Source organism: Amycolatopsis keratiniphila, assembly GCF_000400635.2.
GTDB lineage: Bacteria > Actinomycetota > Actinomycetes > Mycobacteriales > Pseudonocardiaceae > Amycolatopsis > Amycolatopsis keratiniphila.
This window is the reverse complement of the sequence record NC_021252.1, coordinates 6,464,296-7,370,179: the sequence shown is the minus strand read 5'-3', so window position 1 is coordinate 7,370,179 and position 905,884 is coordinate 6,464,296. Positions and strand designations below refer to the sequence as shown.

At 69.1% G+C, this 905,884-nt stretch carries 868 protein-coding genes, 6 tRNA genes, 3 rRNA genes, 4 pseudogenes and 1 riboswitch (1 of these 882 cut by a window edge); of the genes and pseudogenes, 508 read left to right on the top strand and 373 right to left on the bottom strand.

Annotated elements, in window-relative coordinates:
* Positions 1-165, top strand: partial view of a peptide chain release factor 1 gene (gene prfA, locus AORI_RS73920; protein WP_016336869.1) — the final stretch only. Its footprint begins 906 nt before the window's first position; 165 of the gene's 1,071 nt are visible here — the last part of the coding sequence; its start codon lies off the left edge, out of view; its stop codon occupies positions 163-165.
* Between the two features lie 10 nt (positions 166-175).
* Here the strand turns inward: prfA and AORI_RS73915 are convergent, their stop codons facing one another.
* Positions 176-913: a hypothetical protein gene (locus tag AORI_RS73915; protein ID WP_016336868.1), complete on the bottom strand. Its 738-nt coding sequence runs from the start codon at positions 911-913 to the stop codon at positions 176-178.
* A 143-nt stretch (positions 914-1,056) separates the two neighbouring features.
* Here AORI_RS73915 and AORI_RS73910 point away from each other — a divergent pair, with 143 nt between their 5' ends.
* Entirely contained in the window at positions 1,057-2,784 is a 1,728-nt protein-coding gene (locus tag AORI_RS73910) for a hypothetical protein (protein WP_016336867.1), read from the top strand.
* A gap of 4 nt (positions 2,785-2,788) precedes the next feature.
* On the opposite strand, the gene wsfD is transcribed toward AORI_RS73910, so the two are convergent.
* On the bottom strand, positions 2,789-4,222 hold the full coding sequence (gene wsfD / locus AORI_RS73905; protein WP_016336866.1) for a glycan biosynthesis hexose transferase WsfD: 1,434 nt from the start codon (positions 4,220-4,222) through the stop codon (positions 2,789-2,791).
* 31 nt (positions 4,223-4,253) lie between these two features.
* Entirely contained in the window at positions 4,254-5,039 is a 786-nt protein-coding gene (locus AORI_RS73900; protein WP_016336865.1) for an alpha/beta fold hydrolase, read from the bottom strand.
* A gap of 59 nt (positions 5,040-5,098) precedes the next feature.
* Here AORI_RS73900 and AORI_RS73895 point away from each other — a divergent pair, with 59 nt between their 5' ends.
* From AORI_RS73895 to AORI_RS73805, 18 genes are all read left to right on the top strand, one after another.
* A complete protein-coding gene (locus AORI_RS73895; protein ID WP_016336864.1) occupies positions 5,099-5,446 on the top strand; it encodes a MerR family transcriptional regulator in 348 nt (115 codons plus the stop codon).
* A 7-nt stretch (positions 5,447-5,453) separates the two neighbouring features.
* Positions 5,454-6,002, top strand: coding sequence for an HD domain-containing protein (locus AORI_RS73890; protein ID WP_016336863.1), 549 nt, complete (start codon positions 5,454-5,456; stop codon positions 6,000-6,002).
* Between the two features lie 84 nt (positions 6,003-6,086).
* Positions 6,087-6,953 (top strand): peptide chain release factor N(5)-glutamine methyltransferase, encoded by an 867-nt coding sequence (gene prmC, locus AORI_RS73885; RefSeq protein ID WP_007028336.1) that lies wholly within the window; start codon positions 6,087-6,089, stop codon positions 6,951-6,953.
* Positions 6,954-7,109: 156 nt separating this feature from the next.
* Positions 7,110-9,095, top strand: coding sequence for a M6 family metalloprotease domain-containing protein (locus tag AORI_RS73880; protein ID WP_016336862.1), 1,986 nt, complete (start codon positions 7,110-7,112; stop codon positions 9,093-9,095).
* Between the two features lie 319 nt (positions 9,096-9,414).
* A complete protein-coding gene (locus AORI_RS73870; protein ID WP_037341398.1) occupies positions 9,415-10,065 on the top strand; it encodes an L-threonylcarbamoyladenylate synthase in 651 nt (216 codons plus the stop codon).
* 73 nt (positions 10,066-10,138) lie between these two features.
* The gene (locus AORI_RS73865) at positions 10,139-11,290 is read left to right on the top strand and encodes a glycosyltransferase family 4 protein (RefSeq protein ID WP_016336859.1); all 1,152 of its coding nucleotides are present in this window, start codon (positions 10,139-10,141) and stop codon (positions 11,288-11,290) included.
* Between the two features lie 56 nt (positions 11,291-11,346).
* Entirely contained in the window at positions 11,347-11,802 is a 456-nt protein-coding gene (locus tag AORI_RS73860; RefSeq protein WP_016336858.1) for a Cg1360 family ATP-synthase-associated protein, read from the top strand.
* A 379-nt stretch (positions 11,803-12,181) separates the two neighbouring features.
* A complete protein-coding gene (atpB, locus tag AORI_RS73855; protein WP_016336857.1) occupies positions 12,182-12,979 on the top strand; it encodes a F0F1 ATP synthase subunit A in 798 nt (265 codons plus the stop codon).
* A gap of 61 nt (positions 12,980-13,040) precedes the next feature.
* Positions 13,041-13,298, top strand: a complete 258-nt coding sequence (locus tag AORI_RS73850; RefSeq protein WP_016336856.1) for an ATP synthase subunit c family protein — start codon at positions 13,041-13,043, stop codon at positions 13,296-13,298.
* A 34-nt stretch (positions 13,299-13,332) separates the two neighbouring features.
* Positions 13,333-13,890, top strand: coding sequence for a F0F1 ATP synthase subunit B (locus AORI_RS73845; RefSeq protein WP_016336855.1), 558 nt, complete (start codon positions 13,333-13,335; stop codon positions 13,888-13,890).
* Between the two features lie 6 nt (positions 13,891-13,896).
* The gene (locus AORI_RS73840; RefSeq protein WP_016336854.1) at positions 13,897-14,718 is read left to right on the top strand and encodes a F0F1 ATP synthase subunit delta; all 822 of its coding nucleotides are present in this window, start codon (positions 13,897-13,899) and stop codon (positions 14,716-14,718) included.
* 54 nt (positions 14,719-14,772) lie between these two features.
* Positions 14,773-16,410 (top strand): F0F1 ATP synthase subunit alpha, encoded by a 1,638-nt coding sequence (gene atpA, locus AORI_RS73835; protein WP_016336853.1) that lies wholly within the window; start codon positions 14,773-14,775, stop codon positions 16,408-16,410.
* An 11-nt stretch (positions 16,411-16,421) separates the two neighbouring features.
* Positions 16,422-17,360 carry a F0F1 ATP synthase subunit gamma gene (locus AORI_RS73830; RefSeq protein WP_016336852.1) on the top strand — a complete coding sequence of 313 codons (939 nt, stop codon included), beginning with the start codon at positions 16,422-16,424 and terminating at the stop codon, positions 17,358-17,360.
* Positions 17,360-18,784, top strand: a complete 1,425-nt coding sequence (gene atpD, locus AORI_RS73825; RefSeq protein WP_007028325.1) for a F0F1 ATP synthase subunit beta — start codon at positions 17,360-17,362, stop codon at positions 18,782-18,784. The genes AORI_RS73830 and atpD overlap by 1 nt, the downstream gene beginning before the upstream one ends.
* 114 nt (positions 18,785-18,898) lie before the next feature.
* A complete protein-coding gene (locus AORI_RS73820; RefSeq protein WP_016336851.1) occupies positions 18,899-19,264 on the top strand; it encodes a F0F1 ATP synthase subunit epsilon in 366 nt (121 codons plus the stop codon).
* Positions 19,265-19,289: 25 nt separating this feature from the next.
* Positions 19,290-19,724, top strand: coding sequence for a DUF2550 domain-containing protein (locus AORI_RS73815; RefSeq protein ID WP_016336850.1), 435 nt, complete (start codon positions 19,290-19,292; stop codon positions 19,722-19,724).
* Positions 19,725-19,828: 104 nt separating this feature from the next.
* Positions 19,829-21,064 (top strand): 3-phosphoshikimate 1-carboxyvinyltransferase, encoded by a 1,236-nt coding sequence (gene aroA, locus AORI_RS73810; protein WP_016336849.1) that lies wholly within the window; start codon positions 19,829-19,831, stop codon positions 21,062-21,064.
* A gap of 59 nt (positions 21,065-21,123) precedes the next feature.
* Positions 21,124-21,282 carry a hypothetical protein gene (locus AORI_RS73805; RefSeq protein ID WP_228688237.1) on the top strand — a complete coding sequence of 53 codons (159 nt, stop codon included), beginning with the start codon at positions 21,124-21,126 and terminating at the stop codon, positions 21,280-21,282.
* Between the two features lie 44 nt (positions 21,283-21,326).
* On the opposite strand, the gene AORI_RS73800 is transcribed toward AORI_RS73805, so the two are convergent.
* Positions 21,327-21,899, bottom strand: a complete 573-nt coding sequence (locus tag AORI_RS73800) for a cob(I)yrinic acid a,c-diamide adenosyltransferase (RefSeq protein ID WP_016336847.1) — start codon at positions 21,897-21,899, stop codon at positions 21,327-21,329.
* 61 nt (positions 21,900-21,960) lie between these two features.
* Here AORI_RS73800 and murA point away from each other — a divergent pair, with 61 nt between their 5' ends.
* Positions 21,961-23,235: a UDP-N-acetylglucosamine 1-carboxyvinyltransferase gene (gene murA, locus AORI_RS73795; RefSeq protein WP_016336846.1), complete on the top strand. Its 1,275-nt coding sequence runs from the start codon at positions 21,961-21,963 to the stop codon at positions 23,233-23,235.
* On the opposite strand, the gene AORI_RS73790 is transcribed toward murA, so the two are convergent.
* From AORI_RS73790 to AORI_RS73780, 3 genes are all read right to left on the bottom strand, one after another.
* Entirely contained in the window at positions 23,236-24,108 is an 873-nt protein-coding gene (locus tag AORI_RS73790; RefSeq protein ID WP_016336845.1) for a trypsin-like serine protease, read from the bottom strand. It abuts the gene before it with no gap.
* A 78-nt stretch (positions 24,109-24,186) separates the two neighbouring features.
* On the bottom strand, positions 24,187-24,849 hold the full coding sequence (locus AORI_RS73785) for a hypothetical protein (protein ID WP_228688236.1): 663 nt from the start codon (positions 24,847-24,849) through the stop codon (positions 24,187-24,189).
* A 62-nt stretch (positions 24,850-24,911) separates the two neighbouring features.
* A complete protein-coding gene (locus AORI_RS73780; RefSeq protein WP_016336843.1) occupies positions 24,912-25,541 on the bottom strand; it encodes a LysE family translocator in 630 nt (209 codons plus the stop codon).
* Positions 25,542-25,997: 456 nt separating this feature from the next.
* Here AORI_RS73780 and AORI_RS73775 point away from each other — a divergent pair, with 456 nt between their 5' ends.
* The 7 genes from AORI_RS73775 to ehuA all read left to right on the top strand — a co-directional run bounded on the left by AORI_RS73775 (position 25,998) and on the right by ehuA (position 32,583).
* Positions 25,998-26,549, top strand: coding sequence for a YdbT family protein (locus tag AORI_RS73775; protein WP_016336842.1), 552 nt, complete (start codon positions 25,998-26,000; stop codon positions 26,547-26,549).
* Between the two features lie 85 nt (positions 26,550-26,634).
* A complete protein-coding gene (locus AORI_RS73770) occupies positions 26,635-27,258 on the top strand; it encodes a hypothetical protein (RefSeq protein ID WP_016336841.1) in 624 nt (207 codons plus the stop codon).
* A 154-nt stretch (positions 27,259-27,412) separates the two neighbouring features.
* A complete protein-coding gene (locus tag AORI_RS73765) occupies positions 27,413-29,434 on the top strand; it encodes a protein meaA (protein ID WP_016336840.1) in 2,022 nt (673 codons plus the stop codon).
* 117 nt (positions 29,435-29,551) lie between these two features.
* On the top strand, positions 29,552-30,445 hold the full coding sequence (gene ehuB, locus AORI_RS73760; RefSeq protein ID WP_016336839.1) for an ectoine/hydroxyectoine ABC transporter substrate-binding protein EhuB: 894 nt from the start codon (positions 29,552-29,554) through the stop codon (positions 30,443-30,445).
* A 14-nt stretch (positions 30,446-30,459) separates the two neighbouring features.
* Positions 30,460-31,155 carry an ectoine/hydroxyectoine ABC transporter permease subunit EhuC gene (gene ehuC, locus AORI_RS73755; protein WP_016336838.1) on the top strand — a complete coding sequence of 232 codons (696 nt, stop codon included), beginning with the start codon at positions 30,460-30,462 and terminating at the stop codon, positions 31,153-31,155.
* The gene (gene ehuD / locus AORI_RS73750) at positions 31,155-31,811 is read left to right on the top strand and encodes an ectoine/hydroxyectoine ABC transporter permease subunit EhuD (protein WP_016336837.1); all 657 of its coding nucleotides are present in this window, start codon (positions 31,155-31,157) and stop codon (positions 31,809-31,811) included. Before ehuC ends, ehuD begins: the two co-directional genes overlap by 1 nt.
* A 7-nt stretch (positions 31,812-31,818) precedes the next feature.
* Complete coding sequence (gene ehuA / locus AORI_RS73745) at positions 31,819-32,583, top strand: ectoine/hydroxyectoine ABC transporter ATP-binding protein EhuA (RefSeq protein WP_016336836.1); 765 nt, start codon at positions 31,819-31,821, stop codon at positions 32,581-32,583.
* A gap of 105 nt (positions 32,584-32,688) precedes the next feature.
* Here ehuA and AORI_RS73740 read toward each other — a convergent pair whose 3' ends face one another.
* On the bottom strand, positions 32,689-33,249 hold the full coding sequence (locus tag AORI_RS73740) for a cysteine hydrolase family protein (RefSeq protein WP_016336835.1): 561 nt from the start codon (positions 33,247-33,249) through the stop codon (positions 32,689-32,691).
* Between the two features lie 72 nt (positions 33,250-33,321).
* On the opposite strand from AORI_RS73740, the gene AORI_RS73735 reads away from it, so the two are divergent.
* The gene (locus AORI_RS73735; protein WP_016336834.1) at positions 33,322-34,308 is read left to right on the top strand and encodes a GlxA family transcriptional regulator; all 987 of its coding nucleotides are present in this window, start codon (positions 33,322-33,324) and stop codon (positions 34,306-34,308) included.
* Positions 34,281-35,054, top strand: a complete 774-nt coding sequence (locus tag AORI_RS73730) for an enoyl-CoA hydratase-related protein (protein WP_016336833.1) — start codon at positions 34,281-34,283, stop codon at positions 35,052-35,054. Before AORI_RS73735 ends, AORI_RS73730 begins: the two co-directional genes overlap by 28 nt.
* 7 nt (positions 35,055-35,061) lie before the next feature.
* Here AORI_RS73730 and AORI_RS73725 read toward each other — a convergent pair whose 3' ends face one another.
* Positions 35,062-35,604: an NUDIX domain-containing protein gene (locus tag AORI_RS73725; protein WP_016336832.1), complete on the bottom strand. Its 543-nt coding sequence runs from the start codon at positions 35,602-35,604 to the stop codon at positions 35,062-35,064.
* A gap of 37 nt (positions 35,605-35,641) precedes the next feature.
* Here AORI_RS73725 and nucS point away from each other — a divergent pair, with 37 nt between their 5' ends.
* The 15 genes from nucS (at position 35,642) to AORI_RS73650 (ending at position 50,910) form a co-directional block, all read left to right on the top strand.
* Positions 35,642-36,301: an endonuclease NucS gene (nucS, locus tag AORI_RS73720; protein WP_037341446.1), complete on the top strand. Its 660-nt coding sequence runs from the start codon at positions 35,642-35,644 to the stop codon at positions 36,299-36,301.
* 649 nt (positions 36,302-36,950) lie between these two features.
* Positions 36,951-37,913 carry a patatin-like phospholipase family protein gene (locus AORI_RS73715; protein ID WP_016336829.1) on the top strand — a complete coding sequence of 321 codons (963 nt, stop codon included), beginning with the start codon at positions 36,951-36,953 and terminating at the stop codon, positions 37,911-37,913.
* 44 nt (positions 37,914-37,957) lie between these two features.
* On the top strand, positions 37,958-38,734 hold the full coding sequence (locus AORI_RS73710) for a hypothetical protein (RefSeq protein WP_016336828.1): 777 nt from the start codon (positions 37,958-37,960) through the stop codon (positions 38,732-38,734).
* Positions 38,735-38,883: 149 nt separating this feature from the next.
* Positions 38,884-40,317: a DUF4331 domain-containing protein gene (locus AORI_RS73705; protein ID WP_043848354.1), complete on the top strand. Its 1,434-nt coding sequence runs from the start codon at positions 38,884-38,886 to the stop codon at positions 40,315-40,317.
* A gap of 76 nt (positions 40,318-40,393) precedes the next feature.
* A complete protein-coding gene (locus AORI_RS73700) occupies positions 40,394-41,731 on the top strand; it encodes a tetratricopeptide repeat protein (RefSeq protein ID WP_016336826.1) in 1,338 nt (445 codons plus the stop codon).
* Positions 41,732-41,772: 41 nt separating this feature from the next.
* A complete protein-coding gene (locus AORI_RS73695) occupies positions 41,773-42,144 on the top strand; it encodes a hypothetical protein (RefSeq protein ID WP_046199857.1) in 372 nt (123 codons plus the stop codon).
* 165 nt (positions 42,145-42,309) lie between these two features.
* Positions 42,310-44,007 carry a sodium:solute symporter family protein gene (locus tag AORI_RS73690; RefSeq protein ID WP_043849140.1) on the top strand — a complete coding sequence of 566 codons (1,698 nt, stop codon included), beginning with the start codon at positions 42,310-42,312 and terminating at the stop codon, positions 44,005-44,007.
* 10 nt (positions 44,008-44,017) lie between these two features.
* Positions 44,018-44,281 carry a hypothetical protein gene (locus AORI_RS73685; protein ID WP_016336823.1) on the top strand — a complete coding sequence of 88 codons (264 nt, stop codon included), beginning with the start codon at positions 44,018-44,020 and terminating at the stop codon, positions 44,279-44,281.
* A 47-nt stretch (positions 44,282-44,328) separates the two neighbouring features.
* A complete protein-coding gene (locus AORI_RS73680) occupies positions 44,329-45,330 on the top strand; it encodes a DUF3558 domain-containing protein (RefSeq protein ID WP_228688235.1) in 1,002 nt (333 codons plus the stop codon).
* A 69-nt stretch (positions 45,331-45,399) separates the two neighbouring features.
* Positions 45,400-46,401, top strand: a complete 1,002-nt coding sequence (dhaK, locus tag AORI_RS73675) for a dihydroxyacetone kinase subunit DhaK (RefSeq protein WP_016336821.1) — start codon at positions 45,400-45,402, stop codon at positions 46,399-46,401.
* Positions 46,401-47,024, top strand: a complete 624-nt coding sequence (gene dhaL / locus AORI_RS73670) for a dihydroxyacetone kinase subunit DhaL (RefSeq protein WP_016336820.1) — start codon at positions 46,401-46,403, stop codon at positions 47,022-47,024. Before dhaK ends, dhaL begins: the two co-directional genes overlap by 1 nt.
* Positions 47,021-47,695 (top strand): dihydroxyacetone kinase phosphoryl donor subunit DhaM, encoded by a 675-nt coding sequence (gene dhaM / locus AORI_RS73665; protein ID WP_016336819.1) that lies wholly within the window; start codon positions 47,021-47,023, stop codon positions 47,693-47,695. The genes dhaL and dhaM overlap by 4 nt, the downstream gene beginning before the upstream one ends.
* Before the next feature lie 225 nt (positions 47,696-47,920).
* A complete protein-coding gene (locus AORI_RS73660) occupies positions 47,921-49,696 on the top strand; it encodes a 3-hydroxyacyl-CoA dehydrogenase family protein (protein ID WP_043848352.1) in 1,776 nt (591 codons plus the stop codon).
* 10 nt (positions 49,697-49,706) lie between these two features.
* Positions 49,707-50,066, top strand: coding sequence for a hypothetical protein (locus AORI_RS73655; protein ID WP_043849139.1), 360 nt, complete (start codon positions 49,707-49,709; stop codon positions 50,064-50,066).
* A 10-nt stretch (positions 50,067-50,076) separates the two neighbouring features.
* Positions 50,077-50,910: a YwqG family protein gene (locus AORI_RS73650; RefSeq protein ID WP_043848351.1), complete on the top strand. Its 834-nt coding sequence runs from the start codon at positions 50,077-50,079 to the stop codon at positions 50,908-50,910.
* Here AORI_RS73650 and AORI_RS73645 read toward each other — a convergent pair whose 3' ends face one another.
* Entirely contained in the window at positions 50,911-51,384 is a 474-nt protein-coding gene (locus AORI_RS73645) for an Lrp/AsnC family transcriptional regulator (protein ID WP_016336815.1), read from the bottom strand.
* A gap of 59 nt (positions 51,385-51,443) precedes the next feature.
* On the opposite strand from AORI_RS73645, the gene AORI_RS73640 reads away from it, so the two are divergent.
* Both AORI_RS73640 and AORI_RS73635 read left to right on the top strand, forming a co-directional pair.
* Positions 51,444-52,562 (top strand): trans-sulfuration enzyme family protein, encoded by a 1,119-nt coding sequence (locus AORI_RS73640; RefSeq protein WP_016336814.1) that lies wholly within the window; start codon positions 51,444-51,446, stop codon positions 52,560-52,562.
* 60 nt (positions 52,563-52,622) lie between these two features.
* On the top strand, positions 52,623-53,006 hold the full coding sequence (locus AORI_RS73635; protein WP_016336813.1) for a DUF6401 family natural product biosynthesis protein: 384 nt from the start codon (positions 52,623-52,625) through the stop codon (positions 53,004-53,006).
* A 34-nt stretch (positions 53,007-53,040) separates the two neighbouring features.
* Here the strand turns inward: AORI_RS73635 and AORI_RS73630 are convergent, their stop codons facing one another.
* A complete protein-coding gene (locus tag AORI_RS73630) occupies positions 53,041-53,961 on the bottom strand; it encodes a mechanosensitive ion channel family protein (RefSeq protein ID WP_016336812.1) in 921 nt (306 codons plus the stop codon).
* Positions 53,962-54,059: 98 nt separating this feature from the next.
* Positions 54,060-54,272: an FmdB family zinc ribbon protein gene (locus AORI_RS73625; protein ID WP_016336811.1), complete on the bottom strand. Its 213-nt coding sequence runs from the start codon at positions 54,270-54,272 to the stop codon at positions 54,060-54,062.
* Positions 54,273-54,322: 50 nt separating this feature from the next.
* Between AORI_RS73625 and AORI_RS73620 the strand changes: the two genes are divergently transcribed.
* Positions 54,323-55,447 (top strand): alkaline phosphatase family protein, encoded by a 1,125-nt coding sequence (locus AORI_RS73620; RefSeq protein WP_016336810.1) that lies wholly within the window; start codon positions 54,323-54,325, stop codon positions 55,445-55,447.
* Here AORI_RS73620 and AORI_RS73615 read toward each other — a convergent pair.
* Together AORI_RS73615 and AORI_RS73610 are read right to left on the bottom strand one after the other, a co-directional pair.
* Positions 55,444-56,568 carry a serine hydrolase domain-containing protein gene (locus tag AORI_RS73615; RefSeq protein ID WP_043848350.1) on the bottom strand — a complete coding sequence of 375 codons (1,125 nt, stop codon included), beginning with the start codon at positions 56,566-56,568 and terminating at the stop codon, positions 55,444-55,446. The genes AORI_RS73620 and AORI_RS73615 overlap by 4 nt on opposite strands.
* A gap of 77 nt (positions 56,569-56,645) precedes the next feature.
* A complete protein-coding gene (locus AORI_RS73610; protein WP_123799133.1) occupies positions 56,646-57,209 on the bottom strand; it encodes a class I SAM-dependent methyltransferase in 564 nt (187 codons plus the stop codon).
* 51 nt (positions 57,210-57,260) lie between these two features.
* Here AORI_RS73610 and AORI_RS73605 point away from each other — a divergent pair, with 51 nt between their 5' ends.
* Together AORI_RS73605 and AORI_RS73600 are read left to right on the top strand one after the other, a co-directional pair.
* A complete protein-coding gene (locus tag AORI_RS73605; RefSeq protein WP_123798627.1) occupies positions 57,261-58,013 on the top strand; it encodes an AraC family transcriptional regulator in 753 nt (250 codons plus the stop codon).
* 252 nt (positions 58,014-58,265) lie between these two features.
* Complete coding sequence (locus tag AORI_RS73600) at positions 58,266-58,553, top strand: hypothetical protein (protein WP_043849137.1); 288 nt, start codon at positions 58,266-58,268, stop codon at positions 58,551-58,553.
* 3 nt (positions 58,554-58,556) lie between these two features.
* On the opposite strand, the gene AORI_RS73595 is transcribed toward AORI_RS73600, so the two are convergent.
* Positions 58,557-59,099, bottom strand: a complete 543-nt coding sequence (locus AORI_RS73595) for a GNAT family N-acetyltransferase (RefSeq protein ID WP_043848349.1) — start codon at positions 59,097-59,099, stop codon at positions 58,557-58,559.
* Here AORI_RS73595 and AORI_RS73590 point away from each other — a divergent pair.
* Positions 59,098-59,835 (top strand): alpha/beta fold hydrolase, encoded by a 738-nt coding sequence (locus tag AORI_RS73590; protein WP_016336804.1) that lies wholly within the window; start codon positions 59,098-59,100, stop codon positions 59,833-59,835. The two genes, AORI_RS73595 and AORI_RS73590, sit on opposite strands and share 2 nt — an antisense overlap.
* A gap of 112 nt (positions 59,836-59,947) precedes the next feature.
* The gene (locus tag AORI_RS73585) at positions 59,948-61,156 is read left to right on the top strand and encodes a glycosyltransferase (RefSeq protein WP_046199856.1); all 1,209 of its coding nucleotides are present in this window, start codon (positions 59,948-59,950) and stop codon (positions 61,154-61,156) included.
* Positions 61,157-61,258: 102 nt separating this feature from the next.
* Here AORI_RS73585 and AORI_RS73580 read toward each other — a convergent pair whose 3' ends face one another.
* Positions 61,259-62,098 (bottom strand): phosphotransferase, encoded by an 840-nt coding sequence (locus AORI_RS73580; RefSeq protein WP_016336802.1) that lies wholly within the window; start codon positions 62,096-62,098, stop codon positions 61,259-61,261.
* 135 nt (positions 62,099-62,233) lie between these two features.
* Between AORI_RS73580 and ctaD the strand changes: the two genes are divergently transcribed.
* The 5 genes from ctaD to AORI_RS73555 all read left to right on the top strand — a co-directional run bounded on the left by ctaD (position 62,234) and on the right by AORI_RS73555 (position 68,268).
* Positions 62,234-64,012 (top strand): aa3-type cytochrome oxidase subunit I, encoded by a 1,779-nt coding sequence (ctaD, locus tag AORI_RS73575; protein ID WP_016336801.1) that lies wholly within the window; start codon positions 62,234-62,236, stop codon positions 64,010-64,012.
* An 87-nt stretch (positions 64,013-64,099) separates the two neighbouring features.
* Positions 64,100-65,329 (top strand): phosphoserine phosphatase SerB, encoded by a 1,230-nt coding sequence (gene serB / locus AORI_RS73570; RefSeq protein ID WP_016336800.1) that lies wholly within the window; start codon positions 64,100-64,102, stop codon positions 65,327-65,329.
* Positions 65,326-66,084 carry a peptidyl-tRNA hydrolase gene (locus tag AORI_RS73565; protein ID WP_016336799.1) on the top strand — a complete coding sequence of 253 codons (759 nt, stop codon included), beginning with the start codon at positions 65,326-65,328 and terminating at the stop codon, positions 66,082-66,084. Before serB ends, AORI_RS73565 begins: the two co-directional genes overlap by 4 nt.
* A 16-nt stretch (positions 66,085-66,100) precedes the next feature.
* Positions 66,101-67,852, top strand: coding sequence for a serine/threonine-protein kinase (locus AORI_RS73560; RefSeq protein ID WP_016336798.1), 1,752 nt, complete (start codon positions 66,101-66,103; stop codon positions 67,850-67,852).
* 11 nt (positions 67,853-67,863) lie between these two features.
* On the top strand, positions 67,864-68,268 hold the full coding sequence (locus AORI_RS73555) for an OsmC family protein (RefSeq protein WP_016336797.1): 405 nt from the start codon (positions 67,864-67,866) through the stop codon (positions 68,266-68,268).
* A 72-nt stretch (positions 68,269-68,340) separates the two neighbouring features.
* Here AORI_RS73555 and AORI_RS73550 read toward each other — a convergent pair whose 3' ends face one another.
* From AORI_RS73550 to AORI_RS73540, 3 genes are all read right to left on the bottom strand, one after another.
* Positions 68,341-68,694: a hypothetical protein gene (locus tag AORI_RS73550; RefSeq protein ID WP_016336796.1), complete on the bottom strand. Its 354-nt coding sequence runs from the start codon at positions 68,692-68,694 to the stop codon at positions 68,341-68,343.
* Positions 68,695-68,751: 57 nt separating this feature from the next.
* A complete protein-coding gene (locus AORI_RS73545; protein WP_016336795.1) occupies positions 68,752-70,809 on the bottom strand; it encodes an ATP-dependent DNA helicase in 2,058 nt (685 codons plus the stop codon).
* Between the two features lie 125 nt (positions 70,810-70,934).
* Positions 70,935-71,525: a biotin transporter BioY gene (locus AORI_RS73540; RefSeq protein ID WP_016336794.1), complete on the bottom strand. Its 591-nt coding sequence runs from the start codon at positions 71,523-71,525 to the stop codon at positions 70,935-70,937.
* 143 nt (positions 71,526-71,668) lie between these two features.
* Here AORI_RS73540 and AORI_RS73535 point away from each other — a divergent pair, with 143 nt between their 5' ends.
* Entirely contained in the window at positions 71,669-72,334 is a 666-nt protein-coding gene (locus AORI_RS73535; protein ID WP_016336793.1) for a hypothetical protein, read from the top strand.
* A gap of 70 nt (positions 72,335-72,404) precedes the next feature.
* Here the strand turns inward: AORI_RS73535 and AORI_RS73530 are convergent, their stop codons facing one another.
* The 3 genes from AORI_RS73530 to AORI_RS73520 are packed head-to-tail and all read right to left on the bottom strand — an operon-like array spanning position 72,405 to position 74,954.
* Positions 72,405-73,058, bottom strand: a complete 654-nt coding sequence (locus AORI_RS73530) for a bifunctional 4-hydroxy-2-oxoglutarate aldolase/2-dehydro-3-deoxy-phosphogluconate aldolase (protein ID WP_016336792.1) — start codon at positions 73,056-73,058, stop codon at positions 72,405-72,407.
* Positions 73,055-73,630, bottom strand: coding sequence for an isochorismatase family protein (locus tag AORI_RS73525; RefSeq protein ID WP_016336791.1), 576 nt, complete (start codon positions 73,628-73,630; stop codon positions 73,055-73,057). Before AORI_RS73525 ends, AORI_RS73530 begins: the two co-directional genes overlap by 4 nt.
* A 19-nt stretch (positions 73,631-73,649) precedes the next feature.
* Positions 73,650-74,954: a nicotinate phosphoribosyltransferase gene (locus tag AORI_RS73520; protein WP_016336790.1), complete on the bottom strand. Its 1,305-nt coding sequence runs from the start codon at positions 74,952-74,954 to the stop codon at positions 73,650-73,652.
* A gap of 74 nt (positions 74,955-75,028) precedes the next feature.
* Between AORI_RS73520 and clpS the strand changes: the two genes are divergently transcribed.
* From clpS to AORI_RS73485, 7 genes are all read left to right on the top strand, one after another.
* A complete protein-coding gene (clpS, locus tag AORI_RS73515) occupies positions 75,029-75,328 on the top strand; it encodes an ATP-dependent Clp protease adapter ClpS (protein ID WP_005165655.1) in 300 nt (99 codons plus the stop codon).
* Complete coding sequence (locus tag AORI_RS73510) at positions 75,325-75,882, top strand: DUF2017 domain-containing protein (protein ID WP_007028265.1); 558 nt, start codon at positions 75,325-75,327, stop codon at positions 75,880-75,882. The genes clpS and AORI_RS73510 overlap by 4 nt, the downstream gene beginning before the upstream one ends.
* Positions 75,879-76,871 carry a P1 family peptidase gene (locus tag AORI_RS73505; protein ID WP_016336789.1) on the top strand — a complete coding sequence of 331 codons (993 nt, stop codon included), beginning with the start codon at positions 75,879-75,881 and terminating at the stop codon, positions 76,869-76,871. Before AORI_RS73510 ends, AORI_RS73505 begins: the two co-directional genes overlap by 4 nt.
* A gap of 62 nt (positions 76,872-76,933) precedes the next feature.
* Positions 76,934-77,350: a M67 family metallopeptidase gene (locus AORI_RS73500; RefSeq protein WP_016336788.1), complete on the top strand. Its 417-nt coding sequence runs from the start codon at positions 76,934-76,936 to the stop codon at positions 77,348-77,350.
* Positions 77,351-77,425: 75 nt separating this feature from the next.
* Positions 77,426-77,698: a MoaD/ThiS family protein gene (locus AORI_RS73495; RefSeq protein WP_007028262.1), complete on the top strand. Its 273-nt coding sequence runs from the start codon at positions 77,426-77,428 to the stop codon at positions 77,696-77,698.
* A gap of 3 nt (positions 77,699-77,701) precedes the next feature.
* Entirely contained in the window at positions 77,702-78,652 is a 951-nt protein-coding gene (locus AORI_RS73490) for a PLP-dependent cysteine synthase family protein (protein ID WP_016336787.1), read from the top strand.
* A 198-nt stretch (positions 78,653-78,850) separates the two neighbouring features.
* Positions 78,851-79,564: an aspartate/glutamate racemase family protein gene (locus AORI_RS73485; protein WP_043849136.1), complete on the top strand. Its 714-nt coding sequence runs from the start codon at positions 78,851-78,853 to the stop codon at positions 79,562-79,564.
* Here the strand turns inward: AORI_RS73485 and AORI_RS73480 are convergent.
* Positions 79,525-80,397: an arylamine N-acetyltransferase family protein gene (locus AORI_RS73480; protein WP_043848348.1), complete on the bottom strand. Its 873-nt coding sequence runs from the start codon at positions 80,395-80,397 to the stop codon at positions 79,525-79,527. The two genes, AORI_RS73485 and AORI_RS73480, sit on opposite strands and share 40 nt — an antisense overlap.
* Before the next feature lie 82 nt (positions 80,398-80,479).
* Here AORI_RS73480 and AORI_RS73475 point away from each other — a divergent pair, with 82 nt between their 5' ends.
* From AORI_RS73475 to rdgB, 5 genes are read left to right on the top strand one after another with little or no spacing between them, the layout of a single operon-like run.
* Positions 80,480-81,148, top strand: coding sequence for a rhomboid family intramembrane serine protease (locus AORI_RS73475; RefSeq protein WP_043848347.1), 669 nt, complete (start codon positions 80,480-80,482; stop codon positions 81,146-81,148).
* On the top strand, positions 81,145-81,951 hold the full coding sequence (gene murI / locus AORI_RS73470; RefSeq protein ID WP_007028257.1) for a glutamate racemase: 807 nt from the start codon (positions 81,145-81,147) through the stop codon (positions 81,949-81,951). The genes AORI_RS73475 and murI overlap by 4 nt, the downstream gene beginning before the upstream one ends.
* A 30-nt stretch (positions 81,952-81,981) precedes the next feature.
* On the top strand, positions 81,982-82,749 hold the full coding sequence (locus tag AORI_RS73465) for an MBL fold metallo-hydrolase (protein ID WP_016336783.1): 768 nt from the start codon (positions 81,982-81,984) through the stop codon (positions 82,747-82,749).
* 23 nt (positions 82,750-82,772) lie between these two features.
* Positions 82,773-83,549: a ribonuclease PH gene (gene rph / locus AORI_RS73460; protein WP_037342521.1), complete on the top strand. Its 777-nt coding sequence runs from the start codon at positions 82,773-82,775 to the stop codon at positions 83,547-83,549.
* Positions 83,546-84,151 (top strand): RdgB/HAM1 family non-canonical purine NTP pyrophosphatase, encoded by a 606-nt coding sequence (gene rdgB, locus AORI_RS73455; protein WP_016336781.1) that lies wholly within the window; start codon positions 83,546-83,548, stop codon positions 84,149-84,151. The genes rph and rdgB overlap by 4 nt, the downstream gene beginning before the upstream one ends.
* A 207-nt stretch (positions 84,152-84,358) precedes the next feature.
* Here the strand turns inward: rdgB and bcp are convergent, their stop codons facing one another.
* The 3 genes from bcp to AORI_RS73440 all read right to left on the bottom strand — a co-directional run bounded on the left by bcp (position 84,359) and on the right by AORI_RS73440 (position 85,789).
* Entirely contained in the window at positions 84,359-84,832 is a 474-nt protein-coding gene (gene bcp, locus AORI_RS73450) for a thioredoxin-dependent thiol peroxidase (RefSeq protein ID WP_016336780.1), read from the bottom strand.
* Positions 84,833-84,859: 27 nt separating this feature from the next.
* Complete coding sequence (locus AORI_RS73445; RefSeq protein ID WP_016336779.1) at positions 84,860-85,405, bottom strand: hypothetical protein; 546 nt, start codon at positions 85,403-85,405, stop codon at positions 84,860-84,862.
* A 201-nt stretch (positions 85,406-85,606) separates the two neighbouring features.
* Complete coding sequence (locus AORI_RS73440; protein WP_007028251.1) at positions 85,607-85,789, bottom strand: hypothetical protein; 183 nt, start codon at positions 85,787-85,789, stop codon at positions 85,607-85,609.
* 130 nt (positions 85,790-85,919) lie between these two features.
* On the opposite strand from AORI_RS73440, the gene AORI_RS73435 reads away from it, so the two are divergent.
* Positions 85,920-86,879 carry a glycoside hydrolase family 25 protein gene (locus AORI_RS73435; RefSeq protein WP_228688234.1) on the top strand — a complete coding sequence of 320 codons (960 nt, stop codon included), beginning with the start codon at positions 85,920-85,922 and terminating at the stop codon, positions 86,877-86,879.
* 45 nt (positions 86,880-86,924) lie between these two features.
* Here AORI_RS73435 and AORI_RS73430 read toward each other — a convergent pair whose 3' ends face one another.
* The 4 genes from AORI_RS73430 to AORI_RS73415 are packed head-to-tail and all read right to left on the bottom strand — an operon-like array spanning position 86,925 to position 91,528.
* A complete protein-coding gene (locus AORI_RS73430; protein WP_016336776.1) occupies positions 86,925-87,386 on the bottom strand; it encodes a (2Fe-2S)-binding protein in 462 nt (153 codons plus the stop codon).
* Positions 87,383-88,231, bottom strand: a complete 849-nt coding sequence (locus AORI_RS73425; RefSeq protein WP_016336775.1) for an FAD binding domain-containing protein — start codon at positions 88,229-88,231, stop codon at positions 87,383-87,385. Before AORI_RS73425 ends, AORI_RS73430 begins: the two co-directional genes overlap by 4 nt.
* A complete protein-coding gene (locus AORI_RS73420) occupies positions 88,228-90,558 on the bottom strand; it encodes a xanthine dehydrogenase family protein molybdopterin-binding subunit (protein ID WP_016336774.1) in 2,331 nt (776 codons plus the stop codon). The genes AORI_RS73425 and AORI_RS73420 overlap by 4 nt, the downstream gene beginning before the upstream one ends.
* A 4-nt stretch (positions 90,559-90,562) precedes the next feature.
* A complete protein-coding gene (locus AORI_RS73415; RefSeq protein WP_016336773.1) occupies positions 90,563-91,528 on the bottom strand; it encodes a LysR family transcriptional regulator in 966 nt (321 codons plus the stop codon).
* A gap of 118 nt (positions 91,529-91,646) precedes the next feature.
* On the opposite strand from AORI_RS73415, the gene dnaE (AORI_RS73410) reads away from it, so the two are divergent.
* Positions 91,647-95,156: a DNA polymerase III subunit alpha gene (gene dnaE, locus AORI_RS73410; RefSeq protein WP_016336772.1), complete on the top strand. Its 3,510-nt coding sequence runs from the start codon at positions 91,647-91,649 to the stop codon at positions 95,154-95,156.
* On the opposite strand, the gene AORI_RS73405 is transcribed toward dnaE (AORI_RS73410), so the two are convergent.
* Positions 95,131-95,637, bottom strand: a complete 507-nt coding sequence (locus tag AORI_RS73405; RefSeq protein ID WP_016336771.1) for a DinB family protein — start codon at positions 95,635-95,637, stop codon at positions 95,131-95,133. The genes dnaE (AORI_RS73410) and AORI_RS73405 overlap by 26 nt on opposite strands.
* A 54-nt stretch (positions 95,638-95,691) precedes the next feature.
* Between AORI_RS73405 and AORI_RS73400 the strand changes: the two genes are divergently transcribed.
* Genes AORI_RS73400 through AORI_RS73380 form a run of 5 tightly spaced genes read left to right on the top strand, consistent with a single transcriptional unit; the run spans position 95,692 to position 99,510 of the window.
* Positions 95,692-96,465: an aminotransferase class IV family protein gene (locus AORI_RS73400; RefSeq protein ID WP_016336770.1), complete on the top strand. Its 774-nt coding sequence runs from the start codon at positions 95,692-95,694 to the stop codon at positions 96,463-96,465.
* A 14-nt stretch (positions 96,466-96,479) separates the two neighbouring features.
* Complete coding sequence (locus AORI_RS73395; protein ID WP_016336769.1) at positions 96,480-97,067, top strand: short chain dehydrogenase; 588 nt, start codon at positions 96,480-96,482, stop codon at positions 97,065-97,067.
* Positions 97,064-98,071, top strand: a complete 1,008-nt coding sequence (locus AORI_RS73390) for a methyltransferase (protein ID WP_016336768.1) — start codon at positions 97,064-97,066, stop codon at positions 98,069-98,071. Before AORI_RS73395 ends, AORI_RS73390 begins: the two co-directional genes overlap by 4 nt.
* A gap of 33 nt (positions 98,072-98,104) precedes the next feature.
* Entirely contained in the window at positions 98,105-98,905 is an 801-nt protein-coding gene (locus AORI_RS73385) for a metalloregulator ArsR/SmtB family transcription factor (protein ID WP_016336767.1), read from the top strand.
* Between the two features lie 5 nt (positions 98,906-98,910).
* The gene (locus AORI_RS73380) at positions 98,911-99,510 is read left to right on the top strand and encodes a dihydrofolate reductase family protein (protein ID WP_016336766.1); all 600 of its coding nucleotides are present in this window, start codon (positions 98,911-98,913) and stop codon (positions 99,508-99,510) included.
* Here AORI_RS73380 and AORI_RS83960 read toward each other — a convergent pair.
* From AORI_RS83960 to AORI_RS73325, 13 genes are all read right to left on the bottom strand, one after another.
* Positions 99,492-99,662, bottom strand: coding sequence for a hypothetical protein (locus tag AORI_RS83960; RefSeq protein WP_167337781.1), 171 nt, complete (start codon positions 99,660-99,662; stop codon positions 99,492-99,494). The genes AORI_RS73380 and AORI_RS83960 overlap by 19 nt on opposite strands.
* Complete coding sequence (locus AORI_RS73375; RefSeq protein WP_016336765.1) at positions 99,659-100,792, bottom strand: hypothetical protein; 1,134 nt, start codon at positions 100,790-100,792, stop codon at positions 99,659-99,661. Before AORI_RS73375 ends, AORI_RS83960 begins: the two co-directional genes overlap by 4 nt.
* Positions 100,793-100,799: 7 nt before the next feature.
* Complete coding sequence (locus tag AORI_RS73370; RefSeq protein WP_016336764.1) at positions 100,800-101,825, bottom strand: hypothetical protein; 1,026 nt, start codon at positions 101,823-101,825, stop codon at positions 100,800-100,802.
* 11 nt (positions 101,826-101,836) lie between these two features.
* On the bottom strand, positions 101,837-102,889 hold the full coding sequence (locus AORI_RS82570) for a hypothetical protein (protein ID WP_016336763.1): 1,053 nt from the start codon (positions 102,887-102,889) through the stop codon (positions 101,837-101,839).
* 25 nt (positions 102,890-102,914) lie between these two features.
* The gene (locus AORI_RS73360; RefSeq protein ID WP_016336762.1) at positions 102,915-103,790 is read right to left on the bottom strand and encodes a phage distal tail protein; all 876 of its coding nucleotides are present in this window, start codon (positions 103,788-103,790) and stop codon (positions 102,915-102,917) included.
* The gene (locus AORI_RS73355; RefSeq protein ID WP_016336761.1) at positions 103,787-104,923 is read right to left on the bottom strand and encodes a phage tail protein; all 1,137 of its coding nucleotides are present in this window, start codon (positions 104,921-104,923) and stop codon (positions 103,787-103,789) included. Before AORI_RS73355 ends, AORI_RS73360 begins: the two co-directional genes overlap by 4 nt.
* 30 nt (positions 104,924-104,953) lie before the next feature.
* Entirely contained in the window at positions 104,954-105,826 is an 873-nt protein-coding gene (locus tag AORI_RS73350; RefSeq protein WP_016336760.1) for a hypothetical protein, read from the bottom strand.
* Between the two features lie 9 nt (positions 105,827-105,835).
* The gene (locus AORI_RS73345; protein WP_016336759.1) at positions 105,836-106,192 is read right to left on the bottom strand and encodes a hypothetical protein; all 357 of its coding nucleotides are present in this window, start codon (positions 106,190-106,192) and stop codon (positions 105,836-105,838) included.
* Positions 106,193-106,239: 47 nt separating this feature from the next.
* Positions 106,240-106,530, bottom strand: coding sequence for a hypothetical protein (locus AORI_RS73340; RefSeq protein WP_016336758.1), 291 nt, complete (start codon positions 106,528-106,530; stop codon positions 106,240-106,242).
* A 64-nt stretch (positions 106,531-106,594) separates the two neighbouring features.
* The gene (locus AORI_RS73335) at positions 106,595-107,167 is read right to left on the bottom strand and encodes a phage tail tube protein (protein ID WP_016336757.1); all 573 of its coding nucleotides are present in this window, start codon (positions 107,165-107,167) and stop codon (positions 106,595-106,597) included.
* 35 nt (positions 107,168-107,202) lie between these two features.
* Positions 107,203-107,607 carry a hypothetical protein gene (locus tag AORI_RS73330; protein ID WP_016336756.1) on the bottom strand — a complete coding sequence of 135 codons (405 nt, stop codon included), beginning with the start codon at positions 107,605-107,607 and terminating at the stop codon, positions 107,203-107,205.
* Positions 107,604-107,768, bottom strand: coding sequence for a hypothetical protein (locus tag AORI_RS83955; protein ID WP_167337780.1), 165 nt, complete (start codon positions 107,766-107,768; stop codon positions 107,604-107,606). The genes AORI_RS73330 and AORI_RS83955 overlap by 4 nt, the downstream gene beginning before the upstream one ends.
* A 519-nt stretch (positions 107,769-108,287) precedes the next feature.
* Positions 108,288-108,361, bottom strand: a tRNA-Leu gene (locus AORI_RS73325).
* A 125-nt stretch (positions 108,362-108,486) separates the two neighbouring features.
* Here AORI_RS73325 and AORI_RS73320 point away from each other — a divergent pair.
* Positions 108,487-108,708, top strand: coding sequence for a DUF3618 domain-containing protein (locus tag AORI_RS73320; RefSeq protein WP_005165704.1), 222 nt, complete (start codon positions 108,487-108,489; stop codon positions 108,706-108,708).
* Positions 108,709-108,711: 3 nt separating this feature from the next.
* Here the strand turns inward: AORI_RS73320 and AORI_RS73315 are convergent, their stop codons facing one another.
* Entirely contained in the window at positions 108,712-109,122 is a 411-nt protein-coding gene (locus AORI_RS73315) for a hypothetical protein (RefSeq protein WP_199749982.1), read from the bottom strand.
* 233 nt (positions 109,123-109,355) lie between these two features.
* Positions 109,356-109,913: a TetR/AcrR family transcriptional regulator gene (locus AORI_RS73310; RefSeq protein WP_046200038.1), complete on the bottom strand. Its 558-nt coding sequence runs from the start codon at positions 109,911-109,913 to the stop codon at positions 109,356-109,358.
* Between the two features lie 121 nt (positions 109,914-110,034).
* Here AORI_RS73310 and AORI_RS73305 point away from each other — a divergent pair, with 121 nt between their 5' ends.
* Complete coding sequence (locus AORI_RS73305) at positions 110,035-111,495, top strand: flavin-containing monooxygenase (protein ID WP_016336753.1); 1,461 nt, start codon at positions 110,035-110,037, stop codon at positions 111,493-111,495.
* A gap of 68 nt (positions 111,496-111,563) precedes the next feature.
* On the opposite strand, the gene AORI_RS73300 is transcribed toward AORI_RS73305, so the two are convergent.
* The 4 genes from AORI_RS73300 to AORI_RS73285 form a co-directional block, all read right to left on the bottom strand.
* Positions 111,564-112,034 (bottom strand): helix-turn-helix domain-containing protein, encoded by a 471-nt coding sequence (locus AORI_RS73300; RefSeq protein WP_016336752.1) that lies wholly within the window; start codon positions 112,032-112,034, stop codon positions 111,564-111,566.
* Between the two features lie 231 nt (positions 112,035-112,265).
* Complete coding sequence (locus AORI_RS73295; RefSeq protein WP_043848345.1) at positions 112,266-113,888, bottom strand: LCP family protein; 1,623 nt, start codon at positions 113,886-113,888, stop codon at positions 112,266-112,268.
* A gap of 162 nt (positions 113,889-114,050) precedes the next feature.
* Positions 114,051-116,213: a phospholipase A2 gene (locus AORI_RS73290; protein WP_043848344.1), complete on the bottom strand. Its 2,163-nt coding sequence runs from the start codon at positions 116,211-116,213 to the stop codon at positions 114,051-114,053.
* Between the two features lie 76 nt (positions 116,214-116,289).
* On the bottom strand, positions 116,290-117,504 hold the full coding sequence (locus tag AORI_RS73285) for a GGDEF domain-containing protein (protein ID WP_228688233.1): 1,215 nt from the start codon (positions 117,502-117,504) through the stop codon (positions 116,290-116,292).
* A 66-nt stretch (positions 117,505-117,570) separates the two neighbouring features.
* Here AORI_RS73285 and AORI_RS84480 point away from each other — a divergent pair, with 66 nt between their 5' ends.
* Positions 117,571-117,765: a hypothetical protein gene (locus AORI_RS84480; RefSeq protein ID WP_228688232.1), complete on the top strand. Its 195-nt coding sequence runs from the start codon at positions 117,571-117,573 to the stop codon at positions 117,763-117,765.
* Positions 117,766-118,112: 347 nt separating this feature from the next.
* Here the strand turns inward: AORI_RS84480 and AORI_RS73280 are convergent, their stop codons facing one another.
* Positions 118,113-119,327, bottom strand: a complete 1,215-nt coding sequence (locus AORI_RS73280) for an MFS transporter (protein WP_016336747.1) — start codon at positions 119,325-119,327, stop codon at positions 118,113-118,115.
* 371 nt (positions 119,328-119,698) lie between these two features.
* Here AORI_RS73280 and AORI_RS73275 point away from each other — a divergent pair, with 371 nt between their 5' ends.
* The gene (locus AORI_RS73275) at positions 119,699-120,592 is read left to right on the top strand and encodes an SDR family NAD(P)-dependent oxidoreductase (protein ID WP_037342529.1); all 894 of its coding nucleotides are present in this window, start codon (positions 119,699-119,701) and stop codon (positions 120,590-120,592) included.
* Positions 120,593-120,745: 153 nt separating this feature from the next.
* Here AORI_RS73275 and AORI_RS73270 read toward each other — a convergent pair whose 3' ends face one another.
* Together AORI_RS73270 and AORI_RS73265 are read right to left on the bottom strand one after the other, a co-directional pair.
* Complete coding sequence (locus AORI_RS73270; RefSeq protein ID WP_016336745.1) at positions 120,746-121,402, bottom strand: maleylpyruvate isomerase N-terminal domain-containing protein; 657 nt, start codon at positions 121,400-121,402, stop codon at positions 120,746-120,748.
* Between the two features lie 107 nt (positions 121,403-121,509).
* Positions 121,510-123,375: an AMP-dependent synthetase/ligase gene (locus AORI_RS73265; protein WP_016336744.1), complete on the bottom strand. Its 1,866-nt coding sequence runs from the start codon at positions 123,373-123,375 to the stop codon at positions 121,510-121,512.
* A 154-nt stretch (positions 123,376-123,529) separates the two neighbouring features.
* On the opposite strand from AORI_RS73265, the gene AORI_RS73260 reads away from it, so the two are divergent.
* The 6 genes from AORI_RS73260 to AORI_RS73235 all read left to right on the top strand — a co-directional run bounded on the left by AORI_RS73260 (position 123,530) and on the right by AORI_RS73235 (position 129,541).
* Positions 123,530-124,714 (top strand): kynureninase, encoded by a 1,185-nt coding sequence (locus AORI_RS73260; RefSeq protein WP_016336743.1) that lies wholly within the window; start codon positions 123,530-123,532, stop codon positions 124,712-124,714.
* A gap of 230 nt (positions 124,715-124,944) precedes the next feature.
* The gene (locus AORI_RS73255) at positions 124,945-125,295 is read left to right on the top strand and encodes a hypothetical protein (protein WP_016336742.1); all 351 of its coding nucleotides are present in this window, start codon (positions 124,945-124,947) and stop codon (positions 125,293-125,295) included.
* Between the two features lie 373 nt (positions 125,296-125,668).
* Positions 125,669-128,176, top strand: coding sequence for a nitrate- and nitrite sensing domain-containing protein (locus AORI_RS73250; RefSeq protein WP_016336741.1), 2,508 nt, complete (start codon positions 125,669-125,671; stop codon positions 128,174-128,176).
* Positions 128,177-128,587, top strand: a complete 411-nt coding sequence (locus tag AORI_RS73245) for a roadblock/LC7 domain-containing protein (RefSeq protein ID WP_016336740.1) — start codon at positions 128,177-128,179, stop codon at positions 128,585-128,587.
* Complete coding sequence (locus tag AORI_RS73240; protein WP_016336739.1) at positions 128,584-128,955, top strand: DUF742 domain-containing protein; 372 nt, start codon at positions 128,584-128,586, stop codon at positions 128,953-128,955. Before AORI_RS73245 ends, AORI_RS73240 begins: the two co-directional genes overlap by 4 nt.
* Positions 128,936-129,541 (top strand): GTP-binding protein, encoded by a 606-nt coding sequence (locus AORI_RS73235; RefSeq protein ID WP_026466899.1) that lies wholly within the window; start codon positions 128,936-128,938, stop codon positions 129,539-129,541. The genes AORI_RS73240 and AORI_RS73235 overlap by 20 nt, the downstream gene beginning before the upstream one ends.
* Positions 129,542-129,627: 86 nt before the next feature.
* On the opposite strand, the gene AORI_RS73230 is transcribed toward AORI_RS73235, so the two are convergent.
* Both AORI_RS73230 and AORI_RS73225 read right to left on the bottom strand, forming a co-directional pair.
* The gene (locus AORI_RS73230) at positions 129,628-130,053 is read right to left on the bottom strand and encodes a DoxX family protein (protein WP_016336738.1); all 426 of its coding nucleotides are present in this window, start codon (positions 130,051-130,053) and stop codon (positions 129,628-129,630) included.
* Positions 130,054-130,249: 196 nt separating this feature from the next.
* Entirely contained in the window at positions 130,250-130,684 is a 435-nt protein-coding gene (locus tag AORI_RS73225; RefSeq protein ID WP_016336737.1) for a DoxX family protein, read from the bottom strand.
* 142 nt (positions 130,685-130,826) lie between these two features.
* Between AORI_RS73225 and AORI_RS73220 the strand changes: the two genes are divergently transcribed.
* On the top strand, positions 130,827-131,297 hold the full coding sequence (locus AORI_RS73220) for an NUDIX hydrolase (RefSeq protein WP_016336736.1): 471 nt from the start codon (positions 130,827-130,829) through the stop codon (positions 131,295-131,297).
* A gap of 112 nt (positions 131,298-131,409) precedes the next feature.
* On the opposite strand, the gene AORI_RS73215 is transcribed toward AORI_RS73220, so the two are convergent.
* The gene (locus AORI_RS73215; RefSeq protein WP_016336735.1) at positions 131,410-132,054 is read right to left on the bottom strand and encodes an HAD-IA family hydrolase; all 645 of its coding nucleotides are present in this window, start codon (positions 132,052-132,054) and stop codon (positions 131,410-131,412) included.
* A 148-nt stretch (positions 132,055-132,202) separates the two neighbouring features.
* On the opposite strand from AORI_RS73215, the gene AORI_RS73210 reads away from it, so the two are divergent.
* From AORI_RS73210 to AORI_RS73200, 3 genes are read left to right on the top strand one after another with little or no spacing between them, the layout of a single operon-like run.
* Positions 132,203-133,789: a discoidin domain-containing protein gene (locus tag AORI_RS73210; protein WP_123798625.1), complete on the top strand. Its 1,587-nt coding sequence runs from the start codon at positions 132,203-132,205 to the stop codon at positions 133,787-133,789.
* A 60-nt stretch (positions 133,790-133,849) separates the two neighbouring features.
* Positions 133,850-135,094, top strand: coding sequence for an MFS transporter (locus AORI_RS73205; protein ID WP_016336733.1), 1,245 nt, complete (start codon positions 133,850-133,852; stop codon positions 135,092-135,094).
* Entirely contained in the window at positions 135,091-136,074 is a 984-nt protein-coding gene (locus AORI_RS73200) for a PD40 domain-containing protein (RefSeq protein WP_016336732.1), read from the top strand. The genes AORI_RS73205 and AORI_RS73200 overlap by 4 nt, the downstream gene beginning before the upstream one ends.
* Before the next feature lie 51 nt (positions 136,075-136,125).
* On the opposite strand, the gene AORI_RS73195 is transcribed toward AORI_RS73200, so the two are convergent.
* From AORI_RS73195 to AORI_RS73180, 4 genes are all read right to left on the bottom strand, one after another.
* Complete coding sequence (locus AORI_RS73195) at positions 136,126-136,662, bottom strand: O-acetyl-ADP-ribose deacetylase (RefSeq protein ID WP_016336731.1); 537 nt, start codon at positions 136,660-136,662, stop codon at positions 136,126-136,128.
* 13 nt (positions 136,663-136,675) lie between these two features.
* On the bottom strand, positions 136,676-137,473 hold the full coding sequence (locus tag AORI_RS73190) for an alpha/beta fold hydrolase (protein ID WP_016336730.1): 798 nt from the start codon (positions 137,471-137,473) through the stop codon (positions 136,676-136,678).
* Positions 137,474-137,496: 23 nt separating this feature from the next.
* Positions 137,497-138,141, bottom strand: a complete 645-nt coding sequence (locus tag AORI_RS73185; protein ID WP_016336729.1) for a DUF998 domain-containing protein — start codon at positions 138,139-138,141, stop codon at positions 137,497-137,499.
* Between the two features lie 123 nt (positions 138,142-138,264).
* Positions 138,265-139,398, bottom strand: a complete 1,134-nt coding sequence (locus AORI_RS73180) for a metallophosphoesterase (RefSeq protein WP_016336728.1) — start codon at positions 139,396-139,398, stop codon at positions 138,265-138,267.
* A 138-nt stretch (positions 139,399-139,536) separates the two neighbouring features.
* Here AORI_RS73180 and AORI_RS73175 point away from each other — a divergent pair, with 138 nt between their 5' ends.
* On the top strand, positions 139,537-140,391 hold the full coding sequence (locus AORI_RS73175; RefSeq protein ID WP_016336727.1) for a hypothetical protein: 855 nt from the start codon (positions 139,537-139,539) through the stop codon (positions 140,389-140,391).
* Positions 140,392-140,458: 67 nt separating this feature from the next.
* On the opposite strand, the gene AORI_RS73170 is transcribed toward AORI_RS73175, so the two are convergent.
* On the bottom strand, positions 140,459-142,720 hold the full coding sequence (locus AORI_RS73170) for an ATP-binding cassette domain-containing protein (protein WP_016336726.1): 2,262 nt from the start codon (positions 142,718-142,720) through the stop codon (positions 140,459-140,461).
* 78 nt (positions 142,721-142,798) lie between these two features.
* Between AORI_RS73170 and AORI_RS73165 the strand changes: the two genes are divergently transcribed.
* The 5 genes from AORI_RS73165 (at position 142,799) to AORI_RS73145 (ending at position 146,898) form a co-directional block, all read left to right on the top strand.
* On the top strand, positions 142,799-143,581 hold the full coding sequence (locus AORI_RS73165) for a TetR/AcrR family transcriptional regulator (protein ID WP_016336725.1): 783 nt from the start codon (positions 142,799-142,801) through the stop codon (positions 143,579-143,581).
* A gap of 10 nt (positions 143,582-143,591) precedes the next feature.
* Positions 143,592-144,023, top strand: coding sequence for a nitroreductase family deazaflavin-dependent oxidoreductase (locus AORI_RS73160; protein WP_016336724.1), 432 nt, complete (start codon positions 143,592-143,594; stop codon positions 144,021-144,023).
* Between the two features lie 173 nt (positions 144,024-144,196).
* Positions 144,197-144,676: a pyridoxamine 5'-phosphate oxidase family protein gene (locus tag AORI_RS73155; RefSeq protein WP_016336723.1), complete on the top strand. Its 480-nt coding sequence runs from the start codon at positions 144,197-144,199 to the stop codon at positions 144,674-144,676.
* 30 nt (positions 144,677-144,706) lie between these two features.
* The gene (locus tag AORI_RS73150; protein WP_016336722.1) at positions 144,707-146,254 is read left to right on the top strand and encodes a sensor histidine kinase; all 1,548 of its coding nucleotides are present in this window, start codon (positions 144,707-144,709) and stop codon (positions 146,252-146,254) included.
* Positions 146,251-146,898: a response regulator gene (locus AORI_RS73145; protein ID WP_016336721.1), complete on the top strand. Its 648-nt coding sequence runs from the start codon at positions 146,251-146,253 to the stop codon at positions 146,896-146,898. The genes AORI_RS73150 and AORI_RS73145 overlap by 4 nt, the downstream gene beginning before the upstream one ends.
* On the opposite strand, the gene AORI_RS73140 is transcribed toward AORI_RS73145, so the two are convergent.
* The gene (locus AORI_RS73140) at positions 146,895-147,527 is read right to left on the bottom strand and encodes a sigma-70 family RNA polymerase sigma factor (RefSeq protein ID WP_043848342.1); all 633 of its coding nucleotides are present in this window, start codon (positions 147,525-147,527) and stop codon (positions 146,895-146,897) included. The genes AORI_RS73145 and AORI_RS73140 overlap by 4 nt on opposite strands.
* A gap of 243 nt (positions 147,528-147,770) precedes the next feature.
* On the opposite strand from AORI_RS73140, the gene AORI_RS73135 reads away from it, so the two are divergent.
* The gene (locus AORI_RS73135) at positions 147,771-149,540 is read left to right on the top strand and encodes a chitinase (RefSeq protein WP_016336719.1); all 1,770 of its coding nucleotides are present in this window, start codon (positions 147,771-147,773) and stop codon (positions 149,538-149,540) included.
* A gap of 83 nt (positions 149,541-149,623) precedes the next feature.
* Here the strand turns inward: AORI_RS73135 and AORI_RS73130 are convergent, their stop codons facing one another.
* From AORI_RS73130 to AORI_RS73120, 3 genes are all read right to left on the bottom strand, one after another.
* On the bottom strand, positions 149,624-150,964 hold the full coding sequence (locus tag AORI_RS73130; protein ID WP_200871022.1) for a cellulose binding domain-containing protein: 1,341 nt from the start codon (positions 150,962-150,964) through the stop codon (positions 149,624-149,626).
* 37 nt (positions 150,965-151,001) lie between these two features.
* A complete protein-coding gene (locus AORI_RS73125) occupies positions 151,002-152,639 on the bottom strand; it encodes a glycosyl hydrolase family 18 protein (protein WP_016336717.1) in 1,638 nt (545 codons plus the stop codon).
* Positions 152,640-152,900: 261 nt separating this feature from the next.
* The gene (locus AORI_RS73120) at positions 152,901-153,332 is read right to left on the bottom strand and encodes an RpiB/LacA/LacB family sugar-phosphate isomerase (RefSeq protein WP_016336715.1); all 432 of its coding nucleotides are present in this window, start codon (positions 153,330-153,332) and stop codon (positions 152,901-152,903) included.
* 60 nt (positions 153,333-153,392) lie between these two features.
* Between AORI_RS73120 and AORI_RS73115 the strand changes: the two genes are divergently transcribed.
* Entirely contained in the window at positions 153,393-154,022 is a 630-nt protein-coding gene (locus AORI_RS73115; protein ID WP_016336714.1) for a TetR/AcrR family transcriptional regulator, read from the top strand.
* Positions 154,023-154,072: 50 nt separating this feature from the next.
* Here the strand turns inward: AORI_RS73115 and AORI_RS73110 are convergent, their stop codons facing one another.
* Positions 154,073-154,615 carry a DM13 domain-containing protein gene (locus AORI_RS73110; protein WP_016336713.1) on the bottom strand — a complete coding sequence of 181 codons (543 nt, stop codon included), beginning with the start codon at positions 154,613-154,615 and terminating at the stop codon, positions 154,073-154,075.
* 154 nt (positions 154,616-154,769) lie between these two features.
* On the opposite strand from AORI_RS73110, the gene AORI_RS73105 reads away from it, so the two are divergent.
* The 3 genes from AORI_RS73105 to AORI_RS73095 all read left to right on the top strand — a co-directional run bounded on the left by AORI_RS73105 (position 154,770) and on the right by AORI_RS73095 (position 157,252).
* The gene (locus AORI_RS73105; RefSeq protein WP_267283965.1) at positions 154,770-155,624 is read left to right on the top strand and encodes a bile acid:sodium symporter family protein; all 855 of its coding nucleotides are present in this window, start codon (positions 154,770-154,772) and stop codon (positions 155,622-155,624) included.
* Positions 155,625-155,638: 14 nt separating this feature from the next.
* On the top strand, positions 155,639-156,442 hold the full coding sequence (locus AORI_RS73100; protein WP_016336711.1) for an alpha/beta fold hydrolase: 804 nt from the start codon (positions 155,639-155,641) through the stop codon (positions 156,440-156,442).
* 201 nt (positions 156,443-156,643) lie between these two features.
* A complete protein-coding gene (locus AORI_RS73095; protein WP_016336710.1) occupies positions 156,644-157,252 on the top strand; it encodes a hypothetical protein in 609 nt (202 codons plus the stop codon).
* Positions 157,253-157,313: 61 nt separating this feature from the next.
* Here the strand turns inward: AORI_RS73095 and AORI_RS73090 are convergent, their stop codons facing one another.
* The gene (locus tag AORI_RS73090; RefSeq protein ID WP_016336709.1) at positions 157,314-158,642 is read right to left on the bottom strand and encodes an aspartate aminotransferase family protein; all 1,329 of its coding nucleotides are present in this window, start codon (positions 158,640-158,642) and stop codon (positions 157,314-157,316) included.
* An 87-nt stretch (positions 158,643-158,729) separates the two neighbouring features.
* On the opposite strand from AORI_RS73090, the gene AORI_RS73085 reads away from it, so the two are divergent.
* Positions 158,730-159,626: a LysR family transcriptional regulator gene (locus AORI_RS73085; RefSeq protein ID WP_043849128.1), complete on the top strand. Its 897-nt coding sequence runs from the start codon at positions 158,730-158,732 to the stop codon at positions 159,624-159,626.
* Here AORI_RS73085 and AORI_RS73080 read toward each other — a convergent pair.
* Complete coding sequence (locus tag AORI_RS73080; protein ID WP_016336708.1) at positions 159,547-160,773, bottom strand: MFS transporter; 1,227 nt, start codon at positions 160,771-160,773, stop codon at positions 159,547-159,549. The two genes, AORI_RS73085 and AORI_RS73080, sit on opposite strands and share 80 nt — an antisense overlap.
* Positions 160,774-160,837: 64 nt before the next feature.
* Between AORI_RS73080 and AORI_RS73075 the strand changes: the two genes are divergently transcribed.
* The gene (locus tag AORI_RS73075; RefSeq protein ID WP_016336707.1) at positions 160,838-161,209 is read left to right on the top strand and encodes a MerR family transcriptional regulator; all 372 of its coding nucleotides are present in this window, start codon (positions 160,838-160,840) and stop codon (positions 161,207-161,209) included.
* An 89-nt stretch (positions 161,210-161,298) separates the two neighbouring features.
* Positions 161,299-162,438, top strand: coding sequence for a Gfo/Idh/MocA family protein (locus AORI_RS73070; RefSeq protein ID WP_016336706.1), 1,140 nt, complete (start codon positions 161,299-161,301; stop codon positions 162,436-162,438).
* Here AORI_RS73070 and AORI_RS73065 read toward each other — a convergent pair.
* Together AORI_RS73065 and AORI_RS73060 are read right to left on the bottom strand one after the other, a co-directional pair.
* On the bottom strand, positions 162,435-163,178 hold the full coding sequence (locus AORI_RS73065; RefSeq protein ID WP_043848341.1) for a GAF and ANTAR domain-containing protein: 744 nt from the start codon (positions 163,176-163,178) through the stop codon (positions 162,435-162,437). The genes AORI_RS73070 and AORI_RS73065 overlap by 4 nt on opposite strands.
* Positions 163,179-163,237: 59 nt before the next feature.
* Positions 163,238-165,127, bottom strand: a complete 1,890-nt coding sequence (locus AORI_RS73060; RefSeq protein WP_016336704.1) for an elongation factor G — start codon at positions 165,125-165,127, stop codon at positions 163,238-163,240.
* Positions 165,128-165,386: 259 nt separating this feature from the next.
* Here AORI_RS73060 and AORI_RS73055 point away from each other — a divergent pair, with 259 nt between their 5' ends.
* From AORI_RS73055 to AORI_RS72995, 14 genes and pseudogenes are all read left to right on the top strand, one after another.
* Positions 165,387-168,944 carry a discoidin domain-containing protein gene (locus AORI_RS73055; protein ID WP_016336703.1) on the top strand — a complete coding sequence of 1,186 codons (3,558 nt, stop codon included), beginning with the start codon at positions 165,387-165,389 and terminating at the stop codon, positions 168,942-168,944.
* An 85-nt stretch (positions 168,945-169,029) separates the two neighbouring features.
* Entirely contained in the window at positions 169,030-169,956 is a 927-nt protein-coding gene (locus AORI_RS73050) for an NAD(P)/FAD-dependent oxidoreductase (RefSeq protein ID WP_016336702.1), read from the top strand.
* A gap of 29 nt (positions 169,957-169,985) precedes the next feature.
* Positions 169,986-170,585 (top strand): TetR/AcrR family transcriptional regulator, encoded by a 600-nt coding sequence (locus AORI_RS73045; RefSeq protein WP_016336701.1) that lies wholly within the window; start codon positions 169,986-169,988, stop codon positions 170,583-170,585.
* A complete protein-coding gene (locus AORI_RS73040) occupies positions 170,575-171,456 on the top strand; it encodes a crotonase/enoyl-CoA hydratase family protein (RefSeq protein ID WP_016336700.1) in 882 nt (293 codons plus the stop codon). The genes AORI_RS73045 and AORI_RS73040 overlap by 11 nt, the downstream gene beginning before the upstream one ends.
* Entirely contained in the window at positions 171,453-172,343 is an 891-nt protein-coding gene (locus AORI_RS73035) for an AurF N-oxygenase family protein (RefSeq protein WP_016336699.1), read from the top strand. Before AORI_RS73040 ends, AORI_RS73035 begins: the two co-directional genes overlap by 4 nt.
* 16 nt (positions 172,344-172,359) lie before the next feature.
* The gene (locus tag AORI_RS73030) at positions 172,360-172,605 is read left to right on the top strand and encodes a hypothetical protein (protein WP_016336698.1); all 246 of its coding nucleotides are present in this window, start codon (positions 172,360-172,362) and stop codon (positions 172,603-172,605) included.
* A gap of 632 nt (positions 172,606-173,237) precedes the next feature.
* A complete protein-coding gene (locus AORI_RS83735; RefSeq protein ID WP_158509147.1) occupies positions 173,238-173,408 on the top strand; it encodes a hypothetical protein in 171 nt (56 codons plus the stop codon).
* 82 nt (positions 173,409-173,490) lie between these two features.
* On the top strand, positions 173,491-173,886 hold the full coding sequence (locus tag AORI_RS73025; RefSeq protein ID WP_123798623.1) for a hypothetical protein: 396 nt from the start codon (positions 173,491-173,493) through the stop codon (positions 173,884-173,886).
* Positions 173,887-173,889: 3 nt separating this feature from the next.
* Complete coding sequence (locus AORI_RS73020) at positions 173,890-175,365, top strand: hypothetical protein (protein WP_016336696.1); 1,476 nt, start codon at positions 173,890-173,892, stop codon at positions 175,363-175,365.
* Positions 175,362-175,595: an actinodefensin-associated protein B gene (adfB, locus tag AORI_RS73015; protein ID WP_016336695.1), complete on the top strand. Its 234-nt coding sequence runs from the start codon at positions 175,362-175,364 to the stop codon at positions 175,593-175,595. Before AORI_RS73020 ends, adfB begins: the two co-directional genes overlap by 4 nt.
* Entirely contained in the window at positions 175,592-176,377 is a 786-nt protein-coding gene (locus AORI_RS73010) for a hypothetical protein (RefSeq protein ID WP_016336694.1), read from the top strand. Before adfB ends, AORI_RS73010 begins: the two co-directional genes overlap by 4 nt.
* On the top strand, positions 176,367-177,908 hold the full coding sequence (locus AORI_RS73005) for an alpha/beta hydrolase family protein (protein WP_016336693.1): 1,542 nt from the start codon (positions 176,367-176,369) through the stop codon (positions 177,906-177,908). Before AORI_RS73010 ends, AORI_RS73005 begins: the two co-directional genes overlap by 11 nt.
* On the top strand, positions 177,905-179,728 hold the full coding sequence (locus AORI_RS73000; protein ID WP_016336692.1) for an ABC transporter ATP-binding protein: 1,824 nt from the start codon (positions 177,905-177,907) through the stop codon (positions 179,726-179,728). Before AORI_RS73005 ends, AORI_RS73000 begins: the two co-directional genes overlap by 4 nt.
* 26 nt (positions 179,729-179,754) lie before the next feature.
* Positions 179,755-180,669 (top strand): annotated as a pseudogene (locus tag AORI_RS72995) (glycosyltransferase 87 family protein); the annotation flags it as partial.
* 234 nt (positions 180,670-180,903) lie between these two features.
* Here the strand turns inward: AORI_RS72995 and AORI_RS83080 are convergent.
* Positions 180,904-182,181, bottom strand: coding sequence for a DUF3100 domain-containing protein (locus AORI_RS83080; protein WP_081809822.1), 1,278 nt, complete (start codon positions 182,179-182,181; stop codon positions 180,904-180,906).
* A gap of 310 nt (positions 182,182-182,491) precedes the next feature.
* Complete coding sequence (locus AORI_RS84070; RefSeq protein WP_043849125.1) at positions 182,492-183,481, bottom strand: helix-turn-helix transcriptional regulator; 990 nt, start codon at positions 183,479-183,481, stop codon at positions 182,492-182,494.
* Between the two features lie 247 nt (positions 183,482-183,728).
* Between AORI_RS84070 and AORI_RS72980 the strand changes: the two genes are divergently transcribed.
* Complete coding sequence (locus tag AORI_RS72980) at positions 183,729-184,067, top strand: hypothetical protein (protein ID WP_016336688.1); 339 nt, start codon at positions 183,729-183,731, stop codon at positions 184,065-184,067.
* A 4-nt stretch (positions 184,068-184,071) separates the two neighbouring features.
* Here AORI_RS72980 and AORI_RS72975 read toward each other — a convergent pair whose 3' ends face one another.
* Positions 184,072-185,028 carry an ArsR/SmtB family transcription factor gene (locus tag AORI_RS72975; RefSeq protein WP_016336687.1) on the bottom strand — a complete coding sequence of 319 codons (957 nt, stop codon included), beginning with the start codon at positions 185,026-185,028 and terminating at the stop codon, positions 184,072-184,074.
* 49 nt (positions 185,029-185,077) lie between these two features.
* Between AORI_RS72975 and AORI_RS72970 the strand changes: the two genes are divergently transcribed.
* The 5 genes from AORI_RS72970 to AORI_RS72950 all read left to right on the top strand — a co-directional run bounded on the left by AORI_RS72970 (position 185,078) and on the right by AORI_RS72950 (position 191,625).
* The gene (locus AORI_RS72970; RefSeq protein ID WP_016336686.1) at positions 185,078-185,506 is read left to right on the top strand and encodes a hypothetical protein; all 429 of its coding nucleotides are present in this window, start codon (positions 185,078-185,080) and stop codon (positions 185,504-185,506) included.
* A 152-nt stretch (positions 185,507-185,658) separates the two neighbouring features.
* On the top strand, positions 185,659-186,252 hold the full coding sequence (locus AORI_RS72965; RefSeq protein ID WP_016336685.1) for a TIR domain-containing protein: 594 nt from the start codon (positions 185,659-185,661) through the stop codon (positions 186,250-186,252).
* Positions 186,249-187,898, top strand: a complete 1,650-nt coding sequence (locus tag AORI_RS72960; RefSeq protein WP_016336684.1) for a tyrosine-protein kinase family protein — start codon at positions 186,249-186,251, stop codon at positions 187,896-187,898. The genes AORI_RS72965 and AORI_RS72960 overlap by 4 nt, the downstream gene beginning before the upstream one ends.
* An 11-nt stretch (positions 187,899-187,909) precedes the next feature.
* Positions 187,910-188,515 carry a hypothetical protein gene (locus AORI_RS72955; protein ID WP_016336683.1) on the top strand — a complete coding sequence of 202 codons (606 nt, stop codon included), beginning with the start codon at positions 187,910-187,912 and terminating at the stop codon, positions 188,513-188,515.
* A complete protein-coding gene (locus AORI_RS72950) occupies positions 188,512-191,625 on the top strand; it encodes a helicase HerA domain-containing protein (RefSeq protein ID WP_016336682.1) in 3,114 nt (1,037 codons plus the stop codon). The genes AORI_RS72955 and AORI_RS72950 overlap by 4 nt, the downstream gene beginning before the upstream one ends.
* Positions 191,626-191,682: 57 nt before the next feature.
* Here AORI_RS72950 and AORI_RS83730 read toward each other — a convergent pair whose 3' ends face one another.
* Positions 191,683-192,585 carry a hypothetical protein gene (locus AORI_RS83730; RefSeq protein ID WP_016336681.1) on the bottom strand — a complete coding sequence of 301 codons (903 nt, stop codon included), beginning with the start codon at positions 192,583-192,585 and terminating at the stop codon, positions 191,683-191,685.
* A 240-nt stretch (positions 192,586-192,825) separates the two neighbouring features.
* On the opposite strand from AORI_RS83730, the gene AORI_RS83725 reads away from it, so the two are divergent.
* Both AORI_RS83725 and AORI_RS72940 read left to right on the top strand, forming a co-directional pair.
* On the top strand, positions 192,826-192,999 hold the full coding sequence (locus tag AORI_RS83725; protein ID WP_228688231.1) for a hypothetical protein: 174 nt from the start codon (positions 192,826-192,828) through the stop codon (positions 192,997-192,999).
* Between the two features lie 114 nt (positions 193,000-193,113).
* A complete protein-coding gene (locus tag AORI_RS72940; RefSeq protein WP_016336680.1) occupies positions 193,114-194,307 on the top strand; it encodes a helix-turn-helix transcriptional regulator in 1,194 nt (397 codons plus the stop codon).
* A 3-nt stretch (positions 194,308-194,310) separates the two neighbouring features.
* On the opposite strand, the gene AORI_RS72935 is transcribed toward AORI_RS72940, so the two are convergent.
* On the bottom strand, positions 194,311-197,244 hold the full coding sequence (locus tag AORI_RS72935) for an AfsR/SARP family transcriptional regulator (RefSeq protein ID WP_228688230.1): 2,934 nt from the start codon (positions 197,242-197,244) through the stop codon (positions 194,311-194,313).
* 201 nt (positions 197,245-197,445) lie between these two features.
* Here AORI_RS72935 and AORI_RS72930 point away from each other — a divergent pair, with 201 nt between their 5' ends.
* The 7 genes from AORI_RS72930 (at position 197,446) to AORI_RS72900 (ending at position 209,526) form a co-directional block, all read left to right on the top strand.
* Entirely contained in the window at positions 197,446-198,399 is a 954-nt protein-coding gene (locus AORI_RS72930) for a hypothetical protein (protein ID WP_016336678.1), read from the top strand.
* Positions 198,400-198,529: 130 nt separating this feature from the next.
* Complete coding sequence (locus tag AORI_RS72925) at positions 198,530-200,389, top strand: hypothetical protein (protein WP_016336677.1); 1,860 nt, start codon at positions 198,530-198,532, stop codon at positions 200,387-200,389.
* A gap of 445 nt (positions 200,390-200,834) precedes the next feature.
* Entirely contained in the window at positions 200,835-201,314 is a 480-nt protein-coding gene (locus AORI_RS72920; RefSeq protein ID WP_123798621.1) for a hypothetical protein, read from the top strand.
* Between the two features lie 135 nt (positions 201,315-201,449).
* Positions 201,450-205,106 (top strand): ALF repeat-containing protein, encoded by a 3,657-nt coding sequence (locus tag AORI_RS72915; RefSeq protein ID WP_228688426.1) that lies wholly within the window; start codon positions 201,450-201,452, stop codon positions 205,104-205,106.
* A 31-nt stretch (positions 205,107-205,137) separates the two neighbouring features.
* A complete protein-coding gene (locus tag AORI_RS72910) occupies positions 205,138-205,605 on the top strand; it encodes a hypothetical protein (protein WP_123798619.1) in 468 nt (155 codons plus the stop codon).
* 60 nt (positions 205,606-205,665) lie between these two features.
* Complete coding sequence (locus AORI_RS72905; RefSeq protein ID WP_016336673.1) at positions 205,666-207,603, top strand: FG-GAP-like repeat-containing protein; 1,938 nt, start codon at positions 205,666-205,668, stop codon at positions 207,601-207,603.
* A gap of 315 nt (positions 207,604-207,918) precedes the next feature.
* The gene (locus AORI_RS72900; protein WP_016336672.1) at positions 207,919-209,526 is read left to right on the top strand and encodes an arabinofuranosyltransferase AftB family protein; all 1,608 of its coding nucleotides are present in this window, start codon (positions 207,919-207,921) and stop codon (positions 209,524-209,526) included.
* A gap of 480 nt (positions 209,527-210,006) precedes the next feature.
* On the opposite strand, the gene AORI_RS72895 is transcribed toward AORI_RS72900, so the two are convergent.
* Positions 210,007-210,079: transfer RNA gene (locus AORI_RS72895), tRNA-Lys, on the bottom strand.
* 194 nt (positions 210,080-210,273) lie between these two features.
* Between AORI_RS72895 and AORI_RS72890 the strand changes: the two genes are divergently transcribed.
* On the top strand, positions 210,274-211,494 hold the full coding sequence (locus tag AORI_RS72890) for a L,D-transpeptidase (RefSeq protein WP_200870941.1): 1,221 nt from the start codon (positions 210,274-210,276) through the stop codon (positions 211,492-211,494).
* 51 nt (positions 211,495-211,545) lie between these two features.
* Here AORI_RS72890 and AORI_RS72885 read toward each other — a convergent pair whose 3' ends face one another.
* The 3 genes from AORI_RS72885 to orn form a co-directional block, all read right to left on the bottom strand.
* Entirely contained in the window at positions 211,546-211,833 is a 288-nt protein-coding gene (locus AORI_RS72885) for a hypothetical protein (protein ID WP_016336670.1), read from the bottom strand.
* Between the two features lie 114 nt (positions 211,834-211,947).
* Positions 211,948-212,023, bottom strand: a tRNA-His gene (locus AORI_RS72880).
* Between the two features lie 77 nt (positions 212,024-212,100).
* Positions 212,101-212,709, bottom strand: a complete 609-nt coding sequence (orn, locus tag AORI_RS72875) for an oligoribonuclease (protein WP_076153439.1) — start codon at positions 212,707-212,709, stop codon at positions 212,101-212,103.
* Positions 212,710-212,821: 112 nt separating this feature from the next.
* On the opposite strand from orn, the gene AORI_RS72870 reads away from it, so the two are divergent.
* Together AORI_RS72870 and AORI_RS72865 are read left to right on the top strand one after the other, a co-directional pair.
* Complete coding sequence (locus AORI_RS72870) at positions 212,822-214,351, top strand: helicase HerA-like domain-containing protein (RefSeq protein WP_016336668.1); 1,530 nt, start codon at positions 212,822-212,824, stop codon at positions 214,349-214,351.
* 47 nt (positions 214,352-214,398) lie between these two features.
* Positions 214,399-214,776 (top strand): DUF3224 domain-containing protein, encoded by a 378-nt coding sequence (locus AORI_RS72865; protein WP_043849121.1) that lies wholly within the window; start codon positions 214,399-214,401, stop codon positions 214,774-214,776.
* 88 nt (positions 214,777-214,864) lie between these two features.
* Here the strand turns inward: AORI_RS72865 and AORI_RS72860 are convergent, their stop codons facing one another.
* The 3 genes from AORI_RS72860 to AORI_RS72850 all read right to left on the bottom strand — a co-directional run bounded on the left by AORI_RS72860 (position 214,865) and on the right by AORI_RS72850 (position 217,982).
* Positions 214,865-215,806, bottom strand: a complete 942-nt coding sequence (locus AORI_RS72860) for a S1C family serine protease (RefSeq protein ID WP_016336666.1) — start codon at positions 215,804-215,806, stop codon at positions 214,865-214,867.
* An 80-nt stretch (positions 215,807-215,886) separates the two neighbouring features.
* The gene (locus tag AORI_RS72855; protein WP_016336665.1) at positions 215,887-217,215 is read right to left on the bottom strand and encodes a M20 family metallopeptidase; all 1,329 of its coding nucleotides are present in this window, start codon (positions 217,213-217,215) and stop codon (positions 215,887-215,889) included.
* Entirely contained in the window at positions 217,212-217,982 is a 771-nt protein-coding gene (locus AORI_RS72850) for a class I SAM-dependent methyltransferase (protein ID WP_016336664.1), read from the bottom strand. Before AORI_RS72850 ends, AORI_RS72855 begins: the two co-directional genes overlap by 4 nt.
* 141 nt (positions 217,983-218,123) lie before the next feature.
* Here AORI_RS72850 and AORI_RS72845 point away from each other — a divergent pair, with 141 nt between their 5' ends.
* Genes AORI_RS72845 through AORI_RS72835 form a run of 3 tightly spaced genes read left to right on the top strand, consistent with a single transcriptional unit; the run spans position 218,124 to position 221,099 of the window.
* Complete coding sequence (locus AORI_RS72845) at positions 218,124-219,065, top strand: DNA-3-methyladenine glycosylase family protein (RefSeq protein ID WP_016336663.1); 942 nt, start codon at positions 218,124-218,126, stop codon at positions 219,063-219,065.
* Between the two features lie 35 nt (positions 219,066-219,100).
* Positions 219,101-219,814: a M50 family metallopeptidase gene (locus AORI_RS72840; protein ID WP_016336662.1), complete on the top strand. Its 714-nt coding sequence runs from the start codon at positions 219,101-219,103 to the stop codon at positions 219,812-219,814.
* 52 nt (positions 219,815-219,866) lie between these two features.
* Complete coding sequence (locus AORI_RS72835; protein WP_016336661.1) at positions 219,867-221,099, top strand: aldehyde dehydrogenase family protein; 1,233 nt, start codon at positions 219,867-219,869, stop codon at positions 221,097-221,099.
* 109 nt (positions 221,100-221,208) lie between these two features.
* Here AORI_RS72835 and AORI_RS72830 read toward each other — a convergent pair whose 3' ends face one another.
* The 4 genes from AORI_RS72830 to ccrA form a co-directional block, all read right to left on the bottom strand.
* Positions 221,209-222,348, bottom strand: coding sequence for an adenylate/guanylate cyclase domain-containing protein (locus AORI_RS72830; protein WP_016336660.1), 1,140 nt, complete (start codon positions 222,346-222,348; stop codon positions 221,209-221,211).
* A complete protein-coding gene (locus tag AORI_RS72825; RefSeq protein ID WP_016336659.1) occupies positions 222,348-222,797 on the bottom strand; it encodes a universal stress protein in 450 nt (149 codons plus the stop codon). Before AORI_RS72825 ends, AORI_RS72830 begins: the two co-directional genes overlap by 1 nt.
* A 106-nt stretch (positions 222,798-222,903) precedes the next feature.
* Complete coding sequence (locus tag AORI_RS72820) at positions 222,904-224,040, bottom strand: coiled-coil domain-containing protein (RefSeq protein ID WP_228688228.1); 1,137 nt, start codon at positions 224,038-224,040, stop codon at positions 222,904-222,906.
* A 77-nt stretch (positions 224,041-224,117) separates the two neighbouring features.
* Positions 224,118-225,458 carry a crotonyl-CoA carboxylase/reductase gene (gene ccrA / locus AORI_RS72815; protein WP_016336657.1) on the bottom strand — a complete coding sequence of 447 codons (1,341 nt, stop codon included), beginning with the start codon at positions 225,456-225,458 and terminating at the stop codon, positions 224,118-224,120.
* Between the two features lie 243 nt (positions 225,459-225,701).
* Between ccrA and AORI_RS72810 the strand changes: the two genes are divergently transcribed.
* Positions 225,702-226,070, top strand: coding sequence for an SPW repeat protein (locus tag AORI_RS72810; protein WP_043848339.1), 369 nt, complete (start codon positions 225,702-225,704; stop codon positions 226,068-226,070).
* A gap of 16 nt (positions 226,071-226,086) precedes the next feature.
* Entirely contained in the window at positions 226,087-226,650 is a 564-nt protein-coding gene (locus tag AORI_RS72805) for a TetR/AcrR family transcriptional regulator (RefSeq protein ID WP_016336654.1), read from the top strand.
* On the opposite strand, the gene mce is transcribed toward AORI_RS72805, so the two are convergent.
* Positions 226,644-227,093, bottom strand: a complete 450-nt coding sequence (gene mce, locus AORI_RS72800) for a methylmalonyl-CoA epimerase (RefSeq protein WP_016336653.1) — start codon at positions 227,091-227,093, stop codon at positions 226,644-226,646. The genes AORI_RS72805 and mce overlap by 7 nt on opposite strands.
* A 131-nt stretch (positions 227,094-227,224) precedes the next feature.
* Between mce and AORI_RS72795 the strand changes: the two genes are divergently transcribed.
* Positions 227,225-228,406: an acetyl-CoA C-acetyltransferase gene (locus AORI_RS72795; protein ID WP_016336652.1), complete on the top strand. Its 1,182-nt coding sequence runs from the start codon at positions 227,225-227,227 to the stop codon at positions 228,404-228,406.
* A gap of 5 nt (positions 228,407-228,411) precedes the next feature.
* Complete coding sequence (gene meaB, locus AORI_RS72790) at positions 228,412-229,380, top strand: methylmalonyl Co-A mutase-associated GTPase MeaB (protein WP_016336651.1); 969 nt, start codon at positions 228,412-228,414, stop codon at positions 229,378-229,380.
* 3 nt (positions 229,381-229,383) lie between these two features.
* Here meaB and AORI_RS72785 read toward each other — a convergent pair whose 3' ends face one another.
* The gene (locus AORI_RS72785) at positions 229,384-229,971 is read right to left on the bottom strand and encodes a hypothetical protein (protein WP_016336650.1); all 588 of its coding nucleotides are present in this window, start codon (positions 229,969-229,971) and stop codon (positions 229,384-229,386) included.
* A gap of 146 nt (positions 229,972-230,117) precedes the next feature.
* Between AORI_RS72785 and AORI_RS72780 the strand changes: the two genes are divergently transcribed.
* On the top strand, positions 230,118-230,798 hold the full coding sequence (locus tag AORI_RS72780; RefSeq protein WP_046200033.1) for a peptidylprolyl isomerase: 681 nt from the start codon (positions 230,118-230,120) through the stop codon (positions 230,796-230,798).
* On the opposite strand, the gene pdxR (AORI_RS72775) is transcribed toward AORI_RS72780, so the two are convergent.
* On the bottom strand, positions 230,795-232,174 hold the full coding sequence (pdxR, locus tag AORI_RS72775; protein WP_016336648.1) for a MocR-like pyridoxine biosynthesis transcription factor PdxR: 1,380 nt from the start codon (positions 232,172-232,174) through the stop codon (positions 230,795-230,797). The two genes, AORI_RS72780 and pdxR (AORI_RS72775), sit on opposite strands and share 4 nt — an antisense overlap.
* Positions 232,175-232,220: 46 nt before the next feature.
* Here pdxR (AORI_RS72775) and AORI_RS72770 point away from each other — a divergent pair, with 46 nt between their 5' ends.
* Together AORI_RS72770 and AORI_RS72765 are read left to right on the top strand one after the other, a co-directional pair.
* On the top strand, positions 232,221-232,685 hold the full coding sequence (locus AORI_RS72770; RefSeq protein WP_016336647.1) for a carboxymuconolactone decarboxylase family protein: 465 nt from the start codon (positions 232,221-232,223) through the stop codon (positions 232,683-232,685).
* On the top strand, positions 232,682-233,425 hold the full coding sequence (locus tag AORI_RS72765) for an isocitrate lyase/PEP mutase family protein (protein ID WP_016336646.1): 744 nt from the start codon (positions 232,682-232,684) through the stop codon (positions 233,423-233,425). The genes AORI_RS72770 and AORI_RS72765 overlap by 4 nt, the downstream gene beginning before the upstream one ends.
* 63 nt (positions 233,426-233,488) lie before the next feature.
* Here AORI_RS72765 and AORI_RS72760 read toward each other — a convergent pair whose 3' ends face one another.
* From AORI_RS72760 to AORI_RS72735, 6 genes are all read right to left on the bottom strand, one after another.
* On the bottom strand, positions 233,489-235,117 hold the full coding sequence (locus tag AORI_RS72760) for a solute symporter family protein (protein ID WP_016336645.1): 1,629 nt from the start codon (positions 235,115-235,117) through the stop codon (positions 233,489-233,491).
* On the bottom strand, positions 235,114-235,455 hold the full coding sequence (locus AORI_RS72755) for a DUF485 domain-containing protein (RefSeq protein ID WP_016336644.1): 342 nt from the start codon (positions 235,453-235,455) through the stop codon (positions 235,114-235,116). Before AORI_RS72755 ends, AORI_RS72760 begins: the two co-directional genes overlap by 4 nt.
* 67 nt (positions 235,456-235,522) lie before the next feature.
* A complete protein-coding gene (locus tag AORI_RS72750; RefSeq protein WP_016336643.1) occupies positions 235,523-237,256 on the bottom strand; it encodes a sodium/solute symporter in 1,734 nt (577 codons plus the stop codon).
* The gene (locus AORI_RS72745; RefSeq protein WP_016336642.1) at positions 237,256-237,603 is read right to left on the bottom strand and encodes a hypothetical protein; all 348 of its coding nucleotides are present in this window, start codon (positions 237,601-237,603) and stop codon (positions 237,256-237,258) included. The genes AORI_RS72750 and AORI_RS72745 overlap by 1 nt, the downstream gene beginning before the upstream one ends.
* On the bottom strand, positions 237,600-238,370 hold the full coding sequence (locus AORI_RS72740) for a LytR/AlgR family response regulator transcription factor (protein ID WP_016336641.1): 771 nt from the start codon (positions 238,368-238,370) through the stop codon (positions 237,600-237,602). The genes AORI_RS72745 and AORI_RS72740 overlap by 4 nt, the downstream gene beginning before the upstream one ends.
* Positions 238,367-239,413: a sensor histidine kinase gene (locus tag AORI_RS72735; RefSeq protein WP_016336640.1), complete on the bottom strand. Its 1,047-nt coding sequence runs from the start codon at positions 239,411-239,413 to the stop codon at positions 238,367-238,369. The genes AORI_RS72740 and AORI_RS72735 overlap by 4 nt, the downstream gene beginning before the upstream one ends.
* Before the next feature lie 71 nt (positions 239,414-239,484).
* Here AORI_RS72735 and AORI_RS72730 point away from each other — a divergent pair, with 71 nt between their 5' ends.
* On the top strand, positions 239,485-239,964 hold the full coding sequence (locus AORI_RS72730) for a hypothetical protein (protein WP_123798614.1): 480 nt from the start codon (positions 239,485-239,487) through the stop codon (positions 239,962-239,964).
* 191 nt (positions 239,965-240,155) lie between these two features.
* Here the strand turns inward: AORI_RS72730 and AORI_RS72725 are convergent, their stop codons facing one another.
* Genes AORI_RS72725 through AORI_RS72705 form a run of 5 tightly spaced genes read right to left on the bottom strand, consistent with a single transcriptional unit; the run spans position 240,156 to position 245,031 of the window.
* Positions 240,156-241,145 (bottom strand): ABC transporter substrate-binding protein, encoded by a 990-nt coding sequence (locus tag AORI_RS72725; RefSeq protein WP_016336638.1) that lies wholly within the window; start codon positions 241,143-241,145, stop codon positions 240,156-240,158.
* Positions 241,146-241,173: 28 nt separating this feature from the next.
* Entirely contained in the window at positions 241,174-242,235 is a 1,062-nt protein-coding gene (locus AORI_RS72720; RefSeq protein ID WP_016336637.1) for an ABC transporter permease, read from the bottom strand.
* On the bottom strand, positions 242,232-242,996 hold the full coding sequence (locus AORI_RS72715) for an ATP-binding cassette domain-containing protein (RefSeq protein WP_016336636.1): 765 nt from the start codon (positions 242,994-242,996) through the stop codon (positions 242,232-242,234). The genes AORI_RS72720 and AORI_RS72715 overlap by 4 nt, the downstream gene beginning before the upstream one ends.
* The gene (locus tag AORI_RS72710) at positions 242,993-244,048 is read right to left on the bottom strand and encodes a class I mannose-6-phosphate isomerase (protein WP_016336635.1); all 1,056 of its coding nucleotides are present in this window, start codon (positions 244,046-244,048) and stop codon (positions 242,993-242,995) included. The genes AORI_RS72715 and AORI_RS72710 overlap by 4 nt, the downstream gene beginning before the upstream one ends.
* A complete protein-coding gene (locus AORI_RS72705) occupies positions 244,045-245,031 on the bottom strand; it encodes a LacI family DNA-binding transcriptional regulator (protein WP_043848337.1) in 987 nt (328 codons plus the stop codon). Before AORI_RS72705 ends, AORI_RS72710 begins: the two co-directional genes overlap by 4 nt.
* Positions 245,032-245,294: 263 nt before the next feature.
* Between AORI_RS72705 and AORI_RS72700 the strand changes: the two genes are divergently transcribed.
* Together AORI_RS72700 and AORI_RS72695 are read left to right on the top strand one after the other, a co-directional pair.
* Positions 245,295-247,682, top strand: coding sequence for a GH92 family glycosyl hydrolase (locus AORI_RS72700; protein WP_016336633.1), 2,388 nt, complete (start codon positions 245,295-245,297; stop codon positions 247,680-247,682).
* Positions 247,683-247,885: 203 nt separating this feature from the next.
* A complete protein-coding gene (locus tag AORI_RS72695) occupies positions 247,886-248,251 on the top strand; it encodes a DUF3817 domain-containing protein (RefSeq protein ID WP_016336632.1) in 366 nt (121 codons plus the stop codon).
* Positions 248,252-248,307: 56 nt separating this feature from the next.
* Here the strand turns inward: AORI_RS72695 and AORI_RS72690 are convergent, their stop codons facing one another.
* Positions 248,308-248,808 carry a MarR family winged helix-turn-helix transcriptional regulator gene (locus AORI_RS72690; RefSeq protein WP_016336631.1) on the bottom strand — a complete coding sequence of 167 codons (501 nt, stop codon included), beginning with the start codon at positions 248,806-248,808 and terminating at the stop codon, positions 248,308-248,310.
* An 87-nt stretch (positions 248,809-248,895) separates the two neighbouring features.
* Between AORI_RS72690 and AORI_RS72685 the strand changes: the two genes are divergently transcribed.
* Positions 248,896-249,195 (top strand): thiamine-binding protein, encoded by a 300-nt coding sequence (locus AORI_RS72685; protein WP_016336630.1) that lies wholly within the window; start codon positions 248,896-248,898, stop codon positions 249,193-249,195.
* A gap of 1 nt (position 249,196) precedes the next feature.
* Here AORI_RS72685 and AORI_RS72680 read toward each other — a convergent pair whose 3' ends face one another.
* Complete coding sequence (locus AORI_RS72680; protein ID WP_043848336.1) at positions 249,197-249,613, bottom strand: hypothetical protein; 417 nt, start codon at positions 249,611-249,613, stop codon at positions 249,197-249,199.
* Between the two features lie 98 nt (positions 249,614-249,711).
* On the opposite strand from AORI_RS72680, the gene AORI_RS72675 reads away from it, so the two are divergent.
* Complete coding sequence (locus tag AORI_RS72675) at positions 249,712-250,674, top strand: tetratricopeptide repeat protein (RefSeq protein WP_037342549.1); 963 nt, start codon at positions 249,712-249,714, stop codon at positions 250,672-250,674.
* Between the two features lie 229 nt (positions 250,675-250,903).
* Here AORI_RS72675 and AORI_RS72670 read toward each other — a convergent pair whose 3' ends face one another.
* A complete protein-coding gene (locus AORI_RS72670; protein WP_043848335.1) occupies positions 250,904-252,367 on the bottom strand; it encodes a neutral zinc metallopeptidase in 1,464 nt (487 codons plus the stop codon).
* 144 nt (positions 252,368-252,511) lie between these two features.
* Between AORI_RS72670 and glgP the strand changes: the two genes are divergently transcribed.
* Positions 252,512-255,052 (top strand): alpha-glucan family phosphorylase, encoded by a 2,541-nt coding sequence (gene glgP, locus AORI_RS72665; RefSeq protein WP_016336626.1) that lies wholly within the window; start codon positions 252,512-252,514, stop codon positions 255,050-255,052.
* A 1-nt stretch (position 255,053) separates the two neighbouring features.
* On the opposite strand, the gene AORI_RS72660 is transcribed toward glgP, so the two are convergent.
* The gene (locus tag AORI_RS72660) at positions 255,054-255,293 is read right to left on the bottom strand and encodes a hypothetical protein (protein ID WP_228688227.1); all 240 of its coding nucleotides are present in this window, start codon (positions 255,291-255,293) and stop codon (positions 255,054-255,056) included.
* 275 nt (positions 255,294-255,568) lie between these two features.
* On the opposite strand from AORI_RS72660, the gene AORI_RS72655 reads away from it, so the two are divergent.
* The 4 genes from AORI_RS72655 to AORI_RS72640 all read left to right on the top strand — a co-directional run bounded on the left by AORI_RS72655 (position 255,569) and on the right by AORI_RS72640 (position 258,373).
* Positions 255,569-256,426, top strand: coding sequence for a hypothetical protein (locus tag AORI_RS72655; protein ID WP_016336624.1), 858 nt, complete (start codon positions 255,569-255,571; stop codon positions 256,424-256,426).
* Positions 256,427-256,447: 21 nt separating this feature from the next.
* The gene (locus tag AORI_RS72650) at positions 256,448-256,813 is read left to right on the top strand and encodes a hypothetical protein (protein ID WP_016336623.1); all 366 of its coding nucleotides are present in this window, start codon (positions 256,448-256,450) and stop codon (positions 256,811-256,813) included.
* Between the two features lie 17 nt (positions 256,814-256,830).
* Complete coding sequence (locus AORI_RS72645; RefSeq protein ID WP_016336622.1) at positions 256,831-257,472, top strand: hypothetical protein; 642 nt, start codon at positions 256,831-256,833, stop codon at positions 257,470-257,472.
* A gap of 76 nt (positions 257,473-257,548) precedes the next feature.
* Positions 257,549-258,373, top strand: coding sequence for a hypothetical protein (locus AORI_RS72640; protein ID WP_016336621.1), 825 nt, complete (start codon positions 257,549-257,551; stop codon positions 258,371-258,373).
* On the opposite strand, the gene AORI_RS72635 is transcribed toward AORI_RS72640, so the two are convergent.
* Together AORI_RS72635 and AORI_RS72630 are read right to left on the bottom strand one after the other, a co-directional pair.
* Entirely contained in the window at positions 258,370-258,765 is a 396-nt protein-coding gene (locus AORI_RS72635) for a rhodanese-like domain-containing protein (protein WP_016336620.1), read from the bottom strand. The genes AORI_RS72640 and AORI_RS72635 overlap by 4 nt on opposite strands.
* Positions 258,762-259,310: a cysteine dioxygenase gene (locus AORI_RS72630; RefSeq protein ID WP_016336619.1), complete on the bottom strand. Its 549-nt coding sequence runs from the start codon at positions 259,308-259,310 to the stop codon at positions 258,762-258,764. Before AORI_RS72630 ends, AORI_RS72635 begins: the two co-directional genes overlap by 4 nt.
* Positions 259,311-259,625: 315 nt before the next feature.
* On the opposite strand from AORI_RS72630, the gene AORI_RS72625 reads away from it, so the two are divergent.
* Genes AORI_RS72625 through AORI_RS72600 form a run of 6 tightly spaced genes read left to right on the top strand, consistent with a single transcriptional unit; the run spans position 259,626 to position 264,600 of the window.
* Positions 259,626-260,438, top strand: a complete 813-nt coding sequence (locus AORI_RS72625) for an ABC transporter ATP-binding protein (protein WP_016336618.1) — start codon at positions 259,626-259,628, stop codon at positions 260,436-260,438.
* A gap of 55 nt (positions 260,439-260,493) precedes the next feature.
* Positions 260,494-261,273 (top strand): enoyl-CoA hydratase/isomerase family protein, encoded by a 780-nt coding sequence (locus tag AORI_RS72620; protein ID WP_005167845.1) that lies wholly within the window; start codon positions 260,494-260,496, stop codon positions 261,271-261,273.
* A 4-nt stretch (positions 261,274-261,277) separates the two neighbouring features.
* Complete coding sequence (locus AORI_RS72615; protein WP_016336617.1) at positions 261,278-262,240, top strand: class I SAM-dependent methyltransferase; 963 nt, start codon at positions 261,278-261,280, stop codon at positions 262,238-262,240.
* The gene (locus tag AORI_RS72610; RefSeq protein WP_016336616.1) at positions 262,241-263,410 is read left to right on the top strand and encodes a class I SAM-dependent methyltransferase; all 1,170 of its coding nucleotides are present in this window, start codon (positions 262,241-262,243) and stop codon (positions 263,408-263,410) included.
* 11 nt (positions 263,411-263,421) lie between these two features.
* The gene (locus AORI_RS72605; protein ID WP_016336615.1) at positions 263,422-264,186 is read left to right on the top strand and encodes an HAD family acid phosphatase; all 765 of its coding nucleotides are present in this window, start codon (positions 263,422-263,424) and stop codon (positions 264,184-264,186) included.
* A gap of 39 nt (positions 264,187-264,225) precedes the next feature.
* Positions 264,226-264,600, top strand: a complete 375-nt coding sequence (locus AORI_RS72600; protein ID WP_043848334.1) for a DUF427 domain-containing protein — start codon at positions 264,226-264,228, stop codon at positions 264,598-264,600.
* 3 nt (positions 264,601-264,603) lie between these two features.
* On the opposite strand, the gene AORI_RS72595 is transcribed toward AORI_RS72600, so the two are convergent.
* Positions 264,604-265,323: a hypothetical protein gene (locus tag AORI_RS72595; protein ID WP_016336613.1), complete on the bottom strand. Its 720-nt coding sequence runs from the start codon at positions 265,321-265,323 to the stop codon at positions 264,604-264,606.
* A gap of 67 nt (positions 265,324-265,390) precedes the next feature.
* Here AORI_RS72595 and AORI_RS72590 point away from each other — a divergent pair, with 67 nt between their 5' ends.
* Together AORI_RS72590 and AORI_RS72585 are read left to right on the top strand one after the other, a co-directional pair.
* Positions 265,391-266,167, top strand: a complete 777-nt coding sequence (locus AORI_RS72590) for a helix-turn-helix domain-containing protein (RefSeq protein WP_043848333.1) — start codon at positions 265,391-265,393, stop codon at positions 266,165-266,167.
* A 28-nt stretch (positions 266,168-266,195) separates the two neighbouring features.
* Positions 266,196-266,621, top strand: coding sequence for an acyl-CoA thioesterase (locus AORI_RS72585; RefSeq protein WP_016336611.1), 426 nt, complete (start codon positions 266,196-266,198; stop codon positions 266,619-266,621).
* Here AORI_RS72585 and AORI_RS72580 read toward each other — a convergent pair whose 3' ends face one another.
* Positions 266,622-267,134 carry a GNAT family N-acetyltransferase gene (locus AORI_RS72580; RefSeq protein WP_016336610.1) on the bottom strand — a complete coding sequence of 171 codons (513 nt, stop codon included), beginning with the start codon at positions 267,132-267,134 and terminating at the stop codon, positions 266,622-266,624.
* Positions 267,135-267,163: 29 nt separating this feature from the next.
* Here AORI_RS72580 and AORI_RS72575 point away from each other — a divergent pair, with 29 nt between their 5' ends.
* Complete coding sequence (locus AORI_RS72575; RefSeq protein WP_016336609.1) at positions 267,164-268,045, top strand: aminoglycoside phosphotransferase family protein; 882 nt, start codon at positions 267,164-267,166, stop codon at positions 268,043-268,045.
* Between the two features lie 134 nt (positions 268,046-268,179).
* On the opposite strand, the gene AORI_RS72570 is transcribed toward AORI_RS72575, so the two are convergent.
* A complete protein-coding gene (locus AORI_RS72570; RefSeq protein ID WP_016336608.1) occupies positions 268,180-269,436 on the bottom strand; it encodes an HNH endonuclease signature motif containing protein in 1,257 nt (418 codons plus the stop codon).
* A 444-nt stretch (positions 269,437-269,880) separates the two neighbouring features.
* On the opposite strand from AORI_RS72570, the gene AORI_RS72565 reads away from it, so the two are divergent.
* Both AORI_RS72565 and AORI_RS72560 read left to right on the top strand, forming a co-directional pair.
* Positions 269,881-270,669 (top strand): nitroreductase/quinone reductase family protein, encoded by a 789-nt coding sequence (locus AORI_RS72565; protein WP_046200032.1) that lies wholly within the window; start codon positions 269,881-269,883, stop codon positions 270,667-270,669.
* A gap of 450 nt (positions 270,670-271,119) precedes the next feature.
* Positions 271,120-272,106, top strand: coding sequence for an acyl-CoA desaturase (locus AORI_RS72560; protein WP_016336606.1), 987 nt, complete (start codon positions 271,120-271,122; stop codon positions 272,104-272,106).
* A 4-nt stretch (positions 272,107-272,110) separates the two neighbouring features.
* Here AORI_RS72560 and AORI_RS72555 read toward each other — a convergent pair whose 3' ends face one another.
* Genes AORI_RS72555 through AORI_RS72540 form a run of 4 tightly spaced genes read right to left on the bottom strand, consistent with a single transcriptional unit; the run spans position 272,111 to position 275,127 of the window.
* Positions 272,111-272,905, bottom strand: a complete 795-nt coding sequence (locus tag AORI_RS72555) for an alpha/beta hydrolase (RefSeq protein WP_043848332.1) — start codon at positions 272,903-272,905, stop codon at positions 272,111-272,113.
* Between the two features lie 2 nt (positions 272,906-272,907).
* On the bottom strand, positions 272,908-273,855 hold the full coding sequence (locus tag AORI_RS72550; RefSeq protein WP_016336604.1) for a sigma-70 family RNA polymerase sigma factor: 948 nt from the start codon (positions 273,853-273,855) through the stop codon (positions 272,908-272,910).
* Between the two features lie 5 nt (positions 273,856-273,860).
* Positions 273,861-274,517, bottom strand: a complete 657-nt coding sequence (locus AORI_RS72545; protein WP_016336603.1) for an enoyl-CoA hydratase/isomerase family protein — start codon at positions 274,515-274,517, stop codon at positions 273,861-273,863.
* 1 nt (position 274,518) lies between these two features.
* Entirely contained in the window at positions 274,519-275,127 is a 609-nt protein-coding gene (locus tag AORI_RS72540; protein ID WP_043848331.1) for a TetR family transcriptional regulator, read from the bottom strand.
* Positions 275,128-275,259: 132 nt separating this feature from the next.
* Between AORI_RS72540 and AORI_RS72535 the strand changes: the two genes are divergently transcribed.
* On the top strand, positions 275,260-275,607 hold the full coding sequence (locus AORI_RS72535; protein WP_016336601.1) for a DoxX family protein: 348 nt from the start codon (positions 275,260-275,262) through the stop codon (positions 275,605-275,607).
* A 2-nt stretch (positions 275,608-275,609) separates the two neighbouring features.
* On the opposite strand, the gene AORI_RS72530 is transcribed toward AORI_RS72535, so the two are convergent.
* Genes AORI_RS72530 through AORI_RS72520 form a run of 3 tightly spaced genes read right to left on the bottom strand, consistent with a single transcriptional unit; the run spans position 275,610 to position 277,085 of the window.
* A complete protein-coding gene (locus tag AORI_RS72530) occupies positions 275,610-275,951 on the bottom strand; it encodes a VOC family protein (RefSeq protein ID WP_016336600.1) in 342 nt (113 codons plus the stop codon).
* A 38-nt stretch (positions 275,952-275,989) separates the two neighbouring features.
* Entirely contained in the window at positions 275,990-276,646 is a 657-nt protein-coding gene (gene lexA / locus AORI_RS72525) for a transcriptional repressor LexA (protein WP_016336599.1), read from the bottom strand.
* Positions 276,624-277,085, bottom strand: coding sequence for a nuclear transport factor 2 family protein (locus tag AORI_RS72520; RefSeq protein WP_228688225.1), 462 nt, complete (start codon positions 277,083-277,085; stop codon positions 276,624-276,626). Before AORI_RS72520 ends, lexA begins: the two co-directional genes overlap by 23 nt.
* Positions 277,086-277,214: 129 nt before the next feature.
* Here AORI_RS72520 and AORI_RS72515 point away from each other — a divergent pair, with 129 nt between their 5' ends.
* Positions 277,215-277,649: a hypothetical protein gene (locus AORI_RS72515; RefSeq protein ID WP_016336597.1), complete on the top strand. Its 435-nt coding sequence runs from the start codon at positions 277,215-277,217 to the stop codon at positions 277,647-277,649.
* Position 277,650: 1 nt separating this feature from the next.
* Here the strand turns inward: AORI_RS72515 and AORI_RS72510 are convergent, their stop codons facing one another.
* Both AORI_RS72510 and AORI_RS72505 read right to left on the bottom strand, forming a co-directional pair.
* Positions 277,651-278,088, bottom strand: coding sequence for a MarR family winged helix-turn-helix transcriptional regulator (locus AORI_RS72510; RefSeq protein WP_016336596.1), 438 nt, complete (start codon positions 278,086-278,088; stop codon positions 277,651-277,653).
* Positions 278,089-278,095: 7 nt separating this feature from the next.
* Complete coding sequence (locus tag AORI_RS72505) at positions 278,096-278,950, bottom strand: helix-turn-helix domain-containing protein (protein ID WP_016336595.1); 855 nt, start codon at positions 278,948-278,950, stop codon at positions 278,096-278,098.
* A gap of 102 nt (positions 278,951-279,052) precedes the next feature.
* Between AORI_RS72505 and AORI_RS72500 the strand changes: the two genes are divergently transcribed.
* Entirely contained in the window at positions 279,053-279,958 is a 906-nt protein-coding gene (locus tag AORI_RS72500) for an MBL fold metallo-hydrolase (protein ID WP_016336594.1), read from the top strand.
* A gap of 9 nt (positions 279,959-279,967) precedes the next feature.
* Positions 279,968-281,233, top strand: coding sequence for a carboxylesterase family protein (locus tag AORI_RS72495; RefSeq protein ID WP_016336593.1), 1,266 nt, complete (start codon positions 279,968-279,970; stop codon positions 281,231-281,233).
* A gap of 44 nt (positions 281,234-281,277) precedes the next feature.
* Here the strand turns inward: AORI_RS72495 and AORI_RS72490 are convergent, their stop codons facing one another.
* On the bottom strand, positions 281,278-281,802 hold the full coding sequence (locus AORI_RS72490; protein WP_016336592.1) for a TetR/AcrR family transcriptional regulator: 525 nt from the start codon (positions 281,800-281,802) through the stop codon (positions 281,278-281,280).
* Between the two features lie 88 nt (positions 281,803-281,890).
* On the opposite strand from AORI_RS72490, the gene AORI_RS72485 reads away from it, so the two are divergent.
* The 4 genes from AORI_RS72485 (at position 281,891) to AORI_RS72470 (ending at position 286,311) form a co-directional block, all read left to right on the top strand.
* Positions 281,891-283,240, top strand: a complete 1,350-nt coding sequence (locus AORI_RS72485) for a carotenoid oxygenase family protein (protein ID WP_016336591.1) — start codon at positions 281,891-281,893, stop codon at positions 283,238-283,240.
* 27 nt (positions 283,241-283,267) lie between these two features.
* Positions 283,268-284,212 carry an RNA polymerase sigma-70 factor gene (locus tag AORI_RS72480; RefSeq protein WP_016336590.1) on the top strand — a complete coding sequence of 315 codons (945 nt, stop codon included), beginning with the start codon at positions 283,268-283,270 and terminating at the stop codon, positions 284,210-284,212.
* An 82-nt stretch (positions 284,213-284,294) separates the two neighbouring features.
* Entirely contained in the window at positions 284,295-285,461 is a 1,167-nt protein-coding gene (locus AORI_RS72475; protein ID WP_016336589.1) for an NAD(P)/FAD-dependent oxidoreductase, read from the top strand.
* Between the two features lie 31 nt (positions 285,462-285,492).
* Entirely contained in the window at positions 285,493-286,311 is an 819-nt protein-coding gene (locus AORI_RS72470; RefSeq protein WP_016336588.1) for an NAD(P)H-binding protein, read from the top strand.
* Here AORI_RS72470 and AORI_RS72465 read toward each other — a convergent pair.
* Both AORI_RS72465 and AORI_RS72460 read right to left on the bottom strand, forming a co-directional pair.
* Positions 286,287-286,805 (bottom strand): SMI1/KNR4 family protein, encoded by a 519-nt coding sequence (locus tag AORI_RS72465; RefSeq protein ID WP_016336587.1) that lies wholly within the window; start codon positions 286,803-286,805, stop codon positions 286,287-286,289. The two genes, AORI_RS72470 and AORI_RS72465, sit on opposite strands and share 25 nt — an antisense overlap.
* Positions 286,806-286,809: 4 nt before the next feature.
* Positions 286,810-287,430 carry a TetR/AcrR family transcriptional regulator gene (locus AORI_RS72460; protein ID WP_016336586.1) on the bottom strand — a complete coding sequence of 207 codons (621 nt, stop codon included), beginning with the start codon at positions 287,428-287,430 and terminating at the stop codon, positions 286,810-286,812.
* A gap of 101 nt (positions 287,431-287,531) precedes the next feature.
* Between AORI_RS72460 and AORI_RS72455 the strand changes: the two genes are divergently transcribed.
* A complete protein-coding gene (locus AORI_RS72455; RefSeq protein WP_016336585.1) occupies positions 287,532-288,551 on the top strand; it encodes a hypothetical protein in 1,020 nt (339 codons plus the stop codon).
* A gap of 48 nt (positions 288,552-288,599) precedes the next feature.
* Here AORI_RS72455 and AORI_RS72450 read toward each other — a convergent pair whose 3' ends face one another.
* From AORI_RS72450 to AORI_RS72440, 3 genes are all read right to left on the bottom strand, one after another.
* Positions 288,600-291,188 carry a CBM96 family carbohydrate-binding protein gene (locus tag AORI_RS72450; RefSeq protein ID WP_016336584.1) on the bottom strand — a complete coding sequence of 863 codons (2,589 nt, stop codon included), beginning with the start codon at positions 291,186-291,188 and terminating at the stop codon, positions 288,600-288,602.
* A 65-nt stretch (positions 291,189-291,253) separates the two neighbouring features.
* The gene (locus AORI_RS72445) at positions 291,254-292,381 is read right to left on the bottom strand and encodes a C40 family peptidase (RefSeq protein WP_016336583.1); all 1,128 of its coding nucleotides are present in this window, start codon (positions 292,379-292,381) and stop codon (positions 291,254-291,256) included.
* Complete coding sequence (locus tag AORI_RS72440; RefSeq protein ID WP_016336582.1) at positions 292,381-293,340, bottom strand: nucleoside hydrolase; 960 nt, start codon at positions 293,338-293,340, stop codon at positions 292,381-292,383. The genes AORI_RS72445 and AORI_RS72440 overlap by 1 nt, the downstream gene beginning before the upstream one ends.
* 53 nt (positions 293,341-293,393) lie before the next feature.
* Between AORI_RS72440 and AORI_RS72435 the strand changes: the two genes are divergently transcribed.
* Positions 293,394-294,152, top strand: coding sequence for an acyltransferase (locus AORI_RS72435; RefSeq protein WP_043848328.1), 759 nt, complete (start codon positions 293,394-293,396; stop codon positions 294,150-294,152).
* 210 nt (positions 294,153-294,362) lie between these two features.
* Here the strand turns inward: AORI_RS72435 and AORI_RS72430 are convergent, their stop codons facing one another.
* Positions 294,363-294,929 carry an NADAR family protein gene (locus AORI_RS72430; RefSeq protein ID WP_016336580.1) on the bottom strand — a complete coding sequence of 189 codons (567 nt, stop codon included), beginning with the start codon at positions 294,927-294,929 and terminating at the stop codon, positions 294,363-294,365.
* Between the two features lie 95 nt (positions 294,930-295,024).
* On the opposite strand from AORI_RS72430, the gene ilvA reads away from it, so the two are divergent.
* Complete coding sequence (gene ilvA / locus AORI_RS72425) at positions 295,025-296,281, top strand: threonine ammonia-lyase IlvA (protein WP_016336579.1); 1,257 nt, start codon at positions 295,025-295,027, stop codon at positions 296,279-296,281.
* Between the two features lie 70 nt (positions 296,282-296,351).
* Here ilvA and AORI_RS72420 read toward each other — a convergent pair whose 3' ends face one another.
* Positions 296,352-297,176 (bottom strand): NAD(P)H-binding protein, encoded by an 825-nt coding sequence (locus AORI_RS72420; protein ID WP_016336578.1) that lies wholly within the window; start codon positions 297,174-297,176, stop codon positions 296,352-296,354.
* Between the two features lie 77 nt (positions 297,177-297,253).
* Positions 297,254-298,681, bottom strand: coding sequence for a short-chain fatty acyl-CoA regulator family protein (locus tag AORI_RS72415; RefSeq protein WP_016336577.1), 1,428 nt, complete (start codon positions 298,679-298,681; stop codon positions 297,254-297,256).
* A 228-nt stretch (positions 298,682-298,909) separates the two neighbouring features.
* Between AORI_RS72415 and aceA the strand changes: the two genes are divergently transcribed.
* From aceA to AORI_RS84645, 3 genes are all read left to right on the top strand, one after another.
* Positions 298,910-300,196 carry an isocitrate lyase gene (gene aceA / locus AORI_RS72410; protein WP_016336576.1) on the top strand — a complete coding sequence of 429 codons (1,287 nt, stop codon included), beginning with the start codon at positions 298,910-298,912 and terminating at the stop codon, positions 300,194-300,196.
* Between the two features lie 103 nt (positions 300,197-300,299).
* Complete coding sequence (gene aceB / locus AORI_RS72405; protein WP_016336575.1) at positions 300,300-301,904, top strand: malate synthase A; 1,605 nt, start codon at positions 300,300-300,302, stop codon at positions 301,902-301,904.
* 357 nt (positions 301,905-302,261) lie between these two features.
* On the top strand, positions 302,262-302,393 hold the full coding sequence (locus tag AORI_RS84645) for a hypothetical protein (RefSeq protein ID WP_255355370.1): 132 nt from the start codon (positions 302,262-302,264) through the stop codon (positions 302,391-302,393).
* A gap of 431 nt (positions 302,394-302,824) precedes the next feature.
* Here the strand turns inward: AORI_RS84645 and AORI_RS72400 are convergent, their stop codons facing one another.
* Entirely contained in the window at positions 302,825-304,078 is a 1,254-nt protein-coding gene (locus AORI_RS72400; RefSeq protein ID WP_016336574.1) for a glycosyltransferase family 4 protein, read from the bottom strand.
* Between the two features lie 108 nt (positions 304,079-304,186).
* Between AORI_RS72400 and AORI_RS72395 the strand changes: the two genes are divergently transcribed.
* Positions 304,187-306,007 carry a glycoside hydrolase family 2 protein gene (locus tag AORI_RS72395; RefSeq protein WP_046199854.1) on the top strand — a complete coding sequence of 607 codons (1,821 nt, stop codon included), beginning with the start codon at positions 304,187-304,189 and terminating at the stop codon, positions 306,005-306,007.
* Here the strand turns inward: AORI_RS72395 and AORI_RS72390 are convergent.
* The 5 genes from AORI_RS72390 to AORI_RS72370 all read right to left on the bottom strand — a co-directional run bounded on the left by AORI_RS72390 (position 305,941) and on the right by AORI_RS72370 (position 310,241).
* On the bottom strand, positions 305,941-306,168 hold the full coding sequence (locus AORI_RS72390) for a hypothetical protein (RefSeq protein WP_043848327.1): 228 nt from the start codon (positions 306,166-306,168) through the stop codon (positions 305,941-305,943). The two genes, AORI_RS72395 and AORI_RS72390, sit on opposite strands and share 67 nt — an antisense overlap.
* Positions 306,168-307,229 (bottom strand): chymotrypsin family serine protease, encoded by a 1,062-nt coding sequence (locus tag AORI_RS72385; RefSeq protein ID WP_016336572.1) that lies wholly within the window; start codon positions 307,227-307,229, stop codon positions 306,168-306,170. The genes AORI_RS72390 and AORI_RS72385 overlap by 1 nt, the downstream gene beginning before the upstream one ends.
* A gap of 228 nt (positions 307,230-307,457) precedes the next feature.
* Positions 307,458-307,943, bottom strand: coding sequence for a glutathione peroxidase (locus tag AORI_RS72380; RefSeq protein WP_016336571.1), 486 nt, complete (start codon positions 307,941-307,943; stop codon positions 307,458-307,460).
* 16 nt (positions 307,944-307,959) lie between these two features.
* Positions 307,960-309,471: a 1,4-alpha-glucan branching protein domain-containing protein gene (locus AORI_RS72375; protein WP_016336570.1), complete on the bottom strand. Its 1,512-nt coding sequence runs from the start codon at positions 309,469-309,471 to the stop codon at positions 307,960-307,962.
* Positions 309,468-310,241 (bottom strand): class I SAM-dependent methyltransferase, encoded by a 774-nt coding sequence (locus tag AORI_RS72370; RefSeq protein WP_016336569.1) that lies wholly within the window; start codon positions 310,239-310,241, stop codon positions 309,468-309,470. The genes AORI_RS72375 and AORI_RS72370 overlap by 4 nt, the downstream gene beginning before the upstream one ends.
* A gap of 70 nt (positions 310,242-310,311) precedes the next feature.
* Here AORI_RS72370 and AORI_RS72365 point away from each other — a divergent pair, with 70 nt between their 5' ends.
* On the top strand, positions 310,312-310,734 hold the full coding sequence (locus AORI_RS72365; protein ID WP_016336568.1) for a hypothetical protein: 423 nt from the start codon (positions 310,312-310,314) through the stop codon (positions 310,732-310,734).
* Here AORI_RS72365 and AORI_RS72360 read toward each other — a convergent pair.
* Complete coding sequence (locus AORI_RS72360) at positions 310,715-311,566, bottom strand: DegV family protein (RefSeq protein WP_016336567.1); 852 nt, start codon at positions 311,564-311,566, stop codon at positions 310,715-310,717. The genes AORI_RS72365 and AORI_RS72360 overlap by 20 nt on opposite strands.
* A gap of 243 nt (positions 311,567-311,809) precedes the next feature.
* On the opposite strand from AORI_RS72360, the gene AORI_RS72355 reads away from it, so the two are divergent.
* The 4 genes from AORI_RS72355 (at position 311,810) to AORI_RS72340 (ending at position 315,436) form a co-directional block, all read left to right on the top strand.
* Positions 311,810-312,595, top strand: coding sequence for an electron transfer flavoprotein subunit beta/FixA family protein (locus AORI_RS72355; protein WP_016336566.1), 786 nt, complete (start codon positions 311,810-311,812; stop codon positions 312,593-312,595).
* 26 nt (positions 312,596-312,621) lie between these two features.
* Entirely contained in the window at positions 312,622-313,581 is a 960-nt protein-coding gene (locus tag AORI_RS72350; RefSeq protein ID WP_016336565.1) for an electron transfer flavoprotein subunit alpha/FixB family protein, read from the top strand.
* Between the two features lie 176 nt (positions 313,582-313,757).
* Positions 313,758-314,540, top strand: coding sequence for a GNAT family N-acetyltransferase (locus tag AORI_RS72345; RefSeq protein WP_016336564.1), 783 nt, complete (start codon positions 313,758-313,760; stop codon positions 314,538-314,540).
* Entirely contained in the window at positions 314,537-315,436 is a 900-nt protein-coding gene (locus AORI_RS72340) for a lysophospholipid acyltransferase family protein (RefSeq protein ID WP_016336563.1), read from the top strand. Before AORI_RS72345 ends, AORI_RS72340 begins: the two co-directional genes overlap by 4 nt.
* Before the next feature lie 225 nt (positions 315,437-315,661).
* On the opposite strand, the gene AORI_RS72335 is transcribed toward AORI_RS72340, so the two are convergent.
* Positions 315,662-316,552: an NADP-dependent oxidoreductase gene (locus AORI_RS72335; RefSeq protein ID WP_043849114.1), complete on the bottom strand. Its 891-nt coding sequence runs from the start codon at positions 316,550-316,552 to the stop codon at positions 315,662-315,664.
* Between the two features lie 134 nt (positions 316,553-316,686).
* Here AORI_RS72335 and AORI_RS72330 point away from each other — a divergent pair, with 134 nt between their 5' ends.
* The 4 genes from AORI_RS72330 to mnmA are packed head-to-tail and all read left to right on the top strand — an operon-like array spanning position 316,687 to position 321,699.
* Positions 316,687-317,943, top strand: coding sequence for a helix-turn-helix transcriptional regulator (locus tag AORI_RS72330; protein ID WP_016336561.1), 1,257 nt, complete (start codon positions 316,687-316,689; stop codon positions 317,941-317,943).
* A gap of 18 nt (positions 317,944-317,961) precedes the next feature.
* Positions 317,962-319,356: an MFS transporter gene (locus AORI_RS72325; RefSeq protein ID WP_228688224.1), complete on the top strand. Its 1,395-nt coding sequence runs from the start codon at positions 317,962-317,964 to the stop codon at positions 319,354-319,356.
* Between the two features lie 49 nt (positions 319,357-319,405).
* On the top strand, positions 319,406-320,602 hold the full coding sequence (locus AORI_RS72320; protein WP_016336559.1) for a cysteine desulfurase family protein: 1,197 nt from the start codon (positions 319,406-319,408) through the stop codon (positions 320,600-320,602).
* Positions 320,603-320,607: 5 nt separating this feature from the next.
* Positions 320,608-321,699, top strand: a complete 1,092-nt coding sequence (gene mnmA / locus AORI_RS72315; RefSeq protein WP_016336558.1) for a tRNA 2-thiouridine(34) synthase MnmA — start codon at positions 320,608-320,610, stop codon at positions 321,697-321,699.
* 219 nt (positions 321,700-321,918) lie between these two features.
* On the opposite strand, the gene AORI_RS72310 is transcribed toward mnmA, so the two are convergent.
* The 3 genes from AORI_RS72310 to AORI_RS72300 form a co-directional block, all read right to left on the bottom strand.
* The gene (locus AORI_RS72310) at positions 321,919-322,362 is read right to left on the bottom strand and encodes a GNAT family N-acetyltransferase (RefSeq protein ID WP_016336557.1); all 444 of its coding nucleotides are present in this window, start codon (positions 322,360-322,362) and stop codon (positions 321,919-321,921) included.
* Positions 322,359-323,396 (bottom strand): MBL fold metallo-hydrolase, encoded by a 1,038-nt coding sequence (locus AORI_RS72305; protein WP_016336556.1) that lies wholly within the window; start codon positions 323,394-323,396, stop codon positions 322,359-322,361. Before AORI_RS72305 ends, AORI_RS72310 begins: the two co-directional genes overlap by 4 nt.
* Positions 323,397-323,678: 282 nt before the next feature.
* Entirely contained in the window at positions 323,679-324,485 is an 807-nt protein-coding gene (locus tag AORI_RS72300) for an LURP-one-related family protein (protein WP_043848326.1), read from the bottom strand.
* Positions 324,486-324,605: 120 nt separating this feature from the next.
* Between AORI_RS72300 and AORI_RS72295 the strand changes: the two genes are divergently transcribed.
* Genes AORI_RS72295 through AORI_RS84640 form a run of 5 tightly spaced genes read left to right on the top strand, consistent with a single transcriptional unit; the run spans position 324,606 to position 329,101 of the window.
* Positions 324,606-325,643, top strand: a complete 1,038-nt coding sequence (locus tag AORI_RS72295) for a methionine synthase (protein WP_016336554.1) — start codon at positions 324,606-324,608, stop codon at positions 325,641-325,643.
* 22 nt (positions 325,644-325,665) lie between these two features.
* The gene (locus AORI_RS72290) at positions 325,666-326,358 is read left to right on the top strand and encodes a hypothetical protein (RefSeq protein ID WP_043848325.1); all 693 of its coding nucleotides are present in this window, start codon (positions 325,666-325,668) and stop codon (positions 326,356-326,358) included.
* Positions 326,359-326,368: 10 nt separating this feature from the next.
* Positions 326,369-328,489: an NAD-dependent DNA ligase LigA gene (gene ligA, locus AORI_RS72285; RefSeq protein ID WP_016336552.1), complete on the top strand. Its 2,121-nt coding sequence runs from the start codon at positions 326,369-326,371 to the stop codon at positions 328,487-328,489.
* Positions 328,482-328,976 carry a GNAT family N-acetyltransferase gene (locus tag AORI_RS72280; RefSeq protein WP_016336551.1) on the top strand — a complete coding sequence of 165 codons (495 nt, stop codon included), beginning with the start codon at positions 328,482-328,484 and terminating at the stop codon, positions 328,974-328,976. Before ligA ends, AORI_RS72280 begins: the two co-directional genes overlap by 8 nt.
* On the top strand, positions 328,976-329,101 hold the full coding sequence (locus tag AORI_RS84640) for a hypothetical protein (protein WP_267283964.1): 126 nt from the start codon (positions 328,976-328,978) through the stop codon (positions 329,099-329,101). Before AORI_RS72280 ends, AORI_RS84640 begins: the two co-directional genes overlap by 1 nt.
* A 149-nt stretch (positions 329,102-329,250) precedes the next feature.
* On the opposite strand, the gene AORI_RS72275 is transcribed toward AORI_RS84640, so the two are convergent.
* Positions 329,251-329,904, bottom strand: coding sequence for an ACT domain-containing protein (locus tag AORI_RS72275; protein ID WP_016336550.1), 654 nt, complete (start codon positions 329,902-329,904; stop codon positions 329,251-329,253).
* Positions 329,905-330,148: 244 nt separating this feature from the next.
* Here AORI_RS72275 and gatC point away from each other — a divergent pair, with 244 nt between their 5' ends.
* The 6 genes from gatC (at position 330,149) to AORI_RS72245 (ending at position 336,152) form a co-directional block, all read left to right on the top strand.
* Positions 330,149-330,448, top strand: coding sequence for an Asp-tRNA(Asn)/Glu-tRNA(Gln) amidotransferase subunit GatC (gene gatC, locus AORI_RS72270; protein WP_005162012.1), 300 nt, complete (start codon positions 330,149-330,151; stop codon positions 330,446-330,448).
* Complete coding sequence (gatA, locus tag AORI_RS72265; protein WP_016336549.1) at positions 330,445-331,962, top strand: Asp-tRNA(Asn)/Glu-tRNA(Gln) amidotransferase subunit GatA; 1,518 nt, start codon at positions 330,445-330,447, stop codon at positions 331,960-331,962. Before gatC ends, gatA begins: the two co-directional genes overlap by 4 nt.
* Positions 331,959-333,464 carry an Asp-tRNA(Asn)/Glu-tRNA(Gln) amidotransferase subunit GatB gene (gatB, locus tag AORI_RS72260; RefSeq protein WP_016336548.1) on the top strand — a complete coding sequence of 502 codons (1,506 nt, stop codon included), beginning with the start codon at positions 331,959-331,961 and terminating at the stop codon, positions 333,462-333,464. The genes gatA and gatB overlap by 4 nt, the downstream gene beginning before the upstream one ends.
* The gene (locus AORI_RS72255) at positions 333,457-333,966 is read left to right on the top strand and encodes a hypothetical protein (RefSeq protein ID WP_016336547.1); all 510 of its coding nucleotides are present in this window, start codon (positions 333,457-333,459) and stop codon (positions 333,964-333,966) included. The genes gatB and AORI_RS72255 overlap by 8 nt, the downstream gene beginning before the upstream one ends.
* 66 nt (positions 333,967-334,032) lie before the next feature.
* Positions 334,033-334,728 carry a cupin domain-containing protein gene (locus tag AORI_RS72250; RefSeq protein WP_016336546.1) on the top strand — a complete coding sequence of 232 codons (696 nt, stop codon included), beginning with the start codon at positions 334,033-334,035 and terminating at the stop codon, positions 334,726-334,728.
* Positions 334,729-334,754: 26 nt separating this feature from the next.
* Entirely contained in the window at positions 334,755-336,152 is a 1,398-nt protein-coding gene (locus tag AORI_RS72245; protein WP_043848324.1) for an alpha/beta hydrolase family protein, read from the top strand.
* Positions 336,153-336,159: 7 nt separating this feature from the next.
* Here AORI_RS72245 and AORI_RS72240 read toward each other — a convergent pair whose 3' ends face one another.
* Complete coding sequence (locus tag AORI_RS72240; RefSeq protein ID WP_016336544.1) at positions 336,160-337,383, bottom strand: PQQ-dependent sugar dehydrogenase; 1,224 nt, start codon at positions 337,381-337,383, stop codon at positions 336,160-336,162.
* A gap of 62 nt (positions 337,384-337,445) precedes the next feature.
* Between AORI_RS72240 and AORI_RS72235 the strand changes: the two genes are divergently transcribed.
* The 3 genes from AORI_RS72235 (at position 337,446) to AORI_RS72225 (ending at position 339,910) form a co-directional block, all read left to right on the top strand.
* A complete protein-coding gene (locus tag AORI_RS72235; protein ID WP_043849113.1) occupies positions 337,446-338,351 on the top strand; it encodes a 2-hydroxyacid dehydrogenase in 906 nt (301 codons plus the stop codon).
* Between the two features lie 32 nt (positions 338,352-338,383).
* The gene (locus AORI_RS72230; protein ID WP_043849112.1) at positions 338,384-339,208 is read left to right on the top strand and encodes a DUF72 domain-containing protein; all 825 of its coding nucleotides are present in this window, start codon (positions 338,384-338,386) and stop codon (positions 339,206-339,208) included.
* Positions 339,209-339,367: 159 nt separating this feature from the next.
* Positions 339,368-339,910 (top strand): DoxX family protein, encoded by a 543-nt coding sequence (locus AORI_RS72225; RefSeq protein WP_016336541.1) that lies wholly within the window; start codon positions 339,368-339,370, stop codon positions 339,908-339,910.
* Between the two features lie 110 nt (positions 339,911-340,020).
* Here AORI_RS72225 and ilvD read toward each other — a convergent pair whose 3' ends face one another.
* The gene (gene ilvD / locus AORI_RS72220; RefSeq protein WP_016336540.1) at positions 340,021-341,865 is read right to left on the bottom strand and encodes a dihydroxy-acid dehydratase; all 1,845 of its coding nucleotides are present in this window, start codon (positions 341,863-341,865) and stop codon (positions 340,021-340,023) included.
* Positions 341,866-341,928: 63 nt separating this feature from the next.
* A complete protein-coding gene (locus AORI_RS72215; protein ID WP_016336539.1) occupies positions 341,929-342,387 on the bottom strand; it encodes a PH domain-containing protein in 459 nt (152 codons plus the stop codon).
* A gap of 404 nt (positions 342,388-342,791) precedes the next feature.
* On the opposite strand from AORI_RS72215, the gene AORI_RS72210 reads away from it, so the two are divergent.
* From AORI_RS72210 to AORI_RS72195, 4 genes are all read left to right on the top strand, one after another.
* Positions 342,792-344,582, top strand: a complete 1,791-nt coding sequence (locus AORI_RS72210; protein WP_016336538.1) for an acetolactate synthase large subunit — start codon at positions 342,792-342,794, stop codon at positions 344,580-344,582.
* Positions 344,579-345,085 (top strand): acetolactate synthase small subunit, encoded by a 507-nt coding sequence (ilvN, locus tag AORI_RS72205; protein WP_005162051.1) that lies wholly within the window; start codon positions 344,579-344,581, stop codon positions 345,083-345,085. Before AORI_RS72210 ends, ilvN begins: the two co-directional genes overlap by 4 nt.
* Positions 345,086-345,119: 34 nt before the next feature.
* A complete protein-coding gene (gene ilvC, locus AORI_RS72200) occupies positions 345,120-346,133 on the top strand; it encodes a ketol-acid reductoisomerase (RefSeq protein WP_016336537.1) in 1,014 nt (337 codons plus the stop codon).
* An 86-nt stretch (positions 346,134-346,219) separates the two neighbouring features.
* The gene (locus AORI_RS72195) at positions 346,220-346,483 is read left to right on the top strand and encodes a DUF397 domain-containing protein (RefSeq protein WP_043849111.1); all 264 of its coding nucleotides are present in this window, start codon (positions 346,220-346,222) and stop codon (positions 346,481-346,483) included.
* 5 nt (positions 346,484-346,488) lie between these two features.
* On the opposite strand, the gene AORI_RS72190 is transcribed toward AORI_RS72195, so the two are convergent.
* The 6 genes from AORI_RS72190 to AORI_RS72165 form a co-directional block, all read right to left on the bottom strand.
* Entirely contained in the window at positions 346,489-346,821 is a 333-nt protein-coding gene (locus tag AORI_RS72190) for a hypothetical protein (RefSeq protein WP_016336535.1), read from the bottom strand.
* A gap of 121 nt (positions 346,822-346,942) precedes the next feature.
* Positions 346,943-347,824 carry a nuclear transport factor 2 family protein gene (locus tag AORI_RS72185; protein WP_016336534.1) on the bottom strand — a complete coding sequence of 294 codons (882 nt, stop codon included), beginning with the start codon at positions 347,822-347,824 and terminating at the stop codon, positions 346,943-346,945.
* Between the two features lie 79 nt (positions 347,825-347,903).
* The gene (locus AORI_RS72180; protein ID WP_016336533.1) at positions 347,904-348,845 is read right to left on the bottom strand and encodes an NADP-dependent oxidoreductase; all 942 of its coding nucleotides are present in this window, start codon (positions 348,843-348,845) and stop codon (positions 347,904-347,906) included.
* Between the two features lie 242 nt (positions 348,846-349,087).
* Positions 349,088-350,044, bottom strand: coding sequence for an ankyrin repeat domain-containing protein (locus tag AORI_RS72175; RefSeq protein WP_016336532.1), 957 nt, complete (start codon positions 350,042-350,044; stop codon positions 349,088-349,090).
* Positions 350,028-350,864: a TIGR03620 family F420-dependent LLM class oxidoreductase gene (locus AORI_RS72170; protein ID WP_016336531.1), complete on the bottom strand. Its 837-nt coding sequence runs from the start codon at positions 350,862-350,864 to the stop codon at positions 350,028-350,030. The genes AORI_RS72175 and AORI_RS72170 overlap by 17 nt, the downstream gene beginning before the upstream one ends.
* Positions 350,861-351,769 (bottom strand): TIGR03620 family F420-dependent LLM class oxidoreductase, encoded by a 909-nt coding sequence (locus tag AORI_RS72165; protein ID WP_016336530.1) that lies wholly within the window; start codon positions 351,767-351,769, stop codon positions 350,861-350,863. Before AORI_RS72165 ends, AORI_RS72170 begins: the two co-directional genes overlap by 4 nt.
* Positions 351,770-351,864: 95 nt before the next feature.
* Between AORI_RS72165 and AORI_RS72160 the strand changes: the two genes are divergently transcribed.
* The 6 genes from AORI_RS72160 to AORI_RS72135 all read left to right on the top strand — a co-directional run bounded on the left by AORI_RS72160 (position 351,865) and on the right by AORI_RS72135 (position 361,898).
* Positions 351,865-352,431 (top strand): TetR/AcrR family transcriptional regulator, encoded by a 567-nt coding sequence (locus AORI_RS72160; protein ID WP_016336529.1) that lies wholly within the window; start codon positions 351,865-351,867, stop codon positions 352,429-352,431.
* 101 nt (positions 352,432-352,532) lie between these two features.
* On the top strand, positions 352,533-354,131 hold the full coding sequence (gene serA / locus AORI_RS72155) for a phosphoglycerate dehydrogenase (protein WP_016336528.1): 1,599 nt from the start codon (positions 352,533-352,535) through the stop codon (positions 354,129-354,131).
* A gap of 305 nt (positions 354,132-354,436) precedes the next feature.
* Positions 354,437-357,841: a S8 family peptidase gene (locus AORI_RS72150; RefSeq protein WP_016336527.1), complete on the top strand. Its 3,405-nt coding sequence runs from the start codon at positions 354,437-354,439 to the stop codon at positions 357,839-357,841.
* Between the two features lie 236 nt (positions 357,842-358,077).
* Positions 358,078-359,121 carry a 3-isopropylmalate dehydrogenase gene (locus tag AORI_RS72145; RefSeq protein ID WP_007031599.1) on the top strand — a complete coding sequence of 348 codons (1,044 nt, stop codon included), beginning with the start codon at positions 358,078-358,080 and terminating at the stop codon, positions 359,119-359,121.
* 361 nt (positions 359,122-359,482) lie between these two features.
* A complete protein-coding gene (cimA, locus tag AORI_RS72140) occupies positions 359,483-361,108 on the top strand; it encodes a citramalate synthase (RefSeq protein ID WP_016336526.1) in 1,626 nt (541 codons plus the stop codon).
* 19 nt (positions 361,109-361,127) lie between these two features.
* Positions 361,128-361,898, top strand: a complete 771-nt coding sequence (locus AORI_RS72135; RefSeq protein WP_016336525.1) for a fumarylacetoacetate hydrolase family protein — start codon at positions 361,128-361,130, stop codon at positions 361,896-361,898.
* Positions 361,899-361,968: 70 nt separating this feature from the next.
* Here the strand turns inward: AORI_RS72135 and AORI_RS72130 are convergent, their stop codons facing one another.
* The gene (locus AORI_RS72130; RefSeq protein WP_016336524.1) at positions 361,969-363,207 is read right to left on the bottom strand and encodes an FAD-dependent oxidoreductase; all 1,239 of its coding nucleotides are present in this window, start codon (positions 363,205-363,207) and stop codon (positions 361,969-361,971) included.
* A 555-nt stretch (positions 363,208-363,762) separates the two neighbouring features.
* On the opposite strand from AORI_RS72130, the gene AORI_RS72125 reads away from it, so the two are divergent.
* From AORI_RS72125 to AORI_RS72115, 3 genes are all read left to right on the top strand, one after another.
* Positions 363,763-364,497, top strand: coding sequence for an HAD family hydrolase (locus AORI_RS72125; RefSeq protein WP_016336522.1), 735 nt, complete (start codon positions 363,763-363,765; stop codon positions 364,495-364,497).
* 51 nt (positions 364,498-364,548) lie between these two features.
* Positions 364,549-364,620, top strand: a tRNA-Gln gene (locus AORI_RS72120).
* A 130-nt stretch (positions 364,621-364,750) separates the two neighbouring features.
* Positions 364,751-364,823: transfer RNA gene (locus tag AORI_RS72115), tRNA-Glu, on the top strand.
* 119 nt (positions 364,824-364,942) lie between these two features.
* On the opposite strand, the gene AORI_RS72110 is transcribed toward AORI_RS72115, so the two are convergent.
* Together AORI_RS72110 and AORI_RS72105 are read right to left on the bottom strand one after the other, a co-directional pair.
* Positions 364,943-366,289: an AAA family ATPase gene (locus AORI_RS72110; RefSeq protein WP_123798596.1), complete on the bottom strand. Its 1,347-nt coding sequence runs from the start codon at positions 366,287-366,289 to the stop codon at positions 364,943-364,945.
* Positions 366,290-366,391: 102 nt separating this feature from the next.
* The gene (locus AORI_RS72105; RefSeq protein WP_016336520.1) at positions 366,392-367,132 is read right to left on the bottom strand and encodes an IclR family transcriptional regulator; all 741 of its coding nucleotides are present in this window, start codon (positions 367,130-367,132) and stop codon (positions 366,392-366,394) included.
* A 48-nt stretch (positions 367,133-367,180) separates the two neighbouring features.
* Here AORI_RS72105 and AORI_RS72100 point away from each other — a divergent pair, with 48 nt between their 5' ends.
* The 8 genes and pseudogenes from AORI_RS72100 to AORI_RS83545 all read left to right on the top strand — a co-directional run bounded on the left by AORI_RS72100 (position 367,181) and on the right by AORI_RS83545 (position 373,820).
* Positions 367,181-368,251: a cupin domain-containing protein gene (locus AORI_RS72100; protein WP_016336519.1), complete on the top strand. Its 1,071-nt coding sequence runs from the start codon at positions 367,181-367,183 to the stop codon at positions 368,249-368,251.
* Positions 368,248-369,078: a fumarylacetoacetate hydrolase family protein gene (locus tag AORI_RS72095; protein ID WP_016336518.1), complete on the top strand. Its 831-nt coding sequence runs from the start codon at positions 368,248-368,250 to the stop codon at positions 369,076-369,078. The genes AORI_RS72100 and AORI_RS72095 overlap by 4 nt, the downstream gene beginning before the upstream one ends.
* Positions 369,075-369,662 carry a maleylpyruvate isomerase N-terminal domain-containing protein gene (locus tag AORI_RS72090; RefSeq protein ID WP_016336517.1) on the top strand — a complete coding sequence of 196 codons (588 nt, stop codon included), beginning with the start codon at positions 369,075-369,077 and terminating at the stop codon, positions 369,660-369,662. The genes AORI_RS72095 and AORI_RS72090 overlap by 4 nt, the downstream gene beginning before the upstream one ends.
* 30 nt (positions 369,663-369,692) lie before the next feature.
* Positions 369,693-370,145 (top strand): annotated as a pseudogene (locus AORI_RS84800) (MFS transporter); the annotation flags it as partial.
* Between the two features lie 55 nt (positions 370,146-370,200).
* Positions 370,201-370,965, top strand: a pseudogene (locus tag AORI_RS84630) (MFS transporter); the annotation flags it as partial.
* Positions 370,966-370,995: 30 nt separating this feature from the next.
* A complete protein-coding gene (locus tag AORI_RS72080) occupies positions 370,996-372,465 on the top strand; it encodes an aldehyde dehydrogenase family protein (RefSeq protein WP_016336514.1) in 1,470 nt (489 codons plus the stop codon).
* A gap of 15 nt (positions 372,466-372,480) precedes the next feature.
* Positions 372,481-372,828, top strand: a complete 348-nt coding sequence (locus tag AORI_RS72075) for a PadR family transcriptional regulator (protein ID WP_228688223.1) — start codon at positions 372,481-372,483, stop codon at positions 372,826-372,828.
* Positions 372,825-373,820 (top strand): hypothetical protein, encoded by a 996-nt coding sequence (locus AORI_RS83545; RefSeq protein ID WP_123798594.1) that lies wholly within the window; start codon positions 372,825-372,827, stop codon positions 373,818-373,820. The genes AORI_RS72075 and AORI_RS83545 overlap by 4 nt, the downstream gene beginning before the upstream one ends.
* Here the strand turns inward: AORI_RS83545 and AORI_RS72070 are convergent.
* The gene (locus AORI_RS72070; RefSeq protein ID WP_046199853.1) at positions 373,708-375,153 is read right to left on the bottom strand and encodes an MFS transporter; all 1,446 of its coding nucleotides are present in this window, start codon (positions 375,151-375,153) and stop codon (positions 373,708-373,710) included. The genes AORI_RS83545 and AORI_RS72070 overlap by 113 nt on opposite strands.
* Here AORI_RS72070 and AORI_RS72065 point away from each other — a divergent pair.
* Both AORI_RS72065 and AORI_RS72060 read left to right on the top strand, forming a co-directional pair.
* Positions 375,152-375,502, top strand: a complete 351-nt coding sequence (locus AORI_RS72065; protein ID WP_016336511.1) for an ArsR/SmtB family transcription factor — start codon at positions 375,152-375,154, stop codon at positions 375,500-375,502. The two genes, AORI_RS72070 and AORI_RS72065, sit on opposite strands and share 2 nt — an antisense overlap.
* Before the next feature lie 93 nt (positions 375,503-375,595).
* On the top strand, positions 375,596-376,630 hold the full coding sequence (locus tag AORI_RS72060) for a helix-turn-helix domain-containing protein (RefSeq protein WP_016336510.1): 1,035 nt from the start codon (positions 375,596-375,598) through the stop codon (positions 376,628-376,630).
* Here the strand turns inward: AORI_RS72060 and AORI_RS72055 are convergent.
* From AORI_RS72055 to AORI_RS72035, 5 genes are all read right to left on the bottom strand, one after another.
* Positions 376,593-380,597, bottom strand: a complete 4,005-nt coding sequence (locus tag AORI_RS72055) for a S8 family peptidase (protein WP_016336509.1) — start codon at positions 380,595-380,597, stop codon at positions 376,593-376,595. The genes AORI_RS72060 and AORI_RS72055 overlap by 38 nt on opposite strands.
* A 249-nt stretch (positions 380,598-380,846) precedes the next feature.
* Positions 380,847-381,476 carry a lamin tail domain-containing protein gene (locus AORI_RS72050; RefSeq protein ID WP_043848321.1) on the bottom strand — a complete coding sequence of 210 codons (630 nt, stop codon included), beginning with the start codon at positions 381,474-381,476 and terminating at the stop codon, positions 380,847-380,849.
* A gap of 134 nt (positions 381,477-381,610) precedes the next feature.
* The gene (locus AORI_RS72045; protein WP_016336507.1) at positions 381,611-381,895 is read right to left on the bottom strand and encodes a helix-turn-helix domain-containing protein; all 285 of its coding nucleotides are present in this window, start codon (positions 381,893-381,895) and stop codon (positions 381,611-381,613) included.
* A gap of 32 nt (positions 381,896-381,927) precedes the next feature.
* Positions 381,928-382,428 carry a lamin tail domain-containing protein gene (locus AORI_RS72040; RefSeq protein WP_016336506.1) on the bottom strand — a complete coding sequence of 167 codons (501 nt, stop codon included), beginning with the start codon at positions 382,426-382,428 and terminating at the stop codon, positions 381,928-381,930.
* 87 nt (positions 382,429-382,515) lie between these two features.
* On the bottom strand, positions 382,516-383,211 hold the full coding sequence (locus AORI_RS72035; RefSeq protein WP_081809730.1) for a response regulator transcription factor: 696 nt from the start codon (positions 383,209-383,211) through the stop codon (positions 382,516-382,518).
* A gap of 508 nt (positions 383,212-383,719) precedes the next feature.
* On the opposite strand from AORI_RS72035, the gene AORI_RS72030 reads away from it, so the two are divergent.
* Positions 383,720-384,136, top strand: coding sequence for a GNAT family N-acetyltransferase (locus tag AORI_RS72030; protein WP_016336503.1), 417 nt, complete (start codon positions 383,720-383,722; stop codon positions 384,134-384,136).
* Positions 384,137-384,189: 53 nt separating this feature from the next.
* Here the strand turns inward: AORI_RS72030 and AORI_RS72025 are convergent, their stop codons facing one another.
* A complete protein-coding gene (locus tag AORI_RS72025) occupies positions 384,190-384,615 on the bottom strand; it encodes a cysteine dioxygenase family protein (protein WP_228688222.1) in 426 nt (141 codons plus the stop codon).
* 194 nt (positions 384,616-384,809) lie between these two features.
* On the opposite strand from AORI_RS72025, the gene AORI_RS72020 reads away from it, so the two are divergent.
* On the top strand, positions 384,810-385,676 hold the full coding sequence (locus AORI_RS72020) for a LysR family transcriptional regulator (RefSeq protein WP_016336501.1): 867 nt from the start codon (positions 384,810-384,812) through the stop codon (positions 385,674-385,676).
* Positions 385,677-386,024: 348 nt separating this feature from the next.
* On the opposite strand, the gene AORI_RS72015 is transcribed toward AORI_RS72020, so the two are convergent.
* On the bottom strand, positions 386,025-387,308 hold the full coding sequence (locus AORI_RS72015) for an amidase (protein WP_043848320.1): 1,284 nt from the start codon (positions 387,306-387,308) through the stop codon (positions 386,025-386,027).
* 101 nt (positions 387,309-387,409) lie between these two features.
* Between AORI_RS72015 and AORI_RS72010 the strand changes: the two genes are divergently transcribed.
* The 4 genes from AORI_RS72010 to AORI_RS71995 are packed head-to-tail and all read left to right on the top strand — an operon-like array spanning position 387,410 to position 392,164.
* The gene (locus tag AORI_RS72010; RefSeq protein ID WP_016336499.1) at positions 387,410-388,393 is read left to right on the top strand and encodes an ornithine cyclodeaminase; all 984 of its coding nucleotides are present in this window, start codon (positions 387,410-387,412) and stop codon (positions 388,391-388,393) included.
* Positions 388,384-389,730 (top strand): type III PLP-dependent enzyme domain-containing protein, encoded by a 1,347-nt coding sequence (locus tag AORI_RS72005; RefSeq protein ID WP_016336498.1) that lies wholly within the window; start codon positions 388,384-388,386, stop codon positions 389,728-389,730. Before AORI_RS72010 ends, AORI_RS72005 begins: the two co-directional genes overlap by 10 nt.
* On the top strand, positions 389,727-390,785 hold the full coding sequence (locus AORI_RS72000; RefSeq protein ID WP_016336497.1) for a cysteine synthase family protein: 1,059 nt from the start codon (positions 389,727-389,729) through the stop codon (positions 390,783-390,785). Before AORI_RS72005 ends, AORI_RS72000 begins: the two co-directional genes overlap by 4 nt.
* Positions 390,782-392,164, top strand: a complete 1,383-nt coding sequence (locus tag AORI_RS71995) for an MATE family efflux transporter (protein WP_016336496.1) — start codon at positions 390,782-390,784, stop codon at positions 392,162-392,164. The genes AORI_RS72000 and AORI_RS71995 overlap by 4 nt, the downstream gene beginning before the upstream one ends.
* Here AORI_RS71995 and AORI_RS71990 read toward each other — a convergent pair.
* Complete coding sequence (locus AORI_RS71990) at positions 392,140-393,081, bottom strand: tetratricopeptide repeat protein (protein ID WP_043848319.1); 942 nt, start codon at positions 393,079-393,081, stop codon at positions 392,140-392,142. The two genes, AORI_RS71995 and AORI_RS71990, sit on opposite strands and share 25 nt — an antisense overlap.
* A 126-nt stretch (positions 393,082-393,207) precedes the next feature.
* Here AORI_RS71990 and AORI_RS71985 point away from each other — a divergent pair, with 126 nt between their 5' ends.
* Together AORI_RS71985 and katG are read left to right on the top strand one after the other, a co-directional pair.
* Positions 393,208-393,630, top strand: a complete 423-nt coding sequence (locus tag AORI_RS71985) for a Fur family transcriptional regulator (protein WP_043848318.1) — start codon at positions 393,208-393,210, stop codon at positions 393,628-393,630.
* Positions 393,631-393,657: 27 nt separating this feature from the next.
* A complete protein-coding gene (gene katG, locus AORI_RS71980; protein ID WP_016336493.1) occupies positions 393,658-395,892 on the top strand; it encodes a catalase/peroxidase HPI in 2,235 nt (744 codons plus the stop codon).
* 255 nt (positions 395,893-396,147) lie between these two features.
* On the opposite strand, the gene AORI_RS71975 is transcribed toward katG, so the two are convergent.
* Both AORI_RS71975 and AORI_RS71970 read right to left on the bottom strand, forming a co-directional pair.
* Positions 396,148-396,930: a GAF and ANTAR domain-containing protein gene (locus AORI_RS71975; RefSeq protein ID WP_016336492.1), complete on the bottom strand. Its 783-nt coding sequence runs from the start codon at positions 396,928-396,930 to the stop codon at positions 396,148-396,150.
* A 91-nt stretch (positions 396,931-397,021) separates the two neighbouring features.
* Positions 397,022-397,399 carry a VOC family protein gene (locus tag AORI_RS71970; protein ID WP_043849108.1) on the bottom strand — a complete coding sequence of 126 codons (378 nt, stop codon included), beginning with the start codon at positions 397,397-397,399 and terminating at the stop codon, positions 397,022-397,024.
* 81 nt (positions 397,400-397,480) lie between these two features.
* Here AORI_RS71970 and AORI_RS71965 point away from each other — a divergent pair, with 81 nt between their 5' ends.
* Positions 397,481-398,032, top strand: coding sequence for a hemerythrin domain-containing protein (locus AORI_RS71965; RefSeq protein ID WP_016336490.1), 552 nt, complete (start codon positions 397,481-397,483; stop codon positions 398,030-398,032).
* 44 nt (positions 398,033-398,076) lie between these two features.
* Positions 398,077-398,421, top strand: a complete 345-nt coding sequence (locus AORI_RS71960) for an STAS domain-containing protein (protein WP_051552920.1) — start codon at positions 398,077-398,079, stop codon at positions 398,419-398,421.
* Here the strand turns inward: AORI_RS71960 and AORI_RS71955 are convergent.
* Together AORI_RS71955 and AORI_RS71950 are read right to left on the bottom strand one after the other, a co-directional pair.
* Positions 398,418-399,860, bottom strand: coding sequence for an aminotransferase class I/II-fold pyridoxal phosphate-dependent enzyme (locus AORI_RS71955; protein ID WP_016336488.1), 1,443 nt, complete (start codon positions 399,858-399,860; stop codon positions 398,418-398,420). The two genes, AORI_RS71960 and AORI_RS71955, sit on opposite strands and share 4 nt — an antisense overlap.
* An 11-nt stretch (positions 399,861-399,871) precedes the next feature.
* On the bottom strand, positions 399,872-400,204 hold the full coding sequence (locus AORI_RS71950) for a hypothetical protein (protein ID WP_016336487.1): 333 nt from the start codon (positions 400,202-400,204) through the stop codon (positions 399,872-399,874).
* 170 nt (positions 400,205-400,374) lie between these two features.
* Between AORI_RS71950 and AORI_RS71945 the strand changes: the two genes are divergently transcribed.
* Positions 400,375-401,193: a SigB/SigF/SigG family RNA polymerase sigma factor gene (locus tag AORI_RS71945; RefSeq protein ID WP_016336486.1), complete on the top strand. Its 819-nt coding sequence runs from the start codon at positions 400,375-400,377 to the stop codon at positions 401,191-401,193.
* Here AORI_RS71945 and AORI_RS71940 read toward each other — a convergent pair.
* The 3 genes from AORI_RS71940 to AORI_RS71930 all read right to left on the bottom strand — a co-directional run bounded on the left by AORI_RS71940 (position 401,183) and on the right by AORI_RS71930 (position 402,853).
* Complete coding sequence (locus AORI_RS71940) at positions 401,183-401,914, bottom strand: maleate cis-trans isomerase family protein (protein ID WP_016336485.1); 732 nt, start codon at positions 401,912-401,914, stop codon at positions 401,183-401,185. The genes AORI_RS71945 and AORI_RS71940 overlap by 11 nt on opposite strands.
* Positions 401,915-401,967: 53 nt before the next feature.
* Positions 401,968-402,333, bottom strand: a complete 366-nt coding sequence (locus tag AORI_RS71935; RefSeq protein ID WP_043848317.1) for a DUF6292 family protein — start codon at positions 402,331-402,333, stop codon at positions 401,968-401,970.
* Between the two features lie 79 nt (positions 402,334-402,412).
* Positions 402,413-402,853 (bottom strand): Hsp20/alpha crystallin family protein, encoded by a 441-nt coding sequence (locus tag AORI_RS71930; RefSeq protein WP_016336483.1) that lies wholly within the window; start codon positions 402,851-402,853, stop codon positions 402,413-402,415.
* A 105-nt stretch (positions 402,854-402,958) separates the two neighbouring features.
* On the opposite strand from AORI_RS71930, the gene AORI_RS71925 reads away from it, so the two are divergent.
* Both AORI_RS71925 and AORI_RS71920 read left to right on the top strand, forming a co-directional pair.
* Complete coding sequence (locus AORI_RS71925) at positions 402,959-403,573, top strand: hypothetical protein (protein WP_016336482.1); 615 nt, start codon at positions 402,959-402,961, stop codon at positions 403,571-403,573.
* Between the two features lie 68 nt (positions 403,574-403,641).
* Positions 403,642-403,830, top strand: a complete 189-nt coding sequence (locus AORI_RS71920) for a hypothetical protein (RefSeq protein WP_016336481.1) — start codon at positions 403,642-403,644, stop codon at positions 403,828-403,830.
* Between the two features lie 437 nt (positions 403,831-404,267).
* On the opposite strand, the gene AORI_RS84625 is transcribed toward AORI_RS71920, so the two are convergent.
* Together AORI_RS84625 and AORI_RS71915 are read right to left on the bottom strand one after the other, a co-directional pair.
* Complete coding sequence (locus AORI_RS84625; RefSeq protein WP_007031507.1) at positions 404,268-404,393, bottom strand: hypothetical protein; 126 nt, start codon at positions 404,391-404,393, stop codon at positions 404,268-404,270.
* 82 nt (positions 404,394-404,475) lie between these two features.
* Positions 404,476-405,216: a nucleotidyltransferase domain-containing protein gene (locus AORI_RS71915; protein ID WP_016336480.1), complete on the bottom strand. Its 741-nt coding sequence runs from the start codon at positions 405,214-405,216 to the stop codon at positions 404,476-404,478.
* Between the two features lie 86 nt (positions 405,217-405,302).
* Here AORI_RS71915 and AORI_RS71910 point away from each other — a divergent pair, with 86 nt between their 5' ends.
* Positions 405,303-405,779, top strand: a complete 477-nt coding sequence (locus AORI_RS71910) for a TspO/MBR family protein (RefSeq protein WP_016336479.1) — start codon at positions 405,303-405,305, stop codon at positions 405,777-405,779.
* Here AORI_RS71910 and AORI_RS71905 read toward each other — a convergent pair.
* Positions 405,772-407,088 carry a type VII secretion protein EccE gene (locus AORI_RS71905; RefSeq protein WP_016336478.1) on the bottom strand — a complete coding sequence of 439 codons (1,317 nt, stop codon included), beginning with the start codon at positions 407,086-407,088 and terminating at the stop codon, positions 405,772-405,774. The two genes, AORI_RS71910 and AORI_RS71905, sit on opposite strands and share 8 nt — an antisense overlap.
* Positions 407,089-407,216: 128 nt before the next feature.
* Here AORI_RS71905 and AORI_RS71900 point away from each other — a divergent pair, with 128 nt between their 5' ends.
* The 4 genes from AORI_RS71900 to AORI_RS71885 are packed head-to-tail and all read left to right on the top strand — an operon-like array spanning position 407,217 to position 413,594.
* Positions 407,217-409,346 (top strand): fibronectin type III domain-containing protein, encoded by a 2,130-nt coding sequence (locus AORI_RS71900; protein WP_016336477.1) that lies wholly within the window; start codon positions 407,217-407,219, stop codon positions 409,344-409,346.
* Positions 409,343-410,296: an AAA family ATPase gene (locus AORI_RS71895; RefSeq protein ID WP_016336476.1), complete on the top strand. Its 954-nt coding sequence runs from the start codon at positions 409,343-409,345 to the stop codon at positions 410,294-410,296. The genes AORI_RS71900 and AORI_RS71895 overlap by 4 nt, the downstream gene beginning before the upstream one ends.
* A gap of 2 nt (positions 410,297-410,298) precedes the next feature.
* Complete coding sequence (locus AORI_RS71890; RefSeq protein ID WP_016336475.1) at positions 410,299-411,426, top strand: DUF58 domain-containing protein; 1,128 nt, start codon at positions 410,299-410,301, stop codon at positions 411,424-411,426.
* Positions 411,423-413,594: a transglutaminase TgpA family protein gene (locus AORI_RS71885; protein WP_016336474.1), complete on the top strand. Its 2,172-nt coding sequence runs from the start codon at positions 411,423-411,425 to the stop codon at positions 413,592-413,594. The genes AORI_RS71890 and AORI_RS71885 overlap by 4 nt, the downstream gene beginning before the upstream one ends.
* A gap of 317 nt (positions 413,595-413,911) precedes the next feature.
* Here the strand turns inward: AORI_RS71885 and AORI_RS71880 are convergent, their stop codons facing one another.
* A complete protein-coding gene (locus tag AORI_RS71880) occupies positions 413,912-415,315 on the bottom strand; it encodes a serine/threonine protein kinase (RefSeq protein WP_016336473.1) in 1,404 nt (467 codons plus the stop codon).
* Between the two features lie 102 nt (positions 415,316-415,417).
* Here AORI_RS71880 and eccD point away from each other — a divergent pair, with 102 nt between their 5' ends.
* Both eccD and eccB read left to right on the top strand, forming a co-directional pair.
* Positions 415,418-416,800, top strand: a complete 1,383-nt coding sequence (eccD, locus tag AORI_RS71875; protein WP_016336472.1) for a type VII secretion integral membrane protein EccD — start codon at positions 415,418-415,420, stop codon at positions 416,798-416,800.
* 4 nt (positions 416,801-416,804) lie between these two features.
* Entirely contained in the window at positions 416,805-418,238 is a 1,434-nt protein-coding gene (gene eccB / locus AORI_RS71870; protein ID WP_016336471.1) for a type VII secretion protein EccB, read from the top strand.
* 70 nt (positions 418,239-418,308) lie between these two features.
* Here the strand turns inward: eccB and AORI_RS71865 are convergent, their stop codons facing one another.
* The 5 genes from AORI_RS71865 to eccCa all read right to left on the bottom strand — a co-directional run bounded on the left by AORI_RS71865 (position 418,309) and on the right by eccCa (position 425,748).
* Positions 418,309-419,511: a hypothetical protein gene (locus tag AORI_RS71865; RefSeq protein ID WP_016336470.1), complete on the bottom strand. Its 1,203-nt coding sequence runs from the start codon at positions 419,509-419,511 to the stop codon at positions 418,309-418,311.
* Between the two features lie 10 nt (positions 419,512-419,521).
* The gene (locus tag AORI_RS71860; RefSeq protein ID WP_016336469.1) at positions 419,522-419,938 is read right to left on the bottom strand and encodes a hypothetical protein; all 417 of its coding nucleotides are present in this window, start codon (positions 419,936-419,938) and stop codon (positions 419,522-419,524) included.
* 10 nt (positions 419,939-419,948) lie between these two features.
* Positions 419,949-421,277 carry a hypothetical protein gene (locus AORI_RS82545; RefSeq protein ID WP_016336468.1) on the bottom strand — a complete coding sequence of 443 codons (1,329 nt, stop codon included), beginning with the start codon at positions 421,275-421,277 and terminating at the stop codon, positions 419,949-419,951.
* Positions 421,278-421,291: 14 nt separating this feature from the next.
* Positions 421,292-421,678 (bottom strand): hypothetical protein, encoded by a 387-nt coding sequence (locus AORI_RS71845; protein ID WP_016336467.1) that lies wholly within the window; start codon positions 421,676-421,678, stop codon positions 421,292-421,294.
* Positions 421,679-421,773: 95 nt separating this feature from the next.
* Positions 421,774-425,748 (bottom strand): type VII secretion protein EccCa, encoded by a 3,975-nt coding sequence (eccCa, locus tag AORI_RS71840; RefSeq protein WP_043848314.1) that lies wholly within the window; start codon positions 425,746-425,748, stop codon positions 421,774-421,776.
* A gap of 134 nt (positions 425,749-425,882) precedes the next feature.
* On the opposite strand from eccCa, the gene AORI_RS71835 reads away from it, so the two are divergent.
* Positions 425,883-426,218, top strand: coding sequence for a hypothetical protein (locus tag AORI_RS71835; protein WP_016336465.1), 336 nt, complete (start codon positions 425,883-425,885; stop codon positions 426,216-426,218).
* Positions 426,219-426,230: 12 nt separating this feature from the next.
* Positions 426,231-426,542, top strand: a complete 312-nt coding sequence (locus AORI_RS71830) for a hypothetical protein (protein WP_016336464.1) — start codon at positions 426,231-426,233, stop codon at positions 426,540-426,542.
* Between the two features lie 69 nt (positions 426,543-426,611).
* On the opposite strand, the gene mycP is transcribed toward AORI_RS71830, so the two are convergent.
* Entirely contained in the window at positions 426,612-427,898 is a 1,287-nt protein-coding gene (gene mycP / locus AORI_RS71825; RefSeq protein ID WP_228688221.1) for a type VII secretion-associated serine protease mycosin, read from the bottom strand.
* Positions 427,899-428,016: 118 nt separating this feature from the next.
* Between mycP and AORI_RS71820 the strand changes: the two genes are divergently transcribed.
* Genes AORI_RS71820 through AORI_RS71805 form a run of 4 tightly spaced genes read left to right on the top strand, consistent with a single transcriptional unit; the run spans position 428,017 to position 440,653 of the window.
* Positions 428,017-428,394, top strand: coding sequence for a YbaB/EbfC family nucleoid-associated protein (locus tag AORI_RS71820; protein WP_016336462.1), 378 nt, complete (start codon positions 428,017-428,019; stop codon positions 428,392-428,394).
* A complete protein-coding gene (locus AORI_RS71815) occupies positions 428,391-428,717 on the top strand; it encodes a hypothetical protein (RefSeq protein ID WP_016336461.1) in 327 nt (108 codons plus the stop codon). Before AORI_RS71820 ends, AORI_RS71815 begins: the two co-directional genes overlap by 4 nt.
* 15 nt (positions 428,718-428,732) lie before the next feature.
* Complete coding sequence (locus AORI_RS71810) at positions 428,733-438,464, top strand: NAD--arginine ADP-ribosyltransferase (RefSeq protein WP_016336460.1); 9,732 nt, start codon at positions 428,733-428,735, stop codon at positions 438,462-438,464.
* A 2-nt stretch (positions 438,465-438,466) separates the two neighbouring features.
* Entirely contained in the window at positions 438,467-440,653 is a 2,187-nt protein-coding gene (locus tag AORI_RS71805; RefSeq protein WP_123798589.1) for a YrhB domain-containing protein, read from the top strand.
* Between the two features lie 9 nt (positions 440,654-440,662).
* Here AORI_RS71805 and AORI_RS71800 read toward each other — a convergent pair whose 3' ends face one another.
* The 4 genes from AORI_RS71800 to AORI_RS71785 are packed head-to-tail and all read right to left on the bottom strand — an operon-like array spanning position 440,663 to position 443,902.
* Positions 440,663-441,637, bottom strand: coding sequence for a DUF6177 family protein (locus AORI_RS71800; RefSeq protein ID WP_016336458.1), 975 nt, complete (start codon positions 441,635-441,637; stop codon positions 440,663-440,665).
* A complete protein-coding gene (locus AORI_RS71795; protein ID WP_016336457.1) occupies positions 441,622-441,978 on the bottom strand; it encodes a hypothetical protein in 357 nt (118 codons plus the stop codon). Before AORI_RS71795 ends, AORI_RS71800 begins: the two co-directional genes overlap by 16 nt.
* Positions 441,979-441,986: 8 nt before the next feature.
* Positions 441,987-443,240: a sensor histidine kinase gene (locus AORI_RS71790; RefSeq protein ID WP_016336456.1), complete on the bottom strand. Its 1,254-nt coding sequence runs from the start codon at positions 443,238-443,240 to the stop codon at positions 441,987-441,989.
* Positions 443,237-443,902 (bottom strand): response regulator transcription factor, encoded by a 666-nt coding sequence (locus tag AORI_RS71785; RefSeq protein WP_016336455.1) that lies wholly within the window; start codon positions 443,900-443,902, stop codon positions 443,237-443,239. The genes AORI_RS71790 and AORI_RS71785 overlap by 4 nt, the downstream gene beginning before the upstream one ends.
* Before the next feature lie 159 nt (positions 443,903-444,061).
* Between AORI_RS71785 and AORI_RS71780 the strand changes: the two genes are divergently transcribed.
* The 4 genes from AORI_RS71780 to AORI_RS71765 all read left to right on the top strand — a co-directional run bounded on the left by AORI_RS71780 (position 444,062) and on the right by AORI_RS71765 (position 447,765).
* The gene (locus tag AORI_RS71780; RefSeq protein WP_016336454.1) at positions 444,062-444,715 is read left to right on the top strand and encodes a helix-turn-helix transcriptional regulator; all 654 of its coding nucleotides are present in this window, start codon (positions 444,062-444,064) and stop codon (positions 444,713-444,715) included.
* A complete protein-coding gene (locus tag AORI_RS71775; RefSeq protein WP_016336453.1) occupies positions 444,715-446,364 on the top strand; it encodes a right-handed parallel beta-helix repeat-containing protein in 1,650 nt (549 codons plus the stop codon). The genes AORI_RS71780 and AORI_RS71775 overlap by 1 nt, the downstream gene beginning before the upstream one ends.
* A gap of 9 nt (positions 446,365-446,373) precedes the next feature.
* Positions 446,374-447,039: a winged helix-turn-helix domain-containing protein gene (locus AORI_RS71770; RefSeq protein ID WP_016336452.1), complete on the top strand. Its 666-nt coding sequence runs from the start codon at positions 446,374-446,376 to the stop codon at positions 447,037-447,039.
* Positions 447,040-447,372: 333 nt separating this feature from the next.
* Entirely contained in the window at positions 447,373-447,765 is a 393-nt protein-coding gene (locus AORI_RS71765; RefSeq protein WP_016336451.1) for a hypothetical protein, read from the top strand.
* Positions 447,766-447,830: 65 nt separating this feature from the next.
* Here AORI_RS71765 and AORI_RS71760 read toward each other — a convergent pair whose 3' ends face one another.
* On the bottom strand, positions 447,831-448,532 hold the full coding sequence (locus AORI_RS71760) for an IclR family transcriptional regulator (RefSeq protein ID WP_007031477.1): 702 nt from the start codon (positions 448,530-448,532) through the stop codon (positions 447,831-447,833).
* A 79-nt stretch (positions 448,533-448,611) separates the two neighbouring features.
* Between AORI_RS71760 and leuC the strand changes: the two genes are divergently transcribed.
* The 3 genes from leuC to AORI_RS71745 all read left to right on the top strand — a co-directional run bounded on the left by leuC (position 448,612) and on the right by AORI_RS71745 (position 451,583).
* A complete protein-coding gene (gene leuC / locus AORI_RS71755; RefSeq protein WP_016336450.1) occupies positions 448,612-450,030 on the top strand; it encodes a 3-isopropylmalate dehydratase large subunit in 1,419 nt (472 codons plus the stop codon).
* A 31-nt stretch (positions 450,031-450,061) separates the two neighbouring features.
* Positions 450,062-450,664, top strand: a complete 603-nt coding sequence (gene leuD / locus AORI_RS71750) for a 3-isopropylmalate dehydratase small subunit (RefSeq protein ID WP_016336449.1) — start codon at positions 450,062-450,064, stop codon at positions 450,662-450,664.
* Positions 450,665-450,917: 253 nt separating this feature from the next.
* Entirely contained in the window at positions 450,918-451,583 is a 666-nt protein-coding gene (locus AORI_RS71745) for an HU family DNA-binding protein (protein WP_016336448.1), read from the top strand.
* 438 nt (positions 451,584-452,021) lie between these two features.
* On the opposite strand, the gene AORI_RS71740 is transcribed toward AORI_RS71745, so the two are convergent.
* From AORI_RS71740 to cofC, 3 genes are read right to left on the bottom strand one after another with little or no spacing between them, the layout of a single operon-like run.
* Positions 452,022-452,957, bottom strand: coding sequence for an NUDIX hydrolase (locus AORI_RS71740; protein WP_043848313.1), 936 nt, complete (start codon positions 452,955-452,957; stop codon positions 452,022-452,024).
* Positions 452,954-455,257 (bottom strand): RNA degradosome polyphosphate kinase, encoded by a 2,304-nt coding sequence (locus AORI_RS71735; RefSeq protein ID WP_016336446.1) that lies wholly within the window; start codon positions 455,255-455,257, stop codon positions 452,954-452,956. The genes AORI_RS71740 and AORI_RS71735 overlap by 4 nt, the downstream gene beginning before the upstream one ends.
* Before the next feature lie 58 nt (positions 455,258-455,315).
* A complete protein-coding gene (gene cofC, locus AORI_RS71730) occupies positions 455,316-455,921 on the bottom strand; it encodes a 2-phospho-L-lactate guanylyltransferase (protein WP_043848312.1) in 606 nt (201 codons plus the stop codon).
* A gap of 90 nt (positions 455,922-456,011) precedes the next feature.
* On the opposite strand from cofC, the gene AORI_RS71725 reads away from it, so the two are divergent.
* The 3 genes from AORI_RS71725 to AORI_RS71715 all read left to right on the top strand — a co-directional run bounded on the left by AORI_RS71725 (position 456,012) and on the right by AORI_RS71715 (position 458,628).
* Positions 456,012-456,755, top strand: coding sequence for a lysophospholipid acyltransferase family protein (locus AORI_RS71725; RefSeq protein ID WP_016336444.1), 744 nt, complete (start codon positions 456,012-456,014; stop codon positions 456,753-456,755).
* Positions 456,755-457,768 carry an NAD(P)H-dependent glycerol-3-phosphate dehydrogenase gene (locus AORI_RS71720; RefSeq protein WP_016336443.1) on the top strand — a complete coding sequence of 338 codons (1,014 nt, stop codon included), beginning with the start codon at positions 456,755-456,757 and terminating at the stop codon, positions 457,766-457,768. The genes AORI_RS71725 and AORI_RS71720 overlap by 1 nt, the downstream gene beginning before the upstream one ends.
* A gap of 380 nt (positions 457,769-458,148) precedes the next feature.
* Positions 458,149-458,628: a cysteine dioxygenase gene (locus AORI_RS71715; protein ID WP_016336442.1), complete on the top strand. Its 480-nt coding sequence runs from the start codon at positions 458,149-458,151 to the stop codon at positions 458,626-458,628.
* Positions 458,629-458,664: 36 nt separating this feature from the next.
* On the opposite strand, the gene AORI_RS71710 is transcribed toward AORI_RS71715, so the two are convergent.
* From AORI_RS71710 to AORI_RS71685, 6 genes are all read right to left on the bottom strand, one after another.
* On the bottom strand, positions 458,665-459,678 hold the full coding sequence (locus AORI_RS71710) for an asparaginase (RefSeq protein ID WP_016336441.1): 1,014 nt from the start codon (positions 459,676-459,678) through the stop codon (positions 458,665-458,667).
* A gap of 334 nt (positions 459,679-460,012) precedes the next feature.
* A complete protein-coding gene (locus AORI_RS71705) occupies positions 460,013-460,837 on the bottom strand; it encodes a class I SAM-dependent methyltransferase (protein WP_016336440.1) in 825 nt (274 codons plus the stop codon).
* Entirely contained in the window at positions 460,834-461,214 is a 381-nt protein-coding gene (locus AORI_RS71700) for a VOC family protein (protein WP_016336439.1), read from the bottom strand. Before AORI_RS71700 ends, AORI_RS71705 begins: the two co-directional genes overlap by 4 nt.
* Before the next feature lie 42 nt (positions 461,215-461,256).
* On the bottom strand, positions 461,257-461,994 hold the full coding sequence (locus tag AORI_RS71695; RefSeq protein WP_016336438.1) for an FAD:protein FMN transferase: 738 nt from the start codon (positions 461,992-461,994) through the stop codon (positions 461,257-461,259).
* Positions 461,991-462,410, bottom strand: a complete 420-nt coding sequence (locus AORI_RS71690; RefSeq protein ID WP_016336437.1) for an FMN-binding protein — start codon at positions 462,408-462,410, stop codon at positions 461,991-461,993. Before AORI_RS71690 ends, AORI_RS71695 begins: the two co-directional genes overlap by 4 nt.
* 17 nt (positions 462,411-462,427) lie before the next feature.
* Positions 462,428-463,765, bottom strand: coding sequence for a ferredoxin reductase family protein (locus AORI_RS71685; RefSeq protein ID WP_043849103.1), 1,338 nt, complete (start codon positions 463,763-463,765; stop codon positions 462,428-462,430).
* Between the two features lie 145 nt (positions 463,766-463,910).
* Between AORI_RS71685 and AORI_RS71680 the strand changes: the two genes are divergently transcribed.
* Entirely contained in the window at positions 463,911-464,606 is a 696-nt protein-coding gene (locus AORI_RS71680; RefSeq protein ID WP_016336435.1) for a response regulator transcription factor, read from the top strand.
* Entirely contained in the window at positions 464,603-466,039 is a 1,437-nt protein-coding gene (locus tag AORI_RS71675) for a sensor histidine kinase (protein WP_016336434.1), read from the top strand. Before AORI_RS71680 ends, AORI_RS71675 begins: the two co-directional genes overlap by 4 nt.
* 79 nt (positions 466,040-466,118) lie before the next feature.
* Here the strand turns inward: AORI_RS71675 and AORI_RS71670 are convergent, their stop codons facing one another.
* Complete coding sequence (locus tag AORI_RS71670; RefSeq protein WP_016336433.1) at positions 466,119-466,772, bottom strand: pyridoxamine 5'-phosphate oxidase family protein; 654 nt, start codon at positions 466,770-466,772, stop codon at positions 466,119-466,121.
* Positions 466,773-466,853: 81 nt separating this feature from the next.
* Here AORI_RS71670 and pdxR (AORI_RS71665) point away from each other — a divergent pair, with 81 nt between their 5' ends.
* Both pdxR (AORI_RS71665) and AORI_RS82280 read left to right on the top strand, forming a co-directional pair.
* Positions 466,854-468,212: a MocR-like pyridoxine biosynthesis transcription factor PdxR gene (gene pdxR / locus AORI_RS71665; RefSeq protein WP_016336432.1), complete on the top strand. Its 1,359-nt coding sequence runs from the start codon at positions 466,854-466,856 to the stop codon at positions 468,210-468,212.
* A gap of 191 nt (positions 468,213-468,403) precedes the next feature.
* Positions 468,404-469,213, top strand: coding sequence for a zinc-binding dehydrogenase (locus tag AORI_RS82280; RefSeq protein ID WP_016336431.1), 810 nt, complete (start codon positions 468,404-468,406; stop codon positions 469,211-469,213).
* Positions 469,214-469,217: 4 nt separating this feature from the next.
* Here AORI_RS82280 and AORI_RS71655 read toward each other — a convergent pair whose 3' ends face one another.
* Positions 469,218-469,760 carry a DUF3515 domain-containing protein gene (locus AORI_RS71655; RefSeq protein WP_016336430.1) on the bottom strand — a complete coding sequence of 181 codons (543 nt, stop codon included), beginning with the start codon at positions 469,758-469,760 and terminating at the stop codon, positions 469,218-469,220.
* Positions 469,761-469,779: 19 nt separating this feature from the next.
* Positions 469,780-470,013, bottom strand: coding sequence for an Lrp/AsnC ligand binding domain-containing protein (locus AORI_RS71650; protein ID WP_005160289.1), 234 nt, complete (start codon positions 470,011-470,013; stop codon positions 469,780-469,782).
* Positions 470,014-470,146: 133 nt separating this feature from the next.
* Between AORI_RS71650 and AORI_RS71645 the strand changes: the two genes are divergently transcribed.
* The gene (locus tag AORI_RS71645; protein ID WP_016336429.1) at positions 470,147-471,103 is read left to right on the top strand and encodes a thiamine-phosphate kinase; all 957 of its coding nucleotides are present in this window, start codon (positions 470,147-470,149) and stop codon (positions 471,101-471,103) included.
* Here AORI_RS71645 and AORI_RS71640 read toward each other — a convergent pair.
* Positions 471,100-471,846, bottom strand: coding sequence for a GNAT family N-acetyltransferase (locus AORI_RS71640; protein ID WP_016336428.1), 747 nt, complete (start codon positions 471,844-471,846; stop codon positions 471,100-471,102). The genes AORI_RS71645 and AORI_RS71640 overlap by 4 nt on opposite strands.
* Before the next feature lie 57 nt (positions 471,847-471,903).
* Here AORI_RS71640 and AORI_RS71635 point away from each other — a divergent pair, with 57 nt between their 5' ends.
* Genes AORI_RS71635 through AORI_RS71625 form a run of 3 tightly spaced genes read left to right on the top strand, consistent with a single transcriptional unit; the run spans position 471,904 to position 473,602 of the window.
* On the top strand, positions 471,904-472,374 hold the full coding sequence (locus AORI_RS71635; RefSeq protein WP_016336427.1) for a GNAT family N-acetyltransferase: 471 nt from the start codon (positions 471,904-471,906) through the stop codon (positions 472,372-472,374).
* An 8-nt stretch (positions 472,375-472,382) separates the two neighbouring features.
* Positions 472,383-472,904, top strand: a complete 522-nt coding sequence (locus tag AORI_RS71630) for a gamma carbonic anhydrase family protein (protein WP_016336426.1) — start codon at positions 472,383-472,385, stop codon at positions 472,902-472,904.
* A 20-nt stretch (positions 472,905-472,924) separates the two neighbouring features.
* A complete protein-coding gene (locus tag AORI_RS71625) occupies positions 472,925-473,602 on the top strand; it encodes a uracil-DNA glycosylase (RefSeq protein WP_016336425.1) in 678 nt (225 codons plus the stop codon).
* 553 nt (positions 473,603-474,155) lie between these two features.
* On the opposite strand, the gene rpmB is transcribed toward AORI_RS71625, so the two are convergent.
* Positions 474,156-474,347, bottom strand: a complete 192-nt coding sequence (gene rpmB / locus AORI_RS71620; RefSeq protein WP_007031450.1) for a 50S ribosomal protein L28 — start codon at positions 474,345-474,347, stop codon at positions 474,156-474,158.
* 133 nt (positions 474,348-474,480) lie between these two features.
* Here rpmB and AORI_RS71615 point away from each other — a divergent pair, with 133 nt between their 5' ends.
* The 5 genes from AORI_RS71615 to AORI_RS71595 all read left to right on the top strand — a co-directional run bounded on the left by AORI_RS71615 (position 474,481) and on the right by AORI_RS71595 (position 481,219).
* Positions 474,481-476,064: a DAK2 domain-containing protein gene (locus tag AORI_RS71615; protein WP_016336424.1), complete on the top strand. Its 1,584-nt coding sequence runs from the start codon at positions 474,481-474,483 to the stop codon at positions 476,062-476,064.
* Between the two features lie 4 nt (positions 476,065-476,068).
* Positions 476,069-478,222: an ATP-dependent DNA helicase RecG gene (gene recG, locus AORI_RS71610; protein ID WP_016336423.1), complete on the top strand. Its 2,154-nt coding sequence runs from the start codon at positions 476,069-476,071 to the stop codon at positions 478,220-478,222.
* Positions 478,223-478,305: 83 nt separating this feature from the next.
* On the top strand, positions 478,306-478,686 hold the full coding sequence (locus AORI_RS71605) for a hypothetical protein (RefSeq protein ID WP_016336422.1): 381 nt from the start codon (positions 478,306-478,308) through the stop codon (positions 478,684-478,686).
* Positions 478,683-480,713 carry a caspase family protein gene (locus AORI_RS71600; RefSeq protein ID WP_016336421.1) on the top strand — a complete coding sequence of 677 codons (2,031 nt, stop codon included), beginning with the start codon at positions 478,683-478,685 and terminating at the stop codon, positions 480,711-480,713. The genes AORI_RS71605 and AORI_RS71600 overlap by 4 nt, the downstream gene beginning before the upstream one ends.
* Positions 480,714-480,715: 2 nt before the next feature.
* The gene (locus tag AORI_RS71595; RefSeq protein WP_016336420.1) at positions 480,716-481,219 is read left to right on the top strand and encodes a GNAT family N-acetyltransferase; all 504 of its coding nucleotides are present in this window, start codon (positions 480,716-480,718) and stop codon (positions 481,217-481,219) included.
* On the opposite strand, the gene AORI_RS71590 is transcribed toward AORI_RS71595, so the two are convergent.
* Together AORI_RS71590 and AORI_RS71585 are read right to left on the bottom strand one after the other, a co-directional pair.
* Positions 481,209-481,616: a hypothetical protein gene (locus AORI_RS71590; protein WP_016336419.1), complete on the bottom strand. Its 408-nt coding sequence runs from the start codon at positions 481,614-481,616 to the stop codon at positions 481,209-481,211. The two genes, AORI_RS71595 and AORI_RS71590, sit on opposite strands and share 11 nt — an antisense overlap.
* A 192-nt stretch (positions 481,617-481,808) precedes the next feature.
* Positions 481,809-482,408, bottom strand: coding sequence for a TetR/AcrR family transcriptional regulator (locus AORI_RS71585; protein ID WP_016336418.1), 600 nt, complete (start codon positions 482,406-482,408; stop codon positions 481,809-481,811).
* 31 nt (positions 482,409-482,439) lie between these two features.
* On the opposite strand from AORI_RS71585, the gene AORI_RS71580 reads away from it, so the two are divergent.
* The 5 genes from AORI_RS71580 to AORI_RS71560 all read left to right on the top strand — a co-directional run bounded on the left by AORI_RS71580 (position 482,440) and on the right by AORI_RS71560 (position 490,418).
* Positions 482,440-483,600, top strand: a complete 1,161-nt coding sequence (locus AORI_RS71580; protein ID WP_016336417.1) for an erythromycin esterase family protein — start codon at positions 482,440-482,442, stop codon at positions 483,598-483,600.
* A gap of 69 nt (positions 483,601-483,669) precedes the next feature.
* Complete coding sequence (locus tag AORI_RS71575) at positions 483,670-484,569, top strand: S8 family peptidase (protein WP_043849102.1); 900 nt, start codon at positions 483,670-483,672, stop codon at positions 484,567-484,569.
* An 88-nt stretch (positions 484,570-484,657) separates the two neighbouring features.
* Positions 484,658-488,035, top strand: coding sequence for a pyruvate carboxylase (locus AORI_RS71570; RefSeq protein ID WP_016336415.1), 3,378 nt, complete (start codon positions 484,658-484,660; stop codon positions 488,033-488,035).
* Positions 488,036-488,119: 84 nt separating this feature from the next.
* Positions 488,120-488,914, top strand: a complete 795-nt coding sequence (locus AORI_RS71565; protein WP_016336414.1) for an arginase family protein — start codon at positions 488,120-488,122, stop codon at positions 488,912-488,914.
* 220 nt (positions 488,915-489,134) lie between these two features.
* Positions 489,135-490,418 carry a PucR family transcriptional regulator gene (locus tag AORI_RS71560; RefSeq protein WP_016336413.1) on the top strand — a complete coding sequence of 428 codons (1,284 nt, stop codon included), beginning with the start codon at positions 489,135-489,137 and terminating at the stop codon, positions 490,416-490,418.
* Between the two features lie 72 nt (positions 490,419-490,490).
* On the opposite strand, the gene AORI_RS71555 is transcribed toward AORI_RS71560, so the two are convergent.
* Entirely contained in the window at positions 490,491-491,864 is a 1,374-nt protein-coding gene (locus AORI_RS71555; RefSeq protein WP_016336412.1) for a DUF6801 domain-containing protein, read from the bottom strand.
* A gap of 73 nt (positions 491,865-491,937) precedes the next feature.
* Positions 491,938-492,564 (bottom strand): DUF6801 domain-containing protein, encoded by a 627-nt coding sequence (locus AORI_RS71550; protein WP_016336411.1) that lies wholly within the window; start codon positions 492,562-492,564, stop codon positions 491,938-491,940.
* Positions 492,565-492,909: 345 nt separating this feature from the next.
* On the opposite strand from AORI_RS71550, the gene AORI_RS71545 reads away from it, so the two are divergent.
* Positions 492,910-493,824, top strand: coding sequence for an RCC1 domain-containing protein (locus AORI_RS71545; RefSeq protein WP_016336410.1), 915 nt, complete (start codon positions 492,910-492,912; stop codon positions 493,822-493,824).
* Between the two features lie 64 nt (positions 493,825-493,888).
* Here the strand turns inward: AORI_RS71545 and AORI_RS71540 are convergent, their stop codons facing one another.
* From AORI_RS71540 to AORI_RS71485, 12 genes are all read right to left on the bottom strand, one after another.
* The gene (locus AORI_RS71540; protein ID WP_016336409.1) at positions 493,889-494,548 is read right to left on the bottom strand and encodes a hypothetical protein; all 660 of its coding nucleotides are present in this window, start codon (positions 494,546-494,548) and stop codon (positions 493,889-493,891) included.
* A 39-nt stretch (positions 494,549-494,587) separates the two neighbouring features.
* Positions 494,588-495,196, bottom strand: coding sequence for a hypothetical protein (locus AORI_RS71535; RefSeq protein WP_016336408.1), 609 nt, complete (start codon positions 495,194-495,196; stop codon positions 494,588-494,590).
* Positions 495,193-495,696 (bottom strand): hypothetical protein, encoded by a 504-nt coding sequence (locus AORI_RS71530; protein WP_016336407.1) that lies wholly within the window; start codon positions 495,694-495,696, stop codon positions 495,193-495,195. The genes AORI_RS71535 and AORI_RS71530 overlap by 4 nt, the downstream gene beginning before the upstream one ends.
* A complete protein-coding gene (locus AORI_RS71525) occupies positions 495,681-496,874 on the bottom strand; it encodes an MCE family protein (protein WP_016336406.1) in 1,194 nt (397 codons plus the stop codon). Before AORI_RS71525 ends, AORI_RS71530 begins: the two co-directional genes overlap by 16 nt.
* On the bottom strand, positions 496,874-497,929 hold the full coding sequence (locus tag AORI_RS71520; RefSeq protein ID WP_016336405.1) for an MCE family protein: 1,056 nt from the start codon (positions 497,927-497,929) through the stop codon (positions 496,874-496,876). Before AORI_RS71520 ends, AORI_RS71525 begins: the two co-directional genes overlap by 1 nt.
* Positions 497,929-498,921, bottom strand: coding sequence for an MCE family protein (locus tag AORI_RS71515; protein ID WP_016336404.1), 993 nt, complete (start codon positions 498,919-498,921; stop codon positions 497,929-497,931). Before AORI_RS71515 ends, AORI_RS71520 begins: the two co-directional genes overlap by 1 nt.
* Complete coding sequence (locus tag AORI_RS71510; RefSeq protein WP_043849101.1) at positions 498,918-499,907, bottom strand: MCE family protein; 990 nt, start codon at positions 499,905-499,907, stop codon at positions 498,918-498,920. The genes AORI_RS71515 and AORI_RS71510 overlap by 4 nt, the downstream gene beginning before the upstream one ends.
* Positions 499,904-500,911, bottom strand: a complete 1,008-nt coding sequence (locus AORI_RS71505; protein WP_016336402.1) for an MCE family protein — start codon at positions 500,909-500,911, stop codon at positions 499,904-499,906. The genes AORI_RS71510 and AORI_RS71505 overlap by 4 nt, the downstream gene beginning before the upstream one ends.
* Positions 500,908-502,173, bottom strand: a complete 1,266-nt coding sequence (locus AORI_RS71500) for an MCE family protein (protein WP_016336401.1) — start codon at positions 502,171-502,173, stop codon at positions 500,908-500,910. The genes AORI_RS71505 and AORI_RS71500 overlap by 4 nt, the downstream gene beginning before the upstream one ends.
* Positions 502,170-503,021, bottom strand: a complete 852-nt coding sequence (locus AORI_RS71495; protein WP_007031428.1) for an MlaE family ABC transporter permease — start codon at positions 503,019-503,021, stop codon at positions 502,170-502,172. Before AORI_RS71495 ends, AORI_RS71500 begins: the two co-directional genes overlap by 4 nt.
* Positions 503,021-503,815, bottom strand: a complete 795-nt coding sequence (locus AORI_RS71490) for an MlaE family ABC transporter permease (RefSeq protein ID WP_016336400.1) — start codon at positions 503,813-503,815, stop codon at positions 503,021-503,023. The genes AORI_RS71495 and AORI_RS71490 overlap by 1 nt, the downstream gene beginning before the upstream one ends.
* A 511-nt stretch (positions 503,816-504,326) precedes the next feature.
* A complete protein-coding gene (locus tag AORI_RS71485) occupies positions 504,327-505,322 on the bottom strand; it encodes an LLM class flavin-dependent oxidoreductase (RefSeq protein WP_200870940.1) in 996 nt (331 codons plus the stop codon).
* A gap of 164 nt (positions 505,323-505,486) precedes the next feature.
* On the opposite strand from AORI_RS71485, the gene AORI_RS71480 reads away from it, so the two are divergent.
* A complete protein-coding gene (locus AORI_RS71480) occupies positions 505,487-509,302 on the top strand; it encodes an nSTAND1 domain-containing NTPase (RefSeq protein WP_016336398.1) in 3,816 nt (1,271 codons plus the stop codon).
* A 377-nt stretch (positions 509,303-509,679) separates the two neighbouring features.
* On the opposite strand, the gene AORI_RS71475 is transcribed toward AORI_RS71480, so the two are convergent.
* Positions 509,680-511,794, bottom strand: a complete 2,115-nt coding sequence (locus AORI_RS71475) for a HelD family protein (RefSeq protein ID WP_016336397.1) — start codon at positions 511,792-511,794, stop codon at positions 509,680-509,682.
* Between the two features lie 122 nt (positions 511,795-511,916).
* Between AORI_RS71475 and rsmD the strand changes: the two genes are divergently transcribed.
* From rsmD to AORI_RS71405, 14 genes are all read left to right on the top strand, one after another.
* Complete coding sequence (rsmD, locus tag AORI_RS71470; protein WP_016336396.1) at positions 511,917-512,471, top strand: 16S rRNA (guanine(966)-N(2))-methyltransferase RsmD; 555 nt, start codon at positions 511,917-511,919, stop codon at positions 512,469-512,471.
* A 52-nt stretch (positions 512,472-512,523) separates the two neighbouring features.
* Positions 512,524-513,006: a pantetheine-phosphate adenylyltransferase gene (coaD, locus tag AORI_RS71465; RefSeq protein ID WP_016336395.1), complete on the top strand. Its 483-nt coding sequence runs from the start codon at positions 512,524-512,526 to the stop codon at positions 513,004-513,006.
* Between the two features lie 99 nt (positions 513,007-513,105).
* Complete coding sequence (locus tag AORI_RS71460; RefSeq protein ID WP_016336394.1) at positions 513,106-513,798, top strand: ribonuclease domain-containing protein; 693 nt, start codon at positions 513,106-513,108, stop codon at positions 513,796-513,798.
* 67 nt (positions 513,799-513,865) lie between these two features.
* Complete coding sequence (locus tag AORI_RS71455) at positions 513,866-514,381, top strand: RNA polymerase sigma factor (protein WP_016336393.1); 516 nt, start codon at positions 513,866-513,868, stop codon at positions 514,379-514,381.
* On the top strand, positions 514,381-515,151 hold the full coding sequence (locus tag AORI_RS71450; RefSeq protein ID WP_016336392.1) for a hypothetical protein: 771 nt from the start codon (positions 514,381-514,383) through the stop codon (positions 515,149-515,151). The genes AORI_RS71455 and AORI_RS71450 overlap by 1 nt, the downstream gene beginning before the upstream one ends.
* Before the next feature lie 119 nt (positions 515,152-515,270).
* The gene (locus AORI_RS71445) at positions 515,271-515,996 is read left to right on the top strand and encodes a DivIVA domain-containing protein (RefSeq protein WP_043849099.1); all 726 of its coding nucleotides are present in this window, start codon (positions 515,271-515,273) and stop codon (positions 515,994-515,996) included.
* A gap of 126 nt (positions 515,997-516,122) precedes the next feature.
* Positions 516,123-516,740 carry a YceD family protein gene (locus AORI_RS71440; protein ID WP_016336390.1) on the top strand — a complete coding sequence of 206 codons (618 nt, stop codon included), beginning with the start codon at positions 516,123-516,125 and terminating at the stop codon, positions 516,738-516,740.
* A 72-nt stretch (positions 516,741-516,812) separates the two neighbouring features.
* Positions 516,813-516,995 (top strand): 50S ribosomal protein L32, encoded by a 183-nt coding sequence (rpmF, locus tag AORI_RS71435; RefSeq protein ID WP_005160412.1) that lies wholly within the window; start codon positions 516,813-516,815, stop codon positions 516,993-516,995.
* A 15-nt stretch (positions 516,996-517,010) separates the two neighbouring features.
* Positions 517,011-517,757, top strand: a complete 747-nt coding sequence (gene rnc, locus AORI_RS71430; RefSeq protein ID WP_016336389.1) for a ribonuclease III — start codon at positions 517,011-517,013, stop codon at positions 517,755-517,757.
* Between the two features lie 111 nt (positions 517,758-517,868).
* Positions 517,869-519,227, top strand: a complete 1,359-nt coding sequence (locus AORI_RS71425; RefSeq protein WP_016336388.1) for a polysaccharide lyase 6 family protein — start codon at positions 517,869-517,871, stop codon at positions 519,225-519,227.
* 149 nt (positions 519,228-519,376) lie between these two features.
* Positions 519,377-520,237, top strand: coding sequence for a bifunctional DNA-formamidopyrimidine glycosylase/DNA-(apurinic or apyrimidinic site) lyase (gene mutM / locus AORI_RS71420; protein WP_016336387.1), 861 nt, complete (start codon positions 519,377-519,379; stop codon positions 520,235-520,237).
* Positions 520,238-520,304: 67 nt separating this feature from the next.
* Positions 520,305-520,745, top strand: a complete 441-nt coding sequence (locus tag AORI_RS71415; protein WP_016336386.1) for a helix-turn-helix domain-containing protein — start codon at positions 520,305-520,307, stop codon at positions 520,743-520,745.
* The gene (locus AORI_RS71410; protein ID WP_016336385.1) at positions 520,746-521,309 is read left to right on the top strand and encodes a hypothetical protein; all 564 of its coding nucleotides are present in this window, start codon (positions 520,746-520,748) and stop codon (positions 521,307-521,309) included. It abuts the gene before it with no gap.
* On the top strand, positions 521,306-522,496 hold the full coding sequence (locus tag AORI_RS71405; RefSeq protein WP_016336384.1) for an MAB_1171c family putative transporter: 1,191 nt from the start codon (positions 521,306-521,308) through the stop codon (positions 522,494-522,496). The genes AORI_RS71410 and AORI_RS71405 overlap by 4 nt, the downstream gene beginning before the upstream one ends.
* A gap of 84 nt (positions 522,497-522,580) precedes the next feature.
* Here the strand turns inward: AORI_RS71405 and AORI_RS71400 are convergent, their stop codons facing one another.
* The 4 genes from AORI_RS71400 to AORI_RS71385 are packed head-to-tail and all read right to left on the bottom strand — an operon-like array spanning position 522,581 to position 524,904.
* Complete coding sequence (locus AORI_RS71400) at positions 522,581-522,928, bottom strand: DoxX family protein (protein WP_043848309.1); 348 nt, start codon at positions 522,926-522,928, stop codon at positions 522,581-522,583.
* 28 nt (positions 522,929-522,956) lie between these two features.
* Complete coding sequence (locus AORI_RS71395; protein WP_016336382.1) at positions 522,957-523,646, bottom strand: hypothetical protein; 690 nt, start codon at positions 523,644-523,646, stop codon at positions 522,957-522,959.
* On the bottom strand, positions 523,643-524,530 hold the full coding sequence (locus AORI_RS71390) for an ABC transporter ATP-binding protein (RefSeq protein WP_016336381.1): 888 nt from the start codon (positions 524,528-524,530) through the stop codon (positions 523,643-523,645). Before AORI_RS71390 ends, AORI_RS71395 begins: the two co-directional genes overlap by 4 nt.
* Positions 524,527-524,904, bottom strand: coding sequence for a GntR family transcriptional regulator (locus AORI_RS71385; protein WP_016336380.1), 378 nt, complete (start codon positions 524,902-524,904; stop codon positions 524,527-524,529). Before AORI_RS71385 ends, AORI_RS71390 begins: the two co-directional genes overlap by 4 nt.
* A 164-nt stretch (positions 524,905-525,068) precedes the next feature.
* On the opposite strand from AORI_RS71385, the gene AORI_RS71380 reads away from it, so the two are divergent.
* From AORI_RS71380 to aspS, 3 genes are all read left to right on the top strand, one after another.
* A complete protein-coding gene (locus AORI_RS71380) occupies positions 525,069-525,392 on the top strand; it encodes a PadR family transcriptional regulator (protein ID WP_005160429.1) in 324 nt (107 codons plus the stop codon).
* Positions 525,389-526,633, top strand: coding sequence for a DUF1700 domain-containing protein (locus AORI_RS71375; protein WP_016336379.1), 1,245 nt, complete (start codon positions 525,389-525,391; stop codon positions 526,631-526,633). The genes AORI_RS71380 and AORI_RS71375 overlap by 4 nt, the downstream gene beginning before the upstream one ends.
* A 404-nt stretch (positions 526,634-527,037) precedes the next feature.
* Positions 527,038-528,291: an aspartate--tRNA(Asn) ligase gene (gene aspS, locus AORI_RS71370; protein WP_016336378.1), complete on the top strand. Its 1,254-nt coding sequence runs from the start codon at positions 527,038-527,040 to the stop codon at positions 528,289-528,291.
* Positions 528,292-528,343: 52 nt separating this feature from the next.
* On the opposite strand, the gene AORI_RS71365 is transcribed toward aspS, so the two are convergent.
* Positions 528,344-528,868, bottom strand: a complete 525-nt coding sequence (locus AORI_RS71365) for a YflT domain-containing protein (protein WP_016336377.1) — start codon at positions 528,866-528,868, stop codon at positions 528,344-528,346.
* 228 nt (positions 528,869-529,096) lie between these two features.
* Between AORI_RS71365 and AORI_RS71360 the strand changes: the two genes are divergently transcribed.
* The 12 genes from AORI_RS71360 (at position 529,097) to AORI_RS71305 (ending at position 543,055) form a co-directional block, all read left to right on the top strand.
* Positions 529,097-530,461 carry a glutamine synthetase family protein gene (locus tag AORI_RS71360; RefSeq protein WP_016336376.1) on the top strand — a complete coding sequence of 455 codons (1,365 nt, stop codon included), beginning with the start codon at positions 529,097-529,099 and terminating at the stop codon, positions 530,459-530,461.
* Positions 530,442-531,155, top strand: coding sequence for a gamma-glutamyl-gamma-aminobutyrate hydrolase family protein (locus AORI_RS71355; protein WP_016336375.1), 714 nt, complete (start codon positions 530,442-530,444; stop codon positions 531,153-531,155). Before AORI_RS71360 ends, AORI_RS71355 begins: the two co-directional genes overlap by 20 nt.
* Positions 531,152-532,516 (top strand): aldehyde dehydrogenase family protein, encoded by a 1,365-nt coding sequence (locus AORI_RS71350; RefSeq protein WP_016336374.1) that lies wholly within the window; start codon positions 531,152-531,154, stop codon positions 532,514-532,516. The genes AORI_RS71355 and AORI_RS71350 overlap by 4 nt, the downstream gene beginning before the upstream one ends.
* Positions 532,516-533,283 (top strand): 3-oxoacyl-ACP reductase, encoded by a 768-nt coding sequence (locus tag AORI_RS71345; protein ID WP_016336373.1) that lies wholly within the window; start codon positions 532,516-532,518, stop codon positions 533,281-533,283. Before AORI_RS71350 ends, AORI_RS71345 begins: the two co-directional genes overlap by 1 nt.
* Before the next feature lie 280 nt (positions 533,284-533,563).
* Positions 533,564-533,938, top strand: coding sequence for a four-helix bundle copper-binding protein (locus AORI_RS71340; protein WP_016336372.1), 375 nt, complete (start codon positions 533,564-533,566; stop codon positions 533,936-533,938).
* A 146-nt stretch (positions 533,939-534,084) separates the two neighbouring features.
* Positions 534,085-534,178: riboswitch (glycine riboswitch) on the top strand.
* A 142-nt stretch (positions 534,179-534,320) separates the two neighbouring features.
* Complete coding sequence (gcvP, locus tag AORI_RS71335) at positions 534,321-537,152, top strand: aminomethyl-transferring glycine dehydrogenase (RefSeq protein ID WP_016336371.1); 2,832 nt, start codon at positions 534,321-534,323, stop codon at positions 537,150-537,152.
* An 8-nt stretch (positions 537,153-537,160) separates the two neighbouring features.
* A complete protein-coding gene (gene gcvT, locus AORI_RS71330) occupies positions 537,161-538,252 on the top strand; it encodes a glycine cleavage system aminomethyltransferase GcvT (RefSeq protein WP_016336370.1) in 1,092 nt (363 codons plus the stop codon).
* 14 nt (positions 538,253-538,266) lie between these two features.
* The gene (gcvH, locus tag AORI_RS71325) at positions 538,267-538,644 is read left to right on the top strand and encodes a glycine cleavage system protein GcvH (protein ID WP_016336369.1); all 378 of its coding nucleotides are present in this window, start codon (positions 538,267-538,269) and stop codon (positions 538,642-538,644) included.
* Between the two features lies 1 nt (position 538,645).
* Positions 538,646-539,914 (top strand): serine hydroxymethyltransferase, encoded by a 1,269-nt coding sequence (gene glyA / locus AORI_RS71320; RefSeq protein ID WP_016336368.1) that lies wholly within the window; start codon positions 538,646-538,648, stop codon positions 539,912-539,914.
* Positions 539,911-540,912: a lipoyl synthase gene (lipA, locus tag AORI_RS71315; RefSeq protein WP_016336367.1), complete on the top strand. Its 1,002-nt coding sequence runs from the start codon at positions 539,911-539,913 to the stop codon at positions 540,910-540,912. The genes glyA and lipA (AORI_RS71315) overlap by 4 nt, the downstream gene beginning before the upstream one ends.
* 16 nt (positions 540,913-540,928) lie before the next feature.
* Positions 540,929-542,302, top strand: coding sequence for an L-serine ammonia-lyase (locus AORI_RS71310; protein ID WP_016336366.1), 1,374 nt, complete (start codon positions 540,929-540,931; stop codon positions 542,300-542,302).
* A 30-nt stretch (positions 542,303-542,332) separates the two neighbouring features.
* Complete coding sequence (locus tag AORI_RS71305; protein ID WP_016336365.1) at positions 542,333-543,055, top strand: FadR/GntR family transcriptional regulator; 723 nt, start codon at positions 542,333-542,335, stop codon at positions 543,053-543,055.
* Positions 543,056-543,086: 31 nt separating this feature from the next.
* Here the strand turns inward: AORI_RS71305 and AORI_RS71300 are convergent, their stop codons facing one another.
* A complete protein-coding gene (locus tag AORI_RS71300; protein WP_016336364.1) occupies positions 543,087-543,416 on the bottom strand; it encodes an ArsR/SmtB family transcription factor in 330 nt (109 codons plus the stop codon).
* Between the two features lie 100 nt (positions 543,417-543,516).
* On the opposite strand from AORI_RS71300, the gene AORI_RS71295 reads away from it, so the two are divergent.
* Positions 543,517-545,457, top strand: a complete 1,941-nt coding sequence (locus tag AORI_RS71295; protein WP_016336363.1) for a transglycosylase domain-containing protein — start codon at positions 543,517-543,519, stop codon at positions 545,455-545,457.
* Between the two features lie 84 nt (positions 545,458-545,541).
* Here AORI_RS71295 and AORI_RS71290 read toward each other — a convergent pair whose 3' ends face one another.
* Both AORI_RS71290 and AORI_RS71285 read right to left on the bottom strand, forming a co-directional pair.
* Complete coding sequence (locus tag AORI_RS71290) at positions 545,542-546,198, bottom strand: O-methyltransferase (protein WP_016336362.1); 657 nt, start codon at positions 546,196-546,198, stop codon at positions 545,542-545,544.
* 32 nt (positions 546,199-546,230) lie between these two features.
* Positions 546,231-547,058 carry an ABC transporter ATP-binding protein gene (locus AORI_RS71285; RefSeq protein WP_016336361.1) on the bottom strand — a complete coding sequence of 276 codons (828 nt, stop codon included), beginning with the start codon at positions 547,056-547,058 and terminating at the stop codon, positions 546,231-546,233.
* Positions 547,059-547,186: 128 nt separating this feature from the next.
* On the opposite strand from AORI_RS71285, the gene AORI_RS71280 reads away from it, so the two are divergent.
* Positions 547,187-548,503: an aminotransferase-like domain-containing protein gene (locus AORI_RS71280; protein WP_016336360.1), complete on the top strand. Its 1,317-nt coding sequence runs from the start codon at positions 547,187-547,189 to the stop codon at positions 548,501-548,503.
* A gap of 28 nt (positions 548,504-548,531) precedes the next feature.
* On the opposite strand, the gene AORI_RS71275 is transcribed toward AORI_RS71280, so the two are convergent.
* From AORI_RS71275 to AORI_RS71265, 3 genes are all read right to left on the bottom strand, one after another.
* A complete protein-coding gene (locus AORI_RS71275; protein ID WP_016336359.1) occupies positions 548,532-550,340 on the bottom strand; it encodes a hypothetical protein in 1,809 nt (602 codons plus the stop codon).
* A 285-nt stretch (positions 550,341-550,625) separates the two neighbouring features.
* Positions 550,626-552,599, bottom strand: coding sequence for an SDR family oxidoreductase (locus tag AORI_RS71270; protein ID WP_016336358.1), 1,974 nt, complete (start codon positions 552,597-552,599; stop codon positions 550,626-550,628).
* A 58-nt stretch (positions 552,600-552,657) separates the two neighbouring features.
* Complete coding sequence (locus AORI_RS71265; RefSeq protein ID WP_039922712.1) at positions 552,658-552,876, bottom strand: hypothetical protein; 219 nt, start codon at positions 552,874-552,876, stop codon at positions 552,658-552,660.
* A gap of 197 nt (positions 552,877-553,073) precedes the next feature.
* Here AORI_RS71265 and AORI_RS71260 point away from each other — a divergent pair, with 197 nt between their 5' ends.
* Positions 553,074-554,297, top strand: a complete 1,224-nt coding sequence (locus tag AORI_RS71260; protein WP_016336357.1) for an NAD(P)/FAD-dependent oxidoreductase — start codon at positions 553,074-553,076, stop codon at positions 554,295-554,297.
* A 77-nt stretch (positions 554,298-554,374) separates the two neighbouring features.
* Here the strand turns inward: AORI_RS71260 and AORI_RS71255 are convergent, their stop codons facing one another.
* A complete protein-coding gene (locus AORI_RS71255; protein ID WP_016336356.1) occupies positions 554,375-555,619 on the bottom strand; it encodes a Bcr/CflA family multidrug efflux MFS transporter in 1,245 nt (414 codons plus the stop codon).
* Positions 555,620-555,849: 230 nt separating this feature from the next.
* Between AORI_RS71255 and AORI_RS71250 the strand changes: the two genes are divergently transcribed.
* The 6 genes from AORI_RS71250 to AORI_RS71225 are packed head-to-tail and all read left to right on the top strand — an operon-like array spanning position 555,850 to position 562,362.
* Positions 555,850-556,710 carry a fumarylacetoacetate hydrolase family protein gene (locus AORI_RS71250; RefSeq protein ID WP_016336355.1) on the top strand — a complete coding sequence of 287 codons (861 nt, stop codon included), beginning with the start codon at positions 555,850-555,852 and terminating at the stop codon, positions 556,708-556,710.
* Complete coding sequence (locus AORI_RS71245; protein WP_016336354.1) at positions 556,710-558,011, top strand: enolase C-terminal domain-like protein; 1,302 nt, start codon at positions 556,710-556,712, stop codon at positions 558,009-558,011. Before AORI_RS71250 ends, AORI_RS71245 begins: the two co-directional genes overlap by 1 nt.
* On the top strand, positions 558,008-558,769 hold the full coding sequence (locus AORI_RS71240; RefSeq protein ID WP_016336353.1) for an SDR family NAD(P)-dependent oxidoreductase: 762 nt from the start codon (positions 558,008-558,010) through the stop codon (positions 558,767-558,769). The genes AORI_RS71245 and AORI_RS71240 overlap by 4 nt, the downstream gene beginning before the upstream one ends.
* Positions 558,770-558,794: 25 nt before the next feature.
* Positions 558,795-559,832 carry a sugar ABC transporter substrate-binding protein gene (locus tag AORI_RS71235; RefSeq protein WP_016336352.1) on the top strand — a complete coding sequence of 346 codons (1,038 nt, stop codon included), beginning with the start codon at positions 558,795-558,797 and terminating at the stop codon, positions 559,830-559,832.
* Positions 559,829-561,349: a sugar ABC transporter ATP-binding protein gene (locus tag AORI_RS71230; protein ID WP_016336351.1), complete on the top strand. Its 1,521-nt coding sequence runs from the start codon at positions 559,829-559,831 to the stop codon at positions 561,347-561,349. Before AORI_RS71235 ends, AORI_RS71230 begins: the two co-directional genes overlap by 4 nt.
* Positions 561,346-562,362, top strand: a complete 1,017-nt coding sequence (locus AORI_RS71225) for an ABC transporter permease (RefSeq protein WP_016336350.1) — start codon at positions 561,346-561,348, stop codon at positions 562,360-562,362. The genes AORI_RS71230 and AORI_RS71225 overlap by 4 nt, the downstream gene beginning before the upstream one ends.
* A 110-nt stretch (positions 562,363-562,472) precedes the next feature.
* On the opposite strand, the gene AORI_RS71220 is transcribed toward AORI_RS71225, so the two are convergent.
* Positions 562,473-563,183, bottom strand: coding sequence for a FadR/GntR family transcriptional regulator (locus AORI_RS71220; RefSeq protein WP_016336349.1), 711 nt, complete (start codon positions 563,181-563,183; stop codon positions 562,473-562,475).
* Positions 563,184-563,289: 106 nt separating this feature from the next.
* Here AORI_RS71220 and AORI_RS71215 point away from each other — a divergent pair, with 106 nt between their 5' ends.
* The 3 genes from AORI_RS71215 to AORI_RS71205 are packed head-to-tail and all read left to right on the top strand — an operon-like array spanning position 563,290 to position 565,381.
* Positions 563,290-563,592, top strand: a complete 303-nt coding sequence (locus AORI_RS71215; RefSeq protein ID WP_016336348.1) for an L-rhamnose mutarotase — start codon at positions 563,290-563,292, stop codon at positions 563,590-563,592.
* A complete protein-coding gene (locus tag AORI_RS71210) occupies positions 563,589-564,560 on the top strand; it encodes an aldo/keto reductase (RefSeq protein WP_016336347.1) in 972 nt (323 codons plus the stop codon). The genes AORI_RS71215 and AORI_RS71210 overlap by 4 nt, the downstream gene beginning before the upstream one ends.
* Positions 564,557-565,381: an amidohydrolase family protein gene (locus tag AORI_RS71205; protein ID WP_016336346.1), complete on the top strand. Its 825-nt coding sequence runs from the start codon at positions 564,557-564,559 to the stop codon at positions 565,379-565,381. The genes AORI_RS71210 and AORI_RS71205 overlap by 4 nt, the downstream gene beginning before the upstream one ends.
* A 109-nt stretch (positions 565,382-565,490) precedes the next feature.
* Here AORI_RS71205 and shbA read toward each other — a convergent pair whose 3' ends face one another.
* The 4 genes from shbA to AORI_RS71185 form a co-directional block, all read right to left on the bottom strand.
* Entirely contained in the window at positions 565,491-566,147 is a 657-nt protein-coding gene (gene shbA / locus AORI_RS71200; protein ID WP_016336345.1) for an RNA polymerase sigma factor ShbA, read from the bottom strand.
* A gap of 250 nt (positions 566,148-566,397) precedes the next feature.
* Positions 566,398-566,700: a DUF202 domain-containing protein gene (locus AORI_RS71195; RefSeq protein WP_016336344.1), complete on the bottom strand. Its 303-nt coding sequence runs from the start codon at positions 566,698-566,700 to the stop codon at positions 566,398-566,400.
* Positions 566,697-567,047 carry a YidH family protein gene (locus tag AORI_RS71190; RefSeq protein WP_016336343.1) on the bottom strand — a complete coding sequence of 117 codons (351 nt, stop codon included), beginning with the start codon at positions 567,045-567,047 and terminating at the stop codon, positions 566,697-566,699. The genes AORI_RS71195 and AORI_RS71190 overlap by 4 nt, the downstream gene beginning before the upstream one ends.
* Before the next feature lie 9 nt (positions 567,048-567,056).
* The gene (locus AORI_RS71185; protein ID WP_016336342.1) at positions 567,057-567,512 is read right to left on the bottom strand and encodes a GtrA family protein; all 456 of its coding nucleotides are present in this window, start codon (positions 567,510-567,512) and stop codon (positions 567,057-567,059) included.
* A gap of 172 nt (positions 567,513-567,684) precedes the next feature.
* Here AORI_RS71185 and AORI_RS71180 point away from each other — a divergent pair.
* Together AORI_RS71180 and AORI_RS71175 are read left to right on the top strand one after the other, a co-directional pair.
* Positions 567,685-567,885: pseudogene (locus AORI_RS71180) on the top strand (hypothetical protein); the annotation flags it as partial.
* A gap of 96 nt (positions 567,886-567,981) precedes the next feature.
* The gene (locus AORI_RS71175) at positions 567,982-568,293 is read left to right on the top strand and encodes a hypothetical protein (protein ID WP_016336340.1); all 312 of its coding nucleotides are present in this window, start codon (positions 567,982-567,984) and stop codon (positions 568,291-568,293) included.
* 120 nt (positions 568,294-568,413) lie between these two features.
* On the opposite strand, the gene AORI_RS71170 is transcribed toward AORI_RS71175, so the two are convergent.
* Positions 568,414-569,538 (bottom strand): glycerate kinase, encoded by a 1,125-nt coding sequence (locus AORI_RS71170; protein ID WP_016336339.1) that lies wholly within the window; start codon positions 569,536-569,538, stop codon positions 568,414-568,416.
* Positions 569,535-570,500 (bottom strand): 2-hydroxyacid dehydrogenase, encoded by a 966-nt coding sequence (locus AORI_RS71165; RefSeq protein WP_016336338.1) that lies wholly within the window; start codon positions 570,498-570,500, stop codon positions 569,535-569,537. Before AORI_RS71165 ends, AORI_RS71170 begins: the two co-directional genes overlap by 4 nt.
* 159 nt (positions 570,501-570,659) lie before the next feature.
* Between AORI_RS71165 and AORI_RS71160 the strand changes: the two genes are divergently transcribed.
* Complete coding sequence (locus AORI_RS71160) at positions 570,660-571,187, top strand: hypothetical protein (protein ID WP_016336337.1); 528 nt, start codon at positions 570,660-570,662, stop codon at positions 571,185-571,187.
* Here AORI_RS71160 and AORI_RS71155 read toward each other — a convergent pair whose 3' ends face one another.
* Together AORI_RS71155 and AORI_RS71150 are read right to left on the bottom strand one after the other, a co-directional pair.
* Complete coding sequence (locus AORI_RS71155) at positions 571,188-571,871, bottom strand: type 1 glutamine amidotransferase domain-containing protein (RefSeq protein ID WP_016336336.1); 684 nt, start codon at positions 571,869-571,871, stop codon at positions 571,188-571,190.
* Positions 571,868-572,599 carry an acetoacetate decarboxylase family protein gene (locus tag AORI_RS71150; protein WP_016336335.1) on the bottom strand — a complete coding sequence of 244 codons (732 nt, stop codon included), beginning with the start codon at positions 572,597-572,599 and terminating at the stop codon, positions 571,868-571,870. The genes AORI_RS71155 and AORI_RS71150 overlap by 4 nt, the downstream gene beginning before the upstream one ends.
* A gap of 81 nt (positions 572,600-572,680) precedes the next feature.
* Here AORI_RS71150 and AORI_RS84470 point away from each other — a divergent pair, with 81 nt between their 5' ends.
* The 11 genes from AORI_RS84470 to AORI_RS71095 all read left to right on the top strand — a co-directional run bounded on the left by AORI_RS84470 (position 572,681) and on the right by AORI_RS71095 (position 580,538).
* The gene (locus tag AORI_RS84470; protein ID WP_228688219.1) at positions 572,681-572,953 is read left to right on the top strand and encodes a hypothetical protein; all 273 of its coding nucleotides are present in this window, start codon (positions 572,681-572,683) and stop codon (positions 572,951-572,953) included.
* Positions 572,954-573,020: 67 nt separating this feature from the next.
* On the top strand, positions 573,021-573,830 hold the full coding sequence (locus AORI_RS71140) for a CoA transferase subunit A (RefSeq protein ID WP_016336333.1): 810 nt from the start codon (positions 573,021-573,023) through the stop codon (positions 573,828-573,830).
* Complete coding sequence (locus AORI_RS71135; RefSeq protein WP_016336332.1) at positions 573,827-574,582, top strand: CoA-transferase subunit beta; 756 nt, start codon at positions 573,827-573,829, stop codon at positions 574,580-574,582. Before AORI_RS71140 ends, AORI_RS71135 begins: the two co-directional genes overlap by 4 nt.
* Entirely contained in the window at positions 574,579-575,757 is a 1,179-nt protein-coding gene (locus AORI_RS71130) for a thiolase family protein (protein WP_016336331.1), read from the top strand. The genes AORI_RS71135 and AORI_RS71130 overlap by 4 nt, the downstream gene beginning before the upstream one ends.
* A gap of 28 nt (positions 575,758-575,785) precedes the next feature.
* A complete protein-coding gene (gene pcaH, locus AORI_RS71125; protein ID WP_016336330.1) occupies positions 575,786-576,520 on the top strand; it encodes a protocatechuate 3,4-dioxygenase subunit beta in 735 nt (244 codons plus the stop codon).
* Positions 576,520-577,068, top strand: coding sequence for a protocatechuate 3,4-dioxygenase subunit alpha (gene pcaG / locus AORI_RS71120; RefSeq protein WP_016336329.1), 549 nt, complete (start codon positions 576,520-576,522; stop codon positions 577,066-577,068). The genes pcaH and pcaG overlap by 1 nt, the downstream gene beginning before the upstream one ends.
* A gap of 7 nt (positions 577,069-577,075) precedes the next feature.
* Positions 577,076-577,855, top strand: a complete 780-nt coding sequence (gene pcaD, locus AORI_RS71115; protein ID WP_016336328.1) for a 3-oxoadipate enol-lactonase — start codon at positions 577,076-577,078, stop codon at positions 577,853-577,855.
* Positions 577,852-578,256 carry a 4-carboxymuconolactone decarboxylase gene (pcaC, locus tag AORI_RS71110; RefSeq protein WP_016336327.1) on the top strand — a complete coding sequence of 135 codons (405 nt, stop codon included), beginning with the start codon at positions 577,852-577,854 and terminating at the stop codon, positions 578,254-578,256. The genes pcaD and pcaC overlap by 4 nt, the downstream gene beginning before the upstream one ends.
* 9 nt (positions 578,257-578,265) lie before the next feature.
* Complete coding sequence (locus tag AORI_RS71105; protein WP_016336326.1) at positions 578,266-579,072, top strand: IclR family transcriptional regulator domain-containing protein; 807 nt, start codon at positions 578,266-578,268, stop codon at positions 579,070-579,072.
* Positions 579,065-579,634 (top strand): nucleotidyltransferase family protein, encoded by a 570-nt coding sequence (locus tag AORI_RS71100; RefSeq protein WP_016336325.1) that lies wholly within the window; start codon positions 579,065-579,067, stop codon positions 579,632-579,634. Before AORI_RS71105 ends, AORI_RS71100 begins: the two co-directional genes overlap by 8 nt.
* Positions 579,635-579,665: 31 nt before the next feature.
* Positions 579,666-580,538, top strand: coding sequence for an AAA family ATPase (locus AORI_RS71095; RefSeq protein WP_043849096.1), 873 nt, complete (start codon positions 579,666-579,668; stop codon positions 580,536-580,538).
* A 4-nt stretch (positions 580,539-580,542) separates the two neighbouring features.
* Here the strand turns inward: AORI_RS71095 and AORI_RS71090 are convergent, their stop codons facing one another.
* The gene (locus AORI_RS71090) at positions 580,543-581,562 is read right to left on the bottom strand and encodes an aldo/keto reductase (protein WP_016336323.1); all 1,020 of its coding nucleotides are present in this window, start codon (positions 581,560-581,562) and stop codon (positions 580,543-580,545) included.
* Positions 581,563-581,663: 101 nt separating this feature from the next.
* Here AORI_RS71090 and AORI_RS71085 point away from each other — a divergent pair, with 101 nt between their 5' ends.
* The 4 genes from AORI_RS71085 to AORI_RS71070 are packed head-to-tail and all read left to right on the top strand — an operon-like array spanning position 581,664 to position 585,716.
* Positions 581,664-582,230 (top strand): TetR/AcrR family transcriptional regulator, encoded by a 567-nt coding sequence (locus AORI_RS71085; protein ID WP_043848308.1) that lies wholly within the window; start codon positions 581,664-581,666, stop codon positions 582,228-582,230.
* 57 nt (positions 582,231-582,287) lie between these two features.
* Positions 582,288-583,514 carry an FAD-dependent oxidoreductase gene (locus AORI_RS71080; RefSeq protein ID WP_081809729.1) on the top strand — a complete coding sequence of 409 codons (1,227 nt, stop codon included), beginning with the start codon at positions 582,288-582,290 and terminating at the stop codon, positions 583,512-583,514.
* The gene (locus AORI_RS71075; RefSeq protein WP_016336320.1) at positions 583,511-584,611 is read left to right on the top strand and encodes a vWA domain-containing protein; all 1,101 of its coding nucleotides are present in this window, start codon (positions 583,511-583,513) and stop codon (positions 584,609-584,611) included. The genes AORI_RS71080 and AORI_RS71075 overlap by 4 nt, the downstream gene beginning before the upstream one ends.
* Complete coding sequence (locus AORI_RS71070) at positions 584,604-585,716, top strand: XdhC family protein (protein WP_016336319.1); 1,113 nt, start codon at positions 584,604-584,606, stop codon at positions 585,714-585,716. The genes AORI_RS71075 and AORI_RS71070 overlap by 8 nt, the downstream gene beginning before the upstream one ends.
* On the opposite strand, the gene AORI_RS71065 is transcribed toward AORI_RS71070, so the two are convergent.
* A complete protein-coding gene (locus AORI_RS71065) occupies positions 585,694-586,173 on the bottom strand; it encodes an Lrp/AsnC family transcriptional regulator (RefSeq protein WP_016336318.1) in 480 nt (159 codons plus the stop codon). The two genes, AORI_RS71070 and AORI_RS71065, sit on opposite strands and share 23 nt — an antisense overlap.
* A gap of 70 nt (positions 586,174-586,243) precedes the next feature.
* On the opposite strand from AORI_RS71065, the gene AORI_RS71060 reads away from it, so the two are divergent.
* From AORI_RS71060 to AORI_RS71035, 6 genes are all read left to right on the top strand, one after another.
* On the top strand, positions 586,244-587,164 hold the full coding sequence (locus AORI_RS71060; RefSeq protein ID WP_016336317.1) for a threonine ammonia-lyase: 921 nt from the start codon (positions 586,244-586,246) through the stop codon (positions 587,162-587,164).
* A 591-nt stretch (positions 587,165-587,755) separates the two neighbouring features.
* On the top strand, positions 587,756-588,286 hold the full coding sequence (locus tag AORI_RS71055; protein ID WP_016336316.1) for a (2Fe-2S)-binding protein: 531 nt from the start codon (positions 587,756-587,758) through the stop codon (positions 588,284-588,286).
* Positions 588,286-590,724: a xanthine dehydrogenase family protein molybdopterin-binding subunit gene (locus AORI_RS71050; RefSeq protein ID WP_016336315.1), complete on the top strand. Its 2,439-nt coding sequence runs from the start codon at positions 588,286-588,288 to the stop codon at positions 590,722-590,724. Before AORI_RS71055 ends, AORI_RS71050 begins: the two co-directional genes overlap by 1 nt.
* On the top strand, positions 590,721-591,575 hold the full coding sequence (locus AORI_RS71045) for an FAD binding domain-containing protein (protein WP_016336314.1): 855 nt from the start codon (positions 590,721-590,723) through the stop codon (positions 591,573-591,575). Before AORI_RS71050 ends, AORI_RS71045 begins: the two co-directional genes overlap by 4 nt.
* Positions 591,576-591,597: 22 nt before the next feature.
* Positions 591,598-592,230: an SRPBCC domain-containing protein gene (locus AORI_RS71040; protein WP_016336313.1), complete on the top strand. Its 633-nt coding sequence runs from the start codon at positions 591,598-591,600 to the stop codon at positions 592,228-592,230.
* Between the two features lie 27 nt (positions 592,231-592,257).
* A complete protein-coding gene (locus AORI_RS71035) occupies positions 592,258-593,316 on the top strand; it encodes an NAD(P)-binding domain-containing protein (protein WP_016336312.1) in 1,059 nt (352 codons plus the stop codon).
* Here the strand turns inward: AORI_RS71035 and AORI_RS71030 are convergent.
* Entirely contained in the window at positions 593,285-594,151 is an 867-nt protein-coding gene (locus tag AORI_RS71030; protein WP_016336311.1) for an alpha/beta hydrolase, read from the bottom strand. The two genes, AORI_RS71035 and AORI_RS71030, sit on opposite strands and share 32 nt — an antisense overlap.
* A 167-nt stretch (positions 594,152-594,318) precedes the next feature.
* Here AORI_RS71030 and AORI_RS71025 point away from each other — a divergent pair, with 167 nt between their 5' ends.
* The 4 genes from AORI_RS71025 to AORI_RS71010 all read left to right on the top strand — a co-directional run bounded on the left by AORI_RS71025 (position 594,319) and on the right by AORI_RS71010 (position 600,436).
* Positions 594,319-598,095: a non-ribosomal peptide synthetase family protein gene (locus tag AORI_RS71025; RefSeq protein WP_123798584.1), complete on the top strand. Its 3,777-nt coding sequence runs from the start codon at positions 594,319-594,321 to the stop codon at positions 598,093-598,095.
* Between the two features lie 12 nt (positions 598,096-598,107).
* Positions 598,108-598,854, top strand: coding sequence for a maleate cis-trans isomerase family protein (locus tag AORI_RS71020; RefSeq protein WP_016336309.1), 747 nt, complete (start codon positions 598,108-598,110; stop codon positions 598,852-598,854).
* 44 nt (positions 598,855-598,898) lie between these two features.
* Positions 598,899-599,471 (top strand): TetR/AcrR family transcriptional regulator, encoded by a 573-nt coding sequence (locus tag AORI_RS71015; protein ID WP_043849095.1) that lies wholly within the window; start codon positions 598,899-598,901, stop codon positions 599,469-599,471.
* A 98-nt stretch (positions 599,472-599,569) separates the two neighbouring features.
* Positions 599,570-600,436 (top strand): NAD(P)-dependent oxidoreductase, encoded by an 867-nt coding sequence (locus AORI_RS71010; protein ID WP_016336307.1) that lies wholly within the window; start codon positions 599,570-599,572, stop codon positions 600,434-600,436.
* A 5-nt stretch (positions 600,437-600,441) separates the two neighbouring features.
* Here the strand turns inward: AORI_RS71010 and iolD are convergent, their stop codons facing one another.
* The 7 genes from iolD to AORI_RS70975 all read right to left on the bottom strand — a co-directional run bounded on the left by iolD (position 600,442) and on the right by AORI_RS70975 (position 607,912).
* On the bottom strand, positions 600,442-602,280 hold the full coding sequence (gene iolD / locus AORI_RS71005) for a 3D-(3,5/4)-trihydroxycyclohexane-1,2-dione acylhydrolase (decyclizing) (RefSeq protein ID WP_016336306.1): 1,839 nt from the start codon (positions 602,278-602,280) through the stop codon (positions 600,442-600,444).
* Positions 602,277-603,167: a 5-deoxy-glucuronate isomerase gene (gene iolB / locus AORI_RS71000; RefSeq protein WP_016336305.1), complete on the bottom strand. Its 891-nt coding sequence runs from the start codon at positions 603,165-603,167 to the stop codon at positions 602,277-602,279. The genes iolD and iolB overlap by 4 nt, the downstream gene beginning before the upstream one ends.
* Complete coding sequence (gene iolC / locus AORI_RS70995) at positions 603,164-604,096, bottom strand: 5-dehydro-2-deoxygluconokinase (protein WP_016336304.1); 933 nt, start codon at positions 604,094-604,096, stop codon at positions 603,164-603,166. Before iolC ends, iolB begins: the two co-directional genes overlap by 4 nt.
* The gene (locus AORI_RS70990; protein WP_037342220.1) at positions 604,093-604,878 is read right to left on the bottom strand and encodes an ATP-binding cassette domain-containing protein; all 786 of its coding nucleotides are present in this window, start codon (positions 604,876-604,878) and stop codon (positions 604,093-604,095) included. Before AORI_RS70990 ends, iolC begins: the two co-directional genes overlap by 4 nt.
* On the bottom strand, positions 604,875-605,909 hold the full coding sequence (locus AORI_RS70985; protein WP_016336302.1) for an ABC transporter permease: 1,035 nt from the start codon (positions 605,907-605,909) through the stop codon (positions 604,875-604,877). Before AORI_RS70985 ends, AORI_RS70990 begins: the two co-directional genes overlap by 4 nt.
* Complete coding sequence (locus AORI_RS70980; RefSeq protein WP_123799109.1) at positions 605,906-606,880, bottom strand: sugar ABC transporter substrate-binding protein; 975 nt, start codon at positions 606,878-606,880, stop codon at positions 605,906-605,908. Before AORI_RS70980 ends, AORI_RS70985 begins: the two co-directional genes overlap by 4 nt.
* Positions 606,881-607,012: 132 nt before the next feature.
* On the bottom strand, positions 607,013-607,912 hold the full coding sequence (locus AORI_RS70975; RefSeq protein ID WP_016336300.1) for a sugar phosphate isomerase/epimerase family protein: 900 nt from the start codon (positions 607,910-607,912) through the stop codon (positions 607,013-607,015).
* Positions 607,913-608,014: 102 nt separating this feature from the next.
* Between AORI_RS70975 and AORI_RS70970 the strand changes: the two genes are divergently transcribed.
* From AORI_RS70970 to AORI_RS70960, 3 genes are all read left to right on the top strand, one after another.
* Complete coding sequence (locus tag AORI_RS70970; protein WP_016336299.1) at positions 608,015-609,019, top strand: LacI family DNA-binding transcriptional regulator; 1,005 nt, start codon at positions 608,015-608,017, stop codon at positions 609,017-609,019.
* 4 nt (positions 609,020-609,023) lie between these two features.
* Complete coding sequence (locus tag AORI_RS70965) at positions 609,024-610,025, top strand: Gfo/Idh/MocA family protein (RefSeq protein ID WP_016336298.1); 1,002 nt, start codon at positions 609,024-609,026, stop codon at positions 610,023-610,025.
* 372 nt (positions 610,026-610,397) lie between these two features.
* Positions 610,398-610,841: a hypothetical protein gene (locus AORI_RS70960; protein ID WP_016336297.1), complete on the top strand. Its 444-nt coding sequence runs from the start codon at positions 610,398-610,400 to the stop codon at positions 610,839-610,841.
* A 405-nt stretch (positions 610,842-611,246) separates the two neighbouring features.
* On the opposite strand, the gene AORI_RS70955 is transcribed toward AORI_RS70960, so the two are convergent.
* Positions 611,247-614,222 (bottom strand): AfsR/SARP family transcriptional regulator, encoded by a 2,976-nt coding sequence (locus AORI_RS70955; protein ID WP_016336296.1) that lies wholly within the window; start codon positions 614,220-614,222, stop codon positions 611,247-611,249.
* A 415-nt stretch (positions 614,223-614,637) separates the two neighbouring features.
* On the opposite strand from AORI_RS70955, the gene AORI_RS70950 reads away from it, so the two are divergent.
* The 4 genes from AORI_RS70950 (at position 614,638) to AORI_RS70935 (ending at position 618,090) form a co-directional block, all read left to right on the top strand.
* Positions 614,638-615,033: a GntR family transcriptional regulator gene (locus tag AORI_RS70950; RefSeq protein ID WP_016336295.1), complete on the top strand. Its 396-nt coding sequence runs from the start codon at positions 614,638-614,640 to the stop codon at positions 615,031-615,033.
* A complete protein-coding gene (locus AORI_RS70945) occupies positions 615,030-615,893 on the top strand; it encodes an ABC transporter ATP-binding protein (RefSeq protein ID WP_016336294.1) in 864 nt (287 codons plus the stop codon). Before AORI_RS70950 ends, AORI_RS70945 begins: the two co-directional genes overlap by 4 nt.
* Positions 615,894-615,901: 8 nt before the next feature.
* Entirely contained in the window at positions 615,902-616,690 is a 789-nt protein-coding gene (locus tag AORI_RS70940; RefSeq protein ID WP_016336293.1) for an ABC transporter permease, read from the top strand.
* A 482-nt stretch (positions 616,691-617,172) separates the two neighbouring features.
* Positions 617,173-618,090, top strand: coding sequence for an ABC transporter permease subunit (locus AORI_RS70935; RefSeq protein WP_016336292.1), 918 nt, complete (start codon positions 617,173-617,175; stop codon positions 618,088-618,090).
* Positions 618,091-618,112: 22 nt separating this feature from the next.
* Here AORI_RS70935 and asnB (AORI_RS70930) read toward each other — a convergent pair whose 3' ends face one another.
* Positions 618,113-619,945, bottom strand: coding sequence for an asparagine synthase (glutamine-hydrolyzing) (asnB, locus tag AORI_RS70930; RefSeq protein WP_016336291.1), 1,833 nt, complete (start codon positions 619,943-619,945; stop codon positions 618,113-618,115).
* A gap of 344 nt (positions 619,946-620,289) precedes the next feature.
* On the opposite strand from asnB (AORI_RS70930), the gene kdpF reads away from it, so the two are divergent.
* The 9 genes from kdpF (at position 620,290) to smc (ending at position 632,981) form a co-directional block, all read left to right on the top strand.
* Complete coding sequence (kdpF, locus tag AORI_RS70925) at positions 620,290-620,391, top strand: K(+)-transporting ATPase subunit F (protein ID WP_020630647.1); 102 nt, start codon at positions 620,290-620,292, stop codon at positions 620,389-620,391.
* Positions 620,391-622,052 (top strand): potassium-transporting ATPase subunit KdpA, encoded by a 1,662-nt coding sequence (gene kdpA / locus AORI_RS70920; protein ID WP_016336290.1) that lies wholly within the window; start codon positions 620,391-620,393, stop codon positions 622,050-622,052. Before kdpF ends, kdpA begins: the two co-directional genes overlap by 1 nt.
* A complete protein-coding gene (kdpB, locus tag AORI_RS70915; RefSeq protein ID WP_043848307.1) occupies positions 622,049-624,142 on the top strand; it encodes a potassium-transporting ATPase subunit KdpB in 2,094 nt (697 codons plus the stop codon). Before kdpA ends, kdpB begins: the two co-directional genes overlap by 4 nt.
* A gap of 4 nt (positions 624,143-624,146) precedes the next feature.
* Complete coding sequence (locus tag AORI_RS70910) at positions 624,147-624,758, top strand: potassium-transporting ATPase subunit C (protein WP_016336288.1); 612 nt, start codon at positions 624,147-624,149, stop codon at positions 624,756-624,758.
* A 5-nt stretch (positions 624,759-624,763) separates the two neighbouring features.
* Positions 624,764-627,349, top strand: coding sequence for a sensor histidine kinase (locus tag AORI_RS70905; protein ID WP_016336287.1), 2,586 nt, complete (start codon positions 624,764-624,766; stop codon positions 627,347-627,349).
* Complete coding sequence (locus AORI_RS70900) at positions 627,346-628,047, top strand: response regulator (protein ID WP_005154857.1); 702 nt, start codon at positions 627,346-627,348, stop codon at positions 628,045-628,047. Before AORI_RS70905 ends, AORI_RS70900 begins: the two co-directional genes overlap by 4 nt.
* 189 nt (positions 628,048-628,236) lie before the next feature.
* Positions 628,237-628,752, top strand: a complete 516-nt coding sequence (locus tag AORI_RS70895; protein WP_016336286.1) for a hypothetical protein — start codon at positions 628,237-628,239, stop codon at positions 628,750-628,752.
* A 253-nt stretch (positions 628,753-629,005) separates the two neighbouring features.
* Positions 629,006-629,293 carry an acylphosphatase gene (locus tag AORI_RS70890; RefSeq protein ID WP_043848306.1) on the top strand — a complete coding sequence of 96 codons (288 nt, stop codon included), beginning with the start codon at positions 629,006-629,008 and terminating at the stop codon, positions 629,291-629,293.
* 88 nt (positions 629,294-629,381) lie between these two features.
* Positions 629,382-632,981 (top strand): chromosome segregation protein SMC, encoded by a 3,600-nt coding sequence (smc, locus tag AORI_RS70885; RefSeq protein WP_016336284.1) that lies wholly within the window; start codon positions 629,382-629,384, stop codon positions 632,979-632,981.
* Between the two features lie 77 nt (positions 632,982-633,058).
* Here the strand turns inward: smc and AORI_RS70880 are convergent, their stop codons facing one another.
* Positions 633,059-634,642 carry a sodium:solute symporter gene (locus AORI_RS70880; RefSeq protein WP_016336283.1) on the bottom strand — a complete coding sequence of 528 codons (1,584 nt, stop codon included), beginning with the start codon at positions 634,640-634,642 and terminating at the stop codon, positions 633,059-633,061.
* 9 nt (positions 634,643-634,651) lie between these two features.
* The gene (locus AORI_RS70875) at positions 634,652-635,860 is read right to left on the bottom strand and encodes an anhydro-N-acetylmuramic acid kinase (protein ID WP_016336282.1); all 1,209 of its coding nucleotides are present in this window, start codon (positions 635,858-635,860) and stop codon (positions 634,652-634,654) included.
* Between the two features lie 152 nt (positions 635,861-636,012).
* Between AORI_RS70875 and ftsY the strand changes: the two genes are divergently transcribed.
* Positions 636,013-637,323 carry a signal recognition particle-docking protein FtsY gene (gene ftsY, locus AORI_RS70870; RefSeq protein WP_016336281.1) on the top strand — a complete coding sequence of 437 codons (1,311 nt, stop codon included), beginning with the start codon at positions 636,013-636,015 and terminating at the stop codon, positions 637,321-637,323.
* On the opposite strand, the gene AORI_RS70865 is transcribed toward ftsY, so the two are convergent.
* Positions 637,320-637,976, bottom strand: a complete 657-nt coding sequence (locus AORI_RS70865; protein WP_016336280.1) for a hypothetical protein — start codon at positions 637,974-637,976, stop codon at positions 637,320-637,322. The two genes, ftsY and AORI_RS70865, sit on opposite strands and share 4 nt — an antisense overlap.
* Positions 637,977-638,065: 89 nt before the next feature.
* Positions 638,066-639,556, bottom strand: a complete 1,491-nt coding sequence (locus tag AORI_RS70860) for an MFS transporter (protein ID WP_016336279.1) — start codon at positions 639,554-639,556, stop codon at positions 638,066-638,068.
* Between the two features lie 108 nt (positions 639,557-639,664).
* Between AORI_RS70860 and AORI_RS70855 the strand changes: the two genes are divergently transcribed.
* A complete protein-coding gene (locus AORI_RS70855) occupies positions 639,665-640,396 on the top strand; it encodes a TetR/AcrR family transcriptional regulator (protein WP_043849091.1) in 732 nt (243 codons plus the stop codon).
* Here the strand turns inward: AORI_RS70855 and AORI_RS70850 are convergent.
* Positions 640,386-641,162, bottom strand: coding sequence for an IclR family transcriptional regulator (locus AORI_RS70850; RefSeq protein ID WP_016336277.1), 777 nt, complete (start codon positions 641,160-641,162; stop codon positions 640,386-640,388). The two genes, AORI_RS70855 and AORI_RS70850, sit on opposite strands and share 11 nt — an antisense overlap.
* Before the next feature lie 103 nt (positions 641,163-641,265).
* Here AORI_RS70850 and aceB (AORI_RS70845) point away from each other — a divergent pair, with 103 nt between their 5' ends.
* Both aceB (AORI_RS70845) and AORI_RS70840 read left to right on the top strand, forming a co-directional pair.
* Positions 641,266-642,843: a malate synthase A gene (gene aceB / locus AORI_RS70845; RefSeq protein ID WP_016336276.1), complete on the top strand. Its 1,578-nt coding sequence runs from the start codon at positions 641,266-641,268 to the stop codon at positions 642,841-642,843.
* Positions 642,844-642,847: 4 nt separating this feature from the next.
* Positions 642,848-644,044 carry a DUF6986 family protein gene (locus tag AORI_RS70840; RefSeq protein WP_016336275.1) on the top strand — a complete coding sequence of 399 codons (1,197 nt, stop codon included), beginning with the start codon at positions 642,848-642,850 and terminating at the stop codon, positions 644,042-644,044.
* Here the strand turns inward: AORI_RS70840 and wzt are convergent.
* Positions 644,023-644,769: a galactan export ABC transporter ATP-binding subunit Wzt/RfbE gene (wzt, locus tag AORI_RS70835; protein WP_016336274.1), complete on the bottom strand. Its 747-nt coding sequence runs from the start codon at positions 644,767-644,769 to the stop codon at positions 644,023-644,025. The two genes, AORI_RS70840 and wzt, sit on opposite strands and share 22 nt — an antisense overlap.
* Before the next feature lie 70 nt (positions 644,770-644,839).
* On the opposite strand from wzt, the gene AORI_RS70830 reads away from it, so the two are divergent.
* Positions 644,840-645,463, top strand: a complete 624-nt coding sequence (locus tag AORI_RS70830) for a TetR/AcrR family transcriptional regulator (RefSeq protein WP_016336273.1) — start codon at positions 644,840-644,842, stop codon at positions 645,461-645,463.
* A 474-nt stretch (positions 645,464-645,937) separates the two neighbouring features.
* Here AORI_RS70830 and AORI_RS70825 read toward each other — a convergent pair whose 3' ends face one another.
* The 5 genes from AORI_RS70825 to AORI_RS70805 form a co-directional block, all read right to left on the bottom strand.
* A complete protein-coding gene (locus AORI_RS70825) occupies positions 645,938-647,191 on the bottom strand; it encodes an HNH endonuclease signature motif containing protein (protein WP_016336272.1) in 1,254 nt (417 codons plus the stop codon).
* Positions 647,192-647,337: 146 nt separating this feature from the next.
* Entirely contained in the window at positions 647,338-647,811 is a 474-nt protein-coding gene (locus tag AORI_RS70820; RefSeq protein WP_016336271.1) for a GNAT family N-acetyltransferase, read from the bottom strand.
* A gap of 9 nt (positions 647,812-647,820) precedes the next feature.
* The gene (locus tag AORI_RS70815; RefSeq protein ID WP_043848305.1) at positions 647,821-648,426 is read right to left on the bottom strand and encodes a DsbA family protein; all 606 of its coding nucleotides are present in this window, start codon (positions 648,424-648,426) and stop codon (positions 647,821-647,823) included.
* 36 nt (positions 648,427-648,462) lie between these two features.
* The gene (locus AORI_RS70810) at positions 648,463-648,945 is read right to left on the bottom strand and encodes a MarR family winged helix-turn-helix transcriptional regulator (protein ID WP_016336269.1); all 483 of its coding nucleotides are present in this window, start codon (positions 648,943-648,945) and stop codon (positions 648,463-648,465) included.
* 1 nt (position 648,946) lies between these two features.
* Positions 648,947-650,368, bottom strand: a complete 1,422-nt coding sequence (locus tag AORI_RS70805) for a PucR family transcriptional regulator (RefSeq protein WP_016336268.1) — start codon at positions 650,366-650,368, stop codon at positions 648,947-648,949.
* A 136-nt stretch (positions 650,369-650,504) separates the two neighbouring features.
* On the opposite strand from AORI_RS70805, the gene AORI_RS70800 reads away from it, so the two are divergent.
* From AORI_RS70800 to AORI_RS70770, 7 genes are read left to right on the top strand one after another with little or no spacing between them, the layout of a single operon-like run.
* Positions 650,505-651,374 carry an FAD binding domain-containing protein gene (locus AORI_RS70800; RefSeq protein ID WP_016336267.1) on the top strand — a complete coding sequence of 290 codons (870 nt, stop codon included), beginning with the start codon at positions 650,505-650,507 and terminating at the stop codon, positions 651,372-651,374.
* Positions 651,365-651,835 carry a (2Fe-2S)-binding protein gene (locus AORI_RS70795; RefSeq protein ID WP_016336266.1) on the top strand — a complete coding sequence of 157 codons (471 nt, stop codon included), beginning with the start codon at positions 651,365-651,367 and terminating at the stop codon, positions 651,833-651,835. Before AORI_RS70800 ends, AORI_RS70795 begins: the two co-directional genes overlap by 10 nt.
* A complete protein-coding gene (locus AORI_RS70790) occupies positions 651,832-653,181 on the top strand; it encodes an 8-oxoguanine deaminase (RefSeq protein WP_016336265.1) in 1,350 nt (449 codons plus the stop codon). Before AORI_RS70795 ends, AORI_RS70790 begins: the two co-directional genes overlap by 4 nt.
* Positions 653,178-655,460, top strand: a complete 2,283-nt coding sequence (gene pucD, locus AORI_RS70785) for a xanthine dehydrogenase subunit D (protein WP_016336264.1) — start codon at positions 653,178-653,180, stop codon at positions 655,458-655,460. The genes AORI_RS70790 and pucD overlap by 4 nt, the downstream gene beginning before the upstream one ends.
* A gap of 33 nt (positions 655,461-655,493) precedes the next feature.
* Positions 655,494-655,988, top strand: coding sequence for a nucleoside deaminase (locus AORI_RS70780; RefSeq protein WP_016336263.1), 495 nt, complete (start codon positions 655,494-655,496; stop codon positions 655,986-655,988).
* Positions 655,989-656,021: 33 nt separating this feature from the next.
* Positions 656,022-657,464, top strand: coding sequence for an NCS2 family permease (locus tag AORI_RS70775; protein ID WP_016336262.1), 1,443 nt, complete (start codon positions 656,022-656,024; stop codon positions 657,462-657,464).
* Positions 657,455-657,826 carry an allophanate hydrolase-related protein gene (locus tag AORI_RS70770; protein WP_016336261.1) on the top strand — a complete coding sequence of 124 codons (372 nt, stop codon included), beginning with the start codon at positions 657,455-657,457 and terminating at the stop codon, positions 657,824-657,826. Before AORI_RS70775 ends, AORI_RS70770 begins: the two co-directional genes overlap by 10 nt.
* Positions 657,827-657,869: 43 nt before the next feature.
* Here AORI_RS70770 and AORI_RS70765 read toward each other — a convergent pair whose 3' ends face one another.
* Together AORI_RS70765 and AORI_RS70760 are read right to left on the bottom strand one after the other, a co-directional pair.
* On the bottom strand, positions 657,870-658,559 hold the full coding sequence (locus tag AORI_RS70765; protein WP_016336260.1) for a hypothetical protein: 690 nt from the start codon (positions 658,557-658,559) through the stop codon (positions 657,870-657,872).
* A gap of 102 nt (positions 658,560-658,661) precedes the next feature.
* Positions 658,662-659,246, bottom strand: coding sequence for a TetR/AcrR family transcriptional regulator (locus AORI_RS70760; protein ID WP_016336259.1), 585 nt, complete (start codon positions 659,244-659,246; stop codon positions 658,662-658,664).
* 139 nt (positions 659,247-659,385) lie between these two features.
* On the opposite strand from AORI_RS70760, the gene AORI_RS70755 reads away from it, so the two are divergent.
* On the top strand, positions 659,386-660,891 hold the full coding sequence (locus AORI_RS70755) for an alpha/beta hydrolase (RefSeq protein WP_016336258.1): 1,506 nt from the start codon (positions 659,386-659,388) through the stop codon (positions 660,889-660,891).
* Between the two features lie 181 nt (positions 660,892-661,072).
* On the opposite strand, the gene pucL is transcribed toward AORI_RS70755, so the two are convergent.
* The 4 genes from pucL to AORI_RS70735 are packed head-to-tail and all read right to left on the bottom strand — an operon-like array spanning position 661,073 to position 663,298.
* A complete protein-coding gene (gene pucL / locus AORI_RS70750; protein ID WP_016336257.1) occupies positions 661,073-661,951 on the bottom strand; it encodes a factor-independent urate hydroxylase in 879 nt (292 codons plus the stop codon).
* 6 nt (positions 661,952-661,957) lie between these two features.
* Complete coding sequence (gene uraH, locus AORI_RS70745) at positions 661,958-662,275, bottom strand: hydroxyisourate hydrolase (protein ID WP_016336256.1); 318 nt, start codon at positions 662,273-662,275, stop codon at positions 661,958-661,960.
* Positions 662,272-662,763: a 2-oxo-4-hydroxy-4-carboxy-5-ureidoimidazoline decarboxylase gene (gene uraD, locus AORI_RS70740; RefSeq protein ID WP_016336255.1), complete on the bottom strand. Its 492-nt coding sequence runs from the start codon at positions 662,761-662,763 to the stop codon at positions 662,272-662,274. The genes uraH and uraD overlap by 4 nt, the downstream gene beginning before the upstream one ends.
* 58 nt (positions 662,764-662,821) lie before the next feature.
* The gene (locus AORI_RS70735) at positions 662,822-663,298 is read right to left on the bottom strand and encodes a helix-turn-helix domain-containing protein (protein WP_016336254.1); all 477 of its coding nucleotides are present in this window, start codon (positions 663,296-663,298) and stop codon (positions 662,822-662,824) included.
* A 105-nt stretch (positions 663,299-663,403) separates the two neighbouring features.
* Between AORI_RS70735 and allB the strand changes: the two genes are divergently transcribed.
* Both allB and alc read left to right on the top strand, forming a co-directional pair.
* Positions 663,404-664,732 carry an allantoinase AllB gene (allB, locus tag AORI_RS70730; protein WP_016336253.1) on the top strand — a complete coding sequence of 443 codons (1,329 nt, stop codon included), beginning with the start codon at positions 663,404-663,406 and terminating at the stop codon, positions 664,730-664,732.
* Position 664,733: 1 nt separating this feature from the next.
* Entirely contained in the window at positions 664,734-665,750 is a 1,017-nt protein-coding gene (gene alc, locus AORI_RS70725; RefSeq protein ID WP_043848304.1) for an allantoicase, read from the top strand.
* On the opposite strand, the gene AORI_RS83950 is transcribed toward alc, so the two are convergent.
* From AORI_RS83950 to AORI_RS83535, 8 genes are read right to left on the bottom strand one after another with little or no spacing between them, the layout of a single operon-like run.
* Positions 665,741-665,917, bottom strand: coding sequence for a hypothetical protein (locus tag AORI_RS83950; RefSeq protein WP_167337779.1), 177 nt, complete (start codon positions 665,915-665,917; stop codon positions 665,741-665,743). The two genes, alc and AORI_RS83950, sit on opposite strands and share 10 nt — an antisense overlap.
* A 35-nt stretch (positions 665,918-665,952) precedes the next feature.
* Positions 665,953-666,429, bottom strand: a complete 477-nt coding sequence (locus AORI_RS70720) for a CoA-binding protein (protein ID WP_016336251.1) — start codon at positions 666,427-666,429, stop codon at positions 665,953-665,955.
* Positions 666,426-667,715: an O-acetylhomoserine aminocarboxypropyltransferase/cysteine synthase family protein gene (locus AORI_RS70715; RefSeq protein WP_016336250.1), complete on the bottom strand. Its 1,290-nt coding sequence runs from the start codon at positions 667,713-667,715 to the stop codon at positions 666,426-666,428. The genes AORI_RS70720 and AORI_RS70715 overlap by 4 nt, the downstream gene beginning before the upstream one ends.
* A 54-nt stretch (positions 667,716-667,769) precedes the next feature.
* Positions 667,770-668,951, bottom strand: a complete 1,182-nt coding sequence (locus AORI_RS70710; protein WP_016336249.1) for a hypothetical protein — start codon at positions 668,949-668,951, stop codon at positions 667,770-667,772.
* A 24-nt stretch (positions 668,952-668,975) separates the two neighbouring features.
* Complete coding sequence (locus tag AORI_RS70705; protein WP_043849090.1) at positions 668,976-670,346, bottom strand: hypothetical protein; 1,371 nt, start codon at positions 670,344-670,346, stop codon at positions 668,976-668,978.
* Positions 670,343-670,807, bottom strand: coding sequence for a hypothetical protein (locus AORI_RS70700; protein WP_016336247.1), 465 nt, complete (start codon positions 670,805-670,807; stop codon positions 670,343-670,345). Before AORI_RS70700 ends, AORI_RS70705 begins: the two co-directional genes overlap by 4 nt.
* Positions 670,804-672,147 carry a hypothetical protein gene (locus AORI_RS70695; RefSeq protein ID WP_016336246.1) on the bottom strand — a complete coding sequence of 448 codons (1,344 nt, stop codon included), beginning with the start codon at positions 672,145-672,147 and terminating at the stop codon, positions 670,804-670,806. Before AORI_RS70695 ends, AORI_RS70700 begins: the two co-directional genes overlap by 4 nt.
* Entirely contained in the window at positions 672,131-672,943 is an 813-nt protein-coding gene (locus AORI_RS83535; RefSeq protein ID WP_016336245.1) for a hypothetical protein, read from the bottom strand. The genes AORI_RS70695 and AORI_RS83535 overlap by 17 nt, the downstream gene beginning before the upstream one ends.
* Positions 672,944-673,315: 372 nt before the next feature.
* On the opposite strand from AORI_RS83535, the gene AORI_RS70685 reads away from it, so the two are divergent.
* Positions 673,316-673,591: a helix-turn-helix domain-containing protein gene (locus AORI_RS70685; RefSeq protein ID WP_228688217.1), complete on the top strand. Its 276-nt coding sequence runs from the start codon at positions 673,316-673,318 to the stop codon at positions 673,589-673,591.
* A 197-nt stretch (positions 673,592-673,788) separates the two neighbouring features.
* Here AORI_RS70685 and AORI_RS70680 read toward each other — a convergent pair whose 3' ends face one another.
* Together AORI_RS70680 and AORI_RS70675 are read right to left on the bottom strand one after the other, a co-directional pair.
* Positions 673,789-674,403, bottom strand: a complete 615-nt coding sequence (locus AORI_RS70680) for a (2Fe-2S)-binding protein (RefSeq protein WP_016336243.1) — start codon at positions 674,401-674,403, stop codon at positions 673,789-673,791.
* Positions 674,403-675,263, bottom strand: a complete 861-nt coding sequence (locus AORI_RS70675; protein ID WP_063751887.1) for a putative RNA methyltransferase — start codon at positions 675,261-675,263, stop codon at positions 674,403-674,405. Before AORI_RS70675 ends, AORI_RS70680 begins: the two co-directional genes overlap by 1 nt.
* Before the next feature lie 175 nt (positions 675,264-675,438).
* On the opposite strand from AORI_RS70675, the gene AORI_RS70670 reads away from it, so the two are divergent.
* The 23 genes from AORI_RS70670 (at position 675,439) to AORI_RS70560 (ending at position 697,156) form a co-directional block, all read left to right on the top strand.
* A complete protein-coding gene (locus AORI_RS70670) occupies positions 675,439-676,827 on the top strand; it encodes an ammonium transporter (protein ID WP_016336241.1) in 1,389 nt (462 codons plus the stop codon).
* Positions 676,824-677,162 (top strand): P-II family nitrogen regulator, encoded by a 339-nt coding sequence (locus AORI_RS70665; RefSeq protein ID WP_016336240.1) that lies wholly within the window; start codon positions 676,824-676,826, stop codon positions 677,160-677,162. The genes AORI_RS70670 and AORI_RS70665 overlap by 4 nt, the downstream gene beginning before the upstream one ends.
* Positions 677,163-677,171: 9 nt before the next feature.
* On the top strand, positions 677,172-679,487 hold the full coding sequence (locus AORI_RS70660) for a [protein-PII] uridylyltransferase (RefSeq protein WP_016336239.1): 2,316 nt from the start codon (positions 677,172-677,174) through the stop codon (positions 679,485-679,487).
* A 92-nt stretch (positions 679,488-679,579) separates the two neighbouring features.
* Complete coding sequence (locus AORI_RS70655) at positions 679,580-679,972, top strand: hypothetical protein (RefSeq protein ID WP_046199850.1); 393 nt, start codon at positions 679,580-679,582, stop codon at positions 679,970-679,972.
* A gap of 50 nt (positions 679,973-680,022) precedes the next feature.
* Complete coding sequence (gene ku, locus AORI_RS70650) at positions 680,023-680,871, top strand: non-homologous end joining protein Ku (RefSeq protein ID WP_016336237.1); 849 nt, start codon at positions 680,023-680,025, stop codon at positions 680,869-680,871.
* A gap of 260 nt (positions 680,872-681,131) precedes the next feature.
* Positions 681,132-682,667 carry a pentapeptide repeat-containing protein gene (locus AORI_RS70645; RefSeq protein ID WP_046199849.1) on the top strand — a complete coding sequence of 512 codons (1,536 nt, stop codon included), beginning with the start codon at positions 681,132-681,134 and terminating at the stop codon, positions 682,665-682,667.
* A 78-nt stretch (positions 682,668-682,745) separates the two neighbouring features.
* On the top strand, positions 682,746-684,281 hold the full coding sequence (ffh, locus tag AORI_RS70640; RefSeq protein WP_007032900.1) for a signal recognition particle protein: 1,536 nt from the start codon (positions 682,746-682,748) through the stop codon (positions 684,279-684,281).
* Positions 684,282-684,284: 3 nt separating this feature from the next.
* Complete coding sequence (locus AORI_RS70635) at positions 684,285-685,358, top strand: amidohydrolase family protein (RefSeq protein WP_016336235.1); 1,074 nt, start codon at positions 684,285-684,287, stop codon at positions 685,356-685,358.
* Between the two features lie 45 nt (positions 685,359-685,403).
* Positions 685,404-686,153, top strand: a complete 750-nt coding sequence (locus AORI_RS70630) for a CPBP family intramembrane glutamic endopeptidase (RefSeq protein ID WP_016336234.1) — start codon at positions 685,404-685,406, stop codon at positions 686,151-686,153.
* Positions 686,154-686,210: 57 nt separating this feature from the next.
* Complete coding sequence (locus AORI_RS70625; RefSeq protein WP_016336233.1) at positions 686,211-687,017, top strand: CPBP family intramembrane glutamic endopeptidase; 807 nt, start codon at positions 686,211-686,213, stop codon at positions 687,015-687,017.
* A 157-nt stretch (positions 687,018-687,174) separates the two neighbouring features.
* Positions 687,175-687,621: a 30S ribosomal protein S16 gene (rpsP, locus tag AORI_RS70620; RefSeq protein ID WP_005154724.1), complete on the top strand. Its 447-nt coding sequence runs from the start codon at positions 687,175-687,177 to the stop codon at positions 687,619-687,621.
* Positions 687,618-687,857, top strand: a complete 240-nt coding sequence (locus AORI_RS70615) for an RNA-binding protein (RefSeq protein ID WP_003103110.1) — start codon at positions 687,618-687,620, stop codon at positions 687,855-687,857. The genes rpsP and AORI_RS70615 overlap by 4 nt, the downstream gene beginning before the upstream one ends.
* 16 nt (positions 687,858-687,873) lie before the next feature.
* A complete protein-coding gene (gene rimM / locus AORI_RS70610) occupies positions 687,874-688,386 on the top strand; it encodes a ribosome maturation factor RimM (protein ID WP_016336232.1) in 513 nt (170 codons plus the stop codon).
* Positions 688,386-689,150, top strand: coding sequence for a tRNA (guanosine(37)-N1)-methyltransferase TrmD (trmD, locus tag AORI_RS70605; protein WP_016336231.1), 765 nt, complete (start codon positions 688,386-688,388; stop codon positions 689,148-689,150). The genes rimM and trmD overlap by 1 nt, the downstream gene beginning before the upstream one ends.
* 182 nt (positions 689,151-689,332) lie before the next feature.
* Positions 689,333-689,701, top strand: a complete 369-nt coding sequence (rplS, locus tag AORI_RS70600) for a 50S ribosomal protein L19 (protein WP_005154717.1) — start codon at positions 689,333-689,335, stop codon at positions 689,699-689,701.
* A gap of 31 nt (positions 689,702-689,732) precedes the next feature.
* Positions 689,733-690,662, top strand: coding sequence for a signal peptidase I (gene lepB, locus AORI_RS70595; RefSeq protein WP_016336230.1), 930 nt, complete (start codon positions 689,733-689,735; stop codon positions 690,660-690,662).
* A 58-nt stretch (positions 690,663-690,720) separates the two neighbouring features.
* Positions 690,721-691,500 carry a ribonuclease HII gene (locus AORI_RS70590; RefSeq protein WP_043848300.1) on the top strand — a complete coding sequence of 260 codons (780 nt, stop codon included), beginning with the start codon at positions 690,721-690,723 and terminating at the stop codon, positions 691,498-691,500.
* The gene (locus tag AORI_RS70585; RefSeq protein ID WP_003096226.1) at positions 691,497-691,820 is read left to right on the top strand and encodes a DUF2469 domain-containing protein; all 324 of its coding nucleotides are present in this window, start codon (positions 691,497-691,499) and stop codon (positions 691,818-691,820) included. The genes AORI_RS70590 and AORI_RS70585 overlap by 4 nt, the downstream gene beginning before the upstream one ends.
* Positions 691,821-692,064: 244 nt before the next feature.
* Complete coding sequence (locus AORI_RS70580) at positions 692,065-692,451, top strand: YraN family protein (protein ID WP_016336228.1); 387 nt, start codon at positions 692,065-692,067, stop codon at positions 692,449-692,451.
* The gene (locus tag AORI_RS70575; RefSeq protein ID WP_016336227.1) at positions 692,452-693,963 is read left to right on the top strand and encodes a YifB family Mg chelatase-like AAA ATPase; all 1,512 of its coding nucleotides are present in this window, start codon (positions 692,452-692,454) and stop codon (positions 693,961-693,963) included.
* Positions 693,960-695,099, top strand: a complete 1,140-nt coding sequence (dprA, locus tag AORI_RS70570; RefSeq protein ID WP_016336226.1) for a DNA-processing protein DprA — start codon at positions 693,960-693,962, stop codon at positions 695,097-695,099. Before AORI_RS70575 ends, dprA begins: the two co-directional genes overlap by 4 nt.
* 105 nt (positions 695,100-695,204) lie before the next feature.
* Complete coding sequence (locus tag AORI_RS70565; RefSeq protein WP_046200027.1) at positions 695,205-696,200, top strand: tyrosine recombinase XerC; 996 nt, start codon at positions 695,205-695,207, stop codon at positions 696,198-696,200.
* Between the two features lie 20 nt (positions 696,201-696,220).
* Positions 696,221-697,156 carry a FliA/WhiG family RNA polymerase sigma factor gene (locus AORI_RS70560; RefSeq protein ID WP_016336224.1) on the top strand — a complete coding sequence of 312 codons (936 nt, stop codon included), beginning with the start codon at positions 696,221-696,223 and terminating at the stop codon, positions 697,154-697,156.
* Between the two features lie 179 nt (positions 697,157-697,335).
* Here AORI_RS70560 and AORI_RS70555 read toward each other — a convergent pair whose 3' ends face one another.
* Positions 697,336-697,941 carry a murein hydrolase activator EnvC family protein gene (locus AORI_RS70555; RefSeq protein ID WP_016336223.1) on the bottom strand — a complete coding sequence of 202 codons (606 nt, stop codon included), beginning with the start codon at positions 697,939-697,941 and terminating at the stop codon, positions 697,336-697,338.
* 382 nt (positions 697,942-698,323) lie between these two features.
* Here AORI_RS70555 and rpsB point away from each other — a divergent pair, with 382 nt between their 5' ends.
* From rpsB to AORI_RS70525, 6 genes are all read left to right on the top strand, one after another.
* Complete coding sequence (gene rpsB, locus AORI_RS70550) at positions 698,324-699,196, top strand: 30S ribosomal protein S2 (RefSeq protein ID WP_016336222.1); 873 nt, start codon at positions 698,324-698,326, stop codon at positions 699,194-699,196.
* A gap of 92 nt (positions 699,197-699,288) precedes the next feature.
* Positions 699,289-700,113: a translation elongation factor Ts gene (gene tsf, locus AORI_RS70545; protein ID WP_016336221.1), complete on the top strand. Its 825-nt coding sequence runs from the start codon at positions 699,289-699,291 to the stop codon at positions 700,111-700,113.
* 93 nt (positions 700,114-700,206) lie between these two features.
* Positions 700,207-700,950 (top strand): UMP kinase, encoded by a 744-nt coding sequence (gene pyrH / locus AORI_RS70540; protein ID WP_016336220.1) that lies wholly within the window; start codon positions 700,207-700,209, stop codon positions 700,948-700,950.
* A 51-nt stretch (positions 700,951-701,001) separates the two neighbouring features.
* Positions 701,002-701,559: a ribosome recycling factor gene (frr, locus tag AORI_RS70535; protein ID WP_016336219.1), complete on the top strand. Its 558-nt coding sequence runs from the start codon at positions 701,002-701,004 to the stop codon at positions 701,557-701,559.
* Complete coding sequence (locus tag AORI_RS70530; protein ID WP_016336218.1) at positions 701,559-702,455, top strand: phosphatidate cytidylyltransferase; 897 nt, start codon at positions 701,559-701,561, stop codon at positions 702,453-702,455. The genes frr and AORI_RS70530 overlap by 1 nt, the downstream gene beginning before the upstream one ends.
* Positions 702,456-702,536: 81 nt before the next feature.
* A complete protein-coding gene (locus AORI_RS70525; RefSeq protein ID WP_016336217.1) occupies positions 702,537-704,048 on the top strand; it encodes a carboxylesterase/lipase family protein in 1,512 nt (503 codons plus the stop codon).
* 32 nt (positions 704,049-704,080) lie between these two features.
* Here the strand turns inward: AORI_RS70525 and AORI_RS70520 are convergent, their stop codons facing one another.
* Complete coding sequence (locus AORI_RS70520; protein WP_016336216.1) at positions 704,081-704,926, bottom strand: VOC family protein; 846 nt, start codon at positions 704,924-704,926, stop codon at positions 704,081-704,083.
* 115 nt (positions 704,927-705,041) lie between these two features.
* Between AORI_RS70520 and AORI_RS70515 the strand changes: the two genes are divergently transcribed.
* Complete coding sequence (locus AORI_RS70515; protein WP_016336215.1) at positions 705,042-705,863, top strand: class I SAM-dependent methyltransferase; 822 nt, start codon at positions 705,042-705,044, stop codon at positions 705,861-705,863.
* Here AORI_RS70515 and AORI_RS70510 read toward each other — a convergent pair.
* Positions 705,827-706,414 carry a PadR family transcriptional regulator gene (locus AORI_RS70510; RefSeq protein ID WP_043849088.1) on the bottom strand — a complete coding sequence of 196 codons (588 nt, stop codon included), beginning with the start codon at positions 706,412-706,414 and terminating at the stop codon, positions 705,827-705,829. The genes AORI_RS70515 and AORI_RS70510 overlap by 37 nt on opposite strands.
* A 176-nt stretch (positions 706,415-706,590) precedes the next feature.
* Between AORI_RS70510 and rlmN the strand changes: the two genes are divergently transcribed.
* Together rlmN and AORI_RS70500 are read left to right on the top strand one after the other, a co-directional pair.
* The gene (gene rlmN / locus AORI_RS70505) at positions 706,591-707,697 is read left to right on the top strand and encodes a dual-specificity RNA methyltransferase RlmN (RefSeq protein ID WP_016336213.1); all 1,107 of its coding nucleotides are present in this window, start codon (positions 706,591-706,593) and stop codon (positions 707,695-707,697) included.
* Positions 707,698-707,730: 33 nt separating this feature from the next.
* Positions 707,731-708,024, top strand: coding sequence for a hypothetical protein (locus AORI_RS70500; protein WP_046199848.1), 294 nt, complete (start codon positions 707,731-707,733; stop codon positions 708,022-708,024).
* 32 nt (positions 708,025-708,056) lie between these two features.
* Here the strand turns inward: AORI_RS70500 and AORI_RS70495 are convergent, their stop codons facing one another.
* Positions 708,057-708,632, bottom strand: coding sequence for a dihydrofolate reductase family protein (locus tag AORI_RS70495; RefSeq protein WP_016336211.1), 576 nt, complete (start codon positions 708,630-708,632; stop codon positions 708,057-708,059).
* 110 nt (positions 708,633-708,742) lie between these two features.
* Here AORI_RS70495 and AORI_RS70490 point away from each other — a divergent pair, with 110 nt between their 5' ends.
* Together AORI_RS70490 and AORI_RS70485 are read left to right on the top strand one after the other, a co-directional pair.
* On the top strand, positions 708,743-709,153 hold the full coding sequence (locus tag AORI_RS70490; protein WP_016336210.1) for a hypothetical protein: 411 nt from the start codon (positions 708,743-708,745) through the stop codon (positions 709,151-709,153).
* A 92-nt stretch (positions 709,154-709,245) separates the two neighbouring features.
* Positions 709,246-710,061, top strand: coding sequence for a DUF1206 domain-containing protein (locus tag AORI_RS70485; protein ID WP_016336209.1), 816 nt, complete (start codon positions 709,246-709,248; stop codon positions 710,059-710,061).
* Positions 710,062-710,106: 45 nt separating this feature from the next.
* Here AORI_RS70485 and AORI_RS70480 read toward each other — a convergent pair whose 3' ends face one another.
* Positions 710,107-710,880, bottom strand: coding sequence for an AraC family transcriptional regulator (locus AORI_RS70480; protein ID WP_016336208.1), 774 nt, complete (start codon positions 710,878-710,880; stop codon positions 710,107-710,109).
* Between the two features lie 91 nt (positions 710,881-710,971).
* Here AORI_RS70480 and AORI_RS70475 point away from each other — a divergent pair, with 91 nt between their 5' ends.
* From AORI_RS70475 to AORI_RS70450, 6 genes are all read left to right on the top strand, one after another.
* Positions 710,972-711,766: a sulfite exporter TauE/SafE family protein gene (locus AORI_RS70475; protein ID WP_043849087.1), complete on the top strand. Its 795-nt coding sequence runs from the start codon at positions 710,972-710,974 to the stop codon at positions 711,764-711,766.
* A 116-nt stretch (positions 711,767-711,882) separates the two neighbouring features.
* Complete coding sequence (locus AORI_RS70470; protein WP_016336206.1) at positions 711,883-713,868, top strand: peptidase S8; 1,986 nt, start codon at positions 711,883-711,885, stop codon at positions 713,866-713,868.
* 80 nt (positions 713,869-713,948) lie between these two features.
* On the top strand, positions 713,949-715,130 hold the full coding sequence (locus AORI_RS70465) for a cysteine desulfurase-like protein (RefSeq protein WP_016336205.1): 1,182 nt from the start codon (positions 713,949-713,951) through the stop codon (positions 715,128-715,130).
* An 80-nt stretch (positions 715,131-715,210) separates the two neighbouring features.
* A complete protein-coding gene (locus tag AORI_RS82275; protein WP_051552919.1) occupies positions 715,211-715,693 on the top strand; it encodes a hypothetical protein in 483 nt (160 codons plus the stop codon).
* Between the two features lie 209 nt (positions 715,694-715,902).
* A complete protein-coding gene (locus tag AORI_RS70455; RefSeq protein WP_043848298.1) occupies positions 715,903-716,730 on the top strand; it encodes a poly(ethylene terephthalate) hydrolase family protein in 828 nt (275 codons plus the stop codon).
* Positions 716,731-716,798: 68 nt separating this feature from the next.
* The gene (locus AORI_RS70450; protein WP_016336203.1) at positions 716,799-717,353 is read left to right on the top strand and encodes an isochorismatase family protein; all 555 of its coding nucleotides are present in this window, start codon (positions 716,799-716,801) and stop codon (positions 717,351-717,353) included.
* 6 nt (positions 717,354-717,359) lie between these two features.
* Here the strand turns inward: AORI_RS70450 and AORI_RS70445 are convergent, their stop codons facing one another.
* Positions 717,360-718,793 (bottom strand): PP2C family protein-serine/threonine phosphatase, encoded by a 1,434-nt coding sequence (locus AORI_RS70445; protein WP_016336202.1) that lies wholly within the window; start codon positions 718,791-718,793, stop codon positions 717,360-717,362.
* 339 nt (positions 718,794-719,132) lie between these two features.
* On the opposite strand from AORI_RS70445, the gene AORI_RS70440 reads away from it, so the two are divergent.
* Both AORI_RS70440 and AORI_RS70435 read left to right on the top strand, forming a co-directional pair.
* Positions 719,133-719,957, top strand: a complete 825-nt coding sequence (locus AORI_RS70440) for a GAF and ANTAR domain-containing protein (RefSeq protein WP_016336201.1) — start codon at positions 719,133-719,135, stop codon at positions 719,955-719,957.
* 28 nt (positions 719,958-719,985) lie between these two features.
* Entirely contained in the window at positions 719,986-720,849 is an 864-nt protein-coding gene (locus tag AORI_RS70435; RefSeq protein ID WP_016336200.1) for an alpha/beta fold hydrolase, read from the top strand.
* A 37-nt stretch (positions 720,850-720,886) separates the two neighbouring features.
* Here the strand turns inward: AORI_RS70435 and AORI_RS70430 are convergent, their stop codons facing one another.
* The 5 genes from AORI_RS70430 to AORI_RS70410 all read right to left on the bottom strand — a co-directional run bounded on the left by AORI_RS70430 (position 720,887) and on the right by AORI_RS70410 (position 724,636).
* Complete coding sequence (locus AORI_RS70430) at positions 720,887-721,228, bottom strand: hypothetical protein (protein ID WP_043848297.1); 342 nt, start codon at positions 721,226-721,228, stop codon at positions 720,887-720,889.
* Between the two features lie 163 nt (positions 721,229-721,391).
* Positions 721,392-722,927 carry an alkaline phosphatase D family protein gene (locus AORI_RS70425; RefSeq protein ID WP_016336198.1) on the bottom strand — a complete coding sequence of 512 codons (1,536 nt, stop codon included), beginning with the start codon at positions 722,925-722,927 and terminating at the stop codon, positions 721,392-721,394.
* A 95-nt stretch (positions 722,928-723,022) separates the two neighbouring features.
* The gene (locus AORI_RS70420; protein ID WP_016336197.1) at positions 723,023-723,985 is read right to left on the bottom strand and encodes an NAD(P)-dependent alcohol dehydrogenase; all 963 of its coding nucleotides are present in this window, start codon (positions 723,983-723,985) and stop codon (positions 723,023-723,025) included.
* A gap of 13 nt (positions 723,986-723,998) precedes the next feature.
* A complete protein-coding gene (locus AORI_RS70415; protein ID WP_016336196.1) occupies positions 723,999-724,214 on the bottom strand; it encodes a helix-turn-helix transcriptional regulator in 216 nt (71 codons plus the stop codon).
* Positions 724,208-724,636, bottom strand: a complete 429-nt coding sequence (locus tag AORI_RS70410) for a hypothetical protein (protein WP_043849085.1) — start codon at positions 724,634-724,636, stop codon at positions 724,208-724,210. The genes AORI_RS70415 and AORI_RS70410 overlap by 7 nt, the downstream gene beginning before the upstream one ends.
* A 108-nt stretch (positions 724,637-724,744) precedes the next feature.
* Between AORI_RS70410 and AORI_RS70405 the strand changes: the two genes are divergently transcribed.
* The gene (locus AORI_RS70405) at positions 724,745-725,641 is read left to right on the top strand and encodes an LLM class flavin-dependent oxidoreductase (protein WP_016336194.1); all 897 of its coding nucleotides are present in this window, start codon (positions 724,745-724,747) and stop codon (positions 725,639-725,641) included.
* A gap of 5 nt (positions 725,642-725,646) precedes the next feature.
* On the opposite strand, the gene AORI_RS70400 is transcribed toward AORI_RS70405, so the two are convergent.
* Entirely contained in the window at positions 725,647-726,033 is a 387-nt protein-coding gene (locus AORI_RS70400; protein ID WP_016336193.1) for a MarR family winged helix-turn-helix transcriptional regulator, read from the bottom strand.
* Between the two features lie 86 nt (positions 726,034-726,119).
* Here AORI_RS70400 and AORI_RS70395 point away from each other — a divergent pair, with 86 nt between their 5' ends.
* A complete protein-coding gene (locus AORI_RS70395; RefSeq protein ID WP_043848296.1) occupies positions 726,120-727,577 on the top strand; it encodes an MFS transporter in 1,458 nt (485 codons plus the stop codon).
* 52 nt (positions 727,578-727,629) lie between these two features.
* Here AORI_RS70395 and AORI_RS70390 read toward each other — a convergent pair whose 3' ends face one another.
* Positions 727,630-728,880, bottom strand: coding sequence for a cytochrome P450 (locus AORI_RS70390; RefSeq protein WP_016336191.1), 1,251 nt, complete (start codon positions 728,878-728,880; stop codon positions 727,630-727,632).
* Positions 728,881-728,928: 48 nt separating this feature from the next.
* Between AORI_RS70390 and AORI_RS70385 the strand changes: the two genes are divergently transcribed.
* Positions 728,929-729,657: an alpha/beta fold hydrolase gene (locus AORI_RS70385; RefSeq protein WP_016336190.1), complete on the top strand. Its 729-nt coding sequence runs from the start codon at positions 728,929-728,931 to the stop codon at positions 729,655-729,657.
* Here the strand turns inward: AORI_RS70385 and pdxR (AORI_RS70380) are convergent.
* The 3 genes from pdxR (AORI_RS70380) to AORI_RS70370 all read right to left on the bottom strand — a co-directional run bounded on the left by pdxR (AORI_RS70380) (position 729,654) and on the right by AORI_RS70370 (position 735,943).
* Complete coding sequence (gene pdxR, locus AORI_RS70380) at positions 729,654-731,090, bottom strand: MocR-like pyridoxine biosynthesis transcription factor PdxR (protein WP_016336189.1); 1,437 nt, start codon at positions 731,088-731,090, stop codon at positions 729,654-729,656. The genes AORI_RS70385 and pdxR (AORI_RS70380) overlap by 4 nt on opposite strands.
* A 12-nt stretch (positions 731,091-731,102) precedes the next feature.
* Positions 731,103-734,711: a methionine synthase gene (metH, locus tag AORI_RS70375; RefSeq protein WP_016336188.1), complete on the bottom strand. Its 3,609-nt coding sequence runs from the start codon at positions 734,709-734,711 to the stop codon at positions 731,103-731,105.
* 143 nt (positions 734,712-734,854) lie between these two features.
* On the bottom strand, positions 734,855-735,943 hold the full coding sequence (locus tag AORI_RS70370; RefSeq protein WP_016336187.1) for an acyltransferase family protein: 1,089 nt from the start codon (positions 735,941-735,943) through the stop codon (positions 734,855-734,857).
* A gap of 319 nt (positions 735,944-736,262) precedes the next feature.
* Here AORI_RS70370 and AORI_RS83530 point away from each other — a divergent pair, with 319 nt between their 5' ends.
* The 5 genes from AORI_RS83530 (at position 736,263) to AORI_RS70345 (ending at position 738,750) form a co-directional block, all read left to right on the top strand.
* Complete coding sequence (locus AORI_RS83530; RefSeq protein ID WP_123798579.1) at positions 736,263-736,445, top strand: hypothetical protein; 183 nt, start codon at positions 736,263-736,265, stop codon at positions 736,443-736,445.
* 27 nt (positions 736,446-736,472) lie between these two features.
* Positions 736,473-736,931, top strand: coding sequence for an SMI1/KNR4 family protein (locus tag AORI_RS70360; RefSeq protein WP_123798577.1), 459 nt, complete (start codon positions 736,473-736,475; stop codon positions 736,929-736,931).
* Positions 736,932-737,088: 157 nt separating this feature from the next.
* The gene (locus tag AORI_RS70355; RefSeq protein ID WP_016336184.1) at positions 737,089-737,979 is read left to right on the top strand and encodes an SMI1/KNR4 family protein; all 891 of its coding nucleotides are present in this window, start codon (positions 737,089-737,091) and stop codon (positions 737,977-737,979) included.
* Between the two features lie 34 nt (positions 737,980-738,013).
* Positions 738,014-738,487 (top strand): SMI1/KNR4 family protein, encoded by a 474-nt coding sequence (locus AORI_RS70350; protein ID WP_016336183.1) that lies wholly within the window; start codon positions 738,014-738,016, stop codon positions 738,485-738,487.
* A gap of 11 nt (positions 738,488-738,498) precedes the next feature.
* Positions 738,499-738,750: a hypothetical protein gene (locus AORI_RS70345; RefSeq protein ID WP_016336182.1), complete on the top strand. Its 252-nt coding sequence runs from the start codon at positions 738,499-738,501 to the stop codon at positions 738,748-738,750.
* A gap of 31 nt (positions 738,751-738,781) precedes the next feature.
* Here the strand turns inward: AORI_RS70345 and AORI_RS70340 are convergent, their stop codons facing one another.
* Entirely contained in the window at positions 738,782-739,459 is a 678-nt protein-coding gene (locus AORI_RS70340; RefSeq protein ID WP_016336181.1) for a peptidylprolyl isomerase, read from the bottom strand.
* A gap of 137 nt (positions 739,460-739,596) precedes the next feature.
* Between AORI_RS70340 and AORI_RS70335 the strand changes: the two genes are divergently transcribed.
* On the top strand, positions 739,597-740,208 hold the full coding sequence (locus AORI_RS70335) for a hypothetical protein (RefSeq protein WP_016336180.1): 612 nt from the start codon (positions 739,597-739,599) through the stop codon (positions 740,206-740,208).
* Positions 740,209-740,220: 12 nt separating this feature from the next.
* Here the strand turns inward: AORI_RS70335 and AORI_RS70330 are convergent, their stop codons facing one another.
* On the bottom strand, positions 740,221-740,490 hold the full coding sequence (locus AORI_RS70330) for a DUF2631 domain-containing protein (protein WP_037342353.1): 270 nt from the start codon (positions 740,488-740,490) through the stop codon (positions 740,221-740,223).
* A 95-nt stretch (positions 740,491-740,585) separates the two neighbouring features.
* Between AORI_RS70330 and dxr the strand changes: the two genes are divergently transcribed.
* From dxr to map, 6 genes are all read left to right on the top strand, one after another.
* The gene (dxr, locus tag AORI_RS70325) at positions 740,586-741,791 is read left to right on the top strand and encodes a 1-deoxy-D-xylulose-5-phosphate reductoisomerase (protein WP_043848295.1); all 1,206 of its coding nucleotides are present in this window, start codon (positions 740,586-740,588) and stop codon (positions 741,789-741,791) included.
* A gap of 3 nt (positions 741,792-741,794) precedes the next feature.
* Complete coding sequence (locus AORI_RS70320; protein WP_016336177.1) at positions 741,795-743,039, top strand: M50 family metallopeptidase; 1,245 nt, start codon at positions 741,795-741,797, stop codon at positions 743,037-743,039.
* Between the two features lie 118 nt (positions 743,040-743,157).
* Positions 743,158-744,309 (top strand): flavodoxin-dependent (E)-4-hydroxy-3-methylbut-2-enyl-diphosphate synthase, encoded by a 1,152-nt coding sequence (ispG, locus tag AORI_RS70315; protein ID WP_073849032.1) that lies wholly within the window; start codon positions 743,158-743,160, stop codon positions 744,307-744,309.
* Between the two features lie 154 nt (positions 744,310-744,463).
* Positions 744,464-745,318: a GNAT family N-acetyltransferase gene (locus AORI_RS70310; RefSeq protein ID WP_043848294.1), complete on the top strand. Its 855-nt coding sequence runs from the start codon at positions 744,464-744,466 to the stop codon at positions 745,316-745,318.
* 50 nt (positions 745,319-745,368) lie between these two features.
* Positions 745,369-747,174, top strand: coding sequence for a penicillin-binding transpeptidase domain-containing protein (locus AORI_RS70305; RefSeq protein ID WP_016336174.1), 1,806 nt, complete (start codon positions 745,369-745,371; stop codon positions 747,172-747,174).
* Between the two features lie 23 nt (positions 747,175-747,197).
* Positions 747,198-748,055, top strand: coding sequence for a type I methionyl aminopeptidase (gene map / locus AORI_RS70300; RefSeq protein WP_016336173.1), 858 nt, complete (start codon positions 747,198-747,200; stop codon positions 748,053-748,055).
* Positions 748,056-748,133: 78 nt separating this feature from the next.
* Here map and AORI_RS70295 read toward each other — a convergent pair whose 3' ends face one another.
* A complete protein-coding gene (locus AORI_RS70295) occupies positions 748,134-748,823 on the bottom strand; it encodes a FadR/GntR family transcriptional regulator (RefSeq protein WP_043848293.1) in 690 nt (229 codons plus the stop codon).
* 48 nt (positions 748,824-748,871) lie between these two features.
* Here AORI_RS70295 and AORI_RS70290 point away from each other — a divergent pair, with 48 nt between their 5' ends.
* Together AORI_RS70290 and AORI_RS70285 are read left to right on the top strand one after the other, a co-directional pair.
* Entirely contained in the window at positions 748,872-750,119 is a 1,248-nt protein-coding gene (locus AORI_RS70290) for a CynX/NimT family MFS transporter (protein ID WP_046199847.1), read from the top strand.
* Between the two features lie 90 nt (positions 750,120-750,209).
* Complete coding sequence (locus tag AORI_RS70285) at positions 750,210-750,686, top strand: hypothetical protein (protein WP_016336170.1); 477 nt, start codon at positions 750,210-750,212, stop codon at positions 750,684-750,686.
* Positions 750,687-750,720: 34 nt separating this feature from the next.
* Here the strand turns inward: AORI_RS70285 and AORI_RS70280 are convergent, their stop codons facing one another.
* The gene (locus AORI_RS70280; RefSeq protein WP_016336169.1) at positions 750,721-752,115 is read right to left on the bottom strand and encodes a mycothione reductase; all 1,395 of its coding nucleotides are present in this window, start codon (positions 752,113-752,115) and stop codon (positions 750,721-750,723) included.
* 76 nt (positions 752,116-752,191) lie between these two features.
* Entirely contained in the window at positions 752,192-752,854 is a 663-nt protein-coding gene (locus AORI_RS70275; RefSeq protein ID WP_043848292.1) for a M15 family metallopeptidase, read from the bottom strand.
* A gap of 331 nt (positions 752,855-753,185) precedes the next feature.
* Between AORI_RS70275 and AORI_RS70270 the strand changes: the two genes are divergently transcribed.
* Together AORI_RS70270 and AORI_RS70265 are read left to right on the top strand one after the other, a co-directional pair.
* On the top strand, positions 753,186-754,019 hold the full coding sequence (locus tag AORI_RS70270) for a S1 family peptidase (RefSeq protein WP_043848291.1): 834 nt from the start codon (positions 753,186-753,188) through the stop codon (positions 754,017-754,019).
* A 33-nt stretch (positions 754,020-754,052) separates the two neighbouring features.
* The gene (locus AORI_RS70265) at positions 754,053-754,535 is read left to right on the top strand and encodes a GNAT family N-acetyltransferase (protein WP_016336166.1); all 483 of its coding nucleotides are present in this window, start codon (positions 754,053-754,055) and stop codon (positions 754,533-754,535) included.
* Here AORI_RS70265 and AORI_RS70260 read toward each other — a convergent pair.
* The 4 genes from AORI_RS70260 to AORI_RS70245 form a co-directional block, all read right to left on the bottom strand.
* A complete protein-coding gene (locus AORI_RS70260; protein ID WP_016336165.1) occupies positions 754,501-755,688 on the bottom strand; it encodes an 8-amino-7-oxononanoate synthase in 1,188 nt (395 codons plus the stop codon). The genes AORI_RS70265 and AORI_RS70260 overlap by 35 nt on opposite strands.
* 142 nt (positions 755,689-755,830) lie before the next feature.
* Entirely contained in the window at positions 755,831-757,330 is a 1,500-nt protein-coding gene (locus AORI_RS70255; RefSeq protein WP_016336164.1) for a DEAD/DEAH box helicase, read from the bottom strand.
* Between the two features lie 345 nt (positions 757,331-757,675).
* Entirely contained in the window at positions 757,676-758,617 is a 942-nt protein-coding gene (locus AORI_RS70250) for a serine protein kinase RIO (protein ID WP_016336163.1), read from the bottom strand.
* A 429-nt stretch (positions 758,618-759,046) separates the two neighbouring features.
* Positions 759,047-761,911 (bottom strand): ATP-binding protein, encoded by a 2,865-nt coding sequence (locus AORI_RS70245; RefSeq protein ID WP_016336161.1) that lies wholly within the window; start codon positions 761,909-761,911, stop codon positions 759,047-759,049.
* A 270-nt stretch (positions 761,912-762,181) separates the two neighbouring features.
* On the opposite strand from AORI_RS70245, the gene AORI_RS70240 reads away from it, so the two are divergent.
* From AORI_RS70240 to AORI_RS70230, 3 genes are all read left to right on the top strand, one after another.
* A complete protein-coding gene (locus AORI_RS70240; protein ID WP_016336160.1) occupies positions 762,182-763,345 on the top strand; it encodes a S8 family peptidase in 1,164 nt (387 codons plus the stop codon).
* Complete coding sequence (locus tag AORI_RS70235) at positions 763,345-764,892, top strand: S8 family serine peptidase (protein WP_016336159.1); 1,548 nt, start codon at positions 763,345-763,347, stop codon at positions 764,890-764,892. Before AORI_RS70240 ends, AORI_RS70235 begins: the two co-directional genes overlap by 1 nt.
* A gap of 72 nt (positions 764,893-764,964) precedes the next feature.
* Entirely contained in the window at positions 764,965-766,488 is a 1,524-nt protein-coding gene (locus AORI_RS70230) for a phytoene desaturase family protein (protein WP_016336158.1), read from the top strand.
* Positions 766,489-766,549: 61 nt separating this feature from the next.
* Here the strand turns inward: AORI_RS70230 and AORI_RS70225 are convergent, their stop codons facing one another.
* Positions 766,550-768,001, bottom strand: a complete 1,452-nt coding sequence (locus tag AORI_RS70225; RefSeq protein ID WP_016336157.1) for a trypsin-like serine protease — start codon at positions 767,999-768,001, stop codon at positions 766,550-766,552.
* 87 nt (positions 768,002-768,088) lie between these two features.
* Positions 768,089-768,844: a peroxide stress protein YaaA gene (yaaA, locus tag AORI_RS70220; protein WP_043849083.1), complete on the bottom strand. Its 756-nt coding sequence runs from the start codon at positions 768,842-768,844 to the stop codon at positions 768,089-768,091.
* A gap of 59 nt (positions 768,845-768,903) precedes the next feature.
* On the opposite strand from yaaA, the gene AORI_RS70215 reads away from it, so the two are divergent.
* Together AORI_RS70215 and AORI_RS70210 are read left to right on the top strand one after the other, a co-directional pair.
* On the top strand, positions 768,904-769,872 hold the full coding sequence (locus tag AORI_RS70215) for a GNAT family N-acetyltransferase (RefSeq protein ID WP_016336155.1): 969 nt from the start codon (positions 768,904-768,906) through the stop codon (positions 769,870-769,872).
* 73 nt (positions 769,873-769,945) lie between these two features.
* Positions 769,946-770,881, top strand: coding sequence for a phosphotransferase family protein (locus AORI_RS70210; RefSeq protein ID WP_016336154.1), 936 nt, complete (start codon positions 769,946-769,948; stop codon positions 770,879-770,881).
* A gap of 500 nt (positions 770,882-771,381) precedes the next feature.
* Here AORI_RS70210 and AORI_RS70205 read toward each other — a convergent pair whose 3' ends face one another.
* Complete coding sequence (locus tag AORI_RS70205; RefSeq protein ID WP_016336153.1) at positions 771,382-772,287, bottom strand: 2-hydroxyacid dehydrogenase; 906 nt, start codon at positions 772,285-772,287, stop codon at positions 771,382-771,384.
* Positions 772,288-772,315: 28 nt separating this feature from the next.
* Entirely contained in the window at positions 772,316-772,672 is a 357-nt protein-coding gene (locus AORI_RS70200) for a VOC family protein (RefSeq protein WP_016336152.1), read from the bottom strand.
* Positions 772,673-772,798: 126 nt separating this feature from the next.
* Between AORI_RS70200 and AORI_RS70195 the strand changes: the two genes are divergently transcribed.
* Both AORI_RS70195 and AORI_RS70190 read left to right on the top strand, forming a co-directional pair.
* Positions 772,799-774,547: a proline--tRNA ligase gene (locus tag AORI_RS70195; protein WP_016336151.1), complete on the top strand. Its 1,749-nt coding sequence runs from the start codon at positions 772,799-772,801 to the stop codon at positions 774,545-774,547.
* Positions 774,548-774,709: 162 nt separating this feature from the next.
* A complete protein-coding gene (locus AORI_RS70190; protein WP_043848290.1) occupies positions 774,710-775,636 on the top strand; it encodes a DUF8017 domain-containing protein in 927 nt (308 codons plus the stop codon).
* Here AORI_RS70190 and AORI_RS70185 read toward each other — a convergent pair.
* From AORI_RS70185 to AORI_RS70170, 4 genes are all read right to left on the bottom strand, one after another.
* Complete coding sequence (locus AORI_RS70185; RefSeq protein ID WP_016336150.1) at positions 775,573-777,747, bottom strand: bifunctional lysylphosphatidylglycerol flippase/synthetase MprF; 2,175 nt, start codon at positions 777,745-777,747, stop codon at positions 775,573-775,575. The two genes, AORI_RS70190 and AORI_RS70185, sit on opposite strands and share 64 nt — an antisense overlap.
* A 71-nt stretch (positions 777,748-777,818) precedes the next feature.
* On the bottom strand, positions 777,819-778,670 hold the full coding sequence (locus tag AORI_RS70180) for a DUF8017 domain-containing protein (RefSeq protein WP_016336149.1): 852 nt from the start codon (positions 778,668-778,670) through the stop codon (positions 777,819-777,821).
* A complete protein-coding gene (locus AORI_RS70175) occupies positions 778,667-779,599 on the bottom strand; it encodes a DUF8017 domain-containing protein (protein WP_016336148.1) in 933 nt (310 codons plus the stop codon). The genes AORI_RS70180 and AORI_RS70175 overlap by 4 nt, the downstream gene beginning before the upstream one ends.
* 9 nt (positions 779,600-779,608) lie before the next feature.
* Positions 779,609-780,295 carry an HAD hydrolase-like protein gene (locus AORI_RS70170; protein ID WP_016336147.1) on the bottom strand — a complete coding sequence of 229 codons (687 nt, stop codon included), beginning with the start codon at positions 780,293-780,295 and terminating at the stop codon, positions 779,609-779,611.
* 127 nt (positions 780,296-780,422) lie between these two features.
* Between AORI_RS70170 and AORI_RS70165 the strand changes: the two genes are divergently transcribed.
* Entirely contained in the window at positions 780,423-781,421 is a 999-nt protein-coding gene (locus AORI_RS70165) for a YhgE/Pip domain-containing protein (protein ID WP_016336146.1), read from the top strand.
* On the opposite strand, the gene AORI_RS70160 is transcribed toward AORI_RS70165, so the two are convergent.
* From AORI_RS70160 to AORI_RS70150, 3 genes are read right to left on the bottom strand one after another with little or no spacing between them, the layout of a single operon-like run.
* Positions 781,359-781,769 carry a secondary thiamine-phosphate synthase enzyme YjbQ gene (locus AORI_RS70160; RefSeq protein WP_043848289.1) on the bottom strand — a complete coding sequence of 137 codons (411 nt, stop codon included), beginning with the start codon at positions 781,767-781,769 and terminating at the stop codon, positions 781,359-781,361. The genes AORI_RS70165 and AORI_RS70160 overlap by 63 nt on opposite strands.
* A gap of 5 nt (positions 781,770-781,774) precedes the next feature.
* Entirely contained in the window at positions 781,775-782,479 is a 705-nt protein-coding gene (locus AORI_RS70155) for a DUF3626 domain-containing protein (protein ID WP_016336145.1), read from the bottom strand.
* Between the two features lie 10 nt (positions 782,480-782,489).
* Entirely contained in the window at positions 782,490-783,053 is a 564-nt protein-coding gene (locus AORI_RS70150) for a helix-turn-helix domain-containing protein (RefSeq protein ID WP_016336144.1), read from the bottom strand.
* A 31-nt stretch (positions 783,054-783,084) separates the two neighbouring features.
* Between AORI_RS70150 and AORI_RS70145 the strand changes: the two genes are divergently transcribed.
* Positions 783,085-783,615 (top strand): GNAT family N-acetyltransferase, encoded by a 531-nt coding sequence (locus AORI_RS70145; protein WP_016336143.1) that lies wholly within the window; start codon positions 783,085-783,087, stop codon positions 783,613-783,615.
* Between the two features lie 28 nt (positions 783,616-783,643).
* Positions 783,644-784,105 (top strand): AAA family ATPase, encoded by a 462-nt coding sequence (locus AORI_RS70140; protein WP_167337778.1) that lies wholly within the window; start codon positions 783,644-783,646, stop codon positions 784,103-784,105.
* Here AORI_RS70140 and AORI_RS70135 read toward each other — a convergent pair.
* The 5 genes from AORI_RS70135 to AORI_RS70115 all read right to left on the bottom strand — a co-directional run bounded on the left by AORI_RS70135 (position 784,102) and on the right by AORI_RS70115 (position 788,628).
* Positions 784,102-784,746 (bottom strand): response regulator transcription factor, encoded by a 645-nt coding sequence (locus tag AORI_RS70135; protein WP_016336141.1) that lies wholly within the window; start codon positions 784,744-784,746, stop codon positions 784,102-784,104. The two genes, AORI_RS70140 and AORI_RS70135, sit on opposite strands and share 4 nt — an antisense overlap.
* 8 nt (positions 784,747-784,754) lie before the next feature.
* Positions 784,755-786,017 carry a sensor histidine kinase gene (locus AORI_RS70130; protein WP_016336140.1) on the bottom strand — a complete coding sequence of 421 codons (1,263 nt, stop codon included), beginning with the start codon at positions 786,015-786,017 and terminating at the stop codon, positions 784,755-784,757.
* Positions 786,018-786,181: 164 nt separating this feature from the next.
* Entirely contained in the window at positions 786,182-786,397 is a 216-nt protein-coding gene (locus AORI_RS70125) for a hypothetical protein (RefSeq protein WP_016336139.1), read from the bottom strand.
* 10 nt (positions 786,398-786,407) lie between these two features.
* Positions 786,408-787,523: a fatty acid desaturase family protein gene (locus AORI_RS70120; protein WP_016336138.1), complete on the bottom strand. Its 1,116-nt coding sequence runs from the start codon at positions 787,521-787,523 to the stop codon at positions 786,408-786,410.
* Between the two features lie 13 nt (positions 787,524-787,536).
* On the bottom strand, positions 787,537-788,628 hold the full coding sequence (locus AORI_RS70115; RefSeq protein ID WP_016336137.1) for a ferredoxin reductase: 1,092 nt from the start codon (positions 788,626-788,628) through the stop codon (positions 787,537-787,539).
* 89 nt (positions 788,629-788,717) lie between these two features.
* On the opposite strand from AORI_RS70115, the gene AORI_RS70110 reads away from it, so the two are divergent.
* From AORI_RS70110 to AORI_RS70090, 5 genes are all read left to right on the top strand, one after another.
* A complete protein-coding gene (locus AORI_RS70110; protein WP_016336136.1) occupies positions 788,718-789,374 on the top strand; it encodes a TetR family transcriptional regulator in 657 nt (218 codons plus the stop codon).
* Between the two features lie 180 nt (positions 789,375-789,554).
* The gene (locus AORI_RS70105; RefSeq protein WP_016336135.1) at positions 789,555-790,661 is read left to right on the top strand and encodes a Re/Si-specific NAD(P)(+) transhydrogenase subunit alpha; all 1,107 of its coding nucleotides are present in this window, start codon (positions 789,555-789,557) and stop codon (positions 790,659-790,661) included.
* Positions 790,661-790,960 carry an NAD(P) transhydrogenase subunit alpha part 2 gene (locus AORI_RS70100; RefSeq protein WP_016336134.1) on the top strand — a complete coding sequence of 100 codons (300 nt, stop codon included), beginning with the start codon at positions 790,661-790,663 and terminating at the stop codon, positions 790,958-790,960. Before AORI_RS70105 ends, AORI_RS70100 begins: the two co-directional genes overlap by 1 nt.
* Positions 790,957-792,342 carry an NAD(P)(+) transhydrogenase (Re/Si-specific) subunit beta gene (locus AORI_RS70095; RefSeq protein ID WP_016336133.1) on the top strand — a complete coding sequence of 462 codons (1,386 nt, stop codon included), beginning with the start codon at positions 790,957-790,959 and terminating at the stop codon, positions 792,340-792,342. The genes AORI_RS70100 and AORI_RS70095 overlap by 4 nt, the downstream gene beginning before the upstream one ends.
* The gene (locus AORI_RS70090) at positions 792,339-793,067 is read left to right on the top strand and encodes a lipoate--protein ligase family protein (protein WP_016336132.1); all 729 of its coding nucleotides are present in this window, start codon (positions 792,339-792,341) and stop codon (positions 793,065-793,067) included. The genes AORI_RS70095 and AORI_RS70090 overlap by 4 nt, the downstream gene beginning before the upstream one ends.
* A 55-nt stretch (positions 793,068-793,122) precedes the next feature.
* On the opposite strand, the gene AORI_RS70085 is transcribed toward AORI_RS70090, so the two are convergent.
* Entirely contained in the window at positions 793,123-793,827 is a 705-nt protein-coding gene (locus tag AORI_RS70085) for an Lsr2 dimerization domain-containing protein (RefSeq protein WP_081809727.1), read from the bottom strand.
* A gap of 155 nt (positions 793,828-793,982) precedes the next feature.
* On the opposite strand from AORI_RS70085, the gene AORI_RS70080 reads away from it, so the two are divergent.
* Positions 793,983-795,356, top strand: a complete 1,374-nt coding sequence (locus tag AORI_RS70080; protein WP_016336130.1) for a dihydrolipoyl dehydrogenase family protein — start codon at positions 793,983-793,985, stop codon at positions 795,354-795,356.
* Here the strand turns inward: AORI_RS70080 and AORI_RS70075 are convergent.
* Positions 795,353-796,807 (bottom strand): hypothetical protein, encoded by a 1,455-nt coding sequence (locus AORI_RS70075; protein ID WP_043849079.1) that lies wholly within the window; start codon positions 796,805-796,807, stop codon positions 795,353-795,355. The two genes, AORI_RS70080 and AORI_RS70075, sit on opposite strands and share 4 nt — an antisense overlap.
* A 247-nt stretch (positions 796,808-797,054) precedes the next feature.
* On the opposite strand from AORI_RS70075, the gene AORI_RS70070 reads away from it, so the two are divergent.
* From AORI_RS70070 to AORI_RS70055, 4 genes are all read left to right on the top strand, one after another.
* Positions 797,055-798,527 carry a S8 family peptidase gene (locus tag AORI_RS70070; RefSeq protein ID WP_016336128.1) on the top strand — a complete coding sequence of 491 codons (1,473 nt, stop codon included), beginning with the start codon at positions 797,055-797,057 and terminating at the stop codon, positions 798,525-798,527.
* Positions 798,528-798,838: 311 nt separating this feature from the next.
* Entirely contained in the window at positions 798,839-799,342 is a 504-nt protein-coding gene (locus AORI_RS70065; protein WP_016336127.1) for a DUF3145 domain-containing protein, read from the top strand.
* A 42-nt stretch (positions 799,343-799,384) separates the two neighbouring features.
* On the top strand, positions 799,385-799,978 hold the full coding sequence (locus tag AORI_RS70060) for a hypothetical protein (protein ID WP_016336126.1): 594 nt from the start codon (positions 799,385-799,387) through the stop codon (positions 799,976-799,978).
* Positions 799,979-800,043: 65 nt separating this feature from the next.
* Positions 800,044-802,404, top strand: coding sequence for a cation-translocating P-type ATPase (locus AORI_RS70055; protein ID WP_016336125.1), 2,361 nt, complete (start codon positions 800,044-800,046; stop codon positions 802,402-802,404).
* Positions 802,405-802,482: 78 nt separating this feature from the next.
* Here AORI_RS70055 and AORI_RS70050 read toward each other — a convergent pair whose 3' ends face one another.
* The 5 genes from AORI_RS70050 to AORI_RS70030 form a co-directional block, all read right to left on the bottom strand.
* On the bottom strand, positions 802,483-803,733 hold the full coding sequence (locus AORI_RS70050; protein ID WP_016336124.1) for a beta-ketoacyl-[acyl-carrier-protein] synthase family protein: 1,251 nt from the start codon (positions 803,731-803,733) through the stop codon (positions 802,483-802,485).
* Positions 803,734-803,773: 40 nt separating this feature from the next.
* A complete protein-coding gene (locus AORI_RS70045) occupies positions 803,774-804,019 on the bottom strand; it encodes an acyl carrier protein (RefSeq protein ID WP_004559006.1) in 246 nt (81 codons plus the stop codon).
* 68 nt (positions 804,020-804,087) lie between these two features.
* Positions 804,088-805,071, bottom strand: coding sequence for a beta-ketoacyl-ACP synthase III (locus AORI_RS70040; RefSeq protein WP_016336123.1), 984 nt, complete (start codon positions 805,069-805,071; stop codon positions 804,088-804,090).
* Positions 805,068-805,994 carry an ACP S-malonyltransferase gene (locus tag AORI_RS70035; protein WP_267283963.1) on the bottom strand — a complete coding sequence of 309 codons (927 nt, stop codon included), beginning with the start codon at positions 805,992-805,994 and terminating at the stop codon, positions 805,068-805,070. The genes AORI_RS70040 and AORI_RS70035 overlap by 4 nt, the downstream gene beginning before the upstream one ends.
* Before the next feature lie 405 nt (positions 805,995-806,399).
* Entirely contained in the window at positions 806,400-807,614 is a 1,215-nt protein-coding gene (locus tag AORI_RS70030) for a PucR family transcriptional regulator (protein ID WP_016336121.1), read from the bottom strand.
* 331 nt (positions 807,615-807,945) lie between these two features.
* Here AORI_RS70030 and AORI_RS70025 point away from each other — a divergent pair, with 331 nt between their 5' ends.
* Both AORI_RS70025 and AORI_RS70020 read left to right on the top strand, forming a co-directional pair.
* Positions 807,946-808,683, top strand: a complete 738-nt coding sequence (locus tag AORI_RS70025; protein WP_016336120.1) for a mechanosensitive ion channel family protein — start codon at positions 807,946-807,948, stop codon at positions 808,681-808,683.
* A 192-nt stretch (positions 808,684-808,875) separates the two neighbouring features.
* On the top strand, positions 808,876-809,514 hold the full coding sequence (locus AORI_RS70020) for a nicotinamide mononucleotide transporter family protein (RefSeq protein WP_016336119.1): 639 nt from the start codon (positions 808,876-808,878) through the stop codon (positions 809,512-809,514).
* On the opposite strand, the gene AORI_RS70015 is transcribed toward AORI_RS70020, so the two are convergent.
* Together AORI_RS70015 and aceE are read right to left on the bottom strand one after the other, a co-directional pair.
* Positions 809,511-810,722 (bottom strand): alpha-hydroxy acid oxidase, encoded by a 1,212-nt coding sequence (locus AORI_RS70015; protein ID WP_007032785.1) that lies wholly within the window; start codon positions 810,720-810,722, stop codon positions 809,511-809,513. The genes AORI_RS70020 and AORI_RS70015 overlap by 4 nt on opposite strands.
* Before the next feature lie 116 nt (positions 810,723-810,838).
* Positions 810,839-813,634, bottom strand: coding sequence for a pyruvate dehydrogenase (acetyl-transferring), homodimeric type (aceE, locus tag AORI_RS70010; RefSeq protein ID WP_016336118.1), 2,796 nt, complete (start codon positions 813,632-813,634; stop codon positions 810,839-810,841).
* Between the two features lie 402 nt (positions 813,635-814,036).
* Here aceE and AORI_RS70005 point away from each other — a divergent pair, with 402 nt between their 5' ends.
* From AORI_RS70005 to AORI_RS69985, 5 genes are all read left to right on the top strand, one after another.
* On the top strand, positions 814,037-814,468 hold the full coding sequence (locus tag AORI_RS70005; RefSeq protein ID WP_016336117.1) for a DUF3052 domain-containing protein: 432 nt from the start codon (positions 814,037-814,039) through the stop codon (positions 814,466-814,468).
* 76 nt (positions 814,469-814,544) lie between these two features.
* Positions 814,545-815,006, top strand: a complete 462-nt coding sequence (locus AORI_RS70000; protein WP_016336116.1) for a peroxiredoxin — start codon at positions 814,545-814,547, stop codon at positions 815,004-815,006.
* 38 nt (positions 815,007-815,044) lie between these two features.
* Positions 815,045-815,116, top strand: a tRNA-Val gene (locus AORI_RS69995).
* A 47-nt stretch (positions 815,117-815,163) separates the two neighbouring features.
* Entirely contained in the window at positions 815,164-816,117 is a 954-nt protein-coding gene (locus AORI_RS69990; protein WP_016336115.1) for a GNAT family N-acetyltransferase, read from the top strand.
* A 63-nt stretch (positions 816,118-816,180) separates the two neighbouring features.
* A complete protein-coding gene (locus tag AORI_RS69985) occupies positions 816,181-816,531 on the top strand; it encodes a hypothetical protein (RefSeq protein ID WP_016336114.1) in 351 nt (116 codons plus the stop codon).
* Between the two features lie 362 nt (positions 816,532-816,893).
* Here the strand turns inward: AORI_RS69985 and AORI_RS69980 are convergent, their stop codons facing one another.
* Positions 816,894-817,397: a carboxymuconolactone decarboxylase family protein gene (locus AORI_RS69980; RefSeq protein WP_016336113.1), complete on the bottom strand. Its 504-nt coding sequence runs from the start codon at positions 817,395-817,397 to the stop codon at positions 816,894-816,896.
* Between the two features lie 13 nt (positions 817,398-817,410).
* Here AORI_RS69980 and AORI_RS69975 point away from each other — a divergent pair, with 13 nt between their 5' ends.
* On the top strand, positions 817,411-817,929 hold the full coding sequence (locus tag AORI_RS69975) for a MarR family winged helix-turn-helix transcriptional regulator (RefSeq protein ID WP_016336112.1): 519 nt from the start codon (positions 817,411-817,413) through the stop codon (positions 817,927-817,929).
* Here AORI_RS69975 and AORI_RS69970 read toward each other — a convergent pair.
* From AORI_RS69970 to AORI_RS69960, 3 genes are read right to left on the bottom strand one after another with little or no spacing between them, the layout of a single operon-like run.
* On the bottom strand, positions 817,926-818,345 hold the full coding sequence (locus AORI_RS69970) for a cupin domain-containing protein (protein ID WP_043849076.1): 420 nt from the start codon (positions 818,343-818,345) through the stop codon (positions 817,926-817,928). The genes AORI_RS69975 and AORI_RS69970 overlap by 4 nt on opposite strands.
* A gap of 41 nt (positions 818,346-818,386) precedes the next feature.
* A complete protein-coding gene (locus tag AORI_RS69965) occupies positions 818,387-819,883 on the bottom strand; it encodes an AMP-binding protein (RefSeq protein ID WP_016336110.1) in 1,497 nt (498 codons plus the stop codon).
* On the bottom strand, positions 819,880-820,488 hold the full coding sequence (locus AORI_RS69960; RefSeq protein WP_016336109.1) for a TetR/AcrR family transcriptional regulator: 609 nt from the start codon (positions 820,486-820,488) through the stop codon (positions 819,880-819,882). The genes AORI_RS69965 and AORI_RS69960 overlap by 4 nt, the downstream gene beginning before the upstream one ends.
* 63 nt (positions 820,489-820,551) lie before the next feature.
* Between AORI_RS69960 and AORI_RS69955 the strand changes: the two genes are divergently transcribed.
* A complete protein-coding gene (locus AORI_RS69955) occupies positions 820,552-821,043 on the top strand; it encodes a hypothetical protein (RefSeq protein WP_016336108.1) in 492 nt (163 codons plus the stop codon).
* Here the strand turns inward: AORI_RS69955 and AORI_RS69950 are convergent.
* Positions 821,040-822,218 (bottom strand): aminotransferase class V-fold PLP-dependent enzyme, encoded by a 1,179-nt coding sequence (locus AORI_RS69950; RefSeq protein WP_016336107.1) that lies wholly within the window; start codon positions 822,216-822,218, stop codon positions 821,040-821,042. The genes AORI_RS69955 and AORI_RS69950 overlap by 4 nt on opposite strands.
* Before the next feature lie 46 nt (positions 822,219-822,264).
* Between AORI_RS69950 and AORI_RS69945 the strand changes: the two genes are divergently transcribed.
* From AORI_RS69945 to AORI_RS69935, 3 genes are read left to right on the top strand one after another with little or no spacing between them, the layout of a single operon-like run.
* Positions 822,265-822,894, top strand: a complete 630-nt coding sequence (locus tag AORI_RS69945) for a GntR family transcriptional regulator (RefSeq protein ID WP_016336106.1) — start codon at positions 822,265-822,267, stop codon at positions 822,892-822,894.
* Positions 822,895-822,898: 4 nt separating this feature from the next.
* A complete protein-coding gene (locus tag AORI_RS69940) occupies positions 822,899-823,657 on the top strand; it encodes a metallophosphoesterase (RefSeq protein WP_016336105.1) in 759 nt (252 codons plus the stop codon).
* Positions 823,654-824,112, top strand: coding sequence for a hypothetical protein (locus tag AORI_RS69935; RefSeq protein WP_016336104.1), 459 nt, complete (start codon positions 823,654-823,656; stop codon positions 824,110-824,112). Before AORI_RS69940 ends, AORI_RS69935 begins: the two co-directional genes overlap by 4 nt.
* 11 nt (positions 824,113-824,123) lie before the next feature.
* Here the strand turns inward: AORI_RS69935 and AORI_RS69930 are convergent, their stop codons facing one another.
* The 7 genes from AORI_RS69930 to AORI_RS69900 all read right to left on the bottom strand — a co-directional run bounded on the left by AORI_RS69930 (position 824,124) and on the right by AORI_RS69900 (position 831,501).
* Complete coding sequence (locus tag AORI_RS69930; protein ID WP_016336103.1) at positions 824,124-825,746, bottom strand: CocE/NonD family hydrolase; 1,623 nt, start codon at positions 825,744-825,746, stop codon at positions 824,124-824,126.
* 146 nt (positions 825,747-825,892) lie between these two features.
* Positions 825,893-827,281 carry an aspartate ammonia-lyase gene (aspA, locus tag AORI_RS69925; RefSeq protein WP_016336102.1) on the bottom strand — a complete coding sequence of 463 codons (1,389 nt, stop codon included), beginning with the start codon at positions 827,279-827,281 and terminating at the stop codon, positions 825,893-825,895.
* Between the two features lie 10 nt (positions 827,282-827,291).
* A complete protein-coding gene (locus tag AORI_RS69920) occupies positions 827,292-828,245 on the bottom strand; it encodes an asparaginase (protein WP_016336101.1) in 954 nt (317 codons plus the stop codon).
* Positions 828,242-829,681, bottom strand: a complete 1,440-nt coding sequence (locus AORI_RS69915) for an amino acid permease (protein WP_016336100.1) — start codon at positions 829,679-829,681, stop codon at positions 828,242-828,244. The genes AORI_RS69920 and AORI_RS69915 overlap by 4 nt, the downstream gene beginning before the upstream one ends.
* Before the next feature lie 4 nt (positions 829,682-829,685).
* The gene (locus AORI_RS69910; protein WP_016336099.1) at positions 829,686-830,357 is read right to left on the bottom strand and encodes a FadR/GntR family transcriptional regulator; all 672 of its coding nucleotides are present in this window, start codon (positions 830,355-830,357) and stop codon (positions 829,686-829,688) included.
* Between the two features lie 98 nt (positions 830,358-830,455).
* The gene (locus AORI_RS69905; RefSeq protein WP_016336098.1) at positions 830,456-831,103 is read right to left on the bottom strand and encodes an alpha/beta fold hydrolase; all 648 of its coding nucleotides are present in this window, start codon (positions 831,101-831,103) and stop codon (positions 830,456-830,458) included.
* On the bottom strand, positions 831,100-831,501 hold the full coding sequence (locus tag AORI_RS69900) for a nitroreductase/quinone reductase family protein (protein WP_016336097.1): 402 nt from the start codon (positions 831,499-831,501) through the stop codon (positions 831,100-831,102). The genes AORI_RS69905 and AORI_RS69900 overlap by 4 nt, the downstream gene beginning before the upstream one ends.
* 131 nt (positions 831,502-831,632) lie before the next feature.
* Between AORI_RS69900 and AORI_RS69895 the strand changes: the two genes are divergently transcribed.
* The 7 genes from AORI_RS69895 (at position 831,633) to rrf (ending at position 845,206) form a co-directional block, all read left to right on the top strand.
* On the top strand, positions 831,633-832,718 hold the full coding sequence (locus AORI_RS69895) for a plasmid pRiA4b ORF-3 family protein (protein ID WP_228688214.1): 1,086 nt from the start codon (positions 831,633-831,635) through the stop codon (positions 832,716-832,718).
* 201 nt (positions 832,719-832,919) lie between these two features.
* Positions 832,920-836,504 carry a DNA polymerase III subunit alpha gene (gene dnaE, locus AORI_RS69890; RefSeq protein ID WP_016336095.1) on the top strand — a complete coding sequence of 1,195 codons (3,585 nt, stop codon included), beginning with the start codon at positions 832,920-832,922 and terminating at the stop codon, positions 836,502-836,504.
* Positions 836,504-837,976: an MFS transporter gene (locus tag AORI_RS69885; protein WP_016336094.1), complete on the top strand. Its 1,473-nt coding sequence runs from the start codon at positions 836,504-836,506 to the stop codon at positions 837,974-837,976. Before dnaE (AORI_RS69890) ends, AORI_RS69885 begins: the two co-directional genes overlap by 1 nt.
* A 456-nt stretch (positions 837,977-838,432) precedes the next feature.
* The gene (locus AORI_RS69880) at positions 838,433-839,677 is read left to right on the top strand and encodes a low temperature requirement protein A (protein ID WP_016336093.1); all 1,245 of its coding nucleotides are present in this window, start codon (positions 838,433-838,435) and stop codon (positions 839,675-839,677) included.
* A 351-nt stretch (positions 839,678-840,028) separates the two neighbouring features.
* Positions 840,029-841,547, top strand: a 16S ribosomal RNA gene (locus AORI_RS69875).
* A 320-nt stretch (positions 841,548-841,867) separates the two neighbouring features.
* Positions 841,868-845,005: ribosomal RNA gene (locus AORI_RS69870) — 23S ribosomal RNA — on the top strand.
* Between the two features lie 84 nt (positions 845,006-845,089).
* Positions 845,090-845,206: ribosomal RNA gene (rrf, locus tag AORI_RS69865) — 5S ribosomal RNA — on the top strand.
* The 16S, 23S and 5S rRNA genes sit together here, the layout of an rRNA operon.
* Before the next feature lie 325 nt (positions 845,207-845,531).
* Here the strand turns inward: rrf and AORI_RS69860 are convergent.
* The 7 genes from AORI_RS69860 to AORI_RS69830 all read right to left on the bottom strand — a co-directional run bounded on the left by AORI_RS69860 (position 845,532) and on the right by AORI_RS69830 (position 851,746).
* Positions 845,532-846,278 carry an SIR2 family NAD-dependent protein deacylase gene (locus AORI_RS69860; protein ID WP_016336092.1) on the bottom strand — a complete coding sequence of 249 codons (747 nt, stop codon included), beginning with the start codon at positions 846,276-846,278 and terminating at the stop codon, positions 845,532-845,534.
* 15 nt (positions 846,279-846,293) lie between these two features.
* Positions 846,294-847,484, bottom strand: coding sequence for a L,D-transpeptidase (locus tag AORI_RS69855; RefSeq protein WP_043848288.1), 1,191 nt, complete (start codon positions 847,482-847,484; stop codon positions 846,294-846,296).
* A 92-nt stretch (positions 847,485-847,576) separates the two neighbouring features.
* The gene (locus AORI_RS69850) at positions 847,577-848,443 is read right to left on the bottom strand and encodes a patatin-like phospholipase family protein (protein ID WP_016336090.1); all 867 of its coding nucleotides are present in this window, start codon (positions 848,441-848,443) and stop codon (positions 847,577-847,579) included.
* A gap of 9 nt (positions 848,444-848,452) precedes the next feature.
* Entirely contained in the window at positions 848,453-849,115 is a 663-nt protein-coding gene (locus tag AORI_RS69845) for a DedA family protein (protein ID WP_016336089.1), read from the bottom strand.
* 61 nt (positions 849,116-849,176) lie between these two features.
* Entirely contained in the window at positions 849,177-850,178 is a 1,002-nt protein-coding gene (lipA, locus tag AORI_RS69840) for a lipoyl synthase (RefSeq protein WP_043848287.1), read from the bottom strand.
* A 37-nt stretch (positions 850,179-850,215) separates the two neighbouring features.
* The gene (locus AORI_RS69835; protein WP_043849074.1) at positions 850,216-851,172 is read right to left on the bottom strand and encodes an oxidoreductase; all 957 of its coding nucleotides are present in this window, start codon (positions 851,170-851,172) and stop codon (positions 850,216-850,218) included.
* 43 nt (positions 851,173-851,215) lie between these two features.
* Positions 851,216-851,746, bottom strand: a complete 531-nt coding sequence (locus AORI_RS69830; protein WP_016336086.1) for a hypothetical protein — start codon at positions 851,744-851,746, stop codon at positions 851,216-851,218.
* A gap of 132 nt (positions 851,747-851,878) precedes the next feature.
* On the opposite strand from AORI_RS69830, the gene AORI_RS69825 reads away from it, so the two are divergent.
* Complete coding sequence (locus AORI_RS69825) at positions 851,879-852,496, top strand: TetR/AcrR family transcriptional regulator (protein ID WP_016336085.1); 618 nt, start codon at positions 851,879-851,881, stop codon at positions 852,494-852,496.
* A gap of 25 nt (positions 852,497-852,521) precedes the next feature.
* Positions 852,522-853,457 carry an LLM class F420-dependent oxidoreductase gene (locus AORI_RS69820; RefSeq protein ID WP_043849073.1) on the top strand — a complete coding sequence of 312 codons (936 nt, stop codon included), beginning with the start codon at positions 852,522-852,524 and terminating at the stop codon, positions 853,455-853,457.
* 59 nt (positions 853,458-853,516) lie between these two features.
* Here the strand turns inward: AORI_RS69820 and AORI_RS69815 are convergent, their stop codons facing one another.
* From AORI_RS69815 to lpdA, 8 genes are all read right to left on the bottom strand, one after another.
* Positions 853,517-853,798 carry a hypothetical protein gene (locus AORI_RS69815; protein WP_016336083.1) on the bottom strand — a complete coding sequence of 94 codons (282 nt, stop codon included), beginning with the start codon at positions 853,796-853,798 and terminating at the stop codon, positions 853,517-853,519.
* Between the two features lie 59 nt (positions 853,799-853,857).
* Positions 853,858-854,601: a lipoyl(octanoyl) transferase LipB gene (lipB, locus tag AORI_RS69810; RefSeq protein ID WP_016336082.1), complete on the bottom strand. Its 744-nt coding sequence runs from the start codon at positions 854,599-854,601 to the stop codon at positions 853,858-853,860.
* A gap of 10 nt (positions 854,602-854,611) precedes the next feature.
* Positions 854,612-855,226: a phosphatase PAP2 family protein gene (locus AORI_RS69805; protein ID WP_016336081.1), complete on the bottom strand. Its 615-nt coding sequence runs from the start codon at positions 855,224-855,226 to the stop codon at positions 854,612-854,614.
* Complete coding sequence (locus AORI_RS69800; RefSeq protein ID WP_016336080.1) at positions 855,223-856,107, bottom strand: TIGR01777 family oxidoreductase; 885 nt, start codon at positions 856,105-856,107, stop codon at positions 855,223-855,225. Before AORI_RS69800 ends, AORI_RS69805 begins: the two co-directional genes overlap by 4 nt.
* Before the next feature lie 14 nt (positions 856,108-856,121).
* Entirely contained in the window at positions 856,122-856,622 is a 501-nt protein-coding gene (locus AORI_RS69795; RefSeq protein WP_016336079.1) for an ArsR/SmtB family transcription factor, read from the bottom strand.
* Between the two features lie 22 nt (positions 856,623-856,644).
* Positions 856,645-857,715 (bottom strand): serine hydrolase, encoded by a 1,071-nt coding sequence (locus AORI_RS69790; protein WP_016336078.1) that lies wholly within the window; start codon positions 857,713-857,715, stop codon positions 856,645-856,647.
* 384 nt (positions 857,716-858,099) lie between these two features.
* Entirely contained in the window at positions 858,100-859,866 is a 1,767-nt protein-coding gene (gene sucB, locus AORI_RS69785) for a 2-oxoglutarate dehydrogenase, E2 component, dihydrolipoamide succinyltransferase (protein WP_016336077.1), read from the bottom strand.
* 56 nt (positions 859,867-859,922) lie between these two features.
* Complete coding sequence (gene lpdA, locus AORI_RS69780; RefSeq protein WP_016336076.1) at positions 859,923-861,296, bottom strand: dihydrolipoyl dehydrogenase; 1,374 nt, start codon at positions 861,294-861,296, stop codon at positions 859,923-859,925.
* A gap of 214 nt (positions 861,297-861,510) precedes the next feature.
* Here lpdA and AORI_RS69775 point away from each other — a divergent pair, with 214 nt between their 5' ends.
* Positions 861,511-861,855, top strand: coding sequence for a hypothetical protein (locus tag AORI_RS69775; protein WP_043849072.1), 345 nt, complete (start codon positions 861,511-861,513; stop codon positions 861,853-861,855).
* Between the two features lie 117 nt (positions 861,856-861,972).
* Here the strand turns inward: AORI_RS69775 and AORI_RS69770 are convergent, their stop codons facing one another.
* Together AORI_RS69770 and AORI_RS69765 are read right to left on the bottom strand one after the other, a co-directional pair.
* Entirely contained in the window at positions 861,973-862,956 is a 984-nt protein-coding gene (locus AORI_RS69770) for an SMI1/KNR4 family protein (protein ID WP_016336074.1), read from the bottom strand.
* An 83-nt stretch (positions 862,957-863,039) separates the two neighbouring features.
* Positions 863,040-864,542, bottom strand: coding sequence for a leucyl aminopeptidase (locus AORI_RS69765; protein WP_016336073.1), 1,503 nt, complete (start codon positions 864,540-864,542; stop codon positions 863,040-863,042).
* Between the two features lie 132 nt (positions 864,543-864,674).
* Between AORI_RS69765 and AORI_RS69760 the strand changes: the two genes are divergently transcribed.
* Positions 864,675-865,529, top strand: a complete 855-nt coding sequence (locus AORI_RS69760) for a hypothetical protein (RefSeq protein WP_016336072.1) — start codon at positions 864,675-864,677, stop codon at positions 865,527-865,529.
* The gene (locus AORI_RS69755) at positions 865,522-866,148 is read left to right on the top strand and encodes a ribonuclease FAU-1 family protein (RefSeq protein ID WP_016336071.1); all 627 of its coding nucleotides are present in this window, start codon (positions 865,522-865,524) and stop codon (positions 866,146-866,148) included. The genes AORI_RS69760 and AORI_RS69755 overlap by 8 nt, the downstream gene beginning before the upstream one ends.
* Here AORI_RS69755 and AORI_RS69750 read toward each other — a convergent pair.
* The gene (locus AORI_RS69750) at positions 866,145-866,465 is read right to left on the bottom strand and encodes a hypothetical protein (RefSeq protein ID WP_016336070.1); all 321 of its coding nucleotides are present in this window, start codon (positions 866,463-866,465) and stop codon (positions 866,145-866,147) included. The genes AORI_RS69755 and AORI_RS69750 overlap by 4 nt on opposite strands.
* 117 nt (positions 866,466-866,582) lie before the next feature.
* Here AORI_RS69750 and AORI_RS69745 point away from each other — a divergent pair, with 117 nt between their 5' ends.
* Positions 866,583-867,686: a branched-chain amino acid aminotransferase gene (locus AORI_RS69745; RefSeq protein ID WP_016336069.1), complete on the top strand. Its 1,104-nt coding sequence runs from the start codon at positions 866,583-866,585 to the stop codon at positions 867,684-867,686.
* A gap of 79 nt (positions 867,687-867,765) precedes the next feature.
* Here the strand turns inward: AORI_RS69745 and cobT are convergent, their stop codons facing one another.
* A complete protein-coding gene (gene cobT / locus AORI_RS69740) occupies positions 867,766-868,842 on the bottom strand; it encodes a nicotinate-nucleotide--dimethylbenzimidazole phosphoribosyltransferase (RefSeq protein ID WP_016336068.1) in 1,077 nt (358 codons plus the stop codon).
* A 94-nt stretch (positions 868,843-868,936) separates the two neighbouring features.
* Here cobT and AORI_RS69735 point away from each other — a divergent pair, with 94 nt between their 5' ends.
* A complete protein-coding gene (locus AORI_RS69735) occupies positions 868,937-869,605 on the top strand; it encodes an IspD/TarI family cytidylyltransferase (protein ID WP_016336067.1) in 669 nt (222 codons plus the stop codon).
* Here the strand turns inward: AORI_RS69735 and AORI_RS69730 are convergent.
* Positions 869,602-870,006 carry a hypothetical protein gene (locus AORI_RS69730; RefSeq protein WP_016336066.1) on the bottom strand — a complete coding sequence of 135 codons (405 nt, stop codon included), beginning with the start codon at positions 870,004-870,006 and terminating at the stop codon, positions 869,602-869,604. The genes AORI_RS69735 and AORI_RS69730 overlap by 4 nt on opposite strands.
* A gap of 170 nt (positions 870,007-870,176) precedes the next feature.
* On the opposite strand from AORI_RS69730, the gene AORI_RS69725 reads away from it, so the two are divergent.
* Genes AORI_RS69725 through AORI_RS69715 form a run of 3 tightly spaced genes read left to right on the top strand, consistent with a single transcriptional unit; the run spans position 870,177 to position 871,994 of the window.
* Positions 870,177-870,926, top strand: a complete 750-nt coding sequence (locus AORI_RS69725) for a GntR family transcriptional regulator (RefSeq protein ID WP_016336065.1) — start codon at positions 870,177-870,179, stop codon at positions 870,924-870,926.
* Positions 870,923-871,774 (top strand): phosphoribosylaminoimidazolesuccinocarboxamide synthase, encoded by an 852-nt coding sequence (locus AORI_RS69720; RefSeq protein ID WP_016336064.1) that lies wholly within the window; start codon positions 870,923-870,925, stop codon positions 871,772-871,774. The genes AORI_RS69725 and AORI_RS69720 overlap by 4 nt, the downstream gene beginning before the upstream one ends.
* Positions 871,767-871,994 (top strand): hypothetical protein, encoded by a 228-nt coding sequence (locus AORI_RS69715; protein ID WP_016336063.1) that lies wholly within the window; start codon positions 871,767-871,769, stop codon positions 871,992-871,994. The genes AORI_RS69720 and AORI_RS69715 overlap by 8 nt, the downstream gene beginning before the upstream one ends.
* Before the next feature lie 85 nt (positions 871,995-872,079).
* Here AORI_RS69715 and AORI_RS69710 read toward each other — a convergent pair whose 3' ends face one another.
* Positions 872,080-873,069 (bottom strand): aldo/keto reductase family protein, encoded by a 990-nt coding sequence (locus AORI_RS69710; RefSeq protein ID WP_016336062.1) that lies wholly within the window; start codon positions 873,067-873,069, stop codon positions 872,080-872,082.
* A 57-nt stretch (positions 873,070-873,126) separates the two neighbouring features.
* Positions 873,127-873,783 carry a DUF3043 domain-containing protein gene (locus tag AORI_RS69705; RefSeq protein WP_016336061.1) on the bottom strand — a complete coding sequence of 219 codons (657 nt, stop codon included), beginning with the start codon at positions 873,781-873,783 and terminating at the stop codon, positions 873,127-873,129.
* A gap of 143 nt (positions 873,784-873,926) precedes the next feature.
* On the opposite strand from AORI_RS69705, the gene AORI_RS69700 reads away from it, so the two are divergent.
* A complete protein-coding gene (locus AORI_RS69700) occupies positions 873,927-874,304 on the top strand; it encodes a HesB/IscA family protein (RefSeq protein ID WP_016336060.1) in 378 nt (125 codons plus the stop codon).
* A 71-nt stretch (positions 874,305-874,375) separates the two neighbouring features.
* Here AORI_RS69700 and AORI_RS69695 read toward each other — a convergent pair whose 3' ends face one another.
* The gene (locus AORI_RS69695) at positions 874,376-874,564 is read right to left on the bottom strand and encodes a hypothetical protein (RefSeq protein WP_016336059.1); all 189 of its coding nucleotides are present in this window, start codon (positions 874,562-874,564) and stop codon (positions 874,376-874,378) included.
* Positions 874,565-874,705: 141 nt separating this feature from the next.
* Between AORI_RS69695 and AORI_RS69690 the strand changes: the two genes are divergently transcribed.
* A complete protein-coding gene (locus tag AORI_RS69690) occupies positions 874,706-875,692 on the top strand; it encodes a carbohydrate kinase family protein (RefSeq protein WP_016336058.1) in 987 nt (328 codons plus the stop codon).
* A 61-nt stretch (positions 875,693-875,753) separates the two neighbouring features.
* Here AORI_RS69690 and AORI_RS69685 read toward each other — a convergent pair whose 3' ends face one another.
* Together AORI_RS69685 and asnB (AORI_RS69680) are read right to left on the bottom strand one after the other, a co-directional pair.
* Positions 875,754-876,407: an alpha/beta fold hydrolase gene (locus tag AORI_RS69685; protein WP_016336057.1), complete on the bottom strand. Its 654-nt coding sequence runs from the start codon at positions 876,405-876,407 to the stop codon at positions 875,754-875,756.
* 54 nt (positions 876,408-876,461) lie between these two features.
* Complete coding sequence (gene asnB / locus AORI_RS69680) at positions 876,462-878,396, bottom strand: asparagine synthase (glutamine-hydrolyzing) (RefSeq protein WP_016336056.1); 1,935 nt, start codon at positions 878,394-878,396, stop codon at positions 876,462-876,464.
* Between the two features lie 192 nt (positions 878,397-878,588).
* Here asnB (AORI_RS69680) and ctaC point away from each other — a divergent pair, with 192 nt between their 5' ends.
* The gene (gene ctaC / locus AORI_RS69675) at positions 878,589-879,527 is read left to right on the top strand and encodes an aa3-type cytochrome oxidase subunit II (RefSeq protein WP_043848285.1); all 939 of its coding nucleotides are present in this window, start codon (positions 878,589-878,591) and stop codon (positions 879,525-879,527) included.
* Between the two features lie 40 nt (positions 879,528-879,567).
* Complete coding sequence (locus AORI_RS69670; RefSeq protein WP_016336054.1) at positions 879,568-879,987, top strand: cytochrome c oxidase subunit 4; 420 nt, start codon at positions 879,568-879,570, stop codon at positions 879,985-879,987.
* A gap of 64 nt (positions 879,988-880,051) precedes the next feature.
* Here the strand turns inward: AORI_RS69670 and AORI_RS69665 are convergent, their stop codons facing one another.
* Positions 880,052-880,927, bottom strand: coding sequence for a DMT family transporter (locus AORI_RS69665; protein ID WP_043848284.1), 876 nt, complete (start codon positions 880,925-880,927; stop codon positions 880,052-880,054).
* A gap of 82 nt (positions 880,928-881,009) precedes the next feature.
* Here AORI_RS69665 and AORI_RS69660 point away from each other — a divergent pair, with 82 nt between their 5' ends.
* A complete protein-coding gene (locus AORI_RS69660; RefSeq protein WP_016336052.1) occupies positions 881,010-881,972 on the top strand; it encodes a GlxA family transcriptional regulator in 963 nt (320 codons plus the stop codon).
* Here the strand turns inward: AORI_RS69660 and AORI_RS69655 are convergent.
* Complete coding sequence (locus AORI_RS69655) at positions 881,969-882,358, bottom strand: cupin domain-containing protein (RefSeq protein WP_016336051.1); 390 nt, start codon at positions 882,356-882,358, stop codon at positions 881,969-881,971. The two genes, AORI_RS69660 and AORI_RS69655, sit on opposite strands and share 4 nt — an antisense overlap.
* A 52-nt stretch (positions 882,359-882,410) precedes the next feature.
* Between AORI_RS69655 and AORI_RS69650 the strand changes: the two genes are divergently transcribed.
* Positions 882,411-883,376 (top strand): helix-turn-helix domain-containing protein, encoded by a 966-nt coding sequence (locus AORI_RS69650; protein WP_016336050.1) that lies wholly within the window; start codon positions 882,411-882,413, stop codon positions 883,374-883,376.
* Between the two features lie 184 nt (positions 883,377-883,560).
* On the opposite strand, the gene trpD is transcribed toward AORI_RS69650, so the two are convergent.
* The 3 genes from trpD to AORI_RS69635 form a co-directional block, all read right to left on the bottom strand.
* Entirely contained in the window at positions 883,561-884,586 is a 1,026-nt protein-coding gene (gene trpD / locus AORI_RS69645) for an anthranilate phosphoribosyltransferase (protein ID WP_016336049.1), read from the bottom strand.
* A 4-nt stretch (positions 884,587-884,590) separates the two neighbouring features.
* Entirely contained in the window at positions 884,591-885,001 is a 411-nt protein-coding gene (locus tag AORI_RS69640; protein ID WP_016336048.1) for a hypothetical protein, read from the bottom strand.
* 61 nt (positions 885,002-885,062) lie between these two features.
* On the bottom strand, positions 885,063-885,479 hold the full coding sequence (locus AORI_RS69635) for a hypothetical protein (protein ID WP_043848283.1): 417 nt from the start codon (positions 885,477-885,479) through the stop codon (positions 885,063-885,065).
* A gap of 95 nt (positions 885,480-885,574) precedes the next feature.
* Between AORI_RS69635 and ctaE the strand changes: the two genes are divergently transcribed.
* The 4 genes from ctaE to qcrB are packed head-to-tail and all read left to right on the top strand — an operon-like array spanning position 885,575 to position 889,866.
* Complete coding sequence (gene ctaE / locus AORI_RS69630; protein ID WP_076153294.1) at positions 885,575-886,198, top strand: aa3-type cytochrome oxidase subunit III; 624 nt, start codon at positions 885,575-885,577, stop codon at positions 886,196-886,198.
* A gap of 55 nt (positions 886,199-886,253) precedes the next feature.
* Entirely contained in the window at positions 886,254-887,072 is an 819-nt protein-coding gene (gene qcrC, locus AORI_RS69625; protein ID WP_016336045.1) for a cytochrome bc1 complex diheme cytochrome c subunit, read from the top strand.
* A complete protein-coding gene (gene qcrA, locus AORI_RS69620) occupies positions 887,069-888,202 on the top strand; it encodes a cytochrome bc1 complex Rieske iron-sulfur subunit (RefSeq protein WP_016336044.1) in 1,134 nt (377 codons plus the stop codon). The genes qcrC and qcrA overlap by 4 nt, the downstream gene beginning before the upstream one ends.
* Positions 888,199-889,866: a cytochrome bc1 complex cytochrome b subunit gene (gene qcrB / locus AORI_RS69615; protein ID WP_016336043.1), complete on the top strand. Its 1,668-nt coding sequence runs from the start codon at positions 888,199-888,201 to the stop codon at positions 889,864-889,866. The genes qcrA and qcrB overlap by 4 nt, the downstream gene beginning before the upstream one ends.
* Before the next feature lie 594 nt (positions 889,867-890,460).
* On the opposite strand, the gene AORI_RS69610 is transcribed toward qcrB, so the two are convergent.
* From AORI_RS69610 to AORI_RS69580, 7 genes are all read right to left on the bottom strand, one after another.
* Positions 890,461-890,853: a hypothetical protein gene (locus AORI_RS69610; RefSeq protein ID WP_016336042.1), complete on the bottom strand. Its 393-nt coding sequence runs from the start codon at positions 890,851-890,853 to the stop codon at positions 890,461-890,463.
* A complete protein-coding gene (locus AORI_RS69605; protein WP_016336041.1) occupies positions 890,850-894,722 on the bottom strand; it encodes a nucleic acid/nucleotide deaminase domain-containing protein in 3,873 nt (1,290 codons plus the stop codon). Before AORI_RS69605 ends, AORI_RS69610 begins: the two co-directional genes overlap by 4 nt.
* 128 nt (positions 894,723-894,850) lie before the next feature.
* Positions 894,851-897,007, bottom strand: a complete 2,157-nt coding sequence (locus tag AORI_RS69600) for an AbfB domain-containing protein (protein ID WP_016336040.1) — start codon at positions 897,005-897,007, stop codon at positions 894,851-894,853.
* Between the two features lie 85 nt (positions 897,008-897,092).
* Entirely contained in the window at positions 897,093-899,120 is a 2,028-nt protein-coding gene (locus tag AORI_RS69595) for an AbfB domain-containing protein (protein WP_016336039.1), read from the bottom strand.
* A gap of 105 nt (positions 899,121-899,225) precedes the next feature.
* A complete protein-coding gene (locus tag AORI_RS69590; protein ID WP_016336038.1) occupies positions 899,226-900,311 on the bottom strand; it encodes a hypothetical protein in 1,086 nt (361 codons plus the stop codon).
* Positions 900,312-900,783: 472 nt separating this feature from the next.
* The gene (locus AORI_RS69585) at positions 900,784-901,068 is read right to left on the bottom strand and encodes an Lrp/AsnC family transcriptional regulator (protein ID WP_016336037.1); all 285 of its coding nucleotides are present in this window, start codon (positions 901,066-901,068) and stop codon (positions 900,784-900,786) included.
* Positions 901,069-901,107: 39 nt separating this feature from the next.
* A complete protein-coding gene (locus AORI_RS69580; RefSeq protein ID WP_016336036.1) occupies positions 901,108-902,829 on the bottom strand; it encodes a DEDD exonuclease domain-containing protein in 1,722 nt (573 codons plus the stop codon).
* A 96-nt stretch (positions 902,830-902,925) separates the two neighbouring features.
* Between AORI_RS69580 and AORI_RS69575 the strand changes: the two genes are divergently transcribed.
* On the top strand, positions 902,926-904,314 hold the full coding sequence (locus AORI_RS69575; protein ID WP_016336035.1) for an NYN domain-containing protein: 1,389 nt from the start codon (positions 902,926-902,928) through the stop codon (positions 904,312-904,314).
* A gap of 44 nt (positions 904,315-904,358) precedes the next feature.
* Here AORI_RS69575 and AORI_RS69570 read toward each other — a convergent pair whose 3' ends face one another.
* The gene (locus AORI_RS69570) at positions 904,359-905,351 is read right to left on the bottom strand and encodes a hypothetical protein (RefSeq protein WP_016336034.1); all 993 of its coding nucleotides are present in this window, start codon (positions 905,349-905,351) and stop codon (positions 904,359-904,361) included.
* 141 nt (positions 905,352-905,492) lie between these two features.
* Here AORI_RS69570 and AORI_RS69565 point away from each other — a divergent pair, with 141 nt between their 5' ends.
* The gene (locus AORI_RS69565) at positions 905,493-905,735 is read left to right on the top strand and encodes a hypothetical protein (RefSeq protein WP_016336033.1); all 243 of its coding nucleotides are present in this window, start codon (positions 905,493-905,495) and stop codon (positions 905,733-905,735) included.
* Positions 905,736-905,884 lie beyond the last annotated feature (149 nt).

Sequence of the window (905,884 nt, the reverse complement as noted above, 5' to 3'; positions counted from 1 at the left end):
GAGCGGGTCCGCACGTACAACTTCGCCGAGAACCGCATCGCCGACCACCGGGTGAACTACAAGGCGTACAACCTGGACCAGGTCCTCGACGGCGACCTCGACGGAGTGCTGGACGCTCTCATCACCGCGGACCGCGAGGAGCGGCTGGCCGCCCACGCCGGCTGATCCGCGCTGCCTAACCCGGCTCGGTGGAGAACGGATCGTCCTCCAGCGCGGTGTGGATCGCCCGCACGGACATGCTCACATGCGAAAGCCTGTCGGTCACCTCGCGCGTCACCCGGCTGAGCGCCTCGTCGCCGCTTTCCCCGGCGAGAGCGGGAAAAGCCGACAGCAGCACCGCTTCGCAGGGGCCCGCGTCCGTGCTGATCCGGACCAGCGACGCCGAAAGGTCGGTCGCGGGGCGGCCGCACAGGTCCACGGCCAGCCGCAGGTCACCGGTGGGGACGTAGAGATGCACCCGCGAAATGACATCGGTTTCCGCGCGCGGGGTGAAATCGTGCCTGGTGACGTACGCGGGCTCGCGGGGATCCGTACCGCCGACGGACGCCATCAGCGAATAAAGCGTGAATCCGTCCGCCGGGACGTCGTAGGCATCGTAGCTACCGTATTGCCCGGTCTCCGGCGTGCCGTGGATTTCGAAGAATTCCGCATTCAGACCGAAGTGGAAAAGCGCGGGTACCGCGGCACGATGCAGTGTTTCGGCGGGATCTTCGCCGTCGGCGGGCGGCGTGCGATAGCCGACGGAGACCAGGTATCCCGTCCAGCCGCCTTCCGGATCCGCCCGGCAGATCTCCAGCTCGGTGGCCTCGAACTCGCCGATGAGACGTTCGCCCAGCATGGCGGCCGCGGCGAAATCCTCGGTTTCGATATTCGCCGATATTCGCGTGACGACCGTCGTTTCCCGGAGATCCATGACTGTTTCTTGAGCCCTTCGGCGCGTACAGGTTCGTTCAGCCTACGGGTGGCGGTGAGTGGCGTCCGATCGGGCCTGTCGTCGATTCCCCGCTTCCGCTACGTTCCCTGGTCGATAAGGGAAGCCCTCCCGGGAGAACACGAATGGAAAGATCGTTTCCGGCGGCCCGGAAACGTGTTCCGCGAGCCCTCGTTCTCGTCGCCGGAACGGGACTGCTGAGCGCGGCCGTCGTCGCGAGGATCGGCCGGTTCGGGTTCAACCCGACCGACCAGGGCTTCGTGCTCGCGCAGGTGTGGCGCGTCCTGCACGGCGAGATCCCGCAGGTCGACTTCCTCGGGCCGCGGCCGTTCGGTTCGGCCTACCTGCATCTGGTCGATCATCTCGTCCCCGCACCGCTGATGATCGGCTCCGGTTTCGTGATGATGGTGCAGCTGACCGTCGCCACGGTCGCCCTCGTCGCGTTCCTGACCGGGACCTCGCCGCTGGACTGGGGCCCGCTGCGGCTCGGGCTGGTCTTCACCGCCGTGCTGATCAGCTTGAACACGTATCCGGTGATGGCCTGGCACACCGTCGACGGTGTCTTCCTGGTCGCGGTCGGCTGGTGGCTGCTCGACAGCGGGCTGCGTTCGGGCTCGCGGTGGCGGCGTCTGTCCGGCCTGTTCTGCCTCGGGTTCGCGGCGATCGTCAAGCAGAGTTTCCTGTTCGCGGCCCCGATCGGGGTGCTGATCCTGCTGTTCCACCCGGCCGCGCGGCCGAGAAGACTGCCGCGCCTGCTCGGTGACGTCCTCGTGCTCGGCGCGGCACCGTTGCTGTACTTCGGCATGGTCACCGTCGCCGGTGGCCTGCGGTCGGCGATCGCGCAGCTCTCCAGCGGCACCCAGACGTGGGGTGAAGGCCTTTTCCGGTTCTGGACGGCGGAATTCGCGGGCCGGGCGGATCCGCGGACGTACTTCTTCCCGGTGCTGCTCGGAGTGGGCGTGCTCGCCGTGGCGTGGTCGGCCCGCGACCGGTTCGGCGAGCCGGGCCGATGGCTCCGGGGCGCGACGGGCTTGTGCGTCGTGGCGGTCGTGGTGTTCGTCGTGGCCGACGGCGGCTTCGAGCACGCGGGCGGCTGGCCGGTCACGCTGCTGTGGCTCTTCCTGGCGGCCGCCTTGCTCGACGCCGTCGTCCGAAGACGGTTGCCCTGGCGGTACCTGGCGATCGCCGCGCTCGGCTGGATGGCCAGCTTGTCCTGGGGCTACCCGCTTCCCGGGCTGCTGGCCGGGATCTTCGCACTGGGAGTGCTGGAAGCGGTGCCGCCGCCGCGTCCGTCCGAGTCCGCGGGTGGTGTCTTCGCCGCGGTCGCGTTCGTGCTCGCCGGGCTGTTGCTGATGTCCGCGCACGACAAGGCGCCGTACGCGGACCGGCCGCAGGGCGAACTCACGAAGGACCTCGGGGAGATCGCCCCGGCACTGCGCGGCGTCCGCACGAATCCCAGCGTGTACACCTACGTCGCCCAGATCCGGGGCTGCCTTGACCGCTATCCGGCGTCGAAGGTCGCGATTCTGCCGGACAATCCGTTCGTCGCCCCGGTGTTCGGGGTCCGCAACCCGTTCCCGCTCGACTGGCCGTTGCCGATGGAACTGACCGGCGACAGTCCGGAAAGGATGGTCGAGGCGGCGGAAAACCTTGCCCGCGAAGGGGATTACCTCGTGCTCTTCCAGACGGTCAGGGCCGTTTCGCTGACCGCGGGCGCGCCGGTCCCCGAAGCCGTCGGCCCGGACGCGCGGACGATCGCGTACGGCGGCGTGGAAAAGCGGATCCAGGACGAGCTCACGGGCGCGAGGGTCGCGTGCGGCAGCTTCGCCGGCTTCTGGGAACCGGCGCGCTGACCGCTCAGGCGGAAAGGGACGCCGTCTCCGGCTCGCGTTCCTCGGCCGCCGGCGGTTCTTCCTTGCGCTTCGGCAGGAACGAGAGCGCGGCGAAGGCGGCGGCGAGCAGTGTCGGATAGATCGTCAGCTGCTGGTGCTTGACGTTCTCGATGCCTTCCGCGAGACCGGACACCAGGATTTGGCCCATCGCGAAGAGCAGGAACATGAGCACCACGATGCCGACGTCACGGCGTCCGGTGCGGTTGCGGAAGGCGCGGAGCCCCGCCCAGCCGATGAGCAGCCAGATCGGCAGCAGGGCGAAAAGCCCCAGCGGGGCGATCCAGCCGGTGATCCCGGACAGCACCGGGATCCGATACTCCTTGGCGAGCGGCGGCTGCCCGGCGTGCTCACCGAAGCTGCCGAGGTTCGGCACCCGCGCGGTCAGCGTCTCCTGCGCGGACCGGTGCAGCATCTCGACGACACGCACCGGGTGATCCAGGTAGTACTGGGCGACGTTGCGTCGGCTGATCTTGTCGCGGTACTTGGCGTACTCGGGGTCGCGCCAGGCCGCGTTCGCGCTCCACCAGCCCGTGCCGATGTACTTCGCGAACTCGGGCGGCAGGCCCAGCGCGGCGAGGTCGGCGGTGGTGTCGTGTTTCCCGTCCACGATCCCGTTGAACACGACGTGGTACATGTTGGCCTCGCGGTACTCCGCGTTGGCCGAGTCGCCCGCCCCCTGCACCAGCGCGGTACCCGTGCCGACGACGGCGAGCACGGCCAGCGGCAGCGCCCACCGGGCCAGGCCGCGGCTGCCTTCGGGCCGGACGAACAGCAGCGCGATCGCGAACAGCGGGATCAGCAGCAGCGTCTGCGATTTCGCGTTGATCCCGATCATCGCGCCGAGCACGGTGACCGCGGCCCCGGTGTAGCGCCACGGCCCGGTGCGGTGCATGAGTAGGAGTCCACCGGCGAGCAGGAGCATCCCGAGGAAGGCGGCGCCCTCGCTCAGCACGGAGGCGAAGTACCCGAAGAAGGCCGAGTCCGCCGCGACCAGCAGCAGCGCGGCCGTGGCGATGACGCTGGCGCGGACCGAAAGGCGCAGGCCCACGACGATCGCGGCGATCCCGCCCGCGACCAGCAGACAGCCGAGCACCCCCAGCACCAGCAGGTTCAGGATCGCGGACGAGCCGAGCAACTGCCCGATCTCGCTGGCGATCTTGTCGATCCAGCTCTGGCTGGAGATGTACTCGCTGTTGCAGGCCGGGGCGGGACCGTAGGAGAAGCGGACGAAGTATTCCGACGGCCGGTCGAGCTCGCGGGCGCCGAGCTGGCACAGGATGCGCCAGCCGTCGCCGTTGTCGGCCATGCCGATCGGCCGCGGCACCAGGAAACGGACGAGGAGCACCCCGAGCGCGGCGAAGAACACGCCCAAGGTCAGTCGGATTTCCCGGATCTTCACCCGCGTCACCTTAGAAGATTCCGCAGGGTGATCAGTTCGTACCCTCTCCAACACTTGCGGAGAGGAACTTTTGGATCACGCCGAGCCATTCGCCGGGCGCCTCGGCGCCGATACCGTGCCCGGCCTCGATCTCGACGAGTTCGGCGCCGGGGATCCCGGCCGCGAGTTCGCGCGAATGGGTGGGCGGGACGAACCGGTCGAGCGCCGTGGCGACGACGAGGGTGGGGACCGAGATCCCGGCCAGTTCAGCCCGGGTGTCGATCCTCGCGACCAGGTCCACGTGTTCCGGGCTGCCCTCAGGGACGAACTCGACCAGCCCGTCGATGGCGGCTTCGAGCTCCGCGGGTGTCAGCGCGTTCAGCTGCTTCTCCCCGGTGCCGGCGAAGGTGAGGAACTTCGCCAGCAGCCTCCGGTCGCCGCGCAGCAGTTCGCGCCAGACGTCCAGACCCAGCAGGAGCCGGTTGTCCGGTTTCGTGAGCCCGGCGGTCAGGATGAGCCCGGTGACCCGATCGGGGTGCCGCGTCGTGGCGCGGACGGCGACTGCGGTGCCGAGCGAATAGCCGAGGATCGCGAAGCGTTCGAGACCGGCGTCGACGGCGATGGAGACCAGTTCGTCCGCGACGGCGTCGAGGTCCAGCGGCTCGGTGCTGCGCGGCGTGGCCCCGGAGCCGGGGTAGTCGGGACCGACGACGGTGTGGGTGCGGGCGAGGTCGTCGAGGATGCTCCCGAAGTTGCCCTCGACGCCGCCGCCGGCGCCGTGGGCGAGCAGCAGGCCAGGACCGGAACCGCGGACGACGTGCGCGAAATGATTCGTCATGCCGGCGACGTTAGATACTGACATCGATGTGAAGGTCAAACTCGGATGACGGGGGTCACATGCTGATCGGCGAGCTGTCCCGGCGGACCGGCGTGAGCCAGCGGCTGTTGCGTTACTACGAGGAGCAGGGGCTGCTGGTGTCGCGGCGCGATTCCAACGGTTACCGCACCTTCGACGACGACGCGGTCACCACGGTGCGGCAGATCCGCGCGCTCCTCGCGGCCGGGCTGAGCACGCAGGTCATCGGCAAGATGCTTCCGTGCGCCACGGGTGAACTGCCCGAGCTGGACATGTGCCCGACCGTGGTGGCGGAGATCCGGCGGGAACTGGCCGAAATGGACGACCGCATCGACACGCTCCGGCTGCGGCGCGGGACACTGGCCGGATATCTCACCGTCGACGCGTAGGAGAACTGTGGAAGCCCTGGCCAGATTCGGGTTCGAACTGGGTGTGCTCAAGCGGATCCGGCGGGCGGGCTGGTGGCAGGCCGGAGTCCGCGATCCCGAATCGGTGGCCGAGCACACCACGCGGGTCGCGCAGCTGGCCGGCCTCCTCGCGGCCGAGGGCGGCGCGGATCCGGCGCGGGCGGCGTACCTCGCGCTGTGGCACGACACGCAGGAGACGCGGACCGGGGACCTCCCGCACACGATCAAGGGGTTCGTCGAGAAGCCGGATCCGCGGGCGATCACCGCCGCGCAGACGTCGGCGCTCCCCGGTGCCGCGCGTGATTCGGTGCGTGACGCCGTCGACGAGTACGAGTCCGCCGAAAGCCCTGAAGCGCTCTACGCGCGCGACGCGGACAAGCTCGAAATGCTGCTTCAGGCCGTCGAGTACCGCGACATCGGTGTACGGAACGTAGACGAATGGATCGCTTCGGCGACGAAGAGCCTCCAGACAGACCTCGCGCGTCGGGTGGCCGAAGCGGCGCTGACGCTGTCTTCGCTCTCGTGGCGGGTGCGCTGAAAGGAATCGATACCCTGAGCCCGCGTGTATCGACCCCGGCACGCGTGCCTCGTGTGTCAGGCTTGACTCTGTGAAGGAACACCAGTGAACCGGCAGCCGTTGCGCCTCGCCATCATGGAAGCGACCCGCATCCTCACCGAGGCCGGAGTGGCGTCACCGCGTTCGGACGCGGAACTGATCGCCTCCCACGTCCTCGGTGTCGAACGCGGCCGCCTGCCGATGGTGCCGCTGGTGGACCCGCCGGTCATCGACGCGATCGGCCAGCTCGTGAACCAGCGGGCCAAACGGATCCCGCTGCAGTACCTCACCGGCTGGGCCGCGCTCGGCGACATCACGGTCAACGTCGGCGCCGGGGTGTTCGTCCCGCGCCCGGAGACCGAGCTGCTCCTGGAATGGGGCCTCAAACTCCTGCACGGACGCGAGTACCCGGTGGTGGTCGACCTGTGCACCGGCTCCGGCGCGCTGGCGCTGGCCGTGCAGCACGCGCGGCCGGACGCGGTGGTCTACGCCGTCGACATCGACGCGCAGGCGCTCGCGTGGGCCCGGCACAACGCCGACGTGCACGCCGACGCGGGGGACACGCCCATCCGGCTGTACTCCGGCGACGTCGCGGACAGCACGATGTTCGCCGAACTCGACGGGCTCGTCGACCTGGTCCTGTGCAACCCTCCGTACGTCCCGGAAGGCACGCCGGTGCCGGCGGAGGTCGCCGAACACGACCCGCCGCGGGCGGTGTTCGCGGAAGAGAGCGGGCTGGCGGTGATCCGGCACGCGATCGCGGCCGCCGCGCGCCTGCTGCGGCCCACCGGCGGGATGGCGATCGAGCACGACGACACGCACGGCTCCGCCGTCCCGGCGCTTGTGCGGGCGCGGCGGGTGCTCACGGACGTGCAGGGTCACCTCGACCTCGCCGGACGGCCGCGTTTCGTCACCGCCCTGCGCGTCTCCTGACCCCCTGCGTTTCGTCCTCTGAATGCGGGATGGAGCAGGACGTTGGGCCGGATAGTTAGCGAGACTCACGACTTCCGGCGGTGCCGAGGGCAAAGCCCACCTCCTAACGTCGATCACGGCCGCCTCATCGGCGGTCCGACTGGGAGGTGTACCCCGATGCGATCGTCTCTCCGACGAGCCCCACTCAGAACACTCGCCGTCCTCGCCACCGTCGCGCTGCTGCCGGGTCTGGTCGCCCAGCCCGCGTCCGCCGAGGCGCCGGTGAAAGGCTGGCCCGCCCCGATCGACGGGTCGACCTGGGAGAACCAGGACCACATGACGTGGGACGACTACCGCAAACCGCCCGGCACGAACTGGGCCGACCCCGCGCTGAAGCCGACGAAGCGGACCTTCAAGGGCGCTGTGGTGCTGGCGGACTACCCCGATCAGGAGTTCGCGGTCACGCAACCGGCGCACTCGACGGTGTTCGGCAACCCCGGCCCCGCCGCCAGCAACATCCCGCGGGCGGACGTCGCGAAGTTCTACCAGGACTTCCTCAACAAACCGCAGGCGATCAACCGCGGCCACACCATCAACGAATATTGGATGGAGGACTCCGGCGGCCGGATGGGGGTCGACCTGACCGCGTTCGGGCCGTACCGCCTGCCCGGCAAGTCCTTCGAATACGGCATGGAGTTCCAGCCCGACGCCTGTCCGCCGGACGCGAACTGCAAACGCGACCTGCGCGCCGACGCGGGCGCGGCCTGGCGGGCGGACGTGGGTGACGTCGCCAAGCAGTTCGACTTCGTCTTCTATCTCTCCGCCGGCCAGGACGAGAGCGCGACCTGGCAGGAATTCGGCGTGATGAAGTTCGGCGAGCCGGGGAACGTGCCCGACGAATTCGGCCCCGGTGTCGCCGGAATGCCGAACGCCGCGTCCACCCGCTACGTCCCGTGGACGTCGTGGAAATCGGCGGCGAGTATCTGGCCGAACGCCGTCACCGGTTCCTCGACCCAGGCCGAAAGCTCGGGCCAGGCGGTTTACGCGCACGAATTGAGCCATATTCTCGGCATCGGCGACAATTACAACAACCCGTTCGGCACTCCGCCGTCCAGGACCTACACCGGTCCGTGGGAGATGATGTCGCGCGGCAGCTTCAACGGCCCGGGCGGACCGCACACGCGCTGGCAGATCCCGGCGACGCAGGGCGGCTCGATGGGCTCGCACCACATGCTGCGCACCAAGATGAAGCTCGACATCATCGATCCCGAAGACGTCCTGAAGCTCGACCGGAACCAGTTGGCCAAGACCGGCCCGGTTTCGGCGAGGATCACGGCGCGTTCGGTCCTGCCGGGACCGGGCGCCTACAGCGGCATCAACATCGCGCTCACCGGCGGGGACCTTTCGCCGAAATGCGACCGCTCGAAGGATCCGTTCTGCGACGGCGGCGGCTACCACAATTACACCGTCGAGGTCGTCGACCGGATGGGCAGCGATTCCTTCGCCCCCGATTCCGGTGTCCTGATCACGAAGACGAAGAACCAGGACAACGCGCCGTTCGAATGGATCATCGACGCGAACCCGGCCGACATCGGCATGACCGACTACAAGAAGCCGGACGGCACCCCGGTACCGATCCCGATCGGCGACTACCGCCAGCTCAACGACGCCGCGTTCAAGGCGGGCACCGGGTCCGCGAGCAAGTACGAGTACACCGACGAGGCGAACAGGCTGAAGTTCCTCGTCTCCGACATCGAACGCGACCGCAAGGGCGTGCTGTCCTACGTCGTCACGGTGGCTTCGCTCGACGGAGGGGGCTCGCAGGCCAGGGGCGTTTCGCTGTGGCCGTCGGCCCCGGCGTTCGCCAAGCAGGGGCTCGCGAGCTGCTCGTTCCCGGTGCTCAACACGGGCAACGCGAAGGGCGCGGTGGCGCCGTACGACACCGACACCTATCGCCTGAGCGCGTCCACCAGCGCGAAGGGCTGGGAGGTGCGGCTGCCGAACGAGCTGTCCACCGTCCCGTTCGGCGGACGCTCTTCGGCGACCGCGCACGCCAAACGGGCCGCGGGCGGTGACCACGTCGCGCACATCAAGCTGACCGCGACGTCGATCGCGGACCCGGCGAAGACGGCGACGTCGTTCTGTACCGCTTTCGCCTTCTGACGCTCGCTCCGTATGTCATGAAAGGGTCGTTCAGGACGAAAAACGTCCTGAACGACCCTTTCATGACACTGGCCCACCTCGGTACTACGGGTTGCGCACCTGAAGCCGAGTACATGAAGGCCTCCTTCCTTGCGCCAGGCGCAAGGAAGGAGGCCTTCATGTACTCGGGAAAGGGGACCTTCACTACCTTCAGGGTAGGCGAGGAGGCCTTCACGGCCCTGACCCGAATCGACATTCACGACCGCCCCGGCCGAGAACACCCGGCCGACACGGGCACCTTGGCGAGCCCCGCCACACCGCAGCGCTACGCTCACTGCCCATGAGCGCGGTGTACGACTGCAGCAAGCACGAATCCCGGGCCGACGGGCTCGCCGCGGCGGCGAGCGCGGTGCGCTCCAGCCGCCTGGTCGTCCTCCCGACCGACACGGTCTACGGCATCGGCGCGGACGCCTTCGACGGCGGCGCCGTCCAGTCCCTCCTGCGGGCCAAGCACCGCGGCCCGGACATGCCGGTCGGTGTCCTGGTCGGCTCCTGGTCCACTGTGGACGGACTCGTGCTCGGCACGCCGCCGCAGGCCCGCGCGCTCATCGAGGCCTTCTGGCCCGGCGACCTCTCGATCATCCTCCCGCACGCCCCGAGCCTGCAGTGGGATCTCGGCCAGTCACGCGGAACGGTGATGCTCCGGATGCCGCTGCACCCGGTCGCGCTGGAACTGCTGCGTGACGTCGGCCCGATGGCGGTTTCGAGCGCGAACGTGTCCGGCCGTCCGCCCGCGACCACCGCGCAGGAAGCGGTCGACCAGCTCGGTGACAGCGTCGCGGTGTACCTCGACGGCGGCTCGTCCGGCGAGCCCGTTCCGTCCACGATGGTCGATCTCACCGGCGACGACCCGGTCATCCTGCGGGAGGGCGCGGTCAGCCGCGCCGCCGTCGCGGAAGTACTGGGTGTGCCCGCGGAGTCACTGGCCTAGGACCGTCGGCCGCCGTATCCCCCTGACGCGGTAGCGTGTTCGAGTGACTTGGACCTCGGCGGCGTAACGCACCATGCCTCCCACGCAAGGCCTCCCGATCCGGGAATACCTCCTCGTCGCCCTCACCGCGGCGGCCGTGACCTTCCTGCTCACCGGTGTCGTGCGCCGGGTCGCCATCCGGATCGGCGCGATCGCCAACCCGCGGGCCCGCGACGTCCACGTCACCCCGATCCCGCGGATGGGCGGCATCGGCATCTTCCTCGGTGTCGCCGCCGCGATGGGGCTCGCGCACCAGCTGCCCGCGCTGAGCCGAGGCTTCGACTTCTCCTTCGACTCGCTGGGTGTCCTGCTCGCCGCCGGGGTGATCTCCCTGATCGGCGCGCTCGACGACCGGTTCGAGCTGGACGCCTGGACGAAGCTCGCGGGCCAGGTCATGTGCGCCGGGATCCTGGTGATCTTCGGTGTGCAGTGGGTGTCGTTCTGGGTGCCGTGGGGCGGCGGTGGCGACTCCTTCGGCCAGGTGCTGGTGCTGGACAAGAACCAGGGCGCGCTGCTGACCGTCGTGCTGGTGGTCGTCATGGTCAACGCGATGAACTTCGTCGACGGCCTCGACGGTCTCGCCGGCGGCCTCGGCTTCATCGCCGCCGCGGCGACCTGTTCCTTCTCGCTCGGCCTGCTCGACTCCTCGGGCGGCGACGTCGGCGCGTACCCGCCTGCCCTCATCGCCGCCACGCTCGCGGGGGCCTGTCTCGGCTTCCTGCCGTACAACTTCCAGCCCGCGAAGATCTTCATGGGCGATTCGGGCTCGATGATGATCGGGCTCATGCTGGCCGGTGCGACGACGTCCGCGTCGGGCCGCGTGCCGTACCCGCAGTTCAGCGGAAAGGACGCGCTCGCGCTGCTCTCGCCGCTCGTGGTGGTCGCCGCGGTGCTGTTCGTGCCGCTGCTCGACCTGATCATGGCGGTCATCCGCCGCACCCGCCGCGGCGAGAGCCCCTTCGCGGCGGACAAGATGCATCTGCACCACCGCCTGCTGGAGATCGGCCACTCCCAGCGTCGTGCGGTGCTGCTCATCTATTTGTGGGCGGGCCTGCTCGCGTTCGGCGCCGTTTCGGTGACGCTTTTCGACAGTGTCGCGGTTTTCTGGATTGTCGGATTCGGCTTCCTGCTGGCGACGCTGGTGTCGATCGTGCCGAGACTGCGGTCGCGGAACCGGACTGCCTGAAGGCCCGCATCGGCACGGGCCTACACTGGCGGGCTGAGACGACCAGGGAGTTTTCTGTGAGCGAGACCGAGAAGACCGTCGAGGCGGAGGAGAACCCCCACGCCAAGGTGGTTCTGCAGGCGGCCAACGCGATGATGAAGGCCTCCCTGAAGCTGGTGCCGCCGGCGGTGCTGATCTGCATCGTGGTCTTCACCATCCTCAATGGACTCCCGGGCCTGCTCGGCTCGGTCATCGGTGGCGTGCTCGCCATCGTGTCCGCGCTCGCGACGCTGGGCCTGATGCGCTTCAGCGCGGGCATGGACCCGATGTTCGTGATGGTGATCGCCCTCGGTGGCTACGTGCTCAAGGTCGTCGTGCTGTTCGCGGCGCTGAGCCTGCTCCGCGGAGTGACGTCGATTCACCCGATGGCCCTGGGTGTCACCATGATCGTCGCCATCCTGGTGGCCGCCGCGGTGGAGTTCGCGGCCTTCCGCAAGACCAAGATCCCGACGATCATCCCGGCCTCCCGCTGATTTCGGGACCCAGGTCCTGACCTGGGACGGGACCTAGGTCCTCGGCCGATCAGGGGCAATGTAGTACGCCTGTACGGCCCGTCGGTACCTGCTGATATGGTCCGCGTATGGGCGGCGGCCTCGGCTGCCGGCTCCTGATGACGAACCCCGAACAGCAGTGTGGCGACGGCGTTGAATCGTCCCTCATTACCCGCTGGTAGGCGTCTGTCTCCCGGGAGCACTGCATCGAGAATCCTCGTGTGCGGAACGTGAAACCGTGTTCAGCACATCGTGGGGTGGCCGCCTCCGACGGCCCGATACGTGTCGGGTACGTTAAGTCCAGATCGTGACGATTCCCCCGGCGGAGTGAACGCCGGCCGGGAGAACCGGAAGGAGCCCAGTGGGCGCGCTGGTACTAGCCGAGGGTGCGGAGTTCGCGCCGCCTGGTGTCAAAGACTTCAACCTGCCGCCGTTGTTCGGTTCCGGCTATTGGTTGAGCTTCACCAAGCCGATGCTGCTGGTGGTCATCTCCCTGATCATCATCATCACCTACTTCATGGTGACGTCGCGCCGGCTCAAGGTCGTCCCCGGCAAGGGGCAGTTCATCGCCGAGTCGATTTACAACTTCGGCCGCAACAACATCGCGCGTGAGCAGATCGGTTCGGCCGACTTCAAGCCGTTCATTCCGCTGATCCTCGGGTTGTTCAGCTTCATCCTGGTCAACAACCTCTTCGGGATCATCCCGTTCTTCCAGTTCCCGACGATGGCCCGATTCGGCTTCCCCGTCGCTCTCGCGTTCCTCGTTGTTTACCCGGTGTACCACTACGTCGGCATCAAGCGCCACGGCTTCGGTCACTACATGAAGAAGGAACTGGCGCCGCCCGGCATCCCCGGATTCGTTCTGCCGCTGTACTCCACCATCGAGTTCGCGCAGAAGTTCTTCATCGCGCCGGCCACGCTGGCCATCCGGGTGTTCGCCGCGATGTTCGCCGGTCACCTCATCATCATGGTCTTCACGCTCGGCGGGAGCTTCCTGCTGACCGAGGGCGAAGGCATCGTGAAGGTCGCGTCGCCGGTGGCGTTCCTGTTCGCCATCGCGATGACGTTCCTGGAGGCATTCATCCAGGTCCTGCAGGCATACATTTTCGCACTGCTGTCCGCAGGGTACATCGGCGCCGCGCTGGCGTCGGAGCACTGAGAAACACCAAAAGCCCCCGATCCGCGTGAGTCGCGCGGACCGAGTTTGAAGGGAAACGCACGTGAGCAACATCGTTCTTGCGCAGGCTGCCGAGGCCGCTTCCAACATCAACCCGGGTCTCGCCGCCATCGGCTACGGCCTCGGTGCGATCGGCCCCGGTATCGGTGTGGGTCTGATCTTCGCCGCGGTCATCAACGGCACCGCCCGTCAGCCGGAGGCGCAGGGCAAGCTGCAGAGCATCGCCTTCTCCACCTTCGTGCTGACCGAGGTGCTGGCGCTGATCGGTATCGTTATCTACTTCCTCGCCTCCGTCGGCTGAGTTTTTCCTGGCTCATCTCGCTTAAGGAGACGTTGTGCTGAAGACCGAATTGGTGTTGGCCGCCGGAGACGCGCCCAACCCGATCGTGCCGCACGTTCCCGAGCTCATTCTCGGGTTCATCGCCTTCCTTCTGCTGCTGTTCGTTCTGAAGAAGTACGTCGTTCCCCGTTTCGAGGCGACCTACGAGGAGCGGACCAAGCTGATCGAGGGTGGCATCGAGCGGGCCGAAAAGGCTCAGGCCGAAGCCGAAGAAAACCTTGCGCAGTACAAGGCGCAGCTGGCGGAAGCCCGTTCCGAGGCCGCGAAGATCCGCGACGACGCCCGGCTCGAAGCCGAGCAGATCAAGGCGGAGCTGCGGGCCGAGGCCGAAGCCGAGTCCCAGCGCATCGTCGCCCAGGGGCAGGCTCAGCTGCAGGCCCAGAAGGCGCAGATCATCGCCGAGCTGCGCGCCGAACTCGGCCGTAACTCCGTCGAGCTGGCCAGCCGCATCGTCGGCGAGTCGCTCGCGGACGACGCGCGCCGCCACGGCACCGTGGACCGGTTCCTTGCCGAGCTGGAGACCGCTGGTGCCTCCAACGGAGCGGGGAAGTAGACCAGAATGACGCTGCATGCTGCGAGCCGTGAAGCGCTCGACCTCGCCGAGAAGCGTCTCGGCGAGGTTCTGGCCGCCGCGGGTACGGACCCGGCGACGGTCGGCGACGAGCTGCTTTCGGTCGTCGCCCTGCTGGACCGGGAGATCGGCCTGCGCCGGGCCGTCGCCGACGGTTCGGCCTCGTCCGAAGCCCGGATCGGCCTCGCCCGCGGGGTCCTCGCGGGCAAGGTTTCCGAACCGGCCCTGCAGGTGCTCGACTCCGTGGCGGGCAGCCGCTGGTCGAGCCCGCGCGAACTGACCGACGGGCTCGAGGCCCTCGGCCGCTCGGCGCTGCTCACCAGTGCGGAGAAGTCCGGGAACATCGACGCTGTCGAAGACCAGCTGTTCCGGGTCAGCCGTATCGTCGCGGGTGAGCCGGAGCTCGAACGGGCACTGTCCGACCTGACCGCACCCGCCGAGGCGAAGCGGACCCTCGTCCGCACCCTGTTCGCCGACAAGGTGGACGTGGTCACCAAGACCCTCGTCGAGCAGGTCGTCCTGCGCGCCAAGGGCCGCGGGGTCGGCAACGCCCTCGAAGAGCTGGTCCAGCTGGCCGCGGAACGCCGTGAACGCTCGGTCGCCCGGGTGACCAGCGCGAGCGCGCTGTCCGACGAACAGCAGGCTCGGCTGAGCGAGAAGCTCAACGCCCTTTACGGGCGGCAGCTCGCGCTGCACGTCGAGGTCGACCCGTCACTCGGCGGCGGGCTCGTCGTCCGCGTCGGCGACGAGGTCATCGACGGCAGCACCGCGGGGCGGATCGACGCCCTGCGTCGCCGGCTGGCCGGCTGACCCCATAACAACGACTTTGCACACTGGCACGAACGAAGCGAGAGCGGGAACGAAATGGCGGAGCTGACGATCTCCTCGGATGAGATCCGTAGCGCGATCGAGAACTACGTCTCGAGTTACGCCCCGGACGTGAGCCGGGAAGAGGTTGGCGTCGTCGTCGACGCCGGTGACGGTATCGCCCACATCGAGGGTCTTCCCTCGGCGATGGCCAACGAGCTGCTCGAGTTCCCCGGCGGGGTCCTCGGCGTGGCGCTGAACCTGGACGCGCGCTCCATCGGTGCCGCGATCCTCGGTGACTTCGAGACCGTCGTCGAAGGTCAGGAAGTCAAGCGGACCGGTCAGGTCCTCTCGGTTCCGGTCGGCGAGGGCTACCTCGGCCGCGTCGTGAACCCGCTGGGCGCCCCGATCGACGGCCTCGGCGAGATCGAGACCACCGAGCGTCGCCCGCTGGAGGTCAAGGCCGCTTCGGTGGTCGAGCGCCAGCCGGTGTCCGAGCCGCTGCAGACCGGTATCACCGCGATCGACGCGATGACCCCGATCGGCCGTGGCCAGCGCCAGCTGATCATCGGTGACCGCAAGACCGGTAAGACGGCCGTCGCGGTGGACACGATCATCAACCAGAAGGCCAACTGGGAGACCGGCGACCCGAAGAAGCAGGTTCGCTGCATCTACGTCGCGGTCGGCCAGAAGGGCTCCACGATCGCCGCGGTCAAGAAGTCCCTCGAGGACGCCGGCGCGATGGAGTACACCACCATCGTCGCGGCCCCCGCGTCGGACTCCGCCGGCTTCAAGTGGATCGCGCCGTACACCGGCTCGGCCATCGGCCAGCACTGGATGTACGAGGGCAAGCACGTCCTCATCGTGTTCGACGACCTGACCAAGCAGGCCGACGCCTACCGCGCGATCTCGCTGCTGCTGCGTCGCCCGCCGGGCCGTGAAGCCTTCCCCGGCGACGTCTTCTACTTGCACTCCCGTCTCCTCGAGCGTTGCGCGAAGCTCTCGGACGAGCTGGGCGCGGGCTCGCTGACCGGTCTCCCGATCATCGAGACCAAGGCGAACGACGTGTCGGCCTACATCCCGACCAACGTCATCTCGATCACCGACGGTCAGTGCTTCTTCCAGTCGGACCTGTTCAACGCCGGTCAGCGCCCGGCCATCGACGTGGGTATCTCGGTTTCCCGCGTGGGTGGTGCCGCGCAGGTCAAGGCGATGAAGTCGGTTTCGGGTTCGCTCCGTATCGACCTGTCGCAGTACCGCGAGCTGGAGGCCTTCGCGGCCTTCGCCTCGGACCTCGACGACGCCTCGAAGGCGCAGCTCGAGCGCGGTGCCCGCCTGTACGAGGTGCTCAAGCAGCCGCAGTACTCCCCGATCCCGGTCGAGGAGCAGGTCGTCACGGTGTACCTCGGCACCAACGGGCACTACGACTCGGTCCCGACCGAGGACGTGCGCCGCTTCAACCACGAGTTCATCGAGTCCGCGCGCCGTAAGCACGGAGAGCTCCTCAAGGACATCCGCGAGTCGGGCAAGTTCTCCGACGAGACCGCTTCCGGGCTGGTCGACGCGGTGAACGAGTTCAAGAAGGAGTTCACCACCGCCGAGGGCAAGAGCCTCGTCGAGGTCTCCGACGCGATGGACGCCGAGAAGGTCGGGCAGGAGACCGTCAAGGTCAACAAGCCCGCCCCGAAGAAGTGAGCTGATAGCTCATGGCCGCACAACTCCGAGAACTCCGGTCGCGTATCAAGGCGACCAAGTCCATCGGCAAGATCACCAAGGCGATGGAGCTCATCGCCACCGCGCGCATCACCAAGGCGCGGGCGAAGGTCGCGGCGTCCCGGCCCTACTCGGACGAGATCACGAACGTGCTCTCGGCCCTGGCCGGTGCCTCGGCCAACCTCGACCACCCGCTTCTGGTCGAGCGTCCGAACCCGAAGCGCGCGGCGGTCCTCGTGATCACCAGCGACAAGGGCCAGTGCGGTGGATACAACTCCAACGTGCTGAAGGCGACCGAGGAGCTCCTCACGCTGCTGCGTGAGCAGGGCAAGGAGCCGGTGCTGTACGTGACCGGCAACAAGGGCCTGAGCTACTACCGGTTCCGTGGCCGCGAGGTGGCCGAAAGCTGGACGGGCTTCTCCGACCAGCCCGGCTACGTCAACGCCGCGGAGGCGGGCGAGCTCATCGTCGAGTCGTTCCTGAACGGCGCCGACGACGAGGCCGGCAACGCCGACGGCATCCTGGGTGTCGACGAGATCCACGTCGTCTACACCGAGTTCGTCTCGATGCTCACCCAGCGTCCGGTCGCCAAGCGCGTCGCGCCGCTCGAGGTCGAGTACACCGAGGGCGAAGAGGAGAAGCCCGAGAGCCTGCTCCCGAGCTACGAGTTCGAGCCCAGCGCCGACAAGCTGCTCGCCGCGTTGCTGCCGAAGTACATCAACACGCGGCTCTTCGCGGCGATGCTGGAGTCGGCGGCGTCCGAACTCGCGGCCCGCCGCACCGCGATGAAGGCGGCGTCGGACAACGCGAACGAACTGGTGAACACGCTGACGCGGGAGGCGAACCAGGCCCGCCAGGCGCAGATCACCCAGGAGATCTCCGAAATCGTCGGTGGGGCGAACGCTCTCACCGCAGCAGGAAGTGATGACTGATGACCAGTACTGAAGCCCGTGCCAAGGGGCGCATCGTCTCGGTGACCGGCCCGGTCGTCGACGTCGAATTCCCGCGCGGTTCCGTTCCCGACCAGTTCAACGCGCTCAAGGTCGAAATCGAGTTCGAGCAGCTGCGCAAGACGGTGACGCTCGAGGTCGCCAGCCACCTCGGTGACAACCTCGTCCGCACCATTTCGCTCCAGCCGCAGGACGGTCTCGTCCGTGGCGCCGAGGTCACCGACACCGGCGGCCCCATCACCGTCCCGGTCGGCGACAAGGTCAAGGGCCACGTCTACAACGCGCTCGGCGAGTGCCTGGACGAGCCCGGCTACGGCGACGACCTCGAGCGCTGGGGCATCCACCGCAACCCGCCGTCCTTCGACCAGCTCGAAGGCAAGACGGAGATGCTGGAGACCGGCCTCAAGGTCGTCGACCTGCTGACCCCGTACGTGCAGGGTGGAAAGATCGGCCTGTTCGGCGGTGCCGGCGTCGGCAAGACGGTGCTCATCAAGGAGATGATCACCCGTGTCGCCCGGAACTTCGGTGGTACCTCGGTGTTCGCCGGTGTCGGCGAGCGCACCCGTGAGGGCAACGACCTCTTCCTGGAGATGTCCGAGGACGGCGTCATCAACGACACCGCCCTCGTCTTCGGTCAGATGGACGAGCCGCCGGGCACCCGTATGCGGGTCGCGCTGTCCGCGCTGACCATGGCGGAGTACTTCCGCGATGTGCAGAACCAGGACGTGCTGCTCTTCATCGACAACATCTTCCGGTTCACCCAGGCCGGTTCCGAGGTGTCGACCCTGCTGGGCCGCATGCCTTCGGCCGTGGGTTACCAGCCGACGCTGGCCGACGAGATGGGTCAGCTCCAGGAGCGGATCACCTCGACCCGTGGTCGTTCGATCACCTCGATGCAGGCGATCTACGTCCCCGCGGACGACTACACCGACCCGGCCCCGGCGACGACGTTCGCCCACCTGGACGCCACCACCGAGCTTTCGCGGTCGGTGTTCCAGAAGGGCATCTTCCCGGCGGTGGACCCGCTGGCGTCGACGTCGACCATTCTCGACCCGGCCATCGTCGGTGAGGACCACTACCGCGTGGCCTCCGAGGTCATCCGGATCCTGCAGAAGTACAAGGAGCTGCAGGACATCATCGCGATCCTCGGTATGGACGAGCTCTCGGAAGAGGACAAGCTGACCGTTCAGCGCGCGCGCCGCATCGAGCGGTTCCTGTCGCAGAACATGCTGGTCGCCGAGGCGTTCACGCAGATCCCGGGCTCGACCGTGCCGCTGTCGGAGACCATCGAGTCGTTCGACCGCATCACCAAGGGCGACTTCGACCACTACCCGGAGCAGGCGTTCCTGGGTATCGGTGGCCTCGAAGACCTCGAGAAGAAGTACAAGGAAATCACCAAGAAGTGATGTTCCGATGAGCGGCGGGATCAGTGTCTACTGTGGACGCTGGTCCCGTCGTTCGCATACCGGAACCTTTGACTATTACACTCGGTGCCAGCACCTGAGGTGAAGGGAAGCTACGTGGCTGAGATTTCTGTCGAGCTGGTAGCCGTCGAGCGCCGTCTCTGGTCCGGTACCGCCACGTTCGTGGTGGCGCAGACCACCGAGGGCGAGATCGGCATCATGGCCGGTCACGAGCCGGTTCTCGGCCAGCTCGTCGAGGGTGGCGTCGTGAAGGTGACGACCACGGACGGCGAGACCGTGACCGCCGCGGTGCACGGCGGGTTCCTGTCGGTCACCGCGACCGGCGTGAGCATCCTCGCCGAGAGCGCCGAGCTCTCGGACGAGATCGACGTCGACGCGGCCAAGAAGGCGCTGACCGGCGAAGACGAGCAAGAGCGGGCTAGGGCGACCGCCCAGCTTCGCGCGGCCGGTCAGTCGGTCTGACCGGGCGAAGGACAGGGGCCGGGCCGTGGAAATCGCCGTGGGTGTTCTCGGGGCCCTGACCGTCCTGGCCGTGCTCGCGGCCTGGTATTCGTTGCGGTGGGTCCGGATGCGCCGCGGTGGCGGGGTGAGCGTCGCCCTGCGGTGGCGTCCGGACGAGGCGCGGTCCAGCTGGCATCTGGGGCTGGGCCGCTACGAGGGCGAGAAGTTCGTCTGGTTCCGCGTGTGGAGCCTGCGGACGGGCCCGGATCGCGTCTTCGAGCGCGAAAGCATGGAGATCGCGGACCGGCGTGACCCCTCCGGCACGGAGGCGTACGCCGTCCCCGAAGGTTCGATCGTGCTGCGGTGCGAGTCCGCCAAGCAGGAGGCGATCGAGATCGCGATGGGTCCCGGTGCCCTCACCGGCTTCCTGTCCTGGCTGGAGTCGGCCCCGCCGGGCCGCCGTCTCCCGCGCGCTTCCTGATCACGCGTGTCGTCCGTCTGATCACGCGTGTTCCGCCTTCAATCACGCGTGTCGCGCCCCTGATCACGCGAGTTCGCCCTTCGGGCACGCCGTATGCTCACGCCGTGACCATCGTCGACATCCCCGGTTCGAAGTCGATCACCGCCCGAGGCCTGTTCCTCGCGGCCGCCGCCCACGGGACGACCGTGCTGAGCAGGCCGCTGCGTTCGGACGACTCCGAGGGCTTCGCCGAGGGCCTCCTCAAGCTCGGCTATCAGGTCTCCCGCGCTCCCGGCGAGTGGACGATCGAGGGCAGGCCCGAAGGCCCCGCCGTCGACAGCGCCGACGTCTTCTGCCGCGACGGCGCCACCACCGCGCGGTTCCTGCCGGCACTGGCCGCCGCCGGGCACGGCACCTTCCGCTTCGACGCCTCCGAGCAGATGCGCGCGCGGCCGCTGGGGCCGCTCACCGACGCGTTGCTGGAACTGGGCGTCGACCTGACCTTCGAAGGCACGCCGGGCCACCATCCCCTGGTCGTGCGGGCCGCCGGGATCAAGGGCGGCGAACTGACCCTGGACGCGGGGCTGTCCTCGCAGTTCCTGACCGCGTTGCTGCTGGTCGGTCCCTTGACGGCCGAGGGCCTCCGGATCACCGTCACGGACCTCGTTTCGGTGCCCTACGTCGAGATCACCATCGCGATGATGCGGCGCTTCGGCGTCGAGGTCGTCCGTGACGGCGACACGTTCGTCGTGCCGCCCACGCCGTATCAGGCCTGTCGCTACGAGATCGAGCCCGACGCTTCGACGTCCAGCTACTTCTTCGCGGCGGCCGCTTTGACCGGTCGCTCGGTCACCGTGCCGGGGCTCGGCGAGGGCGCCCTGCAAGGGGATCTGGCCTTCGTCGAGGTCCTGCGGCAGATGGGCGCGGACGTCGAGGTCGGTCCGGACGCCGTGACCGTGACCGGGACGGGTGGCCTGCGCGGTGTCACGGTGAACATGCGCGACATCTCCGACACCGTGCCGACGCTCGCGGCCATCGCGCCGTTCGCGGACGGGCCGGTGCGGATCGAGGACGTCTACAACACGCGCATCAAGGAATGCGACCGGCTGGCGGCGTGCGAAGAGAATCTGCGCGCGATGGGTGTTTCGGTGGAGACAGGGCGGGACTGGATCGAGATCCGGCCGGGCACGCCGTCCGGGGCGCTCGTGAAGTGCCGCCGGGACCACCGCATCGCGATGGCGTTCAGCGTCACGGGGTTGCGGACGCCGGGGATCACGCTGGACGACCCCGGTTGCGTGAAGAAGACCTTCCCGGGCTTCCACGACGCGCTCGCTTCGCTCCGGACTTCCTGGGGCATTTAGTCCTCTGAATGCGGCATTTCTACCGGGCTCCGGACGTGATCCACGTCTATTCTCGGTCCATGACTCAGAGCGAGGACACGAACCGCTGGAGCCACCTTCCCGAGCCCGTGTCCCTGGAGGACACGATCACGATGAAGGCGATCGACCCGGGCAAGGACGGCACGCCCGACGTCGACCTCGAGCGCTATTGGGCAGCACAGGAGCAAGGCCGATTGTGAGCCGAAGGACGCTTTCGTCGCATCGGATGCGGTGAAAGCGTCCTTCAGTCCGCCCCGCCGGGCTGCCACAGGATGTCGCCGTCCGGATTCGCCAGCCGCGACAGGATGAACAGCAGATCCGAGAGCCGGTTCAGGTACTTGATCGCCAGCTGGTTCGTCGCGGCCTGCTCGGCCTCGAACAGCGCCCAGCCGGACCGCTCGGCCCGCCGCGCGACCGTGCGGGCCTGATGCAGGAAAGCCGCCCCCGGGGTGCCACCCGGCAGGATGAACGACGTCAGCTTCGGCACGCGCTCGTTGAACTCGTCGCACCAGCCTTCCAGCCGCTCGATGTACCGCTCGGTGATGCGCAGCGGCTCGTACGGCGGGTTCTCCACGATCGGCGCGCACAGATCCGCGCCGACGTCGAAGAGATCGTTCTGCACCGCACGCAGGACCCGCGTGATCTCCTCGGAAAGCCCGCCCATCGCGAGCGCGAGCCCGATGACGGAGTTGGCTTCGTCGACGTCGGCGTACGCGGCCAGCCGGGGCGAGGTCTTCGGCACGCGGGAGCCGTCGCCGAGCGCCGTGGTGCCGTTGTCGCCGACCTTCGTGTACACGCGGTTGATGCGAACGACCATGAAGCCGACTCTACCGGCCCGGCGTAAGGCAAATCCGGGCGAGAGGGCATGATTGGCGCCCATGAGCGAGCACTTCGACGTGCACGGCGGAGCACGGCTGGTCGGCGAGGTCGACGTGGTCGGCGCCAAGAACAGCGTGCTGAAACTGATGGCCGCGGCCCTGCTGGCCGAGGGTACGACGACCATCACGAACTGCCCCCAGATCCTGGACGTCCCCCTGATGGGCGACGTCTTGCGCAGCGTCGGCTGCGACGTCGTCATCGACGGCGACACCGCCAAGATCACCACCCCGGCCGAGCTGTCGCACCGGGCCGATTCGGCCGCGATGGGCAAACTGCGCGCGTCGGTGTGCGTGCTGGGTCCGCTGGTCGGACGGCTCAAGCAGGCCGTCGTGGCGCTGCCGGGCGGTGACGCCATCGGTTCGCGGCCGCTGGACATGCACCAGAACGGCCTGCGCAAGCTGGGCGCCACCAGCACCATCGAGCACGGCTGCGTCGTGGCGAAGGCCGACGGGCTGCGCGGCGCGCAGATCTGGCTGGACTTCCCGAGCGTCGGCGCCACCGAGAACATCCTGATGGCCGCCGTGCTCGCCGAGGGCACCACGGTCATCGACAACGCCGCGCGCGAGCCCGAGATCGTCGACATCTGCACGATGCTGACCGAGATGGGCGCGAAGGTCGAAGGCGCGGGCACCTCGACCCTCACCGTCGAGGGCGTCGAGAAGCTGCACCCGACCGAGCACCGCGTGATCGGCGACCGGATCGTCGGCGCGACCTGGGCGTTCGCCGCCGCGATGACCCGGGGCGACCTGACCGTCCGCGGCGTCAACCCGCACTACCTCGACCTGGTCCTCGACAAGCTCCGCCTGGCGGGTGCCGAGGTCGAGACGTTCGACGACAAGGGCTTCCGCATCGTCCAGAACGAGCGCCCGAAGGCCGTCGACTGGGTGACGCTGCCGTACCCCGGTTTCGCGACCGACCTGCAGCCGTTCGCGGTGGCGCTGTCCGCGGTCTCCGAGGGCACCTCGATGATCACGGAGAACATCTACGAGGCCCGGTTCCGGTTCATCGAGGAGATGATGCGGCTTTCCGGCGACGCGCGCACCGACGGGCACCACGCCGTCGTCCGCGGTGTGGAGAAGCTCTCGAGCGCCCCGGTGTGGGCCGCGGACATCCGCGCCGGTGCCGGGCTGGTGCTGGCCGGGCTGTGCGCGGACGGTGTCACCGAGGTCTGGGACGTCTTCCACATCGACCGCGGTTACCCGCATTTCGTGGAGAACCTGAACCGGCTCGGTGCCCGCATCGAGCGTGTCGCGGGCGAACCCGAGCGGGCTTGATCAGGGCAGGGCGACGAACGGCGCGAGGAAGTCCCGTGACGTCGGCGAGTCCAGCCGGTAGGTGACATTGGTGGCGTAGCAGGGGCCGTCACCGGTGATGGTCGTCGACACGAGGACACGCTCGCCGTCGATCGTGGCGAAGTTCGGCCCGCCGGAGTCGCCGTAGCAGGCGCCGCCGTTGCCCTGGGGCGCCGTCATCGCGAGCCGCACCCAGGTCTTGTTGAGCGCGTCGAAGGTGACGGGCGCCTTCATCCGGACGCCGCCGCCCGGATGCGTGTGCCCGCCCGGCCCGTTCACGGCTTCCTGCGTGCCGTAGCCGGCGACCACGAACGGCGTCGAGTTCAGTCCCTGCGGGCCGAGCTTGTCGAGCTGACCGGCACTGGGCAGCTTCGCGGGGGTGAAGCTCCAGCGTGCGGCGACCTGCTTCGCGGGCAGCTGGACGACGGCGATGTCGTGCGAGTCGGCGGAGTTGCCGGGGTAGCCGGGTTCGTTGTGCGCGACGCCCTCGACGGCGACGGCCTTGGCGACCGCCGCCGGGTCGCCGGGATACTTCTTCGCGGCCGCGTCGAGACCCGCTTGCACGTCCTGGTCGAGCGAGACGAAGAACCGCACGTTGGCGGGCCAGCCGGTGGTGCAGTGCGCGGCGGTCAGGAAGGTGTCGGCGTCGACCATGGTGCCGGAGCACACCCAGTCGACCCGGTCGGGCGTGGCGGGGTCGCCGTCGTTGTCCCAGGTGGCGACGAGCGCGCCGACCTCGGTGCGCTCGGGCGCCGGGGTGGCGTTGTAGGAGTTGATCGCGGTCGCGGCGGTGGCGCCGCCCAGCAGCAGGGCGGCGGCCATCGCCGTGACGGTGGCGGCGGGGGTGAACCTCACGAACGGCCTCCTCGGCTAGGTGCTCCTGGAGACGGGATTCAACGTGGTGGACGCCGGAAAGTCACCCGCCGAAAGTATTCAGGCGTCCCTGCGCCGCCGCGTTCCCGCGTAGACCGCGGCACCGCCCGCGGCCAGCGAACCCAGCCCGGCCAGCAGCACCGGTTCGAGATCGAAACCGGTCTTGGCCAGTGACGGCGTACTCGCGGCCGCGACGTCGGCGCGGGGCGCGGCGGCCGCGGCGACGGCCGCCACCGGCACGACCGCGGCCGGAACGGCCTCGGCGCGTGGTCCCCCGGGCGGGGGAGTCTGGACCGGCGGCTTCGTGGCGGGCGGCGTCCGGTCCGGCACGCAGGCGGTGTGCGCGGGGTTGCCGCGCCCGACGCCGTGGTTGCGGTCGCATTCGTAGCCCGCGTTCGCGTCGGAGCCGCCGGGAAGCTGCCCGGGCGGGTTCTTGTCGTCGGCCTTGCCGACGCAACCGGCGCAGGGCTTGCCCGCGGCTTCGCCACCGCCGTTGCCGTTGGCCGACGGCGAACCGTCCCTGGTGGAGTCGTACGGCCCGTGCTTGTTCGCGCCGTGCCCGGAGAAGTCCGCTTTGGACGGTGGCTGCGGTTTGGTGGTGTCCTTCGCGTGTCCGGGCGGGGCGCCGGAGTTGCCGCGCTCGCCGGCGTCCGCGGGGCCCGCGCCGAGAAGAACGAGGGAGAAGGCGGCTCCGGCGAGAACGCCGTAGGTCTTCTTGTTCATCGAAGCCTCCTTGAGGTCGCGCCATTGCGACATCCGGAGTATCGCGTGAACGACCGAAGGGGTTACTCCAGCACGAGTGCGGCGCCGAAACCGACCAGCGCGGTGCCGGTGACGCCGTCGAGCGCCCGCCGGACCTTGCGGCGTTCGAGCCAGGCCCGCACGCGGTGCACGAAGAACAGCAGCGTCAGCAGCCAGATCGCGCCGAGCACGGCGACCGTGTACGCGAGCAGCAGCGCGTGCCACGCCGACGTCGTCACCGGATCGAGGAACTGCGGCAGCACCGACAGGTACAGCACGAGCACCTTCGGGTTGGTGATGTTGGAAAGGAAGCCCTCGCGGAAGCGGCGGAACCCGCTCGACCGTTGCTGCTTCACCGCCGTGACACCGGAGTAGTCACCCCGCCACGCGCCGCGCAACGCCTGGAAACCGAGGAAGACCAGGTACGCGGCGCCGACCCATTTGAGCGTCACGAACACCGGCTGCGACTGCGCGATCACGACGCCGAGGCCGAGCGCGGCGGCCGTGCCCTGGACGGCGTTGGCCACGAAGATCCCCGCCGTGGTGAGGAAACCGCCGCGGGTGCCGCCGGACAGCGAGTTCTTGAGCATCACCATCGTGTCCGGCCCCGGCGCGAGGACGATCAGGACGACGATGACCAGATAGCTGCTGTACGAACTCCACGTCACGGTCACCCACGCTAGACGCCGGGCGCGGGCGAGTCCCGCGGATTTCGGTCACAATCCCGGGCCCGGCTGCGGCGAGCACTGGGCCGGGTGGGTCGTGAGTGGCGTTTCGGGTTCTAGCCCGAATCGCCACTCACGAGGACCCGTGTCCCTTCGGCGGCCACGCGTGTTCGAGGGGACGGTGCGCGTGATCAGACGGACGACACGCGTGACTGGACGGACGACACGCGCGTAGCCGGTCGAGCCGTCCGCCTGGACACGCGTGTCGTCCGTCTGATCACGGGTGACGGCCATCCAGTCACGGTGAGGCCGGGCCGGGTGGGTCGTGAGTGGCGTTTCGGGTTCTAACCCGAAACGCCACTCACGACCACCTGTACCGACGGCTCGCCAGGTCCGTTCGGACCGCTGGGAGACCGACGAACGGACACTCCTCGCGCGTCCCCCGGACGGGTAGTGTGCCGTGGCATGCATGAGGGGCAGATCGACCTCCTTCCAGGCGAACGGGTCATCTGGGCCGGGCAGCCGGTGCGCAGGCCCCTCTTCAATCCCGGCGACTACTTCAACGTCCCTGTCGGCCTGCTCTGGCTCGGCGCCGTCACGGTGTTCTTCGCGGGCAACCACGAGACGGCGTTCCACACGGGCGCCTGGATCGTGCTCACCGTCGCGGGCGTTCTGCATCTCGCCGGCAGGCCGCTGATCCGCTACCTCAGGCTCGCCTCGACCACGTACGCCGTGACGGACGGCCGCGTCATCGCGACCAGTTCGCTCGTCCGACGCAAGGAGGAGTCCGTGGCGCTGGCCGGGTTGGCGGACCCCGTTGTCACCCCCGGGCCGGGCAAGACCGGGACGATCACCTTCGGCAGGCTCGGTGTGCTGGCGTGGGCGTCGGCGAATTTCGGCGCCGGTACCGGGAAGGACCGCAAGCCGCCGATCATCCTGGTGGGTGTCAGCGACGTGGCGAAGGTGCGGGAGAAGCTGGCGAAAGCCGTAGAAGAGGCGCGCGAACGGAATCCTTAGGCGCCACAACACCTTCACAACATTTCCCGGTGGTGCCGGATGTGAATCTCTCCTCGTTGGCACGGTTTCCCGACAGGAGAGAGAAATGCGCAAGCTCTGGAGCAGAAACCTCGCCCTGCTGGTCGTGGCCGGTCTTTCCGTCGCCGTCTCCCCGGCGGTGGCGGAGGCGGCACCGCCCAACTTCAGGATCGGTATCCAGCTGGCCGACAACGGCGGCCGGGGCGGATTCGGGGTCGAGCAGTTCACCGGGTTCGCCAACTTCGGCACCAGCGTGTCGCAGTGGGCCGGTGACAGCAACAACTTCGACCCGGACGGCGCCAGGATCGACCTCAACCCCGCCTTCGGTGGCGGGCAGCTGAACCAGATCGATTTCCGGATCGGCGGGCAGGCCCGCGACGGCGGGCGGGAACTCGGCCCCGTCGCCTACACCCCTTGGGCGAGCCAGGGCGGTGGCACCACCGACCTGATCACCGACAGCAACTCCTTCGACCCGGACCAGTACCGGCTGTTCCTGGAGACGCGCCCGCTGCCGCCCGGCGTCCAGATCACCGACCTGCGCCTGTCCATCCTGGCCGTCGACCGCGGCGAGCCGGAGGGCGTGCCCACCTTCACCCGCTGGGCCAGTCAGGGCGGGGGCCACAGCGACTTCGCCCTCGACGCCAACGCCTTCGACCCGGACGGGTTCCGGATCGGGCTCGAAGTCGTCTGATCCCGGTGCCCGGGTCCTGTGTCGTCCCCTCCGGGGCCCGGGCACCTTCCAGCCGCGAAGAATGACCCGACTGTGTTCGATTCAACTGCGCATCGCATGTTACCGGCCGGTATGCTCGGACGGTCGTCCGCTGTGCCCGACTCGGAGGTATGCCGTGCCCTATCCCACGGACCGTGAACGGGACCGCCCCTGGGTGATGCGGACCTACGCGGGTCACTCGTCCGCGGCCGCGTCCAACGAGCTGTACCGCCGTAACCTCGCGAAGGGCCAGACCGGCCTCTCGGTCGCCTTCGATCTGCCGACGCAGACCGGTTACGACCCCGATCACCAGCTGTCCAAGGGCGAGGTCGGCAAGGTCGGCGTCCCGGTCTCGCATATCGGCGACATGCGGCGCCTCTTCGACGGCATCCCGCTCGCGGAGGCCAACACGTCGATGACGATCAACGCGCCCGCCATGTGGCTGCTGGCGCTCTACGTCTCCGTGGCGCGTGAGCAGGCCGAGGCCGAGGGCCGCGACGTGGACGAGGTGCTGGCGAAGCTCACCGGCACCACGCAGAACGACATCATCAAGGAATACCTCTCCCGCGGCACCTACATCTTCCCACCGGGCCCGAGCCTCCGCCTGATCACCGACATGATCGCGTGGACGGTGCACCACGTGCCGAAGTGGAACCCGATCAACATCTGCAGCTACCACCTGCAGGAAGCCGGCGCGACGCCGACGCAAGAGGTCGCGTACGCGTTGTGCACCGCGATCGCCGTGCTCGACGCGGTCCGCGATTCCGGTCAGGTCGAGCAGGCCGACATGGCCAAGGTCGTCGCGCGGATCTCGTTCTTCGTCAACGCCGGGGTGCGGTTCGTCGAAGAGATGTCGAAGATGCGCGCGTTCACCGCGCTCTGGGACGAGATCACGCGGGATCGTTACGGTGTCACGGATCCCAAGGCGCGGCGGCTGCGCTACGGCGTGCAGGTCAACTCGCTGGGCCTGACCGAGGCACAGCCGGAGAACAACGTCCAGCGCATCGTGCTGGAGATGCTCGCGGTCTCCCTTTCCCGCGGTGCCAGGGCCCGCGCGATCCAGCTGCCCGCGTGGAACGAGGCGCTCGGCCTGCCCCGGCCGTGGGATCAGCAGTGGGCGCTGCGGATGCAGCAGGTGCTGGCGTTCGAGACCGATCTGCTGGAGTACGAGGACATCTTCGACGGCTCGCACGTCATCCAGGCCAAGGTCGACGAAATCATGACGGGTGCGCGCGAGGAGATCGCGCGGGTGCAGGATCTGGGCGGCGCGGTGGCGGCCGTCGAGAGCGGCTACATGAAGTCTCAGCTCGTCGCGTCGCTCGCGGAGTATCGCCGTGGCATGGAGAACGGCGAGCGGATCCTGGTCGGGGTCAACAAGTTCGAGACCACCGAGCCGTCCCCGCTGCAGGCTGAAGGCGCGAAGGCGATCGAAACGATCGACGCGGGCGTCGAGAAGCAGGCGGTCACCGCGATCGAGGAATGGCGGACGCACCGAGACAACGCGGCCGTCGAGTCGGCGCTGGAGAAGCTGAAGTCCGTCGCGAAGACGTCGCAGAACCTGTTCGAGGCCACCATCGAGTGTGCTCGCGCCGGGGTCACCACCGGCGAATGGTCGGGTGCGCTGCGCGAGGTGTTCGGCGAATACCGTGCTCCCACCGGGGTCTCCGCGTCGGCGGCCGCGGGTGAGGGCAACGAGGAGATCCGCCGCGTCCGTGACCGGGTCAAGGCGACGAACACCGAAATCGGCGAGCGGCTGCGGATCCTGGTCGGCAAACCCGGTCTCGACGGGCATTCCAACGGCGCCGAGCAGGTGGCCGTGCGGGCGCGTGACGTCGGGTTCGAGGTGGTGTATCAGGGCATCCGGCTCACCCCGGAACAGATCGTCGCGGCCGCCGTCCAGGAGGGCGTGCACGTGGTCGGGCTTTCGGTGCTCTCCGGCTCGCATCTCGAGGTCGTGCCGCAGGTCGTGGACGGCTTGCGGGCCGCGGGCGCGGGCGACATCCCGGTCATCGTCGGCGGCATCATCCCGCCCGACGACGAGAAGCTCCTGCTGGAGCGGGGAATCGCGCGGGTGTTCACGCCGAAGGACTACGAACTCACCGACATCATGGACGGGATTGTCGGATTGGTACGGGAGCGCCACGGTCTGAGCACCTAAAGTCACCGTAAATCTCGGTACCGTAACAGCGGGTGGTTCGTCACCCGCTCACACTGCTCGCGCCTGGGTACCCACCTACGTTTCGATTAAACCGATTAATCGAAAAGAGGTGCCGCGATGGCGCACGGCGAATGGTCGAGGCGAGAGTTCTTCCGGCGGTCGGCGGTACTGGGAGCGGTGACGATCGGCGGCCCGGTGCTGTTGTCCGCGTGCACGTCGACGTCTTCCGGGGACGCGTTGCAGGCCGCCAAGGACGCGAAGAAGATCAAGATCGGGATCGCGAACGAAGCGCCGTACGGTTTCACGGACCAGAGCGGCAAGGTCACCGGCGAGGCGCCCGAGGTCGCGCGCGCCGTTTTCAAGGCCATGGGCATCGACAACGTGGAAGCCGAAGCGGTCTCCTTCGACCAGTTGATCCCCGCGCTCAACGCCAGGAAGTACGACATCGTCGCGGCCGGGATGAACATCAAGAAGGAACGCTGTGACGCGGCGGCCTTCTCGATTCCCGACTACTCGGCGCTGACCGCTTTGCTGGTACCCAAGGGAAATCCGCAGCAGGTGCTGAAGTTCGAGGACATCGCGGCGAAGAAGGTCAAGGTCGCCGTGCTCTCCGCGGCCGTGGAGAAGGGATACGCCACCGACTCCGGCGTCGCCGAGGACCAGATCGTCACCCTCGACTCGCAGGACAACATGCTCCGCGCGGTCACCGACGGCCGGGTCTACTGCGCCGCGCTGACCGACATCTCCCTCAAGGACGTCCTGGCGAAGAGCCCGGGCGCCGCGGCGGAGGTGACGCCGGGCTTCGACCCGGTCAAGGACGGCAAGCCGGTCGTCTCCGCCGGCGCGTTCGTCTTCCGCAAGGACGACAACCCGTTGCGCGAGGCCTTCAATACCGAGCTCAAGAAGCTGCAGGACAGCGGCGAATGGACCAAGATCGTGACGCCGTTCGGCTTCTCGGCGGACAACCTGCCGAAGGCCGGCGTCACCACCGAGAAACTCTGCGCGGTGTAGGTGGGGCTGACGTCATGTCGTCGTCGGTATCGCATATCATCACGACCGTCCTCAGTGGACTGACCGCGACCGTCACCGCCGCCGCCGGCGGGATCGCGCTCACCGTGGTGCTCTCCCTGATCGCCGGCCTCGCGCTGGGCTCGCCGTCGCGGACGGTGCGGGGGATTTCCCGGGTCTACGTCGAGATCTTCCGTGGTACCTCGGAAGTCGTCCAGCTGTTCTGGCTGTATTTCGTGCTCCCGGTGCTGGTCGGCTTCCAGCTGGTGCCGATGTTCGCCGGGATCCTGGTGCTGGGCCTCAACCACGGGGCCTACGGCGCGGAGATCGTCCGCGGCGCGGTGAATTCGGTGCCTCGTGCGCAGTTCGAGGGCGCCGTCGCGCTCAATCTGACGCCCGCCCAGCGGATGCGGCGGGTGATCCTGCCGCAGGCGTTCGCGGAAATGCTGCCACCGTTCAACAATCTCTTCATCCAGTTGCTGAAGAGCACCGCGCTGCTTTCGTTCATCGCGGTCCCGGAGATGGCGCGGCAAGGTGAACTGCTGCGGCCGGTGTTCGGCGCCGAACTCGGCTGGATCTACGGCACCGAACTCGTGCTCTACCTCCTGCTCGCGTTGCTGATCACCAGCGGGATGCGCCTGCTGGAAAGGATCGCTGCGCGGCGCCTCGGCCGGACCCCGGCGAAGATGACGGCCACCGCAGGAGGTGTGTGATGGACTGGAGCTGGGAATCCGCCGCGAAATCGGTTCCCCTTCTGCTGGAAGGGCTTCTCGTCACCGTCGAGATCACCCTGCTGGCCTCGGTGGTCGCGTACGCGCTCGGCCTGGTGTTCGCGCTGATCCGCCGGACGGGGATTCCCGTGCTGTCACAGGCGGTTCTGCTGTTCATCGAGTTCGTGCGCAGCACGCCCTTGCTGATCCAGGTGTTCGTGCTCTACTACGTGATCCAGCCGGTGGGCGGGATGACGTTGTCCCCGTTCACCACCGGTGTCATCGCGCTCGGCGTGCATTACGCGACCTACGCCGCCGAGGTCTACCGTGCCGGGATCGAAGCCGTCCCGAAAGGACAGTGGGAGGCAACGACCGCGCTGAACCTGCCGAGGTCGCGGGTGTGGACCGCCGTGGTGCTTCCGCAGGCGGTGCCGCGGGTGCTGCCCGCGCTCGGCAACTACACGATCTCGATGTTCAAGGAAACCCCGCTGCTGCTGGCGATCGGCGTCGTCGACGTCCTGGCGAGGGCGAAGGAGGTCGGCGCCGACACGTTCCGCGTCACCGAGCCGTACACCCTGGCCGGGGTGCTGTTCCTGCTGGTGAGCCTGCCGGCTTCGATTCTGGTGAGAAGGTTGGAGCGACGTGCCGCCCACAGTTGATTCCCCGATGATCCGGTTCTCGCAGGTGGTCAAGTCCTTCGGCGACCACGTCGTGTTGCAGGACCTCGATTTCACCGTCGCGCCGGGGGAGTTCGTCTCGCTGATCGGGCCGAGCGGCTCCGGGAAGACGACGATCCTGCGGCTGTTGATGACGCTGGAGAAGGTCGACGGCGGCACCATCGAGGTCTGCGGTGACTACCTGAGCCATATGAAGCGCGGTGAGAAGCTGGTGCCCGCGGACGAGAAGTACCTGCGGGAAGCGCGCAAGCGGATCGGCATGGTGTTCCAGCAGTTCAACCTGTTCCCGAACATGAACGTGTTGCGCAACATCACCGAGGCGCCGATCCACTCGCTCGGCGTCTCGCGGGACGAGGCCGAGGCGCGGGCCGTCGAACTGCTGGAGATGGTGGGGCTCGCCGACAAGAAGGACGCGCATCCCACCCGGCTTTCCGGCGGCCAGCAGCAGCGCGTCGCGATCGCCCGCGCGCTCGCGATGCGGCCGGACGTGCTGCTACTGGACGAGGTGACTTCGGCGCTCGACCCGGAACTGGTGGCCGACGTGCTGCGTGTGCTGCGCGAGATCGCGACGTCCACCGACATCACGATCCTTTGTGTCACGCACGAAATGCAGTTCGCACGGGATGTTTCGGATCGGGTGATGATGTTCGACCAGGGACGGGTGCTGGAGGACGCCGCGCCGGAGAAGCTGTTCAACGATCCGGAGCACGACCGGACGCGGCGGTTCCTCAAAGCGGTGATCGACCGGGCGTGAGGCCAGCGGCGGTGACGCGTGGGCCGGGTTGGTCGTGAGTGGCGATTCGGGTTAGAACACGAATCGCCACTCACGACCACCTTGACCCACGCCTCGCCGCCGGTCTCACAGGCTCCCGAGGATCTCCTTCGTCGAGGTGACCGTGGCGAATCCGCCTCCGTGCAGGTTCGTCGCGGTCGCCCGGTAGAGCTCGTCCGCGGTCAGGACGGCACCGTCCGGCCCGGCGAGGTCGAAGGTGAAGGTGGCGTCGAGCGCGAAAGTCACGTCGTAGCCGAGGTTCCCACCGACCCGCGCGGTGGTCTCGCAGCAGAAGTTCGTCTGGATCCCGGCGAGCACGAACGAGGTGATGCCGCGGGTCTTCAGCCAGCCGTCGAGATCGATGTCGCCGTGGAAGGCCGAGTTGACCTTCTTGCCGAACACCAGATCCGCGCGCACTCCGTCGAGTTCCGCCTTGAAGTGGTTGCCCTCCTGTCCGGGCCGCAGCGACGAGCCGGGTTTCACGGAGTCGTGGTGCACCAGCACGATCGGCAGCCCGCGCTCCTGCCAGGCATCGACGAGCGCCTTGATGTTGGCCTCGGCGCCCGGGTTGTTGCGCGGGCCCCAGACGGGTTTGTCGAAGCCGCGCTGGACGTCGATCACGATCAAGGCCTTGGTATCAGTGGTCATGGCCTCGAGTCTCGTGCGCGGAGCGGCCGTCGAGGGAGTGGCAGAAGACGCGCGATGCGGTACTTTTCTGCCATGCGAACCGTGGGCGTGCTCCTCCTGCCGGGCAGCCGGTCCTTCGACCTGGGCGTGATCGGCGAGGTCTGGGGCGTGGACCGGACCGACAGCGGCATCGGCCCCTTCGAGGTCCGGCTCTGCGCGTCCGGCCGCGGCCGGGTCGCCGGCCACCCGTTCGGCCAGGTCGAGGCGACCCATGGGTTGAGCGGGCTGGCGGGCTGCGATCTCGTCCTCGTGCCCGGCCGGGTCGATCCGCACGCCGAGGTGCCCGCGCCCGCCGTCGCCGCGCTGCGCAAGGCGCACCGCGCCGGGATCACCGTGGCGTCGCTGTGCTCCGGCGCCTTCACCCTCGCGGCGGCCGGGCTGCTCGACGGCCGGTCCGTCACCACGCACTGGCGGCTGCTGGACGATCTCGAAACCGCCGCTCGCGACGCGGTCGTCCAGCGGGACGTCCTGTTCACCGACGAGGGTGACGTCCTGACCTCCGCCGGGGTGGTCGGCGGGCTGGATCTCTGCCTGCATCTGGTGCGCCGCGACCACGGCGCCGAGGTCGCGGCCGCCCTCGCCCGCCGGCTCGTGATGCCGCCGGCGCGGGAAGGCGGCCAGCGGCAGTATGTCGACAACCCGTTGCCGCCCAAGCCCTCGCGGCCGAGTGTTTCGTCCACAATGGACTGGGCGATGGAGCGCATCGCCGACGACATCGGCGTCGACGATCTCGTCGGGCACGCCGGGCTCAGCGAGCGGACCTTCCACCGGGAGTTCGCGGCGGCCACCGGGGTCACGCCGGGACGCTGGCTGCGCGCGCAGCGGGTGCGGCTCGCGCGGCGGCTGCTGGAGACCACCGAGCTCCCGGTCGAGCGGGTCGCGCAGCGGTCCGGCCTCGGCACCGCCGCCAACCTGCGGCGACGGCTCCGGGCCGACGTCGGTGTCGGGCCCGATTCGTATCGCCGGACGTTCCGGTCGGTTACCGTCGAAGCATGGCCGAGTACGAGCACATCCTCGTGAAGCGGGACGGCGACACCGTCACGATCACCATGAACCGCGCCGCACGGCGGAACTCGCTGTCCGCCGGCCACCTCGCCGAGCTGCTCGCGGCGTTCCGCGAGGCAGGGGACACCGACGCCACCGGGATCGTCCTGGCGGGCGCCGGACCGGTGTTCTCGGCAGGACACGACTTCGGCGACGTCGCCGCCCGTGACCTGATGGGTGTACGCGAGCTGCTGCGGCTGTGCACGGACCTGATGCGCACGATGCAGTCCGTGCCGCAGGTGGTCGTCGCGCGGGTGCACGGGCTCGCGACCGCGGCGGGCTGCCAGCTGGTGGCGTCGTGCGACCTCGCCGTCGCCGCGGAATCCGCCGGGTTCGCCCTGCCGGGTGGTAAGGGCGGCTGGTTCTGCCACACGCCCGCGGTGCCGGTCGCCCGCGCGATCGGGCGGAAACGGCTGATGGAGCTCGCGCTGACCGGCGACGTCGTCGACGCCGCGACCGCACTGGACTGGGGCCTGGTGAACCGCGTCGTCCCGGACGACTCACTGGACGAAGCCGTGGCTTCGCTGCTCGGACGCGCGACGCGAGGGAGCCGGGCCAGCAAGGCGATGGGCAAGCAGACCCTCTACGCGCAGCTGGACCGGCCCGAGGCCGACGCCTACGCGCTCGCGCTGGAGGTGATGGCTTCGGCGTCGCAGCTGCCCGGTGCCCGCGAGGGGATGGCGGCGTTCCTGGAGAAGCGCTCCCCGGTGTGGCCGGACTGAGCGGCCGTCACAGCACGCGTTCGCGCACGAGCAGGAGCGCGTAGGCGGCCAGGGTCTGCGCGTCGGTGATGTCACCCGCGGCGATCATCTTCTCGAACTCGTCGAGGTCGAACCACGCCGTTCGCATGTCCTGCTCTTCGACCTCGCGCTGGGCTTCACTCTGCGTGAGATCGGTGGCCAGGAACACGCGTCCGCGCTGGCTCGACATACCGGCGGCGACGTCCGTCACGCCGAGTTCGGCCATCGACCCCGCGATCAGACCGGTCTCCTCGCGCAGTTCGCGGGCGGCGAGTTCGAGCGGCGGGACGTCGGCCAGTTCGGGTGCGGTGCCCATGGGGAACTCCCAGCGCCGCATCCCGAGCGGATAGCGGAACTGCTCCACCAGGTGAAACCTGGCCCCGTCGAAAGGGATCACGACGGCGCAGGTGGGCTTGTCGACGACCGCGTAGATCCCCTCGGAACCATCGAGCCGCCGGACGTCGTCCTCGCGCACGGTCATCCAGTTGTTCCGGTACACCTCACGCGAGCTGACACGCTGAACGGGGTCCATGCGCACAGTATCGCCGTGCTTGTCCTACCCTCGCGGGGTGCGCCTTGTGATCGCTCGCTGCCAGGTCGACTACGCCGGCCGTCTGACCGCCCATCTGCCGATGGCCACCCGGCTGCTGCTCGTGAAGGCCGACGGCTCGGTGTCCGTGCACTCGGACGACCGCGCCTACAAGCCGCTGAACTGGATGAGCCCGCCGTGCTGGCTGATCGAGGACGGCAAGCTGTGGATCGTCGAGAACAAGCAGGGGGAGAAGCTCGTCATCACGATCGACGAGATCTTCCACGACCACGCCCAGGAACTCGGCGCCGAGCCGGGCCTGCAGAAGGACGGCGTCGAGGCGCATCTGCAGGAACTGCTCGCCGAGCACATCAAGACCCTCGGTGACGGCTACACCCTGGTGCGGCGGGAGTTCCCGACCGCGATCGGCCCGGTCGACATCATGGCCCGCGACGCCGACGGGGCCAGTGTCGCCGTCGAGATCAAACGGCGCGGCGAGATCGACGGTGTCGAGCAGCTGACGCGGTACCTCGAACTGCTCAACCGCGACCCGCTCCTGGCGCCGGTGCAGGGTGTATTCGCGGCGCAGGTCATCAAACCGCAGGCGCGGGTGCTGGCCGAGGACCGGGGGATCCGGTGCCTCACGCTGGACTACGACGCGCTGCGAGGCATCGAGTCGGACGAGTTCCGCCTGTTCTGAGCCCTGATCACAAGTACGTGAAGGCCCCCTTCACTGCGCTAGACGCAATGAAGGGGGCCTTCACGTGCTTCAGGGCTCGGCGATCACCAGCAGGTGTTTCCGCCAGGATGGGTTTCGGAGTAGCGCTTGATCGCGGTGCAGTTGCCCAAGTAGGAGCTGTAGTCCTCCGCTCGTCGGGGTCGATGTAGTCGGACTCGGCGAATTCTTGCTCGGGCTAGTCGGCGGGGTCGGTGCCGAAGAGGTCGTCGACGACGGCGGCGAACTTGTGGTCACCGTCGAGGCGGCGGGGCTCTCCGCGCATCCCCCGGAAAACCCGCCGAGCAGGGCAACTGTGAAGATCAGCGCGACGCGCTTCATGACGCGAAGTCGGGCACGGCTCACCACGCGTTACGCGGGTTGCCCCTCAGAGCACTGAACAGCCGATACCAAATCGAGTCCATGATTCGGGTATCTGCATTCTTTCTCGCGCCACAGAATGCCCTAAAGGGCGGCGGGAAATTAACGAACTCGCGTTCATTCGCAAAAGAACCAGCTGTTTCCGGGCCATTCGGGTGAACGCCGGATTCCTCGGTCTCGCGCTGTGTCACACTCGATTTCCGCGAGGGGTACCGCCGACATACGGCGGTCGCGGGTGCAGAGGTGAAGTGCCATGGCTGATTCTCCGAAGTGTGTCGATCTGGTGCTGGAAGGCGGGGGCGTCAAAGGCATCGGGTTGCTGGGCGCGGTGCTGGAGTTGCACGAAGCCGGTTATTCGTTTCCCCGGATCGCCGGGACGAGCGCCGGTGCGATCGTGGCGGCATTGGTCGCCGCTTATCAGAAGGCGGGGAAGGATCTCGGCGGTCTGGAAGCGGTGATGAACGACCTGGACTGCCGCCGTTTCCAGGATCAGTCCCTGTTCGACAAGGTCACCGGCCCGCTCGGTGACGGCGTGGATCTGCTCCTGCACGACGGGATGCACTCCGGCGACTATCTCGTGGAATGGCTCACGCCGTTGCTGGAGGAGGTCGGAGTGCGCACTTTCGCCGATCTCGCCATCGACGATCCGGAAAGTACTTTGCTTCCGTACCAACGGTATTCCCTCGTCGTCCACGTCAGTGACCTGACGCGCCGCGTACTCGTCCGGCTGCCTTGGGATTATTCCCAGTACGGCCGCGATCCCGGTGCGGAGAAGATCGTCGACGCGGTCCGCGCGTCCATGTCGATCCCGCTGTACTTCAGGCCGGTGCAGTTCGACGTCCGTCCCGAGGGCACCGTCACCTGGGTCGACGGCGGGCTGCTGTCGAACTTCCCGATCACCGTCTTCGACCGCACCGACACGAAGAAGCCGCGGTGGCCGACGTGGGGCGTGAAGCTTTCCGGCGAACCGGTGGGCGGCAGGGACGAACCGGTGAAGAGCGCGTTGCGGATCGCCATCGGTTCGCTCGAAACCCTGCTGTCGGACTGGAATCGTTACCGGTTGCACGAGGAGGGTGTGAACCGGCGGACGGTGTACGTCGACACGACCGGGATTTCCGCCGTCGACTTCGGGCTCGGCGAAGAGGAGAAGAAGCGCCTCTTCGAAAGCGGGCGGGAGGCCGCGCGGCGGTTTCTGGAAAAGATCGTGCAGCAGTGAACTCGCCGGCGGTATTCCGGTGGGATGAGGGATAGGAGGATCCCATGCGTTATCGCCCGATCGGTAGTGACCCGGCGGACGGCCGGCTCGGCAGGTTCGTCCCGGACGACTGGCGCCACGTCGAGCGCTATCCGCTGACCGCGCTGGCCACCGAAGACCGGCCCACCCGGTCGCCGGTCGTCATCGGCGTCAACTGGTACAAGGAATTCGACGTACCCGAGAAGGACGAGAAGTCCGGCGAGTTCTTCGTCGCGAAGGGGGGCGCGAAATCGCTCACCAGGATCCGCGGCGGGCACTGCGTCTGCCTCGAACCCGGTGAATCGACCGACGGTGAAACCCAGTACGCCTTCTACGACCAGGGCAAGGAAGGCGCCTGCGTCGGCTTCGGCTGGTCGCGCTGCATGACGATGTTCAACGGCGACCTGTACGCCGCGCGGTGGCTGTGGGACCAGTCGAAGATGCGTGACGAATGGGGCGAGACCAACCCCGGTGACAACAACGGCACGTCCGTCCGCGCGGCGGCCGAGGTCCTGCTCGAACTGGGCCACGTCCCGTGGTCGGAGACCTACGCCGACGACGATCACGTCAAGCGGGCCGCCTACACGCCCGACGTCAAGAACGGCATCCAGGCCTATCGCTGGGCGACGTCGGTCGACGAGGTGCACGAGGTCCTCGGCAACCCGCGTGCCGACGAACTCGGCGCCGTACCGTTCCTCAATTCGTGGGGCTCGGGCTACCCGCACCGCACCTACCTGCCGGACGACGTCCTCGCCCGGTTGATCAAGGAGGACGGCGAAGTGGGCCTGCCCACGGACCGGTAAACCCCCACCGGTCACGGGAGAGGGCCGTTCCCGGCGGAAACGCCGGGAGCGGCCCTTTTTCGTGCCCTCTTTCCCTGTGCCACAACACTTCCACAACATCCCCACTGACGACGGCGCGCACCATCGGCTTTCGGTGAAAGGGGAATGAAATGGCTACCTCCCATCTCGCTCGCCGCCGGCGGGCGACTGTCTCGGTCTTCATGGCCGGGGCGACGGTGCTCGCGAGCGCCCTCGCCGCCCCGGCGTCGGCCTCCAGTCACCGGGAAGCCCCGTTGATCTCGGGCGACCCGGCGGTGGACAACACCGACGTGTACGCGTTCGTCAGCCCTGACAAGCCGGACACCGTGACCCTGATCGCGAACTGGTACCCGTTCGAGGAACCCAACGGGGGACCGAACTTCTACCCGTGGGCCACGGACGCCAACCACGACATCAACATCGACAACAACGGTGACGCGAAAGCGGATCTGACCTACCGGTGGACCTTCCGCACCGAAGACCGGCGCGGGAACGACACCTTCCTCTACAACGACGATCCGGTCACTTCGCTGGACGACGAGGACCTGCTGTTCCGCCAGTTCTATACGCTCTCGGTGATCGACCGGGGGACCGGGCGGACCACGAACCTGGTCACCAACGGGAGGGTCGCGCCGTCGAATGTCGGCCCGGCGTCGATGCCGAACTACGGCGTGCTCCGGAATCAGGCGATCACCCCGGTCCCCGGTGGCGGGCAGACGTTCGCCGGGCAGGCCGACGACCCGTTCTTCCTGGATCTGCGGATCTTCGATCTGCTCTACGGGAAGAACCTGTCCGAGGTCGGACAGGACACGCTGGCCGGTTTCAACGTGAACACCGTGGCGTTGCAGCTGCCCAAGAGCGCGCTGACCCTCGGGGGCGATCCGGCCAGGAACCCGGTGATCGGGGTCTGGAGCGACACCGAACGCAAGACGATCACGCTGCGCACCCCCGGCGCGGAGCGGGCGCTCGGCGCCGACGTCCAGGTTTCGCGCCTGGGCAACCCGCTGGTGAACGAGGTCGTCGTGCCGGCCGGGTTGAAAGACCGGTTCAACTCGCTCCTGCCGGAGCAGGACCGGACGGTGCCCGCGCTGGTGAACAGGGTGACCAACCCGGAGGTGCCGGACCTCGTCCAGCGGATCTACGGCATCCCCGCGCCCGCCAAACCCCGCGATGATCTGACGGAGATCTTCCTGACCGGGATCACCACGAAATCCGGCGCCAAGCTCAACCTGGATCTCAACTCGCAGCTCAACAATGCCGACGTCGACCCGGCGCGGTTCGCGCCGTCGGAGCAGCTGCGGCTGAACACGTCGACCCCGGTCACCGCGCGACCGAACCGGCTCGGCGTCCTCGGCGGCGACCTCCAGGGGTTCCCGAACGGCCGGAGGCTCGCCGACGACGCGCTCGACATCAGCGTCCAGGCGCTGGAAGGCGCGGCGGTCAGCGGCATCGTCAAGGCACTCGCGGCCGGCGACCGGGTGGACCGGAACGACGTCCCGTTCGGCGCGGTGTTCCCGTACGTCGCCCTGCCGAACAACAAGGCGGTCAACTCGACCGTCCGTTGATCCCCCCTCCCCCTCGGTGGCCGCCGCCGACCCCCCGCGGCGGCCACCACCCTCATCTCCGCGGAAGGCGGACCCGATGTCCCACGACGTCCCCGAAAGCACGACAGGTATCCGATTCGGGAAGCGCACACGCCGGTTCGCGCTCCTGGCGGTCTTCGGCGCGAGCCTGCTCACCGTGGGTGTCGCCGCGTTGATCCCGCCCGAACCGGTCCTCGACGAAGGGCCGCAGAGTGGAGTGAGCACTCTCGACAGGGCGGTCCGGACGGCGGAAGCCAAGCTCGCGAAGCATGAGCAGGATCCGCAGGCCTGGGCCGAACTCGGCGCCGCGTATGTCGAGGTGGCCAGGGTCAAGGCCGACCCGGCCTACTTCCCGAAGGCCGAAGAGGCTTTGCGGAAGTCTTTGGGGCAGCAGCCCGAAGGCAACGGGATCGCGTCGGCGGGCATGGGCGCGCTCGCCAACGCGCGGCACGACTTCGCCGGCGCTCGTGACTGGGGTGAGAAGGCCAAGGCCGCGCTTCCGGACAACGCCGAGGTCCACGGTGTACTCAACGATGCCTACACCCAGCTCGGGGACACCGCCGCGGCCACGGCGGCGCTGCAGCGGATGCTCGATCTGAAGCCGGGTGTCGCGTCGTTCACCCGCGCCGCCTACGAATTCGAAATACACGGTCGCGTCGACGACGCCCGGCACGCGCTCGACCGCGCCCTGGCGGACGCCGTCGATCCCAGCGATGTCGCGTTCTGCCGCAACCTCCTCGGCGAACTCGCCTTCGACAACGGGGATCTCGACACCGCGCAGCGGCATTTCGAGGCGGGCGAGCGTGCGGCGCCACAGGAAACCTCGCTACAGCAAGGAAAGGCCAAGGTCGCGGCGGCACGCGGGCAGACCGCCAAGGCACTCGCCGGTTACCGGGATCTCGTGGCCCGTCAGCCGAACGTGGGGAACCTGCGCGAGTACGCCCTGTTGCTGTCGACATCGGGTGCACCGGAATCCGCCGCACGTCAGTACGAGCTCTTCGAGGAGCAGCGGCGCCTCGAAGTCGCCTCCGGTGCGAACGTCGATCTCGAGGCGTCCTTGGTCGCCGCGGACCGAGGCGACGCCGTGCAGGCGCTCCGGTTCGCGCAGGCGGAATGGGAGCGCAGGCAACCCGTGTTCGTCGCGGACGCCATGGCCTGGGCACTGCACCTCAACGGCCGGCACGCCGAGGCCCTCACCTTCGCCGACCGCGCGATGAGCACCGGCTGGCGCAACGCGTCGTTCTTCTACCACCGCGGCATGATCCTCGCCGCGCTCGGACGGCCGGGTGAAGCCGTCAAGGCGCTCGCCGAAGCGCTGCGCATCAACCCGAACTTCTCCTTGACCGACGCGCGGACGGCACGCACCACGCTGGCGAACCTCGGCGGCGCCGGATGAGTCCGCGACGGCGGGAACACGACCGGAAAGGCGGCCGACCCATGCGTAATCTTCCGACCGAAAGGGCTCCGCGCCGGTTGCGCGGAGCCGCACTGAGCACGCTGGTCTTCCTCGCCGTCGTCGTGGCGTGCTCCGAGAAGGCTCCCGATGCCGGGCCCCGGTTCGACGACGAGACCACCGACGGCGTCGTGACCGAGTTGACCTGTATGAAGCATCAGCCGGAGGCGCCGGGGCCCCGCTACACCGACGACTCGCTCCGGCGCACCGACGAGGCCCTCGCCCTGCTTCGCTACTACACGGCGAACGGGGCCAAACCGTACTGCGACGGCAACGACGTCACCGGTATCGATCGCCAGTGGATCGACGTCTACCTCGCTCTGGGCGCGGACGAGGAAAAGGTGAAACGCCCCTGAGCCTCGGCCCGACAGGACAGGAATTGTCAAGAATTGCCCTCGAACAGACACTTCAGGGCAGTCGTCACCCACCCGCACTGCCGTTCCTGAATCCATGCAGTATGGTCCGCGATTGACGTGATCCAGGCGTTTCTCGTGGACATTTTCACTATGGAGGTGGGTCGGTTGCACGTGCTGGCCGATGCGAACCTGCGGCTCGACGCAAGTCCGATCGACTACGTCCTGCTCGCCTTCTATTTCGCGCTGGTGCTGGGCATCGGGTACATGGCGCGGAGGTCGGTCTCGAGCAGCCTCGACTTCTTCCTCTCGGGCCGGTCGCTGCCCGCCTGGGTCACCGGTCTCGCCTTCATTTCGGCGAACCTCGGCGCGGTCGAGATCATGGGCATGTCGGCCAACGGCGTGCTCTACGGCCTGCCGACGGTGCACTACTTCTGGATCGGCGCGATCCCGGCGATGCTGTTCCTCGGCATCGTGATGATGCCGTTCTACTACGGTTCGAAGGTCCGCAGCGTCCCCGAGTTCATGCTCCGCCGGTTCGGCAAACCCGCCCACCTGGTCAACGGCATCAGCTTCGCGAGCGCGCAGATCCTCATCGCGGGCGCGAACCTGTTCCTGCTCGCCAGCGTGGTGAACCTCCTGCTCGGCTGGCCGCTGTGGGTGTCGATCATCGTCGCGGCCGCGGTCGTGCTCTCCTACACCGCGCTCGGCGGCCTCTCCGCCGCGATCTACAACGAGGTCCTGCAGTTCTTCGTGATCGTCGCGGCGCTGCTGCCGCTGACCATCGTCGGCCTGGTGAAGGTCGGCGGCTGGCAGGGCCTGGTCGACAAGGTCACCGCGAGCCCCGGCGGCGAAGCGCAGCTGCACTCGTGGCCGGGTGACAACCTCACCGGCTTCGGCAACAGCTTCCTGTCGATCCTCGGCCTCGTCTTCGGTCTCGGTTTCGTGCTGTCCTTCGGCTACTGGACCACGAACTTCGTCGAGGTCCAGCGCGCGATGGCGTCGAAGAGCATGTCGGCCGCGCGGCGGACGCCGATCATCGGCGCCTTCCCGAAGATGCTGGTCCCGTTCATCGTGATCATCCCCGGCATGATCGCCGCGGTCACCGTTTCCGAGTACGTCCAGGACAAGCAGGTCCTGCTCGACGGCGGCGACGCGCCGAGCGGCGTGACCGCGAACAACGCGATCCTGCTGCTTATGCGCGACCTGCTGCCCAACGGCATGCTCGGCGTCGCGCTCGCCGGTCTGCTCGCCTCGTTCATGGCCGGGATGGCCGCGAACCTGAGCTCGTTCAACACCGTGTTCACCTACGACATCTGGCAGTCGTACGTGAAGAAGAACGAGTCGGACGGCTACTACCTCCGGCTCGGCCGCCTGGTCACCGCCATCGGCACCGTGCTCGCGATCGGCACCGCGTTCATCGCGTCGAACTCCGGGAACATCCTGACCTACCTGCAGGACCTGTTCTCGTTCTTCAACGCGCCGCTGTTCGCCACCTTCATCCTCGGCATGTTCTGGAAGCGGATGACGCCGACGGCCGGCTGGGTCGGCCTGGTGTGCGGTACCGCCTCGGCGATCACCGTGTGGCTGCTGTCGCAGGCCGGGGTCCTCGGGCTCACCGGGCAGGGCATCAGCTTCGTGGCCGCCGGTACGGCGTTCGTCGTCGACATCGCGGTCAGCGTCGGGGTCTCGCTCGCCACCGCGCCGAAGCCGGAGGCCCAGCTGGTCGGCCTCGTCTACTCCCTCACCCCGAAGGAGTCGCTGAAGCACGATGAGACCGGCGACGACGCGGGCTGGTACCGCAAGCCGGGCCTGCTTGCGGGCATCGTGCTGATCCTGACCATCGTGCTCAACATCATCTTCTAGGAGGCCGGAGATGGCTGCTTCGCAAGCTCCCAAGAAGGCCGGCGTCTTCGACATCCGGCTGATCATCGCGCTGCTCATCGGCGGTTACGGGCTGGTGCTCACGATCATGGGCATCGGCTTCACCACCGAGGAGGAGCTGGCCAAGGCCGCCGACGTCAACATCAACCTGTGGGCGGGCATCGGCATGCTGGTGTTCGCGGGGTTGTTCGTGCTGTGGGCGAAGCTGCGGCCCATCGTGGTGCCGCCGAGCACCGACGGCGAGAGCGGCGAATAGGCGGGTTGTCCGGACAGCGCCGAGGGGCTCCGGCTACCGTGCATCTCGTGCTGCTCAACGCTCGACGTCGCCGGATCGCGTCCGTGCTGGCCCTGGTCACCGCACTGGGCGTGCTCTCGGCCTGCGGTCAGAACCTCGGCAAGTCCAACTTCGCCCGTACCACCGTCGCCGCCGAACCCGGCTCCGGTTCCGGCTCGGTGCCCGACGGGGACATCAACGATCCGGCGGTCACCCCCGCGGTGCTGCGCACGATCGACCCGTGCGGGTTGGTGAACAAGGAAGTGATGAGCGGCCTCGGCACGCCGGAGGACCCGACGGCGAACCTCACCTCGTTCGGCACTTGCCGGGCGAAGGCCGTCGACGCCGGAGGCAAGGCCCTCACGGTCAGGGTCGAAATCGGCGCGTCGACCTTCTCCTCGATCAACGGCGTCACCGTTTCGGCGGTCGACGGGCTGCCGCAGATCGAGCGGAAGGACAAGGACGGGAAGAGCTGCGACGTCGGCATCATGACCCTGCGCAAACCCGAGCGCGGGATCAACTTCTCGGTCACCTACGACGGCGGTGACCCGTGCGCGACAGGCCGTGCGGTGGCCGCGAAGGCCGTGAAGAGCCTGCACGCGTCACCGGCGAAGTACCAGGCGGGTACGGGCACGCTCACCGCGGTCGATCCGTGCACTGTCGCCGACACCGGCGTCCTCAACGAGGTGGTACCGCACGGCGCGGCCGAGCTGACCTCCTTCCACTCCTGCGACTGGACACCGGGCTCCAACCCGCGGATCTCGATCAACTTCCGCAAGGGCCTTCCGCCGGAGGAACGCGACGGGACCAAGAAGGTCGACCTCGACGGCGTCACCGGGTACCAGAAGGTCGGCAGCGGCAACGCCGCCGAGTGCAAGATCGAATGGCAGCACAAGCCGTGGGTCGATGACGATGTCGAGATCGTCAGCGTGATCTACAAGAACTACGACGAGAAGTCCGACGAAGCGGTGTCGTGCGGGAAGACCGCGAAGATCGCCAAATCGGTGATCTCCAAGCTGCCGAAGCCCTGACGCTGGCGGCATCCGGCCGGGAGAGGTAGGAAGGGGACACCCCACCCGCCGACGTGCCGGAGGCCACCCTTGAAGAAGATCATCAACGACCCGAAGACGGTGGTCGCGGAATCGTTGCGCGGACTCGCCGCGGCGCACGCGGACGTCCTGCGCGTGGAGGACGACCCGGCGATCGTGGTGCGCGTGGACGCGCCTCTGGTGGGCAAGGTCGCGGTGATCTCCGGTGGCGGTTCCGGGCACGAGCCCCTGCACGGCGGCTTCGTCGGGCAGGGCATGCTCGCCGCCGCCGTCCCCGGCGCCGTGTTCACCTCGCCGACGCCGGACGCCGTGGAAGCCGCGGTCAAGGCGACCACCGGTGACGCGGGCGCGCTGCTGATCGTGAAGAACTACACCGGCGACGTGCTCAACTTCGAGACCGCCGGGGAACTCGCCGCCGCCGAAGGGCTGGACGTGCGCAGCGTGGTGATCGACGACGACGTCGCGGTCAAGGACTCCACCTACACCGCCGGCCGTCGTGGCGTCGGCGGCACGGTGCTGCTGGAAAAGATCACCGGCGCCGCCGCCGAACGGGGCGACACGCTCGACGCGGTGGAGGCCTTGGCCCGCAAGGTGATCGGCCAGGTGCGGTCGATCGGCGTCGCGCTCACCGCGCCGACCGTGCCGCACGCGGGCGAGCCGAGTTTCGACCTCGCCGACGACGAGATCGAGTTCGGCATCGGCATCCACGGCGAGCCCGGTATCGAGCGGACCGCCGTGACGACGGCCGACGAACTCGTCGCGCGCATGGTCGAAGCGGTGGTCACGGATCTGCCCTTCGCCGAGGGCGACAAGGTCCTGCTGTTCACGAACTCGATGGGCGGGACCCCGCTGGTCGAGCTGTACCTCGCCCACGGGATCGCCGAGCGGCTGCTGGCCGAGCGTGGGATCGTGGTCGAACGGCGGCTGGTGGGGCCGTACATCACCAGCCTCGAGATGCAGGGGATGAGCCTGACGTTGCTGAAACTGGACGACGAGCTGACCGAGTTGTGGGACGCGCCGGTGAACACCCCGGCCCTGAGGTGGGGAGTCTGATGGCCTGCACCGCCGAGACGCTCGCCGCCGCCTTGCGGGCGGCGGCCGCGGTGATCGCCGAGCATCGCGCCGAACTGGTCGACCTCGACCGCGCGATCGGCGACGCCGACCACGGCGAGAACATGGACCGGGGTTTCACCGCCATCGTGTCCGCTTTGGACTCCGCCACGCCCGAGACCCCCGCCGCGGTCGCGAAGCTCGCCGCCACCACGCTGATCTCGAAGGTCGGCGGCGCGGCGGGTCCGTTGTACGGCACGGCTTTCCTGCGCGCGTCGGTCAAACTGGGCGACGCGGCCGAAGTGGACGGTCCGCTGCTGGTCGAAGCCCTGCGCGCGGCGCTCGAAGGAGTGCAGGCCCGCGGCAAGGCCGTCGGGGGAGACGCGACCATGGTCGACGCCCTGATCCCCGCCGTCTCCGCCGCGGAAGGGGCCTCCGGCGACGGCGTCGCGGCGATCCTGGCCGCGGCCGCCGACGCCGCGGACAAGGGCGCGGAGTCCACTGTGGACCTTGTGCCGCGCAAGGGCCGGGCGTCGTACCTCGGAGAGCGGGCGAAGGGGCATATGGATCCCGGTGCCCGCTCGACGGCATTGCTGCTGCGCGCGTTCGCGGAGGCCGCCCAGTGAGCGTCGGAATCGTGCTCGTCTCCCACAGCGCCAAACTCGCCGAAGGGCTCGCGGAACTCGCCGCGCAGATGGCGCCGGACGTCACCATCGCGGCGGCGGGTGGCCTGGCCGACGGCGGGATCGGAACGGACTACGACGAGGTCGTCGCCGCGACGCAGCGTGCCGATTCGGGGTCGGGCGTCGTCCTGCTGTACGACCTGGGCAGCGCGCAGATGACCGCGGAACTGGCGGTCGAGTCGCTCGCCGACCCGTCGGCCGCGGTCGTCGTGGACGCGCCGCTGGTCGAAGGCGCGATCGCCGCCGCCGTCGCGGCGCAGGGCGGGGCGGACCGCAAGGCCGTCGCCGAAGCGGCCGCCTCGGCTGGAGCACCCCCGGACCTCACGTTCGACGATGGCGCGCAGGACGGCGAGAGCAGTGTCGAGCTCACGCTGCGGAACGACGTCGGGCTGCACGCGCGGCCGGCCGCGGTGCTGGTCCGCAGCATCGCGGGGCTGGACGCGCAGGTCACCGTGCGGCTGGGCGACGAGACCGCGGACGCCAACAGCGTGCTCGCGCTGATGGCGCTCGGCGCGCGCCAGGGCGACCGGATCGAGGTCCGCGCGAAGGGGGCGCAGGCCGACGAAGCGCTCACCAAGATCAAGGATCTGGTGGACCAGAACTTCGGCGAGTGAGCGGACTGGCCCTCCTCACCCGTCCACCCGTGCAATGAAAGTGTCTTTCCTTGCAAATTTTGCAAGGAAAGACACTTTCATTGCATCCGGAGGGACGGGGTAGCCCCGCGCGCCCTCGTCCGCGAGTGACACTTACTCGATTCGGAGGGTGACAGCCGCTGCTTTCCGCGCCCCGGCGTGGCACGATCGGAGAAACTACCAGCGAGTAACCTCCGGAGGCCGGTTGTGGCGCGGGAAATCTCGAGTGTGGGAGTCATCGGTCTCGGCACCATGGGCGCCGGGATCGCCGAGGTGCTCGCGCGGAGCGGCGTATCGGTCGTCGCGGTGGAGATCGACGACGACGGCGTCCACCGCGGCCGGGGTCATCTGGAGCATTCGACCGAACGGGCGGTGTCCGGCGGCAAGCTCGACGCCGACGGCCGGACCGCGCTCCTGGACCGGATCCGGTACACCACGTCGCTGGCGGAATTGTCCGATGTGGACCTGGTGATCGAGGCGATCCCGGAGAACCTCGAAGCGAAGTCCGACGTGTTCGCTCAGCTGGACAAGATCACCGGCCCGGACACGATCTTCGTCTCGAACACCTCTTCGCTGTCGATCACCGAGATCGGTGTGCGCACCGCGCGACCGGGCAAGGTCGTCGGGATGCACTTCTTCAACCCGGCGCCGATCCTCAAACTGGTCGAGGTCGTGCGCACCGTCGTCACCGAGCCCGACGTGGTCACCGACGTCGTCGCGTTCGCCGAACGGCTCGGCAAGACCCCGGTGGTGATCGGCGACCGTGCCGGGTTCATCGCCAACGCCCTGCTCTTCGGGTACCTCAACCACGCCGTTCGGATGTACGAGCAGCGCTACGCCACCCGCGAGGACCTCGACGCGGCGATGCGGTTCGGCTGCGGATATCCCATGGGGCCCTTGGCTTTGCTCGACCTCATCGGGCTGGACACCGCGTACGAGATCCTCGACACGATGTACCACCAGTCGCGCAACCGGCTGCACGCGCCGGCGCCGCTGCTCAAGCAGATGATCACCGCCGGGCTGCTCGGCCGGAAGACGGGCCAGGGTTTCTACACCTACGACGAGCCCGATTCGCCGACGGTGACCGACGCGGTCGCGAAGTCCACAGTGGACACCGCGACGGCACGCGAAGTGCACAAGGTCGGCGTCGTCGGGACCGGGACCATGGCGACGGGCATCGTCGAAGTGTTCGCGAAACGCGGCTACGAGGTCATCCTGCGGGCGCGAAGCGCGGAGAAGGCCGCGGCGTCGGTCGCGCGGGTGAAGAAGTCGCTGGACAAGGCCGTCGTCAAGGGCAAACTGTCCGAGGAGGACGCCGCCGCCGCGCTCGGCCGGATCTCGCCGGCGGTGGAGTTCGAGGAACTGGCCGACGTCGACCTCGTCGTCGAGGCGGTGGCCGAAGACCTGGCCGTCAAGCAGGCCGTCTTCGCCGCGCTCGACGACGTCGTGAAGCCGGGCGCGGTCCTGGCGACCACCACGTCCTCGCTGCCGGTCATCGAATGCGCGGCCGCCACCTCGCGGCCGTCCGACGTGGTCGGCGTGCACTTCTTCAACCCGGCGCCGGTGATGAAACTCGTCGAGGTCGTCTCCACGATCGCGACCGCTCCCGACGTGATCGCGACCGTCGACGCCGTCTGCGCGGCCGTGGGCAAGCACCCCGTGCACTGCGGCGACCGGGCCGGATTCATCGTCAACGCGCTGCTGTTCCCGTACCTCAACGACGCGGTGAAGATGCTCGAAGCGCACTACGCGGAGGCCGACGACATCGACACCGCGATGAAGGTGGGCTGCGGGCTGCCGATGGGCCCGTTCGAGCTGCTCGACGTCGTCGGGCTGGACGTTTCGCTGGCGATCCAGCGGACCCTGTACAACGAGTTCCGCGAAGAGGGCTTCGCGCCCGCGCCGCTGCTGGAGCACCTCGTGACCGCAGGACGGCTCGGCCGGAAAACGGGAAAGGGTTTCAAGGACTACTCGACGCGGTAATTTGGGCGCCATGCCGGTTTCCGCGGGGGTCAGGAAACGGATCAAGGAACTCCTCGATCCGGACGACGAGATCCACTACGTGTTCCCAGCCGACGTCCTCGGCAGCACCAACCCGGGAGTGTTCTTCGCGGTGACCCGCAAGACGATCACGATCCTGACCACCGGGTACCTGAGCCGGAAGATGCCGAAACGCGTCGTCGGGACGACGTTGCGGAACCACCGGATCGGGCCGGTCGACACCTCGACCGTGCCGTGGTTCAAGTTCAACGGCGTCGACTACGAGATCGACGACGAGTACATCGCCGTCGTGCACGCCGCCGACGCCGAGATCATGCGGGCAAAACCTGAAGATCCGCTGCCGGACCTCTAAGCTCCCGGGAGTGCGTCAGCTCACATACGACGGGATGCCCATCCCCGGTCTGAACGACCTGGTCCGGACGGCCATCCGGCTGCACCCCGCGCCGGGACTGCCCCGTCCGGACGAAAGCCACTTCGGCGGCCCGCTGCTCTGGCCGTCGGACGAGCCATGGCCGGAGTGCCCGGTGACCTGGCCGCCGGACCCCGACGCGTCCGACGACGCGTGGCCGGGCGGGCATCCGCTCGACGAGCCGGTGCCGGCGATGGTCGGCGCGGCGCAGTTCTTCCGCGACGACTTCCCCGAGCTGCCCTTCCCGGAGGGCACCGACGTCCTGCAGATCCTGTTCTGCCCGCTGGAGCACGACAACCCGTACCACCGCGGTCCCGCCGTCCGGCTGGTGTGGCGTGATTCCGGCGAGGTGGGGGACATCGCGGAGCCGCCGCCCGCCCCCGAGGACGCCGAAACCGCCTACCTGCCGGAACCCTGCGTCTTCGAACCGTGCTCGATCGACGAGTTGCCCCGGCTCTGCGACTTCCCGCCGGAGACCCGCGCCGCGCTCGGCGTCCCCGAAGGCGCGAGCGAAGACCCGGAGGGCTGGCCCGAGCTGGACCACTACGCGAAGATCGGCGGCTGGACGGCCTGGCACGCGGCCGAGCGCGTCGACCTGGGCTGCCGGGAATGCGGTGCGGAGCTGAGACAGACGCTCGCGCTGGCCACGGAGGAGCACGAGGTCGGCTGCGGCTGCGGGGTCGATGACGACGAACCGGCGTGCTGGGCGTTCGGAGACCGGGGAGTGCTGAACATCTTCACCTGCCCGACCGATCCGCGGCATCCGTTCAAGGTCCGCATCGCCTGATCAGCCGGGTGGTAGCAAAGGTCCCCCGCTCCAGTGCTGGAAGACGAGGTTCGTGTGCACCCGGGCGACCTCGTCGCGGGCGGTCAGTTCGTCGAGCACCAGCCGTTGCAGTTCGGTCGCCGACGCGGTGGCGACGTGCGCGAGGAAGTCGTCCGGGCCGGTCAGGTGGTAGACGGCGCGGACCTCGGGCAAGGCCAGCAGATGCTCGACGAACGAATCGACCAGCGCGCGCCGGTGCGGGCGGACCTGCACGAACAGGAGCGCTTCGAGCGGGCGGCCGAGCTTGGCCGCGTCGACCTCGGCGCGCTGGCCGATGATCACCCCGAGCTCGCGCAGCCGGTTGACGCGGTCGAGACAGGTCGACGGCGCGACGCCGACTTCGGCCGCCAGGTCCTTGTTCGAGATCCGGGCGTCGTTCTGCAAGAGCCGCAGAATTCGAAGATCAACCGTACTCAGTTCGACGGAATCCGACATCGGCGAATGATATCCGAGGATATTGCGTCCGTTCCGGAGAAAATCGCACCATCTGGAGTATGACCGCAACGCTGCGCACCCGAGCCGTCCACGCCGGCCGTGACGATCTCACGGATCTCGGCGTCCATGCCGCTCCGCTCGACCTGTCCACGACCTACCCGTCGCGGGACAGTATCGAGGAGGCGAGCCGCATCGACGAATTCGCCGCCACGGGCTCGCTGTCCGGGCTCCCGGTCTACGGGCGCCTGAGCAACCCGACCGTCGAGCGTTTCGAGAAGGCGCTGGCCGAACTCGAAGGGTTCGAAGACGCCGTCGCGTTCGCCACCGGCATGGCCGCGGTTTCGGCCTCGCTGCTCGCCGCGGTGGCGCAGGGCAAGCGGCACGTCGTCGCCGTCCGGCCGGTCTACGGCTGCACCGACCACATGCTCACGTCCGGCCTGCTCGGCACCGAGGTGACCTGGGCCGATCCGGCGGATGTCGCCTCGGCGCTGCGCCCCGACACCGGGCTGGTACTGCTCGAAACCCCGGCGAACCCGACCCTGCGCGAGGTCGACATCGCCGAGATCGTGCGTGCCGCGGGCGAGGTCCCGGTGCTGGTCGACAACACCTTCGCGACGCCCGTGCTCCAGCGGCCGGGGCGGCACGGTGCCCGGTTCGTCCTGCATAGCGCGACCAAGTTCCTGGGCGGGCACGGCGACGTTATGGGTGGCGTGGTCGCGTGCAGCGCCGAAGACGCCGGGATGCTGCGGCAGATCCGCTTCGCCACCGGAGGCGTGCTGCACCCGCTTGCCGGGTACATGCTGCTTCGCGGTCTCTCGACCCTTCCGCTGCGCGTCAACGCCGCGTCCGCGACGGCCGCCGAACTCGTCGAGCGGCTTCGCGGCCACGCGAACGTGAGCGCCGTGCACTACCCGGCCGTCGGTGGCCCGCTGATCGCGTTCGAGGTCGACGGCGATCCGCACGCGCTCATCGGCGCGGTCCGGCTGATCACCCCGGCCGTCAGCCTCGGCAGCGTGGATTCGCTCATCCAGCATCCCGCCTCGATCAGTCACCGGATCGTCGCCGAGGACGACCGGCGCGGCGCGGGGGTCACCGATCGGCTCATCCGCATGTCGGTGGGGCTGGAGGACGTCGAAGACCTGTGGCACGACCTCGATCAAGCACTTAAAGCGTGCTGAGTTCTGCGATCGTCATCACCGGGATGTCGACAAATCGTCCGGCCTGGCTAACCTGGTCGGGTGAAAGATCTGGTCTCGTCCTGGGTGGAATCTTCGGCTCGTAGCACGCTTTCCCGGCTGCACCAGCAGATCGGTGTGGCCGGGCTCGCCGCGGCGGCGGCCGTGCCGGGGCTGTCCGCCGTCTTCGATCAGCACTCCGCCGCGGTGCGGGACATCCTCGCGGTCGGGGTCGAAGGCTCGGCGGCCGTGGCCGGGGTCGTCCTGCTCGCCGGCTACACGCGCGGGCTGCTCGACGAGGCGAAGGCCAAGGGCTGGACGTTCCGTGCTCCGGCCGATCTGACCGCGTGGACCACCAGCGACTGGTTGACCGCGCGGCTGGTCGGCGTGTGTTCGCTGGCCGCCTCGATGGACGACCGGCGGACCCAGCCGACCGGGAACGGGTAGGGCGGCCGGACGCCCCACCCGCTCCCGTGGAAGGTCAGCGGTACTCCGGCGGAGGGGGCATGTTTCCACCGGGGGGCCGCTGGCCGGGATCCTGGTGCTGCGACACCTGACCCTGGCTGGGCGGGAACTGCTGGTGCTGGGTCGGCGCGTTCGGGTTCGCGGCGTGGTGCCCGGCGGACACCGGCTGGTGGACCGTGGTCCGCTCCGTCGGCACCTCACCCGAGCGGCCCGCGTCCTCGCGACCGCGCTGGTAGGCCTCGGCCTGCGCCTTCGCGGCGGGGATCTCCGCCTCGGCCCGGCCGAGCCAGGTCTCCCAGCGCTGCTGCATCGGCTTGATGAGACCACCACCGACACCGACGACGGCGATACCGCCGACCGTGGCGAGCACGGCGATCAGCACCGGCATCGTGACCGCGGTGGCCACGCCGATCTGGTTCAGCGCGGCGATCGCGCCGAGGCCCCAGATGAACACCGAGGCGATGGTGGCGAGCACCTTGCCGTAGGAGACACCGCCGAGGGCGTTCCCGATCAGGTCCTTGACCGCCTTGGCGACCGCGCCGGCGATCACCACGATGACGATCGCGACGATGGCGCGCGGCAGCCACGCGACGATGTCGTTGAGCAGCGCGCTCACCGGGTTCGGGCCGAACACGCCGAACGCGAACTGCAGGGCGATCAGCAGGATCGCGTAGTAGACGATCTTGCTGATGATGCCCGACGCGTCGAACTGGCTACGCGCGAGCATCTGTTTGAAGCCCCCACGTTCGAGGAGCCGGTTGAACCCGACCTTCTCGAGCACCATGCTCACGGCCTTCGAGAGCGCCTTGGCGATCAGCCAGCCGATGAACAGGATGACCAGGAACGCGAGCAGTTTCGGGACGAAGGTGGCGACCGAACTCCAGGCGCTCGACACGCCCTGACCGAAGTCGACGGCCGCCAGTGCTGATGTGGCCACTGGACTTTCTCCCTTCCCACCACTGGAGCTTCCAGACTGGTGGGAAGGGGGTACCCGCCATTCGGGCGATCACACGTTGCGCCACCCGAACGGGTGGGTCAGCCGCAGCAGCCTCCGCCGCAACAACCGCCTCCACCTGCGGGAACAGGGGCGGGGCCGGAAGCGGACCCGGTCAGCGCGACGGTCGTCAGCAGCTTGACGGTGTCCTGGTGGCCCTCGGGGCACGGCGCGGGCGCTCCGGACTCGCTCATCGGCCGCAGCAGTTCGAAGGTTCCGGCGCATTCGCGGCAGCGGTAGGCGTAGGTCGGCATTTCGCCATTATCCCATCTCCAACCCCGCTCCGGGATGGCAAGCTGGCCGGGTGGAACTGCCTGTCGCGGCGCATGTGCCGCATCTCGGCCAAGTCGTCCCGTCCGTGCTTTCCGCCCTCGGCGCCGAGGAGTTCGCCAATTCGCTGAGCCTGGCGGAGGCGTCGAGCGCCTGTGTCCTGCTCATCGACGGTCTCGGCTGGGAGCTGCTGGCCGAGCACGCCGCCGACGCCCCCGTGCTCACCCAGCTGGCGAAGTCGCCGCTGCGGGTCGGTTTCCCGGCGACGACGGCGGCCGGTCTCGGCGCGATCGGCACGGGGCTGGCGTCGGGGGAGCACGGCCTGGTCGGGTACAGCTTCGAGGTGCCGGGCACCGGCGTCCTGAACGCGCTGCGCTGGAGCAGCCACGTGGACGGCGGCGATCTCCGCGGGGCCTTGCCGCCGCGCGAGGTGCAGCCGCTGCCGACGACGTTCGAGCGCGCGGCCGCCGCCGGGATCACGACCAGCGTGGTGTCTTCGGCGAAGTTCGCCGACACCGCGCTGACCCGGGCGACCCAGTCCGGCGCGCGCTATGTGGGTGTCCATGCGCTCGGCGACCTCGCCGCCTGTGTCCTGCACTGCCTCGAAGCGCGGCCCGCGTTCTGCTGGGGCTATCACAGCGAACTCGACATGATGGGCCATATCTACGGCCCGGGTTCGGCGCCGTGGCGGATGCAGCTGCGGCAGGTCGACCGCCTGGTCGAGTCCCTTGTGGACGGTCTGCCGCCGGGTGCGCTCCTCGCCGTCGTGGCCGATCACGGCATGGTGACCGTCGAGGGTGCGCTCGACATCGACGAGACACCCGCGCTGCTCGGCGGCGTCCGGGCCATCGGGGGCGAGGTCCGGGCGCGGCACGTCTACAGCGAAGCGGGCGCGGAGGCCGACGTCCTGGCGGCGTGGCGCGAGGTGATCGGAGACCGGGCGTGGATCCTCCCGCGCGACGAGGCCGTCGAGGCGGGCTGGTTCGGGCCGGTCTCCGATCGGGTCCGCCCGCGAATCGGCGACGTGGTCGCGGCGGCGAAGGGGCGTTTCGGGCTCGTGCGGGAGCTGGCGGAGGCCGTCGAGTCCTCCCTCGTCGGCCAGCACGGCTCGCTCACCCCGGCCGAGCAACTCGTCCCGTTGGTCCTCGCGCGCGGCTAGCCGCAGAACTCGGCGAACATCGCGCGCAACACGGCCGAGCGCGCGGTTTCGGAGGTCAGGTTCGTGGTGACGCCGACCGTGATCTGCCTGGCGCCGTCGGAAGTCCGCATGCTCCAGGTGTTGTAGCCGGGCACCGAACCGTTGAAGCCCCATGCCTCCGGCGCGGCGCATCCTTGCGGGAGCCGGAGCCGCATGACACCGAGGCCCGAATCCACTGCGGGAACGCCGCTGGGCACGGTCTTGCGCATCTCGGCGAGCTGCGCGGCGGGGAAGAGCCGTCCGGTGAACAGGGCGCCATAGAACCGGTTCAGATCGTCGGCGGTGGAGATCAGGTTCCCGGAACCCCAGAACCGCGACATCTCGTAGTCGGTGACGTCGGTCAGCGGCGCGTCGGGACCGTACAGCTGTTCATAGCCACGGGCGGCCGCGTGGTGGACGTAGGGATAGCGGTACGGGAGGGAGCTGTCCCGCATGCCCGCCTTGTCGAGAACCCGTCGCTGCAGCACGGAATTCAGCTCGTCACCGGTGAGCTTTTCGACGAGTTTCCCGAGCACGGCGTAATTGGTGTTGGAGTACACCATGCCCTGGCCGGGCGGGAAGGCCAGCGGCTTGCCCTCAGTCCCCTTCCGGATGGTCTCGTCCGGTGACTGGTGCTGCCAGCGGGTCGTGTCGATCTCCGGGAGGCTGTTCCACCGGTCGGTCGCCGGGATCCCGCTGGTGTGCTGCAGCAACTGGCGCACGGTGATCGGCTCGGTGTACGGCAGCAGCCCGGGAAGGCGGTCCTGGACGTGGTCGTCGAGGCCGACCTTGCCCTCACCGGCCAGTTGCAGGACGGCGGTGGCGACCACGCTCTTGGTGATGCTGCCCGCCCGGAAACGGCCGCGAGGGTCCGGCGCGCCGCCCGTCGTGACGTCGCCGACGCCGCTACGGCCGTACCAGCCGCCGTCCTGGTCGAGTACCGCGGCGTACGCGCCGGGGGCACCGGCGGCGACGGCGTCGTCCAGCGCCTTTTGCAGGCTTTCCCTGGTGGGGGTAGCGACGGCCTGACCGGTGGTGACTGTTCCGGAGAACAACACGGTGCCGGCGACGATCGCCGCCATACCGCGAAACAGACGATTCATTGCCCTGACGCTAGGACGCCCTTGGCGCCCGGACAGCCCCTAAGACCCGGGCTTTTCGTGAACGAACCCCTAGCCGATCAGATGGGCTTCCTGGCGGAGAACTTCACGGATCGCTTGGGTATGTGGTCGACCTTGATGTCGGTGAACCCGGCGTCGGTGAGCCGGGGCCAGAGCGAGACCGGGTCGAGCGCGTTCATCGTGTCGCCGAGGTGGAGGAGCCGGAACGGCACGTTCGCCAGACTGTCGATCGCACGCAGGACACCGCCGGGGCGGAGCACGCGGAACGCCTCGGCGAAGATCGAGTCCTGCAACGACGTCGTCGGCACGTGGTGCAGCATCGTGAAGCAGACGACCGCGGAGAACTCGCCGTCCTCGAAGGGCATCGCCGCTCCGTCGCCCTGCACGATCCGTACCCGGCCGTCGAACTCGCGCTTGAGGAGGTCCGCCGACGCCTCGTCGATCTCGACGGCGGTGAGCCGGGGGACGAGCCCGACGAGCGCGCGCGTGGTCGCCCCGAAGCCGGGTCCGATCTCCAGGACGGAGTCGCCGAGGTCGAAGCCGGCGACGTTGCCCGGCATCTCGGCGGCGACGGCCTTCGCCCACAGCGCGGAACTGCAGAGTTTGCGGTGCACCAGGTTCATCGGCATGAATCCGAAGCTAACGGTGACCGGTAGGCGATAGGCTGCCAATCGATGTCGAATATCGGACTTCTGCCGCCGATGTCCACGGCGATGGTGCTCGGTGAGATGGACCTGCCGGCGGGCACCTGGCTCCCATGGCACGAACACGACGGTCACCAGCTCGCCTGGGCGGCGCGGGGGATCCTGAGCGTGAACGTCGGCGAGCGGTACTGGGTGCTGCCGCCGACGCGGGCGCTCTGGATCCCGGCCGGGGTCGTCCACCGGACCGGTGCCACCGCGCAAACCGTGCTGCGGGGGATCTACGCCGCCCGGGACCGATGTCCAGTGCGCTGGCCCGAGCCGACGCTCGTCGCCGTCCGCCCGCTGCTGCGCGAACTGCTGGAGCATCTCGGCGCGGCCGACCTCGGCGACGACGCGCGCCGCCGGGCCGAGGCCGTCGCGTTCGACCTGCTCGAACCGGTGGACGTCGTGCCGATCACCGTGCCGATGCCGTCCGACGAGCGTGCGCTGGCCGTCGCGAGGGCGGTGATCGCCGATCCTTCGGACCGCCGCGCCCTCGCCGATTTCGGCCGGCACGCGGGCGCGAGCGAACGCACCCTCGCGCGACTGTTCCTCACCGAGTGCCGCACGACCTTCGGCGCGTGGCGGGTCCAGGCCCGCCTGCGCGCGTCCCTGCCGCTGCTGGCCGAGGGCATGCCGTTGACCGCGGTCTCCCGCCGGATCGGCTACTCCTCGCCGAGCGCTTTCGTCGCCGCGTTCCGCCGCGCGGTCGGTGTGACGCCGGGCGCCTACTTCGGCGGCTGATCTCGCGTGTTCCGCCTTCGATCACGCCTGATGCGGCTTCAATCACGCATGATCGGCCTTCCATCACGGGTGATCCGGCGGACGACACGGGTGATCCGGCGGACGTCATGCGTGATCAGACGGACGACACTCGTGATGGAAGGCGGATCTCGTGTGATTGAAGCCGTAACACTCGTGATTGAAGGCGTAACTCATGTGACGCCGCGCGCCTACGTCGGCGGCCGGCCGGGCCCGCCGTATACCGTTTCGGGCGTGCCACGACGTAACCGGCCCGACCGCGGTGGACGCCCCGACCTCGGCGCGTCGACCGGCTGGGCGCGCTCCGAATCCGCCTCCGACGGCGAGTGGCTGGTGCGCACCGTGCCGGGCGCGCAGACCACCAAGGACTACCGCTGTCCCGGTTGCGACCACGAGATCCGGCAGGGGACCCCGCATGTGGTCGCCTGGCCAGCCGACGACACCGGCGGGGTCGCCGACCGCCGCCATTGGCACAAGGCGTGCTGGAGCGCGCGATCCCGGCGCCGCCCCGGCCGCTGGTGAGCTTCAGCGCCGCAGGTGCAGCGAAGGTTCTCCCTCGTACTCCTCCTCCGTGTGGACCGTGAAACCGAGCCGCTCGGCGACCCGGATGGACGGTTTGTTGGACGCCATGATGTTGGCGATCACCGGGACGTCGGGGATCTCCCGCTCGGCCCACTCGACGACGGCGGCCGCCATCTCCGTCGCGTAACCCTTGCCCCAGGCGAACGGCCAGAAGCGATACGCGAGGTTCAGCACGCGCTCGCCGTTCCATTCGTGATACCGGACGCCGCCGAACCCGACGATCACCTCGGGTTCGGCCAAAGCGGACACCGTGAGATAGCCGAATCCGTGCTCGGCCCACTGCTTCATCCAGGCGTCGTACAGCTCCCGCGCACCCTCGACGGTGTGCGGCACGACGTTGAACTTGTTCGTCTCCGGATCGGCCTGCAGCGCGACGATGTTCTCGCGATCCGCCTCGCGCAGCCTCCGCAGCAGCAGCCTCTCCGTCTTGATCTCTGTCAGCACGGTTCTGACGGTAGCGCCGGGGTGCGACAGAATTATCGCCATGAAGGATCTCCCGCTGGTATTGCTGCACGCTTTCCCCGTCGACGCCCGCATGTGGGACGCGGTCCGCGCGCCGCTCTCGGAACGTCTGCGGCTGATCACCCCCGACCAGCGCGGTCTCGGCCGCAGCCCGCTGCCGGAAACCGACCGGGAGCCGGATCTGGACGACGCCGCCCGCGACGTGGTCGCGCTGCTCGACCGGCTGGAACTCGACAAAGTCGTCCTCGGCGGCTGCTCGATGGGCGGCTACCTGACGATGGCGGTGCTGCGTCTCGCGCCGGAACGCGTGGGCGGGCTCGTGTTCATCGACACCAAGGCGACCGCCGACACCCCCGAGGCCGCGCAGGCCCGGCACGACGTCGCGGCCAGGGTCGAAGCGGAAGGCGCCGGCTGGATGCCCGAGGCCGTCACGCCCGGTTTGCTGGCCGAGAAGGCGCGCCCGGAAGTGGCCGAACGGCTTCGCGAACTGATCACGACGCAGCCGCCGTCCGGGATCGCGTGGGCGGCGCGCGCGATGGCGGCCCGGCCCGATTCGCTCGAAACGCTGCGCTCGGCGGATGTTCCGGCGCTGGTCGTGGTCGGCGAAGAGGACGGCCTGACCCCGTTGGAAGCGGCGAACACCCTGGTGGAAACGCTGCCGGACGCGACATTGGTGGTGCTGCCGGAGGCGGGACATCTGACGCCGCTGGAGGATCCGGCCGGCGTCGTCGAAGCGATCTTGGGCTGGTATCCCGCGTAAGAAAAGGTTCCCCTCGCCCCTTTAAAGGTATAGCCGACCCGGGGGCTTGCGGCAAGCCCCCATTCCCGGTCCACAATTCGTGCCTTCACGTTTTTGCCGGAGGGGGATTCCCATGCGTGTACTCCTGTCCACTATCGGGACGAGGGGCGAGGTGCAGCCGCTGGTGGCGCTGGCGGTGCGATTGCGGGAACTCGGCCAGGAGGTCCGGCTTTGCGCGCCGCCGGATTTCCGTGCGTGGGCCGAAGGTCTCGGGATCCCCTTCGCGCCGTTGGGGCCGGAACTGCGGTCGACGGCGAAACCGGATTCCGCGATGACCAAGGCGATGGCCACGCCGGAAGGGCGGCGCGCGATGGCCGAGGCCATGGTGGTGAACCAATTCGAGACGATGCCGGACGTGGCCGAGGGGTGCGACGCCGTCGTCGCGGGAATGGCCTTGAACATCGCCGCCCATTCGGTGGCCGAGCGAAAAGGGATTCCTTATTTCTTCACCGCTTACTGCCCGATAACGCTGCCTTCGCTGCATCATCGTCCGCCCGTTTTCCCGGGATGGGCGCCGAAGAATCCCGACGCGGACATCCCGGCCTTGTGGGCCGACGACGCGGAACGGTGGAACGCGCAATGGGGCGACGTGCTCGACGCGCAGCGGAAACTGCTGGGCCTGCCACCGGTCGACGACGTGCGCGGGCACATCTTCACCGAGCGCCCGTGGCTGGCCGCCGATCCGGTGCTGGCGCCGTGGCGGGGCCCGTCGGCGCTGGACGTCCACCAGACCGGTGCCTGGCTCCTGCCGGACCACAGCCCGCTGTCGCCGGAACTGGAGGCGTTCCTCGACGACGGGGAACCGCCGGTCTACTTCGGATTCGGGAGCATTCGAGCCCCGGAGGAGATCGCGAAGGCGATGATCGAGGCGGCGAGGGCGAATGGGCGGCGGGCGATCGTGTTCCGAGGCTGGACCGAGCTGTCGCTGATCGACGACGAACCCGACTGCATCGCGATCGGGGACGTCAACCAGCAGGCGCTGTTCCCGCGGGTCGCGGCCGTCGTGCATCACGGCGGCGCCGGCACGACCACGGCGGCGACCCGGGCCGGGGTGCCGCAAGTGCTGGTGCCGCAGATGTTCGACCAGCCCTACTTCGCGCAGCGTGTCCGGGATCTCGGGGTGGGGACGTCGATCACGGGGGAGCCCTCCGCCGAAGCGCTGACGCTCGCCCTGGGCGAGGTGCTTCGCCCCGAAGTCGCCTCGCGGGCCGGGCAGGTCGGCGGTGAGGTGCGGACGGACGGCGTCGATGTGGCGGCCGAGCTCCTGCTCTCCGGCATTTAGTCCTCTGGATGCGGGCTGGGGTGGGTCGTGAGTGGCGATTCGGGTTCTAACCCGAATCGCCACTCACGAGACCCCTTGGACGACACGGCCGCATTCAGAGGACTAAACGCGGGAGGAGAAGTAGCGCTCCAGGGCGGCTTCGGCCTCAGGGAGCCGCTCCGGGAACCGCTGCGCGATCACGAACCGCCACGGCACCTCGAACAACCGCCGCAACGCGATGAACGGCTCCAGCGACGAAGGCGCCACGTCCGCCGGGTACGCGTCCAAGGTCGCGCGCCCGGCCTCCGCGTAGAGCACGCCGAGGTCCCAGCCGAGCGGCCCGCGCCAGGTGTCCTCGAAGTCGAGCCAGCACGGCCCGGCCGTGGTCGCGACGACGTTCCCCCGGTGGGCGTCGCCGTGCAGCGGCCGCGGCTCGAAGTCCGGGAGCGCCGCCGCGACCCGTTCGAGTTCGTCGTACAGCCGGGGTGCCGCCTCGCCCAGGAGGGCGCCGTGCCGGTCGAGCACCGTCCGGAGTTCGCGGACCGGCCCGAGTTCGGGCAGTTCACCGGGGTAGTCCGCGAGCGCGTCGTGCACCCGGGCGAGGGAAAGCGCCACCTCGCGCGGCGACAGCGTGTGCCCCGGCTCGTGCGGCGTGTAATGCCAGAGAGTGACCGGGAGCCCGTTGGCGAAATGTGGTCCTGCCGGGGGATCCGTGGTCGGTGAGACGACGAGCACACCACGTTCCGTGAGGTACCTCGACAGCTCGACGTCGCGCGCGAGCCAGTGCTCGGGCGAGGACCGGGCGAGCCGTGTCGTGCCGGGCACCCGTGCCACCACCGGACCCAGTCTCACCAGCACGTTCGACTTGAAATGCAGGACGTCGGGACGGCCGGTCGGCAGCCCGTACCGGGCACCGATGGCGACCGCCGCGGCCACGCCCGCGCGCGTGTGTCCGTCGGTCACGGCCCGATCTTGCCAGCCGGTGCGCGCGACTGTCGGTAGTGAGGGCTACGATCCCCACTAGCCGCCGGATTGGGTCCCGAACCCGCCCGGCGACCGCAAATTGACCACCACAAGGTTTGAGTGTTGGAGGCAGGAGTGACGGCCGTAGCCCCCAAGCCGATCGCCACGCGCCCGTATCCCGCGCGCGAGTCGGTTAAGGGTTCGTACCTGCTGCGGTTGTTCCGCACGACGGACCACAAGCAAATCGGCATCATGTACCTGGTCACGTCGTTCGCCTTCTTCATGGTGGGCGGCGCGATGGCGATGCTGATCCGCTCCGAGCTGGCGCGTCCCGGGCAGCAGTTCCTTTCGCAGGAGCAGTACAACCAGCTGTTCACCATGCACGGCACGATCATGCTGCTGCTGTACGCGACGCCGATCCTCTTCGGCTTCGCGAACTTCATCCTGCCGCTGCAGATCGGTTCGCCCGACGTCGCGTTCCCCCGGCTGAACGCGTTCTCGTACTGGCTGTACCTGTTCGGCGGCCTGATCGTGATGTCCGGCTTCCTGACCCCGGGTGGCGCCGCCGACTTCGGCTGGTTCGCCTACACCCCGCTGTCGGACGCCATCCACTCGCCCGGCGTCGGCGCCGACCTGTGGATCTCCGGTCTGGTCGTGTCCGGTCTCGGCACCATCCTCGGTGGCGTCAACATGATCACCACGGTGGTCTGCCTGCGCGCCCCCGGTATGACGATGTACCGGATGCCGATCTTCACCTGGAACATCCTGGTCACCAGCATCCTGATCCTGCTGGCGTTCCCGATCCTGACCGCGGCCCTGATGGGCCTGCTGGCGGACCGGCATCTCGGGGCGCACGTGTTCGACCCGGCCAACGGCGGCGTGATCCTCTGGCAACATCTGTTCTGGTTCTTCGGCCATCCAGAGGTCTACATCGTCGCGCTACCGTTCTTCGGGATCGTGTCGGAGATCTTCCCGGTCTTCAGCCGCAAGCCGATCTTCGGCTACAAGGGCCTGGTCTGGGCGACGCTGGCGATCGCCGCGCTGTCGGTGGCCGTGTGGGCGCACCACATGTACGCGACCGGCGCCGTGCTGCTGCCGTTCTTCTCCTTCATGACCTTCCTGATCGCGGTCCCGACCGGCGTGAAGTTCTTCAACTGGATCGGCACGATGTGGAAGGGCCAGCTGTCCTTCGAGACGCCGATGATCTTCTCGATGGGCTTCATCGTCACGTTCCTCTTCGGCGGTCTGACCGGCATCATGCTGGCCGCGCCGGCGATCGACTTCCACGTGTCCGACAGTTACTTCGTCGTCGCGCACTTCCACTACGTGCTCTACGGCACGATCGTGTTCGCCACGTTCGCCGGGATCTACTTCTGGTTCCCGAAGATCACCGGCCGCATGATGGACGAGAAGCTCGGCAAGTGGCACTTCTGGACCACGTTCATCGGCTTCCACGCCACGTTCCTGGTGCAGCACTGGCTCGGCGCCGAAGGCATGCCGCGCCGGTACGCGGACTACCTGCAGTCCGACGGGTTCACGACGCTGAACACGATCTCCACGATCGGCGCGTACATCCTCGGTGCCTCGACGCTGCCGTTCATCTGGAACGTCTTCAAGAGCTACCGGTACGGCGAGATCGTCACGGTGGACGACCCGTGGGGCTACGGCAACTCGCTCGAATGGGCGACGTCCTGCCCGCCGCCGCGGCACAACTTCACCGAGCTGCCGCGGATCCGGTCCGAGCGTCCGGCGTTCGAGCTGCACTACCCGCACATGATGGAGCGCATCCACAAGGAGGGTGAGATCGGCTTCTTCGGGAAGCAGAAGGTCAACACCCACCGGGCGCCGTCCCAGGTGCTCACCGAGGCGGCCATGCCGGGTGACCACTCCGAGGACAACTCCAGCGAGAAGTGACCCGATAAGCGGAAATGGCGCGTGCCTTGCCTCACACAGGGGCAAGGCACGCGCCTTTTTCGTGGCGTGCTGAGGGAGACTGACCCCGTGACGCAGACACCAGTTCTCATCACCACCACCGGACCCGACAAGCCGGGTGTGTCCTCGGTGCTGTTCGCCGTGCTGTCGCGCCACGACGTGGACGTCCTGGACGTCGAGCAGGTCGTGATCCGTGGCCAGCTGGTGCTCGGCGTGCTCGCCGGGGTCTACCGCGACCCCGAGGGCCTGCAGGAGTACGTCGAGCAGGCGATGGCGTCGGTCGGGATGCAGGTCGAGGTGAAGATCGGCTCGGCCATCGGCGCCGACCCGTTCGCCATCGGCCAGAAGGACTCGACGCATGTCCTGCTGATGCTCGGCCGCCCGGTGACCGCGCGCGCCTTCTCCGACGTCGCGCGCCGGCTCGCCGCGCTGGACGTCAACATCGACTCGATCCGCAGCGTCGCCGACTACCCGGTGACCGGGCTGGAGCTGTACGCCTCGCTCGCCCAGGACACTCCGGAGGCCGACGCCGCGCTGCGCACCGCGCTCGCGGACGCCGCCGTCGAGGCCGGGATCGACATCTCGGTCGAGCGGGCCGGGCTCGCCCGCCGCGCCAAGCGCCTGGTCGTCTTCGACGTCGATTCCACACTCATCCAGGGCGAGGTCATCGAGATGCTCGGCGCGCACGCCGGGGTCGAACCGCAGGTCCGCGAGATCACCGAGGCCGCGATGCGCGGCGAGCTGAACTTCGGCGAGTCGCTGGAGCGCCGCGTCGCGCTGCTCGAAGGGCTGCCGGAGACGGTGCTGGACGAGGTCGCCGCGTCCATCGAGCTCACGCCGGGCGCGCGCACGACCATCCGCACGCTGAAGCGGATGGGCTTCCGCTGCGGGGTCGTCTCCGGCGGGTTCACCAAGATCATCAAGTCCCTCGTGGACGACCTCGGTCTCGACTTCGCCGCCGCGAACGAACTCGAAGTCGTCGACGGCAAGCTCACCGGCCGGGTGGCCGGGGACATCGTCGACCGGGCGGGCAAGGCGACGGCGCTGCGCCGCTTCGCCGAGGAGTACGAGATCTCGCTGGAGCAGTGCGTCGCGGTCGGTGACGGGGCGAACGACATCGACATGCTGTCGGTCGCCGGGATGGGTGTCGCCTTCAACGCCAAGCCCGCGCTGCGCGAGGTCGCCGACACCGCGCTTTCGCACCCGTACCTCGACGCCGTGCTGTTCCTGCTCGGGGTCACCAGGGCCGAGATCGAGGCGGCCGACGCGGCCGACGGTCTCGAGCTTTCCCGGCCATGAGCGTGCTGGAGCCGCTGGCCGCGCGCTACGCCCATTGGCTCGGCCTTCCTGCGGAAAGCACGGTGGACACCTCGGACGAGGATCCCGCCGAGGTCCGCGCCATGCCGGTGATCCTGCGGATGGAACGGGCCGAACCGCCGTCGCGGACCGCGTTGCTGGAAGCCGCCGCGGCGGCCGCGGTCGCGGTCTGTCTCGACGAACGCGCCCAGCCCGAAGGCGAATGGCACGAGCCGCTCAAGGCGTGGGTCGACGGCCGGATTCGCAAGGTCGCCCGGCGGGCGCGCGGCGCGCATTGGCAGGCGGTCCAAGAGCTGCCGGGTATCACGATCGAGGTCGACGGCGCCGAGGCGCGGGCGTTGCTGCCCGGCCGGGTCGTGGAGGCCCCGAAAGAGGTCTCGCGGTTGCAGATCTCCGGGAGCGAACTCCCCGCCGACGAGCCGGGGCCCGCGCCCGGCGGTCTCCCGCGGTTGCTGCTGAACCCCGAGGTCTCGATGACCGTCGGCAAGGGCGCCGCCCAGGTCGGGCACGCGACGATGATCCTGGCCTCACTGCTCGACGAAGCCGAACTGGCCGCCTGGGCGGCGACGGGTTTCCGGTGCTCGGTGCGGACGCCGCCGGTCGCGACCTGGAAGGCGCTTTGCCCGGTCGAGGATCCCGAAGGTTCGTGGCGCCGTGACGGTGTCGTCGCGGTCCGGGACGCCGGGTTCACCGAAGTCGATCCCGGGACCGTCACGGTCATAGCCCAAAGGGCTTAGCTCCTATACTCCCCGCATGGGTGATCGGTTGATCGCCGGGCGCTACCGCTTGGAGGAGCGGATCGGTGCCGGGGGTATGGGTGTGGTCTGGCGTGCCACCGATCTGGACCTCGGGCGGGTCGTCGCTCTCAAGCGTTCGCAGGCCGGGGACAGCGGTCAGATCCGGCGCGAGGCGCGGATCGGCGCGGGTCTGCATCATCCGAACGTGGTCACCGTCTTCGACGCCGTGATCGATGGTGACGATCGCTGGCTCGTGATGGAGTACCTGCCCTCGCGCAGCCTCGCCGACGTCATCGACTCCGACGGGCCGCTGCCGCCCGGCAAGGTGGCCAAGATCGGCGTCCAGCTCGCCGCGGCGCTCGCGGCGATGCATGAGAAGGGCATGGTCCACCGCGACCTCAAACCGGGCAACGTCCTGGTGGCCGACGACGGCACCGCCAAACTCACCGACCTGGGCATCGCGCAATGGGCGGAGGTCACCCGCACCGGCGGCGGCCTCGACGTCGGCACCCCTGGCTACGTCGCGCCCGAGATGGCCGAAGGACGGCAGGCGGGCGCCGCGGCGGACGTCTTCTCGCTCGGCGCGACCCTGTTCGCCGCAGTCGAAGGCACGTCGGTATGGGGAGACGCGAGCGTAGGACCGTTCGTGCAGCTCCGGCGGGCGACGGCGTACACCTTGGAGCCGCTCCGGCGGGCGGGGCCGCTGGCGCCCGCGCTGACCGAACTGCTGCGGCGCAAACCCGGCGGGCGGCCGGACGCCGTCCGCGCCGCCGAACTGCTGTCCGACGTCGCGGACGTCAGCGTTCCCGTACGGGCGCGAAGGTTCCGGGTGAACAGGCGTGCCGTCGTGATCGCTGCCGTCGCGGCGGTGCTGATGCTGACCGGTGGCCTGCTGTACGCCACGAGGGATTCCGCGTCGATCGCGGCGGGTCCCACCCCCATGAACTCGGTCGGCGATCCGCGCACCGCCGACCCCTGCGCGCTGGTGGATCCGTCCGCGCTGAACCACCTCGGGACTCCGCGGCTCGACACCGCCCGCGGCAACTTCAACGCCTGCGGTGTCCTGGTGAGACTGACCCCGGACGAACAGGACGTCGTCGACGTCCGGCTCGAACTGACCATCCCCGGGTCGCCGATGCTGGAGAAGCCCCCGCCCGGGCAGCTGCGCGTGCGTGAGTGGCCGAGCGACACCGAAGAGAAGTGCCAGCGGGCCATCGAGCTGCCGGACGGCAACCAGATCTGGGTGCACTCCCGGCATGTCCAGAATTGGCACGCACACCTGTGCGACTACGCCGACGCGGTCGCCTCGCACGCCGCCGGGGTGCTGAACCGCGGACCGCTCGGACGTCGTCCGGCCCCGTTCCCCGCGGGTTCGCTCGGGACCCTCGACGCCTGCGCGCTGGGCGGGAACCTGCCGCAGGCGATCATCGGCGGCCCGGCGACGCCGGATCCGGTCTTCGGCAACTGGGAGTGCTACTGGAACCATCGTGAGACCGCGGTGACGATCCGGTTCGAACGGGAACGGGCGCCGTTCGAGGACGACGGCAGACGCGTCGCTCTCGGATCGCGGGAAGCCTTCGTCGAGGTGTCTGCCGAATGGAAGGCTTGTCAGGCGGAGATCCCGCACCGGGGCTTCACCGGCGACGGTCGTGCCATGATCGAGACGGTGGAGATCTACGTCGCGAGCAAGGTCAAGCCGCCGCAGGAGATGTGCCCGGCCGCGGAACGGCTCGCCGGCGAGATCGCCCCCAGGCTGCCGCCACTCTGAAAGGGAAGACCGTGTCTTTGGAAGTCCAGCGCGACGGTGCGCATCGCTTCATCGGCCGCAACGAACGCGGTGCCGAGGTCGTGATCGGCCGCAAGGGCGCCGAGGGCGCCTTCTCACCCGCCGAACTGCTCCAGATCGCGGCTGCGGGCTGCTCGGCCGTCACCGCCGAGAACCTCATCACGCGCCGGATCGGTGAGGACTCGAAGTTCCGGGTCGGTGTGACCGCGGATCGGCGCGAAGACGCTTCGGAGCTCGACGCGGTCCATGTGGCTTTCGACGTCGATGTGTCGTCTCTGTCCGCTGAGGATCGGGAGGCGCTCGCGGGGGCGGTGGATCGCGCCATCGAGCGGCTGTGCACGGTGAGCCGGACGCTGAAGAAGGGCATCCCGGTCACGGAAAGCTTCCCCGTCGAGTAGCCGCCTCCGGATGCTATGAAAGGTCCTTTCCTGGCAAATTTTGCAAGGAAAGGACCTTTCATAGCACTCGGCTCAGTGTTTGGCGGCGTGGCCTTCGGCGCTCCAGACCACGTACGCCTCGTCGGCGTCGGTGGTCATGGCCTCGATGAACTTCTCGTTGTCGAAGCCGGGCAGCGTCTGCAGCCGCTCGATCAGCGCGTCGGCGGCCGGGTCGCCGCTGGGGATCGCGGTGCCCTTCCCGTCGGCGCCGGCGAGCATGAAGAAGACGTCTTCCTTCCACGGGCCTTCAGGGATCACTCTGACCACCACCGCGGACAGCTCGGACCACGTGACGGCTTCTTCGCTGCCGTCCGCGAGCTGGCGCCGCACTCCGGTGTCATCGACGCTGACGGTCCGGGATTGTGCGTTGGGCGACTCCTGGGACAACCGGTTCTCCCTGTCTTCGGCGTTCCGTTAACGGTACTCGGCCGTGTTCCAGGCCACTCAGGCCGGGGCGGCCGCGTCGAGGCGGCGCAGCGCGTCGCGGGCGACTTTCGGGTCCATGGTCGGCCAGAACGGCGGCAGCGAGGCACGCAGGAATCCGCCATAGCGGGCGGTGGCCAGCCGCGAATCCAGGATCGCCACGACCCCGCGATCGGTGACCGAACGGTGCAGCCGTCCGGTGCCCTGCGCGAGCAGCAGCGCGGCATGCGTGGCCGCGACGGTGAGGAACCCGTTGCCGCCCCTGGCCTCCACGGCCCGCTGCCGGGCCGACGAGACCGGATCGTCCGGGCGGGGGAAGGGAATCCTGTCGACCACGACGAGCTGGAGCGACGGCCCGGGCACGTCGACGCCCTGCCACAGCGACAGCGTGCCGAACAGGCAGGTGCGCGCGTCCTCGGAGAACTTCTGCACCAGCAGGCCGGTGGCGTCGTCGCCCTGGCAGAGGATCGGCAGATCGAGCCGCTCCCGCATCTCTTCCGTCGCCTGCTTCGCCGCGCGCATCGAGGAGAACAGGCCGAGCGTGCGCCCGCCCGCGGCCTCGATGAGCTCGGCCAGCTCGTCCATGGTCGAGGGCTGCAACCCGTCCCTTCCCGGCGGTGGCAGGTGTTTAGCCAGGTAGAGGATGCCGTTGCGTTTGTGGTCGAACGGGGAGCCGACGTCGAGGCCGGTCCACTTCGGGCCGTCGGCGTCGTCACTGTCCGCGGGGGCGGCCTTGTCCGTCGCCGCGCCCGGCGCCTTCTCGACCCTGGCCCCGCCGGGCGGGAGACCCCATTGCCGGGCCATGGTGTCGAACGTGCCGCCCAAGGTCAGCGTCGCCGAGGTGAGGATGGTGGTGTGCTGGTTGAAGACGCGCTCCCGCAGCAGGCCGGCGACACCCAGCGGAGCGACCTTCAGCGCGGGCGGACGCGGGTTCGTGGAGAAGCGGTCCCCGGTCAGCCAGACGACGTCACGCTGATGCGCCTTGTCGTCGTCGAAGGCCTCGAGCAGCCGGACCGCGGTGTCGTGGACCTCTTCGAGCAGCGACCGCGCGAGTTTGCGGGCCGTGGCCTCGTCGACGTCCTCCTTGCGGTCCTTGCCGAGCGAGGTGAGGCAGCGGTGCGCGGCGTCGCGGACCGCGGGGATGGCGCCCGTGAGGGCCTGCGGCAGCGAGTCCATGCGGCCCGAGGGCAGGTCGTCGAGGATCAGGGCCAGCCCGTCGCTCGCCTCCAGCAGCTGATCGGCGACCTCGTCGTCGACCAGTTTCCCGCAGCGCCGGGCGGCGGCGGAGACCATGCCGCTGGTCAGCTCGCCGGTCGCCACGGAGGTCACGCGGTCCACCAGGTCGTGCGCCTCGTCGATGATCACCAGATCGTGCTCGGGGAGCACCTGATAGCCCTGCAGCGCGTCGATCGCCAGCAGCGCGTGGTTGGTGATCACGACGTCGGCCTTGCCGGCCTCGGCGCGGGACCGCTCGGCGAAGCAGTCCGTGCCGATGGGACAGCGAGACGCGCCCAGGCATTCCTTGGCGGTGACGGACACCTGGCGCCACGCCTGGTCCGAGACGCCGGGGACCAGCTCGTCGCGATCGCCGGTTTCGGTGTCGGACGACCATTCCCGCAGCCGGGTGACCTCCTTGCCGAGCCGGGAGACGGCGAACGGGTCGAACAGCTGCTGGTCTTCCGGCTCGTCCGGGGCGCCGGAATCGAGCCGGTGGAGGCAGAGGTAGTTACGGCGGCCCTTGAGGATCGCGAAGGTGGGCTCGCGGCCGAGGGGCTTCTTGAGCGCCTTCGCCAGCCGGGGGAGATCCCGGTCGACGAGCTGGCGCTGCAGCGCGATGGTGGCCGTGGAGACCACGACCGTGGCCTCCTTCTCGACCGCGTGCCGGATCGCGGGGACGAGGTAGGCCAACGATTTCCCGGTGCCCGTGCCCGCCTGGACGGCCAGATGCTCGCCGGTGCGGATGGCGCGGCCGACGGCGTCCGCCATCTTGACCTGGCCCTCGCGCTCGGCACCGCCCACGGACTCGACCGCGTGGGTCAGGAGTTCGAGGACACCGGGGAAATCAGCACGGGAGGGCACGGGACAAGACGATAGCCGGGGGCACCGTCAAGATCGTCCGCCCCGTGTCATGAAAGGGTCGTTCAGGACGTTTTCCGTCTTGAACGACCCTTTCATGACATTTAGCCGCGCGGTGAAAGGGCCGGTCACGACTCCTTGCGGAAACGGGAAACGAGCGCCCAGGTGCCCGGAAGCAGCGCCGCGGCGACGGCGATCTTCAGCGCGTCCCCGATCAGGAACGGCACGACGCCCTTCTCGAGCGCGGTCGACAGGCCGAAGCCGGTCGACGCCATCAGCCACGGCACACCGACCGAGTAGATGGCGAGGTTGCCCAGCACCATCGTCCCCGCCGTGCGCAGCGGCGTGCGGTCACCGCCGCGGCCGGCGAGCGCGCCCACCAGGGCGCCCGCGAGCACGAAGCCGACGATGTAGCCGGCGCTGGCGCCGAACAGGCCCGAAGAACCGTTCTGGAACCAGCCGAACCCGGCTGCGCCGACAGCGAGGTACAGCGCCATCGACAGCGCGCCGCGCTTCCAGCCGAGCGCGGCGCCGACCAGCAGGGCGGCGAACGTCTGGCCGGTCATCGGCACCGGCGAGCCGGGCACCGGGATCAGGATCTGCGCGGCCGCACCGGTCAGGGCGGCACCACCGGCGACCAGGACCGCGTCACGAACCAGGGCGCCGGGAACGAGGTCGGCGAGAACCGGGCGGGTGCCGGTCACGGACAGCGAAGACACTCAGACCTCCTATGAGTACACGAATGTGAACCGAGGTTAACGTCAGATGGCGGGACGCGGACCGAATGTCGGGCACCTCACGATCCACTCGACCGGGTGGCACGACCCTGCACGGGGCAGGCGGTTGGTGGAGGCTTCCGGACATGAGGAAACCCGTTTCGAGGCTGTTGTCGGTGACGATGCTGACCGGGGCGCTGGTGACGGGGGGACCGGCGATCGCGTCGGCCGAGCCCGCGCCCGCGACGGCGGCCGCGTCGGTCGGTTCGCTCGACGTCGAGATCGACGGCGAACACGTGGTCACCGGCGAGCTGGCGCCGTGCGACGTCGACGGTCCCTTGAACGCGAAGACCCAGGGCGGGTCGACCGGCGACTTCGCCCGGTTCGGCGGCGGTGAGTCGCGCTGCGGCCGCAACGGCGCGGTGGCGATCGGCGAGGCGGCCGGACGGCGCTTCGAGACCACCCTGCTCAAGCGGTTCGGCGGCCCGGTGATCAAGGTCCGCACGTTCATGGCCAAATGCAGCACCACCCAGGACGGCAGCCTCGGCTACATCGAGTTCGGCGACGTCAGCGGGTTCACACTGCCGGAGAACATCCCGCAGAACTACCGGCTGACCATCACCGGCGGCAAGGGCGGGACGGCGCTGGCGTCGCTCACGGTCAACGAGACCGTCACGCCGACGCCGCCCGACGGCAGCCTCGTGACGCACATGCTGCACATCAAGCTGTTCCCCCAAGGCGGCGGACCGGCGAAGGGCGACATCTACCTCGGGACCGCGCGCTGCGACCCGTACGGCAAGAAGAAGCCCTGACCCTCCCGCGTTTCGTCCTCTGAATGCGGTCCTTGCACACGCAAGTACCGCATTCAGAGGACGAAATGCGTCAGGTGCGCGAGACGTACTTCGCGGCCGCGGCGACGAACTCGCCCGCCCGGGTCGCGAGGTCGGTCAGCGAGCCACTGGAGGTGAGCGCGTCGCCGACCAGCGGCGTGGCGGCCGCGACGGCGATCGAGCCCGATTCGAGGTACTTCGCGACGTCGGCCAGGTGGACGCCGCCCGTGGGGACGAGCGGGATGTCTGGCATCGGCGCCCGGATCGCCCGCAGGTAGGCGATGCCGCCGACGGCCGCGATCGGGAACACCTTCACGGCCGCCGCGCCGAGACGCCATGCCTGGTCGATCTCGGTCGGGGTCAGCGCGCCGCAGATCACCGGCAGCCCGCGTTCGTGCGCGCGCTCCATGACCAGCGGGTTCACCGTCGGCGTGACCAGGAACGTCGCACCGGCGTCCGCCGCTTTGTCCACATCGGACATCTCGCGCACGCTCCCGGCCCCGACGTACGCGTCGTCGCCGAGCTTCTTCCGGATGGTCGAGATGGCGTCCGTGGCGCCCGGCGTGGTCAACGCCGCTTCGAGCACCCGCACGCCCGCCGCGTGCAGCACCGTCGCGGCGTCGGCGAACCGGCTCGCGTCCGCGGCCCGCAGGATCGCGACGAGCCGGTTTTCGATCAAGGTGTCCTGGAGGTCGTGCTGGATCATGCGGCGGGGACCGGCGCCTTCCCGGTGTAGGTCACGCCCGCCTCGTCGAAGTCCTTGAGCGCGGCGTCGACCGTCGGCTGCGAACCGCCGACCGTGAGGTCGAGCAGCACCCGCACGGTGAAGCCCGCCTTCGCCGCGTCGAGCGCCGTCGCGCGGACGCAGAAGTCGGTCGCGATGCCGACGACGTCGACCTCGGTGACGTCGTGCTCCTTCAGCCAGGCGTCGAGCGTCTTGCCGTCGCGCGCGTTGCCCTCGAAGCCGGAGTACGCGGCGGTGTACTCGCCCTTGGAGAAGACCTCGCTGATCGGGACCACGTCGAGTGCGGGGTGGAACGACGCGCCGGAAGTGCCCGCGACACAGTGCCGCGGCCAGCTGTCCTTGAAGTCCGGCGTCTCGCTGAAGTGGTCGCCCGGGTCGATGTGGTAGTCGCGAGTGGCGACGACGTGCGCGTAGCCACCCTCCGCGGCCTGCTTGGAGATCGCTTCGGCGGCGGCGGCGCCACCGGGCAGGCCGAGCGACCCGCCTTCGCAGAAGTCGTTCTGCACATCGACCACGATCAAGGCGGTCCCCATGTGTTGCTCCTGAGTCTCTTTAGACGAATACGGTCGGGATGGCGGGCTCCCCGTGCGAGAGCTTGAGGCCTTCCCACGGAAGGCTCACCAGCGCCCGCCGAAGCCGCTGGCGCGCGTCGTCCAGCGTGGGCAAATCATCCACCGTCCGGCCGTCCCGGACCAGCGGAATCTGCAATTCGTGGTCGTTCGGTCCCCGTTCCGGGACCGGCGAGGCGGCCGTCCAGATCACCTCTTCGACGGCGGTGCCGGTCTCGCGGTGCCGCCGCAGCGCGGATTTCCGTCCGCCGCGGGATTCCTTGTGCGCGCTGCGCTTGGCGACCGGTTTGCCGTCGACCTCCACGAGCTTGTAGACCATCCCCGCGGTCGGCGCACCGGAACCGGTGACGACCGACGTTCCGACGCCGTACGCGTCGACGGGTTCCGCCCGCAGCGCCGCGATCGCGTGCTCGTCGAGGTCGCCCGACACCACGATGCGGGTGTCCTTGGCGCCGAGGGCGTCCAGCTGCTCGCGGGCCTTGCGCGCCAGCGGGCCGACGTCGCCGGAGTCGATGCGGATCGCGCCGAGTTCGGTGCCCGCCACCCGGACGGCCGTTTCGATGCCCTTGGTGATGTCGTAGGTGTCCACCAGGAGGGTGGTGTCGGCGCCCATCTTGTCCACCTGCGCGCGGAACGCCTGCTCTTCGCTGTCGTGCAGCAACATGAACGCGTGCGCGACCGTGCCCCGCGTCGGGATGCCGTAGCGGCGCCCGGCTTCGAGGTTGGACGTCGTGGCGAACCCGGCGAGGTACGCGGCCCGCGCGGCGGCGACGGCGGCGTACTCGTGCGTGCGGCGGCCGCCCATCTCGATGATCGGCCTGCCGTGCGCGGCACCCGACATCCGCGCCGCCGCGGACGCGATCGCGCTGTCGTGGTTGAGGATCGAGAGGATCAGCGTCTCCAGCACGACGGCCTCGCCGAAGGAACCGGTGACGGTCATGATCGGGGAGCCGGGGAAGTACAGCTCGCCCTCGGGGTAGCCGTCGACGTTCCCCGAGAAGGAGTAGTCCGCGAGCCACGAAAGGGTGGCGTCGTCGACCACGGCCGTCGCTTCCAGCTGGCTCAGCTCGGCGTCGGTGAACCGGAAGTCCGCGATCGCGTCGAGGACCCGGCCGGTGCCCGCGACGACGCCGTAGCGGCGGCCGTCGGGCAGACGACGTGCGAAGACCTCGAAGACGCAAGGCCGGTCCGCCGTCCCGTCGGACAGGGCGCTGGCCAGCATGGTCAGCTCGTAGTGGTCGGTGAGCAGCGCGGTGCTGGCGCCAGTGGCCGCCTCGGGGAAACCCATGGCACCAGCCTATTCACCCACATGGCCGGACCTGCCAGCCCGTACCGGATCGGGCCCGTGACACCATGGAGTGCATGTCCACGCCTGTCGCATCCGAGCAGACGCAGGTTGATCCACAGGGAGTAGAAGTCGTCTCTGAGGACAAACCCTGGCGGACGGTCGTCTGGAACGATCCGGTGAACCTCATGTCGTACGTGACGTACGTGTTCCAGAAGCTGTTCGGTTACAGCCGGGACCACGCGACGAAGCTGATGCTCGACGTGCACCAGAAGGGCAAGGCGATCGTGTCCTCCGGTTCCAAGGAGAAGGTGGAGACCGACGTCGCGAAACTGCACGCGGCCGGCCTCTGGGCGACCATGGAGCAGCCTTCATGAACGGATGGCGCCGCAAGGGCGAGACCATCGTCGCCGGCTTCGAGCAGCAGGAGGCCGCGGTGCTGCGCGGTCTGGTCAGCCAGTTGGAGGACATGCTCACCGCGCGCGCCGAGGAGGCGCCGCAGGACGAGCTCGCGGAGCTGACCGGTATCCGCACCGGCCCGACCGAATCGCCGGACGACCCGGTGCTTTCGCGGCTGCTGCCGGACTTCCACAAGCTCGACCCGGACAACCCGACCCGCGAGGACATCGACTCGGCCGCCGCGATGCGGTCGATCCACGAGCCCGAGCTGCTGGACAAGAAGGTCGGCGTCGCGAAGATCGTGCTGGACACCCTGCCGCGTGACGGCGGGAACGTGCGGCTGACCTTCGAGCAGGCCGACGCGTGGCTGGGCGCGCTCAACGACGTCCGGCTGGCGCTGGGCACCGCGCTCGACGTCACCGAGGACATGCCCGACGAACTGCCCGAGGACGATCCGCGCGCGCCGCATCTCGGCGTCTACCACTGGCTGACCTGGGTTCAGGAGACCCTCATCCAGTCGCTGACCTCGTGATCACCGACGTTCCCGGCGTGCTGGTCGGGCACCACGAGCGGGTCGGCGACGGCTGGGCGACCGGGACGACGGTCGTACTGGTGCCCGGCGGCGCCGTCGGGGCCGTCGACCAGCGCGGCGGCGCGCCCGGCACGCGCGAGACCAACCTGCTGGAGCCGGAGAACCTGGTCCAGCACGTCAACGCGATCTGCCTGTCCGGCGGCAGCGCGTACGGACTGGCCGCCGCGGACGGCGTCATGCGCTGGCTCGCCGAGCGCAACCAGGGCATCCCGGTGGGGACCCAGCCGTACGAGGTGGTGCCGATCGTGCCCGCCGCGGTGTTGTTCGACCTGCCGCGAAGTGACTGGGGAAACCGCCCGGACGCCTCCTTCGGCTACGCGGCTTGCCAAGCGGCCAAGGACGGCCCGGTGCCGTCGGGGACCGTCGGCGCGGGCGCCGGGGCGAAGGCGGGATCACTCAAAGGCGGGATCGGCACGGCCTCGGAGAAGGTCGGGGAGTTCACCGTCGGCGTGGTCGCCGCCGTGAACGCCGCCGGAGAGGCCGTCGATCTCTCGACCGGCCGCGCGTACGCGGCGGACCACGAGGTCGACGGCGAGTTCGGCGTCCGCTGGCCCGACCGGCCCGGCGACGTCGAGACGAAGGCCGCGGGGCTCAACACCACCATCGGCGTGGTCGCGGTCGACGCGGCGCTGTCCAAGGCGGAGGCGCGACGGCTCGCGGTGGCCGCTCAGGACGGCCTCGCCAGGGCGGTGCGGCCCGCGCACACGATGTTCGACGGCGACACGGTGTTCGCGCTGGCGACCGGCGACCGGGAGCTTCCCGGTGGAGCCGGTCCCGTCGCGGCTGCGCGGCGCGCGCTGGTGCTGGACAAGCTGTGCTCGGCGGCGGCGCGGGTGTTCGGGCGGGCGATGGTGCACGGTGTGCTCTCCGCCACCGCGGCGGGGGACATGCGGGCGTACCGGGATGTCTGGCCCGAAGCCTTCTCCTGACCGGTGGAGGTGCCGAGTGGCGGCAATCTCAGAGTATGGACCGGCTCTGTCCAGCACCTAAGATGGGCGACGTGCTCCGGATCCGCCGTGAACTCGTCGACGAGATCGTCGCCCACGCCCGTCGTGACCATCCCGATGAGGCGTGCGGGGTGATCGCCGGTCCCGAGGGATCGGACAGCCCCGAGCGGTACATCCCGATGCTGAACGCGGCGCGTTCGCCCACGTTCTACGAATTCGACTCGGGTGATCTGCTCAAGCTCTACCGCGAGATGGACGCCAACGACGAGGTGCCGGTGGTCATCTACCACTCGCACACCGCGACCGACGCCTATCCGTCCCGCACCGATGTCTCGTACGCCTCGGAACCCGACGCGCACTACGTGCTCGTTTCCACCAAGGACCCCGATTCGCATCAGTTCCGGTCGTACCGGATCGTGGACGGGGAGATCACCGAGGAGCCCGTCGAGATCATCGGCTGAACCCGCCACGTCCGGGAATAACCCGGACCGGCCCGAACGTCTGCGTTGCAGAGAACCCACCGGAGGTAGAAAACCATGGCCGTGACCGTGTCCATCCCGACCATCCTGCGTACGCACACCGGCGGCGAGAAGTCCGTCGAGGCGACCGGCAAGACCGTGCTCGAGGTGATCGACGACATCGAGTCCCGCCACGGCGGCCTCAAGGCCCGCCTGGTCAAGGAAGAGAAGCTGCACCGCTTCGTCAACGTCTACGTCAACGACGAGGACGTCCGCTTCGCCGGTGGTCTCGAGGCCGAGGTCAAGGACGGCGACACCCTGACCATCCTGCCCGCCGTGGCCGGTGGCTGATCGATGGCTCGCTTCGAGTCGCTGCTCGACGCGCTCGGCGGCACGCCGCTGGTCGGCCTTCCCCGGCTTTCGCCCACCCACGACGTGCGGTTGTGGGCGAAGCTGGAGGATCGCAACCCGACCGGTTCGATCAAGGATCGCCCCGCGCTGGCGATGATCGAGGCCGCCGAGCGTGACGGCACGCTCCGGCGCGGCTCCACGATCCTGGAGCCGACGTCGGGCAACACCGGGATCGCGCTCGCCATGGCCGCGAAGCTCAAGGGCTACGGCCTGGTGTGCGTGATGCCGGAGAACACCTCCACCGAGCGCAAGCAGCTGCTGCAGGCGTACGGCGCGCGGATCGTCTTCTCCCCGGCCGCCGGCGGGTCCAACGAGGCCGTGCGCCGGGCGAAGGAACTCGCCGAGGCCAACCCGGACTGGGTGATGCTCTACCAGTACGGCAACCCGGCCAACGCCGACGCGCACTACCGCGGCACCGGGCCCGAACTGCTCAAGGACCTGCCGACGCTGACGCATTTCGTCGGCGGCCTCGGCACCACCGGCACGCTGGTCGGCGTCGGACGCTATCTGCACGAGGCGAAGCCGGACGTGCAGATCATCGCGGCCGAACCGCGCTACGGCGAGCTGGTGTACGGCCTGCGGAACCTCGACGAGGGCTTCGTCCCGGAGCTTTACGACGCGAGCGTGCTCAACGGCCGGTACTCCGTCGGCGCGTACGACGCGCTTCGCCGGACGCGTGAGCTGCTGGAGCACGAAGGCATCTTCGCGGGAATCTCGACCGGCGCCGTGCTGCACGCCGCGCTGGCCGTCGCCGAGAAGGCCGCCGCCGCGGGGAAGCCCGCCGACGTGGCCTTCGTGGTCGCCGACGCGGGGTGGAAGTACCTCTCGACGGGCGCGTACTCCGGCTCGCTCGACGAAGCGGCTCAGAGGCTCGACGGGCAGCTCTGGGCCTGACCCCCTCTGCACGCGCTATGAAAGGTCCTTTCCTTGCAAATTTTGCAAGGAAAGGACCTTTCATAGCGTTCGGGGTCGGGTTCAGCCGGATGTCATGAAAGGGTCGTTCAGGACGGAAAACGTCCTGAACGACCCTTTCATGACATTTGGGGAGTGCCTCGAAACCCGAGGCGGTCCGGCGCTGGCACGATGGCGGACATGAAGGTCATCGGGTTGCTGGGCGGGATGAGCTGGGAATCGTCGGCCGAGTACTACCGGCTGGTGAACGAGCGCGTCCGTGAGCTGCGCGGCGGGTACCACTCCGCGCGCACCGTGCTGTACTCCGTGGACTTCGCCGAGATCGAGGCGATGCAGGCCGAGGGCCGCTGGGACGACGCGGGACGCGAACTGAACCGCGCCGCACGCGCGCTCGAAGCCGCCGGAGCGGACTTCGTCGTCCTCTGCACCAACACGATGCACAAGGTCGCCGACCGGCTCACCGACGGTCTGGGCGTCCCGCTCCTGCATCTCGCCGACACGACGGCCGTCGCGATCAAGGCCGCCGGCGTCGAGCGCGCCGGCCTCCTGGGCACCGGTTTCACCATGGCCCAGCCGTTCTACCGCGAACGCCTCGCCGCGCACGGCCTCGACGTGCTCGTGCCGGACGAGGACGACCGCGAGACGGTGCACCGGGTCATCTACGACGAACTCGTCCACGGCGTGGTCACCGAGGAGTCCCGCGAGCGGTACCGCGAGGTCATCGCGAGGCTCGTCGAGGCGGGCGCGGAGGGCGTGATCTACGGCTGCACCGAGATCGAGCTGCTCGTCGGTCCCGAAGACAGCGCAGTGCCCACCTTCCCCACGACGAGGCTGCACGCCGAAGCGGCCGTGGACTACGCGCTGGGCAAGGCCTCACTCCCTCCCGCGGTGTGACGTTCGTGCTGGGCGACCGTCTGCCGCCACAGCCTGTCCTGTTCTTCACCGGTGAATCCGCCGCGAGCCACACCGAAGACGTCCTCGATCGCCGTCCACCACTCGGCCGGTGATTCCAGCACGGTCTTGCCGCCCGGCAGACCGCTCAAGGTCAGCGCGCGCAGCGAATCCACCCCTTCCGCGTCGCGCCGCTGCAGCACCAGCGTGCGGACGAAGCCGGAAGTCGCGGACGTCGACAGCTCGACGTGCTTTTCGGCGAAGTCGGCCATCACGGCCGTCTCCGGGGCGAAATCCATCCCGACGAAACTGCCCTGCGGATCGTGGTCGAACCGCCAGCCGCCCGGCGTGATCTCCGAGGGCCGGATCCGGAACACCAGCGGGCCTTGTTTGTACTCGCCCTCACGCAGCGGGAGCGGCTGGTGGATGCCGTCCCCGAGCCCGACGTCGAGCAGCCAGCCGACCTCGGGCGCCTCCGGCAGCCCGGTCACCGTCAGGGCCAGGTGGTTGAGGTGGATCCCGGCCGCCTCACCATGGCCCTGCACCCCGCCCGGATGCCGGGTGACCTGGTAACCGAGGGCCCGCAGCAGGGCCGAGAACGCGCCGTTGAGGTGATAGCAGTAGCCGCCGCGGCCGGCGGCGATCCGGCCGAACGACACCGCCGGATCCAGCGAGGTCACCCGGCCGAGCTGGACTTCCAGATCTTCGTACGGCACGCGCTCCACATGGGCCGCGTGCAGGCGGAAAAGGGCATCGAGACTCGGCGGCTCGTGCTCGAGGCCGAGTCGCGCGAGGTAGGCGGGCACGTCCACGTGCTCCGAAGAAGGGAACCCCATGTGATCGACGGTAGCGGGCACCACCGACAAATCAGGGTTCTCACGGAGGCGATCCCGCCGATCCACGTCGTAGCCTGGGCAGGTGACCACTTTGCCTCCCCAGCCGGTCCCGGCGAGCGAGTCGTCCGGTACGGATCCGGCCAAACGCGTCCTGCCGCCGAACCCGAGGGCCGCCGCGATCGTGGCGCTCGCCTTCACCGCGCTGCTCTACCTGGTCGAACTGGTCGACGTCGTGCTGCCCGCCGACCTCGACCAGAGCGGGGGCATCGTCGCCCGCGAGGTCTCCGATCTCGACGGCGTGCTCTGGGCGCCGCTCCTGCACGCGGGCTGGGGGCATCTGTTCTCCAACACCGTCCCGGTGCTGGTGTTCGCCTTCCTCGCGATGTCCGCGGGGATCGGCCGGTGGGTGCTGGTCACCGCGATCATCTGGGTGCTCTCCGGCCTCGGCGTCTGGCTGATCGCGCCGGGCGGCACGGTGACCGTCGGAGCGTCCGGCGTCGCCTTCGGCTGGCTCGCGTTCCTCCTGGTCCGGGGCATCTTCAACCGCGCGGTCGGGCAGATCCTGGTCGCCGTGGTGCTGCTGGGCATCTGGAGCGGGATGCTCTGGGGACTGCTTCCGGGTGACACGGGCATCTCCTGGCAGGGACACCTGTTCGGCGCGCTTTCCGGGGTCTTCGCGGCCTGGTTGATGGCGCGCGCCGACAGGTCCCGAGCCAGGAAAGCGACCGGCCCCGGTAGCCTCGCCGGGTGACCAAGCCGAGCGCCGACGCCCCGATCGGGGTCTTCGATTCCGGGGTGGGCGGGCTCACCGTCGCCAGGGCGATCCTGGAGCAGTTGCCCGGTGAGCAGCTGCGCTACGTCGGCGACACCGCCCGCAACCCGTACGGTCCGCTTCCCATCGCGACGGCACGCCAGTACGCGCTGGAAGCGCTGGACGACATCGTCGAAGGCGGGGTGAAGGCGCTGGTCATCGCCTGCAACACCGCCTCGGCCGCCTGCCTTCGCGACGCGAGGGAGCGCTACGACGTCCCCGTGATCGAGGTCGTCCTCCCGGCCGCGCGCCGGGCCGTGTCCGCCACGCGTTCCGGGCGCATCGGCGTGATCGGCACCGAGGGCACCGTCCGGTCCCGCGCCTACGACGACGCCTTCAACGCCGCGCAGGACGTCGAGATCACCAGCGTCGCGTGCCCGCGGTTCGTGGACTTCGTCGAACGCGGGATCACCACCGGGCGCCAGGTGCTCGGGCTCGCTCAGGGCTATCTGGAACCACTGCTGGACGCGCAGGTCGACACGCTGGTCATGGGCTGCACGCACTACCCGTTGCTGTCCGGGGTGCTGCAGATCGTCATGGGCCAGGACGTCACGCTGGTGTCCAGCGCCGAGGAGACCGCGCGTGACCTCGTGCGCGTCCTCACCGAGGCCGATCTCCTCGCCGAGCGCGACACCCCGCCGCGGCACGAGTTCGTCGCCACCGGATCCGCCGAGCCGTTCACCAGACTCGCTCAGCGGTTCATGGGCTTCGCTCCGGGTGTGCTGGCTCCCACCAGCGCCTAAAATCGCCGATTCCGTGCTTAAGGTGTCACAGTGCGTCTCACGATCCTCGGCTGCTCCGGCAGCATCCCCGGGCCCGACGCCGCCGCGTCCGGCTACCTGCTCGAGGCGGACGGGTTCGTCCTGGGGCTCGAACTCGGCAACGGGACGCTCGCCAGGCTTCAAGCCCTGCGCGACCCGTTCGACCTGGACGCGCTGATCCTTTCGCACCTCCACCCCGATCATTGCGCCGACGTCAGCGCGCTCACCGTGCTGCGCCGCTACCACCCGGCGCTGCCGTATCCGGCGAGGCCGCGGCGGCTCCCGGTGTACGGGCCGTCGGACGTGCACGAGCGGCTCGCCCACGCGTACGCCGCGAACGAGGACGAGCGGGCGATCACCGACCTTTCCGACGTCTTCGCCTTCGAGGCGCTGCGAGCCGAGCCCATGGAGATCGGGCCGTTCGAGGTCACCGCGGTCCCCGTCGACCACCCGACCCCGGCGTTCGGCCTGCGGTTCTCATACGGCGGCAAGACCCTCGCCTACACCGGTGACACGGGCGTCTGCGACAACCTGACCGATCTCGCCTGCGGCGTCGACGTCCTGCTGTCCGAAGCGTCGTGGACCGACTCGCCCGACCGGCCCGCCGGAGTCCATCTGTCCGGTAAGGAAGCGGGCGAGCTGGGGCGCAAGGCCGGGGTGGGGCGCCTGCTGCTCACCCATGTCGCGCCCTGGACCGACCGCGGCGCCGTCCTCGCCGAGGCGGCCGTCGCGTTCCCTGCGGCCGAGCTGGTCGAGCAGGGCGCCGTCTACCACCTCTGACGCGGGGTTCTAGAGTGGCGGCCGTGGCGAGAAAAGACGGCAGGAACGACGACCAGCTTCGCGACATCAAGATCACCCGCGGTTTTCAGCGGTGGCCGGCGGGATCGGTGTTGATCGAATTCGGCGACACCCGGGTGCTGTGCGCGGCGAGCGTCACCGAAGGCGTCCCCCGCTGGCGGGCCGGTTCCGGCCTCGGCTGGGTCACCGCCGAGTACGCGATGCTGCCGTCGGCGACCAACACCCGCAGCGACCGCGAATCCATCAAGGGCCGCGTCGGCGGCCGTACGCACGAGATCTCCCGGCTGATCGGCCGGTCCCTGCGCGCCTGCATCGACCTGGCGGCGTTGGGGGAGAACACGATCGTCATCGACTGCGACGTCATCCAGGCCGACGGCGGTACCCGCACGGCCGCGGTGACCGGCGGCTACGTCGCGCTCGCCGACGCCGTCACCTGGCTCGGCGCCGCGGGCCGCCTCGCCGACCCACAGCCGCTTTCGTCTTCGGTGGCCGCGGTGAGCGTGGGTGTCGTCGACGGCCGGGTGCGCCTGGACCTGCCCTACGAAGAGGACTCGCGCGCGGAGGTCGACATGAACGTCGTCGCCACCGACGCGGGCACCCTGATCGAGGTGCAGGGCACCGGCGAGGGCGCGACCTTCGCCCGGTCCACTTTGGACACCATGCTGGACGTGGCGCTCGCGGGTTGTGAGGAACTGACCCGCCTGCAGACCGAAGCGCTCGCGCTGCCGTACCCCGGCGAGCTCCCCGAGCCGCGTCCCGACAAGAAGAAGGGTGCCAAGTGACCAAGCTGCTCCTCGCCACCCGCAACGCGAAGAAGCTCGGCGAGCTCCGGCGAATCCTGGTGGCGGAAGGGATCGAGGGCGTCGAGGTCATCGGTCTCGCCGACGTCCCCGAGTTCCCCGAAGCCCCCGAAACCGCCCCGGACTTCGAAGGCAACGCGCTCGCGAAGGCCCAGGACGCGGCCGCCGCGACCGGTCTCCCGGCCATCGCCGACGATTCGGGCATCGCCGTCGACGCGCTCAACGGCATGCCGGGCGTGCTCTCGGCGCGCTGGTCCGGCAAGCACGGCGACGACGACGCGAACCTGGATCTCGTGCTGGCGCAGCTGTCCGACACGCCCGACGAGCGCATGGGCGCCGCCTTCGTCTGCGCGGCAGCGCTGGTCGTGCCCGGTGGCGACGAAACCGTGGTGCGCGGGGAATGGCGCGGCTCGCTGATCCGGGAACGCCGTGGTGCCAACGGATTCGGCTACGACCCGATCTTCGTGCCCGAAGGGGAGACGCGGACCTCGGCGGAGCTGGAACCGTCCGAAAAGGACGAAGCTTCGCACCGGGGGAAGGCGTTGCGGGCGCTGGTGGGGGAGCTCCGGAAGCTGGCGGGCTGAGCTGGTCGTGAGTGGCGTTTCGGGTTAGGGCGAAGGGGTCCTGCGTACCTCCCTGGACTTTGGCCACGGCTGATCGCGGGTCGGGTCCGTGAAGGCCTCCTTGCCTACCCTGAAGGTAGTGAAGGAGGCCTTCACTACCTTCAGGGACCCCACCCGGGGGTCGTGAGTGGCGTTTCGGGTTAGAACCCGAAACGCCACTCACGAGGCTCACGCCAGAGAGAGGTCCCGCAGCAGCTTCGCGACGTGCCCCGTCGCCCGCACGTTGTACTGCGCCACGGCGATCTTGCCCTCGGGGTCGACGACGAACGTCGAGCGGATGACGCCTTCGTAGACCCTGCCGTAGTTCTTCTTCTCCCCGAAGGCGCTGTACGCCTTCAGGACCGTCTTCTCCTCGTCGGACAGCAGCGGGAACGTCAGGCCCTCCGCCTCGACGAACTTCGCCAGCTTCGCGGGCTTGTCGGGCGAGATGCCGAGCACCTGGTAACCGGCGTCGTTGAGCTGCGCGAGGCTGTCCCGGAAGTCGCACGCCTGCTTCGTGCAGCCCGGCGTGCCGGCGTTCGGGTAGAAGTACACGACGACCGACTTGCCGCGGAAGTCGCTGAGCTTGACGTCGTTGCCCTCGCTGTCGGGGAGGGTGAAGTCGGGCGCTTTGTCGCCGGGGGAAAGTCGCTGCTCGGTCATGACGCACACGGTAGCGAACCGGCGGCGTCAAACCTTTCCGCAGTACTTCGCGGCGACGGGCTCCGACTGGCTCGGCCGCACCTGCAGGCGCAGCCGCACCGGCCGGTCCGGGACGGCGAACGCCAGGTTCAGGTGCACCGACCGGCCGGGCGCCACGTCCTTGCCGGCGTCCGCGACGCCGTTGTAGCCCTGCACCGGGTCGACGACCTGTTTGACCGACGTGGTCTCCCCGTCGACCTCACCCGTCACGGACAGTCCGGAGAGCCGGTACGTGCCCTCGCCCGCGTTCGTCACCTCGATGCCGAAGGCCACCGCGCGCGGGCTCTGCGGATACGCCGACGCGCTGGGGCGAAACGACTTCGGCGCGGAGACGGAGATCGTGACGCCGGTCGCGAACCGGTGCGGAGCGCCGAACGCCAGGTCGCCCTCGGCGTGTGTCGCGGCCAAGCCCTGCGCGGGGGCGTCCGCACCGAGCACGGCGGCACCTTTTTCCGGTGCCGGGACCCCGCACGCGGCCGCCAGCATCAGCGAGCAGGCGGCGATGAAGAGCTTCGGGGTGCGCGGGGGCGCCATGTGCGGTTACTCCAGTCGGAGGTGCGGGTGGGCCGTTCGAGGTAGGTATTAGTGCCGAAGAGTCCAGAGTGACGGTCTTCCGCAGCCGAGAGGAGCGGCACGGCCGGGTTGAGGCGCACCTGGTGTACAGCCGTGGCCGATCCGTGATCGGAAGGGCACGGCTAGTGACAGCCGTCACCTCGATGGCACATCCGCGCCGGATCAGACGGCGAAGGCGAAGAACAGGATGAAGATCGCCAGACCGGACACCCAGGCCACGATCAGCCAGCCGAAATCGCGCATCGGATCGACCGCCCGGCTCTCCTCGCCCGGGACGTAGACGCCGCGCTCTTCGAACCAGTCCGCCCACCGGGTCAGCCAGCGAAAGGGGCTTCGAGACGCCATGGTCATCACAGTACGGGCATGGGGGAGCCGAGTCAGCCATGGAGGGGCCGCCCGAAAGGGCGAACCGGACGAACCAGTTATCGCCCACTAGGCCCTTTTGTCCAACTAGTTCACCCGTCAGGCTGTAACGATGGCGCTGGGAATAGATATCTACAGTCGCTTTCAATCCGTTACCAATTGGCAGGCCGTCAAGAACCACGGCGTGACGTTCGTCTTCGTCAAGCTGAGCGACGGCGGCGGCCTCCCGAACGGCGGCCGCAACACCGGCGACGCGCTGGTGGCGGGCGCGAGATCCGTCGGGATCCCGGTGGGGGGCTATCACTACGCCCAGGCGAGTCCTTCGCCGGAGGCGCAGGCGGACGTGCTGATCGGGGAGGTCCGGCGCCTCGGGGCGACCGGATGTGTCCCGATGCTCGACCTCGAGGACAATCCGCCGGGTTCGGGAACGCCGAACATCCCCGACTCGCGCAAGCGGGACTTCTCGATCAGATTCTGCAATCGCGTGGCCGGACACGGCTTCCGGCCCGGTATCTACATGAACAACTCGCTCGCCAAGATGCTGCGCCCGGATCAGTTCGGCGTGTCGAACCTCGTCATCTGGATCGCGCGCTACGGCGCGAAACCCGATCCGGCCGCCGGCCGGTACGACATCCACCAGTATTCGGACGCCGGCCATGTCCCCGGCATCCGCGCGAGCGCGGTCGATCTCAACGAGTCCTACACGAACGCCCACTTGACCGGCGGCGGCGCCGCCCCGAAACGGAAGGCGACGACAGAACTCATGGAACGCAGGACCATTCCGGCCAGCCCGTCCGTCACGTCCGTGCGCTTGTTCCTCTCCGGCAGCGAGACGGCCGCGATCATCGTCCGCCCGCGGGTCGACGGGGACGGCATCACCGACGCGCCCGTGTGGCAGGGCAACATCTACGCTTGGGGAAGCGACAAGGTCGGCGTCGGCGGGAATCCCACGCAGACGCCCGGATTCAACCCGAAGACGGTTTCGCACCGGCGGTACCACCTGCCGGGCGCGGTGTGGGCCGACTTCGAATACAGCTCGAACGTGGAGTTCGAAATCGACATCGTCGGCTGAACCCCGGAAGTCCGTGAAGGCCTCCTTCACGGACTTCCGGGCCCGTCACCGGCCAGGGGCCGCGTCACGGACGGCGTCCACGATGAACTGGTATCCCGTGCACCGGCACAGATTCCCCGAGATCGCCTGCCGGATCTCGGTGTCCGTCGGGTCCGGATTCTCCTTCAGCAGTTCCGCCGCCGTCGCCAGCATCCCCGGCGTGCAGAAGCCGCACTGCAGCCCGTGATGCTTCCGGAACGACTCCTGCAGCGGATGCAGTTCGCCGTCCGATGCCAGCCCCTCGACCGTCACGATCTCCGAGCCGTCCACCTGCGCCGCCAGCAGGCAGCACGCACGCGCGCTCGCCCCGTCGAGGGTGATCGTGCACGAGCCGCAGACGCCGTGTTCGCAGCCGACGTGCACCCCGGTGAAACCCAGGTCGTGGCGCAGGAAATCGGCCAGCGTCCGCCGTGGTTCGCAGTCGGCGCGGTAGGTCCCGCCGTTCACCGTCAGGGTGACCGTGATCATGCGTCCTCCTTGGCTCGCGCGAGCGCCCGCCGGGTGAGTACCGCGGCCATCTCGCGCCGGTAATCGGCTGGAGCGTGGAGATCGCCGGGTGGATCGGTCGCGGTGGCCGCGAGGTCCGCGGCGAGAGCGATCGCGTCGCCGGTCATCGGGCCGCCGGTGAGCGACTCTTCGGCGGCGGTGGCCCGGATCGGTGTCGGACCGGCGCCGGCGACGGCGATCCGCACGGATTCGCAGACCTCACCCGCCATCGTCACGGTCGCGAAGACAGCGACCAGTGCGAGATCGCGACTCCGCCTGCTCAGTTCTTCGACGGCCCAGCCGCCTCGATGCGACGGCACCGAGATCCGCGTCAGGAGCTCGCCGCGGCCCAGCGCCGTCCGATGCGGGCCGAGGAAGAAATCCCGTGCCGCGACGATCCGTTCCCCGGAAGCACCGTGGACCGCGAAATCGGCGTCGAGCGCGACCATCACCGCGGGCAGTTCCGCGGCCGGATCGGCGTGCGCGAGACTGCCGCCGATGGTGCCCCGGTTCCGGATGGCCACGTGTCCCACGTGGCCGAGCGCTTCGGCGAGCAGGGGGACTTCGGACCGGACGACGGCGGACGTCTCGACCGAGCGGTGCCGGGTGAGCGCGCCGATCTCCAGCCGTCCGTTCTCCTTGCGCAGGAAGGAAAGTTCATCGAGCCGGTTGATGTCGACCACCAGCGAGGGCCGCGCCTGACGCAGGTTCAGCAACGGCACGAGACTCTGTCCGCCCGCCAGCACACGCGCGTCCGGAGTACCCAGCGCTTCGATGGCCTCGTCGAGCGACGAAGCCCGCAAGTACTCGAACGGCGCGGCCTTCACCGGCCCGCTCCCCGCTTCAGCGCGGCCAGCAGCCGTGGCGGCGTGATCGGCAGCGAGGTGATGTCCACGTCGTATTCGCGCAGCGCGTCCTCGACGGCGTGCGCGATCGCCGCGCCGCCGCCGATCACGCCCGCTTCGCCCATCCCCTTGAACCCGCCGGGAACGTGCTCGGCGGGAGTCGACATATGCGAGACGGAGAACGGCGGGATCTCGGTCGCGGTCGGCAGCAGGTACCCGGTGAACGACGTGGTCTCCATCCGCCCGTCGGCGCCGTAGACCAGTTCCTCGTACAGCGCCCCGCCGATCGCCTGCGCCGCGCCGCCGTGCAGTTGCCCGTCCACGATCTTCGGGTTGATGACGGTGCCGCAGTCGTGCGCGATCAGGTAGTCCAGCAGTGTCACGACGCCGGTCTCCTTGTCGACTTCGGCGAGGACGGCGGTGCAGCCGAACGAGGTCGCGACGTTGACCGGGTCGTAGACCTCGCGTTCCTCCAGCGTCGGCGTCTCGTCCTCGGGCCAGACGCCGTTCAGCCGCCGGTACGCCGCGTCGCCGATCGCGGCGAGGGTGACTTCCCTGCCGGGTACGCCGTTCACCGAGACGACACCGTCCTGAATGGACAGATCGTCGGGCGAGGCCTCCAGGATGTGCCCGGCCACCCGCAGGATCTTCGCCCGCAGCCGGGTCGACGCGTTCAGCACGGCCGCACCACCGACGGCCGCCCCGCGGCTCGCCGCCGTGCCGTAACCGGTGTACGGGCAGCTTTGGGTGTCCCCGGAGAGCACGGTGACGTGGTCGAGCGGGACGCCGAGGGTATGCGCGGCCACCTGCGCCAGCGTCGTGTGGATGCCCTGCCCGATGGCGGACAGTCCCGTATGGACGGTGACATGGCCGGTCGAGTCGACCCGCACGACCTCCTCGTCGAATCCGGAATGCCCCAATCCGGCGAGGTTGATGATCCTGCTCGGCCCGAACCCGGTCAGTTCGTTGTGGAACGCGTATCCGATACCGACACCGTCTCCGCGACGTTCCGCCCAGCCCGCGTCTTCGACGGCCTTCAGGCAAAGATCGAGGCAGTCCTCGTAGCGGCCGCTGTCGTAGACGAACACCGGGCCCTGGTACGGGAACGCTTCCGGTGGGATGAAGTTCTTGCGCCGCACCGCGTGCGCGTCCATGCCGAGCCGTTTCGCCAGCTGCTCCACCAGGTGTTCGTGCACGAAGTTCGCCTTCGGCAGCCCGTAACCGCGAAACGATCCGTACGGCGACCGGTTCGTCATCACGGCGACGAGGGTGAGTTCCGCGTTCGGGATGGCGTACGGCCCGGTCAGGAGCGCGGTCGTCGTCCAGCACGGGCTGGCGCCGACGGTCCCGAGCACGCCGCCGAGGACGCCGTACACGGTGGCGCGCAGGCCGGTGATCGTGCCGTCGGCCTTGGCCGCGAGTTCGACGTCGATCTTCTGCTCGCGAGAGTGCGCGTTGGCGACGAAGCTCTCCGCGCGGTCCTCGATGAGCTTGACCGGTTTCCCGGTGCGCCGCGAGAGGATCGCCGCGACGACTTCCTCGGCGTAGAAGTCGAACTTGTTCCCGAAGCCGCCGCCGACGTCGGGCGTGCGCACGCGGATCCGGTCCATCGGGAGCCCGAAGACCTCGCCGAACAGTTCGCGCGCGAGGTTGGGCGCCTGCGTGGCGAGCCAGACGTCGAGCCGGTCGGTGAACGGGTCCCAGGTCGCCACCACGCCGCGCGTTTCGATCGGCGTGCCCATCTGGCGGGCGAACCGGAACGACTCGGTGAGCACGACGTCGGCCTCGGCGAACGCGGTGGCCACGTCACCCATCGGGATGGTCCCGGTGCCGGCGATGTTGTCCGGCCAGTCCTCGTAGAGCTTCGGCGCGTCGTCCGCCAGCGCCTGTTCGAGCGTGCCGGCGGCCGGGAGTTCCTCGTACTCGACTTCGATCAGTTCCAGCGCGTCTTCGGCGGTCGCCCGGTCCTTCGCCGCGACGGCCGCGACGCCTTGGCCGTGGTAGCGCACCTTGCCGATGGCCAGGGCGTGGGTCTCCGGCGTCCGCATGTCCGGCAGGTTCGCCCAGATCACCGGTTGAGGTGTCTTCGTGAGCGCCCGGACGTCCTCGCCGGTGATCACCGCGAACACGCCGGGATGGGCTTCCGCCGCCGTGGTGTCGACGCGCAGGATCCGCGCGTGCGGCAGGGGACTGCGGAGGACGGCCGCCTCCAGCATCCCCGGCAGCCGTACGTCGTCGATGTACCGCGCCCGCCCGGTCAGCAGGCGGACGTCCTCCTGCCGGGTCACGCTCGCGCCGATCAGCCCCATGGCCTCACTTTTCCGTACCGAGGGCCCCTCGCGCATCGTGCACACGGGTCATGGCCTCCCGATCGGACACCGGGAGCCACTGCCGCTCCGGATCGAAGGGCCGGTACGTGGAGCGGACGTGCTCGATCAGCCGCGGCAGCGTGGGATGCCGGTTCTCGTGCCGCCACAGCAGCGAAAACGGGTACACCGGCGTCGGATCGACGAGCGGGATCTGGACGACGTCCGGATGCCAGGGCACGTGCATCTTCGCGCCGACGAAGCCCAGCCGGTCCTTCGACCCGCTGAGCACCTCGATGTGATGTTCGAGCCCGAAGTTCGGGCCGTCGGTGTCGACCAGGATGCCGAACGCCGGGCACAGCTCCGCCCAGAACTCCGCCCACTCGCTGGCCCGCGCGTTGTAGGGCATCCAGGCCGTCAGTCCTTCGAGTTCCGCCATCGCCACCCGTCGCCGCCGTGCGAGCGGGTGCCGCCGCCCGACCAGCAGATTCGCCGGTTCCAGATAGGCGGGCGTGCGGCCGATCCCCGGGGCAGGCGCGGTGCTGACGCGCGCGAAGGCGGCATCGACGGACTCGGGCAGCACGGACCGGCGCACCGCGCCCAGCCCGGGCGTGACGAGTTCCAGTTCGTCGTCGTGGCCGGCGTGGAACGCCCGGATGACCTCCATGGTCGCCAGCCGCGTGCCGAGGACGTCGACGCGCAGGGGACGCCGTCTGCCCTGAAGACGCTCGACGGCTTGGTCGGCGAGGCTGATCAGCGCCCGGGCGTGTTTGAGGAACTCCTCGCCGTCTTCGGTCGGCTCGGCGCCTCCGCGTGTTCGCGACAGCAGCCGCACACCGAGATCGGTCTCGAGCTTGGCGACGCGTTTGGAGACCGCCTGCTGGCTCATGTCCAGCCGGATCGCGGCCTCGCTGAAGTACCGGTCCTCGGCCACCGCGACGAACGCGCGCACCGCGCCCAGATCCAAGTCCACTGTGCTCCCTACAACCTCTGGTTGTCACCGATCGCGTGTCGCTTGTTGGACTACACCGGCCCCGCACCGGTCCAATCGCCGCGTCGGACCGGAATCGTACAACCGTGGGGAGTGACCGGTGGACTCCTTCGTGCACCTGCACGTTCATACCGAGTACTCGATGCTCGACGGCGCCGCCAAGATCGCGCCGCTGTTCGCCGAGGCCCGGCGGCTCGGGATGCCCGCCGTGGGCATGACCGACCACGGCAACATGTACGGCGCGGACGAGTTCTACCGGCAGTCCGTCCGGGCCGGGCTCAAGCCGGTGATCGGCATCGAGGCCTACCTCGCGCCCGAGTCGCGTTTCCACAAGAAACCGGTGTTCTGGGGGCGACGTGGCGACGGCGGCGACGTCTCCGGCGGCGGCGCCTACACACATATGACCATGCTCGCGGAGAACGCGACCGGGCTGAGGAACCTGTTCAAGCTGTCCTCGCTGGCCAGTTTGGAGGGCTACTACCGCAAGCCCCGGATGGATCGCGAACTCCTCGCCCGGCACCACGAAGGCGTCATCGCCACCACCGGCTGCCCGTCCGGCGAGGTGCAGACCAGGCTCCGGCTCGGCCAGCCGGACGAGGCGATCCAGGCGGCTTCGGACTATCGCGACATCTTCGGCGCGGACGGCTTCTTCCTCGAACTGATGGACCACGGTCTCCCGATCGAGCGTTCCGTGCGGGACGGGCTGCTGGACATCGGGCGCAGGCTGGACCTGAAACCCCTGGCCACCAACGATTCGCACTACGTCACCCGGGATCAGGCCCCGGCGCATTCGGCACTGCTGTGCGTCCAGTCCGGCAAGACGCTCGACGACCCCGGCCGGTTCAAATTCGACGGCGACGGCTACTACCTCAAGTCCGCGCAGGAGATGCGGGAGTACTGGGACAAGGAGGTTCCGGGCGCGGCGGATTCCACGCTGCTCGTCGCCGAACGGGTCGAGCCTTACGACGACGTCTACCGGCACGTCGACCGGATGCCGGTCTTCGAAGTCCCCGAAGGACACGATGAGGAATCCTGGCTGCGGGAGGAGGTCGCGGCCGGGCTCCGCCGCCGTCTGCCGGACGGCGTCCCCGAGGCCTATCTCGCCCGTGCCGACTTCGAGATCGGCGTGATCGCCGACAAGGGTTTCCCGGCGTACTTCCTGATCACCGCCGACCTGATGAACCACGCCCGCCGCGTCGGCATCCGAGTCGGTCCCGGCCGCGGTTCGGCGGCCGGCTCGCTCGTGGCGTACGCGCTCGGCATCACGAACCTGGACCCGATCGACCTCGGCCTGCTCTTCGAACGGTTCCTCAACCCCGAACGGGTCTCCATGCCCGACATCGACATGGACTTCGACGACCGGCGGCGCGGCGAGATGATCCGGTACGCCACCGACAAGTACGGCGCCGAGCACGTCGCCCAGGTGATCACCTTCGGCACCATCAAGACGAAGGCGGCCATCAAGGACGCCGCCCGCGTCCACTATGGACAGACCGGGTACGCGATCGCGGACCGGATCTCGAAGACGCTCCCGCCGCCTGTCGCGGCGAAGGACATCCCGCTCGCCGGGATCGTCGAGCCGGACCACGAGCGGTACGCCGAAGCGGCGGAGGTCCGGGCGCTGCTGGAAAGCGACGGCGAGGCGGCCAAGATCTTCGAGACCGCGCGGGGCCTCGAAGGGCTGATCCGCAACGCGGGTGTGCACGCCTGCGCCGTCATCATGTCGAGCGAACCGCTGCTCGACGCGATCCCGTTGTGGCGCCGGGACGACGGCGCGGTCATCACCGGCTGGGACTACCCGTCGTGTGAGGCCATCGGCCTGCTGAAGATGGACTTCCTCGGCCTGCGGAACCTCACCGTCATCGGTGACGCGCTCGACAACATCAAGGCCAACCGCGGCGAGGACATCGACCTCGACACGCTCGGCGTGGACGATCCGGCGACCTACGCACTGCTCGCCCGCGGCGACAGTCTCGGCGTCTTCCAGCTCGACGGCGGGGCGATGCGGGATCTGCTGCGCCGCATGGGGCCGACCGGTTTCGGCGACATCATCGCGGTGAACGCGCTGTACCGGCCGGGGCCCATCGCGATGAACACGCACAACAACTACGCGGACCGCAAGAACGGCAGGCAGCCGATCGAGTCGATTCATCCCGAACTGGCCGAGCCGCTGCGCGAGATCCTGGCCGAGACCCACGGCCTGATCGTGTACCAGGAACAGATCATGCGGATCGCGCGCGACGTCGCCGGCTATTCCATGGGCCGCGCCGACGTGCTGCGCAAGGCGATGGGCAAGAAGAAGAAAGAGGTGCTGGAGAAGGAGTTCGAAGGGTTCCGCGACGGCATGCTCGTCAACGGTTTCTCCCTCGCGGCCGTGCGTGCGCTCTGGGACGCGATCCTGCCGTTCGCCGGGTACGCGTTCAACAAGTCACACGCCGCCGGTTACGGCCTGGTCGGCTATTGGACCGCGTACCTGAAGGCGAACTACCCGGCCGAGTACATGGCGGGCCTGCTGACTTCGGTGGGGGACAACAAGGACAAGTCGGCGGTCTACCTCTCGGAATGCCGTCGGCTGGGGATCGAGGTGCTGCCGCCGGACGTCAACGAATCGGGGCTCAGGTTCGCCGCGGTGGGCGACGCGATCCGGTTCGGGCTGGGCGCGGTGCGCAACGTCGGCGCGAACGTCGTCGACTCGATCATCAAGACCCGGCGGGAGAAGGGGAAGTACGCGTCGTTCACCGACTTCCTCGACAAGTCGGAACTGCTGGCCTGCAACAAACGCGTCATCGAATCACTGGCCAAGGCGGGCGCGTTCGACTCGCTCGGGCACACGCGGCTCTCGGTCGTGCGGGTGCACGAGGACGCGGTGGACGCCGTGGTGCCGCTGAAGCGCAAGCAGGCCATGGGGCAGTTCGACCTCTTCGGGTCCGGTGAGGAACGCGAGGAGGACACCTCGCCGCTCGCGCATCTCAAGTACGGCGTCGAGGAGTGGCCGCGCAAGGAACTGCTGGCCCACGAACGGGAAATGCTCGGGCTCTACGTGTCGGCGCATCCGCTCGACGGGGCGGAGCACGTCCTGCGCGCGCACGCGCCCCGGCCGATCGCGGCGATCCTCGACCATCCGCCGAGGGAGGGGGAACTGGTCGTCGCCGGGCTCATCACGTCGCTGGAACGGCGGGTGAACAAGAAGGGCGAGCCGTGGGCGATCTGCACGATCGAGGATCTGGACGCCGCGCTCGAAGTGCTGTTCTTTCCCAAGGCGTACGCGCTTTTCGCCGCGGATCTGGCCGAGGACAACGCCGTCCGCGTCAGCGGCCGGGTGAACTGGCGGGAGGACAGGATGTCCGTGTTCGGCGGCGGACTCGTACCGCTCGACCTTTCCGCGGGGGAACCACCGCTGACCCTGCACGCGACCGCCGAGCGGCTGACCGAGGACGCGGTCCTCGAACTGAAGCGGACTCTGCTGGTACACAAAGGACGGACGCCGGTCCGGGTGAAGCTCGCCGAGACGTGGTACGCGCTCGACGACTACCCTGTCGCCGTCAGCTCGACGCTGCTGGGTGAGCTGAAGTCCATTCCCGGCATCACGCCGCGCGCCGCTGCATCCTGAGCTGCCCGATCTCCGACACGTTCTTCATCAGTTCGGCGTTCACCCAGGCGACGGTGTGGGCGAAGGTCAGCCCGGCTTCCTCGCCGAACGGGTACGCGGAGGGCGCGTCGAGGTCGGCGTCGGTCGAGCGGTCCAGCACGGCCAGCCATTCCTCGCGGAGGCCGCCGAGCCAGGCGACGACGGTTTCCGCGCCGGGCCAGGTGATTTCCGTGCGCGCGCGGGGAGTCCGCCCGTTCGCGTGGTCCAGTGCGACGCTCCACCACCAGCCGATATGCCAGGTGAGCCAGGCGATCGTGGGGACCGGGACGGGATCGGGTTCGGCGTCGGCCCAGTCGGGGGTGCCGTCCGGCCGGATCGTCCAGCAGAGGGCCGCGGGTTCCCAGAGGAAGTCTCTCGGCTCCAGATCGGCCAGGTGGTACTCGAACAACGACCAGGTCAGATCGAACTGCCAGCGGGACAGCTCCGAACGCGATACGGACACGCGCCGGATCCTCCCTTCGGGACACCGCGGTCGCAACCGGTTTACGGTGCGGGCATGAGCCCCTATGTCGCGCAACGGAACGGCCGGGCGGCGACCGCCGAAGACCTGGCACCCCTCGCCTTCACCGGCTTCGCGCACTTCACGGCCATGCAGGTGCGTGACGGCCGGGTCCGCGGTCTCGACCTGCACCTGGACCGGCTGCGGAGTGCTTCGCTGGAGCTGTTCGGCGAGGCCCTGCCGGAGGATCGGATCCGCTCGTACGTACGCGAGGCGCTGAAGTCCGGGCCCGCCGACGTCTCCCTCACCGTGACGATCCACCTGCCGGGTGACCTCGAAGTCCTGGTGCGCACCCGGCCCCCGGCTTCGGGTCCGGCCGGGCCGCTGGCGCTGACCGCCGTCGAGCACGAACGCTTCCTCCCCGCCATCAAGCAAACGGGCGAGACGGCGAAGACGTACTTCCGACGGCAGGCCGTCGCCGAAGGGTTCGACGACGCGGCGTTCGCCGACCGTCAGGGCAGGTTGAGCGAGGCGACGATCTGGAACCTCGCCTTCTGGGACGGCGATACGGTGGTGTGGCCCGAAGCCGCTCTGCTGCGGGGAACGACGATGGGCATCGTCCAGCGACGTCTGGAGGGGCTCGGTGTGCCGCAACGACTCCAGGAGGTCACGCTCGCCGACCTGCCGGGGCTCGGCGGCGCGGTGGTCATGAACTCGTGGACGCCGGGGATCACGGTGCGCCGGATCGGCCCGGCGCCGCTGCCGGAGGCGCCGTCGTTCGTCGGGACACTGCACCGGGCTTACGAAACAGAACCTCTCGTACGACCTTGAAAGGGAAGAAATCGATGAAGATCCTCGTGGTCGGTGCCACCGGGACGATCGGGGCCGCGGTCTCGTCGGCCCTCACCGCGCGCGGGCACACGGTGCTCGCCGCGTCCCGCTCCGGCGAGGTCGGAGTGGACGTCGAGCAGCCCGCCACGCTCGACGCGCTCTTCGCCGCCGAGCCGGGTATCGAGCACGTCGTGTGTTGCGCGGGGAGCGGCTCGCTGGTCCCGGTCGACGGCGGCAGCGACGAAGAGTTCACGCAAGGCCTGCAAGGGAAACTGCTCGGGCAGGTGTTCCTGCTGCGGCATGCGATCCCGCATCTGCCGGACGGCGGGTCGGTCACGCTGACCGCGGGCCGGATCCCGGAAACGTTGCGCGGCGGTGCTTTCGGTGTCCTGACCAACGCCGGTCTCGAAGCCTTCGTCGCCGCGGCGGCCCGCGAACTGCCTCGCGGGCTCCGCGTCAACGCCGTCAGCCCCGGCTGGGTGCGTGAGACGCTGGCGGCGCTCGGTGAACCGGAAGGCGGCACCCCGGCGGCCGACGTCGCGCGCAGCTACGTCGAGAGCGTGGAGAACGCGGATCTCAACGGACGGACGTTGACCCCGTGACCACCCATGACAAGGACAGACAGGAATTCCTCCGGCTGGCCGGGCTGGCGACGCCGATGGCGCTGCGCGTCGCGGTGACGCTGGGGCTGCCGGACCGGTTGTCCGGCGACGGCGCGGCCGCCGGCGACCTGGCGGCGGAACTCGGCCAATCCCCGCTCGCGCTCGATCTGCTGCTGGGGCATCTGACCACGCTCGGCGTTCTCGAACGGACGTCGACCGGCTACCGCACCACCGAGTACGGCGCGAAACTCCGCGCCGACGCGGGAAACGGCCTCGCCGGACTCCTGGACATCAACGCCGCCGGCGGGCGGGGCGAACTGGCGTTCGTCGAGCTCGCGCACAGCATCGCCACCGGCGAGGCGGGCTACGTTCGCCGCTACGGCAAGGACTTCTGGGCCGATCTCTCCGAGAACCCCCATCTCCGGGAGACGTTCGACCGGCAGATGACCCAGCGGTATCTGACGCAGGTGCCGCGATTCGTCACCGGGTTCGACTGGTCCCGCTTCGGCACGCTCGTCGACGTCGGCGGGGGTCACGGCAGCCTGCTCGCCGCGATCCTGAAGGCCAACCCGTCGATGCGTGGCCACCTCGTCGATCTCGCGCCCACCGCGGCCGCCGCCGAAGCGGAGCTGCGCGAGCAGGGGCTCGGAGACCGGGTCGAGGTGAGCGCGGGGAGCTTCTTCGACCCGCTCCCGGCCGGGGCCGACGCCTATCTGCTGTCCGACATCCTCCACGACTGGGACGACGAGCACGCTCATCGCATCTTGGCCCGATGTGCCGAGGCGGCCGGTGCCGGAAGCCGGGTCCTCGTCATCGAGGCGGTCGGCGGACTCGGGGCCCAGACCGAGTGGGACCTGGTCATGCTCGTGCTCTACGGCGGCCGCGAGCGGCGTCTCGACGAGCTCCGCGAACTCGCCGCCGCGCACGGCCTGGTCTTCGACTCCGTCACCACCCTGACCGAGCAGCGCAGCCTGCTGGAGTTCCATCGCGAAGATATTCCTTGACAAGAATATTCTGCCAAGTGAATACTTCTCGGCATGGAGCAGATCGCAGCAGCACTGGGAGACGGAGCGAGGTGGCGCCTCGTCGAGCTTCTCGCCGAGCGGCCCCGGTCCGTCGGTGAGCTCGCCGAGCTGACCGGCCTGCGGCAACCGCAGACCACCAAGCACCTGCAGACCCTCGCCCGCGCCGGGCTCGTGACGGTGTTCCCGCTCGGGCAGCGTCGGGTCTACGCGGTCGAAGCGGGTCCGCTGAAGGACCTCGAAGGACGGCTGCGGACGCTGATCACGACCATCGAGGCGAACGCGGGCGAGCGAGACGTCCTCGCGCGCTATCAGGCCGCGATCGGTGCCGACACCGAGGCCGCGAAGCAAGACCGGTGGGCGGACGGACGGGCGTTCTCGTTCGACCGTCTGCTCACCGCGCCGCGGGACGACGTCTGGCGGCACTGGACCGAACCCGCGCTGCTCGCGTCCTGGTGGGTGCCGCCCTCGATGACCGTCACCGACTGCGTCATCGAGCCGTGGGCCGGTGGCCGGGCCGTGCTCGACTACCGCGACGCCGAAGGGCGCTACCGGTCCGCGGGGAAGGTCCGCGCCGCGGCCGAACCCGGACACCTCGAATTCGACCTCTCGGTGCTGACCGCCGAGGGCGACACCTTCTTCACCGGTCACTACGACCTGAAGTTCACCGAGGCGCCGGGCGGGACCCGGCTCCAGCTCGACCTGCGCATCACCGAAACCACCGTCGGGGCCGTCCCCTTCATCGCCGGTATCGAAACCGGCTGGGGCCAGGTGCTCGACAACCTCGCGACCACGCTGACTCAGGAAAAGGACTGAACGACATGACGAACCACACCGCCCGCCGCGTCACCGCCAACATCAGCCTCACCCTCGACGGCCACTACAGCGGCCCCGGCGGCCCTGGCGACCTGGGCGCGATCGTCTCGTACGCCACCACCGACGTCGCCCGCGCCCACCTCGCCCGCATCCACGAAACGGCGACCACCGCGGTGCTCGGCAGGCTGAACGCCGAGGGCTTCCTGGGCTTCTGGCCGACTATCGCCGCCGACGAGAACGCCGACCCCCGCGACCGCGCCTACGCGAAATGGCTCACGGACGCGGAAAAGGTGGTCTTCTCGACGACTTTGACCGAAGCGCCCTGGGATCGCGCCCGCGTCGTGAACGCCCCGGCCGGCGAGGTCATCGCCGACCTCAAGGCGAACGGGGAAGGCGACATCCTGGTCAACAGCAGCGCCAGCGTCATCAAGGCCCTGCTCGCGGACGACCTGATCGACCGGCTGTACCTGATGATCTGCCCGGAGATCACCGGCGGCGGACAGCGGCTGTTCGCCGACGGCCTGCCCGCGTCGAAGTGGGCGCTGGCTTATCAGGAGGTCGGAGAGCTGGGCGAGATGGCGCTGGTCTACGACCGGGTGCGCTGATCCGCCGGGAGGTCGTCGCCGAGTGGTTCCGGCGGCGCCGCCTCGGCGGGGGCGGGCGGGAGCGCGGCGCTCCTGGTCTCCAGGGCGCGAAGCCGCCGCTTGATGTCGCGCAGCTCGGTGAGCAGCGAGTCGGGCTGGTTCACTCGGGTCATGCTGGTCCTCCGCTGATCGGTGACACGGTGAGCTGCACCTGTTCTTCGCCCGCGTCGTCGCCCGGTGTCACTTCGAGCCCGACGATCCGGACCCGGAACTGGGTGCCGAGCGGGAAGAAGTCGTCGCGCACCACGATGAGCGCCTGATCGCCGACGGCGTACGAGCCGAGCACCGGATCCAGATCGCCCCGGACGACCAGCTCGGGCAGCACGACCGGATCGGCCGCGGCGGTCAGCGCCGAGCGGGCCTGCGAACGGAGCAGCTCCGGGTCGCTCAAGTTCACGAGCGACACCTCGGTCTCCAGCAACAGGCGCGCGGCCGAGTTGTCCTGCGCGATGCCGACCTGCTGGCCCGCTTCGTTCTCGTCGCCGAGGGCGAACACCCGGGTCGCCATCGAAGACCCGTCGCGTGGCCACGAGTACTCGATGAGGTTGCCGCCGAACTCCCACACATGAGGCGTGCCCTGCTGGCCCAGTTCCGGTGTGCCGACCCGCAGCCGGCGCACGGCGTGGCCGCCCTCGCCGTAGACGACGTCGAACGCGAAGTCCGGGCCACCCTCCAAATTGGACAGTTCGCGCAGCGCGTCGCCGACGGATTTGAGCTCACGGCCCGGATAACCGATCGTCCGCTTGATCCCGGACGTGACGGACGGGTCGGATTGGATCCGGATGTTGCCGCGCGGATGACCTTGCGCGGTGGCGACCAGGTTGCGGGCGATCTCGGTCTGGTCGATGTTCGTGTACGTGACCTCGATGCCGGCCAGGGTGCCGCTCGACGGAGCGAAGTCCTTCGGCAGCACCCGGCGGTGGTCGAAATAGGACAGGAATCCGGCCGCGCCGATCTCGATCGCGCGGCCCGCCGACGAGTACTTGCTCGTCCAGATGATCCCGCCCCAGACGAGCACGCCGTCGCGCTCGACGTACAGCGCCGTTTGCGCGGGCCTGGTCACGAATTCGGGCTCGCGCACGGCGATCCGGGGATCGCCGAGCACGAGCTGCCCCTGGAATTCGCCCGCGTCGTTGAGCGCCGAGCTGAACGACACGTCGCGCAGCGGCAGTTCCGCGTGCACCTGGCCGGTCCGCAGATCGGCCACGATGTACCGATAGCGGGCGTTGTTCCGGTTCGCCATCGCCGGATCAGCCCAGCAGGTAGGACGTGTGCAGCATGACGGTCTCGTCGACGGGCACCGCGACGCTGCTGTCGGTCCACATGGCCAGGTCACCGTTCTTCTCGATACTCAGGTCGAGGAACTGGTGCGAGCCGACGTGGTGGCCGCTCCAGGTGTTCCCGGCCCAGCGGTGGGCGTACTGCGGCTGGTAGGCCTGCGGCATCGTCAGGATCACCGTGCCGTGTCCGGCCGGGGTGTTCTGGCGCGTGACCGCGCCCCGTACGTACACCGTGGGGCCGATCCTGCGTACGTGGACCACGGTGGCGTCCTGGTTGTCACCTGGTCTTCCCGCCGTCCAGCCGGCGACCACGGGCACGACCTGCCACCCCGTGTCGTCTTCCACCAGCAGCGACTTCCACGCGGTGCCGGTCCAGAACTCGAGCCTGCCGGTGTCGGCGCGATGCACGTACAGGCCGGGGTAGGCGTCGAGGGGACGCTCGCTCGCGTTGCGCACCGGCAGGATCCCGCCCACCGCGCAGGTGTACGGCCGCAGGTCGGTGATGTCGCCTCCGGTCACGGCCGAAGTGTTGGCGCGCACCGTGATCCTGGCGAGTTTGAGCACATCGCCGGTCACCACGGGGTCGGCCGGCTGCGACGCGGCCGTACCCGCGACGACCTCGACGACGAACTTCGACGTCGCGTCGCCGTACTGCGCGTCGGTCTGCCGGGCGACGACGAGGTCGTGCCGGTTGTACGAGCCGTGCGCGGGCACCTTCAGCACGTCAAGCGTCTTCTGCTCGTCCAGGGTCGCAAGGTAGGCGCCCGCGGCGGCGTGCCGCGTGCCCTGGATGACGGCCTGGAACGGTTGCACGGTCACGTTTCCCGACGGCGTCGAGGTCGCGCGGACCACGCCGGGGTCGCCGGGGGCGGGCCGCACGCCGGTGCGGGACTGGGCCGGGGTCCTGCCGGGCGCGGCGAGGGCCGCGGTGGCCAGCCGGGCGTCCTCGGCGTCGACCACGGCGCCGCCGACCCAGCCGGAGTCGCGTTCTGGCATGGTTTCGTCTCCTAGCTGGGGATCGCGAGAACGTTGATGGAGTCGTAGGGATGGCCCCAGCCGACATGGGCCGAACCGTCCCCGTCGAAGCGCTGGATGCCCAGCTCGACGGTGACGACCGTGTCGGCGGGCTGACTGGCGATCCCGGTGACTGAACCGGTGGCCATCCCGGCGCCGATCGGGGTGTTGACCACGGTCAGGCCGACCGTGGTTCCGTTGGCCTGCAAGGTGATGTCGTACCGGTCGGCCGCGCCGGAGGTGTCGTAGAAGGCGATCGCCGTGATCAGCAACCGTCGCGGGAAGTACACGGCGGGGATGGTCAGCCGGTTGAACACGAGGCGGTTGCCGCCCACCGTGTCGCCGCCTTGCGGCCAGCCCGCGTCGTTGGGTCCGTAGATCGCCAGCGAGTTCGCCACCGCGGGTTTCCACGCCGTGCCCTCGTAGGCCTCGAGCACCCGGAGGTCCTGCCGGTACGCCAGCTGACCGACGTAAGGCACCGCGGGCCGGTTCACCTCACCGTGGACGGGTACGACACCGCCGACGGAGCTGGTGAAGACGCGCCGGTCCAGCAGCTGCGCCGAGCCGATCGTGGTCGCGTTGGCGGGCACAGTGATCCTGGCCAGCACGATGACGTCACCGGCCACCGTGGGCTCCACCGGCGTCTGCGCGGGCGTTCCCGCGACCAGGCTCACCGTCATCGCCGACGTGGTGTCGCCGTACTGGGCGTCGGTCTGGCGCGCGACGATCAGGTCGTACCGGGTGTAGGTCGCGTGGGCGGGCACGGCGCCGAGCACGTCGATGGTCTTGGCCTGATCGAGGGTCACCAGGTACGAGCCCGCGACGGGTGAACGGGTGCCCTGGATGACCGCCTGGAACGGGTTGACCTGGACCTTGCCGGACGGCGGGCTGGTCGGGGCGACCCGGCCCGCGCTCGCCGCCGGCCGCAGCCCGGTGCGGCTCTGCACCGGGGAACCCCCGGCGGCCACGAGGGAACCGGTGGCGAGCCGGGCGTCCTCGGCGTCGACGACGCCACCGGACAGCCAGGCGGAATCGCGCTCGGGCATCAGCGGGCTCCTAGTCTCGGGATGGTCAGCTCCATGCGTCGCGCCATTCGGCGGTCAGCCGCGTGGCCGGGTCGTAGGCGGCGGCCCGGAACGCGATGTCGATCCCGCCACGGCCGAGCGGGAACCAGCGTGAATGGGGCAGCATCACCGAGCGGCGCGACGCGAGGCCTTGCAGCAGCACGGTTCGCGCGTCGGTGTCGACGACGAGCACCTCGCCCGCGGCCAGCTGGATCTGGAAGGCGAGCTCCTCGCCGGTCTGGGTGTTGATGATCACCGGGTCGGCGCACGGGCCGCCGATCTTCCACGTCGGCCAGGCCGCCACCGTGCCGGTGTTCTCCAGCGAAAGCCTGCCGCCGGTGGCGCCGGTGCCGAAGTCCAGCGGGAAGGTCAGCGGGAACTTCAGCCCGCCCGCGGCACTGGGCAGCGGACAGGTCGCGACGCGAAGTTCGGCGGAGTAACGCAACGGGTCCGGCGCGGTGACCTGCACAGAGAACTCGAACGCGCCGGCCTTCTTGTCCAGGATCTTCGACTCGCCGGAAAGCCGCACCATCGCCCGGCGCACCACGTGCGGCTCGGTCACCACGAGCGGGAACAGCCGGGAGCCGTCGTTGAGCACGGCGGCGAGCCGGTCCTTGGCGCGTTCCTTGCTGATCCGGTCCGGCGCGACCGCGGTGCCCTCCAGCGTGATCACCCTCGGCGAGCGATAGGACGGCGCGTCGAAAGCGCCGTCCCGCTCCGGCCGATCGGTCAGTGTCAGCCGGACGGCGGGCGAGGAGGCCCAGCCCTCCTCCTTCGTCACCCACCACTCCACGCCCTCGGCGTCGACGGTGTTGCCCGCCCAGCCGTCGACCGTGAAAACCGGTTGCTGCAGAACGGTTCCGGGGGCCCGCATCGCGGTCATCGCTTCCCCGCCCAGGCCAGCTCGCGCGCGGCGATCCGGCCGATCTCGTACTCGGACTGGCGTGCCCTCGGGTGGATGTTCACCGTGACCGGCTTTTCGTCGCGGCGTTTGTTCGTCAGGTCGAGCAGCCGCGGCAGCTGCGACAGCGGGATGATCGCCTCGGCGTGCCCGGCCTCGGCGACGTTCACCAGCCGCCCGCCCGGCACCGGCGTGGCGATACCGCCCTCGGCCAGCTGCGGGATCTGCGGCAGGTTGATGCCGAACGTCTTGCCGCCGACGAACGGCACCCAGTCCGGGATGGTGACTTTGACGCTGTTGAGGCCCCGGATCGCCATGTTGACCAGACCGATGATCGCGTTGATCGGGGCCTTGACCGCGCCGAGCACCGCTTCGAACGCGGCACGCGCGAAACCGGCCAGCCCGTCCCACGCCGCGCGCAACGCGCCGGTCACCCGGTTCCACACGGCCGGGATGGCCTCGCCGATCCAGGTGATGACCGGCATGATCACGTTCTTGATGCCGTTCCAGGCACCGGAGACGACCGTGCTGATCACGTTCATGGCCGTGCGGAAGATCGTGGAGATCACGTTCCACACGGTGGAGATGACCGTCTGGATGACGTTCATGACGGTCCGGATCACCGTCATGACGACGGTGATGTACGTGCGGACGTAGGTCTCGATCCAGGGCCACACGGCGCTGATGATCTTGCGGATGAAGTCCATCACCGCGCCGACGACCTGGCCGATTATCCGGAAGGCGGCGGACACGACTTGTCGCACGCGCTGCGACTGCATGGCCATGTCGACGATCTTGGAGACCAGCGGCAGCAACAGACTGAGCAGGAAACCGAGGACGTTGGCCTTCATCGCGGCGTTGAGTCCTCTTTGGGCGGTGGTCGCGGTGCGCAGCCCCTGGCTGAACCGGGAGAAGAACCCGCCACCGGACGCCGCCTGCCGCCCGGCCTGCTGCACGGACCTGGCCGCCTGGTCGGCCGCGGTCTTGAGCTGGCGGACCTGGGTGGTGCTCTGGCTCGTGGCCGTACGGAACCGGCCGCCCGCCCCACTGGCCTGCGTCAGCGCCGCGCGGAACCGGCCGACCGCGCCCGTGGCCTGTACCAAGGCATTTCTCATGCTGGCTGGCTTCCTTCGTCTGCGTGGTGGTCAGCGGAGCGACTTCTCGATCGCTTCGATCTGCCGTTTGAACTGCTGGGATCCAGGGCCTGTGCCGCGCATCGCGGCGGTGAGGTCACGCAAAGCCCGGCGGGTCCGATCGCCCTCACGCCTGAGCGCGGCCGCGTCGGCGCCCGCTGAGCTCTTGCCCTGGCCGCTCTTCTGGGTTTCCAGCTTGGTGACGCGCCTGTTGAGCGCCTTGCGTGCGGTGTCGAGATCAGTGCCGACACGCCGGACCCCTTGCAAGGCCGCCGTCGCGTCACGTGCGGCCGTCGTGATGCGTTGTTCGAACGGCTTGACCTTGTTGGCGACCGCTTGTTGTATCGCGGTGCCGAGCTTGGCCACCTCTGTCCGTAACGGATGGACCTGGTTAGTGACTTGTTGTATCGCGAGGTCGAGCTTGGTTACCTGTGCCCCCAACGGGATGACTCGGCCGGTGACGGCTCGCTGTAGTGCGGAATCGATCTGGTTGGCTCTGCGGAGCGATTTCTGGGTGAGCTGATAGGCGTCATCGGCCTTCTTCTGAGCGGCGGCGGCCGCTGCCTTGAGCTGTTCGGGCTTTTCGCCTTTCTTGCCCGCGAGGTACTCCTGGAGATCGAAGAGCGGCTTGCTCTCCAATCTCACGAGGTCGGTCTGGGCACTGACGATGTTGAACTCGCCCTTGATGCCGTTGACCGCGGCGTTGAGGGCGTTGAGCTCGTTCTTGATCACCGTGATCTCGCCCTTATGGAGCACGGCCGGATCCGGGAACGCGACCTTGAACGCGGCGACGAGCTGCTTGGCCATCGCCTCGCTCTGCTCAGGCGTCATCGGGCCAGGGCCGGGACCGGTCGGGTAGTAGCCCCCGATGGGCGGCATGGTCACGTCCGTCTCCTAACCGGTGCTGCGGAAGAAAGCGAGGATCTCGCCCGCGTCCGTGCTTTCGGGTTCCGCCTCAGGTGATTCCTCGTCGGCAGCTTCGGGCCCTGGACGTGGAATCGCTTGTGGGTAAGGGATTTCCTCGGCGTCCTCGTCGCGGTTGACCGTGGCGAACATCCAGTTCGACACCGCCAGGTGATCCACCACCGCGGCCAGCAAGTGGTCGCTCAGGTGCCACTCCGCTTCCTCGCCGTGCAGCGACTTCGCGAAGGACGAATCCCGCGGCAGGTGTTCGATGAGCACCTTCAGCCGCCGGGACGACAGCTTCTCCCGGTACCAGTCGAGCAGATCCACGTTGTAGTACCGCAGCAAGTCGGCCTCGAGGGCCTCGGCATGCTCTTCGACGAGCGTGCCGAGGCTCAGCCTTCCCCCAGCGGCAGACCCGTCTCCTTGCCGTAGGCCTCCAGCAGCGCGGCGACGTCCTGCACGGTCACCGTGTGCTTGTTGAAGCGCTCGTACTGCTCCTCGCCGAGCAGCACTTCGAGCAGGCCGTCGATGTCGTTGTCGTCGATCTGGCTCAGCTGCTTGGCCATGGCACGAGGGAACTCGCGGGGCAGCCGGAAGACCTCGTCGTCCAGTTCGAACTCCCAGTCAGCGCCGTCCGCCTCGAGGCGCTGGGCTCGAGCGGCGTTGACGTTGAAGCGGGTCATGGCTGTGTCCTTTCGGTGCGGGGCAGGGGGCGCGGCCGCGAGGTCCGCGCCCCCGGAGGAGTGGTCAGACGGCGGCGTACGCCGGGTCCTTCATCAGGAAGGTGACCAGCGGCGCCTTCTCGTCGACAGCCAGCGCCGTGTAGGTGACGCCGAGCTTCAGCGGAGCGGTGCGAACCAGCGCCATCTCCTCGGTCTCGGTGACCTGTCCCCGCGCGACGACGAGGCGGTACTTCACGTCGTTGCCGTCGGTGAACTCCACGCCGAGCATGCGCTCGTCGAACTTGGGCTCGGCGGCCATCTCGTACTTGTAGACACCCGACGTCCCGACCTGCGCGACCGTGCCGCCGCCGAAGAAGAACGGGATCGTGTCCTCGTTGAGCTGCAGCATCTGGAACTTGAAGGTCAGGTCGCGGTCGGAGTAGACGAACCGGGCGGGGCTGACGCTCTGCCACGTGTCGATCGGGTCGAGCTTGTCCTTTTTGGCCACCTTGACCCCGTCGGTGGTGGTGTAGCCGAGGTCCTTCCAGTCGGCGCCCCACGCCGCGGTGGTGTCCGCGGGAGCCGCGGTGCCCAGCGGGGCGACGAGGACGCGGCCGCTGCCGGCGACCCGGATCTCCTTGGCGTTGGAACCAGCCATCTGCGCTTACTCCTTGCTTGGGGAATCGTGAACGGTCAGGCCGGCCGGACGAGCAGCCGCACCGTGGCCAGATAGCGGCTGGCCGCCGCGTGGTGGTAGTCGGGCAGCCAGCGCGGCCCGTCCATCTCGGCGACGTCGACCACCCGGGCGCCGCCGTAACCGACTTCGCGCAGCGTGAGGACCGCGGCCCTCGCGAGCAGCGACACCCCGTGCGCGGCCGTCTTGTCGGGGCCGTAGCACTCCAGGTCGATCAACGGCTGGTCGAGGTACTGGTCGTCGATCCACGCGCCGCCGACGCGCGAGACCAGCACCGTCTTCCGGGTGCCGTCGAATCCGGGCGGCGGCTTGTTGTCCACGACGATCCCGGCGAGTTCCGCGCGGTTCTTGATCGAGTCGACGACCAGCCGCTCGACGTCGGGGAAGACGATCGGACCGGTCACGCCTCGCTCGTCTCGGACCGCTCGGCCGCGGGATCGCCGCCGTCGTCCTCCGCGCGCACCGCGATCCGGCCGATCAACGTGACCGCGACCTGGTCTTCGACATCGACCACGTCGCCGGGCGCGTGGCCGTCCCACCAATAGGTAAGGCGAATTCTGGGCATGACTCTCCTGGAAATGCGCTGATGGGCAGCGAAACGCGCGCCGGAATAATTCCGCACGTGCGTATGGCGAGTTCGGTGAACCCGGAAGAGAGGTACTGGTGAAAGGAAGCGCCACAGTCCACAATGGACCGCGCGCCGACGCGTCAACCGTCGAGCGGGTACACGTTGCCCCCGGAATGTCTTGGTATTAAAAGGAAAACCCCATGGTGCCGCAGGCTGTATCAGAGTCGGCTTTATCAGCGCTCGCAGCCGAGTATACGCAGATCGGCGTCCGGCTCAACCGGCTCGACCATAACGACTGATGGGGTATCCCGGGAGATCGAACGAAAAAATCATCGGATTCTGAGTGTCGTTTACGAATTCGTTCGGCGGTATCGGATCGTCCGCAGGCAACCGCACGAAGGCTGCCCCGCTCCTGCGGTATTCGCCGATCGGATCGCGGCGACGAATCGGCCGGCATGTGTACTCACGGTGACCGGCCGTTTGCGGGACCGGCGTCCTCGCGACGCGCCGGTGGGGTGGGCCCGGAGAGACTCGAACTCTCACTGGCACGGACCTAAACCGTGTGCCTCTGCCAATTGGGCTACGGGCCCCCAGTACTGCCCTGAAATCGTAGCGTGCGACACGTTCGGCGTTTCTCGGCGTGGCCGATGCCACGGCGCGGGGTGGCGTCCTCTAACGTGGGCTACCAGCAAGTCCGTCGCGGCGAGGAGGACACGTGGCTCGCGATCCCGAGACCATCGAGCGTGAGATCGAGCAGGCCAGGAACGCACTGGTGGCCACGCTCGACCAGCTGGGCACGAAGGCGAACCCCGCGAAGCTCGTGGATTCCGCGAAGACCGGTCTGCGCGCGAAGCTGGACGAGCCCAAGGTGAAGTACCCGCTCATCGGCGGGGCTGTGCTGATCGGCGTCCTGCTGATCCGCAAACTCCTGAAGTAGGTCTCAGGAGGTCTGGGCCGCCTTGGCGGGTGTCTTGGCCGGCTCGGACTTCTCCTTGGACTTCGCCTCGTCGACGGCCTTCGGGAGTTCCTTGCCCTGGGGCACCGGGGGCTTGCCGCCGGTCTTCTCCTTGGCCTTGCCGTTCGACGGCGGGGGAACCTCGAGCGGCTCGATCTCCGGGAGAGTCAGCCTCGCCGTCATGTAGGCGGCGGTGAACTCGAGCGCACTGCCGTTCAGCAGGTGTACCACCGTCGAATGTTCCGGCGGGGACAGCTTCTCGACCAGCTGGTCGGCCCGGTCCCGTGCCGCGATGATGCCCGGCGCGCGACCGGTCAGTTCCTTGCCGGAGCCGCTGACCGTGACCTTCCAGTCGTCGTCCTCTTGGACGTACGACGCGGTGATCGGTTCGGTCATCCGCCTCACCCCTCTCCTCGCGAGCATGCGTCACTCAATGGACTTCGTCACGCCGCCGTCATGACGCCACTTTCGGGTGGTGGCGCCCCCTCCTGAGGGTGGTCGCGACTGTCCATCAGACTTTCTACAGTGTCATCGATACAGTAGGACAACTCTGTGTCACAAGACACTGGCGGCAATGTGCTCTGAGTGACGACCGAATGGCCTAATGCACGAGCATCTTCACAGTCGTTTCAGCGAGCCCTCGCCGACAGGCCCGACCAGAGGATGTCCATCGCGTATCCGGTCGCCGTTTCGGGGCTGACGTCCTCGTGCCGTTCGCACCAGATCGCGAGCCGTTCGCACGCCCCGACCACGAACTCCGCGGACGCCTCGGCGCGCAGGTCGTCGGCCTGGTCGAGGTGGTCGCTCATCAGCGCGGCGATCAGGTCGGTCTGCTGGCGGCGGGTCTGCTCGATCTCGTCGGCGGCGCCCGTCCCGATCAGTGCCATCTCGTGGCGGAGCAGTGACCAGGCCTGCCGCCGTTCCCGGATGAAGACGAAGAAGGCGAGCAACCCGCGCCGCAGTGCGTCCTCGGCGGACGTCGCGCCGACGGTCGCCCGTTCGGTGACCTCGCGCAGGGCCGCCCGCGACTGCTGGATGCAGGCGAGCAGGAGCCCCTCTTTCGAGTTGAAGTACTCGTAGAGCATCGGCTTGGAGACCCCGACGCGTTCCGCGATGTCGTCCATCGACGCCGCGCTGTAGCCGCGATCGGCGAAGACTTCCTCAGCGATTTCGATCATCTGCCGCATCCGCTCCGCTCGTGGCATGCGTTTGCGCTTCGCCGTCGTCACCACAACACTCTACCGAAGGTAACCTACTTCGAGTAAGGTGAACTCCCGGTAACAGGTAATGCGAATGAGAGGTCGGGTCATGGGCAACCGCACCGAGACCGGTGTCGTCATCGTCGGAACCGGCTTCTCCGGCCTGGGCATGGCCATTCAGCTGCGGAAAGAGGGCCGCGAGGACTTCGTCATCCTGGAGAAGGCCGACGACGTGGGCGGCACGTGGCGCGACAACACCTACCCCGGCTGCGCCTGCGACATCCCCTCGCACATGTACTCGTTCTCGTTCGAGCAGAACCCCGGCTGGTCCCGCGCGTACTCGCCGCAGCCCGAGATCTGGCAGTACATGCGCGACGTCGCCGCGAAGTACGACCTGCACCGCTTCATCCGCTTCGGCCAGGAGATGACCGGCGCCCGCTGGGACGCCGACGAGAACCGCTGGCACGTCGCGTCGAAGACGGGCGACGAGTTCGTCGCGCCCGCGCTGGTCGCCGGGGTCGGCGCGCTGCACCTGCCGCAGATCCCGAAGCTGCCCGGCATCGAGCGCTTCAAGGGCCGCGCGTTCCACTCCGCGCAGTGGGAGCACGACTACGACCTCACCGGCAAGCGGGTCGCCGTGGTCGGCACCGGCGCGAGCGCGATCCAGTTCGTGCCCCAGATCGCGAAGGACGTCGCCGAGCTGACGCTCTTCCAGCGGACGCCGCCGTGGATCATGCCGAAGCCGGACCGCGAGATGCCCGAAGCGCTCCGGAAGACGTTCAGCTCGGTGCCGCTGCTGCAGCGCGCCTTCCGCGACGTCCTCTACTGGGGGCTCGAAGCCCGCGCGATCGGCTTCAACGGGCAGCCGTGGGTCATGAAGATCGGCCAGCGCATCGCGAAGCGCAACATCTTCAAGAGCGTCAAGGATCCCGAGCTGCGCCGGAAGCTGACGCCGGACTACACCATGGGCTGCAAGCGGGTCCTCGTCTCCAACGACTACTACCCGGCGCTCGCGCGGGACAACGTCGACGTCGTCACCGACGGTGTGAAGGAGGTCCGCGAGCACAGCGTCGTCGACGGCGCCGGCGTCGAGCACGAGGCCGACGCGATCATCTACGGCACCGGCTTCCATGTCACCGACGCCTTCGACGATCTGGAGATCATCGGCCGCGACGGGCGCAACCTCGGCAAGGAGTGGGCGACCGAGGGGATGCGGACCTATCAGGGCATCACCGTGTCCGGGTTCCCGAATCTGTTCTTCCTGCTCGGCCCGAACACGGGGCTGGGGCACAACTCCGTGGTCTTCATGATCGAAGCGCAGATCTCGTACGTCGCACAGGCGCTGCGGCTCGCGCGTGGCAAGGCGCTCGACCCGCGGCCGGAGGCGCAGGAGCGCTTCAACGGCGAAATCCAGCGCAAACTCGCCAAGGGCATCTGGACCCAGGGCGGCTGCAAGAGCTGGTACCTCGACGCGAAGGGCGTCAACCGCACGATCTGGCCGGGTTTCACCTGGCGGTACTGGCTCGACACCCGCAAGGTGCGCCGCGAGGACTACGAACTCCTCGGCTGAGAAAAGAGGGAGGGTCCGTGAAAGCCAAGATGGGGGGCATGGCCTTCACGGACCGGGGAATGCCGCGCTCATGAGGGGTTGAGCCGGCGAAGCCTTCCGATGAGATCGACGGTGGGGATGCCGCAGAGCTCGGCCATCCGTTCCAGCGCCGCGAAATCGAGATGGACCTCGGCCGAGCCGTTGTCGCTCGATCTCTTGAGCCGGTCGTCCGCCCACCGTCGCAGGGGGAGCAGTTCCTCCTGCTCGTCCTTGATCACCAGGCGCAGGTCGATCCGCACCCGGCCCGGTTCGTCCACGAACACCCGGCGATGCACCTTGGCCAGCAGATCCTGTGGCAGCTCGTCCATCGCGACGCACAGTTCGACCAGCCGCACCACGGAACAGTGGCGGGTGCCCAGCTCGTAGGTGGCCAGCGTCTGGAGCGAGATCTCGCTCTGCAGATGCTGGTTCAGTTCCTTGCGTGTCCAGCCACGTTTACGGCGGAGCTTGCGGAGCTCGTCTCCGAGTATCCGCTGATAGCTCTCAGCGTCGATCAGCACTCCCCATCCCCTGCCTTGCCAACCTTCTCCACCGCCCGCCCCATGTGACAAAACCCGGGACGAGCGCGCTCACGTGTATGAAAGTCGGCAGGGGCGCCGCTCTTACGCGGTTTCGGGGGTGGTTTTCCTATCGATTTTGGCTCGCTGGGCCGAATGGGTGAACGAACGGCGGTTGGAGGGGCCGTTTCGGTGGCTTTCGCGACACCCTGAGCCAGGACGAGCCGCGCCGCGTCAGTTGACGCAGGGCACGCCTTCGGCGGTGATCGGCTTCTGGTCGGACTGCTCGGGCGGCGGCGCCGCGGCCGACGAACCGGCGGCGTTCTGCGAGGAACCGGAGCCCTCGGCGCCGCTCGGCGCCTTGAAGTCCGAGCCGAGGAACACCGTCACGTGCCCGGCCTCGACACTCTTGTCCTCTTGGACGGTCGGGTTGCCGCCGAGTGCGTCGGCGACCGCCTGGCCCGCCGCCTTCTCGCCCTTGGCGACCCAGACCACCGTCTTCTTGCGCGCGCTCGCGGTGGCCGTGTCGCCCGCGGTGAAGCCCTTGTCGACGAGCTGCTTCAGCACCGACGAGGCCAGCCCGTCCCGGTTCGTGGAGTTGCGGACGTCGACCGTGGTCGCCTTGTTCGGCGACTCGGCTGGCGGCGCCTGCTGCTGTTCGCCGGGCTGCGGGCCGGCGAGCCCCTGGACGAAGCTCTTGACCTGCTTCGGGTCGACCTGGATGGCGACGCCGTCGTTCGGGGTCTTGTACTCGATGTTGACGATCGGGATCGTCCGGAACTCGAGCTGGCCGCCGGTCAGGCTCTTCATCTGCTGCGCGAACCCGAAGACGTCCCAGTTCTGGTTGAGCACGACCGACTTCTTGATGGCCGTGATCAGGTCGTTGAGCTTGCCGGGGTTCGCGAGCGTGCCCGCCGAGAGCACCTTCCGCGCCATCCCGGCCATGAACACCTGCTGCCGGACGACCCGGTCGAGGTCACCGCGCGGCAGCCCGTGCCGCTGCCGGACGAAGCCGAGCGCCTCGACCCCGGAGATGGTGTGCGGGCCCTTGGTGAACTTCGCGCCGGAGAACTGGTCGTTGACGTCGTCGTTGAGGCAGACGTCGACCCCGCCGATGGCCTGCGTGATCTCGCTGAAGCCCAGCAGGTTGATGGCGGCGTAGTTGTCGATGGTCGAGCCGGTCAGTTGCTCGACCGTCTTGATCAGCGTCTTCGCGCCGGCCTCGTTGGCCTTCTGGTCGAGTTCCTTCGGGTCGGAGACGCCGTCTTCCTGCAGCTTCTTGCGCTCGTCGAGCATCGCGCGGGCGTAGGCGGAGTTGATCTTGTGCTTGCCGAAGCCGCCGGGGATGTCGACGTAGGAGTCGCGCGGGAGCGAGATCGCGACGGCCTTGGAGCCGTCGTTCGGGATGTGCACGAAGATCAGCGAGTCGGTGTTCAGCTCGCCGTCGGCCTGCCCGGCGCGCAGCTGGGCCAGCACTTCCTTCGACAGCGGGTTGCCCTGTGCGTCCGTGCGGCTGTCGAGGCCGACGAGCAGGATGTCGCGGGCGCCGTCGGCGGGCTTCTCGCCTTCGTCCGCGCCGATGCCGACGTTCGCGAAGGTCAGGCCGTCCATCGCGGCCCACGCGTACCCGGTCAGGCCCATCACCAGCAGCGAAACGAGGCCGAGGGCGATCTTGGGGCCGCGGAACGACTTGCGTCGCGGGGCCGGGCGCCGGGGCGGCTGGCCCGCAGCCTGACGGGCGGGTACCGGGCGGGCACCACGAGGCGGGGCCGGGCGGGAAGGAACGCGTCCGGGCGCGTCCTGCCTAGGCCGGGCGGGACGTCGATCCCCATGCCCATTCCGAGGCGGGTACTCCACGCGGTCTGCTCCTTCTGGTCGTTACCGGTTCGACGGTCTCTTCAAGGGACGCATGGTGCCTGTTGCGGGTTGTCGCAGGATTACACATCCCCCCGAAGATGTGGCACGCACCACCGGTTTCCTCTCCAGGGTACGGAAATCGCCTGGTCAGCGCTGTGTGGTTCAGGGAAGGACACGCCGGGCCGCGCGGGCGGGGACCAGCGTGGCGGCCGCCGCGAGCATCGCGACGACGATCGTCGCCACCGGCAGCGCGACGGAGGCGGCGCTCACCCGCTCGCCTTCGAGGGCGGTCATCAGGGGCGGCGCGCACGCGATCGCGCAGACCAGCCAGGTCCCGGTCATCCGGCTCGTGCCGGTGCGCACGGTGTGCAGCAGGTACACCCCGAGCAGCAGGTTGACCAGGCTCTGGACCGGGCCGAACCGGATTCCGAGGAGGTCGGCGTCGGCGGACGCGCCGCCGAACCGGGTCAGCGCGAACCCGAACACGCCGAGCATCGCGTACGCCATCCCGACCGTCGCCGCCGCGCGGCAGAACACCATGGCCCGCAGGCCGGGCTCGTCGACCGTCCGCTGCTGCGGTCCCGAATGGCGCTCGAACCACCAGAAGACGAGCACGGCGGGCACGGCCAGCAGGGCCATCGCGAGCAGGACCCTCGGCCGGGCCAGCCAGCTGAGCCCGTCCACGAACGGCCCCGGCAGGTAGACGACCGCCACGAGCAGCAGCATCGCGGACAGGAAGCCGAGGTACAGGCTCATCGGGGCACGCAGGACGAGGCGCGTGGCCGCGGTGACCGCCGGGCGTTCACCGAGCCGGGCCAGCGGCCGGGCGAGCAGGCCGAGGAGCGCGAGCTGCACCAGGCCGAGCAGGAGCACACCCCACGGCGGGCCCGACAACGCGGCCGGGGCGCCGGGGCCGCCGAGCAGCATCGGTCCTTCGCCGCGGACGGCGACCGTGAGGCCCAGTCCGGCGGCGCCGGTGAACGCCGTCGCCACGAGGGCGGCGCGCGACAGGCGGGCACCGTCGGCGTGGGCGAACGCCAGCTGCTGGACGAACAGGGCGAGGAACAGCGTCTCCGCGTAGCGGGGGACGGCCGAGCCGGACCACTGCGCGGCCGCCTCGCTCGCCAAGGTCAGTGCCAGCAGCCCGGTGACGGAGACGGCCCGTGCCCGGTGATACAGCGCCAGCAGCGCCGGCGCGAGGACGACGGTCAGCAGGAAGACGCCGAGCAGCCAGAGCGGGTGCAGCGCGATCCGCATGACCGTGGCGTTCGTACCCGTCGGGATCCCCAGCACTTCCAGCGCGAGGGGGACGACCAGTGCGACCACGGCGAAGATCAGCGCCGGGCGCAGCAGCGGGCTCGCCCGGTCGGCGAGGTACTGGGGGTAGCGGCCGCCGCTCGCGCGGATCGACCGCCAGCCGGCCTCGTTGATCCGGCCGACCGCGAAGAAGATGAGCGGACAGAGCTGGGCGAGCCAGGTGAACGGCCACAACGACCGCTCCGGCGCCCCCGCCCAGTGCGCGAGCGCGACGGCGGACTCGCCGAGCACCATGAACACGACACCGGCGACCCCGAGCAACGCCCATCGGCCGACCGGGACGACCGGCCGCGGTTCGCTGGGGAGCGTGACGGTGGCCCGGCGGTTGCGGACCCAGCCGCGGAGGCGGAACACCAGCAGCGCGCCGATCACCAGCACGCCGACGATCATCGGGCCGAGAGGGTCGCCGACCGGCGGCCCCCAGCGTTGATGCCACGAGTTGAGCACCAGCCCGGCGGTATAGAGGGAAGCGACGACGTCGCAGGTGCCGCGTGAGTCCATCGGGTTGAGGACGCAGGCGTTGTGCATGTCGGCGGAGAGCCGGTCGTCGAGCGCGGCCCTGGCCTCCTGTCCGAGCGGATGCCCTTTGCGCTCGGCGTAGCGGAGGATGTCGTAGCCCAGGTCGTGGGCCTTGCAGGGGACCGCGTAATCCCACTTGGTGTTGTCGTCGCCCCAGGGCGCCGAGCAACCGCCGTCGGTGTGGACGGCGCGCACGGTGCCGTCCCGCGCCGTCATCACCCCCGGGGTGATGCCGCTGACCGCGGTGAAGTCGGCGGGCAGTTCGGCGATCACGTTCTCGACCGGGCCCGGCCGCACCAGCGCGTCGACCGCGTTCTGCGCGGCGAGGAGATCACCCGTCGGTGGCCCCTGGTCCGGCGGCGAGGCCGGCCGTGACGCGATCAGACCGAAACCGAACACCAGCACGGTGACCAGCAGTAACCAGCCCGAAGTCGACCATGGCCGCCGGATCCGGGCAGGACGAGCGGCGGCGTCGGCTGTCGCTGGCATGGCGTCAAGGGTGCCATCCGCCGATCGGAGCCGACATCCGGATAACCCCCGGGTTCACCCACCGGGTGTCCCTGAGTCAGGTGACCGGCGGAGGAGCGGGCCGGTCGACGTCCTGGGCGAAACGCACCTGGTTCCGGCCGTTCTCCTTGGCCACGTAGACGGCGGCGTCGGAGGCGTGCAGGAGTTCCTCCAGGGATTCACCGTGACGAGGGAACAAGGCCGCCCCGATCGAGGTGGTGCGGCCCGAGATGGTCACCCGGCTGCCCCTTTTGTCGGTAGTCACTATATGCAGTTCGGCGATAGCGCTGCGCACTCGCTCGGCGGCGAGTTTGGCCGCCGTTTCGTCGATATCCGGCAGGAGTACGAGGAATTCCTCGCCGCCGAACCGGCCGATGACGTCGGCGGGCCGGGTGACCTCGTCCAATTTCCGCGCCACATCGCGGAGGACGTCGTCACCCGCCGGGTGTCCATATGTGTCGTTAATCCACTTGAAGTGGTCGAGATCAATCATCAGAAGGGCCAGGTTGTCGTCCGATCGGGCAGTCCTGCCGAGCGCCCGTTCGGCCGACTCCGACCATCCGCGCATGTTGAGAACACCGGTTTTCGGGTCCGTGCGCGCGTCGTTTTGCAGTTGGTCGATCTCGGCGAGGCGATTGAACACCACTGTCACCACGGCCATCACGATCACCATCGGTGGCATGATCAACAGCAGTACCGCGGTGACCGCGCCGAGGCCGATCGTGATGGCCTCCAGCAGGTTGTCGGCCGTGTTGCCGAGCACGGTGGACATCGACGGCCGCTTCGGCGAGCCGATCGCGAGGATGCCGCCGATGTAGGCGATCTGCACCGCTTCGAAGACCATCCCGGTGACGATCAGGACACCGAACTCGCCGAGGGTGTCCCAGCCGGAAATCCTTCCCCATTCATGCGGTCCGAATGCGGCGAAGGTGAGCGATGCCAGTGTCACCGAAACGCCGTGGGTGACCGACGAGAACACGAAGTTGTGCGCGGGCCGCCGGGCGATGAACCAATGCTGGATCCGGACGATCGCGATGATGGAAAGCGTCAGCGAAAGCGGCAGGATGACCGCGGCCGGAAATGTCCATACCGCGGTGAGGTCGATGAGAACGGTGCGGCTCCGGTCGCGCCGCCTTTCCTCTTGGCGCTGGGTGAGCTGAATATGCGCCGTCGCGCCGACGGCGAGAATGGCGAAACGAACCCAGTCGATTCTTCCCGGATTCGCGGAATTCATCGTCGCGACGACCATGATCGCGATTCCGATGGCCTCCATCGCGAAAAGGAACACGATGAACCGCTTGGGCCGCTGCCACAGCGCCCAGGCCCTGGGATCGTAGGGATGGCGCCGCGGAGGTCCGGCCTGGTCACCTTCCGGGCTTGCCTGCCCGCGTTCGGTCACCGGTACACCGCTGTCCGCGGCGGCCGTCGCCGTTGCGTCGTCAAGGTCGCCGGTGCCGTCACCGTGCTGGCGACGGTCGCCGGTCTCGGCTGGCAATTGCTACCTCTTTTCCGCCCGGACGGCACGGCTGAGTAATCTCACCGGTACCGACTGATACACCGTTCGTATTCCACGGCCGGTATCATCCCATCGCAACAGTTGTCCGACACCGGCAAGGGTGCCCGCGAACACGGACCGGAGGTGGCAATCGTGTCCCGTGATTTCTGATCTTGGTTGCTGAATGTTTTTCGAGACGCGTCGCGGAAGGGGTGACGGATAGTGTCCAGTCGTGACTTCTGAGCCCGGGCAAGGTATTAGTTCGCAGCAACGAGGTGGCCGGGAGGTGTCGGACAGTGTCGAGCCGTGACTTCTGATCGAGAGTCGTTTCTTTTCGCCCATGTGCCGAAGGTCTGAGCGTGGAAGCAGTGTCCCTTGTGGATTCCTCATGACGGCAACGGTTCCGGACTGGTTCCGTTGATGTGCCCCCAGCTGAGCGCGACCAGTACGGCCAGCAGCAGGCCGACCACGCCTGCCAGCGCGATGGCCGAGGTCGCCGCCCCGAGCCGATCGGCGGCGAGCCCGCCGAGTCCCGCCCCTATTCCTTGAGCCACCCGCAAACCCGTGCGGTACACCCCACCCGCACCGCCCCGGAGTTCGTTCGGGACCCACGTGATGAACGTGGCGCTCACCGTGATCAGGTACGCCCCCGCGGCACCCGCCGCCGCCAGCAGCAGCAGTGCCGGAATCAGCCCCGGCTCGAGCGCGAAGGCGATCAGGGCGACCATCGGTAGTGCCGCCAGCACGCCCAGCAGCTTCCGTCGTTGTTCCGCGGAGACGAACCGGGACAGCAGGAACGCCCCGATCACGAACCCGAGCGGATCGGCGGCCAGCAACCAGCCGACGGCCTGTTTCCCCACGCCCATCTCCGCGGCGAGCGGCGCGGCCAGCCCTTCGGGGATGACGGCCAGGCCGACCAGCCACGAGAACCAGATCAGCACCCGCAGATGGCGGTTGCCGAAGACCTGCTTCACCGCGCCGAACCAGCTGCCGGTGCCGTCGGACGCCGCCGCCCGCCGGGAGACGGAGAAGCGGACGACGGCCGCGCTCAGCAGGAACGTCGCGGCGTCCAGCGCCAGCGCCCAGCTCACCCCGACCTGCGACACCAGCAGGCCGCCGCCCGCCAGGCCGAGCAGCATCGCGGTGTTGGTGGAGATACCCCGGATGTCCTGGCTCTTGAGATAGAGGTCGTCGTCGGTGAACACCTCGCGGGTGAGCGCGTTCTGCGCCGCGTTGCCGGGCGCGTTCACGAGCCGCGCCAGCACCACCAGCCCGCACAACAGGGCGAGCGGGGTGCCGGGGATCGCCATGATCGCGATCAGCATGCCTTGGATCAGGGACGAGACGACGAGGACGGTGCGCCTCGGGTAGCGGTCGGCCAGCTGCGAGAGGCCGAGACCGCCGGCCAGCGCGGGCAGGAAGGTCAGGGAGTAGACCACCGCGGAGAGCAACGCGGAGCCTGTCCGGTCGTAGACGAGGATCGCCAGCGCGACGATGGTGAGCTGATCCCCGATGAGGGACTGCACCTCGGCGAGCCAGAGTGCGCGGAACTCGCGGTTCGCCAGGGCGGCGGTCATCCGCGGCGCCGCGTTCATCTTCACTGCGTGACCACCTCCCCCCGATCGGGTGAACTTGCTTTCCTCGCATTCTTGCCTGCCGTGTTACGTGGTCAGCGAGGGAGTCACAGTTGCCGTCCCGCCGGACAACGTTCAGTATGCCTCCGGCTACAGGGAGACGAACAGAAGACCGGCCGATCCTTCGCCTGTTGGGCCGATCGGGCTACGCCGTCTGACCGGTGGGTGATGACGGCCTGACTCGCCCGTGGGTATCTGCGCGCCGATCGCCCCGCCCTCGCTCGGCGCAGCCGGGCCGCCGTTCGCCGCCGCCGACGTTCCGGTTGGGCCGAATGGGCCAACACTGAGTAGAGACCGGCCTGGAGGTGGAGGCCGGCTGGGTCAAAGGGGTGAAGGCGATGAACGGTTTGCTCGACGACAAGGCCGTCGTCGTGACCGGGGCGGGACGGGGCCTCGGCGAGGCGTTCGCGGTGCACGTCGCGAGGGCGGGCGGGGCCGTCGTGGTCAACGACATCGACGCCGAACTGGCCGAACGGACGACGGAGAACATCCGCCGGTTCGGCGGCAGGGCGGTCGCCAGCGGGCACAGTGTCGCCGACCCGAAGCAGGCGCAGGAGATCGTCGACCTCTGCCTCGCGGAGTTCGGCGCGATCGACGGGCTGGTCAACAACGCGGGGCTGAACTACGAGGCGCTGCCGTGGGAGGACGACGTCGAGCAGGCCCGCGAACTGGTCGAGGTGAACGTCCTCGGCGTCATGTACACCGGGCTCGCGGCGATCAAGGCGATGGTTTCGCGAGGCACCCCGGGCTCGATCGTCAACATCTCGTCGGGTGCGTCGCTGGGTCAGCGCAAGCTCGGCGTGTACGCCGCCAGCAAGGGCGCCGTCGCTTCGCTGACCTACTCCTGGGCGCTCGACCTGGAGGAAAGCGGGATCCGGGTGAACGCGGTCTGCCCGCTCGCGCACACCCGGATGGTGTGGAAGTCCGAACGGTCGCTGCGGGCCTGCCCGCCGGACCGGACGCCGTCGCGGATCGCGCCGGTCGTGCTCTTCCTGCTCGGCTCCGGATCCGACGGGATCACCGGGCAGATGATCCGCTGCAACGGGCCGCAACTGCACGTCATGGGCCAGCCGTACCTGAAGCAGCCCATCCTCGAACGGCCGGTGTGGGACACCGAGACCGTCCAGCGCGCCTTCGACGAGGTCTTCAGCGCGCACCTGGAGAACTACGGCCTCGAAAAGCGTGTCCCGCCCCGGCTGCGCAAGTGGACCGAGTCGACCCGCACGGCCTGACCCACGTGATCAGACGGACGACACGCGTGATTGGGGACGTAACTCGCGTGATCAGGCGGCGCACTCACGTGATTGGAGGCGGAACGCCTCCAATCACGCGAGTTCGCCCTCTGATCACGTGTGTCGTCCGTCCAATCACGCGTGACGTCCGGTTCAGCCGATGACGAAGGGGAGCTTCACGGCCAAGTCGCCGAGGGCGGCCTTCTCGGCGTCCGTCGGCTGACGGCGGCCGGTACCGACCAGCAGCGCGTCGGTGTCGGAGAACGACGCCGGGAACGTCGCCCCGGTGCGCCGCTCCATGATCCGGCGAGTCTCGGCGAGGGCGTCGGCGGCGGGGCCGTCGAGCTGAGGGAGGTGCGCGACCAGGTCGAGGTGGTGCAGCGTCCACTCCAGGACGTACGCGGAAAGGAAGTCGCCCGCGGTCAGGACGATGTCGCGGGTGGCGACCCGGGCCGCCGGGTCGGCGAGCGTCGCGGCCCGGCCGGCGGCGGAACCGACGTCGTCGAGGTGGAACTTGAGCAGCCGCGGTTCCTGGTACGCGGCGGCGAGCCGCACGATCAGCGCGTCGAGATCGTCCTCACCGGTGGGCGGCTTCTCGGACACCTCCCAATAGGTGACCTCGTTGCGCGTCGGTTCGGTGTCGGCGGGGGTGGCGAGGGTGATCAGCACGTCCTGGGCGTCGATCACCAGGTGACACGCCAGATCCCGCACCAGCCAGCCGGCGCAGCCGGACGGTTTGTCGAAGTCTTCGTCGGGGGTTTCGGCGACGGCGGCGAGCAGCGCCGCCCAAGATCGGGAAAAGAGATCCACGGCGGCAAGTTAGCAGCGGTCGCTTCCCGGTCGCGACTCCTTTCGGCCGCGGTCCGTGAAGGCCTCCTTGAGGGACCCTGGGTCCCTCAAGGAGGCCTTCACGGACATCAGGAACCGGCGGCCGGGGCGGGTTCGGGAGCGGCGGCCGCGTACAGGTCCGCGATCGTCGGCGCGTACCGGTCGTTGATGATCCGCCGCTTCAGCTTCAAGGTCGGCGTCACCTCGCCGCTTTCCGGTGTCCACGCCTTGGGGATCACGTGGTACCGCTTGATCTGCTCGATCCTGGCCAGCCGCGCGTTCGCCGCCTCGACGGCCTTCTCGATCTCCGCGCGGACCTCGGCGTTGTCGGCGAGCGATTCGCCCTCGGCGAGCTGGATGCCGTTCGCGGCCGCCCAGCCCGGCGCGATCTCGTCGTCGACGACGATCAGCGCCGTGACGTACGGCCGTTTCTCGCCGATCGCGACGGCCTGCCCGATCAGCGGGTGCTCCTTGAGCAGCCCTTCGATCTTCGTCGGGGCGATGTTCTTGCCGCTCGAGGTGATGATCAGTTCCTTCTTGCGGTCGGTGATCGTGACGAAGCCGCGTTCGTCGATCGTCCCGATGTCGCCGGTGGCGAGCCAGCCGTCGGCGTCGACGTCCGGTTTGATCGTGCCGTCCGCCTGCAGGTAGCCGAGGAACACGATGGCGCCGCGGACGAGGAGTTCGCCGTCTTCGGCGACCTTCACCTCGATGCCTTCCAGCGGGCGGCCGACCGAACCGGCCTTGAACGCCGTCGGCGTGTTCGACGTGACCGCGCCGGTGGTCTCGGACAGCCCCCAGACCTCCTGGATCTCGACACCGAGCCCGGCGATGAAGTACAGGATCTCCACCGGCAGCGCGGCGGCGCCGCTGGAGGCGACCTCGATCTGGTCGAGGCCCAGCATCGCCCGCACCGGCGCGAGCGCGGCCGCGTCGGTCTGCGCGATCTTCTCCGCGAGCTCCGGCGGCACCTCCTTGCCGTCACTGCGGAGTTTGTAGCCCTGCTGCAGGAGTTCGTTCGCGGCGATCAGGCCGTTCCGCTTCTCCTCCGGCAGCGAGCCGAGCAGGTTCTTCAAGCCCGCCACCATCTTTTCCCACACGCGTGGGACACCGAAGAAGCTCTTCGGGTGCACTTGGCCCAGCGCGCCGACGACACCCGTCGGGTCGGCGACGGTGTGCACGTGCCCGGCCCACACGATCGGCATGTAGATCGACAGTTCGCGTTCGGCGATATGCGCGAGCGGCAGGTACGCGATGTTCGTGGCGTGCATCGGAGAGTCGTGCAGCTTCTGGACGGCGACGGCCTGGTAGATCGCGTTGCGGTGCGACAGCACGACACCCTTGGGGTCGCCGGTGGTGCCGGAGGTGTAGATCATCGACAGCGGGTCGTCCGGGGTGATCGCGGACCACGCCGTCTCGAACGCCTCCGGGTCGGCCGCGTGGGCTTCGGCGCCCGCCGCGCGGAGCTCGGCGAAGGACAGGAATCGCTTGTCGTCCTGGGGAATCACGGACGCGTCGAGCAGCACGATGTGCCGCAGCGCGGGCAGCTCGTCGAGGACCTGCGACCAGCGGCCGAGTTCGTCGGCACCGGCGAGGACGACGACGCCGGCGGCACTGTGCCGGGCGACGAACCCGATCTGCTCCGGGCTCAGCGTCGCGTACGCGGTGCAGGGGATCGCGCCGAGATGGGCGGCGGCGAGATCGGCGATCAGGTGTTCCGGGCTGCTCGGCGCCATGATCAGCATCCGGTCGCGGACGCCGAGCCCGAGCCCGGCGAGCCCGCGGGACACCTCCGCGATGGCGGTGCGGAATTCGGCCCAGGTCAGGGTCGGTTTGCCCTCGATGTCGAGTGACGTCACCGCCGGCAGGTCACCGAACTCCTGGGCGTTGCGGTGAAGCAGGGCGGGGATGGTCTGGCCTTCGATCTGCTCGGCGACGGTCGGCTGGGTGGTCAACGCTGGCCTCCTCGATGCTGCCTGATCAGGCACACTGTAAGGGCTGTCGGCAGTGGTGGATAGAGAATCGCGGCCACGGTTGCGCTACGCGAAATGTCCACCTTTTCCGTTTTCACCGCGTCAGTCATGGACTTCCGGAACGCCCTCGCCGACGATGGTGGCCGTGACTGACCTCGTAGCCGAGGCCGCGGCGCTGGACGTGGCCGATCCGTTGGCGCACAAGCGAAACGAATTCGACCTCGACACCGATGTCGCCTATTTCGACGGCAACTCGCTGGGTGCCCCGCCGAAACACGTGGCCGGACGGCTCGCCGCGATCGTCCGTGAACAGTGGGGCGGACGGCTCATCCGGTCCTGGTCGGAGGGCTGGTGGGAGGCGCCGGTGCGGGTCGGCGAGCGGATCGCGCCGCTGGTGGGCGCCGCGCCGGGTCAGGTCGTCGTGGCGGACTCGACGAGTGTCGACCTGTTCAAGGCGCTGGTCGCCGCCACCCGGCTCCGACCGGGCCGCGACGAGATCCTCGTCGACGCCGACACCTTCCCGACCGACGGCTACATCGCCGACGAGGCCGCCCGGCTGACCGGGCGCACGGTGCGCCGGGTCGTCGCCGAGGAGATGCCCGCCCAGGTGAGCGAGCGGACGGCCGTCGCGCTGATCAACCACGTCGACTACGTCACCGGTCGTGCGCACGACATGGCCGAACTGACCGCGGCACTGCACCGCGCCGGAGCACTGGCGCTCTGGGACCTCTGCCACAGCGTCGGCGCGCTGCCGGTCGAGCTGGACGCGGCGGGCGTCGACCTCGCCGTCGGCTGCACCTACAAGTTCCTCAACGGCGGCCCCGGATCGCCCGCTTTCCTTTACGTGGCGGCGAAATGGCTGGACCGGTTCGACCAGCCGCTGGCGGGCTGGGCCGGCGACCGCGACCCGTTCGCGATGCGGGGAGCGTACGAGGCGCACGCGAGTATCGCGCGCGGCCGCGCGGGCACGCCCGACATCCTTTCGCTGCTCGCGCTCGACGCGGCACTCGACGTCTGGGACGGCGTGGATCGCGGCCTGCTGCGGGAGAAGGGGCTCGCGCTCGGCGACTTCTTCTTCCGGTGCGCGGACGAGCTCCTCGACGGCGCGAAGATCCCGACGCCGCGCGGCCGGGACCGTGGGCACCAGGTCTCGGTGCTCGACGACGACGCGGCCAAGACGATGGCGGCCTTGATCGACCGAGGGGTGATCGGGGACTTCCGCCCGCCCAACGTGCTGAGGTTCGGGCTCGCCCCGCTCTACACCACCTATGGCGAGGTGCTCCGCGCCGTCACGACGCTGCGGGAGCTGAGGGCGGAGTGATACCCGGTGTGGTGAAAATGGTGAACCGTATTCGGAAATGGGTGGCAAATAGGTGATCGCCTCGCCCCGGCGGGGGAGATCCGGAGAACCTCCGCGAATTCGCTGTTAGGCTCGTCATTCGCTCTCGCCGCGAGTGTGACGTAGATCCTTCCCCTGTGGCGTAAGGAAAACCCGCGCCGCCCGTCTCACCGGCGAGGCGCGGGCCACGGCGCCTGGAGAAGGAGGGGATCGTGTCGTTCGCCTATGTCGTCGTCGCCGTTTTCGGTGTCGCCTCCGGTTTTCTGCTCAACGAATTCGGCTCCCGGTATCCGATGGAGACGGTTCTCGTCGCGATCCTGATCTGCGGGGTCGCGACGCTGTGCTGGGCGGGCGTCCGGATGCTGCGGGACGCGTCCGGACGGGTCGAGGCGCTCATCGACGACGAGCTCGGCCGCCCCGAGGAAGATCATTTCGCCGATTCCCCGGTGATAGGCGTCGGTAATTCTCGATTCCGTGGAGCGAACGGTGTTACGACGGCGTTCCTCCGCGGTGATGTCGTTCGCAAACCGAACGGTATGTGGAGCCCTGGTCCGAAAGCGTGAGCGACGTCACGGCGAGTAGTTTTCGTCGACTTTTCGGCCGGGACGCGGACGTTGCGAGGAGTGACTCGATCGTGTCAGAAGAGCGTCGATCAAGCCGCTGCCTGCGCTAAACCGCCAGGTGATCTACTGGTGAGTCACTTAGCCGGGTGGCCTGTCCCACGTGGTGGACTTTCCTGGTCCGGCCGCCTCTTGTCAGCAGGTCACGGCCATATGCGACTACCCTTCGCGTCCGGACTTGACTCACCCGTTTGGGTCTCCTAGCGTCTTCGCGGGCGGAGCGGACCACGCTGTGTTGATCCGGCTATCGGATCCCGCGGGTATGAGATCCCCGGCGACCCGACACCAATAACTGCCGGAAGGAAAACGGACCACGGTGAAGCAGATTTCCCTTCGACGAGGCCGCGGCTCTTCGATTCGTTCGCGCGTTCTGACGATCGCGCTCATTCCGAGCATCGCGCTGATGCTGGTCGGTCTGGCGATCGGCGGGTACCTGATCTTCGACGCGGTCAACGGCCGTGACTACGCGCAGCGGATCCGTGACTCGGAAGCCCCTTCCCTCCCCTTCTTCGTCCAAGTACAGGAAGAGCGGCGCCTGGCGCTGCGCGAGCTCGCCGGCGACCGGTCGCAGCACGCCACGCTCACCGAGCAGCGCGCCAAGACCGACGCCGCCGCCCAGGGTGTCGCCGCGCATCTGCAGAAGTTCGTCGGGGACTCGCCCGACAGCGTGCAGCGCAACATCGCCACGCTGAACGGGCTCCTGCAGAAGATGCCGCAGATCCGGCAGTCGGCCGACTCCGGTCAGCTTCCGCTACTGGACGCCTTCACCTTCTACAACCAGATCCTCGACCAGTTCGTCGACGGTCTCACCGGGCTGGCGCAGGACGCGCCGAACGCCGAGAACGCGTATCAGCGGATCACCGCGGTCCCGCTGTTCACCGCGATCGACCAGATGCAGCGCGCGAACGCCCTCGCCGCCGCGGCCGTCGCGGGTGGCGGCTTCACCGACGAGACCTACCGCGCGTACGTCACGGAGGTCGGTTCCTACCGTTCGCAGCTGGAGTCTTCGGTCTCGCGGATGCTCCCGGACGTCAAGGCGAAGTTCGACCAGCTCGTCGCGAGTGATCCGTGGAAGGCCGTCAACACGGTCGAGAACACCTTCCTGCAGAACAGCAAGGCCACGCTCCCCATCCCCGAGCAAACGTGGCTTCAGGCCGCGCGCGGCGTCAGCGACGCGATGATGCGCGGCTTCGTCGAGCAGAGTGGTACGGCCACGACGCAGGCGGTCGACGACGCCGACCGGACGCTGATCACGTCGGCGATCGCCGCGGCCGTTGCGCTGCTGGTGGCGATCGGCGTGTTCGTCATCGCCCTGCGGCTGTCGAACCGGCTCATCGGACGACTGGCCCGCCTGCGCGAGGACACCCTCGACGTCGCCGAGATCCGGCTGCCGGAACTGGTGGACCGGGTGCGGGCGGGCGAACCCGTCGACCTCGACGACAAGGGTCACTTCCTCGACCACGGCGACGACGAGATCGGCCAGGTCGCCGAGGCCTTCAACAAGGCGCAGCAGACCGCCATCGCGGCCGCCGTCGAAGAGGCGAGGACCCGTGAGGGCACCAAGACGGTGTTCCTCAACATCGCGCACCGCAGCCAGGTCATCGTGCACCGCCAGCTCAAGGTGCTCGACCAGGCCGAGCGCAAGCAGGAGGACCCGGAGCAGCTGGACACGCTCTTCCAGCTGGACCACCTCTCCACCCGCGCCCGCCGCAACGCCGAGAACCTGATCATCCTCGGTGGCGGCCAGCCCGGCCGTCAGTGGCGCAAGCCGGTGACGCTCGCCGAGCTGACCCGCGGCGCCTCGGCCGAGACCGAGGACTTCGCCAGGGTGAAGACGGCGAAGATGCCCGCGATGGCGGTGCAGGGCCCGGTCGTCGGCGACCTCGTGCACCTGCTCGCGGAGCTGATCGACAACGCGACCTCCTTCTCGCCGCCGCAGTCGCGCGTCGAGCTGCGGGGCAACGTGGTCGGCAAGGGTGTCGTGATCGAGGTCGAGGACCAGGGCCTCGGTATCGAGGCCGAGCAGGCCGCCGAGCTGAACGCGATGTTGGCCGATCCGCCGGACTTCGGCATCATGGCCTTGTCAGCCGAGCCACGGCTGGGCCTGTTCGTGGTCGCGCGTCTCGCCGCTCGGCACGGGATCTCCGTGCACCTGCGCGAATCCGCGTACGGCGGCACCAGGGCCATCGTGCTCGTCCGCACCGACCTGCTCGCGCCGGTCCCGTCTGATGAGCCGGAGGACGAGGTGGACCCCGAGAGCACCGAGGTGCCGGAGGCCGCGCCGCTGCTTCCGGGCCGTCGTGCCCGCCACCGCACCGAGTTCCCCGCGGAGCGGCCCGAGCTGCCCGTGCCCATGCCGGTCGCGCCGCAGCCCCAGCCGCAGGCGCAGCAGGGGCCGGAGCAGCCTGGAGGCGCGTTGCCGCCGCTGCCCCCGCGCCCGCCGCGCGTGCCCCGGCCGGAGACGCCGCGCCCCGAGCCGATCCGCCCGGAACCCGCGCGTGCCGAGGCCCGTCCGCAGCCGGTGCAGCCGCCGGCGTGGCCGCCCGCCGACACCCGGCCCCAGGACGGCCGTCCGCCGCAGACCCGGCGGCCCGGCCCCGAGGCGCCCGGCAGGCCACCGCTGCCGCAGCGCCGCCGCCAGGCGAACCTGGTCCCCCAGCTGATGGAGGACCGGCCCGCCACCCAGCGCGAGGAGGTCCGCGAGGACACCCCCGAGCTGGCGAGGAACCGGCTCGCCGCGTTCCAGCAGGGCACGCGCCGCGCGCGGGACACCGAACCGACCGACGATTACACCGACCTCGACATGTACGGAGATCGTGACTAGATGGCCAACGCGGGAGTCAGTGAACTCGACTGGTTGCTGGATGACCTGGTCAAGCGTGTCGCCGGTGCCGACAGGGCGGTAGTCCTGTCCTCCGACGGCCTGCTCATCGGACGGTCCGGGAACCTGTCGGAGCAGGACGGCGAGCACCTGTCCGCGGTCGCGTCGGCGTTCCAGAGCCTCGCGCGGGGCACGGGACGGCACTTCGGCGGCGGCAACGTCCGCCAGACCATGGTCGAGATGGACCATGCCTTCCTGTTCGTCACCGCGGCGGGCCGCGGCGCGTGCCTCGCGCTGCTGGCGAAGGAGGACGCGGACATGGGCCTCGTGGCCTACGAGATGAACCTGATGGTCAAGCGGGTCGGCGCGGTGCTCACCTCGGCGCCCCGCGCCGCGACTCCCACTTCGCCATGAGCGGGCGGCACGAGTCGTGGTTCGAGGAGGAGGCCGGGCCGCTGGTCCGGTCGTACGCCGTCACGGGCGGGCGCACCCGCTCGGACACGCTCGGCCTCGACCTGATCACCCTGGTGGTCGCCATGCGCTCCTCGCACGAGGTCGCGGGCTTCGAACCGGAGTACGGGCGGATCCTCAACCTGTGCCAGAGACCGACGTCCGTCGCGGAGGTCGCCGCGCGCATCGATCTGCCGTTGCCGGTGGTGAAGGTGCTGCTGAGCGACCTCATCGAGCAGAACCTCGTGCTGTTCCGTACCGCGACCCCGGTCACCGACACCCCCAACAAACACGTACTCCAGGCGGTTCTTGATGGCATCCGGAAACTCTGAGCCCCGGCGATCCTTGACCGCGAACGCGGTCAAGGTCCTCATCGCCGGCGGGTTCGGGGTCGGTAAGACCACGATGGTCGGTTCGGTCAGCGAGGTTCCCCCGCTGCGCACCGAGGAGGTCATCACCGCGGCGTCCGAGGGCGTCGACGACCTCACCGGTGTCGAGAAGAAGACGACCACCACGGTGGCCCTCGACTTCGGCCGCATCACCATCAACCCCGAGCTGATCCTGTACCTGTTCGGCACGCCCGGTCAGGACCGGTTCTGGTTCATGTGGGACGAGCTGGCCGAAGGCGCGCTCGGCGCCGTCGTGCTCGCCGACACCCGGCGGCTCGACAGCTGCTTCGCGGCCGTCGACTTCTTCGAGCGCCGCGGGCTGCCGTTCGTCGTCGCCGTCAACTGCTTCGACAACGCGTACCGCTACGGCACCGAGGAGGTCCGGCAGGCGCTCGACGTCGGCATGGACGTCCCGCTGCTGCTGTGCGACGCGCGGGAACGCGAGTCGACGAAGCAGGTGCTGACGGTGTTGATGGAGCACGTGCTGGCGCTTTCGGATCTGGCGGCCGGGTTGCCGCAGGGCCGCTGACGCCCCTCTGTCGTTGGTGCAATGAAGGACGCTTTCATCGCAAAATTTGCAATGAAAGCGTCCTTCATGTCATCCGAGGCGGGGGTTCAGGACTTGCGGCGGCGGCGCCACGTGTCCAGCGCGTAGGTGCCCGGGCCCACCACCGCGAACAGCAGGAAGATCCAGGAGTACAGCGCGGCCGTCTCGCCCTTGTTCTGCAACGGCAGCAGCGCGTCGGGCTGGTGCACGACGAAGTACGCGTACGCCATCGTGCCCGAGAGAAGCACCGCGACCGGGCGGGTGAACAGGCCCGCCAGGACGAGCAGCGAACCGACCGTTTCGATCACCCCGGCGTACCAGCCCGGCCAGGTGGCGAACGGGACGGCGGGCTTGTCGAAGAGTCCCATCTTCTGCAGACCGTGGCAGAGGAAGAGGAACGAGACCACGACGCGGACCACTGAGAGGGCCAGTCCCTGCCACTTGGGAGCGGCCGGGCCGATCTCCGTGGTCGTGGCGGCGGCTGTCTGGGTCATGACGCATCCTTCCGGCTCAAGGTGGTCTAAACCATTGATAGGACAGAGGATGCCGGATACCCCCATCGGCGGGGAACTTTCTTTCGGGGGGTAATTCCATGTTATGCCCGCGTTTATTGACAGCGAATCGACAGGTACGCGATAAAAAGGCCCCTTTCCTGGAATGAATCCAGGAAAGGGGCCTCGCGATTCCCGTTCAGCGGCGGCGCAGGGTGTCGAGGGCGTAGGTACCCGGGCCGATCGCGGCGATCAGCAGGAAGATCCAGCAGTAGAGGGTCGACAGCTCGCCCATGTTCTGCAGCGGCAGCAGGCCTTCCGGCGCGTGCACGGTGAAGTAGGCGTAGGCCATGACGCCGGAGAGGAGCACCGCGACCGGCCGGGTGAACAGGCCGACCAGGACGAACGCGGCGCCGACGAGCTCGATCACGCTGCCGTACCAGCCGGGCCAGGAACCGAGCTCGACCGAGCCGCCCGCGCCGTCGACGCCGCCGAAGAATCCGAATCCCTGCAGACCGTGGCAGAGGAAGAGGAACGAGACGACGATCCGGACGGCCGACTGGATCGCGCCCTGTGCCTTGGCGGCACGCGGGGTGGTGGCGGTGGTGTTGGCGGGGGCGGTGGTCTGCGTCATGGTTCCGGTCCTTCCGGGAGTGTCTGCCGGGGCGGCTTCTGACAACGCGTCGGACGGGCTCGACGCGAATCGACATCCACGCGGAAACTTTTTTCGCGGGCCGGTCACATCACCCGTTCGGAGCAAGGCCAGACTGGACGGCATGGCGGGTAAGACGAGTGCCGGGATCCTGCTCTTCCGCAGGTCGGGCGAGACGACCGAGGTGCTTCTCGGGCATATGGGCGGGCCGTTCTGGGCGAAGAAGGACGCGGGCGGCTGGTCGGTGCCCAAGGGCGAGTACGAGCCGGACGAGACGCCGGAGGCCGCGGCGCGGCGCGAGTTCCAGGAGGAGCTGGGGCTGCCGGCGCCGGAGGGGGAGTACCTGCCGCTCGGCGAGGTGAAGCAGTCCGGCGGCAAGGTCGTGACGGTCTGGGCGGTGGAGGGCGACCTCGACCCGGCTCAGGTCGTGCCGGGCGTCTTCGAGATGGAGTGGCCGCCGCGGTCGGGCCGGACGCAGGAGTTCCCGGAGGTCGACAGGGTCGCCTGGTTCGGGCTCGCCGAAGCCGAGGAGAAGTTGCTCAAGGGTCAGCGCCCGTTCCTCGTCCGGCTGGGCGACCTGCTCGACGGTGAGTAGTCCGGCGCCGGTCACGCTTGGGGCTGGGTGGGTCGTGAGTGGCGTTTCGGGTTCTAACCCGAAACGCCACTCACGACCACCTGTACCGACGACGGGCAGGCACCTTCGTCCCTCAACGGCCGAGTAGTTCGCCGAGTGGTTTGTCGGCCAGCGAACCCAGCACGAGGTCGGCGTGGTCGAAGTTCAGCACCGCGGTGATCGCGTTCGGCACGGCGACGCACTCGAGCCCGGCGGCCTTCGCCGCGGTGACGCCGTGCGGTGAGTCCTCGAACGCGATCGCCTCGGTCGCGGGCAGGTCCAGCGCGGCGAGCGCGGCCAGGTACAGGTCCGGGCTCGGCTTCGCCTGGTGGAGGTCGCCGGTGAGCACGGCCTCGAACGCGTCCGTCAGGCCCAGCCGCTCCAGATGCGTGGTGACCCAATCGCCGGTCGAGCTGGACGCGATGGCCAGCCGCAGGCCCCGCTCCTTCGCGTCCGCGAGGTATTCCTCGACGCCAGGGCGCGGTCCCACGGTTTCCAGCAGTTCGGTGACCCTGGCGCGGACGCCGGCGCGGACCGCGACCCGGTCGAGGTTCTCGTCGTTCTTCTCCAGTAGTTCGAACATCGCGACGGCGGTGTTCTGTGTGCCGATCACGGTGTGCCAGACGTCGAGGGGGAGTTCGCCGCCGCGGGCGCGGAAGGTCTCCTGCCAGGCCACGAGGACGGCCGCCTCGGTGTCGACCAGCGTCCCGTCGAAGTCGAAGATCAATGCGCCGGTCATGGGACGAGTCTACGTCTTGACTCACTGAGTGGTACGGATTACCGTACGCATTCGTTAGGAAACTTACCAAACGAACACGTGTACTCGAAGTGAACGCCGCGCACCCGTCCCTCTCAACCCGCCGCCACGGATTCCCGGGGAGATCGATGTGAAGGCCCGAACCCGACTACTGCCACTAGGCGCGGCCGCCATCCTGTTGCCGACGCTGCTCAGCGGCAACGCGCAAGCCGCTGATGTCCTTTTGTCCCAAGGAAAACCCGTCCTCGTCTCCTCGGTGGAGTCGTCGTCCTACGGCGGCCCGCTCGCCGTCGACGGCAAGACGAGCACCCGCTGGGCGAGCGCGGAAGGCGTGGACCCGCAGTTCATCCGCATCGACCTCGGTGGCCCGTCGGCCATCAACCGGGTCAAGCTGAACTGGGAAGCCGCGTACGCCTCCGCGTATCGCCTGGAAGTCTCCAACGACGGCTCGGCGTGGACCCCGATCAAGTCCGTGACCAACGGCAACGGCGGGACCGACGACCTCACCGGGCTGTCCGGCCGCGGCCGGTACCTGCGTCTCGTCGGCACCAAACGTGCGACCAGTTACGGCTACTCCCTTTGGGAGATGCAGGTTTACGGAACGTCGGACTCCTCCGGCGACACGCAGGCGCCCACCGCGCCGGCCAACCTCAAGGCCGGTTCGATCACGGCGTCCACTGTGGACTTGACGTGGACCGGTTCGACGGACAACGTCGGCGTCAGCGGCTACGAGGTGCTGCGGAACGGCCAGGTCGTCGGCACCACGGAAAGCGCTTCCTACACCGACAGCGGGCTGAGCGCGTCGACCGCGTACACCTACACCGTCCGGGCGAAGGACGCCGCCGGCAACGTCTCGGCGGCCAGCAACCAGATCCAGGCGACCACGCAGGCGGGCGGCTCGTCGTTCGTCCTCGCCGCCTCCGGTGACATCGCCGAACAGTGCACCGCATCCTCGTCCTCGTGCGTCCACCCGAAGACCGCCGCGCTGGTCGGCCAGATGAACCCGGCCGCGGTCATCACCATGGGCGACAACCAGTACGACGACGCCCACATCGAGGACTTCACGAAGTACTTCGACAAGACCTGGGGCAAGTACAAGAGCATCATGCACCCGGTCCCCGGCAACCACGAGACCTACGACCACACCCCGCTGGGCGCCTACAAGCAGTACTTCGGCAAGATCGCGACGCCGAACGGGAAGACCTACTACAGCTGGGAAATGGGCAACTGGCACTTCGTCGCCATCGACAGCACGGAGTTCTCGCCCGGCCTGGCCGCGAACGCGATCAGCGACGAGCAGCTGAACTGGATCAAGCAGGACCTGAAGAGCAACACCAAGCCCTGCGTCGCCGCGTACTACCACCACCCGCGCTACACCTCGGGTGACCACGGCGACAACGACAAGATGGCCACGCTCTGGGAAACCCTCGTCCAGAACAAGGTCGACCTGGTGCTCAACGGGCACGACCACCACTACGAGCGCTTCTACCCGCAGAACGCCGACGGCGACAAGGACCCGGCGGGTCCGGTGCAGATCATCGGCGGCGGTGGCGGGGCGACCCTCTACCCGGTCAAGACCGAACACCCGGCCACCGCGAAGGCGATCTCGACCTACGGCGTGCTCAAGCTGAACATGTCGGACAACGCCTTCTCGACCCAGCTGATCGGTCTCGACGGCAAGACGATCGACTCCTCGCCCACCTACACCTGCCACTGAGTCCCGTGAGGAGGTGCCGCGTCGCACCGCGGCACCTCCTCACGGCGCTGGAGGTCTCCCATGTACATCGCGACCAGTAGGGGAGCGGACGCCGCGGCGGATGTCCCGAAGATCGGCGTGAAACGGGCCGTCACCGGGAACGTCGTCGCGCTCGGCCTGGTCAGCCTCGTCACCGACATCTCGTCGGAGATGGTGACCGCGGTCCTCCCGCTCTACCTCGTCCTCGGTCTCGGCCTGAGCCCGCTGCAGTTCGGTGTGCTCGACGGCCTCTACTCCGGTGTCACCGCCGTCGTCCGGCTCGTCGGCGGCCATCTCGCGGACCGCTGGCAGAAGCTCAAGGCGGTCGCCTGCTTCGGTTACGGGATCTCGGCACTGGGCAAGATCGGCCTGATGCTGGCGGGTTCGTCCACCGTGGCGATCGGCGCCGTGCTCGCGGCCGACCGCACCGGCAAAGGCGTCCGGACCGCTCCGCGCGACGCGCTGATCACCTTGAGCAGCGACCCCGAACACCTCGGCCGCGCGTTCGGCGTGCACCGCGCGATGGACACCTTCGGCGCGTTCCTCGGCCCGCTGGTCGCGATGGCCGTGCTCTGGCTCAGCCTCGGCAGCTACGACTCGGTGTTCTTCACGAGCTTCTGCATCGCCGCGATCGGCGTGATCATCCTGGTGGTGCTGGTCAAGGACCACCAGCCGAAGCCGCGAGCCGAACGGCCCAAGGTCTCCTTGCGGGAGACCGCGGGCCTGATCCGGCAGGCGTCGTTCCGGCGGATCTGCGTCTGGGCGGCGCTGCTGGGCCTGGTCACCCTCAGCGACTCGTTCCTCTACCTCGTGCTGCAGCGCCGCTGGGAACTCGGCGCGGTGTTCTTTCCCTTGCTGCCGCTGGGAACCGCGGGGGTGTACCTGCTGCTCGCCGTTCCGCTCGGCAGGCTTTCGGACCGGATCGGCCGCTGGAAGGTGTTCCTCGGCGGGCACGTCGCGCTGGTCGTCGCACTGCTGGCCCTGCTCGGCCCGGTGGACGGCGGCATCCTCGCGGTGCTGGCGCTCGTGCTGCACGGTGTCTTCTACGCGGCCACCGACGGTGTCCTGATGGCCGCGGCCGGGCCGTTGCTGCCCGAACACCAGCGGGCCGGCGGGCTGGCGCTGGTGCAGACCGGGCAGGCGACCACGCGGATGCTCGCGTCCGTCCTTTTCGGACTCGCCTGGACCACCTGGGATCTGCACGCCGCGGTCTTGGTCGCCGCGGGCGCGCTGGCCGTGGTGGTCGTGGCGGCCGCCGTCCTCCGTCCGTTGCGGACCTACGCATGAGGGCGCGGATCCTGGGCGTGGTGGCGGCGGTCGTCGTGCTGATCGCGGCGGCCGTCGGCTACGGCGTCCTGTCCCGGGACCGCGGGCCGGACGTCAACTCCGTCGCCGTGGTGACCGGGCAGCCGGTTTCGGTGCAGGCCAAGGGACAACTGCTGTTCCGCAACACCGCCGAAGGCCCCGACTTCGGCCATCTGGCCACCGTCCCGGCCGATCGTCCCGGCGAACCGCGGAAGGTGTCCGGCCTCAGCTGTGACCGGTTCGCCACCTCGGCGGGGACGGCGTTGTGCCTGTCCGCGCAGCCCGGGGTGCTGCCGCCGATGACCGACGTCATCGTGCTGGACAAGGACCTCAAGGAGATCCGCCGGATCGAACTTCCCGGCACCCCCAGCCGCGGCCGCGTCTCGCCGGACGGGAAGCTCGCCTACTGGACGCTGTTCGTCAACGGGGATTCCTACGCGGAGACCGGGTTTTCGACCAGGGCCGGGATCTTCAACCTGAAGACCGGGAAGCTGATGAAGAGCATCGAGGAGATGGGCCTCCTGCTCGACGGCAAGCCGTACTACTCGTCCGACGTGAACTACTGGGGGATCACCTTCGCCCCCGACGGCAAGAAGTTCTACGCGACGGTGGGGACGAAGGGGAAGACGTACCTGGTCGAGGCGGACTACGAAAAGCTCGTCGCGAGGATGATCCGGGAGAACGTCGAATGCCCGTCGCTCTCGCCGGACGCGAAGCGGATCGCGTTCAAGAAGAAGGTCTCCGCCGATCTCGCGGCGCCGTGGCGGCTGGCCGTCCTCGACCTGGCGTCCGGCAAGGAGACCTTGCTGGCCGAGACGCGGAGCGTGGACGACCAGGCGGCCTGGCTCGACGACCGGACCGTGGCGTACGGCGTGGATTCGGCGGTGTGGTCGGTGCCTGCGGACGGGAGCGGGGCGCCGCGGGAGTTGGTCGCGCAGGCCGCTTCACCTGCGGGGGTGTAGTGGGTCCAGGTGGTCGTGAGTGGCGTTTCGGGTTCTAACCCGAAACGCCACTCACGACCCGCCCAGGCCCATCGCGTCCGCCTGCTCCCGGAAAACGTCGTAGGCGTCGGTCCCGAACAGCACGAACCGCACCAGTGCCACCGAGCAAGACCCGGCCGAGAGCGTGTTCGTGACGGTCTCGAGGGCGATTTCCGCCGCGGATTCGAGGGGCCACCGGTAGATCCCGGTCGAGATCGCGGGGAACGCCACGGTGTGCGCGCCGAGGTCGGCGGCGACGTGCAGCGAGTTGCGGTGGCACGCCGCCAGCAGCGCCGAGCGGTCTTCGGAGTCGGACCACACCGGCCCGACGGTGTGCACCACCCAGCGCGCCGGAAGGCGGCCCGCCGTGGTGGCGACCGCCTCTCCGGTCTTCAGTCCCTTGCCGTAGTGCCCCGCGCGCAGGGCCCGGCATTCGGTGAGGATCTCCGGCCCGCCGCGGCGGTGGATCGCGCCGTCCACCCCGCCGCCGCCGAGGAGCGACGAGTTCGCGGCGTTGACCACGACGTCGACCTGCTGTTCGGTGATGTCGCCTTCGACCAGTTCGATCATCGTGATCGCTCCGTCAGTCGGTGAAGTACTCGATCAGTACCGGTGCCACGGCCTTCGGCTTGAGCATATGCGTCTGGCCCTCGATCGTGCGGTGCTCGGCGCCGGGCACCGCCTTCGCCAGCGCGGCGACACCGTTGCGGATCCAGGCGGGGCTCTTGCCGCCGTCCATGACCAGCGTCGGCACGGAAACGCTCGCCCAGCGGCCCTCGGGCAGCGGGGTGCCGTCGTGCAGGCCCTCGAACAGCGCGGCGTCGTAGCGCAGGGTCGGCGCGACCTTCTTGAGCTTCGGCCACGCGGGCATGAACTGCATCATGAACACGACCGGAGCCGGGACGCGGACGCCTTCCCGCATGAAGGTCTTGATCGCGGTGCCGGGGCGCCCGTCGGCGATGGCCTTCTCCAGCCGCTCGTCGTAGTCGGCCGGGACCGGCGGGCGGGTGTCGTCGACGACCAGCGGGAATTCGTAGACCGCCAGTTTCGTGATCGGCAGCCCGGCTTTCGCGGCTTCGAGGGCGAGCGCGGCGCCGGACGAGATCCCGTAGACGTGGGCCGTCCCGCCCGCTTCCTTGATCAGCGCCGCGATGTCCTCGACTTCGCGGGCGACGGAGAACGACGCGGTGTCCCCGCTCTCGCCGCGGCCGCGGCGGTCGTAGGTGTAGACGGTGAAATGCGCGGCCAGTTCGGCGGCCAGCGGCTTGGCCGGGCCGAACTCGCGATGGCACATCGCGCCGTCGACCAGGATGACGGCGGGGCCGGAGCCGGTGCGGGTGTAGGCGATGGTGGTGCCGTCCTGCGAGGTCACGGTGCTCATGGCGGGAATTCTCCTGTAGTCGTTCAGCGGGTGGTGCGGAGGATGACGGCGGTGACCCAGCCCCAGGCCAGCATCACGGCGGCCCAGAAGGCGAGCATCACGACGGCGTTCGCGTTGCCGGAGCTCATCGTGGCGAAGGCGGCGAAGAACGCGACGCCGGTGGCGCGGGAGTAGACGGCCCAGCCGCGGTGGCCCTCACGGGAGAAGCGGCTCGCGAACACGAAGGTCGCGACGATCAGCGAGAGGAAACCGATCGAGCCGGCGGCCATGTGCAGGATGCCCGCGGTGCTGATGGTGGCCGGACCGGAGCCTGCCGGGAAGCCGTTGCCGGGGTCGGCCTTGAAGACCGCGGCGAAGAGCAGGCTGACGCCGAAGACGCCCAGCAGCCGTGGCCCCCACGTGCTGCCTCTGCCCGGTTCGAGCGTCCGGCTCAGCCCGATCGCTCCCGCGATCATCAGGACCCCGGTGACCAGGAAGTTCGTCACCTGGATCCAGCCGGCGTCGCCGTTGCTCAGCATGCTCGCCGGGTGCTTCGTCAGGTCGAAACCGTCGCGCACGGCGGCCTGGGTGAGCGAAGTCAGGAAGTACAGCGGGCCCGAGACGGCGCCGCAGGCGAGCAGGGCACGGGCCGGGAGCGCGACGTGGGCGCGGGTGGCGGTGATGGTCATCGGTTTCTGCCTTTCGGGGCGGGGTGCGTTGGCACAACTCTCGCTCCGAAAGTCTCGATTGTCAAGACAAAAAAATTTGTCGGTGGTGCCGAGGGGACACCGCGAGGTGTCGCAACGGGGTGGCTACTTGGCGTTTCGCAAGGTCAGGAGGGTGATCTCGCTCGGCGCGAAGACGCGCAGCGGCGGCCCCCAGAAGCCGGTGCCGCGGCTCGTGTAGAGCTGCGTGCGCTCGCCGTGGCGCGAAAGGCCGGCCAGTACGGGCTGGTCGAGCCGGACCAGGAGGTGGAACGGCCAGATCTGGCCGCCGTGCGTATGCCCGGAGATCTGGAGGTCGATACCGGCCTCCGCGGCCTGCTTGACCTGCTTCGGCTGGTGGGCGAGCAGGACCACCGGCGTGCTCGCGGCGACGCCGTCGAGCGCGGCGGGAAGGTCGGGGCCGTGGCCGGGCAGGCCGGAAGCGGCGCCGGTCGGGTCGTCGATCCCGGCGAAGACCAGCGTGTCTCCGCCTTGGCTGACCGGGAGATGCCGGTTGTGCAACGGCTCCCAGCCGAGGTCGCGCATGTGGTCGAGCCAGGCCTGCGCCTCGCCGAAGTACTCGTGGTTGCCGGTGATGTAGAACTTGCCGAGCTTCGCCCGCACCTTCCCGAGCGGCGCGACCTGCTCCCGCCGCTTGGCGACGGTGCCGTCGGCGAGGTCACCCGCGTGGGCGACGACGTCGGCGTCGAGTTCGTTCACCACTTCGACGACCTTCTCCGACCACTTCGTCCGGTTCAGCGGGCCGAAATGGGTGTCGGTGATGATCGCGAAGCGGAGACCGTCGAGCCCCGCGCCGAGGCGGGGGAGCACGACGTCGAGTTCCTTGAGCCTCGGCACGCGCCGCGCTTCGACCATCCCGTACGCCGCCAGCGCCGCGAAGGCCACCAGGACGACGCCGGACACGATGCCCGCCGCACTGTCCACTCCGGACACGGCGAGCACGAGCCGTAACACGTTTCCGAGCACGGACAACGAGAACAGCAGCCAGATGAGCCCGAGGGAGAGGTCGCCGATCTTCGCCGCGAGGTCGCGCTGCCACGGCCCGTGACCGAGGACCATGCACGCGGGCACGGCGAGCGCCGCGACGGCGAACACGATCGTTCCGAGGACTTCGAGCGCGGCCGGGAGTTCGGGGGAGCCGACGATCGTCCACCACGGCACACCGAACAGGAGGGCGAGGACGGCGATCAGCGCGGTGACGCGGACAAGGATGCGGGGCATGATGTCGGCCAGAGTAACAGCCCATTGGTCTCTACCGCCGTCTTCGCTGAGGGGCGTCTCAGGTACGTAGGCGGACGTACGCGAGATGTCGCCTCACGGCCGACGATTTCCGCGTCGGCGCCGAAGACACTCGACGGCATGATTCGGACGATCGAACGCGTCGCCTACGCGGCCGGGGCGCTCCTGTTCCTCAGCGGTCTCGTGCACACGGTCGTGTTGGTCGCGTCCGGCGGCTCGTGGACGGGGCCGCTGTCGATGCGGAAGGCGGTCACGTTCGGCTTGTCGTTCGGGCTGACGCTGGTCACCGTCGCGTGGGCGACGTCGTACGTCGCGGTGCGGCCACGCGTGCGGAACACGCTGCTCGGCGTCTTCACGGCGGCGAGTGTCGTGGAGACGGCGCTGGTGAGCATGCAGGCCTGGCGTGGGGTGCCGTCGCATTTCAACTTCGAGACCGGCTTCGACAACGCCGTGTCGACGACGCTCGCGGCGGGTGGCGGCGTGATCATCCTGACGGCGGTGACGTTCACGGCCGCGGCGATGCGCGGCGAAGGGGAGATGACGGCGAGCATGCGGCTCGCGGTGCGGTTCGGGCTCGTCGCGCTGCTGGTGGCGCTGGGCGCGGGCGCGGCGATGATCGCGAGCGGCGTCGTCGAGGCGCGGGGCGGGAATCCGCGGCTCGCGTACACCACCGCCGGCGCGCTGAAGCCGCTGCACGCGGTGGCGATGCACGCGATCCTCGTCGTGCCGGGGCTCGCCTGGCTGCTGCGGTTCGCGGACTGGACGGAGCGGCGGCGCGTGCGGCTGGTGTGGACGGCGATCGGTGCGTACTCGGTGCTGACCGCGGTGGTGGGGGTGGAGTCGGTGGCCGGGGTTTCGCCGCTGGCGGCCTCGCCGGTGGAGATGGTGACTTCGGGGCTGGCCTTGGTGGTGCTGGGGCTTATCGGTGCAGTGGCCGGTCGTGAAGCGGTTCGGCGTCGGTCTCGGATGTCATGAAAGGGTCGTTCAGGACATCTTTTGTCCTGAACGACCCTTTCATGACACTCGCGGGTGGAGGGAAGTGCTAGCGGCCCACGTAGGTGCGAAGGTGCCGCGCCGTGAGCGTGTCACCCGAAGCGACCAGATCGGCCGGAGTCCCCGTGAACACCACCTGGCCCCCGTCCGAACCCGCGCCCGGCCCGAGATCGACGATCCAGTCCGCGTGCGCCATCACCGCCTGGTGGTGCTCGATGACCACCACCGTGTTCCCGTCGTCGACGAGCCGGTCGAGCAGGCCCAGCAGCTGGTCGACGTCGGCGAGGTGCAGGCCGGTGGTCGGCTCGTCGAGGACGTAGGTCGCCGACTTCTCCGCCATCCGGATGGCGAGTTTGATCCGCTGCCGTTCCCCGCCGGACAGCGTCGTGAGCGGCTGCCCCAGCCCGAGGTAGCCGAGGCCGACGTCGGAAAGCCGGTCCAGGATCGCCCGCGCCTGCCCCGACGGGAAGAACTCGCGCGCCTCGGCGACGGGCATGGCGAGCACCTCGCTGATGTCCTTGCCCCGCAGTTTGTAGGTCAGGACCTCTGCGGTGAACCGCTTGCCCTCGCATTCCTCGCAGACCGTCGCCACCCCGGCCATCATCGCCAGGTCGGTGTAGATCAGCCCGATGCCCTTGCACTTCGGGCACGCACCTTCGGAGTTCGCGCTGAACAGGGCCGCCTTCACGCCGTTGGCCTTGGCGAACGCGGTGCGGATCGGGTCGAGCAGGCCGGTGTAGGTCGCCGGGTTGCTGCGCCGGGAGCCGCGGATGGCCGACTGGTCGAGCACCACCACATCGTCCCTTGTGGACAGTGAGCCGTGGATGAGCGAGCTCTTCCCCGAACCGGCGACCCCGGTGACCACGGTCAGCACGCCCAGCGGGATGTCGACGTCGACACCGCGCAGGTTGTGCCGGGTGGCGTTGCGGATCTCGATCTGCCCGCGTGCCGTGCGGACGTCCGTGCGCAGCCGCGCCCGGTGGTCGAGGTGCCGTCCGGTGAGCGTGCCGGACGCCCGCAGGCCGGCGACGTCGCCGGTGTAGCAGATCCGCCCGCCGTTCGGCCCCGCGCCGGGCCCGAGGTCGACGACGTGGTCGGCGATCTCGATCGTCTCCGGTTTGTGCTCGACCACGAGCACCGTGTTCCCCTTGTCCTTCAAGAGAAGCAGGAGACCGTTCATCCGCTGGATGTCGTGCGGGTGCAGCCCGACGGTCGGCTCGTCGAACACATAGGTGACGTCGGTGAGGCTGGAACCCAGGTGCCGCACCATCTTCACGCGCTGTGCCTCGCCGCCCGAAAGCGTCCCGGACTCACGGTCGAGGCTCAGGTAGCCGAGCCCGATCTCCACGAGCGAGTCGAGGGTTCCGCGCAGGGTCTGCATCAGCGGCCCCACCGACGGATCGTCGATTTTGCGGAGGAAGTCGGCCAGGTCGTTGATCTGCATCGACGAGCAGTCGGCGATGTTCAGTCCCTCGATCTTCGAGGACAAGGCCGCCTGGTTGAGCCGCGCGCCGTCGCACGCCGGGCATCGCCGGAAGGTGATCGCCCGGTCCACGAAGGCCCGGATGTGCGGCTGCGTCGCTTCCTTGTCCTTGGACAGGAACAGCCGCTGCACCTTCACCAGCAGGCCCTCGTAGGTGGTGTTCATCCCGCCGAGCTTCATCTTGGTGGCGGGTTTGTGCATGAAGTCTTCCCACTGCTGCGGGGTGTAGTCCTTCAGCTTGACCGCGGGATCGACGAAGCCGGCCTCCGCCAGCCCCTTCCAGTACCAGCTGCCGGGCGCGAAGTTCGGGACGGTGATCGCCCCTTCGTCGAGCGAAAGCTCTTTGTCGACGAGCTGGTCGATGTCGATGCTGGAGACCTTCCCCAGCCCCTCGCAGTCGGGGCACATCCCCTCGGGAAGGTTGAAGCTGAACGCGCCCGACGTCCCGATATGCGGCGTTCCCAGCCTGCTGAAGACGATCCGCAGCATCGTGTGCGCGTCGGTCGCGGTGCCGACCGTGGAGCGGGAGTTGGCCCCCATCCGCTCCTGGTCGACGACGATCGCGGCGCTCAGGTTCCGCAGCGCGTCCACGTCCGGCCGTCCGACGGGGGCCATGAAGGACTGGATGAACGCGGTGTAGGTCTCGTTGATCAGCCGCTGCGACTCGGCGGCGATGGTGCCGAACACCAAGGACGACTTCCCCGACCCCGAGACACCGGTGAAGACGGTGAGGCGGCGTTTGGGGATGTCGACCGAGACGTCGGCGAGGTTGTTCTCTCTGGCTCCGCGCACCTGGATCATGTCGTGGCTGTCGGCGGCCGAAGGCATGGCTCTCCCCTGGTTGGAACTCTTTAGCCTGTAAAGTGAGGGTAGCAGAGGTTAGTTTATGCTGTAAGGAGTTGGCAAGTGGTCGTCTACGCGGCGCAAGGAGACCCCCGGCGGTCGATGGCCCTGCTGTGGCGGACCGATCCGCCGGACGCCGAGCGGCCCGGCCCCAAACCGGGGCTTTCGGTGGACCTGATCGTCGACACCGCCATCACCATCGCGGACGCCGAAGGCATGGCGGGCCTCTCGATGCGCGCGGTCGGGGACAGGCTCGGCCGCACGGCCATGGCGCTCTACACCTATGTCCCGAGCAAGAGCGAACTGGTCGATCTCATGTACGACAAGGCGCTCGCCGAGCTTCCGGCCACTTACGACGGAGACGGGTGGCGTGCGGAGGCGGCTCGCTGGGCCGAGGATCTCTGGGACTTCTACCTGCGGCACCCCTGGGTCCTGCAGGTCTCGCAGGCGCGGCCGGTGCTCGGGCCGAACGAGTACGTCGTGCTGGAGGCGCTGGTGAGGATCCTGCGCCGGACCGGATTGCGCCCGGCGGCGCTGCGGCGGCTGGTCAGCGCGCTGTATTCGTGCGTGCGTGAGCCCGCCAGGACGGCTTCGGAGGCCAGGCTGGCCGAAAAGGTGACAGGGCAGTCCGACGACGAGTGGTGGTACGCGAGGTCCGCGCATCTGAAGGAGGTCTCGCCCGACTTCGCCGAGCGCTTCCCGACGCTGACCTGGATGGAGGCCGAGCAGGCGTTCCGGATGGAGGACGAAACGGTGTCCTATCTGGAGCAGGAGGCGAGGGAGGCGTTCGAGTTCTCGCTGTCCGTCTTGCTGGACGGAATCGAAGTCGCGACCAAAGCGGAGTAGCCTTCTCCGCATGCCCTCCGATTTCGCCTTGAAGACCATGAACGCCGTCCACCGCGTCATCCAGAAGGTCAGCGGCGGCCGCGCCGGCTGGCAGGTCGCCGGGATGACCGTGCTGGAACTGACCACCATCGGCCGCAAATCCGGTCAGCCGCGCACCGTCCTGCTGACCTCGCCGCTGCGCGAGGGCGACGCGTACGTCATCGTCGCCTCCCGTGGTGGCGACGATCAGCACCCGGCCTGGTTCCTCAACCTCCGCGACAACCCCGACGTGCAGGTCACGCTGAAGGGTGAGGCCGCGAAGCCGATGGTCGCGACCGTCGCCGACGCCGATCTGCGTGCCCGCCTGTGGCCCAAGATCACCGCGGACTACAAGAACTACGCGCAGTACCAGACCAAGACTGAGCGGGAGATCCCCGTCGTCCTGCTCTCGCCCAAGGGGTAGCTGCGTTTTCGGTCCGGTGGGTCGTGAGTGGCGATTCGGGTTCTAACCCGAATCGCCACTCACGACCCACCGGACCGGCATCCCCCGCACGGGCCGGGTCCATCGGCCCTACCGGCGAGTTGGTAAGCCGGGGACCGTGGACCTCGACGCAGAGGAACTACGAGAACGCGGGGATGCCGATGTCCGACTCCTTGGGTCTCGAGACGCTCGACCGCGAGCAGTGCCTGTCACTGCTCGCGGGCGCCGGGCTCGGCCGGGTGGTGTTCACCTCGCGGGCCATGCCCGCCATCCAGCCGGCGCGGTTCGCGCTGCACCACGGCGCGATCGTGGTGCGGACGCCGTCGCAGAGCGCGTTGTTCGCCGGGGTGCTCGACAGTGTGGTGGCGTTCTCGGTCGACGAGTTCGCCAAGGACCTCGGGGCAGGCTGGTTCGTCACCGTCGTCGGCCGCGCCGCCGAGGTGCGCGATCCCCTGGTGACCGCCGAACTCGAGACCTTGCCGCTGGGCTGCTGGACCGGCCGGACGGACTCCCGGTATCTCAGGATCCCCATCGAGTCGGTAACCGGTCGAAGGATCCTCGGCGCTTGCAGTAACGAAGCACTGTCCGTGATCGACGCACCAGATGAGCGATCCGGGCGCGTTTGTCATTCCTGACCCCACTGCCCGGGGAGTTACTCCGGGACGGTGACGGCGGTGCGGCGGGTGAGTGCGGCGAGTGACGCCAAGGCGCCCAGAATTCTGGACGCGGTGGCGGGGATCGCCCACGATCTCAGCCTGTCCGACGTCCTGCGGCGCATGGTCGAATCCGCCTGCGAGCTGACCGGTGCGCCGTTCGGGGCGCTCAGCGTGCTCGATTCGGACGAGTTCATCCGCTTCGGCGACGCTTGGGAACGGCCGCCGTCCGACGACGAGGCCCGCGTGGTGCCCATCCGGATGCGCGGCCGCATCTTCGGGATGCTGTACCTGGCCCGCAAACCGGACGGTGAGGAGTTCACCGAATCCGAGGACGACCTGCTCGTCGCGCTCACCGCGGCGGCCGGTGTGGTGATCGAAAACGCCGCGCTGTTCGACCAGGTGCAGCGGCGCGAGCGCTGGCTCGAAGCCTCCTACCACGTCACCGGGGCGCTCCTGGCCGATCAGGATCTGACCGCGACCCTCCGCCTGATCGCCGAACGCGCCCGCGTCGTCGCCGGTGGTACCGCGGGCGCGGTGGCCCGGCCGCGCGGCGACGGGCAGCTGGTCTTCGAGATCGTCGAGCCGCCGGGCCCCGACGCCGACCGCCTCGCCGGGATCGTCGTGCCGACCGAGGGCACCGCGACCGGGATGGCGTTCACCACCGGAAAACCCGTCGTGGTCCGGGATTACGGCGAGAAGGTGGTCGAGTACCAAGGCGGTCGCGGCGCCGTGATGCCCGCGGCGGTCAAGGACCTCGACTCCACGGTCGCCGTGCCGCTGATCGTCGGCGAGGAGAAGCTCGGGGTGCTGTTGGTCGCGAAGTTCCGCGACCGGACCCCGTTCTCCGCCTACGACGTCCAGCTGGCCGAGACCTTCGCCGCGCACGCCGCGCTCGCGGTGGAATTCGCCCGAGCGCAACAGGACAGGCAGCGGCTCGCCGTCTTCGAAGACCGTGACCGGATCGCCCGCGACCTGCACGACCTGGTGATCCAGCGGCTGTTCGCGATCGGGCTCGGGCTGGAGGGGCTGAGCAGGCTCGCGAGCGAGCCCGCCGTCGCCGACCGGGTCACCGGCTTCGCGCACGAGATCGACCGCACCATCCGCGAGATCCGCAACAGCATCTTCTCCCTGCAGGAACCGGCGGAGGCGCAGGGCAGCCTGCGGTCGGAGCTGCTGCGGGTCGCGCTGGACGCGGGCTGCGCGTCCGAACCCCGGGTCGGGTTCGACGGGCCGCTCGACTCGACCGTGCCGGACACGGTCCGCTCGGATCTCATCGCGACGCTGCGCGAAGCACTGTCCAATGTGGTCAGACACGCCGCGGCGACGACGGTCTCGGTCGACGTCGCGGTCGACCGCGACGGGCGGTGGCTCGAACTCTCGGTGGTGGACGACGGCGTCGGCATGCCCGCCGAACCCGGCCATCGCAGCGGGGTGGCGAACCTCGCCGAACGCGCGGCCCGCTGGAACGGGACGTTCCGCGTCGAAGCGCGCCCCGAAGGCGGCACGAGGCTCGACTGGTCGGTGGAACTGCCGGCCCGGCAGGGGAGTGTGGGATGACGATTTCGGTGTTCCTCCTTGACGATCACGAACTCGTGCGCACCGGGCTCAAGACCGTCTTCGAGGCCGAGGACGATTTCACCGTGGTCGGCGAAGCGTCCACGGCCGCCGAGGCGTACGTGCGGATCCCCGCGGTCAAGCCGCAGGTCGCGGTGCTCGACGTCCGGCTGCCGGACGGTGAGGGAGTGAGCGTCTGCCGGGAGATCCGGGCGTCGATCGACCCGCCGCCCGCCTGCCTGATGCTGACGTCCTATTCGGACGACGACGCGTTGTTCGGCGCGATCATGGCGGGCGCGGCGGGCTACATGCTCAAACAGGTCTCCGGCGGCGCGCTCGTCAAGGCCGTCCGCACGGTCGCCGCGGGTGGATCGCTCCTGGACAGCACGCTGACGGCGTCGGTGATGAACCGGCTGCGCGGCGAGACCGACCTCCCGGACCCGCGGTACGAACAGCTGAGCCCGCAGGAGCGGCGGGTGCTCGACCACATCGCCGACGGGCTGACGAACCGCCAGATCGCGGAAAAGCTGTACCTGGCGGAGAAGACGGTCAAGAACTACGTGTCGTCCCTGCTGCACAAGCTCGGTTTCGAACGGCGCACCGCCGCCGCGGTCTACGCCACCCAGCGCCGCAAGTCCACTTCCTAGAAGAAGGTGAACCCGCCGGCGAAATCGGGATCCTCGCGCAGCACACGGCGCAGTTCGTTGAGGGCCCGGTGCTGGGTGACGCGGACCGCGCCCGCGCTCGCCATGCCCAGCGCGACGGCGGTCTCCTCGGCGCTGTAGCCGTGGATCACGCGCAGCACCAGCACGTCGCGCTGCTTCGCCGAAAGGACCTCGAACAACCGGGACAGCCGTCGGCGGCGATCGGCCTTTTCGACCTCTTCGAACGTCGGGTTCCACGGTCCGTCCTGGTCGGGCTCCGGATCGGGAACGGGCGCGGACGGGTCGCGCGCGAGGTTGCGGCGGACGTCGGCCACCTTGTGCGAGGCGATCCCGAAGACGTACGGCAGGAAGCTGTTGTCCTGGTAGCTGTAGCGCGGCAAGGCGACGAGGACGGCCATCAGGACCTCCTGCGCACAGTCCTCCGCGTTGGAGACGCCGCGTATCGTCCCGCCCAGCCTGCCGGCGCAGTACCGGAACACGATCGGCCGGAGGAGGGCGAGCAGGCTCTCGACGGCGCGCCGGTCACCGCTGATCGCCGCGCGGATCAGTTCGCCGTCCGGTTCTCCCGGACGGGGTACGTAGGTGGGGCGCACGGCTTCCGACACGGTCATCACGCCGGATCGCCCGTTCTCGGCACGGTCCTGTGCGTTCCCATCATCCCCACCTCCCGAAAGCCCCCAGCCCTCTTTGGCCCTTCCGACGTTACGGAGCGCGGCCTCGCGTCACACCGGTATAGGAGCCCGGAGTAGTCGGGTCTTTGGACCCTGGTGGGCGCGGGGTATGGACTTTCGCCAGATTGGTCTAGACAATTAGTCCAGCGCGGCGGCAGGCCGCCCTTTCACGGAGGAATCGCGATGAGGCGTTCCAGATCCTTGGCATTTCTGGCCGTTTTGGTGCTCACCTTCACCGGCCTGATCACGGGCGGTGGCACCGCGAACGCGGCCAACCTGCTCCTCAATCCCGGTTTCGAGGCGGGCTCGACCTCCGGCTGGTCCTGCGCCGCGGGCGCGGCCGTGAGCACACCGGTCCGTTCGGGCGGTTACGCCGTTTCGGTCACGCCCGGCTCGACGATCGGCAAATGCGCACAGACGGTATCCGTACGGCCGAGCACGACCTACGCGGTTTCGGCCTGGGTGAACGGGAACCCGGTGTACCTCGGCGTCACGGGCGGGCCGTCGACCTGGACCGCGGCGACCTCGTACACGCAGCTTTCGCTCTCGTTCACGACGTCGGCCACGCAGACGACGGCCGAGGTGTACGTCCACGGCTGGTACGGATCGGGCACCTTCTACGCGGACGACATCAGCCTCGACGGACCCGGCGGTGGCACCCCCGGCGCGCCGCCGACCCCGGGAAACCCGGCCGTGGGCACGGTGACGAACTCGTCGATCGCCCTCTCGTGGGGCGCTTCGGCGGGGACGGTGACCGGCTATCGCGTGTACGAAGGCGGCACCGTGGTCGCGACGGTGACCGGAACTTCGGCGACGATCTCGGGATTGACGGCCTGCTCGTCGCACAACTACTCGGTGGCCGCGTACAACAGCGCGGGCGAATCGCCGAAGAGCGCTGAGGTGGGCGCCACGACCTCCGGCTGCGTCGACACCGGCCTGCCGAAGCACGCGCTGATCGGCTACCTGCACGCGAGTTTCGCCAACGGCTCCGGCTACACGCGGATGGCCGACGTCCCGGCGGCGTGGGACATCATCAACCTGGCCTTCGGTGAGCCGACGTCGGTGACCTCGGGCGACATCCGCTTCACGCGGTGCCCGGTCGCGGAATGCCCGACCGTGGAAAGCGACGCGGACTTCATCGCCGCGATCCGCGCGAAGCAGGCGCAGGGCAAGAAGGTGCTGATCTCCATCGGCGGCCAGAACGGCCAGGTCCAGCTGACCACGACCGCGGCGCGCGACGCCTTCGTCAATTCGGTGTCCGCGATCATCGACCGGTACGGGCTGAACGGGCTCGACATCGACTTCGAGGGACACTCGCTGTACCTCAACTCCGGCGACAACGACTTCCGCAACCCGACCACGCCGGTGATCGTCAATCTCATCTCGGCGCTGAAGACGCTGAAAGCCCGCTATGGCGCGGGATTCGTGCTGACGATGGCGCCGGAGACGTTCTTCGTACAGACCGGATACCAGTACTACGGCGGCCTCGGCGGCGCCGACAACCGGACGGGTTCGTACCTGCCGGTGATCCACGCGATGCGGGACGCGCTGACCGTGCTGCACGTCCAGGACTACAACTCCGGACCGGTGATGGGCCTGGACAACCAGTACCACTTCATGGGCGGCGCGGATTTCCACATCGCGATGACCGACATGATCAAGGCGGGTTTCACGGTTTCGTCGACCGGATTCCGGTTCCCGGGGCTGCGTGAGGACCAGATCGCGTTCGGCCTGCCCGCGGCGGTCAGCGCGGGCAACGGGCACACCGCGCCGGCGGCGGTGCATTCGGCGCTGAACTGCCTGGTGAAGAACTCCGGGTGCGGGTCGTATTCCTTGCGGGGCGGGGCTTCGCCCGCGTTGCGGGGGCTGATGACGTGGTCGATCAACTGGGACCGGTACTACGGGTGGGAGTTCCAGAACGCCCACGAGCCGTTCCTGAACGCCTTGCCCTGACCGCATTCAGAGGACTAAATGCGGGCAAAGGGGCGGGCCCGCACCGTGCAGCATCGGTGCGGGCCCGCGGTTCGAAGGGGACGTCAGAAGGCCGCGGTGATCCGCGTGAAGTCCCAGTCGTTCTGTGCGATACCACTGCAGTTCTCGGCGACCCCGCCGTTCGGGCAGCCCCGGTCGCGGTTGGTCGACCAGAACGCGAGCCTGGCGATCTTGTTGGTCTTCGACCAGTTCGTGATCCGGGTCCACGTGTCGAGACTCGTGAGTTCCCGCTGGTCCGAGAGACCGTTCATCCCGCTGATGCCCAGGTGGGCGTACGCCGTGGCGTCGTTCCACCCGAAGGTCGACTTCAGCTTGTCCCGCAGGCCGTTCGCGGCGTTGATCGTGTTGCCGTACATGTCCGCGCCGCCATTGAAGTCGAACGGCATGATCGTGTAGACGTCGATTCCGGCGTTCAGCGCCTTCGACTGGTCGATCAGCCGCTGGCCCCAGAAGTTCGGGCCGGTGGTCGTCGTGCCGAAGGTGAGAATCGTCTGGATACCGGGGTTGTTCGCCTTCACGATCTTCAGCGCGTTCAGCACGCGGTCCTGCACGACCGCGTTCTCGAACTCGTCGGTGTTCTCGATGTCGATGTCGATCGCCTTGAGACCGTAGGCGTCGATCACCTTCTGGTAGGCGCCGGCGAGCGCTTCCGGCGTCGAGCAGTTCGGGCCGAGCTTGTTGCCGCTCCACCCGCCGAAGGACGGCACGATCTGCCCGCCCGCGGCCTTGATCTGCGCGATCGCGTTCGCGTCGACACCGCCCTGAAGCGGACGGCTGCCGTCCCAAGCCGGGTTGCAGCCACCGGACGACAGGATGAACGCCATCGTGAACCACTTGATCCCGGTCGCGTTCATGACCGTCTGCGGATTCGGCGGGCTGCCCCAGCCCATGTACAGATACGGCGCACCACGGCCGCCGGGCAGCGGCGGGTTGCTCGTGGTCGTCGTCGGGGAGGACGTGGTCGTCGTGCTGGTGGGGGTGGTCGGCGTCGTGGTCGTGCCGCCGCCAGGATCGCAGGAACCACCGTTGATCTTGCAGTTCGCCGGGGCGACGTAGCCCCCGGAGTACTTGACGTTGAACCCGAAACTGGTGCTGCCACCGTTGGAAAGGTTGCCGTTCCAGGTGTTCTTTACCGTCACGTGCTGTCCGGAGACCGAGTAGCTGCCGTCCCACAGCGAAGCGATCGAGTGCCCCGCGGGGAGGTCGAATTCGACCGTCCAGGCGGGAAGGCTCGAACCCGAGTTGTTGCTGATCGTGTACTTGCCCTCCCAGCCCGAGCCCCAATCGGAGCCCTTGCTGAAGGCGGCGCCGACGCCGCCGGCCGCGGAGGCCGGCGCGATCACGAGGACCGCGCCGGCCGTTGCGGCAGCGGCGGACAGGCCGATGGCCTGGATCCAAGTCCGCTTAGCCACTGTCAACCTCTCAGTTCAGGCCGTTGCGCATGGCCGTGACGAGCTCACCGTTGGAGGTGTCACCACTGAGTTCCCAGAAGAACGCGCCGCCGAGACCCTGGTTCTTGGTCCAGCCCATCTTTCCGTTGATGGTCGCGGGAGTGTCGTAGCTCCACCAGTTGTTGCCGCACTTCGCGTACGCGGTGCCCGCGATCGTGCCGGTCGACGGGCAGCTGTTCTTGAGGATCTTGTAGTCCTCGATGCCCGCCTCGTACGTGCCCGGTGCCGCACCGGTCGCGGTGCCGCCCGGGGCGTCCTGGGTGACGCCGGTCCAGCCTCGGCCGTAGAAACCGATACCCAGCAACAGTTTGCTCGCCGGGACACCCTTGGCCTTGAGCTTCTGGATGGCGTCGTCGGAGGTGAAGCCCTGCTGCGGGATGCCGGGGTAGGACGTCAGCGGCGAGTGCGGGGCCGTCGGGCCCTGCGCCGCCCAGGCGCCGAAGAAGTCGTACGTCATGACGTTGTACCAGTCGAAGTACGCCGACGCGGGGCCGTAGTCGGCGGCGTCGATCTTGCCGCCGCTGCTGGCGTCCGCGGTGATCGCGGCGGTGACCAGGAACGAGGAGCCGAACTTCGTGCGCAGCGCCTGTGCCACGTTCTTGATCGCGGCCGGGCCGCTGGTGTCACAGGTGAGACCGCAGGCGTTCGGGTATTCCCAGTCGATGTCGATACCGTCGAAGACGTCGGCCCAGCGCGGGTCCTTGATCAGCTTGTAGCAGGATTCCGCGAAGGCGGTGGGGTTCTTCGACGCCTGGCCGAAGCCGCCGGACCAGGTCCAGCCACCGAACGACCACAGCACCTTCAGGCCCGGGTACATCTTCTTCAGCTTGCGCAGCTGGTTGAAGTTACCGCGCAGCGAACCGGCGTCCCACGAGTCCGCGACACCGTCCACACTGGACGCGGCGTCGTAGAACTTGTCGTAGTCGGCGTAGGTGTCGTCGTTGGCGGTGCAGGAACCGTTGGTGACGTTGCCGAACGCGTAGTTGATATGCGTCAGCTTGGCCGCGGAACCGGAAGTGTGAATGTTCTTCACGTGGTAGTTACGGCCGTAGACGCCCCACTGCACGAAGTAGCCGAGGTTTTTCTTCGCGCCCGGGTTCGGGTTCGAAGTCGTGGTGGTCGGCGGGTTGCTCGTGCTGGTCGACGTCGGGGGATTGGACGTCGTGGTGGTCGGGGTGGTCGGCGTCGTGGTCGGGTTGCCGCCGCCCGGGTCGCAGGAGCCGCCGTTGATCTTGCAGTTGGTGGGCGCGGTGTAGGCGCCGGAGTACTTGACGTTGAACCCGAAACTGGTGCTGCCACCGTTGGAAAGGTTGCCGTTCCAGGTGTTCTTGACGGTCACGTGCTGGCCGGAGACGGTGTAGCTGCCGTCCCACAGCGAAGCGATCGAGTGGCCCGCCGCGAGGTCGAACTCGAGGGTCCAGGAGGTCAGGCTCGATCCCGAGTTGTTGGTGATCGTGTACTTGCCTTCCCAGCCGGACCCCCAGTCCGAACCCTTGGTCAGGGTGGCTCCGACCCCGCCCGCCGCGTTCGCGGGCACGGTCACCAGACCGACGGCCAGCGCCGCGACGGCCGTGAACAGGCCGACCAGATGCCATCTTTTTCTCGACATTTCACTCCTTACAACCCGGTGCCGGGAAATGATCTTGGAGATGATTTCGTCAAAGGGAAATCGGCGACATCGCGTTGCCTCGGCCGAAACCGGGCAGGCGGGGATGAGTCTTCATCGACCACCTCCATGCGGAACGCTTTGTTGCGGGAGACGGTACGTGGTCTGGACCAATATGGGAAGCATCACTACGTAGAGTGGTGATTTTCCTGCGAACGGCCTAATACGTTCGACAGCGTTAATCGTTCACTGGTCCGCCGCCGTTCAGCGGCGGAATTCGTCCATTTCGCCGAGCCGGGCGATATTCGCGGATTCGTCGGGGTCGGGCGCGACACCGGAAAGGAACACGTCGGTGATTTCGACGGCCACGTCGGGAGCGAGCCGCTTGAGGCTCAGTGCCAGCACGTTCGCGTCGTTCCACTTGCGCGCGCCCGCGGCGATCCAGGTGTCCCAGGCCAGCGCCGCGCGGACCCCGGGCACCTTGTTGGCGGCGATGGCCGTGCCGGTCCCGGTCCAGCACATCACCACGCCGAAATCGGCCTCGCCGTCCGCGACCGCCCGGCCCACCGCCGCACCGAGTTCGGGCCAGACGTCCGACACCGCCGGGCGCAGCACCTCGTGGCCCGCCTCGGCGAGGTAGGCCTGGACGGCGTCCGTGGTGGCGTTCCGGTCGTCGGCGGCGAAGGCGATCCTCATGTCCGGATCGTAACGCCGCGTCGACAGGTGACGAACCCGAAGTCATGGGAGGATCGCGGCGTGGACTCGTCTGCGGAGGAGCACCAGGTCCAGCGTGATCAGGAGATCGCACGGACACGGATCCTCGAAACCGCCGCCCGCCTGATCGGCGAGGCAGGCTTCGCCCGGCTCAAGATCGGCATGATCTGCGCCAGGACCGGCTATCCCAGCGGCGTCGTCTACCAGTTGTTCGGCTCGAAGGAGACGCTGGTGCAGCGGCTCGTCGAGTTCGCCGCGGAGAAGTTCGCCGACGCTTTCAGTGCCGCCGTCGCCACGCGGACCGGCGGGCTCACGCCCAGCCCGATGGACATGCTGCGTGCCCTGCTGGACATCTTCTTCGAGCTGCTCACCGACATGCCGCCGCTGAACCGGGCGTTCGTGGTGCTGTGGACGGACGCGACCGTCGGCGATCCGGCGGTGCGGTCGGCGATGACCGAGGCCGATCGGCGCTACCGGTTCGCCATCGCGCAGACCGTCGCCGCCGGGCTCGCGGACGGGTCCATCAGCGGCGTCCGGGACCCGGACGCGTACGCGGCGGCGCTGGTCGGGCAGCTGCGGGGGATCGCCGTGGCCTCGATCATCGACCCCGGTGGCATCGATCTGCGCGCCGTTCGCGCCGAGATGGAATACGCCGTGGACCGACTCGCCTAACCCGGACCCCGCCCCGCCGCCACCCTCAACGGACAGGCTTCGCCTGGCTGTCAGACCTTGGCCAGCTCGGCCGCGCCGAAGGACACGTTGAACCGGTCGCACCAGATCGTCACGCTCGAATAGCGCGCCAGATCGGTGCCCGCCGGCAGCGTGTAGTTCTGGCTTCCCTTGTTGCCCTTGAGTTTCCCGGCGCTCACGTACGCACCGTCGTCGAACACGGACCAGCCTGCCTTGCCGGGGATCACCGGCGCGTCGGTGAGCCAGACCCGCAGATCCGGGCCGTTGCTCGTGTCAAGGTTCTCGAGGCGCAGCACCAGCGATCCGTCGGCCGCGCGCAGGATCCGGACGTCGCCGGTGGTCGCGTGCTCGTGGCTGATCAGCGCGCCGGTCGCCACGACCGTGGGCTCTTTCGGGGCGGGCGTGGCACTTCCGGAGGTTTGAGTGGTGGGCTGGGCCGTCGTTTCGGCGACGGGTAAGGCCTCTTGGACCGTTTCGTTCACCCAGAGCTTCCACGGCTGGAACCAGTAGAGGCCGGCGGCCACCGCCACCACCAGTCCGGCCGCCACGACGGCGAGCACCCGCTTGCGTTTCATGCGTTCATTGAACCCCGTGCGGGGCCCGAAGCGCGGTTACCGAACTCTTACGGGTCACGTCTGGGTTTCGGTGGCTTGACCGGGTTCACGCCGCTTGACACGATTGCCGATCTGAAAAGGGCATATCGGACGGAGGCCCGCGATGGGTTCGGCGATGTTTTCCATCCTCCTGCCGGTAGCGCTGGCGCTCGTCATGTTCGGGCTGGGGCTGACCCTGACCGTCGGCGACTTCACGCGCGTGCTGAAGTACCCGAAGGCCGCGGTCATCGCGCTGGTGTGCCAGATGATCGTGCTGCCCGTGATCTGCGTCGGCCTCATCGTCCTCTTCGGTCTCGAAGGCGTGCTCGCGGTCGGCATGATGCTGCTCGTCGCCTCGCCCGGCGGAACGTCGGCGAACCTGTTCAGTCACCTCGCCGGCGGCGATGTCGCCCTGAACGTCACACTGACGGCGATCAACTCGGTGCTGGCCGTGTTCACCCTGCCACTGGTGGTGAGCCTGGCGATGGCCGAATTCCTCGACGGTGGCGCCTCGGTCGGGCTCCAGCCCGCGAAGTTCGTGCAGGTCTTCGCGATCGTGCTGATCCCGGTCGTGCTCGGCATGATCGTGCGGAGCCGGTTCACCGGCTGGGCCGAGCGGATGCGCAAACCGGTCAAGATCGGCTCCGCCGTGGTGCTCGTGCTGGTGATCGCGGCCGCGATCGCGCAGGAGTTCCGGACGCTGGTGGACAACATCGGCACGCTCGGGCCGGTGGCGCTGGCGCTTTCCGTGCTCAGCCTCGCGATCGGGTACTACGTGCCGCGACTGTTCCGGGTGGACCGCGGCCAGGCGATCGCTTCCGCCATGGAGATCGGTGTCCACAATGCCACCCTCGCGATCGCCGTGGCGTATTCCGTGCTCGGCGACAAGGCGATGGCCGTACCCGCCGGGGTCTACGGCGTGCTCATGTTCTTCCCCGCCGGGGTCGCGGCCTTCCTGTTGTCCCGCAGCCGGGAGAGCGCGCCGGTCTGAGCTAGTTTGGGGGCGTGGCGCGTTCCCCCATCGGTGACATCCTCGACGTGAACGGTGTCGCCGTCCATGTGCGTCAGGACGGCGCCGGGCCACCGGTGGTGTTGCTGCACGGGTATTGCGGGTCGGTGCACTGGTTCGACCGGCTCACTCTCGGCCTGTCCGCGGCGCATCACGTGATCCGGGTGGATCTGCTGGGGCACGGATGCACCGGTGGTTCGGCCGGGCTCGACGCGGTGTCGCAGGCGCGCATGGTGGCCGGTGTCCTCGATGCGCTGGGCGTCGAGGACGTCCTGGTCGCCGGTCACTCCTTCGGTGCGGATGTCGCCTTGGCGCTGGCCGAGATCTCGCCGCGAGTGGGTTCGGTCGTGGTGATCGGGCAGGCGCCGGATTACAGCTACGCGTCCTTTCCACCGGGGAGTCCGGTTCTGCTGCCGATGGTCAGCGCACTCGTGCGGCTTGTGGCTCACCGGCGGTGGATCCGATACGTTTCCCGGTTCCGCCGCACGGGCTGGTTCGGCGATCCCTTGCAGGACTTGGCCGATCACGCGGTCACCGCGCCCGCGATGGCGCGCGTGGTGCTCGTGGAGCGCGCGCGACTGCTCGCATTTCGTCCTCTGGATGCGCAAGTGGCGGCCCTGGGGTTGCCGTGCCTGGTGATTCTCGGGCGCCGGGACCGTTTTTACGACTGTGACAAGACTTTCGCGCGGTATTCGGCGGTCGGGGCCCGGGTGGAGGTCGTGGAGGGTGCCGGGCACTCGCCGTTCTTGGAGCGGCCGGGTGAGGTCGTTCGGTTGCTTCGGGAGTTCAGGGGGTCGTGAGTGGCAAGGACGGCTCTGATGGCCCGCTGCGACCGTGTGGATTTTGGGGCATCTAACGTCCCAAAATCCACACGGCCGCGGCGGCGAACCTCGAGCCGAGATGTCGCCGGAATTCGGCAACAGTTCCGTCACGCGGACTGTAACGCGCAAGATTCCTTCGACGACCGACTTCCTGTCACGCTCAGTCGTTCCGGAGGGGAAATGACCCAGTACGTAAAGAAGCCCGTCACCTACCACGCCATCAAGTACGCCGGAGACGTAGAATCGTTCAAGGCCGCGCTTGCCGCGGCTTCCACCCAGGTCGGTTTCGAGGTCTTCGCCGGAGTCAATCACTTGGTCGTACGATGCGGAGCTACCGCGTTCACTGAGATGGTCGAAATCTGGCCGAATCAGTACTTGGTTTTCGGTGAGTCGCAGGCGGAAAAGCCATATGCGAGTGACTTGTCAGGTCTGGCGCCGTATGGCGATGTCTACGTGACGGCGAGTGGCGGTGAGCCGGGGCAAGGCGCTGACGGGACAGTGCAGTACTTTACTCATCGTCCGGGTAAAATCGCCGCGATCGAATGGACGGGCGCGAACTTCTCGGCCGTTCAAGAGTTCTGCTCGAGCTGGGGAATGGAAGTCGTGAACAACAGCGACGGAACCATCAGTGTCACCGGAGGAACGGGAGTGGGCGACCACATTCCCGCCGGGTATTGGATCTCCAACGGCTTGGCGATGGCGACTCCGTCGGCGCAACTGAATCAGGGGTACGTGAGGCTGCCGGGGGACGGTGCAGGGCCGTACCAGTACGACATCCGGCTGAGTTAGTTCCCACGTTCGGCGGCGGGGGCGACGACGGTGAACCGGCATCGCCCCCGCCACGATCCCCTCAATTGCTTGCGTCCCCGATCGCCTTGTCCAGCACCGCCAGCCCCTCCGCCAGTTCGTCTTCGGTGGCCGTCAGCGGGGGAGCGATCCGGAAGACCCCGCCCATCCCCGGTAACTGCACGATGTTCATGTGCAGCCCCAGTTCGAGGCAGCGTCGCGTGACCAGCGCGCCCAGTTCGTCGGAACTCCGTTTCGTGGCGCGGTCCACGACGAGTTCGACGCCGACCAGCAGGCCCCGTCCCCGGATGTCGCCGACGACGGGATGACGGGCGGCGATGTCGTCGAGGCCGCGGCGGAGGAAGGCGCCCAGCTCGGTGGCGCGTTCGTCGAGGCGGTCGCGGGTCAGGACGTCGAGCACGGTGTTCCCGACGGCCGCCACCAGCGGGTCCGCGACGTGCGTGGTGAAGAACAGATAGCCGCGGTCGTGCGCCTCCTGCTCGATTTCCGCGCTCGTGATCACCGCCGCCAGCGGGAGACCGGCGCCCAGCGTCTTGGACAGCGTGAGGATGTCCGGGACGACGCCGTCGCGTTCGAAGGCGTACCAGTTTCCCGTGCGGCATAAGCCGGTCTGCGCCTCGTCGAGGATCAGCAGCATCCCGCGTTCACGGCATTTCTCTTGCAGGGCGGCGAAATAGCCCACCGGCGGCTCGATGATCCCGCCGGAGCTGAGGATCGGCTCGACGATGCACGCCGCGAGACTGCCGACGGACTGGGCGTCGATCAGCTCGAATCCGAAGTCCAGCTGGCGTTTCCAGTCCAGTTCCCCGTCCGGGCCGGTGAAATCCGGCCGATACGAGTTCGGCGAGGGAATGGCGAAGTTGCCGGGCGCGGTCGGGCCGTAACCCTTGCGGCCCGCGCTGTAGGTCGCGTTCGCGGCCGCTTGCGTCATCCCGTGCCACGACCGGGCGAACGACACGATCTCGTGCTTCCCGGTCACCAGTTTCGCCATCCGGATCGCGGCCTCGTTCGACTCCGCGCCGGTGGTCAGCAGCAGCGCCTTCTCCAGCGGCGACGGCAGGGTCTCCGCCAGCCGTCGCGCGAGGTCGACGACGGGGCGGCTCAGCATCCCGCTGAACAGATGGTCCAGCGAGCCGATCTGCCGCCGCACGGTCTCGACGATCTCCGGATGCGAATGCCCGAGGATCGCGCTCATCTGCCCGGAGGTGAAGTCGAGGATCCGCCGCCCGGACTCGGTGAACAGGTAGCTCCCGGCGGCGTGGTCGATGATCTCGCGGGTGAAATCGCCGGCCCCGGCGTAGCGCACGAGGTGCCGGTCGGCGTCGGCCCAGAAACGGTCGGTGGTGGACAGGTCGGTGAGGGGAGCAGCCATGTTCCGACGGTAAGCCGGTGCCGAGCGACACGTCCAGCTCACGATTCCGGCTGTGCTGTTCGGCTGATCCGTACAACAATGGGTGCCATGCTCAACCCGTGGAGGCTCAGCCTGCTGAGCAGGCTCGACACGCTCGGCACCGTCCGCGCGGTCGCGAAGGCGGCCAACCTGAGCGCGTCGAGCGTGTCCCAGCAGCTCGCGGTCCTGGAGGCCGAGACCCGCACGCAACTGCTGGAACGCACCGGCCGCCGCGTCCGGCTGACCCCGGCCGGGCGCATGCTGGCGCGCCGGGCGCGAGCGATCCTCGACCACATGGACACCGTCGAGGCCGAGTTGCGCGGTCTCGGCGAGGGGCCCGCGGGGAACGTCCGACTCGGCGCCTTCCAGAGCGCGATCCACACCATCGCCGTTCCCGCGGTGAACCGGCTGGCCCGGTCGCATCCGAGCCTCCAGATCGAACTGCTCGAACTCGAACCGCACGTCAGCATGCCCGCGCTCCGGGTCGGCGACGCCGACGTCATCATCACGACCACGGACTTCGTCGAGCAGCCGCTCGGGCCGGACATCGACCTGGTGCCGCTCGCGACCGACCCGATCGTGCTCGTCGTCCCGCCCGGTCATCCGGCCGCGGGCCGGGGTCCCGCCGACCTCGCCGCCTACGCGAGCGAGCCCTGGGCGTTCGACATCCCCCAGTCGTACATGGCGAACCTCGCCACCCGGCTCTGCCGCGAAGCCGGTTTCGAGCCGCGCGTGATCGCCCGGTTCAGCAACTACATGATGACCTTGCAGCACGTCGAGGCCGGGCTTTCGATCGCGCTCCTGCCCGGCCTCGCCGTCGACAAGCGTTACCGCGTCGCCACCCGCGAGCTCGCGACGCCGGTCGATCGCTCCATCACCGCGGCGATCAGGCGCGGGTCCGCGCCTCGCGCCGCGGTCGACCTGGTTCTCGAGGCGATCCGGAGCCATCCGGAACTGCCGCTGTGAACCCGTGCCGTCGCGCCACCAGCACCACGGCCAGCGTCGGCACGAGCAGCACCAGGACACTCCACGGGAACGACTCGGCACCGAAACCGTCGAGGAGGACGCCGCCGGCGATCCCGCCGCCCGCCATCGCTGCGTTCCACAGGGTGACCAGCATGGCCTGCGCGATGTCCGCCGCGCCGCCCTTGTCACCCGCCCGCGCGGCGGCGGTCTGCAGGAGTGTCGGGATGCCACCCCAGCCGAGCCCCCACAGCGTCGCCGCGATGTAGACCAGAGCCGGGTTTTCGCCCTGTAGAGCCAAAATGGTCGCCCCGAGCGCCACGAGCACGGTGCCCGCGACGGTCAGTGCCCGCAGCCGCCGGTCGATGTGGACGCCGACGAGCCAGATGCTGACCATCGAAGCCAGCCCGAACACCAGCAGGATCCGATCGACCGAGCCGCCCATCGACACGTGTTCGAGGAAGGTGGCGATGTAGGTGTAGAGGATGTTGTGCGCCAGCACGAAGGTCAGCGTCACGAACAGCACCGCGGCGACGCCGGGCACGGCGAGGGTCTTGCGCACCGGGAGCCTGCCGCTCTTGTCCTGCCCGGGGAAATCGGGCACGCCCACCGCGATCCAGCCCAGCAGGCCGAGCGCGAGCACCGACATCAGGGAGAACGTCACCTGCCAGCCGAAGACGCCGCCCAGGAACGTGCCGGCCGGGATGCCGAGCGAGAGCGCGAGCGGGATACCGGTCATCACGATGGCGATCGCCTTGCCCTGCACCGGCTCCGGCGCCAGCCGCCGGGCGTAACCGGCCAGCAGCGCCCACACGACGCCCGCCGCGATCCCGGCGACGAACCGCGCGCCGAGGGTCAGGGGATAGTTCGTGGACACCGCCGTGACCGTGTTGGCGACGGCGAACCCGGCCACTCCGGCCAGGAGCAAGCGTTTGCGCCGCCAGCCCGCGGTCGCGGCGGAGAGCGGGATCGCGGTCAGTGCGGTGCCGATCGCGTACACCGTCACCAGCTGCCCGGTCGCGGCTTCACCGACGCCGAGCCCGGCGCTCATCGCGGGCAGCACGCCTGCGGGCAGTGCCTCGGTCAGGACGGTGACGAACGCCGCCGTGGTCAGCGCGAGCAGCGCGCCGAGCGGGAGTTTCGAAGTCATGGTCCGTATGCTCGAACCATCACATAGATGTGAAGGTCAAGTCGGCAGGGGTGAGGTGGCGCACATGCGGATCGGGGAGCTGGCGGAGCGGACGGGGACGTCGCGCCGTCTGCTGCGGTACTACGAAGAGCAGGGTCTCATCGTCTCGGAGCGGCTGGCCAACGGCTACCGCGACTACGCCGAACCTTCGGTCGACCGGGTCATCCAGGTCCGCGGCCTGCTCGACGCCGGGCTGCCGACCAGGATCATCAAGCAGATCCTGCCGTGCCTGGACAAACCCCGGCAGATCTACTTCCCGGACGCGACCGCGGAGATGCTCGAAACCCTGGAGGCCGAGCGGGACCGGATGACCCGGCGGGCCGAATGCCTGCTCCGCAACCGGGACGCCATCACCGAATATCTCGACGCGGTCCGCGCCTACGATCCCGCTTCCTGAGCCGGAAGGGACTTTCCTCGCATCGGTCTTGACAGGCTGAGAAAGCGCTTTCAGGATGTGGGCAGGAAAGCGCTTTCAAAGGAGAACGGATGACCACGCGGAAACTCGGCGTCGTGATGAACGGCGTCACCGGGCGGATGGGCTATCGGCAGCACCTGGTGCGCTCGGTCCTGGCGATCAGGGAGGCCGGCGGGGTCGAGCTGGCCGACGGTTCGCGGATCCAGCTGGAGCCGGTCCTGGTGGGGCGCAACGCGGACAAGCTCGAAGAGATCGCCACCCGGCACGGGCTGACCCGCTGGACCACCGACCTCGACGCCGCGCTCGGCGACGAAGACCTCCCGCTCTACTTCGACGCGCAGCTGACCGCGGTGCGCGAGAAGTCGATCGTCCGCGCCATCGACGCGGGCAAGCACATCTACACCGAGAAGCCGGTGGCCGAGTCGGTCGAAGGCGCGCTCGCGCTGGCGAAGCACGCCGAGACGGCCGGGGTCAAGAACGGTGTCGTCCACGACAAGCTGTACCTGCCCGGCCTGCTCAAGCTGAAGCGCCTGATCGACAGCGGTTTCTTCGGCGAGATCCTTTCCGTGCGCGGCGAGTTCGGTTACTGGGTGTTCGAGGGCGACTGGCAGGCCGCACAGCGTCCCAGTTGGAACTACCGCGCCGAAGACGGCGGCGGCATCGTCGTCGACATGTTCTGCCACTGGAACTACGTGCTGGAGAACCTCTTCGGCGCCGTCAACGCCGTGACCGCGAAGGCCGTCACCCACATCCCGGAGCGCGTCGACGAGAAGGGCGACCGGTACGCGGCCACGGCCGACGACTCCGCGTACGCGATTTTCGAGCTCGAAGGCGGGGTCATCGCCCAGCTCAACTCGTCCTGGTGCGTGCGGGTCCACCGCGACGAACTGGTGGAGTTCCAGGTCGACGGCACCAAGGGCAGCGCGGTCGCCGGCCTGCACAAATGCGTCATCCAGCCGAGGGAGGCCACGCCGAAGCCGGTGTGGAACCCGGACCTGGCGGAGACGCAGTCCTATCGGTCGCAGTGGCAGGAAGTCCCGGACAACGAGGACTTCGGCAACGGTTTCCGCGCCCAGTGGGAGCAGTTCGTCCGCCACGTCGTGGACGACGCCCCGCACCCGTACGACTTCATGGCGGGGGTGCGCGGTATCAGGCTCGCGGAAGCCGGCCTCGAGTCCTCGCGGGAGGGCCGCCGGATCTCGCTGGGCTAGCGCCCGAAAACCGCTCTCGGGTCCTCGGCGATCAGCACCGAGATCTCCCGGATCTTGCGGTTCGTGTGCTGTGACGCCTCGGTGAGCCAGCGAAAGGCCTCGTCGGCGTTCAGCTCCAGACGTGCCATCACGATTCCCTTCGCGGTGGCGATGGCGTCCCTGGTCTCCAGCGCGGCGACCAGGGTCTCCGCCTGCCGTTCGGCGGCGGCCCAGCGTGAAGCGGTCAGGATGATCGCCGAGATCGCCGAGGTGAACATCGCGACCAGGGCCGCCTCCACCGGATCGAAGGCGTTCTCCTGGAAGCTCCAGATGTTGAGCGCGCCGGACAGCGGCTCGGTCTCACGCCGCTTGAAGTGGGACTCGCCCGGGACGAACAACGGGCAGGACAGCGAGGTCCGCACGCCGAGCTGTTCGGCGGTCGCGGCGAAGTCCGGCCAGCGTGCGGCCGCGTCGGCGTCCAGCAGGGTCCGGACGATCGTGCCGCTCTCGGCGGCCTTCAGGCACGGGCCCTCGTCCGCGCTGTACTGCGCCTTGTCCAGAGGGAGCAGGGACTCGTCGGTGGAGGCGACGGTGCTCGGTTCGCCGTCGGAGTACAGCGTGACCGTGGCCGCGTCCGCTCCGGGCAGCAGGCCGACCACCTTCTTCGCCACCCGTTCCAGCAACTCGTCGCGGGGCTCGTCGAGCCGCATCGACTCCGTGAGTTCCCGCAACGCCGAAGCGGTGTCGCGAAACTGATCCATCGTGGCCCTTTCCCTCGGACGGCGGATTTCGCCGTCCACCAAGAACGTACTCGTTCCGGCTAGCCGGGCATTGGCCGATTCGGGCTAACCCGGGGCCGGTAACCCGCCGGTTCGGTGGTCATCAGGCCTTCGCCGTGGGTGAGCCCGGGCAGGTGCTGCTCGAACCGGGCGACCTCGCCGAGCGGGAGCAGGCCCGTCAGCTCGGCCCGGTCACCGCGCACCACCGAGCCGGTGACGGTCCCGCCGCCTTCGACCAGCCGGGAAAGCGTCGCGGTCACGGAGCCGGCGGGCAGTTCCACCTCGATCCGGCTGACCGGTTCGAGCACCTCGGTCCCCGCGTCCCGCAGCGCCTCTGCCAGCACGAACGGGGTGACCTGGCGGAAATCACCCGCCGCGCTGACCGGGCTGAAGTAACCGGTATGGGTGACGGTCACCACGCAATCGATCACCTCCCTGCCGGTCGGGCCGCGCCGCAGTGTCGCGTCGACGGTCTCCTCGATGGCCTTGTGGAAGGCGAGCGGGAGGGAGCCGAGTTCGACGTCGAGGCCGAAGGTCAGGCCCGACCCCGGGGCGCCGGGGCCGACCCGGAGCCCGACCGTGGCGAAGTACGGATTCCGCTTCTCCGTGATGAACCACACCGAATGTCCCGTGCCGATCGGCCGTTCGACACACACTGGCCGGGTGAGGCTGAAGCCGACATCGAGGCCGTGCTCAGCGGCGAGCGTCTCCGCGATGATCTCCTTCTGCACTTCGCCGTAGAGCCGCACCGAGATCCGGCGGGTCTCGTCGTCCTGCCGGACGGTGATCAGCGGATCCTGCTCCGCCAGCTCCTGCAGGGCGGTGAACACCGACGCGGTCTCGGCGGGTTCGGCCGGAATGACCACGGTTTCCAGGGCGGGCGGCGGAAACCGCGTGGACGCGCGCTCGTCTTCGGGGACACCGACGAGGTCGCCGATCCGGATCTCCTTGAGCCCGGTGACCTTGGCGATCTGCCCGGCCTGCGCGCGGCCCTCGGCGGTCTCGTCGCCGAGTTCGAAGACGCGTACCGCGCTCACCTTCGCCTCCGCCGTGAACGTCCCGCCCGGGCGGTGGAACCGGACGTGGTCCCGTGCGCCGAGCTCGCCGGAGAACACGCGGACATAAGCGATCTTCTCGTGCGCGCGGCCGCGTTCGATCTTGAACACCGCGGCGCGCAACCGGTGGTCGGGCGCTACTTTTCCAGCGCCGCCAAGGAATTCGCGGATACCCGAAGTCAGCTCGGCGATCCCTTCGCCGCTGCGCGCGGAGCCGAAGAAGACGGGGGAGACCACGCCGAGCCGGGTCTGGCGGACGATCTCGTCCTGGTAGTCCTCGGCCGTCAAGGTGTCTTCGAGATACGCGGTGAGGAAGGCGTCGCTGTGCTCGGCGAGCTGCTCGGCCTGCCCGGACGACGGCGAGAGCGGCCGGACCTTCGCGGTCGCCGTACCGATGCCGTCGACTTCGGACATCGGCACGCAAGCGACACCGAGGCGTTCGGCGAGGTCGGCGAGGAGGCCTTCGTGGCGGGCGCCCGCCCGGTCGATCTTGTTGACGAAGATCAGCACGGGGATCCGCAACCGTTTGAGCGCGCGCATGAGCACCCGGGTCTGTGCCTGCACGCCCTCGACGGCGGACACGACGAGGACGACACCGTCGAGCACCCGCAGCGCGCGTTCGACCTCGGCGATGAAGTCCGGGTGGCCGGGGGTGTCGATCAGGTTGACGCGCAGGTCGCCGACGCGGAAGGCCACGACGGCCGAGCGGATGGTGATGCCGCGACGGCGTTCCAGGTCCATCGTGTCGGTGCGGGTGTCCCCGGCGTCGACGCGGCCGAGGGTGCCGATGGCACCGGTGTGATGGAGCAGGCGCTCCGTCAGGCTCGTCTTACCGGCGTCGACGTGGGCGAGGATTCCGAGGTTCAGGTACTCCATGGATGAACGGCTCCAGGGCTGTCGAAAGGTCCATACGGCTCGGGGACTCGACAGCTCGGCGCACGCCGTTCTCCTTCTTTCCGGGAAAGCACCTGGTCGGGCCGGACGTTAGCAGCGTGTTTCCGGCCGGTCACGCGATTTAGCCCCGGCCGTTGACTTGCGGCGCCGTATGGGCTGTAATTCTTGAACATTTCAGCGCAAGAACATGACAAGAGTCAGGAAGATTCCGCTCAGTCCCCTCCCGGAACAGAGGAATGTCATGCGAACGAGGCGCCTTCTGACGTACGCCGCCCTGTCCCTTCTCCTGGCCCCACCCGCCGTGGCCGCGAGCGAAGCCCCGACGGCTTTCGCGGCCGCCGAAGCGGCCGACGCGACGTACACCGCCAGCAGTCAGCTGCCCGGTTACGCCGTTTCGAACGTCGGCGACGGGAACCAGGCCACCTACTGGGAAAGCACGAACAACCAGTTCCCGCAATGGATCCAGGCCGATCTCGGCGCGGCCACGAACATCGCCCGGCTCGTGCTCAAACTGCCTTCCGGCTGGGAAGCCCGCACCCAGACGTTCTCGGTGCAGGGCAGCGGGAACGGCGCGAGCTTCAGCGATCTCGTCCCGTCGGCGGGCCACCGGTTCGACCCGGCGACAGGCAACACCGTCACCCTCGACATCACCGGGAACACCCGCTTCGTGCGGCTGAACATCACCGCCAACACCGGCTGGCCGGCAGCCCAGCTCTCGGAGTTCGAAGTACACGGCCCGGCTGGCGGGGACACTCAGCCGCCGTCCGCGCCAGGGAACCTCGCCTACACCGAACCGTCGAGCGGCAAGATCCGGCTCACGTGGTCGGCCTCGACCGACAACACGGGGGTCGCGGGCTACGACGTGTACGCCAACGGGCAGCTGCGAGGCAGTGTCGGCGGTGACGTCCTGACCTACACCGACGACCAGCCGGAAAGCGCGACCGTCGCGTATTCCGTGCGGGCCCGCGACGCGGCGGGGAACCAGTCGCCGAGCAGCGGCACGGTGACCAGGACGGGTACGCGCGCCGGCACGAATCTCGCGCTGGGCAAGCCGATCACGGCGTCTTCGGTGCAGCATTCCTACGTCGCGGCCAACGCCAACGACGACTCCGTGACCACCTACTGGGAGGGGGCGGCGTATCCGAACCTGCTTACCGTGGCGCTGGGATCCAACGCCGACCTCGACCGTGTCGTGGTCAAGCTCAACCCGGATCCGGCGTGGGCCCAGCGCACGCAGACGATCGCGGTCGAAGGGCGTGACCAGGGGGCGACCGCGTTCACCACGCTGGTGCCCGCGCAGACGTACACCTTCACCCCCTCGAGCGGCAACACCGTGACGATCCCGGTGAGTGGCCGCGCCGCCGACGTCCGGCTGCGGATCACCGCCAACTCCGGTGCGCCCGGCGGTCAGGCCGCGGAATTCCAGGTTTTCGGTGTCCCAGCCCCGAATCCCGACCTCACGGTGTCGGGTGTCTCGTGGTCGCCGGCGAATCCGGTGGAGACCGACGCGATCACGGTGTCGGCGACCGTCCGCAACGCCGGGACCGCGGCGTCGGGCGCGACGAACGTGAACCTCTACCTGGGCACGGCGAAGGTCGGCACGGCACCGGTCGGCGCACTCGCCGCGGGAGCGTCGGCGACGGTTTCGGCGGACATCGGCACCCGGGAAGCGGGCAGTCACCAGATCACCGCGAAGGTCGACGAGACCAACGTCGTCGTCGAGCAGGACGAGGCCAACAACTCCTACACCGGCTCGACGGCGCTCGTCGTCAGCCCGGTCCAGAGCTCCGACCTCGTCGCGGCCACCGCCTGGTCGCCGAACAACCCGACGGCGGGTGGCACCGTGATCTTTTCCACCACGGTGCGCAACCAGGGCACGGTCGCTTCGGCGGGTGGCGCCCACGGCGTCACGGTGACGATCACCGATCAGAGCGGCGCCGTCGTCAAGACGCTCAGCGGCTCGTACTCCGGCGCGATCGCCGCCGGGGCCACCGCACCGCCGGTGAACGTGGGCACCTGGACGGCCGGGAACGGCCGGTACACGGTCAAGACCGTCGTCGCGAACGACGCCAACGAGGTGCCCGCCAAACAGGGCAACAACACGAGCACACAAGCGTTGTTCGTCGGCCGCGGCGCGAACATGCCCTACGACATGTACGAGGCCGAAGACGGCGTGATCGCGGGCGGCGCATCCGTGATCGGTCCGAACCGCAAGATCGGCGATCTCGCGGGGGAGGCGTCGGGCCGCAAGGCGGTGACGCTGAACTCGACCGGGGCCTCGGTCGAGTTCACCACCCGCGCGGCCACGAACACCCTGGTGACCCGGTTCTCGATGCCGGACGCCGCGGGTGGCGGCGGGCAGAACTCGACGCTGAACGTCTACGTCGACGGCACGTTCCTGAAGGCCATCGACCTGACTTCGCGTCACGCGTGGCTTTACGGCCCTGAGGCTTCTCCGCAGAACTCACCGGGAGCCGGTCCCGCTCGGCACATCTACGACGAGGCCAGCATGCTTCTCGGCACGACCGTTCCCGCCGGGCACAAGATCAAGCTGCAGAAGGACGCCGGCAACGGCTTGAACTACGCGATCGACTTCGTGAACTTCGAGCTGGCCACGGCGGCCGCGAACCCGGACCCGGCGCGCTACGCCGTCCCGGCCGGATTCACCCAGCAGGATGTGCAGGCCGCGCTGGACAAGGTGCGTCAGGATCCGAACCTCACCGGCGTCTTCCTGCCGCCGGGGCAATATCCGGTGACGAACAAGCTCACCGTGTACGGCAAGCCGGTCACGGTGCTCGGCGCCGGTCCGTGGTTCACGAAGTTCACCGCGCCAGCCGGGCAGGAGAACACCGACATCGGGTTCGACGCGCAGGCGAGCGCGAGCGGTTCGACGTTCCGCGGGTTCGCCGTGTTCGGTAACTACACGTCCCGGATCGACGGGCCCGGCAAGGTCTTCAACTTCACGAACGTCACGAACATGACCATCGACGACATCTGGGTGGAGCACCAGATGTGCCTGCTGTGGGCGACCAATGTGGACAACACGACGGTGAAGAACTCGCGGATCCGCGACATGTTCGCCGACGGCGTCAACTTCACCAATGGCAGCACAGGAAACCGCGTCACCGACAACGAGGCACGCTCCACCGGTGACGACAGTTTCGCGCTGTTCGCGGCAACGGACCTCAACGCGGGCAACCAGTACGACAACGTGTTCGAGAATCTGACCGTGCTGCTTCCGTGGCGCGCGGCCGGGCTGGCGGTGTACGGCGGGTACGGCAACACCTTCCGGAATCTGTACATCGCGGACACGTTGACGTACTCGGGGATCACGATCAGCTCGCTCGATTTCGGCTATCCGTTCCTCGGCTTCGGCCCGCAGCCGACGACCGTCCAGAACGTCTCACTGGTCCGTACCGGTGGTCATTTCTGGGGGCAGCAGACATTCCCCGCGATCTGGATGTTCTCCGCCTCCAAGGAGTTCCGGGGTATCCGGGTGTCCGATGTGGACATCCAAAGCCCGACCTACAGCGGCATCATGTTCCAGACCAAGTACACCGGGAACCGCCCGGAGAACCCGGTCGAGGACACGGTGCTGACGAACGTGTCGATCACCGGCGCGCACCGCAGCGGTGACGAGTTCGACGCGAAGTCGGGGATCGGGATCTGGGTCAACGAACTGCCGGAGCCAGGCCAGGGCCCGGCCGTCGGCTCGGCGACGTTCACCGGGCTCACCCTGAGCGACAACGCCGAAGACATCCGGAACACGACGAGCACGTTCACCATCGACCGGAATTGAGCGCGTGACGCCCGCCGGGAGCAGGTTTCCCGGCGGGCGGCCCGGGTATGCGGGTGCTACCCGATACTCGAGGAGAGGACATGCCGTGCGCGACGCCGGGTATGACGCGGTGATCATCGGTGCCGGTCCCGCCGGGTTGAGCGCCGCGCTGGTGCTCGGGCGGTCGCGGCGCAGCGCGCTGGTGATCGACGGCGGCGCGGGCCGGAATTCGGCGGCCGCGGGGGTGCACGGGCTTTTGGCCTGCGACGGGATGAGCCCGGACGCGTTACGGACCGCCGGGCGCGAGCAACTGGCGGAGTACCTGGAAGTCCACCTGCGCGAAGGTCGGGTACGGGCCGTGGAGGGCGAATGCGGTGGGTTCACCGTCGCGTTCGAGGACGGGCCTCCGGTGAACGCGCGCCGGATCGTGCTGGCCACCGGGGTGGTCGAGGAGCTGCCCGGGATCGCGGGGCTGGCCGAGCGCTGGGGGAAGAGCGTGCTCGGCTGTCCGTACTGCCACGCCTGGGAATTCCGGGATCGGCCCTTGGCCGTCCTGGCCACCGAGGGACGGCAGGACGTGGTGTTCGCCGCTCAGCTGACCCGGTGGAGCCGGGATGTCACCTTGTGCGCCAACGGCTTCCCGTTGTCCGCCGAGGACGAAGCGCTTCTGCGCGAACGCGCTGTCCGCGTGCGCCAAGAGCCGGTGCGCGCTGTGGAGGGGCCCGAGGACGAGGTCGAACGGGTCACCTTCCGCGAAGGCGGCCCGGTGGACTGCGCGGCGGTGTTCCTGCACGCCACCACGCGGCAGGCCGACCCGCTGGCCGGGAAGCTGGGCTGCGTGCTCCAGGACGACGGCACCGTGCGGATCGACGATGTCGGATTCACCGGCGTACCCGGGGTATACGCCGCGGGTGACCTGGCGCGGCGGGAATCGTGCCCGCCGGGGATGACGTTCGTGGTGACCGCGGCCGCCATGGGTTTCGTGACGGCCACCGCGGTGGATCGCGAACTGTTCGAGGAAGAGCTGGACTGAAGAGCGGAATCCGTGCTTCACTCCTTGGCATGCCGTACCGACGGACCCCGAAGACCCAGGCCAGGCTGGACTCGCAGCGCGGCGAGATCCTGGCCGCGGCCATCGCGCTGCTGGCCGAGACCGGCTACGCGGGCTGCTCCATGGCCGCGGTCGCCACCCGGGCGGGCGTGGGCACCGGCAGCGTGTACCGGCAGTTCCCGTCCAAGGCCGACCTCGTCGTCGAGGTCTTCCGCGAAGTCGTCTCGCGGGAGGTCGACGCGGTCGAGGCCGCCGCTTCCCAGGGCGACGTCCGCGAGCGGGTGGTCGCCGTGATCGAGACCTTCGCCGGGCGGGCGTTGAAGGCGCCGAGGCTGGCGTACGCGTTGCTGGCCGAGCCGGTCGACGCCGTGGTGGAGGCCGAACGGCTGGTCTTCCGCCGCGCGTTCCGCGAGGTCATCGCCAGGAACATCGCCGACGGGGTGAGAAGGGGGCTGCTGCCTTCGCAGGACGCGGAAGCGACCGCCGCGGCGCTGGTCGGCGCGGGCGCGGAAATGCTGGTCGGCCCGCTGGCAGGCGAGAGCGGGCCGGACACCATCCCGCACCTGGTCACCTTCACCCTTCGCGCGCTGGGAGGCTCCGATGGCGTTTGAGACGCTCACGTATCGCGTCCAAGACCGAAAGGCCTACCTGACCCTGAACCGCCCCGAGCGGCTCAACGCGATCAACGACGTCATGCCCGGTGAGATCCGGCAGGCCGTGGAACGGGCGAACGAGGACGACGCGGTCCGCGTGATCGTGGTGCGCGGCGAAGGCCGGTCGTTCTGCGCCGGCTACGACCTCAAACAGTTCGCCGAGGGAGACGCGGAAGGCCGCTGGAACCAGGGCCCGGTCTGGGATCCGATCAAGGACTACCGGGTGATGAAACGCAACACCGACGACTTCTTCACCCTGTGGCGGTCGCTGAAACCCACCATCTGCCAGGTGCAGGGACACGCGATCGCCGGCGGCAGCGACATCGCGCTGTCGTGTGACGTGCTGATCATGGCGACCGACGCGCGCCTCGGCTATCCGCCCGCCCGCGTCTGGGGTTGCCCGACGACCGCGATGTGGGTCTACCGCGCCGGTGCCCAGCGCGCCAAGCGGATGCTGCTCACCGGCGACACCATCGACGGCGCCACCGCCGCGGAATGGGGACTCGCGCTCGAGGCGGTGGAACCCGAAAGGCTCGAAGCCGCGGTCGAGGAACTGGCCGACCGGATGGCGGGCGTGCCGACGAACCAGCTGGTGATGCAGAAGCTGATGATCAACCAGGCCTACGACAACATGGGCCTTTCCGGCACTCAGACACTCGCGACGCTTTTCGACGGCATCACCCGGCACAGCCCGGAAGGCCGCTGGTTCCGCGAGTTCGCCGAACGCGATGGTTTCCACGAGGCGGTGGCCTACCGCGATTCCGGGCAGGTCATCCCGGACGGCGGCGGACCGCTGCCGGAGCACACGGATCCGAGGAGGTCGTCTTGACCGCGAACACCGAAAGCGAACGGGTCGCCGAGCGTCTGCAGCGCTCCTCCGCGCGACACTCCTACGACCCGGACGTCGACGTCGACTGGCAGGCGCCGTTGGTCGACGGCGCGTACGGCAAGGCGCCGGAGCGCTGTTCCTTGTACGGCACCGCTTTATGGGAGCGGCTCGACGACGGGCAGCGCGCCGAACTGAGCCGTCAGGAGGCCGCGGCCGCGGCGGCGTCGGGGATCTGGTTCGAGCTGATCCTCATGCAGGGCCTCGTGCGTCACGTCTACAACAGCGACCCGACGACCCACAACGCGCAGTACGCGCTCACCGAGATCGCCGACGAATGCCGCCACAGCACCATGTTCGCCCGCTCGATCGAGAAAAGCGGCGGTGTCGTCCGGCGGCCGAGCCGCACGGCGCACCGCTCGGGCAAGATCTTCGGCGCGATCTGCGGTCCGGCGTTGCTGTTCGCCGGCGCCATCTACGTCGAAGAACTCGCCGACGGCATGCAGCGCGAGATGATGCGCGACGACAGCCTGCAGCCGATGATCCGGATGATCTCCCGCATCCACGTGATCGAAGAGGCGCGCCACATCAGCTTCGCCAAGGACGAACTGGGCCGGGCTTGGGCCCGTCACGGTCGCGTCGGCCGCGAACTGATCCGATGGGCGATCGCCGGGATGGCCTATGTCGCGACGTCGGAGTTGTTGCACCCCAAGGCATACACCTCCGTCGGCCTCGATCCCCGCGAAGCCCGCCAGGTCGCCACCGCGAATCCGCATTGGCGCCGGACCAAGGCGGCGTGGGCGGCCAAGGCCGTCGACTATTTCACCGAGATCGGCCTCATCGGCGGCCCGAGCCGCCGGCTCTGGCGCCGCGCCGGCGTCCTCGACTGAACAAGGAAGGCACTCCATGTCCAAGCTCCTCGGCCTCGGCATCGCCGCGACCGGTCTCGCCCACTTCGCCGCTCCGGCCGTGTTCGAGCCCGTGACGAAGATGGCGTTCGCCGACGACGTCCGTAACTGGACCTACCGCAACGGCGCCACCGAACTCGTCATCGGCCTGGCGATCGCGGCCCGTCCGACCCGGAAGGCCGGGGTCGCCGGCTTGGCCGTCTACGCCGGATGGCTGGGCAAGCGGGTCCTCACCCGACGCTGATCCCGAAAACGGAACAAGCACGTCCACGTAGGCTCGCGGCCGGAATCCCGGCCGCGAGCCACTTTGCTCCAAGCAGGTGAACTCTTCACAAGGCGGTTGCCCGCCCTCGGAGTCGGTCAATACGGTCAAGATCGCGGGCGGACCTGGGGGTCGGCGTCCCGTGTCCTGCGCTCCGCGGAAACTGTCGCGGCGGGCGCCTTCATTCATTTCCGATTGCTCGAAATGCGGGTATTCCGTCGTAATGCCGCATGTCGCGGATCGATCCGAAGAGTCTGTTGCGGGCGTGAATCCGCCGTGCTAGCTTGACTCGAGACGTACTGGGGAAGCAAGCCGGTCAATTCGCCGGTGAGAAAACAATGAATTACTGGGGAAGGAAGCACGGGTGCCCGTCGGGTGCCCGTGTGCGGTGCTCGCCGAATACTGGGGAAAGGCGCGCCATAGTGACGAACTGGGGTCCTTTCGCGCCCGAACACGCCTTGTCCGAGGGTGTGCCGGGGTAAACGCGGCTTTTCCGTTCGACGTATTCACGTTCGCTCCGCCTTTCTCGTGTTCGCACGCCTGGAGCTCTGTTCGGCGTGCGCGAAAAAGCTTGGGGTCCGACCGTCGGTACCTCATGTAAAAAGGAGGAAAGAATGCCCAAGGTGACTATCAGTGCCAAGCTCGGCGACGGAATGCTCCAGCACCTCTACGCGGAGCCGACCGTGGTCGAGGAGGCCTGTGGCATGCCGGGCGACGGTTGCGCCTGGGACTCGCAGTGCTGCCCCGGCCACCTGTGCAACTGGTTCCACTGCCAGCAGATCTGAGCCGGTCGAGCCTGACGTGAGTTGACGGGGGGCGCGGATCTCGGGTCCGCGCCCCCTCTCCCGGACGTATCACGACGGAAAGATGAAGGCAGTGAGAGTAAAAGAAGCAGGGCGGCGAGCAGGGGAATTCGTCGAGTCCGTCCGTGATCCGGCGGGCGGATATCGAATCGAGCGGTGGCCCGCTGTCGAGGGGCGCCGCGCCGGACGTTTCGATCTCGCGCGCGCGGTCGCCGGATTGCGTACCTGTCAGCGGGAGAAATTCGGCTTTCTCGACCCCGTCGACGACGCACTGTTCCTCACCGCCGGGCTGCGTGCCATGGGGGTGCCCGCGTCGTTCAATCTCGGCCGGGAGATAGTGCCCGCCAAGGCTCCTGCCAGTTTCTTGGCCTGGGTTTCCTGCGATGAAACCGTGGTGAGCACTTCCGTCCCGGTTCACGAAGAGTATGTCGTCGTCTTTCGGTCCGAGGGGGTCGAGTAGGCCGTGCTGAGACAAATAGAGCTCGACGACGGGAAAATCGTCCACCGCGGCGGGGAAATCGACCCGGGTGCCGGTCTCGCCGTGCGCTCCACCGGCTCCGAATTCGAAATCGGCCGTCCGGAACCGACCTCGCGCGAGATCTTCTACCGCATCGGCGCCGGACGCATCGAGTTCAGCGAGGACGTCGAGGCGTTCCGCGCGCGATCCGACGCGGACCTCGACCACGGCCGGCTCCTCGCCCTCGTCGAAGGCCTGCCGGAACCACCGGACGGCAGCCCGATGGCGGGTGTGTACCGCCTCATGGTCGGTTCGTACCTGACCCTTGGCGCCGACGGCGTGTCCGTCAAGCAGCGCGGATCCGACGTCGTACCCACCCGGAAACCCCTGCACAAGGCCGTCACCGCATTCCTCGCGGGACTCGGCGGGGGCTACGGGCTCGCCTTCAGTGGCGGCCTGTCCTCGACGTTCCTCGCGACCTGCGCCCGTGCCGCCGGCCACGCGCCGGTGCTCTTCCACGCCGATCTCCACCGTGACGGCGTTCCCCGGCCGCCGCTCCCGGCGCCCGCCGGGCTGTGGATCGAGCACGTGCCCTGCGCGCTGTCCGAGGTGCTCGACCAGGACACGATCACCGGTGAGGAACTGGTGCCGCCCACACCGGAGCTGGCGATGCGCCGCCACCTCGTCGATCGCCTCACCGATTTCGCCCAGCGGCCGCTGGTGCTGGGTTCACTGCTGGAAAGCCTGGTCACGACGACGCTGTCCGAGGTCGAGGTCGGTCGCGGTGGACGGCAGCTGCTGGCCTGCGAGCCCTTTCACACCACCGGTGTGCTCCCCGACGTCACCGCCGCGCTCGCCGCGCTCAAGACCAGGGGCGCCAACGCCGCGGCCGCCCGCGCGGCCGAGGCACAGCCGGGGCTCACCGCTCCCGCCACCGGGCACGGCGGGCACGGTCTGCCGGGTCTCACCGAGGAAGGGCGTGAAGCGCTCAAGTCCGCGCAGCTGGCGACGGGCGCACTCTGGCGGGCCCACCTGGACGACCTTCCCGCCCCGGTCGGGCGGGCACAGGCCCGGCTGTGGGAGAACGGGGCGCTGGCCGTGGCGGGCGACCGGACGATCGTGCCCGGTCTCGACGCCGGGGTGCTGGCGTCGGTCGCGGGCTACGAACCCCGGCGGCTCGGCCATATCCGCGATGGCCTCTTCGTCAACCAGGTCCCGATGCGCGAGGCGCTCGCGAAGGACGCGGGGCCGGTGCGCGAGTCGTCTTCGGCGTTCGCCTTGCGTGCCGCCGCTGCCCAGCACCTGCACCGCGAGCGCAAGAAGGTCGCCATCGAACTGTCGAACGGCAGCGTGCTCGCGGACCTGGGGCTCCTCGACATCCGGCCGGTGCTCCGGATCCTCGACGACGCCGTGCTGACCGCGGACCGCGCGCCCATGCTGTTGCGCCTGACCTGGCTGGAGAGGTGGCTGAGGAAGCGATGACCGACGACGTCCATGGCTACGAACTCGCCGAGGGAGTCGTGTTCACCCGGCTCCCGTTCGGGGGCGGTGTGCTGGTCGAAGGCGCCACGCTGGCGCTCGCCGAATGCACCGAATCCCAGGCCGCGGTGGTCCAGGACCTGCTGGATTCCCCGGTGAAGAAGCCGGAGCAAGGCTTCGCCCATGACCTGCTCGAATCGGGCTGGCTGGTCGAACGAAAGGACGTCCGTTGATCGCCGCACTCGGTCAGGCCGTGTTCGGCCTGCTGGCCGCGCCCCTGCTGGTGGCCGGTCTTTCCAAGCTGTTCGTACCCGCCACCGAGCTGTCGTGGCCGTACGATTCCCGTCTCCTCGCCGCTCCGCACGGGCCACGGCTGGTCGGTGCGGCAGAGATCGTCGCCGCGGGCCTCGTCATCGCGCTGCCCGGCGGTTTCGCCGCCCTGGTGGCGCTGGTCTCCTACGCCGCGCTCGCCTTGGTGGCCTATCAGTTGCGGGGGCAGAAGTGCGCCTGCTTCGGGGCCGCGCGGCTCGCCGCCGTCGGCAGCGCGCATATCGGCGCGAATCTGGCCGGCGCGCTCGTGTCGGCCGCCGCGCTGCCGTTCCTGGCCGAACCTTCGCCGTGGCCGCGGCTCGTGGCCTGTGCCGCCGGGTCGGTGGTGCTCGTCGTCGTGCTGCGTCATTTCGACCGGCGGGCGGCCGAGGGAACCGACGCGCCGCCGTGCCTGGAACCCGTGCTCGGGGTTCGTCTTTACGTGTCCAGCTCCTGCCCGGCGTGCCGGTCCTTGCACACCTTGATCGACCGGATGGAGCCCGCGCGCCGGGATTCGATCACCACCGTGGTGCTCAACCCCGGCGACGAACGTCCGGCCGGTTTCGACGGGCTCGGGGTGCCGTCCGCGACCGGCCTCGACGCCGCCGGGGAGCCGGTGTGCTCGCCCGTGGCGGGAATCGGCGACGTCAAGGCGCTCATCGACCGCATCGTGGTGCGTCTGCCCGGAGGGACGCATGCCGGTTAGCCACCCGAACGGCGACGGCTCGCTCGCGGTGCTGACGACGCTGCCCGGGCGGCCGAGCCTGTCGGCCCACCGGGACGACCTCGGCGACTGGTGCGGTCTCGATCTCGACCCCGCACTGGCCGGGCTCGCGGTCGATCGCGCCGAACCCCTCTCGGTCGCCGTGCGGTTTTCCGACGGGGAAGAGTGGCATCCGCCGGTGGCGCGGATGACCGGGTTCGGTTACGCGTGGCATCCGGATCTCCCGTTGCTCGCCGGTCTGGCGCACGGACCCGGCGGGCTCCACCCGTGGATCGCGGACTGCGCCGCGCGCACGGTGATGGAACTGCCCGGGATCAGGATCGCCGCCTCCCTCACCACCTTCGGCAACGCCGGTGGTGCGCCTCTGTGCTGGCTCGACCGTGATCGCCTGTTGGTGCTCTGTCCCGAAATCCGCGAACAGACCGAAGCCGCCGCGGGGACCGAGCCGCTCGTATACGACGCCGCCGGCCCCGGCTACGTGTCCTTCGAGCCCGGTATCGAAGCCTTGCACGCGGCGGCGGGAGCCCGGCTTTTCGAGCTCGACCTGAACAGTGGCGCCGGACGCCCGCTGCTGCCCGATTCCTTGCTGGTGCGGCATCTCGAGCGCGGGACCGACGGCTCGGTGCTCGTCGATCACGTCTCCGGACTGCGGCCGAGCACGCGTGCGGGCACCGGCGCACAACGGCTGGCCTGGGCGGTCGGCAGGCTGACCGAAGCGGGCTTGGAGCCTTTGGAGGACAGCGCCGCACTCAGGCCGCCGAGGCCACGTCCGGTCCGTCCTTTGAGGACACCCCGGGCAGGGTCCGTCGATGAGGTCGTCACGATTCCGACGGGGTTCCACGACGCGGTGCTGACCGTGTCGCCGCCGGGTGCCGTCGACGCGACGGTGCTCTGGCTGCGTGCGACGTCCGGCCCGCTCCGTGCCGAACTGCCCGGACCGAACGGGTTCGTGGGGGCGGATTCCCGTCAAGCCGTCCTCGACCTGCCGTTGCATTGGCCGGGTGACGTCACCCTCGAACAGGTGCACGGGCAACTGGAGCGTGCCATCGGGGCGAGCCTCGAACACCTCGGTGACCGGGTCGTCGTCGGCGGACACAGTTTCGGGGCCACTCTCGCGCTCTACGCGCTGGCGCACTTTCCCACTCTCGCGGCGGGTATCGCGCAGAGCGGTTGCTACAACCGGACCCGCGTTTGCGGTGGCTTCCAGTACGAGAAACGGCCCTACTGGGCGGTTCCCGAGATCTACCACGCCTTCAGCGCGCTCTTGTTCGCCGACCGGATCCGGCGGCCGGTCCTGATCGCGCACGGCCTCGACGACGCCAATCCCGCGACGCATCCCGACCAGGCCGTCGAGTTCTATCAGGGGCTCGTCGCCGCCGGGGGAGAAGCCAGGCTCGCCCTGTTCCCCTGCGAGGGCCACACTTTCCGCTACCGCGAGACCCACGACCGGCTCCAGGAGATCCAAACCGCATGGCTCGCGAACGTGCTCGAACGAACGCCGGCGTTGCGGTGACCGCCGCGAAGGGGCTCTCGACCAGGAGCCTCGCCGGAACGACGGTCTTCGCGCTGCGCCTGATCTGGGCGGCCGACCGGAGACGGTTCACCGCGATCCTGGTCCACCAGCTGTTCTCCGCCGCCACCCTCAGCCTCATGATGCTGGTCACGAAGGAAGTGCTGGGCGGTCTCGGCGGAGACGCCCGCGACCTCTGGCCGAAACTGATCCCGCTGCTGATGGCCGTCATGGTGCTGACTTCGATCAACGGCGCCTTCCGCGGCCTCGCCCAGTCGTGGCAGCGCGTTCTCGCGGTCAAAACGGATCGGCACATCCTGTCCCTGGTGCTGCGGTCGACGATCAAGACCGAACTGCTGACCTTCGAGGACCCGGCCTTCTACGACCGGCTCCAGCGCGCCGTTTTCGCGTCTCGCGTGCAACCCATCACGCTGGTCTCCTCCGCCGTCGCGATCATCCAGGCGTCGTTCAGCCTGATCGCGGTCGGAGCCACTTTCGCGGCCATGACCTGGATCCTGCTGCCGCTGTGCCTGCTCGCGCCGATCCCGTTGTTCCGTGCCGCCAAACAGGAACGCGACGCGCGCTACGGGCTCAACGGGAAACTCGCCGAAAACCGCCGTGTCCGTGACTACCTCGAACGGCTGCTGACCGGCCGCGACGAGGCGAAGGAGATCCGCGCGTTCGGTATCGGCCCGGTCCTGTTCGACCGCTGGAATTCCCGCTACGACGAGGAAATCGCGGATACGACGGTGCTGTACCGGCGGCACGCCCGGCGCAAGATCGCCGCCAGGCTGACCGGTGACCTGATCACCGTGGCGATCATCGGCGGCGTCTGGCTCTACGCCGGCTCCGGCGGGATCGACGTTCCCACCGCGATCGCCGCCCTGCTGGGGCTCTTCCTGCTCAACACGCGCGTGCAGGCGATCACCTTCCTGTTCAACGCGCTGGGCGACGTCCTGCTCTATCTGGCCGATCTCCGGCTCTTCGCGGCTTCGTCCTCGGCGGAGCCGGTCGAACCGGCTCGGCGGGCGTATGGCTCGCTGTCCGCCCGCGATCTCGGGTTCCGCTACCCCGGTGCTTCGGAGCCGACCCTGCATGGCGTGGACATCGATCTGCCCGCCGGCGAGATCGTCGCGTTGGTGGGCACCAACGGATCGGGGAAGACGACCCTCGCGAAAGTGCTCGCGGGACTGTATCCGCCGAGCACCGGCTCGCTGTCGATCGACGGGGAACCCGTCCGGGATCCCGGGGTGCTTCGCGATCGCACGGCGGTGTTGTTCCAGGACTTCGTCAAGTATCGCCTGACGGTGACCGACAACATCGAGTTCGGCAGGCCGGGAGCGGAAGATCCGGCGCGGCGGCTGGCCGAAGCCGCGCGCAGCGCCGCCGCCGACACGATCGCCGAGCGTCTCGACCACGGATACGACACGGTGCTCGGCGCGGAATTCTCGGGCGGAACCGACCTCTCCCTCGGGCAATGGCAACGGCTGGCGCTGGCACGCGCGTTCTACCGCGATTCGCCGTTCGTCATCCTCGACGAGCCGACGGCCTCCCTCGACGCCCAAGCGGAAGCGGAACTGTTCGACAAGCTTCGCGATCTGTTCAAGGGGCGTACGGTCCTCTTCGTCTCGCACCGGATGTCGAACGTGCGCGGGGCGGACCGGATCTACACCCTCGACCGGGGGCGGATCGTGGAATCGGGCGACCACGAAAGCCTGCTCGCCGCGGACGGCATCTACGCGAAGCTGTTCCGGTTGCAGGCGGCCGGATACGAAGACCGTGATACCGGGGTAGGGGTCCGCGACCCGGCGATACCCGGGTAGCGGGGCCGAGACGGGTCCACCGGGCGATGTGCCGCGGTCTCGGAACGGAGATCATTCTCCCCATGCTTCGGATCAACGCCCTGCGCGCCAACGCGACGGTGCTCGCCGTCGGCTTCGCGGTCACCGTACTCGTCGCGATCGCGCTGATCTGGTGGCTTTCGGGCACTCCACTCGGGGTCGACTCGGCCGTCTACCGCGCCGGAGGATCCGCCGTGCTCCACGGGGAGCCGCTGTACGACCACCTGACCGCGCTGCCCGGCTGGGCGCCGGAACTGCCGTTCACCTATCCGCCGTTCGCCGCGCTGCTCTTCGTCCCGCTGACCGCGCTCCCGGCGCAATGGTGCTGGGGCCTGCTGGCGATCGCGGCGGCGCCTTCGCTCCATGTCGCGCTCCGGCCGTTCACCGAGCGCGCGTACCTCCCGCTCCTGCTGCTCGGTGCGTTCGCCCTGCAACCGGTGTGGCAGACGATCGGACTCGGCCAGGTCAACCTCCTCCTGATGGCCGTCGTGGTCGCGGATGTGCTGCTGCTGCGCGAATCGCGGTTCCGCGGCATCGGGATCGGGCTCGCGGCGGCGGTCAAACTGATCCCGCTGATCTTCATCGTCCACCTCGTACTCGTCCGGCGGTTCGCCGACGCTGCCCGTGCCCTGGCGGCCTTCCTCGGTGCGACGACGCTCGCGTTCGTGGTACTGCCGAAGGATTCCGTGCGCTACTGGACGTCCGCGATCTTCAACGGCCACTTCGCGGAGATGAAAGGCTGGGTGGGAAACCAGTCGTGGCAAGGATTCGTCGCCAGGACGCTGCCGGAGGGCGGCGTCGCGACAGTGCTGATCGGCTGCTTCGGCGTCCTCTGCGCGGGGGTGATGATGTGGCTCGTCCGGCGTCTTCACCGCGCGGGCGACGACCCCGGCGCTCTGCTGGTGACGGCCGGTTGTGCCTTGCTGGTCAGCCCGATCTCGTGGACGCATCACTGGGTGTGGGTGGTGCCCGCCCTCGGCTACCTGTGCGCCAGGCGGCCCGCGATGGGCATGGCCGCCGTCGTCTTCACAGGCTGGACCGTCGCCGTGGTTCCCGGTGGAGGCGGCACCGAACGCACGTGGAACCTCGGGCAAGCCGTCGTCGGCAATGCCTATCTGATCGCGGCGCTCGCGCTGCTGTTCGTGCTCGGCCGCCGCTCATCCGGTGAACCCGCCGAGGGACAGGACGATCTGGGCCAGCAGAGCCGAGGTGAAGAAGGAGCCCGCGAACACGAGCAGGGTGACGACGACCGCGCGCCAGCTCAGCGTCCGCAAGATTCTCAGCTGCCGGATGGTCACGCACAGACCGACGCAGCTGAGCACGGCCGTGGCCAGCGTCAGCAGATCGACAGCGGACAGGACGCGCAGCATGGTCGCGGACCACGGCAGTCCCGGAACGGTCAGCACCGCGCCGACGAGCGCCGCCCACAGCACGGTCGGCACGAACCGGCCGGTCCGGTCGCCGAGCATCCGCACCCCGAAAGCGAGGGCCAGCAGCAAGAGCATTCCCGGCGCCGCACGCCATCCCGAGGTGACGAAAAGGAGCCCGGTCACGGCCAATCCGCTCACCAGCCGGGAGGGCACGACGGCCGCCTTCGGCTCGACCGTGTCCCCTGATACCAGCCGATTCCGCACCGCGGTGGGGGAACGGTAGAGCCGCTCCAGCACCGGAAGGACGACGAAAGCGCCCAGCAGCACGGTGGTGACGTAGGTCAGGACGTCGCTGGCCGTCGCCAGCGCGAGGATGTCGTCCTGGGGCAGGTCACGGGAACCGTGCGCGAGTGAACCCGCGCAGGAGATCGTCATGCCGCCGCTGCCGACGCCGCAGGCCATCGCCAGCGCCGTGGAACTGAACAGCGGAATCGTCGACCCGATGCCCGCGAGCACGGAGAAGAACAAGGACCCGAAGAGCGTGCCGCTGATGTAGGTGGCGAGAACGCCGGACCCTTCCGGTCCGGCGATGCCGTACCGCTCGGTCACCAGGGCGATGCTGGGTTCGCGGCCGATCGAAAAGGTGGCGCCGATACTCGCGCGTCCGAAGCCGAGCAGCAGGGCCGCCGGGAAGGCCAGCAGCGCGGTCCCCGCCTTTCCGAGGCTCTGCACGAGGATCGCCGGCCCGGCCTCGGCGATCGTGGGAAGCGCCGTCCCCAGCACGACCCCGGCCCGCACCACGAACACCACCGTCAGCAGTTGCAGGAGCTGCCCGGCGCAGGACCAGATCGGCGCGGCCGCGTCCGGACGCCGCCAGGACAACGACAGATTGAGGACCACCGTGATCACGAAGGCGAAGAAAAGCGGAAGCAGGACGAGCGCGAACGAGCCGATCCGTAGTTCCAGCGCGCCCGCGTACTCGGTTCCCGCGGTGACCAGCGCGCACAACGCGGTGACCCCGATGACGACCGCCGTCCCGGTCTTGGCGCTCGACCACTCGGACATGACCACCCCCGGAACCCACCATGCCCGATTCCCGGCGCGCGTGGTTGTTTCGTCTTCCGGATGGTTCGGCCCTTGACCAGCGTGGACACGGGTTCGCCGGTCGTGCTGTGCCTGGCGGCTCGAAGAAGGAGCATGGGTTGTCCCGACTCCCCGGTGGCCCGGCCCCCGCCCCGGTGAGCCGGCTCCGGGCGGAGACCCCGCCGCCCGGAGTCACGGCACCGGTACGCAACACCGGAGTTTCACGCGGTGTGGACCCCGCGTACCGGTGCCGGAACCCAGTCTTCGCCGCCCCTCTGATCGACTCAAGGAGTCATCGGCCGTCGCGCCGCAACGTCCGATACGGCGGGCAGCCATAGGCGGCGCGGTAATGCTGGGCGAATCGGCCGGGATGGAAGAAGCCCCAGCGGGCCGCGATCTGGGTGACGGTGAGGCCGTCGGCCGGATCAGCGGTCAACAGGTCCCGGTGTGCCTGCTGGAGGCGGGCTTGGCGGAGATAGCCCATCGGAGTCGTCCCGCGGTGGCGGCGAAAGGCGTACTGCAGCGCACGGATGGTGACGTGGCTGGCGGCGGCGATGTCGGCGACGGTGATGTCCAGGTGGGCGTGGTCGTCGATGAACGCCATCGCCCGCCGCAGGGTGGCCGGATGCGAGTCGCGCCGGTCTTCGATGGTCGGGTCGGTCGACGCGGTGTTGGGAAAGGCGGCCAACGCCGCGGCGGCCAGCAGCCGCCCCGCCGCACCGGCCACGAGCGGTTCCGCCATGGACTCCGGGCGATCGCGGACGCTGGTGGCGAGGTAGTCCATGGTGGCGATCAGGTGACGGGCGGCGTCCTGGCTCGTCGTGCGCAGGTCGGTGAAGCGGACCGGCTTCGGATGGCGCGTGTCCGCCGTGGTGGCGACCTGGTCGAGCAACGGGAAGGGGAACGTGACGGCCTGGACCGCGCCGTCCTGCCACCGCGCCTGGATGGGGGGATGGTCCTCGGTCGTGTTGCACAGGTGCACTTCACCGGGCCGGAAACAGTGCGCGGCGCCGCCGTACCGATAGTGCAAGGGCGCGGTGCGAGGCCGGGCGATCATCAAACTCGGCACGGCCTCCAGGGTGTAGCCGATCTCGGCGCTGTGCACGGCCGTGACGAAGGAGAACGTGTCGGTCACCAGCCTGCTGAGATGGACCGGGGAGCCTTTCCGTCCGACCCCCAGCCTGAAGCTTCCCCCGTACACGCCGGTCAGGTACTCGCCTGCCTCGTCATGATCGGTGGTCTCGAACAGCACGTGCCGGGACGGTGCGGGGGCGGCGGCCATCGTCATGACTCCTTGGCAGGACGAAACGCTGGCGCCGTGGGGTCCAGCCGCCGCCACCAGTACGGCGAACATCGTCCTCTCGTCCGCGCGGAAACAGGAGAGCCGTCACGCGGTCGGAGCAAGCGTCGTCAGCCGGCCGCGGCCTGTGCGGGGTGACCTGTCTGCGGTTTTCCGCCCTGGCGCAAAAGTCTCGCCCGGCCGGCGAGGCGGGCGGCAAGCTGTTCCCGAGCCCAAGGGGAGGGGAACGATGATCCGGAAAATGATGCTCGTCGGCGGCGCGATGATCTCGGCGCTGGTACTGGGGACCTCGACCGCGGAGGCGGCGACCGGCTACCTCATCTCGCAGGGAAAGGACTACGCGCAGTACGACTCCGAAACCGGTTTCGCCGAGGTTTGCGACGAGGAGCAGGACGGTAACGGCGTCTACGCCCAGTACAAGCAGAAGATCGGGATGCTGACTCTTCGCGACAGCAACGGTTCGAAGATCGGCTGCGGCCACGCCACGATCCCGGATGTGACTTCGTTCCGGGTCTGCGAGGACGACGCGGGAGCCGACAGTTGCACGACGTGGCGGCTCGTGCGCTGAGGGCTCAGCCCAGCAACGAGGCACCCATCGGCGTGAGATTGTGCAGCACCACGGCTCCGTGGCGACGGCTGGCGATGAGCCCGGCGTCGCGGAGCACCGTGGTGTGCCGCGAAACCGCGGCCGCCGAAATGCCGAGCCGGTCGGCGAGTTCGCCGCTGGTGGGGCGGCCCGCGACCGCGTACAGGACGGCGGCGCGGGTCCGGCCGAGCAGGATGGCCAGGTGCTTCGGCAGCGGAGCGGGCTCGTTCTCGTGGGACACCGGGAAGACGAGGACCGGTGGAAGGTCGTCGTCTGCCAGGGCGACAGGGGTGTCCCAGCAGAAGTAGGACGGCACGAGCCGGATACCGCGACCGCCGAGGTGGAGGTCGCGGTCCACGGGGTAGCGCACGGTCAGGACCGGCGCCTCCCAGCGAAAGGCGGGCCGGAGCGACTCGAGCAGGCCGAGGGTGCCGTTTTCGACGGCGAGGCGTGACCGCAGGGCCCGGTCGATGTCGACCTGGGTCCGCACGCTCGTCCACTGTGGAGCGACCAGGGTGTCGTGGGCGAGCTGGAGCGCCCCGGCGACCTGATCGAGCGCCGCGCTCGTCCCCGCGGCCAGCCCGCGTGTCCAACCGGGCAGACGGTGATACTTCGCCATCAGCCCGACTTCGCGCCCGAGCCGATCCGCCGGCGTCCCGCGGAGCGCCGCAAGCCCCGCCTTCAGCCCGCACGCGGACTCGGCGGGGGTGAGGAAGTCCGGGAAGTACCGGGCAGGCGGTGCGATCGTCTGCAGGAACCGCACCGCGGCCCGCGCGTCCCGCTCCCGCAGGCCTTCCCGCACCCGCCGCCGCCAGCGCGCGAAGGCGGGAATGCCGTCGAGCGTGAGCTTCTGCATGGCCAGAACCGTTTCCCACAGCGGATCCGGCGCGGCCGCGACGCGGACACGGGCCAGGTCACGGTCGGTGAAGTGAATACGAAGCATGACGCCTCCCCCATGGAGTCGTCATTCATTTATCACATCGGAGGGGACCATGAAGGGGATTCCGGGCAGGAACCTGCGGCGGGCGGCCACGGCGATCGCCGTGGCGTCGGCGGCGACACTGGCGTTCACGGGCACCGCCTCGGCCGCGACCGGCGCGGCCACCGCGTCCGGGAGCGAGGTCTACGGCTCGGCCAACTGGACCTGGACGTTCAGCGGGATGAGCGGCATCAACATGGCCGTGCGGGACACCAAATGCGACGGCAACCCGGTCTACGTGTTCTTCGAGGCCGACCTCGGCATGGGGACCATCGGCCCGACGCCGTACCGCTGGAACGAGAGCGGATGCGGCACCACGAGCTACTGGAGCAACCTGAAGTACAACTCGGGCACCAAGCTCGGCAAGGTCCGCGTCGTAACCTGCGTGGACGACGCAGGTTGGGACACCTGTTACCGGAGCGGATGGCAGTACAACCGCTGAGTCGCAGGCGCGATCGCCGGGGCGCTGATACATGGAGGTCGGCGCCCCGGACGGCCATTGTCCACTTTCTGGCCAATTGACTGGCCAGTTGTCTCGATAATCTCCATTATCTGTCGATTTCCGCCCGGTGCCCGCCGCATATCATCGTTGGCGTGTCCGAGTACGAGTACGATCTGTTCATCAGCTACAGCCGTCACGGCAGCGTGCAGAAATGGCTGCTCAACCACTTCTACGACAAACTGAGGGAAAGCCTCGCCGACGAGTACGGCAGCCTGAAAGTGTACATGGACCGGCAGATGCCCAGTGCGGTGCACTGGCCGTCCAACCTGCGGGACGCTTTGCGGCACAGCAAGATCATGGTTCAGTTGCTCACTCCGCCTTACTTTCAGTCGCCGTGGTGCATGGCTGAGATGCGCAGCATGCAGGCCAGGGAGGAGATGCTCGGACTCGCGGGAAACGGTGTTTCCTCCCAGGGGTTGATCTATCCGATCCTGTACTCGGACTCGGAGAATTTTCCCGAAGAGGGAAAGGTGCGAGCCTGGCGGGATTTCAAGGATGTCGCCTACCCGGACCCGTCTTATCAACAGAGTATCGAATACAACAAGTTCCACCTCAAGGTCAGGGAGCTGGCCAGGGACCTGGCGCAGTTGGTAGCCCAGGCTCCACCGTGGCGGCCGGACTGGCCGCTCGTCGAAGTACCGGAACCGGTGCTGCTGCCGACTCCTCCATTGCCGAGGTTCGAATGACGACCGGCACCGTGCTCACCTTCTATTCGTACAAGGGCGGGGTGGGCCGCAGTTTCACGCTGGCGAACGTGGCCGTGCTGCTGGCGCGCTGGGGTTATCGGGTACTCACGGTGGACTGGGACCTCGAAGCACCCGGGCTGCACCATTACTTCGGACCGAAGCTGGTCGAGCAGCCGGAGCACGGAGTCGTCGACCTCGCGCACGACTTCCTGCGCGGTGCCGGATCACCGGTGGCCCCGCAGGACCTGGACTCCTACGCCGTCCGGGTCGGCGTCGAAGGTGACAGGCTCGATTTGCTGGCCGCCGGACGCGTGGTGTCCGGCAAGCTGGACGACTCCTATTCGAAACGCATGCAGGAGCTGAACTGGGATGAGCTGTACCGGCGCGGTTTCGCCGCGTACCTGGAGGCCTGCCGGGCGGTGTGGACCGAGAACTACGACTTCGTACTGCTCGACAGCCGGACTGGTGTGTCCGACATAGCCGGCATCTGCACCGCGCATCTGCCGGACCGGCTGGTCGTGGTGTTCACCGCCAACGACCAGAACCTCGACGACGTGGTGGACGTCGCCCAGCGGGCCGACCGCGCCCGTGACCGCATGCCCTACGACCGGCCCCGGCACTCGGTGCTCCCCATCCTGTCCAGATTGGACAATCGAGTCGAGTACGAGCGCGCCGAACAGTGGCAGCGCAAGTGCGCCGAGGCCGTGGCGCCCCTGTTCGGGAACTGGCTGGCGCAGACCGTCCCGGTGGACCTGATGATGCGCCACCTCACGGTGCCCTACGTCTCCTACTGGAGCTTCGGTGAACAGTTGCCGGTCCTGGATGAGCAGGTGCCCAAGGCGGACCAGATCTCCTACGCGCTGGAAACGGTCGCGGCGGTCATCGCGCAGGACTTCGACCGCACCGACGTGCTGGCCGACAACCGTGACGCCTACGTGGCCGCGGCGCGGGACCGGTGCCGTGAGTTCGACCTGGACGTGCTGGTGTCGAGCGCACGGCAGTCCAGGGTCGCCACGGAACTGATCGAAGAACTGCGCCTGCTCGGGGTCCGCGCCGACCGCTCGTTGTCCGGCGATCCGGGATTCCTGGCCGAGGCCGCTGATTCGGCCCAGCATCTGTGCCTGGTTGTGGAGGGACCGCTGAGTCGCTGGCAGATCACCGAGTCCGAACGGTTCCTGCGGCACACACTCGGGCCGGAGGGCACGCATCGGCAGCTTTTCTGCCTGCTCGCCCGCGGCATCGATCGCGACGAACTGCCGGGCTTCGTGCGCAATCTCCATCACCTGGAATTCACGCCGGACGTGCGGCCCGTCCGAGCGGCCAGGCAGCTGCACCACCTGCTCACCTCCACCGGGGCAGGGCCGGGCCAGGAGGCACTTCGGGCCGCGGCGGCCGCTCTCCGCACGCTGCCGGACACCCTGCCCTACGCCGAACGCTTCGTCCTGATCGAGGACACCGTGCGCGGGATGGCCACCGCGCTCGATCAAGGTGACATGGCCCAGTTGCTCGACCGGTCGGCGGACATGGAGTTCCTCGGCAAAGCCCACGGCGACGGTCACGGGGTGCCCGCACCCCGTGAGCTCCTCGATGCGACGAAGGCACTGCTGAACCGGATCGATCGACGCATCAACGCGTTCACCGAATGAAAGGCGGCGAAATGCCGGAACAGTACTCAACGAATGCCAGAGCCGCCCTGCTGGCGCTGGTGCTGGCCAACCGGGACATGCTCAACACCGAATTGGTCAAAGACCACAAGGTCCGGCTTAGTCCCGCCGAACGCGACCGGCTGAACGCCGCCGGGTTGCTGAAGAGTTCGACGAATGTCCGGCCGTACGTGCACCGGATCACCGACGAGGGGATCGGCTGGTGCATGACCGACCTGGTTCGCTCGGAACTGCCGTCCCGCTCCGGGCCGCAGGCCCGGCAGCAGCTCGACCTGCTGCGCCGGCTGGTGCTCTTCCTGCGCCGACGCGGCCTGCTGGCCGAGGCGCTGCGATCCGGCTACCTGGAGTCGCTCATCCGCGGCGTCTACGCCGAGCTGTCCGTGGGCACGCAGGACTGGATCCGCCTGGCTCGGCTACGGCCGAAGCTCAACGGCGCGGGCAAAGACGAGGTGGACGCCGTGCTGGTCGAGATGGCGAAGACGAACACGGTCCACCTGGCCCCCGACTCCAACCGCAAGGTGCTCACCCACGCCGACCACGACGCCGCCATCCGGGTCGGCGGTGAGGACAAGCACCTCATAGTGATCGAGGAATCATGAGTGACGACTTACGTGAGGTCCTGGCCGTCCTGCGGATCAACTCCGCCGAGACCCCGGACGACGTCTGGCACACTTCGCCCTCGCACATCGACGGCCTGCACGCGAGGGTCGAGCACAACATCATGGCGGGCATTGAAGACGCCAGGGCCAGCACCGGCCCGAGCCCGGTGGGCGTGGTCGTGCAAGGGGAGAAGGGAGTGGGGAAGACCCACCTGCTCGGCACGGTGCGTCGCATGGTGCAGCGCAAGGGCGGCTACTTCTTCCTGGTCGAGCTCACCACCGGAGACGCGTTCTGGGACGACATCGCCGAGGCGATGCGCAGCGAGCTGCACCGGGCCAACGACGAGGGCGAGCGCCAGCTCACCGTGCTGCTGCGGCAGTTGTGCGCCGGTGCCGCGGTGTCCGAAGAGGTCAGCCGAGCCATCGTGGGAGAATCGGCACTTCAGCCTGATCACCTGCGCGCATTGCTCAAGGGCCTAAGGAAGGCCGATGCTCGCATCGCCGTGGAATGCGGTGACACCATCCGGGCACTGGTGCTCTACGGGTCCGACACCGCAGACATCGGTCTGGAATACCTCCAGGGGCACGAAGGCAGCGAGGACGACCGCCGATTCTGGGGCATGCAGCACCGCGCCAAGTCACCCCGCGTGCTCGTGCGCGACATCTCCCGCGTGCTTGCGCTGACGGGACCGTGCGTCGTGGGGGTCGACCAACTGGACACTCTGGTCAACAAGGGGCAGGACGCCCTCGACACTCAGGAGACCGATGCCAAGGTGACCCGGGAAATCGCGCTCATCTCCGACGGTCTGATGGCGCTGCGCGAATCTACCCAGCGGACACTGACCATCGTCGCGTCCCTGCCTAACACCTGGATGCGGTTGAAGGAGGTGGCCAGCGACACGGTGGGCGATAGGTTCACCCAGACCTCCTTCCTGGGGGCGATCCAGGATCCGGTACTGGGCAAGAAGCTGATCGAGAAATGGCTTGGGGTGATTTACGATAAGCACGGCGTCACGCCACCGCACTCGACCTGGCCCGTAGCCGCCAGTGCGTTTGGTGCGAGCTGGACGAGTTACACACCGCGGCAGTTGCTCAAGCGGATCCACGCCCACGCCGAAACTTGCCTGCACGGTGAGATCCGGGAACTGGGTTCCTTCGACGAGAAGGTGGTCCTACCCGTACCCATGGCCGAACTGCCGGTTCATTCCCTCGACGAGCTCGACGAGGAGTTCGCCCGGCTGCGGAGCGAGGTCGACCTCAGTGAGCTGGGTATCAGCAAGGACAACGAAAACGAGGTCACCCCGCCCTTACTGTTGGCTGGGCTGAAGGCGTGGATCACGGAGGTCGGCAACGACGACCTGAAGTGGCAGGCGGAGCCACTGGCGGACGAGGAAAGGCTGCACGCCGGCCTGCGACGGCTCCTCGACGACGCACTCGACATCCAGGAGCAGTGGACCTTCCGCGTCATCTCCGGGGCCCACGGTACGACGGTGCTGCACCGGTTGCGCAACGCCCGCGACGCGGCGGGCATCCGGGCCGGGGCCAAGGACCGGCACCTCGTGCTCATCCGGTGGGGCAACCGCGGCTGGACCGGGCCGACCACTCGCAAGGAGTTCACCGCGCTGGAGCGACTGGGGGTGCGGCGCCTTGACATGTCGGATGAGGATCTGCGGACCTTCAGCGCGCTCCGGGAAATGTTGGCCACGCCGACGCACCGGCTGATCACCTGGCTGGTGGCGCGCAAGCCCGTCAGCGGCCGGACGCTGCTGCGCCACGTCCTGCCCCAGCCCACCCAGCCCAGGAGCGGTCACCAGGAAACGCGGCCGCCGCCGGAACTCGCCCCGGGGAGAGTCGCCGCCTCATCCTCCGCTGAGCCGACCGAACCGGTAGGCGAGAACCTCGTGCTCGGGTTCGACGGGGAAATCCGCATCGAGCTGGAGTCGCTGCGCAAGCACGTCATCGTGTTCGCGGGGTCCGGCAGCGGGAAAACCGTGCTGCTGCGCCGGATCGTCGAAGAGTGCGCTCTGCGCGGGGTCTCCGCGATCGTGCTGGACCCCAACAACGACTTGGCGCGCCTGGGCGATCCCTGGCCCGAACCGCCTGGCGACTGGCTGCCCGGTGACGCGGGCAAGTCGGCGGAATACCTGGCCAACACCGAGGTCGTGGTGTGGACACCGGGCCGGGCGGGCGGACGTCCGCTCAGCTTCCACCCGTTGCCGGACTTCGCCGATGTCCGAGAAGACGCCGACGAGTTCGCGGCCTCCGTCGAAGCCGCCGTTGCCCGGCTGGTGCCGCACGCCAGGGTCGCCAACGGTACGAAGGGCGCCGTTCGCGGCCGGGCGGTGCTGCGCGAGGCGCTGACGCATTACGCCCGTGCCGGGAAACGGGATCTCGACCGGTTCATCGAATTTCTCGCCGAACTTCCGGAGGACGTGAGCAAGCTCAGCACCGGCACCGCGATGGCCGCCGATCTGGCGGAAACCCTGCGGGCGGCCGTGGTCAACGACCCGCTCCTCGGCGGACCGGGGGAAGCGACCGACCCGGGGGTCCTGCTCACGCCGTCAGCAGGCAGGCGGGCCCGGATCTCGGTGATCAGCTTCATCGGGTTGCCGTCTGAGGAACAGCGGCAGGGTTTCGTCAGCCAGCTCCAGTGGGAGGTGTTCTCCTGGATCAAACGTCACCCGGCCGTGGACCGGCCGCTCGGTGGGCTGTTCGTGATGGACGAAGCACAGACCATCGCGCCGTCGACGGCGTTGACGGCCAGCACGCAAAGCACCATCCTCCTCGCCTCTCAGGCTCGCAAGTACGGACTCGGCCTGGTGCTGGCCACCCAAGCACCTAAGGGAGTGCACAACCAGGTGGTCGGTAACGCCACGACACAGTTCTTCGGCAGGCTGAACAGCCCGGCGCAGGTGGCGGCTGCGAACGAGATGGCCAAGGCGAAGAGCAGTTCTGTGGGCGACATCTCGCGGCTGGAACGCGGGCAGTTCTACGCCACCGGCGAGAACTTCGCCTTCCGCCGGATGCGGGTGCCGCTGTGCCTGAGTCACCACCCGCCGAGTCCGCTGCGGCTCGAAGAAGTTCTGGACCGGGCCCAAGGGCATCGGTGACCGACGGCGAAAAGCGCCCCCCACCCGTTTCGGGTGAGGGGCGCTTTCCTCGTGAGGTCAGCGAACCACGGCCGCGACCACGGTGTTGACGCGTTGCCACAGCGCGGCGAACAGGTCTTCCCGGCGGTAGACGCGGGCCTCGCCGGTGCTGCGGCCGAGCACCGAGAAGTCGTGCAGTTCGAGCACGGCGGTACCGGTTTCGGTGCTGTACACCGGGCGGGCCCAGCCGTTGCTGCAGACGCTGCCGGTGTCGGTCTGGTGCCTGCCGACCACGAAGTTCACCGTCTCGTCCCCGCCGATGCCCCCGCGTTGGATGTCCAGCGCGTACACCGTGTCGCCGGCCTGCTCGATCCGGACGCTGATCCGCGAGTCACCGCGGTGCACCGTGCCGACGAACCCGCTGCGCTCCAGGCCCGGCATCGCCGCGGTGAGCTGGTCGCCCAGGTAGCGGAGGGTGGCTTCCTGCTCGGCGTACCGGCTGAATGTGGCGGGCACGGCAGGTGAGCTGGTGAGCCGCCGGGCGCCGGTCACCACCTCCGCGACCGACTCCTGCTCGGCCCCCGCCGACTCGGCGCCCTCGACCCGGGCGGCCAGCGCCTCGGTGAGCAGATCGGGCCGCGCGGGGTCGAACCGCAGGTAGCTCACGTGCGGGTGTCGCAGCTCGGCGGGCACGGCGAGCTCACCGACGAGCACCGGCAGCACGTGCTCGTCCCCGTTCTTGACCGCGCGGAGCATCGCGGCGCCGAAATCGTCCACTGTGGAGACGAAGGGAAGGAAGAAGCGCACCGATGCGGCGGGCAGGTCTCCCCGGTCCTTGTGCCCCCACCACTCGTGGGTCTGGTCGGGCCCGTGCAGGACCGTCAGTCCGCGCTGCCGGATCGCCTCCACCACCTCGCCGACCGCGGACCGCGACTGCTCGGTGAACGAAACGGCGACGTCGTAGGCCGCATTTTCCTTCATAACCCACCCTTCCTGGTCGTCACCGGCACCGCGCCGGCGAGTACCTGGGCAGGCTCCGCCGCCGCTGTCGACCAGAAGTGGATGTGGTGTGGATTCCGCCTGTTTCCCGTTGACCGCCGCCGGGGGAAATGGTCACTTCCTTGTTGGCCGTCCGGGATCTGATGAATCCTCGATATGGGCACCGGAATAGATCCGGAAAAGGCCCGAAATCAATTCATCGATTCCGCAGGAGGATTTGTCATGGCCAAATTCATGTCCACTTTCGCTGCAATTATCGCCTCCGGCACGGCCGTGCTGTGCCTGGCCGCGGCCGGTTCCGCCGGCGGAACCGCCTTGTCCTCGGACGAGCCGCCCACGGCGCCGCCGACCACCAGTTCCGCGCCGAATCCGGACGGAAACCCCTGGCACGACTGAGCCGCCAGCGAAAGCGCTTTACCCGGTCGCCCGCGATCTCTCGCGGGCGACCGGGTGATTGCGTGGGTTCGGCGCAGGTGCTGTACTCGAAGTCAGTCGGAGCGGGAGGCTTTGGTGACTGGAACATTCGGGGAATTGCTGCGTGAATACCGCATCGCAGCCGGCCTGTCGATGGGGCAGCTGGCCAAGCGCATCCACTACAGCAAGGGATATCTCAGCAAGATCGAAAACGGGGTGAAATCGCCCCACGATTCGATGGCCCGGGTCTGCGACGGGGAGCTCGGAGCGGGCGGCGCGCTGCTGGCGGCGGCGCGGTCGGAGAGAGAGCGCGCGGTGACCCTCGATCGCCGCCAAGTGCTGGTGGCCGGCACCGTGCTCGGCGTGACGCTCACGGGCGGTCCGCGGCCAGTGCCGGACGAACGGGTGGTCATCGGGATCCGGACTACCTTCGAGCACTTGCGGCGCCTCGGTATGCAAACCAGCCCGGTGGTGGTGCTGGAATCGCTGACAGCGCAGGTTCAGATGCTCGGCGCGCTGGCGGGGGAGAATCCGGAGCCGACCCGATCGCGCCTGTTGCTGCTGGCCGCGCGGATCGCCGAGTACACCGGGTGGATGCAGCAGGAAGCCGGGGACGACCGGCGCGCGCTGTCCTGGACGAGGAAGGCTGCGGAACTGGCCGTCGCGGGCGGGGACCACGAGATCGTCAACTACGCCTTCGTACGGGAAGCCGGGTTGGCCCTCTACAGGCACGATCCGATCGCCACGATCGAACTGGCGCGCCGGGCCCAGCAGGCGGGCCGGGCCGGTTCGCGCACCCTCGCGTTGGCCGCGCGGCGGGAGGCGCAGGGCCACGCCCTGGCGGGCGATCGCAGCGAGTACGAACGCGCACTGGACAGGGCCCTGTTTCACGTCGACGCGGCGGGTGCGGACCCGTCGGCGTACCCGGTGCTCGGCTCCACTGCCCCCGACCCGATCGAGCTGGCCCGGGGTTGGTCGTTGTGCGACCTCGGCCGGCCCAGTGAAGCGGCCGAACTCCTGGACCGGGAGCTGACCCGGCTGCCCATGGACTCGCGGCGCACGCGGGCGCGGTTCGGCGTCCGCAGGTCGCTGGCCTACGCCCTGGCGGGCGAGGTCGACCAGAGCTGCCGGACCCTGACCGAAACGCTGGAGGACGCGGCCCACGTCGATTCGGCGACGATCCGGCTCGATCTGCGGGAACTGGCCAGGAACGTCGGCCGGTGGCACAACCATGCCTCGGTCCGTGAGGTCTACCCGGAACTGCGGCGCGTGCTGTACCAGCGAGTCTGAAGCTCAGCCCATCCTGTCGCGGCAGGCGCAGGTCAGTTCCGCCCGTTCGGCCCGTACTTGGGCGGCCTCGGGCAGTTTCAGCGCGGCGAACTCCTTTTCGGCGGCCTCCCAGTTCGCGACGGCGTCCCCGTGCCGGCCGAGCCGGTGCAGGGTCTGCGCGACACCCCGATCGGCGTGAGCCCGATGTCCCCGGTTCCCTGACGTGGCAGCCAGCTCCAACGCGGCCTTGTAGAGGCGCAACGCCTCGACGTGATCGCCCTTGGCCTGCGCGGTCGCCGCGCGGTCGCGGAAGAGCCGGGTGCGGAGGTCCGCGTCGAAGACCCCGGCTGCGATGTCGGCGGCTTTTTCCTGGTAGCGCTCGGCTTCGGGGATCCTGCCCGCCGACCGGTGCACGTTGCCGATGTTGGACAGCGCGTAGGCCATGACGCACGCGTCACCGATTTCTGCGGCGAGGTGGTGCGCCTCTTGGTGGTCGACCAGCGCCTCGCTCGGAAAACCGAGACGCTGCCGGACCGAGCCGAGGTTGTTCAGTACATGCGCCAACCCTTGCAGGTGCCGGGTTTCGCGCAGGATCGGCACCGCGGCACGGTGCTGGCGCAGCGCGACGTCCAGCCTTCCGTGTAGCTCGTTGAGGTAGCCCAAATTGCTCAGCGCGTGTGCCTGCCCGCGTAGGTCACCGACTTCCTCGTACTTCTCCAGCGCCGCTTCGAAGTGGGTGATCGCCTCGGCATGCCTGCCGAGTTCCATGGTGGGGATGGCGATGGCGCACAACGTGGTGGCCTCGCCCCTGGCGTCGCCCAGCCGCACCCAGCAGGCCAGTGCCCGCCGCGCCAGCTCCAAGGCCTCGGCCAGTTCGCCTCGGCGGTTGTGCACAGTGGCCAGCCTGAGCAGCACGTGTGCCTGCCCGAGCGTGTTGTCCTCGTCCGCGGTCACCAGCCGCCGGGCCAATTCCATCGTCTCGGCCCAGTCGTCGAACTGGCTGGTCGTGTGGAAGTAGCGCCAGATGAACACCGCCAGCCGCCAGGCGTGCCCGGGCAAGTCGTGGGCAGCGGCGTAGCGGATGGCAGCCACCAGGTTGTCCCGCTCGGCGGTGATCCACGCCATTGCGGCCTCGGGAGTCTCGAAGGTCCGGGCCACCGGTGACGTGCGGTTCACCGCGGGCAGGCGGGCGCGCTCGAACGGATAGGCCATCCCCGCCGCGTCCGCCAGGGTGACCAGGTAGAAGTCGAGTAGCCGCAGCACGGCACCGGTGTGCTCGCCGGGCTCGGCGGCGGCGAACTCCTTGAGCGGGTCCAGCATCTGGTACCGCTCCGGCGTCAGCTCCTCGACCAGGCACACCTCGTGCAGTTCGTCGAGCACCAGCCGGGCGTGGGTGAAGGCGTTGTCCACCAGCGCCGCGGCACCCGCCACGGTGACGTGCGGCCCCGGAGTGTGCCCGAGCAGGCGGAACATCTCCTGCTGGTGCGCACCCAACTGCCGGTAGGAAACCCGCACGGCCGCGGCGCCTGAGTCGTCATCGGTGTCGGCGTGCCAGGGCCCGCTTTCGGCCAGCAACCGGAGCAGGTGCTCCAGCGGCCACCGGTCGTGACGGCGGAACAAGGCGGCGGCGACGCGGATCGGCATCGGCAGGTGACCGCACCGCTTGACCACCTCAGCCACCTCGGGGGCTCGGCCGGTCACCCGCAGCGGCCCAGTCAGCGTGCGGAACAACGCGACGGCGTCGTCCGATGGCAGCGGAGCCAGCCGCACCTGCTGTCCGGTGTCCGGCTCGCCCACCCGCCTGCTCGTCACGATCGCGAAGCAGTCCGGGGCGTCCGGGAGCAGGGCACGGACCTGTTCCGCGGATTTCGCGTTGTCCAGCAGGATCAACCTTCGGGTGCCGTACAACTCGTTCTGGTACATCGTGATCTTGCGCCCCGGCGAGCCGGGGATCTGCTCGGCGGGTACCCCGAGCTCGAGCAGGAGCTGGGTGAGCGCGTCGCTCATCGTCATGGCGCTGACGTTCGGGGTGAACCCATTCAGTCGTAACAGCAACGGCCCGTCGGGGAATCGCTCCCGCAGCCGGTGCGCGGCTTCCACGGCCAAGCCGGTCTTGCCCACCCCTGGTGCGCCGCTGACCCATACGGCTTTCTCACCGTTGCTTGCCGCCGTGGCGATCAGGTCGAGTTCGTTTTCGCGCCCGGTGAAACCACCGGGCCGGGATGGCAGAGAACTGGCGGGCTCACCGCGCTCGGCCCGGGCGGCGATATTGCGCAGCCGTGGTTCCGGCTCGAGGCCGAGTTCGGCGAGCGCGTCGCGGGTGCTGTGGAACACCCGGATCGCCTCCACACGATCGCCGTTGGCGAGCAATGCGCGCATCAGCAACTCGGCGTGACGCTGCCGGTCCGGTTCCTTGCCGACGATGCGGCGCAACCGGTCGCGCGCCGATCGATGGTCACCAGTGCCCAGTTCCAGCTCAGCGAGATCACCTACGGTGTCGAGATAGCTGTCGGCAGGCGAGATCACGTCCGTGCCGCCCACCCGATCGATGTCGATGTCCTCGAGAAAACGACCGCGCCACAGGTCGACAGCGGCCCGGAGCAGTTCGATCTGGCGGCGTGGCTCCTGCTCCTGACGGGCCTGCTCACGCCACTGGTCGAAGCGGTGCAGGTCGATCTGTTCCGGGGAAACCCGCAGCAGGTAGCCGGTCGCGGTGGTCTCGATCGCGACGTCGTCGGCATGGCCGAAGGCCTTGCGTAACTTGTTGATGTAGCCGCGTACCAGCGTCCGGCGCTCGGGGTTGGCCCCCCAGATGATTTCGGTGAGCCGGTCGGCGGAAAGCGGTTTGTTGGCGTGTAACAAAAGCACGATGAGCACGAAGCGCTGCTGCTGGTCGCCCAAGGGTACCGGAGCGTCGTCGTGCCACGCTTCCACCGGGCCCAGCATCCTAAAATCCACTCCGCCTCCCTGTTCGCGAGCTTGATGTCCATCACTATGTCGTGCAAGCGGCCATTCGTGTGTCACCGAACGCGACATATTTTTCGTCTTGTATGCCGTCGGGCACGGACACGGCGTGGGGACCGATCCACGACATGTCCACTTCTGGTCCACTCGCCGGTCGCAAGCTGCCGATCATCGGATCGACGGGGAGGCTTGCTGATGAACACCCACGAAGAACTGGTGCGGGAGCTCAAGTCGTTGCGCAAGGGGCGTGGGGTGCACGCCGGGAGGATCGGGGAGCGGATCGGCCCGACACTGCGCGTGCTGTGCGGTGTGACGGAGGACGACGGCCCGGTCACCATCCGGGAGAAGCTCGTGGCGCGGTTGACCGGACTTGCCGAGCGGTTGCCGGAGGACATGCGCCTGGTCACCGTGGCCGCCTTCGGGCTCATTGCCGACGTGCGCATGCCGCTGTACCGCGACCGCATCGGCTGGGCCGCACCCCGGATCGATCGCGACGCGCGTACCGTGCGCCGCCGGGTCGACGAGGCCATCGACCAGATCGCGGAGCTGGTGGTGACCGTCCCGCCTCTGCCGGACGTGGCCTGGCACACTGCGGAACTGAACGTGGTGGTCACGCTGGACCTGCCGCAGCACGAGGTGCTGGAGCAGTACCGCATCGTCGCCGACCACGACGGACTGCACGAACTCGACTTCACCTCGCCGGCGTTCGACCCGCGGGGTCCGCTCGAGGTGGACGTGCTCTATGGAGGCACCCTGCGCGCCGGTGGCACGGCGCGGGGACGCCTGTCCCTCACCCCGCCCGAACCGCTCGCGAAAGGCGAGACGCACGCCTTCGCCATGCGGTATCGCTTTCCTCGGCCACAGGCGCTGCGTTCGTACGTGGTGCGTGAACTGCGACAGCCCTGCGAGCTGTTCGACCTGCGGGTGCGTTTCGCCCGATATCGCATTCCGCGCCAGGTGTGGACATTGCGCGATGTCACCGGTCCGCACGGTGGCCACCAGCAACCAGTGGACCGGGCGGGAGAAATACACCAGCGATTCAAGCGACTGTTACCGGGGCGCTCCTATGGCGCGCGCTGGGACGGTGACGAACTGGGGAACCAATTCCGCGAGTACCACTGTTCTTGCGCGGATCGGAGTGCGCCGTAGAACGAGGAGCGGGTCTGGAACGTGAGCTGACCGGGCACCGTCGGCTCCACATCTGGTCCACATTCGATGCGCGCGGCGAGTCCATGCTTCTCGAAGGCGCCGGCACGGGTGCCGGAAGGACGGCAACACGATGGACATCGACAAATCGCTTATGGACTCGGAAGTGCCCCGGCTGGACGGTCTGGCCGAGTTGACACCGACCTTCTCGGTGTCCGTGCTGCTCTGTCACCCGGACGCGAACCCGAAGGGCGCGTTCCACTCGCTCGTCAAATTCATCCGGACCGCACTGGACTGGCGGGGCCGGGCGGAATCGGTCCGCTGCCTCGGCGAGGTCGTGCTCGCCGAGTCCGACCGGATCGAAGGAATCGGATCGTTGTTGGAGCTGGGCATCGACGGCCTGTATGCGTCCGCTCGTGAGCGTCGCACGATGCCGAGCTGGTCCGGAGAACACCAACAGGTGTTCGACGTCGCCAACCAGTTGACGGTCGTGGTGCGCCGTGGCCCCTTCGTGGTGATACACACACCGGTGAGCGACGAGGCGTTGCGCAAGTGGTTGCAGAGGTTCAACAAGCTCTATCGGTATCTGCCGAGCGCGATCTTGCGGAGGACGTTCCAGGGCGACGGGAAGACCGTGTGGTTGCGTGGGGTCCATCGCCGTCGCGCCACCAAGGCCGACAGCAAGACGTTGGGTGGGCTGCGGATCCAAGAGGTGCTCGACGACGAGGACAGCAGCTTCGCGTTGAGCGCGGCCGCGATCGATTACGTGCCCATGGACGAATCCGCCGTAGTACGCGGCAGGCTGACCGTCACCCCGGCGAAGTCACGTCTCTACTGGAAATTCCGGCTCGATCTGCCGACGTTCCTCGCTGCCGCCACCGAGACCGTCGCCCTGATCGAGAAGTCACTCGCGGTCGAACCGCCGGAGGAGCAGTTCTGGCAGCTCGCGGTGCCGGAGACCGACCTGGCCAACGTGTACGGCGCTTACGACGTCACCATCGCCGAGCCGGATGAACTCCCCGACCCGGCGGACCCGGACGGGGACCTCACGGAACGGGCGGAGCTGTTGCGCAACTCGTTCCTCGAAGTGCACGGGGATCCCAAGTCCCCGGCGTTCACCGCGATCGTCGGCTGTGAAGGGGCCGGGGTCGGCTCGCTGTCGATCAAACCGGTTGCCCGGGGAGACGGCTTCGAGCTGGAAGTTCGCTTCGCCGGAACGCCGTCGAACGACGCGATGGCACGGCGGATCCGGGACGCAATCGGTGATGGTGAACTGCTGAGGATCTACTACGAGTCGGGGCACACGTTCGACGAGTACCAGGTCAACCTGCAGAACCAGACCGCACCGCCGTTCGCCAACCTGGAGTTCGCCGACTTCGGTGCTCACCGGGTGAACCAGGAAAAGCCACCGGTGCGCGGCGACCAGGCCATCCACGACGCGATCGGTCTGGTCAACGACTACTCGTTGTTCGCCTGGGTCAAGACGACCTACACCACCGGATGGCTCGTCTGTGACGACGGCGCGGGGGAGGTCGCCGACTTCCTGCACCTCGTCGACGGCACGCTGACCGCCATCCACGTCAAGGGCGCACAGAGCACCTCGTCGACCCGAAGCGTCGCGGTGACGGCGTATCAGGAGGTCGTGGCGCAAGCCGTGAAGAACCTGCGCTTGCTGGACAATCCGGCGCTCGTCGAACGCTTCACCACCCCGCGGATCGCGCGCCCGGCGGCTTGGCTCGACGGCACCCGGCAGACGGACCTTTCGGGGTTCGTGACCGCGCTGGGGGCACGGACCACGCTGAACAAGACCAAGGTGGTGATCGTGCAACCACACCTGCTTCGCCCCGTGCACGATGCGGCACGAAAAGCAGCCGAACAGGGCAAGCCGACCCGCGACTCGCGCAGCCTGGCACTGCTGGACGGACTGCTCCGAAGCGCACGGAGAACTGTCATCTCGTACTGGGACGATCTGACCGTCATCGGCAGCGAGTGACCCGGCCCGCGGAACGCTTGCGGTCAAGGTGCGGCGGTATGGCCTCGCCGGGGGAGTGTCGACTGGTCGGGTGAGGCTGAACGAGTACAGCGACGCTCGTCGTTAGCGTGACTGAGCCCGCTTGCCTGCCGGGCACGTGCGGGTATGGCCGCCGACGCATTGGGTCCCGACGTGATCGATCAAACCGATCCAGGTCGTTGCCGGCCACAGGGACGGAGGATTGCTACATCGCATGTCTGATCGGTATCGAACCAGCACCCGTTCGCGTTACCTGTAGCGATTTTGGCCACATCGATAACGGGTTCACGATTCGGCTTTCGTGGACATGGGCTGATCGGCTGTATCCTTCTCCAATTGTTGACGAACCGAAAAGTCGTCGGTACAGTCCTTATGGCCTCAGGAAGTAGTCGCAGACTGGTTGGGGCCTAGGGGAGGATTCATCATTGTGAAGTTTTACTCGCGCGCGCTCGGCGTGGTCACTATTTCTGCTGTCGCGTTTTCATCCCTTCCTGTTTCGGCTGCCGATGCGGCCATATCGGACGATCCGCCACCTGTCGTGGAGGACTACGACTACCCGGGTGCCGAGCAGATCTTCGCGCAGCATGGTATTCGCCTGCTGAAAGGTGACGGACATATCTTGTTCACCGAATGTGGTGGCGGCGCCAACCTTGTGGAAGTGTGGAGCCGAACCAAGAATGTCCCGTTCTGCTTCAAGATCACGGGCGCCAAGGGTTATCTCAGCATGGATCTGGCCAGGGTCTACCTGATTAAGGGTGACGACCACGCGTTGAAGGCGACGATGAAGATCAAGGACGCGCCGGTGGTGGTGGACATCCCCAAGAACACCTGGACGTCAGTCGGCGAAGGCGCCAATCCGGAAAACGGCTATTCGTCGCTTGCGGAATTTGTTTCCGCCGGTTCGTGAGCTGCGCCTGACTGAAACTAGCTGGCATTTTTTAATGAAATTTTCGTGATCGTGCATCTTCGTTCGAAAGTGCGCGATGATTTTTGAGTCCATCATTCTTATTCTAAGTGCTCGGTGGGGGGCGCTGTCGTGATCATGGAATTCGAAGCGAGATCCGAAACTCCGAGAAGGTCGAGGCTCGCGACACTCTTAGGCTTCGGGGTCATCCTGGCCCTGCTGCTGGGCTTGGTGACCACAGTCCCTGCCTTCGCCGATCCTGTTCCCGATGACGAGCAGGAGGAGGTTTCGGACAGGGCGAAGGTCGTGGCCGCCTGGGAGTCCGGCGGTTCCGCGGTTCGGGAAGCGGCCGAGGCCGCCCTGCTCGGCAGTGATCAGGTGGTGCGGGACTTCCTGGCCTCTGGACTGAGCGGCGCTGGTGATCATGACACTCGTCTCAGTATGGCCAAACTCCTCGCGACGGCGGGGCCCGCGGTCAAGACGGCCGCTCAGGCCGCGTTAAGCGGCACGCCCGCGGAGATGCGGCAGTTCCTCGAGACCGGTGTGCGTGAGCCGTGGGAGCAGGACGTCCGTGTCCGGGCCGCGCAGATCCTGAGCACCGGTGGTCCCGGTGTCAAAGAGGCGGCTCAAAAGGCGTTGAACGGTCCGTTCGAGGGCATCGCCGAGTTCGTGCACCGTGGCTGGGAGGCTGCGCAGCAGCACGATGATCGTGTGCGTGTGGCGCAGATCATGGCCACGGGCGGGCCTGCCGTGAAGCAGGCCGCGCAGGTTGCCCTCTCGGGTGGTCTGGACGAGTTGCGGGAGTTCCTGTCGACGGGTCAGTACGTCGCGCGGGAGCGGGACGAAGAAACCGCGAGTGTGGCGAGTCTCGCCGCCGCCGCCAAGGAAGCCGGCGACCGTGCGGCGACCGAGACGGCTTTGGCGACGCAGGCGTCGGAGCAGGCCGTCAAGGCGGCAGGCCTGGCGAAGCAGGCGGCGGAACGCGCGGCGGCGGAGACGGCTGCCGCGAAGGACGACGCCAACCTGGCCTCGGCTGCGGCGGGACGGGCTGCTGATGCCGCCACCCGGGCGGCAGCGTCGGCGAGGGAAGCGATCGGTGCGGCGAACGCGGCAAGCCAGGCGGTTCGGGCTGCGGCGAACGCGGCGAATCGTGCGGCTACGGCCGCGGTGCTGGCCGGTAAGGCCGCGACGCGTGCGTACAACGCGGCAGCGGATGCGGCTACCGATGCGAGGAAGGCCGACGACGCCAAGAAGGAGGCCGTCACCGCCAAGTCGGTCGCGTTGAGTGCTGCGGTTGCGGCTGATGCAGCTGCCGCGGTCGGCGCCGCCGCCAAGGCGGCGGGTAATGCACTACAGGCGGCGTTGAGCGCGGCGTCGAACGCCGACGCGGCGGGTACAGCGGCCGATGCGGCCGGTAGGCACGCCAACGTGGCCGGTGCGGAGGCAGACCGGGCGAAGCGTGCGGCCGCCGACGCGAAGCGGGCTGCGGCGCGTGCGGTGCGAGCGGGGAACGCCGCCGTGGCCTTCGCCAGGGAAGCTGCCGCGGCGGCGGATGAAGCCCGCGCAGCGGCGACGAGGTCGGCCGGACACGCGAACGCTGCGGCCGACGCTGCCAACGAGGCCGCCCAGCACGCCGGTGAGGCGGAACATGCTGCGACCCGGTCAGAAGCGCATGCACAAGCCGCGAAGATCGCGGCTGAAAGCGCGACCACGGCGGCCGCCAAAGCGAAGCTGACAGAGGAGTCCGCTCGCGTCGCGGATGCCGAGCGGTTGGCCACCGAAACCGAAGAAGCGGTCGAACTCGCTCAGGCACTTCGTGCCGCGACGGACGCGATTCCCACAAAACTTCCTTGGGACACTGAGGAATCACTGCGTCTCAGCCAGGAGTCCAAACGCCTGATCACCGAGGCCACGGCACCTGGCGCTCCCCGGGAAACCGTCGTCGCGAACGGACGAAAGGTCGCCCTTCGACAGCTGACCGGAGCCGACGTGGGTCCGATCAGCCGGGCGATGGCGAAGAACGTCCTCGCCGGAGACGAGATTGCCGTCACCGAGTTCGTCCGCGCTGGCTTGACGGTCGCGGCGGAACAGGACGATCGGGCAAGAGTGGGGCATCTCGCCGAGAGCGAGATCCCGGCGCTGAAAACGGCGGCATTGGCGGCCTTGGGCGGCACCGCTGAACAGGTCAGGGAGTTTCTGCGGAAGCAGCCGTATGAAGGCAAGGAGAACGATGAGCGGTTGGCGATCAGCCGGTTGCTCGCTTCCGGTGGTCCGGGTATGCGGGCTGCTGCGCAGGCGGCGCTCGACGGTGACGCCGACGCGCGGCGTGAGTTCCTGCGGACAGGCCAGTACGAAGCTGCCGAGCACGATGATCGGATAGTGGTCGCGCAGGCGCTGCAGAACGGTGGCGCCGAGGTGAAGGCGGCCGCGCAGATCGCCTTGGCCGGACCTGCCCTTGAGCTTCGGGAGTTCGTCCAGTTCGGACGGCTTCAGGCTGAGCGGCGGGACTCGGACACCGCGTCGCACGTGGCGACAGTCCGTCGGTATGTCGCCGAAGCCGCGGCGTCCGCAGCGGCGGCCAATGAATCCGCCGCACTCGCTCTGCAGACGGCGGCGATCGCCCGTAACGCGGCGAACGAGGCGAAGGGCTACGCGGACCAGGCCAAAGCCTCCGCCGATAAAGCGAAGGAGTACGCGGACCAGGCGAAAGCCTCTGCTGCTGAGGCGCAGGCCTCGGCGAATCGGGCGGCCCAGTCGGCCAGCCAGGCGCGTCAGGCGGTCGCCTCCGCGCAGCGGGACGCCGCGAACGCCGCCCAGTACGCGACCAAGGCAGCCGGGTCGGCAGCGTCAGCCCGAAGCGCGGCCGCCCGTGCGGCTGGTTACGCCGAGGACGCTCGTAAGGCCGCGAAGGCCGCGGGCAAGAGCGCCGATGAGGCTGGCCGCGCTGCGAGCGACGCGGCCGAACACTTCCTTCGCACCTGGACAGGCACGCCTCCGGACCAGCGGCCCTCCGACACACGGGCGGCGCAGTTCGACAGTGGCATCATCGTGCTATTCACCAACGGGGAATGCTTCGTCAACGGTGTACAGTTGCCGTTCGCTAGCTACGGGCTCTCCCAGTGCGAAGCCATCGGCCGCGAGCTTAATGCCTGGTACTTTGATGGCGGATACGAATACGTTGAGAACCCGGCGGCGCAGGCGTGGGACCCAACTTATGGTGACTTTCCAACACTGTTGATGAAGCGATTCTGCGAGGAAAGGCCTCACGCCTGCTCGTCGGAGTTGAAAGCTCTACTTGCCGCCGTCAAGGGAGATGCTCAAAAGTTTGCGGTATTGGAAGGTGGACCTGGAAACCCCGGTCGCGCCTTCGAAAAGCTTCTCGAAAAAATGCTCAAGCGCAAGGCTGCGGGAGAAGCGTTACATTCCGTGAAGGTTCGTCCCGACCTGGCGCAGGGGGTGCTAAGGGATTGGACGTCGAAGACGTACCAGGTCGGCAACCGTACCATCCTGCTTACCAAGGAAAGAATGAAGCACATCCTCGAGCGACATCACCCAAGGTATTGGGAAGGTTCCATGAAAGACGAACAGTCGTTTTTCACGGGAAATGAAACCGTTCAGTCGATCGAAGCTAAAATTAGATACGCGCTCAATAAAAACACCGACAAAATTCTCAACAATCCTAAACCTGGCGACTACTATTTTGTAGAAATTGATGGTAGGAATTACAGGTTAGGGATAACATGGGGTGGCAAGGTTGGCAACTTCCATCCGTGGTCGGGGCCGATACCGAAGTAGTACTCGTACGCGAAGAGGGTAGAATTTCATGGTGACAGCCACTACAGTTGTCTGGCTGGAGGAGGGTGCCGCGGGGCGGTTTGTCGACATAGACGACTGTGATCGCTTACCGTTGATTCGCGAGGATAGTGACCTTCAAGGTGCGATCGAGCTCGAAGTCAATGGTGTCGACTTGCTCAATCGTGTCCTGGTTGACGACATTATCACGATGTGGGTCTACATCGCGAGTATGGTAAATGATTACATGAATGGACTCAAGGCAATGGCGCCTCTGCCGGAGCAATCGATCCTTGTCTCGCTTAAACCTCTTCCTCGGGGGCAGGCGCTGATGTCAGTTGAGGGGAATTCCTGGCGGCGAGCGTCTGCTGCGGACGCCGAAGAGTTGCTCTTCACGCTTCGATTTGCCGGGAATGAATTCTTCGACAAAGTCGAAGCGTTAACTGGAAGATTTTGGCCGCAGGCTAGAACGTTTCTCAATGCAGGGTCGGAATTTCAGTAGTCATAGTGTCAGCCTTGAGGGCGGACAGATAATCGAAGGAATTACATGAATAGGCCCAGGGTGTTCGCTTTCACGGCCTTGGTCGCGGTCGCGTTCGGAGTCGTTATCGCGCCGCCGGCGCAAGCCGTTTCCAGTGGCGCCGCGGCTGCGGATGGCGCGTACGGGTTCACCGCCAAGATCGAGATCGATGGCAGCGCGTGCAGCGGCGCTCTCGTGGCATCGGAGTGGATCGTGACCTCCGCGACCTGTTTTCCCGGTAATCCACAGGGCGGGGTACCCGCCAAAGCGGCCACCGCCATCATCGGCAGGACCGACCTTTCCGGCACCACCGGCAAGGTCGCCAAGGTGACGAACCTCGTGTCCCACCCGAGTCGCGGGGTGATGCTGGCCAGGCTGGACACGGCGATCACAGACATCGCGCCGGTGACGCTGGGCGGCGCTGCCACGATGGCGGGCGAGAAGCTGCGTCTGGCGGGCTATGGGCGTACCGGCACCGAATGGGTCCCGAACAAGCTGCACTCCGCGTTGTTCACTGTCGGCACGCCGACTGCGGACAGTCTGCCCCTCACCGGTGACAATGGTGCCGATGCGTGCAAGGGCGACGCTGGCGGTCCCGTGTTCCGTGAGACCGCCGGCAAGTTCGAACTCGCCGGTGTGGTGGGTGCATCCTGGCAGCATGGTTGTCTCACCGTGACCGAGACTCGCCAGGGCACCAACGCGACCCGGACCGACGATTTGACCGCGTGGATCCGCCAGCAAACTTTCGTCGCGACAGCCAAGGCCGTTGACCACGCGATCACAATTAGCTGGGCTCCGGTCACGGGCCAAGGGCAGCTGACGTACCGGATCTATGCTGGGCAAGAGCCAGATGTTCCGGTGGCCGAAGAACGCCGTATTGGTTCGACGGCGGGAACCAGCATCCTGCACAAGTCGCTGACGGCCAAGAAGACCTGGTACTACAGAGTCGTCACGACGTTGGCCGACGGGACCTCGCTATCGTCCAGTGTGGCGTCGGTGACCACGCCGGTTCCCACGGTGAGTGACTTCTCCGGTGACGGCAAGGATGACATCGCTACCTTCACCCGAGGAGCCACGGCGGATGTCTACGCGGCCATGTCCGATGGTGCCAAGTTCGTGGGCAATTCGGTCAAATGGCATGACCGGTTCGCGACGAACAACGAGGTGCCACTGGCAGGTGACTTCGACGGCGACGGCAAGACGGATCTCGCGACCTTCACGCGGGGAACGCTTGGTGATGTGTATGTGGCACTGTCCGACGGTGGCAAGTTCGTCGGCGACTCGCAGCAGTGGCACGGCGATTTCGCGTTCGGTGACGAGATTCCGGCGGTCGGTGACTTCGACGGTGATGGGAAGGATGACATCGCGGTTTTCACGCGTGGGACCGCGGCTTCGGTTTATGTCGCCTTGTCGGACGGCAAGAAGTTCGTAGGCAACGGGGTGAAGTGGCACGGACGGTTCGCCGGCGGCGCTGAAGTTCCCGTGGTAGGTGACTTCGACGGTGACGGCAAGGACGACATCGCTTGCTTCACTCGTGGAACGGCGGGCGACGTCTTCGTGGCCTTCTCTGACGGCGGCAAGTTCGTAGGCGACTCCCTTCAGTGGCACGGCGATTTCGCGTTCGGTGATGAGATCCCAGCGTCGGGCGATTTCGACGGCGATGGCAAGGATGACATCGCGGTCTTCACTCGCGGGACGTCGGCTGACGTCTATGTGGCACTGTCGAACGGTGTGAGGTTTGTCGGTAATTCCGTGAAGTGGCACGACAACTTCGCCTACGGGACCGAGTTGCCCGCGATCGGCGACTTCACCGGTGACGGTAAGGCCGACATTGTCACTTACACGCGCGGGACGAAGGGGGACGTGTATGTCGGGGCGTCCGACGGGACGAAGTTCGTGGGTGCGTCCGTTCTGTGGCACGGCGATTTCGCCTTCGGGGAAGAGGTGACCGTGCCAAGGGCGTTCGCGCTCGGATTCTGACTATCCGGCCGGCGCCGGGCAGGGTATCCATTGCCCTGCCCGGCGCCGGTCCTTTTGGGGTGCACGATAGAGTGAGTCAAGATCGTTTCCGGTCTTGCCCAGTCACGGACACTGTTGTCGCTTCACAGAACTCTGGGTGATTGTTCGTCTTTCGGTTACCTGGAGAATCCGTTGAACACAGTTACCGCTGCATCCGTATCCGCGCCTGACAGACCCGGCGAAGTTCGCGTTCGGAGCCGTGTCCAGGCGTGGAACTGGGTTGTCATCGCGGCCACTGTAGCCGGATTTGCGGTGCTTGCCTGGCAGCGTCGTTGGATGAGCGATGACGGGCTGATCGTGCTTCGGACGGTTCGGCAGATCCTCGCGGGTAACGGTCCTGTCTTCAACGTCGGGGAGCGGGTCGAGGCTAACACCAGCACGCTGTGGACGGCTGTGCTCGTTCTGGTCGGCTGGGTCCCCGGCGCCAGCCTTGAGTGGATCGCGGTGATCGTCGGGTTGGTCTTCTCGGCATGTGGCTTGCTGCTGGCGCTCGATGGCGCGCGGCGGCTGGCCGGGCGTGACGCGTCCACCTTCGTGTTTCCGGCGGGTGCGCTCGTCGTGCTGGCGCTGCCACCGTTTCGTGACTTCGCGACCTCTGGTCTGGAGACGGGGCTGATCAGCCTGTGGCTGGGCGGAACTTGGTGGCTCCTGGTGCGGCGCGGTTCCGAGCAGCCGATCGGCCCGGTGTGGTCGACCGCGGTGGTCATCGGGCTGGGCCCGCTCGTGCGCCCAGACCTCGCTCTGTTCAGCCTGGCCGCTATGGTCGGGCTGCTGGTGCTCACTTGGCAGGGCTGGCGCCACACGCTGATCCCGGTGGCCGCCGCGGTTGTGCTGCCGGTGCTTTATCAGGTGTTCCGGATGGGTTACTACGGCCTGATCACCCCGAACACGGCGCTCGTAAAGGAAGCCTCTGAAGCGTTGTGGGACAGCGGATGGGCCTATTTCGACGACTTCGTCGATCCGTACTTCCTGTGGATACCGGTTGCCGCGTGCTTGCTCGCCGGGTTCACCCTGCTGTGGCGTAAGACCGTCAGTCGGCGGGTGGTGGTGCTGGTGGCAATGCCGGTGGTCGCGGGCGTCGTGCTCGCGGCGTACGTCGTCCGGGTCGGCGGCGACTTCATGCATGGGCGGATGTTGCTTCCCGCGACCTTCTGCATGTTGCTCCCGGTGATGGCAATCAGGGTCACCAAGCTGACATTCATGCCTGTCCTCGTTGTCGCCGTCTGGGCGGTCATCGCCGGCGGCTGGTTGAGAACCCCTTATGCCGGACTCGAGGAACCGATCGACGATCGAGAGGTCATCGCCGACGAGCGCGCCGCCTACGTCGCGGCCAGCGGGACCGAGTATCCGATCCTGGCTGGGAACTTCCGGTTGTTCGTGGAGATGGCCGACGACGCGCGTAAGCAGCTGGCCGCGCAGAAGACCGCGGCCGTCCACGTGTACACGCCGTCGGCAGGCTGGGTCGCATATCCTTCGGCGAACGGCCGTGACGTGCTCGCCTATTTCAACATCGGTGGCCCAGGCATGCTGCTACCGCTCGACGTGTGGGTCCACGACCCGATCGGACTCGCCAATCCGGTAGCGGCGCACAGCACCACCATTTCGGGGCGGCGGATCGGCCACAGCAAGTTCGCCGGTTCCAACTGGGAGGTCGCGGGCCTCGCCGGTGGGCCGGCCGAGGAGCTGGCGGCACGGGGTCAGTACAAACAGGACAACCTCGACGCGATCCGGAGAACTCTGGGCTGTCCGCGCACCAAGGAGATGCTCGACTCCGTTCGCGCGCCGCTGACCTTCGAGCGGTTCTGGGAAAACCTGATCCACTCGGTCGGCCGAAGTGGACTGCGCTACGACCGCACCCCCGAGAAGGCACAAACCTGCGGATGAAATCGCCTCGCTGAGAGCGTGCCCGCATGTGAATCGACCTGGCATCGCGCGGATAGGTAGTCGGTAACGGTCAAAATGCAGCTGAGACATGCTGCGCCGGCGACTGCTTGCGTCGTAAATACGGCGGAACGTGTGTCAGCGTGCTGGATGGATGATGACGTAGATCCTCGGCGAATCTGCGTGACGGTGCGCTAGCGGCAAGGTGGGCCGGCTCGTAGCGTGATCACGAGCAAACTGGCTCGCTGAGTGGAGTTCCCGTCGGTGCACCGCCCTCGTGCCGCGCAGGATGGGGGCGTGGGTCTGAGCCGGGTCTCACGGACGTTCCTCGCGTTGGATGCGGTGGTGTCCCGGCGACCCAGCAGGTCATCACAGGCACGGTTAGTGGCGGCCGGTAACCGATCCGGGCTCACACAAGAACAAAGCCCACCGACGGCACCCGGAAAACCGGGACAAACCGCTGGTGGGCTTCGCTTGGAACTGTGCGCCATCAGGGACTCGAACCCCGAACCCGCTGGTTAAGAGCCAGCTGCTCTGCCAATTGAGCTAATGGCGCCTGCTTGTTCCGCCGCCTCGGTGTTCCCTCGGCGACGTGGAAAACATTAACACAGGGTTGCTGGGGCCCGTTTCAGGGGGGTCCCCTAACGCCGGGCCGGGACGTATTCGGCCATCCGGCCGCGAGCGTTGCGCCCGGTCAGGCAGACTATAGCCAGACGTAGGGGTTGGTACCACGCGAAACGGGCGGTGTGCATGAGGGTCTGGGGAGCGACGGGGCGGTCGCGGGTGGCTTTGGTGGCTTTGGTGGCCGGGTTCACTCTGGCCGGGTGCACCAGTACACCGTCGGGTGAACAGCCGTCGCCGGGCGGCGCCCCCGGGGGTTCGCAGCAGAGCGGAGCGCCCGCGCCGGAGCCGAAGCCCGCCGTGATGACGCTGACCCCGGCGCAGGGTGCGGCGAACGTGGCACCCGGCGAGCCGGTCACCGTGGTCGTCGCCGACGGCAAGGTGGGCGAGGTCAAACTGACCGGTGCCGACGGCAAGGTCGTCGCGGGCAAGCCGAAGGAGGACGGTTCGGGCTGGGAGTCGGCGGAGCCGCTCGGCTACGGCAAGAGCTACACCGTCACCGCGGCCGCGACCGGGACCGACGGCAAGCCGGTCACCGCGACCTCGACGTTCACCACGGCCAAGCCCGGCCGCCAGATCGGTGTCTCGATCAACCTCGTCGAAGGCGAGACGGTCGGCGTCGGCCTGCCGTTGATCTTCACCTTCACCGGCAACGTGCCCGACAAGACCGCGACCGAGAAGGCACTGAAGATCGTCACCGAGCCGCCGACCGAGGGCGCGTTCCACTGGTTCGGCGAGAAGACCGTGATGTGGCGGCCCAAGGAGTACTTCAAGGCGGGCACGAAGATCTCGGTCAACGCGGCGATCTACGGCAAGAACCTCGGCAACAACACCTTCGGCCGCGAGGACAAGCCCGCCAAGGTGGTCGTCGGCGACAAGCTGGTCGCGACCGCGGACGGCGGCACGCACCAGATGAAGGTCGTGGTGAACGACCAAGAGGTCAGGCAGATGCCGATCTCGATGGGCAAGCCGTCGAGCAGCACCCCGGCCGGGACCTACACGGTGATGAGCGAGCACAACGGGTACACGATGGACTCCAGCACGTATGGCGTCCCGACGGACAGCAAGGCCGGCTACCGGACGTTCGTGAAGTACGCGGTGCGCATGTCCAACAGCGGCATCTTCTACCACTCGGCGCCCTGGTCAGTCGGTTCGCAGGGCAAGCGGAACGTGAGCCACGGCTGCATCAACCTGTCGACCGAGAACGCGCAGTGGCTGATGGAGACTTCCAAGAAGGGCGACATCATCACGGTCACCAACTCGGGCCCGCAGGTGCTGGAGCCCACCGACGGCTGGTCGGTGTGGCAGATGTCGTGGGACGACTGGAAGACCGGCGGCGACCGGAACTGACCTGTTCTACATGAGGGTCCTGTCAGGACGGTTTTCGTCCTGATAGGACCCTCATGGCGTTTCGGGCGGCAGGGGGCCGTAGAGGTGCTCCCACTGCACCTCGCCGCTGGTCTTGTAGCGGCACTTCTGGGTGCCGGTGTCCCAGATCTTCTCCGGATCGCGGAGACACTTCTGGTACTCGAGCTTGACCGAGGTCGTGGTCCGCGTCGGCTTGGGCGGGGTCGCCGTCACGGTCGTGACCGGGGTCGACGTGATCGCCGGTACGGGCACTTGGCTCGGTGGAGACGTGGTGCAGGCGCCGGCCGCCACCAAGAGTCCCAAGACCAGCCAGCGTCTCATGGCATCCTCCGCGCGAGTTCCTTCCTGAACTCGCGCGAGCGCCACGCCGCGTTACCGATACCCGGAAAAAGCGAAACCCCAGCCTGCCGGAAGAACCGGCCGAACTGGGGTCAGTGGGGTGAGCGACGGGTTTCGAACCCGCGACCTCCTGGACCACAACCAGGTGCTCTACCAGCTGAGCTACGCCCACCATCGCCGGGCTCGGGGAACCCCCCATCACCTCGGCCGCACTATATTAGCGTGCCCGTTTCCGGGGCTCGCAACGGGTTACCGTTCGTGGCGTTCCTGCACTTCAGCGGCCGCGGCCTTGGCCTGTTCGGTGGTCGGGCCGGGCTGCGGCACGAAGGCGACGCGACGGTAGTAGTCGAGCTCGCCGATGGATTCCTTGATGTCGGCGAGCGCGCGGTGCGCGAGGCCCTTCTCGGGCTTGGCGTAGTAGATACGCGGGTACCAGCGCCGGACGAGTTCCTTCACCGACGAGACGTCGACCATGCGGTAGTGCAGGTGCGCGTCGAGCAGCGGCATGTCGCGGGTGATGAAGCCGCGGTCGGTGGCGATGGAGTTGCCGGCGAGCGGGGCGACGTTGGCCTCGGGCACGTGCGCGCGGATGTACTCGAGCACGCGCTGCTCGGCTTCTTCCATGGTGACCGTGGAGCGCCGGACCTCTTCGGTGAGACCCGAGCGGGCGTGCATTTCGCGGACGACCTCCGGCATGCCGTCGAGGGCTTCGTCGTCGGCGTGGATGACGATGTCGACACCTTCGCCGAGGACGTTGAGCTCGGCGTCGGTCACCAGCGCGGCTATTTCGATCAACGCGTCCTTGCCGAGGTCGAGCCCCGTCATCTCGCAGTCGATCCAGACTAGGCGGTCGTTCACCCCGAAACCCTAACCCGACCCGGGGATTCGTGGCGCGCGACGTGCGGGTTCGGCGCGTTGCTGGCACCGTGTGCATCCTCAGGTGAGTCATGTCACAGATCGGGGAGCGACAGTGGCCGAACAGGGTCCAGCCCAGGAGATCGCGCAGGGGTATGTGAGCGACGGGGCGGCGGTGGAGCTCGGCGCCGTCGTGATCGACGGCAAGGCCGACGCCGCCGCGGCGGTCCGCCTGCCGCTGGCGACGCTGAACCGGCACGGGCTGGTCGCGGGCGCGACCGGTACCGGCAAGACGAAGACCTTGCAGCTGATCGCCGAGCAACTGTCGGCCGCCGGGGTTCCGGTGGTGCTGGCGGACGTTAAGGGCGACCTGTCGGGGCTCGCCGCGCAGGGCGAAAGCAACGACAAGATCGCCAAACGCGCGGAAGAGCTGGGTGACTCCTGGGAGCCCGCCGCCTTCCCCGTGCAGTTCCTGTCGCTGGGCACGGGTGGCAAGGGGGCGCCGATCCGGGCGACGATCACGAGTTTCGGCCCGATCCTGCTGTCGAAGGTGCTGGGGCTCAACGAAACCCAGGAGTCGACGCTCGGCCTGATCTTCCACTGGGCCGATCAGCGCGGCTTGGCGCTGCTGGACACGAAGGACCTTCGCTCGGTCATCACGCACCTGACGAGTGACGAGGGCAAGGAAGACCTCAAGGGCATCGGCGGCGTCTCGGCCGCGACGGCCGGGGTGATCCTCCGGTCGCTGTCCAATCTGGAGGCTCAGGGCGGCGAGGACTTCTTCGGCGAGCCCGAGCTGGACGTCCACGACCTGATGCGCGAGGCCGACGGCAAGGCGATGGTGACCTTGCTGGAACTGGACAACCTCCAGTCGAAGCCCGCGCTGTTCTCGACGTTCCTCATGTGGCTCCTGGCCGAGCTGTTCGAGGAGCTGCCCGAAGAGGGCGACCTCGACAAGCCCAAGCTGGTGTTCTTCTTCGACGAGGCGCACCTGCTGTTCAACGACGCGTCGAAGGCGTTCCTCGAGCGCATCGAACAGACCGTGAAGCTGATCCGGTCGAAGGGCGTCGGCGTGTTCTTCTGCACGCAGCTCCCCACGGACATCCCGAACAACGTGCTGTCCCAGCTCGGCGCGCGCGTGCAGCACGCGTTGCGCGCGTTCACGCCCGAGGACCAGGCGGCGCTGACGAAGACGGTGAAGACGTACCCGAAGACGAAGCATTACGAGCTGGACTCGGCGCTGACGTCGCTCGGTATCGGCGAAGCGATCGTCACCGTCCTTTCCGAACGGGGCGCGCCGACGCCGGTCGCGTGGACCCGTCTGCGCGCGCCGCGTTCCAAGATGGGCTCCATCGGCGCCGAAGCCATCTCCGCGGCGACGACGTCTTCGGACCTGCACGCGAAGTACGCCGAGACGATCGATCGTGAGTCGGCCTACGAGAAGCTCGCCGCGAAGGTGGCCGCACCGCCTGCCGGTGAGGCTCCTCCGCCGCCTGAAGCCCCTGCTCCGAAGCCGGAGAAGCAGGAGCCGGGGATGGTGGAGCAGGCGATGAAGAACCCGGCGGTGAAGTCGTTCCTCCGCTCGGCGGCGAGCGCGCTCGGCCGGGAGATCACGCGCGGCCTGTTCGGGAACCGGCGGCGCTGAGGAATACCTGACGCGATCTGTCAGGTATGCCCGGCAGACTCGGTGGCATGACCAAGAGCGCGACAGCGTCGTTCACTGTGGACGGCTGGGATCCCCAGGCCACTGAGAAGGCCGAAGGCACCGAGTTCTCGCGGGTGCTGCTGACCAAGACGTTCACCGGTGACGTCGAAGGCACCAGCGCCGTCGAGATGCTCACAGCGGTGAACGAGACGTCGTCGGCGTACGTCGCCTTCGAGCGGCTGGCCGTCTCCGTCGGCGGGCGTAAGGGCGGCTTCGTCCTGCATCACTCGGCGGGGGAGAACGGGCATCACCTGATCGTCTTGCCGGGCTCGGGCCACGGTGAGCTGACCGGCATCACCGGAACGGCGGAGATCGTCCAGGACGACGAGGGCAACCACACCTTCACCCTCACGTACGAACTCTGAAAGCCCGTGAAGGCCTCCTTTGCGCAAGGAGGCCTTCACGGGACTGTGCCTGCTGGGCCGCCCCCTGACAGCGGTCCAGACGGCGGGATCAGCCGAGGATCTGCTCGACGATCTTCTTCGCGTCGTTGATCGGGATCGCGAAACCGATGCCGATGCTGCCGGTCGAGGCCGGGTTGTACAGCGCCGAGTTGATGCCGATGACGTTCCCCTGCGCGTCCACCAGCGCGCCGCCCGAGTTGCCCTGGTTGATCGGGGCGTCGGTCTGGATCGCGGTGTAGCTCGGCCCGGCTTCGTTCGTGGTCCTGCTGTAGGGCGAACGCCGCTCCTGTCCGCTGCTCAACTCGTCGAGCTTGCGGTTCAGCGCGCTCACGATCCCGGTGGTCACGGTGTTCTGCAGCCCGCCGGGCGAGCCGATCGCGACGACCTGCTGGCCGACGGCGAGCTTGCTGGAATCGCCCAGGGAAGCCGGGGTCAGCCCGCTCGCGTTCTTCGCCTGGAGCACCGCGATGTCGGCCTTCGTGTCGGCGCCGACCACGCTCGCCTTGTACTGCTTGCCGTCGGACAACGTCACGGTCACGTCGCCCTCGGCGTCCGCGACGACGTGGGCGTTGGTGAGGATGCGCCCGTCCGCCGTCAGGATGACGCCGGAGCCGACGGCCTCACCCTGCGCGGTGGTCACGTTCACCTGCACGACGCTCGGCGTCACCTTCGCGGCGACCCCGCTGACGTCACCCGAAGTGTTGTTCCCGACCAGTTGCCCGTTGGCGACCGCGGACGAACCCGTGCCCGACGCCGACGACGTGGAGCCGAGCCCCATGATCGCGGCGCCGCCGACCCCGCCGACGAGTGCGGCGGCGAGTGCCGTCGCGCTGACGAGGACGGCGACCCGGCCGCCCTTCTTGCGCGGTGGCGGGGTGACGAGTGGATTCGGCGCGGCCTGCCAAGGGGTGTAACCGGGGTACTGCTGCTGGTGCGGCGGCTGGTGCCCACCGGTTGAGGCGGGGCCTGGCCGACTCTCGTTCTCGGTCATGGAACAAGATTCGCGCCCGTACTTGTGAACCGCCTGTGGAATCCCCCTGTGCTTTCCTGAGAAGAATTACCTGAGAAAATTCAGCCGAAGAAGGCCGGCACGTCCAATGCTCCGCCCGACGCCTCGAACTCTTCGTGCACCGCGGCGCGGAGCTTCGCGTCGGCCAGGTAGTCGACGGCCGTCAGGGCCAGCCCCAGCGCGCCGTCGACGACCGCGCGATCGCCGTCGGGCGAACCGGCGGCGGCCGCGAACTCCTTGGTGTGCAAGGCGGTCGTCGGTCCGGCGATGGCGATCATCGGGTGGATCGCGGGCATCCGGTAGGAGAGGTTGCCGAGATCGGTCGAGCCGGTGAGGAATTCGGGCACGATCCCCGGCGGCAGCGGTTTGCGGCCGGCGTCGACCTGATGCACCGACCAGCGTCCGGCGAGCGTGGTGTTGAACCGGATGGGCAGATAGGCGGGCTGGGCGTCCCATTTCAGTTCGACTCCGCAGCCGGTCATTTCCGCCGCACCGCGCGCGATCGCCGAAACCCGCTCGGCGAGGTCGCGCAGCGTGTCCGGCTGCGCGGACCGGAGGTAGAACAACAGCGCCGCGCGTTCGGGGACGACGTTCGGCCGCGCGCCCCCGTCGGTGAAGACGCCGTGGACGCGGTCGCTGGAGGGCAGATGCTGCCGAAGCGCCGCGACACCCTGGTATGCCGCGACGGCGGCGTCGAGCGCGTTGCGCCCCATGAACGGCTGAGCCGACGCGTGGGCGCCGACCCCGTGGAACACCATCTCCAGCTGCCGCCTGCCGAGGAACGGGTGCATGGCGATGTCGTGGCTGAACGGATGCAGCATGAGCACGGCGTCGACGTCGTCGAAAACGCCGGCGCGGGCCATGGTCTCCTTGCCGCCACCGCCTTCCTCCGCCGGCGTGCCGATCAGCGAGACCCGGCCGCCCAGCCGTTGCGCGACCGCGGCCGCGCCCAGGAAACCGCCCGCGCCTGCGGTGCAGATGACGTTGTGCCCGCAGCCGTGGCCGAGCCCGGGGAGCGCGTCGTACTCGGAGAGGACCGCGATATGCGGGCCGCTGCCGGGGGTCGTCGCGACCAGGGCGGTGTCGAGCCCGCCCGCGCCGATCGTCACCTCGTGGCCGTGCCGCTCGAGCAGGTCACCGAGCGCCCGGACAGAGCGGTGCTCGGCGAAACCCTCTTCGGGGTGAGCGTGCAGGTCTTGGCTCAACTCCACCAATTCCGCCCGCAGCGCGCGGATCTCGGAGCTGACGGCGTCTCGCGTCGCGGCGTCCGCGCCGTCATGGGGCGAACCGAGGGGTTCGGCCGCGGCGACGGCGTCCGCGGTCGCTTCGACCAGCGAGCGGAGGTAGCTGTCGTCGGGAGGAATCGGCGAAGCGTGCTCAGAGCGGATCATTTCCGGATGTTAACGCCTAGCTCGCCCGTGACGATCTGCGTGACGCCGGAGTACCGCTCGCCGATGTGGTCGAAGCCGCGCCGGGCCAGTTTCTTCGCGATCTCGCCGCGATCGAACATCCGCTGCCCGCTCAGCCTGCCGAGCACGGTGTCCGCCAGCCGCATCGGCTGATCGCCGTGCCGGGCGCTGGTCAGCAGCACCAGTGAGCCGCCGGGTTTCAGCACGCGGGCGAACGAATCCAGGGCCGCGTCCGGGTCGGCGAACATGTGCAGCGCGGCGAAGCAGCAGACGGCGTCCACAGTGGAATCGTCGAGCGGCAGATCGACGGCGTCGGCGCGCAGGTACGTCACCGAGGCGGGATTGGGCGCGGCGAGCGCCTTCTCCAGCATGGTGACCGAACCGTCGAGGCCGATGGAGAGCCCGTCCGGGCCGACGGCCTCGCCGAAGGCGCGGGTGAACCGTCCGGTCCCGCACGCGACGTCCAGCGCGACCTGCCCGGGGCGCAGGCCGAGCGCTTCGATCGCGATGCGGACCTCGTCCGCCATGCTCGGGCCGGTCAGTCCTTTCGCGACCCTGCCCAGCGTCGGACGCCAGTACCGCTCGTAGATCATCGGCACGGCGGAGGTGCGCATCAGCCGCTGCGCGAGCCCGGTCGGCGGCCCCGCCTGCGGGATTTCTCCCAGCAGATCAAGGAATCCCTTGCCCTCGCCGGTGGACGTGGTGCCCGGCCGCAGCAGGCTCCTCAGACGTTCGCGATGGTCCGGCATGGCTGCTCCCTTCACGATGTTCACCCGAGAATCTGCCATGACCGGCCCATTCGCGACATTCCCGCCGCCGCGACCCGAAACTGTCGGTGGCCCTCTCTAACGTCGGAGGAAGTCGCCGTTCCCCAGCCGAAGGAGCCCGAAATGACCGGCTCGATCCTGCAACACACCGCCTCGACCACGCTTCGCATCCCCGTGCGCGGCCCGTTCGATCTCGACAAGTCCATCCGCTTCCTGACCGACTTCCCGCCCGCGTGCCGCGCGGACGCCGCCGCCGAGCCCGGCACCCTGCGCTTCGCCTTCCCCGCCGAAGCGGGTTGGGAGCACGTCGGTGCGGCCGTCAGACAGAGATCGCCCGGCACGATCGAGGTGGAGGTCTTCGCCGAAGAAGGGCTCGCCGTCGAGGTCGGTGCCCAGGTCCGCCGGATCCTCTCGGTGGATGTCGACGGTGTCGGCTTCGCCAAGGTCGGCACGGCGGATCCGGTGGTGCGCCGCCTGCAGCAGGAGCATCCCGGGTTGCGTCCCGTGCTGTTCCATTCGCCGTACGAAGCGGCCTGCTGGGCGATCCTGAGCCATCGGACGCGGATGTCGCAGGCCGCCACGGTGAAAAGGCGGCTCGCCGAGGAGTTCGGCAGGCCCGTGGACGTCGGCGGGCACGTCCTCAGGTCGTTCCCCGGGCCGGACGTGCTGGCCGGGCCCGAAGCCGGGCGCGGTCTGCCGGAGGTGAAGGCCGAGCGGTTGCGCGCGGTGGCCAACGCCGCCAAGGACGGTCTGCTCGACGCCGCGTACCTGCGCGCGATGCCGGTGCCGGACGCGTTGCGCTGGTTGCAGCTTCTGCCGGGGATCGGCCCGTTCTCGGCGCAGCTGATCCTGATCCGGGGCGCCGGGCATCCCGACGTCTTCCCCGCCGGCGAGCCGCGGCTGGAGGAGGCCATGCGGGCCGCGTACGACCTGCCGGAGGCGCCGCCCGAGGAGTTGGAGGAGCTTTCCGCGGTCTGGCGGCCGTTCCGCAGCTGGGTGGCCTTCGCCCTGCGCAACGACCCGGAGTTTCGCACGCGGGGGATCGGGGGTTCCATGACCGCCTGACACAGGACATATCCGGCCTGTGGTGAGCTGGTGAGGTGAGCTCGTCTCCCGCCGAAACGGTTTCCGACATCGCCCAGTCCACCCCGCCCGGCACGATCACCCTGGTCACCGGTGGTCTCGCACTGCTCGTGGTGCTCTCGGGCAGGCCTTGGCGGATCGCCCGCAACCTGATCACGCTCGTCCACGAGGCGGGCCACGCGCTGGCGGCGGTGCTGGTCGGACGGCGGCTGCAGGGCATCAAGCTGCACTCGGACACCTCCGGCGTCACCGTCTCCCGCGGCAAACCGGAGGGGCCGGGGATGGCGTTCACCGCGCTGGCCGGGTACCCGGCGGCGGCGGTGCTCGGGCTGGTGTTCGCGGGGCTGCTCTCGTCGGACCTGATCACCGTCGTGCTGGTCGTGATGGCCCTGATGCTGCTGGGTGTGCTGGTGATGGTGCGTAACACCTACGGCGTGTTCACCGTGGTCGCCACCTCGGTGGTGCTCGGGCTGGTCGCGCTGGTGGCGCCGTCGTGGTTCCAGGCGATCTTCGTCTACCTGCTGACCTGGTTCCTGCTGTTCGGTGGCGTCCGGCCGGTGGTCGAGCTGCAGATCAAGCGGCGCCGGGGAGCGGCGAGGGATTCCGACGCCGACCAGCTCGGCAGGCTCACCGGGATGCCCGCGGTGCTGTGGGTACTGGTGATGGCCGTGCTGACGGTGAGCTGTCTCTTCGCGGGCGGGTTGTGGCTGCTGGAGCCGACCGTCGCCTGACCGGGGCGGTACGGCAGACTGATGGCTCGTTCCGCGCGGAAGGAGTCAGCAGATGGACGAGGTCGCCAAGGCCGTCGAGGAATGCGCTCGATCGGCGAAACGGGCCGCGCCGTCGCTGGCCGCGGCCTCCCCGGAAGCGATCGACGCCGCGCTGAACGCCATGGCGGACAAGCTCGTCGAGCACGCCGACGTCGTGCTGGAGGCGAACCAGGCCGACATCGCCAAGGCGCGCGAAGACGGGATGAGCGCGGGCCTGCTCGACCGGCTCACCATCACCCCCGAGCGGCTGACCGGCATGGCCGAACAGCTCCGTCTCCTGGCGGGAGCGCCGCATCAGGAGCGCTCCGTCGACGTGTCCACTTTGGATGGTGGGCTGCGGCTGGTGGAGCGCCGCCGTCCGGTCGGCGTGATCGGCGCGAACTACGAGGCGCGCCCGAACGTCACGGTCGACGTCGCGTCGCAGCTGGTGAAGTCGCGCAACGGCGGCGTGCTCCGCACGGGCTCCGCCGCGCTCGGCTCGGCCCAGCGCCTGCGCGAGACCGTGATCGCGCCCGCGCTCTCCGAGGCGGGCATCGACCCGGATGTCATCCAGCTGGTGCCGCGCGCCGAACGGGAAGCGGCCTCCGCGCTGGTCCGGTTCCCCGCGCTCGTGCCGCTGGTCATCCTGCGCGGCAGCGGTGACAGCACCAGGGCGCTGGCGACCGAAGCGGCCGTCCACGGCGTCCGCACGCTGGCCCACGCCGACGGCGGCGGGGTGCTGTACGTCGACGAAGCGGCCGACACCGACAAGGTGCGTGACCTGGTCTTCAACAGCCTCGACCGGCTCGGCGTCTGCAACCGGCTGAACCTGCTGCTGATCCACGAAGACGCGCACGACCGTGTGTGGCCCGGCATCGCCGGCGCGCTGGCCGAGCGCGGTGTCACGCCGTCGCTCGCCCCGCACGAGCACGCCATCGGCTACGAATGGGCGCTCGACTCGGACCGCGAAGCGACCGTCACCGTCGCGAAGGTCTCCGGCCTGCCCGAGGCGGCGGAGATCGCCAACGAGCGGACCTCGGGCCTGGCCGCCGGCATCGCGACCGAAAGCAGCGAAGCCGCCGACGCGTTCTTCGACGCGTACACCGGCACCGGCGTCTTCTGGAACGCCCCGACCCGGCTGCTGGACGGCTTCAAGCTCCTCGCCGTCCCCGAGACCGGCATCAACCTGGACAAGGTCCCCGGCCCGCGCGGCCCGGTCACCTACACCGACCTCTACGTGCGGCAATACGCCGTGCTGCCCGCCTGACCTCGCGTTGGTCGTGAGTGGCGTTTCGTGTTCTAACCCGAATCGCCACTCACGACCGGCTCGCTCGCGGAAGTGGTAGCAAAGGTCCCTTGCTCTCCCCGGCAGGGGATCAGCGCCGCCGCCGCTTCGACCGGGGCCGGGGCGGCAACGAGTCCGCGGTGGCGTCCTCGACCACGTCCGAGGCGGGCTCCGGAGTGGGGTCGGCCAGTCCCAGCATCTCCGCCGCGAGCTGCTGCGAAGACGCGAACATGCCCGCGGGCCGGTCTCGCGCCCGGCGCAGCGACGAAGGCCGCAGCCGGTTGTACCCGCGCACCGAAACCGGCCGCCGCGTGCGGACCTCGAACTGCGGGAATTCCGAGAGTTCGGTGGCGAGTTCCTTGTCCACCAGGATGGTGCCCGGCCGCGCGGTCGAGGTGAGGCGGGCGGCGAGGTTCACGACCGAGCCGTAGACGTCGCCGAACCGGCTGAGGATCCGGCCCGAAGCCAGTCCGGCGCGCACGGAGGGCAGGGCTTCGTCGGCGTCGGCGCGTTGGGACAGGGCGAGGGCGATCTCGGCGCCGTCGACGGCGGAATCGGCGACGAACAGGACCTCGTCGCCGATCATCTTCACGATCCGTCCGTGATGATCGGCGATCACCTCGGTGGCGACGGATTCGAACCGGTCGAGGATGTCGGTGAGCTCCTCCTCGTCGACCTGCCTGGTCAGCCGGGTGTAGCCGACCATGTCGACGAACCCGACCACCTCGGTCCTGGCCTCGAGGTCCTCGTCGGGCTGGGCCATCGCCCGGCCCGCGTAGGCGGCGAGGTGACGGCGCCAGACGAACTCCTGCACCTTCTCCAGCTCGGGCAGCAGCCGCTCGACTAGCCGCCCGATCTGGCGTTCGCTGCTGCCGATCTCCTTGTTCTCGGTGATCATCGTCCACAGCATGTGGACCTGCCATTCCGCGAGCCGCGAAAGGTGCTGGCCCAGCGCGCGGGTGACGGCCAGTTCGATACTCGGGTCGATCAGCCCCGAGTTCATCAGCTGATCGGCCGTGCGGATCGCTTCGATGTCGGCGTCGGTGAAGACGACCTCGTCGTCATCGACGGTCGCGAAGCCCAGCGCACGCCAAAGCCGCCGAGAGCGTTCCTCGGGAACGCCTGCCTTCTCGGCGACTTCGAGCCGGGTGTACTTGCGTTTTCCGCCGAGCAGGATCCGTTCGAGGCGCTGTTGCAGCGCGTCGGGCGAGATCTCGCCGGGTTCGGGCATCAGGTGGTGTGGACGATGAGCACGTCCACCCCGGACTTCCGCGCGACTTCGGACGGCACGGAGCCGAGGATGCGGCCCGCGAGCGTGTTCAACCCGCGGTTGCCGACCACCAGCAGGTCCGCGGAGCGCTCGGCGACGACCTTGCGCAGCGAGTCGACCGGGTCGCCGACGACCGCCGCGGTCTCGATGGTCTTCGCGCCGGCCTTCGCCGCCCGGTCGCGGGCGGACAGGAGGGTGTCTTCGGCCGGTGCCGAGCCCACCACCTGGTACGCCTCGTCACCGAGGACGTCCTGCGCCTTCTCCACGTCGCCCTTGTTGGCGGGGTAGTAGGCGCACACGATGACCAGGGTCGCTCCGGAGTCCCCGGCGACGCTCGCCGCGCGGTCGACCGCGGCGAACGAGGAATCCGATCCGTCCGTGCCCACGACCACGGTCCGATATGCAGCCATCCGCAACCTCCACCGATCTGACAGCCCGCACCTGCGTGCGAGCAGCGACGATAACCGCTCGTCGGCGGCCCCGCAGGTCCGTCGTGAGCACGGTCGGGTGAAAAGGTTACTCGCCAGTCGGTTTCTGCGCTGCCGCAGGTCGCGGTGAAGGCTTCGCGCCGGATGTGGCCTTCGGCACATCGGCCGTCCGGAGCTGCACGGTGGCTTCCGCGTCGGGCGACGGCTTCGCCTTCAGGTCCGCCGGGACGTGCGGCTCGTCGCCGAGCACGTGCGTCGCCTCGGCGAGCGCGGTCCGCGCGGTGCGGACCTGCTCGGCCAGGCTGGAGCGCACCTTGCGGAGCGCTTCGACCCGTTCGGTGGCCTGGGTGATCCGCCGGTTGGACTCTTCGGTGGCCTGCCGGACGCGGCGGCGTGCCTCGTCGGCCGCCTCGGCGAGCCGGGCGTTGGCCTCGGTGATCGAGTCCTGCTTGCGCTTGTTGGCGTCGGCGACGGACTCGCGCTGACGGCGTTCGATGTCGGCCTTGGCCGCCGTCTCCTCTTCGAGCACCTTCGCGCGGATGGCGGCGGCGTCCTCGGTGGCCTCGCGGACGCGGCGGGCGGCCTCGGCCTTGCTCGCGGCCTCCTGCTCGGCCAGCGCGTGCATGGCTTCGGTGCGCCGCGACGCCATCGCGATCTCGAAATCCTCTTCGACCTGCGTGCGGCGCTGCTGCGCCTCGGCGTCGAGCTTGTCGCGCTCGGCCTTCGCCTTGTCGGTGATGTCCTTCGCCTCGGCGCGGGCCTTCTCCAGCACGCCGCGGTGCTCGGCCTCCATCTCCTTGCGACGGAGGTCGAGCTCGTTGAGCAGCTGCTCGTAGCGGGCCCGCATGGCGCTCGCGTCGGTCTCGGCCTTGGCGCGGATGTGCCCGGCTTCGGCTTCCGCGCGCGCCTTGGTGTCGGCGGCCTCGTCCTGCGCGAGCCGCAACATCCGCTGCAGGCGCTCGGAAAGGCCTTCGACGCTCGTCGGCGGCTGGGCGAGCCTGTCGACCTGCCCGCGCAGGTCCGCGATCTCCCCGCGTGCGATCTCCAGCTGCCGTGCCAGGTCGCCCGCCTGTGCGATGGCGGCATCGCGATCGGCGGTGAGCATCTTCAGATCGGCGTCCAGCCGTTCGAGATGTTCGTCGACCTGCGCACGGCTGTAACCGCGCTTCGCCACGTCGAAGCCGGCTCCCAGCGGCACTAGCTCCCGTTCCTCGCCAAGGCTCATCCTTCTACCGTAGTCGAGCTGGAGTCACGGAAGGGTGAGCACCCACGCAACGCGCGGCGAAAGCGCGTTCTGGCGCGCTAAACGTTCCGGAACGCGTTGATCCCGTCGATGTGCTTTTCGCGCAGCTCGTGGTTCCGGACGCCCAGACCTTCTTCCGGCGCAAGGGCGAGCACGCCGACCTTGCCCTGATGCGCGTTGCGGTGGACGTCCAGCGCGGCCTGCCCGGTGTCCTCGAGCGCGTAGGTCTTCGACAGCGTCGGGTGGATCAGACCTTTCGCGATCAGCCGGTTCGCCTCCCACGATTCGCGGTAATTCGCGAAGTGGCTGCCGATGATCCGCTTCAGGTTCATCCACAGATACCGGTTGTCGTACTGGTGCATGTAGCCCGACGTCGACGCACACGTGACGATCGTGCCGCCCTTGCGAGCGGCGTAGACGGAAGCGCCGAAGGTTTCGCGGCCCGGGTGCTCGAAGACGATGTCCGGGTCCTCGCCGCCGGTCAGCTCGCGGATCTTCTTGCCGAACCGCTGCCACTCCTTCGGGTCCTGGTTGTGCTCGTCCTTCCAGAACTTGTAGCCCTCGGCGTTGCGGTCGATGATCAGCTCCGCGCCGAGCTTCCGGCAGATCTCCGCCTTTTCGGGGCTGGAGACCACGCACACCGGGATGGCGCCGCCGTTGAGCGCGTACTGCGTCGCGTAGGAGCCGAGGCCGCCCGAAGCGCCCCAGATCAGCACGATGTCGCCCTGCTTCATGTCGGCGCCGTTGCGCGACACGAGCTGACGGTAGGCCGTGGAGTTCACCAGGCCGGGGGAGGCGGCCTCTTCCCAGGTGAGGTGGTCCGGCTTCGGCATCAGCTGGTTCGACTTCACGAGCGCGATCTCGGCGAGCCCGCCGAAGTTCGTCTCGAAACCCCAGATCCGCTGCTCGGAGTCGAGCATCGTGTCGTTGTGCCCGTCCGGGCCTTCGAGTTCCACGTTGAGGCAGTGCGCGACGACCTCGTCGCCCGGCTTCCAGTTGTGCACGCCGGGCCCGGTGCGCAGCACGACGCCGGACAGGTCCGAGCCGACGACGTGATAGGGCAGGTCATGGCGCTTCGACAGCGGCGAGAGCCGCCCGTAGCGCTCCAGGAACTTGAACGTCGACACCGGTTCGAAGATCGAGGTCCAGACGGTGTTGTAGTTGATCGCGCTCGCCATGACCGCGACCAGCGCCTCGCCAGGGCCGAGCTCCGGCACCGGGACCTCGTCCACGTGCAGCGACTTGCGCGGGTCCTTGTCCCGGCTTTCGAGGCCTTCGAACATGTCGGCCTCGTCCTTGTGCACGGTCACCCCGCGATAGGTCTCCGGCACGTCGAGCGACGCCACGGCGCCGAGGTCATCGTTCAGAATGGCCTGCTGGATCTCGCCGAGCTGCGACATCGAAACCTCCGCGAATGGGGGGACGGCGTTTGGCGGCACTGCGCCGATGTGGGCTCACCGGCAAAGAGTGGTTCGCCCAAATTACTCATCGGTAACCAAGTCCACAACTGTACGAGACGTGGAGCACGTACACATCCCGAAGCGTTATCGACCGGTCTTGACCGGCCGGCCAACCAAGCGGACCATCGGACGTGGAGATCTCTCCGACCTGCAGGTTCAGCCGATATTCGGAGGTGAGCACGCATGAATGAACCCACGACGCGCCCTTGGAGCCGTCCCCATGACTGGGTGGAGGTGGTCATCGGTGTCGTGGTCGCGCTTTCACCCCTCTGGATGACCACGGACAACACCGCCATGTGGACGCTCGTCGTCCTCGGCGCACTGATCGCCCTCGACGGTCTCGCGTCGCTTGCGATGCCTGGCATGGTCTACGGCGAAGGCATCCAGATCGTCTTGGGCGCGCTGCTGTTCATTTCGCCCTGGGTGATGGGATACGCCGACTTCATGGGCGCGTCCTGGACCGCTTGGATCGGTGGCGTCCTGACCGTGGTGGCCGGGGCGGCGGCGATGCCGATCGCCCAGGCGACGCACAAGACGGCGGGACAGCACTGACCCGGGAGGGAACGGCGTGAAAGAGGATTCGGCGAAACAGCGCATCCTGCGAGCCGCGGAGGCGCTCTTCGCCGAATCCGGTTTCGACGCCACGCCCACTTCGCGGATCGCGGAGCGGGCGGGCGTGCCGAAAGGCCTCGTGCACTACTACTTCCGGCGCAAGTCGGATCTGCTGGCCGCGCTGGTCGCCGAACTGCCCGACGCCCGGATCGAGCCGGCCGTCGTGGTGGTTCCCGGCGACCTCGCGGGCAGCCTGCGCGGCCTCGTCGTGGAACTCGACAGGCGGTTCAACCGGTCGCTGGCGCTCTCACACCTGCTTTGGCGGGAGGCCGACACGCACCGCGCGGTCCGCGACGCGCTGGCCGAACGGTTCCAGCAACTCGTCCGGCAGGTGAAGGCGGTGATCGTCGCCGCGACCGGCGGCAAGGTGGCGACCGCCGACGTCGATTCGGCGTCGGGACTGCTCGCGCGGGCGGTCAGCCACCGTCACGCGACGGCACGGCACACCGAGGACGGGGACCCCGCCGAGATCGACCGCGAGGTCCTCTTCATCGCTTCGGCGTTGACGCGTGGTCAGTGACCGTCCTTCGCGGGCTCGACCAGTTCCACCAGCACCCCGCCGGCGTCCTTGGGGTGGACGAAGTTCACCCGGCTGTTGGACGTGCCGCGCTTCGCCTCGGCGTAGAGCAGCCGAAGTCCTTGCGCGCGCAGAGCCTCGGCGGCGGCGTCCACATCGGACACTCGATATGCCAGCTGCTGCAGCCCGGGCCCGCTCTTCGCGAGGAACTTGCCGATCGCGGAATCCTCGCGCAGCGGCGCGAGGAGCTGGATCGCGGTCTCGGTCCCGGCGGTGCCCGGCGCGCGCAGCATCGCCTCACGGACACCCTGCTCCTCGTTGATCTCCTCGTGCGCGACCTCCAGGCCGAAATGCTCGGCGTGGAAGGCGATCGCGGCGTCGAGATCGGGTACCGCGATGCCGACGTGGTCGATGGCCGTCACGAACGGTTTCAGCGCCTGGTTCATGCAGAGCAGGATAGGTGCGCGGGCGGGCGGACCGGCGTGCGCCGCCTCACACTGGCTCCATCAAGAGGCCCGTGACCCGGGTATGGTCGCGAAGACCCCCTTTGCCCTTGCGCCGATGCTTGGAGGACGCCGTGTCCGGTTCCGTGATCCTGGGTGCCGCCCGTACACCGATCGGGCGATTGCTCGGTTCCCTGAAGGATTTCTCGGGCGCGCAACTCGGCGGCTTCGCCATCAAGGCGGCGCTGGAGCAGGCCGGTGTCTCGCCGGACGCGGTCCAGTACACGATCATGGGCCAGGTGCTCACCGCGGGCGCGGGCCAGATCCCCGCCCGCCAGGCCGCGGTCGCCGCCGGCATCCCGATGAGCGTCCCGGCGCTGACCATCAACAAGGTCTGCCTCTCCGGTCTCGACGCCATCGCGCTGGCCGACCAGCTCATCCGCGCGGGTGAGTTCGACCTGATCGTGGCCGGTGGCCAGGAGTCGATGACCCAGTCGCCGCATCTGCTGCCGAAGTCCCGCTCCGGGTTCAAGTACGGCGACACGACGCTCGTCGACCACATGGCCTACGACGGCCTGTTCTGCGCCTTCGACCAGGTCGCGATGGGCTCGTCGACGGAGAAGTACAACAGCCGCTACGGGATCACCCGCGAGCAGCAGGACGAGTTCTCCGCGCGGTCGCACCAGCGCGCCGCCGCGGCCATCGCCGAGGGCCGCTTCGACGCCGAGATCGCGCCGGTGTCGATCCCGCAGCGCAAGGGCGACCCGGTCGTCTTCTCGCAGGACGAAGGCGTTCGCGCCGACACCACCGCCGAGGGCCTCGCGAAGCTGCGTCCCGCCTTCGCCTCCGACGGCACCATCACCGCCGGTTCGGCTTCGCAGATCTCCGACGGGGCGGCCGCGGTCATCGTCGCGAGCAAGGCCAAGGCCGAGGAGCTGGGCCTGACCCCGCTCGCCGAGATCGGCGCGCACGGTGTGGTCGCCGGTCCGGACGCCAGCCTGCACGAGCAGCCGTCGAACGCGATCCTGGCCGCGCTGGCCAAGGAGAAGCTGACCGCGGACGCGCTCGACCTCGTCGAGATCAACGAGGCCTTCGCCGCCGTCGGCCTGGTTTCGGCCGACAAGCTCGGGCTCGACCCGGAGAAGGTGAACGTCGACGGTGGCGCCATCGCCCTCGGTCACCCGATCGGCGCGTCCGGCGCGCGGCTCGCCGTGCACCTGGTCCACGAACTCCGCCGTCGCGGCGGCGGCCTCGGCGCGGCCGCCCTCTGCGGTGGTGGCGGCCAGGGCGACGCGCTGCTCATCCGCGTCCCGTAAAGCCCTTGCCGGTACAGCTGGACATCGACGAACTGGTCGGTCGCGCGCGGGACGGCGTCCCCCGCGCGATCGCCCGGTTGCTGTCGCTGGTCGAGGACGCCCATCCGCGGTTGCCCGAAGTCGCGGCGAAGCTGACGCCGCACACCGGCAACGCGCGGGTCGTCGGCCTGACCGGGCCGCCCGGTGTCGGTAAGTCGACATCGACTTCGGCGCTGCTCACGGCATTGCGGGCGAAAGGCCTGCGCGTCGGCGTGCTGGCGATCGACCCGTCGTCGCCGTTCTCCGGCGGCGCTTTGCTCGGCGACCGGATCCGGATGACCGAACACGCCACCGATCCCGGCGTGTTCATCCGGTCGATGGCCACGCGCGGCCACCTCGGCGGGCTGTCGTGGGCGACGCCGCAGGCCGTCCGGGTGCTCGACGCGGCCGGATTCGACGTCGTGCTGATCGAGACCGTCGGCGTCGGTCAGTCCGAAGTGGACGTCGTGAAACTGGCCGACACCACGGTGGTCCTGCTCGCGCCGGGAATGGGCGACGGGATCCAGGCGGCCAAGGCGGGCGTGCTGGAGATCGCGGACGTGTTCGTGGTCAACAAGGCCGACCGCGAGGGCGCGGACGCGACCGTGCACGACCTCAAGCAGATGATCTCTTTGGTGCGCCGGGAGATCCGCGGTCCGAGCTGGCGTCAGCCGATCGTGCGAACGGTGGCCTCGCGCGGCGAAGGCGTCGAGGACGTGGTCCAGGCGTTGGACGAACACCACGATTGGCTGGTCCGGCGCGAAGAACTGCCCCGCCGTCGTGCGGCGCGGGCCCGGGACGAGGTCGAGGCGATCGCCGTGCAGCGGTTGCGCGCGGAACTCGTCGACCTGCGTTCCGGGGACCGGCTCGCCGAACTGGCCGAACTCGTGGTCGCGCGGAAACTCGACCCGTTCGCGGCGGCCGAAGAACTCATCGCGGACCTTCGCGGCTCGTGAGGATCAGAACTCGACGTACATCTTGATGTCGCCGAAGTCGCTGTCGAGATTGTCCAGATGGGCGATCGCGTCCTCTTTCCAGACTTCGAGCTGGTTCGTCTCGCCGTACGTGAGCTCTTCGCCGTCGGCCACCTTGTGGGCGTACTTCGTGATCGTGACGGTCTGGCCCCGGCAGAACTCCACGCGTTCCAGGAACCTGTCCGCCATGTCGGGATCGAAGACGCGGCCCATCCGGACGTAACCGTTGTTGATGTGCTCCTCGCAGTAGAAGTGCGCCGCGGCCGAGGCGATCCACTCGGTCAGCGTCGGTTCGCGGGGCGGCCACTTCTCCCGGACGTGCGACTTGATCTCCCTGGCGAGGCGGATGACGCGGCGCCGTTCGAGGTCGCTGAGCCCGTCCTCCTTGCGGAAGTCGAGGATCATGTCGTCGACGACCTTGGCGAGCCTGAGCATGCGCGGTTTGTCGAGTTCGGCCGGCTTCTCCGGCGGCAGCCCCGCCATGACCCGCTCGTGTACGAGGACGTACTGCGTGTACGCGTACAGGAAGGTCAGGGCGTTCAGCTGCCATTGGTGTCGTTCGGCGATCTCCACGGCTTCGACCCTAACCGCGGACCTACTTCCGGACCTGTGTGAGCGCCGGGGATTCACCCTATGCTCTCTTCTTCGTCCACGGCTGGGAGGCAGGAACCGTGCAGAGGATCGCGAAGGTCTTTGTGGCAGTGCTGGGAGCCGGGCTGATGCTCGCGGCAGGCACTGGAACGGCGTCGGCGGAAGGCGCGCCGCCGAAGGTCACGAAGGGGCCGTGCCAGTACACGCAGACGCCGGACGAGCCGGCCGCGCGCCCGGTCCCGCTGCCGCCGGATCCCCGTCGCACGCCGGACCGGGGCAAGGTCCCGGTGCAGCTGAAGACGAACCAGGGCAACATCGATCTCACCCTCGATCGGGCGAAGGCGCCCTGCACCGTGCAGAGCTTCCTGCACCTGGCGAAGCACCGCTTCTACGACCGCACGACGTGTCACCGGCTGACCGCGTACCCGACGTTGAAGGTGCTGCAGTGCGGTGACCCGAGCGGCACCGGCGAGGGCGGCCCCGGCTACAAGTACAAGGACGAGCTGCCCGTCGGGCTGCCGCCCGCGCCGACCGACCCGACCGGCGCGCGCAAGGTGTATTCGCGCGGTGTCCTCGCGATGGCCAACGCGGGCCCGGCGACGAACGGGAGCCAGTTCTTCGTGGTGTACGGCGACTCCGCGCTGCGGCCGAACTACACGATCTTCGGCACCGTCGGTCACGAAGGTCTCGAAACCCTCGACGACGTCGCCGCCGGCGGCATCAAGCCGACTCCGGAGAACCCCGCCCCGGTCGACGGCGCCCCGGTGCTGAAGACCGACATCCTCCGGGCGCGTGCCTGGTTCTGCTAGGTGACCTCGAAGATGGCCTCGCGCAAGGCCTGGGTGGCGCCGCCGAAAGCGTGCTTCGCGGCGGCGCCGTACCCGATGATGAGCCCTTCGCGTTGCGGCTCGCCGATCCAGTAGCCGCTGAGCCCTTCGAGCCCGATCGCGCGACGGCGGCAGGCGGCCAGCACCTCCATCTCCCGGGGAAGGTCGCCGGGGAATTGGAGCACCAAGTGCAGCCCGGCGGAGATCCCTTGCGGCAGCACGGAATCCGGTAAGGCCGCGAGCAGTTTGTCGCGCCGGGACCGGTATTCGATGCGGCAGCGGCGGATGTGCTGGTCGTACGCGCCGGATTCGATCAGTTCGGCCATCGCCAGCTGATCCAGCAGCGCGGGCCGTGCCCCACTCTCGGCCAGCGCCGTGCGTACCGGTTCGACCAGGAAGCGCGGCAGCACCATCCATCCCAGACGTAGCGACGGCGCGAGCGTCTTGCTCGTCGTGCCCACGTACACGACCCGTTCCGGTGCCAGTGCCTGCAGCGCGCCGACCTGCTGGTGGTCGAACCGGAACTCGCCGTCGTAGTCGTCCTCGATGACGACGGCGCCGGTCTCCTCCGCCCATCGGGTGAGTTCGGCCCGGCGCCCCGGAGCGAGCGTGACACCCAGCGGGTACTGGTGCGCCGGGGTGACCACCACCGCTGGACTGTCCAAAGAGGACACCGTGATCCCGTGGTCGTCGACGGGGACGCCGACCACGCGGGGACCGTTGGCGGCGGAGATGTTCCGGTAGATGTGCAGCGACGGGTTCTCGAACGCGATCTCGTCCGCGCCGCGCGCGTGCAGGACCCGCGCCAGGATCGCGATCGCGTGCGAGAACCCGGAGCACACCAGGATCCTCGCGGGGTCGGCGATCACGCCGCGGCTGCGCGCGAGGTACGCGGCGAGCGTCTCCCGCAGTTCCGCCGCACCCGACTCGGCCGTGTAGTCGAACGCCGTCATCGGTGCCCGGTGCAGTGCCCGCCGGGTCGCCGCGAGCCAGGCGGCGCGGGGGAACGCGGACAGGTTCGGCCTGCCGGGGCGCAGGTCCCAGCGCGGCGCCGGGGCGCGGGGGACGGGCCTCGGCGCCGACGCGGGCAGCGCGCCCGCCGTCGCGACGCGGGTCGGCGCGCCCTGCGCCGTCCGCAGGTAACCCTCGGCGGCGAGATCGGCGTAGACGCGGGTGACCGTTCCCCTGGCGACGCCGAGGTCCTGCGCCAGCGCCCTGGTCGAGGGCACCGCGGCCCCCGCCTGCCAGCGCCCTTCCCGGATGGCCGCGCGGATCGCCGTCGCGAGCCCGGTCCGGCCGCTTTCGGGACGCCAGTCCAGGTGGACGTCTATTCCCGAACTGGACCACGAATCTGCCATGACACTGGACCATACTCGTGGGCCAGTCGTCGCTAGATTCGCAGTCATGACCGAGCGAATCCACGTGGGCAAACGAGTGCCCGAGATCTACCAGGCCATGGCGAAGCTCCAGGCCGAAGTCGAAAAGGCCGCCGCCAACGCCGGTGTCGACCAGAAGATCCTCGAACTGGTGAAGATGCGCTCTTCGCAGATCAACCACTGCGCGTTCTGCCTCGACATGCACTCCCACGACGCGTTGCAGATGGGCGAGTCGCCGCGGCGGCTGTTCGTGCTGCAGGGCTGGCGGGAGACCGAACTGTTCACCGAACAGGAGCGCGCCGCGCTCGCGCTCACCGAGGCGATCACGAACGTCGCGACCCTGCACGACGTCCCGGACGACGTCTACGAAGAGGCCACCCGCGTCTTCACCGAGGAGCAGTACCGCGCGATCGTCTGGGAGGCCATCGCGATCAACAGCTGGAACCGGATGTGCGTGACCAGCCACGCGCCGCTGCCCGAGCGCGCCGAATGACCGCGGCGCGACTGCGGGAGCTGCACGTCGCGGGCGAGCCGCTCCTCCTGCCGAACGCGTGGGACGCCGACAGCGCGCGTCTCGTGGAGGCCGCCGGGTTCCCGGTCGTGGCGACGAGTTCCTTCGCCGTGGCCAAGGTCCTCGGATACGAGGACGGGGAGGACGCGCCCGCCGACGAGATGTTCGCGGCGGCCGCGAGGATCGCGCGGGCGGTCTCGGTGCCGGTGACCGTCGACGCGGAAGGCGGATACGGCCTCGAAGCGGGAGAACTCGCGGCGAGGCTGGCCGAGGTGGGCGCCGTCGGCTGCAACTACGAGGACACCGACCACGCCTCGGGCGGGGTGCGCCCGCTCGAGGCACAGGCGGGACGGGTCGCGGAGTTGCGCGAGGCCGCCGGGGACGCGCTGGTGATCAACGCCCGCGTCGACGTCTTCCTCGGCGCGTCCGACGAGCGGGCCGTGCTGGACGACGCCATCTTGCGGGCCAAGGCGTATCTGGAGGCCGGCGCGGACTGCGTCTACCCGATCATGGTGAAGTCGCCGGAAGTGCTGGGCGAGTTCGTGAAGGCGGTGGCACCGGGGGCGGTCAACGCCGCTCCGATGCCTTCGGGCCCCGATCTCTCCGCGCTCGCCACACTGGGGGTGGCGCGGATCTCGCTGGGCACCGGGCTGTGGAAGTCGGCCAGGGCCGACCTCCGCGCGAAGCTGGCCGAACTGACGGCGGGGAAACTGCCGTACTGAGGGGAATGGGAACCGGGACGGTGCGGCCGGGGGCGTTGGATGCCGGCCGCACCGTCCCGGCGATCAGTGGGCGACAGCCTTCTCGGCGCCCGCTCCGGTGAGCGACCGGACCTCCATCTCGGCGTACTTCTTCTGGTTGTGCTCCTTGGACAGCACCGTCCCGAGCCAGCCGAGGAAGAACGCCACGGGGATCGAGACGAGACCCGGGTTGTCCAGCGGGAACCAGTGGAAGTCGACACCCTGGATCATCGACGCGCTCTTGCCGGTCTTCGGGTCGACCGGCTTCCCCGAGACCGCGGGCGAGAACACGATCAGCACGATGCAGACCGCGAGACCGCCGTAGATGCTCCACAGCGCGCCTTGGGTGTTGAACCGCTTCCAGAACAGCGAGTAGAGGATGGTCGGCAGGTTCGCCGACGCCGCCACCGCGAACGCGAGCGCCACCAGGAACGCGATGTTCTGCCCGTTGGCGAGGATGCCGCCGAGGATCGCGACCGCGCCGATCACCAGCGCGGTGATCCGGGCGACCTTCACCTCCGAGGCCGGGCTCGCCTTGCCCTTCTTGATCACGTTGGCGTAGACGTCGTGCGCGAACGACGCCGACGCGGTGATCGTCAGGCCCGCGACCACGGCGAGGATCGTCGCGAACGCGATCGCCGCGATCAGGCCGAGCAGGATCGGGCCGCCGAGTTCGAGCGCCAGCAGCGGGGCGGCCGAGTTCACGCCACCGGGCGCGGCCTTGATCTTGTCCGCGCCGACCAGCGCGCCCGCCCCGTAGCCGAGCACCAGGGTGAAGAGGTAGAAGACGCCGATCAAGGCGATCGCCCACACCACGGAACGACGGGCTTCCTTCGCCGTCGGCACGGTGTAGAAGCGCATCAGGACGTGCGGCAGGCCCGCGGTACCGAGCACCAGCGCGATGCCCAGCGACAGGAAGTCGAGCTTCGTCGTGCCGGTCTTGCCGTACTGGTTGCCCGGCCCGAGCAGCGCCTCACCGGCCTTGCCCGCCTTGTCCACGGCGCCCTGCAGCAGCGCGGAAAGGTTGAAGCCGTACATGCCCAGCACCCACAGCGTCATCGCCAGCGCGCCGGCGATGAGCAGCGCCGCCTTGATGATCTGGACCCAGGTGGTGCCCTTCATCCCGCCGATGAGCACGTAGGCGATCATGATGATGCCGACGATCACGATGATCGCGGCCTGCCCGGCCTTGCTCTCGATCCCGAGCAGCAACGCGACGAGGCCACCGGCACCCGCCATCTGCGCGAGCAGGTAGAAGAACGAGACGGCCAGGGTGGACGTCGCCGCCGCGGCCCGCACCGGGCGCTGCTTCATGCGGAGCGCCAGCACGTCGCCCATGGTGAACTTGCCGGTGTTGCGCAGCAGTTCCGCGACCAGCAGCAAGGCGACCAGCCACGCCACCAGGAAGCCGATGGAGTAAAGGAAACCGTCGTAGCCGTAGATGGCGATGGCGCCCGCGATCCCGAGGAACGACGCGGCGGACAGGTAGTCGCCCGCGATGGCGACGCCATTCTGCGGGCCGGTGAACGCGCGGCCGGCGGCGTAGTAGTCCGAAGCGGTCTTCGTGTTGCGGCTCGCCCGGAACACGACGAAGAGCGTGACCACCACGAACAGGCCGAAGATGGTGATGTTGAGTACGGGGCTGCTGCCCTCGACTCCGGCGGCGAGGTTCATTTGGCCTCACTCTCGATGTCTGTGCGGATCTTCTCCGCGATGGGGTCGAGTTTCTTGTTCGCGTAGCGGACGTAGAGCCCCGTGATCACGAACGTCGAAACGAACTGCAGCAGACCGAAGACCAGGCCGACGGTGATGTTGCCGACCAGCTTCGTGCTCATGAAGCCGTGCGCGTAGTCGGCGAGCAGCACGTAGAGCAGGTACCAGAGAAGGAACAACGCCGAGACGGGGAAGACGAACCGGCGCAACCGAGCCCGCAGTTCCTTGAACTCCGCGCTGTCATGGGCTTTGTCCCAGTCCGTGTCCGGCGGACTGGGAGCGTTCGTTTCGGTACTCATCGTGCTCTCCTCGCACCGCGAATGTGTTCCGCGACACGTTAAGGAGAGGTCAAGGAGACCGGAACCTTCAGCGGTTCGAACGCCTGCCGAGACGACGAACGGTCGACGAACGGTAGTCCGACCACGACGAGGGGGTTTCGGCTGTGCGATCGTCCAAATGCAGCCGCAGCATGGCGGCCGTGGACCAGGCGGGAGGCCTGCCCCGCCAGGAAACCACGATCATTACTCCGAATGCCAGCGGAACCGACCAGGGAGCGGGCTGCGACACCAGGATCGCGGGCAGACCGCTCAGGCTGGGCACGAAAAGAGCCACCAGGATCGAGCCCGAAGACGCGACGAGCCCGGCGAGGACACCGCTGATCGCGCCCGCGGCGGTGAGCCGGTTCCACCAGATGCCGAGCACCAGCAACGGGCAGAATGTCGACGCGGCCACGGTGAAACCCCAGGTGACGAGGACGCCCGCGTCCAATCTGGCCGACGGCAGCGCGAGCAGGACCATCACCGCCGCCGCCCCGAGCACCGACCACCGCAGCCTCCGCAGGCCGCCGGGCGCGAGGTCGTGTGCGACCGCGCCCGAGATCACCAGCAACAACCCGAGCGACGTCGCCAGGAACGCGGCGAACGCGCCCGCTGTCAGCAGACCGGTGAACAGAGACCCTGCCCAGCCGTCGTCGATCTGCGCCGGCAACGCGACGACGACCGTGTCCGTCGCCCCGGAGACGTACAGTTCGGGCACCAGCACCCGGCCGAAAACGCCGTAAACCCCTGGGAACAGGTAGAAGACGCCGAGCAGGGCGACGGTGATCGCCGCGGTCCGCCGGGCGGCGCGGCCGTCCGGGCTGGTGTGGAAGCGCATCAGAACGTGCGGCAGGCCCATCGTGCCGAGCATGGTGGCGATCAGGATCGCCCACGTGCCGAGCAGCGGATAGCCCTGGTCGCCGAGGTCGAGCAGCGGCCGTTGCCAGTCCGGCCCGCCCAGCGGGGCGCCGCCCCGGACGGCGGGAACCGGGGTCCCCTCGGCGAATTCCAGGGTCTCGCCGCTCCTGGCCACCAGCTCACCCGGTGGTACGACGTGCTTCTCCGGAGTGAGCAGGGTGGTCGGCTCGCGCAGGGTGAGCGTCACGTCGATCTCGAAGGACAGCTGGGTGTCGCGGGCGAAGTGGGTGAATTCCACCGGATGCACCGAAGCCGACCGCTGTTCCGGGGAGACCTGGGAGACCAGCCAGATCGCGGGGACGATGAACAGCAGCAGTTTCAGCACGAACTGGAAGGCCTGGACGTAGGTCGCCGCGCGCATCCCGCCGAGCGCCAGTGTCGCGCTGACGGCGGTGCCCGCGATGACGACGCCGACCCAGTACGGCGTCCCGCCGACCGCGGTCAGCACGAGCCCGGCGGTGCGGAATTGCGGGACCAGATAGAGGGTTCCGATCACGAGGACGACCACGGCGGCGAGGCGGCGCAGCGCGGGGGAGGCGAGCCGCGCTTCGGCGAAGTCCGGGACGGTGAGCGCGCCGGAACGCCGCATCGGCGCCGCGACGAGCACCAGCATCGCGATGTACCCGGCGGTGAAGCCGACCGGATACCAGAGCGCGCCGATACCGTCCTTCACCACCAGCCCGGCCACACCGAGGAACGACGCCGCGGACAGGTACTCGCCGGAGACCGCGGCGGAGTTGACCAGCGGCGAGATCCGGCGCGAGGCGACGAGGAAATCCGACGTCGTGCGCATGGCCGCGACGCCGCGCAACCCGATCAGCAGGGTGACCAGCACGACCGGGGCCACCGAGAGCGCCGCGACCACTATTCGTCCTCGATCTTTTCCGCCCGGCGCAGTTGCCACCACGACAGCAGTGCCATGGCCGGGTACGGGAGGATCGCGATCATCAGCCAGGACAGCGGGATACCCAGCAGCCGCACCGAATCCAGCCCGGGGAACAACCCGAACACCAGCGGGAGCCCGAAGACCAGCCCGAACATCCCGGCCAGCGCGGGGAGCCCGCGGCGGCGCTGGGCCCGGTACAGCGCGTCCGCGCGTTCGGCGTCGCCCGCGGCCAGCCGGGGGACCCGCCACCGTCCGCGCGAACGGCGCCGCGAATGCGCGAGCCGGGTCTGCGGGCTGGTGACGGCGACCCGTTTGACGCGGCTCACGGGCGGCCGCCCCGGCCGAGTTCGCCGCGTTGCGCGGCGGCGAGCAGCCGGTCCCGCAGGTCGCGCGCGTGGCGGCGGCTCACCGGCACGTCACCCGCCTCCGTATGCGCCAGCAGCCCGCCGGTGGTGTCGCTGCGCAGTTCGAGCACCGCGTCCACGGCGAGCAGGAATCCCCGATGCACGCGGGTGAATCCTGTTCCCTCCCAATACTCTTCGAGCCGGGAGATGGGCATCCGCGTGACATGCACGCCGGATTTCGTGTGCAGCCGGACGTAATCGCCGTGCGCCTCGACGAACTGGACGTCGTCGCGCCGGACGTACCGGGTGCGCCCGCCGGATTCCACCGGCAGCGCGGACATCGCGTCCGGGGCGGGTTTCGGCTCGTCGGGCTGGTTGCCCGCCATCCGGACCACTTTGGACAGTGCGGCGGACAGCCGTTCCGCGCGGACCGGTTTGAGCAGGTAGTCGACCGCGCCGATACCGTACGCGGCCACGGCGTGCCCGTCGTGCGCGGTGACGAACACGATCACCGGCGGTTCGTTGAGCCGCGCCAGCAGGGACGCGAGCTCGAGCCCGTCGAGGCCGGGCATGGAGATGTCGAGGAAAACGGCGTCGAAATGACTGCCCTGCAACAGCTTGAGCGCGTTGACCGCGTCGCCGGCGGCGACCACCTCGGCGACTTCGGGGGCCTCGCGCAGCAGACTGCACAGCTCGTCGAGGGCGGGCGGGACGTCGTCGACCGCCAGCACCCGCAGCCCGTTCGTCACGGCAGCACCCCCGGCTGGAATCGGGGCACCCGCACCACGACCCTGGTGCCCGCGCCGGTCTCGGTCTCGACCGTCAGGCCGTACCAGGGCCCGTAGACGCTGCGCAGCCGCCTGTCCACATTGGCCAGTCCGACGCCGCCGTCGTCGCCACGCCCGGCCAGGATCGCCGCCGCGCGGGCGGGGTCCATGCCGACACCGTCGTCCTCGACGCTGATCACGCAGTCGTTCCCTTCCGCCATTCCCTGAACCTGGATGAACCCCGCCTCGGCGCGTGGCTCGATCCCGTGCCGGATCGCGTTCTCCACCAACGGTTCCAGCACGAGGTACGGCACCGCGACGGCCAGCACCTCCGGCGCGACGCGCACCTGCACGCGTAGTCGTTCGCCGAGCACGGCACGCTGCAACGCCAAGTACGTCTCGATGGCGCGGAACTCCTCGGCGACCATCGTGTACTCGCCGTGCCGCGCGAGGCTGTAGCGCGTGTACTCGGCGAAATCGAGCATCAGGTCGCGGGCGCGGTCCGGGTCGGAGCGGACCAGTGAGGAGATCACGGTGAGCGCGTTGTAGACGAAATGCGGCGAGATCTCGGCGCGCAGCGCCCGCAGCTCCGCCTCCGCGGCCTGCTCGGCGGAGGCCTCCAGCCTGCCGCGTTCGAGCGCGTGGACGACCAGCTCGGCGGCCTGGCGGGCGACGGCGTTCGTGGTTTCGGTGACCAGGAGGACGCCGGCCAGTTCGTCGTGGACGTGCAGGGGCAGCGCCAGCAGTCCGGGCTCGGACACCGGCGTCTCGGAGTGGAGGACCTCGTCGAGCGCCGCGATCACGACGTCGTCGGCGGCCGGTCTGCCCGACCAGAGCAGCGAGCCGGAGAGGTCGGTCAGCCCGAGGCCGGGAACGCCGAACAGCCGTCGGAGGCCGTGCGCCGCGTGGCGGGCGCGGGGCCCGGCGAGGCCGTCCATGAGATCGTCGGAGACGCGCTGGGCGGCGGCGAGCACCGGCACCGGATCCGCGCTCGCGGCGGGATGCCAGGGCAGACGGGTGGTCATCCGGCCTCCTCCACGACGTCGGGGCCTAGATCCTAACGTCGGTGCGTGGTTTCGCCGGTTACGCTCCGGGCATGGTCACCGGTGATGCGGTAGTGCTTCGGCTGGACGTCGTGATGCGCCGGTTCGCGATGGTCGGTTTCGTGGTGTTCGGCGCCGGCGGCCTGGTGGCCGTCGTACTGGCGTTGGCCTCCGGCTCGGTTACCGGGGTGGTGTTCAGCCTGCTCAGCGTGGCTTTCGCGGGGCTGATCCTGATCGCTCTGCGGCGCTCGGCGAGTTCGTTGGTGATTTCCGCCGTGGGGTTCTCGGTGCCGGGGGTGTTCGAGGTCCGGTGGACCGAGGTGACGCGGCTGCGGGTGTACCGGGAGAAGCGGCGGGTGGGGCGGTGGATGCACTGGTGGCACTACCTGCTCGACTGGACCGGGTCGGGGCCCGAAGTGCTGCTTGAGGACGGTGAGTACGTGTACGCGCTGGGGCACCTCGGTGGGGGTGCTCGGCTGTACGCGGCTCTTACGCGCTTCGCGCCGGCTGGGGTGGTCGAGTTCGCCGAGTGAGCGCGCTCCGGGTGTCATGAAAGGGTCGTTCAGGACGAAATATGTCCTGAACGACCCTTTCATGACACCCGGTCTCACGCGAGGGAAGCTGGTCAAGCCGCGGGAGTGAGCCGCGGTCCCGAACGCTATGAAAGGTCCTTTCCTTGCAAATTTTGCAAGGAAAGGACCTTTCATAGCAGCACCAAAGCGCGTCAGCAGCTCTGCTTGTAGAAGTACTGGGCGTTCGCGTCCATGTTCGCCTTGGTGATCGAGTGCAGCGAAGCGGTCAGGTTCCGCGTCACCGGCTTGCCCTCCAGCGCCGCGATCGCCTGCTGCACACCCTGCTGCCCGATGGCGGCCGGGTCCTGCGCGATGAGGCCCTGGTACTCGCCCTTCTTCAGGCCCTCGATCTCCGACGGCGAGGCGTCGAAGCCGATCAGGTTGACCGCGCCGATCTTGCCCGCGTTCCGCAGGCCGGTCGCGGCGCCCTCACCGGTGTTGAGGTTGGTCGCGAAGATGCCGATCAGGTCCGGGGTGGACGCCAGCGCGGCGGTCACCTTGGACGCGGCCTGGTCGGGCTCGTTCTGGGTGAACTGCACGCCCGCCGACTTCAGGTTCGGGTAGTTCTTCAGCTCGTCCTCGAAACCCTTCGCACGGGTGTTCGTGGTCGAGGTGCCGGCGATGGTGTCGAGCACCAGCACCGAGCCGGTCTTGCCCGCGGCCAGTTCCGCCATGGTCTTCGCGGCGAGCTTGCCGCCCTCGGCGTTGTCCGACGAAATGGACGACTCCGCGACACTGGTGTCCTTCAGCGCGGTGTCGACCTCGATGATCTTCGAGCCGCGGTTCTTGACCTGCTGGATCGGCGCGAGCATCGCCTGGGCGTCGGTCGGCGCGATGAGCAGCGCGGCGGGCGGGTTGGAGCCCAGCGCGTTGACGAGCTGGGTCTGCATGGCCGCGTCGAACTTCTGCGGCGCCTGCGTGGTGAGCTCGTAGCCCGCCTTCTTGGCCTCGGCCTCGGCGCCGCACTGCATCGAGATGTAGAACGGCTCGGCCTGCACGCCCGGGATGAGCGACAGCTTCTTGTTGTTGGTCTTGGCGCCGGAGTCGCCCGACGGCGTCTCGCCGACGGTCCCGCCACCACAGGCGGTCAGCAGGAGAGCCGCGGACAGGGCGGCACCGGTCAAGAGCAGGGTCTTCTTCATGGGGATGGCACCTCTTTGTGCGTAGGGATCAGCGAGAGTTGCGGCGACGACGGCGCCGCTGGTCGAACCAGACCGCGGCGATCAGCACCGCGCCGACCGCGATCATCTGCCAGAAGTCCTGGACCTGCGTGATGTTGAAACCCTTCTTCAGCACGGCCGGGATGAACACGCCGATCACCGTGCCCAGCACCGAACCGACACCGCCGAAGAGACTCGTCCCGCCCATCACCGTGGCGGCGATGGCGTTGAGGTTGTCGGTGGTGTGCGCCGAAATCGTCGTCGACGCGTAGTACGCCAGCGAAAGGAAACCGGCGACACCGGCGAGGAAACCGGTGAGCGTGTACACCTTCAGCAGATGCGCGGTCACCCCGATACCCGCCCGCCGCGCACCCTCGGCGTTGGAGCCGACGGCATAGGTGTAGCGGCCGAATTTGGTGGTGTGCAAGAGCCAGGCGCCGATCAGCGTTATCACCACGGCGACCAGCACCAGGTTCGGCACGCCGCCGAACGACGTCCCGTAGCCGAGCGTCTTGTTGAGCTCGGTCGGCACGCTGCGCACGTCGGAGCCGTTGTTCAGCAGGTACGCGGCGCCGAGCGCGGCACCCATCGTGCCGAGCGTGACGATCAGCGGCGGGATGTTCGCCACCGCGATCAGGAAACCGTTGATCAGCCCCCAGATCGTGCCCGCGACGACGGCCGCCACGAGCCCGGCGGTGATGACACCCCAGCCCGCCTTGGTGGCATCACCGTCCGGGCTCAGCGCCTCCATCGTCTTGCCCGCCACCATGCCCGCGAAGATCAGCACCGAACCGACCGAGAGGTCGATCCCGGACGTGATGATCACGAACGTCATGCCGACCGAGAGCACCAGCAGCATCGACGTCTCGATGAGCAGCGTCTGGAAGGTGAACAGCGTCGCGAACTCGGCGGGCGCGATCGCGGTGAACACGATGATCAACGCCAGCAGCACCAGCGCGATCCAGAACGTGTTGGCCCCGATCAGCCGCTGCCCGATCGAGCGCTTGCCGAAGCCACCGTCCACTGTGGTCTGGATCTCGGGGCCGTTCTTCGTCGGAGTGGACACGGTCACGCCGCCTCCTCTTGTACGAGGGCGCCCGTCATCGCGGCGACCAGGTCTTCCAGTTTCGTGTCCGCGCCGGTGAACCGGGCGACGCGCTTGCCGAGCCGCAGCACCTCGATGCGGTCGGACACCGACAGCACCTCCGGCATGTTGTGGCTGATCAGCACGACGGCGATGCCCTTGTCGCGCACCTTCTTGATCACGTCGAGCACGCGTTCGCGCTGCACGACACCGAGCGCGGCCGTCGGCTCGTCCATGAAGACGACCTTCGACGCCCAGACGACCGACCGCGCGACGGCGACACTTTGCCGCTGCCCGCCCGAAAGCGAGCCGATGGGGACGTCGGTGCTCTGCAGGGTCACGCCGAGCCGCTGGAACTCCTCCACGGCCTGGCGTTTCATCTCCTTCTTGTCGAGCATGCCGAGCTTGCCGAGGATCCCCTTGCGGTGGATCTCCCTGCCGAGGAACAGGTTCGCGGCCGGGTCGAGTTCCGGGGCGACCGCGAGGTCCTGGTACACCGTCTCGATCCCCATCCGCCGTGCCGTGGTGGGGGAGTCGAGCACCACCTCGGAGCCGTCGAGCAGGATCTTTCCCGACGTCGGCTGCTCGGCACCGGACAGGCATTTGACCAAAGTGGACTTCCCGGCGCCGTTGTCGCCGATCAGCGCGGTGACCTCGCCGGCGCGCGCCTGGAAGGAAGCGCCGCGCAGCGCCTCCACCGAGCCGTAACGCTTGACCAGGTTCTGTGCGTCGAGCAGGAGTTCGCTCACGATCGCTCCCTCTTCTCGGGTGCGGGCGGCCGGCAGCGGATGACCGTGAGCTCACCCTCCACAGTGGATTGACCGGCGTCGTGCGGGACCACGTAGGTCTCGCCCTTGCGCAGCGCGTACTCGCCGCCGTGCTCGGTGCGGAGCGTGCCCGCGCCGTCCATGACGACCAGCACCGCGAACGACGGGTCGAGTGACAACGTTGTCGACCTACCGGAAACGGCAGGGCGGAGCTGGTCGGCGCGGAAGAACGCGTCACTGCCGTCGGCGAGCAGGTCCACAGTGGACGCTTCGTCGCTCGCGGTGTGCTTGACGATCGAGCCGAGCCGTTCTTCGTCCCAGCCGGAGGTGTCCAGGGTTTCGATGGCGGTCTCGAAGCCGATCCCGAGGTGCGCCTTCTCCGGGTTCGCCAGGAAGTCGCGCCATTCCAAGGTCAGCGAGAAGTCGGTCGGCTGCTGGAGTTCGACGACGAAGACGCCTTCGCCGATCGCGTGCGGCAGGCCCGCCGGGATGTAGACCGTGTCGCCGGGGGTGACCGCGACGCTGTTCAGCGCTTCGAGCATGGCGGGCGCGTCCTGGGTGCGGGCCCATTCGTTGACCGTCGCCTTGTCGACGGTCTCCTTGAAGCCGGGATAGACGCGTGGGTCGTCGCCGTAGGTGCCGACCACGATCCACGCCTCGGTCTTGCCGAAGTGCGAGTCGAAGTGCCGCTTCGCGAACGAGTCCGACGGGTGGAAGTGCACGGGCAGGCGCTGGCCCGCGTCGAGCAGCTTCACCAGCAGGCCGGTCGAATCGCCGAGCGCTTCGACATGCTTGGCGCCGAGCCAGGCGGCCGGGTTCTCGCGGACGGCGTCACGCAGCCAGACCCCGTCGGGCAGCTTGGTCAGGCCGTTGGTCTCCTGGCCGAACATCGTGGTGGCCGAGCCGACCCAGTCTTCCGGGCCGTACTTGGACTCCGACGAAGCGCCCCGCAACGCGGCGATGGCGTCGCCGCCGCGGTAGAACTGCGGCGGCTGGTTCGCCGGCAGGCGGATCGGTTCGAGGTGGCCGCTCATGAAGGCGCGACCTCCCCGGAACCGCGGGCTACGAGATGCACGGGCAGAACTACCTTTCTCGGTGCGGATTGATCTCCCTGGACCCGGGCGAACAGCAGTTCCGCGGCCGCCCGGCCCAGCGCGCTCACGTCGTGCGCGATCACGGAGACCGGCGGATCCAGCAGATCCGCCAGTTCGAAGTCGTCGAAGCTGATCATCGCGGGCCGCCGCTCGGCGTGGGCCAGCGCGCGCAGCAGGTGCACGGCGACCCGGTTGTTGCCCGCGACCACGGCGGTGGCCGGGTTCGCCCCGGTGAGCAGCCGTTTCACGGCGTCGCCGACGCTCTCGGCGGTCGGCGTCCGCATCACGACGAGGCCGTCGTCGAAGGGGATCCCGTTGCGCAGGCAGCCTTCCCGGAACCCGCGCAGGCGTTCGCCCGCGGTGAAGATGCCGGGGCTGTCGGCGAGGAACGCGATCCGGCGGTGGCCGTGTTTGGCCAGGTGGGCGACCGCTTCGACGGTGCCGCCGATGTTGTCGACCAGCACCGTGTCGGCCATGATGTCGCCGGCGGGCCGGTCGAGGAAAACGACGGGCGTGCCCGCGCGCATCTCGGGGACCAGGTAGCCGTGCTGCATCCCGGCGGGGACGACGAGGATGCCGTCCACGCGGCGGGAGCAGAACTCCAGGACGAGTTCGCGCTCGCGGTCGGAGTTCTCCTCCGAGGAACCGGTCAGCACCTGGCGGCCGAACGAGGTCGCGATGCGCTCCACGGCCCGGTTGAGCTCGGAGTAGAAGGGGTTTCCGACATCCTCGACGATCAGGCCGATCGTCCCGGTCGTCGAGCCGCGCCGCAGGTTCCGCGCGCCGAGGTTGCGCCGGAACCCGAGCTGCTCGATCGCCGCCATGACGCGCTCCGCCGTGTCCGGATGGACGGCGGGCTCGTCGTTCACTACTCGCGAGACGGTCTTGATGCTCACGCCCGCGAGCCGGGCCACGTCACTCATCGTGGCCCGGCGGCCGGTGGTGCGGTGGCCGTTGTCCGGTCCGCTGGAAGACAACGTTGTCATAGTGGCGGGAATTGAACGCCAGCGACGCCGCCGTGTCAATGCCCGGTTCGTCCTGGGTCCGCTTTCCGAGTTCGAACCGTTACGGCCCTCCGGGTCGCTGTCCTGAATCGGACAGGGTTTGGCGGACCTCTTGACCAGGTGGTCTGTTCTTGTCGAAGGTGAGCAGGCAGCGACAACGTTGTCAGGAGGCGGCCTTTCTCATGCCTGCACGCACCTCGACCCGCGTCGCCGGGTTGCTCACCGCGCTGGTCGTTCCCGCCGGGCTTCTCACGCCCGTCGCGGCGGCGGCGCCCGGCGGCGACCCCGTGGACGCGGTCAACACCTTCATCGGCACCAAGGACGACGGCAACACCTTCCCCGGCGCTTCGGCCCCGTTCGGGATGACGCAGGTCAGCCCGATTTCCTCGCATTACGCCGGCTATCGCTACGACGACACCGCGATCCGCGGCTTCGGGCACTTCTTCCTGTCCGGGGCGGGCTGCTGGGAGCAGGGCGGCCTCGTGTCGACCCTGCCCACCACCGGCGCGGTCGGGCCCGGCGCGGCGTTCGACACGACGAAACCCGGGACGTTCGACCACAGGAAGTACGCCTCGCCGTACACGCACGAGGGCGAGATCGGGAAGCCCGGCTACTACAAGGTGCGGCTCACCGGCTACGGCGGCGTCGACGCGGAAACCACCGCGACCACGCGGACCGGTGTCGAGCGGTACACCTTCGCGAAATCGGGCGACGCGAACGTCTTCGTCAATGTCGGGCAGGCCAACGACAAGGAACCCGTGACGGCGAGCCAGATCCGCGTCGTGGGTGACCGGACGGTCGAAGGAATGGTGGAGTCGCAGGCCTTCTGCGGCGGGAAGCCGTACAAGACCTGGTTCACCACGACGTTCGACAAGCCGTTCAAGTCCTTCGGCACCTGGTCGCCGACGGGTGGCACTCCGGGCTCGAAGGAGTCCGCCGGTGGTGAAGGGCTGCGCGGCGCGTGGCTGACCTTCGGCGGCGGGCAGGTCACCGCGACGACGGCGATCTCCCACGTGGACGCTTTCGGCGCCAAGCTCAACCTGGCCTCGGAGAAGGGGCGTTCGTTCGACGCCGTCCGCGACGGTGCCCAGCGCGCCTGGCGCAAGGAACTGTCCTCAGTGGACACCAAGGGCGGTACGAAGGACGACCGCACGGTGTTCTACACCTCGCTCTACCACGCGCTGCTGCAGCCGCTGACCGGCAACGACGCCGACGGCCGCTACCGCGGGTTCGACGACCGGATCCACCGCGCGCTGGGCTGGACGTACTACGAGTTCTTCTCGTTGTGGGACACCTATCGCACGCAGAACCAGCTGCTCGCCCTCCTGCGTCCCTCGCGGGCGAAGGACGTCGCGAAGTCGGTGCTCGCCATCCACGACCAGGGCGGCTGGCTGCCGCGCTGGGCGTACGCGAACCAGGAGACGAACACGATGACCGGCGATCCGGTCACCCCGTTCCTGGTCGACCTGTGGCGTTTCGGCGCGCTGTCCGGGCAGGAGCTCAAGGCGTACCAGGCACTTCTGCAGAACTCGCGGGAGACCCCGCCCGCGTCCTCGCCGTTCCAGGGCCGCTCGGGGAACGCGAGCTACCAGAAGGACGGCTTCGTCCAGTACGACAAGGACTTCCCGAAGAAGGGGCAGGACACCGACCCGAACCACGGGGCTTCGGCCACGTTGGAGTACGCGCTCGCGGACTGCTCGCTGTCCATCATGGCCGCCGGTCTCGGCAAGAAGGACGACGCGAAAGCCCTGTCCGGCAAGGGACGCAGCTATCGCACGCTGTGGGATCCGTCGGTGACCGATCGCGGCTTCACCGGGTTCTACCGGCCCAAGGTCGAAAGCGGCGGATGGTTCAGCCCGGCGGACAAGCCGTACACCCCGCAGAGCCCGGACGGGTTCCACGAGGGCACGTCGTGGCAGTACCAGTGGCTGACCCAGCAGGACGTGCCCGGCCTCGTCGAGCGGATGGGCGGCAAGGAGAACGTCGGCAAGCGGCTCGACGATTTCTTCGCCTACGGGGATCTGCTGAAGGATCCGGCGAAGACCGTGCGCGAGGAATGGGTCGTCGGCCCGTACAACTACTACAACCAGTTCCGCTACAACCCGAACAACGAGCCGGATCTGCACTCGCCCTGGATGTACACGCTGACCGGGCAGCCGTGGAAGACCTCAGCAGTCGTCCGCGCGGCGCACACGTTGTTCACCAACGCGCCGAACGGGGTCACCGGCAACGACGACCTCGGTACCATGTCCGCGTGGTACGTCTTCAGCGCGCTGGGGCTCTATCCGGCAGTGCCGGGCACCGGGCAGTTCCTGCTGAACGCGCCGCGGTTCGAGAAGTCGGTGGTGCACTTGGAGAACGGCCGTGACATCACGATCAAGGCCGACGGCGCCGACGGGTCGAAGCTCCAGTACGTCCAAGGGCTGGGATCGGGCTCGCAGCGGGCGTATGTTGGATTGGAACAGTTGACCCGAGGGACCACTTTGGACTTCAAGCTGACCGGGGATGTGGCCAAGGCCACCTGGGCGACCGGTGCCGAAGGGGCGCCGAAATCGCCCTGCGCCGGGTGATCCGAGTGGTTTAGACCGGTTCGCACCGGGGGTCGTGAGCAGCATCACGACCCCCGGTGTTCCGGTGAGGGCCGTCACGCCTCACACTGGTATTACCACGTCCGACAGCGCTGTTGACGTTCTTGGCGAGTCCGCCTTGGACAGTGCTCGTCGGACGTAGTCATGTGTATACGCATAGTGGTGAGACCCCACAGGAGGAGAAAGTGTCCAGCAAGGCCGCTCTAGTGTTCCGCGTGGCCGCGGTAGCCGAAGCCCTCTCGTGGGCCGGGCTGCTGGTCGGGATGTTCCTCAAGTACGCCGTCAAGCTCGGCGAGGGCGGCGTTCCCGTCCTCGGCATGGTGCACGGCGTCGTGTTCGTCCTCTACGTGCTGGTCTCCCTGTCCGTGGCGAAGCCGCTCGGCTGGCGCCCGAAGACCCTGATCCTCGCGCTGCTGTCCAGCATCCCGCCGCTGTTCACCTGGCTGTTCGAGGCCTGGGCGCTGCGCAACGGCAAGCTCGACGGCCCGCAGCGGCTGTCGCACGGTGGGGTCGGCCTCTTCGTCAAGACCCCGGAAACCGCCGCCGCCTGATCTTCCAGTAAGCACGTGAAAGGCCCCCGTCCTGCCGGATGGGGGCCTTTCGCGTGCTATTCGGTGAAGTCGCCGGTGGCCTTGCGGACCTTCGTGAGCAGTTCGGTCAGCTGCTCGGTCTGCTTGCCGGTGAGCCCGGTCAGCCCGAAGTCGATTTCGGTGACCGCCTTCGTGGCCTCTTCGCGGCGTGCGCGGCCTTCGTCGGTGATCTCGACCAGCGTGGTCCGGCGGTCGGTCGGATGCGGCACGCGTTTGACCAAACCGTCCTTCTCCAGCCGGTCGACGATGTTGGTGACGCTCGTGGGATGCAGTTGCAGCCGCTCGCCCATCACGCGCATCGGCAGATGGGACGCGCGGGCGAAGGTCAGCAGGACCAGTGCCTCGTACCGGGCGAAGGTCAGCCCGTGCGGTTTAAGCGCGCCGTCCACCGCGGACTGGATGATCTGTTGCACGCGCATGATCCCGGTCACCGCGGCCATGGTTTCGGACGGCCCGATCCGGGCCTCCCACAGCTGCGCCGCGCGGGCGATCGGGTCGAACGGCAACGGACGGCTCATGGCGCTCGAAGTTACCAGCGGGTACCCGTGCCATGCCGCACCACCGGGTGTTATGCGTGGGAAAAGCGTCTGAACGAGGAGCAGAAGATGATCGTGGCCTTCAGTGTCAGCCCGTCCGCGGCCGAGGAGGACGGCGGGGTCAGCGAGGCCGTCGCCCGTGCGGTGAAAGTGGTCCGCGAGTCCGGCCTGCCCAACTCCACCAACGCGATGTTCACGAATATCGAGGGCTCGTGGGATGAGGTCATGGACGTCGTGAAGCGGGCCGTCGAGGCCGCGGGCGAGGGCTCGTCACGGGTGGGGCTGGTGCTCAAGGCCGACATCCGGCCGGGGTACGAAGGCCAGCTGACCGCGAAGGTGGAGCGCGTCGAGAAGCACCTGAGCGACTGAGTCAGGGGAGTGGCGGGGTGAACGAGACCAGCCACAGCTTGTCCTTGACCGCGATGGCGAGCGGATAGCCGAAGGAGCGGCCATCGGCGAGCTTCCCGCTGACGGTGGCCGACGTCGGCGCGAGATCGTCCGGCGCGAACTTCACCGTGACGTCGTGGGCGCCGCGGCCCGCCAGCGTGTCGATATAGGACTTCGCGAAGTCGCCCGCCGACGCCGGCGGATAGTCGATGAGTTCGGAGAGGGCCTCGACGTCGTGCTCGTTGAGTGCGGCGGTGAGGCCTTCCCGGAGCTGCCCGGGACTGGCGACACCGGGGTCGGGCTGGTGGGCGATGAGGACCGTGATGACGCTCACCCAGACGATGGCGATGCTGATCGCGACGGCCACGGTGGCCGTCCTGCGGGTCGGAATGTCGATCACCCCCTCGTGGCGAGCCTGCCGGAACACCGACGTCCTGCCAAGCGGGCAGCCGGGGGCATGCGGTGAAACGCTCGGGGATGCGTGCCAGGATGGAACCCGTGACACACCCACGCGGATCAGCATCGAAGACGGCGGCCCTCTCCGCCGCGCTTTCCGGCGCGGTCGACCTTTCCGCGCTCAAGGCGCGTGCCGAGGCGCCCCAGAAACAGCCTCCTGCCCCACCTCGTCCGGCGGACGGTGCCGCCCCCGCCGCGGGTGGTGCCGTGATCGACGTCACCGAGGCGACCTTCCAGACGGAGGTCGTCGAACGCTCCTTGCAGCAGCTGGTGGTCGTCGACCTGTGGGCCGAATGGTGCGGCCCGTGCAAACAGCTCAGCCCGGTGCTGGAACGCCTCGCCGCCGAGTCCGGTGGCGCCTGGGTGCTCGCGAAGGTGGACGTCGACGCCAACCCGCGCATCGCGCAGCTCTTCGGCGCGCAGTCGATCCCGACGGTCATCGCCATCGGCGGCGGCCAGCCGGTCGACGCGTTCTCGGGCGCCCTGCCCGAACCCGAGATCCGCAAGTGGCTCGGTTCGCTGCTCGACGCCCTGCGCGACCGGCTTCCCGGCATCAAGGCGGCCGAGCAGAACGGCGGCGGTGTCGAGGTGCCGGAGGACCCGCGGTTCACCGAGGCCGAGGAGGCCTTCGAACGCGGTGACTTCGCCGCGGCGCAGGCGGCCTACGAGCGCATCCTCGACGTCGAACCGGCGAACGAGGAGGCCAAGACCGCGCTCGCGCAGGTCAAGTTCACCGCGCGCGCCGAGGCCGCCGGCCCGGACGCGATCGCGAAGGCCGACGCCGACCCGGCCGACCTCGACGCGCAGCTCGCCGCCGCCGACCTCGAAGTCGCGGGGCAGCAGCCCGAAGCGGGCTTCGCCCGGCTGATCGCCGTCGTGCGGCGGACGGCGGGCGACGACCGCAACAAGGTGCGGGAGCACCTGGTGGCGCTGTTCGAACTGTTCGACTCGGCGGACGAGCGCGTCATGAAGGCGCGGCGGGATCTGGCGAGCGCTCTTTACTGAGCTTTCGCGTCGCGGACCCTCTCGCTATGTCATGAAAGGGCCGTTCAGGACATATTTCGTCCTGAACGGCCCTTTCATGACACTCGGGCCGGGCCGTGGCGCTCCGGTCCCGTCGGTGGAGACGGTCCGCAACCCCCGAACGCCATGAAAGGTCCTTTCCTTGCAAATTTTGCAAGGAAAGGACCTTTCATGGCACTTCAGGGAGCGATGACCGGACCGATCAGCCCGATCAGCCGTACTGGGTCGAGCACACCGCAGAGCTCTCCAGGTAGCCCTTCCGCAGTGCCTCGAGCCGCTCGAAACCGTTGTCCACGCGCTTGCCGTTGACGTCGGCCGAGACCAGGCTCTCCGGGCTCAGCAGGTCCGAGATGGCCTCGTCGAGGTCACCGGAAGAGAGCCGCAGCGTCGCGCCGGGCACGGTGCTGGCCTTCGCCCACGCGCCGACCAGGCAGGCGGTGCGCAGTCCGGCGTTCGCGTTGTCGATCGACGCGCCGACACCCTTCTGGATGCCCATCGCGTACCGGGACGCGATTTCCGAGAACGCGGCGAAGTCGCCCTTGCCCTCGCTGTGCCCGCTTTCCCATTCCGCCTGCTGATCGACCGGCTGGGCGAGTTCGCGCAGCTTGGCCATGTCGATGCTGACGGTGTTGTTCGAGGGGCAGTACGACGCGGGCGGGGTGCTGGGGCCGCCGGGGCAGCTGCCGTTGCCGTCCTCGGTGATCTCCGGGCCGGGGACACCCGCGCCCTTGAAGGCCTCGTCGAGGCTCTTCTTCAGGATCCCGATGATCTCGGCGTCGAGCTTCTCGTCGCCCTTGCCCTTGTCACCCTTGTCGAACGGGCGCTCGGTGATCCGCGCCTTGATGTTCTCCTCGTTCATCGCGGCGCATTCCTTCGGGCCCTTCTCGAACCCGACCTGGAACGCGTACGTGCGGTCGAACGCCGTGCCGTGCGCGCCCTGCTTGGTCGCGCTGGTGCCCGCCTGGTCGCGGATCAGGAACAGCGACGCCATGACCTGGTTGAGGCCTTCGGACGTCGAGACCCGGTAGTACTTGCTCTTGTCCTCGGCGACCCAGCGGAAGTAGCCGCCGGCGAAACAGTCGGCCTGCTGTTCCTTGACGATCGACGGGGTGTTCTTCTTGATGCTGGCCTTCTCGCCGAGCCGGTACTGCACGGCGTGCCCGAGTTCGTGCGCGAGCACGACGGCGCCCGCCATCTTCCCGAACCGTTCGCGCAGCATCGGCAGCAGCACGCCGCGGTCCCACGCCACCAGGTCACCCGGCGGGCAGTAGAACGCGTTGACGAGCTTCTTGACGCTCCCGCATTCGGTCTCTTCGTCGTCGGTCTTCGCGCTGTAGGACAGCAGCGCCTTCAGCGGCTCGTACGGCTGCCCGAAGTCGCGCGGCATGACCTCGGTCCAGTAGGCCTGCGCGTCGGCGATCGCGGCGATGGCGAGCTGGTCGTCTTCGGAGCCGTCCTCGTTGCGGACCTGGAGGTCCGGCTTCGGCGCGTTCGGCTTGAGCCCGCTCTCGAAATGCGTGACCGGCAGGCCCGCGATGTCACCGGCGCCCGGCTGGCTGCCCTGCTGGCCGGTCGAGCTTCCCTTGTCGCTGCAAGCGCTCAGCCCGAGGGCCAGCACCGTCGCGACCGCGATCAGAGCCGGGCGTTTGAAGCCCCGCGCTCCCCCTTGGATCATGTTCACTCGCTTGTCGTCAGGGCCCCGACCGGGCCGCGTACTCCGGCAAGCAGGGACCCTACCCAGCGCTTATGGCCCGCGTGCAGGTAATCCCCGAAGTGGGTCTTGAGCGGGGCGGGGGCGGTGCCGATATGGTCGCTCCTCATGAGAGCAGTCCGCCGGTTCACCGTCCGCGCGAGCCTGCCGGAGTCGCTCTCCGGCCTCGGTGACCTCGCCACGAATCTGCGCTGGACCTGGCATCCGCCCACCCGCGATCTGTTCGCTTCGATGGACGCGGAGCTGTTCAACCGCGTCCGCGACCCGCTGCGCATGCTCACCGCCCTGCCCCCGGCCCGGCTCGACGAACTCGCCGTCGACGACGCGTTCCTCGCCCACGCGCGCGAGGCGGTCGCCGATCTGGACCGTTATCTCGCCGAGCCGCGCTGGTACCAGAAGCAGGACGACCCCGACCTCCCGCCCGCCGTCGCGTACTTCTCGATGGAGTTCGGCGTCACGGAGGCGTTGCCGAACTACTCCGGCGGCCTCGGCGTGCTCGCCGGTGACCACCTCAAGGCGGCGTCGGACCTCGGCGTGCCGATGGTCGGCGTCGGGCTGCTCTACCGAGCCGGGTACTTCCGGCAGGCGCTGTCGCTCGACGGCTGGCAGGTCGAGCACTACCCGGTGATCGACCCGAACGCCTTCCCGCTGGAGCTGCTGACCGACGGCGGCAAGCCGGTGCTGGTCGACGTCGCGATGCCCGCCGGGCGCACCTTGCACGCGCAGATCTGGAAGGCCCGCGTCGGCCGGATCCCGCTGCTGCTGCTCGACACCGACACCGACGCCAACGACGAGGACCTGCGCGCGGTCACCGACCGGCTGTACGGCGGCGACGCCGACCACCGCATCCGGCAGGAGATCCTGTCCGGGATCGGCGGTTTCCGCGCGGTGCGGCGCTACTGCGAGCTGACCGGGCATCCGCAGCCGAAGGTGTTCCACACCAACGAAGGCCACGCCGGATTCCTCGGGCTGGAGCGCGCCCGCGAGATCATCCAGGCCGACGGGCTGGCGTTCGACGAGGCGTTGCCCGCCGTCCGCGCCGGCACCGTGTTCACCACGCACACGCCGGTCAGCGCCGGGATCGACCGGTTCCCCGTCGATCTCGTCCAGCGGTACTTCACCGACGGCAGGCTCGTCCCGGACGTCGATCCGCGCCGCGTGCTCGCCCTCGGCGCGGAGGACAACCCCGGCCTGTTCAACATGGCGCATATGGGCTTGCGGCTGGCCCAGCGCGCGAACGGCGTCTCGGCCCTGCATGGCCGCGTCTCCCGGCGGATGTTCTCCCGCCTGTGGCCCGGGTTCGACTTCGACGAGGTGCCCGTCTCCTCGGTCACCAACGGCGTCCACGGGCCGACCTGGGTGGCGCGTGAGCTGAGCGCGCTGCTCGGGCGCAACCACGAGGAGCTGGGCCTCGACGGTGCTCAGGGCAAGCCGCTGCGGGACGGCGTCACCGACGAGCAGCTGTGGGCGCTGCGACGGGAGCTGCGCGAGAAGCTCGTCGCGGAGGTGCGGCGCCGGGTGCGGGCCGCCTGGATGCAGCGTGGCGCGTCCGCGCTCGAACTCGGGTGGACCGACACGGTCTTCGACCCGGACGTGCTGACCGTCGGCTTCGCGCGCCGCGTGCCGACGTACAAACGGCTCACGCTGATGCTGCGCGACCCGGATCGCCTGCGCGCGCTGCTGCTGGACGAGCGGCGCCCCATCCAGCTCGTCGTCGCGGGCAAATCGCATCCGGCCGACGAGGGCGGCAAGCAGCTGATCCAGCAGATCGTCCGGTTCGTCGACGATCCCGAGGTCCGGCGCCGGATCGTGTTCCTGCCGGACTACGACATGTCCATGGCGCGCTACCTCTACCGCGGCTGCGACGTCTGGCTGAACACGCCGGTGCGGCAGCTGGAGGCGTGCGGCACCTCGGGGATGAAGTCCGCGCTCAACGGCGGCCTCAACCTGTCCATCCGCGACGGCTGGTGGGACGAGTGCTACGACGGCAGCAACGGCTGGGCGATCCCGACCGCGGACGGCGTCACCGACCCGCTGCGCCGCGACGAACTGGAGGCCGCGGCGCTCTACGACCTGCTGGGCCACCAGATCGCGCCGTTGTTCTACGACCGCGGCGCCGACGGCGTGCCCGGTGGCTGGCTGTCGATGGTGTGGCACACGCTGGAGACCCTCGGGCCGCGGGTGCAGGCTTCGCGCATGGTGCGGGAATACGTCGAATCGGGTTACCTGCCCGCCTCGCGCATGGTCGCGGAGGCCACCGGCGACGGCTATCGCGGCGCGTTGTCGCTGGCCGACTACCGGACCAAACTGGACGTCTCCTGGCCGCGCGTGCGGATCTTCGACACCGAACTGCTCGTCGAGGACTCCGCGCCGATGGTCACCGGCACCGAGGTGACCATCCGGGCGCGGATCGACCTCGCCGGCCTCGAACCGTCCGAAGTGGACGTCCAGGCCGTCGTCGGGAAGGTGGGTGACGGGGACGAATTGAGCGACCCGGTCACCGTCGGCATGTCGGGCGACGGGATCGGCGCGTTCGCGGCACGGCTGAAACTGCCGCATCCTGGCTCGATCGGCTACACCGTCCGCGTGCTGCCGAAGCACCGTCTGCTGGCCACACCCGCCGAACTGGCCCGCGTCGTCCACGCCTGAGTCACCTCAAGAACGGCGCACCGGTCCCGTGCGGAGGCCGGTGCGCCGAGACGTATGCGGCGTACCGCGCGTATTCCCAAGCCTGGGCGAACTGGACGAGTTCCGCCTGGCGACGCTGATGCCAGCGTGCCGAAACAAGCCAGCCCGCTCCCGCGCCGAGCAGCATCGCCAGTCCGGCGATCACGACGAGTTCCATTCCGTGCTCCTGGTTTCCCGGCCGCTCGATCGGCGGCTGTCGCATCGACGCTAAGCGGAATGATCGTCTTCGCGCAGCACCTGCCGGACCTTGGTCAGGAAGTGGTCAGGAGACGTACGTACGGTTTTCGTATGCCACGGATTGGTCAACCCCGCCCGTTGTCAAGTCGGTGGCAAACAAAAGGCGAAACCGGGCCCGGATGGTGTCCAATAAATGGCAAAAGTGCAGGTGAGGGTCGCTTTATCGGACGATCGGGGGTGATTCGTGCGGCGCATTGTGATCGCCTAGGCTCTTCGTCCTTGAGGTCGCATAGGGGAGGAATGGTGACTTCGACGAGGAAAAGAAAAAAGCCCGAGGACAGCGTGCTCGGCATCCACAAGCGCAACGGCATCTGGCAGGACGGGCTCGCCACGGTGATGGGGCCGGAGTTGCTCGAGCGCTGGGGAATCGCGGAAGACGCCGAGGCGTCACGCGTGCGGGAGATCGTGCTCGTGCGCTTGAACCGGGTACTGGACCAATTCCGGAAACCCGAACTGCCCGTGATCGTCTGGACCGCGTACAACCTCGGTGCGGGTTCGCCCGGCGAGGAAAGCGGCGTCGTCCGGCGGCTCGAAAGACTGGTCGGCCAGGGCGGCGTCGAATGCAGTGTCCGAACCTGCACCCGCCGATTCAACGACGTTTTCCTGCCGGCCGTCGTGAAGAGCTTGAGCGCCGGGCAGAGCGCGATCACCGGCGATGACCTCGCCCGGGCTTCGCGCTGGCTGGCCGCGAACATCCGGCCCGGCGCGCCGGAACCCGCGGTGGACGCGGGCGGCCTGTCCGCCGCCATCCGAAGGCTCCGTGCGCCGATGGAGCCGGTGCTGATGATGTTCCTCGACGGTCCTGTCCACGGCCCCGCGGACGGTGAGGGAGTACCGCTCGCGGCCAAGCTCGGCTCCCGGGGCGAGTGGCTGTGCGTCTTCACCGGAGAACGGCTCCTGACCGCCTATCGCGAATCCACCGGTGCGGGCTGGACGCGGATCGGCCGATGGACGGGCCGGGACGTCGTGCGGACGGCCGCGGGCCGGATCTTCCCGACCGGGATCCTGATCGATCCGAGTCCGGTGATGGGCGCGGGGGCCGACGCCACCCTGCCCCTCCCGCCGGAGGAGATCGCCCGGCTCGCCCGTGAATGCTGATCCGAGACGAGGACATCGGACATGATCGATTTCGAGGCCGTTCCCGACGAACTGAGCCGGGCGGGCGACCGGCTCCACGACATCACCGAGCTGATCACCAGGCAACCGGCGCTGAAATTCAAGGCAACGGCGAGCGAAGCGGGAGATCCCGTGCTCGTGGCGGCGCTGGAGAGCTTCCAAGAGGCTTCCGCGCACAGCGTCGCCGTGCTCGCCGAGGACGTGCGGCGCCTCGGTGATCGGCTGGGCAAGGCCGCGCGCGACTACCGGAACGGCGAAGAAGCGGCGGTCGAGAAGGTCAACATGATCGAAGCCGCCGAAGATCGCGCCCCGCGAGCCGCGGCCTTCGACGCCGGGAGTGTCAACACCATCCAGGCCGTTCTCGGCTGAAGCGAAGAGGACGGACGATGAAGCCGGAAGATCCGGACGGGCCGAGTACGCCCTGGACGGCTGGGACGGTGAGCGTGCTCCGAAGCGAGGCGGAACGCTTGCGAGCGGTTTCCCGGTCTTTGGAGGACCAAGCCGTCGAGGTGCGCCAGATCGATCCTCGGGGCTGGGCCGGTCCTGGGCACGACGCGTATCTGGGGCGCCGGACCGAACTGGCCGCCCGGTGCCGGACGGTCGCGGAGGAGCACGGCCGCGCCGCGCGGGCGCTGGACGATTTCGTGGCCGTCCTGGAGCAGCTGACCAGGAACGCGCGGGACACCGCGGATCCGTCGCTCATCCGGAGACTGAACGCGCAGCGGACCGAGGCGGCGGCACGGGCCGCGGCCACGCTCACCGAAGTGGGCAAGGACCTGGCCGCGTTGAAAACGGTGCTCGGCGAGGTCGACCGGCGCGTGGTCCCGGAATCCCGGCCCGCGCGTGACGCGAAGCCGATTTCACCGCCGCCCGACACGGTCACCGGTCAGACTGGGCTCGCGCCCGCGTTGCTCCTGGCCGACCCGGCCGAATTCGACCGGCGGACACAGGGGCTGAGTGACGCCATGTGGCGATTCTGGTCGATGCCGCCGCTTGTCAAGCCGGTGGCGAACAAAGGAAACCCCTGATCTTCGATTTCCGCCGAACAATGCGGAAAGGCCGGGTGAAATAGACTTTGCCGGGCCGATCGCGAATCGCGGAGGAATGGTGGCTTCGGCGAAAGAGACGAAAACATCGCGCAGGGCCAAGGACCGGTTGCACCATGTCCACGCCCGCGCCGGGATCCGACAGGACGGCCTGCGCCATGCGCTGGGGCCGGAACTGCGGGAAATCTGGGGAATCGCCGAAGACGCCGAGCCGGGCCGGGTGCGCGAGATCGTCCTTCTGCGGTTGAACCGCGTTCTCGAACGGTTCGCCGACCCGCTCATGCCCGAGATCGTCTGGACCGCGTACAACCTCGGCGTCGATCCGGTGCACGGCGGGGCGGGCATGGTCGGCCGGATCAGGACGATGGTCGGCCGCGGCCGGGTCGCCGTCTCCGAGCGCACCTGCACCAGGCGGTTCTACGACTTCCTGGGAAGTGTCAAGAACAGCCTGGACGGTTTCCAGGAGGACCTCACCGGCGAGGATTTCAGGATCGCTTCGCGGTGGATCGCCGAGAACGTCCGTCCCGAACGGGAGCAGAGTCCTCGCGACCCCGTGCCCTCGGTCATGCGCATGTTCCTCGACGGCACGGTGTGCGGTCCGGCGGACGAGGCGGGTGCGCCGATCCCGGCCCGCCTCGGCGCGCACGGCGACTGGTTGTGCGTCTTCACCGACGAACGGCTTCTGGCCGAGTACCGCGCGGTCACCGGCGCGGGCTGGGCCCGGATCCGGCACCGGACCGGCCGGGAGGTCGTGCTCGCCGCCGCCCGGCGCGACGCGGCGACCGGGGTGCTGGTCAATCCCAGGCCGACGCGCGGCGCCGGGATCCACGCCGCGTTGCCGCTCTCCCCGGATTCGATCGCCCGGCTCGCGGTCCGCCGCTAGGGGACGGCGGGGGTGCCACCTTCCCGGATCGGGAGGCCGGCCGAACGCCAGGCGCGGAACCCGCCTTCGAGGTCGGTGGCGCCCGGCAGGCCGAGCCGCTGCAGGTCGGCCGCGGCGAGGCTCGACGAGTACCCCTCGTTGCAGACGACGATCACCGTCGAATCCGGTTTCACCTGCGGCAGCCGCCACTCGCTGTCCGGCGCGAGCCGCCATTCGAGATGGATCCGCTCGACGACCACCGAGTCCGGGATCTCGCCCTCTTCCAGCCGGTTGACGTGTGGGCGGATGTCCACGATCAGGGCGCCGTCGCGCTGAAGCCGCAGCGCCTGCTCCGGCGCCGCCCGGTCCAGTCCGGCCCGGGCGGCGGCCAGCAGGTTGTCGATCGCGCTCATCGGCCCAGTATCGGGGCCAGCGAGGGGATCTCGGCGGGAACGTCGGCGAGCGTGGCGTACTCGCGGGTCGCGACCAGCGGCGGCGAGTAGGCGTGGACGCTCGCGGCGGGCTCGGTGCCGATGCCGGTCACCTGGTGCGCGCGGCCCGCGCCGAAGCCGATGCCCTCGCCCGCGACGTGCGTGCGGCGCCGGACCGGGCCGCCGGGGTAGCGGTACTCCTCGCCGAGTTCGCCCTGCAGCACGGTGAACGAGCCGGACGCGCCGCCGTGGTCGTGCGGTTTGGTCTGCTGGCCGGGCAGCCACGACAGCAGCCACAGTTCGACGCCGTCGGTCAGCGCGAGCCGCGCCCACCAGCGCTGGTCGGCGTCGAAGCGCAGCAGGCCGCGCAGGCCGGAGGTGAGCTCGGTGGCGACGGTGGAGGTCAGGTCGGCCAGCTCCCGGGGCGTCCAGAGCAGACGGTCGGGGTGCAGCAGTTCCGGCAGCAGCGGATCGGCCAGCCGCGGATGGATCTCGAAGTCCTGGCGCGGGGTGATGGACGTGGTCACGGTGAGGCTCCTCGTGAAGGTTCGCGGGCGCGGAAGGCAAGGCGCGGCGCGACACGGGAGTGCCGTCGAAAGGGAACTCAGCCGTGTCGCGCGGTGGTACACCCGCACGAGGCGACGAGGAGCAGGTCGATGGCCCGGCGGCGCCAGAAAGAGCCCCCGATGACGGGGAAGGCGGCGGACACGGACCTGATCACGCGCTCGATGCTGCCACAACGGCCGCGTCCGGGTCGTCTCGTCCCACTCCCTGGACCAGCCGCTTTCCACCGACCGGCGGCCCGGTGCACACACGCGCGCGAGTGCGGACACAATGGGCGCGTGAGCGAGCCGATCCAGCCCAGCGAACTTGACGACCTCGTGGTGAGGATGACCGGTGTCGGGGTCCGCCGAACAGGCAACGACCTCCTCGCCGACCTCGATTGGACCGTGGAACTGGACGAGCGCTGGGTGGTGCTCGGCCCGAACGGCGCGGGCAAGACCACCCTGCTCCGGCTGGCCGCGGCCGAACTCCACCCGACCTCGGGAACGGTCGACCTGCTTGGCGACCGGATCGGCAAGGTCAACATCTTCGAGCTGCGCCCGCGCATCGGGTTCACCTCGGCCGCGATCGCCCAGCGTGTGCCGGGTGAGGAGCGCGTCGTCGACGTCGTGGTGAGCGCCGGGTACGCCGTCGTCGGCCGCTGGCGTGAGGAATACGACAGTCTCGACACCGACCGCGCCATGGAGCTGCTCGGCGCCCTCGGCATCGCGCACCTGGCCGAGCGCACTTTCGGCACGCTGTCGGAGGGCGAGCGCAAGCGGACCCTGATCGCGCGTTCGCTGATGACCGACCCGGAGATGTTGCTGCTCGACGAGCCCGCCGCCGGGCTCGACCTCGGCGGCCGCGAAGACCTCGTCGCCCGCCTTTCGGAGCTGGCCCTCGACCCGGAGGCGCCCGCCATGGTGCTCGTCACCCATCACGTGGAAGAAATCCCGCCGGGGTTCACCCACGCGCTGCTGCTGCGCGACGGCCGCACGGTCGCGTCCGGGCTCGTGGACGACGTCGTGACCAGCGACAACCTGTCCAAGACGTTCGATCAGGACCTCTTGCTCGAACGGTCCGGTGATCGCTTCTTCGCCCGTCGCCGCTGACGGGTCGTACTGACCGGTAGCCTGCAATCTGTCTTGGACGGTTAAGGAGGACGGCGTGGGAGAGTTCGTAAGTCTCGAGGTCGAAGGCGGGGTCGGCACGATCCGGCTGGACCGCCCGCCGGTCAACGCGCTGAACAACCAGGTGCAGGCCGAGCTGGCCGAGGCGGCCCGTGAGGCCTCCGAGCGCGACGACGTGCGCGCCGTGATCCTCTACGGCGGCGAGAAGACCTTCGCGGGTGGCGCGGACATCAAGGAGATGGCCGAGCGCACGTACCCCGAAATCGCGAAGTTCGGCGCCGCGCTGACCGCGTCGCTGGCCACCATCGCGAACATCCCGAAGCCGGTCGTCGCGGCCATCACCGGCTACGCGCTGGGCGGCGGCCTCGAACTCGCGCTGACCGCCGACCGCCGCATCGCCGGCGACAACGTCAAGGTCGGGCAGCCCGAGATCCAGCTCGGCGTCATCCCGGGCGCCGGCGGCACGCAGCGCCTCGCCCGGCTCATCGGCCCCAGCAAGACCAAGGACCTCGTGTTCACCGGCCGGTTCGTGAAGGCCGAAGAGGCCCTCGCGCTGGGCATCCTCGACGAGGTCGTGGCACCGGACGACGTCTACGCCGCCGCGCACAAGTGGGCCTCGCAGTTCGCGAACGGTCCGGCTGTCGCGCTTCGCGCCGCGAAGGCCGCCATCGACGGCGGTCTCGACACCGACCTCGCGAGCGGCCTCAAGCTCGAATCCCACCTCTTCGCCGCGCTCTGGGCGACCGAGGACCAGCGCAACGGCATGAAGTCGTTCATCGAAAACGGCCCCGGCAAGGCCACCTTCGAGGGGAAGTAGCCCGATGACCCAGGTGAACGACCCGGCGCCGAATCCGCACGCCACCGCGGAAGAGGTCAAGGCCGCCTTCGACGACCCCAAGCTCGCCAACGTGCTCTACCACGACTGGGAAGCCGGGACCTACGACGAGAAGTGGTCCATCTCCTACGACGAGCGCTGCATCTCCTACGCGACGGACGTGTTCAACGCCGTCGCCGGTGAAGACGGCCAGCCGTACCCGACCGCGATGGAACTGGGCAGCGGCACCGGTTTCTTCCTGCTGAACCTGATGCAGGGCGGGGTGATCAAGAAGGGTTCGGTCACCGACCTCTCTCCGGGCATGGTGCAGGTCGCGCTGCGCAACGCCGAGAACCTCGGGCTCGACGTCGACGGCCGGGTCGCCGACGCGGAGCGGATCCCGTACGAGGACAACAGCTTCGATCTCGTCGTCGGGCACGCGGTGCTGCACCACATCCCGGACGTCCGCGCGGCGTTCGCCGAGGTGCTGCGGGTGCTGAAGCCGGGCGGCCGGTTCGTGTTCGCGGGCGAGCCGACGAAGGTCGGCGACTTCTACGCGCGCAAGCTCGGCCAGATCACGTGGTACCTCACCACCAACCTGACGAAGATCCCGGTGCTGAACGGCTGGCGCCGTCCGCAGGAGGAACTCGACGAGTCCTCCCGCGCGGCCGCGCTGGAGGCCGTGGTCGACATCCACACCTTCGACCCGTCCGAACTCGAGTCGATGGCCCGCGGCGCGGGGGCGCAGGACGTCCGCGCGGTCACCGAGGAGTTCGCCGCGGCGCTGGCGGGCTGGCCGATCCGCACCTTCGAGGCCGCCGTGCCGCAGGAGAAGCTGACCCTGCGCTGGCGTCTGTTCGCGTACCGGCTGTGGCTGCGGCTGTCCGCGTTGGACAAGAAGCTGCTCGCCAAGGTGCTGCCGCGCGAGCTGTTCTACAACGTGATGATCACCGGTACCAAGCGTCCGTAGGTGTCGTATCGGTTCACGCTCGACGACGTCGCCTTCCTGCGCTCCGGCGCGGGAAGCGCGGCGCTCGCCGAATGCTCGTCCCTGCCGCTGACCGACAAGACCCGCATCGCCGACGTCGCCGCCGTGCGCCGGATCGCCCCGGACCACGCGGCCGCGGTGCTGGAAACGGTGGTGCTGCGGCGGAAGTCGTCGGCCAAACTGGACTCCGCTGGCTCGTGGCTGTTCACCGGTGACGCCCTCCAGCAGGCCAGCGCCACAGTGGTCGCCCGGCACCGGGCTTCGCGGCTCGCCGGCCGCGACGTCCACGACGTGACGTGTTCCGTCGGCGCGGACCTGGTCGAGATCGCCCGTGTCGCCTCGAAGGCGCTGGGTTCGGATCTGGACGAGGTCCGGCTGGCGATGGCGCGGCACAACGCCGCCGAGGCCGGGGTTTCGCCCGCGCTGCTCAGGGCCGACGCGCTGCGGCCGGTCAGCCGGACTTCGGTCGTCGTCGCCGATCCTGCCCGCCGCGACTCCGCCGGGCGCCGGGCGTGGAAGCCCGCCGATTTCCTGCCGCCGCTGGACGGCCTGGTCGATGCCTATCCCGGCCGCGAACTCTCGGTGAAATGCGCGCCGGGTCTCGATTTCTCCATCGCGCCATGGGCGGACGAGGTCGAACTGGTCTCTTTGGACGGTCAAGTCCGCGAGGCGTGCCTGTGGCGCGGCGTGGGCTCGACGGTGTCCCGCCGGGCGACGGTGTTGCGTTCGGACGGTACACAGTGGACGATCGCCGACGCCGACCCCGACGATATCCCCGTGCGCGAGCCGGGTGAATGGATCGTCGACCCCGACGGTGCCGTCGTCCGTGCCGGACTCGTACGGCATTACGCGGCACGGCACGGTTTGTGGCAGCTCGACGAACGCATCGCGTACCTGACCGGGGACATTCCGCCGCCGGGAATCCGGGCGTTCCGGGTGTTCGAGCACGGACCGTACAGCGATAAGAATCTTCGTGTACTGCTGAAAAAACACGATATCGGTCGATTGGAAATTCTCGTCCGCGGTCTCGATATCGACCCGGATGCCTTGCGCCGCAAGCTGAAACCTCGCGGAGGTGAAGAAGCTACTTTGGTACTGACCAGAATCGGTCGATCTGGAGTAGCGTTCCTTTGCCGCGCACAGCTGACGTGAGGAGCATTTCCATGAGCCGGTTCACCGGTCTGCTGAAACTGGCCGCCGCCGCGGCCGCCGGAGCCGTCCTCGCGGGCGGCGCCACCGCCGTCGCGAACACCGACGACGCCACCTGGCGGCGCGGTCACGAGCCCGCGAACATCGGCCAGGTCAAGCTCGACGTGAAGGCCTACTACGGCGATGTCGTCGGCAGCGACGGCAAGCACGGGTACTCCGAGGGCAGCCGGTTCGTTTCCGACACCAAGCGCCAGGTCGAGGACGCCAAGCGCTATCTCTCGCGGCGGCTGGACCGCGGCGTGAAGAATCCCGCCGTCGTGTTCGACGTCGACGACACCGCCGAGGTCACCTACGGCTGGGAAGCGGACAACGACTTCGGCTTCGACCCGAAGAAGCAGCAGGAAGCCATCGACAAGGGCACGTTCGTCGCGAACAAGCCGGTGCTGGAGCTGGCGAACTGGGCCGCGCAGCGCGGCGTGAAGATCTACTTCCTGACCGGGCGCAACGAGTTCCAGGGCCCGCAGTCGCTCAAGAACCTCGCGAACGAGGGCTACCCGGCGCCGGCGGGGGCGTTCTTCAAACCGAAGACCACCGCGCCGGACTACCTGCCGTGCGGGCTGACCTGCACCACCGTCCAGTACAAGGCGGGCACGCGGAAGCACATCGCCTCGACCGGCGCGACCATCCTGGCCAACTTCGGCGACCAGTTCAGCGACCTCGAAGGCGGCTACGCCGAGTTCCCGGTCAAGCTGCCGAATCCGATGTACTACCTGCCCTGAGGAGGGAATATCCGCGCGTTCGGCGTCGCTGTGCCCGGTATGGCTGACAAAAAGGTGTTGAAGCCCAGCGCGGACCACCCGATCACGGTGGCGCCGAACGAGTCGCGAGTGGTCGTCACGGTCGGCGGCAAGGTCGTGGCGGACAGCGCGAACGCGCTCACCCTGCGGGAGGCGAACTACCCGCCCGCGCAGTACATCCCGCGTGCCGACGTCGACTTCGACCTGCTGGAGCGGACGGACCACTCGACGTACTGCCCGTTCAAGGGCGACGCGTCGTACTACAGCATCCGCACCGGCGACGGCCTCGCCGAGAACGCGGTTTGGACCTACGAGGCACCGCACGACGCGGTCGCCGAGATCAAGGACCACGTGGCGTTCTACCCGACGAAGGTCGACTCGATCGAAGAGCGCTGACCCTCACGGGAGCTGGTTGATCCGGTCCCCGTCGGCCGCGAGCGAGGTGTCGGACTCGATCCGCCAGGCCTCCAGGCCCGGCGCGTCCAGCAGCGCGTCGACCAGGGCCTCGTCGCCCGCGACGAGGGTCGAATCGAAGTCGACCTCGGTGGCGACGCACCACGCGCGGTCGTCCGGCCAGAACAGGTTGGGCGACTGCGCTTCGAACCAGCTCGGCCGGGGCCGCCAGCCGAGTTCGGTCGCGGCCGACAGCGGCCCGTGGAACAGCAGGTAGTCCCGGCCGGGATGGCGCAGGCGCGGCGCGGCGAGGTGCTCGCGGGACAGCGTCGCCTCGTCGGCCCAGCCGTAGCCCTCCCAAAGGCAGAACCAGGCGTTCGGCGTGCTCGTGTGCCGGCCGAGCACGGCCAGCAGCGCGGTGAGGCTGTGCGACGGCAGCGTGCCCCGGTCCGGCGGGGAACCCCGCCAGAGCGAACCGGTGAGATTCACCGGATCCGGGGAGCCGACGAGCGCGTGCCACTGCATGGCGGCATGGGCCCGGCGTCCCGTCTCGGCCGCGGCTTCACGCCAGCTCGCCCAGCCGCCGCGATCACGCTCGGCGGGATGACAGAGGCGCGCGTACGCGGCGTAGCCCCGCGGAACCGTGCGACCTGCCGCGCCGAACGCCCCACCGAGCCTGGAGGAGATCCACTCGGCGGGAGAAGGGTCGAGCACCGGCTGCAGCACGCCGGCAAGTCTTCAGCAAGATCAAGTGAAGCGCATCTTGTCGGTGGCTGGGGGCATACTGCCGGGCGTGGGTGTTCCGCTGCGTCGACGGTCAGGTCGTTCGGTGTACCGCGAAAGCAGGCCGGTCGCGGCGGTGGCCGGCGTCGTCGAGAGCGTCTGGACGGGTTTGGTGGGCTGCCGTCGTCCGCTGAGGGTGTTCCCGGACGGCTGTGTCGATCTCGTCTGGGACGGGACGGTGCTGGCCGCGGTCACCACAGCGCGCGGGGTGCTGCGGCACGAGCTGCCGTCGGCGGTGTGGACCGCCGGGCTCCGTCTGCGGTGCGGCGTCGGCGGTGCGGTGCTGGGCCTGCCGATGACGGAGCTACCGGCGGGTGCCACTCCCTTGCGAGACCTGTGGGCCGCTGAGGCTCGCCGCGCGGAGTCCGAGTTGGCTGCGTGCGAGACGCCAGGCGAGGCGCGGCCGGTGCTGGAAGCGCTGGTCGCCGAGCGGCTCCGGGACGTCGAGGTGGACGGGCTGTCGGTCGCGGCCGCTCGTGCCCTGAGCGCGCTCGGTGCCCGCACCGATCGGGTAGCGGCGGAGCTGGGCGTGAGCGAGCGCGGCCTTCGTCGGCATGTCCGGCACGACGTCGGCGTCGGTCCCAAGGAGTTGCAGCGGGTACTGCGCTTCCACGGGTTCCTGAAGCGGGTCGAGTCCGTGGCGCGCGACCACGCGTCGCTCGCCGACGTCGCCGCCGATATGGGCTACGCGGATCAGTCGCATCTCGGGCGGGAATGCCGCCGGCTGTCGGGTGCGTCGCCCGGCGCGCTCGTGCGGTCATGGACTGGCCGAAACGTTCCAGACTGAGGAGGCCCGCCGGGGCGAAGATCGGGCGGTGCTCGAACCTTTCCGCGTCACCATCAACATCCGTACGGACGATCTCGACCTCAACGGTCACGTCCGCGGCCCCGCCTACCTCGCGTACGCCGATCACGCACGCTGGGAATGCGTGTGGGCGGCCGGGGTGGACCCGTTGGCTTTGAAGGCGGGGAACCTCGGCCCGGTCAACCTCGAGACGACGATCCGGTTCCGCCGCGAGCTTCGCGCCCGCGCGCGGATCGACGTGCTGACCCGGTTCGCCTGGGAGCCGGGCAAGGTGTCCCGCGTCGTCCAGGAATTCGTGGCGCCGGACGGTGCCGTCGTGGCCGAGGTGGAAAGCGTCTCGGGGCTGATGGATCTCGAATCGCGGCGGCTGGTCCCGGATCCGGGACGGTATTGGCGGAAATACGCTTCACGGCCGGAGGTCCTGGGCTTGTCGTGATCAGGACACCCGCTTTTCGTAGAGGCTGGTGGGCCATTTCGCTTGAGGCGGATCCGCCACGTGCTGGAATCCCGCGCGCTCGTAGTACCCACGCAAGGCCGGATTGTCCCTCGTGGTCGCCACGCGGACGAAGGTCTTGTGGTGAGCCGCGGCCTTCTCACCGACCCAGTCAATGATCCTGATCCCGAGTCCGGTCGCTTTCCGCGCCACCGCGAGGCGGCCCAGATAGTAGGCCGGTTCCGTGGTTTCGCCCCAGAGCCCGGGATCCGCCTCGGCCACCGCACAGGTCGCGATCGGCCCGCCGGGCCCGACGATCAGCAGCGCCTCACCCGCCTGGATCTGATGCCGTACCGAATCCACGGGAAAGCGTTGCGGCCATTGGTGAATCCCGCGCACGGCCAGCCAGGCCGCGGCCTCGGCGAGAAGGTCGAGCACGACGTCCTCCTCGCCCGCCCTGGCCGGGCGGATGGTGGTGTCCGGGGTGAGCGGCTCGGGATCGGCGAGGATCGGCATGTCCCGATGATGCCCCCGGCGGTGGTTGGATGTCCGTCGTGGTCGACGAGAACCTCGTACGGAGGCTGATCGCGCAACAGTTCCCTCGATGGGCCGGGCAGGCGATCGCACGATGGCCCTCCGGCGGCACGGTCAACGCCATTTTCCGGCTGGGCGAGGACATGGTCGTGCGGTTGCCGCTGACCAACAGCGGCGCGAAGGACGTCGCACTGGAACAGGAGTGGCTGCCCCGGATCGCGCCGCAGCTGCCCACGCCGATCCCCGAAGTGCTCGGTGCGGGAGCGCCCGCCGACGGATACCCATGGCCGTGGTCGGTGTACCGCTGGCTGCCCGGCGAGAACCCGCTTCCGGAAACGCTCGGCTCGCCCGTGCCGCTGGCCGAAGACCTGGCCGAGTTCGTGCTGGCGATGCGTCGCGTCCCGCCGGTACCCGCACCCGCTCTCGCGCATCGCGGCGGACCGCTAGCGACGTTGGACGCGGAGACACGGTCGGCGATCGAAAGCCTGCGCGCGATTCCGGAGGAGAACGTCGACTGCGACGCCGTCCTCGCTCTCTGGGAGGAGGCTTTGCGGATCCCGGCTTGGGGTGAGGCACCGGTGTGGCTGCACGCCGATCTGATGCCGGGCAACCTGCTGGTGGACGGGGGCCGGCTGTCCGCGGTGATCGACTTCGGCTGCATGGGCGTTGGCGATCCGGCCTGCGACCTGTTCCCGGCGTGGAACCTGTCGCCCGCCGACGCGAGGGGCGTCTTCCGGGAGGCGGTGGACGTGGACGACGCCACCTGGCGCCGCGGCCGCGGCCGGACGCTTTCGCAGGCGCTGATCGCATTGCCGTACTACCGCACGACCAACGAAGCCATGGCGGGCAACGCTCGGCACGTGATCCGGGCGGTGCTGGACGAGGCGGACTGATCCACCGGTTTCCGGTTGGAGGGAGAACAGACGTTGGCTTGGGGATGCCGGGATCCATTGGCGGGCAGGGGCGATCGCGACCGTGAGTTCTCCCCGCCGGTTGTGGTTTGGTTCTGAAGGTTCACTGGGGCGGCCTATGTCCTGAGGTGCATGGTGTTTCTCCTTGGTGTTCCGGTGGGGTCGAGGTAGGTGGGCGGGGTGAATTCGGGGAGTCCGTCTTGGGCGATCTGGACTTTCCATTCGCTGCGGTGGATCAATCGGTGGTGTTTGGTGCAGAGGAGGACGAGGTTGTCGATTTTGGTTTCGCCGTGGTGTCGCCAGAAGACGATGTGGTGGGCGGTGCAGCGGGGTACGGGCATGTCGCAGCCGGGGAAGGCGCAGCCTCCGTCGCGGAGGGTGAGTGCGTATTTCTGCGCTAGGGAGACGGTGCGTTTGGAGCGGCCGATGTCGAGGGGTTCGCCTGCGGTGCGGAGGACGCCGGGGCGGACGCGGGCGTCGCAGGCGAGGATGCGGGCGTCGGTGGCGCTGATCGGGCCGACCAGATCCAGGTGGGCTTCACCGATGTCCCGGATCAAATCCTCGTAGGACATCGTGACCAGGATGTGCGTGGCTTCGCCGGCTTGGCCGGGAAGGTTCCGGCTGGTGGTCTTCAGCCGGACGTAGTCGGTAAAGGCGTCCCCGTAGCGCTCGTCCTGAGTCCGAGCATCCCGAATGCCGTCGATGGCCTTGTGCGGCTTGGCCATCGGATCCAGATCGGACTTCAACCGGGCATACGTTTCCAGATCCAGGCGGGCCTTGAGACCCAAGGTGCCGTCGCGGTGCTTGACGAACCGCAGCTCCGGCCGGGTCTCCTTCGGGTCCTCATTGCGGGGTTCCTTGCCGTCGGGGTCGAGTTCGTCGAGCAAGCGGCGTCCAGCGCGGGCGATCTGCCTCGGCCCCGCGTGCCGGGCCAGTTCGACGAGGATCTTCTCCCCGGCCCGCACATCTTTGTCGGGAACAGTGGAGGGGATGCGGGCGAGCGTCTTGATGATCGCGTCGATCTGACCGCCACCGATCGCGCCCTCCGCAGCCGCCTCGGCCGTCAACGGAGCCAACGGCGGCTCGGGGTCACCTCCGATCGAGGGGCCGGGATGCAGAGCCAGCACCCGATCGGCACGGGCGGCGGCTTCCTTGTCCGACACCAGGAAGTCCTCGAGAATCAATCCCGCCAGCGTCGAATGACCACTGCAGCCACGGATCCCGCGGGAATTGATTTCCGCGAGGATAGCGTTCTGCTCGGCATCCAACTGTCGTTTCAGAACTTCGAGTTCTTGTTTGCGGGCATGCAGCGTCGCGGTGCCGACGCGCCACCACTCGGTGGTCGTCTTGGGGGAGGCATCGTCGCTGGACACAAGATCAATGCTACGCCGAATCGAACACCTGTGCTATAGCATGTTCAGACTATATCGAACGATGTAGGACGCCTAAAGGGAATACAGAGAGCGAGGGTGGCTGCAATTAGTCGGCTAACTGTGGCCATCCCTGTCCAGTCCGCAGAGAAGGCGGTGAGGCGGGTGCGCGCCAACCCGGCCTCGTGCTAACGTCGTTCCTGAGCCCCGTATGGGCCTACGCATGGAGGTAGCGGCTACTCGGCCACTGGAGATCGGCACATGCCGTCTCGCATAATCACTCATCCCCGCGTCGTGGGATGACGCCTCCATGCGGCGCGCCCGAAATCGGGCGTATGTGCTCCTTCGGTGACGGTTCCGCGCCTCCTGTCGACACATCGATGGGAAAGGAACGCATTGACCTTCAACGACCAGGTGATAGAAGAATTCAGGCACGGTAAGGGAGGCATGTCCGAGGGCTGGAAGCTGATCCTGCTCACCACCACCGGCGCCAAGTCCGGTAAGCGGCGGACGAATCCGTTGGGGTACCTCGAAATCGACGGCATGACCGTCGTCGTCGCTTCGAACATGGGAGCGCCGGCGCATCCGGGCTGGTACCACAACATCCGGCGTGACCATCGGGTCACGGTCGAGACGAGGAGCGAGACCTATGAGGCGATCGCGGCCGTTCCGCCCGCGGCGGAGCGTGACGCGCTGTTCGCGAAGATCGTCGCCGAGGAGCCGGGATTCGCCGAGTATCAGGCAAAAACGACGCGTGAGCTGCCGGTCGTGATCCTGCACCGGATCGACGAGCGGGTGCGAGGGTTGGGCGACTTCCTGGTGGAGGTCCATAAGTGGCTGCGGGAGGAGCTCAAGTCGCTGCGTGCCGGGGTGGACGACGTCGTGGCCGGTCGCGCGGACGCGCTCATCATGGAGAAATCCTTGAAGGCGCACTGTGTTTCGTTCTGCGAGGCGCTGAGCAAGCATCATGCCGGCGAGGACATGGGCGCGTTTCCCATGCTGGCGCAACGGTTTCCCGCGCTCGCGCCGGTGTTGGCGAAGCTCGGGGAAGACCACGTCGTCGTCGCGGCGACGCAGAAGCGGATCCGTGACCTCGTGGAGGGTTACGTGCACGGCGAGAGCGATCCTGTGCGCTTGCGCGACGAGTTCGACGATCTCGCGGGGACGCTCGAAGCGCACTTCGCTTACGAAGAGCGAACCATCGTGACGGCGCTCAATGTGACGGCGCCCGGCTGATCGGGTGGACGCCGCCCTGGGGTTTCGGCCCCGGGGCGTGTACCGTGAGAGGTGGCGACGCCCTCTGCGTGACGCCGCGAGGCGGGCGGAAATCGCCCCCGGCCTCGCCGAAGACCGCAAAACAGCGGTCCCCCTCGAAAGGTTTCACCGTCAAAACTCACAGCACGGACAGTGCGCTGTTCAGTCACCCGCTCGCAGCTCAGGACGAGCCCCACGAGCCGGCCACTCCTCAGAGTGATCGATACATGGATCTTTTTCGCGAACCTTCTTACCCTGCACCGGAACCATCGGCCGAAGTCGTTCGTTGAACGGACAGTCCAACGTTTTGGGTGTCGTGTTGTCCCAGCACGCTCGCGCAGAATTCGTCGCGGGCATGCCTTTCGTGCGCCGCGTCGTGCCTCAGGCTCCAGCAGCCGGCACATGCCTCGGCCATCGACAAGAAACGGCGACATGACCTCAGTTCTCAGACCTCCGGACAGTGAAGAGCGGCAGGCGCCGCAACCCCTCCTGTCGGGAGAGCAGTCCCGCACCGAAAACCTTCTCGTCAAGCTGTTCGCGGTGGTGCCCTTGCTGGCACTGGCCGCCTCCGTCCCCTTCGCGTGGGGCTGGGGCCTCGGCTGGGTGGACCTCGGTCTCGCCGCCGGGTTCTACTTCCTCACCGGCCTCGGCGTGACCATCGGATTCCACCGCTACTTCACCCATGGCGCCTTCAAGGCCAATCGCGGCTTGCGGATCGCCCTCGCGGTGGCGGGCAGCATGGCCATGCAGGGCCCGGTCATCGGCTGGGTGGCCGATCACCGGCGGCATCACGCCTTCGCCGATCGCGAGGGTGACCCGCATTCTCCATGGCGGTTCGGCACCACACCGGCCGCGCTGGCCCGCGGCTTCTGGCACGCCCATATGGGCTGGCTGTTCGAACGTGAGAAGACCAACGCGCGGCGATTCGCCCCGGATCTGCTCACCGACCGCGACATCGCTCGCATCGACCGGCTGTTTCCGCTGCTCACCGTGGTGACGTTGCTCGCGCCCGCCGTCCTCGGCGGCGTGATCACCTTGTCCTGGTGGGGCGCGGTCACCGCGTTCTTCTGGGCGAGCCTCGTCCGGGTGGCGCTGCTGCACCACGTCACCTGGTCGGTGAACTCGCTGTGCCATCTGATCGGCGACCGCCCGTTCGCCGCCCGCGACAAGTCCGCGAACTTCTGGCCGCTCGCCATCGCCTCGATGGGCGAGTCCTGGCACAACTCCCACCACGCCGATCCCACCGGCGCCCGGCACGGCGTCCGCCGCGGTCAGCTCGACATCTCCGCACGGCTGATCTGGCTGTTCGAAAAAGCGGGCTGGGCAACGGACGTCCGGTGGCCGAAGGCCGACCGGCTCGGTCGCAAACTCAATCCCGGCCACTCGTTGTCACTGCGCCGTCGTGCGCAGCGGGCCTGAGCCGTCAGCGGATCGCGCCCGTGATGGCGTCGATCAGCTCCGGACCATCGGCGAACACCGCGTCGTTGTGATCCGCGCCGGGGACTTCGATCGTCCTGGCGCCGGCGGCCCGGGCCACCTCGCGGCTTTGCTCGGCGGGGACGATCGAGTCCTCGGCGCCGAACACGACGGTCACGGGCGCCTTCACCTGGGCGACGGTGTCCTTCGTCGGGAACTCGTCCCTCAGTAGCCAGCGGACCGGCAGGAACGGGTAATGCCGTTGTCCGACCGACGCGAGGTCGACGAACGGCGAGCGCAACACGAGCGCGGACGGCGGACGTTCGACGGCCAATTCGGTGACGACCGCCGAGCCGAGGCTCTCGCCGAAGTAGATCAGCGGGGCTCCGGCCTCGCGTACCAGGAAGTCCTGTGCGGCGCGGACATCCAGCGCGAGTCCGTCCTCGGACGGCTCGCCGGGATTGCCCCCGTAGCCGCGATAGTCCAGGAGCAGCACCGAGAGCCCGCGCGCGGTCAGCGCGCGGGCCAGCGGCGCGCGGTACGTCCGGTTCCCGGCGTTGCCCGGCGCGACCAGCACGGCCGCCTTCGCGTCGGCCACCGGGAAGTACCAGCTCGCCAGGCTCAGCCCGTCCGAGGTGGTGAGCGTGACGTCCCTCCCGCCGGGCAGGACCGCCGCCGCAGCGGGCGGCGGACCTGCCTCGGGGAGATAGATCAGCTTGCGCTGGAAGGCGAACGCGCCACCGAAGACCACACCGACGAGGGTGACGGCCACCGCCAGCGCGATCAAGACCTTCTTGCGCATGCTCATGGCTTCGCCGGGGGAAGGCCGAACCTCGCGAACAGGTCCGCGTCGAGGAACGAGGTGATGTCGCGGATCCGGTCGTCGCGAAGGGACAGCACGGTGATCGACCAGGGGTGGTGGACGGCGTCCGCCGCTTCGCCGAGGTAGCAGGCGACGGCGGGTTGTCCGTTGGCGGTGACGACCTCGGTGCGCCAGCTCGGGCACCTGCCGAGCGGGACCTCGACGGCGAAACCGGTGACCGCCTCGATACCGCTGTACCACTGCGCGAGCGGCGGCATGGACCAGGTGACGTCCTCGGTCAGCAACGCCACGAGCGCGTCGGCGTCGCCGCGCTCCAGCGCGGAGGCGAAGCCCGCGGCGATCTCACGTGTTCGGGTGTCGTCGAGTTTCGGCTGCTCGCCGGACGGCGCGACCTTTTCCGCCACGATCGCCCGCGCGCGTTGCAGCGCGCTGTTCACCGCCGCGACCGAAGTGTCCATTGTGGACGCGATTTCGGCGGCGGAGAAGCCGAGGACGTCGAAGAGCACGAGCGCGGCCCGCTGGTTGCCCGGCAGGTGCTGCAGCGCGGCGACGAAAGCCAGCTCGATGGCCTCGCGCCGCTCGTACCGGGTCTCCGGGCCGTCGGGGTACGGGCCGAGCCACGCCACCTCGGTCAGCGGGGCGTGTTCGAGCACGACCCGCTCGCTCGACGGGCCGAGGTCCATCGGCAGCGCCCGTTTCCCGCGCGCCTCCGCGATGTCGAGGCAGGTGCGGGTGGCGATGGTGTAGAGCCAGGTGCGCATCGAGCTCCGGCCCTCGAACCGGTCCATCCCCCGCCAAGCCCGCAGAAGCGCGTCCTGCAGTGCGTCGTCGGCGTCGTGGGCCGAGCCGAGCAGCCGATAGCAGTGGGCGTGCAGCTCGCGGCGCAGCGGCTCGACCAGGCGATCGAACTCCGCGTCGTCGGTGCGCACGACGGCTACTTGGCGCGAAGCGCGGTGACGGCGGGGGTGAACATCGTGGTCTTGATCGCGGACAGCGTGCCGCGGTCCTTCCCGGCCAGCGGGCGCACGAGATCGGCCGCGTACTCCAGCAGCGCGGGCTTCTCGGCGACGGCGTCCACCAGCCCGAGATCGCGCGCGTCGGTGCCGCCGAACCGTCGTCCGGTGGTCATCGACGCGATCGCGGCGGCGGGGGTGAGCTTGCCCTGGATCAGCGCCGCCATCCCGGGCGTGAACGGGATGTTGATATCCGCCTCGGGGAAGCAGAAGTACCCGCGGTCGGCACGCATCACCCGGAAGTCGTGCGCCATCGCCAGCATCGCCCCGGCGCCGAAGGCGTGCCCGTTGATCGCGGCGACCGTGTGCACGCCGAGGGTGAGCACGCGGGCCAGCAGTTCGTGGACGTCGGCGACGTACTGCGCGGCGTTGGCGGGGTTGCTGGTGAGCCAGTCGAGGTCGAGGCCGTTGGAGTAGAACTTCCCGGAGCCGACGGTGACCAGCACCGCCGGATCCGGATAGGCGACGACGGTGTCCAGCTGGGCGTGGACGGTTTCCAGCCAGTACGGCGAGAAACGGTTCTCGTCGTCCCCGAGGTCCAGCAGGAACACCGGGGCGTCGTGGCGCAGAGTGGGCATGTCAGTCCTTCCGTGGGGGTGGGAGCAGGAGTATGGCGTGGACCGCGGCGGACAGCCGGGCCCGGGAGTCTTCGGAGATCGGCTCGCCCGCGGTGAACGCGCGGCGGAACAGGGCCGTCGGCAGGTCGACGACGCAGGTCGTCAGCACTTCGACGGCCTGGGCGTCCCGCCTGCTCCAGAGCCGTTCGGCGAGCGTGACGAGGAGCTGGACCAGACGTTTGTCGAGTGCGAGGAGATCGCCGGCGAGATCTTCGGGGACCTGCGGGCCGAGCAGGTGCTCCTTCTTGACGGTGATGAGCAGGCGGGCCGCTTCCGGACGGCGGCCGGCGAATTCCGCCGGCGCGTCCGCCGCGGCCGCGACCGCTGCGGCCGGGTCTTCCGCCTGATCGGCCAGCTCGGTCTGAAGGTCGAGAAAGGCGCTCGCGGCGCGGAGCCAGACGCGGGCCAGTAGCGCGCCGAGCGAGCCGAAAGCATGGTAGATCGTCCCGTTGGACACTCCCGCGGCGGCAGCGAGGGACCGCACGGTGACGCCACGGGGGCCGACTTCCACGACGAGGCGCTCGGCCGCGTCGAGCAGCCTGTCCAAGTCGTGCACGCGGGGCCGGGGCATGCGGCGAGGATAACAGAGCGCTTGCTCTAAAACGATGGCACCCTGTGACGTGCTTCACCCGGCGGGCTGTCACATCGGGCCGGTGGCCGGGGTCAACCCCGCGAACCACCGAGAAGCCAAGGAGAAACCGAAATGACCACCGCCTATGTCATCGTCACCGTCGTCGGAGCGTTCATGGCCGCGTTCTCGGCCGCCTCGATCTTCTTTCGCGCCAAGTGGGTCGTGCAGCCGCTGGCGGACTACGGTGTTCCGCGCGCCTGGTGGACGCCGCTCGGGGTCGCCAAGGCGGCGGGCGCGCTCGGCCTGATCGCCGGCCTGTGGGTGCCCGCCTTCGGTGTCGCGGCCGGGATCGGCCTGGTGCTCTACTTCACCGGCGCCGTGATCACCGTGCTCCGCGCGCACTGGGCGTCGCACGTCGCGTTCCCGCTGATGTACATGGCGCCTGTCGTCGCTTCGCTCGTGCTGGGCTTCGCGGCCTGATGTCAGGAGTCCGGGGACCACACCGCGAGTTCGGCGCCGCCGGGCTCGCGGAAGTGGAACCGGCGCCCGCCGGGGAACGAGAACGGCTCGACCGTGACGATTCCGCCCGCGGCCTCGACGGAAGCCCTCGCCAGGGCCAGGTCGTCGGTGCGGATCGTCACCAGCGGCGCGGCCGTCTGCTGCGCGGTGTCCTGCTGGAAGCCGAACGAGACCGTGCCGCCGCTCTGGACGTCGGTGTACGCCGGGCCGTACGCCGTCGCCGTCCATCCGAAGGCCTTTTCGAAGAACGCGCCCGAGCCCGCCGCCGAGCTCGACGGGAACTCGACGAAGTCGATTTCGTACATGGGGCCGGAAGCTACTCCGGCCCACCGACAAAACCGGGTCAGACGCTGCGCAGCACCGAGACCACGACGCCGAGCACGCTCGCGCGGTCCCCGTCGATGACCTCGTAGGCGGGGTTGCGCGGTTCGAGGTACACGTGGCCGTCGCGGCGGCGGTACACCTTGACCGTGGCCTCCTCGTCGATCATCGCGGCGACGATCTGGCCGGAGTGCGCCTCCTGCTGTTGCTTCACCACGACGATGTCGCCGTCGCAGATCGCCGCGTCGATCATCGAGTCGCCGCGCACCCGCAGGCCGAAGACGTTGCCCCGCCCGGTGAGTTCACGCGGAAGGGTCATCACGTCGTCGACGTGCTCGACGGCGGAGATCGGTGTGCCCGCGGCGATGTCACCGACGACGGGGACCGGCACGGAGTCCTCTGTGGACTCCTTCGACGCGGTGCCGTGCAGGAAGGCGCGCACGTCGATGGGGCGCGAGATCGAGCTGCTGCGGCGGAGGAAACCCTTCTCCTCCAAGGCCGCCAGATGCTTCGACACCGACGACGTCGAGCGCAGCCCGACCGCTTCGCCGATCTCGCGCGTGCTCGGCGAGTAGCCGTACTCCACCACCCATTCGCGGATGGTCAGCAGGATCTTCTGCTGCCGCTCCGGCAGGGAAGCGGCTTCCTCGAACAGCTCAAGATCGTGGTAGGCGGTCATCAGCGGAATGGTAGTTCGTGCAGACCGCCGCGATCGCCGCGGTGTCCCAGTAGAACGGCCGGACCTCGGTGATGCGCCCGTCCGCGACGGTGATCGTCTGCAGGATCGGGAAATCCAGCTCGCGGCCGGTCGCCCTGGCCCGGGCGTGCACGTGGGTCAGGACCACCAGCGGATCGGTCTCGCTCAGGAAGCTCTGGTCCACCATGTCGAAGACGTCCCAGGTCTCGCTCATGGCGACGAAGAAGCGCTCCATGCCCTCGTGACCGCGCCAGATCCCGCCGTAGGGCAGGGCGTGCGCCTGGTGCAGCACCACATCGGGGGAGAAGAACGGGGCGAGCGGCGCGAAGGACGCCTTGCCGGGGCCGCCCGCCGCGAGGTACTCGGCTTCCGCCGCGTACATGCCTTCGAGTACGGACAGAGCGTTTGTTGTCGTCGTCACGACGACCACTGTGGGGCCAGGCATCCGCCGATCGCTGGCGGTTATCGGTCGTCGAGATCGGCCGGATGGCGGCACGGCCGGGCCGAAAGTCCGATCCCGCGAGCGTTTCCGCGAGGTTGACTCGATCGTATGAACACGAAGATCACCGCGGCGGTGCTCGCCGCCGCGACGGCCACGGTCGCCCTGTCCGGCTGCGGGCTCAGGGAAGGACTCACCGAAAAGGCGAACGGACACGTCAAGACGGTCGGCTACGCGACCGGCGCGGAGGGCAAGCGGGACAAGGACGCCCGGTTGCCGGAGTGGGTGCCGGACGCGGCGTCGTCGGTCACGGAGGTCATCCGGACCACGGGTTCTGAGCGGCTCCTGAAATTCACCGGCGGGATGCTGCCCGCCCTCTGCGTGCCGGGGGCGCCCGCGACGCAGGCGGCCACCCTCGCCGCCCAGTGGTGGCCGCAGGGTCAGGAGAGCAGGACCGACAAGGTCTGCGGCGAATGGCACGTGCTGGTCCAGGGCGCCGACGTGTACGCGTTCAAGCCGGAGACGCTGGTGAGCAAGCGGTCCTGAGTCACTCGTCGGGGGTGAGCGCGTCGGCGCAGGCGGCGAGGTCGTGCACCAGCCGCTCCCGGCCGGCTTCCGAAAACGGTGCGAGCATGCGGTCCTGGACCTCGCGAACGAGGCCGCTCGCGGCGCGGAGCCGTTCGCGCCCCTCGGGGGTAAGCGTGCTGGGGAGGGCGCGGCCTTGCGGCGCCGTCGCCGGGCGGGTGACCAGTCCGCGATCCTGCAGGCCGCGCAGGACCAGGTTCATCGACTGCCGGGTGACGAACACGGCCCTGGCCAGTTCCGCGTTGGACAGGCCCGGCCGCTGCGAGAGCACTTCCAGGCAGGAATACTGCGGCACCGTCAGGTCGAGGGGGCGCAACGCGGTCTCCATCGCCGTCCGGAGCGCCGTCGCCGCCCGTTTCAGCAGGTATCCCGCCGATTGGTCCAGTGGTCCGACCGTCATGTCAGCATCATGACATATACGCGACCTGGCGGAGCAGCGCGAGGGCCTGCTCGTCCGGCGAGCCCGCCGGGGTCGTGCACACGATCAGCGACTGGTCCGGCGAACGCGCGATCGACAACGTCTGCTGGGTCAGCCGGACCGAGCCGACCACCGGATGGCGCAGTTCGTAGGACTCGGCGTCACAGGGCCGGACACGATGGTCGCCCCAGAGTGCGACGAACTCGGGGCTCTTCATCGTCAGCTCGCCGATCAGTTCCGCGAGCAGCGGGTCTTCGGGATATTTGCCGACGGCGATCCGCAGACTGCCGACGACCGCGCGGATCTTCCGCTTCCAGTCGGCGTAAAGCTCCCGGCAGTGCGGGTCCAGGAACAGCATCCGGCTCGTGTTCGGCCGTCGTGCCGGGTCTTCCGGGGCGTGGAACTCGAGATGCCCGCCCAGCAGGGCGTGGCCGAGCGCGTTCCACGCCAGGACGTCGGAGCGGCGGCCGAGCACGAGCGCCGGAGCGTCGACGGTGCGCAGGAGATCCCGGGTCTCGTCGTGGAGCTTCTCGGGCCGCGGACGGCGCGCCCGTGGGGTGCGGCGGGCGGCGCCGGCGAGCCGGTCGAGGTGACCGCGTTCGTGGTCGTCGAGCCTTAGGGCGCGGGCGATGGCGTCCAGCACCTCGGCCGAGGCGCCGCGGGACATGCCCTGTTCCAGCCGTGCGTAGTAGGAGACGCTGACCCCGGCGAGCTGGGCCAGTTCCTCACGCCGCAGCCCCGCCACGCGGCGGCGCGACCCGAAGTCGCGCAGGCCGACGTCTTCCGGCCGCAGCCGCGCCCGTCGTGCCTGCAGGAAGTCGCCGAGTGGGCCAGGTCCGTCCATGGGCCCGAGTATCCGGGGCACGGTCCGCGTCAGCCACACCCTCCCGGTGGGAGGACAAGCGGGGCGTGGTTCGCGTACGGCCGGGGCCGCAGGCTCGGTGACATGGACGAGATCACCATCGGAGACGTCACCGTCAGCCGGGTCAAGGAGTTCTACGGTTCGCTCGGCATGACGCCGGCCGAATTCATGCCGGACAGTCCCGACGGCGCGTGGGACGAACACCGCGACTGGCTGGCGCCCGACTTCTGGAACCCCGAGACGAACGAGTGCCACACGGCGTTGCAGTCCTGGCTGATCCGCAGCGAAGGACGCACGATCCTCGTCGACACCGGGGTCGGCAACCACAAGGACCGGCCCTACGCGGCGGTGTGGAACCGCCTCGACACCGCCTACCTCGACAACCTCGCGGCCGCCGGCGTGCGGCCCGAGGACGTCGACGTCGTGGTCAACACCCATCTGCACATCGACCACGTCGGCTGGAACACGCGGCTCGACGGCCGCACCTGGGTGCCGACCTTCCCGAACGCCGAGTATCTGATGCCGCGGCCCGACTTCGACTTCTGGAACCCGGCCGAAGCCCACGATTCCGTGCTGGGGCGGGGAAATCAGAATGTCTTCGAGGACAGTGTCGCGCCGGTGCACGAGGCGGGGCTGACCCGTCTGTGGGACGGCACGCACCACATCGACCGGAATCTGCGGCTGGATCTCGCGCCCGGCCACACTCCCGGCTCGTCCGTGCTCACCCTGGAATCGGGTGGGGAGCGGGCGTTGTTCGTGGGCGACCTCGTGCACACCGCGGTGCAGATCGTGGAGCCGGACACCAATTCGCCCTATTGCGAAGACCCGGCGGGATCCCGCGCCACCCGGCACAAAGTGCTCGGCCGGGCCGCCGACGACCACGCTCTCGTCTTCCCCGCGCATTTCGGTGCTCAGGGCGCTCTGCGGGTCGAGCGCCGAGGATCGAAGTTCGCGATCGCGCGGTGGGCCGGGTTCTCCGCCCTCTCCTGAGGAGTTTTCGTGTACGTACAGGCAGAAACCCCGTCCGGTGTCGTGCGCGGCCGGCGCGACTCCTTCGGCGAGCTCTACCACGCCGTCCCGTACGCGGCGGCGCCGATCGGGCCCGGCCGCTTCCTCGCGCCGGCGCCGCATCCGGGCTGGCCCGGCGTCCGCGACGGCACGCGGCCCGGGCCCACGGCTCCCCAACCGGTGCGCGACTTCGGCGGGCTCGACATGACCCCGTATTTCGGACCCGGCTGGGTGCGCGGCGACGAGTACCTCACCGTCGACGTCCGGACGCCCGCGGCGGACGGCGGCCGCCGCCCGGTCATGGTGTTCGTGCACGGCGGCGGCTTCGTCACCGGTTCGGCCCGCGCCGCGCTGTACGACGGAAGAGCGTTCTCGCGCGACGGCATCGTCCTGGTGAAGGTGAACTATCGCCTCGGCGTCCCCGGATTCCTCGACCTGGAGGGCGCTCCGCCCAACCGGGGACTGCTCGACGTGCTCGCCGCGCTCGGCTGGGTGCGGGACACGGTCGCGGTGTTCGGGGGCGATCCGGGCGACGTCACCGTCTTCGGGCAATCCGCGGGGGCCACGCTCACCGGCGCACTGCTCGCGACGCCGGAGGCCAAGGGGTTGTTCCGCCGGGCGATCGTCCAGAGCGGCAGCGGAACCGGCGCCTTCACGCCGGAGCAGGCCGCCCGGGTCACCGCGGCGGCCGCTTCGGCGCTGGGAGCGGAGCCCACCGCGCGAGCGTTCGGAGAGATCCCGGACGGGCGGTTCGTGGAGATCCTGCCCGCGCTGGCCGGTCTCGACCTGCGAACCGAAACGGCCGAGGATCCGCTGGCCGGGTTGAGCCCGTTCAGCCTCGTGTCACCGGTCCAGCCGGCCGACGGTCCGCTCGACGGTGGCGTCTCGCTGCTCATCGGCACCAACACCGAGGAAGGAAACCTTTACGGTCGAACAGATCTCGGGCACACCCTGTTCGGCGCCGGTACCGAGCGCCTGGCGCGGGCGCACGCGCGGATCTCGGGCGGCCACACCCACCGGTACTCGTTCGGCCATCGCTCGACGGCGTTGAACGGACGGCTCGGCGCCGCGCACACCGTCGAGTTGCCGTTCGTCTTCGACGTCGCGGGCGAGCCATGGCTGCACGGGGAGGCGGGCCTGCTCGGGCCCGATCCCGCTCCGGAAGGTCTCGCGGCCAGGATGCACGCCGCGTGGGTCGCGTTCGCCAGGACCGGCGATCCCGGCTGGCCGGCGGACACCGTCGAATTCTTCGGCTGACAGCGCCTGCCAGACCGGTGCCAGTGTCGCGTGCGGCGTCTGAGTCAGGCGGTGCCGCCGGCGAGGGCCTTCAGGCCGCGGACGATCGTTTCCGCGCTGGGGGCTCGATCCGGGGCGACGAGGTGCTGCATCATCACGCCCGCGATGAGGGCGAACTGGACGGCGCCCGCCGCGTCGGCGTCGGTGGCGGACAGGCGTTCGCCGAGGACCTTCCTGCCTTCGTCCTGGGCGTCGGCGAGCCGTTCGCGCAGTTCCGGGAAGCGGATGGCCTGGGTGGCGGTCTCCAGGACGGCGGTCCACAGGTCGCGCTGCTCGGTGAAGGAGTCGACGAGGCCCTGCCAGGTGGAGGTGAGCGAAGTGTCTTCCGGCTCGCGCAGGCGCTCGACCACTTCGGTGGACAGCTCGATCATGGCCTCGTTCATGAGGGCCTCTTTGGAGCCGAAGTGGTACCCGATGGAGCCGAGATTCGCTCCCGAGGCAGCGGTGATGTCCCGCGCGGTGGTGTGCGCGTAGCCGCGTTCGATCAGGCAGCGCTTGGCCCCGTCGAGGAGGTCCTCTCGTTGTCCCATGCGGCGATCCTAGCGGCAGGCTGTGACAAGCGTCTTATACAAATGTATTATACAAATGTTCAAGACGCCTCGTAGCAAGGGAACGACGATGAATCGCTATGTCCTCGGCAACTTCGCCCCGGTCACCGAAGAGATCACCGCCTTCGATCTGCCCGTCACCGGGAAGATCCCGGACGACCTCGACGGCCGCTACCTGCGGATCGGCCCGAACCCGCTCGGTCTCGAAGACGCGTCGGCGCATATCTGGACGCTCGGGGAGGGCATGGTCCACGGCGTGCGCCTGCGCGACGGCCGCGCCGAGTGGTACCGCAACCGCTGGGTCCGGTCGGCCTCCGTGGCCGACCGGCTCGGGGAACCGCGGCGCGGGCAGGTGGCCGACGAGCGCCTGGACTTCGCGCCGAACGTCCAGATCGCCGGACACGGAGGCCGCCTCTACGCGCTCATCGAAGGAGGCCTGCCCCCGTATGAGCTGACCGATGAACTCGACACCGTCGGGCCCGCCGGCCTCGGTGCGACGGAACAAGGTTTCTCCGCCAACGCGCACAGCAAGTACGACCACGCGACCGGCGAGCTGCACTCGCTGGCCTTCCGGTACGGCGCGGATTTCGTGCAGCACATCGTGATCGGCCCCGACGGGCGCAACCGGAGTGTCACCGACATCAAGACGCCGACGTTGCCGTACATGCACGACTTCGCGCTCACCGAGCATTACGTGGTGTTCTACGAGTCCCCGATGGTCTTCGAGCCCGGACGCCTCGCGACGGGCGTGCCGTTCCACTGGAACCGGGCACTGCCGTCACGGCTGGGGTTGCTGCCGAGGGCGGGCGGGGCGGTGCAGTGGTTCGAGACCGCGCCCGTCATGGTCGGTCACACCCTGAACGCCTTCGAGGACAACGGAACCGTGGTGGTGGACGTGGTCGTGCATCCCCGGCCGATCGACTTCGCCGACGTCGGCGCTTCGAAGCCCGTGCTCGAACGCTGGACGGCGGATCTCGCGGACGGCCGGGTCGCGCGCACGCTGCTGCACGACCGCCCGCAGGACTTCCCGCGTCTCAACGGCCGGTTCGGCGGAAAGCCTTACCGCTACGGCTATTCGGCGGCGGCCGAGCTGTACGCCACCCCGAGCGCCACCGAACCGGACCGCCCCGACGAGGGTTTCAGCAGTGCTCTGCTCAAACACGACCTCCTGACCGGTGTCACCGAAGCCCACGAGTTCGGCCGCGACGCGAGCGCGGGGGAGACCGTGTTCGTCCCGTCGGCTCGCGCGGCCGCGGAGGACGACGGCTACAACCTGGTCTACGTCCACGACCGCGACCGGGGTGCGGCGGATCTGGTGATCCTGGCGTCGCAGGACTTCACCGGGGAGCCTCTGGCGAGGGTCCACCTGCCCGCCCGTGTCCCGCTGGGACTGCACGGCAGCTGGATTCCCGCCGCCTGACACCGGCGCGATGGCTAGTCTGGGGCGATGCTGACCGGTGCGCGCGACGTCGAGGTGTTCGAGGCGGCCCGTGGCCGGCTGGAGGCGATCGCGTATCGCCTGCTGGGGTCGGCGACCGACGCCGAGGACGCGGTGCAGGACACGTTCCTGCGGTGGCAGTCCGCCGATCGCGGGTACGTCGAGACGCCCGAGGCGTGGCTGACGAAGGTGCTCACCAACCTCTGCCTCAACCGGCTCACCTCGGCACGGGCCCGGCGGGAAACCTATGTGGGCCAATGGCTCCCCGAGCCGGTCTTCGCGGGGGACCGGATGCTCGGCCCGTCCGACACCGCCGAGCAGCGTGAATCGGTCTCCATCGCGATGCTCACGCTGATGGAGCGGCTCTCGGCCAAGGAACGCGTCGTGTACGTCCTGCGCGAGGCGTTCGGGTACTCCCACGCCGAGATCGCCGAGGTCCTCGACGTCACCGAGTCGAACTGCCAGCAGATCTACCGGCGCGCCAAGCGGCATCTGGCCGCCGACCGGCGCCGGGTGGAGGTCGACACGGCCGCGGCCCGCAAGATCGTCGAGGAGTTCCTCGCCGCGGCGCTCAGCGGCCGGACCGACGCGCTGGTGCGGATGCTGGCCGACGACGCGATCAGCGTGGGCGACGGCGGCGGCGTGCTCTTCTCGCTGCCGCGGCCGGTCACCGGCGCGGTCCGGGTGGCGAGGTTCCTGCGCGGCCTCTTCAAGCCGAGCGCGGCCAAGTGGTCGTTGATCGGCGGCAAGCCCGAGCTGTTCTCCACCGTCGCCAACGGCGCGCCCGCGCTGGTGCTGACAGTGGAGGACAGGCTCGTCGGCGTCGTCTCCCTGGAGGTCACCGCCGACGGCATCGCCGCGGTCCACGCACAGGTGAACCCCGCGAAACTCGACCGCGCGGCGGGTCAGTGGGGCATCTCCGAGCACGGGGAACCGCTCACCGTCACCTGGTGACCCGGATCATAGTCCGCCGCTGTCAGGTTTCGTGTCGCTGCCCGGTTCAGGAAGCGAACACCGACCGGACAGGAGTGGGACCATGAAGCACCGAATCGTCGTTCTCGGAGCCGGATACGCCGGAGCCAACGCCGCCGGGCGGCTCGCCAAGCGGCTGCACCCCGCCGACACCGAGATCACCCTCGTCAACGCCGACCCCGAGTTCGTCGAGCGGGTCCGCATGCACCAGCTCGCGACCGGCCAGGACCTGAAACCCCGTCTGCTGACCGACGTTTTCGCGGGCACGGGGGTGCGGGTGCGGACGGCGCGGGTCACCGCGGTGGACGCCGAGCGCAAGACCGTCGCCCTCGACGACGGTGAGATCGCCTACGACACGCTCGTCTACGCCCTCGGCAGCGCCGCCGCCGACAGCGGCGTCCCCGGTGTCGCCGAGCACGCCCACCACATCGACGGCAAGGGTTCCGCGCTGCGGCTGCGGGAACGTCTCGCCGGCCTCGCCGCGGGCGGGACCGTGCTCGTCGTCGGCGGTGGGCTCACCGGTATCGAAGCCGTCACGGAGATCGCGGAAGCCAGGCCGGATCTCGACGTCGCGCTCGCGGCCCGCGGCGGCCTCGGCGACTGGATGAGCGAGAAGGCCCGGCGCCACCTTCGCGGGACCTTCGAGCGGCTCGGCATCACCTTGTACGAGGACACCGACATCACGCGTGTCGGGCCGGACGGCGCGACGACCGCCACCGGCCGGGAGATCCCAGCCCAGGTGACGGTCTGGACGGCCGGTTTCGCCGTCCACCCCATCGCCGCCGCCACGACCCTGGACGTCTCCGCGACGGGACAGATCGTCGTCGACGACACGATGCGGTCGGTCTCGCATCCGGACGTCTACGCCGTCGGCGACGCCGCGTTCGCGACGGGCGCGAACGGGACGCCACTGCGGATGTCCTGTGCCTCGGGGGTTCCCACGGCCTACCGCGCGGCCGACGCCATCGTCGCCGGTCTGACCGGCGGCACACTCCCCGAGAACAAGATCGGCTACACCGGCCAGTGCGTCAGCCTCGGCCGCCGCGACGCCGTCGTGCAGTGGGTGACCCCGGACGACCGGCCCAAGGACTCGGCGCTCACCGGCAAGACGGCCGCCCGGCTCAAGGAGATCATCTGCAAAGCCGCGGCCTGGAGCGTCTCGCACCCGACGTCGATGCTCCCCGTGCGGCGGCGCCGGATCGTCAAGGCCGTGCGGCCCGTCAACGTGTGACCACCCGCCCCGCCGAACAAAAGGAACGATCATGATCCTGCTCACCGGAGCGAACGGCGTCGTGGGACGTCAGGTGAAGAATGTCCTGCTGCGCCAAGGTATCGACGTCACCGCGATCACCCGCGGCGACGGGGACCTGTTCAGTCCTGCCTGGATCGAACAGGCGCTGGAAGGTGTCGAAGCGATCCAGATCAGCCCGCGGGCCACCGGTCCCGGCCTCGAAGAGCTGCTGAAGCTGGCGGCCGGACGAGGGGTGCGGCGGGTGGTGCTGTTGTCGGCCACCACCGTCGAGTACCCGGCCGGGGAGGCGCGGTTCGCCGGACAGTTCAAGAAAGCCGAAGAGCTCGTCACGCGCTCCGGTCTGGAGTGGACGGTCCTGCGCCTGGCGGATTTCGCCGCCAACGCGCTGGCCTGGGTGCCCCAGCTCCAGGCGGGTGACGTGGTGCGCGGCGCGTACGGACGCGCCGCCACCTCCCCGATCCATGAAACCGACATCGCCGCGGTGGCCGTGCGAGGCCTGCTCGGCGAGCTCCCGGCGGGGTCGGTGTACACGCTGACCGGTCCGGGATCGGTGGACCAGCACGAGAAGGTGCGGCTCATCGGCGCGGCCGTCGGCCGGGCACTGTCCTTTCAGGAGCTTCCGCCCGAGCGGGTGCGGCAGGGGATGCTCGCCCAGGGACTACCCGAGGAGGTCCCCGCCCGCCTGCTCGGTTCCCTGGCCGACTACAGCGAGCGTCCGGGCCCCACGACCACCACGGTGGAAGAGCTCCTCGGACGGCCCGCGCTCACGTTCGCGGACTGGGCGCGCGACAACGCGACGTCCTTTCAGGCCCAGCCGATCCGCTCGTAGAACGGCGTGATCCACGCGCGGAACCGATCCCCGTGGGCTTCCTGGGCGGCGGCCACGACGGCGTCCGGATCCTCGGACGGCGTCAGGCCCCGCCCTCGGAGCCACTCGACGAACAGCTCGTGCGAGCCGCTGTGGTCGTCGTCTTCCGCGCGGTAGTAGTAGGCCGAATCGTGGTCGACCATGATCTCGGCGTCGAAACCCAGCAGTCGCAGGAAATCCGTGAAGTCGCGGGCGATGACGTGCTCACCGCCCTCGTCGCCGAAGACCACGATCGGCTCCGTCGCGTCGTCGGCTCGCCAGATCGCGTAGGTCGAGCCGCTCCCGTTCGCCTGGGCGAACGGGATCAAGCGCGAGAGGAACTCGGGGTCGTCCAGCTCCTGGGGGAAGCGGCTTTTGTCGTCGTAGTCGGACAGCTCGAAACCGTCGGCGAGGTAGTCGCCGGTCGAGTCGTAGAGGTCCTTCAGCTCGTTCAGGACCGGAATCGGGGAGTACACGCGATCACCTTATGTCGCCACGGGCTTCGGCGGCGTCGAGTGCGGGAACGAGGGGCGCGAGCGCGGTGCGGAGCAGGTCGGGCAGCGAGCCGGAAGGGACGACGAGCCCGCCGGTCGTGAGCGGCTGTAACCATCGCTCGAGTGCGATGCGCACCGCGGCGGTCACGCTCGCCGCGAGCACGTGGGCGACGTGTGGCGGGATGTCGCCGAGGCGTTCGGTGATCGCGTCGGCGAGGGGGAGTTCGATCGCGCTGGTGGTGTCGGTGAAGGCGGCGCGCAACGCCGGACGGGTGGTGATCAGCAGCAGCGCGTCGCGATGGTGCTCGCCCGGGTCGGTGTAGAGCTCGACGATCGCTTCGATCACGGCGTCGGCGAGGCTGGCTTCAGCCGGCCGGGCCGCCACCGCCGCCGCGATGCGTGCTTCCCGTTCGGCGGTGACGGCGGCGACGATGGCCTGCTCGCGGCTGGAGAAGTAGTTGTTGTAGGTCCGGGGCGAGACTCCGGCGGCCTCGGCGATGTCGTCGACGCGCACGTTTTCGGGGCCACGCTCCAGGGCCAGCCGCAGTGCCGCCTCGCGCAAGGTCCTTCTGGTGGCCTGCTTCTTCTGGTCGCGCAATCCGGTCACGGGCCGAGTGTCCCAGCAAACTTGCGCGAACGCAAACTTGCGTGCACGCAAGTTTCTGCCTAGCCTCGGGCACCACATTCCGACACGAGAGGACCGAACCCATGCGTGCCAAAGGCATCGCCTACGACACCGGCTTCGTCAGGGGCGGCGAGAACTCCCGCGAGAACTTCGACCTCGACCTGGTGAAACGGGAGCTGGCCATCATCCGCGACGATCTGCACTGCAACGCCGTGCATCTCGTCGGCGGCGATCCGGAACGGCTGGAACAGGCCGCCCACCTCGCCGCCGAACTCGGGCTGGAGGTCTGGTTCTCGCCCTACCCGCTGGAGCTGACGCCCGAGGAGATGCTGGCGTTGTTCGCCGACTGCGCGCGGCGGGCGGAGCGGGTCCGGCGGTCGGGAGCCGAAGTCGTGTTCGTCACCGGCGTCGAGCTGAGCCTCATGGACCACGGATTCCTGCCCGGTGACGACATCGCCGAGCGGCTCGAACGACTCTTCGGCAGGCCGGAGAGCCTGGGTGAGCGAGTCGCCGAGGCGAGCGCGCGGCTCAACGATTTCCTCGAGGAGGCCGTGGCGACGGTCCGTGAGCGCTTTCTCGGGAAGATCACCTACGCCTGCATCCCGTTCGAGCGGGTCGACTGGACCCTCTTCGACATCATGTCGGTCGAACTCATCCGGTCCGCGGAGGTGGCCGACCGGTTCCAGGAAGGGGTGCGTGCCCTTGTGGCGCAAGGAAAGCCGCTCGCGATCACCGGCTTCGGCACGGCCACCTGGCGCGGCGCGGGCGAGCTGGCCCCGCGCAGTATGGAGATCGTCGAGCACGACGAGATCGGCCGCCCGGTCCGGCTGAACGGCGAGTATGACCGCGACGAGGCCGGGCAGGCCGAGTACCTGCGCGAGCTGCTGGAGATCTTCGACGCCGAAGGTGTCGACGCCGCCTTCGTCTACCTTTTCGCGCTCTCCAACTACCCGCACCGTCCCGACGACCCTCGCCGTGACCTGGACCTGGCCAGTCTCGGCATCGTCAAAGTCCTCGAAAACCGCGACGGCGAAACCTATCCGGGCATGCCGTGGGAACCCAAGGCCGCGTTCGCGGCGCTCGCCGAGTACTACCGCGGCTGAACGCGGCGGCCCCGCTCCCTGCCGGGAACGGGGCCGCCGGTCACGCGGTCAGTTGACGTACACCGGGTAGCCGATGCCACCCGACTTGCCACCGTCTGCCGTGTTGCCCCGCACGAAGACCACATAGGTCCCTCTGGCCGGTGGGGTCCACGTCATCGTCCCCGCCCCCGAACCGTCCGCCGGTACGGTGATCTCCTCCGTCTCGGTCCCCCGGTCGTTCCGGATGGAGTAGGTGTACGAGACCATGCCCGGCATACCCGGCGTGAAGGTGAACGTCCCCGGCACACCGGCACCGCCCGACCATGTGCTTTCCGGGTACTCCTTCGAGGACACGTACGGCGCGCTCAGAATGTTGAAGTAATACGCCTTCTCCTGCGAGGAGACGTTGTCGGCGGTCACCGTGCGCACCCGCAGGTTGTGGTAGGCCGAGCCTTCCGGCGGCAGCGGGGGAGTCCACGCCAGCACGGCGCGCCCGTTTTCGGCGGCCGTCCGCTGGAAGGGACCCCAGTCGAACGAGTATTCGAACGCCACCGCGCCCGGCTGGCGGGCTTCGAACGTGAAGCTGCCGGGGAACACCCGCCCGTTCATCTGGAATTCCTTCGAGGTCACCGCTGGATCGTTCGTCGCCATCCAGGTGATGTTGCCCGTCGACGACCACACGCCCGCCGCGTTCTTCGTGCGCACCAGCATCTCGTAGTCGCCGATCCTCGGCAGGGTGTAGTTCACCGTCGCGGTGTTCCCGCTGACCGGCACGGTCCACCTCGTCGCCGGGTCCGCCGCCAGCCAGTACTCGAACTCCACGGCGTTCGGCATCGGGGTGGTGAACGTGAACGCGACGGCCGCACCCTCCGTCCCGATGTCGCCCACGTAGCCGACCGTGGGCCGCCAGGTGTTGAGCCACAACCGTTTCTCCGTCACCGGGGACAACCCGCCGGACGTGTCGCGGGCCTGGACCCGCAGCAGGGTCTGCTCGGTCGAGGTGACCTCGACCGGCAGCGCGGCGGTTCCGTCGGCGTTCGCCTTGACCGTCCACTTCGTACTCTCGGCACTCGCGAACCAGTAGTCGTACTCGACGATGTGCGGCATTCTCGGTTTCGCCGTGTACGTGACCGAGGCGCCGAGGTCGACGTTTTCGGGCCCGCTCACCACCGGTGACGCGTCGACGAGGAAGCGGTACTCCCGTTCCGGCGACTTCACGCCCGAGGCGTCGGTGCTGCGCACGAACAGCACGTGCTCACCGCCGGTGGCCGGCGTGATCGTCACCTCGGCGACGCCGTCCTGGCCCGCCGTGACCGTGGCGGACGCGCCGTCGTTCAGCCGGTAGTCGTAGCCCACGACGTTCGGTGCCGCCGGTGCGAACCGGAACACGCCAGGCACGCCGATGCCGCCGTCCGGGCCGCCCTGCGGCGGGTAGCGGTCGGACGTGACCGTCGGCCGCGTCTCCTTGACGATGAACGAGTGGTAGGTACTGAGCGAGAGATTGCCCGCCCGGTCCCACGCCCGTACGACCACCGAGTCCCAGCCGTTGGTCGTGGGGGTGAAGCTGATGGTGGCCGTGCCGTCGGGGCCCGCGGCGATCTCCCGCATGTCCCCGCCGAAGTCGTAGTCGTAACGCACGACGTCGGTGGAACCGTTGGGGGAGAAGGTGAACTCGCCCGCCACGCCGACCCCGCCGCCCTCGGTGTCCGCCGGATACGTCGCGGAGGCGACGGCGGGCGCGTTCGGATCCGTTCGGTCGACGGTGAACCGGCACGGGCCGGTCGTGGACGACTTCGCCCCCCAGCTGTCCTGTGCGTACACCTCCCACGCGTAGGTACCGTCGGCGAGGCCCCAGGTGTCCACGTACGCCTCGGAGCCGGCGGCCGTACGCCGTTGTGACGGGTCCGCCACCGGCCACCACGTGAACTGCCCGTACGTGGCGTCGCCGTTCGGGTCGGACAGCCGTGCGCTCAGCTTCGCCTGGTGATTCACCAGCGGCCCGGTGCCGTCCTTGGCGCAGGGTTCGTCGTTGGTGCGCAGGTCGGCCGGCGTCGCGGGCGGAGCGTTGTTCACCACCCGCAGCGTCGCCGGGGACTCGATCCTCCGATAGAAGGCGGGGTCCGCCTCGTGGGCTTCGGCGACGCGGATGCCCAGCGTGAGGTGACGGGCCTTCTGTGCGATGGCGTCCCGCACCGCGGCGGTGACGTCGAACGTGGCGTGGTTGTCGATGCAGGTGTTGTCGGCGCCCCTGGACGCCACCCGGGTCCGCTCCGCCGGTCGGCTCTGCCAGGTCGACTGCTTCGTGTAGGCGGAGGTCCGCCACACCTCGGTGGCTCGGCTGTCGCAGTTGACGTAGTGCGTCTCGCCCGCCGACAGCAGCACCGTCGTGAACGGCACACCCCGCAACGAGCCCAGGTCGAAATTCACGTAGGAGCGTTGAAGGTGCGGTGTGGTGTCCCAGGTGCCGACCGGCAGGCTGCCGGACGGCTTGAAGTAGGCGGTGGCCGGTGTCGCCGAGTCGACGTAACCCCAGGACGTCGCGGACAGTGTCACTTCCGAACGCTGTTGATCGGTGGCAGCCGCCGTCCCGCCACTGGTGACGGTGAGCGCGACGGCGAGCGCGACAGCGGGCAACGTCAGTGATCTTCGTAAGGTCATGCTGGCCCTCCCTTGTGGCATGCACGACGTACACGCCTCAAGGGGAGGGTTGGTTGCCCGTCGTCCTAAGCCGTCGGGCGGCCCGCTCCGGCGTAGTCGTCGCCCTGCTTCCGGTAGGTGTGCACCTGCACCGCCTGCCCGGTCTGCGGGGCGTCGATCATCTGCTGGTTCCCGATGTACAGCCCGACGTGGTGGATCTTGGTGTTCGGCTCGCCGTAGAAGATCAGGTCGCCCAGCTGGGGATCGGTCACCTTGTCCACGCTGTGGTACTGCGTGTGGGCGGTGCGCATGAGCTTGACGCCGGCGCTGGCGTACGCGGCCGTCGTCAATCCGGAGCAGTCGAAGCCGGGGTCGCTGCCGCCGGTGCCGTTGCCGCCCCAGACGTACGGCAGCCCGATCTTGTCGATCGCGAAGTTGACCGCGCTCAAGGCCGCCGCGTTCGGCGGCTGCGGGCTCTGGCCGACCGTGCCGTAGACGTTCACCGTCGCGAGCGTGCGGTGCATCAGCAGCGGCGCGGGCTGCAGCGTGCTCACCGCGTTCCACCACGTCTGGCCCTGGCCGAGGTCGCGGCCGCCCGCGCACAGGGCGCGCCCGGCGGTGAGCGTGGCGTCGTCGATGTTCTGCGGGTCCGGCTTCCCGCCGCTCGCCGAAGCCTTGAACCGGTCCCACACCGACGAGGTCAGCTGCAGCGGGCCGCTCGCGTTCGCGGACGAGACGACCTTGTTGTAGAAGTCGCGGACCTCGACCGCGCCGAGCGGCTTGGTCAGCACGCCGTCGGCGTTCAGCCCCGAACCGGCGGCGCGGCCGTGATCGGAGGCGATCTTCCCGAGCGCGGCCAGCGTCACCCAGGACAGGCGGCAGCCCGGCGTTTCCTTGCTCAGCGCCACGGTGGTCTTCGCGTACCCGGTCATCGCGCGCAGCGGGATGTCGAGCCAGCCGCTGGTCTTCGACACCCAGGCGTCGAACTCCTGCCCCATCTGCTGCGGGACCTTCGGCTGTTCCTTCGGCATCTCCGCCGGGGCGGACGAGGACGGCGGCGGCGTGGGCGGGGCCGAGGACTCGACGGCCGCGGCTTCCGTCTTCGGCTCGTCCTTCGGCGCGAAGGTGATGGCGGCGACCAGCGCGGCCCCCGCGACGACGACCGCGGCGGCGATCACCGGGAGCCTGCGGCGGCGCGAGGTTTCCTGTTCCATCACCGGCCTCCGGTGATGGAACCGAGGACGAACTCGCGGAAGGCGTCCACGTCGGTGGTCAGCGCGACGTCGATGGTGCGGCCGGGCACGGCCTGCGGATCGGTGCTTCGCAGCCTTCGCCGGTCCACCAGCGTCGCGCCGCGGGCGGGGCCGAAGCCGCACTCGACGTCCACGGGGTACGACTCGACGTCGAGGATGCCCGGCCGGATCGCCTCGGCCACCGCGACCGCGTCGTGCATGACCATCCCGGGGAGCCCGAGGATCGGGGTGTAGTGCTCGACGTAGGTGGGCGTCAGCGCTTCGAGCGCCGCGCCGAGCGGCCCGGACGCGGCGAGTTTGCCGAGCCAGTCCGTGTCGACCGAGCACTGGTGCGTGATGTCGAGCGGGACCAGCACCGTCGGGATGTCCTCGTCGACCAGCACCCGGCGCGCGGCCTCGGGGTCGCTCCAGATGTTGAACTCGGCCGCGGTGGTGGAGTTCCCCTTGGTCACCCCGCCGCCCATGATGACGATCCTGCCGATCTTCTCGCGGATGTCCGGATGGGCGGCCAGCAGCAGCGCGATGTTCGTGAGCGGGCCGATCGGGGCGATGGTCACCGGCTCGTCGGCGGCTTCCAGCAGATCCACCAGCAGGCGGACGGCGCCGCGTTCGTCGAGCGGGCGTTTCGCCTCCGGCAAGGTCCCGGCGTGACCGGACAGGCCGTCCTCGCCGTGGACGAACCCGGCGGGTTTGGCGTTGTCGTAGACCATCGGCCGCGCGGCACCGGCGGCGACGGGGACGTCGTCACGGCCGAAGAGCTGCAGCAGACGGCGGGCGTTGGCGGTGGTGTGGCTCAGCGGAACGTTGCCGAACACCGTGGTCACGCCGAGCAGGTCGACGTCCTCGGCCTGCGAGGCCAGCGCCAGCGCGAAGGCGTCGTCGACCCCCGGGTCGGTGTCGATGATCAGCTTGGTCCCCATGCGCGTGCTCCCCTTTGCGGTCGACGGCCTGTTCACAGGTTACGGTCACCGGTATGACGTCCATGTGGGGTGCGCCCGCGTTGTCGCGGCTCCGTGCCTGGGGCCAGGCCCGTCGTGATCCGCGTCAGGCGAAGTTCCTGACCAAGGACTCGCTGCGCTGGGTGCTGCGAAACCGCGCGTACACGCCCTGGTACCTGGTGCGGTACTGGCGGCTGCTGAAGTTCCGGATCGCGAACCCGCACATCATCCTGCGGGGGATGGTGTTCCTCGGCAAGGACGTCGAGATCCACTGCCGTCCCGGCTACGGGCGGCTGGAGATCGGCCGCTGGGTGCACATCGGCGACGGCAACGCGATCCGCTGCCACGAGGGTTCGCTGCGCATCGGCGACAAGGCCGTCTTCGGGCGGCAGAACGTCCTCAACGGCTACCTCGACATCGAGCTCGGCGCGGCCACGCTCGTCGCGGACTGGGTGTACATCTGCGACTTCGACCACGTCACCAGCGACATCACCGTCCCGATCAAGGACCAGGGCATCGTGAAGTCGCCGGTGCGGATCGGGCCCGACACCTGGATCGGCACCAAGGTCTCCGTGCTCAAGGGCACCCGCGTCGGCCGCGGCTGCGTCCTCGGCGCCCACGCCGTGGTGCGGGGCGAGATCCCGGACTATTCGATCGCCGTCGGCTCGCCGGCGCGCGTCGTCCGGAACCGCCAGGACGACTACGCCGCCGACGCCGCCCGCCGCGAAGCCGTCGCGGACATGGCGCGCAAGGCGAACAAAGCACTCCAGAAAACCCTGGGCGTCGACTCGTAACTCGCGTGACGTCCGCCCGATCACGCGTGTCGTCCATCTGATCACGCGTGTCGTCCGCTGGATCACCTCTGCCGTCCGCCTGGTCACAGCCATCGGCCCGGTCGGCAGGGCAGCAGTGGGCAACCGTCTGGCGGATCCGGCCGACTCGCGTGCTTGGACGGACGACTCGCGTGATCAGACGGACGACACGCGTGCTTGGACGGACGAGAACTAGCCGCGCAGCTGCTCGCGGACCTCCATGAGCGCGAAGCCCAGGAGGTTCTGCCCGCGCCAGTAGTCGGGGCGGGTGGCGTTCTTGTCCTCGCGGGCGAGGCCGCTGCCCCAGACCAGGTCCATCCTCGACGCCTCGACGATCACCTTGTCGCCCGTGCTCAGCAGGAACTCGCGCTCTTCGGCGTGCTGGCGGAACTTCTCGAGGTTGCCGTCGATGACGATGTCGAAGCGGTGCCGCTCCCAGACCTCGGCGTCGAAACCGGCGACCTCGCGCCCGAGGATCTTGGCGGTCTTGGGGTCCGGCGCCTGACGGATGTTCGCCGCCGCGGCGTGATCGCCGAACAGCTCGGCCTTGCTCGCCATCATGAAATGCTCGGCCGTCGGGTACCGCTCGCCGTCCACCACGAACGGCGCCAGCCACCACTGGCTCAGGCAGGCCGCGTTGACCCGGCCGCTCTTGAGCGGGGTGTGGCCGTAGAAGAGCTGGTACTCGGGCTCCGCGCCACTGTGGACCAGCTCGCGCAACGCATCGAGACTCCGGACTCCGTCGACCTTGCTCACCATGGCGACCAGTGGACCACAGGCCACCGACAACCCGGTGAAGCACCCACTGGACCACTCTCCGTCGTGGCCGGGGCCGGTCAGTACATTCAGCATTCGTGCAAGGGATCGAAACGGTGAGCGCCCGAACGGTCGAAGAGGCCGCCAAGCGATTGGCCGGGGTGGTGACCCGCACGCCGCTCGAACCGAACGAGCGGCTTTCGGCGCGGGTGGACGCCCGCGTCTGGCTCAAACGCGAAGACCTGCAGACCGTGCGCTCGTACAAGATCCGCGGTGCCTACAACTTCATCGTCCAGCTCGACGCGGAGCACCGGGAGCGCGGCGTCGTCTGCGCGAGCGCGGGCAACCACGCGCAGGGCGTCGCGTACGCCTGCCGCCGCCTCGGCGCGAACGGCCGCGTCTACGTCCCCGGCACGACTCCCCGGCAGAAGCGCGAGCGCATCGCGACGCTGGGCGGCTCGCATATCGAGGTCATCGTCGTCGGCGAGACCTACGAAGACGCCTTCAGTGCCGCGAAGCAGGACGCCGAGAACACCGGCGCGACGCTGGTCCCCGCGTTCGACGCGCCGGAGACGGTCGCCGGGCAGGGCACGGTCGCGATGGAGGTCGTCGCGCAGCTCGGGTTCGTCCCGGACGTCATGGTGGTGCCGGTCGGCGGTGGCGGCCTGCTCGCGGGGATCGCCGCGTGGGCCGCGGAACGCGCGCCGGAGATGCGGATCGTCGGGGTCGAGCCGGCGGGCGCGACCTGTATGGCGGCCGCGCTGGCGGCGGGGGAGCCGGTGCGGCTCGAAAGCGTCGATACCTTCGTGGACGGTGCGGCGGTCGCGCAGGCCGGATCGGTGACGTATCCGCTGGTCCGCGACGGCGGCGTCGAGCTCACCGACGTCGCCGAGGGCGCGATCTGCACCGAGATGCTCGCGATGTACCAGTCCGACGGCGTGATCGCCGAACCCGCGGGCGCGCTCGCGACCGCCGCGCTGGGCACGACGGTGAAGATCGACCCCGGGCAGATCGTGGTGTGCGTCGTCTCCGGCGGCAACAACGACGTCAGCCGCTACGGCGAGGTGCTCGAACGGTCGCTGATCCACGAAGGACTGAAGCACTACTTCCTGGTGGGGTTCCCGCAGGAGCCCGGCGCGCTGCGGCGGTTCCTCGACGAGGTCCTCGGGCCGGACGACGACATCACGCGGTTCGAGTACGTGAAGCGCAACAGCCGCGAGACCGGCCCGGCGCTGATCGGCGTCGAACTCGCGCGGCCGGGTGACCTGGAAGGTCTTCTGCACCGGCTGGAGGTCAGCCCGCTCCAGGTGGAACGGGTGGAACCGGGCAGCCCGCTGTTCCACTTCCTGGTGTGACCCGGATGTCATGAAAGGGTCGTTCAGGACGAAAAACGTCCTGAACGACCCTTTCATGACACACGCGGGGCTAGCGGAAGGCGGCCAGATGCGTCCGTGCCCAGGTCGCGAACGGACGTGGCTCCCGTCCGGTCAGATCCTGGACGGCACCCGTGACCTCGGAGTCGTCGAACTCGCCCTCGGCGAAGAAGCGGAAGAAAGCGTCGACGTACTTCGCCGGCATCTCCGCGCTCATCGTCACGCGCGCCTCGGCGTCCGAAAGCGGTTCCAGGCGCAGCTCCCGCCCCAACAGTTCACTCAGGACGCGGAGCCGGTCGGCCGGCCGGAGCGAACCCGGGCCGGTGATGGCGTACGCCCGGCCTTCGTGTCCCGGCGTGGTCAGCGATTCCGCGGCGACGGCGGCGATGTCGTACGGGTCGATCGTCGCCACCGGCACGTTCGCGAACGGCTCGCGCACGACGTCCCCCGCCCGGAGCTGCGGGACCCACTGCAGCGAGTTCGACATGAACCCGCTCGGCCGCAGGAAGGTCCACGCCAGCTTCGAAGCGCGCACCGCCGCCTCGGCCGCCATGTGCATCCCGGCGACGGCGTTGTCCGCGTGCCCGCCGACGACCGAACGGGACGACAGCAGCGTCACCTGCTCGACACCCGCGTCCCGCATCACCGCGAGCGCGCCGGGCATGTCCTCGTAGCCGCCGAGCAGGAAGACCGCACGGACACCGTCCAACGCGGGTTTCAGGCTCGTGGCCTCGTTGAGATCTCCCACCACCGCGTCGACGCCGTCCGGTAACGGCCGCGGTGTGCGGACCAGTGCGCGGACGGGATGCCCGCCGCGCGCCAATATTCCGGTCAGTTCCGAGCCGACGTTGCCGCCTGCCCCGGTCACCAAGATCATTCAGTTCTCCCCAGTGCGGTGGCCGCCGTCACACCGGCGGCCGTCGACGGCAACCCTGCCAGGGAGATCGGGACGGCTCAAGGCGACTTGGGCACCGCCGGATACGGGACGAAGGTGCTCGTGTTCTCGTCGACGGTGAGCTGCTTGCCGATCGTCGGGAACGCGCGCTGCGAGCAGGCCGGGCGTTCGCAGACTTTGCAGCCCATGCCGATCGGCGTGGCCGCGGCGCGGTCGTCGAGGTCGAGCCCGGTCGAATAGATCAGCCGTTTCGCGTGCCGCAGTTCGCAGCCGAGGCCGACGGTGAACGTCTTGCCGGGGCTGCCGTAGCCGCCGATGTTGCGCGACACCGTCCGCGCGACCCAGAAGTAGCTCTTGCCGTCGGGCAGGGTCGCGATCTGGGTGAGGATCTTGCCGGGCTGGGTGAACGCCTCGTAGATGTTCCACAGTGGACACGCGCCGCCGACACGGGAGAAGTGGAAACCGGCCGCGGACTGGCGTTTCGACATGTTCCCCGCCCGGTCCACGCGCACGAACGAGAACGGCACGCCGCGGTTCTTCGGCCGCTGCAACGTCGAGAGCCGGTGGCAGACCGTCTCGAAGCCGACGCCGAAGTGGTCGCACAGCCGCTCGATGTCGTAGCGGAAGCGCTCCGCGGTGGACAGGAACGGTCCATAGGGGAGGATCAGCGCGCCCGCGAAGTAGTTCGCGAGCCCGACGCGGGCCAGCGAACGCGCGGCGGGCCCGGAGAACGCCCACGAGTCGGCGAGTTCGGTGATCAGGTCGTCGTATTCGAGCAGGGCGATCTGCGAGGCCATCCGGAACGCCTGCTGCCCGACCCGGAGGCTCGGCGCCAGCCGCAGCACCCGCGGCCCGGGTTCGTACCGGTGCTGTTCGCCGTTGGCCTCGTCGATGCCTTCGCTCGTGACGTCGACGCCGTAGCGCTGGATCAGCGTTTCCTTCAGCGCCGCGAGCACCTGACCGCGTTGCAACGGGATGTCGTGCGCCATGCGTTCGGCGCGTTCGTCCAGCTCGGCGACGTAGTTCTCCCGCTCGTAGAAGAAGTCGCGGACCTCTTCGTGCGGCAGAGCGGTGGCGGCGCTCCCGTGCAGGCCGAGGCCGTTTTCCGTGGTCAGCGCGGCGGTGTTTTCGACGGCGTTGCGGTAGCTGCGGTGCAGTTTGACCAGTGCCTGGGCGATCGTCGGCAGGTTCGTGGCCAGGTCGTTGAGCTCGCTGTTCGTGACGTCGACGCCGAGCACCTCGTCGAGCAGCGCTTCCTTCACGTCCGCGACCAGCCGCGCGGTGTCGTTGTTCGCGAAGAACTCGGTGTCCACTCCGAACGCTTGCGTGATGCGAAGGAGCACCGGGACGGTCAGCGGACGCGAGTTGTGCTCGATCTGATTGAGATAACTGGGTGAGATCTCCAGCACACGAGCCAGATCCGCCTGGCTCATCGACCGGCTTTCGCGCAGATGCCGCAGCTTCGCTCCGGCGAAGGTTTTGTCCACTGAGGCCTCTCTGTCCGCAAGGTTTCCGGGCCTGAACGATTCAGTGAACGGTCAAGCACGTGAATTTTCGCTCCGCTTGCGAACCTGCGATTCGCAACCTTTGCAAGATGCTACGGAAGCTTCGCAGAAATTGGCAAATTGGAGGCCTGGATCGGATTTCCCCAGTCATGTCAGGGTCGAATCAGGAAAGGCGATCACTCGCAAACTTCGCAACACCGGGAGAATCCGATGACTCAGCACGCGCAGCAGCTGGAGCAGGCGGCCGCCGAACTGGCCAAGCAGTGGGAGACCGACCCCCGCTGGGCGGGCGTGAAGCGGTCGTACTCCGCGGCTGACGTGGTCAAGCTGCGCGGCAGCGTGGTCGAGGAGCACACGCTCGCTCGCCGCGGCGCCGAGAAGCTGTGGGACCTCCTGCACACCGAGGACTACGTCCACTCGCTGGGCGCCCTGACCGGTAACCAGGCCGTGCAGCAGGTGCGCGCCGGCCTCAAGGCCATCTACCTGTCGGGCTGGCAGGTCGCCGCCGACGCCAACCTCTCCGGCCAGACCTACCCGGACCAGAGCCTCTACCCGGCCAACTCGGTGCCCGCCGTCGTCCGCCGCATCAACAACGCGCTGGGCCGCGCCGACCAGATCAACTGGGCCGAGGGCAACACCGACATCGACTGGTACGCCCCGATCGTCGCCGACGCCGAGGCCGGCTTCGGTGGCCCGCTCAACGCCTTCGAGCTGATGAAGGGCATGATCGCCGCCGGTGCCGCCGGTGTGCACTGGGAGGACCAGCTCGCTTCCGAGAAGAAGTGTGGTCACCTGGGTGGCAAGGTGCTCATCCCGACCAAGCAGCACGAGCGCACGCTGAACGCCGCCCGCCTCGCCGCGGACGTGCTGAACGTGCCGTCGCTGATCGTCGCCCGCACCGACGCGCAGGCCGCCACGCTGATCACCAGCGACGTCGACGAGCGTGACCGCAAGTACGTCACCGGCGAGCGCACCGCCGAGGGCTTCTACAACGTCACCAACGGCATCGACCCCTGCATCGACCGCGGTCTCGCCTACGCCGAGTACGCCGACCTGCTGTGGATGGAGACCTCCAAGCCGGACCTCGAGGTCGCCCGCCAGTTCGCCGAGGCGATCAAGGCCAAGTACCCGGACCAGATGCTGGCCTACAACTGCTCGCCGTCGTTCAACTGGAAGAAGCACCTGGACGACGCGACGATCGCGAAGTTCCAGCGCGAACTCGGCCACATGGGCTACAAGTTCCAGTTCATCACCCTGGCCGGCTTCCACGCCCTGAACTACTCGATGTTCGACCTGGCGCACGGTTACGCCCGCGAGGGCATGACCGCCTACGTCGACCTGCAGGAGCGCGAGTTCGCTTCGGAGGACCGCGGTTACACCGCCACGAAGCACCAGCGCGAGGTCGGCACCGGCTGGTTCGACAACGTCGCGACCGCGCTGAACCCGGAGAGCTCGACCACCGCGCTCGCCGGTTCCACCGAGGCCGAGCAGTTCTGATCCCTCGCAAGTAGATGCCGGGTGGCGGTCTCCCGACTCCCAGGGGAGACCGCCACCCCCCATCCCCTTCCCTCTCTCTCGCGAAGCCCAGCGGAGGCACACCATGGTTGAGAAGCTGAACTACCGGATCGACGTCTGCGGACCCGCCGGTGACCGGTTCGCCGAGATCCTCACCCCGGCCGCGCTGGACTTCGTGGCCAAACTGGACAACGCGTTCGCCGGCCGCCGCCGCGAACTGCTCGACGCGCGCCGTCTGCGCCGCGAGAAGCTGCAGTCCGGTGAGGAGCCGCTGGGCTTCCTGCCCGAGACGCACGCGATCCGCGACGACAGCAGCTGGTCGGTCGCCCCGTCCGCGCCCGGTCTCGAAGACCGCCGCGTCGAGATCACCGGCCCGACCGACCGCAAGATGACGGTCAACGCGCTCAACTCCGGCGCGAAGGTCTGGCTCGCCGACTTCGAGGACGCGACGTCGCCGACCTGGCACAACGTGATCGACGGACAGCTCAACCTGTTCGACGCGATCCGCCGCAACATCGACTTCACCACCGAAGCGGGCAAGCGCTACACGATCGGCGACGAGCCCGCGACGATCGTCGCCCGCCCCCGCGGCTGGCACCTGGTGGAGAAGCACATCCGCATCGACGGCCGCCCGGTTTCGGCGAGCCTGGTCGACTTCGGCCTCTACTTCTTCCACAACGCGCGCCAGCTGCTGGCCCGCGGCAGCGGCCCGTACTTCTACCTGCCGAAGCTCGAGAACCACCTCGAAGCGCGGCTGTGGAACGACGTCTTCCTGCTGGCGCAACGGGAACTCGGCATCCCGCGCGGCACGATCCGGGCCACCGTGCTGATCGAGACGATCACCGCCGCGTTCGAGATGGAGGAGATCCTCTACGAACTGCGCGAGCACGTCGCCGGGCTGAACGCCGGCCGCTGGGACTACATCTTCAGCGTCATCAAGAACTTCTCCTCGCACGGCGCGGACTTCGTGCTCCCGGACCGCGCGCAGGTGACGATGACCGTCCCGTTCATGCGGGCCTACACCGAACTGCTGGTGCGCACCTGCCACAAGCGCGGGGCGCACGCCATCGGCGGGATGGCCGCGTTCATCCCGAGCAAGGACCCGGAGATCAACGCGACCGCGCTGGAGAAGGTCCGCCAGGACAAGGAACGCGAGGCGAACGACGGTTTCGACGGCTCGTGGGTCGCGCACCCCGGCCTCGTCCCGGTCTGCCGCGAGGTGTTCGACAACGTCCTCGGCGGCTGGCCGAACCAGCTCGGCAAGCTCCGTGAAGACGTCACCGTGACCGCCGAGGACCTGCTCGACGTCGCCAGCGCGGGCGGCGAGGTCACCGAAGCCGGTGTCCGCGCCAACATCAACGTCGCGCTGCGCTACATCGACGCTTGGCTGCGCGGCACCGGCGCGGCGGCGATCCACAACCTGATGGAGGACGCCGCCACCGCCGAGATCGCGCGCTGCCAGGTGTGGCAGTGGATCCGCAACGGCACGAAGCTCGAAGACGGCACCGCGCTCACCCGCGAACTCGCCGTGTCCTATTTGGACGAAGAGCTGGCGTCGGTGCGTTCCGAACTGGGCGAGGGCACCCGTCTCGACGACGCCTACGAGATCTTCACCGAGACCGCGCTGGGCGAGAAGCTGCCGAGCTTCCTCACCACCGGTGCGTACGCGCGATACCTGACCACGCACTGATCAAGGCTCCGGCCGCCTCTACCTGACGCGGGGCGGCCGGGTTCCACACCGGTTTGGGACGGTGTGGCCCAACGGGTCCGGTGGCGGAGGCTCCCCGCCACCGGACCCGCTTCACGCGCGCGCCCTTCCGGTAGCGCCTTGTCGGGCGTGCGCTTCGCCGCGGGGACCCCGCTCACCCCCACACCGCAGTGGGCGGGGTTTCCGCGGCTTCCGCCAGGTCCGCCACAGGACCGGACGAATCGGTCACGGACCGCGATTAGGTAGGGGTACCTAGTGATACCCCCGTTGTTTCGGTGGCGGGTCGCGCGGATGCTCGGCGCCGGGCGGGAAATCCGCCCGTTTCCCCGAGGAGCCACCATGAAGAAGCAGTTGAGAACGCTCTTGGCCGCGACCTTCGCCGTCCTCGCCGTCGCCCTCGCCGCCCCCGCGGTGTCCGCCTCGGCCGGGATCTCGGTGCAGCCGGACTGTGTCCGGCCGTGCCACTTCTGATCTTCGCCACCTAGAGCAGCCCCGGGGGTCGCGCCCCTCGCGACCCGCGTCGCTCGTGAAGGGGGATCCGGGTCCCCCGACGTCCCGGATTCCCCTTCGCCCCCACAGCGGTAGCGCGTGAAGGCCCCCTTCCCTCGGCTCAGCCGAGGAAACTCGACCTTCACGCCTCGCCTTCATGTACTGCGGGCGGTTTCGCGTGACGGGAGGGACGACGCACGTGACCAGACGGACGACACGCGTGATTGGACGGACGACACGCGGTGGGAACTCGGCTGCGAGAGTGTCGTCCGTCCAATCACAGGTGCCGTCCCTCTGGTCACAGGTGTCGTCCACCCAGACACGCGTGGCGTCCATCCAGACACGCGAAAGTGCCGAATTCGGTCACCGACCCAGGCCTGTTCCAGCGCGTTTAGTCCTCTGAATGCGCGTGCTCAGGGCTCGAAGGCGTTGCCGGTCGCGATCTTCGGCCGCCCCAGCTCCACCGGCTCACCGACGCGGGCACGCCGGTAGACGGCCACGGTCGCCTCCGCGATCCGCCCCCAGTCGAAGTCCGCGGCCAGCCGCGACTGCGCGGTCAGCGCCCGCCGCGCGGCGGCGACCTCGTCGTCCAGCACCGCCTCGACGGCGTCCCCGAGCGCCTCGACATCGCCGGGGCTGAACGCCAGGCCGGTCTCGCCGTCGACGACGACCTCGCCGAGCCCGCCCGCGGTCGAAGCCACCAGTGGCGCCTTCGCGGCGGCGGCCTCCAGCGCGACGATCCCGAACGGCTCGTACCGGCTGGGCAGCACGACGGCGTCGGCCGCGGCCAGCACGGCGCGCAGTTCGCGGTCGGACAGGTGCCCGACGAAGTCCACCGCTCGCCGGACACGCAGCTTGCGGGCCTGGTCGACCAGTTCCTCCAGATGCCGCCCCTTGCCGGCGACGACCAGCCGCGTCCCCGGTTTGGCCCGGCGGATCCGGGGGAGCGCGGCGAGCAGGTCCTGCACGCCCTTCTCCCATTCCAGCCGCCCGAAGTAGAGCAGCAGCGGCGCGCCGGAGGGGCTGTAGACCTCGCGCGCGTGCGCGACCTCCTCCTCCGGCACCTGCCAGGTGCGCTCCTCGATGCCGTTGTGGATCACGGTGACCGCGTCGGCGTCGACCTCGAACAGATGCGCCACCTCGCGGCGCATGGCCTGCGAACAGGTGATCAGCGCGTCCGAGCGGTTCGCGAGCCACCACTCGACGGAGTGCACCTGCTGGTTCAGCGGATGCGAGAGCCAGCCGGAGTGCCGTCCGGCCTCGGTGGCGTGGATCGTGCCGACCAGCGGCACCCGCGCGGCCTCCGCGATCGCGATCGCGGGGTGGGTGACCAGCCAGTCGTGCGCGTGCACGACGTCCGGCTGCCACGTGCGCAGCAGATCGGTGGCGGCGCGGACCATCGCGTGCCCCATGGCCAGCGTCCACGCGACGAGGTCCCGTTCGAAGGTCACGTGCATCGGGTCTTCGGCGACCCGGATGATCCGGACGCCCTCGACCACGCGATCGGTCCTCGGATGGGTCTCGGCGTCGGTGCCCGCCGTGTGACGGCACAGGACGACCACGTCGTGCCCCTGCCTGGCGAGATGCCGGGCCAGGGCGTGGACGTGCCGTGCGAGTCCGCCGACGACCACGGGTGGGTACTCCCACGACAACATCAGCACGCGCATGGGTGGAGGTTACTCGTGAGTCGGTCGTCACCGGGACCGGGCGATCACCCCTGCCGGTGAACCCGATCGAGGGCGACAGGCGCGGCGATCTTTGCCACCATCGGGTCGATGACCTCCTCGGTGAACGCGGCCGGACCGGCCTTCAAGACCGTCGAACCGGTGCTCTCGACGCCGTGGTCCGCGCAGGTCGGACCGGGCGATGCGCTGCCGGAGTACCCGCGTCCCCGGCTGGTCCGCGAACGCTGGCTGAACCTCAACGGCGTCTGGGAGTACGCGGGCAGCGGCGCGCCCCGCCGCGACGGGTACGGCGAGCGGATCCTGGTGCCGTTCCCGCCGGAGTCGGCGCTCTCCGGCATCGGACGGCGGGACGAAACCCTCTGGTATCGCAAGGTTTTCCACGTCCCGTCCGGGTGGGACGGCCAGCGGGTGCTGCTCCACTTCGGCGCCGTCGACCAGTCCGCGACGGTCTGGGTGAACAACCAGGAGGTGGCCGTCCACGAAGGCGGGTACACGGCCTTCAGCGCGGACATCACCGACGTCCTGCGCCCGTCCGGATCGCAGGAACTCACCGTCCGCGCGACGGATCGGACAGACGCCTCGACGCATCCCGTCGGCAAGCAGCGGAACGACCCGAAAGGGATCTTCTACACCGCCGCCTCGGGGATCTGGCAGACCGTCTGGCTGGAGCCTGTGCCGTCCGCGCACATCCGGGAATTGCCGCTGATCCCGGATCTCGAAGGGGTGACCGTTGTGCCCAAGGTCACAGGCGGCGCCCGGGTCGAGATGATCGTCAGCGAGCCCGAGGGCGCGGAAGTGGCCCGCGTCGAAGGAGAGGCGGGGCAGCGGTTGCGCGCAAACCTTCCTGCGCCGCACCTGTGGACGCCGGACGACCCTTATCTCTACGACCTCCAGGTCCGCTTGCTCGACGAAAGCGGCAACGTGCTCGACGTCGTCGAGTCCTACACCGGGCTCCGGACGATCGGCACGGTCGCCGACGCCCAGGGCAGGCCGCGGATCGCGCTCAACGGCCGGATCACCTTCCTCCACGGCCCGCTCGACCAGGGTTATTGGCCCGACGGGATCCACACCGCGCCCACCGACGAGGCGCTGCGGTTCGACCTGGAGAAGACCAAGGAGCTCGGCTTCAACTTCGTCCGCAAACACGTCAAGGTCGAGCCGGAACGCTGGTACCACTGGGCGGACAGGCTGGGCCTGCTCGTCTGGCAGGACATGCCGTCGCTCACCGTCTCCTTCGACGGTCCGCCCGGGACGGCGCCCGACCCGGTCCCGGAGGCACAAGAGCGATTCGAAGCCGAATTGACCGAGATGATCGAGCAACTGCGCGGCGTGACCTCGATCGTCGGCTGGGTGCCGTTCAACGAGGGCTGGGGAGAATTCGACACCGCGCGCATCGCGAAGCTGGTGAAGGACCTCGACCCGACGAGGCACGTCATCGCGAACAGCGGGGTGAACTGCTGTTTCTCCCGGCCGGACACCGGCGCGGGTGACGTCTACGACGACCATACCTACGTCGGGCCGGGGAGCCCCGCGGTGAAGGACCACAGGGTGATCGTCGACGGCGAGTACGGCGGGCTCGGCCTCGTCGTCGACGGGCATCGCTGGCCGGGCGAGCCGCAGGCCTACGAGATGACGCCGACCCCGGCACAGCTGACGAAGCGCTATGCCGAGGTCAGCGAGAACCTCGAACGGATCGTCGCCGGAACCGGCCTTTCCGGCGCGATCTACACGCAGACCACCGACGTCGAGAACGAGGTCAACGGCCTGCTCACCTACGACCGGCGGGTGGTGAAGGCGGACGCGGGAATCGTCGCCGCCCGCAATCGCGCGGTCATCGAGACGGGTCAGTCCGGCCGGGCCTCCACCGGACCGCCGGAGTCACGGACCCGGACGGGCACTCCGAGCAGCTGAGAAGGCAACTGCCCGGAGTCGTGACCGGGGGTCATCCACACGTCGATCGTGGGTGCCCCCTCGGCCTCGCCCTGTCCGACCCCGACCACTCCGGGGACGTCGTCGAGCCACCGGGACGCCGCCACGAGGGCGGCATCGACATCCGACACGTCTTCGGCCACTACGGATGCACCTTGATCCCGAGCGCGGCCTCGACCAGCGTGATCCGGTTGATCACGGTGACCACCGGCGAACCGGCGAACAGCAGGCCGACGGCGTTCTCGCTCAGGTCCGCCACGAGGCTGCCCGAGTCGCCGCCCGCCGACATGTCGGTGGTGAGGAGCTGCTGCGCGAACCGGGCCACCCGGCCGCCGCCGTAGTTCACGTCGACGGTGGCGTTGATGTTCGTGATCCGCCCGGTGGTCCAGTTCGTGGTCCGGCCGGTCTTCTGCACCACGGTGCCGACCGCGGGGGCCACGTTGGTGCCCTTGAGGTCGCCGACCCAGAAGATCCGCCGGTCGAGGTCGTGGAACTGGCCCTCGGCGATGGCGGCGTCGACGAAGTTCAGCGGCACCGGCTGGCCGGCGGCGATGAACTTGATCGGCACGAAGCGGCTCAGCCTCGCGATGACGTCGGTGGGGACGACACCGCCGTCGAACGGGCCGGGCTGCAGGATGGGATCGCCGATGGCGGCGGCGTTGGAGTTCGCGAGCACGTGGTTGTTGCTCAGGATGTAGTACTTCGCCGGTTTGCCGGGCAGTGCCGTGGCGTCGTAGACCGCGGTGCCGTAGGTGCCGGCGGTGATCTTGAAGTGGCCGACGCTCAGCCCGCCGAACGCCGGGCGGAACCGCTTGGCGAGGGTGAACGGGCCGACCTGCTCACGGGCGAGTTCGTCGGGGCGGCTCAGTGCGGGCGACGGCACGTCGTCGAGTACCGACGGCGAGCCGTTCGCCTTCGGTGCCGCGATACTGCGACCCGCCTGCAGCACACCGACCTCCTGGACGTCGGTGGGCACCCCGGCCAGCGTCGACGGGACGAGGTCGTCCTCACGCAGCATCTCGTGCGGCATCTTCGTGTCGACGAGGACGGTGATCGCCTTCTCGCCGGTGTCCCTCCCGCCGGACCATTTGGTGCCGAGCGCGACACCCACCACGTTCTGCCGGTTCAGCAACGCGTCCTCTTCCGCCGCCTGCACGCTCGCGAGGGAGAGGAAATCGTCCGGGATCATGTTGTTTTCGATCATGTCTGCCACACTTTTCTGGTTGTCGGTGCTGACTCAAGTGCGGGACTCCCGACGAAAGAGTGTTCCCCTGTCCCCGGGGTGGCGCCATAGTGCAATCGGGTATGGCGCTTCACCCGGGAATGTCAGCGTTTCCCTTGTGTGGCAAGGGTTTGTGATCGAGCAACCGGCCATCGCGCGAGCGGCGGGGATATTCGGGGACTTTGGTCACCGAATTCCCGGGAAAAGGAATCAGCCGATCGCGGCGTCGATCGCCTTGGTGATCGTCTCGTCTTCGGGTTCGGTGCGCGGGCGGAATCGGCCCACCACTTCACCGGACGGCGCGACGAGGAACTTCTCGAAGTTCCACTGGACGTCGCCGGCGGCGCCCTCCGCGTCGGCCGCCTTGGTCAGTTCGGCGTAGAGCGGGTGACGGCTTTCCCCGTTCACGTCCAGCTTTTCGAACAGCGGGAACGAAACGCCGTACGTCGTCGAGCAGAAGGTCTGGATCTCCTCCGCGGTGCCCGGCTCCTGGCCCGCGAACTGGTTGCACGGGAACCCGACGACGGAGAAACCCTTGTCCGCGTAACGTTCCTGAAGCTTCTCCAGTCCGGTGTACTGCGGCGTCAGCCCGCATTTCGACGCCACGTTCACCACCAGCAGCGTCTTGCCTTCGAGCGCGCCGAGCGTGGTGTCCTCGCCCGCGAGCGTCTTCAGCGGAATGTCGTGGATCCCCATGGTGATGCCCCTTTCGTCATTTCCTCAGCAGATCACGCGCGTCGACGTGACCGAACGGCCCGTCGTCGCGCCGGAACGCGGCCGCGGTCTCCCGCGCGCGGTCGAGCGCACCGTCCCGGAGCAGTCCGGCGAGCGTGTCGAACCGTTCCGTGTGCACTTTCGCCCGCCGCCGCGCGTAATCGGCGGCGGAGTCCTTGGTGACCATGAACGCCCAGTCGCTCGAAAGCGCCAGCATCGCTTCGGCCACGGCCTGATCGCGGACGGAGTCACGCGTCGTGGTGTCCATTCCGGCGACGAGGTCGAGCATCCGGTCCTGTAGGGCGGTGTTGTCCCGCACCATGTCGGCGACCTGCTCGCCGTCCCAGACCCGCCAGTCCTTGCCCGAGCCCCACGACGACGCCGGGAGATCGACCTTCCCGCCGAGATGACCGGCTTCGAGCGCGCCCTTGAGCGTCGTGACGCGGACGCCTGCTTCGGGCAGCGCGCGCAGGACGCCTTCGAGCCAGGCCGGGCCCTCGTGCCACCAGTGTCCGAAGAGTTCGGTGTCGTACGCGGCGACGACGAGCGATTCGCGGCCGTGCTCGGCCTTGAGCGAGCGCAGGCGGGCGACGACGGTGTCGACGAAGTCCTGGACGTGGCCGCCGAGGGTGGCCGTCGCCATCGCCGGGTCGTACGGCGCCTTGTCCGGCGGTTCGACGGTCTTGCCGGTCACCCGCGAGGGTTTGAGGCCGACTTCGTGGGCCCAGGTGTGGAAGTCGCGATAGGCGGCGTGGCCGGGATATCCGGCCTTCGGTGACCAGACGCGGTACGTGACTTCGAGGTCGCGGCCGAAACACACGACGTCGGAATCGCCGACGGTCCGGGCCGCCGAGGTGTCACCGTGCAGGGAAGGACCGTCGACCATGAACCGCTGGACGCCCGCGGCGGCGTAGCCGGTTTCCATACCGGGCGCGTAGCCGCATTCGGGTGCCCAAATGCCTTCGGGACGCCGTCCGATCCGCAGCGCGGTGTCGGCCAGGCCGCCGCGCAGCATGAAGTCGCGGACCGCCGGGTCGAGCAGCGGCTGGAACGGATGCGCCAGCGGGCCGCCGAGCAGTTCGATCGTCCCGTTGTCCACAAAGGACCGAAGGATCGGTGAGAAACCGTGCCGCCAGCGGGTTTCGAGCTCTTCCGAGGCCTTGATCGCCGTCCGGTACTCACTCGCCGCGAGGTCGCGCAGCAGCGGGTCGCCGCGCCACAGCGTGGACGCGTGCCAGGAGCGCAGCTGCCAGTGGCCGAGCCAGTCGTGGAAGGCGTCGATGCTGTACGGGTCGTCGAGCTGGGCGGCGAGGATCGGCGTCATCCCGAGGGTGAGGACGTCTTCGCGGCCCTCGTCGGCGAAGCGGCGCAAGAGATCGACCATCGGCAGGTAGGAATGCGCCCACGCCTGGTAGAGCCATTCCTCGCCGACCGGCCAGGATCCGTGGTGCGGCAGCCACGGCAGATGGCTGTGCACGACGAGGCAGAACGTGCCTTCGTACTCGCTCATCGGCGCACCGCCACGGCGACCAGGTCGAGGCTGGCGTCGAGTTCTTCACCGTGGATCGCGAAGTCCGCGGCCTTGATGCCTTCGACGTCGGCGAGCAGTTCCGCCGGCCAGGTCGCCTGCCCGGGCAGCTGCCCCATGACGACGTCGAGCTGGGCGTCGATGATCGAACCGCCGTACTTGGCGTCGAGCTTCGCCACGCCTTCGCCGTGGTGGAGCCCGTGCAGCGTCTCGACCTCGAAACCGGCGTCGCGCAGCAGTTCGTCCAATTCGGACGGTGCGAGTTCCCTGGTGTGGAACGGGTTGAGCGGGGTGTCGCTGTCCGGGGTGAAGGTCAGCCGGTTGGGCGTGGTGACGATCAGCCGTCCGCCGGGGGAGAGCACGCGCCGGCATTCGGCGAGGAAGGCACCCTGATCCCAGAGGTGCTCGATCACCTGGAAGTTGGCGACGACGTCGACCGACGCGTCCCGCAGCGGCAGGAACACCAGGTTCGCCCTCGCCACGCCGATGCCGGGGTAGCGCCGGGCGACGTGCTCGGTGGTGGGGACGTCGTAGTCGAGGGCGAGCACCCGCTCGGCCACGGTGGCGATGAGCCCGGCGCCGTAGCCCTCGCCGCAGCCTGCCTCCAGGACGGTCTTGCCCTCGCACAGCGGCAGGAGCTTTTGATACGCGGCCTCGTGACGGCGGTACCAATAGTTTTCCTCGGCGATGCCCGGCACGGTGCGTTCACCGGTGAGGTGCAGCGCTTCGGCCCTGGTGGCTGGGGTGGTCACGCCGCGACCCTACCGGCCGGTCACTTCGGCCCGCGTGTCACGTTTCGCGGCGCCACGCAGTCCAGGAGGTATGCAACGGACATTCACCCGCGTACTGCTCGTCGTCTTCGGCCTCATCGAACTGCCCGTGGGGCTGTGGCCGCTGTTCAGCCCGGAGGGCTTCTACCGGAACTTCCCGGGGTTCCGCACCGGCTGGGTGGCGATGGACGGCCCCTTCAACGAACACCTGATCCAGGACTTCGGCGGCCTCAACCTGGCGCTCGCCGCGATCCTGATCGGCGCCGCCGTGATCGGGACGACCGCGGTGGCCAGGCTCGCCGCGCTCGCCACCTTCTGCTTCGGACTGCCGCACTTCCTCTACCACCTGGGCCACGTCTCGCATTTCGAGCCGGTGGACCAGGTGCTGATCGTCGCGACGACCGCGCTGGGCGCGGTGCTCCCGGTGGTGCTGGCGCTGATCCCGTCGAAGCGGGCTACACCGGCGACACCGTGATGCCGATGGCACCCGGCCCGAGGTGGGCGCCGAGGATCATGCTGGCGTCCACCAGGGTGCTGTCGACCATATGCGGCAGCCGCGCCCGCAGCCGCCCGCCGATCTCGAGGTCGCGCTCGTCCGGGCCGAACCGGGTGATGGCGACCTCCACCTCCTGATCGCCCGCGCATTCCACCGCGAGGTCGACGAGTTTGTTGAGCGCCCGCCGCTGGCCCGGCACCCGGGTCAGCGGGGCGACCTCGCCGTTCTTCAGGGTCAGCAGGGGTTTGATCGAGAACGCGGAGCCGAGGAACGCCTGCGCCGCGCCGATCCGGCCGCCGCGGCGGAGGAACTCCAGCGTGTCGACGTAGAGGATCTCCCGGCTGCCGCGGAAGCGGCGTTCGGCCGCGTCGATGACGCGGGTGGCCTGCCCGCCGGCGGCGGCGACCTTGGCCGCCGAGGTCGCCGCGAAACCGAGACTCATCCCGGTGGTCCCGCTGTCGAGGACGTGCACGGGGATGTTCACCTGCTGGGCGGCCTCGCGGGCGGCGTTCACCGTCTCCGACATCCGTCCCGAGATGTGGATGCTGACGATCGCGGACGCGCCCTTGCTCGCGGCGTCCTGGAACGCCCAGAAGAACGCGGCGACCTCGGGCGGTGCCGTCTTCACCGGCGTCCCCGCCCGCAGATGGCCGATGATTTCCTCGCGGTCGTAGCGGTTCTCCTCGTCGAACTGCTCTCCGACCTGCAGTTGGACCTGAACGACGCCGATTCCCCAGCGTTCGGCGACCGGGGCGGGAAGGCAGGCGGTCGAGTCCGTGATCACGGCGACAGGGCCGGGCATGGAACGCATGGTGGGGCAGGTTATCCCTTCACCATCTCCGCGCGTACCCCGGAATACGGCCGTTCGGGTTAGTCGGCCGGTTACACTCACTTCCGGGTGAATTACCTGGACGATGGTCCCACTAAAACGTGCATCCAGGTGAATGAGGTCACCTCGGCGGGCCGCGGCACTGAAATGGCCCTAATCTACCGGCCAGTAGAGCTGTTGCCCCGTGGCCGACGCCGGCCACTAACGGGAGGTCGAAGTAGACCCATGACGAACATCGTTGTCCTGGTCAAGCAGGTACCGGACACCTACTCGGAGCGGAAGCTCTCCGGTGCCGACAACACTCTTGACCGCGAATCCGCCGACGCCGTGCTCGACGAGATCAACGAGAAGGCCGTCGAAGAAGCACTGAAGATCAAGGAAGCCGGCGAGGGCGAGGTCACCGTCGTCTCGGTGGGTCCCGACCGTGCGACCGACGCGATCCGCAAGGCGCTGTCCATGGGCGCTGACAAGGCCATCCACGTCTCCGACGAGGCCCTGCACGGTTCCGACGCGATCGCCACCGCCAAGGTGCTGGCCGCCGCGATCTCGAAGGTCGAAGGCTTCGACCTGGTCATCACCGGTAACGAGGCCTCCGACGGCCGCGGTGGCGCCGTGCCGGCGATCATCGCCGAGCTGCTCGGCCTGCCGCAGCTGACCCACGTGAACGAGCTGACCGTCGACGGCACCTCGATCAAGGCCGACCGCTACACCGAGGACGGCGTCACGCACCTCGAGGCGAACCTGCCCGCGGTGGTGAGCGTCGGCGAGAAGATCAACGAGCCGCGCTACCCCTCCTTCAAGGGCATCATGGCCGCCAAGAAGAAGCCGGTCGAGACGCTGACCGTCGCCGACCTGGGTGTCGACGCGGGCGAGGTCGGCCTCGGCAACGCGTGGTCGTCCGTGCTCGAAGCCTCCCCGAAGCCGCCGCGCACCGCCGGTGAGCGCGTCGAGGACGAGGGTGACGGCGGCAGCAAGGTGGCCGCCTACCTGGTCGCGCAGAAGCTCATCTGAGACAGGTTTCGAGGAGGAATAGGGAAATGGCTGAAGTACTCGTCCTCGTCGACCACGTCGACGGTGAAGTCAAGAAGGTCACGCTCGAGCTGCTGACCGCCGCTCGTGAACTGGGTGAGCCGTCCGCGGTCGTCGTCGGCCCGACCGGCACCGCCGCCAAGGCGAAGGAAGCCCTCGCCGCGCACGGCGCCGCCAAGGTGTACGTCGCCGAGGGCGACAACGCCACCGGCTTCCTGGTCACCCCGAAGGTGGACGTCCTCGCCGCGCTGGCGGAGCGGACCTCCCCGGCCGCCGTGCTCGTCGCGGCCAGCGCCGAAGGCAAGGAGGTGTCCGCCCGGGTCGCGGTCCGCCTCGGCTCCGGCCTGCTGTACGACGCCGTCGGCGTGAACGGCGACGGCAGCGTCGACCAGTCCATCTTCGGTGGCGCGTTCTCGGTGAAGTCCAAGTCCACCAAGGGTGTCCCGGTCATCTCGGTCCGCCCGGGCGCGGTCGAGGCCGCCCCGGCCGAGGGTGCGGCCGCCGAGGAGACCGTCGAGGTCCCCGCGGGCGACCCGGCGAAGTCCGCCAGGATCACCGGTGTCGAGCCGATCGTCGGCGGCGACCGGCCGGAGCTGACCGAGGCGTCGGTCGTCGTCTCCGGTGGCCGCGGTGTCGGCTCGGCCGACAAGTTCGACGTCGTCGAGGCGCTCGCCGACTCGCTCGGTGCCGCCGTCGGTGCTTCCCGCGCCGCCGTCGACTCGGGCTACTACCCGGCGCAGTTCCAGGTCGGCCAGACCGGTAAGACGGTCTCGCCGCAGCTGTACATCGCGCTGGGCATCTCGGGCGCGATCCAGCACCGCGCCGGTATGCAGACCTCGAAGACCATCATCGCGGTCAACAAGGACGCCGAGGCGCCGATCTTCGAGATCGCCGACTTCGGTGTGGTGGGCGACCTGTTCAACGTCGCGCCGCAGCTGACCGAAGAGGTCCAGAAGCGCAAGGGCTGAGTCCTTCGTTCGAAGAGGGGCCGTCCGGGATTTATTTCCCGGACGGCCCCTTTTCCGTGACCGGGAAGTGACTTCCCAGCCTGAGAGAAGCCTGAGAACCCGCAATTAACTGAACGTGCACTAATCGGCCATCAGGCGCATTGTCGTTGGTACCCCTCCAGGGGTAGACCTGGGTCATGACGACGTCACAGCTCCTCGTCAGTACTGACCAGGCAGGTGTCGAACTCCCGGCCGACGCGCCGCGTTACTCCCTCCTCGTGGCGAACGGAAACGAAGAAGTCGTCGCCGCACAGCGTCTTCGCCATCAGGTGTTCGCCGAGGAAATGGGAGCGACGCTCAATTCGCTCGAACCCGGTCTCGACGTCGACTACTTCGACGAGTTCTGCGATCACCTCGTGGTGCGCGACGACAACACCGGCGAGATCGTGGGCACGTACCGGATGTTGCCGCCCGACCGGGCCGCACGGGCGGGAAAACTGTATTCCGACAGCGAATTCGATCTCACCGCGCTCGATTCGCTGCGCCCTTCACTGGTCGAGACGGGGCGTTCGTGCGTGCACCCCGACCACCGCAGCGGCGCCGTGGTGAGCCTCGTGTGGGCGGGGATCGGACGCTACATGCTGCTGGCCGGGCACCGGTATCTCGCGGGCTGCGCGTCCGTGCCGCTGACCGACGGCGGGATCTACGCGGCGGGAGTCTGGGATGTCCTGCGCGCCAAGCACTACGCGGATGAATCCCTTCGGGTGACGCCGCTGAACCCGTGGCTGTCCGAGGACATCGAGCGGCCCTCCCGCGCGATCCTCCCGCCGCTCATCAAGGGCTACACCCGCCTCGGGGCGAAGATCTACGGCCCGCCCGCGCTCGACGCGGATTTCGGCGTCGCGGACTTCTTCGTCCTGCTGGATCTGCACAACGTCGACGAGCGGTACCTCAAGTTCTTCCTGGGAGAGCAGGGATGAGCCACGCCTGGATGCCGAAGTCGCCGTGTGGCGACGGCTGCCTGACCGAAGGGGCGCCGACGGTGGCGTTCGGCCGGCGGGTCCTGCGGTTCACCGCCGCGATCGGCGTCATCTTCGGCGCCTTCCTCTCGGCGCCGCTGGTGCTCGTGCTGCGCGGCATGCCCCGGGAACGGTTGGTGCGCCTGCTTTTCGCGGGGATCCTTCGCTCGTTCGGGGTGAAGCTGCGCGTGCTCGGTGACGAGCGGTTCCGCGCGGTGCCCGGCCGCGGCGCGCTCGTGGTGAACAACCACATCTCGTGGCTGGACATCATCGCGGTCAACGCCGTGCAGCCGATGCGGGCGCTCGCGAAGAAGGAGGTCGGCGCCTGGCCGGTGCTCGGCCTGCTCGTCCGCCGCGGCGGCAGCATCTTCCTCGACCGGGAGAACCTGCGGAGCCTCCCCGCGACGATGGACGAACTCGCCGACGCCATGCGCGGCGGATCACTCGTCAGCGTGACTCCGGAAGGCACCACCTGGTGCGGTCTCGGCTCGGGCCGGTTCCGCCCCGCGACCTTCCAGGCCGCGATCGACGGCGGTGTCCCGGTGCGGCCGCTCGCGCTGCGGTTCCGGCTCGCCGACGGACGGGAGACGACGCAGCCGGCGTTCATCGGGCCGGAGTCGCTCATCGCGTCGCTGCGGCGGGTCGCGGCCCTGCGTGGTCTGGTGCTGGAGGTGCACGTGTGCCCGGAGATCGCGCCGGGCCGCGCTTCGGACCGCCGGGAACTGGCGGCGCTGGCGGAATCCGCGGTGCAGGCCGCTCTCGGTCGGGTGCAGATCCCGGCTCAGCGGCGGCGGCGGGCTCCGGCCGCCGCTCCCGCTCCGGCCGCCGCTCCCGCTCCCAAGGCGGTCTCGCAGTAACTCCCGGATGTGTCATGAAAGGGTCGTTCAAGACGTTTTTCGTCCTGAACGACCCTTTCATGACATCCGCCACGGGTCGTGCGACCGCCGCGGCAGCTGTGGCTTCGGTCGAGGTGGTCGTGAAGGTCCCTCTCCGCACCTCACGTGCGCTAGGAACGGTCCTTTCCTGGCAAATTTCGCAAGGAAAGGACCGTTCCTGGCATCCGGGGTTGACACAGCCCGGCATCACTCCAAGACCAGCGTGATCTTCCCGCCCGCGTGCCCCGTCGCGCTTTCCCGGTGCGCCGAGGCGGCATCGGCGAGCGCGTAACTCGAACCCAGCTTCAGCTTCAGCCCCCGCGCGACCAGATCCTCAAGAACCGCTTGAGTTTCCGCCCCGCCCGCCGAGAACTTCAGTCCCTGCGCGTAGGCCGCCGGGTCCGCGATGGTGATCAGCCGGTCGGGCGAGCCGAGCAGCTCGACGGAATCACCCAGGACGCCGAAACCCGCGGCGTCGAAGACCGCGTCGACACCGTCCGGCGCGACCGAGCGGACCCGGGAGACCCACCCGTCGCCGTACTGGACCGGCACCGCGCCGAGCTCCTTCACCTCGTCGAGCGACGAGGCCCCGGCGAGCCCGACGACCGTGGCGCCCAGCGCGACGGCGGCCTGCGTCGCGATCCGGCCGACCTGGCCGCTCGCGCCGTGGATCACCACGGTCTCGCCCGGTTTGACCTCGAGTTCGCCCAGCACCCGCAACGCGGTTTCGCCGGCGATGGGCAGCGCGGCGGCTTCGGCCCACGAAAGCCCGGCGGGTTTGCGGATGACCGTGCTCGCCAGCGCGTACTCCGCGTACGTGCCGGTCTCCGACCAGCCGAAGACCTCGTCCCCGACGGCGAAACCGGCGCCTTCGCCCACCGCGTCCACGACGCCCGCCAGTTCCAGGCCGAGGATGTGCGGGAAGTCGACGGGCCGGACCTCGGCCATCGCGCCGGACCGGATCTTCCAGTCGATCGGGTTGACGCCGGCGGCCTTGACCGCCACCCGCACCTGGCCGGGGCCGGGCTCCGGCAGCGGGGCCTCGTCGAGCCGCAGGACGTCCGGTTCGCCGTACTGGGTGATGGTGATCGCTCGCATGTTCACTCCTGTTCGGATTTCTTCGCTGCGATCAGTCAACCGGCGCCCGGAGCCCGCCCGAACCAGCCGGACGAGCAGTGTTCACTAGCCGGGAGAGCAGCGTTCCCGAGCCGGCACGCGCCTACTGTGGAGTCATGGATCCGCTGCAAGTGCTGAGCCAGGTCGAGTACATGCTCGCCGCTCCGCGTCCCGAACTCCTGCCGCGTTTCTCGGCGACGGCCGCGGCCGTCCTGCCGCATCGCGCCGCCGCGATGGAGACCGGCGACTGCTCGCGTCTGCCCATCAAGGTCGACGGCGACCCGGAGATCACCGGCGCGGTCACGAGCGCGGAGCTTCAGCGGCTCGCCGCCCTCGGCGTCCCGGGCAAGGCCGTGGTGGCCGAAGAGACGCTCGGCGGGAAGCGCCGGAAGCTCGTCGTCCTGACCTCGGCGCCGGTGATCGGCAAGGGCGCGATGATCGCGCTCGTCCCCACCGAGGACGAGCCCGCGGACGGCACGCTGGAGATCGTCGCCAAGCTGTGGGACATCGTCAGCGTGAACGCCGCCCAGCGCGCCACCGACCCCGAGCCCGCCGTCCTGGAGAGCAACATCGCGGCGGCGACCGCGCGGGCGCGGGCGATCACCGATCTGGGGCAGACGCACGCCACGACGCTGACGTCGCTGCTTTCGGTGCTGCGGTCCCGCAGGCTCGGCGACGCCGCCGCCCGGCAGACCGCGACCGACCTCGCCGCGGCCGCCCTGGTCGAGCTGCGCTCGATCGCCGACCGCGACCAGGAACTCTCGGCGGAATCGGCCTCGGAGGCGTTCGGCACCCTCGTCGCGCAGCTGGATCCCTTGGTGCGCCACAACGACGTGTCCGTCGACCTCGCCGGGCCGGACGACGAACGGCCGCTCCCGCAGGACATCGCGCACACCGCCCGCACGGTCTCGCGGGGTCTGGTGCTCGCCGCGCTGGAGCGGGGCAGCACCCGGGTCCGGGCGTCCTGGCGGATCGACGGGCAGAACCTCCGCGTCACCGTGCGCGACGACGGCCCGGACGTCGCCCGCGCCGTACCCGCCACCGGCCTCACCGAGCGGATCACCCCGCTCGGCGGCCGCTGGGAGGTCGACGCCGTCCCGGACTGGGGCGCCACGATCACCGCGGTCCTGCCGCTGGGCGTGCAGGAAACGCCGGAACTGCGCCCGCTGGACCGGCTGAACCCGCGTGAACTCGAAGTCCTCGCCGGGATCGCGCGCGGGAAGCGCAACCGGCAGATCGCCGACGAGCTGGCGCTGACCGAGCACACGGTGAAGTTCCACGTGCGGAAGATCCTCGGGAAGCTCGAAGTCAGCTCTCGCGGCGAGGCCGCCGTGCTGGCGCGTGAGCTGCGCCTGGAGTCCGTCGGCGCTTGACCTCCACCGCGCTGGAGGTTGCAGGCTCGTCGTATGACGATCACTGGGGGCAAGGCGAAGCCGAAGGGTGTGCTGTGGACACCCGAGCACCGCGTGACCACCATCGGGCTGCTGCTCATGGTCACGCTCATCGCGTTCGAAAGCATGGGCGTCGCCACCGCGATGCCGACCATGGTGGCCGACCTCGACGGCCTCGCGCTGTACGCGTGGCCGTTCACCACCTTCCTCGTCGCCAGCGTGGTCGCGACCGTCCTTTCCGGACGCCTCGGCGACCGCAAGGGCCCGGCGCCCGCGCTGCTCGCCGGCACCGCGCTGTTCGCCGCCGGGCTGCTGGTCGCGGGGCTCGCGCACGACATGCCGCTGCTCCTGCTCGGCAGGGCGTTGCAGGGCTTCGGTTCCGGTCTCCTGCTGGTTTCGGTGTCACTGCTGATCGCGCTCACCTTCAGCGACCGGGAACGCCCGGTGATCTACGCGGCCAACGCCGCCGCGTGGGTGCTGCCCGCCGTGATCGGCCCGTCGGTCGCGGGCGTGGTGACCGTGAGCGTCGGCTGGCGATGGGTGTTCCTGGGACTGATCCCGCTGACCGGGATCGGGCTGGCTCTGCTGATCGTCGTCACGCGCAAGCTGCCCCGGCACGCGCCCGCCGAGTCCGCGCGGCGCGCCGGGGTCGTACCTGCGGTGGTCGCCGCCCTCGGCGTCGCCGCGCTCACCTGGGCGGCGCAGCATCCGTCCCTCGCGGCGCTGGCCTACGGCGGCGCCGGCCTGATCGCCCTCGCGTACGCGCTTCGCAAACTCCTGCCCGCCGGGACGCTGTCGTCGCGGCCGGGGTTGCCCACAGTGATCGCTTCGCGCGCGTTGATCGCGGGCGCGTACGCCGGAATGGAGGCGTACCTGCCGCTCACGATGACCGAGGTCCACGGATACAGCCCCGCGCTGGCCGGGCTGCCGCTGACGGTGACCGCGCTGGGCTGGTCGGCGGGGTCGATGCTGCAGGGCCGCATGCTCGACTGGTCGCGCGAAGCGTCCCTGCGGACCGGGTTCGCGCTGGTCGCGGCCGGTCTGGCGATCTTCGTCTTCGTCCCGCTGCCCTCGTTCCCCGGCTGGATGGCGTTCGTGGCGTCGGCGATCGGCGGCTCCGGGATGGGGATCGCGATGCCCGCGATCTCGGTCCTGCTGCTCCGGTACTCGCCGGAGGCGGAACGCGGGTTCAACACCTCGGCACTGCAGCTCGGCGACTGGGTCGGATCGGCCCTGACCATCGGTTTAGGCGGTGTCCTGCTCGCTTCGCTGGCGTCGGCGAAGGAGCCTTCGGTGGCGATCGTGGTGCTTTCGGTCGTGTTGACCGGCATCGCGTTGCTCGGGGTGCGGGTGACCGGCCGGTGGCCGTCGGATATGAGCGCCGCCACCCGCTGATGAGGGTGGGCTTGGTCACGCCCCGGAACGGGCTACCCTGAAGGATGCGATGACCTATCTCGACCACGCGGCGACCACCCCGATGTTGCCCGAAGCCGTAGCGGCGATGTCCGAGGCGCTGTCCACAGTGGGCAACGCCTCCGCGCTGCATTCCTCGGGACGCCGGGCCCGCCGCCGGGTCGAAGAGGCCCGCGAGGTGATCGCGGAGGCGCTGGGCGCCCGGCCGTCCGAGGTGATCTTCACCGCCGGTGGCACCGAGAGCGACAATCTCGCGGTCAAGGGCATCTTCTGGGCCCGCAACGGCGAGGACACCGAGCGCCGCCGGGTGCTGTGCAGCACCGTCGAGCACCACGCCGTCCTCGAGTCCGTCGAGTGGCTGGAGCAGCACGCGGGCGCCGAGATCGTCTGGGTCGAGGTCGACGAAGCGGGCCGGGTCACCCCGGAGTCGCTGCGCACCGCCATCGGCGAAAGCCCGGAGACGGTCGCGCTGGTCACCGTGATGTGGGCGAACAACGAGGTCGGCACGGTCAACCCGATCGCCGAACTCGCCGCCGTCTGCGCCGAGCACGAGATCCCGCTGCACACCGACGCCGTCCAGGCCGTCGGCGCGGTGCCGGTCGACTTCGCCGGAAGCGGCGCCGCGGCGCTGACCCTCACCGCGCACAAGCTCGGCGGCCCGTACGGCGTCGGCGCGCTGCTGCTGGGGCGCGACACGGCGTGCGTGCCGGTGCTGCACGGCGGTGGCCAGGAGCGCAGCGTGCGTTCGGGCACGCTCGACGTCCCCGCGGTGATCGCGTTCGCGACGGCGGTGAAGGCCGCGGTCGAGGGGCGCGAGGAGTACGCGAAACGCGTCGCCGAACTGCGCGACGACCTGATCGAGGCCGTCCGGCGCGAGGTGCCGGACGTGGTGCTCAACGGCGGCGAGGGTGAGCGCCTGCCCACGCACGCCCATTTCACCTTCCCGGGTTGCGCGGGTGACAGCCTGTTGATGCTCCTGGACGCCAAGGGCATCGAATGTTCCACCGGATCGGCGTGCACGGCGGGTGTCGCGCAGCCGAGCCACGTGCTGCTGGCCATGGGTGCCGAACCCGCGGCCGCGCGCGGGTCGCTGCGGTTCTCGTTCGGGCATACCTCGGCACCGGAAGACGTTGAAGCGGTTTCGAGGGAGATCGCGGGCGTCGTCGACAGGGCGAGGCAGGCGGGACTCGCCGGAATGCGCAAGCAGACGCAGAAGCAAGAGGTGTGAGGAAGATGCGCGTACTGGCCGCGATGAGCGGGGGAGTGGACTCGGCGGTGGCCGCCGCGCGCGCCGTGGACGCCGGGCACGAGGTCGTCGGCGTGCACCTGGCGCTGTCGGCGAAGCCCGGCACGCTGCGCACCGGATCCCGCGGCTGCTGCACTATCGAGGACTCCGGCGACGCTCGGCGCGCGGCGGACATCCTCGGCATCCCGTTCTACATCTGGGACTTCGCCGAGCGCTTCACCGAAGAGGTCATCGAGACCTTCGTCGGCGAGTACGCCGCCGGCCGGACGCCGAACCCGTGCGTCACCTGCAACGAGAAGATCAAGTTCGAGGCGTTGCTGGACAAGGCGATGGCGCTGGGCTTCGACGCGGTCGCCACCGGGCACTACGCCCGTCTGTCCCTTGTGGACGGTGTGCCGGAGCTGCGGCGCAGCGTCGACACGGGCAAGGACCAGTCGTACGTGCTGGCTTCGCTCACCCCGGAGCAGCTGCGGCATTCGCTGTTCCCGCTGGGTGATTCGTGGAAGACCGACGTCCGCGCCGAGGCCGCGAGCCGTGGCCTGTCGGTGGCGAAGAAGCCGGACAGCCACGACATCTGCTTCATCCCGGACGGCGACACGAAGAGCTTCCTGGAGAAGCGGCTCGGGCAGCGTCCCGGTCAGCTAGTCGACGCCGAGACCGGCGCCGTGCTCGGTGAGCACACCGGCGTGCACGGTTTCACCGTCGGCCAGCGCAAGGGGCTCGGCATCGAGGCGCCGGCGCCGGACGGGCGGCCGCGCTACGTGCTTTCGCTGGAGCCGGTTTCGGGCACCGTGAAGGTCGGTTCCGCACGGGACCTCGGCGTGGACGTGATCGAGGCGGACCGCCCGATCTGGCCGAGTGAGCGGCCGCTGGACGGCCCCACCGAATGCGTCGTGCAGGTGCGCGCGCACGGCGGGATCGTCGAGGCCGTCGCGGAGGTCTCCGGGGACTCGGTCACCATCCAGCTGCGCGAGCCGCTGCGCGGGGTCGCGCCGGGGCAGGTCGTCGTGCTGTACCGCACCGATGCCGCCGAGGGCGACCTGGTGCTCGGCAGCGCGAAGATCTCCGGGACCCGCTGACCACCCGCATTTCGTCCTCTGAATGCGGGGCAGGGCAAAGTTGGCACGGGACTTGCGTGATTGGAGGCCGAACATTCGAGTGCGGCGTCTAATCACGCGAGTTACGTTTCCGATCACGCGAATCACGTCTTCGCGCTCACGTGAGCCCAGAGGCGAAGGGGCCCTTCGTCGCGTCGGACGCGGCGAAGGGAGCCTTCATCCCACCACCGAGGGCCGGGACTAGAACTTCAGCTTGAAGCCGGTGTGCGTCGCCTCGAAGCCGAGGCGTTCGTAGAACCGGTGCGCGTCCTCGCGTTTCACGTCCGACGTCAGCTGCACGAGGGCGCAGCCCCGCCGCCGCGATTCGTCGATGGCCCACGTCATCAGCTCGCCGCCGAGGCCGGAGCCACGATGGCTCGCCCGCACCCGGACGGCCTCGATCTGCCCGCGCAACGCGCCTTTCCTGGCCAGGCCGGGAATGATCGACAGCTGGAGCGTGCCGACGGCCTCCCCGCCGTCGTCGGCGACGATCAGCAGCTGCGCCGGATCGGCGTCGATCTGCTCGAAGGCCTTCAGATACGGCGTGAGGTCGTCGGCCGAATCACGGGTGCTGCCGATCTGGTCGTCGGCGAGCATCCCGACGATCGCCGCGACGTCTTCCCGGCGCGCTTGACGGATGATCATGAGGCGTAGTGTCGCACCCCGTCGGTCTCGGTCGCGGTGAGTTTCCCTTGGGCCACCAGCAGATCCAGATGCGAACCGGTCTCGAGGACGGCGAGCATCTGGTTGAACGGGTCCATGTCGGGCAGTTCGCGCCGCTTGCGCGTCCAGCCAAGCCGCAGCGCGACCTCGTACGCCGTCGTGACGTCCGCGGTGATCTCGGCGCCCATGACCTCCAGCCGGTCGCGGTGGTGCTCCAGCAATTCGTCCACGCGGGCGTGGACGCTGCCGGTGACGGGACCGTGCGCCGGGAGCATGCGCCGGTCCGGCATCTCGCGGACCAGGCGCAGGGAGTCGAGGTAGTCGCTCAGCGGCAATTCGGTGGGCACCGGCTGGAACCCGATGGACGGCGTGATGTGCGGCAGCACGTGGTCGCCGGAGAACACCAGCCCCGCTTCGTCGTCGACGAAGACGACATGCCCGTCCGTGTGACCCGGCGTGTGCACGACGTCGAACTCGCGGCCGGGCACGATCGCGCGTTTGCCGGGGACGAGCCATTCGTCGGGCTGTTCCCACAGATGCGCCTCGGTGTGCCGGACGCCGCCGAAGGCCCTGGCGAGTTCCTCGACGACGGGGTCCGCGCCACAGCGCCGGAGCAGGCCGACCTGCGCCTCCATCGGGAACCGGTCCGGGTCGCCGGAGCGCACCAGCGACGGCTCTTCCCGTTTCCCGAGCCCGAGTTTGCCGCCGAACTCGCGGCGCAGTTCCACGGCCAGCGTGTAGTGATCGCGATGCACGTGGGTGATCAGGAACTCGTCGATGTCGCCGAGATCCGCGCCGAGCGCCTTCAACCCGCGCGAAAGCCGTTCGCGCGCCGACTCCAGCGCCCAGCCCGAATCCACGAGGACCAGACGGGTGCCGTCGGTGACGACGTAGACGTTGACCGCGCGCAGCGCGTCCTGCGGCAGGGGCAGCGGGATCCGGTGGACCCCGGGCGAAACCGTGTAGACGCCTGGCTCGGCCCAGTCCCGTTCGCCGTCTTCCGGCAACGGCTCCATGGTGACCTCCGTCCCGGACGCACACCGGTGTGCCGCCCAGTCCCACCACTTTGTGCCGCCGGAAGCCGAGTGTCCACTTGAGTGGGGTGAGACCCCGGTCACTACGGAAGGGTGGTTTCGCGTGTCCGGCGGGACGATATGCGTGATCAGGTGGACGACACACGTGTTCAGGGGAACGACGCGCGGCAGACCTGGCTGCGGGCGCGTGTCGTCCCTCCAGTCACGCCTGTCGTCCGTCTGATCACACGTGCCGTCCACTCAGGCACGCGAAGCTGCGCTGCGTCAGCGGTCGTCCTGCTTCAGCGCCGTATCGATGGTCAGCGCCGAAGCGACCACCATCGAAGCCAGCGGATCCCGCAGCGGCCGGTGGATCTCGACGACGTAGTTGTCGGCGGTGGTGAACGCGGCCTTCACGAAACCGCCCCAGGTCTTGGTGATCCGCGCGATCTCGACGTCGGCGTGGTCCTTGATCACGAAGTTCCACGCCCGCCAGTTCTCCGCGAAGATACCGCCGACCTTCTGGCCGTTCACCACGAAACCCAGCCGGATCTTGCCGAAGACGTTCTCCTGCACGATCTCCCCGATGGGGGAGTCGTCGGCCTTCGTCACCAGGAACCGGGATTTGAACACCTTCGCCGGCCGCGTCACCTTCAGCACGGTGCTGTGGTTCGCGTCGCGGATTTCGAAGCGGTGGGTCAGGAACTGGTCGTAGTTCGTGAGCAGCCGGATGGCCTTCTTCAACGTGCTCTGCCCGACCTGGACGACGCCGCCGAGACGGTTGCCGTTCTGGTCGAACACGCCGAACTCGTTCGACATCTCGATGAGTTTCGCGCGCTGGTTGACCACCAGCACGGGTTCGGAGAACAGCGTGCCGCCGCCGACCACCCCGGTGGCCCGGCCCTGCGTGCCCCTCGCCGCCTGCGCCCGGATCTTGTCCGGGTCGGCGGCGCCTTCGATGTCCAGCTCGATCATCTCGGCGTCGTGCGACGGCCGCGTGTTCGCGGTCCAGGCCTGCCCGTCCCACCACCGGTACACCCGGGGGTTCTGCTGGTCGGGATACCAGCCGGCGGGCTGTGGAGAGCTCGTCATGGCAGGTCAGCGTAATGCGCGCGGCGCCTTCTGGGGCCCGCCGACGGCAATTGCGTCGAATGTCCGTGTCCTCCCGTGCCCCGCCTCCCCGCACACTCGGACCAAGGGGAGAATCCGGGTGTGAACGAACGACCCTGGCCGCCGGGAGCGGCGACCGCCATCGGTTCCCTGCCCGGCACCGATCCGGTCGAGGCCGCTTCGATCGTGTTCGGCGAACTGCCCGAATTCCCCTGTATGCCCGAACTTCCCGCCCGCGGTGTCGGCGCCGACATGATCGGCCGGACGGCGGCGTTGCTCGTCGATCTCGCCGTCGAGGTGGTGCCGAGCGGCTATCGCGTCACCGCCCGTCCCGGGCACGATCACCGCCGGGCCCTCGACCTGATGAACTGGGACCTCGACGCCGTCCAGGAGGCCAGGGAGAAGGCGGGGGCGGCGCCGCCCGCCTTCAAGATCCAGGTCGCCGGGCCGTGGACGCTGGCCGCGAACGTCGAACTGCCGCGCGGGCACCGGGTGCTCACCGACAGGGGCGCGCTGCGTGACTTCGCCGCGTCGCTGCTCGACGGTTTGGCCGGGCACGTCGAGGAGCTGAAGTCGCGGATCGGCGCGCCGGTGGTGCTCCAGTTCGACGAGCCGTCGCTGCCCGCGGTCCTCGCCGGAGATCTCCCGACGGCGTCCGGCTACGGCACCGTTCCCGCCGTGCCCGCGCCGGAAGCCCGCGAACTGCTGTCGACGGTGATCTCGGGGGCGGAGCGCATCACCGGTCAGCCGGTCGCGGTGCACTGCTGTGCCGAAAAGCCGCCGATCTCGTTGCTGCGCGCGGCGGGGGCGAAAGCGATCGCGTTCGATTTCGCCTTGCTGAAGGGCGCTCCGCCCGCCTTGCTCGACGAAATCGGCGAGACGCTGGACTCCGGCACGACGCTGATGCTCGGGCTCGTCCCCGCCACCGACCCCGGCGTGCCGGTGGAACTGCGCGACGTGGTCACGCCCGTGCTCAAGCTCGTCGACCGGCTCGGCTTCCGCCGTGAGATCCTCGCGGAGCAGGTCGTGCCGACCTCGGCGTGCGGGCTCGCGGGTGCCACTCCCGAGTGGATGCGGCGCGCGCTCACGCTCAGCCGTGAGGCCGGCAAGGCTTTCACCGAACCGCCTGAAGGCTGGTGAGCGGCGCGGTAGCGTGCCCGTCATGCGTTTGTTCCGCCGTTCCCGCAAGTCCGAGGACGTTCCCGACCCCCGCACCGCTTGGCCGGAGCAGCCGGTCCCCGAGGACGCGGCCGCCGCGGCGGCGACGTTCTGGGAGGCGTGGTTCGCGCTTTTGCCGGAGGTCAGCGCCGCCCTCGGCGATCGTGAACCGCATCGGGTGGAACACGACCTGTGCACCATCGTCGAGGCGCTGCACCCCCGGCTGCATTTCTCCCTCGATCGTGGGCACCGGGCGATCTACTCACTGGTGCTGACCGGTCAGGAGGATCCGGAACTGCGCCCGTACACCGACGCGTGGAAGGCCGCGGCGCCGCCGGAGGACGCGATCTGGGAGTACCACGATTCGGTGCCGCCGGTCCCCGATCCGAGTGAAGTCACCGTCAACCTCGGCGAGACCCGTATCGCGCTCGCCGACGTCCGGGTGACCGCGAAGGTGGACGAAGCGGCAGGCCGGGTGGACGTGACCGTGTTCCATCCGGAGATCGGCGAGCTCACCCCGGAGACCCGGACGACCATGACCTTCCTGCCGCTGGACGCCACGCTGGGTGAGCGGGTCGCGGCCGAGCGGCTGGGCAAGGTCGAGCTGGTGACCGAGGCCCAGGACGGGCAACTGACCCTGCTCGAACTCCGCGAAGTGGTCGGCAGGCTGTCCGGAAATGTCGGTACCCCCGACTAGGGTTACCCCCGTGAGCAGCGAACTTCCCGAAAACATCGAGCCGGCGCAGGACGTCACCGACGTGCCTGCCGACGTCCGTGAACGGCATGCCGAGCTGGCGGAGGAGATCCGCGGGCACCAGTTCCGGTACTACGTGCTGGATTCACCGATCGTGTCCGACGGCCAGTTCGACGAGCTGCTCAACGAACTCCAGGCCATCGAGGACGAGTATCCGGGGCTGGTGACGCCGGAGTCGCCGACGCAGAACGTCGGCGGCACGTTCTCCACCGAGTTCGTCGCGCACGACCACCTCGAGCGCATGCTCAGCCTCGACAACGTCTTCGACCCCGAGGAGTTCGAAGCCTGGGTCGAGCGGGTCCAGAAGGAGATCGGCGCGACGAAGTACCTCGCCGAACTGAAGATCGACGGGCTCGCGATCAACCTGCTGTACGAGAACGGCCGCCTGACCCGCGCGCTGACCAGGGGCGACGGCCGCACCGGCGAGGACGTCACGCTCAACGTCCGCACGCTGGAGCAGGTGCCGGAGCGGCTGACCGGGACGGACGAGTTCCCGGTGCCCGCGCTGGTCGAGATCCGCGGCGAGGTGTACTTCCGCGTCGAGGACTTCCTGGCGCTGAACGCGAAGATGGTGGAGGCGGGCAAGGATCCGTACGCGAACCCGCGCAACACCGCCGCCGGGTCGTTGCGGCAGAAGGATCCCAAGATCACGAAGTCGCGCAACCTGCGGCTGATCTGCCACGGGCTCGGCAAACGCGAGGGCTTCGAGCCGAAGCGCCAGTCCGAGGCGTACGACGCGCTCGCCGCGTGGGGCCTGCCGGTCTCACCGCACAGCAAGGTGCTGACTTCGGGCAAGGAGCTGCTGGAGCACATCCAGTACTGGGGTGAGCACAGGCACGACGCCGAGCACGAGATCGACGGCGTCGTCATCAAGGTCGACGAGGTCGCCCTGCAGCGCCGTCTCGGCACGACGTCGCGCGCGCCGCGCTGGGCGATCGCCTACAAGTACCCGCCGGAAGAGGCGATCACCACCCTCCTGGACATCCAGGTCAACGTCGGCCGCACCGGGCGGGTCACCCCGTTCGCGGTGATGGAGCCGGTGAAGGTGGCCGGATCCACGGTCGCGATGGCGACGCTGCACAACCAGGAAGAGGTCAAACGCAAGGGCGTGCTGATCGGGGACAAGGTCGTCATCCGCAAGGCGGGCGACGTCATCCCCGAGGTGCTCGGCCCGGTCGCCGACGCGCGCACCGGCGAAGAGCGCGAGTTCGTCATGCCGTTGCGCTGCCCCAACTGCGACACCGAACTGGCGTACCAGAAGGAGGGCGACATCGACATCCGTTGCCCGAACGCGCAGTTCTGTCCCGCGCAGCGGCGGGAGCGGCTGTTCCACCTGGCGAGCCGCAACGTCTTCGACATCGAGGTGGTCGGGTACGAGGCCGCGGTGGCTCTGCTGGACGCCGGGGTCGTGCACGACGAGGGCGACATCTTCGACCTGGACGAGGAGAAGCTGCTCCAGGTCGAGCTGTTCCGCACCAAGGCGGGCGAGCTCTCGGCCAACGGGCGCAAACTGCTGGAGAATCTGGAAACCGTCAAGGATCGTCCACTGTGGAGGGTCATCGTCGGGCTGTCGATCCGGCACGTCGGCCCGACGGCCGCGCAGGCCCTCGCCCGGGAATTCGGTTCGCTGGAACGGATCGAGAACGCGTCCGAAGAGGAGCTCGCCGCCGTCGATGGGGTCGGCCCCACCATCGTGCGGGCCGCGAAGGAATGGTTCGAGGTCGATTGGCACCGCGAGATCGTCGAGAAGTGGCGCGCGGCGGGCGTGCGGATGGAGGAGGAGCGCGACGAGTCCGTCCCGCGCAACCTCGAAGGCCTGTCCATCGTCGTCACCGGCTCGCTGAACGACTACTCCCGTGACGAGGCCAAGGAGTTCATCATGGCCCGCGGCGGGAAGGCGGCCGGTTCCGTGTCGAAGAAGACGGCGTTCGTCGTCGTGGGCGACGCGCCGGGCTCGAAGTACGACAAGGCCGTCCAGCTGAAGGTGCCGGTGCTCGACGAGAACGGCTTCCGCGTGCTGCTGGAAGACGGGCCCGAGGCCGCGGCCGAGCTCGCCCTGCCGGCCGATGAGTGACCTGGAGATCCGGCCCGCGCGGCCGGAGGAGCTGACGGCCGTCGGCGAGCTCACGCTGGCCGCGTACTCCGCGGAGCGGAGCCTCGTCGACGGCGTGGGTTACGCCACCGAACTGCTCGACGCCGCCCGGCGGGCGGAGCTGGCGGAACTGCTGGTCGCGGTGGACGGGGACGGCACGCTCGTCGGCACCGTCACCATCGCCCGCCCGGGGACGCCCTTCGCCGAGCTGTCCCGCGAGGGCGAACTGGAGTTCCGGATGCTCGGGGTGCTCCCCTCGGCGACCGGGCGCGGCATCGGCGAGGCCCTGACGAGGGCGGTCATCGCGCGGGCGCGGGAACTCGCCGCCGCGAGGGTGGTGCTGTGCAGCCTGGAGACGATGACGCGGGCGCACCGGCTCTACGAGCGGCTCGGCTTCGTGCGGCTGCCCGAGCGGGACTGGGAGCCGCATCCCGGGGTGTCCCTGATCGCGTACCGCCTGGAGCTTTGATGAAGCCGGCGACGGCGATCACCACCGCCGACATCCTCGCGCTGGAAGGGGCCGGCTGGGAAGCGGACCTGGACGAGATGCGCGATGATCCCCCGGACCGCAAGTGGCGCGAGCCTCGTGAGTAACGCTGCCTGAGCGAAGCTGACCCGCGCTTGGGCCGAGGCGATCTTCGACTCGTGAGCTGACCCCTTCTCGGATGTCATGAAAGGGCCGTTCAGGACGGAAAATGTCCTGAACGGCCCTTTCATGACATCCAGTGAGCGAAACTCGAAGGTCAGCTGTCCAATACGACGGCGACGATCCCCGCGAAGTGCGCCAGCCGCGCCACCTCGGCGGCCCGGAAGTTCGGCCCGCCCGGCCGCGCGACCAGCAGCGCCTTGCCCGGCTTCCCCAGCGGAGTCGCCGCGAGTTCGGTCCCCAGTTCCTTCCACGTCTCCGGCACCCAGGCCTCCTCGGCGTCGAGGATGGTGGCGCGTTCCAGCGGCAGCCACGGCAGGTCGGTGATCGGCGTTTCGGGCGCGGCGTTGGACGACGCCAGCCGGATCGCGCCCGACTCGGCGTGCTCGACGACGACGGCCCAGCCCGCCCGGATGATCCTCGGCACACCTTCGGCGAGGATCTCCAGCCCCGAAGCGGGCTTCGCGGCGATCTCCTCGACCAGTTCGAGCTCACGATGGGTGTCCAGCACCCCGGCGTACGGCCGGACGGCGTCGACCTCGACCCCGTCGACGCTTTCGGCGGCGGTGATCAGCGCGTCCGGCAGCCTGCCGGAGGGGATTTCGACGACGAGGTCGTCGATGGCGACACCGCCGCCCCGTTCGACGACGTCCACGCTCAGGATGTCGGCGCCGACGGTGCCGAGCGCGGTGGCGACCGCGCCGAGGGTCCCCGGGGTGTCCGGTAACTGGACCCGGATCAGGAACGACACACGCGCCCCTCTCGCCTCAGGCGTCCCAGCCTCGCCGTGGAACGCGCTACGCCGGGCGCCGATTGTGACAGACCGGACGAGGTAATGGGGACCGACGTCCGGGGCGCGGGATAACGAACCAGGCACTCCTTACCCGACATGGGAGCGCAGGCCGCGGCATAACCCAGTCGAGTTCGCCGACGCCGCCACCATAGACTTGCAGCTTCCGACAGAACCCGCACAGCACACCCCGGGAGTCACCCGCGTGCCCAACATTTCCCGCGACGAGGTCGCACACCTCGCCAAGCTGGCCAGGCTTGCCGTCACCGAAGAGGAGCTGGACGTCTTCGCAGGCCAGCTCGACCAGATCCTGGACTCGGTGGCCAAGGTGAGCGAGGTCGCAGGCGAGGATGTCCCGCCCACGTCGCACGCCGTGCCGCTGACCAACGTGTTCCGTGAGGACACGGTCCGACCGGGGCTGACCCAGCAGCAGGCGCTGGCCGGTGCGCCGGCCAGCGAAGAGGGTCGTTTCCGGGTGCCGCGGATTCTGGGAGAAGAACAGTGACCGAACTCATCAAGCTCACCGCCGCCGAGCTGGCGGAGAAGATCCAGTCCCGTGAGGTCTCGGCCGTCGAGGTCACGCAGGCCCACCTGGACCGGATCGCCGAGGTCGACGACCACATCCACGCGTTCCTGCACGTCGACACCGAGGGCGCGCTCGAAGCCGCCCGCGCGGTGGACGCCGACGTCGCCGAGGGCAACGCCCCGAAGTCCGCGCTCGCCGGGGTCCCGCTGGCGCTCAAGGACGTGCTGACCACCAAGGGCATCCCGACCACGGTCGGTTCGAAGACCCTGGAGAACTGGCTGCCGCCGTACGACGCCACCGTGACGCGCAAGCTGCGCGAGGCCGGTGTCGTAGTGCTCGGCAAGACCAACATGGACGAGTTCGCGATGGGTTCCTCCACCGAGAACTCCGCGTTCGGCCCGACCCACAACCCGTGGGACCACGCCCGCATCCCGGGTGGTTCCGGCGGTGGCTCCTCGGCGTCCATCGCGGCGTTCGAGGCCGCGATCGCGATCGGCACCGACACCGGCGGCTCGATCCGTCAGCCCGGCGCGGTCACCGGCACCGTCGGCGTGAAGCCGACGTACGGCGGTGTCTCCCGCTACGGTCTCGTCGCCTTCTCCTCCTCGCTGGACCAGGCCGGTCCCTGCGCGCGGACGGTGCTCGACGCCGCCCTGCTGCACGAGGTCATCGCCGGGTACGACCCGATGGACTCGACGTCGATCGACGCGCCGGTCCCGCCGGTGGTCGCCGCGGCCCGCCAGGGCCTGACCGGTGACCTCAAGGGCGTCCGCGTCGGCGTGGTGAAGGAATTCGCCGGCGACGGCTACCAGCCGGGTGTGCTGCGGTCGTTCGAGGCCGCCGTCGAGCAGTTGCGCGCGCTCGGCGCCGAGGTCGTCGAGGTCTCGTGCCCGAACTTCACCTACGCGCTGCCCGCGTACTACCTGATCGCGCCGAGCGAGTGCTCGTCGAACCTCGCCCGGTTCGACGCCATGCGCTACGGCCTGCGCGTGTCCGACGACGGCGCGCACAGCGCCGAAGAGGTCATGTCGCTGACCCGCGAGAAGGGTTTCGGCCCCGAGGTCAAGCGCCGCATCATGCTCGGCACGTACGCGCTTTCGTCGGGCTACTACGACGCGTACTACGGCTCGGCGCAGAAGGTCCGCACGCTCATCACGCGCGATTTCGAAGCCGCGTACGAAAAGGTGGACGTGCTGGTCTCGCCGACCACGCCGACCACGGCGTTCAAGATCGGCGAGCGCGTCGACGACCCGATGGCGATGTACCTGGCGGACCTCTGCACCATCCCGTCGAACCTCGCCGGCAACGCCGCGATGAGTGTCCCGAGTGGACTGTCGCATGAGGACGGCCTGCCGGTCGGCCTGCAGATCATGGCCCCGGCGATGGCCGACGACCGGCTGTACCGCGTCGGCGCCGCCTACGAGGTCGCGCGCGACGCCGCCAACGGCGGCTCGCTGGTGCACGAGGTTCCGGAGCTGGGAGGAAAGAAGTGACCGCCGTGGTTGAGTTGATGGACTACGCCGACGTCATCGAGCGGTTCGACCCGGTGCTGGGCCTCGAGGTGCACGTCGAGCTGAACACGAACACCAAGATGTTCTGCGGCTGTGCCAACGAGTTCGGCGGCGAGCCCAACACCAAGGTGTGCCCGACCTGTCTCGGCCTGCCCGGTTCGCTGCCGGTCGTGAACGGCAAGGCGGTCGAGGGCGCGATCCGCATCGGCCTCGCGCTCAACTGCGAGATCGCGCAGTGGTGCCGGTTCGCCCGGAAGAACTACTTCTACCCGGACATGCCGAAGAACTTCCAGACCTCGCAGTACGACGAGCCGATCGCCTTCAACGGCTACCTCGACGTGACGCTGGACGACGGCGAGGTCGTGCGGGTCGAGATCGAGCGCGCGCACATGGAGGAGGACACCGGCAAGTCGCTGCACGTCGGCGGTGCCACCGGGCGGATCCACGGCGCGGAGCACTCGCTGCTCGACTACAACCGCGCCGGCGTGCCGCTGATCGAGATCGTCACCAAGCCGATCGAGCACACCGGCGGCCGCGCCCCCGAGGTCGCCCGCGCGTACGTGAGCGCCCTGCGGGATCTGCTGCGCGCGCTGGACGTCTCCGACGTCCGCATGGACCAGGGGTCCCTGCGCTGCGACGCGAACGTTTCGCTGATGGCCAAGGACGCGACCGAATTCGGCACGCGCACCGAGACCAAGAACGTCAACTCGCTGCGCAGTGTCGAGCGCGCCGTGCGCTACGAGATGACCCGCCAGGCGGCGATCCTCGCCGAGGGCGGCTCCATCAAGCAGGAGACGCGGCACTTCCAGGAGGCCGACGGCACCACGTCGTCGGGCCGCACCAAGGAGACCGCCGAGGACTACCGGTACTTCCCGGAGCCCGACCTGGTCCCGATCGCGCCGTCGCGTGAATGGGTCGAGGAGCTGCGCAAGACGCTGCCGGAGATGCCGTCGGAGCGCCGCAAGCGCATCCAGCGGGAGTGGAACCTGACCGACGAGGCGCTGCGCGACCTGCTCAACGTCGGCGCGGTCGACCTGGTCGCCGCGACCGTCGAGGCGGGCGCGACGCCGGACGAGGCCCGCAGCTGGTGGGTCAACACGCTGGCGCAGGAGGCCAACTCCCGCGAGATCGAGCTGGCCGAGCTGGCGATCACCCCGGCGCAGCTGGCCGAGGTCATCGCGCTGGTCAACGCCGGTGAGCTGACCAACAAGCTGGCCAAGGAGGTCGTGCAGGGCGTTCTCGCCGGCGAGGGTTCGCCGTCCGAGGTCGTCGAGAAGCGCGGCCTGAAGGTCGTCTCCGACGATTCCGCGCTCATCGCGGCGGTCGACGAGGCGCTGGCCGCGCAGCCCGACGTCGCCGAGAAGATCCGCGGCGGCAAGGTGGCCGCGGCCGGGGCGATCGTCGGCGCGGTCATGAAGGCCACCAAGGGCCAGGCCGACGCCAAACGCGTGCGCGAACTGATCGTCGAGCGAGTCGGTGCCTGATCTCGCTTTGAAGAAGGTCACCTGGCGTGAGTGGCTCGGCCTCGCGGCCGGGCTGCTCGCGCTGGTGGCCTTGTTCCTTCCGTGGACGACGCTGACCGCCTCGCGCCCGGAAATCGAAGACGTGCTGAAGACGTTGCCCGCCACCGACGTCACGCGTGACGCGTGGCGTTCGGGCTTCCTCGCCTGGGCACCGCTCTTCTTGCTGTTCCTTCCCGGCCTTGCGGTCGTGCTGTTCGGCCGCGTCGACGCCGTCCGCCGGGCGGGCCTGCCGCATCTGTGGCTGATGGCGGCCATCGGTGCGCTGCTGCTGATGGTGCTCGGCTGGACCACCCTCGACTGGCAGTTCGACGCCGACCAGCGCGGGATTCTTTCCGCCGCCGGCATCGAGATCGGGACCGGCCTCGGCCGCTACCTCGGCCTGGTGGCCGCCGTGGTTTCCGTCGTCGTGGCGTTCCTCGACGTCCGGCGCCTGCGTGCCGAGACCCGCACCCGTCGCCCCTGAATTCCCCCTCCCGCGTTTAGTCCTCTGAACGCGGTTTGAGAAAGCGCTTTCTTAGAGGAGATCATCGTGTTCCCGCTTCCTGGCGGTATCGGGCTTTCCCATCTGTGTGCCTACGAATGGGAAGCCGCAGACGGGGTGTGCGGCGGCAGTCCGCATCTGCATCTCGCCTGTACCGAGGCCTACGTCGTCACCGGCGGACGCGGCGCGGTGCAGACGCTCGACGTCGACGGCTACCGGGAGACCGAACTCGAACCCGGTGTCGTCGCCTGGTTCGCGCCCGGCACGGTCCATCGGATGGTGCAACGAGACGACCTGCGGATCACCGTGCTCATGCAGAACAGCGGGCTGCCCGAAGCGGGCGACGCGGTCTTCACCTTCCCGCCTCCGGTCCTCGCCGACGCGGACGCGTACGCGGAGGCCGCCGCGATGCCCGCGGACGACGACGCGGCCCGCCGTCGCCGTGATCTCGCGGTCGAGGGCTATCTGCCGATCCGCGACGCGCTCGTCGCGGGGGATCCCGGGCCGCTGCGGGACTTTCATCGCGCGGCCGTCGCGCTGGTCGCGCCCAAGGTCGAGGCCTGGCTCCCGCGCTGGCGCGCCGGTGCGCTGGCCGCCGCCGAGCTGACCGGCGAGCACTTGAGGGCACTCGCGAACGGCGACGCGAGCCACTTGGAGCACTCCGGTGTTCGGGTCGCCGGTCCGTTCGAAGAAGACGGCTACGGGATGTGCGGGAGGCGGACGGAGTACCGGATTGACATGTGACCATTTGGTCACCTATTTTGTCCTGCATGACCACTTCACGCAGGACACTCGTCACCGTGCTCGTCGCGGTCCTTCTCGGTGCGCTGTTCCCCGCCGCGCCGGCGGTCGCCGAAGAGCGCGGGCGCACCTACGAAGGCACCATCGACGGAGCCGACTACCTGGTCAAAGTGCCGAAACGCTGGAACGGCACGCTGGTGCTCTACAGCCACGGGCTCTATGTGGACCCGTGGGTGCCGAAGCAGATCATGCTGTCCACCAGACCCGAGACCGAGGCTTGGCTGCTCGATCAGGGTTACGCGCTGGCCGCGTCGAACTACAAGGGCACCTTCGGGCACGCGATCGAAGAAGCCTTGACCGATCAGATCGCGCTACTGGACTGGTTCGAGGCCAACGTGGGCGAACCGCGGCGGACCATCACGAGCGGAATGTCGATGGGCGCCGTGATCTCCTTGAAGCTGGCCGAGAACAACCCGGGCCGGTTCGACGGTGTCCTGGCGCAGTGCGGCGAGTACGACGCGCACGGCACGTGGAACAGCGCGCTGGACATGCTCTTCGCGCTCAAGACTCTGCTGGCGCCGGACGCGGACATCGACCTGGTCCGGCCGCGTGATCCGCAGGCCGCGCAAGCGGCACTCGAAGCCGTCGTGGCCGAAGCGCAGAAGACCGACGCGGGCCGGGCGCGGATCGCGCTGGCCGGTGCGCTGGGCACCGTCCCGGGCTGGGCGCTCGCACACGAGCCGGAGCCGACGGCGTCCGCCGACCGTCTCGCCCAGCAGGCGATGTGGGTCACCGGCGCCTACCTGTACGGCTACGGACCGGGCGCGCGTCCCGAAATCGAGCGCCGGGCAGGCGGGAACCCGTCGTCCAACGTCGGGATCGACTATCGGCGTCAGCTCGCCCGGTCCACCGGTCTCGACCTGGTCCGGCAGGCCTACCGGACGGGCGGCGTGGAGCTGGAAGCCGACCTCGACCGGCTCGCCGCGGCCCCGCGGATTTCGGCGGATCCGAAGGCCGAGGCCTACATGCGGCACTACACCGTGGCGCGCGGCACCACGCCGTCGCCCGTGCTGACCACGCACACCACCGGTGACGGCGGCGCCGTCGCGGGGCAGGCCCGGTGGTACGGCGACCAGGTCCGGCGCAACGGCGACCCCGCGCTGCTGCGGCAGACCTACGTGAACCGGGGCGGTCACTGCTCGTTCAACGCGGCCGAGGAGATCGTCCTGCTGCGCACCCTGCTGTCCCGCGTGGACACCGGCCGCTGGCCGTCCACCGAACCGCACCGGCTCACCGCCGCCGCGAACGCGCTGGGCGACGGCTACCGCCTCGTGCCGGAGCTTTTCGACCCGGACGGCAAAGAAAAGCCGATGCCGCCGTCGTTCACGCGGTTCGCGCCGGCGCCTCACCCGCGGCCGTCGAGGTAAGGACCGCTCAGTCCTTGCCGCCCCCGCCGGAGCTGGCCGACGGCGTGATGATGACGACGCGGTCGTCGCTCGAAACCGGCGAACCGCCGTCCTTGTTGATCGTCCCGGCGACCGCGATCTGCGGGTTGATCATGCTCATCGCGGACATCCGGCCGAAGGTCTTCGGCGGCTTGCCGACCTTGCCGTCCATGGCGACGCTGGGCTTGCCGGTCACCGCTCCGTCCGGGGTGACCGGCAGGTTCTGCAGGTTGCCCGCGATGGACGTGGTGATGGAGAGGTATCCGGTGGTACCGACGAAATCGGCGCAGCCCGCCACACCGGGTTTGTCGGTCCAGCTCCAGGCCGGGGTGGTCAGCGGCTGGCCGCCGCGAAGCCGGTACAGGACGTCCTTGTCGGCCAGCCGGTCGGTGAGCCATATGCGGGAACCGGCCTGGTCGCGGCAGATCCCGCCGGGGGAGTGCACGCCGGTCGCGAAGACCGCCGAACCCGCGGTGGGATTGCCCGCCGCCGGTTTGCCGGAGGTGTCGATGCGCAGCACTTTCCCGGCCAGCGACGCCGGATCGGCCGCGAGCCCGGGGTTGCCCGCGTCGCCGGTGGCGACCAGGAGCGCGCCCTTGGCGTCGGTGCCGATCGCGCCGCGGTTGCCGGTGGCCCCCTTGGGAATCCCGGTCAGCACCGGTTTCGGCGCCTGGCCCTTCGCCAGGCGGACGACCCGGTTGTCGGTCGGCGTGGTGATGTAGGCGAAGACGAGCTGGTCTTCGGTGAAACCAGGGGAGAGGGCGAGCGAGGTGAGCCCGCCGTCGCCGGAGCCGTCCACGGGAACGGTCGCCCAGGCGGCCGGGTCCTTCTCCGCGGCGGCGAGCAGGATCCGGCCGCTCTTGCGTTCCCCGGCGAGCGCGCTGGGGGCGCTGCCGTCACCGGGGATCGCGGCGACGGCGGCGACGGTGTCCAGGCAGGTCGCGATGACGGCCTTGTCGAAGTCCTTGCAGCCCTGCGGCGGCGGGACCGGCGTCGGCGCCTGGTTCGGCCCGTTTCCCCGGCCGGGGCCTGCTTCGCCCGCTTCACCGCCCGGCCCGACCTGCGGCGGGACCTCGGGAGACGGCGGGTTGACCGGGGTGAACTTCTGCCCGGCGGCCGTGTTGTCGAATTCGGCGCAACCGGAGAGCATCAGCGCGCCGCAGGCCAGCATGGCCAGCGGCGCGGTCCATTTCCGCCGGTACCGGGTACGCACGGGCCCAGCCTAGGTGGGCGTACGTGAGCCACGGGTAAGCGGTGCTCGATACCGTGGCGATCATGACTGTGACCGTTCTCGTGCCCGACGAAGAGGGAGTGGCCGCGCTTTCGGAGATCGAGGGCGTGCGTCCGGTGGTGTACCGCCGCGGGGAGCCGGTGCCCACGGAAGCCGCCGAGGCCGAGGTCCTCGTGACCGGTGAGGGGCCCAGCGAGGAACTCTGGCGCGAACTGCCGAACGTCAAACTCGTGCAGCTGCTGGCGGCGGGCGCCGAGGAATGGGTGGGCAAGGTACCGGACGGCGTGCTGCTTTCGACCTGCCGCGGCGCGCACGGCGGAAGCTCGGCCGAGTGGGTCGTCGCGGTCCTCTTGACGATCTACCGGGACCTCGATGGTTTCGCCGACGGCCACCGGCGCAAGCACTGGGAACGGCGGATCACCGACACCTTGCAGGGCAAGCGGGCCCTGATCATCGGCGCGGGCGACCTCGGCAGGCATCTGCGCCGGCGGCTGGAGACGTTCGACGTGCGCTGCACGATGGTGGGCGCGACGGCCCGCGAGGGCGTCCACGGCAACGACGAACTCCCCGGCCTGCTGCCCGAACACGACATCACCGTCCTGATGGTGCCGCTCACACCGCATACGCGGGGCATGGTCGACGCGGAGTTCCTGGCCGCGATGCCGGACGACGCGATCCTCGTCAACGTGTCACGGGGCCCGGTCGTGGACACCGGCGCGCTGGTCGCGGAACTCGCGTCGGGACGGCTGCGGGCCGCCCTCGACGTCACCGATCCGGAGCCGCTGCCCGAGGGGCATCCGCTGTGGGACGTGCCGGGACTGCTGCTGACACCGCACGTCGCGGGCGCGGTGAGCGGGCGGCGGCAGCGTGCCTACGCGGTGGTGGTGCGGGAGCTGAGCCACTATCTGGGCGGGGAGCTGCCGAAGAACCTGGTCCACGGCGAATACTGAGCATCGTGGCGAATCTTCATGTCGGCTGCGCGATGTGGACGCACAAGGCGTGGGCGGGCCGGTTCCTGCCGCGGTCGCTGCCCGCGGGGGAGCGCCTGCGGGCGTACGCCGGCTGGTGCAACGCGGTCGAGGGCAACACGACCTTCTACGCGACCCCGGCCAGGGAAACCGTCGAGACGTGGGCGCGGCAGACCGGACCCGGCTTCCGGTTCGTGGTCAAGCTGCCCAAGGTCGTCACGCACGAGAAACGGCTCGCCGGGGTCGAGACCGAGATGCGGGCGTTCCTGGACGCGATCGAACCCCTCGGCGAGCGGGCGGTCCTGTGGACCCAGCTGCCGGCCTCGTTCGGCCCGCCGGACGTCGACGCCCTCGGCCGCTTCCTGCGCCGTCTCCCCGCCGGCCTCCGGCGCGCCGTGGAGGTGCGTCATCCCGCGTTTTACAGCGACACCCGCGCGACGGCGCTGCTGGACTCGGCACTGACCGACGCGGGTGCCGAGTGGGTGCCGTTCGACACCGAGGTCTTCTTCGCGAGCCCGCCGATCAGCGAAGCCGAACAGGACGCCTGGGCGAAGAAACCGCGGCTGCCGCGGCGGACGCGGGCCCTGACCGATCGGCCGATCGTCCGCTATCTGGGCCGTGACGCGACCGAGGTGACCGTCGAGGGATGGCGGCCGTGGGCCGAGGTGGTCGCCGGATGGCTGCGGGAGGGCCGTTCGCCGACGGTCTTCGTGCACACCCCCGACAACGACAACGCCCCGGCGCTCGCCCGCCGCTTCCACGACGACGTGCGCGCCCTCGTGCCCGGTCTCGACCCGCTGCCGGAACCCGAACCGGTCGAGCCCGCGACCTTGTTCTGAGCCGGCACGGACGACACGCGTGACTGGACGGACGACACGCGTGTCGTCCGTTCAATCACGCGAGATGTCCGTTTCGACACGGCGAGGTCCGGCGGTTCGGTCGCCTGACGGGCCGGTTTCCCCTACCCTTCGCGCGTGAGCGATGACTATCAGACCAGCATGATCTCGGACGTGGCCGACGCCGACAGCGGCCCCGGCCCGGCGGAGACCAGGGGCGGGATCGATCTCGGTCTGCTCGTCCTGCGAGTGGTGCTCGGCGTGACGATGGGCGCGCACGGGCTCCAGCACCTCTTCGGTGCCTTCGGCGGCCCGGGTGTCGGCGGCTTCGCCAGGGCACTCGGCGAGCTCGGCTACACCAGCCAGACCACGCTCCTCTCGTGGATCACGGGGATCAGCGAGGTGGTCGGCGGCGCGCTCGTGCTGGTGGGCCTGTTCACCCCGATCGGCGCCGCCGCGCTGCTCGGGGTCTGCGCGAACATCGTCTACGTGAAGTTCGGCGGCGGGTTCTTCCAGAAGCAGGGGCAGGGCTTCGAGTTCGAGCTCCTGCTGGCCGCGGCTTCTCTGACCGTCCTGCTCGCGGGCTCCGGGCGGATCGCGCTGGACGTCAACACCCCGTGGCGGAAGCGGCCGCTCTCGTTCGGGCTGATCGGGTTGCTGCTGGCCGCGGCCGCCTCGGTCGTGGTGCTCGTCCTCTGCCGCTGACCGCCCGCATTTCGTCCTCTAAGTGCGGTTTCGCGAGTGTCATGAAAGGGTCGTTCAGGACAAAAGATGTCCTGAACGACCCTTTCATGACATTTGGGGGACGGTGACCCCTACTTGTTCGGGTCGCGGACGGCGCCGGTGTCGGCCGAAGTCGCCATCCGCGCGTAGGCCCGCAGCGCGGCGGTGATCTTCCGGTCCCGCGAGACCGGCTGCCACGGCCGCTCGCTCGCCTCCATCTTCGCGCGCCGCTCGGCGAGCACGTCCTCGTCGACGAGCAGTTCCAGCCGCCGCTCGTGGACGTCGAGCAGGATCCGGTCGCCGTTCTGGACCAGGCCGATCGCCCCGCCCGCGGCGGCCTCGGGCGAGATGTGGCCGACCGAGATGCCCGACGAGCCGCCGGAGAACCGGCCGTCGGTGATCAGCGCGCACTTCTTGCCCAGCCCCGAGCCCTTGAGGAACGCCGTCGGGTGCAGCATCTCCTGCATCCCCGGGCCGCCCGCCGGGCCTTCGTAGCGGATCACCAGCACCTCACCGGGCTGGATCTCCTTCTTGAGGATGGCCGAAACCGCCTCCTCCTGGCTTTCCAGCACCCGGGCCGGGCCCTCGAAATGCCACAGCTCCTCGTCGATGCCCGCCGACTTGATGACGGCGCCGTTCTCGGCGAGGTTGCCGCGCAGGATCGCGAGCCCGCCGTCCTTGGTGTACGCGTGTTCGACGTCGTGGATGCAGCCGCCGACGGCGTCGGTGTCCAAAGAGGACCAACGGTTCTCGGTGGAGAACGCCTCGGTGGTGCGGACCCCGCCCGGAGCGGCGTGGAACAGCTCGATCGCCCGCTCCGACGGCTTCTTCGCCCGGATGTCCCAAGTGGACAGCCACGACTCCAGATCCGGTGAGTGCACGGAGTGGACGTCGGTGTTCAGCAGCCCGCCTCGGTACAGTTCGCCGAGGATGGCCGGGATTCCGCCGGCGCGGTGGACGTCCTCCATGTGGTAGTCCGAGTTCGGCGCGACCTTCGACAGGCACGGCACGCGGCGGCCGATGGCGTCGATGTCGTCGATGGTGAAGTCGACCTCGCCCTCCTGCGCGGCGGCGAGGATGTGCAGCACCGTGTTGGTCGAACCGCCCATCGCCATGTCGAGGGCCATCGCGTTCTCGAACGCCTTCTTCGACGCGATCGAGCGCGGGAGCACGGACTCGTCGTCCTGCTCGTACCAGCGCTTGCAGAGCTCGACCACCGTGCGCCCGGCGTCCTCGAAGAGCGCCCTGCGGGCGGCGTGCGTGGCGAGGGTGGAGCCGTTGCCCGGCAGGGAGAGACCGAGCGCCTCGGTGAGGCAGTTCATCGAGTTCGCGGTGAACATGCCCGAGCACGAACCACAGGTCGGGCAGGCCGAGCGCTCCACAATGGACAGCCCGTCCTCGTCGACCTCGCTGCTGGCCGAAGCCGCGATCGCGGTGATGAGGTCGGTCGGCGCCTGCGCGACCCCGCCGACGACCACGGCCTTCCCGGCCTCCATCGGCCCACCCGAGACGAACACCACCGGGATGTTCAGCCGCATGGCGGCGTTCAGCATGCCCGGGGTGATCTTGTCGCAGTTGGAGATGCAGACCAGCGCGTCGGCCTGGTGCGCGTTCACCATGTATTCGACGGAGTCCGCGATGATCTCGCGCGAGGGCAGCGAGTAGAGCATTCCGCTGTGCCCCATGGCGATCCCGTCGTCGACGGCGATCGTGTGGAACTCGCGGGCGACCCCGCCCGCCTCCTTCACCGCGTCCGCCACGATCTCGCCGAGGTCCTTGAGGTGCACGTGCCCCGGCACGAACTGGGTGTAGGAGTTCGCGATGGCGACGATCGGCTTGCCGAAGTCGCTGTCGGTCATTCCGGTGGCGCGCCAGAGCGAGCGCGCGCCCGCCGCGTTGCGGCCGTGGGTGGTGGTCCGGGAACGGAGTTGAGGCACGGCTGACTCCAAGGTTCGGGATGGGGACCAGGGCGAACGAGCGCCAAACTGGTCCTACCAATCCTACTCCCCGGAATCGTCGCGCTTTTCCGGAGCCTCGGTAACGTCGTCGGTCAGCCCGGACGGATCGGCCATCCGGCCCGCGCTGACCAGCGAGATCACCGGAAGATGGCGGGTGCGCACGGCGGGGAGGGCGACCTTGGTCTCGTCCTTCAGCACCGCCTGCACCTTCGCCTTGTCAGTGATGGCGAGGCCTTTGAGCGAGGTCCACGGCAGGTCCTTCCGCCCGAACATCGTCCGTACCTCCAGGCCCTTGGCCGTCGCCGTCGTACGGGTCCGGATGACGAACACCGCCAGCGCGATCGGGAAGAGGTAGAGCCACTGGAGATACGGCACGTCGCCGAACGCGACAGGCGTCACACAAACGACGAGGAAAGCGATCGCCAGCAATGCCGTGTTCGGGATTTTGAAGACGGCCTTGCGGTCCTCGTTCGCCTGTTCCCGCTGCTTTTCTTCTGCCACGTCAAAGATGGTGCACCGCCGCCTTCGAGGCCCCGAACGCGGGTCGCACCACGCGCCGAAGGTGTCCAACATGCGGAATCGCCGTCCCGCAGAGTTGACACTCTTGACGGCGACCGGCTAGCTTCACTCTCGTGACAACGCAGACCGGCCTCGTACTTCCCAAGCGCGTCGACGCTTAGGGAAGTCTCCGCTGCGTCGACGCGCGACCCTCGTGCGACCACTCCGGTCGGCGGGGGTTTTTTGTTGCCTGGAACAATTTCACTGCCGAACCAGCCAATGAATACCCGAACGAGTGACTAGACAAGACGAGGCAAACAGCGATGACTAGTGCCACCTCGCGAGCTGATGCGAACTCCGGTACCTCCGGTGCCCGACCCAAGCCGGCGCCGCCCGCCGGGACCCCGGTGCGGGTCACGGGCGCGCAGTCGCTCGTCCGCTCGCTCGAGGCGGTGGGCGCGGAGGTCGTGTTCGGTATTCCCGGCGGCACCATTCTCCCGGCGTACGACCCGCTGCTCGACTCGACGAAGGTCCGCCACGTCCTGGTCCGTCACGAACAGGGCGCCGGCCACGCCGCCACCGGGTACGCGCAGGCGACCGGCAAGGTCGGCGTGTGCATGGCCACCTCCGGTCCCGGCGCGACCAACCTGGTCACCCCGCTGGCCGACGCGAACATGGACTCGGTGCCGGTCGTCGCCATCACCGGTCAGCAGTCCCGCGCGCTGATCGGCACGGACGCCTTCCAGGAAGCCGACATCTGCGGCATCACGATGCCGATCACCAAGCACAACTTCCTGGTCACCGACCCGGCGGACATCCCGCGCACCATCGCGGAGGCGTTCCACCTCGCCTCGACCGGCCGCCCCGGCCCGGTCCTGGTGGACATCCCCAAGGACGTCCTGCAGGAGATGACCTCCTTCTCCTGGCCGACGGAGCTGCGGCTGCCGGGGTACCGGCCCACGCTGCGCCCGCACGGCAAGCAGGTCCGCGAGGCCGCGCGGCTGATCAGCAAGTCGCGGCGCCCGGTGCTCTACGTCGGCGGTGGCGTGGTCAAGGCCGACGCCTCGCGCCAGCTGATGGAGCTGGCCGAGCTGACCGGCATCCCCGTCGTCACCACGCTGATGGCGCGCGGCGCGTTCCCCGATTCCCACCCGCAGCACCTCGGCATGCCGGGGATGCACGGTTCGGTCGCCGCGGTCGCCGCGATGCAGCGGGCGGATCTGCTGATCGCCCTCGGCGCCCGCTTCGACGACCGCGTCACCGGGCAGCTGTCCTCGTTCGCGCCCGACGCCGCCGTCGTCCACGCCGACATCGACCCGGCCGAGATCTCCAAGAACCGCAAGGCGGACGTGCCGATCGTCGGCGACTGCGCGGAGATCATCACCGAGCTGATCGAGGCCGTCCGCGCCGAGACCGACAAGTCCGCGAAGCCGGACCTGAAGGACTGGTGGACGCAGGCGAGCGCTTGGCGCGACGACTACCCGGCCGGTTACGAATGGCCCGAGGACGGGACGCTTTCGCCGCAGTACGTCATCGAGCGCATCGGTTCGCTCGTCGGCCCGGACGCGGTCTACACCGCGGGCGTCGGCCAGCACCAGATGTGGGCCGCGCAGTTCGTGAAGTACGAGAACCCGCGCACCTGGATCAACTCGGGCGGCCTCGGCACGATGGGCTTCGCCGTCCCCGCCGCGATGGGCGCCAAGTTCGGCGTGCCGGACAAGCAGGTCTGGGCCATCGACGGCGACGGCTGTTTCCAGATGACCAACCAGGAACTGGCCACCTGCGCCATCGAAGGCGCGCCGATCAAGGTCGCCGTCATCAACAACGGCAACCTGGGCATGGTCCGCCAGTGGCAGAACCTCTTCTACTCCGAGCGGTACTCCAACACCGATCTCGGTACCCACAAGCACCGCATCCCCGACTTCACCCTCCTCGCGGAGGCGCTCGGCTGCGCCGGGCTCCGCTGCGAGACCAAGGAGGACGTCGACGCCACCATCCGGCGTGCCATGGAGATCAACGACCGCCCCGTCGTGATCGATTTCGTGGTGGGGAAGGATGCCCAGGTGTGGCCCATGGTGGCCGCGGGCACCGGTAACGACGAAATCATGGCCGTGCGCGGGATCCGCCCGCTCTTCGACGACGACGAGGTCGCCGCCGAGGCGGAGCTGAACGCCGCGACAGAAGGAGACGCCCGATGAGCGTGCACACCCTGAGCGTTCTGGTCGAGAACAAGCCCGGTGTCCTCGCGCGGGTTTCCGGACTGTTCTCCCGGCGTGGTTTCAACATCGAATCCCTCGCCGTCGGACCCACGGAGAATCCCGAGGTGTCCCGGATGACGATCGTGGTCGCCGTTGAGGAGCTACCGCTCGAACAGGTGACCAAACAGCTCAACAAGCTGGTCAACGTCATCAAGATCGTGGAATTGGAAAAGTCCACAGCCGTGCAGCGTGAACTGCTGCTCGTGAAGGTCCGGGCCGACAACACCGTGCGCAGCCAGGTCCTCGAAACAGTGCAGTTGTTCCGCGCGAAGGTGGTGGACGTGTCGCCCGAGGCGCTCACCGTCGAAGCCACCGGGACCTCGGACAAGATCGGTGCCCTGCTCCGGATGCTGGAGCCCTATGGCATCCGTGAACTGGTCCAGTCCGGAATGGTCGCGGTCGGCCGGGGCTCCCGCTCGATCACCGCCACCTCCGCTCGATAACTTTTGTAAGTCAGGAAAGGAAGTAGTACCCCTCATGGCAGTGGAAATCTTTTACGACGACGACGCGGACCTTTCGATCATCCAGGGTCGCAAGGTCGCCGTGATCGGCTACGGCAGCCAGGGCCACGCGCACTCGCTGAGCCTGCGCGACTCCGGCGTCGACGTCCGCATCGGCCTGCCCGAGGGCTCGAAGTCGCGGGCCAAGGCCGAGGAGCAGGGTCTCCGCGTGCTCACCCCGGCCGAGGCCAGCGCCGAAGCCGACCTGATCATGATCCTCGCGCCGGACACGAAGCAGCGCTTCATCTACGAGCAGGACATCGCGCCGAACCTCAAGGACGGCGACGCGCTGTTCTTCGGTCACGGCTTCAACATCCGCTACGACCTGATCAAGCCGCCGTCGAACGTGGACGTCGCCATGGTCGCCCCGAAGGGCCCGGGCCACCTGGTCCGCCGCCAGTTCGTCGACGGCAAGGGCGTCCCGGCGCTCATCGCGGTCGAGCAGGACGCCTCCGGCAACGCGCAGGCGCTCGCGCTGTCCTACGCGGCCGCCATCGGTGGCGCCCGCGCCGGTGTCATCAAGACGACCTTCACCGAGGAGACCGAGACCGACCTCTTCGGCGAGCAGGCCGTGCTCTGCGGTGGCGCCTCCGCGCTGGTGCAGACCGGTTTCGAGGTGCTCACCGAGGCCGGCTACGCCCCGGAGATCGCCTACTTCGAGGTGCTGCACGAGCTGAAGCTGATCGTCGACCTCATGTACGAGGGCGGCATCGCGCGCCAGCGCTACTCGATCTCCGACACCGCCGAGTACGGCGACCTGACCCGCGGCCCGCGTGTCATCTCGCCGGCGGTCAAGGAGGAGATGAAGAAGATCCTCGGTGAGATCCAGGACGGCACCTTCGCCCGCGAATGGGTCGCCGAGGACGAGGCCGGGCGGCCGAACTTCACCAAGCTCGAGGAGCAGGGCAACCAGCACCCGATCGAGGAGACCGGCAAGAAGCTGCGCGACCTGATGTCGTGGGTGGACCGGCCGATCACCGAAACCGCCTAGTCGTGGGCCGAAGGGGCCCTTCACCGCATGCGATGCGGTGAAGGGCCCCTTCGTTTTGCGTACCGGAAAGCGATAGCGTGGACACCATGAGTGAGCAGCCGGTGGACGACAAGGCCCATATCCGGCCGGACCTGGACTTGAGCGACGCGGTGTGGATCCGGGCGGAACCGGAGGGTGCGAACCTCGAAGACCGGGCCGAGTACGCGCTGGTGCCGCACACCGACGGCGTCACCTACACCGCGATGCGGCAAGCCTCGGACCCGGACGGCCACATCCTCGTGTTCACGCCGACGGAATGGGACGCCTTCGTGAAGGGCGTCCGGGACGGCGAATTCGACCTGCCCACCTAGGCCGGTCAGTCCGGGTAGTCCACGCTCATTCCCCGCAGGTTCGTGGTGTCCGCGGGACAGTTCACCTTCGATTCCTCGTTCCTGTTCGCCCACGGGCCGAAGTACCACTGGTAGGTGGGCCGGGTGTAAGTGCGGCACTCTGCCGCGGCTCGATGCGCGCGTTGAGTGCATTTCGACGAAACCGCCCAGGAACCTGTGCTCCGCCACACCCTGCAGTCGGGTGGGATCGCTTCGGTCGACGCGGATACGGCCGGCGCCGGCGCCACCAGCAGGCCGGCGGCGATCGCCATCACGGCCGCGGCCGGCTTGCCCGCGCGTACTTTCGATCGGATTCTCATCGAGTCCTCCCTCGAGGTGGCGAGCTCGGTGGATCCGAACCCGCCACCGGTCCACGCGCTCGCCGCCGGGGTCGTTGCCGCCCGGCGGGCATGGTCACCCGGATGGAGCCGCCCGGCCCGCCTAGACCTGCGCGATCAGTTCGTCGAGCCGCCCGGTCGCGGCCGCGATGGCGAGATGATCGGCGTAGTCGCGCGATTCGACGATCAGCCCGTCGCGCACGCGCAGCACGAAGATGTTGGAAACGCGGAATTCGGCGCTGCCGCCCGCCGTTCCCTGATAGTCGAATTCGCCGATCACGACCTCGGGGTCGAGGGTCTCGTGGATCACCAGATCGCGGACCTGGAACCGGACCTCGCCCTGTTCGCCGAACTTGAAGTGCTCACGCAGGTCTTCCCTCGATTTCAGGATCTCCGCCCCGGGCAGGAACGGGTGCGTTACATGGGTTTCCTCTGCGTAGAGGTCCGGTAGCCCGGCCCAATCGCCATCCGCGACTCCGTGGACGAGCCGCCCGAAAACGCCGCGCGGGCTCGTCGGAGCCGCCGTCGACATGGGGCGCGGCGGCACCGGCGTGAGCTCGCGCTCCGCGGTTTCGAAGCCCTCTTTCAGTTTCTCCAGGCCATTTTGCGCCGCGATGAGCGGCAGGTAGTCGTGGTAGTCGCGTGAGTGGACGATGAGCCCGTCGCGCACGCGGAGGACCTGGATGTTGGCGATGTCGAAAGACTTCCCGGTGTCCAGTGCCTCGCCGACGTTGCGGTACTCGGCGACGATCACCTCCGGGTCGGTTGTCCTGTGAATCAGGACATCCGCCCTGTCCATGCGCACGTTCATCCCGCCACTGAAGGCCTTGCGGAGGGCTTCGCGACCCTCGTACCTGGACGGAACCGGTGGTCGCTGCGGGTTTTCGACGACGGCGTCTTCCGCGTAGAGCTCGAAAATCTCGTCCCACCGCCGGGCGGTGATGCGTTCGGAAAGCGCGTCGAAGACGTCGCGGGGTGTGGTCATGAGGTCTCCCAGTCGGACATAAACGGAGTCTGTAGTCCGCCTTTGACGATACGGACTACAGACTCCACTTGTCCACCGGTCACTCCGCGACGGAGAGCACGACCTTCCCCGTGGTCTTACCCGCGGCGACGAGTTCCTGCGCTTTCGCGGCTTCTTCCAGCGGGAACACCGTGTCGATGGCCGGCTTGAGCCGTCCGCTGTCGACGAGTTCTGTCAGTGCGAGCAGCCCGGTGCGGTCCGGCTCGGCGAGGGTGAACCCGGCGGTGACCCCGGCGGCCTCGGCCAGCTCCGGCATCCGCTCGTCGTTCGTGCGGGTGAGCTGGACGAGCCTGCCGCCGCGGCGCAGCGTCTTGAGCGACCGGGGCCCGTACTCCAGGCCGATCGTGTCGAGGACGATGTCGACGTCGCGGACCTCCTCGGCGAAATCCGTCGTGCGGTAGTCGATGAGCTCGTCCGCGCCGAGCCCGCGGAGGAACTCGTGTTTGGCCGCGCTGGCCGTCCCGATCACGTACGCGCCGCGTGCCTTGGCGATCTGGACCGCGAGATGCCCGACCCCGCCCGCCGCCGCGTGGATCAGGACCCGTTGCCCGGGCTGGATGTTCGCCGTTTCGACGAGACTTTGCCAGACGGTCAGCCCCGCGAGCGGGACCGCGGCCGCGTGCACGTGGTCCAAAGTGGACGGTTTGCGTGCGAAGTGGCGGCTCGGCGCGGCGACGTATTCGGAGTACGCGCCCGCCTGGAACGGGAACGACGGCATGCCGAAGACCTCGTCGCCGGGGGAGAACAGGGACGCGCCCGCGCCGACCTCCTCGACCACGCCGGACACGTCCCAGCCGAGGATGAACGGCGGATCGCCCATCGGGCCGATGCCGCCGGTCTCGCGGGTCTTCCAGTCGACCGGGTTGACGCCGGCGGCGTGCACCCGGACCAGGATCTGGGTCGGGCCGGGGACGGGTTTTTCGACGTCGACGAGTTCGAGGACTTCGGGGCCGCCCAGGCGGTTTTGGCTGATCGCTCGCATGGGTCCATTGTTCGGCGTGCGTCGTACTTTCGGCGAGGGGGCGGCGGGCCAGGGTGCGTCAGGATCGGGACACGCTCGCGCGGATGTCATGAAAGGGCCGTTCCTGACGTTTTTCGTCCTGAACGGCCCTTTCATGACATCCGGGGGACCGGTGGCCGTGCCATGAACGGTCCGTTCCTTGCAAAATTTGCAAGGAACGGACCGTTCATGGCATTCGTAACGTCGGTGACAGCCACAAGGGTTCAGGCGCCCCGAAGCACCGCCAAGATCTCCGTCTGCTCGAAGTGCTCGGCCCACCCCAAAGCCGACGATTGATACAGCGAATCCTCCAGCGAAGGATCCGCCCCCGCCTCGAGCAACGCCCGCACGGCGTCCACATGCCCGCCCTGCACGGCCAGATGCAGCGCCGTGACGCCTTCGCCGTGCGAGAGCCCGCCGAACGTCCCCCGGTGGTCGACCGAAGCGCCCAGCTCCGCCAAAGTCCTGATCGCCGAAGCCTTGCCCTGGGCAGCGGCCCACGTCAGCGCCGTGCCCCGGTAGACGTCGGCGTCCACGTGGGCGCCCCGCTCCACCAGGGTGCGCACGGCGGAGGACCGGTCGTTCCGCGCCGCCCACGAAAGCGCCTCGTCGACGATCTCGGCCGGGTCGTCGCTCGGCCGCCATTCCGGGAAACCGCTGTGCGGCCGGTGGAATTCGCGATGCGCGCCCGCCTCGGGGGCGAGTGTGCCGTCCGGGGCGAGCAACTCGTCGAGCAGATCGGCCCGGCCGAGCCCAGCCGCCACCCGGAGGTTGCCGGGGGAGAGGCTGCGCGAAGCCAGCAGCTCCGCGGCCTCCCGATGGCCCCAGAACAACGCGACCACCAGCGGTGTGCCGCCGTCGCCCCGGGCCGGGACGTCGACCGGGGCTCCCGCTTCGAGCAGCATCGTGACCAGCAGCGGCAGCCCGGCGTACCCGGCCTGGTGCAGCGCCGTCCAGCCGTGCACGTTGGCGGAGGCCGGATCGGCGCCGTGGTCGAGCAGGATCCGGCACAGCCGCTCGTCGCAGGTCGCGGCGGCCATGCCGAGCAGGTCGTTCCCGTTCTTCCCGTGCGCGTGGACGAGGGTGGGCAGGTCACCGATCAGGCGCGCGAGCCCGGCCAGGTCTCGCGCGTCGATCAGTTCCCGTGCGTTCTCGAAGGCGAGTTCAGCCGGTGACGTCACGCTCCCGCACGCTACCCCCGACCCCCGACAGAACCCGCCATTCGGCCAGCGGGATCCGCTCGTCCCCGGTCAGGACCTGGAGGCAGACGTGGTCGGCCCCGGCGTCCAAATGTGCCCGCACCCGAGCGTTGATCTCGTCTTCGCCGACCGCGACCAGCGCGTCCACCAGCTTGTCGGAGCCGTAGTCCTTCTCGGTGAACCCGAACCGCCGCAGATTCGCCTGATGGTGGGCGGCCAGGTCCAGGTACATCGACACGTGCCGCCGCGCGATCTCCCGGTCCGATCCCAGTACGACGGCCTGCTCGACGGCGAGGTAGGCCGAAGGCCCGATGGCTTCCCGCGCCAGCGCGGTGTGCTCGACGGGGACGAAGTACGTATGCGCCCCATCGGTGCGTTCCGCGGCCAGGGAGAGCATCTTCGGTCCCAGTGCCGCCAGCACGCGACGACGTGGTGAGTCCGGTGTGGACAGTTCGGTCCGGTCCATCTCGTCGAGATAGCCGCGCATCCCCTCCAGCGGTTTCGCGCCCGGAAGGTGCCCGCCGAGTCCGAGGACGAATCGGCCGGGATAGGCCTCGGAGAGGGTTCGCTCGGCGGCGGCCGCCGCGACGGGTGCCCGGTGCGAAAACCGCGCGATCCCGGTGGCGACGGTCAGCCGGGATGTCGCCGCGAGCAGCAGACCTGCCTGCGTGAACGCCTCCCGGCCCAGGTACTCCCCGAACCACAGCGTGTCGAACCCGAGCTCCTCGACTTCCGCGGCCGCCTCGCGGACTTCGCCGATTTCCTTGCCGTCGAACGCGAACGTCCAGATTCCGACGCTCATCGGGTCACCGCCGTCAATGCCGGGGCGAGCCGTTCCAGCTGGTCCACGATGGACGTGAGATCGTCCCCGACGGGATTGACGAGCACGGTGTCCGCTCCGGCGTCGACGAGTTCCTTGAGCCGCCCGGCGATCCGCTCTTCGTCGCCCCACGCGGTCAGCCCGTCCACGAGCCGGTCGCTGACGTCGTCGATGTCCGCGTCGGTGTAGCCGAGCCGCTTCCAGCCGTTGAAATAGTGCGGGATGCCGTACTGCTTCATCAGCCCGATGTCCCTCGCCACGCTCTTCCGCGCCTGTTCGCGGTCGCCGAGCAGAACCGAATGGGTGGGGATGAGCAGCTTGTCCGGGCCGAGTATTTCGCGCGAGTAGGGCGTGTGCTCGAAGGGCTGGGCGAACGGATGCGCCCCGTCCGTGAGATCCCGCGCGAGTTCGAGCATCTTCGGCCCGACGGCGGCCAAGACCCGAGGGAAGGGGGCAGGGGAAGGGAATTCCTCCGCCGCCGCGGCCATGGCCGTGAGGTAGTCGCGGGTCTGTTCGAGCGGACGGTAGTCCGAGCCCGCCTTCGCCGCCTGGTACGAGTGGCCGATCCCGACGCCGAGCACGAAGCGGCCGGGGAACGCCTGCGCGAGGGTCCGCCCGCCGCTGTGGGCGGTGTACGCGGGCCGCGACCAGATGTTCGCGATCCCGGTGCCGACCACCACCCGTTCGGTGGCCGCGAGCGTGATGGCGCTGTAGGCGAACAGCTCCCGGTTGCCGGGCCCCTCGCCACCCCAAACGGTGCGGTAACCCAGCTCCTCCAGGCGTCGGATCGCCCGCCGTTCCTCGTCCGGTGTCGGCGTGAACATGCCGACCGGCAGCCAGACACCCACCGCTCCCAGCCGGTCCCGGGTTTCTTCGATCAAGGTCATTTCCGTCTCCCCAGCTAACATGAGGCTGCCTCCGCTTACGTCGCCGACTATACGGAGGCTGCCTCCGATTTGTCGAGACTAGGCTCGGGAGCGCGATGGACACCCAGAAGAAGCCGCTGCGGGCGGACGCCCGGCGCAACTACGAGCGCCTCCTCGAAGAGGCGAGGCACGCCTTCGCCGCGAACGGGGTCGAGGCGTCGCTGGAAGAGATCGCGCGCCGCGCCGGAGTCGGCATCGGAACGCTCTACCGGCACTTCCCGACGCGAGAAGCGCTGGTCGAGACGGTGCTGCGTGACGGCTTCGACGCGCAGGCCGAGGCGGCTCGCGAGCTGCTGGGCTCGCCGGAGCCGGTGGAGGCGTTGAAGGCCTGGTTCGCCGGGATGGGTGAACAGTCGGCGCGCTACCGGGGGCTGCCCGAGCTGATGGTCGACGTCCTCAACGACGAGACTTCGCCGCTGTATGCGTCCTGTCACGCGATGCGGGACCAGGTGTCCCAACTGGTGGAAAGGGCGAAGGCCTCGGGCGAGCTCCGGGCCGACGTCACAGTGCACGAATTACTGGTGCTGCTGCACGCGCTTTCCTGGGCCAGCGAACACCTTTCGGGTGACGAGGGCCTCGAACGGCTCCTCGAGCTCGTTTTCGCGGGATTACGGGCGAGTTAACAATCCCCTGTCACCAGGTCTAAACTGCGGCGCAACCGGGCACAACGGCGTGACCGTCAACAGTGAGTCGCAGGCACAGACCAGATAGTGGGAGCCGTATCGTGACCAAGCCGAACAAGCCCGTCGTCCTCATCGCCGAGAAGCTCGCGCCTTCCGTGCTGAGTGTCTTCTCCGACGAGGTCGAGGTCCAGCATGTGGACGGCACGGACCGCCCCGCGCTGCTCGAAGCCGTGAAGACGGCGGACGCGCTGCTCGTGCGGTCCGCGACCAAGGTCGACGCCGAGGTCCTCGGCGCCACCACCTCGCTCAAGGTCGTCGCCCGCGCCGGCGTCGGGCTGGACAACGTCGAGGTCCCCGCCGCCACCGAACGCGGTGTGCTGGTGGTCAACGCGCCGACGTCGAACATCGTCTCCGCCGCCGAGCACGCCGTCGCGCTGCTGCTCGCCGTCGCCCGCCGGGTCCCGGCCGCGGACCAGAGCCTCCAGGGCGGCGCGTGGAAGCGCAGCGCCTACTCCGGCGTCGAGATCCAGGGCAAGACCATCGGTGTGGTCGGCCTCGGCAAGATCGGCCAGCTGTTCGCGCAGCGGCTCGCCGCGTTCGACACCAAGCTCATCGCCTACGACCCCTACGTCTCGGCCGCCCGTGCCGCGCAGCTCGGCATCGAGCTGGTCACGCTGGACGAGCTGCTGGAGCGTGCCGACGCGATCTCCATCCACCTGCCGAAGACCCCGGAGACCAAGGGCCTCATCGGCGCCGACGCGCTCAAGAAGACCAAGCAGGGCGTCATCATCGTCAACGCCGCGCGCGGTGGCCTGATCGACGAGCAGGCGCTGGCGGACGCGGTCAGCTCCGGCCACGTCGGCGGTGCCGGTATCGACGTGTTCGTCACCGAGCCCACCACCGAGAGCCCGCTGTTCGGCCTGCCGAACGTCGTCGTCACCCCGCACCTGGGCGCTTCGACCGCCGAGGCGCAGGACCGCGCGGGCACCGACGTCGCGAAGTCCGTGCTGCTCGCGCTGCGCGGCGACTTCGTGCCGGACGCGGTGAACGTCGCGGGCGGCGGCACGGTCGGCGAGCACGTCCGGCCGTACCTCTCGCTCACCCAGAAGCTCGGCACCGTGCTGACCGCGCTGAACCCGAAGGCCCCGGCCTCGGTCACCGTCGTGGTCAAGGGCGAGCTGGCCGCCGAGGACGTCAGCGTGCTGCCGCTCGCGGCCGAGCGCGGCGTGTTCTCCGGCGTCGTCGAGGACCAGGTCACCTTCGTGAACGCGCCGCGTGTGGCCGAAGAGCTGGGCGTCCAGGTCGATCTCGTCACCGAGACCGAAAGCCCCAAGTTCCGCAGCCTGGTCACCGTCCGCGCCGTGCACGCCGACGGCACCACCCTTTCGGTGTCCGGTTCGGTCACCGGCAAGGACGAGGTCGAGAAGCTGGTCGAGGTCAACGGCCGCCACTTCGACCTGCGCGCCGAAGGCAACGTGCTGCTGCTCGAATACCCGGACCGCCCGGGCATCATGGGCCGCGTCGGCACGCTGCTCGGCGAGGCGGGCCTCAACATCGAGGCCGCGCAGATCAGCCAGACCACCGACGGCGCGGACGCGGTGATGCTGCTGCGCGTGGACCGTTCCGTCGACTCGCACCTGCTGGAGCCGATCGGCGCCACCGTGGGCGCGCACACGATCCGCGCGGTCAACTTCGGCTGACCTCCAAGTACATGAAGGCCCCCTTCCTTGCGCCTAGGTACAGGAAGGGGGCCTTCATGTACTTCTCCGCAATTAGCCGACTAACTGTGGTTGTTGTGTGTGCGGGGTTCGCGAGATCGCAGAGCAAGATTCAATAACGGTGAAAAATGCCTACTGAAGTCGGGCTGGTCCCCCGATAGGTTCTTCCGGCGAGGCCGAACCATCGCGCCGTCAAGGGCACGGCGCGGCGCCGGGGCTCACCGTCGGGGGTGTGTTCGAGCGGCAGGCAGGTTCCGAGTCAAGGCCTCGAGTGAGGGCACGTACTCATGAACAGATCCCGCGTACCCCGGTGGGCCATCCGCTCATCGGCCGCGGTCTTCGCCGCGTTGCTCGTGACGTCCGTGACCGGGGCGTCCGCGGCCGCGCAGGATGTCCCCCTCGCGGACGGCGTCACGCCGGCGAAGATCGACCGTAACGGATTCCAGGGGAAGGTCGAGCCGAAGCTCAAGGCCGCCCAAGGCAAGATCACCGCCTTCGTCGAGCTGGCCAAGCAGCCCGCCGTCGACGCCTTCAACGCCGAGCAGAACAAGGGCGCAGGCAAGGAAAAGGCGAAGAAGGCCGCGAAGGACGCCAAGGCCGACGCCGCCGCGACGGTGAACTCCGTCGTCGGGCAGCTCAAGGCCGCCGACGCCGGCACCCAGCTGGTCACGCAGACCGCCAACGCGGTCGCCGGAGCGGTCGTCACGGCCGACGCGGCGAAGATCCGCGAGCTGGCGAAGCGGCCGGATGTCGTCTCGGTCAAGAAGGTGGTCCCCAAGACCCGCACCAACTCCAGCGCGGTCCAGCTGACCAACACGCTCGCGTCGTGGCAGCAGACCGGCCGCTACGGCGACGGCATCCGCGTCGGCGTGATCGACGACGGCATCGACTACACCCACGCCACCTTCGGCGGTCCGGGTACGGCCGAGGCCTACAACGCGATCAACCGCGACCAGGCCACCCCCGCCTTCCCGACCGACAAGGTCGTCGGCGGTATCGACCTGGTCGGCGACGCCTACGACTCGGGCAGCGACGACCCGGCCCTCAACACCCCGAAGCCCGACCCCAACCCGATCTCGTGCGGCCACCACGGCACGCACGTCGCGGGCACGGTCGCCGGCTTCGGTGTCGACGAAGCGGGCAAGACCTTCACGGGCGACTACAAGAAGCTCAACAAGAAGAAGATCGAAGCGATGCAGATCGGCCCGGGCACCGCGCCCAAGGCCCTGCTGTACGCGATCAAGGTCTTCGGCTGCGACGGTTCGACCAACGTCACCTCGCAGGCGCTCGACTGGTCGCTCGACCCGGACGGCGACGGCGACTTCACCGACCACCTCGACGTGGTCAACCTGTCGCTGGGCGGCGACTTCGCCACCCCGGACGACCCGGACTCGCTGTTCGTGCGCAAGATCGCCGCGAACAACGTCGTCCCGGTGTTCTCCGCGGGCAACGGCGGTGACCTCAACGACGTCGGCGGCGCGCCGGGCAACACGCCCGAGGCGCTGACCGTCGCCAGCAGCCGTGACGCGTCCGTCCTTCGCGACGCGGTCGAAGCCGTCGCTCCCGACGGTGTCAAGGGCGCGAAGACCGGCCAGTTCAGCCAGAACTACGCGACCTACGACACGCTCGACGTCACCGCGCCGGTGGTCACGCTGTCGGCCGACAACGCCGCCGGCTGCAAGCCGTACTCCGAGGCCGACAAGGCCAAGGCCGCGGGCAAGATCGTGTTCCTCGAATGGGACGACAACGACGCGACCCGTGCCTGCGGTTCGGGCGCCCGGTCGAACAACGCGCAGGCGGCCGGTGCCAAGGGCGCGCTGTTCTCCTCGACGCTGGAGCACTTCTCGGCGGGCATCGCGGGCAACGCCGCCCTGCCGACGTTCCAGCTGACCGGCAGCGCGACCGCCTCGGTCCGTCCCGCGGTGGCCGCGGGCACGCTGCAGGTCCGCATGACCGGCAAGGGCCGGGTGTCCGTGCCGACCACCGACCAGTCCATTGTGGACACTCCGAGCTCGTTCACCTCGCGTGGCGGGCGCGGCCCGGCCGTCAAGCCGGACGTCGCGGCGCCCGGTGACTCGATCTCGTCCGCGCTGAGCGGCAGCGGGTCCGGTCGCCTGGTCATCTCGGGGACGTCGATGGCGGCTCCGCACACCTCGGGTATCACCGCCCTGATCCGCCAGGCGCACCCGGACTGGTCGGTCGAGGAGGTCAAGGCCTCGGTGATCAACACCGCCGGCCACGACATCCGTGACGCGTCGGGCCGGGTCTACGGTCCGCAGCGCGTCGGCAGCGGCCGGATCGACGCGAAGGCCGCGCTGGACAACCAGGTCCTGGCCTACGTCGTCGACAACCCCGGCTTCGTCTCGGTCAACTTCGGCGTCGTCGAAGCGGGCGGCCCGGTCACCCTGACCAAGACGGTCAAGGTGGTCAACAAGGGCATCAAGCCGGTCGAGTACTCGGTGGGCTACGAAGCCGTGAACTCGCTCCCCGGTGTCGAGTACACAGTGGACAAGCCGACGGTGAAGCTGAGCCCGCGCGGTATCGCGCTGGTGAAGGTGACCCTGAAGATCGCCGACCCCAAGGCGCTCCGCAAGGTCATGGACCCGACCATGGCGGCCACGCAGGTCGGCCTCGCCCGGCAGTTCGTGGCGGACGCCTCCGGCCGGATCGCGTTCACCCCGAAGAGCGGCACGACCGTTCCGCTGCGGCTCTCGGTGTACTCCGCGCCGAAGCCCGTCTCGTCCATCAACACCCCGGGCAACGTCAACTTCGGCGCCGGCCAGAACCAGGCCGTGCTGAACCTGACCGGCAAGGGCGTGGATCAGGGTTCCGGTGCGCAGCGGTACCGCTCGCTGATCAGCGTGCTCGAACTGCAGGCGGAATCCCCGCAGCTGCCGGAATGCGACGGCGACGTCACGACCGACTGCACGCTGAACCAGACCGCCAAGGGTGCCGACCTGCGCTACATCGGCGCGGCGTCGACCGCTCCGCTGGCCAAGGCGCAGGGTGAGCCGGAGAACGCGTTGCTGGCCTTCGGTCTCACCACCTGGAGCGACCTGGCCAACCTGGGCAGCAACACCTCGCCGTTCGTGGACATCGACACCACGGGCGACGGGCAGCCGGACTTCGAGACCTATGTGACCAAGGTGACGTCGACCGACGTCCTCGTGGCGGTCACCGTGGCGCTGAAGCCGGGCTTCCCGCAGGTGGACATCCAGCCGATCAACGGCCAGCTCGGCGACGTCGACACGAACGTGTACGACACCAACGTCGTCGTACTGCCGGTGAGCATCGCCGCGCTGGGCATCGACCCGAACGCCGCGTCGCACAAGATCAGCTACACCGTCGGGACCTCCGGGTTCTACGCGGCGCCGGGTGCGGACTCGTCGACGATCGACTACGTCGGCACGCCGCTTTCGTTCGACGCCTTGGCTCCCGCGTACTCGGTCCAGGGCGGCGGCGACTCCGCGCTGGGCTACGTCGCGAAGCCGGGCACGGCGCTGGTGGTCAACCGCAACGCGGCCGCGCAGGACACCGTGCTGGGCCTGCTGGCGATCGAGCACCACAACGCCTCGGGCAACCGGGCGAACGTGGTGAAGATCCAGACGAACAACGGTGGTGGCGACACGGGTGTCGACCGGCCGGGCAACGGCGGGCGGCACACCGGACGTCAGCCGATCGGTGTGGGCTGACGCGATAGAGCGATAACCCGCGTTCGATGAGGTGAGGGACGCCCTGGCGGCATGCTTTGCGCCAGGGCGTCCCTTCTTGTTTTCACTCTTTCGGCTGTCTCGCTCTGTGGGAGGTTCCGGCATAAGGGTGGTGCGGCTACGGCTACCGGGCTACGGCCGGTAACCTTCCGCTGCTGGCGTTTTCTTGCGGATGGGCCATCCGGACTGCCGGTGGCCTGGTCTACGGAGGTGTGTGGATGCGGCTCGCGGTGATCCCAGGAGACGGGATCGGGCCCGAAGTGGTCTCCGAGGCGCTCAAGGTGCTCGGTGAGGTCGTACCGACGGCGGAGATCACGAACTACGACCTCGGCGCCGCCCGGTGGCACTCCACCGGCGAGCTGCTCCCGGAGTCGGTACTCGGTGAACTCCGTCAGCACGACGCGATCCTGCTGGGCGCGGTGGGCGACCCGACGGTGCCGAGCGGCATCCTGGAGCGTGGCCTGTTGCTGCGGCTCCGGTTCGAGCTCGACCACCACGTGAACCTGCGCCCCGCCCGGCTGTACCCGGGTGTGCGCGGACCGCTCGCCGAGGCGGGCGAGATCGACATGGTCGTCGTGCGTGAAGGCACCGAAGGCCCGTACGCGGGCAACGGTGGCCTGCTGCGCAAGGACACCGAGAACGAGATCGCGACGGAGGTCAGCGTCAACACGGCGTTCGGCGTCCGGCGCGTGGTGACCGACGCGTTCAACCGGGCCGAGGCGCGGCCTCGCAAGCACCTGACGCTCCTGCACAAGACGAACGTGCTGGAGTACGCGGGCTCGCTGTGGTCGCGGATCGTCGAAGAGGTCTCGCTGGAGCACCCGGAGGTGACCGTCGCCTACTCCCATGTGGACGCCGCGACCATCCACCTGGTGACCGACCCGTCCCGCTTCGACGTCGTGGTGACGGACAACCTGTTCGGCGACATCATCACCGACCTGGCGGCCGCCGTGACCGGCGGCATCGGGCTGGCGGCGAGCGGGAACCTCGACATCACCCGGCGGAACCCGAGCATGTTCGAGCCGGTGCACGGCAGCGCGCCGGACATCGCGGGCCAGGGTCTCGCCGACCCGACCGCCGCGGTGCTCTCGGTCTCGCTGCTGCTGGACCACTTGGGACAGAAGGAGGCGGCGCGGCGGATCGAGGCCTCGGTGGCCTTCGACCTCGCGACCCGCGACCAGGCTTCGCCCGGTGCGACGCACGCGATCGGTGACCGGCTGGCGGCTCTGGTGTCGTCGAACGTGCGCCCGGTCACTCAGTAGTAGCTCTGGGACGAAGGGGCCCTTCACCGCATCTCACGCGGTGAAGGGCCCCTTCGCTGCGTTCGGTCTCGGTTCGAAGTCCGTGAAGGCCTCCTTGAGGGACCCAGAGTCCCTCAAGGAGGCCTTCACGGACCGGTTCGGGGATCGATCGGCGGCTCCCAGGAAGTGGGAAGTCTCGCCCGGCTTGTGGACGCCCGGCGAAGCGTGTGCCATGATGCGTCCGTGACCTCCTGCACCATCATTATCGCCGAGCGCGCCGGATAACAGCTCCACAAGAGCCCCCGGCGCGCAACCTCTCGCACCCATGCGGGAGGTTTTTTTGTTGCCTGAACACGTTTCGCCCCACCACGAGGAGATTCCCGTGACCCGCAAGGAGCCCGCCGATACACCGCTCGGCGACGCCTTCCACCTGTACGACACGACGCTGCGCGACGGCGCGCAGCGCGAGGGGATCTCCTACTCCGTCACGGACAAACTGGCGGTGGCGAGGCTGCTCGACGATCTCGGGGTCGGGTTCATCGAAGGCGGATGGCCGGGCGCGCTGCCCAAGGACACGGAATTCTTCGCCCGCGCCGCTTCGGGCGAGCTGAAACTGCGCCACGCCGCGCTCGTCGCCTTCGGCGCGACGCGGAAGGCGGGCACCAAGGCCGAGCACGATCAGCAGGTGCGGGCCCTGCTCGATTCCCAGGCGCCGGTGGTCACGCTCGTGGCCAAATCGGATCTGCGGCACATCGAACGCGCGCTGCGGGTCGACGTCGACGAGGCGTGCGAGATGGTGCGTGACACCGTCGCTTTCCTCGTCGGCGAAGGACGTCGCGTCTTCCTTGACGCGGAACACTTTTTCGACGGCTACGCGTTCTCCCCGGACACCGCGCTGAAGGTGCTCGACGCGGGAATGAACGCTGGCGCGGACGTCGCCGTGTTGTGCGACACGAACGGCGGCCAGCTGCCGCTCGGCCTCGCGGAAACCGTCCGCGAGGTCAAGGAAAGGACCGGATTCCGGCTCGGAATCCATTGTCAGGACGACACTTCCTGCGCGGTGGCGAATTCCGTCGCCGCCGTGCAGGCCGGCGTGACGCACGTCCAGTGCACCGCCAATGGTTACGGCGAACGGGCGGGTAACGCCGATCTTTTCGCCGTGACAGGGAATTTGGTGACCAAGCTCGGCATGGAGGTCCTCCCGACCGGAGGCGCCGCCGAGCTCACCCGGGTCTCCCATGCCCTTGCCGAAATCGCGAACCTCGCCCCCTACACCCACCAGGCTTACGTAGGGGCGTCGGCCTTCGCCCACAAGGCGGGACTGCACGCGAGCGCGATCAAGGTGGATCCGTTGCTGTACAACCACATCGATCCAGCTTCGGTCGGCAACGACATGCGGGTACTGGTCACCGAGATGGCCGGCAGGGCCAGCCTGGAGCTCAAGGGACGTGAGCTCGGGGTCGACCTTGCCGGCCAGCCCGAGGCGCTGACAAGCGCCGTGAAGAAGGTGAAGCGGCTCGAATCCGAAGGCTGGTCCTTCGAAGCCGCGGACGCTTCACTGGAACTGCTGCTGCGGCGCGAGGTCGACGGCCCGCAGAGCGACGTCCTCGACGAACCGCCGTTCGAACTGGAGTCGTACCGCGTCGTCCTGGACCACCGGTCCGACGGCGAGGTCGTCTCCGAGGCGACGGTGAAGGTGCACGTCGCCGGGCAACGCGTGATCGCGACCGCCGAGGGCAACGGCCCCGTGCACGCGCTCGACGCCGCCCTGCGCGAGGCGCTCAGCCCGCATCTGTCCTGGTTGGACAGTGTGGAGCTGGCCGACTACAAGGTGCGGATCCTGCCCGGCCATCCGGGCACGGACGCCGTCACCCGCGTGCTCGTCGAGACCAGCGACGGCGAACGCGAGTGGACCACCGTCGGCGTGCACGGGAACATCGTCGAGGCGAGCTGGCTGGCGCTGTGCGACGCGCTCGTGCACAAGTCCCTCAGGGAGGCCCCGGCGTGAGGAGTCGTACAGTGGGGGAGTGCGTCTAGCCCGAATTGCTCATCCCGGTGGTGTCGCGTTCGCTTCGATCGAAGGGGACGGCGACGACGCCCAGGTACTGGAAATCGCCGAGCACCCCTTCGGCAACCCCAACTTCACCGGCAAGCGCTGGCCGCTCGCCGACGTCCGGCTGCTCGCGCCGATCCTGCCGTCGAAGGTGATCGCGGTCGGCCGGAACTACGCCAAGCACGCGGCCGAGTTCGGCAACGAGGTCCCGCAGGACCCGATGCTGTTCATCAAGCCGTCGACCACGGTGATCGGGCCGAACGTGCCGATCCGCCGCCCGCGCGGCGTCGGCCGGGTCGACTTCGAGGGCGAACTGGCGATCGTCATCGGCCAGCCGGTCAAGAACGTGCCCGCCGCCCGCGCGGCGAGCGCGATCCTCGGCTACACCGTGGCGAACGACGTCAGCGCGCGTGACCTGCAGAAGTCCGACGGCCAGTGGGGCAGGGCGAAGGGTTTCGACACCTTCTGCCCGCTCGGACCGTGGATCGAGACCTCGCTCGACGCGGCCGATCTCGCGCTCAAGTCCGAGGTGGACGGTGAGCTCAAGCAGGACGGCCGGACGTCGGACCTGGTGCACAAGATCCCCGAGCTGGTCGAGTTCGTGTCCGGGGTGATGACCCTGCTGCCCGGCGACGTCATCCTGACCGGCACGCCCGAGGGCGTCGGCCCGATCGAGGACGGCCAGTCGGTCTCGATCACCATCGAAGGCATCGGCACGCTGACGAACCCGGTTCAGGACATCTGACCTCGAGTGTCATGAAAGGGTCGTTCAGGACGTTTTTCGTCCTGAACGACCCTTTCATGACATCTGGAACCTAGCTACCGGCCGGTTCCATCGCCCGCCGCGCGAAGGCCGGGGCGTGCTCGGGCCGCAGCCCCAGCCCCAGCAGCCGCGCGGGGACGTAGGACAGCATGGGGAACCGGCTGAACAGCTTCACCATCGGCGCGGGCGGGCCGTTGCGCTTGCCCGCCATCACCGGCCCCATGACGTTCTTGTGCAGCATCCGCTGCAGCCCCTGCACCAGCATCGTGGGCGCGAGACGACGCTTGCGGACCTTCGCCAGCTCCGCCACCGACGGCCTGCCCCGGCGCAGCGGTTCGGCGAGCAGGGTGGCGGCCGCGACCGCGTCCTGCACCGCGAGGTTGATCCCGACCCCGCCGACCGGCGACATCGCGTGCGCCGCGTCACCGATGCACAGCAGCCCGTCGAGGTGCCACTTCCGCAGCAGGTTCATCTTGACGTCGAGGAATTTGACGTCGTCCGTGGTCTTCAGCTCGTCCACGCGGTCGGCCAGCTCGGGCAGGATCGCGGCCACGTTCTCCCGGAACGCCTCGATGCCCTTCTCGCGCAGGTCCTGGCCCTTGGGGCTGAGGTACGCGATCTGGAAGTAGCCCTTGCGGGGCAGCGGCACGGCGAAGCGGCGATCCCGCATCTTCGGGGTCAGCATGCCCTCGTGTTCGCCCTCCCGCCGCGAGATCCGGAACCACCACGCGTCGAACGGGATGGGGTAATCCTTCGTCGTCAGCCCGGCCTCGCGGCGGGCCAGCGACCAGCGGCCGTCGGCGGCGATCACCAGGTCGGCGCGCAGTTCACCGGTCTTCCCGTCGGCGTCGCGGTAGCGGATCCCGCTCACCCGGCCGTGTTCGAAGATCAGCCCGGTCATCTCGGTGCTCTGCCGCAGCGTGAACGTGGGCTCCTTCGCGCCGGCGTCGGCGAGCAGGTCCAGGAAGTCCCACTGCGGGACCATGGCGATGTACGGATGCGCCACCTTCAGCCTGGTCAGGTCGGCGAGGCGCATCATCGTGCCGTCCTCGGCGGGAAAACCGGCGTAAGCGATCTGGCTGTGCGGCAGGCTGAGGAATTTCTCGCTGAGGCCCAGCTCGTCGAGCAAGGTCAGCGTCGACGGGTGCACGGTGTCGCCGCGGAAGTCCCTCAGGAAGTCCTTGTGCTTCTCCAGCACGGTGACCTCGACCCCGGCCCTGGCCAGCAGCAATCCGGCGACCATACCCGCGGGGCCACCGCCGACGATCACGCAGTTCGTACGTTCGTTCATCCGTCCCACCCCTTCGAAACCCTTATTCATCACTTGTTGAATAAGCTCAGGATGCACCTGTCCGACGAGCGCGTCAAGCGCCATCCGGGCGGATACGCTGTTCGGGCTATGGCCCAGGTCTCACCGGACCGTGTGAGCCGCCGGTCGATCGAGGTGAGTGTCCAAAAAGGACTCCAGGGGTCCACGACCGTCCCGGAAGGACGGCGATCGCGGAAATGCCCTTGTGGACGGTTTCGCGACTCCAAGCCGGGTAAGGATTTCGTTGTCATCACAGGGTGTGCGCGCCGCGAATCGGATGGGGTGCCGCGTATCGACATTTCACCCGGCCGCCCGCGTTAGCCGTTGGCCGGTAACTAAAACACGTCATCTCACCAACTGGGAGTAGAGTGCCCGCGCCGGAACAGACCAGCCTTAATCACCTCATCGGCAGAGTCGCGATCGCGCTGAGTGCCCTAGCCTCACTTGGTGGATTTCGCTCTCGTGCCCCGGACCTCGTCACGAACCACGCCGGACGCTCCGGATGGAGCCCCGTGGGAGCCTCCGGAGTTGCGGTTGGTGTGCCTCGACATCGATGACACGTTGATCGACTGCACCGCGGCGATCCGCCTCAGCCTGGGCGCCCTCACCGGCCGCAACGACCTTTGGCCACTGTGGGATCTCATCACCGAAGAGCATGTCGCGCTGGTGGTGGCGGGCGAAATCGATTACGCGACCATGCATTACCGGCGTACCGAATGCTTCCTCGCCGAGATCGGCATTTTGGCCGACGAAGACCAGGTCAGCGGCTTCGAAAGACGTCGTCGTGAAATTCTCACTCGTTCGTGGCAATTGTTCGAAGATGTCCTCCCGTGCCTGGAATGGCTACGGGCCGCCGGCGTTCTCGTCGCGGCGGTCACGAACGCCTCGGGCGCGCATCAGCGCAAGAAGATCGCCGATCTCGGCCTCGCCCGGTTCTTCGATCACGTGGCCATCGCCGGTGAACTCGGAGTAGCCAAACCCGACCCGGCGATGTTCCACTCGGTCTGCCTCGGCCTCGGCTGCGACCCGGCGCAGGCGGTCCACGTCGGCGACAAGCTCGACACCGACGCCATCGGCGCCCGTGACGCCGGCCTCGGTGCCGTCTGGCTCGACCGGGACGGCATCGCCGAGCGCGCCCCGGCGGGTGTGCACACCATCTCGGGCCTCGACGAGCTGCCTGAGCTGCTGGTTTCCGAGTTCGCGAAGCTCGGCGTGCCCGCTCAGCGCGCTACTGAGACCCCCGCTTTCACGGTGCGGAACAGCGTGCTCTAGTATTCTTTCTCGTGCGGCACCGAGCCGGTCAAGATCGGAACGGTACCTCACTGGGGTATGGTGTAATTGGCAGCACGACTGGTTCTGGTCCAGTTAGTCTAGGTTCGAGTCCTGGTACCCCAGCTGGAGAGCTCTCCGGAGTGAAACACAGAGTGACCCCCCTGCGAAGGCGGGAAACCCGGTCTGGTAAGTTTCTCCACAGCAACACAGCAGGTGAACAACTGAAAATCTCCTCCTGAAGGAGAAGATCCTAGCCCCCGTCGTCTAGCGGCCTAGGACGCCGGCCTCTCACGCCGGTAGCGTGGGTTCGAATCCCATCGGGGGTACAACGCGAAAAGCGCCGATCGAAATGATCGGCGCTTTTCGCTTTTTCGGGAGCTGAGCGTCGGCAACCTTTCGCTGCTGTCGTCCACAGTGGCCGGATCGCCGCGGATTCCGAAGTGGACTAGATGCGGGCGAGTCCGCGGTAGGGCCGCACGACCGCTTCGACGAACGCCGTGATCTGTTCGTCGATATGCGCCTTCTCGTCGGAGTCGTTCTCGACGAGGAACAACCGGCCGGCGATGTTCTTCTGTGCCTTCAGAAGCGCGAAATCGTCCCTGCTGTAGAGGGTGTCCGCGGCGTTGCTGGGCAGCCGATGGTCGTCGGACACCTCGAGGCTGATCGACTGTCCCGCCACCGAGATCTTCGGTGGCTCGCCCCGCCTGGCCAGCCGGGCGGCGCGTTCGGTGTCGGAGGCGCGGACGTGGATGATCTGCGACGCCGCCAGTACCTCGTCGCCGAACACCTGGAGCGCTCCGATCGTGTCGGCCCTGGCGAACTCGACGATCGTGATCGGGTTGCTCCGGCGGTTTTCCCAGACCCGGTGGCCGAGCGTGTGCAGGGCCGGCCGGAGATCGTCCTCGTGCTCCACCTGGAACGCGCCGCCCTCCTGGGCGCTGAAACCCGCGCCGCGGCCGTCGCCGAGGAGCATCAAGGCGTGGAGGAATTCTTCGAACGCGTAGACGTAGTCGTTGAGCTCGTCTACCCGCATCCGCCACCGGCGGAGCTCCTCGGCGAGCGCCCGCCGGACCAGTGACTTGCCTGCCCCCGGCAGTCCGGTGACGAAGACGACCGGTGCGCGGTGACGGAACGCCAGGTGCCGCAGGACCGCGTCTTGCGCTTCGGCCGACAGCTGGTACGTCGCGCGCTGCTCTCGGATCCGATCCGCGAGGCCAGCGTTGCTCCCGGCGAGGAGTTCGCCGGCCAGGAACGATTCGATGGGTTCGGATTCGCTCCACGTCTTGTCGAAGTGGCTGCGGAACACCTTGGCGGCGGAGATCTCGTCCAGCCGTTCGGGCCGGTCCTTCCCACCGTTGCGCCGGTTGAGCACCGTGTGGTGCTCCGAGCCGGAGAACAGGTGGTACGACAGGTGATCCGCGGTCAGCGCGCGGGACACACGGACCTCGATACCCGCGCCGAGCAGCTCCGCTCCGGCGGTGAGGGAAGTGGGCTCGGTCCGGGTGATCACCCGGACCCCGCGGCGGTCGTTGAGCTGCGACCACGATTCCTGGATCTCGGCGACCACCGGGGAGCCTTCCGCCGGAAGCAGATTCGGGACCAGGGCGTCGAGCCGGTCGACGTTGTCGTTCTTGGAGATGACGAGCATCTCCGCCAGGTAGTTCCGCCGGGTCATCCGCTGGGAGAGCCCGGTCGGCAGGCGGGTGCGACGCCACAGGAACCTGACGGTCGCCACGATGAGCGCGACGGCCACGCCGCTGGTCACGGGCACGAGGAGCTGGCTCCAGTTCATCGTGGTCACCTGTCCGGCGCTGTTGTCGGGATGCCTAAGCCGAAGTTTAGGCGAGCCGAACTTTGTTTTCAAGCGCGGCGCACTCCGGGCCGTGCGGCGGGTTCACGACTCGGTCGCGAGTTCCTCCTCGACCCTGGCCGCCGCGGTCTTGAGCAGTGCGACCCATTCCTGGACCGGGTCGGCGCGGAAGCGCGTGGTCGGCATGGCCAGCGCCATGGCGCCGCACGACGGCCCGTCCGGGCTTCGCACGGCGACTCCGATCGCCGTGAGGCCCTTCTCGGTGCGCTGGTCGTTGATGGCGAAGCCCTTGGCGCGTACCCGCGACAACTCGCGGTGGAGGCGGCGGCCGTCGACGTCCTCGTCGCGGTAGAGCTCGATGAGCTCCTCGGCGGTCTTCTCGGCCAGGATGGCCCGGCCACCGGCGGTGTGGTGCAGCGGCATGACGAAACCCGTGCGATCGGCGACGCGCAGGGTCCGGGTGCATTCCACGGTGGAGATGAAGCGGGCGTCGGTCCCGACGGGCACGAGCAGGGTGACCGTCTCGTCGACGAGCTCCATGAGCCGGCGCATGCGGGGCCGCGCGACCCGCCACAGCCGCTGGGCGCCGGGGTCGGGTGCCTCGACGGGTCTGAGCATCGGGCCGGGCCGGTAGAGCCGGTCGGCGTCCTGGGTCGCGAACTCGCGATAGACCAGCGACGTCAGCAGCCGGTGTGCCGTCGAGGGGGCGATCGAGATCCGCTGGGCGATGTCCACCAGCCGCAGCGGTCCCTCCTGCTGAAGCAGGATGGCGACCTGCAACGCGTGATCGACCGAGTTCAGCAGCGACGTCGGAGGATTCCGCATAGAGGAAAAGTATAGCTACCCCCATCGTCCTCGGAGATCGTTCCGGTCATGTCCTCCGCACTGGAATCGACCCCCGAGCTGGACCGGCTCTACTCCCGTTTCGAAGAGGAATCCCTCGTGCCACTGTGGTGCGAGATCGGCGACCTCATGCCAGCCACCCCCAGATCGGCGGCGCTGCCGCATCGATGGTCCTGGGACTCGCTCTCCGCGATGGCCGCGCAGGCGGGTGTCCTGGTTCCGGTGGGCCGCGGCGGGGAGCGCCGGGCGCTGGCACTGGCGAACCCCGGGCTCGGGGGACGTCCCTTCGCCACCCCCACGTTGTGGGCGGCGATCCAGTACCTCAACCCCGGCGAGGACGCGCCGGTGCACCGGCACACGCAGAACGCGTTCCGGTTCGTCGTCGAGGGCGAGGGCGAGGGCGTGTGGACCGTGGTCGACGGCGACCCGGTCGCGATGCGCCGCGGCGATTTCCTGCCGCAGGGCGGCTGGCACTGGCACGGCCACCTCAACACCAGCGATGCCCCGATGGCCTGGATCGACGGCCTGGACATCCCCTTCGCCTACGCCACCGACTCCACGTTCTTCGAGTTCGGGCCAGACCAGGTGGGCGACGTCGGCACCCCGGAGCGGTCGCGTTCGGAGCGGCTGTGGGGACACCCGGGGCTGCGCCCGCTGACCCATCTGGCCCCTTCGCCCAAGACGCCGCTGCTCGCCTACCGCTGGGAGCACACCGACCGGGCGCTGCGTGAGCAACTGGAGCTGGAAGCGGAGGGCCATCCGGCCACGCCGGAGCCCGGGCACGCGGCGGTGCGGTTCACCAATCCCACGACCGGCGGCGACGTGATGCCGACCCTGCGTACCCAGTTCCACCGGCTCGCCCCGGACACCGCCACCGCGGACCGCCGCGAGGTGGGCTCGGCCGTCTTCCAGGTCTTCGAAGGATCGGCCCGGGTCACGGTCGGCGACTCGGCCTGGCACGTCGACCGCGGTGATCTGTTCGTCGTCCCGTCCTGGCAGCCACTCTCCATCGCCACCGAACACGGGGCCGACCTGTTCGAGTTCACCGACGCACCGATCTACGAGCGGCTCGACCTCGCACGGGCAGGGAGCGCACGATGAGACTGGCCACGATCCTGGTCGACGGCACCAGCCGCGCCGCCCGCGTCGACGGCGGAACGTACACGGCATTGGCCGCGGCCGATGTCCGCGAGTTGCTCGAAGATCCTTCGTGGCGGACGAAAGCGCAGGAGCCGGGGAAGCGGTACACCGCCGCGGAGGTGCGGCTCGCGCCGGTGGTCCCGGCGCCGGGCAAAATCGTCTGTGTCGGCCTGAACTACCGGACCCACATCCTCGAGATGGGGCGCGACCTTCCCGAATACCCCACCCTGTTCGCGAAATTCGCCGACACCCTCATCGGCGCCCACGACGACATCGTCCTCCCGCCGGAATCCGATTCGGTCGACTGGGAGGCGGAGCTGTGCGTGGTCGTCGGTGCCACGGTCCGCCGTGCGACGTCCGGGCAGGCGGCCGCCGCGATCGCGGGATTCACGGTGCTCAACGACGTTTCGATGCGCGATTGGCAGTTCCGCACCCGGGAATGGTTGCAGGGAAAGAACTTCGAGGCCAGCACGCCGATCGGGCCGGTGCTGGTCACACCCGACGAGCTGCCGGGAGGCGTCCGGCCGGAGTTGGCCATCACCACCGCGGTGGACGGCGAGGAGATGCAGCGCGCCGACACCGGCGACCTGGTCTTCGATCCGGTCGCGCTGGTGGAGTACGTCTCGACGATGATCACGCTGCGCCCCGGCGACGTGATCGCCACCGGCACGCCGGGCGGCGTCGGCCACGCCCGGAAACCGGCGCGCTACCTGACCGCGGGAAGCAAGGTCGTCACCACGATCGAGCACATCGGCTCGCTGGAGAACACGGTGAGGTCCGAGTCGTGACGGCGTCCTCCGCCACGTACCTGGAGTGGATGAGGGCGGGAACCGAGCGGCTCCTCGGGATCGTCGACGGGCTGGCGGAACCGCGGTTCGCCGAGCCGTCGCCGCTGCCGGGGTGGACCGTCGGCCATCTCGTCGCCCACCTCCACTACAACGCGTGTGCCTTGGGGCGGCTGGCTTCGTGGGCCGCCACCGGGGTCGAGAGCCCGATGTACGACGGCGCGGGGCAGCGTGAGCGGGAGATCTCCACCGGGGCGGCCCTGCCGCCCGCGGAGCTGAAGGATCTGGTGCGCGAGTCGGCGGCCGAACTCGACGGACTCTTGTCCGCACTGACCGACAAGCAGTGGGCGCGCCAGGTCGTCACCGCTCAGGGCCGCACGGTTTCCGCCGAGGAGATCCCCTGGCTCCGGGTCCGCGAGGTCGTGGTCCATGGGGTGGATCTGGGCGGCACCTGGGAGTGGCCGGAGGAACTGCTGAGGGCGCTGGACTTCGAGATCGTCGAGCAGCGTCTCGCCCGGGGCCAGGCCGCCGCGCTCGCGGGCGTTCTCACGGGCCGATCGCGCGAGTCCCTCCCGCCTTGGCTCTAGGCCTTTCCGACCCCGAAACGAGGAACCGGCATGCAGGATCAGACCGTCGCCCCGGCCGGTCGCGCGGCGATGCGCGTGACGTTGCTGTGCTGGATCATCGTGGTGATCGAAGGCTATGACATCGTCGCCTTCGGCACCGTCGTCCCCGTGCTGCTGGAGAATCCGGGAAACGGCTTCACCCCGGAGAACATCGGCTGGATCGGCTCGGCCGTCTTCGTCGGCGCGATGACCGGGGCGCTGTCCTCGGGTGCGCTCTCCGATCGTTACGGCCGCCGGCCCGTCGCCATCGCGGCGGTCGCGGTCTTCACCTTGTTCACCGTTTTGTGCGGAGCGGTCGACAGTGTCTGGCCGCTGGCGCTGTTCCGGCTGCTCGCCGGACTGGGCATCGGGGCGATCATGCCCGCGGCGTCCGCGCTCACGCTGGAGTACGCGATCCCGCGGTATCGCACCCTGACCTACACGCTGATGCTGTCCGGCGTGCCGGTCGGTGGCGTACTCGCCGCGGTGACGGCGTTGCCGGTCATCCCGGTCTGGGGGGTGGGAGGCGATGTTCCTGCTCGCCGGCGCGCCCGGCGTGCTCTGCCTGGTCATCACCGCCAGGTACCTTCCCGAGTCGCCCAGGTTCCTCGACAGCGTCGGGCGCCACGACCACGCGTCGGCCGTCCGCGCCCGGTTCGGGCTGGACGTGCCCGCGGTGGTCACGCTGGAGAAGGCCGAGGGGATCTTCGGCCGGTCCTACCGGGGCGCGTCGATCGTGTTCGCCACCGCGACCTTCTGCGGGCTCTTCGCCTGGTACGGGCTCGCCACCTGGCTGCCCGGCCTGATGTCCAAGGCGGGCTACGCGCTCGACTCGTCCCTGGTCTTCCTGCTCGTCCTCAACCTCGGGGCGGTGGCGGGCTCGCTGGTCCTCGCCGCCGCGACCGACCGGTGGAGCAACCGGCCCGTCGTCGTCCTCACCTACCTCGGCATGGCCGCCGCTTTGCTGGTGCTCTCGATCAAGCTGCCGTCCGCCCCGCTGCTGGTCTGCATCGCCGTGGCAGGCGTCGGCGGGCACGGCGGTCAGATCCTGATCAACGCCTTCGTCAGCGCGTCGTACCCGACCGGCCGCCGTGCTCGGGCCCTCGGCTGGTCCCTCGGCGCCGGGCGCACCGGCACGATCGTCGGACCGATCGTCATCGGGTGGCTGGTCAGCGGCCGTGACCCGCTGACGGGATTCGCCGTCTTCGCCGGACTTGCCGTGACCGCCGCGATTCTGCTGGCGCTGTGTCCCCGGACGCCCGCTCTCCGTTCCCTCGGCGATTGACCTTTCCCTTTCACAGAACGGTTTTCGAGTATGACGACAGCACTCCCGCACGCGCGGCACTTCATCGACGGCGTCTGGCAGGACTCCACGAGCACCGGTACGTCCACCGGGCCGGCCACCGGTGAAGCCCTCGGCACCTTCGCCGATGGCGGTCGCGCGGAGGCCCAGGCTGCGGTCGAGGCCGCCCGGGCCGCCTTCGAGCGCGCCTCCTGGTCCCGCGACCGCCAGACGCGAGCGACCGCGCTGCTGCGGCTGGCCGATCGCCTGGAGGCACGCCGCGACGACTTTGTTTCGTTGCTGGCGAAGGAGAACGGCAAGACTCTCGGCGAGGCCGCGTTCGAGGTCGACATGTGCGCCCCCAAGCTCCGCTACGCCGCGGCCCTGGCTCTGGTCGACAGTGGCCGGTCGGCCGAGGTGCGGCCCGGATACTTCAGCAGCACCTTGCCCGAGCCGATCGGTGTCGCGGGCGTCATCGTGCCGTGGAACTCCCCGGTGGTGCTGGCCGTGCGGTCGTTCGCGCCGGCCCTCGCCGCCGGCTGCACCGTGGCGATGAAGATGCCCGGGCGGACGGCACTGGTCAACGGAGTCCTCGCCGAGGTCGTCGCCGAGACCCCGGAGTTGCCTCCTGGCGTCCTCAACCTCTTCACCGAATCCGGCGACGACGGCGCGCGGGAGCTGGTTTCCTCTTCCGGCACCGCGGCGATCAGCTACACCGGGAGCACCGCCGTGGGCCGCGTCATCATGGCCGAGGGGGCACGGACCCTGAAGCGCCTTTCGCTCGAACTCGGCGGCAAGACGCCGATGATCGTGTTCGACGACGCCGACCTCGATGCCGCCGTCCCGGTGCTGACCGCGGCGATCACGACCTTCGCCGGTCAGTTCTGCATGACCGGCAGCAGGATCCTTGCCCACGAAGCGATCGCGGGCGAGTTGCGCGAGCGTCTCGTCGAGGCGCTGTCGGCCGTCCGGCTGGGCCCGGGCGACGACCCGGACAGCCGGATGGGGCCCATGATCGACCGGGAAGCCGTGGACCGGGTCGACCGGATCGTCCAGGAGGCCGCCCGCACGGCCACGGTGCTGGTGCGCGGGGGCCCGGTCGAGGACGGCCCGCTCGCGGGAGGCGCCTACTACCGGCCCAGCCTGCTGGAGCCCCGAAGCCCGGACGACGACATCGTGCGGCGTGAGGTGTTCGGTCCGGTCGCCACCTTCGAAGTCTTCCGCACCGAGGACGAGGCCGTGAGGCTGGCGAACGGCACCGAATTCGGTCTCGCCGCGTCGGTGTGGACCACGAACGCCGACCGGCCGCTGCGGCTCGCGCGGGAACTGAAGGCGGGCACGGTGTGGACCAACGCCTGGGCGGTGGTCCACGACGAGTTCGAGGAGGGCGGCTTCGGGCAGAGCGGGATCGGCCGGCTCAACGGTCCGCGCAGCCTCGAGGCGTTCCAGGAGATCAAGCACCTGGTCCGCGTCGCTCCGGCGGTGGCACAATATATCGGATAGCGATATATTGTGCCCATGGTTGGTCGAACGATGACGGAGCAGGCGTTCTTCGTCCTCACCGCGCTTGTGGACACGCCACGTCATGGGTACGGGATCGTCGGCGAGGTGGGGGATCTCTCGGACGGGCGGGTGAAGCTGAAGGTGGGCACGCTGTACGGCGTGCTGGATCGGCTGGTCGCGGACGGCCTGGTCGAGCCGGACCGGGAGGAGGTCGCCAACGGGCGGCTCCGCCGGTACTACCGGCTGACCGAAGACGGCCGCACGGCGCTCACCGCCGAGGTCCGGCGGCAGACCGCGAACGCCCGCGCCGCCTCGGAACGGCTGCGCGCGTGGCGGCCTGCGGACACCGGCGGCCTGGCGTGAACCGCCTGGAGGAGCGGTACCGGCGGGTGCTGCGGCTGCTGCCCGCCTCTTATCGGCGGGCGTGGGAGGAGGACATGGTCGCCACCTTCCTGTATAGCGAGATGCCCGAGGACGCCGAGGACGCGGAGTTCGCCGCCGACCACGGCCGGCCGAGCCGGCCGGAGGTGGCGAGCGTCGTGGCGCTCGCGGTGCGGCTGCGGTTGGGAGGTGACGGCGCGCCACTCCGCTACCTCGTCTGGGGTGAGACGGTCCGGCGGCTGGCGCTGGTGGGGTTGCTCGTGCAAGCGGTGGCCGCCGTGGCGGGTATCGGGGCGCGGCTGTGGTTTCCCTCGGTGCCGAATCCCGTCGCGGCCGACGTGCAGGCCCTGCTCGGCTTGGTCTGGGTGGCGGCCTATCTGTGCCTGGTGACCGGCCGGTGGCGCGCGGCGCGGTGGCTCGCGGTGACGGCGCTGGCTCAAGCCTCGGTTTTCTTCGGCGTGGATCTCGTGGCCGTCGAGGGTGCGTACGGGCTGTCGGGGACCGTCGGACTCCTGCTGGAGGCGCTGCCGGTGGTGGCATTGGTCGCGTTCCATCGGCAGGCCCCACCGGTGAAAGCGCGGCCGTGGCTCGTCGCGCTGCTTGCCGGCGTCGGCCTCCTGACGGTCGCGACGCTGGTCACCTACGTCAGCGTTCCGGTGCTCGTGGACTGGCCGGGCGTGGTCTGTGTGGCGGTCTTCGCCGCCGTGGTCGTGTATTTGAGCGTGCCTCGTCTGGGCTGGCGGAGTGCCGCGGTGTCGTGGTCGACGACGCTCGCTTTGCTCGCGCTGGTCGCCCTCGTGCAGCGGGTCGTGACGCTGCTGGATTACCTCCGGCTCGCGGCCCGCACCGCGGAACTGGACCTCATGATCGCGATCGCCGCCGGGCAGACCGTGGCGGTTCTGGCGGTAGCGGTACCGCTCGCGATGCTCGCCGCCAAGGCCGTGCGCGCGTTGCCGCCGGTCGCCGCCCGGTGATGCGCGCGAAAGGCTGACTTGGCCGGTGAGTGACCGGGGTGAAGGCTCCCTTCACCGCATTAGACGCGGTGAAGGGAGCCCTCGCATCGTCGTTTCGAGGCCACGCGCGGACGGCTGTGACGAAGCCGATCACGCCGAGCGCGCCGAGGACGAGCCAGGTGACGGTGAATCCGGCGTCGGTGGCGAGCCGTCCGGCGATCGGGTAGGCGATCAGCCAGCAGGCGTGGGAAAGCGAGAACCGGGCGGCGAAGATCGCGGGCCGGTCGGCGGGACGGCTGGACCTGCGCAGCACCCGGCCCACGGGGGTGAGGACGAGCCCGGCGCCGAGTCCGATCACGGCCCACACGGCCGGCGCGGCGGCTCCGCGCCAGCCGCCGGAGTCCACTGTGGACAGCGCGATGGCGCCGGTCAGTCCGGCGAGCAGGGTGCCGCCGCCGGTGAGCATGACGGTGCGGTCGGGGATCCCGTCGAGTACGCGGGGGAGCAGGAGCGCGGCCAGGATGGTCCCGGCGCCGTTGGCCGCCAGCAGCAGGGCGACGTCGGCCTGTGATCCGCCGAGGGTGTCCTGGACGTAGTTCACGGTGTTGACCATGACCACGGAGCCGGCCGCCGCGACCACCAGGTCCAGGCCGAGTGTGCCCCGCAGGCGCGGGGTCGCGGTGTACAGCTTGATCCCGGCAGCGGTGCGCTCCCAGGCCCCGCCGCGGTCGCCGCGCGCCGCGTCCGGGATCCGGGTGCTCAGCACCAGCGCGGCGGACACTGCGAAACCGATCGAAGTGCCGGTGAACAGCCAGTGGAAGGACACGAGACTGAGCACGGCGGCGGCCAGGAGCGGGCTGAGGAGGCTCTCCGTCGTCGAGGCCAGCTGGGACAGCGAAAGTGCCTTCGTGTAGTCGCGTTCGTCGGGAAGGAGGTCGGGGAGCACGGCCTGGAACGCCGGGGTGAACGCGGCCGACGCGGACTGGAGCACCACGATCAGGACGTAGACGTGCCAGACCTGGTCGACGAACGGCAGCGCGAGCACCACCAGCGCGCGGACCACGTCCAGGGTGACGAGGAAGAAGCGGCGCGGCACCCGGTCGGCGTAGGCGACGGCGAGCGGCGCCACCGTGACGTAGGTGATCATCTTGACGGCCAGCGCGGTGCCCAGGACGGCGCCCGCGCGGGACCCCGCCAAGTCGTAGGCCAGCAACCCGAGCGCTACGGTCGTCAGTCCAGTGCCGAACAGCGCGACCAGCTGCGCCCCGAACAGATGCCGGTAGTCACGATGACCGAACAGCGACACGCTCCCCGGCTCCTCTCGCACGGCGTCCCTTCCATGATAGGTGCTCATGTACGCACATGACGAATCCGGCGACCAGTGGTCCCACCTGCCGCCGGACGACCAGGTCGAAGCCGCGTCCACCGCCCTGCGGATGCTGGCGGATCCCACCCGGATGCGGATGCTGTGGCTGATCAGCGGCGAGGAGTACGACGTCGCGTCGCTGGCGGCCGCGGTGGACATCGCACGTCCGGCGGTGTCGCAGCATCTGGCCAAGCTCAAGCTGGCCGGTTTGGTCACCCAGCGCAGGGATGGCCGCCGGATCCTCTACCGGGCCCGCGGCGGGCACGTCCGTCGCCTGCTGGCGGAGGTCATGAACGCGGCCGATCACCATCTCCACGGGATTCCGGACCACGACTGACCACAGTGGACGGTCAGGGCATGGTCCCTTTTACCCGCCGGATTCCAGCGGTATGGTCGGACGAAGGCGACCGCGGCTGCGGCGGGAGACGATTTGCTGGACATCATCGGGCTGAGTGAAACCGACGTCGAGGTCTACGATGCTTTCGCCGGCACCGGTTCGCTGACCGTCGCCGAAATCCGGCAACGCACCGGGATGGCCCGGCAACGGCTGCTCCGGGTCCTGCACGTGCTGACCGAAAAAGGTTTGCTCGTCAGGCTTCCCGGCCCGGCGGAGGCGTATTCGGCGGTGCGGCCGGAGATCGCGCTGGACGCGATGCTCCGGTTGAAGGAGCAGGAACTCGCGAGCGCCCGGCTGGTCGCCGACCGGTTGCGCGAACGGTACCGGGCGACGTCCGGCGAACGCCCCGTCGATCTCATCGAGGTGATCCACGGCGACGCGCTCATCGCCGACCGGGCCGATCGGTTGCTGCGCTCGGCCGAGCGGGAGGTCGCCTTCGTCGACAAACCGCCATACGCGCAGACGCCGAGTGTGCTCCATCCCGCCGAACGTGATCTTCTCGGCCGAGGGGTGCGCTTTCGCGGGGTGTACGAGCGCAGTGCGCTGGAGATGCACGACCTGTCATCGGACCTCGAGGCGGGCCTCGCGCTCGGCGAGGAGGCCCGGGTGGTCACCATCGCCCCGCTCAAGATGATCGTGGTCGACCGGCGCGTCGGACTGGTGCCGCTGCGTTCCGATCTCCCCGAGGTCGGCGCGGCGCTGGTGATCCGTCCGTGCGCCCTGCTCGACGCGCTCAGCGCGGTCTTCGACTTCCTTTGGCAGACAGGGCTTCCCCTGCGCCTGCCCGGTTCGGCGGAACTGGCGGACGTCGCGCCTTCCGACGACGCCCGCCTGCTCGCCCTGCTGACCACGGGGCTGCCGGACCGGAGCATCGCCAAACAACTCGGCATGAGCTACCGGACCTTCCAGCGACGCCTGCGCGATCTCATGACCACCCTCGGGGCGACGACCCGGTTCCAGGCCGGGCTTCAGGTCGCGACCCGGGGTTGGGTCACCTTGCCGGCGACCCAACCCACTCAGGACGAGGACGTCAGCGAACGCGAGGGTTCGCCTTCGCCACCTCCGTGAGCGCGTAGGCCCGCTGGACCGTCCGCGTCACGGTGTTTCCCGAGCTGTCCCGCGCTTCCGAGCGCAACCAGACGAACCCGTCGGTCGTGTCGAGTCGCGGGTGGGCCACCGTCACCGACCAGAGTCCGTTCCCACCCGGACGGACGGTCGCCGTCGCCCAGGTGCGCCCGCCGTCCGTCGACGACGACACCTGCAGCCGCGTCACCGGTCCGCCGCCCCGTGCGCCGCTGTGCGAGCCGGCGGACACGTCGAAGGTGAACGGCCGTCCGGCCGGTGCGCGGCCGCCGAGATCCAGTGGCAACCGGTGGTCCAGCTGGATGAGCGGCTGGAAGGAACACGACTTTCCCGAGCCGTGACAGGAGAATCCGAGCGGTGCCGCGGCATCGGACCGCGCCGAGGCGAACGTCCACGACGTATCGGTCCTCGGGGCGTGCTGGAACAGCGCGCCACTCGGGATGCCGACCTGCGCCTGGCCGGGCATCACGTCGGTCACGTCCAGCCGGTAGGTGGCCGGGGCCGGTGCGAGCCGGAACTCCGGGATGAGCGCGAGCGGATCGTCCGCATTGGATCGCGGGATCTCGACCCCGTCCCGGTACAACCGGGCCGTGGTCGCCGCGAAGTACCGCGCGTTCTCGTAGGGATTCGAGTAGTGCCCGCCCGAACCGGCGCCCGCCGTACCGTCCATCCACTGCAGGCCGGGCACGAACAGGTCGGGATCCGTGCCACCGCGGCACATCGAGCACAGCACCGCCCAGCCGGTGGCCGTCGCCGGATAGCGGGCCGGATGGTCGGCGGGCAGTTCCACCGCGCCGCCGTGCAGCGGTGCGCGGAACCAGTACTCGTCCGGCCTCGACCGCTCGCCCGCGCGGTAGATGTTCTGCGCGTTCATGCTCAGCGCGGCGCGACGGCCCGCGGCGTCGTTGCCGGACAGGGTGACGACCCGTTTCCAGACCAGCCGATCGTCCGCCGGTCCGGTGTACTCGGTCCACGAGCCGGGAACCGGGATCTTCGTGCCCTGCACCGCCTGCGTCTTCCACAGGCCGGTCGGGAAGGCGTACCAGTTCTTCTGTCCGGTCAGTCCCGGTTTTTCGGCGTGGTAGCCGGTTTTCGTGGCGACCAGGGTCTTCTGGTCGACCCGCCGGACGAGCTCCTTCGGCACCCCGTTGGCGTCGAGGTAGCTGAGGTTGTACATCACGTCCGGAGCGGCGCGCACCAGCAGGCGCACCGAAACGGCACCGGCGGTCCGCAGCTTTTCGCCTTCGTCCCAGCCGAGGGACAAGGTCGGCACCACCGCGCTGCTGAGACCCGGAACGCTCAGCGAACCCGGCGAACCGGCGTACGGGATCAGTGCCGCCCCACCAGCGGCGGACACCGCGCGTGCCGCGTTCGCGATGCCCGCGGAGACCGCGCTCACCGGGTCCGGTGCCCCGGCCGGGACCGGAATCCTCACCAGGACGGCCTTTCCGCGGACGTCGAGACCGGTCAGGTCACCCGCGCCGCCGAACACGACCGGCAGCGTTCGCTCACCGGGTGATTTCGCCGTCAACGTCGGCACGTCGTACGCCGGGTTCAGCACGGCCGAGGCGCCGCCGGCGATCCGCATCTCGACCGCGGTCTGGGCCAGTGTCGCGCTGTCCTGCAACGAAATCGCACCCGCCGACGTGGCCGCCGCCGGTGTCACACGCACTTCCCAGCCCGCGCCCGAGGCCAATCCGGCTTCGCCGACGTAGCCGTTCACCCCCGCACCGCCGGGGATCACGCGCCGCAGCATCACCGTGCGGTCACGCAGATCGGTGGGAGTGGGCGTGATCAGCCCGGCGGGGACGGCGCTCGCCGCGTTCAGCGCGATCTCCGCCGGGCCTGTGACGGCGACCTGCGTCGCGCTCATCGCCGACCATCGGCGCACCGTCAGCCCCCGCTCCATCACCCAGCCGAGCGCCGAATAGCGGCCGGCGGGCACGAGCACCCGGCCGACCCCGTCGACCAGGCCGACCTGCTGGCCGACCTGGTCGAGGAACGGGTCGTTGCGGTTGCCCGCACCGGCCGCGTCGTCGATCAGCTGGGCCGACGCGGACTGGGCGGGCCCACCCGCCGAATCCCGTACCCGGATCGTCACCGGGAACAGCTCGGCAGCGTTGTAGGTGCTCACGGGTGTCCGCACCGCGTTGGTCCCGTCCGCGGTCGTGGCCACGACGTCGCCGCCGTAGACGCCCGCCGTTCCTTCGTTCGGGTTCACGGCGAGATCGACGGTGGTGCTCGACTTCGGCGGGATCGACAGCTCCGTCTTCGCCAGGCGCATCCCGGTACCCGGAGCGGCGCCGCCGTCCCACGGCCGCACGGTCAGCTTCAGATTCAGGTTCAGCGGCCGGTCCCCGGTGTTGGTGTAGGACAACTGCCGGACGACCTGTGCCGAGGCGTTGGTGGTCCGCTCGTTGCGGCCGAAGCTCGCGACGGCGGTGCCGGTCGCCTTCTGCGACACGGCCCGCGCGACGTCGAGGAGTCCGGCGCCCTGCTCGAACCAGCGAAGGCCGACGTCCTTGGCCGTGGTGACGAGCGAGTTCTTCAGTGCCTGCCAGGTCAGCCCTGGTCGTTGCTGCAGCAGGATCGCCGCGGCGCCCGCGACGTGCGGAGTCGCCATGGAAGTGCCCGACGCGGCGGTGTACGAGCCGTCGACCGGTTCGCCCATGGCCGTGTCCGCGGCCCGGGCGGCGACGATCCCCACGCCGGGCGCGGTGATCTCCGGCTTGACCGAGGCGTCCCGCAGCCGCGGACCGCGGCTGCTGAACCACGCGATCTTGTCGTCCCGGTCGAGCGCCCCGACGGTGAGCGCGGACGTCGCCGCCCCCGGGGTCGTGACGGTCCGGTCGCCCGGCCCGGAATTCCCGGCCGCGACCACGAACAGCGTGCCGGACTTCGCCGAAAGCGAGTCGATCTGCTCGCTCATCGGGTCGGCCCCGTCGCTGACGCCGGCGCCCAGGCTGAGGTTCACGATCTTCGCGCCCTGCGCGACGGCCCAGTCGATCCCGGCCATCACCTGTGCGGTGTCACCCTCGCCGGAGGCGTCGAAAACCTTGGCCACCACCAGCTTCGCGTCCGGTGCCACACCTTTGTACCGGCCGTCCGAGGCCGCACCGGTACCCGCGACGATCGACGCGACGTGCGTGCCGTGGCCGTGGCGGTCGACGACGTCGCCTTCCCCGCTGAAATCCGCGGAGGCGACCGTCTTGCCCGCCAGATCGGGATGGTTCTCGTCGATCCCGGTGTCCACCACCGCGACCGTGGTCCCCTTCCCGGTCCAGCCGCCGCTCCACGCCGACGGCGCGCCGACCCGCGCGGTGCTCTTGTCCAGCGTCACCCGGACCTTCCTGTCCAGCCGGACTTGTGAGATCCCTTGGTTCAACACGGGTTTCCCGCTCGCGTCGAACGCGACGAGGGAACGCCAGAACTCCGCCGTCCCCGCCTTCTTGACCTGTACTCCCACCCCGTTGACCGTGACGAGCGGGGTGAGCCGCTGGGTTTGCGGAAGCGCCTTCGCCTTCGCGTCCAGAGTCTGAGCGGACAGCCCCGGCCGGTCGCCGTAACGCACGATGACGGGGATCGTGGTGCTCGCCGCGTCGTCGCGCCGGTCTCCGACGAGCGCGGTGACGTTGAACAGCTCCGGGCTCAGCAATCCCTTGCCGACGAACGGAAGCGCGTCCGACGGATACACCATCAGCCCTTCGGCCGTGGTCGTGATCTGGAACGCCGGGCTCGGCCGGTCCGGCCGTACCGCCGGTTCGACCTGTGCGGTGCCGTGCCCGGCGCCGTCTCGTTCGTAGGTCACCACGTCGCCGGTGAGCAACGTGACGCGATGGACGTCCGGCCGCCCGGTGACGGGAGCGGGGCCGGATACGGCGGCGGTCGCGACGGTCGCGATCACCGGTAGAGGGGTCAGGGCGACCAGTGCGGAGGCCGCCAGAATCGCCACCGGGTGCCAGGGGTGTCTCGTCAGGTGAGGGGAACGGGGGAACATCGAGCCTCACTCTCCTCGGATAGTGAGAAGCGGCCGTGGACACGGCCGCCGCGAAGATGGAGTTTCCCGAGGATGAGGCAGGAGTTCGGAGATGAACACAATTCTCGCTGGCGGTATGTCGCCGTTGGCGAGATACCGCCATGGAAGGGCCCGGACCGCCGACGGCGGCCCGGGCCCGGTCGAGACGGGTCGGTCCTGTGGGACTTACAGACCCGGGGTGCGCAGCTGCAGCGAGAAGTCCTGCCGGTTGTTGTCGGTGTCGGTGCTCAGGATGTTGCGGGTGTTCGCCGCGTTGAGCTGATCGGTGACGGCGTTCTCCGGGATGGCGGCCTGGCCTTCACGCGGGGTCACGACCGCGTTGCTGAAGGCCACACCGTCGATCTTCGCGCTCGCCATGTTCTGCAGCGAGAGGCCACCGGCGGTCGGGATGCCCTCGGCGCCGGTCAGCGTGAAGGGGATGACGTAGGTCTGGTCGACGATGGTGCCGGAGAAGTTCTGCCCGACCAGGACCGCGTACTGGCCCGCGTTGCCCTTCGGCTGCAGGATCGTGCCCGCCGGCAGGACGATCGTGTCGGTCACGACGTTCGACGGCGAGTAGATCCGGATCACGTAGCCGCTCACGTCCTGAGGCTGGTTCGAGACGTTGCGCAGCTCGATGAATTCGTCGAGCAGACCGTTCACGCCGCGGGTCGAAACCTCGTTGATGACCACGGTGGACGAGACGAGCGGCGCGGCCTCGGTGCCCTCGCTCTCGCCTGCCGCGTTCGCGACACCACCGGCCATACCCATCGCCAGCATCGCGAATACCGCCGAAGCGCCCAGAATTCGTCGCACGGGAAATTCCTTTCAGCTTGGTTTTCGGGGGGATTCGTCCGTCGGTCCGGAATTCTTTCCGCCGGTGCCGACATGACAATCATGCGAGAACCGCGGTGCCGCCGGGAAGGGGCCAATTTTCCGGTACTTTCGCGTCACGCGATAAATGTCCGGCGGCGCCTTCTCGCGACCGCGGCGGCGAGCTCGAGTTCATGGCTGGACGTGTCCAGCACATCGCCGAGCCATTGCCGCCAATAGGGACCGGGAATGCGTTTTCCCCGCTCCCAGCGGGAAATCTCCTCCCTGGTCACGCTGTCGTTGCCGGAGAGGGTGTGCAACCTCACGACCAGGTCACCTTGCGACCATCCTTTCGCGATTCGCTGTTCGGTGAGCAGTTCGCCCAGCGGGGTCCCGTCCCCGCGTTCGCTGTACGCGGTCACGACCGCACCTTTCTCGTACTGGCGGAGCGCTCTCAGTGGGGTGGTCGCACGCAGCCGAAGTCGGCCTTGTTGTTGTCGGTGTCGCGGCTGGCGGCGTCCCTCGCCTGGGCGAGCCCGGGACAGGAGACGGCGGCCTGGTTCTCGCGGCAGGGCGACGACGGCGCCCATCCGACACTGTCGACCTTGGCCCCGCGCCGGTCCAGCAGCATCTCGCCGTCCCCGGCGATCGTCTCGACGACCAGCTGCTGGACCGGCCCGCCGAAACCCTGCGCGGTGATGAGGAAGTGTTCACCGGCGGGGATCTCGCTTCCGGCGGGCATGGTGGCCAGCTCGACAGGCGCGGCTCCGCCCGTGCACGCCTGAACGGACCAGCCACCGATGTCGAGGGTGGCGGCGCCGGTGTTGTGCAGGTCGATGTACCCTGCCGGGCCGCCGAGCACCTCGTGGATCTTGACCGACGAAGCCCGCACGGTGTCCGGGGCGGGGGTTCCGGCGAGCGCGAGGAGCAGGAACAGGGAACCTGGCTTCGTCATGCAGGCAACGCTAGGAAAACGATCTCGGTGCCACAGGATACGGCGGGTACCGAACCTCATCCGGTCTCGGTACTTCCGGTACATCCCTCACCCGGGCGGGCCAGCCGCGGTGTGCAACTCGCCTTCGCACGAAGTCGTCTCCAGCCGTGGCAACGGGTTGCCGCCCGGCCGGAACCGCAGGGCGCGGAACAGGTCCCGCCTGCTGCCGAAGCCCAGCTTCTGCAGGATCCGGCTGACGTAGTTCTTCACGGTCTGCGTCGCGAGGTGCAGTTCTTCGGCGATCTCGTCGTTCGACCACCGGTAGAGGATCAGCGCGAGGATCTCCTCCTCCCGCCTGGTCATCGCGCTCGCGTAGTGCACGGCTTCGGTGACCGGCGGCGGCGTTCCGCCCGCCTGCACGCACACCCGCTGGCCGGCGAGCGTCGAGCGCACCGCCGACATCACCTGGCCGCCGCTGGCCGACTTGTGCACGAAGCTGTCCGCGCCCGCGTTCAGCGCCATGGCGATGGCCGATGGCGACGAATCACCGGCGAAGACCAGGACGGTCGCACGTTCGAACTGTTCCTTCACGAACCGGCAGATCGCGGTCCCGGCGGGCTCACCCCAGATCGACAGCTCGGTGATGACCATGTCGGGATGGCGTTTTTCGCACTGCCACAACGCTTCCGGCTCGCTCGCGGCTTCGGCCACCGCCCCCACCCCCGCCGAATCCCGCAACAGCCTGCTGAGCGCGTATCTGATGAGGGGTTGATCGTCTACTACGAGCGTGGTGACGCGGTTCATGGTTCCCCTTGGGGTATCGACGGGCGCCCGGTATGGCCCGGGCCGTGCGGTCGGCCCCGGGCCGGGCGGCGCTCGCATTCGCCGAGAACAGGTTCGCTCGCTCGGGCGATCCGTCGAACCGACCGTCGCGGCGACGTCGGTACTCATTTCTGGCCGAATCCTCTTTCGTCGCGGTCCGGCAGTGATCTTCCCGCTTATCCGCGCGAGTGAGGACCAGCAATCGGGTGACAACGGCGAAAAGCGGCCACGCGGGGCGCCGGATTTGGGCCGGACGGCGGAACGGGGACACAGATTCCGAACGCGCCGCACTCCGGACGTGGAAAGCCGGGCCAAGTTGTCCGATCGTGTGACATACGGACCGATATCGCCTTCGTGAAGTCGATTTCCCGGGTCCGGTATTCGGCGGGGTCCATTGTGGAGGCCGGGCTCCGCCGGGGCCCGGCCTCCGGACGCGCGCACCGGGTGGGACGCTGTAGGCCGTTGGTGTGAGAGAAAGGGCAAGCCCGTCATGGACGACTCCTACCTCCTGGAGGCAGGCTCCCCGTCGGTCGACGACTACCTACGGCTGCGTCGCGAGGCCGGGCTCAGCGAACCGCCCAGGGAGCAGGCGGAGCGCGGGGTCGGTGGCGCCTGGGCGTCGGTCCGGGTCGTCCACCGGGCCACCGGCGAGATCGTCGGGATGGGCCGGGTGATCAGCGACGGCGGGTGGTACTTCCACATCGTCGACATGGCCGTCCTGCCCGCCCATCAGCGTCGCGGCATCGGGGACGCCGTCCTCGAAGCCCTTCTCGCCGCGATCGACGCCGAGGCTCCCGGCGCGTACGTCAATTTGCTCGGCGATCCACCCGGATGGCGGCTCTACAAACGGCACGGCTTCGTCGAGACCGCTCCCGGGACCATCGGTATGCGGCGGCAAAACACCTGACCGGCCGTCGATGGGTATGCCGATAGGCGAAATGGGCCCATCGATTGCGCCTTTCACCGAGCGGTGGCGCGCATTCGGTAATTGCGGCGTACGCTCGTTCCCTTGCTGAGGTCGGCACCGTATACGTGCAAGGTGATGGCGACGGTGTCGCCCGCGTTGTGCACCTGGTGGATGTCGTCGGGCGGGGCGACGCCGCTCACCGAGCCCGCCGGGCGGCGCCGCTGGGCCGTCCGGACCAGCCTGTCGCCGTCGATGTCGAAGATGTTCTCGGTCTCGGTTCCTTGCAGGACAAGGAATGTACACCACACCAGGTGATCGTGGATCTCGGTGAGCTGGCCGGGCCGCCAGACCAGCGCGACGATCGAAAAGGCGGACTCGGCGTGCAGTGTGGTGCGGGTGTACCCCTCGGGGGAACCGGCGCGTTCCGCCGTGGTGAGCAGCCGCGGAGTCGGCCGGAGTTCGGTGAGAACGGTCGCCACGGCTTGTGCGGTGACCAGGGGTTCGGATGGCCTTTCGGTGCATTGGCTCAGACGTTTTATCAGCTCCGGGAGGCCGGGTCTGAGGGTGGTCACGGTCATTTTCGTTCCTCCTTCTCGTCACTTTTCATCGTGGCCCGCTGCCCGGCCGTCGTCCAATGACGACGTTCTTTCTTTTTCATAGGTATTCTTTATCCATGCTGAATCTGGTGCAGCTCACCGTGCTGGCGGCTGTCGCCCGGCACGGTTCGATGACCGCGGCGGCGAAGGAACTGCACTACACGCAGCCGGCGGTGAGCCACCATCTCGCGAGGTTGGAGGCGGCCACGGGCGCGAAGCTGGTCCAGCGGATCGGCCGCGGCATCCGGCTCACGCCGGAAGGGGAACTGCTCGCCGCCCGCGCGGCCGAGATCGTCGGCCGGGTCGAAGGCGCCGAGGCCGAGCTGGCGGCGCAGGTGGGCTTGCGCGCCGGGCGGGTCCGGATGGCGGGGTTCCAGTCGATCCTGAGCACCATCGTCCCCGACGCGGCGGCCGCGCTGGCCCGCGCGCATCCCGGACTCGAATTGGGGCTGGTGGACGAACATCCGGGCGAGGCGCTGCGCATGCTGCGGGAGGGACGGATCGACGTCGCCCTGATCTTCCGGTACGCGGACACGCCCCGTGAGGAGCGGGGGCTCCGGCTGGTGCATCTTCTGGAGGACCCGATCTATCTGCTCAGCAGCGAACCGGGGCAGACCATCGCCGACCATCGTGACTCGACCTGGATCGGCGGTTGCACCCGCTGCCAGGACGAACTCGTCACGATCTGCGGGCGGGCCGGGTTCGCCCCGCGGATCTCGCTGGTCAGCGACGACATCGTGGTCATGCAGGCGTTGGTCGCGGCCCGGATGGGCGTCACCACGCTGCCGCGGCTGGCGCTGCGCGCGCACCGGATGCCCGGTGTCCACGCCACCGAACTGGCCGAAGACCCTCGCCAGATCTACGCCGTCACCTACGGAGACCCGCCCGACCCGCCGGCGGCGGCCGCGCTCATCGACGCGCTTCAGGCCAGCATCCGGGCTTAGGGCGGGGCTTGGGAAGGGTGAGTTTCCTCGGTCGAGCCGAGGGAAGGGGGCCTTCACGCGCGGCCGCTGTGACTGCTGGGGCCGGCGGTGTTGAAGAGCCGCAGGTGGCGATCCTGAAGGGGTCGTGAGTGGTAAAAAGGGTTAGAACGACCTTTACCACTCACGACCCCTCGGCATAATCACCCATTTCGCCATGAATGGGACACGCGGTCGCCGAGAAGTGGCCACAGTGGACGGTTGGAGCCCGTTCGACTCCCGTCGACAGGGCAATCAAGCGCTTTACCTGCGCTTATGTGACTTTGCCGGGGCCCTGACCTTCAGGGTGGGCAAGGAGGCCTTCACGGACCTCTACAGAACCCGTTCGACGAAAGCCCCCACAGCCAGCAGTTTCCGGTCCTCGCCGACCAGCCCGTCGAGCGCCAGCCCGGCGGGAAGCCCGTCGCGTGCGTGCCCCATCGGGACGGTCATGCCCGGGAAGCCCGCGATGCTGCCGGGCTGGCAGTTGCGGATGAAGGTGGCGAAGGTCGGCACCTCGCGCCCGCGGAGCGCGAAACTCCCGACGGCCGAGAAGTCCCGCGCCGTCGCCGGGGTGGTGGGGAAGGCCAGTGCGTCGATGCCGCTTTCGTCGAAGATCTTCGCGTAGGCGCGGCGCAAAGCGGAGCGGGTGGCGAGGGCCGCCTCGTACACGACGGGCTCGACGCCCGGCACGACGGCCTCGGTGAAGATCGCCCGGACGTCGGGCGCGGCGATCTCACGAACGAGCCGCTCGAACGAGACCTCGGGTACGTGCTCGGCGAGGTAGGACCGGAGCCCGACGCCTGCTTCGTGGATCACCAGCGGCATTCCCTGATCGACGACGAGTTCCGCGAGGGGCGCGTCATCGAGCGGCACCAGGGTGACGCCCGCCGCGCCCAGCCGGGCGAGTGCGGCCTCCCAGAGTTCTTCGACGTCTTCGGATAGGTCGCCGGTCAGGAAACCGTGCGGCACGCCCAGCCTGATCGACGTGCTCTCGGTCAGGGGCGCCGGCTCTTCCGCCGCGAGAACGGCGTCGAGGAGCGCGAGATCGGCGACGGTGCGGGCGATCGGGCCTGCCGTGTCCCGTGTGCTGCTCAGCGGCGTCATACCGTCGGACGGGTAGCGGCCGGTGGTGGGCCGGAAACCGCAAACCCCGTTGAGCGCGGCGGGAACACGAGCCGAACCACCGGTGTCGGTGCCCAGACCGGCCGGCACGATGCCCGCCGCGACGGCGACCGCGGTCCCGCCGCTGCTGCCCCCGGCGAACCGGGACGGGTCGCGGGCGTTGCGCACCGGGCCGAGCGGGGTCGTGTCGCAGGTGATGCCGAGGGCGAGTTCGTGCATGGTCGCCTTGCCGACGACGACGGCGCCCGCGTCGGTCAGCCGCCGGACCACGGTCGCGTGCTCGTGCGGAACGTGATCCGACAGCGCCGGGGTCCCCGCGGTGTTCGGCATCCCCGCGACGTGGATGTTGTCCTTGACCACCAACGGGATCCCGCTGAGCGGGCCCGCCGGTGCGACCGCGTGATCGTGCGGCGCCAGCCGGGCGATCGCGTTGAGATGCCGCACTTCTTCCGCTCGCGCGCGGCTTTCCGCGGCGCCCCAGGGTCTGCTCACGGCCGCCAGCTTAGCGTGACAAGTGCCACACTCATCGATAAAGACAATCATTTTCATTAAGCTGCGGCGCGCCACCTTCCCACGAGAAAGGTCGATCGTTCATGAGCTCCGGTCCCTCGCTGCACATACTCACGCGCTCGGATCTGCACAGCCTCGAACTCACTCCCGGCGAGGCGATCACGATGGTCGAAGACGGCTACCTGGCCTACGCTGCCGGAGCCTCGCGGAACCCGGCGAAGCTGATGGTGCCGATGCCGGATCCCGCGCGGGACGCCGTCGCGTACTCGATGCTCGGCTACGACGGTTCCCTCGAACAAGCCGCGTTCAAGACGAGCTACCGCCAGGGCAGCACGTCGGCCGAGAAGTACTACACGACCATCACCCTGTACGACGACACCACGGGCCTGCCGTTCGCGCTCATGGACTGCCACCGCGTCGGCGCCACCCGTACACCGGCGAGCACCGCGTTGATCGCGCGGTCGTGTGCCCGGCCGGGAGCGCGATCCGCGCTCATGGTCGGCACCGGCGCGCAGGGGATCCGGACGCTGCCGTACCTGCTCACCGCGCTGCCGGAGCTGGAGCGGCTGCGGTTGTTCGGCACGCATCCCGACGGTCTTCGCGACAGCGTCGCCGCGGTGAAGGAGCGGTTCCCGGACCGCGAGGTCGAACTCGTCGACGACGTGGAGGCCGCGGCACGCGAGTCCGACATCGTGGTCGCCGCGTCCGGCCGGGCGGCCCACCCGAAGATCCGCCTCGGCTGGCTGCCGCCGGGCGGGCTGCTGATCTCGGTCGCCAGCAAGGGAGTCCAGGAGGGCACGCTCGCCGAAGCCGACTACACCGTGGCCACCAGCGGCGCGCAGGTCGAGGTGACCGGACAGCGGATGGCGGGGCCGGACGGTGTCTTCCGCATCGACGCCGAACTCCCGGAGATCCTCGCGGGCAAGGCTCCCGGCCGTCGCGGCGACGAAGACCGGGTGTTCGCCTTCAGCAGCGGCATGATCATCACCGACATCCCGGTCGCGCACGCGCTGGCCGCCCGCGCCATCGCCGCGGGCCGCGGCCGCGAGGTGGCCCTGTGGACCTGATCGACACCCTGTCCCCGCCCCTGCCCGCGCTCGAACGTCCCTGGGCGCACCGGCTGCGTGACTCGGAGACGTTGTGGGACATCGCCCGCGGTGTCGGCGGCGGCCCGTTCCATGTGGTCCATCCGGCCACTTTTTCCGAGAATCTCGGGGGAATGGTCGACGCGCTCGCCGCCGAACGTGTCGAAGGCACCGTCTACTACGGGAAGAAGGCGAACAAGGCGGCGGCCTGGCTGCGGGAGTGCACGCGTCCCGGCACGGGGGTCGACGTCGCGAGCGTGCCCGAACTGGTGCACGCCCTCGGAAACGGTCTGCGCGGCGAGTCGATCGGGGTCACCGGCGCCGCCAAACCCGACGGCCTCCTTTGGCTCGCCCTGCGGCATCGCTGTCTCATCGCGGTGGACGCGGCCGACGAACTGGAGCGCGTTGCCCGGCTCGCCACCGAGCTCGGGGAGACGGCCGAAGTGCTGCTGCGGGTGCGGCCGCCGTCCGCGCCGGAGAGCCGGTTCGGTTTCGCGCCCGACGCTTTGAATGCGGCCGTCCGGCAGTGCGGCGGCCCGGTCGTCCTGCGGGGTTTCTCGTTCCACCTCGACGGCTACGACCCCGTGCCGAGGGCGGAACTCGCCGCGTATCTCATCGACCTGTGCCACGACGCCCGCGCGCTCGGGCATCCGGCGTCGAAGATCAGTGTGGGCGGCGGGATCGCGGTGTCCTATGTGGACGCTGCTGACTGGGTGCGGTTCGAGTCCGGCAGGCACGACGGCTGGTTCCACGCCGGCCGCAATCCGGCCAGGACGTACCCGTACCACCAAGCGCCGACCGGGGCCGCGATGGTGACCGCGATCCTCCGGCACGAGATCGCCGGGAAGACGCTGGCGGAACGGCTGCGCGCGGCCGGGATCGAGCTGCTGCTCGAACCGGGCCGGGCCCTCGTCGACGGCGCCGGGTTCTCGGTGTTCCCGGTGCTGGGCTGCAAACCGGCCGAAGACCACCTGATCACCACGGTCGCGGGCCTGTCCATGAGTCTGTCCGAACAGTGGAAGGGCAGCGAGTTCCTGCCCGACCCGCTGCTCGTGCGCCGGGACGGGCCGGGCGGCACGCCGGTGCGGACCATCGTCGCCGGGTCGAGCTGCATGGAGTACGACGTGCTGACGTGGCGCGCGGTGGAGCTGCCCGCGCGGCCGAGGACCGGCGACCTGCTCGTGTACCCCAACACGGCCGGCTACCAGATGGACAAGAACGAGAGCGGTTTCCACCAGCTTCCGTTGCCGCCGAAAGTGGTGGTCGACGGTGACCACTGGCACCTCGACACCGACCACCCGATCCAGGAGATCCGATGACGATCGTCCGGCGCGCGTCCGACCTGATCGGGAACACGCCGCTGCTGGAGCTCGCGCGCACCGGCACCGGGACGCGCCTGCTGCTCAAACTCGACCACCTCAACCCCACCGGCTCGTGCAAGGTACGCATGGCCAGGCAGATGATCGACGAGGCGGAGCTCGACGGACGGCTGCGGCCGGGCGGGCACATCGTCGAACCCACCTCCGGCAACACCGGGAACGGGCTCGCGCTGGTCGCGCTGGAACGCGGCTACCGGTTCACCGCCGTGGTCGATCACCACGCCGCCCGCGAGAAGCTCCGGATGCTGCGCGCGCTCGGCGCGGAACTGGTGTTCGTCGACTGCCCGCCGGACGGCGGGGTCAGTTCGGTCCAGCGGCGGCGGGTCGCGGCCCGGATCGCCGCCGAAACCGGGGCCTACCACCCCGATCAGCACAACCATCCCGGCAACGGCAACGGGTACACCGGGCTGGCGCGAGAACTCCTCGGGCAGCTCGGCGACGTCGACGTGCTCGTCGCGGCGATCGGCACCGGCGGCTCCCTGTGCGGCACGGCCCGCGCCCTGCGCGCGGCGGGAGCGGCCACCCACGCGGTGGCGGTCGAACCCGTCGGCTCGATCATCTTCGGCGGCGCGCCGGGGATCTACCACCAGACCGGGGCGGGCAGCCCGGCCGGTTTCCCGATCGGGGACAACGTCGACCGGTCGGTGATCGGCGAAGCCCATCGCGTGTCCGACAGCGACGCGTTCGCCGGGGCGCGCGTCGTCGCCCGGCGCACCGGGGTGCTGGTCGGCGGGACCACCGGCGGCGCGATCCACGTCGCGCTCCGGCGGCTTTACGCGTATCCGGCCGGAAGCGTCGTCGTGGTGCTGTGCAACGACGCGGGGGAGAAGTACCTCGATTCGGTGTACGACGACGAATGGCTGCGCGCCAGGGGAGTGCTCGACGAACTGGCCCACCGCCGGATGGACGGCTGGTTCGCCACCTACGCCGAGTCCGTGCGGGTGGCCACGCGCGACCGGGCGGTGCGCCGGACGCCGGTGGCGGTGGGCGGATGAGCACGGCGGTGACGACCCGCGGCTACCGGGCGCTCGCCGGGCTGGCCGCGCCGATCGCGGGAATCCAGCTGGCGCAGGTCGCGCTCACCAGCGTCGACCTGGCCATGCTCGGGCTGCTCGGAGTGACCGCGGTGGCGGCGGGCGGGCTGGCGATCCTGCTCTACAACCAGATCCGCACCATGTGCGTCGGCATGGTCACCGGCGTCGGGAACCTCGTGGCGACGGCGGCCGGGGCCGGGGAACTCCGCACCGGCACCGGCGAACTCGACGAGCGCGCGCGGGACGAGATCCGGTCGCTCCTGCGGTCGGCGCTGCTCGTCGCGACCCTGACCGCGGCGATCGGCGCGGTCGTCCTTTGCGGACTGGCGGGCGCGTTGCCCTTGCTCGGCCAGAAACCGGAGATCGTGTCGCTCGCCTGTCCGATGATGTTCGCGCTGGCGGGCGGGCTCTTCCCGATGGTGTGGCTCAACGTGGTGCGCCAGTTCGCCGTCGGGCTGCGGCGTCCGGGTTCGCTCCTCGCCGTGACGCTGGTGTCGATCGCGGTCAACGCCGCCCTCAACGCCGCCTTCATCTACGGCTGGGCGGGCCTGCCCGAGCTGGGTGTCGCCGGTATCGGCCTGGCGACGACCCTGGTCCAGTTCTTCACGCTCGCCGTGTTCGCCTCGGCGCTCCGGCGGGATCCGCTGTTACGCCCCATGGTGTCGCTCGCGCTGTGGCGCGCGGATCCGGCGGTGGTCCGGCGCATCGTCCGGCACGGGACGCCGATCTGCTTCACCTACGGCTCGGAAGCGGCGATCACCTCGATCGCGACGATGCTGATGGGTGCGTTCGGCCCGGCGATGCTCGCCGCGTCGAACGTCGCGAACCAGCTCGCCTACATCGTCTACCAGGCCAACATCGGGCTGTCACAAGGATCGTCCATTTTGGTCAGCCGCGCGGTCGCCCGGGACGAACGATGGCGGGCGCCGGTGATCGCCCGCCAGGCGTTCACCCTCTCCTGGTCCCTGATGGCGGTGGTGAGCCTGGCGTATCTGCTGGTGCCGCAGGTGCTGCTGTGGCCGTTCCTGCACGACGAGGCCGACGCGGTGGTGCTCGGCACGGCGTCGACCCTGCTGGTGTTCGCCATCGCGCAGCAGTACAGCAAGGGAACGCAGAACATCCTCGTCGGCTTGCTGCGCGGGCTCGGCGACACCGTTTCCGGCCTCCGCTGCACGCTCGTGGGCTACTGGGCGGTGGGTGTGCCGGCGATGTTCTTGTGCGCCTACGTGTTCGCCTGGGGCGGTTGGGGGGTCTGGGCCGGTCTGTGTCTCGGATTCGCGGCGACCGCGGTCCTGCTCGGACGGCGTTTCGCCGGTCAAGGGCTCGGTTCGGCGCGATAGCCGTCGATCCGGGCGAGCAGGTCGCGCGAGGCGGGATCGGTGTGTCCGCGCAGGAGCGCCGCCAGTGGTGCGAGCCGGTCCTTGGTGCGGGTGGAACCGAGGCCGCGTGCGAGGTCCAGCGCTTCGGTGCCGGTGCGAACGGCTTCGTCGAAATCACCCTGGAGCGCGTGGTTCTGCGCGAGCATGATCAGGGTGAGCGCGAGGCTGCGGGACATTTCGGCGCCGTAGCCGCCGACGGCGTCGTGCAGCCGCGCGATCGCCTCTTCGCAGTGGCGGGAGGTGGCCGTCCTGGCCAATTCGGTCAGGACGGTCCCGCGCATCGCGGCCATGTCCGTGGTGCCGAAGAAGGCTTCCCAGGGGCGCGGCGACGGCCAGGTGTCCGCGCGCTCGAACTGACACTCCGCCTGGGCCAGGCTCGTGAGAGCGGCGCGCTCGTCGCCGGTCTTGGCCAGTGCCCACGCCTCATTGACCGTCAGGATCGCCTGTGCTCGAGGGGAATCGGAGCGGTGGGCGGCGGCCTGGCCCTGGCGGAGATGGTCCAACCCGCCCTCGATGTCGTCGTGGTGCAGCGCCAGCCTGCCGAGGCGATAACAGATGTTGGCCATGAGACTGTCGTTCCCGGCCGCGGCGGCGAGACCGAGCGCGCGATCGAACCGGAGCCGCGCCGGAACCGGGCGGCCGATGTCGAATTCGGTCCAGCCGAGCAGGTTGTGCAGATCCGCGAGCACGGTCAGCAGCCGTGCGCGGAGCCCACCGGGGACCGCGCCCCAATTGAGCAACAGGCTGACCGACTTCACGACGTGCACCGCGTCGCGGGAAAAGGCGCCGCCCTGGCGGTAATCCAGGGCACGCAGGCCGTCGACGGCGTTTTCGAGGCACTCGACTTCGGCGATACCCATCCGGCCTGTCGTTGTCATGAACTCACCTCACGCAAGTCATGGCTCGGTCCACGGCTACCCGGTGTCAACGCGTTCGAAACCGGCCGTCACTCCCCGGGGTTCTTGATTTGACCCGTTCCAAAGACGCTCTTATGGTCCTTGGTGATGTCCGACTTCGAGGCACAGCTGCGAGCGGTTTCGCTGCGCGTGACTCGGCCCCGGCTGGCCGTGCTCGCGGCGCTGCGCGATCATCCGCACGTCGACACCGAAACGGTGCTGAACCTGGTGCGGGCCGACCTTCCCACGGTCTCCCACCAGGCGGTGTACGACGTGCTGCGAGCGCTCACCGAAACCGGTCTGATCCGGCGTATCCAGCCCGCCGGCGCGCTCGCCCGTTACGAGACCCGGGTGGGGGACAACCATCACCATGTCGTGTGCCGTTCCTGCGGTGCGATCGCGGACGTCGACTGCGCTGTCGGCCATGCCCCCTGTCTCACCGCTTCGGGCGATCACGGGTTCGTGATCGACGAGGCGGAGGTCGTCTACTGGGGCCTGTGCCCCGGCTGCGCGGCCGAACCTGTCCAGTGATGAATTCGCCTGCTCGGAAGGAAAGAAATGACTGACAACCCGGAGAAGGGCTGCCCGGTGGCCCACGACTCCGTGACCGCGCACGGAAGCGAGAGCGAGAACCCGGCGATCGACTCGCCGACGCCGAAGTCGGGCGGCCGCCCGCGCACCAACAAGGACTGGTGGCCCAACCAGCTCGACCTCTCGGTGCTGCACGCCCACTCGTCGAAGTCGAACCCGCTCGGCGCGGACTTCAGCTACGCCGAGGAGTTCGCGAAGCTCGACGTCGAGGCCCTCAAACGGGACATCGTCGAGGTGCTCACCACCTCGCAGGACTGGTGGCCCGCCGACTTCGGCCACTACGGCGGCCTGATGATCCGGATGAGCTGGCACGCCGCGGGCACCTACCGCATCCACGACGGCCGCGGCGGCGCCGGTGACGGCGCGCAGCGGTTCGCCCCGCTCAACAGCTGGCCCGACAACGCGAACCTCGACAAGGCGCGGCGGCTGCTGTGGCCGGTCAAGGAGAAGTACGGGCAGCGGATCTCGTGGGCCGACCTGCTGGTGCTCGCCGGGAACGTCGCGCTGGAGTCGATGGGGTTCAAGACGTTCGGCTTCGGTTTCGGCCGCGTGGACACCTGGGAGCCCGAGGAGATCTTCTGGGGTCCGGAAGACACCTGGCTGGGTGACGAGCGCTACGCGAGCGACACCGAGATGGTCCCCGACGTCGGCGCGACCGAGATGGGCCTCATCTACGTCAACCCCGAGGGACCCCGCGGCAACGCGGACCCGGCCGCCGCGGCGCACTTTATCCGGGAGACGTTCGCCCGGATGGCGATGAACGACGAGGAGACCGTCGCGCTCATCGCCGGCGGCCACACCTTCGGCAAGACCCACGGCGCCGGTATCGCCGACGACCACGTCGGCCCGGAGCCCGAAGCCGCCCCGCTCGAGACGCAGGGCCTCGGCTGGCTGAGCACCCACGGCAGCGGTAAGGGCGCCGACACGATCACCAGCGGTCTCGAGGTGACGTGGACCGACAAGCCGACGCAGTGGAGCAACCGGTTCTTCGAGATCCTCTTCGGCTACGAATGGGAGCTCACCACGAGCCCCGGCGGCGCCAAGCAGTACGTCGCCAAGGACGCCGAGGCGATCATCCCGGACGCCCACGACCCGGCCAAGAAGCACAAGCCGACCATGCTCACCACGGACCTGGCGCTGCGCGTCGACCCGGAGTACGAGAAGATCTCGCGCCGCTTCCTGGAGAATCCGGACGACTTCGCGCTCGCGTTCGCCAAGGCCTGGTACAAGCTGCTGCACCGCGACATGGGCCCGGTCAGCCGCTTCCTGGGGCCGTGGGTGCCCGAACCGCAGCTGTGGCAGGACCCGGTGCCGGACGTCGACCACGAGCTCGTCGGGGACGCCGACATCGCCGCGCTGAAGACGAAGGTGCTCGAATCCGGGCTCACGGTCGAGCAGCTGGTCGGCACGGCGTGGGCGTCCGCCGCGAGCTTCCGGTCCACCGACAAGCGCGGTGGCGCCAACGGTGCGCGGATCCGCCTGGCGCCCCAGCGTGACTGGGAGGTCAACCAGCCCGAGCAGCTCGCGAGCGTGCTGGAGACCCTGGAAGGCATCCAGCGCGAGTTCAACGACGCCGGTGGCGCCAAGATCTCGCTGGCCGACCTGATCGTGCTGGCGGGCACGGCCGCCGTCGAGAAGGCCGCGCGCGACGCCGGCACCGAGGTGACCGTCGCGTTCCACCCCGGCCGCACCGACGCCACCCAGGAGGACACCGACGTCGAGTCGTTCGCGCTGCTCGAACCGCGTGCCGACGGGTTCCGCAACCACCTGCGTCCCGAGGAGAAACTGCAGCCGGAGGTCCTGCTCGTCGAGCGCGCCTACATGCTCGACCTGACCGCGCCGGAGATGACCGTCCTGGTCGGCGGCCTGCGGTCGCTCGGGATCACCGCCCCCGGCACCCGGCACGGCGTCCTCACCGACCGGCCGGGCGTGCTGACCAACGACTTCTTCACCAACCTCCTGTCGCCGGGTACCCGGTGGAAGGTGTCGGAGTCGGAGGAGAACGTGTACGAGATCCGCGACGCCGCCACGGACGCGGTGAAGTGGACGGCGACCCCGGTCGACCTCGTGTTCGGCTCCAACTCGCAGCTGCGGGCGCTCACCGAGGTGTACGCGGGACAGGCCGGGCGGGAGCGGTTCGCCGCGGACTTCGCCAGGGCGTGGACCAAGGTCATGGAACTGGACCGGTTCGACCTCGACTGACGGCGCCGCACTGACGTGACCGAAGGCGATCACGTGAGTGACGCCTTTGCGCGCGCCGCCGCCTGTGTGCCCAGTCCGTGAAGGCCTCCTTGAGGGACCCAGAGTCCCTCAAGGAGGCCTTCACGGACTTCGGGCCAGGAGGTACAGGGCCACGGTTGGCGCTGACCCGAATCCCCACTCAGGTCCCCGTTATCTGGGGCGAAGGCTCCCTTCGCCGCATCAGACGCGGCGAAGGGAGCCTTCAGCCCACGCGCATCAAGGGGTGTCGAGCTCCCCATGCCGGGTCGCCAAAGTGCGCGCGACTTCGGCGAGTTTGACGTTGAGGTCCTGAGAAGTCCGGCGCAGCAGGTCGAAGGCCTCGTCGGCGGTCAGGCCGCGGCGTTGCATGAGGATCCCCTTCGCCTGCCCGATGACGTCGCGCGACTCGACGGCCCGCCGGAGATGGTTCGCCTCCAGCTCGGCCCGGCTCACGGCGCTGGTGCCCGCCAGCGCGAGCGAGCCGTGGGTGGCCAGCAGGAGTGCGATGTCCTGAGCCTGCGAGTCGAGGGCGCCGGGGCGGCGGCTGTAGATGTTCAGCGCGCCGGGCACCCTGGGCGGGCTCGCGTCGGGCATCAGCACGGTGGACAGGATCGCGGTGTACCCGTGCCGCACGGCCGCCGCGGTGAAATCCGGCCACCGCTTCTCGGCGGTGAGATCCTCACTGCGGATGTAGCCGGGGCTTCCGCTGGCGGCCGCATCGACGCAGGGCCCCGTTCCGGCGCGATACTGCACCTGGTCGAGCTCCAGCGCCACCTCGCCGGTCGAAACCGGGGTGTGGAAGGTCCCGTCCGGGGCACGGAGGGTGACCGACACCAGATCCGCGCCCGGCACCACCCGGTACGCGGCGTCGACGACCTGTTCGAGGACCTGGGCCGGCGTCGAAGCGGCCAGGAGCAGGCGCGTGAGTTCGACGAACTGGCCTGCCAGCGGACCCGCCGAGGTGTACTCGCCGGAGCCGAATTCGGCCTTGTCGCGTTGCCACAGTCCTTCGTCCGCCATCAGCTGACCATCCCAGTCGGGTTCGGTGTCCTTCGCCGGATACCCGGCGGCGCCGACGGCTAATCAGTTGACCGTCCTAAGTGGACAGTCCTTATGGGTCCACCCGCTTGCGGAGGAGGCAGAACACGTTTCCTTCGGGGTCGGCGAGCACGTGCCACGACTCTTCCCCCGTCTGGCCGACGTCGGCCGGCCGTGCCCCGGCGGCGAGCAACCGCTCCAGCTCGGCGTCCTGGTCACGGTCGGTGGGGTTCACGTCGATGTGCAGGGGGAGTTTGCCCGGTTTCGGATCGTCGCTGCGGCTCAGGATCAACGTCGGCTGCGGGCCGCCGAAGCCGACGCCGGGCGGGCCGATCTCGATGTCTTCGCCGTCTTTGCCGATCTCGACGTATCCGAGTACTTCGCACCAGAACGCCGCCATCCTGACCGGATCGGCGCAGTCGAGGATGAGTTCGGTGATACGGCAGGCCATGAAGCGAGGATAGCCCGGTTGAATCCGGGCGCAGCGGGTATCCGGGGTCGTCGAGTTGATCCCGGACCCGAGGAGGCGGCCGTGGCGGGCGATGTCGTGGACTTGATCATGCAGGACCACCGTGAGGTGGAGCGGCTCTTCCGCGAACTCGAGCAACATCCCGAGAAACGGCCGCTGCTCGTCCCGGTGCTCTCGTCGCTGCTCACCGCGCACAGCCGCGCCGAGGAGGCCGAGGTGTACCCGGCGGCCAAGGGCGAGGCGGACGAGGCCGAAGACGTCGCGCACGGCCAGAAGGAGCACGCCGAAGCCGAGCAACTGCTCGCGAAGCTGAACGAAACCGAGCCTGAGTCGAAGCAGTTCGAAAAGGTGCTCTCCGACCTCGTCGAGGCCGTCACGCATCACGTGAAGGAGGAGGAATCCACCGTCCTGCCGAAGATGCGGCGCGAGTTGAACGAAGCGCGGCGGCGCGAGCTGGGCGAGGCCTTCGTGAGCAGCCGGACTTCGCATCTCGGCGATCGTCCCGGCGAGGCCACCAAACGAGAGCTGCTGACCCAGGCGCGCAACGCGGGCGTGACGGGCGCCTCCAAGATGGACAAGGACGAGATCGCACGCGAGGTGGCCAAGTCTTCCTGATCGCGACGGTTGCGGACCGGGCCGCCCGCTTCTACCTTCGATGAATGGCGATCGACTCCGAAGCCGCGCAGGCCTCTCCTCTAGTCGTGGCCGAAGCGGCTCGCTCCGAAGAAGCGATCACCGTCGCGGTGACGGGTGATATCGACATTTCGACCAGTCCTCGACTCCGGTCCGAGCTGTTCGAGTTGCTGGCGGACGGCCCCGGCGTAGCGGTGATCGACATGACCGGTGTCGGTTTCTGCGATTCGTCGGGTCTTTCCGTGCTGGTGCAGCTGAATCGGCACTGCCAGGAGTCCGGGATCGATCTGAGCTTCGCGCCGTCCAAGGTCGTGCACCGGGCCATCGAGCTGACCGGGCTGTTGCCCACGCTGAAGGTGGCCGGCGCCTAAGCGACGACGCGGACCGTGCCGAGCTCCGGATCCGCGGCGTCGTAGATGAACATGCCCGTCCGGACGCCGGAGTGGAGATAATCGATGATCGCGTCGGTGAACACCTCACCGGGAGCGATCGCCGGAACGCCTGGTGGATAAGGGCTGATCATCTCCGCGCTGACCCGTCCGCCCGCCTTGTCCAGCGGCACGTGCTCCGCCTCGGCGAAGAACGCGTCGCGCGGCAGCATCCGCATTTCCAGCTCCAGCTCCGCTCCGGACGGCAGGTCGACCGGCGGGCGCCGCTCGAAGTCGTGGTCCGTCAGCCCTCGCAAACCGTGCAGCAGCGCGGAAACGGTGTCCTCGTCGTCGGCGTGGGTGATCTGCACCGCGATCCGCCGGTGATCGGACAATCCCGTGTGCAGATGGCGTTCGGCGAGATGGTCGGCCGCCTGGTAACCGGTGATGCCGAGCCCGGCGACGTCGATCACGATCTTGAGCGGATCGTGTTCGAAGGCCAGCGGGTGGAACTCCTCGGCCAGCGCGTGGAGACCGGAGATGCCTTCGATCTCTTCCCGTGCCCTGGCGGCCAGTGTCAGTGCCTTGCCCAACAGGTCTCCGCCGTGCTCGACCATCTGCCTGCGCCAGCCGTCGAGGGAGGCGTACAGCAGCGCGGAAGTGCTCGTGGTGCCCAGCAGGTCTTCCCTGGCTTTGAGCAGGTCCGGGGAAACCCGGTCACCCCTCAGGTGGAACACCGAGGCCTGCTCCAACCCGCCGCCCATCTTGTGCGTGCTCGTGACGCACAGATCGGCTTCCCCGTCCATCGCCCAGGTCGGCAGGTCGTCGTGGAACGGGTAGTGCGCGCCCCACGCCTCGTCGACGATCAGCGGCTTGTCCGCGTCGTGGAGGGTACGGGCGACGCCCCGGATGTCGGCGCAGGTGCCGTAGTCGGTCGGCGTGATCAGCAGCATGCCTTTGACGTCGGGCGCTTCCGCCAGCGCCGCCTTGGTCTCCTCCGGGCCGGGAGGATGCGCCAGATGGTGCTCCTCGTCGTACCGAGGCCGCACCCAGACCGGGTGCACCCCGCTGATCACCAGACCGGCGACGACGGATTTGTGGGCGTTGCGGGACACCAGGAGCCGCTCGCCGGGGCCGGCGACGGCGAGCATGGCGCTCTTGACCGAGAGCGAACTCCCGCAGGTGGAGAAGAACGTGTGCTCCGCGTCCACCGCGTCGGCCATCAGCTCCTGCGCCCGGCTCAGGACGCCGCGCGACATCCGGCGGTCGTCCAGGCCGTTGAGGGTGAGCAGATCCGACGCGAACGCGTCGTGGCCGAGCAGGTCCAGCACGCGCGGGTCCGCGCCTCGGCCCTGTTTGTGGCCGGGCGGGGTGAAGGCCAGCCCGCCCGCGCGGCGGTAGGCCTCGATGGCTTCCAGCACCGGTGCGCGCGAGTGGTCCATCCTGCCTCCGATCAGCGGCCGAGGGCGTTCTGCAGTTCCTTCTTGGTCATGCTGGACCGGCCTTTGACGTTGCGCTTCTTGGCCTCGTTGTAAAGCTGGTCCTTGGTCGGCCCGCCGGGGCCCTTCCGGTTACCGGACCGCTGCCCGCCGCGCTTCTGCGGGGAGGTGTCCTTGGTCGAACTCTTGCTCGCCGTCTTCGATTCACCCGATTGCGCACGGTTCTTGTTGACCGTGCGCGCCGCGATCTCTTCGGCGCGGCCGGTGCTCGCGCCGCGTTTCTTCTGCGACGACTTGATGTGCTCGTACTGACGTTCGCGTTTGTCGCTCCAGCTCTGTTCAGGCACGGCTCCTCCTTCGTCGTGACCTGCGGATACCCCTTCCGGTCGCCGGTGAACCGAAAGATCACCCGTCCAGGGCAGAACAGGCCGATGTTTGCCCAGTCCGCTTGCCGGGTATCAGCTCGGCAACACACGGACGGCCCCAAGTCAGTCCACAAGGGACGGAGGATACTTCGATGAGCGCGCCGTTCCTCACGGAAGGCGTCGACCTGCCCGCCCCTCGGGACCGCCGGACCCGGCGGAAGGACGACTATTCGCATTGCCGCCCCTGGTTCGACGAGCTGGCGGCGTTGCCCGACGGTCACCCTGACCGCCGGCGCCTGCGGGAACGCCTGATCCTCGAACTGCTGCCGATCGCCGAGCACATCGCCGTCCGGTTCAGCGGACGAGGCCAGCCGAGGGAAGACCTGATCCAGGTGGCGCGCATCGGCCTGATAAAGGCCGTGGACCGGTTCGATCCCGCACAGGGCGGGGAGTTCCTGCCGTACGCGGTGCCGACGGTGATGGGCGAGGTGCGGCGGTTCTTCCGTGACACCGGCTGGGCGGTGCACGTCCCGCGCGGGATGCAGGAACTGCGCACCCGGCTTTCGCGGGCGACCACGGAACTGACCCAGACCATCGGCCGCGCACCGACCCCGTCCGAACTCGCCGCGCATCTCGACGTGGACGTCGACACCGTCCGTGACGGCCTGCTCGCCGCGAACAGCTACCAGACTTCGTCGCTGGACCGGCCGGTGAACGACGGTGAGAGCTCGCTTCCCCTGTCGGACGTGATGGGGGAACTGGATTCCCGGTTCGAGCACATCGAGGACCGGCACACCGTGGTCCCGCTGCTCCGGCGGCTGCCGGAACGGGAGCGGGCGATCGTCACGATGCGGTTCTTCGACGGGATGACCCAATCCCAGATCGCCGAACGCATCGGGATTTCACAGATGCACGTTTCCCGTCTGCTCGCGAAGATCCTGCAGGATCTGCGGGGCAGTCTCAGCGCCTGAACAGACTCCCGAGTCCTTGCCTGACCGGCGGGGTGCCCAGCGCGCGCAGGGCGTCCCAAAGGGTGACCGCGGTGGCCGTCAGCACGGGTTTGCCGAGGCTGGTTTCGAGGTCTTCGAGCAGCGGTGTCGTGTGCAGGGCCGTTTCGGGGATCAGTACGGCTTCGGCGTCTTCGTGGTCGGCCGCGGTCGCCAGGTCGGTGATCCGGCGGCGGTCCCAGGTGGCGAGAGCACGGTCCGAAGGCGCGTCGGCGGAGACCGAGTGAACGGTGTCGATTCCCGCCTCGGCGAGGAAATCGGCGAAAGTCGCGGTCGTGTCGCGGTGATAGACCGACGCGAGCGCCACGCGCTTGGTCCGTAGGTGGGCCAGCGCGGTCAGGTACGCCAAGGAAGTGCTGCGCGCGGGAACGCCGAGCCGTTCGCCGAGCACACTCGCCTGTTCACGCGCGCCGGCGAGACCGCGCGTGAAACTGCAGCTGGAGCAGGCCCAGCTGACGACGTCCGGCGCCGTGTCGAATCGCGCGGCGGCCGAGAGCCTCTCCGGCGACCCGAGTTCGCGGACGGCTTCGTGCTTCCCGGCCGGATCGAGGTCTTCGACCCTGCCGATATTCTCGCCCCATGGGACGTACGCGAAGTCCACGGTGAGGTCCGGATCCAGTTTTCGCGCGCAGGCGAGGAAATCGTCCTCGCCGCAGTCCCGCGTCGGGTACAGCAGGCCGATCAAGGCTCACTCCTTCCGGGTCGATGCCCTTCGGAGGTACCCGACGCGAGCCGCCCTCACGCGGCGCGGAAATCCGGCGGGGTGAGCTGCCCGACGCGATGGTCGTCCTCGCGGACGGCCTTGACGAAGCGCGCGACCTCGGCGGGCCGTGGCATGGCGGACTTCCCGCCCAGGTAGCGGAGGACGATGAGGTCCTCGCCGGAATGGGTCTCGATCGCCACGGCCCAGCCGCGGACTTCGTCCCACAGCAGGGCGACGTCGCGCTCCGGATGGGTGGCGAGCCGCTCGTCGAGCGCGACATACGCCGAGACCGGGTTGTCGACGTCGACGGTGCAGGACTCGAGGCCGACGCCGAGGGCCTCGGTGATCTCGGAGAGATAGCCCCACACGGCGTCCCGGGTGTGGGGGTGGCGGACAGGCATGGTGAGCAACGAGGATTTCCCTTCCTTCCCCTGTCTCGTCCGGTGCGGGACCCGGCGGCCCCGCACCGGAGGAGGACACTCAGGCCTGGATCTCCTTGCGGTCGGACGTGGCGCCGGAGATTTCGATGCGCCGCGGCTTGGCCTTCTCGGCGATGGGGATGCGCAGGGTCAGCACGCCGGCTTCGTATCCGGCCGCGATGCGGTCGGTGTCGAGGGCGTCGCCGAGGAACAGCTGCCGGGAGAAGACGCCGAGCGGGCGTTCGGAAACCTGCATCTGGACGTCCTTGCCGGGGGTGGGCCGCCGCTCCGCCTTGACCGTCAAGACGTTGCGTTCGACGTCCAGCTCGATGGCGTCCGCGGCCACGCCGGGAAGGTCGAAGCAGACGACGAACTCGTCGCCGTCGCGGTAGGCGTCCATCGGCATGGTGGCCGGCTTGGACCAGGTCCCCGGGGTCGCGGCGCCGAACATCTGCTGGGTCAGCCGGTCGAACTCGCGGAACGGGTCGGTGCGCATCAACATCGGGTTCCACCTCCTGGAGTCGTTGTCTCTGGTGTCAACACGCACTACTGTTCTAACATGTCATCGAAACGATGACAACCACCAAGTCGTCGATGGGATGACAAGATGGACGAAGACCCCGCTCGGACCGTGCGCGCGGTGCGCGAAGTCCTGGCAGAGGCCCGCTCCGGCGTCGCGGACTCGGAGCGTCTGCTGGCGGCTTTGGCGGCGCTGCGGGAGGTCCGTGAACAGCTGGCCGCGTGGGAGCCCGAACTGATCGCGGCGGCTCGCGCGGGCGGGACCAGCTGGACCGCGCTCGCCCCGGCGCTGGGGGTGGCGAGCCGTCAGGCGGCGGAGCGGCGGTTCCTGCGGTTGCGGCCGTCCGTCAGCGGTGAGAGCACGGGCGAGGCGCGAGTCGACGCGGAACGTGACCGGCGGGCGGGCGACCGCGCGGTCGCCGAGTGGGCCCGGCGTAACTCGGCGATCCTGCGGCAACTCGCCGGTCAGGCCGGCGCGCTGCCCGGGCTGGACGCCGAGGCCAGGGAAAGCGCGGACAGGCTGAGCGCCGTGCTCGGCGAGGACGACGTCACCGGTCTCCTCGCCCCGATGGCCGACCTGCGTGCCCGCCTGCCCCGCGAGCACACCGGATTCGCCGAACGGCTCGGGGAGATCGGCATGCACACCGAGCAGGTCCGGCGGGACGCCGTCGACGACCGGCGGGATCGCCAATCCTCCCGGTGAAACAGGGTGTGAAACCGGTGCGAAGCGGGTATCCGCGCCTGTCCATCGAGCGAGCCGGAGGTCTTCCGATGCTGGTCCGATCCGATTCCCCGCCGACCACCGACGTCATCGGGCTGGCGCTGCAAGTGCTTGCCGCGCAAGGACTGCGCGGGGAGGCCGCACGTGCGGCGCTCGACGCGATGGCGCGGGAACGGGGGCTGCCGGTCAAGCGGTGCGCCGCGTTGATCGTGGCGGCCGTCGACGGCCGGACGGGGTAGCCCGCCGACGCGTCCGAAGTGCGTGGGCCGAAGGCTCCCTTCGCCGCGTGTGATGCGACGAAAGGAGCCTTCGCCTCCGCCGGATGTGGTCGTGAGTGGTGTTTCTGGTTAGGGCGAGTGCCTTGAGTGGCTGTGGCTGATCACGGGTCGGGTCCGTGAAGGCCTCCTTGCCTACCCTGAAGGTAGTGAAGGAGGCCTTCACTACCTTCAGAGATCGTCACCTGCGGCTCACCTGCATCAGCAACCACAGCAATCACCGCGGCGGCGCGTGAAGGCCCCCATAACTCGGCTCAGCCGAGGAAACTCGGCCTTCACACCTGCCCCGAGTACATGAAGGCCCCCTTCCTTGCGCCAGGCGCAAGGAAGGGGGCCTTCATGTACTTCAGGGACCCAAGGCAGCGGTCGTGAGTGGCGTTTCGGCCTTCACGGCCACAGCGCTACTGGCAGGCTTCGCAGTCCGGGTCGTCGATGCGGCACGCGGCGCCGTCGGTCAGCGGGAAGTCGAAATCGTCGAGCGCGGGAACGGCCAGAGCGGTCTCTTCCGGCGTGGCGGTGGCGGACATGTCTCTCCCTCGGTACGGAACTGGTCTCATCTCTCTGTAGCGCTGAAGATCGCCGGTCATTCCGTGACCCGCGCCACAACGTTCAGACCGTCCGGAACAGTGCCTCCGCCTCGTCCACCGCCTTCGCGAGGGCATCCGCGCGCAATCCGGCGAGGATCGTGTCCATCTCGCGCAGGCCCGCGCGCCGCAGCAGCCGCTTCTCGTTGGTGACCCACTCGCCGCGGGCCGCGAGGACCGCGTGCGCCGTCTCCATGGCGGCGGTGGCCAGCGCACCCGCGACCTCGATGGCCTGCCCGCGCGGGACGAAGGCGCCGCGGGTGTACCGCAGCGTCAGTTCGGCGCGGCCCCGCCACATCGCCGGAGCCGTCTCCCGCAACGCTTCCGGGTAGTCCGGCCGGGGCAGGTCGCCGCGCAGCACACGGTTGACCGCGAGTTCCGCGACGGGCAGGTAGCTCGGGACGCCCGCGAGGTGGAACATCAGCGGCTCCCAGTGGAACCGGCCTTGCCGTGCTTCGGCGAGCTGGTGTTCGACGGCGTCCAGATCGCGGTAGTGGACGTCGACCTGCCTGCCGTCGATCGTGAGCCAGGCGCCGCCGTTGAACACGCCACCGCCCCAGGCGCCGATCTCGGAGACTTCGCCGTCCCAGCCGGTGGCGCGCAGGTCGGCCGGGTCGAAGCCGCCGCGGTAGTAGACGGCGAAATCCCAGTCGCTGCCGGGGCCGTGGGTGTCCTGGGCGCGCGATCCGCCGAGGGTGACAGCGTGCACGGCGGGCAGCGCCGCGAGGTCGTCCGCCACGTGGGTGAGAAAAGTGTCGTCGTTCATCGCGTGAAGATCGTAAAGCCGTATCCCGTGCGTAAACGACAGGTTTTGAGCGCGCGAGCCCGCCTCCGCGCCCGTACGCTCGATGGATGACCACGATCCCAGGAAGACTTCGCGCGCCGCTGGCGTTCCTCCCGTTCCTGGTGGCGGTCGCGGTGGTGGCGGTCGTCGGCGGGCTCGCCGCGGCCGGCGCCCGCTCTGTCTACAGTGGACTGGAGCTGCCGTCGTTCGCGCCGCCCGCCTGGCTGTTCGGTCCGGTGTGGACGGTCCTGTACCTCGCGATCGCGGTGTCGGGCTGGCTGTACTGGAAGTCCGGCGGCGATCGCCGGGGCCTGGCCTGGTACGCGGGACAACTGGTCCTGAACGCCGCTTGGACGCCGCTGTTCTTCGCGGCGGGCGCGTACGGCCTGGCACTGGTGGACATCGTCCTGCTCGACGTCGCGATCATCGTCACCGCGCTGTACTTCCGCAGGTCTTCCCGGGTTTCGGCCGCATTACTGGTGCCATACCTCGCCTGGACGCTGTACGCGACCGCGCTCACCGCCGCGATCGTCGTGCTCAACTGACCCCGATCGGCAGGGTGGCGGCCACTCCTTTGGCGTGCCTGCCGTCGAGCCGGTCCAGCGTGATCCCGCCCCGCCGCGCGGCGAGTTCCAGGTCCCGCACCGCGTGATCCACCGCTTGAGCGCCCACTGCCGCGATCCGGATCGCGGCGCCGACCCGGGGTTCGGTTTCGGCTGCGCTCCGGCGCGCGGTCACGGCCAGGGTCACCGCGGATCCGGGAGCCGCGGCGAGCAGACGACGTGACAGATCCGCCGCGAGTACCGGGGGAAGGGCGTCCCAGCCGTCCAGGCGGAACGTCGCCTGGCAGATCTGCCCGCTGTGCCAGAACCGCCAGTCTTCGCGGATCCGAGCCCGGCCCGCCGTGACGTGCGCCAGCGACGCGAGCGTGCCGAGGACCTCGTTTTCGCTGAGCGCGCGCACCGGCAGGCCGTCGCGGCGGAGCTGCCGCCGCACGCGCCTGACCGTGTTCCCGAGCGCCTGCCGCACGTCGGCGTCGCGGTGGACGTCGGCGGTGCGCAGGGCTTGCAACGCGACCCAGCCCCGCGGCGGCCGGGAGCGGTCCGCGCCGATGTGGTGGATGACCTGCGCGGCGACGTCCAGCGCCTGCTCGCGCGACGGTGGGAGCAAGGCGGTCGGCGACGGCATCGGCTGCTCGCGGGCGGCGGATTTCGGTTGCAGCACAGCGGTGATCCCGTCGGCGCGGCTGACCATGAACACCGTCTCGTCGCCGATCTCGCCGGTGATCCCCGTCGCTTCCGGCGACAGCAGCCCCAGCAGCGCCCGGCCCGCCTCGCCCGCGTGCCGGAGATCCCGTTCGCGGTCGCGGATCAGGTAACCCGACGCCGAACCGAGCCAGGCGTAGAGCCAGCGTCCGCGAAGCCGCACGGCCGTCAGCGCGAGGACCACCACGGCGGCGGTGACCACCGCGGCCGCGAGCGGCCAGGGCCGCCCCGCCACCAGGACGAGCGCGACGAGGACGAGCTGCCAGCAGACGATCTGCGCCACCCCGATCCCGCCCAGCCGCCCCGGCCGCCGTCCTCGGCCGGGCGACGGCGGAATCGGCCGCGGCGGACCGGGCACGGGGGCGGGGACGGGCGCCGCCGCGGACCAGCGCGGCCGCTGCTCCGCCTGGCGAGCCGCCGTGAGCGCGGCCAGCGCGGCCTCACGGGCGGATGCCCGCGCGGCGGGCGCGGCGTAGGCGAGCGGATCGGCCACGGCCTGGGCCCGCGGTACGGCCGGGGCGATTTGGGGAAGCGGCGGGGGCGGTGCGGGGTACCGCCCGTCGGTCCTCGCCGCGCCGAGATCGGTCATCGTCCTGCCTCCTCGAACCGGGTCGCCTCAGCGTCCCCGGCGAACATGAGGTTTCGATGACACGGCGCCCGCGAGCGCGAGACAGGCTGTTTCATCGAAATTTCATGGTCGCTCTCTAGCTTGATCGCGTGAACACCGACGAGCGCGGCACGAAGCGGTTCAGCGTGGTCGCCAGGACGAGAATGGCCGTGGCGCTGGTGGTCGCCGGCTGCCTGGCGCTCATCGGGCTGGCCGTGACCGGACAGGCGGCGACCCCGGAACGGCTGGAGTTCGTCCAGGTCGGCCACTGGGTCTACAACGACGCCGCCCAGGCCGCGTTCCACGTCGACGGCTCGACGAACCGCGTCGACGCGCGCGCGGACGTGCCGGGCGCGAACGGCAGCCAGGTCGCGCAGGGCGACGGTTCCGGTTACGTGGTCGAGCGGAACCGCGTCACCGAGTTCGACAAGGCCACGTTGAGCGTGGCGGAGTCCATGCCGCCGCCCGCGCCGGAAACGCCGTTCGTGATGGAGATCGCGGGTGGCCCGTACCTGGTCTACCGCAACGCCGGGCAGATCGTGCGGCTCGGGGACCCGGCCGCGACAGTGCCCGCAGGGGGGCCACTGTCCCGGCCGGTCGCGACCGCCGACGGAACGGTGTGGGCGCACCGCGTCGACAGCGGCGCGATCTGCGATCTGCCCAAGGGCGCCGCCGTCATGACCTGCCCCGCGCAGCTTCCGCCGGGGCACGGCGGCGGGCTCACGCTCGTCGGCGACCGGCCGGTGGTGCTCGACACCACCGGTGACAGCCTCCACCGCGTCGGCCCGGACGGGCTGGGCGACGGCCTTCCGCTCGGCATCAAGCTTTCGCCGTCGGCACAGGTCGCGAACAGCGCCGTCGGCGACCGGCTGGCCATCGCCGACCCCGAGCGCAACCAGCTCCACCTCATCGACATCAGCGGCCTCGACCAGGACCGCCCTTCCGCGAAGCCGATTTCGGTCGAGCTGACCAAGGGCAGCCGGTTCAACGGCCCGCTCTCCTCCTCGAACGTCGTCGCCATGGTCGACGAGACCCGCGGCGAGGTGCTGACCTACGACGCCGCGGGCAAGCTCAAGTCCACCGCGAAGGTGCCGGGCCAGGGCACGCCACCGAGGCTGGCCAAGGGCGAGGACAACCGCATCTACGTCGACAGCTCCGACGGCTCGCATGTGCTGGTCGTCAACGGTGACGACGGCACGGTGGTCGACGTCGACGTCGACAAGGCGGCCAACACCCAGACCGCGGGCGCGCCGTCGGCCGATCCGGAACCCTCCGGCGACCAGCCCCCGCCTCAGCAGGACCAGCGACAGCAGGCGTCGCCGAACACCCAGCCGGCGCCCCCGCCGGTGGCGAAGGCGACCCCGCCCGGCGCGCCGAGGAAGGTGAGCGCGAGTTCGGGGGACGGCTCGATCAAGGTCTCGTGGAGCCCGGCGGCGGACAACGGCGCGCGGATCACCGGCTACCGGGTGACCTGGAACGGCGGTTCGACCAGGGTGAGCGGATCGTCCCGGGGCACCACGATTTCCGGGCTGACCAACGGAACCCCGTACGTGGTCACCGTGGTCGCGGAGAACTCGGCGGGCCTCGGGGTCGGCGCCAGCGCCAAGGCGGTCATCCCGGGACCCGCGAACCGGCCGGCCGGGGCGCCGGCCGTCACCGCGAACGCCACCGCGGCCGGCAAGGTTTCGGTGAGCTGGACCCAGCCCGACCTTCGCGGCGGCACGCTCGTGCACTACCTGGTGAGCGTGACGGGCAAGGGCCAGCGCACGGTTTCGGCCACGTCCGCGGAGTTCACCGGGGTCACCGGCACCGCGACCGTCACGGTCCGCGCGGTGACGAAGTTCGGCTCGGGAGCGGCGATCAACGGTGCCGCGGGCAGCCGGAAGGTCACCGTGCCGGTGGCCTCGGGACCGCCGACGATCACGATCACCCAGGTGCGGAGCAAGGACAACGCGCTGTACGTTTCCGTGAACGCCAACGGAAAAGGTGTCTCCGCGACCTGCACGGCCGAGTTCTTCAGCGAGACCAAGCCGACGGCCTGTTCCGGGGCAACGACCCTGATCATCTCCAACGTCGCCTGGTTCGGTTCCATCACGATCACCGCGACCATCAAGACCTCCGCGGGTACCGCCACGGACACCTGGCGAGGTGTGCCCACGGTGAACGGCGGCGCGCTCGTCTGGCTCGGCCCGCTGGCGTTGGTAGGCCTGCGCCGACGAAAGGAAAAGGAACTTCTGTGACGCTCACACCCAGGGTCGCCTTCGAGCAGATCGCCGAGAACGTGCAATCGGTGGTGCGCGGGAAACCGGAGGTCGTCCGGCTCACCGTGGCGGCGCTGTTCGCCGAGGGGCACCTGCTGATGGAGGACGTGCCCGGCGTCGGGAAGACGACGATCGCGCGCTGCGTCGCCGCCAGCATCGGCGGCCGGTGGAGCCGCATCCAGTTCACCCCCGACCTGCTGCCCGGCGACATCACCGGCGTGATGGTCTACCACCAGAACAACGAACGCTTCCAGTTCCACCCCGGCGGCATCTTCGCCAACGTGGTGCTGGCGGACGAGATCAACCGGGGTACGCCCAAGACCCAGGCCGCGCTGCTGGAGGTGATGGCCGAACGCCGGGTCACCGTCGATTCGGTCGGCCAGGCGGTGCCGAGGCCGTTCCTCGTGGTGGCCACGCAGAACCCGATCGAGCTGGAGGGCACCTACCGGCTGCCCGAAGCGCAGCTCGACCGGTTCCTCATGCGTATTTCGGTCGGCTATCCGGATTTGGAATCCGAGATGCGGGTGGTGATGGGGGACTGCGCCGGGGTGACGCCGGACGAACTGAAGCCGGTGCTGGGCATCGCCGACGTCCAGTCGGTCATCGACGAGGTCCGGAAGTCCCATCTGGCACCGGAGATCGTCAACTACGCGGTCCGGCTGGCCGCGGCGAGCCGATCGCATCCCGACGTCCGCTACGGCGCGAGCCCGCGCGGCAGCATCGCGCTGATCCGGGCGGCGCAAGGACTCGCCGCCACCTTCGGCCGCGACTTCGTCACGCCGGACGACGTCAAGGACGTCGCGCATCCGGTGCTCGACCACCGGCTCGTGCTGACCCCCGACGCCGAACTCAACCAGCGGCGGACCGCGGACATCGTCGACGAACTCCTGGGCGCGACGGCCGCTCCCATGGCCGCGATGGGGAGGTAGGCGTGCGGCTCACCCGCCGCGGCGTCATCGTGCTGGCCTTCGCCGCCGGGTTCTACGCCCTCGGGGAGCTGGCCGGGTACACGTTTTTCCGTGCCTTCGCGGGGATCGCGGCGGGCGCGGTGCTGATCGCACTGGCCACCACCCGGTTCCGGCCGAAGGTGGAGATCGGCCGCACCGTCCAGCCGGATCGGGTCGAACGCGGGAAGCCCGCGCTGGCCTCGCTCGTCGTGCGCAACACCGATGCGCGGCGGCACGGCGGTTTCGCCGCGGCCGACGGCATCGGCGGGGAGACGCACAGCCTGCGGGTCCGCCCGCTCGCGCCGGGCGCGGAAGCGACGTACCACTACGAGCTTCCGACGACGACACGCGGGAAACTCCGGGTCGGCCCGCTCGTCGCGCACCGCCCCGATCTGTTCGACCTCGCGCGCGGCGACCAGACCGTCGGGGACTCCGCGTGGTTGTGGGTGCATCCGCGACGGCACGCGGTACGCGCGGCGCAGGCCGGTCATCCGCGTCACCACCACGAGGGACCGATCACCGACCCGCCGCTGCGCGGTTCGGCGGATCTGCGCGCGGTGCGGGAATACGTGGTCGGCGACGAGGTCCGGCATCTGCACTGGAAGGCGTCCGCCCGGACCGGACGGCTCATGGTGCGCGAATACGCCGACCCCGCCCAGCCCCGGTTCACCGCCGTGCTCGACACGCGGCCCGCGTCGATGAGCCCGGCCGTTTTCGAAGAAGCCGTCGAGGTGGCGGCCTCCCTGTTCTACGCGTCGGCGTCGGCGGGGCAGCACTGCCGTTTCATCACCTCCGCCGGCGCGGACACGCTGACCGACAGCGGGGTGCGCGCGGCGAGGACGCTGCTCGACGAACTCGCGCTCGTGGCCCAGGACGCGGCGGACGACGTGCCGCTGCTGCCCTCGGTATTGGCCGCCGCCGAACGCCCCGGCGGGGTGCTGGTGCTGATCACCGGCCCCGACGCCGATCTCGGTCACGCCGCCCGCTGGCGGCCCGACACCGTGGTCCGGCTCGGTGATCTCCGGCCGTCGGCGGGTTCCCGCGGCCTGATCGTCGCGGTCGACGCCGCCGGTGCCGCGGCGCAGTGGAATTCCTTGGTGGGTAAGTCATGAGCGACCGATTCGACCGGATCGCGGTCGCCGCGCTGCTCGCCGCGACCGCGATCGCCGGGCTGCTCTTCGCGCCCGTGTTCGGCTGGGCGGAGCTGCTCGTCCCGGTGCTCGTGGTCGTTCTCGTCGCCTACGGCTGCGCCGAACTGACCGCGAAATTCCCGAAGCTGACCCCGTTCCGGCCGTTGCTCGTCGCGCTGCTCGGCCTGCTCGGGCTGATCGAGACGGTGCTGACCTCGACCACGCTCGCCTTCCTGCCGACCGGCGCTTCGCTGCAGGGCCTGGCGCGCGGCCTCACCGAAGGCTGGCGGCTCACGCTGCAGTCCACCTGGCCCGCGCGGCCGATCCCGGAACAGCTGCTGTTCGTGCCGCTGTCGGTCCTGCTCGCGGTCGTGCTCGGATTGGAACTGTTGCTGCGTCTCAAGAAGCCGCTCGTGGCGCTCGTACCGAGCCTGGCCGTCGCCGGGCTCGCCCAGGCGTATCAGGCGTTGACGGGAATTTTCGCGGTCGCGGCGGCGCTGGCCTACGCACTGCCCGCCGGGCTCCTGCTGTGGTCGGGCCGTCGCGTCCGGTCGGTGAGCCGGGCGCCCGGTGGCCCCCGGTTCTCCTGGCGGGTGACCGGCTCGGCGATCTGGCCCGCTCTGTCCACTGTGGTCGCCCTCGTCGCCGGGGCCGTCGCACTCGCCGGACTCGACCCGGCCGGCCGCGATCCGTTGACGCTCAAGGACACCCAAGCCGCGCCGCCGCCGAGGAGCAGGGTCGGCAACCCGCTGGACGAGATCGCGCAGCGGCTCATCCGGCCGGGCGAGGAGGTGTTCCGCTACCGCGGTGACACCCCGGTCGATCAGTGGCGCCTGATCGTGCTGAACGGTTTCGACGGGGCGAACTGGCTGTCCGACTCCAAGCTCCGGCGGCTCGGCGCGGGCCTCGACGGCCCGCCCGGCGTGAGTGGCAGCGCGGAACTGAAGGTGCGCGGGCTTTCGGGACCGTGGCTGCCGAGCCATCAGGATCTGACCGATGTGGACGGTTTGACGCCGCTGGTGGACGAGGCCGCGGGCACCCTGATGGCGGAATCGCCGTCGGCGGGCGGGGAACGGAACTACCGGCTCAGCTGGTCGTCACCCGAGGTCGACCTCGGTGCCGGCGAGATCGACCCGCGGGCGCCGCTCGGCGGGCTCGGCACGGTGCCGCCCGACGTGGAGAACGTGGCGAAGGACGCCGTGCGCGGTCTGCGCCCGACGTTCCAGTCCGCCTTGCAGCTGGAACGCTTCCTCAGTACCAATTATCAGGTCGCGACGGGGACGGAGGAGCTGCCGACCGGGCACGGCTGGCCGCAGCTGAGGCACTTCCTGCTGGAGAGCAAGCGGGGGACGAGCGAGCAGTTCGCGGCCGCGTACGTCGTCCTGGCGCGGATGAGCGGCATCCCGGCCCGGCTCGTCGTCGGGTTCCGGGGTTCGGCCGAGACCGACGGCGGGATGCACGTCGTCCGCAACCGCGATGTCCTGGCGTGGCCCGAAGTCGCGGTCGCCGGGGCGGGCTGGGTGGCCCTCGACCCGACCGCCGCGGCGGGCAAGGCGGAGCGGGGCCAGGCGGGTCCCGGCAAGGCGGTCGCCCGCGCGAGGGCCCAGTTGCCCGCCGAACAGCAACTGCGACCGCCCCAGCTCCCGCCGGGCACGCCCGAGGAATCCGGCGAGGACCAGAGCGCCGAAGCGGGGATGAGCTGGTGGTGGCCGTCACTCGCCGGCGCGATCGTCCTTTTCGGACTCCTGTGGCTCGTCGGAGTGCCGGCGGCCAAGGTCGTCCGCGCGCGGCGGCGGCGTCGCCGGTCCGGTGCCGAGGGGGTGCTCGGCGCGTGGGACGAGATCCGCGACCGGTTGCGCGCGCACGGCGTGCCGTTCCGGATCGGGATGACCCCGCGCGATCTCGCCGAATCCGCCGGATCGCTGGCCGGAGAAGGGATCCGCGAACCGGTCGCCCGGCTGGCCAAGGTGCTGGACGTGACGCTGTGGTCCGGGGTCCCGGTGGGGGACGGTTCGGTCCGGCGGGCGTGGCAGGAGGTCGGCGAGGTGCGGCGGGGGCTCGCCACCAGACCGTTCGCGGCTCGGGTGCTGGCGGCACTCGAGCCGCGGACCCTGGTGCCGATCCGCGGCAGGGCCTCTCGCGAGGGGTGAAGGTTGGAGTGCCTTAGGTACCAACGGGTGTCCCCCGTGGGACGATATACGTGTCTGGACGGACGACACTCTTGCTGGGTGCCGGCCTTGACCGGTGTTGCGAAAGCCACTTTCGCAACGTTGAAGGTTGCGAAAGTGGCTTTCGCCACCCCGGCCCTGGCCGGGCCCGTACCGCCTTGGCGATCATGTCGCGAAAGCCACTTTCGCGACACACCTCCCGGCCCTTCACGGACCGAAGCAGGCCATAGGCGGGGGGGTCGTGTGTGATAAAGAGCGTTAGAACGACCAATTTCACTCACGACCCCCGCGCAAATCGATCACGGGTTGCAGCGGGCGCCGCGGATCGCGACCGGCTCGGTGGTGTAGATGTGCCGTCCGTCGGTCGCCCTGAGCTGGAAGCAGTACCGGCGCGCCGGGTCGACGGGGACGTCCAGGCTGCGCTGACGGTGGGCGACGAGCTGTTTCGTCTCGAGCCGCTCGCCCGCCATGATCACGACGAAGTCCAGCTCGCCTTCCGCGGTCCAGGTCAGCTGCACGTGATCGCTCTGGTCCTGCGGCGGCGCGAGCGCCAGCTTGACGTCCGGCGCCGGCGCGGAAGCCGATGCGGGCGAAGGGATCGCGGCCGCCACCGGGACGGCCTGACCGCCGATCTCCGCCGGGCCGAGGATCAGCGGCAGCACGGCGAGCCCGGCGGCCAGCACCCCGGCGCCCGCCAGCGCGACGGGCTTCCACGGAAGCGCACGTTCGGTTTTGAGCGGTCCGCTGAACTCGCGGATCAGGGTGCGGCCGCCCCTCGGCGACGCCTGCACCACCTGGACCGGCGACGGGGCCGCGTGGACCTGGGCGGCGGGCCGGTGGACCTCGGCGAAGTCGTCGAATTCGACTTCGGTCTCTTCTTCTTCGCTTGGCAGATCCGGGGAATCGCCGGTGACGACCTCGCCGCCGGGACGGCTCAGCTTCGTGAACAGCCGTGCCAGCGACGCGACGTCCTGCGGCCGGTCGGCCGGTTCCTTGGCCAGCAACCGCAGAATGGTGGCGGCGAGTTCACCCGGGACGGCCGGATCCTGGATCGGCGCGACCGGCTCCCGCAGCACCTGGAGGATGCGTTCGCCCGGCTGTTGTCCGGTGTGACGGGGAAACGGGGGCGCCCCGGTCAACGCGACGTACAGCACCGCGCCGAGTCCATAAAGGTCGGACGCAGGCGAAAGCGTGTCGTCGCGCAGGGTTTCCGGGGCGGTGTACTCGACCGCGTACATCGGATCGCGCGGGAACCGCCGCCGCAGAGCCACCCCGAAGTCGGCGAGCACGAACTCGCCGGACGCCCGGTACAACACGTTGTGCGGGCTCACACCGCCGTGCAGGACGTCCGCGCCGTGTGCTGCGGCGAGTGCCGACGCGATCGCGGCGCCGAGGGCGAGCACGTCGGGAACCCCCAGCCGGGCACCGGAATCCAGGACACCGGCGAGTGAACCCGGGCACAGTTCGCGGCGGATTCCGGACCGGCCGTCGGGCAGGGTCACGACGTCGGCGATCTGCAAAACCGAACGCGTCGAACGTACTGTCGCCAGCGCCTTGCGCTCTCGTTCGAGCCACGCGGAGGTCTCGCGGTCGAAGGTGCCGGGGAACATCTTGATCGCGAAGTCGTTGCCCGTGGCGGGATCCTTGCCCGCGTACACGGTCGCGATGGGGCCCTGGGCGAGCAGCCCTGTCTCGATGCTCATGACCCCATTGTCGCGCAAGAAGTCCGGTTCCGGAGTACTTTCGCGGCGGCAGGTTCCTGCCGCCGGTGCCCGGCGGACCCGTCGCTGGCCGACCCTTTTCCCATGCAGACTGCCGGCCTCGTCAGGGTCACCATCACCACTCCGCACCGGCGCATCGACATGGCGCTGCCGGAACACGCGTCCGTCGCCGAAATCCTCCCCGGCCTGCTCGCGCGGGCGGGTGAGGGAATGGCGGACGACGGGGTCGCCGGCGGCGGCTGGCAGTTGCGCCGCGCCGACGGGACGGCCTTCGATCTGGACCGGACGCTGGGTGCGCACCGGGTCCGGGACGGGGAGATCCTCCATCTGACGCCGCGCCGCGCCGAATGGCCGGAGCCCGAGTACGACGACCTCGTGGACGCCATCGCCACCGGCTCCGGCCGCACCGGCAAGGCCTGGGGACCGCGGCACACGCGGCAGGCCGGGCTGGCCGTCGGCGCGGTGGCGATGTCCTTCGGTCTGCTCGCGGTGCTGCGCGCCGGCCCGCCGTGGACGGCGCCGGCGGCCTGGGCGCTGGCGGTCTCGGCGTTGCTGCTGGCGGCGGGTGTCCTGCTCGCGCGGGCGCTGCGTGACGCCGGGGCCGGGGCGGTGCTCGCCGCCGTCGCGCTCCCGTTCGCCTTCGCCGGCGGTGGGTTGCTGCTGGCGGGCGACGACCCGATCGGTGAGCTGTCCGCAGGTCACCTGTTGCTGGCGAGCGCGTCCCTGCTGCTCGCGGCCGTCGTCGGTCACCTGGGGGTGACGGCCGCGCCCGCCCTGTTCGCCGGGGCCGCCACCGTCGGCCTGCTCGGGGTGTTCGGCGGCTGGCTGGCCACCTTCGACGACCTGGCGGGCTACCGGTCGGCGGCGGTGATCGGCGGCGGGGTGCTCGTGCTCTCGACGACATTCGCGCCGCTGTCGCTGCGGCTCGGCCGGGTGCCGATGCCGGTGCTGCCGCGGTCGACCGCGGATCTGGTCCGCGACGATCCCCAGCCACCGCTCGAACTCGTGCACGCCGCCGTCGCCAGAGCGGACGCGCTGCTCACCGGCATGCTGGGCGGGGCGGCGATCGTCGCCATGTACTGCCAGCTGCAGCTGATCCGCAGTGACAGCGAGGCCGCGGTCATCCTCGTCGCCCTGCTGGCGGCGGGATTCCTGGTGCGAGCACGGTTGTACCCGATCCTGCGGCAACGGACGCCGATCCTGGTGGCCGGGATCTTCGGTGCCGGATGCCTGCTGGCGGGCCCGCTCATGGCGGACCGCTCGCTGCTGCTCGTCCTCGCCGGACCGCTTTCCTTGGCGGTGGCGGCGGGCGTGATCGCCTCCGGTGTCGTGCTGAGCACCCGCGCCGCCAACCCGTATCTCGGCCGGATCGCCGAGTACTTCGAGATCCTGGTGACGATCGCCGTCGTCCCGGTGGCGTGTTCGGTGCTCGGCCTGTACGGCTACGTGCGCGGACTGGGGGGCTGAAACCATGGCGTCCAAACGGGATCAGCTGCAGGCGTACCAATTCCTGGTGCAGCGCGCCATCTCCGCGCTCGTGACGAGGGAGACAGACCCGGAACAGCCGCCGTTCCGCCGTCCCTCCGGTGCCGCTTTCGCCGGTGTCGCACTGGCGATCGTGGCGCTGGCGTGCGTCGGGGTCTACGGGATGATCGTGCCCGGCGGGAACAACGCCTGGCGCAAGAACGCCGCCGTCATCGTGGAGAAGGAGAGCGGGACCCGGTACGTCTACCTGGACGAACGGCTGCATCCCGTCGCGAACTACGCGTCCGCGCTGCTGCTGCTCGGCGAACACGGCACCACGGAACGGGTTTCGCGCGAATCACTCGCCGGAGTCCCGCGAGGGCCCCGGATCGGGATCGCCGACGCGCCGGACGGCTTGCCCGGCCCCGAAAAACTCCTCACTGGCTCGTGGTCGCTGTGCTCGGCGCCCGCGAGCGATCTGGCGGGCAGCCGGATCGAGGAATCGGTGCTGCTGGCGGGCGCCTCGCCGTCGGGCGGCGCGGAACTGGGGGACCAGGCGCTGCTGGTGGAATCGACGTCGACCGGCGACCGGTTCGTCGTGTGGCGGGGGCATCGGCACCGCATCACCGACTACGGCGCCGTCGGCACCGGGCTCGCGCTGACCGCCGAGCCGTGGGCGCGGGTCGGCCGGGCGTGGCTCGACGTGCTCCCCGAAGGCACGCCGATCGGCCCGCTGCCGGTGGCCGCGGCGGGCGAGGTGTCGACCGCGGTGCCGGGCCGGGCCGACATCCGGAACGGGATGCTGCTGATGGTGCAGACCTCCGGCGGGGGACAGCAGCACTATCTGGCCGAACGGGACGCCCTGCGGCCGATCAGCGAACTGCAGTACGACGTCCAGCGCGCGAGCGCCCAGATGCTCGCCGCCTATCCCGGCGGTGAACCGAAAACCGTGCCGTTGCCGCCATCGCTGGCGACCATGTCCCGGCAACTGGACCCCGTCCAGGCCGACGCCGGCGCCGCACCCGCCACACGCCCGGCCATCGCGCGCCTGCGCGACCAGGACACCACCGTGTGCGCGACCTTCGGCGACGGTTCCGCGGCCCCCGCCCTGACCGTCGATCCGGCGATGCCGCCCGCGGACCCGATGTCGACCACCGCCCGCCGGACCGCCTCCGGGACCCCGCTCGCGGACCGCGTCCACGTGCCTCCCGGCAGCGCGATCGTCGTCGAAGCGATGCCCTCCCCTTCCGCGGCCGTCGGAACGCTGACCGTCGTGACCGATATGGGACGCCGCTATCCGCTGGCTTCGCCCGAGGTACTGAAGATGCTGGGCTATCCGTCGGCGCGTCCGGTACGGCTGCCCGCCGGTCTGGTGGCGCGGCTGCCCGAAGGACCGAGCCTCGACCCCGCCGCCGCGCGGCGCCAAACCCTGGGCGGCTGATCCCCTCAAGTACGTGAAGGCCCCCTTCACTGCGTCTAGCGCAGTGAAGGGGGCCTTCACGTACAGCGGCTTAGCGCCGCCACAGATCTTCGTCGAGCAACTGCACCGAGCCCGTATCCGACTCATCCGACCGGCGACCGCGCACCAGGGTGAACCCGCCGTCCGGATTACCGCTGGCGGCCCGGCCGCGCAGCTTCGCCGGAACACCGTCGCTGCGGCCGGACGACTCCCTTCGCGCCGCTCCGTTGCGTCCGGTCGGCTGATCGCCCGAGCCGGGCCGCAGCGTGCCCGCGGTGGCCTGTCCGCCGCCGTGTGGTGGCGTCATCGGGGGTATCCCCGCGCTCGCGGACTTCGCTCCGGTGGGACTCGCCATGCCCGGCTGGACCTCCGACGCCAGGCTGGGGGCCCGTTTGCCGGCGACCGGCTTCGCGGAGACGGGAAGGCCGCCGGCCCCGGCTGCCACACCGATTCCGCCCAGCAGGCCCGTCGGCACGGGCGGAGCCCCGGTGCCACCCGGCAGCCCGCCGATCGGGGGGACGACGCCGGCCGTGGGCACCGCCGGCACGGAGCCGAGGCCTGCCAGCGAAAGGCCGGTCGAACCGGAGCCGGTCCAGTCCCCGGTCGACGGCAGGTCGATGGCTGACGATCCGCCCTCGGCGAACGAACCCGCGGTTTCGGCGAGGCTCTGGAGTTCGGTCAGCGCGGTCATCCCGGCTTCGGCGGCGGCGATGAAGTCCGCCGGTGAGTTGCCCTCCGCCGAGACGGCTTGCTGCGCGGGCAGCAGGTCCGCCGGTGACTGGATACCGGCTGCCGCGCAGACGCTGAGCATCGAGACGTCGAAATTCCCGCCCAGTTCGGTCATTTTCAGGCCCGACGCCTGCTGGAGGGCGAAAGCGGCCGCCGCGCCGAACGGGGTGAGGGTGGCGATGCGGTACTCCGCGTAAAACGTCGCCACCGCGGCCGCGGTCGCCGAGACGTCGGAGGCGAGCGTCGTCAGTTTCCCGGCGGGGTCGGCCAGATCGATCCGGTCTCCCCAGAACTTGAGTTCGGCCAGGGTCCGCTGGACCTTCTCTTCGTGCTTCCGGCCGGCGTCGTCCGTCCACTCCGGAGTGAGCTCGCCGACCCGGGTGCTGATCTCCGCGGCGGTGGTGTCGATCCAGCCACGCACGTCCCGCCACATGGTCGCGGCTTCGAGCAGGGCCGGGACCTTCTTGGCTTCGGCGCGGGCCATCACATCGTGCATCTCGATGGGGAGCAGCTGGTAAGGGATCATCGATCGCTCCTCACGCTTGGGTCTGCGAGCCGTCGGCCGCGGACGTGTCGGTCTTTTCCTCAGTGGATTCGGGTGTCTGGCCGATGGAATCCGACGCCTGCTTCAGCAGGCTCAAACCCTGTTGTGCGAGCTTGAAGGTCGACGTGGCGAGCGTCAGCGCGCTGGCCGCGTCCGCGGCGGTGTAGTCGGCGGCGATCGCCTTGACCGTCGCCGAATCGGTGGCCATGTCTTCGGTGATCTTGACGAGCAACGCCGTCATCTCGGCGGTGGCCGCCTTGTCCAGCAGGGACATCGCTATCCCTTCGAACATCCCGGCGACGTCCGCCGACCCCGGCCGGGCCAGTGACGACGGCTGGGCCGGAGCGGTGAGCTTGGTGGAATACGCGCTCATCGCCGCCGTGTTGCCGTTGATCTCGCTTGCGGGCATCTGCCCCTCCTCATCGTCCCGCGTGGAACCGCGGCTCTTCCTGGTTCTTGTGCACAGCCGGGTCCACCTGCCAGAGTTCTTCATCGAGCAACTGGACGCCGTTGTTCTCCGTGTCCCAATCCCGCCGTGCACCGGGCGGGGCGGACGGCGCCGCCCCCTTCGTCGCCCGGCCCTTTCCCGCACGCCCCATCAGGGACACACCTGGCGTGCCACCGGGCTTCCGCTCACGCTGCCTGCCGGTGGCGCGGTCGGCGTTCCCTGGATTCACACCGCCGCCGTTTCCCCGCGTTCCGCCCGGCTGTTGCGGTGGATACATCGGCGGCATGGCCCCGGAACCGCCCGCACCGGACGCGGTCCGCGCGCCCGCCCCCGCCGTGGTGGGCGGGAGTGCCGTCCCGACCGCACCGGCTCCCGACGGCGACACGGGGGTTGCCGTGGGAGTGCCCGCGCCCAGGCCGGAACCCGCCCCGCCGGCACCGCCACCGGGGAGATCGCCACCACCGCCTGCCAGGCTTGGCATTCCCGAAGGGTCACCGAGCCCGGACGGCGACGTGGACGACGGATCCCACGAGGGCAGTGCGCCCGTCGGATTCGGCAGCGCCGCCGGATCGGGCACGCTCTGCCCGCCACCCGCCAGTTGCTGCAACGATTCGAGCGCGCTGGTCAAGGCGTCCAGTGCTCCCGGCGCCGCCTCCAGCGCATCCTGCAACGGATCTTCGGCAGGACTTTGCGGTTGTTCCGGAGTCGTCGGCGTTTCCTCGCCGGGCGCCGGATTCGACGGCGAAGTGGGGGATGCCGGGTTCTGCGTGCCCGGGCCCGGCGGAGACGAACTGGGGTCGACGCCGGGGTCGACCTCGCCCCGTGCCCCGTTCCAGGGGCGGCTGCGGGCGGCGAGCATGGCATTCCCCGTGCGCAGATACTGCGTGGCCATTTCGTCGAGTTTCCCGCCGACGACCGACCTGGCCGTTTCCTCGTAGCCGGGATCGTTGGCCGCCTTCGTCGCTTCCGAGGCGAAGACGAAGGCGTTCAGGACGAGCATTCCGGCGAGCTTGTCGATGTGTTCCGTGACATGGGATTCCGCGGCAGCGCGTTCCCAGGGGCCCAGCGATCCGGTGTGGGTGTCGCGCAGCCATTGCACCATCCGACGCCCGGCTTCGTCGTCCCAGAACGGTTCCAGCGCGTTGGTCGACTCCCACAGGGAACGGCTCGCGGGGTTGAGCCAGGTTTGCACGGACTCCCACATCGCTTTCGCCTGTTTCAGCGCGGGATAGGTGTGGGCGATCTCGGTGCGAAGGATGTCGAGCTGGTCCTTAAGGGAAAATCTCTTGTAAGTTTCCATTTGTTTCGTCCCGGTCAGAGGCTGGGCGCGTAGGGGTTTCCGAGCAAAGGGATGTCCGGCACCGGGGCTGAAGGCGATTGCGGCCCCTGGTTCACTTTGTCGGACAATCCCTGGATCGCCGTCGCGGCCGCTTCACCCGCGCTCTGGTATTCGTTCGCGCATCGCCGGGCGAGGTCCTCGAAGGTCTGGAATCCTTCGGCGGCCGCGGTCATGAAGGCTTTGAGCTCGCCGGTCACGAACTTGTCCGCCGCGGTCAGTGCCTCGCATTCCCGCATGAGCGTGCAACCGGCCCCCGGTTCCCGGTCGATCGTGGGCGCCGGAATGGCGTTGACCTGCTGGTGCAAATTGTTGGCGAACGTCCGAAGTGCCGGTATCCAGGCTTCGACCCTGCCACCACTCATGTTCCCTCCCTTTTCCGTGCTCGCGTCGGTCTGCCGATCAAGCCCATCACCTCGGCCTGCCCGCTGGAGGTGAGCGGCCGGTTCCGGCCAGTGGTCTACGCCCGCGGCTCGAGCCAGGCGAGCTGGACGAGTCCCTTGCTGCCACGGCGATCGACCAGCCAGCCCCGGCCCGGTGGGAGTACCTGCGCGCGCATGCCGCCCAGCAACGGACCTTCGTCCCGGTCGCCCGACATCATCAGGCCGGGCGTGCCGACTTCGCGGAGGCGAGCCAGGAACGGCTCGAACAACCCGGCTCCGGCACCACCCGAGCGGCGCGTGAGCACCACGTGCAGCCCGATGTCGGAGCCCTGGGCGACCAGCGGGAGCAAGGGCATCAGCGGATGCTGTTTGTGCGTGGCGACCATGTCGTAGTCGTCCACCAGTACGAAGATCTCGGGTCCCTCCCACCAACTGCGCGCGCGCAGCTGTTCGGGCGTGACGTCCTTGCCCGGCAGGCGTTTGGTCATCGCCTCGGCCACTTCACCGAGCAGCTCGCGGCTGTGCGCGTCGTTGGTGCCACTGCCGAGAAGGTGGTCGTCACCGATCTCGCCGAGCAGTCCCCGCCGGTGGTCGACGACTACGATGCGGGCCTGGTCGGGCCGGTACGCGTTTTCGATCCGGCGGGCCAGTGCCCGCAGGAAGGCCGTCTTCCCGCTTTCGGTGTCCGCCAACAGGAAGAAGTGCGGGTCGGCGCCGAAGTCGAGACGCATCGGGGAAAGGTCGCGTTCGTGGATGCCGACTGCGAGACCGGCATCGGGGCCACTCAGCTCGTCCGTGGCTGGAAGTTCCTCGTAGGGAAGCAAACCCGGCAGGAGCCGCACCGACGGGGCGGGTGGCCCCGGCCACGCTGCGCCGATCGCCCTGACCAGTTCGGCCGTTCCCTCCGCGAGGTCTTCGGTGGTGTTCCGGCCGTCTGTTCGCGGCAGGGCAAGGAGAACCTGATGCTTGCTCATCGAGACCCCCCGCCCGGGTGCGTCGGCCGGGACGCTCATCGCGGCGCGCCGGTCGATGATCGAATCGATGGGATCGCCGATCTTCAGTTCCAGCCTGCTGCCGAACAGATCCCGGACGTTCATCCGGAGATCGAACGAACGGGCGGTGGCCGTCACGACGTGTACGCCGTACGACAGCCCGCGGGCGGCGATGTCGCTGACCATGTCTTCGAGGCCCTCGAAATCCCCCCGCAGGGTTTGCCAGCCGTCGACCACCAGGAACACGTCGCCGTGAGGTTGGTCGCCGAAGCGGCCCTCCGCCCGGAGCTTGCGATAGGTCGCGATGCCGTCGATCTGGTGTTCCGCGAACAGTTTTTCCCTGTTGGCCAGCACGGTGGCGACCTCGGCGATGGTGCGCCGCACCGCGCCGGTGTCCAGCCTGCCGGACACCCCCGCGACGTGGGGCAGGCCGCCGATCGAGGCGAGGGTGCCGCCACCGAAGTCCAGGCAATAGAACTGGGCTTCGCGCGGGGTGTGGGTGAGGGCGAGGCTGAGGATCAGCGTGCGCAGCGCGGTGCTCTTGCCGGTCCGTGGCGCGCCGAGGATCAGCACGTGCCCGGCCGCGCCGGAAAGGTCAAGGGTGAGCGGGTCGCGCCGTTGCTCGTACGGCCGGTCGACGATCCCGATCACCGGCCGCAGATTCGGGCCGGCGTCGGACCCGCCGGGGGACAGCCCGCGCCGGGGATGGGCGATCAGGCCGGGAAGCAGGCCGTCGAGCGTCGGCGACGCGTCCAGCGGCGGCAGCCACACCTGGTGTGCAGGTGTGCCGCGGCCCTCCAGCCGATCGACCAGAATGTCCAGCAGGGTCTCGCCGACGGCCGTGTCCGGATCCTCCGCGGGTGCCGGTTCTTCCTCGTCAGCGGCGAGTTCGGCGGCGACGTAGGTCGTCGTGTACTCGTTCAGCACGAGCTGTTCCCCACCCATCGCCACAGCGGCCCCGCCGTCCTTCCCGCGCTGGTACACCCCGGAGACGTAAGCGGAGCGGAACCGGTCCATCTGTTCGGTCCCGACCTTCAGGAAGCCGTGCCCCGGAGCCCGCGGCAGCTTGAACGCGTCGGCCACGCCGAGGACCGCCCTGCTCTCCATTTCGGAGAAGGTCCGCAGGCCGATCCGGTAGGACAGATGGGTCTCCAGGCCACGAAGCCTGCCCTCCTCCAACCGTTGCGAAGCGAGCAGGAGATGAACCCCCAGCGAACGGCCTACCCGTCCTATTTGGACGAACATGTCGATGAAGTCGGGTTTCGCGGAAAGGAGTTCGGAGAACTCGTCGCAGATCACCAGCAGGGTGGGGACCTCGGGCAGGGGTGCGCCCGCCGTCCTGGCCTTCTCGTAATCGCGCAGAGAGGAGAAGTTGCCCGCCGCACGCAGCAGTTCTTGACGGCGGATCAGCTCGCCGTTGATCGCGTCGGTCATCCGGTCGACCAGATGCAGTTCGTCGGCGAGGTTGGTGATCACCGCGCTGGTGTGCGGCAGCGCGTCCAGCCGGGTGAAGGTGGCCCCGCCCTTGAAGTCGACCAGCGCGAAGTTCAACGAGTTCGGGGGATGGGTGATGGCCAGACCCAGGACCAGGGTGCGCAGCAACTCCGACTTCCCGGAACCGGTGGCTCCGATAAGCAGCCCGTGCGGGCCCATCCCGTCCTGCGCGGACTCCTTGAGGTCGAGTTCGATCGGGGATCCGTCCGGCTGGATGCCGACCTTGAGCCGCAGGCGATCCCGGTTCGGCCTCGGCTCCCAGGTGTCGTCCGGGTCGAACCGGTACGGGTCACCCAGTTCCAGCAGCTCCGCCAGACCGAGCTCCGAGGTCATCGGGGTGTCGCCGCGCAGTCCCGCGGTCAGGCGGAGCGGGGCGAGCTGGCGGGCCAGCCCTTCGGCCGCCACCTGGCCCAGCCGATCCGCCTTGCCGAGGGTGGCCTCGCCGTCGATGGTCTCGCTGAGCAGTTCTCCTCCGGCGTCCACGGCCAGCACCACCGTGGTCCGGTCCAGCGCCCTCGGCGGCATGGTCGTCAGGTCCACGACGGTCACGCCTTCGACACCGCCTCCGGTCATCAGATGGTCCGAGCCGGCCACCGAACCACCGTCGATCACCACCACCAGATGCGGGCCGGGTACTCGACCGTCCGACTCCGGGTCGAACCTCGGCCGTTTGACCAGCTCCTCCTCCAGCATGGATTCCAGTGCCGGGACGGTGGCGGCCACCAATCGCATCGGGCCGAGCAGGTCGGTGCGTTCGGAATGCTGGGCATGCGGCAGCCACTTGACCCAATCCCAGTCCGCCCGGTGTTCCTCACCGGTGCACACGGCCACCCTCAGGTCGTCCGGTGAGTGCAGAGCGGCCAGCTGCGCCAGCATCGCCCGAAGCACACCGAGTGCCGCGTCCCGGTCGCCGCGCAGGTAGACCCGGCTGAACCCGTTGACCGCGATGGCGATCGGCAGATCGCGGATGGTGGAGTAGGTGGTGAGGAAACGGCGTAACGCCAGCGCGGACAGCGGTTCGAGCTCCTCGAGCGGTTTCGTGTCGGGCGCGATCAGCGTGGCGGCCGGGTTCTGCGGGCCGCGGCCGATCCGCGCGACGCCGAAATCGGCGTCGTCCTTGCGGCGTTCCCAAAGCCGGTAACTCGACACCAGTGACCACAGCGACGCCGGGTCCGGATGCAGATATTCCATCGCCTCCCGCTGACGGCGCACGGAACGCCGCAACCGCAGCCGGTGCTGAGCGAGGTGGCGCAGGTATTTGCGCCGGGCATAGGCCATCTCCCGCTTGCTCGGGCCGCCGCCTTGCAGGAATCCCATGACGACCATGCCGAGCATGGCGACACCCATCATCCCGTAGATGACGAAGCGCAGCGAGCCGGTCATGCTGCCGGAGTACATCAGCAGCATCGCCGCCATCATGGCCACCATCGGCAGCACCGTGAGCACCTGAGCCCACTGCCTGCCCGGTGGGGGCGGGATCTCCGGCGGGGCCTGCAGGAGCAGCTCGCCCGCCGGCATTTCCGGAGCAGGCCTGCGCATCGGTCTCTTCACCACGACTGTCGCCACCCACCCGATGGTTCGCCTACGGAGGCCGCGGAAGGGGACGTTGGCAGGAACGTGCCGTCCGCCAGGACGGGACCGCTTCCGGAACTAGCTTCGGTGACACAGGCATTCCACGTCAGAACAAGGAGGGGCGAAGAATGACCGAAGTCAATATCGATTTCGCGATGGCGCGAGGTGGCATCAGTTTCGGTGACACCAGTCAGAGCGAACAGCTGGCGGGGGCCGATTCTCTCGGCAGGCAGATCACCGAACTGGCCTCCGGCGGGATGGCGGGCGTGGTCCAGTCGGCGGCGTTCAGCACCAACGAGCTGACCGGCGACAGCCACCGGAGGCTTCTCAACTGGGGTCAGCAGGCCCTCGTCGACAACCCGACGACCGCGGTGAACATTCTCGGCACCGGTCAGGACGGCGCCCAGAACACACTGCTCAACAGCGGCTCGCAGGTCTCGAAGATCATCGGTAACCAGGCCTGAAAGGGGTAGGAAATGTCGGTAGACGGTCACTTCAAATGGGACTTCGCCAGCGGGGAAGCGGGCGGCCGGACGTATCGCGACGGTGGTGACAGCATCGAAAACGCCTCCGCCGAACGACTTCAGCGGGCACGTGCCCTCGCCACCGACGGCTGGTACGACGAAGGCGGCCAGCAGTACCTGCAGGTGAACCAGCGGAGCCACAACCAGAACCTCGAAACCGCCGACGGCCACCGTGCTGTGGGCCAGGGTTGGGGCAAGGCCGGCGTCGAATGCCAAGACGCGCTCGGCCGTGCGTGCAACGCCCTCGGCAACGCGGGTATGTGACAGGAAAGACCGAATGCCCGGCGCGTCACGGCGCCGGGCATTCGGCATGTCCGCAGGACGGAAGCCGCCCTACCGGCCGGAGATGAGGAAGACCTGCTCCGGTGGTTCGACGGTCGGTGGCTCGACGGGCACCGCCCGGGCCCGGCCCGCTCGCCAATGGCGACGCTTGCCGCGCGGCACCACCAGTGCCAACAGCACGGCCACGGCGAGTGCGCCGACCACGGCCGCGGTGCACCATTTCGCCGTTTCCGCGGTGCTCTCTTCCGCCGCGGCCCGGTCCAGCCGCGCCTGATCCGGCGGACGGGGGACATGGGCGGGCAGCGCGTCCGGTCCGCGGGTGTCGAGACCGTCGGTCACGGCACGGTAGGGATCGACCAGACCGTGACCATAAGCCGCACTACCGTTCCCGCCGCGCGACGGGGCGGCCGTGGCGATCAGCCGCCGGGCGACCTCGGGGGCGGACAGCCGGGGCCAGGCCGCGCGCACCAGCGCCGCGGTGCCCGCCACGAACGGGGTGGCGAAACTGGTGCCGTCGACGTAGGCGTGGCCGTCCACTCTCGCCGCGGTCAGCACTTTGGCGCCGGGGGCCATCAGGTCCACATAGGACCCGATCTGCGAGCCCGTCATCCTGGCACCGTCGATGTCCACCGCGCCGACCCCGAGTACGCCTTCGTAGGAGGCCGGATAGGACGGGAAGGCGACCGTCGTGTCCCGCTGACCGTTGCCCGCCGCGGCGACCACCAACGCGTCCCTGGAGACCGCGTACGCGACCGCGTCCCGGATGACGGCGAAGTCGTCGAAGCCGGCCAGCGAAAGATTGATCACCTTCGCACCTTGATCCGCCGCGTAGCGAACGCCGTTGGCGACGACCTGCGGGTCGATCCGCAGTTGTTCTCCCTGGTCACCGAGATCCCGGTCGCTCACCCGCACCGGCAGGATCTCCGCGTCCGGGGCCACCCCGCGAAAACCGATACCGGGCAAGGGATCCGCGGCGATGATACCGGCCACCCCCGTCCCGTGCGAAACGCAGTCGAAAGCGCCGGGGTGGCCTCCCGAAAGGTAGAAGTCCCTTCCCGCACGGACTTTCCCCGGCCTGCGCAGTTGCGGATGGTCGGCGTCCACTCCGGAATCGACCACCGCGACCAGGACACCGGCTCCCCGGCTGTGCGGCCAGGCTCTTTCGGGGGTGAGGACCTGCTGCGCCCAGGGTTGCGCGCGCACCTGGGCGCGGGCGGGAGCGGGGTCGTGGCAGGCCCCGGCGGGCGGAGCCGAGTTCGCCACGCTCGCGCCGTCGAGCGCCTGAGGGATCGTCATGGTCAGCACGGCGACGGCAGCCGCCATCCGAAGTCGTCTCATCGCCGTCATGTTCCGCTCGCGAAGCACCGGTCCAGGTCCTCGTGGCAGAAACAGGTCACTGGCGCCCCTGGCCCGGCCGTCGTGGCGACACTGGACCGGAACCGATCGAGGAGGGCCGGTGGACACATCTTTGCGCCTCGGCATGTACGCCGAGTACGAGCGGATGGCCGAGGACGTCAGGGCGATGAAGAAGCGTCTGGCCGAAATCCGGGCGACCGCGGAGTCCGACGACGGACTGATCAGCATCACCATCGGAGGCACCGGCGAGGTGCACGATCTCTGGCTCGACCCCCGGATCTACCGCACCCCGGATTCGGTGGCGCTGGCGCGGGCCATCGTCGAAACCTTCCACCGGGCGGTCGTACTGGCCAACGAGGAGGGGGTCGCCATCGCCGCGGACCACCTCCCGCCGGACGCCACCGCCGAGACGACGGATCTGCGGCTCGACCCCTTCCTGCACGAACTCGACCGGCAGGTAGCCGGAGACGCCCGATGACGGGCGTCGACCGGGACGGCGACGGGTTCATCGACATCTATCCCGGCGAAACGCTCGGCAAACTGGGCGAACTGAGCACCGCGAGCACGAATCTCGCGAACGGGTGGAAGAGCGCCCACGACCGGATCAAGGCACCGGGCGCGCTTTTCGGCGGTCCCATGGGCATCGCGCTGAAAGGCGTACTGGGGACGTCGTCGACCGAAGTGAGCGGAATCGTCGACAAGATGCCCGGCTTCTACCAGGGTGCGGCGGATGCGGGCAAGAAGGCCGTGGGGTTCTACCTCGACGGCGAAGCCGCGGCGACCGACGCGCTGTCTTCCTGAGGAACCACGGAGACCATGAGCGGCGACGGCGACATCCGCGAGCCGGAAGGCGACCTGTGGAACGCCGTCCTCACCGACGGCGGCTACGCCAAGGACAGCCTTTGGCCACCGGACAGTGAGCTGGCCGCTCGCGAGATGGAAAAGGCATGGAAGGACGGCGCGGCCGCGCTGAGAACCGCGGTCGACTCCTCGAACCTCGTCGCGCAAGGCCTGCGCACCCACTGGCCCGATCCCAACGGCTATGCGTTGTACGACGGCATAACCAGGGTCAACAACGGCGACCTGCAAGGCCAAGGGGGCGTCAAAGAGGTCCCGCCCGCCATGGAGGGGCTGGGAAACGCGTATGGCGGCTACGCGAAGATCCTCGAGTTCGTCAAGACCCAGATCCGGGAAACGATCTCCTATCACAGCTTCATCTACAGCCATCTGGACGATGGCGGCTCCATTCTCAATCCCGGCGGTGAGGCCGCACAGCGGTTTTTCGCAAGGGCCATCGCGAAGAACATCGCGGAGCTGGTGACGGCCGCGGCGGCGCTGATCACCGACCCGGACAGCGCACCCGCCGCCACCCCCAAGATCGCCAACCCGGGTTTCGTCGGCGGGATCTACGACGGGCTGGTGAGCCTGGCCAAGATGATGGGCGGCTTGATCGGCTACGCGGACGGCCCCTTCGGTGGATCCAGTTGGAGCTTGTCGAACGCCGTGCTCGCATGGGGCGGGATGGCCAAGCTCGGCGCGGCTGTGCAGGCGTACACCCATGGCCTCGGCTGGGTGGACCTCGCCGTCGGTCTGCCGGGCGGAAAACGCGGCGAGTTGGGCGGGGTGCTGCTCGACTTCGGGAAGCATTTCATCCATTACGGCGAGTGGGACGAGGACCCGGGGCACGCACTCGGCGGAACGCTCGTGAACGTCGCCGCCCTCGTCGGCCTGCGTGGCGCCGGATCCGCCACTCGTGCCGCCGGGGCGGGTATCTCGCGGGCGGGGGCCGCCGCCAGCCGGGTCTCCGGCCTCGCGGCCGTCGGCAAGGTGGTGTCGGGTGCCGGGGCGCGGCTCAGCCGGGGCGGGGAGGCTCTCGTCAAGGTCCCCACGGTCACCGAACTGGCCATCAGGAACGCGCCCCACGTTATCGAGAAGGTCCAGAGCGTCGTCAGAGGCGACCGGGGGATCAGCGCGGAGACCGCCGCGCAGGTGATCCGGAATCCGCTGGGACCGCTGCCGGGTTCGGTCGGGGAAAGCCTGGCGAGGCACGGCGGCCCCAGCCCTGACGTCCCGGCGGCCCGGCCGCACGACACCGGGGGGAACGGCACGCACGACACCGGAAGAAACGGCCCGCGCGACCCGGACACGGGCGTCGACGGCCCCGGCGGTCGCCCGCCCCATCCGCCGGATCTGCCCTCGACCCCGCCGAAACAGTCACTCGCGGCCGAGCCGCCGCAGGCCGGGCAACCCATCCGGAACGTCGATCTCACCGAGGCCCCCGGACCGGGTGGCCGTCCGGATCACCACCCTTCCGCCGGTCCGGGCGACAAACCGCCTCCGCCACCGCGACAGGAATCCCCGGTGAAGGCCGGGCAGCCGCCGACGAACATGTTCGACACCGTCGGCATGCACGAGCTGGCCAACGGCAAACTGGGCGAGGCCGGCCGTGCCGGTGCGGCGGAGGCCCACGCGAGCGGGAGATGGAAGGGCGACCCGACGCCCGAGGTACCTCGCGGTGTGGAACCGTCCACTCCGAACACCGGGAAGGCCGACAACCCTTCGGGGCCGCCATCGGACAGCGCCGTCGCGCATCCCGTGCACCGTGAGCGTCCCCCGGCGAGCACCGAGCGACCCGGTGATCAAGGCAAACAAGGGCAGCCACCGGCGAAGTCGCTCACCCCGCGAGGCGGTGACAACGGCAGGACCGTTCCCCAGCACAGCAGTCACGAGGGAAGCCGTCCGGCGGGGGAGCACGCCGACGGCGACGGTCCGCGCCACGGCGACGACGGGCCGCCCGTGAACCCCCGGGACGTCCTCCGCCTGGACGACCTCGCGCGAGGGAAACTGGGCGAAGCCGGGCACGTGGGCATCGAGGAGGCACGGGCGAGCGGACAGTGGAAAGGCGACGGTGAACCCGGGCCGCGCCGTCCTGGGGACTCACCGGAGGAAGGCACGCCGGGCGCGCTCGACAGGACGCCGGACGAGCCGCCACCCAGTGGCCCCGGTGATTCCGGTCGCGCTCGGCCCGACGACGGGTCGGGTCTGGCACCCGAACCCGGGGGAGGCGGCGTCGCGACCGCGGTGCGGCCGGATCCTGTCATTCCCACGCTCCAACGCGCGGTCGAGCCGTCGACCGCGGGTGTCCGTGCGGAGGCACCCGCCGCGCGGGCCGAGCACCCGCCGCCGGTCCACTCCACCCGGTCTTCACCGAGCCCGTCCACCGCCCGGCTCGCCGAACAGGTCACCATCGGCGATGTGATTTCGGGCGCTCCCAAGCCGCTTCCACATCCGGAGGCGGAGCCGCTGACGGTGAAGCCCGATCCGGACAAGGTGCGCTCTGGTGAAGTGGGTGGTCTCCCACGGGTGACCGATCCGAAGCCACCGTCCATCGGCCAACCTGTCCGTCCTCTCACGGGCGTTCCGCCACGGCTCGACGTGGGGTTCCCGCCCGCGCCGGTGGTGGGCTTCCCGCCACCGGCGACCGTGGACTTCCCTCGTCCTCCCGGTGAGGTGCGGAACCCACCCGGCCGGACGACCGTCCCGGCGGCGCCCGTCGGCCCGGACCGGCCGGTGTACCCCGAACCGTCGCGCGTACCGGAGTGGCCGCTGGAACTGCCCGCAGTTCCGGACCGGGTCGCCGATCCGGTCGCCCCGCTGACCCCCGGCGGGCCGGATCGCCCGCCCGTGGAGATCGTGCCGCCCTCCGACCCTCCCGACGTCACCGTTCGCCCGGTCGACCCGGCTCCCATCGAGCTGCCCCTGCTCCCGGACGAGGCGGTTCCCGTGCTGCCGTCGGCGGACCCGCCATGGCCCGGCGCGCCCGTCACCTCGCCACTTCCGCGGCCGTCTTCGGTACCCGAGCGCGCGGTGCCCGAATGGCCGGTGGAGATCCCGTCCCGGCACCAGCCGATCGCGCCGGATCTCCCTCTCGGCCCCAGGGAAGACCAGCCGAGCGCGATCCCGCCCGAAATCCGGGAAGTGCTGACCGAAACCGAACGCGACCTCCTCGACGCGCTCGCCGCCGCCGGGGTGAACATCGCGTTCATCCTGGAACGCGTTTTGACGGAGCTGACGGGGAAGCCCGGTGTCCCGGGCCGAACCGGCCTCCCGGACCGGCTCGCGTCGCTGACCGACGCGCAACGGGCGGCCTTCCGTGAACGGCTGGAGGGAATCCTCGGCGCACAGCCGGTCAGGCCACGGCCCGCGACCGAGGGAAAGCCCGAGCCCGAGTACCAGATCCTCGGTTCGCCCGAAGGGCTCTGGTTCCCCTACACGATCTCGCTGAACTCCGACACGATCACCGCCTACGGCAAGGCTGTCCGGGAGCACGAAGAACTTCTCGAGCAGCTCATGTGGGCGGGCGGATTCCTGCCACCTGAGGAAGTCGAAAAGCTACTCGAAACGATCGGGGATCTGCCGCGGCTCAAAGAACTCCTGCGGGACCTGCGGGACAGTGTGCAAGCCGCTCTCGTCGCGGCCTGGGAACTCGTCGCGCAGGGGCCGCGAGGGATGGAGATCGACGGCGTCCGGGAACCGGTGTACTCGGCCGAGGGCGAGCTTCTCGGCACCATCGACGCCAAGGCAAGGCTCGCCGACGGAACCGAGGTGTGGGTGACGGCCGGGCGGTTGGCCGGGCCCGGCGAGAAGGACGCCGCGAACTTGCTCGGCAGCGCGGCGAAGTCGATTTCACCATCGTCCGGCGCCGTCAAGCGGTACTTCGTGCTCAGCACCCCGGCGTCCATCGGAAGCCCCGCGACGATCGAGCGGATCGCCGGGAACCTGCGCGAGCTCGGCTTCGACGCGGTGCTGCACCACGGGAGGGAGCGCCGGGTAGCGGACGAACTTCCTTTGCTGGACCCCCTTTTCGCCCGCGACGCCCGGCCCCGGCACCCTCAGCGCCAGGAACCGCATCCGGCCAGGCCCGCCGCCCCCACCCGGCCGGCCGACCTGCCGGAGGCACTGGTCCCGCTCTGGGAATCGTTGAGCGTGCGGGAACAGCGCGCCCTCGCGAATCTCGCCACCGCGGGCTCGAACGTCGGCCGCTACGCCATGACGAACTTCGTGACCTGGCTGGCGCAGGAGAAGGGGTTTTCCCGGGAAGTCTCCGCTTCGCTGGCGGAGTGGCTGGCCAGGGTTCCGCCACCGGACATCCTGCCCCCCAAATTCGTTCCGGCCTGGCACAAGATGCCCGCGGACGTGCAGCAAGCGTTCGCGAAACTGATCGAGGCGCGAGGTCTGCAGGTCGCGCTGTCCGAGTTCAACGGCCGGATCGGTGAACTGACCTCGGTGCGGGGGACCCCACTACAGCGGGTCGAGGACCTGGACGCCGCCCGGTTCGACATCCTCCGCAGGCTGTTCACCGAACAGGTCACCCCGACTTCCCCCGCCGAGATGGGGCGCACGCTCTTCTTCCACGGCGTCCGTCCCATCCTCGACAGGTGGCTGGTTCTCCACCAGCTCATAGACAGGCTGGGCAGACACGGTGTCACCAACGTGGACGAGTTGTACGAGGATCTGCACCGCAGGCTGAAGCTTACGTTCCAGAAACTCACCGGGCTGGATCCGGCAGGCAAGATCGACGCGAAGGCCGTGGGTGGCAGCCCGGAGAACTTCAGAGGTTTCGAAGCCACTCTCCGCAGCGCGCTCCGGCTCGCGGACCTGCGTCATACGGATCCGGAAAAGCTGGTGCGACTCGGCCTGCCGGGGCTGAAGATCATCGCCTTGGACCGCAAGATCTACCGGCCGAACGGCGAAGAGCTGTCCGACATCGACATCCTCGGTGAGCTCGCCGACGGCACGAGGGTGTGGATCGAGGTCAAGCACAGCAAACTGGAGTACGGAAGTGCCCGGTACGAGACAGACCTGGCTGAAAAGATCCGGAAGCAGCGCGGGCACGAGGACTACCAGGCCGGTCAAACGAAGATCTTCGTGCTGTTCGCGACGAAGGTCGACGTCGATTACGCCAAGTTGGTGATGACACACGGCGCCCACGCGGTGCTGCACCTCGATCCTCTGCAGAATGTCGAACTCGTCGCCCGACGTGAGATGGCGCGGCTTCCCGTCCGGTGGAATCAAGGACGCCAGGAGCAGCTCTTCGCGACCGGTTCGGCTGATACGGAGCTGCCGCCGCCGTTCGGGCCGCTGGGCGGTAAACGGCAGAAACCTCCGCAGCGCCAGTGGCCGCACCCCGAACGTCCGCCCTCGTCGGCGAAAGCCGTCACCACGCCGGCGGTGAGGCCTCCTGAGCCGTCGCTTCCGTCGAGGCCGGCGCAGGTTCCGGCCAAGGTGTGGAAGCAACTCTCCACCGACGGCCAGGCGGGGATGGCGAAGGCGGCCGCGTCGGGGCATCCGGACATCGTCCGGCTGTTGGGTGCGCACGCGGCGGAACTGGCGGGGGCGACCGAACATCCGAGGCCGCGGCGAATCCCCAAGTTGCTCGCTTCCCTGACACCCGAACAGCATCGAGATCTCGCGTCGGCGCTGGACCGCGCGGCCACCGAGACGGCGAAGGCCCGCCCTGCCAGGCCGGCTCCGCCGCTCGGCGGCTGGGCGGCGATCGAAATCGGTGGTGCCGCACTGGCCGGGCCGAGACGACCGGAGCTGAAAGGCGAGCTCGCACGCGCCTTCTCCCAGGCCGTCGAGGACGCCGGGCTGGCGGTGCTCGCGGAGTACGTCCGTTCGTCCATAGTGGCCGGTGACGGCGATCAGCGGTTCACGGTCGTCGCCGAGATCGGAGACTGGCTCGGGGACCGGGCGGCGCTGTGGTCGGTATCCGCCAGAGGGCCGGCCGGGGACCCCGTGAGGAACGTACTCCGGATCGCGGTGTCGGCACGGCTCGCTCCCGGAGCCGTTCCCCGAGTGCTCGCACACGCCCTCGCCGCCGGTGCTGCCGATCTCGCCGGCGGCGGGGCCGCCATCCCGGCATATCTGGATCCGGCTGGGGATCTGGACCGCAGGCCGGAGCTGTCCCCCACCGACCGCGGACATCTCGCGCAGGTCGTCGTCCTCGACCGGGAATTCCAGCGGGCCGCGTTGAACCCACCGGCGCGTGCCCGCGCGCGCAAGGCGATCGTGGAACTGCTTGGCCGCCTCGGTCTCGATCCGAACCAGAGCGGGAGCGACTACCGCATCGCGGCGCTGGCGGGCGAACCCGGCAGATGGGAGGTCCGGCGTCACCTCCCGCCGAAGGTGACGGACGGCTACCTCGCGACGAAGACCCACGTGGCCACCGGTCTCTACACGAGTGTCCTTCCGTCGGGGATCTCGGCGGGAGTCTTCATGATGATGGGATCCGGGGGTGGTGGCGTCGCCTGGGCGGTTTTCGGACTGGTCAACGCGCTGATCGGTGCGGGAATGGCCCGGAAATGGGAGATCGCCAAGGACGAACAGGTCGCCAAGGGACGGGTGTACGACGCCACGGCGCGCAGGATCGATGCCGGCGCCGCGTCGGCCGAGCAGGTACGCGGGCAGTTGGCTCAGCTCGGCGTGCCCGCCCACCACGGGCCGTCCGCGCCCTCCGCACGACAGGCGGGTCTCGCCCGGCTGGGGCCGCGGCCCGATCTCGCCCAGGGCCTGGGGAAGCACTTCCGGCGGTTCGCCTTACCACCGTTGACCGGCGCGGCGGTCGGGATCGGCGTGGGCATCCCTCTCGGACTCACGGGGGCGCCCGTCCTCAGCATCATCGCTCTCGCGGGGGTCGCCGCTCTCCTGCAGCCCTTCGCCGAACGGCGGCGAACGCAGATCCAGAAGGGAGAAGAGCTCAGGAAGATCGATGACAACGCCAGGGAGCTGGACCACCTGCTGGCCACCTACGACGTCCAGGTCTACGTGGACCTGGCGAAGCGTCTCGGTCTCGACCCGGGCCCGAAGCCGAAGAGCCTCAGTCTCGCGCATCGCGAGCCGAAGCCACTCGGGCTGGGGAAGGCGGCGAACGCCCCGGACATCCTGCCCTACTTCAGTGAGATCGTCAGGCGGACGTTCCGGGGCACCGCCGCGGGGACACTCGACCAGAGTGCCTTCCTCGCCCGGCATCTGACCCTCTTCGAATCCATGTTCGCCTATGGTGCCGGCCGCAGTATCGCCACTCTGTTCATCGCGGTCTGGCAGCTGAACAAGCTCGACCAGAGCGAACTGGAGTACACCGTCGCCAGGCGGACCTTCGACGAGCGGCAATTGCGTTACCTCGCGAGTCCGCAGGTGGCGAAGGAACGTGAAGAGTTCCTGAAGGTGGCCGAAGCGGCGGTCGGCCCCCGTCCCGGTTTCTGGGGGCGGTTGCGTGATGCGGCGATTCGCTTCGGGTCGCCGAAGTCGCCGCCGGAGGCGGAGTCGCGATCGGTGTCCACATCGGACGAACCGGCGACCCGTCCGGGATTCGCCTCGAAAGCCGAGTTCATGAAGGCTTACACGAGGGTTTCGGCGGTCGGCGCCGCGGCCACCGTCGGGGCCGTCGAGCTGTCCGGTGCGAGTCCGGCACTCGCGGTCGCCGCCGTGGCGGTCGCGGCCGCCGGGCCGGTGATCGGCTGGCGCAAATGGTGGCACCGGAAGGCCGAACTCGAAGCGAGCGACAAGAACATCGCCGCGACCAACCAGCAGAAGGCGGACAAGAGGGCCGCGGAGCAAGTGGAGACGGAGCGGTTCGTCACCGCTCAGGTGACCATGTCCGCCGAGGCGGTCGCCGCGGAGGCACGACGAGCCGACCGGCCGGCGGTGCTCGGCATGGCCCCGAAGGCGTTCGACGCCATGCGGAAGGTCGCCGAGTTCATGGCGGCCAGACCGCCGGAGAAGCCGCCCGCGCCCCTCCGGTATCTGAAACCGCTCGAGATCGCCGAGTACCTGTGGCCGAACCTGGACTGGGCGGCTCCCTACGAGGCCGCTCTCCTCGAGGCGCGGCGCTCCATCGCGGCGGAATCCGTCCGGCTCGACACAAGGAAGAGCTGGGGCGACTACGAGACGATCGGTGCGCGGCGGCTGGCCGTCGCCGAGCTCGCCCGGCTCGCCGACCGGGTGGTCACGCTGCTGGAGCACTATCGCCGGAGTGGCAACGGAGAACCGGTCTGGGTGGGGAACGCGGAGCTGAACAACGCCATCGTGAGTTATCAGCGGCTGAGTTCGGCGGACTGGGCGAAGACGACTCAGGAACCCGCCCCGGACTGGCCGTCCGATCCCGGTAAGACCAGCGCCGCGGCGGCGCTCCCCGCACCGTGGAGTTCACCACCGATACTGAACACACTCGACTGGCCCGCCAGTACCGGATGGGGGACCGTGCCCCGGGGCGCGGGAAGCTGGCTGCCGAAGTGGCGGAACCGCACCGCGGCATCGGCGGCGTCATCGCAAGCGGACTTCTCGAACCTGGCCAAGGCGACGCCGCTCACCTCGTCGCCGTCGATCCACGACGGCTCCGTGCGACGGGCCGACGCGGAACGTCTCATCGCGTCGGAGTTCCCGGAACTCCCCAAGACGAATCCGAACGCCTACTCGGCCGACGCCGAGCGAGACGGCTATCGGACGAACTGCACCAGGGCGGTCGTCGCCTTCGTGCTGCGCCTGCGCGGTGAAGACGTGACGGCCGGTCCGGTCCGGCCGGAGGAATCCGAGACACTGGCGTACATCTCCGACCGCCTCGGAGGTCAGTGGGAGACCGGTCACGGCAGGAGCTACGACAGTGTCATCGCCGCGATGAACTCCCGCCCGATCGGTGCGATGGCGGTCATCGACATCGTCCATACCGGACACGACGGACTGACGGACGAGCACGTCGCACTGGTGGTCCGGCGGCCGTACGGGATCGTGTTCCTCGACCCGCAGACGGGCTGGTTGCTGAAACTGCCCGAGCGGCCGGTCGCCCTCGCCCTCCTGCCGTTCACCGACGTTCCCTTCGAAAGCGCGGCGAAGGGCTTGAGCGGGCTGAGCTCCCGGCGGCTGGCGGCGCTGGGCTTGCCCGGCCTGAGGATCGAGAAGACCGTGGAGATCGTGGCGGGGCTCGACCTGCACGGACGGCTCGCCGACGGGACCGAGGTCCGGGTCTTCGCCCGAGGTGCCGTCACGCCGGACTTTCGTCCCTTCGACCGAGGCGCCGTGCCACCCGGCGGCAAGGTGGTGTACCTGAACGTAGGAGCGGTGGGCGGCAAACCAGCGGAGGGGTTCCTCGAGGCCGGAGCCGACCTGGTCCTGAGATACGACGGGAGCTCGGACTTCGAGGTGATCGCGGACGCGGATCCGGCGCCGCCGGGCGCCCCGGCGCGATACGGTCCGTTCCATCGGCTGGAAAGCACGAGCCAGAACGCCGGCGTGGCCGGAATGCAGTCGGCGTCCCGCGAGATCTGGGGCAGGGCACCCGTCTACGGGGACCACGCGCCGGTGGTGCAGGCCTACCGCGGTCCGTTGCCGGAAGGACGCAGGGGAGTCGAGTTCTGGACCGACATCAAGCCCAAATGGCACGGCACCAATGTCGCGATGCGGTCCTGGTACCCGACGCAGGGAGTCCGGGTCGAGGACGACTTCGCGAAACTCGAGGTCGTGGTCACCAAGAACACGCAGACGGAGGAGTGATCGTGCACGCTGGTGAGGCGATCGCGAAGGTACAGGCGTGGTTGCGTTTCGGCACGCCCGTCGATCTGACGACGGGGGAGCACGCGGTCCGGATCGAGCACGAGCGGGTTCGCGAGGTTCCGGACGGCTGGCTGGTGCCGTACAACACGATCCGCGCGCTGGACGGCGGGGACCGGCTCGCCTCGCTCGTACCGAGACCGGTGCTGCTCGTACGGGAGAACGGGGAGCTGCGCCGTCCGGATCCCGAACCGGGTGGTCTCGGGCCCAGCGTCCCGGTTTCGTTCGCCGGGCAGGAGGACTGGCGGGAGATCCTGGAACCCGAGTTCGCGCGCAGCGAGGTGGCTTATCTCGGTGTTCCGGCGAGTGCCGTACTGGGCTGGCGGAAACACGATCCGGCGGGCGGGCCGACGGAAGAGGTCCGGGTCAATCCCGGCTATCGCCCCGGCCCCGAGCGGCTCGGACATCCAGTCATGGAGACTCCGCTCGAACAGCTCCTCGGCTGTCTCCAGGTCCGGCGCTTCAGCCGTGAGCATTACCTCGCCGGCCTGCTCACCGCGACGATTCTCATCCCGGTCGACCCGCGAACGGAACAACCTCTTTCCTCGCTGTGGCAAGAGAATCCGCGGACCTTGACGGTGTTCAGTTCCAGCAGGCGGCTCCCGGCGGGGACGGTGAAATGGGTGCGGATGGACGTGCTGTCGTTCGCCGCCGAGTTCCCCGGGACCGGCCTGGCCGTCAACCCCGGCTCGATTCCTTCGGACTCAGTCACCGTCGAGGAACTCACTTGGGCGCGAGCACGGTGGCCGGCCTTCCGTGCGACCAGACGGGTCGTGGAGGTCCGCGCCGAGTACTCGGCGCCGGTGGTGGCCATGATCGAACAGATCCGTGCGGGAACGGAGGGGATCGACCCCTCCACCGGGCTTCGTGACGCGGCGGAAAAGGCCAGAACGGCCGGATTCGAACTGTCCGTCGAGGAGTGTCAGCGGTTCGTGCTGGGCCGGGCGTGGGAGCAGCGCAACGGGGTGGAAACGGGCAGGATCCCCTCCCCGGGCGACGACATCGACGGCCAGTCCTGGCCTGAAGACCTCGACGCGAACGGTCTCGTTGCCGGATACGACGCCGCGGGCCGGGTCCGGCCCCATGTGTCGGCCTCCGGCAAGTTCTTCCATCAGGACACCGATGGGGTCCGGTTTGCCTGGCACCGTGTCGCGGGCGCGTTCGCCGGGTTCGCCGTAGGGGAGGCGTTGGGTTCGGTCGTGGACTCGGCGACCTGGCCCGAGATCAAGGCGAAGTTCGGCGAGGAAGGGATCGCCGAACCGGTCTCCGACGGACGGCTCGGCCCGCTGACCCGGCGACTGCTCTTCCAGACCGAGGGGTTGCTGCGCGCCTTGCCCGCACGGTTCGGCAGCGCCGCCCCAGGCAGGCTGATGGCCCTCGGCGCGCTGCTTTCGCGGCCGGCGCCGGCCGGTCCGGAAGGCTGGCTCTCCCATGTCCCGGATTTCCAGGACGGCCGGATGGAACCAGCTCCGGTGGCGAACGACGTCACCTTTCTGGTGCTGGGAATGGTGGCGGCGCTCTGTGGTGGTGGTCCCGAGTGCGATGCCGCGACCGCCGCACAGGTCGGCAGGCTGCTCGCGACGGGTGCCGGTGCCGACGAACCGACCGCCGAGGCGGCCGGTGTGACGGCCGAGCTGTTCACCGGGCTTTTCCACAGCGACGCGCCGCCGCCGCAGGTTGTCTGCCGACGGGTGGCCGAGCGCGAAGGCGCGCGCGGACCGGCGGTGGCCGCTCTCGCCGCCGCGGTGCGCGCTCATGCCGAACAGATCCGCCCCGATCCGGAAGAACTGGACGGCCTAGGAAGCGGTGACACCGCCGTCGAGGTGATGGGCCGTGCCATGATCGCGGTGTCGCGGAGGTTCTTCGATCCTCGCTGGGCGATGCGGGCCGCCGTCAACCATTCCGGGCGCAGTGGCATCACCGGGGCGTTCGCCGGCGCGGTAGTGGGGGCATGGGCCGGGATTCCCGGCCTGCCACAGGAGTGGCTCGGCGGTCTGGGATCGCGCGGCGTGGTGGAAACCGTCGCCGGTGACGCGTTCTGGCACTTCTCGGCTCGCTCTCCGGCTGAAGACGAGCGTTTCGCCGACGAGTGGGCGAAGCGGTATCCGCGGATCTGGCCGTCGTCGGGCTGAACGCCGAACTCAGCCCTGAGCAGGCATACCGTAGTGGTGCAGGATGGCGGCCATTTGCTCGTACGGAGGGCGCTGTCCGCCGTCAAGCCTGCACCACGCGGCCTCATGGCCGGCCCCACCGAAGATCGCCACCTTCGCGACCGGTGTCCGCTTGGCGTGCGCGACACCGTTCCTGGCGACCAGCTCGTGTCCGATGAGGACACCGTAGGGCAGCGCGGGCGGGGTCGGGCCGTTGACCCGTAAGCCGCCCGGCCTGCCGGGATGAGCGGCGACCACCATCATCCGGGCGAAACCCGCGGCTTCGGCGGCGAGCGTCTCGACGGCTTCCCGCGGAACCGTTCCCGCAGGAGGACCGCTGAGCTCGACCTCCTCGAGTACACCGGCTTCCGCCTTCCGCACGCGTAACCGTCCCACCACACCGGGGCCGGTCACGATCACTTCAGTCGGGGAGGGCAGCCGGTCACGGCAGAGTTTTGTGAGCGCCGCGGCAGACCACGGCTCGGTGACCGGTTCGGTACCGCCCCAGCCGGCAGGTTCGCCGTCGCCGAGGGCCGACGTCACGGTTTCGATCGCCCTGCCGAACCGGAGCGTCGCGCCGTCGCTGTGCAGGCTCGTGATCCGCACCTCCAGCGAGCCCGAGCCCGGTACCGGTTCCGACGGTGCCGCCGCCGTGGCATTCGGTTCGGGTGCGAACCGGGATCCGTTCCAGGACAAGGGGAATCCGCGCGTCCCGTCGCGATGGCCACCGCTGGAGTCCCGGACCACCCATTCGCACCGTCCCTCGCCGAGAAGCAGTTCGAGTGGATACGTGAGAGCGCTGTGCTCGGAGGTGACCACCTGGAGGAGCCGATCGCTCGCGGCCGCGGTCCCTGCTGCGGCGACGAGCCGGGGAGAAGCCGCGACGACGGACCGGAACTGTTCGACGACGATTGCCTCCGCCGTCTCGATGTCGGCGGCGGGTGTGCCGGTCAGCGGTTCGACCACGACAGTCCTCCGGTTCGTTCGACCAGTGCCCGGGTGAAGGCCCTGGCGACGGCTTCCGCTTCCGGATCGTCGTCCCGCGCGCGGCTTTCCACCCACCACACCGGGTTCGGCACTTCGGTCTCCGCGTCGATACCGAGCAGCCGGTGGGCTTCGCCCGGGACCTGGACCTGCCGGATGTCCTCGATGATGACCAGAGGCCGCCCGTCGGAACGCAGCAGTCGCGTGACGCCGTTCTCCGCCTGGTCCGCCACGAGCAGGTCCGGCCCCGCGGCCAGCAGCGCCTCGATGGTGGTCGCGGCATCGGGCTGCCGCTCGCACAGGCCGATGATGTCGAAGGTCATATCCCTCCTCAGTTCGGGCTGACCGGGAACCGCAGTTCGAAGATCGCGCCGCCCTCGTCGGCGTTGTACACCGCGAGCGTGCCGCCGTGCGCCTGCGCGACCCACCGCACGATCGACAGCCCGAGCCCGGAAGATCCGCCGGTGCTGGCGAACCGGTCGAAGGCGTCGCCCGCCATCGTCGTGTCGATCCCCGGGCCGTGGTCGGCGACGGTCACGGTGCCGCCGGCGACGGTCAGGTGTACGAACGCTTTCGCGCCCGGGTGGCGGCCGTAGCGCATGGCGTTGTCGAGGAGGTTTCCGATCGCCCGTTGCAGCAGCGCGGGGTCGGCGTTGACCTTCGTGGGCGCGGCGGTGACGGTGACTTCGGCGCCTTCGGTCGCGGTGTCCTCGACGATGCCCACCACCAGCTGGTCGAGCCAGATCGGCTGGATGCTCAGCTGTTCCACGCCCGCGGCCAGCCGGGCGCGGACGAGCAGATCGTCGATGATCCCGCCCATTCGCGCGGCGAGGCGGACGGTGCGCGGCAGGAGTTCCGCGGATTGCGCGGGGTTGGCCATCGCGGTTTCGGCGAGCGCGCGCAGGGCGGCGACCGGGGTGCGGAGGTCGTGCGCGGTTTCGGCGAGCAGGACCTCCTGCTGCTGCAGGGCCGCGGCCGCGGGGCGGATCGAGCGGCCGGACAGCAGGTGGCCCGCGAAGCCCAGTATCGCGACCAGCAGCACGGTGCCGCCGATCACCAGCAGCGTGAACTGGGTGTGCGCGGCGTCTTCGGCCTCGGTGGATTGCACCGCGACGACGGCCGCGAAAGTCTTGCCGTCGCTGTCGCGCAGCGGTTCGGCGCGGACTTTGACCATGGCGCCGTCGGTCGCCTTTTGGTGCCCCTGCACCAGCTTGCCGGACTTCACCGCCTCGGTCGCCAGGCCGTTCAACAGCTGCGTGCTCATCGGGACGCAGTTCGACCGGGAGAAGTGTGGCTGGAACGCGGGCGCTCCGCCGGACAGGATCGCGAACTGGGGGCAGCGGTCGTTCAGCACGTCGGTGTTGACCAGACCGAAGCCGATGGTGCCGTCGAATTCGACCAGCCTGCTGACCGACGACGTGACCTGGTTCAGCGCGGCGTCGATCCGTTCCTCGCCCTGGTCACCGTCCTCGTTGATGAGCAGCCACGCGAAGACGACCAGCCCGAGCGTGTTCATCGCGGTGAACAACGCGGTCAGCGTCCAGCGCAGCTTTCGCAGCCGGTCGGCCGAGGAGTGGGTGTTCACCGGGCGCCCAGCCGGTAGCCGAGGCCGCGGACGGCGTGGATCAGCTCGGGTTCCTTCAGCTTGCGGCGCAACCGCTTCACCACCACATCGACCACATTGGACATCGGATCGGCCTGCGCGTCCCAGCAGTGCTCGATCAGATCGGCCCGCTGCACGGGCAGGCCCGCCCTGGTCAGCAGGTATTCGAGCACCGCGTACTCCTTGTTGGTCAAGGTGAGCAGCACGCCCGCGCGGCGCACCTCACGCCGCGCGCAGTCCATCACCAGGTCTTCGTGCTGCAGCACCGAAGGCCGGTCGAACGCGGAGCGGTGACACAGGTTCGCCACCCGCTCGGTCAGCTCGGCCATCACGAACGGCTTCACGAGGTAGTCGTCGCCGCCGTGCTCGAAACCCGCCACCCGGTCGGCGAGCGCGTCGCGGGCGGTGAGGAACAGCACCGGCGCCCGCCAGCCCAGCTGCCGCCGCATGTGCACGTATTCGATGGCGTCGCCGTCCGGCAGCATCCGGTCCAGGACCACGCAGTCGTGGTGCGTTCCGCGCAGCAACCGGTCCGCGGTCGCGATGTCGCCCGCCTCGTCGACGACGAAGCCGGCCGCGCGCAGGTGCGTGACCAGTGCGAGCCGCAGATTCTCGTCGTCTTCGACGACCATCACCCGTGTCATCAAAACCTCATGTTCGGACAGCGAAAGTAGACGCGTGCAGTTCCCGGTGCCCCTGAACGCTAACGCGTCGGGTGCCCGTGACCGCCCCGGCGGCGGGGAACTGGCATGAACAGGACGTCGTCGGCGGCACCGCGCCGGGGGAAGAGGGAGGTACCTGCGATGACCGTGCAGACCGGCCAGCTCAGTCTGGTCACGGGAGCGGGCCCGGGCGGCGACCGGGCGGGGCTCGGTGAACTGCTCGCGGAAGCGACCGGCGAGGTGCTCGTCATGAGCACGGGAACGGACACCGCGTTCCAGCGGATCGCGCTCGGAGGCGTGCGCCCCGGCGTCCGCCACAAGGTGCTCTTCCCCGACTCCGCACGGATGTCCGGCGCGCTGAACCGGATGTCGCGGGCCGGTGCGGAGGTGCGGACCGACGCCGAGGTCCCGATGGACGCGCTGGTGATCGACCGGACCTCGGTCGTCCTTCCGGCGGAAGGCAGGCAGGCCGGTTCCGCGGTGTTCCGCCTGCCCGGCGTGGTCACCGCGACGGTCGGGCTGTTCGAGCGGATCTGGCAGACGGCCGCCCCGCTCGTCCCGCTGGATCTCCCCGAATCCGAGAACGCTTCGATCCTCACCTGCCGCGAACAGGAACTGCTGACGCTGCTCTTCTCCGGTACGACCGACGAATCCGCCGCCGCGCGGCTCGGTGTCTCGGTGCGCACGGTGCGCCGGATGGTCGCCGACATCATGAACCGGCTCGGTGCCCGCAGCCGGTTCCAGGCCGGCGCCAAGGCCGTCGACCGCGGTTGGCTGATGGCGAAGGCGGGCTGATGACCACCTCGACTTCCGGCCGGGTCCTGCTGGTCGCCCAGCGGCCGGGTGCGTATCCGACCATCGGCGACGCGTTGATGGACGCGTCCGACGGCGCCGTCGTCACCATCGCGGGCGGCGAATACGCCGAGACCGTCGAACTGTCCGGGCTCCGGGTGACCCTGGCCGCGGCGGACGGCGCCACCGTCGTCGTCGACGGCCGGGGCGCCGACCGGCCCGTTTTCCGCACCACAGGCGGAGCCCTCGCCCTCGAAGGGATCGAAGTCCTGGCGGGCGGCGCGTCCGCGATCCAGGCCGAAGACACGGAACTGTCCGTCCGGAACTGCACCGTCTCCGGCGGGCGCGGTCCGGCGATCGCGATCCGCGGCACGATGGCGTTCGCCGTGAGCGGTTGCGTGATTTCGGGGGCGGAGCAGGGGATCCTCGTCGACGGTTCGCCGGGGAGGATCGAGGACACCACCGTCGAAGACGTGCTGGGGGACGGGATCACCGTCGGACAGGGCGCCGATCCGGTCGTCACCGGATGCACAGTGACCGGCTGCGGGCTGAGGGGCGTCTACGTCTACCAGTACGCACGGCCGGTCGTGGAAGGCTGCACCGTCTCGCACACCGGTCACGAAGGCATCGCCGTGGCGCACCACGGAGTGCCGGTGCTCAACCGGTGCACGGTCACCGACACGCGGGGCCCGGGGATCTCGTTCGCGTCCGGTTGCGGTGGCGAGATCTCCGCCTGCCGGGTCTCGAACACGGCGGAACCGGGGATCGCGATCGCCGAGGGGGCGACGCCGACGATCGGGGAGACCGCGGATCCCGGCGCGGTGGGGGACGGCGTCTTGGAGGAGATGCTCGCCGAACTCGATTCGATGATCGGCCTTCCCGGGGTCAAGGAAGAGGTCCGTTCGCTGGTCGACGAGTTGCAGGTCAACGAATGGCGCCGCCGGGCCGGGCTGCCGGTCGGGGCGGCCGGACACCATCTGATCTTCGCCGGTGCGCCCGGCACGGGGAAGACGACGGTCGCGCGGATCTACGGCAAACTGCTGAAGGCGCTGGGAGTCCTGCCGGTCGGCCAGTTCCGCGAGGTGTCCCGCCGGGATCTCGTCGGGCAGTACATCGGGCACACCGCGGAGAAGACCGCGACGGTCTTCGAGGACGCCAAAGGCGGCGTCCTGTTCATCGACGAGGCGTACACGCTCACCCGGCTCGCCGGTTCCGGCGGCGATTTCGGCCAAGAGGCGATCGACACCCTGGTGCCGTTGATGGAGGAACACCGCGACGAGGTGGCGGTGATCGTGGCCGGGTACACCGGCGAGATGGTCGATTTCCTCGCCGCCAACCCCGGTCTCGCGTCGCGCTTCGGCAAGACGATCGAGTTCGAGAACTACAGCCCCGACGAGCTGCTCGCCATCTTCGGGCGGATGGCGTCCGCCGGGGACTACGAACTCGATCCCGCCGCCGGCCCGGTGCTGACCGGCCATTTCCGGCGTGTTTCCGGCGACGTCAACTTCGGCAACGCGCGAGACGCGCGCCTGCTGTTCGAGAAGGCGCGCACGGCTCAGTCACAACGTTTGCGGCTGCTGGGCAGGATGCCCGCCATCGAAGAACTCCGCGGGTTGCACGTGGCCGACGTGGAGGCGGCCATCGCACGATAACGTGCCAGTGTGCGGGTGCTGGTGACCGAGGACGACGAGAACTTGCGGGTGGCGCTGGAATTCGCGCTGCGCGGCGACGGCTTCGCGGTGGACACCGCCGCCGATCTGCCGGGCGCGGACGAGGCGCTGATGGTGAACGCCTACGACTGCGCGGTGTTCGACCGGATGCTGCCTTCGGGGGACGCGCTGGCCTACGTCCGCAACCGGCGCAGCGCCGGCTGGCCGATGCCGGTGCTGTTCCTGACCGCCCGCGACAGCGTCGCCGACCGGATCGACGGTTTACGCGTCGGCGGCGGCGATTACCTGGTCAAGCCGTTCGCGATGCCGGAACTGATCGCGCGGGTGCGCAGCCTGTGCCGCCGGGACATGGCCGGGCAGGCGGTGATCCTGCGCTGCGCCGACGTCGAACTCGACACCGGCAGGCACCAGATCTCGCGGGCGGGCGTGCTGCTCACCGTGACCCGCAAGGAGTATCTCGTCATGGAGCGGCTGATGGCCGCGACCGGGCGGCCGGTCTCGCGGCGGGAACTGATCCGGTACGCGTGGGACGAGATGGCCGATCCGGCGTCCAACGTGCTGGACGTCGTGATCGCGCGGCTGCGGCGGAAGCTCAAGGACCCGCCGCTGATCCACACCGTGCGGGGGTCGGGTTACCGCATGGCGCCGCTTCAGTAGGCCGCGCAGGATTCGTTGCCTCACCTGTCCCCGGCGCCTCGTGAGTCACAGCGGAGCCGCGGCGACGGGACGGCACGCGTGATCCGACGGACGACACGCGTGATCAGATGGACGACACGCGTGTCCGTGCGGACGGCTCGGCGCGAACCCGGCCGCGCCCCCGTGTCGCCCATCCAGTCACGCTTGTCGTCCATCGGATCACGCGTGCCGTCCCTCCCGTCACGGGAAACCGCCGCTCGAACCCCCGCCCGAATGAGACCGTCGACACCCCGCGCGCCCCGGATGTGCCATGCTCGACAGCGCACGAGGCGGCGAAACCGAGAGGTGACGAGGGTGTCCATCTGGGCAGGCGTGATCAATTTCGTCCGGGCGCGGTACGAGGTGCTCGAAGAGCGGGACGGCTGGCTCCGGTTCCGCGTCGACACCGGCGACGGCCGCGGCCAGCAGGTGTCCTTGCACCACTTGCCCGACCACGACGGCGCGGAGTGGGTGGAGATCTCGTCCCCGGTCGGCTGGGCCGACAAGATCGACCTGCGGCGCCTGCTCGAACTGGCAGGCGGCGACTCGGTCGGCGGCGCGGCGGTGGTGGACGGGGTCGCGCTGCTCAAGCACACGATCCCGCTGGTCGACCTGAACCTGGTCAACGAGTTCGAGCATCCGCTGAACTCCCTCGTCGCGCGTGCCGACACCCTCGAACACGAGCTCACCAAGGCCGACGAGTTCTGATCCTTCCGCGACGAAATCAATGAAGGCCCCCTGCGCCGCAGGGGGCCTTCACTCGTTTCGAGGGGTCAGAGGCGCTCCTGCAGCGCGTCCGCGGCGGCGAGGAGGTCCGCGGCCCAGCGCGCCCCCGGCTTACGCCCTATCCGTTCGATGGGCCCGGAAACCGACACCGCGGCGACGACGGTGCCCGTCGAATCCCGTACCGGCGCCGAGACACTCGCCACACCCGGTTCCCGTTCGGCCACGCTCTGGGCCCAGCCGCGACGGCGGACTTCGAGCAGCGTGCGTTCCCCGTACACCGCCTCGGTGAGGATCGTGCGCTGCGTGTGCGGATCCGACCACGCTGCGAGCACCTTCGCGCCGGAGCCCGCGGTCATCGGCAGCCGTGAACCGATCGGCACCGTGTCACGCAGCCCGCTCGGCGGTTCCGCCGTCGAAACGCAGACGCGCTGGACACCGTCGCGGCGGTACAGCTGAACGCTTTCGCCGGTGATGTCGCGCAGTTTCGGCAGCACCGAACTCGCCGCGTCGAGCAGCGGGTCGGTCGAACCGCCCGCCAGTTCCGCGAGTGCGGTACCCGGGCGCCAGCGGCCGTCGGGGCCGCGGCGCAACAGGCGATGCACTTCCAGGCCGACCGCGAGCCGATGCGCCGTCGCGCGCGGCAATCCGGTCCGCGTGCACAGTTCCGCCAGGCCACAAGGATCTTCGGCCACGGCCTGAAGCACGGCCACGGCCTTGTCGAGTACTCCGATACCGCTATGCTGTCCCACAAGCCGATACTATCTTCCCGAAGTTTGAGATGTCCAGATGGTGGGAAGCACCTATTCCATCGCATGTGAGGAGCCGGAAATGCCCCGGACACTGGCCGAGAAAGTGTGGGAGTCGCACCTGGTGCGGCGCGGCGAGGGGGCCGAGCCCGACCTGCTCTACATCGATCTCCACCTGCTGCACGAGGTCACCAGCCCGCAGGCGTTCGACGGACTCCGCCTGGCAGGCCGGAAACTGCGCCGCCCCGACCTCACCATCGCCACCGAGGACCACAACGTCCCGACGATCGACATCGAGCTGCCGATCGCGGATCCCGTTTCCCGCACCCAGGTCGACACCCTTCGCGCCAACTGCAAGGAGTTCGGCGTCCGGCTGCACCCGATGGGCGACGCCGAGCAGGGCATCGTGCACGTCATCGGCCCGCAGCTGGGCCTGACCCAGCCCGGGATGACCGTGGTGTGCGGCGACAGTCACACCTCGACGCACGGTGCCTTCGGCGCCATGGCGTTCGGCATCGGCACCTCCGAGGTCGAACACGTGATGGCCACGCAGACCCTGCCGCTCCGTCCATTCAAGACGATGGCTATCACGGTCGACGGGCAACTGCGCCCCGGCGTCACGGCGAAGGACATCATCCTCGCGGTGATCGCGAAGATCGGCACCGGCGGCGGACAGGGCTACGTCCTCGAGTACCGCGGCGAGGCCATCGAAAAGCTGTCGATGGAAGCCCGGATGACGGTGTGCAACATGTCCATCGAAGCGGGCGCGCGCGCCGGGCTCATCGCGCCGGACGAGACGACGTTCGCGTATCTGAAGGGCCGTCCGCACGCGCCGCAGGGCGCCGATTGGGACGCCGCCGTCGAGAACTGGCGCGAACTCCGCACCGACGACGACGCCGTCTTCGACGCCGAGGTGCGCCTGAACGCCGACGAACTCACGCCTTTCGTGACCTGGGGCACGAACCCGGGCCAGGGGCTCCCGCTGGGCGCCGAGGTGCCCGACCCGGAGCGCATCGGCGACGAGAACGAGCGCATCGCCGCTGAGAAGGCCCTGTCCTATATGGACCTGAAGCCGGGCACGCCGCTGCGCGAGATCGCGGTGGACACCGTCTTCCTCGGCTCGTGCACGAACGGCCGTATCGAGGATCTGAGGGCCGCCGCGGACGTCCTGCGCGGGCACAAGGTCGCCGATTCGGTCCGGATGCTCGTCGTCCCCGGCTCGATGCGCGTCCGCCAGGCGGCGGAAGCCGAAGGGCTGGACAAGGTCTTCACCGAAGCGGGCGCGGAATGGCGTCAGGCGGGCTGCTCGATGTGCCTCGGCATGAACCCGGACCAGCTCAAGCCGGGCGAGCGCAGCGCGTCGACCTCGAACCGCAACTTCGAAGGCAGGCAGGGCAAGGGCGGCCGGACGCATCTGGTCTCGCCGCTCGTGGCGGCCGCCACGGCCGTGCGGGGAACGCTGTCCAGCCCCGAAGACCTCCAGCCCGCCGTCGCCCGCTGACATCGCTGACATCCGCGAAGGAGTTCCCAACATGGACGCGTTCACCCACCACACCGGCGTCGGGGTCCCGCTGCGCAGGTCCAACGTGGACACTGACCAGATCATCCCGGCGGTCTACCTCAAGCGCGTGAGCCGCACCGGCTTCGAGGACGGGCTCTTCGCCGCCTGGCGGTCCGACGAGTCGTTCATCCTCAACCAAGAGCCCTTCAAGAACGGGTCGGTCCTGGTCGCGGGCCCGGACTTCGGCACCGGTTCTTCCCGCGAGCACGCCGTGTGGGCCTTGATGGACTACGGCTTCCGGGTCGTGATCTCCTCCCGGTTCGCGGACATCTTCCGCGGCAACTCGGGCAAGCAGGGCCTTGTCGCCGCTCAGGTCGAGCAGGCGGACGTCGAACTGCTGTGGAAGCTGCTCGAAAACGAGCCCGGGACGGAGGTCACGGTGGACCTCGAGTCGAAGACGGTACGGGCCAAGGACTTCACCGCGCCCTTCCAGATCGACGACTACACCCGCTGGCGGCTCCTCGAAGGGCTCGACGACATCGCCCTGACACTCCGCCACGCGGATGAGATCGACACTTTCGAGACCCGGCGCCCCTCCTGGAAGCCGGTGACCCTCCCGGCGGCCTCCTCCTAGGGCCCCTCGAAGGGGGCGGATTCCCTTGCTGAGCAGGGAATCCGCACCCCCGACCAGGGTCTTCCACATAGCCCCGAAACCACACCGAACGGCACTCCGAGAGGCCCCGAAGGGGTCCCTCGGGAGGCGGAACAGCCCCCGAGACAAGGGAAATTTCCGCGCGTCGTTTGGAATTTGTGCTGCATTGGTAATACCGTGTGCGCTAAGTCGGCCGACGGGGCCGTGTACAAGTAGTTCTTCTTGGAGGACTGGAATGGCCAACAAGGCCCAGCTGATCGAGGCGCTGTCGGAGCGCCTGGGCGACAAGAAGGTCGCGTCGGAGGCCGTCGATGGCCTTGTCGACATCATCATCCGGACGGTCAACAAGGGCGAGAAGGTGAACATCACCGGCTTCGGTGTGTTCGAGAAGCGCGCCCGCGCCGCCCGCACCGCGCGGAACCCGCGCACCGGTGAGACCGTTCGCGTCAAGAAGACCAACGTGCCCGCGTTCCGCGCCGGCACGACCTTCAAGGACGTCATCAGTGGTTCGAAGAAGCTGCCGAAGGCCACCGCTGTGAAGCGCGCGACCGCCGGCACCGCGACTCGTGCCACCACCACCCGCGCGACGACGACCCGGACGGCCGCCAGCCGCCCGGCCGCGACGCGTTCCACCACCACGCGGACCCGCGCCGCCGCCACGACGACGCGCGCCGCCGCGAAGCCGGCCGCCAAGGCGACCGCGACCAAGGCCGCGGCCAAGACGACCGCCGCCAAGGCCGCGCCGAAGACCGCCGCCAAGGCCACGACTCGCGCCACCACGGCCAAGAAGGCGACCGCCACCAAGGCAGCCGCGAAGCCGGCCGCCAAGGCGACCGCTGCCAAGGCCCCCGCGAAGAAGGCTCCGGCCAAGCGGACTTCGGCTGCCGCGAAGAAGAAGTAAGCTCCCTCTCCACGAGTGAGCCAACGGCAAGGCCCCGCGCACCGCGCGGGGCCTTGCCGCATTTTCGGGGCCGTGATCGGCTCTGACGCGCTCGCGCGCGACTCCTGGGGACCTTGCCCCAATAAGGAACCGCGGCCGCGCAGTGGGCGAATGTGATGCGATTCTCGTGCCGTCAGGCAAAGTCAGCGGAAAAGAATCCGCTTCGACCGTCACTCCGATGGACGCGTCGTCCCGCTGACTGGCTCCACAGTGGAGCGATGAGCTCCGGTTCGCGCCGACACCGCCGGAGTAGGCGCGTCACCCACGTGGGGGAGCCGCACGACGTTTCTTCCGTGCCTGAACACCGAACTCGCGTGATTGAAGCCGGAACTCGCGTGTTCGGAAGCGTTACGCCCCCAAACACGCGTGATCCGGCTTCAATCACGCGTGATCCGGTTTTCAGGGATGGGCGGGAGCGGGCGTGGGCAAAGGCGACGCGAAATAGTCCGCGGCCACCAACACCGGCCCGTCCTCAGCGGTCGGCGCCCGGAACGACAGCACCCAGAACGAGCCCTTCTTCGACGGCACCACACCGCCGCGCGCGGCGGTCAGGTCGACGCCGTCGCGGTCGGCCAGCGCGCTGACGACGTCCGGGATCACCCCGCCCTGGCTGGAGATCACCGGCGTCCCACCGTCTCCGGCGATGGCCAGCAGCCGCGCGACACCGAGCACCGGGTCCGGCCAGTAGCCCTCTTCCGACAGCAGCGGCTCGTGCCGGATCTCGACCCCGAGATCCTCGGCGAGCCCGTTCACCGTCTGGACGCACCGAAGCCGCGGCGCCGAAAGCACCCTGCCGGGCGCGTAGTGCCGCAGCAGCGAACGCAAAGCCTCGGCTTGACGCTGGCCCGCGTCGGAAAGCGGCCGCAGATCGTCGTCGCCGTTCCACTCGTCGCGTTTACCCGCTTTGGCGTGCCGCACCAGGATCACCGTGGTGAGTTCGGGCGGCAGCGCGGAGAACTCGCGGAGCACCCGGACGTCGCCCGGCCGCGTCAACAGTTTCTCCGCCGACTCCGTGTCGAGCCAGCGCAGCTCGTCGACCTCCTCGTTCGGCGCGAACGCGCCGGAAACCGCGTGCGCGGAGAAGTAGTCGACGGTCTTCGGCGCTCCCGCCACGGTGTATTCGGTCCGGACCAGATACCGGCCGAGGACCGCTTCGAATCCGGTCTCCTCCGCGATCTCCCGGACCGCCGCGCCCGCGATGGTCTCGCCCGGGTCCAGCTTTCCCTTCGGCAGCGACCAATCGTCGTAGCGCGGCCGGTGGACCAGCGCGACCTCGATCCGGTCTCCCTGACGACGCCAGAGAACGGCTCCCGCCGCCCGCACGACCCCGCTCATCCCGCGGCCCCGTGCCGCTTCGCCAGCTCGACCTGGTGGTCGCGGACGTCGTCGCCGGACGCGGGGAACGGCGTCCACTCGCCGGTGGAGTTCAGCACCCAGCACCGGGTCGAGGGGTGCAGCGCGGATTCGAAGATGTAGTCCAGCTGCGCCGTGAGTTTCGGATCCTTGACCCGGACCAGCGCTTCGATCCGGCGGTCCAGGTTGCGGTGCATCATGTCCGCGCTGCCGATCCAGCGCGTGCCGCCGGCGAGGAAGGTGAAGATCCGCGAGTGCTCCAGGAAACGGCCGAGGATGGAGCGCACGTGGATGTTCTCGCTCAGCCCCTCCACGCCAGGCTTCAGCGCGCAGATCCCGCGCACGACGATGTCGACCGGCACCCCGGCCTGCGAGGCGTGGTACAGCGCGTCGATCACCTGCTCGTCGACGAGCGAGTTGCACTTGATCCGGATCCCGGCGGTCTGGCCGGCCCTGGCGAGCTCGATCTCCTCGCCGATCGCGCGCACGATGCCGCGCCGGATCCCGTGCGGCGACGTGAGGATGTTGCGGTAGGTGTCCTGGCGGGAGTACCCGGTCAGCACGTTGAACAGATCCGTCAGGTCCGCGCCGATCGTCGGATCGGCGGTCAGGATGCCGAGATCCTCGTACAGGCGCGCGGTCTTCGGGTTGTAGTTGCCGGTGCCGATATGGCAGTAGCGGCGGATGGTCGAACCCTCCTGGCGCACCACCATCGACACCTTGCAGTGCGTCTTCAGCCCGACGAGCCCGTAGACCACGTGCACGCCCGCGCGTTCCAGCGTGCGGGCCCAGGTGATGTTGGCCTGTTCGTCGAAGCGCGCTTTGATCTCGACCAGCGCGACGACCTGCTTTCCCGCTTCGGCGGCGTCGATCAGCGCGTCGACGATCGGGGAGTCACCGGAGGTGCGGTACAGCGTTTGCTTGATCGCCAGCACCTTCGAGTCCGCGGCGGCCTGTTCGATGAACCGCTGGACGCTGGTGGAGAACGAGTCGTACGGGTGGTGCACGAGGACGTCGCCCTCGCGCAGCGTCGCGAACACCGACTTCGGCGTCTCGCGCTCACCGAACGCCGGATGCGTGGCGGGAACGAATGGGCGGTCCTTGAGTTCCTTGCGGTCGACGCCGGACAACTGGTGCAGGCAGGTCAGATCCAGCAGACCCGGGACCTCGACGACGTCGCGCGGGTCGACCTCCAGTTCGCGCAGCAGCAGTTCGAGCATGTGCTCGCTCATGTCCTGCGCCACTTCGAGCCGCACCGGCGGGCCGAACCGCCGCTGCGCCAGTTCACGTTCCAGCGCCTGGAGAAGATCCTCGTCCCGGTCTTCCTCGACCTCGAAGTCCGCGTTGCGGGTGACCCGGAACGCGTGGTGCTCGGTGACCTCCATCCCGGTGAACAGCTCGCCGAGGTGCGCGGCGATCAGTTCCTCCAGCGGCAGGAAGGTCGCGGTGCGGACCTCGCGCGGCTGCTGCTCGATGCGCATCAGGCGCGGCACATTGCTCGGCACCTTCACGCGCGCGAACCGCTCGGTACCCGCCTCCGGGTCCCGGACGGTGATCGCGAGGTTGAGCGAAAGGCCGGAGATGTAGGGGAACGGGTGCGCGGGATCGACGGCCAGCGGTGTGAGCACCGGGAAGATCTGCTCGCTGAAGTAGTTGGACAGCCGGAGCTGGTCGGCGCCGGCGAGGTCGTTCCAGCCGACGATGTGGATGTCCTCGTCGGCAAGCTGCGGCCGCAGGTGCAGCTCGAAGGCGTTCGTGTGCCGCTCGACCAGGTCCTGGTTGCGTTTGGCGATGTACGCCAGCTGTTCGCGCGGGGTGAGCCCGTCCGCGCTGCGGACCGGGAGGCCGGTCTCGTCGCGGCGTTTCAGCCCGGCGACCCGCACCATGTAGAACTCGTCCAAATTGGACGCGAAGATCGCCAGGAACTTGGCGCGTTCGAGCAGCGGCTGCGACTCGTCCTCGGCCAGCGCGAGCACGCGCGCGTTGAAGTCCTGCCATGACAGCTCACGGTTGAAGTACCGGTCGTCGGGAAGGCTCCCGGCGGCCGTCGGCGCCGCCGTCACCGCGGGCGGGGCGGCGGGCAGCGCGCGGAACTCCTGGGCGGGACGGCTCGCCGAACCACCTCGCGTCGCGCGGACGGCCGTGCGCGGGGTCGAACTGTTCGTCTTCCGCGCACGGACGGGTTTCGCCGTGCCGTTGTCCGGTTCCGGTTTCGCGGCGGAGGTCTTCCGCTTCCTTGCCGAGTTCGGGGTGCCGCCTTCGTTTGTGCTCACGGGCTTCATTGTTCACCACTCGGGGCGATTATGTGCGCCGCGCGCGGGTCGGCAGGGTGAACTCTCGTCACATCACCACGCAGGGTGTTCCCAGCAGCGTCGAAGTGCGTTTTCCGACACCGAGGGTGCGGACGTGAGCGAGATCATCCGCGGTGTCCACGTCGGCGCGGAGCGATTCCGCGGCGATCGTGAGCGGGGTCGCACCGGAGGCGGTGTGCGCCCGCGCGGAACCCGCGCCGAAAAGGGGTGCCAACGCCTGGCCGGCGCCCGCGAGCAAGAGGGTGGTGCCCGTTCCCTGCCGATCCGCGACGAACGCCCGATGTCCGGCGGCCGCGGCCAGCGCGGCGGTGAGGTCTTCGGTCCGCAGCGCGGGCAGGTCGGCCTGCAGGGCACCGACGAGACCGGACGGCGTGTCCCGGCGCAGCAGTTCCTCGCCGTGGCGCAGGGCCGCGTTCAGTCCGCCGCGCGACGGTTCGGTGACGATTTCGACGCCCAGCTCGGTGAGATCCGCCACCGACGCCGGGTCGGCGGCGACCACCAGCACCCGCCGGACCCCGTCCGCCGAGGTCGCCGCGGACAACGTGTCGTAGGCCAGCGCCAGCACCAGTTCGGCGTGCCGCTCGGGCACCACCGCGCCGCGAAGCCGCGACTTGCCCTCGGCGGGGCGTTTCATCGGCACGATCAGGTCAAAGCCAACACGGTCCACATCTCACTTCTTACCCGACCCTCCCTGGACCGCGCTCGTACGCGCGCGGCAGGATCAGTGGCCTGGGACGACACGTGTGACTTCGAGGAGGACCAATTGGCCCGGCGTGAGAAGGGCGGCATCTGGGTGGGCATCGCCGCCGCACTGTTCTACCCGGCGACGGCCATCGGCAAGCGGGTCTACCGCAACGCCGAGCGGATCCCCCGCGAAGGCGGCGCGCTGCTCCTGCTCAACCACGTGTCCCACATGGACCCGGCGGTGGACGCGGTGTTCGTGCACCGGCAGAAGCGGGTGCCGCGGTTCCTCGGCAAGGAGAGCCTGACCAGGGCGCCGCTCTTCGGCAAGATCTTCGTCGGCGCCGGGCAGATCCCGGTGTCCCGCGGTTCGGCCGCCGCCGGCGACAGTCTCAAGGCCGCCCACCAGGCGCTGGCCGACGGCAAGGTCGTGGTGATCTATCCGGAGGGGACGATCACCAAGGACCCCGACGGCTGGCCCAAGAAGCCGTTCACCGGGGCCGCGCGGCTCGCGCTGGAGACCGACGTGCCGGTGATCCCGATCGCCCGCTGGGGCACGAACCACATCTTCAACGGCTACACGAAGAAGTTCACGCCGTTTCCGCGCAAGAAGATCACGCACCTGGTCGGCGAGCCGATGGACCTCTCGGCCTACAAGGACGGTTCGACCCGCAGCGCGTCCAAGCTGCGCGAGGTCACCGACCTGATGATGACGGAGATCACCGCGCTGCTCGCGGAGATCCGCCAGGAGGAACCGCCCGCGAAGAAGCCGGAGGACGACGCCTGATGGCCGAGGTCCAGCGGGTGACCGTGCTCGGCGCCGGATCGTGGGGGACGGCGTTCGCCAAGGTGCTCGGCGACGCGGGGCGCGACGTGACCATGTGGGCCCGGCGGCCCGAGGTCGCGGCCGATATCCGGGAGCGCCATCTCAATTCGTCCTATTTACCCGGTATCGAACTGCCGGAGCGGATCACCGCGACGGCCGATCCGGCCGAGGCCCTCGACGGCGCGCAGGCCGTGGTGCTCGCGGTGCCGAGCCAGACCTTGCGGACCAATCTCTCGGAGTGGTCCGGTCTGCTGCCCTCCGGCGCGATCCTCGTGAGCCTCGCGAAGGGTGTCGAGCTGGGCACGCTCAAGCGGATGAGCGAGGTCATCGCCGAGATCGCGCGGGTCGACGCCGGGCAGATCGTGGTGGTGTCCGGGCCGAACCTGGCGAAGGAGATCGCGCTGGGGCAGCCCGCGGCGGCGGTGCTGGCCTGCACCGACCACGACAACGCCAAGGCGATCCAGCAGGCGAGCTTCAACCAGTACTTCCGGCCGTACACCAACACCGACGTCGTCGGCTGCGAGCTGGGCGGGGCGTGCAAGAACGTCATCGCGCTCAGCTGCGGCATGGCGGCGGGGCTCGGGCTCGGCGCGAACACGGTGGCCACGCTGATCACCCGCGGGCTGGCCGAGATGGCCAGGCTGGGCGCGAAACTGGGCGCCGACCCGCTGACCTTCGCCGGGCTCGCCGGCGTCGGCGACCTGGTGGCGACCTGCTCGTCGCCGCTGTCGCGCAACCGGACGTTCGGCGAGCGCCTCGGCCGGGGCGAGACGCTGGAGCAGGCGCTGGCGGCCACCGGCGGCCAGGTCGCCGAGGGCGTCAAGTCGTGCACGTCGATCCGGGAACTCGCGATGGGCCTCGGTGTCGACATGCCGATCACCGACGCGATGCACCGGGTGTGCCACGAAGGCGTCGACCCGCGGCGTGCGGGGGCCGAACTGCTCGGGCGGTCGCAGAAGCACGAGTGGTCCTAAGAGCCTGGCCGAAGGCCCCGCTATCGCGGTGGCAGGGCGCCGTTGTCCGTCAAGGTGAGAGGTTCGACCAGGCAACGCCGTGCCGACGTCGATCGCGGACGCGGGTTCACCGACAGACACTGGAAGACCGCAATATCGCGACAGACCGGGGCGGACCCGTGTTGCGAGCATGGACGCCAGGTGCAGAACTCACGGTCCACGGTATGAGATCTGTTGACCGACGGGCTCCGCACTGGTTCGCTGGGCGCATGTTCGCACGTGGGATGACTGTGTCGCGGGGCCTCTCGGGTCTTGGTGCGGTCGCGTGCGCGTGTCGCTGTTGTCGGTGAACCCAGCCCCGGCCCAGTTCGACACCTTCTTTCTTCTGCGAGGACACCTCCATGTTCGCCGTCCCGGACAACACGCTCGTCATTCCCGAAAACCCGGCCCTGCGCCACCCGGTGCGCGTCGCGCTCGAATTCGCCGCGGACCGTGACCGCTGGCGGCACCTGCTGCGTTACGACCCCGACGAGCGCTTCTCGGCACTCGTCGACGCGGACGAACTGCAGGAGATCTGGTTGATGAGCTGGCTGCCCGGCCAGCACACCGACCTGCACGATCACGAATTCGCCGCCGGCGCGTTCACCGTCGTCAGCGGGAAGCTGAGCGAGACCGTCGCCCGGCGCGCGGTCGACGGGCGGGCCGTGACCGAGCTGCACTCGCTGTCGGAAGGGCAGTCCCGCGTCTTCGGCCCCGGCTACGTCCACGAGGTGCGCAACGACGGACCGGATCCGGCCGTCAGCGTGCACGTCTACCGGCACCGGCCCCGCGCCATGCGGCCTTACCACCTGGACCCCGTCACCGGCCCCATCCGGGACTGACCCCCCTTTCCGCATTCAGAGGACTAAATGCGGGTGTCAGGCGAGGTCGCCGCGCAGGCGGAATTCGGCCTCGACGCGCTCCCGGGAGGCGCCGGTGGCGAGCAGGGTGTGCAGCAGGAGCCGGGATTTGCGCGGGTCCAGCCAGCCCGCCATCGTCGCGCCCATCGCGATCAGATCCGACTCCGAACCCCGGAAACCGTAGGTGCCGCGGAACGTCGGCCCGGCACCGGTGCGGCCGGCGACCACGATCGGCACCTCCGCCAGGGCACGCTCGATCACGTCGGCGGACCCCGCCGAAACGTGCCCGGCGCCGTTGGCGGCGAGCACCACTCCCTTGACCCCGGCCTTGACCAGCGTTTCCAGCAGCTCGCCGGTGTCCTCGACGCCGCTCTCGACGATCGGCACCAGCCCGGAGAAGTCCGCGTTCTCCAGCGGCAACGCCGCCGGACGGGCGGCCGCCGGGTGGAAGTAGTGCACCAAACCCTCGCTGACCAGCGCGAGCGGGCCCGCGGGCGCCGAGGAGAACGCCTCGACGTGGCTCGAATGCGTCTTCCGGACCCAGCGTCCGGCGTGGACGTCGTCGTTGAACGCGACCAGCGAGCCGCGGCCCCGGCTGCGGGGATCGGCGGCGACGGTCAGCGCGGCGAGGATGTTCCCCGCGCCGTCGGCACTGGGCAGGCTGGGGTTGCGCATCGCGCCGGTGACCACGATCGGCGCCTCGGAAGCCCACGTCAGCTCGAAGAAGTACGCGGTCTCTTCGAGTGTGTCCGTGCCCTGGATCACGACGACGCCTTCAGCGCCTTCGTCGACCGCCCTGGCGGCCCAGTCCCGTGTCCTGATCAGGGTCGCGAAGTCCATCGAGGCGCTGGAAATCCCCGCCAGCGTCTCCGCGCGGACGTCCATCTCGAGGTTCTCGCCCAGGTCGCCGAGCAGGTCGGCGGCGGTGAGCCGGGGGACGGCGTGGTCTTCGCCGTCACCGGGGACCATGGAGATGGTGCCGCCCAGGGCGGCGACGGCGACAAGGGGCCGTTTCTCAGGGGAGACGCTCATACGGGCATCTTCCCAAAACTTCGTGAGTGGTTAGGCGAATGTGGCGCGATGCCGGGGCGCGTCGCGAAAGCCACTTTCGCGACACGGCCGCTGGGTGCCCCGGCACGGACAGAAGCGACGCTATCCCTGACAAGACACGTGTGACCTGCTCGCCTCTGAAGTACATGAAGGCCCCCTTCCTGTACCTAGGCGCAAGGAAGGGGGCCTTCACGTACTTGGCAAGGGCGAGTTTCCTCGGCTCAGCCGAGGGAAGGGGGCCTTCACGCGCCGCCGCTGTGACTGCTGGGACCGGTGGTGTTGCTGGGGCCTTCACAAGACCTGCGAGCCCAATGGCTCACCGCGCCTTGACGGCCTCGATGGTGAAACTCGCCGCCAGCCGCTGCGGATCCTCGGTCAGCCGCCATTCCTCGGTCGCCTCGTTCAGGGTCATGAACCCCGGCAGCGCGTTCCACGGCACACTGTCGTGCTCCACCAGCCGCGTCAGCGTCAGCCCCGCGTCGAGCAGCGCAGTGACGATCTCGCCCAGCCCGTGGTTCCATTCGTGCGTCCGGTTGTGCTGGAACGAGACGTCGGTGTCCACATAGGTCCCCGGCTCGTCGAACACCAGCGGTTCGGCCTGCTCGAAGTACGGGTACTTCGGCGTGATCTGCGGCTGCGTCTCGTCGAGGGTGCCCAGCATCGGGTGCATGTCGCGGATGAACAGCCGCCCGCCCGGCTTCAGCAGTTTCCCGACGACCTCTCCCCAGCGGGCGATGTCCGGCAGCCAGCAGATCGCGCCGATCCCCGTGTAGACGAGGTCGAATTCCCCCGCGCCCAGCACGTCGGCGGCACTGTACACATCGGACTCGTGGTAGTCGATCTCCGCGCCGGTCTCGGCGGCCAGCCGTCGCGCGATCTCCAGCGCGGGCGCGGAAAAGTCGAGGCCGGTCATCCGGGCGCCGAGGCGCGACAGGGAAAGCGTGTCCGTGCCGATATGGCACTGCAGGTGGACCCCGCGTGCCCCGGAGACATCGCCGAGCAGCGGCTGGTCGAAGGTGACCACGCCGCTGAGATGCGTCGGGTCCGCGACGAACTTCTGGTAGCCGTAGTCGGCCGAAGCGGCGTGCGCGGGAGCGCGTTCGTCCCAGTTCGCCCGGTTGACCGTCACGTAATCCGTCACGACGTCGCGGCCTTCTCGGCGGCGCTGCGCAGAACGCAGAATTCGTTGCCTTCGGGGTCTCCGAGGACGGCCCACCCAGTGCCGTCGGGATTGCGCCGGTCGTGCAGGAGGGTCGCGCCGAGCTTCAGCAGGCGCTCCACCTCCTCGTCGCGCGGGATGTCCGGCGTGAGGCAGAGATGGATCCGGTTCTTCACCGTCTTCGGCTCCGGGACCTGCCCGAAGAACAGCGTGACACCGTTGTCCATCTCGATGATCGCCTCGGGGTCGCCGGGCACGTCGTCATCGGCCATCGGCTTGCCGACGACACCGCTCCAGAAACGGCCCAGTTCGTAGGCGTCAGCGCAGTCGAAGAAGAAGTTCTGTACGACAGAGGTCATGACGCCGCAGTCTGCCCGAGCCCGCGAAACCCGGCCAACGGTTTACGCCAGCCGCAGCCCCGGCGACCGGTGCACCTGCCGGTCCGCGTCGATGATCAGCACCTGGCAGCCCGGCCGCGAAGCGATCCACGCGATCCCTTCGGTCCCCATCGCGAAGGCGGCCGTGGCGAGGGAATCCGCGGTGACGAGGTCGTCGGCGGCGACCGTGACGCTCAGCAGCCCGACGGGCGGGCGCCCGGTCCGGCCGTCGAGGATATGCGCGCCGCGTTCGTATTCGGCCGAGGTCGCGACCGCGCCGCCGGACGATTCCACCACGGCGCAGACCGCGTCGGGCCGTTCGGGGTGCCGGATGCCGACCCGCCAGGCGCGGCCGGGTTCCGGTTCGCCGGAGGTGATCACGTCCCCGCCGGCGTTGATGCAGAACACGTCCAGTCCCTCGGCCAGCAACAGCGACGCCGCCTGCTGCACCGCCCAGCCCTTGACCACCGCGTTCGGATCGAGCCGCCGTCCGGGGAGCCGGGCGGTGAACGCCCCGCCGGACAGCCGTTCGTAGTGGTCGCAGAGCGAAAGCACTTCCAGGAGGTCGTCGCTCAGTTCCGAAGGCGAGAGTTCGCCGCGGTCGTAACGGCAGACCTCGCTGTCGGCCTTGAACGGACTGAACCGCGCGTCGACTTCCCGCAGCCAGCCGAAAACGCCGTCGATCGCGTGGTCGACGAGCCCGCCACCCGCCCGGACGTCGACCGAGACCGGCAGTCCCATCACCTGTTCGACGCGGTTCATCTGGCGTCCAGCGCCGCCTGCAGCGATTTGACGTACGACTCGCTCGTCGACGTCGCACCGGAGACGGTGTCGATGTCAGCGCTCTGCGCGGTCAGCGTCTCCTCCTGCAGGATCGGGATCGCGTCGACCCCGCGGCCGCTCGTCGGCCGTTGCAGCAGGCGGACTTCGGCGATCTTGTCCTCGGCCGAGATCACCAGCCGCACCTGCACGGTGCCGTACCGGTTGCTCTCCACCGAGCCGTCGATGGTGCGCTCGCTGCCTTCCGACGCGCCACCGTCCGCACTCGGCGACGGTGCCGGGGCGGGCGCCGCGACGGCCACGGTCTCCGAGCCGAGCGGACCCGGTTCGTACAGCCACACACCGAGGAAACCGGCGGCCGACAGCGCGACCGTGGCCGCGACGATGGTCTTCTTCATGATCGGGTCTCCCTGGTTCAGGCGGCGAGGCTGAAACGTTCGGCGTGGACCTGGCTTCCCGGCACCCGCAGCTCCCGCAGGCTGCGCAGCGTCACCGAGGTCATCCCGGGCGGGCCGCAGACGAAGACGTCGCGATCCGCGATATCCGGCACCAGACGCCGCAGATTGGGGGCGCCGAGCACCGGACCGGCCTGATCGGACGGTCCACTGAGGACTCGGACGACCGCGCCGCGCGCCCTGGCCAAGCCGATCAGCTCCGGCAGGAGGACGGCGTCGCGTTCGTCGCGGACGCGGTAGAGCACCACGACGTGCCCGGAGATCTCCTCCAGCAGCGCGCGGACCGGGGTGATCCCGACGCCGCCCGCGACCAGCAGCGCGTCCGGCTTCTGTTGGTGCATCGTGGTGAACGCGCCGTACGGGCCTTCGGCGAACACCCGCGTGCCGACCTTGAGCGACCGCAAGGACGCGCTGCCGTCGCCGGCGGCCTTCGCGGTCAGCCGCAGGGTGCGGCCGTCCGGCGCGGCGGAGAGCGAGAACGGATTCGCCTGCCACCAACGATCCCGCGTCATGAAGCGCCACAGGAAGAACTGACCCGCCCTCGCGGGCATCTTGTCGAGGTCCTTGCCGGAGATGTACACCGAGACGACGTCGTGGGATTCGGGCACCACGGCGACGACCTTCAGCCGGTGCCGCAGATTCCGCGCCAGCGGCAGCACCACCCGGCCGGCGACGACCGAGCCGAGCGCGACACCCCATACGGCCCACCAGTAGACCTGGGCCCCCGGCGAAGACGCGAACGATCCGCCCAGCGCGATTTGATGCGTGAACGCCAGCACGACCGCGGCGTAGGTGTAGAGGTGGATGAAGTGCCAGGTCTCGTACGCCAGCCGCCGCCGGGCGAACCGGGCGGAGACGGCGCCGACGAGCAGGATCAGCGCGAACGCGACGACCGCGCGCAGGATCCCCTCCAGTTTGGTGACCATCGTGACGAACTCGTCCACCACACCGTTGTCCTCGACCTGCGCGTAGCCGAAGACGATGAACACGAAATGGGCGAGCAGCGTCCACAGCAGGGCGAACCCGGTCCAGCGGTGCCAGCCGGTGAGCCGGTCCATGCCGAGGCGGCGGTCGAGCCACGGCAGCCGGGCGACCAGCAGCAGCTGGAACGCCATCGTCAGCGCCCCGTACAGCCCGGCGAGCCTGCCGATGCTGATGAGCACGTTGTCCGACGGCCCGGCGGCGAAGAACAGCATGGTCACGGCGGCCACGTTGGCCCCGAGGAAGAGGAAGAGCCCGGCGCGCGCGGCGATCCTGGGCCGGATCGCCGGGCGCGGTTTCACGGCGGTCTGCGTCATGGTGGTCACACGTGGCCCCTTCCAGGCTGGTTCAGTGACCGAGCCTGCTGGGCCAACCTGTGACCTTTCTTGGCGGAAGCTGTCGGCTTGCTGTCGTGTACGGTCCCGCCTCGCTCTCGCGCGCGCGTTCACGGAGGATGGCTACGTGAACACCGAGAACCCCGTGCGCCTGCTGGTGGTGGACGACGAGCCGCATATCGCCGATCTGGTGGCCACTGTCGCCCGCTACGAGGGCTGGCAGGCCGTGACCGCCGGATCGGGCGAGGCCGCGCTGGCCAAGGCGGCCGAATTCGTGCCCGACATCGTCGTGCTCGACCTGATGCTGCCCGGGATCGACGGGTTCACCGTGCTGGACAAGCTCCGCGAGGCCGGGACGGCGGTACCCGTGGTCTTCCTCACCGCGAAGGACGCGACCGCGGACCGCGTCGCCGGGCTCACCCGGGGCGGTGACGACTACCTCGTGAAGCCGTTCTCCGTCGAGGAACTGATGGCGCGGCTGCGCGCGGTCCTGCGGCGGAGCACCAACCAGGCGAAGGCCGCGGTGCTGCGGGTCGGCGACCTGACCCTCAACGAGGACACCCGCGAGGTCGCCCGCGACGGCAAACCGGCCGACCTGACCCCGACCGAATACGAACTGCTGCGCTACCTCATGCGGCATTCGCCCTCGGTGATGACGAAGGCGCAGATCCTCGACCACGTCTGGGAGTACGACTTCGGCGGCCGGTCCAATGTGGTCGAACTCGTCATCTCGCATCTGCGCCGCAAGATCGACACGGGCGACGAGCCGCTGATCCACACCGTGCGCGGCGTGGGCTACGTCGTGCGCCAGGCGGCGAGATGAAGATGTTGCGCCGGTGGTACGACGCCTGGCGCCGGTCGAGGCTCGGCACCCGGCTGGCACTCGGGCTCGGCGCGCTGGCGCTGGTCGTGTTCGCCGTGGTCGGCACCGTGATGGTCGGCATCATGAAGGGCTATCTGAACGACCGGCTCGACGAACAGCTCGCCAAGACCCAGATCAGCCAGGTGCCGTCGCTGCGCACCACGCACGGCGGGAAACCACAGCAGGCCTACGGCTGGTTCTCCGCCGTCTTCGCGGTGCAGAACGGCGACGCGCTGCCGCAGGCGGGCGGTTCCCTGCCGCCGGACACGAAAGCGCTCGAAAAGGTCGCCGAGGACGCGACGCGGACCGAGGTCCTGCGCACCGTCTACATCGAGGACAAGGGCACCTACCGGGTCCGGGCCTGCCCGATCGAACCGGCGCAGAACATCGTGCTGGTCAGCGCCGCGCCGCAGGCGGATCTGGACCGGACGGTCAGCCAGCTGATCATGGTCGAGGTGGTCGCGTTCCTGCTGGCGCTCGCGGTGCTGGTGATCGCGGGGCGGCTGGTGCTGCGGCGCGGGCTGCGGCCGCTGAGCGACATGGCCGGGACGGCGCACGACATCGCGTCGCACGACCTCACCACGAACGCCGATCTCCCGGTGCGCGCGCAGGCGAGTGGCGGCGGCGCTGAGGTCGAGGAACTGCGGACGGCGTTCAACGTCATGCTGGCGCATCTGGATTCCTCGCTGGTCGCGCGCCGGGAGGCGAACGAACGGCTGCGGCGGTTCATCGCCGACGCCTCCCACGAACTGCGCACGCCGCTGACGTCGATCCGGGGCTACGCCGAGCTTTTCCGCTACGCCGCGGCGAACGAGCCCGCCGAACGCGAGGCACATCTGTCGAAGATCCGGGAAGAGACGCAGCGGATGAGCGTGCTCGTCGACGACCTCCTGCTCCTCGCGCGCCTCGACGCGCCGGAGACCGAGGCGCCGCTGCGGCTGGTCGCCGTCGATGTCGCCGAGCTGATCACCGACGCGGGGGAGGCCTTCGCGGCCGGACGCCCGGAGCATCCGCTGAGCGTCGGCGCGTTACCGGAAGGTGTTGTCCTGCAAGCGGATCCGGTGCGCCTGCGGCAGGTGCTGGACAACCTGCTCGCCAACGCGGCGGTGCACACGCCGCCCGGGACCGCGGTGACTTTGTCGGCCGCGGCGTCGGATTCCGAGGTCGTCCTGCGGGTGAGCGACGCCGGGCCCGGGATCCCGCCGGAAGCGCGGGAACGGATCTTCGACCGGTTCTACCGGGTGGACACCGCCCGCACGCGCGGCAACGGCGGGACCGGACTCGGGCTCTCGGTGGTGCTCTCGCTGGTTTCGGCGCACGGCGGGACGATCGAGGTGGAGAGCGTGCCGGGGGCGACGACGTTCACCGTGCGGCTGCCGCGCCGCCGCTCGTGACCCCCCTTCCCGAGTGTCATGAAAGGGTCGTTCAGGACGAAAAATGTCCTGAACGACCCTTTCATGACATCCGTGAGCGCTACCCGACCCGCCGCTTCACGTGATCCGGCACCGTCCACTCACCGACGAGGTCCACCGACGGCTCCGGCTCCCCGAACACGGTCCGCACCGGCAGCACCCCCGCCCACGAGAGATCGGCCGCGACCTCGTCCTCGGGATCGTCCGGGCCCTCGCCGCGCATCTTCACCGACGCCTCGGTGAGGTCCAGTTCCAGCACCGAAACGGACGCGAATTCCTTCGCGTTGATGTCCCGCGCGTGTTCCCACGAACCGGGCGCGAGGTGGTCGGTCAGCACGTGGAGGCCGTGCATCTTCCGGTCGCGATCGGTGACCGCGGCCGCCTTCCCCAGGATCACCGCGCTGCGGTAGTTCATCGAGTGGTTGTTGACCGAGCGCGCGTACACGATGCCGTCGAGCAGGGTCACCGTCACGCAGACCTCGACGCCGTCGGAGTCGCGCATACTCCTCGCCCCGGTGGATCCGTGCAGGTAGAGCGTGTTCCCGTCGCGGCCGTAGCCGGTCGGGATGACCAGCGGGACGCCGTCGCGCACGACGCCCAGATGGCAGATCAGGCCTTCGTCGAGCACCGCGTACAGGGCAGAGCGGTCGGTGAGCGCGCGGTTCTTCTTGCGGCCGAGGGTGGTCCGGTCGGTGGGTGAGAGCGGGGTGGACATGCGATCAGTCTCACCCACGCGAGTGGCCTGTAATAATGTCCAATTCTCCTATACTTGAGAAGTCCACTTCAGGAGTACGCCATGTCCGACACCGCCCTGCCGGTCAGCCTCGACCGCGATTCGGTCGTCCCGCTCGCGGTCCAGCTGGCCGACGCGTTGCGCGCGGCCGCGGGCGACGGGCATCTGCGCGGCGGGGACCGGCTGCCCTCGACCAGGGCGCTCGCGAGCCGTCTCGGCGTCAGCCGCACGGTGACGTCTGCCGCGTACGAGCAGCTCCACGCGGAAGGCTGGATCGCGGGCCGTCACGGCTCCGGCACCTACGTCACCACCACGCCGCCCGCGGACAGGCCGTCGAAAGGCCCGGCTCCCGGCGCACCCGCCGCGCCGCCCACGCTGGTCGACCTCACCCCGGGTGTCCCGTGGGCCGACGGCGTCGAGAAGGCCGCCTGGCGCCGCGCGTGGCGGGCCGCCGCCGATCCGCGCCCGACCTACCGCGAGGACCGGGCCGGGCTGCTCGCGTACCGGGACGCCGTGTCCGAACATCTGCTGCGGCACCGCGGTCTCGCGGCCGGAACGGTACTCGCGACCGGCGGCACGACGGCCGCGGTGATCGAACTCGCGGGCGCGATGCTCTCGCGCGGGGACCGCGTCGCGATCGAGGAGCCGGGGTATCAGCGGGCCGTCCAGGCGTTCCGCCGGGCGGGGATGGAGGTCGTGCCCGTCCCGGTCGACGAAGAGGGCCTGCGCCCGGACGCCGTCCCCGGCGACGTGCGCGCGGTGTACTGCTCGCCCGCCCACCAGTATCCGCTCGGCAGCCGGATGAGCGCGTCGCGCCGCGTCGACCTGGTCGAACTCGCCCGCGCCCAGGGCATGCTGGTGATCGAGGACGACTACGACGGCGAGCTGCGGTTCGACGTCGCGCCGCTGCCGCTGCTGGCCGCGCTCGCGCCCGACGTCGTCGCGCATCTCGGGACCACCAGCAAGATCCTCACCCCGGCGCTGGGCGCGGGCTGGATGGTCGCGCCCGCCCCGGTCGCGGCCGCGGTGCTGGAGTACCGCGAGGCGACCGGCACGCGGCCGTCGCCCGCGGGGCAGCGGGTGCTCGCCGAACTGGCGCGGCACGGCGATCTCGGCAGGCATCTGCGAAAGCTCCGGCGGGAACTGTCGGAACGCCGGTCCCTCGTGTCGGCCGCGTTGACATCGGCGGGGATCCCGGTGCTCGGCGACGACGCGGGCGCGCATCTGGTCGTCCCGTGTGGATCCGCGGACGAGGAGGCGGTGCGGATGGCGGCGGCGGAACGCGCCGGGATCCGGCTCGACGGGCTGGCCCGGCACTTCGCCGGGACGCCGACGGTGTTCGGGAACCTCATCGGTTACGCGGGCTGCTCGCGCGAGGCGCTCCACTCCGCGCTCAAACCGCTGATCGCCGTGCTCGGTTGACCTCGACCAAGCTGGAGGTCATAGCTTGCGGTCATGCGTGAGATCAGAGTGTCGCGGTTCGGCGATCCCAGCGTCCTCGAACAGGTCGAAATGCCCACTCCCGAACCCGGGCCGGGGGAACTCCGCGTCGCGGTGACGGCGGCCGGGGTCGGCTGGCTCGACGCCTCATCCGGCGGGGTGACGGCCCCGAGGTGTTCGCCGTCGAGCCGCCGTACGTGCCGGGCGGATCGGTGGCGGGCACCGTCGACGCGGTGGGCGCCGGCGTCGACGAGGCTTGGCTGGGCAAGGTGGTCCTCACCCACGCGCCGGGTGGCTATGGCGGGGGATACGCGGACACGGTCGTCGCGCTGCCGGACGACACCTTCCCGATCCCGGAGCGGCTGGATCCCCGGCACGCGGTGGCCCTGTTCGACGACGGCAGTACCGCGCTGGCGCTGCTGGAGAAGACCCCGGTCGCCGCCGGGGAGCGAATCCTGGTGATGCCCGGGGTGGGCGGGCTCGGCAGCGTGCTGGTGCAGCTCGCCCGCGCGGCGGGCGCGACGGTCGTGGCGGCGGTCCGTGGTGAGGAAAAGGCGGCGATCGCGCGGAAACTGGGCGCCGAGCCGGTGGACTACTCGGCGGCGGACTGGACGGGCGACGTGCTCGCTCTCACCGGCGGCCATCGCCTGGACGTGGTCTTCGACGGCGTCGGAGGTGAACTCGGCGCCGCATCGCTCGCCTTGCTGGCGAACGGCGGCCGGTTCTCCGGATATGGCATGTCCAGCGGAGCGGAGACGGTGATCGGTGACGCCGACCGCGCCCGGCTGTCCGTTGTGGACATGGCGCAGCTGGTCGGGTTCTGGCCCGACAACCCGCGCCGGGTGCGGGAGATCCTGCGACGGGCGGCCGAAGGAACGGTGACCCCGGTCATCGGCCGGACGTATCCGCTGGCGGAGGCGTCCGCCGCGCACTCGGACATCGAGGCGCGGCGGTACACCGGGAAGAGCCTGCTCCTGCCCTGAGTGTTCAGAACCGCAGCGGCACCGCGGGGAGGTTGGCGGCGATGACGTCCGAGACCGTCTGGAGCGGCCCCGTCCCCGCGGTGTCCGGCACGGTGAGCGCGGTGTAGACGGGACGGTCCACCACGAACCACGTCGCGGTGCCCTCACCCTCGACCTGCAGCCACTGGACGGTGTTGATCGTCCGCAGCTGCGAGGTCCGGGTCAGCTCCGGCGGCTTGCCGAGACCGCACCGCAGGACCACCGGATCGCCGGTGCCCCAGCCGATCGTCGCCTCGGGGGCCGGATCGGCCAGCGTCCGCCGGACCAGCGTGGTGCCGGACGACGTGAGCTCGTGGGGGAGCGCGCCGATGAGTTTCGCGCATTCGGGTGACCCCGACTGCGGCGCCGGGACCGGGACGAGCGGAAGCGGGCCGTCCGCGGCCGGGGCGTCGGATTCCGCGCCGCGGGTCAGCCCGAAGACGGCCACGCCCGCGACGAGCAGGATCGCCAGGCAGGCGGCCGCGATCAGCAGAGGTTTCGGCGGAGCGCCGGTGTCCGTGTCAGCCACCGGACCACTACACCACCTCTTACAGATGCACCACCGGGCAGGTCAGCGTACGCGTGATGCCCTCCACGTTCTGCACCTTGGCGACCACTAGCTGGCCGAGCTGGTCGACGGTGTCGGCGGCGGCCTTGACGATGACGTCGTACGGGCCGGTGACATCCTCCGAACTGGTGACACCGGAGATGGTGGAGATCTCCGCGGCGACCGCGGCGGCCTTGCCGACCTCGGTCTGGATGAGGATGTATGCGTGGACCACGGCGCGCCCCTTCGTAAAAGTCGGCTCAAGGTAGGAACGTTGTAGCAACGTATCGCCAGCCCCGGGAAAAACCTAGGGCTTCCGACTATCGGTGATCGATATTTGTCCGGACAAGGGAAAGTGGAGGTGACGGGTGTCACCGAACGACGGCACGGTCGCCGGGACCGGTGAATTCCGGTTGATCGAAGCGGTGACGGCGGACCGGAAACAGCCGGAGTCGACGCTGCTCGGACCGGGGGACGACGCGGCCGTCGTGGCCACCCCCGACGGCCGGACGGTGGCGTCCACCGACGTCCTCGTGCAGGGCGTCCACTTCCGCCTCGACTGGTCCAGTGCCGAGCAGGTGGGCCGCAAGGCGGTCGCGGTGAACCTCACCGACATCGCCGCGATGGGCGCCCGCCCGACGTCCGTCCTCATGGGATTCGCCTGTCCCTCGGACACCCCGACGGCCCTCGTCACCGAACTCACCCAGGGCATGTGGCTGGAGGCCGATCGCGCGGGCGTCGGGATCGTGGGCGGCGACATGGTGCGCGCCGACCAGATCGTGATCAGTGTCACCGCGCTGGGTGACCTCGGCGGCCGGGAGCCGGTGACGCGGTCCGGCGCGCGTCCCGGCGACGTCGTCGCGGTCTGCGGACGGCTCGGCTGGGCGGCCGCCGGTCTCGCCGTGCTCGGCCGGGGTTTCCGGTCACCGGTCAGTGTGGTCAACGCGCAGCGCTGCCCCGAACCGGACTACGAAGCGGGTATCCGCGCGGCCGACGGCGGTGCGACCTCGATGATCGACGTGTCCGACGGGCTCCTGTCCGACCTCGGCCACATCGCCGAGGCATCGGGCGTGGGGATCGACGTGCGGACGGCGGATCTCGACGTGTCGAGCAGGCTCACCGAAGTGGGCACCGCGCTCGGCGCCGACCCGCTGAAATGGGTGCTCACCGGCGGCGAGGACCACGCGTTCGCGGCCACCTTCCCCTCGTTCGCCGAACTGCCCGAGGGCTGGACCGAGATCGGCGTCGTCACCATGCCGGATTCGGGGGTCACGGTGGACGGGAAGCGGTACGGCCACGACAGCGGCTGGCAGCACTGGCGTTAGGAGCGGGACGCCCACCAGGTCGACTCGCCGGCGACGGTGAACCCGAGGGATTCGTACAGCGGCCTGCCCGCTTTGGACGCGGTGAGGGTCACCGGCTTGTCCGCCAAGGGGACGAGAGAGCCGAGCATCACGGCTCGCCCGACGCCGCGGGAGCGGAAAGCCGGCGGCGTGCCGACCCAGTAGTGGCTGCCGAAGCCGTTCTCGACGACGGTGACGCACGCCCCGGCGACCTCGCCGTCGAGCCGTGCGATGAACACCTCGACACCCGGCTCGCCGAGCAGGGCCAGGGGGAACATCTCTCCCGCGCGGTAGGGCTCGAACCGGTCGAGTTCGAAGCCCGCGATGACCGCGCGTTCGGCCGCCCGCAGGTCTTCCTCCCCGTGGACCCGGACTACCTCCATCGAGGGTTCGGCGACCGGGGAGGGAGGCCGCAGCATGACGGGCATCCGCCAGCTGCGCATATCCCCGAGGTGGCTCAGATCGGTGACGCTGAAGGGATCCTCGGCGTCCACCGGACCCTTCGCCCGCCGAGCCAGCTCCGTGATCTCCGCCACCTCGTCGTCGGTGAGGCCGGGTTCCTGTATCAGGACACGCAATCCCGCGCGCTCGTCACCGGCGACGGCGAGAAAACCGTTGCGGCGGATCACTTCGTGACCGCGGGAGCGGCCCGTGGCGGCCCAGAAGGCGGCGGAATTGCGGGCCTGTCGGAGTTGCGCCTCGGCGAGGCCTGCTTCGATCGACATGGGCAGAACCTAGCGCTCGCTTCCCCCGTGGGAGGGCCGATCGCTAATCTCGCGCCCATGGACCTTCGTGTGCTGGCCTACGACCACCCCGACGCGGTGAAACTGCTGGCCGAAGCCCAGCTCGAGCTGGCCGCCCGGTACGGCAGCGAAGACGAGACGCCCATGGACGCGGCGCAGTTCGCCCCGCCGAAGGGGCTGTTCCTGGCCGCCTACCTCGACGACGTCCCGGTCGCCTGCGGTGCCTGGCGGGCGCACGACGGGCCGGATCCGCTGCTGCCCGGCGACGCCGAGATCAAGCGGATGTTCGTGATGGCCTCGGCGCGCGGCCGTGGCCTCGCGCGGGCACTCCTCGCTGACCTGGAACGGACGGCCGCCGAGGCCGGACGGCTGCGGATGGTGCTGGAGACCGGGGACAAGCAGCCGGAGGCCATCGCGCTGTACGAGTCGGCGGGTTACCGGGTGATCCCGGGCTTCGGGTACTACAAGGACGAGCAGGGAAGCATCTGCTACGGCAAGTCGCTGGTCTAGGAGGACGTATGCCGATCTACGCACTGGGTGACCTCGAACCTTCGATCCACCCGGACGCCTACGTCCACCCCGACGCGACGGTGATCGGCGACGTCCGGATCGCGGCTTTCGCGTCGGTTTGGCCGCAGACGGTGCTGCGAGGCGACCACGGTTACATCGAGATCGGCGAGCGGTCCAACGTCCAGGACGGCTGCGTGCTGCACTGCACCCGAAAGGAGCCGACGATCATCGGGAAGTCGTCCGCCGTCGGGCATTCCGTGCACATCGAGGGCGCGCGGATCGGGGAAGGCTGCCTGATCGCTTCGGGTTCGGTGGTGCTGAACGGAACCGTCGTCGAAGACGGCGGGATGGTCGGCGCGGGCGCGGTTCTCTCCTATGGGTCCTATGTGGACAGTGGGCATATCGCGCTCGGCGTGCCCGCGAAGACGCGGCCGAACACGTCGTTCGGGCCGGACAAGATCAAGCTCGTGGTGAACGGGTATGTCGAGCGCGCGGCACGGTTCCGGGCCGAACTCCGGCGGCTCGCGTGACGTGAGTAAGCTCGCACGCCGTGACCGCACGACCGCTGCAGGACATCGTCGAAGCAGGCTGGGCGCAGGCCCTCGAACCGGTGGCGCCGCAGGTCGCCGCGATGGGGGAATTCCTCCGCGCGGAGATCGCCGCGGGCCGGACCTATCTCCCGGCGGGTGAACACGTGCTGCGGGCGTTCCAGCAGCCGTTCCACGACGTGCGGGTGCTGATCGTCGGGCAGGACCCGTACCCGACGCCCGGGCACGCGGTCGGGCTGAGCTTCTCGGTGGCGCCGGACGTCCGGCCGATCCCGAAGAGCCTGATCAACATCTACAAGGAGTACTGCGAAGACCTCGGGCACCCGCTGCCGTCGAACGGCGACCTGACGCCGTGGGCCGACCAGGGCGTCCTGCTGCTCAACAGGTCGCTGACCGTGCAGCCGGGCAAGTCGAACTCGCATCAGGGCAAGGGCTGGGAAGCGGTCACCGAGCAGGCCATCAAGGCCCTCGCGGCGCGGGACGAGCCGATGGTGGCGATCCTGTGGGGCCGCAACGCGCGGAACCTGAAGCCGATGCTGGGGAAGGTGCCGTGCATCGAGTCGGCGCACCCGAGCCCGCTTTCGGCGCATGCCGGCTTCTTCGGGTCGCGGCCGTTCAGCCGGGCGAACCAGCTGCTGGCCGATCAGGGTGCCGGTCCCGTGGACTGGAAGCTCCCTTAAGCCCTCTTTGCGCGTGAAGGCCCCCTTCCCTCGGCTCAGCCGAGGGAAGGGGGCCTTCACGCGCTTCTGTGACAGCAGTGACCGCTGTGACTCCTGAGGTTCCACCGAGGTCCGTGAAGGCCTCCTTCACTACCGTCAGGGTAGGGAAGGAGGCCTTCACGGACTCCGCGTGAGGCGGTCGTTCCCCAGTACATGAAGGACCCCTTCCTGTACCTAGGCGCAAGGAAGGGGTCCTTCATGTACTCGGGAAGGCGTGAAGGTCGAGTTTCCTCGGCTGAGCCGAGGGAAGGGGGCCTTCACACGCCGCCGTTGTGACTGGTGGTGCTACTGAGGCGCGCGGGAAGGTTTCCGTTCCGTGAAGGCCTCCTTGAGGGACCCAGAGTCCCTCAAGGAGGCCTTCACGGACAGCGCGGGCGCGCGCTCGGTCACCGTGGTCGTGAGTGGCGATTCGGGTTAGAACCCGAATCGCCACTCACGACGCCGCCCGACGCCGCCAGAACACAAAAAATGGCGGGCGCTCCGAAGAGCACCCGCCATTCCCCAAAAACCCGGCTCAGCCGCGAACGACCTTGCCCGCCTTGATGCACGAGGTGCAGGCGTTCAGGCGCTTGCGCTGGGACAGACCGATCTTGGCGTGAACGGTCTGGATGTTCGGGTTCCACCGGCGGTTGGTACGCCGGTGGGAGTGCGAGACCGACTTGCCAAAGCCCGGTCCCTTGCCACAGACGTCGCACACGGCAGCCACGTCGAACTCCTCTGGATCTGGGACAAAGAATGATGCGCCCAGCATGCTGGGCAACTCGACCATAGTAACCAGTGGCTCAGAGCCCTCCGGCACCGGGTCGATACCCTCGCTGGAACAGGTAGGAGGTTACGGCGTGCGGGTGCTGGACGTGGCGGCGGTCTCGGCTTGGTCCGCGGCCTGTGTGCACAGCTTGGCGGTGCTGCGGCCGTCGATCGACGGCATCAACGTCTACCCGGTCGCCGACTCCGACACCGGCTCCAACCTGCTGTTCACCATGACCGCGGCCCGCGACGCGCTGGCGGAGGCCGAGCCCGAGACCACCGCCGAGGCGCTGGCGGCGTTCGCCAAGGGCGCGGTCGCGGCGGCCAAGGGCAACTCCGGGGTGATCATGTCGCAGGTCGTGCGCGGGATCGCCGAGTCGGCGGCCGCCAGGGAGCTCGACGGGCCCGGGCTCGCGGAGGCGCTCGGCTGCGCGGACCGGGCCGCCACGGGCGCGGTGAGCCGTCCGGTGGCCGGGACCATCCTGACCGTCCTCCACACCGTCGCCGCGGCCGTGCGCGACGCGACGGGCTCACTCGAAGAGGTGGCAGCCGAAGCGGCGAGCGTCGCCGCCGAAGCGCTCGAAGAGACCCCTAAGCAGCTGCCCGTCCTGGCGGTCGCCGGGGTGGTCGACGCGGGTGCCCGCGGCCTGGTCGCGGTCCTCGACGCCCTGCACGGCGTGATCTCCGGCGGTCTCACCGAGCCGGAACACCCGCTCGAAGCGCATCACCATCACACGATCGACGCGCCGACCGCGTGGGAGGTCATGTACCTGCTCGACGGCGTCGACGAAAGCAGCCTTCCCGGGCTTCGCAAGACCCTCAGCGGCCTCGGCGACAGCGTCACGGTCGCGGGGGACGGCGCGGGCGCGTACGCCGTCCATGTCCATTGCGCGGACATCGGCGCGGCGCTGGAGGCCGGGATCGAGCTCGGCCGTCCCCGCCGGGTCCGGGTCGAGCCGCTGATCACGCCCACCCCGGTCGAGGTCGGCGGCGGGATCGACCGGTCGGTGGTCGCGGTGGTCCACGGCGGGCCGCTCGCCGAGCTGCTGCGTGCCGAGGGGGTCGCGGTGCTGTCGGTCCCACCCGGGGCCTCGCCGACGGTCGAGGAGATGCTGGGCCTGATCAACGAGGCCGCCGGCCATCACGTCACCGTCCTTCCCGGCGGTCAGCGGCTGACCGCGGCGGCCGACGCGGCGGCCGGGCACGCGATGGCCGCGGATCGCGACGTCGTCGTCATCCCGTGCGTGTCACCCGTCCAGGTGCTCGCCGCGCTGGCCGTCCACGACAAGGACCGCCGCACCAACGACGACGTGGTCGCGATGGCCGAAGCGGCGGCCGCGACCAGGCGTGGCGAACTGCGGATCGCGCAGGAGGAGTCGCTAACCTGGGTGGGCCGGGCGCAGGCCGGTGACGTCGTCGGCCTCGTCGACGGCGAGGTCGTGCTGATCGAGCCCGCGCCCGCCTCGGAGACGAGCCTGGTCGCGGCGGCGGTCGGCGTGCTGAACCGGATGCTGGCCCTCGGCGGCGAACTGGTCACCGTGCTGACCGGCGTGGACGCGCCGGTCCGGCTGCCGGGTGAGCTGGCCGATCAGCTCCGCCTGGAGCATCCCGAGGTCGAAGTGACGAGTTACGCGGGCGGCCAAACCGACGCCGTGCTGCTGATGGGGGTGGAGTGACCGCATGACCAACCTGCGCGCGGACCTCAAGCTGGTCGTGGGCGCGGCGACGGCGAAGGCCCTCGCCAAGGGCCTCAAGATCGAGACGGTCAGCGACCTCCTGCGCCACTACCCCCGCCGCTACGCCGAGCGCGGGCAGCTCACCGACATCGCCGGGCTCGAACTCGGCGAGCACGCCACCGTGATGGCGCGGATCGAGCGGGTCAACAAGCGCCGGATGAAGGCGCGCAGCGGCACCCTGCTCGAAATGGTGATCACCGACGGCAAACGCCGCCTGCAGTGCACCTTCTTCAACCAGGCCTGGCGCGAGAAGGAGCTCGTGCCCGGCAAGAACGGGCTTTTCGCGGGCAAGGTCACCTCCTTCCGCGACGTCCTGCAGCTGGCGAACCCCGAGTACGAACTGTTCGACGCCGACCGGCAGGCCGAGGCGATGGACGACTTCCTCGCCGAGATCATCCCGGTGTACCCGGCGGCGCAGGGGATCCCGACGTGGGTGATCGCCAAGGCCGTGCGGCAGGTGCTGGACGTGCTTGAGGTCGACGAGGACCCGATGCCGATCGAGTTGCTCGCGCAGTACGGCCTGCCCAGCCTGGAAAGCGCGCTGCGCGGCATCCACCGCCCGTCGGGCTGGGACGCGCTGAACTCCGCGCGCCGGCGGCTCAAATGGGACGAAGCCATGGCGGTGCAGCTGATTTTCGCGCAGCGACGGCATTCCCTGGTGTCGCGGCCCGCGAAAGCCTGTCCGCACACCGAAGGCGGCATCCTCGACGCCTTCGACAAGCGGCTCCCGTTCGCGCTGACGTCGGGCCAGCAGGAGATCGGTGACGAGATCGCCCGCGATCTGTCCACCGAGCATCCGATGAACCGGCTGCTGCAGGGCGAGGTCGGTTCGGGCAAGACCGTGGTCGCGTTGCGCGCCATGCTGCAGGTCGTCGATTCCGGACGGCAGGCGGCGCTGCTCGCGCCGACGGAGGTCCTCGCCGCGCAGCACGCCCGGTCGCTGCGCGAGATGCTCGGCGACCTCGGGCAGGCCGGCGAGCTCGGCGGCGCGGAGAACGCGACGCGGGTGACCCTGCTGACCGGGTCGATGGGTGCCAAGGAACGCAAGAAGGCGTTGCTGGAGACGGTCAGCGGCGAGGCCGGGATCGTCGTCGGCACGCACGCGCTCATCCAGGACACGGTGTCCTTCGCGGATCTCGGCCTGGTCGTGGTCGACGAGCAGCACCGCTTCGGCGTGGAGCAGCGGGACGCGCTGCGCTCCCGCGGTTCCGACGAGACCAGCCCGCACGTGCTCGTCATGACGGCGACGCCCATCCCGCGCACGGTCGCGATGACCGTCTACGGCGATCTGGAGACGTCCGCGCTGCGCGTGATGCCGGTCGGCCGGTCGCCGATCAAGACGTCGGTGGTGCCGGTCGCGGAGCGGCCCGCGTGGCTGGACCGGGCGTGGCAGCGGGTCCGCGAGGAATGCGGCAAGGGGCACCAGGCGTACATCGTCTGCCCGCGCATCGGTGACGAGCCCGCTTCGGACAAGGGGGACAAGCGGCCCGCGCTCGCCGTCCTCGACGTGGCGCCGGAATTGGCCGAAGGACCGTTGAAGGGGCTGAAGATCGGCGCCCTGCACGGCCGGATGCCCGCCGACGACAAGGACGCCGTGATGCAGGCGTTCTCCAGGGGTGACCTGGACGTGCTCGTCGCCACCACGGTGATCGAGGTCGGCGTGAACGTGCCGAACGCGACCGCGATGGTCATCATGGACGCCGACCGCTTCGGCATCAGCCAGCTGCACCAGTTGCGCGGCCGGGTGGGCCGGGGCAGCGTGCCGGGGTTGTGCCTGCTGGTCACCGAAGCCCTGGACGGGACGACCACCCGCGAACGGCTCGCCGCCGTCGAGTCCACGACGGACGGTTTCGAACTGTCCAGAATGGACCTGGAGCTGCGCCGCGAGGGCGACATCCTCGGCGCCGCGCAGTCGGGGAAGAAGTCGACGCTGAAGCTGCTGTCGTTGCTGCAGGACGAAGAGGTCATCGCCGAGGCGAGGGCCCGCGCGTCGGAAATCGTCGAAAAGGACCCGGCCTTGGGGAATTACTTGGGACTGGCGCACATGATCGCCGACGTCGTCGACGAAGATCGCGTGGAGTACCTGGAAAAAAGCTGACATGAACATCTCTGCCCGATCGGACCTTGCCGCCGGACGGGCGCAGGGGTTTTCCTCGATCCGTACGGGCGAGGGAGGCCGGGATGACAGCAGCGGTGCGGATCCGGCTCGGCGAGGACGGGGCCGACGCGGAACGGGTCGACCAGCTCGCCGGGTACCTCCGAGGTGAACTGATCGAACGCGGGGTCGCCGACGTCAAGGCGTTGCCCGCCGGCGAGGCGCCACCCGGTTCGCGGGGCTTCGATGTGGCGACAGCGGGCGGCCTGCTGGTCACGCTGGGGAAGTCCGCCGACGGCCTGCGCTCGGTGGTGGCGGCCGTGCGGGAATGGCTTTCGCGCGGGGGACGGGTGAAGCGCACGATCCGGCTGGAGATCGACGGCGATGTGCTGGAGCTGTCCGAAGCGTCGCTCACCGATCAGGACAAACTCGTCGATCTGTTCGTGAGCAGGCATTCGCCGTCATGACCGGAGAGCGGCGGGCCCTGATCATCGCCAACGGGGAGTACGACAACGCCGGGCTGAGCGCGCTGCGGTCCCCGGCCGCCGACGCCGAGGCGCTCGCCGAGGTCCTCGCCGACCGGGCCGTCAGCGAGTTCGACGTCCAGGTGGTGCGCGACGAGACCGCGCACGTGATCGCGGGTCGGGTCGAGGATCTGTTCGCCGACAGCGCGCCGGACGACGTCCTGCTGGTGCATTTCTCTTGCCACGGCTTGAAAAGCGAGTCGGGCGAGCTGTTCTTCGCCGCCCGCAACACCCGGCCGGAGCGGCTCGCGTCGACCGCCGTCCCCGCCGACTTCGTCCAGCGCTGCATGCGGATGAGCCGGTCGCGGAGCATCGTCCTCCTGCTGGACTGCTGCTACGGCGGTGCTTTCAGCCAAGGCGTGGCCGTGCGCGCCACCGGTGAGGCCAATGTGCTCGACGCGTTCCCCGGCGGTGGTTTCGGCGGCCGCGGCCGGGCGGTGATCACCGCGTCGAACTCCATCGAGTACGCCTTCGAGGGCGATCATCTCGCCGACGGCCACGCGCGGCCGTCGGTGTTCACCTCGGCGCTCGTCGAGGGGCTGCGGACGGGCGACGCGGACCGCGACGAGGACGGCTGGATCGCGCTCAGCGAGCTCTACGACTACCTGTTCGACAGTGTGCGGGAGCGGAATCCGAATCAGACGCCCAGCCGCGACATCGAGATGCAGGGCGAGCTGTACCTGGCCAGGAGCAGGCGCCGCCGGATCAAACCGTCGCCGGTCCCGGCCGATCTCCGCGCGGCGAGCGAGGATCCCAACATGTTCACCCGCCTCGGCGCGGTGACCGAGCTCCAGCGACGGCTGACGAGCGAGAACCTGTCGGTCGCCATCGGGGCGCACGAGGTCCTCACCACGATGGCGCAGACCGACATCCGGCATATCGCCGAGGCCGCCGACCTGGCGCGGCGGGAAGCGCGGGTGCGGGCCGAATTCGAAGTGCTCCGGTTCGGCGAGGTCGTCCGGGGGACGCGGCCGGTGGCGCGCGTCCGGCTGGCCGGGCCGCCGATCGCGCGGGCGTGCCGCTTCGCCTCGTCGCATTCCTGGCTGCGGGTGACCGAAGACGGCGACGGCGCCGAGGTCGCCCTGGAGCTGTCGGAGCTCGGGGCGTTCGACGGGCGGATCACGGTGACCGGACCGACCGGCGAGCTCGTGGTGCGGGTCGAGGGCCAGGTCGTCGCGGAACCCGCGCGGGTGCCGGTGTCGCGCCCGGAGCCCGCGCCGAAACCCGCGCCGCCTGTCGAGACCGTGGCTCCGCCGCCGAAGTTCGAGCCGTTCGACGTCGCCGCGAGTGTGCTGGCGTTCGGCGCCGCGGTGTACCTCGTGCCCATCAGTTTCGCGCTCAGCGACAGCTTGGCGGAGTTCTTCGAAGACGGCGGCTGGACGGTCGTACCGCTCGGTGTCTTCGCGATCGTGGCGGGGATCCTGATGCTCGTGCCGAAGACACGCCGGATGGCGGGGCCGGGAGCGCTGTGCGGACTCGCGTTGCTTTCGGTCGTCCCGTCCGGCCCGGTGCTGCTGGTGCTGACCGACGGTTGCCTGCTCGCGGGGGCCGTCTGCGCGCTGATCGCGGTGCGGCGTGACCGGAGTTTCCGCCTCGGGCTGGGGAAGCCGAGGGACAGGCTCGCCATCGCGGCCCTCGCGGCCGGGACCGCCGGTGCCGCCGGGCTGGTGGCGGAGGCCGTCGAACTGCTCGACTACTCGTCGAGCCGGGCCGACGAGGCCGCGATCTACCTCGTGGTCTCGGTGATTCTCCTGATCGGGACGCTGCTCGGTGTGCTGCTGCGGCCGGCGGCCTTCGGGGTCGCCTTCCTCGGCGGGATGGCCGGAGGCGGCATCGTCATGGTGAGCATGCTCGTCCATGCGATCCCGAGCAGTTCGAGCGTCACCGGCGCGGGCTGGGGGATCGCGCTGGGGGCGCTGCTCGCGCTGGCCGTCGTGACCGGTTTCGCCGCCCGCGAAGTGAAGGACTGACGATGGCCACGATCCGCCTCGCGACCGTCGAGGACGCCTGGCCCATCGCGGAGGTGAACGTGCGGTCCTGGCAGTCGGCGTATCAGGGCCTGCTGCCCGAGCTCTACCTTCGCGATCTTTCCGTCGAGGGACGGGCCGCCCGCTGGCAGCGGACGCTCGCCGATCCCGCCAACCGGGGCGACATCCTGGTCCTGGTCGAGGACGGAACGCTCCTCGGCTTCACCGCCGTCGACCGGATCCGCGGGGAACTGCGCGCGCTCTACCTCGAACCGGCGCGCTGGGGTCGGGGACTCGGCAGGCTGCTGCTCGACACCGCCGTCGCCGCGCTGCGTGAGTCGGGGCACCGCGAGGCGACGCTCTGGGTGCTGGAGACCAACGAACGCGCCCAGCGTTTCTACGCGGCCGGAGGATGGGCCCCGGACGGGGCGACGAAGACCGACACCATGCCCGGCGAGGACGTCCCGCTTTCCGAGGTGCGCTACCGGATCGACCTCGTCAGCGCTTGAACCAGGCGCTTTCCTCGGGTTTGTTGAGGGTGACGATGATGCCGACGGCGATGCCCATCCCGATCAGCTGCGTGAGCGCCCCGCCGTTGACCAGGCTGATCAGGCCCATGACGACGGCCAGCCCTTCCACCGCGATCACCGTCGGCCGCACCCAGGGCGAACCGTGGGAAATCCTTGTCGCGCAAGCGATCAGCACCACGGCGACGACGAAACCGAGGATCGCCAGCGCCAGGGCGAGGCCGGCTTCCTCGTTGCCGTGGTCGAGTTCGTTGATCGCGAGGGCGGTCACGAGCGCGCTGACGAGGACGTTGAGGACCGCTTGCACCCAAAGGAAAACACGGACGATCTTGAGCTGGCGCGGCATCTCCCGCGGCAGGTTCCGGACTTCCCCGGTCATGACGGTCCCCTCTCGTGGCACGGAGAGCCCAGTCTGACCCCGGAATTTCCCGGCGCTGACGGTAAAACTGTCCTCAGCGCGTGACCAACCCGTCCCGCTTTCGGTCACCGTGGTCGTGAGTGGCGTTTCGGGTTCTAACCCGAATTGCCACTCACGACGACGCGACACCGCACTCACGCCGCGCTTGTGTTCCTAGCCCGTGAAGGCGCCCTCCCGCGCCGCGACCGCCACCGCCCGCGCGGTCACCCGCGCCTCCGCCACCGTGACGCGTTCCCGCGACAGGAAGAGCCGGTAGAAGATCGGCCCGCACACGGCCCGCACCAGTTCGTCGCCATCCGTGCCGGAGGGGATCTCACCCCGCGCGACGGCCCGTTCCGCGATCGGGGCCATGCGCACGTGCCGGTCGGCGTAGAAGTCGTGCAGTGCCTCGGCCGCTTGCGGCGACTGGAACGCCGCCAGTACCGACGCCGTCGGCAGCTCCTTCAGCGCGGGCTCGGTGAAGTACCGCACCACCTCCGCGGCCACTTCGTACAGATCGTCTTCGAGCGACCCGGTGTCGGGTGCCTTCCAGTCGTCCTCCGCGCCCATCTGCAGCGCGGCGGCGACGAGCCCGTCCGGTGAGGACCAGCGCCGGTACACCGTGGTCTTGTGCACGCCGGACCGCTCGGCGACCGCCTCCACGGTCAGTTCGCCGAACCCGCGTTCGGCCAGCAGATCGAGCGTGGCGTGCAGGACGGCCTGGCGCGTGCGCTCGGTCCGGCCGCCGGGCCGCTGGGTACCGGAGGTTGCCAATTGCTACTCCTGTTGCGTTAGTGTGGCCAGTATGTCAGACCCAGCGAAGATCGCCGAACTCATCGGGGACGCCAGGATCGTCGCCATCGGTGAGAACAACCACCACATCCACGAGTTCGGCGACCTGCGCAATCGTTTGCTCCGCCATCTCGTCGAGCGGCACGGCTTCCGCGTCGTGGCGTTCGAATCCGGATTCGCCGAAGGGAAGCTCGTCGAAGACTGGCTGAAGGGCGCCCCTGGGGCCGTCGCCGACATCGGTCGTGACGGCTTCACGTTCTCGCTCGGGGAGTCGCCCGAGGCGCACGAAATGCTGACGTGGCTCCGTGAACGGGGCGACGTCGCGTACTACGGCCTCGACGTACCGAGTTCCGCGGGCTCGCCGGTGCCGTCGCTCGACGCCGTCCGCGCCTATCTGTCCACTGTGGACGAGAACGCCACGGGCCTGGTCGACGCGGCCATCGAGGCGACCAAGGGATACGCGTCGGTCAGCAGCGCGGACGCACCCGCCAAGTACGCCGCCCTCGACGACGCGGCCAAGGACAAGGCGACCGCGGCGCTCACGCGGCTCAAAACGCACCTCACGTCGCTGCGTCCCGTCTACGGGGACACCGCCGTCGCGGAGCACCACGTCGAAGGCGCGCTGCGCGTCGACTCGTACCTCGCCGAGGTCGCCGCGATGATGTCCGGCGACGCGCCCGCCCGGCAGAGCGGTTCGCGCGACGCGTACATGGCCGACACCGTCCGGCTGATCCGGCGGCTTCACGGTGACGACACGAAGATCGTCGTGATGCTCCACAACGGACACCTCCAGCGCGTGCCGTTCTCGCCGTTCCCCGGCCTCACCTCGCCGTCGGCCGGTACGCATCTGGCCGCGGAATTCGGCGCAGACTACTTCGCGCTCGGCCTCACCGCGGTCGAGGGCGAGACCACCGGGCTCAAGCCGGATGCGACCGCGCGGCTCGGGTTCACCGTGTACCGCCAAGACCTCGAAGCACCGGTGGACGGCAGCGTCGAGACCGAGGGCCCCGGCCTGGTGGACCTCCGCGCGCGCCGCGGCACCGAGGGACCCCAGAGCATCCGGCACGCGCACCTGTTCAACCCCGTCGACGTCGTGGAGGCGTTCGACGCGCTTGTCTGCCTCCCGAAGTCGACGGTCAGTGCCCATATCGGCCAAGACCAGTCGAACGGGTGACACTCCGGGGTTGCCGCCCCGGAGGCACAGGCGTAGAGCCAAGGCATGATCATTCGACTGGTACGGATCATGGCCGCGCTGGCGCTCCTCGTGCTGGTGGCGCAGCCCGCCTCCGCGACGGAAGTCCAGCAGAACCCGCCGAACTGGGGGCTGGACCGGATCGACCAGCGAACCGGCCTCGATCAGCTCTACCACTACGAGACCGACGCCAAGGACGTCACGGTCTACGTGATCGACAGCGGAGTCGACGCGGCGCATCCGGACTTCGGCGGCCGAGTCAAACCCGGTAAGGACTTCCTGAACGGCGGCACGGACACCACCGACACCAACGGTCACGGCACGTACCTGGCCGGTGTCGCCGCGTCGAGGACCTTCGGCGTCGCGAAGGCCGCGCAGATCGTCCCGGTCCGGGTGATCGACGCACAGGGCGGCGGCGCGACGGACAAGATCATCGCGGGTATCGACTGGGTGACGCAGAACGCACAGCAGCCCGCCGTCGCCGTCCTCGGTATCGGCGGCGCGGCCAACGACCAGCTCGACGCCGCAGTCCGGGCACTCGCGGCGGTCGTCCCGATCGCCCTCCCGGCGGGCGGCGAGGCCACCGACGCGGGGAAGTTCTCACCCGGCCGGGTCACCGAGGCGCTCACCGTCGGATCGACCGACGCCAGTGACCAGGTCGGGTCGACGTCGAACTACGGCGAGGTCGTCGACCTGTTCGCACCCGGCGTCGACGTGCCGGGACCCAACGCCGGCGGGAGCGGCGGCCGGGTGCTCAGCGGCACGTCGTCGGCCGCCGCGCACGTCGCCGGGGTGGCCGCGCTGTACCGCGCCCTGCACCCGGACGCGCCGGCGCCGGACGTCGCGAAAGCACTCGTCGACCTCGCCTCGGTCGACGTGCTGACCGGGGTTCACGAGGGCACCGCGAACAGGTTGCTGCAGAGTCCCGGAGCGCAACTCAGCCAGGGATGATGTCCATCACCTGGGCAACAACTCCCGCCCTGCGGGAGCAAGCAGGTAACGTGCCTCACCTACCGATCCGATGATGGGAAGGACCGGCATGTTCCGCAAGGTACTGGTCGCCAACCGGGGTGAGATCGCCATCCGCGCGTTCCGCGCCGGATTCGAGCTCGGCGCGGGCACGGTGGCTGTGTTCCCGCACGAAGACCGCAATTCGCTCCACCGGCTGAAGGCCGACGAGGCCTACGAGATCGGCGAACCCGGTCACCCGGTGCGGGCCTATCTGTCGGTCGAGGAAATCGTGGCGGCCGCCAAGAAGGCGGGCGCCGACGCCGTTTACCCCGGCTACGGCTTCCTCTCCGAGAACCCGGACCTCGCGCGCGCGTGCGAGGACGAAGGCATCACCTTCGTCGGACCGAGCGCGGACATCCTCGAGCTGACCGGCAACAAGGCCCGCGCGGTCAAGGCCGCCCGCGACGCCGGTGTACCGGTGCTGGGTTCTTCCGAACCGTCCTCCGACGTCGACGCGCTGATCGCCGCCGCCGAGGAGATCGGCTTCCCGGTGTTCGTCAAGGCGGTCGCCGGCGGTGGCGGGCGCGGTATGCGCCGCGTCCAGGAGCCCGCGCAACTGCGCGAGTCCATCGAGGCCGCCGCGCGCGAGGCCGAGTCGGCCTTCGGCGACCCGACGGTGTTCATCGAGAAGGCCGTCGTCGAGCCGCGCCACATCGAGGTCCAGATCCTCGCCGACGGCGCGGGCAACGTGATCCACCTCTTCGAGCGCGACTGCTCGGTCCAGCGGCGGCACCAGAAGGTCGTCGAGCTGGCCCCGGCGCCGAACCTGTCCCAGGAACTGCGCGACCGGATCTGCTCCGACGCGGTGAAGTTCGCCCGCCAGATCGGCTACCGCAACGCCGGCACCGTCGAGTTCCTGCTCGACCGGGACGGCAACCACGTCTTCATCGAGATGAACCCGCGCATCCAGGTCGAGCACACGGTGACCGAGGAGGTCACCGACGTCGACCTCGTCCAGTCGCAGCTGCGCATCGCTTCCGGCGAGACCCTCGACGACCTCGGCCTGTCGCAGGACACGGTGTACCTGCGCGGTGCCGCGCTGCAGTGCCGCATCACCACCGAGGATCCCGCCAACGGCTTCCGCCCGGACACCGGGATGATCAGCGCGTACCGCTCGCCCGGCGGTTCCGGTATCCGCCTCGACGGCGGGACGGCGTTCGCCGGCACCGAGATCAGCGCGCACTTCGACTCGTTGCTGGTGAAACTCAGCTGCCGCGGCCGCGACTTCAAGACCGCCGTCGGCCGCGCCCGCCGCGCCGTCGCCGAGTTCCGGATTCGCGGTGTGGCCACGAACATCCCGTTCCTGCAGGCCGTCCTCGACGACCCGGACTTCCGCGAAGGCCGCGTCACGACGTCGTTCATCGAGGAGCGCCCGCATCTGCTCACCGCGCGCCATTCGGCCGACCGCGGGACCAGGCTGCTGACCTACCTCGCCGACAAGACGGTCAACAAGCCGAACGGCGAGCGTCCGCGCACCCTCGACCCGCAGGTGAAACTGCCGAAGCTGCCCAAGGGCCTCGAACCGGCGCCCGGCTCGAAGCAGAAGCTCACCGAACTGGGCCCGGAGGGCTTCGCCCGGTGGCTGCGGGAGTCGCCGACCATCGGCGTCACCGACACCACCTTCCGCGACGCGCACCAGTCGCTGCTCGCCACCCGCGTGCGGACGAAGGATCTGCTCGCCGTCGCGCCGATCGTCGCGCGGACCACGCCGCAGCTGCTCTCACTGGAGTGCTGGGGCGGCGCGACCTACGACGTCGCGCTGCGGTTCCTCGCCGAGGACCCGTGGGAGCGGCTGGCGAAGCTGCGGGAAGCGGTGCCGAACATCTGCCTGCAGATGCTGCTGCGCGGCCGCAACACCGTCGGCTACACGCCGTACCCCACCGAGGTGACCAACGCCTTCGTCGAGGAGGCGACGGCGACCGGGATCGACATCTTCCGGATCTTCGACGCGCTCAACGACGTCGAGCAGATGCGCCCGGCGATCGAAGCCGTCCGCGAGACCGGATCCGCCGTGGCCGAGGTGGCGCTCTGCTACACCTCGGACCTGTCGGACCCGGCCGAAAAGCTCTACACGCTGGACTACTACCTCAAGCTGGCGGAGCAGATCGTCGGCGCGGGGGCGCACGTCCTGGCCATCAAGGACATGGCGGGCCTGCTGCGGGCGCCGGCGGCGGTACGGCTGGTTTCCGCGCTGCGCAAGGAATTCGACCTTCCGGTGCATATCCACACGCATGACACCGCGGGTGGCCAGCTGGCGACGTACCTCGCCGCGATCCAGGCCGGGGCGGACGCCGTCGACGGTGCCGTCGCGTCCATGGCGGGCACGACGTCGCAGCCGTCGCTGTCCGCGATCGTGGCGGCCACCGATCACTCGGACCGGCCGACCGGGCTGGACCTGCAGGCCATCGGCGACCTGGAGCCGTACTGGGAGAGCGTGCGCAAGATCTACGCGCCGTTCGAGGCCGGGCTCTCGTCGCCGACCGGGCGGGTGTACCACCACGAGATCCCGGGCGGTCAGCTGTCGAACCTGCGCACGCAGGCGATTTCGCTGGGCCTCGGCGAGCGGTTCGAGGACATCGAGGCGATGTACGCGGCCGCGGACAAGATCCTCGGGCATCTGGTCAAGGTCACGCCTTCGTCCAAAGTGGTCGGTGACCTCGCGCTGCACCTCGTCGGCGCGGGTGTCTCGCCGTCGGACTTCGAGGCGGAGCCGAACAAGTTCGACATCCCCGACTCGGTGATCGGCTTCCTGCGCGGCGAACTGGGCGATCCGCCCGGTGGCTGGCCGGAGCCGTTCCGCACCAAGGCCCTCGAAGGCCGGGCGCGGCCGAAGCCGGTGCAGGAACTGTCCGAAGAGGACCGCAAGGGGCTCGCCGAGGACCGGCGCCGGACGCTGAACCGGCTGCTGTTCCCCGGGCCCACGAAGGACTTCGAGGCGCACCGCGAGCAGTACGGCGACACCTCGGTCCTGCCGTCCAAGGACTTCTTCTACGGCCTGCGGCCGGGCGAGGAGTACTCGGTCGACCTGGAACAGGGCGTCCGGCTGCTGATCGAGCTGGAGGCCATCGGCGAGGCCGACGAACGCGGTCTGCGCACGGTGATGTCCACGCTCAACGGCCAGCTGCGCCCGATCCAGGTCCGCGACACCTCGATCGCGTCGGACATCCCGGCGACGGAGAAGGCCGCCAAGGGCGACCCGAAGCAGATCGCCGCGCCGTTCGCGGGCGTGGTCACGCTGCAGGTGTCCGAGGGCGACGAGGTCGAGGCGGGTGCCACGGTCGCGACCATCGAGGCGATGAAGATGGAGGCGTCGATCACCGCGTCGACCGGCGGCAAGGTGTCGCGGCGCGCGATCAACGCCGTCCAGCAGGTGGAAGGCGGAGACCTGCTGCTCGTCCTGGAGTGATTCGCGCGTGAAGGCCCCCTTCCCTCGGCTCAGCCGAGGGAAGGGGGCCTTCACGCGCTTGCGGCCGTCGCTAACGTGGACCGGGTGCTGATCAACGCCGTACCCCAGTTCCAGGGCGCATTGACCGAGCGGGCGCCGGAGTTGCCCGAGGGCTGCGTCGCGCTCGCCGAGCTCGCGGGTCACGTGCTGGGCGTGCCGGTGCACCACATCCGGCAGACACGCGAGACCTCGCCCGCGGTCGACGGCATCGCCAACCGCGCGGTGCTCACCGGCGCGAACCGGGCCGCGCAGCTCGCCGCGCTGGAGGCGCCGGGCGGGCCGGTGCTCACCATCGGCGGGGACTGCGGAGTCGAGCTGATCCCGATCGGCGTCGCGCGCTACCGCTTCGGGCCGGGCCTCGGTGTCGCCTGGTTCGACGCGCATTCCGACCTCAACACCGCGGACACGTCGCCGTCGGGCGCGTTCCACGGCATGGTGCTGCGGTCGCTGCTCGGCGAGGGCGATCCGGAGTTCGCCGCGAACCCGCCGGTCGAACCGGGGCGCGTCGTCCTCGCGGGGACGAGGGCCTTCGACGACGCCGAGCGGGCCGTGGTCGAGCGCGGGCTCGTGGTCGAGACGGCCGACGTCGCCGCCGGGCTGGCCGGTTCGGACAAGGTGTACGTCCATCTCGATCTCGACGTGCTCGACCCGGCGGAGTTCGACGGGCTGAACTATCCGGAGCCCGGTGGCTTGACGATCGAACGTCTGGTGGCGATGCTTCGCGGGCTGAGCGGTTTCGAGGTCGTCGGTGCGGGGATCACCGAATGCGTGGGCACCGAGGTCCGCGTGCTGGAGCCCGTGCTCGAGGTACTAGGCGAATTGCTCACCGGGAAGCAGTGACGCTCCGTATTCATCGGCCGTTCGTACGTACCGCGCGAGGCGTTTGCCGGGCACTTGTCATCAAAATTCAGGGATGGCCCGTGATTTTGTCACGATGGTGACAAGAAATCGGTTTCTTCTGCGAAAGGTGACACATTCACGGGCGACTTCGCGATGTGTTCGTTGTCACCCCACGACGATCGTGGGATGTCAGGACGCTGGGCGGAGCAAAGGAGCTGCGATGTCGGTGGAGCGCGGAATCGAACACGCTGCGCAGCCTCCCGCGGCACTTCCCCGCAAACTCGCCGACATTTTGCGACCTGAGCTCGGCAGTCTCGCCAACGAGATCGTCGACGAGATCCGGGCGACCATCCCCGCGTACGCGCGCCCGCTCGACGGGCCCTACGGCAAGTCGATCCGTGCGGGCGTCGAGTACGCGATCACGCTTTTCGTCGCCCAGATCGCGGATCCCACCGTCTCCAAGGAACAGTCGCACGAGGTCCACCATCGGCTGGGGCAGAACGAGATGCGGGAAGGCCGCAGCCTCGACACCCTCCAGTCGGCGTACCGGGTCGGTGCCCGGGTCTCGTGGCGGCGCATCATGCGCGTCGGCCGCCGCAGCGGGCTCTCGTCCGCGGTGATGTCGCAGCTGGCCGACGCGATGCTCGCGTTCATGGACGAACTCGCGTCCGTCGCGCTGGACGGCTATCTCGAAGCGAAGGCCCGCACCGCTGGCGCGCTGGACACGTGGCGCCGCAAACTGCTGCACCTCGTGCTGGAGACGCCGCCCGCGCCGTCGAAGGCGATCGCGGAACTCGCGCAGCTGACCGGCTGGACGGTGCCCGAACGCGCCACCCCGGTGGTGCTGCACCCGATCGGCGAGACCGTCAGACCCCGGCGGCACAACGCCGTGGATTCGGACGTCCTCGCCGAACTCGACTGCGCTGAGCCGCGTCTGCTCGTCCCGGGCGAGATCTCGATCGCCCGCCTGGCCACCCTGCAGGCCGCGCTGCCGGAGTACCGGCTGTCGATCGGTCCGTGCCGTCCGCTGGATTCCGTCGCCGATTCCCTGCGCTGGGCGCGCGAGGCCCTGCTCCTTTCCGAGCGCGGCATCATCCAGGCCCGCCGCGTGATCCGCGCCGAAGACCATCTGGCCACCCTGCTCGTGAACGCCGACGCCGCGCTGACCTGCCAGCTGCGCGACCGCCTGTTCGCCCCGCTCGCCGACATGACCGGGAAGCAGCGGGAACGGCTGCTCGAAACCCTCCGCGCGTGGCTCGACAGCCAGGGCAACGTCGTCGAGATCGCCGAGCGGCTCCAGGTGCATCCGCAGACCGTCCGGTACCGCATGCGGCAGCTGCAGGCGACCTTCGGCGAGCACCTGCGCGACCCGGGGGCTCGGTTCGAGATGGAGCTCGCGCTGCGGGCCGGGGCCGGCCTTTCCGCTTCGCCCGAAGGCTTCACGCTCCCGGAGGTGCTGCCGTCGCCGCGCAAGAGTCCACAGTGGACGCCGAGCGGGTCGTAGGGGCGCGCCTGGATGTCATGAAAGGGTCGTTCAGGACGAAAAACGTCCTGAACGACCCTTTCATGACACGCGTCAGCGGCCCGCCGGCGGCTCGACGTTCGGACACTTGCGCTCGGGGTCCCAGGGCAACCCGACCTGGTTGACCCCGACACAAGCCTGGTTCCCCGGCCCCGAAGCCATCCCGGTCAGCAGCGAGTCGAGATCCTCCTTCGCGCCGCAGCCCGAGAACGGGGGGAGCGTGAAGTCCCGATAGGCGGGATCCGTCCACTTCGGATCGGTGCGCACCACGCCGCCGGTGAACATCCCGTACTTCTCCCCGCGGAGGTTGATCTTGATCGGCTCGGCGGTGAGGCAGTGGTCGCCGACGTCGAGGGCGACGCCGTTGACGGTGACCCCGCTCAGTTTCCCGTAGACCTTGAGCGGGGTGAGGACGGTCGAACTGCCCTCCGGTTCCGGGATCGAAACGCCGTCCACATCGATGATGTGATTACCGGTCGCGTAGTCCTCCGGCAGCAGTTCCATGGTCGCGGTGATCGGGACGAAGCCGAAACCGAGGAAGCTCAGCTTGCTCGGCGGCATCATGACGGAGCCGGTGATCTTGCCGGGCCCTTCGGTGTTCTCCAGGTCGACGTGCCACACCGCGTTGACCATGAACGCGGGCTTCAGCCGGGCGAAGGCGCCGAGCTTCGTGATCGACGACGTGCCCTGCAGTTCGAACGGCTGCAAAGCGATCGGGTAGAGGGCGCCGGCCTGGACGTCGTCCGCGGCCCGCGCGTCGGCACCGGGTTTCTTCTGCTCGCCGGGTTTGCCGGATTGCGGCTTGGGTTTTCCGAGCGGCAGGAGCGCGACACTGCCGAGCAGCGTGTTCTGGTCCGGCGTCTGGGTGCAGGTGACGGGTTTGAGCGGCGTCTCCGCGGCGGTCAGCGCGAGCGACGGCGCGCCCGTGCTCAGCCGCAGTTCGGAAGGCACCTTCAGCAGGATGTCGGGGACGGTGCCCTTCGCGACCAGCTTCAGTTCGCCGGTGGCGGGCACCTTCGTCGCCGGGATCGTCACGGACACCGGGATCGGGGTCTTCTTGTCCCCGTTCGCGGCCGTGAGTTCGACGGTCGCGCCACCCGTGACCTCGGCGACGGTGCCGAGCGATCCCTCGCCGATCGTGAAGGTCAGCGAGAAGTCCTTGATCTGAACGGGTTTCCCGGTCGGGACGACTTTCGGCAGCGTCGCCTGGACGTCCATGGTGACCGGCCGTTCCCCGGCGGGATCCGGGAAGACGCAGGTGTTCGCGAGGCTCTGACGCGCGGACGTGGTGCCCTGCAAGGGGGCCGGCGGCGGCGTGTCCGGATCGGTCGCGGCCGAAGAGGACAGTGCCCCGCTCACACCCACGAGCAGGATGACGCCCGCCAGAACGGGAAACCTCCCGAGTGCCCGGCGAACCTGCTGCGTCATGGATGTTCCTCTCGTGCCTCGCGCGGATGGAGACCGTGCGGGGCGGGCGTCCCCGCCCCGCACGGGTGGTTCATCAGGTGATCGGGATCGCCGGGCTGAACGCGCGGTTCTGCGCCGGGTTGGTGTTCTTCACCGTGCAGTTGAAGTTCCACGCCGTCCAGGTGCCGTCCTTCTTGTGGAAGTCCAGCGGAGCGTTGATCGTGGTGCCGAGGGAGATCACGCCCGAGCCGGGAGCGCCCGCGGTCAGCGTCGGAACACTGGTGCCGGCGTCCTGGACGATGTTGAACGACCGGGGGCCCGGCACGTACGGGTTGATCTGGGTCGGAACGTCCAGGTTGGTCACCGTCGCCGACGTCGGGGTGGCGTTGGTGGCGGTGATCGGCATGTTGGCCTTGCCGCGGACACCGTCGTAGTTGGCGGCGTTGAGCAGCGCGTTGATGGTCGCGTTGATCGTCGCGGTGCCGCCGACACTCGACGGAGTGGCGGTGCCGCCGGAGGCGACCGAGTCCGGCCCGACGAAGTTCGCCTTCACGTCCAGCTGCTGCTGGCCGATGCCGGGGAAGTTGCACATGTAGGCGACGGTGCCGGTGGCGTAGGTGGTCGCGGCGGCGGCCGTGCCGGCGGTGAGCACGGCGACGGCGCCGAGCACGATGCCGGTGGTGGCGACGCCTGCCGACAACTTGCCAAGTCTACGGGACATACCTGTCATCTCCTTTGATCCAGTTTACGTCTCGGGCGGCTTTCCCCATGCGCCTTTCGGCGGATTTTTCTGATCAAATATGCTCGACTCGAGCGGCTTTCTCGGTGGTGGGGTAAACCGAGGTTACCCGCGAGTTATGTACGTAACAAGGATTCATGTCGACATGTTTCGAAGTGGGTGAGGCGCCCGTTCTTTCTTGTCAGCGGGCGCTGAATGCGATTATGAAGTTTGTCCGTGGATGACAAAGAGGCGGCCGATCGGTGCAGCCGGGTTAACATTCGGCGCATGTCTTCCGAGAATCGACGATCGGCATCACGACGGGTAGCGGGCGTCGCGATTACCGTAATGATCGCAACGGTTTCCCTTTGCGGTACGGCGAGCGCCGCGCAGACCGGCGAAGCGCGGCCATGGGGGAGCAACGACTACGGGCAGGGGACCATACCGGCCGCCGCGCTCGGCGCCAGTGCGGTCTCCGCCGGCGCGATCACCCATCTCGCACTCAAGGACGGCGGGGTGATCGCCTGGGGGAACGACAGTTACGGCCAGTTGGCGGTTCCGGCGGCGGCCACGTCCGGCGTCTCGGCGATCGCCGCAGGCTGGGCGCACGAACTCGCGCTGAAGAACGGCGGCGTGATCGCCTGGGGCAACGGCTTCTACGGGCAGAACGTCGTGCCGCCGTCCGCGACCTCGGGGGTCACGGCGATCTCCACCAGCGCGTACTTCAACCTGGCGCTCAAAACGAACGGCAGCGTGGTGAGCTGGGGTTCGCGGACCAGTGTCCCCGCGACCGTCTCCTCCGGGGTCACCGCGATCTCGGCCGGTGGGGACCACGGGCTCGCGCTGAAGAACGGCGGCGTCGTCGCCTGGGGCAGCAACGGGAAGGGGCAGATCACCGTGCCCGCGGCGGCCACCTCCGGGGTTTCGGCGATCTCGGCCGGTTTCCGGCACAGCATCGCGCTGAAGAACGGCGGCGTGCTCGCCTGGGGTGACAACTTCTACGGCCAGGCCACGGTCCCCCCGGAAGCGCAGTCCGGCGTGGTCGCCATCGACGCGGGCTTCAACCACAACGTGGCGCTGAAGTCCGACGGGAGCGTCTTCGCCTGGGGCAGCAACGTGAAGTCCGAAAGCCGTGACACCAGCACGGAACCGCCGACGGACTTCTGGAAGTTCTCCGGCGTGTGCGCTCCGGTCTACGCCGTTTCCGCCGGTGACAGCACCGGCGTCGCGCTGGTCGACCCCGCGGCGCCGTACTTCTGCTGACGTTCCGTGAAGGCCTCCTTGAGGGACCCAGGGTCCCTCAAGGAGGCCTTCACGGACTTGAGCGTCAGGACAGGTTCGACTTCATGCTCAAGTTGATCGTGTTGTCGGGACCGGAGATCAACGCCCCCAGCGCGAGGTCGTTGATGAAGCAGTCCTTGAACTCGGGGATGGTGAACGTCCCCGAGGACGGGATGGTCGGCGCGAACAGGTCGACGTTCTTCGACACCAGCGTCAGGTCGAGCGGCTTGACCGTCTTGCACGCGTTCGGCACCGTCGGGAGCGGGATGACCGGCCAGAACAGGCCGACCACGATGTTGTCGATCAGCATGTTCGCCTGCGAGTGCGTGGTCAGGTCGCCGTTGGCCAGCGTGCCGGTGACCGGGCCGGTCGGCTCGATCCGCACGCGGGCCTTGATCTTGAAGACCCCCGAGACCAGCGAGATGTTCGCCGTCGACGGCGGCAGGGCCAGATCGCCGCGGATGCCGACGTTGTCACCGTCGATGACCAGCGCGCCGTTGAGCTGACCCGGGCCCAGGTTGAGGGTGCCGCCGGTCTTCTTCACCGTGGTCGTCCCGGTGACGGTGTAGGACACCGGGATCTCCACCGGGTCGTCCGCCAGTGCCGGGGTCGCGGCGAGGCTGCCCGCCATGGCGAGCGCGGACGTGAGCGCGACGACCGTGCCGAGACGGCGGCGGGCTGTTTTAGGGCGCGTTCGACCGAACATGGGATTCTCCTCGTTTTCTCTCCTGGTTTACAAAGCGGATTATCTGGGGACGAGATCGGTGATGACCCAGTTGTCGCCTTCGCGTTCCGCGGTGATCGAAAGCTGTGCCGCGGCCGCCGTCGAAGAATTGTTGTCGGCCCGGACGGCCGCTTGATCGAGGAATACCAGCAGCCTCGCTTTACCGCCGCCGAGTTCCTGGACGGCGGATGACGAGACCCGGGTGGTGAGGACCAGTTTCTGGGCCGGGGCCTTTTCCCTGACTTGGGCGAACAACCGGTTGTAGGACTCCAGTGCCTTTCCTCTGAGCACCGCGGCGGCCGCCTTTTCGGTGACGTCGGTCCGGTCGTAGGAATAGGAGAAGATCTTGTCCAGCGCCACCGTCACCGCGGAGTTCACCTCGGCCGTCGCGCCGACGTCGGTGAGCGCGGTGTTGGCCGCCGACGGCGTCGCCGAGATCGACCTCGCCTCCAGCGTGAACCACACCCCGGCCGCCACCAGCACGGCCGCCGCGACCAGCAGGATCAGTGGCAGGTCCGGCCGGCGGGACGGCTTCCGGGCGGCCTCTTCGGTGGTCTCTTCGGGCGTGGTCTCGGGCTCGGTCTCCGCAGTGACATCGGCGTCCACGTCGGTGTCGGCCGTGGCGGTCATCGCGCACCCACCGGCAGCTGGTCGAGCGCGCTGAGCTTCCAGCCCTCGTCCGTCCTGGTCAGCCCGGCGGCGAAGCGGTTGCGTTTCGTCGTCGGCGCCGCGCCTTCCTTCGCCATCGTGATCTCCACCGATGCCAGCATCTTGGCCGTTCCCGCGTGGTCGTCGAGTTCGCTGATCGCCGCGTCGAGCACCTTGCCCGTGGAGACCGTCGCGTCCTTGGTGAGCGTCCGTCTCGTCGCGTCGTCGGTCTTGCCCAGCTGATCGCGCAGCGGGCCGGTGGACGCGGCGAGCCAGTCGGCGATGCCCTGGTCGACGCGGTGATGGTCGAGACTGGTCAGCCGGGCGACGAGTTCGCGTCCGGACTTCAGTGCTTCGTCGCGGGAGTTGCCGTAGGACACGGCCTCGGAAGCCGTCGCCGTGAACCAGGTGTACCCGGCCCACCCCGCGAACGCGCAGGCCGCGGCGAACACCGCGATCGCGATCTTCAGTTTCGCAGCCACAACATCTCCTCGAGGCTGGTGGACGTCGGCTGGCCGTCGGCGCCGAAGCCGCCGGGGATCGCGGCGGGCGGGACGCCGCCCTTCGGCGCGTTCTGCGAGCCGCGGACCGAACTCGGGTTGCCCCGTTCGAGCGTGCACGCGGCACCGGTGTTGAACGGCAGCGGTGAGAGATCCGCGCTGTCTCGGATCTTCGTGCCCTCATAGCCCTTGGTGCACGGCATCGGGTCGAAGAAGGTCAGGACCAGCCCGATCTTCCCGGACTGCTCGTCGACGGCCGCGTCGACCGCGGACACCGCCTTCGGGGTGTTGATCAGCAGCTGCCGGAGGCCGTCCGTGCGGGCCGAGAACACGTGCGACGTGGTGAGCAGGTTCGCCAGCAGGATCGGCAGGCCCGGCTCGTTGTCCTTCAGCAGCCCGGAGAGCTGCGTCGCCGCGTCGGGCGCCGTCGCGATCAGCCGCCGCAGGTCACCGTCCGAACGGGACAGCTGCTCGGCGAACTGCTTGGCGTTGCCGCTGAACTGCCGCCAGGCCTGCGACGAGTCGACCTGGGTCTTCAGCACGGTCGAGCCGTCGGTGATCAGCTTCTCCGTCTGTGGCAGGTGATCCGACGCCTGTTTGGTGAAGTCGGTGGTGGAGTCCAGCAGCACCTGCAGGTTCGCGCCGGACCCGCGCAGGGCGTTGTCGAGTTCGTCGACCACGGTCCGCAGATCCTCGGTCGGCACGGACGCGGTCAGCGAGTCCAGATCGGTCAGCAGATTCTGCACCGGCAGCGGCACGGTCGTCGCCTCGCGCGGGATGACCGAACCCTCGGCGAGGAACGGCCCGTCGCCGGTGCGGGGTTGCAGGTCGACGAACTGCTCACCGACCGCGGACCGGTTCGCCACGACCGCCCGCGAGTTCGCGGGGATCGGCGGCGCGTCGTCGTCGATCAGCAGATCCGCCTCCATCCCGCCGTCGGTGAGCCGCAGTTCGCCGACCCGGCCGACGGCGACGCCCCGGTAGGTCACCTCGCCGTTGGTGAACAGGCCCCCGCCGTCGGTCAGCGCGAGCTTCACGGTGTACCCGCCCGCCCCGAAGAGCCTGCCGAGCCCCGCGTAGTTCGCCCCGACGAACGCCGTCGTCGCCAGGGCGAGGATGACGAACGCGAGCACCTGGATCCGGATACGGGCGGTGAGCATCAGCTACCTCCGGAGGACGGCAGCGGCAGGGTCGGGAGTCCCGGCGGGACCCCTTCGCCAGGGGGAGGGAGTTCGACGCCCGGCGCGGGGATCATCGTGGCGTAGACGTTCAGGTAGTCGCCCTTGATCCCGTCTCGGACGGCGTCGGTGAACGGGAACGTCGGCAGGATCTCCAGCGACTTGGGCAGGCTCTCGCCGGCGTCGGCCAGCCGTTTCAGGATCGGCGCGAGCGCGGTGAGGTCCGCGACGAGATCGGCACGGCTCTTCTTGATCACGTCGACGCCGACCCCCGAGAGCCGGTCCAGCGACTGCAGCATCGAGACGAGCTGGGTGCGCTGATCGGAGAGGCTCTGAAGGCCGGGGGTGAGATCGGTGAGCGCGCCTTCGACCTGCTTCTTCCGGTTCGCCAGCGTGGCCGAGAGCCGGTTGAGCCCGTCGAGCGCCGACGTGATCTCGGAGCGGTGGGAGTCCAGGTTGGACACCAGTTGCTCCACAGTGGACAGGAAGGAGCGGATCTCCTCCTCGTTGCCGTCCATCACCTTCGACAGCTCGCGGTTGATGGTCTGCAACTGGCCGATCCCGCCGCCGTTGAGCAGCAGGGACAGCGCGCCGAAGATCTCCTCGAACTCCGGGTTGCGGTTCGTGCTCGCGACCGGGATCACCCCGCCGTCGCCCAGCCTGCCCTCGGCCTTCGCCGCGCTCGGGGCGAGTTCGATGAACTTCTCGCCGAGCAGGCTGGACTGCCGCAGCCGCGCGATGGCGTTGGCGGGCAGCTGCACGTCGCCGTTGACCGCCAGCACGGTCTCGGCCGTCCAGCCGTCTTCGGCGAGCCTGATCGTCTCGACCCGGCCGACCGGGACGTCGCCGACCTTCACCGCGGCCTGCGGGACCAGATCGAGCACGTCGGCGAACTGCACGGTCACCCGGTACGGATGGTCCCCGATGTCCGCGCCGCCGGGCAGCGGCAGGTCGTAGACGCCCTTGAAGTCCGAAGAGCAGGCGGTGAGCGCGACACAGCACGCGGTGAGCGCGGCGATCGCCCGTTTCGTGGCCATCAGCGCCCCCCGGTGTAGGTGTCGCCGGCGACGGGCAGCGGGAGCGGGGCGTATTCGAGCATGTTGCCGCGGCTCTGCAGTTTGCCGGTCTTCGGGTCGACGGCTTCGAGCACGTTCGTCACCGCCAGCGGGATCGTGTCGAGGGTCTCTGCCAGCGCGGCGCGTTTGTCGACCAGTGTCCCGGTGGTCACCGCGAGCTTGTCCACATTGGACTTGATCAGCGCGCGGTTCTCCTTGATGAACTGCTGGATCTCCGCGAGCGCACTACCGAGGCCGTTGAGCGCGCGGGCGAGCTCGTCCTTGTTCGCGGCCAGCGTCCCGGTGACCGCGGCGAGCTGCTTGTTGACCTCGCTGACGTTGCGGTCGTTGGTCGCCAGCATCGAGGTGAACCGCTGCAGCTCGTCGACGGTGGCGAAGAGGTTCTGCGAGTTCCCGGACAGGGTCCTGGCGAGGTCGGCGAAGTTGCGCACCGACTCGTTGAACGGTTTGCCGTTGCCCTGCAGGTTCTTCGCGCCGGTGCGCAGCAGCTCCGAAAGCGCGCCGTCGGCGTTCGCCCCCTTGGGGCCCAGCGCCTTGGCGAGCGTGTCGAGGCTGGAGTAGAGCTGGTCGAGTTCCACCGGGGTGCCGGTGCGCTCGACCGGGATCACCGCGCCGTCGTCCAGCCGGTTCCCCGCGCGGGTGAGCTTGGTGAACTGGACGTACCGGTCCGCCACCACGCTCGGCGCCACGACCAGGACGTTCGTGTCGGCGGCGATCGGTGTCGAGCCGTCGACGGTCAGCACGACCTCGACCTGTTCTCCGCGTGGATTCACCGATTCCACCTGGCCGACCCGGACGCCGAGCACGCGCACGTCCGATCCACTGTAGACACCGACCGCGCGCGAGAAGTACACCGTGACGCGGTCGAGCCCACTGCCGGAGAAGATCCACCAGAGGCCGCCGACGACGGCCAGCGCCAGCACGAGCGCGAGGGTGACGAATCTGCTGATCACCGGCCGCCTCCCGGGATCTTCGGGGTGCAGGAGTCCCGGTTCTCCGGGATGAGGCCGCACAGATAGCCGTCCACCCAGCGCCCGTTGCCGAGCGAGTTGTTCACCACGCGGAAGTACGGCGCGGCGAGGTCGAGGCTCTTGGCGAGATTGTCGTTCTGCCGCTGCAGGATGTCGGTCACCTCTCCGAGCTGTCTGAGCGCTCCGCCGAGCTGGTCCTTGTTGTCCTTCACCAGTCCCGAAAGCTGGGCGGCGAGCTGCTGCGAGCCGGTCAGCAGGTCGTGGATCGCCTGCCGCCGGCGGTCCAGTTCGGTCAGCAGGAGATTGCCGTTCGAGAGGAGCTTGGCGAAGTCGTCGTTCGAATTCGCGAGCGTGGTGGTGAGGCCGTGCGCGTTGGTCAGCAGGCTGGCGAGCTCGCTGTCCCTGGAGGACACGGTCTTCGACAGCGACGTCAGCCCTTCGAGCGCCTTCTTGATGTGCTCGGGCGAGTTCTTGAACGTGTCGGACAGCGTCGTGAAGCTTTCCGCGAGCTGATCGGTGTCGATCGCGCCCGCGGTGTCGGCCAGCCCGTTGAAGGCCTCGGTGACGTCGTAGGGCGTCACTGTCCTGGTGCGCGGGATGATCTGCTTCGGGTTCTGCACCGTCTCGCCGGTCGGGCGCAGCGCGAGGAACTTCCGGCCCAGCAGGGTCTTGATCTTGATCTCGGCGGCGGTCTTGTCGCCGACCCAGGCGTCCTTGACCCGGAAACTGACCACCACGTGGTCTTCGGCGAGCCGGACGTCGCTCACCTCGCCGACCTTGATCCCGGCGATGCGGACTTCGTCGTCCTGCTGCAGGCCCGCCGCTTCGGAGAATTCGGCCTGGTAGGTGGTTCCGGAGCCGATGATCGGCAGGTTCTCGTAGTTGAGCGTCGCGGTCAGCACCGCGGCCGCCACGGCACTGCCGACGAGACCGACGACGATCGGGTTCCGTTCCTTGAAGGGTTTCACGACGTGCACCTCTCCGCCGTCGCCGGAACCCCGCGGGGAGGCGTGGTCTTGAGGACGGCCGAGCACAGGTAGAAGTTCATCCACGATCCGTACGAGCTGATCCGCCCCAGTTCGTTCAGCTTGCCGGGGAGGACGGTGAGGAAGTTGTCGACCTCGGCCTTGGCCTCGTCGGTCGTCAGCTGACCGGAGAGCAGGCCCAGGCCTTCGATGCTGTCCTTGAGCGGCTTCCTGCCCTGGTCGAGCAGGCCGGCCGTGGCGGTGGTGAGTTCCGCGAGCCCCGAGACGGCTTCCCCGATCTCGGTGCGGTCACCGGCGAGGCCGGTCACCAGCTCCTTCAGCGTGGAGACCAAAGTGGCCAGCGCGTCACCCTTGCCGTTGATGCTCTTCAGCACCGTGTCCAGGTTCGTGATCACCTCGCCGATCACCTTGTCGCGGCCGGCGAGCGTGGTGGTCAGCGAACCGGTGTGCGCCAGCAGGCTTTCCACCGTGCCGCCTTCACCCTGCAGCACCTGGACGATCTCGCCGGAGAGCTGGTTGACGTCCTTGGGCGAGAGAGCCTGGAACAGCGGTTTGAAGCCGTTGAACAGTTCCGTGAGATCCAGCGCGGGTGTCGTGCGCTCCAGCGGGATCTCCGCGCCGGGCTCCAGGAGTTCGCGGGTGCCCTTGCCGCGTTCGAGTGCGATGTAGCGCTGGCCGACCATGTTGCGGTACTTGATCACCGCGGTGACGTCGGCGGGCAGCCTGCGCTGGGAGTCGAGGGAGAACTCGACGCGGGCCAGGCTGTGGTCGGCGATCTCCAGCGCTTCGATCTGGCCGACCCGCACGCCGGAGATCCGGACGTCGTCGCCGACGTTCAGCGACGTCGCGTCGAGGAACTTGGCGCTGTAGTTCTTGGTGTCGCCGAGGCCGGTGTTCGTGATGGACACCGCCAGCAGCACCGTCGCCAGCGTCGTGACGACGACGAAGATCAGCCCCTTGATCAGGGGGCTCACGAAGTTCCTCATCGCAGGGTCACCTCCGTGCCGCGGTAGAGCGGGCCAACGAGCACGCTGCCCCAGGCGGGTACCTCGGCCGTCGGAACGCCCATGGACGGCGCGACCAGGGTGGAGATCAGTTCCCGCTCCTGCGGCGAGTTCGGCAGCCCGAGGTCACCCTGCACACCCGGCAGTGCGGCGGTCTTCCCGTCGGTCGCGGCGATCCCTTGGCCGATCAGCCCGTTCGACGGATAGCATCGTGGTTCACCGGTGGCGTTGTAGACCGGATCGTCCTTTCCCGGGACGTATTTGCCGCGAGGCTGGGTCACGACGATCTCCGCGTGCAGGCCGGGCTCGTCGGTTCCGGCACCCAGCACCTTGTCCATCTGCGGTTTCAGTTTGGCGAGCGCGTCGAGCGTGCAGGCGAAACTCGGCGAGTACTTCGCGGCGACCTCCAGCGGCGCGCGGCTGTCGGCGGCGAGCGCGATGATGTTGGCGCGGTTGTTGGCGAGGAACGTCGTGACCTGCTGGGACGACGACGTCACCTGCTGGTACACCGACGCCAGCTCCGCCCGTTTCTCCTTGACCGTGTCGAGCGTGACGGCCGAGGCACTCAGCGCGTCGAGCAGATCCGGTGCGATGTCGCCGTACAGCTTCGAAACCGTGGCGAGGTCGCGGATGTTGTCGTTCAGCGCCGGGAGATTCGGGTTGAACTCCTTCAGGTACGCGGCCGCCGTGGCGAGCGTGTCGCCGATCTGGTCGCCGCGGCCTTCCAGCGCGGTCGAGACCGTGGTCAGCGTGGTCGCGAGCTTCTGTGGCTGCACCGCCTTGAGCAGTGGCAACAGGTTGTCGAAGACGCGCTCCAGCTCGATCGCGTTGGCCGAACGGTCCTGGGTGATCACGTCGCCCGAGCTCAAGGGTCCGGCCTTCGGTCCGTCCGGAATGGACAGTTGCACGTACCGCTCACCGAACAGCGTCTTCGGCACGAGCAGCGCGGACACGTTCTTCGGCAGCTGGGAAACCTTCCCCGGCTCCATGGCCAGATCGATCTCCGCGCCGCCGGGCGTGGCGCGGACGTCGCGGATCTCGCCGACCACCACGCCGCGCGCCTTGACCTGCCCGCCCGCGCGCAACTGGTTGCCGACGCGGTCGGCCTGCAGCGTCACCGGCACGGAGTCGACGAAATCCTTGCGGTAGATCTTGATCGACAGCAGCACGAGGGCGGACATCACCACGAGGAACAGGACCCCGGCCGTCCTGACCCCGGCTTTGCGCAGCCCGCGCCGGCTCATCCGGCCACCTGCACCGTCGTGGTCGCGCCCCAGATCGCGAGGCTGAGGAAGAAGTCGAGCACGCTGACCGCCACGATCGCGGTCCGCACGCCACGTCCGACGGCGACGCCGACCCCCGCCGGGCCACCGCTCGCGCGGAAGCCGTAGTAGCAGTGGGCGAGCACGATCACGACACTGAACACCAGCACCTTGCCGAACGACCAGAGCACGTCACCGGGCGGCAGGAACAGCAGGAAGTAGTGGTCGTAGGTGCCCGCGGACTGGCCGTAGAACCAGACGGTGATCTGGCGCGACGCGAGATACGAGGTCAGCAGGCCGATCGCGTACAACGGGATGACCGCGAGGAAACCGGCGATGATCCGGGTGGTCACCAGGTACGGGACGCTGGGGATGCCCATCACTTCGAGCGCGTCGATCTCCTCGGAGATGCGCATCGCGCCCAGCTGCGCGGTGAACCCGCAGCCGACGGTCGCCGACAAGGCGAGCCCGGCCACGAGCGGCGCGATCTCGCGGGTGTTGAAGTACGCGGAGACGAACCCGGCGAACGCCGACGTGCCGACCTGGTTGAGCGCCGAATACCCCTGGAGCCCGACGACCGTGCCGGTGAACACGGTCATCCCGATCATCACGCCGATCGTGCCGCCGATGACCGCGAGCGCGCCGCTGCCGAAACTGACCTCGGCCAGCAGGCGGGTGATCTCCCGGAGATAGCGGCGCACCGCGCGCGGCACCCAGGCGAGTGCTTTGAGGAAGAAGAGGATCTGGTCGCCGAGCGTGTCCAGGAACCCGAACCGGCGATCGACGGCTTCGCGGACCCGCGTCGCGCGGGTGGGTGTGCTCGTGACCATCAGCTGCCCTTCGCCGGGACGAGCTGCAGGTAAAGCGTCGTCAGCACGAGGTTCAACAGGAACAGGAGGAGGAAAGTGATGACCACGGATTGGTTCACCGCGTCACCGACGCCTTTCGGGCCGCCTTTCGGATTGAGCCCGCGATAAGAGGCGACGATCGCCGCGACGAAACCGAAGATGACCGCTTTGATCTCGCTGATCCAGAGGTCCGGCAGCTGCGCGAGCGCGGAGAAACTGGCCAGATACGCACCCGGTGTCCCGTTCTGCATGATGACGTTGAAGAAATAACCGCCGAGAACGCCGACCACGCTGACCATTCCGTTGAGGAATGCGGCGACCCCCATCGCGGCGAGCACGCGCGGCACGATCAGGCGCTGGATGGGGGAGACCCCGAGCACCTCCATCGCGTCGATCTCCTCGCGGATCGTGCGCGACCCGAGATCCGCGCACATCGCCGAACCGCCCGCGCCCGCGATCAGCAACGCCGTCACGATCGGGCTGGCCTGCTGGATGATCGCCAGCACACTGGCCGCGCCGGTGAAGGATTGCGCGCCGATCTGCGCGGTCAGCGACCCGATGTGCAGCGCGATCACCGCGCCGAACGGGATCGCGACCAGCGCCGTCGGCAGGATCGACACACTCGCGATGAACCAGAACTGCTGGATCAGCTCGCGTGCCTGGAACGGCCGCCGGAAGGTCAGGCGGACGACGTCGAGGCCGAGCGAATAGAGCCTTCCGGTCTCCCGGATCGCACCCGCGCCGGGGAATGAGGGTGCGCCAGTCCGGACGCCCACGCCGACCCTCCCGTTTTCCGGGCACGGCGAATACACCCCAGCTTGCGCAATTCCTTTGCTCCGAATGGCGGAACGGAATCGTTGAACAGTATCAACGGGGTGTTACCGTGCTGTTTGCTACTGGTCGGTACGCTAATCACGCGCCTGCCTGGTGACAAGAACTTCGGTGTGATCAAGACGTCACGTCCTGGTAACCGGTGAATTCTTGTCTTTTTCTGACAAAGGCGGGCGGGGATCTTGTCGGTTCTTTCGTGTTCGGTGGGGCGTTGGTCCGTTCGGGGCGTGGGGTGGGTGAGGCCGGCCGATCGGTCGCGTGTCATGAAAGGGTCGTTCAGGACACCTTTCGTCCTGAACGACCCTTTCATGACACGCGCCGCGGTGCTGTCACGCGCACCACCGCCTCCGGCCCCGCGCCGCCCCGGATGCCATGAAAGGTCCTTTCCTTGCAAAATTTGCAAGGAAAGGACCTTTCATGGCACCTGCGGGAGCGGGCAGGCGAGACCGCCCGGCGTCAGCGCGCCAGTTCGGCGACCAGCTCGTACGACCGCACCCGATCCGCTTGGTCGTGCACCATCGTCGTGATCATCAGCTCGTCGGCACCCGTATCCGCCAGCAAGGTCTCCAGTCCCTTGTGGACAGTCTCGGGCGAACCGATGACACTGCTCGAAGCCCGGTCCTCGATGAACACGCGCTCGATGTCGGTGTACGGGTACGCCGCGGCCTCCTCCGGTGTCGGCAGCGGGATGGGGCGGCCCTTGCGCAGGCTCAGGAACGTCAGGCCGCTGGGCGCGGCGAGATACTGGGCGCGCTCGTCGGTTTCGGCGGCGACCACGGAGACGCCGAGCATCACGTACGGCTCGTCGAGGACGTCCGACGGTTTGAACGCGTCGCGGTAGAGCGCGACGGCCGGCAGCGTGTTCTCGGCGCTGAAGTGGTGCGCGAACGAGAACGGCAGGCCCAGTTCGCCCGCCATCCGCGCGCTGAAACCGCTCGAGCCGAGCAGCCACACCGGCGGCTTGTTCCCTTCGGCGGTCACGGCGTTGACGGCGCGCTGGTCGGAGTGCTCGAAGTAGGCCAGCAGTTCCGCGAACTGCTGCGGGAAGTTCTCCGCGCTGAGCCCGCCCGGGCCGCGCAGCGCGAGCGCGGTCCGCTGGTCGGTGCCCGGCGCGCGCCCGATGCCGAGGTCGATCCGGCCGGGGTGGAACGCCTCCAGGGTGCCGAACTGCTCGGCCACCACCAGCGGCGCGTGGTTCGGCAGCATGACCCCGCCGGAGCCGACCCGGATGCGTTCGGTGGCGGCCGCGACCTGGCCGATCATCACGGCGGTCGCCGAACTCGCGATACCGGGCATGTTGTGGTGCTCGGCGAGCCAGTACCGGTTATAGCCGAGGGCCTCGGTCCGGCGGGCGAGGTCGAGGGTGTTGCGCAGCGAATCCGCCACACCGCCTCCGGCCACGACGGGCGAGAGGTCGAGCACGGACAGCGGGATGTCAGGCAAAGAGGTCACGCCCCGGTACAACGCGCCGGGCCCTCGATCCCTTCCCGCGCCTGTCGATCGATCGAAATTAACCGCCCCGATGTGGCCGGTACTCGGCGGAGTTCCCCCGTTTCCACGGTACGGTTGCCCCCGAATGCGAGGGTGGGAAAACCACTGAAAAGAAAGGATTGAGAGTGCCGCGTCCGGAGAGACCTTTGGACCCCGGGGACGATCCGTTGCTGGGGTTCGCCGCCGATCTCCGGCGTCTGCGGGAGAAGGCCGGGAATCCGACGTACCGGGAGCTGGGCAGGCGTGCCCACTACTCCGCGGGAACCCTCTCCGAAGCCGCCGGTGGGAAGAAGATGCCCAGCTTGGCGGTGACGTTGGCCTATGTCCGGGCGTGCGACGGGCCCGAGGAGGAGTGGGAGGCCCGATGGCACGACGTGACCGAGCGCACGCGCGGCGGAGTCCGTGATTCACCGGTTGCCGCGCCGAATGGGGAATCGCCACCTTATATCGGCCTGACCGCATTCGGGCCGGACGACGCGAGCCGATTCTTCGGTCGCGAACGACTTGTCGGAAAACTCGTCACGAGGCTTTCGGATCAACGATTCTTGGCGGTTCTGGGGGCTTCCGGTTCAGGTAAGTCGTCGTTGCTCCGGGCGGGCCTGCTGCCCGCGCTCGCCGAGTCCTCCGTCACCATGCTGATGACCCCCGGGTCGCGCCCGCTGCAGGAATGCGCCGTCCAGTTCGGCGCCGCGCTCGGGCTCGCGCCGGGCGGCCTGCTGGCCGAACTCACCGGACATCCGCGCAACCTCGGCCTGGCCGCCCGCCAGCTGGTCGCCGACCGTGAGGGCGACGTCGTGCTGGTCGTCGACCAGTTCGAAGAGGTCTTCACGCTGTGCCAGGACGCCGACGAGCGGGCAGCCTTCCTGTCGGCGCTGGTCACCGCGACGACCGAGCCGGAGAGCCGGACGAGGGTCGTCCTCGGCATCCGCACCGACTTCTACACGCACTGTGCCAGGCATCCCGAGCTGGTCGAGGCCATGCAGGACGCGCAGATCCTCGTCGGCCCGATGAGCACCGAGGAGCTGCGGCAGGCCATCTCGCGGCCGGCGATCGACGCCGGGTACCGCGTCGAGAACGCGCTGGTCTCGCGGCTCGTCGCCGACGCGACCGGGCAGCCCGGCGTGCTGCCGCTGCTGTCGCACGCGCTGCTGGAGACCTGGCGCCGCCGCCACGGCAACACCCTCACCCTCACCGGCTACGAGTCCACCGGCGGGATCGAACGGTCGGTCGCGCAGACCTCCGAGCACACCTTCACCGCGCTGAGCGAACACCAGCAGCGGCTGGCGAACCAGATCTTCCTGCGGATGACCGCGCTCGGCGAGGGCACCGAGGACACGAAGCGCCGCATCACCCGCGACGAGGTGGACGCCGATGACCCGGACGTCGCCGTCGTGCTGGACAGGCTGGCGTCTTCGCGGCTCGTCACCCTCGACGACAACGGCATCGAGATCGCGCACGAGGCGCTGATCCGGGGCTGGCCGCGCCTGCGCGAATGGCTCGCCGAGGATCGCGAGGGCCTGCGCGTGCACCGCCAGCTCACCGAAGCGACCGACGCGTGGGAATCGGTCGGCCGCGACGACGGCTGGCTCTACCGCGGCGCCCGGCTGTCCATCGCCCGGGAGTGGGCGGCGGAGCACGAGAGCGCGCTTTCCCAGCGTGAACGCCGCTTCCTCGAAGCGAGCGTGGCGATCGAGAACCAGGAGCAGGCCGTCGCGCGGCGCCGCACCCGGCGGCTGCGCCAGCTGGTCGCGCTCCTGGCCGTCCTGCTGGTGCTGGCGACGGCGGCGATGGTGTACGCCGTCCGGGCCGAGCAGACCGCGACCGCCCAGCGCAACAGCGCGCTCGCGCAGAAGGTCGCCGGGCAGGCCGTCGCGATGCGGACGACGAACCCGGCGCTGGCCGCGCAGCTCGCGCTGGCGGCGTACCGCGTCGATCCGAGCGTCGACACCCGGGGCAGTGTGCTCGCGATGTTCGAGTCGCCGTACTCGACCCGCGTCCGGGGACACGGCAACCGTGTCAACGCGGCGGCCCTGCGCGGCGACGGTCAGGTGATGGTGACCGGCAGCTGGGACCAGACGGCCAAGTTGTGGGACGTCAAGGATCCTCACCGCCCGCGCGAGCTGGCCACGCTGACCGGGCACACCGGCAACGTCAACTCGGTGTCCTTCAGCGCCGACGGCGGCGCGGTCGCGACGGCGGGCTGGGACAAGACCGCGCGGCTGTGGAACGTCGCGGACCCGGCTAAACCCGGGCCGGGAGTGCTGGTCGGGGAGCATCTGGGACGGGTCAACGCGGTGGCGTTCAGTCCGAAGGCCGCGGCGCTCGCCACCTCGGACGGCGAGGGCACGGTGCGCCTGTTCGACGTCCGCGACCTCGCGAAACCGGTGCTGGCGGCCACGCTGACCGGGCACACCGGCAACGTCAACGGGCTCGCCTACGCCCCCGACGGGCGGACACTCGTCTCGACCGGCGCCGACAAGACCGTGCGGCTCTGGGACGTGGCCGACCCGGCCACGGCCAAACCCCTCAGAGTCGTGGAGGGACACACCGCCGGTGTCCATTCCGCGGCGTTCAGCCCGGACGGCCGGACGCTCGCCACCGCGAGCATCGACCAGACCACGCGCCTGTGGAACGTCGCCAACCTCATGGCGCCGTCACCGCTGGCGACCATCGACTCGCACAAGGCCATCGTGCGGTCCGTGGCGTTCAGTCCCGACGGGACGACACTGGCTACGACCGGTTTCGACCGGGCCGCGCGGCTGTGGGACATCACCGATCCGGCGAAGCCTCGCCAGAAACCGGCGCTCGTCGGGCACACCGCGGCCGTGGTCTGGGCGGTGTTCACGCCGGACAGCCGCACGCTGGTGACCGCGAGCGACGATCAGACGGCGCGGATGTGGGATCTGCCGGGGCCTGCGATCAGCGGCCCGGCGAAGCCGGCCTGCCGGGCGGTGTTCAGCGCCGACGGGAAGCTGCTGGCCACCGGCAGCCAGGACGGTGTGGTGCGCCTGGTCGACGTGTCCGACACACGGAACCCGCGGGAGGTGGGCAAGATCGCCGGTTTCGGCCAGGGTGTCTGCGGTCTCGCGTTCAGCCCGGACGGCAGGTCGCTCGCCGCCGGGTCCTGGGACCACACGATGCGGCTGATCGACGTCACCGATCCGCGGAAACCGGTCGACGCCGGCGTCTTCTACCGTCCGGCGGACGAGATCGACCCCGTCGCGTTCAGCCCGGACGGCCGGACTCTCGCGACCGCGGGGTCCGGGCACACGGTGAAGCTGTGGGACGTCGCCGACATCCGGCGCCCCGTCGAACTCGCGACCCTCACCGGACACGAGGACGACGTCCACTCGCTCACCTTCAGCCCGGAAGGCCGCACCCTGCTCACCGGCGGCTGGGACCACACCGCCCGGCTGTGGGACGTCTCGATCGCGAAGGCGCCGAAGCAGCTTTCGGTACTGAAGGGACACTCCGACACGGTGTTCTCCGTGGCCTACAGCCCGGGCGGGAAACTCGCCGCCACCGGAAGCGCCGACCGCACGGCCCGGTTGTGGGACGTGACGGATCCGGCGGCGCCCCGGGAGGCCGCGCTGCTGACCGGGCACACCGACAACGTCATCTCGGTGGCCTTCAGCGGCGATGGGAAGACCTTCTCGACCGGCAGCTACGACCGATCAGTGCGACTATGGGATGTCTCCGATCCGGGATCGGTCCGCGAATCGGCGAACCTGATCGACGACGTCGACCGGGTCAACGCCGTGGCGTTCGCCCCCGATGGGCACACGCTCGCGGGCTCGGTCGCGGACGGCAGCGTGCGGTTGTGGGAGACCAGCCCCGAGCGGGCGGCCGAACGCATCTGCGCGACGGTGTACCCGCGGATCACGGCGGACGAGTGGGAACAACACCTGCCGGGGCTCGATTACCGGCCTCCGTGCCCGTGACCACGGCCTCTTCGTTGTTCGGCGTTGTTGTTCGGTGGGATCGCCGTGACACCGAACAACGAAGAGGCGCTAGAAATACCCCTGGACGTGCGATGCGTCCCCACATCGTTCACTCACCGGGGGTCTGAAGGGCTCCTTCAGGGCATTCACCAGTGTCCTGAAGGAGCCCTTCAGCTTTTTTCGCCCTCCCTCACGCGAGTCACGCCCCCGATCACGCGAGTTACGCCTTCAATCACGCGTGTCGTCCGTCCAATCACGCGTGTCGTCCGCGGAGGCACGCCGGACTCGCGTGATCGAACGCCGAACTCGCGTGATCGGGGGCGTAACTCGCGTGATTGGAGGGCGAACTCGCGTGATCAGACGGACGACATGCGTGATCAGGCGGCGGGGATCCAGTCGGGGTTGGACGCCAGGACGGTCAGCTGCTGGGTCGCGCGGGTCAGCGCGACGTACAGCACCCGGCGGCCGGTGGTCGACTCCGTGATGAGGTCGTTCGGCTCCACCAGCACGACGGCGTCGTACTCGAGGCCCTTGGAATCGAGGCTGCCGACGACCTTGAGCCGCTCGTCCGAGAGTTCGGCGAGCCAGCCCTCGACCTCGGGCACCCGGTCCATGGCGGTGATCACGCCGACGGTGCCTTCGACGGCGCCCATCAGTTCCTTCACCGCGGCCTGCGTCGCCGCCTCGAGCCCGGACGCCTCGACGGGCCGGACCTCCGGGGTGACGCCGGTCTGCCGCACCGCGCGCGGAAGCTCGTCGGCCTCCGCGTGCCCCGCGACGACCTTCGCGGCCAGGTCGAAGATCTCCGCCGAGTTCCGGTAGTTGGTGCGCAGCGTGAACCGGCGCCGGGTCGTCTTGAGCCCGAACGCCTGGTCCCGCGCCATCGCGGCCTCGGCCGGATCCGGCCATGAGCTCTGCACCGGGTCGCCGACCACGGTCCAGCTCGCGTACTTGCCGCGCCGGCCGACCATCCGCCACTGCATCGGCGAGAGGTCCTGTGACTCGTCGACGACCACGTGCGAGTACTCGTCGTAGTGCTCGGGCCGGGTCGGGGCGCCGCCGCGCTCCGGGTTGACCTCGACGTTCTGGCGGGCCCGGCGGCTCTTGGGCGGTGTGCCGATGAGGACGCGAAGCTCGTCGAGGAGCGCGACGTCCGCGATGGTCCAGCCGCGCGAGCGGTCGGCGAAGTCGGCCGCGAGCATGCTGATCTCGTTGCGGTTGAGCAGGCCCTTCGCCGCGGAGGCGAGCCGCTTCTCGGTGCCCAGCCACCGCAGGATCTGCGCCGGGTACAGGATCGGCCACCAGACCACCAGGAACCGGTGGAACTCGATGCGCTCGCCGAGCTCGGTGATCAGCTCGGCCTTGTCGATCTGACGGCCGTCGTCCTTCGCGTGCTGCTCGGCCTTCGCGGCGAGCGCGTCGAGCAGCAGCTCGGCGGCGCGGATCCGCGACCGGTTCGGCGGCCCGCCCGCGGTGTGCACCTTGCGGCGCACCTTGTCGAGCTCGCGCGCGTTGAGCCGCAGCACCTCGCCGCGGTAGACGATCTTCATGTCCTCGGGCGCGTCTTCCGGCGTGTCCCGCAGGGCGCGCAGCAGGATCTTCCGCATCCGCAGCGAACCCTTGATCGCCGCCAGCGGAGCCGGGTCCTGCCGGGTGGCTTCGAGGCCGTCGAGGACCTCGCCGAGCGCGCGCAGTTCGACGTTCGTCTCACCCATCGACGGCAGTACCCGCGAGATGTAGCTGGTGAACACCCCGGACGGGCCGATCACCAGCACGCCCGCGCCGCCGAGCTGGCGGCGGTGGCGGTAGAGCAGGTACGCCGCACGGTGCAGCGCGACCGCGGTCTTGCCGGTGCCGGGACCGCCGGTGATCTCGGTGACACCGCGCCACGGCGCGCGGATGACCTCGTCCTGTTCCTTCTGGATGGTGGCGACGATGTCCCGCATCTTCTCGCCGCGCGACCGGCCGAGCGCGGCCATCAGCGCGCCTTCGCCGACGATCTGCATCCCCTCGGGGACCGCGTCGGCGATGAGGACGTCGTCGTCGACGTCGAGGACGTTCTGGCCGGAGCACCGGATCACCCGGCGCCGGACGACGTCCATCGGCTCCTCGGCCGTCGCCTGGTAGAACGCCGCGGCCGCGGGCGCGCGCCAGTCGGTGACGAGGTTGTCGAACTCGGCGTCGCGGATGCCGAGACGGCCGACGTAGATGTGGTCGTTGTCGAGGTGGTCGAGCCTGCCGAAGACCAGGCCCTCGTACTCCGCGTCGAGGGTCTGGAGGGTCTGATTGGCGTGGTACACCATCATGTCCCGTTCGAACAGCATGGACGCCTGCTCGAAAATGGCTTCCCGCCCGGCGCCATGGCCGATCTCGTAGCCCTTGGTACGCATGGCCTCAGCCTGGGCTCGCAGCTCGGCGAGCCGGGTGTAGACGGTGTCCACATGGGCTTGCTCGATGGCGATCTCGGCCCGTCTGACCCGAGGTTCGGACACGCAACGCTCCTAAACGCTTCTATCGCCTCCGAGGGCGAAGGACGACTCTACGCGAGCTGGGCGGAGGCTTCACCAAGTCCCGGCCAACGTCACGGCGGAAGGCGTTGAGGCACGATGCTCCAATGACCAGGATCGTGGCGGGGACCGCGGGCGGCAGGCGGCTGAAGGTCCCGCCGAAAGGCACGAGGCCGACCTCGGAACGTGTGCGCGAGGCGCTGTTCAACGCGCTGGAGGTCGCCGGCGAGCTGCAGGGGGCCCAGGTCCTCGACCTTTACGCCGGTTCGGGCGCGCTCGGGCTGGAGGCGTTGTCCCGCGGCGCGTCGGGCGCGCTGTTCGTCGAGTCGGACCGGCGCGCGGCCGAAGTGCTCAAGGGGAACGTCGCCGCGCTGGGGCTCGGCGGCACGGTCCGGGCGGGCGCCGTCGAGTCCGTCGTGGCCGCTCCGGCGCCGGAAACGTTCGACATCGTCCTCGCCGACCCGCCCTACGCTGTGGATTCCACCCGCCTGGGGGAGGTCATGGCCGCGCTCGCGGCGAACCGGTGGATCACGGACGGGGCGCTGGTGGTGATCGAGCGGGCCGCGCGGGACGGCGAGCCGGACTGGCCGCCGGGCTTCGAGCCGATGCGGACGAAGCGCTACGGCGACACGGCGCTCTACTGGGCCGAATATCAGGTGTGACGCAGGACGCGCAGAACGCGCAGGACGTTCCTCGCCTTGGTAGCGTCCGCGCATGCGGCGTGCGGTCTGTCCCGGGTCCTACGACCCGGCCACCAATGGACATCTCGACATCATCGAGCGGGCGGCCAAGCTGTTCGACGAGGTCGTCGTCGCGGTGGGGGTGAACAAGAGCAAGAAGGGCCTGTTCACCACCGAGGAGCGGATGGACATGCTGCGCGAGATCACCGCGAAGCTGCCGAACGTGCGCGTCGATTCCTGGCAGGGACTCCTCGTCGACTACTGCCGTGAGAACGACATCATCGCGGTCGCGAAGGGCCTGCGGTCGGTCAGCGACTTCGACTACGAGCTCCAGATGGCGCAGATGAACCGTGAGCTGACCGGACTCGAAACCCTGCTGATGGCGAACAACCCGGCGTACGGGTTCGTGTCGAGCTCGCTGGTCAAGGAGGTCACCGCGCTCGGTGGCGACATCGAGCACCTGGTGCCGCCGATAGTGTTCAAACGCCTCTCGGAAAAGTACTCCGAACGAGGTTGACCCGAACGGCCGAAGCCGTTGGTCGGGCGCTGGTGAGCGGCGATGAAGAGTTCATCTCGACGCCTTCTGGTGAATACACGATCGGGTTACGGTCCGAAAATGACCAACAAACGATCGCGGATCGCCGCCGCGCTGCTCGTTCTGCTTGTCACCTTCTTCGGCGGACTGAGCGCCGCGCAGGCCACGGCCGCCCCCGTCTCGGTCCAGCAGAACCCGTGCGGGGACCTCACCGGGTTCAAGCACGTGTCGTTGTCGTCGCTGCCCGCCGAGGCGACGACGACCTACGACCTCATCAAGAAGGGCGGGCCGTTCCCGTACCCGGACAAGGACGGCACGGTCTTCTCGAACCGGGAGAACATCCTCCCGAAGTGCGCTTCGGCCTACTACCACGAATACACGGTCCCGACCCCCGGCTCGCCGGACCGCGGCGCGCGGCGCATCGTCACCGGTGACGGCGGGGAGTTCTTCTACACCGCCGACCACTACAAGACCTTCTCCGTGATCGACGTCGACGGCACCCCGGCGCCGTCCTGCGGTGACACCTCGAAGCTGACGAAGATCGGCTACTCGACGCTTTCGTCCGCGGCCAAGTCCGTGGTGGACAAGGCCCGCGGTGGCGCGACCGGCACGGTCTACCAGAACCGCGAAGGAGTGCTGCCGTCGTGCGCCGCCGGCTACTACCAGCTGTTCCCGGTGGGCACGAACGACCGCGTGATCTCCGGCAAGGGCGGCGAGATCGTCTACACGCCGGACCGCTACGTCACCTTCAAGCTGGTGAACCTCGCCGGCTGATCCGCCCGTGCAACGTCTCGTGCCTCCCCGTCCGTGAGATACACCGGAACACGGACGAGGAGGCACGATGCGGTCTGGGGACGATGCGAGCTTCAGGGAGTTCGCCAGGGACAAGGCGCTACCGCTCAGGCGGACGGCGTACCTGCTCTGCGGCGACTGGCATCTCGCGGAGGATCTGGTCCAAACCGCGCTCATCCGCCTTTACCGGGTCTGGCCGAAGGTCCGCCGGAAAGGGCCCGTCGACAACTACACGAGGCAGATCCTGATGCGCTGCTGGCTCGACGAGCGGCGACGACCTTGGCGGAGCAGAGAGAACCGCGACGGCGTCGTCCCCGAAGAGCCCGCCGCTCCCGCTGAGGCCGGCATCTCGGATTCGCTGCTTCGCGCCCTCGCCGAAGTTCCCCCGAAACAGCGCGCCGCCGTCGTGCTGCGCTACTGCGCCGATCTCCCGGTCGCGGAGGTGGCCGTCGCGCTGCGCTGTTCGGAAGGGACGGTCAGGAGCCAGGCCGCGCGAGGACTCGACGTCCTCCGCGCGGCCCTGCAGAGGCAGCACGACGAGGCTGCCTCCGGGAGGAGCGTGTGATGGACGAACTCGAAGACAGGCTGCGCGGGATCACCTTGGCCGAGCCCCCGCTCGGTTTCGACCCGGACGAGGTCGCCGGGAAGGCGGCGAAGAAGGCGCGGAACCGGCGAGGAGTCGTGGCCACGGGGATCGCGACACTGGCGGTGATCGCGGCGGCGGTCGTGTTCGTGGCGCCGGGGAACGAGCCGGAAGAAGTAGCGCCGGCCGCCGCTCCGTCCAGCCGGGAGGAGCAGAAGGCGCGTGATCTCCAGCACCTCAAGGACGTGCTTCCGGGCATCCTGGTCGGCGCGACGGACATCTCCGTGCGGGATTTCATCCAGGTGAACGACTCGGACCTGATGACATCGGAGGTCAGGTACATCGACGCTGCCGGAGTGAAACGGCTGCTCAACCTCACCATCAGCGGCCCGGTGACCACAAAGGACGGTTATCGCCGGGAAGGCCGCTGCGACTTGGGCAACAGGGGTGACGCCATCGGCCCCGACCGGAAGCCGATGCGGTGCGAAGAGCTGGTCACCCCGGCCGGGATACCGGTGGTCATCTCCGAGACCACGCCCAAGAACCCGGATCAGGTGGGGGAGCCGGTCGTGCTCGGCCAGGGCTTCTCCACCGGGAAGGTGTCCGGCCGCAGCGCGATCGCCTGGCACTCGTGGGGAGGCTCGGTCAACGCGATCGACCTCGGTGCGTGGGATTCGCCCGACGCCGGACCGGCGCTCACCGACGGGCAATTGATCGAGCTCGTCACCGATCCGGTCTTCCTCTTCCGGTGATCATGGCGCGCGGTACCGGCGGGGACACGCCCGGTACCGCGCGCTTTCACCCCTTACGGCGGTGATGAGGGCAAACTGAACTCAGGGAATGTGGGGATCGCTGTAGGTAGGGAGTGGCCGTGTACCGGGTTTTCGAGGCGCTCGACGAGCTCGTCACCATCGTGGAGGAAGCCCGCGGCGTGCCAATGACCTCCAGTTGCGTCGTCCCGCGCGGGGACACCCTGGAGCTGCTCGACGACATCCGTGACGCCCTGCCGGGCGAGGTCGACGACGCCCAGGACGTCCTGGACAAGCGTGACCAGCTGATCCAGACCGCCCGGACGGAGGCGGCGGAGACGATCTCCACGGCGAACACCGAGGCCGACCGCACGGTCGCCGACGCGCAGGCCGAGGCCGAGCGCATCCTCGCCGACGCCCGCGCCCGCGCGGAGCAGATGATGAGCGACGCGCACGCCGAGGCGGAGCGCATGGTCGCCGCCGGGCAGGCCGAGTTCCAGAACCTCACCGACCGCTCGCGTGCCGAGTCGGAGCGGATGATCCAGGCCGGTCGCGACGCCTACGAGCGCGCCATCGAGGACGGCCGCGCCGAGCAGGCCCGGCTCGTCGCCCAGACCGAGGTCGTCCAGGCCGCGCACGGCGAGGCGGCGCGCATCGTCGACGAGGCGCACGTCGAGGCCGACAAGCAGCGCGGCGACTGCGACGCCTACGTCGACGGGAAGCTGGCCGAGTTCTCCGAGCTGCTGGCGACCACGCTGCGGACGGTCGACTCCGGGCGCAACCACCTGCGGTCGCCGGTCAACCTGCCGGGCAACAGCCGGACCTCGCTGTACGACTACCAGAGCTGATCGCCTGGCACCTCGAGTACGTGAAGGCCCCTTCATTGCGTCTAGCGCGGTGAAGGGGGCCTTCACGTACTTCCGAGCTCCGGCCGCCCGAAAGTGAGTGGCGGTACCTGCGTACCCTGGTCACCGATGTCTGAGAACAAGTCGCCGCAGGCCAAGCCTGCGCAGCTGGACGACCGGAACCCGTGGGTGCTCGACACCCGCGAGCTCGGCCGTCACGCCGGCCTGAGCAAGGCCGTCCAACGCTCGATCCCCGTCGAGACCGCGCTCGGAGTGCCCGACGTCATCACCATCGACGCCGGCTCCAGCCTGGAGCTCGACCTGCTGCTCGAATCCGTCGTCGAGGGTGTGCTCGTCAGCGGTACGGCGTCCGCCGTCGCGACGGGGCACTGCTCGCGGTGCCTCGACCCGATCACCGAGGACGTCGAGGTCGACCTGACCGAGCTCTTCGCCTACCCCGGCTCCGCGACCGAGGAGACCACCGACGAGGACGAGATCCCCCGCCTGGTGGACGACCGGATCGATCTCGAGCCGACGGTCCGCGACGCGGTGGTGCTGGCGTTGCCGCTGGCCCCGCTGTGCACCGAGGACTGCCGGGGACTGTGCACCGAATGCGGTGTCAAGTGGGCCGATCTCGAGCCCGGTCACGGGCATGAGAAGATAGACCCTCGGTGGGCCGCGCTGGTCGATCGTTTCGAGGACGAAACGGGCGATGACCAGGCCGATGGCCCCGGAAAGCAAGCCTGACGAGCACCAGCTCGTTCCGGAGAAGCAAGTTCGCTCGCGACCGCGGGCAGACCGTCTGAAGGAGATCTACTCGTGGCCGTCCCGAAGCGGAAGATGTCGCGATCCAACACCCGCGCGCGCCGCAGCCAGTGGAAGGCGGCTCCGGTTCAGCTGGTGCCCTGCTCCAACCGCGCCTGCAAGCAGCCGAAGCTCCAGCACATCGCGTGCCCGGCCTGCGGCCAGCACAACGGTCGCCAGGTCGTCGAGCCCGCCTGATCGGCAGCTGACGACATGGGGGGCAAGTCGGCCGGTGGACCACCCGCGGACCCCGCACCACTGCTCGAAGCACTCGGGATCACGATCGAACCCGAGCTGCTGACGTTGTCGTTGACCCACCGTTCTTATGCCTATGAGAACGGTGGGTTGCCGCCGAACGAGCGTCTGGAGTTCCTCGGGGACGCGGTCCTGGGCCTGGTCGTCACCGACCACCTCTACAACACCCATCCCGAACTGGCCGAAGGTCAGCTCGCGAAGCTCCGTGCCAGCGTGGTCAACATGCACGCGCTGGCCAGGGTCGCGCGCGGCCTCGGCGAGGGCGGGCTGGGCAGGCACCTGTTGCTGGGCAAGGGCGAAGAGCTCACCGGCGGCCGGGACAAGGCGAGCATCCTCGCCGACGGGCTCGAAGCCGTCATCGGCGCCGCGTACCAGCAGCACGGCATCGACGTCGCGCGCAAGCTCGTGCACCACCTGTTCGACGGCCTGCTCGCCGAGGCGCCGCTGCGTGGCGCCGGCCTGGACTGGAAGACCAGCCTCCAGGAGCTGACGGCGTCGGCCGGGCTCGGCGTGCCCGAGTACAAGGTCGAGGACACCGGGCCGGATCACCGCAAGGAGTTCAGCGCCACCGTCCTCGTCGGCGGGCGTGAACTCGGCTACGGCTCGGGAACGACCAAGAAGGAAGCCGAGCAGAAGGCCGCCGAGACGGCCTGGCGTCAGCTTTCGGCCGAGCTCGACATCGAGCAGCCGCCGAAGACGATCTGAGTCCCCTTCACCGGGACGGTTCGTTGACGCACGAGCCGGTGAATCAGTAACCTCATCGCAGTCCGCCGCCACTGACGCGACCGTTCAGGTCGCCTGTCGAGAGGTCGGCGGATGCGTCATTTCTGCCTGGTCACAGCTGCGATTCTGGCGCTCGTGACCGGTCCTGCCACGGCTTCGGCCGCCCAAGTCGTCCGGGTGACGTCGTTGAGCGCGTTGCAGGCGGCGATCGACAAAGCCGGTCCCGGCGACGAGATCAGGCTGGCCGACGGGAGCTATTCGGCGGGCTCGGCCATCGCGATCAAACGGTCGGGAACGGCGAACGCGCCGATCACCATCACCGCGGAACACGTCGGCAAGGCCGAGATCAAGGGTTCCGCGGGTTTCTCGTTCTCTTCGGGTGCTTCGCATGTCGTGTTGCGCGGGTTCAAACTCCGGCACGGTGGCTCGATGAGCGTGCCGGTGGGCAGCACGCACAACCGGCTGACCCGGCTCGACGTCCAGCTCTCCGGCGGCGGCAACTGGGTCACGCTCAACGGTGACGACACCGAGTTCGACCACAACGTCATGCAGAACCGCACCACCCAGGGCGTCTTCCTGCAGGTGCTCGGCCCGGCCAAGGACATGGCGAAACGGGTCAAGGTGCACCACAACTACTTCTCCAACCACAAGTTCACCGGTTCGAACGGTGGCGAGTCGATCCGGTTCGGGCTGAGCCACCACCAGAAGTATTCGGCGGGCGGCGTCGTCGAGTACAACCTGTTCGAGAAGGCCGACGGGGATTCCGAGGCGATCTCCGTGAAGTCGTCGGACAACGTCGTGCGGTACAACACGATCCGCGACAGCCGCGGCTTCATCGTGCTGCGCCACGGGGACCGCAGCGTGGTAGAGGGGAACATCCTGCTCGGCCGGTCCGGGATCCGGTTCCACGGCAACGACCACAAGATCGTCAACAACTACGTGCACACCACGGCGAACCGCGGGATCGTCTTCGGCTCGGGCAACGAGGCGGACAGCGGGCCGGACAGCAAACTCCACGACCGCCCCGACCGGGTCGTGGTCGCGTACAACACCGTCGTCGGGACCACCGACGGCATCCACGGCGACGGCGGCGACTTCAAGCCCAAGGACTGCGTGCTCGCGAACAACATCCTGCAGGGGACCGGGAAACTCGTGAGCATGCCGGGCGGTTCGGACGTGAAGTACGAGGGGAACATCGCCTGGGGCGGGCCCGCGGGAATGCCTTCGGGCGGCTATCAGGCCGTCGACCCCAAGCTGGTGCAGGACAGGTTCTACCGGCTGTCCCCGGGGAGCCCGGCGGTCGACGCCGGTGTCGGCTCCTACCCGTACGCCGGCACCGATTTCGACTTGCAGACGCGGTCCGGGAAGTACGACGTCGGAGCCGACGAACTGCTGCCGGGAGGGGCGCGGAAAGCCTTGACGAAGGCGGATGTCGGGCCGCTCGCTCCCTGACCCCCGGCGATGGGCTGAAAGCGTCCTTCACCGCATCCGACGCGGTGAAGGACGCTTTCGTCGCATGAGATGCGGGGAAAGTCCCCTTCAGCCACCACCTCGGAACCGTCCTCGCCACTCACGAGGCGCCCGGTGGGAGAATCGACGGCATGCCCGAACTCCCCGAGGTCGAGGTGGTCCGTGCCGGGCTCGAGGCGCATGTCTCGGGCCGGACGATCACCGAGGTCGAAGTCCTCCACGCCCGCGCGATCCGCCGTCACGAACTCGGCGCTGAGGATTTCAGCGGACGGCTCTCCGGCGTGAAGATCGCGGCCGCCCGGCGCCGCGGCAAGTACCTGTGGCTGGAGCTCTCCGACGGTCAGGCCATGCTCGCGCATCTCGGCATGAGCGGCCAGATGCTCGTCCAGCCTGGGGACGCCCCCGACGAGAAGCACCTTCGCGTGCGGTTCCGCTTTGCTGACAAAGGGCCGGAGCTGCGCTTCGTCGATCAGAGGACCTTCGGCGGGCTCGCGCTCGCGGAGCTCACCGAGGTCGACGGGACGGCGTTGCCGGGCACCATCGCGCATATCGCCCGCGACCCGATGGACCCGCGCTTCGACCTCGACCAGGCCGTCCGCGCGCTGCGGTCGAGGCGGACCGAGCTCAAACGCGCGCTGCTAGACCAGACGCTCGTCTCCGGGATCGGCAACATCTACGCAGACGAGGCGCTCTGGCGGTCCAAGCTCCACTGGGCCCGCCCGACCGACAGGCTCACCACGGCCCACGGCCGCACCGTGCTCACCCACGCCAGCGAGGTGATGGCGGAGGCGCTGGTCGTCGGCGGGACCTCGTTCGACGCGCTTTACGTCAACATCAACGGCGAATCCGGATACTTCGACCGCTCGCTCGACGCCTACGGCCAGGAAGGACTGCCCTGCGGCCGGTGCGGGACGGCCATCCGGCGCGACCCCTTCATGAACCGTTCGTCGTTCTCCTGCCCGCGTTGCCAGCCGAAGCCGCGCACGAGGTGAAAACTGTCGTGTACGGCGCGGGGCCCGCGTCAACTAGCATGAACGGGCACGAGAGGTAGGGAGTGGGATGGTGGCCGCGACCGAGCCCGGTAAGACGACGCTCGCCGAGAAGATCGACAAGCTGTTCCAGATCGTGCTGAGACCCGATCGCGAGCCGTACAGCCACGAAGAGGTGGCCAAGGCGTGCCGTGAGGCCACCGGCGAGAGCTTTTCGACGACGTACCTGTGGCAGCTGCGCACCGGCCGCCGCGACAACCCGACGAAACGCCACCTCGAGGCGCTCGCCCAGTTCTTCGGCGTCTCGCCCGCGTACTTCTTCGACGACGAGCAGAGCGCCAAGATCGCCGAGGAACTCGCGCTCCTCGGCGCCCTTCGCGACGCGGGCGTCCGCGACGTCGCGCTCCGGGCCGTAACGCTTTCCCCCGACGGACTCGACACCATCAGCGACATGATCGACGCGATCGCCCGCAGGGAATCCGGACGGGGCGGCCAGAAGAAGGAGTCGTGAGTGGATCGCCGCCGTAAGGAGTTGTGGCGCCGCTGCCGGAATCTCGCCGACGGCGTGGCGCTTCCCGAACCCTTCGACGCGGAGTCCTTCGTCGCGGAGCTGGCGGCAGAGCGCGGCCGCCCGATCGAATTGATGCAGGTCAGCGTCCCCTCCAGCGGCCCCTGCGGGCTGCTGATGAGCACCGAGCGCGCGGACTACATCCTCTATCCGACCAACACCACCGCCCTGCACCGGCGGCATATCCTGCTGCACGAGGTCGGCCACCTCCTGTGTGGTCACGTCGGTGCGGCCGCGGGAGCCGACGGGGTCGCGCTCGACGCGGCCGCCGGCAAGGCCCTCATGCCGAATCTCGCACCCGAACTCATCCGCCGTGTGCTCGGCCGCACGAGTTACAGCGCCGTCGAAGAGCAGGAGGCCGAACTGCTCGCCAGCCTCCTCGCGCAACGCGTCGCGCGGACGTCGGTGCGCGGGACGGCCCGGCACCACGAGGGCGGAAGTGATCTCGCCGGCGGATTGGCGAGGGTCGACGACCTCTTCGGCAGCCGGAAACGGCGTCTGCCGTGATCGAGACCATCGCGTACTTCTGTTGCGTGGTGGCGTTCGCGGGTTTCGGCTACAAGCTGATCCAGGCCAGGCACACCCAGCCCCGGCGGCGGATGTGGTTCCTCAGCGCCTTCGGGATGTGCATCGCGGGCGGCATCATGCTGCTCACCCCGGCCATGGAGAACGCCGTCGGCGTCGAAGAACCCGTCGGCAGTCTCCTGAACCTCGCGGCCGATCTGCTCAAGATCGGCGCGATGGCCTTCGCGGTCGCGTTCGCGCATTCGCTGAAACTGGGGGAGGGCAAGCGGATCGGCTGGCACGCGGTGCTGTCCTGGACCGTGGTGGCCGCCGAGATCGCGCTCTTCTTCCTCTCCGGCAGCTACCGCGTCGGCGAGCACACCGCCGCCGGACCGGGCGGGCTCGGCTGGTTCGTCGCGTACAACGTTCTTTTCCTCGTCTACGGTCTGATCAGCCTGCTGACGTTCTCGATCGTCTTCGCCCGCTTCGCGCTGCATGCCGATCCCGGCCCGCTTCGCACGGGGCTGTGGCTGCTCGTCGGCGGCGGGGTTTCCGCGCTGGGCTGGACTTTCTGGGACGTCGACGACATCTACATCCTCGCCACCACCGGCGCGGTCGACGCCGGGGAGGACACGCTCTCGGCGATCCTGGCGGCGCTGAGCGTCGGCCTCGCCGGGGCGGGCGCGACGCTCAGCGTGTGGGGGCCCGCGCTGGCCGCCCCGTTCCGGTTGATCGGCATGTACCGGACGTACCGGCGGATCGAACCGTTGTGGGCCGCACTGCGCGAAGCCGTCCCGGGAATCGCGCTGGACCCGGGCCCCGGTATGCCGGGCGGTGTCGAATTCGCCTTGTACCGCAGGGTGATCGAGATCCGGGACGGCCATCTCGCGCTGCGGCCCTACTTCGATCCGGACCTCCCGCCCGTCGCGGAAGCCGAAGCACGCAAGGCGAAGGTCCCCGAAACCCGTGTGGCCGCGACGGTCGAGGCCGCGACCTTGGCCGCCGCGCTCGCCGCCTCCGAGGCGGGCCGCCGGTACGCCCCCGACGACGTTCCGGCGACCTATCTCGACGAGCCCGACATCGCCACCGAAGCGGCGTGGCTGGTGGAGGTCACCCGCGCCTGGCGACGGTCCGCCGTGGTCGGGCGGGTTCGGGACCTGGCCCGTGAATCCGTAACTCGCGTGATTTAAGCCGTAACTCGCGTGATTGAAGGCGTCATACCCGAGTTACGCCCTCGATCACGCGAGTTCCGCCTCCAATCACGTGAGTTGCGGCTAGACGACCGCGGTGACGGCGGCCGCCGCCGAGACCAGCGCGAGCCAGACCGGCGGGGCGATGTCCTTGACCCCGTCGCCTGCCCGGGCGTGGGAGATCGCCGCCCCGATCAGCAACGCCATCAACCCGATCGCCGCGGCGACCCCCACCGGCGGCCAGAAGAATCCAGCCGCCAGGCCCGCCGCTCCGGCGATCTCCAGCGCGCCGATCCCCTGGATCCCCCGGACCGAGAAGCCGAGCCTCTCGGTCCGGGAGACCAACGCCGGCTGACGCAGGACCTTCGCCACCCCCAGTACGGCGAAGATCGCGATCAGCAGCACCGACAACACCACATGAGCCACGGCCATCACGGAACTCCTTGGTGTGGAAGGACTTTCAGACGGTGACGCGGCGCATCGTGGCGAATCCGCCCGCACCGGCGAGGCAGACCAGCAACGCGAGCACCCCGGTCATCCCGCCGACGGTCAGCGTGCTGAAGAACTCCCCGAGCTTCGGCCAGGAATCGGTCCAGCTGAGCACCAGCACCGCTCCCAGCAGCACCAGGACCTGGGCCGCGCCGAACAGGACGACACCCACCACCGCGGCGCGCCGGTAGATCAGGCCGTACCACATGCCGTAGACGAACATCAGCAACAGGAACACGAACGAGGTGAGCAGGGTCAGGTACCAGGGACCGTTGAGCAACCAGGGAACGCGGAAATAGTTGAGACCGAGCCCCCAGCCCCCGGTCCCGTCTTCGATCACCTGGAACACGGTGATCCCCACCGCGTACAGCGCGGAGAGCCCGGCGACCAGCAGGATCGTGCCGAGGTAGTAGGACCGCCTCGAAACGCCGAGCGCGAGCCCGAACGGGAGCGATTTCGTCATGCTCAAGGCGCCGCAGACGAACATGAACACGAATAGCGTGAACAGGCCGCCGGAGTAGTTCTCCTCGGGTGTTTCGGGAATCAGCGAGAAGATCGCGAGATTCACCCCGAAGGCGAAGAACGTGACGCCGACCGGGAGGACGACGTACTGGAGCCGGTCCACCAGGTGGTAGCGCGCGACGTTGACCAGGGTGTTCATGCGGACGCCTCCTCTGCGGTCTGTCCGTTGGAGGTGTGCACCATCAACTGCTGCAAGGAAAGCGGCTCCAGTTTCAGGTGCAGGGCCTTCGCCTTCGCCTTGTCGGCGGGGGCGAGCGCGTCGGCGACGGTGACCGAAGCGCGCGACCCGATCTTGCGGCGATGCAGCACCCGGCGGCCGGTGACGAAGTCGTCCACCGCGAGGGCGGGGCCGGAAACCGTGACGGCCGTGCCGCGCAGTTCGTCGGCGGGCGCGTCGAGGACGACGCGGCCCTTGTCGATCATCACCACGTGCTCCAGCAGATCGGCGACCTCGTCGATCAGGTGCGTGGAGAGCAGGATCGTGCGGGGATGGGCCGAATAGTCGTCGAGCAACCGGTCGTAGAACAGCTGGCGCGCCACGGCGTCGAGACCGGCGTACGGCTCGTCGAGCAGCGTGAGTTCCGCCCGGGCAGCGAGCCCGATCGTGATCGACAACGCCGAACGCATCCCTCGCGAGAGCTTCTTGATCGGGCGTTTCGTCGGCAGATCGAAATCGCGGAGCAGGCTTTCGGCCAGTTCGGCGTCCCAGTTCGGGTAGAACCACGATGCCGCCGTAAGAGCGTGCCGCACCTTGAAATCCGGGAACTGCTGGTCTTCGCGGACGAGCACGAGGCGCCGCAGCACCCGCTCGTTCTCGACCGGGTTCTCGCCGAACACGCGGACCGAGCCGGTGCTGGCGAACTCCTGTGCGGTGACGATGCGCAGGAAGGTGCTCTTGCCCGCGCCGTTGCGGCCGAGCAGGCCGGTGATCTTGCCTTCTTCGATGTCGACCGAGACATCGCCGAGCGCCAGGTGGTCGCCGTAGCGCCGGGTCAGGCCGGTGGTCGAAATGGTCGGCGTCATGCGGCGGGTCCTCCGTTCCGGTGTCCGTTCCCGCGGATGAGCGAGATCAGGGTTTCGTCGTCGATGCCGAGGCGCTTCGCTTCGATGAGCATCGGGTCGAGGTACTGCTCGGCGAACCGCTGCCGCCGGTCGGTGAGCAGCTTCTGCCGCGCGCCGGCGGCCACGAACATGCCGATACCCCGCCGTTTTTCGAGCAGGCCGTCGTCGGCGAGCACGTTGATCCCCTTGGCCGCCGTCGCCGGATTGATCCGGTAGAAGGCGGCGAGTTCGTTGGTTGACGGCACGCGTTCCCCCTCGGCCAGGCTTCCCTCGGCGATGTCGTCGGCGATCTGTTCGGCGATCTGCACGAACAGGGGTGTTCCTTCGTCGAGCACGACACCTCCGTCCCCAGTCTTCGAGCACCCTCTCGGGGTGCGATGGTTCATTACTGGACTAAGTAACCCATGAACCACCCGTCGTCCGCAAGTGGCTTCCGCCGTGCGCACTACTGTGCAATGCGTGGTACCTTCTCTTGCGTAAGACTGGGAGGGACGCGACTGTGGAGATCAGTCAGCTACTTAAAGGCGTGCTGGACCTCGCCGTTCTCGCGGTGCTTCGCGGAGAGGACGGCTACGGCTATGACGTACTCCGAAGACTCCGCGTCGCGGGGTTGCAGGAGGTGGGCGACGCTTCGGTGTACGGGACGCTTCGGCGGCTGTACAAGGCAGGCCTGCTGACGTCCTATGTGGTGCCGAGCGAGGAAGGCCCGCACCGCAAGTACTACAGCCTCAACGAGCCGGGTCGTCAGCGCCTCGAAGAGTCGGGGCAGACCTGGCGGACTTTCGCCACGACAATGAACAGCCTGTTGGGAGAGGCAGCATGAGCACGCAGAATCCGACCGCCGTGCGGGTGTATCTGGCGAGGGTCAGGAGCGCGCTCGCCGACCTGCCCGAGAGCGAAGTCGAGGAGATCCTCGAAGACGTCCGGCCGCACCTCGCCGAGATGGAGGCGGAACTGGGGGAGAACCCCAAGGTCGACGCCTTGATCGAACGTCTGGGGAGTCCGGAAGGCTATGCCGCCGAATTGCGGGCGTCCGGCGGCTATCCGCCGCGTCCGCCCGACGCGGGCGACAAGACCACCGTGCTGAAGGTGAAGACCGGGATCGGCGGAGCGCGGTTCGCGTTCTGGGGCTTGGTGTTCTCCGTCGGCGGCTTCGCGCTGTTCGGCTTCGCGGCCGCGGTGTGGGTGCGGGTGGAACCGTTGCTGGGCCTGCTTTTCGTCGCTCCCGTGCTCGCGATCAGCGTCGCCTATGTGGTGCGGAAGGGCGTCGCGCCGATCGCGGAACTGCCCGAGGTGGTCAAGCTCCGGGAGATCGCGACCTCGTTCCAGAACAACCGGAACAGCAAGGGAGTCAACTACTTCCGCACGCTGAAGCCGGCGTGGTGGGTGCTGTGCGCGGCGGTGCTGGTGATCTTCGGCCTGCTGCTCGTGCTGCGCGACACCGAGGCCGTGCTGTTGCTGCCGCTGATGCTGCTGGCCGCCGTCGCGGTGGTCTGGGCGGGGCCGAAGCTGAAGACCGACCGGCGGCTGCTGTGGCTGGCCGTGCCGATCTCGGCGTTCGTCATCGGCAGCATGCTCGGCGGGGCGGGCGCGGCGGTCGATCTGATCGCGAAACGGTCCTACGGCGGTGGTTCCTACCCGTCGAGCTACAACGGCGGCTACAACGACAACTACGGCAACCCGCAGTTGATGTACGGCAGCCAGGACGTCGAGAATATCTACGCGTTCGACGCGGAGGGCAAGCCGCTGACCGAGATCTACCTCTACGACGAGGAGGGCCGTCCGCTCAACACGACCCGGTACGCCTGCGAGCGGAGCACGGGCGAGAAGCGGAAGGTCGGCGACGACAACCGCTATCCGCGGCCGCGGCTCGAACGGGGGGTCCAGGACTACGACGGGAACCTCAACGGCTACAACGGTTCCCGCGCTTATTGCCAGGAGAGGACCGAGGTGCCGTTCAGCGCCGCGATCCCGAAGGGAGCGCCGGTGCCGCCTTCCACGACCGCGCAGGCGCCGCCTTCTTCCCCCGCGCCGCCGTCGAACTCCACCCAGCCGACGCGCTAGGTGGCCCGGGTGGAGGCGGACGCCGGGGGCCGCCTCCACCCGCGTTTCGTCCTCTGAATGCGGTGGTTCGCGTTGCCGACGACCGCATTCAGAGGACGAAATGCGGATGCGGCAAGTACCGAAGGGGACGTAACCTCCGGGGCAACGCGCTGACGGAGACGAGTAGCCGAGAGGGCACGCGAGCCAGAGAGCCGCCGGTAGCTGGGAAAGCGGCCTCGCGTCTTTCGGTGAAGACCCTCCCGAGTGCGGGGAGGAACGGCGCCCGCGCCCCATGCCCCGCCGTCCGGCCCTCGTCACGGGCCTTCGAGGCCGCCGTTTCGGCGGCGGCGAAAGTGCGGTGGTACCGCGAGTTCCCTTCTCGCCCGCACTCCCAAGGGGTCGCGCACATCCGTACTGGAGTTGTGATGATCTCGCGTGTCCTCGCCGCCGACCTGCCCCGGCACGTCGGCGGCCGTGTCCGTATCGCCGGCTGGGTGCACCGCCGGCGCCGCCTGAAAACCGTTACCTTCCTGGTGATCCGGGACCGCTCCGGGCTCGCCCAGGTGATTCTGGCCGAACCCGGTGGCCCGCCGGAGGAGACCGTCGTCGAAGTCGAGGGTCTCGTCACCGCGAACCCACAGGCGCCGGGCGGGCTGGAACTGACCGAACCGTCCGTCGGCCTGCTTTCCGAACCCGCCCAGCCACCGCCGTTCGAGCTCTACCGTCCGTCGGTGGCCGCCGCGTTGCCCACGGTGCTGGACAACGCCGCCGTCGCGCTGCGGCATCCGCGGCTGAAAGAGGTCTTCGCGATCGCGGCGGCGAGTGTCGCCGGGTTCCGGTCGGCGTTGGACGGGCTCGGGTTCACCGAAATCCACACGCCCAAGATCGTCTCGTCGGCCACGGAGTCCGGCGCGAACGTCTTCGGCATCGACTATTTCGGTCAGCGGGCCTTTCTCGCGCAGTCTCCGCAGTTCTACAAACAGGCGCTGGTCGGGGTTTTCGAGCGGGTCTACGAGGTCGGCCCGGTCTTCCGCGCGGAACCGCACGACACGGCGCGGCATCTCGCGCAGTACACGAGCCTCGACGCCGAACTCGGCTTCGTCGGCGACCATCGCGACGTGATGGCGGTGCTGCGGGAGGCGATCGCGGGAATGGCCGCCGCGGTTCCGGAGGCGGGCGTCGAGGTGCCCGAGGAGATTCCGGAGATCCATTTCGCGGAGGCCCAGGAACTGGTCGCGCGGCTGTCGGGTGAAGACCCGCGTGGTGAGCCTGACCTCGCGCCCGCGCACGAGCGGCTGCTTTCGGAGTGGGCGCGGCGCGAACACGGGTCGGAATTCCTGTTCGTCACCGGGTATCCGATGGCGAAGAGGCCGTTCTACACGCATCCGGACCCGGCGCGGCCCGGGTACTCCCACAGTTTCGACCTGCTCTTCCGCGGGCTGGAACTGGTGACCGGCGGGCAGCGGCTGCACCGGCACGCCGACTACCTCGCCGCGCTGACCGCGCGCGGGGAATCCGCTGAGCCGTATCGGGACTACCTGGCGGTCTTCGCACACGGGATGCCGCCGCACGGCGGGTTCGCGCTCGGGCTCGAACGCTGGACGGCCCGGCTGCTCGGGCTGGCCAACGTCCGTCAGGCGACGCTCTTCCCTCGCGACCTCCACCGGCTGACCCCGTGAAAGCCGCGAGCCGGCACCTCGCGAAGAGGTGCCGGCTCGCATGGGGTGAGGCTCAGTGGTTGAACGCGCTCCTGGCGGCCAGGTCGGCCAGCAGGGCGCGGCCCTTCTCGGCGTTGCGCGGCTGGGCCAGGACGTCGTAACGCCGGGCGACCAGCTGGCTCTGCGAGATGAACCCTCGCTTGTTCTTCGACGACGCGTACCCCAGCGCGCCGAACAGCAGGTTGAACCCGATACCGCCGACCAGGCCGACGATGATCGGCACCAGCCCGGCGCCGGGGTTCAGCAGGCTCAGCACGAGCCCGAGGAACACACCGAACATCGCGCCGGACAGCGCGGAGCTGGTCAGCACCTTGCTCCAGCCCATGCGTCCGGCGATGCGCTCCACCAGGATCGGCTCGACCCCGACGATGGTCACGTCCGTGATCGGGAAGTCCGTTCCCGCGAGGTGGTCGACGGCACGCTGCGCTTCGGAGTACGACTCGTAGGAGCCGATCGGCCACCCGCTGGGCATCGTCGGGAGCTGAGCCCGCCCCTGGGGCTCGGTGAACGTGGTCTGCTGCGTGAATGCCTGTGTCATTCCTTCTCACCTCTCTTGATCCGTACAACGTCCCGGATGCGCGGATCTCCTCCCGGTGCGGCGGGATTCACAGCATCTTCTCAGCCGGGCATCGCAGACAATCCGCCCAGGGATCAACTACGGTGAGCAATGGATAACGAACCAGACCATTGACCGAGTTGACCGGGTTCGGCCGACCCGGTAGGAAGAAGCCGCAAAGGTACCGCTTCGAACCTTTAGGTGAGGCTGATGGCGAACAGGCGCGGCATGCTCACGCTGGATCGGCTCCGGGAACTGGTCGAGGACGGCACCGTCGACACGGTGCTGGTGGCGATCACCGACATGCAGGGCAGGCTGCAGGGCAAACGCTGTGCCGCCGAGTACTTCCTCAACGAGGTGGTCGAGCACGCCACCGAAGCGTGCAACTACCTCCTCGCCGTCGACGTGGACATGAACACCGTCGACGGCTACGCGATGTCGTCCTGGGAGACCGGCTACGGCGACTTCGTCATGCGCCCGGACTTCGACACGCTGCGCCTGCTCCCGTGGCAGGAAGGCACGGCGCTCGTCCTCGCCGACCTCGAACGGGTACAGGGCGGCGCGGTCGCCCCCTCGCCGCGCCAGATCCTGCGCGGCCAGCTCGACAGGCTCGCCGAGCGCGGACTCGCCGCCTACGTCGGCACCGAACTGGAGTTCATCGTCTTCGACGACACCTTCGAGTCGGCCTGGGACAAGCGCTATCAGGACCTTCGGCCGGCCAACCAGTACAACGTCGACTACTCGATGCTCGGCACCGCGCGGATCGAGCCGCTGCTGCGCCGTATCCGCAACGACATGGGCGGCGCGGGGCTGTACGTCGAGTCGGCCAAGGGCGAATGCAATCCGGGCCAGCACGAGATCGCGTTCCGCTACGCCGACGCGCTGACCACCTGCGACAACCACAGCGTCTACAAGACCGGGTCCAAGGAGATCGCCGCGCAGGAGGGCAAGAGCCTCACGTTCATGGCGAAGTACAACGAACGCGAGGGCAACTCCTGCCACATCCACATCAGCCTGCGCTCGGCCGCGGGCGAACCGGTCCTGGCGGGCGACGGTCCTGGCGGATTCTCGCCGCTGATGGAGCACTTCCTCGCCGGTCAGCTGGCGGGCCTGCGTGAGCTGACCTACTTCTTCGCGCCGAACATCAACTCCTACAAGCGGTTCGTGCCCGGGAGCTTCGCGCCGACGGCCGTCGCGTGGGGCACGGACAACCGCACGTGCGCGCTCCGCGTGGTCGGGCACGGAGACTCGCTGCGCACCGAGAACCGCGTCCCCGGCGGCGACGTGAACCCGTACCTCGCGGTGGCGGCGCTGATCGCGGCCGGGCTGCACGGCATCGAGAACGAACTGGAGCTGGAGCCGGAGTTCCACGGCAACGCCTACGGTTCCGCCAAGCCGACCGTGCCGACGACCCTGCGGGAGGCCGCGGCCCTGCTGGACGGGAGCGCACTCGCGAGGTCCGCGTTCGGGGACGAGGTCGTCGACCACTACCTGAACGCGGCGAAGGTCGAGCTCACCGCGTACGACGCCGCCGTCACCGACTGGGAGAGGATCCGTGGCTTCGAACGTCTCTGAGCCCCTGATCGGGCTCACGTCCTATTTGGAACCCGCGAAGTTCCTGGTGTGGGAGACCGAAGCGGCGCTGCTCCATCGGGTCTACGTCGACGGGATCGTCGCGGCGGGCGGGATCCCGGTCCTGCTGCCGCCGGTGAGCGAGGCACACGATCGGCTGATGTCCGCCGTGGACGGTCTCGTGCTGGTCGGCGGCGCGGACGTCGAACCGGCACGTTACGGGCAGGAGCAGCACGCGACGACGTACACGCGGCCGAACCGGGACGCGTTCGAGTTCGGCCTGCTGCGGTCCGCTTTGGACGGTGGGAAACCGGTGCTCGGCGTGTGCCGCGGGCTGCAGGTGCTCAGCGTCGCGCTGGGCGGCACGCTCGTCCAGCACCTGCCGGAGACGGTGGACAGCGCGGATCACCAGCCCGCGCCGGGGGTCTTCGGCACCACTACGGTGAGGCTTGCCGAGGGCAGCCGCGTCGCGTCGATCCTCGGCGCCGAGACCAAGGTGCCGTGTTACCACCATCAGGCGATCGACAAGCTCGGCGACGGGCTGGTCCCGGTCGGCTGGGCCGCCGACGGGACCATCGAGGCGGCCGAACTGCCCGGCGACGGGTTCGTGCTCGGCGTCCAATGGCATCCCGAACAGAATCCCGACGACATCAGGCTTTTCGAAGCGCTGGTGAAAGCTGCGAAGGAGCGCGAATGACCACGTTCGAGGTGATCAACCCCGCCACCGAGGAGGTGGTGAGGTCGGTCGAGCTGACCTCGGCCGAGGAGACCGACGCGGCGATCGCCCGCGCGCACGCGGCGTTCCCCGCCTGGCGCGCGGTGGCCCCCGGCGACCGGGCACGGCTGCTGCGCCGGTTCGCCGACGCCGTCGACGCCGACATCGAGCACCTCGCCGCGCTGGAGGTCGCCAACGCCGGCCACACGATCGGCAACGCGCGCTGGGAGGCGGGCAACGTCCGCGACGTGCTGACGTACTACTCGGCTTCGCCCGAACGGCTGACCGGCAAGCAGATCCCGGTGCCCGGTGGCGTGAACATGACGTTCCACGAGCCACTGGGCGTGGTCGGGGTGATCGTGCCGTGGAACTTCCCGATGCCCATCGCGGGCTGGGGGTTCGCACCCGCGCTCGCCGCGGGGAACACGGTCGTGCTCAAACCCGCCGAGCTCACCCCGCTCACCGCGATCCGCCTCGGCGAACTCGCCCGCGAGGCGGGGATCCCCGAAGACGTCTTCCAGGTGCTTCCCGGCAAGGGATCCGTGGTGGGGCAGCGTTTCGTGGACCATCCGGCGGTGCGGAAGGTGGTGTTCACCGGCTCCACCGAGGTCGGCAAACGGATCATGGCGGGCTGTGCCGCGCAGGTGAAGCGGGTGACCCTGGAGCTCGGCGGCAAGAACGCGAACATCGTCTTCGCCGACGCCGACCTGGAGAAGGCCGCGGCCACCGCGCCGTACGGCGTGTTCGACAACGCCGGGCAGGACTGCTGCGCGCGGTCACTGATCCTGGTGCAGTCGAGCGTGTACGACAAGTTCATGGAGCTGCTGGAACCCGCGGTGAACGGCGTCGTCGTCGGGGATCCGCGGCTGGAGATCACCGAGATGGGCCCGCTGATCTCGGCGGGACATCACGCGAAGGTGTCGTCCTATGTGGACGATTCCGCGCCGGTCGCCTTCCGTGGCAGCGCGCCCGTCGGCCCCGGGTACTGGTTCGCGCCGGCCGTCGTCACCCCGCCGGACCTGCGGCATCCGCTGGCCTCCGAGGAGATCTTCGGCCCGGTCGTCGCCGTGGTCCCGTTCGACGGCGAGGCGGACGCGGTGACCATGGCCAACCGGACCGAGTACGGGCTGTCCGGCTCGATCTGGACCCGTGACGTCGGCCGCGCCTTCCGCGTCGCGCGCGGTGTCGAGGCCGGGAACCTGTCGGTCAACTCGCATTCGTCCGTCCGGTACTGGACGCCGTTCGGCGGATTCAAGCAGTCCGGGTTGGGCCGGGAGCTCGGCCCGGACGCCGTCGATGCCTTCACCGAGACCAAGAACGTTTTCATCAGCACGGAGGAATAATGGTTCAGCGTTTCGAAGGCCGCGTCGCCGTAATCACCGGTGGCAGCAGCGGGATCGGCCTCGCCACCGCGCGGCGGCTGGCGAGCGAAGGCGCGAAGGTCGTCATCGGCGACATCTCCGCCGAGACCGGGAAAGCCGCGGCCGACGAGGTCGGCGGTCTGTTCGTGCAGGCCGATGTCACCGACGCCGAGCAGGTCGAGGCCCTGTTCCAGACCACTGTGGACACTTTCGGCTCGGTCGACGTCGCGTTCAACAACGCGGGTATCTCGCCGCCGGAGGACGACTCGATCCTCACCACGGGCATCGACGCGTGGGAGAAGGTGCAGAAGGTCAACCTGACGTCGGTGTACCTGTGCTGCAAGGCGGTCTTGCCGCATATGCAGCGGCAGGGGAAGGGCTCGATCATCAACACGGCGTCGTTCGTCGCGGTGATGGGCGCGGCGACATCGCAGATTTCCTACACCGCGTCCAAGGGCGGCGTGCTGGCGATGAGCCGGGAACTGGGCGTGCAGTTCGCGCGGGAGAACATCCGGGTGAACGCGCTGTGCCCGGGTCCGGTGAACACGCCGCTGCTCAAGGAGCTGTTCGCGAAGGACCCCGAGCGGGCCGCGCGGCGGCTGGTGCACGTGCCGGTCGGGCGGTTCGCGGAGCCGGAGGAGATCGCCGCCGCGGTCGCGTTCCTGGCGAGCGACGACGCCTCGTTCATCACCGCTTCGCAGTTCCTTGTGGACGGCGGCATCTCGGGCGCCTACGTCACCCCGCTCTGACCCCGGCCCGCGTTTAGTCCTCTGAATGCGGTGAAGTACATGAAGGCCTCCTTCCTTGCGCCTAGGTACAGGAAGGGGGCCTTCATGTACTCGGGCCGGCCGTCGCGCTCGGTACTGGGGGCCGAAGGACGCTTTCCCCTCGTCTCATGCGGTGAAGGGCCCTTTCACCCCGGGCCGGGCTGACCGTCACTCGTCCCGGTGGCTGGGATGGCGGCCCGCTGACCTGCGCTGTAGTCCTGAACGCGAAGCCAGCATCCAGGACCACCCAGGAGGCCAGAGCATGACCCGGCAGATGAGCACCGCCATGCGTGACTGCATCGACCTGTGCAACGAGTGTCACGTCCGCTGCGAGGAGATGATGACGCGCTGCATGGAGATGGGCGGCGCGAAGCTCGGGATGATGATGGTGACCTGCGCGGACATGTCCCGCATGTGCGCCGACATGATGATGCGCTGCTCCGCGATGATCGCCGACCTCGAAATGATGCGCATGTGCGCGAAGATGTGCGGCCTCGCCTCCCAGATGATGCGCATGTGCGCCGACGAGTGCGCCAAGACCGGCGACGCCGAGCTCGCCGACGCGGCCGACATGATGAGGCGCTGCGCCGAGCTCTGCGGCACGATCACCGCCGAGATGATGATGGAGAACGCGTAACTCGCGTGATCAGGGCCGTCACTCGCGTGATTGAAGGCGTAACTCACGAGTGACGGCTCCGAACACGCAAGTGACGTCGTCGGCGGTGAGTAGACGCGCGCTGAACAGGCCAGGTACGGTGTGCGCACAACTACAGACAGGGCCGTCGAGCTGGAGCGGGAGAGCCCCCACGAACGTGGTGGGGCACCGAAGGAGCAAACTCCCCGGAATCTCTCAGGTACCCACTACCGCTTCACGCGAGGCCACTCTGGAAAGCAGGCGCGCAAGTGCGCCTCACCCAAGGTGAAAGCCACCCTCATCGGTGGTGAAACTCTCAGGTGCCATGACAGAGGGGGAGTTCCCAGCGCACCGGTCTATCCGGCGCCTGACCCAAGGAGCTCCCTTGACCAGTACGTCCTTCGACGACCGGCACATCGGCCCCTCGGAGTCCGAGCAGGCCAAGATGCTCGCCGAGGTCGGCTACGGCAGTCTCGATGCCCTGGTGCAGGCCGCGGTGCCGTCCGCGATCCGGGTCACCCGCGACCTCGAACTTCCCCCCGCCGCGTCCGAAGAGGACGCCATCGCCGAGCTTCGCGCGCTCGCCGCGCTCAACAAGCCGATGACGCAGATGATCGGCCTCGGCTTCCACGACACGGTCACCCCGGCGGTCATCCGCCGCAACGTGCTGGAGAACCCGGCCTGGTACACGGCGTACACGCCCTACCAGCCGGAGATCTCGCAGGGCCGTCTCGAAGCCCTCCTCAACTTCCAGACCATGGTCTCCGAGCTGGCCGGTCTCGCCACCGCGAACGCCTCCCTGCTCGACGAGTCCACCGCCGTCGCCGAGGCCGTCATGCTGATGCGACGCGCGTCGAAGGCGAAGTCGAACAAGGTCGTCCTCGACGCCGAGTGCCTGCCGCAGACCATCGCCGTCGTCCGCACCCGCGCCGAGGCCATGGGCGTCGAGGTCGAGGTCCGCGACCTGCTCACCGGCCTGCCGGAGGAGTTCTTCGGCGTCGTCGTCCAGTACCCGGGCGCTTCCGGCGTGCTGCGCGGCGCGGGCTTCTACTCCGCCATCTCCGAGACCGCGAAGGCCGCCGGCGCGCTGTACACCGTCGCCGCCGACCTGCTCGCCCTCACGCTGATCACCGCGCCGGGTGAGTTCGGCGCCGACATCGCCGCCGGTTCCACCCAGCGCTTCGGCGTCCCGCTCGGCTACGGCGGCCCGCACGCCGGGTTCATGGCCGTCCGCGCCGGGCTCGAGCGCTCGCTCCCGGGCCGCCTGGTCGGGGTCTCGGTCGACGCCGACGGCAACCCCGCGTACCGCCTCGCCCTGCAGACCCGCGAGCAGCACATCCGCCGCGAGAAGGCCACCTCCAACATCTGTACCGCGCAGGTCCTGCCTGCCGTGCTCGCCGCGATGTACGCGGTCTACCACGGTCCGGACGGCCTCAAGCGCATCGCGACCCGCGTCCACGAGCTCGCCGCCGGGCTGGCCGGGGCGCTGCGCGAGGGTGGCGTCGAGGTCGTCCACGAGGGCTTCTTCGACACGGTCCTCGCCCGGATGCCCGGACAGGCCGAAGCGGTCGTCGCGGTCGCGCGCGAGAACGGGATCAACCTCGGCCCGGTCGACGCCGACCACGTCCGCATCGCGGTCGACGAGGTCACCACGCCCGCGATCATCGCCAAGGTGCTCAACGCGTTCGGGATCGAAAACCAGGCCGGAAGCGCCCAGGCGCTGCCCTCCGGCCTCGGCCGCGAGAGCGAGTACCTGACCCACGAGGTCTTCCACTCGCACCGCTCCGAGACCGCGATGCTGCGCTACCTGCGCGGACTGTCCGATCTGGACTACGCGCTCGACCGCGGCATGATCCCGCTCGGCTCCTGCACGATGAAGCTCAACGCCACCACCGAGATGGAGCCGATCAGCTGGCGCGAGTTCGCGGGGATCCACCCGTTCGCCCCCGCCGACCAGGCCGAGGGCTACCACACGCTGGTCGAGCAGCTGTCGAGCTGGCTGGCCGAGGTCACCGGCTACGACAAGGTGTCGCTGCAGCCGAACGCGGGCAGCCAGGGCGAGCTCGCCGGCCTCCTCGCGATCCGGGCGTACCACCACGCCAACGGCCAGACCGAGCGCGAGGTCTGCCTGATCCCGTCGTCCGCGCACGGCACGAACGCCGCCTCCGCGGTGATGGCCGGGATGCGCGTCGTCGTGGTCAAGTGCACCGACGAGGGCAACGTCGACCTCGAAGACCTGCGGGCCAAGGTCGAGGCCAACCGCGACACGCTGTCCGCGATCATGGTCACGTACCCGTCCACGCACGGCGTGTACGAGAACGGCATCGACGAGCTGGCCAAGATCGTCCACCACGCGGGCGGCCAGGTCTACGTCGACGGCGCGAACCTCAACGCGCTGCTGGGGCTCGCCAAGCCGGGTGAGTTCGGCGGCGACGTCTCGCACCTGAACCTGCACAAGACCTTCTGCATCCCGCACGGTGGCGGCGGCCCCGGCGTCGGCCCGGTCGCGGTCCGCGCGCACCTCGCGCCGTACCTGCCGAACCACCCGCTGCTGGAGAAGGCCGGCCCCGAGACCGGTGTCGGCCCGATCAGCGCCGCCCCGTACGGCTCGGCGTCGATCCTGCCGATCTCGTGGGCGTACGTCCGCATGATGGGCGCGGGCGGGCTCACCGCCGCGACGCAGGTCGCCGTGCTCGCCGCGAACTACGTGGCCAAGCGCCTCAACCAGCACTACCCCGTGCTCTACACCGGCCAGGACGGCCTGGTCGCGCACGAGTGCATCCTCGACCTGCGCGGGCTCACCAAGGAGACCGGCGTCAGCGTCGACGACGTCGCGAAGCGCCTGATCGACTACGGCTTCCACGCCCCGACCATGTCGTTCCCGGTCGCGGGCACGCTGATGGTCGAGCCGACCGAATCCGAGGACCTCGGCGAGATCGACCGCTTCATCGAGGCCATGATCGCCATCCGCGCCGAGATCGACGCCGTCGCGCAGGGCAAGTGGGCCGCGGACAACAGCCCGCTGCGCAACGCCCCGCACACCGCGGAGACCCTCGTCGGCGACTGGGACCTGCCCTACGACCGCGAACTGGCCGTGTACCCCGCCGGAGTGAACCGCAAGTCCAAGTACTGGCCCCCGGTGCGCCGCATCGACGGTGCGCGCGGGGACCGTAACCTCGTCTGCTCCTGCCCGCCGCTCAACGCCTACGAGAACTGAGGCACTTGATGTCGAAAGAGACGTCCCTGCACGGAGTCCACAAAGGACTGGGTGCGCTGTTCACCGATTTCGCGGGCTGGTCCATGCCGATCCGCTATTCCAGCGAACTGGCGGAGCACAAGGCGGTCCGCGAGGCCGCCGGCCTGTTCGACCTCTCCCACATGGCCGAGATCGAGGTGACCGGCCCGCAGGCCGCCGACACCCTCGACTACGCGCTGGTCGGCAACCTGTCCGGGGTCAAGCCGGGCCGGGCGCGCTACACGATGATCTGCGACGAGAACGGCGGCGTGCTGGACGACCTGGTCGTCTACCGGCTCGCCGACGAGAAGTTCCTGGTCGTGGCCAACGCGGGCAACGCCACCGTGGTCGCGGAGGCGCTGGCCGAGCGGGTCTCGGGTTTCGACGCGGTCGTCGAGAACAAGTCCGAGGACGTCGCGCTGATCGCCGTCCAGGGCCCGAAGGCCGTCGAGATCCTCGGTGCCGTCACCGACGCCGACCTGGGCGCGCTCAAGTACTACGCGAGCGTCCCGGCCGTCGTGAAGGGCCACGACGTCCTGCTCGCCCGCACCGGCTACACCGGCGAGGACGGCTTCGAGCTGTATGTCCCGGCCGGTGAGGCGCCCGCCGTCTGGCGCATCCTCACCGACGCGGGCGAGCCGCACGGCCTGCTCCCGGCCGGTCTCGCCTGCCGCGACACCCTGCGTCTCGAAGCGGGAATGCCGTTGTACGGCAACGAACTCAGCCTCCAGCTGAGCCCGTTCGAGGCCGGTCTCGGCCGCGTGGTCAAGTTCGAGAAGCCGGGCGACTTCGTCGGCAAGGCCGCGCTCGAAGAGCTGTCCAAGAAGGACGTTCCCCGCGTGCGCGTCGGGCTCAAGGGCTCCGGCCGCCGCGCCCCGCGTCACGGCTACACCGTCCTGGCGGGTGACACCGAGATCGGCGAGGTCACCAGCGGTGCCCTCTCGCCGACGCTGGGTTACCCGATCGCCATGGCCTACGTGGACCGGGAGCACTCCGAGCCCGGTACCGAGCTTTCCGTCGACATCCGGGGCCGTATCGAGCCCGTCGAGGTCGTCGCCCTGCCCTTCTACTCCCGCGCCTGAAAGGCCCCTTTCTCATGAGCATCCCCCAGGACCTGAAGTACACGAAGGAACACGAGTGGCTGAACGTCGCCGACGGCGTCGCCACCGTGGGCATCACCGCCTTCGCCGCCGAATCGCTCGGTGACATCGTGTTCGTCCAGCTCCCCTCGGTCGGCGACACCGTCACCGCGGGCGAGGTGTTCGGCGAGGTCGAGTCGACCAAGTCGGTCAGCGAGCTGTACGCACCGGTGGACGGCGAGGTCGTCGAGGTGAACGAGGCCACAACGGACACCCCCGAGCTCATCAACTCGGACCCGTACGCCGAAGGATGGCTCCTGAAGGTGCGTCTGTCCGGCGACGTGCCCGCCCTGCTCGACGCCCAGGCGTACGCCGTCCTGACCCAGGAGAACTGAGATGTTCAATGCTGCCCTGTCCGAAGTGGACCCCGAGGTCGCCACCGCCGTCGCGGCCGAACTCGACCGGCAGCAGTCGACCCTGGAGATGATCGCCTCGGAGAACTTCGCCCCGGTGGGCGTGCTCGAGGCGCAGGGTTCGGTGCTGACCAACAAGTACGCCGAGGGCTACCCCGGCCGCCGCTACTACGGCGGTTGCGAGCACGTCGACGTGATCGAGCAGCTCGCGATCGACCGCGCGAAGGCGCTCTTCGGTGCCGAGCACGCCAACGTCCAGCCGCATTCGGGCGCGCAGGCCAACGCCGCCGCCATGGTCTCGGTGCTCAACCCCGGCGACACCATCCTCGGTCTCGACCTCGCCCACGGCGGGCACCTGACCCACGGGATGAAGATCAACTTCTCGGGCAAGCTCTACAACGTCGTCGCCTACCACGTCGACAAAGAGACCGGGATCGTCGACATCGAGGAGATCGAGCGCCTCGCCAAGGAGCACAAGCCGAAGCTGATCATCGCCGGCTGGTCGGCGTACCCGCGTCAGCTCGACTTCGCCGAGTTCCGCCGCATCGCCGACGAGGTCGGCGCGAAGGTCATGGTCGACATGGCGCACTTCGCCGGTCTGGTCGCGGCCGGGCTGCACCCGAGCCCGGTGCCCTACGCCGACATCGTCACCACGACCACGCACAAGACCCTCGGCGGCCCGCGCGGCGGCATCATCCTGTCCCGTCAGGAACTCGCCAAGAAGATCAACTCGGCGGTGTTCCCCGGCCAGCAGGGCGGTCCGCTGGAGCACGTCATCGCCGCCAAGGCCGTCGCGCTCAAGATCGCCGCGAGCGAGGAGTTCCGCGAGCGCCAGCAGCGTGTGCTCGAAGGCGCGAAGATCCTGGCCGACCGCCTTTCGCGCACGGACTGCAGTGAGGCGGGCGTCCGCGTGCTGACCGGCGGCACCGACGTGCACCTGGTCCTCGTCGATCTGGTCAACTCCACTTTGGACGGTCAGCAGGCCGAGGACCGGCTCCACTCGGTCGGCATCACGGTCAACCGCAACGCCGTCCCGTTCGACCCGCGTCCGCCGATGGTCACCTCCGGCCTGCGGATCGGCACCCCGGCGCTGGCGACCCGCGGCTTCGGCGCCGAGGACTTCGCCGAGGTCGCCGACATCATCGCCGAGGCGCTGCGCCCGGACTTCGACGAGGATCTGCGCCAGTCGCTGTCCGCCCGGGTCGAACTGCTGGCCAAGAAGCACCCGCTGTACGCGGACCTCAACCGATGAGCGCGCTCCCCGAGGGGCGCAAACTTCTCCGGCTGGAAGTCCGCAACGCGCAGACCCCGATCGAGAAGAAGCCGCCGTGGATCAAGACCCGGGCCCGCATGGGTCCGGAGTTCACGGAGCTCAAGGGACTGGTCAAGCGTGAAGGCCTCCACACCGTGTGTGAGGAGGCCGGTTGCCCCAACATCTACGAATGCTGGGAAGACCGTGAAGCGACCTTCCTGATCGGTGGCGACCAGTGCACGCGCCGGTGCGACTTCTGCCAGATCGACACGGGCAAGCCAGAGGCGCTGGACCGGACCGAGCCGCGCAAGGTGGCGGAGTCGGTGCAGGCCATGGGCTTGCGCTACTCGACGGTCACCGGCGTCGCGCGTGACGACCTGGAGGATGGCGGTGCGTGGCTGTACGCTGAGACGGTCCGTCAGATCCACGCGCTGAACCCGGGTACCGGTGTCGAGCTGCTGATCCCGGACTTCAACGCGGATCCGGATCAGCTGGCCGAGGTGTTCGGTTCGCGGCCGGAGGTTCTGGCGCACAACGTGGAGACGGTGCCGCGGATCTTCAAGCGGATCCGCCCCGGCTTCCGGTACGCGCGGTCGCTGGAGGTCATCACGAAGGCCCGCGAGGCCGGTCTGGTGACGAAGTCGAACCTGATCCTCGGCATGGGTGAGACGCCGGAGGAGGTGGCTCCGGCGATGAAGGACCTGGTCGACGCGGGCTGCGAGATCCTCACGATCACCCAGTACCTGCGACCTTCGCCGAGGCATCATCCGGTGGACCGCTGGGTCAAGCCGGAGGAGTTCGTCGAGCATTCGAAGGCAGCCGAAGCGATGGGCTTCGCTGGTGTGATGGCCGGGCCGCTCGTACGCTCGTCGTATCGGGCCGGTCGCCTTTTCGCCCAGACGAAGGCCCACCGCGGCGAAGCGCTGTCGGAGAATTTGGCCCATCTCGCCGCCGAAGGGCCCGCGGCCCAAGAGGCCAGCTCACTGCTGGCCAGATAGGAAGGAGGGCAGATCAATGGCGATCAGCGTCTTCGACCTGTTTTCGATCGGCATCGGCCCCTCCAGCTCCCACACGGTGGGCCCGATGCGCGCCGCACTGACCTTTGTGGACGGTCTGGCGGCGGACGGTGACCTCACCGCCACGGCACGCGTCCAGAGCGAGCTTTTCGGCTCGCTCGGCGCGACCGGGTTCGGGCACGGCAGCGACAAGGCCGTGCTGCTCGGGCTGTCCGGGGAGCGTCCGGAGGAGATCGACACCGACACCGTTCCGGGCAAGATCGCGGCGATCCGCGAATCCTGCCGGTTGAAGGTGCGCGGCGAGCACGAGATCGTGTTCACCGAGGACACCGACCTGACCATGCACCGGCGGAAGTCGTTGCCGGCACATCCGAACGGGATGATCTTCCGCGCGTTCGACGCCGACGGGAAGGTGCTGCGCGAGCGCACCTACTACTCCGTCGGCGGCGGCTTCGTGCGCGACGAGTCCTACGAGACCGACACCGTCGTCGTCGAGGACTCGACGAAGCTGGAGTTCCCGTTCCGCACCGGCGCGGATCTGCTGAAGCACTGCGAGGACACCGGGCTGTCCATCAGCGAGATCATGCTGCGCAACGAGCTTTCGTGGCGCACTCGCGAGGAGATCCGCGAAGGGCTGCTGGAGATCTGGCAGGTCATGGCGGAATGCGTGCGCAACGGCTGCGAGCACGAGGGCGTGCTGCCGGGCGGGCTGAAGGTGCCTCGGCGCGCGAAGGCGTTGCACGAGAAGCTGCTCGCGGAGGACGGCGTCGGCGACCCGCTGTACGCGATGGACTGGGTGAGCCTGTACGCGCTGGCGGTCAACGAGGAGAACGCCGCGGGTGGCCGTGTCGTCACCGCGCCGACCAACGGCGCGGCGGGGATCATCCCGGCCGTTCTGCACTACTACCAGCGGTTCATCCGGGGTTCGTCGGACGACGGCATCGTGACGTTCATGCTCACCGCGGGCGCGATCGGCTCGATCCTCAAGCAGACGGGGTCGATCTCGGGCGCCGAGGTCGGCTGCCAGGGTGAGGTCGGTTCGGCCAGCGCGATGGCCGCCGCCGGGCTCACCGAGGTCCTCGGCGGTTCACCCGCTCAGGTGGAGAACGCCGCCGAGATCGGCGTCGAGCACCACCTGGGGCTGACCTGCGACCCGGTCGGCGGGCTGGTGCAGATCCCGTGCATCGAGCGCAACGCCGTCGGCGCGTCGAAGGCGATCCACGCGGCGCGGATGGCGATGCGCGGCGACGGTTCGCACGTCGTGACGCTCGACAAGGCGATCAAGACGATGCGCGAGACCGGTGCCGACATGAGCGTGAAGTACAAGGAGACCGCTCGCGGCGGCCTCGCCGTGAACGTCATCGAGTGCTGAGACGAATTGCGGGCCGCCTAAACTCGAAGAGTGGAGTCGAGCACGGTCGCGAACGCGGGTGACGCGCTGTTCCGCCCGGTGCGCGCGGGCAACGCCTTCGAGGAGACCGTCGAAAGGCTGCTCCAGGCGATCCGGCTGGGCGTGGTGGGCGCGGGGGAGCGGCTGCCCTCGGAGCGTGAGCTCGCCGAGCGGCTCGGGGTCAGCCGGGTGACGCTGCGCGAGGCCATCCGCGCGCTGTCCGACGCGGGGTACGTCGAGTCGCGGCGCGGGCGGTACGGCGGCACGTTCGTCAACGACGTCCTGCCCGACCCGCCCGCCGCCGACGGCCGGAAGGTCGACAACGCCACGCTGGAGGACGCGCTCGGCCTCCGGCACGTCTTGGAGACCGGCGCCGCGGAGATGGCGGCCTCGCGTTCGCTCAGCCCGGCCGATCGCCAGCATCTGACCAGCACGCTCGCCGAGGCCGCGGCGGCCGACGTCGGCGACTACCGGCGCAAGGATTCGCGGCTGCATCTGGCGATCGCCGAGGTCACCGCGTCCGGCTCGCTGACCACGGCGATGGCCGACGCGCGGATGCGGGTCAACCAGCTGCTCGACATGATCCCGCTGCTCGAACCGAACCTGGAGCATTCCAACGCCCAGCACGAGGCCATCGTCGACGCGATCCTCGCCGGGGACTCCGAGGCGGCCCGCCGGGCGATGACGGAACACGTCGAAGGGACCGCGTCACTGCTTCGCGCGTTCCTCGCTTGAGGTCAGCAGCGCGTGCGTGAGATCGATGGCGTCACTCCGCGTCGCGCAGCTGGGTGAGCAAGGCGTTCTGGTCCGCCAGCAGCTCGGTGAGGATGCGCCGGGCCGCGCGCAGGAGCTCGACGACGTCGCCGCCGGCGAGCGCGTACACGACCGTGGAACCCTCACGGGTCGAGGTCACGATTCCCGACCGGCGCAGGACGGCCAGCTGCTGAGAGAGGTTGGAGGCCTCGACCTCGATCTCGGCGAGCAGTTCGCGGACGGCCTTCGGGCCTTCGGCGAGCAGCTCCAGCACGCGGATCCGGACCGGGTGGCCCAGCATGCGGAAGAACTCCGCCTTGGCCTGATATAGGGGGACGGGCATCTGAGCACATTATCAAATGAAGAATTCTTCAAGTCATGAACAGGAGGCAGTTCGGTGACTTTCCCACAACCTTTTCACTCGTTCGGGCGTCTAACCTGGCGTGGAAAACCCGGATGAGGCAGACGCACCCGAGTCGGAGACCACGGCCACCCCGGAGCCGAAAGGGAAGAAGCGCAGGTGGCGCAAGATCGCCGCCTGGACGCTCGGCCTGGTGATCGGCATCCCGGTCGTCGCGTTCGGGCTCGCGTACGTCCTGCTCGACGTCCGCAGCCCGCAAGAGGTCCTCGCCGACCTCGACAAGACCGTCGTCCTGCAGAACGCGGACGGTTCCGAACTGCTCAAGGTGATCCCGCCCGGCGGCGACCGGCTGTTCGTGCCCTACGACGCCGTCCCCGCGAAACTGCGCGACGCGATCATCGCGACCGAGGACCCGACCTTCTGGGACAACGAGGGTTTCGATCTCACCGGGCTCGGCCGCGCGCTGGTGACCGGCGTCGGCGGCGGCTCAGGGATCACCCAGCAGTACATCAAGAAGTCCACCGGCAACGAGGACGCCACCCTCACGCGGAAGTTCTCCGAACTCGTGCTCGCCACGAAGATCACCCAGCAGCAGACCAAGAAGGAGATCTTCGAAAGTTACGTCAACATCATCTCGTTCGGCCGCGGTACCTACGGCCCGGGTTCGGCGATGAACGCCTACTTCGGCCGCAAGCTCGACGACTCGATGACTTGGAGCGAAGCGGCCTTCCTCGCGGGGATGATCCAGTCGCCTTCGGTGCACGACCCGTACGCCTCCAGCCACGAGCATGCGATGAAGCGCTGGTCCTACGTGGTGAACAAACTGGTCGCGCGGGGCTACGTCAGCCAGGCCGAAGCGGTCGCCATGACCTATCCGGAGGACGCGATCCAGGCGCCGTCGGAGACCCGCGCCGGTCGCGTCACCTACGAGCAGTACCACATCAAGCAGCAGGTCCTCGCCGAACTCGAGCAGGTCGGCTACCCGCTCGACCGGCTCCGCGGCGGCGCGATGAAGGTCGAGACGACCATCGATCCACGTGCCCAGGCCGAAGCCGAGAAGGCGGTCAAGGAGCGGTTGAAGGGGCAACCGGAGCACTTCCGCGCGTCGCTGGTCGCCGTCGAACCCGGGACCGGGGCCATTCGCGCCTACAACGGCGGTGGCTGGAGCGTGCACGACTACGCGGGCACCCCGTACGGCACCGGCACGGCTTTTCAGCCGCTCATCCTCGCCGCCGGGCTCCAACGGGGGGTGAACGTGGACGAACCGCTGAAGGCACCCGCGTCGGTGGATTTCCTCGGCGAGACCTTCGAGTTCCAGGACCAGTGCGGTGAAACGGGGAAGTGCACGCTGCGCGAGGCGATGGGGCGGGGTGCTCAGGGCCCGTTCGTCGACCTGGCGAAGAAGCTCGGCGCCGAAGCGGTCCGGGAAGGCGCCCGCGCGGCCGGGATCCCCGAGTCCGTCGACGGCGCGGTGACCCTGCGCGAGAAGGACGGATTCCTGATCGGGCCGGGGATCGCGGTCGGCCGGTATCCCTTACGCCCCAGTGACATGGCCGGTGCCTACGCGACCTTCGCCGCCGGCGGCATGCGCGCCACGCCGCATCTGGTGTCGAAGATCCGGGACGAGAACGGCGAAGTCGTGTGGGAACGGCCGTCGGACAAGACGCCCGCGTTCCAGGGCGACGAGGCGCTGAGCCGCCGGATCGCGGGCACGATGAGCCAGGTGCTGGCCACCGGCCTGAAGGATCGTCCGGCGGCGCTGAAGACCGGTGACTTCCAGTTCAACGAGACGGACGACAACGCGGGCGGCTGGGCGGTCGGGTACACACCGCAGCTCGCGACCGCGGTGTGGGTCGGCTCCGACGAGCCGCGCCGGTTGCGGGACGCCGCCGGGGAGAAACTGACCGGCCGGACACTTCCGGCGGACATGTGGCAGCGCTTCATGAACGGTGTCCATCGAGGACAGCCGGCGCGGTGGCCGGACGGTTCCGAGCCGCGTCCCGCCACGACGGCACCGCGGTGATGCTTCGGTCCAGTGGGTCGTGAGTGGCGATTCGTGTTCTAACCCGAAACGCCACTCACGACCCACTGGACCGAGGCGGTTCCGTCAGGGCTTCACGAGCACGACGGTCAGCCCGTCGTAGCCCTTGCTGCCGACCGTCTGGATCGCCGTCGCGTCGACGCGGGGCTCGGCGGCGATCATCTCGTGCAGCCGCCTGATCCCTTGGATGTTCGGGTCTTCGCTGGCGGCGTCGGTCACCGCGCCACCGCGGACGACGTTGTCGACCACGATCACGCCGCCGGGCCGGACGAGCTTCAGAGACGCCTCGAAGTAGGCCGGGTTGTTGGCCTTGTCGGCGTCGATGAACGCCAGGTCGATCGGACCCTCGACCGACGGCAGCAGGTCCAGCGCCTTGCCGACCCGGACGTCGACCAGCCCGCCGAGCCCGGCCGCGTCGATGTTCCCGCGCGCGACCTCGGCGTGCTTCGGGTCGTATTCGAGGGTGACGAGCCTGCCCTGCGGCGGCAGGGCGCGGGCGAGCCAGATCGTGCTGTATCCGCCGAGCGTGCCGATCTCCAGGATGGACCGGGCGCCGATCATCCTCGCCATCAGGTTGAGCAGTTTGCCCTGGTTCGGCGCGACGGCGATCGACGGCAGCCCGGCCTCGTCCGACGCCTTCCGCGCGCCTTCGAGGGCGGCGTCGGACGGGACGAGAACCCCGGACAGATAGTCGTCCACTTCGGACCACAGTTGCTGTGACATGGCACCTCCGCCGCCAACCTACTCCGAGGCGATCAGGCGGCGCGGCGTCCGGCTTTCGGGATCACCAGCGGGGTGCCGGTCTCCGGGCACGGCATGACCCGGCAGGGCAGCTCGAAGATCTTTTCGACGTTGGCGGCGGTCACGACCTCTTCGGGCGCGCCGGTCGCGAGGACCTCTCCGCCGCGCATCGCGATCATGTGCGTCGCGTAGCGGGCGGCGTGGTTGAGGTCGTGCAGCACCGCGACCAGCGTCCGGCCCTGCTGCTGGTGCAGTTCCGCGCACAGATCGAGGATGTCCATCTGGTGTGCGATGTCCAGATAGGTCGTCGGCTCGTCGAGCAGCAGGAGATCGGTCTCCTGCGCGAGGGCCATCGCCATCCACACGCGCTGACGCTGACCACCCGACAGCTCGTCGACCAGCCGCTCGGCGAGGTCGTCGACGCCGGTGGCGCGCATGGACTCCGCGACCACGGTGGCGTCCTCACGGGACCACTGGCGCAGCAGGCGCTGATGCGGGTACCGGCCGCGCGCGACGAGGTCGGCGACGGTGATGCCGTCGGGCGCGATCGAGCTCTGCGGCAGCAGGCCGAGCCGCCGGGCGACCTCCTTGGCGGGGAAGGAGCTGATCACCTGACCGTCGAGGAACACCGAACCCTTGCGCGGTTTGAGCATCCGCGCCAGCGCGCGCAGCAGGGTCGTCTTCCCGCAGGCGTTCGGCCCGACGATGACGGTGAACGACCGGTCGGGGATGACCACCCCGAGGTCTTCGGCCACGGTCCGGCCGTCGTAGGCGAGCGTCAGCGCGTCCGCGTGCAGACGGGACGTCGTGCTCTGCTCGGTGAGGGTTTCCACGGTCTCCACGCAGGTTAGGCTAACCTAGGAGGCCGCTGTTGTGGTGTTCCGTAGGTCGCAGTCGGCTCACGACGTGCTTCGATGGCATCATCCCGAGTGCAATCGCGTGAATGCGCTCGGTGCGATCGAAGGGCGGCATGGAGGACTACCGGATAGTCGCGGACGAGATCTCCGCCGACGTCGAGGCGGGCAGGCTCCGGCCCGGCGACAGGCTGCCCCCGCAGCGGCGCTTCGCCAGGGAGCGCGGGATCGCTAACTCCACCGCCGCGAGGGTCTACGGCGAACTCGTCCGGCGAGGGGTCGTGGTCGGCGAGGTCGGCCGGGGGACGTTCGTCCGCGCCGCGCGGCCGCCGCTGGAGACCGCGCTCGCCGAACCGGGCGGTGCGACGGTCGACCTCGAACTCAATTTCGCCGTCCTCCCGGACCAGTCGGCGCTGGTCGGGAAGGCGCTGGAGCCGCTCCTGCGCGAAGACGTCCTGACGGCGGCGTTGCGGCCGGGAAGCGTCTCGGGCTCGAAGCAGGCGCGTGACGCCGTCGCCGGGCTGATCGCGAAGGAGGGCTGGACGCCGGAGATCCTCTTCGCCGGAAGCGGGCGCCAGGCCATCGCGGCCGCCATCGCCGCCTTCGTGCCGATGGGGGAACGGCTCGCCGTCGAAGCCATCACCTACCCCGTGGTCAAGGCGCTCGCCGGGCGGCTCGGCGTCCAATTGGTACCGATCGAGACCGACGACATGGGGCTCATTCCCGAAGCGCTCGAAGCCGCGTCCGTCCGCGCGCTGTACGTCCAGCCGACCCTGCACAACCCGCTCGGGTCCACAATGGACGAAACGCGACGGGCGGAGCTGGCGGAAACCGTGCGCCGGATGGACATCCCGGTGATCGAGGACGGGATCTACACCTTCCTGCGGCCCGAGGTCCGCCCGTTCGCGGCGTACGCGCCGGAACGCACGGTGTTCGCCGACAGCATGTCCAAACGGCTCGCCCCGGGGCTGACCACCGGCTTCCTCGCCGTGCCGGCGGCTTGGACGGAACGGCTCGCCGCGGCCGTGCGCTCGGGCGGCTGGGTCGCGCCCCGGTTCGCGGTCGAAGCCGCCACCCGGTGGATCACCGGAGGCACGCTGGAAACCGTCGAACGGGCGAAACGGCTCGACGCCGCGGAACGCCAGCGGCTGACGGCGGAACGCCTGGCCGGGTTCACCTTGCGCGCGGATCCGCAGGCGTACCACTGCTGGTGGGAGCTCCCGGAACACTGGCGCGCCGAGACCTTCGTCGCCGCCGCCGCACGCCGCGGGATCGCGGTCACCCCGGCGGCCGCGTTCGCCGTCGTCCCCGGGCACGCCCCGAACGCGGTGCGGCTCGCCGTCTCGTCACCGCCACTCGACACGCTCGGGTCCGCTTTGGACGTGCTCGCCGGACTCGCCTCCGGCCGCCCCGAGGACGCCGGCGTCGAGTGACCTCCCCGCATTCAGAGGACGAAATGCGTCAGGGGCGGGGTGCCCACTTGCCGATGAAGCTGCCGCAGGTGACGGTCTGCCCGGTGAGCCGCTCCCGCAGCGCGTTCTCCAGCCCGAGGTAGTCGAAGATCGGCGCGTCCCCGGCGACCTGCGCGGGTACCGGTCCGCCCTTGGCCAGGGCGGGCATGCTCACGGTCTGGAACAGCACCAGGTAGTCGCCGTCGCGGTTGAGCCCGTCGGCCGTCGCGAGCATGCGTTCCGGGGCATCGGCGACGATCTCCAGCGGCAGCGGCCATTCCAGCGGGAACGGGTTGCGCAGGCCGAAGGCGGGATAGGCGAACGGGTTGTCGGGCAGCACGGCCGTGCGCCCGGCGGGGAAACGCGTGACGCAGTCCTGGATCTGGGAAATGTAGGTGTAGGTGCCCGGATTCGTCCGGATACCGCGCATCGACGGCGTCACCGTGCCGAGGTCGCCCGTCAGCTTCTCGTGCGCCATGTCGAGGTACGCGGCTTCGTCGTGATGCGCGACCACGGCCCAGCCCGACGCCAGCACCGCTACCAGGCCCATCGCCGTGGCACCCGCCAGCCCGATCAGGCGAGGCGGTTCCGGCAGCGGCGGCAGCGCGTCCGCGAGCAGCAGGATCGCCGTCAGCGCCAGTGTTCCGGTGAACAACGTCGGGGTGTCGTTGCCCCACGACAGGCTGGTCATGAAGCCGGTCGCGAAGACCAGCGCCCCCATTCTCGGAAAGCGCCGCGTCGCCGCCCAGTTCACCAGGAGCGCGACGCCGAGGATCCACCAAAGCACGTCCGCCCAGCGCGACGCGCCGGTGAAATGCCCGTCGACGACGGTGCCGACCACCACCGCCACCCCCGCGAGGAGCAGCAGCCGGGCGAGGAGCGCTCCGGCGAAACCGGCGCGATCGCGGAAGATCCCCAGCAGCGCGAGAAACACGCCGGCGATCAGGAAGAAGGTCAAGCCTCGCACGGGCGGCCGCAGCAAGGACGCGGGATTTTCCAGCCACAGCCCGAGAAGCCGCTCGCCGTACGCGGGCAGACCGCCGGTGAGCTGCTCGGCCATCGCGCCGAGCCCGCCGTCGAGGGTGACGATTCCGACGTAGAAGACGAGGAAAGCGCCCAGCGCCAGCAGATCCCAGGCCAGCCGCCCCCACCAGCGGCCGGTGCGGAACGCTCCCTCGCGCAGCGACGGGTGCAGCAGCAGCCAGCACAGCGCGATCAGCGGAACCGGCACGAAACTCTGCTTGACGAACACCGAGGTGCCCAGCAGCACCAGGCCGAGCCGTCGTGGCCACGCCTTGCCGTTGCGCAGCCCCGAATCAAGCGCCCAGGCGCCGCACGCGGTCAGGAAGATCCCGTCGATCGTGTGCCACGCCATCAGCGGGAACGCGTTGAGGTTCAGCAGCGACGCGGCCGCCGTCAGCCCGGTGAGACCCGGCCCCCAGTCACGGACGCGGCGGCGGGTGACCAGGACCGCGAACGCGATGGTCGCCAGGATGATCTCCAGCATGCTGAGCACGCTGGAGACGAAGAACAGCGGCCCCGGCACCACGAAGTCGACGATGTGCAGGTACGCCGAACCCAGCGGCCGTGCGGAGATGATGTCCGAATGCGGCACCTCCCCGTGCCGCACCCGCCAGGCCTGGGCGAGGATGAAACCCTGGTCCGACGGGTGGAAACCGAAGCGCCCCACCCGGAGTTCGGTGGCGACGGCGAGCGTGAGCACCCAGGCCGCGTGCAGCGAAAGCCGCAGCACTGTCCTGGACGGACGTACCACCTCCGCGTCCGGTCCGGTCGACAGCGGGGGACTGGCGACGTCCACACTGCCCCTTCCCGGTCGTCCTGCCTCGGCCCGTGCCCGCCGACCCCCCGGCGTATCGGAAACCGATGGTAGCGGCCGGGGGCGTCCCCCGATCGAGCCCCGGCCGGGACGTCAGTGTCTATGGGTGAACCCGCGTCCGCGATCGACGTCGACAGGGCGCGACCTGGTCTTCCTGGTCGCGAAGGTGGTTAAGGGCGCCCTGCCACCGCGATAGCGGGGCCTTCGGCGGGCGGGTTCACGCGTATGGTCACTTTCCGGGAAAACCTCAGCTCCGCCCACAGGCTCTCAGGGACGACGGCGCCAGACCAGCCGGGTGACCGCGCCCGCCACCGAGGCGAGCGGGGCCTTCCGGGGCAGGCCACGGGATTCCGGCGCTGACTCGGGCATCGCGCGGTAGACGAGGTGGGCGAAGAACCGGGCCGTCTTCGGTGCGACGAGCGTCACCAGTTCGGCGGCCGTGCCCTCCGGCAGGTTCAGGATCTCCGGCCGTTTCTCCAACGCCTTCACCACGAGGGCGGCGGCGCGTTCGGGCGAGCTCGACGGCATGCCGCGGTAGGAACCGGTCGGGGCGATCATGTCGGTGCGCACCAGCGGCATCCGGACCGAGGTGAAGGTGACGCCGTCGGAAAGCGTTTCCCGCCCGGCGGTCAGCCCGAACTCCTCCAGCGCGGCCTTCGAGGCCAGGTAAGCGGAAAACCGCGGCGTGTCGGTCTGGAGTCCTTGGGTGGTCACGTTCACGACGTGGCCGAAACCGCGCGCGGTCATCGACGGCAGCAGGCCCAGCGTCAGCCGCACGGGTCCGAAGTAGTTGATCGCCATCGTGCGCTCGAAATCGTGGAACCTTTCGGTGGACAGCGAAAGCGACCGCCGGATCGAGCGGCCCGCGTTGTTGACCAGCATGTCGACCGCGCCGTGCGCGGCGAGCACGTCCTTGACCAGAGCGTCGACGGCGCCGCCGTCGGTGAGGTCGCACGGATACGCGGACGCCTTGCCGCCCGCCGCGACGATCTGCTCCCGGACCTCTTCGAGTTCGTCGGCGCGCCTGGCCACGAGGATCACTTCGCCGCCCTTCGCGGCGACGGCCAGCGCGGACGCGCGCCCGATTCCCGAGGACGCGCCGGTGATGAGGACCTTGCGGCCGTCGAGCGGTTCCGGCCCGGGACGGCGGCGGCCGCGGTCGGGATCCAGGTGTGCGAGCCAGTACCGGTAGAGCGGGCCGGCGTACTCCTTCAACGGGGGCAAGGTGATCCCGCTGCCTTCGAGCGCGGCCGTGGTGGCGCTCGTGTCGAAGTCGACCTCCATGCTCAGATGCGGCAGGACTTCGAGCGGGATGCCGAGTTCCGCGAGCACCGCCGCGCGGGCCGACCGTCCGCCGGGGACCCGGTCGAAGCCGGCGGCCGCGGACTTCGCCAGCCGGGTTCCCGCGCGCTTGAGCGCTCCGGAAGGCCGGGCGGGAAGGACGGCGGAGATCTTCGGCCCGCCCGCGGCCCGCGCGAACGCGTTGTAGACCTCGTGGAGCGGCTGGGGCCGGGGCGATGCGAGGTGATACGTGCTGCCGCTGGGCGCGTCGACGTGCATGAGGTGTTCCATCGCTTCGACGACGTAGTCGACCGGAACGAGGTTCGTGGCGCCGAGATCCGGGGCGGCCAGCGGAAGACGGCGGGGCAGCGCGGCGAGCCGCGAGATCGCGGGAAGGAAGTAGTACGGACCGTCGATCTTGTCCATCTCACCGGTGCGCGAATCACCGGCCACGGCGGACGGACGGTACACGCGGAACGGCGTTTTCCCGTGCCTCCGCACGAGTTTCTCCGCTTCGAACTTCGTCGCGTGGTACGGCGACGCGAAGCTCTGGCCGAGGTCGAAGTCGGCCTCGGTGAACCGCCCGGCGTACTGCCCGGCGACCGCGATCGACGAGACGTGGTGGAAGAGCCCGGCCTTCGCGGCGGCGGCGAACTCCAGGACGTTGCGGGTGCCGTCGACGTTGGCCGCGCGGTTCGCCGCTTCGTCCGCGGTGAGGTCGTAGATCGCGCCGAGATGCACGACGTGGTCAAGGGGGCCCAGGCGGGCGGGATCGATGCCCAGCGAGGGTTCGGTCAGATCGCCGGTGACGGGAACGAGCTTCTCGTGGCTCGGGAGCTTCCCGCGTGAGGTCTCCCTCACGAGTACGTGGACGGCTACGGTCTCGGGTCGCCGTAGTAGGCGCGCGACCAGGCGTTTTCCCAGAAAACCCGTCGCGCCCGTCACGAAGTAGGTGGTCATGGCCGGCTCCTTCCGAACGGGCCCGACTCTACCTACTCAGAAGTAGGAACGGTAGTTGTCATTCACTGTGGTCCGGATGTTCGGCCACCGCGACCACGGCGTCGCGGAGCGCGGCGCGCAGGCGCCCCACGTCCAGCGGCCCGAGTACGGCGGCCTCTCCGGGCGGCGCCACGAGCACGATCTTGTCGCTGCTCACGAACACCGTCACGTCCCTGCGCCTGCCCGCGAGATCCCGGCAGCCGACCGACCATTCGTCCCGGGGTGCCAACGTCCTCATCCTCCCGTATCCCATGATCTCCCTTTCGTCATCCGAGGCTGGGACGAGGCGCTTTGGGGGGCGTGACGCCGGTTACCCCACATTCCTACTGATGGGTTAACCGATACCGCGTTTCGTGATCGACTTCCGCTTTCGCTAGGCCGGACGGGGAGAGACGGGAGTAGCGTCCGGGGGAGGGACTGCTTGGGAGGTCATGGATGTCCGAACCCAGGAAGATCGTCATCGTCGGCGCCGGTCTCGCCGGGGCGACGGCCGCCGGAGCGCTGCGAGAACGCGGTTACGAGGGTGAGATCGTGCTCCTCGGCACCGACACGCATCGCCCGTACGAATTACCGCCCTTGTCCAAGGGACTTCTGCTGGGCAAGGCCGATGAACCCGACTGGGTGCACGGCGAAGGTTTCTACGGCGAAAAGGACATCGCGTTCCGGAGCGGCGTGACCGCGACCAAGATCGAGCTCGGCGCGCGGCTCGTGCACGACCACGCGGGCGGCGAACACCGCTTCGACCGGCTCGTGCTCGCGACCGGCTCCCGGCCGCGGTCGTTGCCGGTGCCCGGCGGGGATCTGCCGGGGCTGCGGACCCTGCGCACCCTCGACGACGCGCTGGCGCTCCGCTCGGCGTTCGAGGACGCGCGGCGGGTGGTGATCGTCGGCGCGGGCTGGATCGGGACCGAGGCCGCGGCGGCCGCCAAGGAACACGGCGCCGAGGTGACCGTGGTCGACCAGGTCGGCTCTCCGTTGGTCGCGGTACTGGGCGAGCAGGTGTCCGGCGTCTTCAAGGACCTCCACACCCAGCACGGGGTGAACTGGCGTCTGGGTGAAGGCGTCGACGGTTTCACCGGTGACGCCGATGGGGTGACCGGCGTCCGCCTTCGGAGTGGTGACGAACTCCCCGCCGACGTCGTGCTGGTGGCCGTCGGCGCCGCGCCGCGGGTCGACCTCGCGCACGCCGCCGGGCTGGAACTGTCCGACGACGGCGGTGTCTGCGCCGACGCCGGCCTGCGGACGGCCGCGCCCGACGTCTACGCGATCGGCGACATCGCCGCGCATTTCCACCCCCGCTACGGAAAACGTGTCCGCGTCGAGCATTGGTCGAACGCGAAATGGCAGGGGGAGCACGTCGCCGGGAACCTGCTGGGCGAGAACGAACCGTACTTGCGGAGTCCGTATTTCTTCTCGGACCAGTACGACCTCGGATGCGAGTACCGCGGTCTCGCCGATCCCGAAACCGACGAGCTCGTGGTGCGGGGCGATCTCGCGGCGCGGGACTTCACCGCGTTCTGGCTGCGGGACGGGCAGGTGGCCGCCGCGATGAACGTCAACCAGTGGGACGACGGGGACGCCTTGAAGGCTTTGGTGGAGGGGCGAGCGGCGGTGACCGCGGAGCAGTTGAGGACCGCTGACCTCACTTCGCTCGTGTGACCCCTTCGGATGCTAGGAAAGGACCGTTCCTTGCAAAATTTGCAAGGAACGGTCCTTTCCTAGCGTTTGAAGGCGAGTCAGGCCGCCTGGGCGACCAAGGCCCGCGAAGGCCGCGTCATGGTCCCGAAGGCCAGCAGCGCGAGCACGCCGAAGCCTGCCATCACGATCCCCATCGGGACCGCGGTGCCCGGACCGCCCAGCCCGACCAGCGGCGTCGCCAGCCCGCCGACGACGAACTGCAGCACACCCAGCAGTGCCGACGCCGAACCGGCGGACCGCGCCTGTTCGGCGAGCGCCAGCGAACTCGCGTTCGGCGCCACCATGCCGATGCTCGACACCAGGATGAACAGCGGGATCAGCAGCCCGATCAGCCCGAGGTCCAGCGCCGACGCGGCCAGCACGCCGAAGCCGGCCACCGCCGCGACGACCAGGCCGACGGTCAGCAGAGTCCGCTCCGGGAAACGTCCGACGATGCGCCCGTTCAGCTGCCCGACGGCCACGATGCCGATGCCGTTGAGCCCGAACACCAGGCTGTACGCCTGCGGGCTGAGCCCGTAAACGCCCTGGAGCGCGAAGGACGAGCCGGAGATGTAGGCGAACAGGCTGCCGAACATCAGCCCGGAGGCCAGCGCGTAGCCGAGGAAGCCGCGATCGCGGAGCAGGCTCGCGTACTTCCGCAGCACCGAGCCGAACCGCGCGGGCGTGCGGCGCTCCTCGGGCAGGGGCTCCGGCAGCAGGAAGAAGACGACGGCGAGCAGGAGTCCGCCGAACACGGTCAGGCAGACGAACACGCCGCGCCACGACGTCCAGTTCAGGATCTGGCCGCCGATGATCGGCGCCAGGATCGGGGCGAGCCCGTTGACCAGCATGAGCAGCGAGAAGAACTTCGTCATCGCGGTGCCGGAGTAGAGGTCGCGCACGGTCGCCCTGGCGATCACGATGCCCGCCGCGGCACCGAAGGCCTGGACACCGCGCGCGGCGATGAGCAGTTCGGCGGTCGGCGCGACGGCGCACAGGATCGAGCCGACCATGTAGAGCGCGAGCCCGGCCACGAGCGGTTTGCGGCGGCCGATCGCGTCGGACAGCGGTCCGAGGATCAGCTGGCCGATGGCGAGCCCGATGATGAACGCGCTGAGCGTGAGCTGCACGGTCGCGTCCGCCGCGCGCAGTTCGCCCGCCATCTGCGGCAGCGCGGGCAGGTACATGTCGATGGACAGGGGCCCGAAGGCGGACAGGCCGCCGAGGATCAGGACGAACCGGGCGCGTCCGGTCGTGAGAGGGCGCGCGACGGTTTCTTCCACTCGCTCGGGCGCGATGGTCATGCTCTTCCTTTCCCCAGCCAAGGTTCCGCGAGGAACAACTTGCTTAGAGTAGGTAACTATTCCCCCTGTGAGTCTCGCCACCCCCACTTCGCAAGACTGATCCGATCAATTTTCCGGACAAATCCGAGTGGGCCCTAGATCTCGTCGGAGGTCGTCGGGTATACATCGGATGTCTGTTCGTTGCTGTTGGAGCCGTTGATTGTTGACGGTTCGGCTGGAAGGGAAAATCCGTGCAGCTGTTGCGACTCGGGGAGCCGGGAAGTGAGCGTCCGTTCGTACGTGCCGGGGACGGCACGCTGCGCGACCTCTCGGCGCTGACCGCCGACATCGATGGCAGCTTCTTCGCGGGCGACGGTGTCGCCAGGGCCGCGGCCGCGCTGGCCGCCGGTGAGCTGCCCGAAGCAGGCCCCGAATTCGCGCAGGCCAGGGTGGGTTCGCCGATCGCGCGGCCGGGCAAGGTCGTCTGCATCGGCCTCAACTACCGGCAGCACGCCGAGGAGTCCGGCGCCGAAGTCCCGGCCGAGCCCGTCGTGTTCATGAAGGCCCCCGACGTCGTCGTCGGCCCGGAGGACGACGTGCTCGTGCCGCGCCGCTCGACCAAGACCGACTGGGAGGTCGAGCTCGGCGTCGTCATCGGCAAGACCGCGCGCTACCTCGAAAGCACCGAAGAGGCCCTGGAGTACGTCGCCGGCTACACCGTCTCGAACGACGTGTCCGAGCGCGAATTCCAGCTCGAACGCGGCGGCACCTGGGACAAGGGCAAGTCGTGCGAGAACTTCAACCCGCTCGGCCCGTGGCTGGTCACCGCCGACGAGGTGACCGACCCGCAGGACCTCGGCCTGCGGTTGTGGGTCAACGGCGAGAAGAAGCAGGACTCGTCGACCAAGGACATGATCTTCACGGTCGCCGAGATCGTGCACTACGTGAGCCAGTACATGGTGCTGCGCCCCGGTGACCTCATCAACACCGGCACCCCGCAGGGAGTCGCGCTCGGCCAGCCCGAGCCCAAGCCGTACTTGACCGAAGGTGACGTCATCGAGCTCGAAATCGACGGCCTCGGCCGTCAGCGTCAGAACGTCAGGCAGGCGTGATGGCGAAGATCGTAGGCATGGAGGTGCTCGACGTCCGCTTCCCCACCTCACGGGAGCTCGACGGTTCGGACGCCATGAACCCGGACCCGGACTACTCGGCCGCGTACGTCGTGCTGCACACCGACGGCGGCCCGGACGGCTACGGGCTCGCCTTCACCATCGGACGCGGCAACGACGTCCAGGCCGCGGCCATCCGCGCGCTGGAACCGCATGTCGTCGGCAGGGACGTGCCCACCGACGCGGCCGCGCTCGGCGACCTGTCGCGGGCATTGGTCGGCGACTCGCAACTGCGCTGGCTCGGCCCGGAAAAGGGTGTCGCGCACATGGCGATCGGCGCGGTGGTCAACGCCGCCTGGGATCTCGCCGCGCGGATCGCCGGGCTTCCCGTCTGGCGTTTCGCCGCCGGGATGTCGCCGGAGGAGCTGGTCTCCCTTGTCGACTTCCGGTATCTCTCCGACGCGCTGACCGAACAGGAGGCGCTCGACATCCTCCGCGCCGCCGAGCCCGGCCGCGCGGAACGGATCGCCAAGATCGAGCGCGACGGCTATCGCGCGTACAGCACGTCCCCCGGCTGGCTCGGCTACTCGGACGCGAAACTGGTCCGGCTCGCCGAACAGGCCGTCGCGGACGGCTTCGAGATGATCAAACTGAAGGTCGGCGGGAATCTCGAGGACGACGTCCGCCGGATGAAGCTCGCCCGCGAGACCGTCGGCCCGGACATCCGGGTCGCCGTCGACGCGAACCAGCGTTGGGACGTCTCGACCGCGATCACCTGGATGACCGCGCTGGCGCCGTACGACCCGTACTGGATCGAGGAACCCACCTCGCCGGACGACGTGCTCGGCCACGCCGCGATCGCCAAGGCGCTCGCCCCGATCCGGGTGGCCACCGGCGAGCACGTGCAGAACCGCGTGGTGTTCAAGCAGTTGCTGCAGGCCGGCGCGATCTCGGTGCTGCAACTCGACGCGGCCAGGGTCGGCGGGTTCAACGAGAACCTGGCGATCCTGTTGCTGGCGGCCAAATTCGGGGTCCCGGTCTGTCCGCACGCCGGCGGGGTCGGGCTGTGCGAACTCGTCCGGCACCTGTCGATGTTCGATTTCGCGGCGGTGTCCGGGAGCGACACCGACCGGTCCATCGAATGGGTCGACCACCTCCACGAGCACTTCACCGATCCGGCCGCCGTCGTCGACGGCCGCTACGTCGCCCCGTCCGCGCCCGGTTTCTCGGCCCGGATGCACGACGCGACGCTGCGCCGGTTCACCTTCCCCGACGGTCCAGAGTGGACGGAGACAAACCAGTGAGTGAGTTCGAAGGCCTCGTCGCCGCCGTCACCGGCGGTGCCTCGGGAATCGGCAGGGCCACCGCCGACCTGCTCGCCGCGCGCGGGGCGAAGGTCGCGGTGCTCGACCTGAATCCCGGCGACCTTCCCGAGGGCCTCACCGGATTCCGCTGCGACGTCGGCTCCGACGAGGAGGTCCGCTCGGCGATCGCCGCGGTCGCCGAGCGGTTCGGCGGGCTCGACGTCCTGATCAACAACGCGGGCATCGGCGCACAGGGCGACGTGACGGCCAACGGTGACGACGAATGGCACCGGGTGCTCGACATCAACGTCGTCGGCATGGTGCGGCTCGCGCGGGCGGCGTTGCCGCATCTGAAGAACTCGCGCTCGGCCGCGATCGTCAACACCTGTTCGATCGCCGCGTGGGCGGGCCTGCCCAACCGCGCGCTGTACTCGGCCAGCAAGGGCGCGGTGCTCTCGCTGACCCTGGCGATGGCGACCGACCACCTCGCCGACCGGATCCGCGTCAACTGCGTCTGCCCCGGCACCGCGGACACCCCGTGGGTCGGCAGGCTGCTCGACGCCGCGGGCGATCCGGAGGCCGAACGCGCCGCGCTCGCCGCCCGTCAGCCGATGGGCAGGCTGGTCACCGCGGACGAGGTCGCGAACGCGGTGGTGTACCTCGCCAGCCCGTTGTCGGCTTCGACCACCGGCACGGCGCTCGCCGTCGACGGAGGGATGTACGGGCTGCGTCCGCGCGGCCCGGTCCACCACCAGTAGTTTCGCTGCCATCAAGGAGGATGCGGTGCGTACGAGGGTGATCAAGGTGGCCGCCGCGGCCACCGTGCTCGGGCTGGCCCTGTCGGCTTGCGGTTCCACCAAAGACAACGCGCCGCAGCCCGGCGCGGGTGGGGGCGGCAAGGTCGGCGCGACTATCCCGTTGCTGACCTCGCCGTTCTGGCAGGCCTACAACAACTACGTACCGCTGAAGGCGAAGGAACAGGGCGTCGAGGCGTTGCCGACGGTCAACGCGGACAGCGACCCGGCGAAGCAGATCACCGACATCAACACCTTGCTCAACCAGGGCGTCAAGGGCCTGGTCGTGACCCCGCTGGACTCCGCCGCCGTCGTGGCGGGCCTCAAGGCGGCGGAGAACAAGGGCGTCCCGGTGGTGGCGGTCGACGTCGCGCCGGAGGGCGGCAAGGTCGCGATGGTGGTGCGCGCGGACAACAAGGCGTACGGCACCAAGGCGTGCGAGGCGATCGGCGCGAAGGTCACGTCGGGCAAGGTCGTGCAGGTCATGGGCGACCTCGCCTCGGTCAACGGCCGCGACCGCTCCGAGGCGTTCCGGCAGTGCATGAAGGCGAAGTTCCCGGGCGTCCAGGTGCTGGAGGTCGCCGCCGAATGGAAGGCGGACAAGGCCTCGTCCGGCCTGGACAGCCTGCTGACCGCGAACCCGGACATCAAGGCCGTGTACATGCAGGCGGGCGGCGTCTACCTGGCGCCGACGCAGCAGGCGCTCAAACGCAAGAACCTCTACTTCCCGGTCGGCGACCCGAAGCACGTGGTGCTGGTCAGCAACGACGGCATTCCCCAGGAGCTGGCCGCGATCCGCGCGGGCGAACTCGACGCGACCGTCTCGCAGCCCGCCGACGACTACGCCAAGTACGGCATGTACTGGATCAAGAAGGCGATGGCGGGGGAGACGTTCAAGGCGGGGCCGACCGACCACGGCAGCACCGTCGTCGAGGTGCGGCCGGGGATCCTCGAAGACCAGCTCCCCGCGCCCGTCGTCACGAAGGACAACGTGGACGACAAGGCGCTCTGGGGGAACAACCTGTGAGCGCGCTGCCCGCCGGGTCCGCCGCCGTGCCGGTGGTCAGCGCACAGGGTGTCGGCAAACGCTACGGACCGACCGTGGCGCTGTCCGACGTCAGCCTCACCGTGCACCCCGGCGAATCGCACGCGCTCGTCGGCCGCAACGGGGCCGGGAAATCGACGCTCGTCTCCATCCTCACCGGACTGTCCAAAACGGACAGCGGACACGTCGAGTTCGGCGGCGTCCCCGCGCCGCCCTTGTCCAAACAGGACGAATGGAAACGTGCGGTCGCCTGCGTCTACCAGCACGCGATGGTCGTCCCGCAGCTGACCGTCGCGGAGAACCTGTTCCTCAATCGCCAGTCGGGCAAGGGTTTCACGATCGGCTGGCAGCGGTTGCGCCGTCAGGCACGGGACCTGCTCGACTCCTGGGACGTGGGGGTCGACGTCGACACCCCGGCGGGCGAGCTTTCGGTCGAGGACCGGCAGTTCGTCGAGATCGCCAGGGCGCTCTCCTACGGCGCCCGGTTCATCGTGCTCGACGAGCCGACGGCGCAGCTGGACAGCCAGGCGATCGACCGGCTCTTCGCGCGGATGCGGCAGATGCAGGCGAACGGGGTGACGTTCCTGTTCATCTCGCATCACCTCCACGAGGTGTACGAGGTCTGCCAGGCGGTCACCGTGCTGCGCGATGCCAAGCACATCCTGACCGCGCCCGTTTCGGAGGTCGGCCGTGCCGAGCTGATCGACGCGATGACCGGCGAACAGGGCGGCCTTTCCGTCCGTGACGCCTCCACTCGCGAGGCGCTGGACGCGGACGCCGCCGAGGTCCTGGCCGTCGACGGGCTTTCCGGTGACGGGTTCGAGGACGTCACGTTCCGGATCCACCGCGGCGAGGTGATCGGGCTCGCCGGCAGCAACGCCAGCGGCAAGCATCAGGTCGCCGAAACCGTGTACGGACTGCGCTCGCCGTCTTCCGGCACGGTCCGGGTGGACGGGAAACCGCTGAAGCCGGGCGACATCCCGGCCGCGATCCGCGCCGGGATCGGCTGTGTGCCGAGGGATCGGCATCACGAAGGACTGGTGCTGGAGCACTCCATCGCCGACAACGCCACACTGTCCATTTTGGATCGCATGGGCAAGGGTGGTCTCGCGGCACCGGGCGCGCGGTACGGCCGGGCCGTGCGGGCGTTGCGGGACTACGACATCGTCGCGGCCGACGCGGACCAGCCGGTGTCCGACCTTTCCGGCGGCAACCAGCAGAAGGTCGTCCTGGCCCGCGCGCTGGCCGGTGATCCGCGCCTGGTGGTGCTGATCAACCCGACCGCGGGCGTGGACGTGAAATCGAAGGAGGCGCTGCTCGCGGTCGTCGACCGGGTGCGCGCCGAGGGCAAGGCGGTGCTGATCGTCAGCGACGAGCTGGACGATCTCCGGCTGAGCGACCGGGTACTGGTGCTGCGTGCCGGTGCCGTGGTCGCCGAACACCCGGCGGGCTGGTCCGACGGCGATCTGGTGGCCGACATCGAAGGAGTCGAGCGGTGACCGAACTGATGACCGATCCGAAGACTTCGACGCTCGCGGCCCCGCCGAAGCGCCGGAAGTTCCGCTGGCTGCGCGAACTCGCGCTCGTGCCGGCGCTCGTCGTGGTGCTGATCATCGGAGGACTGATCAGTGACACGTTCCTGACCTTCGGCAGCATCGTCGGGATCCTGTCCGCCTCGGCCGCGCTGTCGATGGTGGTACTGGGCGAATCGCTCGTGCTGCTGACCGGGAAGTTCGACCTGTCACTGGAATCCACCATGGGCATGGCGCCCGCCTTGGGCGCGATGCTGGTCATCCCGGTGGCTTCTTCGGGTTTCGGCACCGAAATCCCCGGGTTCGCGGGCATCCTCGCCGTACTGGTGGCCGGGGCCGCGGTCGGCTTCGTGAACGGTTTCCTGATCGTCAAGCTGAAGCTGAACGCCTTCATCGTCACGCTCGCGATGCTGACGGTGCTGCGCGGCACGCAGATCGGTTCCACACAGGGGAAGACGCTCTTCGACCAGCTGGACGTGTTCACCGCCCTGGCCACGACGACGTTCATCGGGCTGCCGATGTCGGTGTGGCTGGCCGCGGCGCTGTTCACCGTGTTCGGGCTGGGGCTGCGGTATCACCGGATCGGACGGTCGCTGTACGCCATCGGCGGCAATCGGGAAGCCGCGCGGGCCGCCGGTATCCGCGTCGACCGGATCTCCTGGGGTGTCTTCGTCGTGGCCGGTGTGCTGGCCGCGCTCGGCGGGCTCGCGTACACCGGCTACGTCGGCGCGCTCGGGGCGGATCAGGGCGACGGATTGATCCTTCAGGTGTTCGCCGCTGCGGTGATCGGCGGTGTCTCACTGGACGGTGGGAAGGGCACGCTGGTCGGGGCGCTCACCGGCGTGCTGCTGCTGCAGACCGTCACCAACCTGCTGCAGGTGGCGCAGGTGCCGCCGGAATGGCTGAAGGCGATCTACGGCGTGATCATCCTGGTCGCGTTGATCATTTCGCGCTACGCCGGTGGGAAGGCCCAGACCTAGCCCTCTCGCCGCTGCAATGAACGGTCCTTTCCTGACGAATTTTGCGAGGAAAGGACCGTTCCTAGCGCGCGAAGGGCCGGTTAGAGGGCGTGAGAGAGGAGAGAGCGGTGTCAGGAAGCTTCGGCGGCCGTGGTGGGGTCGTCGGCGGTGCCGAGCGCGTTGCGGAGCCATTGCTCCACCCCGGCCACGTGCACGGTGGCCCACGAACGCGCGAGCTCGGGTTCACGGGCCGCGATGGCCTCGTAGATCGCCGTGTGCTGCTCGCGGGTCTTCGCGACCGCGCCCTCCTGGGTGAGCCCGCGCCAGATGCGGGCGCGCGCGGTGGGGCCGGACAGGCTGTCCAGCAGGGAGCACAGCACCGGATTGCCGGAACCGTCGGCGATCTTGCGGTGGAACTGCAGGTCGTTCGCGACCAGCGCCTCCACCGTCGGCGAGTCGGCCAGTTCGTCGAGCAGGCGGCCTAGTTCCGCGATGTCCTCGTCGCTCATGTGCAGTGCGGCCAGCGCCGTCGCCGCCGGTTCGAGGATCCGGCGGACGGCGAGGAAGTCCAGCACGGTGTCGTCGCGGTGGAAGTCCACCACGAACGTCATCGCGTCGAGGAGGAGATTCGGTTCGAGGCTGGTGACGTACGTCCCGTCGCCCTGCCGGACGTCGAGCACGCGGATCAGGCACAGCGCCTTCACCGCTTCGCGCAGCGAACTGCGGGACAGGCCGAGCCGCTGGGCCAGTTCGGCCTCCTTCGGCAGCCTGTCGCCGGGAGCAAGCTCGCCGGAGATGATCATGTCCTTGATCTTGTCGATCGCGACATCGGTGACCGGCATGTTCCACCGCCCTCCCCGAAGACCTCGGATGTTTGAGTGTTAGTTGACAGAGTGCCATGTTTCGAATGAAGGAGGCGCGGTGACCCACGGTGTCGCACTACAAAGAGTGGCACTCCACACCCGGCTGAAGCCGGGCAAGGAGGCCGAATACGAGTCGGTCCACGCCGTCATCCCGCCCGATCTGGACGAAGCCCTGCGCGGTGCGGGCGTGCGTTCGTGGCGGATCTGGCGGGACGGTCTCGACCTGTTCCACGTGGTGGAGGTCGAGGACTACGCGAAGATGCGCGCGGTCCTGCGCGATCATCCGGCCAACATTCCCTGGCAGGCGCGGATGTCCGAACTGCTCGACGTCGAAGACGACTACTCGGGCAACGATTCGGGGATCGGCCTCGTCTGGGAGCTTCCGTGAAGATTCCCCTGTCCCCGCTGGGGCTCGGCTGCGCGCAGCTGGGCAACCTGTACCACGCCATCACCGACGAGACGGCCGAAGCGACCGTCCGGCGGGCGTGGGACGAAGGCATCCGGTATTTCGACACCGCCCCGCACTACGGTCTCGGGCTGTCGGAACGACGGCTGGGCGCGGCGCTTTCGGCGTATCCCCGCGCGGACTTCGTCGTTTCGACCAAGGTCGGCCGCGTTCTGGAGCCCGACCCCGACGGCGCTTCGCGCACCGACTCGCAGGGTTTCGTCGTCCCCGCCGCGTACAAACGACGCTGGGACTTCAGCCGCGACGGGATCCTCCGGTCGCTTGAGGACAGTCTGGAGCGGCTGGGGCTCGACCGCGTCGACGTCGTCTACGTGCACGACCCCGACGAGCACTTCGAGGACACCGTCGACGGTGCTTTCCCCGCGCTGCTCGAATTGCGCGAACAGGGTGTCGTCGACGCCATCGGCGCCGGGATGAACCAGGCGCCGATGCTCGCGGAATTCGTCCGCCGCTTCGATCTCGACGTGATCCTGCTGGCGGGCCGGTACACCCTGCTCGACCAGCCCGCCCTCGACGATCTCCTCCCGCTGTGCGCGGAACGCGGGGTGGACGTGGTGGCGGGCGGCGCGTTCAACGCCGGGATCCTCGCCACCACGGAGCCGGGCACGATGTACGACTACGCCGAGGCGCCGGCCGAGCTGGTCGAACGCGCCCAGCGGATCGCCGACGTCTGCGCGCGGCACGGTGTCGAGCTCCCGCAAGCCGCTTTGGCGCTGCCGGCCGCGCATCCGTCGGTGGTGTCCGTCGTCGTCGGCGCGCACGATCCCGGGCAGGTCCGGCTCAACGCCGAACGTTTCCGCCGCCCGGTGCCGCGCGAGTTGTGGACGGACCTGATCCATGCGGGACTGTTGCGTGAGGACACCGTGCTGCGGGAGGAAGGACAGCCGTGATCGACGCGCACCACCACCTTTGGGACCCGTCGCGACGGGACTACCCGTGGATGACCGGCACGGCGCTGGAACCGATCCGCCGTCCGTACACAGTGGACGATCTCCGCGCGGTGACGAAGTCGGCGGGGGTGAAGGGGACCGTGCTGGTGCAGACGGTCTCGTCGGAAGAGGAGACGCGCGAGTTCCTCGCGGCGGCGCGGGAAGAACCGCTGATCGCCGGCGTCGTCGGCTGGACCGACCTCACCGCCCCCGGCGTCGCCGAGCGCGTGGCCTCGTTTTCGGGGCCGTTGGTGGGAATCCGGCACCAGGTGGAGGACGAGCCGGACCCGTCGTGGCTGATGCGGCCCGACGTCCTGCGTGGTCTCGCCGCTCTCGGTGAGGCAGGGCTGGCGTACGACCTGCTGGTGAAACCGCCTCAGCTTCCCTCGGCCCTCGCCGCCGCGAAAGCGTTGCCGGACCAGGTTTTCGTGCTCGACCACGCCGCGAAGCCGCCGATCGCCTCGGGCGAATGGCAGCCGTGGGCGGACGGCGTCGCGGCATTGGGGGAGCTGGACAACGTGTACTGCAAGCTTTCGGGACTCGTCACCGAGGCGGACTGGGCACGGTGGAAGGTCGGTCAGCTGGCGCGCTGGGCCGAGCACGTGCTGGAGTCTTTCGGGGCTTCGCGGCTGATGTTCGGCTCCGACTGGCCGGTCTGCGAACTCGCGGCCGCGTACGAAGTCGTCGTGGACACGGCGTTTTCGCTGACGGGTTCGCTGAGCGATGCCGAGCGGCTGGAGTTCTTCGACGGGACGGCGCGGCGGGCCTATCGCCTTACGTGAGACACGACGAAATCCCGGCGGGAAACGGGGGAAAGGAAGAAAGTGGGCGGCGCGGGGACCGGGCGCCTGAGAACCGCTGATCGACGACCTGCGGCAGGGGGACGAAAGATCAGAACTCGTCCTGCTTGACCATCGTCCGCAGGCGGGCCAGTGCGCGGTGCTGCGTCACGCGCACGTTGCCGGCGGAGATCCCGAGCGCCTCGGCGGTTTCGGCGGCGGACAGGCCGACTGCGATGCGGAGGGCGAGGATCTCCTGCTGCACCCGCGGGAGGGTGGAGAGCAGGCGGTTGAGCCGGGCACCGAGGTCGAGGTGCAGGGCGTGGGTTTCGGGCTCGTTGTCGCCGATGGGCCGCTCGGGCAGTTCCGGGACCGGCTCCGACCGGTCACGGGAGACGGCGCGGTAGGCGTCGGCGACCTTGTTGGCGGCGATGGCGTGCACGAGATAGAGGAACGAACCGCCACGATCCTGGTAGCCGGGCAGCGCCTTCAGCACCGCCATGCACACTTCCTGCGCGACGTCGTCCGCCGACAGGTAGGACAGGTCGCGGCCGCCCATTCTGGCGCGGCAGTACCGGACCACGACCGGGCCGATCATCCGGAGCAGGGACTGGATGGCGGCGGGATTCCCGTCGCCCGCGTCCTTGACGAGGGGATCGAGGTCCTCCTTCGTCAGCCGTCCGCCCGGTCGAGGCAGGTGCTCCGGAGTCGTGTATCCGGGGACCGCATCGGGGGTGACGGTTCTGGACGCGCTTGAAGTTGCTTGCATGGTCGTCCTCCCCGGCCGACCCTGCGACCGTCGCTGTCGAGGGGTCAACACTCCGTAACGATTGAGGGCGGCAGATGCTCCGTAAGATCAGATTCATCTGCCGCCGTTGCGACGCAGCGTAATCGTAGGCGTCGATCGGACGGCAGTAAAGATTTCAACTAGAGATAGCCCATTCGCCGGAGTCGGCTTAATACAACCGAGACTCTGCGTCGCGAAAAGGGGCTTCGGCGTCGCTGGATGTGTGCGCGACTTAGCGCACCGCGATCAGCGCGGCCGCCGTCGCTACGACGAGTGCCGACGTTGTGACAGCAAGGATCGGGTTAAGAGGTTTCGGGGTTTCCGGACGGCGCAGTGCTCGTTCACGAATCGCGCCGGCGGCGGTCAAGGTGATCACCATGGCCCCCGCGAAGGCGACCGGGACGACCGCCGTGCCCCATCCTCGCCGGGCCGCGGTGTGCAAGAGCAGGAGTGTGCAGGCAGTAGCCGCGAGCGCGGTCCGGCGCCACGCGAGCCCGGTCCGTTCCGCTTGCGCTCCGTGATCGGACGGGTTCACGAGAAGACCACCAGTGCCGCCGCGGTCAGGGTGATCGCGAGGATTCCGGCGGTCAGCAGGAGCAGCATCCCGCTCTTCGGCAGCGGCCGTCCCGTGCGCATCGCGGTCTGCACCCGTCGCCAGCGTGGATACGCGCTCGCCGCGAGCACGGCGGCCAGTACGACGCACAACCCCGCCAGGACGGTGCTCAGCGTGCTCGGGTCGGGGACCAGTTGATGGACGGCGACGCCGCCGGCCAGGAGGCCCAGCGCCGTCCGGAGCCAGGCGAGGAAGGTCCGTTCGTTGGCGAGCGTGAAGCGGTAATCGGGTTCCGAGCCGCCGTCGTGCGGGCCGTTGATCTCTGCCACGGATCGAGACTAGGCGTTCCGGCGCGCGAAGACCCACCAGCGAAGGACCGCGAAGCGCGCGATGCCGCCCACGACGCTGGCCGCGAGCAGCGCGCCGGTCTGTTCCAGTGCGGTCGGCTCGGTGATCACCGCGTCGAGGGACGCGAGCACGATCGAGCCGTACACGGCGTAGAAGGCGAAGGTGACCAGATCCTGGAAATGCCGCTTGCCTGCGTGACTCTTGCGGGTGGCGAAGGTGACCCGGCGGTGGAACTCGGTGTTCCCGACGGTGGTGACCGCGAGCGCGACCAGATTGGCCAACTGGGGGCCGAGGATCGGCTGCAGGAGAAGGAACAGCACCGCCTGCAGGCCGGTGGCGGCGACCCCGGCGACGACGTACCAAGCGGCATGGTTGCCGAGTTCGTGGTGCCGCTCCGGCGCGCGCCGGATGATCCGGTGCCCTGGCGCCCACCTGGTGGTGGTCATACCGACGACGCTACTCCTTGTTTCACAAACTTGTGAAGCTAATGAACCACCTGAGAAACTGTGATCCCCGCGACAGCGCCGCCGTTTGGCCTGCGGAGACGCCGGGTAAGCCACCGGGACGGGGTCGAGTACAGCACGCCCCGGGCAACGTCCGACCAGGAGGGAGCGGCCGATGAGCGATCGTGAGAGCGCGGAGCCGGAAACGCTGGATCCCAGTGAGGCGCTCGACGAGGACGAACTCCGTGTCGACCCGCTCGAAGAAGGGGTCGAACCGCCCGAGCACTGGAGTGGTGCCGACCGGTTCGGGACCACGCCGGCGGAGATCCGCGAAGGCGAGTCGCACGCCATGCGGCTGGCCGAAGAGGAGCCGGACGTCGGTGAAAAATGATCTTCACTCAGACGGCGGGCCGTGCCGACACCCCCTAGCGTGGTCGGTCAAGTGCAAGACCGCGACGAAGGAAGGGCAGAGATGCTGACAGTCACCGAAGCCGCCGCCGAGGCGATCACCGCACTGACCGGGCAGGAGAACGGCCAGGATGGAGGCGGGCTGCGGTTCGCCATGCACTCCCAGCAGGGAGACAGTCCTCAGCTCGCGGTTTCCGTCGCCCCGGAGCCGGAAAGCGGCGACAAGGTCCTCGGCGCCGACGGCGGCCCGAAGGTGTTCTTGGAGCCGGAAGCAGCCGAGTTGCTCGACGACAAGGTCCTCGACGTCCAGCAGGACGAAACCGGCGAAGTCGCCTTCGCCGTACTCCCGCAGGCTCAGCCCCAGCCCGGCAGCTGACCCCGGCGGTCTCAAGCTTTACGTCCCGTCGCGTGCCGGTCCAGGTGGTCGTGAGTGGCGTTTCGGGTTCTAACGCGAAACGCCACTCACGACCCACAGCGGAGGCGTCGCTGCCCAGGCTCAACTATGGGCCCAAGCGCGGACCAGCTCGCCGGCCCGCTCGCGCAGGAGTTCCGCCGCGTGCGCACGTGCGTGGTCGAGCGAAGGCGCGTGGTCGATCAGGGCGGCGCTGCCCACGACTCCGAGGCCGGTGAGCTGGCTCTGGTCCAGTTGGATCCGCCCGGCCAGCACCATCAGCGGCACCGCGTGTTCCCGCGCGCGAGCCGCGATACCCGCCGGGGCCTTGCCGTCGAGACTCTGCTCGTCCAGTGAGCCTTCACCGGTGATCACGAGGTCGGCGTGTTCGATGGCGCCGGCCACGCCGGTGAGCCCGGCGATGAGCTGGAACCCGGATTCGACGCTCGCACCGAGTCCCGCGATCGCGCCCGCGGCGACCCCGCCGCCCGCGCCCGCTCCGGGAAGATCCGAGACGTCGGGCGACCCGGCGCTCCGCAAAGCCTGCGCCCAGCGGGACAGGGACTCGTCCAGCTGCTCGACTTCGCGCGGGCCCGCGCCCTTCTGCGGGCCGAAGACCGCGGCCGCGCCACGGGGGCCGAGCAACGGGTTCGTGACGTCGGTGGCGACGGCGACCTCGACGGAGCCTAGCCGTTCACGCACCGGGCCGAGTTCGGCCAGCGCGACCCGGCCCAGCGTGCCGCCGCCGAGCCCGACCGGCGCGCCGAACGCGTCGAAGACCCCGGCACCCAGCGCCGCCAGCATCCCGGCGCCGCCGTCGGTGCTCGCCGTCCCGCCGACGGTCAGCACCAGCCGTCGCGCGCCGTTGTCGAGCGCGTGCGCGAGCAGTTCCCCGACGCCCCAGGTGTGCGCGGCGAGCGCCACCTCCGGGCTCGGATCGACGAACTCGATCCCGCAAGCGCGGGCCGATTCGATGTAGGCAGTGCCGTCGAGGGTCACGTAGCGGGCGTCGACGGTGTCGTCGAGCGGCCCTCGGACGGGAAGTTCCACGAGGTGGCCGCCCGCCGCGACGAGGACGTCGAGGGTTCCTTCGCCGCCGTCGGCGACCGGGCAGGACGAGACCTCGGCTTCGGGCAGCGCGTCGCGGACGCCGTGGGCGATCGCCTCCGCGGCCTCGACCGCGGTCAAGCTTCCCTTGAACTTGTCGGGCGCGATGACCACACGAGTCATGGACGAACCTCCGTCAGCGGGTTTCCGCCGGTGAGCACCGACGCGACGTTCTCGGCCGCGAGCACGGCCATGGCAGTACGGGTCTCGACCGTCGCCGATCCGAGATGCGGCGTCAAGACGACGTTTTCGCGATCCAGCAGGCGCGGTTCGACCTCGGGTTCGGCTTCGAACACGTCGAGGCCGGCTCCGGCGATTTCCCCGGCTTCGAGCGCGTCGGCGAGCGCGGCCTCGTGGACGACCGGGCCGCGCGTGGTGTTGATCAGATACGCGCCCGGTTTCATCGCCTTCAGCGCGTCCGCGTCGACGAGATGCCGGGTTTCCGGAGTCAGCGGACAGTGCAACGACACGACGTCGGAGCTTCGCAGCAGTTCGTCGAAGGGCACGTACTTCGCGCCCAAGGTCTTCTCGACGTCTTCGGCGGCCCTCGATCGTCCTGAGTAGACGATCCGCATGCCGAAACCGAGCGCCCGCCGCGCGACCGCCTGCCCGATCTGCCCGAGCCCGACGATCCCGAGTGTCTTGTCCTGCAGCGAAGAGCCGAGCAGGAAACCGAGATGGAACGACCAGGGGGTGCGGGAGCGGAGCAGCCGTTCGCCCTCGCCGAGCCGTCGCGTGACCGCGAGGATCAGCCCGAACGCCAGATCCGCGGTGGCGTCGGTGAGCACCCCGGGGGTGTTGGTGACGGTGATCCCGCGTCCGGCCAGCGCCGGGACGTCGATGTTGTCGTAGCCGACGGCCACGTTCGCCACGACCTTCAGATCCGGGCCCGCCGCGTCGGCGACCTCGCCGTCGATCCGGTCGTGCAGCATGCCGACGATCGCGGACGAGCCGCGGACGAACTCACGCAGTTCGTCCGGCGTCAGCGGCCGGTCGGCGCGCGACAGTTTCACCTCCCCGGCCTCGGCGAGCACTTTCAGCGCTTCGTCGGGAATCCACCGGGTCACCGCGATCGTCGAGGTCACGCGCCCAGCCTAGTGTGCGGCACTTGGTATCCCAAATACCGGAAATCCCCGTTATGAGGGAGGCGCTTCCCCTGCGCGGGGGAGTCGTCACCGGCCGGCGCCCCGGGATGGTGAGAAGTGCGGAAAAGCTCCGCGACCAGGGGATTCAAGGGGTGGAACATGAAACGATCACGAGAACTCGCGGCCGTCGGTGCCGCGATGGTCCTCGCCACGACACTCGTCGCGGCCGGTCCGGCGTCGGGTGAGGAAGCGGGCAAGGGCAAGCCGACCGAACCGAGCCTGGTCGGCAGCGCCAAGATGCTGCGCAAGGACGGCCAGGACGTCCGGTTCGCCTTCGACGCGCACGGTCTCTTCCCGGAGAGTAAGGGGACTTTCCGGGTCAGCCATGTGGGCGGCGGGTTCTCCGCCTACTTCAAGGGCCGGATCGACTGCCTGGTCGTCGGCGGCCCGGTCGCCGTCGTCACCGGCATCGTCGAGGACACGGACGTTCCCGGCCTCAAGGACCGCCGCGTCGGGATGACGGTGTACGACAACGGCAAGCGCGACCGGCTCGGCTACAGCTGGGGGCCGGACCCCGAGCACAAGCAAATCGTTCCGCCGTGCCTGAGCAGCGCGACCTTCGAACGGGTCGAAAGCGGGGACTTCAAGGCCGTCGAATGGTTCCCGCCCGGCAGCGGGATCGGCTGATCACAGCAGCTCCGCCACCTTCTTCGCCGTCTCCTTCGCTGATCCCGGGTTCTGGCCGGTGACCAGATTGCCGTCGACCACCGCGTAGGAGACGAAGGGCAGCTTGGCCTTTTCGTAGCGCGCGCCGCGTTTCTTCATCTCTTCTTCGGCGTTGTAGGGCACGAGCTTGTCCACCTTCGCGAGGACTTCCTCGCGCCAGGCGAAGCCGGTGACCTTGCGTCCCGCGACGAGATACGAGCCGTCGGACAGTTTCGTGTTCAACAGGCCGCAGTAACCGTGGCAGACGGAGGAGACGATGCCGCCGCGTTCGAAGATCTCGCGGGTGATCCGCTGCAGTCCTTCGCTGTCGGGGAAGTCGTACATGACCGCGTGGCCGCCGGTGAAGTAGATCGCGTCGAAGTCCGCCGAGTCGATTTCGTCCGGGGCGGCGGTGTTCTCCAGCAAGGCCATCCGGTCCGGGTCGGCGCGCCAGGCCTTGGCGGTCTTGTCGTAGTTGGGGAACTTCAGCGATCGGGGTTCGAGCGGCGATCGTCCGCCCTGGGGGCTGACGATCGTCTGCTCGAACCCGCGCTCGGCGAAGACGTGGTAGGCGTGCGTGAGTTCGGAAAGCCACAAGCCTGTCGGGTGGGACGGATCGTCGTAGTGACCGACGTTGGTGACGACGGTCAAGACGCGTTTGGTCATTTGCGGGCCTCCTGTTCCCGGACGGAGGTGGGGACCGGCATGTGGAGCGCGAGCTGCCCCTCGGTCATCACGTCGAGGCGGATCGGCTTGCGCGGGTCGAGTGAGCGTAGGTCATCGGAGAGGCGCCCGTCGCCCAACCGGAGGTCGACGCCGCGCGGGAACGTCGTACTTCCGGCCGAGAGGAGGTTGGTCTGGCTCAGCGTCGCATGCCACGCGTCCCCGATGGTGGTGTACGACGTGAGGCTCGAGACCCGCTCGCCCGATTCGTGCGTGGTTTGGCGCGGCGTCGCCGCCGAAAGAGCGAGATCGGTCTCGCCGCAGTCGTTCGCCACGCGCGCTTCGGTGCGTTCGGCGTCGATGTCGACGTCGATGCTCGTCACCCATTTCGGGAATCCGTAGCCGTCGTGGCCGCGGACCCGGGCGATGTCACTGCTGACCGGAAGGGACAGCACGTACGAGTGAAGGTGTTCGTTCTTGAGCCCGGTCACGAGATCGAAGAAGCCGAGCCGTCCGTGCCGGGCGGGCCGGACCGCGACACCCACGGCGGCCTCGGTGTAGAAGTCGATGTCGCAGACGTCGTACCGGAACACCATCACCGACACCAGGCCGAGGCCCGGCGCGACCTCCAGCGGCGCGAGCTCTTCGGGGAGGCGGCGCCGGATCGCCCGTGAAGGCGCCGTCAACGTCAGCCGGGCCGTCGAGATCCGGTAGTAGAAGTTGGGCGTCAACGTCGGGCCGATCGGGGAGTCGACCCGCGCCTTGGGAAGGCGCCGGAAGAAGTCCTGGCGAGCGGCGTGGAACTCGTCGGCATGGGCACCGCCTTGGCCGTCGACCCGGGGCTGCCCGCGAAGTGGCGGCTCGACGCGGACGCCGCCGTGGAACTCGCGCCGGTCCGGATCGGCGACAAGGCGGTCGCGTCCGCTGCGAGCATGGCCCGCGTCCGGCGGCAGCTTCGCCGACTCGGCGCGGGACGGCGTACCAAGCCCGGCATCGATCCGAAGGCGGCGCTCTTGGTGGAGACGGTCCTGCAGGCCTTGGCGCTCCGCCGTTATCGCGCTTGGTTGCACGGTCGCGCCGGCTGAGCTATGTTCATATGCAGAACATGTGTGCGCGATCCGAACGCATCATGGACGGCCTGGGAGGGTGGGGATGGCGGAGCTGCTGTCGTTGAAGGAAGCCGTGGCACGGCTGGTGCACGACGGGGACACCGTCGCGCTCGAGGGCTTCACGCACCTCATCCCCGTGGCCGCCGGTCACGAGATCATCCGACAGGGCCGCACCGGCCTGACGTTGATCCGCATGACGCCGGACATCGTCTATGACCAGCTCATCGGCGCGGGCTGCGCGAGCAAGCTGATCTTCTCGTGGGGCGGCAACCCCGGGGTCGGCTCGCTGCACCGGTTCCGTGACGCGGTCCAGCACTCCTGGCCGGTGCCCTTGGAGATAGAGGAACACAGCCACGCGGGTATGGCGAATCGGTACGTCGCCGGAGCCTCGGGCCTCCCGTTCGCCGTCCTGCGCGGCTACACCGGCACCGATCTTCCCGCGCGGACCGACACGATCAAACCCATCACCTGCCCGTTCACCGGTGAGCGGCTGGCCGCGGTCCCCGCCCTCAACCCGGACGTCACGATCGTCCACGCCCAGCGCGCCGACAGGTCCGGCAACGTCCAGATCTGGGGTATCACCGGCGTCCAGAAGGAGGCGGTGCTCGCGGCGAAACGGTCGCTGGTCACCGTCGAGGAGGTCGTCGACGAGCTGGAACCCCGGCCTGGCGCGATCGTCCTGCCGTCGTGGGCCGTCACCGCCGTGGCCGAGGTGCCCGGCGGCGCGAGGCCGTCGTACGCGGCGGGCTACTACGAACGGGACAACGACGCCTACCAGGCATGGGACGCGATCGGCCGGGACAGGGAGAGCTTCACACGCTGGCTCGGCGAGCTGACGGGAGTGAAGGCATGACCGAGTACACCTCCGACGAGATGATGAGCGTCGCCGCGGCCCGCGCTCTCGGCGACGGGATGTCCTGTTTCGTGGGCATCGGCCTGCCCAGCACCGCTGCCAACCTGGCTCGCCGCGGGCACGCGCCGAACCTGACGCTGATCTACGAATCCGGATGCCTCGGCGCCAAGCCGAGCAGGCTCCCGCTGTCCATCGGCGACGGCGAACTCGCCGACACCGCGGACGCCGTGGTCAGCGTCCCCGAGGTCTTCAACTACTGGCTCCAGCCGGGGCGGATCGACGTCGGTTTCCTCGGCGCCGCCCAGCTGGACAAGTTCGGCAACATCAACACCACCGTCATCGGCCCGGACTACGCCAACCCCAAGGTGCGCCTGCCGGGGGCGGGCGGGGCCCCGGAGATCGCCGCGTCCTGCCGCGAGGTGTTCGTGGTGCTCCGGCAGAGTCCCCGCACGTTCGTCGAGAAGGTCGACTTCGTGACGTCGTTCGGCCACGGCACCGGCAAGGGCGATCGTGAGCGGCTCGGCCTTCCCGGCGCCGGGCCGACGCTGGTGGTCACCGACCTCGGCCTGATGCGGCCTGACCCGGAGACCGCCGAGCTCACGCTCACCGAACTGCACCCCGGTGTCGAGGTCGATCAGGTCGTCGAAGCGACCGGGTGGAAACTGAAGGTGGCCGGCGACCTGGGCACCACCCCGGCGCCGACCGAGGCAGAACTCCGCATCCTCCGAGACCTCAAAAGGGCGAGCGCATGACCGACGTCTTCCTGTTCGACGCCATCCGTACCCCGTTCGGCAAGTACGGCGGCGCCCTGTCCGGGGTGCGCCCGGACGATCTCGCCGCCACCGTGTTGCGGGCGCTGGCCGAGCGCAACGACCTCGACCCGGCCACCGTCGACGAGGTCGTGCTCGGCGACGCCAACGGGGCGGGCGAGGACAACCGCAACGTCGCGAGGATGGCGGCGCTGCTGGCCGGCTGGCCGACGACGGTGCCGGGTGCCACGGTCAACCGGCTGTGCGGCTCCGGCCTCGACGCCCTCATGCAGGCCAGCCGGACGGTCCAGGTCGGCGAAGCCTCGCTCGCCGTCGCGGGCGGGGTCGAGTCGATGAGCCGCTCGCCGCTGGTCATGCAGAAACCGGAGAAGGCCTTCCCGGCGGGCAACCAGACGCTGTACTCCACCGCGCTGGGCTGGCGCATGGTCAACCCGAAGATGCCCGAGCAGTGGACGGTCTCGCTCGGCGAGTCCACCGAGCAGCTCGCGGAGCGCTACGGGATCGGCCGCGACGAGCAGGACGCGTTCGCCGTCCGCAGCCACGTCAACGCCGCCCGCGCCTGGGACGAGGGGTTCTACGACGATCACGTCGTCCCGGTCGAGGGTGTCGAACTCACCCGCGACGAAGGTATCCGGCCGGACTCCAGCCCGGAGAAGCTCGCGAAGCTCAAGCCGGTCTTCCGTCCACAAGGGACGGTCACGGCCGCGAACGCCTCGCCGCTGAACGACGGCGCCTCCGCGCTGCTGCTCGGCGACGAGGCGGCGGGCAAGCGGCTCGGCAAGGCGCCGCTGGCCCGGATCGCCGGCCGGGGCGCGGCCGGTGTCGACCCGGACGTCTTCGGCATCGGCCCGGTGCGCGCGGCCGAGATCGCCTTGGAGCGGGCGGGGATCGGCTGGGAAGACCTCGCGGCGGTGGAGCTGAACGAGGCCTTCGCCGCGCAGTCGCTGGCCTGTCTGCGCGACTGGTCGAAGCTCGACCCGGAGATCGTCAACGTGAACGGCGGCGCGATCGCGATCGGGCATCCGCTGGGCGCCTCCGGCGGCCGGATCGTCGGCACCCTGGCCCACCACCTGCGCCGTACCGGCGGCCGGTGGGGTCTGGCGGCCATCTGCATCGGCGTCGGCCAGGGGCTGGCCATCGTCCTCGAAGCTCAGTGACCCACTGACCCGCGCTGGAGGGAACAGCATGTCGGCACCCGCAGAACTGAGGCTCCCAAGCTACCGGCGCGATCCGGAGGGCACGCATCCGCCGCTCGATTCCGCCGGATACCGGTCGACGGCGCTGCGGCACCCCAAGGAACCGTTGATCGTGCTCCCGCATCTGCTGACCGAGGTCACCGGGCCCGCGCTGGGCCCGGGCCGGATCGGCGAGTTCGACAACGACCTCACCAAGGGGCACGCGGGGGAGCCGCAGGGCCAGCGGATCATCGTCACCGGACGGCTGCTCGACGGCGACGGGCGGCCGATCCGTGACTCGCTCGTCGAGATCTGGCAGGCGAACGCGGGCGGCCGGTACCGGCACACCGGCGACCGCTGGCCGTCGCCGCTGGACCCGAACTTCGACGGCGCGGGCCGGACACTCACCGACTCCGAGGGGCGCTACACCTTCACCACCATCAAACCGGGCGCGTACCCGTGGAAGAACCACGACAACGCCTGGCGGCCGGCGCATATCCACTTCTCCGTCTTCGGCAGCGCGTTCACCCAGCGGCTGGTCACCCAGATGTACTTCCCGGAAGACCCGCTGTTCTCGCAGGACCCGATCTTCAACTCCATCCCGGACGAGAAGGCGCGGCAGCGGATGATCGCGCGCTTCGACCTCGACCGCACGGAAGCCGAGTGGGCGCTGGCCTTCCAGTTCGACATCGTCGTGCGCGGCCGCGAGGCTTCGGTCTTCGAAGACGAGGAGGACGAGCACTGATGCCGGAGACGACGCCTTCCCAGACCGTCGGCCCGTACCTGTCCATCGGCCTGCCCTGGCCGGACGGGCCGGACGTCGTCCCCGCGGGCGAACCGGCCGCGATCCGCATCCACGGCCGCGTCCTCGACGGCGCGGGCGAACCGGTGCCGGACGCGATGATCGAGACCTGGCAGGCCGACGCCGACGGCCGGTTCGACCATCCCGACGACCCGCGCGGAGCGGTCGCGAGCGGGTTCCGGGGCTTCGGCCGCTGTCCCACCGACACGAACGGCGACTACGAGATCCGGACGATCATGCCCGGCTCGCTGCCCGGCCCGGCCGGCGGCACGCAGGCGCCGCATATCGACGTCTCGGTGTTCGCCCGCGGGCTCCTGCACCGGGTAGTCACGCGGATCTACTTCGAGGACAACGACAACTCCGGGGATCCGGTGCTGGCGTCGGTCCCGGAAGCACGCCAGGGCACCCTGATCGCCACCAAGACCGGCGACGGCTACCGGTTCGACATCCGGTTGCAGGGCGAAGGGGAGACGGTGTTCTTCGATGTCTAGTTCTTCGATGTCCGAGCCGGTGAAGGTGCACAGCGTCGCGGAGGGGCCCGCCGACGGTCCGGTCGTGGTGCTCAGCGGATCGCTCGGCAGCGATCACCGCATGTGGGAACCGCAGGTGAAACCCTTGGTGGCGCGGGGTTTCCGGGTGATCCGGTACGACACTCGCGGGCACGGCGCGTCCCCGGTCCCGGCCGGGCCGTACACGCTCGCCGATCTCGGCGGTGACCTGCTCGCGCTACTCGACGAGCACGGCGCCGAACGGGCCCACGTCGTCGGGCTCTCGCTCGGCGGGATGACCGGGATGTGGCTCGGCGTCAACGCGCCGGACCGGATGGCGAGTCTCGTGCTGTGCTGCACGTCGGCGAAGCTCGGGCCGCCGAGCATGTGGGCGGACCGGGCGAAGGCGGTCCGGGAGCAGGGCACCGCGGCGGTCGCCGAGGCCGGCGTCGCCCGGTGGCTGACCACCGGGTACGCCGCCGCGTATCCGGAGCAGGCCGAGTACCTGCGCGAGATGATCGCGGGCGTCCCCGCCGAGGGCTACGCGGCGTCCTGCCAGGCCATCGAGCGGATGGACCTCGTGGACGACCTGCCCAAGATCGCGGCGCGGACCCTGGTCATCGCCGGAGGCCGGGATCCGGCCACCCCGGTCGAGCACGCCGAGGTGATCGCCGGCGGCATCCCGGACGCGCGGCTCGAGGTCGTCGAAGACGCCGCCCATCTCGGGAGTTTCGAACAGCCGGAGCGGTTCAGCGCCTTGATCCTCGAACATCTGGAGGCCGCCCGATGAGCGAAGACCCCTACGAGACCGGCATGAAGGTGCGCCGCGAGGTCCTCGGGGACGAGCACGTCGACCGGGCCGTCGCCCGGACCACCGAGTTCAGCCGCCCGTTCCAGGACTACATCACCCGCGGCGCCTGGGGGTCGGTCTGGTCGCGTGACGGGCTCGACCGCAAGACCCGCAGCTGTGTCACCCTGGCCGCGCTCACCGCGCTGCACGCCCACGACGAGCTCGCGATGCACGTCCGCGCCGCTGTCCACAATGGACTAACCGCGGAGGAGATCTCCGAGGTCCTGCTGCACACCGCCGTCTACACAGGTGCCCCGGCCGCCAACGCGGCGTTCGCCGTCGCGCAGCGGGTCCTGGCCGAACTCGGTGAGCCTGCCGCCCAGAGAGAGGGTGACAGTTAGGGTTCTCTTATGGACGAAGGCGAGGTGACCGAGCGCGGGGCGCATCATGTCCAGTCGCTGGAGCGCGGGCTGGCCGTGATCAAGGCGTTCAACGCGGACGCGGCGGAGCTCACCCTGAGCGACGTCGCCCGCGCGACCGGGCTGACCAGGGCGGCCGCCCGCCGGTTCCTGCTCACCCTTGTCGACCTGGGGTACGTGCGCACGGACGGCAAGTACTTCTCGCTCACCGCGCGGGTCCTCGAACTCGGCTACTCGTACCTGTCGAGCCTGTCGTTGTCGGAAGTCGCCCAGCCGCACCTGGAACGGCTCTCCGCCGAGGTGCACGAGTCGAGTTCGATCTCCGTGCTCGAAGGCCCGGACATCGTCTACGTCGCCCGCGTGGCCGTCTCGCGGATCATGACCGTCAGCATCAACGTCGGCACCCGCTTCCCGGCCCACGCGACGTCCATGGGGCATGTCCTGCTGGCCGGCCTGGATGACGACGACCTGCACGGCTACTTCGACGCGGCCAAACTCGAAAAGCTGACCGCGCGCACGCTGACCAGGCAAAAGGATCTCCTCGCCGAGCTGGAGAAGGTGTACCGGCAGGGCTACGCGATGGTCGACCAGGAACTCGAAGAGGGCCTCCGCTCGATCGCCGCGCCGATCCGGGACCGGCGGGGGAAGGTCGTGGCCGCGGTCAACCTCTCCACCCACGCCAGCCGCACGACGCCGGAGTCGGTCGAGAAGGAACTGCTGCCGTCGCTGCTTTCGGCGGCGCGGGCCATCGAGGCCGATCTGGCCTCGGCGCCGCCGACCAGGGCGAGGCATGGCTGAGGTCGCGGGGCTGCTCCTCGCGGCCGGTGCCGGGCGCCGGTTCGGCGGGCCGAAGGCACTGGCCGTCCTCGACGGCGAGCCGTTCGTCGTCCGGTCGCTCCGGGTGCTCGCCGAAGCGGGCTGCGTCCCGGTCCGGGTGGTGCTGGGTGCCTCGGCCGCGCAAGCCCGTGCGCTCCTGCCCGATCCCGGGGCCGCCGTCGTGGCCGAGGACTGGGAGTCCGGCATGGGCGCGTCATTGCGCGCGGGCCTGCGCGCGCTCGCCGCAACCGATGCCGAAGCCGCCGTCGTGCATCTCGTGGACCTGCCCGGGGTCGGTGCCGAAGTGGTTCGCCGGGTCGCCGACGGGGCCGACGGGAACACCGTCGCGCGTGCCGCCTACGACGGCGTTCCCGGCCATCCCGTGGTGCTCGGCCGTCGCTGGTGGCCGGAGATCATCGTGGGCGCGTCCGGGGACAAGGGCGCCCGCGACTGGCTCCGGGCGCGCGACGACCTGAGGCTCGTCGAATGCGGTGACCTCGGCACCGGGCACGACGTGGACCGCCGCGAGGATCTTCCGGGCTGATCTCCGGCCCACCGGGGCTTACCATCGGCGAGTGACCGTCGAATCGCCCGAGAAACTGGCCGAAGCCCTCGAAGCGGTCGGCTATCTCGCCGACGACGGCATCGCCACGGCCGGGTACCTCGCCGTGGCGCTCGGCCGCCCGTTGTTCTGCGAGGGCGAACCGGGAACCGGCAAGACCTCGCTCGCGCTGGGACTGGCCGAAGCGCTCGGCATGCCGCTCATCCGTCTCCAGTGCCACGAAGGGATCGACGCGGCGCAGGCACTGTACGAATGGGACTTTCCCCGTCAGCTGCTGCACCTGCGGGCACTGGAAGCCGCCGGTGACGGCGGCCTCGACGTCGAGGCCGCCGAACAGTCCCTCTACACCGAACGGTTCCTGCTCTCCCGGCCGCTGCTGAAGGCGTTGCAGACCGCGCCGTGTGTCCTCCTGGTCGACGAGATCGACCGGGCCGACGACGAGTTCGAAGCCTTCCTGCTGCAACTTCTCGACGAGAACGCGGTGACGATCCCCGAGTTCGGCGAGGTGCGCGCCGAGCATCCGCCGCTGGTGGTGCTCACCTCGAACCGGACGCGGGAGGTACACGACGCGCTGAAGCGCCGCTGTCTCTATCACTGGCTCGAACATCCGGACCTCGGCCGCGAGGTCGAGATCCTGCGCCGCAAGATCCCGCGTCTCGGCGAGGCGCTCGCGGCACAGGTCGCGACGGCGGTGCACCGGCTCCGCGCGATGGAGTTGCTGAAACCGCCCGGGGTGGCGGAATCCCTGGACTGGGCTCAGGCGCTCCTCGCGCTCGGGATGTCCGAATTGGACGCCGCGGCCGCCGCCCGGACGCTCGGTTCGGTGCTCAAGTACAGCGAAGACCTGGACAGGGTCCGGGCCAAGCTGGACAGCCTGCTGGCCTGAGGCGTCAGCGGCGCCGCAGCGACGCGTCGAGCAGCGCGGGCGGGGTGTCGTGTTTCTCCTCGGGGGCGAGGTCGGTGCCCGGGGCGACGATCTCGTCGATCGCGTCGAGGACGTCCGACGACAGCACCGTGTCCGCGGCGGCGAGCTGTGACTCGAGGTGCTCCAGCGTGCGCGGCCCGATGATCGCGCTCGTCACCCCCGGATGCGCGACGACGAAGCCGAGCGCGAGCTGGATCAGGCTGAGCCCCGCCTGGTCGGCGACCTTGGCCAGCCGTTCGACGGCCTCCAGCCGGGTCCGGTTGGTCTGCCGGGTCAGGTCGAAACGCTGCGGCAGCACGGCCGAACGGTTCGTGCTGATCTCGCGGCCTTCCCGGACCGCGCCGGACAGCCAGCCGGACGCCAGCGGGCTCCACGCCAGCACGCCCATCCCGTACTCCTCGGTCACCGGCAGCACATGCGTTTCGATACCGCGCTGCAGGATCGAGTAGCTCGGCTGCTCGGTGACGTACCGGCTCAGCCGGTGCTCCCGGGCGGCCCACTGGGCCTGCACGATGCGATACGCGGGGAACGTCGACGAGCCGAAGTAGCGGATCTTCCCCGCGCGCTGCAGATCGGTGAGCGCGGAAAGGGTTTCCTCGTCGCTGGTCTTCGGGTCCCAGCGGTGGACCTGGTAGAGATCGACGTGGTCGACCCCGAGGCGGCGCAGGCTGTCGTCCAGCTCGGTGACCAGCCAGCGGCGTGAAGCGCCCTGATGGTTGCGCTCTTCGCCCATCGGCATGCTCGCCTTCGTGGCGAGCACGATGTCTTCGCGGCGGCCGGCGATGGCCTTCCCGACCATCCTTTCCGACTCGCCGGCGCTGTACATGTCGGCGGTGTCGATGAGATTGACGCCGCCCTCCAGCGCGGCGTCGACGATGGCCGTGGCCTCGTCCTGGGTGGTGCGCCCGATCGCGCCGAAGTTCATCGCGCCCAGCGCGAGAGTGCTGACCTGGACACCGGTCCTGCCCAAGGTGCGGTACTGCATGACGGGGTCCTCCATGGCAAGATAAGCAAGCGGAACGTTGCTCCGCTAACGATACGGAGCACTGTTCCGTTTGGCAAGCCCGGTGGTGGAGGAGTGGTGTGATGAGTGAAGAGGGCACCAAAGGCAAGCGCGCGGACGCCCGGCGCAACGAGAAGACCTTGCTCGATGCCGCCGCCGCCGTCTTCGTCACGTCGGGGGTCGAGGCGCCGGTCCGCGACATCGCGGCCAAGGCGGGCGTCGGGATGGGCACGATCTACCGGCATTTCCCGACCAGGGCCGACCTCATCATCGCCGTCTACCGGCACCAGGTCGACGCGTGCGCCGAAGCCGGGCCGGAGCTGCTGGCGTCGAGCGATTCCCCGTACGAGGCGTTGCGGCGCTGGATCGACCTCTTCGTCGATTTCCTGGTCACCAAACACGGACTGGCCGCGGTACTGCAGTCGGACAACGCCGGGTTCGAGACGCTGCACGCCTACTTCCTCGACACCCTCCTGCCGGTGTGCGCCCGCTTGCTCGGCGCGGCGGCGGAGGCCGGTGAGATCCGTTCCGATCTGCAGGCGCTCGAAGTCATGCGCGGCGTCGGGAACCTTTGCATCGGCGCCGAAAACGATCCGCGCTACAACGCGCGCAAGATGGTCGAAATCCTTATCGCGGGCCTCAGGACCTAGGTCCCCTTCACAGCCGAATTCCTGGCGACGGCCCATTCCGCGCGCTACAACTCGGATATGGAACGTACACAGTGTTGTGTGGTGGGGGGCGGTCCGGCGGGGATGGTGCTCGGACTCCTGTTGGCGCGGGCCGGGGTCGAGGTGACCGTTCTCGAAAAACACAAGGACTTCTTCCGCGATTTCCGCGGTGACACGGTGCATCCGCCGACGTTGATGCTGCTCGACGAACTCGGCCTCGGTGACCGGTTCGCGGAACTGCCGTCGAAACGGCTGGAAAAGATGCGGATGGTGTTCGGCGGCGTCTCGATCGTCGCCGCCGATTTCAGCCGGGTTCCCGGTCCGCACAAGTACATCGAGATGGTCCCGCAATGGGATTTCCTGAACCTGCTCGCCGAAGCGGCGGCCGTCGAACCGACGTTCACCCTCCGGATGGGCGCGGAGGTGACCGGCCTGTGCGAGGGCGGCGGGGTGCGTTACCGCGATTCCGAGGGCGTGGAACGGGATTTGGCCGCGACGCTCGTGGTCGGCTGCGACGGCCGGGATTCCCTGGTGCGCGCGAAAGCGGGGCTCGTACCGGACGAGTACGACGTGCCGATGGACGTGTGGTGGGTCCGGGTGCCCAAATTCGAGGAGACGGGTGAGGTGGCCGAGGTGTTCGGCTGTTTCGCGAACGGCCTCGCCGGGATGACGATGGACCGCGGCGACTACTACCAGACGTCGTACCTGATCAGGAAGGGACAGGACGAGGCGCTGCGTGCCGAAGGCATCGAGAAGTTCCGCGAACGTATCGGCGGCCTGTTCGGCTGGGGGGAGCGCGAACTCGCCGAGATCCGCGATTGGGACGACGTCAAACTGCTGAAGGTCCGGATGTCCAAGCTCCCGCACTGGTATTCCGAGCGGGTGCTCTGCATCGGCGACGCCGCGCACGCGATGTCACCCGCCGGCGGGATGGGCGTCAACGTCGCGATCCAGGACGCCGTGGCGGCCGCGCGGATCCTCGCCGCCCCACTGCTGAGCGGCACGCTGACCGCCCGGCACCTGAACCGGGTCCAGCGCCGCCGGAACTTCGCCGTCACCCTGATCCAGCTGCAGCAACTGGGGGAGCACAAGATGCTCATCGAGCCCGCCCTCGACGGGAGGCTGAACGAGCGGACCATCCCCCTGCCCCTCCGGATTTCGGACCGGTTCCCGATGCTCACGGCCGTGGCCGCGTTCTTCGGTGGCATCGGTCCCCTTCGCGAGAAGACCCCGGCCTTCGCCCGCCGAGGCACAATGGAGGGGTGAGCGATCCACTGGCGGGCTTCGTCGGCTTCGCGGAGGCATTGCGCGAAGCAGGGTTGCCGTGCGACGCACACCGGACCCAGGCGTATCTCGAGGCCGTCGGCGCGATCGACCTCGCCGATCCCGAACAGCTGTACTGGGCCGGACGGCTGACGCTCTGCGCGGATCCCGACGACCTCCCACGCTACGACGCCGCGTTCGACGGCTGGTTCGCCGACCAGAAGACCGCACCACGGCGACGAGGCCGCGAGGCGGCTCCGAAGCGCGCCAGGATCGCGACGCTCGCCCAGGCGGGCCAGGGCGAATCCGGTGCGGAACCCGACGAGCTCCGCGTGACGGCGAGCGAGGAAGAGATCCTGCGCCACCGGGACCTCGCCGAGCTGAGCGTCGCCGAACGCGCTCACCTGCGGGAACTGCTCGCGAAACTGCGCCCGGCGCTCCCGCCGCGGTCGTCACCGCGCCGTCGCGCCGCCCGGCGGGGAGCTCTCGACCCGTCGCGCACGCTCCGGGCGATGCTGGCCGGCGGCGGCGAACCCGTACCCCTGGCGTATCGGCGGCGAAGCACCAGACCGCGCCGTCTCGTCCTCCTGATCGACGTTTCCGGCTCGATGGGGCCGTACGCCGACGCGCTCTTGCGGTTCGCGCACGTCGTCGCCCGGCGCGCTCCCGGCCGGGTCGAGGTGTTCACACTGGGCACCCGGCTCACCAGGGTCTCCCGCCAGCTGCGGTTGCGCGATCCCGAGCACGCGATGCTCGCCGCGGCCGCCGCGGTCCCCGATTTCGCGGGCGGGACCCGGCTCGGCGAGACCCTGCGGGCGTTCCTCGACCGGTGGGGACAACGCGGCGTGGCCAGGCGATCCGTGGTCACCGTGTTCTCCGACGGCTGGGAACGGGGCGACACCGCCCTGCTCGGCGAGCAACTCGCCAGGCTGCGGCGGCTCGCGCACGTCGTATTCTGGGTGAATCCGCACGCGGGGCGGGCGGGTTACGCTCCCGTGCAGTCCGGCATCGTGGCCGCGCTCCCGTACCTCGATCGGCTGCTCGCCGGGCACAGCTTGGCCACCTTGGAACGACTTCTCGTGGAGATCGCCGATGCGTGACGTACTGGACGAACTGCACCGCCGCTGGGCGGCAGGCGAGACGGTGGGGGTCGGCACGGTGGTGGCGACGTTCTCGTCGGCGCCGCGGAGCCCCGGCGCGGCGATGCTCGTCGCCCCGGACGGCACGGTCACCGGCAGCGTCTCCGGCGGCTGCGTCGAAGGCGCCGTCTACGAACTCGCGCGGCAGGTGGTCGCCGAACGCGCGCCCGTGCTGCAGCGCTACGGCGTCTCCGACGACGACGCGTTCGCCGTCGGGCTGACCTGCGGCGGGATCATCGACATCTACGTCCAGCACATCGACCGCGACTCGATGCCCGAGTTCGGCGACGTCGTCGACTCGGTCCACAGTGGACAGCCGGTCGCCGTGGTCACGGTGATCGAGCACGAACGCGAGGGCATGGTCGGCGAGCACCTGATCGTCTGGCCGGATCGCGTCGCCGGTTCGCTCGGTTCGTCACGGATGGACGACGCCGTGGCCGACGACGCGCGCGGCATGCTCGCCGGCGGCCGCACCGGCACGCTGCACTACGGGCCGGACGGGCAGCGCCGCGGCGAAGGCATGACGGTCTTCGTCAACTCCTTCGAGCCGCCCGCGCGCCTGCTGGTCTTCGGCGCGATCGACTTCGCGGCCGCGATGGCGAAAATGGGCGCCTACCTCGGCTACCAGGTCACGGTCTGCGACGCGCGGCCCGTGTTCGCGACGAAGAGCCGTTTCCCCGACGCGCACGAGGTCGTCGTCGACTGGCCGCATCGCTATCTCAAGGCGGAAGCCGAGGCAGGCCGGGTCGACGGCCGCACCGCGATCGCCGTGCTCACCCATGACCCGAAGTTCGACGTGCCGCTGCTGGAGGTCGCGTTGCGCCTCGACGTCGGCTACGTCGGCGCGATGGGCTCGCGCAAGACCCACGACGACCGCTTCGCCCGCCTGCGCGAAGCCGGGGTCACCGAGGCGGAACTCGAACGGCTGTCTTCGCCGATCGGGCTCGATCTCGGCGCGCGGACCCCGGAGGAGACCGCGGTGTCGATCGCGGCGGAGATCATCGCGCTGCGCTGGAACGGCTCGGGATCGCGGCTCGCCGAACTCAGCGGCCGGATCCACGGCTGAGCCCGGGCACGGGGATCGCCTGACTCGACTTGACCACCTCGAAGGCGGGCAGGGTTTCGAACCGTTTGACGTGCTTGTCGAACAGCTTCCTGGCCAGGTACCGGCTCGCCTTGAGATCCGGGGTGAGCAGCACGACGACGTAGTCCCACTGCCCGACGATGCTGTAGCAATGCTGGACGCGGGCCTCGGCCAGCATGCGCTCGCGGAAGGCCGTGTGGCTCTTCTCGTCATCGTCGGTCAGCGCGACCAGGATGACCGACGTCATCCCCGCGCCGAGCGCCTCCGGATCGAGCACGGCGACCTCGGCGCGGATCACCCCCTCGGCGCGCAGCCGGGTCAGCCTCCGCTGCACCGCGCTGGGGGAGAGGCCGACGGCGTCGCCCAAGTCGTGTAAGGGGCGGGCCGCGTCCGCCTGGACGAGGTCGAGCAGCAGGTGGTCGAGCTCGTCGAGAGGCACGCAAGATTTTTGCACGCGGGCGGGAAAATTTACAATCGGCGTGATCGGCTCCCGGCCTAGCTTGAGTGTCATGGACCTGCAGCTGGAGAACGTCGCCGAGGCGGCGAAGGTGATCGACCCCGTCTTCCTGAACACCCCGCAGTACAGCGACGAACAGCTGAACGGGCAGCTCGGCCGTCACGTGCTGGTGAAGGTCGAGACGCTGAACCCGTTGCGCAGCTTCAAGGGCCGCGGCGCGGACTATTACGCCGCCGGGCTGGAGCCGGGGACCACCATGGTGTGCGGGACCAGCGGCAACTTCGGGCAGGCCGTCGCGTTCGCCGCGCGGAAACACGGTCTGCGGGCCGAGGTGTTCGTCCCGGCCGACGTCTCACCGGTCAAACTCCGGCGGATGAAGACGCTTGGCGCGCGGGTGCGCCGGGTCGAAGGCGAGGCGAAGGTCGCCGCGGCCGCCTTCGCCGCCGAAGCCCCGGATCGCGTCTTCGTGGTCGACGGCCGCGAGCCCGCGATCTCCGAAGGCGCGGGCACGATCGGGCTGGAACTGGCGCGGGAGGACGGGATCGACACGGTCGTGTTCCCGGTCGGCGACGGCGCCCTGATCGCCGGGGTCGCGCTGTGGCTCAAGGCGCATACGCCGGACGTCCGGATCGTCGGCGTCGGGACCACGTCGGCGCCCGCCATGGCGAAGAGCTGGCTGGCTGGTGAGCCGATCACCGTCGACCGGGCCGACTCGTTCGCCGGCGGAATCTCCATCCGCACGCCGGAACCCGAATCCATCCGGCGGCTGCGGTCGCTCGTGGACGATTTCGTGCTGGTCGAGAACGACGATCTGCGGGCGGCCATGCGGCTGGGCGCGGAAACGCTCGGCGTCCTGCCGGAACCCGCGGGTGCGGCAGGCCTGGCCGCGCTGACCGTGCACGACATCCCGGGGGACCGGGTCGCCACCGTGATCACCGGGGCGAACGCGGTCTCACCGACGGCGTGGTCGTGAGTGGCGATTCGATTTGGCCGAAGTCCGTGAAGGCCTCCTTGAGGGACCCAGAGTCCCTCAAGGAGGCCTTCACGGACTGGGTACGGCGTGAGCGAAGGCGTGACTCGCGTGATCAGGCACGGAACTCGCGTGACTGGATGGACGACACACGTGATCAGACGGACGACACGTGTGTCTGGACGGCCGACTCGCGGTGGAGGCTTCGCCGCGGTCGTGTCGTCCATCTGGTCACGCGTGTCGCCCGTCGGATCACACGTGTCGTCCGTTCAAGCACGCTGAGCCGTCGTTGGGTACAGGTGGTCGTGAGTGGCGATTCGGGTTCTAACCCGAATCGCCACTCACGACCACCTGTACCGAATGGACACTCGCGCTTTCTCCGCATCTGCACCGTTTCTTCACTGGCAAAACCGCATCTGCGGACTCGGGCGCGAGTCATCCCCTGGTGGGGGTTGCCCTGGCAGGCGCTGAGTAGCACGCTCGACTGTGAGTCCGATCACGGTCGCTCCGGGGTCGGTCCGTGACAACCGAATGACCGGCCGCTCCCGAACGACCCCGGACCAGCGCGGGGTTTCTCTTGCTTTTGGAGGCCTGATGCGCATCACCGTCACCGTCGACGGCACCAGCTACACAGACGACGTCGAGCCCCGCACCCTCCTCGTGCATCATCTGCGCGAACGGCTCGGGAAGGTAGGCACCGTGGTCGGTTGCGACACCAGCAACTGCGGCGCCTGCACCGTCCATCTCGACGGGCACAGCGTGAAATCCTGTTCGGTGCTCGCGGTCCAGGCCGACGGCTGCGAGGTCACCACGATCGAGGGACTCGCCCGCGACGGCGAACTCCACCCGGTGCAGAAGGCCTTCCACGAGAACCACGCGCTCCAGTGCGGATTCTGCACGCCCGGCATGATCATGCAGTCGATCGACCTGCTCGCCGACAATCCCGACCCGGACGAGAAGGCCGTCCGCGAAGGACTCGAAGGCAACCTGTGCCGCTGCACGGGCTACCAGAACATCGTCCGCGCGGTCCGCGACGCCGCCCACGAGATGCGGCCCGGCGCCGGTCCCGAGGCCGAGCGGCTCGCCTCGGACACCGCCTCCCGTGTCGGCGCGGGTGGTGAGTGATGACCTCCACGATCGAACCGGAGGTCGGTAAGTCCCGCCGCCGCAAGGAGGACGAGCGCCTCATCACCGGCCGTACCCGCTGGACCGACAACCTGACCCTGCCCGGCATGCTGCACCTCGCCGTGCTCCGCAGCCCGTTCGCGCACGCCAAGATCGTCTCGATCGACGTCACCGAGGCGAAATCCGCGCCCGGCGTGGTCGCGGTCTTCACCGGGAAGGACCTCGACCCCGAGGGCGCCATCGGCATGCCGTGCGCGTGGCCGGTCACGCCGGACATGAAGTCGCCGAGGAGGCCCATCCTCGCCTCGGACACGGTGAACTTCGCCGGTGAGGGGGTCGCGGTGGTCGTCGCCCGCACGTCGGCCGAAGCGCACGACGCGCTCGAGATGATCGACGTCGACTACGACGAGCTGCCGGTCGTCCTCGGCCTGGAGAACGCGCTCGCCGAGGGTGCGCCGCTGGTGCACGAGGAACTCGGCACCAACCAGAACGCGGTGTGGGTCTTCGACTCCGCCGACGCGGGAACGGGTTCCAGCGTCGAAGACGCGATCTCGAACTCCGAGGTCGTGCTCAAGCGGCGGTTCCGTCAGCAGCGCCTGGTGCCGGCGTTCATGGAACCGCGGGCGTGCGTCGTGGACCCGACGGGCAATCAGCTGGTCATGTGGTCGGCCACCCAGGTCCCGCACATCCTCAAGACGATGACCGCGGCCACGCTCGGCCTGCCCGAGCACAAGGTGCGGGTGATCGCGCCGGACGTCGGCGGCGGGTTCGGCGGCAAGATCGCCGTGCTGCCGGAAGAGATGATGGCGACGCTCATCGCGCGGCGGCTCGGCAAACCGGTGAAATGGAACGAGTCCCGTTCGGAGACCATGGTCGCCGCGCACCACGGCCGCGACCAGATCCAGGACCTCACCATCACCGCGAACCGCGACGGCACGGTGACCGGCCTCAAGGTCGAACTGCTCGCCGACATGGGCGCGTACCTCGGCCTCGTCGGCCCCGGCGTGCCGATTCTCGGCGCGTTCATGTTCAACGCGATCTACAAGTTCCCGGCGTACCACTTCGCCTGCACCAACGTGTTCACCAACACCACGCTCACCGACGCGTATCGCGGCGCCGGGCGGCCGGAGGCCACGTTCGGGATCGAGCGGATGATGGACGAACTCGCCGTCGAACTGGGTATGGACCCGATGGAGATCCGCGAGAAGAACTGGATCAAGCACGAGGAGTTCCCGTTCACCACGGTGGCCGGGCTGACCTACGACTCGGGCAACTACGAGGCCGCCACCGCCAAGGCCAAGCAGCTCTTCGACTACGACGGGCTCCGCCGCGAGCAGAAGGAACGGCGGGAATCGGGCGACCCGGTCCAGCTCGGCATCGGCATCTCGACGTTCACCGAGATGTGCGGTCTCGCGCCGTCGCGGGTGCTCGGCTCGCTGGACTACGCGGCGGGCGGCTGGGAGCACGCGGAGATCCGGGTGCTGCCCACCGGCAAGATCGAGGTCATCACCGGCGCCTCCGCGCACGGACAGGGTCACGAGACGGCGTGGAGCCAGATCGTCGCCGACAAACTCGGCGTCCCCTTCGAGGACATCGAGGTCATCCACGGTGACACCCAGTCCTCGCACAAGGGCATGGACACCTACGGCTCCCGGTCGCTGGTGGTCGGCGGGATCGCGGTGGTCAACGCGGCGGACAAGGTGCTCGCCAAGGCCAAACCGATCGCGGCGCATCTGATGGAATGCGCCGAGGACGACCTCGAATTCTCGGCGGGCAAGTTCTCGGTCAAGGGCACGGATTCCTCGACGTCCATCCAGGACATCGCGTGGGCCGTGTTCTCGGCGCACAACCTGCCGGACGGCGTCGAGCCCTCGCTGGACTCGTCGGACACGTTCGATCCGGAGAACTTCTCCTTCCCGCACGGCACGCATCTCTGCGCGGCCGAGGTCGACACGGAGACCGGACGCGTGCGGTTGCGCTCCTACGTCTGCGTCGACGACGTCGGCGTGGCCGTGAACCCGCTGATCGTCGAAGGCCAGGTGCACGGCGGGCTCGCGCAGGGCATCGCGCAGGCGTTGTTCGAGGAGGCCGTCCACGACGAAGGCGGCACGCTGACCACGGGGACGTTCGCCGACTACCTGCTGCCGTCGGCGGCGGATCTGCCCAGCTTCACCACCGACCGCACCGAGACCCCGTCGACGACGAACCCGTTGGGCGCCAAGGGAGTCGGGGAGGCGGGCACGATCGCCTCGACCCCGGCGGTGGTCAACGCCGTGGTCGACGCCGTCCGGCATTTCGGGGTGAACGACATCGAAATGCCGTTGACCCCGATGCGGGTCTGGCACGCCATCCAGCACGGGTCGGCCGCCGCGGGCGGGCTGGGCTCGGAAGCCGGTGGCGGTCTCGGTTCGATCGACGCCACCGGAGGTGCCCAGTGATCCCGGCCCCGTTCGACTACGTCGCTCCGTCCACAGTGGACGAAGCGATCAGCGCGCTCGCCGAGGCAGGCGAGGACGCCAAGGTACTGGCCGGCGGGCAGAGCCTGCTGCCGGTGTTGCGGATGCGGCTCGCCACGCCGACCACGCTGGTCGACCTCGGGAAGATCGCCGAGCTGCGCGGCGTGCGCGAGGACGGCGACGCGCTGGTGATCGGCTCGATGACCACGCATTACGACGTCCAGCGAGACGCCATGGTCGCCGAGCACGCCGCGTTGCTCAAGGCCGCCACCGACACGGTGGCCGATCCGCAGATCCGCCATCGCGGCACCTTCGGCGGCGCCATCGCGCACGCCGATCCCGCCGGTGACCTGCTGGCTCCCGTGCTCGCGCTCGGCTGCGAACTCGTCGTCGCCGGGCCGGGCGGGCGGCGGACGGTGGCCGCGGCGGACTTCTTCCAGGACATGTTCACCACCGCGCTCGCCGCGGACGAACTGCTGGTCGAGGTCCGGGTGCCGAAGCACACCGGCTGGCACGCCCACTACGAGAAGTTCAACCGGGTCGCGCAGGCGTGGTCGATGGTCGCGGTCGCGGCTTGCGTCCGCACCGAGGCGGGCACCATCGAGGAGGCGCGGGTCGCGCTCACCAACATGGGCTCGACCCCGGTGCGGGCGGCCGGAGTCGAGGAGGCGCTGGTCGGCTGCGCGGCCACCGCCGAGGCGATCCGCGGTGCCGCCGAACGCGCGGCCGAGGGGACGAACCCCACGGCCGACGGCAACTCCGACGTCGAATACCGGCAGCACCTCGCGCGGGTGCTGACCGGCCGCGCGGTGCTCGCCGCGGCGGGTAGCTGAGACACAGAAGGGAGGTCGGCCCGTGCGGCTCGACCACGAATTCACCGTTCCCGCGCCGGTCGGCGAGGTCTGGAAGGCCGTCGTCGACCCGGAACGGGTGGCGCCGTGCATGCCGGGCGCCACCGTCACCGAGGTCGACGGGGACGCCTTCAAGGGCACGGTGAAGGTCAAGCTCGGGCCGATCTCCCTGCTCTACAAGGGAACCGGCCATTTCGTCGAGAAGGACGCCGACGCGAAGAAAGTGGTGATCAAGGCCGCGGGCAAAGACGCCCGGGGGGCGGGCACGGCGTCGGCGACGGTGACGCTCACCCTGACCGAGAAGGACGGCGTCACCCATGGCGCCGTCGCCACCGACCTGGCGGTCACCGGTAAGCCGGCGCAGTTCGGGCGAGGGATGATCTCCGAGGTCGGCGGCAAGATCCTCGACTCGTTCGCGGAATGCCTTTCCGGCAAGCTCGGTACCCCTGAGCCTGAGAAACCGAAGGAACGACCGCCGTTGAAGGCGGTGAAGCCGGTGTCGGAGGGCGAAGCCATCGACCTGATGGAGTACGCGGGTCAATCCGTGGTCAAGCGGGTGGCTCCGGTGCTGGTGGCCGTCGCCGGGGTGCTCCTGATCGTCGCCATCGTGCGGGCTGTGACGCAGCGGACGAAATAGCTGCTTCCGGGAGCCGTTGAACCCGGTATGAAGGCGGATCACGAAGTCGACGTGGCGGTGATCGGGGCGGGCCAAGCCGGTCTGTCGGCGGCGTATCACCTGCGCCGCGCGGGATTCGCCAACGAGGCGGGTTTCGTCGTGCTCGACCACGGCAAACGGCCCGGCGGCGCGTGGCAGTACCGCTGGCCTTCGCTGATCGTCGAGAAGGTGCACGGCTTCTACGACCTCCCCGGGATGGCCTTCGGCACCCCGGATCCGAAGCTGCCCGCCGCCGACGTGGTCTCGGACTATTTCGGTCGCTTCGAACGCACCTACGACCTCCCGGTCCATCGTCCGGTCGATGTCCTGTCGGTGAGCGCCGAGGACGATCGGCTGGTGGTGGCGAGCGCGACGGAAACGTGGGCCGCCCGGGCGGTGATCAGCGCGACCGGCACCTGGGACCGGCCGTTCTGGCCGCACTATCCCGGACAGGAGACCTTCCGCGGCCGCCAGTTACACACCGCCGACTACACCGGCGTCGAGACCTTCCGCGGGAAGCGGGTCGTCGTGGTCGGCGGTGGTTCGTCGGCCGTCCAGCTCCTGCTGGAGATCGCGCCGTTCGCGCGTTCGACGCGCTGGGTGACCCGGCGCCCGCCGGTGTGGCGCGAAGAGCCGTTCAGCGAGGACTGGGGCCGTGAGGCCGTCGCGAAGGTCGACCGTCGCGTCCGCGAGGGCCTGCCGCCGGAAAGCGTCGTCAGCGTGACCGATTTGGCCGTGACCCCCGAAGTGCGCGCAGGGCTGGACGCGGGCATCCTCGACCGCCGCCCGATGTTCCACCGGATCACGCCGGACGGCGTGGAGTGGACGGACGGCACCTTCGAGCCCGCCGACGTCATCCTGTGGGCCACCGGATTCCGTGCCGCGATCGACCATCTGGCGCCGCTGCACCTGCGCGCCGCCGGAGGCGGGATCCGGATGGACGGCACCCGCGTCGTCGCCGAACCGCGGCTGCACCTGGTCGGCTACGGGCCGTCCGCCAGCACCGTCGGCGCGAACCGGGCGGGCCGCGCGGCCGTCACCGAGATCCGGCGCCTGCTCGGACGCTGAGCGCGTCGAGGATCGCGGCCAGACCGGCGGTCCGCCGGAAGAACCCGGCGTGGCTGCTCGCGAGGTCGTGGACGTCGAACGGGTTGTCCGGGGTGAGCGCGTCGCCCTCGGCGATGTAGAGGTCCTGCGCGGCGAGCGGCATCGACCGGTCTTGGGTCAGCCTGACGAACGTGCGCGGGATCCGGCCCCAGGAGTCCTTGTCCGCGCGAAGATCCCATTCCTGCCCGGTCAGCCAGAACACCTCGTCCGGCTGGCTCGTGACCACGATCTGGAGGAACTCCTCCTCGGTGAGTTCGGCGGCGATGGCCTGCCGTAACGCGTCGCGCTGTGCGCGGTCGGCGCCACGCCAGTTGACCCGGACGAATCCCTGCCGCGACGGGTCGCCGACGAGGAGCGGTGCCGTCGCGGGGAAGAGCGCCGACGACGACCACGCGGGCGACGCCGGGTACTCGCCGGGCGCGCGGTCCACCGGGCACTGGGCGGCGATGTAGACGACACGGTCGATCAGTTCGGGGACCGCGTTGGCCGCGGCGGTCACCGGGAGCCCGCCGAAACTGTGCGCGACGAGGAAGACGGGGCCGTGATGACGCATCCGCTGGACCGCCTCGACGACCTGCCGGACGAAGTCGCCGGCGGTCACGTCGCTCATCATCGACGGCTCGGCCGCGAAGGTTTCGAGGTCCTGTTCGTGATAGGCCCTGGTGAATCCCGCGCCCCGGCCGGGAAGGTCGATCGCGAGCGTCCGATGCCCCCTGGCGGCCATTTCCCGCTGAATGGCCGTCCAGGAGTGTGCCGAACTTCCCGAACCGTGCACGAAGACGAAGGTGGGAATCATGCGTTCGATTGTGGCGGAAACCAGTGCGCGAAGTGAGCGGTCGCCCCAAAGGGTGGCAAAGAAGGGACGGCCGGGCGTTCTCGTTTATCGGCCGGTATCTCGCGAAGAGCGCGTCACTCCTTTGGCAAGGGAAACGAAAACCACGGAATTCGCACTGGGGGATGGCCATGCCACCGATCGACCACCTCGCACCGGCGCACCGCGTCCGCTCCGGCGCCTGCCTCACGGATCTGCTCGGGCATTGGGCGGAGAAACGGCCGGAGGCGGTCGCCGTCGTCGACGGCGAACGGGAAATGAACTTTCACGAACTCGAAGAAACGAGCGCGGGACTCGCCGCGTATCTCGCCGGGCTGGGAATCGGCGTGGACGACACCGTCGGCCTGCACGTCGAGCCTTCCGCCGACCTGATGACCGGCGCGTGGGGAATTCTCGCTTCCGGCGCGGCCTATCTGCCGTTGTCCCCGGAATATCCGGAAGACCGGCTGCGGTACATGCTCGAAGACAGCGGTACCGGCGTCGTCGTCACTCAGCCGCACCTCGCCGGGCGCCTGGCCGGGTTGGCGCCCGCCGGAACGCGGATCGTCTCGGTGACCGACTCCGGAGCGGCCGACGTACCGCGCGGCCCCCGGCCGGACTCGCTCGCGTACGTCATCTACACCTCCGGCAGCACCGGGAAACCGAAGGGCGTGATGATCGAGCACCACAGTGTCGTGTCGCAGCTGCGCTGGCTACAGGACTGCGGTCACCTCGGCCCGGACGTCACGGTGCTGCAGAAGACGCCGATGAGCTTCGACGCCGCGCAATGGGAGATCCTCGCGCCCGCCGCCGGCGCCCGCGTGGTGATGAGCGCGCCGGGGAGTTTCCGGGATCCCGAAGCGCTGATCGACACGGTGGTGAAACACGGCGTCACGACTTTGCAGTGCGTCCCGACGCTGCTGCAGGCCTTGCTCGACACCGAACGCTTCGCGACCTGCACCACGCTGCGCAAACTGTTCTCCGGCGGCGAGGCGCTTTCGCGGCGGCTGGCCAAGGATCTCGCCGGTGAGCTGCCGTCGGCACGGCTGATCAACCTCTACGGGCCGACCGAATGCACGATCAACGCGACCGCTCACGTCGTCGACCCGGACACGATCGGCGAGAGCGCCGGAACGGTCCCGATCGGCGTGCCGGCCGACAACACCGAGTGCTTCGTGCTCGACGCCGCCATGTCCCCGGTCGACATCGGGGAGACGGGAGAGCTGTACATCGGCGGTGTGCAGCTCGCGCGGGGTTACCTGAACCGGCCGGAGCAGACGGCCGAGAAGTTCGTGCCGAACCCGTTCGTGCCGACCGGACGGCTGTACCGCACCGGTGATCTCGTCCAGTGGAACCCCGATGGCACCCTTCAGTTCGTCGGCCGTGCCGACAACCAGGTTAAGCTACGCGGTTACCGCGTCGAGCTGGACGAAATCGCGGTGGCGATCGAGGAGCACACGTGGGTGCGCCGGGCAGCGGCGGTGGTGACCGACGACGCGCGGACCGGCTCGAAGGCGCTCGTCGCCTGTGTGGAGCTGAATCCCCGCGAAGCCGCGGTGATGGATCAGGGCAACCACGGCGGGCACCACCAGTCGAAGGCCAGCAAGCTGCAGGTCAAGGCGCAGCTGTCGAATCCCGGTGTCCGTGACCTCGCCGGTCGTCCCGCGGTCGCGTTGCCGGGCAAGCGGGAAACCGATCGGCAGCGACGGGAAGTCTTCGCGCGCAAGACCTATCGCTTCTACGAGGGCGGCGACGTCACCCGCGACGACCTCGCCGCGCTCCTGGCGTCGGAGCCGGTGCACACGCGTTCGCGCGAACCCGGCGAGCTCGCGTTCGCCGAACTGGGTGAGCTGCTGCGGTGGTTCGGCCGGTTCCGCAGCGACGAGCGGCTGCTGCCGAAGTACGCGTACGCCTCGCCGGGCGCGCTGTACGCGACGCAGCTGTACCTGGAGACCAGCGGTCTCGACGGACTCGGCGCCGGGCTGTACTACTACCACCCCATCGACCACACGCTGGTCCGGATCGGCGCGAGCACGGGCGCCGGGCACTCGGTGCACTTCATCGGCCGCACCGGCGCCATCGAACCGGTCTACAAGAACAACATCCGCGAAGTCCTCGAGTTCGAGACGGGGCACATGGTCGCGGTGTTCGAGGAGATCCTGCCCGGATACGGCCTCACGATCAGCCCGGTGGCGTCCGATCCCGCCGTCGCCGCGCGGGCCGGTGCCGCCGCCGAAGACCACTACCTCGGCACGTTCTCCTTGCACGCCGACGACGGTGTGCCCAAGCAGGACGACGTCGAGCTGTTCGTCCAAGCGCATCCGGGCCGCGTCGAAGGCCTGCCCGCCGGCACCTACCGCTGGCGCGGCGGGGACTTCGAACGGATCTCCGGCAAGCTCATCGAGGCCAAGCACGTGATCGCGATCAACCAGCAGGTGTACGGGCGCGCGGCCTTCGGCATCACGGCGGTGAGCCGCACCGCCGACGAGCGGCTGGCGTACATCGTCCTCGGCGCGAAGCTGCATCACTTGCAGCGCAACGGTTCGGGGTTCGGTTTCATGTCGTCGGGCTACAGTTCCAAGAGCGGTCACCCGCTGCCCGCCGCCCGGCGGATCGACGACATCCTCGCCGGGCAGGGGATCGCCCCAGGACCTTCGTACTTCTTCGTCGGCGGCAAGGTGAGCCAGGAGCAGGTGCGCAGCGAGGGCATGCGCGAAGACGCCGTGCACATGAAGGGACCGGCGGAGATCATCCGCGACGAACTCGCGACCACCCTGCCCGACTACATGCTCCCGAACCGGGTGCTGGTACTGGACGCGTTGCCGTTGACCGCCAACGGAAAGGTCGACGCGCACGCGCTGGCGGCGACCGACACCGTCCGGTCCGCGAGCACAGGCGCGCCGTATGTCGCTCCGTCGACGAGCCACGAACGGTGGCTGGCCGGGGTGTGGGGCAAGGCGCTGAACTACGACGACGTCTCGGCGCGCGACGACTTCTTCGCCGCGGGCGGCAACTCGCTGACCGCGGTTTCCCTGGTGAACCGGATCAACCGCGAGTACGGCACCCGGCTGCCGCTGCAGGTCGTCTTCGAATGCCCGAAGCTGGCCGATCTCGCCGCCCGCATCGGCGAGGACTCCGCCGGGCCGTCGTCACGGCTGGTCCCGCTGGCGACCGGCGAAGGTCGCCCGGTGTTCTGCTGGCCCGGCCTGGGCGGTTACCCGATGAACCTGCGGCCGCTGGCTTCGGAAAGCGGTCTGGGGCGGCCGTTCTACGGCGTGCAGGCCCACGGGATCAACGCGGGCGAGACGCCGTACGCCACCGTCGAGGAGATGGCGAGGGCCGACGTCGCCGAGATCCGGCGCGTCCAGCCGGAGGGGCCGTACACGCTGTGGGGTTACTCGTTCGGCGCGCGGGTGGCCTTCGAAACGGCGTGGCAGCTGGAACAGCAGGGGCAGCGGGTGACCGACCTGCTGCTGATCTGCCCGGGCAATCCCGAGGTCGGAGGCGAGCGGGTGGCGAGCTACGCGAACCCGGCGTACCTGACGATCCTGCTGTCGGTCTTCCTCGGATCGATCTCCGGGCCGGAAACGGTGGCCTGCCGGGAAACGGTTCGCGACGAAGACGGCTTCGTGGCCTTCGTGGCGAAACTGCTGCCCGCGCTCGGCGAGCAGCTGATCCGGCGGATCGTCCGGATCGTGGAGGAGACCTACGAATTCGACTACACCTTCCGTGAACTCGCGCGGCGGCGGATCGCGGCCCGGGTGACGCTGTTCAAGGCCGACGGCGACGACTACTCGTTCGTCGAGAACAGCTCCGGGTACTCGGCCACGCCACCGGAGGTGGTGACGCTCGAAGGCGATCACTACAGCGTCCTCAAGGAGAACGGGGTCGCCGAACTGGTGTCGGCGATCCGTGCCCGGGTGAGCTAAGGAGGAGCGTCCGTGCCCGACTCCCTCGGTCCCCGCCTCAAGGTCGGCGTCGTCGTCCCGTCCACCAACACCTCGGCGCAGCCGGAACTGGACGCGCTGCGCCCCGACGGTGTCACCAACCACACCGGCCGGATGGTGATCGAAGACGACCCGATGGTCGACGAACCCGGGTTCGACCACGTCATGCACGACATCCGGCGGTCGACGCGGCCGGCGATCCGCGGTGTCGTCGGCTGCGACCCCGGCTGCGTGATCATCGGGGTCTCCCCGGAAAGCCATTGGGAGGGGCCGGAGGCGCACGGCCGCGTCCTCGCCGCGATGCGAGAGGCCGCGGGCGGGCGGCCGGTGACGATGAGCCCGGACGCGATCAACGCCGCGCTCGCCACGTACGGCATCCGCCGGATCGCGGTCATCACGCCGTATCTGCCGGTCGGCGACGATCCGGTGCGGCGCTTCTTCGGCGACAACGGCTACGACCTGCTGCGCGTCCACGGGCTCGGCATGCCCAGCCCGGCCAAGATCTCGCACGTCTCCGAGACCGCGCTCCGCGACGCGGTCAAGGAGGTCGACCACGCCGACGTCGAGGCCATCGTCCAGGTCGGCACCAACGTCGCCATGGCTCGGCTCGCGGCGGCCGCCGAGTTCTGGCTCGGCAAACCGGTGCTCTCGAACAACGTCGTCCTGTATTGGCACACCCTGCGGCAGAACGGTGTCGCCGATCGCGTGCCCGGCTTCGGCTCCCTGCTGGCGGAGCACTGACCGGTATTTGACTGATCGTTACAGAACATGGGATGCTGGACGGCATGCCCCGCCCCAAGGGTTTCGATCCCACCGAGGTGCTCGACGCCGCGGTCGGCACGTTCTGGCGTAAGGGATACGCCGCCACGTCGGCCCAGGACCTGGTCGACGGCACCGGGCTCGGGCGGGGCAGCCTGTACAACACGTTTTCGGGCAAGCAGCAGCTGTTCAGCCAGGCGCTTCGGCGCTACGAGGAGACGTCCGCGACCCGGGTCGAGGAGATGCTGGCCGCGCCGGGGACCATCCGGGCGCGGATCAGACGCGTCCTGATGGACGTCGTCGACGACGAGCTGGACTCGTCCGCCGCGCATCGCGGCTGCCTGGCGGTCAACGCCGCCCTCGAACTCGGCGGCATCGACGACGAGGTCACCGCCCGCGTCCGCCACAACTTCGAGCGCGTGGAAAACGCGTTTCACGCCGAGTTCGCCGCCGCCCGGGAGCAAGGGGAGATCGGCGGCGATCCGCGGTCACTGGCACGGTTCACCCTCGCCGCGATGTACGGCCTGCGGGTCTTGGGCAAGACCGCGGACCGGCAGGCGCTCACCCAAGTAGTCGAAACCACCATCCAGGCGTTGTGATGTTCCAGGTTTCGTGACAGAACCCCCGCGCTCACCCGGGTTTCTTGCGTTCTGATTCTTTAACGAGCATTCCACTATCGGCAAGGAGCAGGTAACTCATGACGGAGACCGTCGCGGTGCTCGGCACCGGAATCATCGGTGCCCCGGTCGCGCGCAATCTGAGCAAGGCCGGATTCGCGGTCCGGGCCTGGAACCGCACCGCGGCCAAGGCCGAAGCCCTGGCCGAACATGGTGTCGAGGTCGCCGGGAGCGCCGCGGAAGCCGTCGACGGCGCGCGCGTCGTGATCACGGTCCTCACGGACGGCCAGGCGGTGCTGGAGGCCATCCGCGCGGCCGCCCCCGCCGCGGGCACGATCTGGGTGCAGCTCAGCACCGTCGGCGACGCCGTCGAGGAACTGGTCGAGTACGCCGGCGAGCAGGGGCTCGTCTTCGTCGACGCGCCGGTGCAGGGCACCCGTCAGCCCGCCGAACAGGGGCAGTTGATCGTGCTGGCGGCAGGCGCGGCCGACACGCGGGAGACCGTCCAGCCGCTGTTCGACGCGATCGGCAAGCGCACGCTGTGGGTCGGCGAAGACGGCCGCACCGGCGCGGCGAGCAGGCTCAAGCTGGTGCTGAACACCTGGGTGATCGCGCTGACCCACGGCGTCGGCGAGGCGCTGGCGCTGGCCGAAGGGCTCGGTGTCGACCCGCGGCACTTCGTCGACGTCGTCACCGGCGGCCCGATGGACAACGGCTACTTCCAGGCCAAATCCGCCGCGATCCTCAACGGCGACTACACCACCGCCTTCTCGGTCGACAACGCCGAGAAGGACGCCCGGCTGGTGCTGGCCGCCGCGGCCCGCGCGGGGGTCCGGATGGACGCCGTCGAGGCCGGGCGGGCCCGTTTCGCGCGCGCGTCCGAGGCCGGACACGGCGACGAGGACATGGCGGCCGGCTACTTCGCCAGCTTCACCGACCGCACTTAAGGGTCCTAAATGCGCAGGTAGCGCACCTGGGCCGCCTTGCCGCGTTCGATCCCCTCCCTTCCCGAGAGGTGTTCCGGAACGCCGACTTCCCACCACGCGCCGGCCTCGGTCCACGAGTCCGGCCGGGTCCGCACCACGACCACCGCCGGTCGCTTTTCGGCCATCGCGGCTTCCCGTGCGTTCGCGTAGGCGGCGCGCACATCGTCCACAGTGGACGCGGGGAACACCGCGCACCCCAGCGATTCCGCGTGCCGCGCGAAGTCGACCCGTGGGGGATCGGCGTGCGCGCTCCGGCAGTCTCCGAGGAGGTTGTTGAACGGTTTGCCGCCCTGCCCCTCCTGCAGCCGCGCGATGACCGCGTAGCCGTCGTTGTCGCAGACCACCGCCACGAAAGGATGCCCGGCGAAGGCGGCCGAGAAGAGTTCCGAGTTCAGCATCAGGTACGAACCGTCGCCGAGCATCGTGGTGACCAGGCCTTCGGTGCGCGCCATCGCCGCACCCCAGGCACCCGCGAGTTCGTAACCCATGCAGGAGAACCCGTACTCGACGTCCATGCTGATCGAGCCCGACCCGCGCCAGCCGCCGATGAGTTCGCCCGGCATTCCGCCGGACGCGGTCATCACGTAGTCGTGCGGCTCGGAGAGATCGTTGACCGCGCCGACGACCTGGGCGTACGTCGGCACTTCACCGGAAACGGCGCGCAGGGTGTCGATATGCGCGTCCCAGCGGTTTCGCTCTGCCGCGGCCCGCTCTGTCCACAGTGGATCAACGCGCCAGTTTTCGAGCTGGGCCGACAGATCCACGAGACCCGCGTCGGCGTCGCCCACGACGGCGAGCGCGCCGTGCTTGACCGCGTCGAACCGGGCGGCGTTCAGCGTGACCAGCCGGACGTCGGTGGAGAACACCGTCCAGGACGCCGTGGTGAAGTCCTGCAAACGCGTGCCGACGGCCAGCACGACGTCGGCCTCCGCGGCCAGCACGTTCGCCGAGGTCGACCCCGTGACGCCGAGCGGACCGGCGTACAGCGGATGACCGTGCGGCACGAGGGTGCGCCCCGCCGTGGTCTCGGTGACCGGGATGCCGTGCCGCCCGGCGAAGGCCAGCGCACGCTCACCCGCGCCGGAATACCGGACACCGCCGCCGAGCACCAGCAACGGTTTCCGCGCCGCCCGCAGCGCGCCCGCCGCTTCGGTGAGTGCCCGGCGATCGGGCCGTGGCCGCTGCGGGCGATGGGTCACCGGCGCGAACAACGCGTCCGGGAAGTCGTAGGTCTCGGCCTGGACGTCCTGGGGGAGCGCCAGCGTCACCGGCCCCGCGTCCGCCGGATCGGTCAGCACCCTGGCGACCTGCGGCAACGTCGAGAGCAGTTGCTCCGGCCGGGTGATCCGGTCGAAGTACCGGCTCACCGCGCGGAAGGCGTCGTTGACCGTGGCCGTCGGATCGCCGAAATGCTCCACCTGCTGCAACACCGGATCCGGGGCGCGGCTGGTGAAGGTGTCGCCGGGGAGCAGCAGCACCGGCAGCCGGTTCGCGTGCGCGACCCCGGCCGCGGTGACCATGTTCAGCGCGCCGGGCCCGATCGACGACGTCACCACGCCCACCTGGCGCCGATGCGTCGCCTTGGCGTAGCCGACCGCCGCGAGCGCCATGCCCTGCTCGGTCTGCCCGCGCCACAGCGGGAGCTCGTCGCGGTACTCCTCCAGCGCGGTGCCGAGGCCGAGGACGTTGCCGTGCCCGAAGATCGCGAACACCCCGGGGAACAACGGGACTTCCCGCCCGTCCAGGGTTTCCGACCGCTGCGCGAGCAGCCAGCGCACCAGGGCCTGTGCCGTGGTCAGCTTCATGAGACCCGCCCTTCCTGGCTCGTGACCGGGCAGCGCGGGTCGAGCTCCTGGTCGTTCCACGTGTCGCGGACCCAGCCGTGCGCGGGGTCGTCGCAGAACGCCATCGACCGCTCGTCGGCGGGCCCGGCCAGGACGTTCAGGTAGTACATCGGATAGCCCGGCGCGGCGACGCAAGGACCGTGATAGCCGCGCGGGATCAGGAAGACGTCCCCGTCCCGGACCGCGACGTCCTCGTCCAGTTCACCGTCGGAGGTGTACGTCCGGTGCAGGCCGAACCCTTCGCGGGAAGGGGTCACACCGTCGCGGCCGGCGATGCGGAAGTAGTAGATCTCCTCGTTGACGACCTCGCATTCGGACACCTCGTCGTGCTTGTGCGGCGGATACGACGACCAGTTGCCGCCCGGCGTGATCAGCTCGCACGCGTTCAGCTTGTCCGCGTGGTCCCAGACGCCCGGCACGCCGAAGTTGGTGACCTGCCTGGTCGCCTGCCCTGCCCCGCGCACCTCCACCGGCACGTTCTCGGCCGGCCCGTAGCGCGGTTCGAGACGGCGGCCGCAGCGGGCCATCGGCAGCGCGACCTCGATCCCCGCCGCTGTCGACAACTCGACTTCGGCGTCGCGTGGCACATAGGCGAAATCCGTGACCCGGGTGAACACCGAATCCCGCCCCGCCAGCTCGAAGACCTGCTCGTCGACCCGGACCGTGCACGATCCCGCCAGCGGCAGGACGAACGCCTCGTATTCGCCGGTGCGCACCACCCTGGTTTCCCCGGCGGCCAGTGAGAGGACCCGCAGACCGCTGTAGCTCCAGCCCGCCGAGTCCGGGGTGAGCCGGACCGGATCCCGCTCGTCCGAAAGCGTCCCGAGTGGACGGTGCAGCTTGCTCACAGCAACTCCTCGATCTCGTCGGCGGTGGGCATGGCGTCGGCGCAGGCGAGCCGCGAGGCGACGAGCGCGCCCGCCGCGTTGGCGTAGGTGGCGATGCGCACCGGATCCCAGCCGGACAGCAGGCCGTGGATCAGCGCGCCGCCGAAACCGTCCCCGGCGCCGAGCCCGCAGACGACCTCGACTCGCTGCGGCGGCACGGTCCAACGGCCTTCGGCGGTGGCCACCAGCACACCCTCCGCGCCCTTCTTGATCACCGCCAGCTCGACACCCCTGGCCAGCATCCGGGACGCGGCCTCGTCGGGATCCGCCGTGCCGACGGCGACCTCCGCCTCGGTGCGGTTGCCGACCGCGACCGTGACGTGGTCGAGCATCCAGCCGATCTCCGCGCGTGCCGTCTCGGTGTCCGGCCAGAACATCGGCCGGAAGTCGAGGTCCAGCACGGTATGCGACCGGCGCCCGCGCCGCAGGAGCATCTCGCGCTGGGTGGAGCGCGCCGGTTCGACCGAGACACCAGTCCCGGTGACCCACAGCAGCGGAACGGATTCCACGACGTCCCAGGGCACATCGTGCTCGCCGATGGTCAGATCCGGGGCGATCGGGGACCGGTAGAACAGCAGCGGCGGATCCGCGGGCGGGTCCAGCGAGCAGAACACCACCGGCGTCTGCAACCCTTCCGACGTCCCGACGTGCTCGGGGGAGACGCCGAACTCCCGCAGCGCCTGCCGCACGTACTCGCCGAAGCCGTCCGGGCCGACCTTCGTCAGCACCGACGTCGAGCGGCCGAGCCGCGCGGCGGCGACCGCGACGTTGGTCGCGGTGCCGCCGAGCGATTTGGCGAAGGTGCTGACCCCGGCCAGCGGCACGCCGCTCTGCTCGGGGTAGAGGTCCACCCCGACCCGGCCGACGGTCAGTGCTTCGAGAACGGTCATGAAGGGGACTCCGCGGCTCGCAATTCGTGTTCGAGGGCTTCCAGTTCCGCGCCGCCCGCCATCTGCCTGGTCAACTCGGCCAGGTCGATCTCGGACTTCTCGTAGGCACCGAGCGACGCGCCCCGTTTGAGCAGCAGAAAGCGATCCGCCACCGGATACGCGTGATGCGGGTTGTGCGTGATCAGCACGACGCCGAGCCCGCGATCACGGGCCTGCGCCACGTACTTGAGCACGACCCCCGCCTGTTTGACGCCCAGCGCGGCCGTCGGCTCGTCGAGGATCAGCACCTTCGCCCCGAAGTACACGGCCCGCGCGATGGCGACGCACTGCCGCTCGCCACCGGAGAGCGTGCCGACCGGCTGCTCGACGTCACGCAGGTCGATGCCCATGTCGGACAACGCCTTCTTGGTCGTCTCGCGGCCCTTCTTCCGGTCCAGCGCGCGGAACGGGCCGAACCCGACCGTCGGCTCGGAGCCGAGGAAGAAGTTCCGCCACACGCTCATCAGCGGGACGACCGCGAGGTCCTGATACACCGTCGCGATGCCGCGATCGAGCGCTTCACGCGGCGAGGCGAACTTGACCGGCTCGCCCTCGACCAGGAACTCGCCTCTGTCGTGCTGGTGGACTCCGGCCAGGATCTTGATCAACGTGGACTTCCCGGCGCCGTTGTCGCCGAGCACGCAGGTGACCTCGCCGGCGTTGACCACGGTGCTGACGTCGCGCAGTGCGATCACGCTGCCGTACGTCTTGCCGACGTCCTTCACTTCGAGGAGACGACTCATCGCCGGACCCTTTCCGCTCGCCGCCGGAAGGCGTTGTTGACCAGGACCGCGGACAGCAGCATCACACCGAGGAACAGCATGAACCAGTCGCTGTCCCAGCGGGCGAACACGATGCCCTGGCGGGCCATACCGAAGATCAGCGCGCCGATCGCGGCGCCGATCGCCGAACCGAACCCGCCGGTCAGCAGGCAGCCGCCGATCACGGCCGCGATGATGTACTGGAACTCCAGCCCGATGCCCTGGTTCGCCTGGACACTCGCGAACCGCAGGATGTTGATCGAGCCGACCAGCCACGCCGCGAGCGCGGTGGTCATGAACAGCATGATCTTGGTGCGCACCACCGGCACCCCGACCGCGCGCGAACTCTGCGCGGAGCCGCCGACGGCGAAGATCCAGTTGCCGAAGCGGGTTCGAACCAGCAGCCAGGCCGCCAGCACGGCGAACCCGATCCACCACACGATCGAGATCTGGAACGCCGTCCCGCCGATGTCCACAGTGGACGCGAAGACGAAGCCGGCGGACTCATAGCCGTCGGTCGAACGCATCCCGGACACCTGGACGGTGCCGGTGACCAGCCGGGTGACGCCGAGGTTGAGCCCCTGCAGGGCCAGGAAGGTGCCCAACGTGACGATGAAACTGGGCAACCCGGTGCGCATCACCAGCCAGCCGTTGAACGCGCCGACCGCGAGGGCGAAGACCAGCGACGCGAACAGCGCGAGCCAGACGTTCCAGCCCGCCTGCGTCGCCAGCGTCGCGGTGACGAGCGCGGTGGACGCCGTCATGACCCCGGCGGAGAGGTCGAACTCGCCGCCGATCATCAGCAGGGACACCGCGACCGCCATGATGCCGAGCGTCGAGGCGTCGTCCAGCCAGGTCGCCACGCCGCTGCCGCTGAAGAACTGGTCGGTGACGACGGTGAAGAACAGGAAGACCACGACGGCGCCGAGCAGCGCGCCGATCTCGGGCCGGACGACCAGCCTGTCCATCAGCCGCGGTTTCGCGATCCGTTCGTCGAGGGTGGTGGTTGTCATCGCGTGCCCCTTTGCACGTACCGGCCGACGGTGTCCACAGTGGATTTGTCGACCAGGTCGGGCCCGGTGAGCACCGGCTTCCCGCCGCCGACGACGTTCGCGTTGTCCCGGTAGAGCTTGAGGAACTGCACCGGGAGATAGCCCTGTTCGTACTGCTGCTGATCGACCGCGAAGACCACGTCGCCCGACTTGATCGCGCCGACCACGTCGGTGTTGAGGTCGAACGTGCCGACCTGCGCCGTCGAGCCGACCGACTTGATCGCGCTCACCGCACGGGCGGCGACCTGCGAGTTCAGCGTCAGGACGGCGTCGAGGGAGGAGTCGGTCTGCACCGCGCCCCTGATCCGGGATTCGGCGTCGGTGGGGTTGCTGATGTCGACCTGCAGGGTCTGCACGTCGCCCGCGAAGCCGGTCTTGGCGCCGTCGCAACGTTGCGCCTGCCCGACGTTGCCCGCTTCATGGACCACGCAGAGCAGCTTCTTCTTGCCGAGCTCCCGGAACTTCTTCCCGGCCTCCTCGCCCGCGATGGTCTCGTTCTGCCCGACGTGGGTGAGCGCGCCGTACGCCGCGCTCTTGTCCTCGCCGGAGTTGATGGTGATGACCGGGATCCCGGCGCGGACCGCGTTCTCGATCGAGGTCTTGAGCGCCTCCGGATTCGCCATCGACACCACGAGCCCGCCGACCCGCTGGGCGACCGCGTTGTCGATCAGCTTGGCCTGATTGCCGGGGTCTCCGTCCGAGTTGTACTCGACCTGGACGTCGAGCTGCCTGCCCGCCTCTTCGGCGCCGTTCTTGACCACGTTCCAGAACGCGTCACCGGCCGTGCCGTGCGAGATGACCGCGACCCGCAGCGGCCCGCTGGGCTGGGTCGTCTCCGGGCCCGCGCCCGCCGCGGGTTTCTCCTCAGCCTTCGGCCCGGTGCACGCGGACAGGAGCAGCAGCCCCGCCACGACCACCAAGGCCTTTTTCAGGGTCGTCTTGGGAACCCGCGACCGGAATCGCTTTGACAGAGCGGGTTCCCGTTTGGGTTCCTCTTCGCAAGCACTGTTGCGCCGCCATTTTTTCAAGCGATGGGACATCGTCGTCTCTCCTCGCTTCTTCCGTTACCTGGCAGCCGGGAGCCGGCTGACGATTCCGTCGAGATGCGCCAGGCTCCTGGCGACATCCCGCTTCGGCAGATCCTCCGGGCTCCCCTCGCTCAGCGCGGTGTCCTGTTCGAGCACATACCACCCGTCGTAGCCCGCCTCGTGGACGAACCTGACCATCGTTTCGATGTCGACGTCCCCGTCGCCCAAGGGGACATACAGACCTTTGCCCACCGCTTCGGCGTAGGGAAGCCTTCCGGCGCGGACTTCCTCGGCGAGTTCCCCGCGCACGTCCTTGAGGTGCAGGTGCCCGACCCGGCCGGGATGACGTTTCGCCAGCGCGACCGGATCGGTCCCGCCGATCAGGAGGTGCCCGGTGTCCAGGCACAGCGGGAGAGCGGAATCGGCGAGGAAACGCTCGACCTCCCGTTCGGTCTCCACATGCGTCCCCACATGCGGGTGCAGCACGGTGCGGAGGCCGTGCCGCGCGGCGATTTCCTTGATCTCGCCGGAGGTTTTCACGAGGGACGCCCATTCGGCGTCGCTCAGCTCCGGCCGATCGTCGTAACCGTCGAGCCCGGTCGCGGCGGCGAGCACGAGCATGCCGCCACCGCAGGCGGCGAACAACGCGGCGGATTCTTCGGCCTCCGCCAGCGCGGCTTCGCGATTCTCGTGCAGGACGACGGCGAGGAAGCCGCCGACCAGTTCGAGCCGGTGGCCGTTCAGTCGTTCGCGCAGCTCGGCCGGGTCTCGCGGCAGGTATCCGGGCGGGCCGAGTTCGGTGGCGCGCACTCCCAGCTCCGCCATTTCGCCCAGTACGGTCCCCGCGTCGAGCACGCGGCCCCAGCCGGGGACTTCGCAGACGCCCCAAGAGATCGGGGCGGCGGCGACGCGGATCCGGGGTGTCGTGACGGTCATCGGCGGCCTCCGGGGGATCGGGGTTAGAGCGCTCTATTGATTAGAGCGCTCTAATCATGTAGCGTCCGTCACAGTAAAGTCAAGGGCACGGAGAGGGTGGAAATGGCGCGACCGACGATGGAGGACGTCGCCGCGAAAGCGGGGGTGTCCCGCGCGCTCGTGTCGCTGGTGATGCGGAACGCGCCGAACGTCTCGGACGAGCGGCGCACGCGCGTGCTCTGCGCGGCGCACGAACTGGGGTACGAGCCGCACGCGATGGCCAGGTCGCTGGCGAGCCGGACGTCGACCGTCCTCGGCGTGATGGTCTCCGATCTCCGCAACGCGTTCTTCGCCGACGTCGTCGAAGGGCTCGACGCGGCGGCCGAGGCGGCCGGGTTCCACTTGATCCTCAACACCGGTGGCCGGAGCCCCGCGAGGGAGCGTGCCGCGCTGAAGAGCCTGCTGTCCTTCCGGCCCGCCGGGGTGATCCTGCTGTCGCCGGTGGTCCCCGCGTCGGCGATCGAGGAGGCGGCCGCGCAAAGCCCCGTCGTCCTGGTGTCGCGGACGTCGCGCGCGGCGGGCGTGGACACGGTGAACGACGACGGCGAGGCCGGGTCCGCGCTCGCCGTGGATCACCTGGTTTCCTTGGGGCACAAAAGCATCGCCCATCTGGACGGAGGGCTCGCCGCCGGCGCGGCGGCCCGGCGCCGGGGATATCTGCAGGCCATGCGGCGGCATCGGCTGCATCCGGTCGTCGTGCGCAGCGAGCACACCGACACCGCGGGCGAGAAGGCCGTGCACGAACTGCTCGGCGATCCGCCGGAAGGCGGAATGCCGACCGCGCTGGTGGCGGGCAACGACTTCAACGCCGTCGGTGCGATCTCCGCGTTGGAAGAGGCGGGCCTGCGCGTGCCGGAAGACGTCTCCGTGGTCGGCTACGACAACACCTCGCTCGCCGCGCTGCGCCATCTGTCGCTGACCACTGTGGACCAGCCGCGCACCGAGATGGGCAGGCTGGCCGTCGAAGCACTGCTCGAACGGATCCGGGGTGAACGCGCCGAACCGGTCCGCCATCTGCTGCACCCGTCGCTGGTGGTCCGATCGACCACCGCCGCTCCAGAAAGGTAACCACATGAGGTTGGGACTCGCCGGCACCGGCCGGATCGGCACTTCGCACGCCGAGACCTTGAAGAGCTTCGACGAGGTTACGTCCGTGGTCGTCGCCGACGTCGACGCCGCCCGCGCACAGGCCGCCGCGGCGAAACTCGGTGTCGAGGCGGCGGCGGACATCCCTGCGCTGTTCGCGTCCTCTTTGGACGGTCTGGTGATCGCCGCGGCGACGGACGCGCATCCCGAGCTGATCCTCAAGGCCGTGGACGCGGGGATCCCCGTGTTCTGCGAGAAGCCGGTCGCCGCCGACATCCCGGGAACGCTCGCGGTGATCGACAAGATCTCCGGTGCGGACGTCCCGGTGCAGATCGGTTTCCAGCGCCGGTTCGACGCGGGCTACGCGGCCGCCCGCGCGGCGGTGGCCTCGGGCGAGCTCGGCTGGCTGCACACCTTGCGCGCGACCACGCTCGACCCGGCACCCCCGCCCGCCGAGTACGTCGCGCACTCCGGCGGCCTGTTCCGCGACTGCGGCGTGCACGATTTCGACGTCGTCCGGTTCGTGAGCGGCCGCGAGGTCGTCGAGGTCTACGCCGTGGGGACGAACAAGGGCGAGCGCTTCTTCGTCGACGCCGGTGACGTCGACACCGCGGCCGCGACGCTGACACTGGACGACGGAACGCTGGCGGTGGTTTCGCTGACGCGCTACAACGGCGCGGGCTACGACGTCCGGCTGGAGGTGCTCGGCTCGGCGGGCAACGTCGTGGTGGGCCTGGACGACCGGGCGCCGCTGACCTCGGTGGAACCCGGCGTCCAGCCGTTGCCCGGCCCGGCGTACCCCGGGTTCATGGAACGCTTCCGCCCCGCGTACGTCAGCGAGTTGAAGGCTTTCCTCGACGTCGCCGCCGGTCGTGCGCCGAGCCCGTGCGGTGCCGCGGACGCGCTGGAGGCGTTCTACATCGCCGAGGCGTGCGAGGTCTCGCGCCGCGAACGCCGTCCGGTGCGGGTGGACGAGGTCCGCGTCTGAGGCACGGTCGCCGCCGCGAGTCGTCCGCTCAGACACGCGTGTCGTCCCTCCAGTCACGTGTGTCGTCCACCCAGTCACGTGAAACCGCCGATTGCGTAGTCCCTCTAACGGTCCGGAATCTTCACAGGGTTTCTGCCAAGTACATGAAGGGGTCCTTCACTGCGCCTAGCGCAGTGAAGGACCCCTTCATGTACTTGGGAATGTATGAAGATCCGTGCCGAACCCCCGACAGGTTCCTGCCACCGGTCACCGCCGAAGCGCCCCGCTCGCTAGGGTGATCGCGAACGACAGCGACCGAACGGGCGAGGAGAGCGAGAGCGGATGCAGCCGAATCCACCGGGGCCCGGCTTTCCTCAGTACGGTCGGCCGCCGATGCCCAAGCCGCGGGCCAACGCCCCGGCGGCGGTGATCGCCGGTGTCCTGGCGCTGCTCGCCGCCGCCATGCTCGTCTGGTTCGCGCTCTACAACGTCTTCGTCGCCACCGAGGCGAACGGCGGCTTGTCGGCCATCACGGTGCAGAACATGCTCAGCGGCGCTCTCTCCGCTGTCGCGCTGGTGGTCGCGGCGGGATTCACGTTCGCTCGCAGGATTCCCGGCGTGTGGACGCTGTTCGGGTTTTGCGTGTTCTACGTGGTGGCCGTGTTCGTGGGGATGCCGCTCGTCTGGGGAACGCCGTTCAGCAGCCAGGTCAAGTGGCTCTTCAGCTTCGACGACGGCGACAGCACCGCGATGGCGCTGATGATCGTCCTCTGCGTCCTGGCGGCGGTCGCGGCGGCGATCGCCGGCAGCGTGAAGTCCTACGGGAAGAACAGCTAGAGCGCCGAAGGGCAAATGTGTCTTGCCGGGAGTGTCCGGGACCAGGGCGCGCCGGGTCGTGAGTGTTTCGGGTCGTTCTAACGACCCAAAACACTCACGAGGCGACACCTGCGACCGAACCGCCGCTCCCCGTGGCCGACCGGGGACGAAGGCTCCTTTCGCCGCATCAGACTCGGCGAAGGGAGCCTTCAGCCCACACCACTCCGCTAGTGCCCACTGACGCGGGTTGGATCAGCCGCAGCCGCGCTCCGCGTAGGTACTTAAGACACCCTTGGCTCTGACGACCCGAAACACTCACGACCACCCGGCGGCAGAGTCGCGAAAGCCACCTTCGGGACGTCAGGCGTCGCGGAAGTGGCTTTCGCGAACTGCCGTGGCGTCACGACACGTTTGCCCTGCCCCTCGCTAGAGCTCGTCCAGGATCAGCTTCGCGCGTTCTTCGACTAGCCGGTAGCCGGAGCGCGCGGCGAGTTCGAGGGCCAGTTCGCCGTGCGTGCGGGCTTCGGTGAGCTTTCCCAGTTTCAGCAGGGTTTCCGCGAGCCCGGTCCGCGCGGCGGCCTCACACCAGAAGAAACTGGTCGTCCGCGCGATGGACAACGCGAGCCGATAGTGCTCGGCCGCCTCCTCGGGCAGGCCGAGCCGCAGGCAGACTTCGCCGAGCCCGACGAGCGTCCAGGCCTCGGTGCCCCGGTCGCCGATCTTGCGGGTGAGTTCGACGGCTTCGAGCGCGTCCGTGCGGTTCTGCTCGCTCGGGTCGCGCCTGCTTTCGAGCACGGCCCTGCCGGACAGGGCCGTCGCCTCGCCGTAGGTGTAGCCCAGTTCGCGGTTGGCCGCGAGCGCGCGGGTGTAGAAGTCGTAGGCGTCGTCGGGAAGGCCGAGGTCACGGTGCACGTTGCCGAGGTCGACCAGCAGCACCGCGACACTGAACCGCGCGCCGTCCCGTTCGGAGACCGCCAGCGCGCGGGTGAAGTTGGCGAGCGCTTCGTCGAGCTGACCCGTCTGCCAGTACGGGAAACCGAGGTTCGCCAGCGCCATCGAGACGGCGGGCATGTTCAGTTCTTCGCACAGCCGCAGGGATTCCAGCCCGCAGCGGATCGCTTCCTGCGGGTCGCCGAGACGCTGGTGCACCGCGCTCAGGTTGTTGAGCACGGCCGCGCGGCCGGCGTCCCAGCCGTCGAGGAGGTCGCCACGCAGAGCGCTGGTGAGGTGTTCGCGCGCTTCGTCGTAGCGGCCGCTGTTGACGCAGGCGAGCGCGATGCTCAGGTGCATCGCCGCTTGCGCCTGTCCGGCTTCGCTGCGGCGGGCGGCCTTGAGCGCCGTCGACGCGGTGTCGATCCATTCCGCGTGATGACCGCGCTGGTGGAAGAAGGCGCGGAGCGCGTCGGCGAGATGCCACGAGAACTCGGGCGGGCCGTGTTCGGCGCTGTGCTCGACGGCGGCGGCGAGGTTCGGCCACTCGGCGTCGAGCCACGCCAGCGCCTCGTCGGTGTCGGCGAACGGTGCGTCCGCCGGTTCTTCGCGTGGCAGGCGCAGGAAATGCGGGATGAGGGCGCGGCCCGCGGCGTCGGCCGTGGTCAGGTAGCTCTCGAAGAGCCGTCTCTCCGCGGCCTCGCGTTCGGCCTTCGTGTCCTCCGACAGGGTGCGGCCCGCCGCGAAACTGCGGAGAAGATCGTGGAACCGGTAGCGCCCCGGCGTGTAGCGCTCGACCAGGTGCGCCGCCGCGAGCGCTTTGAGCTGCTGATTCGCCTTCGAGCGGGGGACGCCGGTCAGCGCCTGGGCGGCGGGGGCGGTGAACGTCTGGCCGGGAACGAGCGCGAGACGGCGGAACAGTTCGCGGTGCTCCTCGGGAAGCGCCCGGTAGGAGACGCCGAACGCCGTGGTCACGGCACTTTCCTCGGCGCCGTCGACGGTCAGCTCCGCCAGTGGGTCGCCCCCCGCCAGCTCGCGGGCGAGTTCGGCGATCTCGGGTTCGCCGCTGGCGCCGAGGTTGGCCGCCGCGATCCGGAGGGCGAGCGGGAGATGCCCGCACAGCCGGGCCAGTTCCGCGGCCGCGCCTTCCTCGGCGGCGACGGTCTCGCTGCCGAGCACGGCTTCCAGCAGATGCCGCGCGTCCTCGGCGGGCAGCACCGACAGCGGGAGTGCGCGGGCGCCGGTGCGGGCGATGAGGTCGCCGAGCCGTTGGCGGCTGGTGACCAGGACGGTGCCCGACGGCGGCAGCAGCGGCAGCACCTGTCCGCTGTCGCGCACGTTGTCCAGCACCAGAAGCACCCGCCGGTCGGCGAGGAGGGAACGGAGCAACGCGGCTCGCGTGTCGATGTCCGGCGGGATCGCCTTGGGCGCGGTGCCGAGTGCCTGCAGGAGCTGGGTGAGCGCGACGGCCGGAGTGAGCGGTTCGTGGTCGGGATCGAAACCGCGCAGGTCGAGATAGAGCTGGCCGTCGGGGAACGCGTCGCGGACGCGGTGCGCCCAGCGGACCGCGAGCGCGGTCTTGCCCACTCCGGCGGTCCCGCTGATGACCCAGATATCGGTGCCTCCGCCCGCATGGGCCGCCTCGTCGAGCCGCTCCAGCTCGGCCGCCCGTCCGGCGAAGCCCCGGACGTCGTGTGGCAGCTGCGCCGGGCGGACCGCTTCGGGCCTGGTCGCGGGTTCGAGCGCGGGATCGGCGGCGAGGATGGCGGCTTCCAGCCGTCGCAGCTCGGGGGAGGGATCGAGGCCCAGCTCGGTACCGAGCCGGTCCCGCAGAGAACGGAAGGCGTCGAGGGCGTCGTCGGTCCGGCCTTCGCGGTGCAGCGCGAGCATGAGCTGCCCGACGAACCGTTGCCGCAGCGGATGTGCGGCGACCAGTTCGGTCAGCTCCGCGAGGACCTGCCTGCCGCGGCCGAGCCGCAGCTGCGCTTCGGCGCGATCCTCCAACGCCGTCCAGCGTGCCTCGTGCAGGCCGCCGCGGAGCCGTTGCGCGACCTCTCCGCTCACCACGTCGGACAACGCCTCGCCGCGCCACAGGCCGAGGGCCTCGTCCAGGAGTTCCACGGCCGTCTCGTCGTCGGCGTCGCGGGCTTGCGCCGTCAGCTCGGTGAAGCGGTGCAGGTCGACCTGGCGCGCGTCGACCTTGAGCAGGTACCGGGTGCCCTCGGAGACGATCTCCGGCCCGCCCGCGCCGCGGAACACCGCACGCAGCCTGGACACCAGCGCTTGCACGGTGTTCCGCGCGCTGGCGGGCGGTTCTTCGGGCCAGAGCAGGTCGATGATCCGGTCGCGCGGCACCGGCTTGCCCGCCTCCAGCAGCAGGACCGCCAGTACGAGTCGTTGTTTGGGCGAGCCGAGATCGACCGGAACGCCACCGGCCCACGCCTCGACGGCGCCGAGGACGCGGAACTCCACCCGGCCACCTCCGCTCACCCTCGTCAGAGCCTGCAAGCGTAGTGCAAGCGCCCTGCATCCGGACGGCGTGATCCTTGCCAGGTGTCCACCGAGGACCCGTCGCCGGAACCGTGCCCAACCAACCAGACGGGCAGGACCCCCCATTCGGTTCCGGTACGACGGTGGGCACCTTCAACTTGCACAGGCACCGCCATCTGACGGCGGTGGGGGTTGGGGGTAGTGCCAGCTCGACGTCTTCCCCCGTGTCGTCGAACTGGCGCTTCTTCTTGACTGGGGCTGGGGTTTTCCGTGAAGGCCCCCTTGAGGGATCCAGAGTCCCTCAAGGGGGCCTTCACGTCTTTCCACGTGATCACTTGACAGGGGCGGACGTCTGCCTGCACCCTTTCACTACTTAATTAGTGAAAGGGTGTTGCCAGTGGTCACCTTCCACCTGGACAAGGGCTCGGGCGTCGCGACGTACGTCCAGCTCGTCCAGCAGGTCAAGAACGCCCTGCGCCTGGGGTTGCTGGAGCCGGGGGACCGGCTGCCGACGGCCAAGGAGGTGGTCGCCGAGCTGGCGATCAACCCCAACACCGTCCTCAAGGCCTATCGCGAGCTGGAGCGCGAAGGGCTCGTCGAAGGGAAGCCGGGTCTCGGCACCTTCGTTCAGAAGACGCTCGGAGGCGCTTCGTTCGCGGAGCGCACGCGGTTGCGGAAAAGCCTGGGGGCTTGGGTCCGCGACGCGCGGGAATCGGGGCTGGATCAGGAAGACGTCGAGGCGCTGTTCACCTCAGTGGTGGTCGACGGCTTTCGAGGGGAGCGAACCGCGTGACTGAGAAACCCGTCCTCGAGGCGACCGGCCTCGCCAAGCGCTATCGCCGCAAGTGGGCGCTGCGCGACTGCTCCCTCTCCGTCCCGAAAGGACGCGTCGTCGCGCTGGTCGGGCCCAACGGCGCCGGCAAGACGACCTTCCTCCACCTGGCCGTCGGGCTCCTCGACGCGACGCTCGGCTCGGTCGCGATCCAGGGAACGGCCGCCTTCCTCGCCCAGGACAAGCCGTTGTACCCGGGCTTCAGCATCGCCGAGATGCTCAAGTTCGGCAGGCGCCTCAATCCGGGCTGGGACGACGAGTTCGCGCTCAAGCGCGTCGATTCGCTCGGGCTCGCCCTCAACCACAAGGTCGGCAAGTTGTCCGGCGGGCAGCGCGCGCAGGTCGCCCTCACCCTCGCGCTCGCGAAACGCCCGGATCTGCTGGTACTCGACGAGCCGCTCGCGAACCTCGACCCGCTGGCCCGCCACGAGGTCATGCGCGGGCTGATGGAGGCGGTCGCCGAAACCGGCATGACCGTGCTGCTCTCGTCGCACGTCGTCTCCGATCTGGAGAACACCTGCGACTGGCTGATCGTCCTCAACGGCGGCCGCGTCCAGGTCAGCGGCGACATCGACGAACTCGTCGCCGGGCACCGCACCCTCACCGGGCCGGTGGAGGAGGCCGACGCGCTGGCCAGGCGGGTCACCGTCGTGGACGAGGCCCGCGCGGGCAGGCAGGCGACCGTCTTCGCCCGCACCGAACCGGTTCCGCTGGGTCCACAGTGGAGCGAGCGGCCGGCGAACCTCGAAGAACTGGTGCTGGCGTACCTGCGGCGGCCCGAATCCGCGAGCCTGCCTCGCCCGACACTGGCTTCGGCGTAAGGGGAACGATGTTCTGGGTCACCTATCGCCAGCACCGGATGCAGCTGCTGATCACCGCGGGCCTGCTCGTCGCCGTCGGGATCCTGTTGCTGGTCAACGGGAACGCCGCCGCGGACAGCCCGGATCCGGCGAAGCTCTTCAAGGATCTGTATACCTATCTCTCCTGGCTCCAGGTCGTCCCGGTGGCGATCGGTGTCTTCTGGGGTGCGCCGCTCGTCGCGGCCGAATACGAACGCGGCACGACGAAACTCGCCTGGACCCAGTCGATCTCGCGGTTCCGCTGGCTCGGCGTGAAGCTGGGGTTCCTCGCCGTTCTCGCCACCCTCGGTGGGCTCGCGTTCGGCGCGATGATGCAGCGCTGGGTGGCGGCCTTTCCCGCCGACCGCGGCGACACCGCCTTCACCAGCCGGTTCGACAACCCGGTCCTGTTCACGATGACCGGCGTCGCACCCGGCGCGTGGTGGCTCTTCGGGTTCGTGCTCGGCACCGCCGCGGGCGCGCTCATCCGCAAGACCCTGCCCGCCATCGCCGTCACCATCGCGGTGGCGGTGGGCCTGATGATCGGCCTGAGCAACGTCCGTGACGGCTACGCGGAACCCGAACTCGTCCCGCTCGGCAAAGAGCCCGTCGGCCGGGTCGTGGAGATGATCAGGGACGCCGCCGGGGAGATCACCGCGCTCAAGGTCCTGCCGCAGGACTGGTACTGGCGCTTCCAATGGACCGAAGCCGCGATCCTGACGGGGTTCTCGCTGCTGCTCGCCGTCGCCGCGACCTTCGCTGTCCGGCGCCGCTCTTAGAAAGAGGTAAGTCAAACATGGCGTGATGGAGTTGGTGGCGAGAGCGTGCTCACCACGGAGACCTGGCGCGCTCTTGACTGTCCACAAGGGACACATTCAAAGGCAAAATGCCCGATTTGGCCGCTTTGCGCAGGGGTCGTGAGTGATTTGGGTGGTTCTAACCCTCATTAGCGCTCACGACCCCGTCCAGAAACGGACATGAAGGTATCAATTGGACGCCCGATTGCCGCGATATGTCCCTTGTGGACACTCGGGATCAGGCCTGTCCGCATCGCCAGTCCAGACTCACGTCGCATGGGCTTTCTTTTCGTCTGAAGCTGGCGAAGAACGTCTAGCGACTTGGTCGTCGGCTGGGCTGAAGGGGGCTTTCGCTGCGTCTGATGCGGTGATGGGCCCCTTCGCGTGACTGCACGGACGACACGCGTGATCAGACGGACGACACGCCATCTTTGCCTTACCCCTCAAGAGAAAGGCACCTCTCGTTGCTTTGGCTCACCTGGCGGCAGCACCGCACCCAGCTGCTCGTCACCCTCGGGTTCCTGGCCGTGCTCGGCGGGATCCTGCTCGTGTCCGGCCAAGCCGCCCTCGGCGCCGCGAGCGGCAAGATCGCCTCGTATTGCTACGGCGGCGGCGTGCCCTGCCGCGAGTACGACGCGGGGCTGGAAGACCTTTACCAGAAGATCTACCCGCTGATCGTGATCCTGCCGTTCGTCCCGTTGCTGGCCGGTGTCTTCTGGGGTGCGCCGTTGCTAGCCAGGGAGTACGAACGCGGCACGTATCAGCTCGTCTGGACGCAGTCGGTGAGCCGCGGCCGCTGGCTGGCCGCCAAGTTCGGCGTCCTCGCGGCGGCCGCGGCGCTCGCCGGGCTCGTTTCGGGACAGATGTTCGGCCGGTGGCTGGAGATCTTCCCCGGTAAGGCGGAGACGCTGAACGAGACGTCGTACTTCGGTGCCGTCGGCATCGCGCCCGCCGCGTGGTGGTCGTTCGCGTTCGTCCTCGGTGCCGCGGCCGGGGTCCTGGCGCGCAAGACCGTGCCGGCCATCGCGATCACGGCCGCGGTGTTCGTGGCGGCCTCGATCACCCTGATGCTCTTGCGGCCGCACTACGCCGAGCCGGTCCGGACGGTCGGCGTCGATCCCTCCGCAAAGGACGGATTGATCGTGCGGGCGGGCCGGGTCGCGCCGGACGGCCGGGAGCTGAGCCTGCTCGACGAGGTGCCCGAATGCCCTCGCGGCAAGGGCATGAACACCTGTGTCGAAGCGGCGGGCTACCGCGACTTCACCGTCTACCAGCCCGCCGGCCGGTTCTGGCGGTTCCAGTGGACCGAGGCGGGCATCCTGCTCGCCGCGACCGTGGTGCTCGGGGGTGTCGCGGCAGGGGGCACGGTCCGCCGCCGCTGAGTGCGGCGGCGGACCGGCTTCCTCAGTCCAACTGCAGTTCGGGCCGGTACAGGTCGAACCAGTGGTAGAGGTCCAGCGCCCGGTCGATCCCGGAGCGCTGGGCCGAGGACATCGTCACCGGGTCCACTTCGGACACCCGGTGCAGCCAGTCGCGGTCGACCAGCTCGAACACCGGGTTGTCCCGTTCGGTCAGGGCCTCCTTGGCCTGCTGCTGCAACGCCGCCGCGTAGCCGGGGTCCTGAGTGGACGGGTACGGGCTCTTGACCCGGTCCCGCACGGACGTCGGGAGCACGTGTTCGGTCGCGTGGCGCAGCAGGCTTTTCTCCCTGCCGTCGAACGTCTTCAGCGACCAAGGCGTGTTGTAGACGTACTCGACGAGGCGGTGGTCGCAGAACGGCACGCGCACTTCGAGCCCGACCGCCATCGACGCCCGGTCCTTGCGGTCCAGCAGCATCCGCACGAACCGGCTCAGGTGCAGGTTGCAGACCGTGCGCATCTTGCGGTCCTGCTCGCTTTCGCCGTCGAGGTGCTCGACCTGGGCGACGGCGGTGGCGTACTGGTCGGCGATGTAGCCGGGCAGGTCCAGCTTCTCCTGGACCTCGCCGCGCAGGAGGGCGCCCCGCTCACTGGTGAGCCCCATCCGGAAGGCGAGCCAGGGGAACGTCCCCGAGTTCACCGCGGCCTCGTCGTGGAACCAGCGATATCCGCCGAAGACCTCGTCGGCGGATTCGCCGGACAGCGCCACCGTCGACTCCGCGCGGATCGCCTTGAACAGCAGGTACAGCGACGTGTCCATGTCACCGAGCCCGGCCGGGATGTCCCGCGCGGCCAGCACCTTGCGGCGGACCTCCGGGTCGCTGAGCTCGGCCGGGTTCAGCACGACGTCCTTGTGGTCGGAGCCGACCAGCTGCGCGACGTCGCGGATGAAGGGCGAGTCCGGGGTGTCGCGCACCTCGTCCGGTTTGAAGTTCTCCTCCTGCCCCTGGAAATCGACGGAGAACGTGCGCAGCCGCTCGCCCTGTTCGGCCAGCCGTGCCGCGGCGAGACCGGTGACGGCGCTGGAGTCGAGCCCGCCCGAGAGCAGGACGCAGCGGGGCACGTCGGCGATCAGCTGACGGTGCACGATATCCGTCATCAGCTCGCGCACCCGCTCGACCGTGGTCTCCTGGTCGTCCGTGTGCTGCTTCGCGTCGAGCTTCCAGTACGTCCGCGTGCGGATCCCGGAGCGGTCGACCGTGACGATCGTGCCCGGGCCGACCTCGTGCATGCCCTTCCACAGCGACCAGCCGGGGGTCTTGGTCATGGCCATCAGTTCGCGCAGGCCGTCGGTGTCGACCACCTTGCGCGCCAAGGGATTCGCGAGGATCGCCTTCGGCTCGGAACCGAAGAGGACGCCGTCCGGGGTCGGGTAGTAGTAGAACGGCTTGATGCCCATGCGGTCGCGGATCATCACGAGTTTCTCGTCGCGCTCGTCCCAGATCGCGAAGGCGTACATGCCGTTGAGGTGGTCGACGACCTCGTCGCCCCACTCGAGGTAGCCGTGGAGCACGACCTCGGTGTCGCTGTCGGTCTCGAACTTGTGGCCACGCTTGAGAAGATCCTCGCGCAGCTCGGTGAAGTTGTACGCCTCACCGCTGTAGACCATCGCGGCCAGCCCGGCCTCGGCCATCGGCTGCCTGCCGCCCGGCAGGTCGATGATCGCCAGCCGCCGGTGGCCCAGCGCGACGTTCGGCCGGACCCAGGTGCCCGAGTCGTCCGGTCCGCGGCACGCCATCGTCTCGGTCATCGCGTCGACGACCTCGCGACGCTGTGTCAGGTCCGTGCCATAGGAGACCCACCCTGCGATTCCGCACATCGCTACCTCCCGGTGATTAGTTAGCGCATACAACTATCCGTAACACTGGTGTAACACGGTTCGCGCGGCTTGTCTGCCCGAATTGCACGCTCCGTCCGCAGTGCGTCACGGTCTGTGGGGCACGTCACCAGGCGTCAAGAAGTCGTAAAGGCACCCGATCGGGGCATCAAGAGGCCGTCAGGCCTCAACCGAATGCGGCTTGACCTGGCGCAGTGTTGCGGAGTCCTGGTCGCCGATGGGGTGACCTGTCCTGAGAGGTGCCTAGTGGCCGACTTGCTCTACGCCGTGCTCCTGATCGGCGTATTCGTGGTTCTCGCCCTGACCCTTCGCGGTCTGGAAAAGCTGTGACCGGCACGGGAACCGTGGCCAACGTCGTCGGCGGACTGCTGGCGCTGGGGCTGATCGTCTATTTGTTCATCGCACTGGTCAGGCCGGAGAAATTCTGATGTCAGACACCGCGGCCGGCCTCCTGCAGGCCGGCCTTTTACTCGTCGCGCTCGCCGTGGTCTACCGGCCACTGGGTGACTACATGGCGCGCGTCTTCTCGACCGAGAAGCACACCAAGGCCGAACGCGGCCTGTACCGCCTCTTCCGGGTGAACCCCGGATCGGAACAGCACTGGAAGACCTACGCGTCCGCCGTGATCGGCTTCTCGTTCGTCTCCGTCGTTCTTCTGTACCTGCTTCAACGGCTTCAGGCGATCCTGCCGTGGAGCCTCGGCAAGGAACCGGTCTCGCCGGCGGTCGCCTTCAACACCGCCGTCAGCTTCGTGACCAACACGAACTGGCAGTCCTACAGCCCCGAAGCGACCATGGGTCACTTCGTGCAGATGGCCGGCCTGACCGTGCAGAACTTCCTGTCCGCCGCCGTCGGGCTCGCGGTCGCCATCGCGGTGGTCCGCGGCTTCGTCCGCTCGAAGACCGACCGACTCGGCAACTTCTGGGTGGACCTGACGCGCGGCACGATCCGGATCCTGCTGCCGATCGCGTTCGTGGCGGCGATCGCGCTGATCGCGCTCGGCGTCGTGCAGAGCCTCAAGAGCGGCGTCGACGTCCTCAACCCGGACGGCAGCACGAGCAAGATCGCCCTCGCCCCCGCCGCGAGCCAGGAAGCCATCAAGGAGCTCGGCACCAACGGCGGCGGCATCTTCAACGCCAACTCGTCGCACCCGTTCGAGAACCCGAACGCCTGGACCAACCTGATCGAGATCTTCCTGATCCTGGTCATCCCGGTGTCGCTGACCCGCACGTTCGGCAAACTCGTCGGCAACACCAAGCAGGGCTACGTGCTGCTTTCGGTGATGGCCGGGCTGTGGACCGCGATGCTCGCGGTGACCTGGCTGGCCGAAGCCAACGCGAGCGGCCCCGCGTCGCTGGCCGCCGGGGCGAACCTGGAGGGCAAGGAACAGCGCTTCGGCATCGGCCTCAGTTCGCTGTTCGCCAACAGCACCACCGGCACGTCCACCGGCGCCGTCAACAGCATGCACGACAGCTACAGCGGACTCGGCGGCGGCGGAACGCTGCTCAACATGCTGCTCGGCGAGATCTCGCCGGGCGGGGTCGGCACCGGTCTCTACGGCATCCTCGTGATGGCCGTGATCGCGATGTTCCTCGCCGGGCTGATGGTCGGCCGGACACCGGAATACCTGGGGAAGAAGCTCGGCAAACGCGAGGTCACCTGCGCGGCGGTCTCCATGCTCGCCATGCCGACGGTGGTGCTGCTCGGCGCCGGGATCGCGCTGATGAACCCCGGCAACCTGGCCGCGTTGAACAACCCCGGCGCCCACGGCCTTTCCGAGGTGCTCTACGCCTACGCGTCGGCGGGCAACAACAACGGCAGCGCGTTCGCCGGGATCACCGTCACCAACGACTGGTTCCAGTCCTCGCTCGGCGTCGCCATGCTGCTCGGCCGGTTCATTCCGATCCTCGCCGTGCTGTGCCTGGCCGGATCCCTGGCCTCCCAGCGGAAGGTTCCGGAGACCGCCGGCACGCTGCCCACCACCGGGCCGCTGTTCGGCACGATGCTCGCGGGCACGATCGTGCTCGTCGCGGCCCTCACCTTCATCCCGGCGCTCGCGCTCGGGCCCATCGCAGAGGCACTCGCATGACCGTCACACAAGAACGCACCCCCGAAGAAACAACGCAGCACCACGTGGAGAACACCGGCCGGGTCGGCGCGGGGATCTTCAGCCCGCGCCAATTGCTGACCTCGCTCCCGGAGGCGCTGCGCAAGCTCAACCCCAAGCACCAGCTCGGCAACCCGGTCATGTTCGTGGTGTGGATCGGCTCGGCGCTGACCACGGTCTTCGCGATCACCGACCCGAGCGTGTTCACCATCCTCATCACGATCTGGCTGTGGTTCACCGTCCTGTTCGCGAACCTCGCCGAGGCCGTCGCGGAGGGCAGGGGCAAGGCACAGGCGGAAACCCTGCGCCGCAGCAAGAAGGAGACCGTCGCGCGCCGTCTCACCGAGGACGGCGACGAGGAGACCGTGCCGGGTGCCGACCTGCGCGTCGGCGACCTGGTGGTCGTCGAGGCCGGGCAGGTCATCCCGGGTGACGGCGACGTCGTCGAGGGCATCGCGACCGTCGACGAATCGGCCATCACCGGCGAATCGGCCCCGGTCATCCGCGAATCGGGCGGCGACCGGTGCGCGGTCACCGGCGGCACCACGGTGCTTTCGGACCGCGTCGTCGTGAAGATCACCACCAAACCCGGCGAGTCCTTTGTGGACCGCATGATCGCCTTGGTGGAGGGCGCTTCCCGGCAGAAGACACCGAACGAGATCGCGCTGACGATCCTGCTCTCCACGCTCACGATCATCTTCCTGCTCGCCGTCGTGGCGCTGCAGCCGATGGCGGGCTACTCGGGCAGCCAGCAGTCCGTGATCGTGCTGACCGCGTTGCTGGTCTGCCTGATCCCGACGACGATCGGCGCGCTGCTGTCCGCGATCGGCATCGCGGGGATGGACCGGCTGGTGCAGCGCAACGTCCTCGCCACGAGCGGTCGCGCGGTGGAGGCCGCCGGCGACGTCTCGACGCTCTTGCTGGACAAGACCGGCACGATCACCTTCGGCAACCGCAAGGCCACCGAGCTGATCCCGGTCGGCGAGTCCACAATGGACGACATCGCCAAGGCCGCCCGGCTCTCCAGCCTCGCCGACGGCACGCCGGAAGGCCGCAGCATCGTCGAACTCGTCGCGAGGGAGCACGGGCTCGCGGAGACCGCGTCCGCCGAGGAGAAGCTCGCGGACTTCGTCGAGTTCACCGCGCAGACCCGGATGAGCGGCATCGACATCGGCGGACGGCAGGTCCGCAAGGGCGCCACCGCGGCCGTCCGTGACTGGGTCCGCGAGCGCGGCGGCGACATGCCGGACGAGACCGAAAGCGTCGTCGACGAGATCAGCCAGCAGGGCGGGACCCCGCTGGTGGTCGCGGAGTACGACGGCGCGAAAGCGTTCGTGCGCGGCGTGATCCGGCTGTCCGATGTGGTCAAACCCGGGATGAAGGAGCGGTTCGTCCAGCTCCGCTCGATGGGGATCAAGACCGTCATGATCACCGGGGACAACCCGCTGACCGCCAAGGCCATCGCACAGGACGCGGGCGTCGACGATTACCTCGCCGAGGCCAAGCCCGAAGACAAGATGGCGCTCATCAAGAAGGAGCAGGAGGGCGGGCGGCTGGTCGCGATGACCGGCGACGGCACCAACGACGCCCCCGCGCTCGCGCAGTCCGACGTCGGCGTCGCGATGAACACCGGGACCTCCGCCGCCAAGGAGGCGGGGAACATGGTGGACCTCGACTCCGACCCGACGAAGCTGATCGAGATCGTGGAGATCGGCAAACAGCTGCTGATCACCCGCGGCGCGCTGACCACCTTCAGCGTCGCCAACGACCTCGCGAAGTACTTCGCCATCCTGCCCGCGATGTTCACCGGCATCTTCGCCCAGCTCGGCGCGCTCAACATCATGCAGCTCGCGACGCCGAAGTCGGCGATCCTGTCGGCGGTCATCTTCAACGCCCTGATCATCGTCGGGCTGATCCCGCTCGCCCTGCGCGGCGTCCGGTACAAACCGTCCTCGGCCTCGGCGCTGCTGCGCCGGAACCTGCTGGTCTACGGCCTCGGCGGCATCGTCAGCCCGTTCCTCGGGATCTGGCTGATCGATCTGCTCGTCCGTCTCATCCCTGGAATCGGGTAACGCCATGAACGCATTGCTCAAGCAGACCGCCGCCGGGCTGCGTGTCCTGCTCGTCTTCACCGTCCTGCTGGGCGTGGTCTACCCGCTGGGCGTGTGGGCGGTCTCCCGGATCCCCGGCCTCGAAGGCACCGCCGAGGGCTCGATCATCACGCGGGACGGGCAAGCCGTCGGCTCGTCCCTGATCGGCGTCGACCCGGTCGCGGCGGACCCGGCCAAGGACCCGTGGTTCCACAACCGCCCGTCCGCGGGATCGAAGGACGTCCTCGGCCCCGGCGACCCGTCCTCGTCCGGCGCGTCGAACAAGGGCCCGTACAACGAGGACCTGGTCGCCGCCATCGGCGAACGCAAGAAGCTGATCGCCGCCCGTGAGGGTGTCCAGGAGTCGCAGGTGCCCGCCGACGCGGTGACGGCGTCGAGCTCAGGGATGGATCCTGCGATCAGCGTCGCCTACGCCGACCTCCAGATCGCGCGTGTGGCCAGGAACACGGGCCTGCCAGAGGAGAAGGTCCGGCAGCTCGTCGCGGAGAACACGAGCGGTGCCGGGATCGGTGTGCCGGGCGTCAATGTGCTGAAGGTCAACTTGGCCGTGCGCGACGCGGCCGGAGGAGCACACTGACAGACGTGGACGAGAACACGACCAAGCCGCGCCGGGGTGAGCTGAGGATCTACCTCGGCGCGGCCCCGGGCGTCGGCAAGACCTACGCGATGCTCGGTGAGGCGCGCCGCCGCCTCGACCGGGGCACCGACGTGGTCATCGGCCTGGTCGAGACGCACGGGCGGAAGAAGACCGCGGAGCTCGTCGAGGGCCTGGAGACCGTGCCGCGCCGCCGGTCCGCGCACCGGGAGCACGAGTTCGAGGAAATGGACCTCGACGCGCTGCTCGCCCGTGCGCCCGAGGTCGCCGTGGTCGACGAACTGGCGCACACCAACGTGCCGGGCTCGCGCAACGAGAAGCGCTGGCAGGACATCGACGAACTGCTCGACGCCGGGATCGACGTCCTCTCCACGGTCAACGTGCAGCATCTGCAGAGCCTCAACGACGTCGTCGAGCGGATCACCGGCGTCACCCAGCAGGAGACGGTGCCCGACGAGGTCGTGCGGCGGGCCGAGCAGCTGGAGTTGGTCGACATCACGCCTGAAGCGCTCCGGCGGCGCCTGGCACACGGCAACGTCTACCCGGCCGAGCGGATCGACGCGGCGCTGGGCAACTACTTCCGGCCAGGCAACCTCACGGCGTTGCGGGAACTCGCCCTGCTGTGGGTCGCCGACCAGGTGGACGTCGCGCTGCAGCGGTACCGGGCGGAGCAGAAGATCACCGACACGTGGGAAGCCCGCGAACGGGTGGTCGTGTCCATCACCGGCGGCCCGGAGAGCGAGACGCTGATCCGCCGCGCGAGCCGTATCGCGAACCGCGCGGGCGCCGAACTGCAGGTGCTGCACATCCTGCGCGGCGACGGGCTCGCCGGGATGGGGCCGACGGCGGTCGGCAAATACCGGAAACTGACCGAAGAGGTCGGCGCCACCTTCCACACCGTCGTCGGTGACGACGTGCCGACGGCGCTGCTCGACTTCGCGCAGGGGGTGAACGCCACGCAGCTCGTCGTCGGGACCTCACGCCGGTCACGGGTGGCGCGGCTGTTCGACGAAGGCATCGGCGCTGCCGTGGTCCAGCGGTCCGGCCCGATCGACGTCCACATGGTCACGCACGCCGAAGCCGGCGGACGGTTGCGCGCCCGGTTCAACCGGAGCCCGCTTCCTTCCACGCGGCGGCTGGCGGGCTGGGCGCTCGCCTTCGTCCTGCCCGTCCTGTCGACCCTGCTCGGTGTCCTGCTGAAGGAACAACTCGACTTCTCGACCGACATGGTCGCCTACATGCTGGCGACGGTCCTCGTCGCGCTCGTGGGCGGGCTCGGGCCCGCGTTGCTGGCGGCGGTGCTTTCGGCGGGGTTGCTGAACTTCTTCTTCACTCCGCCGCTGTACACCTTGACCGTCCACGAACCGCGCAACGTGATCACGCTGATCGCGATGGTGCTGGTGGCGATCCTCGTCGCGGCGGTCGTCGACACCGCCGCCCGGCGTGCGACGCAGGCCGCGCGGGCGAGGACCGAGGCGGCGCTGCTGGCGTCGTACGCGCGGACCGTGCTCACCCACACCAACCCGATCGAACGGCTGCTGGAGAAGGTCCGCGAGAACTTCGGGATGACTTCGGTGACCCTGCTGGAAAAACGGGACGGGAAGTGGAAGCGGGTGGCGAACGCCGGCACGGATCCGTGCGCGGACCCGGATCAGGCCGACGCCGACATCGCCGTCACCGCCGACGTCCACCTGACGCTGCGCGGGCGCGCGCTGCCCGCGTCGGACCGGGGAGTGCTGGAAGCCGTGGCGGGGCAGGCGTTGCTGGCGTTGCGGCAGCAGCGGACCGCGAAGGCGGCCATCCGGGCCGAACGCAAGGCCGAGGCGACCGAACTGCGCACGGCGTTGCTGTCGGCCGTGGGACACGACCTCCGCACCCCGCTGACGTCGATCAAGGCCGCCATCGGCAGCCTGCGCGCGACCGACATCTCACTGTCCGAAGAGGACACCGACGAGCTGTTCGAAGCGATCGAGGAATCGGCCGACCGGCTCGCCGGGCTGATCGACAACCTGCTCGACTCGTCGCGGCTGGCGACCGGTGCCGTACGCCCGCACCTGCGTCCGGTCGGCTATGACGAGGTGGTCTCACACGCGTTGTCCAATGTGGACAATTCGGCCTCGGTCGTGGTCGCGATCGACTCGCGGCTGCCGTCGGTGTGCGCCGACCCCGGCCTGCTGGAACGCGTGGTGGCGAACGTGATCGACAACGCCCTGCGGCACGGCGCGTCCGGCGAACCGGTCTCGGCCCGCGCCAGCACGCATTCCGAATACGTCGAACTGCGCATCATCGACCACGGGCGCGGGCTCAAGAAGGGCACCGCGGACTCGGCGTTCGCGCCGTTCCAGCGGCTCGGGGGAGACCGGGACAGCGTGCCCGGCGTGGGACTGGGGCTGTCGGTCGCCAAGGGGTTCACCGAGGCGATGGGCGGGCGGATCCGGGCGGAGGACACGCCCGGCGGCGGGCTCACCGTCGTCATCTCGCTGCCCGCATATGTTGGTCAGGATCCGGAAAAGAGCCTCCTCGCTTTCGACGACGAGGGCCTCGAGAACGAAGAGGAGGAGCGAGTGCGATGAGCGCAGACACCGCGTCGGCGACCGTGCTGGTCGTCGACGACGAACCGCAGATCGTGCGAGCCCTGCGGATCAACCTGTCCGCCCGCGGCTACAAGGTGATCACCGCGCACGACGGGACGGCCGCGCTGAAGGCCGTCGCCGAGACCAAACCCGACGTCGTCGTGCTCGACCTAGGCCTGCCCGACCTCGACGGCACCGAGGTCATCGCCGGGCTCCGCGGCTGGACGACGGTGCCGATCATCGTGCTGTCCGCGCGCGGCGACTCGGCCGACAAGGTGCAGGCCCTCGACGCCGGCGCCGACGACTACGTCACGAAACCCTTCGGCATGGACGAACTGCTCGCGCGGCTCCGCGCCGCCGTCCGCCGGTCGGCGACGTCCAGTGTGGACGGTGCGGACGCGGTGGTGGACACGGGATCCTTCCGGATCGACCTCGCGGCGAAGAAGGTGCGCCGGGACGGCAAGGAGGTGCACCTCACCAAGACCGAATGGGGTGTGCTGGAGCTGCTGGTGCGCAACCGCGGCCGTCTGGTGGCGCAGAAGCAGCTGCTGCACGAGGTGTGGGGGCCGACGTACGAGACGGAGTCGCACTACCTGCGGGTGTATCTGGCGCAGTTGCGGCGGAAGCTGGAGCCGGAACCCTCGCGGCCGCGGCACCTGCTGACGGAACCGGGGATGGGGTACCGCTTCGAAATGTGAGCCCTCGTGGTCCTCGGGATGTCATGAAAGGGTCGTTCCTGACGTTTTTCGTCCTGAACGACCCTTTCATGACATCTTGGACGGCACCCCGCGAACGCTATGAAGGGACCTTTCCTTGCCAAATTTGCAAGGAAAGGTCCCTTCATTGCACGCGGGGAGGCTTACCGGGCGCTGCTCGTCGAGGTGTCGATGCCCGAGGTGCTGGACCGGCCCGGAGTCGACTCGCTGGGGGCGCCGCTGGTGCTGGAGCCACCACCTGTGGTGGTAGTGGTCGTCGGGCTCCCTGTCGAGGTTTCCGGTGGAGTGCTCGGCGGAGTCGTCGTCGGCTTCGACGAGCTCGGTTTCGGCGTCGTCGGCGGCAGCACCGTACGCGTCGGCTCACCGCCGCCAGGGGTCGTCGCGGGCGGCGGAGGCGGGGCGACGACGCTCGTCGTCTCCTTCCCGTCCGGGCCGACCGACGTCACCGTGGTCGGCGGCGCCGTCGAGCTGGACGGCGCGCCGGGGGTCGGTGAACCGCTGACGGTCATCGGGCCGCCGGGGACGGCGTTGCCCGGCACCAGCTGGACGCCGGCGGGGGCGACGCCCTGTCCGCCGCCGGGGATACCGGTGCCGCCCGCGGTGGCGGAAACGCCGGGACCCGCGAGTTCGGCGATCGCGGCGAAGGCCGTAGCCACCACGAGGCCGCTGACGCCGAGTACGGCGTAGCCTGCGCGGTTGAGCTTGCCGGTGGCGCCGCGCGGGGGTGCCACGGACACGCGTGCGCTCGAATCAGACCCGTCGGGACGGGGCATGTGCTGGCTCCTCGGATGGGGGGCTTCGGGGAGTTCGGCTACCCGGGCGAGGTAGCCCGAAGTGGGGACCCGGCGCGGAGATTATCACCGCCGCTTCACCGTCTGCGAACTACAGCGAGCGTCGTGTTCACCCTCCGCGTTCATCCGCATGGTGCACGATAGGGGTCGTGAGTGAAGAAGTAACACACATCAGGTTGACCGCGTGGGTGCACGGGCGGGTGCAGGGTGTCGGTTTCCGCTGGTGGACCCGCAGCAGGGCACTTGAGCTGGGCTTGGTCGGCAGCGCGGGCAATCTGGCCGACGGACGTGTCGAGGTGGTGGCGGAGGGTGATCGTGAACACTGTGAGCGGCTTTTGGCGGCTTTGCGCTCCGGGGAATCACCCGGAAGTGTGGACCACGTCGTCGAACGCTGGTCGCCCGCGAAGGGCGGGCTCCGCGGGTTCGTGGAGCGCTGAGGCCCCGCGTCCCACGATCACCGTGAGCACACAGGTAGCCTGGGCCGATTGAACGACCGGTTCCCGCAGCCAGAGGGGTCAGCACGACGTGCACCTGAAGAGCCTGACGCTCAAGGGCTTCAAGTCCTTCGCCTCGGCGACGACGTTGCGTTTCGAGCCGGGCATCACCTGCGTGGTCGGACCGAACGGGTCCGGCAAGTCGAACGTCCTCGACGCGCTTCGCTGGGTCATGGGCACCCAGGGTGCGAAGGACCTTCGCGGCGGCAAGATGGAGGACGTCATCTTCGCCGGGACCGCCGGCCGTGCCCCGCTCGGGCGCGCCGAGGTCACCCTGACCATCGACAACGCCGACGGCGCGCTGCCCATCGAGTACTCCGAGGTCTCGATCACCCGCCGGATGTTCCGTGACGGCGCGAGCGAATACGAGATCAACGGCGACCGCTGCCGTCTGATGGACGTGCAGGAACTGCTGTCGGACTCCGGTATCGGCCGCGAGATGCACGTCATCGTCGGGCAGGGGCAGCTTTCGGCGATCCTCGAATCCAAGCCCGAGGAGCGCCGCGCCTTCATCGAAGAGGCGGCCGGTGTCCTCAAGCACCGCAAGCGCAAGGAACAGACCCTGCGCAAGCTCGCGAACATGCAGGGCAACCTCGACCGCCTCGGCGACCTCACCACCGAGCTCCGCCGCCAGCTCAAACCGCTGGGCAAACAGGCCGAGATCGCCCGCAAAGCGCAGTGGGTGCAGTCCGAACTGCGTGACGCCCGGCTGCGGCTGTTCGCCCACGACCTGGTCACCCAGCGTGCGGGCATCGCCAAGGAAGAGGCCGACGAACGCGTCGCCCGTCAGCGCCGCGCCGAGGTCGAGCAGGCGCTGGAGATCGTCGCCGCCGAGGAGGCCGAGCTCGAAGCGTCGCTCGCCGAGGACGCGCCGAAGCTGGCCGCGGCCCAGGAGACCTGGTACAAGCTTTCCGCGCTGACGGAGCGGCTTCGCGGCACGGTGCGGCTCGCGCTGGAGCGTCAGCGGCATCTGTCGTCCGACGTGCAGCAGGCGAGCACCGGCCGCGACCCCGACGAGCTGCTGGCCGAGGCCGAGCAGGTCGCCGAGCGGGAGCAGGAGCTCAACGAGGCAGTCGCCGAGGCGCGCCTGGTGCTTTCGGAGACCGTCCAGCGGCGCGAGCAGCTCGAACACCTCGTCCAGGCGGCCGAGCGCGCGCATATGGCGGCCGTCCGCGCGATCGCCGACCGCCGGGAAGGGCTCGCGAAGCTCACCGGACAGGTCGAGGCGCTGCGGAGCAAGAACGGCGCGACTTCCGACGAGATCGACAGGCTCACGGTGTCGCTCGAAGAGGCCGCCGAGCGCGCGGAGATCGCCGTCGAGGAGCTCGAAGAGGCCAAGGCCGAAGGTGGTGTCGAGGAGTCCGACGACCTCGACCTCCAGGCACACCACGACCGTGCGGTGGAGGCCAACAACGCCGCCAAGGCCAGGGTCGAGGAGCTGGTCAAGGCCGAGCGGGCCGCCGAACGCGAGATCGCGTCGGAGAAGGCGCGTGTCGAGGCGCTGTCGATGGGCTTGCGGCGTAAGGACGGCGCGGGCGCGCTGCTCGGCGCGCAGCACGAGCTGCCGGGTCTTCTCGGTTCGGTGGCCGCACTGCTGACCGTCGAAGCCGGACACGAGGTGGCGCTGGCCGCGGCGCTCGGCCCGGTCGCCGACGCGGTCGCGGTCAACGGCGGCGCCGACGCGCTCGCCGCGCTGAAGTTCTTGAAGGACAACGATTCCGGTCGCGCGGGCATTCTGCTCGGCGGGCTGGAATCCACTGTGGACACGAGTGACTGGCCGTCGCTGCCCGAGGGTGCGCGCTGGGCGCGTGAAGTGGTCACGGCGCCGCCCGCGTTGCGCTCCGCCGTCGAGCACGCACTCGACCGGGTGGCCATTGTGGACGGTCTGGAGTCCGCGCGCCGTCTGGTCGAGGTGTACCCCGAGGTCAGCACGGTCACGCCCGAGGGCGACGTTTTCGGCGCGCGCTGGGCGGTCGGTGGTTCCGCGCGCAGCGAGAGCGTCATCGAGGTGCAGGCCGCGGTCGACGAGGCGGGTGACCGGCTGAACGCCGCCGAGCGCGCGCTGGAACGCACCGCCGCGGAGCTCGAAGGCGCCCGCGCCGGGCAGGCCGCCCGGCGCGAAGAGGTCAGCAGGGCCAAGGACGCGCTCGGGGACGCGAAGGTCCGCAAGGCCCGCTCGTCCGAGCGGCTGAACAGGTTGCAGCAGGCCGCGCGTGCCGCACAGGCCGAAATGGACCGCCTGAGCAACCAGCGCGCCAAGGTCGAGCAGAGCCGCGAGCAGGCGCTGCAACAGCTCGCCGAACTCGAAGAGCGGCTGGCCGCCGTCGCCGAGCAGGAAGTCGACGAGGATCCGGACACCGCCGAGCGCGACCAGGCCGCCGAAGACCTCGGCACGGTCCGCCAGGAGGAGATGGAGTCCCGGCTCGCGCTGCGCACCGCCGAGGAGCGGGCGCGGAGCATCCAGGGCAAGGCCGAATCGCTCCGCCGGGCCGCGCACGCCGAGCGTCAGGCCCGCGAACGGGCCGAAAAGTCCAGGGCCGCGCGGAAACGCGGCGCCGAGATCGCCAACGCGGTGGTCAACGGCGGCGAGATCGCGTTGGAGCGCATCGAGGTCTCCGTGCAGCGCGCCGCCCACGAACGGGACGAGGCACAGGCGCAGCGGCAGTCGCGGGAGACCGCGCTGACCCAGGTCCGTAGCAAGGTCCGCGAGCTGACCGGTGAACTGGAGAAGCTCACCGACGCAGTCCACCGCGACGAGGTACTGCGCGCCGAGCAGCGGCTGCGGCTCGAACAGCTCGAAACCAAGATCGCCGAAGACTTCGGTATCGGCCTCGAGGATCTCGTCTCCGAGTACGGCCCGGACGTCCCCGTGCCGCCGAGCGCGGGGGAGATGGCCGAATACGAGGCGGCCAAGGAACGCGGCGAAGACGTCACCCCGCCGCCGCCCATGCCGTTCGACCGCGACACCCAGGCCCGCCGGGCGAAGCGCGCGGAGAAGGACCTGAGTCTGCTGGGCAAGGTCAACCCGCTGGCGCTGGAGGAGTTCGCGGCGCTGGAGGAGCGCTACAAGTTCCTCTCGACCCAGCTCGAAGACCTCAAGGACACCCGCAAGGACCTCGAAGCCGTCATCAAGCAGGTCGACGAAAAGATCCTCGAGGTGTTCGCGTCGGCCTACGAGGACGTCGCGCGCGAGTTCGAGACCGTGTTCGGCGTGCTGTTCCCGGGTGGCGAGGGGCGCATGGTGCTCACGCAGCCCAACGACCTGCTCGCCACCGGCGTCGACGTCGAAGCGCGCCCGCCGGGCAAGAAGGTCAAGCGGCTCTCGCTGCTCTCCGGTGGCGAGAAGTCGCTCGTCGCCGTCGGCATGCTGGTGGCGATCTTCCGCGCCCGGCCTTCGCCCTTCTACGTCATGGACGAGGTCGAAGCCGCGCTCGACGACACCAACATGCGACGGCTGATCGGGCTGCTGGAGCAGTTGCGGGACTCCTCGCAGCTGATCATCATCACCCACCAGAAGCCGACCATGGAGATCGCCGACGCGCTGTACGGCGTTTCGATGCAGGGCGACGGCATCACGAAGGTGATCTCGCAGCGGCTGCGGACCTCCGAAGAGGAGCCGGTCACCGCCTGATCCCCGATGTCATGAAAGGGCCGTTCAGGACAAATAACGTCCTGAACGGCCCTTTCATGACATTTACGGGAGGGTGGCTAAGCCGGAGTGGACTCCTTCACGTCCGGCTCCGCCAGCGGGTCCACACTCCTGTGCCGCAGCGAAAGCAGCCCGCCCACCACGAGCGTGATCACCACACCGCACAGCGTGTACCACGGCCACGCCAGCGCCACCGTGTTCCCGGACGACTTGCTGAAGTCGATACCGATCAGGCTGCCGTCCGGTTTGTTGAACTTGACGCCCAGGATGATGAACGCCATCACGATCACCGTGGACACGAACGCCACGATCGCGTCCGCCTGCCTCGCCCGCTTGAACAGCAGGCCGAGGAGGAACGCGCCGAGCAACGCGCCGTAGGTGTACCCGGTGATGCCGAGCGCCTGCACCACGATCGGATCGGCCGAGGTCTTGTTGGAGGAGGCGAAGAAACCCGCGCACAGGATCAGCGCGCCCGCCCAGACGATCGTCCAGATCCGGCCGTGCTTCAGCCGTTCGGCTTCCGGGAGTTCCCGGCCGATCACCCGTTCGTAGACGTCGGTCACCGTCGACGACGCCAGCGCGCCGAGCGACGAACTCAGTGCCGCGGCGAGGATTCCGGCGATCACGAACCCGGACAGGCCGCTCGGCAGGTCGTTCACGATGAAGTTGGCGAACAGTTCGTCCTTGTTGGCCAGCCCGAGGCCTTCCGGCTTCGGCTTGGTCGGGTTGAGGCCGTTGTAGAGCGCCCACAGCAGCACACCGATGAACAGGAACAGCGCGAACTGCAGGAACACCACGAAACCGCTGGCGACCAACGCCTTCCGGGCGGCACGCAGGTCGTTGGTGGACTGAAGGCGCTGCACGATCAGCTGGTCGGAGCCGTGCGAGGCCATCGAGAGCACCGCGCCGCCGATCAGCGCGGTGAAGAACGCGTACTGCCCGGTGAGCATGTTCGAGGAGAAGTCGAAGATCTGGAACTTGTTCGCGTCGACGGCCTTGCCGAACCAGCCGTCCGGCAGCCTGCCGGAGATCGCCCAGATCACCACGACCGCGCCGAGGATGTACCAGAGCATCTGGATCGCGTCGACCCAGACGACCGCGCGGACGCCGCCGAAGAAGCTGTAGAGCACCATCGCGATGCCGAGCCCGACCACGATGGTCCAGTACGAGACGTTCAGGCCGTAGGCGGCCATCACCACCTTGATCGGGATCGCGGTGGCGAACAGCCGGATACCGTCGGCCAGCGTGCGGGTGAGCAGGAACGTCACCGACGCGGTGCCCTGCAGTCCGCTGCCGAAACGCTTGCCGAGGAAGGCGTACGCGGTGACCAGGTTGCCCGCCACGTAACGCGGCAACAGCACCATCGACACCACGATCCGGCCGGCGATGTAGCCGATGGCGAGGGCGAGGTAGGTCATCCCGCCGTCGCCGGGGGTGGCGATGTAGGCCACCGTCGGCACGGAGAGCACGGTGAGGGTGGACGTCTCCGCGGAGACCACCGAAAGGCAGGCCACCCACCAGGAGATCTTGCCTTCACCGACGAAGTAGTCGGAGCCGGATTTCTGTTTGCCGCCGATCCAGACGCCCAGCAAGGGCATGCCGACCAGAAAAAGCCCGATGATCGCGAGGTCAAGTGCGCGCATCCGTATCTCCTATCGCTCGCCGGTCTTCGCCGCTACCCGTAGCCGGGTCACGGTTGAGGTATGCGGGGCGGGGAGCCGCAGGGGGCCCGCGCCCGGGGTGATGCTGCCGAGCAACCGGTGGCCGCGGGCGCCGGTCGCCGACGGGAGGTTCCCCGGGACGCCGGACCACGTCAGCCAGCCGAGCAGAATGGTCAGGTATGCCTCTTTGCCCGCGCGCGGCAGCCCGTGGTCGTCGCTGGTCTTCAGCGCCGTGCCCGGCAGGTTCCTGGTGAGCGCGGCCGTCAGTGCCGGGTTGTCGGCGCCGCCGCCGGAGACGATCAGCGTGGTGATGTCGTGGCGGCGGCATTCCGCGGCGATCGTCACCGCGGTCAGTTCGGTCAGCGTCGCCAGGAGATCTTCCGCGCCGACCGGCGGGAGCCCGTCGAGCGCCGCGTCGAGGTACGCGCCGTGGAAGAGCTCCTTGCCGGTCGACTTCGGTGGCGCGGCCGCGTAGTACGGGTCGAGCAGGAGCTTCGCCAGCAGGTCGGGCCGGACCGTGCCGCGAAGGGCGAGCGCGCCGTCGATATCGGCATGACGGCCGGTGGCGCGATGTGCCGCGATGTCCATTAGGGCGTTGCCGGGACCCGTGTCGTAGGCCAGGACGGCGCCATCGGCGGGGACCACCGTGATGTTCGCGATCCCGCCGATGTTCAGTGCCGCGACCGGGCCGAGCATGGCCATTTCCCGTAGCCACAACGCGTCCATCGTGCTGGCGAGCGGTGCGCCGTGCCCGCCGGCGGCGACGTCGCGGACACGGAGGTCGGCCACCACCGGCAGTCCGGTGCGTTCGGCGATCCACGCCGGGTTCCCCAGTTGCAACGTGCCGCGCGCGGTGCCGTCTTCGACCCAGTGGAACACCGTCTGGCCCAGCGAAGCGACGACGTCCGCTTCGCCGCCCGCCAGCTCCTCGACGCCGCGTGCGGCCGCCTCGGCGAAGGCCTGGCCCACCAGGGTGTCGAGTTTCGTGAGCTGCTCGGCGTCGCAGGGATTCGGCGGGAGGGCGGCGAGCAAGTCTTCGCGGAGTGGTTCGGGATAAGGGATTTCGAGCTGGCCGAGCGGGGAGAGCACCACCGTGTCCCCGTCGGCGCGCAGTTCGGCGGCCGCCACGTCGATACCGTCGATCGAGGTGCCGGAGATGAGCCCGATGATCCGGACCCCAGTGCCGGAGAGAACCGTCATTCGAAGTGGTCTAGCCCTCGGTCCGGAGACCGCGCAAGCGCGACCGTTTCTTCTTGTCCGAAATGAGTCCTATCCAGTGGGTGCTTGACAAGATCGGCTTGCTTCCCGTGGGGCGTCTGAGCGCGGCGGGGTGCGGATGCGAGGATGGCGCCGTGTCGAGTACCCCCTGGTTCTGGATCGTTGTCGTTGCCGTCGTGGTCCTGGTCGCCGTTCTGGTGGCCGGGCTGCTCATCGCGCGCCGCCGCCGGATCAGCCTGGACGAGTCCAAGGCTGCCGACGTCGTCGAGAAGCCGAAGGGCGGCGGTTATACCGCGACAGGCGGGATCGCGCTCGCCCCCGGCGGCGAGGAGAAGACCGAGGAGCCGGAACACCCGGTCGAGGATCGCCCGGAGACCGACGGCCAGCCCGCCGTCGGGGACGACGCGGCGGTGCCGAGGGATTCCGCGCAACGCACGGTGCGCGATGTCGAACTTCCCGAACCCGCCGAGGCCCCTGAGGAAGCGGCACCCGCGCCCGCCGAGGAGATCGCCCCGGCCGCCGGACGTCTGGAGCGGCTGCGCGGCAGGCTGGGCAAGTCCCGTTCGGTGTTCGGGCAGAGCCTGCTCGGCCTGCTGGGTGCCGGCGACCTCGACGAGGACTCTTGGCAGGACGTCGAGGACACGCTGCTCATGGCGGATCTGGGCGCCGCGACGACCACCGAGATCGTCGAGCGGCTTCGCGACGAGCTGAAGCGCCGCGCCGTGCGGACGTCGGAGGAGGCGCGCGCGGTCTTGCAGGAGGTGCTGACCGCCGCCCTGTCGACCGACGCCGTGCGGGCCGTCCGCGCGCTGCCGCACACCGTCGACGGGAAGAAGCAGCCCGCCGTCGTGCTGGTCGCCGGGGTCAACGGCACCGGCAAGACCACCACCACCGGCAAACTCGCCCGCGTGCTCGTCGCGCAGGGCAGCACCGTGGTGCTCGGCGCGGCCGACACCTTCCGCGCCGCCGCGGCGGACCAGCTCCAGACGTGGGCCGAGCGCGTGGGCGCCGAGGTCGTGCGCGGCAAGGAAGGCGCGGACCCGGCGGCGGTCGCCTTCGACGCCGTCAAACGCGGCACCGAGGCGGGCGTGGACACGGTCCTGGTCGACACCGCCGGCCGACTGCACACCAAGACCGGCCTGATGGACGAGCTGGGCAAGGTCAAGCGAGTCGTCGAGAAGCAGGCGAAGGTCGACGAGGTGCTGCTGGTGCTCGACGCCACCACCGGGCAGAACGGGCTGATGCAGGCCCGCGTGTTCTCGGAGGTCATCGACGTCACCGGCATCGTGCTGACCAAACTGGACGGCACCGCGAAGGGCGGCATCGTCTTCCAGGTGCAGCGTGAACTCGGGGTGCCGGTGAAGCTGGTCGGCCTCGGTGAGGGGCCGGACGACCTGGCGCCGTTCGAGCCGGGCGCGTTCGTCGAGGCCCTGCTCAGCAGCTAGTCACTTGCCTTGGCCGGAGGGAACTTCAGCCGCATGGCGGTCATGACGATGTAGAGATGGTTTTGGCAAAGTCCGAAGTACAGGGCGGGGGCGCCGCACGAACAGCAGGTCGTGAGGTCCAGCGCCCGAGGTTTACCGGACGGCTGCCCGATCCGCCGGCCTCCGGGAGGCAGATCGGGCAGCGTGTGCTGAGGGGCCGCGGAGGTCTTGCGTGCAGGCTTGGGCGCTTGGACGAGCACCGGCACCGGTCGGATGCGGACCTTCTTGGTGCGATTGTGGCCCAGCCAGACCCGCTCTCTTCCGACGGCGTGCTGGGTCGCTTGGTCGCGAACAGGGGATAGTTCGAGCACTGTCGCCGTGATGTCGTAGGTACCCCGCTTCAGCCTGAGGCGGGCGGTCTCCTTGAGCACCATTCGCACGATCAGGTTCACGGCGGAGCCCTCGATCCGCCGCAGGATCACCTCCACCGGAGCCTTGGCGCCCCGCCAGTACGGCAAGGTGTAGTCCACGATGATGTCGAGATCGCTGGTCGGTTCGGCGCCGTCGACGCTGAGATCGTGACGCCGTGTCTTCCGGTCGCCCGCGGCCACCAGCCGGTCAGCCGTCGAATCAACGACCTTCTTCCCGATCCACGCGATCACAGGTTCGACCATCCGACGTCCCCTTCGCTCGGCCCATTTCGAGGCTACGGCGAAGGCCCCTCCTCCGGCTGAGCCGAAAGAGGGGCCTTCACGGGCTTTCGTCAGACGGAGACCGTCTCGTCCGGCGAAACCGGTGCGGTCTTCTTGTCCCGCATCACCAGGAACGCGACCACCGCCGCGGCCAGCACGCCTGCCGCGCTCGCCAGGAACGTCGTCGACATCGCAGAGGTGAACGACTCGCGGGCCGCGGCGATGAGGCCGTCGTTACCGGTCGCGAAGGCGTCGCCGATCGAAAGCCGCGCCTGCGCCGGGGCGGATTCGGGCATATGCGAGGTGAACAGGCTCGACACGATGCTGCCCAGGATCGCGATGCCGAGCGCGGCGCCCAGCTGCTGGATCGTGTCGTTGAGCGCGGAGCCGACCCCCGCCTGTTCCTCCGGGACCTCGCCCATCAGCGCCGCGATCGCCGCCGGCATCGCCACCCCGCCACCCGCGCCGAGCAGGAACAGCGCGGCCGCGGGCAGGAGGAAGCCTTCGTTCGCCGACATCGTCGCGAGCAGGCCGAAGCCGCCCGCCATCACGATCATGCCGACCGTGGTCAGTGCCCGGTTGCCGATCTTCTGGCCCAGCGTGGCGCCGAGGGTGTTGAACAGCAGCGACGCGACGGCCATCGGGATGAACGCCAGACCCGCCTCGGTCGGCGTGTAGCCGAGCACGAACTGCAGGTACTGGGTCAGGAGCAGCAGCAGCCCGCCGTTGCCGATCTGCACCAGCGTGAGCGACAGGCTGCCGCCGCTGAAGTTGCGTTTGCGGAACAGCTTCAGCGGGACCATCGGCGACGGCGTGTGCCGCTCCCAGAACACGAAACCGGTCAGGCACACGATCGCGACCGCCAGCGGGATCAGGGTTCCGGCTTCGGCGAAGCCGTGCTTGGGCAGCTCGATGATCGTCCAGACCAGCGAGACCATGCCCGCCGCGGAGAGGACGGCGCCGAGCGGGTCCGGCTTCTGCCACGGGCCCTTGGACTCCGGCATCAGGGTGAGCGCGGCGATCACCGCGATGACGACGATCGGCACGTTGATCAGGAACACCGCGCCCCACCAGAACCACGCGATCAGCACGCCGCCCAGCACCGGGCCGCCGATCAGGCCGATCATCGCGACCGCGCTCCAGGCCGCCATCGCCTTGCGGCGTTCCTCGTCGTCGAAGACGGTGATCAGGATCGACAGGGTGCTCGGCATGATCAGTGCGCCGCCGACACCCATCACCGCGCGGGACGCGATCAGTTCGAGCGGGTTCGTGGCGAACGCCGCCACGAGTGAGGCCACCCCGAACAAGAGGAGGCCGATGAGCATCACCTTCCGGCGCCCGAATCGGTCGCCGAGGCTTCCCGAGGTGAGCAGCAGCCCGGCGAACACCAGGATGTAGGAATCCAGGATCCATTGCGTGTCCTGGGCGCTCGCACCGAGATCTTCGGCCAGCGGCGGCACGGCGACGGTCAGCACCATGTTGTCGACGACCAGCACGAGCGTGCTCAGGCACAGGACGATCAGGATCCACCAGCGTCGTGGATCGCGGATGGGCACGTTCATCGGGAAACCCCCAGAAGTGTTTGCGTACGTTGTTCGGCTGATGCGCACACTGTACGCAAAACGAAACGGCGTACGCAAGGGGGTACTTCGTGCGCTAGAGTGGACGGCATGTCAGTCGATGAACAGCCGATCCAGTCGGTGTGGACCCGCCCTCGCCGGAAGCGGGATCAGCCCGCGTTGAGCCAGGCGCAGATCGTGGCCGAGGCCGTCCGGCTCCTGGACGTCGAAGGCGTCGACGCGCTGAGCATGCGCAGGCTGGGCACCGCACTGAACGCGGGCGCGACCTCGCTGTACCGGCACGTGGCCAACCGTGACGAGCTGATCGAACTGGTCGTCGACGAGGTCTACGGCGAGATCACCGTGCCGGACGGCGATGATCCGGCGCGGTGGCGGGAAGCGGCCGTCGTAGGGGCGGAAAGCGTCCGCGCGATGATCCTGCGGCACCCGTGGGTGGCTTCACTGCTCGGCTCGGTCGGCCTGTCGTACCTCGGGCCGAACGTCATGCGGCTCAACGAGCGGCTGCTGGGCGTCTTCGTGCGCGCGGGCTTCCCCGGAGACGAGGCGGATCAGGCGATCAGCGCGGTCATCTCCTACGTGATCGGCATGGGGACGACGGAGGCGGCCTGGCTCACGACCGTCGCGAGGAGCGGCCAGAGCGAGCGCCAGTGGGCGGAACGTCTGCGTCCCGCCGTCGAGGAGGCGGCGCGAGAACACCCGCACCAGCGGGAAATGCTGGCCAGGGGAGAGGTCGAAGCCGATCCCGTCCGGCTCCGCGACGAGAAGTTCCGCTACGGGCTGGACAGGATGCTCGACGGTTTGGAGACCAGGCTCAAACGGTGACGCCGTCCTTCGAAAGGGTCGAGCCGAGCGAGGTCGCGATCCGCTGGACGACGGGCGCGATCCGCTCGACGGCCTCCATCGTGAGCCGCCCCGAAGGCCCGGACACCGAGACCGCCGCCGGCACCGGCGCGCCCGGGACCGCGACGGCCACGCAACGGACGCCCAGTTCCTGCTCCGCTTCGTCGAGCGCGTAACCCTGCTGGGCGATCTTCGCCAGCTCGCGCAGCAGCGCGTCCTCGTCGGTGAAGGTGTGCTCGGTGTAGGAGGGCATCCCCGTCCGGGTGAGCAGCGCCGTGACGTCTTCGGACGGCAGATGTGCCAGCATCGCCTTGCCCACGCCGGTGCCGTGCGGCAGGAGCCGCCGCCCGACCTCGGTGAACATCCGCATCGAGTGCTTCGACGGCACCTGTGCGACGTACACGACCTCGTCCCGCTCCAGGACGGCGAGGTTCGCGGTCTCGCCCACCTCGTCGACCAGTTCCGCGAGCAGCGGGCGCGCCCACGAGCCGAACTGCATGCTGGCGTTCTCACCCAGCCGGATGAGGCGGGCGCCCAGCGCGTACCGGCGGTTGGTGTTCTGCCGGACGTAGCCCAGGTCCACCAGCGTCCTGATCAGCCGGTGGATGGTCGGCATCGGCAGCCCGGACAGGGTCGCCAGCTCCGAAAGACTGGCCTCCCCGCCGGTGTCCGCGAGATGCTCGAGGAGCTCGAAGGCCCGCTGAAGTGACTGGACGCCGCCATCGCGCCCGTTCTTCTCCGCTGCCACCGTGGTACTCCTTACGTCGGCGTTGATGTTCCGCTATGCAGAAACTATAGTCCGTCATGTAAAACCGTAGGGACGTTATTTATCCGAACTCGGGGTGTTACTCATGTCTGAAGCTCAGGTGCTCGGCGATCCGGTCGAGCGCGGGGACGAAATCCTCACGCCGGAGGCGCTCGCCTTCCTCGCCGGCCTGCACGAGGCCTTCGCCGCCCGCCGCGACGAGCTGCTGCAGGCCAGGAGCAAGCGCCGCGAGGAGGCCAGGGTCACCGGCAAGCTGGACTTCCTGCCCGAGACCAAGGAGATCCGCGAGGGCGACTGGAAGGTCGCCGAGGCCCCGCCCGCCCTGCGCGATCGCCGCGTCGAGATCACCGGTCCGACCGACCGCAAGATGACCATCAACGCGCTGAACTCCGGCGCCAAGGTCTGGCTCGCCGACCTCGAAGACGCCAACACGCCGCACTGGGCGAACGTCGTCTCCGGCCAGGTCAACCTGTACGACGCGGTCCGCGAGACCATCACGCTGGAGAGCGGTGGCAAGAGCTACGCGCTGAAGGACGACGTCGAGCACGCGACCATCGTCGTGCGTCCGCGCGGCTGGCACCTCGACGAGCGCGGCCTTTCCTTCGGCGGGCGCCAGGCCGTCGGCGCGCTGGTCGACTTCGGTCTGCACTTCTTCCACAACGCGCAGGAGCTGCTCAACCGCGGCAAGGGCCCGTACTTCTACCTGCCGAAGATGGAGAGCCACCTCGAAGCCCGGCTCTGGAACGACGTCTTCACCCACTCGGAGAAGACGCTCGGCATCGAGCACGGCACCGTCCGCGCGACCGTGCTGATCGAGACCATCCCGGCCGCGTTCGAGATGGAAGAGATCCTCTACGAACTGCGCGAGCACGCCTCCGGTCTCAACGCCGGCCGCTGGGACTACCTGTTCAGCGTCATCAAGTACTTCCGTGACGCGGGCGAGAAGTTCGTCCTGCCGGACCGCAACTCGGTCACCATGACCGCGCCGTTCATGCGCGCGTACACCGAACTGCTGGTGCGCACCTGTCACAAGCGCGGCGCGTTCGCGATCGGCGGTATGGCCGCGTTCATCCCGAACCGCAAGGACCCGGAAGTCACCGCCGCGGCGCTCGACAAGGTCCGCGCCGACAAGAGCCGTGAGGCCGGCGACGGCTTCGACGGTTCCTGGGTCGCGCACCCCGGCATGGTGGACATCTGCCGCGAGGAGTTCGACAAGGTCCTCGGCGACAAGCCGAACCAGCTCGACCGCACCCGCGACGAGGTGTCCGTCACCGCCGACCAGCTGCTCGACGCGGCCTCGACGCCGGGTGCCGCCACCGCGGCCGGTCTGCGCGCCGCCGTCGACGTCGGTATCCGCTACATCGCCTCCTGGCTGAGCGGAAACGGCGCGGCGGCCATCCACAACCTGATGGAGGACGCCGCCACCGCGGAGATCTCGCGTTCGCAGGTGTGGCAGTGGGTGCGCAACGGCACGCAGCTCGACACCGGCGACAAGGTCACCGCCGAACTGGTGCGCGGCGTGCTGGCCGAGGTCCGCGGCGAACTCGCGGCGGAGATCAAGCCGGAACTGCTGGAGCCCGCCGTCGAGCTGTTCGAGCAGGTCGCGCTCGCCGACGAGTTCCCGGACTTCCTGACCCTGCCCGCCTACGAACGGATCAAGTAGACAAATGGGAAACGGGCGGCTCACCGAGGACGTCTACACCGCCGCTGACGCGCGCCTCGCCGAGGCGGACGCGCGCGTCACGGCCAAGTACCCCGGCGAGCCGCCCGGCCGCCAGCCCGTGCACACCGTGTACGTGCCCGCGTCGCAGTACAAGACGCGGCTCGTGGCGGATTGGGGCAAGCAGGCGCTGCGGGTCTTCGGTGAGCACGCCGATCAGCTGGGCCTGGACGCGGACATCGCCGACCGGGTCCGGACCAAACTACTGACCGAGCCGATCGAAGATCTGCGGATCGATTTCGAGGACGGCCTCGGCAGGCCTGGCGACGAGGAAGAAGACGCCATCGCGCTCGCCGCGGGGCGGACGCTCGCCGTCACGGGCGGCACTCCGTTCGTCGGCATCCGGTTCAAGAGCTTCGAAGCCGCGACCCGTCGTCGCGGCATCCGCACGCTCGATCTCTTCCTGGCCGGATTGCTGGAAAGCGGGCCGCTGCCGGAAGGTTTCGTCGTCACGCTGCCGAAGGTGACCGCCGTCGAGCAGGTCGAAGTGGCGGCGGATGTCCTGGAGCGCCTCGAATCCGCGTACGGCCTGGCAGAGGGCGCGTTGCGGTTCGAAGTCCAGATCGAGACCGCGCAGTCCGTTGTGGACGTCGACGGGACCGTGGCGGTCCCGCGGATCATCGACGCCGCGCGCGGCCGCTGTTCCGGCCTGCACTACGGCACCTACGACTACAGCGCCGGGCTCGGGATCAGCGCCGAGTACCAGAGCATGGAACACCCGGCCGCCGATTTCGCCAAGCAGCTCATGCAGGTTTCGGCCGCGGGCACCGGTGTCCGGCTTTCGGACGGCTCGACGAACAAACTGCCCGTGGGCGACGCGATCCTCCCGGCCTGGCGCGAACATCTGCGCTTGGTGCGGCGCTCGCTGGAGCGCGGTTTCTACCAGGGCTGGGATCTGCATCCGCACCAGCTGCCCACCCGGTTCGCCGCCACGTACGCGTTCTTCCGTGAGGGTTTCCCTGCCGCGCTGGGCCGCCTGCGGGACTACGCCGACCAGACCGGGCGAGGCGTGCTGGACGAACCGGCGACCGCGCAGGCTCTGGCGAGCTTCTTGTTGCGGGGACTGGATTGCGGAGCCGTGGACGCGGGGGAGCTTTCGTTCTCCCGGGCGGAGCTGGACGGCTACGCGCGAAGGACCGCGTGATACTCGGCGAGAATTTCGTCCAGTGAGCCGCGAGCGCGGATCCGGCCTTCCTCCATCCAGACGGCGGTGGTGCACAGTTCGCGCAGCAGCTCGTCGGAATGCGAGGCGAACACCAGGACACCCGAACGGCGGGCGAGGTCGACCAGCCGTTCGCGTGCCTTGGTGAGGAACGCGGCGTCGATCGCGCCGAGACCCTCGTCGAGAATGAGGATCTCGGGGTCGATGGTGGTCACCACGCCGAGCGCGAGCCGCACCCGCATGCCGGCGGAGTAGGTGCGCAGCGGTAGGTGCAAGTAGTCGCCCAGCTCGGTGAACTCGGCGATGTCGTCGACCCGCTTCTCCATCTTCCTGCGGCTCATGCCGAGGAACAGGCCGCGGATCAGGATGTTCTCGTGGCCCGAGACCTCGGGATCCAGCCCCACCCCGAGGTCGAACACCGGCGCGATCCGCCCGACGACCCGCGCGCTGCCCCTGGTCGGCTCGTAGATTCCGGACAGCAGCCGCAGGAGAGTGGACTTCCCGGCGCCGTTGTGCCCGACCAGGCCGACGCGATCGCCCTCGCCCAGTGACAGGGAGATGTCCCGCAGGGCCTCGATGATCGGGACCTTCGCGCCGGTGCCGATCTTGCCGCCGACCTTGCCGAGCACCTGTTTCTTCAGCGACCGGGTCTTGGCGTCGAAGATCGGGAAATCGACGTAGGCGTCCTGTACTTCGATGCTCACCACGGGCCGTCCTCCTCGCGCTCGTCAGATGCGAACGGAAGTTATCATTCGCGTTTGTGGTAACGTCCGGCCGGTGAGTCAGTCATCCGTCGATCAGGGCTTCCGGCCGCCGCAGCAAGCCCGCAGCCGGGAGTCACTCCAGAAGGTGCTGGCCGCCGCCGAGCACGTCCTGGCAAGCCAGGGCTTCGAGGAGCTCACCGTCGCGGCGGTCGCCGAGCAGGCGGGGATGTCGGTCGGCGCGATCTATCGCCGGTTTTCCGGTAAGAACCAGCTGCTGTACGCCGTGAAAGACCAACTGCTCGGACAGCTGGAATCCGGTGTCGGCGAAGCACTCGGCTCCGCGGAGCCCGGGTTGCGCGGGGTCGTCGGCGCGTTCACCCGCGCTCTGGCGGGGACCTTCGCCCGCCACGACCGGATCTTCTCCGAGCTGCTCGACAACCAGCGCGCCGAAGGACGGGACCGCGGCCTCCAAGCGCTGGCCACGATCCAGCGCGATTTCGTGGAGGCGGCTCGGCCTTGTCTCGACGAGGTCCGCCGGGCGGACGGGGAGCGGGCGATCCGGATGGCGAGCCGGACCATCATCGGATCCTGTGTGCACCGGGCGGCCAGTGGGCGGTTCTGGTCCGATGGGCTGAGCTGGGATGTTTGGGCGAGTGAGACGACCGAGATGGCTTTGGCTTATCTGGAGTCGGCTTAGGCGGGATCCGGGTAGGCCGTCCGGTGGTGGGTCTTTCTGTGGACGGAGGTTTTCGTCGCCGAAGTATTGAGGGGTAAGTCAAATGTGGCGCCTGGGGCCTTTTGGTGTCCACAGTGGTCACTTCCGGGTGGCATGTGCCTGTGTTGTGCCTGTATGTCCGGTTTCGCGGGCAGTCGTGAGTGGCAAAGAGGGTTAGAACGAGCATCGCCACTCACGACCCCGGGTCGAAGGCTCCCTTGGCCGCGTCGGACGCGGCCAAGGGAGCTTTCACCCCGGCGGAGGCCTCGATCACGAACACGACACGTTTGACTTGCCCCTCAACAAGTCCTGAGGATCTCGGCTCGGTCGAGTGCCGGTCTTTGGCGGTGGACTGTGTGGATTTTGGGGCGTTGGATGACCAGAAATCCACACGGTCACCGGCGCTGGGCATGCCGAGGGGCCCGTCGCCTGGGTGGCTGGCGGGCTCCTCGGGGTTCAGACGTGATGCAGAGTGTTGCGCCGGGGTTGTCGGAGCGGATCTCGGTATTGGGGTGGGATGAACTCCGGTAACCCGTCGGCGGCCATGCGTACTTCCCAGTCGCCGTGGTGGATCAGCCGATGATGGAAACTGCAGAGCAGCACGAGATTCCGGAGGTCTGTCGGTCCGCCGTCTGCCCAGTGCTCGATATGATGAGCGTGGCAGTTCTTGGGTTTCCGATGGCAGCCGGGGAAGGCGCAGCCACCGTCGCGGATGTTCAACGCGCGTCTCTGGCCCGGCGTGACGAACCGTCTCAGCCGCCCCATATCCAACGGCTCACCCGAGCCGCTCATCACGACCGGCAACATCAGGCAATCGCAGGCGGCCAGCCGCGCCTCGCGGGCGGTCATCGTCCCGACGAAGTCGAGGCACGCGGTCCCGAGACCCGATTTGAGTTCCTCAAGTCCGATGGTGACATGGACGAGGGTGCGATAGCCGCTGGTACCGGGCTGGTCCGGGCAGGCGATGGCCAGGTCCAGGAGCTCAGCCCAGGCGTCTCCCATGCGCTCGCACTTCATCCGCAGATCCGCTTGGCCGAACTCGTTCACCGGCCGTGGTTGGGCGTGTGCTTCCAGGGCGGCGGCGGTGCGGGTACCGGTCTCGTCGTCGAGGAGGCCGGTGAGTTTCCAGAAGCCGTCCCGGCGGCGTTCCAGGGTGATTTCCCGGCGTGGTTCCTTGGGCTCTGGATCTTTCGGCTCGTTGCCGTCGGGGTTGAGCCAACCCATCAGTTTCGTCTCGGCGTTGGAGAGTTGCCGGGGTCCGGCGTTCGGGGCGAGGTTCGCGAGGATCTTCTCCGCGACCGCCCGATCCTCAGCCGAGGTGTCGGCGGGGAGGTTTTTCAAGATCTCCAGGATCTGATCGATCCGCTCATCCCCGACCAACCCCTGAGCGGCGACCGCGGCAGTAGCGGGAGCGACAGGCGGAACCTCCGTGCCATCCAACGCCCGGGTGGGATTCAGGGCGATCGCCCGCTTCACCACCGCGCCCGCTTCGCCGCGCGACAGCCCGGCCATCTCCGCGAACCAGCTGGCCGTGCTGCCATGCCCGTATAAGTCTTTGACGCCACGAGACTCGATCTCCGCCAGAAACTGCCCCAATCCGGCAGTGGCCATGCGAATCACCTGCAAGAACTGCTGCACGCCATGAGCAAGCTCCAGCTTGCCGGCGCGCCACAACTCCTGCGGCAGTTCGGGGAGAAAGGTCTCGGACACCCCTCAATAATACCGCAATACGTCGAACACGTGTTCGTAATTTTAAGCAACAAGCCAAACTGTACGAACAACACTGACGGGTGATAACGCCCCGCATGAAGCTCACGCAAGGCGAACGCCCGCATTTAGTTCTCTAAATGCGGAACTCAAGCGAGAGGCTTCGCGTAACGCAGGCAGGGAACCGAAACCAGCCCATCCGGTCCGGCGACCCGATTGTCGAACTCGCCCTCGTCAACCCATCCGCACCGTTCGTAAAACCGCCGCGCCCGCGCATTCCCCGGCGCCACCGCGAGCCAAGCGCGCCCATGTCCACCCGCCCGCACCAGCCGTTCCGCTTCGGCGAGCAGAGCCCCGGCCACCCCGCTCCCGCGATGGCCCGACGAAACATAAACCTGTTCGACTTCATCCCCGACGACCATCACGAAACCCGCCACCTCACCGTCCAGCACGGCGACGGTCGTGTCGCCGACCCGCTCCGCGGCCCGGGTCCAGAACGACTCGCGGGTGCGGATCCGGACGAGCGCGTCGGGCACGTTGCCGAGGTGACCGTCCTGCCAGCCCTGGTGCCAGATCTTCGCGACGGCGTCAGCGTCCGCGGATGTAGCCGGTCGAAGCGTCATGCGCGAAGTCTAGGAAACCAGCGCGCCGATCCGCCGCTCCACTTCGTCCGCACTCGCGTTCCCGGCGACCAGCGTCACGATCCGTTCCCCGGGAAGGTCGGCCAGTAGCGTCGGATAGCCCGTGACGCCGAGTTCCCGCGCGCGCCGGAAGTCGTCCGCGGCGGAAACCCGGTCCAGTGCGGCCTCGACGGCGTCGCCGTCCAGGCCCGCGCGCTGCGCGACCACGCGATAGGTCGAGACCTCGGAAAGGCTCAGCCCGTCGAGGTAGAAGGCTTCCTGTAGCAGTGCCGCGAGTCGCACCGCGCGGTCCGGCGCGACCTCGCGCAACGCCGCCATCCCGCAGGCGGCGGCCTCGGAGTCCATGACGAACTCGCCGTCCGCGATCAGCCGTTCGTAGCTTTCCCCGAACGGCGCGCCGGTGCGGCGGGTGATCTCGGCGTTGGCTCCCTGGACGTAGCCGAACTGCCGGATCGGCACCCGGCGCCCGCCGAGGAACAGGCCGCCGGAAACCACTTCGACCGGCAGGTCCGGATGCCGGTGCGCGACGTCGGCCATGGTGCGGGCGAACCCGTAAGACCAGCCGCAGTACGCGTCGAAGACATAGATGAGCTTCATGTCGAGACTCAACGATATCTGACTCGTCAGGTATTCCTAGCGGAGCTTGGGGAGTGCGTCACGTGCCGAGTGGCTCAGCGTCCGCAGGTCCTGGGCGAACCGTTCGCGGTGGTCGGCGGGCAGCGGGTCGAGGAAGAGCCGCTGGATGTTCTCGACGTGCACCCGCGCGGCCCGCACCGTCGTCTCTTCGCCGTGCGCGGTCAGCCGCACGAGCTGGACGCGGCGGTCCTGCGGATCGGAGGAACGCACGACCAGACCGTGCGTGGTCATCCGGTCGACCAGCCGCGTCGCGCCGCCGGTGGTCAGCACCTGCTCCTGCGCGATCGCCCGCATGCTCATCCCGGCCTCGCCGGCCCTGCCGACGATCAGGAGGACCTCGAACATCAGGTGCGAGATCCCGCATTCGGCCTCCAGTGCGCGGCCGAGCAGGTATTCGAGCCGGTTCGCCGCGCCCATCATCCGGCCGAAGGCGAGCACACGCGGGTCGTAGGCGGCTTCTTTCGCCGTGGTGATGCCCATTTCAGCTCCCTGCCGACAAGGCCAAATAGACGTCGAGCTGTTCGGTGAACTCGGTCAGATCGGTGCCGAGCAGTTCGCTCGCGCGCCCGATCCGGTACCGCAGCGTGTTGACGTGGACGTGCAGCTCTCGCGCGGCCCGCGTCGGCGAGCCGGAGCATTCGAGGAAGACGCGCAAAGTGTGCACCAGATCGGTGCCCTGCTCGGCGTCGTAGCTCAGCAACGGCCCCAGCACCCGTCGCCGCAATGCCGCCCGCAGGTCGTCGGGGGTACCAGCCAGCAGCAGCCGGTGCATGCCGATCTCGCCGCCGGGGACGACCTCGATCGTCCCGGGTCGTTCCGCCGCCACGGCCAGCGCGTAACGCGCGACCTCCTTCGCGCCCCTCAGTACCGAGACAGGGGAACGGTCGCTGATCCCGATCAGCACCCGGCGGCACGGCAGTAACGACTCCACTGTGGACAGTGCGGCGGTCACGGTGGCGGGCCACTCTTCCGGCCACTCGCCGTCGTCCTCGGCCACCGCCCAGGTGGTTTCGCCTGCGGGACCGACCAGCGCGCCCGGGGGCAGGAGTTCCGTCAGGACGCCGCGTGCCGCTTCGGATCCTTCGGTGCGCGCGACGACGAACCGCAGATCGCCGCGCAGCCCGGTCGCGGTCAGCGCCGCGTGCGGATCGCTTCCCTCGTCGAGCGCGGCGAGCAACGGTTCGACCACCCGGTCGGTGACCGCGCGGACCTCATCCGCCCGCGTGCGCGCGAGCCCGATCAGCCCGGCGAGTTCCTCGGCGATGTCCGCCTGGGCGGCGGTCAGTGCGCCGCCGATCGCGAGCAGCCACGGCACCGCGTGCCTGCCCCCGACGGGGCGGACCGAGACGTCGTCCGCCTCCAGGGAACGCCCGCCCGCGGCGACGAACCGCCGCACGAGTTCCGACGCCGTGCCGGCGGGTTCCACCCAGCAGGGGAGACCGATCTCGGCGCGCGCCCGCTCCAGCAGCGTCTCCACCGACGCGTCTTCCGTCGCCGCTGAAAGCAAACGTTTGCGCGCGCCTTCCGCGGCCGCCGCCAACGCCAGCACCACGCGTTCGGTGACGACCGAGAACGACAGATCCGCCGGCACTTCCAGCAACGGGATCCCGTGCCGGGTACAGGCTTCGACGAGATCCTCGGGAATGCCGTCGGAATCCGCACCGGACGCCGCCAGCGCCGCGGCCCCGGCCTTCGCCAGCGCGGCGACGAAGGCCTCGGAATCGCCCGGCCCGCGCCACCACAGCAACCCGCTCAGGACGAATTCACCCGCCGACACGTACCGCCCGGGATCGGGCAGCTCGGTGACGTAGATCCGGGACACCGGACGGTCGAGCAGAGCCGTCCCGGCGCGCACGCGCAAGCGCAACCCGGGCAGCGCCAGCAGAGTTTTCACGGTCGTCATCAGGTTTGTAGGAAAGCACAAATCGACCGGCGTGTGCAGGGGAGATTTCATGCTTCGGCACCGTTGCCGCCATACGGGCGCAGGGCGTCTACTGAGTCAGCCGTCACAGATCGCCGCCGAACCGAGGAGCCCGAGAGTGGATTTCCTGCGCCCCAGCTCGCTGACCGAGGCGCTCGCCGTCAAGGCCGAGCGACCCGACGCGGTGCCCATCGCGGGTGGTACGGACGTCATGGTGGAGCTCAACTTCGACCACCGCCGCCCCGGCGCGCTGCTCGACCTCAACCGCGTCACCGAACTCGCCGAGTGGACCGAGACCGACGGCAAGATCCGCCTCGGCGCCTCGGTGCCCTACGTCCGGGTGATCGCTGAGCTGGGTGAAGTTCTGCCCGCGCTGGCGATGGCCTCCCGCACCGTCGGCTCGCCCCAGATCCGCAACCGGGGCACCGTCGGCGGCAACCTCGGTGCCGCCTCGCCCGCCGGTGACACGCATCCCGTGCTGCTCGTACTGGGCGCCGAGGTCGAGGTCGCGTCGGTACGCGGGATCCGGCTGATCCCGGCCGAGGAGTTCTACCTCGGCGTCAAGCGCAACGCCCTCGAATCCGACGAGCTGATCACCGCGGTGCACCTGCCCGCCGAGGCCGGCCCGCAGCAGTTCGCGAAGGTCGGCACGCGCAACGCGATGGTCATCGCGGTCTGCTCGTTCGCGCTGGCACTGCACCTGGACACGCGCGAGATCCGCGCGGCGGTCGGCTCGGCGGCGCCGACCCCGCGTCGCGCGACGGCGGCGGAGGAGTTCCTCGGTGCCGAACTTCCCTGGTCCACCAAGGCTTCGATCACGGATTCCGTCAAACGCCGGTTCGGCGAGCTGGTGTCGGAGGCGGCGTCGCCGATCGACGACGTCCGCGGCAGCGCCGATTACCGCAAACACGCGTTGTCCGTCCTGGCGCGGCGGACGCTGACCTGGGCGTGGAACGACTTCCAGAAGGGTGAACGCGAGTGCGCGTGAACGTGACGATCAACGGCGAGTCCCGCCAGGCCGACGACGTCTGGGAGGGCGAGAGCCTGCTGTACGTGCTCCGCGAGCGGCTCGGCCTCCCCGGCTCCAAGAACGCCTGTGAGCAGGGCGAATGCGGCTCCTGCACGGTGTACCTCGACAATGTCCCAGTGTGTTCGTGCCTGGTCGCGGCCGGCCAGGTCGAGGGCCGCGAGGTCCGCACGGTCGAAGGACTCGCCGACGGTGACGAGCTGGACCGCGTCCAGCAGTCCTTTGTGGACGCCGGAGCCGTCCAATGTGGCTTCTGCACCCCCGGCCTCGTGGTGGCCGCGCACGATCTGCTCAACCGGGTCGAAAACCCCGCCGACGAGGAGATTCGCGAGGCCCTGGCGGGGAACCTCTGCCGGTGTACCGGATACGAGAAGATCCTCGACGCCGTCCGGTTGGCCGCGACCAGGGGAGAGACCACGTGAAGACCGTCATCGAGAACGCCGCGATCGCCACCGTCGACGGTGCGGGCACCGAGCACGCTTCGGGCCACGTCGTCATCGAGAACGACCGCATCGCGTCGGTCGGCGCGGGCAAGGCGCCCGACGGCGAGTACGACGAACGCGTCGACGGGTCCGGCTGCCTGGTCACGCCCGGCCTGATCAACACCCACCATCACCTCTACCAATGGGCCACGCGCGGTCTCGCCGCCGACCACACGCTCTTCGAATGGCTGGTCGCGCTGTACCCGGTGTGGGGCAGGCTCGACGCCGAGATCACGCACGCGGCGGCCACGGCCGGGCTGACCCGGCTCGCGACCACCGGCTGCACCACGGTCGCCGACCACCACTACGTCTTCCCGCGTGACGGTGGCGATCAGGTCGAAGCCCTCGCCGCCGCCAGGATCCGCGTCGGCGTGCGGTTGCACGTCGTGCGCGGCTCGATGGACCGCGGCGAGTCACAGGGCGGGCTCCCGCCGGACAACCTCGTCGAGGAGACCGAGGCCGCGCTGCTCGGTACCGAAGCCGCGATCGACCGTTTCCACGACGACTCCGCCGGCGCGCATCTGCAGATCGCGGCCGGCCCGTGCTCGCCGTTCTCGGTGAGCGAGCGGCTGATGACCGGCGCGGCGGAATTGGCGCGCCGCAAGGGCGTCCGGCTTCACACGCATCTCGCCGAGACGGTCGACGAGGAGAAGCAGTGCCTCGCCGAAGTCGGCTGCACCCCGGCCGAATACGCCGACAAACTCGGCTGGCTCGCGGAGGACGTCTGGCTCGCGCATTCGATCCACCTCGCCCCGGAGGCGATCCGGCGGATGGGCGCCACCGGCACCGGCGCGGCGCACTGCCCGACGTCCAACGGGCGGATCGGCGCCGGGATCGCCCCGGTCCGGCAACTGCTCGACGCCGGGGTGCCCGTCGGCCTCGGCGCCGACGGTGCTGCGTCCAACGAATCCGGTGGCCTCGGCGAGGAACTGCACCAGGCGCTGTTGCAGGCGCGGCAGCGCGGCGGACCGCGCGGGCTGACCACGCGGGAAGCGCTGTGGATGGGCACGATGGGCGGCGCCCGCTGCCTCGGCAGGCAGAAGGACCTGGGCTCGATCGAGGCCGGCAAGCTCGCCGATCTCGCGGTCTGGAACCTGAACGGCCTGAACTACGCCGGGATCACCGATCCGGTCGCCGCCCTGGTGCTCGGCACGACCCCGCCGGTCGAGCGGCTGTACGTCGGCGGCGCGACCGTCGTCGAGCGCGGAACCCTGCGCGAGGAATCCGAAGACGAGATCGCCCGTGAGCTGGCCGTGGCCAGTGCCCGGCTGAGGGAGACGGTATGACCACCACTGAAGTCTCCAAGCAGACCACCGAGAACGGCGTGGGGTCGAGCCCGCGCCGGCCCGACGGCACGGTCAAGGTCCGCGGTGAGTTCGCCTACTCCTCGGACCTGTGGCACGAGGACATGCTGTGGGGCGCGACGCTGCGCAGCCCGCATCCGTACGCGCGGATCACCGGTATCGACATCACCGAAGCCCTTGCGGTGCAAGGGGTGTACGCGGTGCTGACGCACGAAGACGTGCCCGGCGTGAACAAGTACGGCCTGGAGCACGCGGATCAGCCGGTGCTCGCCGTCGACGTCGTGCGCTACCAGGGAGAGCCCGTCGCGCTCGTCGCCGCGGACCACCCCGAGACCGCGCGTCGTGCGATGAAACGGATCAAGGTCTCTTACGAGGTCCTCGAACCGGTGACGGATTCCGAGAAGGCCGCCGCCGGTGAGGGCGCCGAACTGCACCCCGGCGGAAACGTCGTGCGGTACGCCAAGATCCGCCACGGCGACCAGTCGGTGAAGGCCGACGTCGTGGTGTCCGGCGTCTACGAGGTCGGCATGCAGGACCAGGCCTTCCTCGGGCCGGAGTCGGGGATGGCGATCCCGGACACCGAAGGCGGAGTCGATCTGTACGTCGCCACGCAATGGCTCCACGTCGACCAGCAGCAGATCGTCGCCGCGCTGGGCCTGCCCAAGGACAAGGTCCGGCTGACGCTCGGCGGGGTCGGCGGCGCGTTCGGCGGCCGTGAGGACCTCTCGATCCAGGTCCACGCGTGTCTGCTGGCGCTGCACACCGGCAAGCCGGTCAAGATGGTCTACAACCGCGAGGAATCCTTCTACGGCCACGTGCACCGCCACCCCGCGAAGATGTACTACGAGCACGGTGCCGACAAGGACGGCCGGCTCGTCTACGTGAAGGCGAAGCTGTACCTCGACGGTGGCGCGTACGCGTCGTCCACCGGTGCGGTGGTGGCGAACGCGGCCACCCTCGGCGTCGGTCCGTACAATGTGGATAGTGCTTCGGTCGATTGCTGGGGCGTGTACACCAACAACCCGCCCTGCGGTGCGATGCGTGGTTTCGGCGCGGTGCAGGCGGGTTTCGCGTACGAGTCCCAAATGGACAAGCTCGCCGAGGCGTGCGGCATCGACCCGGTGGACATCCGGATCCGCAACGCGATGGCCGAAGGCAGTATCATGCCCACCGGCCAGATCGTCGACTCGGCCGCACCGGTCGCCGAACTGCTGGAACGCCTGCGCGCCAAGCCGTTGCCCGTCGCGCACGAGGAACTCGACCTGCGCCGCATGCCCGGCGGCGTCTCCAACACCACGCACGGCGAAGGCGTCGTCCGCGGTGTGGGGTACGCGGTCGGCATCAAGAACATCTGTTTCTCCGAGGGTTTCGACGACTACTCGACGGCCCGCGTGCGGCTGCAACTCGTCGGCGGCGAACCCGCGGCGACCGTGCACACCGCGGCCTGCGAGGTCGGCCAGGGGCTGGTCACGATCATGCAGCAGATCGTGCGGACCGAACTCGGCATCGAACAGGTGACGATCCTGCCGATGGACACCAACATCGGCAACGGCGGTTCGACGTCGGCCTCCCGGCAGAGTTACGTCACCGGCGGCGCCGTGCAGGCCGCGTGCGTCGCGGTGCGCTCCGGGCTGCACAAGCACCTGGCGGGCAAGCTCGCCGCGGACGGGAAGCTGAACGTCGTCGCGAACAAGGTCGTCTCCGCGGACGGCAGTGTGCTCGCGGACCTCGCCGACGTCCTCGGCGACGAGGTCTTCGACGAGACCGTCGAATGGCGGCACCGGCCGACGGTGCCCATCGATCCCGAGACCGGGCAAGGGAACGCGCATGTCCAGTACGGTTTCGCGGCACACCGCGCGGTCGTGGACGTCGACACCGAACTCGGCCTGATCAAGGTCGTCGCGCTCGACTGCGCGCAGGACGTCGGCAAGGCGCTGAACCCGCAGGCGGTGCTCGGCCAGATCCAGGGCGGCTCCGCGCAGGGGCTCGGGCTCGCGGTGATGGAGGAGATCCAGACCGACGGCGGGAAGATCCGCAATCCGTCGTTCACCGACTACCTGATCCCGACCGTGCTGGACATGCCGCCGATGGACGTCGACGTCCTCGAACGGCCCGACCCCAACGCCCCGTATGGTCTGCGCGGGGTCGGCGAGCCGCCGACGATCTCGTCCACCCCGGCGATCGTCGCGGCCATCCGCGCGGCCACCGGGCTCGCGCTGCCCCGTGTCCCGGTGCGGCCCGAACACCTCACCGGCACCTGATAATCCGTACTTTTCCGAGCTAGGAGCACATCCGTGGGTACCCGTTTGTCCATTTCGGAGTCCGACGAGCAGAAATGGCTCGCCGAAGCCGTCCAGTTGGCCACCGCGAACGTCGAAAACGGCGGTGGCCCGTTCGGCGCGATGATCGTCCGCGACGGTTCGGTGCTGGCCACCGGGACCAACCAGGTGACCCCGACGCTGGACCCGACGGCGCACGCCGAGGTGGTCGCGATCCGCGCGGCCTGCCAGGCGATCGGCGACTACAAGCTCGACGGCTGCGTCCTCGTGACCTCCTGCGAGCCTTGCCCGCTCTGCCTTTCCGCCGCGCTCTGGGCGCGTGTCGGCAAGGTCGTCTACGCCGCGGACCGCCACGACGCGGCCGAGGCGGGCTTCGACGACCGCGAGTTCTACGACCTCTTTTCCCGCCCGCGCGAGACCTGGTCACTACCCGTCGGCCAACTGTCCCTTCCGGACTCTTTCGCGCCTTTCCAGGCCTGGCTGTCGAAACCCGACAAGAAGGCTTACTAGTCTCTTCCCGCCCCACAACGTTGTGGAGTAGGCATGACCCAATTAGGTACAGAGCGTCCCCACCTGCCCTCGTCCGAGCCGAGGCGGCTGTCCGGGCTCGACCGCTGGTTCAAGATCTCCCACCGCGGCAGCACGATCGGCCGCGAGGTGCGCGGCGGGATCACCACGTTCGTCGCGATGTGTTACATCGTGTTGCTCAACCCGCTCATCCTCGGCGCGTCGGCCGACATCACCGGTGCCAAGCTGACCACCGAGGCGATCACCACCGCGACCGCGCTGGCGGCCGGCGTCACCACGATCCTGATGGGCCTGGTCGGCAACGCGCCGCTGGCGCTCGCGGCGGGCCTCGGCGTGAACGGTGTCGTCGCCTTCCAGATGGCGCCCGCGATGACATGGGCGCAAGCCTTCGGGCTCGTCGTCCTCGAAGGCTTCTGCATCGTGCTGATGGCCGTTTCCGGGGTCCGGGAACGGATCATCAACGCGATCCCGATGGCGCTCAAGGTCGCGATCACCGTCGGCATCGGGCTCTACATCGCGCTGGTCGGCCTGGTCAGCGCCGGATTCGTGACCAGGACACCGGATTCCGCGCAGTCGACGGTGCCGGTGCGGATGGGGATCGCCGGCCACCTCGAAGGCTGGCCGATCGCGATCTTCTGTCTCGGGCTGCTCCTGATGATCGTGCTGGTGAGCCGCGGGGTTCCGGGCGCGGTGCTGATCAGCATCGCGGTCGCGACCGGACTCGCCGTGCTGGTCAACAGCGTGTTCCACGTCGAAGGCTGGGGGCTGGTCGAGCCCAAGGTGCCCGACCAGGTCGTGGCGCATCCCGATTTCAGCCTGCTGGGCGACATCGATCTCTTCGGCGGGTTCGGCTCGGCGGGCGCGGTGACCGCGGCGGTCTTCCTGTTCACGCTGGTGCTTTCCGGCTTCTTCGACGCGATGGGCACGATCACGTCGGTCTCGGAGGAGGCCGGACTGGTCAAGAACGGCAAGGTCGAGGGGATGGGCCGGATCCTGCTGGTCGACGGCGCGGGCGCGCTGGCGGGCGGCGTCACCGGATCGGCGCCGAACACCGTGTTCCTCGAATCGGCGGCAGGCGTCGGCGAAGGCGCGCGGACCGGGCTGGCGAGCATCGTCACCGGCGGGTTGTTCACCGCGACACTGTTCCTGACGCCGATCGCGGCCATCGTCCCGGCACAGGCGGCGGCGCCCGCGCTGGTGGTCATCGGCGGGATGATGATGGCGCAGTGCGCGCGGATCCCTTGGCGGGACCTGGATTTCGCGATCCCGGTGTTCCTGACCATCGCGCTGATCCCGTTCACCTACTCGATCACCAACGGGATCGGCGCCGGACTGGTCGCCTACGTGCTGATCAAGATCTGCAAGGGCAAGATCCGCGAGATCGGCTGGATCCTCGGGATCCTGGCCGCGGTGTTCGGGGTGTACTTCGGGATCGAAGGGATCATGTCGTGGTTCTGATGTTCCTCAACGGCGGCGGGATGCGCGGCGGACCGCTGCACGAACAGTTGCAGGGCGCGCCGCTGTGCTGCGTGGCCCGCTCGGCGCCCAAGTATCACTACTTCTCCGTGGGCGACCGGTTCCCGGCGATGCGCGAGGGCGGTTCCGCGTCCGTCGTGGGCGAGGTCTACGACCTGCCACTCACGGTACTGCGGGACCATCTCGTTCCCGCCGAACCGCCGGAACTGGAACTGGGCGTCGTCGAACTGGAGGACGGCGCGGCCTGTCTCGCCACCGTCCTGCGTTCGTCCTATGTGGACTCACCGGACCTGACGGACATCTCCGCGGTGGGGGACTGGCGGGCGTATCTGGCGTCCCGCTAAGGGTTCTGTGAAGGCCTCCCCGCGGGGAGGCCTTCACAGAACGTCAGAGCACGAAGACGAGATCGCTCACCGCGGAGTGGAACATCTCGGGCGAGCCCGCGTAGAAGGCCCGCCAGGCACCCGGCTTGCGGTGTTCGGCCGAAGCCGCGAAGGCCCAGGTGGTCCCGTTCCAGGTGGCGGTCACCGTCGCCGCCGTGGTCCAGCGGTAGGTGCTGAAGGAGAAGTACTGGAGCTCGACCGGGATCGGGTTCGCGGTGTACCGGCCGGGGAACTCGATCGTGCCGGAGCCGGTCACGGCCTTGGCCGCGTCCCGCCCCGCCGCGAACGACGTGATCTTCGCCGGGTGGAGCACGACGATCTTCGCGGTGTCGGCGCCCGAGTTCGCGATCGACGGGTCGGTCGAGAAGAAGTCGGCGCGGTAGTTGCCGGTGCGGATCGGGGTCAGCGTCGCGCTGTAGGCACCGGCGGCGTCGGTGATCGGCTTGGCCTGCGCCTCACCGCAGAAGCCGTTGAAACAGAACGAGATGCCCACCTCGGCGCCCGCGATCGGGGTGGCGTCGGCCTTGGTGAGCTTCCCGGAGATCGTGACGGTCTTCCCGGCGTCGATCTGCGTGGTGCTGGTGGTCGTGGTCAGGGTGGACGGCTGCACCTCGGCGGCGGTCGCGGGCAGCGCGCCCGCGGTGAGCAGTGCTGCCACGGCGATGGTGCCGATCACGAGCTTCCTGATGATCATGGGCTCCCCAAACGGATTCCGGTGTTGGCGACGGCTAGGTCGGCCGGAAGCCGCCGTCCGTTGCGGGGAAATCCCTGTGTTCAGAAGCCCGCCGTCGGTGCTTCACGCATCGGCGAGCAGCGTTCGCGCGAAGGCCACGGACGACGCCCCCGCCACCTCGAGCGCCTCGGTGTCACGCAGTGAACGGCTCAGCACGAACGCCCCTTCGAGGCTGTTCACCAAAGCGATCGTGAGCCGCCGCGCGGACTCGGGTCCGAGGCCGTACTTGCCCAGTTTCTCGGCCCCGGTCTCGATCCACGCCGTGAACACGTCGGCCGTGGCGATCCGCAGCTTCTCGTTGGTGCCGGCGACCTCCAGCGCGACCGTCGCGATGGGGCAGGCGTCGGCGTAGTCGGTCGCCTTCAGAGTCTCGGCGGCGCTGGCGAAGCAGGCCTCGATACCGTGGATCAGGTCCGGCTCGTCGGCGAAGAAGATCTCGAACAGCGCGAGGTACATCATCCCCGAGGTGCGGATGACCTCCTCGCCGAGCTGTTCCTTGCCGCCGGGGAAGAAGTGGTACAGCGAGCCGAAGGGCGCGTTCGCCGCCTCCACGATCTGCTTGACCCCGGTGCCGGTGTACCCGTTGCGCCGGAGCAGCTCGGCGCCGGCGTTGACGATGCGTTCCCGCGTTCCAGTCACGCCCTCCATGATAGAGCGTTCTATCAAGTTCGGGTGGCCCCTTCGACCTTGGTCCACCTTCCGGCGCTACCTGCGGTCGATGTTCGCGTGGTGTACCCGGCCCTAGCGTCTGGAGCCGTTGGGAATCCAAGGAAGAAGGGGGAAGAACATGAAGCGGCTCTTGGCCGTCGGGTTGCTCCCGGTGATCGTGGGCGGGTTGCTCGCCGGGGCCGGCCCGGCTTCGGCGGGCGTCCCCGCCCACTACGCCGAGCAGAAGCTGGATTGGCATCCTTGTGCGGCGGAGGAACTGGTCACGTTGCCACCGGGCACCGATATCAGCGGGCTCGAATGCGCGACGTTCCGTACTCCTCGCGACTGGGATCGCGCGGGCGAGCGGCAGGACCTGACCATCGCGGTCAGCAGGCTGAAGTCCACCGGGCCGTCGACGGCCTCGCTGCTCACCAACCCGGGCGGGCCGGGCGGTCCCGGGCGCTGGTTCCCGGTGACGTTCCGCGGGCAGGAGAAACTGCGCGAGCACCAGGACATCATCGGCATCGACGTGCGCGGGACCGGCAAGAGCACGAACGTCACCTGCCGGGGCGCGGCCGACCTCATCCGGCAGCTGGATCCGCGCGATCGCGATCCGCGGAATCTGAACCAGATCCTGGCCAACGCCGAGTACGTGGCCAAGTCCTGCCAGAGCGCCGGCGGCGAACTCGGACCGCTGATCACCACGTATCAGACGATCCGGGATTTCGATCTGCTCCGGACGCTGCTCGGCCGGGAGAAGATCAACTGGGTCGGCTACTCGGGCGGCACCTGGCTGGGAGCGCATTACGCCCAGCAGTTCCCGCAGCGGACCGGGCGGTTCGTGCTGGACTCCTCGACGGAGTTCACCACGGACTGGCAGAAGACGTTCGACCGGCAGCCGGTCGGTTTCGAACGGCGCTGGCGGCAGGACTTCCTGCCGTGGATGGCGCGGTACGACGCCAAGTACCACTTCGGCACCAACGGTGAAGAGGTCCGGCAGGCCTATGAGCGGGTCCGCTACGCCTTGTCCCGCAACCCGATGGACGGGAAGGGGCCGATGGAGTTCGATACCGCCATCGTCTACATGCTCTACAAGAAGGCGACCTTCCCGGCGCTGGCCGAACTGCTGGTCAAGGTCAGGGACGCGATGGAGAACCCGGGGGCGAAGGCCGAGGCCAAGGCCGCCGTCGAGGCCGCGGGTGACCATCCCGACGCGCAGGACGCCACGTTCTGGAACACCCTCTGCGGGGAAGGACGGTTCATCGGCACCCGCGAGTCGCTGATTCGCGCTTCGCAGCGGAACCTGGACCGCGGCCTGCTCCTGATGGGTGGCGGCACGCTGAGCGCCTCGGTCTGCCTGTTCTGGGACAAGGAACCGCGTCCCCTGCCGAAGCTGGACGGCAAGGGCGTTCCGCCGGTGCTGATCGTGCACTCCGAGCACGACCCGGCCACGGCGATCGAGGGCGCTCGAAAGGCTCACGCGGGGTTCGCGAACTCGCGCATGCTGACCGTGACCGGCGAGGGCGACCACGGGCTCTACGCGGACGGGAACCCCAAGGTGGACGAGATCGTGGACGCCTACCTGGTCGACGGGGTCGTCCCCGCCGACCAGAGCGTCCCCGGTATGCCGCTGCCGGTGCCCTAGTGTCCCGAGTCGTTGGTTCGCGTCTTGAGTTCTTCTGGTTCGGAGCGGATGAAGGGGACTTTCACCGCATGCGATGCGGGTAAAGCGCCCTTCACCGCGCGAGATGGGGGACCCATCGCACCAGGCGCGCCACGGCCGGATGCCGATACGGACTCACGACGCGAACTCCTGACTCATGGCACTAGAAGGCGGCGAGGGTGTGCCAGGCGAGGCCGGCGTCCTCGGCGTCGTCCCGCAGGACGACACCCTCGATCAGGCCGTACGGGCGGTCGGCGGCGTAGAAGACCTCGTTGTCGTTCTTCAGCCCGAACGGTGACAGATCCACCAGGAAGTGGTGCTTGTTCGGCAGCGAGAGCCGGACTTCGGCGACCTCTTCGCGTTCCTTGAGCACAGCCTCTCCCATGGCGTACAGCGTCTGCTGCAGGGAGAGGCTGTGCTTGTCCGCGAAGGTCTCCAGCATGATCCGCCGGACCTCCGCGTGGCTCGTGGCCCAGTCGATCCCGTCGCCCTGGTAGCGCCAGCGAGCGGTCACGGCGGTGGCGAGGATCCGGTCGTTCGTCTCGGCCAGCGTCGTGTACTCGTCGCGGGGGAACCCGTGGAACTCCGAACCGGTCGACTTGAGCACCACGAGATCGTCCAAACCGGACACCACCCAGGCCTGGTCACCCTGGACGGTCACGGCGGTCGTCCGCTTTTCACTGCCCGCCTGGGAGAACGCGTGATCGTGGCCGGAGATGCGGTTCCAGCCGTGTTCGTCGATCAGGATCCGGGCGCCGGTGATGTGCTCGAACGAGCCGACGAAATGGCGTCCGAGCCGCAGCGCGAAGTCCTCGATCTCGCCGACCGGGGCTTCCTTGGCGAAGGCGTAGACGGTGTTCTTCTGCGTGTCGGTCGCGACGACGTCGGCGTTGTCGCCGGTGAGGTGTGTCGCCGCGAGGTCGCCGCGAAGCGAAGTCGAAACGGTGAGGTCCTTGAGGTGGTGGACGGTGCCTTCGCGCTGAACGGTGACGAGCCGGACTTCGGCCTTGCCGTACTGGTTGGGGCCCAGGGTGATGGCCACGGGCGATCAGCTCCCTCGATAGGTGGAATAGGCGAACGGGCTCAGCAGCAACGGCACGTGGTGGTGCTCGGTCCCGTCGGCGATGCGGAAGGTCAAGGTGACTTCGGGGAAGAAGGAGTCCGGGCCGAGGTAGGCGCCGGTGTCGAAGACCAGCCGGTACACCCCGGGTTCGAGGGTGTCCGGGCCGAGGTCGCGGATCCGGCCGTCGGCGTCGGTCCGTCCTTCGGCGACGGGGCCGCCCGCGCCGGTTTCGAGCCGGACGCCGACGTCCGCGGCCGGCCGTCCCGCGGCGGTGTCGAGGATGTGCGTGGTCACGAGGCTCATGCCGTCACCGCCTTCTCCAGCCGCAGCGCGGCGATCTTGGCCAGCTCTTGACCGGCCACTTCGAGTTCCTTCCCGGGGTCGTTCGAAAGCCTCGAACGGAGGTTCTCCAGCAGCTCCGCGCCGCTCCGGCCGCTCGCGCAGACCAGGAACACATGACCGAACGTCGCTTCGTACTCGGCATTGGCCGCGGCGAACTCGCGTGCCGCGTCACCGTCCACACCGGACTGTTCCGAGCGGGACCAGCCCGCTTCGGTGCTCTGCCCGCCGGCTTTCTCCCCGATCCGGGGATGGGCCGCCATGGCGCGCCGGACCTCTTCGGGACGCAACGGGGTGAGCGCCTCGGACGCGGCGAGCAGCGCGGCGAGATCGGCGTACGGGCGCCTGGCCAGCAGGGTTTCCACCCAGCGCGGGACGTCGAGGCAGGCGGTCAGCGCCGGCCGGACGTCCTGTGCGGGCGCCTCGTTGAACTCTCGAATGGTGAGCGGCACGGGAACTGACGGTACGGCGACGATTCCGCCGTCGTCAACATTTTGTTGAAACGACTCTTCAGTCTTGGTCGCGGTTGAGGTAGTTGTAGACCGTGAACCTCGTGACCCCCAGTGCCTCCGCGACGGTCGACACCGACTTGCGGAGGCCGAACGCGCCGCGTTCCTTGAGCAGTCGCACCGCGCGCTGCTTGGCGGCGCGGTCGAGGGTGTCGAGTTTCCCGCCGAGTTCGCGTTCGACGTCGCCGATGAGGCGGGCGAGGGCACTGTGCAGTTCGACGGCCGGCTCGCTCGTGTCGTCGCCGACCTGCCGGAGCTGGAGGGTCACACGCGTCGCGCCGCCGTCCAGCGCCGCCCTGGCGATGGCGGGAAGCGCATCGAGGAGGGTGTCGGCGTCGCCGCGGACGAGGGTGCCGAGCGGGCCGAAATCGGCGGACAGGCCCGCACCTTCCGCGGTGTCGCGGGCTTTGACGGCGTGTTCGGGTGGCGGACCCTCGCCGTGGAACGGTTCGCTGGTGAACTCGGCTTCTAACTGCACGAAGCGAAGGTAGCGCCGCCAAGGCTCGTTGACGAGCAGGGTGGCCGGAGTTAATGTCGGAGTGCGAAACCTCGATTCCACCCAGTGGAAGTTGGAGGCTTTTAGATGGACTTGGTGATCAAAGCCGCCCGAGCCGTGACGGCCGCCGGAGAGGTACCCGCGACCATCGGTGTCGACGGCGGTCGCATCGTCGCGGTGGAGCCCGCCGGAGCCGATCTGGACGGTGATCGGGTACTCGAACTCGGCGAGGACGTCGTTCTGCTGCCGGGGCTCGTCGATACCCACGTGCACGTCAACGACCCGGGCCGCACCGAATGGGAGGGTTTCGCTTCGGCGACCCGCGCGGCCGCGGCGGGCGGGGTCACCACGATCGTGGACATGCCGCTGAACAGCCTGCCGCCGACGGTCGACGTCGCGTCGCTGGAGGTGAAGCGCAAGACCGCCGAGGGGAAGGTGCACGTCGACGTCGGGTTCTGGGGCGGCGCGATCCCCGGCAATCTCGCGGAGCTGCGCGGCCTGCACGAGGCGGGCGTCTTCGGGTTCAAGTCCTTCCTGCTGCATTCCGGCGTCGACGAGTTCCCGCCGCTGGACGCGCGCGGGCTCGAAGAGGCGATGACCGAACTGCGGACCTTCGACGGCATGATCATCGTGCACGCGGAGGACTCCGACGCGATCGACCACGCGCCCGACCCGCACGGCGAGAAATACGAAGACTTCCTGCACTCGCGGCCGCGCGGCGCGGAGAACGTGGCGATCGCGCAGGTCATCGAGCTGGCGAGGAAGACCGGCGTCCGCGCGCACATCCTGCATCTGTCCTCTTCGGACGCGCTGCCGATGGTCGAGAGCGCGCGGCGCGACGGCGTCCGGCTGACCGCCGAGACCTGCCCGCACTACCTGAGCTTCACCGCGGAGGAGATCGGCGACGGCGCCACGCAGTTCAAGTGCTGCCCGCCGATCCGCGAGGCCGGGAACCGCGAACTGCTGTGGAAGGGGCTCGCGGACGGCGTCATCGACTGCGTGGTGACCGACCATTCGCCGTGCACTCCCGAGCTGAAACGCTTCGACAGCGGCGACTTCGGGCTCGCCTGGGGCGGGATCGCCGGTCTGCAACTTGGCCTGCCCGCCGTCTGGACCCAGGCGCGGCAGCGCGGGTTCGCCCTCACCGACGTCGTCCGCTGGATGGCCGAACATCCGGCCGCGCAGGCGGGGATGCGCCGCAAGGGGCATCTCGCGCCGGGCTACGACGCCGACTTCAGCGTGTTCGCGCCCGACGAGGCTTTCGTCGTCGACGTCGCGAAATTGAAGCACCGCAACCCGGTCAGCGCCTACCACGGACGGCCGCTGGCCGGTGTCGTCCGGAGCACGTGGTTGCGGGGCGAGGAGATCACCGGTGAAGACCCGGCAGGCGTTCTGCTGACCCGGGGTGATTGCTGAGATGGAGGATGCCGTGAACGACCGTCCTGAGTGGACAGCCCTGCCCGACCTGGCTTCGCGCAAGTTCGGCGGGACCGTGATGTGGGCGACGGACGAGTTGTTCGCCGAGAAGGAGAACCTGGTCAATCCCTGGGTGCCCGCGCACCAGACGGAGACCTTCGGCCCCAAAGGGCAGGTCTACGACGGCTGGGAGACCCGGCGGCACCGCGAGCCCGGCGACGACCAGGCGGTGATCCGGCTCGGCCTGGCGGGCGCGATCACCGGCGTCATCGTGGACACCGCGTTCTTCAAGGGCAACTACCCGCCGTTCGTCTCGGTCGAGGCGTGCGCCGTCGACGGCTATCCCAGCGCGGCCGAAGTGGCTGAAGCGGACTGGGACGTGCTGGTGAAACGCGGCGCGGCGGCGGGGCACACGGAGAACTTCTTCGAGATCGGCGGGAGCAAGCGCTACACGCACGTCCGCCTGACCATGCATCCGGACGGCGGCGTGGCCCGGCTGCGCGTGCACGGCACGCCGATCCCGGACCCGCGCCTCCTCGACCTCGGTGCGCTCGACCTGGCCGCGCTGGAGAACGGCGCGGTGGTCACCGGGTGCAGCAACATGTTCTATTCCTCGCCCAACAACCTCTTCTCGCCGGGGCTCGCCGCGCATCAGGCCGAGGGCTGGGAGACCGCGCGGCGCCGGGACGACGGGAACGACTGGGTCACGGTGCGGCTCGCCGGCGCGGGTGTCGTCCGGTTCGCCGAGTTGGACAACAGCAACCTCAAGGGCAACGCGCCGGGCTGGGCGTCGCTGAGCGGCCGGGACGGTGAAGGCGAATGGGTCGAGCTGCTGCCCAAGACGCGGTTGCAGCCGGACACGCGGCACCGGTTCGCCCTCGCCGAGGGACCCGAGGTGACCGAAGTCCGTCTCGACATCTATCCCGACGGCGGGATGGCGCGCCTACGCCTCTTCGGCGCGCTTTCGGAGCGTGGCCGCGCCGACATCGCTTCACGTTTCGAGGCGGCTCAGGACTGAGCGTCGCGCCGGTTCAGGTACGCGGAGAACAACGAGAGGACGATGCCGACCGAGAAGATCGCGGTGAGCCACCAAGCGCCGCCGATGGACAGGTTCCACACCAGGGCACCCGCCATGAGCAGTGCCATGACGATGTTCCTGATCTGCAGCGGCGTCGGTTTGGCCATGCCGCCACCCTCTCACGGGCCGGGGCAGGCCCTGGTCAGGGGGAGGACTGGCGACGCGAGCTGATCACCCCGGTATTGAACCCGGCGAGGTGGAGCCCACCGGCGAACCGGGCGTGCTCGATCTTCACGCAGCGGTTCATCACCACGTCCAGCCCCGCCTCCTTGGCGAAGTCGGCGACGGGCTCGTGCCACAGGCCCAGCTGAAGCCAGAGCGTGCGCGCCCCGGCCTTGACGACCTCCTCGGCCACGCCGGGGAGGTCGTCGTGCTTGCGGAACACGCTGACCAGGTCGGTCTCGCCGGGCACGTCGGCCAGCGACGGGTACACCGGCCGCCCGAGGAGCTCGTCCAGCCGCGGGTTCACGAAGTTGACCTCGTACTTGCTGGAGGAGAGCAGGTACGTCGCGACGAAATAGCTCGGCCGCGCGGGGTTGTTCGAGGCACCGACGATGGTCACCGACCTCGTCCGCGAGAGGATGCGGCGCCGCTCGACCGCGCCGACGTCGTAGCTCATCCCGCCACCGCCTTGCCGAGCGCCTGATCGAGATCCCACAGGATGTCGTCGACGTCCTCCAGCCCGATCGACAGGCGGATCAGGTCCGGGCCCACCCCGGCCGAACGCAACTGGTCTTCGGAGAGCTGCTGATGGGTGGTGGACGCCGGATGGATGACGAGCGTCCGCGCGTCCCCGACGTTCGCCAGATGCGACAGCAGCTCGACCGAGTTCACGAACGTCTCCCCGGCCGCGCGGCCGCCGTCGACGCCGAAGGAGAACACGGCACCCGGCCCGGCGGGCAGGTACTTCTTCGCGCGGTCGTGGTGCGGGTGCTCCGGCAGGCCCGCGTAGTTCACCCAGGCCACCCGGCTGTCGTTCGCGAGGTACTCCGCGACGGCTCGCGCGTTGGCGACGTGGGCGTCCATCCGCTGCGGCAGCGTCTCGACCCCTTGCAGCAGCAGGAAGGCCGAGTGCGGCGAGAGGACGGCGCCGATGTCGCGCAACTGCTCGGCGCGGAGCCGGGTGCAGAAGGCGTACTCGCCGAAGTTCTCCCAGTACTTCAGGCCGCCGTAGCTCTCAACGGTCTCGGTCATCCGCGGGAACTTCCCGTTGCCCCAGTCGAACTTCCCGGACTCGACGACCACCCCGCCCAGCGTGGTCCCGTGCCCGCCGAGGAACTTCGTCGCCGAATGCAGCACGATGTCCGCGCCGTGCTCGATCGGGCGGCAGAGGTATGGCGTCGCCAAGGTGGCGTCGACGACCAGCGGGATGTCGTGCGCGTGCGCGAGCTCCGCCAGCCCCGCGATGTCGGCGATCCCACCGCCGGGATTGCCGATGACCTCGGTGAAGATCAGCTTCGTCCGGTCGGTGATCGCGGCCGCGTAGTCCTCGATGCCGTCTCCGCTGACGAAGGTGGTCTCGATCCCGAAGCGGCGCAGCGTCCCGGTGAGTTGCGTGACCGTGCCGCCGTAGAGCCCGCCCGCCGAGACGATGTGGTCGCCCGACTCGGCGAGGGCGGAGAACGTCAGGAACTCCGCCGCCTGGCCACTGCCGGTCGCGACCCCGCCGATCGCGCCTTCGAGACTGGCCAAGCGCTCCTCGAAGGCCGCGACCGTCGGGTTGCCGATGCGGCTGTAGATGTTGCCGTACTTCTGCAGCGCGAACAGGTTCGCCGCGTCGGCCGCGTCCTCGAAGACGAAGCTCGTGGTCTGGTAGATGGGCACGGCGCGGGCGCCGGTCGCCGGGTCGGGCGTCCCGCCCGCGTGCAGGGCGCGGGTGCGGAAGCCCCAGGTGCGTTCACTCATCGTGCCCGACGCTACCTCGCGTCCCACTCCGTGACCATCGATCCCAGCACGTGGCTACTTGCGGTCCAGGGTGATCACGGTGCCGGGACGGTGACCGTTCCGGCGCGGGGTGACCGGACGCGGTTCACGCGACACCGCGACCCCGGCGGGCCGGTGCCGGTCCACCGGCAGTACCTCTCGCGAGTTGGTCCGGTCGGCCAGCCGCAGGGACTGGGCCGAGGTCAGCCACTCCTCGGCGGGTTCCGCGATTTCGAGCAGCAGCGCCTCGAACTCCGACCGGGTGGTCTCGAGGATGTGCGGAGCCGCGAGCCACCGCAGCACCTGACGTCCGGTGACCGCCATCCGCTGCCGTGGCGAGGACACCAGCCGCTGGTCGAAGTAGCGGATCAGCACCTCGTCCACGGTGTCCCACGCGTTGGCCGCGCCGAACAGGTCCAGCACGTCCTCCGAACCGAGGATCTTGAAGGCCTCGGTCAGCAGCTGCATGACCTCGACCCGCAGTACGTTCAGATGACCGTACGAGGTGAACTTCAGGTTGTTCCGCAGGTCGAGACCGCTGCGCCGGACGACCGCCACACTGCCGAAACTCGGGTCGTACGCGCGTTCGCGGACGACGTCGGAGATCCGCTTGTCCCGCCAGAACAAGGCGACCTGGTTGCTGAACTGGGTGAACAGCTGGTGGAAATCGGTGTTCGGCCGCGAGTTCGCCGAGCCGAGCCCCTTGCCGTAGCCCAGCACGCGCCGGTACGCGCTGACGCGATCCCGCCGGGTGTAGCGCAGGACGTCGCGCCGGTCGAACCGGTACAGCCCGAACGCGCCGGGACCGTCCGAAAGCCGGATGGCGCCACCCTGGAACAGCTCCTGCAGCTTCTGCACCACACGGAACACGCCGATCCGTTCGTGCTGGTACAGGTAGTACAGATCGCCGACCGCGATGACCCGTTCCGAGGCGACGGTCTCGTCGTAGGCGTCGACACCCGGTGGCATCGCCGTCGCGCCGAGGTCCGCGGCCGAACCGTCGCCGAGCCCGACGAGCTGCGCGATCCCGCCGTCCGCCGGCCCCGGTTTGCCCCGCTGTTCGGCCTCGACGGCGGTGAGCATGTCGTCGAGCTGTTTGAGGACCGCGTCGACGAGTTTCGGATCGCTGCCCAGTTCGTTCGCGAGCTTCCCGGCGACCTGGCCGCGCAAGGCCGCGACCCGGTCGAAGAGTTCCCGGTATTCCTTTTCCGTGCCCATCGTCTTCCTCCCGTACGGGTCCGGCTACTGCCCGGGCCGCTTGCGCGTGGTCCTGGGTTTCGGCGGTTCCTCCGCCTCGGGTGGTGCCTGGCCTTCTCCGGCGCCGTGCCCCTCACGGAGTTCGGCGACCGAAGGCACCGGCGGCGTCCGGCCGGGCGGCGGCGTGAGCTGCGGGGTGGGTGGCGCGGGCGGGTTCGGGTCGGACGACGACGGCGAGCCGTCCCGACCGATCGGCTCGGCGATCCGGACGACCTCCTGGAGGTGGTCGTCGAGTTCGTCGATGGCCCGCTGCACACGGGAGCTGAAGAACCCCGGGGGAAGCGACGCGCGGAAGTTGCCCGGCACGTCGCCGTTCGAACCGCCGGCGCTCTGCCGGGGAAGGTTCGCCACGATCCGCTGCAGCCTTGTCGCGATCTGCAGGAACGACGTGCCGACGCCTTCCTTGCCCGCCGATTCGATGAGCTTGCCGCCCTCGAAGGTGGCGAACTCGCGGATCCAGCGCAGCAGCCCGCCGAGCGACATGGTCCCGCCCTGCGGATCGGGGACGCGGAGCACTTCGAGGTCCTCCTGCTGGACGAACACCGACCGCAGCATCGCGACGACCTCGTCGACCTGCGACGCGGTCGCGGACAGCAGCCGGGAGAGCGCGACCACGGCCGGACCGAAGAACGGCTGGCCGCCGGCCGGCTGCGAGAACGGGTCGATCTTGTCGCGTGCGTCCTGCCAGCCCCTGAACAACGAGACCACCCAATCCGTCAGCGTGATGAAGGAGGTCTGGATGCGTTCCTCCTCGATCGTGTTGACCTTGCCCGAGACCAGGCCGAGCTCGTCCCGCAACTGACCCAGGTGCCCTTGCGTACGGTCTCCGGCGCCGACCGCGAGGCCGCCGTTCCCGAGGAGCAGCAGGAAGAGCTGATCGACCCGCGCCACGCGGATCAACGGGCTCTCCAGCTCCTGCCGGATCTGTTCGAGGTCGTGCCGGACGAGTGCGCGGAAACCCTCCGCGTTCTCGGGATCCGAGTCCGTCCTCAGTGGACGGAGCGAATCGAGCAGCGCCAGCGAGTCCTTGACCGCGCTCCTGGCCCTCGCCGCGAGTGAGGCCTGTCCGCCGGTGACGGCGCCGAGGTCGGCCTGGATCGCGTATCCGCGCGGAGTCCATTTCGCCTCGGTGCGGCCCTGGACCTCGTTCAGTTCGAAACTGCCGGTCAGCGCGGCCACGAAGCCTTTGGTGTCGCCTTCGCGCCACTTCCAGCCGAGCATGTCGCTGATCGTCTGTTCGGCGAGTTTGCCGGGGGCCGCCGCCTGCGGTGGGTACTGCCCGGTCGACAGCGGATACGCGCTGTCGATGTCCTGTGCGCGCGGCAACGTCGCGCCGCGGTCGTCGTTGATCGTCATCGGGTCGCCCCACATCCCTTGAATTCGGCCAGTTCCACTGCTTCACGCCAGCACCGCACCATCACGTCCTCCGCCGAGGACAAGGCGGCGGCGCATTGGTCCACCCCGGCGTGGAAGCTCTTCGCCCAGCCCCGCCATTCCTGTTCCCGTCCGTGCACCGCGCGCAGCAGCCCGGAGACCGCGTGGTGCGAACGGCAGTGCCCGTCCACCCGCCGCCGCAGGTTCAGCAGCGACGACGCCGTGGTGTGCAACGACTCCGCGCTCACCGGGCCCTGTGTCGCGCGCGTGGCCGCCTCGACCTCCCCGGTGCCGTCCAGGACGACCTCGGCGAGATGATCCGCCGCGGCCAGCCCGACGCCGGCGGGCCGGTCTTCGGCGACGCTGATCTCCAAGGCCCGCCAGCACGCGGCCACCTGGTTCACTTCCTTGCCCAGCCGGGAGAATTCGGTGTCGAGCGTCATCTCGCCCTCCTGCCGAGCTCTTCCATGAAGAAGCCGGAAAGCCGTTTCGGCGGGGCCATCCGTTCGTCGAGCGCGAACCGGACCGCGCCGATCAGGAACCGTTCCGGCACCACGCCGGGGGAGACCCCGTCGGCCAGCCTTCCCGCGGCTTCTTCGATCATCGCCTGTTCCTTGGCTTCGAACCGCAGCACCTTCGCCAGGGGACGGTGCCCCAGCGAGGGGAACGAGGTGAAGCACATCGCGTCCACCACCACGGGGATCGCCTTGTCCGCCGTCCTCAGCAGCGCCGGTGGCGCGTTCACCAGCTTCGCCCGCGGGTACAACTTGTGCCACATCTCCGCATACGCGTCCGCGTGCCGGGTGAAACCCATGCGGCGCAACAGCTCCACCGAGATCTTCGCGCGGAGGTACGGCACCGGGTGCACCGCGCGCGGGGCGAACCCGGTCGTTTCGAGCTCGGTGCGCCCGATGACGTCGAACAGCGAACCGACGACCGCCGGGCCACCCAGCAGCAGCGCGGACAGATCGGCGAACGTCTCCCGGTTCCACCTGACCCAGACGCCGGTCACCTCCCTCGGCACCCCCGCTTCGACGAGCCTCGCCGCCACCTGCAGCGGGATCGCCCTAGCGAGGCCGAGATCGTTCTGCAGGTTGTGACTCACCTCGTGCAGGACCGCGCCGAGCGTCCACGGGTTCACCAGCCGGTGGTACGGAAGCTGGATCAGCGGAAAGGGATTCAGCCGGTTCCCCAGGCGCCGCAAGGGAATCCCGCGGCGCGAGGTGGCCGGGCCGGATCCGGTGCGCAGGTAGCAGAACGGCGGCGGGGTCGGGATCGACCGCCAGCGCCCGATCCCCAGATAGGCGTACTGATAGCAGTCGAGCGCCACCCGGTCGCACGCCACCAGCCACGGGGCGAACGCGCCTTGCCGCTGGTTGAACAGATCGAGGTAGAAGTCCCAGACCCCTTCGGTGGTCTTGACCCAGCGCTGTGCCCGGGACTTCGCCCGCAGCAGCCGGGCGAGTTCGGCGCGTGCCGGCCGTTCCACCGCCTCGTCCGCGGCACGGCGCACCGCACGGGTCGCCGAGTACAACGGCTTCCGCAAGGTCGCCATCGTCTCGTTGACCGCCGCGAGATGCGCCCGGCTCGGGCCGGTGGCCGGGTCGCCGAACTCCGACCAGCGGAACGGCCGCAGTGCCTCCAGATGCCGTTCCACGTTGGTGGCCTGGGACAGCACCCAAGCCGTCAGCTCGTCGTCCCCGGACGGCCTCGCCCGCCGGAACCCGGTGGACGAGGCCGATTCACCGGATGCCGCGGGCAGCGCCTCAGCGGCGGCGCGCACGGCCGCGCGCCTTGCCACGACGGGCGGCACCCGCCCTGGCCCGGGGCTGTGCCCTGCGCCCGCCACGGGCGGCGGGACGACGGCGGCGCTGCTGCGGACGGCCGCGGCGGCGCTGCTGCTGGTTCCGGCGGTTCGCGGGCGCGTTCTGCGCGCTGTTCACGGTGTGGCCGACCAGCCGGCGCGTGATGTACCGGGCGTTGATCGGGCGGCCGTCGGCGTACCGGCGCCCGACGTCGCGCGCGGTGCGGCCGATGATCTTCGGGATGTGCCGGACGGCACGGCGGGTCGCCGGGTTGCGCCACAGCTTGCGCCCGAGGTTCACCGCGCCGCGGATCAGCTGCGGACCGTGTTTGATGATCTTCGGCGCCGCCCACTTCGCCGCCTGGAACGCCAGCGGTGCGAGCGCGCCGAGGAAGGCCTCCGCCTCTTCCTCGGTCTCGGCGTTCTCGGCCTGGAAGGCCAGCTGCGCCATCATCTCGGCGTCGGGATAGACCCGCCGCGCCGGATGCGTGAAGTCCTCGTCCTCGGATTCCAATTCGAACTCGTCCTCGAGCTCGCGGACGACGGCCTCGAACTCGGACTCGAATTCGTCTTCGTCCTCGTACTCGCCGTAGACCTCGTCCTCCAGCTCGTCTTCGAGCTCCCGGGCCAGGCCGCCGAGCTCGTCTTCGAACTCGTCCTCGTCCTCGAATTCGCCTTCCAGTTCGTCCTCGAGTTCGTTTTCGAACTCGGCCTCGAGTTCACGGCTCAGCTCGTCTTCCAGCTCGCCGTCCACTGCCGCATAGCCACGGCTCATAACCGTTCTCCTCTGCTCCGGTGAAAATCCGCGATCGCCGGCGCGGTGCGTCGGTGAGCACTGACCCGACACTGCCCGCGCACCGGGGTGCACCGGTAGTCACACGTTCTCGCGTGACATGAATCGACTAGTTCGTACTTGTCACACAAACCGACGATGCGCTTTTCCTGTCGGAGGGGTTTGCTAGAGAAGGAGGGAGACCTAGAGGGGGGAGGCCGGTCTATGTCCACGAGCCCGGTGATGGGATTTCCTGCGTCGTCGCTACACGATCTCGCGCGGCAGCGGGCGACGGTCGTCACGGAGGACGAAGCCGTACGAAACCTGGCGAGATCACTCGTCAGACGTGTCATGGAACTGAACGACGGAGGCTCCGTGCAGCGGAAGCCGCTGCTGGACGTCACCGAACACGGCGTCAGATGCCTGCTCGTCCCGGTGGCGCCGGAACCGCACGACCTGCTCAGCCCGCGCGAACACGAAGTGGCGCGCATGGTCGGGCGTGGCTATACGAACAAGCAGATCGCCGGCGTACTGGAAATCAGCCTGAACACGGTTTCCGCGCATATGCGGCGGATCTTCACCAAACTGGGGGTCGGTTCCCGCGCGGCGATGGTGGCCGCGTTGACCGGTGAGAATCTCGCCGCCGGATGAGGCGGGATGTCTCACGGGCCCCATTGGTCACGAAACCGCTTCGCCGGGCCTGGAGCGCGCAGTCAGGTTGGTCGTGAGTGGCGATTCGGGTTCTAAGCCGAATCGCCACTCACGACCACCTGTACCGATCGGCTTCGGCCCCTGCCGACGTTGCGAAAGCCCAGTCGATTCGCCTTGTCCCGTAAAGAAACCGCGCGCTAACCGAGAGCGGCGCGAAGCCGCCGGTCCCGTTCCGCCGGGGTCTGCCGAGGGCAACTGGTGCACTTCGGATTGCCCGCCTCGTAGATCAGGCAACAGGAAGCACGGCGCACCACCGTGTTCCGTCCGACCCGGGTGAACCGCGGCTCCGGCAGCCCGATCCCGATCGCGGCCACGAGCGGCGCCGCCAGCGCGATCGCCCGTTCGGTGTCGCCGGTCCACAGCAGGCGGTTGCCGATGGAATCCGTCGCGATCGCGCCCAGGGCACGCGGATTCGCCTTGGTGACAGCCGAAATCGTGCCGATCGCGGTGCTCAGCGTTCCGGCGAACGCGGCACCGAGTTCGGCCAGGCCGCCGTCGAGGGCCCGGGACGACCTGGCGCCGGTGAACCGGCCGTCCGGGACGAGGTCGATCGTGACGGCGTCGAGTGACGGGTCCAAGGGTTCGCCGCGTACGAGGGATTCCACCGAGGGCGCGACGAGGACGGAGGAGAGCGAGTACCACCAGATCGTGCCGAGCACTTCGGGCCGGGAGCAGCCGTAGAGCTTCGCGGCGCCGCCGATGCGGGCGCTGACCCAGGCGGCGTCGGCGAGCAGGGTCGCGGGCGCCTCCATCAGGACACCGGCCGGTAGAGCGTGACGCTGAACGAAAGGGTGACGTCGACCGGTCCGGTGATCGCGTCGAGACGTTCACGCCTGCCGTCGCGGTGGAGGTGGTGAGCGCTCGGGCCCATCTCCACCACCTGGCGGATCCGGTCGGGCGCCAACGTCACCCGCTGGGTGACCTCGCGCCGGTCCACCCTGGTGAAACGTTCGCCGAGCGTGTCCTCCAGCCGCGCGTCCTTGCCACCGTCGACGGAGATCACCAGATCGCCCAGTTCCCGGAGGTGACCGTGGTTCGGGGTCGCGACCACCAGCAGCCCGTCCTCGGTCAGGACGCGGTGGAATTGCGAGGCGTTGCGGGGCGCGAAGACGTTGAGGATCAGCGACGCGCTCGAATCCGCGACCGGCCAGGGCTCCCATAGATTCCACACGGCCGCGCCCGCGCGCGCGTGCGCGCGAGCGGCCCGGCGGAGGGCGACGGCGGAGACGTCGAGCGCCAGTCCGTACGCGGCGGGGACGGCGTCGAGCACGTGCGCGAGGTAGTACCCCGTGCCCGCGCCGGCGTCGATGACCATCCCGTTCTCGACATGCTCCGAAGCCACCTTCGCGAGAGCGTCGGCGAGGGGCAGGTAAACGCCCGACGACAGAAGGTCGGCACGGGCCGCGACCATCGGCGCCGTGTCCGCGGTCCCCGCCGGGATGCGTGCATGCAGAAGGTTGACATAACCCTGCTTCGCCACGTCGAAGGAGTGGCCTCGATCGCAACGCACCGTGCGCTCGGTTAACCCGACCGGGTCACCGCAGACCGAACACCGCAACGACCGGACGATCGCCGGTGGCAGAGGGTCATGGCCGGATACACGCGCGTTCATGGCCCTATTCGACCATGAGGTTTCGCAACCGGACAGAACGCACCAGGTCACCGGAAACCTGGCCGTAACAACGCTGTACCGACAGTTCACGCGGGTGAAACCTGAATCGCCGCCCGAGGAAACACCCCGGTCCAAAAATTCCTGCGCAGTACACCCCAGGCACGGGAGGAAGATTGTGCTGAACGCAGGAGACACCGCATGGGTGTTGATCAGCGCCGCGCTGGTCATGCTCATGACACCGGGATTGGCGTTCTTCTACGGCGGCATGGTCCGCGCGAAGAGCGTTCTGAACATGTTGATGATGAACTTCATCGCGCTCGCCGTGGTCGGCGTCCTCTGGACGCTGTACGGCTTCACGATGGCGTTCGGCAACGACGTGGGCGGCGGGTTGCTCGGCAACTTCGACTTCGCGGGGCTCTCGACCATCTCCGGCAAGCTCGCCGGGTTCGCGACCGCCGCGACCAGTACCACGCCCGAGGTCGCCTGGCCCGGCGCGGACGCGCTGCCGCTGTTCGCCTTCGTGATGTTCCAGCTGATGTTCGCGATCATCACGCCCGCGCTGATCTCCGGTGCCATCGCCGACCGCGCCAAGTTCTGGGGCTGGACGCTGTTCGTCGCGGTGTGGGTGACCATCGTGTACTTCCCGGTCGCGCACTGGGTGTTCTCGTTCAACGGCTTCATCAGCGCCGATTCGGTCGGCGGCTGGATCGCCAACCAGCTCAAGGCGCTCGACTTCGCCGGCGGTACCGCGGTTCACATCAACGCCGGTGCGGCGGGGCTCGCCCTCGCGATCGTGCTCGGCAAGCGCAAGGGCTGGCCGAAGGGCACCGGACGCCCGCACAACGTGCCGTTCGTGCTGCTGGGCGCCGCGCTGCTGTGGTTCGGCTGGTACGGCTTCAACGCCGGTTCGGCGCTGGCCGCCAACGACCTCGCCGCCGTCGCGTTCACCAACACCACCGTCGCGACCGCCGCCGCCGTGCTCGGCTGGCTGATCATCGAGCAGATCAAGGTCGGCAAGCCGACCACCCTCGGCGCCGCCTCCGGTGCCGTCGCGGGTCTCGTCGCGATCACCCCGGCGGCCGGATTCGTCAGCCCGCTGGGCGCCATCGCCATCGGTCTCATCGCCGGTGCCCTGTGCGCCCTGGCGATCAGTCTCAAGTTCCGCTTCGGTTTCGACGACTCCCTCGACGTCGTCGGCGTCCACCTCGTGGGTGGTCTCGTCGGCACGCTGCTCATCGGCTTCTTCGGCACCACCAGCGTCAACTCGCTCGGCGTCGACGGCCTGTTCTACGGTGGCGGCCTCGGCCAGCTCGGCAAGCAGGCGCTCGCGGCGGCCGTGGTCCTCGGCTACTCGTTCGTGCTGACCTTCGTCATCGGCTGGGTGATCAAGAAGCTCGGCGGATTCCGTGTCAGCGCGGAAGACGAGGTCAGTGGTATCGATGAGGCCCAGCACGCGGAGAGCGCGTACGACTTCACCGGTTCGGGCGGCGGCCTCGGCCAGCCGAGCTCCATCCCGGTCAAGACGTCAACCGCGGCCACGAAACTCGAGGAGAGCAAGGCATGAAGCTGATCACCGCGATCGTCAAGCCGTTCACGCTCGACGACGTCCGCTCCTCGCTGGAGCAGCTGGGCGTGCTCGGCATGACGGTCAGTGAGGTACAGGGCTACGGCAGGCAGAAGGGCCACACCGAGGTCTACCGGGGTGCGGAGTACTCCGTGGACTTCGTGGCGAAGCTGCGGGTCGAGGTCGTCACCGACGATGCAGGCGTCGAGAAGGTCCTCGACGCGATCACCACGGCCGCCCACACCGGCAAGATCGGTGACGGGAAGATCTGGGTGACGCCGGTGGAGACGGTCATCCGGGTACGCACCGGCGAGCGCGGCTCGGACGCCCTATAGGCGCCCACGATGGCCGACGGGGGTGAACTGGTCAAGGCCACCGAGCGGTTGCTCGAGGGCAGGCACGGGAGGCTAGGGGCGGCCGCGTTGCGCGCGGCGTGCGTCGACCTCTACGAATTCTGGTTGGGCAAGGGCGCTTCGGCGGCCGGCGTCGACACCGCTGAACCCGGTGTCGCGCTGGCCGCCGTCGGCGGCCTGGGGCGCAGCGAACTGGTGCCCTTCTCCGACCTCGATCTGTTGTTGCTGCACAACGGCAACTCGCGCGTCGGCGAGATCGCCGACGCGATCTGGTACCCGCTGTGGGACGCCAAGATCGGCCTCGATCACTCGGTCCGCACGCCGGGTGAGGCGCTGAAGGTGGCGTCGGAGGATCTGCGGACCGCGATGGGGCTGCTCGACATCCGCCACATCTCCGGGGACGCCGAGATCACCGCCAGGCTGGCGGCCGCGGCACGGGACCAGTGGCGGAGGACCGCCCGGAAACGGATGGGCGAACTGTCGGACGCGGTGCGTCAGCGCTGGGCCCGCAGCGGCGAGATCGCGCAGTCGGCCGAGCCGGATCTCAAGCACGGCAGAGGCGGGCTTCGCGACTTCGCCGTTCTCGAAGCGCTGGCGGCGGCACAGCTGACGGCGAGGCCCGGCGAGGAACTGCTAGCGGCCAAGAGCCTGCTGCTCGACGTCCGGACGGAACTACGGCGTGAACTGCGCCGGGAGCGGGACATCCTCAGCGCGCCGGAAGCCGAGACGGTCGCGGGCGAGCTCGGCTTCGGCGATCGGTTCACCTTGGCGCGCAAGCTTTCCGGTGCGGGGCGGACGATCGCGTACGCGGTCGACGTCGCGCTCCGGTCCACTGTGGAACCACCGAAGGCGCGGTTCGGCCGCCGTCCGGTGCGGACGCCGCTCGACGAGGGTGTCGTCCTGCACGGGAACGAGGTCGCGCTGGCGCGGGACGCCCTGCCCGCCAAGGATCCGGCCCTGCTGCTGCGGGTCGCCGCGGCGTCGGCCCGGATCCGCAAGCCCATCGCGCACGGGACCCTGCGGGCGCTCGCCGAAACCGCGCCGGAACTGCGCGCGCCGTGGCCCGCCGACGCCCTCAAGGCGCTGGTGGAACTGCTCGGCGCGGGCGAGGGACTCGTCGATGCCGTGGAGGCGCTGGACCGCACCGGCCTGTGGGCGCGGCTGTTCCCCGAATGGGGTGCGGTGCGGGATCTCCCGCCGAGGTCGCCGGTGCATTCGTGGACCGTCGACCGGCATCTCGTGCGGGCCGCGGTCGAGGCGTCGAAACTGACGACCACCGTTTCGCGGCCGGATCTGCTGCTGATCGGCGCGTTGCTGCACGACATCGGCAAGGGCCGCGACGCGGACCACTCCGAACTCGGCGCGAAGATCAGCGCACAGGTGGCGGCCCGGCTCGGGTTGCCGCCTGCCGACGCGGCGCTGGTGGCGGCGATGGTGCGGCATCACCTGTTGCTGCCGCACACCGCGACGCGGCGGGACATCAGCGATCCCGCCACGATCCAGCGGGTCACCAAGACGCTCGACGACAACCTCGTCCTGCTGGAACTGCTGCACGCCCTGACGACGGCCGATTCGCTGGCCACCGGGCCGGGCGTGTGGACGGACTGGAAGGCGCGCCTGCTCGCCGAACTGGTGTCCGGCTGCGAAGAAGCGTTGCACGGCAAGGGTTTCGTGCCACCGGAGCCGATGGGTGCCGAACAGCGGGAGCTCGTCGCCGAAGCCGTCGCGTCCGGCCGCGGCGAGGTGCGCATCACCGCCGCCGGCAAGGTGGTGACGGTGGTGCTCGCCGTCCCGGCCCGCGCGGAACTGCTGGCCCCCGCGGCCGGGGTGCTCGCGCTGAACTCGCTCGAAGTCCACGCGGCGGTGCTGCGCGGGCACGACGGGGGACGGGCGGGAGTCTTCACGGCGTCGCCGAAGTTCGGCTCGCTGCCCGACGTCACGCTGCTGCGGGAGCAGTTCGCACGGGCGGTCGCGGGGACGCTGCCGCTCACCCAGCGGCTCGCGGCGAAGGAACGGGACTACGGCGGAGGGGAGGCGCCGCCGGCCGGGGCGAAGGTGATCTGGTTCGACGACGAGACCAGCGGGCGCGACACGGTCGTCGTCGAACTGCGTGCCGCGAACCGGATCGGGCTGCTGTACCGGGTCGCGGGCGCGTTGCGCCGGTGCGAGGCCGAGGTGCGGTGGGCGAAGGTGGCCACGCTCGGTGGTGCCGTCGTCGACTCGTTCGCCGTGGCGCCGCGGACCGGCCGGGTCGACCAGGCGTGGCGGTCGAAGGTCGAAGCGGCACTGCTGACGGCCGCTTCCTGACCTCGGGTTCGGGGTGTCGCGCGAGTCGCGGTGGGTAGCGGTGGCAGGATGTGCGCGGTCGAGACCCGAAGGATCCGGAGGGCGGTGAGCGCGTGCTGGAGCACGAGCAGAACCCGCCCGGACCGCAGCGGATCACACTGCCGCCGACCGTCGTCGCCTCCCATCTCCGCGCGTGCGCGGACGACCTCGCCGTTTCCCTCACCGCGTCCGGTACCGCCGCGACCGTGCCCGAACTGCTCAAAGTGGTCCGGCACCTCGTCGCGGGCCAGCAGGCGCTGGCCATCGCGCTCGAAGGCATGGCGGGCCGCGTCGAAGGGGGCGGCGAAGGCGCGCTGGCGACCGCCCCGACGGTCGACGTCGAGGTGGTCGCCGAAGTGCTCCGTGCGGCGGCCACCGCTGTCGACTGTTCGGCCGAGGCGCTCGCCGAATCGCGCCCGTCATTCGAATGTGTGAGCGAATCGGTAGCCCCTGACACCCGTTTGTAGCTGTCCCGCCGCTTCGGCGCGTGGATACGCTGACCAGGCGGAGGTGGGCCATGCGCGCGGTGTGGAAAGGCACGATCGGATTCGGGACCTACGCCATTCCGGTGAAGGTGTACAGCGCGACCGAAGAGCACAACATCCCCCTCCACCAGGTGCACGAGCCGGACGGCGGCCGGGTGCGGGTGAAGTGGGTCTGCGAGGTCGACGGCGCCGAGGTACCCCCGGCCGAGATCGCGAAGGGGTATCCCGTCCCCAACGGCGACGTCGTCCTGCTGACCGCCGGTGACTTCGCGTCGCTGCTCGCACCGACCACCCAGTCGATGGACGTCGTCGGCTTCACCCCGGCCGACCAGGTCGACCCGATGTACTTCGCGCGCGGCTACTACCTGGAACCGGAGCCGGCGGGCACCAAGCCGTACGTGCTGTTGAGCGAGGCGCTGCAGCAGTCCGGGCGGATCGCGATCGTGAAGGTGACCTTGCGGCAGCGCGAGACGCTGGGCGCGCTGCGCGTGCGGGACCAGGTGATCCTGCTGGAGACGATGCTGTGGCCCGACGAGATCCGGCGGCCGGACTTCCCGTTCCTGCACGAGGACGTCGACCTGCGGCGCGGGGAACTGCGGAACGCGGTCTCGCTGATCGAAGACCTCACAGAGGATTTCGAGCCCGGCCGGTACACCGATCACTACCGTGAGGCGCTCGAAGCACTCATCCAGGCCAAGCTGGACGGCGACGACGTCCTCCAGCCCACCGCCGCCGAACAAGCGGAAGGTGTGACGCGGCTGCTCGCCGCCTTGCAGCAGGGCCCGGTCGAGAAGGCCAAGGAAGCGGCGGACAAGGCACGCCAGGCGCGGACGCGGGCGAAGCGGGCTTCGTCGTCGGCGTCGTCGGCCAAGACCAGTTGAGTAGATCTACTCAGGGGGAGTTGGGGGTCTTCACGCTGCCGTGACCCCAGGGTGACCGGGCATGGTTATGCCATCGCGCGGCGAGAGCGCGGGCAGCGAATCGCCTGGTACTGGGGGGCCGGCGATACCGAGTCCCGCGAAGCTCGCCAAGTGTGCTTACGGTCGGCTCGCGGGGAGGCGAGCCTTCCGTAGGGGCTCCGGTACCGGTCTGCGAGGGGCGACCGGTCCCGGAGCCCTGTTTTCTGCGCTAGTAATGACGCATGGGCGAGGCTTGGCCGTCATGCGAGCGCGAGGACTGCCGCGGCGTGCGCGTCCTCGACTTCGACCACTGTCTCGAGCATCTCGAACCCGGGCAGCAGGACGAGTACTTCCGTGGTCTCTCGCTCGGTGCCGAAGTCGATCTCCGGGGGACCACGCTTTCCGGGGAACTCGTCGGGAGGCTCGTCGACGCCGTCGGCAGCATCGACGGCCGTCGCGCGGAGTTCGGCCGCGCGGATTTCGCCGAGACGCGCTTTCCCGGGCTCGCGGTTTTCGAAGACGTCACGTTCTTCGACGCGGACTTCACCGACGCCGTGTTCGCGAGCGCCGTCAGGTTCGACAAAGCCGGTTTTCGGGACAGTGCCTCGTTTCTTCGCAGTCGGTTCGCCGGGTCGGTGACGTTCGAGGGTGCTTCGTTCGAGCAGACCACGTTCGAGGACACGCGGTTCGGCGGGCGTGTCTCCTTCGAGAACGCGAAGTTCGAAACCGACCTGTCATTCTCGCGCGGATTCCCCGATCTCGTTTCGTTCGAGGGAGCGGAATTCGCGGGCGAAGCCGGGTTCGGCTCGTTGCGGTTCGATGGCCGCGCCGTGTTCAGGGGCGCGAAATTCCACGGCGGGGCGAGGTTCGCGGAGGCCCGTTTCCTGGACTGCGCCGACTTCCACGGGGCCGACTTCACGACGGCGGAGAGCTTCGGGCCGGTCACCGCCGAGCAGCTGATCTTCGGACGCGCGACGTTCCGCAGACGGATGCTCGTCGATGCCGAAGCGCCGGTGATGGACTGCTCAGAAACCAGGTTCGAGGAAGGGGCCACGCTCCGGCTGGGCGCTCGCTCGGCGGTCGCCCTGCAGAGGACGTTCTTCGGCAAGGCTTCGACGGTCATGGGAACCGCGTCGGTGACATCGGTCGAGGGAACGGACGTCGCCGACGTCGTGTTCACCGACATCGACCTCGCGAACTGCCGGTTCACCGGCGCGCATCACCTGGACAAACTGCGGCTGGAAGGCGCCTGCACGTTCGGCTCGTACCGCAACCGCCAGGTCCTCGCCGAGGAACGTGCCTGGCGGGCCGACAGAACCGCCCCGGTCGGCCCCCGCCGCATCGCCGACCTCTACCGGCAGCTCCGCAAGGCACAGGAAGACAGCAAGAACGAACCCGGCGCCGCGGACTTCTACTACGGCGAGATGGAGATGCGCCGCCACAGCCCGGCCACCCCGTGGTCCGAGCGTTTCATCCTCCACCTCTACTGGCTCGTCTCCGGCTACGGCCTCCGCGCCCTCAGGGCCCTCGCGACCCTGGCGGTCCTCATAGCCGTCGTGAGCACGAGCATCTGGTTAGGCGGCTTCAAGACCACGCCCGCCTTCGGGGACACCCTCATCTACGTCGCCCAGAGCACCGTTTCGCTGGACACGAAACTGGCGACGCTGCCGAAGGAGCTGACCCCGTTCGGCGAGGTCCTGCGGCTGGTCATGCGCGTCCTCGGGCCGCTGCTGCTCGGACTGACCCTGCTGGCCGTCCGCAACCGCGTCAAACGCTGACCTCGGACACCGACTACCCTGGGAAGCCGCCGGTTCGTACCGGCGAGCCACAACGACCCAGCTGGAGCGTGCACACCCGTGTTCGACACCCTCTCCGATCGGCTCACGTCCGCCCTGCAGACCCTGTCTCGCAAGGGCAGGCTCTCCGACGCCGACATCGACGCCACCGCGCGCGAGATCCGGATCGCGCTGCTCGAGGCGGATGTCGCGCTGTCTGTGGTCAAGGACTTCATCGCCCGGATCAAGGAGCGCGCCAAGGGCGCCGAGGTGCACGGCGCGCTGAACCCGGCGCAGCAGGTCATCAAGATCGTCAACGAGGAACTCGTCACCATCCTCGGCGGCGAGACCAGGCGGCTCACGTTCGCGAAGAACCCGCCGACGGTGATCATGCTCGCGGGTCTGCAGGGTGCCGGTAAGACGACGCTCGCGGGCAAGCTCGCGATGTGGCTGAAGAAGCAGGGCCACGCGCCGATGCTCGTCGCGTGTGACCTCCAGCGCCCCAACGCGGTCACGCAGCTGCAGGTCGTCGGTGAGCGGGCCGGGGTCGCGGTCTTCGCGCCCGAGCCGGGCAACGGCGTCGGCGACCCTGTCGACGTCGCCCGCCGCGCCATCGACGAGGCCAAGCGCGCCCAGCACGACATCGTCCTGGTCGACACCGCCGGCCGTCTGGGTGTCGACGAAGAGCTGATGAAGCAGGCCGCGGACATCCGCGACGCCGTTTCGCCGGACGAGACGCTGTTCGTCGTCGACGCGATGATCGGTCAGGACGCGGTCACCACGGCCGAGGCGTTCCGCGACGGCGTCGGCTTCACCGGTGTCGTGCTCACCAAGCTCGACGGTGACGCCCGCGGTGGTGCCGCGCTGTCGGTCCGCCAGGTCACCGGCCAGCCGATCCTGTTCGCCTCCAACGGCGAGAAGCTCGAAGACTTCGACCTCTTCCACCCGGACCGGATGGCCAGCCGGATCCTCGGCATGGGCGACGTGCTCAGCCTCATCGAGCAGGCCGAGCAGCACTTCGACCAGGAGAAGGCCGAGCAGACCGCGGCCAAGCTCGGCAGCGGCCAGCTCACCCTCGAGGACTTCCTCGAGCAGATGCTCGCGGTCCGCAAGATGGGCCCGATCGGCAACCTGCTCGGCATGCTGCCCGGCGCCGGGCAGATGAAGGACCAGCTCGCGCAGGTCGACGACAAGCAGCTCGACAAGCTGCAGGCGATCATCCGCGGCATGACCCCCGCCGAGCGGGCCGACCCGAAGATCATCAACGCCTCGCGCCGCGTCCGGATCTCGAAGGGGTCCGGTGTCGCCGTCCGCGACGTCAACGACCTGGTCAACCGGTTCTTCGAAGCGCGCAAGATGATGGCGCAGATGGCGGGCCGCTTCGGCTTCGGCGGCGGAGGCGGCGGCAGCAAGAACCGCAAGGGCAAGAAGGGGAAGAAGGGCAAGGGGCGCGGCCCGACGCAGCCCAAGGTCCGTGGCGGTTTCCCCGGCGGCATGCCGATGCTGCCCCCTGGCGGCGGGATGCCCGGCGGAATGCCCGATCTCTCCCAGCTCGGCGGCATGAACGACGTACCCGGGTTCGACCCGAAGAAGTTCAAGCTGCCGAAGGACAAGTAGCCCGTGGAGGCGCTGCACCTGGCCGGCGTCGTCCTGCCGGACGGCGAGCACCGTGAGCTGTGGGTCACCGGCGGCCGGATCACGACCGAACCGGTGGCCGGAGCGGAAACCGTTGTCCGGGAAGGCTTTCTCGTTCCCGGCCTGGTCGACGCGCACTGCCATCCCGGGATCGGGGTCGGCGGCGCGACCACCCTCGAAGAGGCCGCCGAGCAGGCGATCACCGACCGCGACGCCGGGACGCTGCTGATCCGCGACTGCGGGCTGCCCATCGACGTCCGGCCGTTGCAGGAGCGCGCCGATCTGCCGCGGATCATCCGCGCCGGACGGCATCTCGCCTTGCGCAAGCGCTACATCCCGGGCCTCGGTATCGAACTCGAAGACCCTTCCGAGCTGCCGAAGGCGGTCGCCGAGCAGGCCCGTGACGGCGACGGCTGGGTCAAACTCGTCGGCGACTGGATCGACCGCGGGGTCGGCGATCTCGCGCCGCTGTGGCCGGACGACGTCCTCGCCGAGGCCATCGCCGCCGCGCACGCCGAGGGCGCCAAGGTGACGGCGCACGTGTTCGGCCAAGCCGCGTTGCCCGGCCTGATCGACGCGGGGATCGACTGCCTCGAACACGGCACGGAGCTCTCGTCGGACCAGCTGGGCGTCCTCGCCGAACGAGGCATCGCGCTGGTGCCGACCCTGATCAACATCGAGAACTTCCCCGGCATCGCGGACAAGGCGGGCAAGTACCCGGTGTACGCGGACCACATGCGGGCGCTGCACGCCGGCGTGGGGGAGATGGTCTCGACGGCGATCGAGGCGGGTGTCCGGGTGTACGCGGGAAGCGACGCGGGCGGCATGGTCGAGCACGGCAGGCTCGTCGACGAGATCGAGGCGCTGCACAAGGCGGGCATGTCCGCGGAGCAGGCGCTGGCTTCGGCTTCGTGGGCGGCTCGCGACTGGCTCGGCGTGCCGGGGATCGCCGACGGCGCTTCGGCCGATCTGCTCGTCTACCCCACCGATCCGCGTGAGGATCTCGCGGTGCTCCGGCATCCGAGCCACATCGTGCTGCGTGGCAAGATCTACGCCTGACCCGACTCCACCTGTGACCGGAGCGGTACCTAGCGTGGAGGCGTGGTGGACGACGGGCAGGCTCGCGAGCGTCTGGTGCTCGGAGCGCACTGGGGATTCGTAGCGTTCTTCGCGGGCATCGCCGGATACCACCTCGTCACGCTCGTCATGAGCTTCCTGATGTCGGGCCGCTTCGGTGGCTACGACCCGCTCGAACTCCGTGACGTCGGCCCGCTGCTGATCCTCGCCTTCCTGCCGACCCTCGTCCTCGGGCTCGGCCCCGCGGTCGGTTCGCGCGTCTGGGGGCAGGGGCTTCGTACGGACTTCGGGCTCAAGCCCACCTGGCGCGACGTCCGGATCGGGCTCGCCTGCGGAGCCGCCGCGCTCGCCGCCGGCTACCTCCTCAACCTGCTCCTGCTCGCCGTGTACGGGACCGACAGCGACGAGAGGACCTTCTCCGACGTCTCGCCGGGGCCGATCACCGAACTCTCGGGCACCACCGAGGGCGACACGATCTGGCTGGTGCTGGCCGCGGTCATCGTCGTCCTCGCCGCTCCGGTCACCGAAGAACTGCTCTTCCGCGGCACGCTGTGGAACGCCATGGGTTTCCATCGCCTGCCCTCGTGGGTGATCCTGCTGGTCACCGCGCTCGTGTTCGCCCAGTTGCACGGCGAGGCCGCGCGCACGATCGCGTTGTTCGGCCAGGGGATCGCCATCGGCCTCGCCCGTTATCTGTCCGGCCGGGTGAGCGCGTCGGTGATCGCGCACGCGGCCAACAACCTCCCACCGGCTGTATTGCTCTTCGCGGCGAGGTGATCGCCGCTCCAGGCGGTTAGAGTCTTTGAGTAACCGAACGATCACCGGAGGATCGGCGTGACCGTATCTCAGCCCAGGGAGCCGATCCCCGAGGCGGCGCCGCCGGACGAACTCACTGCCGGAGGTGAGGTGGCCGCGCCCGACACGCCACCGCCGCATCGCTGGGGATTCGGGGCCTTCCTCCTGGTGGAGGCCGTCCTGCTGGCGTCGGCGGCGTTCATCAGCGTCCTGCTCGGCGACGTCCAGCCCGGCCAGCCCCTGCCGATGCGCATGGTGCTGCTGGGCACCATGGTGCCGACGATGGTCGCCGCCGGGGTCGCGCTGCTGATCACCCGGCTGCGGGGCAACGGCCCGTTCACCGACCTGCGGATCGGCTGGAGCTGGGCCGACGTCAAGGTCGGGCTCAAACTCGGCGTGCTCGGGCTCGGGTTGACCTCGCTCGCCGCCTACGTGTGGACACAGGCCGTCGGCAACGAGAACGCGACGTCGGCGATCAGTGCGCTCGTCGAAGACCGGCGGATGTCGGTCTCGGCGGCCGTCGTCATGTTCATCTACCTGTGGCTGGTCGGGCCGATCTGCGAGGAGATCATCTACCGCGGCCTGCTCTGGGGCGCGGTGGAGCGATTGACCTGGCGCACCGAACGCTGGGGGAGGATCGCGGCGTTCCTGGTCTCCACGGCGGTTTTCGCGGCGAGCCACCTCGAACCGCTGCGCACCACCCTGCTGCTGGTGATCGCGATCCCGATCGGGCTGGCCAGGGTGTTCACCGGGCGGCTGCTCGGCAGCGTGGTCGCCCATCAGGTGAACAACTTCCTCCCGGCCGTGACGATCCTGCTCGCCTCGCTCGGGATAGCCGCGTTCTGACAGCCAACTAGCGTCTGGCAGAATGTACGCTTGCCTGCTTTGGCCGGACCCTCTCACCGCGCCCGAGCTCACCCTTCGGGTGTGCGCAGCCGTGTCCCCACTCGGCTGGCGTGCGCCTTCCACATGCATCAGAGAGAACTGAGGAGTACCCACACCCGTGGCCGTCAAGATCAAGCTGCAGCGTCTCGGCAAGATCCGTGCGCCGTACTACCGCATCATCGTCGCCGACGCGCGCACCCGCCGTGATGGCAAGGCCATCGAGACGATCGGCAAGTACCACCCCAAGGAAGAGCCGAGCTTCATCGAGGTCGACACCGAGCGGGCCCAGCACTGGCTGTCCGTCGGCGCCCAGCCGACCGAGCCGGTCCAGCGCATCCTCGAGATCACCGGTGACTGGCAGAAGTTCAAGGGCCTCCCGGGCGCCGAGGGCACCCTGAAGGTCGCCGAGCCGAAGCCGTCGAAGCAGGACCTGTTCAACGCCGCGCTCGCGGCCGCCGGTGACTCGGCCTCCGCCGAAGCCACCACGCCGAAGAAGAAGTCCGCCCCGAAGAAGGCCGAGGCCGACAAGGCCGAAGCCGCCGAGGGTGACAAGGCCGAGGCGTGAGCTTCCTCGCTGACTCCCTCGAGCACCTGGTGCGCGGGATCGTCGACAACCCGGACGAGGTCCGGGTCGAGCTGCTGACCACGCGCCGTGGCCGCACGCTCGAGGTGCACGTGCACCCCGACGATCTCGGCAAGGTGATCGGCCGGGGCGGTCGTACCGCGACCGCCCTGCGCACCGTCATGGGCGGCATCGGTGGCCGCGGCGTCCGCGTGGACGTCGTCGACACCGATCGCTGACCAAGGACAGAACGGGATGGACGTCGTAGTCGGCCGTATCGCCAAGGCGCACGGAATCCGCGGGGAACTCGCGGTGGACGTGCGCACGGACTCGCCGGAACAGCGGTTCGCGGTCGGTTCGGCCGTCACGACGAAGCTGCGTGACGGCAGCAGCAGAGACCTCACCATCGCAGCCGCCCGCGAACACAGCGGGCGGCTGCTGGTGCGTTTCGAAGAGGTGCTGACCAGGGACGTCGCGGAGACCCTCCGCGGCGCGCTGCTGATCGCCGACACCTCGGCGCTGCTGCCGACCGAAGACCCCGACGAGTTCTACGACCACGAACTCGAAGGCCTGCGGGCCGAACTCGCCGACGGCACCGTCGTCGGCAAGGTACGCGAAATCGTGCATTCGCCCGCCGGGGAACTGCTGTCGATCGACCACGACGGGCGCGAGGTGCTGGTGCCGTTCGTGAAGGCGATCGTCCCGGCCGTCGACGTCGCCGGCGGCCGCGTGGTCCTCGACCCGCCGGAAGGCCTGCTGGACGCCTGATGCGCCTCGACGTAGTCACGATCTTCCCCGAATACCTCGACCCGCTCCGCGCCGCGTTGCTCGGGCGCGCGATCGACCGCGGCCTCATCGAGGTCGGCGTCCACGACCTGCGGAACTGGACGCACGACGTCCACCGCGCCGTCGACGACGCCCCGTACGGCGGCGGGCCCGGCATGGTGATGAAACCGCAGATCTGGGGCCCCGCCCTGGACGACGTCTGCGGCGAGAACACCCGCCTCGTGGTCCCGACCCCCGCCGGGCGGCCGTTCACCCAGGCCATGGCCCACCAGTACGCCGCGGAAGAGCACCTCGTGTTCGCCTGCGGTCGCTACGAGGGCATCGACCAGCGGGTGATCGACGACGCCGCGCGGCGGATGCCCGTCGACGAGGTCTCAATCGGCGACTACGTCCTGGTCGGCGGCGAGGCCGCGGTCCTGGTGATGGTCGAGGCCGTCGTCCGGCTGCTGCCCGGAGTGCTCGGCAACGCCCGCTCCGCCGAAGAGGACTCGTTCTCCGACGGTCTCCTCGAAGGCCCCAGCTACACCCGGCCGGAGGTCTGGCGCGACCTGGCCGTCCCCGACGTCCTGCGCTCGGGGAACCACGCGCTGATCGACCGCTGGCGCCGCGACCAGGCGCTGGAACGCACCGTACGGCGCAGGCCCGAACTGATCGGCCTGCTGCCGGAGGGTAGTCTCGACAAGCACGATCTCAAGGTCCTCGACCGGTTGGCCGAGGGCAGCGACCAGGCCGGGTCAACCACCTGAGACCTGGTCTGCAATACTTGACAGGTTGGCGTGAGCAGACGCGCGAATTTGTACTCCGGACACTGGCTCGGGTCAAAGCGCGAAGTCGGCCGGAACGCCATCAGCCCCCGGGTAGGTCGCAGTGCCCGACACTGCGCGCCCAAGCTGCACGTAAGCCATACGAAGACGAGGACGGACCACCGATGAACACCCTGGACGCGCTGGACGCGCAGTCACTGCGTTCCGACATCCCGGACTTCCGACCGGGCGACACGCTCAAGGTTCACGTCCGCGTCATCGAGGGCAACCGCGAGCGCAACCAGATCTTCCAGGGCGTCGTGCTGCGTCGCCAGGGCGGCGGCATCCGCGAGACCTTCACGGTCCGCAAGGTGTCGTTCGGCATCGGCGTGGAGCGCACCTTCCCGGTGCACTCGCCGAACATCGCCGAGGTCGAGGTCTTCAAGCGCGGCGACGTCCGCCGGGCGAAGCTGTACTACCTCCGCGAGCTGCGCGGCAAGGCCGCCAAGATCAAGGAACGCCGCGAAAACCGCGAGACGACCTCCGCCAAGTAGGTAGCCACTCGGTTACAGGTAACCTGGCGTCGTGGTCGAACCCGTGTCCCAGAACACCTCCGAAGACGAGCCCGATCGCCCCGAAGAGGAGCGCCCCACCCGGGCCTCCCGCCGGGGCCGGTCCGGTTCCAAGAAATTCGGCAAGGTCAACAAGAAGCGGTCGTTCTGGAAGGAACTGCCGATCCTGATCGTCGTCGCGCTCGTGCTGACGATCTTGATCCAGCAGTTCCTCGCCAAGGTCTACATGATCCCCTCGGGATCGATGGAGACCACTTTGCACGGCTGCTCGGGATGCACGGGCGACCGGATCCTGGTCGATCGGATCACGTACGACTTCACCGATCCCGCCCCGGGCGACGTGGTGGTCTTCAAGGGCCCGCCCGCCTGGGTCGGCGAGATCGACACGCCGGAGTCCAGCAACATCTTCGTCACCGGATTCCGCACGCTGGGTTCCCTGATCGGGTTCGCGCCGCCGGACGAGCGCGACTTCGTCAAGCGGATCATCGCGGTCGGCGGCCAGACGGTCCAGTGCTGCGACAACAACCGCGTCGTCGTCGACGGCAAGGCACTCGACGAGCCGTACGTCCACTGGGAAGAGGGCATGGCCCCCACCGAGCGGACGTTCGAGCCGGTCAAGGTGCCCGCCGGCTACGTCTGGGTGATGGGCGACAACCGCAACAACTCCAGCGACTCCCGTATCCAGGGTGGCGGTGGGGTCAACGGCGCGGTCCCGGTGGACAACATCATCGGCAAGGCACGGGTCATCGTGCTCCCGCCCGGCCGCTGGGGTGGCGTTTCGGACCACAACCCGCAGGCGAACGCTCAGCCGCTGGCGCTCGGCGCCCCGGCTTGGCAGCAGGGGCTCCCGCTGGGAGTCGGTATCGCCGCGGCGTGGCCCGTGCTCTTCCTCGGCAGGCGGATGTCGGCCGGAGTGCGCAAGGCGGTCGACCGGAGGCGGTAAGGCCTTGAGAGTTCCTGTACCGCTCACACCGGCCGAGCCGCTTCGGCCGCCGCGGGCAGTGGTGCGTGGCGACCTCTTCTGGGGTTTGCAGGGTGCGCTGGACCGGCGGGGCCTAGGGCCCGTCGCCGGAGTCGACGAGGCAGGGCGCGGTGCTTGCGCCGGCCCGCTCGTCGTGGCCGCCTGCGTCCTGCGTCCTGGAGACGCCGCCCGCCTGCCCGAGCTCACCGACTCGAAGGTGCTCACGGCCAAGGCCCGCGACCGCGTGTACGACCGGGTCGTCCAGCGTGCCGTCGACTACTCGGTCATCGTCATCCCGGCGGCCGAGGTCGACCTGTTCGGCATCCACGTCATGAACCTCGAAGGCATGCGGCGTGCCGTCTCGGCGCTGCGGAACACGCCCGGGTACGTGCTGACCGACGGATTCCGCGTGTCCGGGCTGCCCGCCCCGAGCGTCCCGGTGATCAAGGGGGACAAGGCCGTCGCCTGCGTGGCGGCTGCTTCGGTGCTGGCGAAGGTCACCCGGGACCGGATCATGGGCGACCTGCACGACGTCCACCCGCATTACGGTTTCGACGTGCACAAGGGGTACAGCACCACCGACCACAGCGCGGCGCTCGACACTCACGGTCCGAGTCCGGTCCATCGCTGGTCGTACGCCAACGTGGCCACGGCGGCCGCCGCGCACCGGGTGCGGCCGCCTCACCCGGTCGTGCTGACCGTCGCGGCGCTGGAAAACCCGAGCGTGCCGATACGTGCCCTCGGCCCGCACGTGGGTAACAATGAACGCTCCGCCGCTGGAACAGCAGCAAAATCGCGAGGAGGGGCGCGGATTTCATGAGCGCAGAGGATCTCGAGAAGTACGAGACCGAGATGGAGCTCTCGCTTTACCGCGAGTATCGCGACATAGTCGGCCAGTTCTCGTACGTGGTGGAGACCGAGCGGCGGTTCTATCTGGCCAACGCCGTCGACGTGCAGGTGCGCGACGGTGGCGGCGAGGTGTACTTCGAGGTCCGCATGTCCGACGCGTGGGTCTGGGACATGTACCGGCCCGCCCGGTTCGTCAAGCACGTCCGGGTCATCACGTTCAAGGACGTCAACGTCGAGGAGCTCGACAAACCGGATCTCCGGCTGCCGGAAGACGGACCGTTCTCCGGCTGATCTTTCCTAAGTACGTGAAGGCCCCCTTCACTGCGTCCAACGCAGTGAAGGGGGCCTTCACGTACTTGCACCGGTCCCCATAGCACAGCCCACCGCCAATTCCGGCCGATGAGCTCCCCTGACGGCCCAACCATCCACAACACCCCGGTTGTCCACAGGCGCCGAAATCGGGCCTGTCCGCCACCCCCTCACCCTGGCAGCGTTGATCACACACGCACCGTGACGATCGCTGAGGGGGATCGAGATGACGAGCATTGCCGAGCGGCCACCCGCCGGGGCACCTCGGATCGAGCTGGGCCGCTGGGGCGAGGACCTCGCGGTCCGGCATCTGGAGAAGAAGGGCTACGTCGTCCTGAGCCGTAACTGGCGTTGCCGTGACGGCGAGCTGGATCTCATCGCGACCGACCGGAAGGTCCTCGTCTTCTGCGAGGTGAAGACGAGGACGGGAGTGGAGTTCGGCACCCCGGCCGAGGCGGTGACACCGGATAAGGCCGATCGCATCCGCCGTCTCGCGTACCAGTGGCAGCGCAAGTTCATGATCCGCTGGTGCCCGGTCCGCTACGACATCGTCGCGATCGTCGCCGCGCCCGATGCCCCGCCCCGGGTGCGGCATATCAAGGCGGCGTTCTGAATGGCGCTGGCGAAGGCCTGGTCCGTCGCGCTGCTCGGCGTCGACGGCAAGGTGATCGAGATCGAGGCCGACATCGGCGGCGGATCGCCGAGGGTGACGATGGTCGGGCTGCCGGACACCGGGCTGAAAGAGGCCAAGGACAGGGTCCGTTCCGCCGTGCGCAATTCCGGGCGGACCTGGCCGGACGAGAGGGTGATCCTCGGCCTGTCGCCGGCGAATCTGCCGAAGGTGGGGTCCGGCTACGACCTGGGGATCGCGGCGGCGGTCCTGGCCGCCACCGGCTCGGTCCCCGCCACGAAGCTGCTGAACACCGTGCTGCTCGGCGAGCTCGCCCTCGACGGCCGGGTACGGCCGGTCCGCGGGGTGCTGCCGGGGCTGCTGGCGGCGCGCAACGCCGGGTACCGACGGGCCGTCGTTCCCGCCGAGTCGCTGTTCGAAGCCGCTCTCGTGGACGGCCTGGAGGTCGGCGGGGTGGCGCGGCTGAGCGAATTCGCGGACTGGCTCAAGGGCGAAGGCGAGCTCACCCGCCCCGAGCCGGGCGTCGTCCAGGAGCCGCCGCGGGTACCCGACCTCGCCGACGTGGTGGGACAGCCGGAAGCGCGATGGGCGCTGGAGGTGGCCGCGGCCGGAGGGCATCACCTGCTCATGACCGGCCCACCCGGGGTGGGCAAAACCCTGCTCGCGAAACGGCTTCCCGGCCTGCTTCCCAGGCTGACCGCCGAAGAGTCGCTGCAGGTGACAGCGGTGCATTCGATCGACGGTTCGCTCTCCCGCACCGAACCGCTGGTCACCGTGCCACCGTTCGTCGCGCCGCATCATTCGATCAGCGTGCCCGCCCTGATCGGTGGCGGAAGCGGCCTGGCGGTCCCCGGCGCGATCAGCCGTGCGCACCGGGGAATCCTGTTCCTCGACGAGGTCTGCGAATTCGGCCCGGAGCGGCTGGAGTCGCTGCGCACGGTGCTCGAAGAGGGCGAAGTGCGGATCGCGAGGGTCAAGGGCGCCGTGCGGTACCCGGCACGGTTCCAGCTGGTGATGGCGACCAACCCCTGCCCTTGCGCCCCGGCGAAGGACGCCGACTGCACATGCTCGTCGACCGTGCGAAGGCGCTACTTGGGCCGGCTGTCCGGGCCACTACTCGATCGGGTGGATCTGCGGGTTCGGCTGCGTCCGCTGTCCGCGCTCAACGCACACCTGAGTGAGCCGCCCGAGGCGTCGGCGCCCGTCCGGGAGCGGGTGCTGGAGGCACGCGAGCGGGCCACGAAACGCTGGGCGGAGCACGGCTGGCTCACGAACGCGGAGGTGCCCGGCCCCGCGCTGCGCCGTGAGTTCGCCCTGCCGTCGCAGGTCACGGCCCTGCTGGACCGCGCGTTGGAAAGGGGCTCGATCACGGCGCGCGGCGCCGACCGCTGCCTTCGCATCGCTTGGACACTCGCCGATTTGAAGGGGGCCGACAAGCCGGAGGCGGATGAGGTCGCGGCGGCTCTGAACTTCCGGGAGAGGTCATCCGGATGAGTGAACTCGAAGCCGAACGTCTCGCGCGGTCGTACCTCCTCCGCGTGGCCGAGCCCCCGGCACCCGCTTTGGCCGGTTTCGTGGACGAAGTCGGCCCGGTCGTCGCCGCGGAACGGGTGCGGCGCGCCGACTGCCCGCCGAAGGTGCGTGACGAGACGGCCGCGCGGCGAGCGCACGACTACGCCGAGCGGGATCTGGAGCGGGCCGCGGCCGACGAGACCAGGCTCGTCATCCCGGAAGACGGCGAATGGCCGGCCTGGCCGTTGCTTTCGCTGGCCGTGGCGCAGCGCAGGGGAGTTTCCGGTGTGGCACCTCCGCTGGCGCTGTGGGTCCGTGGCCCGGCCAGGCTCGACGAGGCCGTCGACCAGGCGATCGCGATCGTCGGTGCCCGCGCGGCGACCGGGTACGGCGAGCACCACGCGGCCGAGCTGGGCTATCACCTCGCGAGCCGCGGGATCCCGGTGTTCTCGGGAGCGGCGTACGGGATCGACGGCGCGGCCCACCGGGGCGCGTTGAGCGCGGACGGGACGACGGTGGCCCTGCTCGGCTGCGGAGCCGATGTCGGATACCCGGCGCAGCACGCGACCTTGTTGCGCAACATCGGAAAGGTCGGCGCGGTGGTCAGCGAGTACCCGCCGGGTACTTCGCCCGCGAGGCATCGGTTCCTCGTCCGGAACAGGCTCATCGCGGCGCTCACGGAAGGGACCGTCGTGGTCGAGGCGGGCAGGCGCAGCGGCGCGCGGAACACCGCGAGTACGGCCGGAGCCCTGGGCAAGGTCGTGATGGCCATGCCCGGGCCGGTCTCGTCGGGGATGTCCGCCGGCTGCCACGCGCTGATCCGCGAAGGCGAGGCCACGCTGGTGACCTCGGTCGACGAGATCCTCGAGACCGCCGGACGCCTCGGCGCGCCGGGCGCGGATCCGTCGAAACCGCGCCGCCGCACCGATCGGCTCGGTCCGGAGGCGCTGCGAGTGCACGACGCGCTGTCCGCACGGTCGGCGAGACCCGAGGAACGGCTGGCGGCCGAGTCGGGCGTCCCGGTCGAGCGCGTCCGCTCGCTGCTTCCCGAACTGGAGCTCGACGGCTTCGCGGAAAGGAGTGACACAGGGTGGCGAAGACGGGCCGCCAAGACCTGACTGGCCTACACCTGAGACGCCATCCCGGCACGATCCGACCACGGACACCACAACAGGGTGCGGCGATACTTGACCATCCGCCGTACATCGCGCAGCGTGATCGGCATGCCGTCGACCGAAGGTGCCCACGGCACGGGGAAACGCGCCCGCAGACCCGATCTGCGCGCCGCCCGTGCCGCGCTGCCGGAGCCTGTCCGGAAGCTGATCGACGACTACGAGCGGCACCTTTCGCTGGAACGCGGGCTGTCCGCGCACACCGTGCGTGCCTACCTCGGCGACATCGTGTCGCTGATGGGTTTCGTGGACGGGAACGGCGGCCGGTTCGAGGATCTCGACATCGGGACCCTGCGTGGCTGGCTCGCCCGGCAACGGGAGGAGGGGGCCAGCCGCACGACACTGGCGAGGCGCGCCGCGGCGGCACGCACCTTCACCGCGTGGGCCCACCGGGGCGGGGCGCTCGCCTCGGATCCGGGCGGCCGGCTGGTGGCGCCCCGCGCGCACCGCAAGCTCCCCGGGGTCCTCCGCGCGGAGCAGGCGAGCGACGTCATGCGCTTCTCAGCCGCCGGTGCCGAACAGCGCGACCCGGTGGCTTTGAGGGACAGTGCCATCGTGGAACTGCTCTATGCGACCGGCGTGCGGGTCTCGGAACTGTGCGGGCTGGATGTGGGCGACGTCGATTTCTCCCGCCGGGTCGTGCTCGTGCTGGGCAAGGGCGGCAAGGAACGTGTCGTGCCGTTCGGTGTCCCCGCCGAAACTGCCTTGCGGGCCTGGCTGGACGAGGGCAGGGGAAAGCTCGCCGTCGAAACGAAGGAGCCCGGGAAAGTGGCGCTCTTCCTGGGGGCACGTGGAGGCAGGCTCGATCCGCGGACGGCCCGGCGGATCGTCCACGACGCCGTCGGTTCGGTGCCGGGCGCGAACGACATGGGCCCGCACGGCCTGAGGCATTCCGCGGCCACCCATCTGCTCGAAGGCGGCGCTGATCTTCGAAGCGTTCAGGAACTGCTTGGTCACGCTACGCTGGCTACCACGCAGCTCTACACTCATGTGACCGTCGATCGGCTGAAGGCGATCCACGACCGCGCGCACCCCCGGGCCCGATGATGCCGGGGAGGACTCGGCAGGTGACCCGGCGGCCCGCACCGGCGGCGCACGCGCATCCGCACGAGCACGGAGACCACGCTGAGCCGCATGCTGAGAACGGCGGTCCGATGACCGCCGACCCACATGTCACCGAAGCCGCCGGGAAACATCGTCCCGGCGGGGACGGTCCTGCCGTCGCACCCGAAGCACGGACCGGCTATGAGGTGGACGCCGGGATCCAGGCGCTGTGGCGGGAGTTCACCGAGTCGCCGGACCAGGTCGTGCGCGACCGGCTCGTGCTGCACTACGCCCCGCTCGTCAAGTACGTCGCCGGCCGGGTCGGCACCGGGCTGCCGACCCACGTCGACGTCGGTGACCTGATCCAGTCCGGGATCTTCGGCCTGGTCGACGCGATCGAGAAGTTCGAACCCGCCAGGGGCCTGCGGTTCGAGACCTACGCCATGCAGCGCATCCGGGGCGCGATCCTCGACGACCTCCGTTCCCAGGACTGGGTCCCCCGGGCGGTCCGCAGCAAGGCCCGCGAGGCCGAGCGCGCCCTGGAACGCCTCGGCGCCCGGCTGAACCGCACGCCGACCGACGCCGAACTCGCGGCCGAGCTCGAAATCAGCGTCGACGACCTGCGCGAGTTCTACGGGCAGATGCAGCTGACCAGTGTCATCGCGCTCGAAGACCTCGTCGCCGCGGGCAAGGACAGCGGCTCGCTGGTCGACACCCTGCCCGACGACGGCGCCGTCGACCCGGTGGCCGTCCTGGTCGACCAAGACAACCGCCGCCAGCTGGCGCAGGCCATCGCACAGCTCACCGAACGCGACCGGATCGTCGTCGGTCTCTACTACTTCGAGAGCCTGACGCTCGCCGAGATCGGCAAGGTCCTCGGCGTCACCGAGTCACGGGTCAGCCAGCTGCACACCCGTGCCGTCATGCGGCTGCGCGCCAAGCTGGTCGAGCAGGCCTAGCCCCCAGGCGCGGCGGCGAGTTCCGCCTCCGATCACGTGTGTTCGCTCCCCAATCACGCATGTGCGCTGTTCGATCACGCGTGTCGTCCATCAGGACACGCAGATCACGGCACCTTGCGTTGCGGAAGGGCCAGGCGCCGGACGCTGCTAGGCCACTCGAGCAGTTCCGCACCGGCCACTCAGTCTCCTTCCCACGGTTTGAGCCGGATCTCGGACGGTTCGCCGATCAACGCGAGCGGATCGACGTACTCCTCGCCCCGCCGGACGCCGAAATGCAGGCACGCCGGATCCGGGCAGCCAGGGTGGCCCGCCGCGAGCGTCCCGAGCACTTGCCCCCGATAGACCTGATCACCCGCGGTGACCGTCGGGGCGAGCGGTTGGTAGGTCGTGCGGAGCCCTCCGTCGTGGTCGATCGACACCACGCCGCGGCCCGCCACCTGCCCGGCGAACATCACCACGCCTTCGGCGGCCGCGAGCACGTTCGTGCCCGGTGCGGCGGCGAGGTCGACGCCCCGATGACCGGGGCCGTACGGAGTCGAAGGCGGCTCGAAGTACCTGGTGACGCTCGGTGCCGGCGAGAGCGGCCAGGAGAGGCGCCCTTGCGGCGAGGGCGCGCCTCTGGCCGTGCCCGGCATCGCCGCCGACGCGAAGATCGCGAGCAAGGTCGCGAGGATCGCGAGGCGGGGGAGGCGCCGAGGGCGCCCGGGGCGGCGGTGCCTCCCGCCGGTGCGGTCGAGAGCGAAGGAGTGCCTGGTGACAGGGCGGGAACAGGTCGTCATGGTCATGTGTTCCAGGCTGGGGGACCGGCGTGGCGTGCGGGGCGCGCCGGGGGAATCTGTGGATAACCGAGGCGGTTGTGGACAACCCCTCTCATCAGGGGCTGCCGGTGCGGTACCCGGTGGCGACAGGGAGTAGACTCTTTTGCGCGGTCCGCGGCAGCGGACTGACTTCGCGTGCACGTGCGCGCTCCCGATGGCCGATCTCCTCACGGAGGGTCAGGACAGGCGGGGGCACACGGCCCGGCGGTCCTTGAGGTCACTTCGCCACAGGGTCCGGGCCCGAGCATCGGCACCAGGGCGATCGGCCACCCGGCCGAGAGCGACGAACCGAGCAAGCGCGTTCCGGCGGAGCCGGGCGCGCACGACACAGAAGAGGTTGATTCCGGCAATGGCCGTCGTCACCATGAAGCAGCTGCTCGACAGCGGCGTGCACTTCGGGCACCAGACCCGTCGGTGGAACCCGAAGATGAAGCGCTACATCTTCACCGAGCGCAACGGCATCTACATCATCGACCTGCAGCAGACGCTGACGTACATCGACCGTGCGTACGAGTTCATCAAGGAAACCGTCGCGCACGGCGGCACCATCATGTTCGTCGGCACGAAGAAGCAGGCTCAGGAAGCCATCGCCTCCGAGGCCTCGCGCGTGGGCATGCCCTACGTGAACCAGCGCTGGCTCGGCGGCATGCTGACCAACTTCCAGACGGTGCACAAGCGTCTCCTCCGCTTGAAGGAGCTCGAGTCGCAGGAGCAGACCGGTGGTTTCGCCGGCCTGACCAAGCGCGAGATCCTCACGCTCACCCGTGAGAAGGACAAGCTCGAGAAGACCCTCGGCGGTATCCGCGACATGGCCAAGGTGCCGAGCATCGTGTGGATCGTCGACACGAAGAAGGAGCACATCGCCGTCGGCGAGGCTCGCAAGCTGAACATCCCGGTCGTCGCGATCCTGGACACCAACTGCGACCCGGACGAGGTCGACTACCCGATCCCGGGTAACGACGACGCGATCCGTTCGGCTGCGCTGCTGACCAAGGTCGTGGCCGAGGCCGCCGCCGCCGGTCTGATGGCCCGCTCCAGCCGCAACGGTTCCTCCGCCGACGCCAAGCCCGAGGCCGGCGTCGCCACGGACGAGCCGCTGGCCGAGTGGGAGAAGGAGCTGCTGGCCGGCTCCGAGACCGCCGCCGCGGACGCCAAGGAAGCCGCCGCGGCGACCGACGCGGCCACCGAGGCCCCGGCCGAGCAGGCCACCGCCTCCTCCTGATCCACCCGCTCGTGGGGCCGCCTCCGGGCGGCCCCACGAGTGAATTCCCCAAAAGACTTTCTCGTACCTGAAAAAGGACGGACACACCCACGATGGCGAACTACACCGCCGCAGACGTGAAGCGTCTCCGGGAGCTCACCGGCTCCGGCATGATGAACTGCAAGAAGGCGCTGGAGGAGAACGACGGCGACTTCGACAAGGCCGTCGAGTTCCTGCGCATCAAGGGCGCCAAGGACGTCGGCAAGCGCGCCGAGCGCGCCACCGCCGAGGGCCTCGTCGCCGGTGACGGCGGCGTGCTGATCGAGCTCGACTCCGAGACCGACTTCGTCGCGAAGAACGAGGACTTCCAGGCCCTCGCCGCGAAGATCGTCGAGGTCGCGAAGGCCGAGAAGACCAGCGACGTCGAGAAGCTGAAGGCCGCCTCGCTCGACGGCAAGACCGTCGAGGAGCAGGTCCAGGAGCTGGCCGCCCGCATCGGTGAGAAGCTCGAGCTGCGCCGTGTCGCCGCTTACGAGGGCACCACCACCACGTACCTGCACCGTCGCGGTGCCGACCTCCCGCCCGCCGTCGGCGTGCTCATCGAGTACACCGGTGAGGGCGAGGAGGCCGCCGAGGCCGCTCGTGGCGCCGCCATGCAGGTCGCCGCGCTCAAGGCGAAGTACCTCACCCGTGACGAGGTCCCGGCCGAGGTCGTCGAGAACGAGCGTCGCGTCGCCGAGGCGACCGCCCGCGAAGAGGGCAAGCCGGAGCAGGCCATGCCCAAGATCATCGAGGGCAAGGTCAACGCCTACTACAAGGACAACGTCCTGCTCGAGCAGCCGTCGGTCAAGGACAACAAGAAGACCGTCAAGGCCCTGCTCGACGAGGCCGGCGTGACCGTGAGCCGGTTCGCCCGGTTCGAGGTCGGCCAGGCCTGATCCAGGCGCGGAACACAAGAATCACCACTGTGCCCCGTCTCCGTCCATCGGGGACGGGGCACAGTCGGGTTTCAGAGCATTAGGGAGGGCGACATGGGTGTCCGGGTCGAAGGCGGATACCGGCGGGTGCTGCTGAAACTGGGCGGCGAGATGTTCGGCGGCGGTTCCATCGGGGTTGATCCGGATGTGGTGCACTCGGTCGCCCAGCAGATCGCCGACGTCGCGCGGACGGGCGTGCAGATCGCCGTCGTGATCGGTGGCGGCAACTACTTCCGCGGCGCGGAACTGTCGCAGCGCGGCATGGACCGCGACCGCGCGGACTACATGGCGATGCTCGGCACCGTCATGAACTGCCTGGCGCTGCAGGACTTCCTGGAGAAGGAGGGCCTGCCCACCCGGGTGCAGACCGCCATCACCATGGGACAGGTCGCCGAGCCGTACATCCCGCGCCGTGCCGAGCGTCATCTGGAGAAGGGCCGCGTCGTCATCTTCGGCGCCGGGGTCGGCATGCCGTACTTCTCGACGGACACCGCCGCCGCGCAGCGCGCGCTCGAACTCGGCTGCGAAGCCGTCTTGATGGCGAAGGCCGTCGACGGCGTCTACACCGCGGACCCGAAGAGCGACCCGACCGCTGAGATGTTCCACGAGATCAGCCACCGCGAGGTGCTGGAACGGGACCTCAAGGTCGCCGACGCCACCGCGTTCAGCCTGTGCATGGACAACAACATGCCGATCATCGTGTTCAATCTGCTCACCGAGGGGAACATCGCCCGTGCGGTCAGCGGCGAACGGATCGGCACCCTGGTCGACACCCCCGCCGACGGGGTGTCCGCGTAGTCCTGCTCTGATCTCCGTAATCGGTACGCATACACAACAACGGGAGTTGCCGTGATCGACGAGACCCTCCTCGACGCCGAGGAGAAGATGGAAAAAGCGGTGTCCGTCGCCAAGGAGGACCTGTCGTCGGTACGCACCGGCCGGGCCCACCCCGGGATGTTCTCGCGCATTGTCGTCGAGTACTACGGCGCGCCGACCCCGCTGAACCAGATGGCGAGCGTCAACGTGCCGGAGGCCCGGATGGCGTTGATCAAGCCCTACGACCAGACGCAGCTGAACGCCATCGAGAAGGCGATCCGCGAGTCCGACCTCGGCGTGAACCCGAGCAACGACGGCAACGTGATCCGCATCGTCATCCCGCAGCTCACCGAAGAGCGCCGCAAGGAGATGGTGAAGGTCGCCAAGTCCAAGGGCGAGGACGCCCGCGTCTCGATCCGCAGCGTCCGCCGTAAGGCCAAGGAAGAACTCGACCGCATCAAGAAGGACGGCGAGGCGGGCGAGGACGAGGTCGTCCACGCCGAGAAGGAACTCCAGAACCTCACCGACACCTACACCCACAAGGTGGACGAGCTGGTGAAACACAAGGAAGCCGAGCTACTCGAGGTCTGATGAGCCAGGTGAGCGAGGAACGCGAGGACCGGGTGGAGAACCCGGAACCGGTTCCGGCCGAGAAGCCGGAACCGGCGAAGAAGGTTTCCCGCGCCGGCCGTAACCTGCCCGCCGCGATCGGGGTCGGGCTGCTGCTGGGCGCGGCGATCGTCACGTCCCTGCTCACCGTGCGCTTTCTGTTCATCGGCATCATCGCGATCGCCATCGCGGTCGGCACGATCGAGCTGGCCGGGGCACTGAAGCGCGCGGCGGGTATCCGGATCGCGCTGGTCCCGGTGCTCGTCGGCGGTCAGGCGATGATCTGGCTCGCGTGGCCGTACGGCCGCGAAGGCGCGTTGACGGCGTTCGTGCTGACGGTGCTCGTCTGCCTGCTGTGGCGGCTGCCCGGCGGCGCGGACGGGTATCTGCGCGACATCAGCGCGTCGGTCTTCGCCGCCGCGTACATCCCGCTTTTCGGTGCTTTCGCCGCCATGCTCGTCCCGCCGGAGGACGGCGTCGGCCGGGTGCTGGCGTTCATGATCGGTGTCGTCGCCTCGGACACCGGTGGCTACATCGCCGGTGTGCTGGGCGGCAAGCATCCGATGGCGCCCACCATCAGCCCGAAGAAGACCTGGGAAGGTTTCGCCGGCTCGCTCGTGGCCGGTGTGGTCGCCGGCGCGCTGACCCTGAGCCTTCTGCTCGACGGCCACGCCTGGCAGGGTGTGCTCTTCGGTGCGGCGATCGTCTGCACGGCGACCCTGGGTGATCTCGTCGAGTCGCTGATCAAACGCGACCTCGGGGTCAAGGACATGGGGAACATGCTGCCGGGGCACGGCGGCTTGATGGACCGGCTCGACTCCTTGCTTCCGTCGGCCGTCGTCTCATGGTTGCTGCTCTCGGCGTTCGTTCCCGTTTAGCCGAACCCGTGTGACAAGCCCGGAATGCTGGGCCAAGGTCGGAATATGCGAACTCGACGGATGAGTAAGCGAATTCTGGCCATGGCACTGAGCGTGGTGACGCTCGGCGCCCTGACGACGACCGTGGCGGAGGCGGGCGAAAGCCCGGTCGTCCGCACGGATTCCGGTCCCGTGCGTGGTGTGAGCGCCGACGGATACCGGAGTTTCCAAGGCATTCCGTTCGCCGCGCCCCCGGTCGGCGACCTGCGCTGGTCGCCGCCGCGGAAACCCGCACCGTGGTCCGCCGTACGGGACGCGAGCAGACCGGGGCCTCGATGCGCCCAGGGTGCGGGGCTCGGTTCTCCGCCGAGCGAGGCCGAGGATTGCCTGTATCTCAACGTGATCAGCCCGGCCAAGACGGCGCGCAAGCCGCGTCCGGTGCTGGTCTGGGTGCACGGTGGCAGCTTCACCTCCGGGGCGGGCAGCGACTACGACTTCAAGCGCATGGCCCTCGGCGGGGACGTCGTCGTGGTGACCGTGAACTACCGGCTGGGAGTCTTCGGCTTCTTCGGGCATCCGGAGCTGGGACGCGACTCCGGCGTCTTCGGTCTTCAAGACCAGCAGGCCGCGCTTCGCTGGGTGCAGCGCAACGCGCGCGCCTTCGGCGGAGATCCGCGGAATGTCACGCTGTTCGGTGAATCCGCCGGTGCGATGAGCACCTGCGCCCAGCTGACCTCGCCGTCGGCGGCGGGGCTGTTCCACCGCGCGATCATCCAGAGCGGTCCGTGCACCCTGACCTGGCCCGACGGCGGGTTCTTCCCCGGCGTGCCCGCGGGTTCGCCGTACCTGCCCCGCGCTGACGTCGAGGCGATGGGTGCCGAAGCGACGAAGAAGCTCGGCTGCGCCGACGTCGCCTGTCTCCGGCGGCTCCCGGCCAAGGATCTGGTGAGCCAGCCGTTCTCGACGCCCGCGTTCGGCACCGGCCTGCTGCCGGAGCATCCGGCCGAGGCGCTGAAGGCGGGGCATTTCGCCCGCGTGCCGGTGCTGACCGGGGTCACCAGGGACGAGGCGAGGCTCTTCGTCGCCTTGTTCCCCGGCCATCCGTTCACCGAGGAGCACTACCGGGGACTGCTGCGCACGGCGTTCGGGGAGAAGGCGCCGCTCGTCGAGGCCCGGTATCCATCGGCGAAGCACGGCGGCCCGGCGATGGCGTTCGCGGACGCGATGACCGATCGGATCTGGGGTTGCCCGCAGGTGGGGACAGAGCGGTTGCTGCGTCAGCGCACGCGGACCTTCGGTTACGAGTTCGCCGATCGGGCCGCTCCGCCGCTCGTTCCCGCGCCACCGGGCATGAATCCCGGCGCCGCCCACGGAAGCGAATTGGCTTATTTGTCTGATTTACCCGGCTTTCCGGCGAAATTGACGCCCGCGCAGCAGGAACTGGCGGGGCAAATGATCCGGTATTGGACCGCGTTCGCGCGCACCGGTGATCCGAACGGCGAGGAACTGCCGAAGTGGCGTTCCTCGCCGCGGACGCAGTCGCTGGCGCCGGGTGCGATCGGCCCGGTCGATCTCGGGGCCGTGCACGACTGCGGTTTCTGGGCCGGCCTCTGACCGAAGAGCCGGGGCGGCCTCGTCGCCCCGGCTCAGTCGTCGTACGGATCGTCGACTTCGGCGGTGCCCCAGCCTTCGACGGCCCTGGAGTGGTCGATCACCGCGAAGACGGAACCGTCCGGGTCGGCGAGGATCGCCATCCGGCCGTACGGGGTGTCGTAGGGCTGGACCACGACGGCGCCGCCGAGCATCAGGGCCTGTCCGGCCGCGGCGTCCGCGCCACGAGCCGGGTCGAGGGCGAGGTAGACCATCCAGTGCGGGGGAGTGTCCGGCCGGTACTCCGAGCCCATCACGTACCGGTACAGCACCGGTTCGTGCTCGATGAGCCATTCGGCGTAGTCGAGCGAAGCGCCGTCGCCGATCTGGTGGCTGGTGTAGTTGAAAAGGCGGCAGTAGAAGTGATCCGCCGCCGCGCCGTCGTGCGTGTTGAGGTCCGCGCCGCTGAAGGTGTTCGGCACCCCCGTCGCGAACTCCCAGGTGGCGGGCGGCTCCCAGAAGACGACATGCGCGCCGCACGCGTCGATGGCGTGCACGATGTTGCCGCGATGGGGGATCGCCATCGGTCCGAGCGTGACCCGGCCACCGAGACTGTCCACCCACTCCGCGGCGGCGGCCGCCTGCTGCACCGAGATGTGGACGCTCCAGCCGGACGGCCCCTCCGCGCCCGCGCGGTACAGACCACCGGTCGGGACGCCGTTCAGTGTCGCGATCGAGTACCGGCCGGTCGGCGTCGCCGGATCACGCTGAACGGTGAACTCCCAGTCGAAAAGCCCGCCGTAGAAGGCTTGTGCGGCCGCTTCGTCTCTGCACGCGAGCTCGATCCAGCACGGGATTCCCGAAGGTATGACGGAAGTGTGGGCGGCCGAGCCAAGCGACATGCGGTTCTCCCTTACCGGTGGGAGTAAAGTCTAGTCGCTGACCGCATTGTTTCCGTTAAAGATTTCGACCCGGATACCCCGGAACCCGGCCCGGTGTCCCTTCGTTGGAGCTTCCGTGCGCTGGTTTCCCCGAGCCCTCTCCTCCGCCCGCCGCGGCGGCGAGGAGGTGCTGCCGAGTCCGAACATCTGGTACTACCAGAAGGCCTACGAGGTCGAGAACCGCGCGCAGGACGTCGAAGACGAGATCTGGCGCGTGCTCGCCGAGTCTCGCGATTGGTCTGGGGCGGACGTCCTCGACATCGGCTGCGGTGACGGTTTCCACCTGCCGCGGTTCGCCGCGACGGCGCGGTCGGTGGTCGGCGTCGAGCCCCATGAGCCGCTCGTCCGCGACGCGCGGAATCGGGTGGCGCGGCTGGCGAACGTCGAGGTGCGGCAAGGCCGTGCGCAGCGGCTTCCCCTGCCGGACGCGGCTTTCGACGTCGTCCACGCACGCACCGCGTACTTCTTCGGCCCCGGTTGTGAACCCGGTCTTCGCGAAGCGGAGCGGGTGTTGCGCCCGGGCGGGCTGATGATGATCGTGGATCTCGATGTGACGAGTGAGCCCTACGGCCGCTGGATGCGCCTGGATCTCCCGCACTACGACCCGCCTGGCGTCGAGAAGTTCTTCGCCCGTCAGGGATTCGACTGCCGCAAGGTGATGACGCGGTGGCTGTTCGAAGACGCCGCCGCGATGGAAGCGGTGCTGAAGATCGAGTTCAGCGCTCCGGTCGCGGCGAAGGCGATCGCGGAGGTCCGGCGGCTCAACGAGGTTTCGTCAAGTGCCGGGGAGGAGCGGGTGACGCTGCCGGTGGGCTATCGCGTGCATACGCGCACCAAGCCCACCGGCCTCGTCGTGCCGGATCACTCCGTGTCCTCGGCCTCGCCGAGGATGCCGTAGATCGTCCGCCGTGCCTCGTTGAGCACGTCGACGGTGCGGGCCTGCTGGCTTTCGCTGCCGGCGTGCATGACCTGCGCGACCGCCGCGGCCAGGGTGGCGCCCGCCTTGCGCAGGTTCACCTCGACCGGGTCGACGTCGTGGGCGATCTGCTCCCAGGGCGGGACGGCGTCCTGCTGTTCGGCCGCGGTACGGCCGGATTCGGTGAGCTCGAACAGTTTCTTGCCGTTCTCGTCCTTGCTGATCACCAGGCCTTCGTCGGCCAGCATCTGCAGGGTCGGGTAGACCGAGCCGGGGCTCGGCTTCCAGAAGCCGCCGCTGCGCTCGCCGATCTCGCGGATGATCTCGTAGCCGTGCCTCGGCTGCTCGGAAAGCAGCGCCAGGATCGCGGCGCGGACGTCACCGCGTTTGCCGCGCCGTCCGCCGGGGCCGCCGCGACGGCCGTGCCGGTGGCCCGGTCCGCCCGGACCCGGCGGGAAGTCGCCGAAGCCGCCGCGAGCCCAAGGTCCGAAGGCGGGCCGGCCGTGTTCTGGAGGGAAAGGTCGTCGTCGCATGATGTGAATCCTCTCTTCGTAATGTTCCGACTCGTTCACGATATATCGGAAACGGTCGGACGACAACTCCTTTCGTGTGAGTTGGGTCTCAGTGGCTTGTGCTGTCGTGATCTGGGGAACAGGGATCCGGGGCGGCTCGGGTGTGGGAAAGGTGGACGTGGGACACTGGGTGAGCTATGACTGCCCTCCCTCTCGTCTTCGACGCGCCCAAGCGCGGCCTCCCGCCGCGCCATCTCGCCGATCTCACCGCCGCCGAGCGGGCCGCGGCCGTCGCCGAGCTGGGCGAGAAGCCGTTCCGCGCGAAACAGCTTTCGAACCACTACTTCTCGCGGCTCACGGTGAACCCGGAGGAGATGACCGACATCCCGGCGGCGTCGCGGGAGAAGCTCGTCGGCGATCTGATGCCGACGCTGCTCACCGAGATCAAGGCGCTCGCCTGCGACGACGGGACCACCCGCAAGACCTTGTGGCGCGCGCACGACGGGACGCTGCTGGAGAGCGTGCTGATGCGCTACCCGGACCGCGCGACCCTGTGCATCTCGAGCCAGGCGGGCTGCGGCATGGCGTGCCCCTTCTGTGCGACCGGGCAGGGCGGCCTCGACCGGAACCTGTCGACCGCGGAGATCGTCGACCAGGTCCGCTCCGCCGCCGCCGTGATGCGCGACGGGCTGATGCCCGGCGGCCCCGGCCGTCTGTCGAACATCGTCTTCATGGGTATGGGCGAGCCGCTCGCGAACTACAAGCGGGTGGTGGCGGCGGTCCGGCGGATCACCGATCCCTCGCCGGAGGGGCTCGGGATCGGTCAGCGCTCGGTGACCGTGTCGACGGTGGGGCTCGCGCCGGCGATCCGGAAGCTGGCGGACGAGAAGATGCAGGTGCGCCTGGCGGTTTCGCTGCACACGCCGGACGACGAACTGCGGGACACGCTGGTGCCGGTGAACGAGCGCTGGTCGGTGGACGAGGTCCTGTCCGCCGCTCGGTACTACGCGGACACCTCTGGTCGCCGGGTGTCGATCGAGTACGCGCTGATCCGGGACGTCAACGATCAGCCTTGGCGTGCCGAGCTGCTGGCGAAGCGGCTTCGGCAGCACTTGGGCCAACTGGTGCACGTGAACGTGATCCCGCTGAACCCGACGCCGGGAAGCAAGTGGGATGCCTCGCCGAAGCCGGTGGAGCGGGAATTCGTCCGGCTGGTGAACGCGGGCGGTGTGGCGTGCACGGTGCGTGACACGCGTGGTCAGGAGATCGCGGCGGCGTGCGGACAGCTCGCCGCCGAGAACTGAGTTCTTCCTTTCAGTGATGGAGATTTTGTCGTGATGTATGCCCCCAGCCTGCTGGATCCGGCTGCGGAGGAGCTGAAGCTCGCGGACGTGCTCGGCCATGGTGCGACCGGTGTCGCGCGCGAGGCCAGGACGCTGCTCGGTGAGCGGTTCAGCTCGGTGACCTTCATGTACGTCCTGATGCGGGCGTTCGAGGTGGAGTACACCGCGGCGCGGGACGCTTCGCGGTGGCACGAGTTCCACGGCGGACCGTACGCGCTCTCGGACGCCGACCTCGAAGCCCTGCTGGCGCCCTGGCTCGGGACGCCGGCCGCGTCGATCACCGCATAGGCGGGATCGACGCGACCGTCCTTTGTGGATGGTCAGTGCGGAGTCGGCCGGTAGACGAGTTCCTGGATACGCCCGTCGAAAGTCCGGCTCTCGAGCAGTTCGAGGTCGAAGTCGGCCGCACCCAGGAAGATCGGGCCTGCCCCGGTCTTCCCGGTGATCACCGGGAAGACCGTCACCTGGACGCGATCCACCAGACCGGCGGCCATCAGCGTCCGGTTCATCGACAGGCTGCCGTGCGAGCGCAGCGGCACTTCGGACTCCTCCTTGAGCCGGGCGACGACGTCGACCGCGTCCCCGCTCACGACGGTCGCGTCCGGCCAGTCGAGCGGCTCCCGCAGCGTGGTCGAGACGACCGTCGCCGGCAGGTGCTTCAGCCGGGAGACCCACGGATCCAGCGCCTCGACGTCCGGGACCTCCGCGTTGAGCATCTCCAGGTTCGTCCGGAACGTGGTGGCGCCGAAGACCATCCGCTGCTCTTCGGAGTACAGGGCGAGGCGGTGTTCGAGGAATTCGGGGCCCTGCTTGCCCCAGTAGCCGCCCCAATCGCCGGTGTGGGAGCCGAAGCCGTCGAGGCTGGAAAAGACGTCGAACGTGTAGGTCGCGGTCATGATGCTCCTTCGGTGAGTTCGTCTCTCACCTTGGCTACGAACGCGGCCGGCGCGGATAGACATCGACGGCGGAAAATCTTCACAGGACGGCGAAATGGCAGGATGCGGGCATGTATTGCCTGCAAGCCGTCATCGTCACCGAGCCCGCGCGGAGCCGGTTGCTCGATGCGTTCGAAGGCGCAAGGCTCGTGTCGCTCGGGCAGAACCTGTCGCTGATGCCGGTGACCGAGACGCGGTTCGACACCGGGCCGCTCGCCGCGTGCTCCGCGCACGGAGCCGTGGCGTACGTCGAAGCCGAATACTTCGGTGGCGCCGGGACGCAGTCCGCGCAGGTGTGGGAGCGCGGCGAGACCGTCCTCGGCCCGCTGCACGTCGACGAAGACGAACCCGACCCGGCCGATGGCAGCCCGATCTCCCAGGCGCTTCGGCGGCTGGGCGTGCTCAAGGGTGACCACTTCGACGAGTTCGACGCCGTCGGGCTCGGCAGACATCGCTACACCGACGACTGGCTGTCCGCTTAGGCGTCCTTCGCGCTGGGCCGGACGGACCAGTCACACGGCGGTCTTCATCGTCGGCGGCGACACTCGATGAAGACTCGAAGGAGGTGGACCGGATGTCCGCGACCAAGGCGAGACAGGTGCGCCACAACAAGGCCGTCCAGGTGTTCGGACGGATCGGCATGGGCTGCTACGGCCTGGTGTATCTGCTCATCGGGTACTTGGCGGTGCGCGTCGCCGTCGGCGGTGGCGGCCAGGAGGCCGACGGACGCGGCGCGATCGCCGAAGTCGGTTCGACGCCGGTGGGCGGGGTGCTGTTGTGGGTACTGGCGGCAGGGCTGGTGGCCTACGGCCTGTGGCAGGGGTTGCTGGCCGCGGTCGGCTACACCTGGATCGACAAGCAGCGCACTCGCACCGTCAAGCGGGTGACGTCCGGAGTGCGGTGCCTGGTGGGGATCTCGCTGGGCGTGTACGCGGCCAAGGTCGCCTTGGGGGCGGGGGAACAGGGCAGTGGCGACCAGAAGCAGCAGGAGTTCACCGCGTGGCTGCTCGGGTTGCCGGCCGGCCCGTTCCTGGTGACCGTGGTGGCCGTCATCGTCTTCGGCGTCGCGGTGGGCTCGGCGGTGAAGGGGATACGCCGGACCTTCGAGCAGGATCTCGACCTCGCGAAGCTCCCGTCGGGGACTCGGCGATGGGTAGAGCGGCTGGGCAGGATCGGTTACGTGGCAAGGGGTTTCGTCTTCGGCGTGGTCGCGGTGCTGGTCGGGTACGCGGCGCTGACGCACGATCCGTCCCGGTCCGGCGGGCTCGACGCCGCCCTGCGGACCTTGGCCGCCCAGCCGTTCGGCACGGTGCTGCTCATCGTGGTGGCGATCGGGGTCGCGGCCTTCGGTGTGTACTGCGTCGGGGCGGCACGAGCGCAGCGTGGGTGAGCGCCGTCAGGCGGGTTTGTCGAGTCTCACTTCGAGACACCGGGTTCAGAGCGTGGACGCGGCGCGGTAGTCCCTCGGCGAGGTGCCGAGAAGCCGGGTGAACATCGTCGAGAACGCGGCGGGGCTCTCGTAGCCGAGCGAGGCGGCGATCGCGGCGATGGGCAGGCCGTCCGACAGCAGTGACAGGGAATGCAGGACGCAGGCCCGCTGCCGCCAGCGGGCGAACCCCATCCCGGTCTCCGCGGTGAAGAGCCGGTTCAACGTCCGCTCGCTCACGTGCAGCCGTTTCGCCCAGGCGCCGGCCGGATCGTGGATATCCGGAGCGTCCAAAAAGGACTCGCACAGGGCGCGCAGCCGTTCGTGCCTCGGTAGCGGAAGGTCGAGCGGGACCGGGGCGGAACGGCGGATCTCGTGCAGGGTCAGGCCGATGACCGCGGCGTCCCTTCCGCGAGGGGTGTACAGCTCCGGCACGCCGACGGCCTCGTTCAGGAGTTCACGGAGCAACGCGGACACTTCGACGACCTGGCAGCGGCGCGGGAACCACGGCACCGCCTTCGGCTCGATGTACAGGCTCCGGGTGCTCACGTTCGTCGTGAACACCTGATGGACGGTCTCCGGCGGGACGAGCACCGCGCGCCGGGTCGGGATGGTCCACGTGCCGTCGGCCGTTTCGACCCGCATCGATCCGGTCGCGCTGTAGAGGAACTGTGCCCGCCGGTGCCGATGCGGGAGGATCCGGTGCCCCGGTGGGTAATCGGTGCGGATCGCCACCACCGCGCGGTCGAGGTGGTCGACCTCGTCGATGGGGATGTCACGCACCTCACCGAGGCTACGCCGGCTGTCCGATCCGCGAAAGAAACTGGCGCCCTTTCGAATGCCCGCCGTGCCGGTCAGGCCTACCGTCGAGGGAGTGCTGATCGAGATCTCGGTGCTCCTCGGGTTCGGTTGCCTGAGCGGCGTCACCACCGTCCTTTTCGGATTCGGAGGCGGATTCATCACCGTGCCCGTCGTCTACGCGTTCGCGCTCGCCGAGCCGGAACACGCGATGCACGTGGCGGTGGCCACGTCGACCGCGGTGATGGTGGTCAACGCCGGGAGCGCGACCCTCGCCCAGTGGCGGGCGGGGCGGCTCCGCCGCGACTATCTGTGGCCGCTCGTCGCCTTCATCGGCTTGGGTGCCGTGCTCGGGTCCTTCGCCGCCACCATCGCCGACGAGAGCGTCCTGCGCTGGCTCTTCGTCGCCTACCTCGCGCTGACCATCGCCGACAGCGTCGTCCGGAAGGGTTTCGTGAGCAGGCGGGACGACGACCGGCCGCGTGCTCTCGGCGGGATCACCACCACCGCGGGCGGGACCGGGATCGGTGCCGTGGCGAGCTTTCTCGGCGTCGGGGGCAGCGTCCTCACCGTGCCGCTCATGCGGCGCAAGGGATTGCCGATGGCCGACGCGACCGCGCTGGCGAACCCGCTGAGCCTGCCCGTGGCGGTGATCGGCACGGCCGTCTACGCCTTCGCGGCGACGGGCACGGCTTCGGGCAGCGTTCATCTCGGCTACGTCGACCTGGTGGCCGCGGGCGCGCTGTTGTGCGGGTCGCTGCCGGCCATCGCCGTGACCCGCCGGGTGGTCGGCCGGATCCCGGACCGCGCGCATGCGATCGCGTACCTCGCCCTGCTCGTCGCCGCGCTGATCGCCATAGTCATCCGATGAGTTCTGGGTAAGTCAAGTCTTGACAAGGCATAGCTAAGATGGGAAGGGGTTATCGCCAGGCAAAGATCCGACGAATCCTCTATCTCTTTTTCGGAACTTGCGCCAAGATCTCCCGCATGAAACTGAGATCGATCACCAAACGCATGTTCGTTCTCGGGCTGCTGACGGTTCTCGGCACCACCGGGGCGACGTCGGTGGCCACCGCCGAACCCCAGTCACCGCCCGCCGGCGTCAACGCGACCGGGCAGCCGCGCGGCGGCTGGGAACCGATCGGCCCGAACAGCGTCGGCGGGCTGCTCGCCGCTTCGCCCGCCGGGCTGGCGATGATGCAGCCGAGCCCGCCCGCCCTGTGGCTCTCCGGCGACCGCGGAGCCTCGTGGAGCGTGCGCCGCGGACTGCCTCAAGACACCTCCATCCAGGGATTCTTCGTCGATCCGGCGAACCCCGACCGGATGCTCGCGGTGGGCAACAAACCGGCGGGCTTCCTCGGTGAATGGCGCGGCGTGCTGGTGCGGACCACCGACCGCGGCCAGACCTGGGAGACCCTGCGCGAGTGGTACCCCGACGGCGCGTTCGGCATGGCCACGGACCCGACGGGCCGGGTCGTCGTGGTGCAGAACCTCGATTCGCTGAGCGTCAGCACCGACGGCGGCGAGCACTGGAACGACGTGCCGAGGACCTGGCCGCGCGAGGGCAACGCCGCACCGGTCGGCGCGCTCAAGCTCACGATGGTCGGCGACGACGCCTACCTCGCGACGGTCTACCCGGAGTACGCGCTGTGGGTGGTCCGCGGGGTCAGCGGCAAGGAACCGCAGGCCGAACTCGTCTACCGGACCAACGGCGAGATCAACCAGGTCGCTTCGGACGGCAAGCGCTTCGTGGTCACGATCGGCCCCGAACTGCACGGCTCCACCGACGGTGGGAAGACCTGGACCGTGCTGCGCCACGATCCCGGCGAGCAGACCCTGCGCGAACCGCGCTTCCTCGGCGGACGTCTCTACGTGTCGACGTATAACGACATAGACGTCACCGCGGACTTCGGCCGCACCTGGACCCGCAAACCGGTGCCCGCCGCGGGCGAAGGCGTCAGCGACATGATCGATCTCCCCGCCGGGCCGGGCAAGCCCGCCACCACGCTGATCTCCTCGCTCTACCGCGGGGTGTACGCGGACGAGGGCAAGCGGGGTTACCGGCAGGTCGGTGTCCCCGGCGAGTCCATCCGCGACCTCGTGACCACCGGCAACCTGGTGCGCGAGAGCGTCGTCGCGGCGGGTGTGCAGGAGATCTACAACACCCCGCTCCCGCGCGGCAAGGTGGCCGCGGCGGACCGCGTCTGGCAGTCGCACCCGACCGACCGGCTGCACGAGGACGCGCGCCTGTCCGTCTCACCGAGCCGTCCGGACGTCGTCTGGCAGGTCACCCGCAACGGATTCTCGCTCGACGTGCTCCGCAGCGGTGACGGCGGGCGGACCTGGCAGTTCGCGGCGAAGGCGAAGGAAGGCCTTCCGAGGATGATCTTCGCCCACCCGGCCGACCCGGACCGGGTGCTCGTCTCGGCCTTCGCGCCCACCGGCTACGTGCTCTACCGCAGTAACGATGCCGGGAAGACCTGGGAAAAGCTCGCGGTCGACAACGGCTTCATCGCGTTCGCCGGTGATCCGTGGAACCCGGACCGCGTCTGGGGTGGGGACACCGACGGCTTGTCCCGGTCGGACGATGGCGGCAAGACCTGGACCCACGTCACCAGTGACCCGGTCAGCTCGATCTCGATCAGCCGATGGGGTGGCGGGCGCATGCTCGTGGGCGGCGCGGGCATCCACCTGAGCGAGGACGGCGGCAAGACGTTCCGCCGGGTCCTCGACGGCGAGGACCCCCGTGAGATCAGCCGGATCCTGCCGCATCCGTTCGACTTCCGGGTGTGGTTCGCGAGCAACGCGACCGGCGGCGGGGTGCTGCGCAGCACGGACTTCGGCCGCACCTGGTCGCCCGTGCCCGGCGCGCTGCCCGATCCCAGGGTGCTCTCCCTGGCGGTCAGCGCGGACGGCCGGTATCTGTTCGCCGGCACCGCGCAGTCCGGCGCGTACCGCCTGACGCTGTACTGAGTCCGAGACGCTTCGTGGCCGGAGGAAGTTCCGGCCACGAAGCGTTTACGCGTGCCTCGATGGATGTCAGAGTCGGGGACATGGCCATCGATGTCGCCGCCCTCCGGCTCCACTTCCCTTCCCTCGCCGACGGAACCGCCTTCTTCGACGGACCCGCGGGTACCCAGACGCCCCGGCCTGTCGCCGACGCCATCGCCGGGACGCTGACCGGTCCGTTGTCGAACCGGGGCAAGGTCAGTCCGTCCGAACTCAACGCGGAGAACGCCGTGTCGGGTTTCCGCGCCGCCTATGCGGACTTCCTCGGCGTTCCTGCCGAAGGTGTCGTCCACGGCCGCAGCGCCACCCAGCTGACGTACGACTTTTCCCGGCATCTGGCCAAAAACTGGCGCGAGGGCGACGAGATCGTCGTCAGCCGTCTCGATCACGACGCCAACGTCCGGCCGTGGGTCCAGGCGGCCGCACGCGCCGGGATGACCGTCCGCTGGCTCGACATCGACCTCGAAACCACGGAACTCGACCTCGATTCCCTCGTCCTCACCGAACGGACGAAGCTGGTCGCGGTCACGGCGGCCTCGAACGTCCTCGGCACCAAACCGCCGATCCGCCGGATCGCCGACCTCGCCCACGACGCCGGCGCGCTGGTGTTCGTGGACGGGGTGCACTACGCCGCTCACGAACTGGTCGACGTGCCCGCGCTCGGAGCGGACTTCTTCGTCTGCTCGCCGTACAAATTCCTCGGCCCGCACTGCGGAGTGCTCGGCGCGTCTCCCGCCCTGCTCGAAACCGTCGAGCCGGACAAGCTCGCGCCGTCGCCCGACGCCGTGCCCGAGCGGTTCGAGTTCGGCACGCTGCCCTACGAGATGCTCGCGGGCGCCACGGCTGCGGTGGACTTCCTCGCCGTGCTGGACCCCGGGCCGGGCGCATCACGGCGAGAACGGCTCGCGCATTCGATGAACTCGTTGCACGAGCACGAAAGCGCGTTGCGCGCCAGGCTGGAGAACGGACTGGGCGATGCCGTCACCGTGCACTGCAAGGCGGCGGACCGGACTCCGACCGTCCTGATGAGCCTCGGCGGTCGCGAGCGCGAGGCGCAACTGCTTCTCGCCGAAAGGAACGTCGTCGCACCGGCGGGATCCTTCTACGCCTACGAGGTATTCGCGGCCTTGAAGCTGGAGGACCCGGCACTCCGGGTCGGGCTGGCACCGTACACCAGCGCGGAAGACGTCGACAGGTTGCTGGACGGGCTTTCGACGTTCGGGTGAGGACCACAGTGGACAGTCGGGCGTAACTCGAACAGGTTGGATTTCCACGCCGTCACCAGGAGCCGTATTACCGTTCGGTCATGATCGACAACGGGAGGTTCGCGATGCGTTTCCGGTCGGTGGCCGCTTCTGTTCTTCTCGGTTGCGCGCTGTGCGTGGCGCCCGCGGCACTCGGGGCGGGGCCCTCGTCGCTCGCGATCCAGCCCTGTCCCGAGGTCAACGACCCGCCCGACTACAAGATCTCGAACGGTGCCAAGGCCTGGATGAAGACCAACCTGCGCAGCGACTATCTGCGCGGACCGGGCACGATCACCTACAACAAGACGACGACCTCCTCGGTCAACGCCTCCATCACCGGCACGACCAGCGCCGAGGCGGGCGTCATCTTCGCGAAGGCGAGTGTCTCGCTGGCGGTGAGCGTCGGCGCGAGTTACTCGAAGGCCGATTCCTGGTCCTACGCCGCGACCGTGCCCGCGCGGGGAAGACGTTGCGGCTGCAGCAGTACAAGGAAGGCCGTTCCTTCACCGTGCAGAAGTACCGGATCGTCCCGCCCTGCAAGGTGAAGTACCTCTGGAAGAAGAACGCCGTCGCGCCGGTGAAGAGCCCGAGCTATCTGTGGCAGCTCGTCGGCTGATCTTCGCTTTGGGGCCGATCACAAGACTCGTCCGCCCGATCTTGTGATCGGCCCCATGGACGTACGGTGACCGTACCGACACCCTGGGATGGCACGCCGAGGGCGACGGGGCCCTGGCAGGACGGGACGGTGACCACCATGGGGAGACTTCGCACACGGACGCTGATCGCCGGCATGGTCGCGCTCGCCACCGTCGGCCTCGCGCCCGCCGCGTCGGCCGCGACCGGCATCGACACCCGGTGGAGCGAACCGGGCCCCTACGCGGTGACCGTCGAAGCCCTCGACAGCGCCCACACCGTGTACCGGCCTTCGCGGCTGGAGAGGCATCCGGTGATCCTGTGGGGCAACGGGACCGGTGCGAACCCGAAGATCTATGACGGCCTGCTGCGGCATCTGGCCTCCCACGGTTTCGTCGTCGCGGCGGCCGACACCCCGAACGCCGGTTCGGGGCAGGAGATGCTGGCCGGAGCCACGACCCTGATCGCCGAGAACTCCCGTCCCGGCAGCCGCTACGAGGGGAAGATCGACACCGCGCACATCGGCGCCACCGGCCATTCCCAGGGCGGAGGTGGGGCGATCGTCGCCGGAGCCGACCCGCGCGTCACCACCACGATCCCGATCGAGCCGGGACCGCAGGGCTCCGCCACAGCGCTCAAGGGCCCTTCGTTCTTCCTCGGCGGCCAGTTCGACACCATCGTCATTCCCGCGCTGCTGGTCGTCCCGCGATACCGCCTCGCGGACCAGATCCCCGCGATCTACGGCGAACTCGGCGGGGCGACCCATTTCACGCCCGGCGGCGACGGAGGCGGGTTCCGCGGCGCGATCACGGCGTGGTTCCGGTTCTGGCTTTCCGGTGACGAGCGGGCCCGCGCGGAATTCTTCGGCCCGTCCTGCGGACTGTGCGGTGACGGCGCGTGGTCCGATGTCCGGCGCAACGCGAAGGCGCTGGCCGTTCCGGGGGCTTGATCGCCGGTTCTTGTCGGTGCTCCGGTCTAGGGTCTGCCTCAGCAGCCTGACCTGGAGGGATACCCGTCATGACCACTCTCGACAACCGGCCGAACACCGCGCTCCTGGTCGTCGACGTGCAGAACGCCGTCGTCGAAGACGGATACGAGCGCGACGCCGTGGTCGCGAAGATCGGCGGTCTCGTCGGCAGGGCACGGCGGGAAGGTGTCCCGGTAGTCTGGGTGCAGCATTCCGACGAGGAGCTCGTGCGAGGGAGCGAGGAGTGGCGCATCGTCGGCGAGCTGGACCAGGAGGACACCGAGCCGGTCGTCGAAAAGTCCTACGGTGACTCGTTCGAGGACACCGATCTGGAGAAGGTGCTGGCCGAACGCGGTGTCGGACGGCTCGTGGTCGTCGGTGCCGAGACCGACGCCTGCATCCGTTCGACGCTGCACGGCGCCCTCGTCCGCGGGTACGACGCGACGCTGGTCGGCGACGCGCATACGACGGTGGACAAGACCGAGTGGGGCGGAATCGCGCCCGAACTGGTCATCGCGCACACGAATCTGTACTGGCGGCATCAGGCCGCGCCCGGCCGTAAGGGAGGGACGGTGATGACCGAAGACGTCGATTTCAGCGGCTGAGCCGCTTCACGGCGTTCCCGGCCAGTGAGCGAGCAGCAGGCCGACGTCACCGGCGAAAGTGTTGTGGCAGTGGGATTTCGCCGCCTGCAGCACGCGACGGGCGATTTCGGGCGGTACGTGTCCGGCATTGGCGTCCAGGCATTCGGCGAGTGAGAATCGCGCGCCGTCGGCGGATCGCGCTTCCGAGAGGCCTTCGGTGTGCAGGGCGAGAAAATCTCCGGGCCGGAGGCGGGTGGTCGACACACGGCCGGGCGTCCCGGCGCCGAACGGCGATCGCGGTGCACTGTCCACTGTGGCCGGACCAGGATCGCTGCCGAGCACGAGCGGTGCTTCGCCGCCCGCTTCGAGGTGGCGTAGGCCCCCGCGGGCGAGGTCCACTTCGGCCAGGGTGCCACGGACCCTCGCGCCGGCTCCGAACTGCGCCGAAAGCGCTTTGTCGACAGCGCTTTCCTGGCCGTGCAGACCGTGGCCTTCGCGGCGGGCGGACCGGTAGGCCGCGAGTGCCGCCGACACCATCAGACCCGCGGACGTGGTGTCGCGGCCCGCGTCGAAGATCGCCAGCCACGCCGTCGTTTCGGAGAGGGCGTAGTCGAAGGTGACGCTGCGAACGTCGTAGGCGGGCTCGACACCGCCCGCCACCACGACGTCTCGTGTCGCCGCCGTCAGCGGCGGTAGATGCTGCCAGAGCAATTCGGCGGTGGGATCACGCCGTCGGCTGCGGCGCGTCACGTCGAGACCGTCGCCGTAGCGCATCGCGGCGGCGATGAGGTGGCCGGACAGCGACGCGAGCCAGTGGCACTGCGTACGCAACGCGGGGTCGTTGAGGTCGGTGTCCGCACCCGCTTCGACCTCGAGCACGCCCACGCGCTCGTCGCCGTCCAGCAGCGTGGCCCACAGGCGCTGCCCGGTGGAGTCTTCGGCCAGCGTGGTGCCCGCGTTCCGGTACGCCTGCCCGGCGGTGGTGTTTTCGATGGACAGCGGTACCCGTCCGGGTGGCTGCTCGGGAAACGGGATGAGCCGGTGCTGGTCGTAGTCCGCGAGATAGACGGCTATCCGGAGGTCCAGCGCGCGCCCAGCCGCGGCGATGACCTCGGGCAGCCGCTCCGGGGGGACCCGGTGGGCACCGTCGAGGAGTTCCACCAGCGCGGCCAAGGGGCCGCGAGGGCGAATGTCGTCGTTGGTCTCGCGGCTGTACGGTGCCCGTCGTGCGCCGGCGATCTCGTCGAGGCGCTCGTTGACCGCGTGGGCCACCATGTCCCGCTGGATCCTGGGCAGGGGAAGCAGCCCCTGCAGGAACGCCTCCAATTCGACTTCGCTGACGTCACCGCCGAGGGCGAAGTACCTCAGCCACAGTTGCTCCACCGTGAGCCCGGTGCGTGCGAAGCAGGCCGCGACGATCCGTCGCTGCTCCTCGGCCTGGAGCGAGGACACAGTGACCACCCCCGGGGTTCTCGGCTATACGTCGCCCGGGTACCAACCGTGGCCCCGGTTGAAACATCGCCGGGAGGACGTCGCGTTACGCCAGGTGGCCGAGCGATTCATCCGCGGTGCGGCCGGAAGAGGCGATCCGGGGCGGGCCGAACGTGGGTCGCGGTAGGCGGGGTGATCGCATTCGGCTAAGGTCGGCTTCCGAAAGCGGTTCTGAGCGTTGAGAAGTTAGCGCCGATCCGCCGGTAACCGGGTTGGTTGCGGCGGTTGATGGTGCGCGCTCGGCGCCGGTTCCCGCCGGTGGCTCCCGTGGTGCATCACGCCGATGTGCAGAAGTGGGAGAGGCGGGCTTTGGACGATGAAATCGACTGGCAGCGGGACAAGGACCGATTCGTCGAGGATGTCGGCGACGGCGAACTGCCGGTGACCTCTGAAAACGGCGCCCGGCTCCTCGCCGGGCCACTGGTCAACCAGTTCGTGTCCCTGACCAGGGCCTTGCTGGATTCCGGTTCGATCGCCGCGGTACTCGAACGAGTGGTCTTCGCGACGCGTGACCTGGTGCCGGGAGCGGATCTGGTCAGCGTCACCCTCCTCGATCCCGACGGCGGATTCCACACGCCGATGGCGACCGACGAGATCGCCGGCGAACTCGACCAGCTGCAGTATCAGTACGGCGAGGGTGCCTGTGTCGAAGCGGCGCGGGTTTCCGGGCCGGCGGCGGCCTTCAGCGACAACCTCGCGGAAGACGCACGGTGGCCGCGTTTCGGCCCCGCCGCCGCGGCGCTCGGGTTCCACTCGCTGGTCTCGACGGCCTTGCTGCCGGAGGCGTCGAGTTCACAGCTTTCCGGCGCGCTGAACGTCTACTCGCGCCGCCCGCACGGCATCGCCAGAGCCGACCGCGACGTACTGTTGCTGCTGGCGACGCACGCGTCGCTGGCTTTGGCGACGACGCACGCGGTCACGCGCGGTCAGCTGCAGGAGGAACAGCTCCAGCAGGCGCTGGACAGCAGGGACGCGATCGGGCAGGCCAAGGGCATCCTGATGGCGCGGCGCGGGATCGACGCCGCGGAGGCGTTCGAAGTGCTGCGGCACACGTCGCAGAACATGAACGTCAAACTCCGCGAGCTGGCTGAGATGCTGTCCAAACGGCATACGGAACTGCAACTGCCCGACTGACCGGACTGCCGCCGCTACCATCGCGATCATGGGTTTAGGCGAGCTGGAGTTGTCGCGGACGTTCGAGTGGCGTGGCCGTTCGGTGGCGTGGGAGCGCCTCGGCGAAGGCGCCCCGGTGGTGCTGTGCCACGGGACACCGTGGTCGGCGCAACTGTGGGCGCCTTTCGCGCGAGCGCTCAGCGAGGAGTTCACCGTCCACGTCTGGGACATGCCCGGATACGGCGGTTCGTCGAAGGATCCCGGCCATGCCGTCGATCTCGGCACGCAGGGCGAACTTTTCGCCGACCTGCTCACGCACTGGGGGCTGACCGCCCCGCACGTGATCGCCCACGACTACGGCGGGGCTGTCTCGCTGCGCGCGAAGCTGTTGCACGGCGCGGAGTACGCTTCGCTCGCCCTGGTGGACGTCGTCGCGCTGCGGCCGTGGGGTTCCGAGTTCTTCCGGCTCGTCGCCGAGAACGCCGAGGTCTTCCAGGCGCAGCCGCCGACGGTGCACAGGGGAGCGCTCGAGTCCTACATCGGGACGGCCTCCCATCGTGGTCTCACCGGCGCGCAACTGGCCACGCTGACCGGGCCTTGGCTGGACGAGGAGGGGCAACGCGCCTTCTACCGGCAGATCGCCGAGGCGGACGTCCGGTACACCGACGAGATCCAGGACCGCTATCCGGAACTCGCGTTGCCGGTGAAGGTGATCTGGGGAGCGGACGACACGTGGATCCCGGTGGATCGCGCGGAACAGCTCGCCGACGCGATTCCGGGTTCCCTCCTCGACGTCATTCCCGATGCCGGGCATTTGATCCAGTACGACGCGCCGGTCGAACTGGCCTTTTCCCTGCACCGGTGGCTCACCGCGGAAGTGGGCCGGTGGGGACCAGCCGGGAGCGGACGCTGAAAGGCGCCGCCAAGATCAACATCGTTTCATTCGGATATTAGAAGTCGTCTACGTGATATCCGGCCACGTAGGCGCTCGAAAGCAGGGCGCCGTGACATTCCGCGGTCGAGGGCCCGAAACCGATCGGCACCCAATGTCCGACCGTGTACCAAAAGGAGGATCCGGACGCGCAGTGGGCGACCACCCGGTACGTTTCCGAGTGTCTGGGCAGGGAGAAGCAGGTCATCGAAATGCCCTCGCCGAAGAGGATTCCGTAGCGATTGCTGTCGCATCCGTATGGCGGGAACTGGCCTTCTGTCGCCGCGGCGGCCGGCGAGGCGGCCAGGAATCCGGCCGCCGAAAAGGCGGCCATGGCTAAAGCGGCGATTTTCTTCTTCATTGTTTCTCCCGCGTCTGGTGCCCAGTGGAAAGGCCAGATTAGCCGCACGGAAGAATTGTCGTGAATTCATCGGGCAGGTGAAACGAGAACGCGTGCGGTGAACCGCGCTGCTCCGAAAGGGCGTCGCCCGCCCCCCTTCTGAGTTCCCCGCGCCCCTTTTGGCCTAGTGGCGCCGGTACTGTGCCGGAGACGTGCTGGTGGACCGGTCCTCGTAGGACCCGGGCCTGCCGCGGTCGACGTGGAACGTCGTCAGGGTGCTCACCGGGGAACGCGGGTCGCGCCGGTCGCCGATCACCCGCATGTGCGTACTCCAGCGGCGCGGGGTGACCTCGTAGACGTCGTAGCCGTACCGGTCGCCTTCGAAGTACTTGAGGTGCGGGTTCGCCGCGCCCATCTTCGGCCCGTTCGTGGCGTTCCACTCGGGGGAGTAGGCACCGGAGGTGATCGAATGCGCGGTGAACTCCGTGCCGATCACCGGGGTGGCGGGGTCCGCGAAGTCCGGGCGGATGTCGTCGACGAACGCGGAATGCCAGTCGCCGGTGATCACCACGAGGTCTTCCAGGCCGCTCTGTGCCACGTGGGTCAGCACCTCCTTGCGTTCGGCGAGGAAGCCGTCCCACTGGTCCGTGAACATGTAGCCGCCGCCGGGCTTCGCCAGCTGGCTCAGCATGATCGAGTTCACCCAGCAGTGCCAGGCCTCGCCCGCGCCGGTCACCTGGTCCTTGAGCCACGCCTTCTGATCCGCGCCGAGGATCGTGCCGTCGGGCAGGTTCTGCGCCGACCGGTACTGTCGCAAGTCCAAAATGGACAGATCGAGGAGGTCGCCCCAGTGGCGCTGCCGGTGGATCCTCGGCGTCGAGGGGTGATCCGGGCGCACCGGCATGTGCTCGAACCAGGCCTGATACGCCGCCGAGCGCCGCGCCCGCAACGACGGGGTGGTGCCGCTGTAGTCGTTGACGACCTCGTGATCGTCCCAGGTGATGAACCAGGGGTGGGCCGCGTGGGCGTCCCGCAGCGAGGGGTCGGATTTGTAGAGCGCGTGCCGCCGCCGGTACGCCGGCAGGGTCAGCACCTCGGGCCCTTCGTGGTCGCGCAGCGGGTTGCCGCCGACCTGACCGTGCTCGTAGACGTAGTCACCGAGGTGGACGACGAAATCGAGCTCCTCCCGCGCGATCCCGGCGTGCGCCGCGTAGAACCCGTCGTGGAACGCCTGGCAGTTCGCCGAGGCGAACCGCACCCGCCGGACCGGCCCGACCGGCGCGGTGCGGGTGCGGCCGACCCGGCTTACCTTGCCGAGCGCGTGGAAGCGGTAGTAGTACTGCGCGCCCGGCTCCAACCCGGACACCGGGACGTGCACGCTGTGCCCGAGCCCGGCGGTGGCGGCCGTCGTCCCGCGCGCCACGCGGCGGCGGAAGCCGCGGTCGGTGGCCACCTCCCAGCCGACCTCGACGGTGTCGTCCAGTGGCTGCTCGAACTCCATCGGCTTCGGCGCGAGCCTGGTCCAGAGCGCCACGCCGTACGGGACCGGGTCGCCGGACGCGACGCCGAGCGTGAACGGCGCCTCGTCCCAGGTCGCGCCCAGTGCGACGGCGGCCTCCTCGGCCTGCGCGACCGTCATCCGCGAACTCAACGGCCAGGCCAGCCCCAGCGCACCGGCGGTGGCGGCGCCTCGCAACAGGTCCCGGCGGTTCACGGACATCGGTGGTCTCCTCGGCACTCGGCTGATCGCTCTCCGACACCGAACACCGCCGAGATGACCGCAGGCCGACGCGGGGAAGAACAGTACGGTTCACCTCAGACGGTGATGACGACCTTGCCGCTCGTATGTCCTTCCCGCACGTGGCGGATGGCTTCGGGCGCCTCGGCCAGCGGATAGGTCCGGTCGATGACCGGTGTCACCTTCCCCGCGTCGATGAGCGCACGCAGCGTGTCCAGATCCTCGTGGTTCTCCGTGGCCAGCAGGCCACGGAGCTTCTGCTTCACGAACGGCCCGAGCACCAGCGCCCGCAGGGTGCGGCCCACCGCGCCGATCCATTTCCCCTTGGTCTCGCCGCCGACGAGGACGAGAGTGCCCCGCGGGGAGAGCGCCTTCCGCAGTGAGGTCAGCGACCGGTTGCCGGCGGTGTCGACGATGAGGTCATAGCCGCCGCCGAAGTCGTCGCGGGTGTAGTCGAAGACCCGGGCCGCGCCGAGCGAGCGCACCAGGTCGACCTTGCCCGTGCCGCAGACGCCGTCCACCTCGGCGCCGAACGCCTTGGCGATCTGCACCGCGAAGGTGCCCACCCCACCGCCGGCGCCGATGACCAGGACCTTCTGCCGGGGAGCGACCCGGCCCTTGTCCCGGAGTGCTTGGAGCGCGGTGGAAGCGGAGACGGGGACGGCCGCGGCTTCGTCGAAGCCGAGCCGTTCGGGCTTCCGCGCGATTTTGTCCACTGTGGTCAGTGCGTACTCGGCGAAAGATCCCTGGCAGATGCCGAAAACCTCGTCGCCGGGGCGGAATCGTGTCACGTCTCCGCCGACGGCGTGCACGACACCGGCGAAGTCCATCCCGCGCACGCGGGTCTTCGGTCTCCGTACCCCGAAACCCATCAGCCGCACCAGATACGGCGAGCCCTCCATGAGGTGCCAGACCCCGGGATCGACCCCCGCCGCCCGGATCCGCACGACGACACCGTCCGGCCCCGCTTCCGGTTCGGGCAGATCGGCGGGTTTCAGGACATCGGCGGTGCCGTACTCGTTCTGGACGATCGCCCTCATGGCGGCCTCTTTCCTAGTCTGGGTACTGGAAAACATCGTCGAGCCCGACGCCGAACACCCGGGCGATCTGGAACGCCATTTCGAGCGAAGGCGAGTAACGGCCTTGCTCGATCGCGATGACCGTCTGGCGCGTGACGCCGATCCGGTCCGCGAGTTCGGCTTGGGTCATCTCGCCCTTGGCGAACCGCAGGGCGCGGATGGAGTTCGTGACCTTGGTCGGTTTCACCACGGCTGGAATCCCTGGCGGTATGCGGCGATCTTCGCGAGCGAGCCGAGCAGGGACGAGCACACAAAGGCGAGGTAGACGGTGTTGGCGATCCAGAAGTGGTCGAGTTCCGCCATCGCCATGACGAGGGCCGCGACGCCGCCGATCACGACGAACGACTGTCCGATGTGGTCACTGAACCGGCCGATCTCCCGGTCTCGCTCGTCTTTCCGGTCGTCGTCACGCGGCGAGGCGATCGTCACGGCGATGTTCAGCACGATCGTGGCCGCGATGGCCGCACCGATCGTCCACAGCAACGTCGCGACGTAGGGGACGTCGACGAGCGGGGCGGAACCTGCTCGGCCGAGGACGACGATCAGATATGCCACGTAGGCGCAGATCGTGACCACCGCGGTGATCCATGCGCGTTTCTCTTCCAGGGCCACGAACGCCAAGGTAAAGAGTTCTAGACATCATGTCAAACATTCTTTACTTGGACAGCCGAAACTAGTTCGTGATACAAATAGTGCGTACTACGAACTTAAGGAGTGGTGATGGCACTGTTCGGATTCGGCCTCGAGACCGGCGTCGGCGAGGTGGACGAGCTTCTGCGGCACGCCGAGCAGGCCGACCGCGCGGGTCTCGACCTGGTCAGCTTGTCCGATCATCCGTACTTCGCCGACCGGCTGGACGCCTACGCGGCGTTGGGTGTGATCCTCGGCAGGACTTCGCACGTGACGGCCGCCGTCAACGTCACCAACCTGCCGAGCCGTCCCGCGCCGATGCTGGCGAGGACGATCACGTCGCTTTCGGCACTGTCGGGCGGTCGTGTCGCGCTCGGAATCGGTGCGGGCGGGCTCTGGAAGGAGATCGCCAAACTGGGGGTGGAGCACCGGACGCCCGCCGAGGCGGTGCGGGCGATGGGCGAGGCGATCACCCTGGTCAAGGCGCTTTCCGGCGGCGGGGGGCCGGTGACGTTCGAGGGGGAGTTCTACTCCGTCGACGGCCTGGTGCCGGCGGCCGCTGCCGCGCCGCCGGTGTGGACGGGCGCGGTCGGGCCCAAATCCCTCGCGGTGACCGGGAAACTGGCCGACGGCTGGATCCCGGGGCACGCCGCCGACTGGCTCAGCCCTCGGTTCGCCGAGTCGCGTCCGGTGATCGACCAGGCGGCCGTCGACGCGGGCCGCGACCCCGGTGAGATCGCGACCATTTACAACTTCCCCGGCCGTATAACGGAAAACCCGGTGGCGTCCTCGCGTGACGGCGACGGGCGCTGGATCGGTGGTTCGCCGGAGCAGTGGGTCGGGGAACTGGTCTCGGCGGTGCGCGACCACGGCGCGGCGGGGTTCATCTACTTCCCGGTCGAGGACGGTACTTCCACCGACAGCGCGCTCGGCCGCTGGGGGAACGAGGTCGTCCCCGCGGTGCGCGAGGAACTGGCCCGAGGCTGACCGCGTCAGGCGTTGACGGTGAGGGTCTCTTCGAGGGTCGCCCGGTGCGTCGGCTTCGCCTCTTCGTAGCGACGACGCCCCTCGTCGGTCACGACGACGAAGATCCCGCGCCGGTCCGATTCGCAGAGCGCGCGCTGGACGAGGCCCTCGCGCTCGAGGCGGGCGACGAGCCGCGAAGTGGCGCTCTGGCTCAGGTGCACGACCTCGGTCAGGTCGGCCGCGCGGCATTTGCCGACCACGCAGGTGACCAGGCGTTCGAGGGCTTCGAACTCGGTGACACCGAGCCCGTGGCGTTCCTGAAGGCGGCACTCCAGCCGACCGAAGACCGCCGCATGCCGGGCGGACAGGTCGTGCCACTCCCGCAGCAGGTCTTCTTCGGCGACGTCGCTCACGCGGCCCAAGATAGCATGCACGTGAATTTTATGCAAAGTCATTAAATGCACTTGCATTAGATGCGTGTGCATGTACTGTACGGATCATGAGTTCTTCCGTGCAGCTGTCCACCAGCTCGACAAGGTGGGACGCGCGCCTCTGGGGTGTCCTGCTCACTGTGTCCGTTGTCGTCGGCCTCGACGCGCTCGACGTGTCGATGGTCGCCGTCGCCCTCCCGTCCATCCAGGCCGACATCGGCCTCTCCACCGGTGCCCTGCAGTGGATCATCAGCGCCTACGTGCTCGGCTACGGCGGCCTGCTGCTCCTCGGTGGCCGCACCGCCGACCTGCTCGGCAGGCGCCGGGTCTTCCTCGTCGCCGTCGCGGTCTTCGCGCTCGCCTCCCTGCTCGGCGGTCTCGTCGACGACGGCGCGCTGCTGATCGCCACCCGCTTCATCAAGGGGCTGGCCGCCGCGTTCACCGCACCGGCCGCGTTGTCCATCATCACCACGACCTTCCACGAAGGCCCCGCCCGCAACCGGGCGATCAGCATCTTCGCCGTCTTCGGTGCCAGCGGTTACTCCGCGGGCCTCGTCTTCTCCGGTCTGCTCACCGAGGTGGGCTGGCGCTGGACGTTCCTGCTGCCGGTGCCGATCGCGATCGCCGCGCTGGTCGCCGCGATCAAGCTGATCCCGTCCTACCGGCCGCAGACGGGCGGCGGTTACGACTTCCCCGGCGCGATCACCGGTGCCGCCGGTTCGCTCCTGCTGGTCTTCGCCGTGGTCGAGGCGCCGGAGATCGGCTGGGCCGCGCCGCGGACGCTGATCTCGTTCGCCCTCGCACTCGCCCTGCTCGTCACCTTCGTGTTCATCGAGAAGCGCAGCAAGCACCCGCTGCTCCGGCTCGGCATCCTGCGCTCCGGCCCGCTGGCCCGCGCGAACCTCGGCGGCGCGACGTTCTTCGGCGCGTACATCGGTTTCCAGTTCGTGGTCATGCTGTACCTGCAGAACGTGCTGCACTGGTCCGCGCTGCAGACCGCGCTCGGATTCCTGCCCGCCGCGCTGATCGTGGCCTTCGGTTCACCTCGGATCGAGCCGCTCATCGACCGGCTCGGCACCCCGCGCACGATCCTCGCCGGTGTCGTCGCCCACGTCATCGGGTACGCGCTGTTCCTGCGGATCGATGAGAGCTCCGGCTACGCCGGTTCGGTGCTGCCGAGCATGATCCTGCTGGGCATCGGCTTCATGCTGGCCTTCTCGTCGCTGAACATCCAGGCGACCAACGGCATCTCCGACGACGAGCAGGGGCTCGCCGGCGGGCTGCTGAACACGTCGATCCAGGTCGGCGGCGCGATCGGGCTCGCCGTGGTGACCGCGGTCCTGACCGGCAACTCGGGCGGCGCCACCGGCCCGGCCGCGCTGCTGAACGGGTTGGCGCCCGCGCTGACCGTCGTCACCGGCATCGCCGTGATCAGTGTCCTGGTGGCGCTGTCCGGAGTCGTCGGCCTGCGCAAGGCCGAAGCCCGCTCCGCCATCGCCGAACCGGAGTACGCCGCGGCTGAATGATCAGGGGGTGAGGTGCCCCTTCCCGCGCTCGGGGGCGGGAAGGGGCCCTTCGCTACCAGCGGATCGGCAGGGATTTCAGCCCGTTCTGGAAGTTCGACCGCAACCGCACGGGTTCACCGGCGAGTTCGGCCTCGCCGAGCAGATCCAGGACCGCTTCGAACATCGCGCGCAGCTGCACCCGCGCCAGCTGGGCGCCGAGGCAGAAATGCGGACCGTGCCCGAAGGTCAGGTGATCGTTGGGCGTGCGGCCGATGTCGAAGCGGTCCGGGTCTTCGAAGACGGTCTCGTCGCGATTCGCGGCCGAGAACCAGACGACCACCTTCTCACCCGCGCGGATGTCCACATCGGACAGGACGACGTCCTCGGTCGCGGTCCGGCGGAAATGCATGACCGGCGTCCAGAAGCGCAACATCTCTTCCACCGCACCGGGAAGCAGTGAACGGTCGGCCAGCAGCCGCCGGTACTGATCCGGATGCGACAGCAACGACAGCATCCCGCCGGGGATGCCGTTGCGCAGTGTTTCGTTGCCCGCCACGGAAAACAGCCAGAACAGGTTCTCGAACTCCGCGATGGACACCCGGCCGCCGTCTTCCACGTGGCCCATCAGGTTGCTCATCACGTCGTCGCCGGGATGCCGCCGCTTGTATTCGCCGAGCGCGGTGGCGTACGCGTAGAGATCCGGCATCCCGGCGCGCGTGCGCGGATCGGGCATCGCGCCGTCCGGTCCGGGAACCGGCCGCACCGCCAGCGCCGCCCGCGCGAGATCGGTGACGTCGTCCGCCTCGACGGTCGCGCTCACCGCGTAGTCGGCGTCCTGGTAGCCGATCACGCGATTGCTCCAGTCGTACATCAGCCGCCGGTCCTGTTCGGGGATCCCGAAGACCTCGGCGAGCGTCAGCAACGGGAGATCCGCGGCGAGGGTGGCGAAGTCGCACTCGCCGTCGTCCCGGACCCCGGCGACCAGTTCCCTGGCCCAGCCCTGGATCCGCTCGGTGAGTCTGCCGACCGCGCGCGGCGTGAACGCCTTGGTGAGCAGGCCACGCAGCCGGGCGTGCTCGGGCGGATCCATGTTGAGCATCATGCGGCGGACGTAACCGAGGTCCTGCTCGGTCGCCGGATCCCGGATCTGTGTCCCGCCGAGGTGCGACGAGAACTGCTTCGGGTTCCTCAGCACGTGCTTGACGTCCGAATGCCGCAGCACGGCCCAGAAATCGTCCACGCGCACGACCGGCGATTCCCGGCGCAGCGCCGCGAGGTGCTCGTACGGCACGCCTCGGGTGTATACGTCCGGATCGGTGATCACGGCGTCGACACTAGCCCGCGCACCGGGACCTGAGGAAAGATCCGTCCGGTGGACAAGCTGAAGATGCGCACCGCCGGAACTGAAGGCCCCGCCGTGCTCCTGCTGCACGGCCTCGGCGCGACGGGCGCGGTCTGGGAAGGCCTGATGCTGCAACCCGGTTACCGCTGGCTGGCGCCCGACCTCCCCGGTCACGGGGCTTCACCGCACTCGACGCATTACTCCTTCGGCGGTCTGGCGGCGGCGGTCGCCGACGTGCTCCCGGAACGTGGTCCGCTGCTGGTGATCGGCCACTCCCTGGGTGGGGTGGTCGGGCTCGCGCTGGCCAGCGGCTGGTTCGGGCTCCGGGTCGACGGGTTGCTCGCGGTGGGTGTCAAGGTCGAATGGAGCGAGTCCGACCTCGCGAAGGCCGCCGACATGGCGGCGAAACCGCCCAGGGTGTTCGCGACCCGCGAGGACGCCGAACGAGCCTTCCTCAAGATCGCCGGGTTGACCGGTCTCGCCGAAGCGGACCCCGACGGCATCGTCGAAACCGAGGGCGGCTGGCGGCTGTCGCTGGATCCCCGCGCGTTCGCGGTCGGCGCTCCCGACATGCCCGGACTGCTCGGCGCGGCGCGCTGTCCGGTCGCCCTCGCCGCCGGTGAGCACGACCCCATGAGCCGCCCCGAACAGCTTCGCGCGCTCAACGAGGCTTCCGTCGAACTTCCCGGGCTGGGCCACAACGCCCATGTCGAAGACCCGGCCGTGCTCCTGGCTTTCCTCGGGCAGTTCGGCGGCTAGCGCCTGATCTTGCCCAGAACGGCGATGCCCTCGGCGATGTCGCTCGCCGGGCTCGCCCCGTAGCCGAGCACGAGGCCCGGATTCATCGGCCGCTGACAATGCCACGACAGCGGCTGTACCTTCACCCCTTGCTCCAGCGCGGCGGCGGCGAAGTCGAGATCGGAGAACCCGCCGTCGAAGGTGATCGTCAGATGCAGCCCGGCGGCGGCGCCGTGCACCACGGCGTCCGGGAGGTGCGTCCGGAGCGCGTCGATCATCGCGTCCCGGCGGCGGCGATGCCGCTTGCGCACGAACCGCAGCTGCCGTTCCATCTCGCCGGACTCCATGAGATGCGCGAGCACCAGCTGCGGGAGGACGGCGTTGCCGAGGTCGGCGAACCGTTTGGCCGCGACCACCTCGTCCCGGTACCGCGGCGGCACCAGCATCCAGCCGACCCGGAGCGCGGGCGCGAGCCACTTCGACACGCTGCCCGCGTAACAGACCTGCTCGGCGAGCATCGAGCGCAGCGCGGGGACCGGCGGGCGGTCGTAGCGGTGCTCGGCGTCGTAGTCGTCCTCGATGATCAGCCCGCCGTCCGCGGCCCAGCGCATGAGCTCGCGACGGCGTTCCCCGCCGAGTACGACACCGGTCGGGAACTGGTGCGCGGGCGTGAGCAGCACGGCGGGCGCGCCGCTGCGTACGAGCTCGTCGACGTCGATCCCGTCTTCGTCGACCCGGATCGGCGGTGTCGCCAGCCGCCGGTCGTGCAGATGCTGCCGCGCGCCCAGTGAACTCGGATCCTCGATGGCGATCTCGGACATCCCGTTGTCGTGCAGCACCTGCGCCAGCAAACCGAGCCCCTGCGCGACACCGGCGACGATCAGCACATCGTCGGCGTCGGCGGTGATGCCCCGGGTGCGGGCGATCCAGTGCGCGATGGCCAGTCGCAACGCGGGTGCGCCCCGTGGGTCGCCGTAGCCGAAGGCGGCCGCCGAGAGGTCGTTGAGCACGGTGCGTTCCGCGCGTAACCAGGCCGTCCGCGGGAACGCCGTCAGATCCGGCACGCCGGGGGACAGGTCGATCCGCGCTGGGGTCGACCGCAGCGAGTCGAAAACGCCGATCCCGGGAGCGGGCTGGAAGATCGTGCCCGCGGCCGGGGGACCGGGTGCCGCCTGCTCCTTCGTCCGCGCGGGCGCCGCGACGACCACCGTGCCCGCGCGGCCGCGACCGGCGACGTGACCGTCTTCGACCAGCCGCTGGTAGGCCTCGGTGACCACCCCGCGCGAGACCCGCAGGTCCGCGGCCAGCGCCCTGGTCGCGGGCAGCCTGCTGCCGACCGGCAGGCGGCCGTCGGAGATGGCGTGCCGCAACCGCGACGCCAGCCAGTCCGACCGGCGCCCCGGCGGCGCGTCCCCGATGTCCAGCTGCAGGAAGTCCGAGCCCTCGGCAGTCACGCGGTCATTGTGTCATTCGGGATCGTAGGCGAGGTTCGGGCGGAGCCACTGTTCCACAGTGGACAGTTCGAGGCCGCGGCGCACCGCGTAGTCCTCGATCTGGTCCTTGCCCAGCCGCCCGACGGTGAAGTACCGCGAAGCGGGGTGGGCGAAGATCAGCCCGCTGACGCTCGCCGCCGGCGTCATCGCGAAGGACTCCGTCAGTGCCATGCCGAAGCTGCCCGCGTCGAGCAGGTCGAACAGCTCCTGCTTCTCGCTGTGATCCGGGCTCGCCGGGTAACCCAGCGCCGGACGGATGCCACGGAACTTCTCGGCGTGCAGGTCTTCCAGCTTCGGGTCGGCGTCCGGTTCGAACCAGTCCCGCCGCGCCTGGAGGTGCAGGTGCTCGGCGAACGCCTCGGCGAGCCGGTCCGCGAGCGCCTTCACCATGATGGCGCGATAGTCGTCCTGCTTCGCCTCGAACTCGGCCGCGAACTCCTCGGCACCGAGGATGGTGACCGCGAACCCGCCGAGGTGATCGCCCGCGCCCGCCGGGGCGATGTAGTCGGACAGGCAGCGGTTCGGTCGCTCCAGCGGCTTCTTGGTCTGCTGGCGCAGCATCGGGAACTTGACGCCCGACTCGAGGATGATGTCGTCGCCCTCGGAGTGCGCGGGCCAGAACGCGTACGCGCCCTTGGCCTGGAACCGTTCCTCGGCGACGATCTGGTCCAGCAGGGTGTTCGCGTCGTCGAACAGCTCGCGCGCCACCGGGTTGTCCAGGATCGCCGGGTACTTGCCCTTCAGCTCCCAGGCCAGGAACAGGAAGGTCCAGTCGATCATCTCGCGCAGTTCGGTGATCGACGGCGAGACGTACCGGACGCCGGTGAACGCGGGCGTCGGGATGTCGTCGAAGGAGACCTTCTCCGGGTTGGCCCTGGCCTGCTCGACCGTCAGCAACGGCGTGCGCTGCTTGTTCGCGTGCTGTATGCGCAGCTCTTCCTGGTCCTCGCGGTTCTTCTTGTCGAGGATCTCGGCGCGGTCCGCGTCGAGCAGGTCGCCGACGACGCCGACGACACGGGAGGCGTCGAGGACGTGCACGGTCGTGTGTTCGTACGCCGGCGCGATGCGGACCGCGGTGTGCTGGCGTGAGGTGGTCGCGCCGCCGATCAGCAGCGGCAGTTTCAGCCCGCGCCGCTCCATTTCGGCGGCGACGTTGACCATTTCGTCCAGGGACGGCGTGATCAGGCCGGAGAGCCCGATGGCGTCGGCGCCCTCGGAGACGGCCGTGTCGAGGATGACCGAAGCCGGGACCATCACGCCGAGATCGATCACCTCGTAGTTGTTGCAGCCGAGGACGACGCCGACGATGTTCTTGCCGATGTCGTGCACGTCGCCCTTGACCGTCGCCAGGACGACCTTTCCGTTGCCCTGGCGGGTTTCGACCCGGCCTTCGAGGCGCGCCTTCTCCTTCTCGGCCTCCATGAACGGCTCGAGGTAGGCCACCGACCGCTTCATCACGCGTGCGCTCTTGACCACCTGCGGCAGGAACATCTTCCCGGACCCGAACAGGTCGCCGACGATCTTCATGCCGTCCATCAGGGGGCCTTCGATGACCTCGAGCGGCCTCGGCAGCTTCTGACGCGCTTCCTCGGTGTCCTCTTCGATGTAGTCGACGATGCCGTGCACCAGCGCGTGGCTCAGCCGCGCCTCGACCGGGTTCTCCCGCCAGGAGAGATCGACCGTGCGCTTGGTTCCCTTGCCACTGACCGTTTCCGCGAACGCGACCAGCCTGTCGGTGGCGTCCTCGCGGCGGTCGAAGAGCACGTCCTCGACCAGTTCCAGCAGATCCTTCGGGATGTCCTCGTAGACCGCGAGCTGCCCGGCGTTGACGATGCCCATGTCCAGCCCGGCGCGCACGGCGTGCAGCAGGAAGGCCGAGTGCATCGCCTCGCGCACGACGTTGTTGCCGCGGAAGGAGAACGAGAGGTTCGAGATACCGCCGCTGATGTGCACGCCAGGGCAGCGTTCCTTGATCCGCGGCAGCGCGTCGATGAACGCCTTGGCGTACCCGTTGTGCTCGGAGATACCGGTGGCGACGGCGAGCACGTTCGGGTCGAAGATGATGTCCTCGGCGGCGAAACCCGCTTGCTGGGTGAGGAGGTCGTAGGCGCGGGCGCAGATCTCGACCTTGCGGTCGGCGGTGTCGGCCTGGCCTTCCTCGTCGAAGGCCATCACGACCACGCCGGCGCCGTAGTCGCGGATGCGGCGGGCCTGCTGGAGGAACTGTTCCTCGCCCTCCTTGAGGCTGATGGAGTTGACGACTCCCTTGCCCTGCACGCATTTCAGCCCGGCTTCGAGGACCGTCCAGCGCGAGCTGTCGATCATGATCGGCAGGCGGGCGACCTCGGGTTCGGTGGCGATGAGGTTCAGGAACGTGGTCATCGCCTTTTCGCTGTCGAGCAGGTCGGCGTCCATGTTGACGTCCAGCAGGTTCGCCCCGCCGCGGACCTGCTCCAGCGCGACGTCGACGGCGGCCTGGTGGTCGTCGGCCTCGATCAGCTTGCGGAACTTGGCCGATCCGGTGACGTTGGTCCGCTCGCCGATCATGACGAACCCGGTGTCCTTGCCGATCTCGAACGGCTCCAGCCCGCTGAACCGGGTGTGCGCCTTCGGATCCGGGACGGTGCGCGGTGCCATCCCCCGGACGGCGTCGGCGATCTCCTTGATGTGCGCGGGCGTCGTGCCGCAGCAGCCGCCGACGACGTTGACCATCCCGGCCGTGGCGAAGTCGCCGAGCAGCCCGCCGGTCTCCTCGGGCGTCTGGTCGTACCCGCCGAACGCGTTGGGCAGGCCGGCGTTGGGGTGACAGGCCGTGTACGTGCCCGCGAGGCGGGACAGCTCGGCGATGTGCGGGCGCATCTCCTCGGCGCCCAGCGAACAGTTCACGCCGACGAGCAGCGGATCCGCGTGCTCGATGGAGCTCCAGAAGGCCTCGACCGTCTGCCCGGACAGCGTCCGGCCGCTCAGGTCGACGATCGTCACCGAGATCCACAGCGGCAGATGCGGCGCGACGTCACGGGCCGCGGCGATCGCGGCCTTGCAGTTGAGGGTGTCGAAGATCGTCTCGATGAGCAGCAGGTCCACGCCGCCTTCGGCGAGCGCCTTGATCTGGTCGGCGTACGCGGCGTACACCTCATCGAAGGTGACCGCGCGGAACGCCGGGTCCTCGACCTTGGGGGACAGCGACAACGTGACGTTCAGCGGCCCGACCGACCCGGCGACGAACTTCCCGCCCGCCGCGTCCGCCGCCTCGCGCGCGATCTGGGCGCCGCGGAGGTTCATCTCGTAAGCGAGATGCTCCAAGCCGTAATCCGCCTGGCCGATGGTCGTGGCGGTGAACGTGTTCGTCGTCGTGATGTCCGCGCCGGCGTCCAGATACTGGCGGTGGATGTCGAGGACGACGTCCGGCCGGGTGATGTTCAGCAGGTCGGGGTCGCCGGTGATGTCACGAGGGTGATCCTGGAACCGCTCGGTGCGGTAGTCCTCGGGTTTGAGGCCGGCGTTCTGGAGCATCGACCCCCACGCGCCGTCGAGCACCACGATGCGCTCATCCAGCAGCTTTCGCAGGGCGGTCGTTTCCATCCAGCGCTCCTCCCATGTCGTGGGAGGCGCCCTTGCGGTGAAGTCCGGGGCCGAGCGTGGCGGACCCCGCGGTCCGTTGCAGCGCCTCTCGACCTTGGCGACCAGACTACCGGACCCGCACAAGGGTGATCCGCCCGAATCGCTCAGCCGCTGGCCAGGGCGGGTTCGGCTTCCCGGATCGTGGGACGGGGCGGTGCGGGCCTGCGCCGGGCGACCAGTTTGCGGCCGACCTCGATCATCGGCACCTCGACCCAGCGGTAGAGGACGTCGGAGATGACGAGGGCGACGACGGTGACGGCGATCGCGGTCAGGGTCCGGTGGGTGCTCAGCTGGGGAATCGACAGCGCGACCACGGTGGCCGCCACCCCTTGCAGGAGGTACACGGAGTACGACCGCTCGCCGATGAACCGCATCGGAGGGGTGGAGAAGAGCCAGGCGATCGGGCCGCGAGGGATCAGTGAGGTGATGAACAGCGCGACCAGCACCGCGTACGTGGTGCCGCCGATCGTGCCGCCGTCTTGGAAGGAGGCCTCGATGTCGGTGATGTGGATCTGGAGGACGACGAGGATCGCGAGCAGGACGAAGCAGGCGATGGGGTGCGTGAAGACGCGGAGGACCGCGAAGCCCTTGCGGTAGTGGAGGCCGATGGCGAGCGCGCAACCGATGATGATGGGCGAGTAGGCGCCGGCGTACGGCATCACCGGGATCAGGGCGATCATGAGTGCGATCAGGCCGATCGCCAGGCCCAGCCGCTTCGGGAAGCTCAACGCCGCGATACCGAAGGCCAGGAACGGCCAGACGAGGTAGAACTTCTGCTCGACCCCCAGCGTCCACGATTGCCCGAAAGGTGCGTTGTGGGCGAATTCGTTGGTGAAGGTCAAGAAGTACGGCATCGCTCCGGCGAGCCCGCTGGATGTGTACTGGCCGCGCAGATAGGTGAACACCACGATGATGCCCAGGACTGCGAAATACACCGGAAGAATGCGAAACGCGCGACGGATATAGAAGTTCGCGAGCGAGATCCTGCCGTTTCGATCTTCTTCGCGCAGTGCCAGCGTGGTGATCAGGAAGCCGGAAAGTACGAAGAAGAGGTGGACGCCGATCCACCCGTTGGCCATGGCCCACGACGGTCCTCCGTAGTGGAACACCACCACGAGGAGCGCGGCGATCGCGCGCAGCCCGTCGAGGGCCGGGAATCTCTTCGTGGACAGGTACTGCTCGTGCGTCATCATTCTGAACCCCCAGGAGCGTCACCGGTAGTCGGGCCGATGCGGACGCGTCACTCTAAAGGGTGAAATACTGGTTCCTGTGAGGGGGCTGTGTGTTTTCTGTGTCCGCCGGTCTCTCGTGGCGGGCTTATTGTTGGAGATTTTCCAGCTTGCGTGACTTGCTGCTCTTGAATGCCGGGAAGGGAAGTGACTTATGGCGGTCGACTATGAGGCGTGGTGTGTCGACGAACCGCGAATGGCGTCGGTCGCTCGTGTGGCCACGGTCACTGCCGAGATCCCGGGGCGGTGGTCGGTCTTCGCGGAGGCCCGCTCTCGTGCACAGGTGCTCGATGAACTTCTGTCGCTGGTGGTCGTCATGGCGGCCGGGGTCGTTCACGGCGGCGAGGTCGTCGACGAAAGCGGCAGGCTCGGGCAACGTGTGAACGAGTCCGGTGAACTCATGCTCAAGCTGTTGAGGTCGGGGGAACGGGAGCCCGTGAGACTGGTCGAATGTGTGAAGTCGTGAGTGGTCGGCAAGAGGTGGTGGACGGTTATGGAGTTCGGTGAGTTCGATGCCCTGGTGCTGCGGACCAGGGAGGGGTTGCGGACTCAGGACTACCCCGAAGGCTTCTTTCCTTTCGATTCATGGCGTTCGTCCGAGGAGGAGATCGAGCGAGTCGAGCAGGAGCTCGATGTTCGCCTTCCTGGGCAGTACAAGGAATTCATGGTGCGACATGGCGGCGGCGCGTTCCTCTTCGTCGATCTGCTGCCGGTCGTCGCGCCAGGCCCGAGAGCAGAAGACCTCGTCTCGGTCAATCGCGACTCCCTGCGGGAGACCGGATTCCTCGCGGTGGCCCCGGTCGGTACCGGGGATTGGTGGGGCTTCACCTTGACGGGAACCGAGTGTGACGAAGCGGTCGATCTCCGATCGCACGACGATGGCCTGCGCGAACGTGAGGCGCCCGGTTTTCTCGATTTCCTGGTTCGGCACGGGCTTGGGTGTGACTCGTGAACCAAGTTGCCCTGGGTGTCCATGCCATCGTGCGAAAGGTGTCGTCGCCGGATCTCGGCAACGGAACCCTCGTGCATCTGTCGCGGGATGTAGCCGCAGGGTTGTGCGGAGGCACCTTCGTGTCCGACAACGCTGAGGTGGGGGGCCAGGTCATCGAATGAGTGTCGAAGCGAGCGAGCGGCTGATCGAACTGATCCGCGCGAATGAAGACATCTCGAACCATGCCGACGGTTGGGACGAGGCGACGATCAGCGCCGCGGAACGAACTCTGGGCGCCGCACTCCCTCACTCGTATCGCCGCCTACTCCAGGAATTCGGCACCTGGGACGTTGCGGGAGAGGAGTTCATCGGGCCCCTCACCGAGACCTTGGAGATGCGCCGGGACTACGGGATGCCCGCCGAACTGATCTTGGTGGCGTTCGACGGGATGGGCGGGGTGGTGGCCCTCGACTCCTCGCAGCCGAATGACGCCGGCGAGTACCCGGTCCTGGGATGGGTTCATCACAACGAGCCTTCGGAGAAGCTGGGTGACGATTTCGGATCTTTCGCTCTCGCGTTGTGTGCCCGATCTCTGTACCGAGGAAGGGTGAAACTTCCCGTCGGCTCTGCGGGCAGCGTCGCGCAGGACCTCCTCGGACTACCCGGAGCACGCCGCAAGCCCCCGACCGTCGACGAGGTCGTGGCAGCCGTCCGTTGCTTCGAAGCCATCGGGTTCGCCGTACCCGATGGCGTTGATACCGACGGTTTCCTCTTCCAGTACGGCGAAGTGAACTGGGGCTCCGAGCCGATGTTCGCGGTGGGGTTCGTGCGGCAGATGGAGATCGTCGACGCCGACGGTGAGCACGCAGAGTACTCACAGGTCGGCTTCGAGTTCCGCTGTCGTGTGGATGCGGACCTGCGGTCACTCGGGAGCCGTGCGGTGTGGTGGTTTCGCGGCGACGGTGTCGATTTCGCGGATTGGCTCGCGTCGGTGACGGGGGATCCGGTTTGGAGGATACTCCGGAAGAAGGAGATCGCCGAGTTCGTCCTTTCTCAGGAATCTGTCTGAGCTCGGCCGAGCAAGTGGTCTGGAGAGGAAGACGGTGATCGAACCGTTCGCAGGTGAGGACATGTTCACCGGCCCGGCTGTCGACGATGCGTTGATCAGCAAGGCCGAGGAACGACTCGGGTATCGTCTCCCGTCGTCCTACTTGGACATCTTGCGTCGGATGAACGGCGGGCTCCTCCGCCGCAGACTGTGTCCGACGTCGTTCCCGACTTCGTGGGCGGACGATCATTTCGAGGTGCGATCGCTGCTCGGAATCGGTGGTGACCATGGCATCGACTCAAGCGGCGGGCGCGGCAGCCGGGACTTGATTTCGGAGTGGGGATACCCGGATATCGGAATAGTGCTCTTCGATATGCCTTCCGGCGGGCATGACGCGGTCATGCTCGACTATCGCGACTGTGGAAGCGGCGATGAGCCTGCTGTCGTTTACATCGACGAAGATCGAGTCCCCCGCCGGGTCGCCCGCGATTTCGGAGAGTTCCTCGGGCTCCTTGGCGGCCAGGAGTGACGTGGAGTCAAATGAGTGAGGGTGGCCAGGTTGTAGATCTGAAGTTCGCTGCGGCGCAAGGGGAAAGCGCCGAGGTGTGCTTCGAACCGGTAGGAACTACCTTCTCCCTGAGAGATGGTGAGGCGGTCTTCCTCCGGACCGCGATCGCCAACGTGGCCTCGCTTGAGATCGTCTCTTGGTCCAACGGGATCGGGGTGTGGGTTCCCTATCCCGGCGACTACGCGATCATTGACTCAAAGGGGATCGAAATCGATCGGCTCTGATCCGCTTCCGTAAGACTGGACGGCAGCCGCCTCAGAATCCCACGGTCGCCTTCTGGATCTTCACCGGCTTCGCGGGCAGCCCGTCGGCAGGCCCGTTCGGATCCGTCGGGATGATCCCGGCAGCCACGATCCGGTCCAGCACCTCCATACCCCGCACGACCTTGCCCATCACCGAGTAGTTCTTCGGGATGTTCGCGAACGAGTGCACGATGAAGAACTCGCTGCCGTTCGTGCCAGGGCCCTGGTTGCCCATGGCGATGGTGCCGCGGTCGTAGGTCTCGGTGCCGTCGACCTCGTCCGCGAACTTGTAGCCCGGTCCGCCCTTCTCGGCTTCGTAGATGTCGCCGCACTGCAGGACGCCGAGGCGCGAGGAGTTCGTCAGGCGCCAGCACTGGCTGCGGTCGTAGAAGCGCTGCAGGGCCAGGCTCGCCAGGTTGTGGACGGCGCACGGGGCGGCGCCGGCGCGGTTCAGGCGCACGGTCACCGGGCCGTAGTTGAAGCGGAAGGTGACGTCGACGGTGCCGCGGGTCAGGGCGAAGGGGAGCGGGCGCAGGACCGGACGGGCCGCGGGGTTTTCCGGTGTCGGCGTGAACTCGCAGCGCACGATCGGCAAGGACGCCGAGGACGCGGGCGCGGCGGTGGCGACACCGGGCAGGAACACGGCGGCGAGAGCGGAAACGACAGCGGTGACACCCCAGCGCAGCTTCATGAGGGGGAACCTAACCCAAAAGGATGGTCGTCGGGTAGCCGTTCACGCGGGGGTGCCGTCCGGGTGGTCGTGAGTGGCGATTCGGGTTAGAACACGAATCGCCACTCACGACCACCTGCACCGAACGGTCACCGCACATGCTGAGCTCACTCACCGCCGCGTACCTCGCCTTCTCGCTCGTCGCGCTCCCGCCCACCGAGATCCGGCCTGACCAGGTCGAACACATCGCCCTGCCGTGCGCCCAGGCGGGCGCGTCCGCCGACGACACCGACTCAGCCCAAAGCCTCAACCAGCAGCTCGCCACCAAGATGCGCGGCTACATGAACCCGTACAACACCTCGTGCGCCAGAGTGATCGTCGAGACCGTGCAGAGATCGGGGCTCAACGATCGCGCGGCCGCCATCGCGATCGCGACGGTGATCGTCGAGTCGAGTATCGCCAACCTCGACGGCGGCCTCGGCGACTCGGTCGGGCTCTTCCAGCAGCGCGCGAGCTGGGGCTCCTTCGAGCAGCGCACCGACCCGGTGTGGGCGACCGGCCGGTTCCTCGCCGTGATGCGGCAGTTCTACCCGAACGGCGCTTGGAACAACGTCGCCATCGGGGACGTCGCCGCGGCGGTCCAGCGGCCGGCGGCGAAGTACCGGCACCGCTACGGGGTCGAGGCTGGTGACGCGGTCAAGATCGTCAACGAGCTGTGGGCCCAGAACGGCGAATGGCCCCTGCCCACGAAGGTGGACAAGGGCCATTGAGCCGTGAAGGACCTACTTGCGCCAGGCCGTGCGCTGCTTGCGGATGTCGAGCACCAGCCCGAACATCATCAGCAGCGACAGGCCGATCAGCCACAGGTTCTCGGTCCAGCCGTGGTGGTTGCCGTACAGCATCACCAGCAGGATGATCGCGCTCAGCCAGCCCGCGATCCGCGTCGCCTTCGGGAAGGAACCGTGCCAGCCCCACTCGGCCGACGGCTCGTCGCGGGGGTCAACGGTGTCGACGCCCACCCGGCCGCGCTTTTCGACCGCCTTGCTCGCCACGATCAACTCCTCAAAACCCGATGGTTCGCTTGCCCGCGAATGATCCCACACCTGGCTGCACGCGCCCGACGGGCCCCAAGCGACAATGAGCCCCGATGACTACCTCGCGAAGTGTGCTCGTGCTCGGTTCGACCGGATCGGTCGGCGCCCAGGCCCTCGACGTCGCGGCCCGCAACCCGGAGCTGTTCCGGGTCGCCGGGATCGCCGCGGGCGGCTCCGACCCCGCCGCGCTGGCCGCGCAGGCTCTGGCGCACCAGGTCGACGCCGTCGCCATCAGCAGGCCGACGGCCGTGGAAGACCTCCAGCTCGCGCTGTACGCCGAGGCGCAGAAGCACGGCTACTCCAGCGGCGACTTCAAGCTCCCGCGCATCTTCGCCGGGGCCGACGCGGTCGTCGAGATGATCGACGCCACCCCCGTCGACGTCGTGCTCAACGCGCTCCCCGGCTCCCAGGGGCTCCCGCCGACCCTGCGCGCGCTCGCCACCGGCGCCACGCTGGCGCTGGCCAACAAGGAGTCGCTGATCGCGGGCGGGCCGCTCGTGCTGGCCGCGGCCAAGCCGGGCCAGATCGTCCCGGTGGACTCCGAGCACTCCGCGATCGCGCAGGCCCTGCGCGCCGGCCGCGAGTCCGAGGTCGCCCGGCTGGTGCTCACCGCCTCCGGCGGGCCGTTCCGGGGGCGCAAGCGCGCGGAGTTGGCCGACGTCACAGTCGAGCAGGCGATGGCGCATCCGACCTGGTCCATGGGCCCGCTCATCACGATCAATTCGTCCACTTTGGTCAACAAGGGACTGGAGCTGATCGAGGCGAAGCTCCTGTTCGACATCGAGACCGACCGCATCGACGTGGTCGTCCACCCGCAGTCGATCATCCACTCGATGGTGACCTTCGTGGACGGTTCGACGATCGCCCAGGCCAGCCCGCCCGACATGCGGCTGCCGATCGCGCTGGCGCTGCACTGGCCGGACCGCGTGCCCGGCGCCGCGGCCGCGTGCGTCTGGGACCAGCCCGCGAGCTGGACTTTCGAGCCGCTGGACAACGAGGCGTTCCCGGCCGTCGAGCTGGCGAGGCACGCCGGGACCGTGGGCGGTTGCGTCCCGGCGGTCTACAACGCGGCGAACGAGGAGCTGGTGGCCGCCTTCCTGGCACAGAACACCGGCTTCACCTCGATTGTGGACACTATTGCCCAGGTGGTGGAAGCCGCCGACGAATGGCGTCGTGAACCTCGCGACGTGGATGACGTACTAGCTGCCGAGCGCTGGGCTCGCGCGCGTGCCGGTGCGCTGATCGGTAAGGGGAAGTAGCGCGTGCTCTGGTTCATTCTCGGGATCGTGCTGTTCGCGCTGGGTATCTGCCTGTCCGTCGCCCTGCACGAAGCCGGTCACATGTGGGCGGCCAAGGCCTTCGGCATGAAGGTCCGGCGCTACTTCATCGGCTTCGGGCCGACGATCTTCTCCTTCCGCCGCGGCGAGACCGAGTACGGCGTGAAGTGGATCCCGCTCGGCGGGTTCTGCGACATCGCGGGCATGACCGCGCTCGACGAGGTCACCCCGGAAGAGTCGAAGCGCGCGATGTGGCGCTTCAAGACCTGGAAGCGCACCGTCGTCATGTCGGCGGGTTCGGCGATGCACTTCATCCTCGGTTTCGTCATCCTCTACCTGATGGCCGTCACGATGGGCCTGCCGAACCCGGCCGCGCAGGCCGCGCCCACCGAGGCCGTGATCAGCGCCACGTCCTGCGCCCGCGCGGCCACCACGGTGGAGCAGCTGAACGACACCACCTGCCCGCCGGACGCCCCGACCCCCGCGAAGACCGCCGGTCTCCAGGCGGGCGACAAGGTCGTCTCCGTCGCGGGCAAGCCGATCAAGACCTGGCGCGAGATGCTCGCGGCCGTCCAGGTCGCCAACGGCCCGACGCCGTTCGTGGTCGAGCGGAACGGGCAGCGGCTGAACCTGACCGTCGACGTGCCGCGCGTGCAGCGGCTGGTCGCCGACGCCTCCAACAACACCACGGTCAAGGACGTCGGCATGATCGGCGCCTCGCCGATCCAGAACACCGCGCCGCCGTTGCTGACCTACGGCCCGGTCGACGCGATCGGCGGGACGCTCAGCTTCACCGGCACGATGTTCTCCGAGACCGCCAAGCGGCTGATCGAGTTCCCCTCGCGGATCCCCGCGGTGGTGGAGTCCATCTTCGGCGGCGAGCGCGACCCGAACACCCCGGTCAGCGTCGTCGGCGCCAGCCGGATCGGTGGCGAGGCCGCCGAGCGCGGCCTGTGGGAGATCTTCGTGCTCCTGCTGGCGAGCCTGAACTTCTTCATCGGCGTGTTCAACCTGCTGCCGTTGCTCCCGCTCGACGGCGGGCACATCGCGGTCGTCTGGTACGAGCGGGTCCGCGACTGGATCCGGAAGCTGCGCGGCAAGGCGGCGGGCGGACCGGTCGACTACACGAAGCTGTCCGCGGTCACGATGGTGCTCGTCTTCATCGGCGGCGCGGTGACTCTGCTCACCGTCACCGCCGACATCGTGAACCCGGTCAAGCTGTTCCAGTGACGCCCGACGGCGGTGACGGAGCGCGCTGTCAGCATCATTGGGCTGCCCAGGTAATGCTGCTCACCGTGACGGCTGACGTCGTGGATGTCCGCCGATCGGGGTAGGTACGCTTGACGGCGTGACTGTCGCTCTTGGTATGCCAGCGCTTCCTCCTCCCGTCCTCTCCGAGCGTCGCAAGACCCGACAGCTGCAGGTCGGGCCGGTGGGCGTCGGCAGCGAGCACCCGATTTCGGTGCAGTCGATGACCACCACGCTCACTTCCGACGTCAACGCGACGCTGCAGCAGATCGCCGAGCTCACCGCTGCGGGCTGTGACATCGTGCGCGTCGCGTGCCCTTCGGCGGACGACGCCGAGGCGCTGCCCGCGATCGCGAAGAAGTCGCAGATCCCGGTGATCGCCGACATCCACTTCCAGCCGAAGTACGTCTTCGCCGCGATCGAGGCGGGCTGCGCGGCGGTCCGGGTGAACCCGGGCAACATCCGCAAGTTCGACGACCAGGTCAAGGAGATCGCGAAGGCCGCGAAGGACCACGGCACCCCGATCCGGATCGGCGTCAACGCGGGTTCGCTGGACAAGCGGATCATGGACAAGTACGGCAAGGCGACCCCGGAGGCGCTGGCCGAGTCGGCGCTGTGGGAGGCGTCGCTGTTCGCCGAGCACGACTTCTACGACGTGAAGATCTCCGTGAAGCACAACGACCCGGTGGTCATGGTGCGCGCGTACGAGATCCTCGCCGAGCAGTGCGACTACCCGCTGCACCTCGGGGTCACCGAGGCGGGTCCGGCGTTCCAGGGCACCATCAAGTCGGCCGTCGCGTTCGGCGCGCTGCTGCGGCAGGGCATCGGCGACACGATCCGCGTTTCGCTGTCGGCGCCGCCGGTGGAAGAGGTCAAGGTCGGGATCCAGATCCTGCAGTCGCTGAACCTCAAGGAGCGCAAGCTCGAGATCGTCTCCTGCCCCTCGTGCGGCCGCGCGCAGGTGGACGTCTACACGCTCGCCGAGCAGGTCACCGCCGGTCTGGAGGGCATGGAGGTCCCGCTGCGCGTCGCGGTCATGGGCTGCGTCGTCAACGGCCCCGGTGAAGCGCGTGAGGCCGACCTCGGTGTCGCGTCGGGTAACGGCAAGGGCCAGATCTTCGTCAAGGGCGAGGTCATCAAGACCGTGCCGGAGCACGCGATCGTCGAGACGCTGATCGAAGAGGCCATGCGGATCGCCGAGGAGTCGGGTCAGACGATCGGCGAGGGAGAGCCCACCGTCACGGTCGGCTGACTGGTCGAGACCACGCTAGGAACGGTCCTTTCCTCGCAAAATTTGCGAGGAAAGGACCGTTCCTTGCACTTGGCGGCCCCGACCTGCCGAAGTTCTCTCAGCGTGTCGTGAAGCTTGCGTTCCGTTTACGCCGCTCATCTGGCACCCTGGAGTGGTGTTGCGGCTTGCAGGTGCACGGCTGCTCGATGATCGGGACTATCCCGCGGTCCGTGCCGCGCTCGCCACAGACCCGGTCGGCAGCTGCATGGTCAGTGCCAGGGTGGAGACCGCGGGTCTCGACCCCTGGCGGCTCGGTGGCGAGCTCTGGGCCGCCGACTCCCGTCCCGTCCGGGCGGGCAGGCTCCAAGGGCTGTGCTTCTCCGGGCCGAACCTGATCCCGTTGCGCGGCAACGCCTCCGCTCTGCGTTCCTTCGCCGATCGCGCCCTGCGCCGTCAGCGGAGCTGCTCGTCGCTGGTCGGCCCGGCCGAGCAGGTGCTGGGGCTGTGGGACGAACTCGAGCCGGAATGGGGCCCCGCCAGGGAGGTCCGGCACGACCAGCCGTTGCTCGCGCTCGACGGGATCCCGTCCGTCGCCGCCGATCCGCTGGTCCGCGCGGTGCGCCCGGAGGAACTCGACCGCTATCTCCCGGCCGCGATCGCCATGTTCGTCGAGGAGGTCGGCGTCGACCCCCGCAACGGCGACGGTGGCGCCGGGTATCGCGCCCGCGTCGCGGAGCTGATCGCCGGCGGCCGGGCGTTCGCGCGCTTCGAAGACGGCGAGGTCGTCTTCAAGGCCGAGATCGGCGCGATGTCCTCCACGGTCGGCCAGATCCAGGGGGTCTGGGTGCATCCGGAACGCCGCGGCGGCGGTCTCGGCACCGCCGGGACGGCGTCCGTGGTGACCAGGCTCGTCCGCGGGATGGGCCGCACGGCCAGCCTGTACGTCAACGCCTACAACAGCCCGGCGCTCGCCGCCTATCGCAAGATCGGCTTCCAGCAGGTCGGGCAGTACGCGACGGTTCTGTTCTAGATCGGCGTTGCATCCCGGTGGACGGTGCCCGGGCTGGCAGGATCCGGGGCATGCCTGCAGGTCGTCGTGTCGCCGTCGTCGTGCTCGCGGGGATGGTGGGCCTCTCGGCCGCCGGGTGCGGGCTCTTCGCCGATTCCGGGCCCGAGGACGCCATCACGGGTTTCCTCGGCGGGCTCTCCTCCGGTGACGTCGCCGCCGCGGCCTCCTTCACCGATTCGCCCGACGCCGCGCGCGAGTCGCTGGAGATGGCGCGGAAGGCGCTTTCCCCCGAGTCGATCAAGATCGTGGACAAGCAGGTCCGGCACGCGTCCGGCGCGGACAACGGGACGGCGACCTATCAGCTCAGCTGGAACCTGCCGCGCGGCCGGGTCTGGACCTACAAGGCCGACGCTCAGGTCCATTCCACGCAGGACGGCTGGAAGGTGCGCTGGCTGCCCACCGCGCTCCATCCGCAGCTGGCCGCGCAGCAGAGCATCGCGCTGAAGGCGGACCCGCCGGATCTGGCGCCGGTGCTGGACCGCGACGGGACGCCGTTGCTGCGCCCGCAGACGGTCGTCAGCGTCGTGCTCGACCCGGCGAAGGCGGGCGATCTGGTCGCCGTCACCGACAAACTCGGCGCGGCGCTCAACCGGTTCGAGGCGTCGGTGACCGGCCAGTCGATCCGCGACGGCGTGAAGACGCTCAAACCCGGCTCCGGCTATCCGGTCGTGAGCCTGCGGGCGAACAGCTACCAAGAGGTGAAGCCCGAGATCTACGACCTGCCCGGGGTCCGGTTCAGCCAGCAGGAAAGGCTGCTGCCGGACGACAAGAACTTCGGCAAGCAGGTGCTGCCCGCGGTCCGGTCGCTCGTCGAGGACCAGGTGGAGGGCTCGGCGGGCTGGCGCGTCGTCACCCTCGACACGGGCGGCGGCGAGATCGTCGACCTGCACTCCGAACACCCCAAACCGGCGCCCGCGGTCGTCAGCACGCTCAGCGTGAAGGCGCAGGGTGCGGCGGAGCGGGCGCTCGCCCCGGTGCCGACGGCGTCCGCGCTGGTCGCGATCCAGCCGTCGACCGGCGAGCTGCTGGCGGTGGCGCAGAACGCCCCGGCGGACCCGCAGGGCGCGATCGCGCTCACCGGCCGCTTCCCGCCGGGCTCCACGTTCAAGATGGCCACCGCCGTCGCGGCGCTGTCCGCGGGCACGGTGCGGGCGGACAGCCCGGTGGATTGCCCCGGCACGGCCACCTTCGAGAACCGGACGGTGCCGAACGAGGGCAAGTTCGCCCTGGGCGTCGTCCCGCTCTCCACTGCGTTCGCCAAGTCCTGCAACACGACGTTCGCGAAGCTCTCGACCGACCTGCCTCCCGCCGCGCTGACCGACGCCGCGCGCGATCTCGGCATCGGCGCCGACTTCGTCATCCCCGGCCTGACCACGATCACCGGTTCGTCGCCGCCGGCGAACACCGTCGCGCAGCGCGCGGAGAACGGGTTCGGCCAGGGGACCGTGGTGGCGAGCCCGTTCGGCCTGGCCGTCGCCACCGCGACGGTCCAGTCGGGCAAGGTCCCGGTGCCGACGCTGGTGCGGGGGATGGCCACCACCTCGTCCGGGCTCGGCAAACCGATCAAGCCGGAGGTGCTCGACGCGCTGCGCGGGATGATGCGCGAGGTCGTCACCGACGGCACGGCGACACTGCTCAAGCCCCTGGCGGACGTCCGGGGAAAGACCGGGACGGCCCAGTTCGGCGACGGCACGCATTCGCACGGCTGGTTCGTCGGCTACACCGGGGACCTGGCCTTCGCGGTGCTGACGACCGACGCGGGGACGTCCAGGCCCGCGGTCGAGGCCGCCCAGCGCTTCCTGACGGGGCTCGGTTAGCCACCAGGTCGTAGGCTGGGCCCATGTCCGTTCGCTCCCCCTTGAAGCCCGGCGTCCAGACGCCGCGGCGAGCCGTCCCCGCCAGCATCGCCCGTCCCGAGTACGTCGACCGGCCGGCGCCGAAACGCGACACGGGCAACGGGGTCCGCACACCCGAGGTGATCGAGGCGATGCGGGTCGCGAGCCGGATCGCGGCGCAGGCGCTGGAGGAGGGCGGCAAGGCCGTCAAACCCGGCGCGACCACCGACGACATCGACAAGGTGATCCACGAGTTCCTCCTGGACAACCACGCGTACCCGTCGACGCTCGGCTACCGCGCGTTCCCGAAGTCGTGCTGCACCTCGCTCAACGAGGTGATCTGCCACGGCATCCCGGATTCGACGGTGATCGAGGACGGCGACATCTGCAACATCGACGTCACCGCGTTCATCGGCGGCGTCCACGGCGACACCAACGCGACGTTCCTGGCGGGTGACGTCTCGGAGGAGGCGCGGCTGCTGGTCGAGCGCACGCGCGAGGCGACCATGCGCGCCATCAAGGCCGTCCGCCCCGGCAGGCAGCTCAACGTCATCGGCCGGGTCATCGAGTCCTACGCGAAGCGGTTCGGCTACGGGGTCGTGCGGGACTTCACCGGGCACGGGGTCGGGCCGGCGTTCCACACCGCGCCGACCGTGCTGCACTACGAGGAGCCGTCCGTCGAGACGGTGATCGAGCAGGGCATGACCTTCACGATCGAGCCGATGATCACCCTCGGCACCATCGACTACGACATCTGGGCCGACGACTGGACCGTCACCACCAAGGACAAGAAGTGGACGGCCCAGTTCGAGCACACCCTCGTGGTGACCGAGGACGGCGCCGAAATCCTGACGCTGCCGTAGGCGGGCTGAAGGGGCCCTTCACCGCATGCGATGCGGTGAAGGGCCCCTTTGCTGCGTCCTATGCGGGGAAAGTCCCCTTCAGCTCTCGTCCTGCTCCACCCTGGCCAGGAGTTCGTCCAGGAAACCGCACGCCTCGCTGGCGGCCCGGTCGGCGTCGCGGTCGGCGATGGCCTCGGCGAGGCCTTCATGCCCTATCTCCGGCAGATACTCGCGGCCCGGTGTCACGTTCGACGTGGCGGCCACGCTGGCCGTGATCACCTCGGTGAGCCCGCGGTACATCTCGGTCAGCAGGGTGTTATGTCCACTTTGGACGACCGCGAAGTGGAATTCCGCGTCGAGGCGGGCGAAATCCTCCCAATGGCCTTCGCGCAGCTCGGCGTTGCGGCGTTCGAGCAGGGACCGCAGCTCGACGACCTCCTCCTCGGTCCGCGCCACGGCCGCGAGCCGGGCGCCCTCGACCTCGAGGATGCGCCGCACCTGCAGCACCTCGCGCAGTTCGGAACCGCACAGCCGCCGGATGGCGCCCGAGACCTCGCTCGTCGCCCGCACGTAGGTCCCGTCGCCCTGGCGGACTTCGAGCAGCCCCGTGTGCGCGAGCGCGCGCACGGCCTCGCGGACGGTGTTGCGCCCGACGCCGAGCTGCCCGGCCAGCTCTGGTTCCGTCGGAATCCGCTGACCGATGGGCCATTCTCCCTGCGTGACGGCGTCACGCAGCTGCTCGATGACCTGATCGACCAGGCCGGCACGGCGCGTGGTGGCCAATGGCACAGCGTTGTCCCTTCATCCAATCATCCTATGTATGTGATACTAGCCGACGTGCGTGTCGACTCTCGAGAATCCGTGTCCCCGTTCGATGAAAGCCTTGAACTCGAAGGTTCGATCGAAACGGAGTGGCGGCCGGGAGTGATCACCGGCGGTGTCCTGCTCGGTGTCGCGGTGATCCTGGTTGCCCTCAACCTGCGGCCCGCGATCACCAGTATCGGCCCCATGCTCGGCGAGATGCGCGACGACCTCGGCGCCACGGCGACCTGGGCGGGCGTGCTCACCACGCTCCCCGGCCTGTGTTTCGCCGCCGCCGGGCTCGCCGCGCCCCTGCTGGCCCGCCGGTTCGGCATCGGCGCGGCCATCGCGTCCGCGCTTTCGGTGCTGGCCGTCGGCCTGGTGCTACGCGTGATCGACGGACCGTACGTCGTGCTCGGGGGAACCCTGGTCGCCACGGCGGGAATCGCCTTGGCGAATGTACTGATCCCGGTCGTCATCAAGGACTCCTTCCCGGCGCGTGTCGGCATGATGACCGGCGTGTACACCGCCGCTCTGCAGGGCGGGGGCGCCCTGGGGTCCGCGCTCACCCCTCCCTTGGAGAACGCGTTCGGCGGCTGGCGCCAAGGTCTCGGCGCCTGGTCGGTACTGGCGGTGCTCGCACTCCTCGTCTGGATTCTCGCAGCCCGCGGTGCGGGACGTGCGCCCGTTGCCGAGGCAGGCAAGCAGGGTAGCGGGCGATCGCTCCTGCGTAGCCCCCTTGCGTGGATGGTCACGCTTTTCTTCGGCACTCAGGCCTTTTTGGCCTACGTCGTGATGGGCTGGCTGCCGGAGGTGATGATCGACGCGGGGGTGAGCAAGGGTGATTCCGGGCTGCTGCTCGGGCTGATCTCGCTCATCGCGGTCCCGATCAGTCTCGTCGTGGCGCCGATGGCCGCCCGGCACAAGAGCCAGAGCCCGTGGATCGTCGGGCTCGGCGTTCCCGGCTTCGTCGGCATGGTCGGCATGATGGTCGCCCCCGCCGCCTCGCCGCTGCTCTGGTGCCTCCTCATCGGGCTCGGGATGAGCGTGTTCTCGCTCGCGCTGACGGTGATCGCGCTGCGGGCGCGCACCGGCGAGGACACCGCGCGGCTGTCGGGGATGGCGCAGGGCATCGGTTACCTGATGGCGGCCGTCGGGCCGTTCCTCTTCGGGCTGCTTCACGATCTCACCCACGGCTGGACCGTGCCCTGGATCATGATGCTCGCGGTCTTCGCCGCGCAGATGACCTTCGGTGCCTTCGCCGGCCGTCGCCGCTTCGTCTGAACGCGTTCAAAAAACTTCTTGACCCGTCCCGGGGCGGAGCCATAGCCTGAGCGAGTTGAACCTGTTCAAAAACTCGGTTCTGGGGGCGGCGTGGTCGAGGGACTGGCGTACGGGACGGCGTTGGCGTGTTTCGCCGCGGTGTGCGTCACCTTGGTGCCGGAGCGGGCGCCCGCGGCGATCTCGTCGCTGGAGTTCTACCGCGCCGTGGACCGGGTGTGCGTGCGGGTGTGGAAGGACAGTGGCGCCGAGATCCAGCGTTACTGGCCGGATCCGGAGGGGGAGGCCGCGACGGAGCTGCGCAAGTGGCAGCACTACGTCGCGGTGAAGGTGGACGACGCCAAGGACGTCCTCAAGGGGGCGACGGGGGTCCGCGCGGTGCCGGGAGGGGCGGCATCGGCGCGGGAGGAGTTCTTGGCGGCGATCCGCCGCTACGTCGAGGCAGCCGAGCGGTTTTCAGGGGATGGGGCCCGCTCGGCCGCCTTGATGGGTGCCTCGGACACCGAGATGAACGCGGTGAGCGCGCTCGCGGCGCGGAACGGCGCCCGCGCTTGCGACCGCGTCGTCTAAGAGGCGCATTTAGAGAACTAAACGCGGTTGGGGGTCAGTCCAGCGGAAGGTTCAGCAGGGCGTTCTCGACCAGTTCCGGCATCGCCGGGTGGATCCAGTACTGCCCGCGCGCCATGCTCTTCGCGTCCAGCCCGAAGCTCATCGCCTGGATCAGCGGCTGGATCACCGAAGACGCCTGCGGGCCGATGATGTGCGCGCCCAGCAGCTGCCCGGTAGCGGGGTCGGCGAGCAGCTTCGCGAAGCCGGTGGTGTCCTCCATCGCCCAGCCGTAGGCGATACCGGCGTAGTCCTGATGCGACGTCACGTACGACACGCCACGCTCGCGCGCCTCGCGTTCGGTCAGCCCGACGGAGGCGACCTGCGGCGAGGTGAACACCGCGTGCGGGACGAACCGGTGGTCGGCCTCGATCCGCTCGTCCGGGTGCAGCAGGTTGTGCTGCACCACGCGCTGCTCGTGGTTCGCGACGTGCTTCAGCTCGAAGACCGACGAGATGTCGCCGAGCGCGTAGATCCCGTCGACCACGGTCTGCTGGTACTCGTCGACCACGACGTGCCCGCGCTCGCCCGTGGTCACACCGGTGGCGGCGACGTCCAGGAGGTCGGAGTTCGGCGTGCGGCCGGTCGCGACCAGCAGCACGTCGGCCTCGACGGTCTCGGCGCCCTGCGGGCCTTCGAGGTCCAGCGCGACACCCGACGCGGTCTTGCGCGCGCGCACGGTCTTGCGGTCGAGCCGGACGTCGAACCGCTGCGCGGCCAGCTCGGTGAACCGGGCGCTGACGTCGTCGTCCTCGGAGCGCAGCAGCGCGCCGGAGCGGTTGACCACGGTCACGTCCACCCCGAACGAGGCGAAGACGTGCGCGAACTCGGCCGCGATGTACCCGCCGCCGAGGATCACGATGCTCGACGGCAGCTCGTCGAGCCGCATCACCGTGTCGGACGTGTGGTAGCCGGTGTCGGCGAGGCCGGGGATGTCCGGGATCACCGGCCGGCCGCCGGCGGCGAGCACGAACTTGTCGGCGGTGATCGTCTCGGCGGGGCGGCCGTCGGGGTAGCTGACCCGCAGCTCCTTGTGCCCGGTGAAGCGGCCTTCGCCCTCGTACACGGTGACGTTCTTGTTGTCCTCGTGCCCGGCGCGGTATTCGCGGCCGCCCTCGGCGATGGGGTCGATCCGGCCGAAGATCCGGTCGCGCACGTCGCGCCAGCGGACGCCGGTCAGCTCCTCGTCGACGCCGAACTTCGACGACGTGGCGGGGGTGGCCGCGACGTTGGCGGCGTGCACGAACATCTTCGTCGGGATGCAGCCCACGTTCAGGCAGGTGCCGCCGAACGTGCCCTTCTCCACGATCGCCGTGTTCCAGTCCGCGAAACGCGGGTCGAGGATCGAGTTGCCCGATCCGGTACCGACGATCACCAGGTCGTAGTGGGGCACGCTGTCTTCCTTTGCGGCGGGAGCGGGGGTGGTTCCGACTCTAGCCAACTTGTCACGGCGGCCGGTTGTTCCCGGTTCAGCGGCCGGTGGAGCTGAAGTGCATCCGGTCCGTCGGCGTCGTCCAGGAGCCGCCCCAGGTCCAGCCGATCGCGGCGAAGGCGGCCACCGTCGAATCTCCGGCGGTGATCATCCCCGGCCGCCGGTTTCCCCGGTCGAGGTACGCCGACGCGAGCTCGGGCAGGACGACGTCGTCCTTGGTGTACGGGTTGCAGAACGGGTCGACGTCGATCGCGAGCCCGTAGGCGTGCGCCGACCAGTTCGCCAGGCCGCGGGCCGGACGGCAGACGAAGGCGGTGGTGTTGTTCCCGTCACCCGTCGGGGGAGCGGTGAGCTCGGCGGGAGCGGTCACGCGCATTTCCTCGATCGGGAACTTCGCGGCGAACAACCGCCCGAACACGGTGACGACGGCGTTCGCGACCGACGCGTTCACGAGCATTTCCCCGGTGTGCGCGCGGCCGTCGAAACCCCAGAACGACAACGTGAGATAGCGCAGTTCGCCCGCGGTGACCGGGCAGGCCGCCTGCCAGGTGCTGCGCGCGAGAACCTCGGCGGGGACGGGATTCACCGTGCCCGCGAACCGGTTCCCGGCGGGTGGGGGAAGCAGGTCGGTGGTCGGCAGGGAACGGTTCGCCAGCACGGGAGGAGTCGGGAGGATCTGCCCGAAACCGTCACGGCGCAAGGGAAGCGGCTTCGCGCCGACCTGCCAGACCGGTGCCGGCGGCGGGGCCGACGTGGCCGGAGCCGTTGTGGCGGAAGAGGTTTCGGCGGGAGGGCCGGCCACCGGGCTCGAACACGAGGAGAGCAGAAGGGCCGCAGCCGCCAGAATCGTCGCCGTAGCCCGCACGACGTCCAGGGTGACAGATGCGTTCGGTGAGCACAGTTCCACCCGTTTCAGTGACACCGCATCGGGCTTTCTCCGATTAGGGTATTCGCGATCGCTTGTGTACGCGCTGGAGTCGAATGACTTCCCAGGGTTTGACCGTACGTACGCCCCGGTGAAGGGACAGAACATGCCCAAGAAGTCACGTCGCACGCTGCTGCTCGCGGTCGGAGCGGTGCTCGCGACGGCGGTGATGGTGCCGGTCGCGGTCAACAGCGCGTCGGCGGACGACAGCGCGGTGAGCGGCCCGGAGCAGGCGGCCCAGCCGCGGATCGTGGGCGGTGGCAAGGCCTCGGTCTCGCAGTACCCGTACGCGGTCTACCTGGCCGACCGGAGCGGCAACCAGTACTGCGGCGCGGTGATCGTCAGCTCGACGACGGTCGCGACGGCGGCGCACTGCGCGGTCGCGGTCAAACGCGCCGACGTCCGCGTGGTGGCGGGACGTGAGGACAAACGTTCGCGGGACGGCGTCGAGCTGCGTGTCTCGCGGATCTGGGTCAGCCCCGACTACAACGGCGATCCCGGCAAGGGTGACGACATCGCGGTGATGACGGTCAGCGGTCAGCTGCCGTACCGGCCCGCGAAGGTCGCGGACAACGGCAACGCCGACCTGTACGAAGAAGGCACGAAGGCGACGGTCCTCGGCTGGGGCCGGGTCGCCGACGGCGGCGCGCGGTCGGACTACCTGCGCAGCGCGGTCGTCCCGGTGGTCAGCGACAAGACCTGCCGCACCGCGTACTCGGGCTACGACCCGAGCGACATGGTGTGCGCCGGCTATCCCGAGGGCGGCGTCGACGCCTGTCAGGGCGATTCGGGCGGGCCGCTCATGGTGGGCGACACGCTGATCGGGATCGTGTCGTTCGGCGAGGGCTGCGCGAAGGCGGGCAAACCCGGCGTCTACACCCGCGTATCCCACTTCGCGAACGAGATCTCCCAGCAGAAGAGCCGGGGCCTGATCGGCTGATCGGTGCCTTCTTCCCGTCCGATGTGCTAACAAGTGGGCGTGAGCACCGACACCCCGATCATCGAGACCACGTCGTTCCCGCTGTCCGTCGCCGGTGACGAGATCACCGCCGCACAGCTGCACGGCATCCTCCGCCTGCGCGTGGACGTGTTCGTCGTCGAGCAGGACTGCGCCTATCACGAGATCGACGGACGTGACCTCCTGCCCGGCACGCGGCACCTCTGGATCGGCGGTTCCGTCGCCGTCGACTCGTATCTGCGGGTGTTGCAGGACGCCGGCGGCACCTTCCGCATCGGCCGGGTGTGCACGGCCGTGCGCTCACGCGGCAAGGGGCTCGCGGGACGGCTGATGGAGACCGCCCTCGCGGGGATCGGGGACGCGCCGTGCGTCCTCGACGCGCAGACGTACGCGACGAAGTTCTACGCCAAGTACGGCTTCGTCGTCGAGGGCGAGGAGTTCATGGAAGACGGGATCCCGCACCTCACGATGTGGCGCCGGGAGGCGCCGCGGCCGTGATCACCGCGACCGCGCGGTCCACGTCGGCCTCGGTGAGGTCGGCCCGCGCGGTCAGGCGCAGGCGGGAGATGCCGTCGGGCACGGACGGCGGCCGGAAGCAGCCGACACGCACACCCTGATCCGCGCAGGCGGCCGCCCAAGCGACGGCGGATTCCGGCGACGGCGCCTGCACCGAGATCACCGCGGCGTCCGGGAGACTGACCCGGAAGCCGGCCGATTTCAGTTGCATCGCAAGGTTTCCCGCGGCTTCGGTGACCTTGGTGGCCAGCTCCGGCTCGGCCTTCAGCGCGGTGAGGGCGGCGAGCGCGGCGGCGGCACTGGCGGGCGCGAGCCCGGTGTCGAAGATGAAACTGCGCGCGGTGTCCACGAGATGCCTGATCACGCGACGCGGCCCGAGCACCGCTCCGCCTTGCGCCCCAAGGGATTTCGACAACGTGATCGTGGTGACGACGTCCGGCGCGCCGGAGAGCCCCGCCGCGTGGACGGCGCCGCGGCCGCCCTCGCCGAGGACGCCGAAACCGTGCGCGTCGTCGACGAGCAGCGACGCGCCGTGCTCCCGGCAGACACCGGCGAGCTGCTCCAAGGGGGCGATGTCGCCGTCGACGGAGAACACGGAATCGGTGACGACGAGGGCACGCGGTTTGCGGCGGGTCGCCAGCGCGTGCTTGAAGGCGTTCGGCTCGCTGTGCGCGACGGCGGCGATGTCCGATCGGGACAGGCGGCAGCCCTCGATCAACGAGGCGTGGATGTACTTGTCCGTGACGATCGCGGAATCCGCGCCGGACAGGGCCGTGACGGCGCCGAGATTCGCGGTGAACCCGGACGAGAAGACCAGCGCGGCCTGCGTACCGCAGAAGCGGGCGAGTTCGTGCTCGAGTTCGGCGTGGACTTCGGTGGTGCCGGTGACGAGCCGGGAGCCGGTCGCCCCCGCGCCCCAGCGCAGCGCGGCCGCGGCCGCCGCACCGGCGACGCGCTTGTCCCTGGCGAGCCCGAGGTAGTCGTTCCCGGCGAGGTCCAGCTCCGGCTCCTGTGCCTGCCGGATGCGCAGCTTGCGCACCAGCCCGGCCTCGGCCCGCTTCTCCGCCTCCACGTCGAGCCAGTCGAAGACCTGGTCGGGCGGGAGGTTCTGGGAGGCGGGGCCGGGAGAAGTCACGTCCCGCAGTCTCCCATCCGCCGTTTCCCGATGGACGTGGTGGTCCCCACTCCGAACGCCATGAAAGGTCCTTTCCTTGCAAATTTTGCAAGGAAAGGACCTTTCATGGCACTAGCCGCCGGAGGAACCGGCTTCAGTCACTTCAGCTGTCGTAGCTGCGACGCGGGCGCCCGCCCGGACGCTGCGGACGGCCGTTGCCGCCACCGCCCTCGCCACGACGCGGACGGCCGCGGAAGCCACCGGGACGGCCGCCTTCGCGGTGACCGTGACCCTCGCGCGAGCCCTGGTAACCGCCGCGGTCGCCACCGTAGCCGCGGCCACCGCCACGACGCGGGGACTCACGACGGCGCTCCACGACCGGCTCGCCGCTGGGCTGCTGCGCACCGGTGATGCGGGCGAGCTCGGCGTCACCCGGGCGGATGGTGGTCTGCTCGGCGCGGACACCGGCGCGGTCGGTCATCCGGCGCACCATGCGGCGCTGGTCGTGGGTGACCAGCGTGACCACGACACCGGACGCCCCGGCGCGCGCGGTGCGGCCGGCGCGGTGCAGGTAGTCCTTGTGGTCGGCGGCCGGGTCGACGTGCAGCACCAGCGAGATGTCGTCGACGTGGATACCGCGCGCGGCGACGTCCGTGGCGACGAGGACGGGCGCGTAGCCCTCCTTGAAGTCCGCGAGGACGCGGTTGCGCTGGCCCTGGGTCTTGCCGCCGTGCAGGGCGGCCGCGTGGACGCCCTTCTCGCGCAGACGCTCGGTCAGGCGGTCCACGTGGTGCTTGGTGCGGACGAACATGATCGTGCGGCCCTCGCGGGCGCCGATCTCGGTGATGATGTCCTGCTTGTCCTGGTGCGACACCTGGAACACGTGGTGGTCCATGGTGGTGACGCTCGCGGTCGACGGGGCGACCGAGTGCGTGACCGGGTCGGTCAGGTACGCGCGGACCAGCCGGTCGACGTCACCGTCGAGGGTGGCCGAGAACAGCAGGCGCTGCCCGCGGGCCGGGGTCAGGTCGAGGATCTCGCGGACCTGCGGCATGAAGCCCATGTCGGCCATCTGGTCGGCCTCGTCGAGCGCGACGAAGTTGACGTCGGACAGCGACGCGGTGCCCTGGCGGACGTGGTCCGACAGCCGGCCGGGGGTGGCGATCAGCAGGTCGACGCCGCGGGAAAGCGCGTCGGCCTGGCGGGTGAAGGCCATGCCGCCGACGGCGGTGCGGCACCACAGGCCCAGGGCCTTGGCCAGCGGGGTCAGCGAGTCGGCGACCTGCATGGCCAGCTCGCGGGTCGGGACCAGGATCAGCGCGCGGGGGTGCTTCGGCCGGGCGCGGCCGCCGTTGAGCCGGGTCAGCATCGCGAGGCCGAAGGCCAGGGTCTTGCCGGAACCGGTCTGGGCGCGGCCGAGCACGTCGCGACCGGCGAGCGCGTCGGGGATGGTCGCCGACTGGATCGGGAACGGGGAGGTGATACCGGCGTCGGCCAGCGCCCGCAGCAGCGGGTCGGGAAGGCCGAGTTCCGCCCAGGTCTTCGCCTTGACCGTCTCGACGGCGTCTTCGCGCAGCATCGCGTCACCCGCGGGGCGGGTGCGCGGCTTGCGGTGCTGACGCGCCGACGGTGAGACGTGGCCGGAGTTGAACGTGACTGTCACAAATGCCTCTCGGACGTGGCACGTCGCAAGGAGGCCCGGGCTGCCCGCACGCAGGCAGGGCAAGATGGTGTGCACAGATGGGCGTTCACAGGGACGAACCCGGCACACCGCGTCTGCGTGACACCGCGCGCCAATGGATTGATACGGATACCGCGAGCCATTCGGTTGGCTTTGGAGGCGACGGACACCAACTCATCCACGCCGCCGGTTGCGGTCTGTCACTACTGTACCGGACCGTTATCCGGCCTCCCAACTGGAGGGACCGATTGTGGGCAGGGTCTCCACCGCGGGGTCTTTCCCGGCGTGATCGTGCCGGGAAAGACCCCTTCGAGACACTGTGGACGGTCAGCGGAGTCCGGCGATCTCCTGCAACTCCTCGATCAGTTCCGGCACCGCCGTGAGCCGCTCCGGCAATCCGCGCGAGTGGAACCACGTCGCGATGTTCCGCACGTCACGCGCGAGGAACTCCAGCCCGCCGGGATTGGCGACGATGTCGACCACCTGGGGGAGGTCGATCACCATGATGCGGTCGTGGTGCACGAGCAGGTTGTACGCCGAGAGGTCACCGTGCGCGAGCCCCTGCGACGCCAGCAGTTCCAGCATCGCCGAGGTCTGGAACCACAGTTCCCGCAACTGTTCGGGCTCCGGCCGGACCTGTGCCAGCCGAGGCGCGGCGGTCTCGCCCTCGCCGAGGAATTCCAGCAGGAGTTCGGTGCCGTCGCGCTGCACCGGATACGGCACGGGCGCGCCGACCGACCAGAGCCTGCTCAGCGCGCCGAACTCGGCCACGGCCCACTGTTCGGCGATGAGGTTGCGGCCGAAGCTGCTGCGCGACTCCATCGCCCGCATCTCCCGCGAACGCCGCATCCGCCTGCCTTCGAGATAGCCGGCGTCACGATGGAACAGCCGGTGCTCTCCGCTGCGGTACCGCTTGGCGGCGAGCACGGTGCCTTCGGTGCCGGGCAGGTTGCGCCGGACGAGGTGGACGTCCGCCTCCTTGCCGGTTTTGAGGATGCCGAGTTCGGTGTCGACCGCGGCCAGTTCGGTGATCACCCAGTCCGGGCGCGGCAGCGGTCCTTGCTCCGCTTCTCCCCAGGTGCTCCAGCGGTCGGCGCCGTCGGGGATGGCGGTCTCGGTGTAGGCGTCCTCCCGCAACCGGGCGAGGCGGACACGTTCGGCTTCGGTGAGCCGTCCGCCTCGGGTGGGTTCGGGTTCGTCGTCGAAACGGGCACGACGGGTGCGGCGAGGACGTTGTTCGTAAGACTCTTCGAGATCGTGCTTGCGCACTGGTGGGTTCTCCTAGATCAGGGATGCCCCACCGGGCGAGCGTCGTGGCTCCGCGCTCAGCCGCGAGGGGCGAGTGGATGGGGGCGGCCAAGGCCCCGGACAGTCATCAGCACGAGGCACCTCCCAGTCGCATCCACCGGCTCCCTGCCGGATCGCGGACGATCATCCCCGACCCCTTCGGGCCACGCAACCGATTTAATTCTGGTACGTGTCTCGGGCACTTCCGGCCGGTGCGCTGGTGGCGGTTTCGCGTGACTGGATGGACGACAAGCGTGATTGGACGGACGCCGCGATCGTGACGTCCCTCCAATCACGCGTGGCGTCCGCTGGATCACGCGTGTCGTCCGGTCGATCACGGGTAAACGCCGGTGCTGGGCGCCTCGTGAGCGGTAAAGACGGTTAGAACCGTCCTGACCACTCACGACGCGCCTAGGCTGACCGCAATCCCGCCAGCTCGCTCCGCGACCGCACCTTCAGCTTCCGCAGCACACTCGCGACGTGCTGTTCCACCGTGCGCCGGGACAGGAACAGCACCTCGGCGATCTCCCGGTTGGTGTGCCCGGCGGCCAGCAGGCGGGCGACGTCGCGCTCGCGCGGGGACAGCTCGTCGCCGTAACCCCGGCGGCCGCGCCGCGAGGGGGCGACGGCGCCGGTGGACCGGAAGGCGTGGCGGCAGCGGGCGGCGTCGCGTGTGGCGCCGAGGTGGTCGAAGGTCTCCGCGAGTGCCGCGAAAGTCTCGGCGACGTCCTCGTTGCGGGCCAGGCGGCAGCGCGCGGCCCGTTCGGCGATCAGCGCCGCGTGATAGGGCGCGGGGAGCGCATCGAACCGGGTCCGAGCCTGCTCGAAGGCCTCGATCGCCTCCTCGTGGTCGCCGCGGGACGCCGCGACGAGCCCTCGGTTCGCGGCGAGCGCGGCCCGGGTCGACGGTGCGTCGAGGCCGCCGACCTCGGTTTCGAATTCGTCGGTCAGCGCTCGCGCCTCGGCGTCCCGCCCGGTGGCGCAATAGGCGTCGACTGCGGCCATCACCAGATCGGCGCCCCAGGCCCAGACACCCTTGGCGCGCAGGAGTTCCAGTCCCTTCTCGGCCTGCGTCACCGCGGCCTCGCCGAGATCCTGCGCGAGCAGCATGCCCGACATCCCGGCGTGCGCGGCGATCGCGACCGGCGTGAACGCGTTCTCAGGCTGATCGGCCGCGGTACCGGCGAACCTGGCCGCGGCCTCGTCCCATTCGCCGCGGGCGGCGGCGAGCAGGCCCAGCACCAGGCACAGTTCGCTGGTCACCGGCAGGAGGTCGCGGTACTCGTCGATCAGCGCGTCCGCCCGTTCGGCGAGGCCGTCCCAGTTCCCGGTGAGCCAGTCGGTGTGTACGGCGGTCGCGCGGGCGGTGCTGACGACGTACGGCGCCCCGCAGTCGGCGGCGAGCTGCATCCCGCTGCGCAGCAGGCTCCTGGCCCGCCGGTGGTGACCGGTCCAGGCGCAGGCGTCGGCGCTGTTGCAGTGCAGCCGCGCCAGATGCCGTTGTTCGTCGGCGGAACCGACGGTGGTGGGCGCCCGGTCCAGCATGTCCCAGCCGCGCGCGTCCCCGATGTGCAGCCGTGACGCCGCGTTGTTGGCCAGCAGGATGATCTTCAGCCGCCGGTCGGTGGCCCGGTCGATGAGTTCGTCCACCCGGTCCATCCAGCGCCGGTGCTCCCGCAGCGGGGTCGCGCCGACCCACGGCTGGGCGAGGACGCCCATCCCGCGGCCTGCCAGGTCCGGCCGGTCGGAAAGGTCGTTGACGGCGATCTCGATCTCGGTCCTCGCGGCCTCCAAGCCACCTGCCTGGCGCACCAGCAGGAGCCCGAGTCCCAGCCGGACCTCGCCGCTCAGGCGCCCGGACAGCCTGCCGTCGGTGAGCAACCGCTCCAGCGCCGGGACGACTTCGGTCTGCGCGAGTCCGTTGCACGCCACCGAGCTGAACTTGACCGCGATTCTGTCCACATCGGACGGTTGGAGGCCCGGTTCGTCGAGCAGGGTGCGGAGCAGATCGGTCGCGGTGGCGAGATCGCCGACCGTCGACGCCTGATCCGCGGCGGCTTCGCCGTACTTCAGGGCACCGGCCCGGTCACCCGCCTTCCGGCAGTGTTCGGCCAGCCGTACCAAGGACTGCGGGAGCCGGTCGCGCAGCAGCCGTGCGGCCCGCCGGTGCAGTTCCTGGCGATCGGGGCCGGGAATGGTGAGGTACGCGGCTTGCCGGGCGAACGCGTGCCGGAAGTCGTACAGACCTTCGCCGGACTCCACGAGGACGTTGCGTTCGAGCGCGAGGACGAGCGCGCGGCGGGCGCGTTCCGGGGCGAGCGCGGCCGCGGCGGCCAGCAGGTCCGAAGTGGACGGTGTGCCGAGGACGGCGGCGGCCTCGGTGATCCGCCGGGCGGCGGGCGGCAGCGCCATCAGGCGTTCGACCGTCGCTTCCCGTAGCAGCGCCGGGACTTCGACCGTGTCGAGCAGACGCCGCGCGGTCGCGCCGTCGGCGTGCACCGCGCCTTCGACGCCGCCGATCGCGTGCACGATCTCCTCGACCACGAACGGGATCCCCGCGGTCCGCTCGTGCAGTCGCGCGGCGAACTCCGCGGAGACGCTGGTCTCGCCGAGCAGTGCCGAAACCAGTGCCTGGACGCCGTCGCGGTCCAACGGCCGGAGGGTGACGAGCGCGTGCGCCGTGCCGGGCACGGGCCGGTAGGCACTGCCGAGCGGGATGCCGCCGGGGGTCTCCTCGCGACGGTAGGTGAGCAGGAGCGTCAGGCCGGCGGGCGGCTCGGTCATCAGGAATCGCAGCAGGCGGCGGGAACCGTCGTCCGCCCAGTGGAGGTCTTCGATGAGCAGGACGTGCGGGCCCAGCGAGCCGAGCAGTTCCCGGACGGCGCGGAAGAGCTGGTGCCGTTCGGCCCTCGGGTCGGCCGGGCGCGGTGGCGGCTGGGGCAGGAATGCCGCGAGCTCGGGCAGGTAGGGCGCGAGGACACCGGTCACCGGGTTGAGTTCACGCGCCGGGCGGACGTCCTTCAGCGCGTCGAAGACCACGCCGTACGGAAAAGGCTCACGCAGCGGCTGGCAGGTCGCGGTGAGGACCGGCCGTCCGGCCAATTCGGCACAGGACAGCAACTCGGTGGCGAGCCGGGTCTTGCCCACCCCCGCTTCGCCTTCGAGCATGATCACCGACGGCGAGCGCAACGCGCCGTCGAGGAGCTCGCGTAATTCCGCCTCACGGCCGACGAGTACCGGCGAACTCGTCCTGCGTCGGCAGCCACCGATCACCATGCCGGGTCACCCCCGCTTCACGAACCACACCGTTCGAGTGAACGCAGCTTAAGCGCGGTTCCGATGATCACGGAACCCGCTCGGACGGTCACCCGACTTTCGTAGGGACGGTGTATTCCGCCATTAGATACGTAGTCCTACGGACCGTTGCCTCGCTTGTTCGCGCAGGTCCCGCCACCCGAAAGTGATTCCAGCGTGACTGCACGTCACGGCGCCGGTCTGGACCTTCGCCGGCGCGAACCACCTGTTCGAGTGAACGGAGCTCAGGAAATGCGTGGAGAACTTCGACGTCACCGGATCGCGGGTGCGGTGCTGGCCGGGGCCTGCGCGGCGGCCACCGTGGCCTTCGCCGGACCGGCCGCGGCCGCCGAGGGACAGATCCGCGGTGCCGGTGTGCCGGGGGCCGTCACGGACGGGTATATCGTCTCACTCAAGAGCGGCGACGCGGGCCTCGCGGCCAAGTACGGCGGCCAGGTGAAGGCGACCTACACCGCCGCGCTGAACGGCTTCTCGGCGAAGATGACCGAGGCGCAGGCCAAACGCCTCGCCGCCGACCCGAACGTCGACTTCGTCCAGCAGGACGCGGTCGCGCATCTGCTCGGCACCCAGACCAACCCGACCTGGGGCCTGGACCGGATCGATCAGAAGAACCTGCCGCTGGACAAGAAGTACACCTACCCGAACACCGGTTCCGGGGCGACGGTCTACGTCCTCGACACCGGGGTCGACTACCGCCAGACCGAATTCGGCGGCCGCGCGACCAGCGGGTACGACTTCATCGACAACGACAGCGACGCCCGCGACTGCCAGGGGCACGGCACGCACGTCGCCGGCACGGTCGGCAGCGCCACCTACGGCGTGGCCAAGGGTGCCAAGATCGTCTCGGTCCGCGTGCTGAACTGCCAGGGCAGCGGCCAGTACTCGCAGATCATCTCCGGGATCGACTGGGTCGTGAAGAACGCCAAGGGCCCGTCGGTGCTCACCATGAGCCTCGGTGGCCCGGCCGACTCCGGGGTGGACTCCGCCGTGCGCCGCGCGGTCGCGGCGGGCATCACGAACACCGTGGCCTCCGGCAATTCCAACACGGACGCCTGCTCCACCAGCCCGGCCCGGGTGCGTGAGGCCATCACCGTCAACGCCACCCAGAGCGACGACCGCCGGTCCTCGTTCTCGAACTACGGCAGCTGCACCGACATCTTCGCGCCGGGCACCAGCATCACCTCCCTGCGCAACGGTGGCGGCACGCAGCAGATGAGCGGTACCTCGATGGCGACGCCGCACGTCGCCGGCGCGGCCGCGATCTACCTGACGTCGAACCCGTCGGCGACCCCCGCCGCCGTGGCCTCCGGTCTCGCCAACGCCGCCACCAACGGCGTCGTGACGAGCCCGGGCTCCGGTTCGACGAACAAGCTGCTGAACGTGGCGGGTCTCTGATGCGCCGCGGCGTGCGCGCCGGTGTGGTGGCCATCGCGGCCACCGCGCTGGCCGCGCTCGCCGCGGGCAACGCCCTCGCCGCTCCGGCGGAAGGCGTTGTCGTGCAGGCGAAGCAGCACTACGGCGGGCAGTACATCGTCGTGCTCCACGATGTCGGGACCATGGCGGTCGAGCAGTCCTCGGCCGCGCTGACCGGCCGCTACGGCGGTGAAGTCCGGTCGGCGTACAAGAACGTGCTCCGCGGGTTCTCGGTCAAGGGAATGTCCGAGCAGCAGGCCCGGCGGCTCGCGGCCGACCCGGCGGTCAAGGCGGTCTACCAGGACGGCACCGCGCGTGCCGTCGGTACGCAGACCAACCCGACCTGGGGTCTCGACCGCGTCGACCAGAAGAACCTGCCGCTGGACAAGAGCTTCACGTACCCGAACACGGGCGAGGGCGTCACCGCGTACGACCTCGACACCGGGATCAACCCGGAGAACCCGGAGTACGAGGGGCGCGCGTCCATCGGCAAGGATTTCGTGGGCGGCAACGGGAAGGACTGCAACGGGCACGGCAGTCACACGGCGGGCACCATCGGCAGCAAGACCTACGGCGTGGCCAAGAAGGTCAAGTTGGTCGGGCTGAAGGTGCTCGGCAACGACTGTTCGGGCAACGGGCCGGACTCCGCCATCGTCGACGCGGCCGAATGGATCACCGCGAACGGCACCAAACCGGCGGTGGCGAACCTGAGCCTGCGGATGGACCAGGTCGGGCTCGGCGACGACGTCATCAAGAAGTCCATCGCGGCGGGCTTCGTCTACGTGGTGGCGGCGGGCAACGAGAACCAGAACGCCTGCAACGTCAGCCCCGCTCGCATCCCCGAGGCGATCACGGTCGGCGCCTCGGACAGCAGTGACAACAAGTCCTCGTTCTCCAACCACAGTTCGTGCGTGGACATCTTCGCCCCTGGCAGCAACATCACGTCGCTGTCCACGTCCAACGGTGGTTCGGCGAACATGAGCGGCACGTCGATGGCCACGCCGCACGTGGCCGGGGCGGCGGCGCTGTACCTCGCCGCGAATTCCGGCGCCACCGCGCAGCAGACGCGGGACGCGCTGGTGAACAACGCCTCCGACGGCGTGCTCAAGGGACTGCCGTCCGGCACGGTCAACAAGCTGCTGAACGTGTCGTTCATCGGCGGCGGTGGCCCCACCCCGGCGTGCGGGGCCAAATCCAACACGACACCGGTGTCCATTCCGGACGCGGGTGACGCGGTGACCAGTTCGGTGACGCAGGAAGGCTGCGACGGCAAGGCGTCGGCGACGCTGCCGGTCAAGGTCGACATCGCGCACACCTACACCGGTGACCTGGCGATAGACCTGATCGGGCCGAGCGGTGCGGTGTTCGGCCTCAAGCAGGCGGGAGGGATCGGCGAGGCGGGCGGCGTGCACACGTCGTACACGGTGAACGCCTCGTCCGAACCGGCGAACGGGACCTGGAAACTGCGGGTCCGCGACGTCTACCGGTTCGACACCGGGACGATCGAAGGCTTCTCCATCACCTTCTGAGTCCTTGCGAACGGCGGTGTGCCGCGGTCACGATGGCCGCGGCGCACTGTCGTTTTCGCTGGGAGGTCTTGGATGGAGTCCTACGATGCCGTGATCGTCGGAGGCGGGTACAACGGCCTGGTGGCGGCGGCGTACCTGGCCAGGGCCGGCCGCTCGGTGCTCGTGCTGGAACGGCGCGACGAGGTCGGTGGCGCGGCGGTCTCCTTCCGGGCGTTCCCCGGCGTCGACGTCCGGCTGTCGCGGTACTCGTACCTGGTGAGCCTGCTGCCCCGCAAGATCGTCGCGGAGCTGGGGCTCGGCCTGGATCTCCGCCGGCGGCGGATGTCGTCGTACACCCCGGTCGGCGACGGCGGTCTCCTTGTCGACACGGGCGACGACCGCCGGACTTCGGCGTCGTTCTCCGCGCTCACCGGGTCCACAAAGGACTTCGAGGCGTGGCAACGGTTCTACGCGATGACGTTCCAGGTCGCGAAACGGACTTTCCCCACTCTGACCGAGCCGCTGGTCTCCAAGGAGGAACTGCGGTCGGGCATCGAGCGCCATGCGTGGGACGCGCTGTTCGAACGGCCGATCTCGGAAACGCTCACCGGGATGTTCGGCGACGACACCGTGCGCGGCGTCGTCCTGACCGACGCGCTGATCGGCACCTTCGCCGGCGCCGGTGATTTCCGGCAGAATCTCTGCCTGCTCTACCACGTGATCGGCAACGAGACCGGCGACTGGGACGTGCCGGTGGGCGGGATGGGCGCGGTGACCGGGGCGCTCGCGTCGGCCGCGTCTTCCGCCGGAGCACGGCTGACGACCGGCGCCGAAGTGTCGTCGATCGACCCCGATGGCACAGTGCGCTACCGGCTCGGCGACGACGAGTTCGTAGTGCGTGGCGGGCACGTGCTGGCGAACGTCGCGCCGCGGGCGCTCGCGCGGCTGCTGGGAGACGAGCCGCCGGAAGCGCCGGAAGGCGCGCAGCTCAAGGTGAACATGGTGCTGTCACGCTTGCCGCGGCTGCGCGATTCGGGTGTCGATCCGCGGGAGGCGTTCGGCGGGACCTTCCACGTCAACGAGAGCTACGAGCAGCTGGCGACGGCCTACGCCGAGGCCGAGGCGGGCCGGATCCCGTCGCTGCCGCCGTGCGAGATCTACTGTCACTCGCTGACCGACCCGTCGATCCTCGGCCCGGCCGAACGAGCCGCCGGGGTGCAGACGCTGACGCTGTTCGGGCTGCACATGCCCGCGCGGCTATTCGAGGGGCGCAACGATGCCGCGCGCGACGAGGCTTTGCGCGCGACTTTGTCCTCTTTGGACAGTGTGCTGGCCGAGCCGATCGAGGACTGTGTGCTGCGCGCGCCGGACGGCCGGTTGTGCGTCGAGGCGAAAACGCCGCTGGATCTCGAAGCCGAGCTGGGGCTGCCCGCGGGACACATCTTCCATCGGGACCTCTCGTGGCCTTATGCCGCGGATGCCGATCAGGTGGGCCGCTGGGGCGTGGAGACCGCGCACGAGCGGGTGCTGCTCTGCGGTGCGGGCGCCGTGCGGGGCGGTGGCGTCTCCGGTATCCCCGGGCACAACGCGGCCATGGCGGTGCTGGCCCGGTCCTGAGATGTCATGAAAGGGTCGTTCAGGACGAAATATGTCCTGAACGACCCTTTCATGACACTCGCTACTGGACCGTGAGGGTGTAGGTGGCGGTGGCGGTCTTGCCCGCCGAGTCCGTCGCGGTGACAGTCACCGGATACGTGCCCCGTTGGAAGGGCGCGACCACCTGCATGGTCGAACTGCCGCCGCTCGAGATCGTCTTCGGGTTGAAGAACGGGGCGAACGGCAGCCCCTGCCCGGACGCCGACAGCGTGATCGTGCCCGTGCCGCCGGTGGCGGAAACCGTGACATTGCTGAAGAAACCGGGTTGTGAAGTCCCGCTGGTGGGGCTCAGGCCCACCTTCAGGTCACCGGGTTGCGGCGCGCCGTCGCCGACGGTCAGGGTCAGGTTCGTGGTCGCGGTGTCGGTGGTCCCCTTGCCCGAGATCGCGACCGCGTAGTCCTTTTCGGCCGTCCCGGCGGGAACCTCGATGCTCACCTTCGCGGACTCACCCGAGGTGATGGACGAAGGCTGGAACGTCGCCGTCGCGCCTTCCGGAAGCCCCGAAGCGCTGAGATCCACCTTCTCCGCGCCGTTCTTGCCCGGCTTGCTGGTCACCGTGGCCGACACGTACTTGCCCGGCTCGACCTTGAGCGAGGACGGCGTCACCGCGAGCGAGAACGTCTCCGGGTTCTGCGGCTCGCCGATCTGCTGCTTGACCCAGTCGCCCATCTCGTTGTTGAGCCTGCCGTACACGCTGTACCACTTGAAGTCGCTGCGGCTCCACGACGCGACGCCGACGATCTTGCCGTCCACGATGAGCGGCCCGCCGCTGTCACCCGGAAGGATCGTGACGCGGCCGTCGCTGTAGCCGCTGCAGATCATCGTGGCGTCTTTGAAGCCCGCGCCGACACCGTTGCAGTTGCTGCCCTGGACGATCGGCAGGGTGAACTTGTGCAGTTCGACGTTCCGGGTGTCGTCGTTGTGGTCCTTCTTGCCGTAACCGAGGCCCAGCCCGGACTTGCCCGGCTGGTTCAGGCCCGTGTCGGCCGACGTCGCGACCTTCGCGTACTGGCCGCCCGGCACCGGGATGTCGGCGTCGGTGGTGACCACCGCGACGTCGTAGCCCTGGTCGAAGTTGACGTACTTCGGGTGCTTTTCGTAGCTGACGACGCCGATCCGTGTTCCGCCACCGGAGTTGAGGTCGTCGAGCCCGTAGAGGAACGACTTCTCCCCGGCCGCGTCCTTGCAGTGCGCGGCGATCAGGATCTTGCGCGGCGCGACGACCGAGCCCGTGCAGGTCTGCCCCTGCGGTCGCGTCCCACCCTCGCGCAGGCCCGCGATGATGAACGGGTAGTCCTTGACCGAGGCGGGGGTGCCGCCGATGGAGTTCGTGTGCAGTCCACCGGGGACGACCGCTTGATCCGTCGGGGTGACGGCGGGCAGGTTCGCGGCGGCCGCCGGTGCGGGCAGGAGGACCGAGAGGCAGCCGAGGGTGGCGGTGGCGATCCCCAGTAGCCGTTGTCTTCTGTTCACGGTGGTTCCTTTCCAGGTGGCTGGAAATCACTTTCCGCATCCGCGCCTGGAGGAACAACCGAGGAAGAAGCCCGTAGGGGTACGGAACTAATGCGCTCCGTCGCCGGTCAACAGCTCGATACTGTGGTCGCCGGTGCGTTCGACGTCGAGCCCGGCCTTCGACAGCACGCGCATCAGTTGCTCCACAGTGGACGGTTCGCTGCGGGACTTCACCAGCTCGGCCGCCAGCCGTCCCTTGTACGCCTTGTTGAAGTGACTCACCGTGGTCCGGTTGCCCTTCGCGTCCTCGGTCACGACGCGCACGGTCACCGCGTCCGGGCGGAGCTTCGCCAGCGCCGAGTAGGTGCCGGAACGGAGGTCGACTACGAGACCGTCGATGCCCTGGAGCACCGGTTCGAGGATCGGCTTCCACACGCTGCGGACCGTCCCCAGCGACGGCAGGGCGTTGCCGCCGGAGAGCCGGTACGCGGGGATCGGGTCGGTCGCCGCGACCACCCCGAACAGTGCCGAAGCCACGGCGAGGCGCTTCTCGGCCTTCGCCAGCGTCGCCTTGGTGAAGGACTTCACGTCGAGCGCGTCGTAAAGGACTCCGGTGTAGCGGCGCAGCGCGGGCATCGTGGGCGAGGTCCACAGTTCGGCGTTGCGCGCGACCTCGTCGGCCTGCCGCGGCGTGATACCGAGCGCGGCGACACTGGCCGGGACGTCGCCCGCCAGGTCGGCCAGCGCGTCGGCCAGCTTCGCCCTGGTCGGGTTCAGCTCGGGGAACGACAGCGCGTCGAGGTCCAGCGGCGCGCCGGTGCCGCCGGCGGCCTTGGTCTCGGAAGGGGGGAGGAGCACGAGCACCACGGAAGCGTAACTAAATGGGGTGCGTCACCCCGAGGCGCGGGCTTAGCCTCGTCCGCATGAGCCTGACCTGGCGCCCGCTGACCATGGACGACATGCCCGCACTGGCGGAGACCTTCGCCGAGGCGGAGCGTGTCGAGCCGATCGAGGAGCACTACAGCGCGGAGGATCTCGCCGAAGAGATCGGTACGCCGACCGTCGACCTGCCGACCGCGTCCACGAGCGCGTGGGACGGCGACACGCTGGTCGCCTACGGTCTGCTCCGCAAGCGCGACGCGGCGGATCCGGTGCACATGATGCGGGTCGAGACGCTCGTCCACCCCGCTTACCGGGACGGCGCGATCGCCGCGCACCTCATCGGCTGGTTCGAGGAAGCGGGCAAGGCGCTCCACGCGAAGTCCCATCCGGACGTGCCGCTGGAACTGCACGCCGCGGCCAACACCAAACAGCGCTGGCTCTCCGAGGTACTCGTGGACGGCGGGTACGAGCACGCCCGGTGGTTCGTCGACATGCGAGCGGACCTCGGCTCGATCCCGCCGGCGAAACCGCTGCCCGAGGAGTTCCCGCTCGTCGCGTACGAGCAGAAGTACGAGGCCCTCACGCTGCGGTCCCGCAACGAGACCTTCGCCGACCACTGGGGGAGCACCGAGCAGTCGCCGGAAGCGTGGCGGCATCTGGTGGTCGGCGCGAAGGACTTCCAGCCGGACCTGTCGTTCCTCCTGCTGAGCCCGGAGCGGGACAGGGTGGTCGCGATGGTGCTGAGCGCGTTCTTCGCCTCCGACGAGGCCGCCACGGGCGTGAAGGATCTGTACGTCAGCCACGTCGCGACCGACGCGAGCCTGCGCGGGCGCGGGATCGCGGGCGCGCTGCTCGGGCACACGCTCGTCCAGGCGAAGGCCAAGGGTTTCCAGCGGGCCTCGCTCAACGTCGACCAGGACAACACGCACCGCGCTCTCGGGGTTTACGAACGGGTCGGGTTCAGCGAGTTCCAGCGCTGGGCCGGGTACGTGAAACCCGTTCCGACCTGACCGGTTGTCACCCGAAAGGGTGGATTTCGGTACAGTCGATCTTCTCGGAGAGATCGCTGGGGGTGGTAGGGCGTTGCCGGTTTCCGCACGCCTCGGCTGGCACGACCTCCCCTCGGCGACGCGTGACGCCGTCGAGCGTGAGCTCGGGTCGGCGGTCCGTCGTTCGTTGTGGCAGACCCCGGAATTCGACGGCGGTGTCTCGGCGCGGCTCGAACTCGAACGCGGTCACCGCTGGGTCTTCCTGAAGGCGATCCCGGCGGGCAGCCCGCGCGCGGGCGGCTACCGGACGGAGGCCGCCATCGCGCGACGGCTTCCCACGGAGGCGCCCACGCCGAAGCTGCTGTCCTTTGTGGATGGTGAATGGCTGGTGCTCGTGTTCGCCGACTTCGACGGCACCAGGCCGAACCTGCGCCCCGGATCACCGGACCTCTCCGCGGTGCTGGCCACCTTCGGCGCGCTCGGGCGCACGCTCACCCCGTGTCCGCTGCCCGACGTGCCGGACGCGCTCGACGATCTCGGCCCGCTCCTGCGCGGCTGGCACGAACTCGCGAAGGAACGTCCCGACGACCTCGACGAATGGGCCGTCCGCAATCTCGACCGGCTCGTCCAGCTGGAGACGTCGTGGCATCCCTGGTCGGCCGGAGACACGTTGCTGCACAACGACATCCAGCCCGAGTACCTGGTGCGGACCGGGCCGGGCCGGGTGCTCGTCACCAACTGGCGCTACCCGGCGAGGGGCGCGGGCTGGCTCGATCTCGTCGCGCTCGTCCCGTACCTGCTCGACGCCGGGCACGAGCCCGCCGACGTCGACCGGCTGCTCCGCCGCCGCCCCGTGCTGACCGGCGTCCCGGTCTGGGCGGTCACCGCTTTCGGTGTCGCGCTGGCCGGGCACGCCGAACGCGCTTGCCGGTTGCCGGAACCGCCCGCGACGACGGGGGTGCGTGCGGCGCAGCGCCGTCTCGCGGGTGCCATGCGGGAGTGGCTCGCTTACCGGACCCACTGGCAGTAGCTGCCCGGGCTGCTCGTGAGTGGCTCGGCGGCGGTTCTGGACCTTGATCAACGGAGGATTCGGGACATTCAACGTCCCCGATCTTCCGTTGATCAAGCTCCTATACCTGAGCAACCCCTCGACGATGCAGGAATTAGGACACTCAACGTCCCGATTCCTACATCGTCGGCACCTGGCACGCCGAGCCCCGAGACCCGCGCGAAGCTCGACAGTCGCCCTGCTCAGGAGTGGGTGGACAAATGCCGATCCGCTCTAACCGTCCTTAACACTCACGAGAGTGGCGTGGTCGTCGGCTGGGCTGAAGGGAGCCTTCGCTGCGTCCGATGCGGCGAAAGGCCCCTTCGCGTCTTGTTGGTGGTGCTCTGTTCGCCTTACTGCCCCGGATTGGCGAGGCATCGGGGCACCGATCACGACGCGAAAGCCGCTTTCGCAACCTTGAAGGTTGCGAAAGTGGCTTTCGCAACGCCTCGGGCGCGGGGTGGCGGCACTGCGGGACCGACCTAGCCCCTCACGAGGTTGAGTGGCTCTTCCCCGGCGGCGTACCGGCGCAGCTGCTCGGCGACCAGCCGCTTCGCGCGCGGGTAGAACGACGCCGATCCGCCCGCGATATGCGGCGTGATGATCACTCCCGGCGAACTCCACAGCGGATGCCCGGCGGGCAGCGGTTCCGGGTCGACGACGTCGAGCGCGGCGCGCAACCGCCCGGAGGCGGTCTCGGCCGTGAGCGCAGCAGTGTCGATCGCCGAGCCTCGCCCGACGTTCACCACCAGTGCGCCGTCCGGCAGCGCGGCGAGCTCCGCGGCGCCGAACAGGCCCATGGTCGCGGGCGTTTCGGGCAGGATCAGCACCACGATGTCGGCGGACGGCAGCAGCTCGGCCAGTTCGCCGACGCCGTGCACCCGCTCCGCGGGCCGGGCCGTGCTCGCCACCCTGGTCACGATCGCCTCGGCCGCGACCAGCTGCCGCTCGATGGCCTGGCCGATCGAGCCGTGGCCGACCAGCAGCACCCGGCTGTCGGCGAGCGAGCGCGTGTGCTCGCGCTGCCACGACGCCGTCGCCTGCTGCGCGAACCAGCGCGGCAGATCCCGCTGCGAAGCGTGGATCAGCGCCAGCGCGTGCTCGGCAACGCTGAGGTCGTGCAGGCCGCGGCCGTTGGCCAGCTTCACCCCCGCCGGCACCAGCGGGATCAGCTTCTCCACCCCGGCCGACAACGCCTGCACGAGCTTCAGCGACGGAAGCCGCGAGAGCAGCTTCATCGGCTCGGCGCCGGTGTCGTACGGCAGCACGTACACCTCGACGTCATCGAGGCCCGCGTCCGGCAGCGGGCCCAAGCCGTCGTAGAGCCGCGCGCTCAGCCCTTCGGGCAGCTCGATGTCGGACCAGGGCAGGATGGCTCGCTCCGTCATGCCGCCATTCTGGCCATCGCGACCTCCGTCAGCCCTCGTGGGTCGCGACGCAGAATTCGTTGCCGACGGGATCGGCCAGCACCGTCCAGGCGAAACCCGGCATCTTGTGCTCGTCCAGCTTCTTCGCGCCCAATCCGATCAGGCGTCCCACCTCCTTCTCCATGTCGTCGGTCCCGAAGTCCACGTGGACCCGGTTCTTGCCGGCCCGCTCCTCCGGCACCCGCTGGAAGGCGAACACCGGCCCGTTCTCCTTCTTGGCGCGCAGGATCAGGAACTCGCCGCCGTGGTCCTGATCCACCTCGACCTCCAGCGCCTTCGTCCAGAACGCCGCGAGCCCGCGCGGATCCGCGCAGTCGATCGTGATCATGCCCAGTTCGATGCCCATGACGGCACGTTAGCGGCGCCCACCGACAAAACCGGGCGCCCGCGATAACCGGTTGAACCGGCCCGGGGCGGGGTGACTACGCTGCGCAGAACGTCTAAGCACGTAATTCCAGCGAGGAGCCCAGAAGTGATCACCAGGATGTCGTCGTTGTTCCTTCGCACCCTGCGTGAGGATCCGGCGGACGCCGAGGTACCGAGCCACCGGCTCCTGGTACGCGCCGGCTACGTCCGCCGGGTGGCCCCGGGTGGCTACTCCTGGCTGCCGCTGGGCCTGCGGGTGCTGCGCCGGATCGAGAACGTCGTCCGCGAAGAGATGAACGCGATCGGCGCGCAGGAGATCCAGTTCCCCGCGCTGCTGCCGAAGGAGCCTTACGAGGCCACCGGCCGTTGGACCGAGTACGGCGACGCGTTGTTCCGCCTCAAGGACCGCAAGGGCGCCGACTACCTCCTCGGCCCGACGCACGAAGAGCTCTTCGCGCTCACCGTGAAGGGTGAATACAGCTCGTACAAGGACTACCCGGTCGTCCTGTACCAAATCCAGACGAAGTACCGCGACGAAGCGCGCCCCCGCGCCGGGATCCTGCGCGGCCGCGAGTTCGTCATGAAGGACTCCTACTCCTTCGACCTCGACGACGAGGGTCTGAGCAAGTCGTACGAGCTGCACCGCCAGGCCTACACCAAGCTGTTCGACCGCCTCGGCATCGAGTACGTCGTCGTGAAGGCGACCTCCGGCGCGATGGGCGGCTCGGCCTCCGAGGAGTTCCTCGCCGTCGCCGAGACAGGTGAGGACACCTACGTCCGCAGCACCGAATCGGGTTACGCGGCCAACGTCGAAGCCGTCACCACGCCCGCTCCCGAGGCGAAGCCGATCGAGGGTCTGCCCGAGGCGAAGGTCCACCACACGCCGGACACCCCGACCATCGAGTCCCTGGTCGCGTTCCTGAACAATGCCGACCTCGGCCGCGCCTTCACCGCCGCGGACACGCTCAAGAACGTCCTGGTGAAGACCCGTCAGCCGGGTGCGAAGGAGTGGGAGCTGCTGGCCATCGGCCTCCCCGGCGACCGCGAGGTCGACCCGAAGCGTCTCGAAGCGTCGCTCGAGCCCGCCGAGTTCGAGCTGCTCGAAGAGGCCGACTTCGCGAAGAACCCCTTCCTCGTCAAGGGCTACATCGGCCCGAAGGCGCTGAAGGACAACGGCGTCCGCTACCTGCTCGACCCGCGCGTCGTCGACGGCACCGCCTGGGTCACCGGTGCCGACGAGCGCGACCACCACGTGGTCGACCTGGTCGCGGGCCGCGACTTCACCGGTGACGGCACGATCGAGGCCGCCGAGGTCCGCGAGGGCGACGCGTCGCCCGACGGCAAGGGCACCCTGGTCGCCGCGCGCGGTATCGAGATCGGGCACATCTTCCAGCTGGGCCGCAAGTACGCGGACGCGTTCGAGCTGGACGCGCTGGGCCCGGACTCCAAGCCCATCCGCATCACCATGGGTTCGTACGGCGTCGGCGTCTCGCGGCTGGTCGGCGTGCTCGCCGAGCAGAACCACGACGACCTCGGCATCGTCTGGCCGCGCGAGGTCTCGCCGTTCGACGTGCACGTCGTCATCGCGGGCAAGGACGAGACGGTCGCCGCGGGCGCGGAGAAGCTCGCCGCCGAACTGGACGCCGCCGGGATCGAGGTCGTCCTCGACGACCGCAAGGCCACCCCGGGCGTGAAGTTCGCGGACGCCGAACTCGTCGGTGTGCCGACGATCCTCGTCGTCGGGCGCGGCCTGGCGAACGGTGTCGTCGAGGTCAAGGACCGCCGCACCGGCGACCGCGAGGAGATCGCCGTCGACGCGGTCGTGGAGCACCTGGTCAAGCTCGTCCGTTCATAGCGTCCACCGTCGGGACTTCGGCACGTATCTCGGCGGCCCAGCTTCCTGCCGGCTGCGTCGCCGGTCCGCCCGAGTACGACCCGGTACGAGGACGAACCGGCGCCTTGCCGGCAGAAACCTGGATCCCCCGATATACGCACCGCAATCCCGACGGAGGACGCTGTGTTCGGCAAGAAGCGCGGGGACTCCCCGGGCTACGAGGACAACGCGGCGCTGGACGGGTTCGGGGGCTATCAGCCCTCGGACTCGTCCGGCTACACGCCCGCGTCCGAGCCCCCGGCTCCTGAGCCAGAGCCGGAGAAGCCCGCGAAGCAGCCGATGTCGCGCAGCGGGCGAAGGGCCATGTACGGCTTCTTCGCGACGATCGGCGTCATCGCGGTCGCCGCGCTCGCGAACAACGGTGACCGGTCGTCGGAGAGCAGCGCGCCCACGACCAGGGCCCCGGTCGTCTACACGCCTTCGCCTCGGGTCGTCGCGCCGCCGGTGACCGCGGGCTGGCAGTCGGTGGCCGGGAAGGACGGCGTCTACGCCTACGACGTCCCGCCGAACTGGACGCCGAAACCCGGCACGATCCACGGCTGGGAGAAGGGCACCCAGGTCCCGGGCATCACCATGGTCGCCAGCGCCTTCGTCGGGGAAGGCTATTGCCCGCAAGAGAAGCGAAGCAGGCTCGGCGGCAGCGGCGTGGCGAACATCAAGCTAGCCGACCCCGCCGCCGCGGCGAAGAAGGCGGTCGACGACCTCGCCGTCAGCGCCTACAACCCCGAAAACGGCCCGCTGACGGCCAAGATCACCGCGGAACCGCCCCAAGCGACCGAGTTCACGCTCGGTACCGGCAAGAAGGTCCCCGCGAGCATCGTCCTCGCGGAGGTCGTCACCCCGCCGGGAGCGTGCGGCGCCCACCGCGCCTTGGTCGGCGTGATCGCGCCCCAGCTCGGCGAAGCCTCGGCGGCCCTGGCCGTCTATTCGGGCCAGGACGCGCCGGGCGGAGCGGACCGGGAGCTGATCCTGAAGATCCTCAAGACCTACCGCGGTGTCCCGGAAGCCGACCGCAAGACCATCACGCCGCCGCCTTCGACCCTGCGCTGAGGCTTCTTGCCCGACCTCGCGAGCTTCGCCAGCCGCAGCAGGCCGGTGTTCGGCAGGTAGGCCCGGCCGAGCGCGATCCCGATCCGCGGCAGATCCGCCTCGTCGCGGAACGCCAGGTACAGCGGCACGTGGCGCGGCTGGAACTTCGCCTTGAACGCGTGCAGGGAACGGAAGCCGTAGAACGGCTCCATCATCGTGCCGAGCGCGTCGAGCACCCGCTCGACGGCGTGCGCCGGTTCGCCGGAGCTCGCCAGGGGAGCGCCGGACAGCGAAACGAACTTCGCGCCTTCCTCGCGGAAGGCCAGGCACGACGACGCGATCAGGAACTCCATCGACGGACGGAACCCGTCGGCGCGTTTGCGCATGACGTCGAGCGTCCAGCCGCCGATCGCGCCCGCGCCGGTGTACACCGGCAGCCACGACGTCACGCCGTGGACCACGCCGTCGGCGTCCACCGCGAGCCCCACCCGGGTCTCGGGGTCCATCGCCTCGTCGACGCCGCCGAGGGTGAAGCCCATTTCCGGCATGCCCTTGTCGCCGATCCACTCCTCGGAAATCGCGCGGACCTGCGAGATCACCGCGCGCGGCTGGTCGGCGAGCCGGACGAGCCGGAACTCGATGCCGTCCTTCTTTGCGCGGTTGAGCGCGGTCCGCACGTCCTGCCAGCGCTTGCCGCGGAATTCCAGCGTTTCCAGTTCGATCAGGGTGTCTTCGGCGACCTGGACCTGCTTCCAGCCGAGCTCGTCGGTCTTGGCGGTGGTGTCGCCGGTGGCGGAGAACAGGCACGGCACGAGACCGGTGTTCTCGCACATCGCGATGAACTCGGCGATCGTCCGGTCGGCGGCGCCGTCCGGGGCGATCGGGTCGCCGAGGGCGATGGCCACCCCGGCGTGGCGCCGGTAGGCGAGGTAGGACTTGCCGTCCGCGGCCACGAAGTACGAGTTCTGCGGCCAGGTCGTCATCCACGAAAGCGTGCTCCCGCCGTGACGGCTGAGCAGTGTGCGGGCCAGCGCGGGGTTGCCCATCCGGCCGAGACGGCGGCGCTTCCGCCGCGACGGCACGCGGAACGCGCCGCGCGAGGAGACCAGCAGCGCGAATTCGACCGTCCACAGCAGGTTGTCCACGAAGAACAGCGGCGGGTCCACCACGCCGGCGTCCTCGCCGAAGATCTCAGCGAGCGTCAGCACCCCGCCGTAGACCATCACTTGGAGGATGACGAACGACGTCAGGATCATCGCGCACCACCAGGCGACCTGGCTGCCCTTGCGCAGACCGTTCATGATCGGCACCACGATCAGGCACAGGACGACGACTTCCCAGGTGGACAGCGAAAGTTCTTCGGACGAACCGAAGGGGCCGTTGCCCGGCACGAAGGACATCACCAGTTCGGCGACCGTCAGCACCAGCAGACCGGCCATCACGTAGAACCGCCACTCGCGCAGGCTCGGCCGCCGTTCGCGCGAGGATTCCTTGGCACCGACGAACTTCCGGCCGAACGGCAGCGCGAGGACGAGGGCGAAGAAGTGCACGAGGTCGGCGAGCGTGCCGACGAAGATGATCGCGACGCCGGCGTAGACGCACAGCCCGGCGCGCAGGCGCAGACGCCACGGCGGGCGCAGGGTGGCGCTGGCGACCGCGACCGCGGCGAGCGCGCCACCGGAGAACCCGACGTCGAGGCTGCCCGCGACGCGTTCCGCCCATTCCCAGCCGGAATTGCGGCTCAGGGCCAGGAACTGGACCGCCACCAGCACGCTGACGAACTGGCCGCCGATGGCGACGGCCATCGCCCGGCGCGTGCCGAGCCGCCATTCCGCGAACCCGGCGAACAACGCGAAGCTGAGCACCATCGGCAGGTAGTACAGCGGGACGACCGCGAACAGCGGTCCGGTGAACAAGGTCCACCACCGGCCTGCTTCGAGCGACGGCAGCCCATACGCGATGTACGGGTACACCGCGCGGTCCTCGGCGGCCGACCAGAGCGCGCCCGTGGCCAAGGCGAGCGCGAGCATGGTCAGCGTGACGAGGCTCGTGAAAGGCAGCCGGTGCCTCAGCACCGTGGCGATCTTGCGCGTCCGGCCCGGCGCGGCCGTCCCGCTTCCCCCTTTTGGCATGGAACTCAAATTAAGGGCGGGAGGCCCCCGGACACATCCGGCACGGGACCCATATTTCCCTTAGGGGAGTGCTACTCGCGACGGATGCTCTCACCCATCTTGAGGACGACGCCGCTGGCTATCGCACCGGGGATCCCCTGGTCCGCCAGTACCAGAAGGACGTGGTAGCGGCCCGATCCGGGCAGCGCGCGCAGCGGGAGGGCGATCGCGGTGATCGCGACCGAAGGCGCCGGGCACGGCCCGTCCGGCGCGGGGACGACGGTGGTGGTCACGGCGGTGGCGGTCGTCCCGCCGTCCAGGACGGGCACCGGCCCGGCCTTGCCGATCTCCGTCTTCGGGCCGTGTCCGTACGCCGCTTCGGCCCAGCGGATCGTCGTTTCCTCGGCGGCCTGGGTGAGGCCGCCGACCTCGCCCTCGTCGATGGTGGTGAACCCCGCCATCGCGCGCGCCGAGAGATCGGAGCCGGGGCAGAAGGCGTGCCGGTACCGCGCGACGCCCTGCAAGGTGAGGAGATCGCCGGACGGGGTTTCGTAGCCGATGGCGACGTCGGGCTCTTCGAGTTTCCAGTCCGGCGGCACGTCGTAGACGAGCGGGTGATCGTCGGACAGCACCGGTTGCCAGCCCGCGATCACGGGCTCGATCCGGGTGGCGGGCACCGGGTCGGGCAGGACGAGATCGTGGGCGGACGGCGGCGGGGGCGCGGTCTTGGCCTGATACGTGGCGATGGTGCCGACGGCGAGGACGAGTACCAGCCCGAGGATCCCCAGCGTCGGCCTGAGACGCAGGCGACGGCGTGGCGGAACGGTGTCCCGGACGACCGGGAGCGGCCTCGTCTGTTCGGATTCGGTTTCGAGCGGTTGCCCGGTGAGCGGATCGACGAACCACTGCCGAGGTTCGTCGATGCGCCCACCGGGGCCGGTCATTGCCGAGGCCTCAGACTCGCGAGGATCTTCTGGGCGTCCGCCTCGGTCAGCGCGTCCGGGGTGCCCTGGTCGATGGCCATGACGAAGCAGATGGTCTGGTCGCCGGATTTGAACGCGGCGGAGGTGACTTTCACGCTCGGGGCGCGGCATTCCTCGGTTTCGGCCGGGGTGAACGTCCCGGTCGAGCTGACCGCCTGGATCGAGCCGCCCGCGATCGGCACCTGCGTGATGTCGGGCAGCGGGACTTCGGGCTTGCCGGTGGCGGCCTGGATCCAGAGCCGGACGGCGCCGCGGGCGGCGTTCTCGACCGGGATCTGGTCCGCGGTGGCGAAGCCGACGACACCGCGGTTCGACCCGCGGACCTCCGGGCAGGCGCCGAGTTTGTACGTCGACGCCTCGTGGATGACCATCTTGAATTCGCCCTCGTTGTAGCCGACGATCTGGCCCGGCTCGGTCTCCCAGCCCGACGCGGGCAGGTCATAGGCGGTGTTGTCCTTGACCGACAGGATCCCCTGCCAGCCGGGCGTCGTCGAGGGCACTTTGTTGTCTTTCGGCGCACCGCTGCTCGACGACGGCGGTTTCGTCGTCGAGGACGACGGCGGCGGCGGCGCGGGCGCGGAGGAGGACGGCGGTGCCGCTTGAGGCTGCGGCTCTTCGCCGTCACGCAGGACGAAGAAGAGCGTGGCGCCGACGGCGATGACCAGCACGAGCGCGCCGAGGCCGATCCACAGGCCCTTCTTGCCGCCCTTCGGCGGCTCCGGCGCGAAACCCTGGTACGTCTGCTGCGGGAACTGCTGGAACCCCTGCTGCTGGTAACCCTGGTACTGCTGCTGGGGATCCTGCGGGTAGCCCTGCTGCGGTGGGTACTGCTGATAGGGCTGCTGCGGTTGCTGCTCCGGCCAGCCGTTGCCGCCGCCTGGGTATGCCATGAAACGAGCTTAGTTGGCGCCTCCGAGCACGGCCGCACGCACCGCTACCAGGTCGGATAGGTCGCCGAGCACGGTGTGCGCGCCCGCGTCGGCCAGTTCCTCGGCGCTGAACTGCCCCGTCGCCACGGCCACCGCGACGGCGCCGTTGTCGAGCGCGGCACGCACGTCGTCCGGGGTGTCGCCGATGACCACGACCGACTCGGGCGCGAACTCGGTGCCGTGTTTCGCCGAAGCGTGGCCGACGGCGGCGGGCACCAGATCGGGCCGGTGCGCCGAGAGCGAGCCGTAGCCGCCGATCTCGAAGTCCACGTGCTCGTGCAGATCGAACGCGGTCAGCTTGTGCACCGAGATCTCCGGCAGATTCCCGGTGACCAGTGTCTGGACTATGCCGCCGTGCGTGGCGAAGGCGTTCAGCGCGTCTTTGGCGCCGGGGAGCGCCCGGCCGCTCGAAGACAGGGTCGGGGCGTGGCTTTCCGAGACCGCGATCAGCGCGAGCCACAGCTTGCGCACGTTCTCCTCGGTGGGCTCGACGCCGTGCGAGGTCAGGATGTCCGCGCTGATGGCGCGTTCGGTGCGGCCGCCGAAATTCGGCAAGGCGCGCAGTTCGACGCCGGCGACCTCGGCGAGCGCGGTCGTGTACCAGGCGGCGCCCACGCCGCGCAGGTCCACGAGGGTCTGGTCGATGTCCCACAGCACGAGCCGATGCGGAGTAGTCACGCGATCGACGGTACCGGTGAGCTTATTCAACGTCTGTTGACTTCTTTGCGGCCGAGGCTTACCTTGGCAGCTAATTCAACAAGTGACGAATAAATGGAGGACGGTCATGTCGAACCGTCGCCCCGCCGGGGCCTTCGCCTTGCTAGCCGCTGTGGCCGGTGCGCTGGTCGCCGCCGTACTCGGCTTTCTCACCTTCGGCGCGCAGGCCACCGTCGCGCCCGACGGACTGCCGCTCGCCGTGGCCGCGCCCCCGGGACCGCTCCAGGCGGCCGCGAACGGGATCGCCTCCCATGGCGGAGGTCAGGTCTCGTGGCGGGTGACCTCACCCGAGGAAGGCCGGAAACTGCTGGAGGACAAGGAGGTCTACGGCGTCCTCGAACTGCCGTCGACGGTCGTGCTCTCCGGGGCGGTGAACCCGTCCGGGACGCAGATCGCGCAGCAGGCGTTGACCGGCGCCGCGCAGGCTCTCGGCGGGACGCCGAAGATCGAAACGTTGCATCCGGCCGGCGCGGCCGCTCGGGTCGCGCCGCTCGCACTGAGCGCGCTGGCGTGGGTCGGCTGCCTGATCGCGGGAGCCGTGCTGGTGCTGGCCGGACGGCGGATCGGCCGGGACGCGGGACCCGCCGCGCGTCTCACGCAGATCGTTTCGGCGGGTGTGCTGGTCACCGCCGTGCTGGCCGGGTTCCTGAAACTGTGGGACTCCGCGCTCCCGCTCGGCTGGGACGTCCTCGGCTTCCTTTTCCTGGCCTCCACCGGATTCGCCGCCCTGCAGACCGGGCTGCTGAGGCTGCTGGGGGTGCGGGCGATGGCGATCCTCGGCCCGCTGTACCTGGTCGCGCCCGCCGTCGCGGGCCAGGTGCCGGAACTGCTGAACCCCGCGTACCGCGCGGTGCTGTGGTCGTGGACGCCGTTCCGGTTCGCGGCGGAAGGGCTCCGGAGCCTGTTGCAGGGCGTGCCCGGCGCGCCGGACGTCGCGACCGGGGTGTGGGTGCTCGCCGGGCTGCTCGTGGCGGGACTGGTGCTCGCGCTGTGGCCGGGCCGGTCAACCCTCCAGCAGGCTGAAGCGGACGCGCCGGACCGGGTTGTCCAGGTTGGTGTCCACTAGGCAGACCGACTGCCAGGTGCCGAGCGTCATCACCCCGCCGATCACGGGGATCGTCGCGAACGGCGGCAGCAGCGCGGGCAGGACGTGGTCACGGCCGTGACCGGGACTGCCGTGCTGGTGCCGCCAGCGGCCGTCGCGGGGGAGCAGGTCGTCGAGCGCCGTGAGCAGGTCTTCGTCGCTGCCGGCGCCGGTCTCGAGGATCGCCAGCCCGGACGTCGCGTGCGGGACGAAGACGTGCAGGATCCCGTCCTCGGCGTCGGCGTCGCGCAGGAAGGCTTCGGCGTCCTTGGTCAGGTCGTGCACCACGGCCACGCTGCCGGTGCGCACCTCGATCTCCGTGGAGTACATGCTCTTCACGGTAGTGCCCCGAAGCGCGCGACGTAGTGCCAGACGCGTTTGAGGGCTTGCGGGTCGAGGTGCCGGGCTGCGCCGAGGACGCGCGGGTCGAGGTGGCCGTCTTCGGCCAGCGACCGGCCGAGTTCGACGAATTCGGCGCCGCGGTGGCTCGGGTCGAGAACCAGGGCTTCGACGTCCTTCGCGAGGTCCACCGGGCCGTGGACGTGCGCCTCGATGTAGTCGTCGAGCAGATCGGTGTCGTCTCGGGCCGCCAGTTCGATCAGTGCGGAAACCCTTGTGCCGTAGCCGAAATCCGTCGGATTCAGCACGCTGTCCGGATAGCAGAACGTCGTCCTGCCGAGGGTGTGCGCGGCCATGCGGAAATGGGCGGAGCCGAATCTCGGTGCGCCGCCGGTCGGACGGCGGCGGAAGTTCAACGCGCCGTACTTCGGCCGTTCGGCCGCGGGCGCGTCGTCGTAGGCGCCGCCGAACATCCTGCTCTCCCAATGCCAGCGGTCTCCGCCGGGCCGCGCGGTGAGCCCACCGTTGCTCGTCCCCGTTTCGAACTGGTTGCGGTAGAAGCCGTCTTCGGCCATCGCTTCGAGCAGCGGACGTCCGTCCACTGTGGATCTGTCGGGGTGGAAGTGCAGGGTCACCGGCAAGCCGGCCTCGTGCCCGCCGCGTGCTTTCGCCGCGACGTACGCGAGGGCCCGGGACCGCATCGTCCGAGTATCAGGCGTGGCGCCGGGCGAGCGCGACCAGATATCGGACCGGTTCCCCGGTCGGGTTGACGTAGGCGCAGGGCTGCGGGGTGCCGAGCTGCAGGCAATCACCCGCGTCGAGTTCGTGTTCGACGTCGCCCTCGCGGAACCGCAGATGTCCGTCGAGCACCCAGATCTGGTGATGGGTCAGCACGTAGGTGTGGGCGGGGAAGGCGACCTCGGCGCCCGCGGGCAGCACGACTTCGACCAGCTCCAGCGGCCCGCCGAGCGAAGGCGAGACCGCGCGGCGCACGTACCCGGTGTCAGGGTCGGTCCAGGTCGGCTGATCGGCGGCGCGCACGAGCCGCCGGTCGCCGTGTTCGGCGCGCGCGATCAGCTCGGACAGCGTCATGCCGAGCGCGGCGGAAAGCCTGCTGAGCAGGACCGCCGTCGGCTGCGCCTCGCCGCGTTCGATCTTGCCGATCATCGCCCTGGACACCCCCGAGGACTCGGCGAGGGCGTTGGCCGAAAGATTCTGATCGAGTCTTGCGGACTGGAGCGTCGCAGCGAGCGACGCGGACAAGGGATCCGACATGCCGCTCACTATAGTGGCAGCCTCGGTTACTATGGTCGACATGGTGATCAGGGAAGCGACGGAAGCCGACGCGACGGCGTGCGCGGACATCTACGCGCCGTATGTCACCGACACGGTGATCTCGTTCGAAACCGAGCCGCCCAAGCCGGACGAGATGGCCGAACGCATCGCCAAGGCGCAGCGATCACACGCCTGGCTTGTGCTCGAAGACGACGAAGGTCGCGTCGTCGGCTACGCCTACGGAGGCCCTTTCAGTGGCCGGCCGTCGTACCGCTGGTCTTGCGAGGTCAGTATCTATCTAGAGCTGGGCCGCCGGAGGACCGGCGGCGGGCGCGCGCTCTATCAGGCGCTGCTGGACGAGCTGACGTCGCGCGGCTTCCGGAACTTCTGCGCGGGGATGGTGCTGCCGAACGACGCGAGCGCCGGGCTGCACCGCGCGCTGGGCTTCGAGCCGGTGGGGACGTACCGGCGGATCGGATACAAGCACGGGGCTTGGCGGGATGTCGCGTGGGTGCAGCTGTGCCTGCCCGAGCCGGACGGGGTTCCCGTGGAGCCGCGGTAGTGGCCTTTCGCGCAGTAAAGTCGCCGACGTGACAGTGATCCTGGTGACCGGTATGTCCGGCACCGGTAAGTCGACCGTCCTCGAAGCCTTGTCCCGCAGAGGTTTCCGCACCGTCGACACCGACGTCGGCGGTTGGATCGCCGAGGAGCCGGGCGGGGAACCTCAATGGCGTCCCGGCCGCATCGACGCTCTCATCACCGAGCACGAACGCTCCCGGGTGCCGCTCTTCCTCGCCGGGACCGTCTGGAACCAGCAGGACTTCTATCCGCGCTTCGACCACATCGTCCTGCTCAGTGCCCCGCTGGAGGTCATCCTCGGCCGCGTCGCGACCCGCGGCGCCAATCCCTTCGGCAAGCTCCCCGAAGAGCGTGCGCGAATCATCGCCGACACCGAAGAGATCGAGCCTTTGCTGCGGGAGTCGGCCACCGTCGAGATCGACACCAGGCGGCCACTCGCGGACATCGTCGCGGAGCTGGAAGCCCTCGTCTAGGACTCCAAGTACCGCAGCACGGCCAGGACCCGCCGGTTGTCCCCTTCGGACTGTGGCAGCGCCAGCTTCCCGAAGATGCTCGACACGTACTTCTCCACCGAGCCCGCCGAAAGGAACAGCGCCGCCGCGATGGCCGAGTTCGATCGCCCCTCGGCCATCAGGCCCAGCACCTCACGTTCCCGCGGCGTCAGTCCCTCGAGCGCGTCCGTCTTCCGGGTGGCGGTGAACAGTTGGCTGACCACTTCCGGGTCGAGCACGGTTTCGCCGTCGGCCACCCGCCGCAGCGCGTCGAGGAAGTCCGACACCTCCGCCACGCGGTCCTTCAGCAGATAGCCGACGCCGCCCGCGCGATCGGCCAGGAGCTCCGTCGCGTATTGCGTCTCGACGTACTGCGAGAACAGCAGGATCGCGCATCCCGGGAGCTCCGCGCGCAGCGTGATGGACGCGCGCAGCCCTTCGTCCGTGTGCGTCGGCGGCATCCGGATATCCACAATGGACACGTCCGGCCGATGTTCGCGAACCGCCGCGCACAGGCTGTCGCCGTCGGCGACGGCCGCGACGACCTCGTGCCCCCGCAGGTTCAGCAGTTCGACGAGCCCCGCCCGGAGGATGGCCGAATCCTCCGCGATCACGACGCGCACGCCGCCCCCTATTTCCGTAATGGTATTACCGCGCTGATCACCGTAGGCCCTCCCGGAGGGCTGTCGATGTCGAGCCCGCCGTCCACCGTCGCGAGCCGTTCGGCGATCCCGGCGAGCCCTCCGCCGCGTACCGGCCGGGCCCCGCCTTCGCCACCGTCGCGCACCACGAGCCGCAGGTCGTCGTTGACGATACCCACGTCGACCTCGATCGCGGAGGAAGTGTGCTTGGCGGCATTCGTCAGCAGTTCGGCGACGGTGAAGTAGGCGATGGTCTCGATCGACGGGGACGGCCTGCTCGGCAGGTCCACGGTGATCCTCGCGTCGATACCCGAGCCCGCGGCCAAAGTGGACAGCGCGACGTCGAGGCCGGCGTCGAGCGCGGCGGGATGGATGCCGCGGGCGAGGTCGCGAAGTTCGACGAGTGCCTGTTTCGCGTTGGCGTGCGCGGCGGTGACCAGGGCGGTGACCTGCTCGATGTCGCCGTCGCCCGCCAGCTCGTCCTTCGCGATGCCGAGCTTCATCGCCAGCGCGACCAGCTGCGCCTGCGCGCCGTCGTGCAGGTCGCGTTCGATCCGGCGCAGCCGCCGCGTCGCGTCGTCGACCGCGGTCGCACGGCTGCGTTCGAGGTCGCGCACGCGCTTCGAAAGGTCCTCGGCGCCGAGGACGCCGCGCACCAGCAGCCGGTCGAACTCGGTGAGACCGCGGACCACCCACGGCATCGCCAGCAGCACGGCCAGCCCGGTGACGGCGAGCGGCAGGGTGAGGGGCCAGGTGTCGACGCGCAGGTCGAACGTCGGCATGGCCTCGCCGTTCAGGGTGAACCAGAACAGCGGATAGCTCAGCGTGCTCACCGCGTACACGAACAGGCTCGCGACCAGGAAGAACTCGATCACCGACAGCGGCAGCCGGATCACCAGATAGGCGATCGACCGCCAGCCGAGCGGATCCCCGAGCCTGCCTTTGACGCCGTTCCAGAGGCCCGGCCGCAGCTCGGGCCGGGCGGGTGGGGTGACCGTCGTCCCGAGCAAGGCGCGCGCCAGGCCGATGTGGGCGATGCCGATCAGTCTCGCGCCCGCCAGGACGCCGATGAGCACCGGGACCCCGATGGTCAGCAGGCTCAGGCCCGCACCGAGGACCAGCCCGAGGACGACGAGCACCGCGAACGCCAGCGTCAGCGGCGCGCCGATGATCACCCAGGCCAGCTCGCCCCAGTACGCGCGGTTCAGCTGTGCGCTGAGGACGCGTCCAGGCAGGGCGAGGCGGGTGATCACGGCTTCAGCTTGCCGTGGCCACCCGCCTCGTGCCCATCCAGGTTTCCCTAGTCTTCGCGGCTCTCGGTACCGGTGGTCGTGAGTGGCGATTCGGGTTAGAACCCGAATCGCCACTCACGACCATCCCGACCCACTCGGGACCGGCTCACACGCGGCGGGTACTTCTAATCCGAATCGCCGTTCACGACCCGGTTCTCGTCCGCCTGCGCCCGCTGGGACGCCTCACGCATCTCGATGACGTCCGTCAGCCAGTCGCCGGTCTCGCGGGCGATGTCCCGGATCGCGCCGGTGATGATCGTCGCGATGTTGCCGATATGGGTGGCCGCGGACTCGGTGACCTCTTGGACCACGTCCTTGGTGCTTTCGAACTGACCGACCATGTCAGACACCTTAAGCCGCTCGGAGGGTCTTGTCGCTCTCCACGGTAGCCGCAGTCCGGGGTTCGCCGTTCCACGGAAGGGCCAGTTTCACGATCTTCTTGGCCACCGAGAACAGCTGCTTGTGCAGGGGACCGGTGTTGTACGGCAGGCCGTACCTCTCGCAGATCGCCCGCACCTCGCCCGCGATCTCCGGGTAGCGGCGCGCCGGGATGTCCGGGAACAGGTGGTGCTCGATCTGGTGCGAGAGGTTCCCGGTCATGATGTGGAACAGCTTTCCGCCGGTGATGTTCGCCGAGCCGAGGATCTGCCGCAGGTACCACTGGCCGCGCGACTCGTTCTCGGTCTCCTCCTCGGTGAAGCTCTCGACGTCGGCGGGGAAGTGCCCGCAGAAGATGATCGAGAACGCCCACAGGTTGCGGGTCAGGTTCGCGGTGGCGTTGCCGAGGAAGGTCAGCGGCGCGAGCGGACCGGTCAGCAGCGGGAAGAGCACGTAGTCCTTGCCGACCTGGCGGCCCGCCTTGCGCACGATCTTCCGCAGCACCGGCTTGTTCTCGGCCCAGGTGCGTTCACCCTTGGCGACCCGGTCGACCTCGAGGTCGTGCAGCATGACGCCCCACTGGAAGAACAGCGCGAGCAGCGTCGCGTACACCGGGTTGCCCAGGTAGTACGGGTTCCACTTCTGCGCCGGGTCCATCCGCAGGATGCCGTAACCGATGTCGCGGTCCTTGTCGAGGATGTTGGTGTAGGTGTGGTGGATGTAGTTGTGGGAATGGCGCCAGTTCTCCGAAGGCGCGACGGTGTCCCATTCGAACTGCTGGGAGCTCAGGGCCGGGTCGCGCGTCCAGTCGTACTGGCCGTGCATGACGTTGTGGCCGATCTCCATGTTGTCGAGGATCTTCGCCACCGAGAGCGCGGCGACGCCGGCGACCCAGGCGGGCGGGAAGAAGCCGGCGAACAGCAGCCCGCGCCCGGCGACCTCGAGCGCGCGCTGGGTCTTGATGACGTTGTGGATGTAGTCGACGTCCACCTGGCCGAGGTCGGCGACGATCCGCTGCCGGATCGCGTCCATCTCGCGGCCGAACTCCTCGACCTGTGCCGGGGTCAGCTTGTCCTGCAAGCCGGTCATGGCCTGCTCCTTTCTAAGCGTTGATCTCGACGTCCCCGACCGGGACGGAGATGCAGAGCTGGATCTCTTCGTTCTCTTCGCTGGAGGTCTCGCCGGTCTTGGCGTTGCGCACGCAGCCGGAGGTCTTGATCTGCGTGCAGGAGAAGCAGATGCCCATGCGGCAGCCGTGTTCCGGGCTCAGCCCGGCTTCTTCGGCCTGCTCCAGCAACGGTTTCCCGGAGTTGGCGAACTCGCGGCCGCTGCGGGCGAAGCGCACCTGCCCTTCGGCGTTCTCGGTGTCGAAGGTGAGCGCGGGCGGCGTGAACTCCTCGGTGTGCAGATGTGCACCCAGGCCGTCGGCCCCGAAGACCTCGCGGACCGAGTCCATCAGCGGCTTCGGGCCGCAGAGGAAGGTTTCGGCGTCGGGGTACCACGGAGCGGCCTGAGCGAGGTGCTCCTTCGAGAAGAACCCGTGCAGGTCGCCGCCGGTTTTCGCGTGAGTGAACGCGTGTACCACCCGCAGGCCGGGAAGGCGGCGGGCGAGGTCGGCGAGTTCGGCGCGGTAGAGGGCGTCTTCGGCGCCGTTGGAGTAGTGCAGGAAGGCGAGATCGCCCTCGTACTTCTCGTCGGCCAGCGTGCGCAGCATCGACAGGACGGGCGTGATCCCGCTTCCGCCGCTCAGCAACAGGATCCGCCGCGGCCTCGGCGAAGGCAGGGTGAACTCACCGTCCGGAGTGGACAGTCCGAGGACCGAGCCGACGGTGACCGTGCGGTTCAGGTGGCGCGAGACGAGCCCCTGCGGGTCGGCCTTGATGGTCAGTTCCAGTGATCCGTCGTGCTCCGAACCGGCGGGTGAGTAGCAGCGGGTGCGGCGGACGCCGTCGATCTCGACGGTCACCCGCACGTACTGGCCCGCGAGGTGGCCGCGCCAGGCCCGGCTCGGCCGGATGGTCAGCGTGACCGTGTCGGGTGTCTGCCGCCGGACGCCGGTGACCTGGCCGCGGATCTCGCGGCGGACCAGCATCGGGTCGACGAGTTCGAGGTAGCGGTCCATGCCGTGGGGCGTGAGCAGGGCCTCGGCCAGCGAGGCCAGCCGCCTGGCCCTGCGCGGTACCAGTGCCGTCATCACTTCTCCCAAATTCAGTGAACGCTTGTACACTGAATAGTGAAGTGGTGAAGATCCCGCTTGTCAACGCGAGAGGACGGCGATGTGACGTGGGTGATAGCGCGGAGGCGATTACGCTGTCCGTCGTGACAACCGAGCCCGTTTCCCGGCAGGAACGCAAGCAACGCACCCGGCAGGCACTGCTGGACGCGGCGCTCGACCTGGTCGCGGAACGCGGGTTCTCCGGGCTCAGCCTGCGGGAGGTCGCGAAACAGGCCGGCATCGTGCCGACGGCGTTCTACCGCCATTTCGCGTCGATGGACGAGCTCGGCGTGGCGCTGGTCGAGGAGTCGATGCGCACCTTGCGCACGATGATCCGCTCCGCGCGCACGAGGCCGTCGGCGTACAACGACATGATCCGCTCGTCGGTGCGCATCCTGCGTGAGCACGTGCGGGCGCACGAGGACCATTTCCACTTCCTGACCAGGGAGCGTTACGGCGGCACCGGCCCGGTCCGGCAGGCGATCGGCTTCGAACTCAAGCTCTTCGTCAGCGAACTCGCCGTCGACCTGGCGCGCTTCGACTTCCTCCGCGACTGGAGCACCGAGGATCTGCACCTGCTCGCCGACCTGATCGTGACGACCATGCTCACGACGGTGCTGGAGCTGCTCGAAACACCTTCGCGTGACGACGAGATCGTGCGCACGGCCGAACGGCGGCTGCGGCTGATCTTCCTGGGCGTGCCGAACTGGCGCAGCGTTCCATGATGCGGAAACCGTTGCCATAGCGCGCATATGACGTCGCGCACCTGGATCGATGGCTGGATCGATCGTGATGAGTGATGTCACGGAAAGATGCCGTCCGGATACGTTCAGCCAGGAAAGTTGTCGGCCGGGCGTGGTAAGAAGTGCGGGTTCGTGTGGTCCTCTCCAGCGAGGAGGTCGCCTGTGGCGGCAGAGAACGAGCAGCTCACGGTCGGCGTGGTCCGGGAAACCGGACAAGGTGAACGTCGCATCGCGCTGGTACCGAAACTCATCGAGCGCGTCTCCGGACGCGGGCTGCGGGTGGTGGTCGAGCCCGGCGCGGGCGCCGGCGCGCTGCTCGCCGACGAGACCTTCGAGCAGGCGGGCGCGGTGATCGGCGATCCGTGGGATGCCGACATTGTGGTGAAGGTGGCGCCTCCGAGCGCGGCCGAAGTCGCGAAGCTCAAACAGGGCACCATCCTCATCGGCTTCCTGAATCCGAGGGGTGATCCCGACGGGATCGCCGCGCTCGAAGCGGCGGGCGTCCGCGCCTTCGCCGTCGAGGCGATCCCGCGGATCTCCCGCGCGCAGGCGATGGACGCGTTGTCGTCGCAGAGCAGTGTCGCGGGCTATCGCGCCGTCCTCCTCGCCGCGGAGAAGCTCACCCGGTTCTTCCCGATGCTCACCACCGCCGCCGGAACCGTGCCACCGGCCAAGGTGCTCGTACTCGGCGCCGGTGTCGCGGGGTTGCAGGCCTTGGCGACGGCGAAACGGCTCGGCGCGCAGACCACCGGATACGACGTCCGGCCCGAGGTGGGCGAGCAGGTGAAGTCGCTCGGCGCGAAATTCCTCGACCTCGGCATCGAGGCGGTCGGCGAAGGCGGGTACGCCCGCGAGCTGACCGACGAGGAAAAGGCCGAGCAGCAACGCAGGCTCACCGAGGCGATCACGAAGTTCGACGCCGTGATCACCACCGCGCTCGTCCCCGGCCGCAAGGCGCCGGTCCTCGTCACCGCCGACGCGGTGAAGGGGATGCCCGCCGGCGGGGTCGTGGTCGACCTCGCGGGTGAGTCCGGCGGCAACTGCGAGCTGACGAAGCCGGGCGAGGAGGTCGTCGAGCACGACGTCACCATCTGCTCGCCGCTCAACCTCGCCGCGGAGATGCCCGCGCATTCCAGCGAGCTCTACGCGCGCAACGTCACCGAGTTGCTGGAACTGCTCGTCGACAAAGAAGGCAAGCTCGCGCTCGACTTCTCCGACGAGATCGTCGCCGGGGCCTGCGTCGCCGGAAAAGAAGAAGGAGGCGAGTGATGCTCGTAGGCAGCCTGGCGATCCTCGTACTCGCCGGATTCGTGGGTTTCACCGTCATTTCGAAGGTGCCCAACACCCTCCACACCCCGCTGATGTCGGGGACCAACGCCATCCACGGCATCGTCCTGCTCGGCGGGCTGATCGTGCTCGGCCTCGGGGTGGACGGCGTGCTGAACAAGGTCCTGCTGGTGATCGCGATCGCCTTCGGCACGATCAACGTGGTCGGCGGCTTCCTCGTCACCGACCGGATGCTCTCGATGTTCAAGGCGAAGAAGCCGGAAGACGGTGGTGACAAGTGACGACCTTCATCGCCGTCCTCTACATCATTTCCTTCGCACTGTTCATCTACGGCCTCATGGGCCTGACCGGTCCGCGCACCGCGGTGCGCGGCAACTGGATCGCCGCCGTCGGCATGGGCATCGCCGTGATCGCGACGCTGCTGACGCCGGGCATGGGCAACTGGCTGCTCATCGCGCTCGGCGTGGCGATCGGTGTCGTCGTCGGCGTGCCGTCCGCGCGCAAGGTGAAGATGACCGCGATGCCGCAGATGGTGGCGCTGTTCAACGGCGTCGGCGGCGGGGCGGTCGCGCTCATCGCGTGGGTCGAGTTCCGCACCACCGAGGGCTACGCGCACGAGCCGGCGTACGTCGCGATCGCGTCGTTGTTCGCCGCGATCGTCGGGTCGGTGTCCTTCTGGGGCTCGAACATCGCGTTCGGGAAACTGCAGGAACTCATCTCCGGCCGCCCGATCACCCTGGGCAAACTGCAGCAGCCGGTGAACGCGCTGGTGCTGATCGCCGCGATCGTGCTCGCGGTCGTCATCGCGAGCGGCGGCGACGCCGAACTGCTGATGATCGGCCTGCTGGTCGCGGCGGGCATCCTCGGCGTGGTGGTCGTGCTGCCGATCGGCGGCGCGGACATGCCGGTCGTCATCTCGTTGCTCAACGCGCTCACCGGTTTGTCGGCCGCGGCCATGGGTCTCGCACTCGACAACACCGCGCTGATCGTGGCGGGCATGATCGTCGGCGCCTCGGGTTCCATCCTGACGAACCTGATGGCGAAGGCGATGAACCGGTCGATCCCGGCCATCGTCGCCGGCGGGTTCGGCGGCGGCACGGCGGTCGCGAGCGGCGGATCCGGCGAGGCCCGGCCGGTCCGCAGCACGAGCGCGTCCGACACCGCGATCCAGATGGCGTACGCCAACAAGGTCGTGGTGGTGCCCGGGTACGGCATGGCCGTGGCGCAGGCGCAGCACGTCGTCCGCGAGATGGCGAAGTTGCTGGAGGCCAAGGGGATCACGGTCGCGTACGCCATCCACCCGGTGGCGGGCCGGATGCCGGGGCATATGAACGTGCTCCTCGCCGAGGCCGACGTCCCGTACGAGCAGCTCAAGGAAATGGACGAGATCAACTCCGAGTTCGCCCAGACCGACGTCGCGCTGGTGATCGGCGCGAACGACGTCACGAACCCGGCCGCGGAGACCGATCCGGGCTCGCCCATCTACGGGATGCCGATCCTCAAGGTGAACCACAGCCGGTCGGTGATCGTGCTCAAACGCGGGATGAGCTCGGGCTTCGCCGGCATCGACAACGAGCTCTTCTACGATGCGAAGACAAGCATGCTCTTCGGCGACGCCAAATCGTCGGTGGGCGAGATCGTGGAGGAACTCAAAGCACTGTGATCGGTCTCTCGGAAGTCGTCGCCTCGTTCGACGACCCGGCCGACAACCTCGCGTTCGACGAAGCCCTGCTGCGCGCCGCACCGGAGGCGCCGGTCCTGTGGATCTGGCGCAACACCGACTGTGTGGTCGTGGGGCGGGGGCAGAAGATCGAACGCGAGGTCAAGGCCGACGTCTGCGCGAGCGACGGCGTCCCGGTGCTGCGCCGGGCCAGCGGTGGCGGCACCGTGTTCCACGATCCCGGCAATCTCAACATCACGCTCGTCCTGCCGGGGCCGTCGGACAGACCGCTCGAAGCGCTCGGGGAACTGATGACCGCGACGGTGGCCGAACTCGGGCTGCCGTCGCGGCTCGGTGATCGAGGTCTGTTCGTCGGTGACGCGAAGCTGTGCGGTTTCGCCGTGTTCCGGACGAGAACGGGCTTGCTCGCGCATTCCACCCTGCTCGTTTCGACCGCCGCCGAACGGGTCGGCCGCTACCTCACCGCGGCACCCGCGGATCCCCGTCCGCTCGACTCCCATCGGAGCCGGGTCGCGTCGCTCGCCGAGCATGGCCTGCGTAAAGGTGTTGCCGACGTCACGGCCGCCGTCCGCGTGGCGGCGGCCGCGCAACTGGGTGAACTCGCCACCCGGAAGCCCGCGGACAAGGAGCTGGAGTGGCACCGCTCGCTCCAGCACACGCGGTACCACTACCCGGAATGGCATGCCGAGGGCGCTCAGCGTAAATGATCCTGAAAACGAAAAGGCCCTTTCGCGAATATCGCGAAAGGGCCTTTTCGATGCATTACTTTTCGGTGGCCGAGAAAGTGACCGCGGGCACCTTGCGAGTGGCGCGCGTGGTCTTCTTCGGCTCGGCGGCCTTCTTCGCCGGAGCCTTTGCCGCGGCCTTCGGCGCCGCCTTGGTGGCGGTCGTCTTCGCGGCGGCTGCCTTCGGAGCGGCCTTCGTGGCCGTCGTCTTGGTGGTGGCCTTCGCTGCCGTCTTGGCCGGGGTCTTCGCCGCAGCCGCGGCCTTCGCGCGACCGGCCGGAGCCTTGGCCGCCGTGGTCTTCGCCGCCGCGCCGCGGGTGGTCTTCGCCTTGGCCGCGGTGGCTTTCGCCGTGGTCTTGGCGGGGGCCTTGGCCTCCGACTTGGGAGCGGCGGCCTTCTTGGCGGCGGCGGGCTTGCGGCCGGCGACACCCTTGGCGGCGGGCTTGCGGCCCGGCTTCGCGGCCGTCTTCGCTTCGGCCTTCGCCGCGGTGGCCGCGGTCTTCGGGCTCGACTTCGACACCCGCGCGCCCTTGGGGCGCTGCACGACCCGCGGCCGCAGTTTGCGTCCGCCGATCCGGCGGCCGTTCTCCACGTAGGCACGCAGGATTTCCCGGAGTGCGGTGGCGTTGTCGGCCGAAAGGTCGATGTCGTAAGCGATTCCGTCCAAACCGAAAGCGACCGTTTCCTCGGCCGCCTCGCCGGTCAGATCGTCCAGCAAATGCACAGCAGTGTTCCTGGCCATGAAAAAACCTCCCGCGCTCGATCGTTCTACTGCGTAACCGGCACGGTGAAACCTGACCCGCGGCTATGACTCACGCAGCGACACGAGGATAGCGGCAGGTTGCGCGAAGCTGCGCGGTGGTGTGCGCTGAATGCATGTCAGCACAGACTTTTGACGTGATCGTGATCGGAGGCGGCCCCGTCGGCGAGGTCGCCGCCGAACGGGCGGCACGAGGCGGCCTTCAGGTCGCGCTCGTCGAACACGAACGCTTCGGCGGCGAATGTTCTTACTGGGCCTGCATTCCGAGCAAGGCGCTGCTGCGGCCGGGCAACCTCCTCGCCGCCGCCAAACGGGTCCCCGGTGTCCCGGTGGGCGACAAGATCGACCCGGCCGAGGTGTTCGCGCGCCGGGACTGGTTCACCGGCAAGGGAGACGACACCGGACAGGTCAAGTGGGCAGAGGGAGCCGGGATCGTCCCGATCCGCGGGCACGGCCGGATCACCGGTGAGCGGAAGGTCACGGTCGACGGGGGTGACGAGCTGACCGCCCGGCACGCCGTGATCATCGCCACGGGCAGTGTCCCGCGGACGCCGTCGATCCCCGGGCTGGACACGATTTCCCCGTGGGGATCGCGTGAGGCGACCTCGGCGGAAGTGGTCCCGCGCCGCCTCGGCGTACTCGGCGGCGGCGTCGTCGGAGTCGAAATGGCGCAGGCCTTCGCCACGCTCGGCGCCGAAGTCCACTTGATCATCTCGGGCGAGCGGCCCTTGCCGCGGCTGCCGGAATTCGCGGGCGACGCTGTCATCGCGGGGCTCCGCGAAGCCGGCGTCACCGTGCACACCGGCTCCGGACTCGACTCCGTGTCCGCTGTGGACGGTGGTAAGGAACTGGCGCTGAAGGGTGGCGACCGGTTGGTCGTCGACGAACTGCTCGTCGCCACCGGCCGCCGCCCGGCGACCGACGGACTCGGCGTGGAGACGGTGGGGCTCGAAGCGGGCGCGCCGCTCACGACCGACGACAACGGCCGTGTGTCCGCTGTGGACGGTGACTGGCTGTTCGCCGTCGGGGACGTCACCGGCCGCGCGCCGCTGACCCATCAGGGCAAGTACGCGGCCAGGGCCACGGGTGACTCGGTGGCCGCGCAGGCGGCGGGCAAACCCGTCGACTCCGCCGCGTGGAGCGCGCACAGCGCCACCGCCGATCACCACGCCATCCCGCAGGTCGTGTTCACCGATCCGGAGGTCGCTTCGGTCGGGCTCGCCGGACCCGAGGAGGGCAAACCGCATCGCGTCGTCGACATCGACATCGCGGTGGCCGGTTCGTCGCTGCACGCGGACGGTTACGCGGGCAAGGCACGCATCGTCGTCGACACCGAACGCGACGTCCTGGTCGGCGCGACCTTCGTCGGGCAGGACGTGGCCGAGCTCCTGCATTCGGCGACGATCGCGATCGTCGGCGAGGTCCCGCTGCCGAGGCTGTGGCACGCGGTCCCGTCGTTCCCCACGATCAGCGAGGTGTGGTTGCGCCTGCTGGAGGCGTACGGGCTCTAGCCGTTGACGGGTAGTTCGAGCGCGGCCTTCGCGCCGCGGACGAGGCCGGGATCGTCCGGAGTGGACGGTCCCGGCAGCCATACGACCTGGATCAACCGGACCGACTTCCCGTCCAGGCTGCTCTGATAGGCGGCGCCTTCGAACACGGGCACTTCGCCCTGCCACTGGTTGGTCTCGGTGGCGAGATCGAGGATGCCGCCACCGCCGGGGTTGTCGGCGATGGCCTTGAACGCGCTCGCCTGCGCGGCGTTGGGGAATTCCACGACGGCGATCGTCACCGCCGCGGCCCGGCCGTCGATGGAACTGGCGAAGCTGGCCCGTTTCACCGCCGAGCAACTCGTCTGCTGGAGGCTCGACTGGACGTCGCCGTACGCGTGGGACGCGCATTTCTGGTCCGCGGCCGACGCCCGCGAGGTGAACTGGATGTTCTCCACCGCGCTGCTGCTCGGCGGCGGGGGACTGGTCGCCGCGGTCGGCGGCGGGGGAGTCTGCGTGGACGCGGTGTCGTCACCGCCGGAAGCCACGCTGATGGCCGCCACCAGCAACACGATGAGCAAGCCGATCGCGGCGACCGGAAGCCACTTCACCGTCTTGGACTGTCGCGAAGGCTTCGGGGCGGCCTCGGCGGGCGAGGGAGCGGCGGCCGCGGCCGGCGGCGGGGTCTGCCGGACCGGGGGAGCGGGCTTCGCGGGAGCGGCCTGCTGAACGGGCGGAGCGGGCTTGGCGGGAGCAACGGGCAGCACGGGCGGTTTCGCCGGTCTCTTCGCCTTCCCCGGATGCTGGACCGGAACCGTCGGCGCGATCGCGACGAGCGGGTTCTCGCGGATCACCGTCGGCTCGTCGTCGGAGAAAGCGCTGAACCCTTCGCCCAGCAACATCTCCTCGGGCATCGGCGGCGCGTCCGGGGCGAGCGCGGCGATCAGGTCCCGCGCCTGCTGGACCGAGCGGGGGCGGGGCGCGGTGGCGAGGGAGACCGTCGCGGCGAGCATCGTCGTCGCCGTCGGATAGAGGACGCGGACCGAACCGGCGAGATCCGCTGCGGGCTGGTCGACCGTCTCCACGTAGGGGCCGACGGCGATGATTGTGCCGATCGGCCCGGCGCCGGGGGCGACGTCCGCGATCTTGTGCGTGCACGCGGCGGACAGCGAGAGCGCGTCCGTGGCCGGGTTGATCGAGGTGTCGCCGTGGACCAGCGGCCAGCCGTCGGCCTTCCACGGTCCGCCGAGCGGGGCTTCGAGTTTCAGTGCCGGGTCCGGCAGGTCGACACCGATGACGATGAGGACACCCTTCGGCATGACCACGACGGCTTCGACGGGCCGTCCCTCGACGGGGCTGGCGCCGATCAGGGCGACCCCGCCGACGACGTTGCTGCCCCGGCCGAGTGAAGCCAGCGCGGCGCGGACGTCCTCGGCCACCCGGGACGGCTGTTGAGCGAGGCGAACGAGTCGCACCGAACCCCTCCCCATCTCGTCGGTCTCGGTGCACAAACTAGCGCCTCCATCCGTCCATCCATGCCCCCGCCACCACCCTCAAAGGTGGCGCTCCGCGCCGCTGTACCGATTCAAGGGGAGACACGTCCCAGGTAGGCGCCGTGACGTTGCTCCGAAAAGTTGTAATGCACGTGAGCACCGTCACCCGTCCGGGTGGTACTCGTTGGTAGGTGACAGTTCCTTGCCCCCTGTCACCAGGAGAAACGCAATGGCCGTATCCCGACCCTGGCGTCGACGTGCCGCACTCGTCGTCGCCCTGCTCGCCGTCCCGGCCGCGGGGATGGTCCCCGCGCAGGCCGCGGGACCGTCGGCACCCGTCGCCCCCGGACTCGCCCGCCTCCTTTCGGCCGTCACCGGCACCGCGGGGGTGACCGCGCTCGTGCACGCCGACGACGTCGCCACCGCCGAACGCGCCGCCCGCTCGGCCGGGCTCACGAAGATCACCTCGTTCGGGAAAATCGGCGTCGTCGCCGTCCGGGGCACCGCCGACCAGGTGCGCGCGGTGCGCGAGGCCGCCGGGGTCACCTACGTCGAAGGCAACGAGAAGCTCAAGGCGCATGGCAGCGCCGGCACCACGGCGACGCGGAGCCTCCAGACGCAGGCGCAGCTCAAGGACGCCGGTGGCGCTCCCGTGGACGGCAGGGGCGTCTCCGTCGCGATCATCGACACCGGGGTCGACCCGACGCATCCGGCCTTCAAAGGCGCCGACGGCAAGACACGGGTGGTACGCAACCTCAAGAGCCTCTGTCTCGACGGCACGGCGACGAACTGCATCGTCGACGTCCCCACCTCCGTCGACACCGACACCCTGTCCCTGGGCGGCCACGGCACGCACGTCACCGGTATCGCCGCCGGCAACCGGCTGACGCTGACCGACGGCACCAAGGTCGGCGGCTCGGCGCCGGGCTCGAAGATCGTCTCGGTCTCGACCGGGGCCGCGCTGCTCGTCCTCGGCACGGACGCGGCGCTGAACTGGGTGCTGGAGAACCACAAGGCGCCCTGCGGCGCGGGTGTCGCGGCGTCGGTGTGCCCGCCGATCAAGGTGACCAACAACTCCTACGGTCCCAGCGGCGGTGGCGCCTTCGACCCGAACTCGGCGACGGTGAAGCTGCAGCGCGCGCTCGCCGCGGAAGGCGTCGTCACGGTGTGGGCGAACGGGAACGACGGCGGCGACGGTTCGGCGAACCTCTCCAACCCGCCGGGGCAGGACCAGACACCGGGCGTGCTTTCGGTGGCGTCGTTCAACGATCAGGGGACCGAAACCCGTGACGGCACGGTCTCCGACTTCTCGTCGCGTGGTCTCAAGAGCAGCCAGTCGAGCTGGCCCGACGTTTCCGCGCCGGGGGAGAACATCCTGTCGTCGTGCCGGCCGACACAGCCGATCTGCACGCAGGGCCTCCAGCCGAAGAACGGCCCTGGGCTCCTGGATCTCGCCACCTACAACGTGATCAGCGGGACCTCGATGGCGGCGCCGCAGATCACCGGGATCGTCGCGCAGCTGTTCCAGGTCGCGCCGAACGCGAGCCCCGCCGAAATCGAGGCCGCGATCAAGGGCACCGCGTACAAGTTCGCCGACGGCTCGCCGTACGTGGCGGCCGGGCCGTACACGTCGAGCTTCGACAAGGGCACCGGTCTCGTCGACACCTTCGCCGCGGCGAAGTCCCTCGGCGCCCAGGGCTGAGCCAAGTCCGTGAAGGCCTCCTTCCCTACCCTCAAAGTAGGGAAGGAGGCCTTCACGGCGTGGGGGCACAATGCCGTCCCCGGGTTAACCCGCGTGAAGGGATCTTTTCTTCGGCTCAGCCGAAAGAAGGGGGCCTTCGCAGGAGTCCCGCGTCCCAATCAGGTGCGACTTGTGGTGTTCATGTGGCCAAACAGCACAGATGGGGTGCACAATGTGCTCACGCGTACCGGGAGGCGGCACGAGCCACCTGGCCAGCGCAGCTCGCGAGGTCGTAGGGGAAGACGCCCCTCGTCGAGTAGCGGAGGTCAGCAGTGAGCACCCGTGGCAACACCCGTGGCGTGGTGTACGTCCACTCGTCGCCGTCTGCGGTGTGTCCGCACGTCGAGTGGGCCATTTCGGGCACCCTGGGTGCCCGAGTCGAGTTGAAGTGGACGGCGCAGCCCGCCAGTCCAGGACAGCTCCGCGCCGAATGTGGTTGGCGTGCGCCTTCGGGCACCGGCGGAAAGCTGGCGTCCGCGCTCAAGGCGTGGCCGATGATCCGGTTCGAAGTCACCGAAGAGCCCAGTGCGGGGGTCGACGGCGAGAGGTTCTGTTTCGCTCCGGGCCTCGGCCTGTGGCACGGCAGGACCAGTGCCAACGGCGACATCGTCGTGGGCGAGGACCAGTTGCGCGCCCTGGTGAGCAAGGTCCGCTCCGGCGAATCGCTGGCGCACAAGCTCGACGAGCTCCTCGCCGCCAATTGGGACGAAGCGCTCGAACCGTACCGGCACGCCGGTGACGGCGCCCCGGTCACCTGGCTGCACCAGGTCGGGTAGACGCCGGTGATGACGGAAGAGGCGGGCGGCTAACCTTTCAGGGTGACCGCCCAGCCTCGCCCCCTGTCTCGCCAGCGGTGGCTGATCCCCGTCATCGTGGTCGTGATCTCCCTGACCGTCGGCGTGGGGTTGCTGGCACGCGATCTCTACACGCGCCCGGAGGCCGAGCCCACCGAGCCGGTCGTCAGCGAGTCGCCGACTTCGGTCGCCCCGGAGCAACAGCCCGGTTCCCCGGTCGTCGAGGTGACCCCCGACGTCTTCGCGCATCCGCAGTACCAGAGCGTCCGGCAGGTGCTGCAGGGGTATTTCGACTCCATCAACGAGCGTGACTATCCGAAGTGGACATCGGTGGTCAGCCGTGACCGGGCCAAGACCAAGACCTCGGCGGAGTGGAAGAAGGATTTCCAGTCCACTCGGGACGGCAGCATCCTCGTCTATCGCATCGAGCCGGGCGCGCCGGGCACGTTGCGGGTGCTCGTCGCCTTCACCAGCACGCAGGACGTCGAAGACGCGCCGGTGTACCTGCCGGAGGCGTGCATCCGCTGGCGGCTGGTGCTGCCGCTGCGGCTGGAGAGCGGGTCGTGGCGCGTCGACACGACCGACGGCGGCACCAACCCCGAACACGAAAGATGCTGAAGTAAGGGGCGACATGGTCCCCGAGGCTGACGCGGGTATGGGCCGGGCGGAATAGAGTCGCGGGCATGGCAATAGATCAGCCGGCCCTGCTGACCGACGCCTCGAGGGGGCTCACCAGCGAAGAGGTCGCCCAGCGGGTGGCCGCGGGCCAGACCAACACGGTCTCGACGAAGACCAGCCGGACCACCGGCGAGATCATCCGTGCGAACGTCTTCACCCGGATCAACGCGATCTACGGCGTGCTGTTCGTGCTCATCCTGTCGACGGGCTACTTCATCGACGGCCTGTTCGGCGGGCTGATCATCGTCAACAGCGCGGTCGGCATCATCCAGGAGCTCCGGGCGAAACGGACCCTGGAACGGCTCGCGATCGTAGGGCAGGCGAAGCCCACCGTGCGCCGCGACGGGCAGAGCACCGAGATCGCCCCGGAGGACGTCGTGCTCGGCGACCTCGTCGAACTGGGGCCCGGCGACAAGATCGTCGTCGACGGCCCGGCGCTGACGGCCGACGCGCTGGAGGTCGACGAGTCGCTGCTGACCGGTGAATCCGATCCCGTGGTCAAGCAGCCGGGGGACAAGGTGCTCTCCGGTAGCTTCGTCGTCGCCGGCAGCGGCACGTACCGCGCGGACATCATCGGCGACGAGTCCTACGCGGCGAAGCTGGCCGCGGAGGCCAGCAAGTTCACCCTGGTGAAGTCGGAGCTGCGCCAAGGCATCGACAAGATCCTCAAGTTCATCACGTACCTGCTCATCCCGGCGGGCGCGCTGACCATCTACAACCAGCTCGCGGGCGATCAGGCGTGGCCGGACGCGTTGCGCGGCATGGTCGCGGCGCTCGTGCCGATGGTGCCCGAGGGCCTGGTGCTGATGACCAGTGTCGCGCTGGCGGTCGGCGTCATCCGGCTGGGCAAGCGCCAGTGCCTGGTGCAGGAACTCCCGGCCATCGAAGGCCTCGCCCGGGTCGACGTGGTGTGCGCGGACAAGACCGGCACGCTCACCGAGAACGCGATGCGGCTTTCCGAGGTCCGGGAGATCACGCCGGGCCATCCGGTGGACGAGGCGCTGGCCGCGCTCGCCGCCGCCGATCCCCGCCCGAACGCGAGCCTCCAGGCGATCGCGGAGGCGTACCGGACCGATCCGGGCTGGCGGGTGACCACGACGATGCCGTTCTCCTCGGCGCGCAAATGGAGCGGTGCCTCGTTCGGCGGCGACGGCGACTGGGTGCTCGGCGCGGCAGACGTCCTGCTGCCCGAGGGCGAGCACCGGGCGGAGGCCGAGAAGATCGGCTCGCGCGGCCTGCGTGTCCTGTTGCTGGGCCGTGCCGAACGGGCCGTCGACGCGGACGAAGGCCCCGGCGACATCGAGCCGGTCGCGCTCGTGGTGCTGGAGCAGAAGGTTCGCCCCGACGCGAAGGACACTTTGGACTTCTTCGCGCACCAGGACGTCGCGGTCAAGGTCATCTCCGGTGACAACGCCATCTCGGTGGGCGCCGTCGCGGGCACCCTGGACCTGCCGGGCGCGGACAAGCCCATCGACGCGCGGAAGCTGCCGGAGGACGCCGAAAAGCTGGCCGACACCGTGGAGGATCGCGCTGTCTTCGGCCGCGTGACGCCGCTGCAGAAACGCGCGATGGTCGGTGCGCTTCAGTCGAAGGGGCACACCGTCGCGATGACCGGCGACGGCGTGAACGACGTCCTCGCGCTGAAGGACGCGGACATCGGCGTCGCGATGGGCGCCGGCAGCCCGGCCACCCGTGCGGTCGCGCAGATCGTGCTGCTGGACGACAAGTTCGCCACCCTGCCGCACGTCGTCGCCGAGGGGCGGCGGGTGATCGGCAACATCGAGCGCGTCTCGAACCTGTTCCTCACCAAGACGGTCTACTCCGTACTGCTGGCGCTGATGGTCGGCATCGCGCAGGTGCCGTTCCCGTTCCTGCCGCGGCACATCACGATCACCGCGTGGTTCACGATCGGCCTGCCCGCCTTCGTGCTCTCGCTGGCGCCGAACAACGAACGCGCCCGCACCGGTTTCGTCGGCCGGGTGATGCGGATGGCCGTCCCGGCCGGGCTGGTCATCGCCACCGCGACGTTCGTGAGCTATCTGCTGGTGTACAAGGGATCCGGCCAGTCCGAACTGGACAAGATCCAGGCGGGGACGACGGCGCTGATCACCCTCATCACGATCGCCCTGTGGGTGCTCGGGATCGTCGCGCGGCCGTACCGGTGGTGGAAGATCCTGCTGATCGGCGGGATGGTCGTGCTGACTCTCGCGCTGTTCCTGATCCCGTTCACGCAGAAGTTCTTCGCGCTGGATCCGAGCGTGAGCGCGTACACGCTGTCGGCCTTCGCCTGTGCCGGGGTGGGGATCGTGCTGGTGGAGATCGCCTGGTGGGCCGGGCGGCATCTGGTCAAGCGCCAGGAGGCTTGACCGTCACGCGGGCCCGAAATACGTGAAGGCCCCCTTCACCGCGCTAGACGCAGTGAAGGGGGCCTTCACGTACCGAAATCAGGCCGCCGGGGTGAACAACAGTGCCGTGTTGTGCCCGCCGAAGCCGAACGAGTTGCTGATCGCCGCGCCCAGCTCCACCTTGCGAGCCTCACCGGAGACGACGTCGAGCTGCACCTTCGGGTCCAGGTCCTCGAGGTTCAGCGTCGCCGGGATGAGCCCGTGGTAAATCGCCAGGATCGTGGCGATGCCCTCGACCGCGCCCGCACCGCCGACCAGGTGGCCGAGCGCGCCCTTGGGAGCGGTCACCACGACGTGCTCGCCGATGGCGTTGCGGATCGCCGCGGCCTCGCCGACGTCGCCGACGACCGTCGAGGTCGCGTGCGCGTTGACGTGGCCGACGTCGGACGGGGAGACCCCGGCCATCGTCATCGCCTGCCGCATGGCGGCGATCTGGCCGACGCCCTCCGGGTGGTTGCCCGTGATGTGGTAGGCGTCCGAGGTGATCCCGTACCCGCTCAGCTGCGCGTAGATCCGCGCGTTGCGGGCCTTGGCCCGGTCCGCCCGCTCCAGGATCACGACGCCGGAGCCCTCGCCGAGGACGAAACCGTCACGGTTCACGTCGAACGGCCTGGACGCCTTGGTCGGGTCGTCGTTGCGGGTGGAGACCGTCCGCGCCTGGGCGAAACCGGCGAGGGTGATCGGGTGGATGCACGATTCGGCACCACCGGCGATCACGACGTCGGCCCGGCCCGAGCGGATCATCTCGTAGCCGGCGGCGATACCTTCCGCTCCCGACGCGCAGGCCGACGCGGGCGAGTGCACACCGGCACGCGCCTTCAGGTCGATCCCGACGTGCGCGGCGGGGCCGTTCGGCATCAGCATCGGCACGGTCAGCGGGGAGACCTTGCGGAGTCCCTGCTTGTGCAGAAGGTCGTTCTGGGAGATCAGGGTGACCGGACCGCCGACACCGGTACCGATGGTCACCCCGAGGCGCTCGGGTTCCACATCCTGATGCTCGTCGGTCGGCTGCTCGAAGCCCGCGTCCGCCCAAGCCTGGCGGGCGGCGATCAGCGCCACCTGCTCACAGCGGTCCAGCCGCCGGGCCTGAACCCGCGGCAGGACTTCGGACGGGTCGACGGCGAGCATGGCGCCGATCTTCACCGGCAGTTCGAGTTCGTCGACCCAGTCGGCTTCGATGCGGCGGATCCCGCTCGCCCCGGCGAGCAGGCCGTCCCACGTGGACGCGACGTCCCCGCCGAGCGGCGTGGTCGCGCCCATCCCGGTGATCACGACGTCGTTGTTGCTCATTGGAGTCTCCCCAAGGTCGGCGCCAATCAAGAAGTCGGACTTACTTGGAGTTGGCCGACACGTAGTTCACCGCGTCGCCAACGGTCTTCAGGTTCGCCAGCTCGTCGTCCGGGATCTTGACACCGAACTTGTCCTCGGCCTGGACAGCGATCTCCACCATGGACAGCGAGTCGATGTCGAGGTCGTCCACGAAGGACTTCTCGGCGGTCACGTCGTCCTGCGCCACACCGGCGACCTCTTCGACGATCTCGGCGAGGCCGGCGAGGATCTCTGCGTTGTCTGCCACTGGTTGTTCCCTTCTCGGTGATGCTTTCGGCTGCCCTGCGGACACGGTGCCCGCAGGGGAAGTATTCATCACGGGCAGACGAAGGCCTGGCCCGCGTAGGAGAGTCCGGCCCCGAAGCCCACGGCGAGCACGACGTCGCCCGTCTTGACGGTGCCTGCCTTGCGCATGTGGTCCAGCGCCAGTGGAATCGACGCGGACGAGGTGTTGCCGGAGTACTTGATGTCGTCGGCCACGACCATTTCCTCGCGGGCGCCCTTGGCACGCAGCTTCTTGGCGATGGCTTCGACGATGCGCAGGTTGGCCTGGTGCGGGATCAGGACGTCCACATCGGACGGTTCGAGCCCGGCCAGTTCCAGCGCCTGCATGGCGATCGGCGCGATCTGCGTGGTCGCCCAGCGGAAGACCGACTGGCCCTCCTGGTAGATCCACTTGTCGTCGCGCATGTAGATCAGGTCGACGTGCTCGCCCGCGCTGCCCCAGGCGACCGGGCCGATCTGCGGGGTGTCGGCCGCGCCGACCACCGCCGCACCGGCGCCGTCGGCGAAGATGATCGCGTTCGCGCGGTCGACCGGGTCGACGTGGTCGGTGAGCTTCTCGGCGCCGATGACGAGCGCCTTCTTCGCGCTGCCCGCCCGGATGAGATCCGAAGCGACGCCGATGCCGTAACAGAATCCGGCGCACGCGGCGTTGAGGTCGAACGCGGCCGGGTGCGTGATGCCGATCCGGTCGGCCACCTGCGCGGCGGCGTTCGGGATCTGGGTGGGCATCGTGCAGTTGGGCAGGATGACCGTGTCCACTTCGGACGGATCCACACCGGCGTCGGCCAGCGCGGCGGTGCCCGCCTTGACCGCCATGTCGACCAGCGACTCGTCCTTCTCGGCGAACCGGCGCTCGACGATGCCGACCCGCTCGCGGATCCACTGGTCGTTGGTGTCCATGATCTTCGAGAGATCGTCGTTGGTCACGATCTTCTCGGGCTGGAAGCTCCCGACACCGAGGATGCGGGTCCCGGCGGCGCCCGGCGCCTGCCGCAAAGTGGATCGGTCGGTCACGAAGCGTCCTCCTGCCCCTGAAGCTTCGCCAGCTCGGCCGGCGTCTTCAGAGCGATCGTGGTGGTCACGGTTCCCTTGAGCTGCCGCTTGACCAGCCCGGTCAGCGTGCCCGCCGGCGGGAGTTCGAGTGTCGAGGTGACACCCGCGGTGACCAGGCCGTCCATGGTCAGATCCCAGCGAACCGGGCTCGTGACCTGCTTGACCAGCCGGTCGAGGTACTCGGCCCCGCTGGTGACGATCTGGCCGTCGGCGTTCGACAGCAGCGGACGCGTCGGGTCCGCCGGGGTGATCTTCGCAGCGTGGGCGGCCAGCGCTTCACGCGCGGGTGCCATGTAGGAGGTGTGGAACGCGCCGGCGACCTTGAGCGCGCGAACCTTGGTGCCCTCCAGCGGCTCGGCCACGATCTTCTCGATCGCGTCGGCGGCGCCGGAGGCGACGATCTGGCCGGCGCCGTTGCGGTTCGCCGCGGCGAGGCCGTGGCCCTCGAGCCACGCGACGACCTGCTCCGGCTCGCCGAGCATGACCGCGGCCATGCTCGTGGGCTCCAGCGCGCACGCCTTCGCCATCTCGGCGCCGCGGACGGCGGCCAGGGCGACGGCGTCTTCGGGGCTCAGCACCCCGGCGATGGCGGCGGCGGCGAGCTCGCCGACGGAGTGACCGGCGACCGGCGCGTCCGCGGCGACCGGGGCCTCACGCTGAAGGTGCTCGAACGCCAGCAGTGACAGCGCCACGATCAGCGGCTGGGTGATCGCGGTGTCCTGGATCTCTTCGGCGTCCGCTTCGGTGCCGAGGCGCACGAGGTCGAGACCGGCCCGCTCGGACCAGGCTTCGACGCGCGCGCGGGCGCCGTCGAGCTCGAGCCAAGGGGTGAGCATGCCTGGGGCTTGGGAACCCTGACCGGGGGCGAGGACTGCAACTGTCACCCCACTAGAGAACACTCTCGGCCACCATGGTCGTGATGCCGACGCTCACCAAGTCCGGCCGACGTAATTGTCGGAACCCTCCAAAAGCGCCTTCCTGATCTCCGCGCTTAACCCAAAAGCCTTGTCGGGTTCAACCAGCTTTCCCTATGAAGTCCGTCACTGCGCAGAGTTACCAACCGGTTTACCGCTCGGGTCGCGTGGGTCGTGAGTGGCGATTCGGGTTCTAACCCGAATCGCCACTCACGACCCACGCGAGCCGGTTCTCACGCGACCGGCCGGACGGCACGCTCGCGGCCGGGGTCCCACCGTGTGCCGTCCGTCCAGTCACGTGTGCCGTCCACTCGGTCACGTGTGTCGTCCCTCCGGTCACGCCGCCCGACCGCAGGTACCTGAGACACGCTTTGCTCACCAGAGCCCGCGGGCACGGGCCAGCCGCCCGACCGTCAGCGCCACCTTCAGCACCCAGGCGTCACGCGATTCGGCGGCGTGGCGGCCGGTCAGTTCGGCGGCCTTCCGCAGCCGGTACCGGACGGTGTTCGGATGCACGAACAGCGTCCGCGCGCAGGTCTCCAGGACTCCGCCGCTGTCGAGGTAGGTCTCCACCGTCCGCAGCAAGGCCGGGCCCGCTTCTTCGAGCGGTCGCGCGATCTGCTCCACGAGCAGGCGTTCGGCCTCGGGGTCGCCGGACAACGCGCGTTCCGGCAGCAGGTCGATAGATCTCGCGGGCCGGGGCGCACCGGGCCAGCCGACGACGGCCCGCAGGCCGGAGAGTGCTTCGGTCGCGCTGTGGTGCGCTTCGGCGAGGGTGGGCACCGTCGGGCCGGCGACGACCGGGCCGTCGGCGAAGGCGACCGACAGCTTGGCGAGGATCTCGCGGTCCTTGACGCTGCCGTCGGTGGGACCGGCGACCACCACGACCAGCCGGGATCCCTGCACCGAAAGCAGCACGGGGCGCCCGACCCTGGCGGCGCGGCTGCGGACCTCGAACACGACGGCGGGCGGATCATCCGATGTCGGAGTGCCGACCACCGCGGTGGCGGGAGCGGCCGGATCCCACCCAAGCGCGGCGGCGCGAGAGAGCACCGCTTCCTCGGCGTCGCCGCGGACGATGCCGTCGACGACCAGCGCCTCCAGCCGCGCGTCCCAGGCGCCGCGGGCCTCGGCGGCGGCCGCGTAGGAGTTGGCGGCGGCGAACGCGATCTCCCTGCCGTAGCGCAGGATCCCCTCGATCAGCGCGGCGCGCTCGGCCTCGTTCGCGGCGAATTCCGGCAGCTGCTCCTCGAACACCTCGATCGCCAGCCGCACCATGCCGACCGCCTGCCGCAGGCTCACCCAGCGGGAGAGTTCGGCGGGTGCTTCGCGGAACGCCTCGGTGGTGAGGGAGAGCGCCTCCTTGGCGTCGCGGAGCCAGTCGACGAAACCGGCGGCACCCGCCTGGGTGATCAGCAGAACGCTCGCGCGCTGGTCGGCGGGAAGGCGGGCGAACCAGGTCAGCCGCTCTTCCATCACCGCCACGCTCGCGCTCGCGAGCCGGCCGGAGGCGTGCTCGAGCCGCCGGAGGGTCTTGGCGGACAGCCCGTGGTGCTTGGGCACACGCCGTCCGGAAGTCGCATCAGCCATGGTCAGCCGATCCTAGTCCGGTGGGCAAAGGTGGCCCTCATCCTGCGGCCACTCGCCCATGGAGTCCGAAGTGGACGGTAATTGGCGGCGAAATTGCGAAAGGTCTCGGCATAAAACTCGAGGCCGCCCGGCGCTCGCGTTTTTCGCTGCGCCGGACGGCCTCGTCTCCCCGGTCCCCACCGGTAGGACAAGTATGGGACTTGTCGATCTTTTCCCGCTAGCTCACTCACTCGATCGTGGGTCGCCGAGTTGCCGGTGCGGTTCCGGTGATCAACGATCCCTCGCAAGCCGCACCGGGTAGGTCGCGGATGCGCAGAGGAGGGAGTTCGCCGTGGGCGAGCAGCTGAAAGACGGTCTGGGACAAGCATGGAACCTTGTCGCCACCTTCGTGCCGAAATTGATCGGTTTCCTGATCATCCTGCTGATCGGCTGGTTGATCGCGAAAGCCGTGTCGAAGGCATTGGGACTGGTTCTGTCGAAGATCGGATTCGGCAAGCTCATCGAGAAGACCGGGCTCACCGGAACGCTCAAACAGGCGAATGTCGACGCGGGCGGGATCCTCGTCAAACTCGTGTACTACTTCATTCTCCTGATCGCGCTGCAGCTCGCGTTCGGCGTATTCGGTGAGAGCAATCCGGTCAGCGCGCTGCTGAACGACATCATCGCGTTCCTGCCGCGGATCCTGGTGGCGCTCGTACTGGTGATCGTCGCGGCCGCGGTGGCGAAGGTCGTCCGCGACCTGGTGACCGGGGCGCTGTCGACCCGGCCCGCGGGACGGCTGCTCGGCACCATCGCCTACTGGATGATCATGGCGTTCGGCATCATCGCCGCGCTCGGCCAGGTGAACATCGCGACCGCCATCACCGGACCGGTCCTGATCACCGTCCTCGCCACCATCGGCGGCGTGATCGTCGTCGGCTTCGGCGGCGGTCTGATCAAGCCCGCGCAGGACCGCTGGCAGGGCTGGCTGGCCAATCTGCAGGGGCAACTGGAGGCCGGGGACCACAAGCAAGAGGTCCGTTCGGAGCCGCCGACTTCGCCCGTGGGCATCGGTCGCGTAGATTCCTGAGCATCCGCGCGGGCCCGGTGATCGAGGAAGGCACCGGGCCCGCGTGGAGCCGAAGGGCCCATCGCCGCGGAACACGCGGTGGAGGGCCCTTCAGCGTCTCTCGAGCCACCTGGCTGTTCCGCACCTCACACTCCCTAGGGAATGGCGTCGGTACGGAGCATGTTGGAGCGGTAGACGGAGAGGGGTGCGGACGTGGACTTCCTGCTGCACAACGGTGTCACGGTGCTCGGACAATGGATCTCCTTCGCCGAGCTGGCGGGGCAGATCTTCGCGCTCGCCGTGGTCTTCCTGGCGCAACGCCGCACGTTGTGGACGTGGCCGGTGCAGGTCGGCGCCACCGTGCTGTTGTTCTCGGTCTACGTCTCCGCGCATCTCGGCGGGCTCGCGACCAGGCAGATCGCGATCCTCGCCATCTCGATCTACGGCTGGTGGGCCTGGTCCCGCCGCAGCGACCCGGTCTACGGCGTCGTCGTCCGCAAGGGCACGCTCCGCGAGCGCCTGGCGATGATCGGCGCGTTCGCGATCGGCACCACCGCGATGGCGCTGGTCCTCGACGCGCTCGACGCCTCCTGGGCGCCGTGGCCGGACGCCGCGATCTTCGTCGGCACGCTGGTGGCCTTCGCCGCGCAGGGTGCGGGTCTCGTCGAGTTCTGGCTGGTGTGGCTGGTCGTCGACGCGATCGGCGTACCGCTGCAGCTCTCCTCGGGCCTGTACTTCTCGGCGGCGGTGTACATCGTGTTCGCCGGGCTGGTCGTGCACGGCTGGTGGAGCTGGAACCGGACGGCGAAGCAGGTCAGCGCCGCGCCGTCCGGGGTCTCGGCCGCGGTCTAGCGCATGGTGGCGTGTGACGGCTTGAGGTCGGCGAGGGTGCGGACACCCAGCAGCTGCATCGTCCGCACCATCTCGGCGCGCAGGATGTCCACGCACCGCTGAACCCCGCGCTCGCCGCCCGCCATCAGGCCGTAGAGGAACGCGCGCCCGATGAGCACCGCGTCCGCGCCGCGCGCGATGGCGGCCACGATGTCGCCGCCGGACAGGATGCCGGTGTCGACCCACACCTCCGCGTCGCCCTGGATCTCGTCGAGCACCGCGGGCAGCAGCTCGATCGGCGTCGGCGCGCGGTCGAGCTGACGGCCGCCGTGGTTCGACAGCAGCACCGCGTCGGCGCCGTGCTTGACCACGTCACGCGCGTCGTCGACGTTCTGGATCCCCTTGACCACGAGCTTGCCCGGCCAGGTCTGGCGGACCCAGTCGAGGTCGTCGAAGTTCAGGGTCGGGTCGAAGAGCTGGTTGAGCAGCTCGGCGACGGTCCCGTCGAACTGGCTCAGCGACGCGAAGGTCAGCGGCTCGGTGGTCAGCAGGTTGAACCACCACGCCGGATGCATCGCGCCGTCGACGAACGTCTTGAGGGTGAGCGCGGGCGGGATGGTCAGCCCGTTGCGGACGTCGCGCAGCCGCGCGCCCGCGACCGGGGTGTCCACCGTCAGCATGAGCGTGTCGAAGCCGGCGGCCCAGGCGCGATTCATCAGATCTTCGCCCGCTTTGTGGTCGCGCCAGACGTAGAGCTGGAACCACTTGCGGGCCTCGGGGGCGGCTGCGGCGAGGTCTTCGATGGACGTCGTCGCCATCGTCGACAGCCCCATCGGGATGCCGTTGCGCTGCGCGACGCGGGCCACCGCGGACTCGCCCTCGTGGTTCATCATGCGGGTGAACCCGGTCGGCGCGAACGCGAACGGCAGCTCCGAACGCTTGCCGAGGATCTCCTTGCCGGTGTCCACATCGGACACGCCGCGCAGGACGTTCGGGTGGAATTCCACGCTGCGGAAGGCCTGCCGGGCGCGGCGGAGGCTGTCTTCCAGCTCCGCGGCGCCGTCGGTGTAGTCGAACGCCGCCCGCGGGGTCCGCTTGCGGGCGAGCATCCGCAGGTCGGCGATCGTGTGCGCGCCCGCCAGCCGCCGGTCGGTCGGGTTGAGCACGATCGGCTTCGGCCGCAGGATCTGCTTCAGCTCACTCGGCTTCGGCAATCGACGCTTGGTCACACTCGCTCACCCTTTCCGCAAACATCCGATGTCTCACCCTAGCTGCTCCGCCGCCGGACGCAATGAAGGGACCTTTCCTTGCGAAATTTGCAAGGAAAGGTCCCTTCATCTCAGCGTCAGGCGCTACCGGAGTCCGACAACTGCGGACCCGCGGCCGCGACGTCGTCGAGGCGGTACTTGCGCGCCGCCTCCGCCGCCTTCGACTGGTCGATCTCGCCGCGCTTGGCCAGCGCGCTCAGCGTGCCGACCACGATCGACTGGGCGTCGACCAGGAACTTCCGCCGGGCGGCGGGGCGGGTGTCGGAGAAGCCGAACCCGTCGGTGCCCAGCGTCAGCATGTCGGTCGGCACCCAGGGGCGGATGAGGTCCGGCACGGCCCGCATCCAGTCCGAGACCGCGACGACCGGCCCGTTCACGCCGGACAGCTTCTGCGTGATGTACGGCACACGCGGGGAGTCGCCCGGGTGGAGCAGGTTGTCGTGGTCGACCTCGACGGCCTCGCGGCGCAGCTCGGTCCACGACGTCGCCGACCACACGGCCGCGCGCACGCCCCACTCCTCGGCCAGCATCTGCTGCGCCCGCAGCGCGTCGGGCATGGTGACGCCGGAGACCAGGATCTGCGCCTCCGGGCCGTCGCCCGACGGGGCGTCCGCGTACTTGTAGAGACCCTTGAGCAGGCCGTCGACGTCGAGGTTCTCGGGCTCGGCGGGCTGCTGGTAGGGCTCGTTGTAGATCGTCATGTAGTAGAAGATGTTCTCGCCGTTGCCGTCCGGCCCGGTCTCGCCGTACATCCGGCGAAGACCGTCCCGCACGATGTGGGCGATCTCGAACGACCACGCCGCGTCGTAGGCCACGACGGCCGGGTTGGTCGCCGCCAGCAGCAGCGAGTGCCCGTCGGCGTGCTGGAGGCCCTCGCCGGTCAGCGTGGTGCGGCCGGCGGTGGCGCCGAGCACGAACCCGCGGGCCATCTGGTCCGCCGCCGCGTAGAGGCCGTCACCGGTCCGCTGGAACCCGAACATCGAGTAGAAGATGTAGATCGGGATCATCGGCTCGCCGTGCGTGGCGTACGAGGTGCCGACGGCGGTGAACGACGCGGTCGAGCCCGCCTCGTTGATGCCCTCGTGCAGGATGACGCCCTTTTCGGACTCCTTGTAGGCCAGCATCAGGCTCGCGTCGACCGACGTGTACGTCTGGCCGTGCGGGTTGTAGATCTTGGCCGTCGGGAACATCGAGTCGAGGCCGAAGGTGCGCGCCTCGTCCGGGATGATCGGGACGATCCGCTTGCCGATCTCGGAGTCCTTCGCCAGCTCGCGGACGAGCCGGACGAACGCCATCGTGGTGGCGACCTCCTGCTTGCCCGAGCCCTTCCGGATGCCTTCGTAGACCTTGTCGCCGGGCAGCACGAGGGCCTTCGAGGCCTTCGGGCGGCGCTCCGGCAGGAACCCGCCGAGCGCGCGGCGGCGGCCGATCATGTACTCGATCTCCGGCGATTCCTTGCCCGGGTGGTAGTACGGCGGCAGCTTCGGGTCGCGCTCGAGCTCCTCGTCGCTGATCGGGATGCGCTGGGCGTCCCGGAACAGCTTGAGGTCGTCGAGGGTGAGCTTCTTCATCTGGTGCGTGGCGTTGCGGCCCTCGAAGGACGGTCCGAGGCCGTAACCCTTGATGGTGTGGGCCAGGATCACCGTCGGCTGGCCGTGGTGCTCCAGCGACGACTTGTAGGCCGCGTAGACCTTGCGGTAGTCGTGCCCGCCGCGCTTGAGGTTCCAGACGTCGGCGTCGGTGAGGTCCTTGACGAGTTCCTTGGTCCGCGGGTCGCGGCCGAAGAAGTGCTCGCGGACGAACGCGCCGTCGTTGGCCTTGTAGGTCTGGAAATCGCCGTCCGGCGTGGTGTTCATCAGGTTGACCAGCGCGCCGTCACGGTCCGCGTGCAGCAGCGAGTCCCACTCGCGGCCCCAGATGACCTTGATGACGTTCCAGCCGGCGCCGCGGAAGTACGACTCCAGCTCCTGGATGATCTTGCCGTTGCCGCGCACCGGGCCGTCGAGCCGCTGCAGGTTGCAGTTGATCACGAAGGTCAGGTTGTCGAGGCCCTCGCTCGCGGCCACGTGGATGAGGCCGCGCGATTCCGGCTCGTCCATCTCGCCGTCGCCGAGGAACGCCCAGACGTGCTGGTCGCTGGTGTCCTTGATGCCGCGGTCGCGCAGGTAGCGGTTGAATCGCGCCTGGTAGATCGCGTTCATCGGGCCGAGGCCCATGGACACGGTCGGGTTCTCCCAGAACTCCGGCATCAGCCGGGGGTGCGGGTACGACGGCAGGCCGCCGCCCTCGCCGGCGTGCGAGAACTCCTGGCGGAAGCCGTCCAGCTGGCTCTCGGTCAGCCTGCCCTCGAGGAACGCGCGGGCGTAGATGCCGGGGGAGGCGTGGCCCTGGATGAAGATCTGGTCGCCGCCGCCCGAGTGGTCCTTGCCGCGGAAGAAGTGGTTGAAGCCCACTTCGTACAGCGCCGCGGACGAGCCGTAGGTCGAGATGTGCCCGCCGACGCCGACGCCGGGACGCTGCGCGCGGTGCACCATGATCGCGGCGTTCCACCGGATGTAGGCGCGGTACCGGCGTTCGATCTCCTCGTCACCGGGGAACCAGGGTTCGTTCTCGGTGGGGATGGTGTTGACGTAGTCCGTCGACGTCAGCGCCGGGACGCCGACGTGGCGTTCCCTGGCCCGCTCGAGGATGCGCAGCATCAGGTACCGGGCGCGCTGCTGACCACCCCTGGCCAGCGCCTCGTCGAAGGAGTCCAGCCATTCGGCGGTCTCCTCCGGGTCGATGTCGGGCAGGTGCGCCGCCAATCCGTCACGGATGACGCGGACGCGTGCCGGGGTCTCCTTGCCGGAGGCGCCGTCGTTCTGCGGGGCCAAGGGGTCTCCTTGCGAAAGGTGGTAGCTGGTTGTGCTCGTACGCGGGCGTGTTCGCCGTCCATCGTCGTCCTCCGGTTCCGTTCGCGTCACCGCTACTGATCGGTAACGTTCGCGGACCCGATTGCGACACGCCTCGCACGCGCCTGTACTCGCGCGCGCGTTTTCTCTCCCACCCTAAAGCAGGCCGTTCGGAGGTGCCCAGGCGCGCCCGAAATGGCCCCCCGGGAGTGGGCTGAATGTCCGTACGCCGCGACACGAGTTGTTCAAGATCCGGTGTGGACGGTTGCGCGGAACGCTTCACCAGTGTTCGCTAACGGGCATCGTGTACCCGAGTGTGGTGCCCGCCCGGCCGTCGAGGCCGACGCGACACCACGCTCCGTCGTAGTTGGAGGAGTGACAGCAGTGGTCGCCGCGGGAGACGCTGATCAGAGCAGCGTCGCCGAAAGGCTCGGGATCAAGCCGGACATGGTGGTCCAGGAGATCGGCTGGGACGAGGACGTCGACGACGACCTTCGTGCGGCGATCGAGGAACAGATCGGCGGCGACATCCTCGACGAGGACGCCGACGAGGTCATCGACGTGGTGCTGCTGTGGTGGCGCGAAGACGACGGTGATCTCGGTGACACGCTGATCGAGGTCCGGACTCCCCTGAACGAGAACGGCGTGATCTGGGTGCTGACCCCGAAGACGGGCCAGCCCGGGCATGTCGAGCCGAGTGACATCGCCGAGGCGGTGCCGCAGGTCGGTCTGGCGCAGACGGCCAACATCAGTGCCGGCCCCAAGTGGGCGGGCACGCGGCTGGTTTCGCCGAAGTCGTCCAAGACCAAGCGGTGACTTCTCCAGGCGCGCGATCGACACGATAGGGTTGTCGTCGCAGGCCCCTGTTCGCTCTTGAGAGGAAACCGCCGGTATGGCCGTCGAGGTCGGATCGCAAGCCCCGGACTTCACGCTCAACGACTACAACAAGCAGTCCGTGACGCTGTCGTCCTTCAAGGGTGACAAGCCGGTCCTGCTCGTGTTCTACCCGTTCGCGTTCAGCGGCATCTGCACCGGTGAGCTGTGCCAGCTCCGCGACGAGTTCGCGGACTACGACGGCCAGGGCGTCCAGGTGATCGGCGTGTCCGTGGACACCCCGTTCTCGCTCAAGGCGTGGGCCGAGCAGGAGGGCTACCAGTTCCCGCTGCTTTCGGACTTCTGGCCGCACGGCGAGGTCGCGAAGGCCTACGGCGTCTTCAACGAGGCGGCCGGCCTGGCCACCCGCGGCACCTTCCTGATCGACAAGGACGGCGTCGTCCGGTTCGCCGAGGTCAACCAGCCCGGTGAGGCGCGCGACCAGCAGGCGTGGAAGAAGGCCGTGGCCTCGCTGGCCTGAGTCTTCACGGTGGCACCCGTGCGCGGGTGCCACCTCCCGGGCGCATAGCTCAGCGGGAGAGCACTCGGTTTACACCCGAGCGGTCGTAGGTTCGATCCCTACTGCGCCCACCGAAAACCCGGCGACACCCCGCCCTCATGGGACTACCTTGAGCCGGATGCACGACCTCACGTGGCGGCCTCTCGCCCCGCAGGACGCCCAGGCGTCGGCCGATCTCCTCAACGCGATGGAGACCGTCGACGGGATCGGCGAGAACTACACGGCGGAGGACACCCTCCAGGAGCTGATCGACCCGTACGCGGACCTGGAGCGGGCGAGTCTCGCGGCTTTCGACGGCGACGTGATGGCCGGCTACATGAAGATCCGCTTCAAGCCGTCCGCGGAGGAGATCCACCGGGTTTTCCTCGACGGGGGAGTTCATCCCGCTTATCGCCGCCGGGGGATCGGCGGGGCACTCGTCGACGCGGGGGTGGCGGCGGCGAAGGTGGTGCACGCGCTGCACCACCCTGACGCGAAGCTCGTGGTGGACGTCAACCGGCCGGAGCGGATCGCCGGGCTGGCGGAGCTCGTCCGGTCCCGGGGTTTCGTGCCCGTGCGCTACTTCCAGCGGATGGAGCACTCGCTCTCAGCGTTGGATGCTTCGGAGCTTCCTGACGGGTTCGTGGTCGAGCCGTGGTCGGAGCGGAACGACGAGGACTTCCGGGCGGTCCGGAACGCGGCGTACCGGGACTACTGGGGCGCGGTGCCGATGCCTGTCGAGCTTTGGCGGAACAAGATCACCAACCAGACCTTCCAGCCTGAGGCCAGCTTCCTGCTTCGGGAGGAGGGCGTCGCGGTCGGGATGCTGGTGACCATGTGGTGGGAGGCCGACACGGAGGCCACCGGCGTCCGCGACGCGCACTTCATGGCGATCGGGACGCTTCGGGAGTACCGGCGGCGGGGTGTCGCGAGCGCGCTGATGGGGCACGCGCTGCGGGCCGCGGCCGAGCAGGGCTACGACCGCGCGAGTTTGAACGTGGACTCGGCGGATCCGTCCGGGGCGTTCGGGGTCTTCGAGAAGGGGGGCTTCGTGCCGACGATGCGGTACGTGCGCTGGGCACTCGAAGCCTGACCTTGCGTTGTAACAGGCAAATCTCGGCAGCCGACCCTTAAACGACGCAGACGAGGAGCCGTGATGATCCCCTCCGCCGACGACGGCCGCCGAACAGCCCTGGCTCAAGAGTTCACTGACGAGATGTACACGGCCTACCGTCATCTCGCCAAAACGATCAACTACCGCGCTAAGCAGTTCCTGGAAATGGTCACGATGCACGGTGGTGTCGGCGCCGCTCAGATCCTGTTGCAGCGAGGGCGAGGTACTTCCGACGGCTTCGCTCGTCTCTGGGAGGCCCAGATGCTCCAGTGGAGTGTCGAGGCGTCAGTACTCAAGGAGAAATACGTGGACCTGTTCACCGACGAGGAGCGTGAGACCGCTAAGCAGCGGCTCGAGGATCACGGATTCGACGTCAAGTCCGTGGCGGGCTGATCACAGGTCCGTGAAGGCCTCCTTCACTACCTTCAGGGTAGGCAAGGAGGCCTTCACGGACCTGAGCCGCGCCCCCGCCCCCTGACGCAGTTAGTCGGCTAAACGCACGAGACACGTGAAGGCCTCCTCCACTCGGCTCAGCCGAGCGAAGGAGGCCTTCACGCACCCCCAACACCTGTGGAACGTCTTCGGTTTTCGGCGGTCTGGTCTGCCCCCTCGGCAGGCCAGACCGCCGGTGCGCCGCGCCGCGGGTGGCGAACTTTCGGCTGCACAAGACAGGAGACGGTCGGGACTGCCCAGATACATCAAGATCGGCGGCCATTGGAGTGATCCGGACCGCGAGGGGTGATCACGCTGAGCGACTAGGCGCGGATGAGCCTGTTCGCCAGCGTCGACATCGTGTAGGCGCCGATGCCCATGACGACTTCGAGGGCGTTCCGTTCGGTGTATCCGTGCCCGAAGAAGGTCCGCAGCGTCTCGTCGTCGACGGCGCCCGCGGTTTCGAGCACCGCCAAGGTGAACTGCCGGACGGCTTCCAGTCGCTCGTCGGGGACGGGCTGCTGCGAGCGGAGCGCCGCGATGACGTCGTCGTCGGCGTGGTGACCCTTCAGCTTGCCCGTGTGGATCTCGACGCACACCTCGCAGCCGTTGCGGGTCGCCACGGTCATCACGACCGTTTCCCGCGCGAGGGGATCGAGTGTCGTCCGCTCGAAGCTCGCGCTGAGTTTCAGGAATCCGTCGAGCAGTTCGGGTGACGACGCCTGCCGGGCGACGGCGGTGGGGAGGTGCCCGAACTTCCGGATGGTCGCTTCCATGGCGCGACGCGAGGCTTCGGGCGCGGTTTCGACGGTGTGATCGGTGAACAAGGTTCCCCCTAAGATGGTCAACGTGGTTGACGAAAAGGTAAACCAGGTTGTCGAATCTGGCAAGCGAGTTCGCGAAACCCCCGGCTTCGAGCTGCCGCTCCTCCTGTTCGCGGGTTTCCGCACGATCATCGACCGGCTGCACGCCGAGCTCGCCGAGCAGGGACATCCGGACGTCCGCCCGGTGTACGGCTTCGCCATGCAGGCGATCGGCCGCGAAGGCGCGACGGCGAGCGAGATCGGGCGGCGGCTCGGGGTCAGCAAGCAGGCGGCGGGCAAGACCGTCGACAAGCTGGAGCAGCTCGGCTACGTCGTGCGCGTCGACGACCCGGCCGACGCGCGGCGCAAGGTCGTCCGGCTCACCGGTCGTGGGTTCGACTCACTCGGCCGGTCGGCGGCGATCTTCGAGGAACTGCGCAAGGAGTGGGCCGACGCATTGGGTATCGACAGGGTCCGCGCGCTCGAAGCCGACCTCCGCACGATGGCGCCGTCGGACGGCTTCCGCCTCGACGTCGCCGGCTGGTTCGGTGCCTAGAACGGGCAACCGGGATTCGGCGCGTCCTGCGACAGCGGGCTCCCGTGCGGCAGTACGTAGAGCACCTCCAGCACCACCGGTGTCGTCCCGAGGTTCCGTCCGATGTGGACAGTGTCGCTCGGCTCGGTGAAGACGGCGCCCTTCCGGTACAGGCCGTCGAGCCCGCAGTCGGCCGAGTTGTGCGTCAGCGTGCCTGCCTTGACGAAGGCGTACAGCTTTCCGTCGTGGTAGTGCCAGCCGGTGTAGCCGCCGGGCTGGATGACGACCTCGCGCAGCACGTAGTCGGTGTTCCCGACCGTCTTCTGCGAGAAGATCGTCCCGGTCACCCCGGATCCGGGAGTCGCCTCGGCCGTCGCGGGCACGGCGAGCGCGAGAACGAGGGTGGCGAGCAGCGTGGTCACGGACCGCAGGCGCATGAGCGAACGGTACCGCGATCGGTACTGCCCGAAAGGGTCGTTCATTCCGCCCGAAGCGTCCGCCGCAGCATTTTGCCGCTCTCCGTCCGCGGCAGCCGCTCCCGGAAGTCGAACCGGCGCGGTGTCTTGAACCCGGCGAGCTCGGCGCGGCAGTGCTCTTCGAGCCGTTCCGCCAGCGCGGGATCCCCGGTGACACCCTCGGCAGGCTGCACGACGGCGACGACCCGTTGGCCCCATTCGGGATCCGGCTCCCCGATCACCGCGACGTCGGCGACGTCGGGATGGCTCAGCAGCCGCGCCTCGATCTCGGCCGGATAGATGTTCACGCCGCCGGAGAGGATGAGATCCGTCCGCCGGTCGCACAGGAACACCCGTCCGTCGGCGTCGAGATAGCCGACGTCCCCGACGGTGACGAATTCCCCGGAGCGCGCGGCGGCCGTCTTGTCCGGATCGCCGTGATAGTCGAATTTCGTGTGCGCGGAACTGAAGTAGAGCATCCCGGCCTCGCCCGCGGGGAGTTCACGGCCGTCGTCGTCGAGAACCTCGACCCGTACTCCGTCCAGCGGCTTGCCGACGGTACCCGGCTCGGCGAGCCATTCGCGTGCGTGCACCGCCGTGATCAGGCCCTCGGACGCGCCGTAGTACTCGTGCACCACCGGACCGAGCCAGGCGAGCATGCGCTTCTTGACCTCCCGGGGGCACGGGGCGGCGCCGTGGATCACCGAGGTCAGGCTCGACAGGTCGTGGCGCGTACGCACGTCCTCGGGCAGCCGCAGCATGCGGTGGAACATCGTCGGCACCAGATGGGTGCTCGTCACGCGGTGCTTTTCGGTGAGCCGCAGCGTTTCTTCGGCGTCGAACCGGTCCATCAGCACGAGGGTGTGCCCGAGATGCAGGGCCGCGGTCGAGAACATCCCCGGCGCCGCGTGGTAGAGCGGGCAGGCCACGAGGTGTACGCCGTGCCCCGGCCGGACGTCCAGGCGTTCGAGGGTGTGCGCGTGGATCGGGTGCAATGCGGGCGGCTGCCCGGAAAGGGCGCGTCGGACGCCTTTGGGGCGCCCCGTGGTCCCGGAGGTGTAGAGCATCGTCTGGCCGGCGGTCCGCCGCTCCGGCGTGGTCGTGGGCTGGTCCGTTCCCCAAGCCTCGTACTCGGCCCAGCCGGGCGTCTCGCCGCGCGAAAACCGGTGCAGGTCACCCAGTTCCGCGGTGCACGTGGCCGCGATGTCCGCGTCCGCGACGGCGACCTCGGCGCCGCTGTCGGCCGCGATGTAGGCGATCTCGGCAGGCGAAGACCGGTGGTTGACCGGCGTGAAGTACATCCCCGCCTGCAGGGTCGCCAGCAGGAGCTCGTAGTAGGTGAGTCCATTGTGGATGATCGCGACAACGCCGTCGCCTTTGCCGAGACCGAGCGTCCGCAAGGCGTGGGTCAGCTGGTTCGCCCGCGCCGAAAGTTCGCCGAAGGTGGTCGCGCTGCCGTCGACGTCGATCACCGCGACGCGGCCGGGGTCCTGGGCGGCGATCTCGTAGAAGGTGCTCATCCCGGGCGCCTCAGGGATTCCAGATGTCGCCGGAGCACCGTGCGCATCAGTTCCGGCGAGGTCCGGCCGGCCGACAACGCGAGCCCGTCCAGCAGCGCGGCGAGCCGTTCGGTCTCGACGGCCACATCGAGGTCGCCGAGCAGGCCGCCCGCTTCGTCCGCGCCCTTGAGCACCCGGCGGACGAGGAACCGGACCCCCTCATGCATGCGGGTGGCCTCCTCGGCGAGGTCGGGGCGGTTCTTCGCGGCGGCCGAGAACGCCAGCCAGACGTCGGCTTCGGCCCGGGTCTGCTCGGTGAGCGGGAGCAGTTCGCCGAGGAACGCCTCGGTGACTTCCTGCCGCCGCGAGCGGGGTGTCGCCGGGTCGAGCAGAACGGGGATGTGTCCCGCCAACCGTGCCTCCAGCCGGTCGCCGAGCGCGCGCATGGCGAACACGATCAACTCGTCATGGCCGCCGAAGTAGTGCCGCACCGAACCGATCGCGAGACCGGCCTCTTCGGCCACGCTCCTGAGTGACGCCTGCGCGAGGCCGTCCCGCTGGATCACCCGGAAGACGGCTTCGGCTATCTCCAGGCGGCGGGCTTCCGGGTCGACGATCTTGGGCACGTTGCCTTTATAGCACGACCTTGCTATTTTATTTGGCACACTCGTGCTACAAAGGGGGAGTTCATGCGGACCTGGTTGCTGATCGCGCTCGTGGTCGCCGTGGTGATCGTGCTCATCGTGCGCAGGCTGCGCGGGGAGCCACTGGTGGCCCGGGAGGTGTTCGGGGCGCCGGTGATCCTGCTCGCGATCGGCGTCTACGGCCTGGTCAAGCTGGAGATCTTCACCTTCGCCGACGGTCTCTGGCTCGCCCTGGGGTCCGCGGTCGGGTGCGGTCTCGGCGCGGTGCGCGCCACTACCACGAAACTGTTCGAGCGCGACGGCGTGCTGTGGCTGCGCTACACCGGCTGGACGTTCGGCGTGTGGGTGCTGTCGCTGCTGGTGAACTTCGGGATCGGTTTCCTGGCCACCACGGCGGGGGCGCATCCCGACGCGCGTCCGGTGACGCTGTCGATCGGTGTCAGCCTGCTGGGGGAGGCGCTGGTGATCGGCAAACGGGCGAAGACGACGGGGCTGCCGTACGCCCCGCCGTCCGATTCGCTGCTTTCGCGCCGTTAAGCCAGTTTCCCGACTTCGTCGACGAGGAGGGCGATGTCGTCTTCGGTGTTGAAGTAGTGCACCGAAGACCGGACCATCGGCGGCAGCCCGCGCTCGGCGAAGTCGAACTGGGCGGACGTCGCTTCGGTGACGCTGACGTTGATCTTCGCCGCGGCCAGGCGCTGCTTCACTTCCTGCGACGGCGTTTCCGCCACGCTGAACGTGACGATCCCGCACTGCCGCACGCCCTGGTCGTGGACGCGGACGCCGGGGATCTCTCGGAGCGCGTCACGCAGTTTCGCCGCGAGCGCTGCGACGCGGGCTTCGATGGCGGGCATACCCCATTCGAGGGCGTAGTCGATCGCCGCGCCGAGACCGTGCAGGGCGGCGTGATCGCGTTCCCAGACCTCGAACATCTTCGCCGTCGGATCGACTTCGTAGCTTTCGGGCGCCGTCCACACCGCCGAATGGAGATCGAGCATCGCGGGCTCGACGCGTTCACGCAGCCGCGGGTGCGCGTAAAGGAATCCGGTGCCCCGCGGTCCGCGCAGGTACTTGCGGCCGGTCACGCTGAGCGCGTCGCAGTTCAGGCGTGCGACGTCAAGGTCGATCTGGCCGGCGCTCTGGCACGCGTCCAGCAGGAACGGGATCCCGGCCGCCCTGGCCACCGCGCCGATCTCCTCGGCCGGGTTTACCAGCCCGCCCTGGGTCGGCACGTGGGAGACGGCGATCAGCTTGACGTCGCCGTCGACGCGGCGCTTGAGGTCCTCGACGTCCAGCTGTCCGGACTCGTCGTTGTCGACCACCTCGACGACGGCGCCGGTGCGCTTCGCGATCTGCAGGAAGGAGATGACGTTGCTCGCGTACTCGGACTTCGCCGTCAGGATCCGGTCTCCGGCGGCGAACGGCAGCGCGTAGAAGATCGCCTGCCAGGAGCGCGTCGCGTTGTCGGTCAGGGCGATGTCGTCGGGGGCGGCGCCGACGAGGCGGGCGGCCGAGGCGTAGACGCCCCGCATCCGTTCCACGGTCGCCGCGGCCTGCTCATATCCGCCGATCAGGGCCTCTTCGCGCAGGTAATCGACGACGGTGTCGGTCACCCGGGCGGGCGGAAGCGACGAACCGGCGTTGTTGAGGTGGACCACCTCCGCGCAGCCCGGGGTTTCGGCGCGGGCGCGGTGCACATCGAAGTCCGTCATGCCTAACTGAATACAGTACGGCCGAAGTGCATGCAATACTGCACCGATGACGAGGAACCTGCTCCGCCGCGACCTCGCGGAGGAGATCACCGCTCGCGTGCTCGACGGCCGGATCGCCGCGGACAGCCGCATCAACGAGGTGCACCTCGCCCGCGAGCTGGGCGTCAGCCGCACCCCGTTGCGCGAGGCGCTGATCGGGCTGGCCGACCGCGGCCTGCTCGTCTCGGCGCCGAACCGGGGCTTCCTCGTGCCGCCGTTCGATCCGGAGGAGGCCCGGCAGCTGTACCCGCTCGTCGCGGAGCTGGAGTCGCTCGCGTTGCGCTGGAGTTCGCCGCAGGACCTCGCCGGGCTCACCGGCGGCCTGGACCGGATCGCCGGCGAGATGGCCGAGGAACTCGGGCGGCAGGGTGATCTGTCCACTTTGGATGATCGTTGGCACGCGCTGCTCGTCTCGCGCTGCACGAATCCGCATCTGCTGCGGTTGCTGGAGCAGACGAAGCCGCTCCTGAAACGCTATGACGCGCGCTATTTCGGTGGCGCCGAGCGTTCGAGGGAGAGTATCGACGAGCACCACCGGATCGCCGAGGCGATCCGCGCCGCGGACCTCGATGCCGCCGTCGGGCTGCTCGGGCGGAACTGGGTGAAAACGTTGGCATATCTGGAAGACATGGGGTGACACGATGTTCGTGACGGCACATCTGAGCGACAACCATCTCGACGGCGGGGAGCGCGCCGACGAACGGACGGCGCGGGTCATGCGGTACCTGGAAGGCCTGGCGACACCGGTCGACGCGATCCTCGTGACCGGTGACATCTCCGACCACGGCACCGTCGAGGAGTACCGGCGCGCGGCCGAGCTGTTCAAGACCGACACGCCGCTGTTCACCTGCCCCGGCAACCACGACAAGCGCGGCCCGTTCCGTGAAGGGCTGCTCGGGCAGGCGCCGGACGAATCGCCGGTCAACGTGGCGCACACCGTCGGCGACGTCACGTTCGTCATGGCCGATTCGAGCATCCCTGGCAAGCCGGACGGGCGGTTCGACGACGAGACCATGGCGTGGCTGGACAGCGTGCTCGCCGACGGGGACGGCCCGGCCTTCATCGCCTTCCACCACCCGCCGGTCCCGCTCGGCCTGCCGCTGGTGGACGCGATGCGCCAATACGGCGAGGACAAGCTGGCCGAAGTACTCGCCCGCCACCCGCGCGTGGCCGCCCTGCTCTGCGGGCACGTCCACACCGCGGCGTCGACGACGTTCGCGGGTGTGCCGCTGCGTTCGGCGCCCTCGGTCGGGTCGAGCATCCTGTTCCCGTGGGAGGAGAACGGTCTCCGGCACTGGAGCGATGGTGGCCCGATCGACTACGACCTGCCGCCGTCGCTGCTGTTCCACGTGTTGCACGACGACGGCAGGCTGACCACACATCAGCGGGTGGTGCCGTGATCCGACGGCTCACGATGCTGGCTGCCTTGGCGATGCTGCTGAGCGGATGCGCGCTGTTCATTCCCGAGAAGAGCCAGGCTCCCGCCCCGACGGGCGCCATGACCACCGTCGGCCCCGTCGCCGACGCGGTGCGGACCGCGCGTCCCGAGTTCCTCCAGGTCGAGGTGGGTGAGAACCGGGACGGGGCGACGACGGGTGTCGTGGTCGACGCCGAAGTCCCCGTCGGGTACGTGGTCACGGGTGAGGTGCTCGGCACCGTGCTCGTCTCCGTGTGGAAAGCCTCGGATCCGAAGCCGGCCTTCGTGAAATTCAACCCGTGGTCGACTTACGAAGGCAGGAAAGGTGCGATCAAGGCGCAGCGGGCCGCCGAAGAGCTCGGTATCGATTGGAGCCCGAGCCTCGCCGTGGGCGTGAACGTGCCCGACTACGAGATCAAGAAGCTCGCCGGTGGCTGAGCCGCGCCGGCCTACCCCGCGAACACCGGCAGCGTGATCCGGGACGGACGCGCGGGGTCGTGGAAAATCTCGAACCGCGCGGGTTTCCCGTCCACCGCGCGGAAAACCGGTTCGTCGGTGCCGTGGTTGCGGGCGAAGCGAGGGAACGCTCCGCCCGCGACCTGCACCCGTAGCCGGTGGCCGCGGCGGAACCGGTAGGCCGTCGGGTCGAGCAGGATCTCGGCCGCGACCACACCGTCCACATCGGACTCGGGGCCGCCGGGTCGCAGGCGGAGGATGCCGTCGGTGACATTGCGGGAAACGCCGCGACGGTCCACATCGCACAGCCGGACGAACACGTCGCCGTGCCCGAGGTCGGTCCGGACGTGCACGAGGGCGGAGATCTCGCCGACGACGTCGAGATCTTGCTCCAGCACGTCACCGGTGAAGAGCAGCACGTCGGGCCGCGCCTCGATTTCCTTGTTGTCCTGTTGTTTCTGCACGCCGGACAGCAGCGGGCCGCCGACGGTCGGCGTCGGATCGGCCGGATCGAAGGTGAACGTGCCCGGCTTCGACTCGACGGGTCCGGCGACGGAAAGCCCGCCAGGGCGCAGGAAGTACGGGGTGGCGTCGGATTCCGGCGGCCAGCTTTCGAAGTCCAGCCAGCGTCCGGAGCCCTGGAGGTACAGGCGCACGGGCGACTGCCTGAGCGGCGCGCGATCGCCGAGGAGATGCGCGGACAGGAAGCCGATCTGGTCGGTGATCAGCGTTTTCAAGCTGGCGGGCTCGCCGTGCGCCCACGGCCCGATGGTGATCCGCGGCTCGCGGCCGGCCGCGGCGAGTTCCTTGAAATCGCGCAGCTGGGCGGAGATGAACAGGTCGTACCAGCCGGTCACCATGCTCACCGGTGTCCTCAGCGCGGCGACCTCGGCGCTGTGGTCCGACGGCGCCCAGAAGTCGTCGCCGGGTTCGGCGTGCCGGGAGACGTCCTGCAGGAACCGCACCTGCTTGCCGATGGCCGCGACGTCCGCGCCGGACACCGGCAGGTGCGCCATGGCCCGGCGGGTCTTCTTCGTCTGCCAGGGATTCGGCAGACCGGCGAACCGGCCTTCCTGCCGTCCGATCAGCGCCGACCACGTCACCATGTTGTCGACCGCGAGGATCCCGCCGGGATAGAAGGTCGAGACGAATTCCGACGCGGTGACACCGAGACAAAGCGCTTCGAGCGGCTCGTCGAGGTACGGCGCGACGGCCCATTGCGTGTGGCCGAGATAGCTCGCGCCCGCCATCGCGACCCGGCCGTCGCACCACGGCTGTGCGCGCAGCCAGGCGACGGTGGCGAGGCCGTCCTCCTTCTCCAGGTGGAACGGCCGGAATTCGCCGCCTGAACCGAAGGTCCCGCGAGTGCTCTGGACGACCACCTGCAGCCCGTGCCGCGCGAACGTCTCGCCGAAGACCTTGCCCATCACGCCTTTGCGGCCGTACGGCGTGCGGATCAGCACGACCGGCCGGGGCTCGTCGCCCGCGACTGCGTAGCGATCCGCCAGGAGCCGGACGCCGTCGGGCATCGGGACGGGGATCGCCTTGGTCACCGAGGGAGCGGGGCCTTCGGCGGGTGGGAGGCCGAGGTACCGGTCGATGAGTCGGTCGAGCACGCTGGCCGCCTTTCGGGTGGACGATCACCTTCCGCTTACGACCGTACCCGCATGTCAGGAAAGTGGCTTTCAGGACGAAAAATGTCCTGAAAGCCACTTTCATGACACTGGCGCGGGGCGGACCGCCCGGTACCGCCCCGCTGGTCTCAGGAAAGCCGGGCGAGTGTCTCCGGCTTCAGCAGTTTCGCCAGCTCCTCAGCGGGCAGAAGGCCCTTCTCGACGACGAGTTCCGCCACGCCGCGCCCGGTTTCGAGCGCCTCCTTGGCGATCTCGGTCGCGGCCGCGTACCCGATGCTCGGGTTCAACGCGGTCACCAGCCCGATGGAGTTCTCGACGTAGCCCCGCATCACGTCGGCGTTCGCCGTGATCCCGGAGACGCACCGCTCCGCCAGCACCAGGCAGGCCGACCGCAGATGCGTGATGCTCTCCGAAAGCGAGTGCAGGATCAGCGGCTCGAACGCGTTGAGCTGCAGCTGTCCGGCCTCGGCCGCCATCGTGACCGCGACGTCGTTGCCGATGACCTCGAACGCGACCTGGTTGACCACCTCGGGGATGACGGGGTTGATCTTGCCGGGCATGATCGACGACCCCGCCTGCACCGGCGGGAGATTGATCTCGTTGAGCCCCGCCCTCGGTCCGGAGGAGAGCAGCCGCAGATCGTTGCAGCTCTTCGAGAGTTTCACCGCGATCCGCTTGAGCACCCCCGAAAGGTGCACGAACGCGCCGCAGTCCTGCGTCGCCTCGATGAGGTCCGCGGCGGATACGACGGGCAGGCCGGTGATCTCGCGCAGATGCGCGACGGCGGCTTCGGCGTACCCGGGCGCGGCGTTGAGCCCGGTGCCGATCGCGGTCGCGCCGAGGTTGATCTCGTGCAGCAGCGTCACCGCTTCGGTGAGCCGCAGCCGGTCTTCGCCGAGCATGACCGCGTAGGTGCCGAATTCCTGCCCCAGCGTCATCGGGACGGCGTCCTGCAACTGCGTGCGGCCCATTTTCAGCAGATCGTGGAACTCGACGGCCTTGGCCGCGAAGGCCTGCTCCAGCACGACCATCGCGTCGGCCAGTTCGTGCACGGCGATGATCGTCGCGACGTTGACCGCGGTCGGGTACGCGTCGTTGGTCGACTGCCCGAGGTTCACGTGCTCGTTCGGGTGCACGCGGGCGTAATCGCCCTTCTCGTGCCCGAGCAGTTCGAGCGCGCGGTTCGCGATCACCTCGTTGGCGTTCATGTTCGTCGAGGTGCCCGCGCCGCCCTGGATGACGTCGACGACGAACTGGTCGTGCAGCGCGCCTTCGCGGATCTCACGGCACGCCCGGCGGATCGCGTCGGCGACGTCCGGCTCCAGCAGCCCCAGATCGGCGTTGGCGCGGGCGGCCGCCTCCTTGACCGAGGCGAGCGCCTCGATCAGATGCGGGTACGCGGAGATCGCGGTGCCGGTGATGGGGAAGTTCTCTCTGGCCCGTGCGGTATGCACGCCCCAGTAGGCGTCGGCGGGGACATTCTTGTCCCCCAGCAGATCGTGTTCCACGCGGTGCATCGAAGGCTCCTCAGGCGGCGAGGTCGAGTTCGGCCAGCGCGCCGGTCACACGCAGGCCGGGGGTGGGCTCCAGCACGTTCGGATCGACGCCGCACAACGCGAGCGCGGCGGCGAGCACCGGACGGCGGGCGCGGTCACCGCCGTCGGCGATCTTGATCGCGATCGCCGTCCCGTCCGGGAGCGCGGCGACCTGGACGGCTTCGAAACCGTCCTTGGCGATCAGGCCGGGGACCGCGCGCATGAGCGCGGTGACGTCGCGACGCGTGCCGGCGACCAGTTCCGGATGCTTCCGGATCCCTTCGGCGACAAGGCCTTCCGGCGTCCCCGGCGCCGCTGCGGCGATCTTGCCCACCGCGCGGGCGAGCCCGCGCAGCGAGACCGCGAACAGGGGAGCGCCGCAACCGTCGACGGCCACCTTCGGGATCCGCTGCCCGGTCAGGTCTTCGACGCACTCCGCGATCGCACGCTGCAGCGGATGCGCGGCGTCCAGGTAGTCCTTTGTGGACCATCCGTGCAGGCGGCAGGTCGCGAGCATGGCGGCGTGCTTGCCGGAACAGTTGTGCGCCAGCCTCGACGCGCTCCGCCCCGAAGCGACCCAAGCGTCGCGCTCGACCGGGTCGAACGGCAGGTCTTCCGGCGTCCGAAGGTCTTCCGCGGTGAGCCCCGCGCCGTCGAGCGTCCTGCGCACCTCGGCGAGATGGATCCCCTCGCCGGAGTGGCTGGCCGCGCCGACGGCGAACCCGGCGGGGCTCAGCTCGACGCCGAGCCGCGCCATCGCCGTGGCCTGCAAGGGTTTCGCCGCCGAACGCGGATAGAACGCCGCCTCGATGTCGCCCGCGGCGAACAGCACTTGGCCGTCGGGCGCGAGCACCACGGCCGAACCGTGGTGCACCCCCTCGACCATTCCGTCGCGAAGCAGGTGCACCAGCGGTTCGTGCGCGGGGACGCGGATCTCCGGGCTCACAGTTTCGTCTTCTCGAAGACGTCCATGTTGATCCGCTTGCGGACCCCGAACCAGCCCGCCACCAGCGCGAGCCCGATGACCGGCAGGCAGTACAGGGTGATCCGGCCGACCTCGTCGAAGCCCATCAGCACCACGACGGCGACGAGGAAGATCAGCGTCGCGATCTCGGTGTAGGGCGAGAACGGCAGGCGGTACGACGGACGCTCGACCTCGCCGAGCTTGGCCTTGCGCACGAACAGCAGATGCGAAAGCACGATGATCGCCCAGGTGCCGAGGATGCCGATCGCGGCGAAGTTCAGCACGATCTCGAAGGCCTGGCTCGGCACGACCGCGTTCAGGCCGACACCGACCACACAGACCGCCGAGGTGAGCAGGATCCCGCCGTAGGGCACGTGGTTCTTGTTCATCACGCCGGTGAACTTCGGCGCGGAGCCTGCCAGCGACATCGACCGCAGGATGCGGCCGGTGGAGTAGAGGCCGGAGTTCAGGCTGGACAAAGCCGCGGTCAGCACCACCAGGTTCATCACGTTGCCCGCCTGCGGCACACCGATGTGCGAGAGCACGGTGACGAACGGGCTTTCCTGCTTCGAGTAGGCGTCCCACGGCATCAGCATCGCCAGCAGGATCACCGAGCCGACGTAGAAGATCCCGATCCGCCACATGATCGAGTTGATCGCCTTCGGCATGATCTTGCGCGGGTTCTCCGTCTCGCCGGCGGCGACGCCGACCAGCTCGACCGAGGCGTAGGCGAACACGACACCCTGGACGATCAGCACCATCGGCAGCACCCCGGCCGGGAAGATCCCGCCGTGGTCGGAGATCAGCGAGAAGCCAGGCGTGTTGCCGTCGATCGGCTGCTGCGTGACCAGCAGGAAGATCCCGATCCCCATGAACGTCACCAGCGCGGCGACCTTGATGATGGCGAACCAGAACTCCATCTCGCCGAACAGTTTCACCGAAACCATGTTCAGCGCCAGCACCACCGCGAGCGCGATGAGCGCCAGCACCCATTGCGGGATCGGGGTGAAGAACGACCAGAAATGCGCGTACAGCGCGATCGCGGTGATGTCCGCGATACCGGTCGTCGACCAGTTCAGGAAGTGCATCCAGCCCGCGACGAAAGCGCCCTTCTCGCCCATGAATTCCCGGGCGTAGGAGACGAAGGCGCCTGAGGAGGGGCGGTACAGGATGAGTTCGCCGAGCGAGCGCACCACGAAGAAGGCGAAAAGGCCGCAAACCGCGTACACGATCGCGAGTGCCGGGCCCGCCTGCGCGAGCCTGCCGCCCGCGCCGAGGAACAGGCCGGTGCCGATGGCGCCGCCGATCGCGATCATGTTGACGTGGCGGGGTTTCAGCGCCTTGTCATAGCCGGCGTCACCGGCGTCGGCCGGCACCGGCGCGGCTTTGCCGTCCGCGCTGAGGGTCTGTTCGGTCACGGTGTCAGTCGTCCTTGTTCTGGTGCGTCGTGTGGCCCGGCCGCACGATGGTGGTCAGCGCGTCCTCGACGTGCTCGAGATGGGAGGTCATCGCCGCGATGGCGTCCGCTTCGGAACCGGAGGCGATGGCGGTGACGATCTCACGGTGCTCGGTGTTCGAGCGGGTCCGACGGTCCCCCAATTGGTTGAGAAAGGACGACTGACGGGCCAGCGCGTCCCGGATCTCTTCGATGACCTTGCCGAAGACCGGATTGCCGGAGGCCTGCGCGATGGTGATGTGGAAGAGCGAGTCCAGCGCCACCCACGCGGTGTTGTCGGTTTCGAGATCCATGCGCTCGACGAGGTGACCGAGCAGGTCCAGGTCGTCGGTGCTGCGGCGCACGGCCGCGTACCCGGCGACGGGGATCTCCACGTGCCGCCGGACCTCGAACAGGTCACGGGCCGAGTAGGTGCCGAAGGTGGGGTTCTCGACCGGCCCGGTGGCGGTCACGAAGGTCCCTTTGCCCGTTTTGGACACGGTGAGGCCGAGCGCCTGCAGCCCCCGCAAGGCTTCGCGGACGACCGAGCGGCTGACCTCGAACTCCTTGCCGAGCGCGGATTCCGACGGCAGTTTCTGGCCGACGGGGTACTCGCCACGCTCGATGGCGCCGCGGAGATGGGCCAGAACGGCCTCCATCGCGCTGACGCGTCGTGGACCACCATGTCCGGCTGTCTGGCTGTCAGACAGGTTCATGAGACGAGATCGTGCGGTCGGCCCCAGGCTTTGTCAAGAGATCAGCCGAGCGCCTCGATCCATCCTGCGAGCTCCTTGTCGACGGTGTATCCGCCCAGGAATTGGAAGCCGTGCTGGGCACCTTCGTAGACGCGGAGTTCCGTGGTGACACCGGATTCCCTTGCCGAGGTGGCCAGTGTCACAACGTCGTCGAGCAGGACTTCGGCGGTACCCACCGCGAGCCACAGCGGCGGTGACCCGGCGAAGTCGCCGTGCGACGGCGACGCGGGTCCGGCCACGCCCTCGCCGAGGTACGCCTCCACCGATCGGCGGAGCGCGTCGCGGGTGATGATGTCGGCGCCGTCGTTGGTGACGAACGAACCGCCCGGAAGGGTCAAATCCGCGACCGGGGAGATCGCGGCGGCCCCGGCCGGGAGGGGTTCGCCCTCGGCGAGGAGCCGCAAGAGCGCCGAGAGCACGATCGTCCCGCCCGCGGACTCGCCCAGGAACACGACAGGACCCTTGACGGACCGGTAGACGTCGAGGACGTCGTCGACCTGCGCCGGGTGACGGTGCGCCGGGGCCAGCCGGTACTCCACCGGCACGACCCGGAGCCCGGCGGCCTGCAAGGCGTCGGTCCGCAGCCGCCCGATTTCCGGGTCGTACGAGGTGAAGCCGCCCCCGTGGGCGTAGACGATCGTGGACGTCATGCGCGGCTGAGCGCGATCACCGGGAACGGCCGCGTGGTCTTCGACTGGTGCTCGGCCAGCCTCGGGAACGCCTTCGCCTGCTTCGCGAACAGACGGTCCCGAGCCGCTCCGGTCACTTCCGTCGCGTGAGCGGCGAAGGCCTCCCCCTCCGCCTCGACGTCGACGGACGGCTCCGCGACCAGGTTGCGATACCAGTCCGGATGCCCGGGCGCGCCCCCGTTGGCGGCGAAGACGATGTAGCGGTCGTCGTCGGCCAGGAACAGCATCGGCGTCACGTGCCGTCGCCCGGTGCGGGCACCGGTGGTGGTGAGCAGCAAGGTCGGGAGACCGTCGCCGTGGCGGCCGTTCGCGCGGAACTCCGCGATCACGCGCTCGTTCATGGCCTGCAGGTCGATCATCAACTCTCCGGGCGTTCGGTTGATCTTGGCGGCTGGTCAGTCTGCACATCCACGCCCAGGTCGGCAAGCATTTTCCGATCGGCGCAGCTCACGACCCCGAAACTGTCGGTGCCGCTGGCGATACTGATCCCGTGTCCCCCGTCAGCCGCGGCCGCAAGCCCGCCAAACGACCGAAGCACCGGCGCTCCCACCGGACGCGGGCGCCCTTGGACGTGTCCAGGGTGGAGCGCTGGCCGAAGCTGCTCCACGGACCGATCGAGCTTTCGGGCTGTGTCGTCCAAGGCCAGGTGGATCAGGACCTGGTGGTCTTGGCCGCCACGCTGACCGCCGGCAAACGCACGGTGGGCGTCGAAGTGGTGGTGAACGGTCGCGAGGTCGACGTGATCGAGCTCCACCCCGAACCCGAGGACGCGCTGGCGGTGCTTCGCAACGGCTTCGAGGTGGTCGAGGCCCCGCTGACCCCCGAGGAGTTCCGGAGCCAGGTCGAAGCGGCCTTGATCGCCAAGGCGGATCGCGACGCCTGGATTCGGGAGCGGGTCCCTCGGCTCTTGGCACTGGGGAGGGATCCGAGACCCGATCTGTCCGCGCGAGCGGCTCAGTTGTGCCGGTGGCTCGGCCTTCCCGCCTACGAACCGTTGCCTCGTATACCGTCGGCCGAGCCGCTGCCGCTCGTCCTGCCCCGGTCCGCGTCGGTCACCGGGCTCCGCTTGGCGGTCGCCCTGTCCTCACCGGACGACGCGATCTGGCGGCGGCTCGAAGTCCGCTCGGACGTCACCCTCGCCGGACTGCACAGGATCCTCGCGGCCGCGTTCGACCGGGACGAGCGGCGGCAACACCGGTTCGAGACCGAGTACGGAAGCTTCAGCGCCGACGCGCAGAGCGGTGAGGGCGAACGGCTGGACGACGAAGTGGAACTCGGCCAGATAGCCACGTCACCCGGCCACCGGCTCCTCTACGAGGTGGAGTACTGGAAGCACTGGATCCGCGTCGAGCAGCTGGTCGCCCTCCCCGAAGCACCGAGCTGCCTCGACGGCGAACGCGCCGCACCTCCGGCGGAATGCGAAGACGAGCAGAGCTACGAGATGTTGCTGGAGGCACGGCGTGATCCGTACGACGAAGAGAACGAGGATCTGCTCGAAGAGCTCGGCGGCGTCGGGTTCGATCCGGAGTGGTTCGACAGGGAGGTGGTCAATGAACGCCTGGCCCGGCTGAGCTGACCCCGCGCCCCGATCGGGCGAACCGAGGCCGCCGCGAACCCGCGCCGCGTCGGTGCTTGGCGGTGGCCGGTCGGAGGGGGAGACTGGCCCTCGCCGGGGTGCCAGCCCGCCCGGGCGCCGAGATCCTTCGCCGCATAAGGTGGGAGGACCGGCCCGCGTCAAGCAGCCAGGGATCCGTCTGCCTAGGGGAGGTTTTCGCTGGTGTCGAACGATTCCTTCGTCCACCTGCATGTGCACACCGAGTACTCGATGCTCGACGGTGCGGCGAAGATCGCCCCCTTGTTCAAGGAGGCGGCGCGCCTGGGCATGCCCGCGGTCGGGATGACCGACCACGGCAACATGTACGGCGCGGACGAGTTCTACCAGCAGGCGGTCAAACACGACCTCAAGCCGATCATCGGCATCGAGGCCTACATCGCGCCGGAGAGCCGCTTCCACAAGAAGCCGGTCTTCTGGGGCCAGTCGAACCAGCGCGGCGCCGACGAGTTCGGTGAGGGCGGTGACGTCTCCGGTGGTGGTGCCTACACCCACATGACGATGCTTGCCGAGAACTCCACCGGCCTGCGCAACCTGTTCAAGCTCTCCTCACTGGCGAGCATGCAGGGCTACTACCGCAAGCCCCGGATGGACCGCGAGCTGATCGCGGAGAACCACCACGGCATCATCGCGACCACCGGCTGCCCCTCGGGCGAGGTGCAGACGCGGCTCCGGCTGGGGCAGCGCACCGAGGCGATCCAGGCGGCGTCGGACTACAAGGACATCTTCGGCGCCGACAACTTCTTCCTCGAGCTGATGGACCACGGGCTGCCGATCGAGCGGTCGGTCCGTGAGGGCCTGCTCGAGATCGGCAAGCTGCTCGACCTCCGCCCGCTGGCCACCAACGACTCGCACTACGTCACCAAGGACCAGGCCGACACCCACTCCGCGCTCCTGTGCGTGCAGGCGGGCAAGACGCTGAACGACCCGAACCGCTTCAAGTTCGACGGCGACGGCTACTACCTGAAGTCGGCCGCCGACATGCGCGAGTACTGGGACAAGGAGGTCCCCGGCGCCGCCGACTCGACGCTGCTGATCGCTGAGCGCGTCGAGTCCTACAAGGACGTGTACACGCACAAGGACCGGCTGCCGTTCTTCGAGGTCCCCGAGGGCTACGACCAGGGCACCTGGCTGCGGGAAGAGGTCGCGCGCGGCCTCAAATGGCGGTACCCGGACGGCGTGCCGGACCCGTACTACAACGAGCGCATCGAGATCGAGCTCGACGTCATCATCGGGAAGGGCTTCCCCGCCTACTTCCTCATCGTCGCCGACCTCATCAACTACGCCCGTAAGGTCGGCATCCGCGTCGGCCCCGGCCGTGGTTCCGCCGCCGGCTCGCTGGTCGCGTACGTCCTCGGTATCACCAACCTGGACCCGATCCCGCAGAAGCTGCTGTTCGAGCGGTTCCTGAATCCCGAGCGCGTCTCGATGCCCGATATCGACATCGACTTCGACGACCGCCGTCGCGGCGAGATGATCCGTTACGCCACCGAGAAGTACGGCGTCGACAAGGTCGCGCAGGTCATCACCTTCGGCACCATTAAGACCAAGGCGGCCATCAAGGACTCCGCCCGCGTCCACTTCGGTCAGCCGGGGTACGCGATCGCGGACCGGATCTCGAAGGCGCTCCCGCCGCCGATCATGGCGAAGGACATCCCGCTTTCGGGCATCGTCGACTCTAAGCACGAGCGCTACGGCGAAGCGGCCGAGGTCCGCGCCCTCGTCGAGACCGACGAAGAGTGCAAGACGATCTTCGAGACCGCCCGCGGTCTCGAAGGCCTGATCCGCAACGCCGGCGTCCACGCCTGCGCGGTCATCATGTCGTGCGACCCGCTGACCGACGCCATCCCGCTGTGGCAGCGTGACGACGGTTCGATCATCACCGGCTGGGACTACCCGTCGTGCGAGGCCATCGGCCTGCTGAAGATGGACTTCCTCGGCCTGCGGAACCTCACCGTCATCGGTGACGCGATCGACAACATCAAGGCCAACCGCGGGATCGACATCGACCTCGACACCCTCGGCGTCGACGACCCGGAGACGTACAAGCTGCTCTCCCGCGGTGACACGCTCGGCGTGTTCCAGCTGGACGGCGGGCCCATGCGTGACCTGCTCCGCCGGATGCAGCCGACGGTGTTCGACGACATCGTGGCGGTGGGCGCGCTGTACCGCCCCGGCCCGATGGGCATGAACGCGCACAACGACTACGCCGACCGCAAGAACGGGCGGCAAAAGGTCAAACCGATCCACCCCCAGCTCGAAGAGCCCCTGAAGGAGATCCTGGCCGACACCTACGGCCTGATCGTCTATCAGGAGCAGATCATGCACATCGGTCAGAAGGTGGCCGGCTACTCCATGGGCCGCGCGGACGTGCTCCGCCGCGCCATGGGTAAGAAGAAGGCGGAGGTCCTCGAGAAGGAGTTCGTCGGCTTCGAAGAGGGCATGAAGTCGAGCGAGCTGGTCCCCGGCGGCTTCTCCTCCGAGGCGATCAAGGCGCTCTGGGACACGATCCTCCCGTTCGCCGGCTACGCGTTCAACAAGAGCCACGCGGCCGCGTACGGCCTGATCTCGTACTGGACCGCGTACCTCAAGGCGAACTTCACGCCGGAGTACATGGCCGCGCTGCTCACCTCGGTGGGTGACAACAAGGACAAGTCGGCGGTCTACCTCTCGGAGTGCCGCCGCCTCGGGATCAAGGTGCTCCCGCCGGACGTCAACGAGTCGGCACTGAGGTTCGCGGCCGTCGGGGAGGACATCCGCTTCGGCATGGGTGCCGTCCGCAACGTCGGCGCGAACGTCGTCGAGTCGATCATCAAGACCCGCGAGGAGAAGGGGAAGTACTCCTCCTTCACCGATTTCCTCGACAAGTCGGAGCTGGTGGCCTGCAACAAGCGCGTCATCGAATCGCTGATCAAGGCGGGTGGCTTCGACTCGCTCGGCAACACCCGGCTTTCGATGATCCAGGTGCACGAAGACGCGGTCGAAGCCGTGGTCCCGCTCAAGCGCCAGGAGGCGATGGGCCAGTTCGACCTCTTCGGGTTCGGCGGGGACGACGACGCGGAGGCCGCGGCGTCCTCTTCACCGCTCGCGCATCTGAAGTTCGGCGAAGAGGAGTACCCGCGCAAGCAGCTCCTGGCCTACGAACGGGAGATGCTCGGCCTGTACGTCTCGGCGCATCCGCTGGACGGCGCCGAACGCATCCTGCGCAAACACGCGCCGCGGCCGATCGCCGCGATCCTCGCCGACCCGCCGAAGGAAGGCGAGCTGGTCGTCTCCGGGCTGATCACCTCGCTGGAGCGCCGGGTCAACAAAAAGGGCGAGCCCTGGGCGATCTGCACCATCGAGGACATGGACGCCTCCCTCGAGGTGCTGTACTTCCCGAAGTCCTACGCGATGTTCTCCGCCGACCTCATCGAGGACAACGCGGTCCTGGTCAAGGGCCGGGTGAACTGGCGCGAGGACAAGATGTCCATCTTCGGCGGCGGTCTCGTCCCGCTCGACCTGTCCGAGGTCGGCAACGGCGACGACGACCTGCCGCTGGTCCTGCTGGCCGCGGCGGAGAAGATCGACCAGTCGGTGGTCAGTGAGCTGAAGCAGACCTTGCTGGCGCACAAGGGCGAAACCCCGGTGCACCTCAAGCTGGTCGGCAAGAACCAGACGGTCTTCGCGCTCTACGACTATCCGGTGAAGGTGACGTCGATGCTGATCGGTGAGCTCAAGGGCATCCCCGGGATCGCCGCCAGCACCTGATGACCACCTACGAACCCGACCCCCGGCGCTGGAAGGCGCTCGCCGTCTCCCTCGCCGCCGGGTTCATGGGCCTGCTCGACGTCAGCATCGTCAACACGGCACTGCCGTCGATCCAGAAGGATCTCGGCGCTTCGAGCGGCGGGATTCAGTGGGTGGTTTCGGGCTACGCGCTGGCCTTCGGGCTGGTGCTGGTGTCCGGAGGCAGGCTCGGCGACGCGCTCGGCCGCCGCCGCATGTTCCTGTTCGCGCTCGCCGCGTTCGTGCTGACCAGCGCGTTCGCCGGCGCGGCGCCGAACGAGACGACGTTGATCATCGCGCGGCTCCTGCAGGGTTTCGCCTCGGGCATGATGACGCCGCAGAACAGCGGGATGATCCAGGACCTGTTCCGCGGCGCCGAACGCGGTCGCGCGTTCGGCATGTTCGGTGCCACCGTCGGGATCTCGACCGCGGTCGGGCCGGTGCTCGGCGGCGTGATCCTCGCCGTCTTCGGTGACCCGGAAGGCTGGCGCTGGGTCTTCTACGTGAACGTGCCGATCGGCATCCTGGCGTTCGCGCTGGCCCTTAGATGGCTTCCGAAACCGGAGACACCGCCGAGAAGCCTGCGGGGCGAGATCGACTTCGTCGGCATCATGCTGCTGGGTGTCGCCGTACTCGGCGTCCTGCTCCCGTTGATCGAATCCGAACAGGGCGGGCTCAGCAGCCTGTGGTGGCTGTTCGTCGTCGCGGTGGTCTTCGGTTTCGCTTTCGTGCGCTGGGAACGTTCGATGGTGCGGCGCGGTCGGCCGCCGCTGCTGGACACCCGCCTGTTCACCGGGACCCCGGGCTACGCGACGGGGGCGGCCGTCGGCGCGCTGTACTTCAGCGGGTTCACCGGGATGTGGCTGGTCTTCGCCATCTTCTTCCAGCAAGGCCTCGGTTACACGCCACTGCAATCCGGGCTCGCCGTCACCTCCTTCGCGCTCGGCTCGGCCGTGTCGGCGGCGATCGCGGGACGGCTGGTGCCGAAGTGGGGCCGCAAGCTGACCGTCACCGGGCTGGTGATGGTGATCGCCGGGATGGTCACGGTCGCCGTCCTAGCCGGTCAGGATCCCGGCGCCGCGGCGGGCTGGTGGTTCGCGTTGCCGTTGCTCGTCGCCGGTGTCGGCGGTGGCATGGTCATCTCGCCGAACACCACGCTCACCTTGGAATGCGTCCCGACGTCGATGGCCGGAGTGGCCGGGGGAGCGTTGCAGACCGGGCAACGGATCGGCACCGCGATCGGCACCGTCGTGCTGGCCTCGGTCTTCCACGCGGTACTCGGCGCGAACGGCGGCTACCCGTCGGCGCTGACCGCGGCGATGCTGTGCGCCGCCGCGTTGACGAGCTCGGCGCTCTTACTCGCCGTGATCGAACTTCGCGCACGCCGGAAGCGGCGCTCGCTCACTGAGCGGGAGGAAGCCGAGCGGGCGGCCGCCGACAGTCAACGCGGCTGAGTCTTCCGTACGTGCCGACGACTACGTTCGGCAAGATCGGATGCTCCATCCGAGTGACGGAGGCAGTCATCCTCTGGTGCTACTCAGAGCAACCGGGTACACCTAACGGAGCCTTCACCGCTGTGACTCGGCTACCGACAGTGGTATTTCTGTCGATCGATCGGGGATGGATCGATCGGCTGGAGCGATCGTGGTGAGTCCGGAGTTCTCAGGAATGGACACCTACGGTCACGAGCCGGTGGACAGCCGTCGGCGTCCGCGGGGGACCGTTCGGCGGCGGCCGGTTCGACACCATTGGCGAGCCGGGTCGCGGTGAGGCATTCGCGCGGGTGGGTCCGCGCGGGGTCGCCTGGGGAGGTGCACCCGGCCCGGGCCCACCCGCCGCGCGTTTCTCCGAGTGTGTCATCGCCTCCCGGCTGCGAAGATCTCCGCAGATCGAGATTGCGAGGAGCACCGATGGCGGAGAGTTCTGTTCGGCGGAATCGGCTGCGGGTCTGGTACCGGCCGATGACCATGCGCGATTCCGGTGAAGGGCACCGGGTCGCGACCCCGCTGGAGCTGTTGTTCGACCTGTGTTTCGTGGTCGCCGTCGCGCAGGCCGCCGCCGGTCTGCACCACGCGATCGCCGAGAACCACATCGGGCACGGCGTGCTCAGCTTCGGGATGGTGTTCTTCGCGATCTGGTGGGGCTGGCTGAACTTCAGCTGGTTCGCGTCGTCGTTCGACACCGACGACGTCCCGTATCGCCTGGTGACGCTGGTGCAGATCGCGGGCGGACTGACCGTCGCCGCCGGTGTCTCGTCGGCCTTCGACGGCGACTTCAAGATCGTGGTCGCCGGTTACGTCCTGATGCGGCTCGCGATGGTCGTGCAGTGGCTGCGCGCCGCGCGGACCGATCCGGACTGCCGCCCGGCCGCACTGCGGTACGCCATCGGCATCACGGTCGTCCAGATCCTGTGGGTCGTCCGCCTCGGTCTCCCGGAGTCGCTGGCGCTGCCGTCGTTCTTCCTGCTCCTGCTGGCGGAACTCGCGGTCCCGGTGATCGCCGAACGCAAGCGCTGGACGGGCTGGCACCCGCACCACATCGCCGAGCGCTACGGCCTGTTCACGATCATCGTGCTGGGTGAGTCCATCCTCGGCGCGACCACCGCGATCAAGGAAGGCCTGGACGAGGGCAAGCACACCGGCAGCCTGATCTCGCTCGCCGCCGCCGGGCTCGTGCTGGTCTTCTCGCTGTGGTGGCTGTACTTCGACCAGCCGGGCCACGTCAGGCTGGAGAAGGCGAAGAGCCTGTTCACCGTCGCGAGCTGGGGCTACGGGCACTACCTGATCTTCGCTTCGGCGGCCGCGCTCGGTGCCGGCCTCGAAGTCGCGGTCGACTACGACACCCACACCGGGCACGTCGCGTCCCTGCCCGCCGCCATGGCGACGACGGTGCCCGTCGCGATCTATCTGGTGAGCGTCTGGCTCATGCACATCGGCCCCACCAACGAATGCCGTCCGATCGCGATCGGCTTCCCGGTTACCGCGGTGCTCGTGCTCGCCGCGTCGTTCACGCCGGCGCCCATCCACATCACCGCGGGACTCGCCGCCGCCCTCGTCGTGCTGACCGTCGTCGCGACCCACGGCGAGCCGGTGCCGGGGGAGAGTCAGATCGATGCAGGTCAGAGCGTCGGCGCGAAAAAAGGGACCCCCCTGTAAACGCCGGTTTCGGGCCGTGTAATGTTCTCTTCGTCGCCAGGGAAACCGAGCGGCCGCCGGGAACACGAACCAAGCTCCCACCGGATGGTGGTAGAGTGGGTGGTCCCGAACCGGAGAGGTAACTCTACCCCCGCTGAAACGGCAGTTTCGAGCAGGTGCTAGGGTGTGCTCCGGACAAAAGCCAAGAAATAACTGCTTCGGATAAGGCCGCTGTGATGGTGGTGCTATTCGGGGTGTGTTGCTTGAGAACTCAACAGTGTGCTAGTGAACTAAGCCAGTAGAGCTTATATTTGAACCTCGTTTGAGGTTCCTTTGAGAGCAATTATATTGCCTCGATTGAATTCGAAGACATTGTTGGAGAGTTTGATCCTGGCTCAGGACGAACGCTGGCGGCGTGCTTAACACATGCAAGTCGAACGATGAACCCGCTTCGGTGGGGGATTAGTGGCGAACGGGTGAGTAACACGTGGGCAATCTGCCCTGTACTTTGGGATAAGCCTGGGAAACTGGGTCTAATACCGGATATGACAGGTTCTCGCATGGGAACTTGTGGAAAGCTCCGGCGGTACGGGATGAGCCCGCGGCCTATCAGCTTGTTGGTGGGGTAATGGCCTACCAAGGCGACGACGGGTAGCCGGCCTGAGAGGGTGACCGGCCACACTGGGACTGAGACACGGCCCAGACTCCTACGGGAGGCAGCAGTGGGGAATATTGCACAATGGGCGCAAGCCTGATGCAGCGACGCCGCGTGAGGGATGACGGCCTTCGGGTTGTAAACCTCTTTCGCCAGGGACGAAGCGCAAGTGACGGTACCTGGATAAGAAGCACCGGCTAACTACGTGCCAGCAGCCGCGGTAATACGTAGGGTGCGAGCGTTGTCCGGAATTATTGGGCGTAAAGAGCTCGTAGGCGGTTTGTCGCGTCGTTCGTGAAAACTCCACGCTTAACGTGGAGCGTGCGGGCGATACGGGCAGACTTGAGTTCGGTAGGGGAGACTGGAATTCCTGGTGTAGCGGTGAAATGCGCAGATATCAGGAGGAACACCGGTGGCGAAGGCGGGTCTCTGGGCCGATACTGACGCTGAGGAGCGAAAGCGTGGGGAGCGAACAGGATTAGATACCCTGGTAGTCCACGCTGTAAACGTTGGGCGCTAGGTGTGGGCGACATCCACGTTGTCCGTGCCGTAGCTAACGCATTAAGCGCCCCGCCTGGGGAGTACGGCCGCAAGGCTAAAACTCAAAGGAATTGACGGGGGCCCGCACAAGCGGCGGAGCATGTGGATTAATTCGATGCAACGCGAAGAACCTTACCTGGGCTTGACATGCGCCAGACATCCCTAGAGATAGGGCTTCCCTTGTGGTTGGTGTACAGGTGGTGCATGGCTGTCGTCAGCTCGTGTCGTGAGATGTTGGGTTAAGTCCCGCAACGAGCGCAACCCTTATCCTACGTTGCCAGCGCGTTATGGCGGGGACTCGTGGGAGACTGCCGGGGTCAACTCGGAGGAAGGTGGGGATGACGTCAAGTCATCATGCCCCTTATGTCCAGGGCTTCACACATGCTACAATGGCTGGTACAGAGGGCTGCGATACCGCGAGGTGGAGCGAATCCCTTAAAGCCGGTCTCAGTTCGGATCGCAGTCTGCAACTCGACTGCGTGAAGTCGGAGTCGCTAGTAATCGCAGATCAGCAACGCTGCGGTGAATACGTTCCCGGGCCTTGTACACACCGCCCGTCACGTCATGAAAGTCGGTAACACCCGAAGCCCATGGCCCAACTGCTTGCAGAGGGAGTGGTCGAAGGTGGGACTGGCGATTGGGACGAAGTCGTAACAAGGTAGCCGTACCGGAAGGTGCGGCTGGATCACCTCCTTTCTAAGGAGCAACACATCCACCCCGCCGGGATACCCGGACCAACGGTGGTGGAGTGGCCAGGGTTTCAGCACCGAATGTGTGTTGGCACTGGTTGCTCAAGGAATTGTGGAACTACTGGTTAGGGTTCGGCCGGCTTCTGCCGGGACGCTCTAGTACTGCACTTTTGGTGCGTGGAACGGGTGCTCCTGGGAGGTCGGAAGAATTGTTCACTCAGCACGCTGTTGGGTCCTGAGGCAACACGCCGAGGGGCTTACGCCCTGGGAGCTGTTTGTTTCTGGTGTGGTGTTTGAGAACTGTAGAGTGGATGCGAGCATCTTTGTGGTCAAGTTGTTAAGGGCACATGGTGGATGTCTTGGCTTCAGGAGCCGATGAAGGACGTGGGAGGCTGCGATATGCCTCGGGGAGCTGTCAACCGAGCTGTGATCCGAGGATTTCCGAATGGGGAAACCCAGCACCAGTTATGTGGTGTTACCCGCATCTGAATATATAGGGTGCGTGGAGGGAACGCGGGGAAGTGAAACATCTCAGTACCCGTAGGAAGAGAAAACAACCGTGATTCCGTGAGTAGTGGCGAGCGAAAGCGGAAGAGGCTAAACCGTTTATATGTCAAGCTGTCAGGCGTTGTATAAGCGGTGTTGTGGGACCCAGCGTCGAGGATCTGACAGTCCTCGGAACGATTACGCGTGTTAGTGGAACGCCTTGGGATGGGCGACCGGAGTGGGTGAGAGTCCCGTACGCGAAAACACGTTGTGGATTGTTTGTCTGGTGTTCCCGAGTAGCAGCGAGCTCGTGGAATTTGCTGTGAATCTGCCGGGACCACCCGGTAAGCCTAAATACTTCCTGAAGACCGATAGCGGACTAGTACCGTGAGGGAAAGATGAAAAGTACCCCGGGAGGGGAGTGAAAGAGTACCTGAAACCGTGTGCCTACAAGCCGTCAGAGCCCGAGCACATCCTTGTGATGTTGAGGTGATGGCGTGCCTTTTGAAGAATGAGCCTGCGAGTTAGTGCTGCGTGGCGAGGTTAACCCGTGTGGGGTAGCCGTAGCGAAAGCGAGTCTGAATAGGGCGTCATAGTCGCGTGGTCTAGACCCGAAGCGGAGTGATCTACCCATGGCCAGGCTGAAGCGTCGGTAAGACGACGTGGAGGGCCGAACCCACTTAGGTTGAAAACTGAGGGGATGAGCTGTGGGTAGGGGTGAAAGGCCAATCAAACTCCGTGATAGCTGGTTCTCCCCGAAATGCATTTAGGTGCAGCGTCACATGTTTCTCCACGGGGGTAGAGCTACTGGATGGTCTAGGGGCCTTACCGGGTTACCGAAATCAACCAAACTCCGAATACCGTGGTGTGAGAGTGTGGCAGTGAGACGGCGGGGGATAAGCTTCGTCGTCGAGAGGGAAACAGCCCAGAACACCAGCTAAGGCCCCTAAGTGTGTGCTCAGTGGGAAAGGATGTGGGATTGCCCAGACAACCAGGAGGTTGGCTTAGAAGCAGCCACCCTTGAAAGAGTGCGTAATAGCTCACTGGTCAAGTGGTCCTGCGCCGACAATGTAGCGGGGCTTAAGCACACCGCCGAAGCTGTGTCATTCGTGCATATAGATCGGCGTCTCTCTTGAAGGGATGTCTAGTCGCACGGATGGGTAGGGGAGCGTCCTGCATCCAGGGAAGCGGCGGCGGAAGCCAGTCGTGGAGGGTGTGGGAGTGAGAATGCAGGCATGAGTAGCGAATGCAGAGTGAGAAACTCTGCCGCCGGATGACCAAGGGTTCCTGGGCCAGGCTAATCCGCCCAGGGTAAGTCGGGACCTAAGGCGAGGCCGACAGGCGTAGTCGATGGATAACGGGTTGATATTCCCGTACCCGAGCACGTGCGCCCAGGATGAGGCGGTTGATACTAACCACCCAAAGCCTCGTGTTGAAGCCTTCGGGTGGATACGCGAGTGTGGAGCGTGGGATCTGATTCCGTAGTAGTCGAGTGATGGGGTGACGCAGGAAGGTAGCTCCGCCAGTGAGTGGTAGTACTGGTGTAAGCGTGTAGACCGAATGGTAGGCAAATCCGCCATTCATATAGGTTGAGACGTGATGCGTAGCCGATTGAGGTGAAGTAGAGTGATCCTATGCTGCCGAGAAAAGCCTCTAGCGAGTGCGTGCACGGCCCGTACCCCAAACCAACACAGGTGGTCAGGTAGAGAATACTAAGGCGATCGGGTGAACTGTGGTTAAGGAACTCGGCAAAATGCCCCCGTAACTTCGGGAGAAGGGGGGCCAAACACTCTGAAGTCCCTTGCGGACTAGGGGTGGGTGGCCGCAGAGACCAGCGGAAAGCGACTGTTTACTAAAAACACAGGTCCATGCGAAGTCGCAAGACGATGTATATGGACTGACGCCTGCCCGGTGCTGGAACGTTAAGAGGACCGGTTAACCCCTTTGGGGGTGAAGCTGAGAATTTAAGCGCCAGTAAACGGCGGTGGTAACTATAACCATCCTAAGGTAGCGAAATTCCTTGTCGGGTAAGTTCCGACCTGCACGAATGGCGTAACGACTTTCCGGCTGTCTCAACCACAGGCCCGGCGAAATTGCACTACGAGTAAAGATGCTCGTTACGCGCGGCAGGACGGAAAGACCCCGGGACCTTTACTATAGTTTGGTATTGGTTTTCGGTTCGGCTTGTGTAGGATAGGTGGGAGACTGTGAAGCCGGCACGCTAGTGTTGGTGGAGTCGTTGTTGAAATACCACTCTGGTCGGATTGGGAATCTGAACCTCGGACCATGATCTGGTTCAGGGACAGTGCCTGATGGGTAGTTTAACTGGGGCGGTTGCCTCCTAAAGAGTAACGGAGGCGCCCAAAGGTTCCCTCAGCCTGGTTGGCAATCAGGTGTTGAGTGCAAGTGCACAAGGGAGCTTGACTGTGAGACAGACATGTCGAGCAGGGACGAAAGTCGGGACTAGTGATCCGGCACCACCTGGTGGAAGGGGTGTCGCTCAACGGATAAAAGGTACCCCGGGGATAACAGGCTGATCTTGCCCAAGAGTCCATATCGACGGCATGGTTTGGCACCTCGATGTCGGCTCGTCGCATCCTGGGGCCGGAGTAGGTCCCAAGGGTTGGGCTGTTCGCCCATTAAAGCGGCACGCGAGCTGGGTTTAGAACGTCGTGAGACAGTTCGGTCCCTATCCGCCGCGCGCGTAGGATACTTGAGGAAGGCTGTCCCTAGTACGAGAGGACCGGGACGGACGAACCTCTGGTATGCCAGTTGTCACGCCAGTGGCATGGCTGGTTGGCCACGTTCGGAAGGGATAACCGCTGAAGGCATCTAAGCGGGAAGCCTGTTCCAAGATGAGGTATCCCACCCCATGTGGGTTAAGGCCCCCAACAGACCATTGGGTTGATAGGCCAGAAATGGAAGCACAGTAATGTGTTGTCGAGTTGACTGGTACTAATAGGCCGAGGACTTGCCCACAAAGATGTTACGCATCCACTCTACAGCTCTGAAACACCACACAACCCCCTCGTTGTGAGGTTGTGGGGGAGTGTTTCATAGTGTTTCGGTGGTTATAGCGTCAGGGAAACGCCCGGTCCCATTCCGAACCCGGAAGCTAAGCCTGACAGCGCCGATGGTACTGCAACCGAAGGGTTGTGGGAGAGTAGGACACCGCCGGACTAACATTGAAGAAAAGGGTCTGGGACCTGGTCGAGAACCGAGAGTTCTCCCAGGTCCCAGACCTTTTTTCATACCCGAAACCCGCCACACCCGTGACCAGACACGCGACACGCGTGATTGGGGGCGTATCTCGCGTGATCAGACGGACGACACGATGACCCGCTCGTGACGTCCCGCCACACACACGTGACGTCCCCCTGATCACACGTGTCGCCCGTCTGATCACGCGAGATCGGTCCTCAATCACGTGAGTTGCGGCCTTGGTCACGCGAGTGACGGGGGTCGGGCACGTGGGGGAGGGGCGGGGGCCCGAGCATTTAGAGGACTAAATGCGGGAAGGGGCGAGGGCGGGGAGGGAGTCGGCGAGCGGGCCGCGGACGACGGCGGTGGCCATGTGGTCGTAGGGCGTTTCGGAGCCATTGCAGATGACCACGGCGGCGCCGGCGCGGGAAGCGACGCTCACCAGTGAGGCGGCCGGCTGCACGCTCAGGGAAGAGCCGGCCACCAGCAGGAGATCGCCGTCGGAGACGGCGGCACGTGCGGCCCGGAGCAGGTTCTGGTCCAGGTGCTGACCGAACGACACAGTGGCCGACTTCAGGATGCCGCCGCACACCAGACAGGGCGGGTCGGCTTCGCCTGCCCGGACGCGTTCCAGTGTCGAGCGCATGTCCCGGTGATCGTCACAGGACAGGCAGACGGACTCGAACATCGTCCCGTGCAGTTCCAGCACCCGCTCGGGCGGAGAGCCCGCCTTCTGGTGCAGCCGGTCGATGTTCTGCGTGATGATCCACGTCGGCGACAGGCGCTCGAGTGCGTAGTGCGCCGCGTTCGGCACGGCGTCCCAGCCGGGATGTACCAGCCGCGCCTGCCACGTTCGTTCTCGGACCTCTCGGCTGCCTTGGTACGCCTTGAGGTTCGACATCTTCTCCGCGGCCGGGTCGCGGGTCCACAGGCCCTGGGGGCCGCGGAAGTCGGGGATCCCCGAGTCCGTGGAGATCCCGGCGCCGGTCAGTGCGACGATCCGGCCGGCGCCGGCCACGAGTGAGCGGGCCGTGCTCAGGGTGCTGGTCACCGGCCCATCATCCCTCTATTTGAGCGCGCTGCCCGCCTGCCAGTCCGCCCACGACTTCGACCAGTCGCCGTAGAGGTCCCACACCGGCAGCTGCGGGCCACCGGAGTTGGTCACCTCGACGACGTCGCCGAGCCCCATGTTCTGGTAGAACCACTGCGCGTTGGCGGCGTTGAGGTTGATGCAGCCGTGCGACACGTTCGAGCTGCCCTGCGCGCCGACACTGTTCGGGTTCTCGTGGACGAACTCGCCGTCGTTGGAGATGCGCAGCGACCACTTCTCGTTCGACCTGTAGTACCCCGGCTGGCCCTGGCAGACGCCGTAGGTGCACGAGTCCATCGTGTAATTCTCGTGTTTGTCCGAAATGACGTGCGCGCCCAAATGGGTGGGCGTGGCGTCCTTGCCCATCGAAATGGGCATCGATTTCGCGAGCTGGCCGTTGTGGAAGATCTGCATCTGTTCGGTGTTGCCGTCGGCCTTCGCGACCCAGGAATCGTGCACTTTGTACGTTTCGGTGCGATCGGTCGCGCCGTACACGCCATTGCCGAAATCGACGCCGTAGATCATCGCCGACACCTTGAGCGTCGTCCCCGGTTGCCAATAGACCTTGGGGCGGTAATGGACGTTCTTGTCGTCGATCCAGTACCAGGAGCCCTCCTGCTTCGGCGTGGACTCCACGGACAGCTTCTTCTCCACGTCGGCCTTGTTCTTCACCGGCTGGCCGAAGGCGAACACGATCGGCTGTCCGACGCCGACACCGCCGGAAGCGACCGCCGAGGGTGCCGGGATCAGGTTCGGGTTCGCCTGCTGCTTCGGGCTCAGCGTGGAGACCCGGCTCTGTTGCTCCACGGGCTTTCCGTCGGTGCCCTGGGCATGCGCCACGATCTTGTAGGTGCTGCCGTAGCCGAGCGGTTCGGTGGTCTTCCAGCTGAGCCCGTCGCTCGCCAGTTCGCCCTTCACCTGGTTGCCCTTGTCGGCGTTGCTGACGGTGACGTCGATCAGCTTGCCGTGCTCGGCCTTGACCACCACCGGGGTCGCTGGATTGACGTTCGTCCCGCCCGCCGGATCGATGGTCACCGAAACCGGGCTCGTGTCCGACTCGGCGCTCGTGCCGGGTGAATCGGTGCCGCCCGAGGGTGAGCAGGCCGAGATCACCAATACCGCGGCGAGTATTCCGGCCGTCGAAAGTAATGTCTTCTTGGGAAACATATGGTTCTCTTTTTACGTCGCTCGATCAGCGGAAAGTTCTCTTTCAAAACTACGCGACGAAGAAGACGTGATCGATGCCGGTTGGTTGCTTCTCAGTCCACGACGAGACCGGGTGCACCATAAAGACCGGGGCCATCGACACTCAATTCACCCAAATAGGTCTTCGCGGCGTCGTAGGCCTCCGCGGTCAGTGCCGCGGTGTGGCTGAAGTCCAGCGGGCTGACCCGCACCGGCTTCGGCCCCGGCACGTAGACCACGGGCACCTCGGCCGCGGCGATCGGCGCCTCCAGGACCGCCTGGTTCCGCATGCTGATCATCGCGGTGAACATCATCACCTCGGCGAAGGTCTGCGGCGTGCCGGGCATCTTGCCGGGGAAGGCACAGTCGAGGACGACGAGCGATTTCGCGCCCATGGCGAGCGCCTGCCGCATCGGCACATTGGCGACCAGGCCGCCGTCGTAGAGCATGCGCTCCCCGTAGGGCACCGGCGGATAGATCCCCGGAATCGCGCAACTGGCCAGCAGGGGCGCCAGAACGGGCCCGGAACGGATCAGCAGCGGCTCGGCGGTGTCGACGTCCGTCGCGACGACACCCAGCGGCAGCGCGAGATCTTCGAAGCGGACGCCTTCGCCGATGTGCTCGTCGACGATCGCGGCGAGCCCGGTGTTGGGGAACAGGTTGGTCTTGCTGTGGCGCAGGGTCCGCACCTGGCTGAGGACGCCGCCGGGGAACGCCTCGTGCCGCGTCATCCGGGACCAGATCCGGTCGAGCCTGCCGCTCGATTCACCCCCGAGGGCGAGGACGGCGGCGTTCAGTGAACCCACCGAAGTGCCGACGACGAGGTCCGGCGCGACGCCTGCTTCCGTGAGGGCCCGCAGCATCCCGACCTGCATCGCTCCGAGACTGCCGCCGCCACCGAGGACGAAACCGATCGGCTGGGGCAGGTTCAGGGCGGTCATGCCCGGAATCTAGTCGTCCGCGCCGACCTTCGCCGGGGCGGCTTCTTCGGCTGTGACCGCGAGCGCCTTCTTCTTCTTGTAGCGCAGCAGGAAGAACACCGCGACGCCCACGAGCACGCCGACGATGACCAGGCCGCCGGTGTTGAGCGCGCCTTCGACCTTCTTGGCGGCCTCGCCGAGCGCGGCACCGATACCGATGTGGATGGCCGACCAGCAGGCCGCACCGGCCGCGGCGGCGGGCAGGAACTTGCGGAAGGGCAGGCCCGAGGTCCCGGACGCGGCCGGGGTCAGCGTGCGGATCACCGGGAGGAAGCGCGCGAAGAACACCGCCCACGCGCCTCGCCGTTCGAGCACGCCTGTCGCCTTGTCCCAGGCGTCGAGGCCGTACTTGCGGATCAGCTTCGTCTCGCGCAGACGCGGGCCGAAGCGTTTGCCGATCGCGTAGCCGAGCGAGTCTCCGAGTGCGGCGCAGACCGTCACGACGGCCCACAGGGTCAGGAAGCGCGAGACCGACGTCGCCGTCGTGGCCGCGACCAGCAGCCCCGATTCACCGGGGGCGATGAAGCCGAGCCCGATGGTGCATTCGGCGAACACGAGTCCGCCGGTCGCCGCGACCAGTCCCGGTTCCGGGAGTCCCTGCAGCCAGTTCAGAAGATCGGTTACCAACGCCACCAGGTCACTTTACTGATTCGTGACCTGGTGGGTGGCGATGTCGCGAAGAGGGTGACCGGAGTCACCTGGCCAGCAGCGAGCTGGCTTCCTGCGCGGCGGGACCTTCGGCGGCGAGGTGGGCCAGGTTCTCCGACAGCGGCTCGCCGCGGTGGGCCTTCGTCTGGGCGAAAAGGCGACCGGCGCGGTACGAGGAGCGTACGAGCGGCCCGGCCATGACGCCGGCGAAGCCCATCGCCTCGGCCGCATTCGAGTGCTCGACGAACTCTTCCGGCTTGACCCAGCGATCGACCGGGTGGTGCCTCGGTGACGGTCGCAGGTACTGGGTGATCGTGAGGATCTCGCAGCCCGCGTCGACCAGGTCCTTCATCGCGGGCGCGACCTCTTCGGGGGTTTCGCCCATGCCGAGGATCAGGTTCGACTTGGTCACCAGACCGGCCTCGCGGGCCTTCGTGATGACTTCCAGCGACCGCGCGTAGCGGAAGCCGGGGCGGATTCGCTTGAAGATCCGCGGGACGGTCTCGACGTTGTGCGCGAGCACCTCGGGGCGGGAGCCGAAGACCTCGGCGAGCTGGTCCGGATCCGCGTTGAAGTCCGGGATCAGCAGCTCGACACCGGTACCCGGGTTCAGCGCGTGGATCTGACGGACGGTCTCGGCGTACAGCCACGCACCGCCGTCCTCCAGGTCGTCACGGGCGACGCCGGTGACGGTCGAGTAGCGCAAGCCCATCGCCTGGACGCTTTCGGCGACCTTGCGCGGCTCGGTGCGGTCCAGCTCGGCGGGTTTGCCGGTGTCGATCTGGCAGAAGTCACAACGCCGGGTGCACTGGTCGCCACCGATCAGGAAGGTCGCTTCACGGTCTTCCCAGCACTCGTAGATGTTGGGACAGCCGGCTTCTTCACAGACGGTGTGGAGGCCTTCGCGGCGCACCAGGCCTTTGAGTTCGGTGAACTCCGGACCCATCCGGGCGCGCGTCTTGATCCACGACGGCTTCTTTTCGATGGGAGTCTGGGAATTCCGGACCTCGAGCCGCAACAGCTTGCGGCCATCTGGGGCAGCACTCACACCGTCACCCTACGCCCGCCGGAGCAGTGGTCGCCGCTCACGCGGGGTCGGGGGTGACGCCCGTCAACTTGGTGGTCAGATCCCACAACGCGGCCCCGAGTGATTCGCTCCTCGCGGCGGTCAGTGGGCGCACCTTGACCGGGGCGCCGCGAAGTCCGCCGAGCCCGCGCGGGCCGATGTAATCGCCGCCTTCGGCCTCCGGGGACGTCGCCGCGAACAGCTGCGGGAGCGTGCCCTGGCGGGCGTTCTGCGCGATGAAGATCTCGCCGATCCGGTTGCCCCCGGCGACGAGCGCGCGCACGACGGGGTTGCGGTACGAGCGGGCCATCCCCGAACCGAGTCCGGTCCACGTATAGCCGGGGTGCGCCGCCACGCTGATCACGCCGTCGCCCGCGGCGCGCAGCCTGCGGTCGAGTTCGAGCGCGAACACCTGGTTGGCGAGTTTCGACTGGCCGTAGGCCGAGCCGGGGTTGTACATCCGGCGTTCGAAGTTCGGGTCGGCGATGTCGATGCGGGCGCCCGTCGCCGCGACACTCGACAACGTGACGACGCGCGCTCCCGAACCGTTGCGCAGTGACGGCATCAGCAGCCAGGTGAGCACCGCGTGCCCGAGATGATTCGTGCCGAACTGGGTTTCGAAACCGTCCTTGGTGTGGCCGCGCGGGGTCGCCATCACGCCCGCGTTGTTGGCCAGGACGTCGAGCTTGCCGCCCGTCAGCTCCTGGACCTTCTTCGCGGCTTCGCGGACCGAATCGAGGTCGGCGAGGTCCAGCCGGACGAGCTCGGGTGCCTCCCCGGTCGCGGCCGCGCGCACCTGCTCCAGCGCCTTGGCGCCGCGCTCCGGCGACCGGCAGCCGAGCAGCACGCGGGCCCCCTTGCCCGCGAGCACCTCGGACATCCGCAGCCCGAGCCCCGAGTTCGCGCCGGTGACGAACACGGTCCGGCCGGTCTGATCCGGGATGTCGGCCTCGGTCCAACGCGCGTGAGCAGCCATGTCGGTCACCTAACTACATCGTCGGCGGGGCCGCTACGCCGGATCAGGCGCTCGGCGCGAGCAACCGGAGCAGGTGACCCATGGGGCTGCGGCGGCGAGCGGGCTTCGCGTGCCGTCCGTGCCGGAGCAGGGCGGCGAACGCGCTGCCGACCTTGGTGATCTCGTCGGCCGGTTCCTTGCCGTCGGCCAGCCCCGCCGTCAGCGCGAGCATGCGCAGTTCGGCTTCGTGCGACGGGATCAGCGCGGGGCACCGCTCGAGGGCCGCGTCGAGAACGGCGCGGAGGGTCTCGTGTTCGGTGGTGGCGCTGTTCCAGGCGCGGGTGACGGCTTCGACGCGGTCGAGTGCGAGGTCCTGGTCGGCGTAGTCCGGATCGGTCATCTCGGCGCGGAGGTGACCGGCGAACACCTGGTTCCACTTGTACCGGAGCGCGACCAGAAGCTCCTCTTCGGTCGCGAAGTACTTGGTGGCGCCAGGGATTTCTTCGAGTGAGATCGCGTCGGACGGGTGGTGACCCGCCTGGCGCAGTGCGGCTTCGAGGATGTCGCGCCGCTGGTAGAAGTCGTTCCAGCTCATGATGTGGGCTCCCCTCCGTGACCCGGTTCATACCGCAGGTTTGCGGCATACTCCCGGTACGGACCTGACAGCAGTCAACATACCATGGGTATGGAGCGGGACCGGCGGCGTAAAGTTGTGAAGGTGGCGACAATGAGGTCAAGGCGGCTGGACTATTCCGAGTCCACCCGGTCGGCGCTCGTCGAGAGTGCCGTTGAGCTGTTCACCAAACGCGGGTATGCCGGCACGTCTCTCGACGAGATCGCCAAGCGGGCCAGGGTGACGAAAGGCGCGCTATACCACCATTTCAGTGGGAAGCAGGCGCTGTTCGAGGCCGCCTTCGACACGGTCGAGAGCCAGGTCTTCGACCGGCTCGAAAAGATCATGAACGGCCCGGCCTCGCCGTGGGAGCGGGCGCTCGCGGGGTTGCGCGGCTTCCTGCAGAGCTGCCTCGACCCGGCGTACCAGCGCATCGCGATCCACGAAGCGCCGGTGGTGATGGGCTGGGAACGCTGGCGCGAGGCGGAGGAGCGGTGCAGCTTCGGCCTGGTCCGCACCGGGATCCAGTCGCTCATCGAGGTCGGCGAGGTCGACGACGTCCCGGTGGACGTCACCGCGCGGCTGCTGTTCGGCGCGCTGTCGAGCGCCGCGATCGAGATCGCCTCGTCTCCCGAGCCGAAGAAGGTCAGCGCCCAGGTCGAGGAGGTCCTGGTGCGGCTGCTCGTCGGGTTCCGCCGTGTTCCGCCCGCCGAGCACGGGAAAGCGAGCTGAACGTCCCGTAGCTAGGGTGGCGTTCGTGGACCTCAGGATCTTTACCGAGCCCCAGCAGGGGGCCAGTTACGAAGACCTGCTCCGGGTGGCGAAGGCCACCGAGGACGCGGGCTACGACGCCTTCTTCCGCAGCGACCACTACCTGAAGATGGGTTCGGCGACCGGGCTGCCGGGGCCGACCGACGCGTGGATCACCCTCGCGGGTCTCGCCCGCGAGACGCGCCGTGTGCGGCTGGGCACCCTCGTCACCGCCGCCACCTTCCGGCATCCGTCGGTGCTCGCGATCTCGGTCGCGCAGGTGGACCAGATGTCCGGCGGCCGCGTCGAGCTCGGCCTCGGCTCGGGCTGGTACGACGACGAGCACACCGCCTACGGCCTCGACCTGCCGCCGATCAAGGAGCGCTTCGACCGCTACGCCGAGCAGCTCGCCGTCGTGACCGGGCTGTGGGAGACGCCGGAGGGGAAGACGTTCTCCTTCGACGGCGAGCACTACAAGCTCGTCGACTCGCCCGGCCTGCCCAAGCCCGCGCAGCGGCCCCGGCCGCCGGTGATCATCGGCGGTGGCGGCAAGAAGCGCACCCCGGCGCTCGCCGCCCGCTACGCGGACGAGTTCAACCTGCCGTTCGTGGGCCCGGACGCCGCCGCGGAGCAGTTCGGCCGCGTCGACGACGCCGCGCGCGAGATCGGCCGCGACCCCAAGGAGATCATCCGGTCGGCCGCGCTCGTCGTCGCCGTGGGCCGTGACGACGCCGAGGTCGCCAAGCGTGCTTCGGTGCTCGGGCGCGAGGTGTCCGAGCTGCGGGAGAACGGGCTGGCGGGGACGCCGTCGGAGGTCGTCGAGAAGGTCGGACAGTGGCGCGAGAAGACCGGGATCACCCGGCTCTACCTGCAGCTGCTGGACCTTTCGGATCTGGACCAGATCGAGCTGATCGCCTCCGAGGTCGCTCCTCAGCTGGACTGAAGTACATGATGGCCCCCTTCCTTGCGCCAGGCGCAAGGAAGGGGGCCATCATGTACTTCTCAGACGTATTCGACGTCCACACTGGCGATGGAGCCGCCGGGGCTGAACGAGACCCCCGAAGGGTTGCCGTTCACCGCCGGGTAGCCCTCTTCCCGGGTGCAGTGCACCCGGCAGTACTGGACGACGACCTTGTAGGTCCCGCTCGGACAGAAGCCCGCGGCCCAGGTCGAGCCGTTGGTCTCGGTCCAGCAGCCCGGTGGCACCGCCGAGGCGACGCCGGGGGTGGCCAGCAGTCCGCCGACGGCGGCCGCGACCGCCGCGGCATACGCGATTCTGCGCATGATTCCTCCCAGTGGGGCCGCGGCGCTTCCACGGCCCTACCAGGAGCTTGGCACAGGAATCAGTTCTGCAGAGCGAAAGTGACGCCGGGGGCGGCCGGGGCCTCGGGACGCGGCAGCCAGCGCTCGTCGCTCACCGGCAGCTCGCCTTCCAGCGCCGCGAGCACGGCTTCGCGCGCCATGGGCAGCACCGACGCGACGGTGACCTCGCGGTCGAGCTCGTAGGAGAGCGAAGTCACGCCCGCGTCCCGGATGCCGCACGGGACGATCTTGTCGAAGGCGCCCAGGTCGGCGTTGCAGTTCAGCTCGAAACCGTGCATGGTCACGCCCCGCTGGACGCGGATGCCGATCGCGGCGATCTTCCGCTCCGGGCCGCGGTCGTCGGCGGGAATCCAGACGCCGCTGCGGCCCTCGACCCGGCCGGTGTGCACGCCGAGCTGGTCGCACACGGTGATCAGGGCCTCTTCGAGACGCCGCACGTAATGCACGACGTCGATCGGGTCGGCGAGTTTGATGATCGGATACCCGACCAGCTGACCAGGCCCGTGCCAGGTGATCTTGCCGCCGCGGTCGACGTCGATCACCGGGGTGCCGTCGGTCGGCCTGTCCTCGGCTTCGGTGCGCTTGCCCGCCGTGTACACCGACGGGTGTTCCAGCAGCAGCATGGTGTCGGGGCCCTCGCCGTCGGCACGGGCTGTCACGTGCCGGCGCTGGAGTTCCCAGGCTTCGGTGTAGTCGATCGTCCCGATCTCGCGGACGTCGACGGGCTCGGTGGCGGCACGGCATGACGTGGTCGAAGAGCTCACGTCAGCGACACTACGCCGGGTCTTTCGGCAGGGGGAGCAGGCCCAGCCCGGCCGCCGAAATCAGGCCGACACCCCCCACCGCGAGCACGGATCCCGCCGTGTCGGTCAGCCAGTGCACACCCAGCACGATGCGGCAGAGGGCGCCGAGCACCGTCGCCGCGGCGGCGATCGTGATCGCCAGGCGCGTGAGACGCGGACGCGTCCACGCGCACAGCAGCACCGCGACGAACCCGGTGCACGCGACGGCGACCACGTGCCCGCTCGGATAACTCAGATCGGGGAATTCGCGAGGTCGCTCCCGGTAGAAGGCCGGTTTCGCGATCAGGCTGGTCATCCGGCACAACAGCAGGACGACGGCCAGCTTGACGCACAGGACGGTCAGGTCCCGGCGGCGCCACGCGACCACCACCAGCACGGCGCCCAGCGCGAACGGCAGCACCGGGCCGAGGACGTGCGTGACGAGGCCGGCCACCTGCCCGGCGGGCCGGGTGTACTGGTCGCGGAACGCGTCGGCGAGGACGACGTCCACCGGCGGCGGCCGCTCGTCGACGGACAGCCCGAGTGTGACGAACCCGACCAGCAGCAGGAAGCCGGCGAGGGTGTACAGCCCGCGCTGCAAGGTCATGTCGCCGCGGCCAGCGCGTCCTCGAGGGTCGGATGGCGGAACGCGTATCCCGCCTCCTCCAGCACCCGCGGTATGGCGCGCTGCCCGAACAACGCCATCTCCTCGGCTGCCTGCCCGAGGGCGATCTTCATGGCGAACCCGGGCACCTGCCAGATCGCCGGCCGGTGCACGGCGCGGCCCAGTGCCTTCGTGAAGGCGGCGTTCGTGGCGGGCTGCGGCCCGGAGAGATTCACCGCCCCCGACAGGGATTCGTTCTCCAGCGCGAAAACGATCGCGCCGACCTCGTCTTCGAGCGAGATCCAGGGCATGTACTGCTTGCCGTCGCCGAGTTTCCCGCCGAGCCCCAAGCGGAACAGCGGCCGGAGGACGTCCAGGAGCCCGCCCTTGCGCGCGAGCACCAGCCCGGTGCGGATGCGCACGACCCGGGCGCCCGCGGTGGCCGCGGCCTCGGTGGCGCCTTCCCAGGCGGTGCAGAGCTCGGCGAGGAAACCGCGTCCCGCCGGACTCGTTTCGTCCACAATGGATGGACCTGGATCGCCGTAGTAACCGACGGCGGATGCGTTGACCAGCACGGGGATCCCGTGTTCGGCGACGGCTTCCGCGAGGACCTCCGTCGGTTCGACCCGGCTGTCGAGGAGTACCTGTTTGCGGGCCGCGCTCCAGCGTCCGGGCAGCAGCGGGGCGCCCGCGAGATTCACGACCGCGTCGACCCCGTCGAGCGCGCCGTCGGCGATCTCCCCGGCAGGGGGATCCCAGCGGCGTTCGTCGGCCGCCCGCTCCTCCCGGCGGACGAGGCGGACGACCTCGTGCCCGGAACGGCGTAACCGTGTCGTCAGGGAGGTGCCGATCAGTCCGCTCGCGCCCGCGATCAGAACTCGCATGATCCGATCGTGTCCTATCCGCGATCCGGGCGCACGCTCAGGTTCTTCAGTTGCCCCGCGACGTCCGACGCGGCGGTGAGCAGTACCAGCACCGGGATCGTCGCGGTGGGACGAAGCCGGTAGCTGCCGCGCTTGTCCTGCTCGACGATCCCGGCGCCGGTCAGCGCCTTGAGGTGGTGGTACAGCTGGCCTGGTGAGCCGAGTTCGGCGGCCTCCTGCAGGGCGGGCGCGGTCTGCGCGCCCTTCTCGGCCAGCGTCCGCACGAGCGCCACCCTCGCGGTGCTGGACAGGGCCGCGAGCACCTCGACCCGCGGCCCGTCCTCGAACCCCAGCATCGGACCGGGTGTGACGGTGATCGCCCAGCTCAGTTCGAGGGGCTCGGTCAGCTCGCCGTGGTAGCCGACGAGCCCGCCGGGGCTCACCGGCTGCTCGGCCTGGTGGTCGCCGTGCCGGTCTTCGAGCGCCGCGACCCGGGCTTCGAGGGCGGTGATCCGGTCGGCGAGCTCAGCGTCCATGCCGGTTATCTATACCGTCGCCTCAGCGGAGCGCGCGTTCCAGGGCGGTGAAGCGCGCCGGATCGGACAGCGCCGCGAGCACGAGGTCGACGAGCGGCAGGGCGTTCTGCATGTCTTGATCGCTCACGCCGGTGAGCAGGACGGCAGCCGTGCCCGAACGCCCGCCCGGCCAACGGACGGAAAGACCGATGGTCAGTGTTCGAGGCAGGCTTCCGCCCTTGAAGAGGACTTCGCTCGCTCCGGGTGGCACGCGGTCCGAGAGCGGCTTCGCGAGGATTTCGCGCGCGGGCGCGTACAGGCCCTTCGCGATACTGCGGTGCAGCGCGAACAGTTCCGACGCCGAGCCTCGGCCGTGTCCCTTGATCCACGGCCATTGGGCGTCGGAGGTGCCCGGCATGTCCGGCCACCGCTTGAACGCTTCGGCGCGGAACGCCGGATCGCGGACGAAGCGGCGCGCGACCGCGTCGCCCATCGCCCGCCGGACGGCGACCGGGCTCCCTGGCGGGGGCGCGTACTCCGGCATCATCAGCATCAGGACCTCGCCGCCGAGCGAGCGGGTGTCCGGCCGGAACCAGCCGCCCCGCGCCGCCGCGCGCTGGAGAGCGGGATCGCCGAGGCGGGTGCGGAGATAGTCAGTCGCGGCGTTGTCGCTGAAGAGGATCATCGCTTCGGCGAGCCTGGCCAGTGGCACGCGCTGCTCGGGGTCCTTGGCGATGCCGTAGTCGTCGCAGGGGACGCCCAGCCAGTTCAGGGCTTGGAAATGCGCGCGGCCGTCGGCGACGAACGGGTGGTGGGCGTCCCAGTCGCCCACCCGGATCTGCTCCCGCGGATCGAGCCGGCTCTCGGCGTACGCGCTGAGGTGCACGACCTTGATCGACGAGGCCAGAACGCGCCGGACGTCGGGGTTGCGCGCGGCGCGGCGGCCGTCACCGTCGTCGATCAGGACGGAGACGTCTTGCCGGTGCGCGGCGATCCAGTCGAGCCAGCCCTGTTCGGTCGTCGTGTCCGGCTGGGCGGCGCTCGCGGTTCCCGGCAGCAGCAGCGCGGCCGATCCCGCGGCGGCACCCGCCAGCAGATGGCGTCTGGTCAGCATGGTCGATACCCTCCCTCTTGTTTTCCGTAATTCCGGAATACTAGAGTTCGAGATGGCTGTCAAACGGCCGCTTTTCGTCCTCTGGATGCGGCCGGGTTACGTGAAGGGGTCCTTCACGTACTTGTGAGGAGACGGAATCGGTGCTGGATGTCATGAAAGGGTCGTTCAGGACGAAATGTGTCCTGAACGACCCTTTCATGACATCCAGGAGTCGTGAGGGTCGAGATCGCTGGGGTGAGCGGCGTGAAGGGGCCCGTAGGGCTTCCGCGACCTTGAGGGTAAGGAAGGAGACCTTCACTGCCGCACGAAATGCGAGGGGAGGGGAAAGGCGAAGGCCCTCGCCCCGCCGAAGCGGGACGAGGGCCTTCACGGACCACCGGAGGATCAGAGACCGAGCTCGTCCTCGAAGTTGCCCTCTTCCAGGCGCTGCTTGATCGTCGTGACGAAGCGGCCCGCGTCGGCCCCGTCCACCAGGCGGTGGTCGTAGGTCAGCGGCAGGAACGCCATCGACCGGACGGCGATCGTGTCGTTGCCGTCGGCGTCCGCGATCACGACCGGGCGCTTCACGACCGCGCCGGTACCGAGCATGCCGGACTGCGGCTGCACGATGATCGGCGTGTCGAACAGGGCGCCGTTGGAGCCGATGTTCGTGATCGTGAAGGTGCCACCCGACAGCTCGTCCGGCTTGATCTGGCCCGAACGCGCGCGGCCCGCCAGGTCGGCGATGCGGTGCGCGAGACCGGCGAGGCTGAGCTCACCCGCGTCGTGGATGACCACCGACAGCAGACCCTTTTCGGTGTCCACCGCGATCCCCAGGTGCACCGCACCGTGGTAGGTGATCTCCTTCGTGTCCTCGTTGTAGGACGCGTTGACGTTCGGGTGCTGCTTGAGCGCCTCGACGGTGGCCTTCGCGAAGAACGGCAGGAACGTCAGGTTGACGCCCTCGCGCTCCTTGAAGGCCGCCTTCGCCCGCTGGCGGAGCTTGGCGATCTTCGTGACGTCCACCTCGTGGACCTGCGTGAGCTGCGCGGAAACCTGCAGCGACTCGCGGGTCTTCGTGGCGGTGATCTGCCGGATCCGGCTGGCCTTCTGCACGGTGCCGCGCAGGGCCGCGAGCTCCGGCGAAACCGTGGCCTTGCGCGGAGCCGACGGGGCGGCGGGCGCCGGGGCGGCGGCAGCGGGCTGCGCGGCCGGAGCCGGGGCGGCCTTCTGCTTGGCCTCGGCGGCCGCGAGCACGTCCTGCTTGCGGATACGGCCACCGACGCCGCTGCCGGACAGCGACGACAGGTCGATGCCGTGCTCCGAAGCGAGCTTGCGGACCAGCGGCGTCACGTACGGCGCGTTGTCCGAGCCGTTGTCGCTGCTCGCCGCGGGCTTCGGCGCCTCGGCCTTGGGGGCCGGGGCCGCCTGCGGAGCCGGGGCGGGCTTCGGCGCGGGAGCCGCTTCGGCCTTGGGCTCGGGCTTCGGTTCCGGCTTGGGCTCCGGCTTCGGCTCGGGCTTGGGTTCCGGCTTCGGCTCGGCCTTCGGGGCCGGGGCGGACCCGGCGGCACCGATCACCGCGAGCACGCCGCCGACCTCGACGGTCTCGTCCTCGCCCGCGCGGATCTCCAGCACGGTGCCGGCGACCGGGGACGGGACCTCGGTGTCGACCTTGTCCGTGGAGATCTCGAGCAGCGGCTCGTCGACCTCGACGCTCTCGCCGACCTGCTTGAGCCATCGGGTGACGGTGCCCTCGGTGACGCTCTCGCCCAGCTCGGGCAGCTTCACCTCGGTGCCTTCGCCGCCCGAAGCCGGCGCGGTGTCCGGCTGGGACGGGGCGGAGGCCTCTTCCTTCGCGGGCTCCGGCTCGGGCTCGGGCTGCGCCTCTTCGGCGGCCGGCTCGGCCGAACCGGAGGACTCCGGCACGCCGCCGGTCCCGTCGTCGATGACGGCGAGCTCGCCGCCGACCTCGACGGTCTCGTCTTCCTGAGCGCTGATCTTCACGACCTTGCCGGCGACCGGGGACGGGACCTCGGTGTCGACCTTGTCCGTGGAGATCTCGAGCAACGGCTCGTCGACCTCGACGGTGTCGCCCTCCTGCTTCAACCACCGGGTGACGGTGCCCTCGGTGACGCTCTCACCGAGCTCCGGCAACGTGACGGAGTAGGCCATCGTTCGCTGACTCCCTTGATATGTCTTGCTTGGTCTGGTTCTTCGACGGTGAGACGTCAGCTGTGGACGTGCAGCGGCTTGCCCGCCAGGGCGAGGAACGCTTCACCGAGGGCCTCGGTCTGCGTGGGGTGCGCGTGGATGAGCGGGGCGACGTCCTCGGGGAAGGCCTCCCAGCTGTAGATCAGCTGCGCTTCGCCGATCAGCTCGCCGACGCGGTCGCCCACCATGTGCACGCCGACGACCGGGCCGTCCGGAGCCTTGATCAGCTTGACCCCGCCGGAGGTCTTGAGGATCTGGCTCTTGCCGTTGCCGCCGAGGTCGTAGGTGAAGGTGGTGACGTCGGAGCCGTACTTCTCCTTCGCCTGCGACTCGGTCAGGCCGACCGAAGCGACCTCGGGGTGCGAGTAGGTGACGCGCGGGATGCCGCTCTCGTCGATCACGCGCGGCTCCTGGCCGGCGATCTCTTCCGCGACGAAGATGCCCTGCTGGAACCCGCGGTGCGCGAGCTGCAGGCCGGGGACGATGTCACCGACGGCGTAGACGTTCGGCAGGTTGGTGCGCAGGCGGTCGTCGGTGAGGACGAAACCGCGCTCCATCTTGACGCCGGCCTCCTCGTACCCGTGCCCGGCCGAGTTCGGGCCGCGGCCGACGGCGACCAGGAGCAGGTCGGCTTCGAGCGTCTCGCCGGACTCCAGCGACACGCTGACGCCGTTGTCGTCCTGCTTGGCACCGGTGAACCGGACACCGGTCTTGAAGGCGATCCTGCGACGGCGGAAAGCGCGCTCGAGCTGCTTGGACGCGTACTCGTCCTCGTTCGGGACCAGGCGGGGCAGCGCCTCCACGATGGTGACGTCGACGCCGAAGGACGCCCAGACGGACGCGAATTCGACACCGATGACACCACCGCCGAGGACGATGGCCTTCTTCGGGATGTAGTCCAGCGAAAGCGCCTGCTCGCTGGCGATGATGCGCCCGCCCAGCTCCAGGCCCGGCAGCGTCCTCGAGTACGAACCGGTGGCGAGGATGACGTTCTTGCCGGTGTAGCGGGTGCCGTCGACCTCGACGGTCGTGCCGCCGACGAACGTCCCGGTGCCCTCGACGAGGTTCACCTTGTGCGCCTTGGCCAGGCCCTGGAGGCCCTTGTACAGGCGCGAGATGATCCCGTCCTTGTACTTGTTGACGCCGGCGATGTCGATGCCTTCCAGCACGGCCTTCACACCGAAGGTCTCGGCGTCCCGGGTCTCGTCGGCGACCTCCGCCGCGTGCAGGAGGGCCTTGGTCGGGATGCAGCCTCGGTGGAGGCACGTCCCGCCAAGCTTGTCCTTTTCGATCAGGGTGACGGAAAGGCCCAGCTCGGCCGCGCGGAACGCGGCGGCGTAGCCGCCCGATCCGCCACCCAGGATCACAAGGTCGGCGGAGGTGTCGGTCACTTCAATAACTCCTCGGCAAGCGGTAGGGGTGGTGCTCTGGCGCCGCTCCGCGCGGTATACGCGCGCGCGGACACTTGCCATCTTGTCACTACGTGCGGAGAGGCTGCGACCTAGGCCGCGTGCTGTGACCCACGGGACACGGTCCACGCGGACCGCCACGCTGAGCACACGCCCGCGTCGGGATAATGGACATCGGACGCGAATGGGAAGTGAGGTGGTCGGAGTGGGTCTGTTCGACTCGCTGCGCCGGCGCTCTAAAGGCGGGCAGAAGCCCGGTACGCTGCGGAAAGCCTCTTCAAACGACTTCAAGCATCTTGAGGAGTGGGCGTCTTCACGGACCGGTGTCGAGGCGTACGTGGAGCCGAAGACCAACGTCACGGAGACCACCGTCGTCCTGATCGCCCATGACGGTGAGTGGACCCGTCGCCGGATCGAGAGCCTCGACGCGGCGCGGCAGTTCGGCCACAAACGGTCGATCCCCGTGTACGAGGTGGCCAGGGTCGGCTACCCGAAGCGGATGCGGGAGTACACCGAGCGGAAGAAGCGCGGCGAAGCCTGACGCGGGGTCAGAGGTCGATCCTGACCGGGGTGAAGGACGCTTTCGTCTCATCTGACGAGGCGAAGGGCGCCTTCGTCCCGTGTCGATCGGGCCCCGCCACTCACGTCCAGGACGGCATCACGCGGATTGCGCCAAAAGGAGCAAGTGCCGCTCCAGCAGCGCCCGGAACGTCGGATGCACCGTCGTGCCCAGCGCCGGGTCGATCTCGACCGTCCGCCACTGCTCGCCCGCGGCCGTCAGCAGCACGACGGCCGGATCCGCGATCACGACGACACCGCCCTCCGCGCGCAGTTCCGCCGTCCCGAGCAGCCGGGGGAAGACGACGTCCGCGGGCAGGCCGTCGCAGGTCCGGAGGAATTCGCGGTAGTCGTCGGGCAGCCGGAGCCCGAGCCGCGCCTCGGCCGCTTCGATGGTGCGGGGCGACGCCGCCGGGGGAGTGGTGCCGCCGCCGCGCAGCCGGAGGATCCCCTCGACCATTTCGCGCCAGGAACCGGTGTCGGGCGGGTAGCGCTCGTACAGTGCCGCGACCAGCGCTCCCGCGCAGAGTTCCGTCCAGTCGCCGAGCCCGAGCGGGTCCGCGCCGGCGGCGAGCCGCGGCGCGAGGCGCCGGTTCGCGGCGAGCATGGCGACGTCCGGGCGGCCCTGTCGCGACGCGATCTCGGCCCAGGCGTCCAGGTCGCCTCGCGCGACGGCCTCGCGCAGCCGATCCGGCCGCGACGGCCCGAGATGCGACACGGCCTCGCCGATCGGGGAGCCGCCGAGGAGGCCGTCGAGATCGGACACGCGCCGGGCGAGGTAGTCGTCGTGGGCGCGTTCCTCGGCGTCGAGATCGAGCGGGATCATCGCCGCGGCCCAGTCCGGGTGCGCTCCTCGCGCTTCGAAGAGCATCGCCCACGCGCGGGCCTGCACGGCGCTGGGGATCAGCGTCGTGACGGGACGTTCGGTGAGCGCGTGCCAATGCGTGACCAGCCGGTCGGCGTCCGCCATCGCCCCGGACGCGGCGAACAGCAGCGCCGCGTGCGCGATCCGGTCGTCGAGTGTCGCGTCGTCGCCGCTGAGCACGTCCCTGATCGCGCCTTCGAGATACGCGTCCCTGTCCACGGCACCGACCTTGCCACAAAGCGCGTGAAGGCCCCCTTCCCTCAGCTCAGCCGAGGGAAGGGGGCCTTCACGCGCGAAAAGGATCAGCCGTTGGCGGCGATGTCCGCGAGCACGGCGGCGATGGTGCGGACCGGGACGCCGGTGCCGCCCTTGCCGGTGTAGCCCCACGGGCCGGCGGTGTTGAACGACGGGCCCGCGATGTCGATGTGCGCCCAGGGCAGGCCCTCGGTGACGAACTCGCGCAGGAAGATGCCCGCCGCGAGCATGCCGCCCCAGCGGTGCCCGGTGACGTTGGCCAGGTCGGCGAGGCGCGAGTCGAGGTCGGCGCGCAGTTCCTCCGGCAGCGGCATGGCCCAGCCGCCCTCACCGGTGGCCTGCGCGATCGAAGCGATCCGGTCGCGGAACTCGTCCGAGCCCATGACGCCCGCGGTGCGGTTGCCGAGCGCGACGACCTGCGCGCCGGTCAGCGTCGAGGTCTCGATCAGGTAGTCGGGGTTCTCCTCGCCCGCGCGCACGATCGCGTCGGCCAGCACGAGACGGCCTTCGGCGTCGGTGTTGAGCACCTCGACGGTCTTGCCGCCGTACATGCTGAGCACGTCGCCCGGCCGGTACGAGGTGGCCGACGGCAGGTTCTCCGCCAGCGGGATGTGCGCGACGACCTCGAGCGGGTACTTCAGCTTCGCGGCCAGCACCACGGAGGCGAGCACGGCGGCCGCGCCCGACATGTCCGAGGTCATGTGGTCCATGTTCGCGGCGGGCTTGATCGAGATGCCGCCCGAGTCGAAGGTGATGCCCTTGCCGACCAGCGCGACCTTCTTCGACGCCTTCGCGGGCTTGTAGGCGATGCGCAGCAGGCGCGGCTGCCGCGACGAACCGCCGCCGACGCCGAGGATGCCGCCGAAGCCCTTGCGCTTCAACGCCTTCTCGTCGAGGACCTCGAAGTCGAGGTTGTTCGCCTCGGCCAGGGTCTTCGCGCGGTCGGCGAAGGAGGCCGGGAACAGGTCGTTCGGCGGGGTGTTGATCAGGTCGCGGGCGATGATGACCGACTCGGCGATCAGGCCGGCGGCCTTCAGCGTCGCCTTGTGGTCCTTGGCGGTGCCCTCTTCGGGGCTCACGAAGTCGACCTTGGCGACCGGGCCGTCGCCCTTCTCGGAGCGGTACTCGGTGAAGTCGTAGGCGCCGAGCACGGTGCCCTCGACGGCGGCCTGCAGGTCGATCGCCGACAGCGTGACGAACGCGCGGTCGGTCCCGCTCAGCGCCCGCGCGGCGGCACCGGCGCCCCGGCGGACCTGCTCGGCGGTGACGCCGTCCGCGCCGGCCTTGCCGAGGCCGACGGCCAGCACGACACCGGCGGACAGCTTGCCCAGCGTCGGCACCTTGACGACCTCGTCGGCCTTGCCGGAGGCGCCGAGGGTGCCGAGGACCTCGGCGAGCTTGCCGTCGAAGGCGGTGTCGGCGACGGAGGAGCCGGCGGCGAGCGCCAGGCCGTCCTCGCCCTGCAGGGTTCCGATGACGACGACGTCGGCGCGCGTCTTGGCAAGCGCCGCTTCGGCGTTCTCGGTCAGGGCAAGCTTCGGCACGGTCACTTCTGGCTCCTCGCGCGTTCGCGGTGGTACCGGGCGGCCGCCCGGTTGGATCGTGAGCCATGCTAATGACAGTGGGACCTGGGGGAACAGCGGGGCCGACCCGGTAACTGGACGAACTGGAAGGGAGACGGCGTGCGACTGGCTGGCGGTCTGCTCATCGCGCTGGCGGTGGGCACCTCCGGAGCGGACTACTGGGTACTCGTGGCCGTCGTGGTCACGGCCGTGCTCGCGGTCGCGGTCGAGGCGTTGCTTCCGTCGCTGGGGGACACCCGGCCCGAGCGGATCGCTGGCTCCGTTTCGCGGCTGGGCCTGGTGCTGGTCTTCGCGACGACGTTCGGGCAGTACCTCTTCCCGTCCGCGCCGGGTGCCGCCGCCGCGGTGTTCGCCGCCGTCGTGACCGTCGCCGACCTGGCAGGCGTCCGCCTCGGCGACTACGCCGCCCGCTGGGTCACCGGGCTGCTGCTGGCCGCCGCCGCGTCCCTGATCGCGATCTGCGTGGGCATCCCGCCGTTGGCGCAGTTCATCGCGCCGGATCCGCCGTCCGTACCCGGTCTCGGCCTCGCCGTGCTGGCACTCCTGCCGTTCCTGCTGCCCCGCCGTCCGGGCCCGGGCCGGGCGGCCGCCGTGGGTGCCGTGGCCGTCGCGATCACGGCCGTCGCGCTCTACCAGCTCGGACCGATCCGGCTGGGGCTTTCGGCGACCTCGTTCCGCGAGCTTCTCGCCGCGGCGGACGCGGTCTCGCTGCTGCCGGTGCTGACCGTGGTGGCCGCCGTCGCGACCGTGCCCGTCGCGGTCGACGCCTTCACCGATGGCAGGGAACGGCTTTCCCCGGAACGTCCGAAGGCGACACTCGCTTGTGGACTGATCGTGGCCGTCGCCGCCGCCTTCGCTGGGCCGGTCGTGGCCCTCTCGCTCGCGGGAGTGGGAACGCTCGCCGAACTGGTTCTGCGGGTCCGCGCCCGTCGGTACCGTGCAAGGCGTGCGTGATCCTCTCTGGACCCCGGGCGACACGGTCGTCGAACGCTTCCTGCGACCGGACGGCTCGATCGGCCAGCATCACCCGCTGCGCGTCATCGCCGACGATGGCACCGTGCTGCTCGGCTGGCTGCCCGCGGACACCCCGATCGTCGGCAGCAGGCTCGCCGACGGGCGGCTCCTCCGCGAGGCACCCCTGGAGGAGCGGTTCCGGGTGCCGCGGGTGCGCGTGGCCGATTTCTGGCGGGACACGTCGACCCTGCGGCGCATCGCCGACGACGAATGGTCGTCGGTCTGGTGGTTCTTCGACGCCGACGGCGACTTCCTGAACTGGTACGTCAACCTCGAGGTCCCGCTGGGGCGCACGCCGTCCGGGCCCGACCGGATCGACGGCATCCTCGACGTCGCCGTGGAGCCCGGCGGGCGCTGGCAGTGGAAGGACGAGGACGAGGCCGAGGAGGCCGTCCTCGCCGGCCGTCTCACCGCCGGTCAGCTGGAGCGGCTGCGCGCCGAGGGCGAGCGGATCGGGGCACTCGCGGACGCCGGGGCGTTCCCCTTCGACGGGACGTGGACCGACTTCCGGCCCGACCCGGACTGGCCCGCGCCCGGCCTTCCCGAGGGGTTGCTCTAGCCGACCTGCAGCAGCAGGAGCAGCACCAGCACCACGTTGATCACCGTCAGGAGGACCACCGATTTGGTGGACAGCTCGCGCGGGAACACCTTGCCGTGGATGCTCTTCCACCAGAAGATGCCGAAACCGCCGGCGACCAGGCCGAGGAACGCGCCGAAACCGCTGTCGAGCAGGGCCCAGCCGTCCATCATCAGCACGCCGGTGCCGAAGGTGAGCAGCACGGCCGTCGCGAAGGTCTTGACGTCGGCCCCCGCGCCGGGGGTGGCGGACTTGGCCGGTTGCGCCGGGGTGGCGGGCTGCATCTGGTTGTACGTCACGCCGCCATCCTAGGGGCGCGACCCCTCCCGTGTTCGTCGTGACGGACAGATCGCGGGAGGTAAAGATATGCGGACGTCCGACTAACGTGGGTCCGACCAAGCGTTATCGTCTTGGGTATGACGACCTCGACGCAGTTCAACCACCTCCCGCACCCGAGCCCCGCGAGCCCGGAACGCGTCGCGGACGTATTGGCCGCACCCGGTTTCGGGTTGCACTTCACCGACCACATGGTGACCGTGAAATGGAGCGCCGAGCAGGGCTGGCACGACGCGACCGTCGGGCCGTACGCGCCCTTCTCGCTCGACCCGGCCACCTCGGTGCTGCACTACGGCCAGGCGATCTTCGAAGGCCTCAAAGCGTACCGCCAGCCCGATGGCACGATCGCGGCGTTCCGCCCCGACGCGAACGCGATCCGCTTCCGCAACTCGGCCGAGCGCCTCGCCATGCCGCAGCTGCCGGTGGAGACCTTCCTCGACTCGATCCGCGAGCTGATCGCGGTCGACAGCCGCTGGGTCCCGACGAAGCCGGGCGAGTCGCTGTACCTGCGGCCGTTCATGATCTCCACCGAGGCCGGGCTCGGCGTCAACCGGCCCGCGAACGAGTACCTCTACGCGCTGATCGGCTCGCCCGCCGGCTCGTACTTCTCCGGCGGCGTGAAGCCGGTGAGCGTGTGGCTCTCGACCGAGTACGTGCGCGCCGTCCCCGGCGGCACCGGCGAGGCGAAGTGCGCGGGCAACTACGCGGCGTCCTTCGTCGCGCAGGCCCAGGCCGTGGAGAAGGGCTGCGACCAGGTCGTGTGGCTCGACGCGGTCGAGCGGCGCTGGGTCGAGGAGATGGGCGGGATGAACCTGTTCTTCGTCTTCGGCTCCGGTGACGAGGCCCGCGTCGTGACGCCGGAACTGACCGGTTCGCTGCTCCCCGGCGTGACCCGCAAGTCGCTGCTGGAGCTGGCGAAGTCGTTCGGGCACCAGGTCGAGGAGCGGCGGATCTCCACCGACGAGTGGGAGAAGTCGGCGGCTTCGGGCGAGCTGACCGAGGTGTTCGCCTGCGGAACCGCGGCGGTCATCACCCCGGTCGGGCACGTGAAGCACGCGGGCGGCGAGTTCTCCGTCGCGGGCGGGCAGCCCGGTGAGCTGACGATGAAGCTGCGTGGCGCGCTGACCGGGATCCAGGAGGGCACCCGGCCGGCTCCGGAAGGCTGGATGTACCCGCTGGGCTGAGGCACGTGTCATGAAAGGGTCGTTCAGGACGAAAAACGTCCTGAACGACCCTTTCATGACATCTCGGGGGCGGAGGGGGTCAGGAAGCCGGGGCCTCGATCAGCGGGCCGCTCACCCCGGCCTGCTCGTGCGTGGCCATCTCCGCGAGCACCCGCGTCGCCATGAAGACCAGCGGCAGCGCCGCGACGGCGCCCGTTCCCTCGCCCAGGCGTACGTCCAGGTCCAGGATCGGCTCCAGATCGAGGTGCTCCAGTGCCAGCGCGTGCGCGGGTTCTCCGCCACGCTGGCCGGCCGCCCACCACTGACGCGCGCCGGGGACGAGTTCCTCGGCGACCAGCGCGGCCGCGGCGGCGACCAGCCCGTCCAGGATCACCGGCGTCTTGCGCAGCGAGGCCTGCGCGAGGAAACCCGCCATCGCGGCGATGTCGGCGCCGGCGGCGGTGCGCAGCAGCGCGACCGGGTCGGCCAGCACGGTCCTCGCCCGCCGCAGCGCGTCACGCACCGCCGCGGCCTTGCGCATCCAGGCGTTGTCGTCGATGCCGGAACCGCGGCCGACCACGGCCACCGGTTCGCTGCCGGTCAGCGCCGCGACCAGCACCGAGGCCGGGGTGCTGTTCCCGATCCCGAGGTCGCCCGCGATGAGCAGGTCGGCCCCGCCGTCGACCTCGGCGTCGGCGATCGCCCGGCCCGCGCGGACGGCGGCGCGCGCCTCGTCGTCGGTCAGCGCGTCCTCGACGTCGATCGAGCCGGATCCGCGCCGCACCTTGAACTCGCCGATCGACCGCGTCGCGGGGGCGTCGCTGTCGACGGCCATGTCGACGACCCGGACGCTCGCACCCGCAGAGGCGGCAAGGACGTTGATGGCCGCGCCACCGGTCAGCATGCTTCCGACGAGTTGCGCGGTGACTTCGCCCGGATAGGCCGAGACACCCTTCGCGGCGACACCGTGGTCACCGGCGAACACCACGACCCGGGGCCGCGTGAACGGCCGCGGCGGCGACTGGCCTTGGCAGGCCGCGACCCATACGCCCAGTTCTTCGAGCCTGCCCAGCGAACCGGCCGGTTTGATCAGCTTCGAGTGCAGGGCGATCGCCGCCGAACGCGCGTGTTCATCAGGCTGCTCGACTTCGGCGAACTCGAGGATTTCGTCGTCCAACGCCCTGCCCCTTCGGATCACTTTGGTGGCCGGGCCCAAACCTACCCACCCGGCTGTGCCAGAGTTGCCTGTGGCTCAGACGAAGGCCGCCGGAGTGGTGCTCGCGAGCGGAGCGGGTACCCGGGTCGGCGCGAAGCTCAACAAGGTCTATCTGCCGGTGGCGGGCAAAAGGGTCGTCGCGTGGTCGCTCGACGCCTTCGCGCGGGTGCCCGGAATCGAAGTGCTCGTACTGGTGATCCGGCCGCAGGACACCGAACTCGCGCACGAGGTGCTCGCCGCGCATCCGGGCGAGGTCGAGCTCGTCCACGGCGGCGCGACGCGGCAGGGCTCGGAGCTGAATGCCTTGCGGCACATGGCTTCCCGTATCGAGAGCGGCGAGATCGACGCGGTACTGCTGCACGACGCGGCCCGCCCGCTCGTCACCCCGGAACTGATCGCGGACGTCCTCGCCGACACGAGGCGCCATGGGGGAGCGGTGCCCGGCGTCGCGGCCGACGACATCGTGCGTGTCGACGGCGGCACCGTTTCCGGTGCGCTGCCCGGGGCGATCAGGGTGCAGACACCGCAGGGTTTCCGCGCCGCGCCGTTGCTGGAGGCGTACGAAACGGCCGAGCGTGAGGGTTTCGTCGGCACGGACACGTCTTCGTGCATGGAAAGGTTCTCCGCGCTGCCGGTGCGGTGGGTTCCGGGCAGCGCGGAGAACCTCAAGATCACCTACCCGCACGACCTCGTTGTCGCCGAGCAGGTGATCGGCCGAGGTTAGGGATCTCCCTGGTCGGCCTTGGTCGGTATGGCGGGCAGGACGGTGACCGGACGGCGCGCTTCCATCGGGATCACGCAGTCCGGATGTGGTTGCAGCAGCTGGATCGGCGCGCCGGTTTCGCCGGGCGGCGGGATGGTGAGCACGGCGCGCAGGGTCCAGTCGGCCGTCGAGTGGTACTGCCAGGACACGAGTGCCGGCCGGAAGACGTCGGTTTCGGCGACCGTGGTGACGCGGAAGGCGCTCGCCCGTTCTTCCCCGCGGAGGATGAGGACGTCGGCGCAGGTGTCCCACTGGAAGACCGCGGCGCAGACCTCCGGCTCCTCCCGGGGGCCGAAGATGTAGACGACCCACCGGCGTCTTCGAAGCTCTTCGAGCAGTTCGTCGATGCTCAGATGGTTCATCGAGCCCCCCAACGGGTTTCGGGAACTCTGCGGAGAGTAACAGGTGTACTAGAGCACCGTCCAGAATGTGTACTAGTACGTAATAATGGGGTGTGAGCAGGATCCTTGGTGCTCGCCCATTGGTGTGCTAGAACGCTTGTGCGCACCGCGCGACCTTGTGAGGAGTCACCTTGCCCGCCGTCGATCGACCCGAACCGCCGTATCTCCAGATCGCGGGGAACATTCGCGACGACATCGTTTCGGGCAGGCTCAAGGAAGGCGACGCGGTTCCGTCCGCGCGCGAGATCGCCAGGAACTGGAACGTCGCGATGGCGACGGCGATGAAGGTGCTCTCGACACTTCGCGCCGAAGGTCTGGTCCGCGCGGTACGCGGGATCGGGACAGTGGTGCAGACCAGGGCGCTGCATCGGTCCGCGCACGATCGGACGATCTCGATCGCGCGAACCGGCAAGGTCTATCCGCCGGGCCACTACGCGAAAATCCGCGAAGCCGGCCTCCTGCCGGCGCCGGACAGGGTGGCGGGCGCGCTCGGAATCGATGAAGGTGCTCCGGTGATCCGGCGGCGAAGGACCACGTACGCGGGCGAAGGCCGTCCGGTGTCGACGTCGGTTTCGTGGTTCGACGGCGCTGTCGCGTCCAAGGCGCCTTTGCTGTTCGAGCCGGTGCGGATCGTCGAAGGCACGGTCAAATACGTGGCGGACCGGACAGGCCGGGTTCTGACCTCGACTCATTCTCAGCACGCCGCGGGGCTGGCGGGTGCCGAGGACGCGGCGGAACTCGGCGTGGCCGAAGGTTCGGCGATTCTGTTGAGTCGCAACAGGTTCTTGTCCGCCGAGGGTGACGTACTCGAGTACGGCGAATCGGCGGCATTGCCGGACCACTGGATTTTCTACGAATACAACATCGAGGACGGGGCATGAAGCACATTCACGCGGGTAAGGTCCGGGACCTTTACGAAATCGACGGCGACATTCTGCTCGTCGCGTCGGATCGCGTTTCGGTCTACGACGTCTCGCTGCCGACCCCGATCCCGGACAAGGGCGCGCTGCTGAACCAGCTTTCCGCCTGGTGGTTCGAAAAGATGGCCGACGTGGTGCCGAACCACGTCGTTTCCACGACCGACGTGCCCGCCGAATTCGCCGGCCGCGCCATGCGCTGCAAGCCGCTGAAGATGATCCAGGTCGAATGCATCGCGCGCGGTTACCTCACCGGTCTCGGGATGCGCGAATACCAGCGCGACGGCAAGGTTTCCGGTGTCGAACTGCCCGCCGGTCTGGTCGAGGCGGACAAGCTGCCGGAGCCGATCTTCACGCCCACCACGAAGATCTCCGACACCGGTCACGACGAGTTCATGACCTTCGCCGACGTCGTGAACGAGATCGGCCAGGAGACCGCGGACCGCATCCGCGATCTGACGCTCGAGATCTATACCAAGGGCGCGGAGCACGCGGCGAAGAACGGCATCATCATCGCCGACACCAAGATCGAATTCGGCTTCGACGCCGACGGCGTGCTGACGCTCGGGGACGAGGTCCTCACGTCGGACTCGTCGCGGTTCTGGCCCGCCGACGAGTACGAGCCGGGCCGGACGCAGCACGCGTTCGACAAGCAGTTCGTCCGTGACTGGTCCACCACGACCGGCTGGGACAAGACGCCACCCGGACCCGCCATCCCGGCCGAGATCGTCGAGGCGACCCGCAAGCGCTACACCGAGGTCTACGAAAGGATCACCGGGAACACCTGGATTCCCGGTGGTGGTCATGCCTGAACAGCAGGTCTACGACCCGTACCGGCTGATCGACGACGTCGAGGGCCTGCTGATCCAGCGGGGCCACGCGCCGGTGCGGCTCGACGGCCGGACCGGTGACCGGGTCGCCGGCGCGAGCAGGTTGTTGCGGGGCTTGGGAATCGATCCCTTGCGCGCGCCCGGTGACGCGCTCGACCTCGACGGTCAGATCGCGTACCAGTCCCGCGTGCACGGCGACTGACGCTGAAGGACGCTTTCCCCGCATCGCACGCGGTGAAGGACGCTTTCCCCCCCATCGCATGCGGGGAAAGCGTCCTTCAGCCACGTCAGGGGGAGCGGGTCAGCGTCGGGTCGGTCTCGGTGACGCCGTCGAGGGCCTCGTCGATCGCGGCGAGCAGATCCGCGTCCAGCTTCACGCCGGCCGCCTTCACGTTCTCGTGCACCTGCTCGGGCCGAGAGGCGCCGATGATCGCCGAAGCGACGTTCGGGTTCTGCAGCACCCACGCCACGGCCAGCTGGGCCATCGTCAGGCCCGCCTTCTCCGCGATCGGCTCGAGCCGCTGCACGCGCTCGAGGACGTCGTCGTTGAGGAAGCGGGCCACCATGTTGGCGCCGCCCTTCTCGTCGGTCGCGCGGGAGCCCTCGGGCAGCGGCTGACCGGGCTTGTACTTGCCGGTGAGCACGCCCTGCGCGATCGGCGACCAGACGATCTGGCTGAGGCCCTCACGCTCGGAGGCCGGGACGACCTGCGCCTCGATGACCCGCCACAGCGCGTTGTACTGCGGCTGGTTCGAGATGAGGGGCACGTTGAGCTCGCGTGCGATCGCCGCGCCCTGGGTGATCTGCTCGGCGGTCCACTCGGAGACGCCGACGTAGAGCACCTTGCCCTGGCGGACGAGGTCGGCGAAGGCGAGGAACGTCTCTTCGAGCGGGACGGTCCGGTCGAACCGGTGCGCCTGGTAGAGGTCGACGTAGTCGGTGCCGAGGCGCTTCAGCGAAGCGTGCGCCGACTCCATGATGTGCTTGCGGCCGAGCCCCTGGTCGTTCGGGCCCTTGGGGCCGGTGGGCCAGTAGACCTTGGTGAAGATCTCCAGGCTTTCGCGGCGCAGGCCCTTCAGGCCGCGGCCGAGTACCGATTCGGCGGCCGTGTTCGCGTAAACATCGGCGGTGTCGAAGGTGGTGATGCCGACGTCGAGCGCCGCCTTGATGCAGGCCTGGGCCTGGTCCTCTTCCACCTGGGACCCGTGGGTGAGCCAGTTGCCGTACGAGATCTCACTGACATTGAGGCCGCTGCGGCCCAGTCGTCGAAACTCCATGGGCGCGACTCTACCCCAGGCCGTTAGCGTCGCTAACGACCTGGGTTTCGCCGGTTCTCAGACCTTGTCGCCGGGGCTGACCCGCGGCTTCGGGACCCGCAGCTTGCGGATCTGGCTCGCCCGGATGAAGGAGTACCAGCCGACGGAGGTGCCCTTGATCGTCTCGTTCGGGAACTTCAGGCGGACCATCTTCGCGATCCGGCGCCCGCTGAGGAAACCTTCGACGATCATGCCGAGCAGCATCACGGTGCACAGCAGCGTCGCGTACCGCTGGACCTCGGGGTACGGCAGGATCAGCGCGACGAACACCAGGATCGCCAGCGGCATGAACAGGCCGAGCAGGTTGCGCCGCGAGTCGACCAGGTCACGGATGTACGCCTTGACGGGGCCGCGGTCACGGGGGAGCAGGTACTTGTCCTCGCCCGCCATCATCCGCTCGCGGCGTTCCTTGGCGGCGTTGCGCTGCTTCTGCTTGTACTCCGGGTCGGCCTTCGCGGACTTGCGGAGCTCCTTGTTGCGCTTCATCGCCTCCCGCATGGTGGTCGGCGGGGGCGCCACCGGGCCGCGGCGCTTGGCTTCGGCCTCACGACGTTTGGGCGTGGCCTTGCCCTTGCCCGGCGTATACGCCTTGGCCTGGACCTCGACGGCCTGGGTGTCGGGCGTCTCGGTGTCCGTCGTGGCGGAGTCTGTGGTGCTACGGCGCAGGAACCTCACCTCACCAGGGTAGTTGCAGGCGTCACGGTGCCACGCACCAGGCCGAGCGATATGTCACCATGGAGGGGAACAGATCGGGACTCCGACGTGTTGGACCATGTGCAAGACGAGTACCCGCAGCGAGTTCGACCAGAGGGAGAACCATGACGACCGCTGAGCAGGCAGCCGCAGCTCAGGCCGAAACCGCCGAGGAGACCCACGGCGTGACGTTGACCGACGCCGCCGCCAGCAAGGCGAAGGCCCTGCTCGAGCAGGAGGGCCGCGACGACATGCACCTGCGCATCGCCGTCCAGCCCGGTGGGTGCGCCGGCCTGCGCTACCAGCTGTTCTTCGACGAGCGCACGCTCGACGGCGACCTGTTCCGTGACTTCGACGGCCTCCGCGTGGCCGTCGACCGGATGAGCGCGCCGTACGTGTCGAGCGCCGTGATCGACTTCGTCGACTCGATCGAGAAGCAGGGCTTCACGATCGACAACCCCAACGCGACCGGCAGCTGCGCCTGCGGCGACAGCTTCCACTGATCCGCGTCGAGGCATGAAGAAGGGCCGCGAACCTCACCCAGGTCGCGGCCCTTCTTCATGCCCGGAGCGGATCAGACGTAGGCGTCCAGATCGGCGACCTGGGCGAGACAACGCTCGTCCACGGTCCAGGGCGGAGCGCTCTCCCGGGGCAGGGGCATGTTCTCGGCCTGGAGGGACGACGGGATACCGGCACAGTCGGCGATGAGTTCGCCGATCGATTCCGGTTCGAGGTGATACGCGGAAGTGGTCACGAACGACAAGCTAATGACTCATCGTGCAGTCGGACACCACTACCAACCGGTAGTGTTGATGGCCGTGCCTGAAGCAACCCGTATGGGGCATGACCTGCGGGTAACTTAGCCGTCCTCGCTCCCGCGGGGCCGACCGAACAAGGAGAACCGGTGGCAGCCAGCGCCAGGATCGCGGTATCCGGCAGTATCGCAACCGACCATCTCATGCACTTCCCGGGCAGGTTCGCCGAGCAGCTCATCGCCGAGCAGCTGCACCGGGTCTCACTGAGCTTCCTGGCCGACGATCTCGTCGTGCGGCGGGGCGGGATCGGCGCGAACATCGCCTTCGGTCTCGGGGTGCTGGGCAAGCGCCCGATCCTGGTCGGCGCGGTCGGCTCCGACTTCGCCGACTACCGTTCGTGGCTCGAGCGGCACGGCGTCGACACGGCCGGGGTGCTGGTGTCCGAGGTCGCGCACACCGCCCGGTTCGTCTGCACCACCGACGAGGACCTCTGCCAGATCGCGACGTTCTACGCCGGCGCGATGGCCGAATCCCGCAACATCGAACTGGCGCCGGTCGCCGCGCACGCCGGTGAACTGTCGCTCGTCCTGATCAGCCCGGACGACCCCGAAGGCATGGTCCGGCACGCCGAGGAATGCCGCCAGCGCGGCTACACCTTCGCCGTCGACCCCTCGCAGCAGCTGGCCCGCATGGACGGCGCGCAGGTGCGTGCCTTCGTCGAGGGCGCGAAGTACCTGTTCAGCAACGACTACGAGTGGGAGCTGCTGCTCCAGAAGACCGGTTGGACCGAGGCCGAGGTCCTCGACCGCGTCGGCATGCGGATCACGACGCTCGGGGAAAAGGGCGTCGAGATCATCGGCAAGGACGGCCTCGCGCTGCAGATCGGCGCCGTCCCGGAGCGCGGCAAGGTCGACCCGACCGGCGTCGGCGACGGCTTCCGGGCCGGGTTCATCGCGGGTATCGACGGCGGGCTCAGCCTGGAGCGTTCGGCGCAGCTGGGCTCGCTGATCGCCGTGCTGGTGCTGGAGACCGTGGGGACGCAGGAATGGTCCTTCGACCGCACCGACGTCCTGGGCCGGCTCAAGGAGGCATTCGGCCCGGAGTCCGCCGAGGAGATCGCGGCGATCCTCCCGTAGTGAGCTGAAGGCATAGCGCGTGAAGGCCCCCTTCCCTCGGCTCAGCCGAGGGAAGGGGCCTTCACGCGCGTCCGGTCAGGATGGCGGCGAGTTCGGCGGGCCGGGACAGGTGCGGGCAGTGCCCCGCGTCGATCTCGATCGGGGTGACCCCGAGCCGTTCCCGGCCGGCCCGCCGCAGCCAGTCCGGCCGGAGAGTGCGGTCCCGGGTGGGGACGATCACCGTCGACGGGACCTCCGGCGCCGCCCCGGCGGGATGCGCCGCGAGCACAGCCGGATTGAACAGCCGCAGACTGTCCAGCGCCGGCCGTTCTGTCTCGGGATCGCAGTCGTGGAAAAGGAATTCCGACGCCTTGGCGGGATCCGCCGTCGGGTCCACGCCGATCCAGTCCGGTTCGAGCACGGCCGATGCCTCGTCCCGCAGGCTCCGCCCACCGGCGAAATCGGGGATGTAGGCGGCGACCCACACCAGCGCCCGCGCGTCAAGGGCTTCGGCGATCGCGGGCAGCAGGACCCCCGAGCCGGAATGCGCCACGACCACCGGCCGCTCGCCGTCGTACTGGTCTCGCGCGTGCTGCGCGTAGCCCTCGACCGGCAGATCACGCGGGGTCAGCAGATCCACCGCGATCGCGCGGTGCCCGGCGGCGGTGAGCAACTTGGCCACCCGGTCCCAGCCCGCCGGGCTCTGCGTCGTGCCGTGCACGAGGACGAAGTCCATCCCTCCATGCTGGCCTTCACCAGATGACCGGTGAAGGCCAGAACGGAGTCGTGACTAGAGCTTCACCGGGTAGACGGGTTCCGGCACCTCGGGCTTGATGCGGTTCTCGACGAAGATGCCGTGCCACAGCATGAACACCAGCAGCGCCCACAGCTGACGGCTGCGGTCGAGCTGCCCGGCCTTGTGCTCTTCGAGCAGCGCCAGGACGGCCTTCTTGTCGAGCAGCGCGTCGGTCTGCGAGTCCGAGATGATGCCCTTGGCCCAGTCGTACATCTCGTTGCGCAGCCACAGCCGGATCGGCACCGGGAAGCCGAGCTTGCGCCGGTTCAGCACGTGGCCGGGGATGATCTTCGCCAGCGCCTGGCGCAGCGCGTACTTCGTGGTGCCGTGCGCGAGCTTCTGGTCGAGCGGGATGGTCGAGGCGACCTTGAACACCTCGGCGTCGAGGAACGGCACGCGCAGTTCCAGCGAGTTCGCCATGGTCACCTTGTCGGCCTTGACCAGGATGTCGCCGCGCAGCCAGGTGTAGAGGTCGACGTGCTGCATCCGCGCGACCGGGTCCCAGTTCTCCGAGATCTTGTACCAAGGCGCGGTGACGTCCTTGAAGCCGATCCCGTCCTCGTACGTGCGCAGCACCTTGCGGAGCTGGTCGTCGCGGAAGTTGCGCGCGTTGCCGTAGTAGCGGTCTTCCAGCGGCAGCGCCCCGCGCCGCAGCAGGTCCTTGCCGCGGGTGCCTTCCGGGATCTTCGTGGAGACCTTGCCGATGATCTTCCGCATCCCGCCCGGGATCTTCTCGAACGGCGCCAGCGAGATCGGCTCGTTGTAGATCGTGTAGCCGCAGAAGAGCTCGTCGGCGCCTTCGCCGGACAGCACCGCCTTGACGTGCTTGCGGGCTTCGCGCGCGATGAACCAGAGCGGCACGAGCGCCGGGTCCGCCACCGGGTCGTCGAGGTACCAGACGATGAGCGGCAGCGCTTCCATCATCTCGTCCGCCGAAACCGTGCGGACCACGTGCTTCACGCCGATCGCGGCGGCCGATTCGGCGGCGACGTCGACCTCGGAGTAACCCTCGCGCTCGAACCCGGTGGTGAACGCGATCAGGTTCGGGTTGTGCTCCTTGGCCAGCGTCGCGGTCGCGGTGGAGTCGATGCCGCCGGAGAGGAACGCGCCGACCGTGACGTCCGGGTCGGAGATCATGTGCTTGCCGACCGAGTCGCGCATCACATCGGCGATGCGCTCGTACAGCTCGTCGGCCTCGGCCTGGCTGTTCACCGGCTTCGCGTTGAACGTCGGGTGGAAGTACCGCGTGAACCGCACGTCACCGCCGGGGACCACCCGGAACGACGTGCCGGACTCGACGCGGCGGATTCCGGTGTGCATGGACTCGGGTTCCGGCACGTACTGCAGCACCAGGTAGTGCTGCAGGGCGGTCTTGTCCAGCTCGTCCTGCACGCCGAGCACGCCCGAGAGCTCCAGCAGGCTCTTCTTCTCGCTGGAGAAGGCGACCTTGCCGGGGCCTGCCGAGTAGAACAGCGGCTTGATGCCGAACGGGTCCCGCGCGCCGAAGACGACCTTCTCCTGCGAGTCCCAGATCAGGAAGGCGAACATGCCGCGCAGCTTCTTGACCGCCTCGTCGCCGAGGTAGTGGTACGCCGCGACGATGGCCTCGCCGTCGCCCTCTGTGGCGAACTTCGCACCATGCCCGGCGGCCAGCTCGTCACGCAGCTCTTTGTAGTTGTAGATCTCGCCGTTGAAGTTCAGCGTGTAGCGCTCGGGAGCCTCCGGCGGGCCCCAGACCAGCGGCTGGTGGGCGTGGTCGACGTCGATGAACGCCAGCCGGTTGAAGCCGTAGACCACCTCGGCGTCGGCCCAGGTGTCGTGCTCGTCGGGGCCGCGGTGCCGCTGGCAGCGCATGGCCGCGTCGACGGCGTCACGGGCGCTCGCAGCGTCGGCTTCGGTCGAACAGATCAGTCCAAGCAGGCCGCACACGTCTAGTTCACACACCTCTTGTTGGCCGAGCGGGGAGAAGGGCCCAGTATGCCGGTGGGCGTGTACACCCCGATGTGGTGGGGGATACGCGTGTTGGGGTTACCCCTTAGTCAGCGCGGCGCCGCAACTCGGCTAGGCTCCGGCTGTCACAAAGATCGGTCGAGGAGGCTCTGGGTGAAAGGGCAAGGCGCAGTGGGAAATCCAGAGCGCACCCCAGTTAAGCGGGCTGGTCGCGTCGCAGCGCTCGCCGCGCTGGTGATGCTGACCGCGACGGGCTGTTCCGGGGACGAGATCCTCCGCTTCGGCTGGCCGGTCGGGGTGACCCCGCAGGCGCACGACATGCGCACCTTGTGGACGTGGACCGTCATCGCCGCGCTGGCCGTCGGTGTCATCGTCTGGGCGCTGATCTTCTGGACCGCGATCTTCCACCGCAAGAAGAAGACCGCCGACGGCGCGGAAGAGGAACTGCCCCGTCAGTTCCAGTACAACATCCCGCTGGAGATCTTCACGGTCGTCGTCCCGACGATCATGGTCTGCGTGCTGTTCTTCTTCACCGCGACCACCGAGAACCGCGTGCTCGCCGAGACGGAGAACCCGGACGTCACGGTCGACATCGTCGCGTTCCAGTGGAACTGGGAGTTCAAGTACAAGAGCGACTCCAAGAACCAGGCCGACCCCGAGATCACCACGGTCGGCAGCTCGACCGAGATCCCGCTGCTGGTCCTGCCGACGAACAAGACGATCCAGTACAACCTGCGGTCGGCCGACGTCATCCACTCGTTCTGGGTGCCGGAGTTCCACTTCAAGCGGGACGTCATGCCGGACCCGGAGAAGAACAACCAGGACTTCACCTTCCAGAACTCGATCGACAAGGAAGGTTCGTTCGTCGGCCGCTGCGCCGAACTGTGCGGCACTTACCACTCGGGGATGAACTTCGAGGTCAGGGCGCTCTCGCCGGACAAGTACGCGCAGTACATCCAGCTCCGCGGCACCGTGAACCCGAAGAGCGGCAAGCCGAACACGGCGTCCGAGGCGCTGACGGCGATGAACTGCGGCGAACTGTGCTCGCCCTACGCCGTCACCACCACCCCGTTCAACACCGACCGCACCGCGCGGGTCGCGTCCAACTGACCCGGCTGTTCGAGCCCGAAACAGGAGTGAGGCAACGTCCATGAAGGTCGAAGGACGGATTTTCTTCCTCGTCGCGGTCTTCTCCGTCATCGTCGCGGGTATCTACGCGTACATGACCGGAACGATGACCCGGGACGGCGTCGAGCCGGTCGGTGTGGTGGCCCTGATCCTCACCGGTGGCCTGGCCTTCCTGGCCGGGAGCTACCTGCAGTTCGTGGCGCGGCGCATCGAGCCGCGGCCGGAGGACCGGGAAGACGCAGAGATCAGCGACGGTGCCGGTGAGCTGGGCTTCTTCAGCCCGGGCAGCTACTGGCCGGTCGGTCTCGCGGCCGCCGCCGCGCTGACCGGTGTCGCGCTCGCGTTCTTCCACATCTGGCTGCTGATCATCGCGCTGGGCCTGGTCATCATCGCCATCGGCGGGCTGGTGTTCGAGTACCACACCGGCCCGAACCACGAGTGACGTTCTGACGCCGGAAGCGGCGCCTCGGTCTTCGGACCGGGCGCCGCTTTTCGCATTCAGAGGACTAAACGCGGGCGGGTTGCCGTGCCGGCGTGCGCTTCGGTGCCAGCGCGGCCGCCAGGACGGCCAGCATCCCCAGGCCTTCCGGCCAGGTCGGCCGGTGGCCGTAGGCGAGGACGTCGACGACCACCGCGACCACCGGATAGACGTAGGAGAGCAGCGCCACCGTCGTGGTCGGCAGCTTCCCGATGCTCGCGTACATCAGCACGTACATCAGCGCGGTGTGCACGGTTCCCAGCAGGACCAGCCACAGGAGGCCTGAGGTGTCCGTGGGCAGTGGCGTGACCAGCAGGGCGGGTGCGAGCACGATCGTGCCCGTGACGAGCTGTACGGCCGCGAGGACGTGCGGACGGACATGCGTGAGCTGCTTCGCGACGAACGAGGCGCCGGCGTAGAGCGCGGCCGCGCCGAGGGCGAGCGCGATTCCCGCCAGCCGCACGGGCTTGCCGTCTGCGCCGTGCGCGGACAGGGAGATGAGGGTCACCCCGCCGAACGCGATCAGCGCACGGACCAGCTGGCTCTTCGCCATCTTCTCGCCGAGGAACGCCGCGGCGAGACCGACCAGCATCAGCGGCTGCGTGTGGTAGACGACGGTGCTGACCCCGATCGACGACAGCGAGTACGAGGCGAACAGCAGCACCCAGTTCCCGACCAGGAACAGGCCGCCGAGCACGGCGAGCAGGAGGTCGCGGCGGCTGAGCGTCCACGGGCGGAGCCAGCCACGAGCCGCGCTCCACACCAGGAGCAGCAGACCGCCGACGAGGCTCCTCGCGAACGCAACGTCGGGGGCGTCGGCGCCGCTTTCGAGGACGACGGCGCCGATCGTGCCGGACAGCGCCATCGCGGCCGTCCACTGCAACACGGGGTTGTTCTTGTTCATGGCGACCACTTTCGCCGTCGTGTGCGCGTTCAACCAGTGTCAGAGATGACATCGACCGCAAAACTTGTGACACACTGCCCGGATGGATGTGAAGAAGGTCGCGGTGGTGCTCGCCGACCAGGTCTCGCCGTTCGAACTCGGCGTCGCGTGCGAGGTCTTCGGCACCGATCGCAGCGCCGACGGCATCGAGGGCTGGGACTTCGCGGTCTGCTCGCCCGGCGGCGCGAACGTCCTCAGCTGGTCCGGCTTCGGGCTCGACGGTCTGCGGGGACTGGATTTCGCGGCGTCCGCGGACCTGCTGATCGTCCCGACCTGCGCACCGCGCAGCGCGAGCCCGCCGGAGCCGGTGCTCGAGGTCCTGCGCGACGCGGCGAGCCGGGGTGCCTGGGTCGCGGGCTTCTGCGCGGGCGTCTTCTCGCTCGGCTACGCGGGGCTGCTCGACGGGCGCAACTGCACCGTCCACTGGGTCTACGAGCAGGAGTTCCGGTCGCGCTTCCCGACGGCGAAGGTCGATCCGAAAGCGTTGTACGTCGACGACGGCGGCGTTCTCACCAGTGCGGGCACCGTCGCCGCCGTCGACCTGTGCCTGCATCTGGTGCGGGAGCTGCGCGGTGTCGCCGCCGCCACGACGCTGGCCAGGCGGATGGTCGCCGCGCCGCACCGGGTCGGTGGGCAGGCACAGTTCGTGCAGGCGCCGGTGCCCGAGACCGCCGCGCCGGACGACACCGTGCTCGCCGAAGCGCTCGAATGGATCGAGCGGCGGCTGGATCAGCCGTTCACCGTCGCGGAACTCGCCCGCCGTAGCGGGTTGGGGGAGCGCACGTTCCTGCGCCGGTTTTCGGCGGCCACCGGTACGACACCGCACCGGTGGCTCACCGAGCGCCGCCTCGACCGCGCGCAGTCCCTGCTCGAAGAAGGTCGTCTGTCCATTGAGGACATCGCGGTCGCCTGCGGATACGCCTCGGCCGCCGCGCTGCGGCATCAGTTCGGCAAGCTGCGGGGGACCAGCCCGAGCGCGTACCGCAGGACGTTTTCCGCCGGCTAGATCTCCTGTCCGACTGTCACTTGGACGTGGGCGGGGACCTCGTCGTGCCGATCGCCGACGGAGAGCGTGCCGGTCGGTTCGAACAGCAGGAGCGACGCACCGTCCACTGAGGACGGTTTGTGGAAGGTCCCGCGCGGGACGACGAACACCGAGCCGCGGGGCAGTGTGACGACGCGTTCACCGTCTTCTTCGCGCAACGCGATGTCCAAGGTGCCGTCGAGTACGAGGAAGAACTCGTCGGTGTTCTCGTGGACGTGCCAGATGTGCTCACCCGCGACCTTCGCGAGACGGACGTCGTAGTCGTTGACGTGGGCGACGATCCGCGGGCTCCAGATCTCGTCGAACCCGGCCAGCGCGGTGTGCAGATCGATCGGTTTCTTGCTCATGCCCCGATCCTCGTCACTGGACCGGCGGAGGAGTGAGTGCTAGGAATCGCATATGTCGCAAGATTCCTCGCACAAGGTCGCCGTCCTGGTCGACGAGGGCTCCAACCCCTTCGAAATGGGCGTCGCGACCGAGCTCTTCGGCCTGCGACGGCCGGAGCTGGGCAGGCCTTGGTACGACTTCACGGTGTGCGCGGCCGAGCCGTCCGTGCGCATGCACCTGGGCATGTTCACCCTCACCGGGGTCGCCGGGCTCGAAGCGGTGGAGGCCGCCGACACGGTGATCGTGCCCAACCGGCCCGATCCGGAGAGCCCGGCCAGTGAGCCGGTGCTGAAGGCCGTCCGCGCCGCGTCCGAGCGAGGCGTCCGGCTGGTGAGCTTCTGCACGGGCGCCTTCACCCTCGCGCAGGCGGGGGTCCTGGACGGACGGCGCGCGACGACGCACTGGAAGTGGGCCGGACGGTTTCGCGCGCTGTTCCCCGAAGTGCTGCTGGAGCCGGACGTGCTCTTCGTCGACGACGGCGACGTCCTGACCGCGGCGGGCAGCGCGGCCGCGCTCGATCTGGGGCTGCACCTGATCAGCCGCGACCACGGCGCCGAGATCGCCAACGCGGTGAGCAGGCGGCTGGTGTTCGCCGGGCACCGCGACGGCGGGCAGCGGCAGTTCGTCGAACGTCCGCTGCCGGCGGTGCCGGACACCTCGCTGGCGCCGGTGCTCGAGTGGGCGCGTGAACGGCTGGACCGGCCGCTCACCGTCGCCGACCTCGCCGCGCGGGCGGCGGCGAGCCAGGCGACGCTGCACCGGCGGTTCCGTGCCGAGCTGGGGACGACGCCGCTGGCGTGGCTCACCACGGAACGGATCGCGCTGGCGTGCCGGCTGATCGAGCGCGGGGAGCAGCGGCTGGACCGGGTGGCGCGGGCTTCGGGATTCGGGACCGCTGCGAACCTGCGTACGCAGCTTCGGCGGGCTACGGGGTTGACGCCTACGGCTTACCGGGCGCGGTTCAGCACTGCTTCGTGACCGGCCGCCGATGCCATGAAAGGTCCTTTCCTTGCAAAATTGGCAAGGAAAGGACCTTTCATGGCGCTCTCTGGTGGGGGCGGCGTCCAGTGGGGCGTCAGCGGTCGCGAAGTGTCATGAAAGGGTCGTTCAGGACGAAAAACGTCCTGAACGACCCTTTCATGACATTTGCGAGACCCAGGGGTCAGGCGAAGGCGATCCACCGGTTCAGCAGGTCCGCCGCCGCACCCGAATCGATGGCCGAGGCCGCCCGTTCGAGCCCGGCCGCCAGATCGTCCTCCAGCGACCCGGAGAACCCGGCGAAGGCCGCCAGCGCGGCCGCCGAGTTGAGCAGCACCGCGTCCCGCACCGGCCCGGTCTTCCCGGCCATCACCTGACGGAACACGTCGGCGTTGTGCGCGGCGTCCCCGCCGCGCAGGTCGTCCGCGGTCGCCCGCGCGATGCCGAGGGCCGAAGGATCGAAACTCCGCTCGGTGATCTCGCCGCCGGAGACCACCCACACCGAAGTCGTGGTCGTGGTCGTGAGCTCGTCCAGCCCGTCGTCGCCGCGCACGAGCAGCACGGTCATGCCGCGCCGCGCGAACACCTCCGCCAGCACACGGGTCTTGTCCTCGTAGGCGCAGCCGATCAGCGAACTGCGCGGCTGCGCCGGGTTGGTCAGCGGGCCGAGCAGGTTGAACGTCGTCGGCACGCCCAGCTCACCGCGGGTGGGGCCGGCGTGGCGCAGGGCCGGGTGGAACTTCGGCGCGAAGCAGAAGCCGATGCCCAGCTCGTTCACGCTGCGCTGGACCGTCTCCGGCGGCAGGTCGATGGTGACGCCCAGCTCCTCCAGCACGTCCGCCGCCCCGGACTTCGACGAAGCGCTCCGGTTGCCGTGTTTGGCCACCGGGGCACCGGCCGCGGCCGTCACCACCGTGGCCATGGTGGAGATGTTGACCGAATTGGACCGGTCGCCCCCGGTGCCGACGATGTCCACCGACGGCCGGTCGATCGTCACGCGCCGGGCATGCGCCAGCATCGCGTCGGCCATGCCGGAGATCTCCGCCGGTGTCTCGCCCTTCGCACGCAGCGCGACGGCGAACCCGGCGATCTGGGAGGGCGTCGCCGCCCCGCTCATGATCTGGTCCATCGCCCACGCGGTGTCCTCCTCGGACAGATCCGCGCGCGCGATCAGCTGGTTGAGCAGGGACGGCCAGGTCTTGGCGGTCACCGGCTCAGCCGTGCACGGCCGGCACCCGCCGGGCGCGCAGCACGTCGGCGACGGTCTCGGCGGCGGTCAGCGGGTCGAGCGGGTGGACCAGCACCGCGTCGGCCTGCGACCAGGTCGCCAGCCAGCGGTCGTCCTTGCGCCGCACCGACACGACGATCGGCGGGCAGTCCTCGATCTCGTTCTTCAGCTGACGGGTCAGCCCGATGCCACCGGTCGGCTGGGCCTCGCCGTCGAGGATGGCCAGGTCCACGTTGCCCGCGTCCATCTCGACGAGGACCTCGGAGATGCCGGACGCCTCGGTGTAGTCCACCCGGCCGAGGTCGGCGGCGGGCCTGCGGCCGACGGCGTTGATGATCGCCTCGCGCACCTCCGCCTTGTGGCTGAACACCAGGATCCGCATCGCCTGCTCGCCCATGAGCGCGCCTCCGCCTCGTCTAGTCATGTCGACCCCGCGATGTTATCCGCCATGACCGACATCACGTGGACGCACCCGACGGCTGGAGCGCGTCCCAGCCCAGCGAATCGCCGCCGAGCCGTTGCGCGAGCCCCGCCATCCGCGACCTTTCCTGCGCGCAGTGCAGTGCGTCGAGGGTCTGGACCCGCAGCGCGTGCGCGAGGGCGAACTCCCCGTCGGGACCCTGTTCTCGCAGCTCCCAGCCGTCCTGGGCGAGGATCGAGGCCGCCTCCGCCACCTTTTCGGGCGGCAGTTTCAAGTGATGGCGCAGGATCGCGGGCGCTTCGGCGACCCAAGAGGGTGATCTCGCCAACGCCGAGGAATCCGCCTCGGCCGGATCGAAGGCCGTCACGACGATCTCCACGCCGGGCGTGTCGACCGTCAGGCCCGGTACGGAAGGCTTCCTGACCAGGTCACGAAGCCGATCTAGTAAACCCATGAGTAGCCCGGTTCCCACTTTCGTTCAGATGTGACCCGACACGCACGCGACCCGCCGTGGACCCACCCGGCGGGCCCCATGCGTGAGAGGACATAATGCGACGCGTGACAACGGCAGCTCCCACCATCAGCCAGCGGGTCCACTCGCTGAACCGGCCGAACATGGTCAGTGTCGGCACCATCGTGTGGCTGTCCAGCGAACTGATGTTCTTCGCCGGACTGTTCGCCATGTTCTTCACCGTGAAGGCGCAGAACGCGTCCGGCCAGTGGCCGCCGCCGCTGCACGGTGAGCCCTTCCACCTGAACATCGCGCTGGCGATCCCGTTCACCGTGATCCTCGTGGCGTCGTCGTTCACCTGCCAGTTCGGCGTGTTCGCCGCCGAAAAGGGTGACGTTTTCGGCCTCCGCCGCTGGTACATCATCACGTTGATCATGGGCGCGATCTTCGTGTTCGGCCAGGGCTACGAGTACCTGAACCTGATCCACGAGGGGCTCACGATCCCGTCCGGCGCGTACGGCACGGTCTTCTACCTCGCGACCGGGTTCCACGGCCTGCACGTCATCGGCGGGCTCATCGCGTTCGTGTACCTGCTCATCCGCACCAAGCTGAGCAAGTTCACCCCGGCCCAGGCCACCTCGGCGATCGTCGTGTCGTACTACTGGCACTTCGTCGACATCGTGTGGGTGGGTCTGTTCGCGGTGATCTACATCCTTCCGTGAACGAAGCCGCCACCACGACCTATCGGCCTGAACTGACAGCAAGGGTTGCCGCAAGATGACCTCCAGCAAGAACAACACGGAGCGCCGCTTCCGCAAGCGGTCGAAGGCGCGCAGGCGGTTCGCCGGCGCGCTGGCGCTCGGGATCGCGCTGCTCAGCGTGGGCGGGTTGTACGCCGTTTTCGCCCCGGAGCCGCAGACCGCGCAGGCGCAGGGCGAATCCGCCCTCCTGCGCGAGGGCGAGAAGCTCTACAACAACACGTGTATCGAATGTCACGGGCCGAAGCTCGAAGGTGTCACCGACCGTGGCCCGAGCCTCATCGGCATCGGCGACGCGGCCGTGTACTTCCAGACCTCCACCGGCCGTATGCCGGCGGTCCGCCAGGAAGCCCAGGCGCAGCGGAAGCCGCCGAAGCTGACCGAGGCCGAGATCAACGCGCTCGGCGCCTACATCCAGGCCAACGGCGGCGGCGCGCAGCGTCCGGCCGAGAAGGGTGACGCGCTGCGCGGCGAGGACGTCGCGCGCGGCAGCGAACTCTTCCGCCTCAACTGCGCCTCCTGCCACGGCTTCACCGGCCGCGGCGGCGCGCTCTCCTCGGGCAAGTTCGCCCCGAACCTGGACCCGGCCACGGAAGAGCAGATCTACACCGCGATGCTCACCGGGCCGCAGAACATGCCCAAGTTCTCCGACCGGCAGCTGTCGCCGGAGGAGAAGAAGGACATCATCGCGTTCGTGAAGTCCGTGAGCGACGGGAACAACGCTCCCGGCGGTAGCTCGCTCGGCGGACTCGGCCCGGCTTCGGAGGGCGCGATCGCGTGGATCGTCGGGATCGCCGCGCTGATCGGCGTGACGTTGTGGATTGGATCGAAGGCATGAGCGCCGAAGGGCCGAAGCCGCCGACAGAGGCGGAATTGGCGGACATGGATCGCGACCAGCTGGTCAAGCTGGGTACCGCGCTTGACGGGGTCGAGATCGTCGAGTACCCGCAGCCGTGGCCGGTCGAGGGGACCCGGGCGGAGAAGCGCGCCGAGCGCGCCGTCGCCCTCTGGTTCGTGCTGGCCGCGCTGTCCGGCCTCGCGTTCGTGGTCCTCATCGCGTGGCCGCACTGGTTCGAGTACAAAGAGCCGGGCAAGCACGGTTACACGATGTACACCCTGTACACGCCGCTGCTCGGGGTCACCCTCGGGCTCGCCGTGCTCAGCCTCGGCATCGGGGTGATCCTCTACACCAAGAAGTTCATCCCGGCCGAGGTCGCGGTCCAGGAACGCGGGGACGGCGGTTCCAAGGAGGTCGACAAGGCCACCATCGTCGCCCAGCTCGCCGACTCGGGCAGCCGCAGCACCATCGCGCGCCGTTCGATGATCAAGCGGTCCGCGGGTGCCGGTGCCGGTGTGCTCGGCCTCGCCGTCGCGGCGCTGCCGGTCGCGTCCTTCATCAAGGACCCGTGGAAGGACACCGAGAACCGCGACTCGCTGTGGCACTCGGGCTGGAAGAAGAACTTCCCGGAGGAGAAGGTCTACCTCCGCCGCAACACCGGCCGTCCGCACGAGATCTCCCTGGTCAAGGCCGAGGACCTCGACGCGGGCGCGATGGAGACGGTGTTCCCGTACCGCGAGTCCGAGAAGAACGACGAGCACGCGCTGTCGGCCGCCTTCAAGCGGGTCGACAACCCGGTCATGCTGATCCGTCTCCGCCCGACCGACGCCGCCAAGGTCGTCAAGCGTCAGGGCCAGGAGGACTACAACTTCGGCGACTACTACGCGTACACGAAGATCTGCAGCCACGTGGGCTGCCCGACCTCCCTGTACGAGCAGCGGACCAACCGCATCCTCTGCCCCTGTCACCAGTCGCAGTTCGACGCGCTCCACTACGCCAAGCCGATTTTCGGGCCGGCGACGCGGCCCTTGGCCCAGCTTCCGATTACAGTGGACTCTGAGGGCTACCTGATCGCGCGCGGAGACTTCAACGAGGCCGTCGGACCGGCCTTTTGGGAGCGTAAGTCATGAGTTCACTCACCACCCCGACCAAGGGGACGAACCCGGTCGAGAAGGCCGCGGGCGCTGGTGCGAAGTGGGCCGACGACCGGTATCACCTGGCCAAGGGCATGCGGCACCAGCTCAACAAGGTGTTCCCGACGCACTGGTCGTTCCTGCTCGGCGAGATCGCGCTCTACAGCTTCATCATCCTGTTGCTGTCGGGTGTCTATCTCACGCTGTTCTTCGACCCCTCCATGGAGGAGGTCGTCTACAACGGCAGCTACACCGGTCTGCAGGGCGTCGAGATGTCGCGGGCCTTCGCGACCACGCTCGACATCTCGTTCGACGTCCGGGGCGGTCTCTTCGTCCGCCAGCTGCACCACTGGGCCGCGCTGATCTTCGTGGCTTCGATGATGGTGCACATGTTCCGGATCTTCTTCACCGGCGCGTTCCGGCGCCCGCGTGAGGCGAACTGGGTCATCGGCGCGCTGCTGCTGGTCCTGGGCATGTTCGAAGGCTTCTTCGGCTACTCGCTCCCGGACGACCTGCTCTCCGGTACCGGTATCCGCGCGACCCTGTCGGGCATCGTGCTCTCGGTGCCGGTCATGGGCACCTGGATCCACTGGGCGCTGTTCGGCGGGGAGTTCCCCGGCAACGAGATCATCCCGCGCCTGTACACGATCCACATCCTGCTGCTGCCGGGCATCATGCTCGGCCTGGTGGCCGCGCACCTCGCGCTGGTCTGGTACCAGAAGCACACGCAGTTCCCGGGCGTGCGCCGCAAGGAGACCAACGTCGTCGGCGTCCGCATCATGCCGGTCTTCGCGCTCAAGGGCGGTGCGTTCTTCGCGCTGGTCACCGGCATCATCGCGCTGATGTCGGGCCTCTTCCAGATCAACCCGATCTGGAACATCGGCCCGTACAACGCGGCGCAGGTCTCGGCGGGTTCACAGCCCGACTGGTACATGGCCTGGGCCGACGGCATGCTGCGGATCTGGCCGGCATGGGAGCTCTACCTCGGGAACTACACGGTCCCGGCGGTGTTCTTCCCCGGCGCGATCGGGATGCCGCTGCTGATCGGGTTGCTGGTGATGTACCCCTGGATCGAGCGAAAGCTGTCCAAGGACACCGCGCACCACAACCTGCTGCAGCGTCCGCGCGACGTCCCGGTCCGGACCTCGCTGGGCATCATGGCCCTGACCTTCTTCGCGGTCATCATGCTGTCGGGCTTCAACGACATCATCGCGTTCGCCTTCGACATCTCGCTGAACGCGACGACGTGGGCCGGCCGGATCGGTGTCCTGCTGCTGCCGCCGATCGCCTACTACATCACCTACCGGATCTGCCTCGGCCTCCAGCGGGCCGACCGCGAGGTGCTGGAGCACGGTGTCGAGACCGGCATCATCAAGCGCCTGCCGCACGGTGAGTTCATCGAGATCCACCAGCCGCTCGGCCCGGTGGACGACCACGGCCACGCGATCCCGCTCGAGTACCAGGGCGCGTCGGTCCCGAAGAAGATGAACAAGCTCGGCTCGGCCGGACACGCCGTCGCCGGTTCGACCTGGTCCCCGGACCCGGTCGAGGAGACGATCGCGCTGGAGCGCGCCCGGGCCAACGGGCACGGCAACGGCAAGGTCGACGACATCGGTGGCGAGCCTTCGGAGGAGCGCAAGGAGATCACCTCCGGGCACTAGCTCGTCGGATACGTGTGAAGGCCCCCTTCCCTCGGCTCAGCCGAGGGAAGGGGGCCTTCACACGCGTTAGGGGTCCGCATTTCGTGCCGTGAAGGCCTCCTTCCCTACGCTCAAGGTCAGGGCCCCGGTAAAAGTCGTCTGCCCGCTGGTCAAGTTGGTGACGGAGGGCTCGTCGGGTTTTATGAAGAGGTCGTGAGTGTTTTTGGTCGTTATTGAGGAGTAAGTCAAATGTGGCGCGTTGTGCCGCCTGGGGCCTTTGGTGTCCACAGTGGTCACTTCCGGGTGGCATGCGCCTGTGTTGTGCCTGTATGTCCGGTTTCGCGGGGAGTCGTGAGTGGCAAAGAGGGTTAGAACGAGCATCGCCACTCACGACCCCACTTGAAACCGGACAAATATGAATCAAACGGACATTTGCCTGCCGGTTGGTGTCCTTTGTGGACATCATCCGGTCAAGCGTCCGGTCGTCCGTCCGTTCGGAGATCGAGTCCGAACCGCCTGGAGTGGCACTGACCAGCGCTTATCCGACTTTGCCGTGACCCTGCGTTCAAGGTAGGGAAGGAGGCCTTCACGGACCCTGCCACGCGTGGTGGATCGTCAGCCGGTGACCTTGAGCTCCAGGGGACGCGTGTCGTCGTCGCTCGGGACGACGGTCAGGCCCGCGGCGGTGAGGACGGCGGTGAGCGCCGTCCGCATCGCCGCGTGGACCGCGATCTGCCGCCGCACCTGGGGATTCTCCTTGTCGCCTGCCACCAGGAGCCGAAAGGCCTCATCACGCCAAGGCCTTGCCACCACCCAGTCGACCCAGACCCCGCACGCGCCCTCGAAGACGTCCACCTCGATCACGGCACCTCCGGCGTCCCGGTGATCGTCCGGATCGGGCTCGACGATCACCGGGAACCCCGCCGCCCGCAACACGGCTTCGGTCCGGTCGCCCAGAGCGAACAGCCGTTCTTGTTCGGCGGGGTGGACGCGGCGGAGCGAGGTCATCCGCCTGCTCCGCTGCCCACCAAGACGCGCTGTTCCGCTTCGGCGGCCGTCGCCGAACCGGCGAAGAGGCCGCGCCTCTTGTAGGACTTCTTGATCATGTCGATCAGGCTCCCCTTGTAGATCTTGTCGATCTCGGGATCACCGGTCCACGGTACCGAGAAGGACGTTTTGAGGTCGGGCGCCATCTTGCTGACCCAGTCCCGTTTGCAGTCGGGGCACGGTTCGCGTTCGCTGTAGAGGCCCTTGATGTTCTTGGGATCGAAACCCTGCTCGATGACCTGCTCGACGATGTGCTGCTCGGAGTGGCGGCCGGCGTCGTTGCTGTTGCCCGCCACGTAGCCGTCGGGGAGCTTCCCGTTCGGGTCCTTGTAGCCGGGGAGATAGGCGACGGCGACGTTCCGGCTCGTTCCGTAGCCGTTTCCGATCCGGTAGTCGAGCGCGATGCTCGGCAACGTTCCCCCGTTGTCACCGTGATCCACGAGCCCACAGGTGAAATCGGGGATGTCCGCGGCTTTCGCGGTGGCCGGTACCTGGCTGATCCGGTTGCACCATTTGCGGATGGCGTTGAAGAGCGGTTTGACCTTGTCCGCGACCTTGCGGAAGATCGCGGACTTGTTCAAGAACTTGGAAATGTTCTGGATGATCTTCACGACCGCCGAAGCCACCTTGGGCAGCTTCAGGAAGACGACGACGATCGACGCGACGTTGACCACGGTCCAGATGCAGGCCTCGATGTTGCCTTCACCGAAGCACCGCTCCGCGTCACGCCAGCCGATCACCTCGAGCAGGACTTCGGCCCCGATCTCCACCAGGAACGACGTCACACTGCCGCCGTTCTTGGACTGCTCCGCGGCCTGGCGGTACTCGTCCAGCAGCATCCGGCCGAATTCGGTCGCCGAGAGCATGGCGATTTCTTCTTGAGTCAGATCGGGCAGCCCGGCACCCGTCTCCTCGGCCGCGCGGCGTCTCGCCTCCTCTTCCTCCTTGCGCTGCTGGTCTTCCGCGCGGTCGGCGGCTTGCTGGGCCTCGGTCGCGCTTTGCCGTGCCCGTTCCGCGGCGGCGGCCGCGTTGCGCGCGTGTTCTTCGGCCCGGTCGGCCGCCGCCCTGGCTTCCGCCGCCGAGGCTTCGGCTGCGGTCGCCGCGTCCCTGGCGAGTTGAGCGTCCCGTTCGGCACGCGACGCCGAGTCCCTCGCCGCCTGTGCCTCGCGTTCCGCCGCCGCGGCGCTCCGGCCGGCGATGGCGGCGTCGGCGTTGGCCTCGTTGGCCGCCGCACGGGCGGTCTGCGCGTCCGCACGGGCGGCCGCGTCCGACGCGTTCGCCCGTTCGCCCGCGGCGCGAGCCAGCGCGCCTTCGGCCGCGGCGACGGCCGCCGCTTCCTGCGCCTCGGCCGCCGAGTTCGCCGCTGCGGCGGCTGATGCCGCTGCCCGCGCCGCGGCTTCGAACGCGGGTTTCACCTCTTTCTGCGCCCGAGCAGCGGCTTCGGCGGCCCGATCAGCCGCCAGCCTCGCTTCGGTGGCCCGGTCGCGGGCCGCTTGCGCCTGCTCGGCTCCGACCGCCCTGGCCTGGTTGGCGACCAGGATGACGAAATCGGCGTCGAGGTCCGAACCCGCGTACGGCGCGACGACGATGATCGCCCGGTTGGCCGGATCGGTGATCGCGCTCGACGACGCCCGCGCGGCGGTGGACGCCCGCAGGGCGATATCCGCTTGCGTGGCCGCGGAGACCGACTCGTTGAACGCCGCGTCGGCCTCGGCGCGGGTACGCTCCGCCGCCATCAGCGAACGCATCGCCTCGCCCGCCGCTTGTTCCGCGAGCTGAACCGCGTTCCGTGCCGCCTCGGCCGCCTTGGTCTCCTCGGCCGTCGCCTCGGTCGCCTTCACGTTGGCCTGGGTGGCGTGGTGATGGGTCTCCGCCGCCGAGGACTCGGCCCGGTTGGCCGCGTGGTTGGCCGCGGAGGCGGCGGCGCGGGCTTCCTGAGCCGCGGCCCGGGCCCGTGCCGCCGCTCGGGTCGCTTCGCCCGCCGCTTGCCTCGCGACCACGGCGGCGCCGGTCGCCCGGTTGGCGGCGTCGCGGGCCGCGGTGGCCGCGGCGGTCGCGTTGTCGGCCTCGTTCCGCGCCGCGGCGGCGGCGTTCTTCGCGTCGGTCTCCGCCGCGGTGCCCCGTGCGGCGGCTTCGGCCGCGTTCAGCGCTTCCGCCTTCGCCTGCGCGGTCTGCTTCAGCCGTTCCGCGGTGAAGGCGGCGTCGCGAGCGGTTCTCGCCTTCCCTTCTTCGCCCACCGCCCGCTGTTCGGCTTCCCCGGCGAGCCGTTCCTGTTCCTGCGCACGGAGGTTGGAGTCGTTGGCGATACCGGCTTGGCGCTGGGCTTCGCCGCGGTGACGACGTGCTTCCGCGGCTGCCTGGTCGGCACGCTGACGGGCGGCGGCCGCGTTGGCCCGCTCGGCCTCGGCGACCCTGCGGGCGCTCTTCGCCCTGTCCCGCTGCCGTTCCGCTTCCTCGCGATGTGCGCGGGTGCGTTCGGCCGAGGCCCTGGCGGCGTTGGCCGCGGCTTCGGCCGCTTCGCGCGCCTGCTTGGCCCGGACGGCCGCGTCCTTGGCCGCCACCGCCTGCACTCGTGCCGCTTCCGCCACCTGTGCGGCAGCGGTCGCGTGCTCTTCGGCGTGCAGTCCCCACTGGCGAGCCTGCTCGGCGTGTTTCTCGGCGCGTTCCTGGGCGTTGCGCGCCTGGTCGGTGGCTTCGGTGGCGTCGATCGCGTGCTGTGCGGTCTCCGAGGCGTGGACCGCCGCCTGCCCGGCCGCGCTCATACCCCTCGCCATGTCGGCCCACTGAGTGCCGTAGGGGAGTCCGACGGCGACCAGTTCGGCGGCCTGGACGCCGGCCTGCTCGGCGGCGCGCACGGCATCGGCCGCGGCGTCGCGGGCGTTGCCGACCTGACGGGCGGCCTCGGCCTTGACCAAGGTGAAGGAGTCGGGCGGGTGGTTGCCCGCCGCGTCGTTCGCGTCCAGGATCTGCTTGGCCTTGCGGGCTTCGTTCCCCGCGAGCACCATCGCGTTCGCGATCCGCTGGAGCGCGCGCAGCGCGTCACCGTGCGCCACCATCAGGTTCCGTCGCGCGGTCATCGCCCGCACGGCCCGTTTGGCGAGGTCGCTCAGCTGCTCGGCGGCCCGTGCCGCGGCTTCCTGATCACGGATCTGCTTTTCCCGCTCTTCGGCGTCACGTTTCGCCGCGGCGAGGTAGCCGGTGTTCAGGAACTCCGCGATCGCCGCGTCACCCGCGTCGAGCGCGGCCTGTGCCGCCGTCTTCACGTGGTGCCCGGCGACGCCGAGCAGTGCCGTGACCCTGGCGCGCAGCTGCTCGGCACGTGCCTGGCCGCCCGCCGCGACCTGTGCGTCGCGCTCCCTCGCGATCTCCTTGCCGTAGGCGAGGAACTGCTCGCGGTCGGTATCGCTTCCCGCGAGGACCCGCTGGACCTCGGCGTTGAAGATCGGCCCGCCGGTGCCCGCCATCGCCTGGATGGTGGCCCGGTTCTGGCGCGCGGTCTCGGCTTCCCGCGCCGCGGCCCTCGCCTTGGCGGCGTCGAGGCCGGTTTCGAGGAATTCGTGCAAGGCGGCTTCGGTGCCCGCGTCGAGCGCCGCGCGCGCGGCCTCACGTACTTCGGGCTCCTCGGCCAGCTCGGCGTGATCGGCGATGATCTGCCGGACGACGGGACTGCCCACCAGGGCGGGTACGCCCGCCTGGCCGTCCCAGTTGCGGTACGGGTCTTCCGGCAAGGGACGGGCCGGGGACGTCGGTGGCGGCGTGGCCGGTGGTGGATCGTCGGCCGCGACCGCGGGCGCCGGTTGGATCAGTCCGGCGAGTACGGCGGTCGCCAAGAAGACAAGGAACGTTCTCAGTAGATATCTCGTTCTCGACATCAGAACCCCCAGGTATCGGTGAAAAGAACTACTGCGGGGTGAATGAGGTGCCTTGCCGGTGTACCCGGCAAGGCACCTCGGGCTTGTCAGTTGTAGTACTCTTTCGCGCCTTCGGCGGCGGTGTGTTCGATCCTTCCGTTCTGGAAGTAGCTCACGCGTTTACCGGGTACGCCGGGGAAATCCATTTCGTCGGAAGTGGGATAGCCGAGCCTGCTCCGTTCGTATTGCAGTGCCGCCCACCGATCGAAAATGGCCCCGTAGATCAGCTTCGGGCCGATGTTCGGGTGGTACCAGATGCCTCTGGGGCCGGCGAACAGGTTGCGCATGCCCTTCCCGTCGGGCAGGTATCCCGTGTCCCCGCTGGGGATGAATCCCGGAATGTTCCGGCCGCCGGATTCGAGGTACTTGTTGAGCAGCGGGTCCATTATCCGGACCACGCCGTGCTGGGCCGACCAGAAGGCGCCACCCTTCTGGAAGCGTTTGTACCGGATGCCGTTCAAGATGTTTTCCGGCTGGGTCTGCGGGCCGAGGCCGTTCCAGCCCCACCAGTCCTCGTTGAGCCAGCGCTCGTCGATCTTCGTGGTGATCGAAGGGTTGGGGCCGACGGGAATCCAGCTGATGTCGGCGGAGAAGTTGCCGTCGGTGTCGAAGTTGTTCTCCTTGCTCAGGCCGTTGGCCGCCCAGAGCTCGCCCCAGTACTGCCGCAGATAGCGGCCCGGATGCGCCTTCGCCTCCAGTGTCACGTTGGTCGGATTGCCGTCCCTGCCCGCCTTGGCGCACCAGGTGGCGTTGAGTTTGTAGACGTCGGTGCCGTCGTTGCCCGCCAGCTGCACCCGCAGGTTCGGCGCGATGCGCAGGTAACTGCCGACCCGGGTGGCCGATTCGAGCGAGAAGCAGTTCGCGTCGGCGAGCCCGGGGACGATCTTCCAGGTGGCGTCGCCCAAGGGCGCGGTGACGACATTCGACGGCTGGGTTCCCGGGGTGGCCCAGGCATCGCCGCCGGCACTGCGGACGTGCCAGCCCCGCCGTCCGGCGGTGACTCCGGCGAACGCCTGTTCCAGCACGGTGTACTGGCCCCTGGCGAGGAAGTCCTTGACCTGGTCCCAGGTCCCGTTCGCGGCGACGTCGCCCGCCGCCGCGGCGAGCCGGGGACGGAGCCTGCTCGCGTCGGCCTTGGCCTTGATGTCGCGGACCTTCTGCCGGTCGGCCTCCTCCCGTTCCCGCAGGATCCGGGCGTCGTCCCTGGCACGGGCCTCGGCGACCCCGGTCCTGATGTAGCGGTCCCAGTCGGCCGCCACCCCGGCGAGGGCGACGGTGGCCGCGTCCTTGATCTCGCGGTGCGCGGGGTCGGCGAGTTCCGGGGTCTTCAGCAGCTCGCGGATGAAGTCGTCGTCGGCGAGGTCGAGCCAGGCCGCGACGGCGATGACGGGAACCTTGTCGCAGGCGTCCTTCTTCGCCATCCTGGCGGCTTCCCTGCGGGCGGCCTCCTGGTTCTCCTGGTTCAACCGGTCGAGGTAGTCGAGCTGGTCCTGGTGATTCAGCGCCCGGATCTTGTTCTCGATGAAGTCCTTCCACACCGCCGCGTCACCGCCGAACGCGTCGAAGGCGCCCTGCTTGAGTTTCGGCTGTTCCGGCCTCGCCTTCTGGTACACCTTGTAGATGAACATCTGATCGTTGTCGTTGAGCATGACGTCGTCGAAACCGACGATGTCGGCGTCGATCAGGATCTCCCGGCGCAGCTGGACGGTGCGGTCCCACGCCTCCTGGCGACGCTGCCGTTCGACGCGGTCGCGGGCGGCGAAATCGAAGACGCCGGTGCGGATGAACGCCGTGGCGTCGGGGGCGGCGTTGTTGTCGAGCATGACCTTGTAGACGCGGTAGGCCTCGGCCTTGGTGACCGGGAAGTTCGTCGCGTTGATCTTGTCGTAGACCTTGAAGACGAAATTCATGTCGGTGGCTTCGCGCCATTCCTTGGTGGCCTCACCGACTTCGATCTCGAAAACCGCCCGCACCTTTTCGGTTTCGGTCGCGCTGGGCAGTTCGGCCGCCGTGGCGTCCGGGCTTTCGCGGGGAACCGGTGCCTCGGGGGCGGGCGGGGCGGGCGCCTCGACGGTCGGGCTCGACGGTGCCGGGGGAGCGGCGTACCCGGTGGCCGGGGTGAACAGGCCGCACAGCACGGTCACGGCGGTCAGGACGGCGATACTTCCGGCTGGTCGTCTGCCGACGATCAGTGATCTTCGCATTTCGCATACCTTTGTTCGGACGAAAGGGTCAGCCGGGGGCCAGGGAGCGTTTCCCAGGCCCCCGGCTGGAGCAGGACGAATTCGGTCAGCCGACGGACATGTACACGAGGATTTCGTACGTGCTGGAGTTCCAGGTCATGTAGCCGTGCTCGAAATTGCTCTGGCGGCCGATGGGGATGGTGAACTCGTCGCTGGTCGGAAAACCGAGCTTGCCGTTTTCCGCGCCGAGCGAATTCCACCGGTCGCGAATGGAGCCCATCACGAATTTGGCTCCGGTCGCCGGCGTCCAGTAGATCGCCATGTTGTGGCCGTGGAAGTTGATCATCGACCGGTTGACCCCGTTGAGCTGGTTGGTACTCGGCAGCAGCCACTTGTGCCCGCCGAGGCTCAGGTACCGGGTGAGGATCTCGCCGGTGATGAACTTCGCGCCGGTCTCCGGGCCCCAGTACAGGCGGCCGTTGGTGAATTCGCGGAACCGGACACCGGCGTCGTAGGTTTCCGCCGCCTTCGGATTACCGGCGAGCCCGCGCAGGCCGTCGTTGTTGAACCAGTCCAGCATGAGCGGCGTCGACACCTCGGGATTCGGTGCGACCACCCGCCAGTGCGAGTCCTCGACGAAGAGCCGGTCCGTGTCGAACCAGTTCCCGCCACCCTGCTGGGCGATCCAGAGCTGCGCGTCGATATGCCGCATGATCCGGCCCGGGTGCGCCTTCGACTCCAGCTGGACCTCGCCGCCGTTGCGCCGCGGGCACCAGGTGGCGTCCTTCTTGAACTGGTCGGTGCCGTCGTTGCCGTGCAGTTTGACCCGCAGATCCTGCTGCCGCAGGTAGTTCCCGGCGCGGTCGGTGGACTCCAGGGAGTAGCACAGCGGATCGGCGAGCCCGCTCGCCACCTTCCAGGTCGCGTACGGCAACGGCTTGGTTCCGTCGGTGCCGGGGTTCCCCGTGGTGATCCACGCGTCGCCCCCGCCGGTATGGACGTGCCAGCCCCGGACGCCGGGGGTGTAGGTCCCGAACGACTGGGTCAGCACCTCGTACTGGCCCGTGCGCAGGAACGTGACCACCGCGTCGCGGTTGCCCGCGAGCGCCACGTTGGCGGCCGCGACCAGCCGCGGCCGGAGCCCGCTGTTCTCCGCGCGGACCTTGAGCTGCCGGACGGCGTCCCGGTTGGCCTGGTCTTCCTGCGCTTCACGGCGGGCCTTGTCCCGGCCGGCCGCCGCCTTGAGCCCGGTGTCGATGAAGGCCTTCCACACCGCCGGATCCGTGCTGCGGGAGGCGCGTTCCGCCGCGTCCTTGATCTCGATGTTCGCCGGGTTGGCCAGTTCGGGCAGCCGCAGCAGCTCACGGACGAAGACGTCGTCCTCGGCGTCCAGCCAGACGTTCTGGAAGGGGGCCGGGATCTCGGCGACGGCGGTGCGCCGCTTGATGTCGCGCTCTTCCCGTGCCGCCTTCTCGGCGTTCTCCTGCCGGAGGCGTTCCAGGTGTTCGATGATGTCCTGCTCGGCGAGGTCGAGGATGGTGACCTCGATGAAGGTCTTCCACACGGCGGCGTCGCCCTTGTACGCGGCCATCGCACCGCTCTGGACCTTGGAGCCGCTCTTGGCCCGGCTGGCGACCTGGAAGACGAAGTTCCGGTCGGTGAGGTCGAGCAGCACGGGGTCCAGCGGGATGATGCGGGCGTTCTCCAGCGCCTTCATCCGCGCGCCGATCCGGTCCCGCCGTTCGATGTCGCGGAGGATCTTCTCGTCGTGGTCGCGCTGGACGAATTCGTGGATACCGGTCCGGATGAACGCCGAGGCGTCGGCGACGGTGAGACCGTAGATCCGTGACGCTTCCGCCTTGGTGCGGGGGAAGGCGTCGATGCTGATCTTCTCGTAGACCTTGAAGACGAAGTTCTTGTCGGACAGCCTCAGCCAATCGTCGGTCGCCTCACCGACTTCGATGGCCTCCACGGCCAGCACCTTGTCCCGCTGTGACGCCGGGGGAACCGTGGTCGACTCGAGGTCGGGTTCCGCGGTGGGCACGGCGGGCGGCACACCCTGGCCGGGTGGTGTTTCGGCCGCACCCGCCGGTGCGCCCATCAGCCCCGCGAACACGGCGGCGACGGCGGCCACCGTGATACCACGGCTGAGCCATGGCCTTGACATGGACGTTCTTCGCATACCCCAGTCACCTATTCTCGAGAGGAAGCCGCCGCGGGAAACCGGGCGGCGGAATGATCAGCTCGGGTTCTTGATCCGCTGCTCGCCTTCGAGGGCCTTCCGCAGCAACGACTCCCAGTACTCGACGTTTTCGCCGGAGAGGGACCGGTTGTCCGTCCAGTCGCCTTCCACCGTCTTCGCGGGGTCGATGATCGCTTTCCAGTTGGGGTTCTGGGCGGCTTGCTGCGCGGCGAGCAGGATGGCGTGCCAGGTTTCCGCCTGCCGCTGGGCGAAGTCCCTCGCCTCTTCCCATTTCGACCGCACCGGCGAAACCTCGGTGCCGACCTTGCGCCAGGCTGCAGCGGCCCGGTCACGGGCCTCCTTGCCTGCTTCGCCTTCGATGTCCCGCGCGGCCTTTTCGGCGGCTTCGGCGTCGACGATCAGCTGGGTGATCGTCAGTTGCCACTGGCGGTTCTGGCGCAGCATCTCTTCGCGGAAGGTCTCGATGTCCAGCCGCGCGCCCTGTGCCCAGCCCCAGGCGAAGAAATCGGTCAGGTCGTCGTCGGTCGCCCCCTCGCGGACCGCGTAGGCCGCGGCGAATCTCACCTGGGTGCCCGGATCCCGCTCGGCGAGCATCCGCACGTATCGGCGGTCCTCCTCGACGAGGGCACGTTTCTGCTCGCCGAGGTCGGCGCGGAACTTCTGATCCCGCGCCTTCGCGGCTTCGTAGCCGCCGCCGTGACAGAACTGCTCCCGTTTGGCCGCGGTCGCCGTCAAGTGGTGGTTCGCCGCGTCGTAGACCTCCGGCGAGTAGGCCCGGAGGTGGGTCTCCAGCAGTCGCCGGAGGAACCGCTTGTTGCCTTCGTCGCGGTTGAGCGCCCGCTGTGTCGCGTATTCGAGCCCGCCGCCGGGATAGCGGAGGAACTCGATGGACGCCGCCTCCGGGTCTTCGCTGAGCAGAGCGATCCACGCGTCCGTCTTCACCGTGCTGTGGACGCTGTACCTGGCGTGGGTCAGGACCTCCCAGCGGGCGATCTCGCCGGGTGTCATCGCCGCGGCCGTGGCGTGTACTCCGGTTTCGGCGGCGAGCCCCGCCGGAACGGCGACCGTCCCGGAGAACAACGCCGCGGCGCAAAGCGCGCAGGACAAAATACGCTTGTACACTCCAAGCCCCCAGTCAGCTTCGGTGCAGGTTGAATTAACGGAGACCCTTCCCGGACGGTGCCGGGAAAGGTGTCGGTGGCAACGGCGTCCGGAATCGAGACCGGAGCCGGCGATGAATTCGAATTTCTTCGAATCCTTGTCGGGAAAACGCCAGCGCTTTCCCGGCGACTGTTTCAGTCACCGGGAAAGGGTTCGGGTTTCGTCAGTGGCCGCGTATCCGGCGGCTTCGGTGATGGATCGGCGAGCCGCTCCCGCCTACGGGCGGTGCGGTGGCTCGCGTGGAGTGAATGTGGCGGCAATCGCCGCGATCCCATGACGGATCGATCATCGGTACATACCCCGGAATCCCCAGTACCGGAATTCCCCCAGTGAAATTCCGATTCTGATCCCAGCTAACCGCGAATGGGCGGTTTGCGCAAGATGCACCCCGAAGGTTAAAAAGTCACCGACGGGGCGAGGTTCTTGTTTGTCCTCAAGCTCCTTCGACGCCGATGTCGAACGCGGACTCCTTGTCGGCCTTCGAGTACGAGCGGAACGCGATATGCGTGACGGTGCTCAGCACGCCGGGGACCTTGCCGATCTTCGCCGGGATCAGGTCCGCGAGGTCTTCGTGGGCCGTGACTCGGACCGAAGCGACCAGATCGACGTCGCCCGCGCAGGAGTAGACCTCGCGGACACCCTCGATGTCCGCGATCGCCTGCGCCGCCTCGGGGATGGCATCGGCCTCGACCTGGATCAACACGATCGCGGTGATCACTACAGCGCCTCCTACGTCAATGAATCCGGTGTGCGAATCCTAGCCCGCCACCCGTTCCAGCGCCGTCGCGCTCGCCGCCAGGTCGAGCCACTCCTGCCAGCCGCCGGCGACGGCCGCCGGCTCCGCCCAGGGATGTGTCGTGCGCACGAGCCGGACACCCGGACGGGTCAGCCAGCGCAGCAGGATGCCGATCTCTTCGGGGATCGCGCCGAAGAGCGGGCCGGGCCCCGGGATCACCGTCTCCGCCGAGGCCACGAGCATCTCGACGACCGGCATCGGCGGCACCCCGCGCCGCGCGACCCCCGCCGACGCGAGCCTGCCGTGCCGGATCACCGCCAGTTCCCAGCCGCCGTTCCCGTCCGGCCCGGCGGCGATCAGCTCCGGGATACCCGCCAGCGCCGACTGCCGGTGCGCCCGGCCGACCGCGCGGATCAGCCCGGCCAGCTGATCGCGATGCTGGGCGGCCTGCTCGTAATGCTCCGCCGCGGCGAGCCGGGCCAGCTGGTCGGCGGCGGCCCGCAGCGGACGCCCGTCCGTCCCGGCGATGAGGCCGGACACCGCCAGCACTCCCGGCCGGTACGCCTCGACCGTCTGCTTCCCGGCGCACGGCGCGCCGCAGCGGCCGAGCTCGGCGAGGACGCAGGGGGTCCCGTTCGGCGAGGTCGCCGAGATGCGCTGGGTGCACGTCCGCAGCCCGGAGGCGCCGGCGAGGGTGTCCGCGGCGGACCGGGCGTCGGTCTGGGTGCGAAAGGGCCCCAGCATCCCGTCTCGCGGCATGCGGACCACGGAGAGGCGCGGGAACGCCTCCTCGGTCAGCGCGACCCACCACGAGTGCCGGGGGTTCTTGGAACGGCGGTTGTACATGGGGCGGTGGGCGGCGATCAGCCTAAGCTCGCGGACGGCGGCTTCGAGCGCGTGCGCGCATTCCACCGCGTCGACCCGCTCGGCCAGCGCGACCATCTCCCGGATCCGCCCCCGGCTCTCCGAACCGGTGAAGTACTGCCGGACCCGGCGGCGCAGATCGGACGACGTCCCGACGTAGAGGACCTCGTCGCTCGGGCCGCGGAAGAGATAGACCCCCGGCCTCGACGGCAGATGTTCGGCCAGCGACCGTTTGCGGCGCTGGACCGCGGTCACCTCGGGCAGGTAGTCCAGCAGCTCTTCGAGGGTGTGGACGCCGAGGTTGCCCACCCGTTCGAGCAGCGCGTGCAGGACGTCGACGGTGGCGCGCGCGTCCGCGAGCGCGCGGTGGTTCGGCGTCGTGCGCGCTCCGAACAACGCCGCCAGCGCGGAAAGCCGGTAGCTGGGCGTCTCGTCGCGGGAAATGACCCGGCGGGCGAGCCGGACCGTGCAGACGACGGCCGTCTTGGGCCAGTGGTAGCCGTGGCCCTCGCAGGCCGCGCGCATGAACCCGGTGTCGAAGGCGGCGTTGTGCGCCACGAGCACGGCACCGGAGATGAATTCGAGGAACGCGGGCAGCACGCGCTCGATCCGGGGAGCGTCGTAGACCATCGCGCCGGTGATGCCGGTGAGCTCGACGATCTGCGGCGGGATCGGCATCCCCGGGTTGACGAAGGTGGCGAACTCGCCGACGATCTCGCCCGCGCGGATCTTGACCGCGCCGATCTCGGTGATCCCGTCCGGGCCGGGTTTCGTCCCGGTGGTCTCCAGGTCGAATACGACGAAGGTGATGTCCCGCAAAGGAGTTCCCAGCTCGTCGAAGGCGAGTTGCGCCGCGCCGGGCCGCCGTCCGGTGTCCATGGTCGGGCACAGTAGGGGCGGGCACCGACAATCCCAGGATGCGCGCACGCCGTCCCATCGAGCGCGCCCCGAGGCCATGGGGCCTACGCTGGAGCGATGCAACCGCAGCCCGCAGTGCCCGAAACGCCCGAGGACGCCACCGGCGGCCCCTCGGGTGTCGTGGCGTCGGCGGATGCGCCGGAGCCGTCCGAAGAGGTGCCCGTCGAAGGCTGGACCGCGTTGCCGGAGACCGTGCGGGAGCGGATCGCCGAGCTGGCGGCCGCCGCCGTCGGCAAACTGCCGGTCGCCGACGTGCCGAGGCAGCTGCGCCCGGTGGCGAAGTTCGCCCCGGCGAAACGCGCGAAACTCGGCGGGACGGCGTTGCTCACCGCGTTGGGGGAGTCTTCGCAGTTCCGCGTCGCGGTCACCGAATGGCTGCGTGACCACCGCAAGGACGCCCTGGACCCGAACGCCCCCGATTCCGTCGCCGCCGCGGCGGCCGCCGTGCTGCTCGGAGAGGCGGGCGCGGCCGGACGGGTCCGGCTGGTGGCGAAAAACGCCGAGGAGACGGCGTTGCGTGCCGAACGCGACGCCGCGCTGGCCCGTAACCAGCGGCTGGAGACCGAACTGGCCCAGCTGCGCGAAGAACTGCGCGAGGCCAAGGAGATCGCCGGCAGCGCGCGGGGTGAACGCGACGCCGAGGTCGAAAAGCTGTTGAAACGCCTGCGGGAACAAGGTGTCCAACTGCGCCAGGCGAAGGACGCCGTCGCGGAGGCGCACGCTCGGCTGGAAAGCGGAGGCGCCGAAAGCGCCGAAGAGATCAAGGCGCTGAAGGCCCAGCTGGACCGTGAGAGGCAGCGAGTCGCGGCAGAGCGGGCTCGGGCGGAAAAAGCCGTCACGGACGCCGAGATCGCCCGTCAGTCCGCCCGTGAGGCGCGTCAGGCCGACGAGGTCAGGCTCGGGCTGCTGCTGGACACGATCGAAGGCGCCGTCGGCGGGCTTCGCCGCGAGCTTTCGGTGAGCGCGCGGGGGCAGCGTCCGGCGGACATGGTGCGCGGCGCGACTTCGGGCCTCGGGGCGGGCGGCAAGATCCAGGACGTCACCGCGCTCGACCGGCATCTCGCGCTGCCCAACGTGCACCTGATCGTCGACGGCTACAACGTCACGAAGACCGGGTATCCGGAGCTGGCGCTCTCCGACCAGCGAGACCGGCTGATCCACCAGCTGTCCGCACTCGCCGCGCGGACTTCGGCCGAAGTCACCGTCGTGTTCGACGGCGCCGGTGTGCTTTCCGTGCCCGCCGCGGTGCCGCGCGGGGTGCGGGTGCTGTTCTCCGAACGCGGCGTGCTCGCGGACGACGTCATCCGGTCCCTCGTCGCGGCCGAGCCGCCGGGGCGGCCGATGGTGGTCGCGAGCACGGACCGGGCGGTGGCGGATTCGGTGCGGGGCAAGGGTGCGCATCCGGTGCCTTCGGCGGTGCTGGTGTCGCGGCTCAGCCGGGTGTGAAGTGTGTCGTGAGTGGTAAAGACGGTTAGAACCGTCCTTACCACTCACGAGCATCTCGGGCAGGTGACCCGCTCGGCCGTCGGTCGCCACCCCTCCCGCACCAGGACCGTCCGCACCTCGGCCGCGACTTGGCACGGCGAATTCCGGACGTCCCGCCAGCCGTAGACCAGACGGGCCCGGCCGGCGAGTTCGGCCGCGTTGTCCCGCCGGCGGTCCCGGAACGCGACGGCGGCCATCGCGTGGGTTGCCCGCCCATCCAGACGGACGGTCAGCGCCGCGCCTCGTGAGTCGTAGGTGACGTCTTCCCACAACGTCTTCCCGTCGACCTTGACCGCTGTCTGCCGGTCGCCCGGCGGCAGGCCGTGCTTTTCCTCCACCTGCTCTTTGAACTCCACTTCGAGCGCCGACATGAGGCCTCCGGCAACCAGTTCGAGACCTCGCTGGATCTCGGCGCGGAAGCGGAAAGGCGGACGCGTCGAGACGCACTCCCGCATCGCGGAGACCGGGACTTTGCTCCGGCTGACGAGGTCGACGACGACGTTCACCGCGTCCCGTGCGCTGGCCTGGGAGACCGCCAGATCGACGATCGTGTCCGTGGGTTTGGTACGCGGCGGCCATGCCTCGGCGGCCGCGTACGGGAGCGCTCGCGACCTGTGCACCTTCACCAGTGAAGGCTGGGAAATCGCGGAACTGGAATAGGGCACCGTGATCTCGATCGGACCTTCCTCGACCGGCACGAGCCGCCATTCCTCGGCGGCGGTGCGATGGCTCAGCACCGCGTGCCCGCCTCCGTAGCGGAGCGCGGCATGAATCCTGGCCTGCCTCGGGAGAAGGCCGGTGAAAGTCGCGTAGACCCGCGGTAGTACACGCTGCCAGCGCCCTGCCTCGAGGTTCGCGACGATGGCGGCCTTGCTGTGTCCATAGGCCAGAAGCTGCGCTCTGGTCACGATGCCGTGCTGTTCCTGAATCAGGACCGGCCAGCTCGGTCGTTGTTCGGCCGGGATGGCTTCTTCCGACCAGCGTCTGTGTAGGGGCACACGTCCACGGTGGCCGGGCGACAGGGCGACAAGGAAACGCTGCCGAAAGTTGTGGATGGAAGGACTGGTTGTGGACAAGGCCCGAAACTGTCGGTGGTCGCTCTTAATGTGCGCCTCACCACTGAAAGTGAGGAGCCCGAGATGGACGACAAGGCCATCGCCGATATAGCGGACATAGAGACGCTCGTCATCGATTGCGACCGCTGCGCGGTCCGCGGTGACGCATGTCATGACTGTGTCGTCAGCGTCCTTCTCGGCGCGCCGCCCGCGCTCGAATGGGACGCCGACGAGCGGAAAGCGGTCGACGCGCTCGCCGAAGCCGGGATGGTGCCGCGCCTCCGGATGGTCGAGATCGTCGGGCAGGAGCGCCGGAAATCGGCCTGACGACACACCTCGACCGGGGCATTCGACGAGTGGTCGATCCGATCGGGTGAACGGTAGGTAGTCGTGACCAGCCCCAGGATGTAACGCCCGTCACACCTTTCCGCTCATGCTGGTCCGAAGGTGTTTCGGCGCATCACGGAGAGTTTTTG

What these genes read in the sequence shown, in the direction of transcription:
- AORI_RS69730 (WP_016336066.1), bottom strand. Translation starts at nt 870,006, where the DNA reads ATGAACCATCTGAGCATCGACGAACTGCTCGAAGAGCTTCGAAGACGC.
- AORI_RS71460 (WP_016336394.1), top strand. Translation starts at nt 513,106, where the DNA reads ATGACCAACAAACGATCGCGGATCGCCGCCGCGCTGCTCGTTCTGCTT.
- AORI_RS72655 (WP_016336624.1), top strand. Translation starts at nt 255,569, where the DNA reads ATGGTGACTTCGACGAGGAAAAGAAAAAAGCCCGAGGACAGCGTGCTC.
- AORI_RS73175 (WP_016336727.1), top strand. Translation starts at nt 139,537, where the DNA reads ATGATTCGGACGATCGAACGCGTCGCCTACGCGGCCGGGGCGCTCCTG.
- AORI_RS73310 (WP_046200038.1), bottom strand. Translation starts at nt 109,913, where the DNA reads ATGCGGCAGATGATCGAAATCGCTGAGGAAGTCTTCGCCGATCGCGGC.
- AORI_RS69660 (WP_016336052.1), top strand. Translation starts at nt 881,010, where the DNA reads ATGGATGTGAAGAAGGTCGCGGTGGTGCTCGCCGACCAGGTCTCGCCG.
- AORI_RS83725 (WP_228688231.1), top strand. Translation starts at nt 192,826, where the DNA reads ATGGCCAAATTCATGTCCACTTTCGCTGCAATTATCGCCTCCGGCACG.
- mnmA (WP_016336558.1), top strand. Translation starts at nt 320,608, where the DNA reads ATGCGCGTACTGGCCGCGATGAGCGGGGGAGTGGACTCGGCGGTGGCC.
- AORI_RS72330 (WP_016336561.1), top strand. Translation starts at nt 316,687, where the DNA reads ATGGATCCGCTGCAAGTGCTGAGCCAGGTCGAGTACATGCTCGCCGCT.
- AORI_RS69640 (WP_016336048.1), bottom strand. Translation starts at nt 885,001, where the DNA reads ATGGGCGAGCAGGCGATGCGGATCCTGGTGTTCAGCCACAAGGCGGAG.
- AORI_RS71260 (WP_016336357.1), top strand. Translation starts at nt 553,074, where the DNA reads ATGTCCGAACCCAGGAAGATCGTCATCGTCGGCGCCGGTCTCGCCGGG.
- AORI_RS72430 (WP_016336580.1), bottom strand. Translation starts at nt 294,929, where the DNA reads ATGGTGAGCAAGGTCGACGGAGTCCGGAGTCTCGATGCGTTGCGCGAG.
- AORI_RS69900 (WP_016336097.1), bottom strand. Translation starts at nt 831,501, where the DNA reads ATGATCGACCTGCAGGCCATGAACGAGCGCGTGATCGCGGAGTTCCGC.
- AORI_RS72615 (WP_016336617.1), top strand. Translation starts at nt 261,278, where the DNA reads ATGACCCAGGTGAACGACCCGGCGCCGAATCCGCACGCCACCGCGGAA.
- gcvH (WP_016336369.1), top strand. Translation starts at nt 538,267, where the DNA reads ATGAGCATCCCCCAGGACCTGAAGTACACGAAGGAACACGAGTGGCTG.
- AORI_RS70050 (WP_016336124.1), bottom strand. Translation starts at nt 803,733, where the DNA reads ATGAGCAACAACGACGTCGTGATCACCGGGATGGGCGCGACCACGCCG.
- shbA (WP_016336345.1), bottom strand. Translation starts at nt 566,147, where the DNA reads ATGCAAGCAACTTCAAGCGCGTCCAGAACCGTCACCCCCGATGCGGTC.
- AORI_RS70150 (WP_016336144.1), bottom strand. Translation starts at nt 783,053, where the DNA reads ATGTCGGATCCCTTGTCCGCGTCGCTCGCTGCGACGCTCCAGTCCGCA.
- AORI_RS69565 (WP_016336033.1), top strand. Translation starts at nt 905,493, where the DNA reads ATGGACGACAAGGCCATCGCCGATATAGCGGACATAGAGACGCTCGTC.
- pcaH (WP_016336330.1), top strand. Translation starts at nt 575,786, where the DNA reads ATGTCGGCACCCGCAGAACTGAGGCTCCCAAGCTACCGGCGCGATCCG.
- AORI_RS72475 (WP_016336589.1), top strand. Translation starts at nt 284,295, where the DNA reads ATGAAGCACCGAATCGTCGTTCTCGGAGCCGGATACGCCGGAGCCAAC.
- AORI_RS72770 (WP_016336647.1), top strand. Translation starts at nt 232,221, where the DNA reads ATGACCGAGCGAATCCACGTGGGCAAACGAGTGCCCGAGATCTACCAG.
- AORI_RS72180 (WP_016336533.1), bottom strand. Translation starts at nt 348,845, where the DNA reads ATGCGAGCGATCAGCCAAAACCGCCTGGGCGGCCCCGAAGTCCTCGAA.
- AORI_RS70895 (WP_016336286.1), top strand. Translation starts at nt 628,237, where the DNA reads ATGCCCGAGGTGCTGGACCGGCCCGGAGTCGACTCGCTGGGGGCGCCG.
- AORI_RS72385 (WP_016336572.1), bottom strand. Translation starts at nt 307,229, where the DNA reads ATGATCGAAAACAACATGATCCCGGACGATTTCCTCTCCCTCGCGAGC.
- AORI_RS72190 (WP_016336535.1), bottom strand. Translation starts at nt 346,821, where the DNA reads ATGAGAATCCGATCGAAAGTACGCGCGGGCAAGCCGGCCGCGGCCGTG.
- AORI_RS70805 (WP_016336268.1), bottom strand. Translation starts at nt 650,368, where the DNA reads ATGACGACCGTGAAAACTCTGCTGGCGCTGCCCGGGTTGCGCTTGCGC.
- AORI_RS73080 (WP_016336708.1), bottom strand. Translation starts at nt 160,773, where the DNA reads ATGACTTCGAAACTCCCGCTCGGCGCGCTGCTCGCGCTGACCACGGCG.
- AORI_RS73195 (WP_016336731.1), bottom strand. Translation starts at nt 136,662, where the DNA reads ATGATCGAACTGGTCGAAGGCGACATCACCGAACAGCAGGTCGACGTC.
- AORI_RS70720 (WP_016336251.1), bottom strand. Translation starts at nt 666,429, where the DNA reads ATGAGCTACGACGTCGGCGCGGTCGAGCGGCGCCGCATCCTCTCGCGG.
- AORI_RS70185 (WP_016336150.1), bottom strand. Translation starts at nt 777,747, where the DNA reads ATGCCAAAAGGGGGAAGCGGGACGGCCGCGCCGGGCCGGACGCGCAAG.
- AORI_RS73145 (WP_016336721.1), top strand. Translation starts at nt 146,251, where the DNA reads ATGACGATTTCGGTGTTCCTCCTTGACGATCACGAACTCGTGCGCACC.
- AORI_RS73565 (WP_016336799.1), top strand. Translation starts at nt 65,326, where the DNA reads ATGAGCGTGCTGGAGCCGCTGGCCGCGCGCTACGCCCATTGGCTCGGC.
- AORI_RS72560 (WP_016336606.1), top strand. Translation starts at nt 271,120, where the DNA reads ATGACCTCAGTTCTCAGACCTCCGGACAGTGAAGAGCGGCAGGCGCCG.
- AORI_RS72070 (WP_046199853.1), bottom strand. Translation starts at nt 375,153, where the DNA reads ATGAGCACCTATCATGGAAGGGACGCCGTGCGAGAGGAGCCGGGGAGC.
- AORI_RS73315 (WP_199749982.1), bottom strand. Translation starts at nt 109,122, where the DNA reads ATGACCGAACCGATCACCGCGTCGTACGTCCAAGAGGACGACGACTGG.
- AORI_RS70180 (WP_016336149.1), bottom strand. Translation starts at nt 778,670, where the DNA reads ATGACCGGCCCCGGTGGGCGCATCGACGAACCTCGGCAGTGGTTCGTC.
- AORI_RS72350 (WP_016336565.1), top strand. Translation starts at nt 312,622, where the DNA reads ATGGCTGAAGTACTCGTCCTCGTCGACCACGTCGACGGTGAAGTCAAG.
- AORI_RS71880 (WP_016336473.1), bottom strand. Translation starts at nt 415,315, where the DNA reads ATGAGCATCGAGACAGGGCTGCTCGCCCAGGGCCCCATCGCGACCGTG.
- AORI_RS71785 (WP_016336455.1), bottom strand. Translation starts at nt 443,902, where the DNA reads ATGACACGGGTGATGGTCGTCGAAGACGACGAGAATCTGCGGCTCGCA.
- AORI_RS72420 (WP_016336578.1), bottom strand. Translation starts at nt 297,176, where the DNA reads ATGATCTTGGTGACCGGGGCAGGCGGCAACGTCGGCTCGGAACTGACC.
- AORI_RS72020 (WP_016336501.1), top strand. Translation starts at nt 384,810, where the DNA reads ATGCTGAATCTGGTGCAGCTCACCGTGCTGGCGGCTGTCGCCCGGCAC.
- AORI_RS73170 (WP_016336726.1), bottom strand. Translation starts at nt 142,720, where the DNA reads ATGCCTTCGGCCGCCGACAGCCACGACATGATCCAGGTGCGCGGAGCC.
- AORI_RS73105 (WP_267283965.1), top strand. Translation starts at nt 154,770, where the DNA reads ATGTTTTCCATCCTCCTGCCGGTAGCGCTGGCGCTCGTCATGTTCGGG.
- AORI_RS73595 (WP_043848349.1), bottom strand. Translation starts at nt 59,099, where the DNA reads ATGGCGATAATTCTGTCGCACCCCGGCGCTACCGTCAGAACCGTGCTG.
- AORI_RS70700 (WP_016336247.1), bottom strand. Translation starts at nt 670,807, where the DNA reads ATGACGCTCGACACCGAATTCTCCCGGCTGGGCAAGGAAGTGAACCAG.
- AORI_RS72685 (WP_016336630.1), top strand. Translation starts at nt 248,896, where the DNA reads ATGATCGTGGCCTTCAGTGTCAGCCCGTCCGCGGCCGAGGAGGACGGC.
- AORI_RS71070 (WP_016336319.1), top strand. Translation starts at nt 584,604, where the DNA reads ATGCGTGACGTACTGGACGAACTGCACCGCCGCTGGGCGGCAGGCGAG.
- AORI_RS72165 (WP_016336530.1), bottom strand. Translation starts at nt 351,769, where the DNA reads ATGACCTTGATCGAAGAAACCCGGGACCGGCTGGGAGCGGTGGGTGTC.
- AORI_RS71640 (WP_016336428.1), bottom strand. Translation starts at nt 471,846, where the DNA reads ATGTCGATCGAAGCAGGCCTCGCCGAGGCGCAACTCCGACAGGCCCGC.
- AORI_RS71080 (WP_081809729.1), top strand. Translation starts at nt 582,288, where the DNA reads ATGGAACGTACACAGTGTTGTGTGGTGGGGGGCGGTCCGGCGGGGATG.
- rnc (WP_016336389.1), top strand. Translation starts at nt 517,011, where the DNA reads ATGGGGGGCAAGTCGGCCGGTGGACCACCCGCGGACCCCGCACCACTG.
- AORI_RS70070 (WP_016336128.1), top strand. Translation starts at nt 797,055, where the DNA reads ATGGCCGTATCCCGACCCTGGCGTCGACGTGCCGCACTCGTCGTCGCC.
- AORI_RS73705 (WP_043848354.1), top strand. Translation starts at nt 38,884, where the DNA reads ATGGCTACCTCCCATCTCGCTCGCCGCCGGCGGGCGACTGTCTCGGTC.
- AORI_RS72230 (WP_043849112.1), top strand. Translation starts at nt 338,384, where the DNA reads ATGTGGACGCACAAGGCGTGGGCGGGCCGGTTCCTGCCGCGGTCGCTG.
- AORI_RS72645 (WP_016336622.1), top strand. Translation starts at nt 256,831, where the DNA reads ATGAAGCCGGAAGATCCGGACGGGCCGAGTACGCCCTGGACGGCTGGG.
- AORI_RS69905 (WP_016336098.1), bottom strand. Translation starts at nt 831,103, where the DNA reads ATGACGTCCACGATCGTCTACGCCCACGGGGGCGGCTTCACCTCGTAC.
- AORI_RS73085 (WP_043849128.1), top strand. Translation starts at nt 158,730, where the DNA reads ATGCTCAACCCGTGGAGGCTCAGCCTGCTGAGCAGGCTCGACACGCTC.
- AORI_RS73260 (WP_016336743.1), top strand. Translation starts at nt 123,530, where the DNA reads ATGGTGGCCGTGACTGACCTCGTAGCCGAGGCCGCGGCGCTGGACGTG.
- AORI_RS70145 (WP_016336143.1), top strand. Translation starts at nt 783,085, where the DNA reads ATGGTCGACATGGTGATCAGGGAAGCGACGGAAGCCGACGCGACGGCG.
- AORI_RS72955 (WP_016336683.1), top strand. Translation starts at nt 187,910, where the DNA reads ATGCCGGAACAGTACTCAACGAATGCCAGAGCCGCCCTGCTGGCGCTG.
- AORI_RS72765 (WP_016336646.1), top strand. Translation starts at nt 232,682, where the DNA reads ATGACCGCGGCGCGACTGCGGGAGCTGCACGTCGCGGGCGAGCCGCTC.
- AORI_RS72150 (WP_016336527.1), top strand. Translation starts at nt 354,437, where the DNA reads ATGAACAGATCCCGCGTACCCCGGTGGGCCATCCGCTCATCGGCCGCG.
- AORI_RS69815 (WP_016336083.1), bottom strand. Translation starts at nt 853,798, where the DNA reads ATGCGCAGAATCGCGTATGCCGCGGCGGTCGCGGCCGCCGTCGGCGGA.
- AORI_RS72340 (WP_016336563.1), top strand. Translation starts at nt 314,537, where the DNA reads ATGAGCCACGCCTGGATGCCGAAGTCGCCGTGTGGCGACGGCTGCCTG.
- AORI_RS72360 (WP_016336567.1), bottom strand. Translation starts at nt 311,566, where the DNA reads ATGCGTTCCATGCCCGGCCCTGTCGCCGTGATCACGGACTCGACCGCC.
- AORI_RS69745 (WP_016336069.1), top strand. Translation starts at nt 866,583, where the DNA reads ATGACGACCTCGACGCAGTTCAACCACCTCCCGCACCCGAGCCCCGCG.
- ilvC (WP_016336537.1), top strand. Translation starts at nt 345,120, where the DNA reads ATGGCAGTGGAAATCTTTTACGACGACGACGCGGACCTTTCGATCATC.
- AORI_RS70860 (WP_016336279.1), bottom strand. Translation starts at nt 639,556, where the DNA reads ATGAACGTGCCCATCCGCGATCCACGACGCTGGTGGATCCTGATCGTC.
- AORI_RS72010 (WP_016336499.1), top strand. Translation starts at nt 387,410, where the DNA reads ATGAGCTCCGGTCCCTCGCTGCACATACTCACGCGCTCGGATCTGCAC.
- AORI_RS70710 (WP_016336249.1), bottom strand. Translation starts at nt 668,951, where the DNA reads ATGGGCACGGAAAAGGAATACCGGGAACTCTTCGACCGGGTCGCGGCC.
- AORI_RS71105 (WP_016336326.1), top strand. Translation starts at nt 578,266, where the DNA reads ATGGACGAAGGCGAGGTGACCGAGCGCGGGGCGCATCATGTCCAGTCG.
- AORI_RS70165 (WP_016336146.1), top strand. Translation starts at nt 780,423, where the DNA reads ATGTCGAACCGTCGCCCCGCCGGGGCCTTCGCCTTGCTAGCCGCTGTG.
- AORI_RS70175 (WP_016336148.1), bottom strand. Translation starts at nt 779,599, where the DNA reads ATGGCATACCCAGGCGGCGGCAACGGCTGGCCGGAGCAGCAACCGCAG.
- AORI_RS72640 (WP_016336621.1), top strand. Translation starts at nt 257,549, where the DNA reads ATGGTGGCTTCGGCGAAAGAGACGAAAACATCGCGCAGGGCCAAGGAC.
- dhaL (WP_016336820.1), top strand. Translation starts at nt 46,401, where the DNA reads ATGGCCTGCACCGCCGAGACGCTCGCCGCCGCCTTGCGGGCGGCGGCC.
- AORI_RS69855 (WP_043848288.1), bottom strand. Translation starts at nt 847,484, where the DNA reads ATGTTTCCCAAGAAGACATTACTTTCGACGGCCGGAATACTCGCCGCG.
- AORI_RS73900 (WP_016336865.1), bottom strand. Translation starts at nt 5,039, where the DNA reads ATGACGAATCATTTCGCGCACGTCGTCCGCGGTTCCGGTCCTGGCCTG.
- leuC (WP_016336450.1), top strand. Translation starts at nt 448,612, where the DNA reads ATGCCCCGGACACTGGCCGAGAAAGTGTGGGAGTCGCACCTGGTGCGG.
- AORI_RS69985 (WP_016336114.1), top strand. Translation starts at nt 816,181, where the DNA reads ATGATCCCCTCCGCCGACGACGGCCGCCGAACAGCCCTGGCTCAAGAG.
- AORI_RS71815 (WP_016336461.1), top strand. Translation starts at nt 428,391, where the DNA reads ATGACGGGCGTCGACCGGGACGGCGACGGGTTCATCGACATCTATCCC.
- AORI_RS71865 (WP_016336470.1), bottom strand. Translation starts at nt 419,511, where the DNA reads ATGATCCCTTACCAGCTGCTCCCCATCGAGATGCACGATGTGATGGCC.
- AORI_RS71055 (WP_016336316.1), top strand. Translation starts at nt 587,756, where the DNA reads ATGCGCATCACCGTCACCGTCGACGGCACCAGCTACACAGACGACGTC.
- AORI_RS70470 (WP_016336206.1), top strand. Translation starts at nt 711,883, where the DNA reads ATGAAACTGAGATCGATCACCAAACGCATGTTCGTTCTCGGGCTGCTG.
- AORI_RS70820 (WP_016336271.1), bottom strand. Translation starts at nt 647,811, where the DNA reads ATGACGCTTCGACCGGCTACATCCGCGGACGCTGACGCCGTCGCGAAG.
- AORI_RS72490 (WP_016336592.1), bottom strand. Translation starts at nt 281,802, where the DNA reads ATGGGACAACGAGAGGACCTCCTCGACGGGGCCAAGCGCTGCCTGATC.
- AORI_RS69955 (WP_016336108.1), top strand. Translation starts at nt 820,552, where the DNA reads ATGCGGACCTGGTTGCTGATCGCGCTCGTGGTCGCCGTGGTGATCGTG.
- AORI_RS72660 (WP_228688227.1), bottom strand. Translation starts at nt 255,293, where the DNA reads ATGCGACAGCCGCCGATCGAGCGGCCGGGAAACCAGGAGCACGGAATG.
- AORI_RS72300 (WP_043848326.1), bottom strand. Translation starts at nt 324,485, where the DNA reads ATGACGAGCTCTCCACAGCCCGCCGGCTGGTATCCCGACCAGCAGAAC.
- AORI_RS72380 (WP_016336571.1), bottom strand. Translation starts at nt 307,943, where the DNA reads ATGGGGATCCACGACATTCCGCTGAAGACGCTCGCGGGCGAGGACACC.
- AORI_RS71630 (WP_016336426.1), top strand. Translation starts at nt 472,383, where the DNA reads ATGCCGATCTACGCACTGGGTGACCTCGAACCTTCGATCCACCCGGAC.
- AORI_RS82275 (WP_051552919.1), top strand. Translation starts at nt 715,211, where the DNA reads ATGATCGACAACGGGAGGTTCGCGATGCGTTTCCGGTCGGTGGCCGCT.
- AORI_RS71735 (WP_016336446.1), bottom strand. Translation starts at nt 455,257, where the DNA reads ATGAAGCCCGTGAGCACAAACGAAGGCGGCACCCCGAACTCGGCAAGG.
- AORI_RS70910 (WP_016336288.1), top strand. Translation starts at nt 624,147, where the DNA reads ATGAACGCATTGCTCAAGCAGACCGCCGCCGGGCTGCGTGTCCTGCTC.
- AORI_RS71415 (WP_016336386.1), top strand. Translation starts at nt 520,305, where the DNA reads ATGGTGGCCGCGACCGAGCCCGGTAAGACGACGCTCGCCGAGAAGATC.
- AORI_RS71050 (WP_016336315.1), top strand. Translation starts at nt 588,286, where the DNA reads ATGACCTCCACGATCGAACCGGAGGTCGGTAAGTCCCGCCGCCGCAAG.
- AORI_RS73685 (WP_016336823.1), top strand. Translation starts at nt 44,018, where the DNA reads ATGGCTGCTTCGCAAGCTCCCAAGAAGGCCGGCGTCTTCGACATCCGG.
- AORI_RS71345 (WP_016336373.1), top strand. Translation starts at nt 532,516, where the DNA reads ATGGTTCAGCGTTTCGAAGGCCGCGTCGCCGTAATCACCGGTGGCAGC.
- AORI_RS71015 (WP_043849095.1), top strand. Translation starts at nt 598,899, where the DNA reads ATGCCCCGCCCCAAGGGTTTCGATCCCACCGAGGTGCTCGACGCCGCG.
- AORI_RS70055 (WP_016336125.1), top strand. Translation starts at nt 800,044, where the DNA reads ATGGCAATAGATCAGCCGGCCCTGCTGACCGACGCCTCGAGGGGGCTC.
- AORI_RS70430 (WP_043848297.1), bottom strand. Translation starts at nt 721,228, where the DNA reads ATGAAGAAGAAAATCGCCGCTTTAGCCATGGCCGCCTTTTCGGCGGCC.
- AORI_RS72185 (WP_016336534.1), bottom strand. Translation starts at nt 347,824, where the DNA reads ATGACCACACCCCGCGACGTCTTCGACGCGCTTTCCGAACGCATCACC.
- aceA (WP_016336576.1), top strand. Translation starts at nt 298,910, where the DNA reads ATGACTCAGCACGCGCAGCAGCTGGAGCAGGCGGCCGCCGAACTGGCC.
- AORI_RS71265 (WP_039922712.1), bottom strand. Translation starts at nt 552,876, where the DNA reads ATGAGGACGTTGGCACCCCGGGACGAATGGTCGGTCGGCTGCCGGGAT.
- AORI_RS71795 (WP_016336457.1), bottom strand. Translation starts at nt 441,978, where the DNA reads ATGACCTTCGACATCATCGGCCTGTGCGAGCGGCAGCCCGATGCCGCG.
- AORI_RS72320 (WP_016336559.1), top strand. Translation starts at nt 319,406, where the DNA reads ATGACCTATCTCGACCACGCGGCGACCACCCCGATGTTGCCCGAAGCC.
- pucD (WP_016336264.1), top strand. Translation starts at nt 653,178, where the DNA reads ATGACCACCACTGAAGTCTCCAAGCAGACCACCGAGAACGGCGTGGGG.
- AORI_RS73710 (WP_016336828.1), top strand. Translation starts at nt 37,958, where the DNA reads ATGCGTTATCGCCCGATCGGTAGTGACCCGGCGGACGGCCGGCTCGGC.
- AORI_RS70455 (WP_043848298.1), top strand. Translation starts at nt 715,903, where the DNA reads ATGGGGAGACTTCGCACACGGACGCTGATCGCCGGCATGGTCGCGCTC.
- AORI_RS70660 (WP_016336239.1), top strand. Translation starts at nt 677,172, where the DNA reads ATGGCCGACGGGGGTGAACTGGTCAAGGCCACCGAGCGGTTGCTCGAG.
- AORI_RS70345 (WP_016336182.1), top strand. Translation starts at nt 738,499, where the DNA reads ATGAGTGAGGGTGGCCAGGTTGTAGATCTGAAGTTCGCTGCGGCGCAA.
- pcaC (WP_016336327.1), top strand. Translation starts at nt 577,852, where the DNA reads ATGAGCGAAGACCCCTACGAGACCGGCATGAAGGTGCGCCGCGAGGTC.
- AORI_RS72565 (WP_046200032.1), top strand. Translation starts at nt 269,881, where the DNA reads ATGTCCGAGGGCTGGAAGCTGATCCTGCTCACCACCACCGGCGCCAAG.
- AORI_RS71595 (WP_016336420.1), top strand. Translation starts at nt 480,716, where the DNA reads ATGGCCACGATCCGCCTCGCGACCGTCGAGGACGCCTGGCCCATCGCG.
- AORI_RS73870 (WP_037341398.1), top strand. Translation starts at nt 9,415, where the DNA reads ATGAGCGCGGTGTACGACTGCAGCAAGCACGAATCCCGGGCCGACGGG.
- AORI_RS73730 (WP_016336833.1), top strand. Translation starts at nt 34,281, where the DNA reads ATGGCCGAGTACGAGCACATCCTCGTGAAGCGGGACGGCGACACCGTC.
- AORI_RS73420 (WP_016336774.1), bottom strand. Translation starts at nt 90,558, where the DNA reads ATGGGGCTGATCGGCGCGAGCGTGACCCGGCAGGAGGACGTCCGCCTG.
- AORI_RS73770 (WP_016336841.1), top strand. Translation starts at nt 26,635, where the DNA reads ATGCGCAAGCTCTGGAGCAGAAACCTCGCCCTGCTGGTCGTGGCCGGT.
- AORI_RS72915 (WP_228688426.1), top strand. Translation starts at nt 201,450, where the DNA reads ATGGAATTCGAAGCGAGATCCGAAACTCCGAGAAGGTCGAGGCTCGCG.
- AORI_RS72900 (WP_016336672.1), top strand. Translation starts at nt 207,919, where the DNA reads ATGAGCGATGACGGGCTGATCGTGCTTCGGACGGTTCGGCAGATCCTC.
- AORI_RS70405 (WP_016336194.1), top strand. Translation starts at nt 724,745, where the DNA reads ATGGCACTGTTCGGATTCGGCCTCGAGACCGGCGTCGGCGAGGTGGAC.
- AORI_RS73775 (WP_016336842.1), top strand. Translation starts at nt 25,998, where the DNA reads ATGCATGAGGGGCAGATCGACCTCCTTCCAGGCGAACGGGTCATCTGG.
- AORI_RS72510 (WP_016336596.1), bottom strand. Translation starts at nt 278,088, where the DNA reads ATGACGGTCGGACCACTGGACCAATCGGCGGGATACCTGCTGAAACGG.
- AORI_RS71170 (WP_016336339.1), bottom strand. Translation starts at nt 569,538, where the DNA reads ATGACTCGTGTGGTCATCGCGCCCGACAAGTTCAAGGGAAGCTTGACC.
- AORI_RS73355 (WP_016336761.1), bottom strand. Translation starts at nt 104,923, where the DNA reads ATGAGAAATGCCTTGGTACAGGCCACGGGCGCGGTCGGCCGGTTCCGC.
- AORI_RS72885 (WP_016336670.1), bottom strand. Translation starts at nt 211,833, where the DNA reads ATGAGACGCTGGCTGGTCTTGGGACTCTTGGTGGCGGCCGGCGCCTGC.
- AORI_RS73240 (WP_016336739.1), top strand. Translation starts at nt 128,584, where the DNA reads ATGAGCGGGCGGCACGAGTCGTGGTTCGAGGAGGAGGCCGGGCCGCTG.
- AORI_RS73385 (WP_016336767.1), top strand. Translation starts at nt 98,105, where the DNA reads ATGGAGCAGATCGCAGCAGCACTGGGAGACGGAGCGAGGTGGCGCCTC.
- asnB (WP_016336291.1), bottom strand. Translation starts at nt 619,945, where the DNA reads ATGTGCGGAATCGCAGGGTGGGTCTCCTATGGCACGGACCTGACACAG.
- AORI_RS71390 (WP_016336381.1), bottom strand. Translation starts at nt 524,530, where the DNA reads ATGACGCCGACCATTTCGACCACCGGCCTGACCCGGCGCTACGGCGAC.
- AORI_RS70425 (WP_016336198.1), bottom strand. Translation starts at nt 722,927, where the DNA reads ATGTCCGTGAACCGCCGGGACCTGTTGCGAGGCGCCGCCACCGCCGGT.
- AORI_RS69885 (WP_016336094.1), top strand. Translation starts at nt 836,504, where the DNA reads ATGACCACCTACGAACCCGACCCCCGGCGCTGGAAGGCGCTCGCCGTC.
- AORI_RS70525 (WP_016336217.1), top strand. Translation starts at nt 702,537, where the DNA reads ATGGCACTGAGCGTGGTGACGCTCGGCGCCCTGACGACGACCGTGGCG.
- AORI_RS72400 (WP_016336574.1), bottom strand. Translation starts at nt 304,078, where the DNA reads ATGCGCGTGCTGATGTTGTCGTGGGAGTACCCACCCGTGGTCGTCGGC.
- AORI_RS70840 (WP_016336275.1), top strand. Translation starts at nt 642,848, where the DNA reads ATGGGAAACGGGCGGCTCACCGAGGACGTCTACACCGCCGCTGACGCG.
- AORI_RS84645 (WP_255355370.1), top strand. Translation starts at nt 302,262, where the DNA reads ATGAAGAAGCAGTTGAGAACGCTCTTGGCCGCGACCTTCGCCGTCCTC.
- AORI_RS71090 (WP_016336323.1), bottom strand. Translation starts at nt 581,562, where the DNA reads ATGCAGTACCGCACCTTGGGCAGGACCGGTGTCCAGGTCAGCACTCTC.
- AORI_RS71955 (WP_016336488.1), bottom strand. Translation starts at nt 399,860, where the DNA reads ATGGACCACTCGCGCGCACCGGTGCTGGAAGCCATCGAGGCCTACCGC.
- AORI_RS71505 (WP_016336402.1), bottom strand. Translation starts at nt 500,911, where the DNA reads ATGAGGAACTTCGTGAGCCCCCTGATCAAGGGGCTGATCTTCGTCGTC.
- AORI_RS72810 (WP_043848339.1), top strand. Translation starts at nt 225,702, where the DNA reads ATGAATGAACCCACGACGCGCCCTTGGAGCCGTCCCCATGACTGGGTG.
- AORI_RS71395 (WP_016336382.1), bottom strand. Translation starts at nt 523,646, where the DNA reads ATGAACACCCTGGTCAACGTCGCGCGCTACCACCTGGTGGACCGGCTC.
- AORI_RS72170 (WP_016336531.1), bottom strand. Translation starts at nt 350,864, where the DNA reads ATGAGCGTCGGAATCTGGACGTTCGCGTTCGACGGCAAGGAAATCGGC.
- AORI_RS73725 (WP_016336832.1), bottom strand. Translation starts at nt 35,604, where the DNA reads ATGGACCCCGTTCAGCGTGTCAGCTCGCGTGAGGTGTACCGGAACAAC.
- AORI_RS73045 (WP_016336701.1), top strand. Translation starts at nt 169,986, where the DNA reads ATGCCGTACCGACGGACCCCGAAGACCCAGGCCAGGCTGGACTCGCAG.
- AORI_RS73700 (WP_016336826.1), top strand. Translation starts at nt 40,394, where the DNA reads ATGTCCCACGACGTCCCCGAAAGCACGACAGGTATCCGATTCGGGAAG.
- rlmN (WP_016336213.1), top strand. Translation starts at nt 706,591, where the DNA reads ATGACTGCCCTCCCTCTCGTCTTCGACGCGCCCAAGCGCGGCCTCCCG.
- AORI_RS71975 (WP_016336492.1), bottom strand. Translation starts at nt 396,930, where the DNA reads ATGGCGGACGAAGGACTGTGGCAACGCGACAAGGCCGAATTCGGCTCC.
- AORI_RS72095 (WP_016336518.1), top strand. Translation starts at nt 368,248, where the DNA reads ATGAGACTGGCCACGATCCTGGTCGACGGCACCAGCCGCGCCGCCCGC.
- AORI_RS70970 (WP_016336299.1), top strand. Translation starts at nt 608,015, where the DNA reads ATGGCGCGACCGACGATGGAGGACGTCGCCGCGAAAGCGGGGGTGTCC.
- AORI_RS71605 (WP_016336422.1), top strand. Translation starts at nt 478,306, where the DNA reads ATGACAGCAGCGGTGCGGATCCGGCTCGGCGAGGACGGGGCCGACGCG.
- ehuA (WP_016336836.1), top strand. Translation starts at nt 31,819, where the DNA reads ATGATCCGGTTCTCGCAGGTGGTCAAGTCCTTCGGCGACCACGTCGTG.
- AORI_RS73510 (WP_007028265.1), top strand. Translation starts at nt 75,325, where the DNA reads ATGAACGGATGGCGCCGCAAGGGCGAGACCATCGTCGCCGGCTTCGAG.
- AORI_RS70715 (WP_016336250.1), bottom strand. Translation starts at nt 667,715, where the DNA reads ATGAGTGAACGCACCTGGGGCTTCCGCACCCGCGCCCTGCACGCGGGC.
- AORI_RS84470 (WP_228688219.1), top strand. Translation starts at nt 572,681, where the DNA reads ATGGGCACCGCCTTGGCCGTCGACCCGGGGCTGCCCGCGAAGTGGCGG.
- AORI_RS71290 (WP_016336362.1), bottom strand. Translation starts at nt 546,198, where the DNA reads ATGTCACAGCAACTGTGGTCCGAAGTGGACGACTATCTGTCCGGGGTT.
- AORI_RS71130 (WP_016336331.1), top strand. Translation starts at nt 574,579, where the DNA reads ATGACCGACGTCTTCCTGTTCGACGCCATCCGTACCCCGTTCGGCAAG.
- AORI_RS70340 (WP_016336181.1), bottom strand. Translation starts at nt 739,459, where the DNA reads ATGAAGCTGCGCTGGGGTGTCACCGCTGTCGTTTCCGCTCTCGCCGCC.
- AORI_RS71350 (WP_016336374.1), top strand. Translation starts at nt 531,152, where the DNA reads ATGACCACGTTCGAGGTGATCAACCCCGCCACCGAGGAGGTGGTGAGG.
- AORI_RS69990 (WP_016336115.1), top strand. Translation starts at nt 815,164, where the DNA reads ATGCACGACCTCACGTGGCGGCCTCTCGCCCCGCAGGACGCCCAGGCG.
- AORI_RS73110 (WP_016336713.1), bottom strand. Translation starts at nt 154,615, where the DNA reads ATGAAACGCAAGCGGGTGCTCGCCGTCGTGGCGGCCGGACTGGTGGTG.
- AORI_RS82570 (WP_016336763.1), bottom strand. Translation starts at nt 102,889, where the DNA reads ATGCCCGAGCGCGATTCCGCCTGGCTGTCCGGTGGCGTCGTCGACGCC.
- AORI_RS72845 (WP_016336663.1), top strand. Translation starts at nt 218,124, where the DNA reads ATGACCGGCTCGATCCTGCAACACACCGCCTCGACCACGCTTCGCATC.
- tsf (WP_016336221.1), top strand. Translation starts at nt 699,289, where the DNA reads ATGGCGAACTACACCGCCGCAGACGTGAAGCGTCTCCGGGAGCTCACC.
- AORI_RS71600 (WP_016336421.1), top strand. Translation starts at nt 478,683, where the DNA reads ATGACCGGAGAGCGGCGGGCCCTGATCATCGCCAACGGGGAGTACGAC.
- AORI_RS72290 (WP_043848325.1), top strand. Translation starts at nt 325,666, where the DNA reads ATGCGTTTGTTCCGCCGTTCCCGCAAGTCCGAGGACGTTCCCGACCCC.
- coaD (WP_016336395.1), top strand. Translation starts at nt 512,524, where the DNA reads ATGCGGCGTGCGGTCTGTCCCGGGTCCTACGACCCGGCCACCAATGGA.
- AORI_RS72835 (WP_016336661.1), top strand. Translation starts at nt 219,867, where the DNA reads ATGGACGAGGTCGCCAAGGCCGTCGAGGAATGCGCTCGATCGGCGAAA.
- AORI_RS72710 (WP_016336635.1), bottom strand. Translation starts at nt 244,048, where the DNA reads ATGAGCGGCCACCTCGAACCGATCCGCCTGCCGGCGAACCAGCCGCCG.
- AORI_RS71835 (WP_016336465.1), top strand. Translation starts at nt 425,883, where the DNA reads ATGACCGAAGTCAATATCGATTTCGCGATGGCGCGAGGTGGCATCAGT.
- AORI_RS73605 (WP_123798627.1), top strand. Translation starts at nt 57,261, where the DNA reads ATGTCGAATATCGGACTTCTGCCGCCGATGTCCACGGCGATGGTGCTC.
- AORI_RS73155 (WP_016336723.1), top strand. Translation starts at nt 144,197, where the DNA reads ATGCCGATGTCCGACTCCTTGGGTCTCGAGACGCTCGACCGCGAGCAG.
- AORI_RS73800 (WP_016336847.1), bottom strand. Translation starts at nt 21,899, where the DNA reads ATGGTCGTTCGCATCAACCGCGTGTACACGAAGGTCGGCGACAACGGC.
- AORI_RS72105 (WP_016336520.1), bottom strand. Translation starts at nt 367,132, where the DNA reads ATGCGGAATCCTCCGACGTCGCTGCTGAACTCGGTCGATCACGCGTTG.
- AORI_RS69715 (WP_016336063.1), top strand. Translation starts at nt 871,767, where the DNA reads ATGCCTGAACAGCAGGTCTACGACCCGTACCGGCTGATCGACGACGTC.
- dxr (WP_043848295.1), top strand. Translation starts at nt 740,586, where the DNA reads ATGACTACCTCGCGAAGTGTGCTCGTGCTCGGTTCGACCGGATCGGTC.
- AORI_RS70030 (WP_016336121.1), bottom strand. Translation starts at nt 807,614, where the DNA reads ATGGCTGATGCGACTTCCGGACGGCGTGTGCCCAAGCACCACGGGCTG.
- AORI_RS72035 (WP_081809730.1), bottom strand. Translation starts at nt 383,211, where the DNA reads ATGAACCGCGTCACCACGCTCGTAGTAGACGATCAACCCCTCATCAGA.
- AORI_RS72600 (WP_043848334.1), top strand. Translation starts at nt 264,226, where the DNA reads ATGGCTGACAAAAAGGTGTTGAAGCCCAGCGCGGACCACCCGATCACG.
- AORI_RS71535 (WP_016336408.1), bottom strand. Translation starts at nt 495,196, where the DNA reads ATGACCGCCACGGCCGACACCGACGTGGACGCCGATGTCACTGCGGAG.
- ilvN (WP_005162051.1), top strand. Translation starts at nt 344,579, where the DNA reads ATGAGCGTGCACACCCTGAGCGTTCTGGTCGAGAACAAGCCCGGTGTC.
- AORI_RS73230 (WP_016336738.1), bottom strand. Translation starts at nt 130,053, where the DNA reads ATGACCCAGACAGCCGCCGCCACGACCACGGAGATCGGCCCGGCCGCT.
- eccB (WP_016336471.1), top strand. Translation starts at nt 416,805, where the DNA reads ATGGCGTCCAAACGGGATCAGCTGCAGGCGTACCAATTCCTGGTGCAG.
- atpD (WP_007028325.1), top strand. Translation starts at nt 17,360, where the DNA reads ATGACCAGTACTGAAGCCCGTGCCAAGGGGCGCATCGTCTCGGTGACC.
- AORI_RS73275 (WP_037342529.1), top strand. Translation starts at nt 119,699, where the DNA reads ATGAACGGTTTGCTCGACGACAAGGCCGTCGTCGTGACCGGGGCGGGA.
- AORI_RS70815 (WP_043848305.1), bottom strand. Translation starts at nt 648,426, where the DNA reads ATGAAGCTCATCTATGTCTTCGACGCGTACTGCGGCTGGTCTTACGGG.
- AORI_RS70585 (WP_003096226.1), top strand. Translation starts at nt 691,497, where the DNA reads ATGAGCGCAGAGGATCTCGAGAAGTACGAGACCGAGATGGAGCTCTCG.
- AORI_RS72820 (WP_228688228.1), bottom strand. Translation starts at nt 224,040, where the DNA reads ATGAGCCTTGGCGAGGAACGGGAGCTAGTGCCGCTGGGAGCCGGCTTC.
- katG (WP_016336493.1), top strand. Translation starts at nt 393,658, where the DNA reads ATGACTGACAACCCGGAGAAGGGCTGCCCGGTGGCCCACGACTCCGTG.
- AORI_RS72605 (WP_016336615.1), top strand. Translation starts at nt 263,422, where the DNA reads ATGAGCCGGTTCACCGGTCTGCTGAAACTGGCCGCCGCCGCGGCCGCC.
- AORI_RS72735 (WP_016336640.1), bottom strand. Translation starts at nt 239,413, where the DNA reads ATGACCACCCGTCTGCCCTGGCATCCCGCCGCGAGCGCGGATCCGGTG.
- leuD (WP_016336449.1), top strand. Translation starts at nt 450,062, where the DNA reads ATGGACGCGTTCACCCACCACACCGGCGTCGGGGTCCCGCTGCGCAGG.
- AORI_RS72700 (WP_016336633.1), top strand. Translation starts at nt 245,295, where the DNA reads ATGCCTGCACGCACCTCGACCCGCGTCGCCGGGTTGCTCACCGCGCTG.
- AORI_RS70450 (WP_016336203.1), top strand. Translation starts at nt 716,799, where the DNA reads ATGACCACTCTCGACAACCGGCCGAACACCGCGCTCCTGGTCGTCGAC.
- AORI_RS71580 (WP_016336417.1), top strand. Translation starts at nt 482,440, where the DNA reads ATGTCAGACCCAGCGAAGATCGCCGAACTCATCGGGGACGCCAGGATC.
- AORI_RS73645 (WP_016336815.1), bottom strand. Translation starts at nt 51,384, where the DNA reads ATGTCGGATTCCGTCGAACTGAGTACGGTTGATCTTCGAATTCTGCGG.
- AORI_RS73655 (WP_043849139.1), top strand. Translation starts at nt 49,707, where the DNA reads ATGCCGGTTTCCGCGGGGGTCAGGAAACGGATCAAGGAACTCCTCGAT.
- AORI_RS73805 (WP_228688237.1), top strand. Translation starts at nt 21,124, where the DNA reads ATGACTCAGAGCGAGGACACGAACCGCTGGAGCCACCTTCCCGAGCCC.
- AORI_RS70120 (WP_016336138.1), bottom strand. Translation starts at nt 787,523, where the DNA reads ATGACCGGCTTGCAGGACAAGCTGACCCCGGCACAGGTCGAGGAGTTC.
- AORI_RS71245 (WP_016336354.1), top strand. Translation starts at nt 556,710, where the DNA reads ATGGCGAAGATCGTAGGCATGGAGGTGCTCGACGTCCGCTTCCCCACC.
- AORI_RS70760 (WP_016336259.1), bottom strand. Translation starts at nt 659,246, where the DNA reads ATGGAGGGCGTGACTGGAACGCGGGAACGCATCGTCAACGCCGGCGCC.
- AORI_RS72505 (WP_016336595.1), bottom strand. Translation starts at nt 278,950, where the DNA reads ATGGACGGACCTGGCCCACTCGGCGACTTCCTGCAGGCACGACGGGCG.
- AORI_RS83955 (WP_167337780.1), bottom strand. Translation starts at nt 107,768, where the DNA reads ATGCCCAGAATTCGCCTTACCTATTGGTGGGACGGCCACGCGCCCGGC.
- AORI_RS72980 (WP_016336688.1), top strand. Translation starts at nt 183,729, where the DNA reads ATGATCCGGAAAATGATGCTCGTCGGCGGCGCGATGATCTCGGCGCTG.
- mutM (WP_016336387.1), top strand. Translation starts at nt 519,377, where the DNA reads ATGCCCGAACTCCCCGAGGTCGAGGTGGTCCGTGCCGGGCTCGAGGCG.
- AORI_RS71310 (WP_016336366.1), top strand. Translation starts at nt 540,929, where the DNA reads ATGGCGATCAGCGTCTTCGACCTGTTTTCGATCGGCATCGGCCCCTCC.
- AORI_RS72470 (WP_016336588.1), top strand. Translation starts at nt 285,493, where the DNA reads ATGATCCTGCTCACCGGAGCGAACGGCGTCGTGGGACGTCAGGTGAAG.
- AORI_RS69650 (WP_016336050.1), top strand. Translation starts at nt 882,411, where the DNA reads ATGTCGCAAGATTCCTCGCACAAGGTCGCCGTCCTGGTCGACGAGGGC.
- AORI_RS71635 (WP_016336427.1), top strand. Translation starts at nt 471,904, where the DNA reads ATGGACCTTCGTGTGCTGGCCTACGACCACCCCGACGCGGTGAAACTG.
- AORI_RS73070 (WP_016336706.1), top strand. Translation starts at nt 161,299, where the DNA reads ATGACCACGCGGAAACTCGGCGTCGTGATGAACGGCGTCACCGGGCGG.
- AORI_RS71720 (WP_016336443.1), top strand. Translation starts at nt 456,755, where the DNA reads ATGGCCGAGGTCCAGCGGGTGACCGTGCTCGGCGCCGGATCGTGGGGG.
- AORI_RS73740 (WP_016336835.1), bottom strand. Translation starts at nt 33,249, where the DNA reads ATGACCACTGATACCAAGGCCTTGATCGTGATCGACGTCCAGCGCGGC.
- AORI_RS72760 (WP_016336645.1), bottom strand. Translation starts at nt 235,117, where the DNA reads ATGAACCTCGCCGCCGGAGTCGAGGGCAGCAGCCCCGTACTCAACATC.
- AORI_RS72075 (WP_228688223.1), top strand. Translation starts at nt 372,481, where the DNA reads ATGGTTGGTCGAACGATGACGGAGCAGGCGTTCTTCGTCCTCACCGCG.
- AORI_RS83950 (WP_167337779.1), bottom strand. Translation starts at nt 665,917, where the DNA reads ATGGCCAAACCGACGCCGCTGCAGATCAGGAACATCGTCATGGCACTG.
- AORI_RS71450 (WP_016336392.1), top strand. Translation starts at nt 514,381, where the DNA reads ATGGACGAACTCGAAGACAGGCTGCGCGGGATCACCTTGGCCGAGCCC.
- AORI_RS71425 (WP_016336388.1), top strand. Translation starts at nt 517,869, where the DNA reads ATGCGTCATTTCTGCCTGGTCACAGCTGCGATTCTGGCGCTCGTGACC.
- AORI_RS69685 (WP_016336057.1), bottom strand. Translation starts at nt 876,407, where the DNA reads ATGGACTTCGTCCTCGTGCACGGCACGACGCAGAGCCCGGCGGGCTGG.
- AORI_RS69720 (WP_016336064.1), top strand. Translation starts at nt 870,923, where the DNA reads ATGAAGCACATTCACGCGGGTAAGGTCCGGGACCTTTACGAAATCGAC.
- AORI_RS73025 (WP_123798623.1), top strand. Translation starts at nt 173,491, where the DNA reads ATGAAGGCAGTGAGAGTAAAAGAAGCAGGGCGGCGAGCAGGGGAATTC.
- AORI_RS70100 (WP_016336134.1), top strand. Translation starts at nt 790,661, where the DNA reads ATGCTCGTAGGCAGCCTGGCGATCCTCGTACTCGCCGGATTCGTGGGT.
- AORI_RS72395 (WP_046199854.1), top strand. Translation starts at nt 304,187, where the DNA reads ATGACCTCCTCGGTGAACGCGGCCGGACCGGCCTTCAAGACCGTCGAA.
- AORI_RS72130 (WP_016336524.1), bottom strand. Translation starts at nt 363,207, where the DNA reads ATGAACGAACGTACGAACTGCGTGATCGTCGGCGGTGGCCCCGCGGGT.
- AORI_RS73530 (WP_016336792.1), bottom strand. Translation starts at nt 73,058, where the DNA reads ATGATCCAGCACGACCTCCAGGACACCTTGATCGAAAACCGGCTCGTC.
- AORI_RS71780 (WP_016336454.1), top strand. Translation starts at nt 444,062, where the DNA reads ATGACCGTGCAGACCGGCCAGCTCAGTCTGGTCACGGGAGCGGGCCCG.
- rsmD (WP_016336396.1), top strand. Translation starts at nt 511,917, where the DNA reads ATGACCAGGATCGTGGCGGGGACCGCGGGCGGCAGGCGGCTGAAGGTC.
- AORI_RS72065 (WP_016336511.1), top strand. Translation starts at nt 375,152, where the DNA reads ATGTACGCACATGACGAATCCGGCGACCAGTGGTCCCACCTGCCGCCG.
- AORI_RS72225 (WP_016336541.1), top strand. Translation starts at nt 339,368, where the DNA reads ATGATCTCGGACGTGGCCGACGCCGACAGCGGCCCCGGCCCGGCGGAG.
- AORI_RS73500 (WP_016336788.1), top strand. Translation starts at nt 76,934, where the DNA reads ATGGGCGACGTGCTCCGGATCCGCCGTGAACTCGTCGACGAGATCGTC.
- AORI_RS71300 (WP_016336364.1), bottom strand. Translation starts at nt 543,416, where the DNA reads ATGCCCGTCCCCCTATATCAGGCCAAGGCGGAGTTCTTCCGCATGCTG.
- AORI_RS73185 (WP_016336729.1), bottom strand. Translation starts at nt 138,141, where the DNA reads ATGACCATCACCGCCACCCGCGCCCACGTCGCGCTCCCGGCCCGTGCC.
- alc (WP_043848304.1), top strand. Translation starts at nt 664,734, where the DNA reads ATGGAGGATGCCGTGAACGACCGTCCTGAGTGGACAGCCCTGCCCGAC.
- AORI_RS73910 (WP_016336867.1), top strand. Translation starts at nt 1,057, where the DNA reads ATGGAAAGATCGTTTCCGGCGGCCCGGAAACGTGTTCCGCGAGCCCTC.
- AORI_RS84070 (WP_043849125.1), bottom strand. Translation starts at nt 183,481, where the DNA reads ATGGCCGCCGCCCCCGCACCGTCCCGGCACGTGCTGTTCGAGACCACC.
- AORI_RS72930 (WP_016336678.1), top strand. Translation starts at nt 197,446, where the DNA reads ATGAACACCCACGAAGAACTGGTGCGGGAGCTCAAGTCGTTGCGCAAG.
- AORI_RS71920 (WP_016336481.1), top strand. Translation starts at nt 403,642, where the DNA reads ATGCTGGTCCGATCCGATTCCCCGCCGACCACCGACGTCATCGGGCTG.
- AORI_RS70675 (WP_063751887.1), bottom strand. Translation starts at nt 675,263, where the DNA reads ATGAACGCGCGTGTATCCGGCCATGACCCTCTGCCACCGGCGATCGTC.
- AORI_RS72970 (WP_016336686.1), top strand. Translation starts at nt 185,078, where the DNA reads ATGAAGGGGATTCCGGGCAGGAACCTGCGGCGGGCGGCCACGGCGATC.
- AORI_RS71670 (WP_016336433.1), bottom strand. Translation starts at nt 466,772, where the DNA reads ATGTCCACCCCGCTCTCACCCACCGACCGGACCACCCTCGGCCGCAAG.
- AORI_RS70230 (WP_016336158.1), top strand. Translation starts at nt 764,965, where the DNA reads ATGGAGTCCTACGATGCCGTGATCGTCGGAGGCGGGTACAACGGCCTG.
- AORI_RS71935 (WP_043848317.1), bottom strand. Translation starts at nt 402,333, where the DNA reads ATGCCTGTCCGCCACCCCCACACCCGGGACGCCGTGTGGGGCTATCTC.
- AORI_RS72485 (WP_016336591.1), top strand. Translation starts at nt 281,891, where the DNA reads ATGAATCGCTATGTCCTCGGCAACTTCGCCCCGGTCACCGAAGAGATC.
- AORI_RS72580 (WP_016336610.1), bottom strand. Translation starts at nt 267,134, where the DNA reads ATGCCGATCCTCGCCGATCCCGAGCCGCTCACCCCGGACACCACCATC.
- AORI_RS70370 (WP_016336187.1), bottom strand. Translation starts at nt 735,943, where the DNA reads ATGATGACGCACGAGCAGTACCTGTCCACGAAGAGATTCCCGGCCCTC.
- AORI_RS71220 (WP_016336349.1), bottom strand. Translation starts at nt 563,183, where the DNA reads ATGCCGGTCACCGATGTCGCGATCGACAAGATCAAGGACATGATCATC.
- AORI_RS71830 (WP_016336464.1), top strand. Translation starts at nt 426,231, where the DNA reads ATGTCGGTAGACGGTCACTTCAAATGGGACTTCGCCAGCGGGGAAGCG.
- AORI_RS71085 (WP_043848308.1), top strand. Translation starts at nt 581,664, where the DNA reads ATGAGTGAAGAGGGCACCAAAGGCAAGCGCGCGGACGCCCGGCGCAAC.
- AORI_RS73715 (WP_016336829.1), top strand. Translation starts at nt 36,951, where the DNA reads ATGGCTGATTCTCCGAAGTGTGTCGATCTGGTGCTGGAAGGCGGGGGC.
- AORI_RS72670 (WP_043848335.1), bottom strand. Translation starts at nt 252,367, where the DNA reads ATGATCCAAGGGGGAGCGCGGGGCTTCAAACGCCCGGCTCTGATCGCG.
- AORI_RS72850 (WP_016336664.1), bottom strand. Translation starts at nt 217,982, where the DNA reads ATGCCGGACCATCGCGAACGTCTGAGGAGCCTGCTGCGGCCGGGCACC.
- AORI_RS71255 (WP_016336356.1), bottom strand. Translation starts at nt 555,619, where the DNA reads ATGACCATCGCGCCCGAGCGAGTGGAAGAAACCGTCGCGCGCCCTCTC.
- AORI_RS72445 (WP_016336583.1), bottom strand. Translation starts at nt 292,381, where the DNA reads ATGGAACAGGAAACCTCGCGCCGCCGCAGGCTCCCGGTGATCGCCGCC.
- AORI_RS73005 (WP_016336693.1), top strand. Translation starts at nt 176,367, where the DNA reads ATGCCGGTTAGCCACCCGAACGGCGACGGCTCGCTCGCGGTGCTGACG.
- AORI_RS71685 (WP_043849103.1), bottom strand. Translation starts at nt 463,765, where the DNA reads ATGACGCAGACCGCCGTGAAACCGCGCCCGGCGATCCGGCCCAGGATC.
- AORI_RS71710 (WP_016336441.1), bottom strand. Translation starts at nt 459,678, where the DNA reads ATGAGCGTCTCCCCTGAGAAACGGCCCCTTGTCGCCGTCGCCGCCCTG.
- AORI_RS71550 (WP_016336411.1), bottom strand. Translation starts at nt 492,564, where the DNA reads ATGTCCCGTAGACTTGGCAAGTTGTCGGCAGGCGTCGCCACCACCGGC.
- AORI_RS70305 (WP_016336174.1), top strand. Translation starts at nt 745,369, where the DNA reads ATGCCTGCAGGTCGTCGTGTCGCCGTCGTCGTGCTCGCGGGGATGGTG.
- AORI_RS72545 (WP_016336603.1), bottom strand. Translation starts at nt 274,517, where the DNA reads ATGCCCACTCTGCGCCACGACGCCCCGGTGTTCCTGCTGGACCTCGGG.
- AORI_RS73865 (WP_016336859.1), top strand. Translation starts at nt 10,139, where the DNA reads ATGCCTCCCACGCAAGGCCTCCCGATCCGGGAATACCTCCTCGTCGCC.
- AORI_RS71925 (WP_016336482.1), top strand. Translation starts at nt 402,959, where the DNA reads ATGGACGAAGACCCCGCTCGGACCGTGCGCGCGGTGCGCGAAGTCCTG.
- AORI_RS73180 (WP_016336728.1), bottom strand. Translation starts at nt 139,398, where the DNA reads ATGCCCCGCATCCTTGTCCGCGTCACCGCGCTGATCGCCGTCCTCGCC.
- AORI_RS70465 (WP_016336205.1), top strand. Translation starts at nt 713,949, where the DNA reads ATGGCCATCGATGTCGCCGCCCTCCGGCTCCACTTCCCTTCCCTCGCC.
- AORI_RS73335 (WP_016336757.1), bottom strand. Translation starts at nt 107,167, where the DNA reads ATGGCTGGTTCCAACGCCAAGGAGATCCGGGTCGCCGGCAGCGGCCGC.
- AORI_RS70645 (WP_046199849.1), top strand. Translation starts at nt 681,132, where the DNA reads ATGGGCGAGGCTTGGCCGTCATGCGAGCGCGAGGACTGCCGCGGCGTG.
- AORI_RS73400 (WP_016336770.1), top strand. Translation starts at nt 95,692, where the DNA reads ATGAGCCCCTATGTCGCGCAACGGAACGGCCGGGCGGCGACCGCCGAA.
- AORI_RS72555 (WP_043848332.1), bottom strand. Translation starts at nt 272,905, where the DNA reads ATGCGCAAGAAGGTCTTGATCGCGCTGGCGGTGGCCGTCACCCTCGTC.
- adfB (WP_016336695.1), top strand. Translation starts at nt 175,362, where the DNA reads ATGACCGACGACGTCCATGGCTACGAACTCGCCGAGGGAGTCGTGTTC.
- AORI_RS71715 (WP_016336442.1), top strand. Translation starts at nt 458,149, where the DNA reads ATGTTCGCCGTCCCGGACAACACGCTCGTCATTCCCGAAAACCCGGCC.
- AORI_RS72110 (WP_123798596.1), bottom strand. Translation starts at nt 366,289, where the DNA reads ATGAACTGGAGCCAGCTCCTCGTGCCCGTGACCAGCGGCGTGGCCGTC.
- AORI_RS70775 (WP_016336262.1), top strand. Translation starts at nt 656,022, where the DNA reads ATGACCCAATTAGGTACAGAGCGTCCCCACCTGCCCTCGTCCGAGCCG.
- AORI_RS73135 (WP_016336719.1), top strand. Translation starts at nt 147,771, where the DNA reads ATGAGGCGTTCCAGATCCTTGGCATTTCTGGCCGTTTTGGTGCTCACC.
- AORI_RS83080 (WP_081809822.1), bottom strand. Translation starts at nt 182,181, where the DNA reads ATGTCCGAGTGGTCGAGCGCCAAGACCGGGACGGCGGTCGTCATCGGG.
- AORI_RS71675 (WP_016336434.1), top strand. Translation starts at nt 464,603, where the DNA reads ATGAAGATGTTGCGCCGGTGGTACGACGCCTGGCGCCGGTCGAGGCTC.
- AORI_RS71860 (WP_016336469.1), bottom strand. Translation starts at nt 419,938, where the DNA reads ATGCCCGCAAGCGAGATCAACGGCAACACGGCGGCGATGAGCGCGTAT.
- AORI_RS73190 (WP_016336730.1), bottom strand. Translation starts at nt 137,473, where the DNA reads ATGAGCACCGTGACCTCGCAGGACGGCACCACCATCGCCTACACCCGC.
- AORI_RS73495 (WP_007028262.1), top strand. Translation starts at nt 77,426, where the DNA reads ATGGCCGTGACCGTGTCCATCCCGACCATCCTGCGTACGCACACCGGC.
- pcaG (WP_016336329.1), top strand. Translation starts at nt 576,520, where the DNA reads ATGCCGGAGACGACGCCTTCCCAGACCGTCGGCCCGTACCTGTCCATC.
- AORI_RS72365 (WP_016336568.1), top strand. Translation starts at nt 310,312, where the DNA reads ATGCAACGGACATTCACCCGCGTACTGCTCGTCGTCTTCGGCCTCATC.
- AORI_RS69655 (WP_016336051.1), bottom strand. Translation starts at nt 882,358, where the DNA reads ATGAGCAAGAAACCGATCGATCTGCACACCGCGCTGGCCGGGTTCGAC.
- AORI_RS72890 (WP_200870941.1), top strand. Translation starts at nt 210,274, where the DNA reads ATGAGGGTCTGGGGAGCGACGGGGCGGTCGCGGGTGGCTTTGGTGGCT.
- AORI_RS70270 (WP_043848291.1), top strand. Translation starts at nt 753,186, where the DNA reads ATGCCCAAGAAGTCACGTCGCACGCTGCTGCTCGCGGTCGGAGCGGTG.
- AORI_RS71025 (WP_123798584.1), top strand. Translation starts at nt 594,319, where the DNA reads ATGCCACCGATCGACCACCTCGCACCGGCGCACCGCGTCCGCTCCGGC.
- dprA (WP_016336226.1), top strand. Translation starts at nt 693,960, where the DNA reads ATGAGTGAACTCGAAGCCGAACGTCTCGCGCGGTCGTACCTCCTCCGC.
- AORI_RS70235 (WP_016336159.1), top strand. Translation starts at nt 763,345, where the DNA reads ATGCGCCGCGGCGTGCGCGCCGGTGTGGTGGCCATCGCGGCCACCGCG.
- AORI_RS73090 (WP_016336709.1), bottom strand. Translation starts at nt 158,642, where the DNA reads ATGGCTGCTCCCCTCACCGACCTGTCCACCACCGACCGTTTCTGGGCC.
- AORI_RS71440 (WP_016336390.1), top strand. Translation starts at nt 516,123, where the DNA reads ATGTCTGAGAACAAGTCGCCGCAGGCCAAGCCTGCGCAGCTGGACGAC.
- AORI_RS73585 (WP_046199856.1), top strand. Translation starts at nt 59,948, where the DNA reads ATGCGTGTACTCCTGTCCACTATCGGGACGAGGGGCGAGGTGCAGCCG.
- AORI_RS71810 (WP_016336460.1), top strand. Translation starts at nt 428,733, where the DNA reads ATGAGCGGCGACGGCGACATCCGCGAGCCGGAAGGCGACCTGTGGAAC.
- aspS (WP_016336378.1), top strand. Translation starts at nt 527,038, where the DNA reads ATGATCTCGCGTGTCCTCGCCGCCGACCTGCCCCGGCACGTCGGCGGC.
- AORI_RS72730 (WP_123798614.1), top strand. Translation starts at nt 239,485, where the DNA reads ATGGTCACCGGTGATGCGGTAGTGCTTCGGCTGGACGTCGTGATGCGC.
- AORI_RS72040 (WP_016336506.1), bottom strand. Translation starts at nt 382,428, where the DNA reads ATGACGAAGCCAGGTTCCCTGTTCCTGCTCCTCGCGCTCGCCGGAACC.
- AORI_RS73615 (WP_043848350.1), bottom strand. Translation starts at nt 56,568, where the DNA reads ATGAATCGTCTGTTTCGCGGTATGGCGGCGATCGTCGCCGGCACCGTG.
- AORI_RS72235 (WP_043849113.1), top strand. Translation starts at nt 337,446, where the DNA reads ATGACTGTGACCGTTCTCGTGCCCGACGAAGAGGGAGTGGCCGCGCTT.
- AORI_RS73235 (WP_026466899.1), top strand. Translation starts at nt 128,936, where the DNA reads ATGGCATCCGGAAACTCTGAGCCCCGGCGATCCTTGACCGCGAACGCG.
- AORI_RS73830 (WP_016336852.1), top strand. Translation starts at nt 16,422, where the DNA reads ATGGCCGCACAACTCCGAGAACTCCGGTCGCGTATCAAGGCGACCAAG.
- AORI_RS70765 (WP_016336260.1), bottom strand. Translation starts at nt 658,559, where the DNA reads ATGATCATCAGGAAGCTCGTGATCGGCACCATCGCCGTGGCAGCACTG.
- AORI_RS73305 (WP_016336753.1), top strand. Translation starts at nt 110,035, where the DNA reads ATGGGCAACCGCACCGAGACCGGTGTCGTCATCGTCGGAACCGGCTTC.
- AORI_RS70500 (WP_046199848.1), top strand. Translation starts at nt 707,731, where the DNA reads ATGTATGCCCCCAGCCTGCTGGATCCGGCTGCGGAGGAGCTGAAGCTC.
- AORI_RS71500 (WP_016336401.1), bottom strand. Translation starts at nt 502,173, where the DNA reads ATGAGCCGGCGCGGGCTGCGCAAAGCCGGGGTCAGGACGGCCGGGGTC.
- AORI_RS70680 (WP_016336243.1), bottom strand. Translation starts at nt 674,403, where the DNA reads ATGGAGGCGCCCGCGACCCTGCTCGCCGACGCCGCCTGGGTCAGCGCC.
- bcp (WP_016336780.1), bottom strand. Translation starts at nt 84,832, where the DNA reads ATGACCGAGCAGCGACTTTCCCCCGGCGACAAAGCGCCCGACTTCACC.
- AORI_RS73040 (WP_016336700.1), top strand. Translation starts at nt 170,575, where the DNA reads ATGGCGTTTGAGACGCTCACGTATCGCGTCCAAGACCGAAAGGCCTAC.
- AORI_RS69940 (WP_016336105.1), top strand. Translation starts at nt 822,899, where the DNA reads ATGTTCGTGACGGCACATCTGAGCGACAACCATCTCGACGGCGGGGAG.
- AORI_RS70205 (WP_016336153.1), bottom strand. Translation starts at nt 772,287, where the DNA reads ATGACGGAGCGAGCCATCCTGCCCTGGTCCGACATCGAGCTGCCCGAA.
- AORI_RS73445 (WP_016336779.1), bottom strand. Translation starts at nt 85,405, where the DNA reads ATGGCGCCCCCGCGCACCCCGAAGCTCTTCATCGCCGCCTGCTCGCTG.
- AORI_RS73560 (WP_016336798.1), top strand. Translation starts at nt 66,101, where the DNA reads ATGGGTGATCGGTTGATCGCCGGGCGCTACCGCTTGGAGGAGCGGATC.
- AORI_RS73140 (WP_043848342.1), bottom strand. Translation starts at nt 147,527, where the DNA reads ATGACCGTGTCGGAAGCCGTGCGCCCCACCTACGTACCCCGTCCGGGA.
- aspA (WP_016336102.1), bottom strand. Translation starts at nt 827,281, where the DNA reads ATGCACCGCGTGGAACACGATCTGCTGGGGGACAAGAATGTCCCCGCC.
- AORI_RS69830 (WP_016336086.1), bottom strand. Translation starts at nt 851,746, where the DNA reads ATGAGCTGGAACGACTTCTACCAGCGGCGCGACATCCTCGAAGCCGCA.
- AORI_RS71100 (WP_016336325.1), top strand. Translation starts at nt 579,065, where the DNA reads ATGGCTGAGGTCGCGGGGCTGCTCCTCGCGGCCGGTGCCGGGCGCCGG.
- AORI_RS70555 (WP_016336223.1), bottom strand. Translation starts at nt 697,941, where the DNA reads ATGACCATGACGACCTGTTCCCGCCCTGTCACCAGGCACTCCTTCGCT.
- AORI_RS70360 (WP_123798577.1), top strand. Translation starts at nt 736,473, where the DNA reads ATGGAGTTCGGTGAGTTCGATGCCCTGGTGCTGCGGACCAGGGAGGGG.
- mycP (WP_228688221.1), bottom strand. Translation starts at nt 427,898, where the DNA reads ATGAGACGACTTCGGATGGCGGCTGCCGTCGCCGTGCTGACCATGACG.
- recG (WP_016336423.1), top strand. Translation starts at nt 476,069, where the DNA reads ATGACCAACCTGCGCGCGGACCTCAAGCTGGTCGTGGGCGCGGCGACG.
- AORI_RS71845 (WP_016336467.1), bottom strand. Translation starts at nt 421,678, where the DNA reads ATGAGTGGTGGCAGGGTCGAAGCCTGGATACCGGCACTTCGGACGTTC.
- AORI_RS69975 (WP_016336112.1), top strand. Translation starts at nt 817,411, where the DNA reads ATGGTCAACGTGGTTGACGAAAAGGTAAACCAGGTTGTCGAATCTGGC.
- AORI_RS70115 (WP_016336137.1), bottom strand. Translation starts at nt 788,628, where the DNA reads ATGACGGCACTGGTACCGCGCAGGGCCAGGCGGCTGGCCTCGCTGGCC.
- ehuC (WP_016336838.1), top strand. Translation starts at nt 30,460, where the DNA reads ATGTCGTCGTCGGTATCGCATATCATCACGACCGTCCTCAGTGGACTG.
- kdpA (WP_016336290.1), top strand. Translation starts at nt 620,391, where the DNA reads ATGTCAGACACCGCGGCCGGCCTCCTGCAGGCCGGCCTTTTACTCGTC.
- AORI_RS73440 (WP_007028251.1), bottom strand. Translation starts at nt 85,789, where the DNA reads ATGGCGTCTCGAAGCCCCTTTCGCTGGCTGACCCGGTGGGCGGACTGG.
- AORI_RS73590 (WP_016336804.1), top strand. Translation starts at nt 59,098, where the DNA reads ATGAAGGATCTCCCGCTGGTATTGCTGCACGCTTTCCCCGTCGACGCC.
- AORI_RS72375 (WP_016336570.1), bottom strand. Translation starts at nt 309,471, where the DNA reads ATGAGCGAGTACGAAGGCACGTTCTGCCTCGTCGTGCACAGCCATCTG.
- AORI_RS69835 (WP_043849074.1), bottom strand. Translation starts at nt 851,172, where the DNA reads ATGGCTGCTCACGCGCGTTGGACCGAGGCCGACATCCCGGATCAGACC.
- mce (WP_016336653.1), bottom strand. Translation starts at nt 227,093, where the DNA reads ATGAACCAGGCGCTGAAACCGTTCGTGACGGCCATCGACCACGTCGGC.
- AORI_RS70435 (WP_016336200.1), top strand. Translation starts at nt 719,986, where the DNA reads ATGGGTTTAGGCGAGCTGGAGTTGTCGCGGACGTTCGAGTGGCGTGGC.
- AORI_RS69945 (WP_016336106.1), top strand. Translation starts at nt 822,265, where the DNA reads ATGACGAGGAACCTGCTCCGCCGCGACCTCGCGGAGGAGATCACCGCT.
- AORI_RS72160 (WP_016336529.1), top strand. Translation starts at nt 351,865, where the DNA reads ATGGACACCCAGAAGAAGCCGCTGCGGGCGGACGCCCGGCGCAACTAC.
- iolD (WP_016336306.1), bottom strand. Translation starts at nt 602,280, where the DNA reads ATGAAGCTGACCACGGCACAGGCCCTGGTGCGCTGGCTGCTCGCGCAG.
- AORI_RS71520 (WP_016336405.1), bottom strand. Translation starts at nt 497,929, where the DNA reads ATGGCCACGAAACGGGCGATCGCCGCGCTCACCGCGTGCTGTGTCGCG.
- AORI_RS72530 (WP_016336600.1), bottom strand. Translation starts at nt 275,951, where the DNA reads ATGTACGAAATCGACTTCGTCGAGTTCCCGTCGAGCTCGGCGGCGGGC.
- AORI_RS70490 (WP_016336210.1), top strand. Translation starts at nt 708,743, where the DNA reads ATGTATTGCCTGCAAGCCGTCATCGTCACCGAGCCCGCGCGGAGCCGG.
- AORI_RS72855 (WP_016336665.1), bottom strand. Translation starts at nt 217,215, where the DNA reads ATGATCCGCTCTGAGCACGCTTCGCCGATTCCTCCCGACGACAGCTAC.
- AORI_RS72690 (WP_016336631.1), bottom strand. Translation starts at nt 248,808, where the DNA reads ATGAGCCGTCCGTTGCCGTTCGACCCGATCGCCCGCGCGGCGCAGCTG.
- AORI_RS73290 (WP_043848344.1), bottom strand. Translation starts at nt 116,213, where the DNA reads ATGCCAGCGACAGCCGACGCCGCCGCTCGTCCTGCCCGGATCCGGCGG.
- cofC (WP_043848312.1), bottom strand. Translation starts at nt 455,921, where the DNA reads ATGAAACGCCCCGCCGAGGGCAAGTCGCGGCTTCGCGGCGCGGTGGTG.
- AORI_RS73695 (WP_046199857.1), top strand. Translation starts at nt 41,773, where the DNA reads ATGCGTAATCTTCCGACCGAAAGGGCTCCGCGCCGGTTGCGCGGAGCC.
- AORI_RS70155 (WP_016336145.1), bottom strand. Translation starts at nt 782,479, where the DNA reads ATGCGGTCCCGGGCCCTCGCGTACGTCGCGGCGAAAGCACGCGGCGGG.
- AORI_RS69880 (WP_016336093.1), top strand. Translation starts at nt 838,433, where the DNA reads ATGGCGGAGAGTTCTGTTCGGCGGAATCGGCTGCGGGTCTGGTACCGG.
- trmD (WP_016336231.1), top strand. Translation starts at nt 688,386, where the DNA reads ATGCGCCTCGACGTAGTCACGATCTTCCCCGAATACCTCGACCCGCTC.
- AORI_RS72705 (WP_043848337.1), bottom strand. Translation starts at nt 245,031, where the DNA reads ATGAGTGACGTGGCCCGGCTCGCGGGCGTGAGCATCAAGACCGTCTCG.
- AORI_RS72635 (WP_016336620.1), bottom strand. Translation starts at nt 258,765, where the DNA reads ATGAGCGCGATCGACAACCTGCTGGCCGCCGCCCGGGCCGGACTGGAC.
- AORI_RS71575 (WP_043849102.1), top strand. Translation starts at nt 483,670, where the DNA reads ATGGCCGCGCTGGCGCTCCTCGTGCTGGTGGCGCAGCCCGCCTCCGCG.
- AORI_RS70565 (WP_046200027.1), top strand. Translation starts at nt 695,205, where the DNA reads ATGCCGTCGACCGAAGGTGCCCACGGCACGGGGAAACGCGCCCGCAGA.
- AORI_RS71270 (WP_016336358.1), bottom strand. Translation starts at nt 552,599, where the DNA reads ATGACCACCTACTTCGTGACGGGCGCGACGGGTTTTCTGGGAAAACGC.
- AORI_RS72500 (WP_016336594.1), top strand. Translation starts at nt 279,053, where the DNA reads ATGGACGAGATCACCATCGGAGACGTCACCGTCAGCCGGGTCAAGGAG.
- AORI_RS71560 (WP_016336413.1), top strand. Translation starts at nt 489,135, where the DNA reads ATGTCGGTGGAGCGCGGAATCGAACACGCTGCGCAGCCTCCCGCGGCA.
- glgP (WP_016336626.1), top strand. Translation starts at nt 252,512, where the DNA reads ATGAGAGCAGTCCGCCGGTTCACCGTCCGCGCGAGCCTGCCGGAGTCG.
- AORI_RS73435 (WP_228688234.1), top strand. Translation starts at nt 85,920, where the DNA reads ATGGCGCTGGGAATAGATATCTACAGTCGCTTTCAATCCGTTACCAAT.
- AORI_RS72925 (WP_016336677.1), top strand. Translation starts at nt 198,530, where the DNA reads ATGGACATCGACAAATCGCTTATGGACTCGGAAGTGCCCCGGCTGGAC.
- AORI_RS70160 (WP_043848289.1), bottom strand. Translation starts at nt 781,769, where the DNA reads ATGTACTCCACGGAGATCGAGGTGCGCACCGGCAGCGTGGCCGTGGTG.
- ccrA (WP_016336657.1), bottom strand. Translation starts at nt 225,458, where the DNA reads ATGTCGCAGCTCGGCGAGATCCAGCAGGCCATTCTGAACGATGACCTC.
- AORI_RS70665 (WP_016336240.1), top strand. Translation starts at nt 676,824, where the DNA reads ATGAAGCTGATCACCGCGATCGTCAAGCCGTTCACGCTCGACGACGTC.
- pyrH (WP_016336220.1), top strand. Translation starts at nt 700,207, where the DNA reads ATGGGTGTCCGGGTCGAAGGCGGATACCGGCGGGTGCTGCTGAAACTG.
- ku (WP_016336237.1), top strand. Translation starts at nt 680,023, where the DNA reads ATGCGCGCGGTGTGGAAAGGCACGATCGGATTCGGGACCTACGCCATT.
- AORI_RS70580 (WP_016336228.1), top strand. Translation starts at nt 692,065, where the DNA reads ATGACGAGCATTGCCGAGCGGCCACCCGCCGGGGCACCTCGGATCGAG.
- clpS (WP_005165655.1), top strand. Translation starts at nt 75,029, where the DNA reads ATGTCCACGCCTGTCGCATCCGAGCAGACGCAGGTTGATCCACAGGGA.
- AORI_RS71960 (WP_051552920.1), top strand. Translation starts at nt 398,077, where the DNA reads ATGGCGATCGACTCCGAAGCCGCGCAGGCCTCTCCTCTAGTCGTGGCC.
- AORI_RS72355 (WP_016336566.1), top strand. Translation starts at nt 311,810, where the DNA reads ATGACGAACATCGTTGTCCTGGTCAAGCAGGTACCGGACACCTACTCG.
- AORI_RS69970 (WP_043849076.1), bottom strand. Translation starts at nt 818,345, where the DNA reads ATGCGCCTGCGGTCCGTGACCACGCTGCTCGCCACCCTCGTTCTCGCG.
- AORI_RS73360 (WP_016336762.1), bottom strand. Translation starts at nt 103,790, where the DNA reads ATGACCGCGATGCGGGCCCCCGGAACCGTTCTGCAGCAACCGGTTTTC.
- AORI_RS70240 (WP_016336160.1), top strand. Translation starts at nt 762,182, where the DNA reads ATGCGTGGAGAACTTCGACGTCACCGGATCGCGGGTGCGGTGCTGGCC.
- AORI_RS71540 (WP_016336409.1), bottom strand. Translation starts at nt 494,548, where the DNA reads ATGTTCGGTCGAACGCGCCCTAAAACAGCCCGCCGCCGTCTCGGCACG.
- AORI_RS71455 (WP_016336393.1), top strand. Translation starts at nt 513,866, where the DNA reads ATGCGGTCTGGGGACGATGCGAGCTTCAGGGAGTTCGCCAGGGACAAG.
- AORI_RS71140 (WP_016336333.1), top strand. Translation starts at nt 573,021, where the DNA reads ATGGCGGAGCTGCTGTCGTTGAAGGAAGCCGTGGCACGGCTGGTGCAC.
- aceB (WP_016336575.1), top strand. Translation starts at nt 300,300, where the DNA reads ATGGTTGAGAAGCTGAACTACCGGATCGACGTCTGCGGACCCGCCGGT.
- AORI_RS73535 (WP_016336793.1), top strand. Translation starts at nt 71,669, where the DNA reads ATGAGGAAACCCGTTTCGAGGCTGTTGTCGGTGACGATGCTGACCGGG.
- AORI_RS69950 (WP_016336107.1), bottom strand. Translation starts at nt 822,218, where the DNA reads ATGACGGACTTCGATGTGCACCGCGCCCGCGCCGAAACCCCGGGCTGC.
- AORI_RS73380 (WP_016336766.1), top strand. Translation starts at nt 98,911, where the DNA reads ATGACGAACCACACCGCCCGCCGCGTCACCGCCAACATCAGCCTCACC.
- AORI_RS71010 (WP_016336307.1), top strand. Translation starts at nt 599,570, where the DNA reads ATGACGGAGACCGTCGCGGTGCTCGGCACCGGAATCATCGGTGCCCCG.
- AORI_RS73735 (WP_016336834.1), top strand. Translation starts at nt 33,322, where the DNA reads ATGCGAACCGTGGGCGTGCTCCTCCTGCCGGGCAGCCGGTCCTTCGAC.
- AORI_RS73200 (WP_016336732.1), top strand. Translation starts at nt 135,091, where the DNA reads ATGAGGGCGCGGATCCTGGGCGTGGTGGCGGCGGTCGTCGTGCTGATC.
- murA (WP_016336846.1), top strand. Translation starts at nt 21,961, where the DNA reads ATGAGCGAGCACTTCGACGTGCACGGCGGAGCACGGCTGGTCGGCGAG.
- AORI_RS69635 (WP_043848283.1), bottom strand. Translation starts at nt 885,479, where the DNA reads ATGGGTTTACTAGATCGGCTTCGTGACCTGGTCAGGAAGCCTTCCGTA.
- AORI_RS70530 (WP_016336218.1), top strand. Translation starts at nt 701,559, where the DNA reads ATGAGCCAGGTGAGCGAGGAACGCGAGGACCGGGTGGAGAACCCGGAA.
- AORI_RS71570 (WP_016336415.1), top strand. Translation starts at nt 484,658, where the DNA reads ATGTTCCGCAAGGTACTGGTCGCCAACCGGGGTGAGATCGCCATCCGC.
- AORI_RS71525 (WP_016336406.1), bottom strand. Translation starts at nt 496,874, where the DNA reads ATGCTCACCGCCCGTATCCGGATCCAGGTGCTCGCGTTCGTCATCCTC.
- AORI_RS72310 (WP_016336557.1), bottom strand. Translation starts at nt 322,362, where the DNA reads ATGATCATCCGTCAAGCGCGCCGGGAAGACGTCGCGGCGATCGTCGGG.
- AORI_RS71745 (WP_016336448.1), top strand. Translation starts at nt 450,918, where the DNA reads ATGGCCAACAAGGCCCAGCTGATCGAGGCGCTGTCGGAGCGCCTGGGC.
- glyA (WP_016336368.1), top strand. Translation starts at nt 538,646, where the DNA reads ATGTTCAATGCTGCCCTGTCCGAAGTGGACCCCGAGGTCGCCACCGCC.
- AORI_RS71945 (WP_016336486.1), top strand. Translation starts at nt 400,375, where the DNA reads ATGAGCGCGCCGTTCCTCACGGAAGGCGTCGACCTGCCCGCCCCTCGG.
- AORI_RS69700 (WP_016336060.1), top strand. Translation starts at nt 873,927, where the DNA reads ATGACGACCGCTGAGCAGGCAGCCGCAGCTCAGGCCGAAACCGCCGAG.
- AORI_RS69710 (WP_016336062.1), bottom strand. Translation starts at nt 873,069, where the DNA reads ATGGAGTTTCGACGACTGGGCCGCAGCGGCCTCAATGTCAGTGAGATC.
- pdxR (WP_016336432.1), top strand. Translation starts at nt 466,854, where the DNA reads ATGTCCGACACCGCCCTGCCGGTCAGCCTCGACCGCGATTCGGTCGTC.
- allB (WP_016336253.1), top strand. Translation starts at nt 663,404, where the DNA reads ATGGACTTGGTGATCAAAGCCGCCCGAGCCGTGACGGCCGCCGGAGAG.
- lexA (WP_016336599.1), bottom strand. Translation starts at nt 276,646, where the DNA reads ATGACCGCCTACCACGATCTTGAGCTGTTCGAGGAAGCCGCTTCCCTG.
- AORI_RS73075 (WP_016336707.1), top strand. Translation starts at nt 160,838, where the DNA reads ATGCGGATCGGGGAGCTGGCGGAGCGGACGGGGACGTCGCGCCGTCTG.
- AORI_RS69910 (WP_016336099.1), bottom strand. Translation starts at nt 830,357, where the DNA reads ATGGAGGCCGTTCTGGCCCATCTCCGCGGCGCCATCGAGCGTGGCGAG.
- AORI_RS70355 (WP_016336184.1), top strand. Translation starts at nt 737,089, where the DNA reads ATGAGTGTCGAAGCGAGCGAGCGGCTGATCGAACTGATCCGCGCGAAT.
- AORI_RS72480 (WP_016336590.1), top strand. Translation starts at nt 283,268, where the DNA reads ATGCTGACCGGTGCGCGCGACGTCGAGGTGTTCGAGGCGGCCCGTGGC.
- AORI_RS71365 (WP_016336377.1), bottom strand. Translation starts at nt 528,868, where the DNA reads ATGACACAGGCATTCACGCAGCAGACCACGTTCACCGAGCCCCAGGGG.
- AORI_RS84640 (WP_267283964.1), top strand. Translation starts at nt 328,976, where the DNA reads ATGAAGCCGGCGACGGCGATCACCACCGCCGACATCCTCGCGCTGGAA.
- AORI_RS70510 (WP_043849088.1), bottom strand. Translation starts at nt 706,414, where the DNA reads ATGCGACGACGACCTTTCCCTCCAGAACACGGCCGGCCCGCCTTCGGA.
- AORI_RS72830 (WP_016336660.1), bottom strand. Translation starts at nt 222,348, where the DNA reads ATGCCCGAACCCGGCGAGATCTCGCCCGACGCGCTGCAACAGCGCCTC.
- AORI_RS73120 (WP_016336715.1), bottom strand. Translation starts at nt 153,332, where the DNA reads ATGAGGATCGCCTTCGCCGCCGACGACCGGAACGCCACCACGGACGCC.
- AORI_RS69670 (WP_016336054.1), top strand. Translation starts at nt 879,568, where the DNA reads ATGAAGGTCGAAGGACGGATTTTCTTCCTCGTCGCGGTCTTCTCCGTC.
- AORI_RS69850 (WP_016336090.1), bottom strand. Translation starts at nt 848,443, where the DNA reads ATGACCGCCCTGAACCTGCCCCAGCCGATCGGTTTCGTCCTCGGTGGC.
- AORI_RS70485 (WP_016336209.1), top strand. Translation starts at nt 709,246, where the DNA reads ATGTCCGCGACCAAGGCGAGACAGGTGCGCCACAACAAGGCCGTCCAG.
- AORI_RS70975 (WP_016336300.1), bottom strand. Translation starts at nt 607,912, where the DNA reads ATGACCGTCACGACACCCCGGATCCGCGTCGCCGCCGCCCCGATCTCT.
- lipA (WP_016336367.1), top strand. Translation starts at nt 539,911, where the DNA reads ATGAGCGCGCTCCCCGAGGGGCGCAAACTTCTCCGGCTGGAAGTCCGC.
- AORI_RS71985 (WP_043848318.1), top strand. Translation starts at nt 393,208, where the DNA reads ATGTCCGACTTCGAGGCACAGCTGCGAGCGGTTTCGCTGCGCGTGACT.
- AORI_RS71910 (WP_016336479.1), top strand. Translation starts at nt 405,303, where the DNA reads ATGACCACGATCCCAGGAAGACTTCGCGCGCCGCTGGCGTTCCTCCCG.
- AORI_RS69795 (WP_016336079.1), bottom strand. Translation starts at nt 856,622, where the DNA reads ATGGACGCTGAGCTCGCCGACCGGATCACCGCCCTCGAAGCCCGGGTC.
- AORI_RS70520 (WP_016336216.1), bottom strand. Translation starts at nt 704,926, where the DNA reads ATGTCGCTTGGCTCGGCCGCCCACACTTCCGTCATACCTTCGGGAATC.
- AORI_RS71775 (WP_016336453.1), top strand. Translation starts at nt 444,715, where the DNA reads ATGACCACCTCGACTTCCGGCCGGGTCCTGCTGGTCGCCCAGCGGCCG.
- gcvT (WP_016336370.1), top strand. Translation starts at nt 537,161, where the DNA reads ATGTCGAAAGAGACGTCCCTGCACGGAGTCCACAAAGGACTGGGTGCG.
- AORI_RS72245 (WP_043848324.1), top strand. Translation starts at nt 334,755, where the DNA reads ATGACCACTTCACGCAGGACACTCGTCACCGTGCTCGTCGCGGTCCTT.
- AORI_RS70420 (WP_016336197.1), bottom strand. Translation starts at nt 723,985, where the DNA reads ATGAGGGCGATCGTCCAGAACGAGTACGGCACCGCCGATGTCCTGAAA.
- AORI_RS70125 (WP_016336139.1), bottom strand. Translation starts at nt 786,397, where the DNA reads ATGGTCGGTCAGTTCGAAAGCACCAAGGACGTGGTCCAAGAGGTCACC.
- AORI_RS69610 (WP_016336042.1), bottom strand. Translation starts at nt 890,853, where the DNA reads ATGACCTCGCTCCGCCGCGTCCACCCCGCCGAACAAGAACGGCTGTTC.
- AORI_RS73915 (WP_016336868.1), bottom strand. Translation starts at nt 913, where the DNA reads ATGGATCTCCGGGAAACGACGGTCGTCACGCGAATATCGGCGAATATC.
- AORI_RS72950 (WP_016336682.1), top strand. Translation starts at nt 188,512, where the DNA reads ATGAGTGACGACTTACGTGAGGTCCTGGCCGTCCTGCGGATCAACTCC.
- AORI_RS73060 (WP_016336704.1), bottom strand. Translation starts at nt 165,127, where the DNA reads ATGGAGTACCTGAACCTCGGAATCCTCGCCCACGTCGACGCCGGTAAG.
- AORI_RS71035 (WP_016336312.1), top strand. Translation starts at nt 592,258, where the DNA reads ATGAAGGCGGATCACGAAGTCGACGTGGCGGTGATCGGGGCGGGCCAA.
- AORI_RS70855 (WP_043849091.1), top strand. Translation starts at nt 639,665, where the DNA reads ATGTCAGTCGATGAACAGCCGATCCAGTCGGTGTGGACCCGCCCTCGC.
- AORI_RS69580 (WP_016336036.1), bottom strand. Translation starts at nt 902,829, where the DNA reads ATGGACACCGGACGGCGGCCCGGCGCGGCGCAACTCGCCTTCGACGAG.
- AORI_RS72780 (WP_046200033.1), top strand. Translation starts at nt 230,118, where the DNA reads ATGCTCGCGGCAGGCACTGGAACGGCGTCGGCGGAAGGCGCGCCGCCG.
- AORI_RS71400 (WP_043848309.1), bottom strand. Translation starts at nt 522,928, where the DNA reads ATGGCCGTGGCTCATGTGGTGTTGTCGGTGCTGCTGATCGCGATCTTC.
- AORI_RS72145 (WP_007031599.1), top strand. Translation starts at nt 358,078, where the DNA reads ATGCGGCTCGCGGTGATCCCAGGAGACGGGATCGGGCCCGAAGTGGTC.
- AORI_RS73125 (WP_016336717.1), bottom strand. Translation starts at nt 152,639, where the DNA reads ATGTCGAGAAAAAGATGGCATCTGGTCGGCCTGTTCACGGCCGTCGCG.
- AORI_RS69790 (WP_016336078.1), bottom strand. Translation starts at nt 857,715, where the DNA reads ATGCTGACCAGACGCCATCTGCTGGCGGGTGCCGCCGCGGGATCGGCC.
- AORI_RS69800 (WP_016336080.1), bottom strand. Translation starts at nt 856,107, where the DNA reads ATGCGAGTTCTGATCGCGGGCGCGAGCGGACTGATCGGCACCTCCCTG.
- AORI_RS70875 (WP_016336282.1), bottom strand. Translation starts at nt 635,860, where the DNA reads ATGACGGTTCTCTCCGGCACTGGGGTCCGGATCATCGGGCTCATCTCC.
- rpsB (WP_016336222.1), top strand. Translation starts at nt 698,324, where the DNA reads ATGGCCGTCGTCACCATGAAGCAGCTGCTCGACAGCGGCGTGCACTTC.
- AORI_RS73095 (WP_016336710.1), top strand. Translation starts at nt 156,644, where the DNA reads ATGACCCAGTACGTAAAGAAGCCCGTCACCTACCACGCCATCAAGTAC.
- AORI_RS72195 (WP_043849111.1), top strand. Translation starts at nt 346,220, where the DNA reads ATGAGTGAGCAGCCGGTGGACGACAAGGCCCATATCCGGCCGGACCTG.
- AORI_RS71930 (WP_016336483.1), bottom strand. Translation starts at nt 402,853, where the DNA reads ATGTTGATGCGCACCGACCCGTTCCGCGAGTTCGACCGGCTGACCCAG.
- AORI_RS72455 (WP_016336585.1), top strand. Translation starts at nt 287,532, where the DNA reads ATGCGTGCCAAAGGCATCGCCTACGACACCGGCTTCGTCAGGGGCGGC.
- AORI_RS71695 (WP_016336438.1), bottom strand. Translation starts at nt 461,994, where the DNA reads ATGAACCGCGTCGAACAGGTGATGGGACTGCCGGTCTCGGTCGACGTC.
- AORI_RS73215 (WP_016336735.1), bottom strand. Translation starts at nt 132,054, where the DNA reads ATGACCGGCGCATTGATCTTCGACTTCGACGGGACGCTGGTCGACACC.
- AORI_RS72450 (WP_016336584.1), bottom strand. Translation starts at nt 291,188, where the DNA reads ATGACCTTACGAAGATCACTGACGTTGCCCGCTGTCGCGCTCGCCGTC.
- AORI_RS69965 (WP_016336110.1), bottom strand. Translation starts at nt 819,883, where the DNA reads ATGAGCACCTTCTACGAGATCGCCGCCCAGGACCCCGGCCGCGTCGCG.
- AORI_RS71280 (WP_016336360.1), top strand. Translation starts at nt 547,187, where the DNA reads ATGGAGGACTACCGGATAGTCGCGGACGAGATCTCCGCCGACGTCGAG.
- AORI_RS73610 (WP_123799133.1), bottom strand. Translation starts at nt 57,209, where the DNA reads ATGAACCTGGTGCACCGCAAACTCTGCAGTTCCGCGCTGTGGGCGAAG.
- AORI_RS73785 (WP_228688236.1), bottom strand. Translation starts at nt 24,849, where the DNA reads ATGAACAAGAAGACCTACGGCGTTCTCGCCGGAGCCGCCTTCTCCCTC.
- AORI_RS72345 (WP_016336564.1), top strand. Translation starts at nt 313,758, where the DNA reads ATGACGACGTCACAGCTCCTCGTCAGTACTGACCAGGCAGGTGTCGAA.
- AORI_RS84480 (WP_228688232.1), top strand. Translation starts at nt 117,571, where the DNA reads ATGGCGCCGCGGAGGTCCGGCCTGGTCACCTTCCGGGCTTGCCTGCCC.
- AORI_RS72080 (WP_016336514.1), top strand. Translation starts at nt 370,996, where the DNA reads ATGACGACAGCACTCCCGCACGCGCGGCACTTCATCGACGGCGTCTGG.
- AORI_RS71590 (WP_016336419.1), bottom strand. Translation starts at nt 481,616, where the DNA reads ATGACCGGGGAAGTCCGGAACCTGCCGCGGGAGATGCCGCGCCAGCTC.
- AORI_RS73520 (WP_016336790.1), bottom strand. Translation starts at nt 74,954, where the DNA reads ATGGGTTTCCCCGAGGCGGCCACTGGCGCCAGCACCGCGCTGCTCACC.
- AORI_RS72725 (WP_016336638.1), bottom strand. Translation starts at nt 241,145, where the DNA reads ATGAAGAAGACCCTGCTCTTGACCGGTGCCGCCCTGTCCGCGGCTCTC.
- AORI_RS70755 (WP_016336258.1), top strand. Translation starts at nt 659,386, where the DNA reads ATGAAGCGGCTCTTGGCCGTCGGGTTGCTCCCGGTGATCGTGGGCGGG.
- AORI_RS73525 (WP_016336791.1), bottom strand. Translation starts at nt 73,630, where the DNA reads ATGGGGACCGCCTTGATCGTGGTCGATGTGCAGAACGACTTCTGCGAA.
- AORI_RS72755 (WP_016336644.1), bottom strand. Translation starts at nt 235,455, where the DNA reads ATGAGTACCGAAACGAACGCTCCCAGTCCGCCGGACACGGACTGGGAC.
- AORI_RS70880 (WP_016336283.1), bottom strand. Translation starts at nt 634,642, where the DNA reads ATGCGCGCACTTGACCTCGCGATCATCGGGCTTTTTCTGGTCGGCATG.
- sucB (WP_016336077.1), bottom strand. Translation starts at nt 859,866, where the DNA reads ATGGCCTACTCCGTCACGTTGCCGGAGCTCGGTGAGAGCGTCACCGAG.
- AORI_RS73285 (WP_228688233.1), bottom strand. Translation starts at nt 117,504, where the DNA reads ATGGAGGCCATCGGAATCGCGATCATGGTCGTCGCGACGATGAATTCC.
- AORI_RS71160 (WP_016336337.1), top strand. Translation starts at nt 570,660, where the DNA reads ATGAAACGATCACGAGAACTCGCGGCCGTCGGTGCCGCGATGGTCCTC.
- AORI_RS71970 (WP_043849108.1), bottom strand. Translation starts at nt 397,399, where the DNA reads ATGGCCTGCCGTATCACCGAACTCATCCTCGACTGCGCCGATCCGGTC.
- AORI_RS70200 (WP_016336152.1), bottom strand. Translation starts at nt 772,672, where the DNA reads ATGGGCATCGAACTGGGCATGATCACGATCGACTGCGCGGATCCGCGC.
- AORI_RS70245 (WP_016336161.1), bottom strand. Translation starts at nt 761,911, where the DNA reads ATGGTGATCGGTGGCTGCCGACGCAGGACGAGTTCGCCGGTACTCGTC.
- AORI_RS70495 (WP_016336211.1), bottom strand. Translation starts at nt 708,632, where the DNA reads ATGACCGCGACCTACACGTTCGACGTCTTTTCCAGCCTCGACGGCTTC.
- AORI_RS69665 (WP_043848284.1), bottom strand. Translation starts at nt 880,927, where the DNA reads ATGAACAAGAACAACCCCGTGTTGCAGTGGACGGCCGCGATGGCGCTG.
- uraH (WP_016336256.1), bottom strand. Translation starts at nt 662,275, where the DNA reads ATGAGCCTCGTGACCACGCACATCCTCGACACCGCCGCGGGACGGCCG.
- AORI_RS73055 (WP_016336703.1), top strand. Translation starts at nt 165,387, where the DNA reads ATGCGAACGAGGCGCCTTCTGACGTACGCCGCCCTGTCCCTTCTCCTG.
- ctaE (WP_076153294.1), top strand. Translation starts at nt 885,575, where the DNA reads ATGCGACGCGTGACAACGGCAGCTCCCACCATCAGCCAGCGGGTCCAC.
- AORI_RS73485 (WP_043849136.1), top strand. Translation starts at nt 78,851, where the DNA reads ATGAAGGTCATCGGGTTGCTGGGCGGGATGAGCTGGGAATCGTCGGCC.
- AORI_RS73430 (WP_016336776.1), bottom strand. Translation starts at nt 87,386, where the DNA reads ATGATCACGGTCACCCTGACGGTGAACGGCGGGACCTACCGCGCCGAC.
- AORI_RS72650 (WP_016336623.1), top strand. Translation starts at nt 256,448, where the DNA reads ATGATCGATTTCGAGGCCGTTCCCGACGAACTGAGCCGGGCGGGCGAC.
- AORI_RS71995 (WP_016336496.1), top strand. Translation starts at nt 390,782, where the DNA reads ATGAGCACGGCGGTGACGACCCGCGGCTACCGGGCGCTCGCCGGGCTG.
- qcrB (WP_016336043.1), top strand. Translation starts at nt 888,199, where the DNA reads ATGAGTTCACTCACCACCCCGACCAAGGGGACGAACCCGGTCGAGAAG.
- map (WP_016336173.1), top strand. Translation starts at nt 747,198, where the DNA reads ATGTCCGTTCGCTCCCCCTTGAAGCCCGGCGTCCAGACGCCGCGGCGA.
- AORI_RS73370 (WP_016336764.1), bottom strand. Translation starts at nt 101,825, where the DNA reads ATGCCAGAACGCGACTCCGGCTGGGTCGGCGGCGCCGTGGTCGACGCC.
- pcaD (WP_016336328.1), top strand. Translation starts at nt 577,076, where the DNA reads ATGTCCGAGCCGGTGAAGGTGCACAGCGTCGCGGAGGGGCCCGCCGAC.
- AORI_RS73220 (WP_016336736.1), top strand. Translation starts at nt 130,827, where the DNA reads ATGGCGGGTAAGACGAGTGCCGGGATCCTGCTCTTCCGCAGGTCGGGC.
- AORI_RS73880 (WP_016336862.1), top strand. Translation starts at nt 7,110, where the DNA reads ATGCGATCGTCTCTCCGACGAGCCCCACTCAGAACACTCGCCGTCCTC.
- AORI_RS71700 (WP_016336439.1), bottom strand. Translation starts at nt 461,214, where the DNA reads ATGACCTCTGTCGTACAGAACTTCTTCTTCGACTGCGCTGACGCCTAC.
- AORI_RS72960 (WP_016336684.1), top strand. Translation starts at nt 186,249, where the DNA reads ATGACGACCGGCACCGTGCTCACCTTCTATTCGTACAAGGGCGGGGTG.
- AORI_RS71495 (WP_007031428.1), bottom strand. Translation starts at nt 503,021, where the DNA reads ATGGTCACGAGCACACCCACCCGCGCGACGCGGGTCCGCGAAGCCGTC.
- AORI_RS71915 (WP_016336480.1), bottom strand. Translation starts at nt 405,216, where the DNA reads ATGAACGACGACACTTTTCTCACCCACGTGGCGGACGACCTCGCGGCG.
- pdxR (WP_016336648.1), bottom strand. Translation starts at nt 232,174, where the DNA reads ATGGCAGATTCGTGGTCCAGTTCGGGAATAGACGTCCACCTGGACTGG.
- AORI_RS72030 (WP_016336503.1), top strand. Translation starts at nt 383,720, where the DNA reads ATGGACGACTCCTACCTCCTGGAGGCAGGCTCCCCGTCGGTCGACGAC.
- AORI_RS70965 (WP_016336298.1), top strand. Translation starts at nt 609,024, where the DNA reads ATGAGGTTGGGACTCGCCGGCACCGGCCGGATCGGCACTTCGCACGCC.
- qcrC (WP_016336045.1), top strand. Translation starts at nt 886,254, where the DNA reads ATGACCTCCAGCAAGAACAACACGGAGCGCCGCTTCCGCAAGCGGTCG.
- AORI_RS71990 (WP_043848319.1), bottom strand. Translation starts at nt 393,081, where the DNA reads ATGACAACGACAGGCCGGATGGGTATCGCCGAAGTCGAGTGCCTCGAA.
- AORI_RS73375 (WP_016336765.1), bottom strand. Translation starts at nt 100,792, where the DNA reads ATGGCGAACCGGAACAACGCCCGCTATCGGTACATCGTGGCCGATCTG.
- AORI_RS70395 (WP_043848296.1), top strand. Translation starts at nt 726,120, where the DNA reads ATGAGTTCTTCCGTGCAGCTGTCCACCAGCTCGACAAGGTGGGACGCG.
- AORI_RS73640 (WP_016336814.1), top strand. Translation starts at nt 51,444, where the DNA reads ATGACCGCAACGCTGCGCACCCGAGCCGTCCACGCCGGCCGTGACGAT.
- AORI_RS71340 (WP_016336372.1), top strand. Translation starts at nt 533,564, where the DNA reads ATGACCCGGCAGATGAGCACCGCCATGCGTGACTGCATCGACCTGTGC.
- AORI_RS70940 (WP_016336293.1), top strand. Translation starts at nt 615,902, where the DNA reads ATGTTCTGGGTCACCTATCGCCAGCACCGGATGCAGCTGCTGATCACC.
- AORI_RS73895 (WP_016336864.1), top strand. Translation starts at nt 5,099, where the DNA reads ATGCTGATCGGCGAGCTGTCCCGGCGGACCGGCGTGAGCCAGCGGCTG.
- AORI_RS72435 (WP_043848328.1), top strand. Translation starts at nt 293,394, where the DNA reads ATGACGTCCATGTGGGGTGCGCCCGCGTTGTCGCGGCTCCGTGCCTGG.
- AORI_RS71375 (WP_016336379.1), top strand. Translation starts at nt 525,389, where the DNA reads ATGAGCACGCAGAATCCGACCGCCGTGCGGGTGTATCTGGCGAGGGTC.
- AORI_RS70990 (WP_037342220.1), bottom strand. Translation starts at nt 604,878, where the DNA reads ATGAGTCGTCTCCTCGAAGTGAAGGACGTCGGCAAGACGTACGGCAGC.
- AORI_RS69805 (WP_016336081.1), bottom strand. Translation starts at nt 855,226, where the DNA reads ATGACCTTGCAGCGCGGGCTGTACACCCTCGCCGGCTTCCTGCTGCTG.
- AORI_RS84625 (WP_007031507.1), bottom strand. Translation starts at nt 404,393, where the DNA reads ATGTCCGCCACCGCCACGCCGGAAGAGACCGCTCTGGCCGTTCCCGCG.
- AORI_RS83535 (WP_016336245.1), bottom strand. Translation starts at nt 672,943, where the DNA reads ATGAGCCGTGGCTATGCGGCAGTGGACGGCGAGCTGGAAGACGAGCTG.
- AORI_RS72865 (WP_043849121.1), top strand. Translation starts at nt 214,399, where the DNA reads ATGACCAAGAGCGCGACAGCGTCGTTCACTGTGGACGGCTGGGATCCC.
- rimM (WP_016336232.1), top strand. Translation starts at nt 687,874, where the DNA reads ATGGACGTCGTAGTCGGCCGTATCGCCAAGGCGCACGGAATCCGCGGG.
- AORI_RS73225 (WP_016336737.1), bottom strand. Translation starts at nt 130,684, where the DNA reads ATGACGCAGACCACCGCCCCCGCCAACACCACCGCCACCACCCCGCGT.
- kdpB (WP_043848307.1), top strand. Translation starts at nt 622,049, where the DNA reads ATGACCGTCACACAAGAACGCACCCCCGAAGAAACAACGCAGCACCAC.
- AORI_RS71690 (WP_016336437.1), bottom strand. Translation starts at nt 462,410, where the DNA reads ATGAAGAAGACCATCGTCGCGGCCACGGTCGCGCTGTCGGCCGCCGGT.
- AORI_RS83960 (WP_167337781.1), bottom strand. Translation starts at nt 99,662, where the DNA reads ATGACCCGAGTGAACCAGCCCGACTCGCTGCTCACCGAGCTGCGCGAC.
- AORI_RS72305 (WP_016336556.1), bottom strand. Translation starts at nt 323,396, where the DNA reads ATGGAGCCGTTGCCGGAAGACGGCGAACGGGACTGGGCCGAGCCAGGC.
- AORI_RS73205 (WP_016336733.1), top strand. Translation starts at nt 133,850, where the DNA reads ATGTACATCGCGACCAGTAGGGGAGCGGACGCCGCGGCGGATGTCCCG.
- AORI_RS73480 (WP_043848348.1), bottom strand. Translation starts at nt 80,397, where the DNA reads ATGGGGTTCCCTTCTTCGGAGCACGTGGACGTGCCCGCCTACCTCGCG.
- AORI_RS71155 (WP_016336336.1), bottom strand. Translation starts at nt 571,871, where the DNA reads ATGACCAAACGCGTCTTGACCGTCGTCACCAACGTCGGTCACTACGAC.
- AORI_RS73625 (WP_016336811.1), bottom strand. Translation starts at nt 54,272, where the DNA reads ATGCCGACCTACGCCTACCGCTGCCGCGAATGCGCCGGAACCTTCGAA.
- AORI_RS73160 (WP_016336724.1), top strand. Translation starts at nt 143,592, where the DNA reads ATGCCCTCCGATTTCGCCTTGAAGACCATGAACGCCGTCCACCGCGTC.
- eccD (WP_016336472.1), top strand. Translation starts at nt 415,418, where the DNA reads ATGCAGACTGCCGGCCTCGTCAGGGTCACCATCACCACTCCGCACCGG.
- AORI_RS72515 (WP_016336597.1), top strand. Translation starts at nt 277,215, where the DNA reads ATGAACACGAAGATCACCGCGGCGGTGCTCGCCGCCGCGACGGCCACG.
- AORI_RS71175 (WP_016336340.1), top strand. Translation starts at nt 567,982, where the DNA reads ATGCTGACAGTCACCGAAGCCGCCGCCGAGGCGATCACCGCACTGACC.
- AORI_RS71185 (WP_016336342.1), bottom strand. Translation starts at nt 567,512, where the DNA reads ATGACCACCACCAGGTGGGCGCCAGGGCACCGGATCATCCGGCGCGCG.
- AORI_RS70900 (WP_005154857.1), top strand. Translation starts at nt 627,346, where the DNA reads ATGAGCGCAGACACCGCGTCGGCGACCGTGCTGGTCGTCGACGACGAA.
- AORI_RS72540 (WP_043848331.1), bottom strand. Translation starts at nt 275,127, where the DNA reads ATGCCCCGGCCCCGCGTGCACGACTTGGACAGGCTGCTCGACGCGGCC.
- iolC (WP_016336304.1), bottom strand. Translation starts at nt 604,096, where the DNA reads ATGACCGTTCTCGAAGCACTGACCGTCGGCCGGGTCGGGGTGGACCTC.
- aceB (WP_016336276.1), top strand. Translation starts at nt 641,266, where the DNA reads ATGTCTGAAGCTCAGGTGCTCGGCGATCCGGTCGAGCGCGGGGACGAA.
- rplS (WP_005154717.1), top strand. Translation starts at nt 689,333, where the DNA reads ATGAACACCCTGGACGCGCTGGACGCGCAGTCACTGCGTTCCGACATC.
- AORI_RS72280 (WP_016336551.1), top strand. Translation starts at nt 328,482, where the DNA reads ATGAGTGACCTGGAGATCCGGCCCGCGCGGCCGGAGGAGCTGACGGCC.
- AORI_RS70705 (WP_043849090.1), bottom strand. Translation starts at nt 670,346, where the DNA reads ATGACGATCAACGACGACCGCGGCGCGACGTTGCCGCGCGCACAGGAC.
- AORI_RS72860 (WP_016336666.1), bottom strand. Translation starts at nt 215,806, where the DNA reads ATGACCGAGAACGAGAGTCGGCCAGGCCCCGCCTCAACCGGTGGGCAC.
- AORI_RS72975 (WP_016336687.1), bottom strand. Translation starts at nt 185,028, where the DNA reads ATGCTTCGTATTCACTTCACCGACCGTGACCTGGCCCGTGTCCGCGTC.
- AORI_RS83735 (WP_158509147.1), top strand. Translation starts at nt 173,238, where the DNA reads ATGCCCAAGGTGACTATCAGTGCCAAGCTCGGCGACGGAATGCTCCAG.
- AORI_RS71905 (WP_016336478.1), bottom strand. Translation starts at nt 407,088, where the DNA reads ATGACCGATCTCGGCGCGGCGAGGACCGACGGGCGGTACCCCGCACCG.
- AORI_RS69600 (WP_016336040.1), bottom strand. Translation starts at nt 897,007, where the DNA reads ATGCGAAGATCACTGATCGTCGGCAGACGACCAGCCGGAAGTATCGCC.
- AORI_RS71060 (WP_016336317.1), top strand. Translation starts at nt 586,244, where the DNA reads ATGGACCTGCAGCTGGAGAACGTCGCCGAGGCGGCGAAGGTGATCGAC.
- AORI_RS72575 (WP_016336609.1), top strand. Translation starts at nt 267,164, where the DNA reads ATGTCCGTCGTGGTCGACGAGAACCTCGTACGGAGGCTGATCGCGCAA.
- AORI_RS83730 (WP_016336681.1), bottom strand. Translation starts at nt 192,585, where the DNA reads ATGAAGGAAAATGCGGCCTACGACGTCGCCGTTTCGTTCACCGAGCAG.
- AORI_RS72825 (WP_016336659.1), bottom strand. Translation starts at nt 222,797, where the DNA reads ATGGCTGCATATCGGACCGTGGTCGTGGGCACGGACGGATCGGATTCC.
- AORI_RS71885 (WP_016336474.1), top strand. Translation starts at nt 411,423, where the DNA reads ATGAGCGACCGATTCGACCGGATCGCGGTCGCCGCGCTGCTCGCCGCG.
- AORI_RS70215 (WP_016336155.1), top strand. Translation starts at nt 768,904, where the DNA reads ATGAGCCTGACCTGGCGCCCGCTGACCATGGACGACATGCCCGCACTG.
- AORI_RS69575 (WP_016336035.1), top strand. Translation starts at nt 902,926, where the DNA reads ATGCAACCGCAGCCCGCAGTGCCCGAAACGCCCGAGGACGCCACCGGC.
- metH (WP_016336188.1), bottom strand. Translation starts at nt 734,711, where the DNA reads ATGGAAACGACCGCCCTGCGAAAGCTGCTGGATGAGCGCATCGTGGTG.
- AORI_RS70085 (WP_081809727.1), bottom strand. Translation starts at nt 793,827, where the DNA reads ATGGCCAGGAACACTGCTGTGCATTTGCTGGACGATCTGACCGGCGAG.
- AORI_RS71555 (WP_016336412.1), bottom strand. Translation starts at nt 491,864, where the DNA reads ATGACGCAGCAGGTTCGCCGGGCACTCGGGAGGTTTCCCGTTCTGGCG.
- qcrA (WP_016336044.1), top strand. Translation starts at nt 887,069, where the DNA reads ATGAGCGCCGAAGGGCCGAAGCCGCCGACAGAGGCGGAATTGGCGGAC.
- AORI_RS71030 (WP_016336311.1), bottom strand. Translation starts at nt 594,151, where the DNA reads ATGATTCCCACCTTCGTCTTCGTGCACGGTTCGGGAAGTTCGGCACAC.
- AORI_RS72535 (WP_016336601.1), top strand. Translation starts at nt 275,260, where the DNA reads ATGACCACCGCCTATGTCATCGTCACCGTCGTCGGAGCGTTCATGGCC.
- AORI_RS71740 (WP_043848313.1), bottom strand. Translation starts at nt 452,957, where the DNA reads ATGAGCGGGGTCGTGCGGGCGGCGGGAGCCGTTCTCTGGCGTCGTCAG.
- AORI_RS70575 (WP_016336227.1), top strand. Translation starts at nt 692,452, where the DNA reads ATGGCGCTGGCGAAGGCCTGGTCCGTCGCGCTGCTCGGCGTCGACGGC.
- AORI_RS71135 (WP_016336332.1), top strand. Translation starts at nt 573,827, where the DNA reads ATGACCGAGTACACCTCCGACGAGATGATGAGCGTCGCCGCGGCCCGC.
- atpA (WP_016336853.1), top strand. Translation starts at nt 14,773, where the DNA reads ATGGCGGAGCTGACGATCTCCTCGGATGAGATCCGTAGCGCGATCGAG.
- AORI_RS82545 (WP_016336468.1), bottom strand. Translation starts at nt 421,277, where the DNA reads ATGGAAACTTACAAGAGATTTTCCCTTAAGGACCAGCTCGACATCCTT.
- AORI_RS71545 (WP_016336410.1), top strand. Translation starts at nt 492,910, where the DNA reads ATGATCGCAACGGTTTCCCTTTGCGGTACGGCGAGCGCCGCGCAGACC.
- AORI_RS70000 (WP_016336116.1), top strand. Translation starts at nt 814,545, where the DNA reads ATGGCCGTCGAGGTCGGATCGCAAGCCCCGGACTTCACGCTCAACGAC.
- AORI_RS72100 (WP_016336519.1), top strand. Translation starts at nt 367,181, where the DNA reads ATGTCCTCCGCACTGGAATCGACCCCCGAGCTGGACCGGCTCTACTCC.
- AORI_RS72000 (WP_016336497.1), top strand. Translation starts at nt 389,727, where the DNA reads ATGACGATCGTCCGGCGCGCGTCCGACCTGATCGGGAACACGCCGCTG.
- AORI_RS72335 (WP_043849114.1), bottom strand. Translation starts at nt 316,552, where the DNA reads ATGCGAGCGATCACCATCACCCAGTACGGCGAACCGGACGTCCTGCGG.
- AORI_RS73490 (WP_016336787.1), top strand. Translation starts at nt 77,702, where the DNA reads ATGGCTCGCTTCGAGTCGCTGCTCGACGCGCTCGGCGGCACGCCGCTG.
- AORI_RS70960 (WP_016336297.1), top strand. Translation starts at nt 610,398, where the DNA reads ATGCCCAAGCCGCGGGCCAACGCCCCGGCGGCGGTGATCGCCGGTGTC.
- AORI_RS70865 (WP_016336280.1), bottom strand. Translation starts at nt 637,976, where the DNA reads ATGGTCGAACCTGTGATCGCGTGGATCGGGAAGAAGGTCGTTGATTCG.
- ehuB (WP_016336839.1), top strand. Translation starts at nt 29,552, where the DNA reads ATGGCGCACGGCGAATGGTCGAGGCGAGAGTTCTTCCGGCGGTCGGCG.
- AORI_RS70335 (WP_016336180.1), top strand. Translation starts at nt 739,597, where the DNA reads ATGCTGAGCTCACTCACCGCCGCGTACCTCGCCTTCTCGCTCGTCGCG.
- AORI_RS73395 (WP_016336769.1), top strand. Translation starts at nt 96,480, where the DNA reads ATGAAGATCCTCGTGGTCGGTGCCACCGGGACGATCGGGGCCGCGGTC.
- AORI_RS70985 (WP_016336302.1), bottom strand. Translation starts at nt 605,909, where the DNA reads ATGACAACCACCACCCTCGACGAACGGATCGCGAAACCGCGGCTGATG.
- AORI_RS71360 (WP_016336376.1), top strand. Translation starts at nt 529,097, where the DNA reads ATGGCGAACAGGCGCGGCATGCTCACGCTGGATCGGCTCCGGGAACTG.
- ehuD (WP_016336837.1), top strand. Translation starts at nt 31,155, where the DNA reads ATGGACTGGAGCTGGGAATCCGCCGCGAAATCGGTTCCCCTTCTGCTG.
- AORI_RS72440 (WP_016336582.1), bottom strand. Translation starts at nt 293,340, where the DNA reads ATGGGGACCAAGCTGATCATCGACACCGACCCGGGGGTCGACGACGCC.
- AORI_RS69825 (WP_016336085.1), top strand. Translation starts at nt 851,879, where the DNA reads ATGAGGTCAAGGCGGCTGGACTATTCCGAGTCCACCCGGTCGGCGCTC.
- AORI_RS73340 (WP_016336758.1), bottom strand. Translation starts at nt 106,530, where the DNA reads ATGACCCGCTTCAACGTCAACGCCGCTCGAGCCCAGCGCCTCGAGGCG.
- AORI_RS73030 (WP_016336698.1), top strand. Translation starts at nt 172,360, where the DNA reads ATGTCCAAGCTCCTCGGCCTCGGCATCGCCGCGACCGGTCTCGCCCAC.
- AORI_RS73840 (WP_016336854.1), top strand. Translation starts at nt 13,897, where the DNA reads ATGACGCTGCATGCTGCGAGCCGTGAAGCGCTCGACCTCGCCGAGAAG.
- AORI_RS70810 (WP_016336269.1), bottom strand. Translation starts at nt 648,945, where the DNA reads ATGGGCATCACCACGGCGAAAGAAGCCGCCTACGACCCGCGTGTGCTC.
- AORI_RS73065 (WP_043848341.1), bottom strand. Translation starts at nt 163,178, where the DNA reads ATGGATCAGTTTCGCGACACCGCTTCGGCGTTGCGGGAACTCACGGAG.
- AORI_RS73245 (WP_016336740.1), top strand. Translation starts at nt 128,177, where the DNA reads ATGGCCAACGCGGGAGTCAGTGAACTCGACTGGTTGCTGGATGACCTG.